The organism is Streptosporangium sp. NBC_01755 (genome assembly GCF_035917995.1).
Lineage (GTDB): Bacteria > Actinomycetota > Actinomycetes > Streptosporangiales > Streptosporangiaceae > Streptosporangium.
Genome location: NZ_CP109131.1, coordinates 3,756,252 through 4,657,578, shown reverse-complemented (window position 1 = coordinate 4,657,578; position 901,327 = coordinate 3,756,252). Strand labels below are relative to the sequence as shown.

Annotated in this window: 932 protein-coding genes, 7 tRNA genes and 13 pseudogenes (2 of these 952 only partly in view); 327 read left to right on the top strand and 625 right to left on the bottom strand. The window is 68.8% G+C overall.

The genetic code is table 11. From position 1 onward, the window contains the following. The 5 genes from OG884_RS22425 to OG884_RS22405 all read right to left on the bottom strand — a co-directional run. Positions 1-511: the start of an ABC transporter permease gene (locus OG884_RS22425; protein ID WP_326635827.1), read on the bottom strand. The gene continues 779 nt to the left of window position 1, outside the view; 511 of the gene's 1,290 nt are visible here — the first part of the coding sequence; its start codon is at positions 509-511; its stop codon lies off the left edge, out of view. Then, positions 508-1,647, bottom strand: a complete 1,140-nt coding sequence (locus tag OG884_RS22420; protein WP_326635825.1) for an ABC transporter permease — start codon at positions 1,645-1,647, stop codon at positions 508-510. Before OG884_RS22420 ends, OG884_RS22425 begins: the two co-directional genes overlap by 4 nt. After that, positions 1,644-3,194, bottom strand: a complete 1,551-nt coding sequence (locus tag OG884_RS22415) for an ABC transporter ATP-binding protein (protein ID WP_326635823.1) — start codon at positions 3,192-3,194, stop codon at positions 1,644-1,646. The genes OG884_RS22420 and OG884_RS22415 overlap by 4 nt, the downstream gene beginning before the upstream one ends. Before the next feature lie 124 nt (positions 3,195-3,318). Beyond that, the gene (locus OG884_RS22410; RefSeq protein WP_326635821.1) at positions 3,319-4,386 is read right to left on the bottom strand and encodes a BMP family lipoprotein; all 1,068 of its coding nucleotides are present in this window, start codon (positions 4,384-4,386) and stop codon (positions 3,319-3,321) included. A gap of 371 nt (positions 4,387-4,757) precedes the next feature. After that, entirely contained in the window at positions 4,758-6,008 is a 1,251-nt protein-coding gene (locus tag OG884_RS22405; RefSeq protein WP_326635820.1) for a M20 family metallopeptidase, read from the bottom strand. Positions 6,009-6,541: 533 nt separating this feature from the next. On the opposite strand from OG884_RS22405, the gene OG884_RS22400 reads away from it, so the two are divergent. Then, a complete protein-coding gene (locus OG884_RS22400) occupies positions 6,542-7,993 on the top strand; it encodes a peptide ligase PGM1-related protein (protein ID WP_326635818.1) in 1,452 nt (483 codons plus the stop codon). On the opposite strand, the gene OG884_RS22395 is transcribed toward OG884_RS22400, so the two are convergent. Further along, positions 7,952-8,164 carry an SCO4848 family membrane protein gene (locus tag OG884_RS22395; protein ID WP_326635816.1) on the bottom strand — a complete coding sequence of 71 codons (213 nt, stop codon included), beginning with the start codon at positions 8,162-8,164 and terminating at the stop codon, positions 7,952-7,954. The genes OG884_RS22400 and OG884_RS22395 overlap by 42 nt on opposite strands. Positions 8,165-8,257: 93 nt before the next feature. Between OG884_RS22395 and OG884_RS22390 the strand changes: the two genes are divergently transcribed. Beyond that, entirely contained in the window at positions 8,258-9,475 is a 1,218-nt protein-coding gene (locus OG884_RS22390) for a D-alanyl-D-alanine carboxypeptidase family protein (RefSeq protein WP_326635815.1), read from the top strand. A 96-nt stretch (positions 9,476-9,571) separates the two neighbouring features. Here OG884_RS22390 and OG884_RS22385 read toward each other — a convergent pair whose 3' ends face one another. The 3 genes from OG884_RS22385 to OG884_RS22375 all read right to left on the bottom strand — a co-directional run bounded on the left by OG884_RS22385 (position 9,572) and on the right by OG884_RS22375 (position 12,911). After that, positions 9,572-10,492, bottom strand: a complete 921-nt coding sequence (locus tag OG884_RS22385; RefSeq protein ID WP_326635813.1) for a YihY/virulence factor BrkB family protein — start codon at positions 10,490-10,492, stop codon at positions 9,572-9,574. A gap of 86 nt (positions 10,493-10,578) precedes the next feature. Then, positions 10,579-11,583 (bottom strand): tryptophan--tRNA ligase, encoded by a 1,005-nt coding sequence (gene trpS / locus OG884_RS22380; RefSeq protein ID WP_326635811.1) that lies wholly within the window; start codon positions 11,581-11,583, stop codon positions 10,579-10,581. Between the two features lie 14 nt (positions 11,584-11,597). After that, entirely contained in the window at positions 11,598-12,911 is a 1,314-nt protein-coding gene (locus OG884_RS22375; protein ID WP_326635809.1) for a hemolysin family protein, read from the bottom strand. A gap of 121 nt (positions 12,912-13,032) precedes the next feature. On the opposite strand from OG884_RS22375, the gene galE reads away from it, so the two are divergent. Then, positions 13,033-13,992: a UDP-glucose 4-epimerase GalE gene (gene galE / locus OG884_RS22370; RefSeq protein ID WP_326635807.1), complete on the top strand. Its 960-nt coding sequence runs from the start codon at positions 13,033-13,035 to the stop codon at positions 13,990-13,992. 119 nt (positions 13,993-14,111) lie between these two features. Here galE and OG884_RS22365 read toward each other — a convergent pair whose 3' ends face one another. The 3 genes from OG884_RS22365 to OG884_RS22355 form a co-directional block, all read right to left on the bottom strand. Further along, positions 14,112-14,951, bottom strand: a complete 840-nt coding sequence (locus OG884_RS22365) for a hypothetical protein (protein ID WP_326635805.1) — start codon at positions 14,949-14,951, stop codon at positions 14,112-14,114. 215 nt (positions 14,952-15,166) lie between these two features. Next, positions 15,167-16,144 (bottom strand): malate dehydrogenase, encoded by a 978-nt coding sequence (locus OG884_RS22360; protein ID WP_326635803.1) that lies wholly within the window; start codon positions 16,142-16,144, stop codon positions 15,167-15,169. Between the two features lie 101 nt (positions 16,145-16,245). Continuing rightward, the gene (locus tag OG884_RS22355; RefSeq protein ID WP_326635801.1) at positions 16,246-18,663 is read right to left on the bottom strand and encodes a protein kinase domain-containing protein; all 2,418 of its coding nucleotides are present in this window, start codon (positions 18,661-18,663) and stop codon (positions 16,246-16,248) included. Between the two features lie 273 nt (positions 18,664-18,936). On the opposite strand from OG884_RS22355, the gene OG884_RS22350 reads away from it, so the two are divergent. Further along, positions 18,937-20,466, top strand: coding sequence for a sigma factor-like helix-turn-helix DNA-binding protein (locus tag OG884_RS22350; protein ID WP_326635799.1), 1,530 nt, complete (start codon positions 18,937-18,939; stop codon positions 20,464-20,466). Positions 20,467-20,574: 108 nt separating this feature from the next. On the opposite strand, the gene OG884_RS22345 is transcribed toward OG884_RS22350, so the two are convergent. The 3 genes from OG884_RS22345 to OG884_RS22335 form a co-directional block, all read right to left on the bottom strand. Next, positions 20,575-21,789 (bottom strand): NADP-dependent isocitrate dehydrogenase, encoded by a 1,215-nt coding sequence (locus OG884_RS22345; RefSeq protein WP_326635797.1) that lies wholly within the window; start codon positions 21,787-21,789, stop codon positions 20,575-20,577. A gap of 113 nt (positions 21,790-21,902) precedes the next feature. Then, complete coding sequence (locus tag OG884_RS22340) at positions 21,903-22,193, bottom strand: DUF3017 domain-containing protein (protein WP_326635795.1); 291 nt, start codon at positions 22,191-22,193, stop codon at positions 21,903-21,905. A gap of 34 nt (positions 22,194-22,227) precedes the next feature. After that, entirely contained in the window at positions 22,228-23,349 is a 1,122-nt protein-coding gene (locus tag OG884_RS22335; protein ID WP_326635793.1) for a citrate/2-methylcitrate synthase, read from the bottom strand. A 181-nt stretch (positions 23,350-23,530) separates the two neighbouring features. Between OG884_RS22335 and OG884_RS22330 the strand changes: the two genes are divergently transcribed. Further along, complete coding sequence (locus tag OG884_RS22330; protein WP_326635791.1) at positions 23,531-24,184, top strand: FHA domain-containing protein; 654 nt, start codon at positions 23,531-23,533, stop codon at positions 24,182-24,184. A gap of 290 nt (positions 24,185-24,474) precedes the next feature. Here the strand turns inward: OG884_RS22330 and OG884_RS22325 are convergent, their stop codons facing one another. From OG884_RS22325 to purN, 4 genes are all read right to left on the bottom strand, one after another. Further along, entirely contained in the window at positions 24,475-25,335 is an 861-nt protein-coding gene (locus tag OG884_RS22325) for a bifunctional methylenetetrahydrofolate dehydrogenase/methenyltetrahydrofolate cyclohydrolase (protein ID WP_326635790.1), read from the bottom strand. 13 nt (positions 25,336-25,348) lie between these two features. Next, positions 25,349-25,531, bottom strand: coding sequence for a hypothetical protein (locus OG884_RS22320; protein WP_326635788.1), 183 nt, complete (start codon positions 25,529-25,531; stop codon positions 25,349-25,351). Positions 25,532-25,693: 162 nt separating this feature from the next. Then, the gene (purH, locus tag OG884_RS22315; RefSeq protein WP_326635787.1) at positions 25,694-27,238 is read right to left on the bottom strand and encodes a bifunctional phosphoribosylaminoimidazolecarboxamide formyltransferase/IMP cyclohydrolase; all 1,545 of its coding nucleotides are present in this window, start codon (positions 27,236-27,238) and stop codon (positions 25,694-25,696) included. Between the two features lie 46 nt (positions 27,239-27,284). Continuing rightward, positions 27,285-27,905: a phosphoribosylglycinamide formyltransferase gene (gene purN / locus OG884_RS22310; RefSeq protein ID WP_326635785.1), complete on the bottom strand. Its 621-nt coding sequence runs from the start codon at positions 27,903-27,905 to the stop codon at positions 27,285-27,287. A gap of 79 nt (positions 27,906-27,984) precedes the next feature. Here purN and OG884_RS22305 point away from each other — a divergent pair, with 79 nt between their 5' ends. Continuing rightward, complete coding sequence (locus OG884_RS22305) at positions 27,985-28,395, top strand: hypothetical protein (RefSeq protein ID WP_326635783.1); 411 nt, start codon at positions 27,985-27,987, stop codon at positions 28,393-28,395. 244 nt (positions 28,396-28,639) lie between these two features. Here the strand turns inward: OG884_RS22305 and OG884_RS22300 are convergent, their stop codons facing one another. The 5 genes from OG884_RS22300 to OG884_RS22280 form a co-directional block, all read right to left on the bottom strand. Next, positions 28,640-30,301, bottom strand: coding sequence for a cell division protein PerM (locus OG884_RS22300; protein ID WP_326635781.1), 1,662 nt, complete (start codon positions 30,299-30,301; stop codon positions 28,640-28,642). 378 nt (positions 30,302-30,679) lie between these two features. Then, a complete protein-coding gene (gene sucD, locus OG884_RS22295; protein ID WP_326635779.1) occupies positions 30,680-31,555 on the bottom strand; it encodes a succinate--CoA ligase subunit alpha in 876 nt (291 codons plus the stop codon). Then, the gene (gene sucC / locus OG884_RS22290; protein ID WP_326635777.1) at positions 31,555-32,736 is read right to left on the bottom strand and encodes an ADP-forming succinate--CoA ligase subunit beta; all 1,182 of its coding nucleotides are present in this window, start codon (positions 32,734-32,736) and stop codon (positions 31,555-31,557) included. Before sucC ends, sucD begins: the two co-directional genes overlap by 1 nt. Before the next feature lie 210 nt (positions 32,737-32,946). Continuing rightward, positions 32,947-33,354 carry a cobalamin B12-binding domain-containing protein gene (locus OG884_RS22285; protein ID WP_326635776.1) on the bottom strand — a complete coding sequence of 136 codons (408 nt, stop codon included), beginning with the start codon at positions 33,352-33,354 and terminating at the stop codon, positions 32,947-32,949. A 150-nt stretch (positions 33,355-33,504) separates the two neighbouring features. Further along, the gene (locus OG884_RS22280; protein WP_326635775.1) at positions 33,505-33,675 is read right to left on the bottom strand and encodes a hypothetical protein; all 171 of its coding nucleotides are present in this window, start codon (positions 33,673-33,675) and stop codon (positions 33,505-33,507) included. A gap of 4 nt (positions 33,676-33,679) precedes the next feature. Here OG884_RS22280 and OG884_RS22275 point away from each other — a divergent pair, with 4 nt between their 5' ends. The 3 genes from OG884_RS22275 to OG884_RS22265 all read left to right on the top strand — a co-directional run bounded on the left by OG884_RS22275 (position 33,680) and on the right by OG884_RS22265 (position 36,090). Further along, on the top strand, positions 33,680-33,805 hold the full coding sequence (locus tag OG884_RS22275; protein WP_326635773.1) for a hypothetical protein: 126 nt from the start codon (positions 33,680-33,682) through the stop codon (positions 33,803-33,805). 224 nt (positions 33,806-34,029) lie between these two features. Continuing rightward, a complete protein-coding gene (locus tag OG884_RS22270; protein WP_326635771.1) occupies positions 34,030-34,920 on the top strand; it encodes a hypothetical protein in 891 nt (296 codons plus the stop codon). A 207-nt stretch (positions 34,921-35,127) separates the two neighbouring features. Beyond that, a complete protein-coding gene (locus OG884_RS22265) occupies positions 35,128-36,090 on the top strand; it encodes a hypothetical protein (RefSeq protein ID WP_326635769.1) in 963 nt (320 codons plus the stop codon). 182 nt (positions 36,091-36,272) lie between these two features. Here the strand turns inward: OG884_RS22265 and pcrA are convergent, their stop codons facing one another. Then, positions 36,273-38,534, bottom strand: coding sequence for a DNA helicase PcrA (gene pcrA / locus OG884_RS22260; RefSeq protein WP_442811502.1), 2,262 nt, complete (start codon positions 38,532-38,534; stop codon positions 36,273-36,275). Positions 38,535-38,652: 118 nt separating this feature from the next. Here pcrA and OG884_RS22255 point away from each other — a divergent pair, with 118 nt between their 5' ends. Continuing rightward, positions 38,653-39,372 carry a PIG-L deacetylase family protein gene (locus OG884_RS22255; RefSeq protein ID WP_326635767.1) on the top strand — a complete coding sequence of 240 codons (720 nt, stop codon included), beginning with the start codon at positions 38,653-38,655 and terminating at the stop codon, positions 39,370-39,372. On the opposite strand, the gene OG884_RS22250 is transcribed toward OG884_RS22255, so the two are convergent. The 5 genes from OG884_RS22250 to OG884_RS22230 form a co-directional block, all read right to left on the bottom strand. After that, positions 39,336-40,253 carry a CPBP family intramembrane glutamic endopeptidase gene (locus OG884_RS22250; protein ID WP_326635766.1) on the bottom strand — a complete coding sequence of 306 codons (918 nt, stop codon included), beginning with the start codon at positions 40,251-40,253 and terminating at the stop codon, positions 39,336-39,338. The genes OG884_RS22255 and OG884_RS22250 overlap by 37 nt on opposite strands. 176 nt (positions 40,254-40,429) lie before the next feature. Next, positions 40,430-40,708 carry a WhiB family transcriptional regulator gene (locus tag OG884_RS22245; RefSeq protein ID WP_326635764.1) on the bottom strand — a complete coding sequence of 93 codons (279 nt, stop codon included), beginning with the start codon at positions 40,706-40,708 and terminating at the stop codon, positions 40,430-40,432. A 220-nt stretch (positions 40,709-40,928) separates the two neighbouring features. Beyond that, entirely contained in the window at positions 40,929-42,398 is a 1,470-nt protein-coding gene (locus OG884_RS22240; protein ID WP_326635762.1) for a glutamate--cysteine ligase, read from the bottom strand. Between the two features lie 64 nt (positions 42,399-42,462). Continuing rightward, positions 42,463-43,101, bottom strand: a complete 639-nt coding sequence (locus OG884_RS22235; RefSeq protein ID WP_326635760.1) for a response regulator transcription factor — start codon at positions 43,099-43,101, stop codon at positions 42,463-42,465. Between the two features lie 145 nt (positions 43,102-43,246). Next, positions 43,247-44,461, bottom strand: a complete 1,215-nt coding sequence (locus OG884_RS22230) for an ATP-binding protein (RefSeq protein ID WP_326635758.1) — start codon at positions 44,459-44,461, stop codon at positions 43,247-43,249. Between the two features lie 142 nt (positions 44,462-44,603). Here OG884_RS22230 and OG884_RS22225 point away from each other — a divergent pair, with 142 nt between their 5' ends. From OG884_RS22225 to OG884_RS22180, 10 genes are all read left to right on the top strand, one after another. Further along, a complete protein-coding gene (locus OG884_RS22225; protein ID WP_326635756.1) occupies positions 44,604-46,274 on the top strand; it encodes a PspC domain-containing protein in 1,671 nt (556 codons plus the stop codon). Continuing rightward, positions 46,264-46,470, top strand: coding sequence for a hypothetical protein (locus tag OG884_RS22220; RefSeq protein WP_326635755.1), 207 nt, complete (start codon positions 46,264-46,266; stop codon positions 46,468-46,470). The genes OG884_RS22225 and OG884_RS22220 overlap by 11 nt, the downstream gene beginning before the upstream one ends. Before the next feature lie 209 nt (positions 46,471-46,679). Next, positions 46,680-47,255, top strand: a complete 576-nt coding sequence (locus OG884_RS22215; protein ID WP_326635754.1) for a CGNR zinc finger domain-containing protein — start codon at positions 46,680-46,682, stop codon at positions 47,253-47,255. Between the two features lie 373 nt (positions 47,256-47,628). Next, positions 47,629-48,072, top strand: coding sequence for a VOC family protein (locus tag OG884_RS22210; protein WP_326635753.1), 444 nt, complete (start codon positions 47,629-47,631; stop codon positions 48,070-48,072). Positions 48,073-48,078: 6 nt separating this feature from the next. Beyond that, complete coding sequence (locus tag OG884_RS22205; protein WP_326635752.1) at positions 48,079-49,011, top strand: pyridoxamine 5'-phosphate oxidase family protein; 933 nt, start codon at positions 48,079-48,081, stop codon at positions 49,009-49,011. A gap of 164 nt (positions 49,012-49,175) precedes the next feature. Then, positions 49,176-49,598: a nuclear transport factor 2 family protein gene (locus OG884_RS22200; protein WP_326635750.1), complete on the top strand. Its 423-nt coding sequence runs from the start codon at positions 49,176-49,178 to the stop codon at positions 49,596-49,598. A 104-nt stretch (positions 49,599-49,702) separates the two neighbouring features. Beyond that, positions 49,703-50,203, top strand: coding sequence for a (2Fe-2S)-binding protein (locus OG884_RS22195; protein WP_326635748.1), 501 nt, complete (start codon positions 49,703-49,705; stop codon positions 50,201-50,203). Continuing rightward, positions 50,200-52,734, top strand: a complete 2,535-nt coding sequence (locus tag OG884_RS22190; protein ID WP_326635746.1) for a xanthine dehydrogenase family protein molybdopterin-binding subunit — start codon at positions 50,200-50,202, stop codon at positions 52,732-52,734. The genes OG884_RS22195 and OG884_RS22190 overlap by 4 nt, the downstream gene beginning before the upstream one ends. Next, positions 52,731-53,612, top strand: coding sequence for an FAD binding domain-containing protein (locus tag OG884_RS22185; protein ID WP_326635744.1), 882 nt, complete (start codon positions 52,731-52,733; stop codon positions 53,610-53,612). Before OG884_RS22190 ends, OG884_RS22185 begins: the two co-directional genes overlap by 4 nt. A 325-nt stretch (positions 53,613-53,937) precedes the next feature. Then, positions 53,938-54,822, top strand: a complete 885-nt coding sequence (locus tag OG884_RS22180) for an SRPBCC family protein (protein WP_326635742.1) — start codon at positions 53,938-53,940, stop codon at positions 54,820-54,822. Here the strand turns inward: OG884_RS22180 and OG884_RS22175 are convergent. The 4 genes from OG884_RS22175 to OG884_RS22160 form a co-directional block, all read right to left on the bottom strand. Next, positions 54,816-55,115, bottom strand: coding sequence for a hypothetical protein (locus tag OG884_RS22175; RefSeq protein ID WP_326635740.1), 300 nt, complete (start codon positions 55,113-55,115; stop codon positions 54,816-54,818). The two genes, OG884_RS22180 and OG884_RS22175, sit on opposite strands and share 7 nt — an antisense overlap. A gap of 29 nt (positions 55,116-55,144) precedes the next feature. Further along, positions 55,145-55,657 (bottom strand): GtrA family protein, encoded by a 513-nt coding sequence (locus tag OG884_RS22170; protein ID WP_326635738.1) that lies wholly within the window; start codon positions 55,655-55,657, stop codon positions 55,145-55,147. Positions 55,658-55,984: 327 nt separating this feature from the next. Then, positions 55,985-56,896 (bottom strand): SDR family oxidoreductase, encoded by a 912-nt coding sequence (locus tag OG884_RS22165; protein WP_326635736.1) that lies wholly within the window; start codon positions 56,894-56,896, stop codon positions 55,985-55,987. Beyond that, positions 56,893-57,477, bottom strand: a complete 585-nt coding sequence (locus OG884_RS22160) for a TetR/AcrR family transcriptional regulator (RefSeq protein ID WP_326635734.1) — start codon at positions 57,475-57,477, stop codon at positions 56,893-56,895. The genes OG884_RS22165 and OG884_RS22160 overlap by 4 nt, the downstream gene beginning before the upstream one ends. 556 nt (positions 57,478-58,033) lie before the next feature. Between OG884_RS22160 and OG884_RS22155 the strand changes: the two genes are divergently transcribed. From OG884_RS22155 to OG884_RS22130, 6 genes are read left to right on the top strand one after another with little or no spacing between them, the layout of a single operon-like run. Further along, on the top strand, positions 58,034-59,737 hold the full coding sequence (locus tag OG884_RS22155) for an ABC transporter substrate-binding protein (protein ID WP_326635733.1): 1,704 nt from the start codon (positions 58,034-58,036) through the stop codon (positions 59,735-59,737). After that, entirely contained in the window at positions 59,724-60,653 is a 930-nt protein-coding gene (locus tag OG884_RS22150; protein ID WP_326635731.1) for an ABC transporter permease, read from the top strand. The genes OG884_RS22155 and OG884_RS22150 overlap by 14 nt, the downstream gene beginning before the upstream one ends. Next, a complete protein-coding gene (locus OG884_RS22145; RefSeq protein ID WP_326635729.1) occupies positions 60,650-61,636 on the top strand; it encodes an ABC transporter permease in 987 nt (328 codons plus the stop codon). The genes OG884_RS22150 and OG884_RS22145 overlap by 4 nt, the downstream gene beginning before the upstream one ends. Continuing rightward, positions 61,629-62,663: an ABC transporter ATP-binding protein gene (locus tag OG884_RS22140; RefSeq protein ID WP_326635726.1), complete on the top strand. Its 1,035-nt coding sequence runs from the start codon at positions 61,629-61,631 to the stop codon at positions 62,661-62,663. The genes OG884_RS22145 and OG884_RS22140 overlap by 8 nt, the downstream gene beginning before the upstream one ends. After that, positions 62,660-63,559 (top strand): ABC transporter ATP-binding protein, encoded by a 900-nt coding sequence (locus OG884_RS22135; protein WP_326635724.1) that lies wholly within the window; start codon positions 62,660-62,662, stop codon positions 63,557-63,559. The genes OG884_RS22140 and OG884_RS22135 overlap by 4 nt, the downstream gene beginning before the upstream one ends. 10 nt (positions 63,560-63,569) lie before the next feature. Beyond that, a complete protein-coding gene (locus tag OG884_RS22130; protein ID WP_326635723.1) occupies positions 63,570-64,418 on the top strand; it encodes an alpha/beta fold hydrolase in 849 nt (282 codons plus the stop codon). Here OG884_RS22130 and OG884_RS22125 read toward each other — a convergent pair. From OG884_RS22125 to OG884_RS22115, 3 genes are all read right to left on the bottom strand, one after another. Then, positions 64,405-65,367, bottom strand: coding sequence for a LysR family transcriptional regulator (locus OG884_RS22125; protein ID WP_326635721.1), 963 nt, complete (start codon positions 65,365-65,367; stop codon positions 64,405-64,407). The two genes, OG884_RS22130 and OG884_RS22125, sit on opposite strands and share 14 nt — an antisense overlap. 427 nt (positions 65,368-65,794) lie before the next feature. After that, positions 65,795-66,028 (bottom strand): DUF397 domain-containing protein, encoded by a 234-nt coding sequence (locus OG884_RS22120; protein ID WP_326635719.1) that lies wholly within the window; start codon positions 66,026-66,028, stop codon positions 65,795-65,797. Further along, positions 66,025-66,861: a helix-turn-helix domain-containing protein gene (locus OG884_RS22115; protein ID WP_326646967.1), complete on the bottom strand. Its 837-nt coding sequence runs from the start codon at positions 66,859-66,861 to the stop codon at positions 66,025-66,027. Before OG884_RS22115 ends, OG884_RS22120 begins: the two co-directional genes overlap by 4 nt. 340 nt (positions 66,862-67,201) lie before the next feature. Here OG884_RS22115 and OG884_RS22110 point away from each other — a divergent pair, with 340 nt between their 5' ends. Beyond that, positions 67,202-67,816, top strand: a complete 615-nt coding sequence (locus OG884_RS22110) for an ATP-binding protein (protein WP_326635717.1) — start codon at positions 67,202-67,204, stop codon at positions 67,814-67,816. 211 nt (positions 67,817-68,027) lie between these two features. Here OG884_RS22110 and OG884_RS22105 read toward each other — a convergent pair whose 3' ends face one another. Next, complete coding sequence (locus OG884_RS22105; RefSeq protein ID WP_326635715.1) at positions 68,028-68,735, bottom strand: PaeR7I family type II restriction endonuclease; 708 nt, start codon at positions 68,733-68,735, stop codon at positions 68,028-68,030. A 172-nt stretch (positions 68,736-68,907) separates the two neighbouring features. On the opposite strand from OG884_RS22105, the gene OG884_RS22100 reads away from it, so the two are divergent. Further along, on the top strand, positions 68,908-70,590 hold the full coding sequence (locus OG884_RS22100) for an Eco57I restriction-modification methylase domain-containing protein (RefSeq protein WP_326635714.1): 1,683 nt from the start codon (positions 68,908-68,910) through the stop codon (positions 70,588-70,590). 219 nt (positions 70,591-70,809) lie between these two features. Here the strand turns inward: OG884_RS22100 and OG884_RS22095 are convergent, their stop codons facing one another. The 3 genes from OG884_RS22095 to OG884_RS22085 form a co-directional block, all read right to left on the bottom strand. Further along, positions 70,810-71,955 carry an RNA polymerase sigma factor gene (locus OG884_RS22095; RefSeq protein ID WP_326646966.1) on the bottom strand — a complete coding sequence of 382 codons (1,146 nt, stop codon included), beginning with the start codon at positions 71,953-71,955 and terminating at the stop codon, positions 70,810-70,812. A gap of 8 nt (positions 71,956-71,963) precedes the next feature. Next, positions 71,964-72,371: a YciI family protein gene (locus OG884_RS22090; protein WP_326635713.1), complete on the bottom strand. Its 408-nt coding sequence runs from the start codon at positions 72,369-72,371 to the stop codon at positions 71,964-71,966. A gap of 205 nt (positions 72,372-72,576) precedes the next feature. After that, complete coding sequence (locus OG884_RS22085; RefSeq protein ID WP_326635712.1) at positions 72,577-74,982, bottom strand: FdhF/YdeP family oxidoreductase; 2,406 nt, start codon at positions 74,980-74,982, stop codon at positions 72,577-72,579. Positions 74,983-75,281: 299 nt separating this feature from the next. On the opposite strand from OG884_RS22085, the gene aroQ reads away from it, so the two are divergent. Further along, on the top strand, positions 75,282-75,743 hold the full coding sequence (gene aroQ, locus OG884_RS22080) for a type II 3-dehydroquinate dehydratase (protein ID WP_326635710.1): 462 nt from the start codon (positions 75,282-75,284) through the stop codon (positions 75,741-75,743). A 55-nt stretch (positions 75,744-75,798) separates the two neighbouring features. Here aroQ and OG884_RS22075 read toward each other — a convergent pair whose 3' ends face one another. Further along, positions 75,799-76,179 (bottom strand): dihydrofolate reductase family protein, encoded by a 381-nt coding sequence (locus tag OG884_RS22075; RefSeq protein WP_326635708.1) that lies wholly within the window; start codon positions 76,177-76,179, stop codon positions 75,799-75,801. A gap of 116 nt (positions 76,180-76,295) precedes the next feature. Between OG884_RS22075 and OG884_RS22070 the strand changes: the two genes are divergently transcribed. Together OG884_RS22070 and OG884_RS22065 are read left to right on the top strand one after the other, a co-directional pair. Continuing rightward, positions 76,296-76,802, top strand: a complete 507-nt coding sequence (locus tag OG884_RS22070; RefSeq protein ID WP_326635707.1) for a helix-turn-helix domain-containing protein — start codon at positions 76,296-76,298, stop codon at positions 76,800-76,802. Positions 76,803-76,820: 18 nt separating this feature from the next. After that, complete coding sequence (locus tag OG884_RS22065; RefSeq protein ID WP_326635705.1) at positions 76,821-77,384, top strand: PIN domain-containing protein; 564 nt, start codon at positions 76,821-76,823, stop codon at positions 77,382-77,384. A 227-nt stretch (positions 77,385-77,611) separates the two neighbouring features. Here the strand turns inward: OG884_RS22065 and OG884_RS22060 are convergent, their stop codons facing one another. Beyond that, positions 77,612-78,169 carry a dihydrofolate reductase family protein gene (locus OG884_RS22060; RefSeq protein WP_326635704.1) on the bottom strand — a complete coding sequence of 186 codons (558 nt, stop codon included), beginning with the start codon at positions 78,167-78,169 and terminating at the stop codon, positions 77,612-77,614. Between the two features lie 183 nt (positions 78,170-78,352). On the opposite strand from OG884_RS22060, the gene OG884_RS22055 reads away from it, so the two are divergent. The 3 genes from OG884_RS22055 to OG884_RS22045 all read left to right on the top strand — a co-directional run bounded on the left by OG884_RS22055 (position 78,353) and on the right by OG884_RS22045 (position 86,897). After that, positions 78,353-82,531 carry a bifunctional nitrate reductase/sulfite reductase flavoprotein subunit alpha gene (locus OG884_RS22055; protein ID WP_326635703.1) on the top strand — a complete coding sequence of 1,393 codons (4,179 nt, stop codon included), beginning with the start codon at positions 78,353-78,355 and terminating at the stop codon, positions 82,529-82,531. Positions 82,532-82,902: 371 nt separating this feature from the next. Then, the gene (locus OG884_RS22050) at positions 82,903-85,743 is read left to right on the top strand and encodes a bifunctional glycosyltransferase/CDP-glycerol:glycerophosphate glycerophosphotransferase (protein ID WP_326635702.1); all 2,841 of its coding nucleotides are present in this window, start codon (positions 82,903-82,905) and stop codon (positions 85,741-85,743) included. Continuing rightward, positions 85,740-86,897: a glycosyltransferase gene (locus OG884_RS22045; protein WP_326635700.1), complete on the top strand. Its 1,158-nt coding sequence runs from the start codon at positions 85,740-85,742 to the stop codon at positions 86,895-86,897. The genes OG884_RS22050 and OG884_RS22045 overlap by 4 nt, the downstream gene beginning before the upstream one ends. A 95-nt stretch (positions 86,898-86,992) precedes the next feature. On the opposite strand, the gene OG884_RS22040 is transcribed toward OG884_RS22045, so the two are convergent. The 4 genes from OG884_RS22040 to OG884_RS22025 form a co-directional block, all read right to left on the bottom strand. Next, on the bottom strand, positions 86,993-88,036 hold the full coding sequence (locus OG884_RS22040; protein WP_326635698.1) for a sulfotransferase family protein: 1,044 nt from the start codon (positions 88,034-88,036) through the stop codon (positions 86,993-86,995). A 1-nt stretch (position 88,037) separates the two neighbouring features. Continuing rightward, on the bottom strand, positions 88,038-89,048 hold the full coding sequence (locus tag OG884_RS22035) for a sulfotransferase family protein (RefSeq protein ID WP_326635696.1): 1,011 nt from the start codon (positions 89,046-89,048) through the stop codon (positions 88,038-88,040). A gap of 25 nt (positions 89,049-89,073) precedes the next feature. Beyond that, positions 89,074-90,033, bottom strand: coding sequence for a CDP-alcohol phosphatidyltransferase family protein (locus tag OG884_RS22030; RefSeq protein ID WP_326635694.1), 960 nt, complete (start codon positions 90,031-90,033; stop codon positions 89,074-89,076). Between the two features lie 199 nt (positions 90,034-90,232). Beyond that, on the bottom strand, positions 90,233-93,643 hold the full coding sequence (locus tag OG884_RS22025) for a bifunctional glycosyltransferase/CDP-glycerol:glycerophosphate glycerophosphotransferase (RefSeq protein ID WP_326635693.1): 3,411 nt from the start codon (positions 93,641-93,643) through the stop codon (positions 90,233-90,235). A 441-nt stretch (positions 93,644-94,084) separates the two neighbouring features. Between OG884_RS22025 and OG884_RS22020 the strand changes: the two genes are divergently transcribed. The 3 genes from OG884_RS22020 (at position 94,085) to OG884_RS22010 (ending at position 99,703) form a co-directional block, all read left to right on the top strand. Beyond that, entirely contained in the window at positions 94,085-95,563 is a 1,479-nt protein-coding gene (locus OG884_RS22020) for an NAD(P)/FAD-dependent oxidoreductase (protein WP_326635691.1), read from the top strand. A gap of 163 nt (positions 95,564-95,726) precedes the next feature. After that, positions 95,727-98,579: a bifunctional glycosyltransferase/CDP-glycerol:glycerophosphate glycerophosphotransferase gene (locus OG884_RS22015; protein WP_326635689.1), complete on the top strand. Its 2,853-nt coding sequence runs from the start codon at positions 95,727-95,729 to the stop codon at positions 98,577-98,579. Then, positions 98,576-99,703, top strand: coding sequence for a glycosyltransferase (locus tag OG884_RS22010; RefSeq protein WP_326635687.1), 1,128 nt, complete (start codon positions 98,576-98,578; stop codon positions 99,701-99,703). Before OG884_RS22015 ends, OG884_RS22010 begins: the two co-directional genes overlap by 4 nt. A 143-nt stretch (positions 99,704-99,846) precedes the next feature. Here the strand turns inward: OG884_RS22010 and OG884_RS22005 are convergent, their stop codons facing one another. Further along, a complete protein-coding gene (locus tag OG884_RS22005; protein WP_326635685.1) occupies positions 99,847-101,325 on the bottom strand; it encodes a hypothetical protein in 1,479 nt (492 codons plus the stop codon). Positions 101,326-101,572: 247 nt separating this feature from the next. On the opposite strand from OG884_RS22005, the gene OG884_RS22000 reads away from it, so the two are divergent. Continuing rightward, positions 101,573-102,415, top strand: a complete 843-nt coding sequence (locus OG884_RS22000) for a polysaccharide deacetylase family protein (protein WP_326635683.1) — start codon at positions 101,573-101,575, stop codon at positions 102,413-102,415. Here the strand turns inward: OG884_RS22000 and OG884_RS21995 are convergent. The 3 genes from OG884_RS21995 to OG884_RS21985 all read right to left on the bottom strand — a co-directional run bounded on the left by OG884_RS21995 (position 102,319) and on the right by OG884_RS21985 (position 106,269). Next, positions 102,319-103,635: an acyltransferase family protein gene (locus OG884_RS21995; protein ID WP_326635681.1), complete on the bottom strand. Its 1,317-nt coding sequence runs from the start codon at positions 103,633-103,635 to the stop codon at positions 102,319-102,321. The two genes, OG884_RS22000 and OG884_RS21995, sit on opposite strands and share 97 nt — an antisense overlap. 192 nt (positions 103,636-103,827) lie before the next feature. Further along, the gene (gene guaA, locus OG884_RS21990; RefSeq protein WP_442811736.1) at positions 103,828-105,399 is read right to left on the bottom strand and encodes a glutamine-hydrolyzing GMP synthase; all 1,572 of its coding nucleotides are present in this window, start codon (positions 105,397-105,399) and stop codon (positions 103,828-103,830) included. Positions 105,400-105,435: 36 nt separating this feature from the next. Beyond that, a complete protein-coding gene (locus tag OG884_RS21985) occupies positions 105,436-106,269 on the bottom strand; it encodes an SDR family NAD(P)-dependent oxidoreductase (protein ID WP_326635676.1) in 834 nt (277 codons plus the stop codon). 147 nt (positions 106,270-106,416) lie between these two features. Between OG884_RS21985 and OG884_RS21980 the strand changes: the two genes are divergently transcribed. Beyond that, entirely contained in the window at positions 106,417-107,163 is a 747-nt protein-coding gene (locus OG884_RS21980) for an SDR family NAD(P)-dependent oxidoreductase (RefSeq protein WP_326635675.1), read from the top strand. 84 nt (positions 107,164-107,247) lie between these two features. On the opposite strand, the gene OG884_RS21975 is transcribed toward OG884_RS21980, so the two are convergent. Both OG884_RS21975 and OG884_RS21970 read right to left on the bottom strand, forming a co-directional pair. Beyond that, complete coding sequence (locus tag OG884_RS21975) at positions 107,248-108,783, bottom strand: DUF885 family protein (protein ID WP_326635673.1); 1,536 nt, start codon at positions 108,781-108,783, stop codon at positions 107,248-107,250. A 330-nt stretch (positions 108,784-109,113) separates the two neighbouring features. Next, positions 109,114-110,508, bottom strand: a complete 1,395-nt coding sequence (locus OG884_RS21970) for a pyridoxal phosphate-dependent decarboxylase family protein (RefSeq protein ID WP_326635671.1) — start codon at positions 110,506-110,508, stop codon at positions 109,114-109,116. Between the two features lie 427 nt (positions 110,509-110,935). On the opposite strand from OG884_RS21970, the gene OG884_RS21965 reads away from it, so the two are divergent. Together OG884_RS21965 and OG884_RS21960 are read left to right on the top strand one after the other, a co-directional pair. After that, positions 110,936-111,472 carry a hypothetical protein gene (locus tag OG884_RS21965; RefSeq protein ID WP_326635669.1) on the top strand — a complete coding sequence of 179 codons (537 nt, stop codon included), beginning with the start codon at positions 110,936-110,938 and terminating at the stop codon, positions 111,470-111,472. 315 nt (positions 111,473-111,787) lie between these two features. Then, complete coding sequence (locus tag OG884_RS21960; protein ID WP_326646965.1) at positions 111,788-112,612, top strand: helix-turn-helix domain-containing protein; 825 nt, start codon at positions 111,788-111,790, stop codon at positions 112,610-112,612. A gap of 166 nt (positions 112,613-112,778) precedes the next feature. Here OG884_RS21960 and OG884_RS37570 read toward each other — a convergent pair. From OG884_RS37570 to OG884_RS21950, 3 genes and pseudogenes are all read right to left on the bottom strand, one after another. Next, positions 112,779-113,066: pseudogene (locus OG884_RS37570) on the bottom strand (RloB domain-containing protein); the annotation flags it as partial. Positions 113,067-113,144: 78 nt separating this feature from the next. Further along, a complete protein-coding gene (locus tag OG884_RS21955; protein WP_326635667.1) occupies positions 113,145-114,410 on the bottom strand; it encodes an AAA family ATPase in 1,266 nt (421 codons plus the stop codon). 604 nt (positions 114,411-115,014) lie between these two features. Continuing rightward, the gene (locus OG884_RS21950) at positions 115,015-116,580 is read right to left on the bottom strand and encodes a succinic semialdehyde dehydrogenase (RefSeq protein ID WP_326635665.1); all 1,566 of its coding nucleotides are present in this window, start codon (positions 116,578-116,580) and stop codon (positions 115,015-115,017) included. 89 nt (positions 116,581-116,669) lie between these two features. Between OG884_RS21950 and OG884_RS21945 the strand changes: the two genes are divergently transcribed. Further along, entirely contained in the window at positions 116,670-118,820 is a 2,151-nt protein-coding gene (locus OG884_RS21945) for a beta-propeller domain-containing protein (RefSeq protein ID WP_326635664.1), read from the top strand. 146 nt (positions 118,821-118,966) lie between these two features. On the opposite strand, the gene OG884_RS21940 is transcribed toward OG884_RS21945, so the two are convergent. After that, a complete protein-coding gene (locus OG884_RS21940; RefSeq protein WP_326635662.1) occupies positions 118,967-120,709 on the bottom strand; it encodes a glycerol-3-phosphate dehydrogenase/oxidase in 1,743 nt (580 codons plus the stop codon). A gap of 218 nt (positions 120,710-120,927) precedes the next feature. Between OG884_RS21940 and OG884_RS21935 the strand changes: the two genes are divergently transcribed. The 4 genes and pseudogenes from OG884_RS21935 (at position 120,928) to OG884_RS37560 (ending at position 123,010) form a co-directional block, all read left to right on the top strand. Further along, complete coding sequence (locus OG884_RS21935) at positions 120,928-121,518, top strand: RNA polymerase sigma factor (protein ID WP_326635659.1); 591 nt, start codon at positions 120,928-120,930, stop codon at positions 121,516-121,518. Next, on the top strand, positions 121,502-122,080 hold the full coding sequence (locus tag OG884_RS21930; RefSeq protein WP_326635657.1) for a hypothetical protein: 579 nt from the start codon (positions 121,502-121,504) through the stop codon (positions 122,078-122,080). The genes OG884_RS21935 and OG884_RS21930 overlap by 17 nt, the downstream gene beginning before the upstream one ends. Before the next feature lie 33 nt (positions 122,081-122,113). Further along, positions 122,114-122,320, top strand: a pseudogene (locus OG884_RS37565) (helix-turn-helix domain-containing protein); the annotation flags it as partial. 234 nt (positions 122,321-122,554) lie between these two features. Further along, positions 122,555-123,010 (top strand): Vgb family protein, encoded by a 456-nt coding sequence (locus tag OG884_RS37560; protein WP_442811735.1) that lies wholly within the window; start codon positions 122,555-122,557, stop codon positions 123,008-123,010. A 186-nt stretch (positions 123,011-123,196) separates the two neighbouring features. Here the strand turns inward: OG884_RS37560 and OG884_RS21920 are convergent, their stop codons facing one another. The 3 genes from OG884_RS21920 to OG884_RS21910 all read right to left on the bottom strand — a co-directional run bounded on the left by OG884_RS21920 (position 123,197) and on the right by OG884_RS21910 (position 126,564). Then, positions 123,197-124,075 (bottom strand): DMT family transporter, encoded by an 879-nt coding sequence (locus OG884_RS21920; protein ID WP_326635653.1) that lies wholly within the window; start codon positions 124,073-124,075, stop codon positions 123,197-123,199. A 331-nt stretch (positions 124,076-124,406) separates the two neighbouring features. Continuing rightward, positions 124,407-125,240, bottom strand: a complete 834-nt coding sequence (locus OG884_RS21915) for a DUF2079 domain-containing protein (RefSeq protein WP_326635651.1) — start codon at positions 125,238-125,240, stop codon at positions 124,407-124,409. A gap of 826 nt (positions 125,241-126,066) precedes the next feature. Further along, positions 126,067-126,564: an ATP-binding protein gene (locus OG884_RS21910; RefSeq protein WP_326635649.1), complete on the bottom strand. Its 498-nt coding sequence runs from the start codon at positions 126,562-126,564 to the stop codon at positions 126,067-126,069. A 206-nt stretch (positions 126,565-126,770) separates the two neighbouring features. Here OG884_RS21910 and OG884_RS21905 point away from each other — a divergent pair, with 206 nt between their 5' ends. The 4 genes and pseudogenes from OG884_RS21905 to OG884_RS21890 form a co-directional block, all read left to right on the top strand. Beyond that, the gene (locus OG884_RS21905) at positions 126,771-127,604 is read left to right on the top strand and encodes a helix-turn-helix domain-containing protein (protein ID WP_326635647.1); all 834 of its coding nucleotides are present in this window, start codon (positions 126,771-126,773) and stop codon (positions 127,602-127,604) included. Beyond that, the gene (locus OG884_RS21900) at positions 127,592-127,804 is read left to right on the top strand and encodes a DUF397 domain-containing protein (RefSeq protein WP_326635646.1); all 213 of its coding nucleotides are present in this window, start codon (positions 127,592-127,594) and stop codon (positions 127,802-127,804) included. Before OG884_RS21905 ends, OG884_RS21900 begins: the two co-directional genes overlap by 13 nt. A gap of 296 nt (positions 127,805-128,100) precedes the next feature. Then, positions 128,101-128,397, top strand: coding sequence for a nucleotidyltransferase family protein (locus OG884_RS21895; RefSeq protein WP_326635643.1), 297 nt, complete (start codon positions 128,101-128,103; stop codon positions 128,395-128,397). A 70-nt stretch (positions 128,398-128,467) separates the two neighbouring features. After that, positions 128,468-128,764, top strand: a pseudogene (locus OG884_RS21890) (HepT-like ribonuclease domain-containing protein); the annotation flags it as partial. A 1,046-nt stretch (positions 128,765-129,810) separates the two neighbouring features. On the opposite strand, the gene abc-f reads toward OG884_RS21890, so the two are convergent. After that, positions 129,811-131,445 (bottom strand): ribosomal protection-like ABC-F family protein, encoded by a 1,635-nt coding sequence (abc-f, locus tag OG884_RS21885; protein WP_326635642.1) that lies wholly within the window; start codon positions 131,443-131,445, stop codon positions 129,811-129,813. Positions 131,446-131,978: 533 nt separating this feature from the next. On the opposite strand from abc-f, the gene nagA reads away from it, so the two are divergent. Continuing rightward, positions 131,979-133,115, top strand: coding sequence for an N-acetylglucosamine-6-phosphate deacetylase (nagA, locus tag OG884_RS21880; protein ID WP_326635640.1), 1,137 nt, complete (start codon positions 131,979-131,981; stop codon positions 133,113-133,115). A 107-nt stretch (positions 133,116-133,222) separates the two neighbouring features. Here the strand turns inward: nagA and OG884_RS21875 are convergent, their stop codons facing one another. Further along, the gene (locus tag OG884_RS21875; protein ID WP_326635638.1) at positions 133,223-134,341 is read right to left on the bottom strand and encodes a GuaB3 family IMP dehydrogenase-related protein; all 1,119 of its coding nucleotides are present in this window, start codon (positions 134,339-134,341) and stop codon (positions 133,223-133,225) included. A 72-nt stretch (positions 134,342-134,413) separates the two neighbouring features. Then, positions 134,414-135,895 carry an IMP dehydrogenase gene (gene guaB, locus OG884_RS21870; protein ID WP_326635636.1) on the bottom strand — a complete coding sequence of 494 codons (1,482 nt, stop codon included), beginning with the start codon at positions 135,893-135,895 and terminating at the stop codon, positions 134,414-134,416. A gap of 291 nt (positions 135,896-136,186) precedes the next feature. On the opposite strand from guaB, the gene OG884_RS21865 reads away from it, so the two are divergent. Beyond that, positions 136,187-136,564 (top strand): DUF5319 family protein, encoded by a 378-nt coding sequence (locus tag OG884_RS21865; protein ID WP_326635634.1) that lies wholly within the window; start codon positions 136,187-136,189, stop codon positions 136,562-136,564. A 138-nt stretch (positions 136,565-136,702) separates the two neighbouring features. Here OG884_RS21865 and OG884_RS21860 read toward each other — a convergent pair whose 3' ends face one another. The 4 genes from OG884_RS21860 to groES all read right to left on the bottom strand — a co-directional run bounded on the left by OG884_RS21860 (position 136,703) and on the right by groES (position 139,912). After that, entirely contained in the window at positions 136,703-136,834 is a 132-nt protein-coding gene (locus OG884_RS21860) for a hypothetical protein (protein ID WP_326635633.1), read from the bottom strand. A 142-nt stretch (positions 136,835-136,976) separates the two neighbouring features. After that, on the bottom strand, positions 136,977-137,615 hold the full coding sequence (locus tag OG884_RS21855) for a sigma-70 family RNA polymerase sigma factor (protein ID WP_326635631.1): 639 nt from the start codon (positions 137,613-137,615) through the stop codon (positions 136,977-136,979). A 275-nt stretch (positions 137,616-137,890) separates the two neighbouring features. Further along, positions 137,891-139,510, bottom strand: coding sequence for a chaperonin GroEL (gene groL / locus OG884_RS21850; protein WP_326635629.1), 1,620 nt, complete (start codon positions 139,508-139,510; stop codon positions 137,891-137,893). A gap of 90 nt (positions 139,511-139,600) precedes the next feature. After that, positions 139,601-139,912 carry a co-chaperone GroES gene (gene groES, locus OG884_RS21845; protein ID WP_030912806.1) on the bottom strand — a complete coding sequence of 104 codons (312 nt, stop codon included), beginning with the start codon at positions 139,910-139,912 and terminating at the stop codon, positions 139,601-139,603. A gap of 242 nt (positions 139,913-140,154) precedes the next feature. Here groES and OG884_RS21840 point away from each other — a divergent pair, with 242 nt between their 5' ends. Further along, on the top strand, positions 140,155-141,321 hold the full coding sequence (locus OG884_RS21840; protein WP_326635627.1) for a class I SAM-dependent methyltransferase: 1,167 nt from the start codon (positions 140,155-140,157) through the stop codon (positions 141,319-141,321). 192 nt (positions 141,322-141,513) lie between these two features. After that, entirely contained in the window at positions 141,514-142,758 is a 1,245-nt protein-coding gene (locus tag OG884_RS21835) for a hypothetical protein (protein WP_326635625.1), read from the top strand. 123 nt (positions 142,759-142,881) lie between these two features. On the opposite strand, the gene OG884_RS21830 is transcribed toward OG884_RS21835, so the two are convergent. Continuing rightward, positions 142,882-143,409: a MarR family winged helix-turn-helix transcriptional regulator gene (locus OG884_RS21830; RefSeq protein ID WP_326635622.1), complete on the bottom strand. Its 528-nt coding sequence runs from the start codon at positions 143,407-143,409 to the stop codon at positions 142,882-142,884. 108 nt (positions 143,410-143,517) lie between these two features. On the opposite strand from OG884_RS21830, the gene OG884_RS21825 reads away from it, so the two are divergent. Further along, positions 143,518-144,576, top strand: coding sequence for an alkene reductase (locus tag OG884_RS21825; protein WP_326635620.1), 1,059 nt, complete (start codon positions 143,518-143,520; stop codon positions 144,574-144,576). 150 nt (positions 144,577-144,726) lie between these two features. Here the strand turns inward: OG884_RS21825 and tsaD are convergent, their stop codons facing one another. From tsaD to glmS, 12 genes are all read right to left on the bottom strand, one after another. Further along, positions 144,727-145,758: a tRNA (adenosine(37)-N6)-threonylcarbamoyltransferase complex transferase subunit TsaD gene (tsaD, locus tag OG884_RS21820; protein ID WP_326635619.1), complete on the bottom strand. Its 1,032-nt coding sequence runs from the start codon at positions 145,756-145,758 to the stop codon at positions 144,727-144,729. Beyond that, positions 145,751-146,203, bottom strand: coding sequence for a ribosomal protein S18-alanine N-acetyltransferase (gene rimI, locus OG884_RS21815; RefSeq protein ID WP_326635617.1), 453 nt, complete (start codon positions 146,201-146,203; stop codon positions 145,751-145,753). The genes tsaD and rimI overlap by 8 nt, the downstream gene beginning before the upstream one ends. After that, positions 146,200-146,883 carry a tRNA (adenosine(37)-N6)-threonylcarbamoyltransferase complex dimerization subunit type 1 TsaB gene (gene tsaB / locus OG884_RS21810; protein ID WP_326635616.1) on the bottom strand — a complete coding sequence of 228 codons (684 nt, stop codon included), beginning with the start codon at positions 146,881-146,883 and terminating at the stop codon, positions 146,200-146,202. The genes rimI and tsaB overlap by 4 nt, the downstream gene beginning before the upstream one ends. A 119-nt stretch (positions 146,884-147,002) precedes the next feature. Beyond that, a complete protein-coding gene (locus OG884_RS21805) occupies positions 147,003-147,557 on the bottom strand; it encodes a class F sortase (protein ID WP_326635614.1) in 555 nt (184 codons plus the stop codon). A gap of 6 nt (positions 147,558-147,563) precedes the next feature. Beyond that, a complete protein-coding gene (locus OG884_RS21800; RefSeq protein WP_326635612.1) occupies positions 147,564-148,232 on the bottom strand; it encodes a hypothetical protein in 669 nt (222 codons plus the stop codon). Positions 148,233-148,401: 169 nt separating this feature from the next. Next, positions 148,402-148,899 (bottom strand): tRNA (adenosine(37)-N6)-threonylcarbamoyltransferase complex ATPase subunit type 1 TsaE, encoded by a 498-nt coding sequence (gene tsaE, locus OG884_RS21795; protein ID WP_326635610.1) that lies wholly within the window; start codon positions 148,897-148,899, stop codon positions 148,402-148,404. Further along, entirely contained in the window at positions 148,896-149,984 is a 1,089-nt protein-coding gene (locus OG884_RS21790) for an alpha/beta fold hydrolase (RefSeq protein ID WP_326635608.1), read from the bottom strand. The genes tsaE and OG884_RS21790 overlap by 4 nt, the downstream gene beginning before the upstream one ends. 20 nt (positions 149,985-150,004) lie before the next feature. Beyond that, the gene (alr, locus tag OG884_RS21785) at positions 150,005-151,132 is read right to left on the bottom strand and encodes an alanine racemase (RefSeq protein ID WP_326635606.1); all 1,128 of its coding nucleotides are present in this window, start codon (positions 151,130-151,132) and stop codon (positions 150,005-150,007) included. Continuing rightward, positions 151,129-152,775, bottom strand: coding sequence for an NAD(P)H-hydrate dehydratase (locus OG884_RS21780; RefSeq protein ID WP_326635604.1), 1,647 nt, complete (start codon positions 152,773-152,775; stop codon positions 151,129-151,131). The genes alr and OG884_RS21780 overlap by 4 nt, the downstream gene beginning before the upstream one ends. A 10-nt stretch (positions 152,776-152,785) precedes the next feature. Continuing rightward, positions 152,786-153,136: a holo-ACP synthase gene (locus OG884_RS21775; protein ID WP_326635602.1), complete on the bottom strand. Its 351-nt coding sequence runs from the start codon at positions 153,134-153,136 to the stop codon at positions 152,786-152,788. 164 nt (positions 153,137-153,300) lie between these two features. Continuing rightward, the gene (locus OG884_RS21770) at positions 153,301-154,716 is read right to left on the bottom strand and encodes a PhoX family protein (RefSeq protein ID WP_326635600.1); all 1,416 of its coding nucleotides are present in this window, start codon (positions 154,714-154,716) and stop codon (positions 153,301-153,303) included. A gap of 178 nt (positions 154,717-154,894) precedes the next feature. Next, complete coding sequence (glmS, locus tag OG884_RS21765) at positions 154,895-156,736, bottom strand: glutamine--fructose-6-phosphate transaminase (isomerizing) (RefSeq protein ID WP_326635598.1); 1,842 nt, start codon at positions 156,734-156,736, stop codon at positions 154,895-154,897. A gap of 122 nt (positions 156,737-156,858) precedes the next feature. On the opposite strand from glmS, the gene coaA reads away from it, so the two are divergent. Then, a complete protein-coding gene (gene coaA / locus OG884_RS21760) occupies positions 156,859-157,794 on the top strand; it encodes a type I pantothenate kinase (protein WP_326635596.1) in 936 nt (311 codons plus the stop codon). 165 nt (positions 157,795-157,959) lie between these two features. Here coaA and OG884_RS21755 read toward each other — a convergent pair whose 3' ends face one another. From OG884_RS21755 to OG884_RS21745, 3 genes are read right to left on the bottom strand one after another with little or no spacing between them, the layout of a single operon-like run. Further along, on the bottom strand, positions 157,960-158,313 hold the full coding sequence (locus tag OG884_RS21755) for a type II toxin-antitoxin system PemK/MazF family toxin (protein ID WP_326635594.1): 354 nt from the start codon (positions 158,311-158,313) through the stop codon (positions 157,960-157,962). A gap of 5 nt (positions 158,314-158,318) precedes the next feature. Further along, on the bottom strand, positions 158,319-158,618 hold the full coding sequence (locus OG884_RS21750) for a hypothetical protein (protein WP_326635592.1): 300 nt from the start codon (positions 158,616-158,618) through the stop codon (positions 158,319-158,321). A gap of 5 nt (positions 158,619-158,623) precedes the next feature. Then, positions 158,624-158,998, bottom strand: coding sequence for a hypothetical protein (locus tag OG884_RS21745; RefSeq protein WP_326635591.1), 375 nt, complete (start codon positions 158,996-158,998; stop codon positions 158,624-158,626). Between the two features lie 125 nt (positions 158,999-159,123). On the opposite strand from OG884_RS21745, the pseudogene OG884_RS21740 reads away from it, so the two are divergent. Both OG884_RS21740 and OG884_RS21735 read left to right on the top strand, forming a co-directional pair. After that, positions 159,124-159,231: pseudogene (locus tag OG884_RS21740) on the top strand (type I pantothenate kinase); the annotation flags it as partial. Between the two features lie 229 nt (positions 159,232-159,460). Continuing rightward, positions 159,461-159,988: a DinB family protein gene (locus OG884_RS21735; protein WP_326635589.1), complete on the top strand. Its 528-nt coding sequence runs from the start codon at positions 159,461-159,463 to the stop codon at positions 159,986-159,988. A 183-nt stretch (positions 159,989-160,171) separates the two neighbouring features. Here OG884_RS21735 and OG884_RS21730 read toward each other — a convergent pair whose 3' ends face one another. After that, entirely contained in the window at positions 160,172-160,558 is a 387-nt protein-coding gene (locus tag OG884_RS21730; protein WP_326635588.1) for a hypothetical protein, read from the bottom strand. A gap of 4 nt (positions 160,559-160,562) precedes the next feature. On the opposite strand from OG884_RS21730, the gene OG884_RS21725 reads away from it, so the two are divergent. The 6 genes from OG884_RS21725 (at position 160,563) to OG884_RS21700 (ending at position 165,568) form a co-directional block, all read left to right on the top strand. Beyond that, positions 160,563-161,084 (top strand): UTRA domain-containing protein, encoded by a 522-nt coding sequence (locus tag OG884_RS21725; protein WP_326635586.1) that lies wholly within the window; start codon positions 160,563-160,565, stop codon positions 161,082-161,084. Between the two features lie 56 nt (positions 161,085-161,140). After that, positions 161,141-162,076: a DUF389 domain-containing protein gene (locus tag OG884_RS21720; protein WP_326635584.1), complete on the top strand. Its 936-nt coding sequence runs from the start codon at positions 161,141-161,143 to the stop codon at positions 162,074-162,076. A gap of 85 nt (positions 162,077-162,161) precedes the next feature. Beyond that, positions 162,162-163,067 carry an ABC transporter ATP-binding protein gene (locus OG884_RS21715; RefSeq protein WP_326635583.1) on the top strand — a complete coding sequence of 302 codons (906 nt, stop codon included), beginning with the start codon at positions 162,162-162,164 and terminating at the stop codon, positions 163,065-163,067. Continuing rightward, positions 163,060-163,938, top strand: a complete 879-nt coding sequence (locus tag OG884_RS21710; protein WP_326635580.1) for an ABC transporter permease — start codon at positions 163,060-163,062, stop codon at positions 163,936-163,938. Before OG884_RS21715 ends, OG884_RS21710 begins: the two co-directional genes overlap by 8 nt. Beyond that, entirely contained in the window at positions 163,935-164,849 is a 915-nt protein-coding gene (locus tag OG884_RS21705; protein ID WP_326635579.1) for an ABC transporter ATP-binding protein, read from the top strand. The genes OG884_RS21710 and OG884_RS21705 overlap by 4 nt, the downstream gene beginning before the upstream one ends. A gap of 2 nt (positions 164,850-164,851) precedes the next feature. Next, entirely contained in the window at positions 164,852-165,568 is a 717-nt protein-coding gene (locus OG884_RS21700; protein ID WP_326635578.1) for an ABC transporter permease, read from the top strand. On the opposite strand, the gene OG884_RS21695 is transcribed toward OG884_RS21700, so the two are convergent. The 4 genes from OG884_RS21695 to OG884_RS21680 all read right to left on the bottom strand — a co-directional run bounded on the left by OG884_RS21695 (position 165,552) and on the right by OG884_RS21680 (position 170,811). After that, the gene (locus tag OG884_RS21695) at positions 165,552-166,349 is read right to left on the bottom strand and encodes a hypothetical protein (RefSeq protein WP_326635577.1); all 798 of its coding nucleotides are present in this window, start codon (positions 166,347-166,349) and stop codon (positions 165,552-165,554) included. The genes OG884_RS21700 and OG884_RS21695 overlap by 17 nt on opposite strands. 82 nt (positions 166,350-166,431) lie before the next feature. Beyond that, a complete protein-coding gene (locus OG884_RS21690; RefSeq protein ID WP_326635576.1) occupies positions 166,432-168,822 on the bottom strand; it encodes a DUF7927 domain-containing protein in 2,391 nt (796 codons plus the stop codon). A gap of 23 nt (positions 168,823-168,845) precedes the next feature. After that, positions 168,846-169,541, bottom strand: a complete 696-nt coding sequence (locus tag OG884_RS21685; protein WP_326635574.1) for a hypothetical protein — start codon at positions 169,539-169,541, stop codon at positions 168,846-168,848. Between the two features lie 127 nt (positions 169,542-169,668). Beyond that, entirely contained in the window at positions 169,669-170,811 is a 1,143-nt protein-coding gene (locus OG884_RS21680) for an RNA-guided endonuclease InsQ/TnpB family protein (protein WP_326635572.1), read from the bottom strand. A 24-nt stretch (positions 170,812-170,835) separates the two neighbouring features. Between OG884_RS21680 and tnpA the strand changes: the two genes are divergently transcribed. Beyond that, positions 170,836-171,264, top strand: coding sequence for an IS200/IS605 family transposase (tnpA, locus tag OG884_RS21675; protein ID WP_326635570.1), 429 nt, complete (start codon positions 170,836-170,838; stop codon positions 171,262-171,264). Here tnpA and OG884_RS21670 read toward each other — a convergent pair. The 4 genes from OG884_RS21670 to rplM form a co-directional block, all read right to left on the bottom strand. Beyond that, on the bottom strand, positions 171,217-171,960 hold the full coding sequence (locus OG884_RS21670; RefSeq protein ID WP_326635568.1) for a lectin-like domain-containing protein: 744 nt from the start codon (positions 171,958-171,960) through the stop codon (positions 171,217-171,219). The two genes, tnpA and OG884_RS21670, sit on opposite strands and share 48 nt — an antisense overlap. 486 nt (positions 171,961-172,446) lie before the next feature. After that, positions 172,447-173,802, bottom strand: a complete 1,356-nt coding sequence (gene glmM, locus OG884_RS21665; RefSeq protein ID WP_326635566.1) for a phosphoglucosamine mutase — start codon at positions 173,800-173,802, stop codon at positions 172,447-172,449. A 1-nt stretch (position 173,803) separates the two neighbouring features. Then, a complete protein-coding gene (gene rpsI, locus OG884_RS21660; protein ID WP_326635563.1) occupies positions 173,804-174,325 on the bottom strand; it encodes a 30S ribosomal protein S9 in 522 nt (173 codons plus the stop codon). 69 nt (positions 174,326-174,394) lie between these two features. Further along, a complete protein-coding gene (gene rplM / locus OG884_RS21655; protein ID WP_326635561.1) occupies positions 174,395-174,838 on the bottom strand; it encodes a 50S ribosomal protein L13 in 444 nt (147 codons plus the stop codon). A gap of 562 nt (positions 174,839-175,400) precedes the next feature. Between rplM and OG884_RS21650 the strand changes: the two genes are divergently transcribed. From OG884_RS21650 to OG884_RS21640, 3 genes are all read left to right on the top strand, one after another. Next, on the top strand, positions 175,401-176,105 hold the full coding sequence (locus OG884_RS21650; RefSeq protein ID WP_326635559.1) for a CAP domain-containing protein: 705 nt from the start codon (positions 175,401-175,403) through the stop codon (positions 176,103-176,105). Positions 176,106-176,140: 35 nt separating this feature from the next. After that, a complete protein-coding gene (locus OG884_RS21645; RefSeq protein WP_326635557.1) occupies positions 176,141-177,076 on the top strand; it encodes a hypothetical protein in 936 nt (311 codons plus the stop codon). Positions 177,077-177,171: 95 nt separating this feature from the next. Next, positions 177,172-178,872, top strand: coding sequence for a hypothetical protein (locus tag OG884_RS21640; protein ID WP_326635555.1), 1,701 nt, complete (start codon positions 177,172-177,174; stop codon positions 178,870-178,872). Here OG884_RS21640 and truA read toward each other — a convergent pair. From truA to OG884_RS21395, 49 genes are all read right to left on the bottom strand, one after another. Further along, positions 178,862-179,743, bottom strand: a complete 882-nt coding sequence (gene truA, locus OG884_RS21635; protein ID WP_326635553.1) for a tRNA pseudouridine(38-40) synthase TruA — start codon at positions 179,741-179,743, stop codon at positions 178,862-178,864. The genes OG884_RS21640 and truA overlap by 11 nt on opposite strands. An 89-nt stretch (positions 179,744-179,832) precedes the next feature. Beyond that, entirely contained in the window at positions 179,833-180,426 is a 594-nt protein-coding gene (rplQ, locus tag OG884_RS21630) for a 50S ribosomal protein L17 (protein WP_326635551.1), read from the bottom strand. A gap of 89 nt (positions 180,427-180,515) precedes the next feature. After that, on the bottom strand, positions 180,516-181,532 hold the full coding sequence (locus OG884_RS21625) for a DNA-directed RNA polymerase subunit alpha (protein WP_089210160.1): 1,017 nt from the start codon (positions 181,530-181,532) through the stop codon (positions 180,516-180,518). A gap of 99 nt (positions 181,533-181,631) precedes the next feature. After that, positions 181,632-182,258 carry a 30S ribosomal protein S4 gene (gene rpsD / locus OG884_RS21620; RefSeq protein ID WP_030912875.1) on the bottom strand — a complete coding sequence of 209 codons (627 nt, stop codon included), beginning with the start codon at positions 182,256-182,258 and terminating at the stop codon, positions 181,632-181,634. Between the two features lie 19 nt (positions 182,259-182,277). Further along, positions 182,278-182,682: a 30S ribosomal protein S11 gene (gene rpsK / locus OG884_RS21615; RefSeq protein ID WP_012887860.1), complete on the bottom strand. Its 405-nt coding sequence runs from the start codon at positions 182,680-182,682 to the stop codon at positions 182,278-182,280. 45 nt (positions 182,683-182,727) lie between these two features. Beyond that, positions 182,728-183,108, bottom strand: coding sequence for a 30S ribosomal protein S13 (gene rpsM, locus OG884_RS21610; protein ID WP_012887859.1), 381 nt, complete (start codon positions 183,106-183,108; stop codon positions 182,728-182,730). 210 nt (positions 183,109-183,318) lie between these two features. Further along, entirely contained in the window at positions 183,319-183,432 is a 114-nt protein-coding gene (gene rpmJ / locus OG884_RS21605) for a 50S ribosomal protein L36 (RefSeq protein WP_003956441.1), read from the bottom strand. 23 nt (positions 183,433-183,455) lie between these two features. Beyond that, positions 183,456-183,677 carry a translation initiation factor IF-1 gene (gene infA / locus OG884_RS21600; protein ID WP_012887858.1) on the bottom strand — a complete coding sequence of 74 codons (222 nt, stop codon included), beginning with the start codon at positions 183,675-183,677 and terminating at the stop codon, positions 183,456-183,458. Positions 183,678-184,105: 428 nt separating this feature from the next. After that, a complete protein-coding gene (locus OG884_RS21595) occupies positions 184,106-184,543 on the bottom strand; it encodes a DUF1707 domain-containing protein (RefSeq protein ID WP_326635546.1) in 438 nt (145 codons plus the stop codon). A 50-nt stretch (positions 184,544-184,593) separates the two neighbouring features. Beyond that, entirely contained in the window at positions 184,594-185,412 is an 819-nt protein-coding gene (gene map, locus OG884_RS21590) for a type I methionyl aminopeptidase (RefSeq protein WP_326635544.1), read from the bottom strand. Between the two features lie 123 nt (positions 185,413-185,535). Further along, complete coding sequence (locus OG884_RS21585) at positions 185,536-186,186, bottom strand: adenylate kinase (RefSeq protein WP_326635542.1); 651 nt, start codon at positions 186,184-186,186, stop codon at positions 185,536-185,538. Next, the gene (secY, locus tag OG884_RS21580; protein ID WP_326635540.1) at positions 186,186-187,505 is read right to left on the bottom strand and encodes a preprotein translocase subunit SecY; all 1,320 of its coding nucleotides are present in this window, start codon (positions 187,503-187,505) and stop codon (positions 186,186-186,188) included. The genes OG884_RS21585 and secY overlap by 1 nt, the downstream gene beginning before the upstream one ends. 176 nt (positions 187,506-187,681) lie before the next feature. After that, on the bottom strand, positions 187,682-188,137 hold the full coding sequence (gene rplO / locus OG884_RS21575; RefSeq protein WP_326635539.1) for a 50S ribosomal protein L15: 456 nt from the start codon (positions 188,135-188,137) through the stop codon (positions 187,682-187,684). A 2-nt stretch (positions 188,138-188,139) separates the two neighbouring features. Continuing rightward, positions 188,140-188,322 carry a 50S ribosomal protein L30 gene (rpmD, locus tag OG884_RS21570; protein ID WP_030912892.1) on the bottom strand — a complete coding sequence of 61 codons (183 nt, stop codon included), beginning with the start codon at positions 188,320-188,322 and terminating at the stop codon, positions 188,140-188,142. Between the two features lie 3 nt (positions 188,323-188,325). Continuing rightward, complete coding sequence (gene rpsE, locus OG884_RS21565) at positions 188,326-188,958, bottom strand: 30S ribosomal protein S5 (protein WP_326635537.1); 633 nt, start codon at positions 188,956-188,958, stop codon at positions 188,326-188,328. Positions 188,959-189,019: 61 nt separating this feature from the next. Beyond that, positions 189,020-189,403, bottom strand: coding sequence for a 50S ribosomal protein L18 (gene rplR / locus OG884_RS21560; RefSeq protein ID WP_326635535.1), 384 nt, complete (start codon positions 189,401-189,403; stop codon positions 189,020-189,022). A gap of 2 nt (positions 189,404-189,405) precedes the next feature. After that, a complete protein-coding gene (gene rplF, locus OG884_RS21555; protein WP_326635533.1) occupies positions 189,406-189,948 on the bottom strand; it encodes a 50S ribosomal protein L6 in 543 nt (180 codons plus the stop codon). A 17-nt stretch (positions 189,949-189,965) separates the two neighbouring features. Then, on the bottom strand, positions 189,966-190,364 hold the full coding sequence (rpsH, locus tag OG884_RS21550; RefSeq protein WP_030912900.1) for a 30S ribosomal protein S8: 399 nt from the start codon (positions 190,362-190,364) through the stop codon (positions 189,966-189,968). A gap of 146 nt (positions 190,365-190,510) precedes the next feature. Then, entirely contained in the window at positions 190,511-190,696 is a 186-nt protein-coding gene (locus OG884_RS21545) for a type Z 30S ribosomal protein S14 (protein ID WP_012887844.1), read from the bottom strand. A 2-nt stretch (positions 190,697-190,698) separates the two neighbouring features. Next, a complete protein-coding gene (gene rplE, locus OG884_RS21540) occupies positions 190,699-191,268 on the bottom strand; it encodes a 50S ribosomal protein L5 (RefSeq protein WP_030912902.1) in 570 nt (189 codons plus the stop codon). Beyond that, the gene (gene rplX, locus OG884_RS21535) at positions 191,268-191,564 is read right to left on the bottom strand and encodes a 50S ribosomal protein L24 (protein WP_063766231.1); all 297 of its coding nucleotides are present in this window, start codon (positions 191,562-191,564) and stop codon (positions 191,268-191,270) included. Before rplX ends, rplE begins: the two co-directional genes overlap by 1 nt. 8 nt (positions 191,565-191,572) lie before the next feature. Beyond that, the gene (gene rplN / locus OG884_RS21530) at positions 191,573-191,941 is read right to left on the bottom strand and encodes a 50S ribosomal protein L14 (RefSeq protein ID WP_012887841.1); all 369 of its coding nucleotides are present in this window, start codon (positions 191,939-191,941) and stop codon (positions 191,573-191,575) included. Between the two features lie 180 nt (positions 191,942-192,121). Next, positions 192,122-192,403, bottom strand: coding sequence for a 30S ribosomal protein S17 (gene rpsQ, locus OG884_RS21525; protein WP_326635528.1), 282 nt, complete (start codon positions 192,401-192,403; stop codon positions 192,122-192,124). Further along, complete coding sequence (gene rpmC, locus OG884_RS21520) at positions 192,396-192,632, bottom strand: 50S ribosomal protein L29 (RefSeq protein WP_030912909.1); 237 nt, start codon at positions 192,630-192,632, stop codon at positions 192,396-192,398. Before rpmC ends, rpsQ begins: the two co-directional genes overlap by 8 nt. Next, on the bottom strand, positions 192,632-193,051 hold the full coding sequence (gene rplP, locus OG884_RS21515; RefSeq protein ID WP_030912912.1) for a 50S ribosomal protein L16: 420 nt from the start codon (positions 193,049-193,051) through the stop codon (positions 192,632-192,634). Before rplP ends, rpmC begins: the two co-directional genes overlap by 1 nt. A 2-nt stretch (positions 193,052-193,053) precedes the next feature. Then, complete coding sequence (gene rpsC, locus OG884_RS21510; RefSeq protein WP_326635525.1) at positions 193,054-193,911, bottom strand: 30S ribosomal protein S3; 858 nt, start codon at positions 193,909-193,911, stop codon at positions 193,054-193,056. After that, positions 193,911-194,264, bottom strand: coding sequence for a 50S ribosomal protein L22 (gene rplV, locus OG884_RS21505; RefSeq protein WP_030912916.1), 354 nt, complete (start codon positions 194,262-194,264; stop codon positions 193,911-193,913). Before rplV ends, rpsC begins: the two co-directional genes overlap by 1 nt. Positions 194,265-194,366: 102 nt before the next feature. Beyond that, positions 194,367-194,645 carry a 30S ribosomal protein S19 gene (gene rpsS / locus OG884_RS21500; protein WP_012887835.1) on the bottom strand — a complete coding sequence of 93 codons (279 nt, stop codon included), beginning with the start codon at positions 194,643-194,645 and terminating at the stop codon, positions 194,367-194,369. Positions 194,646-194,656: 11 nt separating this feature from the next. Continuing rightward, positions 194,657-195,493, bottom strand: a complete 837-nt coding sequence (gene rplB, locus OG884_RS21495) for a 50S ribosomal protein L2 (RefSeq protein WP_271220144.1) — start codon at positions 195,491-195,493, stop codon at positions 194,657-194,659. 91 nt (positions 195,494-195,584) lie between these two features. After that, positions 195,585-195,887 (bottom strand): 50S ribosomal protein L23, encoded by a 303-nt coding sequence (gene rplW / locus OG884_RS21490; RefSeq protein WP_030912923.1) that lies wholly within the window; start codon positions 195,885-195,887, stop codon positions 195,585-195,587. Next, positions 195,887-196,534 (bottom strand): 50S ribosomal protein L4, encoded by a 648-nt coding sequence (gene rplD / locus OG884_RS21485; protein WP_326635521.1) that lies wholly within the window; start codon positions 196,532-196,534, stop codon positions 195,887-195,889. Before rplD ends, rplW begins: the two co-directional genes overlap by 1 nt. Beyond that, the gene (gene rplC / locus OG884_RS21480) at positions 196,531-197,184 is read right to left on the bottom strand and encodes a 50S ribosomal protein L3 (protein ID WP_326635519.1); all 654 of its coding nucleotides are present in this window, start codon (positions 197,182-197,184) and stop codon (positions 196,531-196,533) included. Before rplC ends, rplD begins: the two co-directional genes overlap by 4 nt. A gap of 14 nt (positions 197,185-197,198) precedes the next feature. After that, entirely contained in the window at positions 197,199-197,507 is a 309-nt protein-coding gene (gene rpsJ, locus OG884_RS21475; protein WP_030912931.1) for a 30S ribosomal protein S10, read from the bottom strand. A 333-nt stretch (positions 197,508-197,840) separates the two neighbouring features. Then, positions 197,841-199,034: an elongation factor Tu gene (gene tuf, locus OG884_RS21470; RefSeq protein ID WP_326635517.1), complete on the bottom strand. Its 1,194-nt coding sequence runs from the start codon at positions 199,032-199,034 to the stop codon at positions 197,841-197,843. 305 nt (positions 199,035-199,339) lie between these two features. After that, the gene (fusA, locus tag OG884_RS21465; protein ID WP_442811733.1) at positions 199,340-201,388 is read right to left on the bottom strand and encodes an elongation factor G; all 2,049 of its coding nucleotides are present in this window, start codon (positions 201,386-201,388) and stop codon (positions 199,340-199,342) included. Positions 201,389-201,475: 87 nt separating this feature from the next. Then, positions 201,476-201,946: a 30S ribosomal protein S7 gene (rpsG, locus tag OG884_RS21460; RefSeq protein ID WP_012887827.1), complete on the bottom strand. Its 471-nt coding sequence runs from the start codon at positions 201,944-201,946 to the stop codon at positions 201,476-201,478. A gap of 2 nt (positions 201,947-201,948) precedes the next feature. Then, positions 201,949-202,320, bottom strand: coding sequence for a 30S ribosomal protein S12 (rpsL, locus tag OG884_RS21455; RefSeq protein ID WP_012887826.1), 372 nt, complete (start codon positions 202,318-202,320; stop codon positions 201,949-201,951). 541 nt (positions 202,321-202,861) lie between these two features. Further along, positions 202,862-206,749: a DNA-directed RNA polymerase subunit beta' gene (locus OG884_RS21450; protein ID WP_326635512.1), complete on the bottom strand. Its 3,888-nt coding sequence runs from the start codon at positions 206,747-206,749 to the stop codon at positions 202,862-202,864. 26 nt (positions 206,750-206,775) lie between these two features. Next, entirely contained in the window at positions 206,776-210,243 is a 3,468-nt protein-coding gene (gene rpoB, locus OG884_RS21445; protein WP_326635510.1) for a DNA-directed RNA polymerase subunit beta, read from the bottom strand. 443 nt (positions 210,244-210,686) lie between these two features. Continuing rightward, positions 210,687-211,211, bottom strand: coding sequence for a hypothetical protein (locus tag OG884_RS21440; RefSeq protein WP_326635508.1), 525 nt, complete (start codon positions 211,209-211,211; stop codon positions 210,687-210,689). Further along, positions 211,208-211,726 (bottom strand): hypothetical protein, encoded by a 519-nt coding sequence (locus OG884_RS21435; RefSeq protein WP_326635506.1) that lies wholly within the window; start codon positions 211,724-211,726, stop codon positions 211,208-211,210. Before OG884_RS21435 ends, OG884_RS21440 begins: the two co-directional genes overlap by 4 nt. A gap of 313 nt (positions 211,727-212,039) precedes the next feature. Further along, positions 212,040-212,429, bottom strand: coding sequence for a 50S ribosomal protein L7/L12 (rplL, locus tag OG884_RS21430; protein WP_326635504.1), 390 nt, complete (start codon positions 212,427-212,429; stop codon positions 212,040-212,042). An 82-nt stretch (positions 212,430-212,511) separates the two neighbouring features. Next, positions 212,512-213,036, bottom strand: a complete 525-nt coding sequence (gene rplJ / locus OG884_RS21425) for a 50S ribosomal protein L10 (protein ID WP_030923995.1) — start codon at positions 213,034-213,036, stop codon at positions 212,512-212,514. Between the two features lie 324 nt (positions 213,037-213,360). After that, a complete protein-coding gene (locus OG884_RS21420) occupies positions 213,361-214,191 on the bottom strand; it encodes an LppX_LprAFG lipoprotein (protein WP_326635501.1) in 831 nt (276 codons plus the stop codon). A gap of 143 nt (positions 214,192-214,334) precedes the next feature. Further along, the gene (gene rplA / locus OG884_RS21415) at positions 214,335-215,048 is read right to left on the bottom strand and encodes a 50S ribosomal protein L1 (RefSeq protein WP_326635499.1); all 714 of its coding nucleotides are present in this window, start codon (positions 215,046-215,048) and stop codon (positions 214,335-214,337) included. 177 nt (positions 215,049-215,225) lie between these two features. After that, positions 215,226-215,657 (bottom strand): 50S ribosomal protein L11, encoded by a 432-nt coding sequence (gene rplK / locus OG884_RS21410; protein ID WP_326635497.1) that lies wholly within the window; start codon positions 215,655-215,657, stop codon positions 215,226-215,228. A 146-nt stretch (positions 215,658-215,803) separates the two neighbouring features. Further along, positions 215,804-216,592: a transcription termination/antitermination protein NusG gene (nusG, locus tag OG884_RS21405; protein ID WP_326635495.1), complete on the bottom strand. Its 789-nt coding sequence runs from the start codon at positions 216,590-216,592 to the stop codon at positions 215,804-215,806. A 72-nt stretch (positions 216,593-216,664) separates the two neighbouring features. Beyond that, on the bottom strand, positions 216,665-216,913 hold the full coding sequence (gene secE, locus OG884_RS21400; RefSeq protein WP_037972396.1) for a preprotein translocase subunit SecE: 249 nt from the start codon (positions 216,911-216,913) through the stop codon (positions 216,665-216,667). Positions 216,914-216,988: 75 nt separating this feature from the next. Further along, a tRNA-Trp gene (locus tag OG884_RS21395) sits at positions 216,989-217,061 on the bottom strand. Between the two features lie 246 nt (positions 217,062-217,307). On the opposite strand from OG884_RS21395, the gene OG884_RS21390 reads away from it, so the two are divergent. Further along, the gene (locus OG884_RS21390; protein WP_326635490.1) at positions 217,308-218,513 is read left to right on the top strand and encodes a pyridoxal phosphate-dependent aminotransferase; all 1,206 of its coding nucleotides are present in this window, start codon (positions 217,308-217,310) and stop codon (positions 218,511-218,513) included. A 138-nt stretch (positions 218,514-218,651) separates the two neighbouring features. Here OG884_RS21390 and OG884_RS21385 read toward each other — a convergent pair whose 3' ends face one another. After that, entirely contained in the window at positions 218,652-220,694 is a 2,043-nt protein-coding gene (locus OG884_RS21385) for an ATP-binding protein (protein WP_326635488.1), read from the bottom strand. Then, positions 220,691-222,799: an ATP-binding protein gene (locus OG884_RS21380; RefSeq protein ID WP_326635486.1), complete on the bottom strand. Its 2,109-nt coding sequence runs from the start codon at positions 222,797-222,799 to the stop codon at positions 220,691-220,693. Before OG884_RS21380 ends, OG884_RS21385 begins: the two co-directional genes overlap by 4 nt. Positions 222,800-223,064: 265 nt before the next feature. Between OG884_RS21380 and OG884_RS21375 the strand changes: the two genes are divergently transcribed. After that, positions 223,065-224,084 carry an adenosine deaminase gene (locus tag OG884_RS21375; protein ID WP_326635485.1) on the top strand — a complete coding sequence of 340 codons (1,020 nt, stop codon included), beginning with the start codon at positions 223,065-223,067 and terminating at the stop codon, positions 224,082-224,084. Positions 224,085-224,221: 137 nt separating this feature from the next. Here the strand turns inward: OG884_RS21375 and OG884_RS21370 are convergent, their stop codons facing one another. Next, complete coding sequence (locus OG884_RS21370; RefSeq protein ID WP_326635483.1) at positions 224,222-226,279, bottom strand: ATP-binding protein; 2,058 nt, start codon at positions 226,277-226,279, stop codon at positions 224,222-224,224. Between the two features lie 394 nt (positions 226,280-226,673). On the opposite strand from OG884_RS21370, the gene OG884_RS21365 reads away from it, so the two are divergent. Together OG884_RS21365 and OG884_RS21360 are read left to right on the top strand one after the other, a co-directional pair. Then, positions 226,674-227,384, top strand: coding sequence for a class I SAM-dependent methyltransferase (locus OG884_RS21365; RefSeq protein WP_326635481.1), 711 nt, complete (start codon positions 226,674-226,676; stop codon positions 227,382-227,384). Between the two features lie 261 nt (positions 227,385-227,645). Beyond that, positions 227,646-227,825: a hypothetical protein gene (locus OG884_RS21360; protein ID WP_326635479.1), complete on the top strand. Its 180-nt coding sequence runs from the start codon at positions 227,646-227,648 to the stop codon at positions 227,823-227,825. A gap of 99 nt (positions 227,826-227,924) precedes the next feature. Here the strand turns inward: OG884_RS21360 and OG884_RS21355 are convergent, their stop codons facing one another. The 3 genes from OG884_RS21355 to OG884_RS21345 form a co-directional block, all read right to left on the bottom strand. Further along, positions 227,925-229,070 (bottom strand): acetyl-CoA C-acetyltransferase, encoded by a 1,146-nt coding sequence (locus OG884_RS21355; protein ID WP_326635478.1) that lies wholly within the window; start codon positions 229,068-229,070, stop codon positions 227,925-227,927. A gap of 175 nt (positions 229,071-229,245) precedes the next feature. Then, positions 229,246-230,118 carry a class F sortase gene (locus OG884_RS21350; RefSeq protein ID WP_326635476.1) on the bottom strand — a complete coding sequence of 291 codons (873 nt, stop codon included), beginning with the start codon at positions 230,116-230,118 and terminating at the stop codon, positions 229,246-229,248. Positions 230,119-230,131: 13 nt separating this feature from the next. Continuing rightward, positions 230,132-231,046 (bottom strand): hypothetical protein, encoded by a 915-nt coding sequence (locus OG884_RS21345; protein ID WP_326635475.1) that lies wholly within the window; start codon positions 231,044-231,046, stop codon positions 230,132-230,134. A gap of 411 nt (positions 231,047-231,457) precedes the next feature. Here OG884_RS21345 and OG884_RS21340 point away from each other — a divergent pair, with 411 nt between their 5' ends. From OG884_RS21340 to OG884_RS21310, 7 genes are all read left to right on the top strand, one after another. Further along, positions 231,458-232,126 (top strand): DUF2291 family protein, encoded by a 669-nt coding sequence (locus OG884_RS21340; protein WP_326635473.1) that lies wholly within the window; start codon positions 231,458-231,460, stop codon positions 232,124-232,126. Beyond that, a complete protein-coding gene (locus tag OG884_RS21335; protein WP_326635472.1) occupies positions 232,123-233,691 on the top strand; it encodes a sugar ABC transporter ATP-binding protein in 1,569 nt (522 codons plus the stop codon). Before OG884_RS21340 ends, OG884_RS21335 begins: the two co-directional genes overlap by 4 nt. A gap of 59 nt (positions 233,692-233,750) precedes the next feature. Then, positions 233,751-234,800 (top strand): ABC transporter permease, encoded by a 1,050-nt coding sequence (locus tag OG884_RS21330; RefSeq protein ID WP_326635471.1) that lies wholly within the window; start codon positions 233,751-233,753, stop codon positions 234,798-234,800. Between the two features lie 184 nt (positions 234,801-234,984). After that, positions 234,985-235,545 carry a 2Fe-2S iron-sulfur cluster-binding protein gene (locus OG884_RS21325; RefSeq protein ID WP_326635470.1) on the top strand — a complete coding sequence of 187 codons (561 nt, stop codon included), beginning with the start codon at positions 234,985-234,987 and terminating at the stop codon, positions 235,543-235,545. Next, positions 235,542-236,540 (top strand): FAD binding domain-containing protein, encoded by a 999-nt coding sequence (locus OG884_RS21320; RefSeq protein WP_326635468.1) that lies wholly within the window; start codon positions 235,542-235,544, stop codon positions 236,538-236,540. The genes OG884_RS21325 and OG884_RS21320 overlap by 4 nt, the downstream gene beginning before the upstream one ends. Next, positions 236,537-238,639 carry a xanthine dehydrogenase family protein molybdopterin-binding subunit gene (locus OG884_RS21315; protein ID WP_326635466.1) on the top strand — a complete coding sequence of 701 codons (2,103 nt, stop codon included), beginning with the start codon at positions 236,537-236,539 and terminating at the stop codon, positions 238,637-238,639. Before OG884_RS21320 ends, OG884_RS21315 begins: the two co-directional genes overlap by 4 nt. A 173-nt stretch (positions 238,640-238,812) precedes the next feature. Next, a complete protein-coding gene (locus OG884_RS21310) occupies positions 238,813-239,985 on the top strand; it encodes a PQQ-dependent sugar dehydrogenase (protein WP_326635464.1) in 1,173 nt (390 codons plus the stop codon). Between the two features lie 94 nt (positions 239,986-240,079). Here OG884_RS21310 and OG884_RS21305 read toward each other — a convergent pair whose 3' ends face one another. The 3 genes from OG884_RS21305 to OG884_RS21295 form a co-directional block, all read right to left on the bottom strand. Continuing rightward, positions 240,080-241,306: a glycerophosphodiester phosphodiesterase family protein gene (locus tag OG884_RS21305; protein WP_326635462.1), complete on the bottom strand. Its 1,227-nt coding sequence runs from the start codon at positions 241,304-241,306 to the stop codon at positions 240,080-240,082. A 1,733-nt stretch (positions 241,307-243,039) separates the two neighbouring features. Continuing rightward, positions 243,040-243,894, bottom strand: a complete 855-nt coding sequence (locus tag OG884_RS21300) for a class F sortase (protein ID WP_326635460.1) — start codon at positions 243,892-243,894, stop codon at positions 243,040-243,042. Between the two features lie 12 nt (positions 243,895-243,906). Further along, on the bottom strand, positions 243,907-245,322 hold the full coding sequence (locus OG884_RS21295; RefSeq protein ID WP_326635458.1) for a hypothetical protein: 1,416 nt from the start codon (positions 245,320-245,322) through the stop codon (positions 243,907-243,909). Positions 245,323-245,563: 241 nt separating this feature from the next. On the opposite strand from OG884_RS21295, the gene OG884_RS21290 reads away from it, so the two are divergent. Continuing rightward, positions 245,564-246,709, top strand: coding sequence for an acyl-CoA dehydrogenase family protein (locus tag OG884_RS21290; protein ID WP_326635456.1), 1,146 nt, complete (start codon positions 245,564-245,566; stop codon positions 246,707-246,709). An 87-nt stretch (positions 246,710-246,796) separates the two neighbouring features. On the opposite strand, the gene OG884_RS21285 is transcribed toward OG884_RS21290, so the two are convergent. Next, a complete protein-coding gene (locus OG884_RS21285; protein ID WP_326635455.1) occupies positions 246,797-247,090 on the bottom strand; it encodes a hypothetical protein in 294 nt (97 codons plus the stop codon). A gap of 326 nt (positions 247,091-247,416) precedes the next feature. Between OG884_RS21285 and OG884_RS21280 the strand changes: the two genes are divergently transcribed. Then, positions 247,417-247,578 (top strand): hypothetical protein, encoded by a 162-nt coding sequence (locus OG884_RS21280; RefSeq protein WP_169750261.1) that lies wholly within the window; start codon positions 247,417-247,419, stop codon positions 247,576-247,578. A 36-nt stretch (positions 247,579-247,614) separates the two neighbouring features. Here OG884_RS21280 and OG884_RS21275 read toward each other — a convergent pair whose 3' ends face one another. The 5 genes from OG884_RS21275 to pdxH all read right to left on the bottom strand — a co-directional run bounded on the left by OG884_RS21275 (position 247,615) and on the right by pdxH (position 253,605). Next, complete coding sequence (locus tag OG884_RS21275) at positions 247,615-248,388, bottom strand: alpha/beta fold hydrolase (RefSeq protein ID WP_326635451.1); 774 nt, start codon at positions 248,386-248,388, stop codon at positions 247,615-247,617. Positions 248,389-248,440: 52 nt separating this feature from the next. Next, positions 248,441-250,666: an ATP-binding SpoIIE family protein phosphatase gene (locus OG884_RS21270; protein ID WP_326635449.1), complete on the bottom strand. Its 2,226-nt coding sequence runs from the start codon at positions 250,664-250,666 to the stop codon at positions 248,441-248,443. Positions 250,667-250,783: 117 nt separating this feature from the next. After that, the gene (locus tag OG884_RS21265) at positions 250,784-251,488 is read right to left on the bottom strand and encodes a metal-dependent transcriptional regulator (RefSeq protein WP_326635448.1); all 705 of its coding nucleotides are present in this window, start codon (positions 251,486-251,488) and stop codon (positions 250,784-250,786) included. 159 nt (positions 251,489-251,647) lie between these two features. Further along, positions 251,648-252,895, bottom strand: coding sequence for an MFS transporter (locus OG884_RS21260; protein WP_326635447.1), 1,248 nt, complete (start codon positions 252,893-252,895; stop codon positions 251,648-251,650). Between the two features lie 56 nt (positions 252,896-252,951). After that, positions 252,952-253,605: a pyridoxamine 5'-phosphate oxidase gene (pdxH, locus tag OG884_RS21255; RefSeq protein ID WP_326635446.1), complete on the bottom strand. Its 654-nt coding sequence runs from the start codon at positions 253,603-253,605 to the stop codon at positions 252,952-252,954. A 169-nt stretch (positions 253,606-253,774) separates the two neighbouring features. On the opposite strand from pdxH, the gene OG884_RS21250 reads away from it, so the two are divergent. Beyond that, positions 253,775-254,881 (top strand): citrate synthase 2, encoded by a 1,107-nt coding sequence (locus OG884_RS21250; protein WP_326635445.1) that lies wholly within the window; start codon positions 253,775-253,777, stop codon positions 254,879-254,881. Between the two features lie 202 nt (positions 254,882-255,083). After that, entirely contained in the window at positions 255,084-256,193 is a 1,110-nt protein-coding gene (serC, locus tag OG884_RS21245; protein ID WP_326635443.1) for a phosphoserine transaminase, read from the top strand. Between the two features lie 157 nt (positions 256,194-256,350). Here the strand turns inward: serC and OG884_RS21240 are convergent, their stop codons facing one another. The 13 genes from OG884_RS21240 to OG884_RS37555 form a co-directional block, all read right to left on the bottom strand. Continuing rightward, the gene (locus OG884_RS21240; protein ID WP_326635442.1) at positions 256,351-256,758 is read right to left on the bottom strand and encodes a BlaI/MecI/CopY family transcriptional regulator; all 408 of its coding nucleotides are present in this window, start codon (positions 256,756-256,758) and stop codon (positions 256,351-256,353) included. Positions 256,759-257,255: 497 nt separating this feature from the next. Then, positions 257,256-257,912 (bottom strand): rhomboid family intramembrane serine protease, encoded by a 657-nt coding sequence (locus OG884_RS21235; protein ID WP_326635441.1) that lies wholly within the window; start codon positions 257,910-257,912, stop codon positions 257,256-257,258. A 155-nt stretch (positions 257,913-258,067) separates the two neighbouring features. After that, entirely contained in the window at positions 258,068-258,832 is a 765-nt protein-coding gene (locus tag OG884_RS21230) for a crotonase/enoyl-CoA hydratase family protein (RefSeq protein ID WP_326635438.1), read from the bottom strand. Positions 258,833-258,842: 10 nt separating this feature from the next. After that, a complete protein-coding gene (locus OG884_RS21225; RefSeq protein ID WP_326635436.1) occupies positions 258,843-259,616 on the bottom strand; it encodes an SDR family NAD(P)-dependent oxidoreductase in 774 nt (257 codons plus the stop codon). Positions 259,617-259,759: 143 nt separating this feature from the next. Beyond that, complete coding sequence (locus OG884_RS21220; protein WP_326635434.1) at positions 259,760-260,098, bottom strand: STAS domain-containing protein; 339 nt, start codon at positions 260,096-260,098, stop codon at positions 259,760-259,762. A gap of 105 nt (positions 260,099-260,203) precedes the next feature. Then, positions 260,204-260,944, bottom strand: a complete 741-nt coding sequence (locus tag OG884_RS21215; RefSeq protein WP_326635432.1) for an energy-coupling factor ABC transporter ATP-binding protein — start codon at positions 260,942-260,944, stop codon at positions 260,204-260,206. Next, positions 260,941-261,705 carry a cobalt ECF transporter T component CbiQ gene (gene cbiQ / locus OG884_RS21210; protein ID WP_326635430.1) on the bottom strand — a complete coding sequence of 255 codons (765 nt, stop codon included), beginning with the start codon at positions 261,703-261,705 and terminating at the stop codon, positions 260,941-260,943. The genes OG884_RS21215 and cbiQ overlap by 4 nt, the downstream gene beginning before the upstream one ends. Further along, a complete protein-coding gene (locus OG884_RS21205) occupies positions 261,705-262,754 on the bottom strand; it encodes an energy-coupling factor ABC transporter permease (RefSeq protein ID WP_326635428.1) in 1,050 nt (349 codons plus the stop codon). The genes cbiQ and OG884_RS21205 overlap by 1 nt, the downstream gene beginning before the upstream one ends. 134 nt (positions 262,755-262,888) lie before the next feature. Continuing rightward, positions 262,889-264,796 carry a glycosyltransferase family 2 protein gene (locus tag OG884_RS21200; protein ID WP_326635426.1) on the bottom strand — a complete coding sequence of 636 codons (1,908 nt, stop codon included), beginning with the start codon at positions 264,794-264,796 and terminating at the stop codon, positions 262,889-262,891. Between the two features lie 264 nt (positions 264,797-265,060). Further along, on the bottom strand, positions 265,061-266,017 hold the full coding sequence (locus OG884_RS21195) for a hypothetical protein (RefSeq protein WP_326635424.1): 957 nt from the start codon (positions 266,015-266,017) through the stop codon (positions 265,061-265,063). A gap of 315 nt (positions 266,018-266,332) precedes the next feature. Next, the gene (locus OG884_RS21190; protein WP_326635422.1) at positions 266,333-266,461 is read right to left on the bottom strand and encodes a hypothetical protein; all 129 of its coding nucleotides are present in this window, start codon (positions 266,459-266,461) and stop codon (positions 266,333-266,335) included. A gap of 200 nt (positions 266,462-266,661) precedes the next feature. Then, complete coding sequence (locus OG884_RS21185; protein WP_326635421.1) at positions 266,662-267,006, bottom strand: hypothetical protein; 345 nt, start codon at positions 267,004-267,006, stop codon at positions 266,662-266,664. A gap of 222 nt (positions 267,007-267,228) precedes the next feature. Then, entirely contained in the window at positions 267,229-267,543 is a 315-nt protein-coding gene (locus tag OG884_RS37555) for an NBR1-Ig-like domain-containing protein (protein ID WP_442811732.1), read from the bottom strand. 86 nt (positions 267,544-267,629) lie between these two features. Between OG884_RS37555 and OG884_RS21180 the strand changes: the two genes are divergently transcribed. Then, positions 267,630-268,196 carry a hypothetical protein gene (locus tag OG884_RS21180; protein WP_326635419.1) on the top strand — a complete coding sequence of 189 codons (567 nt, stop codon included), beginning with the start codon at positions 267,630-267,632 and terminating at the stop codon, positions 268,194-268,196. 147 nt (positions 268,197-268,343) lie between these two features. Here the strand turns inward: OG884_RS21180 and OG884_RS21175 are convergent. From OG884_RS21175 to cysS, 3 genes are all read right to left on the bottom strand, one after another. Then, positions 268,344-268,416 (bottom strand) — tRNA-Thr (locus tag OG884_RS21175). A 72-nt stretch (positions 268,417-268,488) separates the two neighbouring features. Next, on the bottom strand, positions 268,489-269,457 hold the full coding sequence (rlmB, locus tag OG884_RS21170) for a 23S rRNA (guanosine(2251)-2'-O)-methyltransferase RlmB (protein ID WP_326635417.1): 969 nt from the start codon (positions 269,455-269,457) through the stop codon (positions 268,489-268,491). A 23-nt stretch (positions 269,458-269,480) separates the two neighbouring features. Continuing rightward, positions 269,481-270,878: a cysteine--tRNA ligase gene (gene cysS / locus OG884_RS21165; protein ID WP_326635415.1), complete on the bottom strand. Its 1,398-nt coding sequence runs from the start codon at positions 270,876-270,878 to the stop codon at positions 269,481-269,483. 195 nt (positions 270,879-271,073) lie between these two features. On the opposite strand from cysS, the gene OG884_RS21160 reads away from it, so the two are divergent. Further along, entirely contained in the window at positions 271,074-272,465 is a 1,392-nt protein-coding gene (locus tag OG884_RS21160) for a hypothetical protein (RefSeq protein ID WP_326635413.1), read from the top strand. Between the two features lie 540 nt (positions 272,466-273,005). Here OG884_RS21160 and OG884_RS21155 read toward each other — a convergent pair. From OG884_RS21155 to OG884_RS21145, 3 genes are all read right to left on the bottom strand, one after another. After that, complete coding sequence (locus OG884_RS21155) at positions 273,006-273,272, bottom strand: GlsB/YeaQ/YmgE family stress response membrane protein (RefSeq protein ID WP_326635411.1); 267 nt, start codon at positions 273,270-273,272, stop codon at positions 273,006-273,008. A 187-nt stretch (positions 273,273-273,459) separates the two neighbouring features. Beyond that, complete coding sequence (gene ispF / locus OG884_RS21150; RefSeq protein ID WP_326635410.1) at positions 273,460-273,918, bottom strand: 2-C-methyl-D-erythritol 2,4-cyclodiphosphate synthase; 459 nt, start codon at positions 273,916-273,918, stop codon at positions 273,460-273,462. A gap of 17 nt (positions 273,919-273,935) precedes the next feature. Beyond that, the gene (locus OG884_RS21145) at positions 273,936-274,418 is read right to left on the bottom strand and encodes a CarD family transcriptional regulator (protein WP_030924410.1); all 483 of its coding nucleotides are present in this window, start codon (positions 274,416-274,418) and stop codon (positions 273,936-273,938) included. Positions 274,419-274,679: 261 nt separating this feature from the next. On the opposite strand from OG884_RS21145, the gene OG884_RS21140 reads away from it, so the two are divergent. Next, a complete protein-coding gene (locus OG884_RS21140; protein WP_326635409.1) occupies positions 274,680-275,258 on the top strand; it encodes a copper chaperone PCu(A)C in 579 nt (192 codons plus the stop codon). A 204-nt stretch (positions 275,259-275,462) separates the two neighbouring features. On the opposite strand, the gene OG884_RS21135 is transcribed toward OG884_RS21140, so the two are convergent. Together OG884_RS21135 and OG884_RS21130 are read right to left on the bottom strand one after the other, a co-directional pair. Beyond that, positions 275,463-276,152 (bottom strand): response regulator transcription factor, encoded by a 690-nt coding sequence (locus OG884_RS21135; RefSeq protein WP_326635407.1) that lies wholly within the window; start codon positions 276,150-276,152, stop codon positions 275,463-275,465. After that, positions 276,149-277,330 carry a sensor histidine kinase gene (locus tag OG884_RS21130; protein ID WP_326646964.1) on the bottom strand — a complete coding sequence of 394 codons (1,182 nt, stop codon included), beginning with the start codon at positions 277,328-277,330 and terminating at the stop codon, positions 276,149-276,151. Before OG884_RS21130 ends, OG884_RS21135 begins: the two co-directional genes overlap by 4 nt. Positions 277,331-277,488: 158 nt before the next feature. Between OG884_RS21130 and phoU the strand changes: the two genes are divergently transcribed. Further along, entirely contained in the window at positions 277,489-278,148 is a 660-nt protein-coding gene (phoU, locus tag OG884_RS21125; RefSeq protein ID WP_326635405.1) for a phosphate signaling complex protein PhoU, read from the top strand. Positions 278,149-278,302: 154 nt separating this feature from the next. Here the strand turns inward: phoU and ltrA (OG884_RS21120) are convergent, their stop codons facing one another. From ltrA (OG884_RS21120) to mshA, 4 genes are all read right to left on the bottom strand, one after another. Next, positions 278,303-279,634 (bottom strand): group II intron reverse transcriptase/maturase, encoded by a 1,332-nt coding sequence (ltrA, locus tag OG884_RS21120; protein WP_326635403.1) that lies wholly within the window; start codon positions 279,632-279,634, stop codon positions 278,303-278,305. 578 nt (positions 279,635-280,212) lie between these two features. Next, positions 280,213-280,956, bottom strand: coding sequence for a phosphoglyceromutase (locus OG884_RS21115; RefSeq protein WP_326635400.1), 744 nt, complete (start codon positions 280,954-280,956; stop codon positions 280,213-280,215). Positions 280,957-280,990: 34 nt separating this feature from the next. Continuing rightward, complete coding sequence (locus tag OG884_RS21110) at positions 280,991-281,470, bottom strand: YbjN domain-containing protein (protein WP_326635399.1); 480 nt, start codon at positions 281,468-281,470, stop codon at positions 280,991-280,993. Positions 281,471-281,492: 22 nt separating this feature from the next. Beyond that, positions 281,493-282,776, bottom strand: a complete 1,284-nt coding sequence (gene mshA, locus OG884_RS21105; protein WP_326635397.1) for a D-inositol-3-phosphate glycosyltransferase — start codon at positions 282,774-282,776, stop codon at positions 281,493-281,495. Positions 282,777-282,874: 98 nt separating this feature from the next. Between mshA and OG884_RS21100 the strand changes: the two genes are divergently transcribed. The 9 genes and pseudogenes from OG884_RS21100 to OG884_RS21060 all read left to right on the top strand — a co-directional run. Next, positions 282,875-283,612 (top strand): SDR family oxidoreductase, encoded by a 738-nt coding sequence (locus OG884_RS21100; RefSeq protein ID WP_326635395.1) that lies wholly within the window; start codon positions 282,875-282,877, stop codon positions 283,610-283,612. A 2-nt stretch (positions 283,613-283,614) separates the two neighbouring features. Then, a complete protein-coding gene (locus OG884_RS21095) occupies positions 283,615-284,415 on the top strand; it encodes a class I SAM-dependent methyltransferase (protein ID WP_326635393.1) in 801 nt (266 codons plus the stop codon). A 131-nt stretch (positions 284,416-284,546) separates the two neighbouring features. Next, positions 284,547-284,915, top strand: a complete 369-nt coding sequence (locus OG884_RS21090; protein ID WP_326635392.1) for a BlaI/MecI/CopY family transcriptional regulator — start codon at positions 284,547-284,549, stop codon at positions 284,913-284,915. Next, positions 284,916-285,842: a M56 family metallopeptidase gene (locus OG884_RS21085; protein WP_326635391.1), complete on the top strand. Its 927-nt coding sequence runs from the start codon at positions 284,916-284,918 to the stop codon at positions 285,840-285,842. 199 nt (positions 285,843-286,041) lie between these two features. Further along, on the top strand, positions 286,042-286,569 hold the full coding sequence (locus tag OG884_RS21080; RefSeq protein WP_326635390.1) for a helix-turn-helix domain-containing protein: 528 nt from the start codon (positions 286,042-286,044) through the stop codon (positions 286,567-286,569). Between the two features lie 3 nt (positions 286,570-286,572). After that, complete coding sequence (locus tag OG884_RS21075; protein ID WP_326635389.1) at positions 286,573-287,001, top strand: hypothetical protein; 429 nt, start codon at positions 286,573-286,575, stop codon at positions 286,999-287,001. A 236-nt stretch (positions 287,002-287,237) separates the two neighbouring features. Further along, complete coding sequence (locus tag OG884_RS21070; RefSeq protein WP_326635388.1) at positions 287,238-287,564, top strand: DUF2516 family protein; 327 nt, start codon at positions 287,238-287,240, stop codon at positions 287,562-287,564. A gap of 80 nt (positions 287,565-287,644) precedes the next feature. Further along, positions 287,645-288,199 (top strand): GNAT family N-acetyltransferase, encoded by a 555-nt coding sequence (locus OG884_RS21065; RefSeq protein ID WP_326635386.1) that lies wholly within the window; start codon positions 287,645-287,647, stop codon positions 288,197-288,199. Between the two features lie 42 nt (positions 288,200-288,241). Further along, a pseudogene (locus OG884_RS21060) lies at positions 288,242-288,682 on the top strand (substrate-binding domain-containing protein); the annotation flags it as partial. 530 nt (positions 288,683-289,212) lie between these two features. Here the strand turns inward: OG884_RS21060 and OG884_RS21055 are convergent. Next, positions 289,213-289,536, bottom strand: coding sequence for a hypothetical protein (locus tag OG884_RS21055; RefSeq protein ID WP_326635384.1), 324 nt, complete (start codon positions 289,534-289,536; stop codon positions 289,213-289,215). A gap of 444 nt (positions 289,537-289,980) precedes the next feature. On the opposite strand from OG884_RS21055, the gene OG884_RS21050 reads away from it, so the two are divergent. Beyond that, positions 289,981-291,255 (top strand): APC family permease, encoded by a 1,275-nt coding sequence (locus tag OG884_RS21050; protein WP_326635382.1) that lies wholly within the window; start codon positions 289,981-289,983, stop codon positions 291,253-291,255. 150 nt (positions 291,256-291,405) lie between these two features. On the opposite strand, the gene OG884_RS21045 is transcribed toward OG884_RS21050, so the two are convergent. Beyond that, positions 291,406-292,041: an SGNH/GDSL hydrolase family protein gene (locus OG884_RS21045; protein WP_326635380.1), complete on the bottom strand. Its 636-nt coding sequence runs from the start codon at positions 292,039-292,041 to the stop codon at positions 291,406-291,408. Positions 292,042-292,312: 271 nt separating this feature from the next. Next, positions 292,313-293,341 carry a neutral zinc metallopeptidase gene (locus OG884_RS21040; RefSeq protein WP_326635378.1) on the bottom strand — a complete coding sequence of 343 codons (1,029 nt, stop codon included), beginning with the start codon at positions 293,339-293,341 and terminating at the stop codon, positions 292,313-292,315. A 134-nt stretch (positions 293,342-293,475) separates the two neighbouring features. Here OG884_RS21040 and OG884_RS21035 point away from each other — a divergent pair, with 134 nt between their 5' ends. Continuing rightward, positions 293,476-295,143: a DUF2207 domain-containing protein gene (locus OG884_RS21035; protein WP_326635377.1), complete on the top strand. Its 1,668-nt coding sequence runs from the start codon at positions 293,476-293,478 to the stop codon at positions 295,141-295,143. Between the two features lie 95 nt (positions 295,144-295,238). On the opposite strand, the gene OG884_RS21030 is transcribed toward OG884_RS21035, so the two are convergent. After that, positions 295,239-296,180, bottom strand: coding sequence for an asparaginase (locus OG884_RS21030; RefSeq protein ID WP_326635375.1), 942 nt, complete (start codon positions 296,178-296,180; stop codon positions 295,239-295,241). 58 nt (positions 296,181-296,238) lie between these two features. Between OG884_RS21030 and dtd the strand changes: the two genes are divergently transcribed. Continuing rightward, on the top strand, positions 296,239-296,664 hold the full coding sequence (gene dtd, locus OG884_RS21025) for a D-aminoacyl-tRNA deacylase (protein ID WP_326635372.1): 426 nt from the start codon (positions 296,239-296,241) through the stop codon (positions 296,662-296,664). A gap of 196 nt (positions 296,665-296,860) precedes the next feature. Here dtd and ygfZ read toward each other — a convergent pair whose 3' ends face one another. From ygfZ to OG884_RS21005, 4 genes are all read right to left on the bottom strand, one after another. After that, positions 296,861-297,844 (bottom strand): CAF17-like 4Fe-4S cluster assembly/insertion protein YgfZ, encoded by a 984-nt coding sequence (gene ygfZ / locus OG884_RS21020; protein ID WP_326635370.1) that lies wholly within the window; start codon positions 297,842-297,844, stop codon positions 296,861-296,863. A 42-nt stretch (positions 297,845-297,886) separates the two neighbouring features. Further along, the gene (locus OG884_RS21015; protein WP_326635369.1) at positions 297,887-298,309 is read right to left on the bottom strand and encodes a Fur family transcriptional regulator; all 423 of its coding nucleotides are present in this window, start codon (positions 298,307-298,309) and stop codon (positions 297,887-297,889) included. 129 nt (positions 298,310-298,438) lie between these two features. Then, a complete protein-coding gene (locus OG884_RS21010; protein WP_326635368.1) occupies positions 298,439-298,645 on the bottom strand; it encodes a DUF397 domain-containing protein in 207 nt (68 codons plus the stop codon). 8 nt (positions 298,646-298,653) lie between these two features. Continuing rightward, positions 298,654-299,505: a helix-turn-helix domain-containing protein gene (locus OG884_RS21005; protein ID WP_326635367.1), complete on the bottom strand. Its 852-nt coding sequence runs from the start codon at positions 299,503-299,505 to the stop codon at positions 298,654-298,656. 302 nt (positions 299,506-299,807) lie between these two features. Here OG884_RS21005 and OG884_RS21000 point away from each other — a divergent pair, with 302 nt between their 5' ends. Both OG884_RS21000 and OG884_RS20995 read left to right on the top strand, forming a co-directional pair. Further along, positions 299,808-300,056: a hypothetical protein gene (locus OG884_RS21000; protein ID WP_326635365.1), complete on the top strand. Its 249-nt coding sequence runs from the start codon at positions 299,808-299,810 to the stop codon at positions 300,054-300,056. 503 nt (positions 300,057-300,559) lie between these two features. Continuing rightward, positions 300,560-300,760: a hypothetical protein gene (locus tag OG884_RS20995; protein ID WP_326635362.1), complete on the top strand. Its 201-nt coding sequence runs from the start codon at positions 300,560-300,562 to the stop codon at positions 300,758-300,760. A gap of 109 nt (positions 300,761-300,869) precedes the next feature. On the opposite strand, the gene wecB (OG884_RS20990) is transcribed toward OG884_RS20995, so the two are convergent. The 7 genes from wecB (OG884_RS20990) to OG884_RS20960 are packed head-to-tail and all read right to left on the bottom strand — an operon-like array spanning position 300,870 to position 307,112. After that, entirely contained in the window at positions 300,870-301,952 is a 1,083-nt protein-coding gene (gene wecB, locus OG884_RS20990) for a non-hydrolyzing UDP-N-acetylglucosamine 2-epimerase (RefSeq protein WP_326635360.1), read from the bottom strand. A gap of 45 nt (positions 301,953-301,997) precedes the next feature. Next, positions 301,998-302,651 (bottom strand): NUDIX hydrolase, encoded by a 654-nt coding sequence (locus OG884_RS20985; RefSeq protein WP_326635358.1) that lies wholly within the window; start codon positions 302,649-302,651, stop codon positions 301,998-302,000. Positions 302,652-302,682: 31 nt separating this feature from the next. Next, positions 302,683-303,492 (bottom strand): sugar phosphate nucleotidyltransferase, encoded by an 810-nt coding sequence (locus OG884_RS20980; protein ID WP_326635356.1) that lies wholly within the window; start codon positions 303,490-303,492, stop codon positions 302,683-302,685. Then, complete coding sequence (locus OG884_RS20975; RefSeq protein ID WP_326635354.1) at positions 303,489-304,586, bottom strand: hypothetical protein; 1,098 nt, start codon at positions 304,584-304,586, stop codon at positions 303,489-303,491. Before OG884_RS20975 ends, OG884_RS20980 begins: the two co-directional genes overlap by 4 nt. After that, entirely contained in the window at positions 304,583-305,374 is a 792-nt protein-coding gene (locus OG884_RS20970) for a hypothetical protein (RefSeq protein WP_326635352.1), read from the bottom strand. The genes OG884_RS20975 and OG884_RS20970 overlap by 4 nt, the downstream gene beginning before the upstream one ends. Next, positions 305,371-305,928 (bottom strand): hypothetical protein, encoded by a 558-nt coding sequence (locus OG884_RS20965; protein WP_326635351.1) that lies wholly within the window; start codon positions 305,926-305,928, stop codon positions 305,371-305,373. Before OG884_RS20965 ends, OG884_RS20970 begins: the two co-directional genes overlap by 4 nt. Then, positions 305,925-307,112 (bottom strand): hypothetical protein, encoded by a 1,188-nt coding sequence (locus OG884_RS20960; protein ID WP_326635350.1) that lies wholly within the window; start codon positions 307,110-307,112, stop codon positions 305,925-305,927. Before OG884_RS20960 ends, OG884_RS20965 begins: the two co-directional genes overlap by 4 nt. 180 nt (positions 307,113-307,292) lie before the next feature. Here OG884_RS20960 and OG884_RS20955 point away from each other — a divergent pair, with 180 nt between their 5' ends. Beyond that, the gene (locus OG884_RS20955; RefSeq protein ID WP_326635349.1) at positions 307,293-308,759 is read left to right on the top strand and encodes an XRE family transcriptional regulator; all 1,467 of its coding nucleotides are present in this window, start codon (positions 307,293-307,295) and stop codon (positions 308,757-308,759) included. Positions 308,760-309,464: 705 nt separating this feature from the next. Here the strand turns inward: OG884_RS20955 and OG884_RS20950 are convergent. The 3 genes from OG884_RS20950 to OG884_RS20940 all read right to left on the bottom strand — a co-directional run bounded on the left by OG884_RS20950 (position 309,465) and on the right by OG884_RS20940 (position 311,501). Beyond that, complete coding sequence (locus OG884_RS20950; protein ID WP_326635347.1) at positions 309,465-310,370, bottom strand: NAD(P)-dependent oxidoreductase; 906 nt, start codon at positions 310,368-310,370, stop codon at positions 309,465-309,467. 224 nt (positions 310,371-310,594) lie between these two features. Continuing rightward, on the bottom strand, positions 310,595-310,900 hold the full coding sequence (locus OG884_RS20945) for a DUF2470 domain-containing protein (RefSeq protein WP_326635345.1): 306 nt from the start codon (positions 310,898-310,900) through the stop codon (positions 310,595-310,597). Positions 310,901-310,991: 91 nt separating this feature from the next. Beyond that, entirely contained in the window at positions 310,992-311,501 is a 510-nt protein-coding gene (locus OG884_RS20940; protein ID WP_326635343.1) for an FABP family protein, read from the bottom strand. Positions 311,502-311,574: 73 nt separating this feature from the next. Here OG884_RS20940 and OG884_RS20935 point away from each other — a divergent pair, with 73 nt between their 5' ends. Further along, a complete protein-coding gene (locus OG884_RS20935; RefSeq protein ID WP_326635341.1) occupies positions 311,575-311,937 on the top strand; it encodes a DsrE family protein in 363 nt (120 codons plus the stop codon). Between the two features lie 77 nt (positions 311,938-312,014). Here OG884_RS20935 and OG884_RS20930 read toward each other — a convergent pair whose 3' ends face one another. From OG884_RS20930 to OG884_RS20870, 14 genes are all read right to left on the bottom strand, one after another. Further along, a complete protein-coding gene (locus tag OG884_RS20930) occupies positions 312,015-312,731 on the bottom strand; it encodes a type 1 glutamine amidotransferase (RefSeq protein WP_326635339.1) in 717 nt (238 codons plus the stop codon). Continuing rightward, positions 312,721-314,007, bottom strand: coding sequence for a MurT ligase domain-containing protein (locus OG884_RS20925; protein WP_326635337.1), 1,287 nt, complete (start codon positions 314,005-314,007; stop codon positions 312,721-312,723). The genes OG884_RS20930 and OG884_RS20925 overlap by 11 nt, the downstream gene beginning before the upstream one ends. Before the next feature lie 335 nt (positions 314,008-314,342). After that, a complete protein-coding gene (locus OG884_RS20920; protein WP_326635335.1) occupies positions 314,343-317,315 on the bottom strand; it encodes an ATP-binding protein in 2,973 nt (990 codons plus the stop codon). 277 nt (positions 317,316-317,592) lie between these two features. Beyond that, on the bottom strand, positions 317,593-319,545 hold the full coding sequence (locus tag OG884_RS20915; RefSeq protein ID WP_326635333.1) for a hypothetical protein: 1,953 nt from the start codon (positions 319,543-319,545) through the stop codon (positions 317,593-317,595). A 230-nt stretch (positions 319,546-319,775) separates the two neighbouring features. Beyond that, entirely contained in the window at positions 319,776-319,904 is a 129-nt protein-coding gene (locus OG884_RS20910) for a hypothetical protein (RefSeq protein ID WP_326635331.1), read from the bottom strand. Between the two features lie 257 nt (positions 319,905-320,161). Continuing rightward, the gene (locus OG884_RS20905; protein WP_326635329.1) at positions 320,162-320,458 is read right to left on the bottom strand and encodes a DUF1416 domain-containing protein; all 297 of its coding nucleotides are present in this window, start codon (positions 320,456-320,458) and stop codon (positions 320,162-320,164) included. Continuing rightward, entirely contained in the window at positions 320,458-321,297 is an 840-nt protein-coding gene (locus tag OG884_RS20900; RefSeq protein WP_326635328.1) for a sulfurtransferase, read from the bottom strand. Before OG884_RS20900 ends, OG884_RS20905 begins: the two co-directional genes overlap by 1 nt. Positions 321,298-321,312: 15 nt before the next feature. Further along, positions 321,313-321,711, bottom strand: coding sequence for a DUF4395 domain-containing protein (locus OG884_RS20895; protein ID WP_326635326.1), 399 nt, complete (start codon positions 321,709-321,711; stop codon positions 321,313-321,315). A gap of 63 nt (positions 321,712-321,774) precedes the next feature. Continuing rightward, a complete protein-coding gene (locus tag OG884_RS37550; protein ID WP_362807785.1) occupies positions 321,775-321,858 on the bottom strand; it encodes a putative leader peptide in 84 nt (27 codons plus the stop codon). Positions 321,859-321,949: 91 nt separating this feature from the next. Further along, positions 321,950-322,366: a TlpA family protein disulfide reductase gene (locus OG884_RS20890; RefSeq protein ID WP_442811495.1), complete on the bottom strand. Its 417-nt coding sequence runs from the start codon at positions 322,364-322,366 to the stop codon at positions 321,950-321,952. 254 nt (positions 322,367-322,620) lie between these two features. Then, entirely contained in the window at positions 322,621-323,430 is an 810-nt protein-coding gene (locus OG884_RS20885) for an anti-sigma factor family protein (protein WP_326635324.1), read from the bottom strand. Then, the gene (locus OG884_RS20880; RefSeq protein ID WP_030924537.1) at positions 323,427-323,939 is read right to left on the bottom strand and encodes a sigma-70 family RNA polymerase sigma factor; all 513 of its coding nucleotides are present in this window, start codon (positions 323,937-323,939) and stop codon (positions 323,427-323,429) included. Before OG884_RS20880 ends, OG884_RS20885 begins: the two co-directional genes overlap by 4 nt. A gap of 48 nt (positions 323,940-323,987) precedes the next feature. Next, complete coding sequence (locus OG884_RS20875) at positions 323,988-324,668, bottom strand: LmeA family phospholipid-binding protein (protein ID WP_326635321.1); 681 nt, start codon at positions 324,666-324,668, stop codon at positions 323,988-323,990. 96 nt (positions 324,669-324,764) lie between these two features. Then, positions 324,765-325,016 carry a MoaD/ThiS family protein gene (locus OG884_RS20870; RefSeq protein ID WP_326635319.1) on the bottom strand — a complete coding sequence of 84 codons (252 nt, stop codon included), beginning with the start codon at positions 325,014-325,016 and terminating at the stop codon, positions 324,765-324,767. A 205-nt stretch (positions 325,017-325,221) separates the two neighbouring features. Here OG884_RS20870 and OG884_RS20865 point away from each other — a divergent pair, with 205 nt between their 5' ends. Next, entirely contained in the window at positions 325,222-325,935 is a 714-nt protein-coding gene (locus tag OG884_RS20865; protein WP_326635317.1) for a winged helix-turn-helix transcriptional regulator, read from the top strand. A 406-nt stretch (positions 325,936-326,341) separates the two neighbouring features. Here the strand turns inward: OG884_RS20865 and OG884_RS20860 are convergent, their stop codons facing one another. Beyond that, positions 326,342-328,138, bottom strand: a complete 1,797-nt coding sequence (locus OG884_RS20860; RefSeq protein WP_326635315.1) for a bifunctional metallophosphatase/5'-nucleotidase — start codon at positions 328,136-328,138, stop codon at positions 326,342-326,344. 131 nt (positions 328,139-328,269) lie between these two features. Between OG884_RS20860 and mshD the strand changes: the two genes are divergently transcribed. Beyond that, positions 328,270-329,202 (top strand): mycothiol synthase, encoded by a 933-nt coding sequence (mshD, locus tag OG884_RS20855; RefSeq protein ID WP_326635313.1) that lies wholly within the window; start codon positions 328,270-328,272, stop codon positions 329,200-329,202. A gap of 57 nt (positions 329,203-329,259) precedes the next feature. Here the strand turns inward: mshD and OG884_RS20850 are convergent, their stop codons facing one another. The 3 genes from OG884_RS20850 to dcd form a co-directional block, all read right to left on the bottom strand. Further along, positions 329,260-330,264, bottom strand: coding sequence for an inorganic phosphate transporter (locus OG884_RS20850; RefSeq protein WP_326635311.1), 1,005 nt, complete (start codon positions 330,262-330,264; stop codon positions 329,260-329,262). Then, positions 330,265-330,882 (bottom strand): DUF47 domain-containing protein, encoded by a 618-nt coding sequence (locus OG884_RS20845; RefSeq protein ID WP_030924556.1) that lies wholly within the window; start codon positions 330,880-330,882, stop codon positions 330,265-330,267. Between the two features lie 699 nt (positions 330,883-331,581). Then, on the bottom strand, positions 331,582-332,157 hold the full coding sequence (gene dcd, locus OG884_RS20840; RefSeq protein WP_326635309.1) for a dCTP deaminase: 576 nt from the start codon (positions 332,155-332,157) through the stop codon (positions 331,582-331,584). Positions 332,158-332,278: 121 nt separating this feature from the next. Between dcd and OG884_RS20835 the strand changes: the two genes are divergently transcribed. Further along, positions 332,279-332,349 (top strand) — tRNA-Gly (locus OG884_RS20835). Between the two features lie 162 nt (positions 332,350-332,511). Here OG884_RS20835 and OG884_RS20830 read toward each other — a convergent pair. The 4 genes from OG884_RS20830 to OG884_RS20815 form a co-directional block, all read right to left on the bottom strand. Continuing rightward, the gene (locus tag OG884_RS20830; RefSeq protein WP_326635308.1) at positions 332,512-332,868 is read right to left on the bottom strand and encodes a helix-turn-helix domain-containing protein; all 357 of its coding nucleotides are present in this window, start codon (positions 332,866-332,868) and stop codon (positions 332,512-332,514) included. After that, positions 332,865-333,236 (bottom strand): type II toxin-antitoxin system RelE/ParE family toxin, encoded by a 372-nt coding sequence (locus OG884_RS20825; RefSeq protein WP_326635305.1) that lies wholly within the window; start codon positions 333,234-333,236, stop codon positions 332,865-332,867. Before OG884_RS20825 ends, OG884_RS20830 begins: the two co-directional genes overlap by 4 nt. A gap of 660 nt (positions 333,237-333,896) precedes the next feature. Beyond that, complete coding sequence (locus OG884_RS20820) at positions 333,897-334,601, bottom strand: GntR family transcriptional regulator (RefSeq protein WP_326635303.1); 705 nt, start codon at positions 334,599-334,601, stop codon at positions 333,897-333,899. A 17-nt stretch (positions 334,602-334,618) separates the two neighbouring features. Beyond that, positions 334,619-334,909 carry a hypothetical protein gene (locus OG884_RS20815; RefSeq protein WP_326635302.1) on the bottom strand — a complete coding sequence of 97 codons (291 nt, stop codon included), beginning with the start codon at positions 334,907-334,909 and terminating at the stop codon, positions 334,619-334,621. Positions 334,910-335,257: 348 nt separating this feature from the next. Here OG884_RS20815 and OG884_RS20810 point away from each other — a divergent pair, with 348 nt between their 5' ends. The 3 genes from OG884_RS20810 to OG884_RS20800 are packed head-to-tail and all read left to right on the top strand — an operon-like array spanning position 335,258 to position 336,905. Beyond that, entirely contained in the window at positions 335,258-336,049 is a 792-nt protein-coding gene (locus tag OG884_RS20810; protein ID WP_326635300.1) for a helix-turn-helix domain-containing protein, read from the top strand. A gap of 2 nt (positions 336,050-336,051) precedes the next feature. Beyond that, positions 336,052-336,411: a signal peptidase I gene (locus OG884_RS20805; protein ID WP_326635298.1), complete on the top strand. Its 360-nt coding sequence runs from the start codon at positions 336,052-336,054 to the stop codon at positions 336,409-336,411. Positions 336,412-336,437: 26 nt separating this feature from the next. Continuing rightward, the gene (locus OG884_RS20800) at positions 336,438-336,905 is read left to right on the top strand and encodes a transposase (RefSeq protein WP_326635296.1); all 468 of its coding nucleotides are present in this window, start codon (positions 336,438-336,440) and stop codon (positions 336,903-336,905) included. A 447-nt stretch (positions 336,906-337,352) separates the two neighbouring features. On the opposite strand, the gene OG884_RS20795 is transcribed toward OG884_RS20800, so the two are convergent. From OG884_RS20795 to OG884_RS20735, 12 genes and pseudogenes are all read right to left on the bottom strand, one after another. Further along, positions 337,353-337,652, bottom strand: a complete 300-nt coding sequence (locus OG884_RS20795; protein WP_326635294.1) for a helix-turn-helix domain-containing protein — start codon at positions 337,650-337,652, stop codon at positions 337,353-337,355. Positions 337,653-337,657: 5 nt separating this feature from the next. Next, positions 337,658-338,002, bottom strand: a complete 345-nt coding sequence (locus tag OG884_RS20790; RefSeq protein ID WP_326635292.1) for a type II toxin-antitoxin system RelE/ParE family toxin — start codon at positions 338,000-338,002, stop codon at positions 337,658-337,660. A gap of 417 nt (positions 338,003-338,419) precedes the next feature. After that, positions 338,420-338,584: a hypothetical protein gene (locus OG884_RS20785; protein ID WP_326635291.1), complete on the bottom strand. Its 165-nt coding sequence runs from the start codon at positions 338,582-338,584 to the stop codon at positions 338,420-338,422. After that, on the bottom strand, positions 338,581-338,814 hold the full coding sequence (locus OG884_RS20780; RefSeq protein ID WP_326635289.1) for an N-terminal phage integrase SAM-like domain-containing protein: 234 nt from the start codon (positions 338,812-338,814) through the stop codon (positions 338,581-338,583). The genes OG884_RS20785 and OG884_RS20780 overlap by 4 nt, the downstream gene beginning before the upstream one ends. Before the next feature lie 16 nt (positions 338,815-338,830). Beyond that, the gene (locus tag OG884_RS20775; RefSeq protein WP_326635287.1) at positions 338,831-339,022 is read right to left on the bottom strand and encodes an excisionase family DNA-binding protein; all 192 of its coding nucleotides are present in this window, start codon (positions 339,020-339,022) and stop codon (positions 338,831-338,833) included. Positions 339,023-339,094: 72 nt separating this feature from the next. Then, the gene (locus tag OG884_RS20770) at positions 339,095-339,289 is read right to left on the bottom strand and encodes a hypothetical protein (protein ID WP_326635286.1); all 195 of its coding nucleotides are present in this window, start codon (positions 339,287-339,289) and stop codon (positions 339,095-339,097) included. After that, a pseudogene (locus OG884_RS20765) lies at positions 339,289-340,005 on the bottom strand (FtsK/SpoIIIE domain-containing protein); the annotation flags it as partial. The pseudogene OG884_RS20765 and the gene OG884_RS20770, both read right to left, overlap by 1 nt. A gap of 115 nt (positions 340,006-340,120) precedes the next feature. Then, positions 340,121-340,537 (bottom strand): hypothetical protein, encoded by a 417-nt coding sequence (locus OG884_RS20755; protein ID WP_326635283.1) that lies wholly within the window; start codon positions 340,535-340,537, stop codon positions 340,121-340,123. 36 nt (positions 340,538-340,573) lie between these two features. Then, positions 340,574-340,960: a hypothetical protein gene (locus OG884_RS20750; protein ID WP_326635282.1), complete on the bottom strand. Its 387-nt coding sequence runs from the start codon at positions 340,958-340,960 to the stop codon at positions 340,574-340,576. Beyond that, positions 340,957-341,514 (bottom strand): dihydropteroate synthase, encoded by a 558-nt coding sequence (locus OG884_RS20745; RefSeq protein WP_326635281.1) that lies wholly within the window; start codon positions 341,512-341,514, stop codon positions 340,957-340,959. Before OG884_RS20745 ends, OG884_RS20750 begins: the two co-directional genes overlap by 4 nt. Next, positions 341,514-341,690: a hypothetical protein gene (locus OG884_RS20740; RefSeq protein WP_326635279.1), complete on the bottom strand. Its 177-nt coding sequence runs from the start codon at positions 341,688-341,690 to the stop codon at positions 341,514-341,516. Before OG884_RS20740 ends, OG884_RS20745 begins: the two co-directional genes overlap by 1 nt. A gap of 267 nt (positions 341,691-341,957) precedes the next feature. Then, positions 341,958-343,082 carry an alcohol dehydrogenase catalytic domain-containing protein gene (locus OG884_RS20735; protein WP_326635278.1) on the bottom strand — a complete coding sequence of 375 codons (1,125 nt, stop codon included), beginning with the start codon at positions 343,080-343,082 and terminating at the stop codon, positions 341,958-341,960. Between the two features lie 248 nt (positions 343,083-343,330). On the opposite strand from OG884_RS20735, the gene OG884_RS20730 reads away from it, so the two are divergent. The 4 genes from OG884_RS20730 to OG884_RS20715 all read left to right on the top strand — a co-directional run bounded on the left by OG884_RS20730 (position 343,331) and on the right by OG884_RS20715 (position 348,244). Beyond that, the gene (locus tag OG884_RS20730) at positions 343,331-344,527 is read left to right on the top strand and encodes an ABC transporter substrate-binding protein (protein WP_326635277.1); all 1,197 of its coding nucleotides are present in this window, start codon (positions 343,331-343,333) and stop codon (positions 344,525-344,527) included. A 258-nt stretch (positions 344,528-344,785) separates the two neighbouring features. Then, positions 344,786-345,646 (top strand): branched-chain amino acid ABC transporter permease, encoded by an 861-nt coding sequence (locus tag OG884_RS20725; protein ID WP_326635276.1) that lies wholly within the window; start codon positions 344,786-344,788, stop codon positions 345,644-345,646. Continuing rightward, positions 345,643-347,499: a branched-chain amino acid ABC transporter ATP-binding protein/permease gene (locus OG884_RS20720; protein ID WP_326635275.1), complete on the top strand. Its 1,857-nt coding sequence runs from the start codon at positions 345,643-345,645 to the stop codon at positions 347,497-347,499. Before OG884_RS20725 ends, OG884_RS20720 begins: the two co-directional genes overlap by 4 nt. Next, a complete protein-coding gene (locus OG884_RS20715; protein ID WP_326635274.1) occupies positions 347,492-348,244 on the top strand; it encodes an ABC transporter ATP-binding protein in 753 nt (250 codons plus the stop codon). Before OG884_RS20720 ends, OG884_RS20715 begins: the two co-directional genes overlap by 8 nt. Positions 348,245-348,311: 67 nt before the next feature. Here OG884_RS20715 and OG884_RS20710 read toward each other — a convergent pair whose 3' ends face one another. The 5 genes from OG884_RS20710 to OG884_RS20690 all read right to left on the bottom strand — a co-directional run bounded on the left by OG884_RS20710 (position 348,312) and on the right by OG884_RS20690 (position 353,866). Continuing rightward, a complete protein-coding gene (locus OG884_RS20710) occupies positions 348,312-348,764 on the bottom strand; it encodes a MaoC family dehydratase (RefSeq protein ID WP_326635273.1) in 453 nt (150 codons plus the stop codon). Further along, positions 348,761-349,912, bottom strand: a complete 1,152-nt coding sequence (locus OG884_RS20705) for a thiolase family protein (RefSeq protein ID WP_326635272.1) — start codon at positions 349,910-349,912, stop codon at positions 348,761-348,763. The genes OG884_RS20710 and OG884_RS20705 overlap by 4 nt, the downstream gene beginning before the upstream one ends. 128 nt (positions 349,913-350,040) lie before the next feature. Continuing rightward, positions 350,041-350,799, bottom strand: coding sequence for an SDR family NAD(P)-dependent oxidoreductase (locus OG884_RS20700; RefSeq protein WP_326635271.1), 759 nt, complete (start codon positions 350,797-350,799; stop codon positions 350,041-350,043). Continuing rightward, entirely contained in the window at positions 350,796-351,536 is a 741-nt protein-coding gene (locus tag OG884_RS20695; RefSeq protein ID WP_326635270.1) for an SDR family oxidoreductase, read from the bottom strand. The genes OG884_RS20700 and OG884_RS20695 overlap by 4 nt, the downstream gene beginning before the upstream one ends. Beyond that, the gene (locus OG884_RS20690) at positions 351,533-353,866 is read right to left on the bottom strand and encodes an acyl-CoA dehydrogenase (protein WP_326635269.1); all 2,334 of its coding nucleotides are present in this window, start codon (positions 353,864-353,866) and stop codon (positions 351,533-351,535) included. Before OG884_RS20690 ends, OG884_RS20695 begins: the two co-directional genes overlap by 4 nt. A 123-nt stretch (positions 353,867-353,989) precedes the next feature. Here OG884_RS20690 and OG884_RS20685 point away from each other — a divergent pair, with 123 nt between their 5' ends. Continuing rightward, complete coding sequence (locus tag OG884_RS20685; RefSeq protein ID WP_326635268.1) at positions 353,990-354,754, top strand: SDR family NAD(P)-dependent oxidoreductase; 765 nt, start codon at positions 353,990-353,992, stop codon at positions 354,752-354,754. On the opposite strand, the gene OG884_RS20680 is transcribed toward OG884_RS20685, so the two are convergent. Then, positions 354,744-355,640 carry a TIGR03620 family F420-dependent LLM class oxidoreductase gene (locus tag OG884_RS20680; RefSeq protein ID WP_326635267.1) on the bottom strand — a complete coding sequence of 299 codons (897 nt, stop codon included), beginning with the start codon at positions 355,638-355,640 and terminating at the stop codon, positions 354,744-354,746. The two genes, OG884_RS20685 and OG884_RS20680, sit on opposite strands and share 11 nt — an antisense overlap. 148 nt (positions 355,641-355,788) lie before the next feature. On the opposite strand from OG884_RS20680, the gene OG884_RS20675 reads away from it, so the two are divergent. From OG884_RS20675 to OG884_RS20665, 3 genes are all read left to right on the top strand, one after another. Then, positions 355,789-356,766, top strand: a complete 978-nt coding sequence (locus OG884_RS20675; RefSeq protein WP_326635266.1) for an LLM class flavin-dependent oxidoreductase — start codon at positions 355,789-355,791, stop codon at positions 356,764-356,766. Continuing rightward, on the top strand, positions 356,763-357,275 hold the full coding sequence (locus tag OG884_RS20670; protein ID WP_326635265.1) for a DoxX family protein: 513 nt from the start codon (positions 356,763-356,765) through the stop codon (positions 357,273-357,275). The genes OG884_RS20675 and OG884_RS20670 overlap by 4 nt, the downstream gene beginning before the upstream one ends. Positions 357,276-357,506: 231 nt before the next feature. Beyond that, on the top strand, positions 357,507-358,967 hold the full coding sequence (locus OG884_RS20665) for an aldehyde dehydrogenase family protein (protein WP_326635264.1): 1,461 nt from the start codon (positions 357,507-357,509) through the stop codon (positions 358,965-358,967). A gap of 53 nt (positions 358,968-359,020) precedes the next feature. Here the strand turns inward: OG884_RS20665 and OG884_RS20660 are convergent, their stop codons facing one another. After that, entirely contained in the window at positions 359,021-359,779 is a 759-nt protein-coding gene (locus tag OG884_RS20660; protein ID WP_326635263.1) for an SDR family oxidoreductase, read from the bottom strand. Between the two features lie 135 nt (positions 359,780-359,914). Between OG884_RS20660 and OG884_RS20655 the strand changes: the two genes are divergently transcribed. Beyond that, complete coding sequence (locus OG884_RS20655) at positions 359,915-361,054, top strand: CaiB/BaiF CoA transferase family protein (protein ID WP_326635262.1); 1,140 nt, start codon at positions 359,915-359,917, stop codon at positions 361,052-361,054. A gap of 34 nt (positions 361,055-361,088) precedes the next feature. Continuing rightward, complete coding sequence (locus OG884_RS20650; protein ID WP_326635261.1) at positions 361,089-362,333, top strand: CaiB/BaiF CoA transferase family protein; 1,245 nt, start codon at positions 361,089-361,091, stop codon at positions 362,331-362,333. Positions 362,334-362,788: 455 nt separating this feature from the next. On the opposite strand, the gene OG884_RS20645 is transcribed toward OG884_RS20650, so the two are convergent. From OG884_RS20645 to OG884_RS20625, 5 genes are read right to left on the bottom strand one after another with little or no spacing between them, the layout of a single operon-like run. Beyond that, entirely contained in the window at positions 362,789-363,931 is a 1,143-nt protein-coding gene (locus OG884_RS20645) for an epoxide hydrolase family protein (RefSeq protein ID WP_326635259.1), read from the bottom strand. Then, entirely contained in the window at positions 363,928-364,326 is a 399-nt protein-coding gene (locus tag OG884_RS20640) for a Zn-ribbon domain-containing OB-fold protein (RefSeq protein ID WP_326635257.1), read from the bottom strand. Before OG884_RS20640 ends, OG884_RS20645 begins: the two co-directional genes overlap by 4 nt. Next, positions 364,326-365,492, bottom strand: coding sequence for a thiolase C-terminal domain-containing protein (locus OG884_RS20635; RefSeq protein ID WP_326635255.1), 1,167 nt, complete (start codon positions 365,490-365,492; stop codon positions 364,326-364,328). The genes OG884_RS20640 and OG884_RS20635 overlap by 1 nt, the downstream gene beginning before the upstream one ends. Then, positions 365,489-366,871, bottom strand: coding sequence for an FAD-dependent oxidoreductase (locus OG884_RS20630; RefSeq protein ID WP_326635253.1), 1,383 nt, complete (start codon positions 366,869-366,871; stop codon positions 365,489-365,491). The genes OG884_RS20635 and OG884_RS20630 overlap by 4 nt, the downstream gene beginning before the upstream one ends. Next, positions 366,868-368,961 carry an acetate--CoA ligase family protein gene (locus OG884_RS20625; protein WP_326635251.1) on the bottom strand — a complete coding sequence of 698 codons (2,094 nt, stop codon included), beginning with the start codon at positions 368,959-368,961 and terminating at the stop codon, positions 366,868-366,870. The genes OG884_RS20630 and OG884_RS20625 overlap by 4 nt, the downstream gene beginning before the upstream one ends. 188 nt (positions 368,962-369,149) lie before the next feature. Between OG884_RS20625 and OG884_RS20620 the strand changes: the two genes are divergently transcribed. Both OG884_RS20620 and OG884_RS20615 read left to right on the top strand, forming a co-directional pair. Continuing rightward, positions 369,150-370,382, top strand: coding sequence for an amidohydrolase family protein (locus OG884_RS20620; RefSeq protein WP_326635249.1), 1,233 nt, complete (start codon positions 369,150-369,152; stop codon positions 370,380-370,382). Positions 370,383-370,517: 135 nt separating this feature from the next. Then, positions 370,518-371,495 carry an alpha/beta fold hydrolase gene (locus tag OG884_RS20615; RefSeq protein WP_326635247.1) on the top strand — a complete coding sequence of 326 codons (978 nt, stop codon included), beginning with the start codon at positions 370,518-370,520 and terminating at the stop codon, positions 371,493-371,495. A gap of 156 nt (positions 371,496-371,651) precedes the next feature. Here OG884_RS20615 and OG884_RS20610 read toward each other — a convergent pair whose 3' ends face one another. From OG884_RS20610 to OG884_RS20595, 4 genes are all read right to left on the bottom strand, one after another. Next, positions 371,652-373,076 carry an NAD-dependent succinate-semialdehyde dehydrogenase gene (locus OG884_RS20610; protein ID WP_326635245.1) on the bottom strand — a complete coding sequence of 475 codons (1,425 nt, stop codon included), beginning with the start codon at positions 373,074-373,076 and terminating at the stop codon, positions 371,652-371,654. After that, a complete protein-coding gene (locus OG884_RS20605) occupies positions 373,073-374,023 on the bottom strand; it encodes a VOC family protein (protein WP_326635244.1) in 951 nt (316 codons plus the stop codon). The genes OG884_RS20610 and OG884_RS20605 overlap by 4 nt, the downstream gene beginning before the upstream one ends. Positions 374,024-374,094: 71 nt before the next feature. After that, positions 374,095-374,919 (bottom strand): SDR family NAD(P)-dependent oxidoreductase, encoded by an 825-nt coding sequence (locus OG884_RS20600; RefSeq protein ID WP_326635243.1) that lies wholly within the window; start codon positions 374,917-374,919, stop codon positions 374,095-374,097. A gap of 12 nt (positions 374,920-374,931) precedes the next feature. Beyond that, a complete protein-coding gene (locus tag OG884_RS20595) occupies positions 374,932-375,918 on the bottom strand; it encodes an ornithine cyclodeaminase family protein (RefSeq protein WP_326635242.1) in 987 nt (328 codons plus the stop codon). A gap of 187 nt (positions 375,919-376,105) precedes the next feature. On the opposite strand from OG884_RS20595, the gene OG884_RS20590 reads away from it, so the two are divergent. The 3 genes from OG884_RS20590 to OG884_RS20580 all read left to right on the top strand — a co-directional run bounded on the left by OG884_RS20590 (position 376,106) and on the right by OG884_RS20580 (position 381,458). Continuing rightward, on the top strand, positions 376,106-379,198 hold the full coding sequence (locus OG884_RS20590) for an AAA family ATPase (RefSeq protein ID WP_326635240.1): 3,093 nt from the start codon (positions 376,106-376,108) through the stop codon (positions 379,196-379,198). A 46-nt stretch (positions 379,199-379,244) separates the two neighbouring features. Continuing rightward, a complete protein-coding gene (locus tag OG884_RS20585; RefSeq protein WP_326635239.1) occupies positions 379,245-380,474 on the top strand; it encodes a CaiB/BaiF CoA transferase family protein in 1,230 nt (409 codons plus the stop codon). 141 nt (positions 380,475-380,615) lie between these two features. Continuing rightward, on the top strand, positions 380,616-381,458 hold the full coding sequence (locus OG884_RS20580) for a DUF7065 domain-containing protein (RefSeq protein WP_326635237.1): 843 nt from the start codon (positions 380,616-380,618) through the stop codon (positions 381,456-381,458). 86 nt (positions 381,459-381,544) lie between these two features. Here OG884_RS20580 and OG884_RS20575 read toward each other — a convergent pair whose 3' ends face one another. The 3 genes from OG884_RS20575 to OG884_RS20565 form a co-directional block, all read right to left on the bottom strand. Then, complete coding sequence (locus tag OG884_RS20575; protein WP_326635235.1) at positions 381,545-382,555, bottom strand: dihydrodipicolinate synthase family protein; 1,011 nt, start codon at positions 382,553-382,555, stop codon at positions 381,545-381,547. A 102-nt stretch (positions 382,556-382,657) separates the two neighbouring features. After that, a complete protein-coding gene (locus tag OG884_RS20570; protein ID WP_326635233.1) occupies positions 382,658-384,301 on the bottom strand; it encodes an AMP-binding protein in 1,644 nt (547 codons plus the stop codon). Beyond that, a complete protein-coding gene (locus OG884_RS20565; protein ID WP_326635231.1) occupies positions 384,302-385,255 on the bottom strand; it encodes an alpha/beta hydrolase in 954 nt (317 codons plus the stop codon). A 188-nt stretch (positions 385,256-385,443) separates the two neighbouring features. On the opposite strand from OG884_RS20565, the gene OG884_RS20560 reads away from it, so the two are divergent. The 5 genes from OG884_RS20560 (at position 385,444) to OG884_RS20540 (ending at position 390,077) form a co-directional block, all read left to right on the top strand. Then, complete coding sequence (locus tag OG884_RS20560; RefSeq protein ID WP_326635228.1) at positions 385,444-386,766, top strand: aromatic ring-hydroxylating oxygenase subunit alpha; 1,323 nt, start codon at positions 385,444-385,446, stop codon at positions 386,764-386,766. Beyond that, the gene (locus OG884_RS20555) at positions 386,763-387,266 is read left to right on the top strand and encodes an aromatic-ring-hydroxylating dioxygenase subunit beta (RefSeq protein WP_326635226.1); all 504 of its coding nucleotides are present in this window, start codon (positions 386,763-386,765) and stop codon (positions 387,264-387,266) included. Before OG884_RS20560 ends, OG884_RS20555 begins: the two co-directional genes overlap by 4 nt. A 19-nt stretch (positions 387,267-387,285) precedes the next feature. Next, positions 387,286-388,758, top strand: a complete 1,473-nt coding sequence (locus tag OG884_RS20550) for an NADH-ubiquinone oxidoreductase-F iron-sulfur binding region domain-containing protein (protein ID WP_326635225.1) — start codon at positions 387,286-387,288, stop codon at positions 388,756-388,758. A 48-nt stretch (positions 388,759-388,806) separates the two neighbouring features. Next, positions 388,807-389,199 carry an isochorismatase family protein gene (locus OG884_RS20545; protein ID WP_326635224.1) on the top strand — a complete coding sequence of 131 codons (393 nt, stop codon included), beginning with the start codon at positions 388,807-388,809 and terminating at the stop codon, positions 389,197-389,199. A 131-nt stretch (positions 389,200-389,330) separates the two neighbouring features. Beyond that, positions 389,331-390,077 (top strand): DUF2071 domain-containing protein, encoded by a 747-nt coding sequence (locus OG884_RS20540; protein ID WP_326635222.1) that lies wholly within the window; start codon positions 389,331-389,333, stop codon positions 390,075-390,077. A 330-nt stretch (positions 390,078-390,407) separates the two neighbouring features. Here OG884_RS20540 and OG884_RS20535 read toward each other — a convergent pair whose 3' ends face one another. Further along, positions 390,408-390,674, bottom strand: a complete 267-nt coding sequence (locus OG884_RS20535) for an RNA-guided endonuclease TnpB family protein (protein ID WP_442811731.1) — start codon at positions 390,672-390,674, stop codon at positions 390,408-390,410. 629 nt (positions 390,675-391,303) lie between these two features. Between OG884_RS20535 and OG884_RS20530 the strand changes: the two genes are divergently transcribed. Next, entirely contained in the window at positions 391,304-391,558 is a 255-nt protein-coding gene (locus OG884_RS20530) for a hypothetical protein (RefSeq protein WP_326635220.1), read from the top strand. A 55-nt stretch (positions 391,559-391,613) separates the two neighbouring features. Then, positions 391,614-391,745: a hypothetical protein gene (locus OG884_RS20525; protein ID WP_326635218.1), complete on the top strand. Its 132-nt coding sequence runs from the start codon at positions 391,614-391,616 to the stop codon at positions 391,743-391,745. Positions 391,746-391,803: 58 nt separating this feature from the next. Here the strand turns inward: OG884_RS20525 and OG884_RS20520 are convergent, their stop codons facing one another. Beyond that, on the bottom strand, positions 391,804-392,340 hold the full coding sequence (locus tag OG884_RS20520; protein ID WP_326635216.1) for an alpha/beta fold hydrolase: 537 nt from the start codon (positions 392,338-392,340) through the stop codon (positions 391,804-391,806). A 167-nt stretch (positions 392,341-392,507) separates the two neighbouring features. Here OG884_RS20520 and OG884_RS37545 point away from each other — a divergent pair. From OG884_RS37545 to OG884_RS20505, 3 genes and pseudogenes are all read left to right on the top strand, one after another. Continuing rightward, positions 392,508-392,606 (top strand): annotated as a pseudogene (locus OG884_RS37545) (transposase); the annotation flags it as partial. A gap of 52 nt (positions 392,607-392,658) precedes the next feature. Then, a pseudogene (locus OG884_RS20510) lies at positions 392,659-393,369 on the top strand (RNA-guided endonuclease InsQ/TnpB family protein); the annotation flags it as partial. 40 nt (positions 393,370-393,409) lie between these two features. Then, positions 393,410-393,646, top strand: a complete 237-nt coding sequence (locus OG884_RS20505; protein ID WP_326647114.1) for a MarR family winged helix-turn-helix transcriptional regulator — start codon at positions 393,410-393,412, stop codon at positions 393,644-393,646. Positions 393,647-393,761: 115 nt separating this feature from the next. On the opposite strand, the gene OG884_RS20500 is transcribed toward OG884_RS20505, so the two are convergent. The 3 genes from OG884_RS20500 to OG884_RS20490 form a co-directional block, all read right to left on the bottom strand. Then, complete coding sequence (locus OG884_RS20500; RefSeq protein ID WP_326635215.1) at positions 393,762-394,283, bottom strand: phospholipase; 522 nt, start codon at positions 394,281-394,283, stop codon at positions 393,762-393,764. 393 nt (positions 394,284-394,676) lie between these two features. Then, positions 394,677-395,042, bottom strand: a complete 366-nt coding sequence (locus tag OG884_RS20495; protein ID WP_326635213.1) for an iron chaperone — start codon at positions 395,040-395,042, stop codon at positions 394,677-394,679. Between the two features lie 391 nt (positions 395,043-395,433). Beyond that, a complete protein-coding gene (locus OG884_RS20490) occupies positions 395,434-395,559 on the bottom strand; it encodes a hypothetical protein (protein WP_326635211.1) in 126 nt (41 codons plus the stop codon). Positions 395,560-395,601: 42 nt separating this feature from the next. Here OG884_RS20490 and OG884_RS20485 point away from each other — a divergent pair, with 42 nt between their 5' ends. Together OG884_RS20485 and OG884_RS20480 are read left to right on the top strand one after the other, a co-directional pair. After that, complete coding sequence (locus OG884_RS20485; RefSeq protein WP_326635209.1) at positions 395,602-396,441, top strand: DMT family transporter; 840 nt, start codon at positions 395,602-395,604, stop codon at positions 396,439-396,441. Positions 396,442-396,649: 208 nt separating this feature from the next. After that, on the top strand, positions 396,650-397,123 hold the full coding sequence (locus OG884_RS20480; protein ID WP_326647113.1) for a hypothetical protein: 474 nt from the start codon (positions 396,650-396,652) through the stop codon (positions 397,121-397,123). A gap of 38 nt (positions 397,124-397,161) precedes the next feature. Here the strand turns inward: OG884_RS20480 and OG884_RS20475 are convergent. Next, positions 397,162-397,551 (bottom strand): annotated as a pseudogene (locus OG884_RS20475) (MGDG synthase family glycosyltransferase); the annotation flags it as partial. 68 nt (positions 397,552-397,619) lie between these two features. Between OG884_RS20475 and OG884_RS20470 the strand changes: the two are divergent. The 8 genes from OG884_RS20470 (at position 397,620) to hpnH (ending at position 406,192) form a co-directional block, all read left to right on the top strand. Then, positions 397,620-398,435 (top strand): polysaccharide deacetylase family protein, encoded by an 816-nt coding sequence (locus OG884_RS20470; RefSeq protein WP_326635207.1) that lies wholly within the window; start codon positions 397,620-397,622, stop codon positions 398,433-398,435. A 167-nt stretch (positions 398,436-398,602) separates the two neighbouring features. Then, on the top strand, positions 398,603-399,463 hold the full coding sequence (gene hpnC / locus OG884_RS20465) for a squalene synthase HpnC (protein WP_326635205.1): 861 nt from the start codon (positions 398,603-398,605) through the stop codon (positions 399,461-399,463). Further along, positions 399,450-400,334: a presqualene diphosphate synthase HpnD gene (gene hpnD / locus OG884_RS20460; RefSeq protein WP_326635203.1), complete on the top strand. Its 885-nt coding sequence runs from the start codon at positions 399,450-399,452 to the stop codon at positions 400,332-400,334. Before hpnC ends, hpnD begins: the two co-directional genes overlap by 14 nt. After that, on the top strand, positions 400,331-401,656 hold the full coding sequence (gene hpnE / locus OG884_RS20455) for a hydroxysqualene dehydroxylase HpnE (RefSeq protein ID WP_326635201.1): 1,326 nt from the start codon (positions 400,331-400,333) through the stop codon (positions 401,654-401,656). The genes hpnD and hpnE overlap by 4 nt, the downstream gene beginning before the upstream one ends. Then, positions 401,653-402,666, top strand: a complete 1,014-nt coding sequence (locus tag OG884_RS20450) for a polyprenyl synthetase family protein (protein ID WP_326635199.1) — start codon at positions 401,653-401,655, stop codon at positions 402,664-402,666. The genes hpnE and OG884_RS20450 overlap by 4 nt, the downstream gene beginning before the upstream one ends. Position 402,667: 1 nt before the next feature. Further along, positions 402,668-404,566, top strand: a complete 1,899-nt coding sequence (gene shc / locus OG884_RS20445; protein ID WP_326635196.1) for a squalene--hopene cyclase — start codon at positions 402,668-402,670, stop codon at positions 404,564-404,566. Then, positions 404,563-405,285, top strand: a complete 723-nt coding sequence (locus OG884_RS20440; protein ID WP_326635194.1) for a phosphorylase family protein — start codon at positions 404,563-404,565, stop codon at positions 405,283-405,285. The genes shc and OG884_RS20440 overlap by 4 nt, the downstream gene beginning before the upstream one ends. Beyond that, a complete protein-coding gene (gene hpnH / locus OG884_RS20435; protein WP_326635192.1) occupies positions 405,188-406,192 on the top strand; it encodes an adenosyl-hopene transferase HpnH in 1,005 nt (334 codons plus the stop codon). Before OG884_RS20440 ends, hpnH begins: the two co-directional genes overlap by 98 nt. On the opposite strand, the gene OG884_RS20430 is transcribed toward hpnH, so the two are convergent. From OG884_RS20430 to OG884_RS20420, 3 genes are all read right to left on the bottom strand, one after another. Next, entirely contained in the window at positions 406,158-406,931 is a 774-nt protein-coding gene (locus tag OG884_RS20430) for an SDR family NAD(P)-dependent oxidoreductase (RefSeq protein WP_326635190.1), read from the bottom strand. The two genes, hpnH and OG884_RS20430, sit on opposite strands and share 35 nt — an antisense overlap. 136 nt (positions 406,932-407,067) lie before the next feature. Then, positions 407,068-408,282 (bottom strand): Dyp-type peroxidase, encoded by a 1,215-nt coding sequence (locus tag OG884_RS20425; protein ID WP_326635188.1) that lies wholly within the window; start codon positions 408,280-408,282, stop codon positions 407,068-407,070. A 22-nt stretch (positions 408,283-408,304) separates the two neighbouring features. Beyond that, the gene (locus OG884_RS20420; RefSeq protein WP_326635187.1) at positions 408,305-408,904 is read right to left on the bottom strand and encodes a copper chaperone PCu(A)C; all 600 of its coding nucleotides are present in this window, start codon (positions 408,902-408,904) and stop codon (positions 408,305-408,307) included. Between OG884_RS20420 and OG884_RS20415 the strand changes: the two genes are divergently transcribed. Beyond that, on the top strand, positions 408,903-409,067 hold the full coding sequence (locus OG884_RS20415) for a hypothetical protein (protein WP_326635185.1): 165 nt from the start codon (positions 408,903-408,905) through the stop codon (positions 409,065-409,067). The genes OG884_RS20420 and OG884_RS20415 overlap by 2 nt on opposite strands. 21 nt (positions 409,068-409,088) lie before the next feature. Here OG884_RS20415 and OG884_RS20410 read toward each other — a convergent pair whose 3' ends face one another. Beyond that, entirely contained in the window at positions 409,089-409,646 is a 558-nt protein-coding gene (locus OG884_RS20410) for an MFS transporter (RefSeq protein WP_326635183.1), read from the bottom strand. Between the two features lie 286 nt (positions 409,647-409,932). On the opposite strand from OG884_RS20410, the gene OG884_RS20405 reads away from it, so the two are divergent. Then, positions 409,933-410,217: a YiaA/YiaB family inner membrane protein gene (locus OG884_RS20405; RefSeq protein WP_326635182.1), complete on the top strand. Its 285-nt coding sequence runs from the start codon at positions 409,933-409,935 to the stop codon at positions 410,215-410,217. Positions 410,218-410,254: 37 nt separating this feature from the next. On the opposite strand, the gene OG884_RS20400 is transcribed toward OG884_RS20405, so the two are convergent. Beyond that, positions 410,255-410,737, bottom strand: a complete 483-nt coding sequence (locus OG884_RS20400; RefSeq protein ID WP_326635180.1) for a MarR family winged helix-turn-helix transcriptional regulator — start codon at positions 410,735-410,737, stop codon at positions 410,255-410,257. A 315-nt stretch (positions 410,738-411,052) separates the two neighbouring features. On the opposite strand from OG884_RS20400, the gene OG884_RS20395 reads away from it, so the two are divergent. After that, entirely contained in the window at positions 411,053-411,241 is a 189-nt protein-coding gene (locus tag OG884_RS20395; protein ID WP_326635178.1) for a hypothetical protein, read from the top strand. A 245-nt stretch (positions 411,242-411,486) separates the two neighbouring features. Here OG884_RS20395 and OG884_RS20390 read toward each other — a convergent pair whose 3' ends face one another. Next, positions 411,487-414,318, bottom strand: coding sequence for a GcvT family protein (locus OG884_RS20390; protein WP_326635176.1), 2,832 nt, complete (start codon positions 414,316-414,318; stop codon positions 411,487-411,489). On the opposite strand from OG884_RS20390, the gene OG884_RS20385 reads away from it, so the two are divergent. From OG884_RS20385 to OG884_RS20365, 5 genes are read left to right on the top strand one after another with little or no spacing between them, the layout of a single operon-like run. Continuing rightward, positions 414,238-415,176, top strand: a complete 939-nt coding sequence (locus tag OG884_RS20385) for a phosphotransferase (protein ID WP_326635174.1) — start codon at positions 414,238-414,240, stop codon at positions 415,174-415,176. The two genes, OG884_RS20390 and OG884_RS20385, sit on opposite strands and share 81 nt — an antisense overlap. A gap of 10 nt (positions 415,177-415,186) precedes the next feature. Continuing rightward, on the top strand, positions 415,187-415,642 hold the full coding sequence (locus OG884_RS20380) for an amino acid permease (RefSeq protein ID WP_326635172.1): 456 nt from the start codon (positions 415,187-415,189) through the stop codon (positions 415,640-415,642). Beyond that, positions 415,639-415,824, top strand: a complete 186-nt coding sequence (locus OG884_RS20375) for an amino acid permease (RefSeq protein ID WP_326635170.1) — start codon at positions 415,639-415,641, stop codon at positions 415,822-415,824. Before OG884_RS20380 ends, OG884_RS20375 begins: the two co-directional genes overlap by 4 nt. Before the next feature lie 15 nt (positions 415,825-415,839). Further along, complete coding sequence (locus tag OG884_RS20370; protein ID WP_326635168.1) at positions 415,840-416,010, top strand: hypothetical protein; 171 nt, start codon at positions 415,840-415,842, stop codon at positions 416,008-416,010. A 12-nt stretch (positions 416,011-416,022) separates the two neighbouring features. Beyond that, positions 416,023-416,340 carry a hypothetical protein gene (locus tag OG884_RS20365; protein WP_326635167.1) on the top strand — a complete coding sequence of 106 codons (318 nt, stop codon included), beginning with the start codon at positions 416,023-416,025 and terminating at the stop codon, positions 416,338-416,340. 47 nt (positions 416,341-416,387) lie between these two features. Here the strand turns inward: OG884_RS20365 and lipB are convergent, their stop codons facing one another. Together lipB and OG884_RS20355 are read right to left on the bottom strand one after the other, a co-directional pair. After that, positions 416,388-417,026, bottom strand: coding sequence for a lipoyl(octanoyl) transferase LipB (gene lipB, locus OG884_RS20360; protein WP_326635166.1), 639 nt, complete (start codon positions 417,024-417,026; stop codon positions 416,388-416,390). Positions 417,027-417,041: 15 nt separating this feature from the next. Next, on the bottom strand, positions 417,042-417,227 hold the full coding sequence (locus OG884_RS20355) for a PspC domain-containing protein (protein WP_326635164.1): 186 nt from the start codon (positions 417,225-417,227) through the stop codon (positions 417,042-417,044). Positions 417,228-417,467: 240 nt separating this feature from the next. Between OG884_RS20355 and OG884_RS20350 the strand changes: the two genes are divergently transcribed. The 3 genes from OG884_RS20350 (at position 417,468) to OG884_RS20340 (ending at position 420,626) form a co-directional block, all read left to right on the top strand. Then, positions 417,468-419,000 (top strand): M28 family metallopeptidase, encoded by a 1,533-nt coding sequence (locus tag OG884_RS20350; protein ID WP_326635163.1) that lies wholly within the window; start codon positions 417,468-417,470, stop codon positions 418,998-419,000. A 292-nt stretch (positions 419,001-419,292) separates the two neighbouring features. Beyond that, positions 419,293-419,466 (top strand): hypothetical protein, encoded by a 174-nt coding sequence (locus tag OG884_RS20345; protein ID WP_326635161.1) that lies wholly within the window; start codon positions 419,293-419,295, stop codon positions 419,464-419,466. 329 nt (positions 419,467-419,795) lie between these two features. Further along, positions 419,796-420,626 carry an undecaprenyl-diphosphate phosphatase gene (locus OG884_RS20340; RefSeq protein ID WP_326635159.1) on the top strand — a complete coding sequence of 277 codons (831 nt, stop codon included), beginning with the start codon at positions 419,796-419,798 and terminating at the stop codon, positions 420,624-420,626. 31 nt (positions 420,627-420,657) lie between these two features. Here the strand turns inward: OG884_RS20340 and OG884_RS20335 are convergent, their stop codons facing one another. After that, positions 420,658-420,786: a hypothetical protein gene (locus tag OG884_RS20335; protein ID WP_326635157.1), complete on the bottom strand. Its 129-nt coding sequence runs from the start codon at positions 420,784-420,786 to the stop codon at positions 420,658-420,660. A gap of 416 nt (positions 420,787-421,202) precedes the next feature. Here OG884_RS20335 and OG884_RS20330 point away from each other — a divergent pair, with 416 nt between their 5' ends. The 4 genes from OG884_RS20330 (at position 421,203) to OG884_RS20315 (ending at position 426,558) form a co-directional block, all read left to right on the top strand. Beyond that, positions 421,203-423,839: an ATP-dependent RNA helicase gene (locus tag OG884_RS20330; RefSeq protein ID WP_326635155.1), complete on the top strand. Its 2,637-nt coding sequence runs from the start codon at positions 421,203-421,205 to the stop codon at positions 423,837-423,839. Between the two features lie 223 nt (positions 423,840-424,062). Next, entirely contained in the window at positions 424,063-424,914 is an 852-nt protein-coding gene (locus OG884_RS20325) for an SPFH domain-containing protein (RefSeq protein ID WP_326635153.1), read from the top strand. Beyond that, positions 424,907-425,104 carry a hypothetical protein gene (locus tag OG884_RS20320; protein WP_326635151.1) on the top strand — a complete coding sequence of 66 codons (198 nt, stop codon included), beginning with the start codon at positions 424,907-424,909 and terminating at the stop codon, positions 425,102-425,104. The genes OG884_RS20325 and OG884_RS20320 overlap by 8 nt, the downstream gene beginning before the upstream one ends. 47 nt (positions 425,105-425,151) lie before the next feature. After that, complete coding sequence (locus tag OG884_RS20315) at positions 425,152-426,558, top strand: amidase (RefSeq protein ID WP_326635149.1); 1,407 nt, start codon at positions 425,152-425,154, stop codon at positions 426,556-426,558. A gap of 210 nt (positions 426,559-426,768) precedes the next feature. Here the strand turns inward: OG884_RS20315 and OG884_RS20310 are convergent, their stop codons facing one another. From OG884_RS20310 to OG884_RS20270, 9 genes are all read right to left on the bottom strand, one after another. Continuing rightward, on the bottom strand, positions 426,769-427,641 hold the full coding sequence (locus tag OG884_RS20310) for an aldehyde dehydrogenase family protein (protein ID WP_326646960.1): 873 nt from the start codon (positions 427,639-427,641) through the stop codon (positions 426,769-426,771). Between the two features lie 208 nt (positions 427,642-427,849). Continuing rightward, the gene (locus OG884_RS20305; RefSeq protein WP_326635147.1) at positions 427,850-428,047 is read right to left on the bottom strand and encodes a hypothetical protein; all 198 of its coding nucleotides are present in this window, start codon (positions 428,045-428,047) and stop codon (positions 427,850-427,852) included. Next, positions 428,040-429,467, bottom strand: coding sequence for an aldehyde dehydrogenase family protein (locus tag OG884_RS20300; RefSeq protein ID WP_326635146.1), 1,428 nt, complete (start codon positions 429,465-429,467; stop codon positions 428,040-428,042). Before OG884_RS20300 ends, OG884_RS20305 begins: the two co-directional genes overlap by 8 nt. A 9-nt stretch (positions 429,468-429,476) precedes the next feature. Further along, complete coding sequence (deoC, locus tag OG884_RS20295) at positions 429,477-430,415, bottom strand: deoxyribose-phosphate aldolase (RefSeq protein WP_326635144.1); 939 nt, start codon at positions 430,413-430,415, stop codon at positions 429,477-429,479. 34 nt (positions 430,416-430,449) lie between these two features. After that, the gene (locus tag OG884_RS20290) at positions 430,450-431,400 is read right to left on the bottom strand and encodes a polyphosphate polymerase domain-containing protein (protein WP_326635142.1); all 951 of its coding nucleotides are present in this window, start codon (positions 431,398-431,400) and stop codon (positions 430,450-430,452) included. Beyond that, on the bottom strand, positions 431,400-431,963 hold the full coding sequence (locus OG884_RS20285; protein WP_442811730.1) for a DUF4956 domain-containing protein: 564 nt from the start codon (positions 431,961-431,963) through the stop codon (positions 431,400-431,402). The genes OG884_RS20290 and OG884_RS20285 overlap by 1 nt, the downstream gene beginning before the upstream one ends. Positions 431,964-432,031: 68 nt before the next feature. Beyond that, complete coding sequence (locus OG884_RS20280; RefSeq protein ID WP_326635140.1) at positions 432,032-432,694, bottom strand: response regulator transcription factor; 663 nt, start codon at positions 432,692-432,694, stop codon at positions 432,032-432,034. Further along, on the bottom strand, positions 432,691-434,100 hold the full coding sequence (locus OG884_RS20275; protein ID WP_326635138.1) for a sensor histidine kinase: 1,410 nt from the start codon (positions 434,098-434,100) through the stop codon (positions 432,691-432,693). Before OG884_RS20275 ends, OG884_RS20280 begins: the two co-directional genes overlap by 4 nt. A gap of 12 nt (positions 434,101-434,112) precedes the next feature. After that, the gene (locus tag OG884_RS20270; RefSeq protein WP_326635137.1) at positions 434,113-434,562 is read right to left on the bottom strand and encodes a hypothetical protein; all 450 of its coding nucleotides are present in this window, start codon (positions 434,560-434,562) and stop codon (positions 434,113-434,115) included. Between the two features lie 405 nt (positions 434,563-434,967). Here OG884_RS20270 and OG884_RS20265 point away from each other — a divergent pair, with 405 nt between their 5' ends. Together OG884_RS20265 and OG884_RS20260 are read left to right on the top strand one after the other, a co-directional pair. Then, positions 434,968-435,129 (top strand): hypothetical protein, encoded by a 162-nt coding sequence (locus OG884_RS20265; protein ID WP_326635136.1) that lies wholly within the window; start codon positions 434,968-434,970, stop codon positions 435,127-435,129. A 246-nt stretch (positions 435,130-435,375) separates the two neighbouring features. Beyond that, the gene (locus OG884_RS20260; RefSeq protein ID WP_326635134.1) at positions 435,376-435,975 is read left to right on the top strand and encodes a helix-turn-helix domain-containing protein; all 600 of its coding nucleotides are present in this window, start codon (positions 435,376-435,378) and stop codon (positions 435,973-435,975) included. A 20-nt stretch (positions 435,976-435,995) separates the two neighbouring features. Here the strand turns inward: OG884_RS20260 and OG884_RS20255 are convergent, their stop codons facing one another. The 5 genes from OG884_RS20255 to OG884_RS20235 all read right to left on the bottom strand — a co-directional run bounded on the left by OG884_RS20255 (position 435,996) and on the right by OG884_RS20235 (position 443,395). Beyond that, positions 435,996-437,804: an ABC transporter ATP-binding protein gene (locus tag OG884_RS20255; protein ID WP_326635132.1), complete on the bottom strand. Its 1,809-nt coding sequence runs from the start codon at positions 437,802-437,804 to the stop codon at positions 435,996-435,998. A 1-nt stretch (position 437,805) separates the two neighbouring features. Beyond that, the gene (locus OG884_RS20250; protein WP_326635130.1) at positions 437,806-438,645 is read right to left on the bottom strand and encodes an ABC transporter permease; all 840 of its coding nucleotides are present in this window, start codon (positions 438,643-438,645) and stop codon (positions 437,806-437,808) included. A gap of 75 nt (positions 438,646-438,720) precedes the next feature. Beyond that, positions 438,721-439,683, bottom strand: coding sequence for an ABC transporter permease (locus OG884_RS20245; protein WP_326635128.1), 963 nt, complete (start codon positions 439,681-439,683; stop codon positions 438,721-438,723). Continuing rightward, positions 439,683-441,758 carry an alpha/beta hydrolase family protein gene (locus tag OG884_RS20240; protein WP_326635126.1) on the bottom strand — a complete coding sequence of 692 codons (2,076 nt, stop codon included), beginning with the start codon at positions 441,756-441,758 and terminating at the stop codon, positions 439,683-439,685. The genes OG884_RS20245 and OG884_RS20240 overlap by 1 nt, the downstream gene beginning before the upstream one ends. After that, a complete protein-coding gene (locus OG884_RS20235; protein WP_326635125.1) occupies positions 441,755-443,395 on the bottom strand; it encodes an ABC transporter substrate-binding protein in 1,641 nt (546 codons plus the stop codon). Before OG884_RS20235 ends, OG884_RS20240 begins: the two co-directional genes overlap by 4 nt. Before the next feature lie 127 nt (positions 443,396-443,522). Here OG884_RS20235 and OG884_RS20230 point away from each other — a divergent pair, with 127 nt between their 5' ends. After that, the gene (locus OG884_RS20230; protein WP_030921755.1) at positions 443,523-443,759 is read left to right on the top strand and encodes a glutaredoxin family protein; all 237 of its coding nucleotides are present in this window, start codon (positions 443,523-443,525) and stop codon (positions 443,757-443,759) included. 31 nt (positions 443,760-443,790) lie between these two features. Here the strand turns inward: OG884_RS20230 and OG884_RS20225 are convergent, their stop codons facing one another. The 9 genes from OG884_RS20225 to OG884_RS20185 form a co-directional block, all read right to left on the bottom strand. Further along, positions 443,791-444,360, bottom strand: coding sequence for a TMEM165/GDT1 family protein (locus tag OG884_RS20225; protein WP_326635124.1), 570 nt, complete (start codon positions 444,358-444,360; stop codon positions 443,791-443,793). A 486-nt stretch (positions 444,361-444,846) separates the two neighbouring features. Further along, the gene (locus tag OG884_RS20220; protein ID WP_326635122.1) at positions 444,847-445,899 is read right to left on the bottom strand and encodes a UDP-N-acetylmuramate dehydrogenase; all 1,053 of its coding nucleotides are present in this window, start codon (positions 445,897-445,899) and stop codon (positions 444,847-444,849) included. 36 nt (positions 445,900-445,935) lie between these two features. Then, positions 445,936-447,207 carry a hypothetical protein gene (locus OG884_RS20215; RefSeq protein WP_326635120.1) on the bottom strand — a complete coding sequence of 424 codons (1,272 nt, stop codon included), beginning with the start codon at positions 447,205-447,207 and terminating at the stop codon, positions 445,936-445,938. Positions 447,208-447,279: 72 nt separating this feature from the next. Further along, positions 447,280-447,708: a MaoC family dehydratase gene (locus tag OG884_RS20210; protein ID WP_326635118.1), complete on the bottom strand. Its 429-nt coding sequence runs from the start codon at positions 447,706-447,708 to the stop codon at positions 447,280-447,282. 1 nt (position 447,709) lies between these two features. Continuing rightward, a complete protein-coding gene (locus OG884_RS20205; RefSeq protein WP_326635116.1) occupies positions 447,710-448,156 on the bottom strand; it encodes a MaoC family dehydratase N-terminal domain-containing protein in 447 nt (148 codons plus the stop codon). Positions 448,157-448,430: 274 nt separating this feature from the next. Further along, positions 448,431-448,595, bottom strand: a complete 165-nt coding sequence (gene rpmG, locus OG884_RS20200; RefSeq protein ID WP_030921771.1) for a 50S ribosomal protein L33 — start codon at positions 448,593-448,595, stop codon at positions 448,431-448,433. Between the two features lie 80 nt (positions 448,596-448,675). Further along, a tRNA-Met gene (locus OG884_RS20195) sits at positions 448,676-448,749 on the bottom strand. 386 nt (positions 448,750-449,135) lie between these two features. Continuing rightward, positions 449,136-449,357, bottom strand: coding sequence for a GntR family transcriptional regulator (locus OG884_RS20190; RefSeq protein WP_326635102.1), 222 nt, complete (start codon positions 449,355-449,357; stop codon positions 449,136-449,138). Between the two features lie 214 nt (positions 449,358-449,571). Then, complete coding sequence (locus tag OG884_RS20185; protein WP_326635100.1) at positions 449,572-450,333, bottom strand: GntR family transcriptional regulator; 762 nt, start codon at positions 450,331-450,333, stop codon at positions 449,572-449,574. 114 nt (positions 450,334-450,447) lie between these two features. On the opposite strand from OG884_RS20185, the gene OG884_RS20180 reads away from it, so the two are divergent. From OG884_RS20180 to OG884_RS20165, 4 genes are all read left to right on the top strand, one after another. Then, the gene (locus tag OG884_RS20180) at positions 450,448-451,011 is read left to right on the top strand and encodes a hypothetical protein (protein ID WP_326635098.1); all 564 of its coding nucleotides are present in this window, start codon (positions 450,448-450,450) and stop codon (positions 451,009-451,011) included. Positions 451,012-451,511: 500 nt separating this feature from the next. Then, positions 451,512-451,697: a hypothetical protein gene (locus OG884_RS20175; protein ID WP_326635097.1), complete on the top strand. Its 186-nt coding sequence runs from the start codon at positions 451,512-451,514 to the stop codon at positions 451,695-451,697. Continuing rightward, positions 451,694-451,912 carry a hypothetical protein gene (locus OG884_RS20170; RefSeq protein WP_326635095.1) on the top strand — a complete coding sequence of 73 codons (219 nt, stop codon included), beginning with the start codon at positions 451,694-451,696 and terminating at the stop codon, positions 451,910-451,912. Before OG884_RS20175 ends, OG884_RS20170 begins: the two co-directional genes overlap by 4 nt. Continuing rightward, complete coding sequence (locus OG884_RS20165) at positions 451,909-452,226, top strand: hypothetical protein (RefSeq protein ID WP_326635094.1); 318 nt, start codon at positions 451,909-451,911, stop codon at positions 452,224-452,226. Before OG884_RS20170 ends, OG884_RS20165 begins: the two co-directional genes overlap by 4 nt. 166 nt (positions 452,227-452,392) lie before the next feature. Here the strand turns inward: OG884_RS20165 and OG884_RS20160 are convergent. Beyond that, positions 452,393-452,465, bottom strand: a tRNA-Thr gene (locus OG884_RS20160). A gap of 360 nt (positions 452,466-452,825) precedes the next feature. On the opposite strand from OG884_RS20160, the gene OG884_RS20155 reads away from it, so the two are divergent. Then, the gene (locus OG884_RS20155; protein ID WP_326635092.1) at positions 452,826-453,455 is read left to right on the top strand and encodes a hemerythrin domain-containing protein; all 630 of its coding nucleotides are present in this window, start codon (positions 452,826-452,828) and stop codon (positions 453,453-453,455) included. Between the two features lie 42 nt (positions 453,456-453,497). Here OG884_RS20155 and OG884_RS20150 read toward each other — a convergent pair whose 3' ends face one another. Beyond that, complete coding sequence (locus OG884_RS20150) at positions 453,498-456,776, bottom strand: BTAD domain-containing putative transcriptional regulator (protein ID WP_326635090.1); 3,279 nt, start codon at positions 456,774-456,776, stop codon at positions 453,498-453,500. Positions 456,777-456,832: 56 nt separating this feature from the next. Here OG884_RS20150 and OG884_RS20145 point away from each other — a divergent pair, with 56 nt between their 5' ends. The 12 genes from OG884_RS20145 to OG884_RS20090 all read left to right on the top strand — a co-directional run bounded on the left by OG884_RS20145 (position 456,833) and on the right by OG884_RS20090 (position 468,957). Beyond that, the gene (locus OG884_RS20145) at positions 456,833-457,144 is read left to right on the top strand and encodes a hypothetical protein (protein WP_326635088.1); all 312 of its coding nucleotides are present in this window, start codon (positions 456,833-456,835) and stop codon (positions 457,142-457,144) included. Positions 457,145-457,419: 275 nt separating this feature from the next. After that, complete coding sequence (locus tag OG884_RS20140; RefSeq protein ID WP_326635087.1) at positions 457,420-457,668, top strand: hypothetical protein; 249 nt, start codon at positions 457,420-457,422, stop codon at positions 457,666-457,668. Positions 457,669-457,909: 241 nt separating this feature from the next. Continuing rightward, positions 457,910-458,317, top strand: coding sequence for a YciI family protein (locus OG884_RS20135; RefSeq protein ID WP_326635085.1), 408 nt, complete (start codon positions 457,910-457,912; stop codon positions 458,315-458,317). 42 nt (positions 458,318-458,359) lie between these two features. After that, positions 458,360-458,728, top strand: a complete 369-nt coding sequence (locus OG884_RS20130; RefSeq protein ID WP_326646957.1) for a sigma factor — start codon at positions 458,360-458,362, stop codon at positions 458,726-458,728. Continuing rightward, entirely contained in the window at positions 458,698-459,327 is a 630-nt protein-coding gene (locus OG884_RS20125) for an RNA polymerase sigma factor (protein ID WP_326635083.1), read from the top strand. The genes OG884_RS20130 and OG884_RS20125 overlap by 31 nt, the downstream gene beginning before the upstream one ends. Before the next feature lie 614 nt (positions 459,328-459,941). Further along, entirely contained in the window at positions 459,942-461,159 is a 1,218-nt protein-coding gene (locus OG884_RS20120; protein WP_326635082.1) for a glycosyltransferase family 2 protein, read from the top strand. Position 461,160: 1 nt separating this feature from the next. Beyond that, positions 461,161-463,473, top strand: a complete 2,313-nt coding sequence (locus tag OG884_RS20115; RefSeq protein ID WP_326635080.1) for a right-handed parallel beta-helix repeat-containing protein — start codon at positions 461,161-461,163, stop codon at positions 463,471-463,473. Next, positions 463,470-465,392, top strand: a complete 1,923-nt coding sequence (locus OG884_RS20110) for a right-handed parallel beta-helix repeat-containing protein (protein ID WP_326635078.1) — start codon at positions 463,470-463,472, stop codon at positions 465,390-465,392. The genes OG884_RS20115 and OG884_RS20110 overlap by 4 nt, the downstream gene beginning before the upstream one ends. 3 nt (positions 465,393-465,395) lie before the next feature. Then, positions 465,396-466,586 carry a right-handed parallel beta-helix repeat-containing protein gene (locus OG884_RS20105; RefSeq protein WP_326635076.1) on the top strand — a complete coding sequence of 397 codons (1,191 nt, stop codon included), beginning with the start codon at positions 465,396-465,398 and terminating at the stop codon, positions 466,584-466,586. Between the two features lie 37 nt (positions 466,587-466,623). Next, positions 466,624-467,955: a UDP-glucose dehydrogenase family protein gene (locus OG884_RS20100; protein WP_326635074.1), complete on the top strand. Its 1,332-nt coding sequence runs from the start codon at positions 466,624-466,626 to the stop codon at positions 467,953-467,955. Between the two features lie 385 nt (positions 467,956-468,340). After that, positions 468,341-468,637, top strand: a complete 297-nt coding sequence (locus OG884_RS37540) for a hypothetical protein (protein ID WP_442811491.1) — start codon at positions 468,341-468,343, stop codon at positions 468,635-468,637. Between the two features lie 2 nt (positions 468,638-468,639). Next, complete coding sequence (locus OG884_RS20090) at positions 468,640-468,957, top strand: hypothetical protein (RefSeq protein ID WP_326635073.1); 318 nt, start codon at positions 468,640-468,642, stop codon at positions 468,955-468,957. Here the strand turns inward: OG884_RS20090 and OG884_RS20085 are convergent, their stop codons facing one another. Both OG884_RS20085 and OG884_RS20080 read right to left on the bottom strand, forming a co-directional pair. Next, positions 468,958-469,188 (bottom strand): hypothetical protein, encoded by a 231-nt coding sequence (locus OG884_RS20085; protein WP_326635071.1) that lies wholly within the window; start codon positions 469,186-469,188, stop codon positions 468,958-468,960. 502 nt (positions 469,189-469,690) lie between these two features. Continuing rightward, a complete protein-coding gene (locus OG884_RS20080) occupies positions 469,691-471,379 on the bottom strand; it encodes an ABC-F family ATP-binding cassette domain-containing protein (protein ID WP_326635069.1) in 1,689 nt (562 codons plus the stop codon). Between the two features lie 1,706 nt (positions 471,380-473,085). Between OG884_RS20080 and OG884_RS20075 the strand changes: the two genes are divergently transcribed. Then, a complete protein-coding gene (locus OG884_RS20075) occupies positions 473,086-473,910 on the top strand; it encodes a hypothetical protein (RefSeq protein WP_326635067.1) in 825 nt (274 codons plus the stop codon). A 230-nt stretch (positions 473,911-474,140) separates the two neighbouring features. Next, positions 474,141-475,574 carry an Ig-like domain-containing protein gene (locus tag OG884_RS20070; RefSeq protein ID WP_326635066.1) on the top strand — a complete coding sequence of 478 codons (1,434 nt, stop codon included), beginning with the start codon at positions 474,141-474,143 and terminating at the stop codon, positions 475,572-475,574. Positions 475,575-475,793: 219 nt separating this feature from the next. On the opposite strand, the gene OG884_RS20065 is transcribed toward OG884_RS20070, so the two are convergent. From OG884_RS20065 to OG884_RS20010, 12 genes are all read right to left on the bottom strand, one after another. Beyond that, positions 475,794-476,681 carry a haloalkane dehalogenase gene (locus OG884_RS20065; protein WP_326635064.1) on the bottom strand — a complete coding sequence of 296 codons (888 nt, stop codon included), beginning with the start codon at positions 476,679-476,681 and terminating at the stop codon, positions 475,794-475,796. 92 nt (positions 476,682-476,773) lie between these two features. Then, positions 476,774-477,955 carry a lipid-transfer protein gene (locus OG884_RS20060; RefSeq protein WP_326635063.1) on the bottom strand — a complete coding sequence of 394 codons (1,182 nt, stop codon included), beginning with the start codon at positions 477,953-477,955 and terminating at the stop codon, positions 476,774-476,776. Positions 477,956-477,957: 2 nt separating this feature from the next. Continuing rightward, on the bottom strand, positions 477,958-479,157 hold the full coding sequence (locus OG884_RS20055) for an acyl-CoA dehydrogenase family protein (protein ID WP_326635061.1): 1,200 nt from the start codon (positions 479,155-479,157) through the stop codon (positions 477,958-477,960). A 4-nt stretch (positions 479,158-479,161) separates the two neighbouring features. Then, a complete protein-coding gene (locus OG884_RS20050) occupies positions 479,162-479,551 on the bottom strand; it encodes a Zn-ribbon domain-containing OB-fold protein (protein ID WP_326635059.1) in 390 nt (129 codons plus the stop codon). 38 nt (positions 479,552-479,589) lie between these two features. Further along, positions 479,590-480,771 (bottom strand): acyl-CoA dehydrogenase family protein, encoded by a 1,182-nt coding sequence (locus OG884_RS20045; protein ID WP_326635057.1) that lies wholly within the window; start codon positions 480,769-480,771, stop codon positions 479,590-479,592. A gap of 67 nt (positions 480,772-480,838) precedes the next feature. Beyond that, positions 480,839-481,279, bottom strand: a complete 441-nt coding sequence (locus OG884_RS20040) for a MaoC/PaaZ C-terminal domain-containing protein (protein ID WP_326635055.1) — start codon at positions 481,277-481,279, stop codon at positions 480,839-480,841. A 3-nt stretch (positions 481,280-481,282) separates the two neighbouring features. Then, on the bottom strand, positions 481,283-481,861 hold the full coding sequence (locus OG884_RS20035) for an FAS1-like dehydratase domain-containing protein (protein ID WP_326635053.1): 579 nt from the start codon (positions 481,859-481,861) through the stop codon (positions 481,283-481,285). A gap of 82 nt (positions 481,862-481,943) precedes the next feature. Next, complete coding sequence (locus tag OG884_RS20030; RefSeq protein ID WP_326635051.1) at positions 481,944-483,242, bottom strand: TRAP transporter large permease; 1,299 nt, start codon at positions 483,240-483,242, stop codon at positions 481,944-481,946. After that, on the bottom strand, positions 483,242-483,763 hold the full coding sequence (locus OG884_RS20025; protein ID WP_326635049.1) for a TRAP transporter small permease subunit: 522 nt from the start codon (positions 483,761-483,763) through the stop codon (positions 483,242-483,244). The genes OG884_RS20030 and OG884_RS20025 overlap by 1 nt, the downstream gene beginning before the upstream one ends. A 144-nt stretch (positions 483,764-483,907) precedes the next feature. Then, the gene (locus tag OG884_RS20020) at positions 483,908-484,942 is read right to left on the bottom strand and encodes a TRAP transporter substrate-binding protein (RefSeq protein ID WP_326646956.1); all 1,035 of its coding nucleotides are present in this window, start codon (positions 484,940-484,942) and stop codon (positions 483,908-483,910) included. Between the two features lie 693 nt (positions 484,943-485,635). Beyond that, the gene (locus tag OG884_RS20015; protein ID WP_326635048.1) at positions 485,636-486,376 is read right to left on the bottom strand and encodes an IclR family transcriptional regulator; all 741 of its coding nucleotides are present in this window, start codon (positions 486,374-486,376) and stop codon (positions 485,636-485,638) included. Between the two features lie 195 nt (positions 486,377-486,571). After that, entirely contained in the window at positions 486,572-487,345 is a 774-nt protein-coding gene (locus OG884_RS20010; RefSeq protein WP_326635046.1) for an enoyl-CoA hydratase-related protein, read from the bottom strand. Between the two features lie 347 nt (positions 487,346-487,692). Between OG884_RS20010 and OG884_RS20005 the strand changes: the two genes are divergently transcribed. From OG884_RS20005 to OG884_RS19995, 3 genes are all read left to right on the top strand, one after another. Continuing rightward, a complete protein-coding gene (locus OG884_RS20005; protein WP_326635044.1) occupies positions 487,693-489,342 on the top strand; it encodes an AMP-binding protein in 1,650 nt (549 codons plus the stop codon). Between the two features lie 75 nt (positions 489,343-489,417). Next, positions 489,418-491,082, top strand: a complete 1,665-nt coding sequence (locus tag OG884_RS20000; protein ID WP_326635043.1) for an AMP-binding protein — start codon at positions 489,418-489,420, stop codon at positions 491,080-491,082. 64 nt (positions 491,083-491,146) lie between these two features. Then, positions 491,147-491,446, top strand: coding sequence for a hypothetical protein (locus OG884_RS19995; protein WP_326635042.1), 300 nt, complete (start codon positions 491,147-491,149; stop codon positions 491,444-491,446). 249 nt (positions 491,447-491,695) lie between these two features. Here OG884_RS19995 and OG884_RS19990 read toward each other — a convergent pair whose 3' ends face one another. Next, positions 491,696-492,238 carry a sigma-70 family RNA polymerase sigma factor gene (locus tag OG884_RS19990; protein ID WP_326635041.1) on the bottom strand — a complete coding sequence of 181 codons (543 nt, stop codon included), beginning with the start codon at positions 492,236-492,238 and terminating at the stop codon, positions 491,696-491,698. A gap of 678 nt (positions 492,239-492,916) precedes the next feature. Here OG884_RS19990 and OG884_RS19985 point away from each other — a divergent pair. Genes OG884_RS19985 through OG884_RS19960 form a run of 6 tightly spaced genes read left to right on the top strand, consistent with a single transcriptional unit; the run spans position 492,917 to position 499,710 of the window. Further along, positions 492,917-494,224: an ammonium transporter gene (locus tag OG884_RS19985; RefSeq protein WP_326635039.1), complete on the top strand. Its 1,308-nt coding sequence runs from the start codon at positions 492,917-492,919 to the stop codon at positions 494,222-494,224. Continuing rightward, positions 494,217-495,422: a hypothetical protein gene (locus tag OG884_RS19980; protein ID WP_326635037.1), complete on the top strand. Its 1,206-nt coding sequence runs from the start codon at positions 494,217-494,219 to the stop codon at positions 495,420-495,422. Before OG884_RS19985 ends, OG884_RS19980 begins: the two co-directional genes overlap by 8 nt. Beyond that, positions 495,412-498,327 (top strand): sensor histidine kinase, encoded by a 2,916-nt coding sequence (locus tag OG884_RS19975; protein WP_326635035.1) that lies wholly within the window; start codon positions 495,412-495,414, stop codon positions 498,325-498,327. The genes OG884_RS19980 and OG884_RS19975 overlap by 11 nt, the downstream gene beginning before the upstream one ends. Continuing rightward, complete coding sequence (locus tag OG884_RS19970; RefSeq protein WP_326635033.1) at positions 498,324-498,758, top strand: roadblock/LC7 domain-containing protein; 435 nt, start codon at positions 498,324-498,326, stop codon at positions 498,756-498,758. The genes OG884_RS19975 and OG884_RS19970 overlap by 4 nt, the downstream gene beginning before the upstream one ends. A gap of 12 nt (positions 498,759-498,770) precedes the next feature. Further along, positions 498,771-499,151 carry a DUF742 domain-containing protein gene (locus OG884_RS19965; RefSeq protein ID WP_326635031.1) on the top strand — a complete coding sequence of 127 codons (381 nt, stop codon included), beginning with the start codon at positions 498,771-498,773 and terminating at the stop codon, positions 499,149-499,151. Then, entirely contained in the window at positions 499,129-499,710 is a 582-nt protein-coding gene (locus OG884_RS19960) for a GTP-binding protein (protein ID WP_326635029.1), read from the top strand. The genes OG884_RS19965 and OG884_RS19960 overlap by 23 nt, the downstream gene beginning before the upstream one ends. A gap of 402 nt (positions 499,711-500,112) precedes the next feature. Here the strand turns inward: OG884_RS19960 and OG884_RS19955 are convergent, their stop codons facing one another. From OG884_RS19955 to OG884_RS19945, 3 genes are all read right to left on the bottom strand, one after another. Continuing rightward, a complete protein-coding gene (locus tag OG884_RS19955; RefSeq protein ID WP_326635028.1) occupies positions 500,113-500,571 on the bottom strand; it encodes a zinc-binding dehydrogenase in 459 nt (152 codons plus the stop codon). 124 nt (positions 500,572-500,695) lie between these two features. Beyond that, the gene (locus tag OG884_RS19950; protein WP_326635026.1) at positions 500,696-501,709 is read right to left on the bottom strand and encodes an IS630 family transposase; all 1,014 of its coding nucleotides are present in this window, start codon (positions 501,707-501,709) and stop codon (positions 500,696-500,698) included. After that, the gene (locus OG884_RS19945; protein ID WP_326635024.1) at positions 501,597-502,463 is read right to left on the bottom strand and encodes an alcohol dehydrogenase catalytic domain-containing protein; all 867 of its coding nucleotides are present in this window, start codon (positions 502,461-502,463) and stop codon (positions 501,597-501,599) included. The genes OG884_RS19950 and OG884_RS19945 overlap by 113 nt, the downstream gene beginning before the upstream one ends. A gap of 1,153 nt (positions 502,464-503,616) precedes the next feature. On the opposite strand from OG884_RS19945, the gene OG884_RS19940 reads away from it, so the two are divergent. Both OG884_RS19940 and OG884_RS19935 read left to right on the top strand, forming a co-directional pair. Next, entirely contained in the window at positions 503,617-504,270 is a 654-nt protein-coding gene (locus OG884_RS19940) for a helix-turn-helix transcriptional regulator (protein ID WP_326635023.1), read from the top strand. Continuing rightward, complete coding sequence (locus OG884_RS19935) at positions 504,267-504,743, top strand: hypothetical protein (RefSeq protein WP_326635021.1); 477 nt, start codon at positions 504,267-504,269, stop codon at positions 504,741-504,743. Before OG884_RS19940 ends, OG884_RS19935 begins: the two co-directional genes overlap by 4 nt. 381 nt (positions 504,744-505,124) lie before the next feature. On the opposite strand, the gene OG884_RS19930 is transcribed toward OG884_RS19935, so the two are convergent. Then, positions 505,125-506,531: an IS1380 family transposase gene (locus OG884_RS19930; protein WP_326635019.1), complete on the bottom strand. Its 1,407-nt coding sequence runs from the start codon at positions 506,529-506,531 to the stop codon at positions 505,125-505,127. Positions 506,532-506,652: 121 nt separating this feature from the next. Next, positions 506,653-507,174, bottom strand: a complete 522-nt coding sequence (locus tag OG884_RS19925; protein WP_326635015.1) for an HAD family hydrolase — start codon at positions 507,172-507,174, stop codon at positions 506,653-506,655. 29 nt (positions 507,175-507,203) lie between these two features. Between OG884_RS19925 and OG884_RS19920 the strand changes: the two genes are divergently transcribed. Further along, positions 507,204-507,389, top strand: a complete 186-nt coding sequence (locus OG884_RS19920) for a hypothetical protein (RefSeq protein ID WP_326635014.1) — start codon at positions 507,204-507,206, stop codon at positions 507,387-507,389. Between the two features lie 123 nt (positions 507,390-507,512). On the opposite strand, the gene OG884_RS19915 is transcribed toward OG884_RS19920, so the two are convergent. Beyond that, positions 507,513-507,594, bottom strand: a tRNA-Tyr gene (locus OG884_RS19915). 471 nt (positions 507,595-508,065) lie between these two features. Between OG884_RS19915 and OG884_RS19910 the strand changes: the two genes are divergently transcribed. From OG884_RS19910 to OG884_RS19895, 4 genes are all read left to right on the top strand, one after another. Next, a complete protein-coding gene (locus tag OG884_RS19910) occupies positions 508,066-508,560 on the top strand; it encodes a YajQ family cyclic di-GMP-binding protein (RefSeq protein ID WP_326635013.1) in 495 nt (164 codons plus the stop codon). Positions 508,561-508,734: 174 nt separating this feature from the next. Beyond that, positions 508,735-509,043 (top strand): TetR family transcriptional regulator C-terminal domain-containing protein, encoded by a 309-nt coding sequence (locus tag OG884_RS19905; RefSeq protein WP_326635012.1) that lies wholly within the window; start codon positions 508,735-508,737, stop codon positions 509,041-509,043. Positions 509,044-509,354: 311 nt separating this feature from the next. Next, positions 509,355-509,930 (top strand): pyridoxamine 5'-phosphate oxidase family protein, encoded by a 576-nt coding sequence (locus OG884_RS19900; RefSeq protein ID WP_326635011.1) that lies wholly within the window; start codon positions 509,355-509,357, stop codon positions 509,928-509,930. Between the two features lie 206 nt (positions 509,931-510,136). Then, positions 510,137-511,015, top strand: a complete 879-nt coding sequence (locus tag OG884_RS19895; protein WP_326635009.1) for a hypothetical protein — start codon at positions 510,137-510,139, stop codon at positions 511,013-511,015. Between the two features lie 60 nt (positions 511,016-511,075). Here OG884_RS19895 and htpX read toward each other — a convergent pair whose 3' ends face one another. From htpX to OG884_RS19860, 7 genes are all read right to left on the bottom strand, one after another. Next, positions 511,076-511,927, bottom strand: coding sequence for a zinc metalloprotease HtpX (gene htpX / locus OG884_RS19890; protein WP_326635007.1), 852 nt, complete (start codon positions 511,925-511,927; stop codon positions 511,076-511,078). Positions 511,928-512,000: 73 nt separating this feature from the next. Then, the gene (locus tag OG884_RS19885) at positions 512,001-513,638 is read right to left on the bottom strand and encodes an NADH-quinone oxidoreductase subunit N (RefSeq protein WP_326635005.1); all 1,638 of its coding nucleotides are present in this window, start codon (positions 513,636-513,638) and stop codon (positions 512,001-512,003) included. Further along, a complete protein-coding gene (locus tag OG884_RS19880) occupies positions 513,635-515,452 on the bottom strand; it encodes a complex I subunit 4 family protein (protein WP_326635004.1) in 1,818 nt (605 codons plus the stop codon). The genes OG884_RS19885 and OG884_RS19880 overlap by 4 nt, the downstream gene beginning before the upstream one ends. Before the next feature lie 201 nt (positions 515,453-515,653). Further along, positions 515,654-517,606, bottom strand: coding sequence for an NADH-quinone oxidoreductase subunit 5 family protein (locus OG884_RS19875; protein WP_326635002.1), 1,953 nt, complete (start codon positions 517,604-517,606; stop codon positions 515,654-515,656). After that, positions 517,603-517,935 (bottom strand): NADH-quinone oxidoreductase subunit NuoK, encoded by a 333-nt coding sequence (nuoK, locus tag OG884_RS19870; protein ID WP_326635000.1) that lies wholly within the window; start codon positions 517,933-517,935, stop codon positions 517,603-517,605. Before nuoK (OG884_RS19870) ends, OG884_RS19875 begins: the two co-directional genes overlap by 4 nt. Position 517,936: 1 nt before the next feature. After that, entirely contained in the window at positions 517,937-518,473 is a 537-nt protein-coding gene (locus OG884_RS19865; RefSeq protein ID WP_326634999.1) for an NADH-quinone oxidoreductase subunit J family protein, read from the bottom strand. Then, positions 518,470-519,279 carry a NuoI/complex I 23 kDa subunit family protein gene (locus OG884_RS19860; RefSeq protein WP_326634997.1) on the bottom strand — a complete coding sequence of 270 codons (810 nt, stop codon included), beginning with the start codon at positions 519,277-519,279 and terminating at the stop codon, positions 518,470-518,472. The genes OG884_RS19865 and OG884_RS19860 overlap by 4 nt, the downstream gene beginning before the upstream one ends. Positions 519,280-519,537: 258 nt before the next feature. Between OG884_RS19860 and OG884_RS19855 the strand changes: the two genes are divergently transcribed. Then, positions 519,538-520,965 (top strand): serine/threonine-protein kinase, encoded by a 1,428-nt coding sequence (locus OG884_RS19855; protein ID WP_326634996.1) that lies wholly within the window; start codon positions 519,538-519,540, stop codon positions 520,963-520,965. A 172-nt stretch (positions 520,966-521,137) separates the two neighbouring features. Here the strand turns inward: OG884_RS19855 and OG884_RS19850 are convergent, their stop codons facing one another. The 5 genes from OG884_RS19850 to OG884_RS19830 form a co-directional block, all read right to left on the bottom strand. Further along, a complete protein-coding gene (locus tag OG884_RS19850; RefSeq protein WP_326634995.1) occupies positions 521,138-522,076 on the bottom strand; it encodes a hypothetical protein in 939 nt (312 codons plus the stop codon). Between the two features lie 125 nt (positions 522,077-522,201). After that, positions 522,202-523,155 (bottom strand): NADH-quinone oxidoreductase subunit NuoH, encoded by a 954-nt coding sequence (nuoH, locus tag OG884_RS19845; protein ID WP_326646955.1) that lies wholly within the window; start codon positions 523,153-523,155, stop codon positions 522,202-522,204. 201 nt (positions 523,156-523,356) lie between these two features. Next, the gene (locus tag OG884_RS19840; protein WP_326634993.1) at positions 523,357-523,899 is read right to left on the bottom strand and encodes an NADH-quinone oxidoreductase subunit C; all 543 of its coding nucleotides are present in this window, start codon (positions 523,897-523,899) and stop codon (positions 523,357-523,359) included. After that, complete coding sequence (locus tag OG884_RS19835; RefSeq protein ID WP_326634991.1) at positions 523,892-524,389, bottom strand: NADH-quinone oxidoreductase subunit B; 498 nt, start codon at positions 524,387-524,389, stop codon at positions 523,892-523,894. Before OG884_RS19835 ends, OG884_RS19840 begins: the two co-directional genes overlap by 8 nt. Before the next feature lie 43 nt (positions 524,390-524,432). Continuing rightward, complete coding sequence (locus OG884_RS19830; protein WP_326634989.1) at positions 524,433-524,804, bottom strand: NADH-quinone oxidoreductase subunit A; 372 nt, start codon at positions 524,802-524,804, stop codon at positions 524,433-524,435. Positions 524,805-524,982: 178 nt separating this feature from the next. On the opposite strand from OG884_RS19830, the gene OG884_RS19825 reads away from it, so the two are divergent. From OG884_RS19825 to OG884_RS19810, 4 genes are all read left to right on the top strand, one after another. Then, positions 524,983-526,458: a polysaccharide deacetylase family protein gene (locus OG884_RS19825; RefSeq protein WP_326634987.1), complete on the top strand. Its 1,476-nt coding sequence runs from the start codon at positions 524,983-524,985 to the stop codon at positions 526,456-526,458. A 439-nt stretch (positions 526,459-526,897) separates the two neighbouring features. Further along, positions 526,898-528,751, top strand: a complete 1,854-nt coding sequence (locus tag OG884_RS19820) for a 2-oxoacid:acceptor oxidoreductase subunit alpha (RefSeq protein WP_326634985.1) — start codon at positions 526,898-526,900, stop codon at positions 528,749-528,751. A gap of 73 nt (positions 528,752-528,824) precedes the next feature. Further along, positions 528,825-529,808, top strand: a complete 984-nt coding sequence (locus tag OG884_RS19815; RefSeq protein ID WP_442811488.1) for a 2-oxoacid:ferredoxin oxidoreductase subunit beta — start codon at positions 528,825-528,827, stop codon at positions 529,806-529,808. Between the two features lie 162 nt (positions 529,809-529,970). Then, a complete protein-coding gene (locus tag OG884_RS19810) occupies positions 529,971-530,930 on the top strand; it encodes an NAD-dependent epimerase/dehydratase family protein (protein ID WP_326634980.1) in 960 nt (319 codons plus the stop codon). Between the two features lie 1,276 nt (positions 530,931-532,206). Here the strand turns inward: OG884_RS19810 and OG884_RS19805 are convergent. Together OG884_RS19805 and OG884_RS19800 are read right to left on the bottom strand one after the other, a co-directional pair. Then, the gene (locus OG884_RS19805; protein WP_326634978.1) at positions 532,207-532,413 is read right to left on the bottom strand and encodes a DUF397 domain-containing protein; all 207 of its coding nucleotides are present in this window, start codon (positions 532,411-532,413) and stop codon (positions 532,207-532,209) included. Then, the gene (locus OG884_RS19800) at positions 532,410-533,231 is read right to left on the bottom strand and encodes a helix-turn-helix domain-containing protein (protein ID WP_326634976.1); all 822 of its coding nucleotides are present in this window, start codon (positions 533,229-533,231) and stop codon (positions 532,410-532,412) included. Before OG884_RS19800 ends, OG884_RS19805 begins: the two co-directional genes overlap by 4 nt. 997 nt (positions 533,232-534,228) lie before the next feature. On the opposite strand from OG884_RS19800, the gene OG884_RS19795 reads away from it, so the two are divergent. Further along, on the top strand, positions 534,229-535,008 hold the full coding sequence (locus OG884_RS19795; RefSeq protein ID WP_326634974.1) for an ATP-binding protein: 780 nt from the start codon (positions 534,229-534,231) through the stop codon (positions 535,006-535,008). On the opposite strand, the gene OG884_RS19790 is transcribed toward OG884_RS19795, so the two are convergent. Genes OG884_RS19790 through OG884_RS19780 form a run of 3 tightly spaced genes read right to left on the bottom strand, consistent with a single transcriptional unit; the run spans position 534,998 to position 539,603 of the window. After that, positions 534,998-536,419, bottom strand: a complete 1,422-nt coding sequence (locus OG884_RS19790) for a hypothetical protein (protein WP_326634972.1) — start codon at positions 536,417-536,419, stop codon at positions 534,998-535,000. The genes OG884_RS19795 and OG884_RS19790 overlap by 11 nt on opposite strands. After that, positions 536,416-538,737, bottom strand: a complete 2,322-nt coding sequence (locus tag OG884_RS19785; protein WP_326634970.1) for a glycosyltransferase — start codon at positions 538,735-538,737, stop codon at positions 536,416-536,418. The genes OG884_RS19790 and OG884_RS19785 overlap by 4 nt, the downstream gene beginning before the upstream one ends. Beyond that, positions 538,734-539,603 (bottom strand): WecB/TagA/CpsF family glycosyltransferase, encoded by an 870-nt coding sequence (locus tag OG884_RS19780; RefSeq protein ID WP_326634969.1) that lies wholly within the window; start codon positions 539,601-539,603, stop codon positions 538,734-538,736. The genes OG884_RS19785 and OG884_RS19780 overlap by 4 nt, the downstream gene beginning before the upstream one ends. A 141-nt stretch (positions 539,604-539,744) precedes the next feature. Here OG884_RS19780 and OG884_RS19775 point away from each other — a divergent pair, with 141 nt between their 5' ends. Next, positions 539,745-540,293: a dTDP-4-dehydrorhamnose 3,5-epimerase family protein gene (locus OG884_RS19775; protein WP_326634967.1), complete on the top strand. Its 549-nt coding sequence runs from the start codon at positions 539,745-539,747 to the stop codon at positions 540,291-540,293. A gap of 5 nt (positions 540,294-540,298) precedes the next feature. Here the strand turns inward: OG884_RS19775 and OG884_RS19770 are convergent, their stop codons facing one another. From OG884_RS19770 to ltrA (OG884_RS19685), 18 genes are all read right to left on the bottom strand, one after another. Next, on the bottom strand, positions 540,299-541,672 hold the full coding sequence (locus OG884_RS19770; RefSeq protein WP_326634965.1) for an O-antigen ligase family protein: 1,374 nt from the start codon (positions 541,670-541,672) through the stop codon (positions 540,299-540,301). 8 nt (positions 541,673-541,680) lie between these two features. Beyond that, complete coding sequence (locus OG884_RS19765; protein WP_326634963.1) at positions 541,681-542,394, bottom strand: hypothetical protein; 714 nt, start codon at positions 542,392-542,394, stop codon at positions 541,681-541,683. 109 nt (positions 542,395-542,503) lie between these two features. Beyond that, complete coding sequence (locus OG884_RS19760) at positions 542,504-543,493, bottom strand: hypothetical protein (protein ID WP_326634961.1); 990 nt, start codon at positions 543,491-543,493, stop codon at positions 542,504-542,506. A gap of 149 nt (positions 543,494-543,642) precedes the next feature. Next, positions 543,643-544,539, bottom strand: coding sequence for a hypothetical protein (locus tag OG884_RS19755; protein WP_326634959.1), 897 nt, complete (start codon positions 544,537-544,539; stop codon positions 543,643-543,645). Positions 544,540-544,590: 51 nt separating this feature from the next. Next, positions 544,591-545,484: a glycosyltransferase family 2 protein gene (locus tag OG884_RS19750; protein ID WP_326634957.1), complete on the bottom strand. Its 894-nt coding sequence runs from the start codon at positions 545,482-545,484 to the stop codon at positions 544,591-544,593. A 109-nt stretch (positions 545,485-545,593) separates the two neighbouring features. After that, a complete protein-coding gene (locus OG884_RS19745; protein ID WP_326634955.1) occupies positions 545,594-547,195 on the bottom strand; it encodes an oligosaccharide flippase family protein in 1,602 nt (533 codons plus the stop codon). Between the two features lie 34 nt (positions 547,196-547,229). Continuing rightward, a complete protein-coding gene (locus OG884_RS19740) occupies positions 547,230-548,252 on the bottom strand; it encodes a hypothetical protein (RefSeq protein WP_326634953.1) in 1,023 nt (340 codons plus the stop codon). After that, positions 548,249-549,538, bottom strand: a complete 1,290-nt coding sequence (locus OG884_RS19735; RefSeq protein ID WP_326634951.1) for a DUF4910 domain-containing protein — start codon at positions 549,536-549,538, stop codon at positions 548,249-548,251. The genes OG884_RS19740 and OG884_RS19735 overlap by 4 nt, the downstream gene beginning before the upstream one ends. Further along, entirely contained in the window at positions 549,528-550,583 is a 1,056-nt protein-coding gene (locus OG884_RS19730; RefSeq protein WP_326634949.1) for an NAD-dependent epimerase/dehydratase family protein, read from the bottom strand. The genes OG884_RS19735 and OG884_RS19730 overlap by 11 nt, the downstream gene beginning before the upstream one ends. 5 nt (positions 550,584-550,588) lie before the next feature. Beyond that, the gene (locus tag OG884_RS19725) at positions 550,589-551,239 is read right to left on the bottom strand and encodes a PIG-L deacetylase family protein (protein ID WP_326634947.1); all 651 of its coding nucleotides are present in this window, start codon (positions 551,237-551,239) and stop codon (positions 550,589-550,591) included. Beyond that, entirely contained in the window at positions 551,236-552,033 is a 798-nt protein-coding gene (locus tag OG884_RS19720; protein ID WP_326634945.1) for a sugar phosphate nucleotidyltransferase, read from the bottom strand. The genes OG884_RS19725 and OG884_RS19720 overlap by 4 nt, the downstream gene beginning before the upstream one ends. Continuing rightward, positions 552,030-553,265, bottom strand: a complete 1,236-nt coding sequence (locus OG884_RS19715) for a class I SAM-dependent methyltransferase (RefSeq protein WP_326634942.1) — start codon at positions 553,263-553,265, stop codon at positions 552,030-552,032. The genes OG884_RS19720 and OG884_RS19715 overlap by 4 nt, the downstream gene beginning before the upstream one ends. Next, positions 553,262-554,329, bottom strand: coding sequence for a glucose-1-phosphate thymidylyltransferase (locus OG884_RS19710; RefSeq protein WP_326634940.1), 1,068 nt, complete (start codon positions 554,327-554,329; stop codon positions 553,262-553,264). The genes OG884_RS19715 and OG884_RS19710 overlap by 4 nt, the downstream gene beginning before the upstream one ends. Then, positions 554,329-555,783 (bottom strand): sugar transferase, encoded by a 1,455-nt coding sequence (locus tag OG884_RS19705; protein ID WP_326634938.1) that lies wholly within the window; start codon positions 555,781-555,783, stop codon positions 554,329-554,331. The genes OG884_RS19710 and OG884_RS19705 overlap by 1 nt, the downstream gene beginning before the upstream one ends. A gap of 243 nt (positions 555,784-556,026) precedes the next feature. Beyond that, positions 556,027-556,377 (bottom strand): hypothetical protein, encoded by a 351-nt coding sequence (locus OG884_RS19700; RefSeq protein WP_326634937.1) that lies wholly within the window; start codon positions 556,375-556,377, stop codon positions 556,027-556,029. 58 nt (positions 556,378-556,435) lie between these two features. Continuing rightward, positions 556,436-557,059: a GntR family transcriptional regulator gene (locus OG884_RS19695; protein WP_326634935.1), complete on the bottom strand. Its 624-nt coding sequence runs from the start codon at positions 557,057-557,059 to the stop codon at positions 556,436-556,438. Beyond that, a complete protein-coding gene (locus OG884_RS19690) occupies positions 557,056-557,958 on the bottom strand; it encodes a DMT family transporter (RefSeq protein WP_326634933.1) in 903 nt (300 codons plus the stop codon). Before OG884_RS19690 ends, OG884_RS19695 begins: the two co-directional genes overlap by 4 nt. Before the next feature lie 118 nt (positions 557,959-558,076). Beyond that, a complete protein-coding gene (gene ltrA / locus OG884_RS19685) occupies positions 558,077-559,267 on the bottom strand; it encodes a group II intron reverse transcriptase/maturase (protein ID WP_326646953.1) in 1,191 nt (396 codons plus the stop codon). A gap of 890 nt (positions 559,268-560,157) precedes the next feature. Here ltrA (OG884_RS19685) and OG884_RS19680 point away from each other — a divergent pair. Then, a complete protein-coding gene (locus OG884_RS19680) occupies positions 560,158-560,517 on the top strand; it encodes a barstar family protein (protein WP_326634931.1) in 360 nt (119 codons plus the stop codon). Here the strand turns inward: OG884_RS19680 and OG884_RS19675 are convergent. Further along, on the bottom strand, positions 560,427-560,756 hold the full coding sequence (locus OG884_RS19675; RefSeq protein ID WP_326634929.1) for an SWIM zinc finger family protein: 330 nt from the start codon (positions 560,754-560,756) through the stop codon (positions 560,427-560,429). The genes OG884_RS19680 and OG884_RS19675 overlap by 91 nt on opposite strands. Positions 560,757-560,967: 211 nt before the next feature. Between OG884_RS19675 and OG884_RS19670 the strand changes: the two genes are divergently transcribed. After that, complete coding sequence (locus tag OG884_RS19670; RefSeq protein WP_326634927.1) at positions 560,968-563,007, top strand: sensor histidine kinase; 2,040 nt, start codon at positions 560,968-560,970, stop codon at positions 563,005-563,007. Next, entirely contained in the window at positions 563,007-563,363 is a 357-nt protein-coding gene (locus tag OG884_RS19665; RefSeq protein ID WP_326634925.1) for a DUF742 domain-containing protein, read from the top strand. The genes OG884_RS19670 and OG884_RS19665 overlap by 1 nt, the downstream gene beginning before the upstream one ends. A 165-nt stretch (positions 563,364-563,528) precedes the next feature. Here OG884_RS19665 and OG884_RS19660 read toward each other — a convergent pair whose 3' ends face one another. Next, positions 563,529-564,020 (bottom strand): GNAT family N-acetyltransferase, encoded by a 492-nt coding sequence (locus OG884_RS19660; RefSeq protein ID WP_326634923.1) that lies wholly within the window; start codon positions 564,018-564,020, stop codon positions 563,529-563,531. Positions 564,021-564,296: 276 nt separating this feature from the next. On the opposite strand from OG884_RS19660, the gene OG884_RS19655 reads away from it, so the two are divergent. Continuing rightward, positions 564,297-565,697: an FAD-binding oxidoreductase gene (locus tag OG884_RS19655; protein ID WP_326634921.1), complete on the top strand. Its 1,401-nt coding sequence runs from the start codon at positions 564,297-564,299 to the stop codon at positions 565,695-565,697. Positions 565,698-566,121: 424 nt separating this feature from the next. Here the strand turns inward: OG884_RS19655 and OG884_RS19650 are convergent, their stop codons facing one another. The 7 genes from OG884_RS19650 to OG884_RS19620 form a co-directional block, all read right to left on the bottom strand. Beyond that, positions 566,122-567,381: an RNA polymerase sigma factor gene (locus OG884_RS19650; RefSeq protein WP_326634920.1), complete on the bottom strand. Its 1,260-nt coding sequence runs from the start codon at positions 567,379-567,381 to the stop codon at positions 566,122-566,124. Positions 567,382-567,509: 128 nt separating this feature from the next. Next, positions 567,510-567,650 carry a hypothetical protein gene (locus OG884_RS19645; protein ID WP_326634918.1) on the bottom strand — a complete coding sequence of 47 codons (141 nt, stop codon included), beginning with the start codon at positions 567,648-567,650 and terminating at the stop codon, positions 567,510-567,512. A 473-nt stretch (positions 567,651-568,123) separates the two neighbouring features. Continuing rightward, complete coding sequence (locus tag OG884_RS19640; protein ID WP_326634916.1) at positions 568,124-568,489, bottom strand: YciI family protein; 366 nt, start codon at positions 568,487-568,489, stop codon at positions 568,124-568,126. A 65-nt stretch (positions 568,490-568,554) separates the two neighbouring features. Next, on the bottom strand, positions 568,555-569,247 hold the full coding sequence (locus OG884_RS19635; protein WP_326634914.1) for a DUF998 domain-containing protein: 693 nt from the start codon (positions 569,245-569,247) through the stop codon (positions 568,555-568,557). Positions 569,248-569,793: 546 nt separating this feature from the next. Then, the gene (locus OG884_RS19630; RefSeq protein WP_326634912.1) at positions 569,794-570,243 is read right to left on the bottom strand and encodes a hypothetical protein; all 450 of its coding nucleotides are present in this window, start codon (positions 570,241-570,243) and stop codon (positions 569,794-569,796) included. Next, positions 570,233-570,835, bottom strand: coding sequence for a MerR family transcriptional regulator (locus tag OG884_RS19625; protein WP_326634910.1), 603 nt, complete (start codon positions 570,833-570,835; stop codon positions 570,233-570,235). Before OG884_RS19625 ends, OG884_RS19630 begins: the two co-directional genes overlap by 11 nt. 189 nt (positions 570,836-571,024) lie before the next feature. Next, complete coding sequence (locus OG884_RS19620; RefSeq protein WP_326634908.1) at positions 571,025-572,173, bottom strand: Fic family protein; 1,149 nt, start codon at positions 572,171-572,173, stop codon at positions 571,025-571,027. 422 nt (positions 572,174-572,595) lie between these two features. Here OG884_RS19620 and OG884_RS19615 point away from each other — a divergent pair, with 422 nt between their 5' ends. Continuing rightward, entirely contained in the window at positions 572,596-572,958 is a 363-nt protein-coding gene (locus tag OG884_RS19615; RefSeq protein ID WP_326634906.1) for a metalloregulator ArsR/SmtB family transcription factor, read from the top strand. Then, entirely contained in the window at positions 572,955-573,452 is a 498-nt protein-coding gene (locus OG884_RS19610) for an SRPBCC family protein (RefSeq protein ID WP_326634904.1), read from the top strand. Before OG884_RS19615 ends, OG884_RS19610 begins: the two co-directional genes overlap by 4 nt. 166 nt (positions 573,453-573,618) lie before the next feature. Here OG884_RS19610 and msrA read toward each other — a convergent pair whose 3' ends face one another. Beyond that, positions 573,619-574,308 carry a peptide-methionine (S)-S-oxide reductase MsrA gene (msrA, locus tag OG884_RS19605; RefSeq protein WP_326634903.1) on the bottom strand — a complete coding sequence of 230 codons (690 nt, stop codon included), beginning with the start codon at positions 574,306-574,308 and terminating at the stop codon, positions 573,619-573,621. Positions 574,309-574,444: 136 nt separating this feature from the next. Between msrA and rarD the strand changes: the two genes are divergently transcribed. Further along, positions 574,445-575,365, top strand: coding sequence for an EamA family transporter RarD (gene rarD, locus OG884_RS19600; RefSeq protein ID WP_326634902.1), 921 nt, complete (start codon positions 574,445-574,447; stop codon positions 575,363-575,365). A 15-nt stretch (positions 575,366-575,380) separates the two neighbouring features. Here rarD and OG884_RS19595 read toward each other — a convergent pair whose 3' ends face one another. The 19 genes from OG884_RS19595 to OG884_RS19505 all read right to left on the bottom strand — a co-directional run bounded on the left by OG884_RS19595 (position 575,381) and on the right by OG884_RS19505 (position 594,883). Beyond that, complete coding sequence (locus tag OG884_RS19595) at positions 575,381-575,782, bottom strand: MarR family winged helix-turn-helix transcriptional regulator (RefSeq protein ID WP_326634900.1); 402 nt, start codon at positions 575,780-575,782, stop codon at positions 575,381-575,383. A 150-nt stretch (positions 575,783-575,932) separates the two neighbouring features. Beyond that, positions 575,933-576,928, bottom strand: a complete 996-nt coding sequence (locus OG884_RS19590) for a polyprenyl synthetase family protein (protein WP_326634898.1) — start codon at positions 576,926-576,928, stop codon at positions 575,933-575,935. 14 nt (positions 576,929-576,942) lie between these two features. Then, complete coding sequence (gene nuoN, locus OG884_RS19585; protein WP_442811486.1) at positions 576,943-578,493, bottom strand: NADH-quinone oxidoreductase subunit NuoN; 1,551 nt, start codon at positions 578,491-578,493, stop codon at positions 576,943-576,945. Beyond that, on the bottom strand, positions 578,490-580,019 hold the full coding sequence (locus tag OG884_RS19580) for an NADH-quinone oxidoreductase subunit M (RefSeq protein WP_326634896.1): 1,530 nt from the start codon (positions 580,017-580,019) through the stop codon (positions 578,490-578,492). Before OG884_RS19580 ends, nuoN begins: the two co-directional genes overlap by 4 nt. Continuing rightward, positions 580,019-581,881 (bottom strand): NADH-quinone oxidoreductase subunit L, encoded by a 1,863-nt coding sequence (gene nuoL, locus OG884_RS19575; RefSeq protein WP_326646951.1) that lies wholly within the window; start codon positions 581,879-581,881, stop codon positions 580,019-580,021. The genes OG884_RS19580 and nuoL overlap by 1 nt, the downstream gene beginning before the upstream one ends. A gap of 66 nt (positions 581,882-581,947) precedes the next feature. Then, a complete protein-coding gene (gene nuoK / locus OG884_RS19570) occupies positions 581,948-582,244 on the bottom strand; it encodes an NADH-quinone oxidoreductase subunit NuoK (protein WP_326634893.1) in 297 nt (98 codons plus the stop codon). Further along, positions 582,241-583,077: an NADH-quinone oxidoreductase subunit J gene (locus tag OG884_RS19565; RefSeq protein ID WP_326646831.1), complete on the bottom strand. Its 837-nt coding sequence runs from the start codon at positions 583,075-583,077 to the stop codon at positions 582,241-582,243. Before OG884_RS19565 ends, nuoK (OG884_RS19570) begins: the two co-directional genes overlap by 4 nt. Further along, entirely contained in the window at positions 583,070-583,585 is a 516-nt protein-coding gene (nuoI, locus tag OG884_RS19560; RefSeq protein ID WP_326646830.1) for an NADH-quinone oxidoreductase subunit NuoI, read from the bottom strand. Before nuoI ends, OG884_RS19565 begins: the two co-directional genes overlap by 8 nt. Then, positions 583,572-584,921: an NADH-quinone oxidoreductase subunit NuoH gene (gene nuoH / locus OG884_RS19555; RefSeq protein WP_326646829.1), complete on the bottom strand. Its 1,350-nt coding sequence runs from the start codon at positions 584,919-584,921 to the stop codon at positions 583,572-583,574. The genes nuoI and nuoH (OG884_RS19555) overlap by 14 nt, the downstream gene beginning before the upstream one ends. Continuing rightward, positions 584,921-587,392 (bottom strand): NADH-quinone oxidoreductase subunit G, encoded by a 2,472-nt coding sequence (locus tag OG884_RS19550; protein WP_326646828.1) that lies wholly within the window; start codon positions 587,390-587,392, stop codon positions 584,921-584,923. Before OG884_RS19550 ends, nuoH (OG884_RS19555) begins: the two co-directional genes overlap by 1 nt. A 67-nt stretch (positions 587,393-587,459) precedes the next feature. Further along, positions 587,460-588,746 (bottom strand): NADH-quinone oxidoreductase subunit NuoF, encoded by a 1,287-nt coding sequence (gene nuoF, locus OG884_RS19545; protein WP_326646827.1) that lies wholly within the window; start codon positions 588,744-588,746, stop codon positions 587,460-587,462. 154 nt (positions 588,747-588,900) lie between these two features. Then, positions 588,901-589,563: an NADH-quinone oxidoreductase subunit NuoE gene (nuoE, locus tag OG884_RS19540; RefSeq protein ID WP_326646950.1), complete on the bottom strand. Its 663-nt coding sequence runs from the start codon at positions 589,561-589,563 to the stop codon at positions 588,901-588,903. Positions 589,564-589,649: 86 nt separating this feature from the next. Beyond that, positions 589,650-590,975 (bottom strand): NADH-quinone oxidoreductase subunit D, encoded by a 1,326-nt coding sequence (locus OG884_RS19535; protein ID WP_442811706.1) that lies wholly within the window; start codon positions 590,973-590,975, stop codon positions 589,650-589,652. Then, positions 590,972-591,649 carry an NADH-quinone oxidoreductase subunit C gene (locus OG884_RS19530; protein WP_030916692.1) on the bottom strand — a complete coding sequence of 226 codons (678 nt, stop codon included), beginning with the start codon at positions 591,647-591,649 and terminating at the stop codon, positions 590,972-590,974. The genes OG884_RS19535 and OG884_RS19530 overlap by 4 nt, the downstream gene beginning before the upstream one ends. A gap of 44 nt (positions 591,650-591,693) precedes the next feature. Continuing rightward, positions 591,694-592,245 (bottom strand): NuoB/complex I 20 kDa subunit family protein, encoded by a 552-nt coding sequence (locus tag OG884_RS19525; RefSeq protein ID WP_326646826.1) that lies wholly within the window; start codon positions 592,243-592,245, stop codon positions 591,694-591,696. A 2-nt stretch (positions 592,246-592,247) separates the two neighbouring features. Next, positions 592,248-592,607 (bottom strand): NADH-quinone oxidoreductase subunit A, encoded by a 360-nt coding sequence (locus tag OG884_RS19520; RefSeq protein ID WP_326646824.1) that lies wholly within the window; start codon positions 592,605-592,607, stop codon positions 592,248-592,250. A 2-nt stretch (positions 592,608-592,609) separates the two neighbouring features. Continuing rightward, positions 592,610-592,732 (bottom strand): hypothetical protein, encoded by a 123-nt coding sequence (locus OG884_RS19515; protein WP_326646823.1) that lies wholly within the window; start codon positions 592,730-592,732, stop codon positions 592,610-592,612. Further along, positions 592,729-594,006: a geranylgeranyl reductase family protein gene (locus OG884_RS19510; RefSeq protein ID WP_326646822.1), complete on the bottom strand. Its 1,278-nt coding sequence runs from the start codon at positions 594,004-594,006 to the stop codon at positions 592,729-592,731. The genes OG884_RS19515 and OG884_RS19510 overlap by 4 nt, the downstream gene beginning before the upstream one ends. Positions 594,007-594,157: 151 nt before the next feature. Continuing rightward, positions 594,158-594,883, bottom strand: a complete 726-nt coding sequence (locus OG884_RS19505; protein WP_326646821.1) for a demethylmenaquinone methyltransferase — start codon at positions 594,881-594,883, stop codon at positions 594,158-594,160. Between the two features lie 78 nt (positions 594,884-594,961). Between OG884_RS19505 and OG884_RS19500 the strand changes: the two genes are divergently transcribed. Then, entirely contained in the window at positions 594,962-596,227 is a 1,266-nt protein-coding gene (locus OG884_RS19500) for a delta-60 repeat domain-containing protein (RefSeq protein WP_326646820.1), read from the top strand. On the opposite strand, the gene OG884_RS19495 is transcribed toward OG884_RS19500, so the two are convergent. Continuing rightward, positions 596,211-596,408, bottom strand: a complete 198-nt coding sequence (locus OG884_RS19495; RefSeq protein ID WP_326646819.1) for a DUF4229 domain-containing protein — start codon at positions 596,406-596,408, stop codon at positions 596,211-596,213. The two genes, OG884_RS19500 and OG884_RS19495, sit on opposite strands and share 17 nt — an antisense overlap. Positions 596,409-596,670: 262 nt before the next feature. Between OG884_RS19495 and OG884_RS19490 the strand changes: the two genes are divergently transcribed. Next, positions 596,671-596,910: a BldC family transcriptional regulator gene (locus tag OG884_RS19490; protein ID WP_012887349.1), complete on the top strand. Its 240-nt coding sequence runs from the start codon at positions 596,671-596,673 to the stop codon at positions 596,908-596,910. A gap of 122 nt (positions 596,911-597,032) precedes the next feature. Here OG884_RS19490 and OG884_RS19485 read toward each other — a convergent pair whose 3' ends face one another. Together OG884_RS19485 and OG884_RS19480 are read right to left on the bottom strand one after the other, a co-directional pair. Further along, entirely contained in the window at positions 597,033-597,272 is a 240-nt protein-coding gene (locus tag OG884_RS19485; RefSeq protein ID WP_326646818.1) for a hypothetical protein, read from the bottom strand. Positions 597,273-597,282: 10 nt separating this feature from the next. Next, positions 597,283-598,131: a hypothetical protein gene (locus tag OG884_RS19480; protein WP_326646817.1), complete on the bottom strand. Its 849-nt coding sequence runs from the start codon at positions 598,129-598,131 to the stop codon at positions 597,283-597,285. A 113-nt stretch (positions 598,132-598,244) separates the two neighbouring features. On the opposite strand from OG884_RS19480, the gene OG884_RS19475 reads away from it, so the two are divergent. Then, positions 598,245-598,544, top strand: coding sequence for a PLDc N-terminal domain-containing protein (locus OG884_RS19475; RefSeq protein ID WP_442811705.1), 300 nt, complete (start codon positions 598,245-598,247; stop codon positions 598,542-598,544). A gap of 60 nt (positions 598,545-598,604) precedes the next feature. Here OG884_RS19475 and ccsB read toward each other — a convergent pair whose 3' ends face one another. The 5 genes from ccsB to OG884_RS19450 are packed head-to-tail and all read right to left on the bottom strand — an operon-like array spanning position 598,605 to position 603,256. Beyond that, positions 598,605-599,573: a c-type cytochrome biogenesis protein CcsB gene (gene ccsB, locus OG884_RS19470; RefSeq protein ID WP_326646815.1), complete on the bottom strand. Its 969-nt coding sequence runs from the start codon at positions 599,571-599,573 to the stop codon at positions 598,605-598,607. Then, on the bottom strand, positions 599,563-601,230 hold the full coding sequence (gene resB, locus OG884_RS19465) for a cytochrome c biogenesis protein ResB (RefSeq protein WP_326646814.1): 1,668 nt from the start codon (positions 601,228-601,230) through the stop codon (positions 599,563-599,565). The genes ccsB and resB overlap by 11 nt, the downstream gene beginning before the upstream one ends. After that, positions 601,230-601,949, bottom strand: a complete 720-nt coding sequence (locus OG884_RS19460) for a cytochrome c biogenesis CcdA family protein (protein ID WP_442811704.1) — start codon at positions 601,947-601,949, stop codon at positions 601,230-601,232. Before OG884_RS19460 ends, resB begins: the two co-directional genes overlap by 1 nt. 42 nt (positions 601,950-601,991) lie before the next feature. Continuing rightward, positions 601,992-602,561 carry a TlpA family protein disulfide reductase gene (locus OG884_RS19455; RefSeq protein WP_326646812.1) on the bottom strand — a complete coding sequence of 190 codons (570 nt, stop codon included), beginning with the start codon at positions 602,559-602,561 and terminating at the stop codon, positions 601,992-601,994. A 56-nt stretch (positions 602,562-602,617) separates the two neighbouring features. Beyond that, complete coding sequence (locus OG884_RS19450) at positions 602,618-603,256, bottom strand: histidine phosphatase family protein (RefSeq protein WP_326646811.1); 639 nt, start codon at positions 603,254-603,256, stop codon at positions 602,618-602,620. Between the two features lie 136 nt (positions 603,257-603,392). Here OG884_RS19450 and OG884_RS19445 point away from each other — a divergent pair, with 136 nt between their 5' ends. Continuing rightward, positions 603,393-603,869 carry a hypothetical protein gene (locus OG884_RS19445; RefSeq protein ID WP_326646810.1) on the top strand — a complete coding sequence of 159 codons (477 nt, stop codon included), beginning with the start codon at positions 603,393-603,395 and terminating at the stop codon, positions 603,867-603,869. Here the strand turns inward: OG884_RS19445 and OG884_RS19440 are convergent. After that, positions 603,862-604,818 carry a LysR family transcriptional regulator gene (locus OG884_RS19440; RefSeq protein WP_326646809.1) on the bottom strand — a complete coding sequence of 319 codons (957 nt, stop codon included), beginning with the start codon at positions 604,816-604,818 and terminating at the stop codon, positions 603,862-603,864. The two genes, OG884_RS19445 and OG884_RS19440, sit on opposite strands and share 8 nt — an antisense overlap. An 85-nt stretch (positions 604,819-604,903) precedes the next feature. Between OG884_RS19440 and OG884_RS19435 the strand changes: the two genes are divergently transcribed. Both OG884_RS19435 and OG884_RS19430 read left to right on the top strand, forming a co-directional pair. Continuing rightward, positions 604,904-605,038 carry a hypothetical protein gene (locus OG884_RS19435; RefSeq protein ID WP_326646808.1) on the top strand — a complete coding sequence of 45 codons (135 nt, stop codon included), beginning with the start codon at positions 604,904-604,906 and terminating at the stop codon, positions 605,036-605,038. Between the two features lie 41 nt (positions 605,039-605,079). After that, complete coding sequence (locus tag OG884_RS19430; protein WP_326646807.1) at positions 605,080-605,673, top strand: Uma2 family endonuclease; 594 nt, start codon at positions 605,080-605,082, stop codon at positions 605,671-605,673. Positions 605,674-605,682: 9 nt separating this feature from the next. Here OG884_RS19430 and OG884_RS19425 read toward each other — a convergent pair whose 3' ends face one another. Genes OG884_RS19425 through OG884_RS19415 form a run of 3 tightly spaced genes read right to left on the bottom strand, consistent with a single transcriptional unit; the run spans position 605,683 to position 607,150 of the window. Continuing rightward, positions 605,683-605,898, bottom strand: a complete 216-nt coding sequence (locus OG884_RS19425) for a DUF397 domain-containing protein (RefSeq protein ID WP_326646806.1) — start codon at positions 605,896-605,898, stop codon at positions 605,683-605,685. Positions 605,899-605,945: 47 nt separating this feature from the next. Continuing rightward, on the bottom strand, positions 605,946-606,158 hold the full coding sequence (locus OG884_RS19420; RefSeq protein WP_326646805.1) for a DUF397 domain-containing protein: 213 nt from the start codon (positions 606,156-606,158) through the stop codon (positions 605,946-605,948). A gap of 32 nt (positions 606,159-606,190) precedes the next feature. Further along, positions 606,191-607,150: a helix-turn-helix domain-containing protein gene (locus tag OG884_RS19415; protein WP_326646804.1), complete on the bottom strand. Its 960-nt coding sequence runs from the start codon at positions 607,148-607,150 to the stop codon at positions 606,191-606,193. A gap of 90 nt (positions 607,151-607,240) precedes the next feature. Here OG884_RS19415 and OG884_RS19410 point away from each other — a divergent pair, with 90 nt between their 5' ends. Beyond that, the gene (locus OG884_RS19410) at positions 607,241-607,528 is read left to right on the top strand and encodes a hypothetical protein (protein WP_326646803.1); all 288 of its coding nucleotides are present in this window, start codon (positions 607,241-607,243) and stop codon (positions 607,526-607,528) included. Next, entirely contained in the window at positions 607,525-608,034 is a 510-nt protein-coding gene (locus OG884_RS19405) for an ATP-binding protein (RefSeq protein ID WP_326646802.1), read from the top strand. Before OG884_RS19410 ends, OG884_RS19405 begins: the two co-directional genes overlap by 4 nt. Positions 608,035-608,612: 578 nt before the next feature. On the opposite strand, the gene hemL is transcribed toward OG884_RS19405, so the two are convergent. Next, positions 608,613-609,911, bottom strand: a complete 1,299-nt coding sequence (hemL, locus tag OG884_RS19400) for a glutamate-1-semialdehyde 2,1-aminomutase (protein WP_326646801.1) — start codon at positions 609,909-609,911, stop codon at positions 608,613-608,615. Positions 609,912-610,134: 223 nt separating this feature from the next. Here hemL and OG884_RS19395 point away from each other — a divergent pair, with 223 nt between their 5' ends. Genes OG884_RS19395 through OG884_RS19385 form a run of 3 tightly spaced genes read left to right on the top strand, consistent with a single transcriptional unit; the run spans position 610,135 to position 614,209 of the window. Beyond that, positions 610,135-611,496 (top strand): sensor histidine kinase, encoded by a 1,362-nt coding sequence (locus OG884_RS19395; protein ID WP_326646800.1) that lies wholly within the window; start codon positions 610,135-610,137, stop codon positions 611,494-611,496. A gap of 26 nt (positions 611,497-611,522) precedes the next feature. Continuing rightward, positions 611,523-613,571 carry a sensor histidine kinase gene (locus OG884_RS19390; protein ID WP_326646799.1) on the top strand — a complete coding sequence of 683 codons (2,049 nt, stop codon included), beginning with the start codon at positions 611,523-611,525 and terminating at the stop codon, positions 613,569-613,571. Next, a complete protein-coding gene (locus tag OG884_RS19385; protein ID WP_326646798.1) occupies positions 613,568-614,209 on the top strand; it encodes a response regulator transcription factor in 642 nt (213 codons plus the stop codon). Before OG884_RS19390 ends, OG884_RS19385 begins: the two co-directional genes overlap by 4 nt. A gap of 48 nt (positions 614,210-614,257) precedes the next feature. Here OG884_RS19385 and OG884_RS19380 read toward each other — a convergent pair whose 3' ends face one another. From OG884_RS19380 to OG884_RS19355, 6 genes are all read right to left on the bottom strand, one after another. Then, on the bottom strand, positions 614,258-614,899 hold the full coding sequence (locus OG884_RS19380) for a bifunctional DNA primase/polymerase (RefSeq protein WP_326646797.1): 642 nt from the start codon (positions 614,897-614,899) through the stop codon (positions 614,258-614,260). 192 nt (positions 614,900-615,091) lie between these two features. Beyond that, the gene (gene hemB / locus OG884_RS19375; RefSeq protein WP_326646796.1) at positions 615,092-616,078 is read right to left on the bottom strand and encodes a porphobilinogen synthase; all 987 of its coding nucleotides are present in this window, start codon (positions 616,076-616,078) and stop codon (positions 615,092-615,094) included. Positions 616,079-616,246: 168 nt separating this feature from the next. Beyond that, positions 616,247-617,827, bottom strand: coding sequence for a bifunctional uroporphyrinogen-III C-methyltransferase/uroporphyrinogen-III synthase (locus tag OG884_RS19370; RefSeq protein ID WP_326646794.1), 1,581 nt, complete (start codon positions 617,825-617,827; stop codon positions 616,247-616,249). Next, the gene (gene hemC / locus OG884_RS19365) at positions 617,824-618,744 is read right to left on the bottom strand and encodes a hydroxymethylbilane synthase (protein ID WP_326646793.1); all 921 of its coding nucleotides are present in this window, start codon (positions 618,742-618,744) and stop codon (positions 617,824-617,826) included. Before hemC ends, OG884_RS19370 begins: the two co-directional genes overlap by 4 nt. Further along, a complete protein-coding gene (locus tag OG884_RS19360) occupies positions 618,741-620,081 on the bottom strand; it encodes a glutamyl-tRNA reductase (RefSeq protein WP_326646792.1) in 1,341 nt (446 codons plus the stop codon). Before OG884_RS19360 ends, hemC begins: the two co-directional genes overlap by 4 nt. A gap of 145 nt (positions 620,082-620,226) precedes the next feature. Continuing rightward, the gene (locus tag OG884_RS19355; protein ID WP_326828954.1) at positions 620,227-620,922 is read right to left on the bottom strand and encodes a redox-sensing transcriptional repressor Rex; all 696 of its coding nucleotides are present in this window, start codon (positions 620,920-620,922) and stop codon (positions 620,227-620,229) included. A 284-nt stretch (positions 620,923-621,206) separates the two neighbouring features. Here OG884_RS19355 and OG884_RS19350 point away from each other — a divergent pair, with 284 nt between their 5' ends. Beyond that, complete coding sequence (locus OG884_RS19350; protein ID WP_326646790.1) at positions 621,207-621,455, top strand: glutaredoxin family protein; 249 nt, start codon at positions 621,207-621,209, stop codon at positions 621,453-621,455. 50 nt (positions 621,456-621,505) lie between these two features. On the opposite strand, the gene OG884_RS19345 is transcribed toward OG884_RS19350, so the two are convergent. Beyond that, a complete protein-coding gene (locus OG884_RS19345) occupies positions 621,506-623,395 on the bottom strand; it encodes a putative quinol monooxygenase (protein WP_326646789.1) in 1,890 nt (629 codons plus the stop codon). A gap of 206 nt (positions 623,396-623,601) precedes the next feature. Here OG884_RS19345 and OG884_RS19340 point away from each other — a divergent pair, with 206 nt between their 5' ends. From OG884_RS19340 to OG884_RS19330, 3 genes are all read left to right on the top strand, one after another. Beyond that, on the top strand, positions 623,602-624,246 hold the full coding sequence (locus OG884_RS19340; RefSeq protein ID WP_326646788.1) for a sigma-70 family RNA polymerase sigma factor: 645 nt from the start codon (positions 623,602-623,604) through the stop codon (positions 624,244-624,246). A gap of 343 nt (positions 624,247-624,589) precedes the next feature. Then, positions 624,590-625,195 (top strand): DUF5667 domain-containing protein, encoded by a 606-nt coding sequence (locus OG884_RS19335; protein ID WP_326646787.1) that lies wholly within the window; start codon positions 624,590-624,592, stop codon positions 625,193-625,195. Between the two features lie 129 nt (positions 625,196-625,324). Beyond that, the gene (locus tag OG884_RS19330) at positions 625,325-626,209 is read left to right on the top strand and encodes an HAD family hydrolase (RefSeq protein WP_326646786.1); all 885 of its coding nucleotides are present in this window, start codon (positions 625,325-625,327) and stop codon (positions 626,207-626,209) included. Between the two features lie 124 nt (positions 626,210-626,333). Here the strand turns inward: OG884_RS19330 and OG884_RS19325 are convergent, their stop codons facing one another. The 7 genes from OG884_RS19325 to proC form a co-directional block, all read right to left on the bottom strand. Next, positions 626,334-627,290, bottom strand: coding sequence for a lysophospholipid acyltransferase family protein (locus OG884_RS19325; RefSeq protein ID WP_326646785.1), 957 nt, complete (start codon positions 627,288-627,290; stop codon positions 626,334-626,336). Between the two features lie 13 nt (positions 627,291-627,303). Further along, a complete protein-coding gene (locus tag OG884_RS19320; RefSeq protein WP_326646784.1) occupies positions 627,304-628,329 on the bottom strand; it encodes an NAD-dependent epimerase/dehydratase family protein in 1,026 nt (341 codons plus the stop codon). A gap of 23 nt (positions 628,330-628,352) precedes the next feature. After that, positions 628,353-628,451, bottom strand: coding sequence for a 30S ribosomal protein bS22 (locus tag OG884_RS19315; protein WP_018654693.1), 99 nt, complete (start codon positions 628,449-628,451; stop codon positions 628,353-628,355). 305 nt (positions 628,452-628,756) lie between these two features. After that, positions 628,757-628,960, bottom strand: a complete 204-nt coding sequence (locus OG884_RS19310) for a helix-turn-helix domain-containing protein (RefSeq protein WP_012887307.1) — start codon at positions 628,958-628,960, stop codon at positions 628,757-628,759. 322 nt (positions 628,961-629,282) lie between these two features. Further along, entirely contained in the window at positions 629,283-630,122 is an 840-nt protein-coding gene (locus OG884_RS19305) for a phosphatase (protein WP_326646781.1), read from the bottom strand. Between the two features lie 350 nt (positions 630,123-630,472). Then, a complete protein-coding gene (locus OG884_RS19300) occupies positions 630,473-631,636 on the bottom strand; it encodes an acetoin utilization protein AcuC (RefSeq protein WP_326646780.1) in 1,164 nt (387 codons plus the stop codon). 479 nt (positions 631,637-632,115) lie between these two features. Then, on the bottom strand, positions 632,116-632,910 hold the full coding sequence (gene proC, locus OG884_RS19295; protein WP_326646779.1) for a pyrroline-5-carboxylate reductase: 795 nt from the start codon (positions 632,908-632,910) through the stop codon (positions 632,116-632,118). A 319-nt stretch (positions 632,911-633,229) separates the two neighbouring features. Between proC and OG884_RS19290 the strand changes: the two genes are divergently transcribed. The 7 genes and pseudogenes from OG884_RS19290 to OG884_RS19260 all read left to right on the top strand — a co-directional run bounded on the left by OG884_RS19290 (position 633,230) and on the right by OG884_RS19260 (position 641,867). After that, positions 633,230-633,706 (top strand): hypothetical protein, encoded by a 477-nt coding sequence (locus OG884_RS19290; protein ID WP_326646777.1) that lies wholly within the window; start codon positions 633,230-633,232, stop codon positions 633,704-633,706. A gap of 242 nt (positions 633,707-633,948) precedes the next feature. Further along, the gene (dnaK, locus tag OG884_RS19285) at positions 633,949-635,820 is read left to right on the top strand and encodes a molecular chaperone DnaK (RefSeq protein WP_326646776.1); all 1,872 of its coding nucleotides are present in this window, start codon (positions 633,949-633,951) and stop codon (positions 635,818-635,820) included. 28 nt (positions 635,821-635,848) lie between these two features. Then, complete coding sequence (gene grpE / locus OG884_RS19280; protein ID WP_326646775.1) at positions 635,849-636,460, top strand: nucleotide exchange factor GrpE; 612 nt, start codon at positions 635,849-635,851, stop codon at positions 636,458-636,460. A gap of 34 nt (positions 636,461-636,494) precedes the next feature. Then, complete coding sequence (dnaJ, locus tag OG884_RS19275; protein ID WP_326646773.1) at positions 636,495-637,697, top strand: molecular chaperone DnaJ; 1,203 nt, start codon at positions 636,495-636,497, stop codon at positions 637,695-637,697. A 2-nt stretch (positions 637,698-637,699) separates the two neighbouring features. Then, a pseudogene (locus tag OG884_RS19270) lies at positions 637,700-637,952 on the top strand (heat shock protein transcriptional repressor HspR); the annotation flags it as partial. Between the two features lie 258 nt (positions 637,953-638,210). Then, complete coding sequence (gene clpB, locus OG884_RS19265) at positions 638,211-640,793, top strand: ATP-dependent chaperone ClpB (RefSeq protein WP_326646771.1); 2,583 nt, start codon at positions 638,211-638,213, stop codon at positions 640,791-640,793. A 120-nt stretch (positions 640,794-640,913) separates the two neighbouring features. Next, positions 640,914-641,867, top strand: coding sequence for a hypothetical protein (locus OG884_RS19260; protein ID WP_326646770.1), 954 nt, complete (start codon positions 640,914-640,916; stop codon positions 641,865-641,867). Between the two features lie 92 nt (positions 641,868-641,959). Here OG884_RS19260 and ltrA (OG884_RS19255) read toward each other — a convergent pair whose 3' ends face one another. Together ltrA (OG884_RS19255) and OG884_RS19250 are read right to left on the bottom strand one after the other, a co-directional pair. Then, positions 641,960-643,291 (bottom strand): group II intron reverse transcriptase/maturase, encoded by a 1,332-nt coding sequence (gene ltrA / locus OG884_RS19255; protein ID WP_326635403.1) that lies wholly within the window; start codon positions 643,289-643,291, stop codon positions 641,960-641,962. A gap of 590 nt (positions 643,292-643,881) precedes the next feature. Continuing rightward, a complete protein-coding gene (locus OG884_RS19250) occupies positions 643,882-644,388 on the bottom strand; it encodes a tetratricopeptide repeat protein (RefSeq protein WP_326646769.1) in 507 nt (168 codons plus the stop codon). A gap of 202 nt (positions 644,389-644,590) precedes the next feature. On the opposite strand from OG884_RS19250, the gene OG884_RS19245 reads away from it, so the two are divergent. Beyond that, positions 644,591-645,037, top strand: coding sequence for a hypothetical protein (locus OG884_RS19245; protein ID WP_326646768.1), 447 nt, complete (start codon positions 644,591-644,593; stop codon positions 645,035-645,037). Here OG884_RS19245 and OG884_RS19240 read toward each other — a convergent pair. The 6 genes from OG884_RS19240 to OG884_RS19215 all read right to left on the bottom strand — a co-directional run bounded on the left by OG884_RS19240 (position 645,013) and on the right by OG884_RS19215 (position 648,513). Beyond that, positions 645,013-645,660 (bottom strand): TetR/AcrR family transcriptional regulator, encoded by a 648-nt coding sequence (locus OG884_RS19240; RefSeq protein WP_326646766.1) that lies wholly within the window; start codon positions 645,658-645,660, stop codon positions 645,013-645,015. The two genes, OG884_RS19245 and OG884_RS19240, sit on opposite strands and share 25 nt — an antisense overlap. Before the next feature lie 59 nt (positions 645,661-645,719). Further along, on the bottom strand, positions 645,720-645,908 hold the full coding sequence (locus OG884_RS19235) for a hypothetical protein (RefSeq protein ID WP_326646765.1): 189 nt from the start codon (positions 645,906-645,908) through the stop codon (positions 645,720-645,722). 49 nt (positions 645,909-645,957) lie between these two features. After that, positions 645,958-647,073, bottom strand: a complete 1,116-nt coding sequence (locus OG884_RS19230; protein WP_326646764.1) for a CapA family protein — start codon at positions 647,071-647,073, stop codon at positions 645,958-645,960. A gap of 104 nt (positions 647,074-647,177) precedes the next feature. Beyond that, a complete protein-coding gene (locus OG884_RS19225; protein WP_326646763.1) occupies positions 647,178-647,369 on the bottom strand; it encodes a hypothetical protein in 192 nt (63 codons plus the stop codon). A 3-nt stretch (positions 647,370-647,372) separates the two neighbouring features. After that, complete coding sequence (locus tag OG884_RS19220; protein ID WP_326646761.1) at positions 647,373-647,564, bottom strand: DUF397 domain-containing protein; 192 nt, start codon at positions 647,562-647,564, stop codon at positions 647,373-647,375. An 88-nt stretch (positions 647,565-647,652) separates the two neighbouring features. Continuing rightward, on the bottom strand, positions 647,653-648,513 hold the full coding sequence (locus OG884_RS19215; protein WP_326646760.1) for a helix-turn-helix domain-containing protein: 861 nt from the start codon (positions 648,511-648,513) through the stop codon (positions 647,653-647,655). A gap of 466 nt (positions 648,514-648,979) precedes the next feature. Between OG884_RS19215 and OG884_RS19210 the strand changes: the two genes are divergently transcribed. Both OG884_RS19210 and OG884_RS19205 read left to right on the top strand, forming a co-directional pair. After that, positions 648,980-649,240, top strand: a complete 261-nt coding sequence (locus OG884_RS19210; RefSeq protein WP_326646759.1) for a hypothetical protein — start codon at positions 648,980-648,982, stop codon at positions 649,238-649,240. After that, complete coding sequence (locus tag OG884_RS19205; RefSeq protein WP_326646758.1) at positions 649,227-649,910, top strand: hypothetical protein; 684 nt, start codon at positions 649,227-649,229, stop codon at positions 649,908-649,910. Before OG884_RS19210 ends, OG884_RS19205 begins: the two co-directional genes overlap by 14 nt. 195 nt (positions 649,911-650,105) lie before the next feature. Here OG884_RS19205 and OG884_RS19200 read toward each other — a convergent pair whose 3' ends face one another. Beyond that, positions 650,106-650,291: a hypothetical protein gene (locus OG884_RS19200; protein WP_326646756.1), complete on the bottom strand. Its 186-nt coding sequence runs from the start codon at positions 650,289-650,291 to the stop codon at positions 650,106-650,108. Between the two features lie 165 nt (positions 650,292-650,456). Between OG884_RS19200 and OG884_RS19195 the strand changes: the two genes are divergently transcribed. Both OG884_RS19195 and OG884_RS19190 read left to right on the top strand, forming a co-directional pair. Continuing rightward, positions 650,457-651,011: an HD domain-containing protein gene (locus OG884_RS19195; RefSeq protein WP_326646948.1), complete on the top strand. Its 555-nt coding sequence runs from the start codon at positions 650,457-650,459 to the stop codon at positions 651,009-651,011. Positions 651,012-651,100: 89 nt separating this feature from the next. Further along, positions 651,101-651,967 carry a Rieske 2Fe-2S domain-containing protein gene (locus tag OG884_RS19190; RefSeq protein WP_326646754.1) on the top strand — a complete coding sequence of 289 codons (867 nt, stop codon included), beginning with the start codon at positions 651,101-651,103 and terminating at the stop codon, positions 651,965-651,967. A 72-nt stretch (positions 651,968-652,039) separates the two neighbouring features. Here the strand turns inward: OG884_RS19190 and OG884_RS19185 are convergent, their stop codons facing one another. The 3 genes from OG884_RS19185 to OG884_RS19175 form a co-directional block, all read right to left on the bottom strand. Further along, positions 652,040-652,285 (bottom strand): hypothetical protein, encoded by a 246-nt coding sequence (locus tag OG884_RS19185; RefSeq protein WP_326646753.1) that lies wholly within the window; start codon positions 652,283-652,285, stop codon positions 652,040-652,042. 29 nt (positions 652,286-652,314) lie between these two features. Then, positions 652,315-653,070, bottom strand: a complete 756-nt coding sequence (locus OG884_RS19180; RefSeq protein ID WP_326646752.1) for a sulfite exporter TauE/SafE family protein — start codon at positions 653,068-653,070, stop codon at positions 652,315-652,317. 130 nt (positions 653,071-653,200) lie between these two features. After that, a complete protein-coding gene (locus OG884_RS19175) occupies positions 653,201-653,995 on the bottom strand; it encodes an ABC transporter ATP-binding protein (RefSeq protein ID WP_326646751.1) in 795 nt (264 codons plus the stop codon). 66 nt (positions 653,996-654,061) lie between these two features. Here OG884_RS19175 and OG884_RS19170 point away from each other — a divergent pair, with 66 nt between their 5' ends. Beyond that, on the top strand, positions 654,062-654,781 hold the full coding sequence (locus tag OG884_RS19170) for a hypothetical protein (RefSeq protein WP_326646750.1): 720 nt from the start codon (positions 654,062-654,064) through the stop codon (positions 654,779-654,781). Between the two features lie 20 nt (positions 654,782-654,801). Here OG884_RS19170 and OG884_RS19165 read toward each other — a convergent pair whose 3' ends face one another. After that, positions 654,802-657,495: a protein kinase domain-containing protein gene (locus OG884_RS19165; RefSeq protein ID WP_326646749.1), complete on the bottom strand. Its 2,694-nt coding sequence runs from the start codon at positions 657,493-657,495 to the stop codon at positions 654,802-654,804. A gap of 172 nt (positions 657,496-657,667) precedes the next feature. Here OG884_RS19165 and OG884_RS19160 point away from each other — a divergent pair, with 172 nt between their 5' ends. From OG884_RS19160 to OG884_RS19150, 3 genes are all read left to right on the top strand, one after another. Next, positions 657,668-658,393, top strand: coding sequence for a hypothetical protein (locus tag OG884_RS19160; RefSeq protein ID WP_326646748.1), 726 nt, complete (start codon positions 657,668-657,670; stop codon positions 658,391-658,393). A gap of 369 nt (positions 658,394-658,762) precedes the next feature. Then, positions 658,763-659,308 (top strand): hypothetical protein, encoded by a 546-nt coding sequence (locus tag OG884_RS19155; RefSeq protein WP_326646746.1) that lies wholly within the window; start codon positions 658,763-658,765, stop codon positions 659,306-659,308. Between the two features lie 164 nt (positions 659,309-659,472). Next, on the top strand, positions 659,473-660,030 hold the full coding sequence (locus OG884_RS19150; RefSeq protein WP_326646745.1) for a hypothetical protein: 558 nt from the start codon (positions 659,473-659,475) through the stop codon (positions 660,028-660,030). 77 nt (positions 660,031-660,107) lie between these two features. On the opposite strand, the gene OG884_RS19145 is transcribed toward OG884_RS19150, so the two are convergent. The 4 genes from OG884_RS19145 to OG884_RS19130 all read right to left on the bottom strand — a co-directional run bounded on the left by OG884_RS19145 (position 660,108) and on the right by OG884_RS19130 (position 663,221). Continuing rightward, positions 660,108-660,995, bottom strand: coding sequence for a VOC family protein (locus tag OG884_RS19145; protein ID WP_326646744.1), 888 nt, complete (start codon positions 660,993-660,995; stop codon positions 660,108-660,110). Between the two features lie 99 nt (positions 660,996-661,094). Further along, complete coding sequence (locus OG884_RS19140; protein ID WP_326646743.1) at positions 661,095-661,388, bottom strand: Dabb family protein; 294 nt, start codon at positions 661,386-661,388, stop codon at positions 661,095-661,097. After that, positions 661,388-661,906: an aromatic-ring-hydroxylating dioxygenase subunit beta gene (locus OG884_RS19135; RefSeq protein WP_326646742.1), complete on the bottom strand. Its 519-nt coding sequence runs from the start codon at positions 661,904-661,906 to the stop codon at positions 661,388-661,390. Before OG884_RS19135 ends, OG884_RS19140 begins: the two co-directional genes overlap by 1 nt. Positions 661,907-661,925: 19 nt before the next feature. Continuing rightward, the gene (locus tag OG884_RS19130) at positions 661,926-663,221 is read right to left on the bottom strand and encodes an aromatic ring-hydroxylating oxygenase subunit alpha (RefSeq protein WP_326646741.1); all 1,296 of its coding nucleotides are present in this window, start codon (positions 663,219-663,221) and stop codon (positions 661,926-661,928) included. A gap of 197 nt (positions 663,222-663,418) precedes the next feature. On the opposite strand from OG884_RS19130, the gene OG884_RS19125 reads away from it, so the two are divergent. Then, entirely contained in the window at positions 663,419-664,522 is a 1,104-nt protein-coding gene (locus OG884_RS19125) for an acetamidase/formamidase family protein (protein WP_326646740.1), read from the top strand. Between the two features lie 20 nt (positions 664,523-664,542). On the opposite strand, the gene OG884_RS19120 is transcribed toward OG884_RS19125, so the two are convergent. From OG884_RS19120 to fdxA, 7 genes are all read right to left on the bottom strand, one after another. Next, positions 664,543-664,914: a cupin domain-containing protein gene (locus tag OG884_RS19120; protein ID WP_326646739.1), complete on the bottom strand. Its 372-nt coding sequence runs from the start codon at positions 664,912-664,914 to the stop codon at positions 664,543-664,545. A gap of 11 nt (positions 664,915-664,925) precedes the next feature. Continuing rightward, positions 664,926-665,699, bottom strand: coding sequence for an HpcH/HpaI aldolase family protein (locus OG884_RS19115; RefSeq protein ID WP_326646738.1), 774 nt, complete (start codon positions 665,697-665,699; stop codon positions 664,926-664,928). Next, positions 665,696-666,853 (bottom strand): amidohydrolase family protein, encoded by a 1,158-nt coding sequence (locus OG884_RS19110; RefSeq protein ID WP_326646737.1) that lies wholly within the window; start codon positions 666,851-666,853, stop codon positions 665,696-665,698. The genes OG884_RS19115 and OG884_RS19110 overlap by 4 nt, the downstream gene beginning before the upstream one ends. A 50-nt stretch (positions 666,854-666,903) precedes the next feature. Further along, positions 666,904-667,710, bottom strand: a complete 807-nt coding sequence (locus tag OG884_RS19105) for a fumarylacetoacetate hydrolase family protein (protein WP_326646736.1) — start codon at positions 667,708-667,710, stop codon at positions 666,904-666,906. 482 nt (positions 667,711-668,192) lie between these two features. Beyond that, a complete protein-coding gene (locus OG884_RS19100; RefSeq protein WP_326646735.1) occupies positions 668,193-668,969 on the bottom strand; it encodes an IclR family transcriptional regulator in 777 nt (258 codons plus the stop codon). A 54-nt stretch (positions 668,970-669,023) separates the two neighbouring features. After that, positions 669,024-670,001 (bottom strand): NAD(P)/FAD-dependent oxidoreductase, encoded by a 978-nt coding sequence (locus tag OG884_RS19095; RefSeq protein WP_326646734.1) that lies wholly within the window; start codon positions 669,999-670,001, stop codon positions 669,024-669,026. Next, complete coding sequence (fdxA, locus tag OG884_RS19090; RefSeq protein ID WP_326646732.1) at positions 669,998-670,315, bottom strand: ferredoxin; 318 nt, start codon at positions 670,313-670,315, stop codon at positions 669,998-670,000. The genes OG884_RS19095 and fdxA overlap by 4 nt, the downstream gene beginning before the upstream one ends. A gap of 98 nt (positions 670,316-670,413) precedes the next feature. Between fdxA and OG884_RS19085 the strand changes: the two genes are divergently transcribed. The 3 genes from OG884_RS19085 to serB all read left to right on the top strand — a co-directional run bounded on the left by OG884_RS19085 (position 670,414) and on the right by serB (position 673,878). Continuing rightward, positions 670,414-671,691 carry a hypothetical protein gene (locus tag OG884_RS19085; RefSeq protein ID WP_326646731.1) on the top strand — a complete coding sequence of 426 codons (1,278 nt, stop codon included), beginning with the start codon at positions 670,414-670,416 and terminating at the stop codon, positions 671,689-671,691. A 98-nt stretch (positions 671,692-671,789) separates the two neighbouring features. Beyond that, entirely contained in the window at positions 671,790-672,581 is a 792-nt protein-coding gene (locus OG884_RS19080) for an IclR family transcriptional regulator (protein WP_326646730.1), read from the top strand. A 76-nt stretch (positions 672,582-672,657) separates the two neighbouring features. Beyond that, a complete protein-coding gene (gene serB, locus OG884_RS19075; RefSeq protein ID WP_326646729.1) occupies positions 672,658-673,878 on the top strand; it encodes a phosphoserine phosphatase SerB in 1,221 nt (406 codons plus the stop codon). A gap of 42 nt (positions 673,879-673,920) precedes the next feature. Here serB and OG884_RS19070 read toward each other — a convergent pair whose 3' ends face one another. From OG884_RS19070 to OG884_RS19050, 5 genes are all read right to left on the bottom strand, one after another. After that, entirely contained in the window at positions 673,921-676,014 is a 2,094-nt protein-coding gene (locus OG884_RS19070) for an FUSC family protein (protein ID WP_326646728.1), read from the bottom strand. Positions 676,015-676,391: 377 nt separating this feature from the next. Next, positions 676,392-676,865 (bottom strand): SixA phosphatase family protein, encoded by a 474-nt coding sequence (locus OG884_RS19065; protein WP_326646727.1) that lies wholly within the window; start codon positions 676,863-676,865, stop codon positions 676,392-676,394. Positions 676,866-677,046: 181 nt separating this feature from the next. Beyond that, positions 677,047-679,380, bottom strand: a complete 2,334-nt coding sequence (locus OG884_RS19060) for a sodium-translocating pyrophosphatase (RefSeq protein ID WP_326646726.1) — start codon at positions 679,378-679,380, stop codon at positions 677,047-677,049. Positions 679,381-679,803: 423 nt separating this feature from the next. After that, entirely contained in the window at positions 679,804-680,250 is a 447-nt protein-coding gene (locus tag OG884_RS19055; protein ID WP_326646725.1) for an ATP-binding protein, read from the bottom strand. 2 nt (positions 680,251-680,252) lie between these two features. Then, entirely contained in the window at positions 680,253-680,603 is a 351-nt protein-coding gene (locus OG884_RS19050) for an STAS domain-containing protein (RefSeq protein ID WP_030916965.1), read from the bottom strand. A 223-nt stretch (positions 680,604-680,826) separates the two neighbouring features. Here OG884_RS19050 and OG884_RS19045 point away from each other — a divergent pair, with 223 nt between their 5' ends. Beyond that, positions 680,827-683,109 carry a DEAD/DEAH box helicase gene (locus OG884_RS19045; RefSeq protein WP_326646947.1) on the top strand — a complete coding sequence of 761 codons (2,283 nt, stop codon included), beginning with the start codon at positions 680,827-680,829 and terminating at the stop codon, positions 683,107-683,109. A 95-nt stretch (positions 683,110-683,204) separates the two neighbouring features. On the opposite strand, the gene OG884_RS19040 is transcribed toward OG884_RS19045, so the two are convergent. From OG884_RS19040 to OG884_RS19025, 4 genes are all read right to left on the bottom strand, one after another. After that, positions 683,205-683,579 (bottom strand): Rv3654c family TadE-like protein, encoded by a 375-nt coding sequence (locus tag OG884_RS19040; RefSeq protein ID WP_326646723.1) that lies wholly within the window; start codon positions 683,577-683,579, stop codon positions 683,205-683,207. A gap of 80 nt (positions 683,580-683,659) precedes the next feature. Then, on the bottom strand, positions 683,660-684,049 hold the full coding sequence (locus tag OG884_RS19035; protein WP_326646721.1) for a TadE family type IV pilus minor pilin: 390 nt from the start codon (positions 684,047-684,049) through the stop codon (positions 683,660-683,662). A gap of 430 nt (positions 684,050-684,479) precedes the next feature. Then, positions 684,480-684,914 carry a winged helix-turn-helix domain-containing protein gene (locus OG884_RS19030; RefSeq protein WP_326646719.1) on the bottom strand — a complete coding sequence of 145 codons (435 nt, stop codon included), beginning with the start codon at positions 684,912-684,914 and terminating at the stop codon, positions 684,480-684,482. A gap of 121 nt (positions 684,915-685,035) precedes the next feature. Next, positions 685,036-685,827 carry a GntR family transcriptional regulator gene (locus tag OG884_RS19025; protein ID WP_326646718.1) on the bottom strand — a complete coding sequence of 264 codons (792 nt, stop codon included), beginning with the start codon at positions 685,825-685,827 and terminating at the stop codon, positions 685,036-685,038. Between the two features lie 92 nt (positions 685,828-685,919). On the opposite strand from OG884_RS19025, the gene OG884_RS19020 reads away from it, so the two are divergent. The 11 genes from OG884_RS19020 (at position 685,920) to OG884_RS18970 (ending at position 694,156) form a co-directional block, all read left to right on the top strand. Beyond that, positions 685,920-686,291 carry a hypothetical protein gene (locus OG884_RS19020; RefSeq protein WP_326646717.1) on the top strand — a complete coding sequence of 124 codons (372 nt, stop codon included), beginning with the start codon at positions 685,920-685,922 and terminating at the stop codon, positions 686,289-686,291. Then, positions 686,288-686,431 (top strand): hypothetical protein, encoded by a 144-nt coding sequence (locus tag OG884_RS19015; protein ID WP_326646716.1) that lies wholly within the window; start codon positions 686,288-686,290, stop codon positions 686,429-686,431. The genes OG884_RS19020 and OG884_RS19015 overlap by 4 nt, the downstream gene beginning before the upstream one ends. 335 nt (positions 686,432-686,766) lie before the next feature. Next, a complete protein-coding gene (locus OG884_RS19010) occupies positions 686,767-687,117 on the top strand; it encodes a hypothetical protein (RefSeq protein ID WP_326646715.1) in 351 nt (116 codons plus the stop codon). Positions 687,118-687,197: 80 nt separating this feature from the next. Further along, positions 687,198-687,377: a hypothetical protein gene (locus OG884_RS19005; RefSeq protein ID WP_326646714.1), complete on the top strand. Its 180-nt coding sequence runs from the start codon at positions 687,198-687,200 to the stop codon at positions 687,375-687,377. After that, on the top strand, positions 687,377-688,738 hold the full coding sequence (locus OG884_RS19000; protein ID WP_326646713.1) for a hypothetical protein: 1,362 nt from the start codon (positions 687,377-687,379) through the stop codon (positions 688,736-688,738). The genes OG884_RS19005 and OG884_RS19000 overlap by 1 nt, the downstream gene beginning before the upstream one ends. Next, positions 688,735-689,181, top strand: coding sequence for a transcriptional regulator (locus OG884_RS18995; RefSeq protein WP_326646712.1), 447 nt, complete (start codon positions 688,735-688,737; stop codon positions 689,179-689,181). Before OG884_RS19000 ends, OG884_RS18995 begins: the two co-directional genes overlap by 4 nt. Continuing rightward, positions 689,178-690,668, top strand: coding sequence for a hypothetical protein (locus OG884_RS18990; protein WP_326646711.1), 1,491 nt, complete (start codon positions 689,178-689,180; stop codon positions 690,666-690,668). Before OG884_RS18995 ends, OG884_RS18990 begins: the two co-directional genes overlap by 4 nt. 30 nt (positions 690,669-690,698) lie before the next feature. Next, positions 690,699-692,948: a hypothetical protein gene (locus OG884_RS18985; protein ID WP_326646710.1), complete on the top strand. Its 2,250-nt coding sequence runs from the start codon at positions 690,699-690,701 to the stop codon at positions 692,946-692,948. Positions 692,949-693,158: 210 nt separating this feature from the next. Beyond that, positions 693,159-693,488, top strand: a complete 330-nt coding sequence (locus tag OG884_RS18980; RefSeq protein WP_326646709.1) for a tyrosine-type recombinase/integrase — start codon at positions 693,159-693,161, stop codon at positions 693,486-693,488. 152 nt (positions 693,489-693,640) lie between these two features. Further along, a complete protein-coding gene (locus tag OG884_RS18975) occupies positions 693,641-693,934 on the top strand; it encodes an HU family DNA-binding protein (RefSeq protein ID WP_326646708.1) in 294 nt (97 codons plus the stop codon). Positions 693,935-694,021: 87 nt separating this feature from the next. Next, positions 694,022-694,156: a hypothetical protein gene (locus OG884_RS18970; RefSeq protein WP_326646706.1), complete on the top strand. Its 135-nt coding sequence runs from the start codon at positions 694,022-694,024 to the stop codon at positions 694,154-694,156. A 60-nt stretch (positions 694,157-694,216) separates the two neighbouring features. Here OG884_RS18970 and OG884_RS18965 read toward each other — a convergent pair whose 3' ends face one another. Next, positions 694,217-694,990, bottom strand: coding sequence for a phage antirepressor KilAC domain-containing protein (locus OG884_RS18965; RefSeq protein ID WP_326646704.1), 774 nt, complete (start codon positions 694,988-694,990; stop codon positions 694,217-694,219). 319 nt (positions 694,991-695,309) lie between these two features. Beyond that, on the bottom strand, positions 695,310-696,617 hold the full coding sequence (locus tag OG884_RS18960; RefSeq protein WP_326642826.1) for a hypothetical protein: 1,308 nt from the start codon (positions 696,615-696,617) through the stop codon (positions 695,310-695,312). A gap of 330 nt (positions 696,618-696,947) precedes the next feature. Here OG884_RS18960 and OG884_RS18955 point away from each other — a divergent pair, with 330 nt between their 5' ends. Together OG884_RS18955 and OG884_RS18950 are read left to right on the top strand one after the other, a co-directional pair. Then, on the top strand, positions 696,948-697,400 hold the full coding sequence (locus tag OG884_RS18955; RefSeq protein ID WP_326642828.1) for an NUDIX domain-containing protein: 453 nt from the start codon (positions 696,948-696,950) through the stop codon (positions 697,398-697,400). A gap of 53 nt (positions 697,401-697,453) precedes the next feature. Continuing rightward, positions 697,454-698,407: a hypothetical protein gene (locus OG884_RS18950; RefSeq protein ID WP_326642830.1), complete on the top strand. Its 954-nt coding sequence runs from the start codon at positions 697,454-697,456 to the stop codon at positions 698,405-698,407. A 52-nt stretch (positions 698,408-698,459) separates the two neighbouring features. Here OG884_RS18950 and OG884_RS18945 read toward each other — a convergent pair whose 3' ends face one another. Continuing rightward, entirely contained in the window at positions 698,460-698,582 is a 123-nt protein-coding gene (locus OG884_RS18945; protein ID WP_326642832.1) for a hypothetical protein, read from the bottom strand. A gap of 115 nt (positions 698,583-698,697) precedes the next feature. Between OG884_RS18945 and OG884_RS18940 the strand changes: the two genes are divergently transcribed. Together OG884_RS18940 and OG884_RS18935 are read left to right on the top strand one after the other, a co-directional pair. Further along, the gene (locus tag OG884_RS18940; protein WP_326646703.1) at positions 698,698-699,111 is read left to right on the top strand and encodes a hypothetical protein; all 414 of its coding nucleotides are present in this window, start codon (positions 698,698-698,700) and stop codon (positions 699,109-699,111) included. After that, entirely contained in the window at positions 699,111-699,416 is a 306-nt protein-coding gene (locus OG884_RS18935; protein WP_326646701.1) for a hypothetical protein, read from the top strand. The genes OG884_RS18940 and OG884_RS18935 overlap by 1 nt, the downstream gene beginning before the upstream one ends. A 438-nt stretch (positions 699,417-699,854) precedes the next feature. On the opposite strand, the gene OG884_RS18930 is transcribed toward OG884_RS18935, so the two are convergent. The 12 genes from OG884_RS18930 to OG884_RS18875 all read right to left on the bottom strand — a co-directional run bounded on the left by OG884_RS18930 (position 699,855) and on the right by OG884_RS18875 (position 711,517). Continuing rightward, the gene (locus tag OG884_RS18930; RefSeq protein ID WP_326646700.1) at positions 699,855-700,268 is read right to left on the bottom strand and encodes a hypothetical protein; all 414 of its coding nucleotides are present in this window, start codon (positions 700,266-700,268) and stop codon (positions 699,855-699,857) included. Next, complete coding sequence (locus tag OG884_RS18925; RefSeq protein ID WP_326646699.1) at positions 700,265-700,828, bottom strand: hypothetical protein; 564 nt, start codon at positions 700,826-700,828, stop codon at positions 700,265-700,267. The genes OG884_RS18930 and OG884_RS18925 overlap by 4 nt, the downstream gene beginning before the upstream one ends. Positions 700,829-700,985: 157 nt before the next feature. After that, complete coding sequence (locus tag OG884_RS18920) at positions 700,986-701,732, bottom strand: N-acetylmuramoyl-L-alanine amidase (RefSeq protein WP_326646698.1); 747 nt, start codon at positions 701,730-701,732, stop codon at positions 700,986-700,988. Between the two features lie 2 nt (positions 701,733-701,734). After that, complete coding sequence (locus tag OG884_RS18915; protein ID WP_326642845.1) at positions 701,735-702,037, bottom strand: hypothetical protein; 303 nt, start codon at positions 702,035-702,037, stop codon at positions 701,735-701,737. 65 nt (positions 702,038-702,102) lie between these two features. Continuing rightward, complete coding sequence (locus OG884_RS18910) at positions 702,103-702,507, bottom strand: hypothetical protein (RefSeq protein ID WP_326646697.1); 405 nt, start codon at positions 702,505-702,507, stop codon at positions 702,103-702,105. After that, complete coding sequence (locus tag OG884_RS18905) at positions 702,500-704,326, bottom strand: hypothetical protein (RefSeq protein WP_326646695.1); 1,827 nt, start codon at positions 704,324-704,326, stop codon at positions 702,500-702,502. Before OG884_RS18905 ends, OG884_RS18910 begins: the two co-directional genes overlap by 8 nt. 28 nt (positions 704,327-704,354) lie before the next feature. Then, positions 704,355-705,434: a phage distal tail protein gene (locus OG884_RS18900; protein WP_326646694.1), complete on the bottom strand. Its 1,080-nt coding sequence runs from the start codon at positions 705,432-705,434 to the stop codon at positions 704,355-704,357. 15 nt (positions 705,435-705,449) lie between these two features. Beyond that, the gene (locus tag OG884_RS18895; protein ID WP_326646693.1) at positions 705,450-706,151 is read right to left on the bottom strand and encodes a hypothetical protein; all 702 of its coding nucleotides are present in this window, start codon (positions 706,149-706,151) and stop codon (positions 705,450-705,452) included. Next, entirely contained in the window at positions 706,152-706,622 is a 471-nt protein-coding gene (locus tag OG884_RS18890) for a hypothetical protein (protein WP_326646692.1), read from the bottom strand. 110 nt (positions 706,623-706,732) lie between these two features. After that, positions 706,733-707,200: a hypothetical protein gene (locus OG884_RS18885; protein ID WP_326642855.1), complete on the bottom strand. Its 468-nt coding sequence runs from the start codon at positions 707,198-707,200 to the stop codon at positions 706,733-706,735. 8 nt (positions 707,201-707,208) lie between these two features. After that, positions 707,209-707,457: a hypothetical protein gene (locus OG884_RS18880; protein ID WP_326646691.1), complete on the bottom strand. Its 249-nt coding sequence runs from the start codon at positions 707,455-707,457 to the stop codon at positions 707,209-707,211. A 34-nt stretch (positions 707,458-707,491) separates the two neighbouring features. Beyond that, complete coding sequence (locus tag OG884_RS18875) at positions 707,492-711,517, bottom strand: hypothetical protein (protein ID WP_326646690.1); 4,026 nt, start codon at positions 711,515-711,517, stop codon at positions 707,492-707,494. A 312-nt stretch (positions 711,518-711,829) separates the two neighbouring features. On the opposite strand from OG884_RS18875, the gene OG884_RS18870 reads away from it, so the two are divergent. Beyond that, a complete protein-coding gene (locus OG884_RS18870; protein ID WP_326646689.1) occupies positions 711,830-711,985 on the top strand; it encodes a hypothetical protein in 156 nt (51 codons plus the stop codon). Between the two features lie 4 nt (positions 711,986-711,989). On the opposite strand, the gene OG884_RS18865 is transcribed toward OG884_RS18870, so the two are convergent. From OG884_RS18865 to OG884_RS18770, 20 genes are all read right to left on the bottom strand, one after another. Next, positions 711,990-712,307 (bottom strand): hypothetical protein, encoded by a 318-nt coding sequence (locus OG884_RS18865; RefSeq protein WP_326646688.1) that lies wholly within the window; start codon positions 712,305-712,307, stop codon positions 711,990-711,992. A 50-nt stretch (positions 712,308-712,357) separates the two neighbouring features. Continuing rightward, entirely contained in the window at positions 712,358-712,906 is a 549-nt protein-coding gene (locus OG884_RS18860) for a hypothetical protein (protein ID WP_326646687.1), read from the bottom strand. Beyond that, positions 712,906-713,391, bottom strand: coding sequence for a phage tail tube protein (locus OG884_RS18855; RefSeq protein WP_326646686.1), 486 nt, complete (start codon positions 713,389-713,391; stop codon positions 712,906-712,908). Before OG884_RS18855 ends, OG884_RS18860 begins: the two co-directional genes overlap by 1 nt. 942 nt (positions 713,392-714,333) lie before the next feature. Beyond that, on the bottom strand, positions 714,334-714,579 hold the full coding sequence (locus OG884_RS18850; protein ID WP_326646685.1) for a hypothetical protein: 246 nt from the start codon (positions 714,577-714,579) through the stop codon (positions 714,334-714,336). 1 nt (position 714,580) lies between these two features. Further along, complete coding sequence (locus OG884_RS18845; protein ID WP_326646684.1) at positions 714,581-714,907, bottom strand: hypothetical protein; 327 nt, start codon at positions 714,905-714,907, stop codon at positions 714,581-714,583. Between the two features lie 63 nt (positions 714,908-714,970). After that, the gene (locus OG884_RS18840) at positions 714,971-715,366 is read right to left on the bottom strand and encodes a hypothetical protein (RefSeq protein WP_326646683.1); all 396 of its coding nucleotides are present in this window, start codon (positions 715,364-715,366) and stop codon (positions 714,971-714,973) included. 35 nt (positions 715,367-715,401) lie between these two features. After that, positions 715,402-715,755: an HK97-gp10 family putative phage morphogenesis protein gene (locus OG884_RS18835; protein WP_326646682.1), complete on the bottom strand. Its 354-nt coding sequence runs from the start codon at positions 715,753-715,755 to the stop codon at positions 715,402-715,404. Then, positions 715,752-716,189, bottom strand: coding sequence for a DUF6093 family protein (locus OG884_RS18830; protein WP_326646681.1), 438 nt, complete (start codon positions 716,187-716,189; stop codon positions 715,752-715,754). The genes OG884_RS18835 and OG884_RS18830 overlap by 4 nt, the downstream gene beginning before the upstream one ends. Positions 716,190-716,201: 12 nt before the next feature. After that, positions 716,202-716,555 (bottom strand): hypothetical protein, encoded by a 354-nt coding sequence (locus OG884_RS18825; RefSeq protein WP_326646680.1) that lies wholly within the window; start codon positions 716,553-716,555, stop codon positions 716,202-716,204. A gap of 9 nt (positions 716,556-716,564) precedes the next feature. Further along, a complete protein-coding gene (locus OG884_RS18820) occupies positions 716,565-716,900 on the bottom strand; it encodes a hypothetical protein (protein WP_326646679.1) in 336 nt (111 codons plus the stop codon). A 265-nt stretch (positions 716,901-717,165) separates the two neighbouring features. Further along, a complete protein-coding gene (locus tag OG884_RS18815; RefSeq protein WP_326646678.1) occupies positions 717,166-718,323 on the bottom strand; it encodes a phage major capsid protein in 1,158 nt (385 codons plus the stop codon). 115 nt (positions 718,324-718,438) lie between these two features. Beyond that, positions 718,439-718,792, bottom strand: coding sequence for a DUF2190 family protein (locus OG884_RS18810; RefSeq protein WP_326642884.1), 354 nt, complete (start codon positions 718,790-718,792; stop codon positions 718,439-718,441). A 6-nt stretch (positions 718,793-718,798) separates the two neighbouring features. Next, complete coding sequence (locus tag OG884_RS18805; protein ID WP_326646677.1) at positions 718,799-721,267, bottom strand: hypothetical protein; 2,469 nt, start codon at positions 721,265-721,267, stop codon at positions 718,799-718,801. A gap of 89 nt (positions 721,268-721,356) precedes the next feature. Then, complete coding sequence (locus tag OG884_RS18800) at positions 721,357-721,707, bottom strand: hypothetical protein (RefSeq protein WP_326646676.1); 351 nt, start codon at positions 721,705-721,707, stop codon at positions 721,357-721,359. Then, positions 721,707-723,542, bottom strand: a complete 1,836-nt coding sequence (locus tag OG884_RS18795) for an ADP-ribosyltransferase (protein WP_326646675.1) — start codon at positions 723,540-723,542, stop codon at positions 721,707-721,709. The genes OG884_RS18800 and OG884_RS18795 overlap by 1 nt, the downstream gene beginning before the upstream one ends. Positions 723,543-723,594: 52 nt before the next feature. Next, positions 723,595-724,671, bottom strand: coding sequence for a hypothetical protein (locus tag OG884_RS18790; protein WP_326646674.1), 1,077 nt, complete (start codon positions 724,669-724,671; stop codon positions 723,595-723,597). Between the two features lie 12 nt (positions 724,672-724,683). Beyond that, positions 724,684-726,390 carry a hypothetical protein gene (locus tag OG884_RS18785; RefSeq protein ID WP_326646673.1) on the bottom strand — a complete coding sequence of 569 codons (1,707 nt, stop codon included), beginning with the start codon at positions 726,388-726,390 and terminating at the stop codon, positions 724,684-724,686. 17 nt (positions 726,391-726,407) lie between these two features. Beyond that, positions 726,408-727,955, bottom strand: coding sequence for a phage terminase large subunit (terL, locus tag OG884_RS18780; RefSeq protein ID WP_326642898.1), 1,548 nt, complete (start codon positions 727,953-727,955; stop codon positions 726,408-726,410). Positions 727,956-727,972: 17 nt separating this feature from the next. Continuing rightward, on the bottom strand, positions 727,973-728,548 hold the full coding sequence (locus OG884_RS18775) for a hypothetical protein (RefSeq protein ID WP_326642900.1): 576 nt from the start codon (positions 728,546-728,548) through the stop codon (positions 727,973-727,975). A 403-nt stretch (positions 728,549-728,951) separates the two neighbouring features. Further along, positions 728,952-729,542, bottom strand: a complete 591-nt coding sequence (locus OG884_RS18770; protein WP_326642902.1) for a hypothetical protein — start codon at positions 729,540-729,542, stop codon at positions 728,952-728,954. A gap of 194 nt (positions 729,543-729,736) precedes the next feature. Between OG884_RS18770 and OG884_RS18765 the strand changes: the two genes are divergently transcribed. Further along, positions 729,737-730,237 (top strand): hypothetical protein, encoded by a 501-nt coding sequence (locus OG884_RS18765; RefSeq protein WP_326642904.1) that lies wholly within the window; start codon positions 729,737-729,739, stop codon positions 730,235-730,237. Here the strand turns inward: OG884_RS18765 and OG884_RS18760 are convergent. From OG884_RS18760 to OG884_RS18605, 32 genes are all read right to left on the bottom strand, one after another. Then, a complete protein-coding gene (locus OG884_RS18760; RefSeq protein WP_326642906.1) occupies positions 730,234-730,386 on the bottom strand; it encodes a hypothetical protein in 153 nt (50 codons plus the stop codon). The two genes, OG884_RS18765 and OG884_RS18760, sit on opposite strands and share 4 nt — an antisense overlap. Before the next feature lie 107 nt (positions 730,387-730,493). Beyond that, positions 730,494-730,796, bottom strand: coding sequence for a hypothetical protein (locus OG884_RS18755; RefSeq protein WP_326642907.1), 303 nt, complete (start codon positions 730,794-730,796; stop codon positions 730,494-730,496). 9 nt (positions 730,797-730,805) lie between these two features. Next, positions 730,806-732,764: a hypothetical protein gene (locus tag OG884_RS18750; RefSeq protein ID WP_326646671.1), complete on the bottom strand. Its 1,959-nt coding sequence runs from the start codon at positions 732,762-732,764 to the stop codon at positions 730,806-730,808. A 4-nt stretch (positions 732,765-732,768) separates the two neighbouring features. Next, complete coding sequence (locus OG884_RS18745) at positions 732,769-733,182, bottom strand: hypothetical protein (RefSeq protein ID WP_326646670.1); 414 nt, start codon at positions 733,180-733,182, stop codon at positions 732,769-732,771. A 66-nt stretch (positions 733,183-733,248) separates the two neighbouring features. After that, entirely contained in the window at positions 733,249-733,467 is a 219-nt protein-coding gene (locus OG884_RS18740; protein ID WP_326646669.1) for a hypothetical protein, read from the bottom strand. 10 nt (positions 733,468-733,477) lie between these two features. Next, positions 733,478-733,804 (bottom strand): hypothetical protein, encoded by a 327-nt coding sequence (locus tag OG884_RS18735; protein ID WP_326646668.1) that lies wholly within the window; start codon positions 733,802-733,804, stop codon positions 733,478-733,480. Positions 733,805-733,838: 34 nt separating this feature from the next. After that, complete coding sequence (locus tag OG884_RS18730) at positions 733,839-734,183, bottom strand: hypothetical protein (RefSeq protein ID WP_326642919.1); 345 nt, start codon at positions 734,181-734,183, stop codon at positions 733,839-733,841. Between the two features lie 23 nt (positions 734,184-734,206). Beyond that, positions 734,207-734,464, bottom strand: coding sequence for a hypothetical protein (locus OG884_RS18725; RefSeq protein ID WP_326642921.1), 258 nt, complete (start codon positions 734,462-734,464; stop codon positions 734,207-734,209). 300 nt (positions 734,465-734,764) lie between these two features. Beyond that, positions 734,765-735,238, bottom strand: a complete 474-nt coding sequence (locus tag OG884_RS18720) for a hypothetical protein (RefSeq protein ID WP_326646667.1) — start codon at positions 735,236-735,238, stop codon at positions 734,765-734,767. Then, positions 735,235-736,161 carry a phage antirepressor gene (locus tag OG884_RS18715; protein ID WP_326646666.1) on the bottom strand — a complete coding sequence of 309 codons (927 nt, stop codon included), beginning with the start codon at positions 736,159-736,161 and terminating at the stop codon, positions 735,235-735,237. The genes OG884_RS18720 and OG884_RS18715 overlap by 4 nt, the downstream gene beginning before the upstream one ends. Positions 736,162-736,349: 188 nt before the next feature. Then, positions 736,350-736,613, bottom strand: a complete 264-nt coding sequence (locus OG884_RS18710; protein WP_326646665.1) for a hypothetical protein — start codon at positions 736,611-736,613, stop codon at positions 736,350-736,352. Then, entirely contained in the window at positions 736,610-736,867 is a 258-nt protein-coding gene (locus OG884_RS18705) for a hypothetical protein (RefSeq protein ID WP_326646664.1), read from the bottom strand. The genes OG884_RS18710 and OG884_RS18705 overlap by 4 nt, the downstream gene beginning before the upstream one ends. 96 nt (positions 736,868-736,963) lie before the next feature. After that, positions 736,964-737,137, bottom strand: a complete 174-nt coding sequence (locus OG884_RS18700; RefSeq protein ID WP_326646663.1) for a hypothetical protein — start codon at positions 737,135-737,137, stop codon at positions 736,964-736,966. Positions 737,138-737,163: 26 nt separating this feature from the next. Beyond that, the gene (locus OG884_RS18695; protein WP_326646662.1) at positions 737,164-737,697 is read right to left on the bottom strand and encodes a hypothetical protein; all 534 of its coding nucleotides are present in this window, start codon (positions 737,695-737,697) and stop codon (positions 737,164-737,166) included. Then, positions 737,694-737,897 carry a hypothetical protein gene (locus OG884_RS18690; RefSeq protein ID WP_326646660.1) on the bottom strand — a complete coding sequence of 68 codons (204 nt, stop codon included), beginning with the start codon at positions 737,895-737,897 and terminating at the stop codon, positions 737,694-737,696. The genes OG884_RS18695 and OG884_RS18690 overlap by 4 nt, the downstream gene beginning before the upstream one ends. Beyond that, a complete protein-coding gene (locus OG884_RS18685) occupies positions 737,897-738,208 on the bottom strand; it encodes a DUF7352 domain-containing protein (RefSeq protein ID WP_442811729.1) in 312 nt (103 codons plus the stop codon). Before OG884_RS18685 ends, OG884_RS18690 begins: the two co-directional genes overlap by 1 nt. Beyond that, a complete protein-coding gene (locus OG884_RS18680) occupies positions 738,208-738,639 on the bottom strand; it encodes a hypothetical protein (RefSeq protein WP_326646657.1) in 432 nt (143 codons plus the stop codon). The genes OG884_RS18685 and OG884_RS18680 overlap by 1 nt, the downstream gene beginning before the upstream one ends. Continuing rightward, positions 738,639-739,112, bottom strand: coding sequence for a hypothetical protein (locus tag OG884_RS18675; RefSeq protein ID WP_326642930.1), 474 nt, complete (start codon positions 739,110-739,112; stop codon positions 738,639-738,641). The genes OG884_RS18680 and OG884_RS18675 overlap by 1 nt, the downstream gene beginning before the upstream one ends. A 307-nt stretch (positions 739,113-739,419) precedes the next feature. Then, positions 739,420-739,689 carry a helix-turn-helix domain-containing protein gene (locus OG884_RS18670; RefSeq protein WP_326646656.1) on the bottom strand — a complete coding sequence of 90 codons (270 nt, stop codon included), beginning with the start codon at positions 739,687-739,689 and terminating at the stop codon, positions 739,420-739,422. 99 nt (positions 739,690-739,788) lie between these two features. Next, on the bottom strand, positions 739,789-741,459 hold the full coding sequence (locus OG884_RS18665; protein ID WP_326646655.1) for a TROVE domain-containing protein: 1,671 nt from the start codon (positions 741,457-741,459) through the stop codon (positions 739,789-739,791). Positions 741,460-742,398: 939 nt separating this feature from the next. Continuing rightward, positions 742,399-743,190 (bottom strand): hypothetical protein, encoded by a 792-nt coding sequence (locus tag OG884_RS18660; protein ID WP_326646654.1) that lies wholly within the window; start codon positions 743,188-743,190, stop codon positions 742,399-742,401. Between the two features lie 194 nt (positions 743,191-743,384). Continuing rightward, on the bottom strand, positions 743,385-743,807 hold the full coding sequence (locus OG884_RS18655) for a phosphatase domain-containing protein (RefSeq protein ID WP_326646652.1): 423 nt from the start codon (positions 743,805-743,807) through the stop codon (positions 743,385-743,387). Continuing rightward, on the bottom strand, positions 743,804-744,163 hold the full coding sequence (locus OG884_RS18650) for a DUF6221 family protein (protein ID WP_326646651.1): 360 nt from the start codon (positions 744,161-744,163) through the stop codon (positions 743,804-743,806). The genes OG884_RS18655 and OG884_RS18650 overlap by 4 nt, the downstream gene beginning before the upstream one ends. Beyond that, a complete protein-coding gene (locus OG884_RS18645; RefSeq protein ID WP_326646649.1) occupies positions 744,160-744,456 on the bottom strand; it encodes a hypothetical protein in 297 nt (98 codons plus the stop codon). Before OG884_RS18645 ends, OG884_RS18650 begins: the two co-directional genes overlap by 4 nt. Continuing rightward, on the bottom strand, positions 744,453-744,836 hold the full coding sequence (locus tag OG884_RS18640; RefSeq protein WP_326646648.1) for a hypothetical protein: 384 nt from the start codon (positions 744,834-744,836) through the stop codon (positions 744,453-744,455). Before OG884_RS18640 ends, OG884_RS18645 begins: the two co-directional genes overlap by 4 nt. Next, a complete protein-coding gene (locus OG884_RS18635) occupies positions 744,823-745,062 on the bottom strand; it encodes a hypothetical protein (RefSeq protein WP_326646647.1) in 240 nt (79 codons plus the stop codon). Before OG884_RS18635 ends, OG884_RS18640 begins: the two co-directional genes overlap by 14 nt. Next, entirely contained in the window at positions 745,059-745,583 is a 525-nt protein-coding gene (locus OG884_RS18630; RefSeq protein WP_326646646.1) for a hypothetical protein, read from the bottom strand. Before OG884_RS18630 ends, OG884_RS18635 begins: the two co-directional genes overlap by 4 nt. A gap of 76 nt (positions 745,584-745,659) precedes the next feature. Then, positions 745,660-745,905 carry a hypothetical protein gene (locus tag OG884_RS18625; protein ID WP_326646645.1) on the bottom strand — a complete coding sequence of 82 codons (246 nt, stop codon included), beginning with the start codon at positions 745,903-745,905 and terminating at the stop codon, positions 745,660-745,662. A gap of 111 nt (positions 745,906-746,016) precedes the next feature. Then, positions 746,017-746,469 (bottom strand): DUF6283 family protein, encoded by a 453-nt coding sequence (locus tag OG884_RS18620; RefSeq protein WP_326646643.1) that lies wholly within the window; start codon positions 746,467-746,469, stop codon positions 746,017-746,019. Between the two features lie 203 nt (positions 746,470-746,672). Then, the gene (locus tag OG884_RS18615) at positions 746,673-746,885 is read right to left on the bottom strand and encodes a hypothetical protein (RefSeq protein WP_326646641.1); all 213 of its coding nucleotides are present in this window, start codon (positions 746,883-746,885) and stop codon (positions 746,673-746,675) included. Positions 746,886-747,118: 233 nt separating this feature from the next. Then, a complete protein-coding gene (locus OG884_RS18610) occupies positions 747,119-747,535 on the bottom strand; it encodes a hypothetical protein (RefSeq protein ID WP_326646639.1) in 417 nt (138 codons plus the stop codon). Positions 747,536-747,599: 64 nt separating this feature from the next. Then, positions 747,600-747,980, bottom strand: coding sequence for a hypothetical protein (locus OG884_RS18605; RefSeq protein WP_326646638.1), 381 nt, complete (start codon positions 747,978-747,980; stop codon positions 747,600-747,602). A 155-nt stretch (positions 747,981-748,135) separates the two neighbouring features. Between OG884_RS18605 and OG884_RS18600 the strand changes: the two genes are divergently transcribed. Next, positions 748,136-748,420: a hypothetical protein gene (locus OG884_RS18600; protein ID WP_326646637.1), complete on the top strand. Its 285-nt coding sequence runs from the start codon at positions 748,136-748,138 to the stop codon at positions 748,418-748,420. 27 nt (positions 748,421-748,447) lie between these two features. On the opposite strand, the gene OG884_RS18595 is transcribed toward OG884_RS18600, so the two are convergent. The 19 genes from OG884_RS18595 to OG884_RS18505 all read right to left on the bottom strand — a co-directional run bounded on the left by OG884_RS18595 (position 748,448) and on the right by OG884_RS18505 (position 758,902). After that, positions 748,448-748,672: a hypothetical protein gene (locus tag OG884_RS18595; RefSeq protein WP_326646636.1), complete on the bottom strand. Its 225-nt coding sequence runs from the start codon at positions 748,670-748,672 to the stop codon at positions 748,448-748,450. Further along, entirely contained in the window at positions 748,669-749,304 is a 636-nt protein-coding gene (locus OG884_RS18590) for a helix-turn-helix domain-containing protein (protein WP_326646635.1), read from the bottom strand. Before OG884_RS18590 ends, OG884_RS18595 begins: the two co-directional genes overlap by 4 nt. Then, the gene (locus OG884_RS18585; protein ID WP_326646634.1) at positions 749,297-749,656 is read right to left on the bottom strand and encodes an HIT family protein; all 360 of its coding nucleotides are present in this window, start codon (positions 749,654-749,656) and stop codon (positions 749,297-749,299) included. Before OG884_RS18585 ends, OG884_RS18590 begins: the two co-directional genes overlap by 8 nt. Beyond that, on the bottom strand, positions 749,649-749,912 hold the full coding sequence (locus tag OG884_RS18580) for a hypothetical protein (protein ID WP_326646633.1): 264 nt from the start codon (positions 749,910-749,912) through the stop codon (positions 749,649-749,651). The genes OG884_RS18585 and OG884_RS18580 overlap by 8 nt, the downstream gene beginning before the upstream one ends. Next, positions 749,902-750,498, bottom strand: coding sequence for a hypothetical protein (locus OG884_RS18575; RefSeq protein WP_326646632.1), 597 nt, complete (start codon positions 750,496-750,498; stop codon positions 749,902-749,904). Before OG884_RS18575 ends, OG884_RS18580 begins: the two co-directional genes overlap by 11 nt. Next, positions 750,491-750,793 carry a hypothetical protein gene (locus tag OG884_RS18570; protein ID WP_326646631.1) on the bottom strand — a complete coding sequence of 101 codons (303 nt, stop codon included), beginning with the start codon at positions 750,791-750,793 and terminating at the stop codon, positions 750,491-750,493. The genes OG884_RS18575 and OG884_RS18570 overlap by 8 nt, the downstream gene beginning before the upstream one ends. Next, the gene (locus OG884_RS18565) at positions 750,793-751,050 is read right to left on the bottom strand and encodes a hypothetical protein (protein ID WP_326646630.1); all 258 of its coding nucleotides are present in this window, start codon (positions 751,048-751,050) and stop codon (positions 750,793-750,795) included. Before OG884_RS18565 ends, OG884_RS18570 begins: the two co-directional genes overlap by 1 nt. Further along, positions 751,050-751,469 (bottom strand): hypothetical protein, encoded by a 420-nt coding sequence (locus tag OG884_RS18560; RefSeq protein WP_326646629.1) that lies wholly within the window; start codon positions 751,467-751,469, stop codon positions 751,050-751,052. The genes OG884_RS18565 and OG884_RS18560 overlap by 1 nt, the downstream gene beginning before the upstream one ends. Before the next feature lie 64 nt (positions 751,470-751,533). Beyond that, positions 751,534-751,974 (bottom strand): hypothetical protein, encoded by a 441-nt coding sequence (locus tag OG884_RS18555; RefSeq protein ID WP_326646627.1) that lies wholly within the window; start codon positions 751,972-751,974, stop codon positions 751,534-751,536. A gap of 72 nt (positions 751,975-752,046) precedes the next feature. Beyond that, entirely contained in the window at positions 752,047-752,667 is a 621-nt protein-coding gene (locus OG884_RS18550) for a vWA domain-containing protein (protein WP_326646626.1), read from the bottom strand. A 36-nt stretch (positions 752,668-752,703) separates the two neighbouring features. Further along, the gene (locus tag OG884_RS18545) at positions 752,704-753,279 is read right to left on the bottom strand and encodes a hypothetical protein (RefSeq protein ID WP_326646625.1); all 576 of its coding nucleotides are present in this window, start codon (positions 753,277-753,279) and stop codon (positions 752,704-752,706) included. A 161-nt stretch (positions 753,280-753,440) separates the two neighbouring features. Further along, positions 753,441-753,725 carry a hypothetical protein gene (locus OG884_RS18540; RefSeq protein WP_326646624.1) on the bottom strand — a complete coding sequence of 95 codons (285 nt, stop codon included), beginning with the start codon at positions 753,723-753,725 and terminating at the stop codon, positions 753,441-753,443. Next, positions 753,722-753,907 carry a hypothetical protein gene (locus OG884_RS18535; protein ID WP_326646622.1) on the bottom strand — a complete coding sequence of 62 codons (186 nt, stop codon included), beginning with the start codon at positions 753,905-753,907 and terminating at the stop codon, positions 753,722-753,724. The genes OG884_RS18540 and OG884_RS18535 overlap by 4 nt, the downstream gene beginning before the upstream one ends. Positions 753,908-753,947: 40 nt before the next feature. Continuing rightward, positions 753,948-754,994, bottom strand: coding sequence for a DUF5131 family protein (locus tag OG884_RS18530; protein ID WP_326646621.1), 1,047 nt, complete (start codon positions 754,992-754,994; stop codon positions 753,948-753,950). Between the two features lie 114 nt (positions 754,995-755,108). Further along, positions 755,109-755,696, bottom strand: a complete 588-nt coding sequence (locus OG884_RS18525; protein ID WP_326646620.1) for a hypothetical protein — start codon at positions 755,694-755,696, stop codon at positions 755,109-755,111. Then, the gene (locus OG884_RS18520) at positions 755,696-755,932 is read right to left on the bottom strand and encodes a hypothetical protein (RefSeq protein WP_326646619.1); all 237 of its coding nucleotides are present in this window, start codon (positions 755,930-755,932) and stop codon (positions 755,696-755,698) included. Before OG884_RS18520 ends, OG884_RS18525 begins: the two co-directional genes overlap by 1 nt. 14 nt (positions 755,933-755,946) lie before the next feature. Next, positions 755,947-757,326 carry a replicative DNA helicase gene (locus OG884_RS18515; RefSeq protein WP_326646618.1) on the bottom strand — a complete coding sequence of 460 codons (1,380 nt, stop codon included), beginning with the start codon at positions 757,324-757,326 and terminating at the stop codon, positions 755,947-755,949. Continuing rightward, positions 757,323-757,919, bottom strand: a complete 597-nt coding sequence (locus tag OG884_RS18510) for a hypothetical protein (protein WP_326646616.1) — start codon at positions 757,917-757,919, stop codon at positions 757,323-757,325. The genes OG884_RS18515 and OG884_RS18510 overlap by 4 nt, the downstream gene beginning before the upstream one ends. Further along, positions 757,916-758,902 (bottom strand): hypothetical protein, encoded by a 987-nt coding sequence (locus tag OG884_RS18505; RefSeq protein ID WP_326646615.1) that lies wholly within the window; start codon positions 758,900-758,902, stop codon positions 757,916-757,918. Before OG884_RS18505 ends, OG884_RS18510 begins: the two co-directional genes overlap by 4 nt. Before the next feature lie 212 nt (positions 758,903-759,114). On the opposite strand from OG884_RS18505, the gene OG884_RS18500 reads away from it, so the two are divergent. Next, positions 759,115-759,333, top strand: a complete 219-nt coding sequence (locus tag OG884_RS18500; protein ID WP_326646614.1) for a hypothetical protein — start codon at positions 759,115-759,117, stop codon at positions 759,331-759,333. A 26-nt stretch (positions 759,334-759,359) separates the two neighbouring features. Here the strand turns inward: OG884_RS18500 and OG884_RS18495 are convergent, their stop codons facing one another. The 43 genes and pseudogenes from OG884_RS18495 to OG884_RS18290 form a co-directional block, all read right to left on the bottom strand. Next, a complete protein-coding gene (locus OG884_RS18495; RefSeq protein ID WP_326646613.1) occupies positions 759,360-760,043 on the bottom strand; it encodes a hypothetical protein in 684 nt (227 codons plus the stop codon). Positions 760,044-760,165: 122 nt separating this feature from the next. After that, on the bottom strand, positions 760,166-761,179 hold the full coding sequence (locus OG884_RS18490; RefSeq protein WP_326646611.1) for a hypothetical protein: 1,014 nt from the start codon (positions 761,177-761,179) through the stop codon (positions 760,166-760,168). Positions 761,180-761,196: 17 nt separating this feature from the next. Beyond that, positions 761,197-761,703, bottom strand: coding sequence for a winged helix-turn-helix domain-containing protein (locus OG884_RS18485; RefSeq protein ID WP_326642992.1), 507 nt, complete (start codon positions 761,701-761,703; stop codon positions 761,197-761,199). A 197-nt stretch (positions 761,704-761,900) separates the two neighbouring features. Continuing rightward, positions 761,901-762,146, bottom strand: a pseudogene (locus tag OG884_RS18480) (WhiB family transcriptional regulator); the annotation flags it as partial. Positions 762,147-762,190: 44 nt separating this feature from the next. Then, positions 762,191-762,391, bottom strand: a complete 201-nt coding sequence (locus tag OG884_RS18475) for a hypothetical protein (protein WP_326642994.1) — start codon at positions 762,389-762,391, stop codon at positions 762,191-762,193. A gap of 203 nt (positions 762,392-762,594) precedes the next feature. Further along, entirely contained in the window at positions 762,595-763,269 is a 675-nt protein-coding gene (locus OG884_RS18470) for a hypothetical protein (protein ID WP_326642996.1), read from the bottom strand. Next, entirely contained in the window at positions 763,262-763,597 is a 336-nt protein-coding gene (locus OG884_RS18465; protein ID WP_326642998.1) for a hypothetical protein, read from the bottom strand. The genes OG884_RS18470 and OG884_RS18465 overlap by 8 nt, the downstream gene beginning before the upstream one ends. Positions 763,598-763,693: 96 nt before the next feature. After that, a complete protein-coding gene (locus tag OG884_RS18460; RefSeq protein ID WP_326642999.1) occupies positions 763,694-764,809 on the bottom strand; it encodes a DNA cytosine methyltransferase in 1,116 nt (371 codons plus the stop codon). After that, a complete protein-coding gene (locus OG884_RS18455; protein ID WP_326643001.1) occupies positions 764,806-765,141 on the bottom strand; it encodes a hypothetical protein in 336 nt (111 codons plus the stop codon). Before OG884_RS18455 ends, OG884_RS18460 begins: the two co-directional genes overlap by 4 nt. Beyond that, on the bottom strand, positions 765,138-765,566 hold the full coding sequence (locus OG884_RS18450) for a helix-turn-helix transcriptional regulator (RefSeq protein WP_326643003.1): 429 nt from the start codon (positions 765,564-765,566) through the stop codon (positions 765,138-765,140). The genes OG884_RS18455 and OG884_RS18450 overlap by 4 nt, the downstream gene beginning before the upstream one ends. Further along, complete coding sequence (locus tag OG884_RS18445) at positions 765,563-765,730, bottom strand: hypothetical protein (RefSeq protein ID WP_326646609.1); 168 nt, start codon at positions 765,728-765,730, stop codon at positions 765,563-765,565. Before OG884_RS18445 ends, OG884_RS18450 begins: the two co-directional genes overlap by 4 nt. After that, on the bottom strand, positions 765,727-765,975 hold the full coding sequence (locus tag OG884_RS18440) for a hypothetical protein (protein WP_326646608.1): 249 nt from the start codon (positions 765,973-765,975) through the stop codon (positions 765,727-765,729). The genes OG884_RS18445 and OG884_RS18440 overlap by 4 nt, the downstream gene beginning before the upstream one ends. After that, positions 765,972-766,163 carry a hypothetical protein gene (locus OG884_RS18435; protein ID WP_326646607.1) on the bottom strand — a complete coding sequence of 64 codons (192 nt, stop codon included), beginning with the start codon at positions 766,161-766,163 and terminating at the stop codon, positions 765,972-765,974. Before OG884_RS18435 ends, OG884_RS18440 begins: the two co-directional genes overlap by 4 nt. Then, the gene (locus tag OG884_RS18430) at positions 766,160-766,717 is read right to left on the bottom strand and encodes an HAD domain-containing protein (protein WP_326646606.1); all 558 of its coding nucleotides are present in this window, start codon (positions 766,715-766,717) and stop codon (positions 766,160-766,162) included. The genes OG884_RS18435 and OG884_RS18430 overlap by 4 nt, the downstream gene beginning before the upstream one ends. Further along, complete coding sequence (locus OG884_RS18425; protein WP_326646605.1) at positions 766,710-767,081, bottom strand: hypothetical protein; 372 nt, start codon at positions 767,079-767,081, stop codon at positions 766,710-766,712. The genes OG884_RS18430 and OG884_RS18425 overlap by 8 nt, the downstream gene beginning before the upstream one ends. Next, a complete protein-coding gene (locus OG884_RS18420; protein WP_326646604.1) occupies positions 767,078-767,506 on the bottom strand; it encodes a hypothetical protein in 429 nt (142 codons plus the stop codon). Before OG884_RS18420 ends, OG884_RS18425 begins: the two co-directional genes overlap by 4 nt. After that, a complete protein-coding gene (locus tag OG884_RS18415) occupies positions 767,503-767,664 on the bottom strand; it encodes a hypothetical protein (protein WP_326646603.1) in 162 nt (53 codons plus the stop codon). The genes OG884_RS18420 and OG884_RS18415 overlap by 4 nt, the downstream gene beginning before the upstream one ends. After that, positions 767,661-768,353, bottom strand: coding sequence for a hypothetical protein (locus OG884_RS18410; RefSeq protein ID WP_326646601.1), 693 nt, complete (start codon positions 768,351-768,353; stop codon positions 767,661-767,663). The genes OG884_RS18415 and OG884_RS18410 overlap by 4 nt, the downstream gene beginning before the upstream one ends. Before the next feature lie 91 nt (positions 768,354-768,444). Continuing rightward, positions 768,445-768,837 carry a hypothetical protein gene (locus OG884_RS18405; protein ID WP_326646599.1) on the bottom strand — a complete coding sequence of 131 codons (393 nt, stop codon included), beginning with the start codon at positions 768,835-768,837 and terminating at the stop codon, positions 768,445-768,447. Between the two features lie 32 nt (positions 768,838-768,869). Further along, the gene (locus OG884_RS18400; RefSeq protein WP_326646598.1) at positions 768,870-769,034 is read right to left on the bottom strand and encodes a hypothetical protein; all 165 of its coding nucleotides are present in this window, start codon (positions 769,032-769,034) and stop codon (positions 768,870-768,872) included. Further along, positions 769,034-769,345: a hypothetical protein gene (locus OG884_RS18395; RefSeq protein ID WP_326646597.1), complete on the bottom strand. Its 312-nt coding sequence runs from the start codon at positions 769,343-769,345 to the stop codon at positions 769,034-769,036. The genes OG884_RS18400 and OG884_RS18395 overlap by 1 nt, the downstream gene beginning before the upstream one ends. Positions 769,346-769,368: 23 nt before the next feature. Next, the gene (locus tag OG884_RS18390; protein ID WP_326646595.1) at positions 769,369-769,629 is read right to left on the bottom strand and encodes a hypothetical protein; all 261 of its coding nucleotides are present in this window, start codon (positions 769,627-769,629) and stop codon (positions 769,369-769,371) included. A 5-nt stretch (positions 769,630-769,634) separates the two neighbouring features. Then, on the bottom strand, positions 769,635-769,790 hold the full coding sequence (locus tag OG884_RS18385) for a hypothetical protein (protein WP_326646594.1): 156 nt from the start codon (positions 769,788-769,790) through the stop codon (positions 769,635-769,637). Then, positions 769,787-770,575, bottom strand: a complete 789-nt coding sequence (locus OG884_RS18380) for a BRO family protein (RefSeq protein WP_326646593.1) — start codon at positions 770,573-770,575, stop codon at positions 769,787-769,789. The genes OG884_RS18385 and OG884_RS18380 overlap by 4 nt, the downstream gene beginning before the upstream one ends. A gap of 83 nt (positions 770,576-770,658) precedes the next feature. Continuing rightward, positions 770,659-770,784, bottom strand: a complete 126-nt coding sequence (locus OG884_RS18375; RefSeq protein ID WP_326646592.1) for a hypothetical protein — start codon at positions 770,782-770,784, stop codon at positions 770,659-770,661. 68 nt (positions 770,785-770,852) lie between these two features. Next, a complete protein-coding gene (locus tag OG884_RS18370) occupies positions 770,853-772,379 on the bottom strand; it encodes a DNA methyltransferase (RefSeq protein WP_326646591.1) in 1,527 nt (508 codons plus the stop codon). Between the two features lie 115 nt (positions 772,380-772,494). Then, entirely contained in the window at positions 772,495-772,698 is a 204-nt protein-coding gene (locus OG884_RS18365; protein WP_326646590.1) for a hypothetical protein, read from the bottom strand. A 21-nt stretch (positions 772,699-772,719) separates the two neighbouring features. Then, positions 772,720-772,923, bottom strand: a pseudogene (locus OG884_RS37535) (HNH endonuclease); the annotation flags it as partial. Positions 772,924-773,030: 107 nt separating this feature from the next. Beyond that, positions 773,031-773,468 (bottom strand): hypothetical protein, encoded by a 438-nt coding sequence (locus OG884_RS18360; RefSeq protein WP_326646589.1) that lies wholly within the window; start codon positions 773,466-773,468, stop codon positions 773,031-773,033. Continuing rightward, complete coding sequence (locus tag OG884_RS18355) at positions 773,465-774,079, bottom strand: hypothetical protein (protein WP_326646588.1); 615 nt, start codon at positions 774,077-774,079, stop codon at positions 773,465-773,467. Before OG884_RS18355 ends, OG884_RS18360 begins: the two co-directional genes overlap by 4 nt. Beyond that, positions 774,063-774,749, bottom strand: a complete 687-nt coding sequence (locus OG884_RS18350) for a hypothetical protein (protein WP_326646587.1) — start codon at positions 774,747-774,749, stop codon at positions 774,063-774,065. Before OG884_RS18350 ends, OG884_RS18355 begins: the two co-directional genes overlap by 17 nt. Then, a complete protein-coding gene (locus tag OG884_RS18345; RefSeq protein WP_326646586.1) occupies positions 774,749-774,901 on the bottom strand; it encodes a hypothetical protein in 153 nt (50 codons plus the stop codon). The genes OG884_RS18350 and OG884_RS18345 overlap by 1 nt, the downstream gene beginning before the upstream one ends. Next, complete coding sequence (locus OG884_RS18340) at positions 774,898-775,314, bottom strand: MerR family transcriptional regulator (protein ID WP_326646585.1); 417 nt, start codon at positions 775,312-775,314, stop codon at positions 774,898-774,900. Before OG884_RS18340 ends, OG884_RS18345 begins: the two co-directional genes overlap by 4 nt. Then, positions 775,314-775,955: a hypothetical protein gene (locus tag OG884_RS18335; protein ID WP_326646584.1), complete on the bottom strand. Its 642-nt coding sequence runs from the start codon at positions 775,953-775,955 to the stop codon at positions 775,314-775,316. Before OG884_RS18335 ends, OG884_RS18340 begins: the two co-directional genes overlap by 1 nt. Then, positions 775,948-776,370, bottom strand: coding sequence for a hypothetical protein (locus OG884_RS18330; protein ID WP_326646583.1), 423 nt, complete (start codon positions 776,368-776,370; stop codon positions 775,948-775,950). Before OG884_RS18330 ends, OG884_RS18335 begins: the two co-directional genes overlap by 8 nt. Next, positions 776,367-776,621, bottom strand: coding sequence for a hypothetical protein (locus tag OG884_RS18325; protein WP_326646582.1), 255 nt, complete (start codon positions 776,619-776,621; stop codon positions 776,367-776,369). The genes OG884_RS18330 and OG884_RS18325 overlap by 4 nt, the downstream gene beginning before the upstream one ends. Further along, the gene (locus OG884_RS18320; RefSeq protein WP_326646581.1) at positions 776,618-776,926 is read right to left on the bottom strand and encodes a hypothetical protein; all 309 of its coding nucleotides are present in this window, start codon (positions 776,924-776,926) and stop codon (positions 776,618-776,620) included. The genes OG884_RS18325 and OG884_RS18320 overlap by 4 nt, the downstream gene beginning before the upstream one ends. After that, a complete protein-coding gene (locus tag OG884_RS18315) occupies positions 776,919-777,284 on the bottom strand; it encodes a hypothetical protein (protein ID WP_326646580.1) in 366 nt (121 codons plus the stop codon). The genes OG884_RS18320 and OG884_RS18315 overlap by 8 nt, the downstream gene beginning before the upstream one ends. After that, positions 777,281-777,622, bottom strand: a complete 342-nt coding sequence (locus tag OG884_RS18310; RefSeq protein WP_326646579.1) for a hypothetical protein — start codon at positions 777,620-777,622, stop codon at positions 777,281-777,283. Before OG884_RS18310 ends, OG884_RS18315 begins: the two co-directional genes overlap by 4 nt. Then, positions 777,619-778,020, bottom strand: coding sequence for a hypothetical protein (locus tag OG884_RS18305; protein WP_326646577.1), 402 nt, complete (start codon positions 778,018-778,020; stop codon positions 777,619-777,621). Before OG884_RS18305 ends, OG884_RS18310 begins: the two co-directional genes overlap by 4 nt. Beyond that, complete coding sequence (locus tag OG884_RS18300; protein ID WP_326646576.1) at positions 778,017-778,406, bottom strand: hypothetical protein; 390 nt, start codon at positions 778,404-778,406, stop codon at positions 778,017-778,019. The genes OG884_RS18305 and OG884_RS18300 overlap by 4 nt, the downstream gene beginning before the upstream one ends. Positions 778,407-778,646: 240 nt before the next feature. Then, on the bottom strand, positions 778,647-778,880 hold the full coding sequence (locus OG884_RS18295; RefSeq protein WP_326646575.1) for a hypothetical protein: 234 nt from the start codon (positions 778,878-778,880) through the stop codon (positions 778,647-778,649). Then, the gene (locus OG884_RS18290; RefSeq protein ID WP_326646574.1) at positions 778,880-779,167 is read right to left on the bottom strand and encodes a helix-turn-helix domain-containing protein; all 288 of its coding nucleotides are present in this window, start codon (positions 779,165-779,167) and stop codon (positions 778,880-778,882) included. The genes OG884_RS18295 and OG884_RS18290 overlap by 1 nt, the downstream gene beginning before the upstream one ends. Positions 779,168-779,331: 164 nt before the next feature. Between OG884_RS18290 and OG884_RS18285 the strand changes: the two genes are divergently transcribed. The 3 genes from OG884_RS18285 (at position 779,332) to OG884_RS18275 (ending at position 782,069) form a co-directional block, all read left to right on the top strand. Next, the gene (locus OG884_RS18285) at positions 779,332-779,889 is read left to right on the top strand and encodes a hypothetical protein (protein WP_326646573.1); all 558 of its coding nucleotides are present in this window, start codon (positions 779,332-779,334) and stop codon (positions 779,887-779,889) included. A gap of 146 nt (positions 779,890-780,035) precedes the next feature. Next, positions 780,036-780,458 carry a hypothetical protein gene (locus tag OG884_RS18280; protein WP_326646572.1) on the top strand — a complete coding sequence of 141 codons (423 nt, stop codon included), beginning with the start codon at positions 780,036-780,038 and terminating at the stop codon, positions 780,456-780,458. A gap of 72 nt (positions 780,459-780,530) precedes the next feature. Continuing rightward, positions 780,531-782,069 (top strand): recombinase family protein, encoded by a 1,539-nt coding sequence (locus OG884_RS18275; RefSeq protein ID WP_326646571.1) that lies wholly within the window; start codon positions 780,531-780,533, stop codon positions 782,067-782,069. On the opposite strand, the gene OG884_RS18270 is transcribed toward OG884_RS18275, so the two are convergent. Beyond that, a complete protein-coding gene (locus tag OG884_RS18270; protein WP_326646570.1) occupies positions 781,950-782,252 on the bottom strand; it encodes a DUF4244 domain-containing protein in 303 nt (100 codons plus the stop codon). The genes OG884_RS18275 and OG884_RS18270 overlap by 120 nt on opposite strands. 782 nt (positions 782,253-783,034) lie before the next feature. Between OG884_RS18270 and OG884_RS18265 the strand changes: the two genes are divergently transcribed. Continuing rightward, positions 783,035-783,613 carry a DUF4352 domain-containing protein gene (locus OG884_RS18265; protein WP_326646569.1) on the top strand — a complete coding sequence of 193 codons (579 nt, stop codon included), beginning with the start codon at positions 783,035-783,037 and terminating at the stop codon, positions 783,611-783,613. A gap of 34 nt (positions 783,614-783,647) precedes the next feature. On the opposite strand, the gene OG884_RS18260 is transcribed toward OG884_RS18265, so the two are convergent. The 3 genes from OG884_RS18260 to OG884_RS18250 form a co-directional block, all read right to left on the bottom strand. Then, positions 783,648-783,899 carry a GntR family transcriptional regulator gene (locus OG884_RS18260; RefSeq protein ID WP_326646568.1) on the bottom strand — a complete coding sequence of 84 codons (252 nt, stop codon included), beginning with the start codon at positions 783,897-783,899 and terminating at the stop codon, positions 783,648-783,650. A gap of 162 nt (positions 783,900-784,061) precedes the next feature. Further along, complete coding sequence (locus OG884_RS18255; RefSeq protein ID WP_326646567.1) at positions 784,062-784,370, bottom strand: 4a-hydroxytetrahydrobiopterin dehydratase; 309 nt, start codon at positions 784,368-784,370, stop codon at positions 784,062-784,064. Positions 784,371-784,391: 21 nt separating this feature from the next. Next, the gene (locus OG884_RS18250; RefSeq protein ID WP_326646566.1) at positions 784,392-785,612 is read right to left on the bottom strand and encodes a hypothetical protein; all 1,221 of its coding nucleotides are present in this window, start codon (positions 785,610-785,612) and stop codon (positions 784,392-784,394) included. 184 nt (positions 785,613-785,796) lie between these two features. Here OG884_RS18250 and OG884_RS18245 point away from each other — a divergent pair, with 184 nt between their 5' ends. The 7 genes from OG884_RS18245 (at position 785,797) to OG884_RS18215 (ending at position 790,072) form a co-directional block, all read left to right on the top strand. Then, positions 785,797-786,174, top strand: coding sequence for a hypothetical protein (locus OG884_RS18245; RefSeq protein WP_326646565.1), 378 nt, complete (start codon positions 785,797-785,799; stop codon positions 786,172-786,174). Continuing rightward, positions 786,171-786,590, top strand: coding sequence for a hypothetical protein (locus OG884_RS18240; protein ID WP_326646564.1), 420 nt, complete (start codon positions 786,171-786,173; stop codon positions 786,588-786,590). Before OG884_RS18245 ends, OG884_RS18240 begins: the two co-directional genes overlap by 4 nt. Continuing rightward, entirely contained in the window at positions 786,574-786,906 is a 333-nt protein-coding gene (locus OG884_RS18235) for a hypothetical protein (RefSeq protein ID WP_326646563.1), read from the top strand. Before OG884_RS18240 ends, OG884_RS18235 begins: the two co-directional genes overlap by 17 nt. After that, positions 786,903-787,232 (top strand): hypothetical protein, encoded by a 330-nt coding sequence (locus tag OG884_RS18230; RefSeq protein WP_326646562.1) that lies wholly within the window; start codon positions 786,903-786,905, stop codon positions 787,230-787,232. The genes OG884_RS18235 and OG884_RS18230 overlap by 4 nt, the downstream gene beginning before the upstream one ends. Before the next feature lie 275 nt (positions 787,233-787,507). Continuing rightward, positions 787,508-788,314, top strand: a complete 807-nt coding sequence (locus OG884_RS18225; protein ID WP_326646561.1) for a hypothetical protein — start codon at positions 787,508-787,510, stop codon at positions 788,312-788,314. Then, positions 788,271-789,608, top strand: a complete 1,338-nt coding sequence (gene tmk / locus OG884_RS18220; protein ID WP_326646560.1) for a dTMP kinase — start codon at positions 788,271-788,273, stop codon at positions 789,606-789,608. The genes OG884_RS18225 and tmk overlap by 44 nt, the downstream gene beginning before the upstream one ends. Next, positions 789,605-790,072: an NUDIX hydrolase gene (locus tag OG884_RS18215; protein WP_326646559.1), complete on the top strand. Its 468-nt coding sequence runs from the start codon at positions 789,605-789,607 to the stop codon at positions 790,070-790,072. The genes tmk and OG884_RS18215 overlap by 4 nt, the downstream gene beginning before the upstream one ends. A gap of 329 nt (positions 790,073-790,401) precedes the next feature. Here the strand turns inward: OG884_RS18215 and OG884_RS18210 are convergent, their stop codons facing one another. From OG884_RS18210 to OG884_RS18190, 5 genes are all read right to left on the bottom strand, one after another. After that, the gene (locus OG884_RS18210) at positions 790,402-791,031 is read right to left on the bottom strand and encodes a type II secretion system F family protein (protein ID WP_326646558.1); all 630 of its coding nucleotides are present in this window, start codon (positions 791,029-791,031) and stop codon (positions 790,402-790,404) included. Between the two features lie 383 nt (positions 791,032-791,414). Further along, positions 791,415-792,119, bottom strand: coding sequence for a type II secretion system F family protein (locus OG884_RS18205; protein WP_326646557.1), 705 nt, complete (start codon positions 792,117-792,119; stop codon positions 791,415-791,417). Further along, complete coding sequence (locus OG884_RS18200) at positions 792,116-793,351, bottom strand: TadA family conjugal transfer-associated ATPase (RefSeq protein WP_326646556.1); 1,236 nt, start codon at positions 793,349-793,351, stop codon at positions 792,116-792,118. The genes OG884_RS18205 and OG884_RS18200 overlap by 4 nt, the downstream gene beginning before the upstream one ends. Continuing rightward, positions 793,348-794,394 (bottom strand): septum site-determining protein Ssd, encoded by a 1,047-nt coding sequence (gene ssd / locus OG884_RS18195; protein ID WP_326646555.1) that lies wholly within the window; start codon positions 794,392-794,394, stop codon positions 793,348-793,350. The genes OG884_RS18200 and ssd overlap by 4 nt, the downstream gene beginning before the upstream one ends. A gap of 1,283 nt (positions 794,395-795,677) precedes the next feature. Next, a complete protein-coding gene (locus OG884_RS18190; protein WP_326646554.1) occupies positions 795,678-796,451 on the bottom strand; it encodes an oxidoreductase in 774 nt (257 codons plus the stop codon). A 338-nt stretch (positions 796,452-796,789) separates the two neighbouring features. Between OG884_RS18190 and acs the strand changes: the two genes are divergently transcribed. The 4 genes from acs (at position 796,790) to OG884_RS18170 (ending at position 801,324) form a co-directional block, all read left to right on the top strand. Further along, a complete protein-coding gene (gene acs, locus OG884_RS18185; protein ID WP_326646553.1) occupies positions 796,790-798,775 on the top strand; it encodes an acetate--CoA ligase in 1,986 nt (661 codons plus the stop codon). Between the two features lie 661 nt (positions 798,776-799,436). Next, the gene (locus OG884_RS18180) at positions 799,437-799,904 is read left to right on the top strand and encodes a phage holin family protein (RefSeq protein ID WP_326646552.1); all 468 of its coding nucleotides are present in this window, start codon (positions 799,437-799,439) and stop codon (positions 799,902-799,904) included. After that, complete coding sequence (locus OG884_RS18175; protein WP_326646551.1) at positions 799,901-800,824, top strand: alpha/beta fold hydrolase; 924 nt, start codon at positions 799,901-799,903, stop codon at positions 800,822-800,824. The genes OG884_RS18180 and OG884_RS18175 overlap by 4 nt, the downstream gene beginning before the upstream one ends. Beyond that, positions 800,821-801,324 (top strand): DUF309 domain-containing protein, encoded by a 504-nt coding sequence (locus tag OG884_RS18170; RefSeq protein WP_326646550.1) that lies wholly within the window; start codon positions 800,821-800,823, stop codon positions 801,322-801,324. The genes OG884_RS18175 and OG884_RS18170 overlap by 4 nt, the downstream gene beginning before the upstream one ends. Before the next feature lie 47 nt (positions 801,325-801,371). Here OG884_RS18170 and OG884_RS18165 read toward each other — a convergent pair whose 3' ends face one another. Then, positions 801,372-802,568, bottom strand: a complete 1,197-nt coding sequence (locus OG884_RS18165; protein ID WP_326646549.1) for a MarP family serine protease — start codon at positions 802,566-802,568, stop codon at positions 801,372-801,374. A gap of 72 nt (positions 802,569-802,640) precedes the next feature. Between OG884_RS18165 and OG884_RS18160 the strand changes: the two genes are divergently transcribed. Then, a complete protein-coding gene (locus OG884_RS18160) occupies positions 802,641-803,192 on the top strand; it encodes a HEAT repeat domain-containing protein (RefSeq protein WP_326646548.1) in 552 nt (183 codons plus the stop codon). On the opposite strand, the gene OG884_RS18155 is transcribed toward OG884_RS18160, so the two are convergent. Then, on the bottom strand, positions 803,142-803,786 hold the full coding sequence (locus OG884_RS18155) for an NUDIX hydrolase (RefSeq protein ID WP_326646547.1): 645 nt from the start codon (positions 803,784-803,786) through the stop codon (positions 803,142-803,144). The genes OG884_RS18160 and OG884_RS18155 overlap by 51 nt on opposite strands. 118 nt (positions 803,787-803,904) lie before the next feature. Next, positions 803,905-804,624, bottom strand: a complete 720-nt coding sequence (gene nth, locus OG884_RS18150; RefSeq protein ID WP_326646546.1) for an endonuclease III — start codon at positions 804,622-804,624, stop codon at positions 803,905-803,907. A gap of 87 nt (positions 804,625-804,711) precedes the next feature. Between nth and OG884_RS18145 the strand changes: the two genes are divergently transcribed. Then, the gene (locus tag OG884_RS18145) at positions 804,712-805,392 is read left to right on the top strand and encodes a Crp/Fnr family transcriptional regulator (protein ID WP_326646545.1); all 681 of its coding nucleotides are present in this window, start codon (positions 804,712-804,714) and stop codon (positions 805,390-805,392) included. Between the two features lie 51 nt (positions 805,393-805,443). Here the strand turns inward: OG884_RS18145 and OG884_RS18140 are convergent, their stop codons facing one another. The 4 genes from OG884_RS18140 to OG884_RS18125 all read right to left on the bottom strand — a co-directional run bounded on the left by OG884_RS18140 (position 805,444) and on the right by OG884_RS18125 (position 808,109). Then, positions 805,444-806,232, bottom strand: coding sequence for an MBL fold metallo-hydrolase (locus OG884_RS18140; RefSeq protein ID WP_326646544.1), 789 nt, complete (start codon positions 806,230-806,232; stop codon positions 805,444-805,446). Beyond that, positions 806,229-807,065 (bottom strand): NUDIX hydrolase, encoded by an 837-nt coding sequence (locus OG884_RS18135; RefSeq protein ID WP_326646543.1) that lies wholly within the window; start codon positions 807,063-807,065, stop codon positions 806,229-806,231. Before OG884_RS18135 ends, OG884_RS18140 begins: the two co-directional genes overlap by 4 nt. Before the next feature lie 433 nt (positions 807,066-807,498). Then, on the bottom strand, positions 807,499-807,957 hold the full coding sequence (locus tag OG884_RS18130) for a RidA family protein (RefSeq protein ID WP_326646542.1): 459 nt from the start codon (positions 807,955-807,957) through the stop codon (positions 807,499-807,501). Continuing rightward, positions 807,954-808,109: a DUF4177 domain-containing protein gene (locus OG884_RS18125; RefSeq protein WP_012887236.1), complete on the bottom strand. Its 156-nt coding sequence runs from the start codon at positions 808,107-808,109 to the stop codon at positions 807,954-807,956. The genes OG884_RS18130 and OG884_RS18125 overlap by 4 nt, the downstream gene beginning before the upstream one ends. Before the next feature lie 432 nt (positions 808,110-808,541). Here OG884_RS18125 and OG884_RS18120 point away from each other — a divergent pair, with 432 nt between their 5' ends. Beyond that, on the top strand, positions 808,542-809,546 hold the full coding sequence (locus OG884_RS18120) for an ArsA-related P-loop ATPase (protein WP_326646541.1): 1,005 nt from the start codon (positions 808,542-808,544) through the stop codon (positions 809,544-809,546). Further along, positions 809,543-810,670: an ArsA family ATPase gene (locus OG884_RS18115; RefSeq protein WP_326646540.1), complete on the top strand. Its 1,128-nt coding sequence runs from the start codon at positions 809,543-809,545 to the stop codon at positions 810,668-810,670. The genes OG884_RS18120 and OG884_RS18115 overlap by 4 nt, the downstream gene beginning before the upstream one ends. A gap of 159 nt (positions 810,671-810,829) precedes the next feature. Here OG884_RS18115 and OG884_RS18110 read toward each other — a convergent pair whose 3' ends face one another. Further along, positions 810,830-811,126: a WhiB family transcriptional regulator gene (locus OG884_RS18110; protein ID WP_012887233.1), complete on the bottom strand. Its 297-nt coding sequence runs from the start codon at positions 811,124-811,126 to the stop codon at positions 810,830-810,832. 265 nt (positions 811,127-811,391) lie between these two features. Here OG884_RS18110 and OG884_RS18105 point away from each other — a divergent pair, with 265 nt between their 5' ends. Further along, positions 811,392-813,626 (top strand): transglycosylase domain-containing protein, encoded by a 2,235-nt coding sequence (locus OG884_RS18105; protein ID WP_326646538.1) that lies wholly within the window; start codon positions 811,392-811,394, stop codon positions 813,624-813,626. Positions 813,627-813,816: 190 nt separating this feature from the next. Here the strand turns inward: OG884_RS18105 and OG884_RS18100 are convergent, their stop codons facing one another. Beyond that, positions 813,817-814,275: a GatB/YqeY domain-containing protein gene (locus tag OG884_RS18100; RefSeq protein ID WP_326646537.1), complete on the bottom strand. Its 459-nt coding sequence runs from the start codon at positions 814,273-814,275 to the stop codon at positions 813,817-813,819. 80 nt (positions 814,276-814,355) lie between these two features. Here OG884_RS18100 and OG884_RS18095 point away from each other — a divergent pair, with 80 nt between their 5' ends. Next, positions 814,356-815,279 carry a metallophosphoesterase gene (locus OG884_RS18095; protein ID WP_326646536.1) on the top strand — a complete coding sequence of 308 codons (924 nt, stop codon included), beginning with the start codon at positions 814,356-814,358 and terminating at the stop codon, positions 815,277-815,279. A 35-nt stretch (positions 815,280-815,314) separates the two neighbouring features. Continuing rightward, positions 815,315-815,388: transfer RNA gene (locus OG884_RS18090), tRNA-Pro, on the top strand. Positions 815,389-815,628: 240 nt separating this feature from the next. On the opposite strand, the gene OG884_RS18085 is transcribed toward OG884_RS18090, so the two are convergent. The 3 genes from OG884_RS18085 to OG884_RS18075 form a co-directional block, all read right to left on the bottom strand. Then, positions 815,629-815,829 (bottom strand): DUF397 domain-containing protein, encoded by a 201-nt coding sequence (locus OG884_RS18085; protein ID WP_326646535.1) that lies wholly within the window; start codon positions 815,827-815,829, stop codon positions 815,629-815,631. After that, positions 815,826-816,659 (bottom strand): helix-turn-helix domain-containing protein, encoded by an 834-nt coding sequence (locus OG884_RS18080; protein WP_326646534.1) that lies wholly within the window; start codon positions 816,657-816,659, stop codon positions 815,826-815,828. Before OG884_RS18080 ends, OG884_RS18085 begins: the two co-directional genes overlap by 4 nt. Before the next feature lie 386 nt (positions 816,660-817,045). Continuing rightward, the gene (locus tag OG884_RS18075) at positions 817,046-817,174 is read right to left on the bottom strand and encodes a hypothetical protein (protein WP_326646533.1); all 129 of its coding nucleotides are present in this window, start codon (positions 817,172-817,174) and stop codon (positions 817,046-817,048) included. Between the two features lie 367 nt (positions 817,175-817,541). Here OG884_RS18075 and OG884_RS18070 point away from each other — a divergent pair, with 367 nt between their 5' ends. The 6 genes from OG884_RS18070 (at position 817,542) to OG884_RS18045 (ending at position 822,718) form a co-directional block, all read left to right on the top strand. After that, on the top strand, positions 817,542-817,778 hold the full coding sequence (locus OG884_RS18070) for a hypothetical protein (protein WP_326646532.1): 237 nt from the start codon (positions 817,542-817,544) through the stop codon (positions 817,776-817,778). Further along, complete coding sequence (locus OG884_RS18065) at positions 817,775-818,095, top strand: hypothetical protein (protein WP_326646531.1); 321 nt, start codon at positions 817,775-817,777, stop codon at positions 818,093-818,095. Before OG884_RS18070 ends, OG884_RS18065 begins: the two co-directional genes overlap by 4 nt. Before the next feature lie 361 nt (positions 818,096-818,456). After that, positions 818,457-819,254 (top strand): molybdate ABC transporter substrate-binding protein, encoded by a 798-nt coding sequence (modA, locus tag OG884_RS18060; RefSeq protein ID WP_326646530.1) that lies wholly within the window; start codon positions 818,457-818,459, stop codon positions 819,252-819,254. Between the two features lie 276 nt (positions 819,255-819,530). Continuing rightward, positions 819,531-820,001 carry a hypothetical protein gene (locus tag OG884_RS18055; RefSeq protein WP_326646529.1) on the top strand — a complete coding sequence of 157 codons (471 nt, stop codon included), beginning with the start codon at positions 819,531-819,533 and terminating at the stop codon, positions 819,999-820,001. A gap of 109 nt (positions 820,002-820,110) precedes the next feature. Next, complete coding sequence (locus OG884_RS18050) at positions 820,111-821,394, top strand: PLP-dependent cysteine synthase family protein (RefSeq protein ID WP_326646528.1); 1,284 nt, start codon at positions 820,111-820,113, stop codon at positions 821,392-821,394. 49 nt (positions 821,395-821,443) lie between these two features. After that, positions 821,444-822,718 (top strand): MFS transporter, encoded by a 1,275-nt coding sequence (locus tag OG884_RS18045; protein WP_326646527.1) that lies wholly within the window; start codon positions 821,444-821,446, stop codon positions 822,716-822,718. A gap of 48 nt (positions 822,719-822,766) precedes the next feature. On the opposite strand, the gene OG884_RS18040 is transcribed toward OG884_RS18045, so the two are convergent. The 4 genes from OG884_RS18040 to OG884_RS18025 form a co-directional block, all read right to left on the bottom strand. Then, positions 822,767-823,435: an isochorismatase family protein gene (locus tag OG884_RS18040; protein ID WP_326646526.1), complete on the bottom strand. Its 669-nt coding sequence runs from the start codon at positions 823,433-823,435 to the stop codon at positions 822,767-822,769. 42 nt (positions 823,436-823,477) lie between these two features. Continuing rightward, positions 823,478-824,626: an isochorismate synthase DhbC gene (gene dhbC, locus OG884_RS18035; RefSeq protein WP_326646525.1), complete on the bottom strand. Its 1,149-nt coding sequence runs from the start codon at positions 824,624-824,626 to the stop codon at positions 823,478-823,480. A gap of 262 nt (positions 824,627-824,888) precedes the next feature. Then, positions 824,889-825,650, bottom strand: coding sequence for a 2,3-dihydro-2,3-dihydroxybenzoate dehydrogenase (locus OG884_RS18030; RefSeq protein ID WP_326646524.1), 762 nt, complete (start codon positions 825,648-825,650; stop codon positions 824,889-824,891). A gap of 350 nt (positions 825,651-826,000) precedes the next feature. Continuing rightward, on the bottom strand, positions 826,001-826,453 hold the full coding sequence (locus tag OG884_RS18025; RefSeq protein ID WP_326646523.1) for a MarR family winged helix-turn-helix transcriptional regulator: 453 nt from the start codon (positions 826,451-826,453) through the stop codon (positions 826,001-826,003). A 57-nt stretch (positions 826,454-826,510) separates the two neighbouring features. Here OG884_RS18025 and OG884_RS18020 point away from each other — a divergent pair, with 57 nt between their 5' ends. Continuing rightward, a complete protein-coding gene (locus OG884_RS18020) occupies positions 826,511-827,104 on the top strand; it encodes a class I SAM-dependent methyltransferase (RefSeq protein ID WP_326646521.1) in 594 nt (197 codons plus the stop codon). Positions 827,105-827,182: 78 nt separating this feature from the next. Here OG884_RS18020 and OG884_RS18015 read toward each other — a convergent pair whose 3' ends face one another. Continuing rightward, the gene (locus OG884_RS18015) at positions 827,183-827,851 is read right to left on the bottom strand and encodes a response regulator (RefSeq protein ID WP_326646519.1); all 669 of its coding nucleotides are present in this window, start codon (positions 827,849-827,851) and stop codon (positions 827,183-827,185) included. A 224-nt stretch (positions 827,852-828,075) separates the two neighbouring features. Next, positions 828,076-829,044 (bottom strand): magnesium transporter CorA family protein, encoded by a 969-nt coding sequence (locus OG884_RS18010; RefSeq protein ID WP_326646517.1) that lies wholly within the window; start codon positions 829,042-829,044, stop codon positions 828,076-828,078. Between the two features lie 217 nt (positions 829,045-829,261). On the opposite strand from OG884_RS18010, the gene OG884_RS18005 reads away from it, so the two are divergent. Next, positions 829,262-829,771 carry a hypothetical protein gene (locus tag OG884_RS18005; RefSeq protein WP_326646516.1) on the top strand — a complete coding sequence of 170 codons (510 nt, stop codon included), beginning with the start codon at positions 829,262-829,264 and terminating at the stop codon, positions 829,769-829,771. A gap of 12 nt (positions 829,772-829,783) precedes the next feature. Here the strand turns inward: OG884_RS18005 and OG884_RS18000 are convergent, their stop codons facing one another. Then, the gene (locus OG884_RS18000) at positions 829,784-831,019 is read right to left on the bottom strand and encodes a benzoate/H(+) symporter BenE family transporter (RefSeq protein ID WP_326646515.1); all 1,236 of its coding nucleotides are present in this window, start codon (positions 831,017-831,019) and stop codon (positions 829,784-829,786) included. A 105-nt stretch (positions 831,020-831,124) separates the two neighbouring features. Here OG884_RS18000 and OG884_RS17995 point away from each other — a divergent pair, with 105 nt between their 5' ends. Beyond that, entirely contained in the window at positions 831,125-831,718 is a 594-nt protein-coding gene (locus OG884_RS17995) for an XRE family transcriptional regulator (protein ID WP_326646514.1), read from the top strand. A 51-nt stretch (positions 831,719-831,769) separates the two neighbouring features. Here OG884_RS17995 and OG884_RS17990 read toward each other — a convergent pair whose 3' ends face one another. Next, positions 831,770-832,516 (bottom strand): MBL fold metallo-hydrolase, encoded by a 747-nt coding sequence (locus tag OG884_RS17990; protein WP_326646513.1) that lies wholly within the window; start codon positions 832,514-832,516, stop codon positions 831,770-831,772. A 110-nt stretch (positions 832,517-832,626) separates the two neighbouring features. Between OG884_RS17990 and OG884_RS17985 the strand changes: the two genes are divergently transcribed. Beyond that, on the top strand, positions 832,627-833,457 hold the full coding sequence (locus tag OG884_RS17985) for a putative RNA methyltransferase (protein WP_326646512.1): 831 nt from the start codon (positions 832,627-832,629) through the stop codon (positions 833,455-833,457). Between the two features lie 176 nt (positions 833,458-833,633). Further along, a complete protein-coding gene (locus OG884_RS17980; RefSeq protein ID WP_326646511.1) occupies positions 833,634-835,400 on the top strand; it encodes a S9 family peptidase in 1,767 nt (588 codons plus the stop codon). 160 nt (positions 835,401-835,560) lie between these two features. On the opposite strand, the gene OG884_RS17975 is transcribed toward OG884_RS17980, so the two are convergent. Beyond that, positions 835,561-837,099: a PP2C family protein-serine/threonine phosphatase gene (locus tag OG884_RS17975; protein WP_326646510.1), complete on the bottom strand. Its 1,539-nt coding sequence runs from the start codon at positions 837,097-837,099 to the stop codon at positions 835,561-835,563. 120 nt (positions 837,100-837,219) lie between these two features. Between OG884_RS17975 and OG884_RS17970 the strand changes: the two genes are divergently transcribed. Together OG884_RS17970 and OG884_RS17965 are read left to right on the top strand one after the other, a co-directional pair. Further along, positions 837,220-841,395 carry a HAMP domain-containing protein gene (locus OG884_RS17970; protein WP_326646509.1) on the top strand — a complete coding sequence of 1,392 codons (4,176 nt, stop codon included), beginning with the start codon at positions 837,220-837,222 and terminating at the stop codon, positions 841,393-841,395. Between the two features lie 3 nt (positions 841,396-841,398). After that, entirely contained in the window at positions 841,399-842,031 is a 633-nt protein-coding gene (locus OG884_RS17965; protein WP_326646508.1) for a response regulator, read from the top strand. 60 nt (positions 842,032-842,091) lie between these two features. On the opposite strand, the gene OG884_RS17960 is transcribed toward OG884_RS17965, so the two are convergent. Further along, on the bottom strand, positions 842,092-843,327 hold the full coding sequence (locus OG884_RS17960) for an NYN domain-containing protein (RefSeq protein WP_326646507.1): 1,236 nt from the start codon (positions 843,325-843,327) through the stop codon (positions 842,092-842,094). A gap of 323 nt (positions 843,328-843,650) precedes the next feature. After that, entirely contained in the window at positions 843,651-846,002 is a 2,352-nt protein-coding gene (locus OG884_RS17955; RefSeq protein WP_326646506.1) for a zf-HC2 domain-containing protein, read from the bottom strand. 159 nt (positions 846,003-846,161) lie between these two features. Between OG884_RS17955 and pyrE the strand changes: the two genes are divergently transcribed. Continuing rightward, positions 846,162-846,698, top strand: coding sequence for an orotate phosphoribosyltransferase (gene pyrE, locus OG884_RS17950; protein WP_326646505.1), 537 nt, complete (start codon positions 846,162-846,164; stop codon positions 846,696-846,698). Positions 846,699-846,842: 144 nt separating this feature from the next. Here pyrE and OG884_RS17945 read toward each other — a convergent pair whose 3' ends face one another. After that, positions 846,843-847,265, bottom strand: coding sequence for a hypothetical protein (locus tag OG884_RS17945; protein ID WP_326646504.1), 423 nt, complete (start codon positions 847,263-847,265; stop codon positions 846,843-846,845). 332 nt (positions 847,266-847,597) lie between these two features. Between OG884_RS17945 and fbaA the strand changes: the two genes are divergently transcribed. The 4 genes from fbaA to OG884_RS17925 all read left to right on the top strand — a co-directional run bounded on the left by fbaA (position 847,598) and on the right by OG884_RS17925 (position 851,756). Continuing rightward, entirely contained in the window at positions 847,598-848,620 is a 1,023-nt protein-coding gene (fbaA, locus tag OG884_RS17940; RefSeq protein ID WP_326646503.1) for a class II fructose-bisphosphate aldolase, read from the top strand. 168 nt (positions 848,621-848,788) lie between these two features. Beyond that, positions 848,789-849,208 (top strand): DUF3151 domain-containing protein, encoded by a 420-nt coding sequence (locus OG884_RS17935; protein ID WP_326646502.1) that lies wholly within the window; start codon positions 848,789-848,791, stop codon positions 849,206-849,208. 152 nt (positions 849,209-849,360) lie between these two features. Further along, a complete protein-coding gene (locus OG884_RS17930; RefSeq protein WP_326646501.1) occupies positions 849,361-850,644 on the top strand; it encodes an adenylosuccinate synthase in 1,284 nt (427 codons plus the stop codon). 185 nt (positions 850,645-850,829) lie between these two features. After that, a complete protein-coding gene (locus OG884_RS17925; protein ID WP_326646500.1) occupies positions 850,830-851,756 on the top strand; it encodes a glycerophosphodiester phosphodiesterase family protein in 927 nt (308 codons plus the stop codon). A gap of 7 nt (positions 851,757-851,763) precedes the next feature. Here the strand turns inward: OG884_RS17925 and corA are convergent, their stop codons facing one another. Then, positions 851,764-852,882 (bottom strand): magnesium/cobalt transporter CorA, encoded by a 1,119-nt coding sequence (corA, locus tag OG884_RS17920; protein ID WP_326646499.1) that lies wholly within the window; start codon positions 852,880-852,882, stop codon positions 851,764-851,766. Between the two features lie 451 nt (positions 852,883-853,333). Between corA and purD the strand changes: the two genes are divergently transcribed. From purD to OG884_RS17895, 5 genes are all read left to right on the top strand, one after another. Continuing rightward, entirely contained in the window at positions 853,334-854,566 is a 1,233-nt protein-coding gene (gene purD / locus OG884_RS17915; RefSeq protein ID WP_326646498.1) for a phosphoribosylamine--glycine ligase, read from the top strand. A gap of 31 nt (positions 854,567-854,597) precedes the next feature. Then, positions 854,598-854,747, top strand: a complete 150-nt coding sequence (locus OG884_RS17910; RefSeq protein ID WP_326646497.1) for a hypothetical protein — start codon at positions 854,598-854,600, stop codon at positions 854,745-854,747. Between the two features lie 143 nt (positions 854,748-854,890). Then, positions 854,891-856,159, top strand: coding sequence for a UDP-N-acetylglucosamine 1-carboxyvinyltransferase (gene murA, locus OG884_RS17905; RefSeq protein ID WP_326646496.1), 1,269 nt, complete (start codon positions 854,891-854,893; stop codon positions 856,157-856,159). A gap of 225 nt (positions 856,160-856,384) precedes the next feature. After that, positions 856,385-857,674: a GTP cyclohydrolase IIa gene (locus OG884_RS17900; protein WP_326646495.1), complete on the top strand. Its 1,290-nt coding sequence runs from the start codon at positions 856,385-856,387 to the stop codon at positions 857,672-857,674. Between the two features lie 261 nt (positions 857,675-857,935). Beyond that, positions 857,936-858,880 carry an EamA family transporter gene (locus tag OG884_RS17895; protein WP_326646493.1) on the top strand — a complete coding sequence of 315 codons (945 nt, stop codon included), beginning with the start codon at positions 857,936-857,938 and terminating at the stop codon, positions 858,878-858,880. Between the two features lie 70 nt (positions 858,881-858,950). On the opposite strand, the gene hisC is transcribed toward OG884_RS17895, so the two are convergent. Beyond that, positions 858,951-860,012, bottom strand: coding sequence for a histidinol-phosphate transaminase (gene hisC, locus OG884_RS17890; protein ID WP_326646492.1), 1,062 nt, complete (start codon positions 860,010-860,012; stop codon positions 858,951-858,953). A gap of 128 nt (positions 860,013-860,140) precedes the next feature. Between hisC and OG884_RS17885 the strand changes: the two are divergent. Continuing rightward, a pseudogene (locus OG884_RS17885) lies at positions 860,141-860,371 on the top strand (Uma2 family endonuclease); the annotation flags it as partial. A gap of 102 nt (positions 860,372-860,473) precedes the next feature. On the opposite strand, the gene OG884_RS17880 reads toward OG884_RS17885, so the two are convergent. From OG884_RS17880 to OG884_RS17860, 5 genes are all read right to left on the bottom strand, one after another. Next, positions 860,474-861,142 (bottom strand): NUDIX hydrolase, encoded by a 669-nt coding sequence (locus OG884_RS17880; protein WP_326646491.1) that lies wholly within the window; start codon positions 861,140-861,142, stop codon positions 860,474-860,476. Between the two features lie 19 nt (positions 861,143-861,161). Next, positions 861,162-863,012 carry a DUF4434 domain-containing protein gene (locus OG884_RS17875; RefSeq protein WP_326646490.1) on the bottom strand — a complete coding sequence of 617 codons (1,851 nt, stop codon included), beginning with the start codon at positions 863,010-863,012 and terminating at the stop codon, positions 861,162-861,164. A gap of 60 nt (positions 863,013-863,072) precedes the next feature. Beyond that, positions 863,073-864,161, bottom strand: a complete 1,089-nt coding sequence (locus OG884_RS17870) for a glycosyltransferase (protein WP_326646489.1) — start codon at positions 864,159-864,161, stop codon at positions 863,073-863,075. A 19-nt stretch (positions 864,162-864,180) separates the two neighbouring features. After that, entirely contained in the window at positions 864,181-865,446 is a 1,266-nt protein-coding gene (locus tag OG884_RS17865) for a nucleotide sugar dehydrogenase (protein ID WP_326646488.1), read from the bottom strand. Positions 865,447-865,575: 129 nt separating this feature from the next. Then, positions 865,576-867,207: a glycosyltransferase family 4 protein gene (locus OG884_RS17860; RefSeq protein WP_326646485.1), complete on the bottom strand. Its 1,632-nt coding sequence runs from the start codon at positions 867,205-867,207 to the stop codon at positions 865,576-865,578. On the opposite strand from OG884_RS17860, the gene OG884_RS17855 reads away from it, so the two are divergent. The 4 genes from OG884_RS17855 to OG884_RS17840 all read left to right on the top strand — a co-directional run bounded on the left by OG884_RS17855 (position 867,164) and on the right by OG884_RS17840 (position 872,939). After that, positions 867,164-867,610, top strand: a complete 447-nt coding sequence (locus OG884_RS17855; RefSeq protein ID WP_326646484.1) for a hypothetical protein — start codon at positions 867,164-867,166, stop codon at positions 867,608-867,610. The genes OG884_RS17860 and OG884_RS17855 overlap by 44 nt on opposite strands. A 49-nt stretch (positions 867,611-867,659) precedes the next feature. Further along, positions 867,660-868,829: a non-hydrolyzing UDP-N-acetylglucosamine 2-epimerase gene (wecB, locus tag OG884_RS17850; protein WP_326646483.1), complete on the top strand. Its 1,170-nt coding sequence runs from the start codon at positions 867,660-867,662 to the stop codon at positions 868,827-868,829. A 62-nt stretch (positions 868,830-868,891) separates the two neighbouring features. Then, positions 868,892-870,949 carry a glycosyltransferase family protein gene (locus OG884_RS17845; protein ID WP_326646482.1) on the top strand — a complete coding sequence of 686 codons (2,058 nt, stop codon included), beginning with the start codon at positions 868,892-868,894 and terminating at the stop codon, positions 870,947-870,949. A 991-nt stretch (positions 870,950-871,940) separates the two neighbouring features. Then, positions 871,941-872,939: a Fic family protein gene (locus tag OG884_RS17840; protein WP_326646481.1), complete on the top strand. Its 999-nt coding sequence runs from the start codon at positions 871,941-871,943 to the stop codon at positions 872,937-872,939. Between the two features lie 101 nt (positions 872,940-873,040). Here OG884_RS17840 and OG884_RS17835 read toward each other — a convergent pair whose 3' ends face one another. Continuing rightward, positions 873,041-873,568 (bottom strand): NUDIX hydrolase, encoded by a 528-nt coding sequence (locus tag OG884_RS17835; protein WP_326646946.1) that lies wholly within the window; start codon positions 873,566-873,568, stop codon positions 873,041-873,043. Between the two features lie 150 nt (positions 873,569-873,718). Between OG884_RS17835 and OG884_RS17830 the strand changes: the two genes are divergently transcribed. Beyond that, on the top strand, positions 873,719-874,174 hold the full coding sequence (locus OG884_RS17830) for a helix-turn-helix domain-containing protein (RefSeq protein WP_326646480.1): 456 nt from the start codon (positions 873,719-873,721) through the stop codon (positions 874,172-874,174). A gap of 427 nt (positions 874,175-874,601) precedes the next feature. Here OG884_RS17830 and OG884_RS17825 read toward each other — a convergent pair whose 3' ends face one another. After that, positions 874,602-874,889: a hypothetical protein gene (locus tag OG884_RS17825; protein WP_326646479.1), complete on the bottom strand. Its 288-nt coding sequence runs from the start codon at positions 874,887-874,889 to the stop codon at positions 874,602-874,604. Between the two features lie 227 nt (positions 874,890-875,116). On the opposite strand from OG884_RS17825, the gene OG884_RS17820 reads away from it, so the two are divergent. Next, positions 875,117-876,019, top strand: a complete 903-nt coding sequence (locus tag OG884_RS17820) for a helix-turn-helix domain-containing protein (RefSeq protein WP_326646478.1) — start codon at positions 875,117-875,119, stop codon at positions 876,017-876,019. A gap of 33 nt (positions 876,020-876,052) precedes the next feature. Then, the gene (locus OG884_RS17815) at positions 876,053-876,274 is read left to right on the top strand and encodes a DUF397 domain-containing protein (RefSeq protein WP_326646477.1); all 222 of its coding nucleotides are present in this window, start codon (positions 876,053-876,055) and stop codon (positions 876,272-876,274) included. A 203-nt stretch (positions 876,275-876,477) separates the two neighbouring features. On the opposite strand, the gene OG884_RS17810 is transcribed toward OG884_RS17815, so the two are convergent. From OG884_RS17810 to OG884_RS17800, 3 genes are all read right to left on the bottom strand, one after another. Next, a complete protein-coding gene (locus OG884_RS17810) occupies positions 876,478-876,750 on the bottom strand; it encodes a GlsB/YeaQ/YmgE family stress response membrane protein (RefSeq protein WP_326646476.1) in 273 nt (90 codons plus the stop codon). Positions 876,751-876,909: 159 nt separating this feature from the next. Then, on the bottom strand, positions 876,910-878,403 hold the full coding sequence (locus OG884_RS17805; protein ID WP_326646475.1) for an SPFH domain-containing protein: 1,494 nt from the start codon (positions 878,401-878,403) through the stop codon (positions 876,910-876,912). Between the two features lie 28 nt (positions 878,404-878,431). Next, positions 878,432-878,632: a hypothetical protein gene (locus OG884_RS17800; protein WP_326646473.1), complete on the bottom strand. Its 201-nt coding sequence runs from the start codon at positions 878,630-878,632 to the stop codon at positions 878,432-878,434. 455 nt (positions 878,633-879,087) lie between these two features. On the opposite strand from OG884_RS17800, the gene OG884_RS17795 reads away from it, so the two are divergent. Continuing rightward, positions 879,088-881,085 carry an FAD/NAD(P)-binding protein gene (locus OG884_RS17795; RefSeq protein ID WP_326646472.1) on the top strand — a complete coding sequence of 666 codons (1,998 nt, stop codon included), beginning with the start codon at positions 879,088-879,090 and terminating at the stop codon, positions 881,083-881,085. 5 nt (positions 881,086-881,090) lie between these two features. Here OG884_RS17795 and OG884_RS17790 read toward each other — a convergent pair whose 3' ends face one another. Beyond that, a complete protein-coding gene (locus OG884_RS17790; protein WP_326646471.1) occupies positions 881,091-882,119 on the bottom strand; it encodes an acyltransferase family protein in 1,029 nt (342 codons plus the stop codon). Between the two features lie 208 nt (positions 882,120-882,327). Then, complete coding sequence (locus OG884_RS17785) at positions 882,328-883,134, bottom strand: SDR family NAD(P)-dependent oxidoreductase (protein ID WP_326646470.1); 807 nt, start codon at positions 883,132-883,134, stop codon at positions 882,328-882,330. A gap of 159 nt (positions 883,135-883,293) precedes the next feature. Here OG884_RS17785 and OG884_RS17780 point away from each other — a divergent pair, with 159 nt between their 5' ends. The 4 genes from OG884_RS17780 (at position 883,294) to OG884_RS17765 (ending at position 887,137) form a co-directional block, all read left to right on the top strand. Then, positions 883,294-885,762, top strand: a complete 2,469-nt coding sequence (locus OG884_RS17780; RefSeq protein WP_326646469.1) for a sensor histidine kinase — start codon at positions 883,294-883,296, stop codon at positions 885,760-885,762. Continuing rightward, positions 885,759-886,166, top strand: a complete 408-nt coding sequence (locus OG884_RS17775) for a roadblock/LC7 domain-containing protein (RefSeq protein WP_326646468.1) — start codon at positions 885,759-885,761, stop codon at positions 886,164-886,166. The genes OG884_RS17780 and OG884_RS17775 overlap by 4 nt, the downstream gene beginning before the upstream one ends. 67 nt (positions 886,167-886,233) lie before the next feature. Then, positions 886,234-886,581 carry a DUF742 domain-containing protein gene (locus tag OG884_RS17770; RefSeq protein ID WP_326646467.1) on the top strand — a complete coding sequence of 116 codons (348 nt, stop codon included), beginning with the start codon at positions 886,234-886,236 and terminating at the stop codon, positions 886,579-886,581. Further along, on the top strand, positions 886,562-887,137 hold the full coding sequence (locus OG884_RS17765; RefSeq protein ID WP_326646466.1) for a GTP-binding protein: 576 nt from the start codon (positions 886,562-886,564) through the stop codon (positions 887,135-887,137). Before OG884_RS17770 ends, OG884_RS17765 begins: the two co-directional genes overlap by 20 nt. Positions 887,138-887,209: 72 nt before the next feature. Here OG884_RS17765 and OG884_RS17760 read toward each other — a convergent pair whose 3' ends face one another. The 6 genes from OG884_RS17760 to xylA form a co-directional block, all read right to left on the bottom strand. Continuing rightward, positions 887,210-887,578, bottom strand: a complete 369-nt coding sequence (locus OG884_RS17760; protein WP_326646465.1) for a DUF742 domain-containing protein — start codon at positions 887,576-887,578, stop codon at positions 887,210-887,212. Then, positions 887,575-887,964 (bottom strand): roadblock/LC7 domain-containing protein, encoded by a 390-nt coding sequence (locus OG884_RS17755; protein ID WP_089210923.1) that lies wholly within the window; start codon positions 887,962-887,964, stop codon positions 887,575-887,577. Before OG884_RS17755 ends, OG884_RS17760 begins: the two co-directional genes overlap by 4 nt. A 112-nt stretch (positions 887,965-888,076) precedes the next feature. Further along, complete coding sequence (locus OG884_RS17750; RefSeq protein ID WP_326646463.1) at positions 888,077-890,293, bottom strand: sensor histidine kinase; 2,217 nt, start codon at positions 890,291-890,293, stop codon at positions 888,077-888,079. 141 nt (positions 890,294-890,434) lie between these two features. Continuing rightward, positions 890,435-891,094: a DUF998 domain-containing protein gene (locus tag OG884_RS17745; protein ID WP_326646462.1), complete on the bottom strand. Its 660-nt coding sequence runs from the start codon at positions 891,092-891,094 to the stop codon at positions 890,435-890,437. A 3-nt stretch (positions 891,095-891,097) separates the two neighbouring features. Continuing rightward, entirely contained in the window at positions 891,098-892,561 is a 1,464-nt protein-coding gene (gene xylB, locus OG884_RS17740; protein ID WP_326646461.1) for a xylulokinase, read from the bottom strand. After that, positions 892,558-893,709, bottom strand: a complete 1,152-nt coding sequence (xylA, locus tag OG884_RS17735) for a xylose isomerase (RefSeq protein WP_326646460.1) — start codon at positions 893,707-893,709, stop codon at positions 892,558-892,560. The genes xylB and xylA overlap by 4 nt, the downstream gene beginning before the upstream one ends. 76 nt (positions 893,710-893,785) lie before the next feature. Between xylA and OG884_RS17730 the strand changes: the two genes are divergently transcribed. Next, positions 893,786-894,934: an ROK family transcriptional regulator gene (locus tag OG884_RS17730; protein WP_326646459.1), complete on the top strand. Its 1,149-nt coding sequence runs from the start codon at positions 893,786-893,788 to the stop codon at positions 894,932-894,934. A gap of 209 nt (positions 894,935-895,143) precedes the next feature. On the opposite strand, the gene OG884_RS17725 is transcribed toward OG884_RS17730, so the two are convergent. From OG884_RS17725 to OG884_RS17715, 3 genes are read right to left on the bottom strand one after another with little or no spacing between them, the layout of a single operon-like run. Further along, on the bottom strand, positions 895,144-895,383 hold the full coding sequence (locus OG884_RS17725; protein ID WP_326646458.1) for a hypothetical protein: 240 nt from the start codon (positions 895,381-895,383) through the stop codon (positions 895,144-895,146). Then, the gene (locus OG884_RS17720; protein ID WP_326646457.1) at positions 895,367-895,798 is read right to left on the bottom strand and encodes a hypothetical protein; all 432 of its coding nucleotides are present in this window, start codon (positions 895,796-895,798) and stop codon (positions 895,367-895,369) included. Before OG884_RS17720 ends, OG884_RS17725 begins: the two co-directional genes overlap by 17 nt. Further along, positions 895,795-896,634: a hypothetical protein gene (locus tag OG884_RS17715; RefSeq protein ID WP_326646456.1), complete on the bottom strand. Its 840-nt coding sequence runs from the start codon at positions 896,632-896,634 to the stop codon at positions 895,795-895,797. Before OG884_RS17715 ends, OG884_RS17720 begins: the two co-directional genes overlap by 4 nt. Before the next feature lie 231 nt (positions 896,635-896,865). On the opposite strand from OG884_RS17715, the gene OG884_RS17710 reads away from it, so the two are divergent. Beyond that, positions 896,866-898,140, top strand: a complete 1,275-nt coding sequence (locus tag OG884_RS17710) for a helix-turn-helix domain-containing protein (protein WP_326646455.1) — start codon at positions 896,866-896,868, stop codon at positions 898,138-898,140. Between the two features lie 262 nt (positions 898,141-898,402). Here the strand turns inward: OG884_RS17710 and OG884_RS17705 are convergent, their stop codons facing one another. Together OG884_RS17705 and OG884_RS17700 are read right to left on the bottom strand one after the other, a co-directional pair. Further along, the gene (locus OG884_RS17705; protein ID WP_326646454.1) at positions 898,403-898,597 is read right to left on the bottom strand and encodes a DUF5999 family protein; all 195 of its coding nucleotides are present in this window, start codon (positions 898,595-898,597) and stop codon (positions 898,403-898,405) included. Positions 898,598-898,963: 366 nt separating this feature from the next. Then, complete coding sequence (locus tag OG884_RS17700) at positions 898,964-900,274, bottom strand: ISAs1 family transposase (protein ID WP_326638736.1); 1,311 nt, start codon at positions 900,272-900,274, stop codon at positions 898,964-898,966. Positions 900,275-900,438: 164 nt separating this feature from the next. Between OG884_RS17700 and OG884_RS17695 the strand changes: the two genes are divergently transcribed. Further along, positions 900,439-900,603 carry a hypothetical protein gene (locus OG884_RS17695; protein WP_326646453.1) on the top strand — a complete coding sequence of 55 codons (165 nt, stop codon included), beginning with the start codon at positions 900,439-900,441 and terminating at the stop codon, positions 900,601-900,603. Between the two features lie 441 nt (positions 900,604-901,044). Here the strand turns inward: OG884_RS17695 and OG884_RS17690 are convergent, their stop codons facing one another. Beyond that, positions 901,045-901,327, bottom strand: the 3' portion of a protein-coding gene (locus tag OG884_RS17690) for a MarR family winged helix-turn-helix transcriptional regulator (RefSeq protein ID WP_326646452.1). Its footprint extends 170 nt past the window's final position; the window shows 283 of its 453 coding nt (coding positions 171-453); its start codon lies off the right edge, out of view; the stop codon is at positions 901,045-901,047.

Here is a 901,327-nt window from a genome sequence, read left to right as displayed (position 1 = left end):
AGGAGAGTGTGGGCGAGGAGGTGATGCCCGCGCCCTTCTCGCCCGCGACCGTGCCCTGCGCGTACAGCACCTCGGACAGGAAGCGGGTGACGCCGGGGCCCAGGAGGTTGATCGCCACACCGCTGATGATGTGGTCGACGCCGAACGTCACGGTCGCGATCGCGTGGATCAGGCCGCCGATCGCCCCGCCGGCCAGGCCGGCGAGCAGCGCCGCGGTGGCCCCCCACTGGTAACCGGCCCATCCGGCGAACCAGGTGCCGAGCACCATCATGCCTTCGAGACCGATGTTGACGATGCCCGCGCGCTCGGCCCACAGCCCGCCGAGACCGGCCAGCCCGATGGGGACGGCGAGCAGCAGGGCCGCCGAGAAGGTTCCCGAGGACGTGAGTTCGGGCGCGCCCGCCACGGTCCGGGCCAGGGAGAGCAGCAGGATGAGCGCCGCCACCCCGAGGAGCGCCAGGTGGTAGCGGCGTACGCGGCGGGCTTCCGAGGATGCCACGGACGTGGTCATGCGGCCACCTCTGCTTGCTGAGTGGTACCGAGTTGGCGGGCGGCCCGCCGTTCTTCCTGACGTATCGACATCCTGCTGGTGACCTCGTTGGCGATCACGACCATGAGCACGATCGTGCCCTGGATGATGGCGACGACCGAGGGCGGGATGTCGGCGAACTGCAGGGGCGCGGCCGCACGGTCGAGGAAACCGAAGAGCAGCGCGGCCACCGCGATGCCGACGGGCTTGTTCCTACCCAGCAGCGCGACCGCGATACCGAGGAAGCCGAGGCCCGCGGTGAAGTTCGAGCCGTAGGCGTGGGTGCGGCCGAGTATCTCCGGCAGGCCGATCAGACCGGCGATCGCGCCGGAGAGGACCATCGCGGAGATCACCATGCGCTTGGGGTCGACCCCGGAGGCGAGGGCCGCCGAGGCGTTGAGGCCGCTGGCCCTGACGTCGAAGCCGAACCGGGTGCGTTCGAGGACCACCCAGATGACCACACCGACACCGATCGCCACCGCGAGGAATCCCCACAGCCCACTGCGCGGGGCCGGCAGGCCGAACATCTCGAACAGGAAGTTCAGGTTGGGGAACCACGCGGACTCCGGAAGTTCCGGAGTGGACGTCGTCAGCTTCCCCTCCGTGCGCTCCCCCGCGAACGGGCCTCGGACGAGGAAGGCGGCGAGGTTGATCGCGATGTAGTTGAGCATGATCGTGGAGATCACCTCGTTCACCCCCCGCGTCACCTTGAGCATCGCGGGGATGAACGCGTAGAGCCCGCCCACCAGCATCGCGACCACAATGATCACCGCGATCTGGATCGGCGCGGGGAGCATGAACTGGGATCCCACGAAGGCGGCGACGATCGCCGCGATCCGGTACTGCCCCTCGACACCGATGTTGAAGAGGTTCATCCGGAAGCCGATGGCGACCGCGAGGCCCGCGATGAACAGCGGGACGGCGCGGTTGACGATGAAGGTGAGGGAGTTGACCACCTGTGGTTGGGTGTCGCCGAAGTCGAACATCGCCCCCAGAGCGGTGACCGGGCTGGCGCCGGCGGCCAGGATCGCGATGCTCGAAACCCCGACGGCGAGCAGCACCGCCACCACCGCACCCGCCACGGTCAGCAGCGTGCGTTGCAGCCTCGCGGGCATCATGACCTCTCCTCCGCGATGGCACCGGTCATGTATCCGCCGAGTTGTTCGGGGGTGACCTGGCCTGGGTCGAGGCGGGCCACCATGCGCCCGCCGTAGATGACGTGGAGGGTGTCCGACAGGCCGATCAGCTCGTCGAGGTCGGCCGAGATCAGCAGCACCGCGAGGCCGCCCGCGCGGGCGGCGCGCAGGTGGTCCCAGATAGCGGCCTGTGCGCCGACGTCCACTCCCCGGGTCGGATGGGCGGCGATGAGGAACTTCGGGTCGCCGCTCATCTCACGTCCGACGATCAGCTTCTGCTGGTTTCCGCCGGAGAGCGCCAGGGCGAGGGTGTCGATGCTCGGGGTACGGACGTCGTACTCGCGCACGATGCGCTCGGTGTCCTTGCGCGACGCCGCGCGGTTCACCCAGATTCCCTTGCGGGCGGGCTTCCTGGTCTGGTGGCCGAGCACCCGGTTCTCCCACAGGGACGCCTCAAGCAGGAGCCCCTGGCGGTGCCGGTCCTCCGGAATGTAGCCGATGCCGGACTCACGGCGGCGGAGCGTGGACCAGGCGGTGATGTCCTCCGCACCGAGGATGATCTGCCCGCCGTCGAGCGTCTGCAGGCCCATGATGGCCTCGATCAACTCGGACTGGCCGTTGCCCTCGACCCCCGCGATGCCCAGGACCTCACCGGCGTGGACCGTGAAGCTGACATCGGAAAGGAGAGGTTTGGCTCCCGCTCCCTGAAGCGTCGCGTCACGCACGTCGAGGACGACGCGGTCGGTGACCGTGGAGTCCCTGGTCTCCGGGGTGGGCAGCTCGCTGCCGACCATCAGCTCGGCGAGCTGCCTGGCCGTCACGGAACCGGGGTCGACGCTGGCGACGGTGGTGCCGCGCCGGATCACCGTGATGGCGTCGGCGATGCTCAGCACCTCGTCGAGTTTGTGCGAGATGAAGATGACCGTGAGGCCGTCGGCCTTGAGCTCGCGCAGGTTGGCGAAGAGCTCCTCGACCTCCTGGGGTACGAGGACGGCCGTCGGCTCGTCGAGGATGAGGACGCGCGCGCCCCGGTAGAGGACCTTGAGGATCTCCACCCGCTGCCGGTCGCCGACGCCGAGTTCCTCGACCATCCGGTCGGGGTCGACCCGCAGACCGTGATCTCCCGCGAGCTGGACGATGCGCTTACGCGCGCCCTTCACATCCAGGACGCCGGCCTTCGCGGGCTCGGCGCCGAGGATGATGTTCTCCAGCACCGTCAGGTTGTCGGCGAGCATGAAGTGCTGGTGCACCATTCCGATCCCGGCCGCGATCGCGTCGCCGGGGGTCCGGAAGGTGACTTCCGCACCGTTGACGTAGATCTTGCCCTCGTCGGGTCTCTGCATGCCGTACAGGATCTTCATCAGCGTGGACTTGCCCGCGCCGTTCTCTCCCACGATGGCATGCACGGAACCGGACTCGATGACGATCCGGATGTCGTGGTTGGCGACGACGCCGGGAAAGCGCTTGGTGATTCCCTCCAGCTGTACCGCGGGGGGCGCCTCGGCCGGGGTGTCCGAGCTCGTCGACAATGCGTTCTCCTGAAGAACCAACCGGCTCACGGATCGTGATCAAGACAGGGAGAAGCCCGGGGTCACCCCCGGGCTCTCGAAAGTCGTTCCCCGCCCCCTTTTTCCGAGGGGGCGGGGAACAGGCTTACGGCTTCGAGGGAACGGTGATCGAACCGTCGACGATCTTCTTCTTGGCCTCGTCGACCTTGGCGGTGACGTCGTCGATGAAGCCACCGGAGGTGGACAGGCCGACGCCGTCGACCTTCAGGTCGTAGATGCTGTTGGTGCCACCCTTGGCGCCACCCTGGAACGCCTTGATGAACTCGAACACGCCGACGTCGACCCGCTTGAGCATCGAGGTCATGATGACCTTCTTGAGGTCGGCCTCCTTGACCGTCTCGTACTGGTCGGAGTCGACGCCGATGGCCTGCTTGCCCGCCGCGGCGGCAGCCTGGAAGACCCCCAGGCCGGAGTCGCCGGAGGCGTGGTAGACGATGTCCGCGCCGTCCTGGTACATCTTCTCCGCGGCGATCTTGCCCTTGTCCGGAGCCTTGAAGCCGCTGAAGTCGCCGTCGGGGGTCAGGTACTTGATGTCGACCTTGATGTCCGACTTGATTGACTTCGCACCAGCTTCGAACCCGGCCTGGAACTTCTTGATCAGGTCGTTCTCGACGCCGCCGACGAACCCGAGGTGCTTCGCCTTGCTCTTCTCGGCCGCCGCCACACCCGCGAGGTAGGAGCCCTGCTCCTCCGCGAAGAGCAGACCGGTCACGTTCGGCCCGTTGGAAGCCGAGTCGACCACCGCGAACTGGATGTCGGGGAACTCGGCGGCGGCCTTCTGGATGTCCTCGCCGTAGGCGAAGCCGACGCCGACGATCGGGTTGTAGCCCGCCTCGGCCAGCTGGCGAAGCAGCTCACCGCGGTTGGAGCCGTCGGCCGCCGGGCTGAGGTCCTTGATCTCGGCGCCGAGTTCCTTCTGCGCGCGCTCCAGGCCGGCGTAGGCGGAGTCGTTGAAGGACTTGTCCCCGCGACCGCCGACGTCGTAGGCCAGGCCGACCTTCAGTCCGGACGCCTGAGGTGCCTCGCTGCTCGCCCCTGCGCTCGCCGCCGGGCTGGCCGCCGTATCCGTACCGCCGCCACAGGCGGCCGCTGCCATGAGCATGGCCCCCGCCGCGGTGGCCATCGTCATCTTGCCGAACTGACTGCGGAGCAAGGTGACTCCTCCGTCCTCTTCGCCGTACCGAATTTGTGCACGCGCGAAGAAACGCACGGCAACCCTGGACGGAATGTAGTTGGTCGGATAGAGCACTCCAAACCATCACTCAAGTCCGCAACCTGCCTGTTACCGACCTCAAGCGAGACTGTGACCAGAGAGGACTTCGCCCCCGACATCTTTTCGGAGGATCAAGGCTCCGAACATCGGCCCACCGGCCTCTCCCCCCCGGTCGCCTCCCCTTCGGAAACGCCCGGTGCTTGTGACCAATCTCTCCGTTCCGGCTCCTGGTTCGGCCGTCGGTTCCGTGGGATGCACAACGGGCCCGGCGGGGCAGCCCAACCCCACCGGACCCGTATGGTCTCAACGCGTCAGTTGTCGGCCTTCAGTGCCTTCAGCGCCATCAGGGCCTCGCCCGCGACGGGGCGCTGCCCCTCCCAGAGCGCGGTCAGCGCGGTCGCCGCGAGGAAGCGCACCCCGGTGCCGATGGCACTCTCGTCCACATCGAAGGTGCCCTGGTGGATGTCGGCCAGGTGCGCCGTCCCCGGCTCGCGGGTGCCGAGCCTGGCGAACGCGCCGGGGATGGACTCCAGGTACCAGCCGAAGTCCTCACCCCCCAGGCTCTGCTCCGTCGGCACGGAGGAACCCTCGCCGAGCACACCCTCCGCGGCCTCGGCCAGCATCTGCACGCTGACCTTGTCGTTGACCACCGGCGGCACGCCGCGCGCGTAGTCCATCTCGGCCTCGACGCCGTACGCGCCGGCGACCGACTCCAGCAGCGATTTGATCATGTCGGGGGCCGCGTGCCAGGCCGCCTCGTCCAGGCAGCGCACGGTGCCCTCGGCGATGCCGTCGTCCGGGATGGCGTTGGCCACCGAGCCCGCCTCCACCCGGCCCCAGACCAGGCTGAGCGAGGATCGGGGGTCGACCCGGCGCGAGAGCGCGGCGGGCAACTCCGTGAGGATCTTGGCGAGCGCGAAGACGAGGTCGGCGGTGAGGTGCGGCCTGGCGGTGTGCCCGCCGGGACCGCTCACCCGGATCGTGACCCTGTCGCAGGCCGAGGTGATGGGACCGGCTTTAAGGCCGACCTTGCCGACGTCCAGCCGGGGGTCGCAGTGCAGGCCGAAGATGCGGTCGACGCCGCTGATGCCGCCGGAGGCCATGACCTCCAGCGCACCGCCGGGAAGCTCCTCGGCGGGCTGGAAGATCAGCCGGACCCTGCCGGGCAGCAGGCCGGCCTCGGCCTGCTGGGCGAGGAAGAGCGAGGTGCCGAGCAGGACCGCGGTGTGCACGTCGTGGCCGCAGGCGTGGCACACGCCGGGGACCGTCGAGCTGTAGGAGACGTCTTTCTCGTCCGGCACCGGCAGCGCGTCGATGTCGGCCCTCAGCGCCACGGTCGGGCCGTCGCCGCTGCCGACGTCGCAGAGCAGGCCGGTGCCGCGCGGCAGCACCGAGGGGGCCAGTCCAGCGGCGGTCAGGCGCTCGGCGATGCGCTGCGTCGTGCGGTATTCGGCGAACGCGAGCTCGGGATGCATGTGCAGGTCTCGACGGAAGTTGATCAGTTCCTGCTCGCGACCGGCGAGGAACGTGTCGAGTTCTCCCCGCAAATTACGCCCCCGCATTGCTCACCGTCCTATTCCGCGCCGGCGGTCCGGAATCCTCGACGCACCGTGCCACTGCCCAGGATCTCGAAACCCATGAGGCAGTCTCGAAAAAAGCGATCGCCGCACCGACGGGCCGGAGTGGGTCTCACGGGCCGTGTCAGCGCGGGCTGGTTGACGCCGCCGCGGGAGCTGCGGGCCTGTTGTCCGGGGCAGCCGTCGCATTGGCGATGACAACGACTTTATCTCGCCCCGCGAGCAACTCGCCGACATCCACACCAAATGTTTTGCCGTCCCATACCCCCCTCGTACATCTCCTGCCCCGAAAGAACCAGAAGGGATGACTCGTATTGACCACGAGACGTTAGTCACGTTGGGTGACGGCCGGGCCGGAGGGTGGCAGCCCCGGACCACTTCCAAACATCGCCGACCTGGCAACTTACCTGACCTCCGGTGCCGGTCATCGAACCCGGCGGAGTGATGCAAACGGGAGGAATGCATGTTTCACTCCTCGCATGATCACTAACATCCCATTCGGGGAGAGGCAGTCGCGTTTGAGCATATTTGAACCGAACGAGGGCACGCTGGTGGTCCTTCCCTCGTTGTCGCTTCCCCAGGATGAACTGCGCAGGATCACCGGAGCCCTCTGCTACGAGGAACGACTGCTCTTTCTTCTCCTCACCCTGAGAGAGCCGAAGGTAGAGGTCGTCTATCTCACCTCGACGCCGGTGAACGACGCGGTCGTGGACTACTACCTGAGTTTCCTCGACGATCCGGACGAGGCCCGTACCCGCCTGCAAATGATCAGTTTGGATGATCCTGACACGCACCCGCTCAGCGAGGCGCTGCTGCGCCGTCCGGACGTGATCGAGCGCATCCGCACCGCACTCGGAGACCGCCGGAAGGCCCGCGGGGGCGGCGGGGGCGGCGGGGGCGGCGGGGGCGGCGGGGGCGGCGGGGGCGGCGGGGGCGGCGGGGGCGCCTGGATGGTGCCGTTCGTGGTGAGCGAGTACGAGGAACGCCTCGCCGGGATACTCTCCCTGCCGGTGTACGGCCCCGCCACCTCCCTGACCCACCTGGGATCCAAGAGCGGCGGACGCGTGATCGGCGACGAGGCCGGGGTGCCGACGGTCAGGGGCTTCGGCGACCTGCGTTCGCTGACCGAGGTGGAGCACGCCGCCCGCGCGATGGGCCCCACGACCAGGCTGATGGTCAAGCTCAACAACAGCTACTCGGGGCTCGGCAACGCCATCGTGACCAAGGACGACCGGCCGCTCGTCTCCTGCCCCACGAGCTTCTCCGCCTCGGACGAGAGCTGGACGACGTTCGCCGAGAAGATCGCCGAGCGGGGAGCGGTGATCGAGGAGTTCATCGAGGACCGGCCGCTGCGCTCACCCAGCGCGCTGGCGAGGATCACCCCCGGCGGCGCCTACGACGTGGTCGCCACCCACGAGCAGGTCCTCGGCGGCCCCAACGGGGACGTCTACCAGGGCTGCAGCTTCCCCGCGCGGCAGGAGTACCGGGCCGAGCTGGGCGCGCACACCGAACGGATCGCCAGGGCCCTGGCGGCCCGTGGCGTGGTGGGACTGTTCGGCGTCGACTTCTTCGCCGTCAAGACCGACGGCGGCTACCGGACGTTGCTGTGCGAGATCAACCTGCGCATCGGCGGCACCACCCACCCGCTCGGCGCCGCGATCCTGACCACCGGCGCGTCGTACGACCCCGGCACCGGCACGCTCATCCGCGACGGCCGGCCGAAGCACTACGTGGCGACGGACAACTGCGCCTCCCCCTCACTGAAGGGCCGCACCCCCGGGGAGGTCGTCAAGCTGGTCCACGACGCGGGCCTCGGCTTCGACCGCGAGAGCCGCACCGGGAACGTGCTTCACCTGCTGGGCGCGGTCACGGAGTTCGGCAAGCTGGGGTTCACCAGCATCGGCGACTCCGCCGAGGAGGCCGCCGAACTACACCGAAGAACCCTGCTTACCCTGCGACCAACCGCGTAGGCCGATCACACCGAGCACGATCGCGAGCACGATGTTGACGGCGATCAGAATTCCGTGGACCACGTAGAAGGCCGTCGGATGGCCGTCCGCGAGGTTGAAGCCAAGGTTGATCCATTCGAAGATCATGAAAGCGGCAAGGCCGATCAGAAAAGCGGCGATCTTTCGTGACATTTGCATGATGTCAGTATCCCTCCGAGTGGCCTGTACCTGGTCAGGGCACCTCTAACTCCATGCGAACCGGCACGAAGCTACCCTGAGATCATCATGGGGACCAAACATCTCGCGCCCGTCGGGGTGCTGCTCGCGGCGACCACTTTTCTCGGCGCACCCGCACAGGCCAGGACCGCGACCGTGCCCGCGACCGGTTCTCCGGCCGGTCCGCATGGCGCGGATCTCCTGAACGACCTCGGGGGCCTGCCGTCGGGCACCGGTTCGCTGGGCCCGCGCGCGCGGGGCGAGAGGGAGCCGGTCGGCGGATCCCGGCTCGGTGAGCGGGGCCTCATCGTCCCTTCGGGCGCGAAGGCCCCTCCCAAGACCGCCGCGAAGGCGTACGTGATCGCCGATGCCGAGACCGGCGCGGTGCTGGCGGCCAAGGACGCCCACGGGCGCTATCTTCCGGCGAGCACGCTGAAGGCGCTGACCGCGCTCACCCTGATCCCCAAGCTGAACAAGAACCGGAGGATCAGGCCGAGCGCCCGCGCCGTGAACGAGGAGGGCAGCGCGGTCGGTCTGGTCACCAAGCCCCTCTACACCGTCGACGACCTGTTCAAGGCGCTGATGGTGGTCTCGGGCAACGACTGCGCGATGGCGCTGGCCGAGGCCAACGGCGGCCTGACCGCGACCCTGGCGGACATGAACGCCGAGGCCAAGCGCCTGCAGGCTTTCGACACGGTGGCCAAGACCCCGAGCGGGCTGGACAAGCCCGGCCAGAGCAGCTCGGCGTACGACCTGGCACTGATCGCCCGCGCCGGCCTGGCCAACGCCGATTTTCGGCGATATATCAGCACGAAGACCGATAAATTCCCGGCGCCCAGGGGCTACTACGAGATCGGCAACCACAACAAGCTGCTCTGGCGCTACAAGGGCATGATCGGCGTCAAGAACGGCTGGACCTCCAAGGCCCTGGGCAGCTTCGTCGGCGCCGCCAAGCGCAACGGTCACACGATCATCGTGTCGATCATGCGCCACGACGGCTACTTCTGGGAGGAGGTCTCCGACCTGCTCGACTGGGGCTTCGCCAACCGCGGCAAGGTGACCCCGATCGGACAGCTGGTCGACCCGATCCCCGAACCCACCCCGCTGCCCGCTCCCCCGACCGCCTCGGCGTCTCCCGCCACCCCCGCACCCGCCTCCGGACAGAACCCCGACGCGGCCTCGAGACACGACGCCGAGGGCGTCCCGATCGGCTACTACGTCCTCGGCGCGGGCCTGCTCGGCGGCCTGCTCTGGCTGGCGTACGGCCTGCGCAGGCGCTTCCGCTAGGCGCCCCCGCCCGGGGAAAGGTCGCGGAATCGTCCTCTCGCCGGTCTTCACGGGTTCGCCGGCGTGTCCTTCGATGCCCCGGCCTCACACCGGTGGTCAGGTGGGGATGGCGTTGGCCGGGATCGGGGTGGGAGAGGGCGGGGGGCCGAGGGAGGCCGTCGCGGTCCAGGCGGCGGCGTACATGATGACCCGGGCCGAGAGGTTGATCCACACCAGCAGGCCGACCACCACGGCGAACACCCCGTAGACGGGATTGTTCAGGGTGTGCGCCAGGATCAGCGCCGCGAGCTGCTTGAGCAGGGCGAAGCCGACCGCGCCGAACAGGGCGCCGCGCAGCAGCACCCGGAGCGGCTGCCTGGAGCGCCCCAGCCAGCGCAGGATGATCAGGAAGACGACGACGTCGGCGAGCACGCTGACCGCCACGCCCACCAGCCGGATCGTGACCGTGCCGACCACCGACTCCGACAGGCCCAGCCATCCGGCCACGGTCCCGCTGGCCTGGGTGGCGAAACCGCCGACCAGCACCGAGACGACCATGGTGGTGCCGAGGAGGACGAGCGCCGACAGGTCCCTGAGCTTGGCCAGGAAGAAGTTGAGCGGCGGCTCGGTCGTCATGGAGATCTCACGCAGCGCGCCGCGCAGGGCGTCGACCGCGCCGAGCCCGGCGTAGAGCAACCCGAGCAGGCCGATGACGCCCGCGCTCGCCCGCGAGTCGGCGATCTCCTGGATCGGCAGCTTGTCGGCGAGACCCGGCAGGTACTGGTTGATCGCCTCCCGCAGGGGCGCGGTGGCGTTGGGCCTGACGGAGAGGAAGTAGCCGAACACCGCGAAGGCCAGCGCGATGATCGGGAAGAACGACAGGAAGGCGAAGTAGCTGATCGCTCCCGCGAGCCGGTCGCCGGACTGAATCTGGTAGCGATGGAAGGTCCTGACCAGATGGTCGAACCAGGGCCATCTGATCCGGGTCGCGTTCAGCACCGCTCTGAACCGTTCACGACCCGCTTGCACACGTTCCATCACACTTGCCACGTGCGCCCCCTACCCAATCACCGCCGTACCGATCGTGGACGGCGGTGAAAAAGCAGCCGTGCGTGCACGGAGGATCACGGGGTGGGCAGGAAGCCCACCCGGTCGCGGACCTTGGCCATGGTCTCGGCGGCCACCGCGCGGGCCCGCGCGGCCCCGACGGCGAGCATCCTGTCGAGCTCGGCCTCGTCGGCGAGCAACTTCTCGGTCCGCTCGCGGATCGGGGTGAAGGTGTCGACCACCAGCTCGGCGACGTCCTTCTTGAAGGTGCCGTACCCCTGCCCGGCGTAGCGGGCCTCCAGCTCACCGATGGGGGTCCCGCTCAGCGCGGACTGGATGCGCAGCAGGTTGGTGATGCCCGGCTTGTTCTCGTCGTCGGCGAGGACCTCGGAACCGGTGTCGGTGACCGCGCGCATCACCTTCTTGCGGAGCGGCCCCGGCTGCTCCAGCAGGTCGAGGATGCCGGCGGGCGAGGAGGAGGACTTCGACATCTTCGCCGTCGGCTCCTGAAGGTCGGTGATCTTCTCGACCCCCTTGACGATGTGCGGCTCGGGCACCGTGAAGGTCTCGCCGAAGCGGTGGTTGAAGCGCTGCGCGAGGTCGCGGGTGAGCTCCAGGTGCTGCTTCTGGTCGGCGCCGACCGGCACCTTGTTGGCCTGGTAGAGCAGGATGTCGGCGGCCTGCAGGATCGGGTAGGTGAACAGCCCCACGCCGGCCGAGCTCTCGCCGTGCTTGGCCGACTTGTCCTTGAACTGGGTCATCCGCCCCGCCTCGCCCATGCCGGTGAGACAGATCAGCACCCAGGCCAGCTCGGTGTGCTCGCGGACGTGGCTCTGCACGAAGACCGTGGACCGCTCCGGGTCGAGACCGGCGGCGAAGAGCTGGGCGGCGGCGACCCTGCTGCGCCTGCGCAGCTCATCGGGGCGGTAGTCCACCGTGATCGCGTGCAGGTCGACGACGCAGTAGAAGGCGTCGTAGCCCTCCTGCATCGCGACGTACTGCCGCACCGCACCGAGGTAGTTTCCCAGGTGGAAGGAGTCGGCGGTGGGCTGGATTCCCGACAGGACGCGAGGACTGGCCATAGCCACCAATTCTGTCAGCTGTCGGGAGTGGTCGGTGCCTCGGTGCGTGAAGTGCTCCGCTTGATCCTGACCCTGGCGACCCGGCGGCCGTCCATGCCGGTGACCTTCATCTCGAACCCGGGGATCTCCACCCGCTCCCCCAGCGCGGGCAGGTGGCCGAGCTTCGACATGACGAACCCGCCGAGGGTCTCGTACGGGCCGTCGGCCAGGCGGATCCCGCTCTCGGCCGCCACCTCGTCGAGGTTGGCCAGCCCGTCGATCTCGACCTCCCCTGCGGGCAGCACGACGTGCTCGTTCGCCACGTCGTGCTCGTCGCGGATGTCGCCGATCAGCTCCTCGACCAGGTCCTCCAGGGTGACGATGCCCGCAGTGCCGCCGTACTCGTCGACCACGATCGCCAGGTGGTGTCCCTCCCTGCGCATCTCCGACAGCGTGGCCATCACCCGCTTGCTGGTGGGGACCAGCTTGATCGGGCGGATCGGCACCAGCTCGCTGATCGGCTCGATGGACCCGGTCAGCACCGGGTCGAGCAGGTCACGAATGTGGACGAAACCCACGATGTCATCATAGGAGTCGCGGTAGACGGGGAAGCGGGAGTGCGGCATGGCCGCGGCCAGGATCGCCGCCTCGGCCAGCCGCGTGTCGACGGCCATGAACTCCACCTCGGTACGCGGCAGCATCACCTCGCGGAGCTGCCGCTTGCCCGCCGCGAAGACCTCGCCGATCAGGTGGCGCTCGTCGTCGGTGAGCTCCTGGTGGCCCACCACCATCTCGCGCAGTTCCTCGGTGGAGATCTCCTCCCGGTCGGTGCCGGGGTCACCGCCGAGCAGCTTCACCACCCCGTCGGTGGACTTGGACAGCGCCCAGATGATCGGCCGCGAAAGCGCGGCCATCCTGTCCAGGAACGGCGCGACCAGCAGGGAGATCCCCTCGGCGCGCTGCCGGGCGATCCGCTTGGGCGCGAGCTCGCCGAGGACCAGCGAGGCGTACGAGATCACCAGCGTCACCAGCACCAGGGCGAGCGGGTCCGCCACGGCCCCCGGCACCCCCCAGCCCGTCACCACCGGGATGAGGTCCCTGGCGAGGGTGTCGGCGCCCAGGGCGGCCGAGAGCATGGTCGCCACGGTGACGCCGATCTGCACCGCGGACAGGAAGCGGTTGGGGTCCCGGGCGAGCTTGGCGGCCCTCGCCCCCCTGCGCCCGCGAGTGTCGAGCCGACTGACCTGGCTCTCCCTGAGGGAGACCATGGCCATCTCGGCTGCGGCGAAGAAGCCTCCGATCAGTACGAAGAGCATGACCAAGGCGATGTTCGCCAGGACGCTGTTCACGAGATCGTCTCCGTCATGGCGCTCGCCGGTTCCGGCGGTGGCCGATATTTGATGTGCCAGCATATGCTGGCGTAGAGTTACAAAAATAAACAAGTACAAACAACATCAAACAGGAGGCCTTGTGAAGCTGCTCGTCACCGGAGGCGCCGGATACATAGGCAGCGCCGTGGCGGCACAACTCGTCGAGGCGGGCCACGAGGTCACCGTGCTGGACGACCTCTCCACCGGCCACGCCGACGCGGTGCCACCGGGCGCCCGCTTCGTCGAGGGGTCGATCACCGAGGCCGCCGGAGTGCTCAACGGCATCGACGGCGTGCTCCACTTCGCGGCGAGGTCCCTGGTCGGCGAGTCCGTAGAGCGTCCCGGCCTCTACTGGGCGCACAACCTCGGCGGCACCCTGACCCTGCTCGACGCCATGCGGGGCGCCGGGGTGGGGAGAATCGTCTTCTCCTCCACCGCCGCGACGTACGGCGAGCCGGAGCGCTCCCCGATCTCCGAGACCGACCCGACCCGGCCCACCAACCCCTACGGCGCGTCCAAGCTCGCGGTCGACACGGCGCTGAGCACCTTCGCCGGGCTGTACGGCCTGGCCGCGGTGAGCCTGCGCTACTTCAACGTGGGCGGCGCCTACACCGCCGGGGACGGCAACGTCTACCGCGAGCGTCACGCCGTGGAAACCCACCTGATCCCCAATATCCTCGCCGTCCCGCTCGGCGAGCGCGAGTCCGTCAGCCTGTTCGGCACGGACTACCCGACCCCCGACGGCACATGCGTGCGCGACTACATCCACCTGGCCGACCTCGCCAGGGCCCACCTGCTGGCCCTGGATGCCTGCTCGCCGGGCGAGCACAAGATCTACAACCTGGGTAGCGGGACCGGCTTCTCGGTCTCCGAGGTGCTGTCGGTCTGCCGCGAGGTGACCGGCCACGAGATCCCCGCGGTCGTGCGCGAGCGCCGCGCCGGTGACCCGGCCGTGCTGGTGGCCTCCTCCGAGAAGATCCAGCGCGAGCTCGGCTGGAAGCCCGAACACCCGTCGGTCCGTGACATCGTCGCCGACGCCTGGGCCGCCCTGATCCGCTGACCGTCTCCCGCCGCACCCGCTCCCGCCATACCCAAGGCGCCCGCCCACCGCGTCCGGGGAGGTGACCTCCGGCGACGTACGGCCGGAACCCGGCCACACGCCGCCCGGGGGTGCCACGCCTACCTCAAACTGAAGCGAGCCGTGTTGTTGGCCGGACGGCGGTCACCCAGCCGCAGGGAGTAGACGGTCGCCTCGGCCCGCGGCGCGTGCCTGCGGGCCACGAAGGCGAGCATGAAACTCACCCGCCTGCCCGCGCCGACCGTACGCAGCCTGCAACCGACGTAGGCGAGCTGGGAGTCGCACCGCGCCCCCCTCGCCGACATGAGGCGCGCGCCGCCGGTGTCGAAGAAGACCCCGGCGTCGTGGACACGCCGCGGTCCGCGGTTGCGCACCACCGCGGCCACGGTGACCAGACGGCCCGCGCGCGCCGCGCGCGAGAGCCTGACCGCGAGGTCCGTACCGTCGTCCACCTCGGTCAGCGTCTGGGAGCGGTTGTTCGTCTCGTCGTCGTCCACGACCTCGGAGGAGAGCGTCGCGCTCGCCCTCAGCGGGCCCCGCGCGCCGGACCTCACCACCCCGTTGATCGCCACCCCGCCGCTCTGCCCGGCGGGAACGTCCTTCGTCGCGGCGCAGACCACCTCACCGGCCATGGCACCGGGGAGACACTCGGCGACATCGACCCCGATCACCTCCACCTGCTCGGGCAGCCGGACCGTGAGCAGCGGCAGCACCGCGTCTCCGGGGCCGGCGTTGCGCACCTCGGCCCGGTAGGTCAGCGGCTGTCCCGGTTGCGCGCGCTTCGGGGAGACAGTCAGCCGCACCGACAGGTCGGCGCCGCCCCAGCCCTCGTCCTCCGGCGAGGCGAGCGCCGTCCGGGGTACCGCCGCGAGCACGAGACAGATCACCCCTGCGACGACCTGTACCGCGACGTGCTCCCTGAACAGCGATCCCCCGACCATAGGTGATCATTGAACGCCGGGACACACCGCTCCGCGATGATCGACACGCCGCCTTTTCCCGCTGCCGTCCGGGCGTTCCGGGAGCCTGACGCACTCCGGTGACCTGAGAGGTGAAAGGGCCCCGGCATGCCTCGGTTCAAGAGGTCGTTGCGACACCCCGACGCAGGGGGACGCAAAAGGGCCCCGGCACGCCGGGGCCCTGTTCGAGTTCCGACTCAGATGAGACCGAGCTCACGCACCGCGGAACGCTCCTCCTCAAGCTCGCGCACCGTGGCGTCGATCCGCTCGCGGGAGAAGGCGTCGATCTCCAGGCCCTGGATGATCTCCCACTTGCCGCCGCGAGAGACGACCGGGAAGGAGGAGATGAGCCCCTCGGGCACGCCGTACGAGCCGTCGGAGGGGATCGCGGCCGAGGTCCAGTCGGCGCCGTTGACCCAGTCGAAGACGTGGTCGATCGCCGCGTTGGCGGCGGAGGCTGCCGAGGACGCGCCACGGGCCTCGATGATCGCGGCGCCGCGCTTGGCGACGGTGGGGATGAAGGTGTCGCGCAGCCAGGTCTCGTCGACCAGCTCGGCGGCGATCTTGCCGCCGACCTCGGCGTGGAAGAGGTCGGGATACTGAGTGGCGGAGTGGTTGCCCCAGATGGTCATCTTCTTGATCTCGCTGACCGGGACCTGGAGCTTGGCCGCGAGCTGGGACAGCGCGCGGTTGTGGTCGAGACGGGTCATCGCGGTGAAGCGCTCGGCCGGGACGTCCGGGGCGTGCTGCTGGGCGATGAGCGCGTTGGTGTTGGCCGGGTTGCCGACCACCAGCACGCGGATGTCGTCCGCCGCGTTGTCGTTGATCGCCTTACCCTGCGGGCCGAAGATGCCACCGTTGGCCTGGAGGAGGTCTCCGCGCTCCATGCCCTTGGTCCGGGGGCGGGCACCGACCAGCAGTGCGACGCCGGTGCCGTCGAACGCCGTGTTCGCGTCGTCGGTGACCTCGATGCCGCTCAGCAGCGGGAACGCGCAGTCGTCGAGCTCCATCGCGGTGCCCTCGGCGGCCTTCACCGCCTGCGGGATCTCCAGGAGACTCAGCTTGACCGGGACGTCGGCGCCCAGCAGCTGGCCCGAGGCGATGCGGAAAAGCAGCGCGTAGCCGATCTGACCGGCGGCGCCGGTTACGGTGACCTTTACGGGAGTCTGGGCCATGACCTTCCCCCACTCGAAGGATGAATTGTGACGCTCGGATGTTACCCGTCCACGCTGGACGACCATCCGGCGAGTGCCCTGATCCGACGAGGAACGTCGCGCTAGGAACAGGCGGCCATGGCGGGGAGGTGGTTTTCCCGTCCGGGGAACTCGACCCTGGAGAAGTGCTTGTCGAGCAGCCTGCGGACCGTGCCGTCCTGGTAGAGGGCGGCGATCGCTCCCCTGACGGCCTCGCAGGCGCGCCCGTCGCCCTTCTTCAGGGCCACCGCGTAGCGCTCGTCGGTGAGCTTGAGGCCGAGCAGCTTGTAGCGGATGTTCTCCCGGTTACCGAAGCCGGCCAGCAGCAGGTCGTCGCCGGGGATCGCGTCGATCTCACCGGCCCGCAACTTGTCGACGCACTCGGAGTAGGTCTCGGCGGGGACCAGGGTCAGCCGCTCGACCGCGCCCTGGATCGCGGCCACGGAGACGCTGGCGGCCGGCTGGCACATCCGGCTGCCCTCCAGGCCCTTCACGGTCACGATCGGCGAGCCGTCCTTGACGAGGGCGTCGACGTGGGCGAGGTAGTAGGGACCCGCGAAGGTGACGTCGTCGGTGTCGTTGATCGAGTAGGTCGCCAGGACCAGGTCGATGTCACCGTCCGCCAGCAGTTTCGGCCGCTCGGAGCGGGCGGTGGACCTGAAGGTGACGCCGCTCTCCGGCACCCCCAGGGCCTTGGCGATCTCAAGGGCCAGGTCGATCTCGAAGCCGCCCCACTTCCCGCCGTTGTTCAGTGCGATGCCGGGAAGGAAGCCACGCACGCCGATGGTGAGCTTGCCCGTCTTGGCCGCCTTGTCGACCACCGAGGTGTATGAGGGGCGGGCGGTCTCGGCCGGCTCGCCCTGGGAGACGGTCCTCGGCCACCAGCGAATCGCGGCGACCGTCGCCCCCGCGATCAGCAGTACGGCCACCCCGACGGCGATCCAGCGCCTCCCGCGCGGGCGCCGCGGCGCCTTCGGCTCACTGACACGGGTCGCGGACACCTGCCAGCTGGGCGGCGGCACCTCTCCGGCCTGTTCCGGGGACACCGGGCTGTCGCCGTAGCCGGGAGCCGAAGGGTGTTCCCGGTAGCCGTGTTCCCGGTAGCCGTGTTCCCGGTAGCCGGGAGAGGACGGGTACTCACCGTAGCTCGGTGGGCGGCGCTCCGAAGGGCGGTGGTCGGGGTGGGGCGGGTTCTCCGCGGGGCCGTGCGAGGACGGGAGATCACCCTGGTCGGAGGTTTCACGGCGTTCGCCCTGGCCTGACCGCCCGGTCCGGCCCCCCTGACCACCCGTACCGCCGGCACCCTCCTGTCCAGGCCGGAAGGGCTGGTCCTGGGCGGAATATCCCATCCGGAACCCGGTGGACGGAAGAACCGGCTCACCTGGGACGTTCGTCCGGTGACTCGGGGTGCGCATGAGACTGGTCGCGTCGTCGTCGACCCCCTGATCCTGGGCACGGGACCGGGGTTGGTCGCGGCCTTGATCACGAACCTGGGGCTGATCGCGGCCCTGATCACGGTTCTGGGGCTCATCATGGCCCCGATCACGAACCTGGGGTTGGTCGCGGCCCTGATCGCGAACCTGGGGCTCGTCGCGGCCCTGATCACGGTTCTGGGCGCGAGATCGTAGTTCGTCGGGGGTGGCGACCTTGACGCCCTGGGTGAGGATCGCGGGCGAGGCGTTCACCGTCTCGGGGTGACCGAGCATCCTGAGCAGGATCTGGTCCGCCGAGGGCCGGGCGGTGGGTGACTTGGCCAGCGCCGAGGTGACCACACCGCGCAGCGGCTGCGGCAGCGAGCCGAGGTCGACCTCGTGGTTGAGGATGCGGTTGAGCACCACGGCGATCGATCTTCCTTCGAAGATCGTCTCGCCGGTCGCGGCGAACGCGATGGTCGCCCCCCAGGCGAAGACGTCGCTGTGCGGCCCGACGGCGGAGCCGGAGATCTGCTCGGGCGCCATGTAGGCGGGAGTGCCGATGGCCCGGCTGGTGATCGTGCCGGTGGAGTCGAGAATGCGGGCGATGCCGAAGTCGACGACCCTGGGGCCGTCGGCGGCGATGAGCACGTTGTCCGGTTTGAAATCGCGGTGCACGATCGAGGCGTGGTGGATCGCGGTGAGCGCGGTGGCCGTGCCGATCGCCAGCCGCTGCAGCGCGGCGCCCCGCAGAGGACCGTCGGTCTCCACGACCTCGCGCAGCGACCTGCCCTCGATGTACTCACTCGCGATGTAGGGGGTGTCGCCCTTGAGGTCGGCGTCCAGGACGCCCGCCGTGCAGAAGGACGCGACCCGCTGGGCCGCCCGCGCCTCCCTGGCGAACCTGGACCTGGCGACGGCGTCGCCGGAGAACTTCACGTGCAGCAGCTTGATCGCCGCGCGTTCCCCCGCGGCGTTGATCCCTAGGTAGACGATGCCCTGTCCGCCCTCGCCTATCTTCCCGACGACACGGAACGGCCCGAGCTGGCGCGGCTCTCCCGCTTCCAGTGGCGCGATCTCCGACATCATCGTCCCCACGGTCTCGTAATCTCCGACATGGCAAACTTTACGGCGCCATGACCCGCCCCCTCCCTTTGTTATCCCGACGTGACCTCAGTTTTCCCACAACGTGGCCATGTCTCCAGCCCGTGTCATGGTGAGATGCCAGACACACCCACTCCCCAATCTCCGACATTCACCCCAATCTGGCGCTCCAGCCGCTTAGATCGCTACCGTTGTACGTCCCTCAGGCAAGCCGGAGCAAAAACTTCCATGCGCCGATATATCGGTTATCGCGAGTTCGTGCAGCGCGATCAGCGTTCCCTCGTCGGCACCGCCCTTCTTCTCACCGGTAGCCACGAGCAGGCCATCCGTCTCGCCCTGCGCTCCTTCCACACGGTCGCCCTCTCCTGGCCGCCGCCGGTGTGGGAGAACCCCACCACGCATGCCCAGATCGCGCTCTACCGCCGCTTCCTGGCACGGCCCAGCGCCGCCGGATCGACCGCTCTGGTGCGGCTCCCGCCCCGGCAGCGGCTCCTCATCGTCGCCTGCCTGCACGACGGCAGGAGCCGTGCCGAGATGGCCACCGTCCTCGGGATGCCGGAGAAGGCCGTGCAGACGGAGATCGCCGAGGGGGTCGAGGCCCTCACCAAGGGCAACGAGAGCCGTCTCGTCAACAGGATGGCCACCGCGGCGGGCGAGGCGTCCGTCCCCGACCTCGGCGCCCGGGCCATGCGCACGCTCAGGCGGCGCCGCAACCGGGGAGCCCTTCTCGCCGTGGCGGCGGCGCTCGTACCGGTCGGCCTGATCGCCGCCTTCGTCATGCTCCAGCGCGCGGAGGTGTGGAACTCGGCGCTGGGCGAGCGGAACCGGCCGCACGCGGCACAGGCCCAGGAGCCCGTACGAGCGGTCTCCAGCCCCGAACCGAGCACCACCCCGGCGCCGTGGCAGGCGCCGCGGACCTCCTCGGTGATCCGCTACGCGGTTCCCGGACGGTGTCCCGGCCCGGGCGTCCAGACGGATGGCACGCCCCCGGCGCGGGCCGGTGACGTCACCTGCGCGGGCTGGACCCTGGAACTGGTCCCCAGCGGCTCTGAGGACTCCACTCCCGGCCTTTCCGGGTGCGAGGGCTCGGATCCCTGCGAGTCGACGGTGAGCGTCCCCGACGCCGCCCAGCGCCTCGCGCGCGGCGACGGCGGGGAGCACCCTCGGCTGGTTCCCGCCATCAGCCACGACGGGCGCCGTATCGCCTACCTCAGCGCGGCTGAGCGCCGCTATGTCGCCCACGACCTCGGCAGCGGGGTGAAGCGCTACCTGTCGCCGGTTCTCGCCTCCGCCGACACCGAGAACGGCACGCTGGTGAGCGTCTCCTCCAACGGCCGCCACTTCACGGTCACGCTCGGCGAGCGTCGTCTGCGGACCGACTTCACGACCGGCGACCTGACGTCCGTGTCCGCGGGGCAGCTGCCCCCGACCGAGAAGGCCGCCGCCTGGCTCGGCAAGAGGTACGACACCTGGGCCGACTCTCCCAGCGGGAGATACTCCGCCGCGATCGTCACCGGGAAGGGCGAGGAGCCCCACAGCCTCCATGTCATCGACACCGAGTCGCGGCGGGTCTTCAGGCGGCTCCCGCTCCCCAAGACGGAACAACCCGCCGGCGCCGAGATGGTGAGCTGGCTGGACACCCGCGAGGTGGTCGTCAGGATGAGCGCCAGGGCCGGCGGCGAACCCCTCGGCCTCTTCCGGGTGGACGCCGTCACCGGACGGGCGCGCCCCCTGCCCGGCCTCCCCGCCGACGCCCCGATCGTCCTGGGGGCCGTGGCGGCCCCGTGACCCTGCCGCCCCCGTGCCCCCGCCGTACGGCGAGAGCACGGGAGAACGCGGAAAAGGGCCGCCGTGGGGCGGCCCTCTCCTTGCTGCCGGGGGTTGACCGGATACCGGTCAGGCCATCTTCTTCTTCAGGTTCTCGTCCAGCGCCGCCAGGAAGTCCTGGGTGGTCAGCCACTTGGCGTCGCCGCCGACCAGCAGGGCGAGGTCCTTGGTCATCTGACCGCCCTCGACGGTCTCGACGCAGACCTGCTCCAGCTTGTCCGCGAAGTCGATCACTGCGGGGGTGTTGTCGAGCTTGCCGCGGTGCTGAAGGCCCCGGGTCCACGCGAAGATCGAGGCGATCGGGTTCGTGGAGGTGGGGTTGCCCTTCTGGTGCTCACGGTAGTGACGGGTCACCGTGCCGTGGGCGGCCTCGGCCTCGACGGTCCGGCCGTCGGGGGTGAGCAGGACCGAGGTCATCAGCCCGAGCGAGCCGAAGCCCTGGGCGACGGTGTCGGACTGGACGTCGCCGTCGTAGTTCTTGGCGGCCCAGACGTATCCGCCCTCCCACTTGAGCGCCGCGGCGACCATGTCGTCGATCAGGCGGTGCTCGTAGGTGATGCCCGCCTTCTTGAAGTCAGCCTCGAATTCCTCTTCGAAGACCTCGGCGAAGATGTCCTTGAAGCGGCCGTCGTAGGCCTTCAGGATCGTGTTCTTCGTGGAGAGGTAGACCGGGTAACCGCGCGACAGGCCGTACCGCATGGAGGCGCGGGCGAAGTCGCGGATCGAGTCGTCCAGGTTGTACATCGCCATCGCGATGCCGGGGCCGGGGAAGTCGTAGACGTCGAGCTCGATCGGCTCCGAGCCGTCCTTGGGCGTGTAGGTGAGGGTCAGGGTACCCTCGCCGGGGATCTTCAGGTCGGTGGCGCGGTACTGGTCGCCGAACGCGTGACGACCGATGATGATCGGCTTGGTCCAGCCGGGGACGAGCCTCGGCACGTTGGACATGATGATCGGCTCGCGGAAGATGACGCCGCCGAGGATGTTACGGATGGTCCCGTTCGGGGACTTCCACATCTTCTTGAGGCCGAACTCCTCGACCCGAGCCTCGTCAGGGGTGATCGTGGCGCACTTGACGCCGACGCCGTACTGCTTGATCGCGTTGGCGGCGTCGATCGTCACCTGGTCGTCGGTGGCGTCACGGTGCTCGATCCCGAGGTCGTAGTACTTCAGGTCGACGTCGAGGTAGGGAAGGATCAACTGGTCCTTGATGAACTGCCAGATGATCCGGGTCATCTCGTCGCCGTCAAGCTCGACGACGGGGCCCTCTACCTTGATCTTGGGCATGCGTGTGGTTCCCCTTCTGAACTAAATTGGCCAGACAGTCCTTTTTGAGGCTCACTGGCCGTTGAGGCTATCGGACGGGGCCGGCCGCCTTGCGGCGTACCCGTTCCTCCGACCTATCGCATCGGCATGAGAGCCGGAAACTCGAGGATCAGCCCGCCCGCCATCAGGGCGATTCCGAGGACGGCGAGGGTGAGGGCGTCCGTGGCCTTGCGGCGCACGGCGAGCCGCCCACCTCCGGCCAGCCGGGCCAGCGCCCCCAGCGTCATGACGGCGCCGAGGGCGAAACCGCCCCATTCGGGCATGTCCAGCAGCACGGCGAAGACCATTGCGGCGGCCGCACCGGCCACCACCAGCGGATACGGCCCCCAACGCTCCTCGCTCGCGTTCACCGCTCGCGCGTTCATCGGCCCACCCCCCGCTCTCGCATCTGATTCCGGCTCATCGCTCGGCGATCGGCTTCCACTTCTGGTCCCGCTCGCCGATGTACTCGCTGTCCGGGCGGATCAGCCGGTTGTCGGCGTGCTGCTCGATGACGTGCGCGGTCCATCCTGACATGCGGCTGACCGAGAAGACCGGGGTGAACAGGTCCGTCGGGATGCCGAGGTAGTGGTAGACGGTCGCCGCGTAGAAGTCGACGTTCGGATAGAGGCCCTTGGTCTCGAAGACGACCTCCTCCATCTCCTTCGACATCCGGTAGTACGTGTCGTCACCGGAGGCCTCGCCGAGCTCCCGCGACATCTGGCGCAGGTGCGTGGCGCGCGGGTCCTCGGTCTTGTAGACGCGGTGCCCGAAGCCCATGATCTTCTCGCCCGCGGCGAGCCTGTCGCGTACCGACTGGGCGACGGTGCCCGCGTCGAGCGACTCCAGGGTGCGCATGACCTGCTCGTTGGCGCCGCCGTGCAAGGGCCCCTTGAGAGTGCCGATGGCCGCCACGATGGCCGAGTGCATGTCGGACAGGGTCGCGGCGCAGACACGGGCGGCGAACGTGGAGGCGTTCATCGTGTGGTCGGCGTGCAGGACCAGGCAGGTGTCGAAGATCTCGACCTCGCGCTCACCGGGGGTACGGCCGGTGATCTGGAGGAGGAAGTTCGCCGCCACGCTCAGCTCGGGGTCCGGGTCGGGGATGACGGCACCGGTCCTGGCCGCGTGGTAGCGGGCGACGAGGATCGGCTGCTGCGCGGTCAGCCTGGCGGCCTTGCGCAGGTTCGCCTCGGGGTCGTTGGAGTCCTTGTCCGGATCATCACCTCCGGCCAGCGAGACCAGTGTGCGCAACGCCTCCATCGGGGCCTGCTTCTCCGCGATCTCCGGGATGTTGGCCTCGACGAGTCTGCCGAGCGTACGTCCTCGAACCAGCTCCTCCTCGTACGCCGACAGCTGTTCCCCTGTGGGGAGTGCGCCGTACTGCAGAAGGTGGGCGATCTCTTCGAAGGTGGTGCGGTCGGCCAGATCGTGGATGTCGTAGCCACGATAGAAGAGGCGACCGGCCTGACCGTCGATGTCACTGAGCGCTGTGGACGCGGCTACGACATCGGCGAGGCCTTTGGTGGGCTTGTCCGCCATGAGTGTTTCCTCCGCTTATCTGTGCCCGAAGTCTACCTGTGAGCAGCGGAAACCCTCCCAAGAGGTCCAGGCCAATTTCAGGAATGATTCTCTTTCTGGCAAAGGCGATTCCCCATCACCTCGTTTGGGTAAGCCGGAGCTGTAGGAATAGTTACGGCGGGCTACCTGGGGAGGAACTGCCGTGGAGGGGCCGTTCATACGCATCGAGGACACCGGCGAGGTGGTCCCGTTGCGCCCCGAGATCACGACGATCGGACGTGGCCGTGGAGTGGACATCCGGCTGACCGATCCGAGTGTGTCCCGGCTACACGCGGAATTCGTCCGGCGCGGCCCCTACCTGTATGTCGTTGACCTGGGCCTGTCCCGCAACGGCACCCGGGTCAACGGCCGGCCGATCGCCCGGAGGGTGCTTGATGACGGTGACGTGGTGTCCTTCGGCGCGGCACGAGGCAGGATCGGCGGGGTGCCGCGCGAGGACTTCGCCCCGGAGGTCGAGCTCCGCCGCGCCGCGGCACCGGAGCTGACCAGGCGGGAGGTGGACGTCCTGACATCGCTCTGCCGTCCGGCGCTGTCGGACGAGGCGTTCGTCGCACCGGCCACGGCCAGGGAGATCGCCGACGACCTGGTGGTGACGGAGGCGGCTGTCAAGCAGCACCTTCTGCGTCTCTACCAGAAGTTCCGGATCCCGGAGGGGACCAACCGGCGCACCAGGCTGGCGAACGAGGTCGTCGCCCTGGGGCTGGTGAGGCCCACCCCCGTGGTGCCGCCGCAGCGCGCGACCGGCGCCGCGGAGTCCCAGACGGCGGCCACCGCCGCGAACCGCAGGGCGTCGTAGTCGGGCCGCCCGGGAGACCGAACCACCCGAGGAGCCGGTCCCTCCCCAGGGACCGGCTTGCTCGGTGAGATCGGTCTGCCCCGCGAAGCCGGCCCTGTTGGATCGGCCCTGTTAGATCGGCCCTGTTGGATCGACCCCGCCAGACCGGCTCTGTGAGATCGGCTCTGTGAGATCGGCTCTGTGAGATCGGCTCTGTGAGATCGGCTCTGTGAGATCGGCTCTGTGAGATCGGCTCTGTGAGATCGGCTCTGTGAGATCGGCCCGCACGCGGGGCCGGCCTGCCGGCGGGGTCAGCCCCGCTCGCGAGCGCGCCTCTCCGCGGCCTCGACCACGTTGGTGAGCAGCATGGCCCGGGTCATCGGGCCCACACCGCCGGGGTTGGGGGTGAGGAAGCCCGCGACGTCTCCGACGCCGGGGGCGACGTCACCGGCGATCTTCCCGTCGACCCGGGAGACACCGACGTCGAGCACGGCGGCACCTGGTTTCACCATGTCCGCGGTGATCAGATGTGGCACCCCGGCCGCGGCGACGACGATGTCGGCGCGCCGGGTGTGGGCCGCCAGGTCCGAGGTGCCGGTGTGGCAGAGGGTGACCGTGGCGTTCTCCGAGCGGCGGGTCAGCAGCAGGCCGAGCGAGCGGCCCACGGTGATGCCGCGGCCGACCACGACGACCTCCGCCCCCTTGAGCGGCACCCCGTACTCCTGCAGGAGCACGACGATGCCGTACGGCGTGCAGGGCAGCGGCGCGTCGACCATGTGGACCAGACGACCCAGGTTGGCCGGGTGGAGGCCGTCGGCGTCCTTCGCCGGGTCCATCCGCTCGATCAGCGCCTGCGTGTCGAGGTGACGGGGCAGCGGAAGCTGGACGATGTAGCCGGTGCACTCGTTGGAGGCGTTGAGCTCGTCGATGACCGTCTCGACCTCGGCCTGGGTGGCGTTCTCCGGCAGGTCCCTGCGGATGGAGGAGATGCCGACCTCCGCGCAGTCGCGGTGCTTGCCCGCGACGTAGATCTGGCTGCCCGGGTCGTCTCCCACCAGAACCGTGCCGAGTCCGGGGACGATGCCCCGCTCCCGCAGCGCGGTCACCCGCGCCGTGAGGTCTGCCTTGATCTTTGCCGCCGTGGCCTTGCCGTCGAGAATACGCGCACTCATGATGCCAACCCTCTCACGAGGACGAACCGCGCTCCGCTTCCTTACGCTCGATGATCCTGCGGGTGAAGGGGATCCACTCCATGGCCCGCCCGCCGAGGTAGGCCGCGCCGAGCGCGACGATGATCATCATCAGTGGGCTGCCCCAGAAATCCTGCATGATCACGAAGGCGTGCAGGGCGTGGTCGAGCAGTGGCATGAGGGGTCTCCGCGGCAGGAAGGAAAGGGACGCTTCAGACTAACCGCAGGTCAAACCTTTTTCACCCAGGTAATCCTGTCTAATTGGCCACTCTCCTATCTCCCGTGTACGGCTGCCACACCTGTGCGGCAGCCGTACGGAGAGGACGGCCGACAGGGGAGATCAGTGGAAGAAGTGACGGGTGCCGGTGAAGTAGAGGGTCACTCCCGCGGCCTCGGCCGCGGCGATGACCTCCTCGTCCCTGATCGAGCCGCCCGGCTCCACGACCGCCTTCACTCCCGCGTCGATGAGGATCTGCAGGCCGTCGGCGAAGGGGAAGAACGCGTCGGAGGCCGCCACGGCCCCCTGGACGCGCTCGCCCGCCCGGGAGACCGCGAGCCGCGCCGAGTCGACCCGGTTGACCTGGCCCATGCCGACGCCCACGCTCGCGCCGTCCGCGGCCAGCAGGATCGCGTTGGACTTCACCGAACGGCACGCCCGCCAGGCGAAGGCCAGATCCGCGAGGACCTCGGCGGAGGCGGCGGCCCCCGCCTTCAGCTCCCAGGTGGACGGGTCGTCGCCCGGGGCGTCGACCCGGTCGGCGTTCTGCACCAGCAGACCGCCGTCGATCCGGCGGAACTCCAGCGGGTTGGACGGCCCCCGCGGGCAGGCCAGCAGCCGGATGTTCTTCTTACCGGTGAGCTGCGCCAGTGCCTCGGCCGTGTAGGAGGGAGCCACCACAACCTCGGTGAACACCTCGGCGATCTGGCGGGCCAGCTCCTCGGTCACCTCCGCGTTGACCGCGATCACGCCGCCGTACGCGGAGACGGGGTCGCAGGCGTGTGCCTTGCGGTGCGCCTCGGCGACGTCGGCGCCGACCGCGATGCCGCACGGGTTCTGGTGCTTGATGATCGCCACGGCGGGCCCGTCGAAGTCCCACGCCGCCCGCCAGGCGGCGTCGGCGTCCAGGTAGTTGTTGTAGGACATCTCCTTGCCGTGCAGCTGCTCGGCGTCCGCCAGGCCGGCTTTCCCGCTCGAGTACAGGGCCGCGCCCTGGTGCGGGTTCTCGCCATAGCGCAGCGGCGACTTGAGCTCCCAGGCCGCGCCCAGGTAGCGCGGCCACACGCCCTCCTCCGCGGCGTAGACGTCCGCGAACCAGGTGGCCACCGCGGTGTCGTAGGAGGCGGTGTGCGCGTACGCGGCGGCGGCCAGGCGGCGGCGCTCGGTGAGGGTGAAGCCGCCCTCGGCGACCGCGGCGAGCACGTCGCCGTAGGAGGCCGGGTCGACCACGACCGCGGCGGTGCTGTGGTTCTTGGCCCCGGCCCGGATCATCGCGGGACCGCCGATGTCGATCTGCTCCACGCACTCGGCGTCGGAGGCACCGGAGGCCACGGTCTCCTGGAACGGGTAGAGGTTGACCACCACCAGCTCGAACGGCTCGATCTCCAGCTCTTCGAGCTGCTTGACGTGGGAGGGGTTGCCGCCGTCGGCCAGCAGGCCGGCGTGCACGCGCGGGTGCAGGGTCTTGACCCGGCCGTCGAGGCACTCGGGGAAGCCGGTAAGCGACTCGACGGGAGTGACGGGGACGCCGAAAGAGGTGATCTTCGCGGCGGTGCCCCCGGTGGAGACGATCTCCACCCCCGCGGCGTCGAGCCCACGGGCCAACTCCTCCAGCCCGCTCTTGTCATACACCGCGATCAACGCGCGCCGGATGGCGATGCGGGTCACTTCGTGCTCCTCCTGGTTGGTTCCGGTTTTCTCCGGGGCGCCCGGCTCATTCGCCGGGTCGTCCGAATCGAACAGTCCTGCCGGTGACGGTCCAGCCCTCGCGGGCCATCCGGCCGACGGTGTCCACGAGCAGGTGACGCTCGACGGACTTGATGCGCTCGTGCAGTGCCGCCTCGTCGTCGCCGTCCAGCACGGGCACGGCCTCCTGGGCGATGATCGGCCCGGTGTCGACCCCCGCGTCGGCGAGCATCACGGTGCAGCCGGTGACGCGCACACCGTACGAGAGCGCGTCGCGGACACCGTGCGCGCCCGGGAACGAGGGCAGCAGAGCGGGATGGGTGTTGAGGACCGGGAACGCCTCCAGCGTCGGCTTGCCGAGGATCTTCATGAACCCCGCGCAGACCACGAGGTCCGGCCGGTACTCCGCGATGCGGGCGGCGAACGCCCGATCCCACTCCTCACGGCTGGGATGGTCGGACACCCTCTCCACGAAGGTCGGCACTCCCGCACGCTGCGCGCGGGCCAGCCCTTCGACACCGTCGCGATCGGCACCCACCGCCACCACGCCGGCACCGTAGGTCTCGTCTGCCACAGCGTCCAAAAGGGCCTGTAGGTTGGTCCCAGAACCGGACACGAGGACCACAAGCCGAACGGCCTGGGATGACACCGACGCACTCCATTCGGACGGGGACTCACGCCGCTGCAAGGGTATCGGCCTGTCCGCACGAACGATGCAAGGAGGTCAGGTGACACTACCGGTCCAGGTGCGGTCCACCGAGAGCGCCGGTCGAAGGGCGCTGTGGCTCACGGTCACCGCGGTGGTGATGACGTTGGTACTCCCCCTCGCGGGACTCGTCATGGCGATTTTCGCCCTTGTCACCTCAGTTCGCGCCATCCGGACACTGCGTTCCATCCCCAAACCCGCCGGCACCGCCGTGGCGGGCGTCGTGCTGTCGGTCGGCGCTCTGCTGGTGTCGACCTCGGTGACGGCCATGCAGTTCTACTTCGGTGCCGAGCTGACCACCTACACCGAGTGCGGTAAGGGAGCGGGCACCGTCTCGGCGCAGAACGAGTGCGTGGAGCGGCTTGAGCGGGCCATGGAGAAGAAGATGCCCTTCGTCCAGCCCGGCCAGCTGCAGTTCCCCTTCCCTCCCTGAGCGGATGAGGAGGGCTCACCAGGCCTGATCGAGGCGCCTGGGGCGGGGCGGCCGGGCGCGTGATCCGCGACGGCGCTCAGTCCACGGCCCCAGGCGTAGGTCACGCCCCCAGGCATAGGGGGTCACGGTCCCAGGCGTATCAGTCACGGCCCCAGGCGTATCAGTCACGGCCCCAGGCGTATCAGTCGCGGTCCCAGGCGTATCGGTCACGGTCCCAGGCGTATCGGTCACGGCCCCAGGCGTATCAGTCGCGGTCCCAGGCGTAGGGGTCAACGTAGATCACATGGCCGCCCTTGTCGTCGGTCTCGTCGACGATGTCGCGCCGGGGCGGGCGCGGCGGCTCCGGACGGCCGGCCTTCGGCGAGCTCTCCGCGGCGGCCGAGGCGTGCTCGTCCTCCCAGTCGTCCCTGATGACCGGGATCGGCTGGGTGTCGCATTCCGTGGCATCCAACCAGTAACCGGGGAGCTTGCGGAGCTCCTCCGACTCGGCGAAACCGACCTTGCTGGCCACCGAGCCGGCGGCCTTGGCAATCTTGACCCCGGCCTTGCGGACCGGCGCGGTGGCCGTACCGACCCTGGCCGCCGCCTTGGTGACCGCCGCGTTGTGCCCCCGGAAGATCAGCCACCAGTTGGCCAGCCCGGCGGCGATCCCCGCCGCGACACCCACCTCCAGCGTCACCGAGAGCATCACCTCCCACCCGGCCGGACCCACCTCGGACAGCCTCGCGCCGCCGAGCGAGCCGCCGGAGAGCGCCGCCAGCAGACCCGCCACCGCCCCGGTCGCCAGCCCGCAGACGAACCCCCACAGCGGTGCCCCCTCGTACGAGGGGGAGGGCGAGATCCGGACGACCAGGATGCCCGCCACCGCCCCGGCCAGGAAAGGCACCGCGATCACGACCATCACCCAGACGGGGGTCGGGCCCGCCTCCGGCAGCGCGCCCAGGATCGGCAGGCTGGGCACCGTGCCCAGTTGCACGCCCGTCGGCGCGACCAGCGTGCCGGTGCCGACCGCGAAACCGGGTCCCGCGATGTAGGCCATGCCCCAGATGACGGCGTTGAGCAGGTAGAGCCCCTGGATCAGCAGGAGCAGCAGACCGCCGACGAACCCCGGCGACAGGACCCCCGACAGCTCCCCGACCTGCCCGAAGTTGACCGCGACGGCCCCGAGAACTATGACGGCACCCGCCACAAGCATGATCACCAGTGCGGCGGACGTGCCGACCACCACCGAGCGCAGCCGCTCGGGCAGCAGGCGCAGCATCGATCGCCAGGGCCCGATCGTCCTGGCGACGGCCACGGAGCCCGCGATGAAGGCCAGCACCAGGTGGCTGACCAGCACTTCACCGAGGAATGGCTGGGTGATCTCGTTCCTGGCGACCAGCGCGATGATCCCGGCCAGCAACGCGTACGGTGCCGCCAGTGAGATTCCCGCCTGGGCGATCAGGATCAGCTGTGCCCTGCGGCGGGCGTTGGACACCTGCCTGGGGGTGTTCTTGGGCAGCCGGGCGGGCAGCCGGAGCCGCAGGTCCGCGTCCCTGGCCATCCATATCCCGGCACGGTAGAGCAGGAAGGCGGGCAGGACCGCCAGTCCGAGCGGGAGCAGGCCCACCGAGCCGCCGGGGATCGCGAAGCCCGCGTGGTGCGCGGCCAGCCAGAGCTGCGAGGCCGTGCGGAACACCGCGGGCAGTCCCGAGCCGAGCGCGCCGCGCGGTGCGGCGATCCAGCCGACCAGGGTGAGCGTGGTGAGCACCGCCAGCCCCACGCCGAGCGTCCAGGCGGCCGCGAGCATCCCGGAGACGGGAAGCGGCCGGCGGACGTCGTCGTCGTCACCCGTGAGGCCGGGCAGGGGGATACGGCTGAGGACGTTACGGGGAGCCGTCCGGAGCTGATCGAAGAGGGCCGTCACAGTAGTCGATGGTCTCAGGATCTTCGGTGCGGAAGAGACTTCCGCGCCCCGCGTGTCGCGGACGGCGTGACAGAAGCGGCCTGTGGTATCCGGGCGACACCGGCCCCCGAGACCCCGCACACCGCGTTCGGTCTTCCTCGCGCCGTCCCGACAGTGCCGATACGGGGAGTCGGCAGGACATCGGTGACATCCGGGACGACCGTACTCCGAGACCCCGGACGGCGAAGGGCGCCCGGCGGAATGCCGGGCGCCCTCGGTCGTACTCGACGCGGCCTCGACGTGGCGGAATCCGCGCGAGGTGCCGGCGACGGGAGTGCCGCCGGATCGCGCGGCACCGTGCCGCGTTCGCCCACCCGGGACTCGCGTCCCGGACCCTCGCTAGAGGGACTCGATGACCTCGCGCATCAGACGGGCGGTCTCGCTCGGGGTCTTGCCGACGCGAACGCCGACCTTCTCCAGGGCGTCCTTCTTGCCCTGGGCGGTACCGGCCGAACCGGACACGATCGCGCCCGCGTGCCCCATGGTCTTGCCCTCGGGGGCGGTGAAGCCCGCCACGTAGGCGACGACCGGCTTGGTGACGTGCTGCTCGATGTAGGCGGCCGCGCGCTCCTCGGCGTCGCCGCCGATCTCACCGATCATCACGATCGCGTCGGTGCCCGGGTCGTCCTGGAACGCCTGCAGCGCGTCGATGTGGGTGGTGCCGATGACCGGGTCGCCACCGATGCCCACCGCGGTGGAGAAACCGATGTCACGCAGCTCGTACATGAGCTGGTAGGTCAGCGTGCCCGACTTCGAGACCAGGCCGATGCGGCCTGCGCTGGTGATGTCGGCCGGGATGATGCCCGCGTTGGAGGCGCCGGGCGAGGCGATGCCGGGGCAGTTCGGCCCGATGATGCGGGTCTTGCCGCCCTTGGCGATCGCGTAGGCCCAGAACTCGGTGGTGTCGTGGATCGGGACACCCTCGGTGATGACCACGCAGAGCGGGATCTCGGCGTCGATGGCCTCCTTGACGGCGTCCTTGGTGAACGCCGGGGGCACGAAGACGACCGACACGTCGGCGCCGGTCTCCTTCATGGCCTCGGCGACGGTACCGAAGACGGGCAGGCCCTCGTGGACGGTGCCGGCCTTGCGGGCGTTGACGCCGCCGACGACACGGGCACCGGAGGCGAGCATGCGGCGGGTGTGCTTGGTACCCTCACCGCCGGTCATGCCCTGAACGATGATCTTGCTGTTCTCGGTCAGCCAGATGGCCATTACGCACCTACCGCTGCGAGCTCGGCGGCACGCTTGGCCGCATCGTCCATGGTGTCCACCAGTTCGACGCCGGACAGCTTGGCGTCGGAGAGAATCTGACGCCCGAGTTCGGCGTTGTTACCGTCCAGCCGGACGACCAGCGGGCGGCTCACGCTCTCGCCGCGGGACTCCAGCAGCTGGAAGGCCGAGACGATGCCGTTGGCGACCTCGTCACAGGCGGTGATGCCGCCGAAGACGTTGACAAAGATCGACTTCACCGCGGGGTCGGAGATGATGATCTCCAGGCCGGCCGCCATCACCTCGGCCGAGGCGCCGCCGCCGATGTCGAGGAAGTTGGCGGGCTTGGGCCGGCCGACGAAGGACTCGCCCGCGTAGGCGACGACATCCAGGGTCGACATGACCAGACCCGCGCCGTTGCCGATGATGCCGACAGAGCCGTCGAGCTTGACGTAGTTGAGGTCCTTGGCCTTGGCCGCGGCCTCCAGCGGGTCCTCGGCGGCCTTGTCCTCGAAGGCCGCGTGGTCCGCCTGGCGGAAGGACGCGTTGTCGTCGAGGGTGACCTTGCCGTCGAGGGCCTTCACCTGACCGTCCGCGGACAGGATCATCGGGTTGACCTCGACGAGCGAGGCGTCCTCGTCGACGAAGGCGCACCAGAGCTTCTCGATGAGGTCGGCGGCGCCGTCGAGCGCCACCTCCGGCAGGCCGCCTGCCTGGGCGATCTCGCGGGCCCTGGCCCGGTCGACACCGTCCAGAGGGGAGATCGGAACCTGCGCGACCTTCTCGGGATTGGTGTGCGCGACCTCTTCGATCTCCATGCCGCCCGCGGCGGAGCAGATGGCGAGGAACGTGCGGTTCGCGCGGTCGAGCAGGAAGGAGAAGTAGTACTCCTCCGCGATCGCGCTGGCCTCCTCGATCAGGACCTTGTGGACCGTGTGGCCCTTGATGTCCATGCCGAGGATGTTGGTGGCCTTGCCTGCGGCGTCGGCGGCGTCGTCCGCCACCTTCACGCCGCCGGCCTTACCTCGGCCACCGGTCTTGACCTGGGCCTTGACGACGACACGGCCGGTCAGCTGCTCGGCTGCCGCCCGTGCCTCCTCCACGGTGTGCGCGACAATGCCGCGCGGCACCGGGATGCCGTACTCCGCGAAGAGCTCCTTCGCCTGATGTTCGAACAGGTCCACGAGGGTCCGTCCTTGCTTGTCCGGCTGGTGTATAGATGTGAGTGGGCCGGCTCCACAATCCAAGGGGGAGCTCGGCGGTTTTGCGCCAATGAAGCGTAGCCCGCCTTATGGCATGGCCAGGTAACCGGGTCCCAGATCACGCATCCCGAATGTTGTTCGCCACCATGACCGGACGTTGCCGGCACCTGTCGTCGGGCCGGTCAGACCCCGTCAGGCCGGCGAGGGGATCGCACTCCGCACCCAGTCGACGATCTCCTGGGTGGTGGCCCCCGGGGTGAAGATCCGCGCGACGCCCATCTCCTGGAGCGCGGGCATGTCGGCCTCGGGGATGATCCCGCCGCCGAACACCACGATGTCGCTCGCGTCGTTCTCCTCCAGCAACTCCAGCACCCTGGCGAAGAGCGTCATGTGCGCGCCGGACAGGATGGACAGCCCGATCGCCGCGGCGTCCTCCTGGATCGCGGTGCGCACCACCTGCTCCGGCGTCTGGTGCAGGCCCGTGTAGACGACCTCCATCCCGGCGTCCCGCAGCGCCCTCGCCACGATCTTCACCCCCCGGTCATGGCCGTCCAGCCCCGGCTTGGCGATGACGACGCGGATCCTCGGCACGGCGTCCATCCAGACCTCCCCATCCGCGCTCTCCTCGCAACGTGAACTCTGTCGGCAGCGTAACCGGCCTCCATCTCGCCGAAGCGTTCCCGCCGCCGCGATTCTCAGCCCCTCGGAGCTGCGCTCGGGCACGTTCGGCGCCGTGACGCTGCGCGCGCTCTAGGATGCCTCCCCCTCGCTCCGCGACAGGCCGGCCGGGCCACCCAAGGGCAGGAGCGCCAGGATCCCGGTCGGCTTCAGGCTCTGGCTGGACCGCTCGAACCTGGTCCGCAGGCTGAGCACCACCTGGCGGCAGCCGCTCAGCGGCAATCCCGGGAGGTACACGAGCACGGTCGTGGACACCCGCTACACCGGCTGGGGCTCGTCTGTCACCCTCGTTCCGCCGCCTCCCGAGGACACCGCCGACGCCGGCCGGGTCGGCGCCGTTTTCCCCGGGCCGACGGTCCTGCCGATCGGCTGAATCGCGAAAAAACAAATCTGACGGTCCGTGATTGGCCGGAGATAAAATATCCGCACCGACATGCCCGGCGGCCTTCCGACGCCCGAGGAGACGTCTCTGCATGAAATATGCACGTTTAATTCAAGGCAATCCTCCAAATGCGCTACCCTTTCGTGATCTTGCGCAGCGAGAGTGTGTAATCCCCTCCCCGACGGGGCGGAGGGGTCAGTCAGGAGGATTTTCCTTTGAAGCGATACATCGCCGGACTGGCGTGCGCCGCAACGGCCGTACTCGGCGCTCCGGCGCTGGCATCGACCGCGCACGCACAGGCCGCCGATCCGATCACCGCGCTGAAGGGCCAGCTCAAAAACGGCCATGGCGTCACCTACGTCGACATCCTGAAGACGCAGGGCAGCTCCAAGAACACGATTGCCGGCCACCGTAGGGGTGAATTGCAGTTCAGCACCTCCGGGATCAGCGCGTCGGACCACACCACCCAGCTGCGTTTCGATGAGGGTGCCTTCGCATTCAGCGCCGGAGAAGACGGCACCGAGGAAACCGAGGAGCAGAAGAAGTTCAGCAAGCTGCTCGCCGGACTGGCCGAGCCCGAACGAGTTGTCCGGGTCAAGAAAAAGGCGTACCTCTCAGGCGGGGCCTTCGGCCAGTTTCTGCCGCAGGACAAGCCCTGGCTCGGGTACCCGGGGGACACGCTCGGCGTGACCGGCTCGATGGGCCAGCTCATCAACGTCGCCGAGCCCGCGACCCTCAAGACCCTCCTCGCGCACGCCACGCTCAAGAAGCCGATCGCCTACGCCGGGAAGATCACTTTCGGTGAGCTACAGAAGGTCTCGCCGTGGTTCCGCGCGTCACACGATGGGGGGAAGCTCTCCGGCGAACAGGCCAAGACCACGATCAACTGGAAGCTGTTCCTAAACGCCGACCGGCTCCCCGCGAGACTGGCGACCTCGTACACGCAGTTCTCGAGTGGGCCGGCCTGGACCGTCGACACCCGCTACACCAACTGGGGTTCGAAGGTCACGATCGACGCCCCGCCGGCCGACCAGGTCGCCACGGTGAAGGAACTGCAGGCGGGCTTCGAAGCCGACACGCCCATCCCGCTGCTGACCGTCAAGTGATCCTTCCGCGCTGATCACACCCGGCACCGGACGGCCGTGCCCGGCAGGCTGCACCTGCCGGGCACGGCCGCGCTTCGCCCACCGGGCGCCGGTTCCCCTCAGCCGCGCGGGGCCCGGTGATTCTTGATCCAATATTTCGGCATATAGGGAAGAATCTTCTTTCCCCCCTCCGCGACGACGCGAGGACACATACGGGAGGATCTCTCGATGAGGCGAACGATCGCCGCCCTGACCGGCGCCACCGTGGCGGCCCTGATGGTTCCCACGCTGGTGACCGTCACCCCGGCGAGCGCCCAGACCACGAAGACCGCCCAGGCCGCGAAGACCGACCCGGCCGCGAAGACCGACCCGGCCGCGAAGACCGACCCGGCCGCGAAGTCCGACCCGGTCTCGGCGCTGAAGCGCCAGTTCAGAACCCACAGGGGCGTGAAGCTCACCGAGAACACGAAGATCGTCGGTGAGGGCAAAAAATATCGGACGATCTTCACCCGGCGCAACGGTGTGCTGGAGTTCGGCAGGCCGGGTCTGGTCGCCTCGGACCTGACCACCACGTTCAACCTGCCCACGCAGGACGGCGAGTTCAAGGGCCTGTTCACCCCATCGCGGACGATCTCACTGAAGGGCGTCTCCTACACCTCGGGCGGTTTCTTCGCCGACTCCATGCCCGAGGGCAAGAAGTGGCTGCGCGTCCGCGGCGACTCGCTCTCCCTGGTCAGCGCCGTCCAGCAGATCATCAGCACCGTCGAGCCCGGAACGCTGAAGGCGACCCTGGCCCACACCGGCGCCAGGCGCCCCGGCGGGACCTGGGACGGCACCCGGACCACCGTCCACTCGGGCACGATCACGCTGGGCGAGCTCTTCAAGGTCTCCCCCTCGGTACGCGCGATGCTGGGCAGGAAGCCCACCGGCAGGTCCGCCGCCCTCCCGGTGACCTGGAAGATCTACATCGGCTCCGACCAGCTGGTCCGCCGGGTCGTGTCGTCGTACACCGAGTCCACCCAGGGCCTCAACAGCACCGAGCTGACCTACGTCAACGACACCCGCTACACGGGCTGGGGCACCAAGGTCACCGTCAAGGCGCCGCCCGCCGACCAGGTGGCCGACTTCAACGAGCTCACCATTGGCGCAGACCAGCCCGAGGACCCCATCAGGGAACTTCTCACGAACTGATCCGGGGGATCGAGGAGCATGGGAAGGGCACGGTGAGCGGCAGCCGCCGTGCCCTTCCTACGAGGCCGGTCCCGCTCCGTCGCCACCGTGCCCCTTCCTACGAGGCCGGTCCCGCTCCGTCGCCACCGTGCCCCTTCCTACGAGGCCGGTCGCTCCGTCGCCGCCGGGCGCCCCACAGGACCTCAGAGCTTCTCCAGTTGTTTCGCGTACGCCAGCAGCAGGACCTTCTCCCCCACCCCGCCACCAAAATCGATCTTGGCCTTGGTCTTCTCCGCGACACCGTCCACGGACACGACGGTGCCCAGGCCGAACTTGTCGTGGGTGACCCGGTCCCCGGGGGTCAGGTTGGGGATCTGCCTGCCGTCGGACTTCCTGGCCGGGGCGGGGCGGGAGTCACGGCGGGTGGCAGCGCCCCAGGCGGTCTTCTCCGAGGTGCCGCGCCACTCGACCAGCTCGGCCGGGATCTCCGCGACGAACCGGGAGGCCGGGTTGAAGGCGGGCGAGCCCCAGGAACTGCGGACGGCGGCCCGGGAGACATAGAGGCGCTGCTCGGCGCGGGTGATGCCGACATAGGCCAGTCGGCGCTCCTCCTCCAGCTCCTTCGGCTCGCCGAGTGAGCGCATGTGCGGGAAGACCCCGTCCTCCATGCCGGTGAGGAACACCACGGGGAACTCCAGCCCCTTGGCCGTGTGCAGCGTCATCAGCGTCACCACGCCCTGGCCCCCGTCGGCCGCAGGGATCTGGTCGGCGTCGGCGACCAGGGAGACCTGCTCCAGGAACTCCACCAGCGTGCCCTCGGGGTTGGCCTCCTCGAACTCGGAGGCGACCGAGATCATCTCGTCCAGGTTCTCCAGGCGGCTCTCGTCCTGCGGGTCGTTGGAGGCGGTGAGCTCCAGGCGGTATCCGGTGCTCGCCAGCACCTCCTGGGCCAGCTGCGAGGGCGACATGTCGTCTGCCTTCACCATCAGCTCGTCCATCAGCTCGACGAACTCGGCGATGGCCTTGAGCGAGCGGGTGGCCATGCCCGGCGCGTCGTCCGCCCGGCGGAGCCCCTCCCAGTAAGGGATCCGCTCCCTGCTCACGAACGCCTCGACCATCGCCTCGGCCCGCTCGCCGATGCCGCGCTTGGGCACGTTGAGGATGCGGCGCAGCGACACCACGTCGTTCGGGTTGGACAGGAAGCGCAGGTAGGCCAGGAGGTCGCGGACCTCCTTACGCTCGTAGAAGCGCACCCCGCCCACCACCTTGTACGGCAGGCCGGTCCGGATGAAGATCTCCTCGAACACCCGGGAGGCGGCGTTGGTCCGGTAGAACACGGCGACCTGACCTGGTACGACGTCTTCGTGGTCGGTGAGCCTGTCGACCTCCTGGGCGACGAACATCGCCTCGTCGTGCTCGTTGTCCGCGACATAGCCGATGATCTTCACCCCGGCTCCCTGGTCGGACCAGAGGTTCTTGGGCTTGCGGCTCTCGTTGCGCGAGATCACCGCGTTGGCGGCGGACAGGATCGTCTGGGTGGAGCGGTAGTTCTGCTCCAGCAGGATCGTCCTGGCCTCCGGGTAGTCGCGCTCGAACTCCAGGATGTTGCGGATCGTCGCGCCGCGGAAGGCGTAGATCGACTGGTCGGCGTCACCCACCACACACAGCTCGGCCGGGGCGACGCCACCCTCCCTGACCAGGTCTCCGTCGGCGGTGCGCAGCTCGGGACGGCCCGCCAGCTCGCGGATCAGGGTGTACTGCGCGTGGTTGGTGTCCTGGTACTCGTCGACCATGATGTGGCGCCAGCGGAGCCGATAGTGCTCGGCCACGTCGGGGAAGATCTGGAACAGCGTCACCGTCAGCATGATGAGGTCGTCGAAGTCCATCGCTCCGGCCTCGGTGAGCTTCTGCTGGTAGTTGCGGTACGCCTCGGCGAGCTTGCGCTCCAGATGTGTGGAGGCCTGGGCCGCCGCCGTCTCGTAGTCGATCAGCTCGTTCTTGAAGTTGCTGACCTGGGCGGAGAACGACCTCGGCGGGTAGCGCTTGGGATCGAGGTCCATCTCGCGGCAGACCATCGCCATCAGGCGCTGCGAGTCGGCCTGGTCGTAGATGGAGAAGCCCGAGGGGAAGCCCAGGCGCTTGGCCTCGCGGCGCAGGATCCGCACGCACGCGCTGTGGAAGGTCATCACCCACATCGCCGCCGAACGCGGGCCGATGAGCTTGTCGACCCGGTCCTTCATCTCCCGCGCCGCCTTGTTGGTGAAGGTGATCGCCAGGATCTCCTGCGGCTGCACACCCCGCTCACCCAGCAGATAGGCGATGCGGTGGGTCAGCACCCGGGTCTTGCCGGAGCCCGCGCCCGCGACGATGAGCAGGGGGCTGCCGTGGTGCACGACGGCCTCGCGCTGCTGAGGATTGAGCCCGTCGAGCAACGGGTGGGTCAGAGAGGAGGCTGGGATCGACACGTCCCCTAGGTTAGAACGACCGGCCGACAACCGGGTCCAACGGCCATAAAGGAATGTGGGCGGGCTTCGCTGCGGTTGTGACGATCGAGCGTACGCGGAAAAGACGGAAGGGCGTTCCATGCTGTCCGAAGATGAGATCAACCGTGTACTCGCGGTCGCCGCACATCCCGACGACGTCGACTTCGGTGCCGCGGGCTCGATCGCGCGATTCACCGACCGGGGCGTCGAGGTCACCTACTGCGTGGTCACCGACGGCGACGCGGGCGGCTTCGACCGCGAGCTGGACAACGGCGGCATGGCCGAGCTCCGCCGCACCGAGCAGTCCAACGCCGCCAAGGCCGTCGGCGTGACCGATGTGCGCTACCTCGGCTACCACGACGGGACGGTGACGCAGAGCCTGGAGTTGCGGCGTGACATCGCCCAGGTCATCCGCCAGGTCAAGCCCGATCTGGTGATCACCCACAGCCCCGAGCGCAACCACCGGTTCATCGCCCCCAGCCACCCCGACCACCGCGCGGTCGGCGGCTGCGCCCTCGACGCCGTCTACCCCGACGCGCGCAACCCCTATGCCTTCCCCTCGCTCCTGATCGACGAGGGCCTTGAGGCATGGACCGTCCGCGAGGTCTGGCTGAACGGCGGCCCGACACCCGACCACTACGTGGACATCACCGACACCTTCGACCGCAAGCTCGCCGCGCTGCGCGCCCACGCCAGCCAGATCGGTCACCTGGAGGACTTCGAGAACTTCCTGCGGGATCGCTTCTCACGGACCGCCGCGGAGGCGGGCTTCGGCGAGGGCCGCTACGTCGAGGCCTTCCAGCGGGTCTTCACCGCCTGACCTCCCAGGAGGTCACCAGGGCCCCGCTCCCCTTGAACACCGTCGACCTTCGTTCGCCACCACCGCCGCCCGCCCGCCCGCGTCGCAGGCGGGGCGGGATCCTCCCTCGCCGCCGGGTCCGGCGGGGCCAAGCGGGCGAACAGGTAGCCCAGGGAGTTGGTCGCGACGTGGAACATCGCCGGCGCCATCAGGCCGCCCCGCCTGCGCAGCTCGGTGAAGAGCACACCGGCGAGGCCCGTCGCGACCACGGAACCGGCCACGACGCGCGTCACCTGCCATCCGGGCGCCCCCGCCGGGGTGCCGGGCGCCCCGGAGTCACGGGTGGGAGCCTCCCCGGAGGCCAGGCGGCTCAGGGCGGGGTTGGCGGCCATCATGTCCACCGCGGGGAGGACGTGCCAGAGGCCGAAAAGGATCGAGGAGGCGGCGGTCGCCGTACCGTGACCGTGGGAGCGGGCAACGAGGGCGTGCACCACCCCGCGGAAGCCGACCTCCTCCAGCAGTACGGTGCCGACCGGCACCTGGACCAGTGCCTCCTCCAGCGCGCGGGCGTGGGACAGGGACAGGGCGCGCTCGTCGCGGAAGAAGCGACGGGTGACCGGGACCGTGACGCCCACGGCGTAGACCCCCGCCACGGCGGAGGCGAGCACGCCACCTATCCGCAGGCCCCGCGAGCGTTCGTGGAATCCCAGCTCGGACCAGGAGATCCCGGAACGGCGGGCCAGGAGGAGCAGCGCGCCGGTGGCCACGGCCGAGGTCAGCGGTGCCAGCCTCGGTGCCAGGCGGTTGTTGAGCACGTTGGCCCCCACCAGCACCGCCACCACCCCCGCCGAAACCCCCGGCCGAAACCCGGCACCGGCGTCCCGCGTCGGCTTCCGCTCCACCCCTTCAGCCCCCTCGGACGTCGGTTCCACGCCCGGCGTGCCGGGCCGCGCCGCGGATCGTGAACCGCGGAGATCAACTCGTACACCACCTCCGTGGACGCAACCGTCCACGCCCGGCGTGCCGGGCCTCGCCGGGGACCTCGGACCGCGGAGATCCTCTCGAATCCGGTTCGAGGCTACGCGACCGGGGCCCGGTCCGTGGCGGTCTGGCGCCAGCCTGCGGGGAAGCGCAGGCCGCGGCGTTCCCGCGCGGTCAGGCCGCCCCAGATCCCCTCGGGCTCGGCCGCCCGGACCGCGTATGCCCGGCACTCCTGGAGAACCGGACACCGCTCGCAGACCGCCTTCGCCCGCGCCTCGTGCTCGGCCGACTGCGTCAGCGGAAAGAACAGCTCGGGATCGCTGGTACGGCAGGCACCCCGCACGGCCCAGCCGATCTCCTCGACCATTACCCGCATGGCATCACCCCCTGATGGCTCGGCCCTCAGACTAGGTGGATCGCGGCGTCGGGACATCAACCTCCCGACGGATTCATACGTACTCATCGCGACGTACCGGGGAGAACGCGTCGACGACCTCCTCCCCCGGAGTCGTCGACGGCCTCCTCCCCCGAGGTCAGGGCCCGAGGGCTCCACGCTCAGGGAGATCCGGTGACCTCATCATGAGGAGTCGGTGCGATCAGAGTGACGGCCAGTTGTGGACCGGCTCGTTGGTGTGCATGTTCTCCATGTACCGCAGGGTCATCCGGCGCAGCGCCTCGTGCCTTTCGAGGTGGCCGAGCGCGTTCACCGCGTCTATCTGCCAGCTCGCCCCGGTCCTGCCGGTAAGGCAGCGCCGCTCGACGATCCCCAGCAGCCGGTCCCTGGCCTCGGGGGCCACGCCCCACTGGTCGAGCCCCTCGTAGGCGAGCGGCAGCAGGCGGCGCAGGATCAGCTCCGAGGCGGTCACCTCGCCGAGTTCCGGCCAGAAGAGCCGGGCGTCCAGGCCGTACTGGGCGGCGGCGCGCAGATTGTCCCTGGCCGCGGCGAACGACATGCGCGTCCACACCGGGCGCTCGGTGTAGGGGAGGACCCGCATGAGCCCGTAGTAGAACACGGCGTTGGCGACGACGTCGGCCACCGAGGGCCCCGCGGGCAGCACCCGATTCTCCACCCGCAGGTGCGGGGTGCCGTCCACCACCGCGTAGACCGGCCGGTTCCACCGGTAGACGGTGCCGTTGTGCAGGGTCAGCTCGCCGAGCCGGGGGGTGATCCCGCACGCCAGCTCCTCACGCGGGTCGGCCTCGTCGCACAGGGGAAGCAGCGCGGGGAAGTAGCGGGTGTTCTCCTCGAAGAGATCGAAGACCGAGGTGATCCACCGCTCGCCGAACCACACCCTGGGCCGCACCCCCTGGATCTTCAGCTCCACCGGGCGGGTGTCGGTGGCCTGCTCGAACAGCGGGATCCTGGTCTCCTGCCATAGCCTGCGGCCGAACAGGAAGGGCGAGTTGGCCGCCAGGGCCACCTGCGGGCCCGCGATGGCCTGGGCGGCGTTCCAGTTGGCGGCGAACGCCTCCGGGCTGACCTGGAGATGGAGCTGCAGGCTCGTGCAGGCGGCCTCGGGGGTGATGCTGTCGGCGTAGGTGTCGAGGGACTCCTCCCCCTCGATCGACAGGTGCATGTCCTCGCCCCTGGCCGCGAAGATCTGCTCGTTGAGCAGCCTGTAGCGCGGGTTGGCCGACAGGGTGCCCTCGTGGACGTCGCTCTCCCGCAGCGTGGGCAGGATGCCGACCATCATCATGTGCCCGCCGACGGTGCGGGCCCGTTCCTCTGCGTGGTTGAGGCGGTCCCTGATCACCTTCTCCAGCCGGGCCGCGCCCTCATCCGCCAAGGACTCGGGCAGGACGTTGATCTCCACGTTGAACTGGCCGAGCTCGGTGGCCCAGTCGGGCTGGGCGATGGCCCCCAGCACCTCGGTGTTCTTCATGGTGGCCTCGCCGCGGTCGTCCACGAGGTTGAGCTCGATCTCCAGCCCGGCCCTGGGCCGATCGAACTCGAACCTGGACTCGTGGAGCATCCACGCGAAGACGTCAAGGCACTGGCGGACCTTGTCCCGGTAGCGCCGCCGGTCCTCGCGGCTGAACACCATCGCAGGTACGTCGCGTCCCATACTTCGCAGAGTCGCACACAAGTCACTACTCGTACAGAAGCCGCCGGTCCGGAAGACCGGCCGATCAGACCAGGCGCCGCGCCGTGGCCCAGCGGGAGAGCTCGTGGCGGTTGGAGAGCTGGAGTTTGCGCAGCACGGACGAGACATGGGTCTCCACCGTCTTCACCGAGATGAACAGCTCCTTGGCGATCTCCTTGTAGGCGTACCCTCTGGCGATCAGCCGCAGAACCTCGCGCTCGCGCTGGGTCAGCGAGTCGAGCTCGGGGTCGATCGGCGGGGCCTCGCTGGAGGCGAACGCGTCCAGCACGAACCCGGCCAGCCTCGGAGAGAAGACCGCGTCGCCGTCGGCCACCCTGCGGATGGCGTCGGTGAGCTCGCGCCCGCTGATGTTCTTGGTCACATAACCCCGGGCACCGCCCCGGATCACGCCGATGACATCCTCCGCCGCGTCGGAGACCGACAGCGCGAGGAAGCGGACCGTGGAGCCTGAGCCGAGGACCCGGCGCAAGACCTCCTGGCCACCGCCACCGGGCATGTGCACATCGAGGAGGACCACGTCGGGCCCCAGCTCGGTGATCGCCCTGACCGCGGACTCCACGTCCTCGGCCTCCCCGATCACCTCGATGGAGTCGCCCAGCTCGGCCCGGACACCGGAGCGGAACAGCCGGTGGTCGTCGACGATCAGGACCTTCACCGCGCTCATCGGGCTCCCCTCGCCGGTCGCGTCTGCGTACCCTCGCGCCTCACGGCCCGGTCCACGGCTCGCCGTGATCCCGGAGACGGGACCCCGGCTCGCTGTGATCCCGGCGACGGGACCCCGGCTCGCTGTGTCGTGACTCGCTCGCTACTCACACCTTCTCCAGCTTCATGGTCAGCATCACTTCCGTGCCCTCGCCGGGCTCGGTCCGCACCCGGGCGCTGCCCCCGTGGCGCTCCATCCTGCCGACGATCGACTGGCGGATACCCATACGATCCTCGGGCACGTCCTCCATGTCGAACCCGACCCCTCGATCCCTGACGAAGATGGTGACCTCTTCGGGTTCCGCCTCGGCGTAGACGGAGATGACCTCGGACCCGGAGTATTTCGCGGCGTTGACCATCGCCTGCCTCGCGGCCTGCACCATCGCGGACAGCTCGGGGGTCAGCGGGCAGTCGCCCACGCAGACGACCTCGATCGGCACCCCGTGCGCGTCCTCCTCCTCGGCCGCCACCCGCCGCACGGCCGCGGCCATCGACGCGTCGGCGTCCTGCTGTGGTTGGTAAAGCCAGTTGCGCAGCTCCCGCTCCTGGGATCGGGCGAGCCTCATCACCTCGCGCGAGTCGGAGGCGTTGCGCTGGATGAGCGTCAGCGTGTGCAGCACCGAGTCGTGCACGTGGGCGGCCACCTCGGCGCGCTCCTCCTGCCGGATGCGCTCGCGGCGCTCGCGCTGCAGTTCCTTCCACAGGGCCGCCAGCCAGGGGGCCACGATCAGCGCGACACCGCCCACGACCACCAGCGTGAACATGATGCCGGAACGGGCCTCGACCAGTTCGTCGTTGGCCACCAGAAAACCGATCGCGCCGACCATGACGAGCACCAGCCCGGCGACGGTGCGGACCCGGTTCCGGCGAACCTGTCCGACGGTGGTGGTCATCCAGCGCTGCCGCCGGTCCGGATCCGCCTGCTGCCACAGGATCAGCGAGCCGATGCCGCCCACGGCGATCGGCCAGGCCCCGATCCCGGCCCCCGAGGTTCCGGTGAGCCAGCCCAGGGCCAGCAGCGCCAGCCCGATCGCGGTGTACGCGGCGAGCTGGCTCCAGTCCCTGGCGGGTTCCTTGCCCTCGTACGGTTCGCGCGGGGTGAACATCCACAGGGCGGCGTACGCCACGGCTCCGAACCCGTCCAGGACGGTGAGCAGCACGAAGGCCAGCCGCAGCACGACCGGGTCGAGCCGGAGCTGGGCGGCGGCCCCATGGGCCACCCCGGCCACCAGCCGCCCCTCCACCGGCCTCATCAGGCGAGGGAGAGGCGCATCCTCGGAGGTCACGGGCGCCGTGTCATGAATTGTCGTTCGGTCAGCCATATCGTCAGCATCGTCACACGAACCACCCTGCCAGCACATCAGGCGTTCCCCTGAAGCGACCCTGAGAGAGGTGTTTCCCCTCCGGGACGACTCAGGGGTGTCCCGGATGCGGCACGAGCCGGGGAAAGGCCACCATGGATACATGAACGACACCGATCCGGCGAGCGCCACGCCCGGCTCACCGCCCGGCTCCCCCGCGGAGGATCGCTGCCTGCGGCGCAGCGACGAGGGGCGCATGCTGACCGGCGTCTGCGCGGGTCTGGGGCGGTACGCCGGAATCGACCCGGTGCTGTTGCGGGTAGGTTTCGCGGTGCTGGTGCTCGGCTCGGGAATCGGCATCATGCTCTACATCGCGGCGTTCCTGCTGATGCGCGAGACCAACGGCGGCCCCGGCTACGTGGAGCAGTGGAGTCGGCGCGACTTCGACAGCGAGACGGTCCTGACCCTGCTGACAGGCCTGTTCGCCCTCGGGCTGGTCGTCAATGTCTCCTCGGACGGCGTCGGCACCGCCACGGTCGTGGTCGGCACGGTGTTCGCCATCGCCCTGCTCGCCGCCCACTCCCGCGGGGTGGACCTGCTGGCCGTGGCCAGGTCGCTGCCCGACCGGCTGCGCAGGCGCCGCGCACCGCGCCCGGCGGACCAGTGGCCGGGCCCGTTCGCCCACGGGCCGGGCACCGCCGCCGTCCGGCGTCCCGTCGGGGAGCAGGATCCGGCCTCCCGCACCACCGCGCCGCCGGCCTCGGGCCTCGGGGCGTACGCCACCCGCCCGGGCGGCGAGACGGTCACGGAGCGGTACGCGCCCGCCGCGGAGGCCGGGCCGTGGTCCGCGCCGGAGCGGCCGTCCCCCGCCCCCGCCCCCGCTCCGGAGGCCCGTGCCGGGTCAGCCCCGGGCACGCCGCCCGGCCCAGGTTCCGAGGCCGGTCCCCAATCCAGTCCCCAAGCCGGTCCCGAGAGCGCCTCCGAGACCTTCGCCGGGGCTGTCCCGGACTCACCTGCCCGTCCTGCCCCGCCACCCGGAGACATCCCACCGGATCCGTACCGCACCGCGAGACCGTCGTTCGACTCCTCCGGTGAGCCTTTCTCGCCGTACGGCCCCTACCGGCCGCTTGACCCCCGGAGGCGGCAGCAGCCGTACTCCCCCTACACCCCTTACGCCCCGTCCGGGCACGGCGCGACGGCGATGAGGCCCCCCAGACCGCGACGGCCCAGATCGCTCGTCGGGGTCGTCACCATCTTCCTGGCCATGATCGTTGGAGGGATCACTGTGGCGATCCAGTCCGCTTCAGGACAGGTCAACATGACGGTCGCGGGCGGCGCGGCGCTCGTCGTCGTCGGCGTCGGACTGCTGGTCGCCGCCTGGTTCGGCCGGGGAGCGGGGCTGGTCGCGACCGGCACCGTTCTGTCGATCGCCCTGGTCGCGGGGCCCATGCTGGGCGGTGTGCCGAAGAGGTACGGCAACTACCACTGGGAGCCCACCTCCCTGTCCGAGATGGCCCGCAGCTACTCGGTGGGCGTGGGCGAGGGCGTGCTGGACCTGAGCGAGCTGGTCCTGCCGCCGGGCTCGCGAACCGTTGTGGACATCTCGGTCTCGGTCGGCGAGATCAGCGTGATCCTGCCGGCGACGGCCAGGATCGAGGTGAAGGGCCGCACCAGGTTCGGCGACGTCAAGATCGACCACACGGTGGAGGGGGGTGCCGACATCCGGCACGACAAAATCCTGGAGCCCGAGGTGGCCCCCAAGGGCGACGTGGCGACCATCGTGCTGAACGTCAAGGCGGGCATCGGGGACGTGGAGGTGCGCCGTGCTGCCTGACCACGACCGGCCCGAGCCCCGGAGCGTGCATCGCACCGACTGGATGGCCCTGCTCAGCGGCATGTTGTTCATCGCGGCCGGGATCGTCTTCATCATCCGGCCGTCCGTCCAGCCGCTGGGCATGCTCACGGTCCTGGTGGGCGGCCTGGGCCTGGCGGGCCTGGTCGCCATCCTCGCCAAGGTCATCCGGCGCTAGCCCCGCACTCCGCACGCGACCCCTACCCGGAACGGCTGGATCTCGCGTAGTCGCCGGCCTGCGACGATGTCGCGTGCGCGGTGAGCGGGGCCGGTGCACACCCACGTTGGCCCAGGTCCGTCACCGCGGGGCGGAGATACGGTACGCGTGGAGATCAGGACGGTCCGGACCTCACGGCAAAGGGTCAGATCGGGCATTAGGCTCGAAGCATGTCGGCCCTGGAGTTCGTCAGTACCGTCCGCGCAACGCGGACCGGTCTGACGGACCTGCTCGCCGACGTCGAGGGCATGACCGCGTGGGCCCGGGCACACGCCGCCGAGCTGGGCATCGGCCCGGACTTCACCGCCTCTGAGGGCTTGCGGCGCGAGGTGGTCGAGCTGCGGCAGGCCGTGCGGGCGCTCTTCGCCAGGGCCGTGGCGCCGGGCGCCGCGAGCGACGCGGACGCGCACCGGCTCCCGGACTTCGCCGAGTCGCTCGACCTGGTCAACGCCGTGGCGCTGGCCGTGCCGTCGGCCCCGCGATTGGAGTGGCCCGCCGGAGAGGCCCCCCGGGCAGGGACGGTCCCGGGTGTCGGGGCCACGGAGTCCGAACGGATCCGGGCGGTCCTCGCGACGTCGGTGATCGAACTGCTGGCCGGACCACGGCGCGAGCAGATCCGCGTCTGCCCCGCCCCCCGCTGCGTGCTCTATTTCGTCAAGGAGCACGCCCGGCAGGAGTGGTGCTCGGTCGGCTGCGGCAACCGGGCCCGCGCCGCCCGCCACTACCGCCAGCACCGGGACGGCTGACCCGCCCGGTACCGGGCGGCCTCACCTCTCCCGTCTCCGCATCCGGCGACACCTGCCTTCACATCCGTCTCCACGCCTGCCTTCGCACCCGTCTTCACCTCTGCCTTCACATCCGTCTCCACGCCTGCCTTCGCACCCGTCTTCGCGCCTGGCGGCGTGGTCCCGTGTGGTCCCGTGTGGTCCCGCGCCACGCCTGCCGTGCACCCATCCGGCGGGTTCCACCTCGGCTGCCCCTCTCATCCAGGCCCGCCCCCAGCTAATCAATAGTGATTTATGCCACATATTTCTAACGTGACAAATATCCATTTCGCGTTAGATTGTGAGCAGCGAACCTAACGGATCCAGCCGTTAGAAAACGTGAGGGAGAGATCAGATGACCTTCCAGACCGGCCATGTCGGCCTCAACGTCTCCGACCTCGACAGGTCCACGGACTTCTACTCGAAGATCTTCGGCTTCGAGGTCCTCGCCGAGTCCGGCGAGGCGGATCGCCGGTACGCCTTCCTCGGCCGCGACGGCGAGCTGGTGCTCACCCTCTGGCAGCAGAGCGACGGCCGCTTCGCCACCGGACTGCCCGGCCTGCACCACCTGTCCTTCCAGGTTCCCGACATCGAGACGGTCCGCAGGGCCGAGGAGGCGATCAGGGCGGTCGGCGCCACCATCCACCACGACGGCGTGGTGGCGCACGGCGAGGGCGCGTCCTCGGGAGGCGTGTTCTTCGAGGACCCGGACGGAATCCGGCTGGAGATCTACGCGCCCACCGGCGCCGAAGGCTCCCCGGTTCCAGTGGCCACCGCCCCCACCTGCGGCTTCTTCTAGGCGATCATGAAGCACGCCGGAGAGCTCGCCGTGCAGCACAAGGCCGGGGTCCGCGCGGTGGCACTGGGTTCGGCCAGGGCCCGGCCGGAGGTCCCGGCGGTGGCGGCCGAGTTCCTGGGGCGACAGCGGATGCTGCTGATCGGAGCCCTGGGGCGGAACGGGCTCCCGTGGGCGACGGCCCTGACCGGTCCCGAGGGGTTCGCCGAGGCCGTGGACGAGCGGACCGTGGTGATCAAGGCGGTGCCGGGTGGGCACGACCCGCTGGCGGGGCTGGACGAGGGCGAGATCGGGATGCTCGCGATCGAGCCGTGGAGCAGGCGCAGGATGCGGGTCAACGGCACGGTCCTGCGGGACGGCGGGCGACTGGTCGTCCGCACCGAGCAGACGTACGCCAACTGCCCCAAGTACATCCAGGCGCGGGACGTCGTCGCGGAGGTCACCGGGCCCGCCACCGGCTCCTCCTCGGCGACCGCGTTCGGCGACGGCGACCGCGCGTGGATCGAAGGCGCCGACACGTTCTTCATCGCCACCTCGGCCCCCGGCCTCGGCGCCGATCTGTCGCACCGGGGCGGCAACCCGGGGTTCGTCCGGGTGATGGGCGACCGGCGGCTGGTCTGGCCGGACTACGTCGGCAACTCGATGTACATGACGCTCGGGAACCTGGAACTGGACGAACGCTGCGGCCTGCTCTTCCTCGACTGGGAGAACGGCGACGCCCTGCACCTGACCGGGCGTGCCCGCGTCGACTGGGATCCGGGCGGCGTCCCGGGGGCCCAGCGGCTGGTCGGGTTCGAGCTGGACCGGATCATCCGCGTACAGGGAGCCGGCCCGCTCCGCTGGCGGCTCGGGGAGTACTCCCGGCACAACCCACCGGCGCATGCCGCCCTCACGGCGGGCTTCGGCCTCACGGCAGGCCCCGGTCGGGGAGAGGGGCCGTGACGAGGGTCGTCATGGACCGGGCGGCGTGTCCGTCACGCCCAAGCCGTTCGACCTGGGCGATGATCGGTTGGTCGGCGTCGCCGAACCGGGCGGCACGCTGATCGACGAGGTCAGGGACCCGCGCTTGCCTGTCCCGCGCGGGCGATATCTCTGGAGGAAGTGTGATGTTCACCGAGGAGACCGCCAGGGCGAAGGTCCAGGCCGCCGAGGACGCATGGAACACGCGTGACCCCGAGCGGGTCTCGCTCGCCTACACGCCCGACTCGGTCTGGCGCAACCGGGACGAGTTCCTCACCGGGCGCGAGGAGATCAGGGAGTTTCTGAGCCGCAAGTGGGCCAGGGAGCAGGACTACAGGCTCCGCAAGAATCTGTGGACGTTCGGCGGCAACCGCATCGCCGTACGGTTCCAGTACGAGTGGCACGACGCGGACGGTCAGTGGTGGCGCAGCTACGGAAACGAGCTGTGGGAGTTCGCCGACGACGGGCTGATGCGGCGTCGTGAGGCGAGTATCAACGACCTCAGAATCGACGATGCGGACCGCCGTATTCTCGGCGGCCGCGGACCGGAAGAACTTCCGTTGGCGTGAGACCGGCGTGAGACCAGGGGGTTGACCGGGGAGAACTGGGGCGTAAGTTCTCATTTATCGGTTCTCACTTCTCCCGTACCCCTGTGGTTGCCCTTGGAGGACGTATGCCCCGAATAACCGTCAACGTCGATGGAATCGCATACGAGGAGGAGGTCGAGCCGCGCCTCCTCCTCGTCCATCTGCTACGAGATCGACTCGGCAAGACCGGCACGCCCATCGGCTGTGACACCAGCAACTGCGGCGCCTGCACCGTGATGCTCGACGGCAGGAGCGCGAAGAGTTGTTCCGTGCTCGCCGTGCAGGCCGACGGGAGCGACATCGTCACGGTTGAGGGCCTGGCGCGGGGAGGCGAGTGGCATCCCATGCAGCAGGCCTTTCACGAAGAGCACGCCCTGCAGTGCGGGTACTGCACCCCCGGCATGATCATGGCCGCGATCGACCTGCTCAGGGACGATCCAGACCCGTCGGAGGAGGCGGTCCGCGAGGGACTGGAGGGCAACCTGTGCCGGTGCACGGGGTACTGCAACATCGTCAGGGCGGTGCGGCGCGGCGCGGCGGAGATGTCGCGGCGGAGCACATCCGAGCAGGAGGTGCCAACGCCATGACCGAGCAGCTCGACGCCGGCCTGGTCGGTGAGCGGATCGCCGAGAGCGACCGGCTGAACAGCCCGTCCGCCGCCCACGAGGTCGGCAGGGCGCGCAGGCGCAAGGAGGACGCCCGGCTGGTCACCGGCCGGACCACCTGGACCGACAACATCCAGCTCCCCGGCATGATGTACGTGGCCTTCCTGCGCAGCCCGATGGCCCACGCCAGGATCACCCGCGTCGACACCTCGGCCGCGAGCGGCCGGCCGGGCGTGGTCGCCGTCTACAGCGGGCGCGACTTCGCCGACGAGCAGGGCAGCCTCCCCTGTGCCTGGCCGGTCAGCGAGGACATCGTCATCCCCGACCACCCGCCCATGGCGGTGGACGAGGTCCGCTATGTCGGCGAGGCGGTGGCCTGCGTGGTCGCCACCGACCGCTACCGGGCGGCCGACGCCCTGGAGGCGATCGAGATCGACTACGAGCCGCTGGAAGCGGTGCTCGACATGACCGAGGCGCTCGCCGAGGGGAGCCCCAAGGTCCACGAAGCCGGGAACCAGGCGTTCACCTGGAAGTTCGCCGGAGGCGACATCGAGGAGGCGTTCCGCGACGCCCCCGTGGTGATCGAGCGCACCTACGTGCAGCAGCGGCTCATCCCGACCGCCATGGAGCCTCGCGCGGTCGTGGCCACCACCGACGGCGACACCTTCACGCTCTACTCGTCCACCCAGGTCCCGCACATCCTGCGCGTCATGCTCGCGCTGACGACGGGCATCCCCGAGCACAAGCTGCGCGTGATCGCCCCCGACGTGGGCGGCGGCTTCGGTTCCAAGCTCCAGGTCACCGCCGAGGAGGTGCTCGCGCTGCTGCTGGCCCGCAGGCTGGGCAGGCCGGTGAAGTGGACCGAGTCCCGCTCCGAGGGCAACCTGACGGTGCACCACGGCCGCGACCAGCTCCAGCGGATCTCCGTCGCCGCCGACCGGGACGGGCGGGTGCGGGGCGTCAAGGTGGACCTGCTCGCCGACATGGGCGCCTACCTGATGCTGGTCACGCCGGGTATACCGCTGCTCGGCGCGTTCATGTACAACGGCATCTACAAGATGGACGCCTACGACTTCACCTGTACGGGCGTCTTCACCACCAAGATGCCGACCGACGCCTACCGGGGCGCGGGCCGCCCGGAGGCGACGTTCGCGATCGAGCGCGCGATGGAGGAGCTCGCCCACGAGCTGGGCATGGACCCCATCGAGCTGCGGCGCCGCAACTGGATCACCCACGAGGAGTTCCCGTACACCACGATCTGCGGGCTGACCTACGACTCGGGCAACTACGAGGCGGCGACCGAGCGGGCTCTGACCCTGCTCGGCTACGACAAACTCAGGGCCGAGCAGGCGGACCGGCGCGACCGGCGCGACCCGGTCCAGCTCGGCATCGGCGTCTCGACGTTCACCGAGATGTGCGGGCTGGCGCCCTCGCGGGTGCTCGGCAGCCTCCGCTACGGCGCGGGCGGCTGGGAGCACGCCTCGGTCAGGATGCTGCCCACCGGCAAGGTCGAGGTCATCACCGGCTCCTCACCGCACGGCCAGGGACACGAGACGGCCTGGAGCCAGATCGTCGCCGACGCGCTGGGCGTGCCGTTCGAGGACGTCTCCGTGCTGCACGGCGACACGTCCGTCTCGCACAAGGGCATGGACACCTACGGCTCCCGCTCCCTGGTGGTGGGCGGCGTCGCCGTGCTGGCCGCCTGCGAGAAGGTGAAGGACCGTGCCAAGGATCTCGCCGCGCACGTGCTTGAGGCCTCCGCCGACGACATCGAGTTCACCGACGGCACGTTCAGGGTCAGAGGCACCGAGGCGGGCAGGACCATCCAGGAGCTGGCACTGGCCACCTTCGCCGCGCACGACCTCCCCGACGGTTTCGAACCCTCGCTGGACGCCGACGCGACCTTCGACCCGGACAACTTCTCCTTCCCGCACGGCACCCACCTGTGCGCGATCGAGGTGGACACCGAGACCGGCGCCTCGAAGATCCGGGCCTACGTGGCGGTCGACGACGTGGGCTCCGTGGTGAACCCGCTGATCGTCGAGGGCCAGGTGCACGGCGGCATCGCCCAGGGCATCGCCCAGGCGCTGTTCGAGGAGGCGGTCTACGACACCGAGGGCAACCTGCTCACCACGACGATGGCCGACTACCTCATCCCTTCGGCGGCCGACCTGCCCGACTTCGTCACCGACCGCACCGAGACCCCGGCGACGACCAACCCGCTGGGCGTCAAGGGCGTCGGCGAGGCCGGGACGATCGCCTCCACCCCCGCCGTGGTCAACGCGATCGTCGACGCGCTGCGCCCGTACGGCGTGCACGACGTGCGGATGCCCTGCACCCCGGAGCGGATCTGGCGAACCGTCACCGAGGCGGACCCGGCGATCTGGCCGGGACCGGGATCGGGACCGGCACCGGCACCGGCACCGGCACCGGCATCGGCATCGGCATCGGCATCGGCATCGGCATCGGCATCGGCGGGGAACGACACGACCACCGAGGGGGGCGCGCGATGATCCCCGCGTCGTTCGACTACGTCAGGCCCTCCTCGGTGGAGGAGGCGTGCCAGGTGCTCGGCGAGGCCGCGGCCGCCGGCGACGACGTCAAGGTGCTGGCCGGGGGCCAGTCGCTGCTACCGCTGCTGCGGCTGCGCCTGGCCTACCCGTCGGCGCTGGTGGACCTCGGGCGCCTGCCCGGGCTGCGCGGCGTCGAGGACCGGGGCGACCACGTGTTCGTCGGCGCGCTGACCACCCACGACGAGGTGCTGCGCTCCGGGGTGATCAGGGAGCGGGTCCCGCTGCTCGCGCTGGCGACGGCCACGGTGGCCGACCCCGCCGTACGGCACCGTGGCACGTTCGGCGGCTCCATGGCCCACGCCGACCCCGCGGGGGACCTGCCGGCCGTGGCCCTGGCGCTCGACTGCGTCTTCGTCGTCCGCTCCGTCGACGGCGAGCGGGAGATCCCCGCCGCGGACTTCTTCGTCGACTACCTGGAGCCCGCGCTCGAACCCGGTGAGGTGCTGATCGGCGCCCGGGTGCCGGTACTCGGCCCCGGATGGGGTTTCCACTACGAGAAGTTCCACCGGACGGCGCAGGCGTGGGCGATCGTCGGCGTCGCGGCGGCCGTACGGCGGAGTGGCGGGGCCGTCGAGGAGGCCAGGATCGCGCTGACCAACATGGGCCCCACCCCGGTACGGGCGAGTGCGGTGGAGACGGCGCTGCGCGGGGTGGACCTCGCACCCACCGGTTCCAACGGCACCGACCCCGTCGCAGAGGCGTGCGCCGAGGCCGACGACGGCACCTCGCCTCCCGCGGACCTGCACGCCAGACCCGACTACCGCCGCCATCTGGCCCGGGTGCTGACCCGCAGGGCGGTCAGAGCCGCGAGCGGCTGAGTCCCGCCGTGACGGGGTGAGAACCCGGCGGGTTCTCACCCCGTACCCCCTGACGAGCCTGCGAGTTTCCTCGCCGTGAACGGCGGGGAGGGTGGCAGATGAGCCCCCCTCACATGGGAGCCCGAGAGCGCCTCCCCGTTCCGCGGGCGAGAGCGCCTCGCGGGGGGGCGGAGGCATCATTCCCGCCCGGAGGGGCAGTGGTAACGGATGTGGACCGACACGTACCGACGTGTGGCGGTCAACCGGCCCCGTGGCGGCATACTGGTAATACGCCCCCGTGTAGTCGTAATGTCGCAACAGCGGCCGACCGACAAGGAGCGGATCGATGGCGATGCGGTTCGAGCACGAGTTCACGGTTCCCGTGCCTGTCGAGCAGGCGTGGCCGGTGCTGCTCGACGTCGAGCGGGTCGGCCCCTGCCTGCCCGGTGCCACCGTGGACGAGGTCGAGGACGACTCCTTCACCGGCAGGATGAAGGTCAAGGTCGGGCCGATCACGGTGACCTATCAGGGCCGGGCCTCCTTCGAGAAGGTGGACGAGGACACCCACTCCATGACCATCAAGGCCTCCGGCAAGGAGGCCAGGGGCTCGGGCACCGCCGGTGCCACGGTCGTCGCGCGCCTGCACCCCGAGGGACGGAACACCAGGGTCACCGTCGACACCTCCTTCAACGTGACCGGCCGCCCGGCCCAGTTCGGCCGGGGTGTGATGTCCGAGGTCGGCGAGAAGCTGATCGACAGGTTCGCGGCCAACCTCTCCCTGCTGCTGGGCGAGGGCCCCACCGTGGAAACCGCCGCCGAGGCCCCTTCCGGGACGCCGGGCGTGGGCGGCTGGAGTGCTCCCTCCCAGCCTGGCCCGGCCGACGAGGTTCCAGTGGTCTCGGCGGCCTCGGGCCCCGGCCCCGCGACCCCGGCCGGCCAGGAGGAGCTGAGCGGGGCAGGAGCGGGTCCGACATCGGGCGCGTCCGGGCGGCATCTCAGCGCGGTGCCGACACCGCCCGGCCTCGTCGTCGACGAGAAGTCCGGGTCCCGCCAGAGCCACCCGGCGGGCACCTCGCGCACCTCGCTCAGCCCCGACGAGGAGGCCATGAATCTCCTGGAGGTGGCGGGCCTGCCGCTGCTCAAGCGCGCCGCCCCGCTGCTCGTCGCCCTGGTGGGCCTCGCCCTGACCGCCTGGCTGATCCGCCGCACCCTCCGCCGGAAGCGTCAGTAAACACACCTCTTGGCGTCGTCCGACGTGCAGCCCTTGGGTATACGCGGCGACGTATCGGTCCAACCGGACCTCTGAACGGTGATCGTCGTCGTCACGGTGCCCGACGGCATGCCGTCCCCGGCCGTCACCGGCATCTTGCGAAGGCCGAGCGGGTCACCGGTGGAGGGGTCGATCAGGATCCGGCTCTCCATACCCTCGTGGGAGGACGTGCGTGCCAGCGCGATCGCCGCACGCCCATAAGGCCCCTGAACCGTGCCGATGATCCGGGCAAGGGAGCCTCGATGCAGCAGCACCGCGGCTACCCGGCGAGTGGAGGGTTGGATCAGGCCGCCTCGTCCTTGGGCTTGGGAGCTGGAGCCGGCCGCACGCGGCCGGGGTGGGCCTCCTCGTCGGGGAAGACCCACTTCCGGAACGCCCAGAAACGGAAGACCATGGCGATCAGCGTGCCAATGACCTGCGCGCTCATGAAGTCGGCGATCTCCTGGGTGACCAGGCTCACGTCCGGGGTCTCCAGCAGGAACACGTACCGGGAGATCCATAGCGGCACGGAGCTGAGCACCAGGCCGACGCCACTGACCAGGAAGAACAGCGCCGCCTCGTGATGGCGCTCGCGACCGCCCCGGGTCCGGAACGACCATTCACGGTTCAGCACATAGGACACGATCGTCGCCACGAGTACCGCGACGACCTTCGCAGTCACCGGCTTCGGTTCCAGAATAGTTAGTTTCAGCCCATAAAACACCGTGTTGTCCACCAGGAACGCTGTTCCACCCACCACCGCGAACTTCAGCAGCTCACGGTGCTTCAGCGCAAGGGCGGGCAGCGGACCTGGCAATCTTGCGAGTACTGCTTTTGCTATTTCGAAGCATCCCGATCTTCTCACCGGCCGGACACCCTGGTCTCAAGACTCACTGACACGGCCTTTCCGGCTCGGGCGGCTGGAGCCGCACCTGTCGACATCTGGTATCAATCCTCACTCACACCACAGTCGAGTACTTCGCGGTGGAGCGCCCGTCAGGGGCAGGACCGTCTCGGTGACCGGATGAGCCACCCAGCAAACTCCAGCCCGGACACGACGTTGGGATGACTCCCCGCCGAAAGAGGAGTAGGCAACCGGCGGCACTCAGCAGCTGTCCCTTGCCCTTGCCCTTGCCGGCCAGGGTTACAGCGGGTCTCCGAGGGGTCCGTACTGCTCTTCCAGGTTCTTGGCCCAGTGGGCGGCGAAGTCCGGTTGTGTGCCGTCGGCATCGGTGAAGCCGTACTCCTGGTACAGGCCCCAGGTGGCCAGGGCCCGTCCGGTCTTGGCCATGATGTCGGGGTCGGCGGCCAGTGCGGCGACGGCCCGGCCGAGGTAGACAGGGGTCTCGGAGTGGGCGAAGTTCGGGTCCTGGGCCGCGCCGTCGCGCCAGTTGGCCTCGGTGACACCGAAGTGTTCCAGCAGGGCCTCCGAGCGTAGGAAGCCAGGCGTGATGGCCACGGCCGCGACGCCATGGGGCTTGAGCTCGGCGGCCTGGGCGACGGCGAGGCGGATGACTGCGGACTTCGCCAGGTCGTAGAAGAACGTGCCGCGGTAGCGGGCGGTGTTGCCGTCGGTGACCTCCACGACCAGACCGTTCTTGCGGGCGACCATGAGGGGAAGCGCGAACCGGCTGGTGATGAGGTGGGTCTCCACCGCCTGTCGAAGCAGCCGTAGACCGGTGTCCAGATCCTGCTCCCACAAAGGGTGTTCCCAGTCGGTCAGCGGGTCTCCGCCCCATACGGAGTTGACCAGGATGTCGAGCTGTCCGTCCTGTTCTGCGGCGATCTTGTCAACGAGGGCCTGGACCTCGTCGGGACGGCTGTGGTCGGTTCGGGCGGGAATGCCCAGGCCGCCTGCGGCGGTGACCTTCTCGGCGGTCTGCTCGATGGTTTCCGGGCGGTCCAGGTCGGAGCGCCCACCGGTGCTGCTGCGACCGGTGACGTACACCGTCGCGCCGGCGGCGCCGAGCTCGACGGCGATGCCCCGTCCGCCGCCCCGGGTACCGCCGGCGACCAGAGCCACCTTTCCGGCCAGCGGGCGTGCGTCAGTCGTCATGATTCCTCCGGGTCGTGGCCGTGTCGGGGCGGAAGGTGAGGGGACAGCACGACGTCGAGCTCTTGCCGGAGCCGCTGTTCAAGGGTGCCTTCGCGTTCGAGTGCCCAGGTCAGGCCCGCACCAGCGATGATCGCCTGTACGGTGCGGGCCAGCGCCGCGGCATCGGCTCCGGCGCGGAGCTCGCCCGTACCGGCCGCCTCCGTCAGCAGTTCCTCGATCGCCCGCTTCTGAGTACGGTGAATGGCCAGCGCACGCTCGTAGAGCTGCGGATCGCCAAGATCCATGCACAAGAACGCCAGATGATTGGCGAAGCTCTCCGGCGTGGCCATCGCAGCCGCCGACTCCACCGTCAGCGTCGCCAAGGCCCCGAGCGCCGAGTCGTGCGACTGACGCACTCGCCCAGCCATCTCGCTCGCGTCCTTCTCAGACCGGTCGGCGAGTGCCAGAAGCAGACCATGCTTGGAACCGAATCGCTGCACCAGGGTTGCCGGCACCAACCCGACCTCGCGCGCCACGGCGGCCAACGTGAGACCCGCGGGACCCACCCGGCCCATGACCTGCGCCGCCGCACGCAGGATCACCGCATCCTCGACCCCTCGGGGACGTCCCACCACCGCCACCCCTCGTTAATAAATGTTCGTTCATTTATTAAATCATGCAGGGGTCACCCCTGGCGAGTTCCGGTCCCGGCCACGGCCAGTCGGGGAGGAGTGAGGCATGATCCCTATCTGGGGCATTTTGATCTCTATAGCTGTTTCGTCCAGCGAATGTGAGTGTCGCGGGCATGACAATGGCCCGTATGTCGCTACGGGTGGGCGCGGTTCCAAGGCCGGGGCGGTGGGGACGACCCTCCTCTGTACAGGGCGTTGATACGAGTGTTGTCGGCGAGGGAAATCGGCGCCATGGGGCGAACGCCGGGTCCCGCCCGCAGGTGTGCGCCACGGTCTTCCAGCCACCGGGACCGCCGGACTATCGTGGACGCCGGGCGCGTAGATCTCCGCGATCTTTCAGATTTTCTGAAAGGTCCCCTGTAGAACTCCTCGATGGACGCGCGCTCTCGCCCGCCAACAGACTCCCTTCCTGAGATCCAAGCAGCGGCCCCGACCGATCGGGACCGCCTCACAGGAAGCGCGATCTATGGCGAATCGATCCCGGAGAGTGGTGCCCGCAGGGCTCGCGCTCGTCCTGGCCCTCGTGACGGCGGGCTGCAACGCGAACTCGCAATCCACCGAGCCGACGAAGGACAAGAACACGACGGCGCTTGAGTCCGTGTCCCAGGGCGGGACCCTGCACTACCTCTCGCGGCGCGCGACCGAGTCCTTCGAGACCGCCAACGCGCAGATGGTGCCGACCAGCCGGCTGCGGTGGGTGCACCGCGGGCTGACGTCGTGGCGGACGTTCCCGGACAAGGACACGATCCTCGTGCCGGACCTCGCCACCGACACCGGTACGACGGACGACGGCGGCAAGACGTGGACCTTCACGCTGCAGGAGGGCCTGAAGTTCTCCGACGGCAGCCCGATCACCGCGCAGGACGTGAAGTACGGCATCGAGCGGTCGTTCGCGCCGATGTTCCAGGGTGGCCTTGGCTACCACAAGACGCTGCTGGTCGGCGGCACCGACTACGACGGCCCGTACGACGGCAAGGAGCTCGACTCCATCGAGGTCGTCGACGACCACAAGATCGTCTTCCGCCTGAAGCGTCCGTTCGGCAACTGGCCGTGGATCGTCAGCATGCCGGCCTTCGCGCCGGTGCCGGCTGCGGCCGACACCAAGCCGGAGACGTACGGCGAGCACCCGGTCGCCAGCGGCCCGTACCAGGTGACGAGCTTCCGCAAGGGCTCGCAGGCGGTGCTGGTCCGCAACCCGAACTGGAAGGCCGACACCGACCAGGCACGGTTCGCCGGCCCGGACAAGATCGTCCTCGACATGGGCCTGAACAACGACACGATCGTGCAGCGCCTCATCGACGACAAGGGCGAGGACGAGACCGCGATCAGCAACGCGCTCATCTCGCCGTCGCAGTTCCAGCGGATCGAGTCCGACCCGTCGATCTCCGACCGCATGGCCAACAGCCCGTCGGGCTACTTCCGCTACCTCGCCATGAACGTCAAGCGCCCGGGCCTCTCCGACGTCCGCGTGCGGCAGGCGATCAACTACGCGATCAACAAGGCCGAGGTGCAGAGCGTGTACGGCGGCCCGAAGTTCGGCGGCCAGATCACCTCGACCATCATGACGCCCGGCATCCCCGGCTACACCGAGTACAACCTGTACGACGGCGGTGACACCGGCAACGTCGACAAGGCGAAGGAGCTGCTCGCCGACGCCGGCGTCTCCGACCTGAAGCTCACGCTGACCTACCCGACCGACGTGAGTGCGATCGAGGAGAAGGAAGCCCAGAGCATCAAGAACTCGCTGGCGCGGGTCGGCGTCAAGGTCGAGCTCAAGGGCCTCGACGGCGACACCTGGTACGAGCTCATCTCGTCCGCCGACGGCGACTACGACATGACGACGAACGGCTGGGGAGCGGACTTCCCGAGCGGCATGAGCACCATCCAGCCGCTGTTCGCGTCGAGCGAGATCGACAACGGCGGCGGCAACGCCTCGAAGTTCTCCAACCCCGAGGTGGACGCCGCGATCGACGCCGCGACCGCGGAGCCGGACCTCGACAAGGCCGCCGAGATGTGGGCCGCGATCGATAAGCAGATCATGGAGGACGCCCCGGTCGTGCCGATCCTCGTGCAGCGCACGCAGGCCCTGGCCGGTTCGAAGATCCTGAACTACTTCATCCCCGCCTACCCGCCGTTCGCGAATGAGCTGGTCGTCGGTGTCGATCGCTGAGATCCAGCAGGCGGAGGGCCGGGGTACCTCGGTCCTCCGCCGCTTCCTCCGGAAGCGGTCCGGCGTCGCCGGCCTGGTCATGCTGGTCGTGCCGCTCGTCGCGGGGCTCTGCGCCCCGCTGCTCGTGTGGATCGAGGGACAGGACCCGAGCACCTTGCACACCGACCTGCTCGACCCGGACGGCGGCCGTCCGCTGGGCGCCTTCGGTGGCGTCAGCGCCGACCACTGGCTCGGCGTCATCCCGGTGACGGGCGTCGACCTGTTCGCCCAGATCGTCTACGGCATCCGCTCGTCGCTGTTCATCGCGTTCGGGGCGAGCATCCTGTCGATCGCCTTCGCCGCCGTCCTCGGTACGGCGATCGGGTACTTCGGCGGCTGGCTCAACGCCGTCGCGGGGCGGGTGATCGACTTCATGTTCGGCTTCCCGGGCCTGATGTTCGTCATCGCGATCATGGCGATCGTGCCGCCGGAGATGCCGCGGGGCCTGGTCCTCGTGCTGGTACTGGCCTTCTTCGGCTGGACCGTCCCGGCCCGGATCATCGGCGCCCAGGCCGGCGCCATCAACGCCCGCGCCTTCGTCGAGGCGGCGCGCGCGACCGGGGCTCCGCCCTGGCAGATCATCCGCCGTGAGATGCTGCCGCACCTCTTCGGCCTGGTCATCGTCCTGTTCGCGATGTCACTGCCCGGCAACGTCAGCGTCGTCGCGGGACTGTCGTTCCTCGGCGTCGGCCTGCGTGGCGACGTCCCCGACCTCGGCAAGCTGCTCTCGGACTCGCTGCCGTGGATCTACAGCGGTGCGGACGTCTGGTACATGCTCTTCCCGGGCGCCGTGGTGTTCCTGATCGTATTCGGCGCCACGCTCGCCGGTGACGCGCTCCGCGACGTCCTCGACGTGCGCACGGAGGATGCTGCATGATCGTCTACATCGCCCGCCGCATGGTCACCGCGGTGTTCATGCTCCTCGCGATCGCCTTCGTGACGATATCCCTCTTCTTCGGGGCCTCGAAGGACCCGGCCCGCGCCATGTGCGGCAAGCCGTGCCCGCCCGAGACTCGGGCCAAGGTCAGCGCCTACATGCAGACCGACCAGAGCACGGTGTGGCAGTACACCGAGTTCGTGAAGGGCCTCTTCGTCGGCCGTACGTACGGCGAGGGCGCCCAGCAGGTGCACTGCCAGGCACCCTGCTTCGGCTACTCGTTCCCGAACCGCAGCGACGTCACGACGCTCATCGCCGAGCGGCTGCCCGTCACGTTGTCGCTCGCGCTCGGCGCGGCCGTCCTGTGCCTCGTCGTGGGCATCGGCCTCGGCGCGTTGTCGGCGATACGCAAGGGCGGGATCGTCGACCGGTTCTCGACCGGCTTCGCGATGTTCGGGTTGTCGGTGCCGACCTTCCTCGTCGGCCTGCTCGTCGTCCAGGTCTTCGGCTTCATGCTCAACGCGCTGCCCTACTCCGGCTTCGTGTCGTTCTCGGAGTCACCGACGGACTGGGCCTGGCACCTGATCGGCCCGTGGATGGTGCTGTCGTTCATCCTCGCCGCCGGCTACATCCGGGTCACCCGCACCCAGCTCCTCAACGAACTCTCGGCCGACCACCTCGTCGCGATGACCGCGCGCGGCGCGTCGGCCCGGCAGGTGAATCGGCACGCCGTCCGCGGCGTGATGGTGCCGGTCGTGGCGATGTTCGCGCTCGACGTCACCGCGCTCCTGGGCGGGTCGGTGATCGCGGAGAAGGTGTTCAGCCTGCACGGGCTCGGCGACCTGCTGCTGTCCGGCGTGAACGAGTCCGACCTGAGCATCGTCGTCGGGGTGACGCTCTTCTCCGCCTTCCTCATCATCGTCGGCAACCTGATCGCCGACCTGCTGATGCCGCTTCTCGATCCGAGGATCCGCCGTGCCTGACCCCGTACTCCAGGTCGAGGACCTGTGCGTCTCGTTCACCGGCGGCGGCGTCACCGCCGATGTCGTCCGGGACCTCTCCGTAAGGCTGGACGGCGGCCGCACGCTCGCCGTGGTCGGCGAGTCGGGGTCGGGCAAGACGATCACCGGCCGGGCGATCATGCGGCTGCTGCCGCGCGGGGCGAGCGCCCGGGGCCGGATCGTCGTCGCCGGCCGGGAGATGCTCTCCGCCGACGAGCGCGAGCTGCGCCGGGCCCGCGGCTCCGACGTGGCCATGGTGTTCCAGGACTCGATGTCCGCGCTCAGCCCGTACCTCGACATCGGCGCGCACATCGCCCAGGCGGTCCGCCTGCACGACCCGTCGGTCACCCGCCGCGCTGCGCGGGCCCGTGCGGTCGAGATGCTCGACCGGGTCGGCATCCCCGAGCCCGCGGACGCCGTACGCCGCTTCCCGCACGAGTTCTCCGGCGGCATGCGGCAACGCGCGGTGATCGCGATGGCCCTGGTGAACCGGCCGGCGCTCCTCATCGCCGACGAGCCGACCACCGCGCTCGACGTGACGGTGCAGGCGCAGATCCTGGCCCTGCTCCGCGAGCTCCAGCAGGAGTACGGCATGGCGATGCTCCTGATCAGCCACGACTTCGGGGTGGTGGGGAGCGTGGCGGACGACGTCCTCGTGCTGTACGCCGGCCGCCAGGCCGAGTACGGCAGCCTCCGCGACATCTTCGATCAGCCCGCCCACCCGTACACCGTCGGTCTCCGCGCGGCCACGCCGCGGCTGGACGCCCGACTCGACACTGGAGGGGAGCGGACCCGGCTCCGCGCCATCCCCGGCGCGCCCACGTCGCTGCGCGACGCCGGACCGGGTTGCGCCTTCGCGCCGCGCTGCGGCCTCGCGGACCAGGTCGGCGAGCGCTGTGTCGTCGAGGCACCGCTGCCCACCGTCCGCCCGACCAGCGAGGGCGGCGGCCTGCACCTTGCGGCCTGCCACCTCGATCGTCTCCCCGCACCGCAGGAGGTCGCCCGGTGAGCGAGCCGATCCTGGAGATGACCGACGTCAGCAAGCGCTACCGCACCGCCGGTGGCTTCGGCCGCGGGCGCAAGGGCTTCCTCGCCGTCGACGGCGTCTCGCTCCACGTCGAGCGGGGCGAGGCGCTCGGCCTGGTCGGCGAGTCCGGCTCGGGCAAGTCCACGCTGGCGCGGATGGCCAACGGCCTGGTGATGCCGACGTCCGGCACCGTCCGTACGGGCGGGCAGGACGTCGCCTGCCTCAGTCGGCGAGGACTGCGGCGGCTGCGGCGCAACGTCGCCATGGTCTTCCAGGACCCGTTGGCGTCGCTGAACCCGCTGCAGACCGTGCGGCAGACGCTGGAGAACGTCTTCCGTGCGCACGGCGAGACGACGTCGACCGCCGAGCTGGTCGCGCTGCTGGAGTCGGTCGGCCTCGGCGCCGACTACCTGGGGCGCTACCCGCACGAGGCGTCCGGCGGGCAGCTCCAGCGCGTCGCCGTGGCGCGCGCGCTCGCCCTCAAGCCGGACCTGATCATCGCGGACGAGCCGACCTCGGCGCTCGACGTGTCGGTGCGTGCCCAGATCCTCAACCTACTGGCCGACCTGCAGCGCGACCAGGGGATCTCGTTCCTCCACGTCAGCCACGACCTGGCGGTGATCCGGCTCTACAGCGACCGCGTCGCCGTCATGCAGCGCGGCCGCATCGTCGAGACCGGCCCGTCCGACGAGATCTTCCGCTCCCCGCAGCACCCCTGCACGCGCGCGCTGGTCGAGGCGACACCGGAGGCGGAGCTGCCGGCCTGGCCTGCGGGAGCGTTGCGCGACGCCGACCAGGCGTGCCACGATCATGACCATGGCTCACCGAACGACCACCCCGCCGTGAGCCGGCCGGAGGCCGGCGCGACAAAGTACTGAATGAGGACACGTGGGAACCGACCTGTTCGTCCGAGAGTATGGGCGGGACGCAGCAGATGCGCCCGCCATCCTCATCCTGCACGGCGCCGTGGAGTCCGGCGCGTGCTACGGCGACGCCGTCGACCGCTGGTGCGGCGACTACCACATCGTGGCGCCGGACGCCCGGGGCCATGGGAAGTCGCCCAGCCGCCTGCCCGAGCACGAGGGCGTTCCGTCCACCGACGTGATGGTGCAGGACGCGATCGACATCCTCAAGGACATGCTCGACGAGACCGGGCGCAAGACGCTCGTCGTCGGGCACTCCATGGGCGCGCGGATCGCCGCCTTCGTCGCCGCCGACGCCCCGCACCTCGTGGCCGGCGTCGTACTCGAGGACCCGCCGTGGTGGGTGCCGGAGGCCGGCCCCAACCCGTGGCTCAGCGTCGAGCAGACCGTCAAGGACCCCTTCGACTACGCCGACACGGCGTCGGTCGAGGAGCTCATGGACATGCAGCGCGAGCTCAAGCCCCACTGGGCGGAGCAGGAGCTGCGCCCGCTCGCCGAGGCGATGAAGGCCGTCAACATCGACTACATGGAGCAGCGGGTCCACGAGAAGCGCCGGATCTGGACGCCGACCGCGCGGCAGATCACGGTCGGCCCGGCCGGCGTACCGGCGCTGCTCGTCACCGGCACCGGCGACGTCATCGTCGACAAGCACTCCCGTGAGCGCCTCACCGCCGTCGCGCCCGGCTTCGACGTCATCGTGATCGAGGGCGCCCACCACTGCGTGCGCCGCGACAAGCCGGACGAGTACCACCGGCACGTCGACGCCTTCCTCCGCGAGAACGCGCCGTCGGCCAGAGCCGTCACTCGACGCTGAAGGTGTCGGACCGCGCGAGCGGGCCGTAGATCTCCGAGTCCGGCTCGGCGACAACGGCCCGCATCGCCTCCAGCCCCGCGCGTACGACGGGGTGGCCCTGGTTGTCGCGCCGCGTCGTCATGATCACCTTGCGCAGCGGCGCGATGCCGCGCGTCGGCAGGATCGTCACCCAGTCGGCGTCGCGGGCGGAGAGCGCGGACTCCGGTACCAGGCAGATCCCCGCCTCGGCGGCGACCAGCGCCAGCGCGGCGCGGTAGTCGTCCGAGACGTGGGTGATCGGCGGGTGGAAGCCGAGCTCGGCGCACGCCTGCAGCACCATCGTGCGGCACGGGTTACCGGGCGAGGGCATGATCCAGCCCTCCTCGGTGAGCTGGGTGAGCCCGATGCCCTCCTCGCCGGCCAGCGGGTGCGCGTGGGGGAGGACGGCCTTGAACCGCTCGATGTAGAGCGGGAACTTCACGATGTCGGGGGAGTCGCGCTCGGGGTCGGACTCGTACTCCATGCTGACGGTCACGTCGATATCGCCGCGCATCAGCATCCGGTGGCTCATGTGCGCCTCCGCGTCGACGACCGTGACGTCGACGCCCGGCGCCTGGCGGCGCAGCTCGACGATGGCGGGTGCCACCAACCAGCTGATCGCCGTGGGGAAGGCGCCGATCCGGAGCTGCCCGAGGACACCGCCCGCGTGCGCGGCCAGGTCGGCCTCGGCGATCTTCAGCCGGGAGCTGATCTCCTCGGCGTGCCCGGCGAGGATGCGCCCGGCCGGCGTGAGCGCCAGCTTGCGCCCCGTGCGTACGACGAGCGCGTGGCCGACCTCGCGCTCGAGCGCCGCGAGCTGCTGCGACACCGCGGACGGCGTCAGGTGCAGCGCCGCCGCGGTCGCGGTGACCGAGTCGGACAGCACGAAGGCACGGAGGACGAGGAGACGTCGGGGGTCGATCGTGGGCACGCGGGCTCCGTCGCGAGTCGGCCGGGCGTCCGTCGCGGTGGGGGCATCCGCGAGGCGGGACAGGGGGACCCCGATGCTAGCGGGCGCATCCGGACGCGGGACGCTCCGGCCTGGGGTTTCCTGCCGCCCGCGAGTGTTCTCCGGGGAAGTCGGTGCGAGTCCGACACTGTCCCGCAACCGTGACACGACCTTGAGCGTGAAGCCGGATCGCCTGAGCACGCTCCGGCCTTTCAACCCTGTCGAGGACTGCAGGTGGTCGCGCGCTCCAGTAAGAAATAACCGCGGTTAAAGCAACGCAGCCACAGCCCAGAGCAGCGGAGCCGGTGAGTGCCCGGGTCAGTGAGTCAAGCAGCAGTGGGTCGGCAGTGGTGCAGGACATTGCCGGAGCCGAAGGTCCCGGTCTTCAATCGAACAGGCCCGTACTTCTTCAGCGCGGGTCGAACTCTTGGTTCTTGACGCCGCCGATGAAGGCCGCCCACTCGGCAGGGGTGAACACGGCGGTTCCGGCATCGGGATGGTTGGAGTTACGGACGGCGACAGCGCCACCGCTCAAGAAGGCGACTTCTACACAGTTATGGTCACTGCCGCTTAGGCTGCTCTTGCGCCAGGTGGCGTCGGACAGATCTGATCGGGACACGCCGCTATCATCTCCTGTCGTCATAGCTGCTTGGCTATATCCTCAATCATCACCCGGGAAGCCGCCGCGGACTTCGCTGAAGCGCGTAAATGGTTGAAAATAGTCCTATAACGGCGGACTTCTTCCGCTTGTTCCAGATACAGCCCGCTGGTCTGGCTCTCCAGGAGTACGACGTCCAAGTCCGCGATCTCCGGGAACTCCAGGATGGTGAACGGACCATTGATGCCGGCGTGGGCGCCCACGGCGTAGGGCAGGACCTGCAAGGTGACATGGCTGCTTCCGCCAACCTGGACCAGGTGCTGCAACTGAGAGCGCATCACCTCTCGTCCGCCGATATGACGATGAAGTAATGCCTCATCCACGATCGCCCAGAGGGTGAGGGGATGATCACGGCTGAGGACTTCCTGACGGGCCATACGCACTGCCAGGAGTTGGTCGACGTCGCGAGCGGCGCCATCGGTGTCGGGGACCGCCGCGATGACCGCTCTGGCGTAGTCCTGGGTCTGCAGCAACCCGGGGACCAGGCCGGTCTCGAAGGTGCAGATCTCGGCGGCGTCCGCTTCCAGGCTGATGAAGTCCAGGTAGGAGGGGGACAGCACATCGCCGTAGCGCTGCCACCAACCGCGTTTGCGGGCATCCCGTGACAGGAGAAGCAGCGCCTCTCTGGCTGGTTCCTCATTGACTCCATAGAAGTCGAGGATGACCCGCAGATCACGGGGCGGGATGCGAACCCGGCCATTCTCGATCTTGCTAAGCGAGGACAGGCTGCGTTCCAACTGAGCGCCGGCCTCCTCCAACGTTAGATTCGCCGCTTCCCGCAAGCGGCGCAAAGTCGCGCCCAGTCGACGTAGCCGCACCGTCGGCGTCGGCGGTAGAGACTCACCGGCCACGACAACCCTCCGTCAATCTCACGCGACACAGTGTGCCGCATCCATGCCCCTCCGGAAGGATGGTTTTCCCGAGAAAATTTTCTTAGAAACGACTTGCCTACTCCGAACCGAGAGGCCATCGTGAGGGAACGACCCCCCTCCGTGCCCATTTGACTTCAGAGAGTTACAAGCGAGGGGTTGGCTTCGAGAATTCGTACAACCAGTACGTGATCTGGAGCAATCATGACCAAAAGTCAGAGCAGATGCACAGCTACACAAAAGCATCGTCCGTCGCGCCGTTCCGGGCGCCGCGCGAAGGAGTACGGCAATGCGCTGGCGTAGGGCCTTCCCCGGCGCTCAGGAGCAGATCGGTGAAGCCCGGCGCTTCGTTAAGACGCTGCTGGCATCCAGCCCTCTGCTGGACGACCTGATCCTGATCACCTCGGAACTGACATCTAACGCGATCTGCCATACGGCCAGCGGGCGTGGCGGGGTCTTCGTCGTGGAGGTAACCCAGTTACCGCTCGGCAAGGACGGGTTCAGAGCGAGAATCGCGGTTCTGGACGGCGGCGCCCCCACCGACCCCATAGTGCGCTGCCGGGACGAGAACGCCCCCGGTGGGCGCGGGCTGGCACTGGTGGCCGCACTGGCGGTCCGCCGGGGCATCGACGGCGATCAAACGGGCAGGGTGGTCTGGGCCGAACTGGACTGGCATGCCCCCGCCTCTCAACAGTTCATGGATGGCTCTCCACTGGTCCCCCAGACATCCGTTGCCGCCGCCCAGGCCGAGATGAATGCTCGTTACACCGACTGGCTGATCTGGTTCGGACCGTGGAGCGGGTTCTGGTATGGGGTGCCGAAGGACACCGGCGTCCCCGCACTAATGCTCGTCGCCGTCTCAGCTCAGGCCCTGGCCGACGACATCGACGCCGCTTTCAACTGACCTTCGAAACCTGCTGATGCAAGATCGTCGTCGACCATCAGCGGTTCCCATAAGGACGGCGCGACCATGCCTTACCGGTGATCAAAAGCGATCGTTACCCGGAAAATTCTCGTCGCGACAGGCCAGAGGCGCGACCACAGACAAACCCGACCCACCACGCCCAGTACGGATAAGTCAGCAATCCCGACTTTTTATCCGTCACGCCTTAGACTCAGTGCGTCTCGCTGAGAACAGCCTTCACGTAATCGACTCGCTCTCTGATCTGTACCGCGAATTCCGCGGCGCCCGCCATAGCCAGGGGCTCGTTATACACAACTCCCTCATCTGTGACCTTAGTGGTCACAAACCAGCCGGCCTGGTATATGCGTTCCCTGACGAAGCGTTTAGCCATCTCCTGGTAACGCTCGTTGTAGGACATGCCATCAAATGCCGGATCGGTCGGAAAGAGGGTCTTCGTTGATCGGTTCCGTTGTTCGGTCTCGGTTGTTTCCTGCAGGACGAACACGTACCCTAGCCAGGGAGGAATCTCGCCATAGATCCCGTTCTTGATGTGTGCCGCGTGAGTGTCCGTCGCGGTTCCCAATGCCTCTTCGAATCGGTTGTTGATGTTCTTTCCGACGCTGCCGACCTGCGACTTGAACTCGATCGCCGCAACGAGGACGCCTTCCCATACGATCGCCAGGTCCCACTGCTTGCGGACCCGATAGTAGCCGGGCAGGTAAGGCTTGCCCGTTTTGATGCACTCCGCAGGGACTCCAGCACCGACGAATTCTTGAGCGACCAAGTTCGTGAAGCCCCCCATATGACCGTTGGCGCGGGCGGCACCACCGGATTTCCCTTGATCTTTAAGCTTTTCTATCTGCACCCGTCGCTCTGACCAGAACTCTTCGACTGCCTGCTGAACCGCTTCCTTGCGCACTGCCAGCGCTCTCCTTGCCCCGATTCGGGTTTTGAATCCGATCAAGGTAACAGGGAAAAGCGCTGCATCACGCTGGTTCGTCCACTCGTCCCGCCCCGTTATCGTCCTGTGCTCTGGCCAGCCATGGGCACGTACGCGATCGTGGATCACCACCCCCTCGTAAGGTGGCATCGTGAAGACTCTTGCCCTGGACATCGACCTCGTCCCCCGAGCCGCGCCGGCCGACATACCCGACGAGGCGGTGGAGCACGGGGAGGTGTTCACCCGTAAATGGGTCGTCGAGATGATCCTTGACCTGGTCGGCTACCGTCCAGATCAGGATCTTGCCCTGCTCCGACTCGTCGAGCCCGCCTGCGGCAGTGGGGCGTTCCTCGGTGTGATCGCCCAGCGGGTCAGCGCCTCATGCCGCAAGCACGGGCGAGACATCACAGCCGCCCTGGACGCGGTGCGGGCCTTCGATCTTCTTCCTCGGAACGTGGCCGCATCCCGCGCTCTGGTCGAGCGCATTCTGACGGCGGAAGGCTGGGCGGCCGATGACGCCTTCCATGTGGCTCAAGCCTGGGTGCGACGAGCCGACTACCTGTTTGAGCGGCCTGCGGGCACCCCTGGAGTGGATGTCGTCGTCGGCAACCCGCCCTACATCCGCCTGGAGGACCTGCCTGAGGAGCGAATGAGTCTCTATCGGGCTCTATGGCCCACGATGGTGGGACGGGCAGACATCTACGTCGGCTTCTTCGAGGCCGCTCTCCGCTCTCTCCGTGCGGGAGGCCGACTTGGGTTCATCTGCGCGGACCGGTGGATGCGCAACCAGTACGGCAGGGAGCTCCGCAAGCTCGTCGGTGATGAGTTCGCACTGGATGCCTGCATCGCGATGCACGACGTCGACGCTTTCGAGGAGCAGGTCGCGGCGTATCCGGCGGTGACGGTGCTACGCCGGGGCGTTCAGGAGTCCGCAGTGGTCGCTGACACGACAAGCCGCTTCGGAGAGACCGCGGCTCAAGACCTTTTCTCCTGGATCAACCGCCGAGAGGACCAACCCCTCCGACGGGGAACCTTCGAGGCCGCGAGGATGCCTCACTGGTTCTCCGGTGATGACCTGTGGCCGACAGGCTCACCCGCACGGCTCGCGGTCCTGGAAGACCTTACAGAGCGGTTCACGGTCATGGGCCAGACGCCTGGGGTCCGGGTGGGAATCGGTGTCGCGACCGGGGCCGACAAGGTCTTCATCACCCGTGATTCCGATCTCGTCGAGGCTGATCGGCTTCTTCGGATGTCAATGGTCCGCGACACGACCAGCGGCCGGCTCGAATGGTCCGGGCACTACCTGGTCAACCCGTGGGACGACAACGGCCATCTAGTAGATCTTGAGCGGTATCCGAAGCTTCGGGCGTACTTCACACGGAACGCTGCCGCTCTCAGGGGACGCTACATCGCCAGAAAGAACCCCGAAAAATGGTACAAAACTATCGACAAGGTTGAAACTGGTCTCAGGCAGCAACCCAAGCTGCTGTTTCCTGACATGAAGCTCAGTAGTCATCCGGTTCTCGACGAGGGTGACTTCTACCCGCATCACAACCTCTACTTCATCACCTCCGATGTCTGGGACCTGGAGGTCCTCGGTGGGTTGCTGCTGTCCAAGGTGGCAGAGGCCTTCGTAGACGCGTACGCGGTGAAAATGCGCGGCAAGACGCTCCGGTTTCAAGCTCAGTACCTCCGACGCATCCCTTTGCCGACCCCTGCGGCAATCACCCCGACGCAGCGGGAACGACTGATCACCGCCTTCAGAAACCGCGACGCGGAGGCCGCGACATCGGCGGCTCTGGACGTGTACGGCCTCACCGAATGGCCTGACTGACGAGGCTTATGAATCGACCCTCCGCGGGTCCGGACAGCGAAGTCGCCAAGATCAGCCCGGTCTGGCCTGCACGGTCGCGGTTGCTCGATTCAACGTCGGCCCGGACGTCGGCATCGGCCTGCGATATCCCGGCGAAGGTGCCGTCCGGCGCCCAGCGAACGATTGGGCATGGTGAGATCGTCGGGCGTCTCCCTCACCCGCAGGTCCGAGCGCGACCCGTCAGCTGCACCGGCGGGCGTTGAGCCGGGCGGCCTGGCGTGTCAGGTGGTCGCGCTCGGCGAGGTTGGGGGCCTTTTGGGCCGCCTCGGCGTACAGCCGTGCCGCCGTCGCCAGGTCGCCGTCGCGCTCGTGGAGGTACGCCGCCACCGCGGCGTGGCGGGGCAGTGAGTTGTCCAGCGCCACGAGCGCCGCCAGGCCGACGCGCGGTCCGTCGGCCTCGCCGACGGCCACCGCGCGGTTGAGCCGGACGACCGGGCTGTCGGTCAGGCGCGCGAGCTCGTCATACCACTCGACGATCTGCACCCAGTCGGTCTCCTCGGCGGTGGGCGCGTCAGCGTGGAGTGCCGCGATGGCGGCCTGGGCCTGGAACTCGCCCAGCCGGTCGCGGGCGAGGGCCGCCTGCAGGATCTCGACGCCCTCGGCAATCGACTTGGTGTCCCACCGGCCGCGATCCTGCTCGGCGAGCGGCACCAGGCTGCCGTCGGGCGCGGTCCGGGCGGCGCGCCGGGCGTGGTGGAGCAGCATGAGGGCGAGCAGCCCCGCCACCTCGGGGTGGTCGATCGCGGCCGCGAGCCGCCGGGTGAGCCGGATGGCCTCGGCGGCGAGGTCGACGTCGCCGGAGTAGCCCTCGTTGAAGACCAAATAGAGGACGCGTAGCACGGTGGCGACGTCGCCGGGCTGGTCGAACCGCATGCCGGAGACGGTGCGCTTGGCCCGGCTGATGCGCTGCGCCATGGTCGCCTCGGGCACCAGGTAGGCCTGGGCGATCTGGCGGGTGGTCAGCCCGCCGACGGCGCGCAGCGTGAGCGCGACCGCGGACGACGGCGTCAGCGACGGGTGGGCGCACAGGAAGTAGAGCTGGAGCGTGTCGTCCACCGTGGGCACGGACCCGGGCGCCGGCTCCTCGTCGACGAGGTCCTCACGCCGGCGGCGGGCGGCGTCCGCCCGGGTCGCGTCGAGGAACCGGTGCCAGGCCACGGTGACCAGCCAGCCCTTCGGGTCCCTCGGCGGGTCGGCCGGCCAGACGCGGACCGCCTCGACCAGCGCGTCCTGCACGGCGTCCTCGGCCGCCGCGAAGTCGGCTCCGCGGCGGACGAGGATCCCGAGCACGCTCGGCGTGAGGCTCCGGAGCAGGACCTCGTTCACCTCGGAGGTCACTCCGTGATGGTGGGCGGCGCGGCCAGGAACGGGCGCACCTCGAGCCACTCGTGGATCGGCTCCCCGCCTGCCCCAGGGGCGGCCGACAGGTCCCCGGCCAGCTCGATGGCGCGCTCGTAGCTGTCGACGTCGATCACCATCCAGCCGGCGATGAGGTCCTTGGTCTCGGCGAATGGGCCGTCGGTGACCGGCGGGCGACCCTCGCCGTCGTACCGGACGAACATCCCCTCGGGGGCAAGCGCCTGACCGTCGACGAACTCGCCGGTCCCCTCAAGCCGGGCCGCAAAGTCGTGCATGTACTGCACGTGGGCCGAGATCTCCTCCGGCGTCCACTGGTCCATGGGCACGTCGTTGACCGAAGCCGGGGCGCCGCGGTAGTGCTTGAGCAGCAAATACTTGGCCATCGTGTTCTCCTCGGTGCTGGTGCCACCCATTTTGGTCGCTTTCATTGCGGGGACGGAGCCAGTCACGAATTCTCGACATCGCCGTCCGAATCTTTTTGGGTCTCGTAGATGAACCTGGGTGAGCCGTCTCGCGGTGTCCGGGTCCGCGCCGTGGCGCAAGGGCGAAACGCGCACGACTGGACAAGTGGCTCCCGCGAGGTTTCCTCTACCCGCCCGCACCGTGGCCGACCGGGCGTTCGGCCTCTCGCCGAAGGCCGTCGTCGGCCGCGCGGCCGTCCATCGGGGTGATCTCGACGGTGAGGTGTTTGGCCAGCGGCTGCCCGCTCTGCGGGCTGAAGTCACCGAGCGCGCAGAGCACGTTCAGCTCGGGCATGTACCCGATCACGCTGCCGCGCGGAATGTCGTAGCCGAAGGCCCGGTAGCCGTAGACGCTGCGCCTGCTGCCGTCCTTGGCGATGCTGGTGATGTCGACGAGGTCGGCCTCGGCGAGGCCCCGGTCCCGCATGTCGTCGCGGTTCATCAGCACCAGGGTGCGCAGGTTCTTGACGCCCCGGTAGCGGTCGTCGTCGGAGTAGACGGTGGTGTTCCACTGGTCGTGGGAGCGCACCGTGCCCAGCGTCAGGCGGCCCGCCTCCGGTATGACGTTCGGAACCGGGGCGGTGCAGAATTCGGCGCGCCCGGACTCGGTGAGGAAGACCCGCTCGCGGGCGGGCTGGCGGATCCGGAAGCCCAGCGGCATCCGGACCCGGCGGTTGAAGTCCTCGAACCCGTCGAGGACCTGGGCCATGGTGTCGCGGATCCGGTCGTAGTCGTCGACGTACTCCTGCCAGGGCGTGGCGCTGTCCGGCAGGGTCGCCCGCGCCATCCCGGCGATGATCGCCGGTTCGGAGAGCAGTTGCCTGGAGGCCGGGTTCCGCATGCCGATCGACATGTGCACCATGCTCATCGAGTCCTCGACCGTGACCCCCTGCAGCCTGCGGCGCTGCCAGTCCTTCTCGGTACGGCCGAGGCAGGGCAGGATCAGCGCCTTCTCGCCGTGCACCAGGTGGCTGCGGTTGAGCTTGGTGCTGACCTGCACGGTCAGCTCGCAGCCGCGCAGCGCCTGGAAGGTGCGCGGGGTGTCGGGCGTGGCCAGCGAGAAGTTGCCGCCCATGCTCACGAACACCTTGACGTCGCCCCGGTGCATCGCCTCGATGGTGCCGACGGTGTCCAGGCCCCAGGCCCTCGGCGGGTCGATGCCGCACACCTCGGCCAGCCGGGAGAGGAACCGCTCGTCCGGGTGGGAGTTGACCCCGCAGGTGCGGTTGCCCTGGACGTTGCTGTGCCCTCGGATGGGACACGGACCGGCACCCTCGCGGCCGAGGTTGCCGCGGAGCAGCAGCAGGTTGACGATCTCGCGCACGGTGTCGACGCCGTGTTCCTGCTGGGTGACGCCCAGGCACCAGCTGATGATGGTGCGCTTGGAACGCAGGTAGACGTCGGCGAACTCGCGGATCCTCGCCTCGTCCACGCCCGACTGGCGCTCCAGTTGCGGCCAGCCGGCCTCGGCGCACGCCCGCCGGTAGTCCTCGAAGCCGTGCGTGTGGTCGTCGACGAACCCCTGGTCGATCGCCTTCGGGTCGGTCTCCGCCGCCTCGAACACGGCCTTCGCGACCCCGCGCAGCAGCGCCAGGTCACCGCCGATCCTCGGTTGCACGTTGAGGGTGCCGGTCCTGGTGGCGTGAAAGGTGCCCATCGCGAGGAGCTCGTGCGGCACGATCGTCTTCCCGGCTGCGGCCTCGACGAGCGGGTTGATGTGCACGATCTGGGCACCGCGCTGGTAGGCGTCGACCAGCGCGGTCAGCATGCGCGGCGCGTTGGAGGCCGCGTTGGAGCCAAGAAGGAAGATCGCGTCGGCCTTGCCCCAGTCGTCCAGGTCGACGGTCCCCTTGCCGGTACCCAGCGCGGCCTTCAGCGCGCGGCCGCTCGCCTCGTGGCACATGTTCGAGCAGTCCGGCAGGTTGTTGGTACCGAACTCGCGGACCCAGAGCTGGTAGAGGAATGTGGCCTCGTTGCTCAGCCGCCCGGAGGTGTAGAACGACGCCTGATCCGGGCTGCTCAGCCTCCTGAGCGTCGAGCCGACCAGCTCGAACGCGTCCGGCCAGGAGATCGGCCGGTACTTGTCGGATTCCGGGTCGTAGACCATCGGCTCGGTCAGCCTGCCCTGGTCCTCCAGCGCGAAGTCGCTCCAGCCGGACAGCTCGGTGACGGTGTGCTCGTCGAAGAACCGGCGCCCGACGCGCTTGGGGGTCATCTCCCAGGTGACGTGCTTGATGCCGTTCTCGCAGATGTCCAGGCGCAGGCCCTTCCTGTCGTCCGGCCACGCGCATCCCGGACAGTCGAAACCGTGGTTCTCGTGGTTCATCCGGAAGATCGCGCGCGTCCCCTCGACCGGCTCCCGCGTCTTGGCCAGCACCTTTCCGACGCTGAGCGCCGCGCCCCAGCCCGCCGCCGGATGCCGGTAGTCACGCCTGGAGAAGGGCTCGCCGGTGTTGGGCCCGCGCCCCCGCGCCGGAACCCCCGGCATCCCCTGTCCGAAGTTCTCTCCTGCGGCAAGAATGTCGTCGGCCATGAGTGGTCCCCCCGGGGTGGCACAGTCGAGCCCGACATGCGTGCACATGCCGCGATATTCCCGGTCTACCGCCCCCGCCCCCACCCCAGCCCCAAACAACCTCCCGGCCTTCCCCAAGCTTGAGCCGTCGGGCGACTCCGACACGCTTCAGAACCGTCGCGGGCGGCCCGGATGATCTCGGGGACGTACTACAGACGGCTGTTGAAGATCCGCCCCCCGTACCGGTGTGGGTGGCCGGTTCCGTACTGCCCCCCGCACACCCTCACTGCCGACACCGCCGGTCCCGCCGATGAGCGAGAATGATCCTCGTGACCTGCGTACACGTGCTCAACGGCCCGAACCTGAACCTGCTCGGCACCCGCAGACCCGAGGTCTACGGCACCATGACGCTGCCGGACGTCGAGGAACTGTGCCGCGAGGAGGCCACTCGGCTCGGCCTGGACCTGGTCTTCCGTCAGTCCAACCACGAGGGCCAGCTGATCGACTGGATCCATGAGGCCGGGGCACGCGTCAAGGCCGGTGAGGTCATCGGCGCGGTCTTCAACCCCGGGGCCTACACCCACACCTCGATCGCCCTGCACGATGCCATCGAGGGCACCGAACTACCGCTCGTCGAGGTGCACATCTCCAACGTGCACCGCCGCGAGTCCTTCCGCCACCACTCGTACATCTCCCCCGTCGCGCGCGGCACCATCGTCGGCCTCGGCGTGGACGGCTACCGCCTCGCCATCGACGCCCTGCACCGGATGTCCCCGAGGTAGCAGGCAGCGCCCCGTGGAGGGCAGCAGTGCCCAAACCGCGCGGCGGCCGTCGATCTCACGTACCCCCCACTTGGCCGAGCACTGGTTGAGGCGCCCTCGCTGCGCTTCTGCCCCTGGTCGGCGCGTCAGACAGTGGCGGGCCGGTAGAGGTGTCGGCCCACTCGGCCCTGTCCGGCGTTCGTGAGGCGACGATCTTGTCCGTGCCGTTCATCCTCGCCGCGACCGCCGGATCGGCCTTCTCCCCCTCGGGCGTCGGCCAGAAGCCCGCCATCAGCCGGTAGGTGACCCGCCCGAACACGAGCGTGCCGCTCTCGTCGAGCTGGCGCGCCGCGAACTCGCCGAACTCCTCATCGACGTTGTGCCAGCCGAGGTCATGGTTCCGCCCCTCGAAATACCCGTCGAGGGTGGTCATCATGAACGAGAAGATCTTTCGCACCGTAGCCTCCGCCAACCATCGTTCCACCACTACCGTTGATCAACGAAGCAGGTTTTCATTAGTTTCGTTTTGGGGTACTGTTCACGTACAGCAACGCGCGGTGACGGAGGACTCACATGGGCGACACGTCGTTGGCCGCGGCAGACGCCAGGACGTTCCTCCCGGAAGAAGATCCTCAGACTCAGGCGGCCATCGTTGATCTGGTCGAGGAGCTGCGCAGGCGAGGGCGATCGGTAGCCGACTGTCCAGCACTACTCACAGGTCCAGATGGATCACCATCCCTTCCGCTGCCAATGCAGGTCTATCAGGCTCTTCTGCAAGTAGCGGAGGCCCTGTCAAAGGGCCTGGCTGTCACTGTCGCACCACAGCACATGACAATGTCCACCTATGAAGCGGCCGAGCTGCTGGGAATCTCCAGGCCGACTCTGGTCAAACTCCTAGAAAATGGGGAAATTCCCTACCAACGTGCGACAGATCGCCCTGGAGCACATCGGCGAGTAAAGCTCAAAGATGTCCTTGCCTTTAAGGAAAGGCGACGCACAGAGCGGCGACGGCTGCTGGACGAACTCACCGCGGATTCCGTAGATGCGGGTACGTACGACAAGCCCGCCGGCGAGTTCTGAACAGCCTATGCTGTTCCGGTGCCGTTCTCTGCCGTGCTCGATGCCTGCGTGCTCTATCCCAACGCACTGCGAGACACTCTCTTAAGAACCGCGGAAGCCGGCATCTACCAACCCCTGTGGAGCGAGCGGATACTGGCGGAGGTTCGAGGCGCCCTGGTGAGAAACGGACGCTCCGAACAGCTTGTAGACCGTACGTTGTCATTCGTCCGAGGCGCCTTCCCCGAAGCCATGGTCAAGGGATGGGAGCCTCTCGAGGACTCGATGGGGAACCACGTCAAGGATCGCCACGTCCTGGCCGCTGCGGTTCGTGGCCATGCCGATGTGGTCGTGACCCTCAACTTGCGCGATTTCCCAAGCTCGGCATGCGACCATCTCGATGTTGAGGTCCAACACCCTGACACATTCCTGTGTTACAACCTGGAGCAGGCGCCAGACATCATCCTCCAGGTACTGCGGGAGCAAGCGAGTTCAACCGGCAAACCACCTCATTCCTCTATGTCCATCGAGGATGTACTGAGTTCGCTGGAGAACTGTGGAACCCCTGTTTTCGCCGCCACCGCACGTTCGCTGTTTAAAATGTAAGAATCCTTACACCTGACCACGACCGCGCCGGAACACGGGCCCTCGGCAGCACAAAGAGACCGCGTCTCGCCGCCGACCACTTCGCAGAACGCAAAAAAGTGTCAGGTAGTTCCATTTCCACGCCCGCCTCCGCCTTCCGCGTGACATCGTGCGTGACGAAAGCGCAGCAAGGGAAGAGGAGGATCCCGGCCCCCTCTGCGGACCCGGTGAACGTTCGGGGCAGCGCGTCAGACAGCGGGCCGGTAGTGGTGTAGGACGTTGCCGGAGTTGAAAGTTCTGGTTTTCAGTAGTTTCAGGTCGATCCTGCCCATCACGGTCCCGAAGAGCGGGGTGCCCTCGCCGAGGACGACCGGATTCACCATGATCCGCAGCTCGTCGACGAGCCCCAACCGGAGAAGACTCACGGTCAGGTCGGAACTGCCCAGGATGGCGATGTCCTTGCCGGGTTCCCGCTTGAGCCTGGTGAACTCCTCGACGAGATCCTGTTTGATCAGCCGGGTGCCGGCCCACTCGGCCCTGTCCTGCGTTCGTGAGACGACGATCTTGTCCGTGCCGTTCATCCTCGCCGCGACCGCCGGATCGGCCTTCTCCCCCTCGGGCGTCGGCCAGAAGCCCGCCATCAGCCGGTAGGTGACCCGCCCGAACACGAGCGTGCCGCTCTCGTCGAGCTGGCGCGCCGCGAACTCGCCGAACTCCTCATCGACGTTGTGCCAGCCGAGGTCATGGTTCCGCCCCTCGAAATACCCGTCGAGGGTCGTCATGATGAACGAGAAGATCTTTCGCACCGAAGCCTCCACTGATCGTTGTCCCACCGCCACCGACCATAAAGACCACCCACGACAATCCACGGAAACAAGGGTTTCGATCGTGCGGTGCGGGAAGCGAAACATCGGAAGCCACTCCATGTCACCTTCGTGTTACGGATGTTTCCTATGGTCGACGCTGATCTCTGTCGGGGAGGGGCGTCCATGGCCGCAGGAAGCGCGCAGCCGAGCAAGTCGCGGGTTCGCACCGTCTGTTCCTACTGCGGGGTCGGTTGCGGCATCGTGTTGGACGTTGCGGTCGGACCGGACGGGCGGCGTTCCGTCCGTAAGGCCTCGGGCGACAAGGACCACCCGGCGAACTTCGGGAAGCTGTGCACCAAGGGCGTGACCACCGCGGAGATGCTGGCGGCGCCGGGACGGCTCACGACGGCCCTGATCCGGCCGGAGCGGGGAGCCGAGCCGATCCCCACGGACCTGGAAACGGCGATCGCCGAGACCGCCCGCCGGTTTCGCGCCGTCATCGACGAGCACGGCCCGGACTCCTTCGCCCTGTACGTGTCGGGTCAGATGAGCCTGGAGGCCCAGTACCTGGCGAACAAGCTGGCCAAGGGCTTCATCGGCACCAACCAGATCGAGTCGAATTCGCGGTTGTGCATGGCCAGCGCCGGAACCGGCTACAAGCTGTCCCTCGGAGCCGACGGACCTCCCGGCTCCTACCAGGACTTCGAGAAGGCCGATGTCTTCTTCGTCATCGGATCGAACATGGCCGACTGCCACCCGATCCTGTTCCTGCGCATGATGGAGCGCGTCAAGGCCGGCGCGAAACTGATCGTCGTCGACCCGCGCCGCAGCGCCACCGCGGATAAGGCGGACCTGTTCCTCCAGATCAAGCCGGGCGCCGACCTCGCCCTGCTGAACGGGCTGCTGCAGCTGCTGGTCGAGAACGGGCACACCGATCCCGGCTTCATCGCCGACCACACCGAGGGCTGGGAGGCGATGCCGGAGTTCCTCGCCGACTATCCGCCCGCCGCGGTGGCCGAGCTCACCGGCATCCCGGAGGCGGACATCCGCACCGCCGCGCAGTGGATCGGCGAGGCCGGGGAGTGGATGTCGTGCTGGACGATGGGGCTCAACCAGTCCACGCACGGCACCTGGAACACCAACGCCCTGGTCAACCTGCACCTGGCGACGGGCGCGATCTGCCGCCCCGGCAGCGGCCCGTTCTCGCTCACCGGACAGCCCAACGCGATGGGCGGCCGCGAGATGGGCTACATGGGCCCCGGGCTCCCCGGCCAGCGGTCCGTGCTGGTCCCCGAGGACCGCGCCTTCATCGAGGACCTCTGGGACCTGCCGGTCGGCGCCCTCCGGGAGGACGGCGTCGGCAAGGGCACGATCGAGATGTTCGAGCAGATGGCCGAGGGCCGCGTCAAGGCCTGCTGGATCATCTGCACCAACCCCGTCGCCTCGGTCGCCAACCGCAAGACCGTGATCGCGGGGCTGGAGGCCGCCGAGGTCGTCGTCGCCCAGGACGTCTTCACCGACACCGAGACCAACGGCTACGCCGACATCGTCCTGCCGGGCGCCCTGTGGACCGAGACCGAGGGCGTTCTCATCAACAGCGAACGCAACCTCACCCTCGCCCAACCCGCCGCCGACCCGCCCGGTGAGGCGACCGCCGACTGGCTGATCATCGCCAGGATCGCCCAGGCCATGGGCTACACCGACGCGTTCGCCTACACCGGCGCCGAAGAGATCTTCGAAGAGATCAAACGCGCCCGCAACCCGAAGACCGGCTACGACCTCAGCGGCGTCAGCTATGAACGGTTGCGCGAGACGCCCGTCCAGTGGCCCGCCGAGCCCGGCGGCCCCGACCGCAACCCGATCCGCTACCTCGGCGAGGACGGGCGGCCGGTCTTCCCCACCGCCTCAGGCCGGGCGGTGTTCTTCGCCCGGCCCCATCTGCCCGCCCGGGAGATGCCGGACGACGACTACCCGTTCGCGCTCAACACCGGCCGGCTCCAGCACCAGTGGCACACTCTCACCAAGACCGGAAAAGTCGACAAGCTCAACAAGCTCAACCCCGGCCCGTTCGTCGAGATCCACCCCGACGACGCCCGGAACCTCGGACTCACCGACGGAGACCCGGTCGAGATCGCCTCCCGCCGCGGCAAGGCGGTCCTGCCCGCCGTCGTCACCGACCGGGTCCGGCCCGGCTGCTGCTTCGCCCCCTTCCACTGGAACGACCTGTTCGGCGAGTACCTCAGCGTCAACGCCGTGACCAACGACGCCGTCGACCCCCTGTCCTTCCAGCCGGAGTTCAAGGTCTGCGCCGTGTCCCTGGCCAAGTCGGCCATCCCCGTCGTGGTCACCGGGCCCGAAGGCGAGACCACCGAAGGCGAGACCACCGAGGTCGTGCCCGCCCAGCCGTCGGCTCCGGCGGCCTTCGGCGCGGATCACCCGGTGCTCGCGGACGTCCTCGGCATCACCGACCTCCGGCCGCCCGTCTTCGACGAACACGAACGCCACTACCTGGCCGGATTCCTCAACGGAATCGGGGCGGACCCGGCAGGGGTGCCGGTCCTGCCCCCCACCGCACCGCTCCGCCGCGAGCACGCGTTGTGGGTGGACGGGCTCCTGGCCGGGCGGTTCTCCCGCGCCGCCTCTCACCCGGCCATCGAACCGGCCGAACGCCCCGGCCACAGCTCACCCGTGCAGGGCCGCATGATCACCGTGCTGTGGGCGTCGCAGACGGGCAACGCCGAGGAGTTCGCCGCCACCGCGGCGCAGCGCCTCACCGCCGCCGGGCACAAGGTCACCCTTCTCGGCATGGACGACGTCGACCCCACCGCGTTGCCCCCCTCCGACACCCTCCTGATCACCAGCACCTTCGGCGACGGCGACGCACCCGACAACGGAAGCGGCTTCTGGGATGCTCTCGCCGCGACCGACACGCGCCTTGATCACCTCTGCTACTCCGTCCTGGCCTTCGGTGACTCCTCCTACAGCGACTTCTGCGGCCACGGCCGCCGTCTCGACCAGCGCCTTGAAGAACTCGGCGCCACCCGGCTGTCCCCCCGCACCGACTGCGAACCCGACTTCGAGAGTGCGGCCACCGCCTGGCTCGACCTGGTCCTCGCCTCGCTGACCGGCGGCCTTCCCGAGGCTCCCACGACGGCATCCGCGACCGTCACGCCCCAAACCGAGCCGTCCCCGGCCCGGACCGAGTCGTCACCCCCGCCCCGGACCGAGTCGTCACCCCCGCCCCGGACCGGCCCCGTGGCGGTGACCGCTCCGCTCGTCGGGAATCAACTACTCAGCCTTCCCGGCGCCGGAAAGGAGGTCCGCCGGTTCACCTTCGACCTCACCGGGAGTCCGCTCGCGTACCAAGCCGGAGACGCGCTCAGCGTCCGGCCCGCCAACGACCTGGGCCTCGTCGCCGAATGGCTGACGCTCACCGGCATCGACGGCCAGACCCCCGTCGACCTCGACGGCCCCGGCACCGTCCCCTTCGGCGAGGCACTGCACCTGCACCTCGACATCACGAAGATCACCCCAGGCCTGCTCGGATTCCTCGCCGACCGCACCGGCGACAGGCACCTGCGCAAACTGCTCCGCCCCGACAACAAGGGCGAGCTCGCCCAATGGTCCTGGGGACGCCAGGCCGCCGACGTCCTCGCCGAACACCCCGTCAAGGCCACCGCCCAAGAATGGGCCACGACCCTCAAACGGCTCCAGAACCGCCTCTACTCCATCTCCTCAAGCCCTCGCACCGACCCCGACAAGGTGTCCCTGACCGTCTCCGTCGTCCGCTACGAAAGCACCCTCGGTCAGGCCCGCAAGGGCGCCTGCTCCGCGTTCCTCGCCGACGCCGAACCCGGAACCCCCATCCCCATCCATGTCCAGCCCTCCCCGCACTTCCGGCCACCCGCCGACCCCGCCACCCCCATGGTCATGATTGGCCCCGGAACCGGCGTCGCCCCCTTCATCGGCTTCCTCCACGACCGCCGCGCCCAAGGACACCCCGCCCCCAACTGGCTGTTCTTCGGAGAACAGCACCAGGCCACCGACTTCTACTACCGCGACGGCCTCACCGAACTCCGCGACGACGGCACCCTCGACCGCCTCGACACCGCCTTCTCCCGAGACCAGCGCAACAAGATCTACGTCCAGGACCGCATGCACGAACACGGCCACCGCCTCTGGACCTGGCTGGAGAACGGCGCTCACCTCTACGTCTGCGGCGACGCCTCCCGCATGGCCAAAGACGTCGACAAAGCACTCCGCGACATCATCACCACCCATGGCGACCTCACCGAACAAGCCGCCGACACCTACGTCAAACGCCTGTCCACCGACAAACGCTACGTCCGCGACATCTACTGAAAGGGCGGAGCGGTGGACGCCACTCCAGTCGGACCACGCGAAGCGGCCGGCGATCCGGCCCCCTAGCAATCCGGCCCCCTAGCACTGTGCCGCTGAGCATCGACCCGCTTGCGTCCGGCGCATACCCCGAACTCCTGAGGATCCGCGTGAGGCCGTCTAATGCGATGTTCCTCATCGGAAGCACAGATCCATACCGGCCCAGGAGGCCGGGGAGGCTGCCCTGACAGCCTCAGGTTTTCGGCCGCGCGTCGTGCCCTCCTTTGAGGAACCGAGCACTAAGCGGGAGTGGCCACCCCACAGAACATCAAAAAGAGTGTTATCAGTGGACAAGTAGGACAACCAGTTATTTTTTCGCGGGGATACCTCGGGATGTGATCAATGTCCCGGAGTGCAGTGTTGTGGTGATTACCTACAACGATGCCGCGCGGCTGCCCAGGGCCGTGCGGTCCGTGCTCCGGCAGTCGCTGCGCAACATCGAGGTGATCATCGCCGACGACGCGAGCACCGACGAGACGGAGCAGGTCGTCCGGGAACTGCAGCGGAAGGACGCGCGGGTCCGCTACCTGCGCGGGAAGGTCAACAGCGGAGGGTGCGGGACCCCGCGCAACAGGGGCGTGGCGGCCGCGCGGGCGCCGTACGTGATGTTCCTGGACAGTGACGACGAGCTGACCCGGCACGCCTGCAAGAGCATGCTGCTGGAGATCGAGCGGACCGGCGCCGACTTCGTCACCGGGCAGATCTCCCGGCTGTACGAGAGGAGCGGGAAGACCTCGCGCTACTACCCCGCCCTGTTCGCCAGGCGCAGGACCGTCGAGGGCATCGTCGAGGAACCGGAGATGTTCCTCGACTCCTTCAGCACCAACAAGCTCTACCGGGCCGAGTTGCTCCGGCGGGTGCCGTTCCCCGAGGACATGCACTACGAGGACCACGTCTTCAGCACCGCCCTGTACTGCGCGGCGCGTCGGTTCGCCGTGGTTCCCTGGGTGGTCTACCTCTGGCACCGGGCCTCGGAGGAGAGCGACGCGCGGCTGTCGATCTCGCTGAGCCTGACCGACATGTCCAACGTCCGCTCCAGGATCAGGGCGGCCCGGCTGAGCGACGACATCCTGCGTGACAACGGCCTCGGTGACCTCATCAACGAGCGGCAGCGCCGGTTCGTCCGCCAGGACCTGCGGGTCTACCTCAACCCGCTACCCGCGCGCGACCCCGCGTGGGTCGAGGAGTTCATCTCGGTGATCCGTCCCTACCTGTCCGAACTCGACCCGGCGGTGTTCGAGACGATCGATCCGCTCATCCGGGTCTGCTGCAGCTTCATCCTCGACGACAGGCCCGACGAGCTCGTGGTGGCCGCCCGCTCGCTGAACGGGCCGAAGGCCCCGCCGCGCGTCGCCCTGCGGGAAGGGGGGCGCACCTACTGGGGCACGGTCCCCGACGAGATGCGGGAGATCACCTCGCTCCGGATGGCCGAACTGCCCTTCTCCGCCTCCCGGCTCCGCCACGAGGCGGCCTTCACCGGCGAGGGCACGGTGCTCAGACTGGTGATCAGGACGTACGACCCGTTCGGAGTGCTCGCCGCCACCCCTGGCTGGACCGCGTTCCTTCGGTTCGGAAACCACCGGGTTCCGCTGGCGCCCCGCGGACAGGACGACGGGAGCCACCTGAGCGAGGCGGCGGTCGACCTCGCCGCGCTCCACCCCGGTCGCGCGGGCCACCTGGGCCGGCTGGGCTTCGACGGCCACCACGACCCGGCGGTCGAGATCGTCAACCCCGACGGGAGGGTCACCTCCGACCGGCTGCTCGTCGACGCGTCCACCGCGCCGTTCACGGTCGCCGTCCCGTGGCACGAGGTCACCGTCATGCCGGAGGGGACCGCCGCGTTCCTGCGGGTGCGCTGGCGCCGCGGCGGACTGCTGCGGCAGCTACCCCGGCTGCGGCGGATCGGCGCCCGGCTGCGGCGGAAGGTGAGCGGCCCCAGCACGAAGCTCCGCGTCTACAAGGGGCTGATCTCCGTGCTGCCGCCCCGCGGGGACCTGGCCCTGTTCGAGTCCGACGTCGGCGCCGGGTACACCGGGAACCCGCGTTACATCTACGAGGAGCTCAGGCGGCGGGGCGCGTCGCTGGAGATGGTGTGGTCGGTCGCGGGGTCGGAGAAAGACTTCCCCGCCGACGCCAGGCTGGTACGGCGGATGAGCTGGCGCCATATCTGGACCATGGCCAGGGCGGGCTACTGGATCGACAGCCACGGCATGCCGCTGCCCTATCCCAAGCCACCGCGCACGCGCTACCTGCAGACCTGGCACGGCCAGGGCATCAAGTCGGTCGGCTTCGACGCGCCCGACCTGCGCGCCGACTTCGACGGGCCGAGGGCGACCTGGCGGGCCGCGGTGGATCGCTGGGACGCGCTGATCTCACCCAGTGCCGAGTTCGAGCGGGTGTTCGTGCCCTCCAACGGCTACCGTGGGCGACTGCTGCGCCACGGCTCGCCCCGCTGCGACGTGCTCGTGCACGGCGACCGGGAGGCGGCCAGGCGGGCGCGGAAGCGGCTGGAGATCCCGCACTGGTCCAGGGTGCTGCTGTACGCCCCCACCTACCGCGACCGGGCCAAGGGGTCCGGCGAGTCGGTCAGGGCCGACCTCGCCGCGATGGCCGACGCCCTGGCCGGCGACTGGACGGTGGTCCTGCGCACCCACCCGGTCGAGCGGTTCGAGGTGCCCGAGCACCTGCGCCACTTCGTCCGCGAGGCCGGGTCCTACCCCGAGGTCAACGACCTGATGCTGCTCTCGGACGCGCTGCTGACCGACTACTCGTCGCTGATGTGCGACTACGCGATCACCGGGCGGCCGATGCTGTTCCTGATCGACGACTGGGACGAGTACCGCAGGGTGGAACGCGGGGTCTACCACGACCTGCCCGCGATCGCCCCCGGCCCCTGCCTGACCACCACCGAGGAGCTGATCGAGGCGCTGCGCGACCTCGACGGCATGACCGTGTCCTTCGCCGCCAGGTACATCGCGTTCCGCAGGATGTGGTGCGCCGACGAGAAGGGCCACGCCTCGGCGAGGGTGGTGGACGCCTTCTTCGACCCTCCCTCGGTCCGGGTGCCCGCACAGGTTCCCCGGGTGCCCGCCGGGCGGGAGCGACGTACCCCGGCCGGGCTGGGACACCTGCCGGGGGTGCGGCGGCCGATCCACCCGCCCAGGTGGTCGGGATGAGCGGCGGACGCGCGGGGGCGGTCGTGTTCGCCTGCGTGGACGCCGACACCCTGGGCGGCGTCCAGCGGGTCACCCACACCGTGGCGCAGGGGCTGGCCGAACGGGGTCGCGAGGTGCACGTGATCGGGCTGCACCGCGCCAGGAATCCGTTCCGTTATGTGGAACAGCCGCGCTACACCAGCCACGTGATCCACCGCGCTCCGGTGAGCACGCTGTCGGTGCTGGGCCGGCGCCGAGAGCACCGGGCGCTCGACAGGCTGCTGCGACAGGTGGGGCCGGGGTTCGCCGTGCTCTCCTCGCCCAGCGTGGTCGCCCGGATCAGGGCACTGCTGCCCGAGCGGCTGCTGCCGATCGGGCAGTACCACGGGTCGTACGAGCACGCGCGCGGATCCTGGCATCTCGACTCGGTCCGCGATCACTACGGCACCCTGGAGAAGGCGGTCTTCCTCAGTGAGCGGGACGCGTGGCTCTTCTCCGAGCACGCGCTGCTGCCCAACACCTGGTCCATCCCGAACCCGCTGCCCGCCTGGCCGTCGGGGACCTCGGAGCTGACCGCCCGCCGGGTGCTCGGGATCGGCAGGCTGGAGGGCGTGAAGCGGTTCGACCGGCTGATCTCGGCCTTCGCCCAGGCCTGTGGCCGCTCGGTCCCCGGCGAGCCCGAGCTCCGGGCGGGCCTCGCCGAGGCCCGTCGCGAGGCGGGTGAGGGCTGGGAACTACACCTGATCGGTGAGGGGGGCGAGCGGCAACGGCTCACCTCGCACGCCGCGGCGTGCGAGGTGAGCGACCGGGTGGTCTTCCGCGGCACGGTGCCCGCCCCCCTGATGGGGGAGGAGTATCTGGGCGGGTCGGTGCTGGCGCTGGCCAGCGAGCACGAGGGGCTGCCGCTGGTGGTCGGCGAGGCGGCGTCCTACGGGGTTCCCTCGGTGGCGTTCGACGTGTCGGGCGGGCTCAGATCGCTCGTACTGGACGGGGAGACCGGGGTGCTGGTGCCCCCGGCCGACGTGACCGCGCTCGCCGCCGCGCTGGCCCACCTGATGGCCTCGGCCGAGGAGCGGCGGCGGTTGGGAACCGCCGCCCGCGCTCACGTCGGAGCGTTCCGGCCCGATCGCGTCCTGGACCGCTGGGACGCCCTGTTCGAGCAGGTCACCCGCTGACCGCCACGGGCTGCCAGGTCAGCGCGCCCTCGTTCGAGCGGGCCACCCGCTGATCACTGCGGCTCGCCGGGTCACCGCGCCCCTGTTCGAGCAGGTCACCCGCTGACCGCCACGGGCTCGTTGCGCGGCATCGGCACCCCCGCCAGCACGATCTGGGCGGAGGTGAGCCGCGCCCCCAGCGGGTTCGGCTCGCGGAGCCGCATCAGCCGGTCGAACGTGACCCGCTTGACCCGGGCCAGCTTCCGCTTGGCCGCGGTCCGCTCGTAGGAGACCAGCCGCGAGGTCTCGATCCTCGGCGCCCCGCTGAGCTCGTACCCGTAGGTCTCCAGGCGGTCGCCGAGCACGCTCTCGCAGAGCGAGATCTCGCCGGGGTCGAGCCGCTCGCGCCAGGAGCCGGTCCGCGCGGTGGTCACCTCACCGTGGGTGCGCACGTGCCAGGTCTTTCTGGCGGGTACGGCGATGCCCGCCACCGCGGCCGGGTCGCACATGGCCGGGTGGAAGTCCTCGCCGAGGAACTCGCACAGCCTGCGCAGGTGAGCCTCGGGCTCGGCGGTCAGGTCCTCGTAGCGCAGCTCGTGGTAGCTGCCCTCGGGAAGCCTCGGCGCGCCGTGCCTGGCGAAGTCGATCGCCTCGGCCCAGGCGGAGACCGCGCTGTAGACGCTCCCGTTGTACCAGGGCATCTCCTTCAGCGACGCCACGCAGTCGCGGCCGTCCCTGACCAGGTGCACGAACTGGGCGTCGGGGAAGAGTCGCAGCAGCACGTCGGTGTACTGGAAGTACGAGGGCCGTTTGTCGCCCCAGCGCGGCTTGCCGTGCCTGGCCGCGTAGGCGCGCAGCACGATGCCCAGCGCGGAGCCGAGCGTCGGCGGCCCGTCGACGATCTGCCCGAGCACCTCGTCGCGGTCCAGGTTCAGCTCGTGGAAGCGCGTCTGGCGCCGGTCGACCACCCATTCGGCCAGCTCGCGCCGGTGCTCCGCGTCGTTGAGGTCGCCGAACTGGAGCCGCCGCTGGTAGGTGGAGACCATGAAGCGGGTCTCCGGCGGGATGGCGACGCGCGGGTGGGCGTGCAACATCAGCTGCAGCATCGTCGTCCCCGAGCGGGGACAGCCCAGGACGAAGATCGGACGGTCGGGCTTCATGTCAGACCTTCGCCAGTTCGCCGAGCTGCCGGCTGGTGAGCCTCGCGGCCACCGGGCTCGGCTCGCGGAACCGGTTGATCCGGTCGCGGAACTCCTTGCGCCTGCGTGCCCAGCGCCGTTTGGCGGCGGCCTTCTCGCACGCCTGGACGTGGGCCTTGCCCGCCTTGGGCGCGCCGCTCAGCTCGTAGCCGTTGGCGGTCAGCCGCTCGGCCAGGACCGTCTCGCAGACCGAGATCTCCCATGGCTCCAGCCTGGCCTTCCACGAGCCCGCCCTGGCGGTCGTGACGTCGCCGTGGGTGTTGCTGTGCCAGACCTTGTGCTGCGGGATCGCCACCCTGGCGACGTGGTACGGCTCGGACATCGCCGGGTCGTAGTCCTCGCCCAGGAACTCGCAGAGCTTGCTCAGCTCGGTCTCCGGGTAGGCGGTCAGATCCTCGTAGCGCAGCTCGTAGTAGCTGTCGGCGGGGAGCTTCCTGGCGTGGTGGCGGCCGTAGTCGATCGCCTCGCTCCAGTTGACCGCCGCGTGGAAGACGTCCTTGGTGTACCAGGGCATCTCCTTCAGGGACGCCACGCAGTCGCGGCCGTCCCTGATCAGGTGCACGAACTGGGCGTCGGGGAAGAGCCGCGTCAACAGGTCCACGTGGTGGTAGTAGCTGGGCCGCTTGTCACCCCAGCGGCTCTTGCCGTACTGCTCGGCGTACGAGCGGAAGGTGATGCCCATCGCCGAGCCCAGCGTCGGCGGCCCCGCGACGATGTCGTCGATCAACCTGTCCCCGTCGAGCTTGAGCTCCTTGAACTTGGTGTCCTTGTCGCTCACGATCCACCGGCCTACCCTGCGCCGGTTGCGCTCCTCGCGCAGGTCCCCGAAGGAGAACCTGCGGTAGTAGCCGGGCACCACGAACCGTGTCTCCGGAGGAACCGCGATGCGTGGATGCGAGTGCAGCATCAGCTGCAACATGGTGGTGCCTGAACGTGGACAACCGATCACGAAGATCGGGCGGTCGGACTGCATGACAACGAACCCCCGTAAAGCTTGGTCAAACAGATACGCGTGGCACCTTCTCCACCAGCGGTGCGGCGGGCACCACCCGGGAGAAGAGCCACATTCGATAGATCAGGAAGACCTCGTTCAGTAGAAGCAGCGCCCCGGAGGCGACCGCGAGGGGCACCAGGGCGCCCCTCCCGACCAGCGGGGCGACCACGAACACGGCGGCGTGGAACTCGATGCCGCTGATCAGATGGGTCCGCACCCGGTGGCGGGCCAGCAGGCGGCCGAACCTGCGGGGCAGCTTCGGCCGCCTGCCGCCCCGTGGCCTCGGTCTCCGGTCCTCGAAGGCGACGACCCGCATCGGCTCGCGGGGCGTGATGACCTCGCGGGGCATGACGGCCTCGCGGGGCGTGACGACCTCGACGGGCCTGACGTGCCCGGCATGCCCGGCGGCCACCACGGCCTCCGCGGGCCTGGCGTGTCCCGCGGCCACCACGGACTCGACGGCCGTCAGGCTCCCGAGCCGGTTCTCCTTGACCACCTCGCGCACGCGCTTCATCTGCGGCGCGTTCACGTAACGGAACAGGTCGAGCACCGCCACCCCCGCGCCGAGCAGGATGTAGGCGATGTCCCCCGTCACCGCGTACTGCCCGGACGCCAGCCCCGCGGCGCAGCAGACCACCCTGATCCGGTCGCCCACGTAGTCGAGCCAGAGGCCGAACGCGGTCCCCGTCCCCTTGAGCCGGGCGATCTTCCCGTCCATGCAGTCGACCATGAAGCTCACGTAGAACAGCAGGGCCCCCGCCACCAGCCGTCCGGACGCGAAGCAGATCGCCGAGCACATCCCGAGAATCAGGGAGAAGCGAGTGAGCCCGTTGGGGGTGATGGACGTGTGGTTGGCGATGAGCAGGGTGAGCCTGCACGCCACCGGGTCAACCAGGAAAACGGTCCACCAGGAGTCTTTTCGTTTCCGGGTCGCGTGGACGTCGTCCAACGAATAGGCCCTCATGCGTCCCAGCATGGCCACGCCACATCTCCTGTCGCCTACGCTCTGTAACTACTAGAAGATCTCCATGCCACTTCTTGACCGACCCGCGTCACAGTGATCGGCCGCTTTGGAGACATGAAAGGCCGAGGAGGGATTCCCCGGCCTTTCGCAGGGCCCGCCGCCGCCTTCTCCGTGCCGGCCCGCCCATTTCACAGGGCGGCTACCGGAAGATCCGGTCCACCGCCCGCGCCGCCGCGCCGCCGTCCTCCAGCGGGCAGAACCTGGCGGTGAAGGCGTCGTACAGCCTCCGGTACTTGGTGTGCACCTCGTCGATGTCCCGTACGGCCTCCACGACCTCCTCGGTCGTGCGCAGCAGCGGGCCCGGGGCCTCGGCCTCGAAGTCGAAGTTGAAGCCGCGCACCTCGTCGCGGTAGCGCTCCAGGTCGTAGGTGTAGAAAAGCATCGGCTTCCCGGTCACCGCGAAGTCGAACATCGCCGACGAGTAGTCCGTGATCAGCATGTCCGCGACCAGATAGAGCTCCTGAATGTCTGGATATATGGAGACATCGAGGATGAAATCTCTGCCGACCCGAGGCACCCTGTCGGTGACGCTCGGGTGCTTACGGATCATGAGCACATGGTCGTCACCGAGCTCCTCGAACATCCGCTGGAGGTCCAGGCGCAGGTCGAGCCGGTAGCGCCCCCTGCTGTAGAACTTGTCGTCACGCCACGTGGGGGCGTACAGGACCACCTTCCTGCCCTCGGGCAGGCCGAGCCGCTCCCGGATCTCCGCCGCTCCGTCGCGGCGGAGCAGGTCGTCCCGGGGGGAGCCGATCTCCAGGACCTCCCCCTCGAACCGCAGCGCACTGTCCAGGACCGAGGTGCACCAGGGGCTCGGCGAGATCAGGTGGCTCCACCGGGCGACGGTCCTGGCCAGCCGCTCGTGACGGTCGGGCCTGGCGAACAGCATCTTCTCGACGTCGAAGCCGACGCGCTTCAGCGGGGTGCCGCGCCAGGTCTGCAGCACCGTCTGGTCCGGCCTGCGCTCGAACCAGGAGGGCAGATGGCCGTTGGTGACCACGTACCGGCAGCGAGCCAGCGCGTCATAGAACTCCCGCCCGTACCGCCGGATCGGCGTCACCCCCTCGGGCAGCTCCACCTGCCCGTCCCTGACCACCCACATGAACTCCAGATCGGCGCCCCGCCTCACCAGCTCCTCGTAGATCGCCTTCGGGCTGTCGGAGAACTGCCTGCCGTCGTAGCTGTCGAAGAGGACGGCGGGCCGCAACGCCTCCTGGCACTTGGCGGGATAGAAGTCCTCGCGCAGCAGCCGCTGCTGCTTCGGCCTGCCCGAGGCGCGCAGGTCGTCACTCACCGTGAAGACGGCCTCGGAGGTCAGGTCGGTGTCGAAGGTGAAGGTGCGGGTGGCGGATACGTGCTCCAGCGGCGCGGACAGGCGGAACTCCATCCGCATGTCGCCCGCGTCGGTACGGATCGCGAAACCGTGCGTACCCGCCGGCAGCGGCAACCACCCGCCGAGCGTGGCGGTCCCCTCGGGCGTCACCGTGGCGCTGCCGCCGACGATCGGGAAGAGCCGTTCGTTGAACCGGTTGCGCGAGGTGAGGACCAGCCACGCCTGGCCGTCGATCGGGCGCATCGGGGCCCCGGTCAGCGCCAGGTGGCCCCGTTCGTTCCACTCCACCCGCTCCACGTAGAACGTCGGCCGCTGCTCGCGCAGCACCAGAGCGCCCGTCCGCGACCTGTCGAGCACCACGTCCCGGCCGCGGAGCCGGTGCAGGCCGCGCTCCACGTCACGGTCGACGACCAGCGGCCGGGCGGCGCCCTGTTCCGGGAGGACCTCGAAGTGCCATTCGGTCCCGGGGTTGAGCGCGCTCATCTCCAGGCTCGCCGGGTCGAGGCCGGGCCAGCGCTCGGACAGCACCTCGTCGAGGTCGATCACCGCTTCGAAGGTGCCGTCCGACACGGCCATCGGGTAGCGCCGGTCGCGGCCGCCCTGCGGCCGGGTCAGCCGCAGCACCGGGGCGGCGCCGAGGTCGTCGCCGCACCGGCCGATGATCCGCAGCCTGCCCTCGGCCACCCGGTGACCGGTGACCCGGCCGCCCGGCCGCTCCACCCGGAGTCTGAACTCCTCGGCCGGCGTCCACTCCGTCCACGCCACGGTCCCCGACTCGCCCTCGGTGAGCTCCAGCCGCCGCGCGGCCGGGCTCGGCTGGGCCAGCCTGCCTTTCCGCAGGAGACCCCGGGACAGCACGCGCAGGTCGATGTGCCAGGACGAGCCGGCGGGAAGCCCGGCCGCGTCGACGGTCAGCCGGAACCCGCACCAGTCCTTGCGCCTGCGCGGGCCCGTGTCCACCAGCGACAGAGCACGTTTGACCGTGACCGGGAGCCGGATCCCGCGCCCGGCCCCCTCGGGGACCAGCCAGGCGAAGACGTGCTGCTGGATCCGCCGGCGGGGACGCAGGTAGCGCAGCGAGACCCTGCCCTCGACGACCAGTCTGTCGTCCTTCCAGTCCAGGCTGTCCACCCGCTGCCGCAGGTCCAGCTCCTCGCGCATCCGGGTGGCGGACCGCTCGACCGGTACGGGGCTGTTGAGGTGGTATCCGCGTATACCGCCGCCACCGACCCGGACCGTCGGCTTGACCGTCCTGTCCCACTCCAGCAGCTGGACCAGGTCGTCCATCCGGCGCTGTCGTACTAGAGCCCACTTCGCCCGGCGCTGCGCGGGGATGAGCGAGAGGACCTTCGGCCCCGCCTGGTCGAGGTAGGCACACGCCAGGTCGAGGAAGCGCTGCTGGAACGCCTCACCCGCCTGGTCCAGCACCTGCAGGAAGTTCGGCAGGTCGCTGTCGAGGACCATCCGGTCCCAGGCCGGCAGGTGCTCCGCCCTGCCGGTGTCGGTCAGGAAGCGGCGCACGGAGTTGACGGCGGCGAACCGGTCCTCGACCCCTTTGACGTGCCCCCGGTTCTGGGTGATCGAGACGCTCTCCCCCTCCCGCTCCCGCCACAGGTAGACCGGGGTGGAGAGCACGTCCACCGACTCGGCCAGAAAGTGCGCGGGCAGGGAGACCGCGATGTCCTCCCAGAGGACCCCCTCGGGAAAGCTCAGCCCGTGCTCGTCCCAGAAGGAGCGGCGCCAGAGCTTGTTCGTGACCAGCCGGTCCTTGAGCAGGATCTCGTCTCGGGTCACATGGGTACGCCGGACGGAGTCAGCGAAGATCACCTTGTGCATCGCGGACTGGCGCACCCCCTGCCCGCTGAAACGCAGCACGTTGCCGGTGGCGAAGTCGGACCCGCTCTCCCGAAGGCTGCACACCATCGTCTCGATCGCCGTCAGCGGGAGCATGTCGTCGCTGTCGACGAAGGCGAGGAACTCGCCGGTGGCGTGTCCTATGCCGGTGTTGCGCGCGGTGCCCAGGCCCGCGTTCTCCTGCCGGATCAGCCGGAACCGCGCGTCGCGCGCGGCGAAGGCCTCGGCGATCTCCGCACTGGAGTCGGGAGAACCGTCGTCCACCATGACGACCTCGATGTCACTCCAGGTCTGCGCGACCAACGACTCCAGACACGCCTCAAGGTACGGTTCCACGTCGTAGATGGGCACGATGATGCTCACTGGGGCCACGATCGGTCCTCCGGTAGTCGAAAGCTCACAGTCCGGTTCCGTCCGCGCGAACGCCGGACACGTCACGCGGGTGAAGATCCACTCATCGTGGAAGACGTCCCGGGCGCGTGACGGGGGCCGGGCGGTCATCCGGGCGCGGCCATGAGCGCGAGGTAGACGTCACGTCAGCAGCATGGCCTCGCGACCGGTGGGGCGCGCCCAAAATATGACCGCGATGGACTGAGCAGACCGAGACTTGACCATCCCCCGCACCCGGCCGTTCCCGCCTCCGGCCCGCGGTGCGGCAACGCCTTCACCATGCCCTGGTCAAGGCTGGGAATGCACACGTCCTAGTAAGTCGTGATGACCCTTCGGTCCCCCCTGGCCGTCCGACACGATCGGGTGACCGAGACGGGCGAGATCGCAGCAAACGGCATTCGCGGGGGGAAGCGCATGGACTCAACAGTCATCGTGGGGGCGGGGCCCGCCGGGCTCACCGCGGCCTACGAGCTGACCCGGCGAGGACACCCGTGCGAGGTCTTCGAGGCCGACCGGGTGGTCGGCGGGATCAGCCGGACCGAGGAACGCGACGGCTGGCGCTTCGACATCGGCGGCCACCGCTTCTTCACGAAGGTGTCGCGGGTGACGGACTTCTGGAACGAGATCCTCGATGAGGAGGACTTCCTGCTCCGGCCGAGGATGAGCCGCATCCACTACGGGGGCCGTTTCTACGACTACCCGCTCAAGGCGTCCAACGCGCTGCGCAACCTCGGTGTCCTCGAATCCGCGCGGTGTGTCGGCTCCTACGTCTGGGCCCGGATCAGGCCGCCCGCGGACCAGTCCACCTTCGAGGGCTGGGTCACGGCCAGATTCGGCCGACGGCTCTACGGAATCTTCTTCAAGACCTACACCGAGAAGGTGTGGGGCGTTCCTGCGGAGAGCATCCAGGCCGACTGGGCCGCGCAGCGGATCAGGAACCTCTCCCTGGGCAGGGCCATCGCCGGCGCGCTGACGCCGGGCAGGAACAGCAAGGAGATCACCAGCCTCATCGAGGAGTTCCGCTATCCCAAGCTGGGGCCGGGCATGATGTGGGAGGCCTGTGCCGACCGGGTCCGCGAGCGGGGTTCCACGGTGCGCCTCGGCACCCGGGTCGAGCGCATCCGCCGCAACCGGGGCCGCCTCGCCCTCACCGTCCGCACGGGCGAGGGCGAGGGCACCACCCGCGAGGTGTACTGCGACAACCTCATCTCCTCGATGCCGCTCAGCGCCCTGATCCACGCGTTCGGGCCCGATGTGCCGGACATCGTCGCCGAGGCGGCCGCGGGGTTGAGGTACCGCGACTTCCTCACCGTCGCGCTGGTCGTCCCCGAGCGGTTCTCCTTCCCCGACAACTGGATCTACATCCACTCCCCCGAGGTGCGGCTCGGCCGGGTGCAGAACTACGGTTCCTGGTCGCCGTACCTGGTCCGGGCCGGACGGACCTGCCTTGGCCTGGAGTACTTCGTCAACGAGGGCGACGACCTGTGGCGCATGCCCGACGACGACCTCGTCGCGTTCGGCACCCGGGAGCTGGAGCACCTGGGCCTGGTCACCCCCGGTGAGGTCCAGCGGGGCTACGTGGTGCGGATGCCGAAGGCCTACCCGGTCTACGACGCCGACTACGTCCACAACGTCGAGGTGCTCAGGAAGTATCTCGACGTGGAGTGGCCGCGGATCCACCCGGTCGGCCGCAACGGCATGCACCGGTACAACAACCAGGACCACTCCATGCTCACCGCGATGCTGACCGTGGAGAACCTCGTCGAGGACGCCCAGCACGACGTCTGGGAGGTCAACGTCGACGCGGAGTACCACGAGGAGCGCGCGGGCCACGGGTCCGCCAGGGGCACCGGCCGCGATGCCCCCGTCGTCCTCGGCCCCATGGCCTCCTGACCGGACCGGCCGCTCACCCACCACCCGTCACCGACGGACGCCGACAGATACCGGCGGAACACCGAAACCGGCAATCCCATGACGCCTTGCCCGGCCGCTGCCCATCGGGCACGAGTCGCCGCAGGTCAAGGCTCTCCTCCCAGCCGCCCTGGAGTTGCGCATCATGACACAGCCCTACACGGCCCCGGACGTCAGTGTGATCGTCATCACCTACAACGACGCGTCCCGGCTACCCCGGGCCGTACGTTCCGTACTCGGCCAGACACTCAAGAACCTCGAAGTGGTCGTCGTGGACGACTGCTCGGGCGATGACACCCCCGCGGTGGCCAAGGCGCTCGCCGAGGAGGACGGCCGGGTCCGCTATCTTCGGCTGCCCGCCAACAGCGGCGGCTGCGGCGCGCCCCGCAACGCGGGCATGGACGCCGCCCGCGCGCCCTTCCTGATGTTCCTCGACAGTGACGACGAGCTGCCCAGGCACGCCTGCAAGAGCCTCCTGCTGGAGGCGGAGACGACCGGTGCCGACTTCGTCATGGGCACCGTCGAACGCGTCGACGAGGCGAGTGGCGCCGTCACCCTCTGGTACCCGCGGCTGTTCGCGGAACGCCGGATCGTGGACGACATCCGCGCCGAGCCCGAACTCCTCTTCAACTGCCTGGCCACCAACAAGCTGTACCGGCGGACCTTCCTCGACGGCACCGGCATCCGGTTCCACGAGGACATCCACCACGAGGACATCGTCTGGTCGACGGAGCTGTTCTGCCGCAGCAAGCTGTTCGCCGTCGTGCCGTGGCCCGTCTACCGCTGGCTGCTCGCCGCCACGCCCGCGACCAGGTCGATCTCGTCGCGGCGACATGAGCTGGAGAACGTGCGCCAGCGCGTCACGGCCGCCGTCCTGAGCGACCGCGTGCTGGCCGCCACCCACTCCCTCGACCTGAAAGGGGACAAGGACTTCCGCTTCCTCTCCCACGACCTCCGCCTCTACCTGGGCGACCTGCCCCAGCGCGACCCGGCGTGGATCGCCGAGTTCGCCGACCTCGTCATCCCGTACGTGGACACGCTCGAACCCACCGCGATCGAGCGCCTGAGCAGGGCCGAGCGGGTCTGCGTCCAGCTCGTCCGCGAGCGGCGCGGCGCCGAGGCGGCGTTCGCCGCCGTCGAACTGGGGTACAGGCACTCGATCCCGCCCCGGGCGGTCACGACGGAAGGCGGGCGGGTGTTCTGGGGGACGACGCTCCCGACGGGCGAGCAGGGCAGGAGCGAGCTTGACGTCACCGAGCTGCACCTGGCGGAGCAACCGCTGGCCGGCGCGCTGCTCCGGCACGAGCTCGTCGACCTGCAGGCGTCGAGGGACGAGGTCCGGTTGCGCCTGCGCACCTACGATCCCGGCCGGGTACTCGACGGCCGCTCGCTGACCGCGTGGCTGCACATCGGCGGCAGGAAGAAGAGGATCACCTCGATCCCCTTCGAGCCGGTGCCCGTGGTGACCGGGCCGCCGGAGGGTGCGCGGGAGCGGCGGGGACTCGAAGGACAGTGGGACCCGGAGGAGGCGGAGTGCACGGAGGTTCCCGAGGGAACGGGAATCCTGGAGGCGACGGTGTCGATCTCCCTGCCCGAGCTGGACTGGCCGGACAACGCCGTCAGGCCGCAGGCGGTCACGATCTCGCTCCACGAGGGCGAGCGCCGCAACGCCAGGCCCCTGCTGGCGCTCCCCGGCCTGTCGTTCACCTCGGTGGGCACGGTGGGCACGGGCCGCCTGGTCCTCGAAGCGTCCGCCGACATCCCGTTCCGGCTCATGGCCCGCAGGATCGGCCACGTGCCCGGGCGGCGCCTCCCGAGCCTGGCGGAGCTCTGGCAACACCTGCTGTCCGGCCTCGCCACCCCCCGCAACCTGGGTCGCTTCTACCGGCTGGTCAGCGCGACGGTGCCGGTCAACCGCCGCCTGGTGCTGTTCGAGTCCACCGAGGGCGGCGGCTACACCGGCAACCCACGCTATGTCCACGAGGAGCTGCAGCGGCGGGCCACCGGCCTGCGCGCGGTCTGGTCCCACGCGGCCGTTCCCGAACGCTTTCCCGAGGACGTCGACCTCGTCCGGCGTGACACCTTCCGCTACGCCTGGACCCTGGCGCGTGCCGGCTACTGGGTGGACAGCCACAACCTCCCCTACTGCTACCGCAAGCGCAAGAGCACCCGCTACCTGCAGACCTGGCACGGCCAGGTGTTCAAGAAGATGGGGCTTGACGAGCCCCGCCACCGGACGCAGCCCTCCCTGGCCAGGAAGTACGCCGAGGCGGTGGCACGCTGGGACGTGCTGCTCACGCCGGGCCACGACTTCCGCCGGGACTTCGCCGAGGCCAGCGGGTTCGAGGGCGAGCTGTTGCACGCCGGCTACCCGCGTACCGACGTGCTGGTGCGGCACGCCGAACCGGCGCAGCGCGAACGGGCTCGGCGGGTCCGGGAGTTCTTCGAGATCCCGGCGGGAAAGCGGGTGATCCTCTACGCGCCCACGTACCGCGACGGCGGGCGGTTCAGCGGCGAGTCGTTCCGGATCGACCTGCCGGCCCTCGCCGCGGTGCTGCCCCCGGACTGGGTGATCCTCGTCCGCGCCCATCCCTACGACCGCTTCACGGTGCCCGACCCGCTCGGCTGGCTGGCCCGGGACGCCTCGGAGTACCCCGAGGTCAACGACCTGATGCTGGCCTCCGACGTGCTGGTGACGGACTACTCCTCGATCATGTTCGACTACGCCTGCCTCGGCCGGCCGATCCTCTACTACGTCGACGACCACGAGCGCTACGCCTCCGCCCAGCGGGGGGTCTGCTTCGACCTGGCCGAGGTCGCCCCCGGGCCGCTGCTGCGCGACCCGGGCGAACTCGCCGCCGTGCTGGAGGGACTCGGTGAGATCACCGAGCGGTACGGGCGGCGCTACGCGGAGTTCCGCGACCGCTGGTGCGGCCTCGACGACGGGCAGGCGAGCGGCAGGGTCGTGGACGCGTTCTTTCCGGAGGCCGTGCGATGAGATCGCGAAACGTCTTCTTCCTCAGCACCGACGGCGACTCGATGGGCGGGTCCCAGCGGGTCATCCACACCCTGGCCCAGGGCCTCGCCTCTCGCGGGCATCGGGTGACCCTGGTCAGCATCAACCCCTCCAGGCAGCCGCAGACCTATTTCGCCGACCCCGTCTACCGGCACGCCACGTTGTACGACACTCCCGCCCCCGAGGCCGTCTCCCGCTCGCTCCCGTGGCGCAGGGCGAAGGCGCGGCGGACCCCGGAGGAGATCGCCACCGCCAGGCAGCGGCTGCTCCGGCTGACGGACCGGATCGACGGCGGCTACCTGGTCATCGCCTCGCCCTGGGCCGCCCACTGGATCGCCGACCTGCCCATGCCGCACGTCGCCAAGATCGGCCAGTACCACCAGTCGTACGCCGAGGCCGTGGACTCCCCGAACCTACGTCTGATCAAGAAGCACTTCGCGCACCTCGACAAGGCGCTGTTCCTCTGCGACGACTACGCCGAGGCGTTCACCAACCACCGGCTCGCCAACTGCGGGACCATGCTGAACCCGGTCGGTGTCTTCCCCGAGAAGGCGGCCGCGCTGCGCAACCCGCGGATCGTCTCGGCGGGACGGCTGGTCAGGGTGAAGCGGATCGACCTGCTGATCGACGCCTTCGCCGCCGCGGCCCCTGCCGTCGCCGAACCGTGGGAGCTGCACATCATCGGTGACGGGCCGCTTCGGGCGGCTCTGGAGGCGCAGGCCGCGAAGACCGGCCTCGGCGGCCGGATCGTCTTCCGCGGGCAGGTCGAGAACGTCGAGGCCGAGTACCTCGACGCCTCCATCGTCACCCTGAGCAGCGACTTCGAGGGCTGGGGGCTGGTCCTCGCCGAGGGCGCGGCCTGCGGGCTGCCCGCCGTGGCCTGCGACGCCTCCGCGGGGGTCAGGACCCTGGTCGAGGACGGCTACAACGGCGTGCTGGCCGAACCGGGGAACGCGGGGAGCTTCGCCGCCGCCCTGGAGCGCCTCATGTCCGACGCCGAGCTACGCGGGCGGATGGGGGCCAGGGGCAGGGAGCGGATGAGGGCCTACCGGCTGCCCCGCGTCCTGGACCGCTGGGAGGCGCTGTTCGACGAGATCGACCGCTGACGCGGGCGGTCACCGACACGAGCGGTCACTGACATGAGCGACCACGCCCGCGTCAGTGGCCGCTGACACGAGCGACCACGCCCGCGTCAGTGGCCGCTGACACAAGCGGCCACGCCCGCGCTCCCGCACGTCCGAGGACTCGCTCATCGCCGGGGCAGCAGGGTCCGCGCCTCCCGCAGGAGAAGCGGCACGAGCAGGACACCGACGAAGATCGGCGCCACCATGAACCGGAAGTCCGGCGCGGTGTTGGTGAGGATCACGCCGATCTGCTGCCCCGCGACCACGGCCGTCCCCGCGAGCGCCGCCACGCTCCCCGTCCGCCGCCACGCGAGCGCGGCCGCCGCGTAGCCGAGGTAGCACCAGAAGGGCGCCCGCCAGAGCAGCCACTCAAGCTGCCTGATCGTGCTCGCGTCCAGCACGGACAGTCCCGCGGCCCGCAGACCTGCGGAGAACGGCCGCTGCCGCATCGCCGAGGCCGCCGGGCTGCCCTCCCAGCCGTCGGGGAGCCGGGGATCGCGCAGGGAGAAGCGGTAGAGCTCGCCGCCGGGCTCGCCCGAGGTCGAACCGACCTGCCAGGCGAGCGCGGCGCGGCAGACCCGGGCGCTCAGGATCACACCGGGCGCGCGGACCAGCAGCCCGCGCCAGAGTTCCAGGACGTCGGAGATCCGCTGCTCGGCCCGCGTGTGGCTGAAACCGGGGGCGAAGAAGACCCGCGCCATGGTCTGGCAGGTCGCCCCCCGCTGCCAGGCGTGCAGCGGGGCGATCGTCGCGAGGAGCGCCCGCTGCTCGTGGTCGAAGAGCCGGGGGCGCTCCCCGTACGCCACGGCGAGATCGCCGAACACCGTCTGGTAGGCGAACGAGCGGGACGGCGGCGCGATGCCCATCGCCGGGTAGCCGGCACCCAGCAGCAGCAGGGGCGCCGCCACCGCACCCGCCGCCACCACCGCCAGCAGGCGGCGGGCCGAGGGCAGGAGCGGGAGCAGCAGGATCGCGGCGATCAGCGCGACGAGGAAGCCGTTGTTCCTGAAGAGCCCCAGCCCGGCGAGCTCGGCACCGAGGGCGGCCAGGCGCGGATCCCAGCTCCACCCGCCCTTGAGCACGCCCCGCTTCCCGGCCCCGGCCGCACGTCGTACGGCGGCGGGCCCGGTCGCGAGCCGCACGGCGGTGCCCGCGGCCAGCACCGCGCACACCGTGAACGGCACGTCCTTCCACATCGTCACCGTGAAGGCGCCGAGCGGCGGTGACAGCGTCGCGCACCCCACCGCCACGAGCAGCCGGCGCCCGCGCACGCCCGGCTGCCGGAGCGCGCCCGCGAGGTGGGCCAGCGCCGCGGCCATCGCCGCCGTCTGCGCGAGGGTGACCGGAGACAGGTCGCCGGTCACCCTCAGGCAGAGGCCGAGCAGGGCGTCGTAGGCGACCGACTGGCCGGCCACCCAGGGCCCCGTCGTGACGTGCGCGACGTAGGTGACGGAGTCCGGGCTCATCAGCCCGGGGTGGAAGGCCAGCCACCAGCCGAGCAGCACGAGCTGGCCGATCGCGTAGCAGGCGAGCGTGAACCGCCGGTCGCGCGTCCTACCTCGCTCCTCGCCGGCCGAGGGCGGCCCCACCGTGGCGATCGTCATGCTCTCCCCAGCGTTTTCCGGCAGGGGGCCGCTGCCCATCATCGGGCACGAGCGGGGTGCGCCCGCACCGCTATACACAGCCATGACCTGGGGAAACGTCAAGTTTGTGACAGGCATGCCGCCGTGCTGCGATCATCGGAACACATGGGCTTTCACAGGACATTGTGACGCTTCAGCCCCAGGAGCCATCAGACACCTCGATAGGATGCCCATTCGACCGACGTCGATTTGACCCGGAGCTCCCCTCATGAAGTCTCCTGTCCGAATGCTGCTGGCCACATCCTGTGCGCTGGCCATGATTGCCACCCCGACCGCCGCGTGGAGTGCGGACCAGCCCAAAACGACGGGCACCACCAAGGCGACGGGTAAGGCCAAGCCCGCCCCCAAGCCGGTGCCCGTGGACTGCGCGAAGGTCAAGTGCATCGCGCTGACCTTCGACGACGGTCCCGGCAAGTACGCCGACAAGCTGCTCGACACCTTCAAGAAGTACAAGTCCAAGGCGACGTTCTTCCTTGAGGGCCAGTACGTGAAGTCCCGCCCCGCGTTCGCCAAGCGGATGGTCGCCGAAGGCCACGACATCGGCAACCACAGCTACAGCCACCCGCACCTGCGGGAGGTGTCCGAGGACAAGATCCGCGAGGAGCTGGACAAGACCCAGGACATCGTCAAGAAGGTCACCGGGAAGTACCCGGCGGCCATCCGCCCGCCGTACGGCGAGTTCGACCAGCGGGTCACGGCGATCGCCATCGAGATGGGCATGCCGATCTACCTGTGGAACGGCGGCTCCCGCGACTGGGCGACCAGGAACGAGAAGGCCATCTACGACGAGGTGCTCAAGAACGCCAAGCGTGACGGGGTCATCCTCATGCACGACTGGGTCGAGCAGACGGTCAAGGTGATGCCGAAGCTGCTGACCGCGCTGCAGAAGCAGGGCTACCACGTGGTGGCGATCTCCTCGCTGCGCGGCGCCAAGGCCACGAAGGCCGGGGAGGTCTACCCGGTCGGCTCCGAGAAGGACGACGGCCTGATCTCCGACTCGCCCACCGGCGACCCGGACGACTTCGCGGAGTCGCCCGCGGACGGCACCTGAGCCACCTCGCCCGCGGACGGCACCTGAGCCACCTCGCTCAAGGAGGGCCGCCGAGCCCACCGCCTGCCCCACCGCTGCATGGGAAGCTCCACGTAGCGGTGGGTGAGCAGGCTCAGGCCGAGCACCACCAGCACGAACGCCGCGGACAGTGACAGCTGCACCACCGGCCCCGCGGCCCGCACGTCTCCGACAACGGCGGACACGAGCCGCAGCAGCGGGTGGTGCAGCAGGTAGACCGAGTAGCTGACCAGGCCCAGCCAGACGAGGAACCGGGGCAGCCTGCGCTCGCGCAGTGCCATCGCGCCCGCGAACGACGCCCCGGCCAGCGCCATGGTGGCGAACCACGGCCCCGGCCGCACCCACCACCAGCCGGCCTGCTCCGACCAGACCGGGGCCAGCGCCACGAGCACCGTCACGACCGCCACCGGCCAGAGGGCTCCCTCGCCGTGCTCCCAGCGGCGGATCGCGGTCCCGGCGAACATCACCGCGAGGATCGCCGCCCCCAGCCACGGCACGAAACCGGAGAAGATCAGCAGCACCACGGCCATCGCGCCGAGGACATATGCGGCGATCTTCGTGAACCGACCGCCGATCAGGCATGCCAGGCCCGCGAAGAACACCACGCCGGACACGTACGCGGGCCAGGGCCCCTTCAGCAGCGGCGCCGTGAGCACCAGCCCCGCCACGACCGCGACCGCCCCGAAGCCGATGGCGAAAGTGCCGCTCGCGCGGTGCACCCCGCCGACGAACAGCGCGGTGACGATCAGGTAGAAGACCATCTCGTACGAGAGCGTCCACATGGTGTCGGCCAGGCCGCCCAGGTGCACCACGTCCAGCAGCATCGTGGCGTGCGCGAACACCGACGACAGGTCCCTGGGCACCTGCTCACGGACGGGCATCCAGATCGCCATGACCAGGACTCCCACCGCGACCAGCAGGTAGATCGGGTAGAGCCGGAACACCCGGCTGATCCAGAAGGCCCGCACGTCACCGCGCCGCTCCAGCGAGACCGGGATGATGTAGCCGCTGACCAGGAAGAACACCAGAACGCCGTACATCCCGAGGTTGAACCAGTACGGCCTCAGGCCGGGCATGAACCAGGGCAGCATGTGCTCCAGCAACACGGCGACCGCACCGATCCCGCGCAGCGCGTCGAGCCACGCCAGGCGGGGGGCGGGGGTCTTGGTGGAACCTGCGCCGATCAGGGTGGAGGAGGACACCCGCCCCAACTTACCGTTCGGCACCCCGCGAAACCCCGCCATCGGCGGTAACCTCCCCCCGTCGGACGGCGATCGGCGCCATCCGGACCGCGACCACCCGCTGTTCCGGATCCGGACCTCGACCACCCGCTGTTCCGGCCCGGCGGACGGGGGCACCGACCCGCTGATCAACCGCGTTCCGGCGGCGGCCTCCTACTCCCACTCGATGGTGCCCGGGGGCTTGCTGGTCACGTCCAGCACCACTCTGTTGACCTCGCGGACCTCGTTGGTGATGCGGGTGGAGATGCGGGCGAGCACGTCGTAGGGGACGCGGGACCAGTCGGCGGTCATCGCGTCCTCGCTGGAGACCGGGCGCAGCACGATCGGGTGGCCGTAGGTGCGGCCGTCACCCTGGACGCCCACCGAGCGGACGTCGGCGAGCAGCACGACCGGGCACTGCCAGATCTCCCGGTCGAGACCGGCGCGGGAGAGCTCCTCGCGGGCGATGGCGTCCGCCTCGCGGAGGATCTCCAGGCGCTCGCGACTGACCGCGCCGACGATGCGGATGCCCAGCCCCGGGCCGGGGAACGGCTGGCGCCAGACCATGGAGGCGGGCAGGCCCAGTTCCTCGCCGGCCCGGCGGACCTCGTCCTTGAACAGCGCGCGGAGCGGCTCCACCAGCGAGAACTGGAGATCGTCGGGGAGACCTCCGACATTGTGGTGGGACTTGATGTTGGCGGTGCCGGTGCCGCCGCCCGACTCGACCACGTCGGGGTAGAGGGTGCCCTGGACGAGGAAGTCGACGGGGCCGTCGGCGATGATGGCGCGCTGCTCGTCCTCGAAGACCCTGATGAACTCGCGACCGATGATCTTGCGCTTCTCCTCGGGGTCGGTGACCCCTTCGAGCGCCTTCAGGAAGCGCTCCTGGGCGTCGGCCACCCGGAGCTTGACCCCGGTGACGGCCACGAAGTCGCGCTCGACCTGCTCGGCCTCGCCCTTGCGCAGCAGCCCGTGGTCGACGAAAACACAGGTCAGACGGTCACCGATGGCCCGCTGGACCATGGCGGCGGCCACCGCGGAGTCGACGCCGCCGGAGAGCCCGCAGATGGCGCGGCCCTCGGGGCCGATCTGGGCGCGAATCGCCTCGACCGCGTCCTCGACGATGTTGAGCATCGTCCAGGAGGGGCGGCAGCCCGCGGCGTCCAGGAAGTGCCTCAGCACCGCCTGGCCGTGCTCGGAGTGCAGGACCTCGGGGTGGAACTGGACGCCGTACAGGCCCAGCCCGGGGTTCTCGAAGGCGGCGACGGGCGTCTCGGCGGTCGTGGCGGTGACCGTGAAGCCCTCGGGGGCGGCGGAGACGCTGTCCCCGTGGGACATCCAGACCGACTGCTTCGCGGGCAGCCCCGCGAAGAGCACGCCCTGCTCGCTCACCTCCAGGTGGGTGCCGCCATACTCGGCGGTCCCGGTCCTGGCCACCTCCCCGCCCAGCTCCTGGGCCATGACCTGGAAGCCGTAGCAGATGCCGAAGGTCGGCACGCCGGTGTCGAACAGGCCCTCGGGGGCGGCCGGGGCGCCCTCGGCGTACACCGACGAGGGGCCGCCGGACAGGATGATGGCCTTGGGCCTCTTGGCCATCATCTCCTCCACCGGCATCGTCGACGGGACGATCTCGGAGTAGACGTGGCATTCACGCACCCTTCGCGCGATCAGCTGCGCGTACTGCGCGCCGAAATCGACGACCAGGACCGTGTCGAACTCAGACACCAAGACCCCCAAAAGGAACAGAGCGGTGATGCCAGTCTATCGGCGCCCGTCAGCGCGCTACTCGTAGATGGGAAACGGGGGCAGAGCCCCGGCGAGCAGGGCCTCGGTCTGCTCGCGCAGGCCCGCCGCGTAGCCGGGGTGGGTGAAGACCAGGAAACGCTCCTCGCGGATGGCCGCCACCGCGGCGAGCGCCACCTGTTCGGGGTCGATGCCCCGTTCCACCAGGCCGTCGATCATCCCGACGGAGGCCATCTCGTCCTCGGTCGGCCCGGCGACCGCGAGATTCTCTGGCCTGCCCCGTTCTGAGCGGTTGATGCCGGTCCGCACCCCGCCCGGGCAGAGCACGGTCACCCGGAGCTTGGAACCGGCCATCGCGAGATCCTGGGCGAGGGACAGCGAGGCGGCGAACGCGGCGTACTTCGAGACCGAGTAGGCGCCGGAGAACGGCGCGGCGAACAACCCCGCCGCCGAGACGGTGTTGAGGATGTGGCCCTCGGTGTCCTGGGCGATCATACGGGGGACGAAGGCCCGGATCCCGTGGAGCACACCCCACAGGTTCACCCCGAGCAGCCAGGCGAAGTCCTCGGGCCTCCTCGTCCACAGCCGGCCGCCCTGGAAGACCCCCGCGTTGTTGCACAGCACGTGGACCGCGCCCAGCTCACCGAAGGTCCGGTCGGCGAGGTGCTCCACGGCCGCCCGGTCGGAGACGTCGGTGATCTCGGTGATGACCTTGACCCCCTCCACCAGCGAGGCGGTCTCCGCGAGAGAGTCGGGGGCGACGTCGGCGAGCATGAGGGCCATCCCCTCCGCGGCCAGGACCAGCGCGAGCGCTCGGCCGATCCCGCCGCCCGCCCCCGTGACGACCGCGACCTTGCCTGACAGTTCACGCATGGCGTTTCCTCCAGCCTGACGGTTCCCGCATCGTGTTACCACTGAACCGACGGTTCACACATCGCGCCGTCTCCGGCCGCACCATACCTAGCGGCCGTTTGGTCACAAAGCTAACGTTCAGCTCACCATCAGTCGAGGAGGCAGGCCATGACAGGCACCGGAGTCGTCGTCACCGGCGGAGCATCAGGGATCGGGCGGGCCTGCGCGCTGGCGCTCGCCGAGGCCGGACGCCCGGTCGCGATCTGGGATCTTGACGAGACGGGCGCCAAGGAGACCGCCTCCTTCGTCGCCATGAACGGCGCCCCCGCGATCGCCGTCACCGTCGACGTCACCGACGCCTCGTCCTTCCCCGCCGCGATCACCACCAGCCGCGACGCCCTCGGCTCGATCGGCGGCCTCGTGCACGCGGCCGGGATCGCGGCCCCCCTGGGCGTCGGTGAGCTGACCGAGGCCGCCTGGGACGCGGTGCTCAACGTCAACCTGCGCGCCCACGCCATGCTGGTCAAGGCACTGCTTCCGGACCTGCGCGAGCACGAGGGCTCCGCGGTCGTCGGCATCTCCTCGGTCGAGGGCCTGGTCGGGCAGGCGTTCATCCCGGCCTACTGCTCCTCCAAGGCGGGCCTGCTCGGCCTGACCCGCTCCATGGCCCACGAGCTGGTGCCGATCCGGGTCAACGCCGTCTGCCCCGGCTACATCGACACCCCCATGCTCGTCAACGCCACCGGCGGCGACAAGAGCCTCGTGGAGTCCTTCAAGCACAAGTCCCCCTTCCGCCGCCTCGGCCGCCCCGCCGAGGTCGCGACGGCCGTACGGTTCCTGCTGAGCGACGAGGCGTCCTTCATCACCGGCACCCACCTGGTCGTCGACGGCGGCGCCACCGCCGTCGACCGCTGACGCCTCGGCCGGAACTCCCCACCAGGCCGGTGTCGGCGGCCGCGCCGCCCTTGACCCGGACCTGAGCGGCGGCGCCGGGTGGACCTACCGGGCGCCTGGACGGTCCTGAAGGGCGTGGTCGAGGAGGCCGAGAGGTGGGGAGCCGAGGTCGAGCATGGCGGTGTGGAAGCGTTTAAGGCCGAAGTCGGAGCCCCAGACGGTTCTGGCGCGCTCGCGGAGGGCGAGGATCTCCAGCTTGCCCCAGGTGTAGCGGCCGTAGGTGGGGTCGAAGGTGGCCCGCGCCGCCTCGGAGAGGGCCGCCGGGCCGGCGATGTGGGTGTCGGCGGCGAAGCGGCGGGCACCCTCCTCGACGGTCATCGCGCCGGAGTGCACGCCGATCGCGCAGGCCAGCCGGGTCACCCTGATGAGCGCCTCCAGCCACACGCCGATCTCGAAGCGCGGGTCCTCCGGCGCGAAGCCCTCCTCGACGCAGAGCTCTTCGGCATAGTGCGCCCAGCCCTCGGCGAAGGCCGTCGACATCAGCGTCCGCCGCACGTCGGAGCGGGCGCGGCGGAGCGCGCGACCGTGCGAGAAGTGTCCGGGGGCGACCTCGTGCACGTTGATCGCGGGGAGTGTGGTCTCACTGAAGACCTCCAGCCACTCCTCGATGTCGCCCTGCGGCCACGAGGGGTCGGGCGGGGTGACGTGGTACCACGAGGGGCCGTCGGGCTCGCCGGGCGCCGACCAGCTCATCATGGCCATGGCCCACCGGCGCGACTCGGGCGCGATGCCGACCAGGCACTCCCCGTCGTGGTAGGGCACCAGGTCCTTCTCACGGGTGAAGGCGATGGCGCTCTCGGTGCCGATCCTGGCCGCCTCGATCACGCCCTCCGGGCCGGGATGCTGCCTGACCAGCTCGCGCGCGACGTCCAGCGGCGGCCGATCGGCGAACCCCAGCGCCGCGCAGGACTCCGCCAGCCGGGCCATCAGCCGGTCGCGTTCGGCGTCGGCGCGCTCGGCGAGCCGTCCCAGGTCGACCGGGAGACCGTCGCCGGCGCTCATCAGCCTGGAGAGACCGCCGGCGCCGAGCGAGGCGTCCGGGTCGCCGGAGTGCGCGGCCTTCTCGACGTGCTCCACCAGCCGGGCGTGTGCCCTGAACGCCGCCTCGCGCACGCTCTCCTTCGCGTCGCGGGGCACCCCGGCGGCCAGGCCGCGTACCGCCCCGAGCAGCGCGGTCGCGACGGGGGCGCTGAGCAGGTCGAGCGAGGCGACCGCGTTGTCCACCGCCTCCGGCCAGCGGGCGAGGTGTGCCTGCTTGGCGGCATCCCGCTCGGCCTCGGGGGCGTACTCGCGGTCGTAGGTGGCCAGGTCCAGGTTGCCCAGGTGCTCCATGGGGCTGCGCCGGTGCAGCTCCAGCTCGGCGAACTGCACCCGCGCGGACTCCTCGAAGATCTGCAGGTGCGCCGCGTCGTACGGATCGGCGGGCAACGCCCCCTGGCCGAGCGCGGCCAGCCCGGCGCGCACCCCCGTCGGCGACAGGTCCTGGATCAGGCCGTCGTACTCGTGCCGCCCGGCCATTTCCCGGACACCGGAGACACTGAGGTCGCACACCGCCCGGAGGCGGCCGTCGAGTTCGGTCATGGTCGCGACGCTATATCAGGACGGCGTTTGTCGCCCCGGCCCGCTGCCGGGTAAACGCGTCCGGCTCTCCCCGACGTACGCGCTCAGCGGCCCGGCCCCCACCGGGCGGGGAGCGCCTCCGGGCCCGTGTTCCGCACGTGATCCAGGCCGACCCAGGACGATCATGGTAACCGACCTGCGGAGAACGGTTCCAGGTGGCAGCCCGGCGACGGTCGCGCCGCCGCTGGGACGCCGCCAACCCCGACTCCGGGATCCGCTGAGAACCGGCCGGGCGTACGCTCCGGACCCCGCGGAGAACCGGCGTCGAGGCCCGGCCGTACCCTCCGGGACTCACCGGAGACCGGCCGGGGCCTCCAGTTCGGTGATCCGGTCGAGCAGCGCCTCCAGTGTCTTGTCGTCCGTGGCGGGGGCCATGACGGTGACCCGCAGGTGGCGGACCCCGCTAACCTCGGCCGAGGTCAGCGCGAACGCGCCGTCCTCCATCAGGCGCTCGCGGATATCCGCCTGGTCGGCGGTGCCGTACCTGAAGCAGACGATGTTGCTCTCCGGCTCGTACGGGCACTCGAAGCCCGGCCGCTCGCGGGCCAGCTCCCAGAAGCGGTGCGCCGTGGCGTACTGCCGCGCGACGTGCTCGCCCAGGCCCCGCTCGCCCCGCCAGGCCAGATTGAGGAAGATCTTCAGGCCCAGCTCGGCCTTGCTGCACTCCACGGTCCTGCCGATGAGGTCGAAGCCCTGCTCGCCGTAGAACAGGTAGCCGGCCCGCTGCCGGAAGGCCGCGTCCAGGTCGCCCCCGCGCCGGGTCAGGACCGCGGCGGCCAGGCTGGAGGTACGCAGCATCTTGTGCGCGTCCCAGATCAGCGAGTCGGCGAGTTCGATCCCGTCGAGCAGGTGACGGTGCTCGGCGGCCAGCAGCGCCGAGGCGCCGTGGGCGCCGTCCACGTGGAACCAGACGCCGCTCGCCGTACAGAACTCGCCGATCCCGCGCAGGTCGTCGTAGAGCCCGGTCCCGGTCGCGCAGGCGTTCGCCACCAGGGCCATCGGCCGCCGTCCGGCCTCGCGCACCCGTTCCAGGGCGTCGGGCAGGCGGGCGACGTCGATCCTGCCGAGCTCGTCCACGTCCAGCGGCATGACCGCGCGCTCGCCCAGCCCGAGGATCGCGGCGGCGCGGGCCAGCGAGTAGTGCGCCGAGGCCGGAGCGAGCAGGGCGAGGCCGCCGGGGACGCCGTCGGTCCACGCGTCCGGGGCGACCGCCGCCCGCGCGGCCAGCAGCGCGGTGAGGTTGGCCAGCGAGCCACCGTGGGTGAGGACCCCGCCGCCCGCCTCGCCGAACCCGACCTTGCCCAGCATCCAGCGCAGCACCTCGAACTCGACGGTCGCCGCCGAGGCGCCCATCTCGTAGACGGCCATCGGGTTGTTGGTCGCGCCGTGCACGAAGTCGGCGAGCGCGGCGGGGAAGTCGGGCGCGGCGATCTGATGTCCCAGGTAGGCGGGGTGGTGCATCCGGGTGCCCTCGGCGAGGTAGCCGCGCAGGAACTCCCGGTGGCTCTCCGCCGTCATCCCGCCCTCGCGGATCCACCGGGCGAGCCCGAGCCGCTCGGCCAGCTCCCCCGGGGGCCTGCGCCGGATGACCGGCGCCGCCCCCTGCTGGCTCTCCGCCACGTAGGCGGCCAGCTCCTCGACGGTCACCCCGGCCGCGCGCACGAACTCCTCGACATTCCAGGTCACACCGGAATCCTGGTCGAATTCACCACACCCCGCCAACCGAGCCGTATCCCGGAGGATCATGCCCGGACGAGATCGGATCCATCGAGACGGCCCATGTCTACGAACCGGCCTTCCGCCCGATCAACTTACGCATTCTGTAGAATTAACTCTACGTCAGGCATCGTCATCTCCGCATGGATCGGCATCCCAACAAGGAGATACGAGCGGCGATCGACTACATGATCGCCGCAGGCTGGACCATCGAGAAGGCAGGAGGTCACGCATGGGGACGCGCCTCATGTCCCGGTGGACATCAGGGATGCAGACCTCCCACGTCCGTCTGGTCGACACCGCGCTCACCGGAGGTGCACGCCAGGCGACTGCGGCGTCTCGTCGACCAGTGCCCGCATGGGTTTGAGAACGATTTACCAGAGGGAGTATGAGCCCCGTGACCGTCTACAGTTTCGAACTTCACTTCACGGCCCCGAGCGGCGAAACGGTGATCGACGCGCTGTACGAGGCTGGATGGGACGACGCCACGGTGTCACTCGACCCGGCCACGGGCGGACCCGGCATCGCCTCGTTTGATCGTGAGGCGACCGGGGCGGTGGAGGCGATCGCGTCCGCGATCGCCCAGGGGCGCTCAGCGGGAATCGAGGTGACCGGGGTGAGCGAGGATCTCGTGACGCTCGCCGAGATCGCCGACCGTACCGGCCGGACCTTCGCCACGGCCGACCACTGGGCCGTCGGCCGCCGCGGGCCGGGAGACTTTCCCGAACCGAAGGTGCGGCGTCCCCGCGTGAGCCTGTGGTCGTGGGCGGAGGTGGCGACCTGGCTTCACAGGAATCGCCTTGCCGAGGTCTCGCCCATGGAGGTGGAGCTCGCCGAGGTGTGCGAGATCGCGGATTCACTCATCCGCGCCCGACGCCTCCAGCGGCGGCTTCCGGAAAAAGATCGCGAGCGCCTCCGCCACGCGATGGCCTGACACCGGCCCATGATCGTCGACCCGCCATCCATCTTCGCGTGCCGTGTCAGACGAAGTACTTCCAAGCGATGCCGACGACGGGAAGGCACCGGTCGAATTCACCGCCTACGGTCGGCCGGGACGCGACCGCCGCGACCGTCCACTGCCCCCCTCGGACTCAGGACGGTGTCCGGATGGTCGGGTGAGTCGTTCAGGAGGGAAGCCACCAGCGGGCCCAAACGGTTTTGCCGGGATGGTCGCGGAGCGGGGTGACGCCGGAGTCGTGGGCGAGGGCCTCGACGATCGTGAGGCCGCGCCCATGACGTCGGCGGTGTCATCAGGTTCGCGCGGCAACTACAGAGCTGGAAACAAGTCGACCTGGGGAAAGCCTCGGGTTACTCAGCCTCGACGATCTCCCGGCTGGAGACGGGTCGGCGTGCGGGGGTCGACCTGCATGTGCTGCGCCGCGTCGCCCACGCAGCTGGGGTACCTGGTCATATCCTCAGCGCGCTGATCAATCCGGTTACGGTGGCCGAAACGATGGGTCAGCTCGCGAAAGAAGACTTGATGCGCCGCCGCACTCTGCTGTCCGCCGCCGGACTCGCTATCCCTGCTCATCTGCTGGCCAGGCTCGATGACGCGCTGGCCATCCCGCCCGCATCCTCCAGTCCTCCCCTGCCCGAGCAAATTGCCTCCCGTCTGACCTGGGCGCGAAGTCGCTTCGACAGCGGTGATCTGGCTCGGCTTGTCGCTGATCTGCCTGATCTTCTGGCCCTGGCTCACGAAGCGGCCGATAGCCGAAGAGCGGATGCTTGCGCGCAGGCGGCCGCCTGCTATGACCTGGCGACCGAGGCCTTGGACAAGATCGGGAGGTATGAGGCGAGCAGGATCACCGCAGACCGCGCCAGCGTGTTCGCGGGCCTGTCCGGCTCCCCGATCAGCATGGCCGCCTCGGCGCGCTCCCTGGGCATCGTGCTACGCCATGAGGGCCGCCAGAAAATCGCCGACCAGCTCACTCTGCAGGCCACCCACCGCCTGGAGGCCACAGGGCTCGGCACGCCCGCCCACGCCGCCGCCTACGCCCAGATGCTGTGCACCTGCGCCTACAACGCCGCACAAGCAGGAGTTTGCCGGGCTTCCGCCCATCGATGCCCAACGTGACCAACAGCCGCCACACGTCGGTGGACGGGTCACGCTGGAGGACCAGGCACTCCGGGGCATGCCCGGAACGGGCCGCCCACTCTTGAGGAGACTCCGGTTCGGCCTGGCGGTCGACCGGCCCGGTCTTCGCACGATCGGGCTCACAGAACCCCTGGGCGCAGGAGGCCACCAGACTTCGGGCATGCGCCACCGCCTTGCCCTCCCGTCCTTTCAGGGCATCGCGCCGAGCGCCCTTGATGCTCTTCTCTCCCTTCCTGCCATAGTCCTTGAAGGCGTCCGTACCCCTGACCTGCCGCAGCTTCTCGACCACGAGCTTGCTGCTGCCGCTCTGTGCCCCTCCGAACGTCTGGAAGTGCAGCAGTAACCACAGGTCGAACGACGGGTGTGAGAACGCGAGCTCGACCCTGGACTCGGCGGCGGCCTTGACCGCCTGCGGGATGTCATTCCACCGATCACGGTCGAAGAGCTCTACAAGCCCTCAGACGCAACCTCGTGATCCCACACCATCGGTGGCTGTCGTACGGGGGGAACCTCACTTCGCCTCTTGCCTGGACAGTTCACGGACGATTTTTCCGGCGGTGACCCGAGGCACTCCGCCGTAGCGGCCACGTAGATAACCGCGCTCCAGGTTCTCCTCCTTACGCGGCTTGGCCTCTGTCAGCGGGTACAGCTCGGTCTCTCCTGAGCGTTGCTTCACCGTGATCCACACCTGATCACGGTTGAGCGGCCTGTCGAGCACCTCGCTGCCCAGCAAGGTCGCGTCGTGCGTCGTGAAAATCAGCTGTGCATCATGCGGGTTGGATGCAGGGTCCTGGAAGACCCGTACGACCTCGGCTGCGAGTGTGGGGTGCAGGCTCGAATCCAGCTCGTCCACCAGCAGGACCGATCCCTGGTCCAGCACAGTGAGCATGGGCCCAAGGAAAGCGAACCAGGCGTGGGTGCCCAGCGACTCTTCCGTGCGAAAGTCCAGCGGTGTCTCTCCACCATCCGGCGTACGGTGCCACAATCTGATCTCACCGGTCTCAGGGTCCGTGTCGAGGCGGGTGACCCCCAAGTCGGCCGATTGCAGCAACCGCGTGATCCGTTGGTGGTAGCTCTCCTCCTGATCCGAGCGCGTGAGGAGCCGTTTGGTCCAGTCCACCCGGGCGCTGAGATCTCTTCCCGGTGTCACCAGCCACAGGTTGTCGAGGAACCACCTGTGTATCGCCGACAGCTGGGGATCGTTGAGAGTCGCACCGACGGACAGGAACAGAGCGTTTGGACGGGTCAGCCTGACCAGGGGTTCCCGTCCCCCTTTAAAACCTTCCCCCCTGAAGATGAACTCCCCACCCTCTGATTCCGGACGGCCTGCCTCTCGGTCGAACCAGACGTTGCGGCGACCATGCGGATATGAGTGAAGCCACTCCGCCTCCACTCGCTCATCCGACAGCTCGAAGCCATAGGTGTAGCGGACAGGATCCCCGCCAAGGGCAAGATCCACCTCGAACAGGGTTGTCTCCTCACGAGATGCGGGATCTAGCTTGAAGGGCTGCCGGGGAACCACCTCCGGCGCCTTGGCCCAGTCAGCGAAAGAGTCTCGCACCGCATCGCGCATGAGCCGGAAACCACTGAGCAGGTTCGACTTCCCCGACGCGTTGGCTCCGAACACACCCGCTACAGGTTGCGCCGAAACCTCTCGTCCACGGTGCTTGAGGCCGGTCCTGCGTCCCGCACTCTCATCGAACTCAGTTGCGATCAGAGACAGCTCATGCTCATTACGGATGGACCGGTGGTTGGCCACCCGGAAACGGATAAGCACCGTAGACCTCCTACCGAGACAGGGCTTTCTGCACTGTCATCTACGTCCTGGTGCATAGAGCCTGCACGTAACAGCCTATGACGCTCCCTCAATGGATGCCAGCATAGGATTACCATGTTCTCTGGAGTCCGGCCTGATGGTATGAGGCCCGCGGCGATATGAGATCTCAGGACATGCTCGGCCGCCGCGCCGGCCGAGGCATCTGGATTCGACGGCAGCGGTGAAGGCACCCCGAACATTAGAAGCGAAGGCGCATACCGGGCCGGTGCGATCCCTGCCGTCCCGAACAGCGCAACGCCCGTCGAAAGAACGGCGACTTCGCCGTAGTCGAACCCGCGGCAGATCGCCGGTTGTGATGAGTTACGTAGCGTCCCGTCAGGTGATGCCGACGATGGGGAGGCGGAGGGCGCCGGAGCCGATCACCAGCACGTCATGGTCGAACACGGCGACTCCTTCTCAGACGACGGTTTCAGACGACGGGCCTCGATGACGACCTCTGACGGCAGGGCGCGCTCGTGCCTCGCGCGATCGGCCGTCGTGCCCCCTCACGACCTCCCCGGTCTCCCGGCCCGGCTCGAAGACGCCGGGCCGGGCTCCCCGGGCCTCACTTCAGGTGGAGCGCCTTCATGACCTTGAGCGCGCCCGCGAGGGTGTCGGCGTACTTCTCGTACGCCATGCCGAGGATCGGCTCGAAGCCCAGCCAGGACGCCTGACTGGAGATGGTCTGCGCCTCGGTGTACCTCAGCAGCCCCTCGGCGCCGTGCCGGCGGCCAAGCCCCGAGGACTTCATCCCGCCCATGGGCGCGTCGTAGGAGGCGTAGGCCGAGGCGTACCCCTCGTTGATGTTGACGGTGCCCGCCTTGATCCGGGAGGCCAGCGCGCGGCCGCGGGACAGGTCGCGGGTCCAGATGGAGGCGTTGAGCCCGTAGGAGGTGTCGTTCGCCTTCTCGACCGCCTCGTCGTCGTCGCCGAAGCGGTAGACCGCGACCACGGGGCCGAAGGTCTCGGCGCGGCAGAGCTCCATGCTCTCGTCGACGTCGGCCAGGACGGTGGGCTCGTAGAACAGCGGGCCGAGATCGGGGCGGGCCTTCCCCCCGGCCAGCACCCTGGCGCCCTTCGCGACGGCGTCGTCCACCTGGGCGCCGACCGCCTCCAGTTGCCGCAGCGAGGAGAGCGAGCCCATCTGCACGCTCCAGTCGAGTCCAGCGCCGAGCCGCATGTTCCTGACCTGCCGGACGAACTTCTCCACGAAGGCGTCGTGCACCGAGTCGTGGACGTAGAGCCGCTCGATGGACAGGCAGAGCTGCCCCGCGTTGGTGAAGCAGGCGCGCAGCGCGCCCTGGGTCGCGGTGTCGAGGTCGGCGTCGTCGAGTACCAGCATCGGGTTCTTGCCGCCGAGCTCCAGCGAGCAGCCGATCAGCCGCTTGGCGGCCTCCTCGGCGATCTTCCGGCCGGCCCGGGTGGAGCCGGTGAACGCCACGTAGTCGGCGCCGTCGATCAGCGGGTCGCTCACCTCGGCGGGTTCGCCGAGGACGACCTGCCAGATCTCGCGGGGCATCCCAAGGGAGACCAGCAGGTCGATGGTCCACAGCGTGGACAGCGCGGTCTGGGTGTCGGGCTTGTGGACCACCGCGTTCCCCGCGAGCAGCGCGGGGACGGCGTCGGTGACACCGAGCGAGAGCGGGTAGTTCCACGGCGAGATCAGAGCCACCGTTCCCCGGGGCCGACGCGCCTCGACGGTCCTGGTGGCGACGGGCAGTATCCCGGCCCGCGATCTGGTCTCCAGCAGGCCGGGGGCCCGCCGCGCGTGGTAGAGGGCGCAGCCCGCGACGTCGAGCACCTCCTCGAAGGCGTGCCTGCGTGCCTTGCCGGTCTCCCACTGAACCACGTCGAGGATCTCCTCACGGCGGTCGAGGATGGCGTTGTGCAGGCGGAGGAAGGGCTCGGCCCGCTCCCGCACGGGCAGCACCGCCCACGCCCGCTGCGCCTCCCGCGCCGTGGCGTACGCGGCGCGGACGTCGTCGGCTGTGGAAATGGGCAACTCGGCGAGCACCTCGCCGGTGAACGGCGCCGTGATCTCCTGCGTCTTGCCGGCGGAGGTCACGTGCGATACGACACGTTCGATCATGCGGGAGTTGAGGTCCCGTGTCATTTCAAGGGGAACGGCCATGTCCGCAGGGTAATCGCGGGAGGCGGGCCGTGGCTACTCACGGGTAGCGAAGCAATGAACCACACACACCTCCGATCCGTCGTAGTGGCATGAGGACATCGATTCGTACAGCCGGCGCGGTCACCCTCGCCGCGGCCCTGCTCGCCACGGCGTGCAGTTCTACGGAGACGAAGAGCGGTGCCGGATCCGCGGCACCGGTCACGTTGGGGAACATCAGGCTGGTCTCCTACAGCGGCTGCGACGACATGCTGGCCGGGCTGCGCGCGGCGACGGCGAAGAACGTCGGCCCGTGGGGCCTCGGCGGCCCCCCGATCCTGTACGCGGAGGCGCGGTCGGACGTCGCCTCCGCCAAGGCGGGCGCGGCGCCGCCCGAGCACTCCACCACGAACACGCACGAGGCCGGGGTCGACGAGCCCGACCTGGTGAAGACCGACGGCGACCGGGTGATCACCGTCAACCGCGGTGTGCTCAGGGTGGTGGACGCCGCGACCAGGAAGGTCACCGGCACGCTCAAGCTGGTGGACGCCGAGCAGGCGTGGGCGCCGGCCGACCTGCTGGTCAGCGGGGACAGGGCACTGGTGCTCTTCTCCGGCGGCGGAATCATCCCGTACGGCGCGACGGCCAAGCGCGCGCCGAGCCCGGGACCGCGCTACGTCCTCGTCGACCTGTCCGGGGAGCCGAAGGTGATCGGCTCGCTCACCCCGGACGGCTCCCACGTGGACGCCAGGATGGTCGGCTCGACGGTGCGGATCGTGGTCCGCAGCCAGCCGCGGATCGAATTCCCCGACGCCGGGTCCGACATCGTGGACAACGAGCGCACCCGGCGGAACATGGAGGTCGTCGCCAGGGCACCGATCGAGGCATGGCTGCCGAAGTACGAGCTGACGTCCGCGACCGGCGTGACCTCGGACCACGCCGTCGGCTGCGAGCGGGTCAGCCACCCGGCGGAGTACACCGGGACGTCGATGCTGACGGTGCACACCCTCGACCTGTCACAGGCGCTCGCCGAGACGACCCCGATCAGCGTGGCGGCCGACGGCGACACCGTCTACGGGACGGGCTCCAGCCTGTACGTGACCAGCAATCCGCGCTGGTGGTGGGCCAGGCCGATCGACTCGGTGATCGTCGATGAGGCCCCGGCCACCCCGGTCGCCAGTCCCCCGGTCGCCACTCCCACGGCCACCGCGACCCCGGCCACCACTCCTACCGTCATCGCGACCCCGGCCACCGCCGCCTCGGACCTCGACCCCGCTCCGACCCTGCTCCCGGAACCGCCCGAGGCCCGGACCAGCCCACCGCCTTCGACCGACACCCCGCCACCGACCGACACCCCACCACCGAGTGACACCGCCTCGCCGACGCCGACGGCGACCCCTGAGGAGCCTCCGGAGGAGACCGAGGTCCACAGGTTCGACATCACCGCCGCCGGGGCACCCCGCTACGTCGCCTCGGGCAAGGTGCCGGGAAGGCTGCTCAACCAATACTCCCTGTCCGAGCACGAGGGGCACCTGCGGATCGCCACCACCTCGACCGCCGGGCAGGACAGCTCAAGCGCCGTCTACGTGCTCAACGCCGACACCCTGGCCAAGGCCGGTGAGGTCGGCGGCCTGGGACAGGGCGAGCGGATCTACTCGGTCCGCTTCATCGGCCCGGTCGGCTACGTGGTGACGTTCAAGCAGGTGGACCCGCTCTACACGCTCGACCTGCGCGACCCTGCGGCGCCAAGGAAGACCGGCGAGCTGAAGATCACCGGCTACTCGGCCTACCTGCACCCGGCGGGCGACGGGCGGCTGATCGGCGTGGGCCAGGAGGCCAGTGAGAAGGGCCGCACGCTCGGCACCCAGGTCTCCCTGTTCGACGTCGGCGACCCGGCCAACCCGCGCCGGCTGTCGCAGATGTTCCAGAAGGACTCGGGCTCGGAGGCCGAGTGGGACCCGCACGCCTTCCTGTACTGGGCCAAGACGGGGACGGCGGTCCTCCCGCTGAACTCCTGGACGGGCACCGAGCAGACCAACGGCACAGCTCTGGTCCTCAACATCGGTGATTCAGCCGTCACCAGGACCGGCACGGTCGTCCACCCCAAGCCCAAGCCGGTCAACGACACCCGCTTCGCCCCCTACGACCCGGGCATCCGCCGCTCGGTGGTCATCGGCGACAGCCTGTGGACGCTCTCCGACCTCGGCCTCAAGGTCAACGACCTGAAGAACCTCGCCGACCAGGCCTGGATCCCCTTCTCCTGACCTTTTGAAAGCACCTGCCCTCCGCGCCCCCGCCTCGCCACCGGGGGCGCCCTAAATATCCTATTACACCGACATATCAACCTTTACAAGATCTTGTCATGATGTCTGGGGAGCGAAGGTCTGGGGCAAGGTCCAGGGAGTGGGCCCTAGACCGGATGAACCTCCGGACCGGCCACCGGAACGATCTCCGGGGCACCGAGGCGGATGGCGTCGGCCTCCTGGTCGGTGTCCTGCTCCTGGGAGAGCCGCTCCGACTCGACGCGCTTGGTGTAGTACTCCACCTCGCGCTTGATCTGCTCGGCGTCCCAGCCCAGCGGCCCGGCGAGCAACTGGGCGGCCTCCTCGACCACGGCCACGCCACGGTGGAAGGTCTCGATCGAGATGTGCGTACGCCGGGTCAGCACGTCGTTCACGTGCCTGGCCCCCTCGTGGGTGGCCGCGTAGACCACCTCCGCCCGGAGGTAGTCGTCCGCTCCGGTCAGCGGTTTGGCCAGCGACGGGTCCCGCTCGATCAGCTCCAGCACCTCGTCGATCATCGAGCCGTACCGCTGGAGCAGGTGCTCGATCCTGGCCACGTGCAGCCCTGAGGAGTGGGCCAGCCGCTGCCTGGAGTTCCACAGCGCCTGGTAGCCCTCGGCCCCGGCCAGCGGGACGCGGTCGGTGCAGGAGGGCGGGACCCGCTGGTCCAGACCGTGCGCCACCGCGTCCACCGCATCCTTCGCCATAACGCGATATGTCGTGTATTTCCCTCCGGCTACCATGACCAGCCCCGGGACCGGGTGGGCCACCACGTGCTCGCGGGAGAGCTTGGAGGTCTCCTCGGACTCCCCCGACAGCAGCGGGCGCAGCCCCGCGTAGACGCCCTCGACGTCCTCATGGGTGAGCGGGACCGAGAGCACCTCGTTCACGTGGTCGAGGATGTAGTCGATGTCCGACCGCGACGCCGCCGGGTGTGCCCGGTCCAGCTTCCAGGCGGTGTCGGTGGTGCCGATGATCCAGTGACGGCCCCAGGGGATGACGAACAGCACCGACTTCTCGGTGCGCAGGATGATCCCGGTGAGCGAGTGGATCCGGTCGCGCGGCACCACCAGGTGGATGCCCTTGGAGGCGCGCACGTGGATCTGCCCGCGCCCGCCGACCAGTTCCTGGATGTCGTCGGTCCACACCCCGGTGGCGTTGACCACCTGGCGGGCCCGTACGTCCAGCTCACCGCCGCTCTCCAGGTCGCGCACCCGGACGCCGGTGACCCGCTCCCCCTCGCGGAGAAAGCCCACCACCTGCGCCCGCGAGGCGACGTTGGCCCCGTACGTGGACGCGGTCCGCAGCATGGTCATGACATAGCGGGCGTCGTCCACCTGGGCGTCCCAGTACTGCACCGCGCCGGAGAACGCCGACCTCCGCAGCGCGGGCGCGAGCCGCAACGCCCTGGTACGCGACAGGTGCCGATGGCCGGGCACGCCCCGGGTGAGCCCGGAGGAGAAGCCCATCGTGTCGTACAGCACCAGGCCGGCGCCGACATAGGGCCGCTCCCAGCCCGTGTGCTGGAGCGGGAACAGGAAGGGCACCGGCCGCACCAGGTGCGGGGCGATCCGCTGCAGCAGCAGGGCCCGCTCCTGGAGCGCCTCCCTGACCAGCTCGAAGTTGAGCTGTTCCAGGTAGCGCAACCCCCCGTGGATGAGCTTGGAGGATCTGGACGAGGTACCCGAGGCGAAGTCACGCGCCTCCAGCAGCCCGACCGACAACCCGCGGGTCGCCGCGTCCAGCGCGACCCCCGCTCCGACGACTCCACCTCCGATCACCACCACGTCGAGTTCCTCGGCGCTCATCTGCGCCAGTGCGGCGGACCGCTCGGCAGGACCGAGCCGTGCGGTGCCCATTCGCGCCGTCATTTGCAACCCCCTGGGGTGCGGCTTGTCGCCTTACGCGATGTATCTACCCATCCACCCTAGGCACCATTACTGACCAGTAGGAAGCAGTGGGCCAGATTCAAACAACATCCCTATGTCCGACGGGAGAACTGTCCCCGAAGATCGAGCTCAGCACGGTCAGCGACATTTCACCGCGGATCACCTGAACCCCAGGGCGAGGCCGACGCTACACACCTGGCGTGGACGGGGGAACCGAGAGGATGGCACTGCGCTGGTTCGGCGCCGCGCGTCGGCGTGCCCGCACGAGGGAGGACGACACCCGTGTGCTGGCCAGGGTGGCCGACGGCGACGCGGGCGCGCTGACCGAACTGTACGAGCGATACGCCAGGCCGCTGTTCGCCTTCATCTACCGGCTCGCCGGGGATCGGGGCACGGCCGAGGAGATCCTCCAGGACACGCTGCTGGCCGTGTGGCGCTCGGCGGGCACCTACCAGAGCCGCTCCAGCGTCAACATCTGGCTGTTCGGGGTGGCGCGCAGGCAGGCGCACAACCGGCTCCGCGGCGTTCCACCTCCTCTGGCGGCCGAACCGCCCGACGGCGTCGACCCCCTGCCCGGCCCCGAGGAACTGGCCGTGGGCGACGACCGGGTGCGGGCGGTGCTGGCCCGGCTGCCGCTGGCCCAGCGCGAGGTGGTCGTACTCGCCTTCCTCGACGACCTGAGCCACCGGGAGATCGCCGAAGTGCTGGAAATCCCGGTCGGCACGGTGAAAAGCCGCCTGCATCACGCCCGAGCGACCCTGAGGAGGTGCGTCGATGAACAACCGTCCTGAGCCAACAGAACCCCACAAGCGGCCCAGACCGCCAGAGATCCACGACCTGTCCGGGCTCGCGGAAATCCACGACTGGCCCGAGCTGCGGGAGATCCGCGACGGTATCCCGCCTCCGCCCGGCCCCGAGATCGTGCGCGCCGCCCTGATGAGGGCCGCCTTCGACGGCCTGACTCCGGCCGCGCCGGAGTCCGCACGGCGACCAGCACCATCGCGGAGGACCTCGTCACCGCACGTGGAAGCTGCCGTACGCGGGCTGCACAGGGCGTGGGCCCTGCTGGCGATGGAGGCCCGGCTGCTGAATCCGGCGATCTGGCTGGCCTCCGCACTGATCATGGCATGGCTGGGGCCCATGGCGGTGCTCGCAGCACTCAGCCTGCTGTTGTCCGTGTGCTGGAACCCCTCCGCCGCGATAGGCGGCGGGCTGTCGGTGTGGGCCCTCTACGCGCTGACCGCCACCGACGTGCCCGTCCCGGACGGCCTGCGACACCTCTGGACGACCAGTCCCGCCACGATCACCCTCGCCATCGCCATCGCCCTGACACTCGCCGGGCTTCCCTTCTAGCGGTCGTCGCAACACCCCAGCTCAGGGAGTGCGATGGACTTCGAGATCCGCAAGATCCGATCCCCTCAGGGGCGGAGGAAGCTGACCGCAGAGCGGAAGGCATACTTCCGCCTTATGGATCAAGGCTTCAGTAACTATGAGGCGTGCCGGATCGTCGGGATCAACCGGCGTACCGGGAAGCGGTGGCGCAACGGCTCGGCGCCCCTTTCAGCGACGCTTCGCCCCCAGGGGTCGCCTCGAATCCGCACGTCCCCGGCGTGGGGGCGGAACCCGGATCGCCCGCCCGGGGGAATCCGGCGTGCTCCTGGACGGCCCCATCCGATGAGCTGGCGCTTCCCTGACCAGCCACGAACGCAGATGATCGACGGCCGTCGACGGCTGCGGGAGATAGTGGGGTCACCGGGGCCGGACACGGGAGATAGTGGAGTCACCGGGGCCGGACAGAGGTGAGGAACCTCGTCCGGATCGGGTCTTCTGGAGATCTGTGCCGACACCCGCCGACGGCGGTCTGACGCCGCGGACCTCGATCGCTCAACCGCGCCCAGCGGCCCGCCCGCGTTCCTTTTTGGTTCTTCTTTCTTTGGGAAGGGATGTCATGCGTCATCGCTCTCGGCGCCTGGGGTATCCGCTCGTGGTCATGGCTCTGGTCCTGGCGGCAAGCACCCCTCTGTCGGTATCCGCCTCCACCCCTCCGCCACACCCCCCACCACCGATTCCCAGCCGGCGCACATCGCCACGGGACCGGACGGCGCGGTGTGGTTCACCGAGTCGGCCGGGAACAAGATCGGGCGGATCACCACCGCCGGGACGATCAATGAGTACGCGTTGCCGACCGTCGTCTCCGGGCCGTTCGACATCACGGCCGGCCCCGATGACAATCTCTGGCTCACCGAGGACTACGTCGACAAAATCGCCATCGTGACTCCCTGACCAAGCCGGTCGGCTGCCGCCCCCGCAAGATCACAGGCTGCGGCCGCCGACCGTCTCGCGACCCGTCCACCGGCGCACAGGCTGTTGATCTTGGTGATCCTACGGAGAGGCAGGAAGGCCTCCACGCTGTAGCACCGAGGCCGGAGGCATTGCCGGTCACCGCGAGCAACGCCAGGACCGCGGAGATCACTGCCGATCCCCGTCCGGGCGCCGAAGAGCATTCCGCATCGGCTTGGCCAGAGACTGAGACCGGCCGAGGATGACGATGCCGGTCACCATCGCGATCAAGCCGGCCACCTCCGCCGCGAGCGCCTCCGGAGTGACCCGCAGACGCTCGGAGAAGATCGCCACGCCCAGCACGATCCCGGTGATCGGCTCAGCGGCCGTGGTGGCCGGCAACGAGATCCGGAGCGGGGCGGCGTCGAACGCGCTCTGGTTGAGCAGCAGCCCCACCACGGCGACGCAGGGCAGAAGGTACGGCTGCCAGGTAGCGGCCAGGTTCAGCCCGTTGCTCAGCGTGAGCAGGGAGCTGCGCGTCAGCACGTCCTGCAGCCCGTACAGCACCCCGGCGGCCGCCGCCAGCAACATCGCCTTGACCTGCAGGGAACGCCGCAGACCGAACATGACCAGCCCACCCGCCACCACGATCACCGAAAGCACCGTCAGCCACCGCAGGGAACCCGGTGCAGGCAGGGTCCCGCCATGGGGCCGACCGCCGTACAGGAACAGCGCCACTCCTCCGCCCACCAGCACCGCGCCCAGCTGCAGCATGCGGCCGAACGGCTCCTGGTAGATGACATGGGCCGCGGTCAGCGCGAACAGCAGGTTCATCGCCAGTAGCGGCACCACCTTCGCCACGTCCGCCTCCCGCAGCGCGAGGGCGCCGAGGATCTGGCCGCAGAGCATCAGCCCGATCCCGGCCAGCCACAACGGCGTGCGGATGAGGTGCAGCAGCAGGCGCAGGCGCAGCATGTCCTCCAGGGGCTGGCGGTACGCCGCATGCTGCTGTGCGACGAAGCCGAGGCCGAGAAGGCACGCCGCACCCAGCGAGATCACGATGATCACAAGCGGTGACCTTTTTCGATGTCCGGTCCGACAGAAGTGGCACCAAGCGGTGAAGGCGTTCCCCACACCTTGACCACCAGTGCCCACTACGTGAGTGGTCCGGCCCGGCAGGCCGGTGCTGAGCGGGCCCTCGAACAAGCCTTTCCCCGAACTCCGGCACCGTATCCGGCCTGCCGGACTTTCACTCGGACTTAAGCTCCGGTCACCGGAGCCGGCTACGACCCCGACCGCGACACCTTCAGGCAGGTAGGCGATGATCCGCTGGGCCGCGTTCGCAACCAACGGCACCAGCATGATCAGGAAGGCGTACTGCAAGCCCTAAACCAGAAGATCAGGTGCGGTGCAGGACCACGTAGCCTTCGCGCTCGTAGACGACCCGGTAGCCCTGGCTCCTCAGTTCGTCGACGCGTTGGCGTTGACGGTCGAGTGAGCCCCAGGGGTAGGCGGCGCGGGCGGTGTCGGCGACGATCCAGGGGGCGGTAGGGGGTCTGTCCTCCCACAGCAGGACGGTGGTGCGGGCGGACAGGCGGGGGCCCACGTGGTTGACTGCCTCGACGACCACACCGGAAGGTACGGCCGCGACCACCTGCTCGGCCGCGACCACATCGGGGTGTTTCTCGTAGAAGCCGGGCCTGATGAGCTGGTCGAAGGGGAATCGCGGCAGGAGGGTGAGCGCGACGGCGCAGACGGCGGCCGCCCAGAGCAGCGACGCGCCGCGCTCGCTCAGGCCGGGTTCGCGGCGTCGCGCCCAGCGGATCACCCGGGCGGCTCCGTCGACTCCCGCACAGAACAGGACGGCCACCGTGATGGCGCTGTGATGGAAGTCGGTCACCCACCACTGCGTGCGGTCGGAGAGCATACGCTCCAGCAACTGGGGGAGGGCGATCAGCGTCAGCGGGGAGAACAGGCAGGCCAGCAGGGTCGGCCACAGCAGGAAGGCCAGCGTGTCGAGCTTGACCTGCGGGCTGAAGAGGCTGCCGAGGACGCCCAGCGGGTCGCTGAGGACGTGCACGACCACCGCGGACATGTTGCCACCGAGGTGGCCGTACGCCCAGTACATGGTGGAGTCGCCGCCCACGGCCGGGATGAGGACGGCGAGGACGAGACCCGTGTACGCCAGACCGACCCCCATGTACATGACCCCGTACACGACTTGCTTTTGCAAAATGCCCCATCCGCCCCCCATTGCTCTCCTGGCTCACCGGCAATGGACGCCAGGGGGTAACCCTGAGGCCTCGGCCCCAGGCCCCCGCGTACGGTGCCGTGCTGGAACAACCGGCGCGGCACCACCCGCACAAGGACTCCCGGTCAATGCGCGGGGGGCGGGAATCATCTACGCGGCGGAGCGTCGATCAGTCCCACGGGGGACGGCACGGGGTGAAGGCGCTGCCTAACCTTCCGGCTGACCCCAGCTGCACACTCTGGGCTCGACATCGGACACTCGTCCGTCCCAGCAAGATCAAAGGGGCCCGCAAAGCCGATCCGAACTCCCGGGTCGTCTGCCGCCCCGCAGAGGAGAACCCGCGCGCTCAAGAAGATCACTTCTGGCCGTTCTGGCCTCCCTCCCGAGGAGCTCACCCGCGCACACGACAGCGGGCCCCTCGGGCGCCTCGGCCGGTGGTCTGGCCGGCACCGGTGACGGTCAGACCACCGGCCGGGAGGCACCCGGACGACGGGCGCGTCGGCCCTATGCCGTCCTGAACTCGAATTGCGACCGCCGGTCGAACAGGGCCGACGCTTCCGCCAGGTTGGCGAACACCCCTTTTCCCTTCATCGGGTAGCCGGGCATTTTCGGGGTGGTTCAAGAAATATGTGAGCGGCAACGGTTCTCAGCGCCACATAAAGCCGCTGTCGTGCTTGAACGGCGGCCGGTCGGCCCCCGACATGGCTCTCATCGGGGAATGGGAGCGGCGGAATACACCAATAGGGGGAAGGACGCATTCCGCTTTCCTGCCGGGGGCGGCTCTTTGTGATTAACCAGTGGTTTTCGATTAACCGATGGTCGTGACCGGCGCAGCGGAGCCGGCGGAAAACTGATCGACGGTTTCGGGATCCTCGGGGAGGAGGTCGGCGGGCAGCTCGCACCAGACGGTCCGCCCTCGGCCCCGGCCGTGGTCGCGGCTTCCCCAGTTGCCCTGCGACAGCTCGTCGACGATCATCAGACCGCGCCCGAACTCGGCCCCGGCGTTCTGGATCGCCGTACGGGGAGCCTCACGGTGCGGCGCGTCGAACGCGGCTCCCTGGTCGGTGACCTCTATCCGGATGATCGAGCCACACCGGAACAGGGCGAGCCGGATCGACTCATCGACCTGGCCCCGATCGGCGTGCTTGAAGGCGTTGGTGGTCAGCTCGGAGACGACCAGTCTCACAGACTCATAAGCGTGATGGTCGACACCGAGCAGTTCACCCACCACGCTCCGGGCGCGGGGAACCGATTCAGCCGTACGCGGCAGGAAAACTTCTCCGAGTTTCTTTGACTCCGATTGCATGATTGTGGCCTTTCGCCCCGGTGTCCGCACCGGCGTGGCGGCTCCCACTGAATATGTTGACCGGAAATCCGCCACCTGTTGACTTGTCCATCGACCATCCCAAACAATGACTACTGTCGGTAGTCGATTCGCTACACAATCAACGCACGAACGCTGCACTGGATTGCACGCTCACTGTGCATTTCCTGTGCGATGACGGGAGGAGCATGACCGAGAGAATCGCGGACCAAGAGCCTTTGATTGCACCTAGTCTACAATTCGGGGCACTACTTCGTGAATACCGCATAGCCGCTGGAATGCGACAAAAAGACCTGGCCGCCATCCTGGGATGGTCGGTTTCCCAGATCAGCATGATCGAGCGTGGCGAACGTGCCGCCAAGGAGGAGTTCGCCAGCAAGGTCGACGAGGTTCTCAACGCGGGCGGCGCGCTGCTGTCGGCCTGGCGGAAGGCGAACGAGCAGGCCACCCGCCTGCCGACCTGGTTCCGGCGCTGGGTGGAGATCGAGCAGAGCGCCGACTCGCTGCGGACCTGGGAACCATTGATCGTCCCCGGCCTGCTCCAGACAGCGGACTACGCGCGGGCACTCATCACCGGCAAGCCGGGTGTCACCCACGACCGGGTGGAGGCGACCCTGGCCGCACGGATAGACAGGCAACACATCCTCGACCGGGAAGACCCGCCCATGCTATGGGTAGTTCTGGACGAAGGCGTCCTCACCCGCCCGGTCGGCAACAAGGCGGTGATGGCCGGACAGATGGATCATCTTCTCGCGATGGCGGGGCGTCCGCGCGTCACCGTTCAGGTGCTCCCCCGCGACTCGTGGAGCACCACGGGGCTCATGGGAGCGTTCGTGATCGCGCGCGGCCGGAACATGCCTGACATGGCCTACGCCGAGTCCTCCGTGTACGGCCAGGTCACCGGCGATTCCGACGAGGTGGCGGAGATCACCGCAAGGTACGAGACGATCCACGGTGAGGCCCAGACACAGCGAGCCTCATCCGACCTGATCAGGGAGACGAGGAAACAGTGGACGACGTAACCAGGGAACTCGGCACGGCCGCGTGGCGCAAGTCCTCGCTGTCCGGCGACAACGGCGGCAACTGCGTGGAGATCGCGAAGCTGTCCGGCGGCCACCGAGGCATCCGCGACAGCAAGAACCCCACCGGCCCGGCCCTGACCCTCACCTCGACCCAGTGGACCACCTTCCTGCACGGCGTGCGGAACGGCGAGTTCGACTAACCCCGTTTTTCACCCGTGACCGGCCTTCAACGACACCTCTGGAATCGACATCCAGGAGATTGAGCGTGCCGACCTGGAGAGGCATCGGCTGAAGAATGCCAGGAGATGACTGGCTGGTCCCGAGAACGGTCCGGGACCGGCCGGGGCCTTGAAGATCAGCGGTCCGACGTACAGGTTGGTGATCTTGATGATCCTGTGGAGAGGCAGGACTCGCCGGATCTGAATCAGATCGGCCCGAGAGGGCCGGAGCATGCGGCGACGCGACCGAGATGGCAGCATAGGACGTGGGAGGTGTCATGAGCGTTGACTTCACGACCGTTTATACGCATTTGGTCAGACTTTGCGAGAAGTACGGTATTGCCGAGTTGGCTGTTTTCGGGTCGGTTGCTCGTGGCGAGGATCACGAAGGAAGCGACGTCGACCTCCTCTACGTCCTGAAGCCGGACAGTGACATCGGGATCGAGTTCTTCGGTTTCCAGGAGGAGTTGGAAGCTCTGCTTGGCCGCAAGGTCGACGTGGTCTCCAAGGAAGGCCTCCACTGGGTCATCCGGGACCAGGTCCTCGATGACGCCCAGGTGCTGTATGCAGCGTGAGGGCCTTTACCTGGTGGACATCGTGGAAGCCGCCAGGAAGATCGCCTCCTAGCTCGAAGATGTCTCACCCGACGTGTGGGCCACTGACTCGATGCGCCGCGATGCGGTCATCTGGCAGCTCTCCATCATCGGTGAGGCCGTCGGAGGGATCTCGGACGAGACCCGAGCCTCCACCCCTGAGATCCCGTGGAAGCTGATCAGAGGGCTGCGCAACAACGTGGTCCACCGATACTTCAGCGTCGACTGGAAGATCGTGCACAGCGCCGCCACAGTGAATGTTCCCGAACTGGAGCGGCAGGTACGAGATCTACTTCAGCGCGCCCACCCAGACCTCTTCAAGCGCCTGCAACAAGAAGAAGCGCGCTGAGCCCTCAGCTGATTGAGATCTTTAGTCGGCTTCTCCGCGTATGGCGGTTGGCGGTATCACCCTCACAAGGGCTCCCGGTCAATGCGCGGGGGGCGGAGATCATCTACACGGCGGAGCGTCGATGGTCGCGTCCGCGCAGGTGGTGTACCAGTGTTTGAGATCAATACCTGCGTCGCGCCTGGCTGATCGCCGTTGAAAAGCACGGCGTAGTACGTGGGGAAAAGCGCGGCGAGGACGATGAAGTGGCTCGGGACCGCTCACCGGCAACGCATCGTACGGGGCCGAAGACCAAAAGCACAGCGAGGACGATGAAGTCGCTCAGGACCGCTCACCGGTATCGCATCGTACGGGGTCAAAGATCAAAAGCGCGGCGAGGGCGGTGGAGTGGTTGGGGGCCGCTCACCGGTAACGCATCGCGCAGGGTGGGGGCGGGCGTTGGTCGGGTGTGGGTGACCGGGGGCGGGCCGGTGGAGCTCCGGGAGGGGGCAAAGCGGGTCATGGCGGGCGTGGAGGCGGGGCCGTGGTGGTGACGATCGGGGATTTTCCATGATCTGGATGAGTTGGCACGCTGGGGGCGTGCGGATTCACCCAGATCAAGAAAGGCGCCACTCCCGCCCCCTCGGGTGGGCCGCTTTTCGTGGTGGAAGGCCCGATTCGTCCCCGCACCCGGCCGAGGGCGACCCGTGACCGGACATCCCGCGGACCTTCGTACCCCGCACGGCGAGAGCCCCGCGCGAGGCGGCGGCGAGGAGCGGCCCCGAACCCTTCCACACCGCGGCGGACCCGTACCGATGGGCGGTCTGGGGCCACTCCACCACCCTCGCCGCGCTTTTGACCTTCGACCCCGCACGACGCGACACCAACGAACGGCCCTGAACCACTCCACCACCCTCGCCGCGCTTTTCCCCACGGACGACGCCACGCTTTTCCACCGTGACCGGCTCACCGGACTCGGATGCTCGTACACCACATCCGTGGACGCGACCGCAATTAAGCAACAGAGCCCTGAAGAAAGAGGCATGCGCCCGTCAAGCACTCAGGTCACCTCACAGGTCAGGGGCGCTCGTTTCGAGCAGGCGGCCCTCGGACAGGTGTAGCCGGCGGTTCACGCCGATCTCGGCGAGGAACCGCTCGTCGTGGCTGACCACCACGAAGGCGCCCTCGTACGAGCGCAGGGCGCCTTCCAGCTGGGCGAAGCTGACCAGGTCGAGGTTGTTGGTCGGCTCGTCCAGCAGCAGCAGTTGGGGCGCCGGTTCGGCGCACAGGACGCAGGCCAGGGTGGCGCGCAGCCGCTCGCCGCCGGACAGCACCCCGACCGGGAGGTGAACGCGGGAGCCACGGAACAGGAAGCGGGCGAGCAGGTTCATCCGCTCCGCCTCCGGCAGCCCGGGCGTGAACGCGGCCAGGTTCTCCGCCACGGTGCGGTCCAGGTCCAGCAGGTCCAGCCGTTGGGACAGGTAGGCGACCCGCCCGTCGGCCCGCTTGGTCCCGCCGCCCTCCGGCTCCAGCTCACCGTTGATCACGCGCAGCAGGGTGGACTTGCCGGCACCGTTGGGGCCGGTCAGCGCGATCCGCTCGGGCCCCCGGATCGTCAGGTCGGCGCCCTGGCCGGCGAAAAGTGCCCGCTCACCGTGGCGGACCTGCATCCGCTCGCCGAGGAAGACCGTACGGCCGGCCGGGACGTTGGTCCCGGGCAGTTCCAGCGAGATTCTCTGCTCGTCGCGCAGGGCGCGGCCCGCCTCGTCGAGCCGGGCCCTGGCCCTGCTGACCCGCGCGGCGTGCGTCTCGTCCGCCTTCCCCGCCGACTCCTGGGCGTTCCGCTTCATCGTCCCGGCGAAGATCTTCGGCAGTCCGGCGTCCTTGAGGGTGCGTGCGGCGTTGCCGGCCCGGCGCGCGGCCCGCTCACGGGCCTGCTGCATCTCCCGCTTCTCCCGCCTGACCTCCTGCTCGGCAGTGCGAATGTTCTTCTCGGCGACCTCCCGCGCGGCGCGCACGGCCTCCTCATAGAAGGTGAAGTTCCCACCGTAGGAGCGAATCTCGCCCCGATCGAGTTCGGCGATGCGGTCCATCCGGTCGAGCAGTGCCCGGTCATGGCTGACCAGCAGCAGGCAGCCGTTCCAGTCGGCGAGCACGTCGTAGAGCCTCCTGCGCGCGTCGAGGTCGAGGTTGTTGGTCGGTTCGTCGAGCAGCAGCACGTCGGGCCGCTTCAGCAGCTGTGCCGCCAGGCCGAGGGAGACGACCTGGCCACCACTGAGGGTGTGCAGGCGCCGGGTGAGGGAGACGTCCCCGAGGCCGAGCCGGTCCAGCTGGGCACGGGTGCGCTCCTCGATGTCCCAGTCGTCACCGATGGCAGCGAAATGCTCCTCGCTCGCGTCCCCGGACTCGATGGCGTCCAGCGCGCTGATCACCGGGGCGATCCCCAGGACCTCGGCCACGGTCAGGTCACCGACCAGGGGCAGCGTCTGGGGCAGGTAGCCCGGCATCCCCCGCACCGTGACCGACCCTGCGGCCGGGCGAAGTTCACCGGCGATCAGCCTGAGCAGCGTGCTCTTGCCGGCACCGTTGGGCGCGACCAGGCCGGTGTGTCCGGCGGGGACACTGAACGAGAGGTCCTCGAACACCGGGGTGTCGTCGGGCCAGGAAAAGGACAGGTTGGAAACCACGATCAGGGCGTCGGACATCGAATCGCTTCCGCGTTCGGCCGGCACGGTGAGGCCCGCCCGGCGAAATGGTCAGGACACGAAGGCATCACCGATCAGCGGTCCCGTGATGGGCACGTCACCGATGGCGATGGGATCCGGTATCACCCGGAGATGTCTTCTTCGCCTGCCATGTCATGCTCCGTTCCGCCACTACTGCCCGGCCACGGTATCAGCTGAGAGCCTCGTTTTCATTGGGATAAATCGGGGCCCTTGCCAGTCTGACCTGCCCCGACTCACCACCACTCGCCACCCCGCCACTCTTACCGATGCCGATGCCGATGCCGATGCCGACGCCGATGCCGATGCCGACGCAAACACAGACGCAGACGCAGACGCAGCCGAGCCCGACGCCGTCGAGCCCGACGCCGTCGAGTCCGGCTCTGGCCAGTCCGGCTCTGGCCGGGGAAGGGGCTGCCGGGGTCCGCGGGTGTCCCCGCCCCGGACGAATTCGTGGCGGCGACCGATGGTCGCGTCGAGATCACCCTTCCCCGGGAAACCGCGAGGATAGGGGCATGAGCATCACACTCGCTGACGCACGCATCGTGACCCCCGAAGGTGTCCACGGGGGCTGGCTCACCATTGAAGACGGCCGCATCACGCATGTGGGCCAGGGGTCCGCTCCGGGGCCGGGGCTCGGGCTGGGCGGCCGGTATGTCGTGCCGGGTTTCGTGGACATCCACAACCACGGCGGGGCGGGCGGCTCCTTTCCCACCGGCGATCCGGAGCAGGCGAGCCGGGCCATCGAGCTGCACGCCCGGCACGGCACCACCACGCTGATGGCCAGCCTGGTCACCGCATCCCTTGACGATCTGGCCAGGACCGCCGCCGCCCTTGCCGACCTGTGCGAGGACGGCCTGCTGGCCGGGATCCATCTTGAGGGCCCCTACATCTCCGCGGCCCGGTGCGGCGCGCACAACCCGGCGCTGCTGCGCGAGCCCTCGCCCCAGGAGCTCGCCGGGCTGATCAGGGCCGGGCGCGGCCAGGTGCGGATGGTCACCATCGCCGCCGAATTGCCCGGCGCGCTGGACACCGTACGGGAGGCGACGGCGAGCGGCGTGATCGCCGCCCTTGGCCACAGCGACGCCACCTACGCCCAGACGATCGCCGGGATAGAGGCGGGCGGCAGCGTCGCGACCCATCTCTACAACGCGATGCCGCCGCTGCACCACCGCGACCCGGGGCCGATCGCCGCGCTGCTCCAGGACGAGCGCGTCACGGTCGAGCTGATCAACGACGGCGTGCATCTGCACCCGGCCATGACGCGCCTGGCCTTCGAGGTCGCCGGCCCCGGCAGGACGGCGCTGATCACCGACGCGATGGCGGCGGCGGGCATGGGTGACGGCCTCTACGGGCTCGGCCCGATGAAGGTGGACGTGGTGGACGGGGTGGCCCGGCTGGCCGAGGGCGGCGCCATCGCGGGCAGCACCCTGACCATGGACGTCGCGTTCCGGCGGGCCGTGCGTGAGGTGGGCCTGTCACTGGCCGAGGCGTCCGAGATCGCCTCCCTGACCCCCGCCAGGGTGCTCGGCCTCGCCGACCGCCTGGGGTCCGTCTCGGTCGGCAAGCAGGCCGATCTGGTGGTGCTCACCGACGAGCTGGAGGTCTCCGGCGTGATGCGCAGGGGCTCCTGGATCACCGAACCCCGCTGAGCCGAACCCCGCTGAGCCGATCGCTGTCCGGCGACGCGGGAGAAAGTCCGGCGACGCGGGGGAAACGGCGAATGCCCGGCCGGTCGGCCGGGCATTCGCACGGAATGTCAGCTGACCTGCGGGGCGACGACGACCTCGACCCGCTGGAACTCCTTGAGGTCGGAGTATCCGGCGGTGGCCATCGTGCGCTTGAGCGCGCCCATCAGGTTCATTGAACCGTCGGCCACCGAGGAGGGGCCGTGCAGGATCTGCTCCAGCGTGCCGATCGTGCCGAACTCGACCCGCTTGCCCCTGGGCAGATCGGGATGCTGCGCCTCCGACCCCCAGTGGAAGCCCTGGCCGGGGGCCTCGACGGCCCTGGCCAGCGGCGAGCCGACCATGACCGCGTCCGCGCCCACCGCGATCGCCTTGGCGATGTCGCCTGAGGTGCCCATGCCGCCGTCGGCGATGACGTGGACGTAACGGCCACCGGACTCGTCCATGTAGTCGCGGCGGGCGGCGGCCACGTCGGAGATCGCGGTGGCCATCGGCACCGCCACACCCAGCACCGTGCGGGTGGTGTGCGAGGCGCCGCCGCCGAAGCCGACGAGCACCCCGGCCGCGCCGGTCCGCATCAGGTGCAGCGCCGCGGTGTAGGTGGCGCATCCCCCGACGACCACGGGGACGTCGAGCTCGTAGATGAACTGCTTGAGGTTGAGCGGCTCGGCCCTGCCGGAGACGTGCTCGGCGGAGACCGTGGTGCCGCGGATCACGAAGATGTCCACGCCCGCGTCGATGACCACCTTGTGGTACTGGACCGTGCGCTGCGGGGAGAGCCGGACCGCCGTGGCCACCCCGGCCGCCCGGATCTCCTCGATGCGGCGGCCGATCAGCTCTTCCTTGATCGGCGCGTTGTAGATCTCCTGCAGCCGCCTGGTGGCGGGCTCCCCCTTGAGCTCGGCCACCTCCTGCAGCAGCGGCATCGGGTCCTCGTACCGGGTCCACAGCCCTTCGAGGTCGAGCACGGCGAGACCGCCGAGCCTGCCGACCTCGATGGCGGTCTTCGGCGAGACCACGCTGTCCATCGGGCTCACCACGACGGGCAGCTCGAAGCGGTAGGCGTCGATCTGCCAGGCGATCGAGACCTCCTCCGGGTCGCGGGTACGACGGGACGGAACGATGCCGATATCGTCGAGCGCGTAGGCACGACGGCCGTTCTTGCCGCGGCCGATCTCTACCTGAGTCATATGTCTGTCTTTTCCGTTCCGTGGCGTGCATGGCGCACGCCACGTTTTCACGAGTGCGCGGTGCGCGCCGCTCTAGCGACCGTGGTAATTGGGGGCCTCGACCGTCATCTGGATGTCGTGCGGGTGACTCTCCTTGAGACCCGCCGACGTGATCGGCATCAGCTCGCACCGTACGTGCATCTCGGGGATCGTGCTGCATCCGGAGTACCACATGCCCTGGCGCAGGCCGCCGACGAGCTGGTGGGCCACCGCGGCGACCGGGCCCCGGTAGGGGACCTGCCCCTCGATACCCTCGGGGATGAACTTGTCCTCGCCGCCGACATCGGCCTGGGCATAGCGGTCCTTGCTGAACGAGGCGCCGCCGCGCTCACGGTTGCGGACCGCGCCGAGCGAGCCCATCCCCCGGTACGACTTGAACTGCTTGCCGTTAATGAAGATCAATTCACCCGGGGACTCCTCGCAGCCCGCCAGGAGCGATCCGAGCATGACCGAGTCGGCCCCTGCCGCGATGGCCTTGACGATGTCGCCCGAATACTGCAGGCCGCCGTCGCCGATCACCGGAACCCCCGCGGGGCCGGCCGCGAGGGACGCCTCGTGGATGGCCGTCACCTGCGGGGCGCCGACACCGGCGACCACCCGGGTGGTGCAGATGGAGCCGGGCCCGACACCGACCTTGACCGCGTCGACCCCGGCGTCGACCAGCATCTGGGCGCCCGCGCGGGTGGCGATGTTGCCGCCGATCACGTCGACCTTGCTGTTGGCCTTGATCTTGGCGATCATGTCGGCGAGGCCCTTGGAGTGGCCGTGCGCGACATCCACCACGATCACGTCGACCCCGGCCTCGATCAGCGCGCTCGCCCGCTTCTCCGCGTCACCCCCGACGCCGACGGCCGCCCCCACGACGAGCCGGCCGTTGGCGTCCTTGGTCGAGAGCGGGTATTTCTCGCTCTTGGTGAAGTCCTTGACGGTGATGAGCCCGCGCAGCCGCCCCCCGGCGTCGACCAGCGGAAGCTTCTCGATCTTGCTCCGCCTGAGCAGCTCGAACGCGTCGTCGGTGGAGACCCCGACCGGCGCGGTGACCAGCGGCATCGGGGTCATGACCTCGCGCACCGGACGGTTGTGGTCGCTCTCGAAGCGCATGTCGCGGTTGGTGACGATGCCGACGAGCACGCCGCTCGCGTCGGTCACCGGGACGCCGGAGATCCGATAGGTGGCGCAGAGGCGCTCGACATCGGCGAGCGTCTCGTCCGGGGAGCAGGTGATCGGGTTGGTGACCATCCCGGCCTCGGAGCGCTTGACGAGGTCGGCCTGCTGGGCCTGGTCCTCGATCGACAGGTTGCGGTGCAGGATGCCTATGCCGCCCTGACGCGCCATCGCCACCGCCATGCGGGCCTCGGTCACCGTGTCCATCGCCGCGGAGATCAACGGAATCCGCAGGGTGATGCCCCGTGACAGCCGGGTGGTGGTGTCGGCCTGCCCCGGTTGCAGGTCCGAATACGCGGGCACCAGCAGCACGTCGTCGAACGTGAGCCCCCGCTCGGTGAACTTGGCCATCTGCAACCCTCCTGCCACGGCGCTCTCATGACGGGGAAAGGCGCCGACCCCCGGGTCACAGTTTAGAGTCTGGCGCCAAACTTGGTGGACGCGGGTGAAAGGCCGGATGCTCGGATCGTCCGCCTGGACCGCATACCCGGATCGGCGAGGTTTCTCGCACGCACCGGGGATCTTCGAGTCCCCGCGTCCAGGACCTCCCGGCCACCGCGGTCGCCTGCCCTTACCGCCCTGGATCGTCATACTCGTGCAGTTCGGGGTCTGTCTATCACATCCAGGCCATAAGGTGGGATCGTGCTCGATGATGTCCCTCGCGACCCGTTCGCGGATGACCCCGACGACCCGGCGGCGGCGCTAGGCGATCCTGACGATCCCGAGCCGCTGACCACGGACGAGCGCGACGAGGCCATGACCGACCTCGCCGACGTGGAGGTTTTCCGCTCACTGCTGGAGCCCCAGGGTGTGCTCGGCCTGGTGCTCGACTGCCCCGAATGCGGAGAGCAACACTACTTCGACTGGGAGTTGCTGCGCGGCAACCTGCGCCAGATGATCGAGAACGGCCAGCCCCAGGTGCACGAGCCCGCCTACCAGCCCAACCCCACCGACTATGTGAGCTGGGAATACGCCCGAGGCTACGTAGACGGCGTGATCGACACCGAGGAACACCGCTGATCCACGTCGTCGGTCGCACCAGCCCGCCCACCGCGAGCTGGAAGTGCGCCCGAGACTACGTGGACACCGAGGAACACCGCTGATCCACGTCGTCGGTCGCACCAGCCCGCCCACCGCGAGCTGGAAGTGCGCCCGAGACTACGTGGACACCGAGGAACACCGCTGATCCACGTCGTCGATCAAGGCGGCCAGCAGGGCGACCGCGGCGTCCGACGCGGGGACGGGCGTCCTGCCCGAGAGCGCCTCCACGAGTGCGTCGGTCTCGGCCACGGCCGGATCCTCGTCCGGCCCGTATCTTCGAGCCGGACGTCGCGGGTGAACCGTTGTCATGATCGTTCTCGCTCCGGGTCGTCGCGAGCCCCGTCCCGCGGTTCGGGCGCCTCCTCACGGCCCCTGCTCGACAGCTCGGCGGTCAAGCTATCGACTCCAGCTCCGCCATCGCTCGTAGCCGGGCCAGTGCCCTGTGCTGGGCGACCCGGACCGCACCTGGTGACATGCCAAGTACATTACCCGTCTCCTCCGCGGAAAGGCCCGACACCACTCGGAGCATGAGCAGTTCGCGCTGGTTGTCCGGCAGCCGCGACAGCAGCCGGCGGGCGTGTTCGGCCTCGATGTAGCGCACCACGGTCTCCTCGGGCCCCGGTCCCTCGTCGGGCCCGTCGGGAAGATCCTGGGTGGGCACGGCGGACCGCACGGAGCTGCGCAGCGCGTCGGCCACCTTGTGCGACGCGATGCCGAAGACGAAGGACGCGAACGGGCGCCCCATGTCACGGTAGCGGGGCAGTGCGGACAGCACCGCGATACATACTTCCTGGGCCACGTCGTCCGCGATGTGATACTGACCGGAAACCCGGCCCAGACGACCACGGCAATAACGGACGACCATCGGCCGCAGTTGCGCGATCAGAGATTCGATCGCGGCGCGATCCCCCTGAACGGCGAGGCTCGTCAGATCCTTGAGATCATCCCTATGGACAACCCCTTCGGACCTCGTCGCAAGCCTCACCCCATTTTTGGCGTCGGCGACGCATCCCTCGGTCACGTTAGGCATGATGCCCGCCCTGATAGTGCCTGTCGCCATCGCAAACGGCTACGGATTGGTCACATTGAGGTGGAGATAACGGCGCGTAATCGAGTGACGACCGCAGCGACTGCAGTATGTACAAATATTTCATTCGATTGCCAAATACGGCGACTATTCGTAGGAACCGTGTTCGCCCTTACGAGTGGCGTACCATGACGCGTTGAGGGCACATTTGGTTTACCGCAAAACGCGTACGGCTCGCGTCTCCCGAGAGACGCGAGCCGTACGGAACCGGTGAGGGATCAGTGGCCGTGGCCGTGACCGTGGCCCCCGGCGGCGGCCGGAGCCTCCTCCTCGGGCTTGTCCACCACGAGCACCTCGGTCGTCAGCAGCATGCCTGCGATGGAGGCCGCGTTCTGGACGGCCGAGCGGGTGACCTTGACCGGGTCGATGACACCCTGGGCGATCAGGTCGCCGTACTCGCCGGTGGCGGCGTTGAGGCCGTGACCGGCGGGCAGCTCGGAGACCTTGGACGTCACGACGTAGCCTTCGAGGCCGGCGTTCTCCGCGATCCAGCGGGCGGGCTCGACGAGCGCCTTACGGACGATGGCGACACCGGTCGCCTCGTCGCCGGTCAGGCCCAGGTCGTCGAGGACCTTGGAGACGTGGACGAGCGCGGAGCCACCGCCGGAGACGATGCCCTCCTCGATCGCCGCGCGGGTCGCCGAGATGGCGTCCTCCAGGCGGTGCTTCTTCTCCTTCAGCTCCACCTCGGTGGCCGCGCCGACCTTCAGCACGCAGACGCCGCCGGAGAGCTTGGCGAGACGCTCCTGGAGCTTCTCGCGGTCCCAGTCGGAGTCGGACTGCTCGATGGCGAGCTTGATCTCCTTGACGCGGTCGGCGATCGCCGAGGCCTCACCGGCACCGTCGACGACGGTGGTGGAGTCCTTGGTGATGACGACGCGCCGGGCGGTGCCCAGCACCTCCAGGCCGACGTGCTCCAGCTTGAGGCCGATCTCCTCGCTGACGACCTGGCCACCGGTGAGGATGGCGATGTCCTGCAGCATGGCCTTGCGGCGGTCACCGAAGCCCGGCGCCTTGACGGCGACGGAGGTGAAGGTGCCACGGATCTTGTTCGTGACGAGCACCGCGAGGGCCTCGCCCTCGACGTCCTCGGCGATGACCAGCAGGGCCTTCTTCGTCTGCGCGATCTTCTCTAGCAGCGGCAGGAAGTCGGCGACCGAGGCGATCTTGCCCTGGGTGATCAGGATGTAGGGGTCCTCAAGAACCGCCTCCATGCGCTCCTGGTCGGTCACCATGTAGGGCGACAGGTAGCCCTTGTCGAACTGGAGACCCTCGGTGAACTCGAGCTCCAGGCCCATGCTGTTGGACTCTTCGACGGTGATGACACCGTCCTTGCCCACCTTGTCGAACGCCTCGGCGATCAGCTCACCGATCTTGGCGTCCTGCGCGGAGATCGTCGCCACATTCGCGATCTCCTTCTTGTCCTCGACCGGGCGGGCCGACTCGATCAGCCGGTCGCTGACGGTCCTGGCCGCGATGTCGATGCCGCGCTTGAGGGAGAGCGGCTGGGCTCCGGCGGCCACGTTGCGCAGGCCCTCGCGGACCATGGCCTGGGCCAGGACGGTCGCGGTGGTGGTGCCGTCACCGGCGACGTCGTTGGTCTTGGTCGCCACTTCCTTGGCCAGCTGTGCGCCCATGTTCTCGTACGGCGCCTCCAGCTCGACCTCTCGGGCGATGGTGACACCGTCGTTGGTGATGGTCGGCGCACCGAACTTCTTGTCGATGACGACATTGCGGCCACGCGGGCCCAGCGTCACCTTGACCGCGTCCGCGAGAGCGTTCACGCCGCGCTCGAGAGCTCGGCGCGCGTCCTCCTCGAACGACAGGATCTTCGGCATGACAATCCTCTCTATAAGTACGTCGGCGCATCAAAGCCCCGGGCGCTCTCGCGACCCGGGGCTCGATACGTCATCTTTGTGAAGCGAGAACTACTTCTCGATGATGGCGAGCACGTCACGGGCGGAGAGCACGAGGTACTCCTCGCCGTTGTACTTCACCTCGGTGCCGCCGTACTTGCTGTAGAGGACCACGTCGCCCTCCTTGACGTCGAGCGGAATCCGCTTCTCGCCCTCGTCGTCCCAGTTGCCCGGACCCACCGCGAGGACCTTGCCCTCCTGCGGCTTCTCCTTGGCGGTGTCCGGGATGACCAGACCGGAAGCGGTGGTCTGCTCGGCTTCAAGCGGCTGGACCACAATGCGGTCGCCAAGCGGCTTAACGGGAACCTTGGTGGCGGTCGTCACGTCGGACCTCCCCTTCAGATTTGAATGATCTAGAAGAGGCGACCAGCGGTCTGCCGTCGCGGGTGTCAGACCTGCCTCGTCGCATGTATTTGGCACTCTCACCGGGAGAGTGCCAATACGGAACAGTATGCAAGGAGGGCTTGACAGTCAACACGAAGCGCCCTTCTGCGCTTCAGGCGAACGTCGAACCAGGTGGAAGCCCTTCGCAAAGCCCCACGGCGAAGGCGGTAGCGTCGGGTGGTGTGAATCTCGACGCATTCCGCGAACTTCTGACCCCGCGCGGCCAGGAGGCGCTGGGCGCGGCGGCCGAGGCCATCGGCGACGACCCGGTGGCGGCGGTGACAAGGTTAAGAAAGATCTACCATGCGGACCTGACCTCGGCTGCGCTCACCCAGGCCGAACTCAGGCTGCGCGCGAGGGAGAAGTTCGGCGCCGACGCCGGCCTCATGTACTTCACCCGGCCCGGTCTGGAGCAGGCCACCCGCCGCGAGGTCGCCGACCACCGGGCGCGGCGCGTCCCGGCGGGTTCACGGGTCGCCGACGTCTGCTGCGGTATCGGCGGAGACCTCCTCGCCCTGGCCAGGGCCGGCTGTGTCGTCGAGGCGGTCGACGCCGATCCGCTCACCGCCGCGATCGCGGCGGCCAACGCGGACGCCATGGGCTTCGGCGACCGGGTCTCGGTCCGCGCCGCCGACGCCTCCCTGCTGGACCCGGCCGCCTTCGACGTCCTGTTCGCCGACCCCGCACGCCGCACGGCGCGGGGCAGGACCTTCGACCCGATGGGGTACTCGCCCGCCTGGCCCGCCGTACTGGAGATGGTGGCCAGGGCCGGGGCCGCCTGCCTGAAGGTCGCCCCCGGGATCCCGTACGAGTTCGTCCCCGCCGGCGCGGAGGCCGAGTGGGTCTCCTACCGGGGCGACGTCAAGGAGGCCGTGATCTGGTGCGGCACACTGGCGGGCGAGACGGCGCGCAGGGCCACGATGCTGCCGTCGGGCGCCACGATGACGCCCGACCCCGCCCTCGGCGACCCCGGCACCGGCCCCGCGGGCCGCTACATCTACGAACCTGACGGCGCGGCGATCCGCGCCCACCTGGTCGCGGAGATCGCCGCGTCGGTCGGCGGGCACCTGCTCGACCCGCAGATCGCCTACATCACCGGCGATGTCGCGGCGCCGACGCCGTGGGCGTCGCGGTACGAGGTCCACGAGACGCTGCCGTTCTCGCTCAAGCGGCTGCGGGCGGCGCTCCGCGAGCGCGGGGCCGGCAATGTGACGATCAAGAAACGTGGCTCCGCGGTGGATGTCGACCGCCTCAGGAAAGATCTCCGGCTGCCCGGGGGTGAATCCGCGACGGTCATTCTCACCCGAATAGGCGACAGGCCATTTGCTTTCATATGCAGCCCCAGCTGACCAGCCAAAATGATTGATCATTCCAGCAAGCTGACAATTCCTATCTTTTAACCTCGCCGCCGGAAAACCTTGATCCAGAGGCTAAGGTTGCCGGTCAGGAGTTCTCTCTCGTCTCCGGTTCCATCTCGTTCATCGGCAGGACCGACCCAATCCAACCGCGCGGCTGAGCGTCGGCGAGTGAAGGAGCTCTCGGTGGATCACTCTGACCACACCCTGCTCCAGGCGGGCAGCCAGACCGCCATCTCCGACCGGATGCGCGAGCTCCTTGCCCGGGCGGCCCAGGACCATGTCTACGAGCAGCGGACCCAGGGCGCCGTGCTCGACGAGATCCGGCAGCGCCTGGAGGGCATGGAGTGGCTGCTGCGCGAGGTCAGGGAGCGCGAGATCGGCGGGCTGAACGGCACGCTCGAGTCCGTTCACGGGCGTCTGGACGACATCGCCGCCCGCCCGCCCTCCTGGGCCGAGGGCCTGGCCCAGCACGTCGAGGCGGTCCGCGACCACGTCGACGCCGTCGGCGAGCGGGTCGAGTCCTTCGGCCGCCGGGTCGACGCCGTCCGCGACCGGGTCACCCCCCTCGGCGAGCTGCCGAGCCTGTGGACCGATCTCGGCACCGTGGGCGAGAGCGTGGACGAGGCGCTCACCCGCCTCCGGGCGATCTCCGACGGCACCCAGGGCATCGACGAGCAGGTGAGGCAGCTGGCCGAGCACCTCGGCCGGCTCCAGGCCGACATGGGCATCGCGGCGCACCGGTTCGGTCGCCTGGACAGGGCGCTGGCCGACCTCTCCCAGCGCGCCGGGCGCATCGAGGCGGGGATGCTCGACCTGTCCGCCGGCGTCCAGCACGCCGTCGGCACGGCCGCCGACCGGGTGTTCGCCGCCGTCGAGCAGGTGGGCGGCAAGGTCGATCTGGTGGTGCCCAGGATCGACGAGCGCGCCGCCGCCGTCGAGAGTCGCGTCGACCGGCTGGACCGCCATCGCATGGCGGCGGGCGGCCGCTTCGACACCCTCGACGAGCGCCTCGACGACATCGAGGGCCGCCTCACCGGCCGGATGGACGTCATCGACTCCCGCCTGTCCACCCTGGACGGCCGCGCGGAGAAGTCCGGCGAGCGCCTGGAGAGCCTGGACGAGCGCATTGAGGCCCTGCCCTCCGTCCTCGGTGTCGGCGCCGGCGTCGGCGCGCTCATCGGCGCCCAGACCGACGAGCAGCGCGAGCGCTTCGACTCCCTGGACGAGCACGTCATCCGGGCCGAGGCCGCGCTGGCGCCGCTGGTCGAGATGCTCCGCGCCCAGCCCGACCGCGACCAGCTCTCCGAGGCCCTGAGCGAGACCGTGGAGCCCGCGCACGCGGACCTCACCCGCCGGCTGGGCGCCCTGGAGGAGACCATGCTGGCCCTGGCCGAGGCACTGCTCCGCCCCATCAGGGACAAGGACTGAAGGGACAGGACCGAAGGGTCAGGGACGGACCGGCCAGGGACAAGGGCTGAAGGGTCAGGGACCGACCGGCGCCCTCCCCGGCCGCTCAGTGCCCCGCAGCCGGCCGATCCCGTACGGGCGCCGTCAGCAGGTCCGCGCGGCGCCGAGGGCGTGGTCCGCGGCCGGGCCTTTCGCATCCGTCTCGCGGCACAGGTTGCCCCTGACCACGCCGAGCAGGGACGTCAGCTCCTCCGTCTGTTCCGCCGTCAGCCCCCGGGTCATCCGACGGTGCATCTCGGTGAGGACCCGGTCCACCTCGGGGCGGAGCGCGTGCCCCTTCGGCGTGATCTCGACGATGCTGATCCGCCGGTTGGCCAGGTCTGGCCTGCGGCTGACGAAGCCGCTGCGCTCCAGACGCTGTAAGGTCTTGGTCATGGTGGACACGTCGATGCCGACGATCTTCGCCAGCGCGTTCTGCGATTGGGGGCCGTTGTCCCACAGGGCGCCCAGCACGCGCTCCTGGCCCGGGTAGAGGTCGATCTCCCCGAGAAGGCTGGCGAGCAGGACCCGGTGACCGCGGCCGGTGTAGGCCATCAGGCAGTTGAGGTCACCGTCGTACTCGCCGCACCCCTTGGTCGCTTCGCACTCCTCGTCGAACAGCGGCTCCGCCATGTTCAGGTCCTTCCGTTCCCTTCCGAGACTACCGCTTGCATGTTGGCCGACCAAGTTGTAGAACTGCCTATTGGCTAGCCAAGTTGGTCGGCCAAGAAAGGATTCGTCATGCCGTTCGCACCGTTCACACTCGCCGGCCTCCAGCTGCCCAACCGCCTGGTGATGGCCCCCATGACCCGCTCGCGGTCCTACGCCGACGGGATCCCCTCTTCGCTGACCGCCCTCTACTACGCTCAGCGGGCCTCCGCCGGCCTGATCATCACCGAGGGGGTGCAGCCCAGCCAGGCGGGAAAGGGTTACATGGACACCCCGGGACTGCACACCGACGAGCAGGTGGCCGGATGGCGGGAGGTCACCGACGCCGTCCACGCGGCGGGCGGCAGGATCTTCGCCCAGATCATGCACTCCGGCCGGATCGGCCACCCCGACAACACCGGCGCGCTGCCCATCGGGCCGTCCACCGTACGACCGGCGGGACAGATCTTCACGCCCAACGGCATGCAGGACTACCCCACGCCGCGGGAGCTGACGACCGCCGAGGCGGAGGCGACCGTCCAGGACTTCGCGGACGCCGCCGCCCGCGCCGTGGAGGCGGGCTTCGACGGGGTCGAACTGCACGGCGCCAACGGCTATCTCATCCACCAGTTCCTGTCACAGAACGCCAACCTGCGCGAGGACCGCTTCGGCGGGTCGGTGGACAACAGGATCCGTTTCGGCGTGGAGACCGCGCGGGCGGTCGCCGACCGGATCGGCTCATCCCGGGTCGGTATCCGGTTCTCGCCGGGCAGCGGAGCGGGTGACCTGGTCGAGGAGGACATGCACGAGGTCTACCCGGCGCTGGCCTCCGAGCTCGCCGGGATCGACCTGGCCTACCTGCACCTGGTGGCGGGCTCCTCTGACGACCTCACCCAGGAGATCCGCAGATCCTGGCCGAACACCCTCATCGTCAACGACACGTCGATAGGCGACCCGGCCGCCAGGATCTCGCACTCGCTGGAGCGCGGCGCCGACCTGGTCTCGCTGGGCGCGTCGTTCCTGGCAAATCCCGACCTGCCGCTCCGCCTCCGCCTCGGCGCCGAGCTCAACCAGGCCGACTTCAGCTCGGCCTTCGGCGGCGACCACCGCGGTTACACGGACTACCCGGTGCTGGCCCTGCACTCCGCGTAGGAGCGGCGCGACCGGCGGCCGGGAACCGCCTCGAAGAGCCCGTACAGCCGCCGCCTACCGGGGGCGCGACGGCCGGCGGGCACCGGGGCCCCCGTGGACGGCCGCGAGCGTCACACTCAGCGCACCGGCCCCCGTGGACGGCCGCGAGCGTCACACGTGGACCGTGGTGACGGGCAGCGAGGAGTCGGCGGGGATGTCCAGCCGCGACGGCTCGACACCTGCCGCCACCAGGTCGGAGCCCAGGGCCGCCACCATGGCGCCGTTGTCCGTGCACAGCCCGGGGCTGGGGACCCGCAGCCGGACCCCGGCCGCCTCGCAGCGCTCCCGCGCCATCGCCCTCAGACGGGAGTTGGCCGCCACGCCGCCGCCGATCAGCAGGTCACCGACGTCGTACTCGGCGCACGCGCGCAGGGCCTTGCGGGTCAGCACGTCGACGACGGCCTCCTGGAACGACGCCGCCACGTCGGGCACGTGGATCGACTCACCCGCCTTCTCCCTGGCCTCCACCCACCGGGCCACGGCGGTCTTCAGGCCGGAGAAGGAGAAGTCGAGCGTCCCGTCGTCGTACTTGCCGCGGGGGAAGGCGATGGCCGCGCCGGAGCCGTCGCGGGCCACCCTGTCGATGTGCGGCCCGCCGGGGAACGGCAGGCCGAGCACCCTGGCCACCTTGTCGAACGCCTCACCCGCGGCGTCGTCCACGGTGGATCCCAGCGAGATGACGTCCCTCGCGACGTCGGGCACCAGCAGCAGGGACGAGTGCCCGCCGGAGACCAGCATGGCGATGCACGGCTTGGGCAGGGCTCCGTGCTCCAGCTGGTCCACCGCGACGTGGGCGGCCAGGTGGTTGACGCCGTACAGCGGCACGCCCAGGCCCAGCGAGTACGCCTTGGCGGCGGCGACGCCGACGAGCAGCGCGCCGGACAGGCCCGGCCCGGCGGTGACCGCGATCGCGTCGATGTCGGCGAGGCGCAGGCCCGCCCGTTCCAGGGCCCGCTCGACGGTCGGGGTCATCGCCTCCAGGTGCGCCCTGGAGGCGACCTCGGGCACCACCCCGCCGAAACGGGCGTGCTGCTCGACGCTGGAGGCGATGGCGTTGGCCAGCATGGTGTGCCCCCGGACGATGCCCACCCCCGTCTCGTCGCAGGAGGTCTCGATGCCCAGGACCACCGGTTCGTCACGCATGGAGATCCTTTCTCATCATGATCGCGTCGGTGCCGTCCTCGTAGTAGCGGAGGCGCAGGCCGATCTGCTCGAACCCGAACCTGTCATAGACCGCCTGCGCGCCCGGGTTGTCGGCGCGCACCTCAAGGAAGACCGAGACCGCGCCCCGGCGCGCGGCCTCGGTCAGCAGCTCGGTCAGCAGGGCGCCGCCGACACCGCTCCGGCGCCACTCGGCCAGGACGGCGATGGTCTGCACGTCGGCCTGGTCCCCCGCCGCGGCGAGGCCCGCGTAGCCGACGATCACCTCCTCGGCCAGGGCCACCACGTAGTGCCTGGTCCTCGGCTGGTCGTTGAGCTCGCCGCGGAGCATGCCCTCGCTCCAGGCGTCGGCGGGAAAGGTCTTGCGCTCGATCTCCATGACCGCGGGCAGGTCGTCGAAGGTCATCTGACGGAGCACCGTCGTCATGCGGAGACCTTCTTCGGCGCCGAGGGCACCCGGGCGTCGGGGCGGCGCAGGTAGATCGGGCGGGGCAGGCCGAGCACGGGGTGGGTGCCGCTCTCGACGACCGCGCGGACGCCCGGCTCGCCGAGTTGTTCGGCGGCCAGCGCGGCCAGCGCGCCCGCGTGGGGATACTCCGGCGCGTCCAGCAGCCGGGAGGCCCCGACGACCTCGGCGTACATCCGCGCGCCCGCACCGACCAGCGGGAGCTCCCCCGGCAGGTCCTGGGGCCGGTCCACCGCGGGGCCGGACAGCCGGGCGCGCATCTCCTGGTAGTGCCCCCAGAACACCTCCTTGCGCCGGGCGTCGGTGGCCACCAGGAACGGCTCGGTCAGCCCGCTGCCGTAGGCGATCGCGTCGAGCGTGCACACGCCGTACGCCGGGACGCCCAGTGACGTCGCGAGGGCCTGGGCGGTCACCAGTCCGACCCGGAGCCCGGTGTAGGGGCCGGGGCCGGAGCCCGCGACGACTGTGGTGACGTCGCGGAGCGAGGCTCCGGCCTCGCTCAGGACCGTCTCGATCGTGGGCACGAGCAGCTCGCCGTGGCGGCGCGCGTCGACCGTCGTCGACTCGGCGAGGACCCTCGCACCGTCGTGCAGCGCTGCTGTGACGGCGGGGGTTGCGGTGTCAAAGGCCAGGACCAGCACGAACAGTTAGCCTAGTCCTTCCCGGGAGGGCTCAGGAGCACTGCCCGCGTGGGGCGCGGGTGAGGGCCTGCTCGGCGGGTGGCCTGCCGCTCCCCCGTCCGAGCCCCAGGTGAGTGGGCTCAGGTCTTGACCAGGGTGGCGTAGACGATGAGGTTGTCGCGATATTCGTTGCTGTCCCAGTCGAAGGTCCCGCCGCAGGTGATGAGCCGCAGGCCGTCCTCAAGGTAGACCTTGTCGGCGGGGAACCGTTTCTTGCTGATCTGCTCGATCGTGTCCACCCGGTACTGGGCGACCTTGCCGTCGCTGCGCACCACCTTGATGACCTGTCCCTCCCTCATCTCCTTGAGCTTGTAGAAGACGGCGGGCGCGGTCTTGGTGTCCACGTGCCCGAGGATCACCGCGGAACCCTCGTCCCCGGGGACCGCGCTGTCCTTGACCCAGCCCGCACTGTTCGGCTTCTCGTACGGTGGCAGGTCGATCCGGCCGTCCGTCACACCGAGCTTCATCAGGGGCGCCTTGATACCCAGGGACGGGATGTCGATGCGGCTGGGCACGACCGAGGCGCGGGCCGGCGGCTTCTCCTCGCCGCCGCCCCTGCTGTTGAGTGCGACCACGACGGCACCGGTGACGACTCCGGCCAGGATGACCCTGGACCAGCGGGTGGAATCGGCCATCAGGGACTACGAGCGACGGCGACGCACGACCACGATGCCGATGCCGCCCGCCAGGCCGAGGGCGAGCAGGACGCCCGTCGTGCCGATCGGCGCGCCCGAGTCGGCGGGGCCTCCTGCCGCGGTGCCACCGCCGCCCGTGCCCGGCGCCTCGGTGCTGATGATCGTCCTGGTCGGCTTGGAAGTGGGCTTGGACGTCGAGGTGGAGCTCGGCTCGGTGTCGGACACGATCCTGAGGTTGGTCTTGCCTGTGTCGTTGGTCCCCTCGCACCTGGCGTTGACCTCGTAGACACCGGCGGCCGTGCCGTCGGCGACGGTGGCCTGACCGCGGACCCACGGGCGCGGCGTCGGGCTGGCGGTGTTCGCGGGAGCCGGTGTGGGCGTCGCGAGGATCGGGTCAAGGGTCACCGGGGTGCGGAAGATCCGGGATGACGCGGTGCCGCGGTGCTCGGGACCCCCTTGCGGGATCGGGCAGTTCGCCAGGACCCACACCTTCTGCCCGGCCTTGGCGCGGGCCGGCTGGAGCTGGACCTCGATGTCCTGCCGGCTGCTGCCGGAGTCAGGCGGGGCTGCCGTGGGCGTGCTCGTCGGGCTGCCCGAGTTGGCCTCCGCCGAGCACCCGGCAATCCCGAAAAGAACGATGGCTCCCGCAACCGCGACACGCTTGACGCTTGGCACCGTCGAACTCCACTTCGCCCTCCGGCCGACGACCCTCGCCCGGCACGATGTCCCACCTGTTCCCCATTAAACATGGGCAAACCCGCCAGAGTCGATCAACGCGCCCGACGATCTAGACCAATGGCTCGCAGTACCAGCGTGTCAGGATTTCCCCGTCCCCGTAGGCAAATCAGATGACACCTTCCCAACGCGGTCCGACCCCGCGCAGGGTCACGGTCCGTTCCTCGCCCGGCTCGCCGGACGCACCCCTGCCGATGAGGATCTCCAGCCGGTCGTCGGCGAGCCCCTCCACCAGGCCCTCGCCCCACTCCACGACGGTCACCGACTCCTCCAGCGAGGCGTCCAGGTCCAGGTCGTCGACCTCCAGGTCACCGCCGAGGCGGTAGGCGTCCACATGGACCAGCGCGGGACCGCCGGAGAGCGAGGGATGCACCCGGGCGATGACGAAGGTCGGCGAGGTGATCGGTCCGCGTACCTTGAGCCCTTCGGCGATCCCCTGCACCAGGGTCGTCTTGCCCGCGCCGAGCGGGCCCGACAGCACCGCCAGGTCTCCCGGCCGCAGCAGCGCGGCCAGCCTCTCGCCCAGCTCCCGCATCTCCTCGGCCGTCGCCACGATTCTCACCGCTGCGTCACTCCCGTCACCACTCGCACCCGTGTCCGAGCTCATCGGTCCTCGTCGCCCGCGTCGGCATCGGCATCGGCATCGGCGATCGCCCGCTTGAGCAGGTCGTGCAGCGCGTTGTTGACGACCGCCGGCCGCTCCAGATGGACCAGGTGCGAGCTCTCTGAGATCTCGGTGAACCGGGCGCTCGGCAGCGCCGCCGCCATCGCCTTGCTGTGTTCGACGGGGGTGAGCCAGTCCTTGTCGCCGACCATGATGGAGGTGGGCACCTCGTCCAGCACGCCCAGCGCGCTCAGCTTGTCGTGCGATATCAGCGCCGGGTAGAACTCGGCGATCACCTCGAAAGGGGTGGAACGGATCATCGACTCGACGAAGTCGACGACCGTGGGACTGACGTTCATGGAATCGCCGAAACCCAGGTGGCGCAGGGCCAGGAAGGCCACGTCATTGCCGACCTGGCGGCTCTTGTCGACCAGCGTGCCACCGCGCCTCAGGATCGACACCGTGCCCGGCGTGACCTTGTGCACCACCTTCGACAGCAGCGCGGGCAGGCCGAGGGAGATCTCGCCGAGCTTGCCGGGAGATGTGGAGATCAGCGCGACGCCCTTGATCTTGTCACCGAACAGCTCGGGGTGCCGGTCGGCCAGCGCCATGATCGTCATACCGCCCATGGAGTGGCCGACGAGCACGCACGGGCCCGGCACCAGGGCCTCGATGATCTCGGCCAGGTCGTCGCCGAGCCGGTCGATCGAGCAGTCTTTCGTCGGGATGCGCGGCGAGCGCCCATGGGAGCGCTGGTCCCACAGGACCAGGCGATAGGCGTCACTCAGGTCGCGCCGCTGGTAGTGCCAGGAGTCGAGGTTGAGCGTGTAGCCGTGGCAGAACACCACGGTCAGCGGAGCGTCCTGGACGCCGTCCACCTCGGCGTACAGCGGAACCCCGTCGGAGGTGGTGACCGTGGTGGGACGGCCCCGAAGCTCTCCCAGCGGCTCGCTCACCTCCAGGTCGGGGCGGAGTCTGATCCGGCCTACCGCATACCGCTTGGCGAGGGCCCCGGCGGCCACTCCCGCGGACGCGACACCGACGATCGCGCCCGCGATACCGACCTTGCGCCGTGTGGTAATACTCATGCGACCCCCTGAGCTGCCTTTCACCGGTAAACGCGTGGGACCCGCGAACCGATCCCGGTCACGATCTCATGCGTGATCGTGCCGAGAGAATCCGCCCATTCCTGGGCGGTCGGCTCACCTCGCGAACCGTCACCGAACAGGATCACCTCGTCGCCCTCCGCCAGCGGGTCGTCGCCCACATCGATCACGAACTGGTCCATGCAGACCCGGCCGGCGATCCGCCGCCTGCGGCCGCCCGCCAGCGCCTCCGCCAGGTTGGTGGCGTGCCTCGGGATCCCGTCCGCGTATCCGAGCGGGACAAGGCCGAGCGTGGTTTCCCGATCCGTGACGTACAGATGGCCGTACGACACACCCGACCCGGCGGGCACCCGCTTGACCAGCGCGATCCGCGCCATGAGCGTCATCACGGGGCGCAGCCCGAAGTCTCCGAGCTCGGGCACGGGACTCAGCCCGAAGGTCGCGATCCCGGGACGGACCATGTCGTAGTGTGCCTGCGGCAGCGTCAGGGTGGCCGCCGAGTTGGCGATGTGCCTGATGACGTGGGAGCCTCCGGCGCCCGCCTTCTCCGCGACGGCCAGCGCCTCGTCGAACACCATCAGCTGGGCCGCGATGGACGGATCTCCCGGAATGTCCGCGCTGGCGAGGTGGGACCAGAGCCCGGCGATCTCGACGGTCCCCTCGGCCTGTCGCCACAGCGCCCGATCGAGCAGGGCGGGCCACTCACCCGGTGTCGCACCGCCACGAGACATGCCGGTGTCGGCCTTCAGGTGCACCCTGGCCGTCCGGCCGGCCAGGGCCGCGGCGTCGGCGATCGTGTCGACCACCCCGGCGGAGCCCGCGGACAGCTCGATGTCGTGCTCGACCGCCTGCTCCAGGGGCTCACCGGGCGTGAGGATCCACGACAGGATCGGCGCGGTGATCCCGCCGGCCCGCAGCTGGAGGGCCTCGCGGACGTAGGCGGTGCCCAGCCGCCCCGCGCCGCCCTCCAGGCAGCCTCGCGCGGCGGGGACCAGCCCGTGCCCGTAGGCGTCGGCCTTGACCACTGCCATCATCTCGGCACCGGGAGCATGGCTCCCGAGCAGCGCCAGATTCTCGCGGATGGCCGAAAGGTCCACCCGTGCCTCGGCGGGAGTCATCGGGAAGCTCATCGTTCCAGTTTGGCAGGTGAGCGGCTCTGCCGGAGCCTGTTGACCAATGACCGCACCGTCTCCGGCAGGGCCTCGGCGACGTCGGAGGCGGCGAGAGGGCCTCGCCTACCGGCGATCCCGTGCAGGTAGGCGGCGCAGGAGGCCGCGTCATAGCCGCTCAGTCCGGCGGCCAGCAGCGCGCCCGCCAGCCCGGCCAGCACATCACCGGTACCGCCGGTCGCGAGCCAGGGACTTCCGGTGGGGTTGATCCTGACCGGCAGCCCTTTCCCGGCGACCAGCGTGGTCGAGCCCTTGAGCAGTACGGTCACGCCCAGCTCGGCCGCCGCCCGCCGTACGTTCTCCAGGCGCCGCGCCTCGATCAGCTCCCTCGGCACGTCCATCAGGCGGGAGAGCTCGCCGGCGTGCGGGGTGACCAGGACGGGCGCGTCGCGACGGAGCAGCCCCCGCTCCCGGGCCACCAGGGTCAGCGCGTCGGCGTCGACCAGCACGGGGACCTCGCTCGCCAGCACCGAGCGGGCGACGGCGTGTGCCTCTTCGCCGGTGCCGAGCCCGGGACCGAGCACCCACGCCTGCACACGCCCCACCTCCTCGACGCCCTCGCCCGGGGCGAGCGTGGTGATCACGGCCTCGGGCCAGCGGGCCCGCACCTGGGCCACCGGCTCGGCGCCCCCCGCGTAGCGGACCATGCCCACCCCCGCCCGCAGTGCCCCGCCCACCGCCAGCACCGCCGCACCGGTGTAGCGCTCGCTGCCCGCCGCGATCCCGACGACGCCCCGGCGGTACTTGTCGGAGGAGGCGCCGGGCCTGGGCAGCAGCGCGGCCACGTCGGCGTCCGTCAGCGCGGTCGCGTCGGGTTCCGGCAGGTGAGGGCCGAGGCCGATGTCGACGAGTTCCGCCCGGCCCGCGTGCTCGGCGCCGGGATCCACCAGCAACCCGGTCTTCCACGCCCCGAACGTGACCGTGGCGTCCGCGCGGACCGCCGCGCCCTCCACCCGGCCGCTGCTCGCGTCCACCCCGCTCGGTACGTCCACCGCGACGACCTCGCCCGGCGCGTCACTCGCGAGCCCGGCGAGAGTCGCGTAAGGCTCCCTGAGCACCCCGGCCCCGCCGATCCCGAGCATCCCGTCCACGATCAGGTCCGCCGCGTCGATCAGGCCGCGGACAGCCGTGCCCACCGGGCTCTCCCGGGGGGACTCCGCGTTCTCTCGGGGGGACTCCGCACTGTTTCGAGGGGACCCCGCGCTCTCCCGGGGTGACTCCGCGCTTTCTTGGGGGGACTCCGCGTTCTCCCGGGGGGACTCCGCACTGTTTCGGGGGACCGGCCGGCCGTCCGGGGCGGTCGCCCGGCCGCCCGCGCGGCGCAGGGCCTCCAGCCCCGCCTCGTGGACGCGCGTCCCCGCGATGATCGCGTCGACTCTGGCCCCCCTGGCGGCCAGGCGTGCCCCGGCGTAAAGGGCGTCGCCGCCGTTGTCCCCGCCGCCGACGAGCAGCACGACACGGGAGCCGTACACGCCGCCGAGCATCCTGGCGCAGACCGCCGCGAGCCCGGTGGCCGCCCTCTCCATCAGGGTGCCCTCGGGCAGGGTCGCCATCAGTGCCGCCTCGGCCGCCCTGATCTGGTCGGATGTGAACGCGGTCCGCATTCCACCGAATCTATCCCTCGGCGATCACGTAGGCGATGGCGACGCCCCCGTCGTGCGTCAGGGAGACGTGCCACCTGACCACGCCCAGGGCGAGAGCGACGTCCGCCACCCGGCCGGTCACCCGCAGCTCGGGCCGGCCGTGCTCGCCGATGAGCACCTCGGCGTCCAGGTGCCGCAGCCCGGGGGGCGCGCCCAGCGCCTTGGCGACGGCCTCCTTGGCCGCGAACCTGGCGGCCAGGGACTCCGTCGCCAGCGTGCTCTCGGCCGCGGTGAACAGGCGTCCCCGCAGCGCGGGTGTGCGCGCCAGCGTCGCCTCGAACCTGGCCACGTCCACGACGTCGACACCGATCCCAACGATCATTCCCCCAGGCTAGGGCCTACGGGGGCCGCATCGTCCTCACCCGGGCCGCGCACACGGCATGCCGTACTCCCGCGCGGAGCCTCGTTCTCCCTGGAATCAGGTTCATGAGGCCCGGCGCGGGAATCAGGTTCATGAGGCCCGGCGCGGGCATCGGTTCGCGGGTGTCAGAAGCCGCCGCGCCGCCAGGGGCCCCAGATGGCGAAGCTCATCCCCGCCGACGACTGGACGTTGACGTAGAGGGTGTGCCCGCCGGGGCCGAAGGTCGAGCCGGCGAACTCGGCACCCGAGTCGCCGGAGACGGGGGCCAGCCGGGAGAAGTCGAAGATCTCGCCACGGCTGGTGAGGCCGCGCAGGTAGTTGTCGCCCGGGCCGTCCTCACAGAGGACCAGCGTGCCCCGGGGGCTGGCGGTGACGTTGTCCGGCAGGTCGAGGGTGACCGAGCCCGGCGACTCGTAGACGAGCTTGAGCCGCCCGCTCCACGTCTCGTACGCCCACACCTGGCCGCGCCCCTTGCCGAAGCCGCTGGGCGGGGTGTCGCCGGACGCGGTCGCGCCGCCCTGCGTGGAGGTGAAGTAGATCGTGCCGTGGTGGTTGATCGCCCCCTCCAGCCGGGAGAAGAGCGCCGCTCCCTTGGCCCTGCCCTGGTTGCCGACCGCCTGGACGGCGACGTCGTTGGCGGGGGTGCCGATGAAGGCGGGGTCGGGGTCGTCGATGTCCACCCAGGTGGTCGCGTAGGTCGCACCCCTGGACTGACCGAGGGAGAGGTCCTTGCCCGGCGCGCCCCGCACCGCCAGCATCTGGAGCCTGCCGCCGTCGAGGATGCGACCGGCCCGGAGCGGGTTCTTCGGAGGCAGGTAGCGGTAGAAGCCGGAGGCGAACGCGAAGTTGTCCTCGGTGAGGTAGACGGCGCCGGTGAACGAGTCGAACGCGGCCGACTCGTGGGCGAACCGCCCGGCGCTCCTGATCGGCCCCGAGGCTCCGCCGTTGAGCGGAACCTCGAAGATGTAGCCGTGCTTCTGGGTGAGCTTGCCGTTGTCCTGGCCGGTGAAGTCGTTGCCCACGTCCGGCCCGTTGACCGTCTCCTCGCAGGTCACCCAGGCACCCCAGGGCATGGGGCCGCCGGAGCAGTTCATCTGGGTGCCGGTCAGGCTGGGGGCCGCGGAGATCACCTTGCCGTAGCGGGTGACCCTGAGCGTGGAGGTGCCGCCGCCCGCCACCGGGTCATAGGCCTTGGCCGGGTCGCCGAACGCACCGACCGGGCCGCTGACCTCGTGGTTGCGGACGAGGATCGCGGTGTTCGAGGGCCCGCGGAACGCGGCCATGCCGTCGTGCCGGGAGGGGACGACGGACCCGTCGCCGAACCTGTCCCCGGCGACGCTGAAGGAGGCGTAGCGGAAGCCGTCGGGCAGGTGGAGCCGGACCGTGCCGTCCCGCTCGTCGGCGACCGGCTTCAGCGGCCCGTACCCGCCTCCGGGGCGGGTCTCCCCGTTCAGCCCCGCCTGCGCGACGCCGGCGAACGGCCCGGCCACCCCTACCGCGGCCAGCGCACCGCTACCTGCGAGGAAACGACGACGATCCATCTTGCGACTCCCTGAGGTCCGGTGGATTCACGTCACGTTAATCCCTCCCTATTAGTCCGTTATATGGCATAAATCGACAATTAACCATGCAGGAAAGCGGGCAGCCCCTATTCCTACTTTTGCCCATCGGTAATCCATGGGGGTTGTCCACAGGCTGTGGACAACCCCCGTCCGGGCCTTACTCCACCGTGACCGACTTGGCGAGGTTGCGGGGCTGGTCGACGTCGTGCCCCTTGGCGGTGGCCAGCTCGCAGGCGAAGACCTGGAGCGGCACCGTGGCGACCAGCGGCTGGAGCAGGGTCGGCACGGCCGGGACGCGGATCAGCGTGTCGGCGTACCGCTCGACCACGTCATCGCCCTCCTCGGCGATGACGAGGGTCCTGGCGCCCCTGGCCCTGATCTCCTGGATATTGGACACGATCTTGTCGTGGATCACCCGCTGGCCGGACAGGGAGGGGACGACGACCACGACGGGGAGCCCCCTGTCGATCAGTGCGATCGGGCCGTGCTTGAGCTCCCCCGCCGCGAAGCCCTCGGCGTGCATGTACGCCAGTTCCTTGAGCTTCAGCGCTCCCTCCAGCGCGACGGGGAGGCCCACATGCCGCCCGAGGAAGAGCACGCACCGCTCATCGGCCAGCGACCTGGCCAGCGCGCGGACCGGCTCGACCGTCGAGAGGACCTCGCTCACCTTTGACGGCATCTCCGCCAGCCGGTCGACGATCTGGGTGATCTCGTCGCCGAACTTCGTGCCCCGGACCTGCGCGAGGTAGAGCGCCACCAGGTAGCAGGCCACCAGCTGGGTGAGGAACGCCTTGGTGGAGGCCACCGCGACCTCCGGGCCCGCGTGCGTGTAGAGGACGGCGTCGGACTCACGGGAGATCGTGGAGCCGTTCACGTTGCAGACCGCCAGCACCCGGGAGCGCTGCCCACGCGCGTGCCGTACCGCCATGAGCGTGTCCATCGTCTCGCCCGACTGGCTGATCACGATGACCAGCGTGTCCCGGGTGAGGATCGGGTCGCGGTAGCGGAACTCGCTGGCCACCTCGACCTCGCAGGGCAGCCGGGCCCAGTGCTCGATGGCGTACTTCGCGATGAGCCCGGCGTGGTAGGAGGTCCCGCAGGCCACCAATATGATCTTGTTGATGTCACGCAGCTCCTGGTCGGACAGGCGCATCTCGTCCAGCACCAGCAGGCCGTCCTGGCCGACCCTGCCGAGCAGCGTGTCGGCGACGGCCCTGGGCTGCTCGGCGATCTCCTTGAGCATGAAGTGGTCGTAGCCGTCCTTCTCGGCGGCCGAGGCGTCCCAGCCGACGTGGTAGTCACGCGTCTCGACCGGAGCCCCCTGGAAGTCGAAGACCGTGATCTTCGAGGGACGCAGCTCGACCACCTGGTCCTGCCCCAGCTCCACCGCCTCGCGCGTGTAGGCGATGAAGGCCGCCACGTCCGAGCCGAGGAAGTTCTCCCCTTCCCCCCTGCCGACCACCAGCGGCGAGTTACGCCGGGCCCCCACCACCACCTCGGGCTCGTCCACCGAGACCGCGAGCAGCGTGAACGCCCCTTCCAGCCTCAGGCAGACCCGGCGCATCGCCTCCGCCAGGCCGCCGGCGGCGAACTCCTCCAGCAGGTGCGCCACCACCTCCGTGTCGGTCTCGGAGACGATCCTGTGGCCCTTGTCCTCCAGCTCACTCCTGAGCACGGCGAAGTTCTCGATGATCCCGTTGTGGATGACCGCGATCCGCCCGTGGCAGTCGGTGTGCGGGTGGGCGTTGCGGTCGGTGGGCGCCCCGTGGGTGGCCCATCTGGTGTGCCCGATCCCGACCGTCGACGGCGGCGCGGGCCGCGAGACCAGTGCCGAGCGCAGGTTGGCCAGCTTCCCCGCCCGTTTCTCCACGACCAGGCCGCCGGATCCGACCAGCGCGATTCCCGCCGAGTCGTACCCCCGGTACTCCAGCCGGCCCAGTCCCTCGACGGCGACCTCGATCGCCTGCCGCTGTCCCGTATATCCCACTATGCCGCACATGCCCTACCCCCTTCCCTGAGAGATCGGCCACCTTGTCTATGGAGAACCCCCCAGACAGCCCAAGAATCCCGCCCGGCACCCGGCAGGATCGTACGCAGAGGCGATCAGTACGCTTGCTGAACATGGCCACCGGTTTGGACACCGCGACACCGTACGTGCAGCTGAGCCGGGCTCAGTGGAGCGACCTGCGGAAGAACACCCCCCTGACGCTCACCGAGAGCGAACTGGAGGAGCTGCGCGGCGTCGACGACCCGATCGACCTGACCGAGGTCACCGACATCTACCTGCCGCTCACCCGGCTGCTCAACCTGCACTTCACCGGAGTCAGGCAGCGCAGCGCGGCACTCAACACCTTCCTCGGCGGCGAGCGGCGAACGGCCCCGTACGTCCTGGGCATCGCCGGCAGCGTCGCGGTCGGCAAGTCGACCACCGCCAGGCTGCTGCACACCCTGCTGGCCCGCTGGCCGGAGCACCCCCGGGTGGACCTGATCACCACGGACAGCTTCCTGTTCCCGAACGAGGTCCTCACCGCCAGGAACATCATGCACCGGAAGGGCTTCCCGGAGAGCTACGACCGGCGGGCCCTGGTCAGGTTCGTCGCCGACGTCAAGGCGGGCCTGCCCGAGGTGACGGCCCCGGTCTACAGCCACCTGGAGTACGACATCGTGCCCGGTGCGGTCCAGACCATCCGCCGCCCCGACATCCTCATCGTCGAGGGCCTCAACGTGCTGCAACCGGCCCCGCCCACCGCGCTCGCGATCAACGACTACTTCGACTTCTCCATCTACGTGGACGCCAAGGCCGAGCACATCCGCGACTGGTACATCGACCGCTTCCACAAGCTGCGGCAGACCGCCTTCGAGGACCCGAAGTCCTACTTCAGGCACCTCGCCGAGCTGTCCGAGGAGCAGGCGACCGAGTTCGCCAAGGACATCTGGCGCGACATCAACGAGCGCAACCTCCTGGAGAACATCGCCCCCACCAGAGGCCGCGCCGACCTGGTCCTGCACAAGAGCGCCGACCACTCGGTCAGCCGCGTCCGCCTCCGCCGCATCTGACCCGTTGGGCCTCGCGCTCCGCGCTCGGGCCGCGCCGTGTGGGGCTCCGCCCCACACCCCGGGCGAGGGACCTGCCGGCCCCTCACACTCCCCTGCCGACGACCGATCCTCCAGATATCAAACTCGACCTGACACCCACCATCGGGCCAAAAACGAAGCCAAGGCCTACAGATCCCAGACGAAGCGCAGCGACTCTTTAAGATCCTCGATCTGATTCTTGTCAAGGCAACCCATGTATCCGCCGAGACGAGCTTTGTCGATGGTCATGATCTGGAAGGAGAGAATCTGTCCCTCCTTCTTCAAAGGCTGATTCCTGGGGAGCATCACCGCCACCTTCGTAAGCGACGGCTTGACTTGACTTGTCATGGCGGCGACCACGACAACACGCATCCGGCTGTTGAAAGAGTCGCGCGAGATGATGACACCTGGCCGCATCCCAGCCTGCTCAGACCCTCGTGCGGGGTTGTGATCAACCCAGTAGATTTCACCCCGCTTGGGCGGGTCCGAAGGATGGGGCACTGTGGCTACTCGTCCATCCAGGTCTCTGCCGCTACAGGCAGGTTCTCTTCGGCCCAAGCGAAGGTGTCATCGGCCACGAGATCAAACTCTTCTTCCAACGTCAGTTCACGCCCAGCCACTTGAGCGTTGCTGACGACCTTGGACCACGGCCCTTGAACCACGACATGCACCTCTTGTGACGTCGCGGATACGGTCGGCCGGCGAAGTCGAGAGCGTGTGCCACCGGGAGGGGAAGAGAGAATTTGATAACGGAACTCATCAGCGGTACCAGCGGAAGAAAAGGGGGAGAGCACGAGGGATGCCATCGAAGTCACTCCTTCTCACCCTGGCCGGATATGGCACGGCCTTGCTCTACCAGGGTGTCGTAGTTAGCGGCGGTCTGCTGCAGAACATCGATGAGCTCTTCGAGGCGCTCACGGCTTAAGTGAAAACGACCGTGAACAGTGACCTTCAAACCGTTTTTCAACCCCTCAATGGCGCGACGCTGCCCTTCGGGATCATTGGGGATGACCGGTGGAGGGATGCTGCCAAGCAGCAGGAAGACGCCATCGGGCGTCCTGCTCAGCGTCGGCGGACCAGGCTGCCCGATGAACTGGTTGACATGCTCGATCGGCACGCCGTCCGCTGCGCTCCAGTCAACAACAACCGAAAGCTCTGACAAGTTCGGACTCTCCCGCTCCTTCACGCCCTCAGTCTGGCACCAGGCGTGCTGGTGTGCTATGCCCCGGCCTTCGTTGCGAAGCAAAGGCTAGATGCGAGAGTGTTCCACATGGTTCGCGGTGTTCGCTGCCAAACGTTGACCTGCACGTCGAACGCGATCTCGTCGAGAACATCGCCCCCACCAGGGGCCGGGCGGACCTGGTGCTGCACAAGGGTTCCAACCACTCCATCCAGCGCGTCCGCCTCCGCCGCATCTGACCGTCCGGTCTTCGGCGCTCCGCGCTGTGTCCTGTGAGGCTCCGCGCTGTGTCCTGTGGAGCTCCGCCTCACCTCCCGGGCCTCCGCGCCACGCCGTGCGGCTCCGGGCGTCGCGGCCAAGTGCTCTCGCGCGGCTCCAAGAAGGCGATACGGCGCCGCGGGCGAGGGGTCTCGCAGGCCCGCGGAAAACGACTTTCGAGGTGGGCGTGCGGTGTGGCAGGGTCGGCCGGTGCCTGTTTCCCGTTGTGAACTGCTGCGCTGGCAGTTCGACCTGACCTGGTCACTGTTCGAGTTTCACCTAGAGCAGCTGAAGCCGGAGGACTTCCTGTGGGAGCCCGCGGCCCACTGCTGGACGGTGCGTCCGGGTGCCGACGGGGTGTGGGTGCCCGACTGGGAGGAGTCCGAGCTCGACCCCGTCCCGGTCCCCACGCTCGGATGGGTCACCTGGCACATCGGCTGGTGGTGGACCGTGACCCTCGACCACGCCCAGGGACGGACGCCGCGAGAGCGAACCGAGATCGGATGGCCCGGTAACGGGCAGGCGACCGTCGACTGGTTGCGTGACCTCCGTACGGAGTGGCTGGCGGTGCTGGGCCGGCTCACCGACACCGACCTGGACGCCACCGCGCCCTTCCCCTGGCAGGACAGTCCCGAGCTGACCGTCGCCCACATGCTCGCCTGGGGCAACGCGGAACTGATGAAGAACGTCGCCGAGATCGGCCAGCTCCGGCTACTGCGCGCCGCGTCCACCGGGTGAGACGAGATCGTGACCGTGACCTCATCCGTGCCGAACCGCATCGCGCACTCGCGGACATGACGCGTCGGGATGTGTGATCAGAGTGATCACACATTCGTTCAGCTGGGCAGGCTCCGGCCGTCCGAGTTTCACATGATGGCGTGGCGGCGCGAGTCCCTCCAGATCCCGCGCCGCCACGCCGTACTATCGGGCTCCTCCGGACAGCAGTGCCGCCCAGGTCGCCCGAGACCCAGCGATCGACCAGCGGTGACTCTCGTCCACCCGATGGCCCCCCTTGAGCTGCCTGGTCCGCCGAATGAACCCCTGGCCGCCGCCCTCGCACGGCTCGTACACCGTGGCCTGGCACACACACGTCCACGCCACCGGCCGCACCCGTACGGGCGTCCGGCACGGCCCGTGCCAGTCGAGCCGAACATGATCGCGCTGCGCCATGCCCAGGTGCGGGCTCACGCACGCCTCGTCCAGCCCGATCACGGCACCCGCTCCGCGATCAACATGGAACAGACCCGTGCCGTGATCGAAAGGCAGGGGCGGGACATGGGTCCGCGAGCAGCCGATCACCAGGCGCATCTCCATGGATCGCTATCGGGCCGACGCCGGTCCGCAGGAGACCCCGCAGACGTCGTTCACCACGGATGCCGGAATCACCTGGGCGGAGTATCGGCTGGACAAGGCGTTCCGGTGGATCGAGGCGGACGATCGCCTGGCGGGGTTGTTCGGTGTCGAGCCCGGTGTCCGTGTGCTGGAGCGCCGATTCGTCTTCTACGCCAAGGGCGTTCCCTCCCAGATGTCCCGGCCCTGCCTGCTGGCCTCGGACGTCGAGGGCACACCGGTCGCCGACCCGAGGAACGAGCCGTGGCCCGGCGGCACCATCGGCCAGTTGCGCACGCTCGGCATCGAGATCGACAGGATCACGGAGGAGACCTCGGTCCGCATGCCGAGCCCGGACGAGTCCGAACGCCTCGGGATCGGTTCCGGGGTACCCGTTTTCTCGATCACCAGGCTGATGTACTCCCGGGGCCGAGTGGTCGAGGTCGCGGACCCGATCGTGATCCCGGGAGACCGTGCGATCCGGGTCGACCACATCGACCTGTAAGGGGTTGAGGAGAACCGCCCCACAGGTCCTAAGGTTGGCCCGTGTTACATCTGCGCGTGATCAGTCCGTCGGAGCTGTCGGACGGGGTGCTGGAGGTGCTCGACACCTGCGTCGGTGTCGTCAACATCGTCGTGCTCCCCGGTGCCGCGCGCTCCCCCGCCGGGGACCTCGTCCAGTTCGACGTCGCCCGCGAGGCCGCCAACGAGGTGATCGAGCGGCTGCAGCGGCTCGGCCTGCACGCCGAGGGATCGATCGCGGCCGAGGAGGTCGACCTGTCGATCTCGGAGGTGTCCGAGCGTGCCCAGGAGGAGGCGCCCGGCGATGGGGACGACGCGGTGGTCTGGGCGGAGTTCGCCCAGCGGGTCAGCGACGACTCCCGGATCACCTGGGCCTTTCTCGCGTTCTTCGCGATCGCCGCACAGATCGCAGCGATCGGTGTGATCGTCAACTCGCCGATCCTCATCGTCGGCGCGATGGTGCTCGGGCCGGAGTTCGGCGCGATCGCGGCCATCTGCTTCGGTCTGATCCGCATCGATCGGCAGCTGATCGGCCGCGCGCTCCGTACCCTGGTCGTGGGCTTCGCCGTCGCCATCGCGATCACCTTCGCCTGTGCACTGGTCTCGCGGTGGCTCGGCTGGATCGACGCCGGCTCGCTGGGGACCGGGCACGAGGAGATCGAGTTCATCGTCAAGCCCGACAAGTGGTCGTTCATCGTGGCGCTGCTCGCCGGGGCCGCCGGGGTGCTCTCGGTGACCGCGGGCAAGTCCTCGGCGCTGGTCGGCGTCTTCATCTCCGTCACCACGGTCCCGGCCGCGGGTTACTTCGCGGTCGCCGCCGCACTGTCGCGCTGGGGTGACATGGGTGCCTCCGCCGCCCAGCTCGGGGTGAACATCGCAGGCATGATCATCTCCGGGGTGCTGACGCTCCTCGCGCAGCGGGCCTACTGGTCCCGGTTCGGCATGCGGCCTCCGACGCGCTCAGGACGAGGGTGACGGCCGGAAAATTGCCCTTTCGGACGATGCGGCACTCCTTCGTATGACGGAGGTGCCCGCCTGCGGCGGCGGATAGTGTCCCGGTATGACTATCCTCGCCACCGAGGGACTTACCAGACGTTTCCCCCGGGTGACGGCACTTGACCAGCTCACCGTCACCGTCGGCCCCGGCGTGACCGGCCTGGTCGGCGCCAATGGCGCGGGCAAGTCCACGCTGATCAAGATTCTGCTCGGCCTGCTCGAACCCAGCGCCGGCCGTGCCCAGGTGCTGGGCATGGACACCGTGACCAGGGGTGCGGAGATCCGCCGGATCGTGGGCTACATGCCCGAGCACGACTGTCTGCCGCCCGACCTGTCCGCCACCGAGTTCACCGTGCACATGGCCCAGATGTCCGGCCTGCCGCGCACCGCGGCCCGCGAGCGCGCCGCCGACGTGCTGCGCCACGTGGGTCTGTACGAGGAGCGCTACCGTGCGATGGGCGGTTACTCCACCGGCATGAAGCAGCGGGTCAAGCTGGCCCAGGCCCTGGTGCACGATCCGCGCCTGGTCCTGCTGGACGAACCCACCAACGGTCTCGACCCGCAGGGCCGCGACGAGATGCTCGCGCTGATCCGCAGGATCGGTTCGGAGTTCGGCATCAGCGTGCTGGTCACCTCCCACCTGCTGGGCGAGCTTGAGCGGGTCTGCGACCACGTCATCGTGATCGACGGCGGCAAGCTGCTGCGCTCCTCGGCCATCGGGGAGTTCACCCAGCAGACCCAGACCGTGACCGTCGAGGTGGAGGAGGGCCAGGACGCGCTCGCGGCCCGGCTGACCGAGCTGGGCGAGACCGTCACCCCGCACGGCAGGATGCTGCTCGTCCACGTCCGCGCGCCGGAGACCTTCGACGTCCTCCGCGACGCCGTCTGCGAGCTCGACCTCTGCCTCGTCCGCCTGGAACAGGGCCGCCAGCGCATCGAGGACGTCTTCAGGGAGCCGGTCAATGTCTGAACCCACGGGTGTCATCCACGACATCGGATACCGCCACTACGACGGGGCGCGGCTCGGCCGGGGCCACGCCACCACCGCGCTGGCCGTGCACAGCCTGCGCGGGATCTTCGGGCTCGGCCGCACCGCCCGCTCCAAGATCATCCCATTCATGCTGGTGGGCGTCATGTTCCTGCCCGCGGTCGTCTCCATCGCCGCGATGGCGCTGATCAAGCAGGAGGGAATGCGCTACACCGAGTACGCGGTCTTCATGCAGGTCGTGCTCGCGATCTTCCTGGCCTCGCAGTCGCCGTACGCCGTCGCCCCCGACCTGCGTTTCCGGGTGCTGCCGCTCTACCTGTCGCGCCCGGTGACGCTCTGGGACTACGTCGGCGCGAAGCTCGCGGCGATGACCGCGGCGATGTTCCTGCTGCTGGCGGTGCCGCTCACCGTGCTGTTCATCGGTGAGGTGGTCATCGACCTGCCCGGCGACACGCACACCGTCGAATACCTCACCAGCATGGCCGGCGCGGCCGGCTACGCGCTGCTGCTGGCCTGCCTCGGCATCGCCATCGCCTCGTTCACTCCCAGGCGCGGTCTGGGCGTGGCCTCGGTCATCGCCCTCTACCTGCTCGCCTCCGCCGTCTCCACGGTGCTGTACGGGACGCTGGAGTCGATGGGCAACGACGCCGCCGCCGCGTGGGCCTGGCTGATCAACCCGTTCTTCCTGGTGGACGCCGCCGTGCACGTCGGAATCTTCGGAGCGACCCCCGCCTCGAACGTCATCTACCCCTCGGGCGCGGGCAGCCTGGTCGCCGGAGTGATCATGATCGTGCTGATCGCGCTGTCCGTGACGGCCCTGATCGCGCGCTACCGGAAGGCGGCCTCCCGATGAGGATCGAACTGGCCCAGGTCTCCCGCTGGTACGGCAACGTGGTCGCCGTCAACGACATCACCATGACCGTCGGCCCCGGCGTCACCGGGCTGCTCGGCCCAAACGGTGCGGGCAAGTCCACGCTGCTGCACATGATGGCCGGGTTCCTGGCACCCTCGGGCGGCACCGTCACCCTGGACGGCGACCGGATCTGGCGCAACCACCAGATCTACCGCTCCATCGGCCTGGTCCCCGAGCGCGAGGCCGTCTACGGCTTCCTCACCGGCTGGCAGTTCGTGCTCTCCAGCGCTCGCCTGCATCACCTGCCCGCCCCTGAGGACGCCGCCCGTAAGGCGCTCGCCCTGGTGGAGATGGAGAGCGCCAAGGACCGCAGGATCGAGACGTACTCCAAGGGCATGCGCCAGCGCGTCAAGGTGGCCGCCGCCCTGGTGCACGACCCCCAGGTCCTGCTGCTCGACGAGCCGTTCAACGGCATGGACCCCCGCCAGCGCCTGCACCTGATGGACCTGGTCAGCACCATGGGCGCGGCGGGCAAGACCATCCTGTTCAGCTCGCACATCCTGGAGGAGGTGGAACGCGTCGCCCAGCACATCGAGGTGCTGGTCGCCGGACGGCACGCCGCCTCCGGGGACTTCCGTGAGATCCGCCGCCGGATGACCGACCGCCCGCACCTGTTCCGGATCCGCTCCAGCGACGACCGCCGCCTGGCGTCCGCGCTGATCGCCGACGCCTCCTCGGGCGCGGTCTCGCTGACCGAGGCGGGCCTGGAGGTGCAGGCGGTCGACTTCCGACGCTTCACCCGCCTGCTGCCCAGGGTCGCCAGGGACGCGGACGTACGCGTCTGGCAGGTCTCCCCCGCCGACGAGGACCTGGAGAGCGTCTTCTCCTACCTGATCAACAGGAGCAGCTGATCATGAACGGTGTCATCGCCGGAATCTCCTACCGGGCCCTCCTCGGCCGCCGCCGGATCTGGCTGCTGATCATGCTGCCCCTGGTGCTGGTCGCCATGGCCGCCCTGCTGAACCTCATCGGCGCCGCCGACGAGCGGACCGCGGTCACGCTCATGCGGACCTTCGCCATCGGCACCATGCTGCCGCTGCTCGGCCTGATCGCCGGGACCGGGGTGATCGCCCCCGAGATCGACGACGGCACGATCATCCACCTGCTGGCCAAGCCGATCTCCCGCCCGGTGATCGCGCAGACCAAGTTCGTGGTCGCCGCCTCGATGCTCGCGCTGTTCGCCGCGGTGCCGACCTTCGTCGCGGCCTACCTGCTGGTCAACCTCGAATCCGGGATCGCGTACGGTTTCGCCCTCGGCGCCCTGGTCGGCGGGATCGCGTACGCGGCGGTGTTCATGCTGCTGGGCGTGCTGACCCGGCACGCGGTCACGATCGGCATCGTCTACGCGCTCGTCTGGGAGGGCGTGGTGGGCAACTTCGTCCCCGGTGCCCGGAGGTTCTCCATCCAGCAGTGGGCCCAGTCGATCGCCGACCAGGTGTCCTCCTCACCGTTCTTCTCCACCGAGATCACTCTCGGCTTCGCCGTACCGGCCCTGCTGATCATCACCGTCGGCGCGGTCGTCTTGGCGGGCCGGCGGCTACGCGTCTTCTCCCTCACCGGCGACGAGTAGGCCGTGTGCACCCCCACAGCCGTGTGCACCCCCCACAGCCGTGGGTGTCCACATGGCCGGGGGTGCCCCCACAACCGGGGGTGCCCACATACGGGTTCGTCTCGCCCGTGTCATGAGACTGGGCGTGGATCGTTACGAGGGCGACCGCCTCGGGTGACGGCGGAGTCTGGTTCGGCGGAGGGCCAGCAGCACGGTCAAGCAGGCCGACGCCCGCGCCCGCGTACCACAGGCGGCTCGTCACGGGGTCGGCCGCCTCGTGGGCGGCCGTCTCGGCGGTCGCACCGGCCGGCAACAGGTCGGAGTGGGTGGCGCAGACCAGGGGCTTGTCGTCCGTCTTGATGCTCGCACAGGCGACGGTGGCCAGGCGGAGCAGGTCCTCCGGGGTGTCTCGCACCTCGGCGATGGTGTGGAAGACGGCCTTCTTGCCCGCCGGCACATCGGCGGTCCAGCGGACCTGGCCCTCCTCCGCCTTGCCCTGGCCGTCGGCCGAGACGAGGTGCAGGCCGGTCGGCAGGCTCTGGGTGATCCTGAGCTCACGCGCCTTGTCCGTGCCGACGTTGTCGACGGTGACGGTGTAGGTGAACCGGTCCCCCGCCTCGGCGGTGGTCTGGCCGTTGTCGATGCCGATGCTCAGCCTGGGGGCGGCCACGACGGCCGCCTTCACCTCCTTGTCATCGGGGTGCGGTTTGAGCGCGAACGCCACCGAGGGCGTGGCAAGGGCGACGACCAGGACCCCGCCGAGTCCGCAGAGAGCGGCGGCACGCCGCGTGATCACTGCCATGGCTTGCTCCTTCACGTTGTTCGGGTTCGAGTGAGAGGTGCTTGGTAGACCCCACCGAGTTCCCGGCGGGGGCGTCTGCGCGTCAACTGGCCGTCGCGACGTAGGTGAGCGTCGCCGAATAGCTGCCGACCGGGACAAAGGGGATGTAACCCTCGAAGTCATTGCCGATGGCGTCCCCGTCGGGAGCGGACGGGCTGTCCTGCCGGTGGACGAGCACCGGGGTGGTGGCCGAGACGGCCTGGAAGGCCGACGTGCCGCTCTCCCGCACGCGCAGGTTCCCGATCGGGATGGTGACGTCGTTGCCGGGCTGGTCCGAGGTGAGCTCGGCCGAATCCGCCTGCACGGTGACGCTGTAGCCCCCGGGGCTGTTCGTGATGACGGTCATGGTCACGGCTCCGTTGCTCCCGGCCGTCGAATCCGGCGCGCCTGCCAAGACGAAGCCGCTGGTCAGGTCGGTGAGGGTGATGCTGGTGGGGATCAAGGTGGTCAGCACCGAGCATCGCGGGTCGGTGCCCCCGACCGGACAGTTGCCACCCGTCGTCGTCGAGGTGACCCGATTGTCGAGGGTTCCGTCACCCGTGACCTCCTCATCGGTGACGACTGTGAAGGTGATGACCGCGCTCGCCTTCATCGTCAACGCCCCGGTCCAGCCGAGGACCCCGTCGGCATAGCCGACGGTGCCGGTGGAAGTGGTCGCGTCATTGTTGTAGACGGCGTCGTCGAGCACCCCGGCCAGCGAGTCGGTGACCGCGGCAGCGGCGTACGGGGTCTCACCGGTGTTCGTGACCGTGATCGTGTACTGGACGGCGGCCTCCGCCACCACGGCACCGCTGTTGTTCGCGGTCTTGGTGATGGTGAGACCGGGAGTCAGGACGGTGACGGTCATGGTGCAGCGCGGATCGTCTCCCCCTTCGGGGCAGGTCGATCCGGCGGTGGCGGAGATGACAGTGCTGGTCAGGGCCTTGTCCCCCGGAGGGGGATAGATGGTGGTGACCGAATAGGTGACCGTCGCGGTGGCATCGACGGCGAGGTCGCCACTCCAGCCGAGGACGCCGTCGGCGAAGGTGACGGTGCCGCTGGAGGCACTCGCGTCGTTGCCGTAGGTGGCGTCGTCGAGCACCCCGGCCAGCGACTCGGTGAACGCGGCACCGGCGTAGTCGGTCTCGCCGGTGTTGGCCAGGGTCACCGTGTAGTGGACGGCGCCCCCGGCGACGACGGTGCCGGTGTCGGCGGTCGCCGTGATCGTGAGCTGCGGCACCAGGACGCGCACGAGCGTCGCGCACGCCGGGTCGGTGCTGCCCTGCGTGGTGGAGCTCACGCCGCTGGTCAGGGCCTTGTCTCCGGGGTCGGGATCCTGCACCGTGATGGAGTAGGTGATCGCGGTGCTCGCGCCCATCGCGAGAGCGCCGGTCCAGGTCAGTTTCGGCGCCGTGTAGTCGAAGACGCCGGTGGAGGCGCTCGCGTCCCCGTTGTAGACGGCGTCGGGGAACACCCCGTCGAGCGCGGCGACGACGGAGGCCGCGGCGTAGTCCGTCTGCCCGGTGTTGGTGACCGTGGTCGTGTAGGTGATGGTCCCGCCGGGAGTGACAGTCGTCCGGTCCGCGCTCGTGGCGATGGTCAGGACGGGGGTCAGCACCGTGACCTCCGAGACACAGAGCGGGTCGGTGCTCCCGGCGGGGCAGTTGTTGCCCGGGGCACTGGAGGTCGCGACGACGTTCAGCATCTTGTCGCCCGGATCGGGGTTCCGCACCCTCACCGAGAAGGTGACGGTGACATTCGTGCCGATCGGGAGAAGACCGGTCCACACCAGCCGGCTGGTCTCGGGGGTGAAAACGAGGTTGCCCGCCGAGGCCGTTCCGTCACCGTTGTAGACCGCGTCGTCGAGGACCCTGGCGAGCAGGCTGTTCACGACGGTGTCACCGTACGGCGTCTGCCCGGTGTTGGCGATCGTGACCGTGTAGTTGACGACCCCGGTCGGGATGGCGGTGACGGCGTCCGCCACCATAGTGATCTTGATTCTTGAGATCAGGACCTCGCCGAAACAGCGGGCGTCGGTGTTTCCGGTCGGGCAGGTACTGCCCGCAGTGGTCGAGGTGACCGTGTTGGTCAGCCTCTGGTCACCGGTACCGGGGGTGTTCGTCGTGACGCTGTAGGTGAGGGTGACCCCGTCGCCGGGGTTGAGCGCTCCGCTCCAGGTCAGGTTGGAGCCGGCGAAGGTGACGGTGCCGCGCGTGGCGCTCGCGTCGCCGTTGTAGACGGCGTCGTCCAGCACTCCGGCCAGCGCGTCGGTGAACGTCGCCGCGGCGAAGGGGACCTGTCCGGTGTTGGTGGCGGTGACCGTGTAGCCGACCGTCCCCCCGGGGGTGGTCGATGTGACGCCGGGCGTCTTCACGATCGTCAGGAGCGGCGTGAGGATGACGATCCCCGAACGGCAGGCCGAGCTCCCGCTGCCGGGCGGGCAGGTGTTGCCCATCTCGGTGGAGGCGACGTCGTTGCTCAGGAGCTTGTCACCGGTGGGGGGGCTGGCGGTAACGTCGCTCCGGCCGCGAACGGGACGTTGCTATTGGTGCACGTGACGGACTGCCCGACCGGCGCCGCGCAGACCCATCCCGTTCCGTAGGCGCCGGTGGGCACCACCCCGGCCGGCATGGTCTGGGTCATCGAGATCGGCGAGGACTCCGCGATGCTGTCCGCGCCGACGCCGGAGACGACGCTGTAGGTCACGGGGGCGCCCGGCGCCGGCGTCGTGGCGCTGTAGCCGGTCTGCGCGACGGTCAGCTGGGGGACCGAGCTGACCGTGGTCACCGTGGCTGCGTCGACCTCGTGGAAGTCGGTCACGCTTCCGGTGGAGGCCACCCAGCCGAAGGCCAGTTGCCGGGGAGTCCCGTTGGCGTTCAGCCAGCTCGCCGGGTACAGGCCGGTGGGAACCGTCGGAAGGCTACCGGTCAGGGTCTTGTTCGTACCGCCCACCAGGGTGACCACCACCACGTAACTGCCGGGCGGGACCGTCAGGCCGGCGGCGGTGGTCAGCGACACCGCGGTGGGGTTGATACCGATCTGAACGGGAACGGCGGTACGGCTGGTCGCCCGCAGCGCCAGCGGGGTGGCGCTCGTCGAGGCGGCCGTGGTGTTGAGCGCGCAGTATCCGACGGTGCCGTTGCCCGGCCCGCGGATGACGACCTGGCCGGGCACCCGAATACCCGTGCCCGGCAGGTTCGTGCAGCCGCTTCCCTGGTAGGTGCTGCTGGTCAGCTTCTCAGCCTTGAAGGACTGAGCTTGCAGCTCCTCGCCGTCGGTGGCTTCGACGGTTTGGTCCGCGTCAGGCAGCGTGACTCACTGCCCAGCTCGCGACACCACGCGAGGCGATGTTACGAGCTGCGTTGACGTCGGCGTGCTCAGCGAAGCCGCACGACGTACAGGCGAAGCCGGCCTGGCCGGGCCGGTTCTTCTTGTCCACATGCCCACAGGCCGAGCAGCCTTGCGAGGTGTAGGCCGGGTCCACGTACACCACAGCGACACCGGCACGGGCCGCCTTGTAGGCGATGAACCGGCCGAGCTGGTGGAAGCTCCACGAATGCAACGTGACCCGCTGGGGCTTGCGGAGCCGTACCCGGTCGCGGATGCCCCGAAGGTCTTCCAGGGCGATCCCTTGCCCGGTGCGTGTCGCCTCGGTCACGATCTGCTTGGCGATGGTGTGGTTGGTGTTCGCGGCGAACCGGGCCTCGGCCCGGCGGCGCCGCTTCAACAGCCGTTTGGCGGACGTGGTCTGCTTGGCCTGCAGGCGGCGGCGCAGCTCGCGGTGGCGGTGGCGGACCGCGTTCAGGCCCTTGCCGCTGTGGCGAACCCCGCCACTGGTGGTCGCGATGTTGGCGATCCCCAGATCCACCCCCAGGAATCCGTCCGGGGTGGCGACCGGCCGGTCGGGCAGGTCGCAGGTGGCGATGAGGAACCACCTGCCATCGCGGTATACGAGGTCCGATTCGCCCTTGCGGTAGGCGGCCAACGTCGTGAGCTGATCGGCCGAGGCGGTGAACGCCACGCTCTTCATCCGCCCGCCCGTGGTCCAGATCGACACCGTCCGCGCGTCCATCTGCCAGGACAGACAGCGGTCGTCGAACGGCTGGGCCGCGCCGGGGCGAAAGACGATCGGCGTGGCCAGGGCCCGCTCGCGCCGCGCGGAGCCGGGCGTGCCCACATTGCCGTTGCGGAGATTGGCGTGCAGCGTGGCGTAGGCGTCGGTGACCTTCTTGATGACATGCTGCGCGGCCTGAGCCGCCAGCCCGTACCTGTCCTTGATCTGCCCGTAGGCGTGCCGGCGCAGGTCGTAATTGCGGAATACCCGCTGGTGGTGGGCGAGCGTCGAGACCCAGGTGGCCGCGTCGTTGGCCGCGCGCAGAGTCGCCTCCAGCGCCGCCACCTGCTCAGGTGTCGGCAGGAGTTTGACCTGCACCACCAGCTTCATATCGAACACTTTAGCGTTAGGTCCATGTCACCGAGATGGGAACCGAACCCCGACGTAAGAAGGGGCCGAAGCGTGGTCTGCGCGCTTCATGCGCATTTGGTCTTTATCCCGAGATATCGGGGAGGTGTGTTCACCGACGAGATCCTGCGTCGCTGCGAGGACATCATGATCGAGGTGTGCGACAGTTTCGGGGCGGAGCTGGTCGAGTTCAACGGCGAGGAAGATCATGTGCACCTGCTCGTGCGCTACCCACCCAAGGTCGCCCTCTCGACGCTGGTGAACAGCCTCAAGGGCGTATCTGCCCGGCTACTGCGCAAGGAGTATCCGGCACATATCCGTCAGTATCTGTGGGGCGGGCATTTCTGGTCGCCGTCGTACTTCGCCGCCTCCTGCGGCGGCGCCCCCCTATCGATCATCAAGGAGTACATCGAAGACCAGAGACGCCCGGGCTGAGCCGCTCGACGGCCTACCGGTCACCGCACCGCTCGGGCCTTGGCGGCCCTCCCGCACTGTCGTTTCCTCCCGGGCGTGAACACCCGGGGTTCCACGCCAGATCACACTGAAGTTTCCGTACACGTCGAGGCCGATGCCGAGATACCCGTACGCCAGACCGATGACGGAGCTGGTTCCGGAGTAACCGAGCGCGCCGCCCGACTGACCGATGTTGGCCGGTGACTTCGGGTTCGCCGGATCGACCGCCGCCAGCACGAAGGTGATGCCGTCGGCCCCGCCTCCGCCGTACTGATAGGTGTTGAACGTCACGTCGAGCCCCTGCGAGGCGGGCACGCTGACCGCGCCGAAGAGGCCGCCTGTCTTGTTCGTCGTCGCGTTCGTCAGGCGCAGCTTGCCCGAGCCCTGACTGTCCGTGTTCGTAGCGCAGCTCTGCAGGACGCCGGTGCCGGTGTTGCCGGAGGCGGTCAGGCAGGCGTAGTTCGACCCGGACGAACCGCTCGGCAACGAGGGCAGCACCACGGCACCGGCGCCGTTGGCCGTGTTGTTGCGGAAGGGCTGGTTGAACACAACGGTGCCGGCCGCCGACGCGGTGGCGGTGGTGGCCGGGACGCTCAGCGCGCCGACGGTCATGCTCAGCACGAGAAGTTTGGAGAGGGTCCGCCCGCATCGCGGCAGCGCGCCTCCCGCCATGACCATGGATCGGCCTGAGCCCCTCGCCGGACGCGGGAGGCCGTTCATCGTGACCACCGGAGATCCGCAGAACCGGTCATGGGGACAGCGCCGAGAACAGCAAGGAACAAAGGCACGGCGTGGCACCCCTTCGATCGATCGTGATGTCGGCGGTTTTCCACCGTGCGGGCATCGTGGCGATCGAGGCGATCAGATGATCGCCGGGTTCGGAGCCGTCCGACACGATGAACCGTGCTGGGAAGGGAAATCCCTCCGCAACCACTGAAAGTGTCTGATCAACGACCCAGAGTGTCAATCAATGCGAAGTGTGGCGTGGCGCCGGACAAGAGTGGTGCAAAGCGACAGCAAGAACAAGGCACCCCAAGATGGATGGAAGGGGCGTTATATCCGCGATCGCTCATCGTCGCGGCGGCGAGGGCCGGGAAAATGACAGAGCACGGCCCGCACTCCGAGTGCGGGCCGTGCTCTGGTGATTCAGGTGATTCAGGTGATTCAGCCGCAGGCCGTACGGACGACCTCGGCCAGCCGGCCCGCCAGTTGCTCGGCCTGCTCCGCCGAGGCGGCCTCGACCATGACGCGGATCATCGGCTCGGTGCCGCTCGGCCGGATCAGCACCCGGCCGGTCTCCCCCAGCTCCGACTCCGCGGCGACGACCGCGGCCTCCAGCTCAGGAGCCGAGGCCTTGGCCCGGTCGACGTCTTTGACGTTGACCAGGACCTGCGGCAGGCGGGTCATCACCGAGGCCAGCTCCGCCAGCGACTTCTTCGCCCGCGCCACGACCGCCAGCAGGTGCAGCGAGGTCAGCAGGCCGTCCCCGGTGGTGGCGTGGTCGAGCATCAGGACGTGGCCGGACTGCTCGCCGCCCAGGTTGTAGCCGCCCGCCCTCATGGACTCCAGGACGTAGCGGTCGCCCACGGCGGTCTCCACCACGTCGATCCCCGCGCTCTTGAGCGCGAGCTTGAAACCCAGGTTGGACATGACCGTGGCCACCACGGTGTCGCCGACCAGCTTCCCCTCGGCGTGCATGGCCATGGCCAGCACCGCCATGATCTGGTCGCCGTCGACGACCTCGCCGGTGTGCGAGACGGCCAGGCAGCGGTCCGCGTCGCCGTCGTAGGCGATACCGACATCGGCGTTGCGGGAGACGACGATCTGCTGGAGCTTGTCCAGATGGGTGGAGCCGACCCCCGCGTTGATGTTGAGACCATCGGGGCGCGCCCCGATCGTCTCGACGGTGGCCCCTGCCCGCAGCAACGCCTCGGGAGCCACCATGTGGGCGGCGCCGTGGGCGCAGTCGAGGACCACGTTGAGGCCGTCAAGACGGCAGTCCACAGTGGACAGCACGTGGGACACGTAGCGGTCGGCCTCGCCGTACGCCTCGCGCACGCGGCCGACCGAGGCACCGACAGGGCGCTCCCACTTCTCGCCGAGGCGCTGCTCGATCTCGTTCTCCACCGTGTCCGGCAGCTTGTAGCCGCCGCGGGTGAGGAACTTGATCCCGTTGTCCGGGGCGGGATTGTGGGAGGCGGAGATCATCACGCCCATGTCGGCTCTGAGAGCCGTGGTCAGGTAAGCGACCGCCGGGGTGGGCAGCACGCCGAGCCGGAGAACGTCCACGCCAGACGACGCAAGGCCGGCGACCACCGCGGCCTCCAGGAATTCTCCTGAAGCCCGGGGGTCCCGGCCCACGACGGCGACGGGGCGGCCTCGCCGCCCGACGCTGGCGTTGAACGCCCCGGCATCGCCGAGGACATGAGCCGCGGCCACGGACAGGTCCATGGCGAGCTCGGCCGTGAGGTCGCGTCCCGCGACCCCACGTACCCCGTCGGTGCCGAAAAGGCGCCCCAACTTAACGCTTGCTGTACTGCGGAGCCTTGCGGGCCTTCTTGAGACCGTACTTCTTGCGCTCGGTGGCGCGGGCGTCACGGGTCAGGAAGCCTGCCTTCTTCAGCGGCGGGCGGTTGACCTCGACGTCCAGGGCGGTCAGCGCGCGGGAGAGACCCATGCGCAGGGCGCCGGCCTGGCCGGTGACGCCGCCACCGTTGATGCGGGCGATGACGTCGAACTGGTCCTCGGCGCCAAGAACCACGAAGGGCTCGTTGACGATCTGCTGGTGGACCTTGTTCGGGAAGTAGTTCTCAAGCGTACGACCGTTGATCGTCCACTTGCCGGTGCCCGGCACGATGCGCACGCGGGCCACGGATTCCTTGCGGCGCCCCGTGCCGTACGAGTTGCCGGTGGTGATGGGCTTACGGACGGCGACGTCGCCGCTGACAGTGGACTCGGAGGTGTACTCGGAGGGGAACTCCTCCGAGGAGTACGCTTCCTGATCGCCCTCGACGGGCGTCTCGACACCGGTGGGCTCAGCCACGGTTCTCCTCTAACTTTCCTACTCGGCGTCGGCCATCGGCCAACGCTGCTGGCGACAAGCAGCTAGCGACTACTGGGCGATCTGGGTGAGCTCGAAGGGCACCGGCTGCTGCGCCTGGTGCGGGTGCTCGGAACCGGAGTAGACCTTGAGCTTCTTGATCATCTTCCGGCCGAGGGCGTTCTTGGGCAGCATGCCCTTCACGGCCTTCTCGACGGCGCGGTCGGGACGCTTGTCCATGAGCTCGCCGTAGGTCATGGAACGCAGACCGCCCGGGTAGCCCGAGTGGCGGTAAGCCTTCTTCTGCTCAAGCTTGTTGCCGGTCAGCGCGATCTTGTCGGCGTTGATGATGATGACGAAATCACCGGTGTCGACGTGGTTGGCGAAGGTCGGCTTGTGCTTACCGCGAAGCAGGATCGCGACGTGGCTGGCCAGCCGGCCAAGCACGATGTCGGTGGCATCGATGATGTGCCACTGACGCTCGACTTCGGCAGGCTTGGGTGTGTACGTGCGCACGGTCGTATGCCTTCTTTGGTCGCGTCTTCGGCGCTGTCGGAGACGACAGCAACATGGGTCGGTAGGTGCGGGCACACGACAGCCCGGACCTTCCGTCTCCAGAACAGAGGAGATGACGCCGGACGCGCCGCGTATCGGTCTGCAGAGGAGACCAATTCGCACACAACGAACTAGCAGAGTACCGGCGCGGATGAGCGCGAGTCAAAAAGACGTGCCTCTCCGGCGGTGCCCCTGGCATTCTACCCGGGACCCGGCAGTGCCGGGGAACCGCCACACAGGCAGGGGATCAGCCGTGGCCGGCGCTGTGAGACCGAGGTTCCCGGGGAGGCCTAGCCGGAGCCCGGCGGAGAGGGGAGGCCCCACCGGCGTCCACACGGTCGACTCGGAGGTTCCCGGGGAGGTCCTCACCGGAGCCCGGCGGAGAGCGTCGGGCATGGGTCCGTGACGGTTCTAACACTTTCTCACCATTCTCTTCTTACTCACCGCAAACATCTCTATCTTTGACAGCGGTATGTGGCAGCTTCCTCACCCCGGGCATACCCAGCGAGCGCGCCTGCGTCGTATGGGGGTGTTCGTGTGCCTGATGGCGGTTCTGCTGGTCGGCTTCATCATCGGCCGGGGCAGCCGCGAGGAGGAGGCCACCGACCAGATCTACCTGAACAGCCCCGGGTCGACCAGGCCCACGCCCAGCAACGGCGCCCTGGCCGGGCAGGTGGAGCGGGCCCCGCTCACCCGGGTCGCCCGTCCCTCCGCCCTCCCGACCGTCCCGGCGGAGCGGCGTCCGCGCCCCACCCACGACGCCCGCACGACGCCCGGCGGATCCGGCGACGACGGCCCCTCTCGCTATCTCCTCAACGGCGACGGTGACGACGACGCCACCTCCGCCCTCGGCGCGATGGAGCGTGAGGTCGTGAGGCTCATCAACATCGAGCGCAGGCGGGCCGGCTGCGGGCCGCTCAACATCGACAGGAGGCTGACCCTGTCGGCCAGGAGACACTCGGCCGGGATGGCGTCCGCCGGCACCCTCTCCCATACCTCCCCCAACGGCACGTCGCCCTGGGAGCGGATGGATGCCACCGGCTACCGCGACGGCGGCGCGGAGAACATCGGGCGCGGTTACACCTCTGCCGACGAGGCGGTCCGGAGCTGGATGGAGACCAGCGGCCACCGGCGCAACATCCTCAACTGCGAGCTCACCGCCACCGGCGTCGGGGCCGTCCAGGGGCCCGAGGGGCCGTGGTGGACCCAGGACTTCGGATACTCCTGAGCCAACCGGCCCTGATACCGGGCTACGCTCGGCACATGGGTTTTCCCGTGGAGCCGCCGCGCCGCCAGCCTTACCACCGGCCTGACGCGTCGCCGCCCGCACAGGGCCAGCACTGGTTCGACGCCTCGCCGCACAACCGCGCCCCCGAGCCCCCGCCGACGCCGCCCGCCCAACCCCTCCAGCCCTCCCAGCCCTCCCCGCCGCAGGAGCGACCGCGAAAGGAGATGTGGAGCCCTTACGACGAGGGCCCCCGCTCACGCCGCCCGATCTTCATCGCGCTCGGAGCGCTCGCCGCGCTGATCGCCGGAGGCATCGGCCTGGCCGTACTGGCCAACTCCGACCCCGCCCCGCTGCCCGGGACGGCGACTCCCTCGGCCAAGGCCCCTCTCATGCCGCCCGCCAACATCGCGAAAGGCAAGTTCGGCCTCGCCTCCTCCCGCGCGACCGACCCGTACGCACTCACCCTGAACGAGGTGTTCAAGCACAAGAAGGTACGGATCGGCAAGCAGAACTACCTGATGACCACGCGCAGGACGGACAGGAAGTGCGGCAACGCCGTGGTGGGGGAAAAGCTGCAGAAGGCCCTCAGCGCCGCCAAGTGCACACAGCTCCTGCGCGCCAGCTTCCGCGACGCCTCGGGGAAGATCATCGGAACCGTGGGGGTCGCCAACCTCAAGACGTCCGCGGGGGCGACCAAAGTCGTCTCGGCCGGCACGGGCAAGGAGCGGGAGGAGTACATCAAACCGCTTCCAGGTAAGGATAAGGTCACCAAACTTCTTGGAACCGGCGAGGCATTCGTTGGTGAGTGGCGCCACGGGCACTACGTGGTAATGGTCTGGTTCCAGTACAAAGACGGGCACCTGCCGAAGAAGAACGAGGTCAAGCAACTGAACCAGGCCGCCTTCGGAGCGGCGGACGCGACGGTCACCCCCGCACTGGAGTCGCGTTCACTGACCGGAAAACGCCCCTGAGCATGACCCCCATACCACTGCTTTCAGGCATGAATCCGGCAGACGATACAGCCATACCCGCATGACGATCTTCAGCTGTCGCTAGGCTGCCGCGTATGCGTGGCCAGGAATCCGGGTCCGAGCACCAACATGAAGCCGAGGGTTCGGCGGCACCGGCGACGCCGCCGCCGAGTTTCGGCCAGCCCTCGCCCCATGCGCCGCGGGCCCCTGTCACCGACCCTGTCACAGGTGACGAGCAGCCCCACAGCCCTTCCGCGTGGCCGAAGACGGATCCGGGGGCGGCTCAGCCATGGACGGTCCCCGGCGACGACGGAGCCCCCTACGACTGGTACGCCCAGCCTGAGGACGGCCCGCCGCTGTCCACCGCGCCCATCGTGCCGGGAGCACCGCTCTGGCAGCCGCCTCCGGCCTTCACCGCGGCCGCCGCGGGAATGCAGGTCTGGCCATCGTCCGGGCAGGAGACCCCATGGCCCGCCGCGACCGGCGAGCCGGTGTGGACGGACCCCGAGGAGGCGCCCGCCCGCCCGGGAGAACCCGGCGACGTCGCCGTCTGGCCGCCGGACGCCGCCTTCCAGGAGGGCGTCGGCGAGAGCGAGAAAACGGTCAGCGCCCGCACCGCCTCGCCCCCGCAGGCTCCCCTCGCCCACCGGGAGACGCCGCTCCAGGCTCCGGCCCCCGCCCAGGCGGGCCCCCAGGACGGCGACCGGTCCGTGCCGACGGCTCAGCCCCCCGTGCCCGTGCCCGTCGCGCAACCCGTGACAGCCGCGCCGGAGCCGATCTCGCAGCTGCCCCCACCCGCCGCCGAACAGACCGTCCCCGCCCGGACACCTCCCCAGGCGGCCCCCGCCGGCCCGCCCCCGTCCTTCCCCCCCGCGGACCAGGTCACCCCGCCCAGCGGTGTTCCGGCGATCGCCCCGCGGTCCCCGCTTCCCACGTTCCCTCCCCTGCCGGTGGCGTCCTCAGCCGTGAGCGGGCCGCCCGTCCCCCCGAGTGACCCGGCGATGACGCGCGGGGCGTTCACCCCACTCTCCGCGTTCACCCCCGAGCCCCCGCCCGCCCTTCCCCCACCGGCCCGCAGCAGGGCCGGCACGACGCTGCTCGCGGCCGTGGTCGCGGTCGTGATGGTCGGCATCGGCATCGGAGCCTTCTTCGCCTACCAGTCCTTCAGTGCCAAGCAGGAGGCGAACGCGACGGATCCGATCCCCGGTTCGGGAAAGATCGACCCCACCGACGAACTCGACATCACCAGTGAGCCCGAGCCGATCAACACCACGATGCTCAACTCCGAGAGGACCGATCCGGGAAAGATGACGGTGGCCGACACCTTCGTCAAGAAGGTGTCCGTGGCCGGGGCGACGTTCACCCGGGTCAAGACCAACGTCACCGAGCAGTGCCAGAAGGCCGCGACCGGCAGGTTCGCCAGCACCCTGCGCAGCCAGGAGTGCCGCCGGGTGCTGCGGGCGACGTACGTGGACAGCAAGCGCAGATACGCCGTGACCACCGGGATCGCCGTGCTGCCCACCCGCGAGTCCGCGGTCGCCTCCGACCAGGCCAAGAACCTGGAGAGCAACCTCTGGTTCCGTGGCCTGCCCTCGGCCGCCGGCACGGGAGGCGAGCGGGTGCACATCGCGGGCGGCTACGCGGCCGGGATGGTGTGGGGTCGCTACATCGTGTTCAGCTACGCCACCTACAGCGACGGCCACACGCCGACGGCCAAGGAGAAGGCGCTGGGCAAGGTCAGCGGCGCCTTCCGCGACCAGACCGCGAAGGTCGTGGAGCGTCGCGTCACGAACTGAGCGTGCGCACCCGGCGGGTCTCCGCGGCCCGCCGGGCGAGTTCCTCGGCGCCGGGGTAGCGCACCTCCTCAAGACAGAGCCCGTGCGCGGGCGCGACATGCACCCCCGAGTCCCGTACGGCCTGCGCCAGCACCCCTTTCGGCCACTCGACCGCGAGCCTGCCCTCACCGACGGGCAGCAGCGACCCGACGAGCGCCCGGACCATGGAGTGGCAGAAGGCGTCGGCCACGACCGTCGCCACGACGAGCCCGTCCTCGCGGACCCAGTCGAGCCGCTGTAGCTCACGGATCGTGGTCGCACCCTCACGCCTCTTGCAGAACGCGGCGAAGTCGTGCTCACCGAGGAGACCGGCGGCGGCCGCGTTGAGCCTGTCCACGTCCAGGGGCCGGCTGTACCAGACGACCTCCCGACGGCGGAGCGGGTCGACCCCGCCCGGGGCGTCGGAGATCCGGTAGGCGTATCGCCTTGACAGTGCCGAGAACCGCGCGTCAAAGCCTTCAGGAGCCACCGTGGCGAGATGTACACGTATATCCGGGGGGAGGACTCCGGCGAGCCTCCTGCGCATGGCAGAGAGCCTCTCGTCGAGTTTCTCCACCGATCCGGGCTCCTGGCCCGCGGGCGCCCCACGGTGGTTGCGGCCGTCCAGCGCGCCGAGCGCGTCGGCGTCCAGGTCGACATGGGCCACCTGGCCGCGGGCGTGCACACCCGCGTCGGTCCGCCCCGCCACGGTCAGTGCCGGAGGCTCGGGAAGCCGGAGGATCCTGCCGAGCGCCTCCTCGATCTCCCCCTGGACCGTACGCCGTCCCGGCTGCCTGGCCCAGCCGGAGAAATCGGTGCCGTCATAGGCGAGATCCAGCCTCAGCCGTACCACGATGCTCCTCTCGAAAGACTCTCGGAGAACGGAAAGAGCCCGGCATCCCGGTGGAGGGAGTGCCGGGCCCGTTCACGGGGCCTGAAAGATCAGGCGTTGTCCTTCTTGGCCTCGGTCTCCTCGGCGGGAGCCTCGGTCGCCTCAGCGGCCTTCGGCTCCTCGGCGCCCTCGACCTCGGTCTCCTCGACCTCGGTCTCCTCGACCTTGGCCTCCTCGACCTTGGCCTCCTCCACCTTGGCCTCCTCCACCTTGGCCTCCTCCACCTTGGTCTCCTCGACCTTGGCGGCCGGGGCGGCCTTGGCCTGGCCGACGCGAACCGTGTTCAGCGGCTCGGACACCAGCTCGATCACGGCCATCGGGGCGGCGTCGCCCTTGCGAAGCCCGATCTTGGTAATCCGGGTGTAGCCGCCGGGACGCTCGGCGAAGGTCGAGGCGATCTCGGTGAAGAGGTGGTGGACGACGCCCTTGTCCCGGACGACGGTCAGCACCTGGCGACGGTTGTGCATGTCGCCCTTCTTCGCCTTGGTGATCAGCTTCTCCGCCAGCGGGCGCAGACGCTTCGCCTTGGCCTCGGTGGTCTTGATCCGGCCGTGCTGGAACAGCTGGGTGGCGAGGTTCGCCAGGATCAGCCGCTCGTGGGCCGGGCTGCCACCGAGACGGGCACCCTTGGTGGGCCTAGGCATAACGTTCTCCTTGGGAGTAAACCCGCCCCGGCCGTACGAGGTACCGGGGTCGGGCCGGGGAGTCGCTCACGATCCCCGTCACAGAAAAATCAGTACTGCTCGGTCTCGACGTAGGCGCTGTCGTCGTCGTCGTAGCCGCCACCGGCCACCGCGCTCGGGTCGAACCCGGGCGGGGAGTCCTTGAGCGCGAGCGTCATCTCGTGCAGCTTCTGCTTGACCTCTTCGATGGACTTCGCACCGAAATTCCTTATATCGAGGAGGTCCTGCTCGCTGCGCGCCACGAGCTCACCCACGGTGTGGATGCCCTCGCGCTTGAGACAGTTGTAGGAGCGGACCGTGAGGTTCAGCTCCTCGATCGGCAGCGCCAGGTCGGCGGCCAGGGCCGCGTCCGTCGGCGACGGGCCGATGTCGATGCCCTCGGCCTCGACGTTCAGCTCGCGGGCGAGGCCGAACAGCTCGACGAGGGTCTTGCCCGCGGAGGCCACCGCGTCGCGGGGCTTCATGCACGGCTTGGTCTCGACGTCCAGGATCAGACGGTCGAAGTCGGTGCGCTGCTCGACACGGGTCGCCTCGACCTTGTAGGTGACCTTGAGCACCGGGGAGTAGATGGAGTCGATCGGGATGCGACCGATCTCCTGGCCCGGCTGCTTGTTCTGCGCGGCGGAGACGTAACCGCGACCGCGCTCGACGGTCAGCTCCATCTCCAGCTTCGCCTTGCCGTTCAGGGTGGCGATGCGCAGCTCGGGGTTGTGCACCTCGACACCGGCCGGAGGCGCGATGTCGGCGGCGGTGACGTCACCGGGGCCCTGCTTGCGCAGGTACATCACCACCGGCTCGTCGTGCTCGGAGGAGACGACCAGGTCCTTGAGGTTCAGGATGATGTCGGTGACATCCTCCTTGACACCCGGCACGGTGGTGAACTCGTGCAGCACGCCCTCGATGCGGATGCTGGTCACCGCCGCGCCCGGGATGGACGACAGCAGCGTGCGCCGCAGCGAGTTGCCGATGGTGTAGCCGAAACCCGGCTCCAGCGGCTCGATGATGAACTTGGACCGGGTCTCCTCGAGTGACTCCTCGAGGAGGGAGGGACGCTGAGCGATCAGCATGTGAAATCTCCCTTGCATGACGGCGCCCGCTATTTGACGCCGCTCGAACAACAGCATAGGTGCCGTGCGGCAGATCGCCGCACGGCACCTGAGGAGCCGCTACTTGGAGTAGAGCTCGACGATCAACTGCTCCTGGACCTGGGTGTCGATCTGCTGACGGACCGGGAGCTGGTGGACCAGGACGCGCAGCGCGTCCGGGACGACGCCGAGCCACGCCGGGTACGTCTTGTCACCGGCGGTGGCGCGGGCCACCTCGTAGGGCAGGAGGTTGCGCGACTTCTCGCGGACCTCGACGATGTCGTGCTCGCGCACCCGGTACGACGGGATGTCGACCTTCTTGCCGTTCACCAGGATGTGGCCGTGACGGACCTGCTGGCGGGCGGCGTCGCGCGACTCGGCGAAACCGGCGCGATAGACCACGTTGTCGAGACGGCTCTCCAGGATCTGGAGGAGGTTCTCACCGGTCTTGCCGGTCTTGCGGTTGGCTTCCTCGTAGTAGTTGTGGAACTGCTTCTCGAGGACGCCGTAGATGCGGCGGGTCTTCTGCTTCTCACGAAGCTGGAGCTGGTACTCAGACTCCTTGGGACGGCCGCGGCCGTGCTCACCCGGCGGGTAAGGACGGATCTCGATGGGGCACTTCGCGGACTCGCACTTCTTGCCCTTGAGGAAGAGCTTGGTCTTCTCCCTACGGCAGAGCTTGCAGTCCGCACCCGTGTAACGAGCCATTTTCTATCTTCTCCTGGGCTCAGACGCGACGGCGCTTAGGCGGACGGCAGCCGTTGTGCGGCACGGGGGTGACGTCCTGGATGGATCCGACCTCAAGACCCGTCGCCTGCAGCGAGCGGATCGCGGTCTCACGACCGGAGCCGGGGCCCTTGACGAAGACGTCGACCTTGCGCATGCCGTGCTCCATGGCGCGGCGGGCGGCGTTCTCCGCGGCCATCTGCGCGGCGAACGGGGTGGACTTGCGAGAGCCCTTGAACCCGACGTGGCCGGCACTGGCCCAGGAGATCACGTTCCCACTCGGGTCGGTGATCGAAACGATCGTGTTGTTGAACGTGCTCTTGATGTGGGCGTGCCCGTGAGCGACGTTCTTCTTTTCCTTGCGGCGCACCTTCTTCGGTGCACCCTGGCGGCTCTTAGGAGGCATTCTTTGCCTTCACTCCTGAGGTCTTCGGTCCTGCGGCTACGCGGACTACTTCTTACCGGGCTTCTTCTTACCGGCCACGGTCTTCTTCTTGCCCTTACGGGTGCGTGCGTTGGTCTGCGTGCGCTGACCGTGCACGGGAAGGCCACGGCGGTGCCGGATGCCCTGGTAGCACTGAATCTCGATCTTGCGACGGATGTCGGCCTGAACTTCGCGACGGAGGTCACCCTCGATCTTGTAGTTCGCCTCGATGTAGTCGCGCAGCGGGACGAGTTCCTCGTCCGTGAGCTGGTGAACGCGGAGGTCGCCGTTCACACCGGTGGCCTTGAGGGTTTCGAGCGCGCGCGTGCGGCCGATCCCGAAAATGTAGGTGAGAGCGATCTCCAGCCGCTTGTCGCGGGGGAGGTCGACGCCAACCAGGCGAGCCATGGTCGGGCATTCTCCTTCGTTGTGGCGGAGGTCCTACGCCTCACTTCCCCTCCCCATGCCCGGGGTGAGGGCCCCGGCCTCCGACCGGGGGTCTCCTGCGGGGTACGGCGCGAGCCGCCGACGCAGGTGTGAAACGCGATTACCTTGAAAACCCCACATGTGCCGAGCCCTCCTCTTAGGAGCGGACTCTCGTGGGGCCTGTTGGAACGACTAGCCCTGGCGCTGCTTGTGGCGCAGGTTGTCGCAGATCACCATGACGCGACCGTGCCGGCGAATCACCTTGCACTTGTCACAGATCTTCTTGACGCTCGGCTTGACCTTCATAGTCCTATTCGTCCCTCAGACGCTTACTTGTATCGGTAGACGATCCGCCCACGACTGAGGTCGTAGGGGCTCAGTTCGACGACAACCCTGTCGTCAGGAAGGATCCGGATGTAGTGCATCCGCATCCGCCCGCTGATGTGGGCCAGGACCTTATGGCCGTTATCGAGTTGCACCCTGAACATCGCGTTCGGGAGCGACTCAACCACAGTGCCCTCGATCTCGATGGCGCCGTCTTTCTTGGCCATGTCCCTCGCGTTTCACTGATCGGTCGTCTGAGGCTTCGGAACACTAAGCAGCCGCGACCCAGCGCTTCGATGAGAGCGGCGGTTGCGACACCGCCGACGCGCAATGGTCATAGTGAACCGAAGAAGGAGTGTACGGCACCGGGCGAGGAAATGCGAAACACACGGCCGGCACCTTGACACAACCGCTACAAAGGATACCGCAGATCCCTGAAGGGATGGACGGCACGGCTCGACGCGCGAATGCCCGTGGCCTCATTGTGGCATGTCCAGCCTGGTCAGACCAGCACTCCGGCGGCCCGGTCAGGCCGGATCTCCCAGCGGACCGCCCCGGTCGAGGCCATCCGGAGTCCCACCTGAATCCCGAGGCGGCCCACGCCACAGGCCGGCATCCGACGACCCGGTATCCGCCGTGGCCCTTCCCCCACTCCTCAGGACGGCTTCTCGTCCTCCTCCGGCCCGGCGAGGAAGGTCGTCACCAGCAACACCACACCCCACGGGCCCATGATCCACAGCGGCCACGCGTAGGGGAAGTCGAAGCCGTTTGTCACCCCGATGATGAGCCAGATCATCCAGTTGACACCACTGACCGTCGCCCAGACGCCCCAGGCGGCCGCCAGCCCCTTGTTCTGCCCCTTACCCTGCCCGGGCTTCCTGGCCCGCTCAGGGGAGCGGGAGGGGGTCTCTGGAAGCCGGCGCAGGTCGACCTCGGGAAGGTCGGAGGTGAGGACGGCGAGTTCGCCGTAGGTCTTGCTGGTGTAGAGCTGTTCGAGGCGCTCGTCGAACTCCTCGGTGGTCAGGCGCCCCTGCGCGTAGTGCTCCCGCAGGACCGAGGCGACCTTGTCGCGGTCCCCATCGGAAGCTCGCATCTCCGGACCAGCCGCCATATCAACCACATCCGCTCAGCTGCGGGCCTGATCTAGCCCGCGTCTCCCAACAAGTCGGCAAGCCGCTCTTTTCCCCCGTCAAGTGCGGTCAACACCCAAGGTCCATTATGTGTCACGGCGACGCTGTGTTCGAAGTGTGCCGAGGCCTTCCCGTCGATCGTGACCACGGTCCAGTCGTCGGCCAGCACCTTGGTCCTGTCCGTCCCCAGGTTGACCATCGGTTCGATGGCGAAGCACATGCCCGGCTCGAAACGCGGGCCACGACCCGGTTTGCCGTGATTGGCCACCCACGGGTCCATGTGCATCTCGGTGCCGATGCCGTGCCCGCCGTACTCCTGCGGGATGCCGTAGCGCCCCTGGGAGCGGACGTACTTCTCCACCTCGTGGCCGATATCGGACAGGTGGCGGCCCGCGGTGAGCGCGGCGATGCCCCGCCACATCGCCTCCTCGGTGACCCGCATCAGCTCGGTCAGCTTGGGATCCACCTCGCCGATCGGGACCGTGATGGCCGAGTCGCCGTGCCAGCCGTCCAGGATGGCACCGCAGTCGATCGAGATGACATCGCCCTCCCGCAGCGCGCGGCGGTCGTTCGGGATGCCGTGGACCACCTCGTGGTTGACCGACGCGCAGATGGTCGCCGGGAAGCCCTGGTAGCCCTTGAAGGAGGGGATCGCCCCCTCACCCCTGATGGCCTTCTCCGCGATCGCGTCGAGGTCCATGGGCGTCATGCCCGGCTGGACGCTCTCCCGCAGCAACTGCAGGGTACGGCCGACCACCAGGCCCGCCGCCCGCATCTTCTCCAGTTGCTCGGGCGTCTTCATCTGGATTCCGTGTTTGTTCTTCTTGAACACGTGCGCACCCCCTGGGGTGGTTCAACGGGCGGTCCGGAAGCTCAATTCCCCAGATTCTGCCCTAAATGACAGCACGCCACCCATGGCTTCCCATGGATGGCGTGCAAGGCACATATCGCTTCGCTAGCCGATGAAAGGGTTCAGTGCCTCCATAGCGCGCTGAGTGATCTCTTCCACCGGACCGGTGGCATCGACGCCGACCAGGATGCCCTCGTCCGCGTAGAAGGAGACCAGGGGCGCGGTCTGCTCCTGGTAGACCTCCAGGCGGTGCCTGACGGTCTCCTCCTTGTCGTCGTCCCGCTGGTACAGCCGCCCCTGGCAGGCGTCGCAGATGTCGTCCTTCTTGTCATCGAAGTCGACGTGCCAGATACGACCGCACTGGCCACAGGTGCGGCGCCCGGCGAGCCTGCGGACGACCTCCTCGTCGTCGACCACGAGCTCCAGGACGATGTCCAGACCCGCTCCGAACTCGGCGAGGATCTTCTTCAGGATCTCGGCCTGAGGCACGTTCCTGGGGAAGCCGTCGAGCAGGAAACCATCCTGCGCGTCTTTCTCAGCGAGTCGGTCGCGGACCATCGCGATGGTGACCTCATCGGGTACGAGGTCACCGCGGTCCATGTATTCCTTGGCAAGCTTGCCGAGCTCCGTACCGCCCGAGACATTGGCACGGAAGATGTCACCTGTCGAAATCTTCGGGATCGACAGGTTCGACGCAACGAACTGGGCCTGTGTCCCCTTACCCGCTCCGGGGGGCCCGACCAGGACGAGGCGCACTACTTCAGGAAGCCTTCATAGTTGCGCTGCTGTAGCTGGCTTTCGATCTGCTTCACGGTGTCAAGGCCGACACCAACCATGATCAGAATGCTCGTCCCTCCGAACGGGAAGTTCTGACTCGCACCGACGAGCGCCAGCGCGACGATCGGCACCATGGAGATCAGGCCCAGATACAACGCGCCAGGAGCGGTGAGTCGCGTGAGCACATAGTTCAAGTACTCAGCCGTCGGGCGCCCCGGGCGGATGCCCGGGATGAAACCACCGTACTTCTTCATGTTGTCGGCGACTTCAACGGGGTTGAAGGTAATCGACACGTAGAAGTACGTGAAGAACACAATAAGCAGGAAGAAGGTGATCATGTACGTCGGGGTGGTCCCTGCGCCGCCGAACTCCTGCGAGATCCACTGGATGATCTGGTTCGGCTCTTCCTGGCTGTTCGTGAAGAGCGTCGTGATCAGCTGCGGAAGGTAGAGCAGCGAGGAGGCGAAGATGACCGGGATGATGCCGGCCTGGTTGACCTTCAGCGGGATGTAGGTCGACGTCCCGCCGTACATCCGACGGCCGACCATGCGCTTGGCGTACTGCACCGGGATCCGGCGCTGGGCCTGCTCCACCATCACGACCAGGGCGATCATCGCGATACCGACGACGACGACCACGGCGAAGACGAAGCCGCCCTTCTGCCTGGCGATGTTCATCAGCTCGGACGGGAAGACGGCGATGACCTGCGTGAAGATCAGGATGGACATGCCGTTGCCGATGCCCCGGTCGGTGACGAGCTCGCCCAGCCACATGACGACGGCGGTACCGGCGGTCATGGTCAGCACCATCGTGACGATGGCGAAGACGTTGTCCTTGTCGAGGAGGATCTCCTCGCGGCACTGCGGGAACAGCTGACCGCCGCGGGCCAGAGCCACGAAGGCGGTCGACTGCAGGATGGCCAGCCCGACAGTCAGGTAACGCGTGTACTGTGTGATCTTGGTCTGTCCGGCCTGCCCCTCCTTCTTGAGGGCCTCCAGGCGCGGAATGACCACGACGAGCAGCTGGAGAATGATGCTCGCGGTGATGTACGGCATGATGCCGAGGGCGAACACTGAAAGTTTCAGGAGGGCGCCGCCGCTGAACAGCTGCACCATTCCGTAGATGTTGCCCGCGTCCCCCGCCTGCGCCTGGGTGAGACAACGGCTGATGTTCTCGGTATGCACACCCGGAGTCGGCAGGACCGACCCAAGTCGGAACAGCGCGATGATGCCCAAGGTGAAGAGCAACTTCTTACGCAGGTCCGGCGTACGGAACGCTCGGGTAAATGCGGTCAGCACGGTCCCTCCTGCGCGCCTGAAAGGCGAGGTCGGTCAGCGATGGTGCGGGGGTGTTCCATCTTTGCCATATCCAGTCAATGAGCCCAAGGAAATGAGTCGAGGCCCACTGTCCAGCGAACTCTAACGCACTACGGGCGCGGGAGCCCATTACGAGCCCCCGCGCCGCGTGATGACGCCTACAGCTCGGAGACGGAGCCCCCGGCAGCAGCGATCTTCTCCTTGGCACTGGCGGAGAAGGCGTGCGCCTCCACGTTCAACGCCACGGAGATGTCACCGGTTCCCAGAACCTTGACGAGCTGGTTCTTGCGAACCGCACCCTTGGCGATCAGTGCCTCGACGGTGACGTCGCCACCCTCGGGGAACAGCTCGCCAAGCCTGTCAAGGTTGACGACCTGGTAGGTCGTCTTGAACAGGGCGTTGGAGAAGCCCTTGAACTTGGGCAGGCGCCGCTGCAGCGGAACCTGACCACCCTCGAAGCCGAGCGGAACCTTGTTCCTGGCCCTCGTGCCCTTGGTGCCACGACCCGCGGTCTTGCCCTTGGACGCCTCGCCGCGGCCCTTGCGGACCTTCGACTTGTTGGCGCCGGGGGCCGGACGCAGGTGGTGGATGCGGAGCGGAGTGTTCTCTGCCATGTCTAGTCGACCTCTTCCACGGTGACGAGGTGCGTCACCACGGAGACCATGCCGCGGATCTCCGGGCGGTCCTCCTTGACGACGACGTCGCCGATTCGCTTAAGACCGAGCGAGCGCAGCGAGTCACGCTGCTTCTGCTTGCCACCGATCTTCGAGCGGACCTGGGTAATCTTCAGGCGTGCCATGGGCTAGCTCACCGCCTTCGCCGCCGCGGCCTCCGCGAGACCCTCGGCGCGAGCCTTGAGCATCGCCTTGGGGGCGACGTCCTCGAGCGGCAGGCCACGGCGGGCCGCGATCTCCTCGGGGCGGCTGAGGCCCTTCAGAGCGGCCACGGTGGCGTGCACGATGTTGATCGGGTTGTCCGAGCCGAGCGACTTGGACAGCACGTCGTGGATGCCCGCGCACTCCAGCACGGCGCGCACCGGACCACCGGCGATGACACCGGTACCGGGCGACGCCGGACGCAGGAAGACGACGCCGGCGGCCTCTTCGCCCTGCACGATGTGCGGGATGGTGCCCTGGATACGGGGCACCTTGAAGAAGTGCTTCTTGGCCTCTTCGACACCCTTGGCGATCGCCGCGGGCACTTCCTTGGCCTTGCCGTAGCCGACACCGACCATGCCGTTGCCGTCACCGACGATGACGAGGGCGGTGAAGCTGAAGCGACGACCACCCTTCACGACCTTGGCCACTCGGTTGATCTTCACAACGCGCTCGATGTACGAGACGCCCTTGTCAGCGTTGCCACCGCGGCGGTCGTCACGACGACCGTCACGCCGCTCGCCACCGGCGGCGCCACCGCGACGCGGAGCTCCAGCCATTAGTGGTTCCTCTTCTCATTCGTAAGACGGGCCATCGGTTGCGCTCTGGTGAAAGGAGTCATCAGAACTCCAGTCCACCTTCGCGGGCGCTGTCCGCGAGAGCCGCGATGCGGCCCGCGTAGCGGTTGCCACCCCGGTCGAACACGACCGCGGTGATCCCGGCTGCCTTGGCCCGCTGAGCGAGAAGCTCGCCGACCTGCTTGGCCTTGTCGGTCTTGGCGCCCTCGGCCGAGCGCAGGGAGGCGTCCATGGTGGAGGCGCTCACCAGCGTGTGGCCCTGGGCGTCGTCGACGATCTGCACGAAGAGGTGCCTCGTGGAGCGGTTGACGACCAGGCGCGGACGCATGGCCGTGCCGACCACCTTCTTGCGGACTCGGCCGTGGCGGCGGGCCCGCGAGACGGCGCGGGCGGCCGTGTGCTTGCCGAACGCAGTCTTGCCAGCCATGCCTACTTACCAGCCTTTCCGACCTTGCGGCGGATAACTTCACCCTGGTAGCGCACGCCCTTGCCCTTGTACGGGTCGGGCTTGCGCAGCTTGCGGATGTTCGCGGCGATCTCGCCGACCTTCTGCTTGTCGATGCCGTCCACATGGAACAGCGTCGGCTTCTCGACGCGGAAGGTGACACCCTCGGGGGCGTCGACGATCACCGGGTGGCTGAAGCCGAGAGCGAACTCAAGCTGAGTCGGGCTCTTGGCCTGCACGCGGTAACCGACGCCCACGATCTCCAGGGACTTCGAGTACCCCTGGGTCACACCGGTCACCATGTTGGCGACCAGGGTGCGGGACAGACCGTGCAGCGCACGGACCTTGTTCTCGTCGTTGGGGCGGCTGACGGAGAGAGTTCCGTCATCACCCTTGGCGATCGCGATGGGTTCCGCGACCGTAAGCGAAAGCGTGCCCTTGGGGCCCTTGACCGTGACGTCCCGGCCGTCGATGGCGACGTCCACTCCGTTCGGTACGGGGATGGGCAGCCGTCCGATTCTTGACATGCTGTTCGTTCTCCCCTCTACCAAACGAAGGCGAGGACTTCCCCGCCCACTCCACGCTTGCCGGCCTGCTTGTCCGTCATGAGACCGCCGGACGTCGAAATGATCGCGACGCCCAGTCCGCCCAGGACTCGGGGCAGGTTGTCCTTCTTTGCATAGACCCGCAGGCCGGGCTTGGAAACCCGTCGCAGGCCCGCGAGCGACCGCTCACGGCTCGGCCCGAACTTCAGCTCCACCACGAGGTTCTTTCCGACCTTGGCGTCTTCGACGGTCCAGGCCTGGATGTAACCCTCCTGCTGGAGGATCTCGGCGATGTGCGCCTTGATCTTCGAGTACGGCATCGCCACGCTGTCGTGGTACGCCGAGTTCGCGTTTCGCAGACGCGTCAACATGTCTGCGATCGGGTCGGTCATCGTCATGGCCGGTGGCCTTCCTCACCACGGTTTCCACTGGGGACCTTCGGTGCGGTCATGGGCGCCTGTAGTCGGCGCCCGGTGAATACGAACTTCTATGTGTGGCCGGTGCCACGCGCGGACCCGCGATGATCACGGGGCCGCGCGGACGGCTACCAGCTCGACTTGGTGATGCCGGGCAGCTCGCCCCGGTGCGCCATCTCGCGGAAGCAGATGCGGCACAGGCCGAACTTCCGGTAGACGGCGCGGGGACGACCACAGCGCGAGCACCGAGTGTACGCCCGGACCTCGAACTTGGCCTTGCGAGCAGCCTTGACCTTGAGCGACGTCTTCGCCATGATCAGGCCTCCTTGAACGGGAAGCCGAGGTGCTTCAGCAGCGCCCGGCCCTGGTCGTCGGTCTTAGCGGTGGTCACGACCGTGATGTCCATACCACGCTGGCGGTCGACCTTGTCCTGGTCGATCTCGTGGAACATGACCTGCTCGGTGAGACCGAAGGTGTAGTTCCCGTTGCCGTCGAACTGCTTGGGCGACAGGCCGCGGAAGTCACGGATGCGGGGCAGCGCCAGCGAGAGCAGCCGGTCGAGGAACTCCCACATGCGGTCGCCACGGAGCGTGACGTGCGCGCCGATCGGCATGCCCTCGCGCAGCTTGAACTGGGCGATGGACTTGCGGGCGCGGACGACCGCCGGCTTCTGGCCGGTGATCACCGTGAGGTCGCGGACGGCGCCTTCGATGAGCTTCGAGTCACGCGCGGCCTCGCCGACGCCCATGTTCACCTTGATCTTGGTGATGGTGGGCACCAGCATGATGTTCTCGAACCCGAACTGCTCGTTCAGCTTCGCGATGATCTCTTCGCGGTAGCGCTGCTTGAGGCGCGGGAGGGTCCGCTCTTCAGTGTTCGCGGTCATCAGTTGTCCTCACCCGTCTCCTCGGAAGCAGCCTTGGCCGACTCCTTCTTGGCGGGCTTGTCGTCATCCTTGAGCTTCTTGACGTTGCTCACGTGGATGGGAGCCTCCATGGTCTGCACGCCGCCGGTCTTGGCGCCACGCGGACCCTGGTTGGTCTCCTTGGAGTGCTTCTTGACCATGTTGACGCCCTCGACCACCACGCGCTCGTCGCGCGGGTGGGCGGCGATCACCCGGCCCTTGGCACCCTTGTCCTTACCGGCGATGACCAGTACGAGGTCACCCTTTTTCACATGCAGCTTCGGCATTACAACACCTCCGGCGCGAGCGAGATGATCCGCATGAACTTCTTGTCACGCAGCTCACGACCAACGGGACCGAAGATGCGAGTGCCCCGGGGGTCGCCGCTGTCCTTGATGATGACGGCGGCGTTCTCGTCGAAGCGGATGTAGGAGCCGTCGGGCCGGCGGCGCTCCTTGACAGTGCGGACGATGACGGCCTTGACCACATCGCCCTTCTTCACGGTGCCGCCCGGGATGGCGTCCTTGACCGTGGCGACGATGATGTCGCCGATTCCCGCGTAGCGCCGGCCCGAGCCACCGAGCACACGGATGCAAAGGACTTCCTTCGCACCGGTGTTGTCGGCGACCTTGAGCCGCGACTCCTGCTGGATCACTTGTACTCCTGTTTGTCTCGCTGGTTCTCACCCGTGGGTGAGCCTTGCGGAACCTGCTGGGTCTTTGTCCTCCGGCGACAGTCCTTGCGGGACCGCCGGCGCAGGCGGAGCGAAGATCGCTTCGCCCCCTTGGACGCCTTCGTGGGGGGTGACGGTGTCACCCCCCACGAGGCGCGTTAACTACTTGGCCTTCTCGAGGATCTCGATGACCCGCCAGCGCTTGCTGGCGGAGAGCGGCCGGGTCTCCATCAGGAGGACGCGGTCGCCGACACCACAGGTGTTGGCCTCGTCGTGCGCCTTGTACTTGGTCGTCCTGCGGATGACCTTGCCGTACAGGGGGTGCTTGACGCGGTCCTCGACAGCGACCACGACAGTCTTGTCCATCTTGTCGCTGACGACCAGACCCTCACGGGTCTTGCGGTAGTTCCGCGTCTCGGTCGTGGTTTCCGTGGCCTCAGCCATCAATCGACTCCTTCTCTACCGTGACGATTCCGAGCTCCCGCTCGCGCATCACCGTGTAGATACGGGCGATCTCGCGGCGAACGGCACGTAGCCGCCCGTGGCTCTCCAACTGGCCGGTCGCAGCCTGGAAGCGGAGGTTGAACAGCTCCTCCTTGGCTTCCTTCAGCTTCGTGACCAGGGTGTCCTGGTCTTCCACCCGCAGCTCACCGGCGGTCAGGCCCTTAGCCATCACGCCTCACCCACTTCACGCTTGACGAACCGGCACTTCATCGGCAGCTTGTGCATCGCACGCCGCAGGGCTTCGCGAGCCACCGGCTCGGCGACACCCGACAGCTCGAACATGATGCGGCCGGGCTTGACGTTGGCGATCCACCACTCCGGCGAACCCTTACCGGAACCCATACGGGTCTCGGCGGGCTTCTTGGTGAGGGGACGGTCCGGATAGATGTTGATCCAGACCTTTCCGCCACGCTTGATGTGACGGGTCATCGCGATACGAGCCGACTCGATCTGGCGGTTGGTCACGTAGGAGTGCTCAATCGCCTGGATGCCGAACTCGCCGAACACGACCCTGGTGCCGCCCTTGGCGGCGCCGTGGCGGTCGGGCCGGTGCTGCTTACGGTGCTTGACCCTGCGCGGGATCAGCATGGTCAGCTCCCTTCAGCACCCGGCTGCGCAGCCGGGCCGGTCTCGGGGGCAGCCTGGGAGGCCGCCTCGGTCCTGGGGGCGCGGTCGCCACGGCCGGCACCGGCACCACGACGGGCGCCACCGGCACCACGACGGGGACGGTCGCCGCCACCGGCACCGGGGCCGCGACGGTCGTCGCGGTCACGACGCTGGCCCGCACGAGCACCGGCGGCAGCCGCCTCGCGCTCGGCGCGGCTGGTCGGAGCCTCACCCTTGTAGATCCACACCTTCACGCCGATGCGGCCGAAGGTGGTACGGGCCTCGTACAGGCCGTAGTCGATGTCCGCACGGAGGGTGTGCAGGGGCACGCGGCCCTCGCGGTAGAACTCCGAACGGGACATCTCAGCGCCGCCAAGACGGCCGGAGCACTGCACCCGGATGCCCTTGGCACCGCTCTTCATCGCCGACTGCATCGCCTTGCGCATGGCACGGCGGAACGAGACACGGCTGGACAGCTGCTCGGCCACACCCTGAGCGACGAGCTGAGCGTCGATCTCAGGGTTCTTGACCTCGAGGATGTTCAGCTGGACCTGCTTCTTGGTCAGCTTCTCGAGGTCACCGCGGATCCGGTCCGCCTCGGCGCCGCGGCGGCCGATGACGATGCCCGGACGGGCGGTGTGAATGTCGACCTGAACCCGGTCGGTGGTCCGCTCGATCTCCACCTTGGAGATGCCGGCCCGCTCCATGCCCTTCTTGAGCATGCGGCGGATCGCCACATCCTCGGCAACGTACGACTTGTAGAGCTTGTCGGCATACCACCGGCTCTTGAAGTCGGTCGTGATGCCGAGGCGGAACCCGTGCGGGTTAACCTTCTGACCCACTAGCGGGTCCTCCCCTTCGGCTCGCGGGACTCCACGATCACGGTGATGTGGCTGGTCCGCTTGTTGATCCGATAGGCGCGACCCTGAGCACGGGGACGAAACCGCTTCAGCGTCGGGCCCTCGTCGACCCAGGCACGGCTCACGAAGAGCGTGTCACGGTCGAGCTTGAAATTGTGCTCCGCGTTGGCAATGGCGCTCGACAGCACCTTGTACACGGTCTCGCTCGCCGACTGGGGAGCGAACTGCAGCACGGCCTGCGCCTCCGAAGCGGGCAGCCCGCGAATGAGGTCCACCACGCGGCGGGCCTTCATGGGCGTGTGGCGCGCGAACCGCGCCTGAGCCCTGGCTTCCATCGCTTACTCCTCTTACCTTCTGCTTCGTATCGGGCGAGTCCGTCGTGCCAGCTGACGATCGTCTCCGACCGTTCCCTGTTCGACGTCCTCTCCCTAAGGCGCTTATCGCCGGCTGCGGCGGTCTTCCTTGACGTGGCTGCGGAAGGTCCGCGTCGGCGCGAACTCGCCCAGCTTGTGACCGATCATCGACTCGGTGACGAACACCGGGACGTGCTTACGGCCGTCGTGAACGGCGATCGTGTGACCGAGCATGTCGGGCACGATCATGGAGCGCCGCGACCACGTCTTGATGACGTTTTTGGTGCCCTTCTCGTTCTGGACATCCACCTTCTTCTGAAGGTGATCGTCCACGAAGGGACCCTTCTTAAGGCTACGTGGCATTTTGGCTGCTCCTACCGCTTCTTCCGCTTGGTACGACGGCGGATGATCAGCCGGTCGCTGGCCTTGTTCGCCGCACGAGTACGCCCCTCGGGCTTGCCCTTGGGGTTGACGGGGTGACGACCGCCGGAGGTCTTACCCTCACCACCACCGTGCGGGTGGTCGACCGGGTTCATCGCGACACCGCGGACGGTGGGGCGCTTGCCCTTCCACCGCATACGTCCGGCCTTACCCCAGTTGATGTTGGCCTGCTCGGCGTTGCCGACCTGGCCGATGGAGGCCCGGCAGCGAACGTCGACCTGGCGCATCTCACCGGAGGGCATACGCAGCGTGGCGTACTGGCCCTCCTTGGCGAGGAGCTGAATCTGCGCGCCGGCGGACCGGCCCAGCTTGGCGCCACCGCCCGGACGGAGCTCCACCGCGTGGATGAAGGTACCGGTCGGGATGTTGCGCAGCGGGAGGCAGTTGCCCGGCTTGATGTCGGCCGTGGGGCCGTTCTCGATCTTGTCGCCCTGCTTGAGGCCGGTCGGGCAGAGGATGTAGCGCTTCTCCCCGTCGGCGTAGTGCAGCAGCGCGATACGGGAGGTGCGGTTCGGGTCGTACTCGATGTGAGCGACCTTGGCCGGGATCCCGTCCTTGTCGTGACGCCGGAAATCGATGATCCGGTAGGCGCGCTTGTGGCCACCGCCCTGGTGACGGGTGGTGACACGGCCGTGGACGTTACGGCCACCCTTGCTGTGCAGGGGTGCAAGCAGCGACTTCTCGGGCGTGCTGCGCGTGATCTCGGCAAAGTCCGAGACGCTGGCGCCGCGGCGACCCGGGGTCGTCGGCTTGAGTTTACGGATGCCCATCTTTTTCGTTCATCCTTCGTCGGTTAATCCGGTCGAACGCCCCTCACCTGGCGGTGAGGGGCTTTCTCCCTGTACTTACTGAGCGAGCGCGTCAGCCGATCTGGCCGAAGATGTCAATCCGGTCGCCTTCGACCAGGCTGACGATCGCCCGCTTGGTAGCCGGACGCTGGCCGTAGCCGAACCTGGTCCGCTTACGCTTGCCCTGGCGGTTGATGGTGTTGACGCTGGCCACCTTGACGCCGAAGATCTTCTCAACAGCGATCTTGACCTGCGTCTTGTTGGCCGTCTTCCGCACCAGGAACGTGTACTTGTTGTGCTCGTCGATCAGGCCGTAGCTCTTCTCGGAGACAACCGGCTTGATGATGATGTCGCGCGGGTCGGCGATCTTCTCCATCAGGCGTCTTCCTTCCCGCTCTTGCTCAGACGCGCGACGACCTGGTCGTACGCCGCCTGAGTGAAAACGACGTCGTCGTGGCAGAGCACGTCGTAGGTGTTGAGCTGCCCGGCGTCCAGCAGGTGGACCTCGGGAGCGTTGCGCAGGCTCAGCCAGCTGAGCTCGTCACCCTCGTCGACGACGACCAGGACGCTACGGGCCTTGGTGATCCTGCGAAGCGACTCAAGAGCCGCCTTGGTCTTCGGGGTCTCCCCCGTGACCAGACCGCTGACCACGTGAACGCGGCCGCCGGTCGCCCTGTCGGACAGGGCCCCGCGCAGGGCGGCGGCCTTCATCTTCTTGGGAGTCTTCTGCGAGTAGTCCCGCGGAACCGGGCCGTGGACGGTGCCACCGCCGGTGAACTGCGGAGCGCGGGTCGAGCCCTGACGGGCGCGGCCGGTGCCCTTCTGGCGGTACGGCTTCTTGCCGCCGCCACTGACCTCACCACGGGTCTTGGCCTTGTGGGTGCCCTGCCGGCGAGCGGCGAGCTGGGCCACGACGACCTGGTGGATCAGCGGAATGTTGACCTTCGTGCCGAAGATGTCCTCCGGCAGGTCGACGGTCCCGGCCTTGTCGCCGCTCACGTCGAGGACGTCAATGGTGCTCACTTGGCAGCCCCCTTCTTGGCGGCGGTGCGGACCAGAACCAGGCTGCCGTTGGCGCCGGGGATCGCACCCTTGATCAGGATGAGGCCCTTCTCGGCGTCCACGGCGTGAACCTTGAGGCTCTGGACGGTCGTGCGGACGTTGCCCATCCGGCCGGCCATGCGCACGCCCTTGAAAACGCGGCCCGGGGTGGCGCAGCCACCGATGGAACCCGGCGAGCGGTGCTTGCGCTGCGTACCGTGCGAGGCACCCAGGCCCTTGAAGCCGTGACGCTTCATGACACCCGCGTACCCCTTGCCCTTGCTCTTGCCCGTCACATCGACGTACTGGCCGGCCTCGAAGGTGTCGGCCGAGAGCTCCTGGCCCAGGGTGTACTCGCTCACGTCGTCAGTGCGGATCTCCGCGAAGTAACGGCGCGGGGTGATGTCGTGCTTGCGCAGGTAGTCGCCGAGCGGCTTGTTGACCTTCCGCGGGTCGACCTGCCCGAAGCCCAGCTGGACGGCGGTGTAGCCGTCCTTCTCAGCGGTGCGGACGCGGGTCACGACGCACGGACCAGCCTCGACGACGGTCACCGGGACCATCCGGTTGTCCGCGTCGAAGACCTGGGTCATGCCGAGCTTCTTGCCCAGGACGCCCTTGATCTGCTTAGCCATGTCAGTGCGTTCCCTCAGAGCTTGATCGAGATGTCAACGCCGGCGGGAAGGTCGAGTCGCATGAGCGAGTCGACCGTCTTCGGCGTCGGATCGATGATGTCAATCAGCCGCTTGTGCGTGCGCATCTCAAAGTGCTCGCGGCTGTCCTTGTACTTGTGCGGCGAGCGGATGACGCAGTACACGTTCTTCTCGGTCGGCAGCGGCACCGGGCCCGCGACCTTGGCGCCAGTCCTTGTCACCGTCTCGACGATCTTCTTGGCCGAGACGTCGATGACCTCGTGGTCATAGGCCTTGAGCCGAATGCGGATCTTCTGTCCCGCCATAATGGCCTCGGTGTCCTTCACTGTCGTCTGAAAAAGTTACGTGCGGCTGTTGCCGCTGTGTCATGGCCGGGGTCGCCTTGGACGTCCCCTCCACGTTGTGCGGAGCCCACTTCGCCCTGGGGCGACGTTCTCCGCACATGCCCCACGTAGCAGACGCTGTAAGTCCGCGCTTTCTTCCGTGATCTGGCAGTTACTTCGGTCATCGTTCGGCCGAACCAACTGCGAGATCACGGTTCGTGGGGTCCCTGCCAGGGTTCGCGCCCTGCGGCGCGGCCCCCTCGTGGGGAAGCGGCCGGCCCTGCGTTGAGGGCCGACCGCCACTCCACGATCGTGCTACTTGATGATCTTGGTCACTCGACCCGCACCGACGGTGCGGCCACCCTCACGGATGGCGAACTTGAGACCGTCCTCCATCGCGATGGGCTGGATGAGCGCGACGTTCATCTCGGTGTTGTCGCCCGGCATGACCATCTCGGTGCCCTCGGGGAGGTTCACCACGCCGGTCACGTCAGTCGTACGGAAGTAGAACTGCGGGCGGTAGTTGTTGAAGAACGGCGTGTGGCGGCCGCCCTCGTCCTTGCTCAGGATGTAGACCTGGGCCTCGAACTCGGTGTGCGGGGTGGTCGTGCCCGGCTTGATGATGCACTGGCCGCGCTCGACGTCCTCGCGCTTGATGCCGCGCAGGAGCAGACCGACGTTGTCACCCGCCTGGCCCTCGTCGAGGAGCTTGCGGAACATCTCGACACCGGTGACCGTGGTGGTGGTCTTGGTCTCCTTGATGCCGATGATGTCGACGGTCTCGCTGACCTTGACGATGCCGCGCTCGATACGACCGGTGACGACCGTGCCGCGACCGGTGATCGAGAAGACGTCCTCGACCGGCATCAGGAACGGCTTGTCGGTCTCACGGACCGGCTCGGGGACGTTCTCGTCCACCGCGGCCATGAGCTCGATGATCGAGTCGCCCCACTTGGCGTCGCCCTCAAGCGCCTTCAGCGCCGAGACGCGGACGACCGGCAGGTCGTCGCCGGGGAACTCCTGGGCCGAGAGAAGCTCGCGGACCTCGAGCTCGACGAGCTCCAGGATCTCCTCGTCGTCCACCATGTCGGACTTGTTGAGGGCCACGACGATGTAGGGGACGCCGACCTGGCGGGCCAGGAGGACGTGCTCCTTCGTCTGCGGCATCGGACCGTCGGTGGCGGCGACCACGAGGATCGCACCGTCCATCTGAGCCGCACCGGTGATCATGTTCTTCACGTAGTCGGCGTGACCGGGGCAGTCCACGTGGGCGTAGTGGCGCTTCTCCGTCTGGTACTCGACGTGCGCGATGGAGATCGTGATACCACGAGCCTTCTCCTCGGGCGCCTTGTCGATCTTGTCGAACGGGGTCGCCTCGTTGAGGTTCGGGAAACGCTCGTGGAGCACCTTGGTGATCGCCGCGGTCAGAGTGGTCTTGCCGTGGTCGATGTGCCCAATGGTGCCGATGTTTACGTGCGGCTTGGTCCGCTCGAACTTGGCCTTGGCCACTGCTCTCTCCTTAGAGATTCTGACGTGACTTGCGTCTTCATATTCGGGTTTGGGGAGGCCGATCCCTCTCGGAACCGGCCCACGAGAAAGCTCTCGCCCCACACCCCCGGCAACCGATCGCGAGTCTCCTCGCCTCCGGCGCCGGGTTGGATGCCGGACTTGCCTGCCCTGCACCCCTCCGGTGGCGGGGCGACGATCTCCTCGCTACCCGCAACCAAAGTGGGTGCTGGACTTACTCGCCCCGCACCCCTCCGGTGGCGGGGCGACGATCTCCTCGCTACCCGCAACCAAAGTGGGTGCTGGACTTACTCGCCCCGCACCTTCGCGACGATCTCCTTGGCGATGTGCGCGGGCACTTCCGCGTAGGAGTCGAACTGCATGCTGTAGCTCGCGCGTCCCTGCGTCTTGCTACGGAGGTCTCCCACGTAGCCGAACATCTCAGAGAGCGGCACGAGCGCCTTGACGATTCGGGCGCCGGAGCGCTCGTCCATCGCCTGGATCTGCCCGCGGCGACCGTTGAGGTCACCGATGACGTCACCCATGTAGTCCTCGGGCGTGGTGACCTCGACGGCCATCATCGGCTCCAGGATTACGGCGTCCGCCTTGCGCGCGGCCTCCTTGAAGGCCATCGAGCCAGCGATCTTGAAGGCCATTTCGGACGAGTCCACCTCGTGGTAGGCACCGTCCTGCAGGGTGACCTTGACCCCGACCATGGGGTAGCCGGCGAGAACACCGAACTCGGCCGCCTCCTGGGCGCCCGCGTCGACCGAGGGGATGTACTCCCTCGGGATGCGGCCACCGGAGACCTTGTTCGCGAACTCGTAACCGTCGTTGCCCTCGCCCAGCGGCTCAATGTCGATGATGACCTTGGCGAACTGGCCGGAACCACCGGTCTGCTTCTTGTGGACGTAGTCGACCTTCTCCACCTTGCGGCGGATGGTCTCCCGGTAGGCCACCTGAGGCCGGCCGATGTTGGCCTCGACCTTGAACTCGCGGCGCATCCGGTCGACGAGGATCTCCAGGTGGAGCTCGCCCATACCCCAGATGACCGTCTGCCCGGTCTCATCGTCACGACGGACCTGGAAGGACGGGTCCTCCTCGGCCAGACGCTGGATCGCGGTGCCCAGCTTCTCCTGGTCACCCTTGGTCTTGGGCTCGATGGCGACGCTGATGACCGGCGCCGGGAAGTTCATCGACTCCAGCACCACGGGGTGAGCCGGGTCTGCCAGGGTGTCACCGGTGGTGGTGTCCTTGAGTCCCATGACGGCGACGATCTGACCGGCGACGGCCGACGGGCGCTCCTCGCGCTTGTTGGCGTGCATCTGGTAGATCTTGCCGATCCGCTCCTTGCGGCCCTTCACCGAGTTGACCACGGCGGTGCCGGTCTCGAGCGTGCCCGAGTAGATGCGGATGTAGGTGAGACGGCCCAGGTGCTGGTCGCTCATGATCTTAAAGGCCAGCGCGGAGAACGGCTCCTTCACGTCCGCGTGACGCTCGATGATCTCCTCTTCCTTGCCGACCGCGTGGCCCTTGAAGGCCGGGATGTCGGTCGGGGCGGGAAGGTAGGCGACGATCGCGTCGAGCAGGGGCTGAATGCCCTTGTTCTTGAACGCGGTGCCGGTCAGGACCGGGTTGATGGCGCTGGCCAGCGTGGCTCGGCGGATGGCCGCGACCAGCTGCTCCTCGGTGGGCTCGACGCCCTCCAGGAAGAGCTCCATCAGCTCGTCGTCGTTCTCGGCGACCGTCTCGACCAGCTTGTCACGCCACTCGCGAGCAGCCTCGGAGTACTCCTCCGGGATGTCCACGACCTCGTACATCTCGCCCTTGGCCGTCTCGGTGCCCCAGTACAGGCCCTTCATCTTGACCAGGTCGATGACGCCCTTGAAGTCGGCCTCGACGCCCCAGGGAAGCTGGACGACGGCGGGGGTCGCGTTCAGACGGCTGACCATCATGTCGACGCAGCGGTGGAACTCCGCGCCGACCCGGTCCAGCTTGTTGACGAAGCAGATCCTGGGCACTTCGTAACGGTCGGCCTGACGCCACACCGTCTCGGACTGGGGTTCGACGCCTGCAACGCCGTCGAACACGGCGACGGCACCGTCGAGGACGCGGAGCGAGCGCTCCACCTCGATCGTGAAGTCCACGTGACCCGGCGTGTCGATGATGTTGATCGTGTGGCCAAGCCACTCGCAGGTCGTGGCAGCGGAGGTGATGGTGATACCACGCTCCTGCTCCTGCTCCATCCAGTCCATCGTGGCTGCGCCCTCGTGGACCTCACCGATCTTGTAGTTGATACCGGTGTAGAACAGGATGCGCTCAGTCGTCGTGGTCTTGCCCGCGTCGATGTGAGCCATGATCCCGATGTTGCGGACCTTGGCCAGGTCAAGAGCGGTCGTGGTGGCCACTTCTCTCGCGTCCTCGTCGTCTCGTCGAAGCCGCTGTTACCAGCGGTAGTGGGCGAAGGCCTTGTTGGACTCGGCCATCTTGTGGGTGTCCTCACGCTTCTTGACGCTTGCGCCGAGGCCGTTGCTGGCATCGAGCAGTTCGTTCATGAGGCGCTCGGTCATGGTCTTCTCGCGGCGGGCGCGGGAGTACTGCACCAGCCAACGCAGGGCCAGGGTGGTGCTACGCGCGGCGCGCACCTCGACCGGAACCTGGTAGGTCGCGCCACCGACACGGCGGCTGCGGACCTCAAGGGTGGGCTTGACGTTGTCCAGCGCGCGCTTCAGGGTGACGACCGGGTCGTTGCCGGTCTTCTCCTTGGCACCTTCGAGGGCGCCGTACACGATGGACTGAGCGATGGATCGCTTGCCGTCCAGGAGCACCTTGTTGATGAGCGCGGTGACCAGGGGCGAGTTGTGAACCGGGTCAGCCATGAGCTGACGACGGCCAGGAGAACCCTTGCGAGGCATTCCTACTTCTCCTTCTTCGCGCCGTAACGGCTACGGGCCTGCTTGCGGTTACGGACACCCTGGGTGTCGAGCGAACCACGGATGATCTTGTAGCGAACACCCGGCAGGTCCTTCACACGACCACCGCGGACGAGCACGATGGAGTGCTCCTGGAGGTTGTGACCAACACCGGGGATGTAGGCCGTGACCTCGATGCCGTTGGTGAGCCGGACACGCGCGACCTTGCGGAGGGCGGAGTTCGGCTTCTTGGGGGTCGTGGTGTAAACGCGCATGCAGGTGCCGCGTCGCTGAGGGCTGGCCTTGAGCGCCGGGGTCTTGGTCTTGGTGACCTTGTCCTGGCGGCCCTTGCGGACCAGCTGCTGAATCGTGGGCACCGCGTCTCCGTTCGTGCTAGCCGGTTAATCGAATGTCGTGCATTTTGCAGGTGCTGCCGGTGTCATGACCTGCGGTTCTTTCATCCCCTCCGACCCACGCGGTCGGGCGTGTCGCGCACTTGTCGCGCCACTTCCCGGTCAAAGCCGGTCCGGTGGAGGAGGCCATGCGACGCCCCTGACGACTCCCCATCGGGAACCTGTCGACGCACACGCATGAGGGCCCACGAAGACATGGGCACGAAGGGCAAGACTACCCAGCCCAGCGCAACACGTCAAAACGGCCGCACCGGCCAGGCACCGCTGTGGGTGCCCGCATTCGTGTCATGACTCCCACGACCGGTTTCCGACCGACCGCTTCCGGGTCCATGTCGAGCTTACCCGCCGCAGAGCACTTCTCCGGCCGTTCTCCTTATTAACGTACGGCTTTCGCCGCAACATTCCGGTCAAGAAAGGGCCACACCCACCGGTTCGGGACGAGAACGCCCTGGAAAGGCGACGGCGCCCGATCCCCTGCCGGGGACCGGGCGCCGCCTGTGACCACTCAGCGGTTGTACTGACCGAAGTCGTACTCCTCCAGCGGCACGGCCTCACCGGAGCCCGAGCCGAAGGTGTAGTCCGCCGCGGAACCGTCGTAGCCGCCGACCGTGTACATCGCGGCCTTGGCCTCCTCGGTGGGCTCGACCCGGATGTTGCGGTACTGGGGCATGCCGGTACCGGCCGGGATGAGCTTTCCGATGATGACGTTCTCCTTGAGGCCGAGCAGCGAGTCCGACTTGGCGTGGATCGCCGCGTCGGTGAGCACTCGGGTCGTCTCCTGGAAGGACGCCGCGGACAGCCAGGACTCGGTGGCGAGCGAGGCCTTGGTGATACCCATCAGCACCGGACGCCCGGAGGCCGGCGTGCCGCCCTCCGCCACGCACTCGCGGTTGATCCGCTCGAAGCGCGGCCGCTCGACGAGCTCACCGGGCAGCATGTCGGCGTCACCGGACTCGAGCACGTTCACGCGCTTGAGCATCTGCCGCACGATGATCTCGATGTGCTTGTCGTGGATCGACACACCCTGCGAGCGGTAGACCTGCTGGACCTCGGCCACCAGGTGCAGCTGCACGGCCCGGGGGCCGAGGATGCGCAGCACCTCGTTGGGGTTGACCGCACCGGCGATCAGCTGCTGGCCGACACCGGCACGCTGCCCGTCGGAGACGAGCATGCGCGACCGCATCGACACCGGGTACGCGACCTCCTCGGAACCGTCGTCCGGGACGATCACGATCTTCCGGGTCTTGTCGGTCTCGTCGACGCGGACCCGGCCCTCGGCCTCGCTGATCGGGGCGACGCCCTTGGGGACGCGCGCCTCGAAGAGCTCCTGGACACGGGGCAGACCGTGGGTGATGTCGGCGCCCGCCACACCACCGGTGTGGAAGGTCCGCATCGTCAGCTGGGTGCCGGGCTCACCGATCGACTGGGCGGCGATGATACCGACCGCCTCGCCGACGTCCACGAGCTTGCCGGTCGCGAGCGAACGGCCGTAGCAGGTGGCGCAGACACCGATCTTGGCCTCGCAGACGAGTGCGCTGCGGGTCCTGACGGTCTCCACTCCGGCCTCGACCAGGGCGGTGACGTGGATGTCGTTGATGTCGACGCCCACGGGCACGATGATCTTGCCGTCCACCTCCACGTCCTCGGCGAGGATGCGGCCGTGCACGTTGCTCTCGGCGTTCTCCGCCTTGACCAGGTTGCCCTGGGCGTCGCGGTCGGCGACGTGCAGCGGGACGGCACGGTCGGTGCCGCAGTCGATCTCGCGGACGATGACGTCCTGCGCGACGTCCACCAGACGACGGGTCAGGTAACCCGAGTCGGCGGTCCGCAGCGCGGTGTCCGCCAGACCCTTCCGCTGGCCGTGGGTGGAGATGAAGTACTCCAGCACCGACAGGCCCTCGCGGAACGAGGCCTTGATCGGGCGCGGGATCGTCTCACCCTTGGTGTTGGACACCAGACCGCGGATGCCGGAGATCTGCCGGACCTGCATCAGGTTTCCTCGGGCGCCCGACTGGACCATCATCCAGACCGGGTTGGTCTTCGGGAACGCCTTCTGCATGTCGTCGGTCACGTCGCTGGTCGCGTGCGTCCAGATCTCGATGAGCTCCTGACGACGCTCCTCGTCCGTGATCAGACCGCGCTCGTACTCACGCTGGACCTTGTCGGCCCGGCGCTCGTACGTCTCCATGATCTCGGACTTGTTCGGCGGCGCGATGACGTCCTCGATGGAGATCGTCACACCGGCCCTGGTCGCCCAGTAGAAGCCGGCGTCCTTGAGGGCGTCGAGCGCGGCCGCGACCTCGACCTTGGGGTACTTCTCGGCGAGCTCGTTGACGATGACCGACAGCTGCTTCTTGCCGACCTGCGAGTTCACGTACGGGTAGTTCGCCGGCAGGGTCTGGTTGAACAGGCACCGGCCCAGAGTGGTCTCCAGGCGGTAGCCGTCACCGGCCTCCCAGCCCTCGGGGCCCGCCCAGCCGCGGGGCGGCGGGACGTCGCCCCGCATCCGGATCTGGATCAGCGACTGGATGTCGAGTTCACGGCGATCGAAGGCCATGAGCGCCTCCGACACCGAGCCGAAGACCCGTCCCCGCCCGACACCGTTCTCGTTCTCGTCCTTGAGCGTGGTCAGCGAGTAGAGACCGATGATCATGTCCTGGGTGGGCATGGTCACGGGCTTACCGTCGGCCGGCTTCAGGATGTTGTTCGTCGACAGCATCAGGATGCGGGCCTCGGCCTGCGCCTCGGCGGACAGCGGCAGGTGCACGGCCATCTGGTCGCCGTCGAAGTCCGCGTTGAACGCGGTGCAGACGAGCGGGTGGATCTGGATGGCCTTGCCCTCGACCAGCTGCGGCTCGAAGGCCTGGATGCCCAGGCGGTGCAGGGTCGGCGCGCGGTTGAGCAGCACGGGGTGCTCGGTGATGACCTCTTCGAGGACATCCCACACGACCGGGCGAGCGCGCTCGACCATCCGCTTGGCCGACTTGATGTTCTGCGCGTGGTTCAGGTCGACCAGGCGCTTCATCACGAACGGCTTGAAGAGCTCCAGCGCCATCTGCTTGGGCAGACCGCACTGGTGCAGCTTCAGCTGCGGGCCGACGACGATGACCGAACGGCCGGAGTAGTCGACTCGCTTGCCCAGCAGGTTCTGGCGGAACCGACCCTGCTTGCCCTTCAGCATGTCGCTGAGGGACTTCAGGGGGCGGTTGCCGGGACCGGTGACCGGGCGGCCGCGGCGGCCGTTGTCGAACAGCGCGTCGACGGCCTCCTGGAGCATCCGCTTCTCGTTGTTCACGATGATCTCGGGGGCGCCGAGGTCGAGAAGCCGCTTGAGGCGGTTGTTCCGGTTGATCACGCGGCGGTACAGGTCGTTCAGGTCCGAGGTGGCGAACCGGCCACCGTCGAGCTGCACCATGGGGCGCAGGTCCGGCGGGATGACCGGGATGCAGTCGAGGACCATCCCGTTGGGCGAGTTACGGGTGTTCAGGAACGCCGACACGACCTTGAGACGCTTGAGCGCGCGGGCCTTCTTCTGCCCCTTGCCGCTGCGGATCGTCTCGCGCAGGTTCTCGGCCTCAAGAGCGAGGTCGAAGTTGGTCAGGCGCTCCTGGATGGCCTGGGCACCCATGCCACCGCGGAAGTAACGGCCGAAGCGGTCGCGCATCTCGCGGTAGAGCAGCTCGTCGCCCTCAAGGTCCTGAACCTTGAGGTTCTTGAAGCGGCTCCAGACCTCGTCCAGCCGGTCCAGCTCGCGCTGGGCCCGGTCACGCAGCTGCCGCATCTCGCGCTCGGCGCCCTCACGCACCTTGCGGCGCTGGTCGCCCTTGGCGCCGGCGGCCTCAAGCTCGGCCAGATCGGTCTCCAGCTTGCGCTGGCGAGCCTCGATGTCGGCGTCACGGCGCTGCTCGATGTGCTGCCGCTCGACGGAGATCTTCGCCTCCAGCGACGGCAGGTCACGCTCGCGCATTTCCTTGTCGACGTGCGTGATCATGTAGGCCGCGAAGTAGATGACCTTCTCGAGGTCCTTCGGGGCCAGGTCGAGCAGGTATCCCAGACGGGACGGGACACCCTTGAAGTACCAGATGTGCGTGACGGGCGCGGCCAGCTCGATGTGGCCCATCCGCTCACGACGCACCTTGGCGCGGGTCACCTCGACGCCACAGCGCTCACAGATGATGCCCTTGAAGCGGACGCGCTTGTACTTACCGCAGTAGCACTCCCAGTCGCGGGTCGGACCGAAGATCTTCTCGCAGAAGAGTCCGTCCTTCTCGGGCTTGAGCGTCCGGTAGTTGATGGTTTCGGGCTTCTTCACCTCGCCGTGCGACCACTGGCGGATGTCGTCGGCGGTCGCGAGGCCGATCCGAAGCTCGTCGAAGAAGTTGACGTCGAGCACTTGTAATCCCCTCCTCAGCTTCTAGATCAGACCTCTTCGACACTGCTCGGCTCACGCCGGGACAGGTCGATGCCGAGTTCTTCCGCGGCGCGGAAGACGTCTTCGTCGGTGTCGCGCATCTCGATGGACATGCCGTCGCTGGAGAGCACCTCGACGTTCAGGCACAGCGACTGCATTTCCTTGATGAGGACCTTGAACGACTCCGGGATGCCCGGCTCGGGGATGTTCTCGCCCTTGACGATCGCCTCGTAGACCTTCACCCGGCCGAGGACATCGTCGGACTTGATGGTCAGCAGCTCCTGCAGGGCGTAGGCGGCACCATAGGCCTCCAGCGCCCAGACCTCCATCTCACCGAAGCGCTGGCCACCGAACTGGGCCTTACCGCCGAGCGGCTGCTGGGTGATCATGGAGTACGGGCCGGTAGAGCGAGCGTGGATCTTGTCGTCGACCAGGTGGAGCAGTTTCAGGATGTAGATGTAGCCGACGGAGATCGGGTGCGGGAACGGCTCGCCGGAACGGCCGTCGAACAGCTGGGCCTTCCCGTTCGCGCCGACCATGCGCCCGCCGTCCCTGTTGACCAGGGTGTTGTCGAGCAGACCGATGATCTCTTCCTCGTTGGCACCGTCGAACACCGGCGTGGCCATGTTGGTGCGCGGGTCGACCTCTGCGAAGCCCTTGTCACGCAGCCGCTCGGCCCATGCCTCCTGGATGCCCGAGATGTCCCAGCCTCTGGCGGCGATCCAGCCCAGGTGGGTCTCCAGGACCTGGCCGACGTTCATCCGGCCGGGCACGCCCAGCGGGTTGAGGATGATGTCGACCGCCGTGCCGTCCTCAAGGAACGGCATGTCCTCGACCGGGAGGATCTTGGAGATGACGCCCTTGTTGCCGTGACGACCGGCCAGCTTGTCACCGTCGGTGATCTTACGCTTCTGCGCCACGTAGACGCGGACCAGCTCGTTGACGCCTGGGGGGAGCTCGTCGCCCTCCTCGCGGCTGAACACGCGGACACCGATGACCTTGCCCTGCTCGCCGTGCGGCACCTTCAGAGAGGTGTCACGGACCTCGCGGGCCTTCTCACCGAAGATCGCGCGGAGCAGGCGCTCCTCGGGGGTCAGCTCGGTCTCACCCTTGGGAGTGACCTTGCCGACGAGGATGTCGCCGGGGACGACCTCGGCGCCGATGCGGATGATGCCGCGCTCGTCGAGGTCGGCCAGGACCTCCTCGGAGACGTTCGGGATGTCCCGGGTGATCTCCTCGGGGCCCAGCTTGGTGTCACGGGCGTCGACCTCGTGCTCCTCGATGTGGATCGAGGACAGGACGTCGTCCTGCACCAGACGCTGGGAGAGGATGATCGCGTCCTCGTAGTTGTGACCCTCCCACGGCATGAACGCCACGAGGAGGTTCTTGCCCAGCGCCATCTCGCCGTCGTCGGTGCAGGGACCGTCCGCGACGACCTGGTTCACCTCGATCCGGTCGCCCTCGGCGACGATCGGCTTCTGGTTGAAGCAGGTGCCCTGGTTGGAACGCTTGAACTTGGCGACGCGGTAGGTCGTGCGGGTGCCGTCGTCGTTCATCACCGTGACGTAGTCGGCGGAGACCTCCTCGACCACGCCCGCCTTCTCGGCGGTGATGACGTCGCCGGCGTCGGTCGCGGCACGGTATTCCATGCCGGTGCCGACCAGCGGCGCCTCGCTCTTGAGCAGCGGCACCGACTGGCGCTGCATGTTGGAGCCCATGAGCGCGCGGTTGGCGTCGTCGTGCTCCAGGAACGGGATCATCGCGGTCGCCACGGACACCATCTGGCGTGCCGAGACGTCCATGTAGTCGACCTCGTTGGCGCGCAGGGACTCGAACTCCCCGCCCTTCCTGCGGACGAGCACCCGCGGCTCAAGGAACGTTCCGTCGGGGCCGATCGGCGTGTTCGCCTGGGCGATGACGTACCGGTCCTCCTCGTCCGCGGTCAGGTACTCGACCTGGTCGGTGACCTGGCCTTCGACGACCTTGCGGTACGGGGTCTCGACGAAACCGAAGGAGTTGACCCGGCCGAAGGAGGCCAGCGAGCCGATCAGACCGATGTTCGGTCCTTCCGGCGTCTCGATCGGGCACATGCGGCCGTAGTGCGAGGGGTGGACGTCACGGACCTCGAAGCCGGCCCGCTCACGGGACAGACCACCGGGACCCAGCGCGGACAGACGACGCTTGTGCGTCAGACCGGCGAGGGGGTTGGTCTGGTCCATGAACTGCGACAGCTGGGAGGTGCCGAAGAACTCCTTGATCGACGCCACCACCGGGCGGATGTTGATCAGGGTCTGCGGCGTGATCGCCTCGACGTCCTGGGTCGTCATCCGCTCGCGCACGACGCGCTCCATGCGGGCCAGGCCCAGGCGGACCTGGTTCTGGATGAGCTCGCCCACCGTACGGAGACGGCGGTTGCCGAAGTGGTCGATGTCGTCGGTCTCGACGACGATCTCACCGTTGGCGCCGGGCATCGACACCTCGCCGGCGTGCAGCCGGACGATGTACTCGATGGTGGCGACGATGTCGTCCTCGGTGAGCGTGCCCTGGGTGATCTCGCTGTCGACCCCGAGCTTCTTGTTGATCTTGTAACGGCCGACCTTGGCGAGGTCGTAGCGCTTGGAGTTGAAGTACAGGTTCTCCAGCAGGGTCTGCGCCGACTCCTTGGTCGGCGGCTCACCCGGGCGCAGCTTGCGGTAGATGTCCAGCAGGGCGTCGTCCTGGCCGGCCGTATGGTCCTTCTCCAGGGTCGCCCGCATGGACTCGTACTGCCCGAAACGCTCAAGGATCTGCTCGCTGGTCCAGCCGAGTGCCTTGAGCAGGACGGTGACGGCCTGCTTGCGCTTGCGGTCGATGCGGACACCGACGCTGTCACGCTTGTCGATCTCGAACTCTAGCCAGGCGCCCCGGGAGGGAATCACCTTGCATCCGTAGAGGTCCTTGTCGGAGGTCTTGTCGACGCTGCGGTCGAAGTAGACGCCCGGGGACCGGACCAGCTGGGAGACGACGACACGCTCGGTGCCGTTGATGATGAATGTGCCCTTGCCGGTCATGAGCGGGAAGTCGCCCATGAACACGGTCTGGCTCTTGATCTCACCAGTGGTGTTATTGATGAACTCCGCCGTGACGAACATCGGGGCGGAGTAGGTCATGTCCTTGTCTTTGCACTCATCGACTGAGTACTTGGGCGGCTCGAACCGGTGGTCGCGGAACGACAGGGACATGGTCCCGGAGAAGTCCTCGATAGGACTGATCTCCTCGAAGATCTCTTCGAGACCCGACTGGGCCGGAACGTCCTTGCGCCCGGCCTGGCGAGCCGCCTCGACCCGCCCCTTCCACTTCTCGTTGCCGAGCAACCAGTCGAAGGACTCGGTCTGAAGAGCGAGAAGGTCAGGAACTTCGAGCGGCTCCTGAATTCGTGCGAAAGACACACGACGGGGACCGGCGGGTACGGCGAAGGCGTTGCGCGAGGCTGCCAACAGATGTCCTTCCGAGGGCTCGCGGCGGACTGACTACACGCACGCCAGACGACCATGCATCAGAGCACCAAAAGAAGCGGGTCGTCAAAGGGCAGCGCAAAGGGGCAGTGTAGCCGAACGGCACACACCTGTCCACCTCAGTCTCACTGCAAGCTCCACGTTGGTCGCAGCATCGCCCGTCGGAGCCGAAACGTCAAGCCCGGGAGCTGACATTTCGACCGGGAAATAGCCGAGACCCTGGGAGTTTTCCCACCCGGTGACCTGCGCACACCCCAGGATCCAACACGATGTCCGACCTGGCGTTGCTGACACTGAGTCACATGGTGGTTCGAACGCCAGCCGATGGTTCGACTGACGATCGACGCTGCCGTGGCAGGTGTACCCAACCGCGAACCCATCCCAAACCAAAGCTTTACTAACAATTGAATGAAGCGGCGCGCCGATCATGGTGGCGGAGGATCTCCGAGCAGTGTGGAGAGTTCGGCGACGAGCCAGCGAGAGTCCTTCTTGACCATGATGAACCTGGCCCGGTTCTGACTGACCTGCCGGCGCGGTTCCTTCTCTCCCTGAAGGGTCTTCACAGTGCTCATGTTCATGAACAGCAGCACCTGAACCCGGCCGGAGTCACCGGACTCCACCGACTCCACCCCGGCCCCGGTCACCGCCGCCTGCTGCACGGTCCTCTGCTTCCTGGCCTGCGAAGCCATGCCCCTGGCCAGCTGCCTGTAGTGCAGGCTGAGCGCCCCGGTCGTGTAACCGCTCGCTCTCGCGAAATCCTGTTCGATCGTACGATAGTCGTAGGACAGCATGTCGGAGGCGACCGACCGGGCCGTGGCGAGCGCCTCCTGTCCCGCCCTCTCGTCCGCGCGCAGCCTGCTCAGATCCGTGAACATGATCCAGATCACCGCCGCGAGCGCGAGCGCCACGACCACCATGAGCCCGACCGCCAACCGGGAGGCGCGCGTCACGGCACCAGCTCCGCCTTGGACACGAGCCAGGCTCCCCCGACCTCGGTAACCTCCATGTTCCACCGGTGGAACTGCTCCCGTGGAGCATTCTTACTCCCGTCCCACCGGATCACCTCGTCACCCACCACCATCACCTGGGCCGTGTTCCCTCTCAGCGAGACCAGCGCCAGGGCGCGCAGCGCGCCCGCACGGAGGATCTTTTCCTTGATCGTGCCCTCCCTGCGCTCCGCGGCGGTCCTGACGTACTCGGCCCTGGCCTCACCCGTGGAGCCGTCGAGGATTCGCTCGATGTCGGCGTCGGCGCTCCGGTATCCGACGGAGAGCAGATGCACGGCGTGCGCTCCCGCCGCCCGCATCGCCGCCTGCCTGTCGTCCGCCGCCGCCTGGGCGTCGCGCAGGTCGACACCGACCCAGAACGCGGCTGCGAGCAGCATCGCGATCAGCAACCCCAGCACCGGTCCGGCGACCCTGAGCGTGCGACGGGGACGACGGGGGCGGGCGGCGTGCACTGCCATGCGTTCTCTCCCATCGCACGGTCCGCGGAACGCGAGCCGGTGAGCGCGGCTTTCCCGCCACCGGGACGGTATGCTCCCCGATCGCCGGATCATAACCCGCCGCACAGATCCGCATAACGGCCTTCGCGCACCTGCCCCGGGCCATTTCCCCCAGAGCTCCGTCCCGCGCGGTGGGCGACAGGGCGCCCGCTACCCGCCCGCCGGCTTCCTTCGATCGTTGTGCCACGCTTATAAGACATCGCATCCAACAGAGGGCACACAAAAAGAGCGGGCCACCGGCACCAGGTGGACCCGCTCTTTCCGGTAAGACGAACTACTTGACGGTGACCTTCGCGCCGGCACCCTCAAGGGCGGCCTTGGCCTTCTCGGCCTGCTCCTTGTTGACCTTGCCGTCGAAGACGGACTTGGGAGCGCCGTCAACGAGGTCCTTGGCCTCCTTGAGGCCCAGGCTCGTCAGGGCGCGGATCTCCTTGATGACCTGGATCTTCTTTTCGCCGGCGGCCTCGAGGACGACGTCGAACTCGTCCTGCTCCTCGACCTCTTCGGCAGCGGCCGCACCGGGGGCGGCAGCGGCGGCGACGGCGACCGGGGCGGCGGCCTTGACGTCGAAGGTCTCCTCGAAGAGCTTCACGAAGTCGGACAGCTCAAGGAGAGTCATCTCCTTGAAAGCGTCGAGCAGCTCGTCGGTGCTGAGCTTCGCCATGATGGTTCCTCCATACGGATCTGACTACTAAGGAAAGTTGGGACCGCGGTTGCGTTAATCCCCTGTGACCGCCTGCGCGGACCTACTCGCCGGCGCCTTCGCGCTTGGCGCGCAGTGCCTCGGCCAGCTGAGCCATGTTGGTGGGCAGCGCGTTGAAGACGGCGGCCGCGTGGCCCTGCTTCGCCTTCATGGCACCGGCCAGCTTCGCGAGGAGAACCTCACGCGACTCGAGGTCGGCAAGCTTGGTGATCTCGTCCGGCGTCATCGACCTGCCGTCGACGACACCGCCCTTGATGACCAGGAGGGGATTGGCCTTGGCGAAGTCACGCAGACTCTTGGCAGCCTCGACCACGTCGCCGTTGACGAACGCGATCGCCGACGGACCCGCGAGCAGGTCGTTGAGCTGGTTGAACCCGGCCTCAGTGGCCGCGATCTTGGTCAGCGTGTTCTTCACCACGGCGAACTTCGCATTCTCACCGAGAGAAACGCGCAGCTGCTTGAGCTGGGCGACGGTGAGACCGCGGTATTCGGTCAGAACGGCAGCATTGGAGCCGTCGAAGCTGCTCTTCAGCTCAGCGACAGCCGTTGCCTTTTCTGCCTTCGCCATGGGCCTCCTTCCAGATGTGCCGCCGGGGTAAAGGCCCATGAAAAACAGACAAGCCCCGGCGCAGGCGCACGGGGCTCACATGAGGAGGTTAATCCAGATGAAAACTCACATCACACCTACGCGGGCCGTCCACTGACGTGGATCCTTAGGTCATCAGGCCATGCGACCTGACGACGACCGGCGGTCTTCGGCGTTGATAGCGTACGGCCTACCGCCCGCGAATGCCAAATCAGACCCGGAAACCGGTCCCGTCGCCCCCGCCGGTGAGAAAAAGGCTCGCACCCCCCGCCCGTGCGGGCGGGGGGTGCGGATCTCGGGGAAACCTCAGTTTCCGCCGCGCTGCTCGGGCAGGTCGCCCACCTGGTCGGCGGGCGGCGCGGTGATCTCGACGGGCTCGTTGAAGCCCTTGAAGAACGCCGTCAGGTTGAACGTCACATCCCGCTCGGAACCACCGAGCGTGACCTTGCGGGGCAGACTCTGGGCGTCGGCCCAGAGGTCGAACTTCACGTTCTTGACCCGTGAGAACTCCTCCTGGAGGTTCTCGCGCTTGGCCGGGTCGAGCAGCTGTGCGGCCTCGGCCACCGGGAAGGTGCCGCTGTAGTGGGTCGTGTCGACCCCGCCGACCGTCTCGGTGCCGACCGCCTTGACGTCCTTCGAGGCGGTCAGCAGCTTGACGGTGCCGGCCAGGTCGAACTGCCGGGCCTGGTCCATGAACTCCCTGACCCCGGCCTGCCCCTTGGTGTCGAGCTCGCTGAGCGACACCTTGACCCATGGCTTGGTGACGCCGGCGAACCTGCCCAGAAGCTCGGACTTCACATAGACCGTCTCACCCGACAGGATGGCCCGCGCCCCGCCGGGCACGTTCTGGCCGCCGAAGGTGACCGTGTCGAGCTTGATGTCCGTCGCCAGCTGGGGCTTGCTCTGGTAGAGCATGCTGCCCTGGATCTTGCTCGCGCCCTTCTCGCCGCCACTCGCGTCGAGAACCAGGTCCGCGGAGTAGGAGGTGACCTCCTCGGCCTTCTGCGCGCTCTGCTGCACCGCGTCGGCCGCGGCGAGTTTGACGTTTCCGAGGGAGCCGGTGCCCTGTGCACCGCATCCCGCGACCGCGACGAGCGCGGCCGCTCCCAGTGCCACTGCCGGAGCCAATCGGCGCATTTCGTCTTCATCCTTTCGTTCCCCCGATGATCCTGACTACGACACTACGCGTCGGAAAAGCCGGGCGCTTCCTTCGGAAGAACGAAGAAGGGCCTCAACCGAATGGCCATTCGGTTGAGGCCCTCCGCGAAAAACGTCTGCTATCAGGCGTCGAGCTCGGCGGTCAGCGCCCGCGTCTGGTTGGGGTCGACCTGGATGCCGGGGCCCATGGACGTGGAGAAGACGACCTTCTTGACGTAGCGTCCCTTGGCCGCGGACGGCTTGAGACGGATCACCTCTTCGAGGGCGGCGGCGTAGTTCTCGATGAGCTGGCGCTCGCCGAAGGACACCTTGCCGATGATGAAGTGCAGGTTCGCGTGCCGGTCGACACGGAACTCGATCTTGCCGCCCTTGATGTCGGTGACGGCTTTGCCGACGGCCGGGGTCACGGTGCCGGTCTTGGGGTTCGGCATCAGGCCACGCGGGCCGAGCACGCGGCCCAGGCGACCGACCTTGCCCATGAGGTCCGGGGTGGCGACGACGGCGTCGAAGTCGAGGCGGCCCTTGGCGACCTCGTCGATCAGCTCGTCGGCACCGACGATGTCGGCACCCGCGGCGCGGGCCTCCTCGGCACGGTCACCGGTCGCGAAGACCAGGACCCGGGCGGTCTTGCCGGTGCCGTGCGGGAGGTTGACGGTGCCGCGGACCATCTGGTCGGCCTTGCGGGGGTCGACACCCAGCCGCAGAGCCACCTCGACGGTGGCGTCGAACTTGGCGACGTTGGTCTCCTTGGCCAGCTTGGCCGCCTGGGCCGGGCTGTACAGGGTCTCGCGGTCGACCTGCGCCGCTGCGGCGCGGAATCCCTTGCTGCGCTTCACTTGCTCACTCCTGTGGATCCGAGTGTCCGTGGTACGGGCCTGCGCCGGCCCCTCCACTTACTTCAACGTTTGGTGGTCTGACGCGATCGAGATCGCGTTCGCCGCCGGCCCCTGTTCGATCTCGCGGATGCGGTTCACCGCCGTGAGATCGCCGCCGGGTCCGTACGGCGGGTGTGACTAGTCGGCGATCGTGATACCCATCGACCGGGCGGTGCCGGCGATGATCTTCTCGGCCGCCTCGATGTCGTTGGCGTTGAGGTCCTGCATCTTGGTCTCGGCGATCTGGCGCAGCTGCTCCTTGGTGAGCTTGCCGACCTTGTCCTTCTGCGGGACGGCCGAACCCTTCGCGACACCGGCGGCCTTCTTGATCAGCTCGGGCGCCGGAGGCGTCTTCGTGACGAAGGTGAAGCTGCGGTCCTCGTAGATGGTGATCTCAACGGGGATGATGTTGCCGCGCTGAGCCTCGGTGGCAGCGTTGTACTGCTTCACGAAGTCCATGATGTTGACGCCGTGCGGACCGAGGGCGGTACCGACCGGCGGCGCGGGCGTGGCCTGGCCGGCGGGGAGCTGAACCTTGACCAGCGCGGCGAATTTCTTCTTAGGAGGCATGCTTCTCTCCGGGTCCTTCTTCTCTGAACGGTGTTCCTGAAAACCCCGTGACCACGGGGCCCACCACGGCAACTGCACTTGACCGGCGTGATGGACGGAACATCCCCGCGACCGCGGGGCAGACTGACGAAGTCTACGCGACCGGCCTAGATCTTCGAGACCTGGTTGAACGAGAGCTCGACCGGGGTCTCGCGACCGAAGATCGACACGAGCACCTTGAGCTTCTGCGACTCGGCGCTGATCTCGCTGACCGTGGCGGGCAGCGTGGCGAACGGGCCGTCCATGACGGTGACGGACTCACCGATCTCGAAGTCGACGGTCGCGGCGGAGGCCTTCGCGGTCGACTTCTTGACCTCTTCCGACGGCTCCGGCGCGAGCAGCTTGGCGACCTCTTCGAGGCTCAGCGGGCTCGGCTTGTTAGAAAGGCCGACAAAGCCGGTCACGCCGGGCGTGTTACGCACCGCGGACCAGGACTCGTCGGTGAGCTCCATCCGGACCAGCACATAACCGGGCAGCACCCGCTCCTTGACCAGCTGGCGCTTGCCGCTCTTGATCTCGGTCACGTGGTGGGTGGGCACCTCGACCTGGAAGATGTAGTCCTCCATGTTGAGGGACTGCGTGCGGGTCTCGATGTTGGACTTCACGCGGTTCTCGTAGCCGGCGTAGGAGTGGATGACGTACCACTCGCCGTACAGACCCCGCAGGTGCCGCTTGAACTCCTCGACCGGGTCGACGTCGGGAAGGACGTCACCGTCTTCGTCGACGGCGCCGGTCGGGGCCTGCTCGGCCTCGGTTTCGGCGTCGGCGTCGGTTTCGGCGTCGACATCCTGCCCGGCGGACTCGTCAAGCGAATCCTCGGTGACGTCCACGGCCTTCTCCAGCTCCTCCTCGCGCTCTTCGCGGGGCTCGCCGGCCGACTGTGCAGACTCGGACACGGTGCTCTTTCTCTTTTCGTCGATGGCTGATGGACTCGTCCCTAGGGCGGCCCGCCCGCCGGAGACCGCGGCTCAGGCTCCGCCGAAGATTCTCAGCACGCCCTCGGTGAACAGCGCGTCCAAAGCCGACACGATCCCGACCATGATCAGAACGAAGACCAGGACGATGATGGTGTACGAAATGAGGTCTTTGCGCGTAGGCCAGATGACCTTACGCAACTCGGCGACAACCTGCCGATAGAAAAGGGCGGGAGAAGTGCGCTTCGCCTTCTTCTCACCGCTCGGCTTGTCTGCGGTTTCGCCGCGCGTGTCGATCGCCACAGTCCTCACCTGAATCCATCGAGTCCAACGCATATCAGCGGCGCGCTAGACGCCAGATGCGCGGACCGCTCCTCGCAGGGCACGAGGGACTCGAACCCCCAACCGCCGGTTTTGGAGACCGGTGCGCTACCAATTGCGCTAGTGCCCTAAGACATGAACCACCATACATCGGTTGGACCGAAGTTTGTCCGCGGCTCACGGTCTTGACCGCCGGTTCACGCATGCGGCGGAAAGAACATGCCGGAGTCTACGTGTGATTGCTCACCACGTCGAACCGGAGGATGATCGCCCAGCTCAGCGAATTCCTCCACGCGCGCGTGCGACCTCCGGGAGGGGCCGTCCGCATGATGGATACCCGGCGGGAACAGCGGCACAGGTCTGTAACCATGGAGGTATGACCCGTCCTCGCATCTCAACCCGCATCTCCGCGATCTCCGAGTCCGCCACGCTCGCCGTGGACGCCAAGGCCAAGGCGATGAAGGCGGCAGGCCGCCCGGTCATCGGCTTCGGCGCCGGCGAGCCGGACTTCGCCACCCCCGGCTACATCGTCGAGGCCGCCGTCGAGGCGTGCCGGAACCCCAGGTTCCACAAGTACACGCCGGCCGGCGGCCTTCCCGAGCTGAAGCAGGCCATCGCCGACAAGACGCTCCGCGATTCCGGCTACCGGGTCGACGCGGCCCAGGTCCTGGTCACCAACGGCGGCAAGCAGGCCGTCTACGAGGCGTTCGCCACGCTGCTCGACCCGGGTGACGAGGTGCTGGTCGTCGCCCCCTACTGGACCACCTACCCCGAGGCGATCAAGCTGGCCGGCGGCGTCCAGGTCGACGTGGTGACCGATGAGACCACCGGCTACCTGGCGAGCGTGGAGCAGCTGGAGGCGGCGCGCACCGACCGGACCAAGGTCCTGCTGTTCGTCTCCCCGTCCAACCCGACCGGCGCGGTATACTCCCCCGAGCAGGTCGCCCAGATCGGCCGCTGGGCCGTCGAGCACGACCTGTGGGTCGTCACGGACGAGATCTACGAGCACCTGACCTACGGCGACGCGACGTTCGCGAGCATCGCCACCGTGGTCCCCGAGCTGGGCGACAAGGTCGTGGTCCTCAACGGCGTCGCCAAGACCTACGCGATGACCGGCTGGCGGGTGGGCTGGCTGATCGGCCCCAAGGACGTCGTCAAGGCCGCGACCAACCTGCAGTCGCACGCCACCTCCAACGTCTCCAACGTCGCCCAGATCGCCGCGCTGGCCGCCGTCAGCGGCGACCTGTCGGCCGTGGCCCAGATGCGTGAGGCCTTCGACCGCCGCCGCCAGACCATGCTCCGGATGCTCAACGAGATTCCGGGCGTGTTCTGCCCCGAGCCGAAGGGAGCCTTCTACGCCTACCCGTCGGTCAAGGAGCTGCTGGGCAAGGACTTCGACGGCCGCCGTCCGGCGACCTCCGCCGAGCTGGCCGAGCTCATCCTGGAGGAGGCCGAGGTGGCGGTCGTCCCCGGTGAGGCGTTCGGCACCCCGGGTTACTTCCGCCTGTCCTACGCGCTCGGCGACGACGACCTGGTCGAGGGTGTGAGCCGCATCGTCAAGTTCCTCGGCCAGGCCCGCTGAGCGTCTCCGCCCGAGGCGGGAGACGGGTGATGCGCCGCCGCCCCGCCGGGGCCGGGCCTCGACCGGCGGGGCGGCGGGCGTGCGGCCTTCGTACTCGCCGGAGGCGTGCGGCCTCCCTGCTCGCCGGATGAGTGCGGCTCAGTCGCGCAGGGCGTAGGTCACCGCGGCCTCGAAGTGGGAGGCCGTCCCCTCCGCGAAGGCCCGCGCGTAGGCGGTCTCTCCGATCAGGGCCTCGGCGCGGGTCGCGGCGGCCTCGCGGAGTCCGGTCATGGTGTCGGCCCCGAGACCGGGCAGCCCGAAGGTGATCCAGATGCGCTGCGCGGCGCCGAGGAGCCAGGCGGCACGGGAGCCGTCACCGGCGGCGGCGGCGATCCGGGCGAGCTGGTCGATGACGAGCACGCCGCCGACCACGTCCCGCAGCCGCCACTTGACCTCCAGCGCCGCCCTGGCCGCGTCTGAGGCCTCCGCGACCTCCCCCCGGCCCAGGAGGGCCAGGGAGCCGATGTAGTCGCCCAGGGCCCGCTGGGAGAGTTCTCCACGCGCCTCGCAGTGACGGCGCGTCTCGCACAGGATCTCCACCGCCTTGTCGAAGTCACCGCCGAAGGTGGCGGCCATGGCCAGGAGGAGGGGGACGGAGAACAGGCCTGACGAGCCGGGCTCGGTCTGCCGTAACCCGGCTGCTCCGCGCAGCGCGTACGTCCGCGCGCCCTCCAGGTCGCCGGTGAGCAGGCAGGCCCCGGCGAGGCGAAGGTGGGCGTGGGCCTCGCTGTCGCCGTCGCCGTGCCGCCGGGCGCTCTGGACGCTTTCCGTGGCCCGCTCGCGCGCCAGGGGTATGTCGCCCTGGAGGAGCGCGAGGTGGGCGGCGACCCAGAGCGGTCTGGACCTGGCTCGGTCCGGGGCGGGGACGGCGGCCAGCGCGCGGTCGAGGTAGTGGCGGCCCTCTCGGACGAGGCCCAGGTGACACCAGAGAACCCACAGGGATCCGGCCAGTTCCAGGGCGGTGCGGTGGTCGCCGCCCGCGAGGCAGCGGTCGAGTGCCGCGCGGATGTTGGGCAGTTCCCCGCGCGCCCAGCGTGCCCATTCGAGCTGGCGAGGGCCGCACCACTGGGCGTCCATGCGGCGGGCGGTGGCCAGGTAGTGGTCACGGTGGCGGCGCCTCATCAGGGCGCCCTCGCCCAGCTTGTCGAGCCAGTCGCGCCCGTAGTCCCTGACGGTGTCGAACAGGCGGTATCGATCATCCACGCGGGCGACGACGGACTTGGCCACGAGTACGGCGAGCACGCCGGCCACGTCGGGCAGGCGCTCGTCCTCGCAGACGCCGCGTGCCGACTCCTCGTCGAAGGTGCCCGCGAAGACCGACAGGCGGGCCCAGAGCAGGCGTTCCGCGGGGGTGCAGAGCTCGTGGCTCCAGCCGGCCGCGGTGCGCAGCGTGTGGTGGCGGACGAGGAGTCCCCCGCCGTCGGCCGGCAGCTTGAAGCGGTCTTCGAGCTGGTCGGCGAGCTGGATCGCCGACAGGCCCCGCGCGTGACTGGCCGCCATCTCGATGGCGAGCGGGACGCCGTCGAGCCTCCGGCAGAGCCTGGCGACGGCCATCATGGCCCGCTCGTCCGTGCGCAGCCCGGGGGCGACGGCCGTCGCGCGGTCCAGGAAGAGGCTCATCACGTCGTACCCCGCGAGGTCGGGTGCCTCGGGCGGGGGAACGGGGAAGGGCTCGACGACCATGACGACCTCGCGCGGCAGGCAGAGCTCCTGGCGGCTGGTCACGATGATCCAGACGTCGGGCGCGCCGGCCAGGATGGCCGTGACCATGGCGGCGCAGGGGCCGACGAGGTGCTCGCAGGTGTCGAGGACGAGCAGGAGCCGCCGGTCGGCGAGGAACTCGACGAGGGAGTCCAGGACCGGGCGTCCGGCCCGCGCGTGCAGGCCGAACATCCCGGCGACGCTGCCGGCGAGCAGGTCGCCGTCCGTCTCCGCGGAGAGTTCGGCCACCCAGACGCCGTCGGGGTAGTCGTCGCGGACGCGCCGCGCCGCCTGCAGGGCGAGGCGCGTCTTGCCGACGCCCCCGGCGCCGTGCAGGGTGAGCAGGCGCGTTCCGGTGAGGAGTTTCGTGATCTCGTCGAGCTCGGCGGCGCGTCCGAAGAAGCTGTTCATCGCGACCGGCAGGTTGCCGCGCGGCGTCAAGAGAGGTTCCCCTGGAGTGCGTGTTCCACGGCATCGCGCAGGCTGATCGAACCTCCTTGCTCCTCCAACCGGTCGAACTCCGCCCTGCCCAGGCGCCCGCGCAGCCTCAGCTCGGACGTGCGGAGCAGGCTCGCGATCATGGGTGAGCGGCTGGGCGGGACCCCGGCACTCTTCCAGGCTGCGCGGGAGGCCCCGAACATGGTGGCGGCGAAGGTGTCGTCGGCGGATGACTCGGCGATCACGACGAACACCTCCAGCGCCTCCATCAGCGAGATCGTGTCGCCGAACAGGCGGCCTCCGCGCAGGGAGCCGCGGGCGGACTCCGCGGCGGAGACGGTGTTGCCGAGGAGGTGTTCGGCCTGGCCCAGGAGGAGGTCGAGGCGGATGAGGGTCCAGTAGTCGCCGCAGGACTCGCAGAGCTCACGCCCCTCTCGCAGGATGGACACGGCCTGGTCGTGGTGGCCGGCGAGCATCATCGCGGTGGCGACCACCGTGTAGGTGGGCAGGAAGCCGGGGAAGACGTTGCCGGTGGAGCGGTGGCGCACCCGGGCGTGCCTGATGAGCCGCAGGGCCTCGCCCACATCGCCCCTGACGACGGCCAGGTGCGCCTGGAACTGGCTGACGTAGGCCGTGGCGAAGCCGTTGGCGTCCTCGGCCGCGCACTCGCTGAGGATGCGCTCGGCGCGTTCGAGGTCACCGCGCTGGATCGAGACCCAGGCGTGCACCCAGAGCGCCTTGACCCTCTCGGGACTGACTGTGCGGTCGAGGTCGAGGCCGCGCTGGAGGAGGTCGTCGCCGGGTGCCTGCATGCCGCAGCACGCCCACAGGAACCACAGGTTGCCGACCAGGTCGAGACCCCGGCGGTACTCGCTCGGCCGGGAGTAGCAGTATTCGATGGCGCCGCGCATGTTGCCGCATTCGAGGACCAGCCTGTGGTACCACTCCAGCTGGCGGCCCTGCCAGCTCATCTCGGCGCGGGCGGACAGGGCGAGGAAGTGATCACGGTGGCGGCGCTGGATCTCCTCGGTCTCGCCGAGCCGGTCGAGCCAGGCCAGGCCGAACTCGCGGACCGTGTTGAGCAGGCGGTAGCGGACCCCGCTCTCCCCTTCCTCGCGGACGAGGACGGACTTGTCGAGCAGCCCCAGCAGCCCGTCGAGGATGTCCTTGGCGGCCAGGGCGCCGCCGGCGCAGACCTCCTCCGCGGCTTCGATGTCGAAGGTGCCGGCGAAGACCGAGGCCCGCGCCCACAGGAGGCGCTCCGGCGGGGTGCAGAGTTCGTGGCTCCAGCCGAGGGCGACGCGCATGGAAGTGTGCCGCCGGGGAGCGGAGGGGAGCCGGTGCGGTTCCGCGTCGGGCCCTTCGCCGTGGGTCTCGCGACCTGCCGTGAGCATCGAAGCGCCCTCGAAGGCGGCTGTGAGCTCGTCGGGTGAGGCCACGCGGCCGTCGAAGGCGGCGAGCCCGGCCGTGGAGAGCGGGCGGCCGTCGAAGGTGACGAGCCCGTCGAGGGCACCGGGGCCGCCTCCGGCCACGGCGAGCCGGATCGCCAGCGGCAGGTTGTCGAGGCGCCCGCAGAGCTCGGCCGCGTCGGGGCCGCCGATCATGTCACCGGTGAGGGTGGTGATCAGGCTGACGGCGTCGGTGTCGGGCAGGCCGCCGACCGGGTAGAGGTGCTCGCCGGGCAGGCCCAGCCGCTGCCTGCTGGTGGCCAGGACACGTAGTCCCTCGGCCGAGCGCAACAGCAGGCCGACCAGGATGCCGGTGACGCCGACGACGCGGTCACAGGTGTCGAGGACGAGCAGGATCCGGCGCGTGACGAGCTCGTCGACCAGTGCCCGCAGCGCGGGAACGTCCGGCCTCCGGCGGACGCCGATCGCGTCGGCGAACGTCTCGGCCAGGGAGTCGAGGTCGGTGGGCGCCTCCGACAGCTCCACGATGTGGACACCGTCCGGGAACCGGGGTTCGAGGGTACGGGCCAGCCGCAGGGCGACGCAGGTCTTCCCGACTCCGGCGGGACCGGTCAGCGTGACGTGCCGCACCCTTTCGAGCAGTGCGGAGACGTCGGCGAGTTCGGTCTCCCTGCCGACGACGAAGACGTCCGCTTTCATGGCAGCCCCAGCGTCCTGACAACGTGTGCGTCCACCGTCGCACGGAGACATGGTCCGTTGAAAGCCCGTTTCCTAGATTTCCTCGATATAACGGGGGATACGACATGGGCGGGCACTTCCGGAAACCGACCATACTCGTCCCGGAATAACCTCCTCGTCGCCTTTTGTCGTATAGGTCCCCTTTAGTCCTCTCCGCCACGCGGGCCGACCGTCAGGTCGACACCAAAAAACGCCGGGGCCGTCGGAGGTACGGCACCATATTGAAATGCCACGTCCCCTCAGCGAACTGCCCAAGGCGCACCTGCACCTGCACTTCACCGGTTCCATGCGGCACTCGACCCTCGTCGAGCTCGCCCACGAACACGGTCTGCACCTTCCCGACGCGCTTGAGGAGGACTGGCCACCCCGGCTGCGCGCGACGGACGAGCGGGGCTGGTTCCGCTTCCAGCGGCTGTACGACATCGCGCGCTCCGTCCTGCAGCGGGAAAGCGACGTCTACCGGCTGCTGCGCGAGGCGGCCGAGGACGAGGCGGCCGAGGGGTCGGCCTGGCTGGAGATCCAGATCGACCCGTCCGGGTACGCGTCGAGGTTCGGCGGGCTCACCTCGGCCATGGAGTTGATGCTCGACGCGACGCGCAGGGCCGCGGAGCACGCGGGAATAGGGATCGCGGTCGTGGTGGCCGCCAACCGTACCCGCCACCCCCTCGACGCCAAGACGCTCGCCCGCCTCGCCACGCACTACATGGACCAGGGTGTGGTCGGGTTCGGGCTCTCCAACGACGAGCGGCGCGGCCGGGCCCGCGACTTCGACGGAGCCTTCCGGCTGGCCAAGCGGGCGGGACTGCTGGCCGTGCCGCACGGCGGGGAACTGCTGGGCGCGGCCAGCGTGGCCGAGTGCGTCGATGTGCTGGAGGCCGACCGGGTCGGGCACGGGGTACGGGCGGCCGAGTCGCCGCGGCTCATGGAGCGCCTCGCCGCCCGGCAGATCACCTGCGAGGTCTGCCCGACCTCCAACGTCGGCCTCGGGGTGGCCGAGCGGGCCGAGGACGTGCCGCTGCGGCGCCTGTTCGAGGCGGGGGTGCCGATTGCGCTGGGCGCCGACGACCCGCTGCTGTTCGGCGCCAGGCTGCTGCCCCAGTACGAGCTCGCCAGGCAGGTGTACGGCTTCTCCGACCCGGAACTGGCCGAACTGGCCCGCCAGTCGGTACGGGCGTCGGCGGCGCCGGAGGCGGTGCGCAAGAAGGTCCTCCAGGAGATCGACGACTGGCTGGCCTCAGCGGACTGAGCGCGCGATCTCCAGGGCTCGGCCGATGTCCCCGGCCCCCTCCAGCCGCAGGCCGACCCGCCCGCGCTGCCAGATGAGGGTGGGACCGGCCGCGCGAGGGCGGGCCTCGACCTCGCCTCCGCCCCGGGGCAGGTAGGTCAGGCCGTGTGGGGCCGGGATCCACGGAGGGCGTAGGCGACCGCCGCGTCCGGGTCGGCCTCGTAGCCTTCGGCGAAGATCGCGTCGTAGGTCTCGTCACCGAGCAGTTGCCTGGCCGTCCGCTCGGCGACGGTTCTCGGCTCGGACATGCCCGCCGAGCCGAAGCCCCGCAGTCCGAAGGTGGCCCACAGCCGTACTCCCGCCCCCTGGAGCCTGGCCGTGCGGCAGCCGTCGCCCTCGATCGCGGCGATCACCGCGAGCTGGTCGACGGCCTGCGCCACGCCGGTGGCGTCGCGCAGGCGCCACTTGACGTCGAGCGACTGCCGGGCCGCCTCCGCCGCCTCGGCCAGGTGGCCGAGGCCCAGTTGGGCGATGGACAGGACGTAGTCGCCGCAGGAGCGGGCCCAGCGCTCGCCGCGCGCGTCGCAGAGCCGCTGCACCTCCTTGAGCACGGAGACGGCCCTGTCGAACTCGCCGCGCCAGGTGACCGCCATCGCCGCGGTCACCAGGGCGAAGGGCTCGCTGACCGTGGCGGCCTCCGCCCTGCGGAAGTACTCGCGCACCCGCTCGACGCACGGCTCGACCTCGTCGAGGGCGCCCGCGCACAGGGAACGGCTGGCCAGCCGGAGCTGGGCGTGCCCGGCCGCCGCGTAGTCGCCCCAGTCGAGGGCCGCGGCGAGCGCCGCCTCGGCCCTGCGACGCCCCAGCTCCAGCTCGCCCCCGGCGATGGCCACGCAGCCGTCGGCCCACAGAAGTCTGGGCAGGTGGGGGTCGGTGACAGGAGCCGCGTCGATCGCGCGTGCCATGTGGTAGCGGCCCTCGTTCAACCGGCCCAGGCAGAACCAGAGGATCCAGAGCGTGCCGGCGAGCTCGATGGACACCGGGGAGGCGGGGTCGAGGGCGAGGCGCAGCTCGGTCATGGAGAAGGCGAGCCTGGCGGCCCACTCCTCCTGCCCGGGGCCGTACCAGTCGGCCTCGGCCCTGCGCGCCAGGTCGAGGTAGTGCCGGCGGTGCCGCCGCGTCGGCCCGGCCTCGTCCCCGAGCAGCGCGAGCCGCTCCCCGCCGTACTCCCTGACCGTGGCCGGCTGGCGGTAGCCGCCGGGAACCCGGACCAGGAGGAACCTCCTCACCAGGCTTTCCAGCAGGTCCGGTACGTCACCCAGGTGCTCGTCGCCGCACACCCGCTCGGCGGCGGCCATGTCGAAGTTTCCCGCGAAGACCGAGAGCCTGGCCCAGAGCAGGCGTTCCCCGGGGCCGCAGAGCTCGTGGCTCCACCTGATCGCGGCGCGTACGGTCTGGTGGCGGGGAACCGGCGCCCGGCTGTCGGGCGGGGTCTCGAACCGGCCCTCCAGGTGGTCGGCGAGTCGCTCCACCGGCAGCTCCCCCAGCCATCCGGCGGCCAGCTCGACGGCGAGCGGGACACCGTCCAGCCGCCGGCAGATCCTGGCCGCGGCCGCCATACCGGTCTCGGTCATCTCCAGACCGGGTGCCACGCGGGCGACCCGGTCGAGGAAGAGGCGGAGCGCGTCGCTCGTAGCCATCCCCTCCTCCTGCGGCCATGGCGCGTCGAAGGGCTCGACGGGCAGCAGCGCCTCCTGTGGCAGCCCGAGCGGCCGACGGGAGGTCGCGATGATCCGTACCCCCGGCGCCGCCGCCAGGATCTGGGCGACGAGGTCGCGGCAGGCGGGCAGGAGGTGCTCGCAGCCGTCGAGAAGCAGCAGGAGCCTCCGGCTCGCGAGAAACTCGACGAGCGTCTCGTCCTGCGGACGCGCGGACCGCTCGGGGAGGCCGAGGACCGCCGCGACCGTGTGGGCGAGCAGATCGCCGTTGCGCTCGCCGGACAGCTCCACCAGCCACGTGCCGTCCGGGTGGTGCTCGTGCCATCGGCGCGCGGCCCTCATCGCGATCCGTGACTTGCCGATGCCTCCGACACCGGTGACCGTGGTCAGCGGTGTGTCGGCCAGCAGCTTCAGCAACCGCCGCACCTCGCTTTCCCGGCCGATGAAGCCGTCCGGCTCCGCGGGCAGGTTCCCCTGCCACCATTGGATCTGTTCCATCGGTTCGCGCTCCTTCTCCACTTACCGGGAATCGCACTCCTGCCAAATCACGAACCGGTCGGCCGGTGATTCCCCAGGAGGGTTTCCTTGTCCCCCGGTGCAAATCTCACCGCCGTATCGAGGTCGAACTTCCCCCGTACGACGTGAAACGCGGAAATGCAGGTGCTTTATAACTGATTCGGTGGAGCCGGTAATCGGGGGTGGTGGCCGGAGGGTGAGCCCACCCGGAGGCCGCCCCCCCGGGGAGCGGCTCCCGGGGGCACTCTCCGTGGACCGTTTGGGGGCCGTCCCGGGGGAAGCGCCATTAGACTCTGGCTGTTCTTGGCCGTGGCCTCCCGCCGCGGCCTTCCTTAATCGAGCTGGACGGAACCGCATGTCTGGGTATGACCGCGTAGTGCAACCCGCGGCCGGTGACGAGGCCCTGGAGAACCATCTCGGTGGGGACGAGGCCAGGAACTACCGGCAGTACGAGCTCGACATGGTCGCCCCGCACGTGGGCCGGTCCATGCTGGAGATCGGTTCCGGTCTCGGCCACTTCGCCGAGCAGTTCCTGCCCCGCCTCGACCGGCTGGTGGTCAGCGACTTCGACCCCTACTGCGTGGAGCGGCTCCGGAAGCGCTTCGAGGGCCGCGACGACATCGACGTGCTCCAGTTCGGCCTGCCGACCGAGATCCCCATCGGCGAGAAGGTCGACACCGTCGTGATGATGAACGTCCTGGAGCACATCGAGGAGGACGTCGAGGCTCTGCGGTCGCTCGCCAAGGTCACCCTCCCCGGCGGCCGGATCATCATCTGGGTTCCGGGCTACATGCAGCTTTACGGAGACTTCGACCGCAAGGTCGGCCACGTCACCCGCTATACCCCCGCCACCCTGCGCAGCACGGTCTCTCGTGCGGGCCTGGACATCGACGTGCTCAAGCCGATCAACTTCCTGGGCGGCATCGCCTGGTGGGCCGCGGTCCGCCGCGGCGGTGTCGGCTACCCCGACCCCCGCCTGGTCAAGATCTACGACCGCACCGTGGTACCCCTCACCCGCCTCATCGAGCGCTTCGTCCGCCCGCCGTTCGGGCAGACCGTCTTCTGCGTCGCCCGAGTGCCGAAGTGACCCGCGCGCGCCGCCCCCTCCCCCGCGGCCGCCAGGTGGCCTGGCACGAGGTGACGGCCGGATGAGGGAAACAAATAGGTTGCACGCCTCGGCAGGGGCGCCATAAAATCATTCGCATGTGGATCAACTCCTAAGAGCCGGCGTCGATCAGCCTTCGCTGGTCCGCTCGCACTCAGCATTTCGGCCCCGTTCATCTGACGCGGTAGCTGAGTTGTCCGACCCGGGATCTCACCGCGTCGTCACATTCTTCAAGGAGTCCATATGCGAGTTCATGCCGCCCGCAAGCGCAGTGGCAAGTCCAAGACCGCCACAGCCCCCAAGCCCCGCACCCCGCTGCCCGAGCACGTCGTGCCCGCGGCGCCTCGGCACATGCCGATGCCGCCCATGCCGATGAGGCCCACCCGACAGCCACGCCGGATCCCCGGCAAGGGTGGTCGCTGAGCCAAGGCGATCACTGAGCTACAGGAAAGCCCCGGTCCACAGGCCGGGGCTTTCCCATGTCTCACGGTGCCTCGCGGCCCGAGGCCGCGGGCAGCGGCGTCACAGACGCTCGATGATCGTGACGTTGGCCTGGCCGCCGCCCTCGCACATCGTCTGCAGCCCATACCGGCCGCCGGTCCGCTCAAGCTCGTGCAGGAGCTTGGTCATCAGGATCGTGCCGGTGCCGCCCAGCGGGTGGCCCAGGGCGATCGCGCCGCCGTTCGGGTTGACCTTGGCCGGGTCGGCGCCGAGGTCGTTGATCCAGGCCAGCGGCACCGGGGCGAACGCCTCGTTGATCTCGGTGACGTCGATGTCCTCGATGGACAGGCCCGCCCGCTTCAGCGCCTTCCGCGTCGCCGGGATCGGCGCGGTCAGCATGTAGACCGGGTCGTCGCCGGTGAGCGCCAGGGTGACGATCCGCGCCCTGGGGCTCAGGTTGTGGTCGCGGACCGCCTGCTCGGAGGCGATCAGGATCGCTCCGGAGCCGTCGGAGATCTGCGAGGAGGTGGCGGCCGTGATCTGGCCGCCGTCCCGCAGCGTCTTCAGCGACGCCATCTTCTCCAGCGTGGTGTCCGGGCGCGGGCCCTCGTCGTCCTCGACGCCGTTCAGCGGGGCGATCTGGTTCTTGAAGTAGCCGTTCGCGACGGCCTTGGCCGCCCGCTGGTGGCTCTGGTAGGCGAACCGCTCCAGTTGCTCGCGCTTGAGGTTCCACTTCTCGCACATGAGCTCCGCGCCGCGGAACTGGGAGATCTCCTGCTCGCCGTAGCGCTCCACCCACTTGTCACCGAAGGGGAAGGGCATGCCCTTCTCCAGCGCGGCGGTGATGCTCGACCCCATGGGCACGATGCTCATGGACTCCACACCGGCGGCCACGACAAGGTCCTGGGTGCCGGAGAGCACGCCCTGGGCCGCGAAGTGGATCGACTGCTGGGAGGAGCCGCACTGGCGGTCGATGGTCACACCGGCGACGCTCTCCGGGAGACCTGCCGACAGCCACGCGTTGCGCGCGATGTCCATGCTCTGCGGGCCGAACTGCATGACACAGCCCATGATCACGTCTTCGACCGCGGCCGGGTCGACACCCGTACGCTCGATGAGCGCCCCGAGGGTGTGCGCGGCCAGATCGGTGGGGTGGACGGTGGACAGACCGCCCTTCTTCTTACCGACCGGGGTGCGGACCGCCCCGACGATGTACGCCTCTGCCACAGTGCCTCCTGCGTGTGGAGCCGAGTTGCCTGCGAAACCGAGCATCGTTCGGTCAGCAGGAGGTTACAACAGAACTTTCGTCCACACCCTACCCGGGGGTGCTTCTCGGCCGAGAGGGCAAGCACACCTTTTGCAGGAAATATCAGGAACTCTGCGCTGACCTGGGCGGTGTCGCTCAGGCCATCCTGGTGCTCGTCATGGTCGCGTAGGCGATGACATTGTCGGTGTAATGACCGGTCGTGCGGTTATAGGTGCCGCCACAGGTGATCAGGTGCAGCTGCGGGTTCGGCGACTCGCCGTACACCCGCTGCGTCGGGAACACCGACTTGTCCGCCTGCTCCAGCCCGCCGACGGTATAGACGGCGATGACGCCGTCCTTTCTGTGCACCTCGATGACGTCGCCGTTGCGGATCTCGTCGAGGCGGCCGAACACCGCGCTTCCCGAGCGCGTGTCCTTGTGCCCGAGCATGATCGCGGGACCGGCCTCACCGGGTGTCGGTCCCGAGCGGTACCAGCCGACCAGGTTCGGGTTGCCGACCGGCGGCACCTCGATCGCGCCCTTGCTGTCGAGCCCGACGGATCTGACCGGCGCGTTGACGCCGAGCCGCGGGATGACCAGGCGGACCGGGCTGGAGGGCTGCATGGCCGGGGCCGCCGGCAGGCTGGGCAGGGGCGGCGGCGCGGTCGGGGGCGCCTGAAAGTACGGATTCACCGGCGCCACCGCGGCCTGGTTCCTGGGAGGCAGCGTGGTGCGCTCGTCCAGCCCGTACTCCTCGGGCGCGGCCAGTACGTAGAGCATGCCCACCAGCACCGTGACCACCCCGGCGATCCCGGCCAGGATGAGCACCGACCGCATCACCCGCCCACCGTCGAGACGCCCGTCGAGACGCCCGTCGAGGTGTCCCTGTCGCGGCCACTCCTCGTACGGCTCCCCGTACGACGGGCCGTGCTGCCGCTGGAACGGGTGCGGGTACTGCGGCTGGACCGGGACCGGCCGGTAGTGGGGCGCCGGCCCAGGGTGTCGACCGCCCGGCGGGGGGGTGCTCATCCGGCCACCCCGATCAGCCGCGGCCTGCGGTGCGACGCCGCAGCACCAGGCCGCCGATCCCGGCGAACGCCACCATCAGCAGGCCGCTGAACATGATCATTCTGGCGTCGGGGCCGGCGTCCCCGCCACCGCCCGTGGAGGCCGCGCCCTCAGGGGTCTCGTCGATCTGCCGGCTGGGGGCGGGCTTGGAAGTCTTGGTACGGGTGACGGTGACCGTCGGTTTGGGGGTGGTGCCGGCACTCGTGGACTGGCTCGCGCTCGGGCTCGGACTCGGACTGGTCGACGTGCTCGAACTGGCCGACGTACTCGGGCCGGCCGTGCCCACGACCACCCGCAGCGCGGCGGCGGTGACCTCGGCCGAGTTGAGAGGAACACCGCAGTCGAGCAGTTCGGCCTCGTTTCCGGTTCCCGTGCCGGGGTCCAGGTACAGGGTGAACGGGCCCGGCTGGAAGGCCACCACGCCGGTCGCGCTGGGGGTCACCGTGACGAGCAGGGGAGGCGCGGTGATCGGCTGCCCGGCGGCCGGGGGAGCGGCGGTGGCCGCGACCGAGCGGAGTTCGGAGGGAAGCGCCAGGACCGGCGAGGGAGTGGCGCCGATCTGCACCTCCGCGTCGATGACGACACGCGCACCCGCCGGGGCGGGCGCGGTCGGGGTGACGGTGGGCCCCGTGGCGGGCTGGGCGATCTTCCAGGTCGCCACCAGGGGTGAGTTCGTCGCCGCCGCCGTCGGGCCGGTGAGGTCCATCTGGAAGGTGTACGTCGCCGACGGTGACGACACGCCGGCGAGCGTGCAGGCGTAGCTGACCGGGTTGGGGTCGGCGTACATGGAGGCGACCGCAGGGACCGCGCCGAAAAAAACGCCCGCGCCCGCTGCGGCGATCGCGGCTGTCTTGACCGCGACGCGCCGCCGCGTCTTGGACTTCAGCACAGTCTCTCCCCATTCCAGATCTATCGACCGGCTCGCACCGGCTGTTAAGGCTTACACGCCTTGGTCAAGGTTCGGCATAGATCCTACGAAGAGAGACCGGGACGCGCGAGCAAGTCGGCGAAACGGACACAAATTCCCATCTATCCCACAGCAAACGACACCGTACATCGGTGAAGTTTCGAACAACAGACGGGATGCGGCACGCGGTGCTCACGGTGAGTAGCCGGGCCTCGTCGGGATCGGCACGGCGCCCGCACGCCCGCGGGACAGTACCCGCGAAGGCTTCCGGCAGCTCGACCGGTTCCCGTTCGAGGAGGAGCAGCTCGACCGGTTCCCGTTCGGGGAGGAGCCGATGGAAGCCGCGCGAGCGGGTATACGGCTCTTGACACCCTCCCACGCTGGAGGTTTGTGATGAACACGCCGGTTACGACGCACACGCACGGCGGGCAGCTGCCCCGCCGGCGGATCCCGGTGAGATGGGTGGCCGTCGCCCTGGCGGCGGTCCTTCTGGCCGCCATCGGGTTCAGCACCCACTACCGCTCCGTGGAGTCGGTCGCGGCGTCGGGCAACCGGTTCGACCCGGCCGCGTTCGGGGCGCGGGCGTACCAGAGCGAGGTGGTGCCCGCGATCAAGAGGAAGGCCGTCGAACTGCCCGTGCTGGTGAAGGCCATGACCGCCGACAAGAGGGCGGCCGACAGACGCTACGGCATCCGGCACGGCAACGGCCCTTACGGCTTCGCGGTCAAGGGCACCGGCAGGGCCGGAATGGCGAAGTCCGGGCTGATGCCCGTGACCGTGCCGGGCCTGCCACCGGGCACCCGGGTCTCGTTGCAGGTAGGCCCGGCCGTCAACGGCACGGCGCTGCGGGACGTGGCCGGTATCGGATTCAGACGGTTCCGCAACCAGGCGGAGTACGCCGCCGCCGCCACCGCGCTGAACAACCAGCTGTGGGAGAAACTGCTCAGGAACCTGTACCCGGCGCGCCTGAACGGCAGGAGGATCTCCTTCATCGGGGCCTTCAACTTCCTCACCCCCTCCGTCGTGACCATCACCCCGGTCTCGATCAAGGAGGTGTCGTGAAGGCCGCGGCGGCCAAGGTCCTGAGCGCCCACGACGTCACCAAGGTGTACGGGGGCACGCACGCGCTCAGGGGTGTCGACTTCGATATCACCGCCGGTCGGGTGACCGCGCTGTTCGGCAAGAACGGGGCCGGCACGTCGACCCTGCTGAAGATCCTCTCCGGGGTCGAGCAACCCACCACCGGCCATGTCGAGCTCGACGGGGAACCCGTCAAGCTCCTGTCGCCGCGCGACGCCGCCGACCGGGGCATCTCGATCATTCCCCAGGAGCTCCTCCTCTGTCCCAACCTGAGCATCCAGGACAACCTGTTCCTGGCCCGCGAGAACTGCGGGGGCCTCTGGATGATCGACCGCTCCTCCCAGCGGGCCACCAGCGCGGCGATCCTGCACAGCCTGGGAGAAGATCTTGATCCCGATCGGCTGGTCGGTGACCTGAGCCCGGCCCGGCAGCAGATCGTCGAGATCGCGCGGGCGCTCGTCCAGGAGGCCCGGGTGCTGATCATGGACGAGCCCACCTCGGCGCTCACCCCCCCGGAGTTCGAGGTCCTGTTCCGGGTCATCGGAGGGCTGGCCGCGAGCGGGGTCGCGGTGGTCTACGCCTCCCACCACCCGGACAGGACGCTGAAGATCGCCGATGACGTCGCCGTCCTGCGCGACGGGCGGCTGGTCACCACGGCGGACGCCAGGACCGTCGACATCCGGCGGATCGCGGAGCAGATGACCGGCCGCGACCGAGACTCCCTGTTCCCGCGCCGCGTTCCTCTCATCGAGGGAGAGCCGCCGCCGCGTGAGGAGAACTCGCTGGCCCTGCGCGGCCTCTCGGTGGCCGACCCGGCCAACCCCGGCCGCCTCGCGATCGACGACCTCTCCCTGACCGTCGGGGAGTGCGAGATCGTGGGGATCTACGGCCTGATGGGCTCGGGCCTGACCGAACTGCTGGAGGCGCTCGCCGGCCGGATCCCCTCGCAGTCGGGTGACGTCCTGCTCTCGGGCACCCCGTTGGAGAGTGCGAGCATCCGCGAACGCATCGACCGGGGCCTGGTCCTGGTCCCCCGGGACCGTCGGCGCGACGGCCTCGTCCAGACGATGTCGGTCGGGGAGAACCTCTCCCTGGCCGGACTGGGCAGGTTCGTCCGGCGACTGTTCGTCTCCCGGGAGCTCGAACTGGACGCCGTCGACCGGATGATCTCCGACATCTCCATCGGGACCAACGATGCCGGAGCGCCCATCGAGTCGTTGAGCGGCGGCGACCAGCAGAAGGTGGTCATCGGCAGGGCACTGCTGACCGACCCTCGGGTACTGCTGCTGGACGAGCCCTCGCGCGGCGTCGACATCGGCGCCCAGGCCGACATCTTCGAGCTCATGGCGGCACGGGCACGACGCGGCCTGGCCATTCTCTTCACCACGTCGGACGCCGAGGAAGCGCTGCACATCCCCGACCGGCTGCTGGTGCTCGCCCGCGGGGTCGTCACCGGCGACTTCCGGCGTGGCGCGATAACCCGGGAGGAACTGATGAGCGTGCTGGACGGCACCACCATCGGCCACGCCGAGGACGGTGCGAATTGACACCTCGGGGAACAACCTCCGCACCGGCGCCGCCGGACCGCCCCCCGCCGGAGAGGACGGTGGCCCAGGCGCGCCGCCTGTCCCTGCTGGCCGGCCTGTTCGAGCTGCGGGCGCTCATCGCGCTCGCGGCCCTGATCGCGGTTCTCGGCCTGCTGTCGGATTCGTTCCTCACGGTGCCGAACCTCATCACGATGGCCGGGCACATCGCGGTCAACGGGGTGATCGCGCTCGGCATGCTGCTGGTCATCCTCAAGGGAGGCATCGACCTGTCGGTCGGCTCGGTCGCCGGGCTCTCCGGGGTCGTCGCCGGCGAGTTGCTCGAAGGTCTCGACCTCCGGTTCGTCGACGTGATCGCCTACCCGCCGGTGTGGGGCGTGATCGTGCTCTGCGTCGCCGTCGGCATGCTCGTCGGCCTGGTGAACGGCGTCCTCGTCACCCGCTTCGAGGTGGCGCCGTTCATCGCGACACTCGGCATGCTGTACGTGGCGCGAGGGCTCGCATTGCTGATCTCCGGCGGCTCGACCTACACCGATCTGGACGGCAGCCCCGAACTCGGCAACACCGGCTTCGGCCTCCTCGGCGACGAACGCCCGCTCGGCCTCCCGACGTCGATCTGGATCATGATCGCTCTGGCCGTCGTCGTCATGCTGGTGCTCACCAGGACACCGTTCGGGCGGTGGTTGTACGCCGCGGGCGGCAACGAGCGGGCCGCGGAACTCTCGGGTGTCCCGATCAGGCGGGTCAAGACGGTCGTCTACGTGATCTCCGGTGCCTGCGCCGCGCTCGCGGGTCTCATCATCGCCTCGGGACTGACCGTGGCGGTACCGCAGGCCGGTGAGACGTACGAGCTCAACGCGATCGCCGCGGTGATCCTCGGCGGCGCCGCGCTGAGCGGGGGGCGCGGCACCGTACCGGGTACCCTCGTCGGGGCCGTCGTCATCGGTCTCCTCGCCTACGGCCTGACGATCCTGTACGTGTCGGTGTTCTGGCAGATCCTCATCAAAGGGGCCGTGGTCATCCTCGTGGTGATGCTGGACCAGGGCCGGCAACGGCTCCGGCGGCACAGGGCCGCCGTCTCGGCGATGGTCGCCGACGTGCGAGCGGGCTGAGGGGCTCCGGCGGCCGCCTCTCGCCCCCGTCCGCGACAGGCCGCTTTTCGGGCCTGATCGTTTCCGATCTTGGCGCCTCTCCGACCCGCCCGTGATTTTCACGGCAGTACGGTTGCCGCTTCTTTTAGATTTTCAGATTAATAGGTGATCCAACCCTAATTAGGGAATTGGCAGGATAAACGGCATGGCAGTCGAAGCGTTCAGCAGCGATATCACGCTGCGCATCAACGGTGCCGACCACTCCGTCTCCCTGGACAACCGGGTGACCCTGCTGGACGCGCTGCGAGAGCATCTCGGCCTGACCGGGGCTAAGAAAGGGTGCGACCACGGGCAGTGCGGGACATGCACGGTCCTGCTGGACGGCCGGCGGGTGAACAGCTGCCTGACGCTCGCGGTCACCGCCACCGGACAGGAGATCGTCACCATCGAGGGGATCGCCGGCCTGGCTCACCCGAACGACCTGCACCCCGTTCAGCAGGCGTTCCTCGACCACGAGGGCCTCCAGTGCGGCTACTGCACGCCGGGCCAGATCTGCTCGGCGATCGGCGCGCTCGCCGAGGCGGAGGCGGGCTGGCCCAGCCATGTCACCGAGGACGTCGCGGCCGGTGTCGCCTCCTGTCGCGCCCTGGACGCCGAAGAGGTCCGCGAACGGATGAGCGGCAACCTCTGCCGCTGCGGAGCGTACGCCGGAATCGTCGAAGCGGTCCTCGAAGTCGCCGGGGCGAGTCCCGGGGGCACGCGATGAGGCCCTTCGCCTACGAGCGCGCCACCGACCCCGACGCGGCCGCCACCGCCGTCCTGGACGGCACCGACGTGATGTTCCTGGCCGGCGGGACCAACCTGGTGGACCTGATGAAACTCGGCGTGGCCCGGCCGGCGGCGCTGGTGGACGTCACCCGGCTGCCGTACGACCGGATCGAGCACCGGGCCGACGGAAGCGCGCTCATCGGCGCGACGGTGCGCAACAGCGACCTGGCCGGCGACCGGGGCATCCGGGAACGCTTCCCGATGCTCGCCCAGGCCGTGCTGGCCGGAGCCTCCGGGCAGCTCAGGTCGATGGCCACCACCGGCGGCAACCTGCTGCAGCGCACGCGCTGCCCGTACTTCCAGGACGTCACCAAACCGTGCAACAAGCGCACCCCGGGCACAGGCTGTTCCGCGATCGGCGGCAGTCACCGCGACCTGGGTGTGATCGGCACCTCCGACAGCTGCGTGGCCACCCACCCGTCCGACATGGCGGTGGCGATGGCCGCCCTCGACGCCGTGGTGCACATCAGGCTCGCGGGCGGCGAGGAGCGGGCGGTGCCGCTCCGCGACCTCTACCTGCTGCCCGGCGACACCCCCGATCGCGAGACGGTGCTGGGGCCCGGCGACCTGATCACCGGTGTCGAGCTGCCGCCGCCCCCGGACGGTGCGGCCATGCGGTACCGCAAGGTCCGCGACCGCTGGTCCTACGCGTTCGCGGTGGTCTCGGTCGCGGCCCTGGTCACGACCGAGGGCGGCGGGTCACTGCGGGAGATCCGGCTGGCGCTGGGCGGAGTGGCCCCGCTGCCGTGGCGGGCACACCAGGCCGAGCGGATGCTGGCCGGTCACCGGCCGAACAGGGAACTGCTGCTGGCGGCGGCGGAGGCGGAGTTCGTGTCGGCACGCCCTCTGCCGGAGAACGAGTTCAAGATCGGGCTCGCCGCCGACCTGATCGCGGCGAGCGTACGCGATCTCGCGGGAGAGGGACGGCGATGACCACGCTCGACAAAGTGGTGGGCGGGGCACCGGCCAGGGTCGAGGGACGCGAGAAGGTCACCGGCGCGGCCCATTACGCGTACGAGTACCCCGTGCCGAACGCCGTCTACGTCTGGCCGGTGCAGTCCACGATCGCCCGCGGCCGGGTGCGCGCCGTCCACGGCGGGGCCGCGCTGGCCCTGCCGGGGGTGATCGCCGTGCTGGACAGCGGCAACGTCTCCCGGCTGCACCCCGTCGACGACGCCGAACTGGCCGTCCTGCAGTCGGCCGACGTCGCCTACCGCGGGCAGATCGTCGCGGCCGTGGTCGCGAGCACCCTGGAAGGTGCCCGAGAGGCGGCGTCGGCGGTGCGAGTGGACTACGACGAGCAGGAACACGACGTCGTGCTGAGTCCGGGCAGCCCGCGGATCTTCTCACCCCGGAAGGCCAACGCGGGCTTCACCGGGACCGTCGACTGGGGTGACGCCGAGAGCGCCCTGGCGGCGGCGCCGGTCGGCGTCGACGCCGCCTACACGACCCCGGCCGAGCACGCCAGCCCGATGGAGCCGCACGCCACGATCGCGTTCTGGGAGGGTGAGACCCTGACCCTCTACAACGCCGACCAGGCGCCCTGGATGTCGGCGACCGCGATCGCCGCACTGTTCGGCCTCGCCGACGGCGCGGTGAGCATCGTCGCCGACCACGTCGGCGGCGGTTTCGGGTCGAAGGCGGTACCGCGCCCGCCGACCGTGCTGGCGGCGCTGGCCGCCCGCGCCGTCGGGCGGCCGGTCAAGGTTGCGATGACCAGGCAGCAGATGTTCCCGCTCGTCAGCTACCGGACGCCCACCGTGCAACGTGTACGTCTGGGGGCCGATCGGGACGGCCGGCTGACCGCGGTGTGGCACGACGCGCTCCAGCAGAGCTCGAAGCGCGTCGAATACACCGAGCAGACGGTCGCGGCCAGCCGCATGATGTACGCGACGCCCAACAGCCACACCGCCCACCGGTTGCTACAGCTGGACGTGCCGACCCCGTCGTGGATGCGCGCGCCCGGCGAGGCTCCGGGGATGTTCGCGCTCGAATCGGCGATGGACGAGCTGGCGTACGCCCTCGGAATGGACCCCGTCGAGCTGCGGATCGTCAACGAGCCCGCGGTGGATCCCGAATCCGGCCTCCCGTTCAGCAGCCGCAACCTGCTCGCCTGCCTGCGGGAGGGGGCGGCGCGCTTCGGCTGGGCCGGACGCGACCCCACGCCGGGCGTCCGCAGAGACGGCCGGTGGCTCGTCGGGACCGGCGTCGCGTCCTCGACCTACCCGGTCTTCATCATGGCGTCCACCGCGACCGCCCGCGCCGAGCCCATGGGCAGGTTCGTGGTCGAGATCGCCGCGGCCGACATCGGCACCGGGGCTCGCACCGCGCTGGCCCAGGTGGCGGCCGACGAGCTCGGCGTGCCGATGGACCAGGTCACGATCCTGGTGGGCCGCAGCGTCTTCGGACCCGCGCCGTTCGCCGGCGGGTCCATGGGCACCGCCTCGTGGAGCTGGGCGGTGAGCAAGGTGTGCCGGGCACTGGCCAGGGAACTCGACGAGCGGTCCGGGGTGGTCCCCGCGGAAGGGCTGCAGGCGCGGGCGGACACCACCGCGGACCTCGCCGCCCGTGGGCGCTTCTCCCGCCACTCGTTCGGAGCGCAGTTCGCCGAGGTCAAGGTCGACGTCGACAGCGGGCAGGTCCGTATCGAACGGCTGCTGGGGGTCTTCGCGGCCGGCCGGATCGTCAATGCCAGGACGGCACGCTCGCAGTTCCTCGGCGGCATGACGATGGGGATCTCCATGGCCCTGCACGAGGCCCTGCGGATGGACCCCCGCTTCGGTGACTTCGCCAACCACGACCTGGCCACCTACCACATCGCATCGAACGCCGACGTCCGCGGGATCGAAGCCCACTGGATCGACGAGCACGACGACGAGCTCAACCCCGTCGGCGTCAAGGGCATCGGCGAGGTGGGGATCGTCGGCACCGCCGCCGCGATCGCCAATGCCGTCTTCCACGCGACCGGCTCCCGGCAGCGTGACCTGCCGATCACCCTCGACCGGGTACGGGCCGCCATGCACACCGGTTGACGGCGCCTTCCCGGTCGATCCCGGTCGATCCCGGTCGATTCCAGGAAGGTCGGTGCGCCAGGTGCCACCGCTCGGGACTTACGGTGAGCATGGGGCACAGTGGTCGAGCACGCCGGGGCTGACCCGGCCCCGGAGTACCCGTCCAGGAACGCTCGGCCGCAGAAGGGGTGACCATGAGGAAGAACGCGGGCCGGATCGCGGTGGCCGCCGGACTGATGGCCGTGCTGGCCGCCTGCGCCAACGACCCGGCCGCCGAGGGGTCGGCTCCCCCGAGGGCGGCGTCGGCGACCCCCGGGAGCGGAGCCGTCGGCGAGACCCCGAGCCCGGTTTCGAGCGAGGTGCCAGGCGGGGTGCCGGACGGGGTGCCGGACCTCCAGGCGGGCAGGGAAGTGGCCAGCGGGATCGAGGTGCCCTGGGGGCTGGCGTTTCTTCCGGATGGCGACGCGCTCGTCGCCGAGCGCGACAGCGGCCGGGTGCTCCAGGTCCCCGGACGCGGCGGGCGGCCGCGCGAGGTCTACCGGGTGCCCGGCGTGGCCGCGAGCGGCGAGGGCGGTCTGCTGGGGCTCGCCGTGTCACCCGGCTATGCCAGGAACCGTTACGTGTACGCCTACCTCACCACCTCCTCCGACAACCGGATCGTGCGCTTCCGCCTCGGCGACGCCACGCCCCAGGTGCTGTTCGACGGCATCGCCAGGGCCTCCTTCCACGACGGCGGCCGCATCGCGTTCGGACCGGACGGCATGCTGTACGCCGGCACCGGAGACGCGGGGCAGCGGGACTCGTCGCAGGATCCGCGCCTGCCGAACGGGAAGATCCTCCGGCTGACGCCGGATGGCAGGCCCGCCCCCGGCAACCCGGTGCCGGGCTCGCCGGTCTACAGCCTCGGCCATCGCAACGTCCAGGGGCTGGCGTGGGACGAACGAGGGCGGCTGTTCGCCACCGAGTTCGGACAGAACGCGCTGGACGAGGTCAACCTGATCGAGCCCGGCCACAACTACGGCTGGCCGGAGGTGGAGGGCAAGGGCGACACGCACGGCGGTAAGTTCACCAACCCGCTGGTCACGTGGCCCACGAGCGAGGCCTCCCCCTCCGGTGCCGCCATCGCCGGGAACACACTGTATGTGGCGGCGCTACGCGGGGAACGTCTGTGGACGGTGCCCCTGCGGGACGGGAGGACCGGCGAACCTCGGGCCGAACTACTCGGCCGGTACGGCCGCCTGCGCACGGTCGCCGTGGCACCGGACGGGGCGCTCTGGCTGACCACGTCCAACACCGACGGACGCGGTGACGTGCGCGAGGGCGACGACCGGATCCTGCGCTATCCGGCCAGGGCCGAGACGGAGTGACGTTCCCCCTGGCCGCGACCGCCGCGGAGCCGGGTGGCCTCGACGGGCACGGTCAGCCCCCGGCCTGCAGCCGGCCCCGTATGGACGGGCACGGTCAGCCCCCGGCCTGCAGCCGGCCCCGTACGGTACGCGCCATACCGGGGTCGTCGGCGATCACCCCGTCCAGGTTGAGCCGGTACAGGCGCCTCAGCCACTTCCGTACCTCCTCGTCGGCGCGCCCGCCGGAGCTGTCGCCCCTGAGGTCCGCCCGGAGCCGTACGGCGAGTTTGCGAACCGTCGTGGCGTGGACCAGGAGCCCTTCTCCCTGGGCGTTCCTGACGAGCGTGGCGGGTGACACCGGCCTGCTCTCGAAACCGCCGGGATCGCGGGGACCGATCCGCTTCGTGACCAGGCCGATGCCGTCGGCGTACCCGGCGATCTTCCGCAGGCCCTCCGTGGTGACCATGTCGTCGTAGGTATCCGGATCACCGGCCCGCACATGATCGTACGGGGCGCCGTTCGCTCCGATGAACTGGATGAGCCGGAGCCGCGTGAGGGGATGCAACCGCTTGAGGTTCCCGGTCTCGAAGGACTGAATGAAGGCCGGGTCCCGCTCGTCGTCCCAGCCGTACTTCTGCAAGGTCTCCAGCAGCGGCTCCTCCAGCGGCAGCCCGATCGAGGCGAAGTAGGTGGGGAACTTGGTCTCGGCGTAGACGCCCACACCGTGCTTCTGCGCGAGCTGGACCACCTCGTCGAATGTCGGGATTCTCTCCATTCCGTCGTAGGCGGTGTTGCCCCGCCGCTGCACGGGGAAGCGCTCCCTGGCACGGAGGGTGTGCAGTTCCGCAAGGGTGAAGTCCTCGGTGAACCAGCCCGTGTGCCGGATGCCGTTTATGACTTTGGAAGTCCTGCGGTCGGCGAACTCGGGATGCCTCGCGACGTCGGTGGTCGCCGAGAGCTCGTTTTCGTGCCGGGCGACCAGCACATGGTCCTTGGTCGAGACGAGGTCGGGCTCGATGTAGTCGGCGCCCATCGAGATGGCGACCGTGTAGGAGAGAAGCGTGTGCTCGGGCCGGAAGGCGCTGGCCCCGCGATGCGCGATGATGATCGGCTCGCCCTCGCGACGCGCGGACGGCTTGACCGCCGGGCTCGCCTGACGCTCGGCCACAGAGTCCACAGACCGTTCGGCCGTGGAATCCGTGAGCCGTTTGGGCACCGAGTCGCCGGACCGTTCAGCCGTGGGGCTCGCGGATCGCGTACCCGTCGAATCCTCGTGATGGAGGGTGCCGATCACGGCCATTCCTATGAGTACGGCCAGCACACCGGCCCGCGCCTTGCTCACCTGCGTACACCCCTCGCTCTAGGTCAGAGGGGGGACACATTCACATAAACGCCTATACCCGGACCGGACAGGTGATTAACGATCAGAAGCGATTCCCCATTGGGATCGCGTTGCGCGAATTTCTCCGGAAATAATCTGAAATTTCCCCCAGCGGCGTCGGCATCACGCCCCCTCGGCGCAGCCGACATCACCGCGACCGGCGTGACGACGGCCCCAGTGGGACGTGCTCAAGTGCGGTGCCCGCTGTGACGCGACCCAGCGCGTGCCGTATTCCACGGAGAAGGCGTGCGGTATTCCACGGAGAAAGAATGAGTGGCTGATCACTCGGTTCACGTCTCGACATCTCCCGGGACGTCATCACCGGCGCGTCGATTCAGCTCGCGGCCGCCCACCGCGTCGACCTCAGATCTCATGCAGGCCTCAGATCCAGCCTCGGACCCCATACGGGCCTCAGATCCAGCCTCGGACCCCATACGGGCCTCAGATCCAGCCTCGGACCCCATACGGGCCTCAGATCCAGCCTCGGACCCCATACGGGCCTCAGATCCAGCTCGGACCTCATGCGGGCCTCAGTCCGACCTCAGACCTCATGCAGGTCTCAGATCCGACTTCAGGCCCCATGCAAGCCTCAGGCTCCGGCACCTGCCTCAGGTCCCCTTGCCGATCTCATACGGCTCTCATACGGCCGACCGGCGTCACACCGAGCGCGATCGACGATCGGTATCACGCCGACTTCAAATGACAGGCCAGGCCGTTACCAGCCCGCCCGGCCCGGCGGCCCGTGCCTGTGTCTGTGTCTGTGTCTGTGGTGCCCACCGTGCCTCGCCCGCGCCTGCCGCTCGAACCACCGATCCCCGTGTCGCCGAGCCTCCTGACCCCGCCGCCCGAATCCACGCCCCCCGTGCCGCCCGGCTTCGGAACCCCGCCGCCCGAACCCACGGTCGCCATACCCTCCACCCTCTACACCCCGCCGCCCGAACCCACGGTCCTCATACCGCCCGGACCTCAGATCATCTGACCGTCCGAACCCACGGTCGCCATACCCTCCACCCTCAACACCCCGCCGCCCGAACCCACGCTCCTCATACCGCCCGGACCTCAGATCATCTGACCGTCCGAACCCCCAACCCTCACCGCGCTCCGCGTCTGAACCCGGCCGACTGAATCTGTAGTCCTCATATCGCCCGGGATCGGGGTCATCTGACCGCCCGAACCCCCGCCCCCCATCGCGTTCGCCGCCCCGCCCCCGCCACCCGGACCAGCGAGCCCCGTGACGCCCCGCCGCGTGACCCCGCCGCCCGAACTCCCGCGCCTTGTGGCGCCCGGTATCCCAACGCCTCGGTCGCCCGAACCCCCAGTTCCCCCCGCGTTCGATTCTCGACTCAGAGCGCGTGGCCGTTCGTCCGTTCCCCGAACGCAGCCGTTTGATCGTCCAACCTCCGGCGTGCTTCGCCCCCGAGTTCGCGGACCGGTGGGCACCCCAACTCGTGGACCGCTCGTGCGCCGGCTTCGAATGCTGGACGGCGCCGAGGGCGGCCACCCCTATGAGTACGGCCACGACACCGGCCCGCACGATGCTCATCTGGGCACACCCCCGCCTTCTGATCATTCGGGGGGGCCACTTCGTACAAACAACTCCCTACCCGGATTGCCGGGGAGGCTAACGATCGGAGGCGGGTACCGGAGAGGCCGCGATATGCCGGTTCAGCGAGTACGGCGGCCGGACACCGCATTCAGGCGCGACGGGTCTTCGACAGGGTCGCGTAGACGATGATGTTGTCGGTGTAGTGGCCGGTCTTCCTGTTGTAGACACCGCCGCAGGTGATCAGGCGCAGGGTCGCCTCGCCGGTGTTGCCGTAGACCCGCTTCGACGGGAAGGCCGCCTTGCTGACCTGTTCCACACCGTCGACCGTGAACTCCACGAGGGTCCCGTCCGTCCGGGAGACCTTGATCTTGTCCCCGCGCTTGATCTCCTTCAGCCGGCTGAAGACGGCTGCCCCGCTCCGGGTGTTCACGTGCCCGAGAACCACCGAAGGTCCCTGCTGCCCGGGGATCGGACCGTGCTTGTACCAGCCCGCCTGGTTGGGCTTGCTCAGCGGGGGCGTCTGGATCTCCCGCTTGGAGTCGACACCGAGCGCCATCAGCGGGGCCAGCACGCCGATCTTCGGGATGGCCAGCCGCCGGGGCTTCACACCGTTGCTCTTCAACGGCGCCGGAGGCTGGACCACCGGCAGCGGCGGCGGCGCCGTGGGCGCGGCGGCCGTCAGCGGGACGTCCAGTCCGCCCGGCCCCACCGATGACGGCAGCACTCCCGCGGGCTGCTGGTCGGCGACCTGCTCCCCGGTACCCGGCTGCGCGCCCGGCTGTGCCTGAAAGCTGCTGACCGCCGCCTGCGGCTCGGACAGCCCATAGCCCGGATCCTCCGGCGCCGGTGAGAGGTACGCGAGCAGCCCCGCCATGATCGCGGCCACTCCGCCGAGCGACCCGGCCACGAGAAGCCCGGCCATCAGCATGTTTCCCTTGGGCTTGGCCGCTGAGCCGCCGCCGTGGTAGGGGTCGGGACCGCCCTGCGCAGGTCCTTGGTACATCCGGCGTCTCCTTCAGCTATCCCTCTGGCCACGCGCGTGTGCCGCCCGCCGCCTCATCAAGGCCACACCGCCCAGCGCGCTACCGGTCACCATCACCGTTCCCGCGCCGAGAAGCCCCAGCCCGAAGCCTCCTGCCGGCGCCTCACCGGTCTGAGCCCCACCGCTGGGCGTGATGATCACCTGTGGCGCGACGGGCGTGGGCCGGGTGGGGGTGACGGTGGCGGTCACGGTCAGGGTCGGCTTCGGCGTCGAGGTGGTCGTGCTGTTGACCCCGTTCGCCGGAGGAGACGTCGTGCCGGTGTGGGTGGGGGTCGACGTACCGGTGTGGGTGTTGGTGGGAGTGGCGGTCGGCGTCGTCGGCGTGACCGTGGGGTTCGGCGACCCGGTCCCCGTGCCCGTCGGGTTGGGCGACTGGGACCCGCCCACCGCGGAGATCGTGACGTCCACCGAGACCGGCGCGCTGACGAGCGAGCAGGTGGCCCGGTACTCGTTCGGCGGGTTCTGCAGCTCCCTGGTGATCACCCGGAAGGCGTCGAGCTGCGCCCACTTGCCGTTCTCCAGGTTCTTGACCTCGATGGTGTGCTCGCCGTACTTGAGGCCGTTGAACCTCCACAGCGTGAGCCCACCCTCGTGGGCGGCGTTCGTCTGCGTGCCGTCGGGATTCTTCGAGGCGTCGACGAAGGACGGTGTGGCGTCCTGGCCGTCGATCCTGAACCCGACCTTCCCCGCTTCATTGCTGCGCCGGGCGACGTACTCGATCCCGGTGCCGGTGAACGTGAAGGAGGCCCAGGAGTTCACCTTGTCTGTACGGTGGAGGTCGCGGCCGTAGTCGCCGATGCTCAGAAGCTCGCTGCCCAGGTACGTCCAGTCGGCCGCCGCATGGTAGCTCACCCGCGGGTCGTCGTCGTTGACCATGACCTCGCCGGCCGGCGGTATGAAGTCCACGAACAACTTCCTGGGGCTGACCTTGAGCGTCCCGACCCGGTCGATGTGGGCGGAATCAGAGATCCCCTCGGGAAGCCTCAGGATGCTGCCCGGCTGGAGCTGATTGGCCTGGTCCAGGCTGCCCTTCGGCTGCAGGACACCGACCCAGCTGCCGGAGAGCTGGGCGTTCCCGGTGACCAGGACCTTGCTCCCGGGGGCGAAGAAGTCGGGTGAACCGAACCGGGTCGGATCCTGCTTGTAGCCGAGCTTCCAGCCGATGTTGAGCGGCTCGCCGACCTTGATCGTGGTGGGGATCGACACCTTCGTCCGGAGGTTGACCGTGCTGTTGTTCAGCGCGACCCCTCCGGTGCACGCGTAGTCGACCACGAGTTCGGCGATGCCGGCATCGGCCGCTTCGGAGGGCAGCGCGACCAGCGCGCCGCCGACAAGGCACAGGGCCGAAACCGCGAGAGATCTACGGAGCCCAGATCGCCACCGAACCACCACACACTCCGATCACAAAGGCTGCCGTCAACGGGCATAGCCATAGCACACCGAGGGTAGATCGTACGGTTTCAACCATCTTCGGCGCAGCGAGATATCGGGTACGTACGGAGACCGTGGCGCACTTGTGATCTGGATGTACATCCACAAACCACCGCAAGCCGTACCGGCGGCGCCCAATCAGGTGTACCCCAAAGTAACAGAATTGTATTCTGTGTCACGGACCCCTAGGAGGCACACAATGCAGCGAGACCTCTTCGAAGAGGAGCACCGGCTCTTCCGCGAGACAGTACGCGAGTTCCTGGCCCGTGAGGTGGCGCCCCATCACGCCCAGTGGGAGAAGGACGGCATCGTCCCCCGCGAGGTGTGGAAGAAGGCCGGAGAGATCGGCATGTTCGGTTTCGGAGTGCCCGAGGAGTTCGGCGGGGCGGGGATCACCGACTTCCGCTACAACGCCGTGATCGTCGAGGAGATCATCGCGATAGGCGCGACCGGCCTGGGGTACTCGCTGCACAACGACGTCATGGCGCCGTACTTCGTGGACCTCACCAACGACGAGCAGAAGGCCCGCTGGCTGCCCGGGTTCACCAGTGGCGAGCTCATCACCGCGATCGCGATGAGCGAGCCCGGCGCAGGTAGCGACCTGCAGGGCATCCGGACGACCGCCGTCCGCGAGGACGACCACTACGTGGTCAACGGCCAGAAGACCTTCATCACCAACGGCATCAACTCCGACCTGGTCGTCGCGGTCACGAAGACCGACCCGGGGGCGGGCGCCCGCGGGATCTCGCTGCTGGTCGTCGAACGGGGCATGGAGGGCTTCAGCCGGGGCCGCAACCTGGAGAAGATCGGCATGCACGCCCAGGACACGGCGGAGCTGTTCTTCGACAACGTCCGGGTTCCCGCGGCCAACCTGCTGGGGCCACAGGAGGGACAGGGCTTCTTCCAGCTCATGGCCAACCTGCCGCAGGAGCGCCTGTCGATCGCGGTAATGGCGGTGGCGGCGGCGGAGACGGTCCTGCGGGCGACCATCGAGTACTGCAAGAGCCGCACGGCCTTCGGCCGCAACATCGGTGGTTTCCAGAACACCAGGTTCGTCCTGGCGGAGCTGGACACCGAGGTGGAGATCGCCCGTCACTACGTGGACAAGTGCATCCGAGCCCTCAACGCCGGGGAACTCACCGCTGTGGACGCCGCCAAGGCGAAGTGGTGGACCACGGAGCTGCAGACCAAGGCCATCGACCGCTGCCTGCAACTGCACGGCGGCTACGGCTACATGATGGAGTACCCCGTGGCCAAGGCCTGGGTCGACAGCCGTGTCCAGACCATCTACGGCGGCACCACCGAGATCATGAAAGAGATCATCGGCCGCTCATTCGGCTTCTGACGCGACATGGCCTGACCGCCAAACGGGAGAACCGCCGTCCTCGCGACGACGAGACAGCGGTCTCCCGTGATCGGCCGGCCGGTGCCGTCACCCCTGGGTGATCTCCTGGATCTGGACGGCCACCCCGTCCTTGATCGTCACTTTGGCAAGGAGGACGTCGCCCTTGCCGAGAGCCTTCCGTAGCTGCTCCACGGAGCAGGTGTGCGGAGCCTTCCCCTCCCTGCAGATCAGACCCTGTGCGTCGAGCACGACCGTGTAGGGCACGAGGAGGGCTTTCACCCCCTGGTCACTGCCGGAGGTCACCGTGATCGTGTCCGCTTCCCGCAGGGCGATCCGCCCCCGCGTCGTGTCATCGATGCCCCTGCCCCCCGGCACGTTCACTGACGGCGCCGCTGTGGGAGGTTCCTCCAGGGGCGCGGAAGCGGACGGAGAGGGGGAAGACGACGCAGGCGGGGGCGGGGAAACCTCAGCGGAAGGGGTCGCGGTAACGGTAACGGTCGCGGTCGCCGATGCGTCCGACCCGCCCCCTCCACTCGAACATGCGGAGAGGCCTACGGCCAGGGCTGCCATCAGCAGGGCACGCGTTACCTTCGATGTCCTTTTCACAAAACGTAACGATCTCACGGGTTCCGGATCGCGTTTACCCACCGCGAAAACGGCTCCGCCGCCGCATACTGGTCAACGGAGACTTCTCCGAGGGGGTGACGATGGACAGCGGGCTGATTCTGCTGATCTTCCTGGCGTTCCTGTTCGCCTGGGGCCTGAATCGGGTACGGCGCGCCTTCCGGCTCGGCCCTGTCGCGTACGCCGGTGTCATGGTGGTGTTCGTCATCGCGATGCTGGCCATCTGGGGGCAGAGCTTCCGTTAGAGCGCGTGCCCCGGCGGGACACCGGGAAACCCCGCCCTACGCGGATGCCTCCAGCAGCACACGCGCGACCAACTCGGGATCGTCGGTCATCGGCACGTGCCCGCACCCCTTGAGCAGTTTCACCCGCTGCCCCGACCATCTGGCGGCCCTTACCGCCTGCCTGCGCGGGAGCAGCCGGTCGTGCTCGCCCCAGGCGATCGTGACCGGCACCTTCGGCGGCGCGGGAGGCATCAGTCCCGCGAACGAGGCGAGGGTCTCGTCGAACCCCGAGGCGTCCTTGAGCGCCTGGAGAGCGGCGAGCAGCGCCTCCGGGGAGAGCCGGGTGGGATGGGCGACCAGGAGGCCCGCGGAGAGAACGCGGCCCAGCGGGTCCTCCGCGAGAGCGAGCGCCCGTTCAGGGGAAAGTCCGCGGGCGAAGGTCCCGATGGCCCGTAGGACGACTCGCAGGTATGCGAGCTCACTGCGGTTCCAGAACCCGGCGGGAGAGAGCGCGGTGGCCGAGCGGACCACGGAACGCGCGGCCAGTTCGAGGGCGACGTAACCGCCCAGTGAGTTTCCCGCCACATGCGGGTCGCGCAGGCCGAGCACCCCGCAGAAGGACTCGATCGCGTCCGCCAGGCTTTCGGCCGTGTACGGCGTGCCGGACGGCAACGGTGGTGAGACGCCGAAGCCGGGAAAGTCAACGGCGATCACGTCTCGCTCGGCGGCGAGCCGGTCGAGCACCGGCAACCATGCCTGCCAGTGATGCCCGATGCCGTGCAGCAGGACCAGGGGCGAGCCCGTCCCACGCCGTTCGAACGCCAGCTCCATGCTCCGAGTCAACCACCGATCGGGCACCTGTTCCAGCTCTGCCGCGTGTCGCTCAGCGCGATCTGGTGGGGATCTCGAACCAGACGGCCTTGCCCTCCTTCGTAGGTCGGGAACCCCAGCGCTTGGCGAGCTGGTCGACGAGATAGAGGCCCCGTCCGCCCTCGTCGTTCTCCCCCGCGCTACGGATGCGCGGCAGCCGGAGGTCCTGGTCGAAGACCTCGACCCAGACGGACTCCCCGCCCCGGCGCAACCGGAGCGTGAACTCCTTCTCGTTGATGATCTCGTCCTCGAAGCCGGGGATGTCCCAGGACTCGTCGAACGACAGCGGAGGACCGTCCATCGTCAGCTCCCTGCGCGGGATGCTGGCGCTGGCGGCGTGCAGCACGACGTTGGTGACGACCTCGGAGACCAGCAGGCAGGCGAGCTCGGCGCGCTCCTCGGGGACGTTCCAGCCGACGAACGCCTCCGAGGCCATCCGGCGTGCCTCACCCACCATGATCGGCTGGGCCGGGAAGGTGCGCTCCTCGACGGCCAGGTCCTCGGGGGCGGACCTGAGCACGAGGATGGCCATGTCATCGTCGATCTCGCCGGGCACCGCGACGGTGGCGGCGTCGGCGATGCGCTCGACGGAGCTGTCACTGATCTCGATGAGTCTCTCGCAGAGCTTCCCCAGCGTCTCCTCGACGTTGGGCGGCCTGCCGTCGGCGTCGCGGATGGGGCGGCGGTCGACGAGCCCGTCGGTGTAGAGGAGCAGCGCCGCCCCCGGGGGCAGCTTCCGCGTCTCCTCCTTGTAGACCAGGTCCGCGTGCATGCCCTTGGCACGGACCCCCAGCGGCTGGCCGACCTCACGGATGTCGAGTTCGGTGCAGGTGTCGCCGATGAGCAGAAGTGGGGGGGCGTGACCGGCGTTGGCGAACGACAGCTGCCGCGACCAGGCGTCGTACACCAGGTACTGGCAGGTGACGATGGGCGGGACGCTGATGTCGGTGCCGCTCTCGTCCTGCTCCGGGGTGGCGATGATGCGCGTCCACTCGTCGAGCCTGGCGAGGATCTCCGCGGGCGGCTTGTCGTCCTGGGCGAAGGCCCGCAGGGCCGCCCGCAGCTGCCCCATGACCGCCGCGGCCTTGGCGCCCCGGCCCTCGACGTCGCCGATGACGATGCCGACCCGGCCCGCCGAGAGCGGGATGACGTCGTACCAGTCGCCGCCGACCTGGGTCTGGATGCCCTGCCCGTGGCTGGCCAGGGGGGCGGCGGGAAAGTAGCGGACCGCGATCTCCAGTCCGTCGAGCTGCGGCAGCGCGCGGGGAAGCAGGTGCTTCTGGAAGGACTCCGCGGTGTGCCGTTCCTCCTCGAACAGCAGCGCGTTGTCGACGGCGAGCGCGACCCTGGTGGCGATCGCCCCCACGAAGTCACGGTCGAAGGCGTCGTAGTGCGGGCTACGCCGGTCGGTCAGGTTGGACAGCCCCAGGTACATCAGCCCGAGGATCTCACCTCGCACGCAGAGCGGCGCCACGATGGCCGAGGTCATGCCGATCTCGGCGGCCAGGCGGGTGTTGGCCTCACCGGGGCTGGGATAGTTGGTCTGGGAGAAGTCCTCGACGAGGATCGTCTCCTGGCGGCGCAGCGCGATGTCGGCGTAATGTCCCGCCGGGTAGCGGATCTCCGCCCCGATCGGCGCCCAGGTGTTGGGCGGCGGGCTCCAGCCCTGGACGTGTGTGGAGACCCTGCGGGTCAGCCGCCCCTCCTCCATCAGCTCGATGAAGCAGTGATCGGCGAACTGCGGGACGAGCATCTCGGCGACGCGCTTGAGCGTCTCCTCGACGTAGAGCGATCCGGCGAGGCGCTCGCCGATCCGCTCCAGCAGGCCGAAGCGGTCCTTCTCCCGCTCGTTGCTGCGCATCGCCTCGCGAGCGGTGATGACGATGCCCGTCACCGCTCCCGAGGGGTGCCGCAGCGGCACGGCCTGGGCCCGCACGTAGATGATCGTCCCGTCACCGCGCCTGACGTCGAACGTGCCCTCCCAGACGCCGCCCTTGAGGACGTGTTTGGAGAGCTCGACGGCCAGCGGATGATCCTTCTCCATGATGCCCAGGGAGAGGGACCGGTCACGGGGCCCCGATGTGCCCGGGCGCCCGAAAAGCCTTTCCGCGAAAGGGTTCCAGTAGAGCAGGTTGCTGAACCTGTCGGTGACCACCACCGCCATCTCAGCATGATCTAGGACGGAGCCAGCCGTAAGGTGATCAGCGGCATCCTGGGAAACATCCCCCCACCGCTTCATCCGGTGACCGCCCCTCGGGGGCGGGTGTGTGCAAAGCGAACCACGGTTGCTCCTGCAGTCTCGGCCTGGGAGCGGAGGGACTCCCGAACGGGATCCAACCGAGCTAAGGGGCCCCGGTCAGCGTATGGAGACGAAAACGTGCGCGGCAATCTCTCGCGGGAGATCCGCAAGAAAACTGCCCGCCTCGTCGTCACCTGTCACCCGCACACCGTCGTCACTCACCGCGAGCGTTACCTCGCGTCCGGGTTGTATCCCAACTTGCTTGAGTTTAAGCATCACAGCCGGATCGCTTTGCACTTGTTCGCTAATTCGCCGCACGACAACGGGTATATCTCTGGGTCCGGCCATCGCGGCCATCGACGGTAGCGACTCCAGCCGCCCGTCGGGAAGGCCCGCGACGCCGAGTTCCTCGAGGCCGGGGATCGGATTGCCGTGCGGATCCTCCGTGGGATTGTTGAGCAGGCGGACCAGCCGCGCCTCCACCGACTCGGACATGACGTGTTCCCAGCGGCACGCCTCGACGTGCACCTCTTCCCAGGGCAGGCCGATGACCTGGGTGAGCAGACACTCGGCGAGACGGTGCTTGCGCATGACACGGGTCGCGAGAGTGCGTCCCAGGTCGGTCATGGTCAGGTGCCGGTCGCCCTCGACGCGGACCAGGCCGTCGCGCTCCATCCTGGCGACCGTCTGGCTGACTGTGGGACCGCTCTGCTGGAGCCGCTCCGCGATTCGCGCGCGCAGGGGGACGATGCCCTCCTCCTCCAGCTCGAAGATCGTACGAAGGTACATCTCAGTTGTGTCGATCAGGCCGTGTGCGGTCAAGGTTCCTCCCGTCCTCTCTCGATGCTACGTCCATCGCGCGGTGTTCCCGGGAGGGCGGCGCGGGACCTTCGGAGTTCGAAGACACGACCCTATTGGGAGAACGGCTCTCGATGGCAAAGGACGGCAACACCGGGGGCCACCAAATCCTTCCCTAACTACTCAAACACTGCTCGCGAGCGGGCGATAATTTCTGAAGGCCGGGACGGCCAGCCCCACCGCGACCACGGCCACCGCGCAGACGATCCCGCCGCCCACCCAGGCCCCCGTGGCCCCGAACCACGAGGCGGTGGCCCCGGCCCGGAGGTCCCCCAGCCTGGGACCCCCGGCGACCACCACCATGAAGACGCCCTGCATCCTCCCTCGCATGTCGTCCGGCGCGTGGGTCTGCAGGATCGTCTGCCGCCACACCGCGGAGACCAGATCGGCGGCCCCGCCGAACGCGAGCAGCGCGACCATCAGCCACAACTGGTCGGCGAGTCCGGCCGCGGCGACGGTGAGTCCCCAGGCGGCGATCACGTACGTGAGCGCCACCCCCTGACGCCGGACCCGCCCCACCCAGCCCGACAGCACCCCGCCGAGCACCGAGCCGATGGCGATGCTGGCCGACAGCCAGCCGAACGCGACCAGTGATCCGCCGAACCTCTCGGCCACGACCTCGGGGAACAGTGCCCTGGGCAGCGCGAACGCCATGGCGATGAGATCGACGACGAACGACATCAGCACGACCGGGTGTCCGCAGACGTAGCGCAGGCCGTCCACGACCGACCGCAGGCCTGGGCGTGTCACCTCGCCGATCGGTTCGAGTCTCGGCAGTCTCACCGCGGCGTAGAAGCCCGCGCCGAACAGCAGCGCGTCGATCAGGTAGGCGGCGGCGAAGCCGCTCTGGGCGAGCACGACCCCGCCGATCAACGGCCCGACGACGGTGCCGAGGCCGCCCACCAGGAAGTTGAGGGTGTTGGCCGCCGGAACCAGATCGGCCGGGACCAGCCTGGGGATGATGGCGCCCCTGGTCGGGCCCGTGATGGCGAACCCTGTGGCGTGCAGGGCCACGGTGGCCAGCAACAGGCCGATGCTCGTCGACCCGAGGGCTGCCTGGACCAGGAGTGCGAGCGTCCCCGACCAGGCGATCAGCGCACCGATGATGAGGAGCCTGCGCCGGTCGACGGCATCGGCGATCGCGCCGCCCCAGAGCCCGAAGACGATCAGGGGGATCAGGTTGGCGGGGCCGAGCATGCCGACCCAGAAGGACGACTCCGTGATGTCGTAGATCTGGGCGCTGACGGCCACCGAGGTGAGCTGGAAGCCGATGAACGACACACCCTGACCGGCCCAGAGTCGCCGGTAGGCGGGGATGCCGAGCGGGCGTGTGTCGGCCGCGTGCCTACGGACGAAATTTCCGAACCTCACACCGCTCCCTCGCTACCGGACATACGTGGATATATCAGCAAAGAGCGGGCAGGGTGTCATGGAGCCAGGCGTTCGACGATCCAGCCGGCGCCGGAGCGCCGGTAACGGAGGCGGTCATGCATGCGGTCGGTACGGCCCTGCCAGAACTCCACCTCGGCCGGCACCACGCGCAGCCCACCCCAGAAGTCCGGAACCGGCGGATCCTCCGGCCAGCGCTCCGACAGCTCCTCGTAGCGGGCGTCCAACTCGTCCCTGGAGTGCACGACCGCGGACTGCCGCGATGCCCAGGCGCCGATCCTCGACCCGTAGGGCCGGGATCTGAAGTAGACGGCCGACTCCTCGCGCGGCAGCCGTACCACCGCCCCCTCCACCCGCACCTGGCGGCGGATGGAGTGCCAGGGGAACAGCAGGGCGGCCCTCGGGTTCTCCGCCATGTCACGGCCCTTGCGCGACTCGTAGTTGGTGTAGAAGACGAACCCGTTCTCGTCGTAGCCCTTGAGCAGCACGGTTCTGGCAGTCGGCCGGCCACCCGCCGAGGCGGTCGCCAGCACTGTCGCGTTCGGCTCTGGAAGCCCGGCGTCCACGGCGTCGCCGAACCAGGCGGCGAACTGCGACACGGGGTCGGGGGCGAGGTCCGCCTCAAGGAGAGGCAGCCCCTGGTACGTGCGGCGAAGTCCCTCCATCGAGGGCGGTCGCGATGCGGCATCCACGGGAAGGTATTCTCGCGTGCCGAGCTGGAAGCCCGCGCAGCGCCCCCCACCTGCGGCGATCGCGCTTTGGCGGGTCCGGCGGCACACCGCCTCAGCTCAGGGGGTTGAATATGACCCGCCGGTATCTCGACATCAAGGCTTTGACTTCAAGAAAGGGAGGCAGCCGAAAATGTCCGACTTCAAACCCGGGCTCGAAGGCGTAGTAGCTTTCGAGACGGAGATCGCGGAACCGGACAAAGAAGGGGGCGCCCTCCGCTACCGGGGCGTTGACATCGAAGAGCTGGTCGGCCGTGTCTCCTTCGGACACGTGTGGGGCCTGCTTGTCGACAACAAGTTCCAGCCGGGTCTGTCCCCGGCCGAGCCTTTCCCCATTCCTGTCCACTCAGGTGACATCCGCGTCGACGTGCAGAGTGCGCTGGCCATGCTGGCCCCCGCGTACGGTTTCAAGCCGCTGCTCGACATCGACGACGATGAGGCCCGCGCCAACCTGGCGCAGGCCAGCGTCACGGCCCTGAGCTTCGTCGCCCAGTCCTCGCGCGGCCTGGGAAGGCCGATGGTCCCCCAGAGCGAGGTCGACAAGGGCGAGAGCATCGTCGAGCGGTTCATGATCCGCTGGCAGGGCGAACCCGACCCCAGGCACGTCAAGGCCATCGACGCCTACTGGACGTCCGCCGCCGAGCACGGCATGAACGCCTCCACCTTCACCGCCCGGGTCATCGCCTCCACCGGAGCCGATGTCGCCGCGGCGCTGAGCGGTGCGGTCGGCGCCATGTCCGGGCCGCTTCACGGCGGTGCGCCCGCGCGCGTGCTGCACATGATCGAGGGCGTCGAGCAGGTCGGCGACGCAAAGAAGTACGTGCAGTCGGAACTCGACAAGGGCCAGCGCCTCATGGGCTTCGGTCATCGCGTCTACCGTGCCGAGGACCCCAGGGCACGGGTGCTCCGCCGCACCGCCAAGGAACTCGACGCACCGCGTTACGAGGTCGCCGCGGCGCTGGAGAAGGCCGCGCTGGAGGAGCTGCACGCCCGCAAGCCCGACCGGGTGCTCGCCACCAACGTCGAGTACTGGGCCGCGGTCATCCTGGACTTCGCCCAGGTTCCCTCATCCATGTTCACCTCGATGTTCACCTGCGCCCGCACCGCGGGCTGGGCCGCCCACATCCTGGAGCAGAAGCGCACGGGCAGGCTTGTCCGCCCCAGCGCCGACTATGTAGGTCCCCCTCAGCGCTCGGTCCACGACGTCCCAGGCGCCACCGAGGCCGTCCACTCCTTCTGACCCTTCCGAGTTCCCGTCTCATACGGCTGTCGCGTGGGTGTCTCGCGCGACAGCCGTTCCCGGCCCTTCGAGGCCCTCTGCCCCGCTCTCCTTCCGGGTTCCCGCCCCGTGATCACCCCACTAGGCCCAAAACCATCCCACGTCTCGTCTCAAAATCCGGACCTCGTCCTGGATCGATCTGCGGGCTCAGTAGGCTGGTCATGTGGCTGACATCGTGATTCCCTCTGACATCAAGCCCGCCGACGGCCGTTTCGGCTGCGGGCCCTCGAAGGTGCGCCCCGAGCAGCTCTCGGCTCTCGCGGCCTCCGGTTCCAGCCTCCTGGGCACCTCGCACCGCCAGAAGCCGGTCAAGTCGCTCGTCGGGCGCGTCCGCGCGGGGCTGTCCGAGCTGTTCTCCCTCCCTGAGGGGTACGAGGTCGTCCTGGGCAACGGCGGCACCACCGCGTTCTGGGACATCGCCGCCTTCGGGCTGATCCGTGACAGGTCGCAGCACCTGAACTTCGGCGAGTTCTCCTCCAAGTTCGCCTCCGTGGCGGCCAAGGCCCCGTGGCTGGGCGACCCGACCGTGATCAAGTCGGAGGTCGGCAGCCACCCCGAGGCCAGGCTGGAGGAGGGCGTCGACGTCTACGCGCTCACCCACAACGAGACCTCGACCGGCGTCGCGATGCCGATCAGGCGCGTGGGCGAGGAGGGCTCGCTCGTGCTCGTCGACGCCACCTCCGGCGCCGGCGGCCTGCCGGTCGAGGCGAGCGAGTTCGACGTCTACTACTTCGCCCCGCAGAAGAGCTTCGCCTCCGACGGCGGCCTCTGGATCGCCCTGATGTCCCCGGCCGCGCTGGCCAGGGTCGATGAGGTCGCCTCAAGCGGGCGCTACGTCCCCGATTTCTTCAGCCTGCCGGTGGCCGTCGACAACTCCTCCAAGGACCAGACGTACAACACCCCGTCGGTCGCCACGCTCTTCCTGCTCGCCGAGCAGATCGAGTGGATGAACGGCAACGGCGGCCTGGCCTGGACGACCGCCCGCACCGCCGAGTCGGCCCGGCGCCTCTACACCTGGGCGGAGAAGACCTCCTACACCACCCCGTTCGCAGGTCCGGAGTTCCGCTCCAACGTGGTCGGCACGATCGACTTCTCCGATGACGTCGACGCCGCCGCGATCGCCAAGATCCTGCGCGCCAACGGCATCGTCGACACCGAGCCCTACCGCAAGCTCGGCCGCAACCAGCTGCGCGTGGCGATGTTCCCGGCCGTCGACCCCGACGACGTCGAGGCCCTGACCACCTGCGTCGACTACGTGGTCGAGCGTCTGTAGTCCCGCTCCTGCGGCGGTTCCGGGCTTGGTACCCGGCACCGCCGGGCCTCATCCGGTGAGATCCCCACTCCCGCGCGGGAGCGGGGATCCAGGTCAGGGAACTCGGGGCCGGAGATCCAGGGCAGAGATCCAGGTCAGGGAACTCGGGGTCGGAGATCTAGGTCAGGGAACTCGGGGGCACGTCCGCGCCCGGGGTGTGCGCCTGCTCCCCCGCGCGCCGGGCCAGTTCGTGCAGCAGGCGCAGGGCGTCGTCCGGATCCACTCCCTCCGCGAACCGCGAGAGCACGGGAGCCCGGTCGGGGCTACCCGCCAGGGCCGCGAGCATCAGCCCCGCCACATGCTCGTCCCGGGAACGGCTGGCGGTGTAGCGGAAGGCGTTACGCACGGGTGCCCTCTCCAGCAGGCCCTTCCTGACGAGACGCTCGGCGACGGTCTGCACCGTGGTGTAGGCCAGGCTCCGTTCCGCGTCCTGGTTCAGCATGTCCTGCACCTGGCGGACCAGCAGTGGTTGCTTGCAGCCCCACAGCACGTCCATGATCGCGCGTTCCAGGGATCCCAGGTTCACCCGCGGCCACCTTTCGAGGGTCGCGCCCGGCTACGAATGGCCCTGGAGAACATGTACGGGCACGCGGCCAGGCAGGGTCACACATGAAATTTGGTCATATTGTTACTTAAATCCATCGATGCGGCCATAGCTGGTAAATATCGACCCTCTTAATAGATCGTGCTCCAGTTAATAGATCGTGCTCCAGATCGCCCCCATTCGATCCTGAAGGTCGCACACGACCCAATCCAGCCTCGGACATTCCAGTAGCACCACAAAGCCTTACAGAGCCCTTACAGCCCCGCACAGCAACCATCTCGGGGCGAACCACCTAAGAGCCGGCCTGGAAGGCCGCCGCGAGAGCGGTGAGCCCACGTGGCGCGGAGGGCGAAGCCCGGTCGGCGGGCAGGACGGCGGCGAAAAGGCGCGGAGCCTCAGTAGGCAGAGAAGAGGCCCGGAGCCTCAGTAGGCAGAGAAGAGGCCCGGAGCCTCAGTAGGCGGGGGAGAGGCCCGGAGCCTCAGTAGGCGGGGGAGAGGCCCCGGTGACGCCTACGGCGCACCACCCAGGCCGCGATGACGCCGCCGATCAGGCCGAACAGGTGCCCCTGCCAGGAGATGCCCGCCTCGCCGGGGAGCACTCCCCAGATGATCGAGTAGTAGGTGATCGCCACTCCGACGCCGATCACGATGTCGAGGACGCGGCGGTCGAACAGGCCCCGGGCGACGACGAAGCCGAAGTAACCGAAGACCAGGCCGCTGGCACCGACCGTGAGGACCCTCGGCTCGTTGACGAACCAGATGCCCAGGCCGCTGACCAGGACGATGATCAGGCTGGCGGCCAGGAAGCGGCCGATCCCGCGCAGCGCGGCGAGGAAGCCGAGGATCAGCAGGGGCAGCGAGTTGGCCATCAGGTGGCCGAAGCCGCCGTGCAGGAAGGGGGCGAGCAGGATGCCGCCCAGACTTTCCGGGACCCAGGACCAGATGCCGTAGGCGTCGAGCGTTCCCTCTCCCGGCAGCACGTAGTCGACGATCTCGACCACCCACATGACGCCGACCAGGAGGACGTTGACGATCGCGGCGCCCAGCGCGCCCGCCGCCAGGTTTCCCGCCCTGCGCTTCAGGAGGTCGCCGGAGGATCGGCCGGTGGGGGTCATCCCGGTCGCGTGGTCGTTCATTCACTCTCCTGGCCTTGGAGCGGTGTCGTGGGCGTCAAGTGCCCCCGCCGCACCTGCCCACACCTTTACCGTACGCACTCCCGGCCATGAACGCGCCGGGTGTGATCCATCGATCACACCCGGCCGGCGAATCCCCTCCGGAATCCGAAGGGGGTCTACTCACCCTTCCACTGGGGGGCGCGCTTCTCGGCGAAGGCCGCCGCGCCCTCCATGGCGTCCTTGGAACCGAACACCGGGCTGATGATCTCGCCCTGCTTCTCGAACATCTCGTCGAGGCTCCAGTCCGCGGACTCGACGATCACACGCTTGGTCGCGGCGAGCGCCATCGGGGCGTTGGCGGCGATCTTCCTCGCGAGCTCGACGGCCTTGGCCAGCGCCTCACCCACGGGCGTGATGTGGTTGACCAGGCCGACCTCGTACAGCCGGGAGGCCGGGAAGTGGTCGCCGGTCAGGGCGATCTCCATGGCGATGTGGTACGGGATACGCCGCGGCAGCCGCATCACGCCGCCGGCCCCCGCGATCAGGCCTCGCTTTGGCTCGGGCAGCCCGAACTTGGCCCCCTCAGAGGCGATGATGATGTCGCAGGCCAGCGCCAGCTCGCAGCCTCCGGCCAGGGCGTAGCCCTCGACGGCGGCGATGAGCGGCTTCTTCGGCGGCACCTCGGCCATGCCGCCGAATCCCCTGCCCTCCACGACCGGGATGTCCCCGGCCAGGAAGCCCTTCAGATCCATGCCCGAGCAGAACGTGCCACCGGCGCCGGTGAGGACGTAGGCGGCCACGTCCTTGCGCTCCTCCAACTCGTCCAGCGCGGCGGCGACGCCCCGGGCGACCGCGCCGTTGATGGCGTTCCTGGCCTTGGGCCGGTTGATCGTGATGACGGCCACGCCGCCGTCCACTTCGACCAGAACCTCGTCAGACACCGGATGACTCCTACTTGGGCTGGAAGCGGATACCGCCGTCGAAACGGATCGTCTCGGCGTTCATGTAGTCGTTCTCGATCAGCGAGCGGACCAGCTGCGCGAACTCCGAGGCCAGTCCCATCCGCTTGGGGAAGACCACCGGGGCCACGAGCTTGGCCTTGAACTCCTCGGCGTTGGCCGCGAAGCCGTAGATCGGGGTGTCGATGATGCCCGGGCAGACGGTGTTGACCCGGATGCCGACGGCGGCGAGGTCGCGCGCGGCCGGGACGGTCATGCCGACGATGCCACCCTTGGACGCCGAGTAGGCGACCTGGCCGGTCTGCCCCTCCAGCGCCGCCACCGAGGCGGTGTTGATCACAACTCCGCGCTGGCCGTCCGCGTCGACCGGCTCCGTCTTCGCGACCGCCGCGGCACCGATGCGCATGAGGTTGAAGGTGCCGATCAGGTTGACCTCGATGACCTTGCGGTAGGAGGCCAGGTCATGGGGAGAGCCGTCGCGACCCACGGTCCGGCTGGCCCAGCCGATGCCCGCGCTGTTCACCACGACGCGCAGCGGCTTGCCGGTCGCCACGGCCGCGTCCACGGCCGCCTGTACCTGCGTCTCGTCCGACACGTCGGTCTTGACGAAGACGCCGCCGAGTTCGTCGGCAAGGGACTTGCCGCGCTCCTCGTTGAGGTCGGCGATGACGACGGTGGCGCCGTGCGCGGCGAGGTCGCGAGCCGTGGCCTCGCCAAGGCCGCTGGCACCGCCCGAGATGATTGCTGCTGCTCCGTTCAGGTCCATGAGCGGACTTTAACCTGCGACCGAATGAAGTTCTACTTGGGGTGGGTTAAATCTCTCCGATGCCAGGTCCCGCCCCTTGGACCCTTCGCCCACCGCGGCCGGTCAGACGACGCCTCGCCACGGCAAGATCCACGGAACGGAGCCTAGAACCCTCCGACGGCACTGCTCACGTCGGGATAGACCTTGATCCGCCGGTCGAGCCCCGTCGTGCGGAGGATCCGGGCCACCGGCGCCTGGGGAGCGGCCAGGCAGACCCCACCGCCACCGCTCGTGGCCAGCCGCCACGCCTCGATCAGCACCGACAACCCGCTGGAGTCCATGAAGGACAGGTCGGTGAGGTCGAGAACCAGCCGCGCACCGTCCAGCTTGATCGCGTCACGGACCTCGTCTCGCAGGAAGGGAGCGGTGAACAGGTCGAGTTCGCCCTCGACAGCCACCACCACGGCGTCGCCGACCGCGCGGCGAGCCAGCCGTAGCTTCATCAGTCCTCCTCGCGCCCAAAGGGCAAACCCACTTTACTTCGCCACCACCGCACGCGAGGTCGTGCGCGATCCTTCACAGGAAGTCGCAGCCGAGACGCCCCGGGGTCAGGGGGCCGCGAAACCGTAGGGCAGTTCGAGCCGGTGGGCGGCGAGCAGGTCGGCATCGGCGAGGATCTTGCGGGTCGGCCCGTCCGCGGCGATGACTCCCCCGGAGAGGATGAGCGAGCGCTCGCACAGCTCCAGCGCGTAGGGCAGGTCGTGGGTGACCATCAGGACCGTCACGTCGAGCCCTCTGAGGATCTCGGCGAGCTCTCGGCGGGAGGCCGGGTCCAGGTTGGACGACGGCTCGTCGAGCACCAGGATCTCCGGCTCCATGGCCAGCACCGTCGCCACCGCGACCCGGCGGCGCTGGCCGAAGGACAGGTGGTGCGGCGGCCGGTCGATCGTCTCCAGCATGCCCACGCGCTCCAGCGCGTCCTTGACCCGGCGCTCCAGCTCCTCGCCCGTGATCCCCAGGTTGGCCGGGCCGAAGGCCACGTCCTCGCGGACGCTCGGCATGAAGAGCTGGTCGTCGGGGTCCTGGAAGACCAGTCCGACCCGCCTGCGGATCTCTTTGAGTGATCCCTTCCCTACCGGTAGCCCCGCTACGGCCACCGTGCCGTGGCCGGCGGTCAGGATGCCGTTGAGGTGCATCACCAGCGTGGTCTTGCCCGCGCCGTTCGGCCCGAGCAGCGCGACCCGCTCACCGCGCTCCACCCGGAAGTCCACACCGAACAGCGCCTGCGTACCGTCCGGGTACGCGTACGCCAGACGGCTCACCTCCAACGAGGGCGGCGGCGCGGTCATGCGACCCCCCAGCTCCCGAGCAGCACGGCGAGCGCCGCACCCGGCAACATACCGGCGACGAGCCACTGCCGCGACGCGACGGACAGATCCTGGATGACCGGCATCGAGCCGGTGTAGCCCCGGCTGAGCATGGCCAGGTGTACCCGCTCGCCCCGCTCGTACGAGCGGATGAACAGCGCACCCGCCGATCTGGCGATCACCTGGATGTGCCGCACGTCCCTGGCCACGAACCCGCGCGACTCCCGGGCCACCCGCATCCGGCGCATCTCCTCCAGGATCACGTCCATGTAGCGGAGCATGAACATGGCGATCTGCACCAGCATCGGCGGCAGCCTCAGGCGCTGGGCACCCAGCAGTATCAGCCGTGGCTCGGTGGTGGCCGCGAGCAGCACGCTCGCGACCACGCCCAGGGTCGCCTTGGCCAGGATGTTCCAGGCGGCCCACAGACCGGCGACACTGAGCGAGAGCCCCATGAACGTCACCCGCTCGCCGAACCCGATGAACGGGATGGCCAGCGCGAACACCACGAACGGCACCTCGACCACCATCCGCCGCAGCAGGAATCCCGCCGGGACACGCGCGGCCACCGCGACCGCGGCCAGGAGCACGGCGTACAGGCCGAAGGCCCAGAACCACTCACGTGGGGTGGCGACCACAACCAGGGCGAACCCGGCCACCGCCGCCAGCTTGCACTGGGGTGGCAGCCGGTGCACGAGCGTGTCGCCCGGCCGGTGGAGCCGATGGTGGTGGCCCGCCCCCACTAGACGGAGACCTTCCTGTCGCTGTCCTCGCCGCCCTCGGCGCTCTCGCCACGGCGGCGCACCGTGAAGAACAACCCGCCGCCGACGGCGAGGGTCACCCCGACGCCGATCAGACCGGCCACACCCACCGGAATGCCACCCACGTCCCCGTAGTCGGCGAGCGGCTGCTCACCCAGCGAGTGGTCGACCGCCTGTCCGCTGAAGCCCTTGTCCTCGGCGACGCGCTCCAGACCGTCGGGCGAGGAGGAGGCGTAGAAGCTGACCAGGCCCGCCAGCAGCGCCGCCACCGCGATACCGGCGGGCAGGAACCAGCCGGGACGGCGCGCGGCGACCGGTGCCGGGGACGCCGGAGACTCCGAGGTGACGGTCACGTCGCCGCCCGCGCCGCGCAGGATCAGCGGCGCGACGAGTTCCCTGGCGCCGTACACCAGGTCGGGCCGGATCGCCAGGACGGTGCTGACGGTGACCGCGGTGATCAGGCCCTCCCCGATGCCGATGAGCAGGTGCACGCCGCCCATGGCCGCGGCGACCGTGCCGATCTCGATGGGCGCGGTGCCGCCGATCCAGAACAGCAGGGTGAAAGTCAGCGCCGTGGCGGGCACCGAGAGCAGCGCCGCGACGAACGAGGCCGCCACCACTGCTCCCCTGCCCCGCACATTCAGGGTGATCAGGCGGAAGACGCCCCACCCGACCAGTACGGCGACGACGCCCATCAGCGTGATGTTGACGCCCAGCGCGGTCAGGCCGCCGTCGGCGAAGAAGAACGCCTGTACGAGGAGGACCACCGCCACGCACAACACCGCCGTATACGGACCGACGAGTATCGCTGCGAGAGCACCGCCAAGGAGGTGGCCGCTCGTGCCCGCGGCGACCGGGAAGTTGAGCATCTGGACGGCGAACACGAAGGCGGCGACCAGGCCTGCCATGGGGGCGGTGCGGTCGTCGAGTTCACGGCGGGCGCCGCGCAGGCAGACGGCCACGCCCGCAGCGGCGACCACTCCCGTCGACAACGACACCACCGCGTTGAAAAAGCCATCGGGTACGTGCACGACAAGCCTCCGAAGCGCGGATTTGACTCCACTTTAGGCCATGGGCTTGTACTTGCAAGCTAGTGGCATTAACGCCCGGAGAAGGTCTGGCGACTTCCGCATTGCACCGGGACTCGCGGCGGTCCCAGACGCCGTCAACACACGATGCGTCTGACGAAGGTCCGGGGGCCGAGGGTGCGGACCACGGTGCTGAGCCGCCCCTTGCCCGCCGTGGCGTAGGGCCTGACACTCCACCGGGTCGCGCCGCGCCACCAGGTGCGCGGCTGCTCGATCATCTCGGGCACCGCCTCGATCCTGAAGCGGGCGGGTGGTCCGCCCAGGTCCATCTCCAGGTAGGCGTCCCAGGTACCGGGACCCAGCCGGCCCATCGCCTGCCAGGCCGTGAACGTGCCGTCCTCGCCGACCGTGACCGGCTCACGCCGCTCCCGGCTCGACTCGCGCTCCCGCCAGACCAGATACCGCACCGCGTCCGCCGCCGGAGCGGCGGCACCCACGGTGACCTCACCGTGGAGCACCAGCCGGTGCCCCGCCACCCAGTGGGCACGCACCAGCCTCGCGCTGCCCGGCACCGCGACCACATGACCGCCGATGTCAAGGCTGAGGTTGCCGTAGGGGCGGGTGAAGTACGGCAGGGCGACGACGTCGCCGACCACTCGTGGCGCGGGCGGCACCGGAAGCGCGGTCGACCCGTCCCTGTCGGAGCCCAGGCGTGCGAGCCGGGGAACGCCCTCGAAGGCGACACCCACGTGAACATCCCAGATGCCGGAGGACAGACCGGTGACGTCGACGACCCCGGTGAACTCCGCACAGTCGCCCGTCACCGGGACCACGACCTCGTCCGAGGGACCGGTGCCCGCGTGCCGGCGCCGCAGCACCAGGGCGAGATCTCCGCCGACGATCTCCGGGCGGTCGTACCGCTCCAGCGTGCTCAGCGCCACCTTGCCGGAGATCGCCAGCCTTCCCTCCCGCTCCCAGCGGAGCGCGGTGAGCTCTCTGCGGACCGAGGCCGACTCGATGTGCGCCAGCCGCACCAGGCGGTCGATGTCCTCCAGCGCGGCGATCCTGCTCCGATCGATCGCGGGGAGCCGGTCGCGGACCCCGTCGGTCAGCCACCGCTCGCACATGTCGGCCACCTCGGCGGCGATCTCCTTACGCTCGGCCTCCCCTGCCTCCAGGAAGGGCCCGCCGAGGTGGCCGAAGGCATCCATCCGGAAGTGGCGCCGCAGGAGGTGGTCGCGGAGGTCTCCCGGCCGCACGTGAGCGAGCATCAACTCGATCGGCCGCCTGATCATCCGCAGCCAGGAGACCGGGTCGCGACTCCCCTGCCGCTGCATGATGCTGGTGCCGTCGGGCCGGGCGACCAGGTGGTAGCAGTCGTAGTCGGCGACCACCGAGATCACGTTCGCGTGGCAGTAGGCGTGGGTGGTGAAGACGACGTCCTCGCCCACCAGCAGCGTCTCGTCGAAACGGATGGCGTGCCGCTCCAGCATCTCCCTGCGGAACAGCTTGAAGCAGCTCAGGCTGTTGTAGACCGCGCTGTCACCGAGCGGCACCCGCTCGGCGTTCTCCCTGAACATCGAGATCGGCACCTTGCGATCATGACCGACGATCTTCCCGAGCACGATGTCCGAACCGTTGCGGTCGGCCATCGCGAGCATCCGCTCCAGCGCCTGAGGGCCGAGGTAGTCGTCCGCATCGCAGAAGAAGACGTACCTGCCGCGAGCGCGGGAGAGACCGACGTTGCGCGGGCGCCCCGCGCCGCCGGACGCCTCCTGCCGGACGACGCGGATCACACCGCGATGGCAGGAGGCGTACAGGTCGAGCAGCGCGGCACCGCCGTCGGTGGAACCGTCGTCGACCACCACCACCTCCAGGGCGACGCGCTGGATCAGCAGCGAGGTCAGACACCTGTCGAGATAGGGCCCGCAGTTGTGCAGGGGGACGATCACGGTGACGTCGACGTCGGACCGGATCGCCTCCTCTCGCGTGATATCGCAGCCGCCCCGCCCCGTGCGGACTCGCTGAAGAGTCGTTACCGCCACCGCCGCGCCCCTCGTCGGTCACTTTCCGCTTATCTAGCGTCTCAGTATGTGACGAAGGAGTGCCCGTACGGAGCAAATCCACAGGGTTGCCTCCCCGATCTGCCGGCACAGAAAGCCGAATCAGGGAGAAACCAGCCGGTTCACACCTCTTGCGGCCCCGTCGCACCGGAAGCCCTCGCCTCCCAGGAACACGCCCTCCCGGACGGCCGAACGCCTCAGGCACCCGGCAGACCTCCGTTGCCCTGCAACCGGACGATCCGCGCCCTAGACATCGCTGTCGGCCCGGTCGAGGTCGTCGCGATCACGGTCGGCGCGCTCACGCGGGGCCTGATCCGCCCCGGGCACCTGAGCCCGACGGCGGCGGTACAACAGCCAGGCGATGGCGTACAGCGCCAGCGCCACCGCGATCAGCGCCCCGAAGAGGTGAAGCGGGAGGATGAGGAAAGTGATGCTCTGCCGGGATGTCCCACCGATCCCGGAGACCGACACCGTCGCGTGACAGACGCACATGAACGGCGGATCCGCCCACCTGACGACGACGTCCCTGCCCTCTCCCCTGAGCACCGTGAAGTCGGGAAACGGCACCTCGTACCCGTTCACGTCGACCTTCAGCGCCCGGGGGCCGAAGAAGTCACGGTGAACGGTCCCGCGGTTCTCCACGGTGGCGGTGAAGTCGACGGGACCGCCCGTCGGGAAGGCGACGGAGGCACGGAACCCGTCGATACGCACGGACGTGTCGATCGGCCCCGGCACCGTGATGTAAATCGGTGTTCCGATCGCCCGGTTCAGCGAGATGTTGCCCCCACCGGCTCCGGCCGGGGTGACGAAGAGCAGGGCCACCTGGTGCTCACCGTGCTCGGGCTCCGGAGGGGGATCGATCAGTACGCTGACGCTCCGCTCCCCACCGGGGGCGAGATGGAATCTCGCCGGCCTGGCCTTGAGCCACGCGACGGCCGAGTGGGGAGCGTCATGCTCGAAGAGCATCTTGCCGGACCCGTCCATGGTGAAGTTCGTCCTGTCGACGACGATGTCGACAGGCAACCGACCCCCGTTGATCACATGGAACGACTGGTGCTCGTCGATCTCCTCCGGTGGGACGACCAACCGTGCCGGACTCACCGTCAGCGAGAAGTCCGGATCCCCAGCCGCGCCGGACACCCCGGAAGCCTCCGGCCCCACCGCCAACGCCACGCCCCCGGCCAGCAAGGACGCCGCGATCACACGCCGAAGCCTCCCGGCCACCGCGCAGCCTCCTCATTCTCATGATCGAAATTCTCACGGTCGAACCGAGCGGCCCCGCGCGACCAACGGGTGGGTCTACAAGGTGGCGGCGATCGGCACAGAGACCCTCCAAGATCCTTTTTGCGCATAGTAGTCATCGTGTAACAGAAAGTGCAAGCTCCCGGGAAGACGTGTCGCCACTATCGGACTCTCCGGATTCCCGGTCACGCATCAGGTCGAAAGCACGCCGCAGTCCGGCGGCCACGCGACCGGCACGGAGAAGCGCGAAGACCCGCGGAACGATGAAAGGCCGGGTCAACCCGGAAACGGGTTGACCCGGCCTTTCATATACGAGCCGACGAACTGGGTGAGGAGTGCGCGGCCCTGGTCGTCGATGATCACGCCTGCCACGCTGACGGAGTGCTGCGTGTTGTGGTGATCCATCGGATGTCCTCAAAAGGACGCGACCGCCAGGGCGGCGTCGTGATACCCGGAGATCCCGTCATCGGCTGCCGTACGCCACCTCCGTGGACGCGACCCGGTGAGCGCCACCCCCGGACGGGGGCGTATAACGCGCGCCGCGTCCGCCGGTCAGAGCGGCCGGGCTTCACCGCGAGGAGCGCGCCCTGCGAGGCCAGGTGAAGTCAGCCGATCTGGAAGTAGGGGTTGCGGGCCTTGAAGGTGCACTCGCCCACGAACTTGACCGTCTTGCCGGGTGCGACCTTCTTCCACCCGGTGTTGTACAGCTTCGAGCCGTTGCCGATCGCGTTGACACACCAGTACATCAGACGCGCCTTACCGGTCGCGTTGCCCCTGTTCTTGCATTTTCCCCAAACAGTGGTGTTTCCGGTTCCGGGGGCGTTGCACGTCACCTTCGCGGCCATGATCGTGGACGCGCCCGTCTCTGCGGCCTGGGCGACTCCGCCGAACGGCACCAGCACGGCAAACGCATCTGCGACGACGGCCAGCGAACCAATTACCTTGATCATATTTGATTTCCCCTCGTGAACGGATTACGGCGCTTCGCGTGGGCGAATTGCAGCGCTTCGCGATCCAGAAAGCGCTCCGTGTAGCGCCGGTCGATATCCCGCTGATACGAAATGCCGGGATGTCGACCATGGTGGCATGCAGGCCGCCAGCCAACCAAGAAATCTTTGTCCGCAGTCCGTCCAAGGCTGCCACTTAGATTTTTGGACAAATGAATCCGCAGGTCAGGACTGTCCTACCTGGACACTCAGGAGGACTGGACGCTTGAGTGTTAACGGTGTCCGCCCCCGCGCGCCGATCACCTTGCAGTAAACGTGGTGCTTTCCAGGTTCGCTCGGAGCCCGCACCCACACCGCGATGGCCGCTTTCCGGCCGGGCGCTGACAGCGGTATTTTCATCGCTTCGGATGATCGGCACGGCCAGGCGTTCACACGATTCGTACATCCATCCTCCCAGGGCACCGTCCCGATATCGAGAATTCTCCATGCCTTCTTGGGAGAAGAGCCCTGCCATACCTTTGAACCGTCCTGATACGCGATACAACCACGAACTCAGAATCATCGCCGGCGCGGACCCGGGCATACGAGGCCTCGGAGCGCAGTCAGCCGATCTTGGCGCCGTACACGTGGCCGATCGTCATTACCAATCGTCGCGAGGACACCGAGTCGACGCCAAGAACGAGGTCCTGCTGGAGGCCAAGGCGTCGGAGGACCCCGCGGTGCGTGCCTCGGTGCGCGGCCAGCGGGTCACCGGGCCGACGACCAAGCAGCGCATCCGGGCAACGCCGCGCTCGGCGCTGAGCGACGCCGTCGTTGAGGGTCTGATCACCGAGAACGTGGCCAAGCTGGTCAAGCTGGAGACCACCAAGAGGCCGAAGGGCCTGGTCTGGACGAAGGAACGCGTGGCCGCCTGGACGGTGCCTAACGAGCGTGCACTGAAGAAAGCGACGGAGGAGGCCACAGGGCGCCGCGTGGACGCTTTTGAGGTCTGGGCGTCGGCGCCCCGGCCGAGCAAGGTCATGGTGTGGACGCCCGCCCAACTCGGGGCGTTCCTCGGCGCCGTGATGAGTCACCGGCTGTATGCCCGGTTTCGCCTGATCGTGTTCGCGGGCCTGCGCCGGGGCGAGTCGTGCGGCTGCCGCTGGACAGACCTCCGCGTCGATCATGCCCGAGGTGGCACGCGAGGCGGCTGAGATGATCGCCGCGCTGGTCCCCCGGAAGGCCGGGGTTGGGGAGGCGTCCCCGACCGTTGGCCCCCCTTTGGCCCCCCTGAAGAGGCGGATCGGACCAACAGTTCTGGGGAAAAGGAAGGACCCCCAGGTCACTGGGGGTCCTATGCGAGCCGACGAGGGGAATCGAACCCCTGACCTACAGTTTACAAGACTGTCGCTCTGCCGATTGAGCTACGTCGGCATGGCCGCCAGACGAGTGTAGTCGGATTACCTGCCGCACGTCACCGAGGTACGCCACGACAATTGCGAACCGTCAGGAACGGCGGTGGCGGGCCACCTCGTAGAGGGCGATGCCGGCGGCGACGCCCGCGTTGAGGGATTCGGCCGCGGCGTTCATCGGGATGCGGACGACCAGGTCGCATGACTCTCGGACCAGGCGGGACAGGCCTTTGCCCTCTGAGCCCACGACGACGACCAGCGGGCCGTCGAGGAGATTCGCCTCGCCGATGTCGACCTTGCCCTCGCCGTCCAGGCCGATCACGAACAGACCCGCCTCGCGGTACTCCCGCAGGGTGGCGGTGAGGTTGGCGGCGCGGGCGACCGGCAGGGTGGCCAGCGTGCCCGCCGAGGTCTTCCAGGCACCACCGGTGACCCCGGCCGAGCGGCGGGAGGGGATGACCAGGCCGTGGGCGCCGAAGGCGGTGGCCGAGCGGGCGATGGCGCCCAGGTTACGGGGGTCGGTGACACTGTCGAGGGCGACGATCAACGGGACCTCCGCGGCCTCCTGTGCGCCGCGGACCAGATCGTTGGGGTGGGCGTAGTCGTACGCCGGGATCTGCAGGGCGATGCCCTGGTGGATCCCCCCCTCGGTGAGTCGGTCCAGCTTCTCCCGCCCGACCTCCAGCATCGCGATGCCGCGGTCGGCGGCGATACGGACCGACTCCCTGACGCGGTCGTCGTTGTCGATGCGCAGGGCCACGTAGAGCGTGCTGGCCGGAACCCCGGCCCGCAGCGCCTCGACCACGGGGTTGCGCCCGCCGATGTGCTCGGGCGCGTCATCGCTCCGCCTCGCGCGAACCGGGGTGCGCGGGGAGGAAGTCCTGCCGGTCTTCTCCTCGCGCTCGATCCGCTCGGTGCGCGACTTGTCCTTGTGCCAGTGCCGCATGTGCGCCGGCGGGGTGGCCCCCCTGCCCTCCAGGCCTCGGCGGACGTTGCCGCCCGTGCCCTTGGTCGGACTCTTCTTCTTCGCGGGTCGCCCGGACCCTTTACCCCCACCAGCCATGGTCTATAGCGTACGGCCTGGTTTTAGCGCGAGAGTTCCCAGCGGGTGCCCTGGGGGGTGTCCTCGACGTGAATCCCGGCACGGGAAAGCTGGTCACGGATGCTGTCGGCCGCCGCGAAGTCCTTGCGCGCCCGCGCCGCCTGCCGCTGTTCCAGGGCGACGGCGACCAGCGCGTCGACGGTCGCCCGCATGCCGGTCTCGCCGCCCGTGGAACGCCACTGCTCCGAACGCGGGTCGAGGCCGAGGACGTCGAGCATGTTCTGCGTCTCGGCGAGCAGCCTGGCGACCTGCTCCTTGTTTCCCTGGGCGAGCGCGACGTTGCCCTCGCGGACCACCTCGTGCACCACGGCGAGCGCCTGGGGGGTGCCCAGGTCGTCGTCGAGGGCCTCGGAGAAGGCCACCGGGAGCGGCGCGTGCGCGTCGACGTCGTGGATGACCTCGGCCGCGCGGGTGACGAAGCCCTCGATGCGCTGGTAGGCCGTGGCGGCCTCGAACAGGGCCTCCTCGGAGTATTCGATCGGGGAGCGGTAGTGCGGGGCCGCCAGGTAGTAGCGGAGCTCGACCGGGCGGACCTTCTTGGTGACCTCGGGGACCAGCAGGGAGTTACCGAGCGACTTGCTCATCTTCTCCGCGCCGATCTTGAGCATGCCGTTGTGCATCCAGTAGCGGGCGAAGCCGTCGCCGGCCGCCTGGGACTGGGTCAGCTCGTTCTCGTGATGCGGGAAGATCAGGTCGACGCCGCCGCCGTGGATGTCGAAGGTCGAGCCGAGATACTTCGTCGCCATGGCCGAGCACTCCAGGTGCCAGCCGGGGCGGCCTCGGCCCCACGGGGTCGGCCAGGTCGGCTCACCGGGCTTCTCGCCCTTCCAGAGCGCGAAGTCACGCGGGTCGCGCTTGCAGGAGTCGGTCTCGGTGTCGCCCGCGGCCCGCATGTTCTGAAGCTTCTGGTTGGAGAGCGAGCCGTACCGGTCGGCGTAGGACATGACGTCGAAGTAGACGTCGCCGCCGGAGGCATAGGCGTGGCCGGCGGCGATCAGCCGGTCCATCAGCTCGATCATCTCGGGCACGTGGCCGGTGGCCCGCGGCTCCACCGTCGGGGGCAGGCAGCCCAGCACCTCGTAGGCCCAGGTGAAGGCCCTCTGGTTGCGCTCGGCGACGGCGAACCACGGCACGTTCTCCGCCGCCGCAACCCTGATGATCTTGTCATCGATGTCGGTGACGTTGCGGCAGAAGGTCACCTCGTAGCCCGACCTGATCATCCAGCGGCGGAGCACGTCGAAGTTGACGCCTGAGCGGATGTGCCCGATGTGCGGGGGAGCCTGCACGGTGGCACCACACAGGTAGATCGAGGCCCGGCCGGGTTCGACCGGGACAAATTCGCGGACGGTGCGTACGCTGGTGTCGTATAGCTGCAGGCTCACGAGGGCAAGGCTAATGCCTCACCTCCCCTCACAAGCCAGGTTGCGGGACGTTGAAGACACCCGCTAGAGGATTTTCTGACCATTGGCGGCGAATGTCGCCCGGTCGGCTCACCTGAAGAGCACCTCGGCAGAAGACATATTCGAGGGTGATCAAGACGATCATGCCGGGTGTCGATTCTGTAGGCTCGAAGAGCCATGGACGCCAAATCCCCCGCGGCGGCAGCCTCGCTCTCCCGCCCGTCACCGCCCCTGACCACCGCCGCCGAACCGAGCAGGACGGCCGTCGCCCTGCGCCGCACCGGGATCGCCATCGCCGGAGTCGGCGTGACCGCCCTCACCGCCGCGGCCTGCGTGCTCTCCTTCGAGGACCTGCGAGCCCTCGCCCTGGCGGGCAGGGCACCCGCCGGCCTCGCGTATCTCTACCCCGCCGCCTTCGACGCGCTGCTCGTCGTCGCGATGATCGGCGTGTTGCTGCTGAGAGGCGGGTGGTGGCCGGTACGGCTGCAGGCGGGTGTGATCCTGACGCTGCTGTTCGCCGGCGCGACCACCGCCGAGGTGGCCACCGCCATGCGGATGGCGGTGGACGAGCAGCGAGCGGCCGTCGTGGTCGCCGTCGCCCCCTGGGTGATGCTGATCCTGGCTCTCTGGCTCTGGCTCCTGCTGATCAAGCACGCCGCCGCCAGGCGTGCCGCGACCGACGCGGCCCTGGTCGGCCGGCCCGCCTCAGGGCATGACATCGTGCCGTTCCCCGAGGCGGGCCGACCGTCCTCGGAGCATCCGGGCGTGCCCGCCCCCGAGGAGCGGCGGCAGGGGCCGGGCCACCCCGGGCAGTTGGTGCACCACCCCGCGGCCGAGATCATGCTCGACCCGCATGCCGCCCCTCCCCTGGAGACGGCCCCACACCATGATCTCCCGACGGGAGAACCGGTGGTCGGTCCTACCGCGGCGCCGGAGACCCCCGAGATCACCGATGTCCCGCAGAGCCCTCCGCTCCCGCGAAGGCCCACGGCTCCCCGGCCGGGAAAGCCGATGCGCTGGGGTGACCTGATCCGCCCCCGCCAGGGCGATCTGCTCGTTCATCCGCCTCGTTCCGACGTACGAGTGACCGAGGAGGAGCCCGGGAGCGGAGGCAGGATCAGCGAGCGGGTGGAGACCTGGGACACCGACGCCGGTGTCCCGCGGGAGCGGGGGTCCCGGGCGAGCGAACCCGGTACGGCCGAGGCCGGCCCACCCGACACGACCCGACACGGCACGACCCCACGCGACACGACACGACGCGACACGACCCCACGCGACGCAGACGAGGTGAGCGAGCGCGACGCCGACACCCAGCCGATCCTCGCCGTGAAGGACCGGGCGGCGAACGTAACGCCCGGCAGGAGGACCGCCGGGACGGCGGCGAAAGCGTCCACGGCGGCAGGAAAGGCGGATGTCACGGACGGCGAAGCGGGTGACTCGCCCGCACACGGCGCCGAGGCCGCGGAGACCGGGGAGACCGGGGAGGAGGCCCAGGCGCGCGAGGAGGACGGCATCGCGGCCCCGCCCTCCGGGCGGATGCGCAGCACGCCCGTCCCGCCCGGTGAGTGAGGGAAGAGAGCTTAACCGGGCCCGCATACCCCCTTGACCGGATCCGGGGAACGAAGCGGGCCGTGACGAAGTGCTGACGCACCTGCCGCTCCATGTGGCGGACCTGATCCGCCGCCAGCCGTCCGTCGAGCACGAGACGAGCCTGGGCCGGATGTTCAGGCCGCCCGGCGATCCACCTGTCAGACCCTGGAGCGCTTGAGACCGGCGACCAGGCCGACACCGACGACGGCCGGACCCACCTGCATGATGAGTTCGATCCGGTCGATCCCATCCGTGGTGGCAGCGCCGAGAACCTGGGCGATGGCGGTGCCGATGAGCGCCGCGACAATGCCGACGACGACGGTGAGGATCCATCCGATCGCCTGCCTACCGGGAAGTCAAGGGACGACCGATGGCACCGATGACAGCGCCGATGACGATTGCTCCAAGAATGGACTCAATAGTCATCACAACCTCCCCGTGAGGGTGAGACCTTCACTCTCAACAGGGAGGTGGCCACCCCCTATGTCATGGATATTCCAGCGACCGGTAAAAATTCCGTCAGTGCGACTTCCTCGCCTGCATCTGAACGACGAGGAGCACTCCGATTACGGCGAGCGCGAGTTGGATGAGGTGCTCCCACCAATTGATCCCCCGCGTGTTGGTCAGGCCGACCGAGGCGGCGATGGCGGTGCCGATAAGCGCCGCGATGATGCCGACGATGAGCGTCAGGCCGATGCTCAGGTTCTGGCGCCCCGGAAGGATGAGGCGTGCCAGCGCGCCGATGACGGCGCCAATGATGATTGCGGAGACAATCGATCCGATCATGTCCGGCTCCCCCTGTCACGAGACACAGTCATCAGGGAGTTACCCAGCGCACTCATAGATCATCCCAAAAAGGGGTGGCCCGTACCGCGCCAGGAAACGGGCCACCACCTCGATATGGATTGACGGGCATTCCGCGCCGCCCGCCGGAACGTTTCCACGTTCCGCATGAGAAGACGTCTGACAACCGCTACAGGTTCACCACGATCGCGGTCGCAATGGCCGCGACGCCCTCGCCTCGGCCGGTGAGGCCCAGCCCGTCGGTCGTGGTGGCGCTGACGCTCACCGGGGCGCCCACGGCCGCGCTGAGAGCCTTCTCGGCCTCGATGCGGCGGGGGGCCATCTTGGGCCGGTTGCCGATCACCTGGACGGCCACGTTGCCGATCTCGAAGCCCGCGGCCCTCACCTTGCGTGCGGTCTCCTCCAGCAGGGCGGCACCCGAGGCACCTGCCCAGCGAGGATCGGACGTGCCGAACAGGCCCCCGAGGTCACCGAGACCGGCCGCGGACAGCAGCGCGTCACAGGCCGCATGGGCCGCGGCATCACCGTCGGAGTGCCCGGCCAGGCCGGTCTCGCCGGGCCAGTGCAGGCCGGCGAGATGAAGATCGCGGCCAGAAGCGAACGGGTGAACGTCGACCCCGACGCCCACCCGTGGAAATGTCTTGCTCAGGAGTTGAGAACCTCGTCCAGCAGGGCCTCGGCCTTATCCTCATTGGTCTTTTCCGCGAGTGCGAGCTCGCTGACGAGGATCTGCCTGGCCTTGGCCAGCATTCGCTTCTCTCCCGCGGAAAGTCCGCGCTCCCTGTCTCGTCGCCACAGGTCGCGAACAACCTCCGCGACCTTGTTGACATCACCGGACGCCAACTTCTCAAGGTTCGCCTTGTAGCGGCGGGACCAGTTCGTGGGCTCTTCGGTGTGAGGCATTCGAAGCACGTCGAAAACGCGCTCAAGGCCCTCTTGTCCGACTACGTCGCGAACACCCACGAGTTCGGCGTTGTCAGCCGGCACCTGGACGGTAAGGTCGCCCTTGTCGACCTTGAGAACCAGGTAGGTCCTTTCCTCACCTTTGATGGTTCGGGTCGTGATCGCCTCGATCCGAGCAGCCCCATGGTGGGGGTAGACGACAGTGTCGCCGACCTGGAAAGTCATGTGACAAGTACCCCTTCCGCTGTACTCAAGAGTACCACGTATCCACAGCCTCCCGGAACAGTGAAATCACCATAACTGCAGGTCAAAGCCGCGTCTTATGACTTGACAAGTGCTCAAGTGTGTGAATCAAGGGGGCAAAAAGCACTTATGACCTGCGTTCCCCACCTCCGGATGATCAGGCGGGGCGCGGGGAAACCCGGTAAACGTCGCCGATAGGGTTGGCCCTGCCCTACCTCATGCGTGACAAGGAGAACTCGCACCGTGACCCGCAACAGCCGTCACCGGGCGATCGCCGCCGCCGCGTTCCTCGCAGCCGCCCTGACTCTGACCGGCTGTGGCGCCGGATCCGACGCGATCACCAACATGCCCTACTCGCCGACCGAGGCCCTGTCGGTCAAGACAAAGGAGGGCATCGACATCTCCCAGGCCTTCTTCCTTGGCCCCGACTCCGGCGGGACGCTACCGGCGGGTGCGGCCACGCCGCTCTACCTGTCCCTGGTCAACACCAACGGCCCCGACGAGCTCGTCGGTCTCGGCGTCGACCCGGCCCTCGGCACGGCGAAGGTGAGCGCGCCCGTACCGCTCCCCCAGAACCAGCTGGTGAGCGTCGGCAAGCCGACTCCCACGATCCTGATCGAGGGGCTGAAGAAGCCGCTCAGGGGCGGCGAGGCCATCCCGGTGCAGCTACAGTTCGCCAACGCGGGAGTCGTGCAGCTCACGATCCCGGTCATCACCCGCAGCCGCGAGTTCACCGCCTACCCGCAGGTTCCCGGCGCCTCCGCGGCTCCCACGCCGACCCCCACCCCCTCCGCCTCCGCCGAGGAGGGGCACGGCCACTGACCCGCTCCCCGCTGATCTCACCGTGGCGGGACGGCGGCGGGCGACCGCGACGAACGGCCGCGGTGAGCCGGGGAAACCGGATTCCCGGGAGCCGGTCACCGGACACGGACCGGCCCCGGTGGCCGCCTCCGGACACGCCGAGGGGTCGTACGGCGCGGGCACGCCGTACGACCCCTCGGACCGTCCGGAGGCGAGCGTGGAGGCTCAGGCCTCCACGGGGTCGAACTTGTAGCCCAGACCCCGGACCGTGAGAATGCAGCGCGGGTTGGACGGATCGGACTCGACCTTGGCCCGCAGCCGCTTGACGTGCACGTCCAGGGTCTTGGTGTCGCCCACGTAGTCGGCGCCCCAGACCCGGTCGATGAGCTGGCCCCGGGTGAGCACCCGCCCGGCGTTGCGCAGCAGTACCTCCAGCAGCTCGAACTCCTTCAGGGGCAGCTGCACCGGCTCGCCCCGCACGGCGACGATGTGGCGGTCGACGTCCATGCGGACCGGCCCGGCGGCCAGCACCGCCGACTCCAGTTCCTCCACGTCGCCCTGGCGGCGCAGCACCGCGCGGATGCGGGCCACCAGTTCCCTGGAGGAGAAGGGCTTGGTGACGTAGTCGTCGGCGCCGAGCTCCAGCCCGACGACCTTGTCGATCTCGCTGTCCTTGGCGGTCAGCATGATGACGGGCACATTGGAGCGCTGGCGGAGCGAGCGGCAGACCTCCGTCCCGGGCAGGCCGGGAAGCATCAGGTCGAGTAGCACCAGGTCGGCGCCGTTGCGGTCGAAGGTCTCCAGGGCTTCCGGCCCTGTGGTGGCCACGGCCACCTCGAAGCCCTCCTTGCGCAGCATGTATGACAGAGCGTCGGAGAACGACTCCTCGTCCTCGACGACAAGCACGCGAGTCACTGCGCGGCCTCCAGGGGAATTGTGGTGGTAGCTGGTACTGCCACCGCCGTGCCGCCGAAGGCGGGCAGGCGGAGGGTGAAGGTGGAGCCTGAGCCTTCCTTGCTCCACACCGTGACCGCCCCGTTGTGGACGGCGGCCACGTGCTTGACGATGGCCAGGCCGAGTCCCGTACCACCGGTCGCGCGCGAGCGTGCCGCGTCGACACGGAAGAACCGCTCGAAGATCCGTTCCTGGGCGCTCTCGGGGATGCCGATGCCCTGGTCGCTCACGCTGATCTCGACGTATTCGGTGTTGGGGCCCGCCCCTCGGGCACTGACCACGACCCGGGTGTGCTCGGGGCTGTAGGCGACCGCGTTGTCGATGAGGTTGCGCAGGGCGGTGACGAGAAGTTCGTCGTCGCCCCAGATCCGCAGGCCCTCGACGCCGCCGGCGACGAGGGTGATGTCCTTGGCCGCCGCGGTGGTGTTGCAGCGGTCGATGGCCTCGTGCACCGCCTCGTCGATCAGGACCGGGCACGGGGTGGGGATGGGCTCGGCTCCCTGGATGCGGGAGAGGGTGATCAGGTCCTGGACGAGGTAGGTGAGCCGGGCCGCCTCATGCTGCATACGCCCGGCGAAGCGGGTGACCGCCTCGGGATCGTCGGCGGCGTCCTGGATGGTCTCGGCCAGCAACGACATCGCGCCCACCGGCGTCTTGAGCTCGTGGCTCACGTTGGCCACGAAGTCGCGGCGGACCGCCTCGACGCGGCGGTACTCGGTCTGGTCCTCGGCGAGGACGAGCACCTGGCCGTAGGAACCGAGCGGGGCGACCCGCACCGCGAAGTTGGTCGACTCCTGGCCGAACTTGTGACCGGCCACCTCGATCTCGCTCTCGCGGATCTCGCCGTCCCTGCGTACCTTCCTGGCCAGCGCGAGCAACTCGGCCGCCATCAGGTGCTCTCCCTTGACCAGGCCGAACGCGCGCGCCGCCGAACTGGCGCGCAGCACGCGGTCCTCGGCGTCGAGCACGACCGCCGAGGACGGCAGCACGGCCAGTACCGAGGCGACGCCGTGCGGAAGGGCGCCGGGCTCGACGCCGTTCATCGGTGCCGCCTGGCCGTGCTGCCCCTGGCTTTGGCGGACGACCATCACGGCCAGCGCTCCCACGACGAAACCGGCCAGCGCGGCCAGGCTCGCCATCAGCTCACTCACGTGGTCCTCCCGTAGACTTCACATTTTCGATGGTAGGTCGGGGTTTCCCTGTTAGGGACGACAGGGGGGACGTGACAGCGGCCTTTCCCGCAAAGTTCACTTTGCGGTCGAAGTTCGTTCACCGATCCCCTCATACGGTGAGTCTCATGCGAGACGCCTATCACGAAGACCTCGACGCCCTCACCGAACGGCTGGTCGAGATGACCCGGCTCGTGAGGTCGGCGATATCGCGGGCCACCACAGCCCTCCTGGACTCCGATCTCCACCTCGCCGAGAGCGTCATCTCCCAGGACGAGGAGGTCGACCGGATCTTCGCGGAGATCGAGGCCACGATCTTCGACCTGATGGCCAGGCAGCAGCCCGTGGCCGTGGATCTCAGAATGATCATCGCGGCGCTGCGGATGGGCACCGACCTGGAGCGGATGGGTGACCTCGCCGAGCATGTGGCCAAGGTCGCCAGGCTGCGTCACCCCGACTCCGCGATCCCGCCGGAGATCCGTGCCACCATCCTGGAGATGGGCCAGATCGCCGAACGCCTCATCACCAAGACCGGCAGCTGCATCGCCTCGCGCGACGTGGAGTCCGCCCTGGAGCTGGAGGCCGACGACGACGCGATGGACAAGCTGCACCGCAGGCTGTTCAAGGTCCTGATGGCCCCCGACTGGAAGTACGGTGTCGAGCCGGCCATCGACGTGACACTGATCGGCCGCTACTACGAGCGCTATGCCGACCACGCGGTCCGCGTCGCGCACGACGTGGTCTATCTGGTGACGGGCTCCCGGCCGCAGGACACCGGCGCTCCCTGACTCCCCTGCCGAGATCTCCTACCGATCTTCTCAGTCCTCCGACTTCTCAGTCCTCCGAAACACCAGGGGTCAGTCCCCTGAAATCGAGTAGGGGGACGGGTCGCCCGTCCCCCTCTCACACCACCGGACATGCGGGCCCGCATCCGGCGGTTCGTCAAGCCGTGGTTCTGAGCCTGCGCCAGGTGTTCTGAAGGCCCAGCAGACCAAGGTCATCCCAGTGAGCGTTGGGCAGAGCCCGTTGAAGGACCACTGACCCGGCGATGCGCCAGTACCCCTTGCTGCTGGCCGCCCATTCCCGCGCGGTGCGGTCAGGGATGCCAAGATGGCGAAGGTTCCGACGCCTGGCCGCCCAGCGCTTCCATTCCTTCCAGCGGATCTGCCGCATCCGGCGGTGCAGCCACTTATCCAACTCACGCAGCCGCCGTGACAGCCCGGCGAGCTGGAAGTAGGCCATCCACCCGGTGATGTAGGCATTGAGCCTGTCGATTCTGCAGATCATCGACACGCTCCACCTGCGACTGGTCAACTCCCGGATGCGATCCTTGAACCGGCTCATCGCCTTGGGATCGACCCGGATGCCGACGCCTGATCGGGAGAAGTAGAACCCGAACCCCAGCAACGTCGCCTCACGCGCGTGCCGGACCGAGGACTTCTCCCGGTTCACCTTGAGTTTTAACCGCTGCTCGACCACGGTTGTCACCGAGTCGAGCACCCTCGTGGCAGCTCGCCTGCTGCGCACGAAGACCCGAAGGTCGTCGGCGTAGCGCACGAACCGATGACCGCGCCGCCACAACTCCCGGTCCAGATCATCCAGCATGATGTTCGACAAGATCGGCGACAGCGGGGAACCCTGCGGGGTCCCCTCCCTGCTCGCCGAAACGATCCCGTCGATCATCACCCCGGCCTCCAGATACGCCCGGATGAGCCTCAACATCCTGCGGTCAGACACCTTGCGCGCCACCCGCGCCATCAGGATGTCGAAATCGACCCGATCGAAGAACCGGTCCAAATCGACATCCACGACCCACCGATGGCCATCCTCGACCGCCCGCCGCGCGACCCGCACCGCCTGATGAGCGGACTTGCCGGGACGGAACCCGAAACTGGCCCCGCTGAAATGCGGGTCGAAGATCGGCGTCAGGACCTGCGCGATCGCCTGCTGGATCAACCTGTCCAGCGCAGAGGGCACTCCCAGCAACCGCTCCCCTGATCCTCCGGGCTTGGGGATCACCACCCGGCGGACCGGCAACGGCCGGTAGCCACCCGCGTCCAAAGCCTCCCGCACGCCCGCCCAGTGCTCACGGATCCACGGCCGCAACTGCTCCGTGCCCATCCCGTCCACACCCGGCGCGCCCCGGTTGACCTCCACACGCCTCAACGCCCTGCCCAGGTTGCCCGGCGAGAGGAACTCCTCCCACACCGACACCTCCAGGCCAGGGATCACCGCCTCCGACAAGGGCACCGACCGGCCACTACGCTCCGCCATGGGCACTGACGGACTCACCGTCTCCTCCCACCACGGGCCCGCGTTCGCGGGGTGGCTGCGATCACCGCGACCGGCACGAGCACCTCACCTTCCACCGTGACACTCGACGTTCGGCCCTTCCCGGCTGATTGTCCGTTCCCCTCACCGGTACTACGGCCTCTGCTGACTTCTGCCCGGTCAGACCCCGGCCTCACGACCAGACCCGTCGGCGCGGCGACACCAACAGCACAACCGACACCCGAGCAGATCTCCCCAGGTAAGAACGACCACTTTCCCCCTACGCCCGCCGCGTTTACGTGCCGATCCTGTCGATGGTGACGGGCTTCGCCTTCGCGTGCAGGCTCACCCAGATCGACCCGCCTTCTACGCGGTTCGTATCCCTCGGTGCAGGGTTTCGCCTCGGGCTTCCTCCAGACCCCGCCTCACGACGACGCCCTTGCCTCCGGCTCGGAGTTAGCACCACCTCTTCCTCCAGGGGACTTACACCCCCAAGCGATCGCCCATGCTGGGCGCACACGTCAGGAGGGCCCGCCGGATCCGGCGGGCCCTCCTGACGTTTCCTGTAGATGGGGCCGAGACTACTTGCCCTGGTTGGCCACGGCCTCGATGGCGGCCTCGGCGGCGGCGGGGTCGAGATACCGGCCGCCCTTGACGACGGGGCGGAAGTCCGCGTCCAGCTCGTACCGGAGCGGAATGCCGGTGGGGATGTTGAGCCCGGCGATCTCGTCGTCGCCGATCCCGTCCAGGTGCTTGACCAGCGCCCGGAGCGAGTTTCCGTGCGCGACGACCAGCACGCTCCTACCGGCCGCGAGGTCTGGCACGATCTGGTCGTACCAGTAGGGCAGCATGCGCTCGACGACGTCCTTGAGGCACTCGGTCCTGGGCAGCAGCTCGCTCGGCAGCAGCGCGTAGCGGGGGTCGCCGACCTGGGAGAACTCGTCGTCGGCAGCGATCACGGGCGGCGGGACGTCGTAGGAGCGACGCCAGAGCGTGAACTGCTCGTCTCCGAACTCGGCCCGGGTCTGTGCCTTGTCCTTGCCCTGCAGGGCACCGTAGTGGCGCTCGTTGAGTCGCCAGGACCTGGAGACCGGCAGCCAGAGCAGGTCGGCGGCGCCCAGCGCGAGGTTGGCCGTCTGGATCGCCCTGGTCAGCAGCGAGGTGTGCACCACGTCGGGCCGCACCCCGGCGTCGAGCAGCAGCCTTCCGCCGCGTTGTGCCTCCTCCTCGCCCTTGGCCGAGAGTCCCGCGTCCACCCATCCGGTGAACAGGCCCTTGGCATTCCATTCACTTTCACCGTGCCGGAGCAGTACCAAAGTCGACATGCCGACAAGCTTAGTGGGCGCCCCGCGGTGCCCTTCAGCGCTCTGGATCGGCGAAGCGGGCGAATGCCTGGAGGTTGGCGAGCGACTCCCCGCGCTTGGCGCGCCACTCCCACTCGCGCCGGATCGAGGAGGCGAAGCCCAGCTCCAGAGCGCGGTCGAACCCCTCGTCCGAGTAGGTGAGCACGCACCCGAGGAGGCGGTCGATCTCCTCTTCGGTGATCGCCTCCAGCGGGACCCGGCCCACGAGGTAGACGTCACCGATCGGGTCGAGGGCGAAGTGCACCCCGTACATGGAACCGTTCTTGGTGAGCAGCCAGCGGTAGAACTCGGCGTGGTTCTCGTCCGGCCGACGGCAGAAGAACGCCTCCACGTGCAGAGCCTGGTCGCCGACGATCAGCCAGGTCATGGTGGCGAGCTTGTGCTGGCCGGGGAGCCTCGCCAGGAAGGCCCCCGGCCTGGGCTGCTCGTAGGAGACGTCCGCGCTCTTCAGCGCCGCCTCGATCACTTCGCGCATGGGCCCAGCTTACGAGCGGGTCTCATGAATTGACCGCGATCGGAACCCGGTGCAGGTTCGCCATCGCCCCGGCGTAGACATCCGCCAGCCTGGCCGCGGTGGCCGACCAGCCGAAGGCCGCCGCGTGGGCCACCGCGGCCGCGGACAGCGCCTCCCGACAGGCGGGGGCGTACACGAACCGGCCGAGCACCCGCGCCCAGTCGTGGGGGTCGTGCCCCTCGACGAGCACCCCGGAGACGCCGTCGCGCACGGCGGTGCGCAGCCCGCCCACGGACGCGGCGGCGACGGGGGTGCCGCATGCCTGGGACTCCAGGGCCACCAGGCCGAACGACTCGTTGTGCGAGGGGACGACCGTCACATCGGCCGCGCGGTACCAGTCGGCCAGTTCGTGCTGGGGCGCCGGTGGCACGATCCTGACCACGTCGGAGATCCCCAGTGAGACGGCCATGTCGGTGAGATACGAGGGCCTGGCCAGGCCGTTGCCGCTGGGGCCGCCGACGCAGACGACGACCAGTCTCGATCTGAGAGAGGGATCTTCGAGGAGCATCCTGGCCGCGGCGCGCAGCAGCACGTCCGGGGCCTTCAGCGGCTGCACGCGGCCCACGAAGAGCAGCACGTGGGCATCCTGCGGCAGCCCGAGCCTGTGCCGGGCCGCGCCTTTGGAGGCGGGCTGGAAGACCCTGAGGTTCACGCCGGGGTTGACCACCTCGACCCGGGCGGGGGCCGCCCCGTACAGCTCGACGAGATCACTGGCCTCGGCGGGGGTGTTGGCCACCAGGCGGTCGGCGACGTCCACGACCTGCTGCTCGCCCAGTACCCGGGCTGTCGGCTCGGGCCTGTCGTCCTCGGCCAGCAGGAGGTTCTTCACCTTGGCCATGGTGTGCATGGTGTGCACCAGCGGCAGGCCCCAGCGCTCCTTGGCCAGCCACCCCACCTGGCCGGAGAGCCAGTAGTGGGAGTGGATGACGTCGTAGCGACCCGGCTCGTACATGGCCTCGGCGCGCAGCACACCCGACAGGAAGGCGCAGAGCTGACCTGGCAGGTCGCCCTTGTCGAGTTCCTCGTACGGCCCGGCGGTGACGTGGCGGACCGAGACACCCGGGACGATCTCCGCGACCGGCGGCAGGTCGCGGGATGTCTGCCGGGTGAAGATCTCCACTTCAATCCCGAGTTCGGCCAGGCGTTTGGCCACCTCGACGATATAGACGTTCATACCGCCCGCGTCCCCGGTTCCCGGCTGGTCCAGGGGGGACGTGTGCATGCTGATCGTCGCGACTCGGTTGACCCGCCGTCGCCTCACCGACACCACCTCCGAGTGGGCTCAACCATCTGAGAATCCGCAACATTCCCGGCACATCACCGCAGAAGGGTCCGCGCGAGGTGGCCCTGGCAGGATGGAGGGTCATGAAGAGGACAGCTGTGGTGACAGGGGCCAGCAGTGGGATCGGCGCGGCGACGGCCCGCCGTCTGGCCGCGGAGGGCTTCGACGTGGTGGCCGCGGCACGGCGCACGGAGCGGCTGGAGGCGCTGGCCGCCGAGGTGCCCGGCATTCGCACGGTCACCCTGGATGTGACGTCGCAGGAGTCGGTGGACGAACTGGCCTCCACACTCGACCGCTGTGACGTGCTGATCAACAACGCCGGGGGCGCGATCGGCCTGGAGCCCGTGGCGAGCGGGAAGGTCGCGGACTGGCAGCGGATGTACGACGTCAACGTGCTCGGCACGCTCCGCGTCACCCAGGCGCTGCTGCCCCGGCTGATCGAGTCCGGCGACGGCGTGCTGCTGATGCTGACCTCGGTGGCAGGTCTCGTCTCCTACGAGGGCGGCGGCGGCTACAACGCGGCCAAGCACGCGCAGACCTCGATGACCGAGGTGCTCAGGCTGGAACTGGTCGGCCTGCCGGTCAGGATCGTCGAGATCGCCCCCGGGCTGGTTCACACCGAGGAGTTCTCGCTGAACCGCTTCCGCGGCGACTCAGCCGCCGCCGACGAGGTCTACCGGGGCGTGCCCGACCCACTCACCGCCGACGACGTGGCCGACGCCATCGCCTGGTGCGTGACCCGCCCGGCCCATGTGAACATCGACCGCCTCGTCATACGCCCCCGGGCCCAGGCCGCCCAGCACAAGGTCCACCGCGTCTGACCATGCCCAAGCCGATAGGGGAGATCACCAGGGGGACCACCGGTCACAACCGTCTGCGACGGGCCGACCGGTGGGTCGTCGCCGCGTACGGCCACCTGCTGCGCGCCGCCGACCGCCCGCTGGTGGTCGACCTCGGCTACGGGGCCTCGCACACCACGACCCTGGAGATGTTCCTGCGGCTGCGCCGGGTCTGTCCCTCGGTCGAGGTCGTCGGCATCGAGATCGACCCGGCCAGGGTCGCGGCGGCCAGACCCCACGAGCGCCCGGGGCTGTCCTTCGCGCTGGGCGGCTTCGAGTTGCCGGTGGACCGGCCGCCCCTGCTGGTCAGGGCGTTCAACGTGCTACGACAGTACGGCGAGGCACAGGCGTGGGACTACTGGGCGATGCTCCGCGAGCGGCTCGCGCCGGACGGGGTGATCGTCGAGGGCACCTGCTCGGAGGTGGGTCACCGCGCGGTCTGGGTCGGGCTCGACCGCTCGGGTCCCCGGACACTCACCCTCTCGGCACGCTTCGACTCCTTCGAGCGCCCCTCCGATCTGGCCGACCGGCTGCCCAAGACGCTCATTCACCGCAACGTCCCCGGCGAGCCCGTCCACGCCTTCCTGCGCGACTTCGACCACGCCTGGGCGGTCAACGCGCCCTTCGGCTCCTACGGTTCCCGCCAGCGCTGGATCGCCGCCGCCGAGACGCTCGCCGGAACCTGGCCGCTGGCCGAGCACCCCCCGCTCGGCGGCCGGTCGCGCTGGCGGCTCGGCGAGATCACCCTGCCCTGGGCCGCGGTCGCCCCTCAGCCGACCGGGTAGTCCCGGCCTCGCCCCGGGCGAGCCCGAGACAAGGCCGGGGCGAAGGCCGGGGCGAGCGGGTACGTCGTGAGACACGTCACTCGACAACCCGTAGTACTACCCCTCGTGGTGCGGGGGTTAGTCTTAATGGTGTGAAGGGTCTCGGCGAGCTTGAACGCAGCATCATGGACATCATCTGGGCACAGTCATCCCCCGTGACGGCGCGGGAGGTCGGGCGCCTGATATCCGACCGCGACCTGGCGCCGACCACCGTGATGACCGTGCTCGACCGGCTCACCCGCAAGGGCTTCCTGCTCCGCACCCGCGACGGGCGCGCGTGGCGGTACGCACCCGCGGAGAGCCGCGACGCCTACGTCGCGGAGCTTATGCTGGAAGCGCTGGATCTGACCGGTGACCGGTCGGCGGCCCTCACCCGGTTCGCCCAGGCCGTCACCGGCACCGAAGCCGACATCCTGCGCAGGGCCCTGACCGGCCTTGAGGAGGAGCTGGAGGACGAGTAGATGACCGCGGCAGCCCTGGCGACGCTCGCCCTGGCCTGCGCGGTCGGTGCCTGGCGGTTCACCGGGGCACGGTGGACCTACCGCGCTCCACACGTGGCCATCGTGCTGTGGCAGGCGCTGGGGGTCACCTGGGGACTGGCCGGGACGGGCGCTCTGCTCGGCTACGCGCTGGAGCCCTACGGTCAGGGCGTGCTGCACGGCCTGGCCGAATTCACCGCCTCCGCGTTCGGCGGCGGCAGGGGGCTGCCTCGGCCGTACGACCTGCCGAGGATCCTCGCGCTCATCGCCGGGCTGACCGCCCTCGCCGTGCTGATCATGGTGCTACTCGCCGCGGGCGTGCAGACGTTCCGCGCCCGGCACCGCCACCGCACCCTGCTCGCCCTGATCGCCCGGGAGGACCCGGTGGTCCCCGGCGTACGGGTGCTCGACCACCCGTGCGCCACCGCCTACTGCGTGCCCGGCCTCCGCTCCCAGGTGGTGGTCAGCGAGGGTGCGCTGAAACTGCTCTCCGCCGACGAGCTGACCGCGGTGCTCGCCCACGAGACCGCCCACGTGCGCGAGCGGCACGACCTGGTGCTGCTGCCTTTCGCCGCGCTGCGCAGGGCCCTGCCCTGGTCGCGCGTGGTCAAGGACGCGCAGAGCGAGGTCGGTCTGCTGGTGGAGATGGCCGCCGACGACGTCGCCCGCCGCTACTGCTCCCCACGCCGCCTGGCGACCGCCCTGCTGCGCTTCGGCACGGCCGGCGCCGTCCCCGCGCCGCACGGCGCGCTGGGCGCCACGACCTCGTCGTCCGCCGCCGTGATGGCCAGGGTGGAGCGCCTGGTGACACCGGGCCCGATCCTGCCGCTTGGGGTCCGCTACGCCATCGTCGCCTTCTCCGTCACCCTGACGTCCTCGGCCCCGCTGCTCTGGCTGATCCCGCACTGACCTCACCTCGGCATGGCTGATCCCGCACCGACCTCACCTCGGCATGGCTGATCCCGCACCGACCTCACCTCGGCATGGCTGATCCCGCACCGACCTCACCTCGGCATGCCGGCCGGTCCAGTACAACTTCACCCCAAAATGCTTGCAAGTGTTAGCCAATACGTTTGCAATTGCAAGCACGGTGCGGCAGACTCAAGACATGGCACTACCCAAGGTTGGCTCGATCGGTGAGTACATCCGCGAGCAGCGCACGCACGCGAAGATCTCCCTGCGTCAGCTCGCCGCGGCGGCGGGGGTCTCCAACCCCTACCTGAGCCAGATCGAGCGCGGGCTGCGCAAGCCCAGCGCCGAGATCCTGAACCAGATCGCCAAGGGCCTGCACATCTCGTCGCAGGCGCTCTACGTCCAGGCCGGCCTCATTGAGGAGCGCGAGCCGGACAGCGACGTGCTGACCGCGATCAGGGCCGACCATCTCATCACCGAGCGCCAGCGCCAGGTGTTGATCGACATCTACGAGTCGTTTCGCAAGGAGAGCCGGGCCGAGGCTCCGGACGAGGATGCGCAGACCTCCCAGAAAACGCATCCCGCACCGGAGCCCCGGCAGGGTGACGCGGACTCCTCGCCTGACGACGAGGTACCGCTGCCCGGGGAATATCTCACCGCGTTGAAACCCTACGCGGCGTCCCAGAGCAACGGCCACATCACAAAGGAAACCAAGGAAGGTTAACCCATGCCCATCGCCACCGAAGTCAAGAAGCTGGCCGACTCCAAGCCGTTCTACGCCGTCGCCGGGGCCGGCGACTTCGCCGTCGAGAAGCTCCTGGAGCTTCCCGAGCGGATCCAGAGGCTGCAGAGCCGCCGCGAGGAGATCCGCGAGGCCGCCAAGGACCTCCCGGAGAAGGCCAGGGAGCTCGCCGGCAAGGCCGAGGGCTACGCCAAGGACTTCCCCGTGAAGGCGCGCGACTACGCCGACCAGTTCGCGGGCAAGGCCACCGAGCTCTACGAGGAGTTCGCCAACCGCGGCCGCAAGGTCGTCTCCAAGACGAGCAGCGAGGCCGCCCTGGAGCTGGAGGAGCTCTCCCAGGCCGCCCGGCCCAGGGCCGTCACGACCCCGAAGAAGAGCACCCGTACCTCGAAGTCCGGCACCTCCAAAGCCTGAGCCCGTCGCGGGCTCGGCGATGCCTCCACCAGGTCGCGGCCGGGCAGGACACCGGCTCCAGGACCCGTTCCGGCACCGCCGGGGCGGGTCCCGCGGCGTTCGAGGGCCGTTCCCCGGCCGGCGAGGCCCGCTCACGCGTCCAACCGGGGCGGGCCTGTGGCGGCCGAGGACCCCGCGAAGAGGACTTTCGGCATTAGGCTGAGGGAAACCGGTGAGGCGAGCGTTCTGGAGAGACGATGATCCAAATCCACGGTGCCCTGGACCTGGTCTTCTGGATCCTGGCCGTCGGGGTGTTCGCGCTGTCGGGCTGGGCGCTCATCCACGCGGTGAGGACCCCCGCACGGGCGTTCGCGGTCACCGGCAAGCAGAGCAAGAACCTGTGGCTGGTCATCCTGGGACTGGCGGCGCTGTTCGGCTTCGCCGCCGCGGTGGGGTATCTCAGCACGCTGAGCATCTTCACGATCGCGTCCGTCGTCGTCTCGGGCATCTACCTCGCCGACGTGCGCCCCGCCGTGCGGGAGATCGGCAAGGGCGGCAACCAGGGGCCGTACGGACCCTGGTGAGGTCTTCTCCCCTCGGCTGAGGGACGGAGCCTTCGGCGATCCGGTTGCTCTGCGGGGTTTCCGGCCGATAGACACACCGGATGATGTTCACGCACAAACCCACTCTCTCCGGAGAGCACGTGACGCTCCGGCCGGTCGGCCCCGAGCATGTGGACGGCCTCTGGGAGCTGGTCAACGACCCCGAGACCGTCCGGCTGACCGGTTCGCACGGCAAGCCGGAGTTCGAATCGATCAAGATCTGGTACGGATCGCGGGGTGACCACGACGACCGGCTGGACCTGGCGATCTGCACCGCCACCGACGACGCCTACGTGGGCGAGATCGTGCTCAACCAGTTCGATGCCGACAATCTCTCCTGCAACCTGCGCATCGCGCTGATCGGCCCGCGCGCCTACGGCCGGGGTTACGGCACCGAGGCGATCCGGCTGACCCTCGACCACGTCTTCACCTCCACGCCGCTGCACCGGGTGAGTCTGGAGGTCTACGCCTTCAACGAGCGGGCCGCGCACGTCTATCGCAAGATCGGCTTCGCCCAGGAGGGGGTGTGCCGTGACGCATTGCGCATGAACGGTGAGTGGCACGACTCCGTAATCATGGCGATACTTGCCCCTGATTGGACTGTCAGGGAAATTTGACATACAGATGGTGATTTTTCGGAGACGTCTTTTGACACTTCCGACCGCGACCGGCTCGATGAGTTCCTGCAGACTCTCGCCCTGGCCGGGATGACCGGCGTGCCGGTCGCGTACGGCGACTTCAGCCACGCGTCGGGCGTGCACGGCATGCAGTGGCTACTACGCCGGATGCCGCACGTCGACATGGTCTTCGCGGCCTCCGACGTGATGGCCGCGGCCGCGTTGCAGACCCTGCGCCGGACCGGCCGCCGAGTGCCGGAGGATGTGGCGGTCATCGGCTTCGACGACGCCCCCGCCTCCCGGCGGACCTCCCCCACGCTCACCACGGTCCGTCAACCGGTGGAGGAGTTCGCGGCACTCGCCACCAGGCTGCTGCTGCTCTCGATGGGCTCGGCCGCCGCCCACGAGCGCGGATCCACCACCTTCGGCTTCATCGGCGGCTGGAGCGGTAGCGGCACCCCGTCCACTCCCACCATCTCCTAGCCGTACACCGGACGCCGAGTCCTGCGGCACCGTCGGCCTCGCATCGACCTCACAGGCCCCGTGGCCGGTTCACACCGCGCCACGGGGCCTCCCCATTTCAAGATCATTGGTAACGCGGCAGAAGCCGGACATCACCGGGCGACGCCCCCGCGGTTCGATTCGAGACGCACGGGGCCGCCGCCCATAATTCCCGATGAATGAGAACTCGCACTGCATCAAGAGTCAGAATCCCGAAGAGGTTCCCCTCCGGTTTCCAACTTCACCGCTCTGGACGGCGTTTCCTCGTGGAAAGCGCGGCCCCGGTGAATGCGGGATCCTTGCCTCTTCGCCGTGCTTCCGGGGCCACTCGACGCTTCCGCGGCCACTCGAAATCACGAATCCGGCCGCAAGCGGCCTCATATCCTGCCGTTGCCGGTGAGTGTGCTCCGGTAAACACGCTCCCAGAACAGTTCCTCCTCACAACCGGACGGTTACCGGCCCCCGCACCGTGCCCGAATCGGGGCACGACCGCGGTTCGGCGAGCAGGAGACCTAGTCGTCGTCGCCGAAGCCCGCGAAGCGGCCGCCGCCGCTCCTGTTGCTCAGGTGGTTGTTGTTGTGGTTGTGGTTGTTGATGGTCACCCTGACGCGGCTGTGGCCGCGGTGACCGCGTCCCCAACCGCCGCAGCCACCGCCGCCGCCGCAGCCGCAGCCGCGCCCGCAGCCACCACCCCAGGTCGGGAAGGCCGCGGCGGTGACCGCGGTGGTGGTCGCGCCGGCGCTCGTGGCGGTGGTCGCCGCCCCCATACCGACGACCCCGCCGGTCAGCGCCGTACTGATCGCGAGCCCTGCGATAACACTCTTGGACTTGGGCATTTTGTTTCCCCTCGAAAGGTTCAGTTACCCTAATTTCCGACATTTCCTAGATCGGCCGGAAATCATCTGAGATGACCATCTATGCGCCATCTCTAATTGTCATAGTTTCCTGGCATGTCTGCCGACAAACAGCAATTCGAGGCTTTTACACTCCCCTTGTCCGCTTATGGCGGATATTAAACTCCTACAAGTCGCTTTGAGATGAAATGTCCTTTATGCACCTAGCGGCCGCAAGCCACGAAGATCACGTCGATCACAGAGCCCGCACCGCCCCCGGGGACGTCACCTGATCTGTCAGGCACGCTCGCCCTCAGCCGGGACATCGATCGCCCCGTGGCACATTCCGATCTGCCGACCGGCGCCGCACCTGAGTGATCTCCGCACGCCGCGACTCGGTATCGTGCCCTGATATCGAGTCCCGTTTTCCTGGAGCGGAGGGATGCCGTGGCCGAGCCGCCCGCCGGAGCCGAGCAGCCACGGCTGGAGCGTCGCCTGGGCCTGGGGGACGCGGTGGTGATCGGCCTGGGTTCGATGATCGGCGCCGGAGTCTTCGCCGCACTGGCCCCGGCTGCGGCGGCAGCCGGGTCGGGACTGCTTCTGGGCCTGGGGCTCGCGGCGGCGGTGGCCTACTGCAACGCCACCTCCTCGGCCCGGCTGGCGGCACTCTATCCGGCCTCCGGCGGCACCTACCTTTACGGCCGGATGCGCCTGGGCCCCCTGTGGGGCTACCTGGCCGGCTGGAGCTTCGTGGTCGGCAAGATCGCCTCCTGTGCGGCGATGGCACTGACCGTGGGCGCCTATGTGTGGCCGGGACACGAGCGGGAGGTGGCCGTGGCCGCGGTGGTGGCCCTGACCGCGCTGAACTACACCGGGGTCCAGAAGGCCGCCTGGCTGACCCGCACGATCGTCGCGACGGTGCTGCTCGTGCTGGCCGCCGTGGTGGTGGCGAGCCTGATCAGCGGCCAAGCGCAGGCGGACCGGCTTGCCATCACCACCGATGCGGGCGTGCGCGGCGTGCTGCAGGCCGCCGGCCTGCTGTTCTTCGCCTTCGCCGGCTACGCCCGCATCGCCACCCTCGGCGAGGAGGTGCGCGATCCCGCCCGGACCATCCCCCGCGCGATCCCCCTCGCCCTCGGTATCACCCTGGTCGTCTACACGGCCGTGGCCGTCACCACCCTGGCCGTCCTCGGCCCCCGGCGACTGGCCGAAACGGCCGCCCCGCTGGCCGAGGCGGTCCGCGCCGCAGGCATGCCCGCCCTGGGCCCGGTCGTCGGCGCCGGCGCCGCGATCGCCGCCCTCGGGTCGCTGCTCGCGCTGATCCTCGGCGTCTCCCGCACCACCCTGGCCATGGCCAGGGACCGCCGGCTGCCCTCCTTCCTGGCCGCCGTGCACCCGCGCTTCAAAGTGCCACACCGGGCCGAACTCACCGTCGGCGCCGTCATCGCCGTACTCGTGCTGACCACCGACCTGCGCGGCGCGATCGGTTTCTCCTCCTTCGGCGTGCTGGCCTACTACGCCATCGCCAACGCCGCCGCCTGGACACTGGCCCCCGGCGAAGGACGCCCGCTCCGGGCCGTTCCCATCCTCGGGATGGTCGGCTGCGTCGCTCTCGCCTTCAGTCTCCCGGTGATCTCGGTACTCTCAGGCAGCGCCGTCCTGGCGGTCGGAGCCATCCTCTACGCGGCACGTCAGACGCCGAGTCGCCCTCCCACCGCCTGACACCACCGCCTGACACCACCGCCTCACCCCCTGAACGGACGCGCCGCGGTGCGTGCCACGCCGAGCGTCAGCGCACCCGGCGCGCATCGGCACCACTCCGGCCGGCCGAAGCGGTGCCGAGCTCCACTCCGGCCGGCCGGTTCCGCCCGGTCAGGAAGGGCGCGCCTCGATGCCGTACTCGTGCAGTCTGGTGACCATCCAGCGCGAGAGGCGCAGGTGGCCCACGAGGGTGGGGTGGACGCCGTCGGGCAGGACCGCCCCCCGGCCCCAGCCCCGGCCATGCGGGCCGAGTGGCTCGAACGGGTCGAGGAAGGGCACCGCCAGCCGGTCGGCCGCGGTCGAGACGGCTTCCCTCACCCGGTAGGCCCAGCGGGGAGCCCTCGTCATCCAGATCGGGCCGACCAGCACGATCCTGGTGTGCGGCCACTGCCGCCTGACCAGCTCCAGCAGGTGGACCGCCGCCGTCTCGATCCTGGCGGCCCCGATCCCGCGGTCGTTACGCCCGCCGGAGATGATCAACAGGTCGGGCTCAGGGCGCCAGGAGAGCTCCTTGACAAAGGACTGCTGGAAGGTCCGGCCCACCCTGCCCGGGTTGACGAAGCCCGTTCCCGCGGCGCCCGCGGTGACCAGCTGCCAGCCCAGCCGCCGGGCGACCTGTGCCGCGTAACCGTCCCATCCGCGTACCGGCCCCGACCCGACCGTGAAACTGTCACCGATGATCATGACGAGCGGTGCCGGGATCGGAGGTGGCGGGGTGGTCGAGGCGGGGGGTTCGGCACCCACCATCACGGGTACGGTCGCACCACTTCCAGGGCTACATCCCGAAATAAGACAGAAAATCGCTACAACAAATGCGACCGCGAACGCCCACGGTCGTCTACGTGCGGGCGTGCGCATGCCACCTCGGGGAACGTCGGAGTGCCGACATGATTGTAGATGTCCACCGGTACCCGGACCCGGAAAGCCGAAAAGCCGGACCCCGTGGCATCACAAAGTCCGGAAGCCTTTCCGCGCCGTCACGAGAGGGCTCGAAGCCTCCCCGCCCGGCGAGGGTGGATCAGCTGACCCGGGAGGGGGCGACCACCCAGGTGTTGCAGTAGGCGATCCGGGCGTACTTCCAGCCCTGGTGGAGCCAGGCGGCGTAGTGCTCGCCGCTGCCGTGGTCGCGCCGGGGGCTGCCGCTCTGGTCGTCACCGCGCCCGTAGTCCGTCCGCAGCACCTCCTGCCAGCGGGCGCCGGTGATACCCAGCGGGACCCGCACGGTGCGGGTGAAGGCCCCCGCGAGGCACTGCGCCTGAAGCTCGTGGCGCCGGGAGTACGCGTCCTGCGCGGCACGGGATCTGTTGGAGACCTCCCACCACCAGGCCCCGCCGATACCCGCCATGGACTGCACATGGTGGGCGTACTCATGGGCGAGCACGGTCAGGTAGGGCACATGGTTCCGGGCGGGGTCGACCTGGCCGCTCCGCTCGATCACGTGGCTCAGGCCGATGTACATGCCCCGGTTGGACGGGCAGTAGTAGGCGGAGGCGCCGGGGTTGGGATAGACCCCGCAGGGCCCGCGCCCCGCACGGGACCAGTAGACCTTGCTCGGCTTCAGGAAGACCGCTCCGGCCTGGGAGAACTTCGCGCTCCACGCCCGGTCCAGACAGCCGGTGACGGCGTTGAGGTAGGCGAGCATGTCGCGGGGTCGTTCCGAGGGCCGGGGAGCGCGGCAGGAGGTGGGGCGCATCAGGCCGGTGCCGTACAGCGGGTTGCGCTTGAGCCGGGCCGCGGTGTCGGAGCGGTGCATGTGGCGGAGGTCGACGGCCGTGCTCCGCACCGCGGCGGCCGGCACGATCTCGGTGCCGCCCAGCGAGCCGAGGTTCAGCCTCCGCGGTGGGGTGAAGGCCGGCGGGGTGACCTCGGTGTCGCCCGTCTGCGTGGGGACGGCCTTCCCCGTCGCCACCGGAGCGGTACCGGGACCGGCCGGGATCTCGGCCTCCTCGCCACCGGCCAGACCGGCGACCACCACGACCGCGGCGAACACCAGGGCGAGAATGCCCAGAGCACCGAAGGCCAGCGGGTTCGACCCCCGTGGGCGCATGCAACCGCCTCTCCAAAGAGTGGATCTCCGGGCGGCAATCTAGCGGATATCTACACATATGGGTTTATAGGCGGGAGGAAATGGATACGAGGCCGATCATCACGGCTCGACGCTTCTCGCTAAGCTCCCGACCCATGGCGGCATCTTTCTCGCACCGAGCAGTCGGAAGCCTGGCCGCGACGGCCATCCTCGCGCTGACAGTCAGCGCCTCCCCTGCTCTCGCGACCGGTTCTGCGTCTCCCCAGGCCACACCGGACGGCAAGGTGACGAGCACGACGGTCCAGCTGGAGCTCCGGCAGGACGGCGTGCTCCATGTCAGGGAAGAGGTCACCTTCGAGGGCGACGCGCCGTCGCGCGACCTCGTCGACCGGACCCGCTACGACGACCGCAGTGACCGGCTCTACCAGGTCACCGACCTCAAGGGCGACGCCGTGCTGACCGGCGATGTCATCACGCTGAAGGGCACGGGCAGCGCCGTCCTGGAGTACGACGTCAAGGGCACCATCACGCCACTCGCCGACACCCAGGAGCTGCGGTGGTACGCCGTGGGCGGCTGGTCGGTCCCGGTCGAGCTGGCCAGGGTCACCGTGAGCGGTCCGGCCGCGCTGCAGAGCCTGTCGTGCTTCGCCGGCCCCCTGACCTCGGCGATCGCCTGTACCGAGGCATCAATGGACCACATGGGCGTCGCCGCCGAGTTCGGGCAGCAGGGCCTCGACACCGGCGAGGTGCTCACCGTGGTCGTCGGCTACCCTGCCGCCGCCAGCAAGGGCGCGCCGATCCTGGCGCGCCGCTTCGAGCTCTCCAACGCCTTCACCTTGAACACCGTCACCGGCTGCGCGCTGGCCGCCCTGCTCTTCCTGATGCTCGGCGGCCTCGCTCTCCTCTACTGGACACGAGGCCGGGACGCCCGCGTGGTCGGCCACGAGTCGGGATCGCTCAGCGGTGTCGAGAACGGCCACTTCGCCCCGCCGGCCGGCGTCCGCCCCGGTCAGATCGGCACTCTCATGGACGAGCAGGCCGACGTGCTCGACGTGACCGCCACGATCGTCGATCTGGCCGTCCGGGGATACCTCAGGATCGACGAGCAGCCCCGGCAGACGTACGAGACACCCGACTGGAGGCTCGTACGGCTACCCGCCACCCAGGTCGCCTCACTGATGGCCTACGAACTGGAGCTCTACGACGCCATCTTCGACGGCCGCGACACGGTACTGCTCTCGGAACTCCGGGGATCGTTCGGAGCCAGGCTCGGCAAGGTCCGCGAGGCGCTCTACCGCGACGTGGTCAAGCAGGGCTGGTTCGCCCGCCGCCCCGACACCGTCCGCACCCGCTGGACGACCCTCGGCGGGGTCCTCACCGTGCTCGGCGTCCTCGCCACCCTCGCACTGGCCTGGCTCACCAGCTACGGGCTGCTCGGCCTGGCCCTGATCATCGCCGGTGCCGCCCTGGCGGTGGGCGGCCAGTACATGCCGGCCAAGACCGCCAAGGGTTCGGGAGCCCTCGCCCACACCCTGGGTTTCAAGGAGTACCTGACCGGCGGCGATATCGGCGACGACGTCCCGGAAGCCCAGCGGGTCGAGCTGTTCTCCCGCTACCTGCCCTACGCCGTGATCTTCGACAGCGTCGACCGCTGGGCCCGCGTGGTCTCCTCGGTCACCGGCGACGGCCAGAAGTCCGACAACCTGTACTGGTACCACGGCCCTGCCGAGTGGGACCTGTCCAGGTTCGCCGACTCGATGCGGACCTTCACCATGACCACCTCCGGCGCGATCTCCACCACCCGCCGGCTCCGCTCCGTGTGACATCGGCGACGGGGCACCGTTCGAAGCACCGTTCGGAGCACCGTTCGGAGCACCGGGGAAGCCGGGGAAGCCGGTGTGGCTTCCCCGGCGCCGCACTACCGCACCCGGATCTCGCCCACCGGACGCCCGCCGCCGAACAGCACACCCGTGGCCAGTTCGTCGAGCTCGGGACCCTCGAAGCCGAGTGCCCGGAGGGCCGTGATGGTGACCGGGACCCGGGCGCGCTGGCCACCGTCCTCGATCTTGACGGTCCCCGAGCGCCCGTCGCTGAAGGCGAACGCGTCGAACGCCTCCGCACCGAGCTTGATCATCAGTCCGGGAATCGCCCGCATCAGCCGGACCTCGGGGCGCATGGTGCCCGACGTCCACTCGGGGTGGGCCCGGAAGGCGTCCGCGATCCGGCGCTCCGGGGTGCCGGGCTCGGCCAGGACGAGGGCGCGGAACGCCCGGGTCACGCCCCGCATCGAGACGAAGAACAGCGGCGCGCCGCAGCCGTCCACCCCGCCGGCCGCGACACGCTCGCCGGTCAGTTCCTCGACCGTGGCGCGGATGCCCCGCTGTAGCGGATGGGTCTGGTCGAGGTAGGTCTCCAGCGGCCAGCCGTTGACCACGCAGGTGGCGAGCATCGCCGCGTGCTTGCCCGAGCAGTTCATGTAGACCCTGGCCCGACCCCCTCCGGAGCGCAGAACCTCCTCCCGGGAGGCGACGTGCTCCGGCAGGTCCTCCGGGCAGCCCAGCGTGCTCTCGTCCAGCCCGGCCCCGGCCAGGATCTCGCGTACCCCGTCCACGTGGAACGGCTCACCCGCGTGACTCGCGCACGCCAGCGCGAGCAACTCCCCCGACAGGGGGAGCCCGGCGCGGACCATGGCGAGCGCCTGTAGGGGTTTCATCGACGAGCGCGGCGAGGCCAGGGCGTCCACCGCCCCGTGGACCCTCACCGGGGAGCCGTCGGCGGCCACGGCGAGCATCCGCGCCCGATGTGTGGACTCCACGAACCCCGAACGGACAACCTCGACGAACAATGACTCAGCAGACACCTTTGTCTCCTTTCGCCCAGATTCTAGAGAGGTCGGGAGGCACGAGATGATGGGAGGCATGCGTGCGGTCGTGCAGCGGGTGAGTTCCGCGTCAGTGGTGGTGGACGGCGTGACGGTCGGAGCGATCGACGAGCCGGGACTGCTGGTCCTGGTCGGCGTGACCCATACCGACACCCCCGACCAGGCGGCCAGGCTCGCCGCCAAGCTCTGGGGCCTGCGTATCCTCTCCGGCGAGAAGTCCTGCTCCGACATCGGCGCGCCACTGCTGGTGGTCAGCCAGTTCACCCTGTACGGCGACGCCCGCAAGGGCCGCCGCCCCACCTGGCAGGCCGCCGCACCGGGTCCGGTCGCCGAGCCCCTGGTCGAGGCGGTCTGCGCCGAACTGCGCGGGCTGGGCGCCCATGTGGAGACGGGGGTCTTCGGCGCCGACATGAAGGTCGGGTTGACCAACGACGGCCCGATCACCCTGATCCTGGACGTCTGAGCCGCGGGACCGGGACGGCCGGGACTCTCCCCGGCCAGCCGATCTCTCCGAGGCTCGATGCCCCGGAGAGATGACCTGAGCCTGACCCGAGGTTTCCCGGTGAGCCGAACCACCGGTGACAGAAGGGCCGGAAGTCGACGCCACCCGTGACATGCCGGCCGGAGGTCGACGCCACCCGTGACGCGACTCGGTGCCGTCAGCGGATGCGTCGGCGCAGGGCGGGGTCGATCTGAACGTTGCGTCCGGCGTCCGGCGGCACGATGACCTCCTGGGACGCGGCCACCCCGCCGGCCTCCAGCGTGGCCTCCACCGGCACCGTCCGCTTGACCACGGCCAGCGCGATCGGGCCCAGCTCGTGATGGCGCGCGGAACTGCCGACGGAGCCGACATCCGCGCCGTCGTACGTCACGGGGGCACCGTGCTTCGGCAGGGTGTCGACGCTGCCGTCCAGGTGCAGGAAGACCAGGCGGCGCGGCGGGTGACCCAGGTTGTGCACGCGGGCCACGGTCTCCTGGCCCTTGTAGCAGCCCTTGTTGAGGTGCAGGGCCGTGCCGATCCAGTCCACCTCGTGCGGGATCGTCTTGTGGTCGGTCTCGAAACCCAGCCGGGGGCGGTGGTCCTCGATCCGCAGCGCCTCATACGCCCAGAGCCCGGCGAGCCTCAGCCCGAGCCCCGCTGCCAGCCGCTCGCGCGGGAGCAGGATGTCGTGACCCACGGCGACGGCCCCCTCGGGCAGGGCGGGCCGCGCCTGTTCGGCCACGGAGACCACGGCGTAGCGATCCGTCACGTCGGCGACCTCGACCCTCAGCATGAACCGCATCTTGTCGAGGAACGCGGCCAGCTCAGCACCGGTGCCCGGCTCGACATGCGCCCAGATGGCCTCACCGTCGTCGACGAGGACGAGGTGGTGCTCCACCCTGCCCTGGGCGTCCAGCAGCAGCGTCTCGGTGGGTCGACCGGGTTTCAGGTCGTCGAGTTTCTGCGAGCTGAGACTGTTGAGCCAGCTCAGACGGTCGGGTCCGGAGATCCGGACGACCTCGCGATTGCTCCGGTCGACCATCGCCTCTCCGGCGAGCAGCGTGCGCTGCTCGGCGAACGGGTCGCCGTAGTGTCCGGCGACATCGGCGTCGGGGGCCTCGGCCGCGACCGCGCCGGGAGTGTCCAGCAGAGGGCTTCGCATGCACACAGCCTACGAGGCCCCGCCGGCAACGACGGCAGCGGCTCAGCGGCAGTTGCGGCAGTTGCGGCAGCGGCCGAAGACCGTCAGGTGGTGCACGTCGGTGACGAACCCGAGCTTCTGGTCGAGGTTGTCGACGAAGCTCTCCACCAGCTCCGGACTGACCTCGCTGATCTCCCCGCAGCCACGGCAGACCAGGTGCACGTGATCGGCCTCGGAGGTCAGATGGTAGGTGGGGGCACCGTGCCCCAGATGGGAGTGGGTGACCATGCCGAGCTCCTCAAGAAGCTCAAGGGTCCGGTAGACGGTCGAGATGTTCACCCCGCGAGCGGTCTCCCGCACCCGGTTGCAGATCTCCTCTGGAGTGGCGTGCTCGCAGGCCTTGACCGCCTCAAGCACCAGCTGGCGTTGCGGAGTGACCCGGTAACCGCGCGCCCGCAGTTCCTCATGCCACGACGTCTCGGTCATGCCAAGAGTCTATGAGCTTCGAAGCTCCGCACGCCCAACCCTTCCCTTCGAAGCTCTCCTCCAGCCCCGGTGGAGGAGAGCCCTCGCCATTCGCCGGATGAGCGGAGGCTCACTCGCGACTTGAGTCGATCAGCCGAACTCGTCGGCCTTCACCCCGGCGACGAACGCGCCCCACTCCTTGGAAGTGAACCGGAGCACCGGCCCACCCGGGTCCTTACTGTCCCGCACGGCCCTGCCACCACCGGACAGATCCGCCACCTCAACACAGTCGCCGCCGTCGGCGCTACTGCGACGGGCCTTCCGCCAGGTAAGCATCTCAGACTGGGTCTTGTCCATGATCTCCCTCACTTCAGTTGTTCGACCAGGTCCGCCAGGTACGACACCGAGGCATCCGCCGAGAGCGCGCTCGCGCGTACATGGTCATACTTGAGCGTATAGCGCTCTATCTCCTCCGGAGATTCGATATAGAGGTCCCCATTCGCACCGGTTTCCATGTACACCAGATCGGAGTCATCGGGGATCGCGTAGGACAGGATCGCGAACGAGCCGGTCATCGCCGCGTGCGCGCCCACGAAATTCGGCAGGACCTGGATCCCGATGTTCGGCCTGGCGGCCATCTTGATCAGATGACGGAGCTGTTCACGCATCGTCTCCGGGCCACCGACATGCTTGGCCAGGGCGGCTTCGTCGATGACGGCCCAGAAAACGGGCGGATGGTCGCGACTCAGGAGCCTCTGGCGGGCGAGCCGGGCGTGGACACGCCGTTCGATCACGGTCTCGTCGAGGACCATGCCGCCTTTGAACACCGCTCGCGCGTAGTCGGCGGTCTGTAGCAGGCCGGGAACCAAGAGCGCCTGGAATGTTCTGATCTGTGAAGCCTCGGTTTCGAACTCGACCAGGCTGCCGCCGAGTTCGGCCTTGAGCTCCCCTTCCCACCAACCGCGTTCACGCGCCTGCCTGGCGAGCGTGCTCATGGCCTGACGTACGGCTCCGTCCGTGACGCCGTAGATGTCGAGCAGATCGGTCACGTCGCTGACGGTTGGCCGCCGCCACTCGTTGCGCTCGATGCGCGTCACTTTGGACGCCGGCCAGCGCAGGAGTTTGGCGGCGGCGTCGGCGGTGAGGTTGGCGTCTTCCCTGGCCCGGCGAAGGGCGGCGGACAGGCGACGACGTCTCACCGTTGGGCTGTAGGTCATGGGCGCCTCCTGAAGGGAGATACCGGTCGAGGGAGAAAACAGACATTTGGGTATTGCTTGCTTTGGTCTTGCAAGTTTGAGTCTTGGGAGTGATTGTAGGGGCACTCAACCACTACACAGAGTGTAGGAGTCATGACTGTGAGAGAAAGGCTACCTGTGGACGGTGGGCGTGCAGCACCCCCCGATTGGCTCATCCGGCCGCTCGGAACGAACTACCGGTGGGCGACGAACAAACATCCGGCGCCGACGATCGGCAAGAAAATCCTGGATGACCCCGCCGAAGCCGCAAAGAAGGTCACCCCATGACCACCACGCCCGATCTCGCCGAGGTGACCGCTCGCGATCTGCTCGCCGAGAAGTTTCCCCGCTGGGCCATCTGGCGCAGCGACGCCGGACGCTGGTGGGCCACCCGCCACGCCCCGCTCAGCAAGGCCGAGGAGCAGCAGCCCGGCATCGACCGCACGATCGATGCCGACACCCCGGCAGACCTGTGCCGGCAGCTGACCGAGCAGGCCACGCTGACCGACAAGTGCAGCGGTTCCACCCCCTGAGCCCCCGGCTGCCGTTGCCGTCGGGTGTGCGGTAGCCGGGCCGTTTCTCGGCCTGCCATGACAGGCCGGGAGCCTCACGCGTCGTAGGGGCCCGTGAGGTGCGGTCCCGCCCCCAGCTTGGAGGGGCGAAAGGGCGGGACCGCCCAATGCCGGGTCGGCGGAAAGACCCGCGCTTACCGCCCGGCCCCCGCCCGGCAGAAGTCCCACCTTCTGCCGGGCTCGGTCTCCGCCCGGCCACGCTCGGGCGGAGACCCCCGTCCGTCCAACGGCAGGTGCCCCCGTGCCTGCCGCTGGATATCCGGTCCCCGCCCGCCCCAGGTGCGGGCGGGGACCGGCCCTCCTTCGGGAGGAGCGATGAACGAGAACGGAGCCGAAGCGCCCGCCGCCCAGCGGGGCCTCGAAACCTTCAGCACCGACCATCCACTGACGGACCGGTCGGGCGGGCGTCGAAGAACGAGGCGTCACTCCGGAGCCGGTACCCGCCCAACAGCGAGGAGACCCGCATGACCGAGCCGCGCCCCGGTGACATCGTCTCGTCGGAGACGACCGGCCGCCTGTGGTTCGTCCACGGCCATCCCGGCGTCGAACTGTTCCTCACCGGCGCCACCGGAACGTGCGTGCCCATGGCCGACGCCATCCGCCTGTACGGCATGCTGACCATCCACTGCCGCCCGACCGAGCACGGACCCGTGAGCCGCCCCTGAACGCGTACCGCAGAGCGGGCGGAGTGCGTTCACGGAGGCGGTGTATGAGCACCCGGGCCTGGCAAGAGGGGCACAGATGCCGCGCCCGGCCACCTCCCCGGACGTGGCCTCAGGGTGCGCTTGCGGCAAGAATTTCGGTAAGGTCCGCGATGCGTGCAGAGGCCCGGCCATCGCCGAACACGCTAAGGCCCGGCAATGGTCTGCCAGGGAGCGCGGCCATCGATTGAGCGAACACGCGGAGCTGTTCCGGCTGGGGAACCAACGCGCAGTCCGCACTCAAGGCTTCAGGCCGTTCGGTGGACTGGCGCAGCACGAGCAGACGTACTCCGAGGATGCCGGCCTCCTCCTGGATTCCTCCTGAGTCGGAGATCAGCAAGGAGGCTTGTTCGGCGACCGCGAGGAACGCCGGGTAGCTGAGTGGGTCGATGACGTGTAGCTGGGCCAAGAGATCGCTGAGGCCGAACTGCTGCACCCGCTGCCGGGTGCGTGGGTGGATCACTAGCAGAACCGGCAGGTCGAGTGCGGCGAGGCTGGTCAGCATGCGGCGGAGCCGGTCGGGGTCATCAACGTTTTCCGGCCGGTGCAGCGTGGACACCACGTATGGTTCGCCGCCCAGCGGAGCGGTGAGGCGCAGCGCTGCGGCGTGATCTCTCTCCGTCAGGTGGACTGCCTCCACGATGGGGTTGCCGGTCAGCACGATCCGGCTGTCGGGGATGCCTTCGGCCCACAGGTTCGAGACGTTCTGCGACGTCACCGCGCAGCATAGGTCAGCGAGGTGGTCGATGACGATGCGGTTGTGCTCTTCGGGCATCGCGCGGTCGTGGCTGCGCAGTCCCGCCTCAACGTGGATGAGCGGGGCCTGTACGGCGTTGGCGGCCAGAGCGCCGGCCAAGGCCGCGTTGGTGTCGCCTTGCACGATGACCGCTGCGGGCGGATCGTCGTGCCACGCCTGGGTGAGCTGGGCGGTGGCGGCGCCGATCTGGACGCCGCGGTGCTGGCCGCCGACCCTCAGCTGCAGGTGGGGGTGATGGACGTTGGAAGCGGAGTCGCCCGTCATCGTCGGGTCGTAGTGCTGGCCGGTGTGGATCACGCGTGCTTGGTCGCCGAGCAGGGTGATCAGCACCGATAGTTTGATCATCTCTGGTCGGGTGCCGAGGACAACAGCGATCGAACGGTCGGTGCTGGAAGACATCAGCGGTCGGTGCTGGAAGACATCAGCGGTCGGTCCTTTCCGTGGTCACCAGAACAGGCGGTCGTGCTCGCCTTGCAGGTAGCGGTGCGCGGCGATGAACAGCCGCAGGTAGAGCCGATCGGAGTCCTCGTCGAGGTAGCCGGGCACGAGGTCGTCTCGGGTCAGCGTCGCGTCCTGATATTCGCGGCCTTCCCTTGACCGGATCAGGTAGCGGGCGGGGGCCTCGGTGCGGTCGCCGGCCGCGAGCGAGATCGCGTCATGGAGGCCGATCTGTACGAGTCCGGAGACCTCGGCGTCGTCGAGTGGGATCTCCTCCAGGCCGAGTGGCAGCGCCAGGAGGTGCCAGTACTGGAACTCGCGCTCGATCCATGTCGGGGCCAGGGTTACGGCGGTCTGGCGGATTCCCAGCGGCTGCAGTTCCTTGTAGTCGACGTCGAGGCCGAGTTCTTCCCGGATCTCCCGGACGCCGTCGGTGATGCTCTCACCGGCTTCGTAGTGGCCGCCGACGGTGAAATCGGCGTGGTCGGGCCGGTCGAAGGCGTAGCGGCCCGGCTGCTTCTTCTGGAGCAGCACGGTCTGGGTGGAGGGGTTGACGGTCAGGCAGGAGAACGTGCGATGCCACAGCCCTTTCTCGTGCGCGACCTTCTTGTCCTCGGCGCCGATGTGCTTGTTGCGGTCGTTGTAAATGTCGATGAGCATGCTGTCCTCCCAGACGGCACAGCGAGGGTGGTCAGGGCGTTGCCCGCAGGGGCGTCGGCGGCGGGGCGTGGTCGCGCCAGTGACGGGTGAGCGCGTCCGCGTAGCGGCGGGGCTCTCCGACGGTAACCCAGTCGGCGGAAAGTCTCCGTACACGTACATCGCCGGTATGGGCGTGTTCTCCGACGGCGAGGCCGAGGTCGACCTCACCGCGGGCTTGCGGGCGCGCGATGAGCTGGTGGAGGACGAACGGGCGCAGTACCAGGCGGGACACCACCGCGAGCGGTTCGTCGACGGTCGCCGGGGCGGGCCGCTGCCGGATCCCGCTGACCCGGTCCCCGCCGGGTTCGGCCAGGTCGACGATTCCGAACGAGCCGATGTCGGCGCGGTCGATGAGCTGGGCGGCGATGACGAAGTCCGCTCCCCGCCCGGCCTGCTCGCGCATGGCTGCCAGGTCTGCGCCAGGGACGCCGCCGAGGAGGACATCGTCACCGAACGCCACCATGAACAGGTCACAGTCGGTCAGTTGCTGGGCGAGGGTCAGCAGCGGGGCCGCGTTGCCGTACCCGTGGGACAGGTCCTCAGGGGTTGCCCTCACAGGGAGGCCTTCCTCGCGCAGGCCGCTGATGTAGGCGGGGATGATCTGGTCGCCGGGGCGGGTGACGACGTGGACCAGGTCCGCGCCGGCCGCCAGGCATTCGGTGATGACGTGACCGAGGGCGGGTTCGGAGCCGATCGGCAGCATCTCCTTGGGAACCCAGGTGCTGAACGGCTGAAATCGGGTTCCGTACCCGGCTGCGGTCACCACTGCCGGGCACGACGGGCGCTGAGGAAGGCGGGTCATAGGAGATCTCCGATCAGGTCGGCCAGGACACGATGAAGGCGGTCGATCGGGCCGCGCACCCCGTACTCCACCTGGAAGCAGGGCACGGAGACCGCGAGGCGGGCACAAAGGGCCGTTGCGGCCTTGGCCAGCTCGGCGTCACCGGGGGTGCGGTGGATCAGCCAGGGCAGCCAGAACTCATCTACCGGGGTGAAGCACGCCTCCGTCAGGACCTTGAGGGTCTCGGCCGGGGTGAGGCGGCGTGCTTGCGGGGGCTGGGTGGTGTCGGTGAAGCGGGGGACGACGAGGGTGTGCAGGACCGACCCGGGTATCTGGCGGGAACCGAACGCGGTGGCGAACGTCCGCGCGGACAAGGCGGTCTTGTCTCGTGTGCCGAACTGGCGGGGAAGAGCAGCCGCCTCCCCCGGGGGTACCGCGGCCCAGAGTTCGGGGAACGCCTCCAGGGTGCCGCGGGCGACCGGGACCGGGAGGGGCACGGCGACGACCCGCCGCTGCCCGTGGATGATCAGTCTGTCGTTGGACAGGAGCGCTCCTCGGCCGCCCAGGCCGTGGAGAAGCGCCGCGAGCGTGGTGGTCTTGCCCGCGCCGCGGTTCGCGCAGACCATCACCGTGCGGCCGGCGATGTCGACCCCGGCGGCGTGGAAGACGATTCCGCCGGCGGACTCGTACGTCCGCAGCATCACCTCGCGGATCACGCGCAGCGTGTACTTCGGCGCGGCGGCCCGTTCGGCCACGTACAGGTCGATGACGGGTCCTTCGACCTGTACGGCCCAGGCTCCGGGCCGTCCTTCGAGCACGTCCGCCGCCACGGTGTAGCAGCGGCCTGCGGCACCGATGCGGCCTTCGCTGAGGGTGACCCCAGGAACCGGTTGCACCGTGGTGACTGCCAGCTCAGTGAAGGTTGCCGCGGCGGTGCGGAACCGGCCGGTGTCGGTGTGCACATGAATCTGGTAGCCGGGCAGCTGTAGCTCCCCGATGCGGCCAGCCAGGTAGTCGGCGATGTGCCGGGACAGAGCCTCGTGGTCGGCGGGGGTACTCATCACGGTGAGCGGGACGTCACCGGCGTAGCAGGTCAGGTCGGTGTGGGTGGTCACAGGCTGCCTTTCGGGTCGAGGCGGTGCATCGCCGCCAGGCCCGCGTCGATACGTGCCTGCCGGGCGGCGGTCGGGGTGTTACGCAGCCGCAGGACCGACGTGGCGGTGAACACCTTCAGCGCGGTCCGCGGGGGAATCTCGCCGCACAGCGCAACCACCGCGGCCTTCTGCCGGAGGTGGAACCAGTGGACGGGCAGCCGATCCGGGTGGGTGTGGCCGGGGCAGAGCCCGGCAAGGTCTGGGATGTGGTCGGCGACGCCGGTACCGTGCGCGGCCAGGAGCGCGCGGGCTGCGTAGCCGGCCAGCGCGCACATCGTGATGTCGGTGTCGTAGCACAGTCCGCCGAACAGGCGCTGCCAGTCGTCGTGTTCGGGGGGGCGCAGATCGGTCAGCAGCGGCGGCAGCACATCGATGCAGACCAGGCCGTCGTCGGGGTTGATGACGAAGTTCGCCAGGTTGGTGTCCAGACGGGCTCCGCTGGAATCGAGAGCGGCGACCCACGCGGCGATCTGCCGCACGGCTGATGTGAACAGGACCGGGTGGTGTGCGGCCAGATCGGGCAGCGGCGTTCCGGGAATCCACAGGTGCTGGACTGCGGGCCGCCGCCCGGACTTCACGATCCTGACGTCGGCGGGCAGTTGGACTCCGACCGTGCGCAGCTCCTCGATGTAGCGGCCGACGTGGAGGGCTTGAACATCGTCGGCGGTCAGCCAGCGGATCGGAGTGCTGCGGGAGGCGCTCATGAGCTTGAGGACCTGGCCGTCGCCAAGGCGCTGGAGCAACGTCATGCCTGGTCTCCGTTCTGGTGGGAGCGTAGGAACCGGGTGGCGTCGGTGTACATCGCCTGGAACTGCTCCGGCAGGTCCAGGCCGAGCAGCTCGGCGAGCCGGTCGACGGCCTGCAGGGTCGTCGCGCACGCTTCGGGGACGGGTGGCGGGGACCCGGTGGGCTGGTGCCGGTAGCCGGCGCTGACCAGTCCGGCTTCTGCGGCTCGTCCCGCGCAGACCAGAAGCATCAGCAGCGCCTCGATCACCGAAGCGGCCGAGTGGGACGAGCGGATTGAGGCGGGCGGTTCATCGGCCAGGACACCGATGCTGAGGGCCGCCAAGGTGACATCGGCGAGTTCGTCGCCGATGTCGCTGATCGGCCTGCCCGGGTCGTCGTAGGCGACCATGTCAATGCCGTGGCGGCGGGCGACGCACAACGCCAGGTGTCCTAGCTGCACCGCGAGCTCGGCCCCGGCGGTGGCAGCATCCCAGGAGCGGGGCGCGGTAGGGGCGAACCCTCGGCGCAGCTGTCGGGTCTGCTCCAGCATCTCCGCCAGTTCGTCGTTACCGATCATGAATGGCCCTCCTTGATGATCAGAGGACGGGCGCCCGAGGTGCCGCTGCTCCAGTAGGCGTCCGCCCCCTGACCCGCCACGCTGATCCGCACACCGAGGTCCTGGGTGAGGGCGGACACCAGCCGGTTGGCGACCGCGGCGTGAATGACGAGCTCGCGCCGCTCCGGCAGGACGTCGAACGCGGCACCGGCCAGCCCTCGCCGGGCCAGGGCCGCGGAGATCGCGGCGTGGTCGGGAACGGCCGCGGTCGCTGCGGAGGCGCATCGTGTCCGTTGGGCCTGCGGGCAGCGGTTACGGGTTGTGCAGACCTGCCCGCCGTACACGCCGAACCGGTCGGTTTCCCTCAGTACGTACGCCAGCGCGCACGAGTTGGTGTGAAACACCGGGTGGCCGGGGTGGCGGTCGGAGGTGTGGTGGATGAACTCCCAGAACGACTCGGGGTACACCCCCTCGGCCTCGGTCACCCCCGGCGTGGTGGCCAGCGCGGGCCACAGCTGGGCGAGCCGGTCGAGGGCCTCGGGTTCGACTTTCAGGCCGGCGGCCATGGTGCAGGTGGCGTATCTGGCGGCGGTGTCCAGCACCCGGATCATGATCTCCTTGGTGGTGAACGCCGGGAACGCGGGCCGCCAGTAGTGCACGATCGGGATTCCTGCGGCGTGCAGCGCCGGGAAGTTGTCGCGGATCTGCTCGTGCCGGACGCCGACCTCGATCTCGGCGTCGAGTCCGGAGTAGCTGAGGTAGACGATGACGCGCAGGCCCGCGACTTGTGCTTGGGTGATGGCCTCGATGGTGTCGGCGGGCACCCGGCATTTCGTGATCAGCACGACCGCGTTCGGGAGCCCTGCGGCGACGAACGCCCGCAGCAGCTCCGCCAGGTAGGCGCGTGAGGGCGCCACTGCCATCACGTCGGTCCAGGTGAATAGGGCGACCGGCCGATCGGGCCCGTACAGGTCCGACTCCAGCAGCAACTGGACGGTCTGGGCGGGAGTGTGGAGCTGGACCGGAGCGACCCGGGTCTGCCCCCGCTGGTTCAAGAAGCAGTAGGTGCACTTCTTGGGGCAGCCCTGGATCGGGTTCACCGCCAGCCATGAGGCGTGCTGGTCGATCACCGGAGTCCATTCGCGGCCCTCCAGCCCGGGGCCGGTGGCGGCCGGTGTGACCGCGATGGGTTTGAGGTTCGTCAAGCGATCGGCTCCCTAAACGAGCGCTGCGGACCCTCCTCACGGTGCTGGACCGCTGGTGAACGCATCAATGCCGCCATCGGCGCAGGACATTGCCTCGGCCATTGCCGGCAAGACAATGTCGTGACCGCCACGGCGGGGTTACGATCGGTGCCCAGCGACGCACTGGGAGGTGCGCGCCTTATGGCGACGATCAGTCGGATGCGGCGGGCTGAACTCTCACGCCGAGCCCAGGAGATCCGCCGGCAGGGGCAACGGCAGCAATGGCCGCTCCAGCAAATCGCCTCGGCGATCGTCCGTGAGCTGCCGCAGGTTCTGCCTTTGGAGGCGTGGCGGTGGGCGCTCGGCTGGTCGCGCGCCCAGACCATCAGCGAGATCGCGGAGTTCTACGAGCGGACTCGGATCGGCGAGTCGCTGCTGAACGCGAGCATGCTCTGCAAGTATGAGCACGGAGAGATCACCCCTGGTCACGACTACACAGCGGCCCTGTGCGCGGTGTATCAGGCAGACCCCGCCCAACTCGGCCTCCACCACAGCACCACGCTCGTACCGCATATGGGCGGTGGCAGCCGGGCATACCGTGACGGGCGAGCACTTCCGCGACCGAGATACACGGATGGGGATTCGATGACGGCCGATCACGACAACGCAATCCTGGCCGCCCTCCGCGACTCCGTCACCCTGGCCCTGGAAGTCGAAGGGCCCGCCGGGGGGCCGCTCGCTCTGGAGAATCTCGCCGCGGCCCTGGCCTACTACGACGTGAACTATTCGGCGTTCCCGCCCGGTCTCCTCGCGATCGAGGTGCATCGGACCCGGGCACTGGTCAGCGGCATGCTGAAGCTTCCCCAGCTCGACGGTGCCCGCGTCGAACTTCGGCGGCTCGCGGGCTGGCTATCGGCTCTGGTCGGCAACTTGGCGTTCCACCTGTCGGACTACCCGGCGGCGGCGATTCACTTCGCGACCGCCGCGCGGCTGGGCACCGCGGTCGGCGACAACGATCTGATCTGCTGGTCGCTTGGTGCTCAGGCGATGACCGCGTACACGGGCAACCGGCCCGTCGAAGCCCTGGAGCTGGCGCAGCAGGCATACGAGTACGCCGAGACCCCGCTCCGCCGCGCTCAGATCCTCGCCTGGGGGCAGTTGCGCTCCCTTGCCTACCTGGGAGAAAGCTCCCGGTCGGACGCCGCCCTGGTGATGGCCAACGCTCAACGAAAGCTGGAGGCCGACCCGGACGGCGAACGTCCGGGTCGGTTCGGTTTCGACCGCGCCGAACTCCAGTTGCATCTGGCCGAGACGAACCTTCAACTCGGCGACCACGCTGCCGCCCGCGGCCACGCTGAGACCTCGCGACGGTCCCTTCCCGTCGGTCGGCCCGGCTGGGCCGCCGCCACGCTCGTCCTCGCACGCGCGGAGGCTGCCCGCGGCCAGCTCTCCGATGCCGCAGCACTTGGCATTGAGGTACTCGATGTGATTCCCGCACCGGCCTTGCGGGAGACCAGCCGTGTCAGGCTTCGCGACCTCAACCACGACTTGTTCACCGTCGCCAGCCCTGGCGTCGAGGCCGAAGACCTACAAGACCGCATTCGCGCCTTGCCGGCGCTCATGCTGGTCGGCCGGATCAGTGATGAGCCCAATGGTCAACGAAGCTGATCGGCTGATCGCGTCCCCGTTCGACGCTGACTGCGGTCCGCGCGCGCTGGAGACCGGGTTGGATGTCAAGGTGGTCTCGGTTCAGCTCTGTACGCGCATGTGCGGCAGGTGGTCCCCGGCGGTGCAGCGGAGCGGGTGCTGCCCCGTGTCCAGGAACCGTCAGCGAAAGCCCGGAAAGCTCAATCGTTGGCAGGATGTTCCCATTCTTTTCCCATCGGCCCTCGTGGAGAGGGCGGGCCAGCCAGGATGCCAGGGTCGAAATATCCACTTGCTCTAAGCGTGGTCGGTTTCATAACGTACAGGCACGCCGAAAGGAGGTGGTCCGAACAATGGTTGATCATAGTTGGGCTAGCGAGGTGGCTGTCCGCTAGGACGCCGCGACCGGACTCTGTCCGGGCGTCTGGCGACGTTCGGCGAATCCACGACAATCACCGGAACCCCGGGCCGCCGGGGGCGGGCAATCCCGCCTTTGGTCCACCGGCCCTCCCGCTCAGCAGGGAGGAAGCGGCCCGGGGTTCTTCCCTTTTCCAGGCGCTTTTCTTTCCAGGCCCTCCCCGTACATCCTCGGGACCGCTCGCGACCGCCCCCGCTATGTCACGGCTCCGGGGGCGCGATGCCGTTCGTTGATTCTCGGTGTTCGTCGGTGAGGACCGCTGAGCCGCCGCGTTGCCGGGGTCCCTCCTGGGTCCGAGGCCCCGGAGGTCGTCATCCCTGGAAGTCGGGGTTGGCGCAGTGCAGCGGCCTTTCCCCGCCGAGGATCCTGACGATGTCCTCGCAGATCATCCGGGTGTGGTTGATCTCGGTGTCGTAGGTTCCCGCGCCCAGGTGCGGGGTGAGCACCACGTTGTCCATGTCGGCGAGCGGATGGGCCGGGTCGAGCCAGTCCCCGGCGAACCTGTCGAGGGCCGCGCCGCCCAGATGGCCCGCCTTCAGCGCTCCGACGAGGGCGTTCATATCGTGCAGGACCGCGTCGGAGGTGTTGACGAAGATCGCTCCGGTCCTCATCGCGGCGAACTCCACGGCGCCGATCAGCAGACCCGCCGACGCGGGAGCGTGTACGGAGACGACGTCGGCCTGGGCCAGCAGGACGTCGAGGCCGTACCGCTTCTCCGCCGCCTCGGGGTCGTAGACCATGACACGCATGCCCAGCCCCCTCATTCGCCAGGCCACCGCGTGGCCGACCGCCCCGTAGCCGATCAGGCCGACGGTCCGGCCCGCGAGCTCCCACGCGCGGTGCCGCCGGTAGGAGACCATGCCGTGGCGGATCTCCCGGTCGCCGACCGCAACCCGGCGGGTCACCGCGAGGATCAGGGCGAGGGTGAGCTCGGCCACCGCGTCGGCGTCGCGCCCCGGGGCGCAGACGACGGGAATGCCCCTGTCGATGGCCGCGCCGAGGTCCACGTTCCCCGCGTCGCCGCGGGCGCAGCCCACCACCAGCAGGGGAAGATCCAGCACCGGGCCCGCGACCTCGTCGGACTCGGTGATGAGGATGCGCGCCCCGGTGTCCGCGAGCCGCCGGGCCAGGTCGGCCGCCGGGTGCGGACTGTGCTCAGCCGGGTCGTAGTGGACGTCGATCAGCTCTCTCAGACGGTCCCACTCCGGACCTCGCATTGGCGCCAGCACAAGGGCTCGCGGTTTCACCGCGCCTCCTCATTTCAGGAAATTTCAGCATCTGGGAGCTTTCCATGAATGCCATGATCAATCCTGACGTTGACCCGACTGTCACCAACGCCCCCACCAGCCCTTCCTCTTTCCGAATTACTCCCTTATTTAGTGCTTTTAGTAGGAATTCAGGGCGAAAGTCGCCCAAGGGATGAAATGTGAGGGAGCGCCGGTCAGTGCTCGCCGCGGGCGGGGACGCCGAGGGCCGCACAGGCGTCCCGATAGAGGCGGACGACCTCCGTACGGACCTGCGCGCGTTCGGTCAGCGTGGTGCTCCACGGGACCCGGACCGGAATCTCAAGCCCGCCGACCACGGCGGCGAACTCGATCGCCTCGGCGTCGACACCGGTCGTCGTCGCACTGGTGGCCTCGGGCTGTCCGCCGAGGCCCTTGCAGATCAGTAGCGCGTCGTCAGCGTGATCGTCGTTCATGTGGCGCTTGATGGCCTCGACCGCTTCGGGGGTGAAGGGAGTGCTCATCCCACAAAGCGTAGTCAGCGCCCTGCCTCTGTCGCCCCCGGGTGCGAGCAGGAGCGCTCATCCGATACCCGGCTCGCGCCCCTTCGGGAATTCACCCGGCGTCGGGGACGAAGTCACCGACCCGCTTGAGCTCGGCCGAGATGTGGGACTGAATCGGCTGGCCCATGGCCGCCATGTCGTACGCCCACATCAGGTTGCCGTTGACCAGGCCGTAAAGCCGGTGGCCTCCGGTGTACTCCTTGGCGGTGGCGGTGCGGGCCACCACATCGGTGTGGAGCTCGATCTTGTGGAATACCACCTCGCCGACGTAGATCTCCACGATGCCCGTGGGATGTGACAGGCACACCTCCAGCTGACGCCCGGGAAGCTGACGCCAGAAACCGGTCTCGGTGGCCAGCGGGCGGACCTTTTCCCCCGCCTCGTCGAGCAGCCAGGTGCGGCTGCTGTAGGTCAGGAACGGCTTACCGTTGTGGCCGAAGACGATTTCCTGGCCGAAGTTGAAACTCTCGATCGTCGGATATCCCCCGACGCCGGCGCCTTCCCACACGCCCACGAGGAAGGCGATCGGCTCAAGATCAGGATGCAGTTCGGGAACGTCCATGGGTCCGAGCCTAGGCCCTGTCACGCGGATCCCGCCGTGGCGGGGAAGGGGCGGACCCGCATAGGCTTCGGGCATGGCACGATCACTGGTGATCAAGGTTACCGTCGGCGAAGACTCACCCGAGCGCTGCAACCAGGCGTTCACGGTGGCCGCGGCGGCGTTGGCGAGCGGAGTCCCCGTCTCGCTCTGGCTGACCGGCGAGTCCGCGTGGTTCGCCCTCCCCGGACGGGCGAAGGAGTTCTCCCTCCCGCACGCCGCCCAGCTCGGCGACCTGCTCGACGCGGTGCTCACCGGCGGCAGGGTGACACTGTGCACGCAGTGCGCGGCCCGGCGGGGCATCACGGTCGACGATCTGATCGAGGGCATCCGCATCGCGGGCGCGCCCACATTCGTCGAGGAGGTCCTGGGCGAAGGCGTCCAGGCTCTCGTCTACTGACGGCCCCTCTACTGACGGCCCCCTCGTGAGGCGTGCCCTCCGGCCGCCCGGCAACGCCGGACGGCCGGTTTCCGGCGTCAGCCGGGCAGCACCGCGGCCAGGCGCTCCTCGCGGAGGCGCTCGAACCAGGAGTCGTCGATCGGCGGCAGCTGGGCGCCCACCGCCCAGGTGAGCAGCAGGTCGGCGAGGCCGGAGTTACGGGCGAGCGCCGGACCGTGCAGGTAGGTTCCGACGATCTTGCCGGTGTAGCAGCCCTCGGTGCCGTCGCCATTACCCGTGCCGACCGCCGTACGCGCCAGTGGCCGGATGCCGGGCCCGAGCCGGGTGACGCCCATGTGGTTCTCGAAGCCGGTCAGCGTCGGGATGCCGAGTGCCGGGTCCGCCTCCCCGGCCAGCTCGCCGACGGCCCTGCCCTCGCCACGGCCGCTGGAGATGTCGATCAGGCCGATGCCGTCGACCGGCTGCCCCTCCTCGCCGCCGAAGGTGGTGCCCATGATCTGGTAGCCCGCGCACACGGCCAGCAGGGCCGCGCCCCGCTGAATGGCCCGGTGCAGGCCGCCGTCACGCCGGAGCCGCTCGGAAGCCAGGATCTGCGGCCGGTCCTCGCCGCCGCCGATCAGGTAGATGTCACCGCTCTCCGGGACCGGGTCGGCCGAGCGCACATGCACGGTCTCGACCGGGATGCCGCGGCGCCGGGCGCGCTGCTCCAGGACCAGGACGTTGCCCTGGTCGCCATAAGTGCTCAACAGGTCCGGATAAATCCAAACAAGGCGCAGGGCGCTGTCAGACTGCACGACCGAACTCCGATCGAATCTGCTGGAAGGCGGTGTAGTTGGCGATCACGTCGACCTTGCCCGGCGGCTGTGCGCCGAGCGCCTGCTCGAACGATCCGGCCAGCTGGAACGGCACATCCGCCACGTCCAGCCGGAGCGCGAGGTCGAGCCGCCGCTCCCCGGTCACGAAGACCGGCCTGCCGCGCAGCACGCGGTAGTCGACGTCCCACAACCATGAGGTGTCGCGGCCGTCGGGGCCCTGGGCGTTGACCGAGAGGATCACCGGCAGCGAGGAGTCGAGCACGTCGAAGGCCTCCAGCCAGCCGGCCGGGTTCTTGGCCAGCAGCAGCCGGGCGTGCCGCCCGTCGCGCTCCACGGTGGTGTAGCGGCCGGCGACCGACCTGACCTCGCGCAGGCGGGGCAGCGCCCGCTCGACGGGCAGCCCGAACGCCTCGGCGGTGGCCAGCGCTATCGCCGCGTTGGCCCGGTTGGCGCGCCCGGGGAGCTGGATGTCCAGCACCCAGCGCTGCCCGCGCGGGTCGATCACCGCGTCGTCGTCGAGCACCCAGGAGGGCTCAGGCCGCCGGAAGGTGCACTCACGGCAGGCCCAGTCGTTCTCCCCCGCTCCCGAGAGGGCACCGGAGCCGAGGCTGCCCGGCGGAACGTACTCCATGCCCTTGCGGTCGAGGGGGCCGCCGCACTCGGGGCAGCACCAGGAGTCCTCCTTCCAGGGCTGCCCGGCCGACACCCAGGTGACCGAGGCCGCGGTGGAGGCGCCCCAGGTCACCAGCGGGTCGTCGGCATTGGCGATCACGTGGGTGTTCTTGCCGGCCAGCGCCCGCCGCCACTTCTGGGCGAGCAGCCAGATCTCGCCCGCCCGGTCCATCTGGTCCCGGCTGAGGTTCATCAGGCAGATGACCCCGGCGCCGGTGGTGTCGATCACCTCGGGCAGGTACTTCTCATCGACCTCAAGCACCCCGTACGGGGCGTGCTTGGCCGACGACAGCGCCGAGACGTGCCCGGCGGGCATGTTGGCGCCGAAGGCGTTGGTGGCGACGTCGCCGAGCTCCGACAGCGCGGAGGTGATCAGACGGGTCGTCGTGGTCTTGCCGTTGGTCGCGCTCACCAGCGCGAGCTTGCGGTCGCGGGCGAGCTTGCGCAGCAGGTCGGGCTCCAGGAGCATGCTGACCCGGCCTCCGATCACTGACCCGTCTCCGCGTCCGGTGACCCGGGACAGGGTCGCGGCCGTCCGGCCGAGAGCGGTGGCGAGCTGCGCCCGCAGCGGAAGCTGAGTCATACCGTCTCCTCGCTTGGCGACCGTTCGCGGGACGACCCGGTGGCCGGCCGGCTCGGCCGCAGGGCCGGAATCACCGAATCGTTCATGCCGCAGATCTTAGCCGTGCTTCGGCACCCTCACCCCCGGACGGCACGTCACACGTACCGTCCGGTGACGGTGAGGCGTAAAGACCCTCAGACCCGACCGTTCCCACGGTTCGGCGAAGGCGAACTCCGCAGGCTCCACCAGCTCCACCGGCTCCACCGGCTCCACCGGCTCCACCGGCTCCACCGGCTCCACAGCGGGAAATGCGGCCGGGTGTCCCTCCCGGCCACACCTCACTACTCGGCCACACCTCACTGCTCGGCGAAGGCGAGTTCGACGGGTTCCTGCGAGTCGGCGTCGAACGGCAGCACGAACCGGTGCGGCCACGACAGCACGCTCTCCAGCCAGCCTGCCCCCATCATCTGGGCCACGTGCCGGAGCCGTTCGGCCGGGTCGACGCCGATGGTGACGGTGAGGATGTCGCGCTCCACACTCTCGCGCTCGTCGTCGCCGAGAATCACCCGCCAGGCCAGTTTCCGGTTACGGTCCACCTCCATGGAGAGCGGGTGGTGGCGGAGCGCCTTGGCCCGGTGGCCGAGCAGTTCGGAGCCGCCCGCGGGACGGTTGAACAGGGCGTACTCCATGACCGGCGCGGAGCCGCGCGGGTTGGGCGCGGGCTGGCCGTGCGGGAAGAGCCGGTCCACCTCATGCAGCCACCGCACCTGCGGGATGACCCAGGCGGGTCCCGGCCGCTCGCCGGGGTCGCGGTCGGGACCGAGCAGCCTGGTCGCGATCGCGGCGACCTGCTCGGTCAGCTTGGCCGGGTCACTGACGGTCCGCAACGACCACGCGCGGCGGCCCACGCACCGTTCGGCGGTCGTGGCCAGCAGGCATTCGCGCCGCCGTGCCGGGAGCTCCGCCCAGAGGTCGGCCAGCGCCCGGGGCACCCCGGGCGCCGGCCTGTTGGTGCAGAACGCCAGCACCAGCGTGTCCGTCCAGATCCGCAGCCAGGCCCACTCGGGCGCCTCGGCGAGCAGGTCCGCCTCGCGCAACTCGACCAGCGTGCACGCCCGGCCGTTGCGGCACTCCTGCCCGCACGCCGCCGAACGGCGGCCGCAGATGGGCGGCGTGTGGCCGGGGACCGGGCGCTCGCGGTCCTCGCCCAGCGGCACCTGGATGCGGAGCGGCCGGTCCATGCCGTCGGCGAAGACCGCGGCGACGCCGGGCGGGAGCGAGACGACCTGCCGGGACTGCTCCTCGCTCAGGTTCGTCGCCGCCCCGACCAGCCGGCGGTCGTCCTCGGCGGGGAGCCTGTGGATGACCTTCAGCGCGGTGTTCTTCACCACGTCGGAGACCAGCTTCGTGGGAATCTGCTCGGCGACCACGATGCCCTCCCCGTACGCGCGGATCTCGGCGAGCATGCCCGCCAGGAGTTCGACGGCGTGCGTGCTGGCCCGCCCGGCGCCCCGGTCGCGGAGCAGCCGGTGCGCCTCCTCGATCACGATGACGTGCTTGAGCCCGCTGCTCCGCTCCTTCCTGGCCCGCATCCGCAGGTGCTCCACGATCCGGATGATCAGCGTGCCCATCAGGAACGCCTTGTCCTCGTCGTTGGCGACGTCCTCGATCGCGAGCACCACGTTGCGCTGGAGCAGGTCGCCGATGTCCGCGGGGTGGCCGCCCTCGAAGAACCGGCCGGCGGAGCCGACCCGGAGCGACCGCAGCCGCAGCGAGATGAAGCCCTCGACATCGGCCTGGACCTCCCGTCCGTAGCCGATCTCCTTGATCACCTCCATCGCGTGCCGCTGCAGCTGTTCGAGGGTCGGCACAGCGGGTCGCACGGCGGCGCCGGGGGCGGCCCAGCCGGTGACCACGTCCCACCCGTTGGCCTCGTACACCCGTTGCAGGGCGAGCGACATGATCTGCGGGAACGGCTCCTCGGCGTCGAAGGCCGCCATGAACAGCGCCCTGACCATGTCGATGTGGGCCTGGACCGGATAGCCGGGTTCGGGGGCGAGCGGGTTGACGCTGAACGGCACGCTCTCCGGGGCGGACGGGTTGATCACGGTCACCGGGGCGAGGTGCTCGATCCGGCCGCCCATCGAGGCGTACTCGGACTTCGCGGGTTCGATGGCCAGCCACGGGATGCCCGCGCCGGTGAGCTGTTCCAGCAGGTGTCTGACGGTCTGGGACTTGCCGGAGCCGGTGGCGCCGGTGACGAAAGCGTGCCGGTTGAGGGTGGCCAGCGGGACCCTGAACGAGCCGACCGGCCTGTCTTGGCCGTCGAGGATGGCTCCGAGCTCGACGGCTGGCGCGCCGGGCGCGGTGTCGGCCTCGCTGGTCACGTCGAAGAAGCCCGCGTCGAGCACCCGTACCCCCGGCACCTCCCGGTGCGGCAGCCCGGCGAGAGCGGCGAGCGCCCCGGCGGTGGCCGCGAACGGGGCGGCGGCACCGTCCGCCGGATCCTGCAGGGTCACCGTCAGCGCCTCGGCGAAACCGTGTACGGGACCGGACAGCGCACTGCGCAGACGGTAGGGGTGGTGGCTCATCTCGGCGGAGCCGACGAGCACCGGCGCGATCTGGCGCAGTTCCTCGGGCCCGGCGGCCCCGGCCAGCAACCGGACGTTCCAGAGTCCCGCCTCGCGGAAGGCGTCCAGCTCCTGCATGCGTCGCTCGGCCCGCTCCGCGTCGTAGCGGGAGCGCTCGGAGGCGTCACCGTACTGCCGCAGCACGTTGAGCTGGGTACGCAGGTGCGCGACCTCGGCGTCCAGCAGATCGGTCTGCTCGGCCACCACCAGCCAGGCGAACGGCCGGGACATGAGCGTGACCAGCGTCGACTCGAAAAGCGTGGGGCGCCTGAGCTCGTCGGCGTCCGGCTCGCGACGGCCGCCGAGCGGCGGAGCCTGCCGGCCGGGGCAGACGGTCCAGGCCAGGTCGGACAGGTCGCGGAGCCACTCGTCACCGATCCGGACACCGCGGGCGCCGCTGGGAAAGAGCAGCGGCTCGGGACCGCCGGGGGCGTGCTCGACCTCGGTGGCGGCCCTGCGGGGTGGGCGCGGCGGGGTCAGCGGCCCCGCGTTGGTGATCAGCTCCAGCGGAGCGCCGGACCCCCGCGAGAGCCAGCCGACCACGAAGGGCCGGTTGCGCTGGGCCGTGGAGAGTACGGCGGGCAGGACCGTGACGAAGTCCCACTCGGCGGAGGAACTACGGGAGGGCGCCGTGATCGCCTGGATTCTGTACCAGGGACCGGTCAGGGCATTGGGCGGACGGGACACACTTGGCTGCATTTGGTCTCCACCCGGGGGACCCGGCTCCAGGCCGGAGGGTTGACGCTTCACGGATCACTCCGCCATACCGGCCGACGCGTAATCGGGGGTAGGTCACCCCCGTAACCACGGTCGAACCTGACTCGGGGCTCGCACCCCCACATTGACCATCCCATTACGACATACGGACGCCCCGTTGGCATGCCCGGCGATACCGTCACCGACGGGATCATCGCTACCCGGATCCCCACCGCCCGAATCCCCGCCCGCCGACTCGTCGGCGGCGCGGGCCGGGGCCTCATTGGCGGCGGCGCCAGTCGAGCCTGGCCGGGGGCGGGCCGAGGTTGGGCGGCGCGTCCTCGAACGGGCTCGGCTCGCGCGGCTCCTCCTCCTTCTTCTCCTGTACGCGCTCCAGCGCGGCTTCCTTGATCTCGTCGAACTCGCCCAGCGTCGTCTTGGGGAAGGTCAGTATGGCCGGGTTGGCATCGGCGAGACGGACCCTGCGCCCCTGGACGGTGGCATCGGTGACGATCACCGAGGTGGTGGGAAGCTGCTGGAGCTGGTGAGGCTCCACGAGGAACTCCCGGGACCGGTGCAACACCCGCTCCGTCTCCCCCATCGCCTTGGTCGCGCGACGGCCCCACTCGGTGGAGGAGGTGATGTCCTCCTTGAGGTCGGCGCGGCTCACGTCGCGCTCGTCGTCGCCCTCCTCCGCCTGGCCGACCGTGGAGATGTAGCCGCCGTCCATACCGGCCCCGGCGGCACTAATCGTCTCGGTGAGCTGGGCGAGCTCCAGGCGGTGCTCGGTGCCGACGTGCTCGCTGGCGATCCGGGCGTCCTCGGCGTTGCCGAGCCGCATGAACGTGACCGCCGCGTGCCCACGCCCGAGCCGCTCCCGCACCGTCGGGGTCAGCGAGCGGTAGGTGAGCACCAGTCCGGTCCTGGAGGTCTCGCAGGCGTCCATGAGCCGGTCCAGGACGTCACCGCGGAGCTTGTCTGCGCCCGCGACGATGATCGTGTGGTACCACGGCCGCTCGGAGGCGGGCGACTGGCGCAGGATGTGGGTGAGCGCGGTGGCCACGTACGTGCCGAGGACACGGTTGCCGAACACGCCCGCCTGACGGTCCATCGACACGACGCGCAGGCGCGCGGGCGGCAGGCGCACCGCCTCCGAGCCGAGGGTCTCCAGCTTGCGCAGCTGCGACTCCAGCGCCCAGGCCCGCTCGATCACCACGCGGTCGCTGACGCCACGGCCGAAGAGCGTGCCGATCCGCTCCAGCTGGGTGGCGGTGATCAGGCCGAACCGCAGGTCCTCCCGGGGGTCGCCGACCTGGGCCAGGGCGCGCAGCGCGGCGGTGACCTGGTTGATCGTGGCACTTTCGCCGAGGACTTCCAGCACCCGCTCCAGGATGGCGTTGTCGAACGACAGGTCCCTGGTCGTGCGGTGCTCCTCGCTGACGCTCACGACGTGGGCGAGGACGTCGGCGAACGCCTCGGGGGTCAGCGTGGCGCCCAGGTCGAGCCGGGGAAGGTCCACCGGCAGCACCCAGACCAGCGGGTCGTCACCGCCCCTGCGCGCCAGCTCGATCAGGTCCTTGGCGATCGCGCCCTCGGACAGGTCGAGCACGGTCAGGTGGCCACCGCTGTAGAGGCGGGTCGCGCCCAGCAGGGTGATCAGCGCCGACCAGCCGGGCAGCGTGCCTCCGGCCACGTCGATCCGGTCGATCTCGTCGGGCACGGCCACCGCGTACCAGGTCAGCTGACGGTCGTGACGCTCCTTCTTCTCCGCCCACTCCCGGTAGCGGGCGGCATGCTCCTCCTGGGCGGCGAAGAGCTCCCTGTCCCGTTCCTCCCGTAGCCGGTCACCGGCCACCTCCCTCGCCTTGATGCGGTGGCGGACCGCCCGGTCGCCCTGGTGGACGGCGTAGCTGCAGAACGCCGCGATGCCGCCGGCGGCGATCACCCCGACGACGGCGAACGACCAGCTCAGCATCTCGGTGACGCCGAGAACGAGGATCAGCGTGGCGAGTGCGGTCATGAACGCACGGACGATCTTGACCGGCCGGTTCAGGAGGTCTTCGTTGAGGCGTTCCCTGCGCACCCACTCGGGGTCGACAGGTTCCTCGGGAGCCTCCACCGGCGAGGGTCGCTTGGGAGCCGGACCTGGATCCGGGTGCAACAGCGCATACTGCCAGCCCAGGTAGATCCGGTCCGCCTGGAGTTGCGCATGCTCGGGATGCACGTCCGCCACGGAACCCCTCCGCCGTCGGGCTCATCGGAAGCCTCGGAGACAGCGTAAGAGTTCGACATCATATTCGGGCAGCGTTCCCAGCAATCCGCTGCATTTTCCCCGGTTTTACCATCACTTAAGGGATTGATGAGTCGGGTGGGATGGACATCACCGATCACCACCGTCTCCCGTGCGTCTCCCGTGACTCCCCCTCCGAGGGTCCACCCGGACGACGGCGTCCCATCTCCGAATCAGCGGATCAGGTTCCACGCCATCGCCGCGATCTCCTCGGCCGGGCGGGGCGGCTGCTCTCCCAGCCAGTACGTGAAGAGCCCGACCAGCGTGCCCGCCACGTGATGGGCATGGATCTCCGGTGGCACCTCGTCATGCCCGGGGGCCGGGAGCCCGCCGCGAAGGGACCACGCAGTTCCGCGACCAGCGTCTCGCGTAGCCGCGCGCAGAAGCGGGCGCTGCCGGAGGGCCCGAGCATCCGCCGGTAGAGCGGGGCTCGCTCACCGACGTGCTCGAAAGCGCCCGGCGGTGATGCCGCTCCGGCGTGACAAAAAGGACCGGCACTCCCTTCGAGGGAGTGCCGGTCCTTTTGCTTTACTGGTTCGGCGTGCGTCGGACCGAAAGGTCAGACGGCCACGGCGAGCTGGGTGACCTCACCCAGGCGCGCCTGAGCCGGGATGTCCTTGGTGACGCCGCCGCCCGCGATGATGCGGACGGTCCAGTCACCGGGGGCGGCGAAGAAGCGGAAGATGCCCTCCTCGGACACCACGACCTCACCGGTGAACTCACCGGTGTGGTCGAGCAGGCGGGCGTAGGCCGTGCCCGTGCCCGTGACCACACCCTGGATGACGGCCTGGTTCGCAAGATCGATCCCGGCCGGAAGGGCAATCGTCTGTTCTGGAGCAGCGCATCCCTGAGTCATTATCGGGCCTCTCCCAGTTCGATCGGCACGCCAACCAGCGAGCCGTACTCAACCCATGAACCGTCGTAGTTCTTGACACCTGCCTGGTCGAGGAGCTCGTGCAGCACGAACCACGTGTGGGCCGAGCGCTCCCCGATGCGGCAGTAGGCGATGATGTCCTTGCTGAAGTCGACACCCGCGCCCTCGTAGAGGGCCTTGAGCTCCTCGTCGGACTTGAAGGTGCCGTCGTCGTTGGCAGCCTTGGACCACGGGATGTTGCGGGCGGTGGGCACGTGGCCGACACGCTGCGCCTGCTCCTGCGGAAGGTGCGCGGGGGCGAGCAGCTTGCCGGTGAACTCGTCGGGCGAGCGCACGTCGACCAGGCTGAGCTTGCCGATCGCGGCGACGACCTCGTCGCGGGAGGCGCGCAGGGACCGGTCCTGCTCCTTGGCCTTGTAGTCCGTGGCGGGGCGGTCGGGAACGTCCTTGACCAGCTCGCGGGACTCAAGCTCCCACTTCTTACGGCCACCGTCGAGAAGCCTGATGTTCTCGTGGCCGTACAGCTTGAAGTACCAGTACGCGTAGGCGGCGAACCAGTTGTTGTTGCCACCGTAGAGGACCACGGTGTCGTCGCCTGCGATGCCTCGGGCGGACAGCAGCGCCTCGAAGCCCTCCCGGTCGACGAAGTCACGGCGGACCGGGTCCTGAAGGTCCTTCTTCCAGTCGACCTTCACGGCGCCACGGATGTGGCCCTTGTCATATGCGCTGGCGTCCTCGTCCACTTCAACGAGAACGACACCGGGGGTATCGAGGTTGGCCTCGACCCAGTCAGCATCGACCAGGACGGCGGAGCGGCTCATTTTGATCCTCCAGGATCATCGTGCGGCGGGTAGTAGGCGGCGAATGATCAAAAACATCTCGCAGCCGAGACAGAAGCCGAAAGCGGCGTTGAGAAATGCGGCGAAAAGTGCCGCCGCGGTGGCCCCGAGGGCCAGCGGCGTGATCTGTGCGACGTATCCGACCAAGCCCACCGACGCGAAGGCGAGTCCGACTCCCTGCGCGAAGCGCGGCGGGCCGGCGTCCTCCAACGCCTTCGGAGGGCTCTTCACTATCCCTTTGAAAACCATTCCGTACGGCGAGAGGCCGAGAATGCCCAGTGCGAACGCCGCGGCCTGTACGGCCAGCAACCACGCGCTGCCCGTCATGAGGACGAGCGCGAGCACGACTGTCGTGACGGCCGCGGTGAAGCGTAGGGCTCGGGAATCAGCTTGCATCGCGTGATGCTCCTGAAGGGTTGTGCAGATCGGTGCGGCTCGACGGCCGCTTGAGATCGCCCTTTAGGAAACGCGACAGAGCGCGGTGGTCACGCGGCAGAAATCAACCGCGCGCCGCTTTGTGAGCAGCTCCGTCGTGGGGTTCATGTCCACGACATTACCCCGGCGTCCCGCCATCTGTCACATCCCTGTCCAATTTCTGAGACATGATCGCTTAAGGGGCGATAAGCTGCCCCGCTCACTCGCCGACCGCCAGACCGAGGGCGCCGATGACATCGGCCTTTCTGGGCTGGCCGGAGGCTCGCCGCACGACCCGCCCCGACGCGTCGAGGACGAGGACGGTGGGGGTGCGCAGGATGTTCAGCGACCGGACCAGATCGAGGCGGGACTCCGCGTCGATCTCCACGTGCGCGACGCCGGGCACCATCCCCGCCACCTCGCCGAGGATCCGCCGGGTCGCCCGGCACGGCTGGCAGAAGGAGCTGGAGAACTGCACCAGCGTGGCCCGCTCCCCCAGTTCCGCGTGGATGTCGCCGGACGTGAGCCGCTCCACCTCGCCCCTCACCTCTCGCGCCACGCCGTTCCGCCGCCGCATCACCACACCCGCGAGCGTGGCGAGGGCGAGGGTGACGACCACCACCGTCAATCCGGTCACGGAACACGACAACAGGCGGGCGCTCCGAGCCATTCCCGCACCGCTCACCCACCCGGCTCCGTTTCCGCGCACTGCGGGAACGTCCCCTACCCGGAACGTCCCTGCCGGGAAGGCACCCGGTCCCTGCCGGGAAGGCACCCGGTCCCTGCCGGGAAGGCGCCTGCCAGGAACGCCTCTCGCCCGGAACGCCCTCGCGTGCCTCGCGTGCCCCGCATGCCTTGTGTGCCCGCGTGCCCCGGCGGCGCCGGACAGGCTCAGGGGACGGCGACCGTGAGCAGCACCCGCCCCTCGGCGGTGGCGATCTCGAACGACGTGATGTGCTCCGGCGGGATCGTCGTGGTACCGGTGAAGGCGCCCGACTCGTCATAGGCGGCCCTGTTGACGGTCCAGTTGCCCGCCGTCTCCCTGACGCCGCCGTACCCGATCACATCCAACCGGCAGCGCGTGCCCTTGGCCACGCCGGTGAGCACGACCTTGACCGTGGTCGCCCCCTGTCCGGCGGACGCGGTCACCACCGCGCGGATCGTGCCCTTCTTCCCCGTGACCCGCAGGTCGCTCGGGGCGATCATGATCTGCGGGTCGACGCTGGGCGCCGAGGAGGGAGCGGCCTTGGCCCTGGCGTCGGGCACGGGCGAGGCGGGGAGGGACCCGGCCTGTCCCGGAGCCTCCTGTACCTGAGTGCTCAGGTCGGCGGCCGACGACTCCGGCGCGGCGGCCGACACGACGTTCTCCGGGGACCGGGTGACGGCCCACAGGGTCCCGCCGCCCAGCCCGACCACCAGGACCGAGGCCGCCAGGGCGAGCATCAGCCGGGTCGTGCGACGCCGCTTGACCTTGGCGCTGAGCAGCCGGTCGAGCACCACCGTGGGCGGGCTCGCCACCTGCGCCACGTCAGCCTCGGACACTCTGCCCAGGAACGTCGCCACCCCGCTCAGCTCGGCGAGCTCCGCCGCGCACTCCGCGCACTCGGCGAGATGGGCCTCGACGAGCACGCGCTCGTCCGGCTCCAGGGCTCCGAGCAGGTAGACCCCGAGCGACATCCGTACCTCGTCACAGGTCATCATGGCGCGAGCCCCCGCTCCTCCAGCGCCAGCTTGAGCGCCCGAAGCGCGTAATACGTGCGCGACTTAACCGTTCCGGCGGGGATGCCGAGCGACGCGGCCGCCTCGGCGACGGATTTCCCCTGGTAGTAGACCTCGGCCAGCACCTCGCGGTGCTCGGGCCGCAGCGCGGCCAGCGCCTCGGCGACCGCCCACGACTCCACCGCCCGCTCCAGCTCGTCATCGGCGGGCACCACGGCGAGCGCCTCGTCGCCCGTCTCCGGCGGGCGCGCCTTACGTGCCCGGTGCTGGTCGACGACGAGGTTGCGGGCCACCGTGAACAGCCACGCCCGGATGGAACGGCCGGCGAACGCGTTCGGATGGCGCCAGGCTCGCAACAGCGTCTCCTGCACGACGTCCTCCGCTCTCCCCGAGTCGCCCGTCAGCCGCAGCGCGTAACCGTAGAGTGGCCCGCCGTGCTCGTCGAAGAGCGCTCTGACAAGCTGCTCGTCGGCGGTTCCGGCTTGACTCACATCCCCACGACGTACGGCGGGACGATCCGGTTCAGACACGGGGCACGTTCAGCCTCTCAGAGGCACGTCGGACGCCTCACCCGAGATGCGCAGACCTTCGGGCACGACCTTGATGTCGGTCAGCTTGATGTCGTACGGCAGCTTCCCGATCGGGATCTGGAAGTTGATGAACCGCTCGGGATCGGGCACGGGGACGCCGCCGCCCAGGGTCACCTTCTCGGGGGCGAGCCTCAGGCCGCCCTCGACGATCTCGACCTTGAGCGCCGCCTTCACCGGCACCTTCTGTCCCAGCACGGTGATCTCCCCGCTGACGTTGAGCGCGTCGCCCGCGACATCGACCTTGATCCCGCGGGGCGCCCGCCGGCTGAGCGTCTCCACCGGGACGACCACCGTCCCCACCACGCGCTCGGCGCGCATGTCGACCTGCTGTGGGCGGAGCACCAGGTCCGCGAGCGGCGCGGTGACACCGTACAGGGTGAAGTCGACGCTCGACAGCGCGACACCCGAGACGGTCATCTCGCCCGCGGCGACCTTGACCTCCTCGTAGCGCCCGGCGATCGCCTGGGTCAGGAAGGGGATGCCCTCGATGGTGACCTCGGGTGGGGACTCCAGGTCGTACTTGGCCGTCGCCTGCGTGGCGATCTCGCGCTGGACTCCGGTGACGGCGACCCTGTCCAGGATCGCGACGAGAACGAGAAGCAGGACCAGAAAAGCGATCAGCTTGCGCATCCGACTCCCTGTTCATCCTCCGGCACGAGGGAGGCCCATCCGCATGACCTCCCCTGGCGATCCTGTCCGAAACGCGGCGTCGGCGGTAGCGCCCGATCAACCACCCGCGAAGGGCGGGAGCACCTCCACCGTCGCCCCCTCGGGCAGGACTATCGTCTCGTGCGCCCGCCGGCCCACCGGATCCCCGTTCACCAGGAACGACGACCGCCTCACCACGCGGGCCAGCTCCTCACGGCTCGATGTGATTTTCGTCATCAACTCGGCAAGAGTCTCGGCCTCGAAAGACTCCTCCGCGATTCCCGCCGCGTCTTTGGCCGCGGCCCAATATCTGACAGTGCCCGTCGCCACCTGTGCATCAACTCCTTGAACATACAAAGGGTTACCACACCATTACGGCGAATTCACCGGAGAACGGGTGTTCAGCAGGTGGACGTTCGCTGGACGCCTCATCCTCGTGGGTTATCCTCACGTATTACGGGACCTGGGCAACGTAGCCCCCGGGTCCTTACGTGTTTGTACGGCTATCGCCGACATGACGCGGGAAGGAGGCATTGTGAGCAATCTCCTACTGCTCACCAACGCCCTTGAGCCCTCTACTGAGGTGCTTCCGGCGCTGGGGCTGCTACTGCACTCGGTACGTGTTGTGCCCGCGGAGGCGTCCGCTCTGCTCGACGCCCCGCCCGCCGACGCGATCCTGGTGGACGCGCGCCGCGAGCTCGTCCAGGCCAAAAGCCTGTGCCGGCTGCTCCGCACCACGGGCGTTTCCTGCCCTCTGGTAGTGATCGTCACCGAGGGCGGTCTCGCCGGGCTGACCGCGGAGTGGGGTACCGACGACGTCATCCTCGACAGCGCCGGTCCCGCCGAGGTCGAGGCCCGGCTCAGGATGGCCGTGGGCAGGCTCAACCTGGCCGCCGCCGAGGAGGTGCCGGACGAGATCCGCAACGGTGACCTGTCGATCGACGAGGCCACCTACACCGCCCGGCTCCGCGGCCGCGCGCTGGATCTGACCTTCAAGGAGTTCGAGCTCCTGAAGTACCTGGCGCAGCACCCCGGCAGGGTCTTCACCCGCGCCCAGCTCCTCCAAGAGGTCTGGGGGTACGACTACTTCGGTGGCACCCGCACCGTGGACGTCCACGTCCGGCGGCTCCGCGCCAAGCTCGGCGCCGAGTACGAGGCGCTGATCGGAACGGTCCGCAACGTCGGCTACCGGTTCGTCCCCGAGCGCGGCAACGAGGCCGTCGAGGAGCGCGAGCCGGCCCGCCACTAGGGAGAGCGGTTCCCGCCCCGCGACGGTCACCGCGCGAGGCCGGAGAACAGGCACGCCTGGCGGCCTGTCCCACCGCGATCGGCACTGGCCTTCATCTGAGGCACCAGGTCGGCCGCCACCCGGCGAACTCGCGCGCCCTCGGTCGTACACATGCTCCCTTCTGCCGCCCGGCCTCGTGCCGGTCGCGAAGTGCCCGGCGAACTCGCGCACCCTCGGTCGTACACATGCCTCCGGCGCCCCGTGGGCACGGGTCCCCGACGTACGGCCGCACGGGTCCCCGACGTACGGCCGCACGGGTCCCCGATGTGCGGCCGGCAGCGGGGACAGTTGCTCAAGCACCCGCACCCGCCGGACCCACCGGAGGTGTCCGGCAGGTCTGACGCGCGCGCCGCGCCTTTCGCCCCTGTTACGGAGCGACCGTGATGTGGTTGGGAACCGGGGGAGTGATCAACGGGTTCGCCGCGAAGTGGGCGGCGAAGGCGTCGATGTCGAGCGGGCCGCTCCACAGGTCGGTGCCGCCGGTGAAGGCGAGGAACGCGTCACCGCCGCCGACGAGGAAGTTGTTGGCCGCGACCCTGATCGTCTGGGTGTCCGTCACGTCGACCCCGTCGATCTTCATGGCGGAGACCTTCGAACCCCACGCCGCGCTCGCACTGTAGGTGTAGGTGAAGTTCGACGAGGGCTGCAGGATCTTGGTGAACGCCTGGGCGTTGGGACCACCGGTGAACTGCTGCTCCAGAACGGTCTTGAGCTGCGCACCGGTGAGCGTGACCACCTGCATGAGGTTGTTGAACGGCTGGACCGTGAACGCCTCGCCGTACGTCACCACCCCGTCGCCCTCACCGGCGGCCGAGCCCGCGTAGGTGAGGCCGGCCCGCACGCCGCCCGGGTTCATCAGGGCTATCTGGGCGTTGCCACCGGTCCTGGTCGCGGCGAGCTGGCCGTCGGCGATGAGGTTGCCCAGGGAGGACTCGCCGGACGCGGACGCGGCGTTGGTGATGTCCGCGGTGATCCTGCCGATCGGCCTGTTGGCCACCGGCGCGACACGGTCCTTCCAGGTCTGGACGAACGTGCTGATCTCCGGGTCGGGGGTGACGGTCCTGGTCACGACCTGGTTGTCGGCCACGACCGAGGAGCGCACGACGTCGCGGGTCCTGACGTCCACCTGGAAGTCGACCTTGGTGATGACGCGGCCGAAGGAGCCACCCTGGCTGTAGAGGCGGCCGGCGCCCTTGGGGTCGACCACCGTGCAGAGGTAGGCCTGGTGGGAGTGGCCGCTGAGGATCATGTCGATCTCGGCGTCGACCTGCGTGGCGATCCGGTTGCCCGTACCCGGCCGGGCGCTGCAGCTGTCGGGCGACTGGCCCGCGGTGACCTGGTCGCCCTCGTGGACGAGCACGACCTGGGCCTTGACCCCAACGAGCTTGAGAAGCCTGGACGCGACGTTCGCGGCCTTCACCTCGTCGATGAACTCAAGGTCCTTGATGCCCTCGGAGGTGACGATGCTCGGGGTGCTCCCGGTGACCAGGCCGATGAAGCCGACCGGCACGCCGTTCATCCAGCGGATCGCGACCGGGGGCAGGGCCGGGATGCCGTAGTCCTTGAGCAGGGCGCGCAGCGAGGCGGTGTTCGTCCCGCCCAGGGCGTCCAGCGCCTGCCTCTCCGCGCCCTGCGCGGGCCGCTTGAAGAGAACGTTCGCGCCGAGGTAGCTGTAGTTCGCGCCCTTCCACCTCCCCGCGGGCGAGCAGCCGTCCACCGGGTGACAGCCGCCGTTCATGATCCGCCTGAGCTCGGCGTATCCCTCGTCGAACTCGTGGTTGCCCACGGCGGAGGCGGTGACGCCGACCTTGCCGAGAAACTCCACGGACGGCTCGTCGTGGTAGGCCGCGGAGATCAGGGGGGTCGCGCCGATCAGGTCGCCCTGGGCGACCTTCAGCGTGTTCTTGTCGGACAACTGCTTGAGGTGGGTGGCGACGTACACGGCACCGCCCGCTTCGACGGTGGCGCCGGTCTCGTCCACCATGCGTCCGGACGAACCGGTCGGCGGTTCGAGGTTGCCGTGGAAGTCGTTGAGGGAGAGCAGGCGGACCGGCACCGTCTTGGCAGGCTTGTTGACCGCTTCGGCAGGCCCCATGGCGAGCGCGACACCGGCACCGGCGAGCACGCACGCCATGGCCAGCCGCAGGAAGGAACGAGACATCATGGTCCACGACACTAAAGGGACTATCTGTGCAGGGAATGTCCGAGAGATAACGATTCACCAGGCCGGTAAATGGCGGCTTTTGCCAGTACCCGGTGCCCCCACGAGATACATACCCGCCTAGAGTCCACAGCATGAAAGCGCGTGTTGAACACCGGGGACTGCTCGGCGAACAAGAGGTGTCCGAGGTCCTCAGGGTGGTGGATGCGGCCACGAAGGCCGACGGGGTCCGGCCGGTCAACGAACATGTCATGCTGCACCTGCGCTACGGCGGCGACGAGCGGGCGAGAGCCGTACTCCTGTACGCCGGGGACGACCTGGCGGGCTACGCCCACCTGGACCCGACAGACCCCGTCGAGGGGCCCAGCGGAGAGCTGGTCGTCCACCCCGCCTTTCGCGGGCGGGGATACGGAAGGCGGCTGCTGCGGGCCGTGCTCGACCACGCCGGCGGGCGGCTGCGTCTGTGGGCGCATGGCGGACACCCTGCGGCCGATGCCCTCGCCCTGTCGGAGGGGTTCGAAAGGGCCAGGTCACTGTGGCAGATGCGCCGCTCCCTGTCCGTCGACATCGGTGATTTCGACCTCCCCGAGGGCGTGCGGCTACGCACGTTCGAACCCGGCACCTCAGACCAGGAGGCTTGGCTCGCCCTCAACGCCAAGGCCTTCGCCCACCACCCCGAGCAGGGGGCGTGGACGCTTGACGACCTCAAGCTGCGCGAGCGGGAACCCTGGTTCGATCCGGCCGGATTCTTCCTCGCCGTACGGCCCGGCGGCCCCGGGGGCGGTGACCGGCTGGTGGGTTTCCACTGGACCAAGGTGCACGGCGACGGCGACCACACGCACGACCCGATCGGCGAGGTCTACGTCGTCGGCGTCGACCCCGCCGAGCAGGGCGGCGGCCTGGGCAGGTCACTGACCCTGGCGGGCCTGGCCCACCTGCGGTCACGGAACCTGACCCACGTGATGCTGTACGTCGACGAGAGCAACTCCGCGGCGATCCGCCTGTACAAGGGGCTGGGCTTCACCCGGTGGGACATCGACGTGATGTACCGGAAAAACAGCACCTGACGGTCCTCAGGCGGGCCAGGTTCCCCCGAGGGACCTGGCCCGCCCTCGGCGGCAGGACTACTCGATCATCCAGTGGAGCGCGAAGTAGGACAGCGCGGCGACGAGCGCGGCTGCCGGGATGGTGAGAATCCAGGCGGTCACGATGTTGCCCGCGACCCCCCAGCGCACGGCCGACAGGCGCTTGGTGGCGCCGACGCCCATGATCGCGCTGGTGATCGTGTGGGTGGTCGAGATGGGGGCACCGAAGCCGATGGCCGCGGTGTAGAGCACCGTCGCCGCGGCCGTCTCGGCGGCGAATCCCTGCGGGGGGTCGAGTGCGATGATCCGGCGGCCGAGCGTCCGCATGATCCGCCAGCCTCCCGCGTACGTGCCGAGCGAGATGGCCGTGGCGGCGGCGAGGATGACCCACTGCGGGATCGGATCGCCGTCATTCTGGTAGCCGCCGACCACGAGAGCCAGGAAGATGACGCCCATGGTCTTCTGCGCGTCCTGGAGACCGTGGCCCAGCGCCATCGCCGCCGCGGAGACGGTCTGCGCGTGCCGGAAGCCCCGGTTGGTCTTCGACGGCTGGGAGCGCCGGAACCCCCACAGAATACCGATCATGATGAGCCCGGCAAGGCTGAAGCCGATCACCGGGGACAGGATCATCGGGATGACGACCTTCTCCAGCACCCCGTCCCAGTGCACGTTGCTCGCCGAGGCGAGCGCGGCACCGACCAGGCCGCCGATCAGCGCGTGACTGCTTGAGGAGGGAAGGCCGAAGTACCAGGTGACGAGGTTCCAGGTGATCGCGCCGATCAGGCCCGAGCCGACGATGACGAGGCCGTGGCTTCCCTGCGGAGCGTCGATGATGCCTTTGCCGACGGTCGCGGCCACCTGTGTGCCAAGGTGCGCGCCCAGGAAGTTCATGGCCGCTGCCATGAACAGCGCGGCCCTCGGCGTCAGAGCGCGTGTTGAGACGGAGGTCGCGATCGCGTTCGCGGCGTCATGGAAGCCATTGGTGTAGTCGAACACCAACGCTATGACCACCACGCCGATGACGAGTGCGAGCGTGAGATCCACTTAGCTTTCCTTGACCGCGATCGACTCGATCGTGTTGGCCACGTGCTCGAAGGCGTCGGCGGCCATCTCGAGCTGATCGATGACCTCCTTCATCTTGAGCACCGTCAACGCGTCGTACTCCCCGCCGAAGAGCTTGGCGAGAAGGCGGCGGTAGACCTGGTCGGCCTGGTTCTCAAGCCGGTTGATCTCGATCCAGTACTCGTTGAGGTTCTTCATCGAGCGCAGCCGCGGCATGGCCTCGGCGGTGAGCTCCGCGGCACGTTCCAGAACCTCGACCTGCCGGACCACCTCTTTGGGAAGGTGATCGATCTGGTACAGGACGATGAGGTCGGCGGCCGCCTCCATGTAGTCCATCACGTCGTCGAGGTTCGAGGCGAGACGGTAGATGTCCTCGCGGTCGAAGGGGGTGATGAAGCTCTCGTTGAGCCGATTCATGATCGCGTGAGTACGCTCGTCACCGGCGTGCTCACATGCGCGCATCTTCTCGGCCAGAGCTTCCCTGTCCGATCCGTCGCTGATGATCTCTACCAGCAGACGGGACGCTGTGACGAGGTTGTTCGCCGAATCTGCGAACAAGTCGTAGTAGCTGTCCTCACTTGGTGTGAGACGGAGGCGCACGTCGTTCTCCAGATGTGCGGGGATGGTCCGCAGAGAAGGGTACGGGTTACCAGCGGAAATGCGAACTTCACCCGCTAGACACGCACTCTTCCCGATGTCGCTACCCGGCGACACACAGCTTGAGGCAGCCTTGAGGGCATCTTTCCGCTGACCGTTTTGCTGGTTTTCGGCCACAGTATGTCGAAGACAGAGCAAGTATGGGACTTCTCTACCCTCAAACGCCATCCCGCGTGTTGCCCGTACTCCCGGCCGGACCCCCCGCTCTCACCGGGTTTCCCTCCGGTTCCACCAAGGTCACCGGAACCGGCCGACCCCTGCGGAAAATCAGGGTGATTTACATCACGGTCACTCACTGAACCGCATTTGGACTGCTCACCGCAACCCTCCTCGCCCCCACCCGCGGACTGTCACTCATCCCCGTTCCCGTAGCCTTCCGTCCCCTCAGAGTCCCGGATGCCCCTCTTCTCCGGAAGGTCCCTCTTCCCCCGAGGGTCCCCGCCGATTCCTTCGGAAGGCCCCCGCCGGCTCCTTCGGAAGGCCCCCGCCGGCTCCTTCGGAAGGCCCCGACGACGCGAAGGTTCACCCGCCACGACACCCGATCCGGCATGAAAATTCACCTTGAATTCATCTTTAGTTCATCTCAAGCCGGAAATGCGCCTTCACTGGGACCTGATCCCGCTGAAGAGCAGATGCCGGACCTCAGATCGGCGTCCGGTGAAAGTTGAGGTACGAACGGCTCGGCGTCGGCCCCCGCTGCCCCTGGTAACGCGATCCGTACTTCGCCGAACCGTAGGGATACTCCGCCGGCGAGCTGAGCTTGAACATGCAGAGCTGTCCGATCTTCATCCCGGGCCAGAGCTTGATCGGCAACGTCGCGACGTTGGAGAGCTCAAGCGTGACGTGCCCGCTGAAGCCCGGGTCGATGAACCCGGCCGTGGAGTGGGTCAGCAGGCCGAGCCTGCCCAGCGAGCTCTTCCCCTCCAGCCGCGAGGCGATGTCATCCGGCAGTGTGACGACCTCGTACGTGCTCGCCAGCACGAACTCCCCCGGATGCAGGATGAACGGCTCATCCTTCTCGGGCTCGACCGTCCGCGTCAGATCCGGCTGCTCGACGGCCGGATCGATGTGCGGGTACCGGTGGTTCTCGAAGACCCTGAAGTAGCGGTCCAGGCGTACGTCGACACTGGACGGCTGGATCATCTCCGGCTGGAAGGGATCGATCCTCACCCTCCCCGTCTCGATCTCGGCAACGATGTCACGATCGGAAAGCAGCACGTGAGGCAACCTACCAACGCCACACCCTCCCCGGGGCGGCGGCGCATACTCCCGATCTCGCTTCCCAAGGTGGGCGAGAGTCACCCAACTTTCCGCTACAGTGGTGGAGCGGAACACCGCTGCGGGTGTAGTTCAATGGCAGAACATCAGCTTCCCAAGCTGACAGCGCGGGTTCGATTCCCGTCACCCGCTCTGATATCAAAAGCCCAGCTCAAGAACGTGATCTAGAGCTGGGCCTTTCCTCGTTCCCCTGGCGCCGACGACTCCCGAGCAAGGCTGTCGCAGCTGAAGACCGCTACTGCGGAAGGAGCAGCGGAAGCTTACAGACTGAGCCTAGAAGTGGCCGCCTGCAGCTTATGCGTTCGTGAGCTGTCGGTGATGCACCGTTAGAGGCTCGATTTCAGTGGTGTCGTCGTCGACGACGAGCTCGACGCGGAACCGAACCCCCATTGCCGCACCGAGGCGCAGCAGTGTCGCTATATCCGGAATGCCACCACCGCCCTCGATGCGAGACAGGGCGGGCTGGGACATCCCGGAGCGCTCCGCTACGACCTTCTGAGACAAGCCTCGGCGCTTACGGATCTCACGCAACTGGTCTCCAAGCTCCAGGTCACGGCCTGCCTGCTCGTACTCGGAGTGGGGCTGCGCATCCGCCTCCATCTCGCGCAGACGCTTCGCCTTGTAGGTCTCCCAACGGCTGTGCCCCATCATGCGCTCCTCTCGAACACGTGCGTGGTGGTTAAGTCGTGCTCTGCCTCACACCGCTTCTTAGCAGCGATCGCTCGGTCGATGTCGGTGGTCTGTGTCCCATCCTGTGTCTTACGGAAAACCGTCAGGATCACAATCACCTTGTTGGACGGCTTCCAGAAGGTCAACCGCCAGGTCGTGCGGTCGAGAGCAACACGCAGCTCGTGCACCCCTTCGGCATCCTTCAGCTTCTTCACGTGATCCCCATCAGGGATGCCACCAGTGACGAGGTAGTCGTCTACGTTCCGCATGACCCGCTGATAGAGCGGAAAGGAAAGTCCGTCCAGCCAAGACTCCACCTCCGGCTCCAGGTCGATCTCCCACTGAGACATACCATCAATAGTATATGCACTCGATGGTAACCCGCGGCGGAGATGAGCACCAGGCCTGACCTCGTGTCCACTCCTCGATCTTGGTTGCCATCCCAGATCAGCCGCTATGCCCTCAGCTGAGCCCTTGGCCTAACTGAGGCGATAGTTGGCCCCGCCGGCCGTCCGCTAGGCCTGTACGGGGTTGAGGTCAGGGGGATTCGCTGCGTGGTGGTTTGCCGTCCTGGTAGGCCATCGCCATGGCACGTGGAGACTTCACCGATCACGCTGGCGCATGACCCCGTGCCCGTTGCGTGCCCGTCAGGAGGGGGAACAAGGGGGACTCACGGGGAACCACGGATACTCGGCCCCCTCCTCCGCAGGTCAGCCCTCTCCCAGCTCAGCCACCAGATGCGTTAGAGACTTCCCAAGCTGACAGCGCGGGTTCGATTCCCGTCACCCGCTCCACTCATGAAAGCCCAGGTCACGGATGAATTCCCGACCCGGGCCTTAGTCGTTTCCAGGACTTTTCGATCTTCTCGGGTCATTGGCTTTCACCCTGCGAGAGCCTTACCGCGTGGGCGAGCGCGGCTGTGAGTCGATGACCCGTAGTGGAAGCCAACTGGAGAGGCCGTGGCAGACGAAGCGTTCTACCTGAGATTTCAAGGCACCGCCCGTGACAGGTTACGTGATCGGGTAGGCGTCTTCCAGTTCATGGCGATCGGCCGGGAGAAGCACTTCAGCCACGACCAGGGCGTGACCGGCCGCGTCACGTACCGCCGCGTACACGCACAGCAGCGGGATGTTCTTCGGCATGCCGAGTCGCTTGGCCTCCTCGGTGGTGGGCATGCGCGCGACGATCTGTTCCACGATGTGGTCGAAGCGCACCCCCTTTCGCGACTGGAGATGCTCGCGAAGCCCTTCGGGCAGTGGGTCGGCGCTGGTCAGGTCGGTGCCCTCGGGCAGCTCCAGCGGCAACCACACCGAGACGATCTCGGTCGGTTCGCCGGCCCGGCTGACCAGGCGACGCCGCAGGAACGCCTTGCTCTTCGGGGTGATGTCCAGCAGGGCGGCGACCCGGTTGGGCAAGGCCAGCGCCGCCGCTTCCAGCACCTCGCCATCGGAGGCACTCTCGGGACCGGTCAGGTACGCCTGTCCGGGGCGAGGCTGTTCCATCGTCATCGCCGGACGACCACGTACGAAGCGTCCCTTGCCCTGCTGGGAGTCGATCCAGCCCTGTTCGTACAGATCCCGGCAGGCGGAGAGAGGGAAGAAGGACGCTGCGGCTGCATGGGGTGGGCCGCGCGCCGCTCTGCTGCCTGCCGGGATGTCGAAGAGCGCGACGGAGCAGCGGTAACGCTCTCCAGCACCCTCCGCGCTGGAGGACACCGCCCCGCCGCGCCCGCCTATCGACCGGCGTAGTCGGCCAGTACCTGGGCCGCGCCCGCCACGTCGTTGATCGGGTGGCGCTTCTCGGCCGACTGCCAGGAGTGGAAGGCGCCGCCGTAGCCGACGAACACCCACACCGGCAGGCCGACCTGTGGACGGGGAATCATCAGCGCACTGTCGTTGTCGCGCAGTTCGGCCCGTACACCGAGCCGCAGCAACGCGTTCCGCAGCCGAGTGAGGGCAAGCGCCTCGTTCTGCCGGCGTTCCTGCTGTAGGCAGGCCGCAGCGGCCTGCATGATCGGATTCATCTCACGTTCCTTTCGACCCGGCCGGTTGCGAGGCAGTCGAGACATTCCTGTTCTCCCTGCGTCTCGTGATCACCACTGCTCTCGCCGACGAGAAGGGCACGGCGCGAGCTGCGCAGCTTGGTACCACGTCCCCGGCACGCGGGGCAGGGGCGTGTCTCGCTGGTCTCCTCTGGCCGGGTCACCGTCGCCATCTCCTCGGATTGATCCGCGCTCCCTGCGGCGGAAAGCGGGCTGACGTACCGTGTTGCTCGATGGCAAGTCCACCGGCAAACGGAGCGTGACGGGACCCCTGCGCAGCCCCCTCTCCGCTCCCCTCTTGACTCCCCCTGCCGAGAGGAAAGGCTGTAGATGCCCGAGAAGGCACTGAATGCCCTGCTACGGGCATGGCGCAACGCCAACCGGCTCACCCGAGTCGAAATGGCCGACCAGATCAACGCCACCCCGACCGGAATTGCCGACCCCCTGGCCTGTGATCAAGAACGGGTCCGACGCTGGGAGACCGGAGACGTCAGGTGGCCCAGTACGCCCTACCGCCTGGCCCTGACTCAGCTCACCGGCCTGACACCGGAGGAGCTGGGTTTCTCCCGCCCTGTACGTGACGAGATCGTGAAAACACCTCCAGGCACCGCGGTTCCCGTCCTGACCAACGCTCCCCAAGGCGATCCGGCCCCTGATCACATGGGCGGCGTCACCTCACAGGTGGAGGAGGCCGAACTGCGCCTTGCCACCGATCGGCACATCACCGCCGCCCTCGACTGGCTCGACCAGCAAGCCGGATGGGAGCCAGGCGGCAGCCGGCTGTCCGAACCCATGGCATGGCTAGCGGAACATCCGGATCACTGGCGCACAGAGTGCACCGGGTTCGGCTTCAACCTCGTCAGCGGCAACTTCGAGTTCGCCTCGCTCATCGTCATCGACAACGAGGAATGGTGGACCCGCTTCGGCGGCCACACCACCGCGAACTGGGAATCCAGCGGCATGCGGCGCTACTCCACCCTCGACACCGACCTCATCGCCTCGCTACTCCGCGACCCCGCCTGGAGCAACGAAGGCCTGTTCGCCCTCTCCGAAGGACTCCGGCGACTCAGTGAGATCGGCGGCAGCCGCGTGAACCTACCGACCATCGAAGTGGAGCTATAACCATGGCCGACAACTGCTACACCGGCAACGCCACCAATGACGCCGACCAGTACCGGGGCTGGCTCATGGGCCACTTCGTCGACCCCGGAGCCGGAGGCATCCGCTCCACCGACGCGCTCGAAGTGAAGTGGGGCATCCACCCCGCCGGCCAGCAACGCCCCGAGTGGACTGCCGACGACCAACGCACTACTCTTCTGCTGCTGATCCAAGGCCGCTTCCGCCTTGACCTCAATCTGGGTAGCACGACCCTCGAACACCAAGGCGACTACGTCGTCTGGGGACCCGGCATCGACCATTCCTGGCAAGCCGAAGAAGACTCAGTCGTATTGACCGTTCGCTGGCCATCAATGCCGTCGAAGTAACATGCCCGGCCAGGTGCGATGCAGCGATGCTCAGCACTGCCGAGTTGTTCTCAGGAGGTATCTACAAGGGCACCGTCGCGCCGCCACCGCCCAGGCCCGCCCCCAAGCCCCGAACGATCACCGCGTGGATCGTGAGCCATCCTGATCATCTGCGACTCGACGACGCTCTCGACCTCAAGCAGGTCCGCGAAGCCTGCCCCGAGCTGGATGCCACTTTGCGCCATGTCCGCACCTTCGCGGTCATGATGCGTGACCTACGCGGTGATCGACTGCCCGGCTGGATCGACGGAGTTCACCACGACGACCTGCCCCACCTGCACCGCTTCGCTGACGGCCTGCGCTACGACATGGACGCCATCGTCGCCGGCATGTCGCTTCCCTGGAACTCCGGCCAGGCCGAGGGACAGAACACGCGAGTGAAGTTGATCCAGCGGCAAGGCTATGGGCGAGCTAACTTCGATCTGCTCCGAAAGCGGATCCTGCTCCGGACCTAAAAGTCGACCATCCCGAGATCAGCGACAGAGCCCGTTTCCCCGTACATACCTCTGCACGCCGGAGAGTACGCCGACACCACCCGGGGTACTGACGGTCGCGCCGCCGGGCGCCGATGGAGGACCGGGTCAGGCCGGACCCGGGTCGTCGGCGGGCCCGGCGGCAGCTCGGCGAGCAACGAGCCGAACGCTTTGCCATACCGCCACAGGTCGGAGGTGACCAGGGCAACCACGGTCATCTGACTGGCCCAAACCACAGGTCAACCGCCCTACGAGCGACGATCAACGCACTTCCCAAGTGACAGCGCGGGTTCGATTCCCGTCACCCGCTCCACGCTTCAAGGCCCAGGTCAGGGACGGATTCCCGACCCGGGCCTTAGTCGTTTCCAGAAATTCAACGACCACCTATGCCCGTTGCCTGCCCGATGGCTTCGGCACCTCTTCAACAGATCAGCTCGCCTCACGCAACGGCTGGAACTGGACACTGAGCCGCATCTCCAACGCCTCCGCAAGCCTCTCCAGCATCGGAATCGTCGGCATCGTCCCACCTGCTTCGAACCGCGCCACCGCGGGCTGCTTCAACCCTGTGCGCTCGGCCAGTTCGGCCTGAGTCAGCCCGAGCTGTTCGCGGCGCAGCCGTACCGCCTCACCAAGCTCGAAACGGATCCGCGCTGCTTCGTACGCGGCCCCCGCGCCGGGACGACTCATGATTTCTTCCCGCTTGTCGGCCCACGTCTTGCGCTCGCCCATTCCGCTCACTCCTCATCTGCCGTGTGAGCCTCAGCGATACATCGCTGCATGGCCCGCCACGCACGCTCGACTTCGGCAGTCTCACGCATCCGCTGCTTACGGAAGACCGTCAACAAGATGATCCGCCTGCCCGGTGCGATCCAGTAGCTGACGCGCACCGCCTCTCGTTCAAGATGAAAACGCAGCTCACGCAACTTGCCACGCAACTGCCGGGTGTAGGGCTCGTCGAGCAAGACACCCCGCTCGGCCAGCAGGTCGACATAGAACACCGCCGTCTCCTGACCTTCTTGATCAAGCGTGTCGAACCACTTGTCCACCTCTGGCTCCAGCTCCACCTCTCCCCAAGTCATAACACGGACGTTATACGGCGGGCAAGTGCCATACTCGCGGATCACGCAAACCCACAAGGAACCAAGCACTCCAGCCGGACAGCCAACCCGAATCCGCTTCTCCCGCGTGCAGACCGAGGCGGACGAGATGGTCAGGTGGGCAGGGTGTGGGTGCTGTACAGGTAAGACCAGGTCGCGAGCTGATCGCCGGGCCATTAGCGGGCCATTAACCAGGGTGACAAGGGGTCAACTATGGTTACTCACGACCGGCCCGAAGCCCAGGCCGGCAGCCCTACCAGCCGTGATCGATGCACTTCCCAAGCTGACAGCGCGGGTTCGATTCCCGTCACCCGCTCCACCCTCAAAGGCCCAGGTCAGGATGTGAATCCAGAGCGGGGCCTTAGTCGTTTTCGGAGCCTCTTCGATCTTCCGTGCCCGTTACGTGCCCGATGCCGGTGGATCTTCTTTCTTGAGGGCCGCTTCGGCGAGCTTTCCCATGCCGTCGGCGATCATCTGATCCCGCCCGTTCTCGGTGTGCAGATAGATCAGCGCCGCCCGCGTGGTCGAGTGCCCCATCCGGTTCATCAACTCCCGCAGCGTCACACCCGTTTGAGCAGCCGGTACGCCTTGGCCACGGTCACCGGCCCTACTCCCCCGTCCAGGAGCGTCTTGCGCCACTTGCGTACGTGAGCCGCCTTGATCTCACTCACGGCCAGGTTGCCGAAAGTCGGGACCAGGTGCAGGCGGAGCAGACCCTCGTAGAGCTGGACCGTCTTGGGTCGCAGGCCGGGGCGCTCGTTCACCCAGTCGGAGCCGTACTCCTTGAAGGCCACCTTGCCGAGGTCCGGGTTACTCCAGTCCTCCGCGAGGATCTCGGCCTCCTTCGACGTGAATGAAGGCGATCCGCCGTTCCTCGATCAGGCGACGGGGGAAGCGGACCGAGGTGTTCAGCCGCTCGGCCGCCTCTTCGACGGTGAGCAACCGGCCCTGTGCGAGTTCCGGGAGGAGCGAGTTGTGCTCTTGCTTGGTCTTCCTGGTCACTAGGGCACCATCTTTCTCGCAGGCACCACTACGGTGCTTGGTGAAGGGACTCGGCGGGAGCCGGGGTGACGGTCACATGGCCTCCTCTCGGTTGACCACGTCGGCGGAGATCCGGCAGACGTCGCTGTAGGGGGCCTTGAGGAGGTGAGCAGTGTCGAGATCGACAGTCACCGTCCCTTCGGCGAGGTCGGAGCCGTTGAATGTCCGCAGCCGCCGGAAGGGCAAGCCCTCGATCTCGGCCGGGGTGCCGTGCAGGGTGATTCTCATCAGGCCCCCTCAACCGTCAGCGGCAGCGTGTCAGCGGTGAACACGGCGACCATGTCGCGGATATCGGCATCGGAGACGTAGCCGGCACGGGCACGCATCGGTTCGGGTGAGGTCTCCAGACGGGTGTAGGCGATGCCCGCGCCGAGGTTCGGCTGAGGTGAGATCAGGTCGGCCAGCGCGCCCCGGTCCCGAGCGCCGTCGCCGAGGACCATGTCCACCTGTTCGGACTCGTCCAGCCGCAGCGCGATCTTGTCGGGGAACAGGTTGCGGATGCTCAGCACGTCCTTGCGCGGGTCCTGCAACGCCGCCAGGACACCGACTCCCACCGCACGACCCTGCGTGGTCAAGGTTGCCAGCGCGGCCGAGATGCGGAGCTTGAGCCCCTTGTCGGACTGATAGGCGGTCAGGAAGGCCACCTCGTCGACCACCACCAGGACGAACGGGTCATCGACGGTAGGGACATGGTTGCGCTGGACTCCCGCGAACCGGCCCGCACGCTCCTGCATGATCTCCACGGCCTTTTCCAAGAGATCGGCGCACTCGGCCGGGTCAGCGGCGTAGCGGTCGAACAGGTCACGGCCGAAAGACAGTTCCATCAGCTTGGGGTCCAGCGCCCAGATCTGCACCAGGCCCGCACGGACGGCAGGCAGCAGGCCCCGGATGGTGGACCAGATGACCGAGCCCTTGCCCGCCCCGGTGGCCCCGGCACCGAGTCGCTGATGTCCAGGCTGTCGCGCACGAAGGCGAACTCGGCCTCCTCGGCGGCGGCGAGCAGGGAGACGATCTGCAGCCGGGTCGGGGCGTGGATGACCGGATCGAGCTGCGGGGTCATCAGTTCGTCATCTCCGCCCGGCGAACGGTCCGCATGGACATCCATCGGGTCAGGATAGGCGTGGTGATCACCGCGGTCACGGTCATTGTGACGCCCATCACGGTCCCTGGGTAAGCGACGCCGAGCGCCTTCAACCCCACCGCCAACCCCACGCTTCCGAGTGTCGTGAGGACGATCCAGACCGCTAAGCCACCCCATGCCCATGGATCCACCACGGAGGGATGGGGGCGCACGGACTGGTTCCGAATCTCCATGACGTGATACGGCGGCTGCACGATCTCCACGCCCGGGAAGGCGCGGGCGTGCTGGATGGCGGCGACGGCGGCGCGCTCGTCGACCTGGCCCCAGTCGCCGCCGAACTGCCAGGTGCCGTAGCAGATCGGGCTGACCTGGAGCTCCGTGCGGCCCGTGTCCATGGCCTCTCCCTTCTCGGGAGCCGCCCCATGCACCGGTCATGGGAAGGGCAAAGAGCGCTTGGCCCAGCGGGGAGTCGTACCAACTGACCTGGTCGGCGGTGTAGACGTCCGGGCGTCCCTGGGCACCGGAGACTCCGCCAGGAGCAACCGGCCGACGGCAAGGGACACCGGCAGCGACCCGTCGCGAGGCAGACGCCCTGAAGCGGGTGCCAGACGCCCCGACGGGGCCGGCGCGTCCACGGGATACGTCCTGGTGCACGGTGTGCCGCCCACTACCACGACCTCGTCGACCCCCTGTCCGACGACGGCCTCGACGGCGGCCCGCGCCGCCAGCCGGATCTCCTCGACCTCGGCGACGCGCCCACCCGTGAGGCCCGGCAGCAGCAGCGGGGCCTGGGGGACGCAGGCCACGGCCGCGATCACGCAAGCCCTCGCACGATCCGCGACGGCACCCGGACACCGCGCGTCACCGCGACCATGTCGAGCACCTGCCGGGTGGGGGCGACGTTGTGCGCGCGGTATATCCGCGCGCCCTGCCACGCGCAAATCGCGGTCACCGCCAGGGTGCCGAACATCCGCTGGTCGACGGGCAGCCCCAGGGACTCGCCGACGAAGTCCTTGTTCGACAGCGACACCAGCACCGGCCATCCGGTGGCGACCAATTCCGCCAACCGGCGGGTCACCTCCAGCGAGTGCCAGGTGTCCACGCTAATGATCAGATCGGGGTACCGCTCCCGGATCTCCGCCACGAAGGCGGCCGTACGGTCGATCTCCTCGGCCACGCCGACCTCGACCCCCGGAGCCGCCTTGACACCGCCGATGTCAACGATGTCCGCGCCTTCGGCTACGACCTCCTCTACCCGCCGCAGCGCCTGCTCGCGGGCGAAGGTGACACCCCTGTCGTAGAACGAATCGGGCGTGCGCGTCCCGAACCCGGCGCCCCGCCGCTGGGCGACGCCCATCAACTCGGCCGCCATCACTCCCAGATCGTGCACCGGCTGGTGCCGATGCCCCCGGCAGCCCAGATCCACCTGCGCCAGCGCGTCGAGGCCATGGCGATGAACAGCCGCCGGTAGAGGCCCTTCACCAGCAGCGTCTCGGGCCGGCTGAGCAACGGCCCGAGCAGACCGGTCACGAACCGGGGCGACCACACTGATCGTCTCCTCGGTGGCCCGTTTGGCCGCGAGGAGGCGTTCGATCGGCCAGGCCTCGGCGGCCGACGTGGACCGACGGAACCACACCTCAACCGGGTCGTTCAACTGCCCTGCCCCCTTGTTTTAGCGGCCAGATCCGCCAGAGAACGGTCTGCCGCCGGTCAGCTTTACGCCGGTGAGCGCTGCCAGCACGGTAGTGGCTCGTTTTTTTCAGGGCAAAACGACCTGCTACGGTCGGAACGTGGCGAACGCTGCGGACGAACGATTCACTCGGAGAAGGTGAGTACCGTCCGCGCCGCGCTGCCGGTCTCAAGGGCCGCGAAGGCCTGGGCGTAGTCGGTGAGGAGAAGCCGGGAACTGACCAGTTCGCCGAGTTGCAGCCGCCCGGCCCGGTAGGCGCGGATCAACTTGGGGATGTCCAGCTGGGGACTGGTGCTGCCCGCCACGGTGGTCATGATCCGCCGCTCCATCATGAGGTTCTCCCGCGTGACCGGGATGACGGACCCCGGTGGGCAGGAGCCGACCAGTACGGTGGTCCCGCCCCGGCGCAGCAGCTTGAGGGAGTCGGCGGCGAGCTGAGGGATCCCCACGACCTCGAAGGCGAAGTCGACGCCCTCGGGATGAATCGACAGGACCTGCTGGAACAGATCGACGGAGCCGACGTCGACGGTGTGCGTGGCGCCGAGCGTTCGTGCGAGCTCCAGCTTGTCGGGCTTGGTGTCGGCCGCGATGATCGACGTCGCGCCCGCGAGCCGTGCCCCCTGGATGACGTTGAGTCCGACCCCACCGCAACCGATCACGACCACGGCATCGCCAGGCTGGACCCGCGCGGTTTTGAGAGCGGCCCCGGTCCCGGTGACCACACCGCAGCCGAGAAGGCAGACCTGGTCCAGCGGGAGGTCAGGATCCACCTTGACCAACTGGGCGGCTCGCACGACCGAGAACTCCGCCATCGTGCCGGCGCCCATGAACGGGAACAGATCCTTGCCATCCAGCCGGACGCGGGTCCGACCATCGCTCATCACGCCGGTCATGGCGCGCAGGGTGTCCGGCCCGTTGCACAGCCAGGGCTTGGCGTCCACACAGTAGGAGCACTCGCCGCACGGTCCCACGAGTGTGATGATCACGTGGTCTCCGGGGCTCACCGACCGCACGCCCGGACCGACCTCCTCCACGACTCCCGCGCCCTCGTGACCGAGCACGCATGGGGCCTTCGCCACCGGGCTACGACCATTCACGACGTGGGCGTCCGAGGCGCACACCCCGGAGGCGACGATACGCACCAGCACCTCGCCCCGCTGGGGCGGCCACACCTCGACCTCCTCGAGGACGGGCTGACCGCCGTCCTCGAGCACGACGACGGCGCGGGCGATCCTGATACCTGTGGTCATGGCGCCAGTCTCGGGCCGGACCGTTACGCACGCCGTGACCGAACACCGTTAACGCCCTGGAAAGGCTGGGTCCAGGTCGAAGATCGCGGACCGACGAGGTCGCGGCGCCTTCTCGACAGAGCGTACGGACACACGGGACATCCGGCACCGTCGCGACGCCATGAGTGTGACGCGCATAACGTTCGAGGTAACAGCCTGGGTCCTCTACTCGCCGCTACCTGTCATCTCATGAAGGGCAAGTAGACCCAATGAAGCCCAAGATCCTGGTAACGGCTGTGGTCACCGCGTCCGCCCTCCTTCTGTCCAGCTGTGGGGGGGACGCCGAGAGCGGTTCCAGCGACTCGGCAGACTCGACGTTCAAGGTCCTGGTCGTGGCCTCACAGACCGGGCCACTGGCCGCTCTCGGAAAGCCGTTCCTTATTGGGCTGCAGGTCGCAGCCGACGAGCTTAACAAGGCGGGTGGCATCCTCGGGCAGCAGGTGGAGCTGAAGGTCCTGGACTCCCAGAGCGACCCGACAAAGGCCGTCAGCCTGCTTCAGCAGGAGCTCGCCAGCGGTGACCAGCCCGACCTCGTGTGGGACGGCACGATCAGCGCGGAGACTCTCGCCCTGCTCCCGGTGCTGAGCCAGCGCAAGATCCTCTCGATCGGCGCTACCGGCAACGAGGCGATCAACGACCCCGAGAAGTATCCCTACACCTTCCACTCGTCCGCACACCAGGCGACCGACGGAATGCCGGCGAACGTCGCGGCCATGCAGGAACTCGGCTGCAAGTCCGTCGGCCTGCTGGCACCCAACGACGCGAGTGGTGAGCCGGTACGCGACAACTATCCCGCGGGATTCGAGAGCGCGGGGTTGCCGTTGACCGTCGAGGAGTACGCGACCGGGGACATCGACATGACGGCTCCGCTGGCCCGGTTGGAGTCCGCCGGCGTGGACTGCGTCGTCGCGTTCGCGGCGGGCCCGGCGGCGCCGTACGTGATCAAGAGCCGCGCCAAGTCCGGCTGGGACGCCCCGCTGATGTTGAACGAGGCGATTACCACCGACGTGTACAACCTCGTCAGCCCGGAGGAGCTCGAAGGCGTCTCCATTCACACCTACGCCATCAACGCCTACCGTGAGCCGGCCGCCCGGACCCCCGCCTATACCTCGCTTCAGGCCGGGCTCAAGGCCAAGGGGAATATGGAGGCCGTCCTGCTCAACTACGCGTGGCCGCACGACCTGCTCCAACTGGTGGCCATGGGCGTCAGGCAGGCAGGCTCCACCGACCCGGACCAGGTCAAGCAGGCGCTGGAGAATCTCGAGCAGCCGGCGGAGCAGGACCGTCCCTACGTCGCTTACACGACGATGGCATGGAGCGCCACCGACCACTTCATCGACGCGGGCGAGAACGACTACGCCGTCGTCAAGTCGGTCACGCCCCTCGAGGACGGGACCTGGAAGTAGTGACAGCGCCGGGAGGTCCGGCCCCGTCATGGTCGGGCCTCCCCCAGCGTCGCGGCACGAGCCAGGTCGGCCACAGCGAGCTCAGCGCGCCGGGGAGACGACGACGGCCGGAAGCGGTATGACCCGGCTCACGTAATGCCCCTCATAACGACGCAACGGAACTTTGAGCAGTTGGAAACATCTGAGGTTGCCATTGAACAGGGAGCGCGCCATGCCCCACATTTCTGTCCTAGGCCCGCTCGCAACGAGGTGGGCGACATGTTGACCATTTGGCATGGTATCTCGACCGGGGCGGTCCTGGCCTTGGTGGCGATCGGGTTCAACATCGTCTACGTCGCGTCGGGGACGCTGAACTTCGCCCAGCCTGAGTTCCTGGTGGCGGGCGCGTTCGTATCGTACCTGACCACCTCGACCCTCAACTGGCCCGTGGTGATGGCGATCCCCATCGGCCTCGCGGTCGGTGCGGTCATCGGAATACTTGAGGAACGGATAGCCATCCGGCCGCTGCGCGCCGGTGGCCACGGTGAGCTGGTCACGACGCTCGGCTGGTCGGTGGTCATGGTCAGCGTCATCCTGCTGATCTGGGGTCCGGACCCACTGGAACTGGAAGGGTTCGGCTCTCGCACCGTCATCGACTTCATCGGTGGCCGGGCCTCGATCAACGAGTTCGTGATCGTGGCGCTCGCCGTCGCGACCGCCATCGGCTTCCACGTCTGGCTGCGAGCCACCCTCGCCGGTCTGGCGAACCTCGCGACGGCAGAGGACAGGGAGGCCGCGACGCTGCGCGGCATCAACGTCAAGCTCCTGTCCACCGTCGCCTTCGCCATGGGCGGAGGGCTGCTCGGGGCGCTGGGCCCCGTCGTCGGCCCGCAGACCTACGCCATCTTCAACCTCGGAGCGCTGCTCGTCATGCACGCCTTCGTTGTCTTGACCATCGGCGGATACGGCAGCAACCTGGGCGTCCTGGTCGGCGCGCTCGCCGTGGGTGTGACGGAGTCCCTGAGCGCCCGGTACCTGGGCGCGTCGTACGCCAACCTGTCCCTGTTCGTCCTGCTGATGGGCGTGCTGCTGCTGCGGCCCCAGGGGCTGTTCGGGATGCGATCGGAGCGAGTGGTATGAGTGTGCTGAAGTCCTCGTTCCAGACCGCCGAGCGGCTACCACTGTGGCTCATCCCGCTCGGTCTGGGCGTGCTGCTGTTGTTCGGCCCGCTGCTGGGGATGAACCAGTCATGGACGCGCCAGTTCATGCTGATCGCGATCTTCACGTTGGTCGTGAGCGGTCTGAACCTGAGCTTCGGCTACGCCGGAGAGCTCTCACTCGGTCAGGTCGCGATCTACGCCGCTGCCGCCTACACCAGCGGCATCATGGCGATCCGAGGGTGGGACCTGGCGCTGGAACTGCTCGCGGGTGTGGTCGTCGCCGCTGTGCTCGGTTTCGTGTCGGGCATACCTGGAGCTCGGCTGGCCGGCTGGGGACTGGCCATGTCGTCGTTCTTCCTGGTGATCATGATTCCGGACGCCGTCAGCCTCTTCAGGGAGTACACCGGCGGCTACTCGGGCCTGGCCGGCATCCCTCCGGCCACCCTGTTCGGAGTCCCGTTGGAACCGGACGCCTTCTACATGGTCGTGATCGCGGTGATGATCTTGTGGCTCGCGGTCATGCGAAACATCGTCAAGTCACGTCACGGCGGAGCCCTTCAGGTGCTGCGCCAGAGCACCGTCCTGGCCTCGTCGCTCGGTATCAACGTCTACCGGACCAAGATGACCGCCTACGTGCTCGGCGCCGTACCTGCGGGGCTCGCGGGCGTGCTGTTCGCCCACGTGGATCTCTACCTCGCGCCCGAGTCCTTCACCTTCCAGCTCTCCATCGCCTTCATCGCGGCCAGTGTCCTTGGCGGGTCGGCCAGCATCTACGGTGCGTTCATCGGCGCCTTCCTGCTGCAGATCGGCCCGATGCAGACGGCCGGGTTCGCCCAGTACGCGCTGGTGGCGTACGGCGCGTTCCTGCTGCTCGGCGGGGTGTTCCTCCCCGGCGGAGCCGCTGGGCTCGCGCGGCAGGTCCTCGGCTTCGCGAAGTCCCGCCTCACCGACCCGGAGCCGACCCGCCGAACAGCCGCCGCCGAAGCGACCATCGACCCCATCCAGGGCAAGGCGCTGGAGGTCGAGGGCGTCGTGAAGGAATTCGGTGGGGTCAAGGCCGTGTCCGGGGTGTCCCTCGCCGCGTTGCCGGGGCAGGTCACCGGTCTGATCGGCGGCAACGGATCGGGGAAGACCACGATCTTGAACATCGTCTCCGGCTTCTACCGCGCCGATCACGGCACAGTCTCGCTGGCCGGCAAGGTGATCAGCGCCCAGGCGCCTCACCACGTCGCCCGTCGCGGCGTGGCTCGCACCTTCCAGACACCCGTGATCCCCCGGTCGCTCACCACGCTCGAAGTGCTGGCCACAGCGCGGTACGCCGGCCACTACGCGGGCATAGCGGCCGCGGTCCTCAGACTCCCGCCGTACCGACGGCAGCGGGCGCTCGACCATGAGAAGTCGTTGAACGTCCTGCGGATGCTGGGCATCGAGCACCTGCAGCACGTCGCCGCGGCGTCGTTGCCCCTGGGGAGCCGTCGCATGGTCGAAGTCGCCCGCGCCCTGGTGGCCGAGCCGGCCGTACTGCTCCTGGACGAGCCGGCCTCAGGTCTGGACGAGGGAGAGGTCGAGGACCTTGGCCGCCTGATCCGCCGGGTCGCCGACCTCGGCACGACGGTCCTGCTGGTCGAGCACAACTTCGGGCTGATCTGCGAGGTGTCCGATGTCGTGCACGTGCTGGAGTTCGGTCGCCTGATCGCCTCGGGCACTCCCGACCAGATCCAGCAGAATCCGGTCGTGGTTCGCAGCTACCTGGGCGACGACGTCGAAGCCGTGCTCGAACCGACTGATGCGGCGGCCACCGTTGCTCTCGAAATGGGAGGTCATCATGACTGAGCCCGCGCTGGACCTGAAGGGGATCACCGCCGGCTATGGGGACATCAGGGTCCTGTGGGACGTCTCGCTGTCGGTGTGGGCCGGCGCCTGCACGCTCCTTCTCGGGAGGAACGGCGCCGGCAAGTCGACCGCCCTCCTCACCGCGTCGGGTGTCATCCGGCCCTCATCGGGAGGGGTGCGCTTCCAAGGCGAGGACCTGACCTCGATGCCCGCTCATCGCCGGACCCGGGCTGGTCTGGCCCTCGTGCAGGAGAACAAACGCGTCTTCAAGCGGCGGACCGTCGAGCAGAACCTCGTGCTCGGCGGGTACTCCATGAACAAGAACGACCGCAGACAAGCGATGGAGGAGGCGTACTCCCGGTTCCCGATCCTCGCGGACAAGCGGAAGGCCCTGGCGGGCTCCCTCAGCGGAGGGCAGCAGCAGATGCTGGCCATCGCACAGGCGCTGATGCCCTCCCCGACCGTGCTGATGCTCGACGAGCCGTCGGCAGGACTGGCGCCCTCGATCGTCAAGGAGGTCCTGCACATCGTCGATCGGCTCAAGAGCGAAGGGATCGGGATCCTGCTCGTCGAGCAGCTCGTGGACAAGGCGATGCCGGTGGCCGACCATGTCGTGCTCCTGGATCACGGCCGCGTGACCCTGTCGACGCCGGCCAAGGACATCGAAGATCTTTCGGGACTTCGCGAGGCGTACATGGGACACAGGCGTCCAGAGACCGGCTCGGAGCCGGCCCTGACCGAATGACCGTCTCGGGCCACGCACACACCATCGCCGATTGCCCGACCCGGGCAATCGGCGTCCCCCGCTCGCGTCAGCGCAGGTAGCGGATGTGAACGTCGGCTACGCAGACCGGCCGGTCGCCGCCTTCGACCTCGGCTGTGACGCGGGCCGCGACCTGGAGTCCGCGCGGGACCTCGCTCACCTCGGTGATCGTGGCATGCGTGCGGATCCGGGAACCGGACAGGACGGGGGCGGGGAACCGGACCCGGTCCAGGCCGTAGTTGATGATGCTCGACGCGCCGTCGACCTTGAGCAGTTCGCCCAGGCGGGTGCCGGCCGCGGCCAGCGTGAGGTAGCCATGGGCGATGGTCTGGCCGAACGGGGTGTCCTTCGCGCGGACGGGGTCGAGGTGGATCCACTGGTGGTCCTCGATCGCGTCGGCGAAGGTGTCGATGCGGGACTGATCGACGACCATCCAGTCGCTGTACCCGAGGTCGCGACCGGCGGCGCCGCGCAGCTCGTCGAAGCTGATCGTGACGGTCACGCGATCAGCTCCAGGATCGTCGCGTTGGCCTGCCCGCCGCCTTCGCACATGGTCTGCAGGCCGTAGCGGATGCCGTTGTCGCGCATGTGGTGGACGAGGGTGGTGGCCAGCCGGGCGCCCGACCCGCCCAGCGGGTGCCCCAGCGCGATCGCGCCGCCGTTGGGGTTGAGCAGCTTCTGGTCCGCGCCGATCTCGGCGAGCCAGGCCAGCGTGACGGTGGCGAACGCCTCGTTGACCTCGAACGCGCCGATATCGGCCAGCGCGAGACCGCTGCGCCGCAACGCCTTGTGCGTGGCCGGGATCGGCCCCGTCAGCATGATTCCCGGTTCCGACCCGACCACGACGGCGGTGTGCACCCGCACGATCGGGGTCAGCCCGAGTTCACGCGCCCGCTGCGAGGTCGTGACCAGCAGCGCTGCCGCGCCGTCGCTGATCTGCGAGCTGTTTCCTGCGGTCACTACGCCGTCGGGCCGGAACGCCGGTTTGATCCCGCCGAGCGTCTCGAGCGTGCCCCCGCGGCGGATCCCCTCGTCGGCGTCGACCACCGTGCCGTCAGGAGTCGTGACCGGAATGATCTGGCCGGCGAACAGCCCGCCGTCGGCTGCGGCGGCGGCACGTTCGTGGGACTGCAGCGCGTACGTGTCCACGGCTTCCCGCGTGATCGACCAACGCCGGGCGATCTCCTCCGCGCCCAGCCCCTGGTTCGGGAAGTCCGCCCCGTAGCGGGCGACGTAGCCCAGCCCCAGCGGGGACTGGCCGTCGCTCATGGCCGAACCCATCGGGACCCGCGACATCGACTCCACGCCGCCGGCGACGGCGAGGTCGTAATGCCCGGCGATCACCGAGGCCGCGGCGAAGCTCAGCGCCTGCTGGGATGAGCCGCACTGCCGGTCGACGGTCGTGCCGGGCACCGACTCGGGCCAGCCCGCGCCGAGCACCGCGGTCCGCGCGATGTCGAAGGTCTGCTCGCCGATCTGGCTCACACAGCCCCACACCACGTCATCGACGAGCGCCGGGGCGATCCCCGCGCGGTCGGCCAGGGCGCGGAGCACGGTGGCGGACAGGTCGGCCGGGTGCACGCCGGACAGGCCGCCGTTGCGTTTACCGACGGGCGTACGGACGGCCTCGACGATGACGGCGTCACGCATGAGGGTTTCCTCTCGGGGATTGATGTATGGCGTCGGTCGGCGGGACCGGCGAATCGGGCGTCCTGGCATGCGATCGAAGGACGGCCGCGGTCATGACCCGCGAGCGGCCTGCTGCTGGTCGGCACCCGTCACCGGGGTGCCATTCTGAGCGCGCCGTCCAGCCGCAGCGTCTCGCCGTTGATCATGGGGTTGCCGACGATGAAGGAGACACAGTCGGCGAACTCGACCGGTCGTCCCATCCGGCTGGGGTGCGGCACCTGCGCGGCCAGCGAGCGCTGGGCCTTCTCCGGAAGTCCGAGGAACAGCGGGGTCTCGAACATGCCGGGGGCGATGGAAACGACCCGGATCGCGTGCTCGGCGAGTTCCCGGGCGATTGGCAGCGTCATACCCGCGACGCCGGCTTTCGACGCGCTGTAGGCGGCCTGGCCCACGGTGCCGTCGAAGGCGGCCACCGAGGAGGTGCAGACCACGACGCCGCGGTCGCCGTCGACGGGTTCGTTGCCGATCATGGCCTCGGCGGCGAGCCGGATCACGTTGAAGGTGCCGATCAGGTTGACCGACACCGTTCGGCGGAACCGCTCGAGGTCGGAGGCCTGCCCGGACCGGTCAAGGACCTTGAGCGACTCCGGGACGCCGGCGCAGTTCACCAGGACACGCAGCGGGCCGAGCCCGGTCGCGGCGGCGACCGCCGCGCGCGTGTCGGCCTCGGAGGTGACGTCGGCCGGGGCGAAGACGGCGCCGATCCGCGCCGCGACCGCCTCACCGCCGGAGGCGGGCAGGTCGGCGATGACCACCCGGGCGCCATCGCCCCGCAGGCGTTCTGCGGTGGCCCGGCCGAGACCGGAGGCGCCGCCGGTGACCAGGGCGACGGAATCAGTGATCTTCACATCGACATCCCGCCGTCGACCGGGAGGACGGTCCCGGTGATGTATCCCGCCTGTTCGGAGGCCAGGAAGCCGACCGCGGGCGCGATCTCCGCGGGATCGGCGAAGCGCCCGAGCGGGATCGCGGCGGTGAGCTCGGCGAGCTTGCCCGCCGGAACGCCGGCGACCATCGCGGTGGCGGCGTTGGGGGAGATCGCGTTCACGGTGATGCCGAACCGGGCGACCTCCTTGGCGACGGCCTTGGTGAATCCGATGATCCCGGCCTTGGCGGCCGCGTAGTTGGACTGGCCGATGTTGCCGTGCAGGCCGGTGTAGGAGGTGACGTTGATGATCCGGCCGAAGGCGGCCGCGCGCATGTGCCCCACGACCGCCCGGGTGAGGTGGAAGGTGCCGCCCAGGTGCACGTCCAGGACCTGCTGCCAGTGCGCCGACGACAGCTTCCAGACCACCGCGTCGCGGGTGATGCCGGCGTTGTTCACCGCGATGTCGATGCCGCCGCCCCAGCCCGCGACGTCCTCGACGGCCGCCGCGACCGCGTCCGCGTCCGCCACGTCGACGGCGACCGGAGCGATGGTGTCACCGCGCTCGCCCCAGGCCGCCTTGAGCGCGGCGGGGTCGAGGTCGAACGGCGCGACGCGCGCGCCGGCATCCGCGAACAGGGCGGCGATGCCCCGCCCGATGCCCTGGGCCGCGCCGGTGACGATCACGGTACGGCCGGTGAAGTCGAAGGAGATGGTCACGAGCGTCGGGTGTCCTTCCAGGGGATGTCGCGATCGATCCGGGGTTCGCCGGGCAGGCCCAGCACCCTCTCCCCGAGAATGGTGCGCAGCACCTCCGAGGTGCCGCCCTCGATCGAGTTGGCCAGCGAACGCAGATAGGCCTTGCGCACATCGGAACCGCCGTGCACGGCGGTGGTGTCGGGCGTGGTCTCGGTGTAGTCGTCGATCAGCAGGCCGGCGTCCCCGGACAGGTCGACGCACAGCTCGTAGATCGCTTTGTTCAGCTCGGCCATCTGCAGCTTGGCGATCGACCCCTCCGGCCCCGGCTCGCGGCCGATCTGCGCCGCGGCCCGGGCGTTGGTGAGCCGGGCGGCCTCGGCCCGGGTCCACAGCAGCATGAGCCGCTCGGTGGTCGCGGCGTCGACGCGCCCCTCGGCCAGCGCGGTGCGGTAGATCTCGACGGCCTGGGCGATCGGGCCGGCGCCGCGCTCGGCCGTACGGCCGCCGAGCGACACCCGCTCGTTCGCGAGGGTCGTCATCGCGACCCGCCAGCCCTGCCCGACCTCACCGAGCACGTTCGCCACGGGGATCCGCACGTCGGTCAGGTAGACCTCGTTGAACTCGGCCTCGCCGGTCAGCTGGCGCAGCGGGCGGACCTCGACACCGGGTGAGCGCATGTCCAGCAGGAAGTAGGTCAGCCCCTGGTGCTTGGGCACGTCGGGATCGGTGCGGGCCAGCAGGATGCCCCAATCGGAGACGTGCCCGAGCGAGGTCCAGATCTTCTGCCCGTTGACCACGAAGTCGTCACCGTCGCGCACGGCCCGGGTGGCAAGGGCGGCGAGGTCGGAACCCGCGCCCGGCTCGGAGAAAAGCTGGCACCAGATGTGCTCGCCGGAGAAGCAGGGGCGCAGGTGGCGTCGTTTCTGCTCGTCGGTGCCGTGGGCGTGGATCGTGGGCATGGCCATGCCGAGCCCGATGACATTGCGCCCGCTATGGTCCGCGGCTCCGGCCCGGGCGAACCGTTCCTCGACCGCCGGCTGCAGGGACGGGTCGAGTCCCCGCCCGCCGAAACCGGCGGCGAAGTTCACCACCGCGAGCCCGGAGTCGAACCGGGCTTCGCGGAACGCCCGGTCGGCCGCCCGGTCGGCCGGATCGGGAACCGGGTGCGTCCGGAGGAACTCCGAGACGGCCTCCTCCAGCGGCGTGGGTTCGAGAGCCGGTTCAAGGGCGGCGGCTCTCGTGCCAGCCGCTCCGGTGCCGGCGATGTCGACGAGTTCGGCGAGCCGGGCACGGTGGCGGGCAGGAGGGCCGAGCAGCAGCTGGCTGCTCTTGGCCCGCTTGAGATACAGGTGCGCCGAGTGTTCCCAGGTGAATCCGATGCCGCCGTGGATCTGCACGTTGTGCGCCGCGACGCGCTGGTAGGCGTCGGAGGCGATCGCGCGGGCCAGCGCCGCGGCGGCCGGCAGGTTGACCGGGTCGTGCACCGCGGTCCACAGGCCGTGGTAGACCACCGAACGCGCGGACTCCACGTCGATCAGCATGTCCGCGCAGCGGTGCTTGATGGCCTGGAACGAGCCGATCGCCCGGCCGAACTGCACGCGGGTGCCGGCGTAGTCCACCGAGGTCGAGAGCACCCGAGCCGCCCCGCCCAGCTGCTCCGCGGCCAGATACAGGGTGGCGAGGTCGCCGGTGCGGCGGAGCACGCCTTCCGCCCTGCCGAGCAGGCGGGCGGGGACGCGGTGGAACTTAAGCTCAGCGAGCTTGCGGGTGGAATCCAGCGTCGTGAGCGGGGTGCGCCGCAGGCCCGACGCCGTGCCGTCGACGGCGAACAGGCCCACGCCGGCGGCGGTGTCGGCCGCGGCCAGGACGAGATCGGCGGCGGCGCCGTCGATGACGATGCCGGCCGTCCCCGACACCGTCCACCCACCGTCGGTTTCCAGGGCCCTCAACGCACCGCCGCCGGTGCCGGTACCCGGCCAGGCCAGCGTCGCGATCGTGTCGCCCGCGGCGATGCCCGGCAGGTACTCGGCGGCGCCGTCCCCGCCGAACTCGGTCAGCGCGGTCGCGGCCAGGCCCACGGTGGCGAAGAACGGGCCGCAGTAGAGCGCGGCGCCCATCTCCTCGAACACCACCCCGAGTTCGACCGGGCCCGCCCCGCTGCCACCGTGACGTTCGGGGATCGCGATCCCGTGCAGCCCGAGCTCCTCGGCCGCCTTCCGCCAGACCGTGGGATCGACGCCGCTACCGGTCTCCATGAGGCGGCGAACCTCGTCCTCGGGCGACTGCTTGTCCAGGAAGTCGCGGACCACCGCGCGCAAGGCCTCGGCTTCCTCGTCCGGGCTGAAGCTCACCTGTTACCTCCTCATCGCGTCCGGCTGTCGAGCCTGGGCGTTCTACACCGGTCTATCCAGGGGGCGTTACGCCGCCCACCACTCATAACGCGGGCGGTAATATGCCGTGCCGACAGTGATGGCATGCAGCTACATGGACGTCGAGCCCTGGTTACCGGGGCGAGCCGGGGAATCGGCGAAGCCATCGCCCGGCGGCTCGCCGAGGACGGCGCCGAGGTGGTGCTCGTCGCCCGCAGCGAGGGCCCAATCACCGCACTCGCGAAGGAACTGCGGACCTCTGGTGCGCGGGCGGCGGCGATCGCCGCCGACATGGCGGACCGATCGTCGTTGAGCGCGCTGATGGACCGCGTCGAGGACGAGTTCGGTTCCCTGGACATCCTGGTCAACAATGCCGGCGTGCTGCCGACCGCGACCCGGGCCGAGCGCACCGACCAGGACGTCTGGGATCACACCCTCGAGGTCAATCTGTCGGCGCCCTGGTACCTGGCCTGCCGCGCGAAGGGGCTGATGGGTGAGCGCGGCGGTGTGATCGTCAACAACGCCAGCACTGCCGCCTACTATCCTTCGCGCGGGCTGGTCGCCTACAACGTCAGCAAGTCCGCTCTGGTCATGCTCACCCGGGTGCTCGCTCTCGAATGGGCCTCTTCGCAGGTCCGGGTCATCGGCGTGGCGCCGGGCAAGGTCGAGACCGATCTGGTCGGGCCCATCGTTCAATGGGCGCGCAAACGCGATCAGCCGCTCAATCCGCAGGGCCGCCTCGGCACCCCTCGAGAGGTGGCGGATCTCGTCGCGTTCCTGGTGGGAGACCACGCGGCCTACCTCACCGGGGTGACGATCCCCATCGACGGCGGCGAACTGCTGACGGCGGGCTCCGGACTCACGCCTTGACGATCGCGGCGAGCCGGGTGAACTGCTCGATCGCCGCGTCCGCGCCGGGCACCGCCCCGATCGGCTGAAGCACCACGTGGTCGGCCCCGGCGCCGAGGTGTTCCTCGATCCGGGCCCGGATGGCGTCGTCATCGCCCCAGGCGACCAGCGCGTCGACCACGCCGTCACTTCCGTCGTGGTCCAGTTCCTCCGCGGGCATGCCCAGCGAGCGCAGGTTCTCCCGGTAGTTCTCCCTGGCGAGGTAGTGCCCGGTGTGCGTCCGTGCCACCGCCCGGGCGGTCGCCGGGTCGCGTTCCAGCACAACGGCCTGCTCGGGCACCAGGAGCGCGTCCGGGCCGATCGCCGCGCGGGCGCGGCGGGTGTGCTCGACGGGGACGAAATAGCTGTGCACACCGTCGGTTCGCTGCGCGGCGAGCTCGAGCATGCGCGGGCGCAGCGCGGCGAGCACCCGGGTGGGTCCGGGCTCGGGCACCGGGCTGTGCAGGGTGGCCGAGTCCATGGCGTCGAGGTACTCGCGCATCCGGGTGAGTGGCCGGGCGGTGTACTCGTGGCCCCGGCGCCCGACCGCGCCGGCGTGGCTCACTCCCATGCCGAGTACGAACCGGCCAGGGAACGCGTCCGCCAAGGTCCGCCACCCCGCGGCCATCGCGGCGGGATCCCGCGCCCAGATGCTGGCGATCCCGGTACCCACCACGAGCCGGGAGGTCGCGCCGAGCAGGACGGCGGCATGTGAAAGCGCCTCCCGGCTCGCGGCGCCCTCGGCGATCCACAGCGATCCGAAACCGAGGTCTTCCACAGCGCGGGCGACCCGGATCGCCTCGGCGACGGGCAGCCCGTCGAGGCCGAAACTCCAGGCGCCGACCCGGCCGAGGCGATCGGCGGTCAAGCGAGCGACGGATGTCTTCTCAGTGGTCACATCAGCGAGCGTGCTTGCGACGGATTACCGGCAACGTTACGGGCTTGCCGGTTAACGAGGTCGATAACGTCCCCGGGGGCAAGGTGGGCCTCAGCTTTTCCCAGCGCGAGGAGGCGCCATGGTGGACTCGATCGGCCTGATCATCCCGCAGCGAAGCGCGCTGTTTGGCGTCGCCGACCTGCCCGAACTGCTCAGGATGGCTCCGGTGGCCGAGGAGTCCGGCCTGTTCGACACGGTCTGGGTGGGCGACAGCCTCACCTCCAAGGCGCGCGCGGACTCGATCGCGTGCCTCGGAGCGCTCGCCGGGGTGACCAGCCGGATTCGGCTGGCCGTCGGCTGCATGGCGAGCTTCCCCATCCGCGACCCGGCCCTGTTCGCCTACCAGTGGGCCTCACTCGATGAGATCTCGGGCGGCCGGATGTTGCTGGCGGTGTGCAACGGCCTGCAGAAGCGGGGCGGGGCGTCGGAGCTCGAAGGCGCGCATTTCGGCGGAGTGCCCGACAAGCTGCGAGCGGCGCGGCTTGAGGAGAACATCGACCTGGTCCGCCGGCTGTGGACCGGCGACGCGGTGACCTTCCACGGGCGCTTCTCGCAGTACGACGCCATCCGCATCCAGCCCATCCCGGTGCAGCGGCCCTGCCCCATCTGGATCAGCGCGAACCCCCCGGCAGGCCCGGCCGCCGAGCGGGTGATCAAACGGGTGGCCACGAAGGCCGACGGCCTGCTGACGGTTCGCGTGCGGCCGGGCTACATCGCCGACACCAGGGTCCAGCTCGACGAGCAGTTGGTGGCCGCGGGCCGGGACCCGGGCACGTTCCCGGTCGCGGCATACCACAGCGTCAACATCGGACCCGATCGCGAGGCCTGCCTCGACGAGGCACAGCGCTTCTTCGACCAGTACTACGGCGAGGGCATGTTCGACCGTGACGCCGCGGCCGCCATGACGGCGGCGGGCTCACCCGAGCAGTGCGTCGAGCAGCTCCGCGCGGTAATCGCGGAGGGCACTACGCACCTAGCCCTGCGGATCGCGTCGTGGCACCAGCGCGAGCAGCTCGACCTGGTGATCGACAAGGTCCTGCCGGCTCTGGGCGGGTGATCGAGTTGACCGAGATCGATCTCGCGGCGGCCCTGTTGCGGGCGGTGATCGGCGTGATCATGATCGCGCACGGCCACAACCATCTGTTCGGGCCGGGCGGAGTGGCCGGCACGGCGCGCTGGTTCGGCGGGCTTGGCCTGCGGCCGCCCGCGCTGCATGCCTGGACGAGCGGGCTGCTCGAGATGGCCGCCGGGGTCGGCCTGCTGCTCGGCCTGGCGACTCCACTGTGGACTGCCGCCACGGTGGGGGTGGCCACGGTGGCGGGGATCGCGGCCCACCGGCCGAACGGATTCTTCGTGTTCAAGGACGGATACGAATACGTGCTGGTGCTCGCGGTGGCATCGGCCGCGCTCGCCGCGCTCGGTCCCGGCGCGTGGTCGCTCGACCACCTGGTGGGCATCGACTTCGCGGGCGGCTGGCCGGCCCTCGGCGTGCTCGCGGCCGGGGTTTTGGGCGCACTCGGACTACTGGCCGCGTGCTGGCGGCCCTCGGCGTCCGCGGATGGATGAAGGTGGCGGCGTAGCGCGACACGTGCGAGCAGGTCCCCATCCGGTGCTCGGACACCGGATCCGTAGCGTTGGCCATTCGTGACATCCCGGCCGAGCCGGTCGAAGGCGGCGGGCGCGCGGTAACGCGGCCGGTAACCCGCAGCCGGTCACGCTCGCAGCCGAAACACAGACCTGCGGCAATGGCGCGCACATGCGGCGGTTTCGACCGCCCGACCAAAAGGGAGGTAGGAAATGGCACCCGACGGGCTGACCATGACCATCGATGGGACCGCAGTGCGTGGGAGCGCGACCTTCTCGGTCGAGGACCCGGCGACCGGCAAGGTCCTCGCCGTGGCTCCGGATGCCACCTCGGCCCAGCTCGACGACGCCTTCCGGGCGGCCGCCCGTGCGTTGCCGGGGTGGGCCGCCGACGCGGACGGTCGGGAATCCGCCCTGAACGCGGCGGCCGACGCGGTCGTCGCCGCGGCTGACGAGCTGACCGAGCTCGTCACCAGTGAACAGGGCAAGCCGCTCGCCGAGGCGCGGGCGGAGGTGCTCGGCACGGTCGCCGCGTTGCGGCACTTCGCCGGTGTGCGGCTCGAACCGATGGTGTTGCAGGACGGCCCGGAGGCGCGGGTCGTCGTCCGGCGCCGCCCGGTGGGTGTGGTCGCGGCGATCACACCGTGGAACGCGCCGCTGCTGGTCGCCGGCGGGATGAAGATCGCGCCGGCGTTGGCGGCCGGGAACACGGTTGTGCTCAAGCCGTCCCCGTTCACGCCGCTGGCCACGTTGCGCCTCGGTGAGGTGTTGCGCCCGGTGCTGCCCGCAGGTGTGGTCAACGTGCTGAGCGGGGGGGCAACCGACCTGGGCCGGTGGATGACGAGCCACCCGGTGCCACGGCTGATCACCTTCACGGGGTCTCCCCGCACCGGGCGGCTCGTCGCCGAATCGGCGGCACGGGACCTGAAGCGGACCGTGCTGGAACTGGGCGGCAACGACCCGGCCATCGTCCTGGACGATGCCGTCGTGTCCGATGTCGCGGAGGCGCTCTTCTGGGGTGCGTTCGGCAATGCCGGGCAGACCTGTGTGGCGGTCAAGCGGGTATACGTGCCCGAATCGCTGCGCGATGAACTCGTCGCCGCGCTCGCCGCCATCGCGGACACCGTCGTGGTGGGCGACGGCCATGACCCGGCCACCCGGATGGGGCCGCTGACCTACGACGCCCAGCGGTCGATCGTCGGGGAACTGGTGACCGACGCGGTTCGACGCGGCGGGCGGGTGGCCGCCGGCGGCGCGCCCATCGAGGGCCCCGGCTACTTCTACCGGCCGACCATCCTCGATTCGGTCGCCGACGGGTTCCGGATCGTCGACGAGGAGCAGTTCGGCCCCGCCCTGCCGGTCGTCGCCTACCGCGACGTCGAACAGGTGCTGGCCACGGTGAACGCGTCGGAATACGGTCTCGGTAGCTCGGTGTGGAGCGCGGATCCGGCGCGTGGCCGGGTCGTCGCCGATCGGATCGAAGCCGGGACGACGTGGGTCAACACCCACAAGAACGTGCTGTGGCCGGTGCAGCCCATCGCGGGTGTCAAGCAGAGCGGCCTCGGCGCCGAACTGGGCGCCTGGGGCATGGAGAGCTTCACCGAACTGTCCGTCCAGCATGACGTGGGCGGTCCGAGCGCGCGCCCGGTCGGCGTGGTCCCCGTCGCGAAGTGAGCCTGTGCCCGCGGTGCCGGAGAAATCGCGGCACCGCGGGCGCGCCGCGCGCCTCAGAGGCGCAGGGTCTTGAACCCGTCGACGATGGTGACCTGGCCGCTGACCCAGCCGGCCTCGTCGCTGCAGAAGAAGCGCAGCGCGGCGACCAGGTCGGCGGGCTGACCCTCCTTCTTCACCGCCTGTTGGGCCAGCATCGCGGCGCGGGCTTCGGCTGAGACGGTCACCATGGTGGCTTCGGTGTGGATCAGGCCGGGGGCGATCGTGTTGACTGTGATGCCGTGCTTGCCGAGTTCCCGGGCGAATCCTTGTGAGAGGCCGATGAGGGCCAGCTTCGAGACAGAGTACGCGCCGCCGAGTCCCGCATACGCCCCGGTGGAGGTCTGGTTGACGATGCGGCCCCACCCGGCTTCGATCATCAACGGCGCCAACGCCTGCGTCATCAGCAGCGCGCCATCGAGGTTGACCGAGAAGATCTTGCGCCAGTAATCGATGTCGACATCCATTTGAGCGTCCATGCGCATCGAGTGATAGATCGCGGCGTTGTTCACCAAGATGTGCGCCGCACCGAACTCTCTGCGCACCCAGTCACCGAGTTCGGCGGTCGACTCCTTGGCCGCGACATCGACGTGCCTCGCGACCGCCTTGCCGCCCTTGTCGGTGATGAGCTGGACGGTCTCCGCGGCGAGCCGGTCGTCCACATCCGCGATGACCACAGTCGCACCGTCCGACGCCAACGCGGCGGCGTACTCCTGACCGATGCCGCGACCGGCACCTGTGACAACAGCTATTCGTCCGTCGTGTGGCCCTGACATGACTTCTCCTCACCTCGTCGGCTGATCGTGCGAGCATCGGCGGCGTTCCATTACGGTCCGCGTTACCAGTCACGGCCTGGCGGATTACACCCCCGTTAACGGGTTTGATAACGAGTCGGACGAGAGCCTTGCCGCATGTTGGACAAGCTCGTTCTGCTGGACTTCTCCAGCATGGGTCCGGGACCGCGATGCACTCGGCTGCTGGCGGACTACGGTGTGCGGGTGATCAAGGTGCGGCCGCCGGACCGGGGCAACCGGGTCATGGCGGCGCCGTGGTACGCCTACAGCGCGAACCGGGGCATCCCGCAGCTGACCGTCGACCTCAAGCACGACAGCGGTCGCGCGCTCGTCCATCGGCTGCTCGGCACCGCCGACGCGATGGTGGAGAGCTTCCGGCCCGGCGTCGCGGCCCGTCTGGGCATCGGCTACGAAGACGTCCGCCGCACCAACGAGTCCATCGTGTACTGCTCGGTGAGCGGTTACGGCCAGCACGGACCCTATGCGCAATGGCCCGCCCATGACCTCAACTGGCTCGCGCTCGGCGGTTTCCTCGATGCGGGGACGCGTCGCGCCGACGGAGGACCGGCGCTGCCAGGAGGAACGGTCGCCGACGCCGTCGGCGGCTATTCCACCGCCGTGGCCTTGCTCAGCGCTCTGCTGCGCAGGGTGCAGACCGGCGAAGGCGCCCGGCTGGACGTGTCCGTGATGGACAGTGTGCTTCGGGTGATGCAATTCGTCCTCGACGGCCACCTCGCCGGCGAGGAGCATTCGGGGCCGGGCCTGCTGACCGGTGGTTCGGCCTGCTACGACGTGTACCGGACGGCCGATGGCCGATGGCTCAGCGTCGGTGCGATCGAACCCCACTTCTGGGCGGCGCTGTGCCGGGGGCTTGGTCTGGAACACCGGATACCAGATCAGCACCATCCGGGTTCGCAGGAGGAGATCCGCGCTGAGGTGGCCGCGGTGTTCGCCACCCGTACCCGTGCGGAATGGATCACCGAGCTGGGGCCGCACGCCTGCGTCGCCCCGGTCAACTCGCCCGCCGAAGCCCTCGCCGATCCCCACCTGCGCAGCCGCGCGCTCACGATCGAGGTGGAGCACGAAGGCCGCTCGATCCGCCAACTCGCCCCCCGGCTGGCCGTCCCCGATCCCCCGGACCTGAACCAGCAGCCCGTAGGACCGACCAGCACGGCGGACGTCGACGAACTCCTGCGCGGATTCAGCCTGACCGACGAGGAGATCACCGGGCTGCGCGGCAGCGGTGCGTTCGGTTGACCAGCGTTTTCACTGTTGAGCAGAGAGGGTCGACGTGCGACTCGAAACCGTATACGGCGAGGACCGGGCGGAGTGGGGCAAGCCCTTGGCCGGCCTGCGGATCCTGGCCGCCGAGCACATGCTGTCACTGCCGTACGGCACCCAGTTGCTGGCAGTCCTCGGCGCCGAGGTGATCAAGGTGGAACCGCCGGCCGGCGAAGGTGGCCGTGCGGCGCGCCCGATCGTGCCCGAACCTGGCGGCACCACGGTCGGCGGCACCTTCGCCCGGAGCAACCTCAACAAGTCGAGCATCGTGCTCGACCTCAAGAATCCCGAGGGCCGCGCGCTCTTTCTGCGCCTGGCCGGGGAGGTCGACGTCGTCGCCGAGAACATGCGGCCCGGCGTGATGGACCGGCTCGGGCTCGGGTACGCCGACGTCGCCAAGGTCGCCCCGCGCGCGATCTACCTGTCGGTGTCGGGGTTCGGCAACCACACGCCCTCGCCGTACCGTTCATGGCCTGCGTATGCGCCGGTGGTCGAAGCCATGGCCGGGCTGCCCGAGATCGCCCGGGAGCCCGGCGACCCCCCGCGCACCGGGGTCGCCGGAGCGCTCGGTGACCTCTCGGCGGGCCTGTTCGCCGTCATCGGCCTGCTCGCGGCGGTCCGGCATCGGGAGGTGACGGGGCTGGGGCAGCAGGTGGACGTGTCGATGTTCGACGCCATGATCGCGATGAACGACATGTACCCGCAGTTGTGGTCGCTGGGGCTGCCGGCCAGGATGGCCACCGGCCATGGTGTCGGGATCATGACGACGTTCGAGGCGGCCGACGGGTACTTCCTGATGGCGGTGATCCGTGAGCACCAATTGGCCGGCCTCGCGGAGTTGCTCGGCCGGCCGGAGTGGCTCGACGATCCGCGCCTGTCCGATCGTCTGGCCTGGACGGCTCACATCGAGGACATCTTCCGGCCGGCGATCGAAGAGTGGGCGCGGCGGCGCACCAGGCTTCAGGCCGTCGAGGAAATGGCGGCGGCAGGCATTCCGGCCGGGCCGTGCTTCACGATGGACGATCTGGCGGCCGACGAGCACGTGCGCGAGCACAATATGCTTGTCGAGATCCCGACCGGCACCGAGCGGCCCGTGCTCATGCCGGGAAACCCGATCAAGATGTCCCGCGTCAGCGAGGGACCGCTGCATCGCCACCCGGACGTGGGCCAGGACACGGAGCAGGTCCTGACCCGGCTGCTGGGGTTCACTGAACCGGATATCGCCAAGCTCAGGGAATCCGGCGCGCTCGGCTAGGCGCGGTCTCATGCACGGGTTCACGCTGACCACGCCTACTGGGACTGCCCGTGCTGTGCCGGCTTCGCGCGTCCGGGATCCCGGACGCGCCGGATGCGGACGCGGAATTCCTCATCGGCCGCGATCCCGCCTGATGTGAACATGCGACGGCCCCGGACAGATCCAGGAGATCTTTTCCGGGGCCGCTCCACGTTCGACGGGCTCATTCGGTGGAGATGGCTCGCTCTGGGCAGTTGCGTCCGGCGTTCCGGACCTCAGTCAGCCGCCAGCTCGTCCCCGACCGAGGAGGTCAGCACAAGACGAAACCCTCCTCGTCGAAAGCGAAGACATCGGGGCAGGTGGTGTTGCAACGGCCGTGCCTCTGACAGCGGCCGACGTCGACGGTTACCTTCATCTTTGGTCCGCCTTCCCTTGTGGTGGTGGGTGGGGGCCAGTCGCGCTCGGCCCGCTGCGGTTCAGCGGGACGTCGCACGGAGCGGACGGAAGAATCGGCGGATGTCGGCAGCGAGTAGATCGGGTTGCTCGAGCGCCGCGAAATGCCCGCCCCGTGGCATATCCGTCCACTGGCGTACGTCGAGGAACCGCTCGACCCAGCTCCGCACCGGCGGCGAGGTCTCGGCCGGGAACACCGCGCAGCCCGCGGGCACCGGCACCCGCTGATTCCACGGCCGGCGACCGTGCTCGTGATAGAGCCGCATCGACGGGCCGATCGTGTTGGTCACCCAGTAGATCGTGATGATGGTGAGCAGGTCGTCGCGCCCGACCGCGCGATCCACCTCGCCGTGGCAGTCGGTCCACTCCCGGTACTTTTCGGCAATCCAGGCGGCCAGGCCGGCCGGTGAGTCCGACAGCCCGAACGCGGGCGTCTGCGGGCGGGTGGACTGCAAGTGGAGATAGGCGGCGGCGTCCCTGCCGAAGGCTCGGGCGGCCGCCAGCGCCGCGCGGTCGGCGGCGTCCAGGCCGGAGCCGTCGAAGTCGGGTGGCGGGGTGATGAAGCTCGGGAAGTTGAGATGCACGCCGGCGACGTGGTCGGCGTCGCTCACCCCCAGTTGGGCCGAGATCCGCGCTCCCCAGTCACCTCCCTGCGCGCCATAGGTGGAGTAGCCCAGGTTCGCCATCAACGCGGCGAACGCGCGAGCGATGGCGGCAGGGTCACAGCCGGGCTGGTCCGGGATGGCCGACCAGCCGTAGCCGGGAAGCGAGGGTGCGACGACGTGGAAGGCGTCGCGTGGGTCCCCGCCATGTGCGGCCGGGTCGGTCAGCAGCGGAATGATCCGGTGGAACTCCCAGAACGATCCGGGCCACCCGTGCGTCATCAGGAGGGGGAACGCACCCGGTTCCGCCGAGCGGGCGTGCACGAAATGCAGTTCCCGTCCGTCGACCTCGGCCTGGAACTGCGGGAGGGCGTTGATGCGTTCCTCCTGCGCGCGCCAATCGAATCCATCCCGCCAGTACTCCAGCAGCTCACGCAGGTACGCCTCGGATGTCCCGTCCGACCACGGCTCACCCGGAGAGGGCGGCGGAAATCTCGTGGCGGCGATGCGGCGACCCAGCTCCGCCAACGCGTCCTCGGCGACGTGCACCCGGAACGGCTTCATCGGACCAGCCGGAACCGGGGCAGTGTCACGGCTTCGTGGTCGTCGAAGAACACCTCGACGGGCGCCCCGATGCGGACCGCCTCGGTGTCCTCGGGTGGCAGGTCACTGACCATTCGAACTCCCTCGGGCAACTCGACGGTCGCCACCACATAGGGCGTCTGCCCGGCCCACGCCGGATGGAACGGCCGGTGCGTCACGGTGTAGGTGTAGATGGCGCCCTTGCCGCTGACCGGTACCCAGCTCCAGTCGCCGCCGTAGCACTCCGGGCACAACGGTTGGGGGTAGTGCCGGAACCGGCCGCACGCGCAGCGCTGGAGCACCAGCTCGTGACGGCGGGCAGCTTCCCAGAACCCGGCTGTCAGCGGATTGGGTGGCGGCATCGGTCGGCTGCTCATCACTGTCCCTTCTCCAGGACCAGAACGGTGCCGTCGAAGAAGTTCCCCTCGTTGACGACCACGACGGTGGCGCAGTCGGGAACCTGCCGGGCCGGCTCAACGGTTCGGCGGAGCTGGCGGACGCCCTCGATCACATGATTGACGCCGGACACGTGTCCTTCGGAGAGGGCACCGCCGTGCGGGTTCACCGGGAGCGGCCCGCCGAGCCGGATGTTGCCGTCGGCGACGAACGGACCGCCCTCACCGGGTTTGACGACACCGAGGGCCTCCAGCGCGGCGATGACGTACCAGCTGAAACCCTCGTGGATCAGGACGGTGTCGGCCTCGGCCACCGTGATGCCGGCCATGGCGAACGCCCGTGCCGCGGCTACCTGGAGACTCCGTACGACGGCGACGTCGGGCTTCTGGGTGATCGAGGTCGGCGCGCTGCTGTGCGCCTCGCCGACTCCGGCGATCAGCGCGTCGCCACGTCCAAGCGACCGTGCCCGGTCGGCGCTGGTGATCACCAGGGCTCCCGCGCCGTCGGACTCCAGCGAACAGTCCAGCAGCCGGAACGGGGTGGTGATCATCCGTGAGGCCTGGTGGTCGGCCAGCGTCATCGGCTTTCCGTACATGAGGGCCTGCGGATTGAGGTTCGCGTGGGCACGGCAGGTCACCGCGACGTGGCCGAGTTGCTCGCTCGTGGTGCCGTATTCGTGCATATGCCGCTGGGCTGCCTGCGCGAACCACTGGGCGGCACCGACGTTGCCGTAGGGCGCCTCGAACTCGACGAGAGTCGACATGATCGGCTCCATCACGCCACGACCTGCCGAAATCCGCTCTCCCGAGTAGCCGCGCCGCCCCGCCGGCACGAGGACGCACGACGCGACGCCCGCGTCGATGGCCAGGCAGGCGTTCTGGATGGAGGAGATCAGGCTCGCGCCGCCCATATGCGCGGTCGGGGCGAACGCCAGATCGCGCAGGCCGAGATTGAGGATGAAGTCCTCGGCGGTGCGGCCCGCGCTCGCGCTGGGCAGCACGCCGTCGACGTCGGCCGGGGTCAGCCCGGCGTCGGCCAGCGCGGCGAGCGAGGCCTCCAGATGAAGGTCCAAGGTGGACTTGTCGGTGCCCCGCGTATACGGCGTGTTGGCGATTCCCGCGATGGCGCAGGTTCCCGCCCTGCTCATCGGTCGGCTCCCGCGGCCGCGGACAGGCCGGCGATCCGGCCGAACACGAGCGCATTGCCGATCGCGTTGCCCCCACCGAGGTACTGGGGCCCGAGGACGTTGCCGGTCAGCTCGCCGGCGGCGTAGAGGTTCGGCACCGGGTCTCCGTCCACGGCCCGCAACACCCGCGCGTCCGGATCGATGCGCGGCCCGTACCCGGTGAGCGCCACCACGGCCGGCCACAGCCGGACCGCGTAGTAGGGCGCTTGGTCGACGGCGACGAGCCCGGCCGGCTTCTTGAGATACTCAGTGTCCGCCCCGGCCGCGCACGACTCGTTGTAGCGGCGGATCGTCGCGGCCAGCGCCGGTCCCGGCGTGCCGATGGCGGCCGCCAACTCCTCGACGGTGTCGGCTCGCAGCACGTGGCCGTCGGCGACCGCGGGCAGCAAGGTGTCGGCGGTCCATGTTCCCGCGCCCCAGGCGCTGGCCGGATCGGCCTTCGCCGATCGCAGCATCCGGTCGTCGAGGACCACCCAACAGGGCCCGTGCTCCAGGGCGAGCGGGGTCACCACGGCGTAGGGGGCGCTCTCGTCGACGAACCGGCGGCCGTGTCTGCCGACCATGAGCAGCCAGGGTGGCACGAAGGGCTCGATGTCCCGTACGAAACCGGCCGTGAGCAGCAGGTCGCCGTGGTTGACACCGCTGGTCGCGGCGCCCGCGGCGGTGGCCAGTTCGAGGCCGTCGCCCCGGCAGGTCTGCGGCGCGGGAGACCACACCTCGCCCTGTGCGTCCGGGAAATGCCGCCGCACCAGGTCCGAGTTGGCCCCGAACCCCCCGGTGGCCAGCACGACGGAGCGTGCGGTCATCTCGTCACCGCCCGCGCCGATGGTGTACCCGGTCCCCTCGCCGCCGGGCACGAGGCTGTCCACCCGCCGTCTCAGCGCGATGTCCACCCCGTGCGAGCGAACGGCCCGGTGCAGCGCATCGACATAGGCCTGGCCTCCGCCGACGGGCCGGTGACTGCGCGGCACCGGCTCGCGGGTCGCGCGATACAAGCCTTCCGGCGTGAACCGCACCCCGAGGCCGACCAGCCACTCGAAGGTCGGTAACGCCGCGTCGCAGAAACGGCGCGCGATCGCCGGGTCGACGGCCCAGCGATTGAAGGTGAGATAGTGGTCGAAAAAGGCGTCGGCCGTGTCACCGGGGTAACCTGCGGCGGCCTGCACCGGCGTACCGGCGGCCATGTAACTCCCGCCGGCCAGTGTCGTCGCGCCGCCCACCGTGTCGGCGGCCTCGACGATCAGCACGCTCGCTCCGGCGTCCGCGGCGCTCACCGCCGCCGCCAGTCCGGCGCCGCCGGCACCGATGACGGCGACGTCGAAATCCGGTTCCGTGGTCATGCCGACCACCCTGTGCCCGAACCCGTTACGGGGCCCGTCACCCCGGGAGCCAGTCGGACCAGCGCATCCAGCCCGAGCACACCGCCTGGTCGCGCGAGAATCGGGTTGACGTCCAGCTCGACCACCTGGCCGGTCTCGGCGATGCTCGCGAGCTTCAACAGCAGGTCGACCACCGCGTCGCGGTCCGCCGCGGGCGCGCCGCGCCAGCCGTCGAGCAGCGGTGAAATGCGCAGGCCAGCGAGCATCTCCATGGCCCGTTCGCGGGTCAGCGGCAACACCGAGCGGGCGACGTCACGCTGAGCCTCGGCGGTCACCCCGCCCGCGCCGACCAGCACCACCGGGCCCAGGACGGGGTCAGCGGTGATGCCCACCAGCAGTTCGATGCCCCCGCTGACCTGCTCGGCGACGAGGAATCCGGCCGCTCCCCGGTCGCGAAGCAGCTCGGCGGCCGCCCGCACGGCAGCCGCGTCGGCGAGCCCGGTGACGACGAACCCGCGCTCGCTCTTGTGTGCCGCGCCGCGGCCCTTGAGCACGACGGGACAGCCGATGGTCTCCGCCGCCTCGACAGCCTCCTCGACCGTGCCGGCCAAGGCGTGCCGGGCGAACGGAATCCCGTGGCTCTCGAGCCAGCGGGTCGACTCGCTCTCCTCCAGCACCCACCCCTCGCCGCTGGGCACCGCCGGCGAGGGATGCTCCCGGGCCAGCCGGGCGATCTCCTTCAGCCGGGGCGTACGCGCCGGATGGCCGATCAGCGCACGGGCCGCGGCGACGGCATTGCTGACATTGCGGAACACGGGCAGCCCGGCATCCCACAATGCCTGATAACCGGGATGCCGCACGGATGGGCCGCTCCAGATCGGCAGGATCGGCTTGGTCGCCGTAGCCGCGACCTGCAGCACGATCTCGATCATCGCGTCGGTGAGCTGGGGGGCCGACGCCGGGATCGGGCAGAGCATCACGCCGATGTGCTCGTCACGCAGGCACAGCTCCCAGATCCGCCGCCCGGCCTCGCGATCGCCGATCACCACCGCGCCGCCGTTGTCGACCGGGTTGTCGAGGCGGAAGCCCGCAGGGATGACTTCGGCGAGATCCGCCTGCGTCCGCGCGGACAGCGAAGGCATCGACAGGCCGCCGAGCGTGGCCAGATCCGCGACGTGCGCCGCGGTGCCGCCGGAGGCGCTGCAGATCACCACGCCTTCGGCGGTCGGTATCGGACATCGGGCCAGCGCCACCCCGACCTCGACGAGCTGGTCGACGTCGGGCACCCGGACCATGCCGAACTGCTCGAAGAACGCGTCGTAGACTTCGTCGGCGCCGGCGAGGTGGCCCGTGTGGGACTGCGCCATCGAGCTGCCGAGGCTGCTGCGGCCGACCTTCACCAGCACGATCGGGGTGTCGTTCTCGATCGCGGCGATGGCGGCCGAGCGCAGCTTCTCGCCGGAATTGAAACCCTCGATGTAGCCGCAGACGGCCGCGGTCTCCGGGTCGCGCACGAAGAACTCGGCGAAGTCCGCCGCTTCCAGGTCGGCCTCGTTGCCCGTCGGCGCCCAGTAGCTCAGTGCGACCCCCAGTTCCTGGGCCTGCGTCAACGGCCGCCCTTGCACGCCGCTCTGCGACACCACCGCGAGCCGGCGGCCGGGCAGGTCGGCGAGCGGGTCCCAGGCGTTGACGTTGGTGTTCGGACCGACCAGCCGGGCTCCGGCCCGGCGCACAGCCTCGAGCAGGCTGCGCTCCCGGGCGACCCCCTCGGGGGTGCCGAGTTCGGAGAACCCGTTGGAGAAGACCAGATAGAACCCGACCTTCAGCCCGGCGTCGGCCGCCGCGTCGATCACGCCGACCGGGTCGCCGACCTGGACGACCACCACATCGATGGGCCCTTGGAGATCGGTCAGGCTCGCGACGCAGGGAATCCCGAACACGGATTCTCGCTTCGGATTCACCGGGTGAAACGCCGCCCCGACGGCTTTGGCGTGCGTGATCGCCTTCTCCGTCAGCCCGGCCAGACCCGCTCGTGTGTCGTGTGCGCCGACGACCGCGATCGACCGCGGTCGATAAAAACGCTCGATCTCCACAGGCTGTACCTCGGTCATCCGGGCGCTCCTTCCCCGCAAGCCCTTACCTGCGGCCATCGCGAAGCAGCGTGCGCCCGGTCCGATTACCGCGGGCGTTACCCATCGCCCTCGTAATGACGGCGGTAATAGGCCGCGGCGCAGACTCGGCCCCACACGAAAACCGGGATACAGGCCTGGGCTCCGACACGCGTCAGAAGGGATCTGGCATGACCGAAAGCAAAGCCACCTCGCCGACCGGCGGTGAGCTGCCCTGGTTCATCAGCGTCGACGACCACGTCGTCGAACCGCCGAACGTCTGGACGGATCGGCTGCCGCAGAAGTTCATGGACCGGGCACCGCACTACGAGCGCCGCTCGGTCGGCAAGACCCGGTGGAATGCCGGGTCCTTCGTCACAGAAAAGGACGAAAACGGCCCGGAGACCGACGTCTGGGTCTTCGATGAGGTCGTCAAGCCGATCCGCCGCAACATCGCCTCCGTGGGTCTGGCCCGCGAGGAGATGGACCTCAACCCGATCAGCTTCGACGAGATGCGCAGGGGCTGCTTCGATCCGGTGGCGCGGCTGGAGGACATGGACCTCAACCACGTCGAGGCGTCGTTGTGCTTCCCGCAGATGATCCGGTTCTGCGGGCAGGAGTTCAGCGAGACCAAGGATCGTGAACTGGGTCTCGCCTGCATCAAGGCCTACAACGACTGGATGCACGAGGAGTGGTGCGCCACCAACCCGGACCGGCTCATCCCGCTCGGTGTCGTGCCGCTCTGGGACGCCGACCTCGCGGCCACCGAAGTGCGACGCAACGCCGAACGCGGCTTCCACGCCGTGACGTTCAGCGAGAATCCGTGGGTCCTCGGTTTCCCGAGCATCCACTCCGGATTCTGGAACCCGTTCTTCGAGGCCTGCGCCGAGACCGACACGACGATCTGCATGCACATCGGCTCCTCTTCGAAGATGGAGACCGTCTCGCCCGACGCGCCGCCGGCGGTCGGTATCAGCCTGGCCGCCAGCAACGCGATCGCCTCGCTGACGGAGTACCTGTTCTCCGGAATCCTCGCGCGGTGGCCGTCGCTGCAGCTGGGCTACTCGGAAAGCCAGATCGGCTGGATGCCCTACCAGCTCGAACGGGCCGACACCGTGTGGCAGGAGCACCGAGGGTGGAACGGCGTGCTCGCCGAAGCGATGCCCGAGCCGCCGTCCTACTACTACTACCGCCAGGTCTACGGCTGCTTCTTCCGCGATTTCTACGGCGTCAAGAACCTGCACGATGTGGGCGTGGACAACGCCACCTTCGAGGTCGACTACCCGCACACCGACTCCACCTGGCCGCACACCGCGGTGCTGGCCAAGGAGATGTTCGCGGAGCTCAGCGAGGAGGAGATCTACAAGGTCTGCCGGGGCAACGCGATCAAGATGCTGCACCTGGACAAGGACCGCGACCGCTGAGGCAGCGATTGGCCTAGACCACCTGTTCCAAGGGCTGGTTTGGCGAGAACCCCTGGACTTCGGCGATGCCGCATGCTTCGCACACGTGCATCGCCGAGTCCGAAGGCCTGTTCGTGGAATGCGCGAAGGAGAGACATGGGACCGCAGGGACTGGTTTTCGACGTGACCGACGCGGTGGGGACGGGAGAGCGGCTGACCCAGACCGCCTGGCTGTTCACTCCGGCCGGAGCACCGAAAGCGGCCTTGCTGTGCCTGGCCGGCGGCACCTATGACAAGCGCTACTGGCACCTGGAGGTGCCCGGGCATCCCGGCTACAGCTTCGCCGAGCACCTGGCCGCGAACGGCTACCTTGTCGTCGCCCTCGACCATCTCGGGGTCGGCGGCAGCAGCGACCCACGGCACTCGGGCGAGCGGGGAGTGCGGCTGCTCGCCCGCGGAGACGCCGCGGTCGCGGCGCAGCTCGGCGAGCGGCTGCGCGACGGCACGCTGGCATCGGGCCTGCCCGCGCAGGAGCTGCCGCTCGTCGGCGTGGGGCATTCGTTGGGTGCCTGCCTGACCGCGGTCGTACAGGCCGAGGCCCGGCCGTTCGACGCGGTGGTTCTGCTGGGCTACGGCGTGCAGTTCGTCAGCGCCTACGACAAGGACAACAGCGCGGACGACCTGGCCGAGCGCGTCGCCCGAAGCGAGGCGATCTTCCGGCAGGTCAACGGCACCGCGCCGGACGCGACCTCGTGCGTCGTACCGCGGAGCGGCCTGCACCCGATCTTCCACGCACCCGGCGTGCCCGAGGAGGTCGTCGCGGCTGACGACGCCGCCGAATCGCGGGTGTCGGTCCGAGCCGTGTCGGAGGCCATCACGCCCGGCTTCGCCGCGAAGTACGTCCCGGAGATCAAGGTGCCGGTGTTCCTGGGGTTCGGCGCGGTGCGCGACAACTCACCCGACCCGCACGCCGAGCCGGGCAACTACCCCGCCTCCCGCGACGTGACCCTTTACGTCGTGACAAGGTCCGGGCACTGCCACAACCTGGCCGACGACCGCGCCACGCTGTGGGACCGGATCGCCGCCTGGATCCCCGCCGCCGTGGCCATGTCCGGGGACGCGATAGTGGGCTGAGGGGTCAGGTGAGGACATCCTCGGCCGCGCCGAGCAGCTCCGGCAGCGGCCGGGATCGGTAAGACCGAGTGGTCGAGGCCGACGAGGCCGACGAGGCCACGGCCCACGGGCCGGCCGCGTTCACCCCTCCTGGACGCCGGGGTGAACGCGGCCGGCTCACCAGTCGACCGCGATGTACTTGGTCTCGGTGAACTCGAGCAGCCCGTCGTGCGCGCCCTCACGGCCGAGACCACTCTGCTTGACTCCCCCGAACGGAGCCGCCGGGTCGGATACGAGGCCGCGGTTGATCGCGACCATGCCGCTCTCCAGGCGCCCCGCGACGCGCAGTCCCCGGCTCAGGTCCCCGGTGTAGACGTAGGCCGACAGGCCGAACTCGGTGGAGTTGGCCGCCTCGACGGCCGCGTCCTCGGAGGTGAATGCCTGGAAACCGACCACCGGCCCGAAGATCTCCTCCGAGGCCAGGGCCGAGGTCGGTGCCACGTCGGTCAGCACGGTGGGCAGGTAGAACGACCCGGGGCCGTCGGGTGCGACCGCTCCGGTCAGCACCCGAGCGCCGGCACTGATGGCCTGGTCGACCAGATCGGACACCCTCGCGACGGCTGCCGCGTTGATCAGCGGGCCGCACTCGGTGTCCTCGGCCGTGCCGGGACCGACCCGCAGCGCACCCATCCGGGCCGCGAGCCGTTCGGCGAACTCGGTCAGCACCGGCTGTTCCACGTAGATCCGGTTCGCGGCGGTGCAGGCCTGCCCGCCGTTGCGCATCTTCGCGATCATCAGGCCGTCGACAGCGGCATCGAGGTCGGCATCGGCGAACACCAGGAACGGCGCGTTGCCGCCCAGTTCCATCGAGCATTTCAGCACCTGGTCGGCCGACTCGTGGAGCAGCCGCCTGCCCACCTCCGTCGAGCCGGTGAAGGACAGCGCGCGCACCCGAGGATCGTGCAGCATCGCGGCCACAGCGGGCCCCGAGCGCCGGGTGGTGAGCACCGTGACCACGCCGTCGGGCACCCCGGCTTCGCGGCAGATCTCGGCGATCGCGAAGGCTGTCAGCGGGGTCTCGGTTGCGGGTTTGAGCACCATGGTGCAGCCCGCCGCGAGCGCGGGGGCGATCTTGCGGGTGGCCATCGCGGCCGGGAAGTTCCACGGCGTGACGAGCACCGCCACACCGATCGGCTCCTGCTGGGTGAGGATGTGGTTGGCGCCTGAGGGAGAGCGGCCCAGCGTACCGGTGGCCCGGACGGCCTCTTCGGAATACCAGCGGAAGAACTCCGCCGCGTAGCCCACTTCACCCCGGGAGTCCGCCAGTGGCTTGCCGTTCTCGGTGGAGATCAGCACAGCGATCGCTTCGGCGCGTTCGGACATGAGGTCGTAGCAGCGCCGCAGCACCTCGGCCCGCCGCCGCGGCGCCCACGTACGCCACGCCGCGAAGGCCGCCGAGGCCGCGTCCACCGCACGCAGCGCGTCGTCCTCGGTCGCGTCCGGCACCGACGCCACGAAGTCACCGGTTGACGGGTCGTACACCGGGATCGGATCCGCTCCGGTGGAGCGCTCACCGATCAGGCTCAGCGTCTCGGTGCTCACGCGTCCGCCGCCGATGGTTCGGGGGCCCCGCTCGCGGCCGCCCCGGCCGCGGTGCCGCCACCCCGCCCTGTTCCCACGGCAGCCTGCTTGTCCAGCGAATCCATCGGTGGCCGCACGGGGAAACCGGCCGCCCATGCGTTCACCGTGGTCGGCCCAGCCTTGATCAACCGGCCCGGGTAACTCTCGTCGGCGATCGCATCGTGGCCGTTGCAGTACTCGACGCCGATGCCCTCGACCACGTCGCGCAGGTAAACCGAGACGGAGTTGGACGCCACATGCTTGACCACGTCACCGGCGAGGGTGTCGGTGACCACGCCGTGGGCGCGGAACGCCAGCACGTCATCCATCTCGTCGACGAGCATCGCGATGTGGTCCAGCTTGCCGGCCTCGCCCCGGGCGAGTGCGAGCGAGTGGTGGTACTGGTTTCCGCATCGCAGGAAGGTGATGACCTCCTCGATGCGGTCGGAGACCAGCATGCCGAGCGCGTCGGTGTAGAACTGCCGCGCCTTCGCGACGTCAGTCACGAAGATCACCGCGTGCAGCAGGCACGCGATGCCGCGCGCCGGGGCGGGCGACGCCGGCAGGCTCAGCATCTGCTCGTAGACCTCGTATTCGAAACCGTCCGGCGCGGTGAAACGCAGCGCCCCGGTGACCCGGTTGTGTACGAAGTCCTCGACCCGCTGGTACGCCACCCCGAGCCGGTCCAGCCTGCGCGCCACCTCGTCGATCGCGGCGGCGTCCACGGCCCGGTAGCCCAGCCGGATCAGACCGGGTTCCGCGCGCTGCTCCAGGCGCACCCAGTGGTGGCGCTTGTCGCCGCTGAGGAACACCACGCCGTCGCCCCGCTCGGTTACCTCCAACTGGCAGACGTTGCGGAAGAACTCGACCGCATGGTCGAGATCGCGGACGCCGTAGGCCGCGTAGCCCATCTCCTGAATCAGACTCATGTGCCGAACTTCCTCCTCATTTGTTGAAGCAGAATGGCGGCCGACCGGTTACCGGCCTCGTTACCGCACGCTCACGGGCCTTCGACCGGCTTGGCCCGCCAGTACCGCGCGAGCGAACCGGCGTCGACCGGCAGATCAATACCGGTGATCATGCGAGCGGCGTCCGAGCACAGGAACACCGCTGCGCGGCCGTAGTCCGACGGCGACGGCAGTGCCCCCAGCGGCAGTTGCCTCTCGGCCAGCGCCAGCGCCGCACGGGTCGCCTCGTCCGGACCCGGCACGCCCCACCGCTGCGCACGAGCCATGGCCTCGGCCGGGTCGGTCGCGGTCGGGGTGAGGCTGTTGACCCGGATTCCGTGCGGCGCGAGTTCGGTCGCGGCCGATCGCGTCATGTTGAGCAGGCCGCCCTTGGCCGTCGCGTAGCCGATGTTCCCCGGCTCGCCCTGGTGTCCCGCAGTCGAGATGAGGTTCACGATCGCGCCGCTGCGGCCGTCGGCGACCAGCCTCTTCGCGATGAGTGAGGAGAACAGGAACGCGCTGTCGAGCATGACCGCCAGTTGCCGCCGCCACTGGGTGAACTCCATCTCGAGCAGCCCCTTGACCGCATAGACGACGGCACCGTTGACGAGCAGGTCGATCGGGCCGAGGGACTCGGTCACCTCGTCGACGGCACGGGTCACCGCCGCCGGATCGGTGGCATCGCAGCCGACGGCATGGGCGGCACCGCCCCCCTCGGCGATGTCCTTGGCCGTCAGCGCGGCCAGGTGCGGATCGCGGTCCACGCAGCCCACGCGGGCGCCGGCCCGGGCGAGCTCGATGGCGATGCCGGCGCCGATGTTGGGGCTGGTGCCCACCATCAACGCCGTCCGGCCGCTGAGTACTCCTTCGATGATCATGCTGGAAACTCCTCAGAACGCCTTGGGTTCGGCCAGTTCAGGCACAACGAGTCCGACGCCGCGAGCGCTGGCGCTCCGGTACAGGGCAAGCGCGCCGATCAGGTCCTGCGCCGCCGTGCCCACGGACTTGAACAGGGTGATCTGTCCCGGATCGGTACGCGCGAGGCGTCCGGCCAGCACGTCGTCGAGAATGCCGTGCGGTTCCCAGCCCGGGTGCTCGGCGATCAAGGCCACGACGTCCCCCGACTCGGCCCCGACCTGTGCCGGCGCGGCATCGAAAACCACCACTTCCGGGCGCAGGAAGGTGTTCTCGTCGATCTCCCGCAGGAACGTCGCCGTCGATCCGATCGACACGACATGTTGCCCGGCCGTGAGCCATTCACCGCGGAAGGCGACATCCCCGCCGCGGCCGGTGTTGGTGGCCACCACCACCACATCGGTTCCGGCGACCGCCTGCTCCGGCGTATCGACCGGCTCGATCGCGATTCCGAACCTCGCCGACATCCGCCGGGCGAAATCGGACCGCCGCGCCGGGTTCCTGCTGTAGACCCGCACCGTCTCGATCGGGCGAACCGCGCAGACCGCCGCCAAATTCGTCTCGGCTTCCATGCCCGATCCGATCAGCCCGACCGTACGCGCGTCCGGGCTGGCCAGATACCGGGTCGCGACGCCGCTGGTCGCGCCGGTCCGCAGAGCCGTGAGGTAGGCGGCGTCGACCACCGCGAGCACCTCGCCGCCATCGATCGCCGAGACCATGACCGAATACCGGACCCCCTCGGACAGGGTGCCGTAGAAGAACTTCAGGCCGAGCACCCCGGAGGCCGGAAGGATCGCCGGCATCACACGGAACAACGTCAAGCCCAGCGCGAGGTTCATGCGCTCCGGCAAGATCGCGCCAGGCCCGGTCGCCTCCTCCCGGAGGCCGTGTTCGAGCGCATCGACAAGGGTGGGCATGTCCGCGAGGCCGCGGACATCCTTGTCGCTCAGGATCAAGGTCACAAATTCCCCTTGCGCGGGTGGACTGGAAGGACATACCAAGGCTCGGACCCGCTCGTTATCCGCTCCGTTAACGACGGTCGCCCGGCCAGCGGTGTCGGATCCTTGCATTACTTGCGCAAATGACTAAGATTCGGACAGTCGGGTGCAAATGGGCACCACAACTCGCTCAGAGAGGAGTAGGGCCCTGGTGACCAGCGACGACGCCTCCGACGGCAGACCTCAGGGACCGGGCACTGTGGCGGCCAAGCAACCCGGGCTGCTCCCCCACCGCCTGCGCCAGCCCGGGATGCCCCGTGAGGTGCTGCGGCGCGCCCGACTCGACCATCTGTTCGACGAGCTGTTCGCTGAATGCAACGTGCTGCTCGTGTCGGCGGCACCGGGATCGGGCAAGACCGTTCAGGCACAGCTGTACGGCGCGCTGACCCCCCTGCCGATCTCCTGGATCACCCTGGACAGCTCGCACAGCTCGCCACGCCGACTGCTGTCCGGGCTCGAAGAGGCGCTGATGACGCCGCGCGGTTCCGGGCAGGAAAGCGGGCGCCACACGGCCTTCCATCTGGAAACGACACTGGAAGAGGCGGCGTCGCTCATCGCCGGTTCGGTGCCGCCGGAGCCCGTGCTGCTGGTCATCGACGAATGCGAACACCTCGAGTACTCCGAGGACGCGCAGTCGGCGCTGGGAACCTTTCTGGAGTACTGCCCCGAACCCCTGCGGATCCTGTTGCTCAGCCGGACCGATCTCACCGGCCCGCTTCGGCATCGGATGCTCGACGGCCGGATCCGGCTGGTGACCGACACTCAGCTTCGGCTGACGTCCAAGGAGAACGAGCACCTGGGCGAGCTGCTCGGAGGGCCGCCGGAACAACGGGCACGTGTCCACGAGGCGACCGGCGGCTGGACCGCGGGCGCGGCGTTCAGCTACCGCTACGGCCTCCACGAGCAGCGCCTGTCGCACGACCTGCCGTCGGTGATCATGAACGACGTGCTGTCCGAGCTGACACCCGCCGAACAGCAGTTCCTGCTGGACAGCTCGGTGCCCGACGTACTCACCCGGCAGACGGCGGCGGCGCTGTGCGGCGACGACGCGCATGCGCTCTGGGACACGCTCCGCACGCTGCACCTGCCGGCCACCACGATGACCGAGACCACGGTCGTCTATCACTCGTTGTTCCGCTCGTTCCTGCACCGCCAGCTGCTCGCCCGCGACCCGCAGCGGCGAGTCGAGCTGGTGCGACGGTACGCCCGCTTCCTGCTCGCCCACCGGCACGCCGAAGAGGCGACCGAGCTGTACCTGTCCATCGACGAGCTCGGTCAGGCACAGACGACCGCCGAGATGGCCGCGGCGGCCCTGTGCGATCGCTCCGACTGGGACACCTTCCTGCGCTGGGCGAACCGGCTCGGTCGCGAGCGGCTGCACAGCAGCCCCCAGCTGCTCGCCGCGCTGATCCGGTCGCTGTTCGGCCAGCGCTGCTTTCAGGAGACGATCGAGCTGATCCGCAACCTCGACCGCAACGGCCTGCTGCGGGCGGCGATGGAGGCCGACCACGCCCTGCTGGCCACCGCGGCGTGGGCGCTACAGTCCGACCCCGCTGAAGCCCGCCGGCTGCTCGACCGCTATCAGGGCGACTACCGGGCCGACGTCATGCGTTTCATGCTTTCGGTGTGCACCGACCTCACTCCCGCCATGCCGCCGCTCGGATCCGACTGGGGCGACGTGGAGCGGATCATGAGTTGGGGTCTGCTGCTGCAGGGCAGGGTCGCCGAACTCCGCGCGCTCATCCCGGCCGATCCCAAAGCTCCCGTGGTCAACCCCAATGTGATTCTGGCGTCGATCTTCGCCGGCAAGGTCGAAGAGGCGCAGGGTCTGTGGAACCGCGTCCCGGAAGAGATCCGGGAACGCCCGCAGTCACACTTCATCGAGGCCCTGCTGCTGCTGAGTGAGGGTGAGCGGGAGCTCGCGCTGTCGGCGATCAGGGTCGCGCTCACCGACAGCCGCAAGACCACCTTCTTCCTGTTCCCCGCCTACGAGCTGTTGTCCGGCTACATCCTGCTCCAACTCGGCCGGCGGGAGGATGCGGTCGCCGCGCTCCAGGACGGCATCGAGCGCACCGCGACCACGGGTCAGACGGCGCTGCTGGAGTGGGGTCAGACATACCTCGGGCTCGCGCTGCTCGTCGACGACCGTGCCGAAACCGCGCGACCGTTGCTGAACGAGTGCGTGCGGTCGATGAACAAGGCACATCGGCGGCTCTACCTGCCGTTCGCGGCCGCATGCCTGTCCGAAGCCGAAGCACGCTGCGGCGACCTTGACGCCGCGCACGAGGCCGCCGACCTCGCCTACCACACGGCGGCCCTGATGGGCAGCTTCACCACCTTACTGCCTGCCCTTCGGGCATTCCCGGACATCGCCAAGCGGGAGGACGCCCGCGACCCGATCGGCATGCGCTGGCGGAGGCTCGTCATCGCCCCGTCGGCCCGGCCGCTCCGCCTGCCCACCGCGGTGGGCAACGTCCGGCTGGGGCTGCAACCGTTCGGACCGGAACGCGACATCTGGATCAACGGCGTGCCCCAGAAGATCGGCCGCATGAAGATCATCGAGCTGATGGCGCTGCTGGTTCTGCATCCCAATGGGATCGACCGCACCCGATTGCAGAGCGTCCTGTTCCCGGACGTCCCTCTGCGCAACGGCGGCAACCACTTCCGCCAGATCTCGTTCCAGTTCCGGCGGATCACGGGGCTGTCGCTGGACCGGCGCAACGGGAACCTGGTGGGCCTGCCGACCGACACCGTCGTCGACGCTGCGGACGTGCGGTTCGAGGACCTTCTGCGGACCGCCAGCTGGGCGAGCGGCGACGGGCGAGTTCTCCGGCTTCGCGCCGCCCTTGAGATCGTCCAGGGCCCCTATTTGGGTGGCAGCAACCTGAGCTGGGCCGAGGAGCGACGCCATCACCTCGACGTCGTTCAAGAGGAGGCGCGCCTGGAACTGGCCCGGCTGCTGGTCGAGCTCGGCCAACCCGAGCAGGCCCGCGAGGAGTGCGAACAGCTGCTGGCGCTCAACCGGTACAGCGACCCGGGATACCGGCTGCTCGTCCAGATCGAGCATACGATCGGCAGCGAGAGCTCCGTCCTGGCCGCCTATCGCCGGGCGGTGGCCGCGTTGCAGGAGCTCGGCCTTGGACCCGGCGACGCCCGCCGGCTGCTCGAGGCCAAACCCGCCGCACCCCGACGCGAGATCCGACCCCAACCCGGTGCGCGCGCCGTTAGAACCAACGGAACCTGACTCGCGATAATGACGCCGGTAATGTCCGGAGAGCCACGATGCTGGGGTGAATCAAGGACCACTGTCCGGCATCCGGGTGATCGAGGCCGGCCGCTTCGCCTCCGCACCGTCCTGCGCGACCATTCTCGCCGACTGGGGCGCCGAGGTGATCAAGCTTGAGCCGCCGCACGGTGACCCGGCACGAGGGCCAGGTTCGCTCCCCGGCACTAATGGCGCCGCCGGGGTCAATCCGCGATTCGACGTGCACAACCGGACACGCCGCAGTGTCGCGCTCGACCTGACCACCCTGGCAGGCCAAACCGTGGCGCGACGGCTGATCGGGACCGCGGACGTCTTCGTCACCAACATGCGTCCGGTCGCGCTGACACGGTTGGGCCTGGACAGCGCGACGCTTCGCGCCGCGGACCCGCGACTGATCTACGCACAGGTCACCGGCTACGGGCAGGGCGACGCCCAAGATCGGCGCAGCTACGACCACGGCGCGTTCTGGTCGTATTCCGGCATGGCCGCTCTGTTCCGTGACAGCGCGGGTACGCCACCCCAACCCGCCGGCGGCATGGGCGACCGGGCCACCGGCTCGGCGCTCGCCGGGGCGGTCTGCGCCGCCCTGTTCGCGCGGCAGCGCACCGGGCATGGTGACCACGTCTCGGTTTCCCTGCTCCGCACCGCGATGTGGCTGATGGCCTCTGATGTCGCGGACGCGCTGCGTGACCCGGGTGTGCCGCGCAGCATCGACCGCCTCACCGCGCCGATCCCCACCGTCAACTGCTTCCGATGCCGCGACGGCCGCTGGCTCTGGCTGCAGTCGATGCTCCCGGAACGGGACTGGGATGTTCTGCTGACGGCGCTGGACGCGCGCTGGCTCGACGACGACCCGCGCTTTCGTGGAGGCGATCCCAGGTTGCTCGCCGAGTCCGGCGCCGCCCTGGTCGAGACGCTCGACGAGATCTTCCGCCAGCGCCCGCGCGACGAATGGTGCCGGCGTCTTTCCGCGGCCGGCCTTACCGTGGCCCCGGTACAGGATCTGGCCGATGCCGTGCGCGACCCGGTCGTCCTCGGCAGCGGCGCGGTCCGGCAGGTCCGGTACGCGGGAGGGCACTACGCCACGGTCGATTCACCCTGTACCTTCGCCGGCGCCCCGTCGGCCCCCGGGTACCCGGCCCCCGCGGTCGGTGCGCACACCGAGGAGGTTGTCGCCGCACTGGGCTTCACCGGCACCGAACTGGCTGAACTGCGGGCCGGCGGCGCGTGTGGCGCCGCGCCGCTTCCGGGCTGACCGTTTCTGGTTCCGCGATTTCGCCGACGTCGTTACCGGCGTCATTACGACTACGTGCGCCGATCGGTCACCGAGAGGCACCCTCGACCGGAAATCCCGAGACGAGGCGGAGCACGAGAGAAAGGGGGCACCGTGCCGGGCTTGACCGCCGTCGACGACGGCCCACACATCCCGCCGGCGGGCAAAGGTCCTGCCTGGCAGGAGAGCTGGTCACTGGATTGGTACGACCCCGAGTCCGGCGCCGCGGGCGCGTACCGCCTCCGGACGGACTGGGCACGGAGAACCGCGGAGGTCCGTACGTGGACGGCCATCGGGGCCGAGGTGGCCAAGGACGTTCAGACCATCGTCCGGCCCGGCGACACGCCGGGGGGCGGCCACGTGGGCACCCTGCGGTTCGGAGACCTGCTGGTGCGCACGGTCATGCCATTGCGCTCGTATGTCGTGGCGGCCGGGCGCCCAGGTTCCGAAGTCCAGTACACCGCCTTCACCGAACCTTTCCGGTTCTCGATGAGCGGGCAACGCGCCGACCCCGGCGGCGAGTACTACGAGTCGTTCGGGAGGGTCACCGGGACGGTCCAGGCCGGCGGCCGGGCACTGGAACTGTCGACGTACGCTTTCTACCGGCACATCTGGGGCGTGCCGGCCACAGACACGCATCCGGTGCAGTCAGTGCGCGGCGTGTTCGGCGAGGACCTGTTCTTCTCGATCGTCGAATACCGGACTCCCACCGGCCGCGCCCCGCTGGGCTACCTGTTCGAGGGCGGGGAGTTCCACGGCGTGGAGAAGGTCCGATTCCGCACCGAGACCGACGACGGGGGGACGCCGCGCGGATGTGACCTGCTGATCGCGACCGCGGACCGGCGGGACTTCCGGATCCCGGGCGTGGTGGCCGTGAGCACCGGCGACGGGCCCGGCTTCGCCACCTTCGATCTCGGCCGCCGCCGCGGCGGCGGCATCCTCGAAGTGCATGACCATCGCGGTTGAGCCATCTTCACCGAATGTGCCCCATCGAGCGTGCGGCGGCCCCGGAAAGATCTCCTGGATCTGTCCGGGTCCGTCGCGTGTTCACATCAGGCGGGATTGCGACCGATGAAGAATTCCGCGTCCGCCTCCGGCGCGTCCAGGATCCCGGCGGCGGCGGCGCCGGCGCGGTAGCCGTTCATCTGCGCCGCCACGAGCCGCTGGGTGGGCATCCGCAGGGGGCCGCCGTTGAAGCCGGTCAGCCACGCCTGGTACTTCCAGGCCATGCGGTGCACGCTGTTCGTGCCCGCGACCCCGATCCGCTCGTTCGCCCGCCGGGCCGGGTCGACCTTCCAGTACAGCTCCATCGCCTCGGCGTGACGGCCCTGCTGGCACAGTGACAACATCCGCGGCACCGCGCCGCCGAGGCACTCGGTGTTCGAGGTCGCGATGAGCTGCAATGGCAGGATGGTGGCCAGCGGGATGGCCTGCTGCTCCAACGGCATCGTGACGACCACCCGGTCGCCGAGGGCGTTCCATGCCTCGGTGAACCCGGCGATGGCGGGCATGCCGCCCTCGGCCTTGATGGCGGCCACGTTCGGAATGTTGTCGACCATCTCGGTGAGCATCTCGATCGGGATGGACGCCGGGTGCAGGCGCTCGAAACCCCACAGCGGCACCGGGAACAGCAGCACCGCCATGTCGGTCTCCGCGCAGAAGGCCTCGGTGTAGTCGTAGATCTCGCGCAGCGAGGCCGGGTAGAAGCTGGGCGGGTAGGACAGCAGAACCATGTCGGTGCCGGCCTCCTGGCACCGCTTCGCCATCTCGATGTTCTCCGCGAGTGTGTTGAAGCTCGCCTGGAAAAGCAGCACCAGGTCGTCGCCCGCCTCGTCGGCGGCCCATTCGACCATCTGCACGTACTCGTCCGGGGTCGTCGCGGTCTCGGCCACGACCAGTGCGCCCTTGAAGCCGAGCTCGATCTCCCGGCGGACGTCGTGCCGGATCGCCGCCTCGTTCAGTCCCCGCAGGTCGCTGGTGAAGGAGGGGATGATCACATTGCACACCCCCCGCATCTCGGCGCGGGCCCATTCGCGAGCCTCCAGGCGTCCGAAACGGGCCATCGCCCACCGTCCTTTCCCCCGCGCGTCGGCGCGGCGGTACCCCGGCGGCCCGGATGACCGCCTCGATGACTTCAGGCTCGCGCGACGCGATTACCACGCGCGTTACCGGTTCACGCCCGGGGCCGGGTGCTCCCCCGCCGCCTTGAGCCTTTCCTGGACGTGCTCGCGGAGCCGGAACTTCTGGACCTTGCCGGACTGGGTCTTCGGCAACTCCGCGACGATCTCGAGCCGTTCCGGCAGCTTCTGCTTGGCCAGTTGCTTGCCCAGCAGAAACGCGACCAGCTCGTCGAGAGTCGGCGTCGCGCCCGGCACGGGGACGACGAACGCACAGGCCCGTTCGACCATCACCGGATCAGGCATCGCGACAATCGCGACCTCCCGCACCGCCGGGTGCTCGAACAGCAGGTTCTCGACCTCGATGACGCTGATGTTCTCCCCGCCGCGCAGCACGATGTCCTTCTTGCGCCCGCGGATCGCGATGTATCCCCCGGCGTCGGCCGCCGCGAGGTCTCCGGTACGGAACCAGCCGTCAGCGGTAAAGGCACCGTCGTTGTCGGCATCGCGCAGGTAGTGCGGAAAAAGCTCGGGTCCACGTACGAGCAGCTCGCCGACCTCGCCGACCGGGACATCCTTATCGGCCTCATCGACGATGCGGAACTCGGCGGGCGCGATGGCCCTCCCATCGGTCTCGGCGCGCCTGTCCTCGGGTGCGTGCGGCGGCGAGGTGGACAAGGTCGGAAACTCGGTCGAGCCGTACACCCGGGTCGCGGTGCAACCGAGCAGGTCGCCGGCTTGCCGGATCAGTGCCGGTGGCACATCGGCACCCCCGCACGCGAACACGCGCAGCGAGGTCACGTCGAACGACGCGAGCTCGGGATGGTGGACGAGTCCGTGCAGAAACGGCGTGGCCGCGACGGTGAACGAGCAGCCCTCCGTCTCGATCAGCCGCAGCGCCGCTGTGGGCTCCCAGATGTCCTGCAGCACGACCCGCGTACCGAGCATGGCCGGCAGCTGGAGGCCGTAGAGCAGCCCGGTGATGTGGGTGATCGGTGAGGGCATGAACACCACGTCGTCCGCGCCGAGGTCATAGACCTCGATGATGCTGCGATTCTCGTAGTCGAGTGTGTTGTGGGTGTGCAGCACGCCCTTCGGGTCCGCGGTCGTGCCGGAGGTGAACATGAGCAGGATCGCGTCGTCCGCGCCGCGGGTGACCGGTGGGAGGCTGCCGGGGTCACCGCCGAGCAGGTCCTCGAACGGCAGCGCCGCCTCGTCCGTGGACCGGGCGACGACGACATGCCGCAGGTCCGGCAGTTGCGGGCGCAGCTGCGCGACCATGTCCGGGTAGTCGAAGCCCCGGAAGGTCCCGGGCACCACGACGACCCGGCTTTCCGCCTGCGCCAGGATGTAGCGGACCTCGCGCTGGCGGTAAATCGGGATGATCGGGTTGCTGACCGCACCCAGCCGGAGCACCGCATGGTGCAGCACGACGGCCTCGTACCAGTTCGGCAGCTGCCAGGAGACGACCTCGCCGCGCCGCACGCCGAGTTCCGCCAGGCCCGCCGCCACCGCCTGCACCGAGTGCTCGAGCTCGCGATAGGTCAGGGTCCTCGCCCCGTCCACCACCGCCACCGTGTCGGGCCGGACGCGGGCGGCCTCAGCGACGAAGCCGTCGACGAACCGATCCCGCCAGTGACCGGCGCGCCGGTGGCGGTCGCGCCGGTCAGCGGGGATGCGGAGCCGGATCACCTACGAGAACTCCTGGATGCGGCTGCCGATGGTGGGCAGCTCCGCCAGATGTGTGGAGAACCACGAGCCCGCCGCCCGAGCCGCGAGATCCAGCGCGGTCAGGTTGCTGTACAGCGTCATGTGACTGGTGCCGGGCAGCACGACCAGCTTCTTGTCCGCGGTCGGAAGCGAGTCGAAGACCGCGGTCTCCAGGTCCCACAGCGTGATGTCGTCGCTGTGCGCCACGATCATCATTACCGGCTTGTTGACCAGCCGCCTGGCGTACGGCGTGACGTCGTACTCCATGAGCTTTTCCACCGACTCGATGGTGTTGCGGTGCTCGTGGCTGGGCGCCTGGGTGGCCTTCAGCTCCTCGAAGACCGTCTTGACCTCGTCGAAGGGCCAGGTCACCAGCTCGTCGTGCGGGCCGGAGGGGGTGCCCGACATGGGGATGTAGGTGTGCCGGCCGCTCTCGAAGCGCTGGCGGCGGTCCTCGACGATCGCGTCCTGCAGCTTGCGGAAGCGCTCCGAGCCGTGCACGCGCCACATGTTCTCGTAACCGTCGATCACCGGCACGGTGCTGACCACGACCTTCACCCGTGGGTCCACGGCGCCGAGGATCAGCACGTGCCCACCGCTGTAGGAGATGCCCCAGGCCCCGATCCGGTCGGCGTCGATGTCGGTGCGACCCTCCAGGTAGGTGATGGCGTTCTTGTAGTCCTCGATCTGGTCCCAGGGCAGCAAATGCTGGCGCGGCTCACCGTCGCTGGCGCCCAGCCGGCGGTAGTCGAAGACCAGCGCGGCGAATCCGCGCGCGACGAACTCCTTCGCGTACTGCGGCTGACGGAGCTCCTTGACGTAGCACCAGCCGCCGGCCATCACGACGACGGGAAACGGGCCCTCACCCTCGGGTAGATAGAGGTCACCGCGGACCGTCTCTCCCCCGCTGTTGAAGGCGACCTCTTGCACGGTCATGGCGAACGGCTCCTCTCGTTTGCGGGCTGAACACCGCTAGCGTCAGCGGTCCGCGTTATCAGCCGCGTTATCGAGGTCACGCTCGCTCACGAGAAAAGAAGCCCCACGTCCGGAAACGGTTAACGCGAGCCGTAATGACGGCTGCCGGACACTACGGCTGTCCTGAACGACAATCAGGAGGACCTCGCATGGCCTACCGAAACGAGCTGGTCATCGACGACCGGTCGCAGGGTGTCTTCCGCGTGCACCGGTCATCGATGACTTCCGAGCAGGTTTTCGCCGACGAACAGGCACGCATCTTCCAGCGGTGCTGGCTCTATGTCGGACACGAGTCGGAAGTCGCCAAGCCCGGTGACTACGTCCGGCGCTGGGTCGCCGGCCGGCCGGTGATCTTCCTCCGGGACAGCGCGGGCACCGTCCGGGTGCACTTCAACACCTGCACCCACCGCGGCGCGACCCTGTGCCGGGAGGAATCCGGGAACACGCGCGTGTTCCAGTGCTTCTACCACGCATGGAGCTTCGACACGAGGGGGCGGCTCGTGGTCACCCCGGGCGCGGACGCCTACGGCCCCGGGTTCGACAAGGCCGACTACGGTCTGCGCGGCCCGGCCCGGGTCGAGGAATACCGGGGACTGTACTTCCTCAACTACGACGAGCACGCCGTGGACCTGCGTACCTACCTGGGCGCCACGCTGGAGTACCTCGATCTCGTGCTGGACCAGGCGGACGAGGGCATGCGCGTGGTGGGCGGTACCCACCGCTACAGCGTCGGCTCGAACTGGAAGCTGATGGTGGAGAACAGCATCGACGGCTACCACGCCCCGACGGTGCACGCGACCTACATCGACTTCGTCAAGGACAGCGGCGGTGGCCAGAACCCGGCCGCCCTGGGCACCGGCGGCGGACTCGACCTCGGCAACGGGCACGCCGTCATCGAGAGCCAGGCGGCCTGGGCCAGGCCGATCGCCTACTGGGAGCCGTTCTTCGGTGAGCAGGCCCGCCCGGAGATCGAGGCCAAACGGGCCGACCTGATCAACCGCTACGGGGCGGAACGCGGTCGGCGGATGGCCGAGACCTTCCGCAACCTGCTGATCTTCCCCAATCTGATCATCAATGACGTGGCCGCCATCACCATCCGCCGCGTCGAGCCCGTGGCCCCGGACCGGGTCTCAGTGGAGGCGTGGGCTCTGGCTCCCGCCGAGGAGACCGAAGGAAGCGCCGCGCTGCAGCGCCGCCTGGACAGCTTCCTGACCTTTCTGGGCCCCGGCGGGTTCGCCAGTCCGGACGATGTCGAGGCCCTGGAGTCCTGCCAGCAGGGCTACGCCGCGCAGCCCGACGTGGAGTGGAGCGACATCTCGCGCGGCATGACGAGGGTCCCCAAGCCCGATGACGAGTTGCAGATCCGCACGTTCTGGCGGGCCTGGGCGTCGCAACTGGACGGTGCCGGGTTTCCAGAACAGATCGTCGACGTCGAGGCACCGCAGGTCAGCACCCCGGCGGCGCGGTCATGACCGCCACAGTGCCGACCGGCACCGCCCTGCGCGCCCAGATCGAGGACTTCCTCTACGCTGAAGCCGCCCTGCTCGATGAGTGGCGGCTCGACGACTGGCTGGCCCTGCTCACCCCGGACGCGCGCTACGAGGTGCCCAGCACCGACCGGCCCGACGGCCGCCCGGACACCACCCTGATGCTCATCTCGGACACCAGGTCGATGATCGGCGCGCGGGTCAAGCGGCTCAACAGCCGCAAGGCGCACCGCGAGTTCCCGTGGTCGCGCACCCGGCGCATCGTCGGGAACGTGCGGGTGCTCGCCGTCCTGCCCTCCGGCGAGCTCCAGGTCGGGGCAAATTTCGCGGTCTATCGTACGCGCGGCGCCCAGACCCATTGCTACGTCGGGCAGTACCGCTACCGCCTGCTCCCGGACGGGGACTCCTTCCTGATCGCGTTCCGCCGCGCCGAACTCGATCAGGAGACCCTCGACGAGCACGGCTCGTTGAGCATCATCCTCTAGCGACGAACGGACGAACGTTATGGACCGCCGCCTGGCCGAAAGCCGCGAGTCGCTACGTTTCAGGATCGACGCGACCCGCTGTGACGGCCAGGGCGTCTGCGTGCTCATCGCCCCCGAGTTGTTCGCCCTAGACCGGTACGGGATCGCCTATGTGGTCCCAGGATCGGAGCGCCTGGCCGCCGAGGACCCGGACGTCCGGGCGCGGGGCCTCGAAGCCGACGCGATGTGCCCGCGCAACGCGATCTTCGAGGCACCCCTGCCGCCAGCGCGACCGGCACCGGTGGCCGCACCTCCCACCTCCGTCGCGGCGCCGTCGCGACTGCTGCTCGACGCACCGGAGTCGGTGCCGGACTGGCAGCGACGCGGCGGCTGGGCCCACCACGACCGCGATGCTCTGCTCGACCTGGTCGAACGAGCCGGGATCCGCGGGCACGGCGGCGCGGCGTTCTCCACCGCGGCCAAATGGCGGCGAGTGGCCGGAGCCGAGCGATCGATCGTCGTGGTCAACGGGGCCGAACGCGAACCCGGCACGATGAAGGACCGGCACCTTCTCACCCACCGGCCCGGGCTCGTACTCGACGGGATACGGCTCGCGATGCGGGCCGTCGGCGCGACCGAAGCCATCGCCGCCGTCGATGAGGACGCGATCGCCGAGCACGACGCGCTGACGGCGGCGATCACCGAGGCGACCGAACTCGGTCTCCTCGACGGCTACGAGATCCGCACCCACAAGGTGCCCACCAGCTACGTCGCGGGTGAGGAGACCGCGCTGATCAGCCTCCTCAGCGGTGGACCCGCCGTGCCCCGGCTGCGGCCGCCGTTCCCCAGCGACTCGGGCGTGTTCGGCCGCCCGACCCTCGTGCAGAACGTGGAGACCCTGGCCCAGGTCGCGCTGGCCGCGGCACTGGGCGCCGACGAGTTCCGCGCCGCCGGCACCGAGGAGGCACCGGGCACCGGCCTGTTCTCCGTTGGCCCGTTCGGCGGGCCCTATCACGTCGTCGAGCGCCCCTACGGCTACGCCCTACGTGATCTGCTCGCCGAGACCGGGCTGGCCGAGGGCGCCCGTGCGGTGCTCGTCGGCGGCTACGCGGGCGGTCTCCTCACCCCGGATGCCCTCGACATCGCGCTGACCCCGGCCGCGCTCGCCGCCGCCGGAGCATCGCTGGGCACCAAGTCGGTCCAGGTGATCGGCGCGGACCGCTGCCCGGTGGGGGTGGCGGCCGAGATCGTCGGCTATTTCGCGGCCGAGACGGCCGACCAGTGCCCGCCCTGCTCCCGCGGGCTGCCGGACATGGCCGGGTTGCTGCGCGGCCTGGAGACCGGGACCGGCGGGCCCGAGGCGGTAGCCGAACTTGACCTGTTCATGAGCACGCTGTTCGACCGTGGGGTGTGCCGCTTGCCCGACGGGGCCGCGCGGCTGGCGCTGTCGCTGCTCAGGAATTTCGCCGAGGTGACCCGGGCGCACACCACCGACGGCTGCCCAATCCGATGACCGGCGTGCCACCTCCGCGCTGACTGATTCCCCGATTTGAGGAGTTCCGTGGCCACCATCGCCCCTGAAGTCGACGTCCTGCTCGTGGTCGACATGCAGAACAGCTTCTGCCATCCCAAAGGCGCCATGTACGACGTGCTGGGCGCGCCGCTGTACGACATCGCCCGCGTCGTCGACGCCAATGCCGCGGTCGTCTCCGCCGCACGGACGGCCGGTATCCCCGTCGTCTTCACCCGCCAGCAGTACTATCGCGGTTTCGCCGATTTCGGCCCGCTGTTCCCCCACGGACCACTCCTCAACGATCGGTCCGTCGAGGCTCCCAAAAGAAAAAACTCAACGAGGGCCGGGTGCCTACTTCTCCCTGTAGGTCCCGAACTCATCGATCCTCCGAAAGGTCCGATTGCCTTCACCCCTTGGGATCAAGGTCCCGTACCAAGATGACTCATTGGAAAGTGGAAATGGCGGCGAAAACCACCTTGCCCCTCCATCTCCAGGCTGTCGCCCCTCCGGCTGGAACGAGGGAGGCGGGAAGACCTGTTGGCCACGGACCCACCGCCGTATCCTTTCCGGGCATGACCTTCCGTGGCACGCCCCGGCCGCACCCACGCTGGCACCATGCGCAGACCGAGCTGGACGACTTCGCGATTGTCAGCTACCGGGTGCCCACCGATGCGCTCGCCCGGCACCTGCCCACCGGGTTCACCCCAATGAGATTGGCCTTCGATGACGGCCAAGGCGCTCTTGTCTCTGCCGTCGTCTTCCGGGACCGGGACTTTCATTTCCGGTTCTGCCCACCGGCGGCTATCACATGTGGACAAATCAACTACCGCGCCTATGTCACCGCGTACGGCGAGCCAGGTGTGTGGTTCTTCGGTACCAGCCTGGATCACCCCGTGGTCGCGATCCCGCGGCACCTGTGGGGCATGCCCTGGAGTCGCGACCGCATCCGCATCGAGGCCGAGTGGAACGGCACCCCGGCGCGCTGGCGGCTGAACGCCGGGGGCGCCGCCTGCGAGGCGGCCGAGCTCCCCGAGCCTCCCACGTGGCTGGACGGTTTCACCGGCGAGTCGCACTGGATGGAACTGCTCACCCATCCCACTAAGGGCTGGTACCGGCGCCGAAACGAGCGGGTGGGCACCTACAGCATCTGGCACCCGCCGATGCGCCCGCGGCATTTCGCGGCCGTCTCCGCGAGTTTCCCGGTTTTCGAGCGCCTTGGCTTGATCACTTCGGAGATGCCGCCGCACTCGGTCCTGATCCAGCCCCGGCTGCATTTCGACATCCACACCCCGCCCCGCCGCTTCCGCCCGTCCAGTTGAGGTATGAGAGGACCGGCGGTTCCACCTTCACGTGCGGATAGTTGCTGCGCCGAGCGCCCTCCCCCTGTCCCCATCCCCTCGGCGGATAGCTATCCCGGTGATCAGGCTGCCCACCGCTTGCACCCCGGCTCCCAGGCGTTGATACCTGGCGGATACACGGCTGAGCGCGCACGGATACCCAGCGGATGCGGAGCGGAGGAAAGCGGCCTCCAGAGTGGCCACGGCGCCGCGAGGGCGGCGCGATTCCACCGTGGAGGAGTCCTCGATCTTCGTCGGGCCGCGCCCTCGCCGCTTTCGCGGGTCGAGTCCTACCTGCCCTCCACAGGCGTTTTACCTCTCCGCCAGCCCGGCGGCGAGGATGTTCTTCGCAGCGTTGACGTCGCGGTCGTGGACGGCGCCGCAGGCGCACTCCCACGACCGGACGTTCAACGGCATGGACCGCTGAACGGCGCCGCAGGCGGAACAGAGCTTCGAGGAGGGGAACCACCGGTCCGCGACCCGCAGTTCCCGCCCGTACCACCGCGCTTTGTACTCCAGCATGCTGCGCAGTTCCCGCCAGGAGGCGTCGGAGACGGCTCTGCGCCCCTGTTCCCCCAGCTCATTCCGCCAAAGTCGACAGCGCGGGTTCGCTTATCTCGGATGGGTACGGCATGGGCGATGGCCATGGATCGGGTTTCAGGCTTTCGGGTCATTCTGGTGGCTCTTCGAAGCCAATGGAACGCATCGTCCCGCGAGCCACGTACCGACGGCATCGACGTAACCGCTGGGCGTCTCCAAGCGCACGACCGACCTCCCAGGCGTTGTGGCTGTGACACTACTACTCGGGACGATCGATCGCGTGCCGGAACAGGCGGGAACCACGGTCACTCAGGGGGCATCACCGGGACTCGACCCGCCCTGACCCGCCCCCTGTTTTCCCGGCTCAGAGAGGACGCGGCGCGGGCTGTGCCTCTTTCAGCGTCTGCGTACCGCTCGAAGTCGACCAGACCCAACTCCCCGTTCATCGGCCGAGGTCCGGTGCCACGATTTGGCAATACCTACCAAAAACCCCCAAGAGGGCATCCAGCCGGCCCCGCGCGGAGCGGCCGATCGCTGAGCACGGCGGCACCGGAACGGTCCCGTCGATGGGACCTATGGACCGGCCAACGAAGGACGTAAGTCCCTGTGCCGCGAGTATCGGCCCCGGCAAGGGTGGAAAGGAGAACACTTCCTGGGAGGTGGGTCTGATGTCTCAGGCCAAACCCAGTACGGTTCCGGCATCCGGGGAAACGCATCCGCTTGAGGTCGAACTGAACCTTCTCAAGGCCCGGGTCAGCAGGATCGAGAAGCAGATCCAAGTGTTGGCCGAGGCCAATCTGGCCCTCGCGCGGGGCATGGAGGCAGGCCCCATGGAGGAGTCCGGGCAGACGCATCCCGAGCAGGCCGCGCGGCTCGCTCACGAACTGTTACTCGCCGCCGGCCTCGTCAAGGGCGGGGGGTGACACGCCTCCACCGCGACGGGCTCACGGCGGCCACCCCGATGCGTCAGGTGGAGACATGACGCGATACGACACGTCCACGAGACTCATCCAGGAGACGCCCTTCCGGTTCCGGATCGACCGGCACGAGCACATGACGGTCCCCGGGATCGTGTTCGCCTCCGGCGGCCTGCTTCCCGAAGAGGGGTGATTCGTTTCCGCGCCGGATACGTGCCGGAAGGCGCTGATCGGAACTGTCGGCGGTGTGGTCACACGGTGCGCAGGAAGCCTTCGAGGATCTCGTGGAAGATGTCCGGGCGCTCCATGTTGGGGTAGTGGGCGGTCCCGTCGACCGAGATCGCGCGGCCGTTGGCAACGGTGCGGACGAGGCGTTCGAGGCGTTCGGCCATGCCGATGTGGTCGGGCGAGTCGATGGCGCCGTTGATGGCCAGCACGGGAACGTCGATCTTGGCGGCGCGGTCCCAGGTGTCGCGCACCGGGACGAGCCGGTTGGGTTCGTCGCCGGTGTGCTTGGACATGGTGCCCCGGGCCATCCTGCGCAGGCGGCTCACAACCTCGGGGTCGAGATCGTCGAGGGTGCGGTGCGGGCCCGCGGCGAAGAGCGTGACCGCCTCGACCGAGGCATCAAGATCACCAGCGGCCATCGCCGAGTGCCACACGGCCATGGCCCGGGTGGTCCAGGGGTCGGTGAAATACGGCTCGCTGGTCCCGGCGCCGCTGACGACCACGGCGCTGACCAGTTCCGGGTGCTCAAGCGCCGTGTCGACCGCGACGCTTGCCCCCATCAGTTCCTCCCGAGGGGACTGTCGCCTTCAGACGACGGGGGAATCGGGAGCGGGAGGACCGCCAAGGCCCGAGCGTGCAGTGACCCGTCTGGCTTACGCATCAGCGTTCTCCGTTCGTCGCCACAGTAGATGCGCGGAACTATTGCAATGATCGTGTGACTCGTCAGGTGCGCACCTCCCCCGGCGCGGCGTACGACCTCGGATACCACGTGGTGTGGTGCCCAAAGTACCGCCGCCCCGTTCTGGGCGGCCGGGTGAAGACCCGCACGGTGCGGCGCTACATCGAGACTCAGTACGAGCGCACCCCCACAAGCGGGGGTGCGCGTGCGTAGGTCGTTTAAGTTCCCGCTGCGCCCCACCGCCCACCAGGTCATCGCGCTCACCGCGTGCCTGGACGATCACCGCGCCCTCTACAACGCCGCGTTGGAACACCGCCGCACCGCCTACGCCAAAGCGGTGGTGAGCATCAAGTACGGCGACCAGTCGGCCGACCTCAAGCACATCCGCGCCGATGACGCCGACGGTCAGGGTCGGTGGTCGTTCTCCTCCCAGCAGGCCACCCTGCGCCGCCTGGACAAGGCGTTCGCCGCATTCTTCGCCCGCCTCAAGGCCGGGCGCACCCCGGGCTTTCCCCGCTTCAAGGGCAAGGGGCGCTTCGACACCGTCGAGTGGCCCAAAGACGGCGACGGCTGCCGCTGGGACTCCCAGCCCGAACACCCGTCCGCGACGTTCGTACGTCTCCGGGGCATCGGACACCTCCGCGTCCACCGGCACCGTGCCGTTCGCGGCATGGTGAAAACGGTCGGCGTGAAACGGGAGGGTTCCCGCTGGTACGTGATCTTGTCGTGTGACGACGTGCCCGCCGAACCGCTGCCCGCGACCGGCGCGGTCGTCGGCATCGACCTGGGCGTGGCGTCGCCGGTGACGACCTCCGACGGTGAGCACCTGGACAACCCGCGCCATCTGGCCGCGTCCGCTGACCGGCTCGCCGCCGCCCAGCAAGACTTGGCGCGTAAGAAGCGGGGCTCTATGCGGCGCCGTAAGGCGGTGGCCCGGGTCGCCGCCCCGCATGATCAACGACGCTGCCGCGCGACACCTGGTCGAGTTCGTCCCCAACCCGGCGCACAAGAGGTCCTCCCTCATCCAGTTAACCGAGGAGGGCCAGGCCGCCATCACCGCCGTGATCGACCGCGAGCGCGCGGTGCTGCGCCAGGTCGGCGGCGACCTGACCGACACCGAGGTCGCCGCCTGCGTCCAGGTGCTCTCGCGCCTCCTCCAACTCCTCGACAACGTCGACATGGATTAAGCCCGGGCCGGTGCGAACGTTGGAATTCGAGTTGGCCGCTGTCAACTGTGCGGTCGAACTCCGCGAAACCGGCCCGGCGGAGGTCGGCGGGTGGGGGTGATCCCGCGAGGACGGGTCACATCTCGGTGGTCCGGGCGGCTTGTTCGGCGGTCTGCCGGATTCGTTCGATCTGCGCCTCGGTGACGTTGAGGGTGCCGAATTCCCTGACCGCCTGGTAGTAGGTCCAGGCGAGGCCGTTGCAGGTGTTTCTGGGGATGCTGGAATATCCCGCGCAGACCTGCTTCATATCGAAGTAGAACGCGTCGTCGATGCGCGCCTTGTTCGCCGGGAACCGGCTCACCGCCTTGTAGTTGCGGTAGCCGAAGTCATGCCGTCGGCACGGCGTTCTGAAGTCGAAGCCGAGCGGCTGATCGGGGCTGCCCGAACAGAGGTCGGTCGACCAGTTGAAGGCGTAGTCCGCCCAGCCCGCCTGGTTCTGCCACGCAGCGCGCCAACCGGCGGCGCTGGACGCGGTGGGCTGAGTGAAACCGGAAAGTGCGGCGAGCTTTTGCTCCAGTGTCACCGCGTAGGCGGGCAGCGTTAATCCGAGTAATGCAACGAGGGAGAGGGCGGCGGCTGCGAGGGATCGTTTGACCATGGGGCTCTGCCTTTGTCTGGGGGATGCCTCTCACGGCAGGTTTCTGCCACCGCCTAACAATGAAACGAAATAACCTGATGCGCCGGAACGGATCTTCGTCAAGATCGGCATGGGTGTTCGTAAACGATCGCTCTTTACAGGAATTACAACATCTTGTAATGGCGCGTTTTGAAAGGCCGAATCACGAGAGTGGGCCCCTGTTCGCGGTGGTCCGGGGGTAGTCGGCGACCCGCTCCCCCAGGTCACCGAGACTCGGCACCGGAGCGGACGGCCATCACAGCCGTCCCCACCGGCCCGTCCATTTCGGCAGGGAGGGTTCGCGTCCCGGAGGAGACGCTGCCGGTGAGTGTGTTACCGCCCGGGTATCGCAACCCGGTCCAGCGCCCCTCCGCGTCAGTAGATCTTGCCCGGTCCGGCCGCGGTGGCCGTCAGCAGATCCCGTACGAGGCCGAGATCGATCTTTTCCGGCTTGCGGAAGCGCAGGCAGCCCTTGCCCATGTCCTGCCCGGCCAGACGCTGTTCGTAGGCCGCGCGGATGTCGCTGCGCATGAGATAGAAGGAGATGTACTGCTTCTGGCTTGCGAAGGCGATTTCAACGACGCCGTCCCGCTCGTATGCGGGCATTCCATACGCCATGACCTCGGTGAAGCCCTTGAGTTCCGTACGGCACAGTTCGCGTAGGTCGGTCAGGACCGCCCTACGCTCGTCGGGCACCTCGGCGAGGTAACCGTCCACGTTTTCCGCATTGCTTTGCACCATGGGCAAAGCGTATGTCGTTTTTAAGCACGATTTTGTGGTAATCGCGGATCGCACGGGCACAGCAGGCGACATCGACACGATGTGCCCTGTCCGAAGCGCGGACGTCGCCCGCTTCGACCTCGTCCGTGAGCCGCCTCAGATCCATGCCGGGAGGGTAGAGGCAGGTCCGACAACCACTTTCCGGCGGACCTCCCGGAAGATGGCCGCCGCCATCCCGCAACTCCACAAATATCAGCTGAATACCGTAGAAAGTCTCAACACCACCAGAATTCTTCGTGGCGGACCGGTGCCCGCGTGGCGCGCGGCATTTACCGCCCTGCCCTCCGCCGCTGAATTAAGGTGACATTGCCCGCATCACGTGATCAACCCGTGACAGGGGGCGATCACCCCCTCAGGCCATGAAAGCCAAGGTCGAGGAGGGATTCATGTCCCGCGGACACGCCGTCACCACGGGATGCGTTCCGGCGGTCACCGCGCTTGCCCCGGCAGCAAGGGTGACACGCTCGATGATCTTCATTGACGGACGGCACACCATCGGGAGCCGGAAAGCCGTGCGCCGGTGACCGCGGCGATCCTGGCCGTGCTCACCGCCGCATGCAACGCCCTCTCATCGGTGCTGCAGCGGCGCGCGGCGCGAACCGCGCCGCAGAGCCGCGTGTTCAAGCTGGCACTGATCGGATACCTGATCCGGCAACCCTCATGGCTGGGCGGCATCGGCGCGCTCATCGCCGGCTTCCTGCTGCAGGCGGCCGCGCTGAACTTCGGTGCCCTCGCTCTCGTACAGCCGATTCTCGTCACCGAGCTGCCCTTCACGATGATCCTCGTCTCGTGGATGTTCCGGGTCCGGCTGGGCCGGGAGTCGTGGCTGGCCATCGGCATCCTGACCATCGGGCTGGCCGTCTTCCTCGTCTCCGCCGATCCGGGACAGAGCGGAACCCGGTCCCCGACCATGGACCTCTGGCTGATCACCGTGGTCGTGACGGTCGGCGTCGCCGCCGGTCTGATCTCGATGGCGAAGACCCACAGCGGCGCGTCCCGGGGGGCGCTACTGGGGATCACCTCCGCCCTGGGATTCGCCTTCACCGCCGCTCTGATCAAGGAGAACACCAAGATCTTCGCCGCGGAGGACGCCGGCATCCTGACCAGCTGGGCGTTCTACGCCATGATCGTGGCCGGCCTGTTCAGCGTCTTCGTGCTGCAGAGCGCGCTGAGCAGCGCGCCCCTGGTGGTCGTGCAGCCGACGCTCAACATCGCCGATCCCGTGGCCAGCATCGTGTACGGCGTCGCGCTGTTCGGCGAGAGCATCCGGCTGGGCTGGTGGGTCGTCCCGGAGCTCATCGGCGTGGGGTTGATCTTCTACGGCAGCATCCTGCTGAGCCGGTCGCCGCTCATCAAGTAAGAACCTCGCGGAGATGAGAAAGGACTCCGCGGGTGGGAAGGCGAACAGGGCGGCTCCCCTGGCGATCTGCCGCTCCCGTTCCGCGCCGGGTCCGAACCGGTCCAGCGCGGCGAGCAGTTCCCCCGCGTCACCCGCGTACACGCTCAGCCCGGCTCGCGCCATGGCCCGCGCACCGTCCCTGCCGTGGCCGGGAATCGGCCGATAGGAGATGACCGGCACTCCGGCGGCCATCGCCTCCCGGCAGGTCAGGCCCGCCGCGTTGTCCACCAGCGCGTACGCGGCGGCCATCAGGTCCGGCATGTCATCGCACCAGCCGAGGGCGACACCGGCATGCCGCAGCAGACGGCGCAGCTCGCGGTTGTGCCCGCAGAGGATGACGGGCAGATATCGTCCCGAACGCGCCAGGACGCGAGCCGTCTCCCTGACCCCTCCCACCCCCCAGGCACCGGCCGAGACGAGGACCAGCCGATCCCCGGCACGGGCACCGATCCGGGAACGCACCGGCGCCGTGCCGACCCCCGACCGCCGGACCCCCGACCGCCGGACCCCCGACCACCGGACCCCGGACCACCGGAACTCCGACCGCCTGCCCCCCGCCCGCCGAAACTCCGGGCGTACGAGGGGGGCGTGGCAGAACGCCGGGCGGCCGGTCGCGGCGTGGACGGCGCGAGCGGTCGCCTGATCCGAGCAGAGATACCGGTCGTTGCCAGGATGCAACCAGAGCCGATGCGCCGCGAAGTCGGTCAGCAGGACGGTGCTGGGAACCGGCAGGCGGCCACGCCGCCTCAGGTGGCCGGCCGCCTGCGCGGCCAGGTGGAAGGTCGAGACGACCTCGGCCGGCGTCCGGCGGCGGATGAGCCCGCGCAGCCGGGCCGCGGCCAGGACCGTCAGCGGCGAGGTCGGCAGCGCCAGGTCCGACACGAAGAAGACCCGGTAGATCAGCGCGTACAGCCAGGGCGCGGAGCGCATCATCCAGCCGTACCACCCGCGCAGCGCCGCTCCGAGCCGGAACGGAAGCAGCCTCAGGACATCGACGATCTCCGCTTCGACGCCCTCGGCGGCGAGCCGCCTGGCCAGCTCCACCGCGACCGCGTCGTGCCCGGCTCCCATACCGGCGCTGACGATCAGCACAGTGCGTCGCGTTGGCATCACGACCCCCGTGACGCAGACTTGACACGGTGAACCGTGCCGCGCTGACCCTCGCCGGTCTGGCCGTTCTGCACGTGGGGCCCGCGGCGACCTGGCTGCCCTCCGTGCGCCGCCTGCTGCCCGGCCTCGCCGGGGTTGGCCTCGCCGACCACGTCGCGCTGACCTTCGACGACGGGCCCGACCCGCGATCCACACCGCGTTTCCTTGAGGAGCTGGAGCGGCTCGGCTGCCGGGCCACGTTCTTCGTCCTCGGCGAGATGCTCGAACGTCATCCCTCGCTGGGCCGCCGTATCGTCGCGGACGGCCATGAGATCGCGGTGCACGGCTGGTCGCACGAGAACGCCCTGCTGACCCGCCCCGGCCGGATGGCCGCCGAGATGGGCAGGGCGGCCGACCTGGTCACCGCCGTCACCGGCGTCGGCCCCGCATGGTACCGGCCGCCCTACGGCGTCCTCAGCGCCGAGACGCTGCTCGCCGCCAGGATGCGGGGGCTGCGGCCCGTCCTGTGGACCGCCTGGGGCAGGGACTGGACACGCTCGGCGAACCCGGCCTCCGTGCTGGCCACGCTGGCCCCCGGCGTGCGCGGCGGAGCGACGCTCCTGCTGCACGACTCCGACCACACCTCGGCCCCCGGCTCCTGGCGGTCGGGGCTCGGCGCCCTGCCCGAACTGGTGGCTCGCTGCCGCTCCGCGGGTCTGCGGATCGGACCGCTGCGGGAGCACGGCGTCTCCGGCGGCCGCGCGGTCCTTCATGACGTTCGTGAGATCACCGCTCCTCAGATCACCGCTCCTCAGATCACCGCTCCTCAAAAAAGCGCGCTGGAAAAACCGCACCGTGTTTTGTGACTTCTTTTACCCGGACCCGACCCGGATCACCTCCCGGCAAAGCATTCATCTTTTTTCCAAAAGCAGGGATATAACGCGATACTAAATATTTTCCCAGCTCCCACCGATAAAAACCAGTAGATCGTTCATCCGCGTTTATAACAGCCCGCCGGGGACAACCTCAATTTATGAATTGGAGGGGAGCCGATACGCGGGACGTCATGCTCAAAGCGCGCAGGGAGAACTTCCCGGTCGCTTCATGTTTACTGCCGCGTACCCGTCGCCGTCACCTCCTGGCGGTGTACGGCTTCGCGCGGGCCGTCGACGACATCGGGGACGAGGCGCAGACCGAGGATCCGCTCCGGCTGCTCGACACCGTCGACGACGACCTCGCCCGCCTGTACGCCGGGCGGGTGCCCCGCCTGCCGGTCGTCCGCGCTCTCGCGCGGACCGTCGAGACCTGCTCCGTCCCGGCCGAGCCCTTTCGCCGGCTGATCGAGGCCAACCGGCGCGACCAGACGGTCAGCCGATACGACACCTTCGACGACCTGCTCTCCTACTGCGAGCTGTCCGCGAACCCCGTCGGGCACATCGTGCTGCACGTGTTCGACATGGTCACTCCCTCGCACCTGGCCCTGTCCGACCGGGTGTGCACGGCGCTGCAGATCATCGAGCACTGCCAGGACATCGCGGAGGACTACGCCCGAGGCCGGGTCTACCTGCCGGGAGAGGATCTGCGCCGGTTCGGCTGCGGCGAGGACGATCTCGCCGAGACCACCGCCTCGGCGCGGCTGCGCGATGTCGTCGCGCTTCAGACGCGGCGGGCCGATCGGCTGCTCGACGAGGGAGACCGGCTCGCCCGATCGGCGACGGGGTTCGCCCGCCTCGCCATCGCGGGCTACGTCGCGGGCGGCCGGGCCACCACCGCGGCACTGGCCCGGGCCGGTCACGACGTGCTCGGCAGCGCCGTGCGCCCGCGCGGCACGCGGTTCCTGACGGCGTGGCTGCGGATCCTCACGAGCAGGGGGTACGACCGTGGACACCGCTGACGCCTACCGGCACTGCGAACAGATCGTCCGCGGTCAGGCTCGGAACTTCTCCTACGGACTCCGGCTGCTGCCGACTCCCAAGCGCCGCGCGCTCAGCGCCGTCTACGCGTTCGCCCGCCGGATCGACGACATCGCCGACGGGGACGGCCCCGACGGGCGGCGCCTGACCGATCTGGCCGGCGCGCGCGCCGCGCTCGGCAGGGCACGGCCCGACCCCGAGGACCCGGTGCTGGTCGCGCTGCACGACACCGCCCTCCGCTACCCACTGCCGCTCTCCGCGTTCGAGGAGTTGATCGACGGTTGCGCCGCGGACGTACGCGGGGAGACCTACGAGCACTTTGACGAACTGCTCTGCTACTGCCGATGCGTCGCCGGGTCGATCGGGCGGCTCTCCCTCGGGGTCTTCGGCACCGAGGACCCCAAAGGCAGCGGGGACGGCGAGAACGCGGCGGGAGTGGCGCAGCTGGCGGACGCGCTGGGAGTGGCCCTGCAGATCACGAACATCCTGCGGGACGTGCGCGAGGACCGGCTGGCCGGGCGGACCTACCTCCCCGCCGAGGACCTCAGGAGATTCGGCTGCACCCTGAACATCGACTCCTCCGGCAGGTTCACCGACCCTCCTGACCGGCTCACCGAGCTGATGCGGTTCGAGGCCGGCCGGGCGCGCGACTGGTTCGACGACGGCATGCGCCTGCTGACCGCGCTCGACGTGCGCAGCGCGGCGTGCACCGCGGCGATGGCCGGCATCTACCGGTGCCTGCTCGGCCGCATCGCCGCCGATCCCGCCGAGGCACTGGCCTCGCGGCTGTCACTGCCTCCGTGGCAGAAGGCGATGGTGGCGGCGCGAGCCCTGGCCGGGGCGGCCCGATGAGCCCCGCTCCGGTCGCGATCGTCGGCGGCGGGCTGGCGGGCATCGCCGCCGCCGTCGCGCTCGGGGAGGCCGGTCACCGCGTGACGTTGTACGAGGCCCGGCCGAGGCTGGGTGGCGCCACCTGCTCCTTCGTCAGGAACGGGCTGAGCGTCGACAACGGCCAGCACGTGTTCCTCCGCTGCTGCACGGCCTATCGCGGCCTGCTCGACCGGCTCGGCGTCGCCGGACGCGTACACCTGCAGGACCGGTTCGACGTGCGGGTGCTCACCCCGGCGGGGCGATGCGGGCGGCTGAGGCGCGGGGTGCTGCCCGGGCCGTTCCACCTGCTGCCCGCGCTGGCCGGATACCAGCTGCTCAAGCCCGCCGACCGGCTGCGCGCGATGCGGGTCTCACTCGCCCTTCGCCGCCTCGACCCGGCCGACCCCGCGCTGGACCTGACCGATCTCGGGAGCTGGCTGACCGCCCACGGGCAACGCGAGCGCGCACGACACGCCCTCTGGGAGCTGTTCGCGATGGCGGCCCTGAACGTCGGGGTCGAGGGCGCGGCCCTGGGACCCGCGGCGATGGTCTTCAAGACCGCGCTGCTCGGCCGGGCGGGAGCCGCCGACATCGGTGTTCCCGCCGTGCCCCTCGGCGAGCTGCACGGCACCGCGGCCCGGGCCGCCATCGAACGGCGCGGCGGTGCCGTACGCCTGTCGGCGAAGGTCACCGCCATCGAGCCGGACTCGGTGATCGTGGACGGCAGCCGGGTCGAGGCGTCCGCCGTCATCGTCGCCACGGCGCACGAGCAGGCCGCGGCCCTGGTCCCCGAAGAGGCCGCCCCCGGCAGAGAGCGCTGGCGCGGCCTGAACGCGAGCCCGATCGTCAACGTGCACGTCGTCTACGACCGGAGGGTCACCCGGGTGCCGTTCGCGGCGGTCGTGGACTCGCCCGTGCAGTGGGTGTTCGACAAGACCCGGGCCGCGGGACTGTGCGAAGGCCAGTACCTCGCGGTCTCGGTCTCCGCGGCGGACCGGTGGATCGACACGTCCACCGCGCGGGTGCGAGCCACGTTCGTACCCGCGCTTGAGCAGATCTTCCCGGGAGCGCGGCAGGCGCGAATCATCGACTTCTTCGTCACGAGAGAACGTCGCGCCACCTTCCGCCAGTGCCCCGGCAGTGGCGCGCTCCGCCCCGAGGCCGCCACCCGGTGGCCCGGACTGTTTCTCGCCGGCGCGTGGACCGACACGGGCTGGCCCGACACGATGGAGGCTGCCGTGCGCAGCGGACTCAACGCGACCTGTCTGGTCAGGCGTCATCTGAAGAGGGACTTCGCCCGGTGACGGCGGTCATCCCACCCTCGGTCACGGCCGCCCGCGAACTCGTGGAGCCGGTACTCCGGGACGCGGTGGCCCGGCTCGACCCGCTGACCTCGCGCGTCGCCGCCTACCATCTCGGCTGGGCCGACCCTGCGGGCCTGCCCGTCGCCTCCGGCGGCAAGGCGCTACGCCCCGCGCTGGCCATGCTGTCGGCGAGGGCGGCGGGGGGAAACGCGGAGCAGGGCCTGCCGGTCGCCGCCGCGGTGGAACTCGTGCACGCGTTCTCGCTGCTGCACGACGACATCATGGACGGCGACCGGATGCGTCGGCACCGGCCGGCCGCGTGGACCGTCTTCGGCTGCTCCGCGGCCATCCTCGCCGGCGACGCCCTGCTCTCGCTCGCGGCGGAGCTGCTGCTTGACGGAGACGGCCTCCCCTGCCTGCGGGCCGCACGGCACCTGGCCGTCGCCACCCGGGAGCTGATCGCCGGCCAAGCGCTCGACCTGGAGTTCGAACAGCTCGCCGAGGTGAGCCTGGCGGAGTGCCGGCGGATGTCCACGCAGAAGACCGGCTCCCTGCTGGCCTGTGCCTGCTCGATCGGTGCGACGGTGATGAACGGCCCCGCTCCGCTGATCGCCGGCCTGACGGCGTTCGGAACCCAGGCCGGCCTGGCCTTCCAGCTCGTCGACGACCTGCTGGGCATCTGGGGCAGCCCCGAGACGACCGGCAAGCCGGTCCTTTCCGACCTGCGTGCCCGCAAGAAGTCGCTGCCGATCGTCGCCGCGCTCACCAGCGACACACCGGCCGGCCGGCGGCTCGCCCGCCTGCTGGCCGCTCCTGAGCCGCTCTCCGAGTCCGACCTGCACGACGCCGCCCGGCTCGTGGAGGAGGCGGGCGGGCGGTCCTGGGCCGAGACCGAGGCCAAACACCGGCTCGACGTCGCCGAACACCATCTCGCCGGCGCGGACATGCCCCCGGACGTTCGCGCCGAATTCCTGGACATCGTCCGCTTCCTCACATCCAGGGGCCACTGACATGACCACCGCCGCCTCCACTCCCGCCGAGCTCACCCTCGACGCGGCATGCGACCACCTGCTCGGCCTCCAGTCGCCCGAGGGGTGGTGGAAGGGCGAGCTGCAGACGAACGTGACCATGGACGCCGAGGACCTGCTGCTCAGGGAGTTCCTCGGCATCCGTACCGAACAGGACACCGCCGCGGCGGCCCGATGGATCCGCTCCGAGCAGCGCGACGACGGGACCTGGGCCAACTTCCACGGCGGCCCCGGCGACCTGTCCACCACGATCGAGGCGTATGCCGCGCTACGGCTCGCCGGTGACCGGACCGATGCCCCTCACCTGCGAGCCGCGGCCCGGTTCGTCCGGGAATCCGGTGGGATCGAGGCCGGCCGGGTGTTCACCCGGATCTGGCTGGCGTTGTTCGGGCAGTGGCGATGGGAGGACCTCCCGGTGCTCCCCCCCGAGATGATGTTCCTGCCGCGCTGGTTCCCGCTCAACGTCTACGACTGGGCCTGCTGGGCCAGGCAGACGATCGTCCCGCTCACCATCGTGAGCGCGCACCGCCCGGTGCGACCGCTCCCGTTCGACCTGGCCGAGCTGCGCACCGGACGCCCCGCACCGCCGCACCCCCGCGGGCCGTTCGGCATGCTCGACCGCGCCCTGCACCGCTACCGGCGACGTCCCGTCCCCGGCCTGCGGCGGATCGCGCTGAGGCGGGCCGCCGAGTGGATCGTGGCCAGGCAGGAGGCGGACGGCTCCTGGGGCGGCATCCAGCCGCCGTGGGTGTACTCGCTGATCGCGCTGAGCCTGCACGGCTACCCCCTCGACCACCCGGTGATGAGGAAGGGCATCGAGGGGTTCGACAGGTTCACCATCCGGGACGAGAAAGGCCGCAGACTGGAGGCCTGCCAGTCCCCCGTGTGGGACACGGTGCTCGCGGTCAACGCTCTTCTCGACGCCGGCCTGCCCGCCGACCATCCCGCCCTCGTCGCCTCCTCCGGCTGGGTGCTCACCGAGGAGATCCGGGGCCCCGGCGACTGGTCCGTACGGCGCCCTTCGCTGGCACCCGGCGGCTGGGCCTTCGAATTCGACAACGACGGCTACCCGGACATCGACGACACGGCGGAGGCGATCCTCGCCCTGCGCCGGGTGCGTCACCCGGACGCCAGGCCGGCCATCGACCGCGGGGTGCGCTGGATCACGGGCATGGTGTCCCGCGACGGCGGCTTCGGGGCCTTCGACGCCGACAACACCCGGGAGATGGTGAAGAAGCTGCCGTTCTGCGACTTCGGCGCGGTCATCGACCCGCCGTCCGCCGACGTCACCGCCCACGTCGTCGAGGCGCTGGCGCAGGAGCGGCCGAACTCCCCCGTCGTGCGGCGTGCCGTCGTCTGGCTGCTGAGGGCGCAGGAGGCGGACGGATCGTGGTTCGGCCGCTGGGGGGCCAACCACGTCTACGGCACCGGCGCCGTGCTCCCCGCGCTCATCGCGGCAGGCGTACGCCCCGGCAGGCCGTGCGTACGGCGTGCCGTCGCCTGGTTGGAGAGGCACCAGAACGACGACGGCGGCTGGGGGGAGGACCTGCGCTCCTACACCGATCCCCGCTGGATCGGGCGCGGCCACTCCACGCCCTCGCAGACGGCGTGGGCCCTGATGGCGCTGCTCGCCGCCGGGGAGCGGTCACCGGCGGTGGAGCGGGGCGTGGAGTGGCTGGTCGGCCATCAGCGCCCGGACGGCGGCTGGGACGAGCCGTACTTCACCGGGACCGGCTTCCCCGGCGCCTTCTACATCAACTACCACCTCTACCGGCTCGTCTTCCCGATCAGCGCGCTGGGTCGTTACGTGCGCTCACGAGGGGTGTCCTCGCACCCCCACCCCGCCCTGAGGGACGAGGCGGTCGCCGTGGAGGCCGGGTGACCGGCCTGCTGATCTGCACCGCCCTGGCCGTCGAGGCGCGGGCCGTACGGAGCGGCCTCTCGGTCGAGGACGTGAAGGTGATCCGGACCGGGATGGGCCCGCGCCGCGCCGCGGGCGCGGCGGCTCGGCTCCCGTCCGCGGGCGCGCTGGCGGTGACCGGTTTCTGCGGGGCCCTCGACGAGGGCCTGCGCCCGGGTGACGTGCTGGTGGCGAGCGAGGTCCGCTTCGGGGGCCGGACGGTGCCCTGTCCCTCGGCATGGCCGCTGGCCGAAGAGCTGGCGCGGGCCGGCCTGTCCGCGCGTACCGGACCGCTGGTCACCTCCGATCACATCGTGACGGGGGCCGAACGCCGCGGGCTCGCCGCCGAGGGGGCGTCGGCCGTCGACATGGAGACCGGGCCGCTGGCGGGTGCGGTACCCGGCCTGCCGTTCGCCGCTCTGCGCGTCGTCGCCGACGTCGCCGGTGCCGCGCTGTCGCGGCCGGCCACGATACGCGGCGGCATCGTGGCATACCGCACACTGTGCCGGCTCGGTCCGTTCCTGGCGCGCTGGGCCGCCGCGATCTCAGCCGCTCTCCCCGAGGAGTCCGTCCCGTTCCATCACCCAAGGAGATGCAACCCAGATGCCGACACCGATCCGCCAGAGTCTTCGCATCGGCGGCTACATCCTCCGCCAGAGGCTTCGCGGGCGGGTGAAGTTCCCGCTTCTGGTGGAGCTTGAGCCCCTGTTCGCCTGCAATCTGAGCTGCGCGGGCTGCGGAAAGATCCAGCACCCCGCCGACGTGCTGAAACAGCGCATGCCGGTGGAGCAGGCCCTGGCCGCCATCGAGGAGTGCGGCGCGCCCATGGTCTCGATCGCGGGCGGGGAACCGCTCATGCACCCGCAGATAGGGGAGCTGGTCAGGGAGCTGGTCGCCAGGAAGAAGTACGTGTTCCTGTGCACCAACGCGCTACTGATCCCCAGGAAGATCGACCAGTTCAAGCCCTCGCGGTACTTCGCGTGGACGATCCACCTGGACGGCATGCGCGAGCGCCACGACGAGTCGGTGTGCAAGGAGGGCGTGTTCGACGAGGCGGTCGCCGCGATCAGGGAGTGCCGGCGCCGTGGTTTCCGGGTCACCACGAACACGACGTTCTTCAACACCGACAGCCCGCAGACGGTCATCGACGTGCTCAACTATCTCAACGACGATCTCCGCGTCGACGAGATGATGATCTCTCCCGGGTACGCGTACGAGAAGGCGCCCGACCAGGAGCACTTCCTCGGCGTGCGGGAGACCCGGGAGCTGTTCCGCAAGGCGTTCTCCGACGGGAACCGGCGGAGGTGGAGGTTCAACCACACACCGCTCTTCCTCGACTTCCTCGAAGGGAAGATCGACTTCCCGTGCACGGCGTGGGCCATCCCCTCGTACTCGCTCTTCGGCTGGCAGCGCCCCTGCTACCTCATGTCCGACGGCTACGCGGCCACCTACCGGGAGCTGGTCACCGAGACCGACTGGGACGCCTACGGCCGGGGGCGCGACGACCGGTGCGCCAACTGCATGGCCCACTGCGGATACGAGCCGACCGCCGTCTTCGCCACGCTCACCTCCCTCAAGGAGTCGCTCCGGGCTCTGGGCGGCGGCTAAGCTCCGGCTGTCTTCCGAACACCCCGGCGAGGGCGCGGAAGGGGCCGGGCGCCACGCCCTTCAGCCTGGCCGGCAGCCGCAGCCAGCCCGGGACGTACGACTCGGGCCGGCCACGCTCGACGGCGGAGACGATCGCCCGGGCGACCTGTTCCGCGGGGATCGGCGCGGGCCACCGCCGTGTGTAGGGGGCGCCGCGCCGCTCGAAGAACGGGGTCTCCACCACGCCGGGCAGCACGACGGACACGCCGATCCCGCGCAGCTCGTACCGCAGGCTCTCGGCGAAGCAGAGCAGGCCCGCCTTGGTGGCGGCGTACACCGCCTCGTCCCGCACACCGATCGCTCCGGCGATCGAGGCCACGAAGACGAGGTGTCCCCGGCCGCGCTCGATCATGGCGGGCAGCAGCGCCCGGGTCAGCAGGATGGGAGCGGTCAGGTTCCCCGCGACCAGGCGCTCGACGGTCTCGTCCGGCATCGTGGTGAACGGTCCCGCCCACCCGCACCCGGCGTTGCCGACCAGCACGTCGACCGGCCCCGCGTGCCCGGCCAGGCTCGCGAGGTCCGTCGTGAGGTCGCCGGCGAGTGCCTGGCCGCCGGTCTCCGCGGCGACGGCCTCAAGCCTGTCCCGATCGCGCCCCGACAGGACGAGGCGGGCCCCCACGCCCGCCATCGCCCGCGCGGTCGCGGCCCCTATGCCGGACGACGCACCGGTGATCAGCACGCGAGCGCCCGCGAGTCTCATCTCGATCCTCCGGTGTACGGATGTCAGGGTCTCCTCGGGAGAGCACCCCCGAGGTGGTTTCCCATGGTGCTCCCGTCCGTCCCGCGTCTCGGGGAGGGGAGGGCATTCGGGGCCGTGTTTTACCGTACGGATTCGGTCAGGTGAGGAGGGTGTCTCCGATCCAGCCGCCCGGGGAGCAGCCGGGCGGGACGGCGAAGACCGCCGAGCCGATCGGGGTCGTCCACTCGTTGAGCAGATCGGCCTCGTCCAGCCTGCGCTGGATGGGGATGAACTGCCGGGCGATGTCGGCCTGGTAGGAGGCGAACAGCAGCCCGGAGTCGGCGTGCCCGTCCGGGGTGAGCCCCTCGTCGTAGTTGTAGACCCGGCGCAGGATCCGCATTCCCGGATCGGCGACGTGGGCACGGCGGATGTGCGCCTGCTCGGAGATGACCGGGAAACCGATCGCGTTGAGCTTGGTGAAGTCCGCCATGTCGTGCTCGTCGCGCCCGGTGAGCGGGGCGCCGTTGTCCAGGCGGCGGCCCACGGTGAACTCCTTGGCGACCCGGTCGACGGCATCCCAGGTCTCCATCTCCGCCCGGATGCGCCGCAGCACCAGCGTGGTGCCGCCGCGCAGCCACGACGGCCCCTCGCTCACCCACACGGCCCGGTCGAACTCAGGCGTGCCGGGCTTGAGGTTGACGGTCCCGTCGAGCTGGCCCATGACGTTGCGCTGGGTCTCCCCGGCCGCGTGGGTGCCCGCGGCACGCCGGAAGCCCCGCTGGGTCCAGCGCACCTTGGCGAAGGAGCGGGCGTCCTTGACGACCATGCGCAGGGCGTGGGCGAGGGCGAGGGCGTCGTCGGCGCAGATCTGCAGCAGCAGGTCCCCGCCGCTCCACTCCTTTTTGAGCCTGTCGACGGTGAAGGCGGGCAGCGGCTCCACGGTCTTCGGCCGGCGGTCGGCCAACCCGGCCGCCGCGAAGAGGCCGGGGCCGAATCCGAAGGTCACGGTCAGCCTGGCGGGCAGCAGGGCCAGCTCGGGCTCGGTGTCGGCCAGGGCGGGCCTGCCCTGGGTCAGCCGCCGGGCGTCGTCGGTGAGCAGCCGCATCATCCGCACCAGCGCCTCGCGATCGGTGCCCGGCAGCAGGTCAAGGCCGACGAACACCCCGTAGGTCTGCGGCATGGTCGCGATCCCCGCCTGGTGGACCCCGTCGAAGGGTTCCGTCGCGGAACCACCGGTGACGGGGACGGCCGGAGCGGTCCGGGGAGCGGCCGGGGGAACAGCCTGGTCGGGAGCGCACGCGGCGAGGGCACCGGCCGCGGTGACGGCGCCCCCCGCGAGCAGTCCCCTACGGCTGATTCGGGGGTTCTGCATGAGTTCTACTCCATCTTCCCGATCAGCCGTGGCTCTCGCCCATGTCCATGCCCTTGTGGCCCTCCGGGTCCATGCCCTTGTGGCCCTCCGAGTCCGTGCCGGGCTGGTAGTTCTCCTGGCCTCCGGCGAAGTCCTTGCCGACCGCGGTGAACTCCAGGGTCTTGCCGTCCTTGAGACTGAGGGTGAAGGGGATCTCCGCACCGGGCTTCACCGCTTCGGTGACGCCCATCAGCATGATGTGGTCACCGCCGGGCTGGAGCCGATGGGTTCCCCCCGGCGGAATCACGATCCCACCCTCCTTGGGCCGCATGATCATCTTTCCCGCGGAGTCGACGACCTCGTGCAGCTCCACCTTCGGCGACAGCGGCGAGGCGGCGGAGACGACCGTCACCTCGGCGTCCGTGTTGTTGACCAGGGTGCCGAAGGCGGCGCTCATCCCTTTCCCGGCGGTCTTCACCCACGGGTCGGTGATCGTCAACGCGGGAGCGGCGACGGGTGCCCCGGAACCCGGGACCGCAGCCGGGACCGCCGCCGGAGCGGTGGTGTCCTGGGAGCCGCACCCGCCCAGGGCCACCACGGCCGCGATCAGGATTCCGGCAGGGGCGATACGACGAACGGACATGTTGCTGCCTTTCTTCTGGCCGGCCGACCGGCAGGCCGCGGCCGAACGCCGCTCGATGGCCATGCCGGACAGGCAGCCTGGACTGTCACACTGGTTCGGTCCGCCGAGCAGCCGGACGGCGGCATCGGCGCAGGCCCGCGCGTGCGGGCTCGGGAACGGGTGATTCCCCGGGTGACCTGGGTGGTCAGCCGGAGATGGCGGTGACGGTCCGGGGAGGGCCACGCCGGCTGAGAACGTGGCGCAGCACGGCGGAGCGGAGGGCGCCCGGCTCGACCGCGGGTGGGGTGAGGAAGGACACGTACGCCGGGGTCACGAGCACGACGAGCACGCGGCCCAGCCGTGCGCCGAGCCGTCGTAGCAGCGCCCAGAGTGCCGCCTCGCCACGCGCCAGCCAGAGCGCGGTCAGACCGGCGGCCCACCCGTGCGTCACCAGCATGCCCAGTCCCGGCAGCAGCCCCGTGTGGGCATGCCCGATCATCTCGACGGGTGATGCGGTGTGCGCGAGGGAGAACAGCACGTGCACACCGGCCTGCACGCTCGCCAGCAGCGGCAGGATCACCGCCAGCGTACGTTCGCGCCCCGAGGTGGCGAGGGCCGCGCCGAAGGCGAGGGCCAGGGCGGCGGCCGCGCTCGGCGCGGAGACCGAGCCTCCCGCGAGGACGTGTGCCATCACGCTCAGCCCCAGGCAGACCGCGGCGAAGGCGGCGGCGCGGGCGATGCGGAAGGGCCAGGTCGCGGGCATGATGTGCTAATCCTCCCACGCCACCCCGGCGGTGCGCGGTTCGGAGGCCCGCCGGAGGGCTCGCACCTCCCGTCCCGGCCCGCCTGATCCCGCCTCGAACCGCGACGCGCGCCAGGACGACAGGTGTCCGGGACCTCGGGACGTCCGGAACCACGGGACGTCCAGGACCACAGGACGTCCAGGACGTCCAGAACCTCGGGACGTCCGGAACCACAACCGTTGTACTCACGAGTAACTAAGTAGCCGCACTCAGGCCCGCGAGACGGCTTCTCTGGACGATGGACGCATGACACGACCGGTGAAGAACACCACGACCCCCGCTTTCTACCTGCAGGCCGTCATCTCGTTCGGGCTGTCGGTGACGGCCATGGTGATCGGTATCGCCTACCTGCCCGTGACCACCTGGGTCCGGTCCTTCATAGGCATCGGGCTGCTCTACGTGGTGACGTCGACGTTCACTCTCGCCAAGTGCGTCCGGGACCGCAGCGAGGAGGCCACGGTCGTCAGCCGCGTCGACCAGGCCAGGCTGGACAAGCTGCTGGCGGAGCACGACCCCTTCAGAAACGACTGACCGCCGGGCGACTTCGAGGCCCCTCGATCGCGTGGCCTCAGGGCGCCGGAGACTCGCGGATCTCGGCCAGCGAGATCCGCATGGCGTCGGCGGCGCGGGTGAGCCAGTCGGAGATGGCGGCCAGTTCGTCCGGGCGGTAGCTCTCGAAGAGCTCGACGAGCCGCCGATAGGCGGGTTCGTACGCCGCCACGATGCGGGTGGCCGGGTCCCCCTCCGGGACGATCCGGATGCGACGGCGGTCGTGGGGGTCGGGAACGCGCCGGGCGTAGCCCGCGCTCTCCAGGCGGTTGACCACCCCGGTGACGGCTCCGGTGGTGATACCGGCCAGTTCGGCGAGGCGCCCCGCGGTGAGCGCCTCCTCCTTCGCGCCGAGAATGAAGCCGAGACATGTCAGGTCCGTGACGTTGATGCCGAGGCGCTCGGCGAGCGTGTGCTGCCCGACCATGCTCAACGCGACCAGCCGATCCATCCGGGTCAGGACATCCAGCGGCGAGGCCCCGGGGTTGGACTTGCTTTCCATCGCACATTCTCCTTAGCCTGCAAGAAGTTTAGCTCGTGAGATAAATGGTACGAGCAGATCCAACCTAGCCGCCCGCCATCCGGCGCCCCACCACGGCCCATGGAAACGGCGCTCCACCACGGCCCATGGAAACGGCGCTCCAGCCGGAGGAGACAGCGTGGGGAACAGCCCGCCGCGCCTCGCGGGAGACGTACCCGCAGAAGTCCTGAGGCGCATGTCGTCCATCGCGATCGGCGTGCTCAGGATGATCGGAGCCGAGCGCCGCCGTCGAATCCGCACCGTCCGCCGACCTGGCGGTGCCGGTACGGTGAAGAGATGATCAGGCGCTGCCTGATCGGCGTGAGCCTCGTCGCGGGCCTCACCATGGGCCTCACCATGGGCCTCACCATGGGCCTCGCCGCGAACCTCGTCGTGGGCCTCGCCATGGGCCTCGCCGCGAACCTCGTCGTGGGCCTCGCCATGGGCCTGGAGCCGGCCCGGCACGGGCGGTCGTCCCCGCCATAGGTGTGTCCAGACGCGTTCCACTCTCTCACCTTGGGAACGCATAACCCCCTTGAGGTGTTTCACGGCTGATCCCAGTGCTCGTGGGAGCCATGGTCACCCCCGCCGATCTGGACGACCACCCCATCCACCCGGCCCTGCGACACCGTATCGACGCAGGGCTCCAGAACAGGGGTCCATACCTGGAGTGACGCCCCACCCGTATCCGCCGGGAGGCGGATTTCAGCGCGGAGCGCCTCCCGGCGAGGTCAGGAGGGCAGGCGCCGGACTCGCTCCGAGGACGGGTCGTAAAGGGGCTCCGCGGTGACGACGGCGCCCACCCAGGTGCCGGTGACGCCGACCTCGACGTGGTCACCCGGGGCGGTGCCCTCGGGCAGGTAGGCGTAGGCGATCGAGCGGTCGACGCGGTGCCCGTACCCGCCGCTGGTCACCCGCGAGGCGGGCAGGCCGCCGGAGCGGACCGGCTCGCCGCCGAGGCAGACCTGACGGGGGTCGTCCAGGACCAGGCAGAACAGGCGCCGCGCGGGCGCTCCGGCACCCGTACCCTGCGTGCCCTGTACGTCCAGCGTGCTTCGTGGGTCCAGCGCGCCCTGTACGTCCAGCGCGTCCGGTGCGCTTGACACCCCCTGCCCGTCCCGCACCGGGCGCACCGGTGCGGGACGGTCGTCGGCGGGGTGGCGTGCGGCGTCGAGCGCGGCGCGGCCAAGGAAGTCCTTGTCGCGGGCGACCGCGAAGCCCAGACCGGCCTCGTACGGGGTGGTCTCCGGGGTGAGGTCCAGGCCCCAGGCGCGGTAGCCCTTCTCCAGGCGCATCGAGTCGATCGCGCGGTAGCCGGCCGGGCGCATGCCATGCGGCGTTCCCGCCTCCATCAGCGTGTCCCAGAGCGTCAGCCCGTACTCCGAAGGGCAGTACAGCTCCCAGCCGAACTCGCCCACGAACGTCACCCGCTGAGCCAGCACCGGGACGTTTCCGACGCTGATCTCCCTGGCCCCCAGGTAGCCGAAGGTCAGGTCGTCGCCGGAGACGGAGCCGAGGATGTCGAGCGCTCGTGGGCCCCACAAGCAGTAGCAGGCATGTGCCGAGGTGACGTCACGGACGTCGAGGCCCCGGCCACGGAGCCAGGCGGCGTCGTGGACGCCGAAGGCGGTGCCGGTGACCAGCCGGAAGCGGTCGTCGGCCAGGCGGGTGACGGTCAGGTCGGCCTCGACGCCGCCGCGCGCGTTGAGGAGCTGGGTGTAGACGATCGAGCCCACCGGCCTGTCGAGCTGCCCGGCGCACGCCCGCTGCAGCCCTTCCAGTGCCCCGGGTCCCGCCACCTCCAGCTTGGAGAACGAGGTCTGGTCGAACAGGCCCGCGGCGTCGCGGGTGGCCAGGCACTCCTCACGGACGGCCGGTGACCAGATCCTGCCCGCCCACCCGCCGGGGCGGAGACCCTGGCCGCTCGCACCGGAACCCCGGCCGTTCTCACCGGAACCCCGGCCGTTCGCGTCGGTACCCCGGCTGTCCAGGGGAGGATCCCGGTCGGGCTCCGCGTCCGGGCGGGCGTTGGACTCGAACCAGTTCACCCGCTCCCAGCCGGCCTTCTCACCGAACACCGCCCCGAGCTCGACGTGCCGTACCCAGGCGGGAGAGCGGCGGAGCGGTCTGGCGGCGGAGCGCTCCTCGCCCGGGTAGACGATGTCGTAGTACTTCGAATAGGAGTCCAGGGCCTTGGCACGGTTCCACGACGCGGAACGGGCGTGGGCCCCGAAGCGTCGCAGGTCCATGCCGAACACGTCGTACTCGGGCGAGCCGTCCACGATCCACTCGGCCATGACCTTGCCCACGCCGCCCGCCGCGGCCAGGCCGTGGACGCAGAACCCGGCCGCCGTCCACAGCCCGCGGACCGGGGTCTCGCCGAGAAGGAACTCGCCGTCGGGGGTGAACGCCTCGGGGCCGTGGACGACCTTCGTGATCTCAGTACGGGCCAGGGCGGGGACCCGCCGCACCGCCGACCCCCACGATTCCTGAAATTTCGGCATATCAGGGGGAAAGACGGTTCGAGGCTCCTCAAGCGGGGCAGCCGTGTCCCAGATCTCCGGGTTTCGGATATACCCGCCGACCAGAATCCCACCACTTTCTTCCCGGAAATAGACAATGTTATCCGGATCCCGCACCGTGGGCATGGAGGAAGGAACCCCGAAAGGCTCGGTGACCACATATTGGTGTTTGATCGGCACCACCGGGATGTCCACACCGGCCAGCCGCCCGACCCGCCCGCTGGCCGCACCCGCCGCGACGACCACGGTCTCCGCCAGGACCGACCACTCCTCGAAGTCCTCCGCACCCTCCGCGCCCTCCGCACCCGAAGCGAGCCGTACACCGGTGATCGCCCCGCCTGCCACGTCGAGCCCCACCACGCGGGTCCCGGTGAGAATCCGCACGCCCAGCTTCCGCGCCCCGGCCGCCAGCGCCCTGGCCAGCAGCGCCGGGTCCAGCCAGCCGTCCCCGGGCAGCCAGAGCGCGGCCCGCACGTCGTCGGCGTCGAGCAGCGGGAACATCTCCCCGGCCTCGGCACCGGAGAGCACCTCCAGACCCAGCCCGTAGGTCTCCCCGGCCCCGGCCAGGCGCAGGGACTCCTCCACCCGCTCGGGCGTGGTCGCCAGGCGGAGACCGCCGACCCCGTGCCATCCCGGGTCCAGGCCGGTGAGCTCCGCCAGTTCGGGATAGAGACCGGCCGAATACATGATCATTTTGGTCTGGGTGACGGTGGAGCGGAGCTGGCCCACGAACCCGGCCGAGTGCCAGGTGGTCCCCTCGGTGAGCTCGTGTCGTTCGACGAGTATCACCTCGGTCCAGCCAAGTCTTGCCAGATGATAGGCCACGCTGCACCCGGCCACCCCGCCACCGATCACAACGGCCCGCGCAGAGCTGGGAAGTTTCAAAGTCCGCAACCCCTCTGTAACACCTCGTCCGCAGAATCGGATCAATGGTCTGAAGGTAGGCCAAAGGAGAGCGGCATGCCAGATCCTCTGGGGGACGTCCGCAAATGGGCCGGACAACCCGTGACCGAGACACCGATCAAGGGTGGGCTCAGCCATCGGATCGCCAGGCTGGACACCGCCGACGGGCAGCGCTGGCTGCTGCGGGTGCTCGATCCCCGGGTGTCGGCCGCCGGCCTGGGCATACCGCTCGACCAGGAGATCGCCAACACCGTCCACGCGGCGGACGCAGGGGTCGGCCCCAGAGTGCTGTATCGGCTGCCCGGCGCGCTGGTGCTGGAGTATCTCGACGGCGTCACCCTGGACGCGCACACCGTACGGACGCTCCCCGGCCCCATCGCGGCGGCCTGCCGCCGGCTGCACGCCGGGCCCCGATTCGTCAACGACTTCTCCGTCTTCCGCAAGCTCGACGAGTTCCTCGCCCTCTGCCGTACCCACGAACTGAGCACACCCGACGGCTACCAGGACCGTCTTGTCACAGTGGCGGAGATCGAGCGGGCGCTGGCCGCCGATCCGCTGCCCAAGGTGCCGTGCCACAACGACCTGCTGCCGGAGAACTTCATCCGCTGCGGCACCGAGGTCAGGATCGTCGACTACCAGCTCTCCGGGAACAACGACCCGGCCTTCGAGCTGGGCGACATCGCCGCCGAGGCGGACTACGACCCGGACCTGACCACTCGGCTGGCCCGCGCCTACTTCGGCACCGACGACCGGCGGCTCGCCTCCAGGGTCCGGCTCAACCTGATCATGTCCAATCTCACCTGGACACTCTGGTTCGCCGTGCACCACGGGCTGCTGAAGGAGCGGGCCGCCGACGCCGACTTCGACTACGAGGCCGAGGCTGCCGACAAGTTCTCACAGGCCGTACGAGACCTGGACGACCCGGCGTTCGGGCGGCTCGTCGATGACGTCCGGGGCGCGAGCACCGGATTTTCACCCCCCGCACCACCACGCTAGGAGGCTTGAATTGACCAAGCCAACGTCGGTCGACGAGGACGCGAGGCGACTCGCCGAACTCGGTTACAAACAGGAGCTCTCCAGAACCTGGAGCGGCTTCTCCAACTTCGCCATCTCCTTCTCGATCATCTCCATCCTGGCCGGCTGCTTCACCACGTTCGGCCAGGCCTGGAACAACGGCGGCCCCATCGCCATCTCGTGGGGATGGCCACTGATCTCGATCTTCATCCTGATCATCGGGCTGTGCATGTCGGAGCTGGTGTCGGCCTACCCGACCGCCGGCGGCATCTACTGGTGGGCCGCGAAGATGGGCAGGCCCGTCCACGGCTGGTTCACCGGCTGGTTCAACCTCATCGGCCTGATCGCCGTGACGGCCTCGGTCGACTACGGCTGCGCGACCTTCCTGAACATCACCCTCAACCGGTTCTTCCCCGGCTGGCCTTCCTGTTCGCGGCCACCGACGTGAACGCGGTCAACGAGGCGGGTGGCTTCGTCGGCGCCATCTTCACCAGCGCGCTCCCCGGCAACCTGGCCACGGCGATCTTCGCGATCTCCACCATCGGCCAGTTCTTCTGCGGGATGAGCTGCGTGACCTCGATGTCCCGGATGACCTACGCGTTCTCCCGGGACGGCGCCGTCCCCGGCTGACGCCTGTGGTCGAAGGTGGACCGCAACAGGACCCCGGTCAACGCGATCGTCTTCGGCTGCGCGGCCGCGCTGATCCTCACCCTGCCCGCGTTGTACGAGGCCCCCGGCGGGTTGCCGCTGGCCTTCTACGCGGTCGTCTCGGTGGCGGTCATCGGCCTCTACATCGCCTTCGCGATCCCGATCTGACTCCGGCTGCGGATGGGCGACCGGTTCGAGCCGGGGCCCTGGACGCTGGGATCGAAGTACCGGGTCATGTGCTGGATCGCCATCGTCGAGATCGTCATCGTCTCGATCTACTTCATCATGCCGCTGGTCCCGGCGGCCGTGCCGTTCAGTGACGACTTCACACCGGCCGCGGTGAACTACGCACCGATCGTGGTCGGCGTGATGGTGCTGGGCGTGGGCCTGTGGTGGATGCTGTCGGCCAGGCACTGGTTCACCGGCCCGCGCCGCACCGTCGACGAGCCCGGCCTGGAGGCTACGGTCGACCCTGCCGGCAAGGAACCGATCGGCTGACCGGCCCACTTTCCGACGCCCGGGCCACCCGGGCGTCGGAAAGGCGGTCAGCTCGCCTCGAACGCCTCCGCCACCGCGGCCCGGACCCGCTCCGTGGCCGTGGCGGCGGGGGCCTCCCGCCACATCGAGGTCATGTCGACCTCGGGCATGCCGCAGGCCACCGCCCAGCCCCACGGGGTCAGGTCGCCGTCGACGTTGAGGGAGAACCCGTGGCTGGTGACGCCACGGCTCTGCCGCATGCCGATCGAAACGATCTTGCGTCCCGTCTCGACGGTCCACACGCCGGTCAGCAGTTCCGAGCCCGGCGGGGTGTCGCGGCGCTCGGCCGCGACTCCCAGCGCGCCGAGCGCGCCGACCAGCCTCAGCTCGACCTCTCGGACGTAGTCGACGATCCCCTCGTCCTCGCCGAGCTTGACGACCAGGTATCCGACCAGCTGGCCGGGGCCGTGGTAGGTGAGCTGGCCGCCGCGACCCGTGCTCACGACCGGGATGCCGTGAGCCGGATCCGGCAGGTGCTGCTCAAGGGTTCGCCTGCCCACGGTGTACACCTGCGGGTGGCTGAGCAGCCAGAGCGTGTCGGAGCGCTCGTCGCGCTGCCGTTGACCGACCATGTCGGTCATCCGCTCCATCGCCTTCTCGTAGTCGACCAGGTCGTCCTGGATCAGTGACAGGGGGCGTTGCCTCATACCCCCAGCTTATTTTCAGTAGCGAGCTGCCGGCGCCTTGGGTACGAAGATCCACATGAGCACGTAGACGATCCAGAGCGGCCCGGGAATGAGCGAGAGCAGCAGCCACAGCACCCGGACAAGGGTGGGCGGCATGTTGAGACTCTCCGCGATCCCGCCGCAGACCCCGGCGATTATCTTGTGGTTTCTCGAACGGTACACAGTGCCTCTCCCCGAATCGGTGTTCCTCGTCCCGTCAAACGAACGACCGGAACCGCCACGTTCCCGAGGTACCCCTGAGAAAACCCTGACAGGGTCGGGCTTGATAACTTTTCTCACAACTCGGCGTCAACATATCTAGGCGAACGCGGTCGATAACGGTACGTTCCGCCATGTACCTAATAGGGAATCCCCCTCCGTTCCACCCCTAGGAGCGTTATGCGCCTGAGGTTACGACGCAGCATGGTCCAGACCGCCACCCTGGTCACGGCCATCGCCCTCCCCCTCGCCTTCACCGCACCGGCGAGCGCTACCACAACGGCCCCCAGCGTCCCAGACGTCCTCGCCAACGTGTTCGCGACGCAGATCAAGGGCGACAACGTCAAGAAGCACCTGGACAAGTTCCAGCAGATCGCGACCGCCAACGGCGGCAACCGGGCGGCCGGCACACCCGGCTACGACGCCTCTCTGGCCTACGTGCAGGACAAGCTGCACAAGGCCGGATACAAGACCTCCACGACCGACGTCGAATTCCCGATCAACTGGGAGGAGTTCAGCCCGTCGATCCTCCAGAAGACGGCCCCCGAGGCGAAGACCTACGCCAACCCGGCCGACTTCGTGACGGTGATCTCCTCCAACCCGGGCGACGTCACCGCCCAGATCCAGGTCGTCGACGCGATCATCCCGCCGCCGCCGAACGCGAACACCTCGAACGCGGGTTGCGAGGCCGCTGACTTCGCCGGGTTCGTCCCTGGCCGGATCGCTCTGATCCAGCGCGGCACCTGCCCGTTCATCGACAAGGCCACCAACGCCAAGGCGGCCGGCGCGGCCGGTGTGATCTTCTTCAACGAGGGCCAGCCCGGCCGTACCGACCCGCTCCTCTTCGACATCATCGAGTGGCGCTTCGGCTTCCCCATCGTGATGGCGAGCACGGCCGTCGGCCTGGACCTGGCCGCCGCCCCGAACACCACGGTCCGCCTGAAGGTGGACGCCAAGACCACGGTCGGCCGTACCAAGAACCTGATCGCCGACTCCCGCTGGGGCAAGTCCGGCGAGATCGTGGCGGTCGGCGCGCACCTGGACGGCGTTCCCGAGGGCCCCGGCATCAACGACAACGGCTCCGGCAGCGCCGCCGTCCTGGAGACCGCGCTGAGGCTGGCCAAGGTGCCGACCAAGTACAAGCTCCGCTTCGCCTGGTGGGGTGCCGAGGAACTGGGCCTGCTCGGCTCCGAGCAGTACGTCGCGGGCCTGTCCCAATCCGAGCGGGACAAGATCAGGCTCTACCTGAACTTCGACATGATCGGCTCGCCGAACGGCGGCACCTTCCTGTACGACGGTGACGACTCCGACGCCGAGGGCGCCCCCGCCGGTCCGACGGGATCGGCCGAGATCGAGAAGCGCCTGGAGAGGTTCTACGGCAAGCGCGGCCTGCCCTTCGAGGGCACCGACTTCACCGGCCGCTCCGACTACGGCGCTTTCATCGCCAACGACATCCCGGCCGGAGGCATCTTCAGCGGCGCCGAGGTCCTCAAGACCGCCGAGCAGGCCGCCAAGTTCGGCGGGACCGCCGGCGTCGCCTACGACCCCTGCTACCACGCCGCCTGCGACGGCATCGACAACATCGACGCCGCCGCGCTCGAACGCAACGCCAAGGCCGTCGGCTACGCCACCGCGTTCTTCGCCTACGACCTGACGGGCATCCCCGACCGCAACGCCGCGACGCTCGCCAGGACCGCGGCGCAGACCGCGACGGCTCCCGAGGGCGCGGCCCGCTAACGGCAAAGTCCAGCAAAGCGCACCACCACGCTGTACGGCGCACACCCACCGCAGGTGCGCGCCGCTCGGGGGACCCCCACACCCTCAAACCCGAAGAGCATGATGCGCAGTCTGTGGACCATGGGCATGGCGGCGATCCTGGCCATCCCCCTGGCGTTCACCGCACCATCGGCGTCGGCCGCCGTCCCACCGGACACTGAACCTGTCGCTGTCGTGGTACCTGGCGCACGGTTCCAACTCCTCCACCGCCGACTTCCTGCGCGTCAAGGTCGTCGGCTCCACCACCACCCAGGTGTTCCAGCAACTCGGCGCGGCCTCCAACCGCAACGGGGCCTGGGCGGTCGCCACGGCCGATCTCTCCGCCTTCGCGGGCCAGACGGTCCGCATCCTGATCGAGGCCTCCGACGCCTCGACCGCCTCCCTGGTCGAGGCGGGAGTGGACGACGTAAAGATAACCCGGCAGTAAGCGAGACCGGGTGCGACCCGCGCCTTCCCCTTCCCGGGCCGTCCGGCCCCCTCCGGACGGCCCGCCACGCGGGTCGCACCGCTCCACCCACGTCGTCGCAGTCGTTGAACCTGCTCGGCAGCCCCCTCCGGACGGCCCGCCATGCGGGTCACCCCCCTCTCGGACCTCATCGCCCGCATCCTTCCCGTCGCCGGCGCGAAAAGTCGGAAACACGGATGCGTAGGTCCAGAAGAGCCGTGGTGAACATCAGCCGAACGACCACGCACGCTCACCTTGCGCTCCGCTACCCTCGCGTAGGTTACGCACGTGCTGGTACGGAAGGCGCTCAAGTGATCAGCTGGTTCGAAGCGGTGGTCCTCGGACTGATTCAGGGATTGACGGAGTTTCTGCCGATCTCCTCCAGCGCCCACATCAGGGTCGCGTCGGCGTTCTTCGGCTGGGAGGACCCCGGGGCCGCGTTCACCGCGGTCATCCAGCTCGGCACCGAGGCCGCGGTGGTGATCTACTTCCGAAAGGAGATCTGGGAGATCGTCTCCACCTGGACGCGCTCCCTGTGGACACCCGACCTGCGCAGCCACCACTCCGCCCGGATGGGCTGGTACGTCATCGCGGGAACCATCCCGATCGTGGTGCTCGGCCTGCTCTTCAAGGACTCCATCGAGAGTGTCTTCCGCGACCTGCGCCTGATCGGCACCACCCTGATCGTCTTCGGCCTGGTCCTGTGGTACGCCGACCGCACCGCTCGCAACAAGCTCACCCTGGAGCGGCACCTCAGCTTCACCCATGCCCTGATCTACGGCTTCGCCCAGTCCCTCGCGCTGATCCCCGGCGTGTCACGCTCAGGCGGCACGATCAGCGCCGGTCTGCTGCTGGACTACCGCAGGGAGGAGGCCGCGAAGTACTCCTTCCTGCTGGCCATCCCGGCCGTGCTGGGCGCGGGCTTCCTGGAGCTGTCCAAGATCGGCGAAGGCCCGGCCCCCGACTGGGGCCCCACGATCCTGGCCACCGTGATCTCCTTCATCGTGGGCTACCTGGCGGTCTCGTGGTTCCTGAAGTACATCAGCACGCACCGCTTCACCGGCTTCGTGATCTACCGGATCGCCCTCGGCGTCGTCATCATCGCCCTGGTGAGCACCGGAATCCTCGACCCGTCGGCCTAGCGACCCGGCGCTCAGCAGCGATGCGCGCCCGCTAGGCGGGCTGCGAGGTGTCGCTCTCCTCCACGGTTCCGGCTGGAGGCGGCCGGTCGTCCGCCCGCAGCCGGGCGGCGTCTTGATAGGCGGTCACAACGGCGGCGAACATGGCGGTGAGCCCGATCACGGGGGAGTCATTCCCCCGCCGGGCACGCCGGACACCAACACGACCGAGAGTGCCGCGACCGACGGGCCTTTCCCCGTCCGACCGGACGCGCAAGGCTTCTCCACCGTCCGACCGGCCCCTGCCTTCTCCCGTCCGACCGGACGCGCAAGGCTTCTCCACCGTCCGACCGGCCCCTGCCTTCTCCCGTCCGACCGGACGCGCAAGGCTTCTCCACCGTCCGACCGGCCCCTGCCTTCTCCCGTCCGACCGGACGCGCAAGGCTTCTCCACCGTCCGACCGGCCCCTGCCTTCTCCCGTCCGACCGGACGCGCAAGGCTTCTCCACCGTCCGACCGGCCCCTGCCCTTCCCCTGCCTGGCCGGAGCCCTCCACCGGGGGCGCGTCTCGTGAAGGGGCGGACTCGGGGAGACTGGACGGGTGCGTTCCGACTGGTCCGGCCTACCCGTCCGCCATGCCCTGCCCGAATTGCTCGCGGCGCTGGGCGAGCGGGGCGTCGCCGTGCTCAGCGCGCCCCCGGGCACCGGCAAGACCACGCTCGTCCCGCTCGCGCTGGCCGGGCTCCTCGACGGCTCGGCGCCGAAGCGGGTGATCGTGGCCGAGCCGAGACGGATGGCGGTACGGGCGGCGGCCAGGCGGATGGCGTGGCTGTGTGAGTCGGAGGTGGGTGCGGAGGTCGGGTTCTCGATCCGGGGCGAGCGCAGGGTCGGTGCGAGGACGGTCGTCGAGGTCGTTACCACCGGGGTCCTTCTCCAGCGGCTCCAGCGCGACCCCGATCTCGAAGGCGTGGACACGGTCCTGCTGGACGAGTGCCACGAGCGCCATCTGGACGCCGACACCGCGCTGGCGTTCCTCCTCGACGTCCGCGCCACGCTCCGCCCGGACCTGCGGATCCTCGCCACCTCCGCCACCGCCGACGCCGCTCCCTGGGCCCGCCTCCTCGGCTCGGGCGACCCCGCGCCGATCGTGCACGCCCTGGGCACCATGCACCCGGTCTCACCCATCTGGGCCCCGCCCTCCGGAAGCGTCGCGCCGCCCCACGGCATGCGGGTGGACCCGGCGTTCCTGACCCATGTCGCGGGCGTCGTACGGCGTGCGCTGGTGGAGCACGAGGGGGACGTGCTCTGCTTCCTGCCGGGCGTCGGCGAGATCGGCCGGGTGGCCGCGATGCTTCCCGGCGTCGACGTCCTCCAGGTGCACGGCCAGGCCCCGGCCCGCGTCCAGGACGCGGTTCTCTCCCCGGGCGAGGGGCGGAGGGTGGTGCTCGCCACCTCGGTCGCCGAGTCGAGCCTGACGGTGCCGGGCGTGCGGGTCGTGGTCGACTCCGGCCTGGCCAGGGAGCCCCGTACCGACCACGCCCGCGGCCTCGGCTCGCTCACCACGGTCCGCGCGTCCCGAGCCTCGGCCGTCCAGCGTGCGGGGCGTGCGGGCCGCGAGGCGCCTGGCGTGGTCTACCGCTGCTGGTCGCACGCCGAGCACGAGCGGTTGCCCGAGCACGCGCGGCCCGAGATCGCGCTCGCCGATCTGACCGGCTTCGCCCTCCAGGCCGCCTGCTGGGGCGACCCCGCCGCCACCGGCCTGGCCCTGCTCGATGCGCCCCCGGCCGCCGCGATGGACGCCGCCCGCCGCACCCTGCACGCCCTCGGCGCCCTCGACTCCCTGAGCCGGGTGACCGACCGGGGACGGCGGATGGCCGGGGCCGGGGTCCACCCGCGCCTGGCGCGGGCACTGGTCGACACCGGGCCCCGGGCCGCCGAGGTCGTGGCGCTGCTGTCGGAACAGCTTCCCCGGGACGCCGGCGACGACCTGGTGGCGGTCTGGCGCTCCGCGCGCCAGGGCGGCGACGGCTTCTCCGCCCGGTGGCGTCAGGAGGCCAGGCGGCTGGCTCGCGCCGTCCCCGGCTCCGACCGGCGCCCGGGACGACCACTGCCCACCGATGTCACGGCCCGGCGTGACGAGACGGCCCGGGACGGCAGAACCGCCCGAGGCGACGCGGCGCACCGGGGCGACGAGACGGTCCGAGATGGCAAGACCGCCCAAGGCGGCAAGACGGCCCGAGGTGACGAGGCGTCCCGGTGGGACGAGACGGCCCGGGATGACGATGCCGTGGCCGGGATCGTCGTGGCGCTGGCCTATCCCGAACGGGTGGCGCGGCGGCGGGGCGGGTCGTACCTGATGGCCTCGGGAACGGCCGCCGAGCTGCCGCGCGGGTCCCGGCTGGGGACGGCGGAGTGGCTGGCCATCGCGGTCGCGGACCGGCCCGCCGGGGCGGTGTCCGCCAGGATCAGGCAGGCGGTGGTGATCGACGAGGAGATCGCCAGGCTCGCCGCCGCTCCCCTGTACGGCTCCGGCGAGGAGATCGTCTGGCGCGTACCGCCGGGAGAGCGGCGCGGCGACGTGTCGGCGCGCCGGGTGGAGCGGCTGGGCGCGATCGAGCTGTCCAGCGGCGTGCTCAGCGGCGCCGACGTGCGGCCCGCCGTCCTGGAGGGGCTGCGCGTCGAGGGCCTGTCGATCCTGCGCTGGACGCCCGAGGCCGTGGCCCTGCGCGAGCGCCTGGCCTTCTGCCGGCGCACTCTCGGCGACCCCTGGCCCGCGATGGACGACGACGCGCTGGTCGACGCGGCCGACCGCTGGCTGGAGCCCGAGCTGTCGCGTGCCCGCCGCCGCCCCGATCTGGAGCGCCTCGACGTGGTCTCCGCACTGCACCGCCTGGTCCCGTGGAACGTCCGGCTGGCGGAGGTGGCCCCGGAACGGGTCGAGGTGCCGAGCGGGTCGCGGATCAGGGTCGACTACTCGGGCGAGCAGCCGGTGCTGGCGGCCAAGCTGCAGGAGCTGTTCGGCTGGGCCGAGACCCCGCGCGTCGCGGGGGTGCCGCTGGTGATCCACCTGCTCTCCCCTGCGGGCCGCCCGGCCGCGGTCACCGCCGACCTGGCCTCGTTCTGGCGCGAGGGCTACCGCGCGGTCCGCGCCGAGCTCCGCGGCCGCTATCCCAGGCATCCCTGGCCGGACGACCCCATGTCGGCCACCGCCACCCGCCGCGTCAACCCTCGCCGCTGACCCCGGCTCCCGCTCACCTCCCTCACCGCTGACCCCGGCTCCCGCTCACCTCCCCTTCTGCCCGGAAGCCTTACCCGACGCTCCCGGTGACAGGACCGGGAACCCACCTCGCCCATCCCCGTCGCCGCCCCGGGAGCCGTACCCGATGTTCCCGGCGGCCGGCGCGCGGCCGGCTTTTATGAGCTATCGTAGTGATATCACTTCGATAGCAAGGGTGGAGTACATGGAACGACGTGCTTTCCGGATGAACGGATTCGGTGTCCTGATCGGGCTCCTGGCACTCGGGGCCGTCCTGGCCTGGGCCGGGTGGGCGGCGGGAGAAGCGTGGCTGATCGCCGCGGCGATCGTGTGGGGGGTCGTCGCGGCGGTCATGGCCACCGGGTTCGCGGTGATCAACCCGAACGAGGCGAAGGTCGTGCAGTTCTTCGGCCGCTACATCGGGACGGTGAACCAGGCCGGATTCCAGTGGGTGCTGCCGTTCACCAGCAAGGAGCGCGTCACCCTCCGGGTGCGCAACTTCGAGACGACCAAGCTCAAGGTGAACGACGCCGACGGCAACCCTGTGGAGATCGCCGCCGTCGTCGTCTACAAGGTCGCCGACACCGCCAAGGCGGCGTTCGCCGTGGACGACTACGAGCAGTACGTGGCGATCCAGTCCGAGGCCGCCGTCAGGCACCTGGCCACCAGCCACCCGTACGACGCCCACGAGGAGGGCCGTACCAGCCTGCGCGACGGCGCCGAGGTGGCCGCCGAGCTCACCACCGAGCTGAGCGACCGCACCCAGCTCGCCGGCGTGGAGGTGCTGGAGGCGCGGATAACCCACCTCGCCTACGCGCCGGAGATCGCCCAGGCGATGCTGGTCCGGCAGCAGGCCGCCCAGGTGGTCGCGGCACGCACCCACATCGTCGCCGGCGCGGTCGGTATGGTCCAGCTCGCGCTGACCAAACTGCGAGAGGAGAACGTGGTGGAACTCGACGAGGAGCGCAAGGCTCAGATGGTCTCCAACCTGCTGGTCGTCCTCTGCGGTGACAAGGCGACACAGCCGGTGGTCAACGCCGGCAGCCTCTATGGCTGAGCGCAAGAAGATCCTGTTGAGACTCGACCCGGCCGTCTACGAGGTGATCGCCAAATGGGCGGCCGACGACCTGAGAAGTGTCAACGCCCAACTGGAGTACGCGCTCCGTCTGGCACTCAAGGCGGCGGGGCGCGAGCCCCGGCGGGGCGAGCGGAATAACACCGATGAGCCGGACAAGTCATCTGATTGAGACGTGGGACGCTTCCCCTGGCGGACTCACCGGACCACACTCGGTTCATGTCGTGGGTGGGAAGTTCCGCAGTGGAGATCGCGGAGGCCGTGCGACGGGGGAAGGCCACCGCGCCCGTGGTCGTCGAGGAGCACCTCGACGCCATCGCCGAGCGTGACGGACACGTCGGGGCGTTCCGCGTCGTCCTCGCCGAGCGGGCGCTGGCCGAGGCGAGGGCGCTACAGGAGCGGGCGGACCTGTCCGGGCTGCCACTGGCCGGGGTGCCGATCGCGATCAAGGACAACGTCCCGATCCGGGGCGAGGCGTCCCGCAACGGTTCCGCGGCGACGCCGGACGCGCCCGCGGACGAGGATCATCCCGTGGTGGCCAGGCTCAGGGCCGCGGGCGCGGTGGTCGTCGGCATCACCAACGTGCCGGAGCTCTGCCTGGCCGGATTCTCCGACAGCGTGTACGGCGTGACGCGCAACCCGTGGGACCTCGGGCGCACCCCCGGCGGATCGTCGGGCGGGAGCGCGGCCGCCGTGGCGGCGGGCATGGTCCCGCTGGCCCACGGCAACGACGGACTGGGCTCGCTGCGCATCCCGGCCGCCTGCTGCGGCCTGGTCTCGATCAAGCCGGGCCACGGGGTGGTCCCACCGCCCGAGCACGACTGGTACGGGATGTCGGAGAACGGCCCACTGGCCACGACCGTGGCCGATCTCGCCCTGGCCCTGGCCGTCATGGCGGACGACATGTCACTGGCGACGCCCGGCGAGAGCGAGGCACTCGGCGTGGACAGCGCCATCGACGACTACCCGGGCGGGCTGACCCTGTCGGAGCCGCTGCGGCTGCGGATCGCGGTCGCGCCGATGCCGTTGCCCTCCGGGCTCTCGGTGGACGCCGAGTTCCAGCGGGCGGTGACCGGTGCGGCGGAGGTCCTGGGCGCGGCGGGGCACACCGTGGTGGAGCACCCCCGGCCGATGCCCCTCGGGGTCGGTGCCGCCGCCGTCGCCACCTGGTTCGCGTGCGCCAGGGGCGACGTGGACGGCCTCGACCCACGCGGTCTCGAACGGCGCACCAGGTCTCTGGCGAGAGCCGGACGGCTGCTCGCCAGGTTCGGGGCGGACGGCACGGCGGGACGCGACCGCTGGCGCGCGTACGGTGCCGACCAGTGGTTCGGCAATGCCGACGTGCTCGTCACGCCGACACTCGCCGACCTGCCACCGGCCGCGGCCCGCTGGGGCCGACGTGGGCTCCTGGCGAACGCCCGCGCCAACCTGACGTACGCGCCCACCACCGCGGCCTGGAACATGGCCGGCTGGCCCGCCATGACCGTCCCGTACGGCCGGCACTCCAGCGGCATGCCGATCGGCGTCCAGCTCGTCGCCGCCCCGGGGGGCGAGGCACAGCTCCTGGCCCTGGCCGGCCAGCTGGAGACCGCCCGCCCCTGGACCCGCCACGCCCCACCCACCTGATCACCCGACCGCCTGGCCGCCTGATCACCCGACCGCCTGGCCGCCTGATCACCCGACCGCCTGATCGCCTGATCACCCGACCGCCTGATCACCTAATCACCCGACCGCCTGATCACCTGATCACTTGATCACCTGGCCGCCGCTCAACGGCATGCCCGACAACCGGTCGGCGCGGCGCCGGAGCCGCGCCGCGCGGGTGGCCCGTACGGGTCAGACGCCGGTGGGGTGCCAGACCGTCTTGGTCTCCAGGAAGGCGGTCATACGCCCGGTGCCGGGGTCGGTGAACCAGTCGGTCTCGACGGGGCGGAGGACCCGCTTGAGGTTCTCCGCCGCCGCCTCCTCGCACGCGACCGCCAGGGCGTCGTCGGCGACCCCGGCCAGGTCGAGGGCGTTGACGTCCATGTGCGCGGCCAGATGGGGGGCGATCTCGGCGACGGAGCCGGTGAGGATGTTGACCACCCCGCCTGGCAGGTCGGAGGTGGCGAGCACCTCGGCCAGGGTGATCGCGGGCAGCGGGGCGCGCTCGCTCGCGATCACCACGCAGGTGTTGCCTGTGACGATCACCGGGGCGATCACCGAGACGAGCCCGAGCAGCGGCTTGTCGGGGGCGACCACCGCGACCACGCCGGTCGGCTCCGGCGAGGAGATGTTGAAGTAGGGGCCGGCGACGGGGTTGGCGGACCCGGCGACAGCAGCGATCTTGTCAGACCATCCGGCGTACCAGACCAGCCGGTCGACGCTCGCGTCCACGACCTCCCGCGCGTTCTTCGTCCCGGACTCCGCCAGTTCGGCGATGAACTGGTCCCGGCGACTCTCCAGCATCTCGGCGACGCGGTAGAGGATCTGTCCCCGGTTGTACGCCGTGGCACCCGACCAGCCGCCGAAGGCCTTGCGCGCGGCCGTCACCGCGTCGCGGGCGTCCTTGCGGGAGGCCTTGGAGGCGTTGGCGAGGAAGTCGCCGCTGGAGGAGGTCACGGCGTAGGACCTTCCGCTCTCGGAGCGCGGGAACGCCCCGCCGATGTACAGCTTGTACGTCTTACGCACGGCGAGCCGTGCGGGCCGACGTTCGTCCCCTGAGTCCATGGCCCGCTCCGTGGCCCGCTCCGTAACCTGCCTCGTGGCCTGCTCCGTGGCCCGCTCCGTAACCTGCCTCGTGGCCTGCTCCGTGGCCTGCTCCGTGGCCTGCTCCGTGGCCTGCTCCGTGACCTGCTCCGTGGCTTGCTTGGCCGCCTGCTTGGTCGCCCGCTCCGTGGCCTGCTTGGTCGCCCGCGCCCGGCTCGGCTTCTCCGCCTTACTCATTTCCCAGCCCTCTCCACGAGCTCTCCTGCTGCGCCAGCCGGGCCGGCACGAAGATCTGACCGCAGCGGCTCACACCGCACCGGTGGGCGAACCAGCCCCGCAGCACCGGTCGCCCGGTGCGGGCGAAGCCGTGGCCCCGGGTGCTCTGGGCACGGCGGCGGCGGCGCCTGACGCGCTGATGCTCACACATCGAGATACGCCTCCAGCCCGTGCCGGCCGCCCTCGCGCCCGTATCCCGACTCCTTGTAGCCGCCGAACGGCGAGGTGGGGTCGAACCGGTTGAAGGTGTTGGCCCAGACGACACCGGCGCGGAGCCTGCTCGCCATCCACAGGATGCGCGAACCCTTCTCCGTCCACACGCCCGCCGAAAGGCCGAACGGGGTGTTGTTGGCCTTCTCCACCGCCTCGGCCGGGGTGCGGAAGGTCAGCACGGACAGCACGGGGCCGAAGACCTCCTCACGGGCGATCCTGTGTGACTGGGCGACACCGGTGAAGATGGTCGGCGGGAACCAGAAGCCCTTGTCGGGCAACGAGCAGGCCGGGGACCAGCGCTCGGCGCCCTCCGCCTCCCCCAGGTCCGACAGCTCGCGGATCTTGGCGAGCTGGGCCGCGGAGTTGATCGCGCCGATGTCCGTGTTCTTGTCCAGCGGGTCGCCCAGCCTGAGCGTGCCGAGCCGCCGCTTCAGCGCGTCGAGCAGTTCCGTCTCGATCGACTCCTGCACCAGCAGCCGGGAGCCCGCACAGCAGACGTGGCCCTGGTTGAAGAAGATCCCGTTGACGATGCCCTCGACCGCCTGGTCAAGCGCGGCGTCCTCGAACACGATGTTCGCGGCCTTGCCGCCGAGCTCCAGGGTGACCTTCTTACCGGAGCCCGCGACCGACCTGGCGATCTGGCGGCCGACCTCGGTGGAACCGGTGAAGGCCACCTTGTCGACGTCGGGGTGGTTGACCAGGGCTGCGCCGGTCTGTCCGGCACCGGTCACGATGTTGACCACGCCGGGGGGCAGGTCGGCCTGCGCGCAGATCTCCGCGAACAGCAGCGCGGTCAGCGGGGTGGTCTCGGCGGGCTTGAGGACCACGGTGTTCCCGCAGGCCAGGGCAGGGGCGATCTTCCAGGCGAGCATGAGCAGCGGGAAGTTCCACGGGATGACCTGGCCGGCCACCCCGAGCGGGCGCGGGCCGGGGCCGTACCCGGCGTATCCGAGCTTGTCCGCCCAGCCGGCGTAGTAGAAGAAGTGGGCCGCCACCAGGGGCAGGTCCACGTCGCGGGACTCGCGGATGGGCTTGCCGTTGTCCAGGGACTCCAGCACGGCCAGTTCGCGCGAGCGTTCCTGGATGATCCGCGCGATCCGGAACAGGTACTTGGCCCGTTCCGAGCCGGGCAGCGCCGACCAGACGCCGAACGCCTTGCGTGCGGCCGAGACCGCCCGGTCGACATCGGCCTCCGTCGCCCAGGCGACCTCCGCCAGGACCTCCTCGGAGGCGGGGTTGACGGTCTTGTGAAGATGCCCGTCCTGGGAGTCGACCCACTCGCCGTCGATGAACAGGCCGTAGGACGGCCTGATGTCGACGACGTCACGCGACTCGGGCGCCGGTGCGTACTCAAACATGTGAACGCCTTAGTCGAGGGTGAAGTAGTCGGGACCCGCGTACCTGCCGGTGGCCATCTTCTGGCGCTGCATCAGCAGGTCGTTGAGGAGTGTGGAGGCGCCGAGCCTGAACCAGTCGGGGCTGAGCCAGCCCTCACCGACGGTCTCGTTGACCAGGACGAGCATCTTGACGGCGTCCTTGGTGGTCCGGATGCCGCCCGCGGGCTTCACCCCGACCTTGCGGCCGGTCGCGGCCAGGAAGTCGCGGACCGCCTCCAGCATGATCAGCGTCACCGGAAGGGTCGCGGCGGGCTGCACCTTTCCGGTGGAGGTCTTGATGAAGTCGCCCCCGGCCAGCATGGCCAGCCAGGACGCGCGGCGCACGTTGTCGTACGTGGACAGCTCGCCGGTCTCCAGGATCACCTTCAGGTGAGCGGCACCGCAGGCGGCCTTGATCGCGACGATCTCCTCGAAGACCTTGACGTAGTCACCCGCGAGGAACGCGCCCCTGTCGATGACCATGTCGATCTCATCGGCTCCGGCCGCCACCGCGAAGACGGTGTCGGCGACCTTGACATCGAGCGAGGAGCGTCCGCTGGGGAAGGCGGTCGCGACGCTGGCCACCTTGACGCCGGAGTCCTTCAGCGCAACCACGGCCTCGGCGACCAGGTCAGGGTAGACGCACACCGCCGCCACCCTGGGGACGGAGGGGTCGGCCGGGTCGGGGTGGAGGGCCTTGGCGCACATCGCGCGGACCTTACCCGGGGTGTCGGCTCCTTCCAGGGTCGTCAGGTCCACCATGCCGATGGCGAGGTCGATGGCCTGGGCCTTGGCGGTCGTCTTGATGGATCGGGTGCCGAGCATCGCGGCGCGCTGGTCGGCGCCCACGCGGTCGACACCGGGCAGGCCGTGCAGGAAGGTTCGCAGCGTGGCGTTGGACGTTGCCACGTCCGCGAGCGAGGTCGTCATAGTTGACACCTCTCCAGCATGCCCACTGGTGTGATTACTTCCAAACTGGACCTTGCACAGCCCTCTCGTCGGTTTTCGTCAACATCCGCCGGGTCCGGCCTGACGCGACCGCCGCGGGCTCTCCGGGGCACGCGGGGAACCGTTGACACCACGGAGCCGATCGATCCGGAACTGCTGGAGGAGCTGGAGAAGGCGGCCGAGGAGACCCGGCCACCGGCCGGTGCACGAGGTAGCTTCGCAGCACCGGCTGCCACCTGTTGGCCCGCAGCCCCCGGAGCGCGGCGATCCCGACGCAATATTTGCTCACGGTCACCGGCCGCACCCCCATCCCCCGCAGCACCTTGTCTACCAGCGCCTTCCCGTCCACCGACTTCGATTCCAGCAGCACCAGGTCCCGGCGGGCGGGCGCATCGCGCTGCCCGTCGCGGCACAGCAGACCGGTGTCGCAGGTGAGCCGCGCCGCCCCGGCCCGGTCGATGAGCGTCACCCGTTTGTAGTCCGTGGCCAGCACCGCCTCCAGCGTCTCGGGCGCGACGAGCCGCAACCCGCCGAGGAGGGTGTCGCGCACGAAGTCCATCGCCTCCCGGGTGAGCGTCTGATCCGGCGCGTCGTCGTACGGGATGCGATGCTTGTCCGTGCTGCCCCGCGCCCCACTGAGCTTGAGCTCCAGCCAGCGGTCTCCACTGTCCAGATAGGTACGGGTACGCAGCTTGAACCTGCGCCGCCGATCCTGGCGATGCTGGCGGAAGGTCAGCAGATCCGGCGTGTCGAAGTAGGTGGAGGTATAGCGGAACTGTCGCCGCCCTGCGATCTCCAGAGCGACGAACCGGTCACTCAGCTCGGCCGCGAGCGCCGCCATGGTCGCGGCCGTCACCAGGTATTTGTTGTCCACCCGGCTCATCAGCTCCGGCACGTCCTCCAGCCCGATCGGCGGCACCTCGGCCGCGACCCCGACGAGCAGCACGTCCGCGTTCGGCTCGGCCATCACCGCACCACTCCGGCACGCGCGTTCGAACCCACGTAGCGGACATCGACCACCGTTATGTCCCGCACGTAGTCGATCTGCATGACCACGCACTGCAGCACCCGCGCCCGCAGCCTGCCCTCCAGGTCCACCCGCAGCGACTCTGGATCGGAATGCACCACGTCCAGCGTCACGACCTGGTGTCTCGTGCGCCCGAGCAACCTGGGGTGATCAGCGATGTACATGACCGCCAGCAGCACCCCGTTGAGCGCGAGCGCGGTCAGCGGCCATGCTCCGGCGATGCCGTTGACCAGCCCCAGCACGATCGCGACGAAGTAGTAGGCGATCTCCTGCTGAGTGATCTCGCTGGACCGCAACCGGATGATCGACAACACACCGAACAACCCGAATCCCACGGCGATGTCCACCCGCTGCACGAGCAGCAGCGACACCACCGCGAAGATCCCCACGTTCAGCGCGACATAGGCGAACAACAAATCACGCCGATGGTGGCGCCGATAGTAAAGACCGTAGGCCAGCACGATGATCGCCGAGAGGTCCATCACCAGTCCGATTATCACAATCGCCCCTTTTCCTGCCGCTGTTCATGAACAGCATCTCCACTCAGGATGAAGTGATCATGAGGCGATGATTAGGCGACTCTCATGCGATAGCCGGTTCCTCTTATGGTCTCGATCCGATCCACACCGATTTTGCGCCTTAGATAACGCACATACACATCCACCACGTTCGACCCGGGATCGAAATCAAACCCCCAGACGTGGCTGAGCAACTGCTCGCGCGTCAGCACCTGGTCGGGATGCCGACAGAAGATCTCCGCCAGCGCGAATTCCCTGGTGGACAAATCCACGGCCCGCTCGCCGACATAAGCCCGCCTCGTCCGCAAATCCAACGACAAATCCGACACCCGCAGCACGGTCACCTCCGGTGTGCGGTCGGCGCGCAGCCGCAGCCGTACCCGAGCCAGCAACTCCTCGAAGGCGAACGGCTTGGCGATGTAGTCGTCCGCGCCGCCCTCAAGCCCCGCCACCGTGTCGCTCACACTGTCACGAGCGGTCAAAATGATCACAGGAATGGTGACCATGGCTTCTCGCAGCCGCCGCAGCACGGTGAACCCGTCGCTCAACGGCAGCCCGATGTCCAGGATGAGCAGGTCGAACCCGCCCGTGCTCGCCAGGTCGTAGGCCGCGATACCGTCCCCGACCGCAGCCGTCACGAAGCCGTTGGCTCGCAACCCCTTCTCCACGAAGGAGACGATCCTGGCCTCGTCCTCGGCGATCAGAATGCGGTTCATGGCAGCCTCCACGTCTCCCATAGCGGGAGAGATATGACAAAACAGGCCCCGCCGCCGGGACCTTCCGTCACCTTCACGCCGCCTCCATGGGCCTCGGCGATGGATCTGACGATGGCCAGCCCCAGACCGGCCCCGTCGTAGGTGCCGGTGCGGCCCGCGCCGCGCACGAACCGCCCGAAGATCCGTTCTCGCTCGGCGGGCGCCACGCCGGGCCCGCTATCGCGTACCCACAGGTCGACGCGCCCGTCGCGGACGGCGGAGCCAACGGCGATCAGGTCGTCGTCGGCGGTGTGGCGCACGGCGTTGGCCACGAGCTGCATGAGCGCCTGCGTGAGCCGCTGGCGGTCCGCCGGCAGGCGGGCCTCGGCCACCTCGTCGACCCGCCACCGGCGCTCACCCAGCGGGCGGGCCTTGGCGACCACGCTCACCGTGAGGTCGGCCAGCTCGACGTTGTCCAGGTGCAGGAACCCCGGCTGCTCGGCCTTGGCCAGCGTGATCAGGTCGTCCACGATGCGGTTCATCCGGTCGAGCTCGTCGGTGACCAGGGCGAGGGTCGCGGCCCGGTCGGCCGGATCGTCGCTCATCAGCTCCAGGTGGCCGCGGATGACGGTGATCGGCGTACGCAGCTCGTGCCCGGCGTCGTCCATGAAGTTCCGCTGCACGACGAACGCCTTCTCCAGCCGGTCGAGCATATGGTTGAACGTCGCGGCCAGCGCCGCCACATCGTCGTCGCCCGGCACGTCGAGCCTGCGGGTCAGGTCGGTGGAGTCGCTGATCTGCTCCGCGGTCTGGCCGATCAGCCGCACCGGCGCGAGCACCCGCCCTGCCACGAACCACCCGGCCGCCCCTGCCAGCACCAGCGCGGCCAGCGCGGACAGCCCGAGAGCCCACACCGCGTCCACGATCTCGCCGCGATGCCGATCGTAGAAGATCGCCACAACGAAGTGGCCGGGGCGGGAGTCACCGGACACGGTCACCGGGATCACCGCGTACTGGACCGTTCCCGCGTCGCTCTCAACCGTGTCACGCGTGATCCTGGTGGCCTTGGCCATCCGCCCGACCAGCTCGGCATCGGTGTCGAGCCGCACGAGCGGCTCGATCGCGGTGACCCTGTCGGCGCTGCCGTCGACGATGCTGAAAAACGTCTCCCACCGATCGGGCGAGTTGAGCGCCAGGTAATCGGTGAGCAGCTTCTGGACGTCGGTGACCGTGCGGCCGGTCTGCGGATCGCGTGTCTCCTTGGCGTAGCTGCGCAGCTTGTCCACCTCATTGCGCAGCTCGGAGCCTATGCGGTCGTCGAGCCGGTTGACCAGGAAGGTCCAGGTCGTGGAGATCGAGACAGACAGGGCGAGGCCGACGACGGCGAGCATCCAGCCCACGATCCGGGCACGGGCGCTCACCCTCATGCGCTCACCTGGTCAGTCATCATCACCCTCGCCATCGTCGTCATCGTCGTCATCGCCCCCGCCCCCCAGCCGAGGCGACGGTGGCCTGACCGGCTCGGCCTTGCTCTTGCGGGGCGTGGGCTGCGCGCTGCGCGCAGGTTTCTCACTCTTGCCCGGCGAGGCCGACCCCGGATCCCCACTCTTCACGCCCGACCCCGGATCCCCGCTGTTCACGCCCGACCCCGGATCCCCGCTGTTCACGCCCGACCCCGGATCCCCGCTGTTCACGCCCGACCCCGGCTCCCCGCTCTTCCCAGGCGAGGCCGAAGGAGTGCCCTGCCCACCGCGCCCGGGCGAGGGCGACACGACGACGGGCCCGCCCAGATCGGACCCTTCGTTGGCCGCCCGCATGAACCCCATGGACATGAACCCCACCGCCACCAAACCGAGGACGAGCAGGATCACGGCTCCCCGATGTTTCATGAGATCGACCTTGACACCCTTCGAGGAGACCACGCTGAAGCCCAGATGAGAAACCTCTCATCTGACCGCACCCCCCGGGCCACCCCTCCACGAGCGCGTGGAGGACTTCAGTCCCTGCCCGGCCTGCGTACGCGCCGGAGAATTCGACTTCTTCGACCAGGCCGCGTTCGGAGTTCGGATCTTCAGGTGGACCGGAGGCTTCGCATCCATGATCGGGCCTGCCTTCCTGATGCCAGGACCGAGGTGGATCCGCACTTCCGGTGAGGAACGTCGCACTAGGTGGGGCCTAGGTAGTGGCGGGGCGCGGAGCGGTCCGGAGATAGGACATCCTCCCGATGTGGGACCGGGGGCCTTAGGACGAGTCTTGAGTCTGTAAGGAAAGCGCCACACCAGGAAGGAACCCCCATGGGTCCCGAGCTTCAGCTCCAGTTGATCGCCTACCGGACCGCCGAGCTCCTTGAGGAGGCCGACAACCACCGCCTCGCCCGCGAGGCCCAGGAGAACAGAAAGGCCCGCCCGGGCGGCAAGCGCCGCAGGGGCCTCCTCGGCAAGATCATTTCGGCATGACCGCGTCCCGAGAGCCCGGCCGCCTCATTCCGCCCGGCCGGGCCTCTCCGCCCCCGTAGAAGATCGACTTCACCGAGCGAAAAATGCTGTCGACCGAGGGCCTCGCCTACGCGCCGTTCACCGCGGCGATCCGCCGGCTCGTCCGCGAGTGCGGTGCCGAGGAGGTCGCGGCCGCCCACCGCCTCGCCCTGATCGGCTGACCTCCTGCATCATGGATACCGATCGGATCGGGAAGAGGAGACAGACGTGCAGCGCGAGAATGGCATCGCCGTCGGCATGGCCCCCGCTCCCCCTGAGTCTTCGGGGGTGCGCGGAGCGATCGCCGCCAACCTGCGCCGCACCCGCCTGGCCCGAGGGTTCAGCGTTCGCGAGCTGGCCGAGCTGACCGGCGTGAGCAAGGCACTCATCTCCCAGGTCGAGCGCGGCGTGGCCAACCCCACGGTCGAGGTGCTGTCGCGGCTCGCGACCTCCCTGGAACTGACCTTCGGCGAGCTGACCCGGGTCCACCTGACCGGCCCGGAGGTGATCCGCCACGACGAGGGACTCGTCCTCCCCGCTGGAGACATGACGGTCCGTGCCCTGTTCGCGGCCCCCGACCGGCGCCGCTTCGAACTGGCCGAGGGCCACATCCCGCCGGGCACCCGCAGCGCCAAGAGCTCCCACGGCCGCGGCTCGGTGGAACACGCCTACGTCGTCTCCGGCGAGGTGACCGTCGAGACCGAGGAGTGGTCGGTCACCATCGCCACGGGCGACGCCGTGCGCTTCGCCGCCGAGTCCGACCACGTCTACGCCACCGGCTCCGCCGCCTGCCGCGTCCTGACCCTGATCTCGTTCTCCGAGGACTGACGACGGAGCGCGCGAGCCGGTCAGTCCAGCCAGTCGCCGGAGCCGTCGGGGACGCTGGCCAGCAGCGCCCGGGTGTAGGGATGCTCGGGCGCGTCGAGCACCCGGTCGGCGAGGCCGGTCTCCACGCACGTGCCCGACTCCAGCACGTAGAGCCGATCGGCGATCTGGCGGACCACGGCCAGGTCGTGGGTGATGAACAGCATCGCCATGGACAGTCGTTCCCGCAGCTCGGCGAGGAGACCCAGTACCTGGGCCTGGACCGAGACGTCGAGCGCCGACACCGGCTCGTCGCAGATCAGCAGGCGGGGCTCGCCCGCCACCGCGCGGGCGATCGCCACCCGCTGCCGCTCGCCGCCGGACAGCCCTGCCGGGCGCATCCCGGCCATGTCACGGGCCAGGCCGACCGACTCCAGGAGCCGGGCGAGGTCGTCCGGCCCGGCGGGACGGCCGTCGGCCCACAGCGCCTCCCGCAGGGTCGCCCCCACGGTCCGGGCGGGGTTGAGCGTCGAATAGGGGTCCTGGAAGATCATTTGTGAGATCCGGCGGGCCTGGCGCACGGCCGCGCGCCCCATCCGCCCGTAGTCGGAGCAGTCCGCGCCGCCGAGCAGGATCGCACCCCCGTCCGGACGCTCCAGCCCGGCGACGCATCGGGCCAGCGTGGTCTTGCCCGATCCGGACTCGCCGACCACACCGACGACCTCGCCCGGAGCGACAGTCAGGCTCACGCCCGCCAGCGCCGGGTGCGGGCTCCCGGCGAACCACCGGCGCAGGTCACGCACCTCCAGCACCGGCTCGGCCGCGACCGGCGGCCTGGAGACGACCCCCGGTTCCGGCGCGGGCGGCGCGGGCAGCTCGGCCGCCCGCAGGCACGCCGACAGCCGCCCTTCGCGGACGCGCCCCGACACGCGTACGGGACGTGGCTCCGGCACTCCCACGCGGCACTCCGGCACGGCCAGCGAGCACCGATCGGCGAACCCGCACCGCCCTGCCGCCGCGTCGTGCGCGGGGACGGCCCCCGGCACCGAGGGAATCACCGCGAGCCGCCGGTCCGCGGGCGGCTCGGCCGCCAGCAGCGCCCGGGTGTACGGGTGGAACTGCTCATGCCGCACGGCCGCCGCACGGCCGGTCTCCATGACCCGTCCCGCGTACATCACCATGACCCGGTCACAGGTGGAGAAGGCCAGGCGCAGGTCGTGGGTGATGAGGACGAACGCCATGTCCCGTTCGCGCTGGACACGCCGGATGAGGGAGAGGACCTCGCGCTGGGTGGTGGCGTCGAGCGCGGTCGTCGGCTCGTCGGCGACCAGCACCCGCGGCCCTCCGGCCAGTGCGGCGGCCAGCCCGATCCGCTGGCGCATGCCGCCGGACAGCTGGAAGGGGTAGCGCCCCGCGACATTCGCCGGCAGACCCACCTCCGCCAGCAGCCGCGGCACCTCGACGGCCGCGTCCGCGCCCTTCGGCAACCCGTCGGCGATCTGACGCCCGGCCCGGCGCAACGGGTTGAGCAGGGTGAACGGGTCCTGCATCAGGAGGGAGACCACGCCGCCGCGCTGCCGCCGCCGGGCACGCGGGTCGTCGTCCACCCGCTCGCCCGCGATGCGCACCTGCCCCGTGGCCTCCAATCCCTGAGGCAACAGGCCGAGCATCGCACGGACCGTGAGGGACTTGCCCGAACCCGACTCCCCCACGATGGCGACCGACTCTCCGGCCGCCACCTCGAACGACACCTCCGACAGGAGGGTCCGCCCGGTGGAGGGCTGCCGGACCTTGATTCCCTCGACCCGGATCGCGGGCTCGGCGGTCGCCCCGGTTCCGGTGGACTCCTTCATCTCAACGTGCCCTTCCCCGGCGATCGACGCGTTCGTGGAGCCAGTCACCGACGATGTTCAGCGCGGCGGCCGTGAGGATGATGGCGAGGCCGGGTGCGACCACTGCCCAGGGGTTGACGAGCAGTTGGGCCCGGTTGTCCGCCAGGGTGCGCCCCCAGTCGGGCGAGCCCGCGGGCACCCCCAGGCCGAGGAAGGACAGCGAGGCCAGGGACACCAGGGCGTAGGCGAAGTTGAGAAACCCGTTGGCCAGCGTGACCGAGGCGATGTTGGGCCAGATCTGCCTCGTCATGATCCGCCACGCGGAGAGGTTCTTGAGAAGTGCCGCCTCGACATAGGGGCGGTGCCGCTGTTCGAGCACGGCTCCGCGCACCACCCTCGTGTCGGTGGGGGCGAACAGCACGACGAGCACGGCGACCGCCAGGCCGTACCCTCCGCCCAGTACCCCGGCGACGACGATCGCCACCAGCAGGGCGGGCAGGGAGAACATCAGGTCCGCCCAGCGCATGGCCAGCGCGTCGGCCCAGCCGCCGAAGTATCCGGCGGGCAGCCCGATGAGGTTGCCGATCAGCATCGACCCGGCGGCGACGCACAGCGCGCCGGGAACGGCCGTACGGGCTCCCGCGACGAGCAGTTCCAGCACGTCGCGGCCAAGGTCGTCGGTGCCGAGCGGATGACCTGGCGCGGGGCCGGTGATGCCGAGCAGGAGGTCCTGGTCGGTCGCGCCGGGCACCAGCCAGGGCGAGAGCACCGCGGCCACGGCCACGGCGAGCAGGACGGCCAGCGCGCCGGCCACGGCCACCTGGGGACGGCGCCGCACGACCGCCGGAAAACGGCCTCTCACGATGCCCCCTCAGGCGAGATACAGCGAATCACGGCAGCCTCCCACCCGACACGACGGCGTGCCCGCCCGTGGAGCTCACGATGTCCTCCCGCCGAACCGGACCCGGGGGTCGGCCACCGAATAGCCGATGTCCACCAGCAGGTTGACTGCGACGATGAGCAGGGTGAACAGCAGCCCGAGCGCCTGGACGGCCGGGACGTCCTTGAAGGTGACCGAGTCGACGAGCAGCGAGCCGAGACCGGGAAGCGCGAACGTCACCTCGACCAGCACGGTCCCGGCCAGCATGCCGGTCACGATGAGCCCGGCCGCGGTGAGGATGGGGACCAGCGAGTTGCGCAGCGCGTATCCGAGGACGGCCGCGCCGCCCAGACCACGCGCGCGGGCGAAGACCACGTAGTCCTGGTCGAGCTCGCGGATGAGCGCCGCCCTGCTGAAGCGGACGAACATGCCCACGGCGCCGACGGCCAGCGCGACCGCGGGCAGCGTGAGGTGCCACACCTGGCCGACCAGGCCCTCGCCCGTCCCGTACACGGGAAACCAGCCGAGCCCCGCGGCGAACACCACGAGCAGCAGCAGCCCGACCGCGAAGGGCGGGGCGCTCAACCCCACCACACCGGCGGTGACGACGAGGCGATCGGCGGCCCGGCCCCGCCGCAGCGCCCCGACCACGCCCAGCGGAACCCCCACCAGCAGGGCGAGCAGCGCGCCGTACCCGACGAGCGCCAGGGTGAGCGGCAGCCGCTGACCGATCATGTCGGCGACCGGCATCCCGGTCCTGACCGAGGTCCCGAGGTCACCGTGGAGGACGCCGCCGAGCCAGCGCAGGTACTGCGCGGGCAGCGGCTCGTCGAGGTGGTAGCGGGCCTGGATCGCCGCGATGGTCTCCGGGGTGGCGGGGCGGGTGCCCAGCAGGGTCTGCTGGACCGAGCCGGGGGCGAGGTAGAGCAGGCCGAACATGCCGACCGACAGCAGCGCGACGACGACGACGGTGCCCGCGAACCTGCGCAGCAGGAAGAGACCCCGGTCACGCCCCGCCATCAGAGCACCCCGTTTCCTGTCAGCCACGCGACCACGCGCTCCGCCGCGTCCCCGCGGTGCGCTCCCTCCGTCAGCTCGTGGCCCTCCCGAGGGTAGACGACCAGCTGGGTCCGGACGCCGGCCGCCGACCAGGCACGATAGAGCTGCTCCGCCTGCCCGACGGGGGTGGTGCGGTCCTCGGCGCCGTGCAGGATCAGCGTCGGTGTGGTGACCCCGGCCGCGTGGCACACCGGCGAGCGGGCGGCGAGAAACTCCCTGCCCTGGGGTGTGGCGGGGTCGGCCCCTCGGTGATAGAGGAGGTCGAAGCCGCCGCCGAGGTTGCTCGCGGTGGCGAAGCTGAGCCAGTCGCTCACCCCGGACATCACCACGGCTGCCCGGAACCGGCCGGTTCGGGTCACCGCCCACGCGCTCAGGTAGCCGCCGTAGCTGAGCCCCATGACGGCCATCCGCTCCGGGTCCGCGACTCCGGCCGCGACGAGGTGGTCCACACCCGCGAGGACGTCGCCCAGGTCGTCCTCACCGAATCGCCCGATGACCCGGCGCGCGTACTCCTGGCCGCGCCCGCTGCTCCCGCGCGGGTTCGGCAGCAGTACGGCCGCACCCGCGTGCGCGAGCGCGGCGGCGAGCCCGCCGGACTCGGCCGGCGCGAAGGCAGTGGACCACAGCCAGGTCGGCCCTCCATGCACGATCACCACCAGCGGCGCCGGTCCCGCCCCGGTCCCGCCGGTTCCCGTGGGACCGGCGGGACCGGCGGGACCGATGGGGTTGGCGGGACCGGCGGGACCGATGGGGTTGGCGGGACCGGCGGAAGGGGAGAGGTTCGGGGAAACGGCGGGATCGACGGTGGCAACGGGTGAGATCGGCGACCTCCGCAGCAGGAGACCCTGGACGGCGAGGCCGTCCTGGCCGGTCCAGGAGACCTCCTCCTGGTGCACGGCGAGCGGCGCCAGCACGGCGTTGAGATCGGTGACCTGGCGCCAGTCGCCCTTGGCCACCTGGGCGACCGCCACCTCTGGGGGGCATTCGGCCGTCTCCCAGACGGCGACGGCGAGCGCACCGGTGCGATCCACCGAGAGTGACGGTTGCCCGTCGCGCCCGCCCAGGGTTCCCCAGGAGGTCCAGCGGGTCAGCGGGCGGCCGTCGGCGGTCAGGGTGCCGCCGTGCGTGCCGGTACCCGACCACCCGGTGAACCACAGGGTGTCCTCGTCCAGCCAGCCCAGATCGGTGACGTCGTCGACGGCGGCCAATGGCGTCGCCTCCCCGGTGACGAGGTCGACGCGGATGATCCGCCCGGAGACGATGGAGAGCCCCTCGACCACGACGGCGGTACGCCCGCCGGGCGCCAGCCGGGGACGGCTGAGCTGCCAGGAGGTGCGCAGCAGGGTCCGGAGTTCACCGCTCTCAGGATCGACCAGGTCGAGGGCGGGCCGGTAGTACCCGGCGGGCGTCTCGTCGGCCGAGGTGACGGCCAGTACGACGCCGTCCCGCCAATCGGCGTCCCACACGGTCAGGCCGCGCAGCGGCACCGTCCGCAGTTCCCCGTCGCCCACCCGTGCCCACGCGAGTCGCCTGCGCCTGTCACCCGGCGTGCGGACGAAGGGATCGGTCTCATCGCGGACCCGGAGGCCGAGGTGGCTGCCGTCGCGCTCGCTGCCCGGGTCGGCGAACCGCACGAGCACGGTACCGTCACCACCGGGGACGAGGTCCTCGATCTCCCCTCCCACGCGGACCCGCCAGGCGGGGACCGGATCGCCGGGCGAACGGACCTCGACGTGGTCGAGGTCAGGGCCGTCACCGGCGGCGAGCAGCAGCCTCCCGTCCGGCAGCCACCGCGTCAACGCGTGCCATTCCGTCCCCGTGCCCGCCACGGGAACGGGCACCGGGACCGGTCCTCGGCTTCCGCTCTCGGCTCCGGCTCCGGCTCCGGCTCCGGACAGGTCGAGCACGTGTGCGACGGGCCGGCCGTCCGGGCGCGGAAGAACACAGGCGACGCGGGCCCCCTCCGCATCCAGCACCACGGCCTCGGGCACGCGCAGACCGGCGAGTGCGGCGTACGCCTCCAGTGCCGCGGTCATGAGCGGGTGGTGATCTCGGTGGCCCAGGGACCGACGAAGAAGTAGGGTCCGAACTCGCCGGTCCCCACGCCGGGGCCGAACGCCGTCGCCGCCTCTCCCCACCAGAGCGGCTGGTACGGGACGTCACCCGCAGCCTTGACCAGTGCCTCCCCGAGAAGCCTGCCGCGTGCCGTGTCGTCCGTTCCGGTCTTCGCCTCGTCGAGCAGCCCGGTCACCTCGGCATTGGCGTACTCGGCGATGTTCGTGCCGTTCACACCGGTGGCGGCGCCGTTCAGGAGCTGCTGGATGTACTCCGCGGGGTCGCCCGTGGTGGCGAAGTACCATCCCAGGTAGATGCCGGAGGCGTGCTTGCCGAGCTCGGCGATCCACTGCTCCAGCGGGACCTCCTTGACCTCCAGGGTGATGCCGATGCCCTTGAGGTTCTCGGCGAGGGTCAGTGCGGCCCTGCCGAGTTGCGGCCCGCTGTTCGGATAGGTCAGCACGTCGGCGAAGCCGCCGGGCACCGAGGAGGCTGCCAGTTCGGCACGTGCCTTGGCCAGGTCGAACCCGTACTGCGGAATGCTCGCGTACAGGTTCTCCACCTCCGCCTCCCCGAGCACGCCGCCCCACTGGGCGGGGTCGGTGAGCGTGGTGGCCACCCTGCCGTGACCGCGCAGCACGCTGCGGAGGATTCCCTCCCTGTCGACGGCGTGGGCGACCGCCCTGCGGACATGGACGTCGTCCCACGGCTTCTTGGCGGTGTTGAAGGCGAGCGTGACGAGGGAGCGGTCGCTCGCCGCCTTCACCTCGACGCCGGGCAGCCCCTTCCACTGGTCGATCTGCTCGGCGGGCACGTTCAGCGCCACGTCGACGGACCCGCCGCGCATGGCGAGGAGCCTGGTCGACTCCTCGGGAACGAAGTCGATGTCAATCCGGCGGTACGGGGCCTTGCCTCCCCACCAGGCGTCGTTGCGCTCCAGCGTCACGTGCGAGTCGGGGGCGAACTCCGTCACCCGGTACGGGCCCGTGCCCAGGATCTTCGCGGTGGGGGTGCCGATGCCGTCGCCGGAGACCTCGATGAACTTCCTGCTCGTGACCATGAGGGTGCCTGGCGAGGGCGTCCAGGCGAACGAGGCGTCGGGCCGCTTCAGCGTGATCGTGACCTCGGCCGGCCCGCTTGCCTCGATCTTCTTCACATTGGCGTACGCGTACGCGAAGGCCGAGGTGGAGCCCTTTCGCGCGTGCAGGTCGAGGCTGGCCACGACGTCGTCCGCGGTCAGCGGCGTCCCGTCGGAGAAGGTCACGCCCTGGCGGATGGCGTAGACATAGGTCGTCGCGTCCTTCCTGGTCCAGGACTCGGCGAGCGATGGCTGGAGGCTGCCGTCGCGCCCCACCCCGACGAGCGCCTCCTGGCACAGGAGCGCGACGACGTAGTTCATGATGCCCGCCTCCTTGCTCGCGTCGAGCGAGCCGAGGGAGGAGGGCAGCGCGACCTTGAGGACGTCAAGGGACTTCGCCGCGCCGGCCGGGCCCCCGGTCGCCGGTTCGGGCGACCCACAGGCCACGGCGAGGCCGGGGACGGCGGCCAGGCCGCTCACGATGGCAATGGATCTCAGCAGGGACCGCCGGGTGAGGGCGACGTCGGGGAGCTCGGTCACGGGGACCCACTTTCGTGCGACCAGCCAGCCCGCTCAGCTGCTGTGTCTACCATTAATATCCACTTGGCGAGTGAGAATATTCACTATTCACCGTTCACGTCAAACCCACCTTTTGAATAGGGAATACATGTCCTCCCTCACCGTCTACAGCGCTCCGTGGTGCGGTCACTGCCACCGGCTGAAGGCCGCGCTCACCCGCGCGGAGATCCCCTTCGTCGAGGTGGACGTCGATCGGACGCCCGGCGCGATCGAGCTCATCACCGACCTCGGCGGCGGCTCCTGGCTGATCCCCACGGTGCTCCTCCCCGACGGATCGGCGCTGGTCAATCCCAGCGTTCGGGAGATCGAAGCCCGGCTGGCCTGACCGGTCACCGCTCCGCCGGGGAGAAGCACGGTCAGGCCAGCAGGGGTTCGACCAGCAGGATCACGCCGAAGACGGCGAACGCGGCGGCGGCGCCGTACCTGATGGTCTTCTCCGGCAGGTGCTTGCCGAGCATCCGTCCGACCAGGATGGCCAGGGCGTCGGCGGCGACCATGCCGACGGTCGAGCCGATCCAGGTGCCGAACCAGCCGTGCTGGGTGGCGAGGGTGATGGTGGCGAGCATGGTCTTGTCACCCAGCTCGGCGAGGAAGAAGGCGACGGTCACAGCGATGATCGCCGACCGGGTGGTGCGCTGCGCCTTCTGGGCCTCCTCGTCCGTCAGCTCGTCCCCGCGCAGCGTCCACAGGGCGAAGCCGAGGAAGGCGATTCCGGCGATGATCGTGATCGCCGTGGTGGGAAGAAGGTTACCGGCCAGACCGCCGAGACCGACACTGACCAGGTGGACCACCGCGGTGGCCAGGGTGATTCCGGCGAGGACCGGCCACGGCTTGAACCGGGTGGCGAAGGTCATGGCCATGAGCTGGCTCTTGTCGCCCAACTCCGCGACGAAGATCACAACAAGGCTGATCCAGAACGCTTCCAATGGAGGGTGCCCTTCCCGCGTGCGCGGCCGGGCTGAAGGGGAGAACCCGGGGAGTTTCGGGCACGTCTTCGGCCCGGCGGCATCGATGATTGCCTGCCAGGCCGAAGGTCTCGTCCGCCCCGGCGCCGTGTGAGAACGGCCGGATCCAAGGCCCGCGCGACCGGGCGCCCTGGGGCGCCAGTATGTCGATCACGCGATTGGGACTACTCCCCTTCGGGTGTTTCCATCAGACCCTAGCAGCCGAGACCTGACGCTCATTCCCTCGCCCCGGTCCTAGTCCGGAGACCGATACCTTCGCAGGTCAGGCCCCCTGGCAATCCGGCTCCCCGAAGATCCATGCCTCTTGGGTCACTCCCCCTCCAAGGATCAGGACCCTCGCGTAGGCAGGTCCCCTCGGCCCGTGAGCCCGCCTCCCGGCCCAAAGCCGGAAGCCACTCAAAGCCGGAAGCCACTCAAAGCCGGAAGCCACTCAGAGGCGGGTGCCGCTCAGAGGCGGGTGCCGACCATCACGGGCTCGTTGACGAGGGTGACGCCGAATTTCTCGAAGACCCCGTCCCTGACCTCGCGGGCGAGATCGAGAAGCTCCTCGGTCGAGGCCGACATTTCCGGATTTGTCATTGCAAGGGTGTGCTTGGTGGAGATGCGGGCCGGGCCACGCCGGTATCCCTTCGGGAACCCGGCGTTCTCGATCAGCCACGCCGCCGGAACCTTGACCGTCCCGTCCGGCATGTCCCAGCGGGGGAACCCCGGCGCCCGCAGCTCCAGTTCGGCGGCCTGTCCGCCGGTCAGAATCGGGTTGGTGAAGAACGACCCCGCACTGCGGGTGTCCGGGTCGGCCGCGTCCAGGACCATGCCCTTGCCCGCGCGCAACTCCAGCACCGCCGCGCGAGCCCGCGCCAGCGGCACCCGGTCACCCAGGGCGACACCCAGCCGCAGGGCCAGCTCCCGGTAGGCGATCGGGCCGGACAGCGCGTCGCCGGCCGACGTGCCGGCGGCCAGCTCGTAGGTGACCGCGAGCACGACGTGCCGCCCGAGTTCCTCCTTGAACGCGCTGTGCCGGTAGGCGAACCCGCACTCCCGCGCGGCCAGGTCCCGCACCTCGCCGCTCCGGCGGTCGTAGACCCGGACAGCGATGATCGTCTGGGAGACGTCCTGCCCGTAGGCGCCGACGTTCTGGATCGGGGTTGACCCGACCAGCCCGGGAATGCCGGACAGGCACTCCATTCCCGAGCGGCCCGCCGCCACCGCGCGCTCGACCAGGGCGTCCCAGTCCTCGCCCGCCTGCGCGGTGACCCGGCCCCCGTCGATCTCGACGCCCCGGGAGGCGACCCGCACGACCAGGCCGTCGAACCCCTCGTCGGAGACGACCAGGTTGCTGCCACCGCCGAGCACGAGCACCGGCTCGCCCGCCCGGTCGGCCTCGGCCACCAGCTCGACGATCTCCTCGGCCGACCCGGCCGCCACGAACGCCCTGGCCGCCCCGCCCAGCCCAAGCGTCGTGTACGGCGCCAGCCGTACCCCTGCCACCCGCTCCGTCATACGCTTCCCCACACCCGGCAGAAATCCGCGACCAGCCTACGGGGAGCGCAGCAACCTCAGCACCCGGTCGTAGGTCCGCCACGACTCGGCCTCGCGGTATTCGGGGTCGACATCGTCCTGACCGCGGTGCCGCTCCTGGTGGACCGGGAGGTCCTTGCCCAGGCCGACCAGGATGCCGGGGAGCCCGAGCGAGAACTCCAGGTCGGCGTTGCGGTAGTAGCGGGCCTCGGTGGGGAAACCGCCCGCGGCGAGCACCGCATCGCGCCGGACCGCGATCAGGTGGCCGAGCAGTGCCCGGACCTCGCCGGGCTCGGCCTCCAGCCACTCCTGACCGTCCTCGCGAGGGTTCACGCCCTTCCAGCCCGCCGCGGTGATGTCGTCGTCCAGCGCCTTGACCAGCGGGGTGATGGCGTCTCCGTCCAGGAGCATCGAGGTGTCCATGACGACGTGCACGTCAGAGGTGTCGAGGCGCAGTAGCTTGTCACGGCTCTCCCCCCACCCGGCGGAGCCGCCCCTCCAGTCCGGAAGCTCGGCCACATGCCATGCCGCCACCCGGTGGGGGAACTCCCGCACCAACTCCTGCAGGACGGCTCCGGCTCCGTCCAGGTTCCCCAGATCGAGGGCGAGGATCCTGGCCTCCGTACGGGCGACCAGGGCGCGTACGCACTCGCGCAGCTCTTCTGGCCGGCCGTCGACCAGCAGCGCGACGGTCACCGTCGAGTGCGCGGCCCTCGGCTCCTCGACCTCGGCGGGGGCGACGATGGTCTCGTCGAGCCTGGAAACCGACAGGCTGGCATCCCAGAGCAACTGGGAGGAGACCATCCACTCGGGATGGCCGTGGAGATCGTCCGACCGGCCGACCAGCTCGGAGCCCTCGGGCCTCGACTGGGGTGCCGCCTCGGTCTCGGCGACCCGCTCCGCGTCCAGGGCTCCGAGCCGCCCGGGGTGCCGTCCCGGATCCGCAGCCTCGGAGACCTGTCCGGCATCGGCAGATTCGTCCCGTCCCCGGACCGAGTCTTCGGTGCCGGCGCCCGCGGAGGTACCCGGCCGCGCACCGGAACCGTCCCGCGCCGGGGGGCCCTCGCGCCCCCCGGCAGCCGAGGCGTCCTCGGGCAGGGAACGGAGCGTGGGCCACACCTCGAAGGGCGGTACGGGGATGAGCTCGAAGCCGACCGCGGTGTCCTGGACGAGCCAGCCCTCAGCCCTGATCTCGTCACGGAGCGCGTCGGCCATGGCATGGTCGTGCTCGGCTCGCGCTCTGGCCCACCGCTCGGCCAGGTCGGTCACGTCAGGTGATACTTCGCTCATGCTGGGGACGCTACCCACGGACCGGGAGAAGATTCGGCCCCGGCCCGCGAGTATGCCGCCGCCCGACAGGGCCTAGGACAGCTGGACCACCGCGCGGGCCTTGGACAGGACCCGGGAGTCGTTGGACCTGGCGGTCAGGACGACCACCACGCGCTTGTCCTCCAGCTTCTCCTCGATGAGCCCGCTCACAGTGATCACGGCACCCTGGTCGTCGTCCGGAACGACGACCATGGAGGAGAACCGCACCCCGTAGTCGACGACCGCGCCCGGGTCGCCCGCCCAGTCGGTGACGAACCGTCCGCCCTGGGCCATGGTGAACATGCCGTGGGCGATGACGTCCGGCAGCCCGACGGTCTTGGCGAAGCGCTCGTTCCAGTGGATGGGATTGAAGTCGCCGGACGCCCCGGCGTACATCACCAGGCCGGCGCGGCGCACCGGGTATTCGGCGGGCGGGATCTCCTGACCCGTCTCGACCTCGTCGTACTTGACAGTCGCAGCCATCTCAGCCCGCCCCTCCACGCTCGACGATGGTGCTGTAGGTCGTGCACACGGACTCGCCGTCGACGGTGCTGACCTCGCTCCTGACGGTGATCAGCCCGTTGCGGCCGGCGCTGCGGATGTCGGTCACGGTGGAGACGCTGACCAGCTCGTCCCCGGCGCGAATCGGCCGCCGGTACTCGAAACGCTGCTCGCCGTGGACCACCATGGCGAAGTTCAGGCCGAGCTCGGGATCGCTCAGGATCGACCCCCCGGCCAGGCCGAACACGATGGGGAAGGTCGGCGGGGCGATCACGTCGGGGTGCCCTGCCGCCTGGGCGGCCTCCCGGTCCCGGTAGATCGGGTTGTCGTCGCCGATCGCGGTCGCGAACTCTTTGATCTTCACGCGACTGACCTCGTACGGCGAGGAGGGCGCGGACGCCCGCCCGATGAAGTCACGGTTCAGAGCCATCGTGCTCCTTTGCGGATACCGAGCCGGCAAGGCCGGAACCGGTGGGTCAGGCCGACACAGTAACAGAACAAGCTTCCAGGGTGACCTCCGGGGCCACCAGGAAACCGTAACCCGGGGCCGCTACAGCCCCACCTGTCCGCCACGGTCAACGCCCAAGCGGAAAAACTATGCCGATACGACAAACCGGCGCCCACCTGGGGACGCCGGTTCTCGTGGAGTATGTGCGTGCCCATCAGACACTCATCTCCCGCCGGAGCGGAAGGCTTCGCGCAGACTAGCGAGTCTCGCGGTGCGCCTGGTGCGTCTTGCAGTTCGGGCAGTACTTCTTCAGCTCAAGCCGATCCGGGTCGTTGCGCCGGTTCTTCCGCGTGATGTAGTTGCGGTGCTTGCACTCCTGGCAGGCCAGCGTGATCTTCGGCCTAACGTCGGTGGCAGCCACTTGGGAGTGCCTTTCTACCTTCGGGACAGTGGACAACCCACGACAGAGCCCCTCTTATGGGAGAGGACCCGGGTGGGTAGTAGCGGAGGCCGGACTTGAACCGGCGACACAACGATTATGAGCCGTTTGCTCTGCCTGACTGAGCTACTCCGCCTTGAGGCCGATGGAATCGACCGACCCCGCAAGGATACCCGACCCGCAGAGTGACTGCGTACTTGTGCAGGTCAGGGCGATCTCTTCTGGGTTACCCCAGTATGCCCGTTCATGCCTCGGGAACCTTGAGTGTTTTCTGGCTGCTTTTAAGGCCAACCAAGCCGAAAGCCCTAACCGGATGGCTAGGGCCTTTAGGCTGTCGAGCCCCTTTACGGAATCGAACCGTAGACCTTCTCCTTACCACGCAGAACCCGGCGTAGAGATGATCTGTGCGTCCCCGCGAACTTGCTCGTCAGCCATGGTACACGCTAGGCACCAGTGGTCGTGGTTCCCTCGGAGCGCGCGAGATCATCGCGCAAAAATCGCGCACTCCGAGCGGCACAGACGTCAGACCAGGGGCGGTTGCCTGGACTGACGGACACAGCACACCGCGCGGACCGTAATCCGGGCAAGTCCGAACTCCTGCATCAGTTCCGTTTCGGATGGCAACTTCGCCCCGGGACCAAGCTCGCCGATCCGCGCACGCAGGATGTCCGCGAGCTGTCTGAAGACCGGCGTGTAGGAGCCATGATCAATCACGATCTTGAGGGTATAGGCGCAGGTCAGCACCTATACGCGTGACTATAAGCGCTCATGCGCTTGTCAGTACAAGAGTCACGAGGAGCCGCCGACCCCAGCCGGACACGACGCAGCCTCGCACTGGGAGTGCGCGAGGCCGCCTCGTACCGTACCGACCGATCACTCCACGTCGATGCGCCAGGATTAGCCGAGCATCGACAGTTCCGTGGGGATCACAATGTCAGCCACCGCGACCGGCCGCCCCTCACAGCACGATGTGATCTACCCGTACAGCCCGATCAGCAGGAATCACGATCGGATCCGCGACCTCGACCACGCGTTCCTGGGCGTACATCAGCCGGGTGATGGAGAAGACCGGCACACCGGACGCGATCCCGAGCCGCTCGGCCTCCTCCGGCGTCGGCATCCGCGCCGCGGTTTCCTCAGCGATGCGGTCGATCTCGATACCGAGCGTCCGCAACTGGCCGATGTTGCCACCCGGCCAGGGCTCGTTGTGCGGGTCGGCAACTGGCGTGCCCTCGACATCGGCGGCCAGGAGGCAGGAGCGCGACATCTGGCTCGGCAGGCCCGCAGCGTAGAACACGAACCGCCGCTCAAGTACTCGGTCACCGGCCGCGACCCCGAAGAGGTCAGCCAGGCGCTCGTCAGCAGTAGTCCACCGATAGGCCTTGTCCAGCCGGTACTGCGACCATGTGATCCCCTGATCACGGGTGAACGAGGTCTGCGGGGAGGTCTGCGGGCCGGCGTCAGCGAGGTAGCGGTCCATGGAGATACGCCGGACAGGCGGCCGCACCCGTACGTAGGTTCCCGACCCTTGGCGGGACTCGATCAGGCCCTCGTTGCGGAGGATCTCCAGCGCCCGCCGGATGAGGATGTCGGAGACTCCGTGCTCCTCGGCCAGCACCCGCTGCGGCGGGAGCTTCACTCCTGGGGCGACTTCACCCGATGTGATCTGTTCGCGCAGGTGATCGGCGACACGGAGGTACGCGTGTGGCCTTTCGGTCACGTCTACCTCCTGAATCTCGTAAACCTCGAATTGGCTTGACAGGAGCGTACACGATCAGGCAAGTTCGTATACGAACTTACTCACTCTGTATATGGCCTCGCCTTTGGAGTGTCCATGCCCGCTGCTGCCCCTCATGATCCGGCACATCACGCTCGCCTGTCCTACATGTGGCGGGACGAGCACTGGCACCTGCTCGACACCCCGGAGCCCGCCGTTGTCTTGGTCAGCTCCACCGTGTCTCAGGGGTCGCCATACCCCGACCCCGCCCAGGCGGAGGCCGCGTTCTGGCGATCCGTCGCCAGCAGCATCCTGACCCATCACCGGCGCATCGTCTCCGCCACCTGGCCCAAGGTCAACGCCGAGGCGGCCGTGCTACTCGACCCCGCCACCAACCTGTTCCACCTCGCCTGCCGCGACGGCCAGGCGGCCGGAGCCCGCTGCTTCACCAGCCAGGCCGAGGCCCACACCGCGTGGGCCGACGCCGTACAGGCGCTCATCGCCGACCGCTTCCTCGGCTGGACTATGTGGACCAGCGACACCGGGCGTTGGTGGGCCACCCGCCGCACCGAGTTGACCCAGGACGAGGCAGACATGGGAGTAGCCCGCACCCTCAACGCCGATGACCCCGAGAGCCTCGTGGAGCTCCTGCTCAAGGAGCAGGCGGAGCGGCTGGCGTGACAGCGCCCCCTCCCGAGCCGCCCTCCCGTCCTCCCGGGTTCACCTGCCAGAAGTGCGGGCTGCCTCTGGAGCGGATGTGGTCCCTGTACGTCGGCCACTTCTGGGGCACCCGGGAAGGCGCTCTTGGCCCGGGTCAATGCCAGAAGAACGTGTTCATGGGTACTGCCTACGGCCCGCACACCCCGCCCTCATGATCTCCCGGCCGCCTCTGCCCTGAGGTGGTGGCGGCCGGCGCACAACCCCCGAAGCGGAACGGCTGGTCCGCTCTCGGGGCTGGTGGCCTCACTCCTCCGGCGGAGGGGTCGAAGAGGTGAGGCCGTCTGCACGGCCCGGCACGGTGCCGCCGGGCCAGGGGTTCCCGCCCCCGTCTTCCCCGATCAGGGGCGGGAACCCCACCGATCTCCGGCAGACCGGTTTCTGGTGACTCCGATCTGCCGGCCTGGCCCCCGACCGTCTCCCCACGCGGCGGGGGCCACCACCCGAACCCGAAGGAGAACCCGGTGAGTGAACCGCCCAAAGACGATGCTCTAGCTGACTCGCTGGCCGAGGCGCTCGCCGCTCAGCAGCAGCTCGACGCCTTCACCGCCCGCCACCGCCGCCCATCCGTGGACGAGCTGGTCGAGTGGATGTTGGAGAAACCGGCCCTGCCGCGCACCCAGTACCCGACCCCTGAGGAGAGCACGTGACCGTCTTCCTGCCTGGCGATGTCGTCGCCTCAGCGGAGATCAAGCATCTGTGGTTCGTGCACGGCCACCCCGACATCGAGCTGCTCCTCACGAACCCCGCTGGGCTGTGCGTGTCCATCCCAGACGCTGAGCAGCGCTACGGGCGCCTGTTCCTGCACTGCCGCCCCTCCGGCCACCCCCCTATGGCTCCGCTCCGGCAGGAGGCGCAGCGTTGAGCGCCCCCGACGGCCAAGCCGACGCTCACGAGCAGGCGCCCGCCGCCCCAGGAATCAAGTACGGCGTCCGCTGGACACCTGGCCCCGGCCAGCACCCGACCGTGATCCCCAGCATCAGCCCCGACGAAGCCGAAAGCCTCGCCCACCGGGTCGGCGTCCTACAGCAGGTGTCCGGCAACGTCGATGACGCCGTCGCCGTCTACCGGGTGCCTGGCGAAGAGTGGACCGTCCTGCTACCGCCGCACGCCAGCCGCCTCATCATCGGGTCAGCAGTCGGATCGCCTCGTCGCGGTCGCCGCCGGCGTCCGCGATGAGCTGTTCCGGCATCGGCCGGTCTCCCCGGTGGCGGATCGCGCAGACGTGCTGCAATTCCCCGCCGCGAGAGTGGGCTGACGGCGCTGTCGCGCAAATATCGCGCACAACGAAAAACACCCGACTCCGCGATCTCGCGGGTCGGGCGTTTCTACTGGTCAGACTGTGAGCCCCTTTACGGAATCGAACCGTAGACCTTCTCCTTACCATGGAGACGCTCTGCCGACTGAGCTAAAGGGGCCTGTCCGTGTCGCTCTCGCTTGCGGACAGGTGTAACCATACACGGCTCCGCAGCGGGATGCGAAATCAATCAAGGACCGCCCGGATCACCACAGCTCCTCCCCCGACGGCCCCCTCAAACCACCACCGACGCCCCGGATCCGGCCTCTGCCGGGGAACCTCCCGACGTCCACCACGACGGCCACCACGACGGCCGGCGGGCGGCACCTGACGGCCGGCGGGCGGCAGCGGAGGCGCGCCTCACCAAGCCCACCGCGTCGGGCTGCCGATCGCACTACCAAGTAGCCGCCAAGTAGCCCATAAGAGAGCTGCCGCACCGTAGTCGGGTAAGCCGCCCGCATCGCCCAAGGAGCCCTCCGACATGACCCCAGAGCTGTTGGGATTCCAGATCACCCACCGCGCCATGCGCGGTGACGTCCGCCGCCTGGCCGACCTCGCGACCCAGCTGACCGATGGACGGCAGGTAGCCGGCCCGGCCCGCGCCGGCGCCATCGCCGGATTCATCGCGACCCTGAACCAGGGCATCCACCACCACCACACGATGGAGGACGAGGTGCTCTGGCCCGTCATCGAACGGTCCGCCGGAGCCGAGGTCGACCTTCGCGACCTGAGTGACGACCACGCCGATCTCGACCCGCTGCTGGCCGAGATCAACGGCCAGGCCGCCGCGTTCGCCTCGACCGGCGACGCCTCCGCGCTCGCCAAGTCCCTCACCCGGCTGGCCGACATGCTCGACGAGCACATCATCGAAGAGGAGCGACTGCTCTTCCCGATCATCAAGAAGTACGTGTCCGTCGCCGACTGGGAGACGGTCGAGACGGCGGTCCGCAAGGGCGGGAACGTCAAGATCGATCTGCCGAGGATCGAGCAGTACGCCAAGCCCGACGAGCTGGCCAGGCTGCGCAGGCTCGCCGGTCCCATGCTGACGCTGATGCTCTCCCTGTTCCGGCGCGGCCACCGGCGCCGCCTGCTGCTCATCTTCGGCTCCTGACCCAGGCCGCCGGGCCTCGCGCCCGCCCCGGGCGGGCGCCGCCTACGACCGGTTCGAGCCTCCAGCTGGGGTCCGGCCACCTCGCACCGCGAGTGCCTCCGCCGCCCTGCGTGCCCAGTGCGGCGAGCCGATCCGCTCGGCGACCCGCACCGCCTGCTCGTAGTGGGCACTCGCGTCGTGGCCGAGGAAGACGGCCAGGTCGCCCAGGATCAGGGCGACCGGTCCCAGCGTGACCGATCCGGAGTGCATCCCGGCCAGCTCGCCGTCCCAGGGCAGCAGCACCCGGTAGCAGCCTTCGGCCACCGCACGGTCGCCCAGCGCGATAGCGCTCTCGCCGCGCAGCCCCTGCCAGAGGAGCCAGTAGTAGTCCAGGTGGGGCTCCTGATCAGGCTTCCAGTAGGCGCGAGCCTCGTCCAGACGGCCCTCGGCGACCAGCGCCCGGACGACGATGTCCGCCATCCCCTCGGGAGCGAAGAAGTACAGCGTCAGCAGTTCCTGTATGTCGTGCGGCACACCGGCCGCCAGCCGGGCCACGAAACGGCCCAGGGCACCGATGATGTGGGCGTTGGCCCCGCCGACGGCCACCATCCGCTCGCCGATCGCCAGGTAGGACCGTTCCGCGCCCTCGAAGTCACCCCTGACCAGCAGGACCAGCGTGTCGAGCATGGACAGCACGCCCAGCGCCAGGCCAAGCTGGCCGGTGGTGGAGTGCTCCAGGGCGCGGTCCGCGTGCCGCCTGGCCGCGGCCAGGTCGCAGCGGCCCAGGCTGACCATGAACAGGGCGTGGTGCCCCTGCATCGCGTACCCGGGCAGCCCGTCGCGGTCGCCCAGTTCGACCAGCTCCCGGCCCAGGATCTCAAGCTCGTCACGGCGGCCCGGTGTCAGCAGCACGAAGTAGCGGGCGTTGAGGGCCAGGCAGACGAGGTCGGTACGGCCCAGCCGCCGGGCGATCACGATCGCCTCCGCGCTGTAGGCACGGCAGCGCTCGTCGTCGTGCCCCTCCAACTCGAAGACGAGCGTGGCCAGCAGCCGGCAGCGGGTCTCGTCGTCGGCGCCGTCCAGCGCCTCCACCAGCGCGTCGACGAGCGGCTGGTCCACGTGCCTGTCGGGCTGGATCGACCAGGTCACCGGGGCGTCGTAGGCGGTCAGCGCCCGGTTCAGGCCGTCGCCCAGCCGCCGCGCGAGGGCGATGGCCCGCTCCCGGTTCTCCCTGGCGGCCAGCGCGTTGCCCTCGTGCGCCTGGACCTGCACCAGCGAGCAGAGCAGGTCGAGCCGGAGCGCGTCGTCGTCGCTCAGCTCCAGCGCCCCCCGGTAGAACGCCCCGGCCTCCCGGTAGGAGTGCATGCCGCGCGCCTGCTCGGCCGCCGCCCTGGCGTAGGACACCGCCCGCCCCGCCGAGGCCGGGGTGGCCGCGGCGAGCGCGTGGTGTCCCAGCGCGGTGACCTCCCCCGGCCGGACCCGCTCCAGCGCGCCGACGACCCTGCCGTGCAGGCGCATGCGGCGCAGTCCCGGCGTGTCCTCGTACAGCGTCTCCCTGACGAGCACGTGGGCGAAGCGCACCCGGCCCGGCGCGGGCTCGGTCAGCAGCCCGGTCAGCACGCCCGCCTCCAGCGCTTCGAGCACGACCTCCTCGTCGGAGCCGTCCAGGGCGAGCAGCACGTCGACGTCGATGTCCCGCCCGACGACGGCCGCGTCCCGCAGGGTTCTCTGGGTCGCCGCGGGCAGCCTGGCGATCCTGCGCCGGATCAGGTCGCGCACGCCAGGCGGCAGCGCGCGGGCGGCCGAGGTGCCGTCCGTGGTGATCAGCCGCGCGGTCTCGCAGACGAACAGCGGGTTGCCGCCGGTGCGCTCGGCCACGGTCCGCGCGGTCACCTCGTCCACCTCCCGGCCCGAGCGCTCGCGCAGCAGCAGCGCCACGTCCTCGCCGCCGAGCCCGTGCAGGTCGAGCCGGTGGGTCTCGCGCCCGGCCAGGGCTGCCCAGGTCGCCCCCAGGTGATCGACGGCCTCGGTGTGCCGGTAGGTCGCGACGATCATGATGTCGGCCTCGGCGACGCCCGTCGCGAGGTGGCGCAGGAGCTGGAGCGTCTCGCTGTCGGCCCGGTGCACGTCCTCCACGACCACCAGCAGCCGGGTGCCCTGCCCGACGATCCGCGAGAGGTAGTCGCCCACCGTCCGGGCCAGCAGGAACGGTCCCGCCGGCGGGGCGTCGTCGTCCAGCAGCGGCGCCAGCCGGGCGGCCAGGTCGTCCTGGGGCGGCCGGTCCACGGCCAGGGCGCGCAGCACCTCGCTCCACGCCCAGGCGGGCGGCGCCCCGCCGTCGGTCTCCGGGCACTGCCCGGTCGCGGTCAGCCAGCCACGTGCCGCCAGCCGCCTGGCGAACGCGGCGACCAGCGCGCTCTTGCCCGCTCCGGGATCTCCGCCCAGCCAGACCGTGCGCAGCCCGCCCCGGTCCGCGATCGCCTGCAGCGCCGCCATCTCCTCCGTACGGCCCACGAGGTCGGGTACGGGGTCGGGTACGGGGTCGGCACCGGAGATCGGTGCCTGTCCGGAGGCGGGCGCGGGCGGGCGGTTCAGGGAATCGGCATGGGCGAGGATGTCGCCCTCCAGCGCGCGCAGCGCGGGGCCCGGATCCACCCCCAGCTCGTTGACGAGGGTCTCGCGGGCCTTCCTGATCGTGGCCAGGGCGTCGGCCTGCCGCCCGGCCCGGTAGTAGGCCAGGGCGAGCAGCCGGACGGCGCTCTCCCTGAGCGGATGGGCTCGGACGTGCGGCTCAAGCTCGATCTCGGCGTTGCGTCCGAGCACCAGCAGCGCCTCCGCCCGGTGCTCCACTGCGACCAGCCGCAACTCGTCCAGCCGTACGGCCTCGGGCTCCGCCCACTCGTTGTCGGCGAACTCCGCGTAGGCCGGCCCCTGCCAGAGCGCGAGCGCCCGGTCCACCGCCTCCAGTGCCCGCGTCCCGTCTCCCGCGGCGAGCGCGGCCCCGGCGGCGTCGACCAGGCGGGGGAACAGCCAGGCGTCCACCTGCTCGGGCTCCAGCCGGAGGCGGTAACCGGGTGCGGCGCTGACCAGCATCGTGGCGGGCGTGCGCGGCAGCCTTCCGGGTTCGAGCACCCGCCGCAGGTTGGACACGTAGACCTGGAGGGCGGCCAGCGCCTTGGGAGGAGGTTGCCCACGCCACAGGTCATCGATGAAACGATCGGTGGAGACCACGTGTCCACCCGCCGCGACGAGCCTGGCCACCACGGCCCGCTGACGGGAGGTGCCGAGGTCGACAGTATGGCCGTTGATCTCCGCCTGAAGCGGACCAAGAACTCGCAACATAGCAAAGGGCAGGATAAGCGCCCTTGGACTGCCTTTGGTGAATATTAGGGAGCAGAATGCTGCAAAGCCGTCGCAAGGAAACGATCCGGGCGCTCGACGAGAGCGACCGGCCACACCTGTACTGGCACGGGGTGGACGGCGACGGCCACGTGTGGCTGTTCGAGACCGTCATCGACAGCGGCGGGGAGTACTGGCCCGTGCGACACGCCGAGCTGGGCTCGGACGGCCTGGCCCGCACGTACTCGTGGAGCCACATCGAGGACGAGCACGGCTTCCTGGCCGAGGGCCCGATCTACCCCGGCGACTTCGGCCTGAACTCCCTGACCTCCGAGGAGTTCGAAACCCTGTGGGCCGCGCTCAGCGGGTGAGGAGGTCTTCGGAACCGCCCCTGGAAGCCCCCTACCGCTCAGGCGGGGTTCTTGGAGCGGCCGGAACTCCTGGCCGCTCAGCCGAAGCTCGAATCCGGACATTCACCACCTAAACATGAAGCCGACGGCCAGAAGGGTATGCGATATCATTTTCTATTGATTTTCGAATGTTTTCGATCATTACTCGGCAGTAGCCCCGGCCCCGCCGTAAGCCCGGCACCTTAAGACGACAAAGCAGGTTATTTCGCATATATGCATGGGGGTAGGTTGCTCGCATGAGCGGAACGCCCGGCCTGAGAATGGCAGCCTCGGACATGACCGCGCTGAGCCTGTGGACCGCCGACGCGGTGGTGCTGTTCGACTGGCTCATCAACGTGGACCTTGACCAGATCCCCGTCCAGCACATGGCACAGAAGCAGGCTCTGATGGACCTCCTCCAGCAGCTCGACCGGAGCATCCCCGGCTACACCTCCGCCGACATCGAGCAGGCACACCGGCTGCTGACCCGCGAGATGGGCCTGTAGTCCCGCCCGCTCCCCGCCTCCGGGCCGCCACGGCGGGCGGAGCCTGCGGAAGGGACAGGCCCCTGGGACCCCCGTCTGCGGCGCCCGACATTCACCCCGTAGCGGCTCGCCGGAGCCTGCCGCTTGGACTCCGGCAGATTTTTCTTCCCGGATGTCCGACAGAATGTCGAGAACGGATGGGTCTGCTTCTACCTGTGGGTGAGAGCGTCGAGGACGGCGCTCGAACACGAGGAGCGAAGACATGAAGTACATGATGTTGATGCAGTTCAGCGGGCAGCCACAGGACGAGATCCCGCCGATTCACACCTGGCCTGTCGAGGACGTCAAGGCCCACATCGAGTTCATGCACGACACGAACAGGAAGCTCATCGAGGCCGGGGAGTTCGTGGACGCGCAGGGGCTGGCGGCCCCGGACCAGGCCAGGATCGTCCGGGCCGGCGAGGGCGGCGCCGCCGTCGTCACGGACGGCCCGTTCCCCGAGACGAAGGAATTCCTGATCGGCTACTGGATCATCGACTGCGACGGCCCCGAGCGCGCCGTCGATCTCGCCGCGTACGTCTCCGCCGCGCCCGGCCCCGGCGGCAAGCCGTTGAACATGCCGATCGAGGTGCGCGAGGTGATGTCGGCCGCCCCGCCCGAGAAGCTGTGACCGCTGGATAGCCCGGCCATCGACGACCTGCTGCGCCGCTTGGTGCCGCAGGTCGTCGGCGTGCTCACCCGCCGCTTCGGAGACTTCGCCACCGCCGAGGACGCGGTCCAGGAGGCGCTGCTCGACGCCATGGCCCAGTGGCCGGCGGAGGGCGTACCCGCCAACCCGCGAGGGTGGCTCATCCAGGTCACGTACCGCCGGATGACCGAGCAGGTGCGCAACGAGCAGGCCCGCCGCCGGGAGGAGTTGGTGGCCGCGCAGGCGCCCCCCGAGCTGCGTACCGCCCCGCCGGCGGACGACGCGCGTGCGAGGGACCGGGACGACACGCTGACCACGCTGTTCCTCTGCTGTCATCCCGCGCTGACCCCGACCTGCAGCGCGTGGAGCTGTCCCGCGAGGCGATCAGGCTGACCAGGATGGCTCACGACCTGCTCCCCGACGACCGCGAGGTGGCCGGGCTGCTCGCGCTGATGCTGCTCACCGACGCCCGGCGCCCCGCGCGGACCGGCGCGGACGGCGCCCCGGTCCCGCTGGCGGAGCAGGATCGGAGCCTGTGGGACGGCAAGGCGGTCGCCGAGGGGATCGCGCTCATCACCGACACCCTGGCCAGGGGTGCGGTCGGCCCCTACCGGCTCCAGGCGGCGATAGCCGCGGTCCACGACGAGGCGCCGACGGCCGAGGAGACCGACTGGCCGCAGATCCTTGCCCTGTACGGCCTGCTGGAACGCATGTCCGACAACCCGATGGTCTCGCTCAACCGCGCCGTCGCCGCCGCCATGGCGCACGACCCCGCGACCGGCCTGGAGATGCTCGGCGAACTCGAAGACCGCCTGTCGGGACACCACCGCTTCCACGCCGCCCGGGCCCACCTGCTGGAGATGGCCGGTGACCCGCGGGCGGCCGTCGACGACTACCGCGCGGCGGCGAGCCGCACGACGAGCACCCCGGAGCGCGACTACCTCACCACTCGCGCCGCCCGGCTCGCCACCGCGGAGCAACCGGACCGGTGAGCCTGAGCCCAGGCTTTCCGCGTGCGTGATCCGGACATGGATGTCACCGAAAGCGCACGCCGCTCCGCCTCGGGGCGCGGCCTCCTGCCGGGACGGCTCCTCATGAACCTGCCCCCACGGCATTCCCACCGATTGTCGCCACGATCAAGATCGCATTCCGCGACCGAGATCGAAATCAGTTGATTTGTCCTCACGGGCCCTCCGGGAGCCGTAAGTTGACCTCTGCGATCCATGATCCATATCGGCGAAGTGCCAGCGGAAAACCACCCGTCCACCGACTGTTGCTGAAAAATACCCGCAAGTACGAGCAAAAAATAAACACAGCTGAAAATGATCAGCATTTAGCGCAAACCACCGTCGACGCCAGGGCGGAATTTCCCAGACGGGGGACCTCGGCACCACCACACCAACCACAGATGCCCCGTGTGAAATTTTCTTCAGTCTTGTAACGATTGCACCGTTCCAAAAGATTTAGGAAATTCGGACCAGTATTGTCCTTATCTGTCTGTCGAGGGGTCGTCTGCCCGAGGTCACGCAGGCATACGAGGACAAATCGCCCAGGAGGCTCCGTGGCGCCCATTTCGGATTGGTTTGACTCTGCCTATGAATGGGTGGTGCGTTCCAGTGCAAACGGGTCCTGGCGGGACGTGATTCCACTGGGGCTGGCCGGCCTGCTCGTCTGGGGCCTCTGGCTCTACCGGGTGATCCTCTCCCGGCTGGCCAAACCGATCGTGAACGGCTACCGGACCACGGTCTCCGTGGTCGTCCCGTCCTACCGGGAGGACGCCGAGATCCTGGTGCGCTGCCTGGAGAGCTGGCTCTCCCAGGACCCGAACGAAGTGATCATAGTCGTGGACGTCGGGGACACCGAGTGCCATGCCAGGCTCCACGAGGTGACAGACCCTCGGCTGCGCGTCCTGGTGTACGAACATTCGGGCAAACGCTCCGCACTCGGGGTGGGCATCCGAGCGGCCAGGGGGGAGATCGTGGTCTTCGCCGACTCCGACACCTGGTGGCAGCCCGGCCTGCTGGCCGCCGTGCAGATGCCCTTCGAAGACCCGGCGGTCGGCGGGGTCGGCACCCAGCAGAACGTGTACCAGCGGACCAGCAGCGTCTGGCGGCGCATCGCGGACTGGCTGGTCAACCTGCGCTACTACGACTACGTGCCGGCGATGGGAAGCAGGGGCGGGGTGGCCTGCCTGTCCGGCCGGACCGCCGCCTACCGGCGTGCGGCCATCACCCCGGTCGTCACCCATCTGGAGAACGAGTTCTTCCTCGGCCGCCGGTGCATCGCCGGCGACGACGGCCGGCTCACCTGGCTCATCCTCGCCTCCGGATACAAGACCGTGCACCAGTCCTCGGCCCTTGCCATCTCGATGTTCCCCGACTCCTTCCGCGCCTTCGTCAAGCAGCGCGTCCGGTGGAGCCGGAACTCCTACCGCTGCTACCTGACCGCGCTGTGGAAGGGGTGGCTGTGGAAGACGCCACTGGTCACCAAGGTGACCGTGCTGCAGATCCTGCTCACCCCGGTGACCATGGGCGTCACACTCGCCTACCTGTTCTTCAGCAGGCTCGAACTCACCCCGGTGAGCATCGGGCTCGCCGTCGGCTGGGTGCTCCTGGGCCGGGGCATCCGCGGCTGGTCACACCTGCGCCGCCACCCCAAGGAGATCCTGCTGCTGCCACTGCTCTGCCTGGTGGTCATCATGATCGCGCTGCCGATCAAGCTGTACGCGTTCCTGACGATGAACAAGCAGGGCTGGCTCACCCGTACCTCCGACCAGGTGGGTGGGGCGGGCCAGAGCGCCGCCACCCTCAAGGGAATGGCCTGAGATGTCGCGCAGCGTTCCCGTCCTGCTGACCGCCGCGGTGCTGGCGTTCGGGCTGGGGACCGGGCCGGCCGCCGCCACCGCCCTCTCGTCTCCCAACCCACCCGGTGAGTCCGAGATAAACTCCGGGGTCAAGCCGTCCCCGTCGAGCAGCGCCACCTCGGATGGCAACCCGTTCGAAGAGGACAACCAGGTCCCCAAGGAGGAACCTCCCGATGAGGACGACCGCCCTCCGAAGAAACCCACCCCGACCCCGACCGTCAAGCCGACCCGGGTAGCCGACCCGGACCCGACCGCCGATCCGGACCCGACCGGCTCGGCCCCGACGAACGGACCGGCCAGCACAGCCGGCCCGGCTCCGACCGCGGATCCGGCCGAGGAAGAGGCCCCGCCCCTGGTCGAAGACGCGATCATGGCGGACGACGCGATCCTGGAGGCCGGCACCTTCACGGCGGGCGAGGCCGAGGCGCAGGCGACCCTGGTCGACGTCGAGGACCAGCGGATCATCCAGACCCGTGCCGCGCTCACGGCCCTGCTGCAGGCCGGCGGCGTCGCGGCCGCCCAGCGCAAACAGCCCCAGGTCTTCGTCTCGGCGCACGGCAGGACGCTGGTGCTGCCCTCGCGGAACAACGAGACCCCGTACACCATCAAGGACCTGGCGGCCGTCGAGAACGGCCGGTACCTGAAGCGGCTGAAGGACGGCTCCTACCTGCTCGGCGTGCACGTCTTCGTCGCCGACGGGGCGCGCCTGCATCTGCGCGGTCCGCTGACGCTGCGGATGGGCAGCCTGCCCGGCTCGTTCAGCTCGATCATCGCCTTCGGCGGCGACATCGAGATCAAGGGCAGTGCCCGGAGGCCGGTGCGGATCACCAGCTGGGATGTGCGGACCCAGAAGCCGGACCGGATCACCACCGATGGCCGCGCCTACATCCGGGCGGTCGGCGGCGAGTTCGAGATGACCTACACCCACGTCTCCCACCTGGGATTCTGGAGCGGCCGTACCGGGGGAATCGCGCTCACCGGCACCGAGCGGCCGGCCAGCGTCTACCGGCACCGGACGAAGGAGCAGCGCCACCAGGACAAGCAGGAACGGCTGGCGAACACCAAGGGCGAGCAGGGCGAAAGCAACTTCGGCGACGTGGAGACCATCCCGATCGGCCCCGGCACCGCCTCACACGTACTCGCCGACGAACTGGTCTCCGGATCGATCAAGAACAGCGTCATCAACGGCGACGCCTACGGGATCTTCGTCTCCGGCTCGAACCAGACGCAGATCATTGACAACAGAATCCTCAACAGCCTGGTACACGGCGTGTTCATGCACCGGTTCGCCAAGAACGCGACGATCGAGGCGACCAAGGTGATCGGCAGCGGCGGCGACGGTTTCGTGCTGTCCCGGGCGACCGAGAAGGTAAAGGTCATCGACTCCCTGGCCGAGAGGAACGGGCGTAACGGCTTCACGCTCAACGGCCGGGCGCTCGCGAGCGGCCCGTCCGCGAGCGGCGAGTCACTGGCCGTCTACGGCGACAGCTCGGTCAGCAACAGCGTCGCCCGCAACAACAAGAGGTACGGCATCGAGGTGCTCGGCGGCAGCCGGCTGGCCGTGCAGACCAACGAGGTCATCGGCGGCGACATGGGCATCGTGGTACGCGAGGGTGCCGGCGGAGTGCAGATCTCCGGTAACAGGCTGACGGACCAGCGCCGCCAGGCGATCGCGCTACGCGACGGGGCGACCGGCGCGCACGTGGCCGGCAACACCATCACCGGAACCATCACCGGAATCTACCTCCGCGACTCCAACGGCATGATCGTCGGAAACAAGATCACAACCTTGCCCGCCCTCAAAGCCCCCAAAGCCCACGGGATCACCGTGGTCGGCGACGCCGAGGGCTCCGAGATCACCCGGAACACCCTCATCGGTGCGGGGACGAGCGCGATCAGCGTCGCACGGGCCAACGACAGGCTGAACACGCACAACAACGACGAGGAACAGTGGGATGACACCTCGTCGCTCTGGGTCAAGGTCAAGCGCTTCATCAAGCCCATGAACGTGATCTGGGCCGCTGTCATCCTGCTGATAGTCGTATCGGCGTTCCGAGCCCGCGGCGTCGCCGAACGGCGGCAACACGGCCAGGGGATCCGCGACCCCTACGAGCATCAGCAGGCGCTCGTCGAGAAGCAGGTCCTGGTGCTCCCGCACGCCGCACCGAACCAGCCGGAGCAACCGGCACCCGCCGGGCCTCCCACGCGGCGGCGCCGGCAGTCCTCTCCGCCGCTGCACGCCGGCTCGGCCCCCGTGGCCGGAGGCAGGGCATGAGCAACGCACGCCGGAAGAAGAGCCGCGTTCTCCTCTTCGTCCTGGTGCTGGGCCTGTCCGCAGCCGGCACCTGGACCTACCTCTCCTACTTCGACGGCCCCGCCGCACCTCCCGCGGTCAACGACGTCTCCCCGGCGGAGGCGCAGCAGCAGTCCACCCTGGTCGACCAGGAGGAGCTGCGGATCATGCAGACCCGCGCGACGCTGAGCTCGACGCTGGCGCGGGGCGGCCCCGCCGCCGCGAAGGCCCGCGTGCCGCACATCTCCAGCTCGGCCAACGGCCGGACGCTCGTCCTACCGCCGCGCCGCGATCCGTACCGGGTCGCCGATCTGGAACGCCTGGGCCAGGAGCATTTCCAGAAACAGTCGGACGGCTCCTACCTGCTCGGCATCAACGTGTTCGTCGGCCCGGGGGCCAAACTGGTGCTCCAGAACGCGACCGGCCCGCTGGTGATCCGGATGCGCAGCGAGCCCGGCACCTTCGTCTCGATCGTGAGCTTCGGCGCGAGCGTCCGGATCAACGGTTCGGCGCAGAACCCAGTCCGGATGACGAGCTGGGACACGCACGCCAAGACGGCGGACACCAAGGTCTCCGACGGACGCGCCTACCTGCGCACGATCGGCGGGGAGCTCAAGATGAGCCACGCGCAGGTGGAGCATCTCGGGTTCTGGAGCGGCCCGACCGGCGGGCTGGCGCTGACCGGCAGCGACCGGCCGACCCAGGGCGCGGAGCAGGTCGCCGTCCCCACCGCGGCTCCCCCGTCGGAGTCGACCACCTCCCAGCAGCGGGCGCTCCTGCCCAACGGCCTCCTCGTGCCGAGCCGGGGCGGCACCGACCAGATCGAGATCACCAACGGGGCAGGCCTCGGCAGGGTCTCCTACCGGTTCCCCGAGGCCAACCTGGTCACCGGCGACATCACCGACACCAAGATCACCGGCAACGCGTACGGGATCTTCATCACGGCCTCCAACGAGACCCGGATCACCGGCGTCTCGGTCACCGGGAGCCTGGTTCACGGGGTGTTGCTCCACCGGTTCGCGCGCAACGCCACCATCGAGAACACCACCGTGACCGACAGCCGGGGTGACGGGTTCGTCCTGTCCCGGGGTACCCAGAACGTCACGATCACCGGTTCGGAGGCATCGCGCAACACCGGCAACGGCTTCACGATCAGCGGCCTGCCGCTGGCCCGCGGGCCGTCTGCATCCGGGGAGTCACTGCGCAGTTTCGGCGGCAGTTCGGTGACCAGCAGCACAGCGCGGGACAACGGCCGCTACGGCGTGGAGATCCAGGGGGGCGTCAAACTCGCCGTACAGACCACCGAGGTGATCGGCGGGGAGATGGGCATCGTGGTGAGCCAGGACGCCACCGGGGTCCAGGTCTCCGGCAACCGTCTCACCGGCCAGCTCAGCCAGGGGATCGCACTCCGCGACGGGGTGCGGTCGGCCCGGGTCAGCGGCAACATCGTGCGGAACACCCTGACCGCCATCTATCTCCGCGACGCGAAGGCCACCATCTCCGGCAACACGGTCGAGTCCGCCTCGCTGCACGCGATCTCACTGCTCGGCGACGTCAAGGACACCAAGGTCACCGGCAACACTCTGGGGGGGGCCGGCCGCAGCGCGCTCGACACCAGCCGGGCGAGGGGAGCCATGACCGTCACGCAGAACAACACCGGCGGCTGGCAGGACACCGCCGGTTTCTGGACGATGGTCGGGCGGATCGCCAAGCCGATGAACCTGATCTGGTTCGGTGTGATCGCCCTGATCGCGATCTCGGCACTCCGGGCGCTGCGCGGTGACGGCCCCCGGGTCGGGCACAGATTCGTCTACCCATACGAGAAGCAGCTGCTGATGGAAGAGCGACCGGTCCGGATCCTGAGCACCGCCGCCGCCCGGCCCCCTGCTGAGAGGAACTGAGCGATGCGCCTGGACGTCGACCGAAAGACCCTGCTGGGGATGCTGGCGGGGGCGGCCATCACGGTGATCGTCGTGGTGCTGCTGCGCGGACTGTTCGGCGGCGGAGAGGGGCCGAGCACCCCGATCGAGGACATCCGGCCAAGGAGCGCGGACACGCCGGCCTCGCAGATCGAGGAAGACGATTCGCAGGTGAAGGAAGACGATTCGCAGGTGGAGGAAGACGATTCGCAGGTGGAGGAAGACGTGGCGGAGTTCACCGCATCGCAGGAGCCACCCGACATCGCCGTCCCCACCGGGAAAGGGATGATCGACTGCCCCGAGGCCACGGTGACCGTCGCCGACGCCACCGAGCTCGTCGAGGCGCTGGAGGCGGCCGAGCCGGGCACGGTGATCAGGCTGGAGCCCGGCGTCTACGCCGGCCGGTTCGTGGCGGCGATCTCAGGCACCGAGGCTGATCCGATCTTCGTCTGCGGCCCGCCCGAGGCGATCATCGACGGCGGCGGCGTCAAGAAGGGCTACGCCTTCCACCTCAACCAGGTCGATCACTGGCGGCTGATCGGCTTCACCGTCCGCAACAGCCAGAAGGGAGTGATGGCCGACCAGACCAACAACACGATCATCCAGGGGTTGACCGTCCACCACATCGGGGACGAGGCGATTCACCTCCGCAACTTCAGCAGCGACAACACCGTCCAGTACTGCATGATCTACGCGACCGGCCTGCGCCGGGAGAAGTTCGGCGAGGGCGTCTACCTCGGCACCGCGGAGAGCAACTGGGCGGCCTTCTCCGGCGGGAAGATGGACCGAAGCGACCGCAACATCGTGCGCGGCAACGTCATCCGGTCCACCGCCGAGGCGATCGACATCAAGGAGGGCACCTCCGACGGTCACATCGTCGGCAACATCTTCGACGGTTCCGGCCTCGGCGGTTCCAAGCACAACGACTCCTGGGTCGACGTCAAGGGCAACGGCTACCTCATCCAGGGCAACACCGGTCGCAGCACCAACGCGGACGGCTTCCAGACCCACAAGATCGTGGACGGCTGGGGCACCCGGAACGTGTTCCGAGCCAACATCATCGACCTCGGCGACTCCGGCGGAGTCGGCATCAATGACACGGCCGGCGGAAACACGATCGCCTGTGACAACAAGGTCACCGGCGGCATGCTCACCAAAAAAGATGTCTGTTCCTGAGCAGGGGCTCAAGGACAAGTAGACAGGGAAAACAGAGATGGACGGAGCCGAGCTCCCAAGGCTGACTGTGATCGGAACCGGCTACCTCGGAGCGACGCACGCGGTCTGCATGGCGTCGCTGGGGTACGACGTGGTCGGCCTCGACGTGGACAGCAAGAAGATAGGAAAGCTGCAGTCCGGGGAGGTACCGTTCTTCGAACCGGGCCTACCCGAGTTACTGGACAAGGCGCTGGCATCGGGCCGGCTCCGGTTCACCACCTCCTACGCGGAGGCCGCCGAACACGGCGACGTTCACTTCGTCTGCGTCGGCACCCCCCAGCAGCCGGGCTCGGACGCCTGCGACCTGAGCTACGTCGACGCCGCCGTACGCGACCTGGCCCCCCATCTGACCCGGCGCTGCCTGGTGGTCGGCAAGTCGACCGTCCCGGTGGGCACCGCCGCCCACCTGACCGACCTGCTCCACGAGCTGGCCCCGGCCGGCGAGGAGGTGGAGCTGGCCTGGAACCCGGAGTTCCTGCGGGAGGGCTTCGCGGTCGACGACACGCTCCGGCCCGACCGGCTCGTGTTCGGCGTCCCCTCGGAGTGGGCACGCGAGCGGCTGGCCTCGGCGTTCCGGCCGATCCTCGACCTCGGCACCCCGGTGGTGGTCACCGACCTGGCCACCGCAGAGCTCGTCAAGGTGGCCGCCAACTCGTTCCTGGCCACCAAGATCTCCTATATCAACGCGATGGCCGAGGTCTGCGAGGCCACCGGGGCCGACGTCCGCGACCTGGCCAAGGCCCTCGCCTACGACGACCGGATCGGTGGCCGGTTCCTCCAGCCGGGCCTGGGCTTCGGCGGCGGCTGCCTGCCCAAGGACATCCGCGCCTTCGCGCACCGGGCCGAGGAGATCGGCGTCGGCCAGGCCGTCTCCTTCCTCCGCGAGGTCGACGCGATCAACCGGCGCCGCCGTTCCCGGACCATCGACCTGGTCCGGGAACTGCTCGGCGGCCGGATCGACGGCAAGAGGATCGCCTGCCTGGGTGCGGCCTTCAAGCCCAACTCCGACGACATCAGGGACGCCCCGGCGCTGGATGTGGCCCGGACCATGCACGGGCTGGGCGCCAACGTCCGGGTGTACGACCCGGCCGCGCTGGACAACGCGCGCCGCACCTACCCGGAGCTCAGGTACGGCACGAGCGCCCTGGACGTGGCCCGTGACGCGGACGTGGTGGTCCTGCTCACCGAGTGGGCCGAATTCCGCGAGGTCGATCCCGCGGCGCTGGCGCAGGTGGTCAAGCACACACGGATCGTGGACGGCCGGCACGCGCTCAACGCGGAGGTCTGGCGAGCGGCGGGCTGGGAGTACCGGGCACTGGGCTGTCCCTGACCTCTCGACCGGCCCGCCAAGAGGCGGCGGCCCCGTACTGAACCCGAAAGCCCGGCATGACGCACGATCATGCCGCTGCCCTGCAGCTTCGGGTAACGTCCACCTTTGATCGTCAGTAGCCGACATTCACAAAATCCAGGCATACGACATGAAGACCCCGCCGACCCGGTTTCGGCGGGGTCTTTGTTTCGGCGGGGTCTTTCAGGAAGGGGTCTTGGGGCTATCCGGCCGGAATTGAACGCTCGACGAGGGCCTGAGCCACTGCCCGAGGACGGGCGGTGGCCGGCCCCCGTGGTCGAGGAAGTCGCCGAGCGGGTCGAGCAGCTACGCCGGGTATCTACCGGCGCTAGACCGTAGCGATCCCGGCCGCGGGTAGGCCTCGGCCATGCTGCCCGTCTACCAGCCGATGGTCGCCCAGGCGGGTCAGGTGCCCGCGGGGGCCGACCGCGAGGCGAGGGCGGTGGAAATGGGACGGGATCCGCTGCCTGGCCTACGTCGAGGACCGGCGGCGGGACTCGGCATGGTCGGCACCCCGCATCCGGCCTTGATCGGTGCCGCCAGGACGACTAGCCTGATCGCCGTGCTGCCGGAAGGCGGGGCCGAGGCGATCGCGTCACGCGAGAAGAGCCCCGACCACGACGAGCTGCTCGACCACGCCGCCATGGAGTTTGGGACCGACTGACGATGAGCGCGGAAGAGGATTTCAAGCAGGTCGGCGCCGAGCTGGCCGACCTGGGTGTAGGGATCTCTAGGATGATGGGGAGTCCCGCGCTAAAAGATCAGGCGGGGAAGGTGTTCGCGAGCCTGCAGCGCGACGGCGCGATGGTGTTCCGGCTGGTCAGGGACACCCCCGAACACACAGCCGCGCTCCAGCTGGCCGGGGCGTCCCTGTTCGACCCCTCGGGGCAGGGCAGGGCGATAAAGGACTGGGTGGTCGTGCCCCACTCCTCGGCCGAGAAATGGACGGATCTGGCCGAGGCCGCCCTCAGCCGCCCACGCTGATCAGTAGGCCACGTCGACGGTGTGGCGGTGGGTGCCTGAGTCGGGCAGGACGCGGAGCACGGCGTCGGCGAGGGCGGCGCGGGCGATGGTGGAGCCGCCGTGCACCGCGTCGTCGATCCGCGTGCGGTAGTCGCCGCGCGCGGGGGTGTCGAGCAGGCGCGCCCGTACTTCGAGCCGCAGGACCTCACCGCCGCTCGGCAGAAGGCCCGCTACTCCGACACCGGCTTCCAACTGCTCATCCGGATCGTGGAGACGGTGACCGATCGCTGCTGGACGGCGAACTCTTCAATGACGCCCGCTCACTGGAGCTGCTCACCGAGCGGCGCAACCGGCTGCGCAACATCCCCGTCCTCCGGTACGGACTGGGCACCATGTTCCTCAAGGTCGGTCGGCTCATGTCACCGGAGCGCCGCCCTGTCACGCGCGTCGGCCACTCGGGAGCCACCGGGACTTGGCTCTTCCACTGTCCGGAGCTCGACCTGCACTTGACCGGCACCGCCGACCAGACCAGGGGGCAGGCCATCCCCTTCCGGTTCATGGCGCGGTGCCCGGGCGTCTGGCGAACGTGAAAGGAAAGGGGCTTACCCGCTCCTTTCCGCTCTCGACGTGTAGCGCACCTTCCTTAACGACAGGCGTACTACTGGGCCCCTAGGAGCTCCGGGCCTGGCCCGGGTGCCGTAGGCCACCCGGGCCATCACCCCGACCGTCCTCGCCATGACGACGACGGTAGTGATCACTCACCTGACGAACGGGTCGCGCAGGATCGGACACCCGGTGCTGGAGATTCGCCTATCTCCAGGCGCGGCCAGTCGGCGAGGTCTCGCAGCAGCTGCCGGTCGTGCGTGGCGACGACGACGGTGGCGCTCGTGTCGCGGATCGCGTCGGTCAGCTCGTCGACCAGCGCCGGCGACAGGTGATTGGTCGGCTCGTCGAGCAGGATCAGGCCGGGCCGCCCGGCCAGCGCGAGCGCCAGGTCGAGGCGCCGCTGCTGTCCCTGCGACATCCGCCCGACCGGCGTGCGCATCGCATCGGAGTCCAGCAGCCCAAGCGCCCCGAGCGGGACGGCATCGGCGTTGCGCAGTGCCTCGCGGGCCACCAGCCGTCCCACATGGCGGGCATACACCTCGCGGGTGGTGAGTGCGGGGTCCTGCTCGGCGGGGTCCTGCTCGGCGGTCTCCTGGGTGACCCGGGCGATCCGTGCCCCCTTCGCCATCCGGACGTGCCCGTCGGTGGGCTCGAGCGAACCGGCCAGCACCGCGAGCAGCGTGGACTTTCCGGCGCCGTTCGGTCCGGTGATGAGCAGCCGGTCGCCCCCGTCGAGGGCGAGGTCGACCGGACCGGCCAGCCGCCCGTCGACGGCGATGCCATGCGCACGCAACTGCGGCGCCCCCGGCCGGACGCCCAGGTTCGGCCACCGCAACGCCGGCGGCGGCTCCGGCACGTCGATCCGGTGCGCCTGCAGGGCATCCTGCTGGCGGTTCAGGGCCTGCACGACGCCCGGTGCGCGGGACTGGCGCTGGTGCTTGCCGGTCCCCTTGCCCGGCCGCCAGCCGGTGGAGAGCCGGTCGCGGGCCTTCGACACCGCCTCCTGCAGCCGCCGGTGCTCGGCCTGCTGCTGCTCGTGGTCCTGCTCCCAGCGCTCCCGCTCGCGACGCCGGGCATCCTGCCAGGCGTCATAGCCGCCGGCGTACAGCCGCGGCTTCCCGTCGCGGGTCGGGTCGAGGTCGAGGAACCGGTCCGCGACGTCGCGCAGCAGCGCCCGGTCGTGGCTGACGACGGCGAGGCCGCCATCGTGCTCGCGCAGCCTGCGGGTCAGGAAGTCCAGCCCGCCGGCGTCAAGGTGGTTGGTCGGCTCGTCGAGCAGCAGCACGTCGTGCCGCGCGCCGAGCAGGCACGCCAGCCGCACCCGGTAGCGCTGGCCGACCGACAGCATCACCAATGGACGGTCGCGGTCGGTGCAAGCGCCGAGGGCCTCGAGGGCGACGTCGATGCGGCGTTCGGCGTCCCACGCGTCGAGCCGGGTGGCGGTGTCGAGTGCGGCGGCGTAGCGGTCGTCGGCACTGGGATCGCCCTCGGTCATGGCGAGGGTCGCCTCCTCCAGCGCGCCGAGGGCCGCGAGTGACGCGGCCAGCGCCTCGGACGTCAGGGTGGCGACGGTCTCACCATCTCGCGCGGACAGCTCCTGGCGAGCCAGGCCGATCGTGCCGGCCCGGTGCACGGTGCCTTCGTCTGGCGCGATCAGTCCGGCGAGGACGTGCAGCAGCGTCGTCTTGCCACGGCCGTTCTCGCCGACGACGGCGACCCTCGACCGGGCGGAGACAGTGATCGAGACGTCGTTCAGGACACGCCGGGACCCGCGGGTGACGGTGACGCTCGTGGCGCGGACGTGTGCGCCATCGCCCGCCTCGACGGGCAGGGACATGGTTTCGGAATTCGGGGTGAGGTTCAACGGTGCTCCGCAGCTCGCAGTGGAGCCGGGCAGCAGCAAGCGGCCGCCCGGCGGGAACCGGGACGGCGAGCGCGGATTCAGCAGGAAGAAGGCGCCGCCGTCAGCGGGCGGAGCGGATCTTCTGCGACCAGATACCTCGTGCCATGACGGTCACGTTAGCAGCCCCGACGCCCCCGCTCATCCGGATTTCGCCCGCTCGTGGCGCGCGACACGGCCCAGAACTCGTCGGCCATCGCTGATGGTCATCACGCCTGGATTCTGTGAGCAATTGCATCGGGTGTGGTTGCGTCCGCGCAGGTGGTGTACGAGTGTTTGAGATCGGTACCTGCGTCGCGCCTGGCTGATCACCGTTGAAAAGCGCGGCGTCGTCCGTGGGGAAAAGCGCGGCGTCGTCCGTGGGGAAAAGCGCGGCGTAGTCCGTGGGGAAAAGCGCGGCGAGGGCGGTGGAATGGTGTAGGGCCGCTCACCGGTAACGCATCGTGCGAGGTGGAAGGTCAAAAGCGCGGCGAGGGCAGTGGAGTGGTTCAGGGCCGCTCACCGGTAACGCATCGTGCGAGGTGGTGGCGGGCGTTGGCCGGGTGTGGGTGACCGGGGGCGGGCCGGTGGAGCTCCGGAAGGGGGCAAAGCGGGTCATGGCGGGCGTGGAGGCGGGGCCGTGGTGGTGACGATCGGGGATTTTCCATGATCTGGGTGAGTTGGCACGCTGGGGGCGTGCGGATTCACCCAGATCAAGGAAAGCGCCACTCCCACCCCCTCGGATGGGCCGCTTTTCGTGGTGGAAGGCCCGATTCGTCCCCGCACCCGGCCGAGGGCGACCTCTGACCGGACGCCCCGCGGACCTTCGTACCTCGCACGGCGAGAGCCCCGCACGGCGAGAGCCCCGCGCGAGGCGTCGGCGAGGAGCGGCCCCGAATCCTGCCGCACCGCGGCGGACCCGTACCGATGAGCGGTCTGGGGCCACTCCACGGTCCTCGGCGCGCTTTTGACCTTCGACCCCGCACGACGCGACACCAACGAGCGGCCCTGAACCACTCCACCCCCCTCGCCGCGCTTTCCCCACGGACGACACCGCGCTTTTCCACCGTGACCGGCTTACCGGATTCGGATGCTCGTACACCACGTCCGTGGACGCAACCCTGGACACACCCGTTCCCTATCGAATCTCGAAAAGAGGCGACGCGGAATGCGCAGACCTGACAGGTCACCATACGCTCGGGCCTGGGCGACCCTCCCGCTCCCGATTCCCCCGTCGCCTAAAGGCGACGGTCCCCTCGAGAGAGTCCGCTGAAGCGCCACCCCAGGCCCTCCCGATCCTCGCGGCCACCTCCAGGGTGATCTAAAGCAACCCCCATGCACCCGTAGATCCACATTCCCGGGCGTGTCGTTAACTGGACACACCCTCCGCGCACGGTTCGCAGAATGCCCGCGCTTGACTCTCCAGGTGCTCCCGGTTCTGGATGCGCGGTTCGATACTTGTTGCCGTCGAGCAGGTAGAACTGCGCGTAGTTCACGGGGAACTCGGCGCGGATGACGCTGTTCTCGGACTCCCCGGACACGACGCCACCCTGCCCGTCCCCTACGGGGAAGGAGCCGGACGGTGGAGCCACACGTTACGAGACGCGTTCGTGATCAAGGCCCGGCAGGATTTCCCTTCCCGTACGGGCTGAGAGGAAATCACCGTGAAGCGAGTGATCGCGTGTATCGCCGCGACCTTGGTCACCACGTCCGTGGCCGTGACCCCTGTTCAAGCCGCCGCCGCGGATCCGGTCAAGGCGTTGAAGAGCCAGTTCGTCGCGGGCAAGGGGGTGAAGTTCACCGACGTCACCACTCTGGTCGAGTTCACCGGGAACACATCCTTCTTCAAGCGCACCGGTTCCTTCCAGTTCGGCAGGGCCGGGATCGTCGCCTCCGACGTCAGCGCGAAGCGCACCACTGACGCCCCAGAGACATCTGAGATCATCCCGTGGGCGCTGGACAGACCGGAGCGGACGATCAGGATCGGCACCACCAGCTACTACTCCGGCGGGCCCTGGGCACCGCCGAAAGGCAAGACCTGGATCAAACACCCGAACGGCATGAGCGCCGGCTTCAGCGGCTGGTACGGCCAGTTGGTGAACGTGGCCGAACCAGCGACCCTGAAGGCCCTGATCACAAAGGGGAAGCGAACGGGGCGCACCTACTCGGGCACGATCAGCTTCGGCGCGCTGGAGAAGATCTCCCCCTGGCTGCGGAACGTCAGCCTGGTCAGGATGTCCAAGGACAGTAAGGCCGCGGTGCTGCGCTTCAGGCTCACCCTGGGCTCCGACCGACTCCCCCAGCGACTGGTCACCGTTTATCCGGGAAGCACCCACGTCAGTGCGGCAGTGGCGGAGGACAGGCAGCTCAGCGTTGAGACCCGTTACACCGGGTGGGGCAGCCGGGTGACCGTCAAGGCTCCTCCGGCGAGCAAGGTGGAGAGCGTGGGAAAGCGCGAGCCAACCGTCCGGGGCGGCAGCAGGGGCTAGGTCCGGGATCACCGGTGAACCGGGCGTCGCTCCTCGCCGGGGTTGAGAAAGGCCCGAGACCTCAGCACAAACACCACAAGTAGCCTGATGTCTCAATCGGTTTGACAGCTACCGCGACACGGAGATCACCCAACTCAACATCTGACGCAACAGATCGAACACGCAGAGTAACTTCATCGTGAAGTCGATCTACGAGGGCATCCCTCGCGACAGAGTGGAGTTCAGTGTTGATGTCACAACGATCCAGATCCGCGCTCACCGCGCTCACCTGCGCCCTAGCGGCGCTGCTGGTCACATCGGGAACGCCGGTGGCGGCCGACACCGGTGCGCAGGCCGCCACCACGGGGCGGCAGGCCGTTGCGCAGGCCGCCGCCGCGCCCTGTGTCCGGCCAGGGCAGGCGGCCTACCCCGTCGAGTACTACTGGAAGAACGCGTTCGGCATGCGGCTGGGCAGCGGGGCGATCTCCGTCAACACCGCCCCGTCCCTGTGGGGCGGGCAGATCACCCCGGGCGGCACCTTCACCCTCACCCTGGCGCACCGCACGGCCCAGTGGCCGCTGCTGGTCAGGAGCTACACCACCACCTGGGACCTGTCGTCGCTGCTGGCCAACGCCGATGTCATCGGCCAGTCGGGGACCGGCACCATCAGTGGTAACACCCTGTCGATCACCTCGCCGGGCACCAAGACCGACCCACCTGCGAAGGTCATCACCTTCCAGGTCAGGCAGGGCACCATCGGGCGCAGCATGACCATCCGGCCGACCGGGATCAGCAGCGTCTTCGCCGCTCCGGGCCAGCTCGGAAACAACACGGCCGCCCCCCCGATCCAGATCGTGGGCGGGCAGTCCATCTCGCCCACCAGGGCCGTAGACGACAGCGCCACCACCACCGTCACCCGGGGCACACCCGTCAGCGTGCCCGTCCTGGCCAACGACACCGCGACCGCACCGACGATCAGCGGCGTCACCAAGCCCGGCAACGGCACCGCGACGATCTCCGGCGGCAACGTGATCTACACACCCGCCGCAGGCTTCAGCGGCACCGACACCTTCACCTACACCATCACCACCGCCTGCGGAACCAGCACCGCCACGGTCACCGTCACCGTCATCTGTGACTACACACCGGTCAACCTGGCCAACGGCAGCTTCGAGACACCACCCGTGGCCACGATCGACTACTCCATCCCCGACGCCTCCGTCAACCCGAGCGTCGGCTGGCACACCACCGCCACCGACAACAAGCTGGAGTTCTGGCGCGGCGGCGCGAGCGGGGTCCCGGCAGCCGACGGCCAGCAGTTCGCCGAACTCAACGCCAACCAGGTCTCCACGCTCTACCAGGATCTGCCCACCGTTCCGGGAACACCGATGACCTGGTCGCTGTATCACCGAGGCCGCCTCGGTACCGACGTGATGCGGGTGCTCATCGGCGCACCAGGCGCGACCGTGGCTCAAATCCCTACGGGGGCCTCCTCCCCGGACATCTCCGACGACGACACCGCCTGGCGCCACTACACCGGGGTGTACGTCGTGCCTCCGGGACAGACCACCACACGATTCGCTTTCGAGTCGGTGTCGGCCGCGGGAGGCACCCCGACGGCCGGTAACTTCCTGGACGGCGTGGTATTCGAGGCGCCGACCTGTGCTGCGCGAAAGGCCGGCTGACCGCCGACGCGCATCTGACCTGGGCATCCACGGATCCCCGGTGATGGCCGTGGACAGCCGGACATGCGAGAAGAGCCCCGCCCGGTGGCGGGGCTCTTCTCGCATGTCCGGCGTTCCCGGGTCAGGATCCGGACACGCCGGCATGGCCGGCGTGCCCAGCGCTATCGCCGGCGAGGGGCCGGCGATAGCGCCGGCACCTCGCCGGCGCGCCTGGCGTGCTCACCGCCGCAGTTCGCGAACGAACTCGGCCACGGCCCGGCCGATCTCGTCGGGGCTGTCCTCCTGGATGAAGTGACTTCCCCGCACGGTCACCTCGCGCTGGTTCGGCCAGCTTCGGCAGAACTCGCGCTGTCGCCCGGTCAGGATCGAGCCGGGCTCGGCGTTGACGAACAGCTTCGGCACGTCATTCGTGCTCAGCCACGCGGAGTAGTCCCGCACCACCTCGGCCACGTCGCCCGGCTCGCCGTCGATCGGGATCTGTCGCGGCCAGGTCAACGTGGCACGGCGATCTTCGCCTGGCCGGGCGAACGGCCGCCGGTACTCGTTCATCTCCGCCTCGGTGAGCGATCTGATGACCGAGGCCGGCAACACCCGCTCGACGAAGGTGTTCTTCTCGAGCACCATCTCCTCGCCCGCCGGGGAGCGGAAGCCTTGGAAGACCCGACGCGCGTTCTCGGGCCAGTCGTCCCAGGTGACCGGCGTGACGATGCCCTCCATGTACGCGATGCCCTGGACGCGGTCCCGGTGCCGGTTCGCCCAGTCGAAGCCCAGGGCCGACCCCCAGTCGTGCAGGACGAACACGACCCGGTCCCCCAGATTCAAGGCGTCCCAGAGAGCGAAGAGGTAGTCGCGTTGCTCCGCGTAGCGATACCGGTCGGGCCCGGACGGGGAAAGCTTGTCCGAGTCGCCCATGCCGATGAGGTCGCACGCGATGAGCCGCCCGAGCCCCCGGCAGTGCGGCATGACGTTGCGCCAGAGATACGACGAGGTCGGGTTGCCGTGCTGGAACACGATCGCGTCCCCCTCGCCCTCCTCCACGTACGTCATGCGGCTGCCGTTAACGGTGAGGGTCTTCTTTGTTCCGAAGGCGTCCGGGTAAAGCGGCATGCCATTCCTCCAAGGACGGTAAACGGACGGGGGATACGGCGGTCACACGGGCACACGTCGCGCCTGGCGAAGTGGCGCGATCACCCTTGCGCTCATCCGTCCCGCCCCAGGATGAGGCCGCTCGTCGGCACCCCGGTGCCGGCGGTGACCAGGACATGCTCCACCTCGGCGAGCTGGTTGCAGGAGGATCCGCGGATCTGTCGTACGGCTTCGAGCACTCCGTTCATGCCGTGAATGTAGGCCTCACCGAGTTGGCCGCCGTTCGTGTTGGTCGGAAGCCGGCCGTCCAGTTCCAGGTGACCGTCACGGATGAAGTCCTTCGCCTCTCCCCTGCCGCAGAAGCCGAAGGCCTCCAGTTGCGGTAGGACAAGCGGTGTGAAGTGGTCGTAGATGATCGCGGCCTGGATGTCCTCCGGGCCCAGGGAAGCGGCCGAATAGAGCTGGCGCGCCACGAGCGCCATCTCGGGCAGCTCCACCATCTGCTCGTCCGGCCGGTAGTAGCTGGTCATCATGTGCTGGTCGGCCGCGGCACCCTGGGCCACCGCCCTGATCATGACGGGCCGGTCGGTGAGTTCTCGCGCCCGCTCGGCGCTGGTGACCACGATGGCGACGCCGCCGTCGCTTTCCTGGCAGCAGTCCAGCAGGTGGAGCGGCTCCACGATCCACGGCGAGGCCTGGTGCTCGGCCAGGGTGATGGGCCTGTCATAGAACCAGGCATTCGGATTGCGCGCGGCGTGTTTGCGCCCCACGACGCTCACCCGCCCGAAGTCTTCGCTCGTCGCGCCGAACTCGTGCATGTACCGCCGAGCGAACGGCGCCACCCAACCGGCCGGCGTGAACAGCCCGTACGGGGCGACCCAGCTCATCACCGAGTCGAATCCCTCAGCCGAGGCGGAGTGCGAACGCCGCCCGGCCCCGTATCGCCGGCTGGAGCGCGCGTTGATCGCACGATAGATCACCACGGTCTTGGCCACGCCGGCGGCCACCGCGAGCGCCGCCTGCTGCACCACGGCGCAGGAGGCACCGCCGCCGTAACCCACCCGCGAGAAGAAGGTCAGCGGCCCCAGACCGAGCGCTCTGGCGATGTCGATTTCCTGGCTCGAGTCACGCGTGTACGTGGTCAGCCCGTCGACGTCCTCGGGTCGAAGTCCGGCGTCCGCGATCGCCGCCTTCACGGCCTCGATCGCCAGCCGCAGTTCGCTGCGCCCCGAGTTCTTGGAGAACTCCGTCTGTCCGATGCCGACGATCGCGGCCTTGTCCCTCAACTGTTCCATCGTCAGCTCATCTCCGCCGGTTCGACACCGCTCGGCCGGTACGGGTCGCCGGGGCTGGGCCCCACCGCCGCTGTGCCGGCGTCGGCCAGGTGGCGTCCGATCTGGTCCAACATCGGGTGGGCCGAGCCGAGGCTGAGTTCCTGCGACTTCGCCCAGAGGGTGTAGCGGTGCAACGGATACTCGATGTCGACACCGACCCCACCGTGCAGGTGCTGCCCGATCACCGCGAGCTTCTGGCCGGACTCGGCGGCCCAGTACTTGGCCAGCCTGACGGCCTGCGCGGCATCGCGTCCGTCCGACAACGCCCAGGCGGCCTGCCACATGCTGTTCCGGATGCACTCCACCGCGAGATAGGCGTCGGCCAGGCGCAGCGCGACCCCTTGGAAGGCGCCGAGCCGGCGTCCGAACTGTCGCCGCTCACAGACGTGGGAAGTGGTCATCGCCAGGATCTGCTCCGCTACTCCGAGCTGCAGCGCGCAGACCGCGACCGTGGATCGCTGGAGGACCCAGCTGAACGCCTCCGCGCGTTCCTCCGCCCCGCGCCCGAGTATGTCGCCCTCACCGATCACCGCGTCGTCGAAGCGGACCTGGTACACCGGCTCGTCGTGGGTCGCCTGCTGCGGCGTCAACCGGACACCGGCCGCGCCGGGATCGATGGCGGCGACGGCGATCCCGGAATCCGGGGTGCGGACCGGGGTCAGGATGCGCTCCGCGAGCCCGGCGTACGGTACGCAGATCTTTTCACCGGTGACCAGCCAGGTCCCCGCCGGGCCGGGCCGCGCCGACACTCCGACGTCGGATGGATCGTGCGCCCCGGCTTCGACAAGTGCGGTGGACAGGATGCAGTCACCCGTCACCACTCGGGCCAGGACCGACTCGCGCAGGGCGCCGGATCCGAACCGTTCGATCGCGGGCGCCGCGACGGCCAGGGCCGGACCGGCGGGAACCCGGATCAGGTGGTTACCCTGCGCCCGCAGCAGGGCGCACGCCTCGAGAAGACCGAGGCCGGATCCACCGAACTCCTCGCCGACCGCGATACCGAGCAGGTCGGCCCTCGCCATGTCGGCCCAGGCCTCGGAGTCGAACGACTCGGCCGGGCCGGGAGGCGCCTGGTGGCCGGCCGAGGCGGCGGAGCGGGGACCGAAGATGCTTTCCGCGGCCGAATGGATCGCCCGCTGTTCCTCACTCAGACTGAAGTCCATCAACTCAACCGCTCTCACCGTGAATCGGGCGGAAGAGCGGCAGCGTGAGCCCCTCTTCCACCTCTGTGAACTCGACCTCCACCGGAAGTCCGATGGCGACGTCGCCCGGCGGGACGCCGACGAGCTGAGACACCAACCGGACTCCCTCCGCCAACTCGACCACGACGACCGAATATGGTTCGGTGAACGGTGGCACCAGCGGCCGGTGAACGGTCGCATGGCTGTAAACGGTTCCGCGCCCCGAGACGCTGCGGTGTCCCAGATCGAACGACCCGCACGAGGCGCAGTGCGGAAGGGGCGGGTGGATGAGGCACCGGCATGCGTCGCATTGCTGCACGCGCAGCTCGCCCAGCTTGACGCCTTCCCAGAAGAATTCGTTCTCCTGGTCGATCAACGGCTGTGGCCGCCGAGGTGCGGGCGGTGTGGGGTCGCTCATCTCGTCCCCCGAGGTAGGTTGAGCCCGGTCCATGCGATGATCTCTCGTTGAATCTCGTTGTTCCCGCCGCCGAAGGTGTACAGGACAGCCGTGCGGTACTCCTGCTCGACCCGCCCCTGCAGCTCGGCCCCGGGTGACCCGGCCTTGAGCGCGCCCGCCGGCCCCATGACCTCGAGCAGCAGCCGGGCGACCTCCTGATGTGCCTCTGTCGCGAGGACCTTCGCGGCGGATGACTCGGCCGCCGTCAGCGTTCCCTCAGCCAGGGCGGCGGTGACCCGCCAGGTCGACAGCTTCATCGCCTCGACGAGGGTCCAGGCCCGAGCCAGCGGCATCCGAGCCGACGGCAGATCGATGATCCGGCGCCCCGAGGGTGTGGTGTGCTCGCGGGCCCAGGTGACGACATCGTCGAACGCCTGCTGCGACCAGCTCCCGGATCGAGCCGCGATTCCGGCCCGCTCTCGGTTGAGCTGGCTCGTAATGATCTTCCATCCGTCGTTCTCGGCGCCGACCAGGTTCGCCACCGGCACCCGCACGTTCTCGTAGAAACTGAACGCGGTGTGCTTGTCGGTCATGACCGGCAGCGGCGTGGCGCTGAAACCCGGACTACCGGTGGGCACGATGAACACCGAGAGATTGCGATGCCGCGCCTCGACCGGCCCGGTCCGAGCCGCCAGCCAGATGTGGTCCGCCGTGTCCGCGCCCGTCGTGAAGATCTTGCTGCCGTTGATGACGTACTCGTCGCCGTCGCGCACCGCTCGGGTCGTCAGCGCGGCGAGGTCGCTGCCGGCCTCGGGTTCGGAGTATCCGATCGCCCATTCGACCTCCCCGGCGACGATCGCCGGAAGGTAGAGCGCCTTCTGATCGGCGGAGCCGAACGCCATCAGGGTGGGGCCGACCGTCTTCAGCCCGAGGAACGGCAGCGGGACGCCCGCCCGGTAGCCCGCGTCGAAGACGACCTGCTCGGCGAGGACGGACATGCCGCGCCCGCCGAACTCGGGTGGCCAGCTCACGCCCAGCCAGCCGTCCCGACCCAGCCGCCGCCGTAGCCGCCGCGTCGTCGGCCCGCATCGTGGCTCGGCCCGCAGGCCGGCCCGCACCTGCGGGGTGAGCAGGTCGCCGAAGTAGCCGTCCAGCTCGCGTTGAAGCTCGAGTTGCTCGTCGGTGTAGCTGAGAAACACGGGGAATTTCCTTGACGTTGCCCACCGCGTCGGCGCGGTCGGGGATTGGTGGACAAAGGCGCTCGGGTCACTGCGCGGGCCGCGGCAGCCCAAGCGTCAGCCGCGCCGTCACCGTGTCCTGCTGCAACTGGTTGTCGATGCGAACGTCGAGGTTCACCAGCGTCTCGTCATCGGTGACCGAGGTGCCTACGACCGTGCCGCGCACGGTGAGGGTGTCACCCGGACAGTTCGTGGCCCGCATCTCGAATGACAACCGCCGGACGAACGACTCGGGGCCGCCCCAGTCGGTCGCGTAGCGGCCGAGGACGCCTTGGTACCACATCGTGTTGAGGAAGATGTTCCGAGCGCCCGCCGCCTTGGCGAACTCGTGGTCATGATGAATCGGGTACAGGTCCCGGGTCCCGGCCACGTCCTTCGCCAACGTGGTGGCGGTCACCGCGATCCGCAGCGGAGCAAGCTCCATCCCGTCCGGTATCTCCGCGTGTGAAACCGCTTCGGCTCGCACCATTACTCAGGCCTCCTCAGCGGCGAACGGCTGGTACATCAACAAGGTGTTGTGGGCGCGGGCCACCAGGCGGTCGTCCTTCTCCGTGACGAACTCGATCTCCGTGTTGAGAAAAACGCCCATGCCCACCCGGGTGCGTTTCACCCCGCTCAGGCCGACGAGAGTCTCGGACTGCCCGAGCCGACCGTCTCCGGGGCCGAACGGCTCAAGGTACTCCTCACTGCGTGTCACGTTCGTCGCCGTGTTGAAGCCGAAGTCCTGGACGATCTGCCGTGCGATCATTGAGGGGATGCTGTCGTTTCCCAGTCCGACGAGGTCATCCCGGTCACGGAAGTACTCCGGCAGCCACCAGTTGCGCATGCTCAGCGCCCAGAGCGCCTGCGGCGGGGCGATCATCCGCCCGAACCGCGAACTGGTCGCGCGCTCGTGGTCCCAGTAGACCGGATTCCCGTCCTCCACCGCTTCGCAGAAGTTCCACACCGCCGACACTTCGATCGGCCGGGGGGACCAGCGACGAGGGCCGGGGTTGTTCAGGTGCGGAGCCGCCGCCGCGAGGAGGCGGCTGCTCACGTCTTCGACATCCATCAATCGTCTCCTAGCGATGCGCCGCACCCCCGGTGCGGCGTCCTTTCAGCGATCTGCTCCCATTCACCCGCTCGCGGAATCGCTACATCTTTCCTGGCAGGAACAGCGCGATCTGGGGGAAGGCGTAGAGCAGAATCAGCGCGATCAACATCGGGATGACGAACCGAATCGCGCCGGCGAAGATCCGATTCAGGCCCAGCTCGGGGGCCACGCCATGAAGGACGAAGCAGTTCATTCCGATCGGCGGTGTGATCATCCCCATCTCGATCACGATGACCATCACGATGCCGAACCAGATCGGATCCCATCCCATCGCGAGCACGATCGGGAAGACGATGGGGAGGGTGACGACCAGCATGGCGAGGGCGTCCATCACGCACCCCAGCAACATGTACATGAGCAGCAGCGCGGCCGCGAGCAGCACCGGCGGAAATGTCTGGCCGCCGATGTACTCCGAGATCGTGATGGGCAGCCTGGTGATGGCGAGGAAGTAGTTCAGGATGAAGCCGGCGATGATGATCGCGAAGACGAACCCGACCGTCTTGACGGTGCTCGTGACCGCGGTCAGAAACTGCTTCCAGCCGATCGACCTGCGCAGGGCGACGATCACGGTCGCCGCGAGCGCCCCGAACGACGCGGCTTCGGTCGGGCTGAACAGGCCAGAGTACATTCCACCGGTCACCACGGCGAAGAGAACCAGCACCCAGATGACGTACTTCAGCGAGCTCAGACGCTCCGACCACGAACTAGGCTGACCGGCGGGCGCGAGCCGCGGGTTGAACCCGACGCTGATCACCACCGTGAGAATGAAGAGCAAGGTCAGCATGATGCCGGGGAGGATGCCCGCGATGAGAAGCTTGCCGATGGACTGCTCGGTGAGCGTCGCGTAGATGACCAGCACCGTGCTCGGGGGAATGAGGATCCCCAGGCCGCCCCCGGCGACGATGGCCCCACCGGCGAGGCCCTTGTCGTAACCGGCGTTGAGCATCTCCTTCGAGGAGACGGTGCCCATGGTCGCGGTCGTGGCGATGCTCGATCCCGAGGCGGCGGCGAGCCCGGCGGACGCCGCGATCGATGCCACCGCCAGTCCACCCCGCATCCGCCCGGTCCAGACCCGAAATGCCTGGTAGAGCTCGCCGGTGATGCCGGAGACGTGCAGTATCTCGCCCATGAGCAGGAACATGGGAATGGTCACCAGCGAGTAGCTGAGGGTGTGCTGCCAGACGATGGAGTTGACCGCGGCCGACAACACCTCCCAACCGGAGAGATAGTAGATCCCGATCATGGCGGGAATCGCCATGGAGACGGCCACCGGTACGCGCGCCAGCATCAGCAGCAGCATCGCGATCAGGACCACGGCGCCGATAATTTCCAACGGCATCAGTGACTCGCCTCCACGTCAGCGTCGGGCCCGCGTTCCGCGCCATGCGCCGGCACCGCCCGTAGGTCAAGCAATTGGACCAGCGCGGTCAGGCTCCACGATGCGAATCCCAGCGCGAGAACGACCTTGAACGGCAGTGCCGGGATGTTCAGCAGGCCCGTGGAGATGGAGGCCGAGCCGTCCTTGACCAGGTTCTCCTGCGCATAGATCCAGGCGATGGTGAACGCCATGCCCGTGATGAGCAGACTGCCGACCGTGTTGAAAACGGCCTGCACCCGGGCCGGCAGGCGTTCCACGATGAGATCGACCGAGATGTGGGAGCGCTTGGACTGGGTGTAGGCCAGCGAGAACGCGATCAGGACGACCATGGTGTGCGCGATGAGTTCGTCGACCCCGAGCAGCGGAAGCCCAACCCAGCGGGAGGCCACGCCGACGACCGTGATCACCATCAGGAGGACCGCCGCGGCGAAGGCGATCCACCCCATAATTCGATTCAATGCCTCGATACTTGTCCGGAGCATGTTTCACCTCATTCCATCTCTTCTATGGGGACCGGCTAGCTCGCCGGTGGCCGAGGCCACCGGACCTGGCGCCATTGAGTTCGACTCGTTGACGCCCGTCCGGCGGCTGCCCGGACTGCCGAGCCGTCCACTCCGTCCTGTCTGTCAGCCCTTGACGGGCGGCTCGGCGCCCGCTGCCGACATCAGCTCGAGGTATGAGCGCACAAGACCTTGACCGTCGTAGCCCTTGCTGTTGGCGTCCTTGATCCAGACGTCCCACTGACTCTGGGATCCCGCCTTGAACTGGGCCAGGTCGGCGCTGCTGACACTCAGCCAGTCGCCACCGTTCTTCTTCAGCAGTTCGGGGAGCTGCTGCCGTGCGGCGTCCTCCTCCTTGATGTAGGACTGCTGCATCAGCTCGGCGAGCTTCGGACCGAGCTCCTGGTCGAATACCTTCTTCAGGTCATCCGGCAGCGAGGCGTGGAACTTCTCGCTCATCGCCGGCACGGTGACGGTGCCCCACGCCTTCGTGTCGAGCAAATACGGCGCTACCTCATGGATCTTGAGACCGAGCGCACCGACGGAGCTGTACGGGGAGACCTCGACGACACCCTTCTGCAGCGCCTCGTAGCTCTCCTGGACGGGGACGTTGACCGGCACGCCCCCCCATGCCTTGACGATCTCGGCGTCCGCCGCGCCCTGGGCTCTGATCTTCATGCCCTTGATATCGGTGAGGGTCTTGATCGGCTTCGTCGAGAAGAACACGTAGCTGTCGGAGACCGCGACGCCCAGGTTGCGGACACCGTCGATCTTGACCTTGTCGGCATTCTTCTGGAAGAACTCGGCGCCGATCTTGCCGCCCGTGGCCGGATCGGGGTACGCGAACGCGAGCGTCAGGATGCTCAGCGGGTACATCTTCGAGTTCATGAAGTAGCTGGGAACCACCATGCCGACGTCGTAGAGACCACCCTGCAGGTCGGTCAGGACCGAGTTGAACGTTCCAAGCGTGCCGCCCTCGTACAGCTGCACCTTGACCCGGCCGTTGGTCTTCTCCTCAACGAGCTTCTGCCACGGCAGAAGGGCGTTCTTCGACCAGTGGTGCGACCCGGCGGTGGGGGTGGCCAGCTTAATCGTGATGGTTTCGCCGGCACCGCCCTTGGCCTGGCCGCCACCACCACCACACGCACTGAGCACCAGCATGGCGCTCAACGCCGGAACCACTCCAAGAAGAGTTCTTCTTTTCAATTTCCTCATGTTCCTTCCGCACAGGGTGCGACAAACCATTCGCATTGACGTTCTCTAATTTGGCTCAGGCGTACCGATCTTTTCCGCGGGAGCTCCTCTGGCCCGATGTCGAACCCGTCCGATCGCATTCATCGGGCCGCAAGATCCTTCGATGTCGAACCCGTCCGATCCCGTTCATCGGGCCGCAAGATCCTTACCACGAAGCCGAAAAACAAGCCGCCTTACTTTCGATGCCGCAACCGTAGGGGGCCGGTGCTTGGCGCACAACATCCCGCCTGGAATCTCTTTCCGCTCTGTGGAATGAAAACGCGGCTCCGGGTCGAATGGGAACCGCCAGGCCCGGCAAAGTAGTGGGATATCTGATTTAGCCGCGTTGGACGCCGAGGGCGGTCGCGATCAATTGAACGCCGAGGGCGGTCACGGTCAAGGGGCGTGCGGGGTCACGGACATGGTGGAAGGCTCCGACACCCCAGTGGCCGTGCAGACGGTCGGCCAGGTGGGCAGGGTCGGCCTGGTAAGCGGTCAGGTTAGTGATCGCATGATTGGTCGTCGGTCAGGGGCGACCTCACCGACCCGCTGCGCGGCGACATGGGGAACCGGAGAAGACAACGGCACCGGACCCGACCATGGCGTCAACCGACCGTGCACTCAGTCGGCAAGCTCCTCCGCGGCTCGTCGGAGGGCTTGCACAGGAAGCTTGCCGAGCTCGGCGGAAGTGCCGTTGGACCTGAAGGCGACTCCCAACGCGTACGGTTGGCCGCCGCTGCGTATCAGCATCGCCATGCCGCCGATGTCGTCGTGCCAGGCACCCCGGCTGACGGCCACCGTCGTCTCCTCACATGCCTTGAGCTGGCTGTCGAAGTCGCTCACGTTCCTGCCGCGTGCCTGGAGATCGGCGCGGATCTCCTTCACCAGCCTGGTCTTGTGCGGCTCCTCCAGCCCGGATATGAGAGCGATGCCGGACGCGGAGATAGCGAGCGGGAGTCGTCCACCGACCGCCAGGCTGACCGAGTGCGGGTGTCTGCCGCGTACCGTGGCGACGGTCGCGAGGTACAGGCCGTCCCTGATCGCCAACGCGGAGGTGAGACCGGTGTCCGCACTGAGCGTGTTGAGGACCCGCTGGCTCCGGCCGAGAATCGAGATGTTCGCGAGAACCGGATATCCCAGCTGGAGATTCTTCGCCGTCAGACTGTAGGCCCCGGAGGTGGAATCCATCTGCAGGTAACCGAGACGCACGAGGCTGTCGGTCAAGCGGGACACCGTGGAGGGCGGCAGATTGGTCACACGGGCGATTTGGCCGTTGCCCATGCTTCCGGAAGACCTGGAGAGGGCTTCAAGCACCCGAAGTCCACGGGCGAGCGCCTCGATGGGTTGGTTGATGCCGCTCATGGCTGCATGCTACAGATGTCCTCTGAAGCATTGGAAGACGCCCCACGTCATGACCGGTGTGGAACGTTCCCGTCATGATCGCTCGCCCCCGCCCAGTCGGGCCTCAGCCCAAGGCGAGGCAGGCCTTTCCGATCGCGCGGCTCCGCCGGGTACGATGTGGGTCGAATGCGGCCGGCGGATTCGACCCGACGACGGTCACTCGCCGATGTACTGGGGCTCGCGGCGCTCGAAGAACGCTGCGACCGCCTCCTTCGCGTCGTGGGTCCCGGCCAGCTCACCGGTGAGCCCCTGCTCGAACTGGTACCCGGACTTGAGGTCCATGTACTCGATCTGGTTGAGGCTCCGCTTGGCGGCCCGGATCGCGACCGGGCTGTGCCGGGCGATCCGCCGGGCGAGGTCGAAGGCCTCCTCCTGCAACCGCTCCACCGGCACCACGCTCACGATGCCGCCGTACTGCACCAGCTCCTCGGCGGGCACCATGTCCGCGGTGAAGTGCATCCGGCGCACGACACCCTGCGGGACCAGCCGGGACAGGTGCTTCGCGCCGCCCATCGCACCGACCTGGATCTCCGGCAGGCTGAACTTCGCGCCCTGCGCGGCCACCACGAGGTCGGCCGAGGCCGCGAGCGCGACACCGGTTCCGACGGCTACGCCCTGGACGGCGGCGATGACCGGGAGCGTCGAGTCGTAGATGGCCCAGAACGCCTCCCGCACGGCCTGCATCCGGGGCCGTGAGTTCTGCGGCGTCATGGTGCGGAACTCTTCGAGATCGTTGCCGCCGCAGAAGTGCCGGCCCTCACCCGTCAGGATGACCACGCGAGCCTCCGGCGCGTACTCCTCGATCCGGGAGAACACCTCCTTGATCTCGCGGTACATCTCCCCATGCACGGCGTTGACCGGCGGTCGCCGCATCAGGACGGTGGCCACCTCCTCCCGGCACGTCACGTCCAAGAACTCAAAGTCGGCCATTCCGCATTCCTCTCGTGCTGTCGCTGCTCGTTCTTCGCCTTCAAGGAAGACACCGGGATAAAGATTTCACTCCGGCTCGCCAGATTACAAGGCCCGCCGTGCATCAGTCGTTCCGTGCAGCGGAAATGAATTCCGGGAACCCGCATTGCCTGGCCGCAGCAAGGACCCGCCGTGCGCCGGGGCCGTTCCGCGTGATGGAAATGTATTCCGGGAGTCTGCATTGCCCGGCCCACTCGCCCGCATCTACGCTGTGCCCATTGGGAACGGCCAACTCACGAATTCCCAGAAATCAAAGGCGATCCGGTGTAATCAACACGGCGCGAGATCGTGACATTCGAGGAGTTCACATGCGGCCAGAGATCGGGCGCGACGGTCTGACGGTCAGTCATCTTCTGTGGCGAATGGGTCACCTCTTTTCCGGAAAGAAGTACTGGACGGTCGACGACCGCCAGAACATGGTTTGCCGGACCTACGGTGACCTGCTCGCGATGAGCGCACAGTACGCCGCCGTGCTCACTCAGGCAGCACCGCAGCCGGGTGCCTGTATCGCCACCCTCGCCTGGAACCACGATCGCCACTTGGGCGTCATTCTCGCCACGTCGGCCGTCGGCGACGTCGTCGTCCCATTGAATCCCCGCTCCTCCGTGGAGCACCTGCACCACGTGCTCGCGAAGGTTCCGATCAGCGTGCTGGTGTTCGACGCCGACCTGGCCGAGCTCGCGCACTCGCTGCGAGCACACGCCGGCGGCGAGATGACGCTGCTCCGGTCGGGCGCCGCGGCACCGGACTGCGACTGTCCCGGGCTCGACGAGCTCGCCACGTCCCAGCCGACCTCCTTCGACTGGCCGACGCTGGACGAGAACCAGCCGATGCTTGTCTCCTACACCTCCGGAACGACGGGCATGCCGAAGGGGGTGGTCTACAGCCACCGTTCCCAGATGCTGCACGCGATGATGGCGTTGGGAGCGGACACCCTCGGTGTGCGCGAGGCCGACGTCGTCCTGCCCGCCGCCGCGTTCTTCCACGCCAACAGCCAGGGGCTGCCGTACGCCTCGCTGCTCGCCGGCGCCTCGATGGTTCTGCCGGGGCGCAGGGCGGGCGACGGACCGTTCCTCGCGGAGCTCGTGGAGTCCTACAAGGTCACCTGCTTCGGCGCGGTCCCCACGGTGGTTCACCGGGTCGCCGAGGCACTGAGGTCCGCCGGGACGCCGACTCCGCTGGCCGGCACTCGGATGATCTCAGGCGGTTCCGCGGTGGATCGCGCTCTCGTGGATCGCGTCGCCGACCTCGGCGGGCAGATGATCCAGGTCTGGGGCATGACCGAGACCTCCCCGATCGCCGCGGTCTCCCGTCCGCGCAGCTGGCTCGACCCCGAGTCCAGCCGCCACTCCCAGAGCGCTCAGGGCGTTCCGGTGGCCGGTGTCGAGTTCGAGCTCCGGGACCTGGAGACCCGGGAACCGGTCGAGTGGAACGGCCGGTCGACGGGCGAACTGAACTGCCGCGGCCCATGGATCATCAACGACTATCTGTGGGGGGCCTGGCAGGGGGAGTCGCATGACTGGCTCGGCACGGGCGACGTCGCCTCGATCGACGAGTCTGGATACATGCGGATCGTCGATCGACTCAAGGACCTCGTGAAGTCCGGCGGCGAATGGATCGCGACGCGCCGGCTCGAAGAGGCGATCCTTCAGGTGGACGGCGTGACGGAGTGCGCCGTCGTCGGCATCCCCCATCCCGAATGGGGCGAACGGCCGGTCGCGTACGTGGTGGCACGGGAGTCCGCCGATGTGGAATCGCTGGGTGCGCGGATCCGAAGCGCGCTCGTCGGCTCCGTACCCAAGTTCTGGCTGCCCGACGACGTCCGAGTCCTCGAACGGCTTCCCCGCACGCCGAACGAGAAGATCGACAAGATGGCACTTCGTCGTGCCACGGATGTCCCGCCCGCCGACCGGACCACGGGATCGGCGGATGGGCAGGTGGCGCCGACCACCTCCTGATTTGCCGGCAAACACTCATCTGATAGTTCTACGGGTGACGTTTCTGCCCGGTGCGTTGGTACGAGGAGAGTTCTTGTGGGTCCATTTTCGGAATTGGTACGGGCTCGCTCGAGCGATGACCATGTGGCACTCCGTTTCGAGGGCCGGGCCTGGACCTGGCGGGAGACGGTGCAGGAAGCGGCGGACCGCGCGGCGGCGATCCGCGACATCCGCCCCGCCGGCGACCGCCGGCAGGTGCACGTCGGGGTGCTGCTGCAGAACCTGCCCGACTTCGCCTTCTGGCTACTCGCCGCCGGGCTGGGTGGCTTTGTCATCGTCGGTATCAACCCGACCCGACGCGGCGAGGAGCTCGCGCAGGACATTCGCCACACCGACTGCGACCTCCTGGTCACCGAGAATGAGCATCTCTCGCTCATCGCCGGGGCCGAGCTGCCGTCCGTGCGGCGGGTCCTGAACGTCGACACCGCCGAGTACGCGGACTACCTCCGCCCCTACCGAGGCGCACCGCTGCCCGCCGGGTCACCGGCCGCCGAGGACATGCTTCTCCTGCTCTTCAGCTCCGGCTCGACCGGTGCGCCGAAGGCGGTCATCTCCTCGCAGCGCGCGATGACCAGGCGCGCACACGTGCTGGGCGACAGGATCGGGGTGCATCGTGACACCATCACCTATCTGTGCATGCCCCTCTTTCACGGTAACTCGATCTTCACCAATCTGGCGCCCTCGGTCCGATCCGGGGCGACGATCGTCATGCGCCGCAAGTTCTCCGCGTCGGGATTCGCGCGCGACATCCACGAGCACGGGATCACGTTCACGAACTACGTGGGCCGTGCGATCAACTACGTGCTGGCCACGGCGGAGGACCCCAGGGATCGGCTGAGCACGCTCGAGGTGGCCTACGGAAGCGAAGCCTCTCCGGCCGACATGGTCAAATTCAGGGACCGGTTCCAATGCCGGATCTGGGAGTCCTACGGCTCCACGGAAGGGGTGCTCAGCATCTTTCCCGGTCCGGACGCGCCGCCCAACTCGCTCGGCCTGCCCGCTGCCGGCCAGGTCATCAAGGTGCTGAACGAATCGGGCGAGGAGTGCCCGTTGGCGAAGTTCGACGAGAACGGCCGCCTGCTCAACGCCGACGAGGCAATCGGCGAGATCGTCGGCATCGATCGAGTCAAGGCCTTCGAGGGCTACTACCACAACCCCGAGGCCATAGCGGACCGCGTCCGCGGCGACGACTACTGGTCGGGGGATCTGGCCTTCCGCGACGAGCGCGGCTACTTCTTCTTCGCCGGCCGCACCTCGGACTGGCTGAGGGTCGATGGGGAGAACTTCGCGGCGGCCCCGATCGAACGCATCCTGAGCCGGTACGACGGCATCTCATCCGCGGTGGTCTACGGTGTCCCCGATCCCCACACCGGCGACAACGTCATGTGCGCGGTCCAACTCCCGGAGGGTCGGGCATTCGACCCGAAGGCGTTCGAGCGGTTCCTCGGCGACCAGAAGGACCTCGGCACCAAGTGGCGTCCCCGGTTCGTCCGGGTCACGGAATCGATCGCCCAGACGGGCACCAACAAGGTCAACAAGGCGCCGCTGCGCCGAACGGTTTGGGAGACCGCCGACCCGGTTTGGTGGACACCCGCCCGAAGCACCACGTACATGTCGCTGACCGCCGCGGACCGGTCCGCGCTGCGGGAGGAGTTCGTCAAGCACGACCGCGGGCATTTGCTACCGAGGCCGTTGCCGTAGCGCGCCCCAACTCCCCCAGCGGCTGATCGCTGTTTATCCGGGGAGCACCCACGTCAGTGCGGCAGTGGCGGAGGACAGGCAGCTCAGCGTTGAGACCCGTTACACCGGGTGGGGCAGCCGGGTGACCGTCAAGGCTCCTCCGGCAAGCAAGGTGGAGAGCCCGGGAAAGCGCGAGCCGACCGTCCGGGGCACCTTCGCCCTGGCCATCGCCGGCTCCTACGCGCTGCTCGTCATCATCGCAACCATCTACGTCGAAGTCAGCACTCGCCAACCAGGCAGCCAGGGCTTGGAGGCGCCGGTGCCGCTCGCGATCACCTCCCCGACCTCGCAGCTCTTGACTCCTCCGGATCAAGGCCGTCCGTGACCGACGGAAAGTCAAGATCAAAAAACGAAGAAGCCCCTGCACCGCGTCAATGGCCAGGTGCGTGCGACTCAGCCGCAAAGTGTGTGAAGCAGTCACGGATTGCGACAGAGGGCTACGTCCGGGACTGATCGCGATCGAGTAACGGTACGCGCATGAATGTGACCGCTCGGTGATGCTCGACCCGGTCCGGTTTCCGGCGACGACGCCGAAGACCGGACCGGGTCGAGCAGGACGGCGGGCCCGCGATGGTCAGCCGTCGAGCCCGAGCGCCGCGCGAAGCGCCCGCAAGGCATAGTGCGCCCGCGATCTGACGGTTCCCTCGGGAATGCCGAGCCGCTGCGCCGCTTCGGCGCCCGACCGTCCGAAGTAGTACATCTCGACGAGCACCTGGCGCTGGGCGTCACTCACCTTCGGCAGCGCCTCACGCATGGTGTGGATGATGACCAGTCGTTCGATCGCGTCGTCCGCTTCGGGTAGCCGGGCGAGGTCTGTGGCGCCGGTCTCGGTCGGCCGGGCCTGCCGGGCCCGGGCCTCGTCGATGGCGATCCGGCGGGCGGTGGTGAACAGCCACCGCCGCTCCGGTTCGGAGCCGTGTGGCACGTCCTCGATGTTCCGCCACGCCCGCAGCATGGTCTCCTGCAGAAGATCTTCGGCGAGATACGGCTCGCCCAGCGCCAGCCGTAACAGGAATCGGTACAGCGAAGGCGCGTGATGTGCATGCAGCGTGGCCATGCGTATGTCGGCAGGCGACGCGCCACGCGTCGCGGCGCACTCATTGATGACCACGGTCACTGGGACACTCCGCCGCGCCGGAACAGTGGAATCCGCAAGAATCGTTGACTGTTTCTGACCATCGCCAATTGGCTCCAGCATTGCAAGGTTCGGTGGGGCCGGACACGGCACCCGTTGAGCAGTGCGCAGCAAAACGCGAGCGCACCGCACCCTAAACCATTAAGACATGTGAGAAATTGTGTTCTTTCCACAACTTGGTGGACGATGTCACCCGAGTCGGTTCAATGACCGTGTTGTCCCGGTTTCGGACCAACGTGTATGACTGCCTGACCGCCGGGACCGATGCGCTGGTCGATCTGACGCTGACGCCCGAACATCGGCACGGTCACGGCGCCCTCTACGACGCCTTGAACTGTGGCAACGTCGAGGTGGACGTACCCGACGCGGCCGTTCTCCTTCACGATGCCGGGGTTCCTGACCACCGAGGGCGATCCGTGGGTCGAGGACGGCATTACATACCGCCGGATGAACATGACGTGGCCGTCGCACCTGGCGACGTACAACGCGGATCAGGTCCTGTACCTCGACGAGACCGGCCTCATCGTGTGGCACGACCACAGAAGCCGGGCGTGGCCGCCATGTAACAGTTTGTCTTCGTATTGAACGACAAGAGCGTGGGTTACGTTGTGTGGGCCGCACCCGGTCGCGTCCGACCGGCAGGCGGGAAAGGCAATCGCGGTGGACCAACCTCAGTTGGATGTCGGATCGACGGCATGGCTGCTCACCTCCGCAGCGCTGGTGCTGCTCATGACACCCGGCGTCGCGTTCTTCTACGGCGGCATGATCCGTCAGTCCAACGTCCTCAGCATGATCATGCAGAGCCTCATGACGATCGGGACGGTGAGCGTCCTGTGGGTGCTCGTGGGTTTCTCGCTGGCGTTCGGCGCGGGTAACGGCTTCGTGGGCGGACTCGACCTTGCCGGTCTGCGCGACCTCGCCCAGACGGTGCCCGGCATGCACATCGACGGTGTGCCGATACTGGCCTTCGCCGTCTTCCAGATGATGTTCGCGGTGGTCACCCCGGTGCTCATCACCGGCGCGGGCGCGGAACGTTGGAGGTTCAGCGCCTACATCACGTTCGTCGCGCTGTGGTCGATGCTGGTCTACGCACCCATCGCGCATTGGTTCTTCTCGCCGCTGGGCTGGGGGAGCAGGCTCGGCGCACTCGACTTCGCCGGCGGCACGGTCGTGCATGTCAACGCCGGCGTCGCGGCACTCGTCGTCGCCGCGGTCCTCGGCCGGCGCACCGGCTGGCCCGCTGTCCAGCATCGGGCACACAACCTGCCGCTGATGCTGCTCGGCACGATCATGATGTGGTTCGGCTGGTTCGGGTTCAACGGCGGCTCTGCGCTGGCCCCGAACGGGATCGCCGCTCTCGCCGTGACGAATACGCAGGTGTCCGCGGCCGCCGGCTTGATGGCGTGGGCCTGTGCCGAACAGATCCGGGTCCGCAAGCCGACGACGCTCGGCGCGGCGTCGGGCGCGATCGCCGGACTCGTCGCCATCACCCCGGCCGCCGGCTATGTGACACCGCTCAGCGCGGTTGCCATCGGTGCGGCCGCCGGCGTCATCTGCCATTTCGCGGTGAGCCTGAAGGCGCTGCTGGGGCTGGACGACGCGCTCGACGTCGCCGCCGTGCATCTCGGCGGCGGCGCGGTCGGTTCGCTGGCCGTGGGGTTGCTCGCGACGACCTCGGTGAACCCGGCGGCGAGCAACGGGCTCTTCTACGGCGGCGGTTACCGCCTGCTCGGCGTCCAGGCGTTGACCCTCGGCGCGGCGGTCGTCTACTCGGCGGTCGTCACGCTGCTCATCGTGGTACTGGCCGATCGTATGTTCGGCAACCGGGTGAGCCCACGGGGCGAGGTCATCGGGCTGGACCTCTTCCAGCACGGTGAGTCCGCGTATGCGATCCAGGCGCCCAGCGAGACGGCCGCGACGCGGGTGCCGAACGAGACGGCCGCGACGCGGGTGCCGAACCATGGCTGAGCACGTGGCGCACCCTGCCGACCACCGGCCGGTCGGCGCCCGCCGCCGCCCGCGGCGCGGCTCGCGGATTGTCGCGAACCTCATCCTGCTGGCCATGCTCACGACACTGTACGGACTGCTGCTGCACGAGGCCCGAAGCACCACCGCGGATCACCTGGCGGCCGCGCGGACCGCGCGGCAGGCGGTACCGCTGCTGCGGTCGACGACGCAGCTGCTGACCGAACTGGTCCAGGCCAGGACAGCGGCCGCGCACACGGCACCCGTCAACGTCGATGCCATCGCCCACGCCGCGGCCGCGGTGTCGACCGCCGGGCAGACCGCTGACGTCAAAATCCGGCAGCGGTCGGTGGACCTGCGCGCCGTGGCCGACGCGCTGGGGGCCGAGAAGCCGTCGGGTCCGTATTCAGTGCAGCGCTACGACGATGCGATCGTGCTGGCGACCGACCTGCTGCGCATGGCGGGTGCGACCGCGCGGCTGGACGCCGATCCGGACCTGTATCACCGTTTCCTGGCCGAACTTGTCGTCGAGCGACTCCCGGCCGTCGTCATCGGCGCCGGGCAGATCGCCGACCGCCTGGCGTTGGACGCCGGGGCGACCGGCGCGGCCAGGGAGCGGGCGTCGCTCGCGGTCGCCGTCGCCCGGTCGGAGGTCGCGTCGGCGGTCGAGGCCCTCGACACCGGGATCGTGCTGCTCGCGGCCACGCCGGAGGGCGCCGTCGGGCGCGACGTCGGGCGCGACGTCGCCGGGCCGCTCGACGAGTTCCGCAAGGACGCGGGCCGGCTCGCCGCGCCCGCGGTCCTCGAACAGACCCGTTCATTGACCGGCGCGGCCGACGCCGCGAAGCGCGCCGAGCGGGTCCGCGAATCGGCCACGGCGCTGGCGACGGCGGCGTTCGCCGCGCTGGATCAGGCGCTGCAGCGGTACCAGCAGGACGTCGATTGGCAGCACCTGCAGCAACTGGCGATGCTGATCGCCGGTGTGGTGCTGGGCGGGCTGCTGCTGTACCGGTCGATCCCGGCCAGGTACCACGACGACGAAGTCGACGGCACCGCCGATACCACCACTGCGGATGTCGCGTCGCTCTCGATCAACCTGCCGGAGGTCGACGCGCGGGAGCTGCTGGCAATGGAGGAACTCGTGCATGTCGGCCGCGGGGTGCGGGTCCGGCCGTCGGATGGGTCCGGCGATGCTCCTTAACCTGCGGATCACCCAGAGACTCGGGCTGCTGCTGCTCATCGCGGTCGCCGCCATGACGGCGGCGAGCGTCCCGGGCGTCGTCGAGCGGGTCGACGACGCCCGGGCGGCGCAAGCCGTGCAACACAGCGCGGAGCGGGTCCACACCACCGCGGTCGCCGTCGCCGAACTGCAGCGCGAACGGCTCCTGGCACTGGCCTATGTCCTGTCCGATCGGGTCGGCCGGACCGCGCTCGTCAGCCAGGTGCACACCGCCGATGAGGCGGCGGCGGCGGTTCCAGAGGGTCGTGCCTCGGTCGCCGCGCTGCGCAAGGTACGCCAGGTACGTCAGGCGGTCCTGCGCCGTGACGCGGAGCCGTCCCGGGTCGTTCGGGTGTACCATGACACGGTTGTCACGCTCCTGAACCAGCTGCGGCTGACCGACCAGCCGGACGCCGACGTGATAGGGCAGCGGGAACTGTCGTCCCTCGACACGCTGATGCGGCTCGATGAGGAGGCCGGCGTCGGCGTGGCGGCGTTGCTGGTGGCGGTCGGCGACCAGACTGTGGCCGGCCTCCTCGCGAGGGACTCCGCCACGCTGGTGCAGAGCCACTGGGAACGCTTTCAGCGGCAGGCGATCCCGCGGCACGTCACGATCCTGGCCGCGACCGAGACGGGTCCGTCGGCGTTGCGGAGCGGCGCGGCGATCGCCGCACTGACGCACAACGAAACCCCGGGCAGGTCGGGCCCACCGACAAGTGCGGCGCAGGCACTGTCGATCGCCCAGGGTGATGCCGTGGTGCGGTACAGCGCGCAGATGGCCGTCGTGTCCGACATCGGCCGGCTGGCTGCCGCACGCGCCCGCACCGCGACCGACACGGCGGTCGGCGTCGCCGTCGGCGTCGGCGCGCTCCTGGCCACGGTCGTCTGGCTGGGCTCGCTGATCAGCCGCTCGGTCGACCGGCCGCTGCGCCGGGTGACGCTCGCGGCGACGGCAGTCGCCGACCTCGCCACCCGCGAACTGCGACGCGTGCACGACACGGACGTCGCCGACGCCGATGAGGACCCGCCGCGGCTGGCGGCCGTCACCATCAGCTCCGCGGACGAGATCGGTGAGCTCGCCTCGGCGTTCAACCGGGTGCAGGCCACCGCCACGCTACTGATGCAGCAGCAGGTGACGAGCAGGCGCAACGTCGCCGTCATGTACAGCAACATCGCCAACCGCACGCGCAGCCTCGTCGAGCGGCAGCTGGCAAGCATCGACTCGCTTGAGCGCGACGAATTCGACGAGCAGCGGCTGGCGCACCTGTACCGGCTGGACCATCTGACGACACGGCTGCGCCGCAGCGCGGAAAGCCTGCTCGTGATCGCTGGGCAGCGCGACGCCGGGCCGCTCAGCATGCCGGCCCCGCTACATGAGATCGTACGGTCCGCCGCCGCACAGATCGAGGGGTACCGTCAGGTGGTCCTCGGCACCATCGACAACGTGGTGTTGCAGGCCGGAGTGGTCGTCGACCTCACGCTCATGCTCGCCGAACTGCTCGAGAACGCGACCGTGTTCTCGCCACCGAACGTGCCGGTCGAGTTGTCGGCGAGGCTCGACGGCGATTGCCACATACGGATCGTGGACCAAGGCGTCGGCATGTCGGCCGAGCGGCTCGAGCAGGAGAACCGTCGCCTCGTGTCGCGGGAGCGCCTCGACGTCACACCGACCACGATGCTCGGCCTCTTCGTGGTGGGCCGGCTGGCCCGGTGGCACGGAATGACCGTGCGGCTGCTGCCGTCCGTCCCGACCGGCGTCACCGTCGAGATCGTGGTGCCCGCGGCGCTACTGCTCCGCACAGAGGTCCACGGACCGCCTGCGGCCATGGCCGCCGTTCAGCATCGGCAGCAGGCCGCCGACGTGGCGGCCCCGGTCCCGGTGCTGGAGCCGTCCGCGGACTTTCAATGGTTCGACACATCGATCCCTCCGCCTGCGGCGGTGGGTGGGAGCACCGCCGCTCCTGTGCCTGGTGCCGCAGGTGCAGGACCGGCGGGTGGCGGCCCGGCCAAGCCCGACCGAAACAGCCGGCCGAACCACGCGAACCGGCCGAACCACGCGAGCGGGCCGGATCGCCCGACACGGCCGGGCTACCCGGAGCGGCAGACGCGGACGCCAGAGCCGGCGCCTCCGCCGGCGCCTCTGTCAGCGCCTCCGCCAGCGCCTCCGCCGGCGACGGTGGGCGAGCAGCGCGGCGGGCTGCGCCGGCGGATCCCGGGCCAGCACCTCGCCGAGTCGGTGCGTGGCACACCGGAAAGTCCCGGGGCCTGGCGTGCCGGGCCGCAGGCAGCGTCGACGCCCGCCCCCGCACCGCGACTCCGCAACCCGGAGACGGAGCGTGCCGGGCTGGAGTTGTTCCAACAGGGCCTTGCCAGAGCGGCAGGCACCGATCCGAACAGGAGCTCATTTCCTGTGCCTGGTGCCGCAGGTGCAGGACCGGCGGGTGGCGGCCCGGCCAAGCCCGACCGAAACAGCCGGCCGAACCACGCGAGCCACCCGAACCACGCGAGCCAGCCGAACCACGCGAGCGGGCCGGATCGCCCGACACGGCCGGGTTACCCGGAGCGGCAGACGCGGACGCCAGAGCCGGCGCCTCCGTCAGCGCCTCCGTCAGCGCCTCCGTCAGCGCCTCCGTCAGCGCCTCCGTCAGCGACGGTGGGTGAGCAGCGCGGTGGGCTGCGCCGGCGGATCCCGGGCCAGCACCTCGCCGAGTCGGTGCGTGGCACACCGGAAAGTCCCGGGGCCTGGCGTGCCGGGCCGCAGGCAGCGTCGACGCCCGCCCCCGCACCGCGACTCCGCGACCCGGAGGCGGAGCGCGCCGGGCTGGAGTTGTTCCAACAGGGCCTTGCCAGAGCGGCAGGCACCGATCCGAACAGGAGCTCATTATGACTGTTCCCGCGTACCCGGTCAGCAACGAGGCACAGCAGTTCAATTGGCTGCTCGATCGGTTCGCCCGCGACACCGCGGGGGTAGCGGAGGCGATCGCCGTGTCCACCGACGGGTTGCTGGTGGCGATGTCAAACGAGATGCGGCGGATCGACGCGGATCGTCTCGCCGCCATCGTCTCGGCGTTGGCCAGCCTGGCAAATGGCGCGTCCGGGCTCTACGGCCTGGGTGAAACCAACAAGATCATCATTGATCTCGACGGCGGGTACGTGCTCGTCAGCAATATCGGCCGGGGTTGTGTGCTAGGCGTGCTTGCCCGCAAGGAGGCCAATCTCGGCAATCTCGCCTTCGAGATGGCGATGTTCTCCAATCAGGCCGGGCCGGTCCTGACGCCTCAGCTCATCGACGAGCTGAAGTCGACGGTCCGGATCTGACCGGGTATGCCGATGGATCAGCCGCCCGGCCGCGAGGAGCCCGTGCGATCGCCGGTGACCGGGGTGCGGCCGTACGTGCTGACGGGCGGGCGGGTCCGGCCGGTGCACCCGGCCCCGCTCAACATCGCGGCCCAGATCCGGTCCACACCGCACGGCATGGTGGCGACCGAGCGCCTTACGTATGAGCATCGCGACATCGTCGAACTGTGCGATCGTTGGATCTCGGTCGCGGAGGTCGCCGCGCACCTGCGGCTACACCTCGGCGTCGTACGGGTCCTCGTCGCCGACCTCGCCGCGCTGGGCCTGCTCGACGTTCACGAAGGAAACCTTGCCGGCAGCCGGCAGGTAGCGATCCTTGAAAGGGTAATCCGTGGACTCACCGCAATCCGCTGAGCGTGCGGCCGGTCGGCCGCCGCTGCCGGTGAAGATGGTCATTGCCGGCGGGTTCGGCGTGGGTAAGACGACCGCTGTCGCCCAGGTGTCCGAGATCCCGGTGCTGACGACCGAAGCCCCGATCACGGAGCTGGCCGCCGCATTGGACAGCGTCGACGAGGTGCCGGGAAAGACCACCACGACCGTCGCCCTGGACTTCGGCTGCGTCGCGATTAGCGACGAGATCAAGATGTATCTTTTCGGTACTCCAGGGCAGGACCGGTTCGGGTTCATGTGGCGCGACCTGACCGAGGGTGCGCTGGGCGCGCTGGTCATCGTGGACAGCCGGAGGCTTGACGACGGCTACCCCGCGGTCGATTACTTCGAGCGGTCCGGAATGCCGTTCGGCGTCGGCATCAACCTGTTCGACGGTGTGCTCAACCACGAGCTGGCGGACGTGCGGTGGGCGTTGGCGATAAGCGAGGACACGCCCCTGGTCACTTTCGACGCGCGTGACCGCGGTTCGGTGATCGACGCATTGCTCGCGGTGCTCCGGCACAGCCTCGACCGGTCTGGCTGAGCGGTCGGCCCCGCTTGGGACATCACGGGTTCGGCCGCGGCTGAGGCGGCGGTCAGGCCCGTACCCGAGGTGTTTGCCGGACTTCGGTCCACCTATGCCTGGGTTCACCGGATCACGATGCCGTCTAGTCCACGAGTCTCCAACTTGACGTGCGGAAACGCCTACCGGTGGTCTGCTATCTGATGCGGTGGGCTCGCAAGAAGCACAGACGGCTGAAGGCATTCAAACGCTTCGAGGCATGGTGGCAAGGGCTCATCGAAAGAGAGCCCGAACTATTTGCGCGCTGGGCGTGGATGACCGCGTTCTGAAGGCTAGGTGAGAAGCAAGCGGGGTGACGGGAGACCGTCACGCTCCGTTCCGCGGGAACCCGGGGCTGAGATGCCCCGGGCGACCCGACTCTCACTACTCCAGACGCAGGACGAGCTTGCCCCGAGCGTGTCGAGTCTGGACCTTCGCCAGGGCTGCCTGAGCCTCTTCGAACGGATACACCCGTTCAATCTCCACTCGCTTCTCGTTCTGGGCGACCTCCATCATCAGCTGCGTCAGTTCGCCTCGGACGTCGGTCTCGTGCGGGACCACTTCCACGTGCACGTTGCGCTCCGGAGCCACGACGTCACCGGAGATGGTGATAAGTTTCCCGCCATCTCTCACAACGCTCAAGCTGTCCTTTGAGGTATGGGGCTGAACCGCCATCACTGCGTCGACCCCGCCAGGCATCCACTGTCGGACCTGTTCGCGCCAGGTTGGATCGTGGTAGTCGACAACCGCCTCGGCCCCGAGCGAGAGCATGTGGTCGTGATTGCGTTCAGAGGCCGAGGCGCCGACCCGCCATCCCCGTGTCCGAGCGACCTGGATGGCCAAGGTGCCGATCGCCCCCGAACCTCCCGCAATGAACAATGAACCGCCAGCGGGTACCGCCTCCAGGGCTTTCAGCGCCCGCAGGACAGTATTACTGAGCCGATCATAAGTTTTGGGACTATCGGCGTTATGCGCCGATGTAGGTCAGGTGCGGGTCGGTGAAGAAGGCCCGGACGATGTCGGGGCGTTTCTGTAGCCGGTGCATGCCGCTGTGCATGGCCGCGGCCAGTTCGTGTTCATCGGCGACCGCCTCACGAGCCACCCGGGCCTTGATGTTTTGGTTGACCCACTCATCAGGGTTGAGATCGGGGGCGTAGGCGGGCAGGAAGAACAAGCGCAACCGGCCGCCGGTACGTGCGATGAAATCACGCACCGCGGCGGCGGTGTGGATCGAGGAGCCGTCGACGACCAGGAAGATCGGCCCGATGACGGTGCGCAGCAGCTGCGCGCAGAACCCGAGAAACGCCCAGCGGTCCATCGAGCCGTGCCACAGCCGGTAGCGCAGCGTGCCGTCCGCGGCGACCGCCGAGAACATCTTCACCGACCGGCGCTGCGCCCCGGCGCACACCACCGGGGTCTGTCCGATCAGTCCCCAGGTGGTCCCGGCGCGGTGATCGACGCGCATGCTCATCTCATCGGCGAACAACACCAGCGCCCCCCGTGCCCGGGCCAGGCGACAGATCTGCGGCAACAGCACCGTCGTCCACCGGGTGACGGCCGCCGGATCACGCCGCCATGCCCGATAGGCCGGGCGTTGCGGCGACAGGCCCAGCCCGCGCAGCAACCTCCCGGCCGCCGCCACCGACAAACCGATCCCGAACCAGGCCGCGATCACCAACGCCACCAGCGCCCGCGTCCACAATGCCACCGCCGTCCCCAGTACCTGACGGGGGGTGACATCACGCACCACCGCCTTGACGCTCTGCTCCTGCCCAGGCGTCAGCCGCCGCGGCCGACCCGGCGCCTTCTTGATCCGCAGCGCCTCGTCACCACCTGCCCGGGCCTGGCGTTTCCACCGAAACACCGACTCACGGCCCACCCCCAGCGCCTCGGCCACCCGATCCGGTGACATGCCCTCCTCCAGCAACCGGAGGGCGAAAACCTTCTCCTCGAACGTCGCTCTGCGACCTTTTCTCGCCATACCCCCAGCATGCGCCTGCCGGAACTCGATCTCCCACCGCTACCCAACACGTACCAAAACTTACGATCGGCTCAGTACCCGCAACGGGGACGGCCGCCGCTTCAACGAAGTCCAGGCCAGTGGGGACCGGCACGATGAGGGAGCCGGCCTTGACCGCGGCGTACTCCGCCCAGGTTCCGCCCTTCGGCTGCATCGAACTGACGAAGGCAATGCGGTCACCTGGCCGGTGACCAGAGACTCTGCTGCCGACCTGCTCGACGACACCGGCTGCCTCGATTCCGATCGGAAACGGGTACTTCGCGTCACCCGGCAGGAAGTAGGAGTCGTGAATGCCGACGCCGACGGCCTTGACGCGCACAAGCAGCTCATCATCGTCGATCTGCGGGACTGCTACCTCTGCCAGTTCAATACTGTCGACGCCGGATTCCAACTTGGCGAACGCTCTCATATTTCGGACATGCTCCCTGCTCTGTCGCTTGTCATTCGCTTCCTGGTTGAGCTTGTTCACATAGTCCCGCTGGACCGCCTCGGCGCCGTCCTGGAGTCCTTCGCCGAGGACCGACGGAGCCTTACCGCTGTGAATGGCGCGGACGACGTAGTAACCGGCGCTGGTCGCCTCCAGATTCCACTCCTGGTTGGGTTTGCCCTTGTTGGTCCACTGGATTGCCTGGGCGCCATTGTCGGTGCCTTCTGCGACGACCGACGCCAACTTGTCGCTGTGACGAGCCACCAGCGTGGCAGTGAACTTTGCCATCCTTCCTCCGTAGAGTGAGGCGGGGAAGTTGATCACTGTCAAACAGTCATCGCTGTGCGATATTAGCCCATCACAAAAAGTGGCCAGAATTGGTCATCTCTCCCCCCAGCCATCGCCCTCACGATCGCCCGACGGCGGCTGAGCCCATACGTGGCTGGGGGCCGATCGAAAGTCTGGGACTTCGTGCCTCAGCCCCAACCTACCGAGGCATCAGGGATCTCCCCGTAGCAGGGCAGCGAGGGCAGCAGCCGCCCTTGATCACGTGCCAGCGGCATGAGGGTGAACATCCCCCTCAAAGTCAAAGAGCCCTCAATGCCGAGGTTCCCGCTCCCGAGGTGGCAAGGCGGGCCGGTCACGGCGTGGATGTCCTCCTCCGCGTCTACGCGAAGTGCATCGACGGCCAGGAGGAGACGGTCAACCGGAGGATTGATGACGCGCTGGCCGCGTGAAGATCACCTCTGCTGTGGGGCTCTGGGACACACTCCCGGAGCCCCTTCGGCATTCCGGGGTTTCATATCCCGCGCATGTCCCGCAACGCCCGCGCTGACCCGTCAGCTCGGCTTCAATCTGACGCGAGCTTCGATGACATCCAAAGGAGACATCGATGCCCTGCCGAGCAGGGGGCAGTACCTGCGCCATCCTCAAGTTTCTGTCGAATCCAGCTAAGCACTGCGCAGACGATCAGCCCTCACCAGGAGGTTCTCAGCATCCGCAGATTCTTCCCCTCGTTTCGGTGAACTATGCCCCAAACTTTCGCCCTCAGCAGTGTCGTGAGCATGGCAAGCTAGGTGATCGGTTACGTAGAGAGGTGGAGTGATGACGGGCAAAGCAGTGGACCCGTCAGAACACTCAAATAAGGACATTCGCAAGGAACTTGCCTATTGGGTGAGTTTGGGGTGGTTACTTCGCAAAGAAGGTCACGGCTTCCGGCTCTACTGCCCGTGTCCAGGCAAGTGCACGACCATCCCTGTCGGCAGCACCGTCCCCAAACCCGAGCGCAGAGTCCGAGGCATCCGCACGGCAGCCCAGCTGTGCCCAAAGGATCCCGAGGACCCTCGCAGAAGCTTGACCGGCCTGGATCGGAAAGAATGATAGAAGGCGTTGACGAACGTCAACACCCCTGCGAAGCTCAGGTACAGGCGGGAGGAAGGTTATGGAGTACGAGTTCCGATTCGTAGTCGAAGGCGTGTCCGTCGATGACATCGATGTTGTGGAGACTCTTGATCGAGAGCTCGACGCCATGTTGTTCCGCGGTGGAGGCGTTGACCTCCTTGATATTGCCGCTGAAGGCACAGATGCCTTAGCTGCCGCAATGAAGGCGGCTCGCGAGGCGACAATATCTGTTCCGAGCCTTCGGGTACTTCGCCTACATCGCGATCTGGTTGGCGTTCCAGAAATCGCAGAACGACTGGGATTATCACGCCAGAATATCCATCAATGGATAACCGGAAAGCGGCATAGCGAAGCTTTGCCTTTTCCTCCATCTGAAGGCACAGCAGGGCGTACCCAGGTATGGCTGTGGACAGAAGTTAATAAATGGCTAGAACAGATCGGCCGAAACGACGAAGTCAATAGACCAAGTCGTAACGAAATGGCAGACATTGACTCTGCACTAAACTGCAACTTGCAGCACAAGACAAAGCTTTCAATGGATCGCTGGCGCCGAACTCGACAGGTTGGCGTTATAGCTGTATACAAAGCCGACCTCACAGTAAGCGAGGCAGACGACAATGGCGCTTTCATGACTAATGCCATGAAAGGCTGGGACCACACAGAGGCTTCGCACTATAAGGTTTCGGTGCGATGAGCGTTGAGCGAGAAACTTCATCGGTAACTCTAGAAGAGCTCGAAGCTCTCCTAGAGTTACGCCGTGTTTTTTTCTTCGAATCGTCGAGCCGACGCTGGAATTCCGGAATAGGCGATAAGGAGGCGCCGCCTATCAACATCATTAATGACCTTCAAGTGATGCAAACCGTAGACGAAAAAAGCATTTCTGTGCGGGGTCGCATGACTATAAAGACGCCTCAAGCAATACTCATTGCTGACACCGTAGCCGTCTTCTCGATTAAAGAAGATGACGACAATGAAAGCCTGGACAATGAAGCGATCGATTTTTCCGACGACCTTATGCAAGAATTTGCCGAGAAAATAGCGGTGCCGATACTTTATCCGTTTATCCGGGAGTCCATCTATGATGGCGCTCGAAAGATAGGCGCCAAACCACCCATGCTAGACATACTCCGATCCGGAAATATCTCGTTAAAGAAAACGGAACCTTAGAGTCTAAGCTTTAAGTGAGGACGGCCCCCTACAGGGAAGCCGCCAATTCTTGCATGCTCATCACCACTAAGTCGGCCCCGGCCACTGCTAGTGCGACGTTCCTCATCGGAAGCACAGATCCACACCGGCCCAGGAGGCCGGGGAGGCCGCCCTGATAGCCTCAGCCTGGATCCACGGCGTGAATTCTGGTGATCATTCTTCGGTTCGATTCCTTCACCAGGACCGTTTTGCCTGACGGGGGTCTGATTTGGGGTGTGGAGAACCCGCCGTGCGCGGGTCACGGATTGTCCAGGCGTTCACGGGCTCGGGGGCGGGGTTCGTGCGCGAGGGCGCGGGTGACCGTGGAGGTCGAGGGAAGAGTGGTGGCAGGGCGGGGACGGGTCAAGCCGCGCGGATCGGTGGCAGCCGGTGGACGGCTTGGAAGAGGTTCATCCATGCGTGCCGCCAGTGCCAATACCGGGGAAGATGCAGGGTGAGGTGGCCCCGGCCGTGCCGGGCGATGCGGGCGGGCACGCCGATGAGATGGCGGCGCAGGGTGGCGCCGCGCGCCTTGGCGTGAAAGGTTCCGGCCAGGCAGCCGGCCGCGCGCAGCAGGTTGTGGCAGATCGCCGCCAAGGTCAGCCAGGCGGCGTTGGCGGTGAACACGCCCGAGGGCAGGTGCGCTAATGGCCCGTCGATCAAGTCCGCGTTGACCTGCTCGATGACCGCGTGATCACGGTGTTGTTCCTCGGCCTGCCCGAGGGCGTACGGACTGTCGGTGAAGATCGCGTGATAGCGGTAGAGCGGGAACGGTTCCTCTGGCCGGAGCCCGGTCTGCGAGTTGAGCCGTTTGACCCGGCGCACGATCAGCCGGGCGGTGATGGCCTGGCCCTTCTTCGCGGCGAACGCCGTGTAGGCGACCTCCGCGATCTCGGCGTCGGAGATCCAGCCCCCTGCTTGTTCGTCGAAGATGGCGTTGGGGTATTTGATCGCTGTCCAGGCGGTTTCGTCGATCGCCGCGATCGCGGCTTTGATCTTGGGGTCCATTTTGGCGGTGACGGAGAAGCGCACGTCGTTCGTGTGGCAGGCGTTGATCACGCCTGCGGTGTAGAACGCCGAGTCCCCGCGCATCATCAGGGTGGCGCTCGCGCCCGCTGATCGTGCCGCGCCGATCGACTCACGCACGAACCAGGCCGCGCCGCGGGCGGAGTTCGCGCTTCCGCCGCGCAGCCGGGTGCCGGTCACCACCGGGGCGGCCAGCGGTGTGGACAGTGTGGAGGCCAGCACGTTCAGTCCGCGCACCAGCACGCCCTTGCCGCCGATCTTGGTGTGGCCGAACCCCGATCCTTGCTTCTTGTAGCCGTAGGTACGTCGCTGCATCGAGTCCACATCGAGGAAGGCGAGCACGTCCGCGCCGGGCAGCAACGGCGTATGGGCGGCCAGCCGGGCCAGCAGCAGGCGGGCCACTTTCTCGATCTGCCGGACGTTGCCCCAGGCCAGGCACCGCAGGAACGATCCCAGCGTGGACGGTGCGCGGATACCGGTAAACAACGTGTCCATGCCGCCGTGGCGCAGTGCGTCCAGATCATCGATGCTGTCGGCCCCGCAGGCCATCCCGGCTACGATCGAGCCGATCTTCGCCGCCGGGTTCACGCCGTCCCGGCCGGTGGGAGTGACGTGCTCGCCCGCCAGGTCGCTCAGGCCGCACCGCTCGGCCAACCGCATCACCGGCCCCAGCCCGCCGTACGCGACTACACGCTCCTCATCGAAGATCGCATGGGTCTTGGCAGAGTCGTGGAACAATTGCACTTGAGAGGTGTCCTCTCGATCAAGGTGGCGGAAGCCTGAAGAACTCCCATCATCCCAGGTCGGAGGGCACCTCCTCTCATTTCAGGATCTTCAGTTCAGAATCGGCTCGGTGGATCCAGGCTCAGTCTTTCGGCCGCGCATTCGCGCCCTCCATTGAGGGCCGGAGCACTAGTCGATCCGCCTTACCCAACTTGTTGGCGTAACCCACGGTGGTAATGCCCGCGCTCTTGGACGCCTGCATGTCGGTAACCGAGTCACCGATTAGGAGCGAGAGCGCTGCATCCGCGCCGAGCTGGTCGAGGGCTTGCCGGACGAGATAAGGGCTCGGCTTCATAAGCCCCGGATCGGGGTCCATCCGGGCCGAGATGAGATCAACGGCCGTTAGAAGGCCGTGCGCCTCCAAGAATGCGGTGATAGCGGCTACCGAGTTGTTGCTGGCCGCCGCAACCGACTTGTTTTCCTCCCTCGATCGCCGAATGAGATCGGCAGCCCCCGGCGTCAGCCGTGCGTTCGCCGCTGCTTCGACTTCCAGATCAGTCAGCGCGTTGAGCGTCGCATGGTTGAGGTCCCTGCCGAGATCCGCGCTGAAGCGGAAGATCTCCATCGGATCGTCCTCCTCCTGCACGCTCTGGGGCAGGTTCACCCCGGCAACCTGAGGCAGCCTCACCGCTGATGGATGTGCCGTACACGCTTCGGCACGCGGCCGTGTCCACGTGGCTCAATGCCGGCGTCCCGGCTCCCCAGGTCGCCGAGTGGGCGGGGCACAGTGTGGATGTCCTGCTGCGGGTCTACGCCAAGTGCATCCATGGCCAGCAGGGCGAGGCCACGCGCCGAATCTGGGACGCTAGCAAGCCCTGAAAACCTGGGCACGTATTCGGCACAGCGCCCCGTAGATGCCCGTTGACGACCATGGACAGCCGGACATACGAGAACAGCCCCCTCACCGCGTTTCCGCTGGTGAGGGGGCTGTTTCTGCTGGTGTGGCAGGTGCAGGACTTGAACCTGCGTAGGCTGAGCCGACGGTTTTACAGACCGCTCCCTTTGACCACTCGGGCAACCTGCCGCGTCCTCCGCGTACCGCGGCGACAGGAAAAGAATAGCGGACTTCCAGGGGTGACGTGACATCCGCAGAGGGCACCCGCCGATAGATGGGCACACTGGGACTTTTGGGGCAGGTGTTGTCGCTCGCGCCGGCCTTGAGCGGGAAGGGATGGACAGGAGGGACATCACGATACGGGCGTGATAGGGGGTTCGACGGCAGGTAGCGGGCGGGTGAGGCGGGTGGGCCGGGGGTGACCTGAGGGAGGGCTGTCCGCGGAGTGGGATGACGGGCCAGGACGGCGGGGTGAGGCGACACGCTGAGGGCGAGGCGGGACACACTGCCGCCCCAGCATTGGCGGGAGATGCTGGCTAGGCTGATCCGTTACGTACGCGTCTACCGAACCGGCTCGCGGACGCCGCCGCGGTTCGCGGGCGTGATATGCGGGAGCCGGGCAGCGACTGATAGTTCCAGCAGTTCAGAGGGGATTGGGCTTTGGCGGATTCATCGTTCGACATCGTTAGCAAGATCGACCATCAGGAGGCCGACAACGCGCTGAACCAGACGGTCAAGGAGGTCGGGCACCGATTTGACTTCAAGGGGACCGGCGCGACGATCGCCTGGTCGGGTGGCCAGAAGGCCGTCGAAATCAGGGCCAACAGCGAGGAGCGCGCCAACGCGGTCCTCGACGTGTTCAAGGACAAGCTGATCAAGCGTGGCCTGTCCCTGAAGATTCTGGACGCGGACGAGCCCAAGCTGTCCGGCAAGGAGTATCGCCTTCTGGTCACCCTCAAGGAGGGTATCGACCAGGAGCAGGCCAAGAAGATCTCGAAGATCATCCGGGATGAGGGGCCCAAGGGGGTCAAGGCCCAGATCCAGGGCGAGGAACTGCGAGTGAGCTCCAAGAAGAGGGACGAGCTGCAGGAGGTCATCGCCCTTCTCAAGGGCAAGGACCTGGAGGTCGCCCTCCAGTTCACCAACTACCGATAGACCGAGGGCCGGGCGGAGCTGTGACTCGCACAGTTACCGCCCTCCACTCGCGGAGTTGTGACTCGCACGGTTACCGCCCTCCACTCTCGGATGCGCACTGCCGAGTGCGGAGTCGACGGCAGGCGCTTCGGGCCGCTCTCCTCCGGACGCGTTCAAAGCGATCATGAGGCTTGAGTGGCCCAGAGCCGGTCAGCCGGTGGCGAGGTGACGGCCAAGCCGTCTGATGGTCTCCGCGATCTGCTGGCCCAGGCGCGCCGCGACTGGCTGCGCCTGTACGAGCAGACCATCCGGGACGCCCAGCAGCTCGGCCAGCTCGACGCGGATGTCGATCCGGCCCAGCCGGCGTTCGAGCTCGACGCGCTCGCCACCGCGGCGAACTCGGCCGCGCTGCTGCTCGACGACACCTCGGCGTACCAGCGCTCGCGAGCCGGGATCCGCACCCGGCTGCGCGCCCTGGCCACCCGGCCGGAAGAGGTTCCCTGACGACCCCACGGCGCGGCCGCCTCCCCGGACCTTTCGCCGGCTCCTTGGGACACGGCCGGCTCGCTCACTCTCTGGACCAGCCACAGCCACTCTCTGGACCAGCCACAGCCACTCTCTGAACCAGCCACAGCCACTCTCTGGACCAGCCACAGCGACCAGGACGCGAGCTGGGCTGCGAGCTGGGCTCCGCCGTGAAGCGGACGCTGAACGCCGGGACCGGGACCACCCCGCAAGCGGGATTCCTTCGGCCTCAGGAAGAACGTGTGGGTCTGCTGGCTGCCCGGCGAGTAACGGTGAATTATCGTCCTTTTATGGGGAAAATTCACGACAGGATCAATGACCGGCTACGCGAGTTCATCGGAGCGCAGCCGGTCTATTTCGTGGCGACGGCTCCCGAGCAGGGCGGTCACGTCAACATGTCCCCCAAGGGATACGCCGACACCTTCGCCGTTCTCGACGACACCACCATCGCCTACCTTGACCTGGACGGCAGCGGGGTGGAGACCATCTCCCACCTCCGCCAGAACGGCCGGATCACGGTCATGTTCTGTGCCTTCTCCGGCCCTCCCAACATTCTTCGCCTGTACGGCACCGGCCGGGTCGTCGTACCGGAGAACCCTGACTTCGCCACACTGATCAGGAACTTCGGTCCGCACCCGGGCGTGCGATCGATCATCGTCGTCGACTGCGACCGCATCGCCGACTCCTGCGGCTTCTCCGTGCCGTTCATGTCCTTCGACAGTGACCGGACGCTGCTGGACGAGTGGGCGGGCCGCAAGGATGTCCAGGAGAAACGTGCCTACCGGGCGACGAAGAATCGCGAGAGCATCGACGGCATCCCCGGTCTCTCCTCCGAGGAGACCGACCCGGTCACCCAGCACTCCTGAGACCACCGCCTCATCCGGACCAGCCCCCGAGGGCCGGTCCTTTCGCCCTGGTCCGATGAGGTTTCCGGTCTTTCTCCGAGGTCGGATGACACCCATGGCGGCACCGCCGGTCGGCCTTGGCCGAGGCGTACAGTAGCCCGTACGTAGCGGACGCCCCCCGGATGTCCGGAAGACTCGGGGGGTCCTCAGTGGGGTTGTTCCGCCGCTTGAGTGTTTGCGTCGGCCTGGTCGTCCTGGTCATGGGAACGGGCATCCCGGCCCAGGCCGGAGACGCGAGGTCTCCGGTCCGGTACGCGGGGCTCGACGGGTGCGTCTGTGCTCCGTGGAAGCTCTGGGTACGCGGCGGCAGGGTGGTCAGCCTCACCGACGCCCGGGTGTTCTCCAGGGGTAGGCAACGTGCTCCGCTGGCCCTGTCCCCCAACGGCAGGTATGTCACCTACTTTCAGCTCGGCGACGGGGCGCTGGTGGTGCGGGAGATGGCGACCGGCGAGACACGCACGGTGCCCGGCGTGAGATGGTCGCGCGCCATGCGCGCGGCGCGGATCGAACTCTCTCCCGGCGGGCGGTACGCGGTGCTGGGCATCAGGCGGGGGCACCGGATCCTGGACACGTACAGCGGCGAGAGCGTCCCGGTGCCGCCGGGGCTACGGCCCTGGAGTTTCAGCCCCGACACGAGGTTCGTGCTGGTGGTGGATGACTCGTTCCAGGCGGGGATCTACTCGATGTCGCCCTTCGCCGAGTGGGGACGCGTCCCGGCGGGAGGCGCGCTCGGTCCCGGCGGGGAGACCGTCGCCCATTTCACGGCGCGTGACACGGGGATCGGCCTGTGGGACGTGTCCGCGGGCAGTGCGCTGAGGCCCGGTCCCATCGCCGTGCCCCGTGGCAGGACCCCTACCAGGCTGCGTTGGAACGGCAAGGGCCACCTTGACCTGCAGACGGTCACCCCGCGCAGGTTAAGGAGAGGGGGAGGCACCCGCTACACCTGGTACCGGGTCGACCCGGAGTCAGGCCGGACGGAGCGGATCGGCGGCTTCATCGTGCCCGGATCCGTCCACAACCCGATCATCACCGGCCTGACCCCCTGACCCCGCCTCATGCGGCGGGGTCAGCGGCGGCAACCTGCCGGAGGCTCTCGCGCCAAGCGGTCAGCGGCGGTACCCGGCCATGCGCTCCAGGCGGGCGACGCGCTCGGCGGTGGGCGGGTGGGTGGAGAACATCCGGCCGATCCCAGCGCCGCGGAAGGGGTTGGCGATCATCAAGTGGGAGGTGGAGGCGATCCGGCCGTTCTCCGGGAGGGGCAGCCGGCGGGCGCCCATCTCGATCTTTCTCAGTGCCGAGGCGAGTGCCAGCGGATCACCCGTCAGCCGAGCCCCTGACTCATCCGCCTGGTATTCGCGGGAGCGGGAGATGGCCATCTGGATCATCCCGGCCGCGACCGGGCCCAGCACGATCATGAGGAGTGCGCCGATGAACCCGGGACCCTCGTCGTCGTCTCCGCCGCCGAAGAACAACCCGACGTAGCCGAGATAGGTGATCATGGTGGCGAGCGCTCCGGCCACCGAGGAGATCAGGATGTCGCGGTTGTAGACGTGGGAGAGCTCGTGCCCGATGACACCGCGCAGCTCTCGCTCATCGAGCATCTGAGTGATCCCGTAGGTGACGCAGACAGCGGCGTTACGAGGGTTGCGGCCCGTCGCGAAGGCGTTGGGCTGCATGGTCGGCGAGACGTAGAGCCGGGGCATGGGCTGGCGAGCCTCCGTGGAGAGCTCGCGCACGATCCGGTAGAGGAGCGGCTGCTCGACCTCACTCACCGGCCGGGCACGCATGGCCGACAGCGCGATGCGGTCGGAGAAGAAATAGGCGGCACCGTTGGTCACCAGCGCGACCAGAACCGCGATCTGCACGCCTGCGCCGCCTCCGACCCACGCCCCCACCGCGATGATCACCGCGGACAGTGCGCCGAGAAGGACCGCGGTACGCAGACCGTTGTGGTGCACTACACCCCCCTTTCGGTTGATGCCGATTCACCTGTGACAACGTTTCCAGCCAGGCCGAACGTTCCCAGGTGGTTCAACCGGCGGCGATGAGTGCTCCGGGGATGAGATCGAAGACCAACTGGGGGGCGACCGAGAACGCGACCGCGACGATCCCGGCCACCGCGATCGCCACACTTGCGGGCATCCACCCGGCGGCGCGACCGGCCGTTTCCGCGCCCTCGGCAGCCGGAGTGAAGATCCGTATCACCCAGGCGATGTAGTAGTAGAGGCCCGCGACCGTGTTGACCGCCATCACCACGGCCAGCCAGCCGCCGCCACCGCCGCCGAGGATCTCCCGGAACACCACGATCTTGGCGAAGAGCCCGGCCAGCCCCGGGGGCAGGCCCGCCAGGCAGATCAGGAAAAAGGCCAGCGCCAGCCCTGCCGCCGGGTTCCGGAACGCCAGGCCCCGGTAGTCGTCCAGTTCTCCCCTGCCGGAGCGCCTCGACACCAGCGTGACCACGGCGAACGCCCCGAGGTTCATCGCCGCGTAGAAGACCAGGTAGGCGATCGAGGCGTTCATCGCCTCGTCGCTTCTGATGCCCAGGGGAGCAAGGATGTAGCCCGACTGGGCGACGGACGACCAGGCGAGCAGTCGCACGGCGTGGCGCTGGCGCATGGCCAGGAGGTTGCCCACGGTCATGGTGAGCGCGGCAATGATCGCGATCAGCGGGATCCAGGTGGCGCCCTGACTGCCCAGGGCGACGACCAGGATGAGGATCAGCCCGGCGAACCCGGCCGCCTTGGAGATGACGGAGAGAAGTGCCGCGATGGGGATGGGCGCGCCCTGGTAGACGTCGCCCGCCCACGCATGGAACGGCACTGCGGCGATCTTGAAGGCGAAACCGGCGAGGACCAGCACCACTGCCACGGTGACCACGGCGGGCAGGTCGTAGCCGATCTCCAGTGAGGAGCCGTAGGCGGTGTCGGCACCGTCCAGGACGAGCCTCAGGCCGAGCTCACCGGAAACACGCTGTCGCAGAGCGTGGGCGATCCGGTCGAGGTAGACGGTCCCGGTCGTTCCGTACAGCAGGGAGACCCCGAAGAGCATCACCGCCGTGGAGACCACGGAGACCAGGAAGAGCTTGACCGCCGCCTCGGAGCTCCGGCCGTCGTAGCGCCTGAGCGCGGTGAGCGCGAACACCGGCAGCGAGACGAGCTCCAGCGCGACCACCAGCATGATCAGATCACGGGAGGCCGGCAGCGCGACGGCACCCGCCAACGTGCAGAGCAGCAGGAAGTACCACTCGCCGACAGGGATGTCCCCAAAGGAGAGCTCGGCCGCCGACAGCAGCACCACGACGATCCCGGCCACCAGCGCGAGCCCCGCGAAGACCAGCGTGAAGTCGTCGACCACGAACGAGCACGGCGCCACGGCGGCCGAGGTCGCCGTGGACTCGGTGCTCAGGGGGGCGATGGCGTCGATCACCGCGTGCGGGGAGCCGCGCAGTCCCTCCGGCACGCAGAAGGTTCTCAGCGGGCCGCCGGTACGCAGGGCCTGCGAGACCACCACCGCCAGGGCACCGATCACCCCCGCCAGCGTGACCGCGCCGAGTGCCGGCCGGACGTACGGCCTGCGGGGCAGGAAGGCGTCCAGAAGCAGCACCAGCCCGGCGGTGAGGGCGAGGATCAGCAGCGGCGCGACCGCGTAGTAGTCGATCGACTGGATCACGGTGCCCCCACCAGGGTCCGGACCACCGGATCGGTGAGCAGGAGGAGCGCCTTGGGCCAGAGCCCGAACAGCAGGATCAGCGCGATCAGCGGCACCCAGGCGGCCAGCTCGTAACCCATGACGTCGGGCATCCGCGGCCTGCCCGCGCTCGCCGCTCCCGGCGGGTGCGCGACTCCCCCACCGGCGGGTGCCGCAGCCCCGGAGAGGTCTTCCTCACCGCCTCCCCTGGATCTGAGGGCATCGTCCTCGTGGCCGGCGCGTTTCTCTCCGCCCACCTCGGCCGTGCTGCCGTCCTTCCGGTGGAGGGCGGGGCTTTCCCCGCTCGCCTCGGTCGTGACGGCATCGTCCTCGGCTCCCGTCGGGCCCGTGGCGGGGAGAGCACCCGCGGTGGCCCCGGCGAGGAGCGGAACGTGGACGGTCTCCGTGCTCCGGCCATGGGTGACCCGCGAGAGCATGAGCAGGAAGTAGGCGGCGGTCAGCACGGTGCCGAGACCTCCGAGAGCCATGAAGGCCAGATAGAGGGGGCCGGACAGGCCCGCAGCCGGTTCGAAGGCGCCGAGGAGGGCCAGCATCTCCCCCCAGAAGCCCGCCAGTCCCGGCAGCCCGAGCGAGGCGACGCAGGCGAAGGTGAGCAGGGAACCGAGGTGGGGAAGGCGGGTCAGCATGCCGCCACCGAGGGTGGGCATGTCACAGGTGCCGTAGCGCTCCTTGATCGCCCCGGCGACGAAGAACAGCAGGGCGGTGATCAGGCCGTGGGCGATGTTGCCGAACAGCGCGCCGTTGATTCCGACCGGGGTCAGCGTGGCGAACCCCAGGAGCACGAAGCCCATGTGACCGACCGAGGAGTAGGCGATCATCCTTTTGAGGTCGCGCTGGGCCAGACAGGCCAACGAGCCGTAGATGATGCCGATCACCGCGAAGGCTCCGAGCCAGGGGGCCATCGCGACGGCCCCGTCGGGCAGGACCGGGATCGCGATTCTGGCGAAACCGTACGTGCCCATCTTGAGCAGCACCCCCGCCAGAAGCACCGAGCCGACGGTGGGCGCCTCGGTGTGGGCGTCGGGCAGCCAGGTGTGCAGCGGCCACATCGGGGTCTTGACCGCGAAACCGATGCCGACGGCCAGGAAGGCGATGATCTGCACCGAGCGGGACATGCCCGTTCCCCGCGCCCGGGCCAGAGCGGTCATGTCCAGGGTGCCGGTCTGCGACCAGATGATCAGCAGACCGAGCAGGAGGACCACCGAGCCCAGCAGGGTGTAGAGGATGAACTTGATCGCCGCCGCCCGGCGGGCACGTCCTCCCCAGATGGCGATCACGAAGTACATCGGGATGAGGACGACCTCGAAGAACACGAAGAACAGCAGCAGGTCGAGCGCGAGGAACGTGCCGATCATGCCCACTTCGAGGACGAGCAGCGTGAACACCAGTGCCCGCGGCCGACTGCCGCCGCGTCCGGGTCCCAGCAGCTGTCCGGGGCCGTCGGCGCGACCCCGGCACAGGTAGACGAAGCAGAGGAAGGTCAGCAGCGTGGTCAGCACGACCAGTGGCAGTGAGATCCCGTCCACGCCGAGGTGGAACCTGAGATCCAGACCGGGGATCCAGGCCAGGTCGGTCACGAACTGCACGCGGGCGGCGTCACCGTAGTCGAACGTGGCGGCCAGCACCACCGACAGTACGAACGTGACCCCGGAGACGGCCGGCCCGTGCACCCTTAGTAGCCGCTCCCTTGCCGCCGCATCCGCCCCGGACGGCACGAGCAGCACGCCTGCTCCGGCGAGTGGCACGCCGAGAAGCGCGATCAGGAGCCAGCTCATGGCGCGGCCACCTCACAGAGATTCGGCCCCGGGTTCAGCTCTGAGTTCAGCTCTGAGTTCGGTTCCAGGTTCGGCACCGAGTTCGGTGAGTTCGATCGCCGAAGAGAGGTCGGCCGCCGGGGAGAGGTCAACGGCGCGTCACCGCCAGACGGGTGGAGAGCGGCACGATGACGACCACGCCGCCCCAGAGGAACAGAGAACTCACCTGAAGATCACCGCCCCGGCCGCGATCAGGAGGAGGCCCGCCAGCAGGCCGGTGATGTAGAGCTGGGCGTTGCCGTTCTGCATCAGACGGACCAACCCCGCCAGTCTCAGGGTCGCCCGGCCCGAGCCGCGTACCGCACCGTCCACCACGCGGTTGTCCGTACGGACGACGAGGCCCGCGAGGAGCAGCACGGGCCGGACCAGGAGCCTGGTGTAGACGGAGTCGACGTAGAAGGCCCGCTCGCAGGGTGCGCGAAAGGGACCGAGCACGCGGGCCGGGTCGGCCTGGGGCCCGGAGCGCCACACCGCGTAGACCGCCCCCGCGCCCAGCAGTGCCACCGTGAGGCTGAGGGCGGCGGTGCCCCAGTGGACGTCGCCGATGCGGGCGAAGCCGAGAAGCAGGGCCGGAACGGCCAGGACGACGATGGGCCGGCGCATGGTGGCCGGCACCTCGGATACGGCGGCGTGGGCCTCGCCCGCCACGGGCTCGGGCCGCGGGGCACGCTGCCCGAAGAAGGTGCGCAGCCACGCGCGGGTGGCGTAGGCGCCGGTCACCGCGATCGTGGCGAGCGCGCAACCATAGAGCAGGAGGGCTGCGGCATCGGTCAGCGGGCCCGCGGACAGGGAGTGCTCGATGGCCACCAGCATCTCGTCCTTGCTGAAGAAGCCGCTGGCCGGAGGCAGGCCCATCAGTGCGGCGAAGCCGATCGTCATCGCGGCGAAGGTGACGGGAAGCTCTCTGCGCAGACCTCCCATCGTGCTCATCAGGTTGGAGCCGACCGCGTGGATCACCGCCCCGGCGCAGAGGAAGAGCAGTGCCTTGAAGGCACCGTGGGTGATCAGGTGAAAGATCGCGGCGTTCTGTGAGCCCGCGGCCAGGGCACCCGCCATGTAGGCGAGCTGGCTGATCGTGGAGTAGGCGAGGACGCGTTTGAGGTCGTCCTGGGCCAGGGCGGCGAGCGCCGCGCCGAGCATGCCGAGGGCGGCCAGGACCGCGAGTACGTCCAGGGTGGGACGGGCGGCGAGGAAGGCGGGGTAGAGCCTGGCGACGACGAAGATCCCGGCGGCGACCATGGTGGCCGCGTGGATGAGGGCGCTGATCGGTGTCGGTCCTGCCATCGCGTCGGGGAGCCAGACGTGCAGCGGCACCTGGGCGCTCTTGCCCGCGACCCCGGCCAGCAGCAGCATGGTGGCGGCGATGAGCGTGCCGGATGACATCTCGGGAACCCCGGCGAGGACATCGGCGATCCTGAAACTGCCGGCTGCCGTCCCGAGGACGAAGATGCCGAACAGGAAGCCGACGTCGCCGATCCGGGTGACAAGGAACGCCTTGATCGCCGCCCGCGAGTTGGCCCGATCCTCCCACCAGTGCCCGACCAGCAGGTACGAGCACAGGCCCATGATCTCCCAGCCCACGTAGAGGACCAGGAGGTCTGCCGCGTAGACGACCAGCAGCATGGCGCTGGTGAACAGGCTGATGAAGGAGCTGTAGGACGGGTAGCGCCGGTCACCGCGCATGTAGCCGATGGAGTAGACCTGCACGGCCAGCGCGACCACGGTGACCAGCACCGCGATCGACGCGGCGAGTCCGTCGACGAGCAGCCCGACCGAGATCGGCACCGACCCCGTCTCGATGACGGTGAACGTCGCGGTGACGCCGTCGACCGCGCCCTGCCCCCCGCTCCCGATCGGGGCCGACGGCTCGATTCCGCCCTGGCCCGTGGCCGTCCAGGTGGCGTAGGCCAGCCAGATCGCCAGGGCGGTGGAGATCGCGGTGGGCGCCACGGCGATCCAGGCGGCCCGGCGGTTGGCGTCGGCGTTGGGATCCGTGCCGGTACCGGGGTTGAGGGGCGTCGCGCCGCGAAGCCCTCGGGGGAATCGGGAGCCGAGAAGCCCGGTGGCCGCGGCGAGGAAGGGCAGCAGGATCACGAGCGAGGTAATAGCGATCATGGCGCGTCACCCGGCCTGGTGTCCGCCTCGGATAGGGAGCGAAGGCGGTCGAGGTCGATGGTCTGGCGGTTGCGGTAGAGCCCGAGGATGATCGCGAGGCCGAGGCCGACCTCGGCGGCGGCGATCACGATGACGAACAGCGTGAGGACCTGCCCGCTGTGCAGCCGGTCGCGCAACCAGACGTCGAAGACGACCAGGTTGAGGTTGACGGCGTTGAGCATGAGCTCGACGGACATCAGCACGAGGATCGTGTTGCGGCGGGCGAGCACGCCGTAAACGCCGATGGAGAACAGCAGTGCCGAGACGACCAGGGGGTAGACGACGTGCACCTCAGTCCCTCCCGCGTATGTCGGTGCGGGACAGGACTATGGCGCCGATCAGTGCCGCCAGCAGCAGGATCGAGAGCACTTCGAACGGGAGCACCCAGTTGCGGAAGATGCTGGAGCCGAGTTCCCCTGCCGAGCCGCCGCCTGGCTCAAGCGGGACGTAGGCCATGCGGAAGCCGTCGACGACGACGGTGACCAGCACGGCCGCGGTGGCGATCGCCACGATCACGGCGACCGGCCGGTTCGGACTGTCGAGGTCTGCGCTCCTGCCGATCGGGGCGCGGGTGAGCATGATGCCGAACAGAAGCAGGACGACGATCGCGCCGACGTAGATCAGCACCTGGACCCAGGCGACGAACTCGGCGGTGAGGACCAGGTAACACCCGGCCAGCGCGCCGAAGCAGACCACCAGCCACAGGGCGGCGTGGACGAGCTGCCTGGTGGTCACGGTAAGCAGCGCCGACCCGACGGCCACCGCGCCCAGCAGGAGGAAGACGATCTCCTGCCCGGTCGGCGACAGATAGGACGGCGCCTCGGTCACTTCTCCTCCTCTGGCTCTCCACTCGGATCCGTGGGAGAAGTCTGCTCCGGTGGGGCCGCCTCCGGAGGAACGTCACCCCTACCTGTGGATAACTTCTCGGCGGATGACTCGCCTGTGGACGGGGCGTCCTTCTTGGGAAGGGCGCCCGGCGGCCGGATGGCCCGGACGCTCGCGTGCCCCGCCGAGGGGCCTGGCCTGGACGGCCTGCCGGGGGGCGGAACGCGCTGCGCGGGCGGCTCCGCGAGGGCTGCCGGGGCGTCGGACGTGGCGGACGCACCGGACGCACCGGACGCACCGGGCGGGGCGGGCGCACCGGGCGGGGGAGCCGAAGGAGCCTGGGAGGCAGGTGCGGGACGGGGGCGGACCGGGCGGGAGGTGGCCGCCAGTTCCTTCGGCGGATCGGCGCCTGGCTCGTGGGCCGGGGGCGGCGGGACGGTGTGGGCCCAGGCGGCCAGCTTGTCCTTCTCGTGAAGGAGGTTACGGATGTCGCCCTCGGCGTACTCGAACTCCGGGGACCAGAACAGCGCGTCGAACGGGCAGACCTCGACGCAGATCCCGCAGTACATGCAGAGGGAGAAGTCGATCGCGAAGCGGTCGAGCATGTTTCGGGCGCGGGGGCGGCCCCCCTCCGGGGCGGGAAGGGTCTCCTTGTGGGAGTCGATGTAGATGCACCAGTCGGGGCACTCGCGGGCACAGAGCATGCACACCGTGCAGTTCTCCTCGACCAGCGCGATCACCCCCCTGCTCCTCGGGGGCAGATCCGGCCGGACTTCGGGGTACTGCTGAGTCACCGATCTGCTCAGCATGTGGCGAAGGGTGACGGAGAGTCCCTTCACCAACCCCACTCCTGGTATCCGTGCCACAACTCAACATCATGACGCACAGCGGCGCGCACGGGAATGCGGCTGGTCCTCTCAGACCGCCGCGGCAAGGAGACTCGGGTTACCCGCAGAAGTTATCCACAGAAGTTATCCACAGACTGTGTGTTCGATAATCGGCCCCCAGGCACCAGGGCGACACAGAAGAGACTGCGGGCATCATGAAAAAATCGTATTGTTCGCCACATGTCCCACCAGTACGGACCGGCCTGGCAGTCGCGACCACCGGCACGATCCAACACCGCGTGGAGCGTGGTGTGGGCGCTGGTACCCCTGTTGACCTGCGGTGTCGGGACGCCGTTCGTCATCGGCCACGCCGCGCGCCGGCTGCGGAGCCCGTTACTGGCCCTCGCCGCCGCCCTCTACGGCCTTGGCATCGGCACCTTCGTGATCACCGCCGGGATCTACGGGAGCTCCGATCTCATCCCGGTCTGGCTGGAGACCATCCAGATGATCGGCCTGTTAGGCAGCTGGCTCGGCGGGCTGGGTCACGCGCTGATCCTCAGGGGAGAGGTGTTCCGGCAGCGACCGTTCCAGGAATTCCCCCCGCGACCGACCCCGGAGTACGGGCATCCGCCCCAGGCTGCGCCGTACCAGACCGGCCCCACCGTGGCCTCGAACCTGCACCCGCCGGCCCAACGGCCACCGCAGCGGCACCCGGGGCCCGCGCACCACGGCGGATACCAGCAGGCACAGCCCCATCATCGTGACGACCGACCGCCCCAATACGCCCAGGGCCAATTCACGCAGAGCCACTTCACGCAGGGGCAATTCACGCAGGGCCAGCCCACCCACGCCGCACAGGGCCAGAATCCCCAAAGCCCCCAGAACACCCCGGCCCCCCAGGGCTGGCTGGGGCCCTACCGCCTGATCGGCAACCTGGGGAAGGGCGGCCAGGGAACAGTCCACCTCGCGCTCACCCCACAAGGGCAGAAGGTCGCGATCAAGGTGCTGCACGAGCACTTCAACGGCAACCAGGTGGTCAGGGAGCGATTCCTGCGGGAGGTGGAGGCGACGCGCAGGGTGGCGACCTTCTCCACGGCCCGGGTGCTGGACGTGAACATCAACGAGGACCAGGCGTACGTTGTCAGCGAGTACGTGGAAGGCGTCTCCCTGGAGCAGCTGGTCCGCGACAAGGGTCCGCGTGCCGAGGACGGGCTGACCCGGCTGGCCCTGGCCACGGCGGGCGCGCTGGCCGCGATCCACCGGGCCGGCGTGGTGCACCGGGATTTCAAACCGGCCAACGTGCTGATCGGCGCCGACGGACCCCGCGTGATCGACTTCGGCATCGCCCGAGCCCTCGACCAGGTCACCGCGACGTCGGGCAACATCATGGGCACCCCCGCCTACATGTCGCCCGAGCAGCTCGCGGGCGAGACGGTCGGCCCGGAGACCGACGTGTTCAGCTGGGCCTCGACCATGATCTTCGCTGCTTCCGGCCGGGTGGCCTTCGGCGAGGACACCATCCCCGCGATCCTGAACCGGGTGATCAACCACCAACCGGACCTGACGGCCCTGCCCCGGTCACTGCGCCCGCTGGCCGCGGCCTGCCTGGACAAGCAGCCCCGCAACCGGCCCACGGCCGCCGACATCATGCTGCGGATCGTGCAGTAAGGATCCCCCACCAGAAGTCCCGCAGTAAGGATCCCCCGCCAGAGGGCTCGCGGTAAGGATCCCCCGCCAGAGGGCTCGCGGTAAGGATCCCCCGCCAGAGGTCCCGCGGTAAGGGACCCCAAAGGAGATCCACCGGCCGGTGCGACGGCCGCGGACGTTCCCGGCCGGCAGGTCAGGGAACCGCGTCCTTCGCCCCTGCCGTCAGGTCCAGGTACTCCTCGTGGGTCAGCGAGCGAGCCTGGAACCTCAGGCCGTTACCCATGGCGAAGCGCTCGACATCCCCCGCGTTCCAGCGCCCCGGCAGGTGGAACAGCCCCCCGCCCACCAGCAGGCCGGTCACTCCGGACTCCGCCCGGTAGAGCAGCAGCTCGGAGGCGTCCAGCTCGCGGGTCCTGCGCGCGGTCTCCAGCAACAGACGGCCGTGGACGACCACCAGGCGGCAGTGCGGCTGATCCTCGCGCCTGAGCACGCGTCCCTGGGCGGTCTGGTCACGGGACCTGCGGCGGCCGATCCCGACCACGACGACGGCCCCGGCGACGGTCAGCCCGGCCAGCCCCAGGGCGACGATCACGAGCGGGCCCATCCCCCGGGCGACGTCGGCACGGGCGTCGGTCAGGTTGAGGAGCACGAGCACCACGAAGACCACCCCGTAGGCGAGCACCGCCCACATGAGCACGTACAGCAACTGCTCTCGCCACCACACCTGCGGCGAGCTCAGCGGCGGCCTGAGGCTTCTCACCCCGGGCACCCGCAGACGCGGCAGGGGCGCGGGCGCCCTGCGCCAGATCACCGCGCGCCACCTCGGCGATCTGCGGGCGAGCGCGACCCTGGCCTGCTGCGGGGTGTCGAACGCCCGGAGCTCGAACTCCAGCCCGTTGGCCGTGGCGAACGCCTCCACCGCTCCCCTCGACCGGGAGCCCGGAGCCTCCAGCATGACCAGGCCGGACTCGTCGAGCACCGCCAGGCCGTATCTCGTCCTGCCCCTGCCGGGATAGCCGAAGATCAGCAACGTGTTCGCCCGGCCCGTACCGATGAGCGGCAGCCGCACCGGCGGGTGTTCCGGCACATCGACGACCAGTTCGTCGTTTTCCACGGCAAGCGCGAGTGTCATCCGTTCCGTCCTTGGCAAGTGGTGTCGCAGGGCGCGCTGCCCCCTGCCCAGCGTGGGCGCTTCGAACGTCAGATCAGCCCTGCGGTGGGCCGAGCGGGAAACCGGTGCGGGCGCGTGGTGCGAGGCTACCCGGCGGCGACCCTGACGATCCCCGTCAGGGCGAGTTGGACCAGTGCCAGCGGCACCAGACCGACCCAGGCGAGCCTCTGCAGCTGGTCCTCGCGGAGCCTGGGATAGCTCACCCTGAGCCAGATGACCACGAAGACCAGTAGGAAGACCTTGATGAGCATCCACACCGGTCCCGGCAGGAGGGGCCCCTGCCAGCCGCCCAGGAACAGCACGCTGGTCAGCGCGGAGACCACGATGATCCCCGCGTACTCGGCCAGCATGAACAGGGCGAACCTCATGCCCGTGTACTCGGTCATCGGGCCCATGATGAGCTCGGAGTCGGCGATCGGCATGTCGAACGGCGGGCGGCGGAGCTCGGCGAGCCCCGCGACGAAGAAGACCACGCCGCCGATCGCCTGCCAGGGCAGCCACCACCACTGCCAGGCCTCCACGATGCCCGGCAGGGAGAGCGTGCCCGCCGCCATCGCGACGCTGGAGGCCGCGAGGACCAGCGGCAGCTCGTACGACATGAGCTGGGCCGCCGAGCGCACCCCGCCCAGGACCGAGTACTTGTTGCCCGACGACCAGCCGGCCATGATCGAGCCGAGCACCCCGACGCCCATCACCGCGAGGACGAAGAACAACCCGGCGTCCAGGTCGACCCCGACCAGCCCGGGCCCGACCGGGATGACGACCAGCACCAGGAGATAGGGGACCAGCGCCACGCCGGGTGCCAGGTTGAAAACCCGGCGGTCGGCGGCGGTCGGGACCACCTGCTCCTTCTGCATGAACTTGATCCCGTCGGCGATCAGCTGGGCCCAGCCGTGGAAGCCTCCGGCGTACATGGGGCCGAGGCGCGCCTGCATGTGCGCCATGACCTTGTGCTCCATCTGCCCGGCGACCAGCGGCAGCACCAGGAAGGCCGCGACGATCACGACCAGCCGGACCGCGACGTCGAGCACCTCGGCGATCACATGCACCTCCGCTCCTCCGGGGGAACCCCCCGGTCACCACGGGCCTCACATATGTCACGGACGTCACAGGCGGTACGGACGTCACAGGCGGTACGGACGTCACAGGCGGTACGGACGTCACAGGCGGTACGGACGTCACAGGCGGTACGGACGTCACAGGCGGTACGGGCACCGGGGCGTCCCGGCCGCCGGAGTGTCTCAGCCGCCACGCTCTCGCCCCCAGTCGGCGGGCACCCCGGGCGGGAGCGTCTTGCGGCGGCTCGGCGAGCCGTGGTCGGATTCGCCGGGTTCCTTGGCTCCCGGCCACGCCTTGGCGACCCGGGCGGCCAGTACGAAGTCCTTGCGCAGCGGGAAGCCCTCGAAGCCCTCGGGGAGCAGCAGCGGGACGAGGTTCGGGTGGCCCTCGAAGACGACGCCGAACATCTCAAAGGTCTCGCGCTCATGCCAGTCGGCTCCGCGGAAGACGCCGACCGCGCTGGGCAGCCGGGGGTCCAGCCGCGACACCCTGGTGCGCAGCAGCAGGTGGGCGTGGGAGGCGGGGGCGAAGAGGTGGGCGACGACCGCGAAAGCCTCCGGCGGGTCGTCCACCGCAGTCAGCCAGTCGAAGAACTCGTACCCCTGGGATCTGGCGGACTCCAGCAGGGCGATCCAGTCGTCGGCGTCCACCTCGACGGTCCGGTAGCCGAAGGACTCCGACACCCGGGCACTCTCGCCGTAGGTGAAAGGCTGCGGGTCAGGCATAGCGGTCACCCAGGTTCTCGGCGGCGATCTTCTCCTGGAGCATCATGATGCCGTGGAGCAGCGCCTCGGGGCGGGGAGGACAGCCGGGGACGTAGACGTCCACCGGGATGATCTGGTCGACGCCCTTGGTCACGCAGTAGGAGTCCCAGTACGGACCGCCGGAGTTGGAGCAGGCGCCGAAGGAGATCACGTACTTGGGGTCGGGCATCTGCTCGTAGAGCCGCTTGACCGCGGGGGCCATCTTGTCGGTCACCGTGCCCGAGACGATCATCAGATCCGCCTGCCGGGGACCGTTGGCGAACGGAATGACCCCGAATCTGATGAAGTCATGCCTGCTCATCGAGGTCGCGATGAACTCGATGGCGCAGCAGGCCAGTCCGAAGTTGAACACCCACAGTGAGTAGCGACGCCCCCAGTTGAGGATGAAGCGCATGGGTTTGGGGGCGAGCCGTGAGGCCGGGCCCACCGTGGGCATCGGGAGATCTGCCATGGCTCGCATTCTCCTTCAGGGTCGGTGACCGCGCTCGCCCGGTTCAGGTCCAGGTGAGCACGCGCTTGCGCCAGGCGTACAGGATGCCGAGCGTGATGAAGCCAAGGAAGACGAACATCTCGGCCAGGGTGGCCACACCGAAGCCGGGCTCGGCGAAGATCGTCGCCCAGGGAAAGAGGAAGACCGCGTCAACCGCGAAGATCACGTACAGGTAGGTGAACACGTAGTAGCGGATCTGGGACTGCGCCCAGCCGTCGCCGACCGGGTCGACGCCGCACTCATAGGTGAGCAGCTTCTCGGGGGTGGGGCGGCTGGGACGGAGCGCCCGGTTGACGAGCAGCGCCCCGGCGACGATCAGCAGGCCGATCGCGAACAGCGCGAGGACCACCATATAAGAGCCGAAATATCCGCTCATGGCCTCTCCTCTTCGGGGCCTGCCGCACGGCCTCCCTGGATCTGCCGTACGCCCTACCTATAGCAGTATCCGCCCTTCCCGTCATGCAGCGAAGCCCATGCGCCCAAGGTGCTAAAGTCTCCGTGCACTTAATCTCAAATCAGGGTAAATGCACCATTTTCTCGCCTAAAGTGACTTCATGCCCAACCTGCGATTCGTCGGAGGAATCGCCTGGATGGCCGTGACGATCGCCGGTTGCGGCGCAGCCATCACCCCCTCTTCCGCGAAGACCCCCGTGCCCTCGGAGCCCACATTGATCAATTATGTGGACCCCTCCGTGGTCCAGGGCCTGAGCACCCAGACCCTGTTCTCCGGAGAGGCGGGAAACCTGCACGCGCACGCCGCCTATCCGATCGTCACCGACGCCCCCCTCCTCACCAAGAAGCTCCACGGGATCGTGCGCGAAGGGTTCGACGGGTTCACCCGGCGCAACGGCCTCGCCGACGCCCTGCCCAAGCCCGAATTCAACGTGGACTGGCAGCTCGCCGCCGCGTCCCCCGAGGTCCTGGGGATACGGCTGCGCATCGGTCACTCCAAGGAGTCGGGTTGGCACGAGGCGCGCACCACCGTCTGGTACGACCGGGTGAAGCGGCGCGCCCTCGACTCCTCCGACCTGCTCACCGGCCGTCCCGCGCTGGTCACGCTGGCCGGGATCGTCAAAAGCGAACTGGCGCTGCGAAGACCGCTGGTGAACCCGAACGCGCTCAGGCCGGACCGGGAGATGTTCGACTCCCTCGGTTTCAACCCGCGTGGCGGCCTCGTCGTGGAGTTCGACGACGAGCAGGTGGGGCTGGGGGTCGCCGGCCGGGTGGCGGTCGCCGTACCGTCCGCGACCGCGGCGCCGCTGCTGTCGGAGATCGGGCTGCGGGCACAGCGCACGGCCGTGGCGGCGAAGAAGGTTCCGGCCCCCACGTCGCGGGAGGAAATCGAGGCCGCGAGCACCGACAAGCCTCCGGCGCGCAGTTCCAAGGCGGGCAGCGTGGACTGCGCGAAGCTCAGGTGCGTGGCGCTGACCTACAATGACGGGCCGGGCCCGGAGACCGCGCGGCTACTCGACATCCTCCGCGCCCACGGAGCGAGGGCGACCTTCTTCACCCTCGGTTCCAACGCCTCCACCCGGCCCGACCTGCTCAGGCGGATACGCGACGAGGGCCACCTGGTGGCCAACCACACCTGGTCCCACCGCGATCTCACCATGCTGACCCCCACCGAGATCGCCGACCAGCTCACCCGCGCGCAGCACGCGATCGCCCCGATCATCGGCCAGGCCCCCACCCTGGTGCGCCCGCCGTACGCCGGCGTCGACACTCAGGTGGCCTCCATCGCGAGCCGCCTGAACATGGCCGTGGTGCGCTGGAACGTGGACCCCGATGACCAGCAGGACCGCCCCCCCCGGGCGATCGCCGACCGGACCGTCACCCGGGTCGAGCCCGGAGCGATCGTCCTCATGCACGACTCCCATCCCGCGGCGGTCGACGCGGTCCCCGAAATCCTGCGCCGGCTCTCCGCGGCGGGCTATACCTTTGTCACCGTTCCCGAGCTGTACGGCTCGCGCGGGATGGTGCCCGGCCGAATCTACGACTCCGGGGGCGTTTCGACGGCGCTGGACCGGTAGCCGATGTCATAACCTGGAGCTATGGGGCCATAGCCAGAGACGATGAGAGCACGTCCGCAGCGGGACGTATAGTTAGGCAGCGTGACCTCAACTGTCCTCTTCGCCCGCCTGCACGTCGACCTGTGCCGGCTCGCAGCGGGGCTGTGTCGGGACGACCGTCCGCGATCGTGACTTTCACGTAGGCCGTGGTACGGCCCAACACGCGACTGCGCGCCCAGGTTTCGACCCAGCGGCCGCCGAGGACATGCGACACGGGTTGCCTTCCTCGGCCGAGTGGAACGCGAAAACACTACGCGTGACCCCGAGGTTCTAGCGAAAAACACGACGCCTGACCCCGAGGATCTAGCGAAAAACATGGCGCCTGACCCCGAGGATCTAGCATGGAAAAAAGAATGTGCCACGAGCAACGGCGCCCTGTCGCGTCGAGGAGGACTGAGCTGTGACCAAGCAGGTTCAGCAACTCGAACGCGTGATCATCCGTTTTGCCGGTGACTCCGGCGACGGCATGCAGCTGACCGGCGACCGCTTCACCGCCGGGACGGCTGAGTTCGGCAACGACCTGTCGACACTCCCCAACTTCCCCGCTGAGATCCGCGCCCCCGCAGGCACCCTGCCGGGCGTGTCGAGTTTCCAGCTCCACTTCGCCGACCACGACATCCTCACCCCGGGTGACGCGCCCAACGTCCTGGTCGCGATGAACCCCGCCGCGCTGAAGGCGAACCTCTCGGACCTGCCGCGCGGCGCCGACATCATCGCCAACATCGACGAGTTCACCAAGCGCAACCTGCAGAAGGTGGGCTACGAGGTCAACCCGCTCGAAGACGACTCGCTCGCCGCGTGGCGGGTCCACCCGGTGCCGCTGACCTCGCTGACCGTCAAGGCCCTCGAAGGCTTCGCGCTGTCCAAGAAGGACGCCGAGCGGTCCAAGAACATGTTCGCCCTCGGGCTCCTGAGCTGGCTCTACCACCGGCCCACCGAGGCGACGATCCAGTTCCTGGAGACCAAGTTCGCCAAGAAGCCCGACATCGCCAAGGCCAACATCGCCGCCTTCCAGGCGGGCTGGAACTACGGCGAGACCACCGAGTCCTTCTCGGTCTCCTACGAGGTCAAGCCAGCCAAACTGGCCCCTGGCGTGTACCGCAACATCTCCGGCAACCAGGCGCTCGCCTACGGCCTGATCGCCGCCTCGGTGCAGTCGAAGCTGCCGCTCTTCCTCGGGTCCTACCCGATCACCCCGGCCAGCGACATCCTGCACGAGCTCTCCAAGCACAAGCGGTTCGGCATCCGCACCTTCCAGGCGGAGGACGAGATCGCGGGCGTCGGCGCGGCGCTCGGCGCCGCCTTCGGCGGTGCCCTGGGCATCACGACGACCTCCGGGCCCGGTGTCGCGCTGAAGGCCGAGACCGTCGGCCTCGCGGTGACCACCGAGCTGCCGCTCATCGTGGTCGACGTGCAGCGCGCGGGTCCCAGCACCGGCATGCCCACCAAGACCGAGCAGACCGACCTCCTGATGGCCATGTACGGCCGCAACGGCGAGTCGCCGCTGCCGATCATCGCCCCCGCGACCCCCTCCGACTGCTTCGACGCGGCGGTGGAGGCGGCCAGGATCGCGGTGAAATACCGCACCCCGGTCATGCTGCTCTCCGACGGCTACCTCGCCAACGGCTCCGAGCCGTGGAAGGTGCCCGACGCCGCCGATCTGCCCGACATCTCCACCGAGTTCGCCTCCGGGCCGAACGCCGAGGACGGCGTGACCTTCCTGCCGTTCAAGCGCGACTCCGAGACCCTCGCCCGCCCCTGGGCGATTCCCGGCACCGCCGGCCTGGAGCACCGGATCGGCGGCATCGAGAAGGCCGAGAACACCGGAAACATCTCCTACGATCCCGACAACCACCACCGGATGGTCAGGGTCCGCCAGGCCAAGATCGACGGGATCGCCCACGACATCCCGGCGCTGGAGGTGGACGATCCCGACGGTGACGCCCGCGTGCTGGTGCTCGGCTGGGGGTCCACGTACGGGCCGATCGCGGCGGCCGCGCGGCGCATCAGGAAGGCCGGCGGCAAGGTCGCCCAGGCTCACCTGCGACACCTCAACCCGCTGCCCGCCAACACCGGCGAGATCCTGCGCGCGTACGACAAGGTGCTCCTGCCGGAGATCAACCTCGGCCAGCTCGCGCTCCTGCTCCGCGCCCGCTTCCTGGTCGACATCATCAGCTACAACCAAGTGCGTGGGCTTCCGTTCAAGGCCGAGGAACTTGCCGGCGTGATCCAGGACGTGATCGACAGTGAGTAGTGGTACCGAATCGTCCGTCCCCGGAACCGGCGGGGGGCTTTCGCTGGTCCCGAAGTCCGAGGTCAAGCTCGGGATGAAGGATTTCAAGACCGACCAGGAGGTCCGCTGGTGCCCCGGATGCGGTGACTACGCCATCCTGGCCGCGGTCCAGTCGTTCGTGCCGGAGCTCGGCCTCAAGCGCGAGAACATGGTGTTCGTCTCGGGCATCGGCTGCTCCTCCCGGTTCCCGTACTACATGGACACCTACGGGTTCCACTCGATCCACGGCCGTGCCCCGGCGATCGCGACCGGCCTGGCCACCTCGCGTCCCGACCTGTCGGTCTGGGTGATCACCGGTGACGGCGACTCGCTGTCCATCGGCGGCAACCACCTCATCCACGCGCTGCGCCGCAACGTCAACCTGAACATCCTGCTGTTCAACAACAGGATCTACGGTCTCACCAAGGGCCAGTACTCCCCGACCTCCGAGGTCGGCAAGATCACGAAGTCCACCCCGATGGGCTCGCTGGACAAGCCGTTCAACCCGATCTCGCTGGCCATCGGCGCCGAGGCCTCCTTCGTGGCCAGGACCATCGACTCCGACCGCAAGCACCTGCAGTCGGTGCTGCGCCAGGCCGCCGAGCACCGGGGCACCTCCCTGGTCGAGATCTACCAGAACTGCAACATCTTCAACGACAACGCCTTCGAGCAGTTGAAGGACCCGGAACGGCGTGATGACATCACGCTCCGTCTGGAGCACGGCCAGCCCATCGCCTCGGCTTCCAAGGCGGTGCGCCGGGCGGCGGACGGCGGCATCGAGGTCGTCCCGAGGTCGGCGGTGAGCGAGGACGAGATCCTCGTGCACGACGCCCACCGCGCCGATCCCTCGCTGGCCTTCGCGCTCTCCCGGTTGGACGAGCCCGCCTTCGAGCACGTCCCGATCGGCGTCTTCCGCAGCGTCTCCCGCCCCTCCTACGACGAGCTCATGGCCGAGCAACTCCAGGAGGCCATCGGTGAGCGGGGCCCAGCTGACCTGAACGACCTGCTGCTCGCCGGAGACACCTGGCGCATCGGCTGACCCGACACCCGCACCCGGTGCCACCTGATGAGGTCCGCTCTTCGGAGCGGGCCTCATCGCTTTTCCCCGGACTCTCGGTAATGCCTGCCGATATCCGACGTCACGCGGTATGAATTATCCGGTCCTTCCCCCGAGAACCTCGCTCGAACAGGGAGAGCTCACATGCGAAGCCCGGTAGCGGCACACGCCCCCGTGCACGGAGCAGAGGATCGCTGGCGTGGGAAACGGGTGCTGGTGACAGGGGCGGGCGGCTTCATCGGGGCCCACCTGGTGCGACGCCTGAGCGTACTCGGCGCGCGGGTGCACGCGGTCGGCCGCCGGGTCAGGGAGAGCACGGACGGCGAGACCTGGCACATCGCCGACGTCGCCGACGAGGGCGCGGTGGAGAAGCTCGTCGCCTCCGTCCGCCCGGAGGTCGTGTTCCACCTGGCCAGCGAGGTCGCCGGGGCCAGGGATCCCCGGCTGGTGCTGCCGATGCTGCACAGCAACCTCACCGGTGTGGTCAACCTGCTCACGGCGGTCGCCGGCGGCGCCGACAGCACCGGGACCCGGGTGGTGCTGGCGGGCTCGCTGGAGGAGCTACGGCCCGATGAGGGCGACAGGGCGCCGTCCTCGCCCTACGCGGTGTCCAAGTGGGCCGCGGACGGCTACGCGCGGATGTTCCACCACCTGTGGGGCGTCCAGGTCAGCAACCTGCGGATCGGCATGGTCTACGGACCCGGCCGTCAGGACACCCGCAAGCTGGTCCCCTACGTGGCGTTGTCCCTGCTGCGCGGGCGGGAACCCGAGCTGGGCAGCGGGACGCGCGAACTCGACTGGGTGTACGTGGACGACGTGGTCGACGCCTTCCTCGCGGCGGGCGAGACCCCGGACGCGGCGGGCCGGGCCTTCGACATCGGCACCGGGACGGGCACCTCGATCCGCGACACGGTGGACCTGCTCTCCCGGATCGTCGGCGGCCGGGTCGGCCCCCGCTACGGCGCGCTCACCGACAGACCGCTGGACAGCGCCAGGATCGCCGACCCGGCCCCCGCCGCCGAGATCCTCGGCTGGCGGCCCACCGTCGGTCTTGAGGAGGGGCTGCGGCGGACCGTGGAGTGGTTCACCCGCGAAAACGGCTGAGCGGCCGACTCAACTGGGCCACCACGCGCCCTCCGAAGACGACCCGCACCCGCAAACAGGCATAAGAGGACAAGCTTACGGAAGCAGAGCAGACGGCGGTCGCGTCCATGGACGTGGTGTACGAGCATCCAAGTCCGGTAAGCCGGTCACGGTGGAAAAGCGCGGCGTCGTCCGTGGGGAAAAGCGCGGCGAGGGTGGTGGAGTGGTGTGGGGCCGCTCGTTGGTGTCGCGTCGTGCGGGGTCGAAGATCAAAAGCGCGGCGAGGGTGGTGGAGTGCTTCAGGGCCGCTCGTTGGTGACGCATCGTGCGGGGTCGAAGATCAAAAGCGCGCCGAGGACCGTGGAGTGGCCCAAGACCGCTCATCGGTACGGGTCCGCCGCGGTGCGGAAGGATCCGGGGCCGCTCCTCACCGCTCCTCGCCGCCGCCTCGCACGGGGCTCTCGCCGTGCGGGGCTCTCGCCGTGCGGGGACGAAGGTCCGCGGGGCGTCCGGTCAAGGGCCGCCCCCAACCGGGTGCAGGGACGAATGGGGCCTTCCACCACGAAAAGCGGCCCACCCGAGGGGCGGGGAGTGGTGCCTTCCTTGATCTGGGTGAATCCGCACGCCCCCAGCGTGCCAACTCACCCAGATCATGGAAAATCCCCGATCGTCACCACCACGGCCCCGCCTCCACGCCCGCCATGACCCGCTTTGCCCCCTCCCGGAGCTCCACCGGCCCGCCCCCGGTCACCCACACCCGACCAACGCCCGCCCCCACCCTGCGCGATGCGTTACCGGTGAGCGGCCCCCAACCACTCCACCACCCCCGCCGCGCTTTTCCCCACGGACGACGCCCCGCTTTTCAACGGCGATCAGCCAGGCGCGACGCGGGTACCGATCTCAAACACTCGTACACCACCTGCGCGGACGCGACCCGGCTTGTTCCTCTGCTCAGAAAAGCGCCCCCTTTTCTGCGAACTTAACGCCAGGGTTAAGGCATGGATGGAGCTGGATGGCGGGGAGTACGAATGAGCGCGGTCAACTGGGACGAGGTGAAGCAGCGGGCGCGGGAGCGGCGCCGGGCTGCGGGACTACCTATGCTGTCGGATGCCGAGAAGTCCGCCGCGATGGAGCGGCTCGCTACGGAGATCAGGCGTGAGCAAGACCTGGCCCGATGCGATGCAGGCACCGCCGTGGGAGTTTCCGGCCCGAGAACCTCAACCATCAAACGCGGGTAGGTCAACGACGGAACCCCTGGCCAGGCGGCCAGGGGTTCCGGGGGCTTCCGTAGTAGGGGTCAGAAGTCGAACTCGCCCTTCTTGGCGCCGTCGACGAAGGCGTCCCAGACACTCGCGCTCACCACGAACGGCGCCCGCTCGGGAGCCTCGGTGTCACGCAACCCCACCCGACCACCCGACAACGGAGCAACCTCCAGGCAGTTCCCTTGGTTTGACGCACTCTTGGTGGCCTTACGCCAGGCCGCGCTTTTCAGCTCATCGCTCATGCCCATAGCCTCTCTGCCTCTCTGATCAATTCGATCGAGACGTACTGAGGGCTTGCCTCAGCTCGGATGGTGTCGTATCGGGCGCAGACAGCCCCGACATCCTCTGGCCGATTTGTCACATGTCCGTGCGTTACAGACTCGACATATACCATATCCGGGTTTCCTGGAAGCTGGGCGATCACGAAGCCTCCCGAAGTTCCCGTAGTCGACCCTCGTATCAAAGGAAGAATCTGGATACCAATCCGAGGTAGCTCGACCATTTCCAGAAGATGCTGGAGTTGGTGTTGCATGACCTCTTCTCCGCCGATCGGGCGGTGCAGGACTCCTTCGTCGAGGATAACCCAGAGCATAGGCGGCGTAGATCTCAACAAGATCTTCTGTCGCTCCATGCGAGCCGCGACGGCCTTTTCTACCTGCTCGTCAGTTATGCCCGGCTCTCCGCGAATAACCGCCCGCGCGTACTCCTCGGTCTGGAGAAGGCCGGGCACGACGAGCGGCTCCCAAGCGTGCAGGGTGTGCGCTTCCGGTTCGATGTCGAGCCAGTCGCGGAACCAGCGAGGGCTCGCCGCGTGGGTGATGTACGTCCAGTACTGGATGAGTTCTCCGTTCGCGCCCAGAGCGTCGTCGCAGCGTTGTGCCAGGTTACGGCTGGGATTGCGCTCGCCTCTCTCGGTGAAGCTCAGCAGGCTCCTGCTGAACTGAGTCACCTCGGCCAGATCATCCTGGGTCATTTTTGCCTTTTTCCGGTATTTGCGGAGTTCCGCGCCGAAGAGAGCCCATTTTTCGTTTTTCGGGTTGAGTTTGGGGTCCTTGGACATTTCAGCTCCGTCCAGCGGGGGATTCCACACGCGACACAAGCAGAGCAGCTTTTCCACAAACTGTCACACTGATGTGCCTCGACTTTCGATACCCAAAGTAGTCACCTAGGGGCACCCTATGAAGAGGTCCGGGAGAGCGGAAACACCACCGGAGCGGCCCTCTCTTGAGCACGGAGAGCAACCCTCTACGACCGTCGAAAAAATCGCAGCATATGTCCGGATAAAAGGAGTGGAAATGTCTGCCGATTCAGTGAAAAACGCACCATCGATCGCGGCTCACGCCTCTTTCGGACACACACTTGTCACCACTGAGTAAGCCCCACCGGGTGGACGGAAGCCACTTCGCGCAAGACGGAAATACAGGGCTATATCGCCCTTAACACACAGATAAAGCGGGGCCTGCCACGGCACGGCACGCCATGACAAGCCCCTCGACCGGACTCAGGAGATCCGACCTGATGCACAACCCTAGAGGAAACCCCAGGCCGATCCGGGTACGTTGGCACGCAGACCAGCCGCCGATGCCCCTCGGCTGCCGCTGGTGTGGTCACCCCCCGTACGCGCACGAGGCCACCAGCCTCCCGCACCGCGCACACCACCACTGGGAGCAGCCCACACCCGCCCAGGTCCACGCCCGAATGACCGCCCGCCGCCGCCTCAACCTCTCCAGCCACCCGGCGGCCCACCCCATCCACCCGACCCTCACCCCGGCACCCCCCACCACTTTCCCCAGGCAGGCCCCGGCACCTTTCCCCGAACACCCCCCGATATCCCCTTCCAAGCGGGTTCCAGCAACCTCCCCCGCACACCCTCCGACGCTCTCCGCCGAGCAGGTTCTGATGTTCCCCTCCGGACAACCCCCCACGCCATCCCCCGGCCGACACCGACGACCGGAGCAGGCCGTGACCACGGCCGCCGTGCCGTACCGGCGTGGAAGGCCACCGGGCACCCGTCCCCCCTCCGGCAGGCACACCCCGTACCGGCAGGGAGCGACGGCATGAACGGACGCGACCCCCAGCCCCGGCAGAGCGGGCGGCACCGGCAAGGAACGGCCACCGCGCAGGTCGACTCCCACCCCTGGGACCCGGCCGAACGCGCCGCCGCCGAACAACTCGACCAGATCGAGCCCGCCTGGACCGTCTGGTACGGCCCCGGCACCCGGCACTTCCACGCCGTCGCCGCCTGGCCCGCCCCCGAACCCCTGATCGTGCGGGCCCGCACCGCCGACGAACTACGCGGCCTGATGCGCGAGGCCGAACACACCACACCGCCGCCCCAAGGAGAGCCCATGCCCGAGACCCCGGACACCTCACCGACCCTGGACGCTCCACGCCCCCTGGACGACTCGCAGACTCCAGACGCCCCGCGCACCGTCTGCTGGGACTTACCACATGATCTGCCGATCGTCGGCAAGACCCGCGCCATGGTGCGCGAGACCCTCGCCGCCTGGGCGCTGCGCCACCTCGTCGACGACGCCGTCCTGGTGGTCGGCGAGCTGCTCGCCAACGCGATCATCCACGGCGAGCCCGTGGTCAGGCTCTCCCTGTGGGCGAACGCGGACGAGTTCCAGATCCAGATCACCGACCGGGGTCCCAGATGGCCCCGGCACCTCGCCCTCGACGCCGAGGCCATCCACGGCCGCGGCCTGGCGATCGTCAGAGCCCTCACCCACGACCACGGCGTCATTCCCCTCCCCGACCGCCCCGGCAAAACCGTCTGGGCCCGCTGGCACCTCCCCTGTCAGGACGGGTTTCAGGCGCAGGACACTAAGGCGTGATCCGGTAGATGTGGTGGGAGTACTCGGCGGCGAAGAAGTCGGCGAACCTGCCCTTGCCGTCGACGCGGACCGTCCGGTTCTCGAAGAGGACCTCGGCGCGCGCGGCCCGCACCCCGCGCGGCAGCGTGAACGTGCGCCTGCCCGGCGCAGCCTTCCCGCCGGGCATCGCGAAGACGTAGTACGAGCCCCGGTGGTATTTCAGCATGGTGTCGAGGCCGGGGCCGAAGCGGTGCGCGTACGACTGGGTGTTCAGCACTGGGGCCAGCTTCCCGATCCGCCGGTTGATCTCGGCCACCGCGGGCCTGACCGCCTTCCCGCACCCCTCGCGCAGCACGTGCTGGGAGTGGCAGGGGCCGCCGAAGTTGTGGTTGAAGTAGATGATGCCCCGGGCCTCGTGGATCAGCGAGCTCATCACCGCGCCCGTCACCTGGTCCGGCTGGATCGCTCGGGTGTCGTTCTCGGCCGGCCAGCCGACCTCGACGAAACCGTAGATCGGCTGGCGGCGGCCGTCCAACGCGTCCAGTTCGCGCTGACGGTCGATGACGGCGCCGTAGTTGGCGGCCCTGCGGCACCTGGCGACCGGCAGTGCCAGGAAGTTCTGCCCGTCCAGGCAGGCGCTCGCGCTGGTGTACCAGTAGACGTCGGCCGAGACGGCGTCGGTGAAGCGGTTGACGAACGCGGCGGCGTCCGCGTCCTTCTCCCACATCATCACGCCCTTGCCGTAGTTGGCGTAGTGGAGCCTTCCGTCGCCCTTCGGGAACCGGTCCTTCTGGGTGCGTAGAACAGTGAAACCGCATCCCTGCTCTTCCGGGACGCACAGGGTGCCCTCGCCGGGGTGGTTACCGGTCCACCGCGCGTCCCCCGCCTTCGCCCACATGTCGACCTCGTCGTCGAGCAGCCAGCCCACCGTCTCGCTGCCGTAGCCGGGCAGGGGGACGTTCGTCAGCGCCGACATGCCGTTCTTCCGCACCAGTGCCATGTCGCTGGTCTCGGTCAGCTCCACGTACGTGTTGATCCCCGCGGCCCTGTCCCTGTTCACATCGGCCTGGCTGATCACGGACTCGAACCAGACGCCGACCGGGAAGAACGACGGATTCGTCCAGCCCGCCGCAGTGGGTGCGGCAAACCGCCCGTAGTAGGCGGGACCGCCCTCCCACGGCACCCGCGCGGCCGTCGCCGGAGGGCCCTGGGCCGACCACGCGTGGCCGGTGGTCCGGGTAGAGCCCTCCGGCGCTCTCACCTCCGGCACGTCGCCCCGTGGCGGGGCACCGGGCGACGTATCCGCGAGCGGGCGCCTGGCCTGGTCGGCGGGCGCGTCGACCGAGCAGAACCCGAGCATCGCCATCGTCACCGAGGCGGCCCCCACCCCGACCAGCATCGGCAGCGGCCGCCTGGGCCGACGCCCCCTCACCCGTCCGCGCCTTCCAGCCCCCACGGCCTCGTCCCCCTCAACCCGGACCCGGTAGACGGCTCGGCGAGCGCCATCAGTTGTGCCGCACGCGACGACCAGGACGCGCCGAGCACGGACCCCCGCAGGTCGCCGGCCGGCCGCAGACCCCCCTCACGCAATGTCGCACGGACAGCGTCCAGGAAAAGGTCACCGCCTGCGGCGACTCTCACTCGATCGGCATAGTTCACGAGTTCCCGGAAATCGGTGCTGACCACCGGCAGGCCCAGCGCGAGATATTCCTTGAGTTTGATCGGGTTCGAATGCTTGATCCATGGATTGTCCAGCCACGGCATGATCGCGACATCGAACCCCGATCCGTAGGCGGGAATCCTTTCGTACGGCCTGAATCCGAGCCAGTGCACATTCGGATGGCGGGTGAGCCGTTCCATGGGGACCGTCGCGTCGCCGATCAGAACCAGCGACGCGTCGGGCAGTTCCACGGCTATCCGTTCGAGAAGGTCGAAGTCCACCAGATAGTCGTCCAGCGCGCCGAAGAAACCCACCCTCGGCCCGGGAATCGCGCGAAGGTCGGCGGGCTGTTCGCTCTCCGGGCGCCGCCGGAAATGGTCGGTGTCCACACCGTGGTCGAGGAAGTACGCGCGGTCCCCGGTCATCCGGCGCTCCTCGTCCATCAGCGCGGTGCTGACGTAGACCACGTGGTCGGAACGCTCCAGCAGCCCGCGTTCCAGCGCCTCGATGGTCGGCCGGTCGGACTCGGGGAACGACGAGTGCCGGTCGGAGCGGTTGAACACCAGCGCCTGCCTGCGCATCGGGCGCACCACGTCCCACGCCGTGGGGATGGTCACCATGATCACGGGCCGGTGCAGCCCCAGTGCCCGCGAGACGGCCAGCACCTGTGCCCGGACCAGCAGCGCGTTCACCCGCCTGACCAGCGGCGACCCGTAGAAGGGCAGCGGCAGCGGGGACATCACGTAGAAGCCGGGCAGCTCCGGTAGCGGCCTCCTGACGAGCATCGCGACGCTGCGCAGCTTGCGCCCGACGCGCCGCAGCACCTGCGTGGACCTGCCCGGCGTCGGCATCCGCATCCCGATGCTGTTGACCACGAGGACCTTCCTGTGGGCGGCGATCGAGCGCATGAGCTGGAAGTCCGAGTGCGCCCGGTTGTGGTACCACCAGTCCTGCGCCGAGAAGCACACGTAGCCGGGGGAGTCCGCCTGCCGGACAGGAGCCTCCTCCCGGGCCAGGGATGTCGTCTCACAGGTCGGAAGGGTCACCTCCCCAGCCGGGGGGGTCGCCTCACGGGTCGTGAGGGCCGCCTCCTCGCCGGGCCTGGGCGGCCACTCGCGCATCGCGATCAGCTGGCGCAGGGCGGCCCGGTGCCGCATGCCGCCCGCGCCGCCCCTGGCGACCGCGCGGACCAGCTCGTTGAGCCCGACGGCCAGCCGCATCAGCTGCCCGCGCGGGCGGCCGTACCGCTCGCGGTGCATCCGGACCCGGTTGGCCGCCGACAGCGCCCACAGCCGGCTTGAGGTGGACTGCTCGCCACCGAGATGCACGGCCTCGGCCCGGGGCTCGTATCGGACCGCGAACCCCGCCTCCCCGGCCCTGAGCATGTACTCGGTCTCCTCCGAGTAGAGGAAGTAGCGCTCGTCGAGGGGGCCCAGGGCGTCCAGACAGGCCCGGGAGACCATCCAGGCCGCGCCGGTCACCCAGTCGACGGTGTGCGGCCTGCCGTAGGCGGCCGGCTTCACGACCAGCTCGCCGAGCGGGTGGATCCGCCCGGCCCGCCGGCCGCCGAGCAGCGCCTCGCCCAGCGCCCTCAGCACGGTGGGACGCCTGCGCAGGGAGAGGTGGAGCTCGCCCGTCTCGGCGGTGAGGCGGGGGGCTGCGATCCCGGTTCCCGGTACGGCGAGCGCCTGCCTGAGCAGGGGCACCGAGCCTGGCGCGAGCCGGATGTCCGGATTCAGCACCAGCACGTCACAGCCGTCCGCGGCGGCGATGCCCGCGTTCACCCCGGCCGCGAAGCCGGCGTTGCGCCCGGTCTGGATCACCGCGGCCTCCGGCGCGGCCCCGCGCACCCGCTCGACGGTGTCGTCCGCCGAGGCGTTGTCCACCACCACGACCCGTGCCGGACCGGCACCGGCCAGCGCCGCCCCGAGCGAGCGCAGGCACCCCTCGACGACCTGGCCGCTCGAGTACGTGACGATCACTACGGCGAGCGGGGGCCGGGCCGGAACAGCCATGTCGGAGCCGTTTCTGGTGAGGGAGGATCGTGCCGGAGGGCTGGTCTCGCCGGGAGACGGGAGATCGCCGGTCATGTGCGGTGTCTCGATGTCAGGCGGGTGCGCAGGGCGCCGGCGAGGAGGGTGACCGCGAACGGCGCGTCGTCCCGCAGGTAGCGGCGGGCCAGACGGCGCGGTTCCAGGGCGAGCCGGTACAGCCATTCGGCCCCCATCCGCTGGACCGGTTCCGGGGCGCGGCGAAACCGCCCGGCCGCCATCGGGATCCCGGCTCCGCAGCCGAGGTACCAGGCGCCGGGCAGCTCGGTGCGGAGGGCGGCGATGATCCTTTCCTGCTTGGGGAAGCCCAGTCCGGCGAGGACGAGGTCCGGTGCGGCGGCGACCACCTCGGTGACCACCTCACGTACCCCCTCCGGCGTGCTCTCGAATCCGAAGGGGGGCGAGCAGGTGCCCGCCACGCGCAGTCCCGGAGAGCGTCCGGCGAGGACCCGGGCCGCGGCCTCCGGTATGCCGGGCTCCCCTCCGAGCAGGTAGACCGAGCGGTTCTCGCGCGCGGCGCGCCCGGCCAGGGAGTGCACGAGCGAGGCCCCGGTGATCCGGCAGGGAAGGGCCAGGCCGGCGAGCCTTGCGGCCCAGACCACCGGCATGCCGTCGGCAACCACGATCTCGGAGCGGGTGACCAGGTCGGCCAGAGCGGGATCGCGCGTGGCGGCGCGGACGATGTCGACGTTCGCGGTGACGATCGCGCCGCCACGTCCCCGCCGCCATTCCGCCGCCACGTGGTCGAGCAGCTCCGCCTCGTCGACCGCCATGACCTCGACCGCGCCGATCGGGACATGCGCGAATCCCGCCCCGGCGCCATTCCCGCCGGAGGACCCGCCCGGTCCGGCACCGTCCGGAGGCTCGGCCGAACCGTTCTGGCGCCCGGTCTCCCCCGAGGTCACCGGGCATGCCGCAGAACCGGGCGGCCCATCCGCGAGCGGGATGTTCCCGGCACTGTTTTCTCCTTCTCTGTGTCCGGAAGGTTGCAAATTGTTTTCCCTTTCTCGATGGCCGAAAGGTTCCAAAGTCGGAAAGATGGGCACATGAGAGTCGAACGAGGCGAGATAGATGGTGTCCTGTTGTTCATTCCGACCCAGCGCAGGGACGGCCGCGGGCTGTTCACCCGCACCTTCGACACCGCGCTCGCCGCCGCCCACGGACTGCGGCCCGCCGCGTTCGTCCAGGACAGCCAGTCGCGGTCCCGGCGAGGGACGATCAGGGCACTGCACGGCCGGGGCGGACAGGGGGAGGCCAAGCTCGTCAGGTGCGCCCGAGGCGCCGTGTACGACGTGCTCGTCGACGCCCGGCCGGGCTCGGCGACCTTCGGCCGCCAGATGTCGATGGTGCTCGACGATGAGATGTTCGTTCACCTCTACGTTCCTCCTGGCTTGTTACACGGCTATCAGGCACTGACCAATCAGGCGGACGTCTGCTACCGGATCGACCGGGAGTACGACCCCGCCGAGGACCTCACGGTCCGCTACGACGATCCCGATCTCGACATCCGGTGGCCGATGTCGGTCACCGCGATCAGCGAACGCGATCTGGCCGCGGGTTCCTGGGCGGACCTGCGCGCTCGGCTGGTCGGTTGACCTCCTCACGTGGCTTCTCGACGGGGCTTCTCGACACTGGGCCTCTCGACACTGGGCCTCCCGACACTGGGCCTCTCGACGGCTTTCTCAGGCAGCCGGGTGCCGCGCAGCAGCGAGCCCGCGGCTCCGATGATCAGGAACGACAGGCCGGTCACGGTCGCGAACGAGCGCAGGTCGAACGTGGCCGCCCCGACCAGGGGGACGACCAGGCACGCGGCCAGGGCAAGCCCGAGGTCCCGCACGGCGGGGTCGGAGCTGAGGCGGCGGGCGCGCAGCGCCGCCCAGAGGCCGGTCAGGAAGATCCCGGAAAAGGTGACCAGGCCGACGACCCCGGTCTCCACCAGCGACAGGATGTACTGGTTGTCGAAGATCAGGTGCTTCGGCGCGTACCAGGTGCCCAGCCCCCTGCCGAGCCAGGGGTGGTTCCCGATCTCGGTGGCCGCCACCGCGTAGTCGTGGGTCCTGTACTGGATGCTCGAATCACTGGACAGGCTGGTGAACAGCCCGAGGAACACGCTGAGCAGGCCGGGTACGGCCACCTTCATCACCGCCAGGAATCCAGCGCCGCCCAGTGCCGCCCACAGCCGCCTGCGCGCGGGCCAGCCCGCGAGGAGCACCGCGCCGACGACGGCGACTCCGAGGACCGCCGACCGCGACACGGAGAACATCAGCCCGGCGCCGATCAGCGCGGAGCAGGCCCACCACCGAAGGGAGGGCTCGCCCCGATCGCGGGCACCGAACGCGTAGTGCAACGCGACAGGAATGATCATCGCGCAGACGACACCTAGTTCGATGGGGTGCCCCGTGGTGCCCGCGACCCGGCGCAGGGTGTTCCGTTCGAGGATCGCCGGCAGGTCCGAGGTGAACCGGAAGCCGGGAAAGGCCAGATATTTGGTCAGGTCGAATTCGAGCACGAACTGGAGCGCCGCGATCACCCCGACGGCCGCGCCACAGACCACGAGACACTTCAGGACGAAGTCGAGCCGCTCCCGGCCCCGGATGCCGTCGCACGCCCCGAGCCCGATGCCCACCGTCGCCACGACGAGGACGATGCCGTGGTCGGCCATGTTGAGCTCGTCGGGCGGCAGGTACCCGGCGCCGGCGTACCCGTAGGTGGCCAGCATCGCGACCGCGTACGCGAACAGCGCGGTACGCACCGGGTTGGCGCCCTTTGCGGCGCCCAGCGTGGTGGTGAGGTGCGCGCAGAACCACCACAACGCGGCGAAGAGACCGACCGCGTCGGCCGGTGTGAGCGAGAAGGGCACGCCGCGGAAGACCAGCCGCGCGGGAACCAGCATCAGGACCACGGCGAACGCGGCGGCCAGGGTGGCCCCGTCGGCGCTGCGGAGACCGGGGCGATCGAGGGAGGCGGGGACCATGGGGGCTCTCAACGCCGCAGCAGGGATGGCTCGGCGGGCAGCCCGGACGGCGGCGCCGCGCTCCCCCTGCCCCTCCGCCTCCGGGCGTCGAGGAAGCTCTCCAGGGAGAACACCGCGGCGAGGCCGGCGAGCACCCCGAGAAGCAGGGCCGCGGCGGCTCCGCGCGTCTTCCCCGTGCGCTGGGGCTGCGGCTCCGTCGGCGGCACCATCTCGTTCATCGTGATGTAGGTCACCGGGGGCGCGTTCAGCTGCCTCTGGCGACCGGCCAGCTCGATCCTCGCGCGGTCCCTGACCCGCATCACGATGTCCAGGGCCTCGGCCGGTGACCTGCTCGTGCCCTCGATGTACACGAAAGGCCCGCCGTCCAGCGACTCCGGATTGGTGCTGCCGTTGGTGACCGTGAAGGTGGTGTCGCCATCGGGCCGCACGCCGAGCGACTCCACGGTCTCGGGCGCGCTGATCACCTGGATGAGGATCGAGGCGGACATGCTCAGGCCCCAGTCGAAGTTCAGCAGGGGGTTGGTCAGCCCGTTGGGGCGGCCCGGGTCGCTCGGCAGGCTTCCGCCGGTGGGCGGGATGGTGAGCACCAGCACCGCGTTCGAGACGTAGAGCGTCGGAATCGACGAGTAGACGCCCGCCGCGGCACCGATGGAGAGCAGGAACGCCGGCAGGGCGACATACCAGCGCCTCAACACGATGAGCACTGTCCCCCAGAAGTCCACGCCTTCCCCTTCCCGGCCGCTTCCTGGCTGCATGGAGGCCGCCGGGTCGCGGAACCGCACGGTTCCCCGGCCGGTGACCAGGTCCTCTATCGCTTGCCTCGCCCACCTCTCACACCGTCTGCTCCTCCCGCCCCTCGCACCCCTCGCCGCTCTCGGGCTTTCCTGCGCGGTCATCGTGGTCCGCCTCGCCGTCCCCGTCGGCCGTGATCTCCCCCGTGGCCGGGGACGGCTCCCCCGTGGCCGTGATCTCCCCCGTGGCCGGGGACGGCTCCCCCGTGGCCGTGATCTCCCCCGTGGCCGGGGACGGCTCCCCCGTGGCCGTGATCTCCCCCGTGGCCGGGGACGGCTCCCCCGTGGCCGTGATCTCCCCCGTGGCCGGGGACGGCTCCCCCGTGGCCGTGATCTCCCCCGTGGCCGGGGACGGCTCCCCCGACCGACCGCCGCCGGACCTCAACCGGAACACCCTGCGGCGCTCCACGACGTACACGGCACCGAGGCCGAGGGCGACGACGAGGAACGCGGCCCCGCCCATGGCCTGCCACGTGCCGCTCCGGTCCACCACGGGATAGGCGGGCGGCACCACCTCGACGAGCCCGATGAAGGTGGAGAGAGGGGCGCCGAGCATCTCCTGCCTGCGGATCAGCTCGGTCCGCAGGCGGAGCTGGGTCCTGGCCATGACGGTGCGGGAGAGGTCGGCGGAGTCGCTCCTCACCTCCACGTACACGAACGGGCCGTTCATGAGGATGCCCAGCATGCTGGGGTTGGTACGCCCGTCGTTGATCGTCAGCTCGACGGGGCCGTCCTTCACGACGCCCAGCTCCGCCGCGACCGCCTCGGTGTTCATGGACAGGATGAGGATGCCCGCCGTGGTCCGGAGGCCGTCGCTGAACTGCAGCAGCGGGTTGCTCCGCCCCAGCGGCTTGGCCGGGTCCGTCGTCCCTCCCGCGGGGGGCGTGGTCAGCACCATGGAGGTGCTCGCCAGGTAGCGCGGGGGCACCAGGAAGAAGACGGCCACGGCGCCGAGAAGCGCCAGGCCGACCAGTGGAAACCCGACCCGCTTCCTTCTGGCGAGGTCGAGGATGGTCCTCCAGAACTCCACTACGTCTTCCCCGCTCCCCCGAGCGCGCCGGACGCCCGGGACACGATGCGTATTGGTCGCGGCACACGAACTCCTTGTCACTACTGCGGTGTGGTGGTGGCCGGCTTCTTGTCACCACTGCGGTGTGGCGGTGGCCGGGGGTCCGCCGCTCACCCGACCCTGGCCAGCGCCTCCGCCTCGTACTCCAGCGCCAGTTCCTCCGGCATCGGGTCGAGGTCGGCACAGCGCACGAAGTCGCGCAGGGTGGTACCGGTGCACGCCGCGTCCACGTTGCGCGCGCCGCGGCGGCCGCGCACGTCGTCGATGTGCACGGTGCGGAAGTCGATGCTGAAGCGGGTCCTGCCCGAGGTGTTGGGCACCGTGGAGTGCAACTGGGCGCCGGAGAACACCATGACGCCCCCTGGCTCGGGCACCACCCGCACCTGCGGATCGAGCACGACGCTCTCCTCCGGCCTGGGCTGCTCCCTGCTGTCGCCGCGCACGTGCCGGGCGGCGGTGAGCCGGCTGGTCCTGTTCCACTCGGCGTAGTCGTAGCGCGCGCTGCCGTTGCGCACCGGGCTGCCGAAGTACTGGGGGTGGAAGGCCATCACGTTCTCCGGGACCACCTCGTAGACGGGGATCCACCAGTTGAGCTGGTTGAAGGGGGCGGAGTACCAGCAGTCCCGATGGGGGTGGAAGGCGTAGGAGATCCCGGAGGTGAGGTAGTCGTGGGAGGTGGAGGTGCGCAGCCGGGGCACGTCGAAGTAGGTCCGGTCCAGGTCGCAGCCCAGCTCCTGCAGAACCGCGGGCAGCAGTTCCTTGCACCGGGGGTGGTGGATGAACCGTGGCTTGAGCCGGGCCAGCAGGTCGGCGAACTCCTCGACAGGCATGTCGAACTGGGCGGTCTCCGGGTCGCGCTCGCCGAACGCCTCGGCGGTCATCTCCCTGGCGAAGGCCGCCAGCAGGGCGGAGGCGGGCGTCGCCGAGTAGACGAAGACCTGCCCCTGGTAGAGCAGTTCCCTGCGCGTGTCGTCGTCCACCACGCTGTTGGAGAAGACGGTGGTCACGGTGGTTCTCCTTTCTGCGGATCTCTGAAACGGACGGCCGGGGGAGCTCTCTCACCGCCCGCCGGGGACGAGTCCCGAGGCGATCAGGGCGAGCCTGCGCCCCCGGCGGGCCGCGGTGAGCCGCTGGCGGCGCACGTACATGCCGAGGACCGCCGCGCGGGCGCGACGGTGCTGCTCGTCGGTGAGGCCGGCCTCCCGCAGCCAGCGGAGCAGTTCCCCGCACTGCAGGAGGGTGGAGCAGCGGGCCCGCCAGGGCGGCACGTCGAGGCGGCGGGCGATCGCCGACAGGGTGTCGTGCTTCCAGTTGCGGTGGGCGAGGACATCTGGGACGTGCCCCCACGGTCCGGCCAGCGCCAGCTTCGCGGCGAACACCTCGTCCTCGCGGAGCATGTTCCGCCGGGGAATCCGCGCCAGCGGCTCGCGCCGCAACAGGCCGTAGAGCGGGTCGATGAGCAGGTGGCTCTCGTTGAGCAGCCGCAGCATCTCGGTGAACCGCTCGACCGGGTCGTCCGAGGCCAGCCCCGTCCTCTCCAGGGGGGCTGTCGCGACCATCTTGTCGGGTCCGGTGTAGGCGACCTGCGTGGTGACCAGGACGAGCCGGTCGTCCTCGGCGAAAGCCCGCAGGGAGCGGGAGAGGCACGCGGGCTCCAGCCGGTCGTCGTCGCCGACCCAGCGGAAGAACTCGCCTTCGACCAGCTCGACGGTACGGACGAAGTTGTCGAACAGGCCCACGTTCTCCGGATGCCTGCGGTAGACGATCCGGCTGTCGGTCGCGGCCAGGTCTCGGCAGATCTCCTCGGTGCCGTCCGTGGACGCGTTGTCGGAGATCACCAGCTGGAGGCGCTCGTGGTCCTGGCCGAGGACCGAGCGGACGGCACCCTCGATCCGCCCGGCGCCGTCGCGCACGGGAAGCACGATGGACACCAGCGTGTCGGAGTTCGGCATCCGGTCTCTTCCTCTCCTCGGTGGTTTGAAGGCTTTTGTCGGTGGTTCAGCGGGCTCTGGCCGGCGGTCGAAGGCTTTTGTCGGTGGTTTGAAGGCTCTTGTCGGTGGTTCAGCGGGCGGGAACCGCCCGCGCACCGAGCTGTCTGAGCCGTGCCGCAGGTACGGCGAGCAGAACGTAGGCGAGCAGTCCTCCGCCGCCGGCCACGCAGAGCCGGACGAACGGGGAGCCGTCCATCACCCCGGCGAGCGCCACGATGACCGCCGCCGCGCCCGCGGCGCCCAGCAGCGGGCGGACCAGGGCCGGAAGCACCGGTGCCAGGCGCACCCCCGCGCGGCTCAGCATCAGTGCCGCCAGCGGCAGGGCGACCAGGAGGCCGGCCAGCGCGTGACCGATCGCCGCGCCGCGGATGCCGTACCAGTGCGTGCCCGCCCACAGCGCGGGCACCAGCGCCACGGCCCAGCCGAGGTTCATCCACACGGTGGCCCTGGTCGCGCCCGCCGAGGTGAGGACGTCGAAGGCGAGGGAGGTGAGCATCCGCACGACCAGCAGGACCGCGAGCAGCGCCAGGACCCCGGCGGCCGGCGCCCACTTCTCGCCGTAAAGGAACGCCACGATCTCCGGTGCCAGCGTGGCCGTCACGACGGCGACCGGGAGCACGAACGCGACCAGCAGCGGTACCGAGCGTTGCACTCCCAGCGAGAGCGACTCGGGCCGCTGCTCGGCCAGCCTGGAGAAGCTGGGTACCGTGACGTAGCGCAGGGCGGTCCCGATCACGCTGGGCACCCAACTGGAGACATTGAAGGCCAGCAGGTAGAAGCCGAGCGCTGCGGGGCCGAGCACGGCGCCGACGATGACGTAGTCGGCGTTCATCAGCACCGCCTCGATGCCGAGGCCCAGGGCCAGCGGCGCGCCGAACCTCAGGAGCCTGGCCGCGACCTCCCGGTCGAAGCCCAGACGGAACGGCAGCCCCGCCCAGGCGAGCACCAGCGCGCCGGTGACCGCATTGGCCGTGACCTGCCCGCAGGCGAAGCTGTAGGCCCCGGCTCCGTTCGCGGCGAGCGTGACGGCCACCGCGGCGTTGACCAGCGAGCCCGCGATGTTGGCCTTGATCAGCCTGTCGTGCCCGAACCCGCGCATCAACGTGCCCGCCCGCACCGCGGTGACACCGTCGATGAGGATGATCGCGGTGAGCAGCCGGACCACCGGGGTCGCCTCAGCGCTCCCCGCCAGCTCCGCGAAGTACGGGGCCACCACCCAGAAGATCCCGTATATCCCGGTGCTGAACGCCAGGGCCATGACCGTCGCCGTCGGCGCCATGTCCTCGACCCTGCCCCGCCACTGCACGGTGGCGGCGATGATGCCGACGTCGTTGACGTGCATGACGAAGGTGGTCGCGGCGAGCGCGATGGCGTAGAGGCCGAAGTCCTCCGGTACGAGCAGCCGGGCGAGCACCAGTCCCATGACGAAGGTCGTCGCCTTGGTGCCGAGGTTGCCCAGGAGGCTCCAGCGCAGCCCGCGACCGGCTTTCCTGCCGATCGTCCCGACCTGCTCGACGGCCGTGCCGTCGGTACCGTCGGCGGTGCCGACGGTACCGACCGCGCCTGCCACGCCTGCCACGCCGGTCTCGCCTGCCGCGCCGCGACCGCCGCGATCACCGCGATCACCGCGACCGTCGCGATCACCGGCGTCCTCGCCCTGTCGCTGGTTCATCCGTGCCTTCCGCCTGTCTTGTGGGGTGATCGGCTCAGCTGGGCTCCTCGACGCGTTCGAGCCAGATCTCCCGCCAGAACGGCACGAACTCGCGCGGGCAGCTGACGTTGTACGCGCCCGCGCAGATGACGCCGTCCAGGACGATGCAGGGGTTCTTCATCTGCAGCATCCGGCCGGTCTTCTCATCCAGGCACCGCTCGACGCGGGCGCTCACCCGCGCGACGTGCCCGCAGTAGCGCGACATCTCCTCCTCGAACCCCATGCCGCGGTTGAGCAGGTCGTCGTTGAGCGTCTGGAGGATCTCCTCCTTGGACCTGACCCGGACGAGCTCTCCTGGACGCAGGTCCAGGGTCCGCGTCGGGGTGGTGGGACCGGCCTCGCCCTTGACGAACCCCCAGCGCAGCCCGCCCCTGATCCACAGTCGGCTGGGCAGGAACCGCCTGCTGGCCTGCTGGAAGCGGTTGAACAGCCCGACGAGGAACGAGCGCAGCATCCAGGGCACGCCCACGTTCCCCGTCCGCACGTCGGCGACGTACTGCCCGACGTCCTTGAACGGCAGACAGGTGGGCGCGGCGCGCAGCAGTTCGGTCGCCTGGCAGGAGAAGCGCTCCTCCCCGCCCGGTCCCGGTTCCTTCCTGGTCGCGGCCTGCAGGATCGGCAGCAGGGGCCGGCCCGCGGCGAGGTCGTGCTCGGTGACCGGGGTGACCGGGGAGGCCGGATCCACCCGCTTGAGCCAGGACTCCTTCCAGTAGAACTGGCAGGCCGTCTGGCAGCCGCCGTGTGCCTGCCCGTCGCAGCGGGCCCCGGTCAGGTGGACCGCCCGCTCCATCCGCCGCATGCCGCTGCTGCTGATCGTGTCGCAGAGCTTGTGCGCCACCTTGTGCACGGTGAGCCGCCGCCCGCAGAAGGCCAGCATCTCCGGCATGAAGGGCAGCGCGTCCAGCTCCCCTCTCGCGTCCAGGGTGGCCATGATCTCGACCTCGCTGAGCACCTCCACCGTCTCGCCGACCCGGAGGTTGAGCGTTCCGGTGCCCGTGCCGGACTGTTGCCGTGTCATTTCCCGCACTCCTTGAGCAGTCCCGCGCCGCACAGTGCCCGTGCCGCGTCCGCCACCGCGGCGAAGGGCAGATCGGATCGTTCGGCGACGTCCAGGAGGCTGTGCTCTCCGTCGGAGAGGTTCAGCACCCACAACATCGCCATCTGGGCCTCCTGCGTGTCGCTGCGCCCGCCCAGTGCCCCGTACAGGCCCCGCCGGCCCAGCTGCGGCTCCCCGTGGGGGCTGAGGTTGAGATAGGCGCGGTTGCCGTCAAGCACCCGGGTGACCTCCCAGCAGGTCTCCAGGGTGTCGGCCATCGCCTCCGGGGAGACGAAGTCCGGATTGTCGGCGGAGGTGTGATATTCCGGGTAGCCCGCGTAGGGGGTCCTGGTGAGCGAGCCGACGGGCAGGTCGAAGCCGGGCGAGCAGAACTGCCGCTCGTCGTAGCCGTAAGGGGAGAAGTCCACGACCGCGTGGTCACGCCCCGAGGTCCTCAGGACATGCCGTACGGCGCGGTCGATTTCGGCGTCGCCCCGCCTGCTGCGCTTGTAGGTCAGCGGGCCGCGATCCCCCGCGCAGGCCAGCACCAGGCCGTGCCTGATCCGCCCCGCGCGTTCCCGGTTGCGCGCCAGCCAGGTGATCGCGCCGATGGTGCCGGGAGCGAACAGGAAGCGGTAGGTGTACCACGGGTCGGCCTCGGCCAGCCGTCGTGCGAGCCCGACCGCCACGGCGATGCCCGCCAGGTTGTCGTTGGCCAGCGAGGGATGGCACACGTGGCAGGAGACGAGCACCTCCTCGGGGACCCGGCCGGGCACCACGTGCTCGCCGTAGGTCAGGTGGCCGTTGGCGAGCGTAGAGTCGATCATGACCTCGTACGGCCCGTCGGGCAGGCCCGCAAGGGTGTCGTGGGCCAGGCAGAAGCCCCACGTCTCCGCGTAGTAGCCGGTCCGGTAGGGGATCAGCCCCGGCTGCCCGGGCAACGTGTGCAGGTGGGGCCGGAGCTCGTCCAGGGTCATGGTGGCCGACACCGGGACGCTGTAGCCGACCACGTGCAGGTTCGACGCGGCGAAGTCGACGACCCTGGCACCGGAGGCGTCCTTGACGTAGGCGTCGCGGATGTTCCACTCCCTGGGCACCGTCCAGTCGAGGACCCGGGTCCCCGTCGGCACCTCGCGGACCTGCAGGCAGAGGGACTCCGCGACGATCTCCAGGGTGCGGCGCACACCGTCGCCGGTGATGCTCCTGCAGAGCGGGTAGAGCCGCTCCACCAGGGCGTGCATCTCGCGCCCCTCGCCGTCATCGGTCATCTTCCACCGCCCCCGCCCCCGCCGCTTCGCGCGGGCGCAGCGCGCCGTCGACGGTTCCGGCCTCGCGCCGGGCCGACAGCCACGCCAATCTGGTGAAGCGGCGCCGGAAGCCGTCCTCCGTCAGGCCGAACCGCCGGTACGCCTCGACCAGCTGGAGCGCGCCCGCCTTGATCGTCCACAGCGCCCGGTAGCCGGGGAGCGCGTCGCGGATGCGGGAGAAGTCGACCCGGTAGGAGCGCGGGTCGGCCCCGGTCTCCCCGGTGATCACGACCCGGGCCTCCGGCACCGCCTCGGCGACCTCGGCGGCGATCTCCGCCACCGTCAGGTTGTTCTCCTCCGTGCCGACGTTGAACGCCCTGGCATGGACGGCGTCGCGCGGGGCGGCCAGCACCATGGCGAAGGCGTTCGCGATGTCGGCGGCGTGCACCAGCGGGCGCCACGGGGTGCCGTCGGACAGCACCCTGACCTCCCCGGACAGCAGCGCGTGCCCGGCGAGGTTGTTCAGCACGATGTCCGCGCGCAACCTGGGCGAGAACCCGAAGGCGGTGGCGTTGCGCAGGAACACCGGGCTGAAGTCCCCGTCGGCCAGCTCGAACAGGTCGCTTTCTACCCTGACCTTGGAGTCGGCGTAGGGGGTCACCGGGCGCAGCGGCGCGTCCTCGTCGACCAGGTCATCGCCTGAGGCGCCGTAGACCGAGCAGGTGGAGGCGTACAGGAACCGGCGCACGCCCGCGTCGCGGGCCAGCCTGGCCAGGCGCACCGCGGCGCGGTGGTTGATGTCGTAGGTCAGCTCGGGTGCCAGCGCGCCCAGCGGGTCGTTGGACAGCGCGGCGAGGTGCACCACCGCGTCCATCCCCGCCAGGATCTCGGGGGTGACGTCCCGCAGGTCGACCGCGTGTCCTGGCGGGTCGCCGGGCGCGGGACCCAGCACGCATCCGGCGAAGAGCCCGGAGTCGAGCCCGGTCACCTCGTGGCCCGCGGCGACGAGCACCGGGGCCATCACACTCCCCAGGTAGCCCTGGTGCCCGGTCAGCAGCACGCGCATCCGGTTCAACCTCCAGACAGGTCAAGGGTCAGCTTGTTGACGTGGAACGCCTCGGCGTAGCGGGCGTGGCATTCGATCCCGCGGATGCGGGCCAGCCCGAGGAAGGCCTCGCGGTCGTACCAGGGGCGGTGGCGCTGCGAGGGGTAGTGGCGCTGGAGCAGGCTCACCTTCGCCTCGGCCACCTCGGGCGCGAGCGGCTGGTAGGCCGAGGGCCGCCCGAGGTCGCCGTCCCATTTGACGATCTCGTAGCCGAGCACCTGGTGGTCGCGGAAGGCCGTGGGCACCAGCCCGGCCAGCGTCCGGTGGTCCTGGTGGGCGTCGGCGGGGTGCGGCGCGAACAGCAGGTCGGGGTCGGTGCGCGCGCGCAACTCCTCCACCGCCTCCTTGGCCTCCTCCCAGCGCGCGGGCAGCCGCCCGTCGGGCAGCTTGAGGACAGTGAGCCGCAGATCCGCACCGGGGCAGAAGGCGGCCAGCGCCGCGTGCTCCTCGTCCTGGCGCTCGGTCCCGCCGCCGGAGAGCACCAGGGCGTCCACCCGGATGCCGGGGCGCGCGGAGCAGAGGGTCAGCAGGCTGCCGCCCACCCCGATGGCGAGGTCGTCGCAGTGCGCGGCGAGCAGCGCGATCCGGCCCGCCCGGGCCGGCCTGAAACCGATCACGTGGCCGGCACCGCCAGGTGCTCGCGCTCCCAGAGCGCCCAGGGGCGGTCACCACGCGAGTACGCCTCGTCAAGGGCGACCCGCTCCTTGACCGTGTCCGTCGGCCGCCAGTAGCCGCGGTGCGGGTAGGCCAGCAGCCTGCCGCGCTTGGCCAGCTCGGCGCAGCCGTCCGCGACCAGGTCACCGCCTGCCGGGATGTGGTCGAAGATCTCCTGGCGGAGCACGAAGTATCCGCCGTTGACCCAGAGCGGCATCTCGCTGACCGGGGTGATCCCGCCGACCGTGCCGCGCTCGCCCAGCTCGATGCAGTGGAAGGTGTCCGAGGGCGGCACCACCATCATCGACGCGCCCGCGCCCGAGAGGGTGAAACGGTCGACGATCTCCGGCAGCGGTGCGTCGGTGAGCACGTCCGCGTAGTTGGCCAGGAACATCTCCTCGCCGTCCAGGTGGTCGCGGACCCGGCGCAATCGCTCGCCGATCGGGGAGGCGATCCCGGTCTGCACGAACGAGATCGACCAGTCGGAGATGTCGGTGGACAGCAGTTCGACCCTGCCACCGCGCAGCACGAAGTCGTTGGAGGTCGTCTCCTGGTAGTTCAGGAAGAAGTCCTTGATGTGGTGCGCGCCGTAGCCGAGGCAGAGGATGAACTCGGTGTGCCCGAAGTGCGCGTAGTAGCGCATCACATGCCAGATGAGCGGCCGAGGCCCCACGAGCTGCATGGGCTTGGGCGCGTCACCGGGGGTGCCGGTGCGCATCCTGGTGCCGTATCCGCCGCAGAAGAGGACGACCTTCACCGGTTCACCTCGACGATCTCCAGGTTGGGGATGGGGAAGACCAGCCGGCCTCCCCAGGCGTGTACGAAGGACAGCTGGTCGGCCAGCTCCTCGCGAAGGTTCCACGGCAGGACCAGCACGTAGTCGGGCCGCTCCTCGGCGAGCCGCTCGGGCGGCAGGATCGGTATGCGCGTGCCGGGGGTGAACCTGCCGTGCTTGTACGGGTTGCGGTCGACGGTGAAGGGGAGCAGGTCGGGCCGGATCCCGCAGTGGTTGAGCAGGGTGTTGCCCTTGCCCGGCGCCCCGTAGCCGACGACGGTCCGGCCCTGGCGGGCGGCGTCGAGGAGGAAGGTCAGCAGGTCCCGCCGCACCCGTGCCACCCGCTCGCCGAACTCGGTGTACCCCGACAGCTCGTGCAGGCCCGCGGCCTTCTCCGCCGCGAGCAGCCCGGCCACCCGCTCGCCCGGCTCGCCCGCGGTCTCCGTCGGCCGGGCCCACAGGCGGATCGAGCCACCGTGCGTGGGCAGCGACTCGACGTCCACGAGGGAGAGCCCACCGGCGGCCAGGGCACTTCGCGCGGAGGCGACCGTGTAGTACTGGAAGTGCTCGTGATAGATCGTGTCGTACTGGTTGTGCGCCATCAGGGTGAGCAGGTGCTGGACCTCGATGGAGACCCAGCCGTCGTCGGCCACCAGGGCGCGCAGTCCTCGGGTGAACCCGATGACGTCCGGGATGTGGGCGTAGACGTTGTTGGCCACCACCAGGTCGGCCGGCCCGTGCTCCGCGCGCACCGAGGCGCCGGTCTGGAGGCCGAGGAACGCCGTGAGGGTGGGCACCCCGGCGTCCCTGGCCGCCTGGCCGACGTTCTCGGAAGGCTCGACGCCCAGGCATCGGATGCCCCGCTCGACGACGTGCCGCAGCAGATATCCGTCGTTGCTGGCCACCTCGACCACGAACGAGTCGCCTCCCAGCCCGAGCCGGTCGACCGCCCCGTCCACGAACTCCCGCGCGTGCTCCACCCACGACGTCGAGTACGAGGAGAAGTAGGCGTACTCGGTGAAGGTCTCCTCGGGGGTGATCATCGGCGGGATCTGCGCCAGCCAGCAGCCGGTGCAGACCCGCAGATGCAGCGGGTAGGTGACCTCCGGCTCCTCCAGCTGCCGCTCGGTGAGGAACCGCTCGCAGGGCGGTGTCGCCCCGAGGTCGATGACGCTGGCGAGGCTCGTCGAGCCGCACAGCCTGCAGGTTGTCATGAACTGATCTGCACCTTGCTGTGATCGCCCAGCACGAGGCGGTGGGCTCTGGGGGTGTTGGGGGCGGGGGTGACCTCGACGTCGTGGCCGATGAGGGACGCCTCGATCCGCGAGACTCCGGCGATCGAGGACCTGGGCAGGACGATCGAGTACTCGATCTCGCTGCCGCTGATCGCGCAGCCTGCCGCGATCGAGGTGAAGGGGCCGATGTAGCTGTCGCGGATCCTGGCGCCGGAGCCGATGATCGCCGGCCCGACGATGCGGGACCGCTCGATCTCGGCACCGGCCTCGACGACCACCCGGCCGATCAGCTGGCTGGCGCCGTCGACCAGGCCGTCCACCCGGGGCTCCAGGGACTCCAGCACCAGCCGGTTGACCTCCAGCATGTCCGTGACGTTCCCGGTGTCCTTCCAGTAGCCGGAGATGACCGTGGAGGCGACCGGCCGCCCGTCGGCGATCAGCCAGTGGATGGCATCGGTGATCTCCAGCTCGCCCCGCCAGGAGGGTTTGAGCTCGGCCACCGCCTCGTGGATCGCGGCGGTGAACAGGTAGACGCCGACCAGCGCGAGGTCGCTCTTGGGAGCCTGTGGCTTCTCCTCAAGCCCGACCACCCGGCCCGCCTCGTCGAGTTCGGCGACCCCGAACTGCCGGGGGTCGCCGACCCTGGTGAGCATGATGTGCGCGGCGGGCCGCTCGCGGGCGAAACGCTCGACGACGCCGTTGATGCCGCCGACGATGAAGTTGTCGCCGAGATACATGACGAAGTCGTCGTCACCGAGGTAGTCGTGGGCGATGAGCACCGCGTGGGCCAGGCCCAGCGGCGCCCGCTGGCGGATGTAGGTCACCTCCAGGCCGAGCGCGCGGCCGTCGCCGACGGCCGCCTCGATCTCGGCGTGCGTGTCGCCCACCACGATCCCGATCTCGCGGATGCCCGCGGTGGCGATGGCCTCAAGGCCGTAGAAGAGCACCGGCTTGTTGGCGACCGGCACGAGTTGCTTGGCCGAGGTGTGAGTGATCGGCCGTAGCCGGGTGCCCGCTCCTCCGGCGAGCACGAGTGCTTTCACTAGTAGGCCCCTTCTCCGCCGGTCACGGCGCTCCAGGTCTTCCAGAGGATCTGCAGGTCCAGAAAGAGCGACCAGTTCTCCACGTAGCGGAGGTCCAGGCGGACCGACTCCTCCCAGGTCAGGTCCGAGCGCCCGCTGACCTGCCACAGACCGGTCATGCCGGGGTGGACGACCAGGCGGCGGCGCACGTCGGCGCCGTACTGCCTGACCTCGTCGGGCAGGGGAGGCCGCGGGCCGACGAGGGACATCTCGCCGCGCAGCACGTTGAGCAGCTGTGGCAGCTCGTCGATGGAGTATCGGCGCAGGAAGGCGCCCACCCGGGTGATTCTTGGATCGTTCCTAATCTTGAACAGGACGCCGTCGAACTCGTTCTCGCACGCCAAGTCGATCTTGAGCTGTTCCGCGTCGTCGACCATCGTGCGGAACTTCACCACCTGGAACTCCACCCCGCCCTTGCCCACCCTGACCTGGTGGAAGAGCGCGGGCCCCGGACTCGTCGCGCGGATCAGCGCGGCGATCACCAGCATGGGCACGCCCAGCACCAGGAGGGCCAGGCCCGCCCCCGTCCGGTCGAACAGGCTCTTCGCCAGCCTCCTGGCACCGCGGAAGTCGGGGTGTTCGACGTGCAGGAGCGGCATGCCCGCGACCGGGCTGATGCTGATGCGCGGGCCGGCCACGTCCATCAGCGCGGGCGCCACGAACAGGTCGGTACGGGCGTCCTCCAGACCCCAGGCGAGCCTGCGCAGCGCCGCGCCGTCCAACTCCGGGCAGGCCAGCACGGCGACGGCGTCCGCGTTGACCTTGGCGACCACCGCGGCGACGTCGGAGAAGCCCCCGAGGACCGGGATCCCGTCGACCTCGACCATGTCGGGGCCCGCGGGCAGGCACGCGGCGACGACGAGCATGCCGTGGTGCGGCTGCCCGCGCAGCTGTATCACCAGGTCGAGCACCGACTCCCGGTGGCCGACGGCCACCACCTGGCGCATGTAGTCGCCACGGATGCGCCTGCGGTGGAGCCGCTTGCGCATCCGGTAGCGGAAGACGGCGTTGAGGATGAAGGCCAGCGGGAACATCGCCATGACGAAGCTACGAGCGATCGGTGTCTGCGTGACATAGGCCCCGATCGCGACGGCGGCCGTCAGCCCCGCGGCGCCGTTGAAAACCGCCCGGAACTCATCCGTTCCCTCACCGTGCGTGCGCTTGCGATAGGCGCCCCCCGAGGCCAGGGCCAGCGGCCATATCAGGGCGAGCCCCAGCCCGAGCAGCGCCTCCGTCGCGGGAATGAAGGCACCGAACCAGATTCGGCCCCCCAGCACGGCCCCGCAGGCGATTACCGAACACGCGATATCTCCGACCAGCAGAATACGGACATAAGGTCGCGTCCAAATACTTGGAGCAGTGCGCGCCGGACTTTTAAGGAGCCCGATGACGAGCTCCTCGGTTCCCACTCTCATGCCACCCCACCCAAGATGCCCCGAATCGTCCGGATAAGGTGCCACGCATCTCATTTCAATAGTTGACAGCATTCCCTAATACATCAGGAGCGTGGATACCCATGGAAATCCTAGTGATCACTATTGAGCAGGGGAATACCGGCCACTGTCCACTATTGGCCGAAGTGCAACAGAGATGACATCTTGACGGAGCACTTCAAACGTGTACCGTTTGATCATTTATTATTTGTCAATAATGCGTAATTAGTCGTATTCAAAATCCGGAGGAGCCGAAGGCGGTTCGGGATTGCGCCATACGACGGCATAGTCGTCGCATGCGGACTCCACCGCCGCACCGAGCCGATCGAGATCAAAATCCGGTAGATACCGGAGACGGGCGAGGAAGGTCGCGTCGGTCGCCGAGTTCGGCACCACGCACTCCTGACCCCCTCGATCAAGAAGGATGTACAGGATGTCCGAGTCCGTATCGCCTACTACCCGCACCTCGACGACGTCCTCCCACGCGAGGGCGTCAACGCTGCCGTCCGCGTAGTGACGGGTCACGCCTTCTTCGGTGACATATACGTAGGAGTCCGGCACTGAGTTGCCGTGCATGGGCGCGATTGTGACCACTTCAGGGCTCCGCGTGCAATAGAGCCATGCAAGTCAGTTCCTAATGATCGCCCCAGCCGTGATCGAGATGCGCGATGACCGCCTCCCTGGCGGCCCCCGCGGGACCGCTGCCGATCGCGTCGAGCAGGTTCCGGTGCTCGGCGACCAGCACGTGCCGGTCGGCGTAGACGGCACGCAATCTCACCAGGCCGAGCCGGGTCTCGACGGCCAGCATGCCGTAGAGCCGCTCCAGCCGGGGACTGCCCACCGCGACGACCAGCGCCTGGTGCAGCGCCATGTGCTCGGCCACCATGTCCGACCAGGGGGCGTCGGCGGGCAGCGCGGCCATCCGCGCCAGCGCCGCGTCGGCCTCCCCGACCCGCCGGCCGGCCAGCGAGGTGGCCATCAGTTCCTCAAGCGGGCGCCGGACGAACATCAGATCGTCCAGGTCGGCCACGGTCACCTCGGCCACCTGGGCGCTGCGGTGCCGCTCGCGCCTGAGCAGCCCCTCGTGCACGAGCACGGCGAGCGCCTCGCGGACCGTCGGGCGGGCCACCCCGTACAGGGCCGAGAGCTCCTGTTCCGGCAGCGTGGTGCCCGGGTCGATCTCGCCGGACAGCACCCGCCGGCGCAGGGCGTCGGCGAGCGCGCCGACGGCGGAGACGGGATGGAGCGGGAGGGTCACGCCGACGACCCTATTGCCCTTCTGCCCCGGCCAGAAGGAGAGACGCGCTCGGGCAGGGAGACCGCGACCAGGCTGGCGCCGAGCAGCAGCAGGCCGGCGACCGAGGCGCCCCCGAGCCGCTCGCCGAGCACGACGACACCGAGCAGCGTCGCAACCGCGGGCTCGGCCAGGGCGAGGGTGGCGGCGGTCGCGACCGGGGTGGTGCGCAGCCCCCTTCCGTACAGCAGGTAGGCCAGTGCGGTGGTGGCACAGCCCAGGTAGAGGGCGGTGAGCAGGCCGCGCGGCTCGGCGAGCCAGCCGGTGCCGGTCCACAGCAGGACGGGCACCATGACGACCGCCGCCCCGCCGAACATCAGCCCCATCACCGCGTCGGAGGGCGCCCCCGCACTGATCGTCCGTGCCGCGGTGACTGCGTAGAAGGCGTACAGCAGGCCACCGAGCAGCGCGAGCAGAACGCCGTCGGCCCGCACCTCGCCTCCCCCGCCGGTGAGCACGGCGCAGCCGGCGATCGCCACCGCGGTCGCCGTCGCCCAGCGGCGGCTGGGCCGCACGCGGTCGAGCAGCCAGGACAGCAGCCCGGTGAAGACGGGACCGCCGCCGATGGCGACCACCGTGCCGACGGCCACTCCGGTCCTGCTGACCGCGGCGAAGAAGCACAGCTGGTACGCGGCCACGGCCACCGCGGCCGCCACGAGCGGGCCGAGGCGCGCCGGAAGACGGCGCCCACGCGCCGGGAGCGGCCCTTGGGGGAGGCGCAGCAGCCGCACGGGGGTGGTGACGGCCGCGAGAACCAGGCCACCGATCACCAGGCGTGCGGCGGCCATGGAGAGGGGATCGACCTCGGCGACGAGCAGGCCCGCGGTTCCCGCGGTCCCCCAGAGCACGGCGGCTCCGATCACGGCGAGTTTCATTGGTAGTCAGGGGCGCGGTGCCCGAAGGCCCGGTTCCCCATCCCCCTTTCAATTCCGTACGTGCGGTTTTCCCGCATACGGCTTACCGATGATCTTCTTGACATGGTTACGCTGCCTTCGGATAGCGGACGGTCCCGCGTAGGCGGAGCAGGCCGTGCCCTTCAAACCACTCACGAGTCCATGCCTGGTGTTGACCCGCCCGCAGATTGCGACCCCGCTTCTTGATCATCAAGCGGCACAGCATCCACACCACGTAGTCATCCACCTGGCCGAACTTTCTGGCGGCGTTCCCGGTGCGAAAGTAGTTACCCCAGCCGCGCAGGACCGGATTGAGATCCGCGATGATCACCCGGATATCCGTTCCCGACCGGCGGCGGCCCGTCCGTACCCGGACCTTCTCGCGCAAGCGGCTCATCGCCTGCGCCGAGGGCCAGCGATGCAGGTAGTAGCGGACCATGCCGTACTTCTCCCACATCCGGCCCGAAAAACGAGCCCGGAAATGACAGCCCAGGAAGTCAAAGCCTTCCCGGCCTTCCCTGAGGTCAACAACCTTCGACTTGCCGTGATGCAGCCTCAACCCCAGCGAAGTGAGGACCTCCTCCACCACCACGAGCGCGGCGTGGGACTGGGCAGCCGACCGGCAGCAGACAACACCGTCATCCGCGTACCGCACCAGCACCCCCACCCCTCGCCTACTCAGCTCGATATCGAGAAGGTGCAGGTAGATATTGGACAACAGAGGCGAAATCACTCCACCCTGAGGCGTGCCCGCGACCGACCGCGTGACTTCCCCATCCGCCATCACCCCCGCCTGAAGCCACAAGCGGATCAACTTGAGAACCCGGCGATCCGACACCCGCCGCCCCACCTCGGCAAGCAACCGACCATGGTCGATCTCCCCGAAGAAGTTGGCGATGTCAAACTCGGCGACATGAGTGTGGCCTTCGATGAACCGTTTACGGATCATCTCCTTGGCCTGCAACGCCGACCGTTTCGGCCGAAACCCGTAGGAGACCTCCAAGAAGTCCGCCTCGAAAATGGGCTCCAGCACGAGCTTGGCCGCCGCCTGCGCCACCCGGTCACGAATCGTCGGAATCCCCAAGGGCCGCTTGCCACCTGAGGATTTAGCAATGTCCACTCGCCTGGCCGGCGCGGGACGGTACACACCTGCCCGGAGATCGTCTTGGAGTCCGGCAAGCATCCGCCCGACCCCGTACTCCTCCACATGCGCCAGGGTGATCCGATCCACCCCAGCCGCTCCCCGGTTACTCCGGACTCGCTCCCACGCCTCCCACAGGACGTCACCCCGGTGGATACGGTCATACAGGGCGTGGAAGCGCCGCTCCTCAGACTGCTTGGCCGCAGCCCATAGCCCGCGTTGAAGTTTTCGCACTTTGACGATGGACGCTCGCCCATCGGGGTGGTTGGACCGGGTCACCCCGGCCATGCCCTCGCGCTTACCCTCGCCACGGACGTGATCAAAGTGGGGGCCCTTCCCTCCCGGCGCGTTATGTTGCACGCCGATCAGCGGTACTACGGCCCCCTCGGACTCCCGCTGCCCTCCGGACGACTTCACCATCGGCTTATACGCCCGGTCTCGTGCCCGACGAAAGGCGTGGTCAGACGGGTCTCTCCTGTTCCGGCCCAGACCATGCACACGTGCCATCCTCCATACCCCGGGAGAACCTGGCAGACCGACCCTGGAACAAGGCCCACCGGACATGGCCTTCGCCGTGACATGAGCGGCTCGGCTTCTCCATTGTGAATCTGACGAGGCTGCAAGGTTCGCTTTACGCTACGGCCCGCGTGCTTGCTCCCTCCAAAGAGGCTCTTGACGCCCCGCTCAGCCCGCCATGTCTCCACAACGAACCGGGGCCTGCTACCGGGCGCTCCAGTGCTTACCCGGACGGGACTTCCACCCGCAGGCCTGGACCAGCTTCCAGGACGCAACATGGGGCGATTGTAAGCATGTTGTCTGACAACCAGACAATATTATTCCAGCGGGCGACCGGAAGGGGAGCGGGGAGGACACGCCGTCATCCCGTTTTCCAGGGTTCGCGCGCGGGTAGTTCGGCGGGGTGAGGTGTCCGAGAAGCGTCACGAACCAGCAGCTCAGGGTGTGTGGTCGACAGTGAGCCGGGACGGCGGCCGCGCGCCCCTCCCCTGCGACGGGCGGGGATGATCGAATTGCCCAGGGGAACGTTCCGCCGGGGGTCGGCGGAGGAGATCGAGTCCATGATCGGCACCGCGACGCCGCACTCACTGGACGGCGTGAAGATCACCACTTCGGCCGAGGCAATGGACGCGATCGCCGAGGCTCTCGACCTGCCCGGCCGTTTCGGACACAACCTCGACTCGCTCTATGACGTACTGACCGACCTGTCGTGGCTACCGCCCGGCGAGCACCTGCTGCTCTGGTCCGAGCCGTCGACGCTTCGGAGCGAGGACCGCCAGACCTACGACGCCATCCGGACCGTCCTCACCGAGGCGGTCGCCGATGACACGCCCGGAGAGTCCTTCCTGTCCGTTCTCGTCCTGACCGACTGAGCCGTCGCCACGCAGTGCGCGCAGAAGACACCGCTGCGGCCCTCGGGACAGCTGCAGTACCAGCTCAGTGCCCCGTCGACGATCCGGAACTCGACGCGCGCGGCGCCCTCGTCGACCTCGGCCGTCACCAGCTGCGGGCTGAAGCGGACCAGCTGCACCGCCAGCGTGCCGCTCTGGGCGCGCACCGGTTGTTCCGCCCGCTCGGCCTCGGCTTCAACCAGCTTCGCGATCGTTTGCATCGAAGGCCCCCCTCCTACCTAAGTAGACGTATCCGGGGTGCGGAAGGTTCCAAACCGATACAGCACAATAAATCATCTCAATGTAACCCACATGCACATCTAGCACCAAGTGACCCACATTGCTATGTTTGGCGACTGGTGACCACGCATCTCGGGAGTGCGAGGTATTATGGCTGGCCGAAAATACTCAATCAGGGTGAAGATTTTTACCTTGCTCTTGGCGCCAATCGCATCCCTCGTAGTTATTTGGGGGTTTGCCGCCAGCCTGACGGTCCAGAGCGGCCAGGAACTCCTCAAGATCCATGACGGCTACGAATACGTGGTCCTGCCCACCAGGAAGCTGACCACCGCGCTCCAGCACGAGCGGCTGCTGTCCCTGTCCGTCCTGGGAGACATCGACGTCTCGCGTACGGAACTGGACGCCCAGCGCATCCGTACGAACGGCGCGCGAGCCGAGTTGGAGCGATTGACCACCGAAACCCGTTCCAGCATCACCCCCGACACCTGGGACCGCCTGGGCCGGCTCTTCGGTGCGATGGACCGGCTCACCGAGATCCGCAGCGGGGTCGACACCCGCACCGACACCCGGCTGCAGATCCTCGACGCCTACAGCGGGGTCGTCTCGGCCGCCTTTGATACCTATGAAAAGATCCGGATATCCAGCGACATCGAGCTGACCGACCAGGCACGGGCCGTCGTCATGGTCGGGCGGAGCCGCGAGATCCTCAGCCAGCAGGCCGCCCTGATATCCGGAGCCGTGATCGAGGGGGCCATGAGCCCCGCGGAACGTGCCAGGTTCAGCGAACTGGTCACCGGCCGCAGGCTCCTCTACTCCCTGGGCTTCGACCAGTTCGACGCCGAGTTCCGGGCCCTCTACACCCCGCTGCACGACTCCCCCGACTACTCCTCGTTCGAGGGGATCGAGAACGCCGTCGCCACGGCGGCGATCCCGGACCCCTCCTGGTCCGAGGTCGCCACCCGGCTCTCCGACGGCTTCGACAGCCGCGCCGGGGACGTCAACGAACGCATCAGCGAGCGGTCCATACCGCTCGCCAGGGACATCCTGGTTCAGATCGGCCTCGCCGGCGGACTCGGCCTGGTCACGGTCGGGCTGTCCGTCTTCGTCTCGGTACGGTTCGGCCGACGGCTGGGCGGCGAGCTCGTCGACCTCCAGCGGGCGGCCCTCGACCTGGCCGACAAGCGGCTGCCTGACGTGGTCCGGCGGCTCCGCCGAGGCGAGGAGGTCCGCTCCGAGGCGCCCGAGATCAATGTCGGCAGCACCACCGAGGTCGCCAGGGTCAGCAAGGCGTTCTCCTCCGTACAACGAACCGCCATCGAGGCCGCCATCGGCCAGGCCGAGATACGCAAGGGCGTCAACAAGGTCTTCGTGAGCCTGGCCAGGCGCAGCCAGTCCCTGCTGCACCGGCAGCTGGCCATGCTGGAGACCATGGAAGGGCGGGCCCGCGACCCGGAGACCCTTGAGGATCTGTTCGGCCTGGACCACCTGACCACCCGGATGCGCCGCCACTCCGAAGGCCTGATCATCCTGTCCGGTGCCGTCCCGGGACGGGGATGGCGGACACCGGTCACGATCTACGACGTGGTCCGCGCCGCGGTCGAGGAGATCGAGGACTACCCGCGCGTGACCATCGGCGTGCCGCACGGCCCATCCGTGATCGGCGCGGTCGTCACCGACGTGATCCACCTGGTCGCCGAGCTGGTCGAGAACGCCACCGTCTTCTCTCCACCGCACACCTCCGTACACGTCAACGGCGAGATGGTCGCCAGGGGCTACGCCATCGAGGTCGAGGACCGGGGGCTCGGCATCTCCCCCGAGGAGATGGCCCGGCTCAACGTGCGGCTGGCCGACCCGCCGGAGTTCGACCTGGCCGACAGTGACCGGCTCGGCCTGTTCGTCGTCGCGCAGCTCGCCATCCGGCACGGCATCCGCGTCTCCCTGCGCCCCTCCCCCTTCGGCGGCACCACGGCGATCGTGCTGCTCCCGAGCGAGCTGGTGGTCGAACCGCTCGATCCCCGGTTCACCTACTCGGTCGAGCTCGAAAGGCCTCCCCCTGGCAACGGCCTCCCCAAACGGGTACGCCAGACCGTACCCGCCGAGCGGGGCACCACCTCCGGCCCCGTCGCGGAGACCACCCCGGAGAGCAGGGGAGTCCGGGGAGCCGTCCCGAACGGCGTGCTCGCGTCGTTCCGCGACGAACGACAGCGCGCCGGGCAGGAGGACGGGCCCTGATGACCGAGCGCTGGCTCGACCAGGAGGCCGGTCCGATCGTCCGCCCCTACACGATGACCCGCGGCCGGACCAGGGCCGCAGGGGCCCATTTCGACCTGATGGCCGTGGTGGTGGCGGTCAGGGCCCCGCGCCGGGACCTGCCGCCCGAGCACACGTCGATCCTGAACGCCTGCCACGCGCCGATCCCCGTCGCCGAGCTGGCCGGGCAGACCGGCCTGGCCGTCGGAGTGCTCCGGGTGCTCCTCGGCGACCTGCGCGACAGCGGCCTGATCACCGTACGGCTCCCCGCGGCTCCCTCCACGGTGCCCCGCGAGAACCTGCTACGCGACCTCCTCGCCGGGCTCAAGGCTCTCTAAACCGCTGAGTCCGCTGAACCCGCTAAGCCCTCTGAGCCGCTGAACCCGCTGAGCCGCCCGCTGAACCCGCTGAACCCGCTGAGCCGCCCGCTGAACCCGCTGAACCCGCGCTCCGTCCGTTGACCGAGCCGTCACGGCTCCTCACCCCGTGGCCGGACGCGCTGCTCAGTCGGTGGCCAGGCGGGCGTGCCGTTCCACGTCATAGCGGATACCCTCGTGACTCAGCTTGGCCCGCTCGACCCCCTCGGGCAGGAATCCGGCCTTGGTGGCCACCGCGCAGGAGGCCTCGTTGCCGACCCGGTGCCCCAACTCCAGGCGGAACAGTCCACGTTCCCTGAACGCCCACTCGGCCATCTTCCTGGCGGCGGCCACGGCCACACCCCGTCCTCTGGCGCGCGGGATCGTCCAGTAGGACACCCAGCCGGTCTCGTGCGCGTCGATGTTGCTCACGGCGACGTTCCCCACGACCTCACCGTTGGACACCACCGCGAACGCCCGCGCGTCATCGCGGAAACCCCAGACCCCCATCCACTCCAGCGCCGCCTGGGCTGTGTCAATGGGCCGGGCCGCCTGCTCGGCCATGTCCGGGGAGCTGAACGCGTCGAGCACGACCCACATGTCGTCGGGCCGCCATCCACGCAATTCCACTTCAATCATGCCGTGCAGAGTAGTGCGGCGACCATGCCGTGCGGAGTGGTGCGGCGACCGGCCCGCGAAACGCTCCGGCGCCGGATCCGGTACGTGCGGAAACCGCCCGCAGGGACGGGCCCGCGCTCGTCGCCGGAGAGGGGTCGGTATCCCGTTGACCTCGGTGGTTTAGTGACAACCCAGTAATCTCCAAGCGCCGACTGCGATAACCGGGGGACCGGGCCGGTCGAGGCCCGGCGACTTCGCCTCATGCGCGAGTCGTCTCACAGCATCGGGAGAACCCTCATGAGTACCGTCTTTTCCGCAGCGGAACATCTCGGCGGAGAGCTGGAAACCTTGCGAGACCAGGTCGCCGGCCCCGTCCTGTCCCCCGGCCAGGACGGCTACGGCGAGGAGATCGCCGCTTTCAACACCGCCGTCCGGCACCGCCCGGCCGTCGTCGTGGGCGCCACCCGCACCGATGACGTCATGGCAGCGGTCCGCTTCGCGCTCCTGCACTCCCTTCCCGTCGCCGTGCAGGCCACCGGGCACGGCGCGGTCCAGGCAGCCGACGGGGCACTGCTGATCAACACCTCCAGGATGCGCGAGGTCACCGTCGACTCCTCCAACCGCACCGCGCGGGTCAGTGCGGGCTGCCGCTGGGCGGACGTCATCGCGCGGACGGCACCGTACGGCTTGGCACCCCTGAGCGGCTCGTCTTCGGGCGTGGGGGCGGTGGGCTACACGCTGGGCGGTGGCATCGGCCCGATCTCGCGAACCTTCGGCTTCGCCGCCGACCACGTACGGGAGATCACCGTGGTGACCGCGGACGGCACGGTCCGGGTGACGGACCCGGACACCGAACCCGACCTGTTCTGGGGACTGCGCGGCGGCAAGGGCAGCTTCGGCGTGGTCACCTCCATGGTCATCGATCTGTTCCCCGTGTCGACCCTGTACGGGGGCGGCCTCTACTTCAGCGCCGAGGACACCCCCGCCGTCCTGCACGCCTACCGGACCTGGGTCGGCACGCTGCCGGAGGCCACGACCACCTCGGTGGCGATGCTGCGCCTGCCCCCGCTGCCCGAGCTCCCCTCGCAGCTGCGCGGCCGCTTCGTGACCCACCTGCGCTTCGTCCACCTCGGCGACGCCGGCGAGGCGGAGTCCCTCCTCGCCCCGATGCGGGCCGTCGCCGAACCGATCCTCGGCGAGATCGCGCAGATGCCGTTCAGCGCGATCGACTCCGTGCACCAGGACCCGGTGCACCCCATGCCGAGCTGGGATCGCGGCACCCTGCTGCGCGAGCTCGGTGCGGAGACCGTGGAGGCGCTCCTGGCGGCGGCCGGCCCGACGGCTGACGTGCCGCTGGCCGTCGTGGAGGTGCGCCAGCTGGGCGGGGCACTGGGCCGCGAGCCGCGCCGGCCGAACGCCGTGGGCGGGCGGGACGCCGCCTTCGGCGTGCTGGTGATCGGCGCTCCCGTTCCCGAACTGCTCGACACGGTCATTCCGGCCGTGGGCGGTGCCGTGCTCGGCGCCCTGGCCCCCTGGCAGACCGGCGGGACACAGCTCAACTTCCACGGGCCGATGCTCGCCCCCGGGGACCTGGCCCGCGCCTGGCCTGAGCCGACGCTGCGCAGGCTCGCCCTGCTCAAGGACCACTACGACCCGGCCCGGGTGTTCCGCTTCGGCCACGTTGTGCCCCGCGTCTGAACGTCCCGATTCACCGGCAGGTGAGGGGGCCTGCCGGTAACACCGGCAGGCGCTGGTCCAGCGCGGCCGGTGACTCCCAGTGGCTCCAGGTGGACCTGGAGCCTCGTCCGGCATCAGCACGGCGATGTCCTTCACCGAAGGTTTTCTCCCCTCGGGCTCACCGAACCCTCCCGACCTCGCCGACGCGTTGGCGACCGGGGGCACCGGAGAATCCTCTCCGGATTCGAAATCTCTGGATATCCGCACGAAGAAATCTTCCAGAAGCCGGAGATCCTGTCACTTTCTCCATACTCGGGGGTAGAAAGCAGGGGAACGCCACATCGGCCTTTCCACCCTGCCGTTTCTCCACGATCGGCACCAGAGCCGTCAAGCCAGGAGTGGTCAGCCGGTTCGACGGCGGCGCCGCATGGTGGCCGGCGTTCGCCTACCCGCGGGCGGCTGCCGCACGGGTGAGAAAGAGGGTCCGCTCGCGCTCGTTACGGGTGAGTTCGGCGGCCCGTTCGAACTCCTCCCGTGCCTCGTCGAGACGGCCCAGTCTCACGAGCAGATCACCCCGTACGGCGGGCAGTTGCGGATAGCCCTTCAGCGCTCGCTCCGTCACCAGCCCTTCCACGATCTCCAGGCCCCGCGCCGGACCGTACGCCCTGCTCACCGCGACCGCGCGGTTCAACTCCACGACGGGTGAGGGGGCGAGGTGGGCGAGTACCAGGTAGAGGGCGGCCATCCGTTCCCAGTCGGTGTCATCGGTGGAGCGCGCGCGGGCGTGGCAGGCGGCGATCGCGGCCTGAAGGCCGTAGGGGCCGAGCGTGCCGAGCCCCTCGGCGCGTTCGAGCGCCTCCAGTCCCCGGCGGACGAGCAGCCGATCCCACAGCCCCCGATCCTGGTCCGGCAGCAGGACGGGCTCGCCGTCCGGCCCCGTCCTGGCGCGGATGCGTGACGCCTGGATCTCCATCAGTGCGACGAGGCCGTGCGCCTCGGGCTCCTCCGGCATCAGGCCCACCAGGATCCGGCCCAGGCGCAGCGCCTCCTCGCAGAGTGAGGGCCGCATCCAGTCGTCACCGGCGGTCGCCGAGTAGCCCTCGTTGAAGATGAGATAGATGACCTCCAGCACCGATGCGAGGCGCTCGCCCAGCTCGGCCGGGGCGGGCATCTCGATGTGCACCCGCTTCTCGGCAAGGGTGCGCTTGGCCCGGAAGATCCTCTGCCCGACCGTCGGTTCCGGCACCAGGAAGGCGCGCGCGATCTCCTCGGTGGTCAGGCCGCCGAGCAGACGCAGGGTGAGCGCCAGACGTCCCTCGGTGGACAGCACCGGATGGCAGGCGGTGAAGAGCAGACGCAGCACGTCGTCGCCGATGTGGTCGTCAAGGGCGTCGTCCAGCTCGGCCTCGGCCGACTCCTGACGGATCTCCATGTCCCGGCCGACCTCTGCGAGCTTGTGCTCGTAGCGGGTCCTGCGACGGAGCATGTCGATCGCCCGGTGCTTGGCGGTCAGCATGAGCCAGCCTCCGGGATTATCCGGTACGCCAGATTTCGGCCACTGCTCCAGCGCGAGGACCAGGGCATCCTGCGCGAGTTCCTCGGCCAGGCCGACATCGTGCACCATCCGGGCAAGCCCCGCGATCACCCGTGCGGACTCGATCCGCCAGACCGCCTCGACCACCCGATGAGGATCACCAACCGCCATATCTCCCGATCCAACCACCCCGCCCGCACCCGCGACACCTCTCGATCCCGTCCGCCGAGCCCTGCCGGCCTCTTCAAGCCTGTGCCCACAGCGGGCTCGTTGTACATCGTCGCGACCTTTCCGAAGCACTACGGAGGGTCGGCCAGGGCGCAGTAGTAGTGACTGCCGTCCTTGGCCAGGTTCCGCACGTAGGCTCCCGCCGGGCGCCCGGTGAGCATGCGGTCCCACAGCAGCCGGAAGATCCCGGCCGGCATATCGGGGTGGCGCACGATGTTGTGCGATGCCCGGTGAGCTCCTCCAGGGAGAACCTGGAGGTCCGGACAGAGACCGAGTTCCCGCTGCGGATCAACCCGCGCCGGTCTGTCGTGGAGAAGAAGAGTTCCTCCGAACCGAGGACCTGCTCCGATCCGCTGGGAACAATCGACTCGCCAAACCCCGTCGTCCACCTCTCCGATCTTGGAAGACGATATCAACCGCACCCCACGGTCCCGAAGAAAGGTCACGGCCGTCCACGCGGGAAGCCGTGCGCTCCTTCTCGGGGGACACTCGACCTGACTCGCCGTTGGTGCCGAGGATCTCGCGAACGACTCCCGGCGTACACTTTCCCGCCCGTGCGCCCGTGTGCCCGACTATGGGCTGACGTGGGCCGCTACGTGTCGTACGTCCGGACGCGAAGGTGCCGGGAAACGCACGTGCCCCCCGGTCAGGGTTCCTGGCCGGGGAATCGCACACCGTGGTGGGATCAGGCGGGGGCGGCGAAGTCCTCGGGGCCGAAGACACGCAGCACGTCGGCCTCGCCCTCCCAGCCCTCCCAGTGATCCCGGTGGATCCTCAGGAAGCGGGAGGTCCACTCGACGGCCTCCTCCTTGGAGCGGACCTGGTAGAGCGCGTAGCTGATCAGCTCTTTCGCCTCGGCGAACGGGCCGTCGGTGACGCTCAGCCTGCCCCCGGTGAGCTCGACCCGCGCGCCCTCCGCGCTCGGGGCCAGTCCGGCGGTGTCGAGCAGGACCCCGGCCCCGGCGGCCTCACCTCCGAGCTTGGCGATGGCCTCCATCAACTCGGCGGGGGGCGGGGTGGTGGGCTGGTTGGTGACCCTAAGAACGATCATGTATCGCATTGGACATCTCCTTTGATCTTGTTTTCTTGACGGTGTGACGCGGGGAGCGGGCGCGCTCAGGCGTGCCGAGGGGCGGTGTGCCGGTACAGGTGCAGGGACAGGGTAGAGAGCCAGGCCCAGATGATCACGACCCCGGAGACGAAGGCCAGGTTGGCCCACGAGGCACCCGCGCCGGTCGCGATGGCGGCGAAGGCCGCGAGGAACAGCCCGCCGGTGAGCCGGGAGTAAAGCGCCCAGCCCGTGCGTCCCTCGGCGGCGAACCGGCGGCCGATGACGAAGCAGGCCACGATCACGCACAGGAAACCCACCGCGCCGCAGACGAAGTGGAGGGTCCCGGACAGGCTCACCGCCCCGGGCCCGTCCGGCGTCCCCACCGGGAAGCCCAATGCCGGATCCGCCCGGAAGATCCCCGCGCCGATCAGGCTCACCCCGTACATTCCGACGAGCCGGGGAGCCCAGGTCGCGCCGCGCCCGCCGGCCAGGGCCCGGCCCAGGCCGACCGCGCAGGCGACGACCATCAGCCCGGCGACGACGAAGTCGGTGATCTGGATCCAGCCGAGGTCGCCGTTGGCCAGCAGGCTCCACGCGTGGCGGAAGGGGTCGAAACCCTCCCGGGTCAGCGCCTGGGCCAGGGATACCCCGACGTACAGCGGACCGGCGAGGATGCCGTAGCCCAGCAACGACCTGGTGACGCTGGTACGCGGGTCGCAGGTCACCGGGTGCGCGGTCCTCGTCATCTGCTGGGTCATGGCCGTTCTCCTCACGGGTCCCGGGCCGGATCTCGGGTTTCTCTCGGCCCTGTGACTACGCTTCGAACGAGGTCGCACCGATTCGACAACGCGGCCAAATCTTTTTCAAGATCTTTTAGAACCCTCGCGAGCACTGTCGTATCGGATCCATCTGCTCGGGCACGTTGCTGCCGGCCGAGGCCGGCCTCGACGACGATTACCCTCCTGAAAACGGTCAGGGGTGGGTGAGAGGGCAGTCAGGTCGCTCTGGGGGCACAGGGGTCTCCTTGCGGTGATCAGCACACGACCGACGTCACCGTGCACGGCGCAGGACACCTTAAAGGAGGCTCTCCTATCTCCTCGCCACACCCCTTTTATAGCTATATAGATGGTTTTAAACCTTTAGTGATATTATTGCGGGAACTGCTCCGACCCACGATCGACACCGAGGCTGCCGAGGGATCCTGGGCCAGGATGGCGGTGAGACCGCTGCCCTGAACATCAGGCCGACCGGGCAGGCCACGCCTGTGCCAGTCGGTGTGCAATGACCGTTCAGTCCGGAGGTCGTCAGCTTGGGCGCTTACGCCGACGAGGCGGCTTGGCGAGATCACGACAACGAGTCACCAGATCATCTATTTCCGGCAGGTTCGGGTCCGCACCACCGTCGTCACAACAGGCGGGCTTGGTGCGTTCACCCATCGGCGGCGCATCCAGCCCGCATACTTCCCACAGCGAGGTATAGACATCGCGCGTCCGGTTGCGCTCATCATGAGGTCCCAGCATCAGGACCCATGCATGACCCGGCTCTTTGAAGGCGACCACGACGCGCATGGCGCCTCTCAAATGCTTGACGCACAGCCGACTCACCGGGAGTTCCCCCGTGAGCCGATATCCAAGGGCCGCGCAACCCCGCGCTTCCAGATCACGGACAAAGGCGACGAATGACCTGAGATCCACCCCGCGCAAGGTCTCAGCGTGCTTCTCCGCGAGAACCGAGAGGTAGACCTCAGTCTTCACCGGCAGTCAGCTCCGAATTCTTGGAACTCCACTCTGCTCTGATCTCCCGCCACGGACGGCCCTCGCCCTGTTCCATCTGCCGAAGACCGTCGGTCAGCTGATCGTTCTCCAGAAGCTCCCGGTCCTGCAGGCGCTGCCAGACCGCCTCGACCAGATTCCGGGTGCGGCCGGCCCGGCGTAGATCCTGGACGAGGGTTGCCACGGTATACAGACGCTCGGCTTCAAGCATCAGGCGGGGTCTCCCCCTGACCGGGACGAGCAGCCCCTCCTTGGCCCACGAGCGAACCGTCTTCTCGTCAACACCGAGAATCTTCGACGCGATCGTCGCCCGCACCGGCTCGGCGTGAGCGAGCAGATCCTGGACGACCTCCCGGACCGTGTCACGGGTGCCGGTCTCATGAGTGCTGGCAGCCACCCCGTCCAGCCGTTGTGCCTGCTCGAACAAGACCAGCGCCGCCCGCTCCTCGATCTCTTTCCTACGAGGAGCCTGCGCCGTGCCACCCGTCTCGCGATCACCTTGCGGCGGGAGCGTCCGATGCTTTCGCTTCTTAGCCGCTCCCGTCGAAGACTTCCGGGGTCTGACATCAGCCATGAGGATGGTTCTCCTTCCCCTTTCATGCTACTCCCTGTTTCAGACCCAAAATCGGGAGTCAAGCTTTGATCTTTCGGCAAGACGGGTCACCTGGCTTGACGTTGGTGCCACCGATCCCGCAGTAGCCGTTGGGGTCGACAATCTCGGAGTTCGTCGAACGGGAGGCCGTGGACTCCATCCGGTGTCAGGTCAGGACGCCTCGCGATCGCGATATGGATCTATGTAGGGCTGTGTGGATTGCTGTACCGAGGAAAGGACCGGTTGCATAACCGGACCTGCTACGTAGTAGCGTCCCCTCGCCTGTCCCTGAGGAGCCAGCCACCCTAACCGACAAAGTTCTCGGATGTCCCTTATAGCCTGCTGGGTGCTCAACTCCGCGTCCTGCTGATAAACAGTACGCCGGACACGCGAACCCCAAAAAGCGGGCAGAAGCGCGAAAACGGTTCGTTCATCGAGTCCCGCAGCGGCCGTAGCGGCCGACAACTCCATCCACGCACGGCTCAGCAGATCGACACGGCGCTTCGCCTGCTGAGCCTGAATATGGTGAGCCCGCAGACAGAACTTGATCCATGGATGAGTGTCCCGTCCGGGACTCCACTCAGGGCCGCCCACCCCGCCCAAAACCTGGTAGTAGGCGTAGGTGTTCTGCCCCCTGCCGAGCCATTCCTCGATCGAGGAGAACTCCGCGGGCATCAGTGCCTCTCGTGCGAACACCAGGGTGGACAGCGCTCGTGACATGCGGCCGTTGCCATCGGCCCAGGGGTGGATCTTCACCAGGTTCAGATGCGCCATCGAGGCACGGACATGCACTGGAGCATCGAGGTCTCCTTCGTTGAGCCACGCGACCAGTTCACCCATGAGAGCCGGGACCGACTCGGGATCCGGTCCGGTGTAGGCGGCCACGGCAGGATCATCAGGGCTGGTGACGTAGACCTGGCCTTGACGGAGTCGGCCGGGGCGCTTGTCCGGGTGATGTTCCTGGATCATGAAGTGGAGGCCGTTCAGCAGGCCCAGATCATAAGCGAACTCATCGCCGGCGTCGGACAGACCCTGAATGTAGGTCATGGCCCGCTGGTAGCCCTCCAGTTCCCTGCGAGTGCTCTCGCTGGACTCCAGAGGTTCCTCCCCAGCCATGAGTGCCTCGACATCATCAACGGAGGCCGCGTAACCCTCGATCGTGTTGGAACCGACGATGGCCCTGGCAGTGAGACTTCTACGCAACTGCTTGGTCCAGCGAGTCTGCGGCCGAACATGCATGCGCAGGTCGTACCGCATCCGCTCGATCTCTTCGAGTGCCCGGCGGTCGGCTTCGTCCAGCTTCGGCGTACGGTACAACATGACTTGATGACATCATCATTGTGTCATCAAGTCAACCTCCTCACTTTCTCCCGCCGGAGTACGGCGAGCAGGCCGGATACCGGACTTGCCCCGCCAAGGGCTGCACCACTCGGACGGGTCACCTAGCTTGACGTTGGTGCCAACAACGCTGTGGTAACCCACGAGGTGCCGACGGCGTGACGATGGGTTTCCTGTCGGCGCCTCAAGTCAGGCTGCGAGAGTCGGTCGGCCTCGACTTCACCTGGGTCTCCAGGGAGAAACAGCCGATGCCGCCGGTCGCCGAACCCGATCAGATGATCTCCTCCTGCATCGTCACCGCCCGCCATGCCGCCAGGAGCAGTCGGTGCCACCGAGGCCGCGGTATCCGCAAAACACCTGCAAACGGGTCGCCAAACGCGTAACCGATAGGTTACGCTTCATGGGTGGACAAGGTGGCGGGCGCGATCGCGGACCCCGTGCGGCGGGAGATCCTGCTGATGCTGCGGAACGAACGCCTCACCGCAGGAGAGATCGCCGGATGCTTCGCGATCAGCAGGCCTGCCGTGAGCCGGCATCTTCGCGTCCTCCGAGAGAGCGGGCTGATTCACGACGAACTTGTCGGTCGACAGCGGTTCTACGTGCTTGACGCCGAGCAACTGGGTGAGCTCGCCAAATGGCTTGCCCTGTTCATCCGCCCCTCCGGTTGGGAACGTCGCCTCGACGCACTCGAGACAGAGGTCTATCGAACCCGCCGTGAGCGCCGGAAGCGCGACACGGCAGACCCGGAAAAGAGGAACACCGCATGAGCCCCACACCTACTGGCCGGCTGTTTCGCACCGACACCGGAAGCGATCTGGTCCTCAGTCGTACGTTCCGCGCACCCGCCGAGGATGTGTGGGCCAGTATCACCGAATCCGACCGGACGGCCCTCTGGTTCGGGCCGTGGGAGGGTGAGGCCGCCTCCGGCCGGACGGTCAAGGTGCAGATGGTGTTCGAAGAGCAGATGCCGTGGTGCGAAATGCGAATCGACGCATGCGATCCACCGCGGCGGCTGGCCCTGTCGATGACCGATGAGTCCGGGGCCTGGCGGTTGGAGCTATCGCTGTTAGAAACGGATGGTTCGACGGAATTGCGGCTCGTGCAGCACCTTGTCAGCGAAGACGGTATCGGAGAGATCGGTCCCGGCTGGGAGTACTACCTGGACATGCTCGTGGCTGCGCGCGAAGGCTCCCCCAAGCCCGACTTCACCGACTATTACCCCCTGATGAAAGGCTACTTCGACGAGTTGTCCACAAGCTGACATTCGACAGTGCCCGACCGGCCCGAGCGCGCCGTCGAAGACCTGGACCGGCGCGCCTACCCGCGCTGGGGCGACGGATCGACACAAGGATGACGACGAAACCACACAGACGGCACGACTCGTACTCAGGAATCGGGCACGAGCCGTACAGGCGAAACCTGGAGGGTCATTCCTCCGTCGGGACAAGGCCCGTCTGGCAGGCGGCCCACTCGGACGGGTCACCCAGCTTGACGTTGGTGCCGCCGATGCCGCAGTAACCGCCGGGGTTCTTGTAGAGATACTGCTGGTGATACCGCTCCGCGTGGAAGTAGTCGCCGGCGGGAGCGATCTCGGTGGTGATGGCGCCGTAGCCGGAGTCGGTGAGGACCTTCTGGTAGGCGTCACGCGAGGCCAGGGCTGCCTTCTCCTGCTCGGGTGAGTGGAGGTAGATCGCCGAGCGGTACTGCGTGCCGACGTCGTTGCCCTGGCGCATGCCCTGGGTGGGGTTGTGCGACTCCCAGAAGACGCGCAGCAGTTCCTCGTAGGACACCCGTGCCGGGTCGAAGACGACGCGGACGAGCTCGGTGTGACCGGTCTGGCCGGTGCAGACCTCCTCGTAGGTCGGGTTCTGGGTGTAGCCGCCCCCGTAGCCGACCGAGGTGGAGACCACACCCGGGGTCTGCCAGAAAATGCGCTCGGCGCCCCAGAAACAGCCGAGGCCGAAGTCCGCGATCTCGCTCCCCTCGGGGTACGGCGGAGCCGGCGGGGCGTCGAGAACCTCATGACGCCCGGGCACCGCCATCCTCGTGGCACGACCCGGGAGCGCGTTCTCCGGGGACACCATGGAAGTCTTGTCCTTGCCGAACAACCAGCCCATTGCGAACCTCCTCCTGACACGTTCTCACCAGAAGGCAACAGTGGGCGCCCCTCCCGTGTTCCCGCAAGAGTTTCTTAACTGATCGAAAAGTACAGCTAAATTGTGTTAAATTCAGTAAGGAGTAAAGATAGGGGTCATGCCTGAAACACGCCGTGGAGTTCTGTACGGCATCGCCGCCTACTCCATGTGGGGCCTGTTCCCGCTCTACTGGCCGCTCCTGAAGCCCTCCGGCGCCCTGGAGATCCTGGCCCACCGCATCGCCTGGTCCCTGGTCGCCGTCGTCGCCATCCTGGCGGTGCGGCGCCACTGGTCCTGGTTCCGCGAGCTCCTGCGCACCCCGAGAAAGATCGGCCTTCTCGTCCTGGCCGCGGTGCTCGTCACGCTCAACTGGGGCGTCTACATCTACGCCGTCAACACCGGGCACGTGGTCGAGAGCTCGTTCGGCTACTTCATCACCCCCCTGATCAGCGTGCTCTTCGGCGTCCTGCTGCTGAAGGAGCGGCTGCGGCCGTGGCAGTGGGCCGCGGTGGGGCTGGGGGCGGCGGCCGTGGTCGTGCTGGCCGTCGACTACGGGCGTCCGCCGTGGATCGCGCTGGCGCTGGCCGCCAGTTTCGGCACCTACGGGCTGATCAAGAAGACCGCCGGGGTGGGTGCGGCGGAGAGCATGACGGTCGAGACGCTGGTACTGCTGCTGCCCGCGCTGGCCTACCTGGCCTACCTGGGGCAGCAGGGGGCGAGCACGTTCGGGAACTGGGGTGCGGGACACACGCTCCTGCTGGCCGGAGCCGGCGTGGTCACCGCCGTTCCGATGCTCTGCTTCACCGCCGCCGCGATCCGGGTGCCGCTCACCACGATCGGCCTGCTGCAGTACATCGCCCCGATCCTGCAGTTCCTGTGCGGGGTGGTCGTCCTGCACGAGGTCATGCCGCCCAGCCGCTGGGTGGGATTCGCCATCATCTGGCTGGCGCTGTCGGTCTTCACCTGGGACAGCCTCAGGACGGCCACTCAGGCCCGCCGCACGACGCCCGAACCCTTGGCCGCACAGAACGCCACATAAACCCTGTTCAAGGACTCAAGAGCCGCGTACGGCGAGGACCAGGGGTGTGAAGAGCGGGTCGATGCCCGCCTGCTCCAGCGCGGCGGCCAGGGAGCGTTCATAGGTGGGCGTGGCGTCGGTCAGGCGGGCGCGCCCCTCTTCGGTGATCACCGAGTAGACGCCGCGACGGTCATCCGAGCAGAGGTCGCGCCGGGTCATCCCGGCCTCTTCGAGGCGGGCGACGAGGCGGGTCACCGAGCTCTGGTTGAGACCCACCGCCTCGGCGAGCTCCTGCATGCGCATGCAGCCGTCGGAAGCGGCGGCAAGCCGGATCAGCGCGCGGTACTCCGACAGCCCCAGGCCGTGACCGCGCTGGAGTGCCTTGGCCAACTCCGCCTCCACGCGTGCGTGCAAGAGGGCGAAATGGTCCCATGACATGGTGATTCCTCCTGGAGTGTGCTGTCCGGGAGGAGTCTACGTGCACATACAATATTTGCTTTGCCATGCAAGCAACGTCGCGAAACAACCACGGAAAACCTGGATCTGCGTTGCCGCCGAGCCGGACCGGGTCCTGTCCTGGACCGGTGGTCAGCCGGAGCGCTCGACGACGTAGTCGCAGAGTGCCAGGTAGGCGGCGCGAGCCGGGATGTCGGGAAGGCCCGCGAGATCCTCGCGAGCACGGTCGGCCCAGTCGAGCAGCTCGGCGCGGGCATGTCCCATGGCGGTGTCGGCGCGGAGCAGACGCAGGGCCTCCTCGATGTCCTTCTCCGCCACCGGACCGGCCAGCAACTCACGCAGCCGGGCACTCTCGGGGTTGTCCGCCGCCAGGACGTAGAGCACGGGCAGGGTCCGGATGCCCTCGCGCAGGTCGGTGCCAGGCGTCTTGCCCGACTCGGCCGTCTCCGCGGCGACGTCCAGCAGGTCGTCACCGAGCTGCCAGGCGACCCCGATGGCCTCGCAGGCCCGGGTCAGTCGCTCGACCACTTCGGGCGTGGCACCGCTGAGCATGGCGCCGAACCGGCCGGAGGTGGCGATCAACGAGCCGGTCTTGTCGGCCAGCACCCCGATGTAGTGGGCCACCGGGTCCTCACCGGAGCGGGGGCCGATGGTCTCCCGGATCTGGCCGCGGACCAGGCGGGAGAACGTCTGCGCCTGGATCCTGATGACGTCGGAGCCAAGGTCGGCGAGGATCTCCGAGGCCTGGGCGAACAGGTAGTCGCCGGTCAGGATGGCCACGGTGTTGTCCCAGCGGGCGTTGGCCGACGGGGAGCCCCGGCGGACCGGGGCCTCGTCCATCACGTCGTCGTGGTAGAGCGTCGCCAGGTGGGTCAGCTCGATCACCACGGCCCCGGGCACCACTCCCGCCGCCGCGGGTGAGCCGAACTGGGCGGCGAGCAGGACCAGCATGGCCCGGAACCTCTTGCCGCCCGCCTCGATGAGGTGCTTGGACGCCTCCGTGACGAAGGCGTCCTCACTCTCCACCGAGGATCGCAGCAGTTTCTCGACCTCGGCCAGGCCGGTAGCGAGGTCCTGCGCCAACCGTTCGTCGGCAAACGGAAGATCAACAACCGGTGGCGCAGCCATGAACCGTTACTCCTCTAGCGTATGAACAGCGCGGACGCAGCCTGATCCGCGAGATCGAGCACCGGCTGCGGGAAAACCCCCAGCACTACCGTAGCCGCTGCGGCGAGAGCGACCACAGCCGAGGTGCCCACCGTGGGCGTCGCGATGGACGGCCCGTCGACGACAGGCTCGTTGAAGAACATCAGCACGATCACCCGGACGTAGAAGAACGCGGCGATCGCCGAGCTGACCACACCCACGATGACCAGCGGCAGAGCGTCTCCGGCGACCGCCGCCGAGAAGACGGCGTACTTGCCGAAGAAGCCGCTCGTGAGCGGGATGCCGGCGAATGCCAGCAAAAAGAAGGCGAAAACACCCGCGAGAACGGGAGCACGCTTGCCCAGACCGGCCCAGCGGGACAGGTGCCCGGCCTCGCCGCCCGCGTCACGGACCATGGTGACGACCGCGAAGGCGCCGACCGTGGTGAAGCCGTACGCGGCCAGGTAGAACAGGATGGCCGACAGGGCGAGCTTGTTCTGCTCGGCGGCGCCGATCGCGACGACGCCGGTGAGCAGGAAGCCCGCGTGCGCGATCGAGGAGTAGGCGAGCATGCGCTTGATCTCGGTCTGGGTGATGGCCAGGATCGCACCGACGATCATCGTCAGGATCGCGATGCCCCACATGACCGGCTTCCAGTCCCACTCCAGGCCGCCCAGGGCGACCCAGAAAACCCTCAGCACGGCGCCGAAGGCCGCCACGAGCACCGTGGAGGCCATCAGAGCGGTGACCGCGGTGGGCGCTCCCTGGTAGACGTCGGGCTTCCACGCCTGGAACGGCGCGGCTCCGATCTTGAAGAGCAGGCCGACGCCGAGCAGCGCCAGGCCGACCAGCAGCAGCGTCTCCTGGCCGCTGACCACGCTGAGCGCGGCGCTGATGGCCTTCAGGTCCACCGACCCGGCGTAGCCGTAGACCAGGGCCGTGCCGTACAGGAAGAAGGCCGAGGAGAACGCGCCGAGCAGGAAGTACTTGACCGAGGCCTCCTGCGAGAGCAGGCGGCGGTGGCGGGCCAGGCCGCAGAGCAGGTACAGCGGCAGGGACATGACCTCAAGGCCGACGAACATGGCCAGCAGGTCATTGGCGGAGGCGAAGAGCAGCATGCCGCCGACCGAGAACAGCAGCAGCGGGTAGACCTCGGTCTGGGCGTATCCGCTGAGGATCGCCTCCTCCTCGTCCGGGCTTCCCGGTACCGCCGCCGCCTGCGCGACGAACTGGTCCTCGTCGTTGATCAGAAGCGTGCTGACCAGCGCCAGGACGAGGATGATGCCCCAGATGAACAGGGAGGGCCCGTCCACCGCGACCGAGCCCATGGCCGCCGGGGCATCCGGCAGGCCGGTGACGCCGTTGAGGACGGTCATGACGAACGCGCCGAGCAGGGCGAGCAGCGTGAGCGGCATCTGGATCGACTTGCGCAGGTAGCGGGGCGCGAACGCCTCGGCCAGCACCCCGAGGACAGCCGCACCGAACACCAGCAGCATCGGCGCGAGCAGCGCGTACTCGATTGTCGGGGCTTGGATGGTGCCGTTCACTGGCCGGCCCCCTTCTTCTCTGCCACGGCGGGCGTGAACGGTTCGATGTGGACGCTGGAGATCGTCTTGTCGACCGCGGGATTGATCACGTCAAGCACCGGCTTGGGGAAGAAGCCCAAGGCGATGATCACCGCGACCAGCGGGCCCATCACCCAGATCTCACGCCGGTTGAGGTCGGGCATGACGTAGGCCGACTCCTTCGAGGGGCCGGTCATGGTGCGCTGGTACATCCACAGGACGTAGACGGCCGCCAGGACGACACCGCTCGTCGCGATGATCGCCGCGACCGGATAGCGCTCGAAGGTGCCGATCAGGACCATGAACTCGCTGACGAACGTGGACAGTCCCGGTAGGGAGAGCCCGGACAGGCCGGCGATCAGGAAGGTGCCGGCGAGCAGCGGGGCGACCTTCTGCACGCCTCCGTAGTCGGCGATCTGGCTGGAACCCCGGCGGTAGATCAGGAATCCGGCGACCAGGAAGAGCGCGCCGGTCGAGAAGCCGTGGTTGACCATGTAGAGGGTGGCGCCCGCCCCCGCGTCCTTGGTCATCGCGAAGACGCCCAGCGCGATGAAGCCGAAGTGCGAGATCGAGGTGTAGGCGATCAGGCGCTTCATGTCGGTCTGGCCGATCGCCACGATCGCGCCGTAGACGATGCCCACCACCGCTAGCACGATCACCAGCGGGGTGAAGAACTTCGACGCGTCCGGGAAGAGCTCCAGGCAGAAGCGGAGCATCCCGTACGTGCCGACCTTGTCCAGCACGCCCACCAGCAGCACCGCGGCACCGGCCGGAGCCTGCGCGGCGGCGTCGGGCAGCCAGGTGTGGAACGGCCAGAGCGGCGCCTTGACCGCGAACGCGATGAAGAAGCCCGCGAAGAGCCACTTCTGCGTGGTCGGGTCCTGGATGACGCCGATCAGCTCGGGGAACATGAACGTGCCCTTGTCGGCGATCACGTAGAGCGCGATCACCGCGACCAGCATGAGCAGGCCGCCGAAGAGCGAGTACAGCAGGAACTTCACGGCCGCGTAGGACCGCTGGACTCCACCGTACGACCCGATCATGAAGTACATCGGGATGAGCATGGCTTCGAAGAAGACGTAGAAGAGGAAGACGTCGGTCGCCGCGAAGACGCCGATCATCATCGCTTCCAGCACCAGCAGCAGCGCGAAGTAGGTCTTCACCGAGCGCTTGGGCGTGGCCGCGGCCCCGGTTCCGTCGGCGTCGTGCCAGGAGGCGAGGATCACGATCGGCACGAGCACCGCCGACAGCGCGATCAGCACCAGGGCGATGCCGTCCACGCCGACGCCGTAGTGGACGCCGAACCGCGGAATCCACTCGTAGACCTCGGCGAACTGGAAGCGCGTCTCGGAGACCGGTTCGAACAGGTACGCGAGGGCGCCGGTGAGCGCCAGCACGACCAGCGAGACCACCAGGGCCAGCTGTTTGGCGAGCTTGTCACTCTTGACAAGGGAGACACCCACCGCGCCCAGAACGGGCACGGCAATCAGGGTCGAGAGCCAGGGCATCACATGTTCCCTACGTAGAGCAGCGCGCCAACGACCACGGCGGCACCGAAGAGGATGGACAACGCGTAGGACCGCACGTAGCCGGTCTGGATGCGGCGCAGCCGCCCGGAGGTCCCGCCGATCCCCGCCGCCAGGCCGTTGACCAGGCCGTCGATGCCGCGGTTGTCGAAGAACACCGCGAACCGGGCCAGCCACTGGCCGGGGCGCATGAACAGCGCCTCGTTCAGGGCGTCGCCGTACAGGTCACGGCGGGCGAACGTGGTGAGGAACGAGCCGCGCGGGGCGACCCGGGGCACCTCGGCGGCACCGTAGCGGAACCAGGCGTAGACGACGCCGACGGCGACCAGCGCGAGCGTGGTCAGGCCGGGGACGCTGAAGGGGTGGAACCCGGGGAGATGCTCGGGCAGACCGACCGCCGGGGCGAGGAAGCGCATGAGCCGGTTGTCCAGGATCAGGAAGGCGCCCAGGAAGACCGAGCCGATCGACAGCAGGATCAGCGGCACGGTCATCACGGAGGGCGACTCGTGCGGGTGCGCGTCGTCGGCCCAGCGCCGCTTGCCGAAGAAGGTCATGAAGACCATCCGCGACATGTAGAAGCCGGTGATGCCCGCGCCGACGACCGCGAGCCAGCCGAGGATCTGGTTGTGCTCCATGGCCGTCTCGATGATGCCGTCCTTGGTGAAGTAGCCGGACAGCAGCGGGAAGCCGATGATCGCGAGGTAGCCGATCATGAAGGTGGCCGCGGTGACCTTCATCACCGAGAACAGGCCACCGTACTTACGCATGTCGACCTCGTCGTTCATGGCGTGCATGACCGAGCCCGCCCCGAGGAACATGTTGGCCTTGAAGAAGCCGTGCGCGATCAGGTGCGCGATGGCGAAGGCGTAGCCCACCGGGCCGAGGCCCGCGCCGAGCATCATGTAGCCGATCTGCGACATGGTCGAACCGGCGAGGCCCTTCTTGATGTCGTCCTTGGCGCAACCGATGATCGCACCGGCGAGCAGCGTGGCCACACCGACGATCGTCACCACGAGCTGCGCGGTCGGGGCGGCCTCGAAGAACGCGCCGGAGCGGACGACCAGGTAGACGCCCGCGGTGACCATGGTCGCGGCGTGGATGAGTGCCGAGACCGGGGTCGGGCCCTCCATCGCGTCCAGCAGCCACGACTGCAGCGGCAGCTGGGCCGACTTGCCGCAGGCGCCGAGGAGCAGCAGCAGGCCGACCGCGGTGATCGTGCCCTGGGAGGCGGCGCCGGAGGAGATCGCCCCGCCGACGACACCCCCGGTGAGCTCGTTGAAGGCGACCGAGCCGAACGTCGTCCAGATCGTGAAGATCGCGATCAGCAGGCCGAAGTCGCCGACGCGGTTGACGATGAACGCCTTCTTGGCCGCGGCCGCCGCCGTGGGCTTGAACTGCCAGAAGCCGATCAGCAGGTACGAGGCGAGGCCCACACCCTCCCAGCCGACGAACAGGACGACGTAGTTGTCGGCCAGCACCAGCAGGAGCATCGCGGCGACGAACAGGTTCAGGTACGCGAAGAACCGGCGCCGACCCGGGTCGTGCGACATGTAGCCGATCGAGTAGATGTGGATCAGCGATCCCACACCGGTGATCAGCAGGGCGAAGCCGATCGACAGCGGGTCGATCAGCAGCCCCATGTCGGCGAGGCCGGGAATGAACTCGTAGAGCCTGACACCCTGGCGGCGCTGGGCCTCGGGCAGACCGAGCAGCTGGACGAAGGCGGCGACCGCCACCGCGAACGCGCCCAGGGACATCGCGACACCGAGGAGGTGACCCCAGCGGTCGGTGCGGCGCCCGAACAGCAGCAGGATCGCGGCACCGAGCAGCGGGAGCGCGACCATGAGCCAGGAGACTCCGATCACACCCCCGGAATGCTGGATGATCTCAGCGGGTTCCACGGCCACCTCTTAGTACTTCAGCAGGTTCGCGTCGTCCACCGACGCGGACCTGCGGGTTCGGAAGATCATCACGATGATGGCGAGGCCGATGACGACCTCGGCCGCGGCCACCACCATCACGAAGAACGCGATGATCTGGCCGTCCAGGTTGCCCTGCTGCCTGGCGAAGGCGACGAACGCGAGGTTGCAGGCGTTGAGCATGAGCTCCACGCACATGAACACCACGATCGCGTTGCGCCGTACCAGCACGCCGATGGCGCCGATCGCGAAAAGCAGCGCGGAGAGCACCAGGTAGTGAGTGGTCACTTGCCGTCCTCCTGCTGGGGCGCCGCGTCCTCCACCTGGACGGGCTTGTCGCCTGAGTCGGAATCGCGGTCTTGCTCCGCGTCCTTCTCCAGGACCTGCTTGATGAGCGCCGCCTTCACCGGGTCGGTCGGCGCGAAGCCGCCCTCCATCTCGTGCCTGGCGAGCACCCGGTTGATGGACTTGTCGGAGACCGTGCCGTCGGGCAGCAGGGCCGGCATGTCGATCGCGTTGTGCAGCGCGTAGGTGCCGGGTCCCGGCAGCGGCGAGGGCTGCGGACCGCTGAACCGGGCGCGGGCCAGGTCACGCTGGGTGGCCTTGGGCCGGATGCGCTCGCGGTGCGCCAGCACCATCGCGCCGAGCGCGGCGGTGATCAGCAGCGCCGAGGTGACCTCGAAGGCGAAGACGTACCGCGTGAAGATCAGCTGTGCCAGGGAGGGCACGTTGCCGCCCGCGGCCTTCGTGGCCTCGGCCAGGCCGGCGGGCGCGGCGAAGGTGGCGTTGCCGACCCCCAGGGCGAGCAGGAAGGCGAAGCCCAGGCCCGCGATCGCCGCCCAGATGCGCTGCCCCTTGATCGTCTCGACCAGCGAGTCGGCGGAGTCGACGCCGACGAGCATCAGGACGAACAGGAAGAGCATCATGACCGCGCCGGTGTAGACGATGATCTGCACCGCGGCGAGGAAGGGGGCGTCCTGCACCGCGTAGAGCACGGCCAGCGACAGCATGACGACGCCCAGCATCAGGGCCGAGTAGACCGCCTTGCGGCTGAAGACGAGCCCGAGTGCGGCCGATACCGAGACGACCGCCAGGATCCAGAACGTGATGGTCTCACCCATTGTTGCGTCCCAGCCGGTAGTAGTCCTCTTCGGTCTCGCCAAGGCGCATGGGGTGCGGCGGGATCTCCATGCCGGGACCGAGCGGTGCGAGCAGCATCTCCTTGGTGTAGATCAGGCTCTCACGGCTGGTGTCGGCGAGATCGTACTCATTGGTCATCGTCAGCGCCCGTGTCGGGCAGGCTTCGATGCACAGGCCGCACAGGATGCACCGCAGATAGTTGATCTGGTAGGTGCGCCCGTAGCGCTCACCGGGTGAGAACCGTGCCTCGTCGGTGTTGTCGGCACCCTCGACGAAGATCGCGTCGGCCGGGCAGGCCCAGGCGCACAGCTCACAGCCGACGCACTTCTCCAGACCGTCGGGCCAGCGGTTGAGCTGGTGCCGGCCGTGGAAGCGCGGAGCCGTGGGCCGCTTCTCCTCGGGGTAGTTGACCGTCTCGACCTTCTTGAACATCGTGTGGAAGGTCACGCCGAATCCCTTGATGGGATTCAGCCAATCAGTTGCTCCCACTGGGAACCTCCTTGCGCTCTACCCCGTGGTAGTGCGGCAGGTCGAGCGGCGGCACAGGGAAACCACCCGCGGTCGGCTCGGCTTGGAGTTGCTCGAACTCGGCTTCGACCAAGGCGGCCTTGGCCTCCTTGCGCTTCTGCAGCACGCTGTCGAAGCGCCACCAGATCCCGAGGCAGCCGATCATCACGAGTGCGGCCAGGATGAGCACGAACGACCGGTTGACGTTGTCGATCTGCAGGGCCCTGACGGTGGCCACGAGCATGATCCACGCCAGGTTGATCGGGATGAGGACCTTCCAGCCGAGGGCCATGAGCTGGTCGTACCTGACGCGCGGCAGCGAGGCGCGGCACCAGACGAAGAAGGCGAAGACCAGCACCATCTTGGCGAAGAACCAGAGCAGCGGCCACCAGCCGGTGTTCGCCCCGTCCCACATGGAGATCGGCCACGGGGCCCGCCAGCCGCCCATGAACAGGGTGATGGACACCGCGGAGACCACGAAGACGTTGACGTACTCCGCGAGCATGATGACCGCGAACTTCAGCGAGTTGGAGTACTCGGTCTGGAAGCCGCCGACCAGCTCGCCCTCACCCTCGGGCAGGTCGAAGGGGACCCGGTTGGTCTCGCCCAGCATCGTGATGATGTAGATCAGGAAGGACGGGATCAGCAGGATCATGTACCAGGAGGGCATCGGGATCTCCAGGCCGCCCAGCCTGAACACCCCGCCCGAGGCCTGCGCCGCGACGATCTCCGAGGTGGACAGCGTCCCGGCGAACAGGAACACGCCCACGAACGACAGGCCCATCGCGATCTCGTACGAGACCACCTGGGCGCTGGCCCGCAGGCCGCCGAGGATCGAGTACGGGGAGCGCGAGCCCCAGCCGGCCAGCACGATGCCGTACACGCCGATCGAGGCCATCGCCAGCACCAGCAGCACCGCGACCGGGAGGTCGGTGAGCTGCAACGGCGTCTGGACGCCGAACATCGAGACCATCGGGCCCATCGGGATGACGGAGAAGGCCAGGAAGGCCGGGACCGCCAGGACGACCGGGGCGATGAAGTAGATCACCTTGTCGACGGTCCGGGGCATCAGGTCTTCCTTGAGCCCCATCTTCAGGCCGTCGGCCACCGACTGGAGCAGCCCGAACTTGCCCGCCCTGTTGGGGCCGTACCGGTTCTGCATGCGGGAGATGAGCTTGCGCTCGAACCACACGCCGAACAGCACGCCCAGCATCAGGACGATGAAGATGACGACGGCCTTGATGATGCTGATCCAGAGCGGGTCCTTGCCGAAGTCGGCGAGGGTCGGATCGGCCGCTAGAAGAGTCCGGGCATTCATTACCGCTCCTCGTTAGCTTCGCCGGCGGCGCTTGCCTCGCCGGCCGTAGTGCCCACCGCGCCGACCCTGACCACGTCACCGGCGACGGCGTGCAGGTCACGGGTGACCGAGCGGCCGTCGGAGTTGGCCGGCAGCCACACCACCCGGTCGGGCAGGTCCGCGATCCGCACGGGCAGGCTCAACGAGCCGTGCTCGGTGCCGACGACCACCTCGCCGCCCTCGGTGAGGCCGCACTCGGCGGCGGTGGCCTCGGACACCAGCGCCACGCCGGGACGGGCGGTGCCCGCCAGGTACGGCTCGCCGGCCTGCAGGCGGCCGTCGTCGAGCAGCAGGTGCCAGCTGGCCAGGACCGCCTCCCCCGCCTGCGGCCTGGCGGCCTCCTGACCGCTCACCCTGGGAGCGGGGGCCCTGGGGCCGCGCCACGCGCCGATCGCACCGATCTCGCGGCGGGCCGCGGCGGGGTCGGGCAGGCCGAGGTGCACGTCCATGGCGTCGGCGATCGCCGAGACGACCCGCAGGTCACTCATGATCCCCGGAACCCCGAGTGCCTCCTCGAAGGAGCGCCCGCGCCCCTCCCAGTCGACGAAGGTGCCCGACTTCTCGGCCACCACGGCGACGGGGAGCACCACGTCGGCGCGGTCGGTGACCGCGCTGGCGCGCTGCTCCAGGCTCACGATGAACGGGGTGTTCTCCAGGGCCAGCAGGGCCGCCTGCGGCGCGGCCAGGTCGTAGGGGTCGACACCCGCGACGACGAGGGCGTCGAGTTGCCCGTCGAGCGCCGCCGCCAGCATGGCGGTGGTGTCGCGGCCCTCGCCCTCGGGCAGCGAGGTGACGTCCCAGGCCCTGGCCACCTCGGCGCGGGCGGTCTCGTCGTCGACCGGGCGGCCGATCGGCAGCAGGTTCGGCAGCGCCCCGGCCTCGATGGCTCCGCGCTCACCGGCGCGGCGCGGGATCCAGGCCAGCCCGGCACCGCTGGACTCGGCGAGCCGCAGCAGTGCCGACAGCGCACCGGGCACGGTGGCGAGGCGCTCACCGGCCAGGATGATCGCTCCCGGCTGCCTGATCGCCTCGGCGGCCATCACGTCGACGGCGGCCAGGTCGTCCAGGACGGCGGTCTCGGTGCCCGGCACCGCCGGGATCAGCGTGCCGCCCATCTTGGCCAGCCCGGGGCCGGCGAACGGCGCGACGGAGAAGACCTTCAGCCCCTTCTTCCGCCATGCCTTGCGCAGGCGCAGGAAGACGATCGGCGACTCCTCGTCGGGCTCGAAGCCCGCCAGCAGCACCGCCGGAGCCTTCTCCAGATCGGCGTAGCGCACCTCGATGCCCTTGCCGGCGACGGCGTACGCCAGGAAGCGCGCCTCCTCCTCGGAGTGCGGCCTGGCGCGGAAGTCGATGTCGTTCGTCCCGAGCGCGAGCCGGGCGAACTTCGAGTACGCGTACGCCTCCTCGACGGTGACGCGACCGCCGACGAGCACGCCCGCGCGCCCGCGCGCCGCGGACAGCCCCTTGGCGGCGGCGGCGAACGCCTCGGGCCAGGAGGCCGGGACCAGGCGACCCTCCTCGTCACGGACGAGGGGGGTCTTCAGCCGGTCGGGCTGGGTCGCGTAGGTGAAGGCCCAGCGACCCTTGTCGCAGTTCCACTCCTCGTTGACCTCGGGGTCGTCCCCGGCCAGGCGGCGGGTGACCTTGCCTCGCCGGTGGTCGGTGCGCAGGGAGCAGCCGCCGGCGCAGTGCTCACAGGCACTGGGCGTGGAGACCAGGTCGAACGGGCGGGCCTGGAAACGGTAGGCGGCACCGGTCAGCGCGCCGACCGGGCAGATCTGCACCGTGTTGCCGGAGAAGTAGGACTCGAACGGACGTCCGTCCGCGGCTCCGACCTGCTCCTTGGCCCCGCGCTCGAAGAAGTCGATGAGCGGGTCGCCGGCGATCTCGTCGGAGAAGCGGATGCAGCGCGCGCACTGGACGCAGCGCTCGCGGTCGAGCAGCACCTCCGAGGAGAGCGCGACCGGCTTGTCGAAGGTCCGCTTCTTCTCCACGAAGCGGCTCTCGCCCTGGCCGTTGGACATGGCCTGGTTCTGCAGCGGGCACTCGCCGCCCTTGTCGCAGACCGGGCAGTCCAGCGGGTGGTTCAGCAGCAGCAGCTCCATGACACCGCGCTGCGCCTTCTCCGCGACCGGCGAGGTGAGCTGGGTCTGGACGACCATGCCCTCGGCGACCTCGATCGCGCAGGAGGGCTGCGGCTTGGGGAACCCCCGGCCGTTGCCGGCGTCGGGGATGTCCACCAGGCACTGGCGGCAGTTGGCGGCCGGCTCCAGCAGCGGATGGTCACAGAACCGGGGGATCTGGATGCCGAGCAGCTCGGCCGCCCGGATGATCAGCGTGCCCTTCGGGACGCTCACCTGGAAGCCGTCGATGGTGACGGTGACCAGGTTCACCGGCGCCTGCGCCGGAGTGGTGGCTTCGACGGTCATGGCGTCTCCTCCGTCGGCCTGGCGACCGAGACGGTGCTGTGCTTGCCGGTTGCCTTCCCGCGCGCGTTCACTTCGCCCCCCACACCGTGGACGGGGCGTGATCGAACGGGCAGCCGCCGATCTCGAAGTGCTTGAGGTATTCGTCGCGGAAATACTTCACCGACGAGTGGATGGGGCTGGTGGCACCGTCACCCAGGGCGCAGAAGGAGCGGCCCAGGATGTTGTCGGCGATGTCGGTGATCGTGGTCAGGTCCTCTTCGCTGCCCTGGCCCTTCTCCAGCCGCTTGAGCACCTGCTTGAGCCAGTAGGTGCCCTCCCGGCAGGGGGTGCACTTGCCGCAGGACTCGTGCGCGTAGAACTCGGTCCAGCGGAGCACGGCGCGCACCACGCAGGTGGTCTCGTCGAAGATCTGCAGTGCCCGGGTGCCGAGCATCGAGCCCTTGGCGCCGACGGACTCGAAGTCCAGCGGGACGTCCAGGTGCTCGTCCGTGAAGATCGGGGTGCTCGACCCTCCGGGGGTCCAGAACTTGAGCCGGTGGCCCTCCCTGATGCCGCCCGACATCTCAAGCAGCTCGCGCAGCGTGATGCCGAGGGGAGCCTCGTACTGGCCGGGCCGGGTCACGTGGCCGCTCAGCGAGAAGATGCCGAAGCCCTTGGACTTCTCGGTGCCCATCCCGGCGAACCAGTCGGCGCCGTTGGCGATGATCGAGGGAACACTCGCGACCGACTCGACGTTGTTGACCACGGTGGGCGAGGCGTAGAGACCCGCCACGGCGGGGAAGGGGGGCTTGAGCCGAGGTTGGCCGCGATAGCCCTCCAGCGAGTCGAGCAGCGCCGTCTCCTCGCCGCAGATGTAGGCGCCCGCCCCGCTGTGCACGACGAGCTCCAGGTTGAAGCCGGTGCCGAAGAGGTCGGTGCCGAGGTAGCCCTTGGCGTACGCCTCGGCCACGGCCGCCTGCAGGCGGCGGATGACGTGCAGCACCTCGCCGCGCACGTAGATGAAGGCGTGGTTGGCCCGGATCGCGTACGCGGTGATGATGATGCCCTCGACCAGCGCGTGCGGGTTGGCCATCATCGTCGGGATGTCCTTGCACGTGCCGGGCTCGGACTCGTCGGCGTTGACCACCAGATAGTGCGGCTTGCCGTCCCCCTGGGGGATGAAGCCCCACTTCATGCCGGTGGGGAAGCCCGCACCGCCTCGGCCGCGCAGCCCGGAGTCCTTGACGACCTGAATGACCGCGTCGGGATCCATGCCCAGCGCCTTCTTGGCCGCCGAGTAGTCGCCGTAGCCCTCCAGGGTGAAGGAGTTCGGCTGGTCCCAGTTCGCGGTGAGAACCGGGGTGAGAGTGGTCACTTCGTCTCCTCGCCTGGCAGCCCGTCGCTCCGTGACGAGGCCGCGCCGTGCCTACCTGCTCGCCCGTCGCGCCCGCACGCGCCGGCTCGCCCGATCATGTTGACCTCGCGCCCGCACGCGCCGACTTGCCCGATCATGTCGACCTCGCGCCCGTTCACGCCTCGGGAGCCTTCCACCCGTTGGCCTTAGCGATCTTCAGGCCCTCCAGTGAGGGACCCGCCGCCGAGGGGCCGTCACCGGCCAGACCGTCGGGCAGGCCCGAGAGTACCCGCGAGGCCTCCTTGAACGTGCAGAGCTTCTTCGGACCCCGGGTCGGCGAGGGCTCCTTGCCGTCCCTGAGGTCGTCGACGAGTTGCTTGGCCGAGGCCGGTGTCTGGTTGTCGAAGAACTCCCAGTTGACCATCATCACCGGGGCGAAGTCGCAGGCGGCGTTGCACTCCAGCCGCTCCAGCGAGATCTTCCCGTCCGGGGTCGTCTCGTCGTGACCGACACCGGCGTGCTCGGAGAGCTCGTCCCAGATCTGGTCGCCGCCCATGACCGCGCAGAGCGTGTTGACGCACACGCCCACGTGATATCGGCCCATCGGCCTGCGCTTGTACATCGTGTAGAAGGTGGAGACGCCCACGACCTCGGCCTTGCTCAGCCCGAGTATCTCGGCGCAGAACTCGTGACCGTTGTCGGAGACGTAGCCGTCCTCGGACTGCACCAGGTGCAGCAGGGGGAGCAGTGCCGACCGCGGCCTGGGGTAGCGGCCGATGATCTCCTTGGCGTCGCGCTCCAGGCGCTCGCGCACTTCCGGCGCGTACCCCTTGGTCATGGTCGCGCTCACCTCCTCGTTGCTCGACGGGGTGCTCTGCCCGCCCACCGGCGCACCGTCGGCAACCGCTCTCTCGTCGGGCGTGCTCATCGGTCGACGCCTCCCATCACCGGGTCGATCGAGGCCACCGCCGAGATGACGTCGGCGACCATGCCGCCCTCGCACGTCGCGGGCATGGCCTGCAGGTTCGTGAAGGACGGATCGCGGAAGTGCACACGGTAGGGGCGGGTGCCCCCGTCGCTGACCACGTGGGCGCCGAGCTCGCCGCGGGGCGACTCGACCGAGGCGTACGCCTGCCCCGCCGGGACCCTGAAGCCCTCGGTCACCAGCTTGAAGTGGTGGATCAGCGCCTCCATGGAGCCGCTCATGATGTGCGCGATGTGGTCGGGCGAGTTGCCCAGGCCGTCGGGGCCGAGCGCGAGCTGCGCGGGCCAGCCGATCTTCTTGTCGTCGACCATCACCCGGCCGCCCTTGAGCGGGCCCGAGAGTCGGTCGAGAGCCTGCTCAATGATCTTGAGCGACTCCTCCATCTCGGCCACCCGTACCAGGTAGCGGCCGTAGACGTCGGCGGTCTTCTCCGTCGGGACGTCGAACTCGTAGGTCTCGTAGCCGCAGTAGGGCTGCGACTTGCGCAGGTCCCACGGCAGGCCCGCGGCCCGCAGCATCGGGCCGGTGACGCCCAGCGCCATGCAGCCGGTGAGGTCGAGGTAGGCGACGTCCTTGGTCCGGGCCAGGTAGACCGGGTTCGCGTCGAGCATCTTGCGCATGTCCTTGATGCGCCCCGGCATGACCTTGAGCAGCTCGCCGACCTTGTCGACGGCGCCGGCCGGCAGGTCGACGGAGACGCCGCCGGGCCGGACGTAGGCCATGTTCATCCGCAGGCCGGTGATGTACTCCATCACGTCGAGCACCATCTCGCGCTCGCGGGACCCGAAGAGGAACGGCGTGGTCGCGCCCAGCTCCATGCCGAAGGTGCCGATGGCCACCATGTGCGAGGAGATCCGGGTGAGCTCCATCATCATCACCCGGATGGCCTGGGCCCGCTCGGGGACCCGGTCGGTGATGCCCAGCAGCCTCTCGACGCCCATGCAGTAGGCGGTCTCGTTGAAGATCGGCGCCAGGTAGTCCATCCGGGTGACGAACGTCGTCCCCTGGGTCCACGTCCGGAACTCGAGGTTCTTCTCGATGCCGGTGTGCAGGTAGCCGATGACCGTGCGCGCCTCGGTGACCGTCTCGCCGTCCAGGTTCAGGATCAGGCGGAGCACGCCGTGCGTGGACGGGTGCTGGGGCCCCATGTTGATGACGAGCTGCTCGTCCTGCTGGCCGGTGAGGGTTTCGAGCAGTTCCGACCAGTCGTTGCCGGAGACGGTGTAGACCGTGCCCTCGGCGGCCTCCTCGTTAAAGGTGCTCACGTGTAAGACCTCCTCTGGTCCGGCGCGGGAATCTCGGCGCCGCGGTACTCGACCGGGATGCCGCCGAGCGGGTAGTCCTTGCGCTGGGGGTGGCCGTCCCAGTCGTCGGGCATCATGATGCGGGTCAGCGCCGGGTGTCCGTCGAAGACGATGCCGAAGAAGTCCCAGGTCTCGCGCTCGTGCCAGTCGTGCGTCGGGTAGACGGAGACCGTGGAGGGAATGTGCCGGTCGTCGTCGGGGCAGGAGACCTCGACGCGCAGGCGGCGGTTGTGCGTGATCGAGCACAGGTGGATCACCGCGTGCAGCTCCTGACCCGCCAGGTGGGGGTAGTGCACACCGGACACGCCGAGCGAGAGCTCGAAGCGCAGGGCGGCGTCGTCACGCAGCGCCCTGACGACGTCGAGCAGGCGCTCGCGCCTGACGTGGAAGGTCAGCTCGCCGCGGTCGACGACCACGCGCTCCACCGCGTCGGCGAAGTCGCCGCCGAGGGCGCGCTCCAGCTCGTCGGCGACGGTGTCGAAGTAACCGCCGTACGGGCGGGGGGTGGAGAGCTCTGGCTTGCGCCGCACGACGAGGCGGCCGTAGCCCGAGGTGTCTCCGGTACCCGAGGTGCCGAACATGCCCAGGCGGGCGATGGGCTCCTCCGGGACCTCCGGGAGGTTTTCAGTGCTCATGTCGGTCGCCTACCGCTCCTCGTTCGCCGCGTGGGTTTCGCTTCTCATTTCGCGGTTCCCTGGTCGATCAGCGGCAACGTCCGCAGTGCCCGCAGTTCGAGCTCGTCGATCTGCTTGGCGCGGTGCGCGCCGAACTTCGTGTTCTGGATCTTGTCGTGTAGCTTGACGATCGCGTCGATGAGCATCTCGGGCCTCGGCGGGCAGCCGGGCAGGTAGATGTCGACGGGGACCACGTGGTCGACGCCCTGCACGATCGCGTAGTTGTTGAACATGCCGCCGCTGGAGGCGCAGACGCCCATGGCGATGACCCACTTGGGCTCGGCCATCTGGTCGTAGATCTGGCGCAGCACCGGGGCCATCTTCTGCGACAGCCGGCCCGCCACGATCATCAGGTCGGCCTGGCGCGGAGACGCCGAAGCGCGCTCCATGCCGAAGCGCGCCAGGTCGTGCTTGGGACCACCGGTGGACATCAGCTCGATGGCACAGCAGGCAAGACCGAAGGTGGCCGGCCAGACGGAGTTCTTACGTGCCCAGCCGGCGACCTGCTCGACCGTGCTGAGCATGAACCCGCTCGGAAGTTTCTCTTCAAGTCCCATATCTAGTCCCAGTCCAGACCCTTGCGGCGCCACACGTACGTGTAGGCCACGAGCACGGTGACGATGAACAGCATCATCTCGACCAGCCCGAACATCCCGAGCTGGTCGAACGCGACAGCCCACGGATAGAGGAAGATGATCTCGATGTCGAACACGATGAACAGCATCGCGGTGATCATGTACTTCAGCGGGAAACGGCCTCCTCCCACGGGCTGGGGCGTCGGCTCGATACCGCATTCGTAGGCGTCGAGTTTCGCGCGGTTCCAGCGCTTGGGACCGGTGAAGGGGGCGATCGTCACCGAGAAGATCGCAAATCCCGCCGCGAGAACGGCGAGCACCAGGATGGGTGCGTACAGCTCCATCGCTACGCCTCCTCTCCCATCTCCACGCGCGCCGGCGCGTAGCTCTGCATGTTGGTGTATTTCGAAAGTCCAGGCAGGGCGATCATCGCCCTGAGTCCCAGGTGTTCGGCGTTCGTTGAGCTCATGCCGGTGGCGCCACCTTCGACAGGGCGTTGATGATGCGGTCCGACGCATCACCCCGCCGGTCGGTGAGATTAGCAAGGAGTTTGAGGGCGAACCTCATCAAGCGGGGGTGCGGCAGCGCGTGACGCGTGGCGAAGTTCATCACACCGCGGTGCCCGATGAGCTCGACGAAGCCACGGCCAAGGGTGAAGTAGCCGCCGTAGGCGTCCTTCAGTGTATGCGGGTAGGCCCGCAGCACACGTTCCCGCTGGGCGGGGGTGACCCTGCCCAGCGCCTGGACGATCATCTCGGCCGCGACGTGGCCACTCTCCATCGCGTACGCGATGCCCTCGCCGTTGAACGGGTTGATCATCCCGCCGGCGTCGCCCACCAGCACCAGACCCCGCGTGTAGTGCGGCTGGCGGTTGAAGGCCATCGGCAGCGCGGCGCCCCTGATGGGGGCCGTCATGTTCTCCTCGACATAGCCCCACTCGGCCGGCATGCCCTTCACCCAGCGCTTGAGCAGGTCTCGGTAGTCCATGCCCTTGAAGGAGTCGCTGGTGTTCAGCAGCCCGAGGCCCACATTGGACGTGCCGTCGCCGACGCCGAAGATCCAGCCGTAGCCGGGCAGCAGGGTGTCGCCGTCCCACAGCTCCAGCCAGGTCTCCAGGTAGTCGTCGTCATGGCGGGGGCTCTTGAAATACGTCCGCACCGCGACGCCCATCGGGCGGTCCTCGCGCTTGTGCAGCCCCATCGCCAGGGAGATCCGGGTGGAGTTCCCGTCGGCGGCGACCACCAGCCTGGAGCGGTAGGCGACCTCCTCGCCGTTCTGCTTGGCGAGGACGCCGACGATGTGCCCGCTGCGGTCGTCCAGGATCGGGGCCGTGACGTTGACCCCCTGCAGCAGGCGGGCACCCGCCCTGACCGCGTTGCCGGCCAGGATCTCGTCGAAGTCCTGGCGGGTGCGGACCAGGCCGAAGTCCGGGTAGCTCGCCAGCTCCGGCCAGTCGAGTTCGAAACGCATCCCGCCGCCGACCACGCGCAGGCCCTTGTTACGGACCCACCCGGGGGCGTCGACGTCGATCCCCATGGCGATGAGCTGCTTGACCGCTCGGGGCGTCAGCCCGTCGCCGCAGACTTTCTCACGGGGGAAGGTGGTCTTCTCGAGCAGCAGGACGTCAAGTCCGGCCTGCGCGAGATGAAAAGCGGTTGTCGAACCGGCGGGCCCGGCGCCGACGACGATGACGTCGGCGTCAGCCTCAGCGACATTCCGCTGTCTGGCGGCTGGCACGGTCACGGGACCTGTCCTGTCCTACAAAGCTCTGGGGGCCTCGGGGTAAGGGGCCTTTTCGATCCTTTGTGAAGGGCTTCACAAACTTGTCGGCCCGAAGTCTAACGCCTTTGCGGGGCAAAGTGTCAGGTGGGTACTGCTATCGCCCGCCAATCTTCTACGCGGGCTTATACGCACGGTGGATGGCCACGATGCCCAGCGAGAGATTGCGCCAGGCGACCCGTTCCCAGCCCGCTTCCTGAATGATCTTCGCCAGCCCCGCCTGGTCCGGCCAGGCCCTGATCGACTCCGCCAGATACTCGTAGGAGTCGTCGTTGGAACCGAAGAGCTTGGCCGCCCGCGGCATCAGCCTCATCAGGTACTGCGAGTATACGAGGTCGAAGGACCTCGGCGTCGGGTGCGAGAACTCCAGGATCACCAGGCGCGCACCCGGCTTGGCCACCCGACACATCTCGCGCAGCGCCTGGCCGGTGTCCTGCACGTTGCGCAGCGCCGTGGAGATCGTCACCGCGTCGAACACGTCGTCGGCGAAGGGCAGCCGCAGCGCGTCACCCGCGATGAAGCTGACACCCCGCACTCCCCCTCCGGAAACGCCCGAGCCACCCCTCCGCCTGACCCCGGTGCTCAGCATGCCGAGCGAGAAGTCGGAGGCGATGGCGCGAGCGCCCAGCGAGGTGAACGAGTCGGTGGACGTACCGGTGCCCGCACCGAGGTCGAGGACCAGCTCGCCGGGGCCCGCGTCGACGGCCGCGGCGGTCGCCTTACGCCACAGCCGGACCTGGCCCAGGGATATAACGTCGTTGACAAGGTCGTACCGCCGGGCCGTGCGATCGAACATCGCGGCGACCTCATGCGGCTGCTTGTCCAGAGAAGCGCGCGTCATGACACCAAGCCTAGGCCCGCCCCGACAATCCACGGAAAGTAGTCATTCGATTACCCAGAGCATGCTAAAAATTGTCGAATGTTTGCCAGAACCGCTTACCTGCTAGCCACGACCCTGATCCTGGTCCCTCCCGGAATCGCCACCGCCGGCACCACGGAGCACAGCAGGGTCGTGCTGACCGATCCGGTGAACACCACTCCCCACGTGCTCGACGGGATCGTCAACGCCATCGCGCTGGTGGGCGGCACGGTGGTGGTCGGAGGCTCGTTCGGCGAGGTGCGCGAGGCCCGGAGCACGAGGGTGCTGTCGCGGGACAACCTTTTCGCCTACGACCTGGCCACCGGGCGGGTGCTGCCCGGTTTCGCACCGCGTCTCGACCGCCCGGTGCGGGCCCTGGCGGCGGGGGTCCACGACACCGTCTACGTGGGCGGCCGGTTCACCGCGACCGGCAGGACGCGGACGCGGGGTCTGGCCCTGCTCCGGCTGTCCGACGGATCCCCGGTGGCCCGCTTCGGCGCCCAGGTCCGCGGCGGAACGGTCACCAGCCTGGCCAGGCTCGGCCGCCACCTCTACGTCGGCGGCGACTTCACCGGCGTCGGCCCCGCCGCCCGTACGGCGCTGGCCAGGCTGGACGCCGTCACCGGCTCGGTCGACCCGACCTTCGCGATCAGGCCGGACGAGCCCAGGGGAGGAAGGGTCAGGGTCCACGCGCTCTCCCTCAGCCACGGCAGGCTGGCCGTCGGCGGCGACTTCGCCACCCTCGACGGCCTGTCACGCCCGCAACTCGGCCTGATCGACGTCGCCGCATCACCGGCCACTGTCGCGCCCTGGCGGACCGGCGCCTACCGGGGCAGGTGCATGGCCGACTTTCCCGGCTACCTGCGAGGCCTGGACTTCGCCCCCGACGGGAGCTACCTCGCCGTCGTCACGACCGGCGGCCCCGGGGGACGGGACAGGATGTGCGACACGGCCGCGCGCTTCGAGACCGGCGCTCGCGGCGAGGTTCGACCGACCTGGGTGAACCACACCGGGGGTGACTCGCTGTACGCCGTGGCGGCGACGGGGGCGGCGGTCTACGTCGGCGGCCACCAGCGCTGGCTGGACAATCCGCTCGGCCATGACTCGGCCGGGCCGGGAGCGGTGGCGCGCCCGGGGATCGGAGCGATCCACCCCCGCACCGGCAAGGCCATGACATGGAACCCGACGCGGGATCGTGGAATCGGAGTCAAGGCATTCCTGGCACACCCCGGCGGATTACTCGTTGGTAGTGACACAACCCGGCTTGGTCACGAGTACCATGCCCGAGTCGGCATGTTCCCCTTGCCGATCACTCCCGATTCTTAGTGATTCGCTCGCTTACCGCGTCCCTCTGCTTTGACAGCAGGACATAACTGGCCACACCACTGACCAGGAATGCGGCGACCAGCAGGAACAGGGGCTGACGCAGGCCGAGGATATAGAGCACTCCCAGGCTTACGGCGAGTAGACCGACCCGGGACGCGGTGTAAACGATGACAGGATGCACAACGTCGAGGCTACGTCACTCCGCTCACCCGAGCATGACCGCGGTGGTTGCACGAACACTCTTCGCATCGTCTGCGAGCGCTGCTAGTGTTCACAACAGGCCAGTTTCGTAAAGAAACACCCACGAGAGTCCCAAAGAGGCTCTATCATATAACAATCGGGCAGGCAGTAGATAACAACCCGTGATCTTTGTTGAAAACCACGGATAAATCAGGCTTCGCTCGGCACACTGGTTACCTGTCCGCCCGCTGGCAGGAAGCGGGATGCGAGGGGGAGAGATTGTGGAGAGTAGCAGCGAGCGTCTGCTGACGCCCGGAGAGGTTGCCGCCCTCTTCCGGGTCGACCCAAAGACGGTTACACGCTGGGCCGCGGCAGGCCGCATCAGCAGCATCCGTACCCCCGGAGGGCACCGGCGTTTCCGCGAGTCGGAAGTGCACGCCCTTCTGCGTGGAGAGGACGTCTTGACGGCCGAACGGCCGGCAGGCGAGTCCCCGCGCGTCTGACGACTTAGGACGTCACACCATCGGTGATCCTGCGCGCCTTACCCGGAAGCCGCAGGGTCACCGTGGAGTCGTGTGAAACCTCACACGACGCGGACGGTGACCAAGCCCGTACCTGAACCCGTCTAGGTCTCCTGCTCGGCCTTGAAAGCCAGGAACTCCCGCTCCAGGTCGTCGTTCTCCTCCAACCAGCGCCGCCGCCGCTCGGCCCACTCCTCCTCGGTGAGCGACTCGGCCAGCCAGCGGTCGTAGTCCGGATCCCCCGGAGACACCTCGACATAGGCGTTGCCGATCAGGCGCCCGTCGTCGCCGGCCAGGGTCTGCGGAACGCGCAGAGTACCGTCAGCGAGCCTGACGACGTACATCCCAGATCACCTAGATTCCGTAGCGCCGGTTGAAGAACAACATGACGTTGAGCGCCATCCTCGTGTCGCCACCCAGCATGTCGACCAGCGCGGGGCGCTGCCGGGAAACGATCGCCGAGAAGGCGTCGGCGAAGAACTCCTTGCGGCCCAGGTCGCCCGACTGCAGATGGAACCCCGAGGCCAGCTTGGGAACGCACTGGGCGTAGAGGGCGGCGAACTCCGGGCAGTCGGAGACCCAGTCACCGTGGGAGGCGTCCACATCGTCCAGAGCGTGCCCGACCTCGTGCATCATCACATCGGGGGTGGGCGAGGGCCGATCCCCCACCACGATCTTGCGATCGCCGTACGCTCCCGCGCAGACGTCCCAGGTCGCCCGGCCCGAGGGAAGCGGCGCACCGCGCAGGTACCCCATGTCGTCCAGATCGGGCACCCCGCCCGCGCCGACGTAGATGCCGTCGAGACCATCGGCCAGCTTGTCCTTCAGCAGCTCGGGCAACCTGGCCAGGCTCTCCACCGCCCGCACGACCTCCGGCGGCGGGATCTCCCACCGCGAGTCCCACTGCCGGTGCAGAATGCGCTCCAGGCGCCCGCAGTGGCGCAGGCCGTCACCCAGATCCGGAGTGTCAGGAGAGTTGGGTTGTGCCCGGGGACGCCCGTCGTCGAGCTCGAAGTCCTTCCAGGTGTACTGCGGGCGGTCGACCACCGGGGCCGTGACCGTCCCGACCCGGCGCTCCGCCTCGCGGGGAACCTCACGGGGAACCTCACGCGGAGCCTCCCTGACAGCACTCTCCGCACGTGTGGCCGGACCTCGCTGCCACCACCGCCGCCGATGGCGGCCCTTGTCGCCCGATTGTGCCATCACACCCCCTGGGGAAGTGCCAACGGGCTCTACGTTAACCGTGTGAGCCCTCGCCAGTCATCCGCAACCGAGGGCTGACCGCAGCGGGGCTCACAATGGCTTACAGTTCGGGCATGCCCCTGCTTGTCGGTCTGGCGATACTCGCCTTCTGGCTCTACTGTCTGTTCGACGCCATCACCACACCCGACGAGGAGTCCAGAAACCTGCCCAAGCTCCTCTGGGTGCTCATCGTGGTGCTGCTGCCGACCATCGGAGGGCTCTTCTGGCTGCTGCTTGGCCGGCCGAACGGCCCCAGGGCGCCCCGCTCACTCCTGGCAGAGGACACACCACCGCGTCCCGAGGCCCCGAAGGGCCCCGACGACGACCCCGACTTCCTCAAGGACCTCGACCGCCGGCTGCGCGACGAGGACTGACCGGACGAACGACGACTGACCGGCCGATGCGGCCGGTCAGCGGGAGGCGCGGCGCCGAACTCAGGGAACCTCTGCGTAGGAGTGCAGGCCTCCCACGAAGATGTTCACCCCGACCAGGTTGAACAGCAGGCAGGCGCAGGCGACGAGCTGCACGATCGTGGCGGCCTTGCCCTTCCAGCCCGCGGTGGCCTTGGCGTGCAGGTAGGCGGCGTAGACGATCCAGGTGATGAAGGCCCAGATCTCCTTCGGGTCCCAGCCCCAATAGCGACCCCAGGCCTTGTCCGCCCAGAGCGACCCGGCGATGACGGCGAAGGTCCAGATCGGGAAGCCGATCACGATGGCCCGATGCGCGACCCGCTCCAACTGCGGCCGGGGCGGCAGCAGGACCGCGGTGTCCTTCCTGACCAGGTAGAGGATGCCGGCGATCCCGGCCATCAGGAACAGGCCGCTGGCGACGATCGCCGCCGACACGTGGATCAGGACCCAGTAGGTGTTGAGCGCGGGCACCACCGGACCGGCCTGCACCTCCAGGTACCGGACGGCGAAGCCGAGCCCGAGAGCCGCCGTGACCATGACGAACGCGCCGAGGAAGCGGACCCGGTAGCGGAGGTTCATGAACAGGAACGCGCTCACCGCCGCGAAGCACATGGCGACCACGAACTCGTACATGTTGCCCCACGGCCACCGGTCCACGGCCAGGCCGCGGGTGAGGAGGGACCCGAGGTTGGCGGCCCAGCCGAGCCAGCTCAGCCCGACGGCCACCATCCCCGCCCGCGCCGCCCGGGCGGAGGGCGTCCGGTCCACCGGACCCTCATCCTCCGCCGGGGCGGACTCCGATGCTCCCGGGGCAGCGCCGGCACCGACGGTGGCGAGCGCGGGCCGCTCCGCGGCACGGTCCTGCGCCGCCGCGGACCGGCTGAAGGCCAGGTCGAGGGCATAGGCAATCATTGCGAAGACGTAGAGCAGCACCGTCGCCAAGATGAGCTGATCGCTCAAGGTGGCGAGGCCGGCATCGACCTCAACGGGCATCCTTAACTCCTGGGTTGGGAATTCCTGGGTTCAAAACGGAGACGATCTCGGTGAACTCCTCGCCGAAATCGCCACCCTCGGTACGGGTGAGACCACCCACCTCGACCCGCCGGCTCTCCCCCTCGGGCCGACCGGCCTCGCCGTGGATCCGTACCCACACCCTGCGGCGACGGACGGTCAGGGTCAGCACGAGGCCGACCACGGCGAGGACCGAGGCGGCGAACGCCGGTATCCGGCCGGGATCGTAGGTGATCTGCAGGGCGATCCACTCCCTGACGCCGGTGAACTCGATGGAGCCCATGCCGCCCGGGAGCGTTAGCCTCTCGTTGACCGCCAGCGGGTCCGCCTTCATGACCAGCGGCTTCATCTTCTTCAGACTCGCCGGGTCGAGCTCGTAGACCGACTGCGGCCGGCCGTCCTTCAGGCCCAGGTCGCCGGCGAATGCACCGTAGACCTGGGCCGTGGGGTTGGCGGCGCCGGGGAAGACCGACACCCACTCCGAGCCCGCCGGGACCGTCGTCGGCAGGAAGCCGATCAGGATGCCGAGCTGCTCCGGCTGCGCGTCCGGGACCTTGATCACGCACTCGGAGGTGAAGTTGGCGGGCTGGACGACCAGGCAGGGCACCGGCCCGTCGAAGGCGACCTGGCCCTTGCCGTCGGTGATCCTGAAGGTCGGCGCGTAGCCGTGGTCGATCAGGTAGCTCTGCGTGCCGTTGACGTTCAGCGGCTCGTTGACCTTGAGGACGTAGTCGCGCGCGGGGGCGCCGGGGGCGTCCTCGACCTTGAGCCTGGCCTCGAAGTCGAGGGGCTGCCCGGTCTTCTCGCCCTTCGCGATGTAGCTCGCCTGGAAGTCCTCGACCGTGAAGGAGAACGGCTCCAGCGACTCGGCGTTCACCTGCTGCCCCGGCATGTAGCGGTCGTAGGCCGCGACCGTGTTGGCGAACCCCTCCCCCTCCACGACCAGCACGTTGCCCCGGTAGCCGTAGAGCGTGCCGATCCCGACCGCGATGAGCAGGCCGAGCAGGGCCACGTGGAACAGCAGGTTGCCGGTCTCGCGCAGGTAGCCCTTCTCCGCGGCGACCCAGCCGGGCCCCGTGGTCACCCGGAACCGCTTGGCACGCAGCCTGGCGGCGGCCTCCTTGACGGTCAGCGGGGCCTCGAAGGAGGCGTGCTGCGGCAACCTGCCCAGGTTGCGCGGCGCCGCGGGCGGCTTCCTGCGCAGCTCCCGCAGGTGGGTCGCGGTACGGGGGAGCACGCAGCCGATCAGGGACAGGAAGAGCAGAAGATAGATCGCGGCGAACCAGGGCGCCTTGAACACGTCGAACAGCCAGAACCTGTCCAGCCACTCGGCGAGCTGGGGGCTGTCCTCGAAGTACTGGAAGACCTTGGCGTCGGAGACGCCGCGCTGCGGCCAGATCGAGCCTGGAATGGACGCCAGGGCGAACAGGAACAGCAGGATCAGCGCGATCCGCATCGAGGTGAGCGTCCGCCAGAACCAGCGCGCCCAGCCGACGAACCCGATCCCCACGGACCCCCGTCCCGCGTTCTTCCCGCTCCTCCCGCTCGTCCCGTTGGCCTCGTGACTGCTCGCGGCCACCGTCTCCGTCTGCGGCTCGGCCACCGCTCGCTCTCCCGTCCCGGGGTCGATGTGCCCCATCAGATCACCGGCTCGAATCCGCCGACCCAGCCCTGGATCATCGCGACGAGCTGCTCCCAGAGCCCGGTGACGAGCAGGACGCCGACGACGACCAGCATCACGCCGCCCGCCCGCGTGATCAGCTGCGAGTGCCGGCGTACCGCCTTGAACGTCCGGAGGGCCCTGCTGTACGCCAGCCCTGCCACCACGAACGGCAGGCCGAGGCCGAGCGCGTACGCGAAGGCGAGTAGCGCGCCGCGACCGGCGCTCCCCTCGTTCAGGCCGAGGGTGAGCACGACCGCGAGGGTGGGGCCGATGCAGGGGGTCCAGCCGAGGCCGAACACCAGGCCGAGCAGGGGCGCCCCCGCCAGGCCCGCGGCGGGGAGCCGGTGGATGCGGAAGTCACGCTGCAGGCCGGGGACGACCCCCATGAAGGCCAGGCCGAGCACGATCGTCAGGGCGCCCAGCACCCGGGTGATGATCCCCGCGTTGCCGAACAGCACCGCGCCGAGCCCGCCGAAGAGCGCACCTCCGGCCACGAACACGGCGGCGAAACCGAGGACGAACAGCACGATGCCCGCGACCATGCGCCCCCGCCTGGGGTCGGCGCTCATGCCGGTCACGTACGACAGGTAGCCGGGCACGAGCGGCAGCACGCACGGCGACAGGAACGACACCAGTCCGGCCGCGACCGCTATCGGCAGCGCCAGCGCCAGCGAACCACTCGCGACGGTGCTCATGAGGTCGGCGATCATCGCGGGCCCAGCCGTCGCCCGGAGCCGTTATCTCTCATTACCGACCTTGGTCAGGGCGTCGAGGAGGTCGTTGTACTTGACCGCGCCGAGTGCCCTGGCGGCGATCCTGCCCTGGCGGTCGATGATCAGCGTGGAGGGAATGGCCGCGGGCGGGACGGTGCCCTGGAAGGAGAGCGCGACCTTGCCCGGCTGGTCGAAGATGCTCGGGTAGCCGGGCTTTTGGCTCCGTTCGAAGGCGAGCGCGTCGGCCTTACGGTCCTTGAAGTCGATGCCGAGGAACTCCACGCCGTCCGCCTTCGTCTTGGCGGAGATGTCCTTGAGCACCGGCGCCTCGGCCCGGCAGGGCGCGCACCAGGAGGCCCAGAAGTTGAGCACCACGACCTTGCCCTTGTGCGCGGCGAGCGTCGCGGTGCCCCCGTCGAGGGTCTCCCCCTCAACGGGCGGCGCGACCTTGCGGTCGGCGGCCTGGAACAGGGTGATCTTGCCGTCGCCCGCCACGAAGCGGGTGTCGCCGGTCTGCGGCTGAGACCCCTGGTTTCCGGCGCATCCGGCCACTGCGATGAGCAGCGCGACGGCAGCAAAGGATTGTGCGCGCATGAGTGACGGAGGCTCCCTGTACTACAACCGGTAGAGCAATCACTGTACCGGCGGGGTCAGGCGCCCGGCACAGTGGGGCGTTTGACGAGCGCCGCCGCGGGCTCGCTGTACCCCACGCTGATCAGACGGTCTCCCTCGAAGGCGAAGCTGGTGAGGCTGGCGAGACCGCACTGCCTGCGGCGCGGGTCGTGCGGCAGGCGCCTGCCCTCGGCGGCGAGCCGGATGGTCCAGATCGGGAGCTGATGGCTCACCATGATCGCCTCATGACCGCGCGCCGCCCTGCGAGCGGCGTTGATCGCACCGCTCATCCGGCTGAGCAGGTGGGTGTAGCGCTCTCCCCAGGAGGGGCGGAGCGGGTTCCACAGGTAGCGGTAGAAACGCGGGTTGCGGAAGACGCCGTCGCCTCCGCCGACGGGGAGACCCTCGAAGATGTTCTCGGCCTCGATCAGCCGCTCGTCGAGCGTGACGTCCAGGTGGAAGGTCGCGGCGAGCGGGGCGGCGGTCTCCTGGGCGCGCTCCAGCGGGGAGGAGAACAGCGCGGTGACGTCGCGACCGGCGACCGCCTTGGCCACCGTCTCCGCCATCTGCACACCGTTGTCGGAGAGGTGGTAGTCGGGAAGCCTGCCATACAGGACGTTAGCGGGATTGTGCACCTCACCGTGGCGCAGGAGGTGAACGACGGTGGTCTCAGCCATGGTGTCGCCAGCCTACCCACAGGTACGGTCCCGCAGCCGGTCAGGTGGACCACTGGGAACGCGTGGCGAAAGTGAGTAGGGTCTGGGGCGTTTGCGGCTAAGGTTCCGCGGTCCGGCGGTCCGGAAGGGTCCCCCCGTGAGCCTGTTCGCCCTCGCCCTCATCCTCACCTCGGCCGTCGCCCACGCCTGCTGGAACCTGCTGAGCAAGCAGGCGGCCGACGGCGTCGTCTTCGTCTGGATGGTGGCCGCCGCGTCCACGGCGGTCTGGACCCCGGTCGCGCCGATCATGCTCAACTACTTCGGCGACCTCGGCCGCACCCTCGTGCTGACCGCGCCGGTGCTCGGCGGCCGCCGCCGGAGCCTGATCCTGCCCATCTGGCGCGAGCAGCGGACGCGGGTGCTTGGTGCGGCGGTGCTGATGCCGCTCTCCTACCTGCTGGCGCTGACCGCGTTCACCTTCTCTCCGATCAGCGCGGTGGCCCCGGTACGGGAGGTCAGCGTGCTCGTCGCGGTGCTGCTCGGCGGCAGGTTGCTGGCCGAGGGCGACCTGACCAGGCGGCTCCTGGCCGCCTGCGTCATCGTCGGCGGCGTGGTGACGATCGCCCTCAGCTAGCGGTCACCGGGGGTGCCGCCGGCCCGGTGGGGTGGTCGGACATGGGACCGTGGAACTCGGCGGAGACGGCCTTCAGCGCCTCGACCGCGGCGCGGATCGCCGGGCGGCGGGCGGCGTCGCTGCGCCAGAGCGCGTAGAGCCTGCGGGTCGGACGCGACCTGATCGGGACGACCCGCACCCCGGAGGGGACGAAGTCGCGGCCCAGCCGGGGGATGATCGCGCATCCCTGCCCGGCCGAGACGAGGGCCAGCTGGGTGGGATACTCATCCGCCATGCAGGTGATGTCCGGCTCCAGCTCCGCCGAGCGCAGCGTGTAGACCAGCCAGTCATGGCAGATCGTGCCGGGTGAGGAGCTGATCCACTGCTCCCCGGACAGCTCGGACAGCTCGATCTCGGCGCGGCCCGCCAGCGGGTGGGACGCGGGCAGGATCGCGTCGGCGATGTCGTCGAGGAGCGTCGCCCGGGACAGTCCCTCGGGGATCGCCATCGGGCGGTTCATCCAGTCCTGGATCACCGCGAGGTCGAGCTCTCCCCTGGCCACCTCGCGGATCTGCCGCTCCGGCTCGCGTTCCATGAGCTGGAGACGCAGGTCGGGGTGGCGGGTGCGCAGGAGGGCCAGCGCGGCGGGCATCAGCCCCCTGGCCGCCGTGGGGAAGGCGCCGATGCCCAGCCGCCCCACGACCTCCCCGCGCAGCGCCTCGAAGTCGGCCTCCGCCGTCTCGACCAGCGCGAGGATGCGCTCGGCGTGGTCGGCGAGCAGCCCCGCCGCGTCGGTCAGCCGCACCCCGCGCCCGTTGCGCTCCAGCAGGGTCGCGCCGGTCTCCCGCTCCAGCTTGGCCAGCTGCTGGGAGACCGCGGAGGGGGTGACCATGAGCGCCTCGGCCGCCGCGCCCACCGATCCGTAGACGGAGACCGCGTGCAGCGCCTTGAGCCGGTTGAGATCCAACATGTAAGCAACCCTAAACGACAGATGCCGGAAATTCTCACCTGTACTGAAATATCGCCGAAAACGACGATGGCCACCTGTCACCGGCATGGCCGTCGCGTTAGCCGGGCCGACAGTGATCGCCGCCGCCCTGACCATCTCCGGCATCCTCTACACCGGCACCCGTCCCCGTACGCCCACCACGACCCCTACCCCCGTCCAGGCCGAGGTGAAAGCTCCCTGAAGCAGTCCGGTCACCACAGGTCCGGAATTACAGTGACCCGCATGGGTGCCGCACTCGACCACTGGCCTGCTCCACCCCCGGAGGGTTGGAACGCCGACGACCTCGACCGTCTTTCCGAGGGTCCCAACGGTGAACCCGGTTTCTTCGAGCGTGCCGAGCTGATCGACGGAGCCCTCGTCTTCGCCGCTCCCCAGACACGCTTCCACCAGCGCGTCCTCGCCGGTCTGGTAATCGGCCTGAAAGCCCGTTCCCCCGAGCGCCTCGCGGTCGTGAACCGGATGGACGTCAAGCTCGGCCACCGGATGCGCCCCTGCCCCGACATCGTGGTCGTCGACACGGAGGCCGCCGATGACGACGCCCGGACGTTCTACACCCCCGGCGAGGTGCACCTCGCCGTCGAGGTGGTCTCGCCCGAGTCCGAGGACCGCGACCGCAAGACCAAACCGTTCCGCTACGCCGAGGCGGGCATCCCACACTTCTGGCGGGTGGAGAACAACAACGGCTCCCCCGCCGCCCACGTCTACGAACTCGACCCCGCCACCCGCGCGTACAGCCTGACCGGCATCCACCACGACCGCCTGACCGTCCCGGTGCCCTTCCCCATCACCATCGACCTCGGCGACCTGCCCAGATAGACGCCCCGATCAGCCCAGGCGGTCGAACTCACCATCCTTGACACCTTCGATGAAGGTTCGCCACCCGTCAGGTGAGAAGACCAACGCTGGCCCCAAAGGGTCCTTGCTGTCACGAACGGCCGCGATGCCGGGGAGGTTGGCGGCGACCTCGACACAGTCGGCACCGCCGTTGCCACTGAGGCTGCTCTTGCGCCATATGGCGTTGGCCAGGGAGTGCTGGGACACCCGTGTTCCCCTTTACATCTGGAGACCCTCCCCAACCCGTCACACGGTCAGGGATGTGTGTCGAAGTCTCCAGTCTTGACGCGGCCGAGGAAGGCGGTCCAGTCGCCCGGGGAGAAGGAAAGTGTGGCGCCATGGGGATTCTTGGAGTCGCGGACGAGGTAACGGTTGCCTGCACGAGCTACTTCCACGCAGTTGCCGCCATCGGTGCTGTAGCTGCTCTTACGCCATGCGATATGGGGAGGATCTCCGTTTGGGGCCATCCCACGCTCCTTTCTCGGTAAGCACGATGCCATTAATCGATCATGGAGGAGATGAGGGTGGCAGACTCTTCGGCGGTGAGCGACCGGGTGATTAGATTATTGAACATCCAGGTATATTTCGCGAGCTCTTCGGCTTCTTCGAGGACCAGACCACTGACGGCCTGTTCGATATAGACGAGGGCCGGATCCGCAGGGTCGGGGAACTCCAGGATGACAAAAGGACCGTCCATGGCTGGGTGGGCTCCCCGTTCGAGGGGCAGCACCTGGATCGTGATGTTCGGCAGCTCGCTTCGCTGTAGCAGGAAGGCCAGCTGATCGCTCATCGTCGTCGCTCCGCCCACCTCGCGCATCAATACCGCCTGGTCGAGCACCGCGTGCAGATGGACCGGAGCATCCCGCGTCAGGAGCTGCTGGCGGGCAAGGCGAACGCCGACCTTCTTCTCAATGTAAGGCTGGCTGGGATTCATGGCCGCCGCCCCCATAACCGCTCGGGTGTAGGCCTCGGTCTGCAGGAGACCCGGGATGACCTGTGCCTCGTAGGTGCGGATCGTCGCCGCGTCGGCCTCAAGGCCGATGTAGGAGTCGAATCCGGTCTTCAGGGTGTCGCGGTGGCGGTGCCACCAGCCTTTCTGCCGGGACTCGCGTGCCAGCATGATCAGCTCTTGCCGAAGCCCGTCGTCGGTGACCTTGTAGTGGTCAAGCAGGTCGCTGACATCTCCGTGATGGACGCTCACCCGTCCGGTTTCGATCCGGGAGACCTTGGTACCGGACCATCCCAGGGCAGCGGCCACGTCGGTCCCGTTGAGACTGGCGGCTTCTCGCAGGCGCCGTAGTTCGATCCCGAGTCGGCGACGCCGAGCAGTGGGGCTGATGGCCATCGGCACCTCTCTCGTTGGGTCTCTCAGCTTGGCAAAGCCCTCCAGTGCGTGCACGCACAACCTACTTAAAGATTTCGCGTGAACGCGATTGCGCGAAAGCACTTGCTCGTGCATGCTCTGAGCGTACGACTGGTGACTCTGAGTAGGTGTAAGGTATCGAAAAGTAGTGATATGCCAGTCAAAATGGCAACAGAAGGGCTAGCTGTGAAGGAACGTGATCCACAAGAGCAGTTAATTCACCTGGTGCGGCTGGGCTGGGACCTGCGGGGCCTGGGGGTGGGCACCTCGCTGGTGTTGCCCCAGGTGGGGCAGCCGGTGCTGGAGATCATGTCCGGGGGTGAGACCCGGGTCCGGATCACCGTCATCCGTCGCGCCTGCGGCTGGGTGTTCGTCTGGCGGCCCTGGTGGGCCAGGGTGTGGCGGCCGGGCGAAGGGGTCTGGGCCGGGGCCGACAACGCCGCCGACGTCATCGTCTCGGCGGCGATCGCATGAACGCGCACCGGCAGACCGCCTGCCGCTACGAACGACAGCGAGCGACCGCGGGACGCTGGGCCGTGCTGCACCCGCTGGGCCACGCGGAGTTCGCGGGCCTGGCCTGCTCGGTCGCGACGGTCCGCGCCTGGGCACGAGACCTACTCACCGGCAGAGTTGCCGACACCACCCTCGACGACGTGGTGCTCCTGCTCAGCGAGGTCGTGACGAACTCCGTCGTCCACTCCGACTCCGGCCGCGCCGCCGGAGGATCGCTGACGGTCTGCCTGGGCCTGGGCGGCGGCATGGTGCACGCCGAGGTGATCGACGACGGCTCGGCGACCAGCCTCCCCTTCGTCCGCGCGACCGGTCTCGACAGCGACGGCGGACGCGGCCTGCTCCTGGTCGAGGCCATGGCCACCGCCTGGGGCACCCACCACGACCCCGAAGCAGGCACCGCCGTCTGGTTCCACCTCCCAACCACCGAAACCAACGGACCTGACGGACCCAGCTCCCTCTTCAGCTGACCCACCTGACCCACCTGACCGAAGCCCCTCTCCCGAGGCGTACCCCTCCCTCCGGTCACAGTGACGGTCCCTCCGGTCACAGTGACGGTCCCTCCGGTCACGGTGGTGGCCCGAGTCGCGGTGTGCCCCACCAGACGATCACCCCCGCCCTTGAGCCAAAAATCACGACGGACCTGATGAACTGCGGTGAGCCCCCTGCGCTCCTTCCCGCACCGGTGCTTCAGCTACGGTGCTGGAACCAGAACGACCCCCGTACGGATCGCTTCAGCGTCAAAGAGCCCGATGGGCGGCCCGTAGGAAAGCGGCTACGGCCCGCAGAGCGTACGGCGAAGCAAAGGGTGCGCGGAGGTGGGCGGGTGCTCCGGGCGGCTTATAAGAATCCGCAACCAGCGCGCCCGCCAGGCCGGAGGCCTGAACCCCCAGACCCGCCACCAACGACGGCCGCCCGGAGCACCCGCCCACCGGAGCGCGAACACACACCCGGCAGAGCAGCCGACCAACAAGGGAGCCCTGGCCATCCAGAACAACGGCCACCCGGGACACACACCCGGCAGAGCGAACCTGAACAGACCGCCCCGCTAACCGGAAACCTGGGCGGCGGCCTTGGCCGCGGCGGGAAGGGCTTCGGCGATGCGGGAGAGGGCCTCGTCGTCGTGGGCGGCGGACAGGAACCACGCCTCGTACGCCGACGGCGGCAGGTAGACGCCCTGGTCGAGCATCGAGTGGAAGAACGCCCGGTAGGCGGCGGTGTTCTGCCGCTGGGCGGTGTCGAAGTCGACGACCCGCTCTTCCGTGAAGAAGATGGAGAACAGGCTCCCGGCACGCTGCAGGCGGTGCGGCACCCCGGCGGCGGCCAGCGCGTCGGCGGCGGCGCGGCCGATGACCAGGGCCGCGGCGTCCACCCGGTCGTAGACCCCCTCGTCGCAGGCGCGCAGGGTGGCCAGGCCGGCGGCGCAGGCCAGCGGGTTTCCGGACAGGGTGCCCGCCTGGTAGACCGGCCCCTCGGGGGCGAGGTGGGCCATCACGTCGGCGCGACCGCCGAACGCGGCGGCGGGCAGGCCGCCGCCCATGACCTTGCCGAAGGTCATCAGGTCGGCGTCGACCGGGTCGAGCCCGTACCAGCCGGCCTCCGACACCCGGAAGCCGGTGAGCACCTCGTCGATGATCAGTAGGGCGCCGTGTGCGGTGCACAGTTCCCGCAGCTTGGCGTTGAACCCGTTCAGCGGCGGGACGACGCCCATGTTGGCCGGGCACGCCTCGGTGATCACGCACGCGACCTCGGCGCCGAACGCCTGGAACGCCTCGGTGACCGCCTCGATCGAGTTGTAGGGCAGCACCACGGTGTCGGCGGCCGAGGCGCCGGTCACGCCGGGGGTGTCGGGCAGGCCGAAGGTCACCAGCCCGGAACCGGCCGAGGCGAGCAGGGCGTCGACATGGCCGTGGTAACAACCGGCGAACTTGATGATCTTGGACCGGCCGGTGAAGCCGCGTGCCAGCCGCACGGCGGACATGGTGGCCTCGGTACCGGAGCTGACCAGGCGGATCTTCTCCACCGGGTCGACCCTGTCGACGATCTCCTCGGCGAGCTCGACCTCGCCGGCTGTCGCCGTACCGAACGAGGTGCCGTCGCGCAGCGCCTCCTGCAGAGCCTCGATCACGGCCGGGTGCCGGTGGCCGAGGATCATCGGCCCCCACGAGCAGACCAGGTCGACGTAGCGGTTGCCGTCCACGTCGGTGATGTAGGGCCCCTGCCCCGAGGCCATGAAGCGCGGCGTGCCGCCGACGGCTCCGAAGGCGCGGACCGGGGAGTTGACACCTCCCGGGACGATCTCACGTGCGCGGGCGAACAGGTCCTCGGAGTTCTCAGTACGGCTCACGCCCACAAGGGTAGTCACCGCGGGGCGAGCCCCCGCCTGCGGCGTTCCCCCTGAGGGAAGGCCTCTCCGGGTTCCAGGCCGCGCGTTCACGCCCCCTGAGGGACGGGCTGCCCGACCCTTCCCCGCCAAACACACCCTCGAACCAGTAAGGCCCAGAAAATTCACTCCAGAACGGGACATCTGCCCCGGGACAGCGGGACATCGTGTGGGAGATCCTTCCCTCATGGCAGTCACGACGCCCCCCGCACAGCCGCCCGCCGCCCGGCCGCCCGGCGTCCAGGCCGTGCTCAACGGTGTCCTGGTCTACGGCGCGCTGGCGCTGGTCACCGGTGGGATCTACTCCGGGCTGACCTGGCTGACCGGCACGCTGTCCGGCGGGGAGGACCCGGTGGCCGGGCTCGTCGCGGCACTGATCGTGGGCGCGGTCTTCCGCCCGGCACGGCTGCGCCTGCAGCGTGCCGTGGACCGGCTGCTCCAGGTCGAGCGTGACCCCTACCGGGTGGCCGACCGGCTGAGCCGCACCCTGCAGGAGGCCGTCGACCCCGCCGAGGGGCTGGCCACCGCCGTAGTGCTGGTCCGCCAGGCGCTGCACGCCGACGGCGTGGCCGTCGAGGTCCACGGCGGGACCGTCGTCGACGGCGAGCTGGGGGAACGGCCGGTCGAGACTCCACTGGTCTGGCATGGGGAACCGGTCGGACGGCTGCTCAGCAGCGGTCCCGCCACCTCTTTGGACCTGCTGAACGTGCTGGCCAGGCACCTGGCCGAGCTGGCGCACGCCGTACGGCTCACCGCGGACCTTCGGCGGTCCAGAGAGCACATCCTCACCACCCGGGAGGAGGAACGGCGCAGGCTCCGCCGCGACCTGCACGACGGGCTGGGGCCGACGCTGGCCAGCCTGGCAATGACCGTGGACGAGGCCAGGCTCCGGCTGGAGCGGGATCCCGAGGCCGTGGAGGGGCTGCTGGTCCGCGTGCGTGACCAGATGGGCACCGCGATCGTCGACGTCAGGGACCTGGTGTACGGCCTGCGCCCGCCCGCGCTGAAAAACCTCGGCCTGGCCGGCTCGCTGCGCTCGCTGGCCGACGCGCCGGGACCCCGGGTGGACGTCGCGCTGGTCGGCCCGCTGGGCGACGTGCCCCCGGCCGTGGAGGTGGCGGCCTACCGGATCGCCCAGGAGGCGCTCACCAACGTCCGCCGCCACGCCCAGGCCACCACCGCCCTCGTACGAGCCGAGGTGGTACGAGCCGAGGGCGAGCACATCGAGCCCGCGGGCACCGGCGGCGGGCCCGGCGGCATGGCAGACGATGCGGCGGCGGGCGGCGAGTTGCGGCTCTCGGTCGCCGACGACGGGATCGGCCTGCCGGAAAAGGTCCGCGGCGGTGTGGGCCTGCTCTCCATGCGTGAGCGGGCGGCGGAGACGGGTGGCTCGTGCACGATCGGGCCGCGTCCGGGCGGCGGCACCGAGGTCGTCGCCCGGCTGCCCCTCGGAACAGACCCGGCACGACCTCCCCCGCGAGCAGAAGCACCGCTATCTCCTCCGGAAACGGAGTCGGTCCGCCCTCCTCCACGGACGAAGACTCCATGACCTCACCCACGGACAACGGAGCCGGCATGACCTCCCCCGCGACCGCAAGCGCCGTGCCCACCTGCATGGACGAGGACTCCACGACCTCGTCCGTGACCGGAGGCCCTGCGGAGGATCGGCGGCGAAGGGCGTTGGCCGTTCTCGTCTGGACCGGTGCGGTGCTGGCGCCGGTCTGCAACCTCCTGGCGATCTGGCTGGCCGAGCTGAGCGCCTCGACCTGGCGTGAGCCCTTCATCACCCTGGACCCGACGGTCATCCTGTTCCCGGCGGCCGGCGCGTTCCTCATCACGCGCCGGCCCCGGCTGCTCGTCCCCTGGCTGCTCTGGGCCAGCGGAGTGGTCGGCGGCCTCTACTACCTGATCTACAGCGCCGCCCACTGGTTCTACCTCACCGACCCCGGAGGGATCACCCCTTACCTGGCGTGGCTGGCGCTCTGGCTGTGGCTGTGGCACGTTCCGGTGTTCATCTCGCTGCTGCCGCTGCTCTTCCCCGACGGCCGGCTGCCCTCCCGGCGCTGGCGGCCGATCCTGTACGCCAACCTGGTCCTCATGGTCGGGCACTCGCTGTTCCTGGGACTGGCCCCGGATCCCGAGTTCGAGAGCCAGCTCCCGGTCGCGAACCCCTTCGGCGTCGAGGCGCTGCGTGAGATCTCACCGGCCGTGGAGTCGTACATCGGCGCCCCGATGATGGCGCTCACCGCGCTCGGCGTGCTCTCACTGGTCTTCCGCTACCAGGCGGGCGACACCGAGCTCCGGCGCCAGGTCGCCTGGTACGTCGGCGCGCTGGTGGTGCTCCTGGCCTCCTGGATCCTCCGGGTGGCGACCGGCTCCTGGTTGCTGATGGCCACGGAGACCCTCTTCATGGCCGGAGTGCCCCTGTCGATCATCGCGGCGGTGCTGCGCTACCGCCTCTACGGCATCGACGTCGTGCTCAACCGGGCGCTGGTCTACGGCTCCCTCGTCGCGGTCACCGGAGGTGTCTACTTCGGGCTGATCTGGCTGGCCGGCGCCCTGGCCAGCGACCTGGGCCAGGGCATCGGGCTGATCTCGGCGCTGGCCGTGGGCGGGGTCTTCCACCCGGCGCGGCTACGCCTGCAGCGGTTGGTGGACCGGGTCTTCGCCGTCGAACGTGACCCCTACCGGGTCGTCGGCCTGCTCGGCCGTACCGGGCAGGGGGCGCAGGATCCGGCGGCGGCCCTCAGCGAGGCCGTGGTCGCGATCCGCGGGGCGCTGGGAGCCGGCGGGGTCGGCGTCGAGGTCCGCACGGGACGGGGCGGGGCGACGCGCGTGTTCACCGACGGGGAGCTTCGGCCCGGGGCGCAGGAGGTGCCGCTGTTCTGGCACGCGGAGCGGGTCGGAACCCTGCTGGTGGCGGGGGCCCGGCCGGGCCGCGAGCCGATGGAGGTCCTCGCCAGGCACCTCGCCGAGCTGGCACACGCCGTACGGCTCACCGCCGACCTGCACCGCTCCCGGGAACGCATCCGGTCCACCCGCGACGAGGAACGCCGCAGGCTGGGCAGGGAGCTGCACGACGGGCTCGGCCCGGCACTGACCAGTGTCACCTTCGCCCTCGACGAGGCACGGAGAAGGCTCGACACCGACCCGCGGGCCGTCGAGAAGCTGCTGGTCCGTGTCCGCGAGGAGATGATCGCGACGATCGCGTCGGTCCGCGAGCTGGTGTACGGCCTGCGCCCGCCCGCACTGGACGACCTGGGCCTGGAGGGCGCGCTGCGGGTGGCGGCCGGGGAGACCGCGGTGACCGTGGACGGCCCGCTGGACGACCTGCCCGCGGCCGTCGAGGTCGCCGCCTACCGCATCGCCCAGGAGGCGCTCACCAACACCCGCCGCCACGCCGGCGCGGCCACCGTCCTCATCCGGCTGCGCCGCCTGCCTGGCGAGCTGCGCGTGGAGGTCGCCGACGACGGGGTCGGCCTGCCCGAGAATCCGGTCGCGGGCGTCGGGCTGACCTCGATGCGCGAGCGGGCGGCCGAGGTGGGAGGCTCATGTGTGATCGGCCCTCGGCCGGGCGGCGGCACGGAGGTAATCGCCAGGTTGCCGGCGGAGGAGACCGAATGATCACCGTACTGATCGTGGACGACCACCCGGTCTTCCGGCAGGGTCTCCGCGGCCTGCTCTCGGTCATGGACATCGAGGTCGTCGGGGAGGCCTCCAACGGTCAGGAGGCCGTGGCGCTGGCCGCCGAACTCCAGCCCGACGTGGTCGTGATGGACCTGCAGATGCCAGGCGGCAACGGCATCGAGGCGACCAGGACGATCATCAGGACCAGCCCTCGGATCGGGGTGCTGGTGCTGACCATGTTCCGTGACGACGACTCGGTCTTCGCCGCCATGCGCGCCGGAGCGCGCGGTTACCTGCTCAAGGAGGCCGGTGCCGAGGAGATCGGCCGCGCCGTGCACGCCGTCGCCGCGGGCGAGGCCATCTACGGTCCCGAGATCGCCCGCCGCGTCCTGGCCTACTTCACCGGCATACCCGATCCGTCACGCAGCGTCTTCCCCGAGCTCACCGAGCGGGAGCGGGAGGTGCTCGGGCTGGTCGCCCAGGGCAAGGGCAACAACGAGATCGCCGGGATCCTCTTCCTGTCCGGCAAGACCGTGCGCAACCACGTCTCCAACATCTTCATGAAGCTCCAGGTGGCCGACCGCGCCCAGGCGATCGTCCGCGCCCGCGAGGCCGGCCTGGGCGGCTCCCCCTAGGGCGGTGACCACGAGCCTTTACCAGGCGTCCCGGACGCGGGGCGCGACTCAGTCGCAGGTGTCGGCGAGCTGGTCGAGGACGCGGAGCGGGTCCGGCAGCGGGCGGCCGTCCGGCGGGCGCAGCCACGAGCTGTGCCCGCCGCTGGGCAGGAGCGAGGGCGGGGCGAGAACGTAGCTGTCGCGGCAGTGCCAGCGCAGGCCGGGCATCTCGTCGATGGTGGACGGGCCGAAGTCCAGGGCGCAGGACCACCACTCGTCCTCGTCGTCGGAGGCGTTGCGGGTGGCCACATAGAACAGGGCCCGGTCGCCGTTTACGGCGACCGGGCCCGAGGCGGCTCCGGTGGAGTCCATGTTCGCGAGGGCGGTGTGCCCCGCGGCGAGCGGTACGTCGAACACGTCGAACACCCGCCCCGTGGGGAGGATCACATTCGCCTCGGGTTCGTACCGCCACCAGTTGGTGAGGAGGGTGGGGTCGGTGGTGGCCTGCATCTGCCAGGCAGGCGAGAGCGGGTGGGATCCCGGGTCGGGACAGCCGACGCGGTCGCAGGAGCAGGAGCGCGAACCGCCTTTCAGTGGCCGCGCGCCGGGACAACTCGCCCAGCCCAGCGCGGCGTACTCCAGCACAGAACTGATCATCTGCTTCGGATGGCCATGTCGCCTGTTTCGACGAACCATCGGTACCCCGACCATTGTGTCCTCCGTCGTCCGCGCATCCCGCGTACCACCCGGATGCGACGACCTGTCCACACTCTGGTCAGTGGGAACGTCAAACCCCCCAGGGTCTACGCCACCTGGGACACATCCGCACCGGTTATCGCACTCTAACGCACACGTATCCCCGCCAAGTGACGAACCTCCAGTTCTCGGTACGTGCCGTCGATCTCATCTCAGCTTCGCGGCGACCTCGGTCGCCCAGTAAGTGAGGATCATGTCGGCCCCCGCCCTGCGGATCGCGACCAGCGACTCCATGATCGTCCGATCCCGGTCGATCCAGCCGTTCGCGGCGGCGGCCTCGACCATGGCGTACTCGCCGCTGACCTGGTACGCCGCCACCGGCACGTCCACGGCGTCGCGCACCTGGCGCAGGATGTCGAGATAGGCCAGGGCGGGCTTGACCATGACGGCGTCGGCGCCCTCGTCGAGATCCAGGCGCACCTCGCGCAGCGCCTCCCCGACCGGTCCCGCCGCGTCCTGCTGGTAGGCGTTGCGGTCGCCGAACCGCGGAGCGCACTCGGCCGCCTCGCGGAACGGGCCGTAGAACGCCGAGGCGTACTTGGCCGAGTACGCGAGGATCGGGACCTGCTCGAAGCCGTCGCCGTCCAGCGCGGCCCTGATCGCCGCGACCTGGCCGTCCATCATGCCGCTCGGTGCGATCACCTGCGATCCGGCCCGTGCCTGGGCCACCGCCGCGGCCGCGTAGCGCTCCAGGGTGGCGTCGTTGTCGACCTCCCCCTCCCCGGTCAGGATGCCGCAGTGCCCGTGGTCGGTGAACTCGTCCAGGCAGGTGTCGGTCATCACGACCAGCGTGTCGCCCACGTCTGCGACCAGATCGGCGACGGCTCGCTGGACGATCCCCTCCGGGTCGTCGGCCGCCGACCCCCGGCCGTCCTTCACCGCGGGGATGCCGAACAGGATCAGCCCGCCCACCCCTGCCTCGGCCGCCTCGTGGGCGGCCTTGCGCAGCGAGTCACGGGTGTGCTGAAACACCCCCGGCATCGAGCCGATCGGGTTCGGCTGGTCGATGTCCTCCTTCACGAACATCGGCAGCACCAGTTCCGCCGGGTGCAGCCGGGTACCGGCCACCATCCGGCGCATCGGTGCCGTGCGGCGGAGCCTTCGCGGGCGTGCGACAGGGAACTGGGCCGTCATGTCTCCCCCTCCCCCCGGCCGGTCGGGGACTGCGGGCCGGAGGAGCTCGATGTGTGTTCCGGCCCGCCGCCTGCCGGGGCGCCGCCGGTCACGGCCCGGCGCGCTCGCGCGAGACCGTCGAACACGGTCTGCCCGCCCTTTTCGCGCGGGCAGCCGCCGTATTCAAGGTTACTTTGCGCGGCGCCGGGCCCCTCTTCGGGTCTGCGAGGGCCTGCGGGGGACGTCCCCCGCCATGACCGCGGCCTGCCGCTGCTTGGCACCGTACTCCGCCAGCGCCGCCGCGAGGGCGGAAGTCGAGGGTTTGTCGGCCATGACGTCGACCCTGAGCCCGAATTCCTCCGCCGTCTTCGCGGTCTGCGGACCGATCACGGCGATGACCGTGACGTTGTGCGGCTTGCCCGCGATGCCGACCAGGTTGCGGACGGTGCTCGACGAGGTGAACAGCACCGCGTCGAACCCGCCGCCCTTGATGGCCTCGCGGGTGGGGGCGGGCGGCGGCGCGGCGCGGACGGTCCGGTAGGCCGTCACGTCGTCGCACTCCCAGCCGAGCTCGATCAGTCCGGCCACCAGCGTCTCGGTCGCGATGTCGGCACGCGGCAGCAGCACCCGGTTGATCGGGTCGAGCATCGAGTCGTACGGGGGCCACTCGACCAGCAGCCCCTCCGACGACTGCTCGCCGGACGGCATCAGGTCGGGCCTGACGCCGAACTCCACCAGTGCCCGCGCGGTGCTCTCGCCCACGGCCGCGACCTTGAGCCCGGCGAACGCGCGGGCGTCCAGGCCATACTCCTCGAACTTCTCGCGCACCGCCTTGACCGCGTTCGCGCTGGTGAAAGCCACCCACTCGTAGCGCCCCGTGACCAGGCCCTTGATTGCCCGATCCATCTGCTGCGGGGTGCGCGGCGGCTCGACGGAGATCGTGGGGACCTCCTCGGGCACCGCGCCGTACGAACGCAACTGATCGACCAGAGCGGCCGACTGCTCCTTGGTCCTGGGCACGAGCACCCGCCAGCCGAACAGCGGCTTGGTCTCGAACCACGACAGCCGGTCGCGCATGCCGACGGCCTCGCCGACCACGATCAGCGCGGGCTCGACCATCCCGGCGTGCTTGAGATCGGGCGCGATCCGGCCCAGCGTGGTCACCACGGTGTGCTGCTCGGTAGTGGTGCCCGCGCTGCTGATCGCCACCGGCGTCGAGTCCGGACGGCCCGCCGCGATCAACGCCTTGCCGATCGAGACGGCCTCGGCGACGCCGTTGTAGATCACCAGGGTGCCCGCTCCCGCGGCGTACCCGGACCAGTCGTTGATCTGGGTCGCGTCCACGACCCGGAACTCGGGCACCGATACCGCGGCCGGTATCCCGGCATAAGTGAGCACCGCCGTGGCCGGGGGCACGCCGGGCACGATCTCGAAGTCCACCTCCGCCTTGGCACAGGCCGCCACCTCAGCGGTGATCGAGGAGAAGAACATGGGGTCGCCCGCGCACAACCGCACGACACAGCTGCCACCCTTGGCTGCCTTGACGGCCTTCAGCGAGACGGCGCCCTCCTCTGCCACACCGATGATCTCGACGCCCTCACGACAGTGGCGTAGCAATGAGCCGTACGCCTCCTGGTCGAGGATGACGATGTCCGCTCTGGAGAGCAGATCGGCACCGCGTAGCGTGAGCAACCCCTCATCGCCGGGACCCGCGCCGACAAAGGCGACGAACCCGGACGGACGCTCGAAGGTGGTACTTCCGGAGCTCAATGTGCTTGCTCCCCTATCAACGTGCCGGCCCCTTCGGCGATCATCTCGGCCGCGAGGTCGCGGCCGAGATCCATGGGCGCAGAAGAGCTGCCGACGGCGGACTTGCGCACCGCCCGCCTGCCGTCGACGGCGACGGCGGCGGCGGTCAAAATCAGATCGTGCCCGTGCTCGGCCGCGTACGTGCCCAGCGGGGCGGCACACCCGGCCTCCAGGGTATTGAGCACCGCGCGCTCGGCGGTGACCTCGGCGCGAGTGCGCGCATCGTCGAGCACGCTCAGCAACTCGACCATATCCGCCCTGTCGGAGCGGCACTCCACGGCCAGTGCTCCCTGCCCGGGAGCGGGCAGCATCTCCTCGACCTCGAAGATCTGGGAGATCTCGGCCTCGCGGCCCAGCCTGCCGAGCCCGGCGGCGGCGAGCACGACCCCCTGTAGCTCGCCCGAGGTCACCTTGGCGATCCGGGTCTCGGCGTTGCCTCGGATGGGAACATAGTCGAGGTCCGGACGGATCATCCTAAGCTGGGCGATCCGGCGCGGGGAGCCCGTGCCGATCTTCGCACCGGATGGCAGGTCGGCCAGCTTGGTGACGCTCACCAGGGCGTCCCTGGGGTCGTCACGCGGCGGGATCGCCGCGATGACCACCCGCGGGTCGGGTGTGGTGGGCAGGTCCTTCAGCGAGTGAACCGCGAAGTCGATCTCGCCTTCGATCAGCTTGTCACGCAGCGCGCTGACGAAGACGCCCGTGCCGCCGAGCTGCGTGAGATCGCCCTTGGTCACGTCGCCCAGGGTGACGACGCCGACGAGCTCGACGGCCCTCCCGGTCAACTCGGTGAGGCGGGTGGCGACCAGGCCCGACTGCGTGGTCGCCATGACGCTCCGCCTCGTTCCCAGCCGGAGCGGAGGAGAAACGCTGCTCACAAGCCTGCCTCCTTCTTGCTCGGCTCGGTGTTCTTACCCGGCTCGACGTCGATCGTCTCGATGCGCCGCACCGCTTCGGGCACCTTCGGGTCAAGATTGAACAGCTCGCGGAGTGCTTCCGCATAATGATCGCCCGCCGGAGACTCCGCCAGCTGCTTGACACGCACGGTGGGCTCGTGGAGCAGCTTGTCGACCACGCGCCTGAGCGTCTGGGTGACCTCGGCCCTGATGCGTCCGTCGAGTTCGGGAACCCGGGCGGCGAACCGCTCAAGCTCCGTCTCGACCACCTGCGCCGCCTTGCTCCGCAACGCCACCACCGTCGGCGTGACGCGCGCGGCGCGTTCGGCCGACAGGTAGGCGGCGACCTCCTCGGCGACGATGTCGCGCACGGCGGTGACCGCCTCGGCTCGACCACCGTCGTCGGTGCCGGCGTCGGCCCCGCTCTCCTGCATGGACTCCAGGTCGACCAGCGTCACACCGGGCAGCCGCCGTACGGCGAGGTCGACGTCGTGCGGCAGGGCCAGGTCCAGTATGAACATCTGGTGGGGGGTCACCATGTCGGCCGTGATGACCACGTCGGCGGCGCCGGTGCAGGAGATGACCAGGTCGACCCCTGCCATCTCCCTCTCCAGGTCGCCGAACTCGGCGGCCCGGCCGCCGACCGTCTGCGCCAGCCGCACCGCACGGTCGTGGGTCCGGTTGACCACCACGATGTCGGTGAGGCCCGCCCGCTGCAGGGTCGCGGCCGACAGGGCGCTCATCGAGCCCGCGCCGACCACCAGGGCCCGCTTCTCGGCGAGAGGGCCGAGGACTCGCTCGGCGAGCGTGAGCCCGACCCCGACGAGGGAGGCGCCGGCCCGGTCGATGCCGGTCTCGGTGTGGGAGCGCTTGCCCACCCGCAGTGACTGCTGGACGAGCTCGTTGAGCGTCGGGCCGAGCGTGCCCTCCTCCTGGGCGAGCCTGAGCGCCGAACGCACCTGACCGAGGATCTGCCCCTCGCCCAGGACCATCGAGTCGAGGCCCGAGCCGACCGAGAACAGGTGCTCGATCGCGCGGTCCTCGTAGTGCACGTAGAGATGGGCGGCCAGCTCGTCCATCGGGACGCCGGAATGGGTGCTGAGCAGCCAGGAGATCGACGTCACCGCGGCGTGGAACCGGTCGACCTCGACGTAGACCTCGACCCGGTTGCAGGTCGAGACGACCATGGCCTCGGTGACGTGGACGTCCCGCTGAACGTCCTGGAGCAGCTTCACCAGCGAGTCACCGGAGACGGAGACCCGTTCCAGCAGGGCCACCGGGGCCGTGCGGTGGCTCAGGCCGACGACGAGAACGCTCATCGGCCCTCCACCGCCTTTCCCGAGAGGGCACGGTCCGCCCTCGTCGTCTCCGCGTTCGTCATACGTGTCATAGTGATCATGCTCGTCTTGGTCGCCCGGGAAAGCCGGAAGAGTGCGTGCCCGTCGGCTCGTACGCGGTGCTTCTTCACAGGTCCACCGCCTCGGGCCACTCCTCGGCCATCGCGGGCCCCCCAGTCATCCGATCCGTCTTGCGTTGCTCGTGGAACGCAAGGATCTGTAGTTCAATCGATAGGTCGACTTTACGGATGTCGACACCTTCTGGAACAGAAAGTACAACGGGGGCAAAGTTCAGGATGCTGGTGACCCCCACGGCAACGACCCGGTCGGCCACCTGCTGGGCCGCCACGGCCGGTGTCGCAAGCACCACGATCGACACTCCTCGCCGCCTTATCACGGCTTCCAACTCGTCGATGTGCTCCACATTCAATCCCGCGATGTGGTCGCCCACCACTTCGGGGTCCGCGTCGAGCAGCGCCGCGACCCTGAATCCCCGGGAGACGAACCCGCCGTAGTTGGCGAGCGCACGACCGAGGTTACCCACTCCGACGATGGCAACGGCCCAGTCCTGGGTGAGGCCCAGCTCGCGGGAGATCTGATAGATCAGATATTCGACGTCGTAGCCGACCCCGCGGGTGCCGTACGACCCGAGGTGGGAGAGGTCCTTGCGGAGCTTGGCGGAGTTGACGCCGGCCGCGGCGGCCAGGTCCTCCGAGCTCACGGTCGCCAGGCCACGCTCGGCCATGCCGTTCAGCGCACGCAGATAGAGCGGCAGCCGGGCGACGGTCGCCTCGGGTATGCCGCGTTCGCGGGCTTGGGACATACGGCGGATCACGTGCCGGAGCTCCAGGGGGACAGGCGACCGGCGCGGCCCGGACGCGACGGATGACGAGGTGAGGCCACTGTCATTCAGGTTAGTCCTTTTGTGAACCGGTGCACAAAGTGAGTGTTCACAATCTTGACCAAACCCCCCACCGGTTCGTGGCACACCCCCCTCATCAGGGCCCTGACCTGGGCATCCGGCAGGTCTCCGCACGACCGTCACCGGGTCCCATCCGCTCGCGACGCAGGCCCGCACGGCGCCGTGACTCGGCTACCGTGGCGGTCATGTCACCCCGAGACCATCGCGTCACCCTGCTCGGCAAGCCCGGTTGTCACCTGTGCGACGACGCACGGGCGGTGATCGAACGGGTCACCGCCGAGCTCGGCGTCCCGTGGGAGGAACGCGATATCACGGCCTCCGAAGAGGACCAGGCCCGCTACTGGGAGATGATCCCGGTCACCTTCGTCGACGGCGTGCAGCACGACTTCTGGCGTGTCGACGAGCACCGCCTCCGCGCCGCCCTCGGCGCCTGAGACGTTTCACATGATCCGGCGCGCGGACGACCACCGCCCGCGCGCCGCGTTCACGGCCTGAAGGCCGTCGGGAGCGGCATCACCTTCGCGGCGTTCATGGTGAGCTCGATGACGTTGGTGACGAGCACCATCGGCTGGCGCTCGGTGACGAAGCGCTCCGTATGCGACTGGCGCTGATGGTCGGTGTAGGCGACCTCGTCACGGTAGATCTCGTAGACGATGCGCTGGAGCGGCGCCGACTTCACCGAGTGGCAGGCGTAGATGAGCGTGTCCGGCTCGGATCGGCGTACCGCCTCGACGGTCTCCTCGGCGAGCCGGTCGAACCTCTCGCCGGTGCCGTCGAGGAGTGTGAAGACGGTCAGCATGCCGAAGATGCTCGGTGAGGGGCGGCCGGAGCCGCCCGGCAGGTCACCCAGGTTGCCCGGACCGCCCGGCAGGTCACCCGGGTTGCCCAGGCCGCCCAGGTTGCCCGGGCCGCCCGGATACATGGCACCGGCCCGGGGGGCTGCGCCGAAGGCCTGGTCATAGCCGAAGGGGCCCGCCTGGTCGTAGCCTCGGACACCCCCTCTCCCCTGGCTCTGGCCTTGCCACTGCCCCTGGCCCGGGGAGGGCGCGCCGCCGAAAGCCTGCTCGGCGGGCATGGGCTGGAGGCTGCCCGGGTGGCCGAACTCACCGGTGACCGGCCCCACGGGGTGGCCGAACTCACCGGTGACCGGCCCCACGGGGTGGCCGAACTCACCGGTGACCGGCCCCACGGGGTGGCCGAACTCACCGGTGACCGGGCCGGACTGCCTGCCGGAACCGGAAGCCCCGTGCCTTCCGAACTCGTGGGCCGGGATGTCGTACTCGCCGGTCGCCGGGCCTGAGGGCGACATGCCGAACTGACCGGTGACCGGAGGCTGCCCCCCGGGAGCACCGCCCCGTCTGCCGGGGTCGGCACCGGACGGCTGGCCGGGGGCCGGCATGCCGTACTCACCCGCCATGAACATCCCGGTGGCGGGTCCGCCGAACCTGTCGTCGTGCTGGAAGGGCTGCTGCCCCATGCGCGCCGCGTAGTCGACGTCCTGGTCGCCCGCGCGGTACTCGGCGACGAGGTCGCCGAGCCCGGAGCGGCGGGGAGGCTCCTCGGCCAGGGCTCGGCCGCCGGGGGCCTCCTGGGACATCCTGTGTCCGGCGACCTGCACGTCGCGGGGCTGGTACTCGGGGGGCCGGAGTGTCGGGAGGCGGTTCTCCCAGTCGTCGTCCGCAGCCTTCTCCTCGTCGTCCTCGTAGGGCGCGAGCGGGCGGAGCATGGCGTACCAGACGGCGGCGGCGGTGACGAAGAGCAGCAGCGCGGTGAACATTCCGGGCACCGCGAAGCTGACGGCTCCCACCAGGGCGAGACCGGTGGGGCCGAGCACCAGGAGCGCGTGCATGTTGTCGGCGTCGTAGTCGTCGCCGCCGCGCCAGCGCACGACCGCGAGCAGCAGTCCGGCCAGCAGCACGATCGTGACGATCACGTGGACGACAAGCAGCAGGTATTCCGACGGCACGTCCCAGTGGCGGCTACCCAGCGGGAGGACCTTGGCGAAGTCCTTGTCCTGCAGGACCGGGTCGACCGCCAGGATCACCGTCGCGATCACAGTGAGTGCGATCCCCAGGAGCCATGAGGCGAACCTGGCCGCGCCCTTACGGGCCAGCAACTGGATGACTCCGACAGCCAGCCACAATGGCGCCAGCATGGATCCAGTCAGTTGATAAACACGAAATGTTCCTGCCCCGAACCCGGTTAGGTAGCCGACGGCGATTACTCCGAGTGAGACGGAGAGAGACGCCGTCGTGATGCTCCAGGCGATCAGCCAGCCCTTGGGCTCACTGCGAAGGCGGCTGATGAGAGCACCGGTGGCGATGACGGCGAGCAATGCACCGGCGAAGGCGATGACAGCGACGAGGACTTCCATGGTGTCTCCAATGCTGCCGGACATTACCCCCTAACCGGTAGCCGAACCCTCGGTCGGCTCCCGGAGTCGGCGTGAAACAACCGACCCCACACCATATCTGGCGATTACCCCCAGTCACGGCGCTTCGAAGTGGATTGTGGAATTACCGCTTGGTTTCCTAGAGTGATCAGGCACGCCGTACCCCCTTTTCCCCTCAGGGATACCGGATGCCTGAAACGTGGCCGCTCGCCGGGCACCTCCCCACGACCGTCGGGATGGCCCAGCCCGTCCGCAGTAGTGACCTCACTCTGCGTGAGGACGCCTCCGAAGAACTCCGGAGGCTCGTTTTGCGTGCCAAAACCGGAGACACGGATGCTTTTGGCACGCTCTATGATCGCTACCTCACCCTGGTCTACCGCTATGTCTATTTCCGGGTCGGCTCACACCCGCTGGCCGAGGATCTCACGAGCGAGACCTTTCTCCGCGCGCTCCGCCGGATCACTGACTTCACGTGGCAAGGGCGTGATTTCGGGGCCTGGCTCGTGACCATCGCGAGGAACCTGATCACCGATCACTTCAAGTCCGGCAGGTACCGTCTTGAGGTCACAACGGCCGAGGTGATCGACACCCCGCTCGACGGCCCGCACATCCCGGAGAACGCCGTCGTCATCTCGATGATCAGCGACCGGGTGCTCGGCGCCGTCCGTGACCTGGGCCCCGAGCAGCAGGAGTGCGTGGTGCTGCGTTTCCTGCACGGCATGTCGCTGGCGGAGACCGCGCTCATCATGGGCAAGAAGAGCGGCGCGATCAAGGCGCTGCAGTTCCGCGCGATCCGGTCCCTGGCCCGCGCGCTCCCCTCGGACCTGGGCTGACACCGCCTCCCTGCCTCGTCCGCACCCCTTCCCCCATCCCGAGACGCCCCGGGAGGCACCGGAAGCCTCCAGGAGACTCCGGGCAGACCCCGAGCCACCCCGGGGCACCCCGGAGACCCCGAGACACCCCAGGAGTGGGAGCCGACGGGGAGAATCCCCGGTCCGGCCGTGCCCGGAAGGATTGTTCACCATGCCGATGCCGGTGCAGCGCGTAACCTGGCGTGCGGAGTCGTCGTTAGGCAAGTGATACCGATGGATCATGAGCCGGGGGCGGCAGGGAGCGTTCATGGGGAAGTGGCTGCCTGGAATCTCGCGGAGATCGCAGGCTCACATCCAAAACCGCGTGTCGCGCCTCGGCAACCGCATGGCGGCCGTCCCCCATCCCGAGTTCCACGCCAGGCTCCGCGAGCAGCTCACGCAGGGGCCTCCCGGAGAGGACCTCTCGGAGCGGCCGCCGACCGGCCCACGGCACTCCCGGCGCAGGCCTGGTACGGGACTGTTCACCCAACTGCTAAGCGTCGCCCTGGTGGCCTCGATGGTCACCTCCGGCGTATGGACCTACCGGTCGATGCCCGGCGACACCTTCTACCCGCTCAAGCGCGCCGCCGAGAGGACCCTGTTCCACCTGAGCACCGACGACGCCGAACGCGCCGAACGCTCCTTCGGCTACGCGGAGACCCGTGCCCGCGAGGTCGAGAAGCTCCTGGGCGGCGAGCGCGAGTACATGATCGGAGAGACCCTCCAGGCAATGGAGGACACCACTCGCTCCGCGGTGACCTCCCTCAAACAGGTACGGCGCCGTGACGCCTCGAGCGCCAGGGAACTCAAGCGCTTCGTCCAGAAACAGCGCACCCAGATCAGCGGGATGCTCCCCAAGATGGACGCCGAGGACCAGCGCAAGGCCCACGTTTACCTCAACTACATCGACGGTCTGGCGCCGCCCGAATAGTCTGTTCCTTCGGAAGCCGTGCCGGTCCGGATCTCGGCTCGCGCGATGCCGTATGACACCGAGATGCCACATTTGGCTAACATCACGGCTACCGATCTCTCCCCCATGTCCCGGTTAAGCTGAGGTGCTATGAGGCGGCTACTACGACGACGGGGCGAAACGACGACGGCCGAGGAGAAAGCGGCCGGGGAGGTCGCGGCCGCAGCCGCCGTGGCGATGCCGATGGCCGAACCCGACCCGGTGGCCGCCGCCTTCTTCGACGTCGACAACACCATGATGCGCGGCGCGTCCATCTACCATTTCGCCCGGGGCCTCGCCTCCCGAGGCCTGTTCACCAGCAAGGACCTGTTCAGGTTCGCGCTCGGCCAGATGGTCTTCCGGGTCCGCGGCGACGAGAACCCCGCCCACATCGCAGAGGCCAGGGAGACCGCGCTGGCGTTTGTGGCGGGCAGCAAGGTCGAGGAGATCATCCGGCTGGGCGAGGAGATCTACGACGAGGTGATGGCCGACCGTATCTGGGCGGGCACCCGCGCCATCGCGCAGGCACACCTCGACGCCGGTCAGCGAGTCTGGCTGGTCACCGCGACCCCGGTGGAGCTGGCCCGCGTGATCGCCCAGCGCCTCGGCCTGACCGGTGCCCTCGGCACCGTCGCGGAGACCGAGAACGGCGTCTACACCGGCCGCCTGGTCGGCGACCTGCTCCACGGCCCCGCCAAGGCCGAGGCCGTCAGGGCTCTGGCCCGCAGGGAGGGGCTCGATCTGACCCGCTGCTCCGCCTACAGTGATTCGGCCAACGATCTGCCGTTGCTCTCCCTGGTCGGCCGCGCCACCGCGATCAACCCCGACGCCGAGTTGCGCGACTTCGCCAGGGAGAACGGCTGGGAGATAAAAGACTTCCGCACGGGGCGTAAGGCGACCTTGATCGGCCTGCCCATCGCGGCGGGCGCCGGGGCCCTCGCGGGGAGCGTCGCCGCCGCCATCGCCCTGCGCCGCCACTACCGTTCCGGCGACTGACCCGCGCGTCGCCCCGCCGCTCACAGGACGGCCTGGCCCGGCTCCGGTCAGCCTGCCGTACGAGCGACCGTGATCCGGTCCGGCAGCGCGGACGGTTCCCGTCGCGGGAAGTGCCGGCAGTGCCTCAGGAGAAGGGCGGGAAGGCGTGGCCACGCTGGAGCCGGAGTTCGTCCAGCTGCTGCTGGATGATCTCCCGGACCTGGTCGGTGAGGTTGAAGACCAGCATCGGGTCATCGGCGTCGGCCGGGTCGAACTCGTCGGTACGGATCGGCTCACCGAAGCCGATCATCCACTTGGACGGGAGCGGGACCAGCCCGAGGAGCCCGAACCAGGGGAACAGCGGCGTGATGGGCAGGTAGGGAAGACCTAGCGCCCTGGCCAGGAAACGCATATCGCCGATCTTGGGGTAGATCTCCTCGGCACCCACGATGGCGCAGGGAACGATCGGCACGCCCGCGCGGATGGCGGAGGCGACGAAGCCGCCCCGCCCGAAGCGCTGCAACCGGTAGCGGTCGGAGAACGGCTTGCCGACCCCCTTGAATCCCTCGGGAAAGACACCGACGAGCTCGCCCTTGCGGAGCAGCCGGTCGGCGTCCTCGCGGCAGGCGAGGGTGTGGCCGGTCTTGCGGGACAGGTGACCGAGCACCGGAAGCCGGTAGACCAGGTCGGCCCCCAGGAGCCGGAGCGCGCGGCGCGCGGGGTGGTCGTCGTGCAGGGCCACCTGAAGCATGAGCCCGTCGAGCGGGAGGGTGCCCGAGTGATTGGCCACGACCAGGGCACCGGAGTCATCGGGCACGTTGTGCAGGCCGACGGTCTCGGTGCGGAACCAGTGGCGGTACAGCGGGCGGATCAGCTCCAGCAGCACCCTGTCGGTGAGCTCCGGATCGAACCCGAACTCGTCGACCTCGTAGTCTCCGGTCACCCGGCGCCGTAGGAAGTCGAGCAGCTCGGCCGGCCTCTGATCGTCGCCTCCACCCGTCGGCACCCCGAGGAAAGGATCGTCCGACGCCTCATCGGAGACGCGGGCGCGGGTGATGGGGATGACGTCGGCCTCCCCGCTCTCATTCGCCGCCTCGCTCATTTCGCCACCGCGCTCATTTCGCCACTGCCCGGGACAACATGTCCATCATGGCGAGGGGCAGGCCGCCGGCCAGGTCTCGCGCGCGGACGAAATCCTCGAAGGCGGCGGCGGTGGAGAACTTCGGCCTCCAGCCGAGAGCCGCGGACAGCAGGGTGGTGTCGACCACACGTCCGTGACACATCAGGCGGAGTTGCTCGGGGGAGAAGTCGACCAGCCCCGTACCGCGGGCGAGGTCGCCCATGAGGCGGAAAACGACAGAGGGCACCGGCACCGGGAGCAGGCCCATCCTGCGCGCGCACTGCGACAGCAGCAGCACACCGTCCCCGGCCACGTTGAACGTGCCGGGGTGGTCCTCCGTCGCCATCCGCCGCAGCACCTCGACCGCGTCGTTCTCGTGAACGAACTGCAGCCGCGGGTCGAACCCGAACACGGTCGGCAGGACGGGTTGGGCGAAGTAACGCGTCAGCGGGGAGTCGACGCCGGGGCCCATGAAGTTGGCGAATCTGAGCGTCGACACGACCACGTCACGGCGCCGTCTGGCGAAGCCCCGGACGTAGCCCTCCACCTCGGAGGCGTCCTTGGCATAGCCGTGGCTTGGCGGCTCCCCCGGCTCGGCGTTCTCGGTGAAGACCGCGGGGTCGTGCGAGGAGGAACCGTAGACGGCGGTGGTGGAGCGCATGACGACGCGGCGGACCGTCGCGGACCGCTGACAGGCACCGAGCAACTGCATGGTGCCGATGACGTTGTGCTCCTTCATGAGCGCCCGGCCACCGCTCCGGGGAGGAGCGCTCACCAGGCTCATGTGAACGACGGTGTCGATGTCGGCGGCCGCGATCACCTGCGCGATGTCGGGGCTGCGCAGATCGACGCGGACGAACTCCGTCCGGCCGAGAGGTACGCCGCCATCACGTGAGAGCGAAGGCGGCGGCACCGTATCCACTCCGATGACCCGGTCGATATCCGGGTCATCCGCGAGAACGCTCGCCACTCGGGCGCCGATGTGGCGCGAGACCCCGGTGACAAGCACGGTGTGGGTCATCGGCGCCTCGCAGATCCGCGCTGTTACTTCTTGTTACGCCGCTGGATGCGGGTCTTCTTCAGAAGTTTGCGGTGCTTCTTCTTCGCCATGCGCTTGCGGCGCTTCTTGATCACAGAGCCCACGGGACCCCCAGGTAGCTGGTAGCCGAGATTGCCGAACCGGTGCGCGATAGCACACCGGCACAACAGACTACCGGCGATCCACGGTAGATCGCCCCCGGGGGACCCCGAGCACATCAACTCACGACGTGGCGAACACGTCGCTACCTCGACGAGACAGAGACCTGCCACATACCTGTCGGACCGGAAAACTTGCTTCGGTCAGACCGGAAGAGACAGGACTCGCGAGCCGTCCAGCGCGCCTCGCCCACCTCGCGGCCGGATGTTCCTCCACCGGCCGCCCGGCTCCGCGCGCCGAGCCCCCTGTCTCAACCTGCCTCGATGTAGGCATCCCTGAGATAATCGTGCACCGCCTGTTCGGGCACCCGGAAGGATCGACCGACCCGGATGGCCGGCAGCTCGCCCGAATGCACGAGTCGGTACACAGTCATCTTGGACACCCTCATGACAGTGGCCACTTCTGCCACCGTCAGGAACTTCACCTCGCTGAGAGGTCTTTCGCCTGCACCCATCGGACGCCTCTTCCGCACGTGTATCCGGGTTATCCCCACTGGTGCCATTGCTCACGCACGTGTACTGCCGTCAGCGTAAGCCGGGAGGCCGGGCACGCAAACCCCCTATTTTCTCAGCCCTCGGAGCCTCGCGTCAGCGAAACCGACAAAATCGCTGGCCAGCAGCCGGACCGTGCCCCTGCTTTTGATCTTGGAACGGACCAACTGTCTCCTATTAGAGTCGCCCACAATCGCCAAAAAGTTGGCAAACGGTCGGCGAGCTCTGTGGAATGCAGGCGCGAAATGCCGGTATAAGGATGCCCTAATTTGCGCATCCCCCGTCTCAGAGGGCTCGCGCGACCCTCTTGACCAGGTGGTGTGTCAGCGGCTCGTAATACCTCGGTAGCACGTTGTCATCAAGCGGGACGGTCACCGCGATCTTGCCCTCGGCCTCCCCGACGAAGAGCGCGGGGTCGTTGCTGTCGGCGAATCCGACGGTGAGGATGCCCGCCTCGCCCGCCGCTCCGGCCCAGCCGTGGTCGGCGATCACCAGATCGGGACGGTCCGCGCCAAGTTCGGCGATCATGGCCCGCATCGGGGCCGGGTCGTGGGTGTGCACGAAGGCGCCCTTGTCGTCGAGCATCGCGACATCGTCCAGATAACGGATCTTGCGCCTGCGGCCGAACCCGCTCCCCCAGTACGACCAGCCCTCGGCCGGGCTCATCAGGACCGCCCCGCACGCCCTGAGCATCCGGGCCAGAGCCAGGTGAACGGTGAGCAGGCCGGTGGGGTGCCCGGTGGCGATCAGGATCTGCGGATTGCCCCTGCCGAGCACTCCCGCGATCGTGTCGCCCATCTTCTCGACCGCCTCGATCGTACGGTCGGGGTCGATGGTGTCCTGGCCCTCCCGGTGCAGCGGATCGGCCACCACCCCGGCGGACTTGACCATCAACTCCAGCACGTCCCGATAGGACCAGGCGCCGTCCACGGTCAGCCCGAACAGGTAGTGCGGATCACGGTTGGCCAGCGACCGGTAGTGGTCCAGGTTGTTCTCCCGGCTGGTCGCCACATCACCGGCGATCCGGGTCCGAACCAGGTGCTCACGAAGCTCGGCACGGGTCAACGGCGACGCTGCGCGTCGCGGCTCGGGTGCTGGAGTCCGGTGACTTCCCTCGTCACTCATCCGCTTCACTCATCCGCTTCGCTCCTTCGCTCCTCAGTCCGGTCACCGGCGCGTCCTCACGGCTGACCGGCTTGTCGGCTGACCGGCTTGTCGGCTGACCGGCTTGTCGGCTGACCGGCTTGTCGGCTGACCGGCTTGTCGGCTGACCGGCTTGTCGGCTGACCGGCTTGTCGGCTGACCGGCTTGTCGGCTGACCGGCTTGTCGGCTGACCGGCGACGCTGCGCGTCATGGTTCGGCCGCTCAGGCAGTCCCTCGGACGGATCACTCATCCCGCCTCTCACCCGCGCCCCCTCTCCCGTGGCGTGCCGATTCCCCTCCTGGAGGGACCTGGGAGATCCGGGGACCCCGGTCACGGGAAGGGGTCGAGGCCGTGGAAGGGGAAGACGGCCTTCCTTGTCGCCATGATGGCCCGGTCGATCGAGTCTGCTGGGTCATAACCAGTTGAGAAATAACGAAATTCCGGATTTCGGCCATCGGTCAGTGTCAGGGGTGCCGACTGGTCGGTCCGTTCCTTGACGAACTTGCGCCATGTCTCGGGGGTGGTGGTCCTCGGATCGAGCGGGTGGCCCGCCACCTCCGCGAGCAGATGGGTCCACGCCCGGGGCACGACCTGCACCAGCTCGTATCCCCCTCCGCCGGTCACGACCCACCGCCCGCCCGCGGTCTCGTGTGCCAGCTCGTGCAGCGCCGCGTACGCGGCGCGCTGGCCGTCCAGGCTGAGCATCAGGTTGGCCAGCGGGTCGAGGGCGTGGCTGTCGCAGCCGTGCTGAGTGACCAGGACGTCGGGGGCGAACTCCCGCAGCAGCGGCGGGACCACCGCGTGGAAGGCCCGAAGCCAGTCACTGTCGCCGCATCCGGCGGGTAGGGCCACGTTGACCGCGGTGCCCTCCACGCCGCACTCCTCGGGGAAGCCCGTGCCGGGGAAGAGCGTGCGGGGGCTCTCGTGCAGGCTGATGGTGAGAACCCTGGGATCGTCGTAGAACATCGCCTGCACGCCGTCGCCGTGATGCACGTCCACATCCACGTAGGCGACCCTGGACGCCCCCTGGGCCAGCAGCCACGCGATCGCCGCGCCCGGGTCGTTGTAGACGCAGAACCCGCTCGCCGAGGCGGCCATCGCGTGGTGCAGACCACCCGCGATGTTGACCGCGTGCTCGACCTCACCGGTCCACACCGCGCGTGCCGCGGCCAGGCTGGCCCCGGTGATCAGCGCGGACGCCTCGTGTACCCCGGCGAAGGCGGGATTGTCCTCGGTGCCGAGCCCGTAGGCCAGGTCGCGTCGCCCGGTGGCGGAAACCCGCTTGACGGCCTCGATGTAGTCACGCTTGTGGACGAGCGCCAGTTCGTCGTCGGTGGCGGGCGCACAGCCGCTCATCTCCACCAGGTCCAGCACACCGAGCTCCCTGGCCAGCGCCATGGTCAGCTCGACTCGTACGGGCGCGAGCGGGTGCCCCGGACCGAAATCGTAGGAGATGAGCGCATCGTCCCAGACAACCCGCACGGACCGGCTCATGCGCACTCCCTGTCTGGTCGCGACGTCGCGCGCCACGGCCCGATCTTCCTACTCCCAGATCGACGTTACCGCACGTGTACGGAATGCGGTTTACGCAGGCGTCTTGGAGGATGTGACCGTTTTCATCTGAGCGAAATATCACGATTTATTGCAATTAATGGTCCTGCGTCCCGGTACGCGGCACCGCTGCCCGGGACGCCACCTGGAATGTCCTTCCCCGGCCGGCCGGACGCGGGACGGCACGGTCAGGCGGGGGACACCCGGCGCAGTCCCCGGACCGCGGGGACCAGGAGAAGATCGACCTGGCGGTGAAGAAGAGCAGGAAGCTCCGTGTCCAGACGGCGGGTCCGCCGAGTTCCCGCTGATCATCAGCCAGTACGGCCTGCTCCACGATCGCCCCATCTCCCCCGGAGTTCCGTGGGAAATGATGCCGTTTTATAGGAAAATTTCCTAATAGATTTCCTGGCGGAGGGGCGAACTCAGCCCTCGGCGAGCTGGCGTCCCCTGTCCCTGGCGGCCTCGATGGCGGCCAGGAAGGCGGCGCGGACACTGTGCCGCTCCAACTCGGCGATGGCGGCGATGGTGGTGCCACCCGGCGAGGTGACCGCCTCGCGCAGTATCACCGGGTGCTCGCCCGAGTCACGGAGCATGATCGCCGCGCCGACGATCGACTGGGTGACCATGTCAAGGGCGGCGGCACGGGGCATGCCGAGCAGGATTCCGGCGTCGACCATGGCCTCGACGAGATAGAAGAAGTAGGCGGGACCACTGCCCGACAGGGCCGTGGCCGCGTCCTGCTGCGACTCGGGGATGCGCAGCACCTTGCCGACCGGGCTGAACAGGTCCTCGGCGCGCCGCAGGTGCTCCTCGGAGGCGTGTGCTCCCGCCGAGATCACGCTCATCGCCTCGTCGACCAGCACCGGCGTGTTGGACATGACCCGGACCACCGGGATCTCGGCGCCGAGCCACGACTCGACGAACGAGGTCGTGATCCCCGCCGCCGCCGAGATGACCAGGCGGTCGGCCGGCAGGTGCGCCGCGATCTCGGCGAGCAGTGCCCCCATGTCCTGCGGCTTGACCGTGAGGATGATCGTGTCGGCGCTCTTGGCGGCCTCGGCGTTGGAGACCACCCGCACGCCGTACCGCTCCGCGAGGGCCTCGCCCCGCTCGGCACGCCGCGCCGTCGCCATCACGTCGCCCGGCTTGAACCCGGCTCTGAGCAGCCCGGACAGCAGGGCCTCCCCCATCTTGCCGGTTCCAAGAATCGCGATCATGTGAGCACCTCGAAATCGGGGATCGAAACTCCTCGCAGCCTATCGGCACCGTTCCACCGGGCGGATCGACCCGACGCCGTGCGCGACCGCCGTGCACCAAGGGTTGACGCCGCCACACGTCGACGATGACTTCGTCACGGTTCAGGCGATGACTTCGTCACGGTTCAGGCGATGACTTCGTCACGGTTCAGGCGATGACTTCGTCACGGTTCAGGCGATGACTTCGTCACGGTTCAGGCGGTCATGACCGAGGTGCGGCACCGCGACGTCAGGGCGTCCTGAACCCGGCGGGACTCCGATCCGTCTTAGGGGTATGCGTATGATCGCGACCCCCATCCTGGCCGGAAGCCTTCTGTTGGCCCTGGGCTGCGGCACCGACCCCAGCGCCACGGCCCCCTCGCAGCCTGTGAGCCGGAGCACCGCCCTTACCGGCGGCCCCTCGGAGCCGGCGAGCCACACCGTGGCACCCCGGGACGAACCCACCGGCGGCGCCCCCAGACCGACGAGACCGGAGGGCCACACAGTCAATCCCCGCAAGGTCAGGTGGCTGAAGGCGAAACCGTCGAAGGACGGCCGGAGCCTGCGGATCACCTGGTGGTCCGGGGTGGAGCCGTGCAACGTGCTCGACCGGGTCACCGTACGAGAGACCTCCAAACGGGTGACCGTCACCCTGTGGGAGGGCCCGAGCAGCAAGGCCCAGAACGTCGCCTGCATCGAGATCGCCATCCTGAAGGTGACGACGGTCAAGCTCAAGAAGCCTCTCGGCTCCCGCAAGGTGGTCGACGGCGCCCGCTGACGCGGCGCCCCTGCAGGACCCCGTCCCGCCGACGGTGACCGAACGGCCTTCGGTCACCGCCGGGAACGACCACGCGCGCTCCCTCGTCGGAGGGGATGGAGAACACTACCCGTTTCCTGGAAATCGGGAATGCTCCCACCCGGTCGAAGGTTGAGCCCAATAGACTCAAGTCGTTTGACAAACCTCACCCGAGGTTCCACTATGAGTCCCATCGACTCAACTTTGACTACAAGGACGTACTCATGGCACGTGCGGTAGGTATCGACCTGGGGACGACCAACTCCGTCGTCTCGATTCTTGAGGGCGGTGAGCCCACCGTCATCGCCAACGCCCAGGGTTCGCGGACCACGCCGTCCGTGGTCGCCTTCGCGAAGAACGGCGAGGTCCTCGTCGGAGAGGTCGCCAAGCGGCAGGCCGTCACCAACGTCGACCGGACGATTCGCTCTGTCAAGCGCGAGATGGGCACCAACTGGTCCGTCGAGATCGACGGCAAGAAGTTCTCCCCGCAGCAGATCAGCGCCTTCGTCCTGCAGAAGCTCAAGCAGGACGCCGAAGCCTACCTGGGCGAGAAGATCACCGACGCGGTGATCACCGTTCCCGCCTACTTCAACGACGCCCAGCGTCAGGCCACCCAGGAAGCCGGCACCATCGCCGGCCTCAACGTGCTGCGCATCATCAACGAGCCCACCGCCGCGGCGCTCGCCTACGGCCTGGACAAGGACAAGGACGAGACCATCCTCGTCTTCGACCTCGGCGGCGGCACCTTCGACGTGTCCCTGCTCGACGTCGGCCAGGAGGACGGCCACGGCTTCGTCGAGGTCAAGGCCACCAGCGGCGACAACCACCTCGGCGGTGACGACTGGGACCAGCGCGTCGTCGACGAGCTCGCCACCCGGTTCAAGAACGCCCACGGCGTCGACCTGACCAAGGACAAGATGGCCCTCCAGCGCCTGCGTGAGGCCGCGGAGAAGGCCAAGATCGAGCTCTCCAGCCAGTCGGAGACCTCCGTCAACCTGCCCTACATCACCGCCTCGGCCGAGGGTCCCCTCCACCTGGAGGAGAAGCTCACCCGCGCCGAGTTCCAGCGGCTCACCGCCGACCTGCTCGAGCGGTGCAAGGGCCCGTTCAACCAGGTGGTCAAGGACGCCGGCATCAAGGTCTCCGACATCGCCCACGTGGTGCTCGTCGGCGGCTCGACCCGCATGCCCGCCGTCGCCGACCTCGTCAAGGAGCTGACCGGCGGCAAGGAGCCCAACAAGGGCGTCAACCCGGACGAGGTCGTGGCCATCGGCGCCGCCCTCCAGGCCGGTGTGCTCAAGGGCGAGGTCAAGGACGTCCTGCTGCTCGACGTGACCCCGCTGTCGCTGGGCATCGAGACCAAGGGCGGGATCTTCACCAAGATCATCGAGCGTAACACCACGATCCCGACCAAGCGCTCGGAGGTCTTCACCACGGCCGAGGACAACCAGCCGTCGGTGCAGATCCAGGTCTACCAGGGCGAGCGCGAGATCGCGGCGTACAACAAGAAGCTGGCCACCTTCGAGCTGACCGGCATCGCCCCGGCGCCGCGCGGTATCCCGCAGATCGAGGTCACCTTCGACATCGACGCCAACGGCATCGTCAACGTCTCCGCCAAGGACCTCGGCACCGGCAAGGAACAGACGATGACGATCACCGGCGGCTCCGCGCTGCCGAAGGACGACATCGAGCGCATGATGCGCGAGGCCGAGTCCTACGCCGACGAGGACAAGAAGCGCCGCGAAGAGGCCGAGACGCGCAACAACGCCGACTCGCTCGTCTACCAGACCGAGAAGTTCCTCGGCGAGAACGCCGAGAAGGTCCCGGACGACATCAAGAACGAGGTCAACGAGGCCGTCGCCGAGCTCAAGAAGGCTCTGGAGGGCACCGACTCGTCCGAGATCCGCGCCTCCGCGGAGAAGCTCGCCACGGTCAGCCAGAAGATGGGTTCCGCCATCTACGCTCAGTCGCAGGGGTCCGAGGCCCCGGACGGCGCCCCCGAGGCGGACGCCACCGCCGGACAGAAGGCCGACGATGACGTGGTCGAGGCCGAGATCGTGGACGACGAGCCGAAGCGCGACAACAGCGCCAAGTGATGATCGGAAAGCCGAGGGGAGCAGCAGCGTGAGCACGCGCGAGAACGGTTCCGAGGAGGAGCCGGTGATCCGCGACAACCGGAAGATAGACCCGGAGACGGGACAGGCCCGCGGGGCGGCCCCGGCGGAGGCCACGGGTCAGAACGACAGGGAGCAGGCCGACAAGCCGTCCTCCCTGGCGTCCGACCTGGCCTCGATCGAGCTGGCCACCCAGCTCGCCGAGCGCACCGCGGACCTGCAGCGTCTTCAGGCCGAATATTCCAACTATCGCAAGCGGGTCGAGCGGGACCGGGCGCTGGTCAAGGAGCAGGCGGTGGCCGGCGCGTTGGCCGAACTGCTGCCCGTCCTCGACGACATCGGCCGAGCCCGCGACCACGGCGAGCTGACCGGCGGCTTCGCCAAGGTGAGCGAGTCACTGGAGGCGGCCACGGGGAAGCTGGGGCTGAGCTCCTTCGGCACCAAGGGTGAGCCGTTCGACCCGACGGTGCACGAGGCACTGATGCACAGTTACTCCCCCGACGTCACAGAGCCGACCTGCGTGGAGATCCTGCAGCCCGGTTACCGGATCGGCGAGCGAGTGCTCCGCCCCGCGCGAGTCGCGGTGGCCGAGCCCGAAGAGCCCGCCGCGGACGACAACTGACCCCCCAAGATCCAATCTCTAAGAAGGAACGTGGATGAGCACCAAGGACTACTTGGAGAAGGACTACTACGCCGTCCTTGGTGTGCCCAAGACCGCCACGGCCGATGAGATCAAAAAGGCGTACCGGAAGCTGGCCAGGAAGTATCACCCGGACGCCAATCCCGGAAGCTCGGCGACCTCCGAGAGCACCGCCAAGTTCAAGGAGGTCTCCGAGGCCTACGACATCCTGTCCGACACCAAGCGCCGCAAGGAGTACGACGAGGCGCGGACGCTGTTCGGATCGGGTCTGGGCGGCTACGCGGGGGGTGGAGGGGCTCCGCGCACCGGTGCGGGTGGTTTCCCGTTCGACCTGGGAGACCTGTTCGGGGGCACCCATCAGCAGCAGAGTGGCGCCGGGGAGCGCATCGGCGACATCTTCGGCGGCCTCTTCAACCGGGGTGGCGCGAGCCGCCCCACCGGGACGACGAGCAGGGCACGGCGCGGCCAGGACATCGAGTCCGAGGTCTCGCTCTCCTTCTCCGAGGCGGTGGAGGGCAGCACGGTCTCGCTCCGCCTGACCAGTTCCTCCGCGTGCACCGTGTGCGGGGGCACCGGCGCCAAGGCCGGCACCACCCCGCGGGTCTGCCCGACCTGCGAGGGCACCGGGGCGGCCAGCCGTAACCTCGGAAACTTCGCCTTCTCCGAGCCGTGCCGCGACTGTAAGGGCCGCGGCCTGCTGGTGGACGACCCGTGCCAGGTGTGTGATGGGAGCGGGCGGGGCAAGAGCACCCGCACGATCCAGGCCCGCATCCCGGCAGGGGTCGGCGACGGCCAGCGCATCAAGATCAAGACGAAGGGCGCGCCCGGTGAGAACGGCGGCCCCGCCGGTGACCTCTACGTTCAGATCCACGTCAAGCCGCACTCCGTGTTCGGCAGGACGGGAGAGAACCTGACGGTCACCGTCCCGGTCACCTTCACCGAGGCGGCGCTGGGAGCCGAGATCAAGGTGCCGATTCTCAAGGGAATGCCGGTCACGCTGCGCATCCCCGAGGGCACCCCGAACGGCCGCACCTTCCGGGTGCGCGGCAGGGGTGTGGCGCGTAAGGACGGCACCAAGGGCGATCTGCTCGCCACGATCGAGGTTCTGGTGCCACAGCAGTTGGAGGACAAGGCAAGGGGTGCCCTTGAGGAGTTCCGCGACGCCACCTCGGGTGGTGACCCGCGGGCGGACCTGATCGAACAGGCCAGAAGCGAGTAGCCATGGAAGCCAACTACTTCGATCTGTCGGACGACACACCCGTCTACGTGATCTCGGTGGCCGCCCAGCTGTCCGGTCTGCATCCGCAGACCCTTCGCCAGTACGACCGTCTCGGCCTGGTCAGCCCAGGTCGTACGGCGGGACGCGGACGTCTGTACTCCACCCGCGACATCATGATGCTCCGCGAGGTCCAGCGGCTCTCCCAGGAGGAGGGCATCAACCTCGCGGGCATCAAGCGAATCCTGGTACTCGAGACGGAGGCCCTGCGCCTGCGTGACGAGAACCACCGCCTCCGCGCGGAGATGAACATGATCCGCGCCCTCATCCAGTACCAACTGCCTCCCGCCTGAATCTCCCGTGGGGAAGTCGCCAGGCAAGAGCGTCCTCACCGCGACGCGCGGCGTCGCCGTCAACCCGTGAGACCGCGCCGCTGACCGGCCCGTGGGAAGGCTGACCGGCCCATGGGAAGAAGGGCCGCGAGGAACGAACGGCCCTGAACTACGAGGGAAGTCAATGGACTACAAGCTCACCCAGAAGAGCCAGGCCGCGGTCTCCTCCGCCATCCGGCGAGCGGCCGCGGAGGGTAATCCCGAGGTCGCCCCGGCCCATCTGTTCACCTCACTGCTGGCCCAGACCGGCGGCACCGCGGTGCCCCTGCTCGAAGCGGTGGGCGCCGACTGGAAGCAGCTGCGGATCGAGGCCGAGAAGCAGCTCGCGGCCCTGCCGAAGGCACAGGGCGCCACGGTCAGCGCCCCGTCGAGCTCCCGGCAGCTTCTCACCGTGCTGAACACGGCGGCCCAGCGGGCCCGCGGGCTTGAGGACGACTACGTTTCGACCGAGCACCTGCTGGTCGGTCTCGCCACGGACGGCGGCCCCATCGCCGAGCTGCTCAAATCGCGTGGCGCGAGCCCGAACGCGCTGCTCGACGCCTTCGAGAAGGTACGCGGACACGCCAGGGTGACCAGCGAGACGCCTGAGGACACCTACCAGGCGCTGGAGAAGTACGGGATCGACCTGACCGAGCGGGCCCGGGCGGGCAAGCTCGATCCGGTGATCGGCCGCGACTCGGAGATCCGGCGCGTCGTCCAGGTGCTCAGCCGCCGCACCAAGAACAACCCGGTGCTCATCGGCGAGCCCGGCGTCGGAAAGACCGCCGTGGTGGAGGGGTTGGCCCAGCGGATCGTCGCGGGTGACGTGCCCTCCAGCCTGCGCGACAAGCGCCTGATCGCGCTCGACCTGGGCGCGATGGTCGCCGGCGCCAAGTACCGCGGCGAGTTCGAGGAACGTCTCAAGGCGGTGCTCGGGGAGATCAAGGAAAGTGACGGCCAGGTCGTCACCTTCATCGACGAGCTGCACACCATGGTCGGCGCGGGCGCCGGCGAAGGCGCGATGGACGCGGGCAACATGCTCAAGCCCATGCTGGCCCGTGGCGAGCTGAGGATGATCGGCGCGACCACGCTGGACGAATACCGCGAGCGCATCGAGAAGGACCCCGCGCTGGAGCGGCGGTTCCAGCAGGTCTACGTTGGCGAGCCCACCGTCGAGGACACAATCGCCATCCTGCGCGGCCTCAAGGGGCGCTACGAGGCACACCACCAGGTCCAGATCGCCGACGGCGCGCTCGTGGCCGCCGCCGCCCTCTCCGACCGCTACATCACCTCCCGGTTCCTGCCCGACAAGGCGATCGACCTCGTCGACGAGGCCGCCTCCCGGCTCCGCATGGAGATCGACTCCCGTCCTGTCGAGATCGACCAGCTCCAGCGGAACGTGGACCGGATGAAGATGGAGGAGCTGGCGCTCGCCAAGGAGACCGACGAGGGCAGCCTGCAGCGGCTGGAGCGACTCCGCAGGGAACTGGCCGACCGCCAGGAGGAGCTCAACGCCCTGGTCGGCCGGTGGGAGCAGGAGAAGGCGGGGCTCAACCGGGTCGGTGACCTGAAGAAGCAGATCGACGAGGTGCGGAGCACCGCCGAGCGCGCGCAGCGCGACGGTGACTTCGAGGCCGCCTCGCGGCTGATGTACGCCGAAGTGCCCAGGCTGGAGGCCATGCTCGCCGAGGCCAGCAAGACCGCCCAGCCGGAGAACCCGATGGTCAAGGAGGAGGTCGGCGCCGACGACATCGCCCAGGTCATCTCCTCGTGGACCGGCATCCCCGCCGGTCGGTTACTCGAAGGCGAGACCAGCAAGCTGCTCCGCATGGAGGAGGAGCTCGGCAGGCGGCTGATCGGCCAGCGGCAGGCGGTCGGAGCGGTCTCCGACGCCGTACGGCGAGCGCGGGCGGGCATCTCCGACCCGGACCGGCCGACCGGCAGTTTCCTGTTCCTCGGTCCGACGGGCGTCGGCAAGACGGAGCTGGCCAAGGCACTGGCGGACTTCCTGTTCGACGACGAGCGGGCGATGGTCCGCATCGACATGAGCGAGTACGGCGAGAAGCACAGCGTCTCGCGACTGGTGGGCGCCCCACCCGGCTACGTGGGCTACGAGGAGGGCGGGCAGCTCACCGAGGCCGTGCGGCGCAGGCCGTACACCGTGGTGCTGCTGGACGAGGTCGAGAAGGCCCATCCGGAGGTCTTCGACATCCTGCTCCAGGTGCTCGACGACGGGCGGCTCACCGACGGGCAGGGCCGGACCGTCGACTTCCGCAACGTGATCCTGATCCTCACCTCCAACATCGGCTCGCAGTTCCTCGTGGACCCGGGCATGACGAAGGAGGCTCAGCGAACCGCCGTGATGGCCGCGGTCAGGAGTGCGTTCAAGCCCGAGTTCCTCAACCGGCTCGACGACGTGATCCAGTTCGACGCGCTCGGCACCGAGGAGCTGTCCCGGATCGTTGACCTGCAGGTGACCCATCTGGCCAGGCGCCTGGCGGACCGGCGGCTCACCTTGACGGTGACCCCGGCGGCGCGCGACTGGCTGGCGCTGACGGGCTACGACCCGCTGTACGGCGCGCGCCCGCTCCGCCGCCTCGTCCAGTCCGCGATCGGCGACAAGCTGGCCAAGGAGGTGCTCTCCGGCGAGGTCCAGGACGGCGACGAGGTGCTGGTCGATCTCGACGAGGCGAGCGACTCCCTGGAGATCGGCCCGGTAAGGGCTTGACCAATGCCGGATGAGGTCCGGTAATGGCTCGGCCACCATTGGGTTAAGCGCGCCCCTGGGCAAGACCCCCCTGTTACGTTCGGCATTCGTTGGATTACCGAACGCAACAGGGGGATGTGCATGTCGAACGCATCACGGAACATCCGGGGAATCCTCGCGGTGGCGCTGCTCACCGCCGGCACCGGCTGGACACTGGTCTCTCCGGCCTCGGCGGAGGTCGCGCCCTGCCAGGAGCGCGAGGCGGCGGGGGCGCCGCAGGCGCCCGGGGCCATGGCGGCCGCCTGCGAGGAGGTCGGCGACGCCGGGGGCACCGCGGCGGCCGAAGGGACGACGACCACCGACAACGCCGGAACGCCGGCGACCACGGACGGCGCCGGAGCATCGGTGACCGCGAACACGGGCGAGACACCGGCGAGCACGGACGGCGCCGGAGCATCGGTGACCGCGAACACGGGCGAGACACCGGCGAGCACGGACGGCGCCGGAGCATCGGTGACCGCGAACACGGGTGAGATGCCGGTGACCGCGGACCGGCTCGCACACGTCACCGAGCTGCCCGATCTCTCCCAGGCCTCCGCGCTGGTCAGCTTCGCCGATGCCGGGGGCGTCGCCGCGGGCACGGGCTTCCACGCGCTGCCCTTCGGGCTGTCGAGCCCTCCCAGCCACGAGTGGACGAACTCCTGGGTGGGCATCATGGCCGAAGGGCCGGATCTGCCCGGCCTGCCGGGCGCGCCGGGCGCTCCCGGCGATGGCATCAGCTGGCTACGGGCCCCGGTGCCCCCGGCGCCCGAGCGACCCGCCGGAGCGGCGGTCGCACCGGACGACGACACCGCGCCGCTGCCCCAACCGGCGCAGGCGGACGCCGTCACCGAGGACCTGCCGTCGGCCGAACCGTCGTCGGCCGAACCCCCCTCCGCCGGATCGCCGGTGGCGGAGTCACCGGCCGCCGCGGGCCCGGAAGCCCCCGCTGTGCCGGACACCTCCGCGGGTGGCGCCCACCTGACGGAGGGCAGTGCGGAGGTCTCCGTTCTCCCGGCACTGGAGAGGACGATCCCGGACCTCAATGTGGGGTAGCCACCGGAGTTCGAACCACGATCGAGTAGGGGGACGGGTCGCCCGTCCCCCTCTCACACCACCGGACATGCGGGCCCGCATCCGGCGGTTCGTCAAGCCGTGGTTCTGAGCCTGCGCCAGGTGTTCTGAAGGCCCAGCAGACCAAGGTCATCCCAGTGAGCGTTGGGCAGAGCCCGTTGAAGGACCACTGACCCGGCGATGCGCCAGTACCCCTTGCTGCTGGCCGCCCATTCCCGCGCGGTGCGGTCAGGGATGCCAAGATGGCGAAGGTTCCGACGCCTGGCCGCCCAGCGCTTCCATTCCTTCCAGCGGATCTGCCGCATCCGGCGGTGCAGCCACTTATCCAACTCACGCAGCCGCCGTGACAGCCCGGCGAGCTGGAAGTAGGCCATCCACCCGGTGATGTAGGCATTGAGCCTGTCGATTCTGCAGATCATCGACACGCTCCACCTGCGACTGGTCAACTCCCGGATGCGATCCTTGAACCGGCTCATCGCCTTGGGATCGACCCGGATGCCGACGCCTGATCGGGAGAAGTAGAACCCGAACCCCAGCAACGTCGCCTCACGCGCGTGCCGGACCGAGGACTTCTCCCGGTTCACCTTGAGTTTTAACCGCTGCTCGACCACGGTTGTCACCGAGTCGAGCACCCTCGTGGCAGCTCGCCTGCTGCGCACGAAGACCCGAAGGTCGTCGGCGTAGCGCACGAACCGATGACCGCGCCGCCACAACTCCCGGTCCAGATCATCCAGCATGATGTTCGACAAGATCGGCGACAGCGGGGAACCCTGCGGGGTCCCCTCCCTGCTCGCCGAAACGATCCCGTCGATCATCACCCCGGCCTCCAGATACGCCCGGATGAGCCTCAACATCCTGCGGTCAGACACCTTGCGCGCCACCCGCGCCATCAGGATGTCGAAATCGACCCGATCGAAGAACCGGTCCAAATCGACATCCACGACCCACCGATGGCCATCCTCGACCGCCCGCCGCGCGACCCGCACCGCCTGATGAGCGGACTTGCCGGGACGGAACCCGAAACTGGCCCCGCTGAAATGCGGGTCGAAGATCGGCGTCAGGACCTGCGCGATCGCCTGCTGGATCAACCTGTCCAGCGCAGAGGGCACTCCCAGCAACCGCTCCCCTGATCCTCCGGGCTTGGGGATCACCACCCGGCGGACCGGCAACGGCCGGTAGCCACCCGCGTCCAAAGCCTCCCGCACGCCCGCCCAGTGCTCACGGATCCACGGCCGCAACTGCTCCGTGCCCATCCCGTCCACACCCGGCGCGCCCCGGTTGACCTCCACACGCCTCAACGCCCTGCCCAGGTTGCCCGGCGAGAGGAACTCCTCCCACACCGACACCTCCAGGCCAGGGATCACCGCCTCCGACAAGGGCACCGACCGGCCACTACGCTCCGCCATGGGCACTGACGGACTCACCGTCTCCTCCCACCACGGGCCCGCGTTCGCGGGGTGGCTGCGATCACCGCGACCGGCACGAGCACCTCACCTTCCACCGTGACACTCGACGTTCGGCCCTTCCCGGCTGATTGTCCGTTCCCCTCACCGGTACTACGGCCTCTGCTGACTTCTGCCCGGTCAGACCCCGGCCTCACGACCAGACCCGTCGGCGCGGCGACACCAACAGCACAACCGACACCCGAGCAGATCTCCCCAGGTAAGAACGACCACTTTCCCCCTACGCCCGCCGCGTTTACGTGCCGATCCTGTCGATGGTGACGGGCTTCGCCTTCGCGTGCAGGCTCACCCAGATCGACCCGCCTTCTACGCGGTTCGTATCCCTCGGTGCAGGGTTTCGCCTCGGGCTTCCTCCAGACCCCGCCTCACGACGACGCCCTTGCCTCCGGCTCGGAGTTAGCACCACCTCTTCCTCCAGGGGACTTACACCCCCAAGCGATCGCCCATGCTGGGCGCACACGCAGGGAGGGTCGTGCCCCAAGGGGCACGGCCCTTTTCCGGCCTTGTGACAGGCCGCGGGAGCGACGGCCGCGTCAGTACGAGGCGTCGAGGAGGGCGTCGAGTTCGTCTTCGGGGAGCCCGAGGTCGACGCGGATCCGGTAGCGGGTTCTGAGCAGGGCGATGTGCTCGCCACCGCCTTCCACCGCCCGATGCGCCCCCTCGGTGGCCCAACGGTGGGCCTCCCCGAGGTCTCCATAGGCGACGAGCGTCTCGGCGACCGTGAGAGCGGTGGCCGCGCTGACCCCGCCGACCGCGTGAATCGCCGCGATCACCTCTCTCGCCTCCTCCGGCTGTTCGAGCTCGAAAAGGGTGTCGGCGATCCCGGCCCGGGGATCGACGCTCACCTCGCCGCCGTCGTCCACCGCCCGCTGGAAGCAGTCGAGGGCCCGAGCGGGCTGTCCGGCCTGCCGCCACTCCTCGGCGGCGAGCATGAGGATCGCCGCCCGCGACATGTCGCCGGACGTGTACGCCTCGACCAGGGCTTCGAGTCGCCGGGCCAGGGCTTCGTGATCGTCGGCCAGAAGTGTCTGCTCAAGCAATCGATCAAGTTGCTCACGTGTCACATGCGCCACATCGCGAGAGTACCGAGCGACGCTCGACCACGTACGGCCAACGGCAGGTATTGGCCATGCGACCTTGAGTAAACAAACGGCTACGGTGCGCGTTTTTCTCCAGTAAAACGGGCATATGAGCGACGACTCCTGCTACAGGAGCACATCATGGGGAGGAGCTGCGATGGGCATGTCCAGGCAGACGGCCTTCACTCTGATGCTTCTCCTGGTCTTCTCCGTGATCGTTCCGGGGTCCGCCGGATACCTGTCGGTCAAGATGGAGGCGATCGGGCAGGCCCACCAGGAGCTGCTCACCCTGGAGAACAGGATCCGTCACGAGAAGCTCGCCGCCCGGATCAAGAGGATGGAGCGGGTCCATCGGGCCCGGCGTCTCCAGCCGGTCGCCCCCTCCGGCCGCGAGCCCGCAGAGCCCGTCCGGAGCTCCCGGGTCGAGTTGGGGACACCGCCGCTCGAACGCCGGGGCGGGGTCCCGCAGTACCGGGAGCGGCTCACCGGCTCGGGGTCCGTGTCCACCGCGCCGGACTCGATCGGCGGCGGCCCGCGTGAGGGCACCGGCGAGTCCCTCGAAGAGGGTCTCCTCCCCCAGCTCTCTCAGACCGAGACCCGGGCGAACTGACGGTTCAGATAGCCACGGATCAGACGCTTGGCCTCGGCCACGATCTCCGGGGCACCGTTCGGATCGCGGCGGAACGCCAGCTTGAGCACCGCGTCTCCGGCCTCCACCGCGACCAGGATGGCCAGGTCGAACTCCTCACTGTCGGCCAGGCCGTACTCCTGCAGGAGGAGGCCGCGCAGCCGTCCGGCGATCACCGTGTGGTTCTCAGAACCGGCGTCGAGCAGGTTGAGGTCGACCACGTCACCGAAGTGCAGGGACCGGAAACCCGGCACGGTCCTGTGCATCTCCACGTACTCGTCGATGATCGCGTCGACCGCCTCCCACCAGCCCGCGTAGTCCTCCGACAGGAAGCGTCTCCCGATCCGGGAGACGAACCCCTCGATGTGGCGCCGGGTCACCGCCTGGGCGATGGCCCGCTTGTCGGGAAAGAACTGGTAGACCGAGCCGATCGCGACCCCCGCGCGCTCGGCGATCCGTGTGGTGGAAAGCGCGTCGTAGCCGATCTCGTCCAGCAGGTCGGCACACGCGTCGAGCATTCGCTCCACGCGCCGTGCGCTCCGTCGCTGGGTGGGCTGACGCCGCAGTGAAGCTTCGCCGGGCTCCTCGGCAGGCACGATGGACACCCCCCCATCTTGCCCGCCTGACACCGTCGGGTCGGTGCTTATTCGTCAACCCCTGTCCGTCAATCGCGAGATTTCTCCGCCCCCGGCGAGCCGCCGACGGAGGTGGAGGAGGAGGAGAAGGAGGAGGAGGAGAGGATCCGCTCCTGGACTCCCGGCCTGCCGATCAGCTTCCAGCCCTGGATTGAACCCTGGCCGTACCCGACGAGGCGCACTCCCGGCTTGCCCACCGCGCCAAGGACCGCGATCATGTCGGCGGCCGGGTGGTCGTGGCCTCGGTGGCACGTGCGGAAAACGGGGCTAGCCGGACTGGCCGGGTCTGGCGGTCAGCCCGGTGCAGTCGCGCAGCGCCTTCCAGCTCGCGATGGCCGGTTGCCGCCCGAGCCCGGTGATCGGGACCGGCACCCCGCCCTGGATGCTGGCCGGAGTCCACTGGTCCTTGAGCACCTTGCGACCGTTGATCGTCAGGGTGAGCACGCCGGTCCTGCCGGTCTCCGGGCCCCAGTTGTAGAAGACGAAGTTGCCCAGGCCGTAGTTGACGTAGCTGTTCTTCAGGTAGCCGCCGCCGAGCAGGATGTGCGCGTGGCCGCCCACGATGACGTCCGCCCCGGCCGCGACCAGCTTGGGGGCCAGGCCGCGCTGCGCCTCGTTGGGACACTTCTGCAGTTCGGTGCCCCAGTGCAGGTGGACGATCACGGTGTCGGAGTTCCTGCGGGCCCTGCGCACCTCCTGGATCAACCGTGCCTCGTTCTTGGCCGAGGCGAGGCCCGCCTTGTCGCCGGAGGCGGTCCACGCCCCGACGAACTCCGCGTCCAGCACCTGGGTGGCGCCGATGATGGCGACGCGGTTGCCGTTCACAGTGGTCCGCCACGGCCTGTAGGCCTCGGCCTCGTTCCTGCCCACGCCCACGACGGGGAATTTGGAGCGTTTGATGGCGGCAAGGGAGTCGCTCAACCCGCTCTGCATGTAGTCCATGCCGTGGTTGTTCGCCAGGGAGGCCACGTCCACCCCGGACGCCTTCAGCGCGGTCAGCGCGGCCGCCGGGGCGCGGAAGGTGTACTGCTTTCCCGGTGCGGGGGTACCACCGGTGGTGATCGCGGTTTCCAGGTTGACCATCGCCAGGTCAGCGCGGCTGAGCACCTTGGAGATCGGGCCGAGCGCGGTCTTCGGATTGGCGTTCAGACGGGTTCGCAACACGCCTTCGAAGTGCACGTCGCCACCGAAGGAGATGGTGTACGGCCTGCGCTCCGGCTCGGGCTCCGGCGTGGGTTCCGTCTGGGGGGTCGGCTTCTCCTCGGCGTCGGCGAGCGCTCCGGGGGTGACCGACTCGGCCGTGGAGCAGGCCGCGAGGAGCACGGCTGAGGCGGTGACCGTGGCGGCCAGGGCAAGGCGTCGGGCGGTGCTGTACGTGTCCATCGGTATCCGAGGATGCCATCTCACCCGCACTGTTTGGCACAACTCGCCCTACGAGATTCGATTACCATAAATTAGAGTAAGTCGCTTATTTGAATAGGTCAGCTTTAGATCGCACCGTGTCGTCCGTGGAGGGCGAGGACCGGCTCCGGCAGGCGGGCCTTCGGATGACCGCGTCCCGGCCGGTGATCATGCAGACCGTACGGGAGGGTGACCACCTCGATGTGGACACCGTCTATCACGGCGTGCGCGGTCAGGTCGGTCGGGTCTCCCCGCAGGCCGGCTACGACTCCCTGCACGCGCTACCAGGGAACGGCCTTCCGCGGCGGATGGAAATCAAAGTCTCCGCCCTTCACCGCGGCGATGAACGCGGCCCACCCGGCCCCACCGAAGATCAGCACCGGCCCCGTCCGGTCCTTGCTGTCCCTGACCGCGAACCCTCGTCCGGGCAGGTGAGCCACCTCGACACAGTTGCCGTTGAGGCCGCTTCGCACACTCTTCTTCCATATCACATCGTTGTGATTTTGCGCGTTCATCATTCTTCCCACCAATGACGGAATAGCGGCAGCGGTAAATCTGTCGCTAGTTGTTCCAGTATTCGATTGTTTCCTTGATCAGCTCCTGTGACGCCATCTCGTCGAGAGCCCGTTCCATCAGAAGGCCGAAGGCACGCTCGTACAGGTAGACCATTTCCGCATCCTCGACGATTCGTCCTCCGGGGAGCGACTCCTCGTAGACGACGTCCTGGAAGTCGGAAAACGCCAGGTGCATGAACGCGCCGGTGGACACCGGCGGTGGAACGGCCTGGGGAAGAATCCTCATCTCCACGTGCGCCAGCTTCGAGACCTCGATCAGGTGCGCGAGCTGGTCCCGCATGACACGGGCGTCGCCGTACTGGTTCCGCAGCACGGATTCATGGAAGACGCTCATGTGGATCAGCGGATCGGGCCCGTACAGCAGTGTGCGCTGCCGCGCCATCCGTATCTCGACCCGGTCCTGAAGCCAGATCGGTGGAACCTGGCCGGCATGCTGGCCCGCCTGGACGACCGACCGGACATATCCCTCCGTCTGGAGAAGGCCGGGCACGATCTGGGGTTCCCAGTTTCGCGCCACCGTGGCCTCCGCCTCCATCCCGATGAGCGTGATGTAGTCATCCGGAGTGGAACTTCGATATCTCTCCCACCACCCTTTCCGGGCGGCGTCGCGCCGCAGCGCGACCAGAACCCCCCGGAGGGCTTCCTCGACTCCATAAAGCCCGGCGAGGGCCTCGACGTCGCTCTCCTTGGCCAGCGTCTTGGCGTTCTCGATTCGGCTCACCTTGGCGGTCGACCACCCCAGACGGCCGGCCACCTCCTCACCGGTCATGTTCAGGCTTTCGCGGAGCCGACGCAGCTCCAGACCCAGCCGACGCTGACGGAGCTCTGGACTACCACGCTCCGACATCACGACCTCCTCACCATGACGGGTGGGCAGGTGTCATGGCCTCAACAGGAACCAGACGAATGGTAGTGCAAATTACACGAACGGTTGCAGTGCACGTGTAGAAGTTTATTGCTTTTTTCCTTACGGCAAGCCTTGCAGGTAAATCTCCGCTGAGCGACTATCAGGACAGGAAGGTTCTCGGAAGATCGGGGAAGCCGCCGGTGATCATCCGGCGGGATGTCTCCGAGGGCCTCTGTGAGCCGCGCACGGAGCGGAACGGGCGCGCACCCGATCGGCAACGGCGCCGTCTTCGACCTGGCGGAGTTGAACCGGGGAGGCCAGCAGGGGCAGTGGAGAAAACCGGCCGGCGACGGCCCAGAGTCGCACGCACCAGAAGCGTCCGATCGGGCGCAAAAAACACCGGGCCGGCGGCCACCGACCCGGTTGGCACAAGAACTCCGCGTCAAAGCCACGAAGGGAGTCTCCTATGTCCCTCCACCGTACCAAGGGACTCTGCGGAATCAAGACCTTCATTCTCGATTTGATCTACATAGGCGACCGAGAGCTCTGCATGGACCAGGACGAGTGGGCCCACCGGCTCGGCTGGATCGTGACCAGGACCGGTTTCGGGGCCAGGCACTACCGCGAGCCCCGCTTCGACCTGCTCAAAGCCGAGCGGATCGCCGCTCCCGCCCTCGCCCTGGCACCCACCCCCGACAAGGGGGTGGGTGGCGATGTCACGGCGTAGCCTCCGCAACAACCGCTACGGTCGCCCCGACGACCGGCCGTCCGGGAGGGCGGGCCTTCTCGTCCGGCTGTGGCGCTGGCGGACGGAGATCGTTCTGCTTGCCGCCGCCTCGACCGTCCTGACCGCCGTGGCCCTCTCCTTCAAGGAGGGCCACTGGTGGCCCTCCGCCGTTCTGGCCTGTACCTCCAGCGTCCCCGCCGCCTCCCACTACGGGCGGAGATGGGTGAGCACGCACGCCTGGTGTCTGATCTCCCGGCATCGCATTCGGCGGGCGTGCGCGGAGACCGGGATACACACCCGCTCGGGCCGGCTCCCGGCGGTGCTGTGGATCACTCCTTCCGCCGCCGGGGAGAAGGCGCTGATCCTCGCCAGGGCCGGGATCTGCGCCGAGGACTTCGAGGCGTTCTCGGCCGAGATCGCGTCGGCGTGCTACGCCCGCGACGCCGTGGTCCTTCGGCACCGCAGGTGGGCTCACCTGCTGACCGTCGAGATCGTCCGCAGGGACGAGGCCCTCGCCTCCCCGATGGGACTCGACCGGCTGTACGGGCGGGCGAACTGGGTGAGCCCGCGGGCGGGTCGGACCGCGCGGGAGGAGCCCGATACCCGCTCCGTCGCAGCCCCGCTCCCCGTGCCGCGCGAGCCCGCCGACCACGGGCAACGAGCCGCGTGAACCACCCGACCACGGGCAACAAACCACGTGAACCACCCGACCACGGGAAGCAGATCGCGGACCGCGTGAGTCTCCCGACCACCGGACGGCGGCCCACCTGGGTTCCAGGGACCGTCCTGCTCTCCGTGCGGTGCGAACGCCCCCGAGTTCACCCTCGGGGGCTTCCCCCCACCCCGGCCTGCAGCCATGATGAGTTCACTTGCCGCACTCAGGAGTGCCGATGAGAACAGCGCACCGGACCTGCTCGACGAGCTGATCCTCGACCGGATGCTCCGCAAGGCGGTCGAGACGCCCGGCTCGCCGGTGGAGGGCGGGCACCTCGCAGCTGGTGGCCGCCAAGCACGCGGGAGTCAACGTGAACGCGCTGACAGACGATTCCATCGTGGACGTACCCTCGGGAAACGCCGTGTTCAACGGGGTTCCTGTCACACTCGGTCGTGCATGATCCCATGATCGCTCGGAAAAGGGGGATCGACGCGCATTAGGCTTACGCGCGTGACCACCCCTTTAGCACAGGACCGTCTACACGCTCAGCTCACCTTCGCCATGGAGATCGACAAGCTCAGACGCATCGTCCGCCGCAACACCCTCATGGACGGGTCGCGGCGGGAGAACGACGCCGAGCACTCCTGGTACGTGGGCATGCTGGCAATGGTCTTGGCCGAACACGCGCCACCGGGCACCGACCTCGACAGGGTCGTCGCGATGCTGCTCGTCCACGACATCGTCGAGATCGACGCTGGAGACACCTTCATCTACGACGCCTCCGCCGTCGAGGCCCAGCTGGGCATCGAGCGCAAGGCCGCCGACCGGATCTTCGGGCTGCTCCCCGATGACCAGGCCGTGCGGTTGCGCGAGCTCTGGGACGAGTTCGAGGAGCGCAGGACTCCGGAGGCCAGGTTCGCCAAGGCCCTCGACCGGATCGCGCCAATCATGGCCAACCACCACAACGAGGGCGGCACCTGGTCTCTCTACAAGGTGACGGCCGAGCAGGTGCTAGAGAAGGTGAAAATCATCGAGGAGGGGTCGGCGACGCTGGGCGCCTATGCCACCGAGATCATCGCCCTCTCCGTCAGTCGAGGACATTTGGCGCGTGCATAACACCGTTCCCGGGTAGGTCCCTATGGGTCGAGAAGGGGGCGATAGTGAAGGAAACCGTCAAAACAGGGCGTCGAACTTTCAGGCGCCTGGTGCCCGGAGTCGAGTTCACCGATCGGATCGAGCGATCGCCCAGGGCCGACAGGCCGATCCGCATACTCGCCAAGGCCGTGCGCCGGCGGATCGGCCCCGGTCTGCTCCGTGATCTGCTGCACGGGGTGCCGATCGGCAAACCGCTCCATCCACCGCTCGCCAACCTCAGCCTGGGCCTCTGGGCGGCGACCGCGGTGCTCGACGTGACCCGCTCGGATCCACGCGCGTCGCAACTGCTGGTCACGGGCGGGCTCGTCACCGCGACGCCCGCGGTGGCCGCGGGCATCGTCGACTGGTCCGCGCTCCATCGCGAGCAGCAGCGGGTGGGATTCGTGCACGCGATCGCCAACCTGACCGCCCTCGGGCTCTACGCCGGATCGCTGGCGTTCCGGATGACCGGGCGCGACCGGACCGGACGGCTGCTGTCGTTCGCCGGGCTGGGCGCCGCGAGCCTGGGCGGCTACCTCGGCGGCCACCTGGCCTACCGGCAGGCGGCCGGGGCCAACCACGCCGAGTCGGTCGCCCACCTGGTCCCGCTGGGCTGGCACGACCTGTGCGAGATCGGCGACCTGCCCGACGGGCGTCCGGTGACGCGACGGCTCGGCTACATCGACCTGTTCGTGCTCCGTGTCGGGGGCGCCGTCACGGTCCTCGCCGACCAGTGCGCCCACCTGGCCGGGCCACTCCACCAGGGGCGCCTGATCTCTGAGGACGGCACCGCCTGCGTGGTCTGCCCGTGGCACGGAAGCACCTTCAGGCTCTCCGACGGGGCCGTCGTGCACGGCCCGGCCACGGCTCCCCAGCCGTCCTTCGAGACCCGGATCCGCCGTGACGGCGTGCTCCAGGTCCGTCCCGCCCAGGCATGACGAACCACCTGGCCCGGGCGCGATGAGAACCGGCCCGCCACCGGTTTTGACCTATTCGAGCCTACTTCGGGCCTATTCCCTGCTTCGGGCCTGTTCGGGCTTGCCGTCGGCGGGGTGTTCGACCAGGGCGAGGATCCGGCTGGACATGAACCGGGCGGTGCGCACGGCCGTTCCGCTCCGGGTGACCTCGCTCACCTCGACGACGCCGCCGCGCGCGTTGGCCACCTCAACGCGGCGCCCCGCTCTGGTGGCACTGACCTCGTAGGTACGGGAACTGTCTCCTGCGTCGATGACAACCTCGACCTTGTCACCTTTCATGCCTGATAAGTACCCAATAGTGGGCAGGTTCACCCGTACACCAGTTTGACTATCGCCACCACACCGATGCAGACGATGAACCAGCGCAGCACCGGGGCGGGCAGCCTCCTGCCGACCTTCGCACCCAGGAAACCACCGATCGCGGCGCCCAGCGCCACCATCAGCACCGCCAGCCAGTCGATCTCCGCGATCAGGATGAACAGCGTCGCGGCGGACGCGTTGATCAGCAGCGAGAGCACGTTCTTGGCCGCGTTGATCCGCTGCAGGCCGTCGTCGAGGAAGCTGCCGAGCAGCCCGATGAGCAGCACACCCTGCGCGGCACCGAAGTAACCGCCGTAGATGCCGCAGGCGAAGACACCGGCCCAGAGCCAGAGGCCACCGTGCGGCTGGGCGTGCTCCCGCCGGGCGCTCAACCACCTGTTGAGTCTCGGCTGGGCGATCACCAGCACGCACGCCACACCGATCAGGACCGGCACGACGATGTCGAACGTCTCCGGGGGGAGGTAGAGCAGGAGCACCCCGCCGATCACCGCGCTGATGACGGTCGGGATTCCGAGCCGGATCAGCCGCTGGCGCTGCCCCTTCAACTCCGCCCGGTAGCCGAGCGCGCCGGTCAACGAGCCCGGGACCAGGCCGACACTGTTGCAGACGTTGGCGACGACCGGAGGCATCCCCAGCGCGACCATGGTCGGAAACGTGATCAGAGATCCGGAGCCGACGACGGCGTTGATACCTCCGGCCCCGATACCGGCCACGAAGATCGCGGCTGCCTCCCACGGCGTCATGAACTCTCCCTCACTGGTAAGGCTCGCGCCCATGACAAGGTGCACGGCACTCACCGGATGGTAAGAGGAGGTCGACGACTATCTCACGGCAGGGGTGTCCTTTACCGGGTTTCAGATGGCCGGAACCGCCTCAGAGCTGGTGCGCCCGCGCGTACCACCGGCCGTCCCGCCCCTGGTCCAGGGTGAGCGGGACACTGAAGGTGTGCGACAGGTTCTCCGCCGTCATCACCTGCTCGATCGGCCCCTGAGCCACCACGGAGCCATGCCGGAGCAGCAGCGCGTGGGTGAACCCGCTGGGCACCTCCTCCACATGGTGGGTGACCAGCACCATGGTCGGCGCCTTCGGATCGTGCGCGAACGTCGCCAGGCGGCGGACCAGGTCTTCGCGCCCGCCCAGGTCCAGGCCGGCGGCGGGCTCGTCCAGCAGCAGCAGCTCCGGGTTCGGCATGAGCGCGCGGGCGATCTGCACCCGCTTACGCTCTCCCTCGGACAACGTGTTGAACCGGCGCCGGATCAGGTGGGCACATCCGAACTGGTCGATCAGCTCGACGGCGCGCGTGACGTCGTGGGAGTCGTACTCCTCCGTCCAGCGGCCGAGGATGGCGTACGAGGCCGTGAGCACCAGGTCGATGACCTTCTCCTCCGGCGGCACCTTCTCCGCCAGTGAGGCGCTCGCGAGCCCGATGCGGGGCCGCAGTTCGAAGACGTCACTCTGGCCGAGCCGCTCGCCCAGGATCTCGACGATGCCCTCGGTGGGGAACAGCATCGCCCCGACCACCTGCAGCAGCGTCGTCTTCCCCGCACCGTTGGGACCGATGACGACCCACCGCTCGTCCTCGTGAACGGTCCAGTCGATCTCCCGCAGCAGGGCCGCCCCGTCCCTGCGGACGGTGACGTCCTGTAGCCGAAGCACCTGACCGCCCATCCCTTACGCCTCCTTGTGAATCGCTGGAACAAAACCTATTGCAGGGCAAGCGCATATCGTGGATCGGTGCACCCTGATTCACCGATCTCGGCCACCCTGGTCTGCTGGGGCAACGCCTGGCTCGCCGGACAGGTCGGCCTCGACGAGGCCGCCGACCGCGTGGAACGACAGGCAGGCCCCCAACTCGTCGCCGCGGAAAGCGGCGACCTTCCCCTCCGCGAGTTCCTCGCCGACCTGCGGATCGAGGGCATGAAGTCGCTGCGACTGGCCCTCCCCGTCCCGGGCGACCCGCTCGGACTCACCGGACCGCCCCCCTTCAACTCCGCGGCCATCGAGGCCGGACAGGCGGCGACGGCCGTGCTCGGTGACAGATGCCTCGGCCTGGTCCCGGTAAAGGACCGCCGCGGGTCATCGTACGCCGGGGTTCGCTGGAGCGTGCTGGAGGCCCGCACCGCGGCACCCGACCTGCCCTCTCTCGCCGACGCGGAGCACGAGCTGACCCGCGCGATGCGCGTGGCCACCGACGCCCTGCTCGGCGTGGAGGGCCCGGCCCAGGGCCGCCGGCAGCCGAAGATCACCGATGACGGCCTGGCCCCCGGCTACCCCGCCCGCGCCCATCGGGTCGCCGCCCTGGCCGCCCGCCTCTCCGCGGTGCTCCGCATCGCCGACGACCGGGGGCTCACCTCGGGTCAGCTCGCCGTACGCGGCGAGGCCCTGCGTGAGCTCGACCGCGCGGTGCGCCGGGCCCGCGTGGTCGCCCACCACGCCATCACCGAGCTGGTCTGACGGCGAGGTCGCGGGACGGGCTACCGGCTGGAGGTCAGCTTCCAGAGCTTGACGGCGCGGTCCTTGCCGGCCGAGACGACCACCATACGGTCGCCGACGGTGATGACGGTGACCGAGTAGACCCCACCCTTGTGTGCCTTGATCGCCTTGCCGAGAGGCCTGCCCTTGGCCGGGTCCCAGAGCCGGACGGTCCCGTCCGTGCTGCCCGACACCAGCACGGTGCGCCCGTCCACCGTGCCGAACGCCAGGGAGTAGATGTTGCCGCCCTGGCCCTTGAACGGCTTGCCGATGGTCTTGGAGGTCTTCGGGTCCCAGATCCTGATCCTCTTGTCCTTGCCGCCCGAGGCGATCACGGTGCGGTCGCCCAGCTTGCCGAAGGCCACCGAGAAGACCCGCCCGCTGTGCCCCCTGTAGACCTTGCCATATCGCTTCCTGGTGACGAGGTCCCAGATCTTCAGCGTCCTGTCGGCGCTGGCGGACACGACGACGGAGCGCTTTCCGATCTTGCCGAAGGCGAGCCAGTTGACGTCGTCGCGGTGCGCGGAGATGACTTTGAGCAGTCTGCGGCTCTTCAGGTTCCAGAAGTAGAGCGTGCCGTCGCCGTCCCCGGTGACGGCGAGCGGTGAACCGTTCACGACGCCCGCCGCGGCGGAGAAGACCGCGATGGGGTGGTGGCCCAGAACCCTGCCTTTGCGGGTCTTCAGGTTCCACAGGCGGACGGAGTGGTCGTAGCCGCCGGTCACCGCGTACGGCTTGCCGCCGAAGGTGACGGTGGCGACCGCGTAGACCTCGCCCCGGTGGCCGCGGAGCCGGTGGAGCCTCTTGTGCTTGGCGGGGTCCCAGATCCCGAGCGAACCGTCCTGGCTGCCCGAGACCACCGTGGGCCTGCCCTTTATCTCGATCTTGGCGAGGGACTGTACGGCCTTGCTGTGCCCCTTGAGCGTCTTGCCGTCCTGGCCGTCGAAGAGCACCGCGGTGGGCGGCAGGGCGGGCGGCTCGGACGGCTCGGAGGCCGGCCCTGTCGTGAGGCTCACCGTGGGGGCCGGGGTCAGATCCTGGGTGACAGGTGTCGGGGCCTGCGTGGGAGCCTGCGAGGCGGCTGCAGGGGACCGCGTGGAGAGGGTTGGGGACGGCGACGTCCGCGTACCGTCACCGGGAGCCGGGGAGCTCACCGCGGGATCGATCCGCATGCTCGGCACCGCCACCAGCACGGCGCTGGCCAGAGCCAGGGCTCCCACGAGCACCCCGGTCACGAGGGCGGCCCGCCTGCTCCGCGACCTGTGCTCGCCGGGCGCGACGGGTAGCGAGTCTCCGAAGAGGTCGGGGCGCCGCGGCGGCGGCGGGGGATACGCCCCCTGCGGGGATGTGGCCTGCCGGCCGACGGGCGTCAGGTTGCCTGGGTAGCGCATCGGCCCCGCGGGTGAGGCGAAGGGAATGACCGCGGGCGGAGGGCCGGCCGATGAGCCACTGGGAGAGGTACCGGGCTCGCTCCGCGCGGCACCGTCGGGACGGCCGGGGGAGGCGCCCGCCTTGCCGCCCGGGGCGCGGCCGGGGGCGGCACCGGGCTCCCCGCCCTCCGGATCCGTCCCCGACGGCCGCACCCACAACGTCTCAGGAGCGGGCGGCGTGGACGGGGCGGCGGGCGAAGGCACGGGAGTGGAAGCGGGAGTGGAAGCGGGCGCGGGAGTGGAAGCGGGCGCGGAAGCGGGCGCGGAAGCGGAAGCGGGCGCGGAAGCGGAAGCAGGGGTGGAAGCGGGCGCGGAAGCGGAAGCAGGGGTGGAAGCGGGCGCGGAAGCGGAAGCAGGGGTGGAAGCGGGAGTGGAAGCGGGCGCAGAAGCAGGGGTGGGAGCGGAAGCGGGCGCAGAAGCAGGGGTGGGAGCGGAAGCGGGAGTGGGAGCCTCATCGGACTGGGTGTCCAGAAGCGCGAACAGCACCTCGGAGGCGCTGAGCCGTTCCTCGGCCTGCTTGCTGAGGCATGAGGCGACGATCGGCCGCAGCGCGTCGGGGAGCTCGGACAGGTCGGGCTCCCCGTTCATCACCCGGTAGATGACCGCGGGCACGCTGTCCTGGCCGAACGCGGGCCGCCCGGTCGCGGCGAACACCATCGTCAGCGCCCAGCTGAACATGTCGGAGGAGGGCTCGACCCGATGCCCGGAGACCTGTTCCGGCGACATGTAGGCGGGGGTGCCGACCACCCCGCTCGTCACGGTCATCGCCGAGTCGAGAGCCCTGGCGATACCGAAGTCGATCACGCGGGGTCCGTCGGGACCGAGCAGCACGTTGCTGGGCTTGAAATCGCGGTGCACGATGCCCGCCCGGTGGATGGCGGCCAGCGCGGTCACGGTGCCGACCGCGAGCCGGTGGAGCACGTTGCCGCCGCGGGGCCCCTCGGCCTGCACCACCCGCTGCAGGGAGACCCCCTCCACCAGTTCGCTCACGATGTAGGGGCGGTCACCGTCCATGTGGGCGCCCAGCACCTGAGCGGTGCAGAACGGTGCCACCCGGCGTGCGGCGGAGACCTCGCGAAGGAACCTGTCGCCGTCCATGCCGGTGTCGCTCAGCCTGGGATGGAGCAGCTTGATCGCCACCATCACCCCGTCGTGCCCCCGGCCCGCGTAGACCACACCCTGCGCCCCCTCGCCAAGGCGGCCGAGCAGCCGGTAGTCCCCCAGTGACTCCGGGTCCTCCCTGCGCAGCGGGCTCGTATCCGGCACCTGAGCCTCCCCTTTGTCCAGCCTGTGAACCGCCGCTGTCCCCGAGTCACCAAAGATACGCAAATAACTAATCTTCAGGTAGATCATTCGCTCTTCTGGCGTGTCCTACTTAAGTCATAATCGTTGAAACAAATGGTGACTACGGTCACCCCTAGCTCGTGCGGAGACGCCCATGCGCCGAAGCTTCGGCACGCTCCTAGGTCTCGGCCTCATCACTCCACTCGCGATCGTCCCCAGTGCCTCCTCCGCCGCCGCGAACGCGCAGTCCCCGGCCTCCTCCAACGTCCCGTCGGCAACCCGCACGGACGTTTCGGCCGCGACCCCGTCCGCGACGAGGCAGGACAGGCCCTGGTCTGCTTTCAAGGTCTCGGTGAAGGCCCCGAAACGGGTCAGGAACGGCAGCGAGTTCATGTACGAGGTCAAGGTCACCAACCGGGGACCGCAGAAGGCCGACTACTTCTACGTGGGAGGGACCCTCCTGCCCAAAGGCATCAGCCGCACCGTCTACTACAAGGGTCCGAAGGGCACCGACTGCGACTTCTACACCGACGGCTTCTGGTGCGTGACCCCCTGGGCCCTCGACAAGGGCGAGTCGGAGACGGTGCGCATCTGGATCAAGCTCAACAAGCGGACCAAGGGCACCGCGGTCGCCAGGCTCGGTGCCGACACCTGGAACGTCCCGACCGGGGGCGGCGAGCTTGGCCGCGATGAGTGGAAGCGACTGGCCTTCCCCAACTGGTACTACCTCAAGACAGTGAAAACCAAGATCGTCCACCCCGCGCCACCCAAGCCCAAGCCCAAGAGCGGAGGGGGCAGGACCTACACCCCGCCACCACCGCCGCCTCCCCCGCCGCCGCCGCCACCGCCGGGCCGGCGCGAGGAGAAGAAGGACATCTGACCCGGCACGCTGGTCAGGCCAGGCCGTTCCGCACCGCGTAGAGGGCGGCCTGGGTCCTGTCCCGCACGCCCGGCTTCATCGGCCTCCCCGGCACTGACCGAGGTCGGCACGAGCGCCCTCGGCGACGGTCCCAGCCGACACGGCGTCCCGGCCCTCATTCCCGGAACTCACGGAACTCACGGAACTCACAGAACGACTCCAGCCTCGGCCTGACGAGAGTCGGGAGTCGCCGTTCGGCGGCCCCCTGTGCGTCGTCCACCTGCTCACCGTTCGGCCGGCCAGTCAGTCACAAGGGTTTTCCAAGTGGGCCCCCGCATGCTGGTCGCAGTAACCAACGGGGGATCACCGAATTCCGACTGGAGTAAAGAAATGCGCCGGCACCTGACCGCCTTCGCCGCCATCGCCCTGGCGGGAGGCATGCTGCTCACCCCGGGAACCGCGAACGCCGCGGCTCCCCAGATCGCCGCCCCGCAGGGGACGGTCCACGCCGACCAGCCGCTCGCGCCGCTGAAGCTGACCGTCACCTACCCGCGCAGGGCCTGGGCGGGTGACTCGTACATCTACACACTCACGACCAAGAACGTGGGCAGGTGGTACACCGACATCGCCTACGTCGGCGGCTACCTTCCCTCGCAGGTCTCCAAGGTCCGCGTCATCCGCAAGCCCGCCGGATCGTACTGCGAGACCTCCGGTCGCGAGGTGGGCTGCCTGCTCGACACCCTGAACCCCGGGAAGTCGGCCACCATCAAGGTCAGGGTCTGGCTGAAGAACAGCGCCAGGGGCACCGCGACCGCCGAATTCGGCTCGGCCTCGATCGACGTTCCCGCAGGTGGGCTTGGCACCTTCGACATCCACGGCATCGATATCGGCAGCGACGTCAAGTACGTGCGGGTGAAGACCCGGGTCCTCCGCTAACCAGGAATTCCACGCGTGCCGCCGTCCTACCTGGGGCAATCACCAAAAACAGCGACGATCGTAGTGAAATATGATTTCTCTCCACATCTATATATGTGGTAAAACGCTGGAACTTTATGGGACGCCCCTTGCGTCCCACTGACTCTTCAGCTGGGAGACGTTCGATGCGCCACCCGATCTCCAAGATCGTCGCTCTTGCTCTGGTCGCCCCGCTGGCCGGCGGCATGCTGCTCACCACCCCCGCCTCCGCCGCTTCCACGCAGGCGCCGACGGCGGCGGTCAAGTCAGCGGACGAACCGTACGCCTCCTTCGCGGTCAGCGTCTCCGCGCCGAAGAAGGTCAGGTCCGGCGGAAAAATCACTTACACCATCAAGGCCGTCAACAAGGGCCCCTACAAGGCCGACTACTTCTTCATGGGCGGCCTGCTGCCCAAGCACTCCAAAATCACCTCGGTCTCCGCGGCCAAGGGCACGGAATGCGACAACTACCAAGACGGCTTCTGGTGCTGGACCCCCTACGCCGTTGATGTCGATGAATACGAGACCATGAAGATCACGGTGAAGCTCGGCAAGAAGTCGGGGCGAACCGCCGAGGCCATCCTGGGCGTCGACTCCTACGACGTCCCGACCGGGGCCGAGACCCTCTCCCGGGACGAGCTGGAGCGCCTGGGCACCAAGAGCTGGTACTTCGTGAAGAAGGTCAAGACCAAGATCGTTCGCTGAACGTACCTGACGAGAAACGAGGAGCCCCGTCCTGCCACAGGCCGGGGCTCCTCGCCTTCTCCGTTCGGGAACACCGCTCAGAAGCGGCCCCAGTCGTCGGCGGCGGCGCGCCAGACGTCGATGTTGCGCGGGTCGAGGGCCATCCTGCGGGGCCGGTGCGTCTCGTGCTCCTCGGGGGTGAAGACCCGGTGACCGTCGCACAGCTCGAACCTGGGCCCGTGCTTGGGGTCGAACATGTAGAAGGCGATCGAGGTCGACGCGGAGTGGTTGACCATGTCGGACGCGATCGGCACGCCCTTGTACAGGGCGCGCGCCCTGCCGCGCATGACGTGGTCGAGGCTCTTCATCATGAAGCACAGGTGGGCGACGTAGTACTCGTTGTTGCGCTGCAGGGCCAGGCTGTGGTGGTAACGGTCCTCGGCCCGCAGGAACACGGTGCCGTCCCCGACGTAGTCGGAGGCCATGAAGCCGAGCACCCCGGTGTAGAAGGCCAGGGACTCGTCGTACCTGTCGGTGGCGATGAAGGGGTGCACGAGGTCGAGCGGGCGCAGCTCGATGACAGGAGCCTCGGCGTACTCCTGGAACTCGGTGAACAGCTCCACGATCAGCCCGTTCGGGTCGCTCACACCGAAGCCGCGCTGGCACAGGCCCTTCATCCGATCCTGCAGGGGCAGCACCTCCAGCCCCGCCGCGATCACCCTCTCCCTCAGGTCGTCGAGGATCTCGTCGAACTCCACGCTGAAGCCGATCGCGACCGTGTGCGACGTCTCCCTGCCGGGCTCGTGGAGCAGTTCCACGCAGTGGTGCTCGATGTCGGCACGGAGGTAGGCGTACTCGTCGTCGTGCTGTTCAAGCTGGAGACCCACGTGATACTGGAGGAACTCAATGGTCGCGGCCATATCCGGCACCGCGATCCGGGCGTACTCCATCCCGTACGGTGCCCGGGGACGGGCGTCAGCTGTCATGGTGCCTTCCTCATTCCTTCTTGGTCCTTCGTGACGTGCTTGGTCCTTCGTGACGTGCTCGTCGTGTGGTGTCGGCGCGGGCGTCGCGGCGCGGCGGGGTCAGCAGTGGAAGCTGACGATGGCCTGCCGCTCGATCACCGGCCGCCAGCGCAGCCGTACGAACTCCTCGTGCGAGGAGCTGTGCAGGTAGTCCAGCAACTCCTGCTCGGAGTCGAACCCGACGACGAAGCCGTGCGTCATGCTCGTGTCGCGCGTGCTGACGTTGGGACCGCAGGCCCAGTCGCGCATGGCCGGATACTTGCCGGGGAACGTCTCCAGCTCCGCCAGGACCGCCGCGACCGTCTCGGCCGGCACGTCCTCCTTGAAGCGGAAGACCAGCATGTGCTTGATCATCAGAGGATGAAGCTCAGTCGTGCGCCCGCGTCCATGGCCTCCATGGCGGGAATCGACCTGCGGAGCCTGAAGCGGAGCCCCTCGTCCTCGACCAGCAGGACGTGCTCGTAGCGGCCCACGTAGCTGTAGGCCCCGCCGTCGCGGTAGCGGTGGATGATGAAGTTGGCACTCACCCAGACCGTTTTGTCGCCCTGTTCCAGGATGATCACGTTGGAGATCATCCGGTGGGTCCTGGAGTGCGGGTTCTCCGCGTGCGCCTTACGGCTCTTGAGCCGCTTCACCCTGGCCTTGATGAGGTCGTAGTCGTCACACATGAAGGAGCCGGCCGAGGCGCTGTCCCAGCCCTTCCAGTCGGTGGTGGCGACCTCCATGCGTCCGCCCTCCTCGAAGAGGGTGAACCACTCGTCGAGGCGCCACTCGTCGAGCAGCGACGCCTCGCGATAGAGGAAGTCCTCCACCTCGTGCCGGGTGATGGTCCTGCCGCCCACGGCGCTCTCCTTACTCTTCTTACCGTCCATCGACTCGGTCCCGGCCCGCTCAGTCCCGGCCCACGACGCCGGCCCAGTGACGCCAGAAGCTGCGCATCGCGCCCTCGTCGATGGAACGGCCCTGGTTGCCCTTTTGCTCGTTGGCCATGCCGCGCGACATGTCGCTCCAGTCGAAGCCTGGGTCCGCCGCGTTCGCGGTCGCCTCGATACCGCGCTGCACCGCCTCGTACGCCTCGATGTCGTCCGGCGTGGCGAGGCCGCCGGGGCCGACGAAGCTGACCATCGTCTTGATCCGCAGTGCCCGCACCTCTGCGGGCTCGTCCACCTCGACGAACTGCCAGGCCCGCACGCTGGTCTGGTCGGCTGCGACCGGATCGATCTGGCGGATGGTCAGCGCCTCCAGGTCGAACAGGAGCAGGTTGGGGAAGACGAAGAGGATGCGGCTGGCGTCGGCGATCTCCTTGGCGAGCTCGGGGCCGAGCCGGTCTTCCATCTCCTGGCGCTTGGCGACGGTGCGATCCTTCTCCGCCTCGCCGAACCTCGGCTCCCAGACCATGCCGATCCGCCCGTTGTGGCCGGTCAGGATGAGCAGTCCGTGGCCGCCGCCGAGGTCGTAGGCGTACTGGTCGTCGTCGGTGACCGCGAAGCCGGTCTCGCGCAGGTAGCCCACGAAGGTGTTGTGGGTGGGCGCGAAGTGGTAGCCGTCCATCGCGTTCTCGACCGCGAGCTTCCAGTTGCCCTTGACCGAGTACAGCTGCACCCCGGGCACGGTCTCCATGCCCGCGGGGCCGATCCTCGCGGTCAGCGACATGTAGTGGGCGGCCTTGCCGAGGTGGGTCATCAGGTCGGGCACGTCCGGGTCGAAGGCGATGAACACGAAACCCTCGTGGCTCTGGACCCTGGGCACGGAGCGCAGCCTCATCGCCTCGCGGAACTCCGGCACGTCGACGTACGCGTCGTCGCCGGGCAGCGCCGAGAGATCACCCGAGTTGCTGAACACCCACGCGTGGTAGAAGCACTGGAAGAACTTCGTGTTGCCCTCGCTGTGGCGGCACAGCACGGTGCCCCGATGGGTGCAGGAGTTGAGGAAGACCTGGATCTCGCCGGAGGAGTCGCGGCAGAAGATCAGCGGGCGCCCGCCGAGGGTCCTCGTCTTGAAGTCACCCGCCTTGGGGATCTCCGTCTCGTGGCCGAGGTAGAGCCAGGTGTGCCCCCAGATCTTGGAGATCTCCTCCTGGAAGACCTCCTGGGACCGGTAGGCGGATCTGTGCACCTTGAACGACAACGCCTCCCCGTCCTCCTTCACGAGGGAGGAGAGCGGATATCCCTGTGTCAGCTGCGTCATCGCGGCGCCTGGCCTTCCTACGGACTTTGAACGAGAATTCGAGATGCCATCTCGCTATGTGATGCTGCTACCGCGCCCTCGCGGTGTCAAGTGCCAGTCTTCGCACCGAAATCTTCGGTTACTCCCCGTTAACGACGACGCAACACCTGTCGAGTTTTCTCAGCCGGTGACAGCGACGTATCCCCCGTGGAGGGACAATGCTCCAGCCGAAGACCGGCCGCATCGATGGTTCCCACTACCTCCCCACCAGCCCGGACACCAGCCTCTGGGGCCTGCTGCCCAACCGCGATCACCAGCACGTGCTCCACGTCGAGTCCGGCGACACCGTCACCATCGATACTCTCAGTCACGAGGGAATCCTGGAGGACCAGGGCCGTGATCCGGTCTCCTACCTCGCGGGGTTCGGCGTCGGCGCCGACCGGGTGCTCACCGACGCACGCGACCTGGCCGCGTCCGACGTCGCCCACGACTACGACAACGACGGCCCGCACGTGGTGACAGGACCGATCTCCGTCGCCGGGGCACGACCCGGCGACGTGCTCAGGATCGACGTGCTCAGCCTGCTGATCCGGGCGCCGTACGGGTTCATCAGCAGCAGGCACGGCTACGGCGCGCTCCCCGAGGAGTTCCCCGAGACCGCCGCCGACACCGGCCCGCTCACGGACGGCGCACGGGAGTACAACAGCGTCTGCGTCTTCACCGAGGTGGTCGAGGAGGCCGGGCGCCTGCACGGCGTCATCCCGTTCGGCACGGGGCGGGCGGCGCGCTTCCCGCTCGCCCCGTTCCTGGGCCTGATGGGGGTGGCGGTCGACACCGGCGACCCGGTCCACTCGGTGCCGCCCGGCTCCTTCGGCGGGAACCTCGACATCAACGAGCTGCGGGTCGGGTCCAGCCTCTACCTGCCGGTACAGGTCCCGGGTGCCGGGTTCTACGCGGGCGATCCGCACTACGCCCAGGGCGACGGCGAGGTCGCCCTGACGGCGCTTGAGGCACCGCTGCGCGCCACGCTGCGCCTGTCGGTGATCCCCGCCGAGGAGGCCGGCACGCTCCTCGGCGCGCTCGGCGAGCCGTTCGCCGAGACCTCGACCCACTGGCTCCCCGTCGGCCTGCACACAGACCTCAACGAGGCCATGCGGCGTGCCGTACGGGCAGCCGTGACGTTCCTCGAACTCACCCAGGGCATGGAACCCTCAAGGGCGCTCGCCTACCTCAGTGCGGCGGCCGACTTCGAGATCAGCCAGGTCGTCGACCAGGTCAAGGGAGTGCACTGCCTGATCAGGAAGGCCGACTTCGGGCTGTAGCCTCCGGGCCGGCCGGGATGCTAGCTCCCGGGCAGCCAGACGGAGTCGCCGAAGTCCGCCCGCGGGGGGCTGAACACGTCAACGTTGACGCACGGCCCCTCGGTGGGCTCGACGTAGTGCTCGGACCCCCGGGGGACCAGCATCATCGAACCCGCGGACATCTCGTGCGGCACGCCGTCGACGTAGTAGTTGCACCTGCCCTGCAGGATCAGCACGAGCTGGTCGAAGTCGTCGTGCTTGTGCGGGTTGAGCGTCATGCCGACGGCCAGTTCGTGCCAGGCGAGCATGGTCTCGTCAGTGGAGTACACCTTGCGCCGGACACCCGGCCGGATCTCGGTGGCGGGGATGTCGTCCCAGTTGACGGCGGTGGCGTACAGCCGCTGGTTGAACACGGGCGTTCCTTTCATTGATCCCACTTGTCCATTACCTCGCGCAGGGCCGAACCGAGGAGCTGCAGGTCCGAGCCGACGATGAGGTAACGCGCGGCGCCGAGGCCGCTCCCGGCGGCCGACTCGGCGTCCGCGCGGGCGAGCCAGCCGCCCGATGCCACCCCGACGGAACGGGCCGCGTCGACGATCTCCCCCACCCGCGCGAGCAGCGCCTCCGCACCGGGGAGGCCCAGGCTGACGGCCAGGTCGGTGGTCCCGACGAAGGCCACGTCCAGGCCGTCCAGCAGCTCCGGCAGCGGGTCGCGGGTGGTGGCGGTCTCGATCTGCCCGACGAGCAGGGGCGGCTCCGCCGCCTCCGCCGCCAGGTACGTCGCCAGGTCCACGGCGCCGAAGCCCGCGCTCGGATGGGAGAGGCTGATGCTCCGTCGCCCGTGGGGGGCGTAGCGGGCCGCGGCGACCAGGGCCGCGGTCTCGGCCGCGGCGGTCAGCGTGGAGAGCTGAACTCCCGCCGCGCCCGCCTCCAGCACCCTGTTGATCAGCGGCGGATCCACGACGGGCACCCGGACCAGGGCCGGGACGCCCGTCGCGGCGGCATGTCGCACCAGGGAGATCACCGTCTCCACCGGCAGCGAGGAGTGCTCCAGATCGACGACGACGAAGTCGAACCCGGCCTGCCGGGCGAGATCCACGCTGTCGACGGTGGGCAGCTTGACGAACGTGCCGACGACCCGGCCTCCACCGGCCAGCGCGGTCCGCAGTCTCCGTCTCGCCTCGGCGACCGGCGTCACCGGCCGGCGTCCAGGCCGCGCCAGGGCGTCGTCTCCACCCGCTGCCCGCCGTGCAGGACGAGGACCGGCTCCAGTCTGGGGGCCACGATCGAGTTGCCGGACGCGTCGGGCAGGGTTGTCTCCTCGGTGTCCTCCAGCACCGTGACGTGGGCGGGACCGCCCTCGACGAGGGTGCCGTACCCCTCCGTGTCCAGGCCGAGCCGCCGGGCGGGGGCGATGGTCATCCGCGGCACGATGTCGTCCATGGACATGCCGAGCGCCCGCAGCTTGGCGGCGCTGGTGACCAGGTCGAAGACCGGGCCGCGCCAGTTCCTGGCGCTGGTGTCGGAGGTGAGCAGGTCGGGCAGGAAGCCCTCCGCGATCGCCTTCCTGGCGACCTCGAAGCTGAGGTTGCTCTTGCCGTGGGCGCTGTCGAAGAGCACACCGCGGGCCCGTGCCTCAAGCACCTCGGGGATGACCTTCCCGTCGTCGAGAATGCCGTGCGGCTTGCCGGTGTAGCAGTGGGCGACGATGTCCCCGGCGCGGAGCAGCCCGAGGACCTCGGGCAGCGGCTCCTCGGTCTCCCCGATGTGGACCATGAGGGGCAGACCCGCGTCGGCCGCGAGGTCGAGCGAGCTCTTGAGCAGCGAGCGCCAGGCGGAGCCGACCACGTCCTCGGAGAGACGGATCTTGAAGCCGCGGACCACGTCCGGGTTGTCACGTGCCACGGCCAGCGCGTCCTCGGCGACCAGCGTGTCCGGGTTGAGCAGCTCGCCGAAGCGGAAGTCGATCAGTCCGAGCACCGAGACGTTGAGGAAGTTGACCAGGCGCATCTCGGCGGGCTGGACGACGAACCTGTTGAAGGCGGCGAAGGTCGAGGCGCCGACCGTACCGGCGTCGGCGGCGGCGACCACTCCCCGGCGCAGATGGGCCTCGTCCGGCGGGGCCCCGACCTTCGAGACGTTCTCGAAGACGTGGGTGTGCGCCTCGACCAGACCGGGGAGGACCCACTTCCCCGCGCAGTCGACGACCTCCTGGGCCTGCGAGGCGAGCGAGGGCGCGATGCGCGCGACGCGGCCATCGGTCACGGCCACGTCGGTGACCGCGTGGGTGCCCGCCACGGGGTCGAAGACGGTACCGCCGGACAGAACAAGGTCAAACGAAATCTCGGTCATCTCACATCTCTCATCTATGGGGGACTGTGCGGGCTTCAGGAGCACGAAACTCAGCGGTACCGGGTACACAGCGGCAGCACACCGGCGACGGACACCTCCACCTCGTCGCCGGGACACAGGAAGACCCCGCGGTCCTGGCCCGTGCCCGCCGGGGTACCGGTCAGCACGACGTCGCCGGGTCGCAGCGCGGCGAAGTGGGAGATCCTGGAGATGAGCTCGGGCACGGCGAAGATCAGTTCCGCCGTGCTGGAGTCCTGCCGAACCGTTCCGTTCACGCTGGTCCTGACCGCGATCCTCTCGGGGTCGTCGACCGCCGAGAGTTCGAGCACCGAGGCGCCGAGCGCGCCGAAACCGGGGAAGCTCTTGGCCAGGGTGGGGGTCGCGGTGGCGACCATGACGTCGCGCGCGGTCATGTCGTTGGCCGCCGTGATGCCGGCGATGTGGTCCCACACCTCACCGGGCGGGGTGCGGAGCATCGGCCGCCCGATCACGAAGGCGACCTCGCCCTCGTAGTCCACCTGGCTGGAGCGGTCCTGCGGCAGCGGCACCTCCGCTCCCGGCGCGGACACCGCCGAGGGCGACCGCAGGAAGAGGATGGGGTCGGAGGGGACGGACCTCCCGGTCAGGCGTGCCTTCGACAGGTAGTTCAGCCCCACCCCCCAGATGGCCCCGGTGCTGCCCAGCGGGGGCCGGAGCTCTCCCAGCGGGATCCGGTCCCGCTCCCGCGCGGCGTGCGCGGGAGCGAAGCCCTCACCCGCGGCGAGCATCTCCGCCACATCGGCGAAGGGCAGGTCGAGGAGGACGGCGCCGTCGTCGTCGAGACGCGCCAGGCCCTGCGATGTCGCGATCAGGTTCATGCCTCCCCCCCGGAGAACGAGCCGCCGCAGGCGGTGGCGAGGAGAACTGTCGCGAAAGCCATGACGGCCCCTGCGCGTCGCATACCCATGCTTGCTCCTAGTCCTCTCGCCGCCGCTCTGGGGGGAGACGGCGAGGGTTCAGGGGGGTGGTTTTTCTCAGGGCATCGGCGGGCGGTCGCGCCAGTGGCGGGGTTCCCCACCGTCGTGCCAGGCCAACCGGGCTTCATGAACGTACGAGGAACGCTTGGCGCGTGTCAAGATGCGGAATCACATCTCGCATTGCGTCACACTGCAGGCGTGCTTGACGGCTGCGGAGACCACCTGCGATTTCTGGAAAGAATGTCTGATCAGCGAGAACGCATGCCGACGGGACAGGCCGCCCACCCGTGATTTCCGCTTCCGAGCCCGCCGGCCCACGCTCGAACAGGCGCGGTGCCACCCAGCCCGGCGCTCAGACGGGCGCGGCGCCACCCGGCCCACGCTCAGACGGGCGCGGTGCCGCCCAGCTCGCGCGACAGGTCGCGCGCCACCCTCAGCAGCGCGGCGGCGGCCTGCGGCTCCAGGTCGCCCGCGAGGGATGCCACCGTGCCGAGGACCGCCATCGAGGCGACCACCTGGTCACCCTCGAAGATCGGCGCCGCGAGCACGCGTACCCCGTGGTCCACCGGGGAGTTGACCGCGATCCCGGTCCGCCGGACCTCCTTGAGGAGTTCGCGCAGCTCCGCGGATGCCCGCAGTCGCCGCGCGAGCCCGGGAACCTCTCCCGCGGGCAGGTAGGCGCAGAAGATCCGGCCCTGGGCCGAGCGGACGACGTCGAGCTGCGAGCCGGTGCGGACGCTCAGCCGGACATCGCCGACGGTGTTGTCCACGCAGCCGACCACCACCGGGCACTCGCCGTTCCAGACGCTGAGCACGACCGTCTGGTTGATCTCGCGCATGAGCAGTTCGAGGTGGGGTCCGGCGGCCGCGGCGATGGGCAGCCCGGCCCGCGCGGCGGCCTCCAGCCCGAGCAGCTGGGGACCGAGCGAGTACAGCGCGCTGCGCGGGTCGTAGCGGAGCAGATTGGCCGCCCGCAGCGCCCTGGCGTACCGGTGGGCCGTGGGCTTGCTGACCCCCAGCCGCGCGGTGATCTCGTTGAGGCTCAGCCAGGGGTGCTCGCTGGTGAAACCACTCAGGATCAGCGCGGCGCGCCGCACCGTCTGGATGGCGGGCACCTCGTCGGCCACGTCGGCGTCGCCGGAGTGCGCCTGATCCGCCATGCCGACTCCTCCGCACAGATCATTCGTTGGACCGGACTCTACCGACTGTCAAGCTCAGGCCGCATCGGAAGAATGACCCGGAGTGGTACCGAGGGCGGGATTCACCAGGGGCGCCAGGTTGTTGACCGCCGCCGCGGCCTCGCCGAACCCGACGGAGATCAACCTGACCTTGCCGTCGTAGTCGCTGATGTCCCCCGCGGCGAACACCCTGGGCAGGTTCGTCCTCATCGACCGGTCGACGAGCACGTGCCGTTTTCGCAGTTCAAGGCCCCACTTCTGGACAGGCCCGAGGTCGGCGACGAAACCGAGGGCCGCCACGACGGTCTGGGCGGGCAGCGTGATGCGGTCGCCCTCCTTGACCTTCTCGACGACGACCTCCGCGACCTGGGGGTCGCCGCCGATCTCGGCGATCTCGTACGGCGTCAGCACCCGTACCGACGACGTGTGCAGCGTCGCCACGCTGCGCTCGTGCGCACGGAAGACGGGCCTGCGGTGCACGAGCGTCACCGAGCGCGCCAGCGGCTCCAGGGCGAGTGCCCAGTCCACCGCGGAGTCGCCGCCGCCGACCACCACGACGTCGTGGCCGGCCACCTCGTCCAGCCTGCGGACGAAGTAGCGCAGCCCGCGGCCCAGGTAGTCCTCGCCCACGGGCAGTTCCCGAGGGGTGAAGGTGCCGATGCCCCCGGTGAGGAGCACGGCCTTGGCATGTACCCGGGTGCCCGCGTCGGTGACGACCTCCACGCCCTCCTCGTCGTGCAGCAGCTCGCAGGCGCTCTCCCCGAGCAGGAAGAGCGGATCGGCCTGCGCCGCCTGCGCCACCAGCTCGTCGACCAGTCGCTGGCCTTTCACCGAGGGAAACCCCGCGATGTCGAAGATGTCCTTCTCCGGGTAGAGCGCCGAGATCTGGCCGCCGGGCTCGGGCAGCGAGTCGATCACGGCGACGGACATGCCGCGAAAGCCCGCGTAGTAGGCGCCGTACAGCCCCGAGGGGCCCGCGCCGATGATCACTAGGTCGACGTCGTACGCCGTCACGACCCACCGCCGGGAGGCACCGCGGCGGGATGGTCGCTGCCGGTACGGCCGATCTTCCTGGCGCCTCCGGGAGAGCCCAGATCGGCGAAGAACCCGGCGTTGATCTCGGCGAACCTGGCCGTCTCCGCCGGGAGGTCCTCCTGATGGAAGATCGACGTCACGGGGCAGACAGGCTCGCACCGGCCACAGTCGACGCACTCATCCGGGTGGATGTACATCATCCGGTCACCCTCGTAGATGCAGTCGACCGGGCACTCCTCGACGCACGATCTGTCCTGCACGTCCACACACGCGTCGGTCACGACGTAGACCATCAGTCCTCCCTCGTCGGCAACGTGGGGGAACAGTAGGATCCAGCCGCAAGCATTGTCAATATGCGAGATGGCGTCTTGCATAGAGTTAATATGTGGGCATGAAGAGCGACGCCCTGCGAAACCTGCGGCACGCCACAGTCGCGGCGATCTCCAGCGAGCCGATCATCGAGGCGATCCGGGTGATGGCCGCCGGCCCCAGCCCTCGGGGCCGGGAGCGCGCGACCGCGACCCGGCTGGCGGCGTGGGCCCGGAACCGCTGGCCCGAGCTGCCCTGGAACATCGAGGCGGTCGGGGACGAGGGGGCGAACCTGACGTCCACCACCGGCGGCTCGGGGCCCGAGCTGCTCCTCTACTCCCACCTGGACACCTCCCTGTCCGGCGACGTCGCACACGACCGGTGGGCGACCGGGATCGACGGACCGGTGGCGCCGCTCTCCCTCGATCCGGCGTCCGGCCTGCTGGCGGGTTTCGGCCTCGGCGTCGCCCGCGCACCTGCCGCCGCGGCGCTGGCGGGATACGCGGCCGCGGCCGCGACCCTGCGACGCGACGGCCTGCCGCACCGCCTCTCCCTGCTCCTGGCCTCAGGCGGCACGCACTCGTCGCCGTTCGCCCCCGCGGGGCCCTCAGGCATCGACGAGCATCTCCGGTCACACCCGCTGCCCTCGGCCGCGGTGGTCGCCAAGTGCGGCCCGCGCGGCGTCCTCCACGAGGAGCCGGGGGCGATCTTCCTTCGCGTACGGCTGACCGGCCCCTACCGGCCGGTGCTGGCCAGGGACGCCGGTGGCGGGCTCCTCGCCAACCTGGGCGCCGCCACCGCGATCCTGGAGTCCTGGCGCACCGAGCACGTGGCGGCCAGGGCGGGCGCCGGACGCCAGCTCGCCGCCGAGGCCGGCATCGGCGCGATACGGGGAGGGCTCCTGGAGAAGCCCGACCTGCTGCCGGGCGTCGTGGAGCTCCACCTCTACCTGGTCACCGTCCCCGGCGACGACCCTGACGAGATCGCCCAGACCGTACTCGCCAGGATGCGGGCCGGAATCCCCGGCGGGCCGCTGGACGGCTGCGGGGTGAGCGTGGACGCGCGGATGGTCCATCCCGCCGGGGTGACCTCACCTGACGCCCCGGTGATCCGCCACGCGATCGCCGCCTGGCACGACGAGCACGGCGAACCCCCGCCCGCCGTCTCCGGCTGGAAGGGCTCGACGGACGGCGTGGTGCTGCGCGGCCACGGGATCCCGACCGCCAGGGTCGGCCCGGCGGCCGGAGCCGATCCGGCCGACCCCCGGCGGGACGTCTTCGATCCGCTGACGCTGGTGCGCTTCGCCCGCCTGTACGCCGGGATCTCCGTCAGGCACGCGCTCGGCGATGTCAACGAGTAGGGACATCGACATTAAATGTTATGAATGGCAGGATGCTGTCTCGCAATGCAAAATGCATACCGTCGCTGAGCCTCCATACATAACGCGAAGGAACCGACATGGGTGACGACCCCGCGCCTAGCCTGAAGGGGGTCGCCGGCGAGAACAGAACCCCGGCGATCCAGACCGTCCAGCGGGCCGCGATGATCCTCAGCGCGTTCACGGTGAGCCGCCCGCACCTGACGCTCAATCAGCTCACCGCCAGCCTGGGCACCAGCAAAGCCACCGCGCACCGATACACCAAGGCCCTGCGTGAGAGCAATCTGCTGCGCTACGACGAGCGCGAGGCGCTGTACTCCCTGGGACCGCAGATCCTCACCCTCTCCGCCGCCGCCCGCGTCGGCATGCCCGTGATCGGCATCGCCGGGCCGTACATGCAGCGGCTGGTCAGGGAGATCGACGAGACCGTCGTGCTGAGCGTCTGGGACGGCGACACCGCCGTCGTCGTCCGCGTCGACGACAACACCGACCGCACCATAAGGGTCAGCGTCCGGATGGGCTCCCGCCTCTCACGGACCGAGTCGGCCCAGGGCCGGGTCTTCTGCGCCTTCCTCCCCGCGGAGGATGTTCCCGGCCTCGAAACGCAACTCGCCGCCTCCCCCGAGCTCCGCCAGGAACTCGTGAAGATCCGCGAGGACAACATCTCGGCCAACACCCCCTCCGTCAACGGCGTGCGCAGCATCGCCTCCCCCGTGTTCCGCGGCCCGGTTCTGCTGGCCGCGATGGCGATCGTCGGCACGACCTCCTCGGTTCCCACGGGCACCCACTCCCCGCTCGCCGAAGCCCTCAAACAGGCCGCGGCCGAGGTGACGGCTGAGCTGGGCAGGGAGCAGACACCCCCTGGTCACTGACGTTCCGTGAACTCCGGGCGTCCGGATGATGAACCACATTCACGGTCGAAACCGGAGCCAAGTAGCGTAGGAACCGATGAACCAGCGCACGCTTCTGATCACGTTGACCGGGCCGGACCGACCAGGCGTGACCTCACGCCTCTTCTCGGTCCTGGCCGGATTCCCCGTCGTCGTCGCCGACGTGGAGCAGGTCGTCATCCGCGGTCGGCTCACCCTCGGCGTCCTTGTCTCCTACGCGGGCGATCCACCGACCGGCACCGGCGGCACCCTCGGTGCCCTCTGGACCGCCGTCGAACGGACCGCCGAGGACCTCGGTCTGCACGTGGAGATGTCCACCGGCTCCGACCCGAAAGAGAAGCGGCGCAGGGGACGGCTCAACGTCACCGTGCTCGGCGCACCGCTGCAGCCCGCCGCCATGGCGGGCATCGCGGGGCGCATCGCCGCGGCCGGTGCCAACATCGACCGGATCGAGCGCCTGTCCAGCTACCCGGTGACCTGCATCGAGCTCTCCCTCTCCGGTGCCGACCCCGACACCCTGCGGGCCGAGCTGGCCATCGAGGCGCACGCCCAGCAGGTGGACGTGGCGGTGCAGCGGACCGGCCTGCACCGCAGGGCCAAGCGGCTGATCGTGATGGACGTCGACTCGACGCTCATCCAGGCCGAGGTGATCGAACTGCTGGCGGCGCACGCCGGCTGCCTGGACGAGGTCGCCAGGGTCACCGAGGAGGCGATGCGCGGCGAGCTCGACTTCGCCGAGTCACTGCGTCGCCGGGTCGCACTGCTGGAGGGCCTCTCCGAGGAGGTCTTCGAGAAGGTGCGCGAGGAACTCGTGCTGACCCCGGGCGCCCGCACGCTGGTACGGACCCTCAAGCGGCTCGACTACCGGTTCGCGATCGTCAGTGGCGGTTTCACGCAGCTCACCGATGCCCTCGTGGACGACCTCGGGATCGACTACTCCGCGGCCAACACCCTGGAGGTCGTCGACGGCGTGCTCACCGGGCGGGTCGTCGGGGAGATCGTCGACCGGCCCGGCAAGGCGCGGGCGCTGGAGCGCTTCGCCCGCGAGGCGGGGATCCCGATCAGCCAGACCGTCGCCATCGGCGACGGCGCCAACGACCTGGACATGATCGCGGCGGCCGGCCTCGGCATCGCGTTCAACGCCAAGCCCGTGGTCCGCCGCGCCGCGGACACCGCGGTCAACGTGCCCTACCTCGACTCGATCCTCTACCTGCTCGGCATCCCCCGTGCCGAGGTGGAGGACGCCGACGCCGAGGACGGCGTCATCACCGCCCGCTGAACACACCCGCCCCGGCCGCCTTCGCTCCGCGGACGATCGCGGCTACCGGGTCCTCGGGGCGGTGAGGGAGGCCAACCGTACGGCTTCGGCGCTGAGACCCCGCAGGGCGGGCCGCGCGGCGGCGGCGTGCCTGATGCCGCGCCGCAGGCCCGTCATCCTGTCGCCCACCCCCTCGGCCAGCTCGTCCAGGCGGCGGGCGGCCAACTCGTCCACGTACGCGCCGACCTCGTCGAGAGCCCTGTCCAGATCGTCGGGCGGCGTTCCCGGCCGTTCTGTCCTGACCTCCTCCGCGGCCCTCTCCAACCGGTCGGCGACCAGGTCGAGGACCGTCATCGCGGGCCCGGGCTCGTTCCCGGGTGGCGGTATCGCGAACAGCGCGAGCGCGTTGTCCCGCAGCCGCCCGGCCGCCGTCACCGAATCCCGCAGGCGTCGCGGCGCACCGCCGCCCGGTTCCTTGTCCAGCCTGTCGAGTGAGTCGGCGAGCCGCCCGGCGGCATCGGACGCCGAGGAGATCCGGGCGTTCACCTCCTCGGGGTCCTGGTCGATCAGTGACCGCACCAGCGCGGCGTGCCGATCGAGCATCTCCGCGATCTGGGCGGTCAGCCTGGCCCGGTGCCCCCTGGGCCACAGCAGCCGGGCGAAGAGCAGCGCCAGCACGCCACCCATGATCGTGAGCACCACCCTGGCCGCGGCCGCACCCCAGTCGAGCGAAAGGGCGAAGTCGGCCAGCATCAGCGAGAGCGGTGTGGCGAGGATCATCCAGTACCCATAGCTGTACCCGCGCAGCGCGAAGCCCAGCGCCGCGCAGACAGAGATGAACAACGTCAGATACAGATGACCCGGAGCGACCGCCAGCACCGCCGCCCCGGCCACCGCGCCCACGGCCGTACCCAGCACCCGCAGCAGCACCCGATCCACCGTGTCGCGATAGGTCGGGCGAAGACTGACGGCCACGGTCACCACGAACCACTTGGCATAGTGCTCGTGGATCACCAGCATCAGCACCATGGCCACGGTCACCGCCAGGCCCACCCGGACCGGGTGGTAACCGGCCGTGATCACCGGTTTTCCGGACCGTACGAACCTCGGCAGGCGCGGCCCCACCTCGACACCCTCGGCCGCCTGCCGCTCCACCGAGCGCACCGCCATCGCGATCCGGTCCACGCACCGGCTCACCTGCCCCAGCAGCGCGGCCCCGGGCAGCGGCACCTCACCCGCGCGGGCGCCCCTTCGGATCTCCTCCACCCTGTCGGCGAACCGCCCGACGGCGGCCAGCGCCCCCGGCATCCCGGCCGAGCCGCCGAGCAGTACCGCCTCTCGCAGCGCGCGGGCCAGCATCCCGACCGCCTCGTCCAGTTCCCGGGTCCACTCCGTCCCGATCCCCGCCTCCATGGCCGCCGCGCGCAGCACGCGCAGCGCGATCGTCTGCTGGAAGATGCGAGTCAGCGTGGCCGGGAGCCGCTCCGACGACCCGTCCTCCTCCTGGGAGACCCGGTAGCGGGAGAGCGCCCTGTCCAGGTCCTTCAGCGCGGTGTCGGCCCGGCGGCGCAACGACTCCCAGCTCTCGTCCGCGAGCGGTGCCCGCCCTCCGGCGGCCAGGAGGTCGGCGAGCGCCGTACCGGCCTCCTCCACCGCCTTGCGAAGCGGCTGGAGGCGGCGTAACGGCCAGATCACCATGACCAGCAGCACGGCCAGCAGGCCACCGCAGGCCGAGGCCCCCATGTGGAACAGAACGCCCGTTGTGGAAGACGCGAAGTAGGTCAGGGTCACGGAGAGAATCGCGGGTATGCCCAGCGCCCGCCAGTAAATGGCCGCCGCCGCGACCAGGCCGACCACCACGGCGGCGATCGGCCACGGGTGGGGATGGATGAGCGCGCCGAGTCCGGCGCCGAGCGTGACGGTGGCCGTGGTGACCAGCAACCTTCTGACCCGGTCACCGTACGGCTGTCCGGGGGCATCACCGAAGAGCGTCAGATAGCCGCCCAGAGCCGCCGAGGCGCCCTCCTGGAGGTGACCGAGGAGGACGCCGAGCAGCAACGGGAGGGAGACGACCAGCATGCACAGCAGGCCGTACCCCCAGTTAGGACGCCCGGAGGGCCGAAAGTCGGCGCGCAGCGCGTCGGCGATCCTCCGCATGCCACCCCCAATCCCAGGAGACGGACACCTGGCACGCCTCCCCGAGTGCCCCGGGCACCCCCGAGCACCCCCGAGCACCCCCGAGCACCCCCGAGCACCCCCGAGCGCCCCCGAGTGCCCTGTGCGCCCCGTGCCCCCGAGTGCGCTGTCAGGCTCCCCGGGGCCTTCACCCGTGCCTTCGTCGCACCTCGGTACTGCCTGTGCGGCTCCGCATGGCCTGCGCGACCTGTGTAGCCTGCGCGGCTCTGCGTGACTTTGCAGCGGCTTGCGCGGCTCTGCAGCGGTTTGCTGGCTTGCGTGGCTCTGCGTCGGCTTGCGTGGCTCTGCGTCGGCTTGCGTGGCTCTGCGTGGCCGGTGTTCCTCGACCGGGCCGGGCCTCAGTGCCCCTTCGGGCTCCACCGGGCGACCACCCGGCCGGCGTCGAGCTCCGCCCACTCGCCGTCCACCTCGATGACGGCGAACGCCCCGGGCGAGAACCCGGTGTCGTCGTCACCTTTGGTGAGCTCCCTGACCAGCTCCTGGACGCCGGGGTTGTGCCCGACCAGGACCAGCGTGCGCACCTGCGGATCACTCCGTCGAATCAGCGTCAGCAACTCGTCGGGGTAGGCCTCGTAGATGGCCGGTTCGAAAAGGACGTCCGCATCGGGAAGGGCCAGGCCGGCGGTCTGCCGGGTCCGCACCGACGGCGAGCAGACCACCAGGTCGGGGCGGAGATCCAGGCCGGCGAGGGCCTTAGCCACCTTGTGAGCGTCGTGCTCGCCGTCCTTGCTTAGGGGACGCTCGCGATCGGCGAGACCGGCGGCGCTGACCGCCTTGGCGTGGCGCAGGACGACGAGCGTGCGCGCCGTCATCTCGAAGCCCACATGGCGAGGCCCACGATCACCGCGAACACCGCGGCCATCGCCAGCAGGATGAGGACGAGTGTTCTGCCTCCGGAGGGCTGCTGTTCCATACCGGCCAGTTTCCCACCAGGAGGGCCCGCACATGCGAAAGGGGTGCACGCGGCCCGTGCACCCCTTCGTCAAACCTTGCTCAGCTGGAGACCTGCTCCGGCTCGCGGTCGGTGTTGTTCTCCTCCGTCGGGGCGATGCCCGCCGAACGACGCTTGGAGATGACGACCGCGGCGACGACGATGCCGACCGCGACCACCGTGATGCCGATGCGCAGCACCGGGTTGTCGGCGTAGGCCACCACGGCCGGGGCCACCAGCAGAGCCACCAGGTTCATCACCTTGAGGAGCGGGTTGATCGCCGGTCCGGCGGTGTCCTTGAACGGGTCACCGACGGTGTCACCGATGATGGTGGCCTCGTGGGCCGGAGAGCCCTTGCCGCCGTGGTGACCGTCCTCGACCAGCTTCTTGGCGTTGTCCCAGGCACCGCCGGAGTTGGCCAGGAACACCGCCATGAGCGTGCCGCACGCGATGGCACCGGCCAGGAACGCGCCGAGCGGCGCGTAGCCGAGGGCGAAACCGACGGCGATCGGGGTCAGCACCGCCAGCAGACCTGGCGTGGCCAGCTCCCGCAGCGAGTCGCGGGTGCAGATGTCCACCACCCTGCCGTAGTCGGGCAGCTCCGTACCGGCCATGATCCCCGGCTTGGTGCGGAACTGCTCGCGCACCTCGAAGACCACCCGGCCGGCCGCGCGGCCGACCGCCATGATCGCAAGGCCGGAGAACATGAACACCACCGCGGCGCCGATGATCAGGCCGACCAGCACGTTCGGGGAGTCGACGCTCAGGCTGAACGTGCTGAAGGAGCCCAGCGCCTCCTTGGCGGACGCGCTCGCCTTGACCAGCTCGCCCTCGACCGCCGTACGGAACGCGCCGAACAGCGCGGTCGCGGCGAGCACGGCCGTGGCGATCGCGATGCCCTTGGTAATGGCCTTGGTGGTGTTTCCGACGGCGTCCAGCGAGGTGAGGACCTGGGCGCCCTCGCCCTCGACGTCGCCGGACATCTCGGCGATGCCCTGGGCGTTGTCGGAGACAGGGCCGAAGGTGTCCATCGACACGATCACGCCGACCGTGGTCAGCAGGCCCGTACCCGCCAGCGCCACGGCGAACAGCGCGACGGTGACGTTGCCGAAGCCCAGCAGGAACGCCCCGTAGACGGCGGCTCCGATGATCAGCGCGGAGTAGACGGCCGACTCCAGGCCGACGCTGATGCCGGACAGGATGACCGTGGCGGGACCGGTGCGGGAGCTCTCTCCGATGTCCCGCACCGGACGGCGGTTCGTCTCGGTGAAGTAGCCGGTGAGGATCTGGATGGCGCTTGCCAGCACCAGGCCGATGAGCACCGCCCCGATCGCGATCAGGCGCGGGTCCGAGGTGATCGCGGCGATCTCCGGGCTCACACCGGACAGTCCGGAGAAGCTCTCCGGCAGGTAGAGGTAGGCCGCGACGGCGACGAGGACGGCCGAGATGGCCGCCGAGATGAAGAAACCCCGGTTGATCGCGGCCATCGCGTTGCGGTCGCCGGCGCGCGGTGCGGTGACGAAGATACCGATGATCGCCGTGATCACACCGATCATCGGCACGATCAGCGGGAACACCAGTCCCTCGACGCCGAAGGCCACCTTGCCCAGGATCAGGCTGGCGACGAGCATGACCGCGTAGGACTCGAACAGGTCGGCGGCCATGCCCGCGCAGTCGCCCACGTTGTCGCCCACGTTGTCGGCGATGGTGGCGGCGTTGCGCGGGTCGTCCTCGGGAATGCCCTGCTCGACCTTGCCGACCAGGTCGGCGCCGACGTCGGCGGCCTTGGTGAAGATGCCGCCGCCGACTCGCATGAACATCGCGAGCAGCGCGGCACCGAAGCCGAAGCCCTCCAGCACGGCCGGGGCGTTGCCCCCGTAGGTGATCACCACCACGGCCGCGCCGAGAAGGCCCAGGCCAACGGTGATCATTCCGGCCACGCCGCCGGTGCGGAAGGCGATCCGCATCGCGACCTTTTCACCCGACTCGCGGGCGGCGGCGGCGACGCGGACGTTGCCGCGGACCGCCAGCCACATGCCGATGAATCCGGTCAGCGCGGAGAACAACGCGCCGACAACGAAGAAAGCCGATCTGCCGATCCTCACGCCGGTCGTCTCCGCCGGGAGGAGGTACAGCAGGAACGGGATCAGGACGACGAACAGCGCGAGCGTCCGGAACTGCCGCGTAAGGTACGCGGAAGCCCCTTCCTGGACGGCTCGCGCGATGTTCTGCATACGTTCGGTGCCTTGGCCGGCGGCCAGCACCTCCCGCACCAGTGTGCCGGCGACGGCGAGTGCGAGCAGGGCCACGACGGCGACCACGATCACGATGTTGAAGTGGTAGCCACTCAGGGATACCGCTGGCTCTTCGACAGCGGCGAGATGGAGCACAGACATCCGACTCTCCTTGGCAAGACGGGAACACGTCCTGCCCGGAGTGCGCTGCTATGGGTGTTAGACGAGCGAGGCGGCGCACATCCGGGATGGTTGGCAGTGCCGCTTCCAGTTGCAGACCCCCACGGAGGGCGGCTCGCGTGCGGGCCGCTCCGAAGGATAAACCTTGGCCGGTTCCGGGAGTCTACGCAGCAAGGACGCGGATATGAAGCCTCTGCCCACGGACAATTGACGCCGAGTCCAGCACCTTTTACCGACCGGCCTGCTTATAACGGCATTTCGCCTGTCACACCTACCCCACCAGCCCCTGTTTCCACTCGATTTCAGCTGAGGTGTATCGCGATTATGTTCCATCCGAAACCGGGTGCCCCATGACGAACAGCCGGGCGTGTCCACGTGGACACGCCCGGCTGTCAAAGTCTTCTGTCAGGCCGGAGACAGACCGTTCGTCGCCGCCGGCCAGCTCATGCGGATGCACATGCCCTTCTGGCTCGGGTAGACCTGAACGTCGTCGGCCAACCCCGCGATGACCGCGATGCCGAAGCCGGACATCAGGTCATCGGGAAGTTGCTCGAACGGATCGTCGAGCCCCAGGAGGCCGCGATCGTGCTCCAGCTCATCACTGGGGGCGGAGTCGGTGACGGTCACCTCGAAGCGCCCCAGGTCATCACGTAGCTCGATACGGATCGGCTCTCCCGGACAGTGGAGGCGGTGTGCCTCCACGGCCCGAGAGCACGCCTCACCGACAGCGAGCCTTACCTCATCCAGCAACGACTCCTGCACACCGGTGCGCCTGGCGATCGCCGTGGCGACCAGACGTGCCGTCCGCACATGCGCGGGGAGAGCACTGAACGTCAGTTCAACGGTAGCCACGACTACTTGTCTCGACCGTGAGCTTCCTTGGCCTCGTCGACCGAGGCGTAGATACCGAAGACCTTCGTCAGCCCGGTGATCCGGAAAATCTTCAGGATGCGCTCCTGAGTGCAGACAAGCTCCAGTGAGCCATCATGCGCCCTAACTCGCTTGAGCCCGCCGACCAGGACACCAAGGCCCGTGGAGTCAAGGAAGTCGACCTTCTCCATGTTGACGAGCAGGTGGAAATTCCCCTTGTTGACCAGGTCGATCAAGAGCTCACGCAATCTGGGCGCGGTGTAGACATCAATCTCACCCTCGACCTCAACGATGGTGAGACGGTCCTCGGAATGGTGGTCCAACTTCAGATCCACAGATCCTCCAGCGCCTTGCCTGCGAAAGTACCGATTCGAGCATGCCCTCCTGGGACCGGATGACCCCCGGACGACAAGCCCCGACGCGCGGCATTCAACCATGCGTACGCTCAGTGTCTATACGAAATCACGATTCCCGGCGACTCTGCCCACAGATGTGAGACTGAAACCAGTGACCCCGCCCTCATCCTCGTCCCTCCGAGCGGGTACCGCCCTCAATCGCCTGCTCGATGTTCCCTCACGTCGCGAACGTGTCACCCACGTTGAGCACGTTCCCGCACGTCAGGCCGGTGAGACCCGATGGCCGGACTGGGTTGACCAGCGATTGGTTACGCGCTGGGCGAACCACGGCGTTTCCGGCCTGTGGCCCCATCAGGCCGAGGCCGCCGAGCTGGCCCACCGTGGCCAAAACGTGATCATCTCCACCGGGACCGCCTCGGGCAAATCCCTCTCCTACCTGGTCCCGGCGCTTTCCGCGACGCTTGACGGCGGCACGATCCTCTACCTGTCCCCCAGCAAGGCTCTGGCCGCCGACCAGCTCCGCGCGCTGCGCGAACTCGACCCGCCCGAACTCCGTGCCGCCACCTACGACGGCGACACCTCCTTCGAGGAGAGGACCTGGGTACGCAGGCATGCCAACTACGTCCTCACCAACCCGGACATGCTCCATCGCGGCCTGCTGCCCCGTCACGCCCAGTGGTCGGCCTTCTGGCGGCGGCTCCGGATGGTCGTCGTGGACGAGTGCCACGGCTATCGGGGCGTGTTCGGCTCCCACGTCGCCCAGATCCTGCGCCGCCTGCGCCGGATCTGCGCGCGCTACGGCTCGCGACCGACCTTCCTGCTCTCCTCGGCGACGGCCAGCGAGCCCGGGACCTTCGCGAGGCGCCTGACGGGCCTCCAGATGGCCGAGGTGACCACGGACGCCTCTCCCCGAGGCTCGACCACCTTCGCACTGTGGGAACCGCCCCTGACCGACCTGCGGGGCGAGGGCGGGGCACCCGTCCGCCGCCCCGCGACCGCCGAGAGCGCTGACCTCCTGGCCGACCTCGTCGTCTCCGACGTGCGGACCCTGGCCTTCGTCCGCTCCCGGCGGGCCGCCGAGTCCGTGGCCCTCACCACACGGGCCAGGCTCGGCGACCTGGTGGCCGACGGGAGCGCGCCCGCGGACCTGCCCGACAAGGTGGCGGCCTACCGGGCGGGATACCTGGCCGAGGATCGCAGAGAACTGGAAAAGGCACTGCGCTCAGGTGAGCTGCTCGGCCTGGCGACGACCAACGCCCTGGAACTCGGCGTCGACGTCTCCGGGCTGGACGCCGTGCTCATCGCGGGGTGGCCGGGAACCCGCGCGTCACTCTGGCAGCAGGCAGGGCGGGCCGGACGGGACGGGCAGGACGCGCTGGCGGTGCTGATCGCCAGGGACGACCCCCTGGACACCTATCTCGTCCACCATCCCGAAGCCCTGTTCGGCAGGCCCGTGGAGACGATCGTGCTCGATCCCGGCAACCCGTACGTGCTGGGCCCTCACCTGTGCGCGGCGGCCGCCGAGATCCCGCTGACCCACGACGACATCGACATCTTCGGCCCGGCCAGCAAGGAGGTGCTCGCGGATCTGGTCGGTGACGGGCTGCTCAGGGAGCGCGCCGCGGGCTGGTTCTGGACCAGCAGGGGACGCGCCACCGACCTCGCCGACATCCGGGGGGCGGGCGCCGCACCGGTCCAGGTCGTCGAGATGTCCACCGGACGGCTGCTCGGCACCGTGGACGAGCCCTCTGCTCACTCCGCCGTGCACACCGGCGCCGTCTACGTGCACCAGGGAGAGACGTTCCTGGTGGCCGAACTCGACCTGGAGGCGGGGGTCGCGCTGGTCGAGGCCGGAACACCCGACTACACGACCTTCGCCAGGGATGTCACCGATATCTCGGTCATCGAGTCCTTCAGCTCGCATCCTCTCGGTCCCGGAGAGCTCCACTTCGGCTCGGTGGAGGTGACCAGCCAGGTCGTGGCCTATCTCAAGCGCGGAACCCAGGGCGGTGCGCTCATGGGAGAAGAACCCCTGGACCTGCCCCCGCGCACACTGAGGACCCGCGCCGTCTGGTGGACGCTGCCCACCTCGGCGATCATCCCCCTGATCGAGGACGGCCTGGACCTCGGCGGCGCCGCGCACGCGGCCGAGCACGCCTCCATCGGCCTGCTGCCGCTCTTCGCGACCTGCGACCGCTGGGACATCGGCGGCGTCTCCACCGAACTCCACCCCGACACCGGGCTGCTCACCGTCTTCGTCTACGACGGTCACGAGGGCGGTGCCGGCTTCGCCGAGCGCGGTCACGCCCGCGCGCGTGACTGGCTCACGGCCACCCGCGAGGCCATCGCCTCGTGCGAGTGCCAGCGCGGCTGCCCCTCGTGCATCCAGTCCCCCAAGTGCGGCAACGGCAACGAACCTCTCGACAAGGCCGGAGCCCTCCGCCTGCTGGCCGTCCTGCTCTCCTCCGACGAGCCGCAGCTGTGAGGGCCGTGGAACACACCGGCAGCGGACCGGAGCTGTACTTTCACCGCTTTCCGGTCGGCTCCCATCGGATTCCCGGTGTGCGTCCATCCCTTCCGTCACCGGCCTGAATCAGCGATGTGGACAGGGCCGGCACGTGCCCTGGCGTTGATCGCCACCTCTCCTTTCAAGAGGAGTGAAACGTCCATGGTCACCTCGATCTCCGCGATGCCGTCATTTCCCACAGAACAGCGGGTGACCCTGACCCCGTTGTCCGCGGCGAGCAGGGAGGCCCTCGCGCAGCTCCGGTCCGGGTCCGCGAAGGCCAGCCGAGCGGCGGTGAGCGCGCTCAGGTCGGCGGCACTCTGCGCTCGGTGACGCGCGACCCGAGCCGTGCCCGCGACCATGACCGCCGCCGCGACCGCGAAGAGCAACGCCATGAGCCCGACCGTCCAGATGGTGGCCGACCCCCGCTCGGCCCCACCGTCATCCATGTCCTGCGGGCAGGGCTTGTCCCCCGCGAAGCCGCAAAAGCGGCTTGACGAGAAGCCCCCCTCCCCGGGGAGCGAAGGAGTCACGGGCCTACCAACTCCAGCCCTGGCTCGGTGACGGAGGCGGCACTCGCGTGAACGGTGACGCCCGGGAGCGAGGCGCCCCAGCGAGGCCTGACGTTCACCGACACCTCCACCCGTGCCACCTCCGCACTCCGGGTCACCGTGACAGTCGCGCCCGCGGGAGCCGCGGACAGAGCGCTGCCTCGGACCCGCTCAAGCGACTCGCCGCGTGACGCGGCCCGAGCCCCGGCCCGGGCCGCGTCCACACACTCCAGCTGCGCCTCGACCGCTGCCACCGCCCAAAGCCCGGCTCCCAGCACGACCAGGAGGGCGGGCAGCACCGCGGCTGTCTCCGCGGTCACCGACCCCCTGGTCCGGCGCGAGAGGGGCACCGCCACCCGGAGGATCATCCCGCCACGGTCAGCGCTCGGTTGATCAGAGTTGTGATCATCTGTTGAACGTCGGGACTCGTCACCACCTTGAACAGAAACGCCCGCAAACAGTACCCACAGACATCCGCCCAGCGTGTAAACCAAAGACGTACCGAAGCGCGTCATCAAGACGGGGCCGTCCCGCCCTCGCAGGGAGCCGGCGGGGCGGCCTTTCCTATGAAAATCAGGGGAAAAGCCCCACGCGGCAGGAATGTCATTGCAAGACGTACGTAGGACTCGCATTATCTTGAGATACGGGCAGCCGCATCTCTGGCCTGGCCTCCCCATGCGGGGGAAGGATCACCAGTCGGCCCCCGGAGGCGCGGTGCTGCAGCAGGGATTTGCAGGGCCGAGCCGAGGCGGCCCTCCCGGCGTTCAAGCCGCCGGGAGGGCCTGTCTCTGGAGAGGATCAGTCCCGGCCAAGGATCTTCAAGATGATCCGATCCGCGGGCAGGAGCTCCGTCTCACCGCCCTCGTGTTCCACGATGAGCAGTGGCACTCCTTCCGGCATATTGAATTTCGCCCGCTCTTCTGGCGTTGGCATTCGCGCGCTTACGTCAGCCGGCCCTGTGATGTCCATGGGCACCCGCTCCTCGTCGCGAACGTAGGACCCTCGGCGGCGTGTGGTGGAGATCAGCCCCTCGGCTCGGAGCTCCTTCATCGCCGCACGGACCGTGATCCGAGCGAGCCCGAACTCCTGCATCAGGTCCGTCTCGGATGGCAACTTCGCCCCGGGACCAAGCTCAGCCACCCGGTCGCGCAGGATGTCCGCGAGCTGTCTGAAGACCGGTGTGTAGGAGCCATGATCAATCACGATCTTGAGGGTATAGGCGCAGGTCAGCACCTACGTACGTGACTATAAGCGCTTGAACGCTTGTCAGTACCAGAGTCATAACGACCATCTGATCCGAACACGCAAAAGGGCCCACCGCCGATATCGGCGATGAGCCCTGGCCCGCTAAAACTCACCTCGCAGAGATGTCAGCCCACTCCTCCACCCGATCACCTACCGGGCCGGAGTAGCCGAGCACTGACGTCTCCGCCGGGATCACGATGTCGGCAACCTCGACCGGTCGACCATCGGCGAGATAGGTCCGCGCGACCGTCAGCACAATGGATCCCGGCGCTATCCCCAGCGCCTTCGCCTCGCCGGGCGCGGCCGGCCTCGCCGTGACGTCCTCCACCCAGTCGTCGACGAGGACGCCGATCTCGGCCATGCGGTGAGTGACTCCCCGCCCGGCCAGTGGGCCATCTTCAGGGAATGCGGCGATCGTGCCTTTGGTGAGGGATAGCGGCTCATAGGAGTCCGACAGCATCCACGGCTGATCGTCGCCGGTGAATACGTACCGGGTGTGCATGACATCGGAGGCGTCGCCGGAGGGTTCATCGAGGGCGAGGCGCGTTCGCACCTCTGGCGGCGCCTGGATGGTGGCCGATTCGTACATCCAGCCACCACGGCTCCCCTGCTCCAGTAGCGCGGCGGCGAACGGAGACCCTGCCCGGCGTTCGCGGTACCAGGAGCGGACGATCCGTCGGGCGGTTGGCCGTTCGCGGACGAATACGCCTGCGCCTGGCCGGGACACGACGTGTCCCTCCTGGGCGAGTTGGCGGATCGCCTCGCGTACCACGCCCTCGGCGACGCCGTGCTCGGCGGCCAGGTCTTGGCGCGCGGGTAGGCGGGTCCCTGCGGCAAGTTCGCCGGTGACGATTTGTCGCCGAATGAGCGCGGCGAGTCGAAGATAACGGGGCTGATCCACCCACCCAGCTTGACAGCCGGATATCCGGCTTGCAAGCTGGCTATACGAATAGCGAGCCGGATAGCCGGATTGCTCTCCCTTGGTGGTGACCCATGCCGACCTTCACTCAGGACTACCCCGCGCTACCTGGCAGCATCGACGCAGCCGTGCAACACGCCCGTACTGTCGTTAAGCAATGCCAGCCTGATCGTGTCGACGACGCCGAGCAGGTCGTTCGGGCCCTCTTCGCGGACGCACTCACCCGTACCCCCCTCGACGGCAACATCAGCTTCATCACGGCCGTCGACCTCAGCCACGTCCGTTTCGAGATCCACGACGCCAATACGCCCGTGCCCGGCGCGCTCGCAGATCCAGGGGCGCATCGGCTGGTGTCGGCCCTCGCTGACCGCTACGGCTCCGGCGGCACCCGAAATGGACACAAAGCGTGGGCTGAGCTGCACGTCCGGCAGGTCGCGCCAGTATGAGCAGCGCACCCGCCGAATCCGCATCGGAGCAGTGCCCCAAACCTCGGGACTGGCGTACCGGCCACCCCGACTCCCCGCAGATCCGCGCCGCCATCGTCTCCTCCATCTTGGCCACCTGGCGGGAAGCCTGGCCGCCGTGACAGCACCCCCTCCCGAGCCGCCCTCCCGTCCTCCCGGGTTCACCTGCCAGAAGTGCGGGCTGCCTCTGGAGCGGATGTGGTCCCTGTACGTCGGCCACTTCTGGGGCACCCGGGAAGGCGCTCTTGGCCCGGGTCAGTGCCAGAAGAACGTGTTCATGGGTACTGCCTACGGCCCGCACACTCCGCCCTCATGATCTCCCGGCCGCCCCTGTCAAAGGGTGGTGGCGGCCGGTGCACAACCCCTCCAAGGGCAGCGCGCCTGCTCTCGGAGGGCGGTGGCCTCGCACGGAGGGGTGCGAGGCCACCCACACGACCCCGCCCATCCGAGGAGAACCGTGACCGACCCCGCCAGCACAGCACCCACCGATGCCATCGAGTACGGCGTGCAGTGGACACCCAGTCGCGGCCAGCCGCGGGTGGAGACGAGCCCGATCGCCGAGGCCCACGCCGAAAGCCTCGCCCGTCGGCTGCGCAGAGTCCAGCTGCTGTTCGAGCACGACCCGGACGCCGTCGTCGTCTACCGGGCGGGGCAGGACGGCGAGTGGAGCACCACCCGCCCCGGCGAGGTCCCCCCGCGACCACTCAGTAAGACAGCCGACGAGCTCCTGCAGGAGTGCCTGAACTGGCTGGCAGACCCCGACATGCCAACCCTAATCGACGACCCCACCAACCCGCTCACCCCCTGAACGCAGAAGACCCCACCCGGCGGCAACCGGGCGGGGCTTCTACCTGGCACGACGCCCCAACCTCACTGGAGCCCGAACCAATGAAGCACGTTAGCGGCACGACCGCCCCCTCTGCGCCCACCAGTCCGGACCTGGACAGCCTCCCCCTCCTGCACAGCCGCACCCTCCAGCAGGTGCCTGCCAGATGGCCCGACGGTGAGGCACCCAGCATGAGACGCGCCTACGACGCCGAACTCGCCAAGCAGAGCAGGGGCGCGTGATGCCCCGGCGCCTGCTGCGGAGCCGCGCTGAGCGCGCTGCGGACAAGGCCGCCGCCGAGCAGCTGGCCGCCCGCGCCAGCATCGAAGCGCAGCGCGCCCGCGACCAGCGGGAACTGGAGCACCTTGAAGCCGAGCAGGAAAAGCTCAAGGTCCGCTCCCAGCTCACCGCCGAGCAAGGCCGCCTGGCCGAGCAGGAGACCGAGAAGCGCAAGACCAGGCGGCGCCACTTCCGTAGCCGCGTCAGCCTCGCCGTCGTCCTGGCCTCTGCGAACATCGGCGTCAACGCCGCCGCCGTCCTCGGCCAGATCCTCGCCCTGATGTACGGCCTGAGCTGGGAGTGGTGGCAGGCTGTGCCGCTGGCCGTCGTGGTCGAGTCGGTGGCGGTGAACGTCGGCTACCTCGCCCACGACAAGATGATCAAGGGGTTCAGTGCGTACGGCCTGCGCCTGCTGTCCTACGTCATCGGCATCGGCGTCGGCCTCTTCAACTACAGCCACAACTCCGGCCTGACCGAGACCCAGGACTTCGCCGGCGTGTTCGGTGCCGCCTCCGTCCTGTCGCCGGTGCTGTGGCAGATCTACTCCCAATGGCGGCACTGGGAGAGCATGCGCGAACAGGGCCTGCTGGAGCAGAGACCGCTCCGCTTCCCGCTGCTGCGATGGGTCATCCCGTCCCTGCGGGCCGAGACGTGGGAGGCGTTCAAGTACGGCGTCGCCGAGGGCGTGCAGTCCCCAGAGGTGGCGTTGGCGGTCGTCCGGTCGAGGAACACGGCGGGGAACGCTCAGGAAGCGATCCGGGAGGCCGAGCGTGCGCTGATCGCCGTTCAGGCAGACGCGCTGAAGCTGACGCTCACCCACCTCGCGGCGGTCTACCACGACCTCGACGGCGAGGACCCGAAGGGAACGGAAGCACGGCAGAACATCGCTCGGTTTATGGCGCGCTTCACCCCGTTCGTTCCGCCGCTCGACCCTGGCCAGTGGTCTCCGGAACCGGCCACTGAGGGGCATGAAACGGGAACGGAAGCGGGAACAGCGAAGGAAACAAAGAAGCCCTCTGAGCAGGACAATGACCACGCCCGCGACTTCGTCAGGGAGTCCATCAGGCGTCGCAAGGTCGTTCCCACCGCACTCGCCGTTGGCGATGAGTTCGGGTTCTCCAAGAGCTGGGGTTACGACCGGGTGGTGGAGGTCCGGGAGGAACTCTCGGCGAAGGGCTGGGTCTTCCCCAACAGCGGGCCGCCGGTCTCTCCTGCCGCCTCCAAGCGGATCCCCGCCCGTTCCCTGGAGGAGTCGCCATCGGAGGAGCCGGCGGTACTGAACGGCGCGACCGTTGGAAGCGGCGCAGTGGGCGGTGCGGCGTGACCGCTGAGACCCTCGCCGCCGCCGTCACGTTCGCCGCAGCGTTCGCCGCCCTGTTCGCCGCGCACTCCTTCGGCGATCACTGGGTGCAAACCCACGGCCAAGCCTGCGCGAAGGGCGCCCCCGGCTGGGCCGGCCGCTGGGCCTGCGCCAAGCACGTCGCCACCCTCCCCGCCACCAAACTCATCGCCCTGGCCGCGGTAGCGCTCATCACCGGACTCCACCTCAACCCGGCCGCCGTCGCCATCGCCCTGCTCATCGACGCAGCGAGCCACTACTGGGCCGACCGCCGCACCCCCCTGCAACGCCTCGCCACCCAGCTCGGCAAGCAGGACTTCTACCAGCTCGGCGCCGGCCACCTCGGATCTGGATCCCATGCTCTTGACCAGAGCTGGCACCACCTGTGGATCTTCGTGGCCACCCTCATCATCGCCGGAGGCGCATGATGACCGCCAACACCCCCGAGACCCCGCCCCCGGACGAAGAACCGTGGCAGGAACCCGAAGAGCCCCCCGCCCCGCACCCGCCCCGCCAGGACAAGACGGCCAAGGACGAGCCACCCGACATGGGCCTCCCAGCCGGGCAGCTGCTCGCGGGCCTGCTGGGCACGCTCACCCTGGGCGGCTTCGGCCTCTACCAGACCCTCGGCGCCCTCGGCCTGCTGGCCGGCGCCGGGGGCACCGCCGCGTGCGGCGCCGGATACGGATACTGGCGGTGGCGGCGCGCGCACCCGGGCCGGAACCGTTCACGCCGCGAACGCGGGTCGAAGTCCAGCCACCACAGCCCGGCGGGCGGGCGGGCTGGGCGGCGGATGACGTTCGGCGCCACCACCGGACCCGGCCGCACCGCGGCGGGGCGTGGTCGTACCTCAACCAGCCCACGGATGCCGTCGCTCAGCGGCCGATCCGGGCGAGCGGCGGGCCGGCACCTGTTCACCGGCGGCCGGGGATCGCCTGGCCACCACACTGGAGCCTTCCGCCCAAACCCCAAGCACCCGGTTCGCAGCCGAGCGGGAGGATCCGGCAGCCGACGGGCAGCTGGCGGAGCAGTCCACCACGCCGGGACCGTTCGCGTCGCAGCCCAGCGACTGGCCAGCACCGGACGCACCATCCGCCGCCGGGCTGCCTCCCCCCGCCTGGACGCTCACGCCGCAGACCTGGCCCGCCGGGCGGTCGGCGGCGCACGCGGAGCCCGGCACCGCCTCGTCCAGGCAGGACAAGCGCTCCGCCGCCGAACCGCGTCCCCACGCCTGGACCAGAGGGCAGCAGAAGCCGCTCGGCGGGCGGGCCGGTGGATCGACCAGCGCACCGGGCAGCGGGCCAGCACCGCCTGGGCAGCCGCGCTCGAGGGCGGCCGGGCCGCCGCCGTGACCGCGCTACGCAGCCGCTACCGCAGATGGGACGCCGAAACCGTCGCCGCCCTGGTCGCCGGGTGGGCATGGCTCACCCGCCGATGGCGCCGCCCGCCCGCTAACCCCACCCCCTGCCCGCCGCCGGAGCCAGCCGCCCCGGCCGCCGGAGCCACCCCCGCCGCACCCCAGCCGCAACCAGCCCCCTCCGTCCCCCACCCAGCCTCCGCCGGAAGGACACCCCCCATGAGCTCATTCACCCTGCTCCAGGCCGCCATCGAACTGCCCGGCGCCGCAGCCGCCTACCACAGCGACGACATGATGGACGTCGACGCCCACATGGAAAACCTCGACGAGGTCACCGCCTCCGTCGCCACCGGATTCCGCATCTGGGCAGACCGGCTGCGCGCCGAATACCCCATCCACGAGGACGTCGTCGAGCGCCTCGAAGAGATGTACAGCTCACTCGCCAAGATCGGCGCCCAGGCCCAAGAAGTCTCCGAGGTCTTCAAAGCCCGCCACGAAAAGGACATCGCCCGCCGTGTGACGCCGCGCGTCGGCGAACGCAAGTGGAACGTCCAGTAACCCGCCACACCTGCACGAAAGGGGGCCCGGGTGGGCGCCACCACCACATCTCGGCCGCGCGTTGACTGGTCGCTCAAACCGCGCGGCCCGGTCAGCGCCGCTGGCATGGGCGCGCTCGGCTTGGCCACGCTGTCGCTCGGCGCGGGCGAGATCGCCGGACTGTCCCCGTGGTGGGCGGTCGGCCTCACCTCCGCCGGAGTAGGCGCCACCCTGCTGTCCGGCGCCGGCACCGACCCGCGGGCCCTGTGGTATCGGCTCAGCTGCTGGGCTGGTGCGGGCGGCTGGCTGACGTGGACGATGGCCGCCGGCCTCGACCAGCCCGAGGCCTGGCCAGCCCTGGGGGTCGGCTCCCTGCTGGCCGGGCTGCTGGCTGGCTGGGCCAACCGGCCGCCGCTGCCCGGCCCGGCCGCCACCCGCGCCGGACACCGGGCCAGCACCGCGATGGTGCCGCGTCGTCACATCGCCCTGGCCGAAGACTGGCTCGACCGGATCCGCCGCGTCTGCAAGGTCCGCGTCGAGGTCATCGAAGCGCGGGACTGGCCCACGAAGGCCGGGTTTTCGATGCTGCTGCGCCTACCGCAGGGCGGGGCGACCATCGGCCGCCTGGATGGTCACCGCGAGGGCCTAGCGTCGGATGCTGACCTGCTGGACGGGTGCGGGGTGGAGTTCACCTCTGCGGGTCGGCGCGGCTCCTGCTGGATGCACGTGGCCACCGTCAACCATCTGGCCGAAGACCTCGACCACCCCCGCGACTACAGCCCCCGCTCCGTTTTGGACGGCATCAGCCTGGGGGCGCACCGCGACGGCAGCCCCATGCGGGTGCAGGTGCGTGAGCCGCGCATCATCGTCGTGGGCACCACGGGCAGCGGCAAAACCGGCACCCTGCACACCATCACCGCTGAGCTGGGGTTCTGCGTCGACAACCTCACCTGGCAGCTCGACCTCAACGGCGGCGGCGTCTCCCAAGCCTGGCTGGCCGCCTGGCTTGCCGGGGAAGTCGAACGGCCCGCGGTCGACTGGGCCGCGCCGTGCGCGGAGGAAGCGCTGCTGATCTCGCACGCCCACACGGTCATCGCCAAGGAACGCAAAACCGCGTACAGCAAACGGCGGATGGAGGCCAACTCGCAGCTGCTGCCCATCGGCGCCGACGTGCCGCAGATCACCGAAATGCTCGATGAAGGGTTCGAGGTGCTGTCGCAGACCATCCGCGATCCGATCCAGGCGGCGATCCGCGACAACCTGGAGGAGTCGGCGCGGATCGGCCGCAACGAAGCCTGCCAGGTGCTGGTGTCGGCGCTGCGCTCCACCAGCAACACGCTGTCCACCGACCTGCTGGCCTTGTTCCACAACCGGCTCATCATGGCGGGCGGCGCCCAGAAGGAGATCGACTACTTCTACGACTACACGCGCGGCCCGAAGGTCGAAGACCTGGCCGGGCCCGGCAGCGGGTTCGTCAGGCTGTTCGGACGCCAGGAGATTCGGGCGTGGCGGTGCTTCAAGATGGAGCCGGGCCGCGACATCCGCCCGGCCAGCTTGGCGATCTCCGTGATGCGGCCGAACCTGGACGCGCCCAGCGCCGCTGCGGCGGGGCGGGCGTACGCCACCCGGCATTCCCGGATGCGGTGGCTGTTTTCCACTCCGGAGGACCGCGTCCACCTGGTCCGGCCGGAGCCGATCGAGTTGCCCGGCGTCACCGATCAGCGGGGCAAGCCCATCATCTGGGATCCGGCTCTCACCCATCCGGCCGCCGACGCTGGGGCCGCGGTCGGCGGTGAGATGGAGCCGCGGCCGCCGGTGCAACCCCCGGCCCCTCGGGAGGCGGTTGGCTCCTATCTGAAGCTGTTGAAGGGCGGGACGACGTCGGGGTGGGCGGATCCGGCGGCGCTGGTTGCGGCGGCCCGCGCGGAGCGGATCGCGTCCGGGCAGGCGCCGATGCCCGCCCGGCCCGCGGCACCGGGCCCGGTGCACGTTGAGCAGATCCACGAGATCCGTGTGGGCGCCGAGGTGCTTCTGCCCGAGCTTCTCCGCCGGGCGCTGGCGCTGCCCTGGGACGAGGGCCGCTTGCACAGTGAGGTCATGGCGCCCGCGCTGGGCATGACCGAACACGAGTTGGCCGCGCTGCTGGGTGCCATCGGCGTAACCCGGCCGCCCAACGCGTTCGAACGTGGCGGCCGGCGGCGGCGCGGCTACGAGCGCCAGCACCTTCTCGACGCGGCCGAGGCGATCCGCTCCGGCGACCTGGAGGTGCCGCCCGAAGTGGCCGACTGGCCGGCAGCCTGACCCCCACGTGGCACCCACACGTGGGAGTCCCACACCCCCACAACCCCCACGTGGCACCCACACACCCCTCCGAGCTGCGGATACGCGGCCTTGTGGGGGGTGTGGGGGTCGCCCAAACACCCCCCTTTCTCCGGCTCTGAGGGCTCTCAGCCCCCCATCCCGGCTCCCACACGGGCCACACACTCAAGGAGACGCAGATGGCCAGATGCGATGGAGGCGTTGACCGCTTACCTCGTGGGGCGCGGCTTCGCGCAGGGGCCGTTGTTCGCGACCGCGAGCGGCCGGCCGATGCTCACCGGAGACATCACTGATCTTGTGAAGCGGGTCGCTCGGCAAGCTGGCCTACATCGTCCTGAACGTGTCACTCCGCACGCGCTTCGGCACACTTTCGCCACGCTGGCCATAGAGCGCGGTGCGTCCCTTGACGAGGTGTCCGAGGCTCTTGGTCATGAATCAACGGATACGACCAAAATCTACGTTCACGCGTTGAGGCGTCTTGAAAATGATCCTTCGGTCAAGGTTGCGAAGGTCCTGTGGTGACTTCATCGATAACGAGGATTATGCGGGTGCACCCGCGATCTTGCAGTCGAGACCCTCCGAACCTCGTTCGACTACAGCATTCACAACCGATATGCAATATTCACAGCACACGAACCGTAAAGTCTGTTAACACGATCAACACAGGAGAAGCTGTGAACAAGAAGGAACTCGTCGACGCCATCGCGGACCGAGTCGGCGACAAGAAGACCGCCACCGAGGCCGTGAACGCGGTGCTCGACACGATCCAGGCCGCCGTCGCGTCCGGCGACAAGGTCTCGATCACGGGGTTCGGTGCTTTCGAGATGGTGCACAAGCCGGCCCGCACCGCCCGCAACCCCTCGACGGGTGCCGAGATCCACGTCGCCGAGTCGTGGGGGCCGAAGTTCAAGCCGGGTTCGGAGTTCAAGGAGCTCGTCAATGCGGGCGGCAAGAAGGCTGCGGCCTGACCCTGTACGGCTGGCGCCCCTGCCCTCGGGTGAGGGCGTTGCTGTGTCTGCCTGCGAACGATCAGCGGCCGGGGCCAGCATGGCGGCATGGACACCGAGCTGAGCGCCGCGATCAGCGCGCTGCCCCGCCTTGGCCGTGACGCCGCCCTGGCCCGGCTCACCCTCGCTGCGGGTGGGACGCGGAAGGATGCGGCGGCCATCATGCGGGGCGAGCAGGAGTAGCCCTGAAAACAACGACGAGCCCCCGCCCGTTCCCTGGCAAGGGCTCGCGCGTCTAACGACTTACGGCAGCGGCTGACGGCCCCACAGGTCCACCACCAGGTCCACACCCCGCGGAGTCGCGTACGCGACGGGGAAGACGAAGCCGTTCTTCGTCTCGGTCTTCACCTCGAAGTGCCCGGAGCGCTGACTCGTTGCCCGCGGCAGGTTCCGGCCGCCACCGCCCTGGGATACCTGACGGCGGAACAGGCTGATCTCGACCAGCCAATTCGTCAGCGGCTTGACCGTGGTGCGCAGGATGTCGGCCAGCTCGGTCATGCCGATCAGGCCTTCGGAGTTGCAGTAGGCGTCCCACTTGCCGGCCTTGGGCTTGGCGACCTCCTGCTCCCGGCTGAGCTCCTGCTCCCGCTCCAAGACGGCGAGATACTTGCGTGCCATCTCGATCTCGGTCATGGGCTTGCTGGTGGCGTTCTCGGCCTCGCGGGTCTTGATCGCGAAGTACGCCTGGGCGGCGGCAACCTGAGGCTTGTTGGGGTCGCCGTTCATCGCGACAAGGTAGGCGGCGTAGCGGTTCAGCCGGTAGTCCACACGCGGCGCACCACCGGTGTCTTCTTGCCTGATCCGGCAAAAAGCCTGCTCAGAGTAGGTGGCAGTGTTCTCCGCCGAGCGGATGGCCCGATCGATGGAGTCCTCGAAGCGGCGCCACTGCTCGTAGCCCATGACGACCTGGAGTTCACGGGCGAACCAGTGTTCGCCGTTTTCGTCCTCATGGCGGATCGCGTCGAACGGGGACCCTGACTCGGGATGACCGGGGACGGCAATGGTATTTTCGGGCACGTCAACTCTCCTATATAGGGTTGGCCACTCCCGGGGCGGTCTCATCCACCGTCGCCGGGGTTTGTCGTACAGCTCCCCATATGCCTACCACCCGGGGCCGACAGGTTGTGAAGACCGAATCCTGCTCTAGATGTGGCCCGTATCGATGCCGTCCTGTTATGTCTGGTAACCCGTGAGGCGTGCGGGGCGTCTGAGAGTTGGTCCCGGCTCCGGCGAGGGGAGTCGGGGCCCGAGCAACGTGAGAGCCCCGCCGCTTCGGAAAGCGGCGGGGCTCATCCCCGCAGACGCGAGGCCGACCTGGTTCATGGCAGGAAAGACGCTAAGGCAGGGGGCGCCTTCCGGCCAGCGCGGTTGCGAGTTCCCGAACCCCAGCCACTCGGGGATGCACAGCAGTGAGGTCGTCAGCGATCCGCCGGATCTTGGGCCGGTCACGCACCTCGCTCGGCGCCTCCCTATAAGCCTCAAGCAGCGCGCTCGCCGTCTCCTCCGGCCGGCCCCGCATCCACCAGGCCCGCGCCAGGTCGGTGTGCAACCGTCCCCTGCGCTCCGGCGTCGGATACATCTCCGGCCGCAGATCCTTGCCCACCTGCAGCGCCGCCCCCGCGTCACCGAGTGAATAGTGGATGTTCATCCGGTACATCCGCGTGAACGGCTCGGCTTCCGGTTTGCCCGTCAACGCAACCAGACGCTCAGCGGCCCGCTCAGCCTCCGCGAGCCGCGCAAACGCCTCCTCCCGATCATCCGCCTGGCTCGCCGTGTAGGCGGAAGTACACATCAGCCGCAGGTACGTGCCCAGCTGCGGTGCCTTGCGTAGCCCCATCACCTCCAGGGTGTCAGCGGCCCGCTCCACCACCCGCGTGGCCGCGTCATGCTGCCCGGTCGTACGGAGCATCATCCCCATCGCCCGAGCGGACGCGCCCTGGGCCACCGCATCCTCAGACCGTTGCGCGTACAACACCCCATGGTCAGCGGTGCGGAGTCCCGTGTCCTTGCGGCCCACCTTGTTCAAAACATCGGCGGCGAGGTTGTAGCAGGAAGCCAACGTCGCCCACCCCGCTGGGGTGTCCACCCGCTTGGCGGTGTCGAGAGCAGCCGACAGCAGAGCAGGGAACTCGGCCAATAGCGGCGCGAGCGCGCTGATATCGAACTGGCCTCGCGCAGCCTGCAGACGCTGCTGGATTTCAGCGAGTGCCGCGGGGCGGCTGGATTCGACAGGAACCGCGAGAGCGGCTTCAAGGTCCAGCAGTAGATGCAGCGGGACAGCGACCCCCGCCACTCCCGCCGCTTTGATCAATGTCCTGCGCTCCATAGGATCCTCTCTCTCATCGTCGCCGAAGTTCCTATTACGGCGTTTCGGTGTCGGCAATCCCAGACGTTCAGCAGAAACCCCGTACAACCGGCACAAAACCTCGCTGTACACGGACCCCGGCTTTCCTTGACCGTGCTCCCATTTGCACAACATCACCGTATTGACGTCCGGTCTTTCCAGCCCGTCTTCGGCGTACAGGGCCGCGATCTCCTCGATCGCGCGAGCGCGACTCCACCCGTGTGCCAGGCGCCACGCCTCCAACGGCAGCATCTCAGGAACTTTTTTGAGGATTTCGGCGCATATGTCCGGCGCTTTCATCCCGCGGTCCCTGCATGTGAGGCTGACAGTTTTGGCCTGCCTCAAAAGCGCGGCTCGTTGTGTTCGCTCAACACCCATCGCAACCCTCCGGCGCAACAACCTGCAATCGACAGTAACCCAAACGTCACCTCGAACATTGTCAGCTGACAATATTCGCCATCACTGGCATTGATGACGGCCACCACCGCGCCGCACCCTGAAGCCAGCACGCCAAACCAGCAGGCAAGACACGCATCCAACGTCCCCCATTCCTGTGGAAGACCGCCCCCTGGTCCGCCAAGGTGAACAGGAACGGCGCCACACCCCGGCGCCCAACCACCAGGAGACCCCGTGAAGCACCTCATTACCCGGGTTTGGCGTGCCCTGGCAGGCCCACTCCAATGGCGCATCCTGTGGGTCAGCCACGCCAAGTTCATGATCGGCGTCACCGGCATCGTCCGTGACTCTGACGGCAACGTGCTCCTCCTTCGGCACCGGCTGTGGCCGGAACACCGCCAGTGGGGTCTGCCCACCGGCTACGCCAACAAGGGGGAACGCTTCGAGGACACGATCGTTCGCGAAGTACGCGAAGAAACCGGCCTGGACGTTCAGGTCGGCAAGCTCGCCCACATCAAAAGCGGCTACCAGCTGCGGGTCGAGATCGCATACGAAGCCTTGGTCACCGGCGGAACCCTCCGCGTCGACTCAATGGAGATCCTGGAGGCGAGATGGTTCACACCGTTCAATCTGCCCGACGGCATCCAGGAGTCGCATCGGCTCCTGATCCACGACAAGCAGGAGTAGCCCTTGGACTCCTGACCCCCAACGAACACCTGGCCGGCTCCCCCGCCGACCGTGTGGCGCTCACCGAGCGGCTCGCCGCCCAGCGGGCGACCGCCGGCCTCGACCAAGCGCACCCGAACGTGGTGTTCTCGCTGTTGCCCTGGGTGCTGGCCGACCTCGGCAGCGACGCCCTGCAGGTCTTCTACACCGGCGCAGCCATCTTGGCCGACCGGTACGAAAAGCTGGGCCTGCACCGGCTCCTGCCGACCGACCGGGTATGGGTCGGCGTCCGCTCCACCCGGGCCGGCGTCTTCGGCGGCTTCCACCACGCCGGGCAGGGGTACCGGCACCTGCAGATGGGGGCCGTGGTCACCCGCTACGGCCGCCTGGACCAGGCCGTGGCGGCTCCGGAGCTGGTGGCGTTGGACCTGCTGCGGGCCTACGCCCACGACTGCCTGCACTACGGCTCCTACCGCGAATACAGGCTGCGGCATGGTGAGCTCGTCCGCACCCGGTACGGCATTAACAGCCGCGGCGAGGACGGCCGCACCTACTCGGCTCCCGACCCGGCCGGGTCCATCTCGACCCGGAACCTCGGGGTGGTGATGGAGGGCGCCACCGACCGGGAGGCCTCGGCCATCGCCCGGCAGGCGGCCCAGCGAGCAGGCGTCACCGAGCCGGACGGAGTCGACCGCTTCGCGTTCCGCGACGTCACCGGACGTCTCACCGATGCCGACCTGGCGCGTCTCCCCCTCCATCAGGCCCCGGCCGAGCAGCGGACGGCCGGCAGGCGGGACTTTCTGGCCTCGCTGGGCTCCTACACGCGCGGCGTGAACAACCGCTACAGCGTCTTCCTGGCCGAGGTCGGAGGCAGCGAAGTCGATGAGCTCCACACCGTCATCGTGTCCTCGATGATCAGCGGACGCCTGGCCCCGCTGTCGGCCTGGCTCGACCAGCGGCACGGCCCGAGGACGTTCGCCGTACTTTTCCGGGCCGCTTCCTACCGAGGGCCCGAACCAGACGCATAAACCACGTGAAGGCGCCCCGCCGGTCCGAAGACCAGGCGGGGCGTTCGCGTGTTCAGGCTCGGGCGGTCGTCTCCTGCGATGGCGGCGGAGCGTCCGTGATCTGCTCTACGCGGGCGTGTACCTCGTCGTAGGCGCGCTGAGCTTCGATCAGGTCAGGCGGAAAGTCGTAGGCCATCGTGCTCCAGTCCCCGAGGTTGCGGGGAGATCCTACGGGGTGCCGGTCCTGGGGCTCCAACCTTTTGCATACCCGCCCCTATGCAAGCCGCCTCACATAGTGCATAGTGATAGCTATGCAGACATCGACGGTGACCAACCCCCTCGCACTCGACATCGAGTGGCGCGGCGGCATCAACCCCCTCCACGAAGCGTTCGACGCGTCCCGCGTCGCCGCCCTCACGGCCAGCATGGAAGCCAACGGCTGGGACGGCCCTCCAATCGTGTGCGACCGGGCGCTACGCGACGCCGGCCAGGACCAGGCGTACACCGGCAGCCACCGCATCGAGGCATGGACCGACGTCCAGGACGACACCCAGGCGCCGATGCCATGCGCCTACATCGAGGACATCTGCGACCGGCACGACATCGATTGGTCCGCCCTGCTGGACGACGCCGACGGCAACGGCTACGACGCGGTCATGGCAGCGATCATGCTGCTCCCCGCCGACGTCTGCGAGGCGTACGGCCTCGACGCCGGAGGTCTCTGATGTCGACCGACCCCACCACCCAGGGCTATGAGGCCGACCCCGCCGACGTCGAGGCGCTCCTCGACACCGCGATCAGCGACGCCCTGGAGGAGCCCGACCCGCTCATCCGCTACACCCTGCTGTCCAAGGATCTGGTGCTGTACGAGGCCCTCGTCGGCCGGATCGCTTTGGAGCGGGCCCGTGCGGCGGCGGCCATGTGGTCCCCGGGCGGCATGTCCTACGAAAAGATCGGGCAGGCCCTCGGCATGTCTCGCTCGCGCGCCCAGCAACTCGTGGAGCGCGGGCGGGTTCTGCCCGAGCGGTAGCCTTACAACGCGAAAGAGCGCCGCCACTCCCCTGCTGGGAAGTGGCGGCGCTCTCGTGTGTGCTGTAGGCCCGCACACGAGGAACGCCCCCTCGTCCGGAGACGAGGGGGCGAACAGGAGACATCGGTCGTACGGCCGCACGCCCGATGACCCGCCACCATTATGGCGGACCCGCGAGTTTGAGTAGATGAATTCGCCAGCGCGAGGGGTGATCAAACCACCTCGGCGGGCGCCACGGTTTCCCGTGGCAGAGGTGAGCCGCCCCGCCAGTCCCGGAGGACGGCAGGAAGCAAAAGCCCGAGCACCCATCGAGGTAGGCGAACCAATGCCAGCGGTTCGCGCCGGACCTGAACCGGGGACGGAAGCCGCTGGCGGGCTGCCGAACCGGTGGCGCCCCGGGCGCTACCCCGATGGGTGCTCGGACGAGGTGATCTCAGGCTACATCTGCGACGGGCGAGCCTCGTGGTAGTTCTCCACCACGACCTTCAGCCCAGCATCCGGGGCGCCGCTCGGCTTCGACGTCTGCCGGATGAACACCGCGACCACCAGGCCGACGAACGTCATCAACCCCACCGTCTGCTCAGGGGTCACCTTCCAGCCAAACGTGACCGCCAGCGAGATACCCGCCTGCACGAAACCCAGGATCGCCGCTTTGATGCTGCCGCCGTTGTCGACGCCGGTCGTGGTGAACGCCACCCACACACCAGCGGCAGCGAGCACCACAGCGTTGATCACCGCGACCTGCGCATCCGACCACGGCAGGAAGAACGCCGCCGCAAGCTGAACGCCCGACGCGACGAGGGAAGCCAGCAGTGCGGGCTCCCCCGTTAGCTCGCTGTTGTTCGTCGTCACTCGTCCACGACCTCACCGGCGACGAGCTCGATGGTCGCGGTACCCGCCGGCACGACGTCGACGGCGTGGGTAACCGACAGCGGCTCCTGCCCCTCCGCGGTCTCGTCCTCGATCGTGACAGTCAGCACCGCCGAACCCGGGGCGCCGGACACGACCACGCAGGTCTGCTCGTCCTCCGCCACCTGCAGCTCCGCCACGGACGGGTCGTCGATCGACCATGTCACGTTCGGCCGGGTCGGGAAGCCGGCGGCGTCCCGCGCGTCGATCGACAGCTCGAACTTGTGGCCCGTGTTCATCTGGGTCATGACTTCGCCTTCTCTCTGAGGTGTGCCAGGCGGCACGTCTGCGGCCTCGTCGACGACGGGGCCCGGGATGAGGTGGATGCGGGTGGTGCCGAGCACGTAGGCGGCCAAGCCGTCCGCGAGCCGGCGGATGCTCTCCTGCGCGGCCCGCTCGGCGACCTGCCGGTCCACGCCCGGCAGCAGGGTCAGCGGGCCGTGCAGCACCGCCGCGGCGTGGAGAGCGGCAGCCCGCGCCTGAGCGCGGTCGGTCAAGGGCATGGCGGCCTCCAGCGGATGATGGCCGCCCGGGCGCGGACAGCGAAAAGCCCCGGCCAACAGGTCCGGGGCGGCGGGTCTGGCGGGCAACGATCAACTCTCAGTTGAGAGTTGCCGGGATCTGTTCGTCTCATCAGCAGCTGCAGAAGCGCCGCCTCGATCACGCGGGCTTCTCCGGCGGCCGCCACGACCAGGCCGACTCCCAGGTGGCCTCGTCCACCCTGCCGGTGTCCGGCAGACCGACCGCGCGCTGCCAGGCCCGGCACACGCCCCGCGACTGGGGGCCGTACCAGCCGTCGACGTCGATGGTCCAGCCGCGCTTCGCCAGCCGCTCCTGCCACGCCTTCACGTCGGCGCCGCTCATCATCGGATCTGCCAGCTCGAGGACCCGGCCCGGCCACAGGGCGACACCATCCCGGACGACGACCTTGATGGGCTTCTCCGCAAGCTCGTCGACCGGCATCCCGGCCTTGACCCACGCCCGGAGCACCGACCCCGGGCAGGAAGTCGCGTACCGGTCCCCGTGGCACAGCTGCAGGAGCTTCCGCTCGGCACGCCGGCAGGACTCCTCATACAGCCGCCGGATCGACTTCTTCGCCGCCGGGGTCGGGTTGTTGGTGCCGATGAACGCCACCGAGATCCCGGTCTGGTTGTGGCCGGGGCAGTGCGCGCCCACGACGGTCCAGCCGCGGCCCTCGTAGACCGTGCCGTCCTCGTCAACGAGGAAGTTATAGCCGATGTCGTTCCACCCGTTGGTATCCATGTGGAAGTCCTGGATGGCCCTGACCAGCTGGCTTTTCGCCCCGGCGGTGTGGTGGACGAAGAACTCGGTCCGCTGCCCCCAGGTGACGGTGTAGCGGCTGCGGGGCGGACGAGCACCCCACTTCTTGCGGGGGATGATGTCCATGGTCAATCCTCTCTGCGCTGGTCGAGAGTGACGGCGAGCGTGTTCTCCACGCGCTGCACGGACCGCTCGACACGGTCCACCGCGTCACGGGCGCTATGGCCACCGTTTGGCAGGAGCTGCGCCTCTATGGCCTCCAGCCGGGCCATCACCCCAGGACGGGCCGGAACCCCGGGGCGGGCCGGTTCGCCCTTCCAGTCGTCCAAGGCGTCGTGGCCTTTCTTGATGAGGGCGAGGAACTTGAAGACGACGGCGCCACCACCGGCCAGGACGGCTAAGGCCACGCAGATGGCAAGAATGTCGGTCACACAGGGGCTCCGTTTCCAAAGGGGTCAGATGGCGATAAATGGCCGGATCCGCCGGACGGCACGTCTTAGGTGGCGATGAGGGGTGCTGCACGCAGAGACGACAGCAGCAGGTCGAGCGCGACCTTCGTGCCGGCGGCGTCGGCACGAAGCGCGTTGATCACTACGGCGTCGCTGCCGGACGCGCTCCCCGAGGTGAAGTTCGGCGGGTTCGCAACCGCGATGCCCTGCGGGAACGGCGGGGTGATCAGCTCGTGTACTACGCCGCCACTGTCCTTCCAATACGGGTCGCCGCCGGACGCGAACAGGTGCCCGCCACCGGCGGGGGTGGGCGGCGATGCCATGTTGCCGATCTTCCAACCCGCAGACGCCGACGTGAGCGGCGACTGCTGGCGAAGCAGAGCGCGGAGCTCGTCCACCTCGGCGCGCAGCTGGCGAATCTCAGCGGACAGGTCGCCGGGAAACTTATCCACCGGTCACCTCGATTCCTTCGAAAATCAAGTCGGCTTCTTCCTTGCCGGACTCGCGGGAGGTCGGGGTAACGCCGATGCCGATGATGCGCCGTACCCGGCTGTGGGGAAGGTGCCATTCGTTGTTCAGAAAGATCCGAGCCTGATCGCCCAGGCTGTTGGGGGTGAACGTCGGCTCAGCGCCCAAGGCGACGGTGATGGAGTCCACGCGCAAAGCGCCCGGCGCGGTCGCCGCCCAGTACGCCGCGTAGTCCTCCAAAGTCTGCTGCTCGATGACCGACGAGTAGGTGAGGGTGCGGTCGATGCGCGGCCAGCCCGCCGCGAGATGCGCCTCCGCCACATGGGGGTCGGACATGAGCGGCACACTGCTGGTCGAGGCGTCAGTTGAGATGCTGCTTCCGCGGGCACGCCACGAGGTGGCGCCACGCAGCGCGTCGACCTGCTCACCCAGCTCAAGGATGTCGCCGCCGTTCGGGCTGTCAACGAACACATGGGCGACCGCATCCGATCCGAGCGTGGGGTAGCCCCACACCCAGTGCCGCTCCAACCCGGCGGGTCCGGCGACGATGTTGATGGCCCATTCGAAGCCGGACTCGACCTGTGCGAGCTCGGTCAGCCGTTGCCCGTAGGTGGCCTCGTTCGCGGCGTAGGTGCGGTCCTGGGGCACGCCCGAGCTGCCGCTCTGGAGGGCGAGGTTGAGGCTGGCGTGCGGCTGCCCCTGCATGTGCTGCAGCAGGCTGCGGGCGATATCGATCTGGTCCTCGGAGACGAACTCCAGCGCCTCCTGAAGCTCAACATGCAGCAGGTAGGCATCCATCGTGGATCCGCGCAATTGGATCGCCGGAGTGCCGCGGCGGGACCGGGACAGCTGCGTGGCGGTGATCCAGTACTCGCCCCAGCAGACCCCGCCCCGGTAGACCTCACACGTGATGACGCCGGGGCCGATGGACAGGTCCGTGATGCCGCCCACGCCTTCCTCATCGCGGGGGATGACCCGGGCGACCCGGGCGGCGACTTTGCGGGACGGGATCGGGATCGTCGCGCTGAACGTGCCCGGCTGGAGGATGCGCTTGTCGAGGCTGACGCCTCGCAGATCCAGGTCGTCCAGGTAGGTGCCGTCCCACCTGCGCAGCACATACCGGTACAGAGCGGATCCGCGGCCCGGTGTGAACGGCGGAGGCGGCTCCGGGGCAGGCCCCGCGTCGCCCTCTGCGAGGCTGATTGAGACGCCGACCCCGTACCGCTCCCCCGCCGGAAGGGAGAGCGTGAAGGACTTCGCGCCGGTCGACGTGCTGGAGGCGATCTGCTTGGACGCCGCCGCGGACGTGAGCAGGTCACCGCTTTGCCGGCTGCCGCGCAGCGCGTACCCCGGCGGCGGCGTCCAGGTGACGGTGCCGGTGATGCCGCCGGTGATGGCTCCCGCACGGATCTCCAGGTGCGTGGCCGAAGCTGCGGTGACCGGCGGGGTCACCACTTCGCCGGCGAACGTGATCACGGTAGCGACCTTGGGGGGGATGGTGGTGGAGGCGTCCCGGACACAGATGATGTGGACGATGCCGTCAGCGTTGACCGGCTGGGAGAAGCTGAAATTCGTGCCCTCGCCGCCGGTGGCGGTGCGCCGCCACACCCGAGTCGCAAGCTCATCGTCAGGGTTGCGGCTGGCCATCGTTGTCCAGCCGCTCGCGGACACCCCGGACAGGCCCGAGTCGCCGAAGTAGACGGCGATCAACACATCGCCCTCGACAACCCCGGACGGTTTCGTCACGCTGATGGTGGGCGCGGTTGCGGAGCCGATCGACTGAGAGCGCACACTGATCGCCACGACTCACCCCCAATCGGGTCGTCGCAGGTCAGATCCAGGCGTCCCGGTACAGGAAGACGGCCCCTCGGCCGCCGCCAGAGCCGGTGGTGTAGGTGATCGGGTTGCTGCCTCGCGCCAGCACGAAATCGCTCACTGGGGCTGAGGCGCCGGTCAGGGTGGACATGACGCTGACGCCGCCCACGGTCGCGTTACCGTCCGCCGTCTCGATCAGCAGCCGTTCCCCGTCGGCGAGGGTCAGCGAGAACGCCAGGGTGCGGCCCGTCGCGGAGTTCGCCAAGGTCGGGTTCGTGGCCGGCCCGTCCAGCCTGATGACTGGGTGGGTTGAGATGTTGCCCGCGTTGGCCAAGGCTGTGACGACCCCGACCGGGACATCCACACCCGTGCGTGCCAGGGCGTAGCGGCGCGGGTCCGCGCACGCGATCAGCACCGACACCGTCGGCAGACCTGCGTTGTAGTCGCCGTCCATGGACACGGCGCGGTCAATGACCTGGCCGTACGCAAGCTGCGGATCCCCGTGCCCGCGGATGACCAGCGGCAGCGGTGTTTCGTCCTCGGGGAGGCCGGTGACGGCGTCGATCTGCGTCAGCAGGTCATCGATCAGCGTCGGATCCGTGGCCGAGTTGGGTTGCAGGCGGATCGTGACCAGGCGCTGCTGGGCGAGTTTCCGCCCGTCCCACGCCCCGTGCTGGGCGGGTCTGGACACGTTGAGGTTGTCGACGCCCGGCAGACTCCGCCACCCGTCGACCGGCACCAGCACCCCGATGTCTGTGCCAGCTCCCCACAGGGTGGTGAGAGCCCACTCGACCTGTCCCGGCTGGGTGATCTGGTCGCCGGGCAAAGGTGGCACAGCGGCTACGAGAGTCGGGAACTCATCTTCGGTTTCGAACGCCGCCAGGGTGAAGTTCTGCCCATAGGCCAAGGTCAGCGGCGGGAACTCGTCTGAGGTCTCGAACGCTGCCAGGTACAAGTTCGCGTTCGGGGTGACCACCTGCAGCGGCGGGAACTCGTCTGCGGTCTCGAACGCGAGCAGATGCAGGTTGACCTGCAGCGTGTAGCGGCCCTTGACGACGATCGGGCGGTTTGGTCTGGTGCGGCCTAGGCGAGCCACCGGCCACCGCCTCTCTTACCAGGACGCGGCGCGGTGGACAGCAGCGGTGGACAGCACAGGGCGGCGCCCTGCAGGGGCCGGGAGGGAGGCGACGGCGACGGTGATCCCGTGCCGGTAACCGACCGTCAAACTGGCGGTGAAGTTGACTGTGCCCGTCGCCACGTTCGAGGTGAGAGCCTTGACCGCCAGGGACGCCATGGTGTTTCCACCGGCCTGCTGGTCGCTTTCCTCGCTGTACCCCGGCGGCGGCGTCCAGGTGCCGGCCTCAAAGTCGGGGTAGGCGGCAGCCCACCGCAGCTCCAGGTCGCTGGATCCTGCCGGGGTAATGCCCGGGGTGGGGGCGGTCGCGGAGAAGGCGTCGTTGCCGGTCTGCGCAACCACCGGCGTCGTGATGTCCGCTCCGACAATGGCCGCGATCGCCACACATCCTCGACCGGCCGAGTTTTGCGTGAAGGTGTAGTCCGCCGGCTCGGAGCCGCCTGCGACTTTCCACCACACTTTGCTTCGTAGGTCGAAGCTGCCGCCGCTGCCGCGGGTAGCCAGTGACTGCCAGGTGGCGCCCCCGGTAGGGGTGCCCATATTGGCCAGCGTGCCCTCGTCCGTGCTGTGGAACGCGATCAGGATGTCGTCTGCCGCCGTGCCCGCCGGTTTGGTGATGTTGCCTGAGCCGGTGGCATTGAGGGTGCCCGTCGCCACCGCCCGCAATGCGGCAGGCACCTATGCCCGCTCGAAAAACATGGTCGCCCTCACACTGACCGTGTCAACGGCGGTGAAGCGCAGCACGAACCCATGGTCGGGGGCGCAGTCAGGGGTGTCTCCCAGCGGGATGTCGTACATGAGGACGCCGCCGTTCGGCGACAGTGGGATCTCCCCGATGACGGTCAGCACGGTCGGCTCCGTCGTCCAGTTCCGGGCGGCCGTGACGCCGTGCGCAATGGTTCGCCCGTACACCTGAGCTGGGGTCACGGAGGTGGAGTTGGTGCCGGGCGCGTTGGTGGCCCACGTGCAGTAGCACAGCTCGCAGACGACGGAGGCGTCCGTGGCATCCACACCGGTGAACCCCCACCACACCTTCTTCAGGTCGAGGCCGAACGCCTCCCCTGACTTGATGCCGAGCACGCTCTTAGCGGTACTCGCGACGAGAGAAACGGCGGCGCCGGTAACGACGCTGTATCCAGCCTTGGCCACAATCGGCCCCCTTACATGCGAAAACCCCGCACGCTGGCGGGGTCGAAAAGACGAAAAGAGGGGTGCATGCAAAGGCCCGGAGGACATCCCTCCGGGCCTTCCGTATGTCACTAGGCGACCTGCCCCAGGTGGGCTCGACGCCAAATCCCATCCGTATGTGGAGTGATTGAAAATACTCCGTCGGCGGTGGTGTACTGCTGGCCGAAGTAACGCAGTAGCAGAGCCAGATCGTCGCTGGCCCGGTAGATCAGCAGCCCTTCAGCGGTGAGGGTGGTTTCCGTCCACTCCAGCGGGTTGATCAGCCACCCCGACTTGCCGGGCGTGCTCACCAGCTCGGCGAACGACACCACCTCGATGGCCTGGCCGCCCGCCGAGTAGCCAGGCCCAGAGGACTCCCCGGCGTCCCATGGAGCCGCCCCATAGGCCGGGGAGGTCTGGGAAAAGTTCGGGGTCACCGACCCTGTCCACAAAGCCCCCACGAACACTCCCGGGGTGGTGTCTCCCAGGTCGAGGGTGAGGTTGCCGTTGTGCAGCTGGACCTGAGGGTCCACGAACACGGCATCACGCGTGAGCGCCACAGCGTCTCCTAAGGCAAGTTGATGTTGACGTGCTGGCGTTCACGCCCGCGGGCGGTTTCACGGATGACGTCGTTGCCGAGCTGGTCACGACGCCGCTGCCAGCGGGTGCCGTCCTCGGTTCGGCCCTCCACCACCTGGTCGCGGGTCACCCACGTGCGATCACCCACAACCACGTCCGCGGTGTGGCCCTCGCCGAGCGGAGCACCGCCGCGTAGCCACGCCCCGAACGGGCCATCGACATCGGGATCCCAAGGCATGGCGAAACCGCCCCTCCTGCTCGTGAAGGGGCGGTTAGCCGCGCCCTGAAATACGCATCGCGACCTGAGCCGCGAACTGATCAATGTCGGCTTCGGAGCGAACCGTCATGCCGTTGAGCGCGACCAGCGGGCCACCACCGGACGCACCGCCAGACGAACCGCCCGAACCGGGCTGGGCGGCAGGCGCTTGGCTGGGGCCAGACGGAGCCCACGACGACGACTGCACTGGCCTGGACACGCGACTCCAGTTCGTGGAGCCGCCCGGCAACGCCACACCAGCCGTACCCCTGGCTGCCCCCTTGATCTCAGTCGGCGGCGGCTGCTTCAACGCTTGCGTGCTCCTGACCGCAGACAGCGCCGTCCCGCCGCGGGGCGAGCGCTCATCGCCCTTGGATCCGGTCGACCCCTTGGATGAGCTCCCACCGCGGGGGCTGCGCTCGTCGCCCTTGGACCCGGCATCACCCTTGGCGTCGGCGGCGGATGCTGCGGCGGAGATCGCCTCACCCAGCAAGGTCACCGCATCCGTCAGTGGAGGCACCTGCACGGCGATGACCTCACCCCAGCCGATCGCCGCCTCACCGAGACCATCGACCGCACCCGTCAGCGTGCCCGCCTCACCGAGCGCCGCATCCAGCGTGGACGTGGCCGCGCCGAGAGAGCCGGTCAGGCCAAGCGCCGTCATATCCAGGCTGGACCGCAGAGCGTCGATACCAGTGACCGTGACCGACGCCGCCCCCGGCATGGGTACGCCTCCGCCGCCCGTCGTAGACCCGCCAGCCGTGTTGACGCCGATGTGCTCGGGCACCACGGCCATCCCCATGATGCCCGCAGCCTCCTGCAGGATCTGCAGGCCACGGTCACGCTTCCCAGAGGACAGCGGAATATATGCCTCCATGCCGGCCTCGCCGAACACGACGTCAGGCCCAGACCGGCCGGAAATCATGTACGGGGAACTGGCGATCATCGCTGCGGGATTCGACCCCAGAGACCGAATGCCGCCTGAGGCCATGTACTGGCGGCCGTCAGTGTTGTAGATACCGCCGTACGCCCTCGGCGCTGCCGGCGCCCTAATGCCGATGGGAAGTTCCAGCTTGATGCCGAGGAGTTGCTTCGCGAAGGCGTACGCCTTGTCCAGCGCAGCCTTGGTATCCAGTTCGATCTTGACTTGCTTGTCCTTGAGCTTGGCCAGCTCATCCTTGAAGTTCTTCGAGCCGGTAGCCGCTTTGTCCGCCATCTCCCGGGAGATGCCAAACTTCTCGGCCAGCGCGTACACCTGCTCTTTGGCCTCTGAGGACTTGCCGGCCAGTTCCATGAGCTTCGGGAGTTGCTCAGCCACCTTGATCGTGGCGTCTCCAGTGCGGCCGGTGAGCTTCTCCTGCGCCTGCGCTCCAGTATCAACCTTCTCCAGGTAGCCGCCGAATGCCTCACGCGCCAAAATCACAGCATCGCGTTGCTTGTCAGTCATCTGCGCGTTGAAGTCCAGCTTGCCATTGCTCGCCTCGATCGCCGTCGCCGCGTCCTTGTAAGCGGTCTCCATGTTCCGGATGGCCTGCAGTGCATCGGTTCGGCCGGCGAACGTGTCGAGGGAGCTCTGCAGGCCATCCATCTTCTGTTTGGCCTGATCGATCGCGGTAGCCGTATCTGTCGTCGGCTGCTTGGCGCCTGCGACAGCACTGGCGTACTCAGGGAAGAGCTTCTTGAGATCGTCGACCTTTGTTCCTGACTTACCTGCTTCTTCAGCGATCCGCTGGAAGGCGGCCTGCGCCCCGGCTGCGTTGCCTCCGCTGACCATCTGCGCGAGCGCTTGGTCTACAAGGCCGACCCGCTCGGACATCATCTGGAAGTTGCCACTCATGAAGGGCAGTTGGTCGGCCATCCAGTCGATCGGATGAGCGACGGTCCACTCCCAAATCGTCGGGTCGTTGATCTCCCGGATCGCGTCGGCAAGTTTCCTCGGAGCATCCTCGGCGCCGTCAAAAACTCCCTGCCACTGGTTGAGTAGATCGCCGCTGAACGCACCGGTCTTGCCGAGCTTGTCCAAGTCGTCGACGAGCTTGTCCACCTCGACGTCAGCTCCAGACAGGTCCCGCGCTAGGGCATCCGCACCGGCGAGAGCACCAAGAGCTACACCGACACCGGCCGCAACCTTGACCAGGCTGGCGACTTTGCCCTTGGCGCCGGTTGCGGCATTCCCGACCAGGCCGACGTTCTCGGCGAGGTTCTTCCAGTGAGAGACAGCGCTGAGTCCGGCATGTGCGGTCTTGATCGCGATCAGGCCGAGAGCGATGGCCTGGATGTGCTCAGGATCCATCCCGGCGACGATCTCAGCGAGAAGGTTAAGTCCGGCCAGGGATCCGACACCCAGCGGTGCCAGGGCTTCGACAATGTTCTTGCCAGCCGAAGCAATGTTCTTGATCAGCTCCCAGACTTTGGGTGCGTTCTCCTTGACGAAGGCGATGAACTCGGCAAACTCGGGTGAGTCCTTGAGCTGCTGCCCCCACTCGGAGAATGCCTTCGTCGCGCCCTCGACCCCGCCGACGATCGTGGGCGTGAACGGCAGGAAAGCATCCATGATCCCGGCGATGCCAGTGACGATGTTGCCGAAGGACCGGCCAAGCCCGATGATCGCCTCGGGCATGTAGGTGTTGACGTTGAACAGGAACGTGTTCCAGAAATCGCCCGCAAGGGCTTTCTCGGCATCGTCCAGCAGGATCGAAAACGCCCCCGAAGCGCTCTTCACCAGCGGCGTCAACTTCGGCAGAGTCTTCTCCATGAGGCCAAGCCCCTGGGAGATGACCGGCAGCACGTCCGGCTGAACGCTGCGCTGCCAGTCCAGGTAAGCGTCCTTGAAGTGCTTGATGTCCTCCGCGAGCACCTTCTCCTGCTTGCTGAGCTTGGCGAACGCGTCAGTGAGGCCACCCGCACCACCGCCGCCACCAGCAGACGACATGGCAGCCTTCTGCTGCAGATGCAGCTGCTTGAGCTGCATCTCCGCTTGGGCAACCTTGTCTTGCGCCTGCTCCAGGTCGTCCAGGCCGCGCTGGTATTCCTTCGTCCCTTGGACGCCGGCCTTGTTCGCCGCCGTGGTGTCCTTCTTGGCCCGCTGGGTCTTGACCTCCTGCTCACGGGCCCGCTGATGCGCCTGCTCAACGCTGAGCATCGCGCGCTCGACGTCAAGGGCGGACGCGTCTGGGTCGGCCTGCAACTCGGCCAGTCGAGCCTCGGCTTCACGGACCGCGAGCGACGCGTCCTTCTGGCTGAGGATGCTGCGCTCAAGGGAGAAGTTCATGTCTTCGAGCGCGCGCCTACCGGCCTCCCGGGCACGAGTCAGGTCCTCCTGCGCCTGACGCTCGTCTTTCTGGGCGTCCGCGAGCCGCTTCTCGGCCTGCTCCAACTGAAGAGCCTGAATCGCCGCCTGAGCAGCGGACTGGCCAGCCCCGCCCGTCGCCCCGCCCGCACCCTTCGCGGCCGTCTCCTGCGCCTTCAACGCGTCATTGATCCGGGTCAAGCTGGGCACCGCCACCGCGGCGAAGCCAGCAGCCCCAAGACCCGCAGCGGCGAACGCCGACCCGAGCGCGGTCACGCCTACGGCGACCGTCGTCACTGCGGGCAGAGCCGCCAGAGCCGCGCCAACCATTGCGATCCCGGCGAGCGCCCCGCCGACGTCAGCGTTGACATTCACACTGGCCGTACGTCCGTCGACCTTGGACACCTCGCCGTCGATCGCCCGCAGCTCAGCCAGGGCAGTGCCGATGTCCGCCCGCACGTTGATGTTGGCTTCGTTGCGCTGAAGCTGCTCCAGCTCCCGCTCGATCTGCGCCAGCTCAGCCCGAGCGGCATCAGCATTGATATCGATGCCGACCTTTTTGTCGGCGAGCGATTCCAGCTGCTTGCGGAGCTCTGCAAACTTGATCTCAGCGGGCGAACTGTCCGCGTCGATCTCGATCTTCGGGAGCGCCTTGGTCGCTGCTTCCAGGCGCCTACGCATCCGGTCCGCGCTCGCACCGGTCTCGGTCATCTTCCGGCCGAGGTCGGTCGTCTCCCTCTTCGCCTGCTCCATCCCGGCGACAAAACCCGCGACGCGAGCCCGCAAGTTAATGCTTACTGACCGGTCGGCCAACGCACTCACCACCCGTCAGGTCACGATTTAAGTGGTTATGGCGGCACGGCCCGTTGGGGGCTGTCATCATCGCGAGCGGATCGGGGGATTCATCGACAACGCGAGGAGACCCCGCGTGAGCAACATCGGCCCCAATGAGCTTGGCGTCATCGGCCTCGGCCTATTGATCTTCTTTGGCCTGCTTTACCTGGTCATCCGGCTGGCCATCCGCTCCACCCGGAAGGGGTGACCGTGTTCCGCAGAGTTGAAGACATGGAAGGCGGACCGGACGACCCGCGCGATTTCGACGAGTGGGCGACCGGCTTCCGTAAGACGTTCAAGAACGTGCTCCTGCCGCTCCTGATCGTGGTTGGGGTCATCGTGCTCATCAGCCTGGTCGGCGGAGCATTAACCGGAGCAATCAACTGACCCGCTAGTCGTCCTCGACCGCGAACCAGAACAACGCTTGCGGGTGCTCCGTCTTGTACTTGGAGTGTTTTTCCTGCGCCCGCGCCAGCGCCGTGCATGCATGGCAGCGGGAGGGGTTCGGCACGATGTACGAGCGGACCGGTTCCCCGTCGCGCATCTCTGTTGTCTCTGAAAGCTGCAGTCCGCAGTTGTGGCACTGGTCGGCTTTCCACCGCAGGTAAGCCATGTGCCAGGCGACGTCCTCGTCAGTCCACTCCGGTTCCGACATGGTTTCGGAGTGGGTGACTCGTTCCTGCTCGCCCCGATGGTAGATCGTCGTCATGGCGGGTACCCGGCCGAGGAGTTTCGACCGGGGCACCCCCATGACGTGAGCTACCGAGAGTTCTTCTTGGAGCCGCTGAGAACTGCGGATGCGGCGAACGAGAAAGGGACGTCGATGTCCGCCTTGTTCACCTCGAACGCGGCGGTGAACAGGGCGTCCCACTGTGCCTGTGTGAGCGCGTCAGCGAGCTGCCCGGCCTCTTCCACGCTCATCTTCGGCTCGACCGCGCATGTCGCCACCAGGGCGACAGAGAAACTGTCCCAGTCGACGTCGCCGCGCTTGCTCTCTTCCTTCGGCGGGTGCTGGGCAACCAGGTCTGAGTACACCTTGGACGACAGGCCCTGAAAGCGGAACACGGCGGTGTGCTCCCGCATCTTCGCCCGCAGCTCCTGAATCTGCTGGGCAATCGCAGTCGCCATCGGGTCCGAACCGCCGGCCAGGGTTCCAGCGTCGGCGGGCTTCTCCCTAGCGATTGCGAGGTCTCGCTCCAGAGACTCGAACTCGGCCTGCAAGTCACCTGCGAGGCAGATGGGGACGGTCTTCTCGGGCCTCTTGATCGACCCGATGATGTCCGCGATTGCGGATGTCTTGGTCGCCATCAGGCCGCCACCGTCGCCTCTCGCAGGTACCGGCCGGACGGGAACAGCTTGACCGTGGCCTTGTCGTAGGCTTCCGCCTCCGGCGCCAGCTCGGACGGCTCGCCACACGTCACCGTGTAGATCGCGATTTTCTGCCCGGCGGCGTACGGGGTGTCATAGGCAACGCCACGACGGACCACGAAGTAGCCCTGCGTGCCGTTGGTCATGACCGACCACATGCGGTCGCCACTGGTCTCGGTGTCACGGAAGAACGTCAGCTCGATCCCGGCCTTGGTGCGGCCCGGCCCTTCGAACGTCTGCGTGGAGGCGAGGGTGTCGCCGGTGACCGCACCCTGCTCGATGCCGATGTTCAGGCCGTCAGCGGTGATGTGCTCCTCGCAGGCGACGATGCCGACCGCCGTCAGCTCCGCCACGGTCGGCGCGGACAGGCTGGCCACAGCCGGCGCGAAGGTGGCCTTGGTGTTTCCGTCAGAAAGCCTTTTCACTTTGCGCTTCCTTTCAACTATGGAGCGCATGCATAGGCAGCGCTGGTTCAGGACTGGGTGGGAAAAAGTCAGGACCCCACGGCAAGGGCCTGGTCCTGGAGAGAGAAGCCGCCGAGTGGCGGCTATCGGCTACCTGGCGCAGCTACGCCGAGCGCGGATAGCTATGCATGCGCGGCAATGACGCGTGCTCGGGTTACCAGGGGCGCGGTACGTGTTGCCTTCCGTGAACTCGTGGCCTCGCAAGCAATGCGTCTTCCGCGCGTTGATCGCACCTGGTCCGACGCCACGCATGACGTTGACCACCAACGGCACCGGGTCGAGATGCCACGGATTCACGCAGCCGCGATTCCGGCACAGGTGGTCGAGTTGGAGACTCTCAGGGATCTCGCAGACGAAGAACTCATATGACCAGCGGTGAGCATTGCCTCCGCCGAACTGGCCATAGCCGGACTCTGGGTGCAGGGTGTCCCAGGCCCAGCAGCCACGCTTGTCCTCGTGCGTGATGTGGTCGAAGAATCGGCGCTCAAGGGTGAAGCCCTCAGTAGTGCCGGAGCGACGGATCCGCTTGTAGTGCATGAGGCAGTGGCCGCCACCGACCGCAGGCCGCTCGCACTTCGGCACCGCGCAGATTTGACGGATCCGGATCGTCCCGGCGGGGCCGGGGTCGCCGGTCTTCTTCCACCGTTTGAGGTGCATGGTGCAGAAGCCGTTGGCGCGCGACAGGCTCTCGCATTCCTCTACGGCGCAGGGCTTACGGACACGAGGACCGGTTTCGGCCTTACCGACATCACCTGCCCTCTGCCAGCGCCGATAGTGGGTCTGACACCAGTCACGAGCCTTAGCCGGTTCTGGGCATGCGGGAACAGAGCAGATACTCTGGGACATGTCGATCTCCTGGTTAGATCGGCCGCGCCCGGGACCGTGTCAGCGGTCGCCGGGCGGTTACTTGTCGGCGGACTTAGCCGCCTTGCTGGGCTTGGTGGCGCCGGGTTCGACCGGCTGGGGGTGGATGACCTCGACGGACTGCGCAGGAACGGGCCCGCTTTCTGCGGGCGGATCCTGCGCGGCGTCGGCGGAGGGGGCGGGGCCGATCACCTGGTGGCCCTCGTGGTGCTCCCAGAACGGGCGAGCGCTGGGGTCGATCTCGAACTCGCGCCCGTACGGGTCGCGGATGATGAGGGGCACCATGTCAGAGCCGCTCGACCGTGAAGGTGACCGAGGCAGTCGACTCCCAGGACAGGGCGATGAGCCCGTCAGCAGGGTTGATGTACTCGGGGTAGCCCAGCGGGATGACCTTGGTTGCGGCGGCGGCGATCGTGATGACCTTCGCCGCGTTGGCGGCCCCGTACCGGGTGTTGCCGTACGCCGGGATGGTGAGGTCGACCTCGGCACCGGAGGCGTTGGTAGCCCTGATGAACAGGTTGTTGTCGGGTGTGATCTTGTCTCCGGAGGCAGCGTTCCGGCTGGTGGCGACAAGGCCGTCAGCGGTGATCGCCTGCGCAGAGTAGGTAGCCATACGGGCTCTCCTCAGGGCACGAAAAAAGCCCGCACGATGGCGGGCTGAATCAGAAAGGGACGGTCAGGCCGGGTCGGACCTGAAGTGGAACTGCAAGGTCCCGTAATGGACCGGCGGCGCTACAGCGTCATCACGGGTGATAGGGCGACTGAGCGGCACCGGATACACCGGGTAAGCCGTACGGCCAACGACCGCCGGCGTGACGCCGATCAGAGCAGCCCTGGCCGCATCCATGACACCTGCGGCTTGATCCTGCGTGGCACCCACACAGGTGAGCTGGAAAGGGAAATCGAGGCTGGCGTGGGTCTGCGCCAACGACGTCGCCTCATCCGTGCCGCCGAACGGGTACAGGACCGCGTAGCCCGTGAACGTCGAGGTGCCGGGATTGCTTGCCCAGCCGCCGCCCGCCGGGACCTTGCCGCGGCCCACGAGCACGCCAGCGGCGGCGAGCAGCACCACGACGGCGTCAGTGTGCGGCCTGACCGCTGCGATGCTCACTCCAGCACCCGGCCACCGATGGACTCGATGGCCTTCACGAACGACGCCGTTGCCCGATCGAACGCCGGCCCCAGATAAGGCTGAGGGGCCATCCGGCTGGTGCCCAGCTCGACATACGCGGCGTAGTTCGCCGTCGCCTCGGCGGTGAAGCCCAGTTCGTCGGCGTCGAAGTCAACGCCGATGCTGTTCTTCAAGTTGCCGGTGTCCACTGGAACCAGCGCCTGTGCGCCGGTCACGACGTCGAGGCCGGTCTTCTTGACCGCGAGGCGGGTCATACGTTCGGCCCGTTCGCTGGCCTGATCGAGAACAACTTCCAGCCGGGCGAGCTCGGTGAAGTCGAAATCGCTCATAGCGCCTCCCGATGGGTGATGTCCTGGGTAGCGGTCAGAACGCGTTCCCATTGCTCGGTGCCGCTGCCGCCCAGCGTGTCGGTCACCCATAGGAGACGTCCTGGGAGTTGCGGGTCTGCGGCGGTGAGGACCTCGACGACGTCGCCCTCCACGATTTCCGCTGTGTCCCAGCGGATCGCGACCTTGTAGTCACCCATGCCGGTCGGCTGGTCCCCGACGATCGGGTTGCTGATGCCGGCGGGTGCGGTGATACGGCACGGCCCGACGTAGACCACGGTCGACGTGGGCGGATGCCATACGCCGTCGCCGTCAAGGGTGCCCTCACCTGCAGGCCGGGTGATGCGGCAGGTGCCGGTCAGGGTGCCTACCGCGGTGCGTCGGTGATGCTGCGACCACCGGGCGTGGATCGGGCCATGACCTGCGAGCGGAGACACCGGGCCTCCCCTCTACGGGACGTAGCCGAGATAGCCGGTGTGCCGGTCGAAGTCCACGATCGCGAAGCCGACGCTGTCGTCGCCGTCACCGTCGTCGAGCTGGCGGCGGAGCTCCGACGCCCTCGATCGGAGCTCTCCGGCGACTTTCGTGCCGTCGATGCTCAGACCGTTCATCGAGATGACCTTGGACACGAGCGCCTCGGACGAGGCGATCACGTCCAGAGCCTGAGCAGCAGCCCGCTTGACCGAGCCCTCCATCGCGAGGAAAGCCTCGATCTGCGGGTCATTCAGCAGTTGGCTGGCCGGGTCGGTGTCAGCTATGAGGAGGCGAACCTGGCCGACGTCGGTGCTGTAGTCGATCGCCACAGTCGCCTCCTAAGCGGCGGGGATGACTGCGATCCCCCACGTCGCCGACGCCGGATCGATCGCGCCAGCGGTGCCGTTGATGATGCGGATCGTCACGGTGTTCGCCGCGCTGACGAACGCGGAGTGGACCAGACCCGCAGTCAGGTTGCCGGGTGGGGAGGCGATGGCGAAGTCGCCAGTGGCAGCGCCGGTCACGGTGGCGGTGAGCGTGCCCACCGCACCAGCGGCGATGGACGCGAAGTCCAGCGTCGCCGTGGTGACCAGCATTTTCTGTGATGCCGGGATGCGGCCTGAGGCGTTGAGTGTGGCGAGGCCGCCGGCCACGCCCTTGGCGGTGCTAACCATCAGGTGCCGCCCTTCCTGGTTGAGCGCTTACGCGCGGTACTGGTTCGGGCAGGTGTGGCCGGTTCTGCCAGCGCCTCGCCTGCGGGCTCTTCGGCCGGGGTAGCGGGCTCCCGCAGCTCGACCGTTTCCGGCCCAACCTCGGGAGCCAGCTCCTGCGGTGCGGTTGGCGGCTCGGGGAGACGGTCCAGGACCTCCCCAAGCCGTGCGTGGATTGCGGCGAGGTACCGTTCGGTCCCGTTGATCGGCCCCGGCAGGGGACGTTCGGTCACGCCGTGCCCAGCGAGGCGACCGCGCTCTTCGGGTCCATCAGCGTTCCGCCGAAAGTGTGGCGAACCTTGTGGTCCACGCTGTCGGTGTCGAAGTCTCCGTCCATCGGGTCGATGAGGCCACCGCCGACCCGAGTGGCGTTCGGGGACTTCATGAACAGCTCAGGGGTTTCATGGCCTGCGAGGAAACCGATCTCCATCGCGGGCCGGCCCACACCCGGGTCAGCGAACAGATACCACGCGCTGTTGCCGGTGGTGGTGTCCACGATCGGCAGCCACGGATCGACGAGGATCTGGACGCGGTTCCGCATCCAGTTCGTCACCCTCAGCTGGTTGTTGCCGGTGCCGTCGCCGCCGCCGTCGGCAGCGACGATTTCGGTGGCGTTGACGATGTTCATCGCGGTGATCTCCAGCGCGGGCGGGACCACGAGCCACACCGCGTTGACGTAGATCGGGTTGCCGTCGGTGTCGACCTGCGCGGCCAGCGTGTTGAATCCGCTGGTGATGCCCTCAACGGACAGGGCGGGCGCACCGGTGACCAGGTTGGCGTTGCCGACGGAGAAGAACGTCGAGTTCGGGCCCGTCGAGGACGCGAACAGGGACGTGAAGAACTTCTCCTCCGAGAACCGGGCCGAGTTCGCGAGGCGGGTCGGCAGGTCCCGCAGCGCCCCCAGGTCGTCGTTGATGAACGACTCCCAGCTGAACGGGAGCCGCTTGCCGTACTTCTTGACCGAGTACTGGTAGCGGCCGTCCTGCACGGCCGCGGCCGGGTACTCGGTGGCCTGCTTGACCTCCGACAGGATCGCCTCACCGCCATCGAGGGTGAACCTGTCGACGGTCCGGAAGTCGCGGACGACGCCGCGGCGGGCGACGTTGCGCCACATGACGGCGGTGTGCTGGTAGGCGGCCAGCATCTGCCGGTCGATGATGTCACCGAACAGGAAGGAGAAGTCGGAGGTGGTCATGGCCTCTTGGAGCCGCCACCCGGGGATTCGGCCGTTGACGACGCCCTCGTACAGGCGGGCCGCCTCCAGGAGGGACTGCTTGTAGTTGGGGGTGTTGCGTCCGCCGCGGACCCGGCGTCCCTCGCGGGCGTACAGCCGCTCGGCGGTGGCGTCCTGGGCGTTGTAGGTCTCGATCAGGTCGAGGAGCTGCATCGTTGTTCCTTGCTCTCAGGCGCTCCGCGCCGGGGCATGCGAAAGCCCCCGGCCGTGTGGCTCGGGGGCTGAAAGAAGAGGAGTGGGCGCGCCCGCTACGGGGCGCCCGGGCGGGCTAGTAGCCGATCTTCACCCGGATGGTCGCGGTCGCCGCACTGGTGACACCCTCAAGGGCGTAGCCGAAGCGCACCCCCGTGGCCTTCTTCGACAGCTTCGGGGTGTCGCCGGTGACGTAGTAGATGATGTCGCCGGCCGAGACGGTGGAGTTGCCGGAGCCGTCGACGCCCTTTACGGACAGGGTGGCCACGCCGTCGGTCTTGATGGTGGTCAGGCCGTCGCTGCCCTCGTTGGTGAGTGCCACACCGGGAAGCTGCCCGACCAGGACAGGGTCGCCCGATACGGGCGTGGTCGGGTCGGTGGCGGCGAGCTGAAGCTGCACACCCTCGTCGAAGATGATGTTGGTAGCCATGCTGGGTCAGCCCCTTCCCTGCGCAGCCGTCAGAGCGGCCGGCTCGTGCATGCCGATGCTGGTGAAGACGTTGGCGAGCGCCTTGTCGACGTCGGCTTCGGACAGTTCACGCTCGGAGGTGGCGCCCAGGCCGCGGGGAATGCCCGCGCCGGAAGCCTCCGCGAGCGCGGCGACGTAGGTCGCCTCGTCCTTGATGGCCGCGGTGATGGCCTCGCCGAGCTTGACAGTGTCGAGGGCGCCGGTGGTATCGGTCGGCAGGTCCCGCACGACCGACTCGGTGACACGGGCGTAGGAGGCGGCGTGCAGACCGGAGGTCTTCAGCGCCTCCTCGCAGCGCAGGCGAGCGGTCTGGGCGTTGGCCAGACGCAGCCGCTCGGCGTCGCCCTGGGCGAGCTTCTCCTCCAGCACCTTGATGCGCTGGGCAGCGTCGGCCTGCGCCTCGGCGAACGCGATCGAGGCCCTCTGCGCCTCAGCCAGCGCCTCGGCAAGAGCGGTATCGCGAGCCGCTTCGGTGACGTTGGCGCCCCGCTCCGGGGGCGCCTGCTCGCTGTTGGTGCCCTCACTCATCGGGGCTCCCTTCGTGATGGTGGTGTCCGCGTCCTTGGCGGGGTCCGCCCAAAGGTCGCGCTGGTACAGGTGCGGATGGTCAGCCTCGACGCGGCTGTTGAACGCGGCGAGGGCCTCACCGATCGCGGACGACAGGCCGATCCGCTCGGCTCGGGTGAGGAGACCGCCGCCGAACATCTCGTCGGCCATCTCGGTGAACCCGAGGTGGATGCGGGACTCGAACCAGGTGCCGACGGTCGCGGCCTCGGCGAGGTCGGACTCCTTGGCCGCGAACTTCGCCTTGAGGAAGGCCGGCAGCTTCTTCCCGTCCTTCTTCTTGGAGTCCTCGTCGTCGTCTTCGCTGGTTTCGTCGTCCTCGTCTTCGAGGTCCTCCGGCTCCTCGTCCTCGTCCTCGCCTTTCTTCTTGAACGGCGGGGCCAAGTTCCCTGCGGCTCGGGCGGACTCCAGTAGTGCCACGATGCGGCCTCCTGCTCCTGGCGTGGTCACGAAGTCGACGGAGGTCGCTTCGGTCAGCGATGTGACGATCGGTCCGCGGATGTGCTGCTGGGTGCTGGCCTCGACGGTGCCAGTGGCTCGGATGCTCATACCGATGTCGTCGGCCATGGCCTCAATGACAGGCGCCCAGTGCGGGTACACCTCGACGTCGGCGTACAGGCCGTCGCCCTGGTAGGTGGCGGGAGTGGCGAGGCGCCCGGCGAGGTCACGGACGGACCGCTCAGGCCGCTCGTACGCTTCGGTGACGCCGGGGTGGTCGAGGTACACCGGCAGTCCGGCGCGGAACACGCCGGCGTGCTGGCGGAGCATCGCCGCCGGGTAGTAGCCGCTGCTGCCCTGCACGTCCCCGGCGATCAGCCGGGCGCGGAACCGGCGGCCCTTCGGTGCTTGACCTCCGGCGGCTTCGGTGAGGGTGACGTGCTCACTCAGCTGGGATGAGGCGACTTCGGCGGCGGCTTCTGAGAAGCGGCTCATGGCGTCACCCCACTTGCTCTGCTGCGGGCCATCGATGACGGCGGCCCAACTCCCGTCGAGTGGTTCGATCTCCAGTCGGTTACGGGGCTCAGAGCCGCCCCAGTTTCCGTAGAGCTCGACGCGGACTTTGCCGAGGTTGGTGGCGACGACCTTGCGGGTGACGGGCTTTCCAGGGGTGTCCGGAAAGTCGATGTCGTCGATGATGCTGTCGATCGCGCTGTCGATCTTGGCGAAGGAGGCGCGAGTGAACAGCGCCTCGATGGGGCGCCCGTCGTCGCCAAGGACCCTCAGACCGATCTTCTTGTCGTCGGCGGCAAACAGGTCCGTATCACCGTTGCCGCTATCTACACGGGTCGCCTTGTCGAGCTGGTCAGGCGCCGCATGCATCTTCTTGATGTCCCTGCGCGACAGCTCCATGGTTGGGCCACCGTCGAGGGCCAGCGTGTAGTCCTTGCCGTCCTTGCTGACGTGGCCGACACCGGGGATGGTCTCCTCGTCGCCGGAGTTCCAGTCGTCAGCGAGGTCAAGCGTCGACAGGAGGCTGCAGGTTTGGCTTTTGCTGAGCTTGACCGACTGCTTCCCATCTCCTATGGAGAAGCTGTCGTCGGCGTGGCGGTCAATGACCACTGTGCCGCCGCCGGTGAGGGGGATGCGGGAGGAGGCGAGTTTTTCCGGCATGCCTCGCGGCTGGTCGGCTTTGGCGCCTCCGCTGGTGCCGCCAGTGGGGGTGTCATTCCTGCTGCTGGATGTGCCGCCCCCGTGGCGGGGGGTGGAAGCGGATGAGCCTCCGCCGTGGCCGAATTTGCCGTCTTCGCGGCGGGGGTGGAGGTCTTCTCGCCAGGGCGCGGAGTGGCGGCCCTCCTGCACGTCCGCCTCGTCGTCGTCGAGGTCGTCGCCGGGGATGAGCTCGCCCGCGCCCCACGCGAATCGGTCAACCACGGGCTCAGCTCCAATCAGAGGCGAAGGCATGCGGAAATGCGAAAGCCCCGGCCGTAGCGGCTCGGGGCTTTCGATAGGTGCGGTGAAGGTCAGTCGTCGGGCTGCTCTGTGGTCGGCTCCTGCAGCTCACCGACGGCCTTGTACAACTTGGGGTTGAGCAGGTCGGAGGCGGGCGTCTTGGCCCGGTACTCGTCGCGGTGGATCGCCCACACGGCGCTGCCAGCCTTGCGCCCGGCTGGCCCAGCCATCTCGGCGGGCTCGAACCCGGCGGCGCCCTGGTCGTCGGTCCACACATGCCCTAGGAGTCGCCCACCGGGAGTGTTCAGCACGGCCCGGCGGACAGGGCCAGCAGCCTGGTAGTCGTAGATATCCGGGGAATGGGTGACGCGCCCACTCAGAGCGTCGTCACCCCACCGCGGATGCTCATCCCTTGCCGTCATCAGAGCTGCTCCTCATCGCCGCCGCTGGCGAGATAGTCGGCGTAATCGGCGTAGTCCGCGTCAGTGAGCTCACCAGACAAGTCGCCGAAGTCAACGTTACTGACGGACGGGCTAGCGCCGCTACCGGTCGGCATCCCCCATTCGGCGCCAGGCGCGTATCCGGCCGCGGCGTCACCGGCCGGGTCAGGCTTCCAGTCTGTGTCAGGTTGCCAGCCGGTGGGGACGACTTCGACTTCCATGTGCCATTTGCCGCCGGATTCGTACACGTCGTGCACTACCCAGGAGGTGTTGCGGTCGAGGAGGAGTTCCCGCTCGTCCGGGTACCGACTGATCGGCATCGCGTTGATCGCGTGATGCCCTTCGGGGACGCGCACCATGAGACGGACCGGCTTGTCATCAAACACCGCTTTGCCGCCCGCCGAGGTGGAGACGTAGGCGTCCTCGCTGGCCACTTTGCCGATCAGGGCGCGCATGCTGGCAGGGTCCTTGGTATCAGCGCCGAGCCGCTTCACGTAGTCGGCGCCGACGCCGCGGTGCACGATGACGTCCTCAGGCACCACGGACTTCGCCATGGCCGCGTCGATGCCGTCGATACGGGCCTGAACGTCAGGGTCGCGCTTTTCGTCGGGGTTACGCAGGGCGAAGTTGATGGCCCGGTAGTTTTCGCCGGTGTAGTTTTTCACCGCTGCCCGATCAGCAGCGGTGAACGGCTTCTTCTTCGGCGACCCCATCCGCTCGTTGAGCCAGTCGGTGCCCTCAAGGCTCGTGGTGTGGCGGGTGGCGTCACGCATGCCGGGCCGGCGTGGCTCCCCGGGGGATGCCTGTGCTGGTGCTTCAGGCGCCTCGGGTGGCTTCGGGGCCGCTTTGGAATCGGCGGCTTTCGGCTTAGACGGAGCATCCGGGGCATTCTTGGCCGCTGTCTTCGCTGCCGGCGCCTTCGTAGCCGGAGTCTTCGGCGCCGAGTCAGTCGCGTCAGCCTTGGATGCGGCCTTGGATCCGTGCGGCACGAACTCCATCCGCACATGCGGGACGCCGTTGTTGTCCTCTACGGAGACGACGCGGTACTTGCCTGACGCCGGGAGAATCATCTCTCCGCCGTCCCCCACCGCGGCCTTCGTGCCAGCAGGGAGGGTGACCTCCACCGTCGCGCCCTTGGACGTCTTCTTCGGCGTGAGGGACGTGGACACGTGGCCCTTGTCTCCCATCACGTCGCCCGGCTTGAGACCAGCAGCCATAGCCGCGGTCATCGTCCGGTGCACCGTCATCGGCTCAGTTGTCGGCGGAGCCTTACGTAGAGCGTCGTTGAGTTGCCGGTTCGCTCGGGCGGCGCGGGCCATCTCGTCGGCGCTGTACTTGTCGTCCTTGACGCCGTTCTTGCCTTTGCTGCGCAGCTCGGCGTTCATCAGTGCGTAGTCGGCGTCCTGGTAGCCGCTAAGAGCCTTACGCTGCGCTGGGGTGAGGGAGCCCCGCCATTCCCTGTAGTGGTTGTCCAGCCACGCCTGGTCTTTCGCTGCCGGAGAGGCGGCCTTCACAGCAGGCGCCTTCTTGACCGCAGGCGCCTTCTTCGCAACGGGTGTCGGCTTCGCCGCAGGAGTTTTCTTCGCTGCGGGGGCGGGCTTGCTGGCAGCGGCCTTAGCGGCGGCGGGCTTGGCCGCCGTGGGCGTGGCAGCCTTACCGCCGGTCGTCTTCGCCGACGCCGAAGGCTTGGCCGCGCCGGCACTGGGTGACGGCCCGCCCGACCCGAACTTTCCGTCCTTCGCTCTGGGGTGCAGATCCTCGCGCCAGATGCGCTCCACCAGGTCCCACGCCTCAACGAGGCTATGACCCTCGTACATGTCGACACTCCCTCCCTGGTGAGCCGATATGCGGCGGAGGTTTTCTGGCAGGTCAGGTACGCCGTTGTTTGGCGATGCGTTCCAGGTCGCGGACAGGTCTCGCCCCGTAGGAGTCACGCCACCCGGAGGTGGTGCGTAGCTGCGGAAGGTCGGCCCAGTCGATGGCGCCGGAGTCGAGGAGCTCCAGGCGGCGAGGCCCCATGATGGCGAGTTGCTCAGCCCTGGGGAGTCCGGCGAATACTTCTGGCCCGGTGGGGATGTGGTCGTCAGGCTCGTCGATGTCGAAGCCGAGCGCCGCCCACGACTTGGCCCGGGGTGAGCGAGAACAGCGGCACTGCTGGTGCCCGTACGGTCCCGGTTCCGACAGCGGATGCATGGTTCCGTGCAGGGCGATGCAAGCTGGACACGTCCTGCCCCGGCTGGAATTAAGTTCCGCATGCCAGATCCAGCCGTCCAGGACGGCGGCGTGGTCTTCCTGGCCGATCTCAGCAGCCCGGCGATGACTGTCGATGATCTCGGTGCGGGCCAAGTTCAAGGCTCGCGAGAGACCACCGTTGAACTCGCCTTCGAGGTTGCGGAGCATCCTGGCCGCCGCGGTGCGCGGGTTGTCGCCCACGACCACGCCGCGGATCAACTCCCGCTTCATCGCCGCGGTGGCCTCGTCGGCGAGTGGCCAGTGCTTGGCGTTGATCTGCTCGGCGGTGCGGCGCACGATCGCGTCGATCGCGTCGGGGAGCTGCCTGCGGTAGCGGGCTGCTGCGGCGAGCGTTGACCCGTACGGCAGCTGGGAGGCGATCAGGTCACCCTGACCGTCCAACGCGATACGGGCCGCGTCCTGGGCGCCTGCCACGGTTTGAGCGCGGACCAGGTCAGCGAGTCGGGTCAGGGCTGCGGCGATGACGTCGAGGGCGGACATGGCGCGGGCGGTCTGCTCGACCTGCCGCCGCGACAGCCACCGCCCCTCCCCCGCTTGGAGGAGTTCGGTGATGCCCGCGGCGACCTCTAAGGCCATCTGATCCCAGGCCCTCACCCAGGCTTGCACCAGGGATCTGGTGACCTCTGCGAGGATCGAGCCGACCGCGCGCCGCATCTCCTCAACCAGGCGAATCGTGTCCCCGGTGATCGGCATGACCACCCCCGCCTACGCCTCGGCTGGTTCCAGCTCTTCGTCTACGGGTTCCTCGGTGAACTCGTCGGGAGATTCGCCCGCGAGGAGCGCCGCCGGATCTCCGCCGTTACGGAATGCGTCCACCGCGGCTTGCCCGGCGCTCTCCCCTGGCGGAATGAAGGCCCCGTCCTCTGTCGTCAATTCGTCGAGGATCTCGTCGATGTCCTCCACCCCCAACGCCTCCAGTAGGAGACGTGCTACAACGAGCGGCGGCAGGTACTGGGGGCCGTCTGCTTCAGTGATGGCCTTCACCAGGACGGTGACGTCGACGTCGTCGATGTCAGGCCACGAGATTTCCAGGGTCTGCTCGGTGTCGCCGTCCAGGGTGACGGTTTCACGACCGGTCTCGTCCCGGGTGATCGCGCCTTTCAGCGCACCCTTGGGTGCTCGCACAGCTTCGTGGATGACGTAGGTGAGGATCGCCCGGTACATCTCGGTCCACACGCCGCGGCGCAGCTCCATGGTGCGCTCAGTCGGCGTGTCCAACGTCTCCGCGGTCGCCCGAGCCCCGGTGGTGCCGGGATCGCCGAGCAACATCGTCACCGGCACATCCAGGCCAGCGGCGACCATCGCGGCGAGCGGCCGACCCGAGTCGGAGTCGATCGTGGCACCGCTCTTAGGCACGGCCTCCAACGCCATGTCGGGCGTCATGAGTGCGGTCGCGCCGGCGTGCTGCGGCTCCCCCGAATACCGGTCGGCGGCGGGTCCAGCAGCGATGCGGGACCGGGCCGCGGCCTGCCTGCTGCCCTTCGAGGTGAGCTTCCACGCGAAACGGGACAAGGATTTGATCAGCCTTGCCCAGTCGGTCAAAAACTCCTTGTACGCCTGAGCCCAGTCGATCGCCGCATACGCGTCGGGAACCCCGTACTTCCAGCCCTTCAGACCGCCGACCTTGACGTGGTAGACCGGTGCGTCCCAGTAGATGGTGGCGTCGCCGCCGAGCTGCCCTGGGACGGCCTTCGGGCGGTGGGCAGGCCGGTAGCCGAGCGCCGGATAGTAGGCGGTGCGCAGGTTCGCCGAGTAGCCGCCGAGGATCTCATCGGCAGCGGACTCGTACCAGACCCGCTTGTAGAACCAGACCTCGCTGCTGTCACGCGGGTTGGTGATGACGTCGGCGATCTCATCCCAGGGGATCGACCGAGCCCGCACCTTCCCTGTCACCGGCAAGGTGAACAGGGCAAAGAACAGGTTTCCATCGGTGCCGAGTGCCCGCTCGTTCTCCTCGGACGCTTGGCTGCCCGTGAGGGTCCGCCGGTTGCCGTCGTCGGCGAGGAACTCCTGTACGACCGCGTTGACGTCCTGGCCAGCGCGGACAGCTTTGCCCTTGCGCTGCTTACCATTGGCCCTCGCGCTGATCTGCACGCCCTGGCCCCACACGTACGCCGTGCGCAGCGCGAGACCCCGCTTGATCAGGGTGTTCTTCAAGGCCATGACCCGGACTACGGCGGTGATCTGCCGCAACCCCTCACGGGAGAACTCCTGGTCAGCCATCGAGGTCAGGTGCTGCCAGCCTGGCTCGTTCATCCGGTTTTCGAGGTCAGCTATCGACTCCTGCAGGTGCTCCACAGTGGCGCGTTCCTGCCGAAGGATCTCCGCTTGCTCAGCCCGCCCGGTAGCCCGGTACCAGGTTTCCCGGACCGGAGCGGTGAACGACTCTCGCAGGGAGGCGGCAAAGCCCACAACGCCTCCTCAAGCAGCTAATACGGAGATATCTCGTATCCGCCCAGGCCATCATCGAGGTCATCGGAATCGATGATCAGCAAGCCGGACAGGATCGGGGCGAGCAGCATCCGGTTGATCGCCTGCGTGCAGGCGTCCACCTGGTCATCGTGGGAGCCGTTCGGAAACCCGCTGTGCTCCTGGAGAAAGTCGCCGATCCACGGCGCGACCTCCGGACTTGGCAGGTAGACGGAGCCGCCCTCGATGAACGGGGTGACCGCGCGGGCCCGCGACTCCTTCGACCCGTCAGGCTCGACCGGGATCAGGCCGGGCACCTGGCGGGACAGCGAGTTGATGACCGCGGTGCCGTTGGCTTTGTCTTCCACGTACTTCGCGGACGCTTGCGGCCACTTCGCGGCCATTTGCCGGAGTTCAGCACAGGTCTCGGTGAACGACAGTCGGGCGTGGACCTGGTCGAGAAGGAACAGCTCCAGCCCGTACCTGGCCCACACCTGGCCGACGACGTAGTCAGAGCCGTCGGTGGCTTTGAACGCCATGTCCCACGACATGGCAACCTCATCAGCGCCCGCAACCCAGTGAGAGCCGTCAGGGCGGACGATCCACCGCTGCCCGTGGTACTCCTGCCACCACTCGCGCAAGAAGATATCGCCGGCCGCCGGGGCGGGGCGGCCCTGGTAGAGGCTCGCCCAAGTGCGGGATCCGGAGCGGACCTTGATGGCTTCCCACTGCTTCTTGGTGCGGCCCCGGGCGGAAACCATGAACTCGCCCGGCGCGCGGCCGAGCGGGTCTGTCTCCCCCTTGGCCGGGTCGTGGTCGGCCTGGGCGGGGATGTTCACGACCCGCCACAGCTGGCCGTCCTCTGCGGCGAGGAGACGACCGGCGAGGTCGTCTTCGTGCCAGCGCGTGAGAATCAAGACCACGGGAGCGCCGGGGGCAAGGCGGGTCGCGGCGACGTCAGTCCACCAGTCCCACGCCCGTTCCCGGTAGGTCGGCGAGTCAGCCTGAGCGCGGTCCTTGATCGGATCATCAATGAGCATCAGGTCAACCGGGCGGCCAGTCAGAGCCCCGCCAATGCCTGCCGCATAAACGCCGCCCTCTTGGCCGGCGAGTTGCCACTCGTGCTGAGCGGACAGGTCATCGCGGACCGTCAGGCCGAGCTCGGCGCCGTGGACGGTGATGTCGTCACGGATCGCACGGCCCCACCGGCGGGCCACACCGTGCTCGTAGGACGCGATGGCGATGCGGGTGTCGGGGCGCTGGGTGAGGGCCCAGAGAGGGAACCGGCGGGAGACCCTCTGGGATTTTCCTTCCTGGGGCGGCATGGAGATGACCAGCCGGCCATCAGGGGTATCGAGCAGCCGGACCAGTTCGGCGTCGATCAGGTCAAGAGCGGGGGTCTGCCTGGTCTTGGGGTCAAGCGCCTTCGCCAGCTCGCCCGGCGTTCCCCACCGCGGCCTGAGATGGCCCAGCTTGTTCAGCGCCGCGTTCCGCAGAGCCGCCAGCAGTCGCTCTTGCGCAGCCACCGGCCAGTCCTGCCAGCCGCGAGGCAATGTCGCAACGGTCATGGGCACCTCGCGGGGGGTTACGTCTCCGACATCTCCGGCGCCTCGTCGGCGATGCCGAGCTGGGCGGCGAGGCGCTCGATTTCTGTGGTGATCGCGTCCGAGACAGTGACGTTGGCCTTCGTCGGCGCGTCCAGGCCGAGCAGCTTCGCCCGTCGCTCCTGAACCTTCAGCAGGCGGTCGATGGCCGCGAGAACTGGCCCGTCGTCTGTGAGCGGCGGACCGCCCTCTTCCAGGTAGATCACGCGGCCGTGTGAAACGGCGTAATGCTCGGTCTCCAGCACCTTCAGTGCCGCCTGATACATCTCGTCGAGACGCTCCAGCTCGACCATGCGGAGATCGTCGGCGGCTTCTTGCGTCGTCTCCGCGAGCACTCGGCGAACGGCTTCGTGCGCCTTGCCTGGGCCTGCCATACCGAGCTCGTCAGCGATCTGCCGGTACGTGAGACCACGGGTACGGAGACGTGCGGCTTCGGCATCCCGAGTGGCGGTTTCTAGGCTGCGCTCGAAGCGCCCTCTGCCGCCACGTGTGCCGCCGCGTGTTCCTTTGGCCTTGGCGGTTCCCTTGGTCGAGGGATCGCCGGGGGTGGTCGTCATGGCTTGGCCTCCCCGTCGTGTGTGTCCGTCGAGGGGCGGTGTGGTGGTGGCCAGTAGGTGACGCCGCACTCGTTGCAGGATCTTCGGCCAGGGATCTCGCCGAGACCAGTGATGTCCACACCGGATTCGTAGAGGTGCTCGCAGGTGAGCCACTCTGCGGGTAGCTGCTCGCCACAGTCGGGACAGAGTGCGGCGAGGAGTGCGTCATCAACGACCGAGCGGACCGGAACGGCACTGTCATGGGTGCACCGGGTGGTTGATGGCCGTGTCGGGAAGGTGTGATCCGAGGCAGACGCGGCAGATTCGTCCTCGATGCAGCCGGTTGCCCGAAGCGAGATCAGTAGATCGTTCATCGCAGCGCGTGTTGTCTCGACGTCACTGCGGAGATCGTCGGAGGTGGAGGTCACGGCGTCTCCCCGGATGGGGCAGAGATCTCATCCGGTACGCGCCGGACGTAGACGTAGATCTTCGTGTTGCTGCGGGTGGGAGATGCGGCCCAGCCTCGTTCCGTGAAGGCGCCTACCAGCTGATTGGTGGTGTCCTCTGTGGCCTGGTCGGAGAGGAAGACCATGGCGTTGTGAGAGTCAGGCTCGGGGCGTGTGGTGGCGCTTATCTTCGCGACGACGTGGGTCAGCCCCAAGTCGTTGAGGATGGCTTGGATCTCGTTGGCGAACATACGCGGTTCACCCGTGACCGCTGCCCGCTTGGACTTCGAGGTGGGCTTGGGGCGCGCATCCGTCAGACGGCGTGAGGCCACTTCGAGGCGCTCGTGAAGTTCCTCTATCTCGACGTCGTGGTTCATGAGGAAACAACGGCTTGCCTGTTCGGCATTGCCGAGGATGCGTTCCGCCCACTTGAGACGCTGCTCTGCTGGGAGGTCGTTCCAAAGGCGGATCCATTGGGCGGGGGTTGGTGTGGTGCCCTCGGGGGGCGGGGTGTCGGCTTCACCGGCTCGGAGGCGGGCGATCTCAGCTTGGAGGTTCTCATCGTTCATGAGGCGTCCCGAGCTGGCGGGGTCCGCCGAAGATGCTGAGCTTGCGCTGATTCATGAGGTCTCCCGGATGGGCGAGGACCCCGGGTCCGGGAAGGCTCGGGGTCCTCTACCTCCGGTAGCTGGCCGGAGGGTTCTTGATGAGGCAAACGCCTCATTCGGCTGGCGTGTTCTGCTGTGCGGCGGATAGTGGAGACGTGTCAGCAGAACTGATTGGTGTGATCATCGGCGGTGTGCTCGCGACGATCGGCGGGCTGCTCGGTCAGATGTACGCGGCGCGGGCTCAAGCCCGGCTGCGGCGGCGTGAAGCAGCGGTCGCAGCGTGCGAGGAGTTGATCGTGGTGTTCAGCCGGATGCGGTCGGCGCACAATCTGGACACCATGATGAATCCGCACGAGCGGCAAGATCGGCGCTCTTTCATGGTGCGGGAACAGGAAGAGGGGGAGCTCAACGACGAGATTTCACGGTTGGCTGTACGAGTGACCGATAGGGGTCTTCGCCGCGCCATCATGCAATTCGTGGGCACTCGGGGGCGACTGGAAGGTCTGCCCAACTATTCGGAGCTTCTTGAGCTTCTGGTGGAGCGATGCGGTTGCGTGGTGCGAGCAGATCTCAGGCGCTCGACGATGGGGCCGCTTCGCCGGGCTATAGCTCAGCAATCTACGAAGAACCAAATCCCCGGCGATCAGCAGTCCTAGGTGTCGATGAGACCGGCGCCCGCGAGAACGAGGCAGAACACCCCAGCGCAGAACAGCGCGGCGACCCACGACTTATGGATGACAGCGACGACGGAAGCGGCGCCGAAGAGGACGAGCGCGAGGAGCGTGAAGATGTCGGGGATGCTCATGCTGATCTCCGTTTGCTGGCAAAACTACGGACGGTAGCCACCTCGGTTTATCCCGCCCGTTAGAAGTTATACCGAGAGTGACGAAATGGGGTATCGAGGAGCCCAGATCAAGTGATCTGGATCGGATCGCCCTCAAGGACGGGCACCTCGTCGGAGGTGGTGACCCGCACCCACGGCACCTTCGTGCCCGGCGACGCACTGAAGTCGAACGAGCTGCCCGGCCCGATCTTCACCTTCGCAATCGTCGCGCCGTCGTCGTCGACATCCCACTGGGCGGACACCCACATCGTGGGGCGGATCCCGTACGCGACGACGGACATCTCCACCACCAGCGTGTTGAGGTCTTCGTCTCCGTCGACGACGACGGGCAGATACTCCGACGTCTCACGCGGGTAGTGCTCGATCGCCACCGCTCCCCCTTACTGACTGTCGGCGGACCAACCGCGAGTCGAGCGGCCAGCCCATGCCCTGCGTGAGGTGGCCGTAGACCAGGCTCGGCGGGATGCGCCGAGGCGGATGGTGATGTCGGGCTCCGCAACGGCGTCCGAGACGCCCTGGAACGCGCCCACAACGGCGGGTAGGGCGCCGGATAGGACACCTGTCGGGGTGATGACCTGACCGGCCATGCTGCCCGCCAATGACGGCAGGACCCCGGCGAGGTCGGCGGTGATGACGGAGTCGCCTTGCATGACGCTGGTGATGGCGGGCAGGGCTGCGGCGGCTAGACCTGACACGCGGGCCCGGCCAGTGAACTCACCGCGGAGGGCTGGCAGCGCGCCGGCGAGCACGCCGCCCGCGGACTCCACCACGCCCGTGAGCGACCCAGTCACGGCCGGGAGCATCCCAGCGAGGTCACCGCGCGCCGTGACCGTGGCGTTGAAGCCGCCCGCCAGCGCGGGCGGGGTTCCGGAGAGGATTCCGCTGCCGCCGTCCACAGCGCCGCCGAAGGTCCCCTCGACGGTGGGCAGGGTGGCGGTGAGATGGCCTGTCGTGCCGAGGTGGCCAGTGAACGATCCGGCCACCGACGGAAGAGTTCCCGCCAGTACGCCTTCAACGCCGCCCGCAGCGCTCGTGAAGTCGCCGACGACAGCGGGGAGCACACCAGCGAGTTGACCGGAAACGGTCACGCCGCCCGCGAGCGCTCCGGTGGCGGCAGGCAGCACGCCCGCCAGGTCGCCCTGGGCGGTGACCCCGCCAGCCATGTTCGCGGCGGGTGCAGGCAGAGCTCCCGCGAGTTGGCCAGCCACCTGGGCGGCGGCGGTGAAGTCTCCCTGTACGGCGGGCAACATGCTGGCCATCTGGCCGGCGGCCGTGACGGTACCGGTGGTAGAGCCGGTCACCGCGGGCAGGGCTGCTGTGACCTCGCCGCTGACGGTGGCCGCGCCGGTAGCTGCGCCTTGGGCTGCAGGCAGGGTGCCGGTGAGGGTGCCGGCCACGCCGGACACTTCGACCGTGCCCGCGAGGTCGGCGGTGAGCGCGGGGAGTGTGGCGTCGAGGGCGCCCGTTGCGGTGACGTCACCGGTCAGGGCGGCGGTGAGTGCCGGAAGGGTGGCCTGGGTGGTCCCCGTGACCGTGATCGTGCCGGTAGCCGAAGCGGTGAGCACGGGCAGGGCGCCGGTGAGTGATCCGGATGCGGTGATGGTCCCCGCTGCTGAGCCGGTCAGAGCAGGCAGGGTAGCGGCCAGGGCGCCCTCGACTGATCCGCTACCGGCTACGGGGCCGACCCAGTCGACGTCGCTCACGGCGAGGTCGTCGAAGTTGAACGGGGAGACGCTGGCCAGGTTGGAGACGACGCCGACGCGGAGCCTGCTCGGGTTGACGGCGCCGGTGTTGACGCCGCTGATCGCCAATGTCTCGTCGGGGGTGGTGGCATCCGGGGTGAGGAAAATACGGCAGGTCATAACGCCGACGCCGACGCCCCCGGCAGTAACCATGACCTCGACCCGGAACCATGCGCCGGGGGTGATGGTGACGGTGGAGGTTCCGGCGAGCGTGCCGGACCCGTACAGCATGCCGATCGTGCCGGAGCCGTTGACCCGGATCGATCCCATGATCCCGTTGCTGCCGCTGAGGATCCTCAGGATATTGACCGCGGCGGACGGGTTGGCGGCGAAACGGTAGTACGCACGGGACCACAAGCTGGCTGATGTGCCAGGGATGCCGGAGGTCCACGCGACGTACGCGCTGCCGGAGGTGACGCCGGTGGATACCTTGCCGGACACGCTGCCGTGTGCTGCCAGGGTGGCGTCGTAGACCAGGGCGTTTCCGCCGTCGATAGTGACGGCGCCGAATGCGTCGCCGGACGTGCCGCCGCTGTTGCCGACGGTGATCGTCGTCGCGTTGGTGCCGCCCTCGAAGCCGTTGGAGAGCGACGACACGGAATCAACCCGCAGGCATCGTGATGGTGCCGGAGGTCAATTCGAAGTCGACCCCGGTGCTGATCGTGGTGGTGTTCAAGGTCAGGTCCCCACCGCCGCCGGTCACGGTCACCGACCCGTCCAGCACGGTCGCGGCGGCGCTGTCCTTGATGCGGAACCAGCCTGCTGTGCCATCTGCGGCACCGGTCGCGGAGAGCGGGGTGCCGGACAGGGAGGCGACGCCCGTGCTGGCCGCCCCGAACGCGGGGTCAGCGAGAGTCACCGTGGCCAGCAGCGTGCCGGACGCGCTGTCGTTCGCCGAGGCGGGCTGGGAGCCGGACCGGATCTCCATGACGGCGGCGCCGGACCCGGCGTCAGCGAGGTCCACGATGGCGTCAGCGGCGGCGTTGCGGGCGGCGGTGGGCAGGCGGATAGCCATCGGGGCCTCTCCTTTGGGCATGAAAATAGGGCCGCCCGGTGGACGGCCCTTCAGGTGGTGATCAGGTCAGGTCAGGGTGGGTACGGCGGAGTAGTCCTCGCCGTCGATCCGGGCACCGACAGGAGCAGGCGACTCGTCGCCGTAGTCGGCGAGGTATTGCGGATGCCGGGTCAGGACGTGGCAGTCACACAGGAAGCCGCCGTTGTGGAGGGCGTACGAGCAATCAGGATCATGCTCAGCAACCGGTGTCGCGCGGGCGATCTCCCAAGCGGTCGGGAAGTCCATCAGTCGGTGCTCAATGGTCTTCCCCCGCGAGTGCTTGGATCGCGGAAGCAATGAGCTTATTACCCGTCGCGTCGTCGACCTCTAGCAGGTAGCCGTCCTCGTCGTACTCGCCGCTGATGTGGCCCGCCTTGATGAGGGCTCCGTACAGGTGCAATGTCCAGTCGGAGTTACCGAAGGGGCGTTTGCCGCTGAACCCTTCGCGCTGTCGCCAGACGGTGGCCAGGAGCGTCACCAGGTACTCCCTGATAGTCGCTGCGTCAACGTCGTTGCCGTCGGGCTGCATCGGAGTGTCGAGGATCTGACGGCCTGTGGGCGTCTCGGTGATCTCGGCGGTCATGGTCGTACTCCCTGGGGGACGGGAAGGGGGAAGGTCAGACGCGCTCAGGCCAATGCCAGGTGCCGCCACGGTGCGACGCCTCGATCCACCCGCATGCGCAGTAGCGGAACGGGTTGCCGTGCGACCAGGCATTGGGGCACTCGGGCGAACCGGGAGTCTCCGCGCCATCGGACTGCTGAACAGCGCGGTTGAAGAACATGCCCTCGGGGTTGAGCACGCACAGACTGACGGTCCAGCCGTCGGCCTCGCCCACGCCGACGGAATGCGGGGGCACCTCAGTGACCACGGCAGCGCGGCAGACGCTCGGGTACTCGCCATTGGGCGTGCCGTACGACGTGTAGTGAACGAGGTCGCTCACCTGGGGAACACGCTGGCTCATGGAGATCTCCAGGGGGTCGGGGGTCAGATGTCGTTCTCGTAGAAGATCTGCGCCTGCCGCAGCAGCCCGAGGACCTTGTAGTGCGGGAGGCTCCCGCCGGGCATCGCGCAGAACATCTGCGTCTCACCCTCATGCTCATCAGCCATCGACACAGCGACCCCGGCGACGACGTAGTCCGTGATCAGCTCATGGTCTGGCGCCAACTCGAACGCCCGCACGACCGCTTCGATCGCGGCGCGAAGCTGAGCATCCGCTTCGTGCTGCTCAGGCGTGAGAGGCACTGGCCCTCCCGGTCAAAGGTCGTGTGCGCAGTGGGCGCACGCCGTGATCTGGGCAGGGTCGGTCTCCGTGAGCAGGTCGGCGGCGGCCGGAGGAAGGATTAATCGCGATCCGGCCAGTTCCAGTCATCGTCTCCGGCGGTGCCCTCGGGTGTCATGAAGCTCCATGGGTTCGGTGGTGGTGCCAGGCGGGCGGCCCAGGAGGCCGCGTCTCGAATGAGGAGGCCGAAGCCGCCCGCCCGGGTGTTGCTCGGTCCGGCCAGACCAGATGTGGACCTGCATGGCCGGACCGAAGATCACGAACTACTCGACGCTGGCCGACTCCCACGGATCAGGACCCTCATGGCGGCCTCCCTCGATCACCCTCAGGCCCGGCGTGATCTCGGAGCCGCCGACGTACTCAGGCTCTTCCTCGTCGTCCTCACCAGCGAGGGCGTACGAGCCGCACATGCGAAGCAGGTTGCGCACGATGGCCTTGGTTTCAGCGTTGGTGAACTTCGACGGGGCGCGCTCCAACTGGAGTCCGAGGGCAACCCACGCGTGGTTGGCGCCGGACTCTCGCAGGTGCTTGGCGCCGCAGTCGCCGTGCCACCACCGGAAGAAGATCTTCGTGATGATCTCGCCCTCGACCGGAGGCTGACCGCAGCCAGGGCACGCCGTGGCGCGGCCTTCGCTCTTGTACTCGACCGTCTCGCCAGTCGGGTCGGTGTAGCGGTTGAGGCGGGCAGGGATCGGCCCCTTGGACTCGCTGACAGAGAGGGTGACGTCGCTGTTCACGCGACACCTCCGAGGGGCTTGCGAAGGGAACCGGTCTCGTCGAGGCGCTTCACGGCCCGGTCCCACGCCCATCCGTCGCCGGGCGGGGTGAGGCGGGAGGAGTAGCTGATCCGCAGGTTGCCGTTCTTGTCCTCGTACTCGGTTTCCTTCTCCCGGATGAAGTCCCGGTCGGTGGCGAAGGACTTGGGGCGGTTGTTGCGGATCGTGTTGCCTCGGCAGATGAGGCCGATCTCGCCGAGGAAGTCGAAGACGTCCTTCTGGAGGATGCGGATCCCGAGGTTCTGAATCGACCACGCCTTGAGCTTGTTCGCGAAGTCCGACAAGGTCATGAGCCCGTCGGCGGATCGGTGGTGGTCAGCGGCGGCGGCCTTCGGCCCGAGGATCTGGATCTCTTCCTCGGCGGCCTCACGTCCGGCGGCCTCGATCATGCGGGCGGCGTGCTCCCTGTCGGCACGAGCAGCCTCAAGCTCGGCGCGCTCCTCGGCTTCGTACCACTGGCGAGCGAGGTCCTTGCGGCTCAACTGCTGGCGGTACTGCCCGGTCTTGCGGATCGACGGGATCACATCGTGGAACACCCATCGCTGGAAGCGCTCGACCTGATCCTTGACAGCGGGGTTCTTGATCCGGCCAACCTGGCGCTGTCCGATCAGCCGGTAGAAGCCGGGTTCCTTCGCGTGCCAGACGGTCTGCTCGCCGCCGGGGGTACTGGCTAGAAAGTACCCCTTCTCATCCTCGTCGAGGTTGGCCAGCATGTTGCTGGCGTCTCGGTTGCCGAGTGCCTTGGCGAGGCCCGGCGCGTTGACGATGAAGCTGTCGCCAACGATGGTGATCTCCAGATGGAACTCTCCGTTGTCGAAGATCTGGAGTTCCTGATTTTCACCCCGGTTGTCGTCCTCGGGGTTGAAGGAAGTACCGTTGTGCACTGTCGATCTCCTACGTGGATCGGCCATACCCCGGGACGGCTACCACCGTCGCCGGGGTTCTTCGTGTTGAAGAACTGTCGTTCTAATTCTACCAGTCGGACCCGCTATGGACTGGGCTGAAAACGGCTTAGCGGGCATTTCGAGTGGGCGTTTTGTACACCGAAACGGATCAGCGGCAGGCAGATCGCTCAGTCTTCGGTGCCGCGCACCCAGTCCACGAACTCCGACCTCCACACAGCCTGTCCCCCGTCGAGCAGCCCGAGCGTTTCCATGCTGCGGGCGCCGTTGTTGGCGGAGAAGATCATGCGGTGACCGCCGTCCTCGTCGATGCTGGTTCCGACGAGAACGAACTTGTCAGGCATGCCGCCACCGGGGATCTCCCCCGCCTTAATGGCTTCCGCCAAGGCGTGGGAGATCCGCTCGCTCAACGCGTCAGCGTCGGCTGTGCTCACTCATCCCTCCCGTAGACGGAGTCGCGGGCCTTGCGCAGGGACCGGATGATCCGGTTGATGCCTTCGCGGTCGAGGGTGGCGTGCCAGCCGTAGAACAGCCCTTCGGGGTTGTCCGGGGTTCCGCCGTCTTCCAGCTTCATCTCGCTGCTCTGGTTGATCGTGGCGATCTGCACGTGCCCGGTGTCGCCGGGCCACCAGCTGACTTCGGTTCGTAGTCCGGTCCCGGCGATGCAGTCGGTGTTCTCCTTGGGCATCTTGCCCTCCTTGTCATCTCGACGGTGCGCATCTCGCGCGGTTGGAGCGCTGCCATCACGGCAGCGCGGATCCGCTTTCGCGGAAGCTCTTGGGGGTCAGCGGAGGGTGAGGCGTCGGATGGAGTCAGCCTCGTACACCAAGGGCCGCCCGGTCGTCTGCACGGTGATCCTCGGTACGGGCGCCACCTCGACGTCCACCAGGTCGTCTGGGCGCCACCGCTTGATCCACGCCGCGACCTCGCGGACGCTCCCCGGTGTCAGGACGGTCATCGTTCGTTCACCGCCATCCACTCGGCTCACCATCCTGGTGGGCGGTCTGGTCGGGCTCTCTTCAACACCTCAGCGTCGCTCTGGACGATCTGTAGCCCGTGCTCGTCGACGTCGACCTCGCGGCGCGCTCGCCAGAGCTTCAGCAGCTTCACGACTCCCCCACGGCGCGGCACTGCGGGGTGCCGTGCGAGACGTATTTGGGTGGCCAGGAGATACCCGAGCTGCCGGTGCACCTCCAAGGCCTCCATGATTGTGACTGTGTTCTCACAAACGCTGGCGGGTCCGGAGATCACCATGGTGACTTCCGAGCCGTCGAGCCGGGAGTCAACCAAAATATGATTCCCCAGCTCGTTGACGAAGGAGCATTCCGTCCGTCGCGCACCTCGGGCGGCCGGCTCGCCAGGCGCGGCTTCCTCACGGATGACGGTGTCCGACATGTTGACCGTCACCAGTTCGCTCTGGCCCATCTTGAGCGCGGTGTGCAGCCGGGTCCAGGCGTCGGCGGCTTTGCTGGTGGGCGTGTCTGCGAGGACACGCCAAGCACGGCGGAGGACGTTCACGGCGTGTCCATGTCTTCGACGACGTACACCAGGAGCGCCCGGCAGATAGCCCGGTCCCGATGCCGCATCAAGTCGGGGTCGGCCCGATCGAGGACGGTGATCGTAGGGTTGTCGCCCTCGGTCACGTACAGGAGCGCGGGGCCGGGCGGGAGCGTGATGGTGCGCAACGCTTCCTCTACGGAATCGGCGTGGATGGCCATCAGCCCTGCCCCTGCCCCTCACCGCTGGGCACCTCGTACAGGTGCCAGACGAGCCCTTCCGGAGTGCGGGCGGTGGTCCCCCACCAGCGTGCCCCCTCGGGCAACGGGTGACCGGTGCCGAATACCTGGAACGTCCGCTCGATCTCCGTGCCGTCGAGACGACGACCTTCTGCCCAGAACTCCACGAGATGCTGAGCCTGCGGTCCAGCGCCGAGACGTGCGGCTTCCACGTGAACCGGGTTCCCGCCGAGCTTGAACCCCTGCGGCCGGTCGTTCACGACCACCTGGTAGCGGAGCATGCAGCGGGCCATCACGCGTCGTCCTCGGAGCGGTCCCGATGGAGTTTCGGCCACCCAGCGGTCAGCTTCCCCGCGTCACGGTGATGAGGCAACTCGCCGAGCAGCCGCATGGCCACATCCACGATCGTGCCGCCACCTTGAGCGGCGCCGTCGGGGAAGTTGTCGTACACGTACTCGGCGAGGCGTGCCAAGTCCCGCAGTGCGTCCGCGTTGCCCGACACCGGCTCTTGCGGCGCTGCGGGTTCTGCGTACCGGTCTACGACCTCGACCGTTTCCGGGGTCACGAGCACCGCGCGGGCTCCGCACTCCTGCTTGAAGTGCTGCCACCGGTCGAACTCTTCCTCGGTGGTCGGCGCGTCGTACTGGTCCACGACGAGCGCGAACGGCTGCTCAACAACCTCGCCGACGACAACATGAGGCAGGGGAAAGATCTGAATACGCATCAGGCGTCCACCTCGCCGGGCGTCCACTTCGTGTCGCGCGGGTCCCACACCATGCCGAGCGCCTTGCAGTTCAGCCACTCTGCGCGGAGTTCCCCGAACACCTTCCGGACGCGCTCAATGTCCCACCCTTGGACCTCCAGCACGCCGGAGCCGCGATCGCCGTAACCGCCTTTCCAGCGGTGTTCGACCCGCTCCCAGCGGCCGTCATAGTCCATGCGGACAGGCATCATCTCGTCGGGGTTGCGAGTCTTGTAGGGGCCCATGAAGAAGCCCTCACGCTCGTATTCGCCCTCGGGATTGTCTGGGTACCAGAACAGCCTGTGCCAGGACCGGACCTCTTGCGGGCTCTCCAGCAGCTCGTACTCATCGACGTTCTCGCTGAATTCGTACGCTTCAGCGTCCTCTCGGCGGGCGTACACGCCGTGTACTCGGTAGCTGGAGTACGTGCCGCTGGTGGCTAGGTAGACCTTCATGAGCGTTCTCCATCGGGGGTGTTTCGCGGTGTTGTTCCGGTACGGCCTGACCGTCCGCTGGGCACCCCCATGCCCTCAGGCCAGGCCGTACCGGAGTCGCGCGGCGAGCGTGAAGGGGGCTCCACATTGCTCAGCGACACGCGGCACACCCACCCGCCAGGAAGGGTGCGCGTCTTGGTGGGGGGCTGGTCGGCGCCCTCGCGCAAGGACCAACCAGCCCCCAAGGCTCGACGTGCACCGCGGGGAAGCGTGCACGGAGCCGGCGCACCCTCGCCAGAGGAGCGCGTCTCGGAATGTCTAGGACTATCTAGGCGACCTCAGCCTCATCAGGCTGATAGTTCATCTCGAACTCGACCTTCGCCAGCACCCGGTAGTCGTACACGTTGTATCTGCCAATCGCGCCGATCGGCTTAATCCGGCGGCGGGAGATCCACGAGCGGACCGTGCCGGCCGGGACGCCGAAGCGGGCGGCGGCCTGCGAGGGAGTGACAACTTCGGACGGGTCAATGTCCGGATCCACGTCGGGGTTCAAAGCACCCCCGAACATGAAAAAAGCCCTCCGGAGATCTCTCTCCAAAGGGCATACCTGCGGTTGCGGATCATCGTTGCAGGAAATCGATTTTTTGTCCAATAGACGCGTGAGGGCAGATAGCCCCGCCCTCACGCACCCATTGGATCAGCTTCGAATGAAGCCGTTCACGACCATCGGCAGCGACGCGTCCAAGCCCGCCATGTTCAGCACGCCCGGGTCGTTCGGGTCGCCGATTGTGTGTCCGGCAGCGGTCATCGCGGCGACCACGACGCGCGTCGCAGGGTTGATGGCCTTGCGGTACGCGGTGAGCGACTGGGAGGCGTGGGTTCGGCCGGCCCAGGTCTCGTTGTCGGTGAACAGGACGATGCCGTCCACGTTCAGCTGCTCCTGGCGCGCCCAGTCGAACGGCAGCGCGAGGTTCGTGCCGCCGCCGGAGGGTCGCCAGGAGGCGATCTCCCGCAGGTTCGTGCGGGGCGTCACCTTGGAGGCGTGGACGGACGTGTCGACGTCGATGACGTGCACGTTGCCGCGCTCGATGCGGGCCAGCATGACCGCCATGGCGCACCCCACCTCGTAGGGGGCGCCGAGCGGAGACCCGCCCATGGTGAGGCGTCCGCCCCATCCGCCGCTCATCGACCCTGAGGAGTCGACCGCGACGAGGAGCCGCTTGCCGGACGGCTCAACGCCGCCGAACGACAGCTCGTAGGTCTCCTCCAACGCGTCGAGGATCGCCGGGACAGGCTTCCACGTCTGGACATCAGCGCGGGGGTTCGGCTGGGCGGTGCCGGACGCGTAGACGCGCATGGCCAGCCAGGCGTCCATCGGGTGGATCCGCGCCCTGACGATCGCCTCCCCGTTCGTGAGGCGCGCGACAGCGCGGCCGGTGGCGTCACCCATGGGCTTGAGGGCGCCGATCCGCGTCATCCGGGCGAGGTTGCGGATGAGCGCGGTCATCCCGACCGTGTCGACCAGCGCCTCCCACACCGCGGGCTCGCGCAGCATCGCATCCGGCAGGAACTCCCACGGCACCCGCAGCTCGCCCACCACGCGGATCGCCTCGTCCACAGACGTGACGGCCTTCGCGGTGAGGAACCGGTCGACGGCGGGCAGCTCGTCGCGAGCCTCGTCGTCGGTGACGTTGCCTGCGATCCAGCCGAACAGCGCCCTGTGCTGCGCGGTGTCGGCCTTCGGGTGGGCGATGCGCAGCACGTCCCGCAGCGCGAGCGCCTCACCCTGCGGCGTCTTGCGCTGCATCGCCTTGCACGCCCGGAACGCCACGTTGTCGGGCTCGTCCCGCAGGAACCACGACGCGAGCGCCGTCCGCAGGGCGCGGCCCACGACCAGGCCGGACCCGTTACGGGATGCCTTGCCGCCGAGGTTCTTCAGGTAGCCGACGAACATCGCCAGATGATCCGTGGTCCGCACCACCAACGGCAGAGCAGCCTTGACGGCCTGGCGGGTGTCGAGGTCGCCGCGGGCGAACGCCGCGGCGAGAGCGAAGATGGCCGGGCGGGGCTTCGGCGCCCGGGGCGGCCGGGCGGTGGAGATGGCCACGATGAGGTTGACGACGCGCGGCCCATCCTCGGCGACCGCGACGAACAGCACGTCGGCGTTGTCCGCGGTCAGCTTGTCCTCACCCACGTAGTACGTGCCGCCACATGTTCCAAGCAGGATGAAGTCCTCGACGCGCTCCCAGGTGTCCTTGGCGAACACGTAGCCGCCGGCGTTGTTGAGAACCTGATCGGTGCGGCCGGGGATGCGCTGCGTCTGCGGGGTTGTGATCGTGGAGATCCCCGCGAGCGGATCACGTGCCATGTGCTCTCTCCTTCGTTCGACCCGCCTGTGAGCGGATATGCGAAAGGGGAGCGGATGTGGTGATGAGCGCCGGGGTTTTGACAATCGCTCTACCAGGCTGAGCTACACCGCAGCTAGGCCACGGCGACGGGATTCGAACCCGCGACAAATTGTTCCCGATAACCGACGTTCTTCGACCCGCTCCCCTGCTCGTCAGCCCTGTCGACGGTGCGGATATGGGGACTCCGACCGGCGTTTAGGCGTCCTAGGCCGCTAGACGACAGGCCGACGTGGTCGGCCCGGCAGGATTTGAACCTGCGTCACCCGCTCCAGAGGCGATAACCGATCGAGATTCGACCCGCACCGCCGACAGGACTGACGAACGATCAGGTCAGGTGAAGGCACGGATATGGGGACGCCCACCGGTATTTTTGGTGCTCTGCCAATTGAGCTACACAGGCCGAAGCCTGCGGCGGGACTCGAACCCGCAACCGCCCCATTAACAGTGGATAACCGATGATGCTTCGACCCGTGCCAACACCAGACCTGACCAGTTCACCGAGCCGGGAGAAGGCGCGGATATGGAGGCAGACACCGGCGGAATCTTGGAAAGAGATAACCGATGTCCTTCGACCCGCACCGACTCCAGGCCCGATGAACTGCATGCAACGCTACTGGGAAGGCCGATCCACCACACCTGCATTTCTGGGCAGGACGGGCGAACGAACCAAATGTGATCGCATCTCTCCGGGCGATGCGATCACGCGGCTCGCCGTCGGCGGTAGGCGCGCTGGGCGGCGACCCTCCGGCACGACGCTGAGCAGTACGCGGCATCCTCCCGCGGGTGGTCTCTCCCCCGCCCGTCGTCCTGCCATCGGAACTCCCGCCCACAGTCGGCAAGAGCGCACGTCTTCGCGTCGGGCAGAGTCCCGCGGCCTCGGCAGGTCGGGCAGGACTCGCTCACGATGCCCGCCGAGCAATCTCAGCGTCAGCTTCGGTCTGGACGTGCCCCTGGAACTCGGCCAGCGTCATCACGGCCGGCCCGCCGCGGTTCTCTCCGCAGCCCCGGTTACGGCACTCCACACGGACCTCGCCATCTTCGTCTTCGAACCGGTACAGGGTCGCGACGTGGCACTGGCGGCAGCGCACCCCTTTGATGTGGCTCCGCTTCGGCTTGGTCTTCGCCGCGGCGGTGACCTGCGCGTGCCAGTACAGGATGCCGACGCCGAACCCTTCGGCGGTGTCGGGGTGGGCGAGGATCCCGTCGAGGTGGGAGAGGTGCCACGCGACCGACGACGTCAAAGCAGGAGCGGACGCTCCCCGGACCGGCGCTGTAGGCCAGCCTTGGGTCTCCCGGTAGGCGTTCTCCCACTCCCTCATCCACCGCACGAGCTCGTCGAGCTGGTCGTGTGCAGGGGATGGGGATCCGGGTTCGGGTGAGCTGGTGACGCGCTCGTTGAGGTTGATGGAGCCGTGCCCGTCGCCGGCCATGAGGCGAAGCGCCATCTGCTCGTCGAGGTCGGTGAGGGCTGAGCGGATCGCCGCGGAGTCCGACAGGCACCAGATGGGGGTGCCGGCGGTCCACCGGTAGGTGGGTTCGACAGGGCGGATGGGTTCGGGTCCGCGGGTGTCGTCAGGGGCGTCTACCCACCTGGCCAGGGCTGCCTGCCAGGTGGCGAGGGCGCGGGTGTGGTCTTCGGCCTTGCGGCGCTGGGCGCCGTTGCAGCGGCCCAGGCAAACTCGATCGGACATTGGCGGCCTCCCCGAGGTCGTACGCTTACGGGAGACCATTGGGGATGATGGGGTCTGACGAGGTGGGGCGGGCGGCTCTCCGTGTGGGATCGGGGGGCCGCTTTCGTGTCTCAGCGATCAGCCGAGATAATCTATTCCGGGTGTCGTGTTTCCGCAGTTCGCATTCGTGCCACCTGCGACTTCTTGGCGCTTCGTCAGTAGTTCCCCTCGGCGACTTGTAGGACGGTCAGGCCCAGCTCTTCACGCCACATGCGGACCACGGCCGCGCGGTCGTCGATGACTCCGGCGATCTCCCGGTGGGCGAAGTGCTCGGTGTAGATGTCGTGCTTCACCTGCACGTCGGGCCGGTTGTCGTGGTCGGCGCGCATCCACAAGCCTTCGACGTCGTCCCAGTAGCCGACGTTGGCGCACAGCCACACCTCGGTCTGGTATCGGCACTGCTCCTTGCGTCCGGACACGTACGCCACCGGATGCCCGGCGAGGATCAGCGCCCGAACGACGGCGACGACAGGCGGGTTCGGGGCGTCCTCCCCTACCCGGTGCCAGTCGTACGGGTCGCGGTCTCCTCGGAGAGCGAGAGTGCCGTCGAGGTCGACGATCCACAGAGCCTTGCTCACGTCTCCTCCTCGGTGATGTTGTAGCCCTTGGCGAGGTCCGTGATCGTCGCTTCAGCCAGCCGGGTAGCGTGCCACATCAGCATGGCGAAAGACTCCTCTTGAGGAGTGCCTAGGTACTTTTCGCAGCGGTCGAGGGTGTCAAGATCTGCCTTGCATCGGGCGAGGACCGCGCTCGGCTGGTTGGCCACGATGTGCGCTTGGTCTTCGTCCTGATAGACGTGGTCGACGATTCCGTTCATCTCGTGGCCGACGTAGATGCCGCCGTCGTCGATCCACTCGCCTTGGGTGGCGGCTTCGGCGAGGGCTTTCCTCTGCTCGATCGCCGCGCGGAGTCGGGCGGGCAGGTCCTCGTTCAACGGTCCTCCTGGGGGTCGGCGGGAATCCTACGCCCGCCCATCAGCAGCATGAGGGCAGAACCGACGAGCACGCCGCCGCCCGCGATAGCCACCGCCGCTTCCACGCCCGCAGGATCACGGCCAGCGATAGCGGCGAAGCCGAACAAGCCCACGGCGGGGCCAACCATGAGCAGTGTGCTCGCAGCGACGCAGACCAACCATGCGAGGGCCACACTCAAGACTCGGTGGTGCTGGTCGAGGGCACGGAGGCGGTCGAAGAATGCGGCTTCACGGTCGTACCTGGAGCGGCTCACAGGGTCTCCTTGGTGGTGGCGATGACGGTTCCGGGCAGTGCTCCAACGGCCTCAATGCCGAGGAGGCACCCGTCCTCGTCCACGTAGAAGGCGGTCTCTTCGCCATGCTCGGCCACCGTGCGCTCCATGTACTCGCGCGGCCCATCGGGGAAACTGTTGAGCAGGTAGGCGCCCCACGGCTGGCCGTAGCGCCGTACCTCTACCACGGCGGGATCTGCCCCGACGATCACGTACTGCCACTCGGGGAGATCTGTGTTTGGCACAGTTGTTTCGGCGGTCAGGTCCAGCTCGTCGGGCGCCCACCTCATGGCGTCGGGGCCGACGTCGTAGTCCTCAAGACAGGCGTCGATCGCGGCGAGGACGCCGTCAGAGTTGGACATCGATCTTCTCCGGGTCGTCGAGCATGTCGCGGATCTGGTCGGCCAGCAGGCGCAGTTCGTCGGGCGTGGTCTTCACCACGATGCACCGCTTGTACCGGGAGCGGGTGTGCATCTCCAGGAAGACGCGTCCACCAGAGGCGGCCAGGGTGATGTCGTTGGCCCAGACGTCGCGGAACATCCACCACCAGCGGGCGCGGTCCAGCAGGGGTGGGCGCTTGGCTCTCACGTCGCCTCCCAGGCGGCCTCGATCGTGGGGCAGGCGGACAGGTAGGAGCACATGCCGCACAGTTCCACACACGAGCACAGCCCCGCCCGGTTGTGGTTCACCGCGTGTTGCAGGCTCCCACGGGCGGGACACCACAACTCGTCAGCCATCATCGGCCACCCACACAGGGCTTTGCCGATGTAGGAGCCGGGGCCAGCCTCCCGCACATCACCCGACAGGTAGCGTCCTCGGCGGGTCGTGGGCGGCGCCAGGTGCGGCGGCACGGCGGGGTCGCGGACGTGGAGGGTGCCGAACGCCGGGCCGTCGCCATCGACAACGAGCCGGTTCGTGGGCGCCATCCACTCGGTGCGCGCCGGCGGTTTCGCGGCCCGGCGAGTCCACTCCCGCATGATGCGCTCACGCTCCCATGTCACCTGCTGGGCGGCTTCCCGGGTCAGGCGGGTGTTCTCGTCCAGCAGCCATAAGACCTCCTGGCGGAGCGTGTCCTTGGACGCTTTGGCTGCCTGCTCAGCGGTTAGCATCGGGTCGGTTCTCCTCTGCGTGGGGGTTGGGTTCAGTGTGGCGTGTCGGCCCGCAGGAGGCGGGCCGACAACGACGTCAGGGGCGGGCGGGCGAGTCAACGACGGCCCACTCGTGGACGGGGCGAGACACCACCACGGCGTCCACGGGGAGGCCCTGGGCTGCCTGCCAGCGGCGCAGGGGCGTGATGGCCTCGCGAGCCTCCAGCAGGCCAGCATCGCCCTCGCCGGCGACTTCGTAGACGACGGCTGGTGCCTCTTCGCCCGTGGCGGGGTCGGTTCCCCAGCCGGTGTAGCGGCAGGCGTACTCGATCCGCTCGGCCACGGGTCAGCTCTCCTCTTCGTCGAGGTCCCAGCCCGGGTTCTCCGGGCAGTCCCTGTCGTGGTCCTCAGGCTCGGCGTCCTCGGGAGCCCAGCAGGTGCACTCAGACATGGCTCAGCTGTCCTCTCGGTGCGGCAGGTACTCCATCGACCGGTCCCCACGACATGGCGCCAGCGCAGGGTCGTCCGGGTCCACGCCGTTGGCGACCGCCATCTGCCGGTAGTCGTCGTACAGGTCAACCGTGGAGTGAACTCCGGAGTAGTCAGCGGCGCTCATGCGGACGGCGAGGTTGTCGGATGCGCCGCGCAGCAGGAAGCCGGCACAGGTCTTCGGCCGTTCGCGGCCGGACATGTGGCAGGCGAACTTGCTGGTGGCCAGGTCGTAGGTGGTGCGGGCCGAGTGGCGGAACGCCTCGGGCGGGAAGACGTCTGTGGGTGCGTCTCTGCGCCAGGGGCACGCCGGGCAGGGGTGGGTCTGGTGGGCGCGGTTGCCGCCGACGAGTGTCGTGACGCCCCACTCGCCGTCGCCTCCGTCGTGGACGCCCACGACTCTGGGCTTGCTGGTCATCGGTCAGGTCTCCTTGGAGGTCAGGGGCGGGTGACGAGGCGGCGGAGTTCGGCGAGCCCGGCGACGAACGCGCGGACGAACTGGCGGGGTGAGCGAGGGATCAAGTTCACGAGGGGGCTCCGTTCAAGATCGTTGGTGTCAGGGGAGGCGCCCTTCCCGCGCCGCGAACGCGAGCCCGGCAGACCGGGAAAAGGGCTGAGGGGTCAGCAGCGGGCGTGCTCGGGGCAGAAGTCGTGCAGGGAACGCGAACCCTTGCCGCGCGGCGGGGGCACGTCCCATCCGGCGTCGCCCGCCGCGAGACGGGCCTGGCGGGCGTGGCGGCGGGAAAAGGCGCTGTCGGGCGTGAAGGTCGCCTCACACTCGGGGACGTCGCACCGGACCTCGAAGATCGGCGCCTGTGCCTCGAAAGCGGTCATCGTCGGTTCTCCTTGCTGATCGGTTGGAGGTCAGGTGGTGGCCGGCTGGACGCTCGGCGCCGGGTGCGGGCACCCCTGGGAGCACCTCCAGGCAGGGACGGGTGAAACGTCGGACGGCTGCGGGGTGGTGCCGCACAGGGCACACGTGGGGCTCAAGTCGTACCTCTCGGAGCGGGTGGGGCGGTTGGTCTGGCGGAGTGGAGGGGACTCCCAAAGGAGCCCCCTCCGCAGCGTCAGCGGGTGGTGAGAGCGCCGGGCAGATCCGCGAGAGCGGCGAAGAAGCTGGACGGGCGAGTCTCGGCGAAGATCGTCGAGAAGTGAGCAGTGCGAGCGGCGTCGATCGCGGCGGCGGTCTCCTCCTGCGCCGCCTGCGCGGAGTCCCGACCGGAGGCCAAGTTCTTCGCGGTCACCGCCAAGATGTCCGCGGAGCGCGCCGCCTCGTAGGCGACGCTCCCCCAGAGCTCGTCCTCCATCCCCTCGGCGGAGTTGGCGACCACGTTGAGGGCAGCGCCCTGGTCGCGCTGCGCGTCCGCGAGATGGCCGAGGACAGCGGCGAAGTCTCCGTCCCAGTCGCTGTTCTCATCGGTGATCGCGGGGGCGAGGAGGGCGGACAGGCGGGCGATCTCAGCGGCGATCTCGGTGGCGTTCAACGGGGTCTCCGTTCTCGGATGCGAAGGGGGGAGGGTGGCCCGGATTGCCCCGGGCCGGGGCGGGTTAGAGGGTGGCGAGGGCGGCAGCGACCGCCAGGTCCTTGGAGGACCAGGTGGTGTTGTCCTCGCCGGCGATCGAGGCCAGGTCCACGCTGGCCGTGTCGATCCAGCAGCCCTCGGTGTCGAGCACCAGGCCGGTCGCGGGGTGGTGGATCTGCCAGCCGCCGTGGTCGCAGGGGACGACCGTGATCTCGCCCATCTGCTCGATGTCGTCGGTGAGGGCGTTCGCCCGGCGGGGCATCCGGTTGGCGGCGGCGTAGGCGGCGCGGCGGTCCTCGACCGACAGGTCTCGGATGAGCTGGTCGCGGGCGCCGGCGGGGAGTTTCGCGAGGAGGGCGGCGGCGATGATGTCAGCGGCCTGCTGGTCGGTGATGGTGGCGGTCATTTCGTTCTCCTCTGTGTGCTCCCTGCCGATGACCCAACACTATCGGATTTGGCTTATCCGACAAGCCATAAATGGCCTAGTCGAAGAGTTGTGACCTATCCGTGACTAAGCCACTGGTGGCTGGACAAGGTGACCACTCGTAGTACGCTGACGACGTGACCAAGAGGCATGACATCGTCGGATACGCCGAGATCATCGAGCGCGCACGCGAAGACTTCGGCGCCGAGTTCCCGGTAAGCACCGTCCGCAACTGGGAGAAGTACCGCCGCGCCTGGGTGGCCAAAGGCTCCCCCACCCGCAGCGAGACACGCCCGCGAGAGACGCCCATGCCCGAGCCTGCGACCACAGTCAATGGCGCACCCGGCTGGTCCTGGCGAGAGGTCAGCAAGTGGCTGATTTCCAGCGGGCGAGTCAACGAGAAACCTCCCGCCGAGGACTGACCGCGCAGCAAGCTCTTTCCCGCGCTCTCACTCCTCCGCCTCCTCCGCGAGGAGGTCGCCCTGCCCCTCGACGTCTCCGCCGGCCCGGGGGTGAACTGACACGCCCCGTGAGCGCGGAGCGGGGATGAGACCGAGCTTCTTCGCGCAGCAACGCCCCCACCCGAAGGCGACCCACTTCGGGTCGGTGAGCATCCGAGGGCACGCCCTGCACTTGACGCGGCGGGGCGTGCCCTCCTCGGCGAACAGGGTCACCGGGACTCCGGAGGAGCATCAAGGAGCGCGAGAGCGGCGCCGGGCTTGCATTCCCCCGCCACCCCAAGGATCGTTTCCGCGATCAGGTCCGCGGTCTTCGGATCCGTCTCCGCGAGGCGACGGGCCAGGGCAGCGACACGGGCGAGCGCTTCCTGGGCGCCGTCCAGCGCCTCCTCGGCAGCGTGGGCGCCCTCCAACTCCTCATCTCGGACGGCCAGAACGGCGTCGGCGATGGCATGCGGGGTGCAGTAGGCCCACGCGACCGCCGACGCGTACCGGTCGCGGAGCGCTCTCCTCTCGGGGTGTACCGGCTTGGGGGTGTCCCGGCATGTCGCGCAGCCATGCCGGCAAGCGGCAGCGTTTTCCCGGTTCTGGGAAATCGGCTGGTCAGAGGCTCCCGACAGGATCGCCATCGGGTGGCCCGCGTCCCAGCCGAGCAGGTTCGCTACAGCCGCCAGGGAGCGTGGGCTGACCGGCGTCCCCGACTCCACGCGCTGCCAGGTGTTCTGCGACATCCCAGCCCGCCAAGCAGCGACTTCCTGGGTCGGAATGCCGAGTTCTCGGCGGCGGTCTCGTACGGCTCGGGCGAGTGCGGGCCAGTCTTCCTCGCGCTGGCGGAGGTCGTCAGCCATGGTGTGCGCCCTTCCCGCCGCGCCCGCTGTACCAGGGCAGGGCCAAGCCGTCGCTCTCCTTGCGGGGCACGATGTGCAGGTGCAGGTGGAACACGCTTTGCGTGGCCTCACGCCCTGCCGAGGTGATGATGTTGTACGGCGGGACGGCCAGCTCAGCGGCGGCGCGCATCACGACCGCCGACACGGCGGGGTCCTCTGCCGCGTCGGCGACGTGCCGCTTCGGGATGACGAGCACATGGCCGTCGGTGACCGGGTTGAGCGGGCGGATCGCGAGCGTGTCGTCCCACTCAGCGACGATCCTTGCTGGGGCTTGTCCGGCGACGATCTGGCAGAACACGCAGGCGTCAGGCATTGGGCTTCTCCGTTCCAAGAGCGGCAAGCAGCGCGTTGAGCCCGTCCACCTCGCGCAGCAGGTTCGTGCCGTCTCGGTTGACGTACGCGTCGAGGTCGGCACGGGCTACGACGACCAGGCCGTGCTCGGCGAGAGCGGCCAACACCCGGTCGGCGATGGTCTGGCGGCTGGTCAGCTTCGCCCACAGGCCGACGGTGCGGAGGGCGGGGCCGACGGCGTTGAACACGATGGCGTGAACGCGCTGCTCAGGTGGCACGGCTGGTCTCCGGGGTGTCGAGAGCGGCGAGGATCCGCCTGCCCGCTCTGGTGTATGCGCCGTGAGGGAGGGTCGCCCAGTCTTCGGCGAGATACCGGACACGGGCGAGAGCGGCCTTGTGGGCGTCGAGAGCTTCCTCCGCCTCCTCGGCGCGGGCGATGGTCACCTCGTGGATGGCCCGCTCGGTCGTGATGATGTCGTCGAGGTCGGCGAGCCCGTCGCGGGCGCCTTCCAGCTCGACGTCCCGCACGGCCAGCACCGCGGCGAGCACCCAGTCCGCCCACTCTCCGGCCCGCTCCTCGCCAAGCGGATCGTCGAGGCCGATCAGCATGGCCGGGCGCAGAATCGCATCGAGGCGGGTACGGAGGTCGTCACGGGACGCAGCGGCGGCGAGGGCGCGGAACTCGTCAGCGACCTGGCGGCGGATCTGCTGGGCGACGACGGCGACGATCGCGGCCGCGTCACCCCGGCAGATCGCGCAGGCGGCGTCGTAGGTGTGGAGACGGTGGGCGGATCTTGGGTGTGATGTCCACTCATGGGAGACGAGCACGTCGACGTCGCCCGTGGGAATGGTGGGGTCAGGCATCGCGCGCCTCCTCGTCGGCCAGAGCGCTAATCACCGGGTACAGGTCAGGGAAGGCTCGGCAGGCGTCAACGACCTGCCACACGATGGCCGAGTCCTTGGGAATGTCGGGCCGCTTGCCCGGGTTGGCGGCCATGGCTCCCTGGACGTAGCCCATGACGGCGGCTTCCCGGACCAGTCGCTTTTCGCGGTCAGAGAGCGCGTCGAGGGCGCGGTTCACGCGGTCGTCCCTGCGATGGTCCTGGGCGGCGAGATAGCCAGCGAGGTCGAGGAGGTAGCGGCGAGGCTCAGCGGGCATCAGGGAGCCTCCACATCTGCAAGGAGAGGACCAAGGGCGTAGGCCTTGGTCGCGAAGGTGGTGTATTTGGCCCACGAGAGGGGCTCTCCCTCGGAGAGGTCGCACCGGAACCAGCGCTCCCCAGGCTCACGGTCGTCGTGCCGAGCGGCTTTGGCGTCGTCGCGTCGGAGCACCAGGTGTCCACAGATCATCGGGCCCGTCAGGATGATTGTTGTCCCGTCTTCCGGCTCTTGGAGGACGTCGGAGAGGGAGGACATCAGGGAGCCTCCCCTGCCTGGTCGGTGAGCGCGCCCGCATCAATGCCCAGCTCGTCGCGTAGGCGTCGCAGCCGCTCCCGCGACCAATGGGCGAGCCGGGTCTCATCGGCCAGGCTCCGCATCCTCTCGGTGCCGGACTGGTGAACGGCGGCGAGGATGCGCAGCCACGCCACATCAACCCACTCAGTGACGGAGTGGGGGTAACAGCGGTGCCGGGCTGCACGTTCGGAGCCGGTGGTGGGCGGGCAGCCGATCTCGATCAGCGGGTAGGAGTAGCGGCCGATCAGCAGGTCACAGTCCGGGTGGCCGTCGATGCCTGAAGCGATTGCGGCGACGGCCGATTCGGGGCGGCCATACTCGGCCTCGGTGGTGATGGCCGGGTCGTGGGAGAGGCAGAGAACGCGGTAGATGCTGCTCACCGGTGGTCTTGTCCTTTCGGGGTGCCCCGCCCAGACGTGCAGGGCGGGGCGGAGATGGGGTGGGTCAGGCAGGGGTGTAGAACTCGCCGGTGGAGGCGAAGACCTCGCCGCCGTTCTTCATCGCGGCCTCGCAGGGCCAGCCGGTGGCGGTGCCTTCGTCCCAGCAGACCGCGCACAGCCACGCGTTCGGCTCGCCGTCGCCGTCCCAGCGAGGGATGTGGAACCGGCCGGGGAGCTGCTCTTTCTCCTCCAGCGTCAGATCGGTCAGCGCTTCGTAGCCGGGGTGGTCGGCGGCTTCGAGGAGGACCGCTCCGAGCCCGGCCGCCTGGCAGATCCGCTCAGCGAGGCTGCGGGTGTACCGGGCTGACGCGTGGTAGGTGTCGCTGCCGTTCACGGTGAGGGTCGCGCAGCCGTTGTTCGTCTGCTCGCAGTCCGCGTTCGCGGCGATGCGGAGCCGGGCGCCGTTGTGCCCGATGTGGGTAGTGGTGGTCTCGTGGTTCGACATTCAGGGGCCCTTGTCGTTGATCTTGCTGGGGGTTGTGTGCCTGCCCGGTAAGACACCGGGCAGGGCAGGGGGTCAGGCGGAGGTCGCGTCGCGGTCGTCGTCGGTGAACGTGTAGTCACCCGTCCGGGAGCCGCGGGTCACCATCGCGCCCGCCCTAGTCATCGATTCCTCCGTCCGGTTAGAGCCATAGGAGAGCGTGGACGCGCGGCCGATGCCCATCCCGCCAGCAGCGGCGAAAGCGTCCTGGTCCGCGCCGAGGAACACGAACGCCCACCCGTAGGTATCCCGCTGGCGGGTGATGAGGTCCTTGACCTGCGGGAGCGTGTACTCCTTCGAGCTGTTCTCGGCGCCGTCGGTGAGGATCACCGCGACGACTTCGCCGGGCCTGCTGTCCTCGGGCAGCGTGGCCAGATGGCCGCCGACGCGGTTGATGGTCATGCCGACCGCGTCAAGAAGGGCAGTCATGCCACGGGGCTTCAACGCGAAGTCGGGGACGTCAGCGAGGGGCGTGTTTTCGTAGACGATCTCGTAGCGGTCGTCGAACTGGTAGAGGCTCACGGTGGTCTCGCTGGGCGCGTTGATCTGCTCGGCGAGGAATGCCTTGAGTCCGCCTTCGGTGTCGTCCTTGACGAGAGCCATGGAGCCCGACCGGTCGAGGATGATCACGATGTGGCGGAGGTTCGAGTTCGTCATTGCGAGTTCCTTGTCAGATTGGTTGTCAGGGGTGGGTTACGCGGGGTGGGCGGGGTCAGCACCGGTGATCTTGATGCAGCAGTCGCGGCAGAAATAGCCGACGCGTCCGCGGATCGGCCAGATGTCGCCCTCGGTAGTGCCGCACTCGGTGCATGCGCCGTCGTCGTGCTCGTACTCGATCTCGGCCGGGGCAGGAGCCGGCGGATTGGTGGCGGCTTCCCACCGGGCGAGAGCGGCTGCCGACACCTGCTCGGGGTCGATGCCGTACGACTCCAGGGCGTCCCACGTGATGGCCTGGAGTGGCGGGTCTTCCCACATGTCCCACATGCGGGCGGCGACCTCGTCGGCCTGGTCGGGGGCGAAACGCTGAAGCTCGTGGAGCAGGAACGCGACTCCGTGCTCGGCGAGCATGAGCGCCTGGTTGAGCATGTACAGGCTTCGCTTGTCAGCCAGGTTCTCGCCGGTCTTTTCGGCGGCCATCACCTGCTGGAAGCGGGGCGAGTTGAGGGTGGCGGAGTAGTGCGCTTCGACGGCCATGTGCCGGGCGAGGTTGTCGGCGGTCGCTTCTTCGGGGGTCTCGGGGTACGGGGCGAGGTCATCGGTGCTGGTCATCGGGTGCCCTTCCGTGGCTGTTGATCAAACTGGAGTGCGAGATCTTGGCAAGAGCTGGAACTCCAGTTCCTGAAAGTGGATGGGTCGCGGCGCTGTGAGCGACGTAGAGGCGTTGAGTTGTGGAGCCCTAAGCCCGTGTCCCGCGACGCGTGCGCGCCGCCCTACGGCATCGCCGGGGGCTCTCCTGAGGCATCTGAGACAAGAGAGGCGAGAGCGACCCCCAACGGGAACACCTCGTCCACGTACTCCAGCGCCACCCGCCACTCCAGCGGGTCAGAATCCACGTCGCTGGCGTTGAGCCAGCGCTCGGCCACGTCCTCGCTCCACTGGGAGGCCGTGGCGTCGTCTCGCTGGATCACCCCGTAGGTGTCGCCAACGCGGACGACCAAGATGGTGCCGTCGGCGGGCTCGGGCAGCAGGTCCGCGAGGTAGTGCTTCGCGCTCATCGGGGATCTCCTTCGTGGTGGGCGTCGACGACATGGCGGGCCAGCCACGGCTTGTCGTCCTCGGGCACAGGGTTGGGGGTGCGGCCGTCGCGTCGGGCGGCCATCCGGTCGATCAGCCGCTCGACGACGGCATCGGGGATGTCGGGGTCGGAGACGACGGCCCACATGTCGATCACAGGCATCGGGGGCCTCCTTCGTGGTGGGCGCAACCATTCGGGGCAGTCACGCGACCACCGCCGCAGCGTGAACCGTCGGGAACTCATCCCATGTGCGGCCATCGAGTTCGCGGCCGGCGGCCTTCTTGCCGACGCGGTGGCAGGTCGCTGCGCCGTTGCGGGCGCCGATGTTCGCCGGACGGTGGCCGCCCTTGAGGTCGGCGTACTGGGCGGTCTTCGCGGTGTGTCTCGTGATGACTTGGGCGCCGAGGGACTCGGGGATGTACTCGCCCCACTGCTTGAAGTGGAACGACACCCCAGAGTGCGCGCATTGGTCGCGGATAGTGCGGGCCCAGTCGGGATGCATAGGCCGCGCTCCGGGGCCGGACTCGCCACCAACAATGACCCAGTCGATGCGCGGGCCAACCGTGAGCGGCTGGGTCACGAGCCCGGTCTCGGTGGTCTCCTCAGGACCCCAGCCAGGTCGGCCGTCGAGCCAGTACGTCAGCTTCGGACGCCCGCCGTACTGGTCGACGGGCCCCCAGAGGTCAACGGGCCCGAGAAGCGGCTCGCAGGACAAGAACCGCACCGCGGCCGGAGTCTCCAACAGCGCCGGGACGCGGATGTCAGCCCACCGCTGATCCTCGACGGAGACCCCGAGCCACACGTTCGGCAGCGGCCACGGCCCGATGTGCACCCACGGCGTGACACCGGTGACGGGCGCCCACTTCCGCAGCAGCGACCGCATGCGGGCGTGCCGCTTCGTGAGGATCATGTATGTGTGCTTCGGAGTTGAGGCCATCGTGGCGAACACCTGGGCGATGAAGTTCTCTGACACCGACTCGTGGAACAGGTCGCTCATCGAGTTCACGAACACGCGGCGCGGCTTGCGCCAGCCGAACGGTTCGTTCAGCGTGCCGCGGTGCTCGGACACTCCGAACCCGGGGCCGCTCGTCTTCGGGTCGCCGTCGCGCTGGTACTTCTCGGCGCCCATGCCCTTGAGTCGCTTGGCCATCGTGAGGGCGTAGCAGTTGTCGCACCCGGAGGAGACACGGTCGCATCCGGTGGTGGGATTCCACACGTGGGTCGCCCACTCGATCTTCGTGTCAGCCATCAGAAGACTCCTTGGAAGTTTGATCTTGAGGGGTAGCGTCCGGAGGACCAGGACGAGACAGCAGCCGATCCACAGGCGCATCCCCAACCTGGGGACAAGTCGGGACAGTCGGGGTCACGGGGACTCGCCATGCTCGAAACGGGCAGAGCGGGCAGCGCGGTAAGCCTCAAGCTGTTTCGCGCTCTCGGAGTCTGTGGTGTCCATGTCGCCGCCCGGCTCAAGCCAGCCCTCGTACCCGAAAGGCACGGGCGTAGCGCCACTGGTGTCGGCGACGCGGAGCGGATGGCCAGGAAAGCCAGCGGGGGCAAGTGACCAGTACGCGTCCCATGGGTGACGCCCCTCGTCTGGAAGTTCCTCCGGGCTTAAGCCGACCCAACACCAGTTACACCGATCACCCTTGGTCTCCGGGATAGGCCCCAACAGCAAGAGGGTTGGGAAGCGTGCCGCAGCCTCCGGCAGATGAAACGCCGCATTGAAAATGAGGTCGTGGTCGAGCTCCTCTTCGCTGCCCTTCACCTCAACCCATGTGCCGGAGTCCACGAAGCGGAAGTCGGGCAGGTAAGGGCGACGATCGACCATGAATCCCTGAGGCTCGTACTCCCAGCGGATGCCGAGCTTGTCGAACAGCACGGCGTAGCGGGCTTCGAGCCGAGAGCGGAAGCGGCATCCGGCGTAGCGGGTTTCGATCGGCTTGATGTTCATCAGCACGCCTCCTGTGATGCAGGGATGAGGGGGTTAATCGCGAGCCGGTACATGGCGGTGAGGTCTTCGACGCGGGCGATCGTGAGCGACAGCCGGTCTCCGCAACTGGCGCACGCCAGGGTGCAGGCACGGTGCGTGCCGCCCTGCTTGGCGGGGCGGTCGCGGACCAGCAACTCCGTGGCCGGCGCCGTCTCACACCACTCGCAGATCGGCCTCGCCGGGGCAATGGTCGTCACAGTGCGCCTTTCGGTTAGACCGCTCGCAGGTGGCCGCGGGTGGGCGTGCCTGACGTGGGGTTGGCCATGTCGACGAACCGGCTGTAGTGGAGCTGGTGGGCGAGCGTGACCGTGCCGCGTTTGCCGCCCCGGTTCTTCTCGATGATCAGATCGACTTCGCCGGCCCGCTTGGACTCCGGCTCGTAGAAGTCCTCCCGGTGCAGAAGAATCACGATGTCGGCGTCCTGCTCCACGGCGCCGCTCTCCCGGATCTCACTCATGCGGGGGATCGCGTCGGCCCTTTGGGTGGGTCCGCGGTTGAGCTGGGCGAGCAACACGATCGGGACACCGAACTCGCGGGCCATGAGCTTCAAGCCGCGGCTTTGGGCGGCGACCTGCTGCTCCCGGATGTCGATCTTCGCTGGGGATTTCAGCAACTGCAGGTAGTCGATGATGACGATGCCGGTTTCGCCGGTCCGCGACAGGCTCCGCAGGCGGCTACGGATGTGCTCCAGAGAGCAGTTCGGGGAGTCGTCGATGATCAGCGGCGACTCGGTGACCCGCCAACTCGCCTTGCTGATCTTCTCCAGCTCGTCCGGCGACACCCGGCGGCCCGTGATGTGGTCGTGCTTGACCGTCGCCTCCGCCGCGAACAGACGCGACAGGACTTCCTTCTTCGACATCTCCAGCGTGAACAGCACCGCCCGCTGCCCATCTCGCAACGCCGCGGACCGGGCGATGTCCACCGCGACCAGGGACTTACCGACCGAGGGGCGGGCGGCGATCACGATGAGCTGGCCCGGCTTGAACGTCGGGATGTAGTCCCGCTCCAAGTCCAGGTACGGCGGAGCAACCCCGACCAACGTGGTGGGCGGGTTCTCCAGCTCGTCGAGGAGTTCGGTGACGACGTCGACCAGGTCGGTGTCGCGGTGCGCATCCCGCCCGGCGGCGGCCTCGTCGATGAGCTTGCGGATCCGGTCGACGTCGGTTTCGGCGTCCCAGTCGGCGCCCTCGGCGACCTGGATGCCTTGGCTGCACGCCAGGTGGATCCTGCGGCGGCGCGCATCGGCGGCGATGCGGCGGGCGTGGTAGGTGACCGACCCGGCGGTGGCCGCATGCTCCATCAGCTTCGCCAGGTACGTGCCGCCTCCGACCCGCTCAGCGTCACCGCGGGCGGTCAGCTCACCGAACACCGAGGCGGGGTCGACGGGTTTGCCGTCGGCCAGCAGCGCCAGCGCGGCGGCGAACACCGACCGGGCGGGGCTGAAGAAGTCTTCGGCGGTTACGAGGTCAGAGGCTTCTTCGAGCGCTGTCTTGGATTGCATGGCGGCGCCGGCGACGGCGATTTCCGCGGCGATGACGGCGTCGCTGGGCGCCCACCGTTCGAAGCCGCTCAGTCCGAGGTCTGTGGTCACTTGGCCCTCCGGCGGTCGTCGCCGAGCATCTTGACCTTGTGGACGTTGTCGGAGATGCGGGAGGCGACACGCTCGCCGAGCAGGTCCCGCAGTTTCCCGGTGTTGGAGGCGACCAGTGTGGGTCGCTGGTAGGACCACCGGGTGTCGATCAGCCCCATGGTGTGGTCGGCGTCCCAGTCGGAGACCCGGATGGAGCCGACGTCGTCCAGGGCGAGGATGTCGGCGTTCGCGAGGTAGTCGAACGCGGCGGTGTCGATGGGCGGGGTCAGGACGCGCTTGAGGTCGTAGGCGGTCTTGATCTCCATGTCGCCGAGGAAACCGCCCTTGATGAGGGTTTCGTGGATCTTCCACAGCGACCAGGACTTGCCGACTCCGACGTTGCCGACCAGCAGCAGGCCGGTCCGGTCGCCGGCGGCGTACCGGTCCGCCCAGGCGGCGATGTCCGGCAGCAGTTCGCCGGGGGCGGCGAACGTCGGCGGGCGCTTGGCGTGGAACCGCTCCAGCCGGGACTGGATCTGTTCTGCCTGCCAGCCTGCGGTGGCGGCGGCGCGGGCGGCGGCGTAGTCGTGGTGCTTGGGATCGGTGGCGTTCAAATGTCGATCTCCATGTCTGCGAGTTCTTCAGCAGTCGGGGTGTGGGAGCGGGCACCGGTCCCGCTGACGAAGCGGGAGTCGCTGGGTTCCTTGGGCTTTTTGGCTGCGGCGTCGCGCTGCACCTGCACGGCGAGGTCGTTCCATCCCGCGGCGCCCATGTTGCGTGCGGCGATCAGCAGTGCCTCGTGATCGGTTTTCTTGTCAGCAAGGAGAGAGCGGGCCTGCTTGCCGACGCGGCTGCGGAGAGTCTCGGCGGGAGCGGGGAGCCCGGCTGCTTTGGCGCCGTCCATGTAGGCGGCGATGACGTCCCCTGCGTTGATCGGCTTGGCCGGATCGCGGCGAGGCGAAGCCGACGCCCCCGAAGGGGAAAAAGATCCACGATCCACGGTCCTAGGTCCTAGATCCAAGGTCGAGGGCTCGATGGGCTCTCGCGAATCCTCGCGAGGACTCGTCGAACCCTCGCGAGAGTCCCGCGAAGGCTCATGGTGATCTGTTGAAGCTTCGCGAGAGTCAGTCGAGGGCGCGGCGGGAGTGGCCGCAGTCTCACGAGGACTCGCAGGGGTGGCGGGATGCTGCGGGCACTCCTCGTCTCCGTGTCGCCCGCAGTAGTCCCGCTCGGGCACATCACTTCGATGGTGAGGACACCGGGGCGCACGCGACTTACTGGCCTTGTCGACCCTCTGGTGCTCGTCCCACGTGACGAAGTGGAGATAGCGCTTGCCGTCGCACCCGACGTACCGGCAGATGGCGTCCACCTGCTGCAGCTCGGCCAACTCGTTGTCCAAGTCAGCGGCCGTGTGGAGCTTCTTCTCCGATCGGACCGCCCAGAGCGCGCCGTTGATGACGGCGGGCTTGTCAGGGTGACGACCTCGGTCGTCGGCCTGGGTGGTCAGACCGTAAAACGTGCGCTCAGCTTCGAGCGACACTTCCGCAAGCGTTTCCGACTGGAACGCTTCCGGCTTGAGACTGCGAATCCGCGCCACTGGCGGGCTCTCCCTTGATGGTGCTGGTGGTGCTCTTACGGGACCGACGGAAGCGGGTTCTGTCTTCGCCAGATCGCCACACCAGTCCCTCGATTAGCTCGGGTGTTCGGTTCTACAATACTTACATCGGAGCATGATGTCACATCATGAACTAACCGCATGATGTAATGGGGAGACGTGACCGCATGACGTGACCGTGAGACCATGAGAACGTGACCCCGAACGAAGAGGCAGAGATGATCGCGGACCTGATCAAGGCAGCGCGGGCCGACAAGCGCGCCGAAGCAGCCAAGGAGCGTGCCCGCCTCACGCTGCGCGAAGTGATCCTCAAGGCCGCCGCCGCCGGCATGGGCACCACGAAAATCACTCGGGCCATCGAGCACCGCTACGCCGAGGGCCACGTCTCGCGCATCGTCAACGGCAAGGCTTGACCTCCCCCTGCTTCTGGTTGAGGGGCTCACCGGGTCGCTCCGCCGACATTCTTTGCCGAGTCTGCGGGCTTCCCCCAGACCAGTTCTGCGTCTACCCAGGCGATGAGGAGATCAAGAAGGTCGGAGCGGTCGATTGGGGAGGCGGACGAGAATGATCCGCCTCCGCCCGGCAGAGCTCCGTACCCGGTCCTCTTCTCCTTGTATGCCTTCTGAACGACAGGCCAGGCGTGCTCTTCGAACCACGCCTGGGAAGGCTCCTCGTGCCGGTCGGTAGTGCGCCACCGGTCCACGGCAAGTGAGCACCAGCGCGGCCGGAGCGTGACCTCAAGGGTCATGTGTCCGCCGGCGGGAGACGGGATGCCGTAGAACCGCTCGCGGCTGTTGCGATACCTGAGGCTGCCGCCCCAGCGTTGCCTGACGGTCTCCTCGATGGCCTCCCATGAGACATGGCCGGAGTCGGCGCTCGGCGGTGACTCCCGCGCCGCCAGGCTCTTCCTGGTGATCAGGATCAGGAAGGTGTGGCCGGGATACCAGAACGACTCGCTCTTGGGCTTGACGCTGATCTGCAGCCCGAGCGCGGCCATGTCCTTGGTGAAGCGTCCGAGGTTGTGGCCGTCGATCTCGTACGGCTCACCGGTGAGGACGTAGCGGCCTTCCTGGTCGAGCCAGATCCGGCCATGGTCAAGCAGGTGGTGATACGGGAGACACACACACGGCCGATGGAAAACGAGGCACCGCTTGCCAGCGACCAACCGCGGGCAGATCCGGGCGGCGGAGGGGCGGACCCCGAGAGCCTCGGCGGCTCGGCGCTCCTGATCACTGTGGTAGTTCGTCACTTTCCGCCTCCGGCGAGGACTCGGAACGTGTCGCGGAACTGGTCGAGCTGCGCCTTGTACTCGTCTCGCTCCCCGCGGACCTTCGTCAGCTCCTCCTCCAACATGGCGGCCATCAGCTCTGCGTCGTCGGCGCGGGTTTCGGCGTCGGAGATGCGTTTGGCGACGGCTTGGAGCATCGTCAGCGGGTCCGCGGCGTCCGCCAGGCCCGCGGCCAGGGCAGGTTCGGGTGTCCTCGGCTTGGGCGTCGCCTTCGCCTTGGCCGCGGTCTTCGTCACAGTCAGTCCTCCGTTGTTCCACTCAGGTCGCACCCACCACACCGGCGGGTTCGCGTTACGCGACTGGCACTTCATATGGCCTGAGCGCTCCAAATACACGGACACGTCTTTGCGGTAGTCGTCCGCCCACTGCGGCATTGCCTCCCGCACCACACGGGCCAGGGCGCCGCGCCACATAACGCCTTGGACCCCGGCATTCGGGTGCGCCTCGTCGCCCTGCTCTGCGGCCAGGCCGCGGATGATGCGCCACAACTCCTGCGCGTCGCCGGCGACGTTCCTCACCGGGGCGGGGATGTCGATGCGGGCGACGTCTCGGATCTTCGGCACCTCGACCTCACTTTCAACTCGGGGGTTCAAATGGGCGAGCACCTCAACGGAGCGATCCCGTAGCAGGCGGGCCAGAGGTTCAGCGTCGAACGGGCCGGACACGGCCAGCAGGCCGCCGCGGACCTCCGCCCGCACGCCCTGCTTCGCGGCGAGCCCCAGCAGCTCCTCAACCGGCATCGCCACGTCGTACTCCTCCTCCACACGGGCGGGCGCCACCGCAGCAGCCATCGGCGCCGGCGGCTCCGCGAGGCGCCGTAGATCAGCGCGCAGGTGAGACAGGCTCCGTCCGGCGCCCTGCGTTGGCACGAAGACTCGGCCGCCGGTTTCCGGGTTCGTCAGCTGCCACTTCCAGCCCTGCAACTCGGTATGCAACCCGGCTTTCCGGGCGTCGCGGATCAGCTGATTCACTTCTTTTCTCGCGCTGTTCAAGACGCCTCCGCCCAGTGGTTCAGCTCGTGCCACGCGGCGAGTTCCCTCATCCGGGTGAGCCCTCCAGGAGCCGCATTCGTGGCGAGGAGATCCTCAGCGCAGCCGTCATGCGGGCACGGCAACGCCAGTCGCCCAGCAGTGACGACCACCTCGTATGCGGCCAACGGGTCCCGTCTGGGGGTGACCGCGTCGGGTTCGAGGCGGTAGCCGACGCCTCGGACGCTGGTGATGTAGTGAGGTGACCGGGGGTCGTCGCCGATCGCCTCGCGAAGCCGAGCGATGTCCAGCTGGATCTTCTTTTGGGATCCGGCGGTCGTGTGTTGCGCGATCTGTGCGTACGTCACCGCGACGCCCACCCGCTCCCAGAGGACGGTGAGGAGCCGGAACTCCACCGGCGGGACGTGGACGTATCGGGCGCCGACCGTGACCCGGCCGGTTTCCACGTCCACGTGAAGCGGCGGGTGCGATCGGCCGAGGTTGGTGTAGAGCATCGGTGCGGTCAAGACGAGGTCACCTCCGCGGCCCGGATCGCCTGACGGCCTCGCCGGCGAATGGACCGCAGTTCGCGATCGCTCACCCTGAGGCGCTCGGCAGCCACGGCCATGGGCAGCTTGCGGCGGTCCATGAGGAGGATGCTCGCCTCGTACAGGCCGGCGTCGCGTTTGCTGAGCTTGCACGGAGCGGGCGTGGGAGGCGCGGTTCGGCGGGCCTCTCGGCGACGAGCATTGGCGCGCTCTTCCTCGCTCATGCCGCCGTAGAGGCCGTACTTCTCCGGACGGGACAGCGCGTAGTCCAGGCACTCGGCCCGAACAGGGCACTGGGCGCAGATCGCCTTGGCCTTACGCTCGCGGACGTCACGCTCGGGCTGACGCTCACCGTCAGGGCCGAAGAACAGCGCGAGGTCCTCGCCCCAGCACTGCGCGTCATCGTGCCAAGACCACGTCAGCCGACGACTCGCGCGGGCGCCGCGGTGCACTCCTGCTTTCGCGCTCACCAGCTGCCTCCCTGCTGCTTGCGGGGAGAGCTCGTCAGATGCCAGAAGATGCCGCACTGGTAGGCGCGCATGCACGCATCCGGGTGCAGGGCACGGCCAGCTCGTTTCGCGGCGCTGCGGGTCTCGTAGGACTTCTTGCCGCACGTGGTGCAGGTGCCGATCTGCAGGCTGAGAGAGGAGATGTTCCAGCTAGTCACCGAGCACCTCCGTGAGGGCATCCGGCACCATCCGGGGCTGTCCGGCAGCATCCTGAGCCATCCGGTGGCCGGCGGCCTCCAACGCTGTCCGAGTCAAAGCAGCGACCGCGGCGACCCGGGAGCGGGCTGCCGAGGGGGCGGACTCGTCAGCTGCGGCGGCTTCCAGGCACGGCAGGTGCGCAGCGAGACGAGCAAGGGCGGCGTCAGGCATGGGCGGTTTCTCTCTGCTTGTCGTAGCGGGCGGCCCGGCAGGCTTCACACGCCTTCTCGCGGCGTTTGCTATGAGCCCGGTACCCGTGCGGAGTGCCGCAACGGATCGGCTTCCGGTCGCGCACCAGGCGGGGCCGGGCGGGCGTTTCGCCTTCCATCCACGCCCGCAGGATGGCCATGCGAGCAGCGGACAGACGTACGGTGAGAGCTGCCCGGGTGATGCCGAGATACTGCTCTGCGGCGGCGTAGGAGCCGGTGGCGGCAACCGCGAGGACCGCGTCGCGCATACCGGGGGTGAGCGTGTGGAACGCCTGGTACAGGCCAAGGCGCTCCACGATCGCCTCTTCGAAGCCGCCGCCGGGCGGCGGATCCCAGTAGGCGGCGAACCGGGGACGGATTCGAAGCTCGCCGGTGTCGATGGCCCACCCGTGCGCGCGAAGCTCCTGGTCCCGGGCGTCAGTAAGAGCCCGCCATCCGGCATGGATGAGGTCGGCGCGTTCCGGCTGCTCCGCGGCCTCGTACAGGGCGGCGACGATGCCGGACCATGCGAGGTGGTAGCGGTCGGCCATCTGCACGAACCCGGCGCCGACCATATGCCAGGACAGGGCTATGCGGGTGCACTGGTCGACGTCGTCCCACGTGTAGCCGTGGCGGAGGTGATCAGACACAGCTGGCCTCCCGGGCGGCGAGTTCAGCGTCCGCCTTCTCGCACTCCTCGTGGCGGGCGCAGAAGTGCATGCCGAACGCGGTGACGCCGCCGGGCGCCCACGCCAGGCACACCAAGCCGCGGGCCAAGACGGCGAAAGTCTCAGCGCAGCCACGGCCTCCGTATAGGAGCACGTCGCCCTGCTCCCCGAGTAGCTGCGCTACGGTGCGGCTGGCGTGCTCGGCGATCTGCTGGGTGCGCTGCTCGTCGTTCATGGCCCGCATCCGGTCGATCTCCAGTGGGACGACGACCGCGAGCATCCCCGCGAGAGGGTGGCGGACCTCAGGCATCCGTAGCCTCCTCAACTGGTCTCTCAGGGCATGTGCGGGAGTGCTCGGCGGCGTTGCCCTCCCACTCAGCGAGAGAGCAGCAGTACGGGCGATCCATCACGCCACCTCCGCGAACAGGTCGAGCTGCGTGGATGTGCAGGCAGAAGCCGCGAGGAGGATCTCTTCGCGGCTGTAGTCGCCGCCGTAGATCGCCGCCAGATAGTCACGGACCGGCGTCTCCCAGTCGATCCCGAGGGCCGTTCCTAGGACGGCGGCGGCGACGGGGGGAGAGACGACGTCAGCGGCCTGGAGGAACTGCTTCGAGCGGCTGCCTTGCCACGGGTAGTCCGCGGGGAAGCCGGTCAGTAGTCCCGCTTGGGATGCGGTCAGTGGGGCGCCGTTTGAGACGCGCTTCCAGCTTCGGGCCTTCTCGGTGAGGCACCAGGACAGGCCGTCGGCGCTGAACTCGTTGCCGCCGGATGTGCGCCGGTTCCCTCGGGTGTTGATCCGTTCCCCTGCTGGATAGCCCAGTGCCGACGCCATCGTGGTCTGGGGGAAGCGTGCTCGCGTTCCCGGGGTCAGGTTCGCCGGCGCGGCGTACCTGCCGCATGTCCACCCTTCCCGGAACGGGAGCCCGTCCAGGTCTGGGGTCTGGTTGCGGGTGGCGATGACGAAGGTTCGGGTCCGGCGGGAGGGCAGGCCGAAGTCCTCACCGTGCAGTGTCAGGACGTTGCACGCTGTGAAGTCATGTGCGGTGGCCAGTTCCGCACACATTTCCTGCCAGATGGGGGTGACACCGGGAACCTGCTCGCAGACCAGCCGCTGAAGGTGTGGGAGTCGGAGCGCGAACCGGACGGCCTCCACCACCAGGGCGGAGCGGACGTCCTGCACCCTGACGTACACGTCGGCCCAAGCGTCGTCAGGGCCTAGTCCGGCCTGGCTGTCGCCGAGTTGCCCGATGGCTTCCAGGATGTGCTGGAGGTCGTTCAGGCCGGTGCGCTTGCCGGAGGCGCTAAAGGTGGGGCAGGGCGGGCTGATGATGGCGTCGGTCGCGCCGCGGAGGCTGTCAGGTTCGAGGTCGGTCACGTTGCCTTGGGTGCGGTGGAACCCTGCGGTGCGGGCGGTGTCGCAGGCGTCGACGTCGATGTCAACGCCGTGGATCGGCTCGGCGAGTCCGAGGATGCGGGCACCCATATCCCAACCGCCAGGGCCCGCGAACAGATCGAGGATCACTTCCCCTCCTTCTCCAGCGCCGCTTGGATGGCTTCCGCCCACTCCTGCGGCACCTGGGCGCGCACCTGGGCCAGGAAGTCCTTCGGGTCGGGCTGGCCGGAGTTGAGGGAGGCGTCACAGATCGCCGACGACTCCCTCACCAGGAAGAGGTGGTCACGGGCGGAGTCCCACCGCCCGGCCTCCAGTGCGGCGAAGGCGCGACCAAGGTGCTCGACCATCGCCGCGAAGTGCTTCGCAGCCTCACGGTCGCGGTGGACATCAGGGACGGCACGCGGCAGCTTGGCGGGGACGAAGTTGTCAGTGGCGTCCAGAACGGCCTGCTCGGGCATCATCCGGCCACCGCCAGCTCCACAGGCTCCAGCACGACCTCGTAGCGCAGCGCCTCCAAATAGCGCTGCACGGACCCCAGGTGGCTGGTCGGCCCGGCGTGGCGCTCCAACGCCCCGACAGAGGTCGCTGATATCTCCATGCGGTCAGCCAAAGCTGCCTGAGACAGGCGGGCAGCCTGGCGCATCCCCTGTAGGTCGGGCAGCGTGTCGAGCAGGTCTCCGACGAGGTGGCCGTCTCGGGTGACGACGAGGCGACGCTCGACCAGGGCGGCGTAGGTGGCGGCGTTGCCGACCGTTGGCCCTCCGCGGCCGGTGTCCCAACGGGTAATCGAGCCCAGGGCGACGCCGGCGGCCTCGGCGACGCGGCGCTGCGGGATGCCGCGGGCGACGCGAAGCTGGGCGAGGCGCTCAGGGATAGGGATGATCACGTCGTCTCCTTCTCAGCGGGTGTGCAGGTGATGGTGGGCTCCACGTCGTCGACCTCTGCGTGGAGCACGGCGGCGAGTACCTCGGCGAGCGGGTCGTCCGGGGAGAGGCGGGCAGCCAGGAAGCCGCCCGCCAGCACCAGGGCGCCGAAGGTCCAGGCGCTCAACGAGGTCTCCACCCGTTGAGTCGGTGGTCGACGACCAGCCCGCCCACCGACTCGTCGTCGAGGTCGGGGTTGTAGTCGGGGTCTGTGAGGAGTTCCAGCGTCGGCCGAGCCGGGACCAGGCGGTCTCGTCGGCGGCGGGCGAGGCGGATCTCGTCGGCCAGCATCGCTCCGGCGAAGGCGACGACGACGGCGCCGATGAGCGCCAAGGGGATGCCGGGGATGAGGAGCCACAAGGGGACGTTCATCGACGCCCCCAGCGGGCCAGGATGAGATGCCACACGCCGGCCGCAGCCGCGAGCACGAGGCTCGCGACGGCGACGTAGACGAACGGTGAGAAGTCCAGGCTGGCGGGCTGCATCAGGCGCAGCACCAGCACACCGAGGCCCGCGGTGATCCCGCCAGCCAAACCGACCACGAAGGGACGGAGCCTCACCTCTCCCCCTCCCCTGCGGCTGCGTGCTCGGTCAGCCATGCGGCGGCTTCGGCGAGGTCGTCGTCAGTGATGCCGAGCCCGTCATCCACGTGGATGATCAAGAAGTCGCCGACGCCTTCGTGGTCACGCAGGTATGCCTCGTCGCGGTCGGTGAGGTAGTCGTCCAACCAGACGAACGGGCGCCCCTTCACCCAGGCGGCGACGTGCGGTGTTTTGTGGCGGACCGGGTCGTGCAGGTGGAGGTGCTGGTTGTCGCGCTCCACCTCGATGACCGGCAGCCCGGGCAGGCCGATCTTCGGGCTGATCTCCCGGTTGGCGTCGTGTTCCCACGTGGTCGCCCATACGAGTTCCGCGCCGGTCTCAGCGGCCACCGCGAGGAGTTTCGGCCCGTGCTCGGGGTTGAGGATCATGTTGTAGGAGCGTCCGCCGGCCGAGCACTTCGTGCGGATCCACTCGGGTCCGGGCTTGCGGAACGGGTTCAAAACTCCATCCACGTCGATCAGGATCAGCGGGCGGATGGCGTCCAGTTCGGACGCGGGCAGGGGCTCAGACATCGGTCGTCTCCGTCGTGGCGGGGGTGTCGAGTGCCTCAGCGAGGACGTCAGCGGGCACAAGGCGCTCGTAGTAAGAGCGGTAGAGCGCGGTGTCGATGTGGCGGACCAAAGCGACCAGGGACGCGCGGATCTGCGCCAGCGCGGCGCGCTCCAGGACGATCGGCGTCTCGTCGCCCTCGACGACGACCGCCCGGAAGTGGCGGACCGTCTCGGCGTCATCCGGCCCGTCCCACCTGGTAACCCGCAGGCTCAGGACGTCGCCCTGTGCGGTCAGGGACAGAGCGGCTTGCAGGTCGTACCGCCACCCGGTGTCCATGCCCATGCAGATGACGTCGGCGAGCTTCTCGGGGGTGATGTCGCTCATGCGGCACCACCGGTGATGTCGTTCCACAACGAGCTGGTCAGCTCGTTGTCCGTCGCCGGATGGACCGTGATCGCCCGGGTCCGGTCCACCGACTCGGCCTTGGATGCCTCGGCGAGGAACATCTCAGCGGCATCGTTGGCATCCACCGGCCCAGCGGGACGGGCCTGTCCGACGTACGGCGCGGGATGACCGTCGACCAGCACCCGGTAGAGGGCGTCTCCGGAGACGGTCGGCAGGATCTGCAGGCCGTGCTCGCGGAGGATGTCCTCCAACGCGTCGGCGTCGGCGTACGGATCGGCGGGCGCGGTGTGGGCGTTCTCGGCGTCGTCAGGCTCTTCCTGCCAGACGCGGAGCGCTGCGACGATCTTCTCCAGCTTCGCCGTGTGGTAGTTCACGCCCTGCTCGGGACTGGTTTCGATGCTCACTTCTGCTCCTGCGGGTACGGGTTACGAAGGGCGGGGATGGGGGCGGTGTCGTCCGACACAGCCGCCGGCGCGGTCACCCGGGCGGGGTGGTGGCGTCCTTTGGGGCGGGGCAAGACCACCGAGGCGAGAGCGGCGAGGAACGCCTCCAAGCGGGTCACCGAAGAGGTCCGGGGGTGTCGCCGAGGTCGGCCACCTGGTTGGGGTCGTTCGTGCAGGACGCGCCGAAGCCGTGCTTGGCGCCCTTCGGCGCGTTCTCCGGGTGCACAGGTTCGCGCCAGACGGGCTCTCCGCAGTTGATGCAGTAGCCATCGGCTGGCCGCTCGGCGTGCGGCGAAAAGGCGCCGCCGAACGCCGCCGCGTGCTCCTGAGGATCGCCCTGCGGGGAAGCCGACAGCGTCTGGTGGAATCCGGTCGGCGCCATGTCCTTCCACGCCGCCGCGTGCGCCGCAGCCTCCAACGGCGACATGCCCGGCGTCCCCGCCACGAGGCGGTCTTGGGGAGGAGGGAGCTGCTCCCCCAACGCGGCCAGAGCAACGGCGTACGCGTCTGCGGCTCCCTGCTCCTGCCCGGCGTAGTGGTCCTGCTGACGCTGCTCCTGGATCAGCATGTCGATGCCCTGGCGCAGGGTCTCCTGCTCCTGGCGGAGCTTCTCCAGGTCCTGGCCTTTGGCGTAGATCTCGGCGCCGAGGTGTTCAGCGGACTCGCGGTGCTGGCGGGCGGCCTTGGTGTGGCGCTGCCATGCGCCCTGGTTGGCCTGCACGACGGTGCTTCGGCCTTCGTCGTTCGGCCACACCACAGGCGGCGCGGGCGGGGTCTGCTGCTTGGGGTCGCCGTCGCGGGGTTTCATGCGGATCTCCGTGGTTCGGGGGTCTGGTTGGATTGGGGGGCGGTCCCGGATCTCCTCGCCTCAATCGGGGAGATCCGGGACCGTGTGAAGTTCAGGCGGGGGAAGTGCTGGCCAGCCGGGCGAACCACACCTCACGGTCGGCTCGCTCCCAGCGGCGCATCAGGGTGCGCCGTTGCTTCCAGGTCAGCTGCACGTACCGGTCGTAGACGCCGTGCACGCGGGCCTCAGCGACGTGCCAGGTGGGGAAGTGGTCCTCCTGCGAGGGCACCAACTCCCCAACCGGATCCACGGTGTACAGGTCGCCGCGCGGGTACTTCGACGCGTAGAACCGGGCGTACTCGCGGTCGGTGGTGATGTAGATGCGGTCCTGGTGGACAGTCAGCGGGTCAACCTCGTGGGACTGCCCTGCCTTGTGGGCGTCGCAGACGTCGCATCCGTCCACGAAATGCGGGCGTCCGGGCACGACCAGGTCTCCCCGGTGCAAGCCAGGGACTCCGCCGTGAAAGTAGACCGGGCTCACGACTCGCCGCCGTCCGCGATCGAGTACAGGAGCGGGCAGACGAACAGCAGGACGCCGATGACCAGAGCCCACACGCCTGCCGTGTGACTGTCCTGGTAGAGGAACCAGGCGACGCCGAGAACGGCGAGGGTGGCGAAGATCAGAGCTACGACGCGAGCCATCAGGCACCCCCGCCGACGTGGATGGTGATGGGGGCGATCGTGTACTCGGTGGTCATCTCGACGCCGTCCTCGACGGCGTACAGCTCTTCCGGGCTGTCGTCGACAGTGATGTCCTGCGGCTGCCAGGCGAACTCAACGTCGCCGTCGTACTCGCCGTACTCTGCGGTCTCGACGAGTTCACGCGCCTCCCTGCGGGTGTCTCTCAGGGCGAGCGGAACGCAATACGCCGACACCAGCCACTTAGTGACCTCGACGGCGCCGGGCGGGATGGTGATGTGGAGCGGTTCCCGCTCAACACCGGACTCAGACATGGGGGTTGGTCCTTTCAGGGGGTTCAGGGGGTGGGGGTGGGGCGCGCCTTGACCGCAGTGCGCGGGACTCCGCCGTGCTCGACCATGTGGGCGGCGAGCCATTCGGCGTGCTCGCGGTCGTCGCACAGCACCCGGCAGTGGTCGCCCTGCGGGGCGGCTGTGCCGGGGATGTGGACGATGCGGCCGATGGGCTCGTACCGGTGCCGGTAAGCAAGCCACCAGTCGGAGCCCTGGCGTGAGGAGAGGATGACGATGTCCTTGACCTCGACGCACCACTCAGCCACGCTGCTCACCGCTGTCCCGGGCGGCGAAGCGGCGTGGTCTTAGCAAACTTCTCCAGCGCCTCGACAGCACGCGGGATCTGCGTCTCGGGGCCGTCGTTGAGCAGGCGTCCGGCGTTTTCGGTGACGAGGGGCTCCATGAACTGCGTGAAGACGGCCTTCATGATGCGATCTCCCCGATGGCGAACAGGGTGGGCTGGTGGTTGAAGTGCTTGATCAGCCGCTTGCGCAGCCAGTCGAGGCCCTCGGGCGTGACCCGCGTCGTGGGGTCGGTCTTCGACGCCTTGCGCGGGATGACCTTGAAGTAGCGGTCCAACTCCTTGAGCTGGTACGGCGTGTTGTTGTCCTTGAGGACCTTCACCTCGTCGCTACGCAGCAGGTCGAGGAAGTTGTTGCGGCCCAGACCGCCGGTGATGCGGGAGAAGATCTGCGCCACGGCTGCCCAGTCGAACGTGCCGTCGGCCTCCATCAGGTCCGCGTACGCCTCCGCCAGCGGGAGCAGCGCATCCCGCTGCTTCTCGGCGAGGGCGCGAGCCTCAACCTCGTCGGCAATCCGGCGAAGCGCTGCCGCGTAGTCCTCGGGGATGGCGGCCTGCTTCGCCGCCTCGATGGTGTACTGGCCGGTCTTGCGGAGTGAGGGCAGGACGTCTGCGGTCACCCACTCTTGGAACTGGTCGGCGACAGCCGTCTTGCTCCGCATGATCAGCCGGTACAGGCCCGGCTCGGAGATCAGAACCGTCTGCGGATCCAGCCCCAGGTCAGCGAGGGGGAACGTTTCGTTACCCCCACGGTGACGTGCGGGAACGTGGTCCTTGATGGCCTTGCGGGTGTTGACGTAGGCGAGGATCGTCGCGGCGTCCTTGCCGACGAACCAGGGCTCGCCGTTGATCAGGATCGAGCGGATGTCCTGACCGGTCACGGGGAAACGGAACAGCTCGATCTCGCTCACGCCGCCTCCCCGGGGACGATCTCCCGCAGGTCCTCGTCGGCGTAGACGCTGTACAGCTCGTTCACGGGGAATCTCCGATCGGGTTAGAGGTGCGGGGGTGCGGAGTCGTCAGGAGCGGCGAGGATGAACAGCCCGTCGGGCTCCTCCGCCTCGTTGGGCTGCGCCAGGGGCTCTTCGCCGGGCTCCTGAAACTTGGGGAACGGGACCACTGGGGTTTCCCTTCGGGGTAGGTGGGGTGTCGGCCCTGCACCCCCGAGAGCGCAGGGCCGACACAAGGTCAGAGGATGGGGAGTTGTAGATCTTTGGACAGCCGATGCATGATCAGCGGCAGGTAGTCGGCCTCCTGCTCGATGCCGATCGCCTGGAAGCCCTCGGCGAGAGCAGACTCCAACGTGGTGCCAGATCCAACGAACGGATCGAGAACCACCCCGCCAGGCGGGGTGATGAGGCGACACATCCATCGCATGAGGTTGAGGGGCTTCGCGGTGGGATGTGCGATGCTGCCAACCTTCGGCCGTTCGCTGGCGGGGGCTTTGGCCTGGTAGCGGAACGTCGGGTAGAAGCGGGACGCGCCACCTGCATCAGCGCCTCGGGCTGGTACACATTCCTGCTGGCCGGTGAAAGTGCCGTAAGCGTCGCGGAACTTATCGGAGTTGCGGCGGGTGGGGTTGGCGCCGGACTTCAGGACCCCGCTCTGCCGGTCGAGCTCACCGACCGGGCAGTCCGCCTCACACCCCTGCCCCTCGACACAACCCGCCGAATGGGAAAAGACCACGTTCGTCGGCCACCGCCCGGCCGGGTCCCCGCCGCGCACGCCGGGCAGCGGGGCGAAGTTCGTGCCGCCCTGATCGGTGTACCGGCGTTCCTGTGACTTCTCGCCCACGCGCGGCCGAGACTCCCCGGTCGGCTCGACCCGGCACGCCGCGATGTTGAGGGCGCCCGTGCTGTACGCCACCACCGTGGCGGCGACCGTCCCCGCGAGCGGCTTTCGGACCAGCCACCAATGCTCTGAGCCCGGCTTGAGCGCCGTCCCCCATCCTGACCATTGGCGTGCTTCGTCCGTCGCTGGGGCAGTGATGTCGTAGGTGCCGTTACTAAGCCCTGTTATCTGCACAGCAGACTCACGGCGGATGCGATACCCCTGAGCCACGACCTCACGGTCATCCCATGCTTCGCCCGGCTGCCCTTTGCGCCCGTTGAGACGCCACACCTCAGCGTCCATGTCATCGCCGAACCCGAGCAGCCCCTTCAGCTTGAGCCACTGCTCCCAGTTCGGTACGGCCGGGCTCTCTTTGACGGTGGACCAGCGCCACGCCATGCCGTTGGTGCCAAACGCGGCGTCGATCTCGGCGATGGTCGCACCAGAGGAGAGGCGGGCCTGACGGACGAACGCGGTCACAGCGACGATGGCGTCGCGATCGTTGCGCTGCCGATCGATCGCCTTGCCCACGTCCAGAGACTTGGGAAACCCCGACCCGTAGATGTGGACGATGCAGTCGCGGATCTCGAATCCGGCGTCTTCCAACGCGGTGGCGGTCCAGTGGGAGGTGCGGGGCAATGCCCATACGAGGGCGTGGCCGCCGGGCTTGAGGACCCGGCGGGCTTGCTCCATGACCTCAGTGAGCCAGGCGATCCACTGACGCCGCCCGCCCTTGTCTCCATCCCAGGTGCGACCCATGAACGCGATTCCGGCGGGCGGGTCGGTCACCATGGCGTCGACCGACGCGTCGGCCAGCAGCGGGAGGATCTTCTCGCTCTTGCCGTGGTACAGGGTCACCGCAGCGTCCTCGTAGTAGGGCTTCATACGGGCACGTCCATGTCCGGCGGAGACCCATACCTCGGGTCCGCGACCTGCAAGGCGAGGTCCACGTCGCAGATACCGCACCGCTCCCCATCAGCCGGCGGGGCGAGGCACTCCGTCATGACGTCACCTCGCCCAGCTCCGCCGGATTGGCCCCGTACTCCTGCGGGGTTATCCATCTGCCGTCTTCGGTGGGGTACATCCAGCCCACGCCGGCGACCGCGACTGGCTTGTCCGCGGGGTCGAGGCCGGACTCGACGAGGTAGCCGAGTCGGTAGGAGGCGGCCCGATGCTGCTCGACCCAACCGTGATCGCCGGTCACTCCGGTACCACAAAGCAAGATCAAATTCTCTGCGGTGTTGCCTCCACCACGCCCCCGAGGAAGCCGATGGTGAAGCGAGTCCTCATCCCGCGGGGTGGGCTTCCCGCACTTCACACACCGGTTCCCATCCCTGGCCTCCACCAGGGTGCGGAGCTTCGTCGACGGCCCCGTGTCCGTGGTCGGGAACTTCAGGTGCCACCCGTTGCGGCACCGCTCCACCCCCATCGGCAGGACACGAGACACCCCGAGCGACACGATCCGATCCAGACGCCGGCGGGCCTCAGCCTCGTTCGCGAACGTCTCCCTGCTGCAGCAGGCCTGCACGCGGGTCTTCATCGGCCGCCGCCGCGGTAGGTGTCGTACATGGCCTTGGCGTTGACGTTGAGGGACCGCATCAACTCCACCTGGGCTTTGACCTGCCAGGCGTAGTCCACGGCGTTGGCCCGCAGAACCTTCGCCTCACGCAACTCCCAGTACTCCTCGGAGATACGGACCGCGAACCAGTCGTCCAACTGCTTTTGGCTCACCTGGCCGGTACGGCGCCCCACCTCAGGGGCTTGCTCCTGCATCAGCAGGATCGTGCGAGCCTCCAGGTAGCGCCGCTCAGCGCCCAGTTCGGCTTCGCGGGCCCGCTTCACCGCAAGCTGGGAGCGGCCCAACTCGTTGTTCAGTCGCCTCAGGAACACATCGGTGTCGGCCGGGGTGAGGACCACGTCCTCGGAAAGGAACTCGAAGCTGCCTGACTCGGCGCGCTGGAAGACATCGGTCATGACTCACCGCCCGGGGCGCCCTCGATCGCCGGCCGGATCAGCTCTGTGATGGACAGCTCTCCGGACTGCCAGGCGGCGGCGATCTGGTCGCGGCCGTTCGGCTTGCCCTTCTTTGCCGTCTCGAACGTCAGGGCGAACGCGCCGGTCGGGTCGGACTTCACGGTTTCGGAGACCTTCACGACCTCGCCGGTCGTCTCCGATGCCAGCTCCCCTGACTCGTTGACTTCGGCCAGCAGCTTCGCCCGGTAGGCGGGGCGGACCTTCTGCCGCATCAGGTCCGGGTGGAGCTTACGGACGTAGGCGATCACGTCCGGGCGCGACAGGGCCGACGGCGAAACCTCGGCTTCGATCTCCTCCGGCTGGTTGGCGAGCACCCACTTCAGCAGTGCCGCCTCGTCAACCCGAATGCTCTCCTGACCGGCCTTGATGGAGACCTTCCCCACCGCGGCGCCCGAGGGGAGAGCCACCTCAATCTGTGTCGCGCCGCCCGCACGGGCCACAGCGAACAGCTGCTCAGCCTCACCGCGGGCGTCGGCCAGCGACTTGTTCACCCGCTTCGCCAGCGCGTCCAGGACCGCGACTCGGAGCGCGGCCTCACGCGGCGTCGTCATGCGACTCCTCCGGCTTCTCCGCCATCGCCTCACGCAGCGCGGCAGCCAGAGCGGCGGGCGGGTCCTCGGCCTTCGTCAGCGGGTCCAGTGCCCCGATGAGCTGCGATGCCTGGGCGTTCGTCAGCGCCTTGGTACTGGTGACCTGTACGCCGATCAGTGCACCAATCGTCATCAACCCCTCATCGCGCCCAGCGACGCCGAGCGTCGCGAACTGGGCGGCGAGACGGGACAGCAGCGCCTTCGTGACGAGCTGCTCACCCGGGTCCTTCACCTCAGGCCAGCCCTGCTGGTCGGGCGGCCCGTACTGCGCCTGCCGCTCGGCTTCCCGGTTGCGAACCTCCAGCGAGGTGGCGATGCCCTTCTTGGCGTCGGCGGCGAACGCCGCGACCAGGGCGCGCCCCCACGCTGACGTCTCGGCGTTCATCAACTCCGAGTTGCGAGTGAAGTTCGTGAGGCCCGGGAACGGCTCCCATGCGGTCCCAATGCCCGGCTTCGTGTCCTCCGGGGTGCGGTAGAACGCGGCGACGTAGACGATGAACGTCTTGTCGCCGATCGTCTCGATCTTGTAGGGGGTGGCGGGGTCGAGCGGCTGGAGGATGCCCTCAGGGTGCTTCTTACGGGCCTCAACGATCCGCGCCGCGACCTCGTTGTAGTCGGAGTTGATCGCCATCAGGTGTTTTTCTCCTGCTCGTAGGTCTCTTCGTCTTGCGGAGTCATCTCGTCCTCGGCGGGGTTCCGCGGGTCACGAGCGACCGGGATGGGGTGCGGCTCGCCTTGGGCGAGGTAGGCGCTCATGGCGTCCTCGTCCTCGTCGTGGTTCATGCCGCCCCCTGGTGGAGGCGGCGCACGAGCCGGGTACGGCCGACCGGTACGTCCATGGCGTGGGCTCGGACGGCGACGTCTTGCCAGCGGATGTACAGGCCGTCCCGCAAGGTCGGGGTGACGCGCAGCACCCGGACGGGGCGGCCGTCGTTCCAGCCGGGGCAGGACACGATGTCCCCCGAGCCGAGACGGCAGGCAAAGCACGCTTCCCGCAGGAATGCCTCGACGTCGGCGCGGGTGAACCGGCGATGCCCGCCCTCGGTCAGTGCTGACGCGGTGATCAGTCCGAGGGTCTGCCAGCGCGCCACCCGGCGCGGAGTGACCTCCAGCAGGGCGGCAACCCCGCCGGAGCGCAGATGCGTCACACCCTGCGGCCAGGAGACCGTGGCGGGAAGGACAGCGGGGGCGCCCACTACTGCTCACCGCCCTGCACAGCGGCGGCCCTCGCCTGGTCGTACTGGGAGATGCCCCACACGATCCCGTGGAGAGCCCACAAGAACCACCAGTGGTAGTCCTTGAACTCCCACTCCCCGGTGTCCTGGAAGCGGAAAGGCTCCTCGGTATCGTCGCCAAGCCAGAACTCGAAGGCGTCCACAGCGGCGCGCGCGTCGTGCTCGTACTCGGTGTTGTAACTGGCGAAGAAGTCGTTGACCGTCTCGTCCCACGCCTTGGTGACCCCAGGCCAGTCGGCCTCAGCCTCCTTGAGCTCCTCGGCGACCTGCTGGTCGAACAGCTCCTTCGAGTACTTCATGACGCTGTCGCGGTCGCTGGTGAGCTTCCCAGCCCAGTAGACCGCGTCGATGTGGAGCGACCCGTCCGACCAGAGGCCGGAGCGGAAGAACTCGAACATGTCGTCGGTACGGCTGAACACGAAGCTTTCGCCGTCACCCCGGAAGATCAGGGCGTGCGGAACGGTGATCAAGTCGAACCAGTAACGACCATGCTTCGGGCTCTTGAACCGCAGGTGCCGGTACAGGCCGTCGTCGTGCTTGATCTCCATGACGTGGGTGGCGGTCTCGCGCTTGAAACGCTCCGCGATCTCCGTCTCAGACATGCGCGGGCTCCTCGGTCTGCTCAGGAAGGGAGAGGGTGCCCTCGACGCGGACACCGACGGCGGTCCACCTGGTGGCGCTGTAGTAGGTGAGTGCCTCGTAGCGCACGTAGACGACGGACGCGGAACGCAGGGCCTTCGCCGCCGCGTGCCAGGCGTCCCGGTCCAGGCGGTGACGCCCGTTCCGGACCCCGGTGAGGGACCCGTACCAGCCGACGTTCCACCCCCACCCGATCGCGGAGTTGTCGCCGGGAACCACCACGTAGTACGGGATGTCGGGAAAGCCGGGCGTGTACTCGCGGGTCCTGTCCGGGTGGTGCACGCGGGCCAGCGACCCCGGCGGCAGATGGAGCACAGCCACCTCAACCGCCGACGGGCGGGCCTCCACGACGAGGCTGGACACGGTCAGGGCGCTCACGCGACCACCCGCGCCTCAGCCTCATCGAGCAGCTTGCGCCCCTCGTTCCACGCGGCGCGGGCATCGGCGTCCCACATCCCGTTGGCGGCGGTGATCACCGCCTGCTCCGAGGTCAGCTCAGGCTGCCGGCGAGCGAGCACAGCGGCGGCCATGATGACGCGGTCATGCGGCACGTCACCTAGGTAGACGAGCACCTGAGCGACCGCAGCCAAGACACGGTCAGCGGGTTGCGGGGCGGCTTCGGTCCTCATGCCTGCTCCTCGTTGGTCTGCTCGGCGCGGTATTCGGCCTCGGTGGCGTCGCGCACGGTCGGGATGGCCGGTAGCGGGAGGGTGCGGACCCGCCGCAGCCAGGAGCAGATCGTGGCGACGACGGACGGGTCCTGGTTGGCGAGCCAGCCCAGGAGCTCGTCATCCCAGTCACCGACCTCCATGCCGCCCATCTCGCGCAGCAGGGCGGTGCGGCACGCGGCGGTCAGGGACTCGCCGGGGGCGGTGCGGATCGCGTCCCACGGCTCGGTCTCGATCGGCCCCTCGGGGATGCGGATCTCAGGCATCAGCCACCGCCAGGGCCTGCTCGGCGTCGAGCTCGGCGCCGTCCGCCTCCGTGAGCCCGACCCACACCCGGATCCGCGCGCCGAGGTACTCGGCGTCCACGCCAAGGCGCCCGGCGTGGTCAGGGGTCGGGTTGCAGTAGCGGTGCACCTCGGGGGTGGCGTCGAGGACCTCCGCGTAGCGGGTGATGGCGGCCCGCCGCTCGCTGAGCGGCGGCTGGTGGTCGGGCTGCCCGCTGAGCAAGCCCGTGTAGAGGCAGAGGGTCCAGGTCGCGCCCGGCAGGTCCTGGCCCAGCAGGTCAAGGAGCGCGCGGGCCGCGACTTGCTGGGCGGTCACGGTGAGGGTGGCGGTGGGGGTCATGCCTGGTCTCCGCTCTCGGTGGTGGTGGTGTTGGCGGCGGCGCGCATCTGCGCGACCATCTCGACGCGGCTGTAGACGGTGGTCCACCGGTCCAGCGCCTTGGGGTCCTCACCCAGCTCCCGCCGGTACTCGCCCAGCACGTCCAGAGCGTCGACGGCCAGGTGGTAAGCGGCAGACCGGTCGCGGGGCAGCAGCTGGTCGGCGGCAGCGAGGACCGTGTGGGTGACGTCCACCGATGTCACCCGGGCGGCCGGGTACTCCTCCAGCCGGATGGCGGCAGCGGCCAGGACCTGGCGGGCGGCCAGCATCGTGACGGCCTCCAGGGCGGGAGCGCTCACGACTGGCCCCCGTCCTGGGACTCGGCCAGCAGCGCCGTCAGCGGGGCGATGGCCACCTCGGGCCGCACATCGTTGCCGTCGACCACGCCCCACAGCTCCGTGATGGGCAGGTCGCCGTCGTCGGTCGCCGGGTACCAGAGCCACTGGTCCGGCTCGCTGCCGAGCGACGCCGCTCCCAGGCGCTCGGCGACCGCGACCGCGCGGCCCTCGTAGGACACCGGCAGGATCGGCTGCCAGCTGGTGACGTCGCCGTACACCGGGCGCCCGTCCGGGGCGGTGGTGAGCTGCTCGCGGTGGCCCAGCAGCACGACCCAGGCCAGAGGCAGGGTCGCGCCGGTCGGCACGAGCAGGTCCAGCATGCAAAGCGGCAGGCGCACGGTGATCGGGGAGTCGCTCATGCCCGGCCTCCGCCCTGGGCGGCGAGCGACGCGAGACGGTCGAGCTCCTCGACGGCCTGCGCCGCCTCTCGGAACCCGTCCCGAGCCTGCGCCAGCAGCCCCGCCGCGTCCGACGCCTCGAACACCGCCTGCCCCTCCAGCGGCAACACCCCGTCCGGGGAGGCCAGCAGACCGCAGACCGGTGTCTCTTCGGTGATGCCGTAGGTGATTGTGTTGGCCGTGGAGGCGATCGCCTCGACCGCCTCCGCGAAGAGGCTGAACACGAGGCGCCGCTCAGCGGGCTCGATCGTCAGCGTCGTGAGCCGCTTCGCGAACGCGGCCAACTCCTCGGCGGTCATCACGGCGACCGACGGGGCAACCGCCGACGCGTGGGTGATACTGGTCATGACTTGCCTGCTCTCTCTTTCACGTCTCATGAGCGGGTGGGTCGGCGGGTCCTGGTCGTGCCATCGGCCAGGCCCGCACAAGGTCAGGCGACGAGGACGTACTCCACGAGCTCGTCGTCGCGGTCCTCCTGGAACCGGGCAGCCAACGCCGTAATCCACACGTCCGCGTAGCCAGGCGGCGCAGGGCGGAAGAACGAGCTCACGGGGTCTCCTCGGGGTGCTCCTTCAGCGGTTCGGGGGTTATGCAGCGCCCTGGAGAGGCTGTGTGTGGGTTTCGGCGCGGAGCTGGCGGATGAGCGCGGCGATCTCCTCGCGGGAGGGTCCGCCAGGGACGTAGGCGCGCTCAGCGGCTTCCTCGGGGGTGAGGGAGTCTCGAACTCCTCGGGCCCGGCCGAGGATGCTTGCGGCGCCGCCGATGGCCTGGTCGTAGAGCGGGCGCTGTTCGGGGCGGAGGATGTCGCGGTAGGCCGACATCAGCGTGTCCCTGAGGGAGCGGCGTCCTGGTCGTCCGGCACGTCCGGAAGCGGGCCGCACAGGTCCTCAGGCTCGACTCCGAGCGCCGTGGCCAGCACCCGGAATCGGGTCACGGTGGGACCGAAATGGTCGGCCTCGTAGCGGGACAGGGTGCTGTGGTTGATGCGCAGACCCGCCTCCTCGCAGCGCTTGGCCAGCTGGGTCAGCGTGAGGCCCTGCCTTTCCCGGAAGTGTCTGGCGCGGAGCCCGTTGAAGGGGAGGCTCAAACTGCGTGTTGCGGTTGCCATGTCCGAAACGTACCGCACATGTGCGGTGCACCGCAACAAACCGCACATCTCCGCACATGTCCGTAACTGGACGCGACTAAGTCCTGTCAGAAACCCCTTCTGATCTGGGAATGTGCGGTACAGTGCGCACAGTGCCGCACTAGACGCCCCGCGGAGGGCCGCCGATGAACAGCACCAGCGAGGCCGTCCAAGCCCTCGCCGCCCTGATGGAGCAGCGACGTAAAACCCTGCGCCTGCAGTGGGAGGAGATCGCCGCTCGGGCGCAGATCAGCACGACACACCTGCGGCGCTTCCGGAACGGCGGGGCCGGCATCAGTGACATCGTCGAGGCACGCCTCGAAGAGGCCCTCCAGTGGGCGCCCGGGTCCATCCAACGCACCCTCGCCGGCGGGAACCCCACCCCGTTGCCCGGCGAGGGCGGATCCCTGATGGAAGCGGCCGCGGCGAGGGCGGCCGGGCTTCCCAGCGTGCAGGACTACTCCCTGGGGGAGCTCGAGGAGGCGTATCGCACGCTCAGCACCGCGCAGCTCTTGGCGCTGCTCGCCGAGAGTGAGGCGGGGATGACGCAGGAAGAGCGGGCAAAACTGGATCGGGTGACAGAGCAGGAAATGGAGGAATGGCGTCGCGCCCAAATTCGGCGACGCCTGATTTGGGGCAAGCTGATGAGAGGGGATTTGGCGGATCCGAAATCCTTGACGGATCAATCAGACATGAGCTCTTAATGTAACCCGTGCCCCACTGTGGGTAGCGTTCCCTGCGTGAAGCCCCGAAAGAACCACGGGGAACATGTAACCCACCAAGCACACTGAAGCGTCCACAACTCACCGAAAGGCACAGGAGTAGCATAAGAGCAACGAAAGGGGAATCCGTGACTCCGAAAAGGGCCACACGGATCGCCATCACACTGGGAGTCGTCGGCGGTATCTATACAGTCGGCGCCCCACACGTACTACCGCCTGAAAATTTTGACCTTGCGTTCTGCGGCGCCGCAGTTGTAACCGTAGCCGGGGCCACAGGCATCGGAATTATCGCCGCCCTACAGCGCATCACCGAACGCCTGGATCGCCTCAACCAGAGCGTCAACAACAACACCACCAAGATCATCACCCGTCTTGATGAACACGCGAACCGAACCAACACCCATGTGGACAAGGCCACCGACCGACTCGGCACCCAGCTCACCAACGAGCGCGAGATCCACATCGCACGCACCGGCATGCTGCGCGGCATGGTGCTGGCTCTGAGCGGCGGCGACGACCCACACAACACCAACTCTCACCCCTGGGCCTAGACCCGGACGGCCGGCTCGTATCCCTGCTACGAGCCGCCCGGGACCCCCATCCCCAACCCCACGGGAGCCCGCATGCCCCCGCGCACCACCACCCCCGCTGAGCCCATCCCCGCGATCGGCTACATCCGCGTGTCCATGCTTCAAGAGGAGCAGATCTCCCCCGACATCCAACGCAACGCCATCGACGACTGGGCTCGCCGGCAGAACCGGAAGATCGTCCGCTGGATTGAGGACCTCGACGCCTCCGGAAGAACCTTCCACCGCAAGATCATGGAAGGCATCGAGGCCATCGAAGCCGGAGCCGCCGTCGAAATCGTGGTCTGGAAGTACTCCCGCTACGGGCGCACCCGCACCGGCAACGCCGTCAACCTCGGCCGCATCAACCGCGCCGGTGGCGAGCTCCAATCCGCCACCGAGGAAGTCGACGCCCGTACCGCCGTTGGCAAATTAACTCGCGGCATGCTCATGGAAATCGCCGCCTTCGAAAGTGATCGCGCCGGTGAACAGTGGGCCGAGGCGCATGAAAACCGACGAGCTCGCGGCCTGCCCGCCAACGGCCGCCCCAGATTCGGCTACGTGCTCCGCGGCCGCGTCCCTGACCCGCTGCAGCCCAACCGGACCATCCGACAACCAGATGACGGTGACGAGCGCTACGAGATCAACCCCACCGTCGGACCGATCCTGGCCGAGGCGTATCGCCGCTACATCTCCGGCGCCAGCAGCCGGGCGCTGGCCGGCTGGCTCAATGAGCTCGGCATCCGGGGCACACGTGACCAGCAGTGGTCCAGCGGCGTACTCCTGCGCACTCTGGACAGCGGATTCGGCGCTGGCCTGATCCAGACCCATGACCCGAACTGCACATGCCAAACACCCTCAGGCTGCCCGACCACGATCCACATCCCGGGAGCCCACACCGCCGTGATCACAGAGGAGGAGTGGCAGGCATATCGGCGCCGCCGCCGCCGCGTCAAACGCACTGCGCCACGGGCGCGGGTCACGCTCTACCCGCTCTCGGGACTGATCCGCTGCGGCCACTGTACGGCGACGATGACGATCGCAACGCAGCGCGGCGTGGTGGGCGCCCGCTACTTCTGCGGGGCGTACATGCGCAAGAAGCTATGCCGCTCCCGCAGCGTACTTCGGCTGAGAGTGGAGGCCCTCGTGCTCACCCAGCTGATGACATGGGCTGATGACATCGAGTCGCGCCCCGAGGCGGCCCCTGTACGCCCCGCGGAGGCGCCTGGGGACATCCAGGCCTTCGACGCGGAGATCGAGCGCCTGGACGCGGCCCTGGACCGTCTGACGCGCAAGCTGGCTATGGACCTGGTCCCCGAAGACACCTACGGGCGGACCCGCGACGAGCTCCTGGCCGAGCGAGCAACCGCAGCAGCCCGACGCGAGAGGCTCACCCGGCCCCAGGCCTCGACCCCTCGCACGTTCGTACCCATGCTGCGCGCCCTGGGCCGGGAGTGGCCGACCCTGGAGGCGGCCCTACGGCGAGAGATGACGGCGGAACTGATCGCCGAGGTGAGGATTTTTCGCACTGACACGAAGGTCGCATGGGTGGAGATCGACTCCGTGTGGGGCGAGACCTCCAAGATTGCTTTTTGAGTACCGTTTGCAAGCGTTTCTGAAGAGAAGGGCGGCGAAGGCACAGGCGGCGATCGTTCCGACCGCGTACTCGGCGGTGGACATGCCACGGTCGCGTCGCGCGCCGGTGGTCAGCAGCGCCCACCGGGCACGCAGCCATCGCAACCGATCACGTCGCCCACGAATCGCGCTCGTTCGAGCCATCCGCTCCTCCTGGAGATCCCTGCCTGACCCACCGCCCGGCATCGGTGACACCAGGGTTCTCCATACGCCTGCGGCCCCATCGATCCGAACGTCATTCTGTGGATAACGCCGTAGGCCCGCCCCTCAATTGGGGATACCGCACTCAGGCGCCGGGCGGTGCGCGCGGGTCGGCGTGACCCCGCACGAACGCGAAGATGATCCGTCACCCTTCGTCGGTGATGGCCCGCCGCCCTTCCGCAAGGAACGTCGAACTCTCCATAACCAGGGAAAACGTGGCACAACGCCAAAGCGCGCAACGCTCCTTCAACCGGAGGAAGCCACTTCAGGCCCTAGATGGCGAGATTTCAGGATGCTTGTCCACAGCCCCTATCGATCTTCTGTGGATAACCCGGAGATTTGAGGAAAAACCTGTGGATAACCCAAGGAAGCGGCAGCCGACGTGACCGCTTGACCTGGCGGCACTCACAAACAGGCGAAGAATCGCAGGCCATGTCATCCAGGCGAATGCTCGGGACGTCTCTTACACATCCCCAGCCCCAGGAGCCACGATGGCAAACCCGTACAGCCCGCAGGATCCACGCCAACAGCACACGCAGCCCTATGGGCAGCCACAGCACCTGCCCACCGGCTACCCCCAGCAGTACCCACAGCAACTGTACGGCCAGCCCTACCCCCCGCCTGGCTATGGATATGGGGGCCCGCCACCGCCCAAGCGCAGCAGCCAAGGCCCCGTGTTCTGGCTCCTCGTCGTCTGTGCTCCCGTCCTGCTGCTATTCGGGTGCATGGCGGCCGTCGTCAGCGTCGGTGGCGACACCACGGTAACCACGCAGTCGGACCGATCCAGGGCCGCACAGAAAGGCCAAGGCGGAGCTGTACAGCCAACTCCCGTCGAGACCAGCCAGGAGCCCCAGGAGGAAGCGCCTACCCAGGAGACCAAGCCCTCGGCCGCGGCCGTCGGCGGCACAATCACCCTGAAGGGGATCGAGTCCGAACTCCAGGTCGCCGTAACCCTCGAAAAAGTCGTCGAAAACGCGACTCCGAAGAACGACTTTCTCAAGCCGAAGGAGGGCAACCGCTTGTACGCCGTCGAGCTGATCCTCAACAACACCGGGTCGGCGGCCTACAGCGACAGTCCATCGAATGGCGCCCATCTGATCGACGCTGAAGGCCAGCAATACCGATCAACGTTCGGTGACGTACAGGAAGGCGTGGCGTTCAGCGGATCGGTCACCATGAGCGCCGACGACAGCCGTAAAGGCATCATCGTCTTCGAGATACCGAAGTCCACGAAGATCAGCAAGTTCCAGTTCGCACTGAACAGCGGATTCGCCGACCACAAGGGCGAATGGCTAACCCAGTAACTCGCCGAAGACTGCCTTCGCGACGCGTCGCCGATCAGCCGGTTGGTGGGGCGTCGGTGCGTTCGACCACGTAGATGCCCATGCCGGTGACGGTCTCGACCAGGCCCTCGTTCTTGAGGACCTGGACAGCCTTGCGGAGGGTGTCCCGAGCGATACCGAACTCCGCTCCCAGCTCCACCAGGCTCGGGATGCGGCGGTCGGGTGGGATCTCACCCGACGCGATTCGCTTCCGGATCGCGGCGGCGACCTGCTGGTACGGCGGGATGGCCCCCTCCCTGTCGATCACGACCGGAGATTAGGGAGCTAGCGTAGGCAGGCCATAGCTACCCCAGAGGGCGGCCAAGGTAGTACACCTCACATACGGTGCGATCAAGCGCGGCGGCAGGTCAGCTTCCCATTCCCAGACGTCCGCTGCCGCGCTCGAAGCGCACGCAGGGAAACCGTACGCTCAGACCCCTTCGGCGCCGTGGCCGACGGCGATCGCGTCAATATGGCGGGCAAGCTCGAAGTCCTTGGCCGTGAGGCGGTCTCCGGCGTCATGAGTGGTGATCACGAAGCGAATCCGCTGCCAGGTGATGTGGATGTCAGGGTGATGGCCGACCTCGCGAGCCTTAGCTGCGACATACATAGCCAGATGTACACACTCGTGATATGTGTGCTTGAAGTTGCGGACGATGGCGTGATCCTCGCGCTCCCATCCCGGCAGCCCGGCCAGATGGGCAGCGATCTCCTCTTCGGACAGTGGCTGAGGGGTCATCGGCATCTCCAAGTCGATGGGTTAGGCGAACTGAGAGATGATTTCAGTCAATTCCCGGCCAGGCGCGGTACCTGCCCAGGCGGTCGCTCGTCGCGGAATGGCCTTGAGCTCCTGGCGCAGCCTCGCCGATCCGGTGCCATCGACGATCGACGCAGTAACTGACGCGATCTGGACGACTCGCTCCGGTTCAGGGACCGCAGCCAGAGCGCCTGCCTGGCGTGCCCAGAACACACCGTTGTCGCGCCGGGCCGACTCCGGCGCCGTGCCGAGAATCCTGTCCCAGAGCGCGATGGCTTCACGGTATGCGCCCAGCCGGATATAAGCGGTCGCTCGCTGGACGTCGATGTATCCGAGGGTCCGGCGACAGGCATTGCCCCACGGATGTTCGTCGTCGACACGATCCACAAGATCGGCGGCCTGGTCCAGCAGCCGGTCGACCAGATCTTTGCTCTTCACCTGCAGCATCGAATGACCATGCGCTTGGTGGACCAGAGCGAGGATCCGTACCTTCGGACACAACTTACTCTCGTCGGCCATGGCCGCCTCGGCGTAGTCGACAACTGTACGCCCGTCCTCCAGGTCGACCGCAAGCATCGCCTTGTTGGTGAGGGCGTAGCTGATGAGCTGCGGATCCTGAGAGCGATGGGCCATGTCCAGGGCGAGGCTTCGCCAGAGCCCAGAGTGCTTGAGGTCTCCTGCGTCCTGGTACAGCCAGCCGAGCAGGGCCGCGTAGGCGACACCGGCGCCCAGCAGGCCGCGACGCACGGGCGCGTCGGCCGCTTGGGCAAGTTCCTTGATGAGCTGGGCCTGGGTCGCGACGGTGGGGATGAGGTGACGAGGGCCGAGCCACATGTCGGCTTTGTAGTGGCCGGGAAGCTGTTCGAGGAAGTACATGACGAGCTCCGGAGCTACGGGGCCATGGTGGGGCGGATAAGGCGTGGGGTCGATGGTACTTATGTCTGTCTCTACGGCGTCACGGCGCTGCGGCTCCGCTAGGCCAAAGAGATCAGCCTCCTCAAGACCGAACACCCGGCAGTACAACAGGCGGTAGGGATCCTTGGGTTGGTGTTCGCCAGCTTCCCAGTTCTTGATGTTCCGGATGATGCTTTCGCGCGCGGGCAGGCGGCTCCGCATCTCCCCGCTGGCTGCCTCAACAAGCTCGCGCGCCAGATCGCGCTGTGACCAGTCGCGCTCACGTCGTTCGGCTCGTAGCCGTGCGGCCCATGGGGGAACTTCGGGCATCGCAATGCACCTCTTCGCGGGCTGGGGAACCACGCCTTTCCCTCAGTTTCCCCCACCGTCACCTGTTCGTGCGCGGACTTAACGCGTTGTGATGGCTACATCTCCACAACCACGGAAACGTCGGAGCCCGCCACGGCATCGCACGCCGGGACGGGCCCCTTGATCAGGAAGGGACTCCTGACCCGTGAGCAAGATTAGGACCATTCGTATCCGCTGGAAAGCAGATGCCCCGCCGCTGCCGCTGGGCTGCCGCTGGTGTGGACACGCTCCCTATGCCCATGACGCATCCACTCTGCCGCACCGCCGCGACCACTGCTGGGAACAGCCCACGCCCCGGCAGGTGTGCGCCCGCATGGCCACCCGGCGGCGCCTTGGCCTGTGCCGCCCGTTCCCGGCATCGGCACGCCCGCTGAAGGTCCACCCGCCCATCGTTCCCGCCCAGACGCGCCCCGTCCATCACGCCCAGACGATGACGGCCCCCGCCACCCACGGCCGGGGCCGCGCGCCAGACACCTTCCCGCAGCGCCGTTACGAGCCGCACCAACGGGAGGTCCTCGCATGAGCGCGCCCCCAGAGGGCGACGCCCCCACAAACAGGCACGGCGGCAGTCCCGCTTCCCAGACGATCGCCACCGCGCCGTCGATCGCCGTGCAGTACGCCGAGGACCTGGCCGCCGTACTGGCCGAGATTCACCACATCCGCGCGGACGTCCACGAACTCGCCTCCGGCAACGCCATCGTCTCCGTCCACTACGGACTGCTGGCCTACACCGACGGTGAGCGGTTCTGGTGGACCGGCCCCGAACTCAACCACGCCGGCAGCCCGCTGCTCAGCTCCGAGCTGACACTGCTCGCGGCTGCCAGACAGCTCGCCGAGCACCACGCCATCCTGCGCGCCAAAGACGCCGCAGACCTGCTGCGTGGTGGGCTGCCGCTACTGGCCGACGTGATTCTGGCCGAGCATGTCGACCCGCGCTGACGCCGACGCGGCCCGAGCCGCCCAGCAGGTACAGGCCCACGCGCCCACCTGGCTGGTCATGTGGAGCCTGCGCCACCGGCGCTTCGAGGCCTGGCAGTGCACCGACCCGGCGCGCTGCCGCACTGTCTATGCGGTCAGCGCCGCCGAGTTGTGGGATCGCATGCAACTGGTGGAACTCGAACTCTGGTGGACCCTGCCTCCACGCGCCGTGCAGCCCGCCCCCGCTGCTGACGGCCGCCTGGGTTCGCCAGAGGCCGGGGCCCCGGGACGCATCCCGGGACCACGCCCCCACCCCGACGAAAGGACTCGGCCGTGATCCCGCCCTACGGCACGCCAGCGAGTGACCGGCTGAACGCGGTCACCCGGCAGGCCAGCGCCATCACCGCGCTGAAAAGCCTGCGCACCGAGTTGCACACCCACCGGATCTACCCGGAGATCTCCTACGACGAGGGCCAGCCCCGGCTCGTGGTCATTGCTGAGCTGACCGTGTGGGCCGACCGTGCCGGAACCGTCTTCTGCTGGGGCGCCGTCCACCTGGAGGAACCCGCTGACCATGCTCCGGTCGACGACCTGGGGAAGGTCGCGCACCGCATCGCCGCACGACTCGGGAAACACTACGCCGAGCCGGTGACCCCACCATGAGCCGGCGCGGCGGCACGGCGACCAGCCTCCCGTGCCGCCGCGCCCCCTACTCCCCGCGGGCGGCGGTGCACGACCAGGGGCCTCTCGCGGGGCCAGACCCCGCCGGACGACGATAGGGCGGCGCCGGTCATAGCGGCGCCCCCACCAGGAGCAGTGGGAGGGCCGCTCAGACCACAGAGCCAAAGAAAGTGATCACGCCATTCGCCTGCAGCACCGCGCCGAGTCCTGCATACGGTGGCGCGGACGTAATCGATATTCGAGCCGAAGGGGCCGCCATGACCTGGCTCATGCTGGACCATCCCGCCTGGGACCTCGACGCCGGTGCTCCAGTCAGAGGTCTGCGCACCCCCGAAGGGGTGTGGGTGCTCAGCTGCTCACCCGCCCGCACGACCACGCTGATCCGCGGGAGCGGCGCCGCTCCCGTCGTCGACGTCTACGACCCGGCTGCCCTACCGGAGGGCAGGGTGCCTGACGGCCTCGCCGCCGCTCTGGACCGGCTCGGCCAGGTCGAGCGAGTCCGCACCCCTGACCTGTGGGAGGCGCTGGCGACAGCGATCATCCGGCAGGTGATCCGCGCCGGCCAGGCCCGGAAGATGCACCGCGTGTTCCGGGCCGCCGCCGGCGAGACCGCCGGGCCCACGTGGCTGATCCCCACCGCCGAGCAGACCCTCGCTCTCGACGCCGAGCAGTTCACCATGCTCGGCATGGCGTTCAAACGCCGACCGCTCCAGGCCGCAGCCACTGCCTACCTGGCCCACCACTCCGAGTGGGCACAGCTCCCCGCTGACGTCCTGGTCAAGGCCCTGCAGTCGGTGCCGCGCATCGGCCCGTGGACCGCAGGTGCCGCCGTCGCTGACTACACCGGCGACTTCTCCCTGTACCCCTACTCCGATCTAGCCATCCGCACCTGGGCGGCGCTCGCCGACCCGGCCATCACCTGGCCAGCCGACGAACCTATGTTCGCCGGCCTATGGCGGGAGCTGGCCGGACCATCCCTGTCCACCCTGACCGTTCTCACACTCGCCTGGGGAGACCACCATGCTCACCACGCACGACCCGATCATGGGAGCTCGCACGACTGAACCACTGGATCTACTGCTCGTCAACGCACCACTGCGCGACTACGTGGTCCGTCCCCGCATCAACGACTACACCTTGCCCGTGCTCGGCATGGCCTACATCGCTACCTACGCCGCCACCCAAGGGCGCACCGTGGCTGTCCTGGACGCCGAGGCCCACGGCCTGCCCGTTGCCGACACCATCGCCCTGATCAACCGAACCGCACCCCGCTGGATCGGGTTCAACCTGCTGGCCCCTACCTACGAGCTCACAGCGACGATCGCCGCCGCCCTCGACCCGCACATCCGCATCATGGTCGGCGGCCACCACGCCAAGGCCATGCCTGACCGCATCCTCGCGGATCCACGGCTGACCCTCTGCGACGCCCTGGTCATCGGGGAAGGTGAGACCCGCGTCGTGGAGCTTCTGGCCGATCACCGCAACCGGGCCAGCCTGCCCGGCGTCATGTGGCGCGACCCCGTCATGGGCACCCCGGTCACCGGCGGCCGGCCCGGCACCAGTCGATCTGGGCGCCGACGACGCGGCCCTGCGCGGACGGGACGAGTTCAACTTCTCTTCCGGCCTGCAGTTCGGCGAGGCCACCGAAGAGGAGATCCACCACCACCTCACCGCTCTCGCGCGTCACCAGCACGCCCGCGCCGCGCGGAGCGCCGCCTGATGCCCGGATTGTTCGTCACCCTGGACGGGCCCGGCGGTGCCGGCAAGTCGACCCTTGCTGAGCTGGTCACCACGCAACTCATCGACTCCGGCCTGCAGGCGGTCGCCACCCGGGAGCCGTCACAGTCGCTGATCGGGCGGCTGGCCCGCGAGCACACCGCGACGTTCTCCGGGCTCGCGCTGGCGTGCCTGGTGGCCGCCGACCGTCACCACCACCTGGCCACCGAGATCCGGCCCGCTTTGGCCCAGGGAGAGATCGTGGTGTGCGACCGGTACGTGCCCGCCTCCTACGTACTCCAGGCCCGCGACGGTGTCCCACTGGACTACATCCGCCAGCTCAACGCACCGGCCGACCGGCCAGACCTGGCCGTCCTGGTCACCGCCACCGCCCCCATCCTGGAACAACGACTCACTGTGCGAGGCGCGCACTCGCGATTCGAGCACGAAGGTTCCAGCATCGCCGAGGCCACCCTGTACGAAGACCTGGGCGACATCCTGGCCGCCGACGGGTTCGCCTTCCACCGGATCGACACCGGGCATCTATCGCCGCAAGACGCCGCTTCGGCTCTCACCAGCCACATCCTTGAGCTATCGTCGCGGGCGTCACACTCGCGCCGGGAAAGGCCCCCGCCCCCATGACGACGACACAGCGCCAGCAGGTCACCGTCGATGTGCACATGATCCTGCAGCGCGACGACCACATCCTGCTGTGTCTGCGCCAGGGCACCGGGTACGCCGACGGGCTGTACTGCCTGCCCTCCGGCCACCTCGACCCCGGCGAGACCGTCATCGACTGCGCGATCCGCGAGGCCCACGAGGAGACTGGGGTCGTCATCAACCCAGCTCACCTGCGACCGGCCACCGTGGTTCACCACCTGTCCCCAGAAGGACGGCCCCGGGTCGGGTTCTTCTTCGTCGCCGACACCTGGGACGGCGAGGTCGTCAACGCAGAGCCGAACAAGTGCGCCAAGATCGAGTGGGTGCCCGTCGACATTCTGCCGGACAACACCGTGCCGTACACCACCGCCGGCGTTGAGCTCTATCGCACGGGTACCGGCATCGGCGTGCACGGCTGGCCCGGACAGGTGCCCACCGACTCCTAGGCGGGCCGCTCCAGCTGACTGGATCCGCTCATCCGGCGCCATCTCGGCGTACAACAAAAAGATGGCCCGGCTCTCCGAAGAGAGCCAGGCCATCTCGTGTTCCGCAACGCATGCGACCGCGAGGTCGAAGCCGCGTCCCCAGCTCCCCCGAACTGAGGACAGGCACTCTACCTGCACAGGTAGCCCTAAGTGCTGCTACCCGCACTGACGGCAGCGCCATCACCCGGGCGAACCCTCCGGCGACCGCGAGCGAGCCCGCGACCCAGGGCAGTGCCTCCGGGATCCCGGAGGCGTTAACGCCGTGATGGCCGTGGCCTTGGTGACGGTTGTCAGGGAAGGAGCACCTCGCCGGCGAGGCCGGCCACGACGGGGATGATGCCCAGGAAGACGAACGCGGGCAGGAAACAGAGCCCCAGGGGAGCGACGGCCTGAACGCCGACCCGTTGGGCGGCCGCCGACGATGCGGCGCGGGCGGCGCGGCGGGAGTCGTCGGACAGCCTGGTGAGGACGTCGGCCACCGGTGCACCACTCGACGCGGCCCGGCCCATGGCGCGGGCCAGAGGGGCGAGTGAGCGCTCGGAGGCCAGGGCCTGCCAGGCGCCCTCCGGTGCGGCTCCCAGTCTCAGCTGGCCGCTCACCCAGGCCAGCCTCTCGCCCAGCGGTCCGCCGATCGCCTCCGCCGTGACCTCGACGGCTCCGGTGATCGGCTGGCCCGCGCGCAGGCAGGCGACCATGAGATCGGCCGCCAGCGGCAGATCCGCCGTCAACCGTCCGCGTTCCTCGCGCAGCTCGGGTGACTCTCGCCTCCGCAACACCGCCAGCGCGATCCCGGCACCGGTCACCCCCGTGACCGCTCCCGGCAGACCCCCCACGGCCAGGAACGCCGCCAGCCCCACGGCGAGGGCCGCCGCGATCTCACCCCGACTCGGCCGCCGCCCTCCCTCCGGATCATGAGCCATCCCGGCGAACGGGCCACGGGCCGTTCCCGCAACCGGATCCCGAGCCGTCCCCGTGGACAGACCCCGGCCTATCCTCGCAACCGGGTTCCGAGCCGTCCGCACAGGCAGACTCCGAACCATCCCCATGGACGGATCCCGAGCCGCTCTCACAGGCGGATCCCGAAGCGTTCCCGCGAACGAGTCTCGAACCGTCCCCGTAGCCGGGAAAAACGTGGGTGCTTCGGCCTTCGGAAACTCGGCCGGATGTGCTGAGCGCCGTGCGCGGCGGAGCCGGTCGGCGGGTTCGCGCCGGGCGATCCACAGCCGGGCGGCGATTCCGGCGAGCAGCACGGCAAGCAGAGTGATCACTTTCTCTCCTTCTCGCGATCCGGACCACTGGGAGGTCAGCCCCGCTGTGCCCGGGTGACCAGGCGATGGGTCCACCACAGGCCACAGGCGTCGAGTGCGAGGCCGACGACCAGACAGCCGACGCCCGCCGGACCGCCGAACAGGAAGTGCAGCGGGCGCATGCCGAGACCGGCCGCCATCAGCAGGCCGAGGACGGGCAGACCTGCCAGCAGGCGGGCCGTGGCGCGGGGTCCCGCGAGTTGGGCGGCGACGTCCTGGCGATGGGTCTGAGCCTCTCGCAGGGAGGCGGCGACACGATCGACAAGGACGGCCAGGCCCGCCCCCGCTGTCACGCTCACCTTCCAGCAGGCGGCCAGTGCCCGGAAGGCCTCGCCTCCCTGCTCCGGCGCCACCGCCAGTAAAGCGGCGGGGACGTCACCACCGTCCCTCGCGGCCGCGACCAGCGGGCGCAGAGCCTCGGGATCGGGAAACCCCGCTGCCCGCACGGCCCGCGCCAGCGCGTCACCGGCCGTCCGTCCCGCCGCCAGTTCGGCGGCGAGGCCCTGGCACAGCTCGATCGACGCGACCCGCCAGGTCGCCGCGCGCCGGGAGGGCCGCGAGTGAGCGGCGAACCTCTCCCGCAAAGAGGGCGAGGCGACCGGGCCTCGACGGCGCAGGCGGCCCAGGCGGGCGGTGCCGGGATCCGCACCGGTCCACAACCATGCCGCCAGGGTGACGAGAACCAGGGCGGCTCCCGTCATGCCGCCGACCGTGACATCGACGGATAGGGCCTGCGGCGGGGAGTCGGCGAGGCGGAAATGCCAGGGGCTCGGGCTGCGAGGGCGGGCAGGCCGGGGCCGGGAGTCGCCTGACCGTCCGGGGCGAAGGTGAGGGCCGGTTCGGCCTCCACCAGCCCCGAGGGGCGGCGGATCATCATGCAGATCTCGGCGACCCGGCGGCGCCCGTCGGCATGATCGCGAGCGAGGTGGATGACGACGTCCAGAGCCGCGGCGATCTGGCTGTGGACCGCCTCCCTGCTGAGGCCCGCCGCGCATGCCAGTGCCTCCAGACGGGGCGGCACATCGGTCGCGGTGTTGGCGTGCAGGGTGCCGCAACCTCCCTCATGACCGGTGTTTAAAGCATTTAGAAGATCAACTACCTCCGAACCTCTTACCTCACCGACGACGAGACGGTCGGGGCGCATCCGCAGGGCCTGACGGACGAGGTCATGCAGGCCGACGCCACCGGCGCCCTCCAGATTGGCCGGGCGTGCCTCCAGGCGGACGACGTGGGGATGTAGCGGTCTCAGCTCGGCCGAGTCCTCAACCAGCAGCAGCCTTTCGCCGGGGTCCGCCAGGGAGAGCAGGGCCGAGAGCATGGTCGTCTTGCCGGTCCCGGTGCCACCGGTGACCAGGAAGGCGAGCCTCGACTCGATCACCGCGGTGAGAACGGCGACGCTTTCCGCTCTGATCGCACCCGCCTCGACCAGATCGTGAAGGGTGAAGGTGCGCCGGGGCGGGAGTCGCAAGGACAGGCAGGTGCCATTGGGTGCCACGGGCGGAAGGACGGCGTGGAGCCGGACACCTCCTGCCAGGCGGGCGTCGGCATAGGGGCAGGCGTCGTCGAGGCGCCTGCCCGCGGCGGCGGCGAGACGTTGCGCGAGCCGCCGGAGCGCGTCTTCGCCGGGGAAGACGACCGAGGTCAGGCGCAGCCCGTGCCCGTCGTCGACCCACACCTCACGCGGGCCGTTCACCAGCACGTCGGTGACCTGGTCCTCGGCCAGCAAGGGCTCCAATGGCCCCGCTCCGATGAGATCGGCGCACAGGACCCGGGCCACCGCCAGGATCTCCGCGTCGCCGAGCATCGCCCGCTCGGCCCGCAGCGCAACCGCGACGTGCGCGGCACTGGGCTCGACTCCCGTCCGGGCCAGCCGTACCCGGACCGCCTCCACCAGCTCCGGCGAGACCGTCACCGCGCTCTCGGCCCGCCTCACCTGTCCGACCCGAGCAGCTCGTGTAGGAAAGCGGCGCAGAACCGTCCAAGAGAGGTGCGGCGGCCGAGCGGGGGAACGTCCCCCCGGTCGAGTGCGGCGGCGAGACGAGGCTGGTCGGGGAGGCTACCGCCGTGCGGGACACCGAGCGAGCCCGTCACCACGTCGTCGGTCAGGACCCCGCTGCGCACAACGGCACGCACCTCACCGGTGTGCTCGCGCAAGGAGACGAGCACCTGTGCCGCAGCGAGCACGCCACGCACGTCGGCGGTGACGACCAGGAGGGTGGTGGTGGCCCGGCCGAGCGCCTCCACCGCGGCCTGGTCGAGCTGGCGCGGCAGGTCGACGACCACCAGATCGAAGCCCCTGCGCCCCGCTTCGAGGACCGAGCGCATCGCCTCGGCCGGGATCGGCTCGATCTCGCCCCGGCTGAAGGAGAGCAGGGCCAGTCCTGCGAAGGTCGGCAGGGCCGCCTGGAGTGCTGTGCAGCTGACCCTGCCCTCGCGGGCCACCAGGTCCGACCAGCGCGCTCCGTCGGACTCCTCCTGGCCAAGGAGGAGATCCAGACCTCCGCCAAGTGGGTCGGCGTCGACCAGGAGGGTGCGGATGCGCCGACGGGACGCGGCCAGCGCCAGCGAACCGGCCAGGACGCTGGCCCCCGCTCCGCCGCGCCCGCCCGCGACGCACACCACGAATCCGGGCTTGGCGGGCGGCTCGACGACGTCGGCGAACTCGTCGACCAGCTGACGCTCCGCGGAGGGCAGCTCCAGCACGGCCTGGGCACCGACCGCGACGCACCTGCGCCACGTATCGGGGTCGTCGCGGGTGCGGGTGACCAGGAGAACACGGTGGCGAGGCGGCGGTCCGGTCGAGGCCAGGGCGTCTGCCATGTCATCACCGACGACGACTAGCGGAGCACGGTTCCAGTGCGGCCGGGCGTGTGCGGGCGCGTGGGCGACGTCGAGCTCGATTCCGGCCGCGGCGGCGACACGGAGCAGGTCATCGAGCAGATCATGGTCTTCGGTGATGACCAGCGGGCGGTCCACGGATACCTCCTGGGATGCGGGGACCTCACTTTCCGCGACGGCCCCCCATCCCCGAGGTACCGAACGCCGTACTGTGGACAACCTGCTCCGGGGTGACCCGGCCTGTGGAAAACCAGCGGCCGTGAGTCCGACCTGGGAGGCACACGAGCACGAAGACCTCCAGGTGCCGGGCGAACGGATTCCGGGCGAACGGGTACCGGGCGAACGGGTACCGGGCGAACGGGTACCGGGCGAACGGGTACCGGGCGAACGGGTACCGGGCGAACGGGTACCGGGCGAACGGGTACCGGGCGAACGGGTACCGGGCGAACAAGTGCCGAGCGAACAAGTGCCGAACACCTCAGTGGGTCCGCCTCGCACGTTCACGTGCCGAAGCGTCACCCCCGGGGCCCTCGTACCGAGAAGGAGCGGGCCGGGAGGGTGGTGCCACCGGGACGGGAGCGGTGGCCCGGAAAAAAGGCGACCCCCGCCGGGGGGAGGGCGGGGGTCGCCGAGCGGTCCGGCTCCGGGGGGGTAGAGCCGGTCCCGTTTCAGAAGAAAGCTTCAACGGCCAACCGGAGCATGGCAAGGGATTGCGGTGCAACCTGTGCGCACTTACTCCAGGTTGGGGAGATACCAACTCATGCTGCCCGATCAACTCAAGTTTCGTCGAGGAGTAATCATCAATTTCCACTAGTTTTTTAGTGTAACGATCCAGTCTCCGGATATGGCCCGGCCCGGGCACGCTCCCCGCGCGGGCGAACCCCGACTACGTTCAGTGATCGCACCGGAGCCCCGGCCCGCCCGCCGCAGGCGGCATCGGTCGACCTCGCACGACACAGGGCGGCATAAGGATGGGTTTGCTGATTAATGTCCCTCGATCCGCAAAGGTTTTGCCCCTAGGGGTTCCCATCAGCGCGGATCGGACGTACAAAGGTTGCACGGACCACGTGTCCGGGCACGACCGCCGGGTACCCACGCGCCGTCAGCCGCGGGAGGCGCGTTGAAGCGGGCTTGTCCCGTTTCAACGATTATCAGGTGCACGCTTGGTAACCCGGTAGGAACGTGCCGACGACGGCGCCCCCTACCAGGGGCGCCGTCGGCTCGTGTGGACAGGTGTTCGGTGGGTGTCCGTAATCGACGACCCCGGGTGATCGGACATGCGCGGGTAGCGGCCACCGAGGTGCCCGACCGCCCTCATCGCGACCGTCCGCCCCCCTGCCGTGACCGTCCGCCCCCCTGCTGGGATCGGCGCCTCCCCCAGAGGTCAGCCTCGCTCCTCAGAGGTCAGCCTTCCCCGGAGGTCAGCCTCGCTGCATGGCCTCGCAGATCGCCGTGGCCTCACGCACGCCCAGCGTGACCGCCGTCGCACAGTGTCGTACCCACGCCGCCACGCCCTCGGGGGTACCGCTCAGGTATGACCGCAGTCCCTCCCCGTAGGCCGGGCCGAGTTCGAGGTGGCCCACCTCGACGGCCACCAGCGATTTCGGGTCCAGGCCGAACTCCACCAGCGTCAGCCGCTCCGCCGCCCGCGCGACCACCCCGTCCGCCGACCCGAACGGGCGCAACACCGCCAGTTCCGCGTGCACGACGGCGGCGAGCACCAGCGCCGGCGCCTTCGAGGAGGCCGTCACCAGCTGGACAAGACCGTCCACCCGCGCCACCGCCTCCTGCGGTTCGGGCGCGGCCCCCAGACCGAGTGGATCGGACGCCTCGGCCGTGGCCCGGGGGCGGCCGAGGTCCTTGGTGAGCCCCGAGGCGGCGAGCGTGTGCAGCCTGGCCAGCACCTGGCGGGGCGCCGTGCGCCAGGTCGGGCCAAGCCGCCCCAGTTCGGCCGAGACGCGCAGCGCGCCTTGTACCACCGGGTCGGTGACCTCGGGGATGACATCGAGCGGGATGTCCACGCCTTCCAGTGCGGCTGACGCGCGGGCACCGCGCAGAGCGGACCTGGCCGACACCTCCGGGCTCTTACGCCGCAGTACACGGTGCCCGTAAAGCCGGTCGACGGCCTTGCGCGCGTCGGTGACCGCCTCGGACACTCCGGGCATTCCTGCGATGACAGCCAATGGGTCGCTCACGCTGCCCGACCCTATCGGGGCCGCTCGACGGGACCTCGACCAGGCTCCGGGGCCATCCCCGCCTGCTAAGGAAACCCGTGACAGAACCGTTCGCCGAGCGCATGACACCGTCCGGCGCACCGCCGCGTGACTATACATTGAATAACGCCGTCTACCTTCCTAAGGTGTCGAAAACACAACATTTCCAGAGTGGTCGCCCCTAAAAATCAAGGCGTTTTGATTGCCCATGAGGCCTTGTCACCGATTGGTACAGACCTGTCTAGACCTCTTGTGGCAAGCACCGGTGGCCTGGTGAAGTGGGACACGACCCGTCGATAGCAGTATGTGAGGAGTGCGTAGTGGCCCCGGAGACCCCTGGTTCCGAGACTCGTGAGACCCAGGAGACGCTGTCGAACCTGCTGAACGAGACCCGGCGGTTCGCCCCTCCCGCAGGTCTGGCCGCGGCCGCGAACGTGACCGCCGAGGCCTATGCGGAGGCCGAGCAGGACCGTCTCGCCTTCTGGGAGAAGCAGGCCGACCGTCTGACCTGGTCGAAGCGCTGGGACACCACCCTTGAGTGGAACCCGCCCTTCGCCAAGTGGTTCATCGGCGGCGAGCTCAACATCGCCTACAACTGCGTCGACCGCCATGTGGAGGCGGGCCGCGGTGACAAGGTCGCCTATTACTGGGAGGGCGAGCCCGAGGGCGACAGCCGCACGCTCACCTACGCCGACCTGCGGCGCGAGGTCTCCAAGGCAGCCAACGCGCTCCAGGAGCTGGGCGTCGGCAAGGGCGACCGGGTCGCGATCTACATGCCGATGATCCCCGAACTGCCGATCACGATGCTGGCCTGCGCCCGTATCGGAGCGATCCACTCGGTCGTGTTCGGCGGGTTCTCCTCCAGCGCGCTCAGCGGCCGGATCAAGGACGCGGACGCCAGGATCGTGGTCACCGCCGACGGCGGCTACCGTCGCGGCGCGCCCAGCGCGCTCAAGCCGACAGTGGACGAGGCGGTCGCGGAGTGCCCCGGCATCGAGCACGTCCTGGTCGTGAGGCGGACCGGCCAGGAGGTCGGCCAGACCGACAAGGACGTCTGGTGGCACGATGTGGTGGACCGGCAGTCCGACGTCCACGAGGCGCTGCCGAACGATGCCGAGGATCCGCTCTACATCCTCTACACCAGTGGCACGACCGGTAGGCCCAAGGGCATCCTGCACACCACCGGCGGCTACCTCACCCAGGTCGCGTACACCCACAACGCGGTCTTCGACCTCAAGCCCGACACCGACGTCTACTGGTGCACCGCCGACATCGGCTGGGTGACGGGCCACTCCTACCTCGTGTACGGCCCGCTGGCCAACGGCGCGACCAGCGTCATCTACGAGGGCACCCCGGACACCCCGCACCGCGGCCGGTTCTGGGAGATCGTGCAGAAGTACGGGGTCACGCTGCTCTACACCGCCCCGACGGCCATCCGCACGTTCATGAAGTGGGGCGACGACATCCCCGCCAAGTACGACATGTCGTCCCTGCGGATCCTGGGCAGCGTCGGCGAGCCGATCAACCCCGAGGCGTACGTCTGGTACCGCGAGCACATCGGTGGCAACCGCACCCCGGTCGTCGACACCTGGTGGCAGACCGAGACCGGCGCCATCATGATCAGCCCGCTGCCCGGCGTCACCGAGGGCAAGCCCGGCGCGGCCATGCGCCCGCTGCCGGGCATCACCGCCGACGTGGTCGACGACCAGGGCCGCAGCGTCGGCAACGGCGGTGGCGGCTACCTCGCGATCCGCGACCCGTGGCCGTCGATGCTCCGCACGATCTGGGGCGACGACCAGCGCTACATCGACACCTACTGGTCCCGCTTCGAGGGCATGTACTTCGCGGGCGACGGCGCCAAGAAGGACCAGGACGGCGACATCTGGCTGCTCGGCCGCGTGGACGACGTCATGCTCGTCTCCGGGCACAACATCTCCACCACCGAGGTCGAGTCGGCGCTGGTCTCCCACCCGAAGGTCGCCGAGGCGGCCGTGGTCGGGGCCACCGATCCGGTGACCGGGCAGGCCATCGTGTCGTTCGTGATCCTGCGCGGCAACGCCGAGGAGGGAGCGGACATCGCCGCCGAACTCCGCGCCCACGTGTCCAAGACTCTGGGCCCGATCGCGAAGCCCCGCCAGATCCTGGTGGTGCCCGAGCTGCCCAAGACCCGCTCCGGCAAGATCATGCGGCGTCTCCTGCGCGACGTGGCGGAGAACCGCAGCATCGGCGACGTCACCACGCTGGCCGACAGCACGGTGATGAATCTCATCTCGGAGAAGCTGCCCAGCGCCAAGAGCGAGGACTGAGCGAACCGGAAGACCCGGGTGGGCCAGGAGCCATGGCCCACCCGGGGTCTGCCCACCCGGGGTTTGCCCTCCCGCGACGGAGGTTCGCACGCTCGGGCGCTCCACCCGCCGCCCCCGTGATATTCGGCGACCCGCGATGTTCGGCGATCTCGTGATGTTCGCCGTCCCGCGAGGTTCGGCGATCCCACGAGGTTCGGCGCCCCGCCGCCGGGGTAGCCCTCGGCCGTGCCAACCTCCCCACCGGTGCCGTCATCCGGCGCCGGAAACGAATCGGCTGGCAGAGTTCTCACAGCCCGCCGCCGTCCCGGTCAGGGCGCGGGGCGGAAAACCACCCGGTGGTCCTGCCCGGTCTCCGCACCCCGCCGGTCTGAAGGGCTCCGCCGGTCTGAAGGGCCCCGCCGGCTTGAAGGGCCCCGCCGGCCCGAAGGAACGCCCGGTAGCGCGGATTTCCACCACCGGACGGCTGGGACCTCACCGACCCCCGTACGGCCGGACTAAAGTCTGAAGTCTTGACGACGCAGATATTCGATGACACATGCGCGATTACCACAGCCGTGCTCGCGACACCGGCTCCGGCGACGATCCCACCGCGGGTGTGCGTGCACGACCGCCTCAGGGCGCAGCATGATGTTCGACAGAGGCCCTCGATAGGAGACCGTCCATGACACATATTCCGCCCGCGGAGCCACAGGAGGAGTCACTGGGCGCGCTGGTCGCCGCGGCCACTGACCACATGTCCACCCTGGTCCGCGCCGAGATCGAGCTGGCCAAGGCCGAGCTGAGGTTCGATGCCAAACGGGTCGGCGTGGCGGCGGGTCTCTTCGGTGCCGCGGCGTTCATGGCCCACCTGTGCCTGATCCTCGCCTCGTTCGCGATCGCCTACGGCCTGGTCGCCGCAGGCATGTGGACCTGGCTCGCCTTCCTGATCGTCACCGTGTTCTATCTGGTCGTGGCCGGGCTGCTGGTCTTCGTCGGCGTTCGGCGGCTCAAGGGCCTGACCGGAATGAGGCGGACCCTGCGCTCGCTCAAGACCATCAAGAGCGGAGCCGAACTCGACTCCGTTCCCGCCACTCCGGTCACGGCCGGTCAGGTGGGCAGCCATCGCGACCCGGTGAGACCGGGCCAGTGAGCAGACCCGACGAGTCCATGGTCAGGGTGGAGGGTCCGTGGACCCACCACGCCGTCCATGCCGGAGGCACTCGCTTCCACGTCGTGGAGGCCGGTACGGGCCCTCTCGTGCTGCTGCTACACGGCTTCCCGCAGTTCTGGTGGAGCTGGCGCAACCAACTTGTCTCGCTGCCGGCCGCGGGCTACCGCGCCGTCGCCGTCGATCTGCGGGGCTACGGCGCCAGCGACAAGCCGCCACGTGGCTATGACCTGTACACCCTGGCCGCCGACGCGGCCGGGCTGGTCAGGGCACTGGGCGAGAGCTCCGCGATCGTCGTCGGCCACGACTGGGGCGGGCTGCTCGCCTGGACCATGGCCGTGAAGGATCCGAAGGCGGTCCTGCGGCTGGTCACCGTCTCCGCGCCACACCCCCGCCGTCTCCGCGCCGCGCTGTTCACCGAGCCGTTCGGCCAGTTCCGCGCGGCCCGCTACGCGCTGGGGTTCCAGCTGCCGGTGCTTCCCGAGCGGCGCCTGACCGCCGACTCCGGCGCCATGGTGGGGCAGTTGCTGGAGAAGTGGTCGGCTCCCGGCTGGCCGCAGGAGGAGGTGGCGAAGGTCTACCGCGACGCGTTCCGCATCCCCAACGTCTCGCACTGTGCGCTGGAGTACCACCGCTGGTTCGGCCGCTCCCAGCTCCGCCCGGACGGGTGGCGCTACGCGAAGACCATGCGCGCCCAGATCAACGTACCGACTCTGCAGTTGCACGGCGCGCTCGACAGGCATGTCCTGCCCCGTACCGCCCAGGGCTCGGGCCGCTACGTGGCCGCTCCCTACCGGTGGCGGCTGCTCGAAGGCGCCGGGCACTTCCCGCACGAGGAGCGCCCGGCGGAGTTCGACGCCGAGCTCCTCGCCTGGCTGTCCGATCCGGAGCCCGACCGGTGAACGGGCGGGACCGGGATGCCGACGGGAGGCCGCGCAACCGGCGTCCCCGCGACGCGTTCGGGAGGCCGCTGCCGCACGGCGCGGAGGGCGTGGAACGCATCCCGGACGACTACGCGCCGAGCGCGGCGGAGGCCGTCTCCGAGGCGCATCGGCTGCTCGGCGAGGGACGCCCGTTCCACGCCCACGAGGTGCTGGAGGGCCGCTGGAAGAACTCCCCCGCCCAGGAGCGCGAGCTGTGGCAGGGACTGGCGCAGATCTGCGTCGGCCTCACTCACCTGCAGCGGGGCAACCGCAGGGGAGCCGCGACGCTGTTCGCCCGGGGCGCCGACCGGATCAGCCGGTACGGCACCCCGTACGAGGAGATGGCCGTGGCGGCCGGGAGGCTGGACGACCTGGACGCCGAAACGGCCATCGCCGTGATCAGAGACTTGATCCGGCACCGGGTTCCGCCAAAGGGGGCGAGCCCAGGGGCCTCCCCGGATGGGACGTCCGTGGCCTGATCACCTGCCGCCCGACGCGCCGATCACCTCACCCGGCCAAGACCTGATCAGTTCCGGGTGCACTTCTGGGTGTCCACCCGATTGGACAACGTGGAACCGTCCTCGGCGTCCGGCGCCACTTCGGCGGCGGTCAGCACGAATCCGGTCTCCGCCCTGTCGGTGGCCGCCGCGAAGACGACGCCGTAGACCTTGCCGTCGGTGGTGAGCAGCGGCCCGCCGGAGTTGCCCTGCCGGACCAGGCCGCGGATCCAGTAGACATCCCGGTTGACGGTCTTGTGCTCGTAGATGTTGGGTCCCTGAGCCTTCTGCCGGTCCCTGATCCGGGCCGGGCTCATGGTGTAACCCTGGCCGTGCGGGAAGCCCGCGACGATGGCGTCGTCGTCCTTCTTGGCCGTGCCGTCGAAGCGCAGGATCGGCAGGTTCATGCCGGGGACGTGCAGGATCGCGATGTCCCTGTCGGGGTTGTAGAGCACCACCTGGGCCGGGTGGACGTTGTTGAGGTGGTCGATGACCTGAAGGTCCTGGTCGACCCCGGCGACCACGTGCGCGTTCGTCATGATCTTGTTCTGGGCGTAGACGAACCCGGTGCCCTCGATGTGCTTGCGGCAGCTGGCGGCCACGCCCTGGACCTTGACGATGCCCCGGCGGGCCCGCGAGAGCGCCGCGCTCTTCGGCGCGCTCCGGTCGGGTGGCGCGACCTCGACGAACTGGCCGCCCGCTATGCCGTCGAACACCCTGGGAAAGCCGGAGGTGTCGATGAAGTCCTTGAAGGGCTTCTGCAGGTCCCTGGCCAGCTTCGGCATCGTCTGATCGACCGTGTTGATCAACAGGGACTTACTGACCTGCTCCCCGAGCAGCGTGAACTGCGAGGAGGTGATCAGCGAGCCGATCAGCCACGCGATGATCAGCACTGAGAAGGCGCTCGCGAAGGTGCCGCCGACCGCGTCGACGATCTTGGCGGGCTCCCAGGTGACATGGCTGCGGACCACGGCGCCGATCGTCGACGACGCGAACTGACCGATCGTGGCGGCGAGGAAGACGATGACGATCGCCAGCAGCGCCCGCTCGGTCTCACCGTCGACCACCGCTCCGGCGATGGGCGGGGCGATGAACATGCCCAGCAACCCGCCACCGACAAAACCGACAAAGCTCAGGGCCCCGATGATGAACCCCTGGCGGTATCCCGACACCGCGAAGGCCACCATCAGGGCGATCAGGATGAGGTCGAGGAGATCACCGCTCACTCCTTTACGGTATCCAGCCCTTGCCCCGCGCGTGCACACCTTCTGCGAGGTCTCTGCGGTTATCGTGGCCGAATGGCGATGATCGGAGGAGCGGCGACCGTGGGGGCTCTCATCGAGACCGCGCTGCGGGAGCGAGATCAGGAGGGCGCGGCCCGCTGGCGCGTGATCACCCAGCTGCAGGAACGGGGCGATCTGGAGACCTTCACCGCGGCACGGAGACTCTGCTCGGGAAAGACCACGGCCGAGCGGATGCTCGGGGTCGACATCCTGGGGCGGCTCGGCTTCGTCGACCGGACCCTGCCGGTGCTTCGCGGCCTGTCGGTCCGTGAGGAAAACTGCCTGGTGCTCTACTCGGTACTGATCGCCTTCGGCCACCTCAGGGACCGCCGCGGGCTACCGTCGGTGATCGCCCTCTCCGAACACGCCGATCCCCGGATCAGGTACGGGGCCGCCTACGCGCTGCCGAACATCATGGGCAACCCACCCGACCCGACGGGCCTGGCAGCGCTGCGACGGCTGACCCTCGATCCCGACGGGGACGTGGCCGACTGGGCTCGACTGGGCCTGGCCCTGTCAACGGGACGCGAGGTTGAGGACGTCGGGCGGGATGTCCTCGATCCGTGAACGATCCCAGGGAAGCTCGAAACCCGAACGGCCGAGCACACCGTCGAGCACTCCCGCGGTGAACCCCCACACCAGCAGCCCGCGCACCCGGAAAGCCGGCCCCGAGTAACCACTCGGATGGCGCAGCCTGATCCGGTTGGCCGGGTCGACGAGCTCGCGGATCGGGACCCGCTCCACCGACTCCACCTCGTCCGGCGAGGCCGCGTGGACCACGCAGGGCGTGTGCCACCAGGCCAGCACCGGGGTCACCCGGTTGTCGCTGCGGCTCACGTACAGCTCGGGCATGGTCCCGATCACCTGGACGCCCGTCGGATCCAGACCGGTCTCCTCACCGGCCTCGCGCAGCGCGGCGGCGATCGGGCCGTCGTCCTCCGGGTCCACCCCGCCGCCCGGGAACGCGGGCTGCCCGGCGTGTGTGCGCCCGCGTGAGCTCCGCTGGATGAGCAGCACGTCCGGACCGAGCGGCCCCTCGCCGAAGAGCAGCAGCACCGCGGCCGGGCGCCCGCCGGCCGCCGGCGGACGCATCATCGAGGGCACCGGCGTTCCCGCGACCCGCTCCGCCAGCGTTTCCAACCATCCGGGAACCTCTTCCACGGGCACACCTCCGGTCCTCTGCAACACGGCGCCCCGCTCCGCGCTTCCCGGGCCCGGCGGGATGGTAGCGGATCCACCGGGACCGGGAAGCGGTCTTACCGCACCGATGAAGGAAAGATCACGAGAAGGGGCCGGGACGCACCAGCTTGGCGGCCTGGGCGGGGTCCGTGGGGCCGATGCCGTACGAGGGGCAGAGCTCGGCGAGCGGGCACACTCCGCAGGCCGGCGTGCGGGCATGACAGACGCGGCGGCCATGCCAGATCAAGCGGTGGGACATCATCGTCCAGTCGCGCTTCGGTATGAGCTCGGCGACGACCCGCTCGATCTTCACCGGGTCGGTCTCCGAGGTCCACCGGAAGCGGTGGGTGAGCCGCTGGAAGTGGGTGTCGACGGTGATTCCGGGCACCCCGAAGGCGTTGCCGAGCACCACATTGGCGGTCTTGCGGCCGACTCCCGGCAGGGTCACCAGATCCTTGAGCTTTCCCGGGACCTCGCCGCCGAAGCGCTCACACAGGGTCTGGGCCATGCCGATGATGCTGTTGCTCTTGGCCCGGAAGAACCCGGTGGGCCGGATGATCCCCTCCAGCTCGGCCCGGTCGGCACCGGCATAGTCTTCTGCTGTGGGATATTTCACAAAAAGGGTAGGAGTGACCGTATTGACCCTTTTATCCGTGCACTGTGCGGACAAGATCGTCGCAACCAGCAGCTCAAGAGGATTGCCGAAGTCAAGCTCGCAATGGGCGTCGGGATAGGCCTTCGCCAAGATCCGGTCCATTCGCCGAGCTCGACGTACCAGGGCAAGCTGGGATTCACCACCGGGGCTGACATTGCGGAGCACTCCGACAGCCTACGCTCAAGGCCCCCCGCAGAGCCGCTCGGTGGGATGGGTCACAATAACTGCGTGAGCCGTGAAACAGGAGGCACTGTGAACTCCGACGACGTGCTGGGCAAGGCCCCTCTGTTCGCCGCGCTCGACCGTGAGAGCGCCGCCGCGCTGCGCACGAGCATCTCCGAGGTACGTCTCGCCAAAGGGCAGACCCTTTTCAGCGAGAACGAGACCGGAGATCGCCTCTACGTGGTGCTCGAAGGCAAGATCAAGCTCTCCCGTACCGCACCCGACGGCCGGGAGAACCTGCTCAGCGTGCTCGGCCCGAGCGAGATGTTCGGCGAGCTTTCCCTGTTCGACCCCCGTCCCCGCACGGCGTCCGCCACAGCGCTGACCGACGTCCTGCTGGCCGGGCTCGGACACGACGACCTGCGCCCCTGGCTGACCGGCCGCCCCGAGGTCGCCCTTCACCTGCTGCGCGCCCTGGCCCAACGCCTCCGCCGTACGAACGACGTGCTGGCCGACCTGGTCTTCACAGACGTTCCCGGACGGGTGGCCAAGGCCCTGCTGGACCTGGCCGATCGTTTCGGCCAGCGGGTCGACGACGGCGTGCGGGTCCACCACGACCTCACCCAGGAGGAGCTGGCCCAGCTGGTCGGCGCCTCCCGCGAGACCGTGAACAAGGCGCTGGCCGACTTCGCCCAGCGCGGCTGGCTGCGCATCGAGGCCAAGGCCGTGGTCATCATGGACCTGGAGCGGCTGCACAACCGTTCGCGCTGACCGGTCGGGCCGCACGCGGCCCAGGCTCTGTCCCCCTTGAGGAACGGAACACTAGCCGTCCAGATAGGCGAGCTGCGCGCGGACCGACATCTCGGCGGCGAACCAGAGGGACCTGTCCACGTCCGCGTAGACGATCTCGACGATCTCGCGAGGCGTCGCCGCCCCCCGCTCCCTGGCCTCCCGGATCTGGTCCAACCGACGCCGCCGGTGCGCGATGTAGCCGTCGAGCGCGCCGATCGGATCGGGGAGCACCGGGCCGTGACCGGGCAGCAGCGCCTCGGCCCCGACCTGCTCGGCTCTCGCCCGGAGCAGGTCCAGGGAGCGCAGGTAGTCGGCCAGGTCGCCGTCCGGCGCGATCATGGTGGTGCCGCGGCCGAGCACGGTGTCGCCGGTGAGGATCGCCCTGTCCTGTGGCAACCAGAAGCAGAGCGAGTCGAACGAGTGGCCTGGCGTGCCCACCACGTGCAGCTCCAGGCCTCCTGCCGTGAGCACGTCGCCGTCGCCGAGCCCCTCCTCACCCAGCCGGTGCGCGGGATCCAGTGCCCTGACGGGCGCGCCGACCAGCCCCGCGAACCTCGCGGCACCACCGCTGTGGTCATGGTGCCCGTGGGTCAGCAGGATCGCGACGACCCGGCGGCCCTCCAGCCGGCCCGCGACCCGCGCGAGGTGCTCCTCGTCGTCGGGGCCGGGGTCGACGACCAGCACCTCCTCCCCGAAGCCGATCACCCACGTGTTGGTGCCGTCCAGGGTCATCTCCGAGGGGTTCGGGGCGAGAAGGTTGAGCGCGTGTTCCGTACCCGCCCCGTCCGGCCCCTCCAGGGGGATCCGCAGCCCGCTCACCGGGCACCGAACTCGTAGTCGTCGTCGAGCACGATGCGCATTTCCCCGTCCACCTCGGCGATCTTGGGCATGAAGGTCACGATCTCACGCTCGGCCGCGAGCGTCTCGGACACCTTCTCGTAGGCGCACAGCTCGGTGAGCGTGCGACAGGTCGGGGGCATCAGGAAGATCTGGCCCGCCCTCCCCTGGTCGAGCGCATCGGCGGGCCGGACCCAGACCACCTGGTCGGCCTCGCCGCCGACATCGCGGGTGAGCTGGCCCGGCGGGAGCGCCGCGACGAAGAAGCGGGTGTCGAAGCGCTTGTTCTCGACCTCGGGGGTGATCCAGTGGGCCCAGGGACGGAGCAGGTCGGAGCGGAGGACCAGGCCGCGCCCGCCGAGGAGGTCGGCGAAGGACAGGGTCCTGTCGATCAGGGCGAGCCGGTCGGCCTCCCAGTCGTCGCCGGTGGTGTCGGCCACGACGGACTCCGCGGACGGCCCGGCCAGCAGTACCCCCGACTCCTCGAACGTCTCCCGCACGGCGGCGCACACCAGGCCCCGCGCGGTCTGCTCGTCCGCGCGGAAGATCTCACCCCAGGCCGCGGGCGAAGGACCGGCCCAGGTGATTTCCTGGTCGGTGTCGCGCGGGTCGACCGACCCGCCGGGGAAGACGTAGGCCCCCGCGGCGAAGGCCATGCTCGCCTTGCGCCGGATCAGGTAGACCTCCACCTGGTCGGCGTCCTCGCGGAGGATGACCACGGTGGCGGCGTCTCGTGCGGGGACGGGCTCCGTCCGCCCGGCCAGAATGTCGCGCGCACGCTGACCGAACTCACCGGGAAGCGGGATACCGCCCATTTGAGACCCTCCGCCAGAACATCACTCGGTTTCCGGGTCCATCATGTGACACGGCACCGCCCCGGACAATCACGGGGTCCCCACCGGCGCCCACCTTCCCGAAGCGCCGCCCCGGACAATCACGGGGTCCCCGCCGGCGCCCACCTTCCCGAAGCGCCGCCCCGGACGATCACGGGGTCCCCGCCGGCGCCCACCTTCCCGAAGCGCCGCCCGCCAGGGCAGTACGACTGGCATGGCCACCGGCGGGCCTCCACGCTTTCCACGGCACCTCCACCGCTCTCGGCGGCACCTCCACGGCCCTCCAGCGGCCCTCGGCGGCCCTTCATGGCCTCGGGCGGGTCTCGCCGACGGTCAGCCGCCGGCGAGCCTCCACGCCCGTCAGGGCCGCGCTGACGCCGGGGCGTCCACTGACCTCAGCGAACCTCAGCGAACCTCAGCGAACCTCGGCGATCAGCTCGACCTCGACCGGCGCGTCCAGCGGGAGAACGGCGACACCGACCGCGCTCCTGGCATGCCTGCCCGCGTCACCGAGCACCGCGGTGAGCAGCTCGCTGGCGCCGTTGACGACCTGCGGCTGGCCGGTGAAGCCGGGGGCGCTGGCCACGAACCCGACCACCTTGACGATCCGCACGATGTTCGACAGTCCTCCGGCCGCCGACGCGACCGCGGCGAGAGCGTTGAGCGCGCAGACCCTCGCGAGCTCGTAGGCGTCCTCGACGTCCACCTCGGCGCCGACCTTCCCACTGGCCGTCAGCTTGCCGTCCACCATCGGAAGCTGCCCAGAGGTGTAGACGTGGTCACCTGAACGCACCGCCGGGACGTACGCCGCCAGCGGCGGCACCACTTCCGGCAGGGTCAGGCCCAGCTCCGCCAACCTCTCCTCGGCCGTCACTGCTTCGGCCGCTTCAGGTAGGCGACCAGCTGCTCGGGGTTGGGCCCCGGCACGACCTGGACGAGCTCCCAGCCGTCCTGGCCCCAGTTGTCGAGAATCTGCTTCGTCGCATGTACCAGCAACGGCACTGTCGAGTACTCCCATTTCGTCATGCGGGACACATTAGCGAGACCGCTCCCGCCAGGCGGCCCACTACCGGCCCACTACCGGCCCACTACCGGCCCGCGAGCGGCCGGTATGGCTCGGGCCCTCCCCGGTACCGCCGGAAGCGGACCGATGATCAGGGCTGTCCACTGTGAGAATCTACATATTTACTTTCCGCATCCGATCGATTAGCGAGGAGCCCGCACCCGGTTCCCCGGGCCGCGTGCCCGCCCCCCGGACGGGTACGGCTCCATGCCGTCCGGCCAGCACCGCCTTGCTGACCAGTGTGATCGGCGAAGGAAGCCCCCCGATCACCTTCGGCACAGGCGCCCGCGACCGGGCGTGCCCGTCTCACGCCCGCCAGGTGACGGCGCCGTCGCGAGATCCGCGGGGGAAGGCGCCGGAGAGTTGCCAAGTAACCGTTGGGTAGCCTTCGAAAGGTGAGAGCTCGCGACACCGATTGGGACGGCGTACGCCTTCACGTCGTCACCGGCAAGGGCGGCACCGGCAAGACGACGGTGGCCGCCGCACTCGCGCTCGCCCTCGCGGCGGGCGGCGGCAAGGTCCTGCTGGTCGAAGTCGAGGGCCGACAGGGAATCTCCCAGGTCTTCGACCTGCCGCCGCTGCCGTACGAGGAGCGCAAGATCGCCGTCGCGCCCGACGGCGGGGACGTCTACGCGCTGGCCATCGACCCCGAAGAGGCGATGCTGGAATATCTTGAGATGTTCTACGGCATGCGCAGAGCCGGCAGGGCACTCAGCAAGATCGGCATCGTCGACTTCGCCACCACCATCGCCCCCGGATTCCGCGACGTCCTGGTCACCGGCAAGACGAGCGAGGCCGTCCGGCGCAAGGGCAAGGACGGGAAGAGGATCTACGACGCGGTCGTGCTGGACGCACCGCCGACCGGCAGGATCGTGCGCTTCCTCAACGTCACCAACGAGGTCGCGGGGCTGGCCAGGATCGGCCCGATCAAGAACCATGCCGACCTGGTGAACGGCGTCGTGTCCTCTCCCGAGACCGCCGTGCACTTCGTCACGCTCCTGGAGGAGATGCCGGTCCAGGAGACCCTGGACGGCCTGAGCGAGCTCCGCGCCGCCGGGCTTCCACAGGGGGGCGTCTTCATCAACATGGTCCGCGAGTCGCTGCTGCCCGGCTCCGTCCTGGAGGCCGCCGCCGAGAACCGGTTCGACCCGGCGGAGCTGGCGCTCGGTCTCAAGGCCGCGGGGCTCACCGACGGCGGCTCCGCCGCGGTCACGATGGCCGAGGCGCTGACCGAGGAGATCGCCGAGCACGCCCGCCGCACCGAGCTTGAGCGGGACGAGAGGCTGACGCTGCAGGAGGCCGCACGCCCCAGCTACGAACTGCCGCTGCTGGCCGACGGAGTGGACCTGTCCGGGCTGTACGAGCTGGCGGAATCGATCCGCACCCAAGGAGCAGCGTGAAGACCCCTCCGGTCCTCGACCTTGACGCGATCGTCGACGACCCGCACACGCGGATCATCGTCTGCTGCGGTTCCGGCGGCGTCGGGAAGACCACCACCGCCGCGGCCCTGGGACTGCGCGCGGCCGAGCGCGGCCGCTCCGCCGTGGTGCTCACGGTCGACCCCGCGCGGCGGCTGGCCCAGTCGATGGGGCTCACCGAACTCGACAACACTCCCAGGCTCGTCGTGGGCGTCGAGGGCGAGGGCCGGCTGCACGCCATGATGCTCGACATGAAGCGGACCTTCGACGAGATCATCGAGGCGCACGCCGACCCCGAGCGAGCTCGCCAGATCCTGACGAACCCCTTCTACCAGTCCCTCTCGTCCAGCTTCGCCGGCACGCAGGAATACATGGCCATGGAGAAGCTGGGCCAGCTCCGGCGGTCGGACGACTGGGATCTGATCATCGTCGACACCCCTCCGTCCCGCTCCGCGCTCGACTTCCTGGACGCCCCCGAGCGGCTCGGCCGCTTCCTCGACGGCCGGCTCATCCGGCTGCTCATGGCCCCCGCCAAGGCCGGGGGACGGAGCGCGTTCAAACTGTTCAACGCGGGTTTCGGCATCGTCGCCGGAGCGCTGAACAAGCTGTTGGGCGCCCAGGTCCTCAAGGACCTGCAGACGTTCGTGTCCGCGCTGGACGCCGTCTTCGGCGGTTTCAGGGCACGGGCCGACCAGACCTACCGACTCCTGCAGGCCCCGGGAACGGCGTTCCTCGTCGTGGCCTCGCCCGAGCGCGACGCGATACGCGAGGCGTCCTACTTCGTGGAGAGGCTGGCCGAGGAGCGCATGCCCCTGGCGGGTCTCGTGGTCAACCGGGTGCACCGCTCGCCCGCGGGCGTGCTGTCCGGGGCGCGGAGCACCGCCGCCGCCGAAGACCTTGAGTCGCGCGGCGAGCACGAGCTCACCTCCGCCGTACTGCGGCTGCACGCGGACCGGATGCAGCTGGCCGCTCGCGAGCAACGCGAGCAGGAACACTTCATCTCCGCCCATCCCACGGTGCCCGTCGCACGGGTCCCCGCCATGCCGCAGGACGTGCACGACCTGGAAGGGCTGCGCGAGGTGGGCAACCTGCTGGCCGCCCAGTAACCGGTCCCCCTAGTAGCCGACAGGCGGACGCGGCCCGGTAACCGGCCCCCGGTAGCCGACAGGCGGACGCGGGAACGCGCGTGGCCGCGCGCGTTCACCCGCCCATGACATGCGTGTACGGCTGGCGCCCGGCGCCAGCCGTACGGGATCGGCGCGAACTCAGCCTGCGATCAGCTCATTCGTCCGCTCATATTCTTCTTTGGCCAACTCCAGCAGGTCCCGCCAGGAGTCGACATCCGGTCGCCGACGCAACAGCGCTCGGCGTTCGCGCTCGGTCATCCCGCCCCACACCCCGAACTCGATGCGATTGTCCAGCGCATCGGCGAGGCACTCGGTCCGGACCGGGCATCCTCGGCAGATCAGCTTTGCTCGGTTCTGGGCAGCACCCTGAACGAACAAAGCGTCAGGATCCGCACCCTTACAGGCCGCACGGGAGGTCCAATCCGTGATCCACATTCGACCCCACTCCCCTTAGGTGGTCAGTCGTGACTTGGGCCGACGGGCGCGGGCGTCGGGCCTCGGTATTCAATTGCTGCAGAAAGAGACCGTACGCAACCAGACGTTCGGGCCGACAGACCCCGGCGGGACCAAATTCTCACATGGTCATCCACGGCCATCTGGCCGGGAATGACTAGTCACCCGCCTGCGATACAGCACGAAGTCACGGCAAAACAGTGTTCCGTTACCGTTTGGGTTATCCGTCCGACGTACCCTGGGTCTCGTGCAAGCTCAAGGCAAAGATCAGGGGTCGGCGGTCGGCAATGTGCTAAAGCTGCTCGGCGCGGCGGCTGTCACAGGTGTGCTCGTCGCCGCAGTGGCGCTTCCGGCGGTGGGTGGCGCGGGGATGACGGTGAACGCGGCGACGAACGAGCTGCGTCTTCTCCCCGAGGAGCTCAAGGAACCTCCCCTGGCGGAGAAGACCACCCTGCTCGACGCGGACGGCAAGCAGTTCGCCCAGTTCTACTTCGAGAACCGCGAGTCGGTGAAGCTCGACCAGGTCGCCGACGTCATGAAGACGGCGATCGTGGCGATCGAGGACACCAGGTTCTACGAGCACGGGGCGCTCGACCTGGAAGGCACCTTCCGCGCGGCGGTGCGAAACGTCTCAGGCGGCGGGGTCGTCCAGGGTGGCTCCTCCATCACGCAGCAGTACGTCAAGCTCGTGCTGGTCAATGCCGCGGAGACCAAGAAGGAGCAGGATGCCGCGATCGCGCCGACGCTTCCCAGAAAGCTCAACGAGCTGCGCTACGCACTGGCCGTCGAGGAGAAGTACACCAAGTCGGAGATCCTTGAGCGCTACCTGAACATCTCCTACTACGGCGCGGGCGCCTACGGCATCCAGGCCGCGTCCAGGCGTTTCTTCAACAAGCCGGCCTCCAAGCTGACCCTGTGGGAGGCGGCCACCCTGGCCGGAGCCGTGCAGAACCCGAGCGTTACCGACCCGAGCGTCGGAAAGGCCGCCCGCGAACGGCTGCTGGAGCGGCGCAACATCGTGCTGAGCCGGATGGCCGAGCTCGGCAAGGTCACACCGCAGGAAGCGGAAGAGGCCAAGAAGAAGAAGCTCGGTTTCAAGAACATCTCGGCCCCCGGTGGCTGCGAGGTGAGCGACTACCCCTACTTCTGCCTCTACGTGCAGCAGGAGATCGCCTCCAACGAGGACTTCGGCAAGACCCGCAAGCAGCGGGAGAGACTGCTCCAGCGGGGCGGCCTGACGATCAGGACGACGCTCGACCCGCAGGCGCAGAAGGCCTCCGAGAAGGCGATCCGACAGGTCGTCCACACCAGCGACAAGCCCGTCGCCTCGCAGGCGATGGTCGTCCCCGGCACCGGCGCCATCAAGGCGATGGCCGCCAGCCGGAAGTTCGGCGGGAACAAGAAGAAGAACGAGATCAGCTACAACCTCGTCGGTGACAGGCAGCACGGTGGCGGAGCGGGCTTCCAGGCCGGCTCCACGTTCAAGCCCTTCACCCTGCTGACAGCCCTCGACAAGGGCATGAAGCTGAACGACGGTTTCAACACCGGCACCGGCTACCAGGCCCCCAGCCCCAGCGCGTTCCGCGACTGCAAGGGCAACGCGGTCGGCGAGCCCGGGCACACCGTCACCAACTCCAGCGAGGGCCCCGGCGGCTTCAACACCCTGACCACCGGCACCCTGGGCTCGGTGAACACCTTCTTCATGCGCCTGGAGCAGGAGGTCGGCCTCTGCGAGACGGTGAAGATGGCCAAGAACCTGGGCGTCCAGCGCGCCGACGGCAACCCGCTGAAGGAGTTCGAGACCTTCACGCTCGGCATCAACGAGATGGACCCGGTGACCGTCTCCGCCGCCTACGCGACGATCGCCGCCCGCGGCACCTACTGCAGGCCGATGGTGATCACCGAGAGCACCGACCGCGAGGGCAAGAAGACGTCGTACAAGCCCAAGTGCAAGCAGGTCCTGGACGAGGAGGTCGCCGACGCGGCCACCCACATCATGTCCGGGGTCTTCACCAAGGGCACGATGAGCCAGGTCGGCGGCATCGGCCGCGACGCGGCGGGCAAGACCGGCACCACCGACGCCTACACCGCCGCCTGGTTCGCCGGGTTCACCCCCGACCTCGCCTCCGCGGTGAGCGTCGGCGACCCGCGTGGTGCCTTCGGGCACGACCTGATCGGCGTGACCATCGGCGGGCGCTACTACAGCTACGTGTACGGCGCCTCGATCGCCGGCCCGATCTGGAAGAACTCCATGATCAACGCACTCAGGGGAGTCGAGGCGACCTCGTTCACCCCGGTGAACATGGGGCGCTTCGGCGGCTGTACCGGCAACCGGTGCGCGCCCAAGCCGCCGCCGAAGCCCGACCGGGGTGACGGCGGCGACCGGGGTGACGGCGGCGACCGGGGTGACGGCGGCGACCGGCGCGGCGGCGGCGACCGGGAGATCAACGACGGCACCACGATCCCTCCGGTCATCCCCTAGGCCCGTCTAGGCCCGTCCCTCAGGACACCGGAGCCCTCCTCACCGGACCCCCTTAAAGGTCCGGTGAGGAGGGCTCTCGCCTTAGAGGAGGCGGTATCGGGACCGCAGAGGAGGCATCGGGACCGCGCGGATGCGCGTTCCCTTCCCGAAACCCGTGCGTTCCGCAGTTCAGGCGCCCCATGGCCTCATGTCAGGAGGACGCGAGGCGCGCCCGTACGGCCTGTGCGACACGACCGCCCTCGGCGCGCCCGGCGACCTTCGGGTTCACGATCTTCATGACCTGGCCCATGGCCTGCGGCCCGGAGGCGCCGCTCTCGGCGACGGCCTCGTCCACGAGTGCGGCGAGCTCCTCGTCGGAGAGCTGTGCGGGCAGGTACGCCTCCAGCACGGCCTGCTCGTCGACCTCCGCCTGTGCCTGCTCCACCCGGCCGGCACCGCCGAACGCCTCGGCCGCCTCGCGGCGCTTCTTGGCCTCCTTGGCCAGCACCTTGACGATCTCGTCGTCGGTGAGCTCGCGCGCCGCCTTACCCGAGACCTCCTCGACGTTCACGGCCGCGAGGGCCATGCGAATCGTGCGGGTGCGGATCTCGTCCCTGCTCTTCATGGAGGCCGTGAGATCGGCCTTCAGCTTGTCTTTCAATGCGCTCATGCGGTCCATCTTGCCGCCTCACCAGCCCCGCTGTATCCCGAGTTTCCGTCCGGGGGGCCGATCTCGGGCATGATGAGAAGGTGAGGAAAGCAGCCGCGGTGCCCCTGTCCCTGTTCGGTGTCGGCCTGGCCGGCCTCGCATACGCCTCGGTCGTCGAGCGCAACGCGTTCCGGCTGCGCCGCTTCGACGTGCCCGTTCTGGAGCCGGGACAGCGTCCGGTGCGCATTCTGCACCTGTCCGACCTGCACCTCACCCCCGGCAGGCGGATGCTCATCGACTGGGTCCGCTCGCTGGGTGCCCTCAACCCCGACCTGGTGGTCAACACCGGCGACTCCATCGCACACCCCGACGCGATCACGCCCCTCATGCACGCCCTGGAGCCCCTGCTGTCACGTCCGGGGCTGTTCGTCTACGGTTCCAACGACATGTACGAGCCGAAGCCGAAGAACCCCCTGCGTTATCTCTGGCGCACCTCCAAGGCCGACTACGGCCAGAAGATTCCCACGCTTCCCTGGGAGGAGCTGGGCACCGCCATGGCCGCCGAGGGCTGGCTCGACATGAACAACACCACGGCCCGCGTCAAGGTCGGCGATCTTGATGTGGCGGTGGGCGGCATCCACGACTCCCACATCAACCTCGACCGCTACGACCTGATCGCCGGCCCCGCCCCGGCCGAGGCCGACCTGCGCCTGGGCGTGATGCACTCGCCGGAGCCCCGCAACATGACCCGCTTCGCCGCCGACGGCTACCAGCTGCTGCTCGCCGGTCACACCCACGGCGGCCAGCTCTGCGTCCCCTTCTACGGCGCCCTGATCACCAACTGCGGCATCGACCGGGCCCGCGTCAAGGGCATGAGCCGCCACGACTCCGCCTACCTCCATGTCTCCGCCGGCCTCGGCACCAGCCCCTACGCCCCGGCCCGCTTCGCCTGCTACCCCGAGGCCAGTCTGCTGACCCTGATGCCCCGCCGGCGCGGCGACGCAAGCACCCACGAAGTCCGCTAGACTTTCCCAAGCACGAGCAAGACCGGACGTGTGACCGGGGTGTGGCGCAGCTTGGTAGCGCGCTTCGTTCGGGACGAAGAGGCCGCAGGTTCAAATCCTGTCACCCCGACGTCGAGTAAAGTCCCGAGGTAGAGGGCCGTTCCTGAGAGATCAGGAACGGCCTCTCGCTTCCCCGAATTCTGTAACCGTGCGCCACAGGTGCGTCAAGATCACCAAAAGGGCGAATGTTGCCGCAGAAGTTGGGCCATCTTTCATGGTTCTGCGGCTCACGGTTGTGCCAGGGGCTTGTGTTGCCGCGCGACCGGATGGCTTTCCAGCCGGTTTCTATCGCACAGCGCCCGGCGTCCGGTCAGAATTCTCCGCTGCGGATGCTGGTCAGGAAGTTGCGCCAGGCCGCCGGGGAGAAGGCTAACGCCGGGCCGGATGGGTTCTTGCTGTCGCGTACGGCGATAAGGTCTGGCAGGTTCGTGGCTACCTCAATGCAGTCATTGTTGCCGCCGCTGAGGCTGGACTTGCGGAAATCAGCGGCAGACAGGTCAGGGGAGATCATGCCTTGCTCCTCATCGCAGCTATGCGTGTTGCGGATTCCTGGGGGGACAAGCACGCGCCGGCGAGGCGCTCGAACATGAGCATAAGCCTGCGGACCTGATCCGATGCTTCCACATAGACCTCACCGGCCGGACATTCGGCGTATCCGATGTCGGGGTCTTCGTCGCCGAAGCCGAGGACGGAGAAGGCTCCTTCCAGCCCGGTATGCGCACCGTTCGTGAGTGGCAGGACTTGGACGGTGACGTTCGGCCAGTCCATGATCCGAAGGAGGTCGCCAAGCTGGTCGGCCATGATCTCGGGCGTACCGATAGGCCGATTCAGGGTTCCCTCGTCCATGAGGACGTGCAGCGCCGATGTCTTTGATCCGAGGAGATTGATCTTTCGTGCCATGCGGGCGTCCACGCGGCGGTCCAGTTCGGTGCTGGTCAGGTCCGGCCAGGTAGCTCGGATGATCTCACGCGCGTAGTCCTCGCTCTGTAGTAGCCCTGGGATCAAGAGCGGCTCCCATTTGTGGATGACGGTTGCCTCTGCCTCGAACTCGATGTAGCTGCCTGTGAACACGTCCGAGTAGGCCGTCCACCAGCCGCGTCGGGTTACCTCCCGGGCGAGTTGCACCGCGGCTTCGGCGGTGGCCTGGTCCACGCAGTACAGGTGGCAGATGGCGGCCACGTCCTCGGTTGCCGGAGCGATCTTGCCGGTCTCGAAGCGGTTGAGCTTCGACCTGGACCAGCCAAGTTGTTCGGCGGCGGCCTCGGTTGTCAAGCCGGTGGTCGCACGCAGGGTGCGCAGCTCACGCGACAGACGACGCAGGCGGACCGTGGAGTACTTCATGCGGTCAGTGTGCCGCAGCTCAACCGGCTCCTCCTGCTCAACGCAACAAATATGTGCGATGGGATTGCCAGCCTGAGATTCTCACGTCATCATGAGGCTCGTCACACAGAGTAGGGAAGTTCGAGCAGTCGGTGACAGGCTTACGCCCGTGCTGACGCAAGCAGCCTTGACGCAAATCGGGCTTGTCAACGGTGTGGGCCACCGTCAACAAGTCCTTGATCAGGAAGGCGCTCCTCACCCATGACCAGGCTTGGTGCCCCAGTCCTCGACTCGCAGATGGCAAGGGAACGCTGCGGTTGCTTCGCCGACGCTGTGCCGATGCCGATGGGGTGCGCTGTCTGCGGGCACGCGCCCTTCGCGCACGGCTGCCCAGACCGGCCCGCCGATCACGAGTACGCCCAGCCCTCCGGCGATCTGATGGCCACGCGCCTGGAGGCCCGCCGCACCGGGGACCGCTCCTTGCCCTGCTTCGAGTCACTCGCCTTCGCGGCCCCGGCCGAGGTGATTGCGTTCATACCTGCTCAGCGGTCTGCCGAGCAGGACCCGGCCAAGGTGATCCCGATACCACCTACCCCACGGCTTCCCGAACAGGCCCTGGCCGCCGAGCCCGCGATACCGGTACCGCCGCCCAGGCGGGCCCTCTGCCGTCTTCCCCCGATACTCCCGCCCAGATCCGCCCCGGCTCGGCACTGGACGTCGCCTCGCGCCCCGTCACAGGCGAACAACCGCCTGTTCCCCAACCGCGTAACGGTCACCTCGTCTCCGTACCGGCCACCCGGCCCGTGCGGCGCACCCCTCCGTGTCCTGCCCTGCCCCATGAAGCGGGCCCGTCCTCCGCTACCAACGTCCGGACGGGCCCTTGATCGGATGGAGGTCCAATCAGTGGACGATGTTAGATCCAGCACCCCCGAACCGGCCATCCCCGGCCGGCGGCTGATCCTCAGCGACGCCGGACGGCTGTGGGCCAGCCGGGAGCAGCCCTTCCCTCTGGCCGCGTTCCACGCCGGGGCCGAACGTACCGTCGACGCCGACACCCTGGAGGCCCTGCGCATCGAGACCGATCGGCAGGAGACCATCGCGCGGGAGGCGCAGGAGCAAGCCGGGCAGGTGATCTCATGATCCAGCGACGGCCCGCCCGTCCCCGGGGCCGCCACCGCGACGGCCAGGCCGCCCCTCCCGTGCCCTGCTACACCTGGGACCACGAAGCCCGCGCCGAGGCCGCCATGCTGGAGATCACCTGGCCGGGATGGGCCGTCCTGTACGGCACCGGCAGCCGCCTCTTCCACGCCATCGCCACCTGGCCCACCCCAGAACCCTTGCTCCTGTGCGACCGCACCATCGAGGGGCTCAAGGCGCAGATGCGCGAGGCCGAGATGACCGCGCTCCTGCACCGCTGGGCACTCACCTCCACCTCAGCCGACATCGGCCACTTCTGAGCAGGCACGGCGGCCCCATCCCTTCCCTGGTCCAGGCCGCCGTGCCGCCCACGACGTACCACGCGGACGCGAATAAAGGCGCCCGCGTGGTACGTGACGCCATACGGGACAAAGCGAAGCAGTGAACGCCCTGGCCGGGATCGTCGTGGACGTTGGGGTGGCCGGGGACGGGGTCGGGCCCACGAGAGACGGGTGGGCTGCGACCACACCTGCTCTACTTATCGCAGGTGCGATGATATAAGGGCAGCTTCTTTGCCAATTGCCATGGGTATCGCCTCTTGAGGCCTGAATATGCGAAGGTATCGTGATTGTCGGTGACGACGTTCTGGGTCGGCACGGTGAAGTCAGTAAGGAGCCCTCGTTGTTCAGGCGTCTTTCCCGGTGGGCCACGATCCCCATCGCCCTCACATTGGCCGCCGGCCTGTCCGGCTGCGGTTCCAGCGATCCAGCCACCTCCGCCTCCTCCGGCGGGCCGTCCGGGGGCGGGGCCACGACGCTGACCGTGTTCGCCGCCGCCTCGCTGACCGGCACGTTCACCGAGCTGGGCAAGACCTTCGAGGCAGCGCACCCGGGCACGACCGTGCGGTTCAACTTCGGTTCCAGCGCCACGCTGGCCCAGCAGATCGTCGAGGGCGCCCCGGCCGACGTCTTCGCTTCCGCCAGCCCGGCCACGATGAAGACCGTCGCCGACGCCTCCCTGGCCGCGGCCCCGGCCACGTTCGTGCGCAACACCCTGCAGATCGCCGTCCCCGCCGACAACCTGGCCAAGGTCGACGACCTGGGCGACCTGACCGATCCGAAGGTCAAGGTCGCCCTCTGCGCCGAGCAGGTGCCGTGCGGCGCGGCAGCGGTCAAGGCACTGGACGCGGCCGGATTGAAGGTCACGCCGGTCACCTTGGAACAGGACGTCAAGGCCACGCTGGCCAAGGTCTCGCTCGGCGAGGTCGACGCCGCCCTGGTCTACAAGACGGACGTGATCGCCTCCGACGGCAAGGTCCAGGGCATCGACTTCCCCGAGGCGGAGAAGGCGATCAACGACTACCCGATCGCGACCCTGTCCAAGGCGCCCGCCCCCGAGGCGGCCAAGCAGTTCGTCGATCTGGTGCTGTCCCAGCAGGGCAAGGACGTGCTGACCAAGGCCGGCTTCCAAGCCCCCTGACCCGCTACCGCATCACCCGCGAACGGGTGCACCATCCCTGCCGCACCGAGCCGTTCATCGCCCTGAACTGGGCCGATCCACCCGAACCGGCCGACCTGCCCTGCCCTGCCCTGCCCCTGTGGCCTCAGGCACTGGACACACCGCTCCGCAGGCGCGCCTCCGGCCAATGCCGGTACGGCCTCCCGCACTTATTAGGAGCCTTTAAAGGCATAAAGTAACCCCCCGCAGTCAATCGACTGCAAGCGGTAATGTACGTTTGTGGTCATGATCGCATCGATGCGGCGAGTCGCACAGCGCGGAGGCGCAGCCTTCGCGCTAGGGCTTGCCGTGCTCGGTGCCGTCGTGTTGATGCATCTGGCGTTGTGCGTGGTGGCCCCCGCCCACTCGGGCCATCATCGGGCCCCCGGCCCCTGGCTGCCGGCCACGGCGAACGCCGACGTGAGCGCCGCCGGAGATGCCGACGCCCCCACCGGGCGTCTCACCCTGATCGGCGCGGGGACTCCGGCGGAACACCTGCCGTGCCCGGTACCGCCCGTCGACGAGGATCACCACCTGTGCGGTGCGGCTGCCGGAGCGCAGATCACCGGCGTGCGCGCCTTGGTGCCTGCCGGCCCGATCACCGGTGACCCTGTGGTGGCCGAGGAGGCCGTGACGCCTCCACCGCCACCCGCGCGGCGTCGCGCGCGACCGGTCCGTCCGCCGCCCGGGGTCGCGTTACTTCTCCTCAAATCCGTTTCCCGGATATAGCCCGCCCCTCGGGCCGCCAACGACTCCACGCTCCTGCTGAGCGGTATGAGCCGTCGTTCGCGCGCGCCCGTCAGCGAGCCAATCACATCGCATCCAGGGGAAACGGATCATGACATATACACTTAGTTCACCGCAGATCACTGCGAGTTCGCCACAGATCGCCACCACCTCGCTCAGCCAGCTGATCACCGGAGCCACCTGCCACGCCCCCGAGCACGTGGTCGGCAACACCCCGGTGCTCTGGATTCCGGAGATCGCCTCGGGGCAGGGGCGCGGGTTCTGGGCGAAGCTGGAGGGCAGCAACCCCGGAGGGATCAAGGACCGCTCCGCCCTCTACATCGTCGAGCGGGCACGCGAGCGCGGCCTGCTGCGACCCGGGGCCCCCATCGTGGAGTCCACCAGCGGGACCTTCGGCCTGGGCCTGGCACTGGCCGGCATCGTCGGTGGCCACCCGGTGACGCTGGTGACCGACCCGGGCATGGAACCGCTGATGCGCCGGCTGCTGTCCGCCTACGGAGCGCGCGTCGTCGTCGTCGGCGAACCGCACCCGGTGGGCGGCTGGCAGCAGGCACGCCGCCAGCGCGTGCGGGAACTGCTCGGCGAGCATCCGGACGCCTACTGCCCGGACCAGTACAACAACCCCGACAACGTCGCCGCCTACACGGGACTGGCCACGGAACTGGCCGGTCAGCTCGGGCGGATCGACGTCCTGGTGTGCAGCGTGGGCACCGGCGGTCACAGCGCCGGAGTCTCCCGCGCGCTACGGCGCTTCTATCCCGACCTCCGGCTCGTCGGCGTCGACACGATCGGCTCGACCATCTTCGGCCAGCCCGCGCGCGCCCGGCTCATGCGCGGCCTGGGCAGCAGCATCTACCCGCGCAACGTGGCGTACGAGGCATTCGACGAGGTCCACTGGGTCGCACCCGCCGAAGCGGTCTGGGCCTGCCGGCGCCTGGCCGCACTGCGGTACGCCACCGGCGGATGGAGCGTCGGCGCGGTGGCCCTGGTGGCATCGTGGCTGGCCCGTACGCTGCCCGGTCACGCCCGGATAGCGGCGGTCTTCCCCGACGGTCCGCACCGCTACTTCGACACCGTGTTCAACGACGACTACTGCGCCGAATGGGGCCTGCTCGGCGCACCGGCGGCGACCGACCCCGACGAGATCGCCCATCCCGCCGAACGCGAGCTGACGCGCTGGACCCGGTGTACGACCGTGCTCGACCCCACCACCGGCGCCCTGGCGAAGTGCGACGGGGAGACACCCACGGCCGTTCCGGGAGGCGGTGTGGAAGCGATTCCCGAGGGTGATGTCCGCGTCGAGAACACCGCCGCCGAGAGGACACCCTCCAAAACCGAGAGGGCGCCCTCCGAAGACGGAGGGGTCCGACGGTGAGAAGCACCCTGGCCCTGGCCCGCTCATCCGAAGACGGAGGGGTCCGACGGTGAGAAGCACCCTGGCCCTGGCCCGCTCCTTCGACCGGCCGGTGAAACTACTCCTGGTCAACCAGCTCACCATCAACACCGGCTTCTACATGCTGATGCCCTACCTGGCCGGTCATCTGTCGGGAGCGTTGGCGCTGCCGGCGGCACTGGTCGGCCTGATCCTTGGCATCCGCAACCTCAGCCAGCAGGGCATGTTCCTGATCGGCGGCACCCTCGCCGACCGGCTCGGCCACAAACCCATGATCATCGCGGGCTGTGGGCTGCGCACCCTCGCGTTCCTGATGCTGGCCGTGGCCGACTCGCTGCCCATGCTGGTGACCGCCTCGGCCCTGACCGGGTTCGCCGGCGCGCTGTTCAACCCCGCCGTACGGGCCTACCTCGCCCAGGAGGCCGGAGCGCGGAAGGTCGAGGCGTTCGCCGCGTTCAACGCCTTCTACCAGCTCGGCATCCTGATCGGGCCGCTCGTCGGCCTGCTGCTCAACGCGGTGGCCTTCAGGCTCGTCTGCCTGGTCGCGGGCGTGATGTTCGCCGTGCTGACCATTGCCCAGCTGCGGGCCCTGCCGAAAGGGGAGCGCCCGCGGACCGAGGACAGCCGGGGCGTGCTGCTCGACTGGCGTGAGGTGATCGGCAATCGCCCCTTCCTGCTGTTCTCCCTGGCCATGATCGGCTCGTACGTGCTGAACTTCCAGGTCTATCTGGGCCTGCCGCTGGAAATCCGCCGGATGACGAGTGGTGAGCTGGGGGTCACCCTCGTCTTCGTGGTCTCCGCGGTGATGACCATCGCCGGTCAGGCCCGCCTGACCGCGTGGGCGACCCGGCGGTGGCGACCGCCGCAGGCCATCGCCAGGGGCCTGGTCCTGATGGGGTTCGCCTTCACCCCCCTGGCCCTGGCCGCCCCCTGGGCGGGCAACGCCGGCCACTCCGGCGGCGTCGCCGGAGTGCTCGTGCTGCTCCCCGTCCTGGGGACGGCGGTGCTGCTCAGCCTGGCTACTATGATCATCTATCCGTTCGAGATGGCGACCATCGCCACTTTCGGCGGCCGGCACATGGTGGGTACCTACTACGGGCTTTACAGCACCCTGGCCGGGATCGGCATCGCCGCGGGCAACCTGCTCACCGGGTGGGCGCTGGATCTGGGCGCGCGGACGGGTCTGCCGAGCCTGCCGTGGCTGGCCCTGGCGCTGATCGGCCTTGGCTGCGCCGCGGCCGTCGCCGCCCTGGATCGATCGGGACGCCTGGCGACCTCACCGCAGACCGCTCCGGCGCCGGCGTGACGCGCCTCGGAGACGGCGCGGCCTCGCGAAGCGGGTTCCGGCGGTCGGCTACCCACCGCCGACCATCTCGGCGGCCTGCCGCGCGGGATCCCACCCGCGCAGCAGGCCGCGGGTGACGGCCGTGACCGCGCAGCGCTGGGCGGCGTAGGCGAGGGCCATGGTGTGGTGTTCCCAGGAGAAGTCGGCGACGGCGTCGGCCACCAGGAACGGCTGCAGGTCCTGCATGAAGGCGTCGCAGGCGGTCATGAGGCAGCCGATGTGGGCGTAGACACCGCAGACGATGATCTGGTCACGGCCCATGGCGTCCATCCGGGCGCGCAGGTCGGTCCTGCAGAAGGCGCTGTAGCGCCACTTGGTGAGCAGGATGTCGGCCGCCGCGGGAAGGAGGCTCGCGACGATCTCACTCTCCTGCGAACCGGGGATGCCCGAGCCCCAGAAGTCCTGGAGCAGGCCGCGCTGATGGCTGCTCTGGCCGCCGGGCTGCATCGAGTAGACGACCGGGACCCCCAGCCCGGCGCAGGCCTCGCGCAACAGGCCGATGTTGTCGATGAGCCCGGTCAGCGGTGAGGCACCGGCGGCGAAGGGTGCGAGGAAGTAGTTCTGCATGTCATGGACCAGCAGGATGGCTCGGCGCGGATCAGGGCGCCAGGCCACCCGGTTCTCAGGAAGATCGCCTTCTCCCGGCAGCGGGTAGGAGGCGATCTGGGGAAGGGCCACGGGCACTGTCTCCTTTCCTACGACGGTGGGCCAGACGGTGGGTCAGCGGTCCTGGTCCAGGCCGACGGCGCGGAGCATGGTCTGGAACTTGGCGGTGGTCTCGGCGAGCTCGGTCTCCGGCACCGAACCGGCGACGATTCCCGCACCGGCGAACAGCCTCAGGGTCTGGTCGGCGACCTCGGCACAGCGGATGGTCACGACCCATTCGCCGTCGCCCGTCGCGTCACCCCACCCGACCAGGCCGGCGTACAGGCCGCGGTCGAACGGCTCGATCTCCTCGATGGCCTGGCGCGCGGCGCTCGCGGGGGTGCCGCAGACGGCGGGGGTGGGGTGCAGCATCATGGCCAGCTCCAGCGACGTGACCGCCGGGTCGTCGAGCACGCCGGTGATCCGGGTCGACAGATGCCACATGGAGGCGGTGGACAGCGGTGAGGGCCCGGCAGGTACCGAGAGTTCCCGGCAGTACGGGCGCAGGGCCTCCACGATGCTCTCGATCACCAGGGCGTGCTCGCGGAGATCCTTGTCGGAGGTGAGCAGGGCGCGGGCCCGTTCACGGTCGATGACAGGGTCCGGGTGACGGGGTACGGACCCGGCCAGCGGGTTCGTGGTGATCTGGCGGCCGGAACGGGAGACGAGCAGCTCGGGGCTGGCCCCCAGCAGCGTGCGGGTGGTGGCGGTGCTCGACGGCAGGTCGACCGCGTAACCGTAGGCCTGCGGGTCACGCCGGACGAGGTTGCGCAGCACACGCCCGACGTCGACGGGGGCGCCCAGGGTGACGTCCAGGGCGCGGGCCAGCACGATCTTCTTGAGCTCTCCGGCGGTCAGCTTGGCCAGCGCCTTCTCCACACCGCGCATGTAGTCGCCGGGGTCGGGAACCGGGCCGAATCCGGTGAACGTGCCCGTGACCTGCTCGGGGCCGGCGGGTGGACCGGCCGGTGGGCTCGTCCAGCAGACGGCGGCGGGCACCAGCAGGCGGGTGGGCCGGTCGTCGCGGAAGGGGATCGCGCCCACCACCACGGGGTTGGGGTGGCCTGACCTCTGGGCGTCCCGCAGGGCGGAGGCGACGCGATCTCGCAGGCTCGTCGCCCTCGAATCCGGGACCTCCTGGCACACCCCCCTGGCGAGCAGGGTCCGGGTCGGTGAGGTGAAGAAGAAGGTGCCGGGTTCGTAGTCCTCCAGAAGGTCCGGCATTCGGGGCATGGTGAGGGCGTCGTTCGGCGACATGGTGGAAAGCTCTCCTGTCGGGAGGGGTCCGGGAATGGGAGGGGATCGCGCTGGAAGGAGACCGCGTTGGGAGGGAATCGCGCTGGAAGGAGGCCGGGCTGAGAGGGGATCGCGACGGAAGGGGACCGCGCTGGAAGGAGGCCGGGCTGAGAGGGGATCGCGACGGAAGGGGACCGCGCTGGAAGGAGGCCGGGCTGAGAGGGGATCGCGACGGAAGGGGACCGCGCCGCTACCGGAGCGTGGCGCCCCCGTCGACGTACAGGTCCTGCATGGTTATGTGCCTGGCGTGGTCGGAGGCCAGGAAGAGGACGGCGTTCGCGATGTCCTCGGGGTCGGCCAGCCGGCCGAGGGGGATGCCCACCCGGAAGGTGGCCGACGATCCGTCGATGGCCGTCCGCGCGTCGTGGTCTCCGGTCCACAGGGCGCGCTGCATGGGAGTGTCGGTGGAACCGGGCGACACCACGTTGCAACGGATGCCGTACGGCGCCAGCTCCAGGCCGAGGCACTTGGTGAACTGCGCGGCCGCCGCCTTGGAGGCCGCGTAGGCCGACATGTTCATCCGCGGCACGCCCGCGGCGTTGGAACCGACGGTGACGATCGCCCCGGACCTGCGAGGGATCATCCGGCGGGCGACCGCGCGGGACAGGTGGAAGACCCCGCCGGTGTTGACGGCGAAGGTCCGGGCCCAGTCGTCGTCGCTGATGGCGACTGCCGACCCCGAGCAGAGCACTCCGGCCACGTTGACGAGCAGCTCGATCGGGCCGAGATCGGCCTCGACCCTCGCGACGACGTCGTCGACGGCGGCGCTGTCGGCGACCTGGCAGGGGTAGGCGACAGCGGTGCCGAGCCCGGCGGCGACCTGCTCGACCCGCTCGACGTTCACGTCGAGCGCGGCGACACGTGTGCCCGCCACCGTCAGGGCTCGCGCCACCGCCTCGCCGATGCCCTGTGCCGCACCGGTGACCACGGCCACCCCGCCTTCCGCCAGCATGTCCCCACCTCCGTCAGTCTCTCGCCGGTAGGCAGGCTAGTGCCATTACTTTAAGTTGCGCAGCAAAAACTTATAGTTACTTTTCACAGATCAGGAGGACATCACGGAGGTTGGTACGAACACTCCTGCCCGCTGGACGCGGCGATCAGCAGGAGCACGGGGGCCGGCCGGCCGGCAAGGTGACCTGCGGCGCGGTCGGCAGGCTCGCGTAGAAGTCGCCGCGCATCGTGCATCCGCAGCCGGCCTCCGGGCGCGGATGCACGATGCGCGCCCGGAGGCCGGCCGCAGCCGTGCCGGGTCATCGCCGCCCCGGTGATCCTCCCGACCCGGCTCGTGATCAGGGAGTCCGGCTAGTCCCCGCCCTTGAGAGCACGGGCCAGGCCGGCCAGGCCGAGAATGAGACCCGCACGCTCGTCGGCGGTGAGGCTCGCGAACAGCTCGGCGTGCTTGGTGCGCAGGTCGGCGCCGACCTGCTCGACGACGGCCCATCCGTCAGGGGTGAGGCGGAGGCGGTAGAAGCGACGGTTGGCCGGGTCGCGCTCCCGCGACAACCACCCCCGCCGCTCCATGCCTGCGGCCAGACGGCTCACGGTGCTCTTCTCCAGGCTCAGGCGAGTGGCCAGCTCCCCCTGGGAGAGCGTCCCGCCCTCGGCGAGCTCGCCGAGGGCGAACACCTCCGACAGGGAGACACGCAGGCCGCCGTAGTCATGCGGTTCGAGCAGGCCCCCTGCCCTGACCAGCAGCTTCAGCAGGTGGCGCAGCTCGTCGTCGGGGAACGCCCCTTCATGAGTTGTACTGTACAACTATCTGTCCTATGCTCGACGGCACACAGTTGTGCTTTGCAACTATAGGAGAGTGCCATGCGTGCCATCCATCGTGCCCGTGCGAGCCTGTTCGGCCTCTTCCACCACGACGGCCTCTACGACCGGCTCATCAGCCGGGGATTCCGTTCCCTCTACGCCAAGGTCACGACCGACGTCGTGTCGGCGACGCCCGCCGGGGGAACCAGGGTGCTCGACGTGGGCACCGGCCCTGGGCGGGTCCCCCTCGCGATCGCCCGGGCCCTGCCGGGGCTGCGGGTCGAGGGCCTCGATCTGTCCGCTGAGATGATCGACCGCGCCCGGCGGAACGCGGCGGAGGCCGGCCTAACCGGCCGGGTCGACTTCACCGTGGGCGATGTCGCCGACCTCCCCTACCCCGACGGTGACTTCGACCTGATCGTCTCCAGCATGAGCCAGCACCACTGGCCGGACGTCGCCACGGGGCTGCGCGAGCTGCGCCGGGTTCTCCGCCCCGGCGGCCGTATCTGGATCTACGACTTCCGGTTCGCGCTGCGCCGGGCCGAGACCGCCGCCCGTGCCGCGTTCCCCGGACATCACGTCCACGTGGAGACCGTCCGCACCAGTCGCCTGCCGATCGGATTCGTCGGCCGGGTCGTGGTCGAAACCTCCTGACACCTCTCCGTATCCACCTCGGCCCCTAGCGGTCCCCGGCCGATCTACGGGGGTGTCCGCGGGTTGAGACCGGACCGGTCAGGGCAGGAAACGGTAGCCCATGCCGGGTTCGGTGAGCAGATGGACCGGGTGTGCGGGGTCGCGCTCCAGTTTCTTGCGTATCTGGGCCATGTACTGGCGCAGGTAGTTGGTCTCCTTGTGGTACGAGGCGCCCCAGACGTCGTTCAGCAGGCGGCGCTGGGTGATGAGCTTGCCGGGGTTGCGGACCAGTATCTCCAGCAGGCGCCACTCGGTGGGGGTCAGCCGCACGCCACCCGAGACGGTCTTGCCCGCCAGGTCCACCTCGTGCTCGCCGATCACCAACCGGGCCTGCTCCTCCTCGGGGACCGAGGTGCGTCGCGACACCGCGCGGATCCGGGCGAGCAACTCGTCGACGCCGAACGGCTTGATGATGTAGTCGTCCGCGCCTGCGTCCAGGGCCTCCACCTTGTCGTGGCCCTCGACCCGGCCGGACAGCACGATGATCGGGATGGTGCTCCAGCCGCGCAACCCGTGGATGACGTCCACCCCGTCCATGTCGGGTAGGCCGAGATCGAGCACGACCAGGTCGGGGTGCCAATCCGCGGCCTGGCGCAGGGCGGCGGCGCCGTCGGAGGCCACGGCCACCTCGTACCGGCGGGCGACCAGGTTGATCCGCAGCGCCCGCAGGAGCTGGGGCTCGTCGTCGACGACGAGGATGCGCGTCACGGGCCCTCCAGGGGCGCGGTCGCGGTTCGCGTCCACGGGAAGATGGGCAGCCGTCCTCGTACCATGCAGCTCGTCCTGTTCCGATCGCCGGATCCCTGCCGGATGCCGGGCCGGGGCCGGCGCCCTGACGGCCGGCCCCTTTCCATGGCCAGGCTACGGTGAGCGATGTCCGACCGGTCACGCGCCCGGCCAATGGACGCGGGACCGTGGGTCCCGGCGGGGGCTCAGAGCCAGTTGCGCTTCCGGAACGCCCGGTAGAGCAGGAGGGTGCCCACGACGATCAAAGCCGTGGACGTCCAGAACCCGAGTGACTGCCCGAAGCTCGGGTAGGGCACGTTCTGCCCGTAGAAACCGGTGATCATCGTGGGCACCGCGATGATCGCCGCCCAGCTCGTGATCTTCTTCATGATGTCGTTGAGCCGGAACCCCTGCTGGTTCACGTGGGCCTCGCGGACGTTGCCCACCAGGTCCCGCAGGGACTCGCTCCACTCCGCGGTACGCAACGTGTGGTCGTAGACGTCCTGGTAGTACGGGGTCAGACCGCGGTCCATGACGTCCTCCCCCCTGCGCAGCAGACTGCCCACGATCTCGCGCATCGGCACCGCCAGCCGCCGGAAGCGCACCAGCTTCTTGTGCGTCTCGAAGGTCCGGCGCTGGATGTGCTGCATGTCCCGGGAGTTGTCCCCGAAGAGATCGTCCTCCAGTTCCTCGATCCGGTCGTCCACCACCTGGAGGACGTCGAAGTAACCGTCCACGACGTGGTCAAGCAGGCCGTAGAGCAGGTAGGGCGCCCCGAACTTGGCCATGTCGGCGTTGACGTCCCAGCGCCTGATCACCTCGTCGATGTCGAACTCGGGGCTCTCCCTCACGGTGACCAGCGCGTTCTTGGTCACGAAGATCGAAACCTCGACGAAGTGGATCCCCTCCTCCGTGAGCTTCGCCGCGTAGGCGGTGATGAACAGGTGACTGTCGTAGGTGTCGAGCTTGGGGCGCTGCCCGCTGTGGACCGCGTCCTCGACGGCCAGGGGATGCAGACCCAGCTCCTCGCTGATCTTCGCCAGGTCCGCCTGGGTGGGGGAGCAGAGGTCGAACCAGACGACGGCCGAGCTGTCTCCCACGTGTTCGGAGACGTCGTCGATGGGGAAACCCTCGGCTTCCAGAACCCCGTTGCGATACAGGCGGGTGCGCTCCATGTGCGCCCACCCTAGACCCGCGACAGCGAGTCCGGAATCCCCGGTGGATCACATTCGCGGACCTCGTGTCAGCCTCCCCGGCGACGACCTCGTTCGCGGCCTCTTCCGGCGGCCTGTCCGTCATATTCCCCGGCGAACGCGGGGTTCCGGATGAATAATCCCGGCCGCCCGGGGCAGCGGCGCCTACCACAACAGCCGAAGCCTGAGGTGAGCTCACATGATAGTGCTGGGACTTCTCTTGGTCGTACTCGCGAGTGCGACCGTGATCGCGGTCTCCTGGGACGAGACCGCGGCATCGACCACCACCGCGACCTTCACGGTGTTCGACCGCGTGATCCAGCTCACCCAGCTGGAGCTCTTCTTCGCGGGTGTGGCCACGGGGGCGGTTCTCCTGCTCGGCCTGGGAATCATGTTCGCCGGGATGCGGCGCTCGTCCTCGCACCGTCGCAGGCTCCGTGCCTCGCGTGCGGAGGCTCGTGACCGTGTCACCCGCCTGGAGGAGGAGAAGCGGGAGCTGGAGCGAAAGCTCGAAGCGACCCCCGCCGCCTCCAGGACTCTCGCCGCCGCCACGGCTCCCGCGGCTCCCGCGGCCGACCGTGACCGTGACCGCGACGGCGTCGACGACCGCGCCGAGGACACCGCGCCCCACCCCCGGGTCGAGGTGCCCCACCAGTCCTCCACCGACCAGCTCGTGGCCGGTCGCCACGGGCGCTCGGACCGCCACTAGTCACATCTCCCCTCAGCCGGGACGGCCCACTGGCCGCTCCGGCTGAGGTGCATCCGGGCCGTCACCGTTCGCCATGGTCGTGTCCGGCGGAGTCTCAGGGGATTTCCGGCGGCGGTGCAGGACCGTCATGAGGCCACCGGCCACGAGCCCCCAGAAGGCTGCGCCGACGCCCAGGAGTGTCAGCCCCGAGGCGGTGACCACGAAGGTGACGGCAGCGGCCTGCCTGCCCTCGGGGTCGGCGACGGCGGAGGCGATGGCCGAGACGAACGCGCCGAGCAGGGCGAGACCTGCGACGGCCTCGATGAGCGACGACGGAGAGAGCAGGACGAGCGCCGCGGCCGGCCCCGAGGCGATCCCTAGGACGATCATCGAGGCGCCCGCGCTGACCGAGGCGATCCACCGGCGGGCCGGGTCGGGGTCGGCGTCGGGCCCGGCGGCCAGGGCGGCGCTGATCGCCGCCAGGTTCACCGCGTGGCCGCCCAGCGGAGCCCCCAGCGTGCTCGCCAGACCGGTGGAGACGAGGATCCCCCGCAGCGGGGGATGGTAGCCGTACCCGGCGAGGACCGCCATGCCCGGCACGTTCTGCGAGGCCATGGTGACCAGGAACAGCGGGAGCGCGATGCCGACCAGCGCCTGGGCGCTCCAGGACGGGGTAGTCACCTCCACCACCGGCCGCACGTCCACCGCTCCCGGCCCCGGCCCGGTCAGGGCGATCGCCGCGACGGCGACGAGGAGGGCCACCGGGATCGCCCACCCTCGGGCGAACCTGCTCAGCAGCGCCCAGGCGAGAACGGCGGGACCGGCCATCAGCGGTACCTCGGCGAGCGCCCTGACCGGCGCGACGCACAGGTCGAGCAGGACCCCGGCGAGCATGGCACCGGCGATCGGGGTGGGGATGGACGCGATCCATCGGCCCAGGGTGGGGAAGAGCCCGGCCGCGGTGAGGAGGAGCCCTGAGACCGCGAACGCGCCGACCGCGACGGGAAAACCGCCCTCCACGGGGCCGGTCGCGACCAGTAGCGCCACCCCGGGCGTGGACCAGGCGATGACGATCGGGACGCGCTGCCGCACTCCCAGCCAGATGGCCACCATGCCGCTGACCACGCAGAGCGCGAGCAGCCCTGACGCCGCCTGTCGCTGGTCGGCGCCCACGGCCCCGAGCCCGGCCAGGACCACGGCGAAGGAGCCGGCGAAACCGACCACCGCGGTGACCATCCCGGCCAGCACGGGTTGAAGCAGGCGTGTCATCTGTTGGTCCTCACACGAGGGGGTGCCGAAGGAGTGCCGAGGGGGTGCCGAGGGGGTGCCGACCGTTCCGTAAACGGAACGGGTCCGGTGCTGCACGATAGCCTCATGGACTCCGAAGCACAACGCCCTCGCCCCGCCGTGGACGGCGGCATGGCCGACATCGGGCGGCGGATCCGCCGGCTGCGTGAAGAGCGCGGTATCTCCCTGTCCGCCCTCGCCCGCGGCGCCGGTGTCGGCAAGGCCACGCTCTCCGGCCTGGAGAACGGCACCCGCAACCCCACGCTGGAAACCCTCCAGCGCATCACCGCCGAGCTCGGCGTCCCCCTGGCCATGGCCTTCGGCACACCGGCGCCGGATGGTTCGGACACCACCCCCGGCGGGAGCCGGCCCCCCGTCATCCACGGAACCGCCGTGGAGGGAACGCTGCTCCAGGTCTTCGAGGACGAGGAGGTCACCTACGAGCTCTACCGGCTGGTGATCCGCCCGGGGGCGCCACAGGTCTCGCCCGCCCACCACGGGGGCGTCACCGAACATGTGACCGTCTTCGCCGGCACGCTCAGCGCGGGACCGGCCGACGCTCCCCTGCGGGCCGGTCCCGGCGAGCACATCTCCTGGCGGTCGGACGTTCCGCACACGTACGCCGCCCTCGGCGACCAGGACGTCCACGTCGGCCTGCTCATCCGCTACCCGCGCCGCTGATACCGGCGGCCCGGCGAGCGGGTAAGGGACCCCGCGCCCGGCTGTCTCCCGTCAGACGATCCGGGTGAAGGGCTCGGCGAAGTGGGCGGTGCCGATCATTCCCCGTTCCGCCCTGACCCGATCGAGCAGCTCCACTCGCGTGGCCGCGGCCAGCTCGGGGTCGTCGTCGTAGAGGTAGGTCACCCGCGGGTTCTCCAGCTGCACCGGATGCAGCACCACGTCGCCGGTCAGCACCAGATCGCCGACCTGGACGACCTGATGGCCGGGGGTGTGCCCCGGCGCGAGCAGCACCCGGATGCCGGGCAGCACCTCCGCACCGCCGTCCACGCGCTGCACCCGCTCGCCCAGCGGCCGGACGACGTGATCCAGGACCGCCTCGGCCACCGCGTCGATCTCCGCGCGTTGCAGGACGTACCGGGCGTTGGGGAAGACCGGTGCCCCCGCGATCACCGCCCCGCTCGCGTGGTCGCTGTGCAGGTGCGTAATGACCACCGCGTCCACCTCCTCGGGGGCCGTTCCCACCCGGGCCAGCTCCGCGCCCAGTGCGCCGGGCACCGGCGCCCAGCTCGACGCGGGCGAGTCGCCGGGGCCGATGCCCGTGTCCACGAGCACCGTACGGCCCGCCGCGTCGCGCAGCAGGTAGCAGTGGAAGTGCAGGATCCACTCGTCCGTCTCACCGTGGCGGCCACCGGGGAACATCTCCCGTATCGGGCGCCGGATCGAGTCGCCCATCGGCCCCACCCCGTCGCACAGCGGGAACACCTCGACCCCTGCGACCGTTATCGGCTGGTGAAGCATCCGCTCTCCTGTTCGATCGGGTGGTGCCTGCCCCCTCATGGGGACGTTGCTCGCATCGTAGGGACATTTCATGACAATTCGACTGCGGCGGAACGCGAGATGATGGAGCGATGCTGGACGATGTCGTCGAACACCTCGCCTGCCCGGTCTGCGGAGGTGCCCTGGCCCTTCACGACCGGGTCCTCGGGTGCGCCCTGGGGCACGGCTTCGACGTGGCCAGGCAGGGATACGTCAGCCTGCTGACCGGGTCGCGGGTGCCGGGGACGGCCGACAGCGCGGCCATGGTGGCGGCCAGGGACGTCTTCCTCGGCGCCGGGCACTACGCCCCCCTCGCCGAAGCGATCGCCGGCGCCTGCCCTCCCTGCGCGAAGGCGGTGGCGGACGCCGGGGCCGGGACGGGCCACTACCTGGCGCGGGTGCTCGACGAGCTGCCGGGGGCCGTCGGAGTGGCGCTGGACGTCTCCAAGCACGCGATCAGACGGGCCGCACGGGCGCACCCCCGGCTGGGGGCGGTGGTGGCCGACGTCTGGAGGCCGCTGCCGCTGAGAGGTGACACGATAGATGTGCTTCTGAATGTGTTTGCCCCAAGAAATGGGGCAGAGTTTGCCCGAGTTCTCAGGAGTGACGGTGAGCTTGTCGTGGTCACACCCACCTCGCGGCACCTCGTGCCACTGGTGGAGCGGCTAGGACTCCTGTCGGTGGACGAGTCGAAGGAGCGACGGATGGCGGAGAGCCTGAGCGAACACTTCGTCGAGACCGGCCGGAGCACCCATGAGTTCGAGATGACTCTGGGGCACGATGCGGTCAGGGCGGTCGTGGGAATGGGGCCCAGCGCCTGGCACACGGATAAGGAAGTTATGTGGAGAAAAATCCAGGAACTTCCTGAAATGAGCCTTGTAGAGGCCTCTTTCCGTATGTCTATCTTTAAGCGCCGCCTCTGAGCAAGCTGTGTGCTTGACAGCTACCTTCGGGACACCTGTTACTGATGTGACTTTTAGTCCGAAATTCCCGGACATTACTCAAGCAATTACCCGTTGAAGACGACATACTGGACCGCAATCCGGCGAGCCCGCGACTGAACGCGTGAAGCTGACGCCTTGACGGAGGGAAGCGCTCTATGAAGGCGGAGGAACGCTGGCAGTCCAGGTTCCGCGCGCCGCGCGCGACGCTGCCCGTGTGGGCGGTCCAGGCTCCCAGCCGGTCCGTCTACCGCAGCAACGCCTCGGGGGCGTGGGAGGTCTACGCCTGGGACCGCGCGGGCGGCTCAGCCCGCCAGGTGACCTCACGCCCCAAGGGCACCCGGTACGGGGCGCTCGACCCCACCGGACAGTGGATCTGGTGGTTCGACGACACCGACGGCGACGAGTGGGGCCGGTGGATGCGCCAGCCCTTCTACGGCGGCCCCGACGAGCCGATCGACCTCGCCCCCGGTTTCCCCTCCGGAATCGGGCTATCGGCGACGGGTGAGGCGGTCGTCGGCATGGCCAGGCCCGGCCGTGGCTTCACCGTCCATCTCGTCAGACCGGGTGAGCCCGCTCGGACGATCTACGAGCACGCCGAGGCCGCCGCCGTCTCCGCCGTCTCCCTGGACGGCTCGCTGATCGCGATCAGCCACAGCGAGCACGGTGACGCCCGGCACCCCGCGCTGCGCGTGCTCCGGCGCGGCGGCCAGGTCGTCGGCGACCTGTACGACGGTCCCGGCAAGGGGGTCTCCGGCCTGCGCTTCGCACCGCTGTCCGGAGACCGCAGGCTGCTCACCCTGCACGAGCGCAGGGGCCGCCGCGAACCCCTCGTCTGGGATCCGGAAACCGGCGACCAGCGGGAGATCTGGCTGCGTGACGCGGGAGAGATCACCGCCGACTGGTACGGCGACGGCCGTTCGCTGCTCGTCGTGCGGGGCAACCGCGGCCGCACCCACCTGAGCCGCTACGACCTTCCCGGCGGCGGGTTCTTCCCGATCGAGACCCAGCACGGCGTGATCGACGCCGCCGCGCCCCGCCCCGACGGCTCCGTCGAGTACTCCTGGTCCAGTGGTGCCCACCCGCCTCTGATCCGGTCAACCAGCGGTCACGTGGTGATGAACCACGGCGGCCCCACCTCACCGCCGTCGGTCCCGGTCGAGGACGTGGACGTGGAGGGTCCCGGCGGCCGCATCCACGCCCTGGTCTCGCGCCCCGAGCGCGGCTCCGGCCCCTTCCCCACGGTCTTCCTCCTGCACGGTGGGCCCACCTCGCAGGACGACGACTCCTTCGTGCCACAGGTGGCCGCCTGGGTGGACCTCGGCTTCGCGGTCGTACGGGTCAACTACCGGGGCTCCACCGGGTACGGCTCGAAGTGGCGAAACGCCCTCAGCGGCGACGTCGGGCACATCGAACTGGCCGACGTGGCCGCCGTCAGGGACGCCATGGTCGACCGCGGCGTCTGCGACCCCGACAGGCTGGTGCTGTCCGGTGCCTCCTGGGGCGGCTACCTCACGCTGCTCGGCCTGGGCACCCAGCCCAAGATGTGGGCGGCGGGCATCGCCACGGTGCCGATCGCCGACCACGCGGCCACCTACGCGGAGGAGCCGGAGGCACTGCGCTCCTACCACCGCGCGCTGCTCGGCGGCTCACCCGAGGAGCAGCCGGAGCGATACACGGGCAGCTCGCCGATCACCTACGTCGACCAGGTCGAGGCGCCGCTGCTGATCCTCGCCGGAGAGAACGACCCGATCTGCCCGATCGGGCAGATCGAGGCGTACGTGGCCAGGCTCGCCGGGCGCGACCATGAGCACGAGGTCTACCGCTACGACGCGGGCCACGGCTCACTGGTCGTCTCCGAGCGCATCGCGCAGATGTCGGCGCAGCTGGACTTCGCCCGCAGACACGTGAAGACCGACATCTAACGCCTGCCCGGCGGACCTCGCCGTGGCGAGGACCGGTCGGACGGTGCCTCGCGAGCGGAGGGAACCACGGCGTGCCGCGGTGACCGATCGCGGTGGGCAAGAGATCCACAGGACGGTGCGGTCAGGCCCTGTCAGCGTGCTCGCAGGACCACGACCCCTGTCAGCGTGCTCGCAGGACCACGATCGCCATGTCGTCGGCACTCGGCTCGGGGGCGAAGTCCTGGACGGCGCGGCGGATCCGCTCCGCAACCGCCCGCGCCGACAGGCCCGCGCACTCGGCGAGCAGCTTGGCCAGGCCCGCTTCGTCGTCGAGCAGCCGCCCGTCCCTGCGGCGCTCGGTGACCCCGTCGGTCACCGCGAGGAGCACGTCACCGGGGTCGAGGTGGACGACCTCCGCCTTGAAGGTCGCCTCGGGGAAGACGCCGAGCAGCGGCTGGGAGGTCACCACCGTCTCCACGGCGCCGCTGGGCCGCAACCGCAGCGCCTCCGGGTGGCCTGCGGAGACCATCGACACGTTCAGGCCGCTCGGCACGGGCGTGATCTCCCCGTGCAGCAGCGTCAGGAAACGGGCGCGGTCGCCCTCCTCAAGGATGGCCTGGTTGAGGCGGTCGAGGACGGCGGCCACACCGTACCCCTCCCGGGCGAGCAGGCGCAGGGTGTGGCGGGCCAGGCCGGTGACCGCGGCGGCCTCGGGACCGGTCCCGCAGACGTCGCCCACCGCGAACCGCCAGGACTTGTCACCGGCCGCGAACAGGTCGTAGAAGTCGCCGCCGACCTCGTTGGTCTCCCCCGCGGGCTCGTAGACCACCGCGTAGTCGAGGCCGGGGATCTCACCCGGCTCGTCGGGAGGGAGCAGGCTGCGCTGGAGCGCCCGGTTGGCCGCCGCCTGGGTGGCGTACAGCAGGGCGTTGTCCAGGGCGAGGGCGGCACGCCGGCCGATGTCCTCGGCGTACTGGAGCACGTCCTCGGTGAACCGGTCGGGCCGTCCAAGGCACATCGCCCCCAGCGTGCGCCCGCGCGCGAGAAGCGGGATGATCAGCACCTGCGAGTCGGCGAGCTGCATGGAACCCCCGGTCTGCGGGATCTGGACGGCGGCGAGCTCCTCCCGGAGTTCGTCGATGCGCCGCTCATCGGTGTGCCAAAGGTAGGCTGGACGCTGCGGGCCGCCGCCGTTGCTCCATGTGTAGACGGCGCACCAGGTGGCCAGCCTCGGCACCACGATCTGCGAGATGATCGCGGGCACCATGTCAGGATCGAGGGTGCCCGCCAGCAGGTCGCTGGCGTCGGCGAGAAAACCCATCCAGATAGGCCCGCGGCTGGGCTCCTCGGCGGTCCACTCCGAGGACGGCCGCCCGGAGGAGCCGGGCAGCCGGAGCCTGGCCCAGTGCGTGCACTGCTGACCGGCGAAGGTGACACCCCACTCCTCCACCGGTACGGACGGAGCCACGGGGCTCGGTTCGGGGGCCCGCCGCCGGCGCACCTCGATCTGCAGCCCGTCCCCCAGATGGCTCCAGACGACCTCGAAAGAGACGTCGGTCACCTGCGACGACAGCTCGGCAGCCAGCCGCTCGGCGGCCGCCAGCACGGGCGCGGCGGCCCAGGCGGTCATCACCTCTATGGTGAACCGCCTGACGGCGGGGACGGCCGTGTGTCCCGGGGCGAAGGTCGCTGCCAGGACGGCGCGAGGAGCACTGGTCACTGTTCCGTGACTACCACACTTCCCGTTGACATGGGGTGAATCGAAGGTGGGACTACACAATGCGCACCGTGACAGACTGGGGTGACTCGCGGCTGCGCCCCCGGGAGTCAAGGAGGTCATATGACCACGGTCAACACCGTGCCCGACGTCGAGGAGCGACGTTACAGCGAATCGGACCTACGACCGATCCTGCAGACGCTGATCACCTGGCGCGACGGCGATTTCCGCCGCCGGGTGCCACACGCCCCGCCGGGAATCCTCAGCGAGATCCGGCTGCTGCTCAACGAAGTGGCCGACCGCCGTGAGCATCTGGCCAACGAGCTGCACAGGGTCCGCCGCGAGGTGGTGAAGGAGGGCCGCTTCGCCGAGCGCCTCAGCCCCGGTCCCGGCGTGGGCTCGTGGGCGGAGAGCGTCGATTCGGTCAACTCGCTGATCGAAGCGCTCGTCGGCCCGGTCAGCGGGGCGGCGGACGTGATCGACGCGGTGGCCAAGGGTGACCTGTCCCGCCGGATCGACCTCGACCGCGCTGCCAGAGGTGAGGTGCGCCGCCTCGGCAAGGCGATCAACGGCATGGTCGACCAGCTGTCGATGTTCACCTCCGAGGTCACCCGGGTCGCCCGCGAGGTCGGCACCGAGGGCCAGCTCGGCGGCCAGGCACAGGTGCGCGGCATGGCGGGAAGCTGGCGCGACCTCACCGAGGCCGTCAACACCATGTCCAGCCGCGTCTCGGCGCAGGTCCGCGACATCGCGGCGGTGACCACCGGGGTCGCGCGGGGCGACCTGAGCCGCAAGGTCACCGTCGACGCGGTCGGCGAGATGTTCGAGCTGAAGAACACCGTCAACACGATGGTCGACCAGCTGCTGGCGTTCGCCGAGGAGGTCACCCGGGTCGCCCGCGAGGTCGGCACCGAGGGCCAGCTCGGCGGCCAGGCCCAGGTGCGCGGCGTCTCCGGCGTCTGGAAGGACCTCACCGACAACGTCAACGTGATGGCGGGCAACCTGACCACCCAGGTCCGCGCGATCGCCGCGGTGTCCACCGCGGTGGCCCAGGGCGACCTGTCCAAGAAGATCACCGCTGACGCCCAGGGCGAGATCCTCCAGCTCAAGGACACGCTCAACACCATGGTCGACCAGCTGTCGATGTTCGCCGACGAGGTCACCCGGGTCGCCCGCGAGGTCGGCACCGAGGGCCAGCTCGGCGGCCAGGCCCGGGTCCGCGGCGTCTCCGGCGTCTGGAAGGACCTCACCGACAACGTCAACTCCATGGCCAACAACCTGACCTACCAGGTCCGCAACATCGCCGAGGTCACCACCGCCGTCGCCAACGGCGACCTGACCCGCAAGATCGACGTGAACGCCCAGGGCGAGATCCTCGCCCTGAAGACCACGATCAACACCATGGTCGACCAGCTGTCCTCCTTCGCCTCCGAGGTGAGCCGGGTCGCCCGCGAGGTCGGCTCGGAGGGCCAGCTCGGCGGCCAGGCCCAGGTGCCCGGCGTCTCCGGCACCTGGAAGGACCTCACCGACAACGTCAACGTGATGGCCAACAACCTGACCACCCAGGTGCGTCAGATCGCCGCGGTGTCCACCGCGGTGGCCCAGGGCAACCTGTCCAAGAAGATCACCGCTGACGCCCAGGGCGAGATCCTCCAGCTCAAGGACACGCTCAACACCATGGTCGACCAGCTGTCGATGTTCGCCGACGAGGTCACCCGGGTCGCCCGCGAGGTCGGCACCGAGGGCCAGCTCGGCGGCCAGGCCCGGGTCCGCGGCGTCTCCGGCGTCTGGAAGGACCTCACCGACAACGTCAACTCCATGGCCAACAACCTGACCTACCAGGTCCGCAACATCGCCGAGGTCACCACCGCCGTCGCGTCCGGCAACCTGACCCGCAAGATCGACGTGAACGCCCAGGGCGAGATCCTCGCCCTGAAGACCACGATGAACACCATGGTCGACCAGCTGTCCTCCTTCGCCTCCGAGGTCACCCGGGTCGCCCGCGAGGTCGGCTCGGAGGGCCAGCTCGGCGGCCAGGCCCGCGTCGAGGGCGCCGAGGGCATCTGGAAGCGCCTCACCGAGAACGTCAACGAGCTCGCCGCGCGCCTCACCACCCAGGTGCGCGCCATCGCCGAGGTCACCACCGCCGTCGCCACCGGCGACCTGACCCGCTCCATCACCGTCGACGCCGAGGGTGAGATCGGCGAGCTGAAGGACAACATCAACATGATGGTGGCGGTGCTGCGCGACACCACCACCGCCAACCAGGAGCAGGACTGGCTGAAGTCCAACCTGGCGAGGATCTCCCGCCTCATGCAGGGCCATCGCGACCTGATGGAGGTCGCCAAGCTCATCATGAGCGAGCTGACCCCGCTGGTGTCGGCTCACTACGGCGCCTTCTACCTCGCCGAACCCACCGGCGACCACGACCTGCACCTCATCGCCGGATACGGCATACGTCCCGGCAAGGGTCCTCGGCAGCGGTTCGCCACCGGCGAGGGCATCGTGGGCCAGGCCGCGCTGGAGGGCAGGGGGATCATCCTCGGCAACGTGCCCGCCCGCTACCTGACCGTCGGCACCGGCCTCAGCACCTCCACACCCGCGCAGATCGTCGTGCTGCCGGTCCTGTTCGAGACCCAGGTGCTCGGCGTACTGGAACTGGCCTCGTTCAGCGAGTTCAGCGAGATCCACCACGACTTCCTGAACCAGCTCGTCGAGACCATCGGTGTCACGATGAACACGATCATCGCCAACTCCCGTACCGAGGACCTGCTGACCGAGTCGCAGCGCCTGACCACCGAGCTACGAGAGCGTTCCGACGAGCTCCAACGCCAGCAGGAGGAGCTGCGCCGCTCCAACGCCGAACTGGAGGACAAGGCGGCGCTGCTGGCCAAGCAGAACCGGGCCATCGAGATCCAGAACTTCCAGATCGAGCAGGCCCGGCGCACCCTGGAGGAGCGTGCCGAGCAGCTCGCGGTCTCCTCGCGCTACAAGTCCGAGTTCCTCGCCAACATGTCCCACGAGCTGCGCACCCCGCTGAACAGCCTCCTCGTGCTGGCCAAGCTGCTCACCGAGAACGCCGACGGCAACCTCACCGCCCAGCAGGTGGAGTTCGCCAGGACGATCCACGGCGCCGGCTCGGCCCTGCTCCAGCTGATCAACGACATCCTCGACCTGTCGAAGGTCGAGGCGGGGCGGATGGACATCCATCCCCAGCAGATCTCCCTGCCCAAGCTCGTCGACTACTTCGAGGCCACCTTCGCCCCGCTGGCCCAGGACAAGGGCCTGTCGTTCACCGTCGAGGTCGACCCGTCGATACCGCAGGAGCTCCGCACCGACGAGCAACGTCTCCAGCAGGTGCTGCGCAACCTGCTCTCCAACGCGATCAAGTTCACCCCCAAGGGTGAGGTACGGCTGCACGTGATCCACGCCGGTCGCTCCGTCGCCTTCGTGGACGACACTCTGCGCGGCGCCGACGGCATCCTGGCCTTCGAGGTGGTCGACACCGGCATCGGTATCGCCTCCGACAAGCTGGAGGTCATCTTCGAGGCGTTCCGCCAGGCCGACGGCACCACCAGCCGGAAGTACGGCGGGACGGGTCTGGGCCTGTCCATCTGCCGCGAGATCGCCCGCCTGCTCGGCGGTGAGATCCACGTGGTCAGCAAGGTCGGCGAGGGCAGCACCTTCACCCTCTACCTACCGCCGTCCTACGGCGGCCCGCTGGCCTCACGCGACGGCGGGGCGAGCGCCCCCAGCGCCTCTCCCCGCAACCGGGCGCTCATCGGCGTGCTCGAAGGCTCCGACGACCTGCCGGAACTGACCCGGGGCGACGACATGCCCCTGCCGCACTTCCCGCAGGTCGAGGGTAAGCCGTGGAAGGGCGACGACCCGCTGACCGGGGCGAAGATCCTGATCGTGGACGACGACATCCGCAACGTGTTCGCCCTGACCAGCGTGCTCGAACGCTACGGCTCCACGGTGATCTACGCGGAGAACGGCCGCGAGGGCATCGAGCAGCTGGAACGCAACGAGGACGTCGCCCTCGTCCTGATGGACATCATGATGCCGGAGATGGACGGCTGGGCCACCACCTCCGCGATCCGCCGGATGCCCCAGTTCGCGGACCTGCCGATCATCGCGCTGACCGCTAAGGTCATGCGAGGCGACCGGGAGAAGAGCATCGCATCCGGCGCCTCCGACTACGTGCCCAAGCCGGTGGACGTCGACCGTCTGCTGGAACGGCTACGCGGCTGGCTGACCAGGGGCAAGCCGGCCGGCGACTCCAACGAAGGCGTGTGACCGATGCCGGACAGAGCCAAGATCCTCCTGGTGGACGACCGGGAGGAGAACCTGATCGCGCTGGAAGCCATCCTCAGCTCGCTCGATCTGATACCGGTCCGGGCGAAGTCGGGGGAGGAGGCGCTGAAGGCCCTGCTCGGCACGGAGTTCGCGCTGATCCTGCTCGACGTCCGCATGCCGGGCATGGACGGGTTCGAGACGGCGGCCCACATCAAGCGCCGCGAGCGCACCCGCAACATCCCGATCATCTTCCTGACCGTGGTCGACAGCGCGCCCGACTACGCCTTCCGCAGCTACGCGGCGGGCGCCGTCGACTACCTCACCAAGCCCTTCGACCCCTGGGTGCTTCGGGCCAAGGTCGCGGTGTTCGTGGAGCTCTACAACATGAACCGCAGGCTGGCGGAGCAGGCCGTCATGCTCCGCGAACGCCTCGGCACGGAGCTGCCGCCCGGTGAGGCGGCCGACCAGGCGACCGTGCTGCCCGAGCTGTCCAAGCGCCTGACCGCGGTCGAGGACGTGCTCTCCCGGGTCGCCGAGCTGGCTCGCAGGAACGGCGATTCCAGCCTCGCGGGCCCGGTGTCGGACCTGGCCAATCGCCTCAACCACCTGCGCGCCGGCTTCGACGCCCTCATCTGACGGGCGTTCCCCGACAGCGCGGCCGGGCGTTTCCGACGCGCGGATTCGATCCGGCCCGCCTCAACGGCGGGCGCGCTCCAGGGCGTCCCAGAAGCCACGGCGCAGGGCATGGCGGACCTCGTCGTGCAGCAGGAAGTCGATCGGCAGGGAGGAGCCCTGGAGCAGACGTGCCTCCAGGTCGGAGGGCATCCGGGGCTTGCGGGCGAGGACCGCCTCCAGCCACAGGGCGGGCGCGTCCTTGGCGACGGACTCGCCGAAGTCGTGGCCTTCCTTGTGCGCGGCCTTCACCGCGTCGGAAAGGGTCGTCGCGGCACCGGTTCCGGCGCTCTGCATGGGCACGGGGGCCGGTTGAGGGCCGGTGTAGGCACCCATCTGCGACGCCTGGTAGCTCGGCATGCCGCCGGTGTTGCCCAGCGAGTACTGCGGGGCCGGCGGCAGCGGGCCGGTCGAACCGTTGGCGGCGTGCGGCGGCGCGGAGGCGTGCGGGAGTGGGGGCGCCTGGAGTGGCGGCGTCTGCAGTGGCGGCGTCTGGAGTGGGGGCGTCTGGAGTGGCGGGGCGATTGGGGTGGCCGGGGTGACCGGCGACTCCTGGGTGTAGCTCGAATAGGCCGACGGCAGCGCGTGCTGGGCGTGGGCCGCGCGGGGTGTCTGGACCGCGGGGACGGGACTGGTGACCGGGGAGCCGTTGCTGCCGCGGGCTGTGACGGAGCGGCCGTTGGTGCCGTGCTGATGGCCGTTGACCGCCTGGGGCGGTGCCTCGTCGCCGATCAGGCTGACGTGGGGCCGCAGCTGGCCGGCCCCGATCTCGATCAGGTCGTCGCACTCCTGGCGCAGCGTGCGGGAGACGGCCCAGCTGCCGTCGGCGCTGATGTGCACCACGGTGACCCGGACGCCGAGATCCTGGGCGTCGCAGACGACCTGCGCCAGGTCCTCGTCGCCGCTGACCACGACCGCGTCGCAGACCGCGCCGTTGCGGGCCAGCGTCATCAGGTCACGGTGGACCTGAGCGTCGACGCCCTCACGGCGGCCGGGGCGGATGCGCGACAGGCGGAGCTTGAGGCCGGGGATGTCGGCCAGCGTGTCGTGCTCGGGAGTGCGCCGGCCCTCCACTGTCGCCTCGTACCAGTAACAGCGGAGCAGCGGCAGGCCGGTGCGCTCTCTCGACAGCTTGTTGAGCAGTTGGAGCAGCCCCGGGTAATCCCAGGAGACCGCCTCGCGGTGGCGGGTTCCGTGCACCGCCATCGCGCCGTCGGCCAGCAGGTAACCGGCGTCCACGAACAGCGCGCAACGATCCACTTGACACCGCCCTTCCTACGTGGCCCGATCCTCTGGCTCAGACAAGCCCGAAAGAGCCCAGACAGACGGCCCTTCCTCAGGGTAATCAAGCGGCTGACCATCCGAGGGTGAATCCCCACGATTCCACCCGCGCTCGACCATACGCCGGACCATTTACGCAGACCGTACCAGTTTGTCCCGTTCGTCAACCCCCTCCGCGAGGTGTTACTCCGCCATCCATTTCCCGAAGTCCCGCACCAGGCCTCCGTCGCACAGGAGGCCTGGCATTTCTCCCCGTAGCCTGCGGGCCACACGCGCCGTCACGGAGCGGGCCACACGCGCCGTCACGGAGCGGTCCGCACGCTCACCACCGCCACGCCGAAAAGCAGGACGTCCTGGCGCGTGCCGAGCTCCAGCACCGGGGCGTGGCCGAGGCGTGCCCGGAAGTGATCCACGTCCGTGCCGAAGGTAGTGCCGGTGCCCCTCGCCCCGGCGGCGGATCCATCGAAGGGATTACCCGGGTCCCGTCCCCGTCCGGCGGGCCGCAGGGTCCGGCCACCGAGCCTCACCCGATCACCCGCGACGCCCGCGTCACCCTCCCAGGTCACCAGGGCCATCTTCACGGGCGCGTCGGTGGGCGTCAGCCCACCGAGCGGTATCCGCACCGAGCGATGCCCCGGGTCCAGCACCGTCGCGGTGTCGACCACGACGGCCTGGCTGTACGGTCTGCGCGGGTCGGCCACAATGACCACCAGGCTCCATCCGGCATGGCGCGAGATGCCCGGCCGTATCGAGGCGTCGGCCACCCAGTACGTCCCGCGAGCCCTGCCCAGCAGTCGCGTCACATCGGCGAACGCCTGGTAGCCCCGCCCCACCGGCAGCTCTCGCTCCACCACCCGCGCGGCCCTGACCTGCCGGTACTCCTCTTCCCCTGGCACCTTGAGCTTGATCCGCACGCTGGGGGGCGCGCTCGCCGACCAGTAGAGTCCCGCCCAGACCACCTTGCTGGCCGCCGGCAGGACGAGCCGGGCGGCGCTCGACGAGCTCGTCGACGGATCCCCGTCACGATCGAGGGGCCGCATCTCCCAACTGTTGTTGTCGCGTCTGTTGCCTTGCCCCGCGCGGGCGGCCTCGCATCCGGGCTCCGAGGGCGCGCAGCTCAGCAGGGTGTTTCCGATCGCGGAGACGGCCACCCGGCCGTCGGTGGCGAACCGTGCCGGGGCGCCCCGCGCCCGTACGCCGCTGCGCGACCTGGCCGCCACCCGCGTCCCCGCCGTGGAGACCGTGACCGAGGGCACCGCCCCGTAGGCCGCGTCGTCCGACACCAGGACTCTCAGGAAGACCGCCGTGGCCCGGCCCGGCGGCAGCGGACCGCGGACGCAGCGGGCACCTCGGTTCCACGCCCGGCAGGACCAGCCGTCGACCGTGCCGACCGGGGTGACGGCACCGGCGGAGTGTCCCCCGCGGGATCCGGACGGCAGCGTCACGCCTCGTGGCAGCCCGACGTCGGCGACGACCTCCTCGCTCTGTCCACGACCCGCGTTGCGCAGCCGCACCGCCACGATGCCGGCCTCGGACCTGATCAGGGCACCGAGCGCGTCGATCCTGGCCACCAGGCGGGGCGCGAGCCAGGAGCCCGACCGGCCACCCTGCGCCGTTCCCGCCGTTCCCGCCGTTCCTGGCCTGGCCTCGGACAACTCGGTACCGCTGCCCCCGCCGGTCGCCTGCGCCTGCCCGGAGGGGGGCGGTACGGCTCCTGGGATCTCCGGCGACGACTCCCGCGGGCCGTAGGGAGCCGGCGCCGGGGCCATGACGATCGGCTCGGAGGCCGCGCTCGGTGGGAGCACGGACTCTTCGGCCGACACCAGCACGAGTGCGGTCGCCACCGCGACCGCGGTGACGGCCGCACCGGCCACGACGGCACGCCGCACGGATCGGGGAACCTGCCGCCAGCGGCCGGGCAGCCCGCCCCCCGTCGTGACACCCATCCTGCCGAGCGCCGCCAGATAGGCGGGGAACGCGGGACCGACGATGAGCGGACCGATGACGGAGCGAATGCTCTGGCCGATGCCGGTCAGTTCCGTGAGCACCGCGCGGCAGCCCGAGCAGCCGTCCAGGTGCTCGCCCACTATCCTGCTCTGTTCCCCGGCCAGGTCACCGCGGATGTAGGGGCCCAGCCTGGCCAGTACTGGCCGGCACTCGGGTGCGGCCGTCTCGGCCAGGTGGATGCGCAGGCACGCCTGGCGCATCCCCTCCCGTGCCCGGTAGGCGAGCGCGGCCGCCCCGTTTACGGTCAGGCCGAGCAGGAGTCCGGTGTCGTCGAGCCTGGCCCTCTCGACCTCGGCGTGCCACAGGACGAGCTGCCACCTCTCGGGCATGGCGCGAAAAGCCCTGGCCACCGGCGAGCCTTCCAGATCCGCCGCGTCGGAGAGATCACCGACGATACGGCGGAGGGCGGTGAGCAGGTGGACGCGGAACGCCTGCTCCGGGCCGTCTCCCTGATCGATCACGTGGTGGACCGTCGCGAACGCCTCCTCCACGACCCCCTCGACCCCGCTCTCGCCGGGGAGGAGCAGACGACCCAGTGCGTACGCCGCGGGAGCGTGCCGCTGGTGGAGCACCCAGTAGGCGGCCACGTCGCCGTTCCTGGTGGCAGCCAGCAGTTCAGCGTCGCCTTGAGATGTTTTCACACTCATTGTGACCTCACCATTACCCGGAGTTGCCTGCCGGATAATCCCGCAGTCCGCGCCGTGCGTAAACCCGGATCGCACTTTTGCCACCCGGGGGCCGGATCGGCGCCGTTCCTCGGTGGCCCCGGATCCGGTGGCCTTCCGGACCGCCCTAACCTTGGTGCCATGAGCGATCACGAGAACCTGCTGACAGAGATCAAGGGCAAGGGCGTGGTGCACGGCAAGGTCGTGTTGTCCTCGGGCCAGGAGGCCGACTTCTACGTGGACATGCGCCGGGTGACCCTCGACGGGCAGGCGGCACCGCTGGTGGGGCGGGTCATGCTGGACCTCACCGAGGATCTCGACTACGAGGCGGTCGGCGGGCTGACGCTGGGCGCCGACCCGGTGGCGACCGCCATGCTGCACGCGGCGGCGGCGCGGGGCAGGACGCTCGACGCGTTCGTGGTCCGCAAGGCACAGAAGGCCCACGGCATGCAGCGCCGGATCGAGGGGCCGGATGTGGCGGGGCGTCGGGTGCTGGCGGTGGAGGACACCTCCACGACCGGCGGATCCCCGCTGACCGCGGTGGAGGCGCTGCGCGCGGCGGGCGCCGAGGTCGTGGCGGTCGCCACGATCGTGGACCGGGGAGCCTCCCAGGCGATCGCCGAGGCCGGGCTTCCGTACCGGACCGCCTACACCCTGGCCGACCTCGGCCTGGACTAGCCGACCGATTCTCGCCACAGCGAGAGCGGCTCCGACCTTCCGTCGCACGAGGGCGCCCTCTGAGCGCCCTCCGCGCCCCCTCTGAGCGCCCTCCGCGCGCCCTCTGACCGATTCTCGCCACCGCGAGATCCGCCGGAGGCGGGCCTAGTCGCGGGAGACCGTGAACTCCTGGCGCTTCCCCGCCCCACCGGGTGACCGGACGGCCCCGTTCACCTGGACACGGACCGCGGCGGAGTCGGCCAGGACGACGTCGACCTTGGGATCGAAGGACTGGAACCGCTCGTCCTTGACCATCTCCCGGTCGAGCAGCACATCCCCCCCGGTGACCTTCAGGAAGACCGTGGGGCAGCGCTCCCGCAGGCACTCGACGAGGACGGTCGGAACCCGTTCGGCGGAGGCGGAGGCGGAGGCGGCAGGAGAGACGTCCGGCGGTGACGCGGTGGTGGCCGACGGGGGCGTCTCAGTGCCGGAGCCGAGACCGCCGAACAGCGAGAGAACCCCCACCACGATCAGGACGACGAGCGCCAGCGCCGCCAGTCCGACGAGGGCCAGGCGGGCGATACCCATGGGGTCAGACCTGTGGCGTCCCACATAGTGGAGATTAGCGGTTCGTGAGGATATTTCATGACTGACCGGGCAGATCATCCCCGAAGACCTGGAAACCAAAGAGATCCGCTATATCCGCCCAGTTCACACCAGAGATCCCGCACCGGCGGGCATCCGGAGTCCTCTGAAAATCTCCTGCCGGTGGGCGCCGTAACCGCGCCGGGGACACATCTGTGCGGACCGAAGTGGTGGCGGAGCTATCCGGTTGGGAAAGAACCCGGAATACTGGTCCATGGGCAATGTCCGCATAGCCCCGTGCCAGCTGTTCACAGCCGTCTCCAGGAGATGACACGATGCCCATCGCGACCCCAGAGGTCTACGCCGAGATGCTCGACCGGGCCAAGGCGGGAGGTTTCGCCTATCCGGCCATCAACGTGACCTCGTCACAGACCCTCAACGCCGCGCTCAGAGGGTTCGCCGAGGCGGAGAGCGACGGCATCGTCCAGGTGTCGACCGGCGGTGCCGATTTCCTCTCCGGCACCACGGTCAAGAACATGGTGACCGGCTCGGTGGCACTGGCGGAGTACGCCCGTGTCGTCGCGGCCAACTACCCCGTGACGATCGCCCTGCACACCGACCACTGTCCCAAGGACAAGCTGGACGGTTTCGTGCGCCCGCTGCTCGACATCTCCCTGGAGCGGGTGGCCAGGGGTGAGGATCCCCTCTTCCAGTCACACATGTGGGACGGCTCCGCCGTGCCGCTGGACGAGAACCTTGAGATCGCCAGGGAGCTCATCGAGAAGACCGCCCGCGCGAAGATCGTCCTTGAGGTGGAGATCGGCGTGGTCGGCGGCGAGGAGGACGGCGTCGTCGGCGAGATCAACGAGAAGCTCTACACCACCCCCGAGGACGCCCTCGCGACCGCCGAGGCGCTTGGTCTGGGGGAGCGTGGCCGCTACATGCTCGCCGCGACCTTCGGCAACGTGCACGGCGTCTACAAGCCCGGCCACGTCAAGCTCCGCCCGAGCGTGCTCAAGGAGATCCAGGACGCGGTCGGCGCCAAGTACGGCAAGGAGAGGCCGTTCGACCTGGTCTTCCACGGCGGCTCCGGCTCGCTACTCGAGGAGATCCACGAGTCCATCTCCTACGGCGTGGTGAAGATGAACATCGACACCGACACGCAGTACGCCTTCACCCGCCCGATCGTCGACCACATGTTCAGGAACTACGACGGCGTGCTCAAGGTCGACGGCGACGTCGGCAACAAGAAGGTGTACGACCCCCGCTCGTACGGCAAGGCCGCCGAGACCTCGATGGCGGCGCGCATCGTCGAGGCCGCCCAGAACCTCAAGTCGGCGGGTACCAAGATCTCCTAATGGCCCGGTAGCGAACGTCGGCCGGGAATTCTCCGTAGGGAAAAAGTATCTTGATCCGGGTAAAACTGGTCGATGTTCGGAGAGTTCCCGCCAGGCCAAGATCGGCTTCCGGAAAGTCTTCGGGGCCGATCTTGGCCTGGCACGCGTTCACCAGATAGGACTGTCGCTATGGAATCGCACGAGAACCTTCTCGCCGGCCCGCCGCCCACCCTGCTCCCGGACCTGCCCGAAGCTCGACAGGCACTGGAGTCCGGCGCCCAACCATCCGATGTCGCCGCGCGTTTCCCCGCCTATCCGACCGCCTGGGCGGCGCTCGCGGACGAGTACTTCGCGGCGGGACACGCCGTGACGTCGTACGCCTTCGCCCGCACCGGTTACCACCGAGGCCTGGACCAGCTCCGCAGGGCGGGCTGGAAGGGGCACGGCCCGATCCCCTGGGAGCATCTGCCCAACCAGGGATTCCTGCGATGCCTGCACGCACTGGCCCGCGCCGCCCAGAGCATCGGGGAGAAGGAGGAGGCCGAGCGGTGTTTCCAGTTCCTCAAGGACTCCAGCGCCGAGGCGTTCAAGGAGCTGACCGGTCGCTGATCCGGCCCCGATCCACCCCTTGATCTGCCCGTGGGATCTCTCGCCCCGAGGTGGGAGATCCCCATTTCGGACGCCGTCGGGTATTCTCACCACGCAAGAGCCCCTGTAGCGATTGCGCCAGGGGTTTTCGTTTTTGCGGTGGGAGAATCACAATGCCGGCTGTCGTTCTCGTTGGTGCCCAGTGGGGCGATGAGGGCAAGGGGAAGGCGACCGACCTGCTCGGTGATCAGGTCGACTACGTCGTCAGATACCAGGGAGGCAACAATGCGGGCCACACGGTCGTCATCGGCGACCAGAAGTACGCGCTGCATCTGTTGCCGACCGGAGTGCTCTCACCGAACGTCGTCCCCGTGATCGGCAACGGCGTCGTCATCGACCCGGGTGTGCTGCTGAGCGAGATCGACGGGCTCAAGGCCCGGGGGGTCTCCTCCGAGCGGCTGCTGATCTCCGCCAACGCGCACCTGATCATGCCTCACCACAAGGCCCTCGACAAGGTCACCGAGCGCTACCTCGGCAAGGCCAAGATCGGCACGACCGGGCGCGGCATCGGTCCCGCGTACGGTGACAAGATCTACCGGATGGGCGTGCGGGTCCAGGACCTGCTGGACCCGGGCATCCTGCAGAAGAAGATCGAGGTCGCGCTGGGCGAGAAGAACCAGATCCTCACCAAGATCTACAACCGTCGGGTGATCGACGCGAACAAGGTCCTGGACGAGTATCTCGGCTACGCCGAGCGCCTGAAGCCGCACATCGCCGACACCTCGCTGATCCTCAACAGGGCCCTGGACGAGGGCAAGGTCGTGCTGCTGGAGGGTGGCCAGGGCAACCTGCTCGACATCGACCACGGCACCTACCCGTTCGTCACCTCCTCCTCCCCGACGAGCGGCGGCGCCTGCTCGGGTTCCGGCATCCCGCCGACCCGGCTCACCCGCGTGATCGGCATCCTGAAGGCGTACACCACCCGCGTCGGCTCGGGTCCGTTCCCGACCGAGCTCGACGACGAGATGGGCGAGTGGCTGCGCACCACCGGCGGCGAGTACGGGGTGACCACCGGGCGCAACCGCCGCTGCGGCTGGTTCGACGCGGTCATCGCCCGGTACGCCACCCGTATCAACGGCGTCACCGACTACTTCCTCACCAAGCTGGACGTGCTGTCCGGCCTGGAGAGGATTCCCGTCTGCGTCGCCTACGAGGTGGACGGCCTCCGGTATGACGAGATCCCGATGACCCAGACCGACTTCCACCACGCCAAGCCGGTGTACGAGGAGTTCCCCGGCTGGCAGGAGGACATCACCGGTGCCAGGAGCTTCGAGGACCTGCCCGCCAACGCGCAGGCGTACGTGAAGGCCCTGGAGCAGATGAGCGGCTCCAGGATCTCCGCGATCGGCGTCGGCCCCGGCCGCACCGAGACGCTCCAGATCCACCCGATGATCTAGGCCCTGCCCTGCGGATCTTTTGCCTACTGCGGTCGGTCAGGTGGTGTCTCGCAGGCGAGGCGCCACCTGACAACGGTGAGCAAAAGAGCCAATGGCCCGGTTTCGGCCGGTACGGCCTGCGGTCGGCGTCGCCGAGGCGCGAGCCGTACCGGGAGATCGGTACGCGGGATGGATAAGGTCCCTGTGTGCATGCCGAGATTCACGGTCACCGTGGGGCCCGTGGGCTCCGTCCCGAGAACACCCTGCCCGGTTTCGCCCACGCCCTGGAGCTGGGCGTCGACGCGCTGGAACTCGACGTCGCGCTGACCGCCGATCGGCGGCCGGTGCTCACACACGACCTCACCGTGTCCGCTGTGACCAGCGTCGACGTCCGGCCCGCCTTCCGCGACGACCCCGCCTTCCCGTACGTGGGCAGGCCCGTCGGCGAGCTCACGCTGGCGCAGCTGCGCACGCTGGAGTGCGGGGTGCGGGTGCCGCGTCACCCCGAAGACCGTTTCGCCCCGACCCAGCTGCCGGTGCCGAACACCCGGATGCCGACCCTGGGATCGGTCCTGGGGCTGCTGGACGCCTACGGAGCCGACGGGGTGCGGGTGCACGTGGAACTCAAGTCGGACCCGACCAGGCCCGATCTGAGCGCCGACCCCGGTGAGTTCACCGAGCTGGTGGTCGCCGAGCTCGACCGGCACCGCAGGCTCGACCTGGCGGCCATCCTCAGTTTCGACTGGCGCATCCTGCGGATCGCCCGCTCTCTGGCCCCCGCGACCGGGCGGTACGCCCTGATCGAGCGCGCCACCATGGACGACGCCTGGCTCGACGGCCTCCATCTGGAGGACTTCGGCGGCGACATCCCGGCCGCCGCCGCCGAGGCCGGGGGCACCACGCTCTCCCCCGACCATGTACTGGTCGACTCCGAGCTCGCCCTGCGAGCGGAGAAGGCCGGCCTGCCGCTGGCCGTGTGGACCGTCAACGAACCCGGCCGGGCGGCCGAGCTGCTCGATCTCGGGGTGGCCGCGATCGTCACCGACTATCCCGACCGGATGATCGCCCTGTGGGCCGAGCGGGGCATGCGTGTCCCTGAACCGGTCACCCCCGCCCGCCCGATGAGCGCCTGAGGGCTCGTCACATCCAGCCGTTGCGGCGGAAGCCCCGGTAGAGCAGCGTGCAGGCGATGACCATCACACTGAGCACCAGCGGGTAGCCGAAGACGGAGTCGAGCTCGGGCATGTGCTCGAAGTTCATGCCGTAGACGCCGGCGATCATCGTGGGAACGGCCATGATGGCGACCCACGAGGAGATCTTCCGCATGTCCTCGTTGGCGAGCGCGTTGGAACGGGCGAGCGCCGCCTGCAGTATGGAGTTGCAGAGCTCGTTGGACGACTCGACCTGCTCACAGACGCGGGCCAGGTGGTCGACGACGTCACGGAAGTACTCGCGCATCTCGGAGGGGATCATCCGGCGCTGGGCCAGCGTGGACATCGGCGCCTGGAGCGGCGTGACGGACCGCTTCATCTCGATCATCTCGCGCTTGAGGTTGTAGATCCGGCCGATGTCACGGGCGCTGACGTCGGCGAAGACCATAGCCTCGACGTCCTCCAGCTCGGCCTGCATCCGGTCGGCCACGGTGAGGTACTTGTCGACGACGTGGTCGGCGATCGCGTGCAGCACGCCGGTGGGGCCCCGGCTGAGCAGCTTGGGCTTGTCCTCAAGGCGCTCTCGCACCTCCGAGAGCGGGCAGTGCCGACCGTGCCGCACGGTCACCACGAAGTCGGTGCCGACGAACACCATGATCTCGCCGGTGCCGATGATCTCGCTGGTGGCGGTCAGTACGTCATGGTCAAGGTAGGCGACGGTCTTCAGGACCATGAACAACGAGTCGCCGTAGCGCTCGACCTTGGGCCGCTGATGAGCCTTGACGGCGTCCTCGACGGCGAGCGGGTGCAGGGCGAAGACCTCTGCCAGCCACTCGACCTCGGGGGCGTCGGGCTCGTGCAGGCCGACCCAGACGAAGGCGTTGTTCCCCTCGCCGGACGCGTTGTGCGCGCGGACGAGCTCCAGGGCGTCGGGGATGCCCAGGGCCTGGATCCTCTTGCCTTCGACATAGGCGGCGTACTCGACGAGCGAGTCGCTCGGTGGGACGCAGACGCCGGTCATCCGCTCACGGAGCGAGACGGCGGGCGCGTGCGGGGCACGGATCGTGCGGGCGTGCTTGATGCGGGGAAAAAGAAGCGAGGAGCGCATGGCGAGCCTTTCCCGCCCAACCTGGCGGGATTCCGCACGCGATGCGCTGTCACCACGAGTGGAGGCGACGATGCGTGCGGTGCCGGTCGGGCACCGAGATGGGGTGGTCGAGGGTGCGCACAGCAGGCGTGCGCGAGCACGTACTGCTGGGATCGCCAGAGGACATCCCGAACCACCTCCAATCAGCAAGAGACACGCAAAGCCACCCAAAACTTAACACGAATAGGGAGACGGCTCTCAGTTTACTCCCAGGTTCAAGCGTCGATCATGCGCAATCCGACAAAATTCACACCCCCTTTACCGGCGTCTACCGCGCGTACAGCTGCGCCGTGAACCCTCCAGGGTTATCCACATCCTGTGGATAACCCTGGAGGGTTCACCCTCGGCCGGATCCGGACGTGATGGGCACGTGCCCGAAGAGAGGTTCCGGAAGGACGATAGGCTCTGACAAGTGCGCGTTCTTGTGATTGGAACCGGCGGGCGTGAACACGCCCTGTGCCGGTCGCTGGCGGCGGACCCTCAGGTCACCGAGGTTCACTGTGCTCCCGGTAACGCGGGTATCGCACAGGTCGCGACCCTGCATCCGGTGGTGCCGACAGACCCGGCCGCGGTCACCGAGCTGGCGGAGAGGCTCCGAGCGGACCTGGTCGTGATCGGCCCCGAGGCCCCGCTGGTCGCCGGCGTCGCCGACGCCGTCAGGCAGACCGGCATCCCCTGTTTCGGCCCCTCACGGCAGGCGGCCCAGATCGAGGGTTCCAAGTCCTTCGCCAAGGACGTCATGGTCGCGGCAGGCGTGCCCACCGGGCGGTCGTACACCTGCGCCACGCCGGATGAGGTCGCCGCGGCGCTCGACGAGTTCGGCACGCCGTACGTGGTCAAGGACGACGGCCTGGCCGCGGGCAAGGGCGTCGTGGTCACCGACGACCGCGAGGAGGCGCTCCGGCACGCCGCCGCCTGCGGGCGGGTGGTCATCGAGGAGTTCCTCGACGGCCCCGAGGTCTCGCTGTTCGCGCTCTGCGACGGCTCCACGGCCGTGGCGCTCCAGCCCGCCCAGGACCACAAGCGCGCCTACGACGACGACCAGGGCCCCAACACCGGCGGGATGGGCGCCTACACGCCGTTGCCGTGGGCGCCGGACGACCTCGCCGACCAGGTGATGGCCGAGACCGTCATGCCTACCGTGACCGAGCTGGCCAGGCGTGGCGCGCCGTACACGGGGGTGCTGTACGTGGGGCTGGCCCTCACCTCCAAGGGGCCGAAGGTGATCGAGTTCAACGCCCGGTTCGGCGACCCGGAGACCCAGGTCGTGCTGGACCGGCTCCGGACGCCCCTCGCGGGCCTGCTGCTCGCCTGCGCGAACGGGACACTCGACCGGTTCGGACCGCTCTCCTACCGCGACGGCGCCGCGGTGACCGTGGTGATCGCGGCGGAGAACTACCCGGCGGAGCCGGTGCGGGGCGACGTGATCGAAGGGCTGTCCGACCCGGTCGAGGACGCCTACGTGCTGCACTCGGGCACCGCCTCCGACGGCGACAGGATCGTCTCAGCCGGTGGCCGGGTGCTCAGCGTGGTCGGCACGGGGCCCGACGTCCCCACGGCGCGAGCGGCGGCCTACGAGGCGGTGGGGCGCATCCGGCTGCGCGGTTCGCACCATCGCACCGACATCGCGGGCCGGGGCGCCTGAACGAGACGTAGCGCCTGATCGGCATGGCGCGATGGGAAATCTCGGTGAGAACGACAGGCCGCTGACGCAGTCGGTGCCGCGGGCCGCGTACACCGCGCAGGCGATGGGCACCGGGCACCCGCGAGGCCCGGAAACCACGGGCGAACGCATGATCGCCGCGCACCGCGACGGCGGCAGGTGACTTGGTGAATTATCGGCTGTTCCGGGGGTGGTTCACCCCCGAACTGGCCGGTTCAGGGGCATTCAACGGCTACTGTTGGCCGGTAACCTCGGCCGCCGCCCCGCCACACGAGTTACCCAAAACACTTCCAAGGAGCATGACGCATGGTCCGTTACCGCGTGCGCGGTGGCAACCCACTTCGTGGAACCGCCTTCATCCAGGGTGCCAAGAACGCCGTGCTGCCCATGATCGGTGCCGCGCTGCTGGCTTCCAAAGGTCGCACGGTCCTGCGCAACGTCCCCATCATCGAGGACGTACGGCGCGCGGTCGAGCTGGCCGAGACGGTCGGCGCCAAGGTCGAGCTCCACGAGGCGGAGCGCACACTGGTGATCGACGCCTCGGCGCTGAGCAGCCCGGTGCTGCCCGCGGAGATCGCCCGTCGCTTCCGCGGCTCGGTGCTGTTCGTGCCCGCCCTGCTGCACCGTCTCGGCGAGGCGATCATCGAGGGCGTGGGCGGCTGCAACCTGGGCAGCCGCAACCTCGACTTCCACTACCTGGGCTACAAGCGCCTGGGCGCGATCGTGGACGAGGGTGACGCGGTCATCCACGTCAAGTCGGCGGGCCTCACCGGCGCCACCCTGTACCTGGACACCCCCTCGCACACCGGCACCGAGAACCTGATCATGGCCGCCGCCCTCGGGCGCGGCACCACCGTGATCGAGAACGCGGCGCTGGAGCCCGAGGTCCTCGACGTGATCGACATGCTGACCCGGATGGGCGCGAAGATCAGCGGCGGCGGCACCGGGTTCATCACCGTGGAGGGCGTGGAGGAACTCCAGGCCGTCGAGCACACCGTGATGCCGGACCGCCTTGACGCGGGCGTGTTCGCCATGGCCGCCGCCGTCACCGGCGGCGAGGTCAATCTGGTCGGCGCCGATCTGGACCACCTCGGCGTGGTCCGCTACAAGCTGGAGCAGATGGGGGTGGAGTTCGCCGACCACGGCGCGGTGCTCCACGTGCGCAGGGACCGTCCGCTGCGCCCGATCAATGTGATCACCGACACCTATCCCGGTTTCGCCACCGACCTGCAGTCGCCGATCATGACGGTCGCCTGTCTTGCCGACGGCGCCAGCTACATTCATGAACGCATCTTCGACGGTCGTTTCGCTCTGGCCTCAGAACTGAACAAAATGGGCGCCGATATTGAAGTGAAAGAGAACAGCGCCATCGTTCGTGGTGCTACTCCGCTCACTGGAACACAGGTGACCGCTCACGACCTACGCTCGGGAATCGCCCTCGTGCTCGCCGGTCTGGCCGCTGAAGGGGAGACCGTGATCGGATCGGGATATCTCATCGACCGCGGGCACTCTTATCTCGCCGAGCGCATGCAGGCCCTGGGCGGCGATGTGCGCCGAGAGATTTCAACGTCATAATCAGCGGGTTTGAGCCGCTCAAAAACCGCTCTGACCTGTGTAAACGATGCCAGTCATAGGTATAACCCGGAAGTAGCTTCCGGAATTGGCCGCAAATCGGGCGTGACATTACGGCCCTCACCAGCGATCGTTCCAAAAGAGAGCCGAAAACAAACGGACGGCATGATGGGACGAACATTGGTCGAGCGGGCCGAAGAAGCGCCACGAGTGTCACGCCCGGGTGCCATGACACCGGACCTCACTATCGGTGTGGTGGGCCCCCATGACCTCGTTGAACGGGTGATGTTGATGGGGCACGCGGCGGCCCCGTTACCCTGCCGCCTGGTGGCGGCGGCATACCGTGACGAGCAGGAGGCCGCGGACAAGGTGACCCGATTGGGGGCAGGGGTGGACGCATGTCTGTTCGCCAGCCCGATCCCCTACGACCTGGCCCGGCGATCGGGGGTGCTGACGATGCCCGCGACGTATGTCCAGCTCGGCGGCGCCGCACTGATCGCCGCGCTGGCGAGGGCCGCGTTGGACGAACGGATAGATCCGCGCAGGGTCAGTATCGACACCCTGGGCAGAGCAGAGGTCGAGGAGGCCTATGGTGATCTGAGTCTTCCCTCAGGGGACGTACAGAGCCGCGACGAGCCGGGCGCCACCGGCACGATCGCGGCCTTTCATGAACGCCTCGCCCGCCAGGGCAGCACGAGCGGGGCGCTCACCTGTCTGCCCGCGGTCGCCGACCGCCTTCAGACGGCCGGGGTGCCCGTGGTCAGGATCCGCCCCACCTCCGCCGCGGTGCGCACAGCGCTGCACACGGCGGCGCTGCTCGGCGCACACCACCGGCTGGAGGAGTCACAACTCACCGTGGTCCTGGTGGAGGTGCCCACGTTGCGCGAGCCGGTCCGCCGGGCCGCGCCACGCTACTGGCGCGACGAGCTCCGGCTCTCCCTGCACCGCCTGCTGGTGCAGGAGGCCAACCGGATCAACGCGTCGGTCACCGCGGTCGACGATCACAGCTACATGGTCACCGCGACCCGAGGCTCGGTGGTCGCGGCCACCGAGGGATTCCGAGTCCTGCCGTTCGCCGCGCGGGTCCGCGACGAGCTCGGCCTGGCGGTCGAGGTCGGCGTCGGCATGGGCCGTACCACCCACGACGCCGAGTCGCACGCCAGGGCCGCTCTGGCGCGCACCCAGGCGGGCAAGCAGGCCCAGGGCTTCGCGGTCGACCGCGAGGGCAGAGCGCTGGTCCCGGCCCCCAGGATGCCTCCTCAGGGCACCGGACCGCTGAAGCCCAAGGGTGTGGAGGTGCTGGCCCGGCTGGCGGCCAAGCTTGATGGAGGAGACACGGTGGTGGACGCGGAGGGCGCGGGCAAGATGCTGGGCGTCACCCCGCGTACGGCCCGGCGATTGCTGCGCACGCTGGTAGACGAGGGACTCGCGTGGCCGCTTCCGCCGAACCGGACGCCGCAACCCGGCCGTCCCCGCCAGCTGTACCGGCTGATCGTGGAGAAGCTCGGCACCCGCTGAGCCCTCCAGGAGACCGCTTCTTCGACCTGAGGGCTTCCGCCGCACCCGGGCGGCGGAACCTCTCAGGTCACGGCTCGCCTGTCTCGGCGTGGCGTGACCGGCCTGGGCACGGTCACTCGCCCCGGCACGGCGGAAGTCCACCAGGTCGCGAACGCTGATCTCAGTGAAAGTCCACCAGGTCGCGAACGCTGATTTCAGCGTGGCCGAAAGGAGCGGACCCCGTGCGCAAAATGTCCGGCTCAGCCACTATTGTCACGAGCTATGCGTCATGACAGTGCTGACAGCCGTAAGGCGCTCCTCGTCTGGGGGGCGCTGGCGATCGTGTATGTGGTGTGGGGGTCCACCTACCTCGCGATCATGATCGCGATCGAGACGATGCCCCCGTTGCTCAGCGGTGCCATCCGCTTCGTCACGGCCGCGCTCATCCTCGGCATCGCGGTGCGCCTGCTGAAGGGGCGCGAGTCCTTCCGGATGACCTGGAAGGAGGCCGGTGGGGCCGCCCTGGTCGGCCTGTTGCTGCTGAACGGCGGCAACGGCATGGTCGCCGTGGCCGAGCAGCACATCTCCAGCGGGCTGGCGGCGCTGCTGGTGGCCTCGACGCCACTCTGGCTCGTGATCTTCAGGGTCCTGTTCAGGGACCGGCCGCAGGTACTGACGCTCACGGGGGTGCTCATCGGGTTCGGCGGTGTGGCGCTCCTCTCGCTGACCGGCGGGGGCAGCGCGGCCGACAGCACCGGAATCGTGATCATCCTGCTGGCGTCGCTGTCCTGGTCGGTCGGCTCGTTCCTGGCGTCCCGCATCCCGATGCCCGCGAACCCCTTCGCCGCGAGCGCCGTCGAGATGGCCGCCGGCGGCGTCGGGCTCGCCCTGACCGCCGCCGCGGTGGGCGAGCACATCGACCTCGCGGACGTCTCCACGCGCTCGTGGATCGCGCTCGCCTACCTGATCTTGGTCGGCTCGCTGGTCGGCTTCACGGCGTACGTGTGGCTGCTGGGCAACGCCCCGATCTCCCTGGTCTCCACCTACGCCTATGTCAACCCGGTCGTGGCGGTCGTGCTGGGCGCCCTCGTACTGAGCGAGGAGGTCACCGGTTCGATGATCGCGGGCGGCATGGTGATCGTCCTCGGCGTGGCCCTGGTGGTCTCCACGGAGCGGCGCAAGAAGAAGCCGGAGCCTGTCTCCGGCCCTGAGCCCGCGACCGTGTAGGCCGCGGGCTCGCCCACGTGAGGCGGTCATCCCGTCGCGGCCCCCTACCGGGAGTGCCACCGCGGAGCGGTCAGCTCCTCGGGAAGGCCGCCGCGGCCGCCAGGAAGGTGTCATTGGCCTCGGCGTCGCCGATGGAGACACGGACGCCCTCACCGGCGAAGGGCCGCACCGCGACGCCCTCGGCCGCGCACGCCTCGGCGAAGTCGAGCGTGCGCTCGCCCAGCCGGAGCCAGACGAAGTTGGCCTCGGTCGCCGGCACCGTCCAGCCCTGGGCGACGAGCGCCCCGCGGACCCGGTCGCGCTCCTTGACCACTGTGTCCACCCGCTCCAGCAACTCGTCCTCGGCGGCCAGCGAGGCGATCGCGGCGGCCTGGGCGAGGTGGTTGACCGCGAACGGCACGATCGTCTTGCGGACCGCCGACGCCACCGGCTCCGCGGCGATCAGATAGCCCGCCCGGAGCCCGGCCAGCCCGTACGCCTTGGAGAAGGTGCGCAGCACCGCCACGTTCGGCCGGTCACGGTAGACGGTGACCCCATCGGGGACCCCGGCGTCCCTGACGTACTCGTGGTAGGCCTCGTCGAGCACGACGAGCACGTTCTCCGGCACCCGGTCCAGGAATGCCTCCAGCTCGGCCGCCTGGACCACCGTACCGGTCGGGTTGTTCGGGTTGCAGACGAAGATCATGCGAGTGTGCGGGGTGATCGCGTCGGCCATGGCCTCCAGGTGGTGCCCCTCGCCCAGCAGCGGGACCCGCACCGAGGTCGCCCCCGCCAGGTCGGCCAGGAGCGGATACGCCTCGAAGGACCGCCAGGCGTAGATCACTTCGGCGCCCGGCTCGCTCACGGTCTCGAAGAGCTGCTGGGCCACCGTCACCGAGCCCGCGCCGAGCGCGATGTGCTCGGCCGGCACGCCGAACCGCTCGGCGAGCGCCTCGGTCAGCCCGGTGGCGGCCGGGTCGGGATAGCGGTGCATCTGGGCCGCGGCCCTGGCGACCGCCTCGACGACCGAGGGCAGCGGCTCGTAGGGGGATTCGTTCGAGGAGAGCTTGTAGGACCGGCCGTCGGCGGACACCACGGCCTTGCCTGCCCGGTAAGGGGGCATTGTGTCCAGGATCGCGCGGAAACGAGGCATGGCCTTACTTTATGAGCAGCGGGCGGATGGGGCATCATCCTGTAACACTGGAGGTGAGAGGCATGCCCGACCGGAAGGACGACATGAGCATCGCACCGCCGGCCGAGAGGCCGAGCACCGAGGCGCCGGACGCCGAGTCGGAGATCCGCGACCGGGAGCGCAAGCCCGTCCTCTACGCCCAGGCGGGCATCGTCCACTTCTGGCGGATCGAGGAGAAGGACGACCGCCCGGTCGCCTACGTCTACGAGTTGGACCCGGCGACCAGGACCTACGCGCTCATGGGGATCCACCACGACCGGCTGAAAGTCAGCGTCCCGTTCGACGTCGACATCGACCTGACGGAGATCGACAACCTCTGATCGGCCGCAGGCGAGGTCCACGGCTCACCACGGCGGCCCCGGATTCCGCACCCGCGACGTGATCGACCAGGATGTCCTGGCCCACGGCTCACTACGCCGCCCCTACTCCTTGAGGGAGCGGAGCATCGGAGGGTGGAGGAACGTGGCGGGCCCTCGGCGGTAGAGCTTGGCGGGGCGGCCGCCGTCGCGGGTGGTGGTCTCGCCGGTGGGCACCAGGAAGCCCTCGGCCCTGGTGACCTTGCGGTGGAAGTTCCGCGGGTCGAGAACCCGGCCCCAGACGATCTCGTAGACCCGGCGCAGCTCGGCGACGGTGAACTCCGGCGGGCAGAAGGCCGCGCCGAGCGGGGTGTATTCGAGCTTGCCCCGGGCCCGCTCGACCCCGTCGACCATGATGCGCCGGTGGTCGAAGGCCATCTCGCGCAGTAGCGCGGAGACCGGCTGCCAGTTCATGTGCGCCTCGGTGGAGGCGGGAAGGTCGGGGGCGAGACCGAGGTAGGCCACGCTCAGCACGCGCTGGCGCGGGTCGCGGTCGGGGTAGCCGTAGGTCTGCAGCTGTTCCAGGTGGACGGGTGCGCCCGGCAGGCCCGCCCGTTCCGCGAGAATCCGCTCTGCGGCGGCGGGCAGGTCCTCGTCGAGGTGGATGAAGCCGCCTGGCAGGGCCCAGCGTCCCTCGTACGGCGGGTTGTCGCGCCGCCAGACGAGTGCGCTCAGCGCCTGGAAGCGCACCGTGAGGACGACCAGGTCCACGCTGACGGGAATGCGCGGAACCATGGCAGGCACGTTACACCGGTCAGAGCCTCACCCGGACGTGCAACGGCTCGGAGGCGGCCCGCCCGTCGGCCGCGACGACCGAGATCTCGACCCAGGTGTCCTCGGGCACCTGGGACCAGTCGAACGGGATCCACGCCGTCTCCATCCGCACCGGCAGGCCGGGCGGCAGGTCCGTGAGGTTCACCCCGGCCACGTCGACGACGCGGGGCTCCTGCCGGCCCTCCCAGGTAATCGTGACCTTGGACCCCATGGGCATGTTGTAGCCGCGGATCTCCATACCGTCCTGGATGTCGCGTTGCATGCGGACCGCGTCGGCCGCGATGGGCCGGTTCCAGTCACGGGCGATCTCCTCGGCGAGGGACGGCGAGCCGCAGGTGTAGAAGTCGCTCCACATGTAGGAGACGACCTTGGAGACGTAGCGCCCGACCTGTGCCACGGCCGTGTCGAGCCGTTCCTTGTCGGTGCGTCCCCGCGAGGATCCGGCGGCGCAGGGCCCGTCGTCGGACAGCTCGTCGTCGGAGGGCTCGAACGCCTCGACATTGGCCCAGAGCTCCACGTTGTGGCCCTGCTCTGCCATCTCAGCCCGGACGGTTGACATCTCCCGGTAGTAGTCGCGGGTCGAGCCGTGGTAGGCGTCACCGTTGGCCTCGTCTCCGACGACCGGCCGCAGCCGCTTGTCGACCTTCTCCTCGCGCTGGTCGGGCCAGAACAACCCGACCTTCCCCGTTCCCCGGCTGTCCTGTGGCGCGATGATTCCGACCCCGGTTCTGACCAGGGCCTCGAAGCCCGTGGCCACCTGCTGGGGAGTGGCGCTGAACGGCTTCTCCTTGCGGGCGTCAAGGTAGGGGCTGACGAGGACGGGCCTGCCCGGCATCTCCTGCTCAACGATCTCGTGCTGCGAGGCGTACATCTTGAGCGTCGGGTGGTCGTCGTCCGCCTCGCCGGTGTACTTCATCTCACGCATCTGCAACTCGAACGGCTGGTAGAAGCCGCCCAGCGAGGGCCGGTCCCGGAAACGGGCACCGTAGTCCTGCATGACGCGCCGGGTGAGCGTGGTGAGCGTGTTCGTGCCCTGCTTGGCGGCCCGGGTCTGCTGCGCCGGGTCGCGGGGGGCCAGCGGCAGCGCGGGGAACACCTTCACCCCGAACTGGTCACCGAGGTCGAGCAGCTCGGTGAGGCTGTCCTCGTGCGCGCCCGCGATCAGGATCACGTGGTAGCCACGCCCCTTGCCCCTGATGTTCTCGCAGCTCGCGTCGTCGCTGCCGTCGTCGGTGGCGACGATCCGGTAGAAGACGGCCTTCCTCGTGACGATCTTCCGCTCGAACTCGGGGCAGCGGAAGAGCTGGGAGCCGAACGCCTCGTCGGTCCGGTAGACGAACGTCCAGCTCACCCGGTTGCCCGGGTTGGCCGCTCTGAGGTCGTTCTCCGCCGCGGTCACGCACGGCACCCCGTTCTCCTCGCACGGTTCGTAGCGGGGATCGACCTTCCCCTCGCCGTCGAGGATCCGGCCGCCGTCGTCGACCCTGCGGGCCTGCAGGCCCCAGCCGATCCGGATCACGGTGTCGCCGCCCACCTTGTGGATGGCGGCGAACTGCCGTCGCCAGGTGCAGTGGTCGGCGGTCGGGACGAGCCAGTAGCCGGTGATCGCGTACGGCGCCCCCATGGCCGTGTCGAACGTGCCACACGGGTCGGTGAACTCGGTCGCCTCCGGCACCGGCACCGAGGGGGAGGACGAAGGCGAGAGCGAGGGCGAGAGGGCGAGCGGTGAGCTCCCACTGGTCGGAGAGCCGTCCTCGGCGGGCGTGATCACCACGAACGCCACCACTCCCGCGAGGATCGCCACGCCCAGAAGAGCGATGAGCCAGCGCACGTTCAGGACACTACCGTTCTTGTGATCTGGCAGACATAAGGAGCTTCGCCATGCCGGAAATCAGCTCTTGACGCCCGCCCACGCCTCCAGCTGGGCGACAAAACGACGGGCCGAGTTGGGCCAGTGGTGATTCGCACGGGCCGCCGCATACCCCCGAGCCCCCTGAGCATGCCTCTCCCTGACGTCGTCGCGGAGGAAGAGCACGGCCTGGGCCACGGCTTTGGGATCCTGCCAGGGCACGACCATGCCGCTGTCGTAGCGCTCGACCAGCTCCACCGCGCGGGGCGAGGGGGTGGTGATCACCGGAATGCCGTGGGCCATGTACTCCACGATCTTCGTGGGCATGGAGTGCCGGTAGTTGGGCTCGTCGTGCAGCAGGGAGAGACCGGCCAGCGCGCCGTCGAGCCGCTTGAGCGCCTCGTCGTTGGGCATGAAGTCGCGCCACTCCAGCACGCCCTCCGCCACGGCCTCGTTCAGCGTCGGCCGTGACTGCGGGTCGGCGTAGCCGATCAGCTCGACCGCCACCCGGTACGGCCGGAGCAACCGGGCCACCTCGATGGCCTCGCGCACCCCGCGTGCCTCCGACAGCCAGCCGAGATAGACGATGCGGTCGTCACCCGGCGGCGTCACCTCGTCGGGCACCCAGGTCTCGTTGGGCACCACCAGGTGCGCCTGGTGGAACCGTCCGGCGTAGGCGGTCTCGGCCAGCAGCAGGTGCAGGTGTCGCTCGGCGGTACCTTCGAGGAGGCGGGCCATGAAACGCACCGGCGGTCGGAGGAACGCCGGCAGCCAGGGCTTCAGTGACAGGGTCGCCGGAGTGTCCTCGTGCACGTCCCAGACCACCGGGGGCCGCTTGCGCACCCCCACCACCGCGAGCAGCAGCTCAGGGTCGTGGATGACCGCGAGATCCACCTGCCCGCGCATGCGCTTGAAGACCTTGCGCGCGGCGCGCACCGCCGACAGCCGCTTGCGCTCGGCGGCACGGGGGAGATCGACGCCGTTCACCCAGGAGCGGGCCATGACGCCCCGCGCCGTGTACGGGGCCGCGTACGTGACCTCATGACCGGCATCCACGAGCGCGCGGATCTGCCGGTGCAGGATCCGGGCGTCCTCGGGATGATGCACCACGGTCATGACGAGCACGTGCACTGCGCGCAGCCCTTCGTCACTAGAGCCGCTCGACGCGTTCACCCTCGGCGAGCACGCCTCGGGTGTCGAGCACGAGCTTGCCTTGGTCCTCGACAATCGACAGGTCGAAGGCGGCGTGTTGCTGAAGCAACAGCGTCACGTCGGCTTCGACGACTCCCTTGGCGAGGTCTTCCTCGCGCGGCACCTGGACTCCGTCGACCCGCCAGTCCTTGACGTACGGGTCGGCGAAGACCAGTTCCGCGCCCAGCTCCCGCAGCGCCCGCGCGACCGGCAGGGCCGGGGTCTCACGCTCGTCGGCGATGTCGGGCTTGTACGTGACACCGAGCAACAGCACCCTGGAGCCGTTGACCGGCTTCCTGTGCCGGTTGAGCAGGCGCTGCACGCGGGCCACCACGTACGACGGCATCCGCTCGTTGATCTCCTGGGCCAGTTCGACGAAGCGGAACGGGTAGCCCAGCTTGCGCACCGTGTAGGAGAGGTAGGACGGGTCGACGGGGATGCAGTGACCGCCGACACCTGGTCCGGGGAGGAACTTCTGGAAACCGAACGGCTTGGTGGCGGCGGCCTCGATCGACTCCCAGAGGTCGACGCCCAGCTCGTCGCAGAAGATCGCCATCTCGTTGACGAGGGCGATGTTGACGTGGCGGTAGGTGTTCTCCAGGAGCTTGGCCATCTCGGCCTCGCGGGTGCCGCTGACCGGCACGACCTGCTCGATGAACTGGGAGTAGAACCCGACCGCGCGGTCCTTGCAGGCGGAGGTGTAGCCGCCGACGACCTTCGGGGTGTTGCGCAGGCCGTACTTGGGGTTGCCCGGGTCGATGCGCTCGGGCGAGAAGGCGAGGTGGAAGTCGGTGCCCGCGACGAGGCCGGAGCCCGTCTCCAGGATGGGGCGGGCGACCTCGTCGGTGGTGCCGGGCCAGGTGGTGGACTCCAGGACCACCAGCGAGCCCGCGCGGAGGTTGCGTGCGACGGTGCCGGTGGCGCCCTCGACCGCGGACAGGTCGGGGCGGTGGTCCTCGTCGAGCGGGGTCGGCACGCAGATGACGATGGTCCGGCTGTCGGCCAGAACGGACTCGTCCCCCGTGGCGGTGAAGCCCCCCGCCAGCATGTGCTCAAGGTCGGCGTCGGTCAGGTCGTCGATGTAGGACCTGCCCGCGTTGAGAGCAGCGATCTTGCCGGAGTCGACCTCGAAGCCGATGACCCGCAGACCGGCTGCCGTGGCCTCCTTGGCCAGGGGCATGCCGACGTAGCCCAGACCGATGATGGCCAGGTCGTAGGCAGTCACTGGATGACCTTGGAACGCCGGAAACAACACTTCATGGTCGCAAAGGCTATCTCAAGTCCGAACGAGCTACGCCTAATGCGATTGAACGCATCACAAACGGCAGGTATCCCCAGTGCCATGACAAGGCCATCAATCGGCAATCGATCGGTAAATATCACGGTACGTCTCCGCGATGCGGCTCCAGGTACGCTTCGCGGCCACCTCTGCCCGTCCGGCCTCGCCCATCTCGGCCCTTCGCTCCGGATCGTCACGCAGTCCGGCGATCGCCTTGGCCAGTGCCTCGGGGTCCCCCGCGGGCACCAGAAGCCCGGCGCCGTCGGAGCCCACGAGCTCCGACAGGGCGGGCAGGTCGCTCAGTACGACCGGCTTGCCGAGAGCCATCGCCTCGACCGGTTTCAACGGCGTGACAAGTCGGCAGACGCGCAGGTCCTCCCGGGGACAGACGAAGATGTCGATCGCCGATTGGGCCTGCAGTGCCTCGTCGGGGCCGACCCGTCCCGGCAGGATCGCGATGTCGCCGAGCCCCAGCTCCTCGACCTGCTCCAGCAGTGCCGCCCGCTCCACGCCGTCGCCGACGAGCAGCATCTTGACCGGCGCGCCCTCGTCCCGCAGCAGCGCGGCGGCATTGATCATGGTGGCGAAGCCCTCGTAGGCCACGATGCTCGACACCGAACCCATGACGATGTCGCCGGGCTCGATGCCGTAGGCGGCGCGGAACGCCGCACCGTCGTACTCGGCGCTGAGCAGCGAGTCGTCCACCGCGTTCGGCGCCAGGTAGATCTTTTCCCTCGGCACCCCGCGCTCGACGATCTCGGTGGCCATGGTCTCCGCGAGGGTGACCACCGCGTCGGCGGAGCGCATGATGAACGCCTCGCGGTCGCGCTGGAGCACGTGCCGCTGGCTGCCGATGCGCTTGGGGTCGCGGGAGGCCCAGGTCTCCTCCAGAAAGCCCCGGACCTCGTAGACCATCGGCGTGCCGGTCCGCTCGCGCACCGCCAGCGCCACCGAGCCGTTGCGGTGATCCGTCGCGGCGTGCAGCACCTGCGGCCGCAGGGTCCTGACCAGCTCGGTGACCTCTCCGGCGCCCCGGATCATCCGCCCCTGGCTCTCGAAGGGCACCTCACCGCTCGGGATCAGCCGGTGGTAGGGAATCCCGTCGATCTCCTCGTACGGCATCGCGTCGGCGTGGCCCTGCATCATCGGCCAGCCCCAGCTGGTCACGACGTGCGGATCCAGCCCGGCGGCCTTCTGCGAGGTGACGATGCGGTGCGTGCGGACCGTGTAACCGGCCTGCGTGTACGGCAGCGCGTTGGTCACGCAGTGCAGCACCCGGCCGCGGAACCGCTCGCCCACGATCACCTTGGCCTTGGGCGGGATCGGGTTCGGCTGGATCGCGGCCAGTTCTCCGGCGTAGTAGGCGGCCCGGCGCTTGATGAAGGGGTAGCGGGTGTGTGCCCGGAGCACCTCGGCGGCCTCGCTCATCCGGCCGGCGTCGAAGTGCTCCTTCGCCTCGGTCCACGGGCCCTTGACCATGCGCATGCCGAGCTTGCGTACGACGATCTTGGCGCGGCGCGCGACCGGCCAGGCGAACCGGCCCACGATGGGACGGACGCTCGACGGGAGCGTCTCGGCAGCCGCCTGCGCCACGCGTACCGGATCTGACTTGACCTTTGTCGCCACGACCCGGGAGACGATCACCGGGTGCTGGACGAAACCCTTGATCAGTCCGCGCAGCCCGGCCCTGGCCGACTTCGCCGACACCGGAGCCTGTGACACCGGAGCCTGTGACACCGGAGCCTGTGACACCGGCTCGGTCGGGGGCGTCGTCTTGACCGGGGGCGTCGTCGGAGCGGGGAGCGTCACAGAGGCCTGGGGCGTGTCCGAGCCGGGGAGAGTCTCCACGACCGGGGGCGTTTCCGCGCTCGGCGGCGGGGCCGGCTCAGTGGGCGTGTCCACGGCCGGAGGCATCTCCACGGCCGAGGTCGTCTCCGGCTCGGAGTGCGTCTCCGTCTTCGGGGTCGTCACCGTGCCCGAGGTCGCCAGCGGCTCCGCGTCAGGCTCGGTGGCCGGAGACGTCACCGCTGAGGAGGGTGTCGTCGGCACCGAGGGCTTCGCCGGAACCGAGGGGGAGTCTGGCCTGTTGGCATCGGATACCACGCCGTGACCGTACCATAGGCAAGGTTTGCCCCACTGCCGCATGAAAGGCGAGGTCAATGAGGGACTTCGACCGTCCGGGTGCTGCTCAGGGCCCGGAGAATCCCCTTGTCCTGCACGTGCTGGGCGCACGGCCCAACTTCGTGAAGGCCGCTCCCGTGGTGCGCGCGCTCGCCGAACTGGGCGTGCGGCAGGGCATCATCCACACCGGTCAGCACTACGACGCGCTCATGTCGGACGTGTTCTTCGCCGACCTCGGCCTCCCCGAGCCGATCGCCAACCTGGCCGTCGGTTCCGGCTCGCACGCCCGCCAGACGGCGGCGCTGCTCGTCGGCCTTGAGGACGTGGTGCTTGAGCAGCGGCCGACGCTGGTCGTCGTCTACGGCGACGTGAACTCGACGCTGGCCGCGATCCTGGTGTGCGCCAAGCTCAACGTGCCGACCGCGCACGTGGAGGCGGGCCTGCGCTCCTTCGACCGTGGGATGCCCGAAGAGGTCAACCGGGTCATCACCGACGGTCTGTCCGACATCCTCTTCGCCACCTCCCCCGACGCGCTCTCCCACCTGGCCGCCGAGGGGATCGACCCGGCCCGGGTGCACCTCGTCGGCAACCCGATGATCGACAGCCTGTTCTCGGCGCTGGACCACCTCGACCCCGCCCCGGTCCGCTCCCGGCTCGGTCTTCCCGAGCGGTACGGGGTCGCCACCCTGCACCGTCCCGGCAACGTCGACGACCCCGCCTCCGCCAAGGAGCTGGTCGAGGCGGTGCTGTCGGTGAGCGAGCGCCTTCCGATCATGGTGCCGCTGCACCCGCGCGGCCGGACCCGCCTGGCCGAGGCCGGGCTGGTGGACGGGGAGAATCTGCGCATCGTCGATCCGCTGGGCTACGTGGACTTCCTGTCGCTGGTGCGGGGCGCGACGCTGGTCGTCACCGACTCCGGCGGCGTCCAGGAGGAGACGACCATGCTGGGCGTCCCCTGCCTTACCGTGCGGCCCAACACCGAGCGGCCGATCACCATCACGCACGGCACCAACCGGCTGGTCACCCCGGCGCAGCTGCCCGCCGCCGCCGACCTGGCGCTGGCGGACGGCGCGGCGACGCCGTCGGGCGAGCTGCCCCCGCTCTGGGACGGCAAGGCCGGCCCTCGGATCGCCCGGGTGATCGAGAGCTGGTTGCGTGGCAACAACCTCTCCCCGGCTGGGCAGTCCGTACCGCCCAAATCCCTTTAAAACGATTATTTCGGCACGGCTTAGGCCGTAGCCTGGCACGACCCAGGACGAAGGCGATCCCCATGAGCGATGAGACCCCCGAAGAGCCGAAGTTCCAGCGTCTCGGGCCGATCAACTGGCTGCCCGAGGAGCGCAAGGTCGTCGAGCGCTTCGAGGAGCGCGTCCGGGACCTTGAGCGGCGGCTCGCCATCGCCGAGGCGAAGGCCGACTACGCGCAGTGGAAGCTGGAGTCGACCAAGGTGCAGCGCCCGTACCGGGTGGCCGAGGCGCTGACCGCGGCCAAGGGGTCGGGGGTCACCGCGCTGCCGGGCAGGCTGCGCTCCGCGATGCAGGCGCGCAAGGGCCCCAAGCCGCCCCGCCCGGTGGCCGAGGTGATCGCCGAACTCAACCAGCAGGGGCCCGTGGTCGACGTACCGCAGGTCAAGTGGCCGACCGGTCCCATCGTCCGCCCGGACATGAAGGTCGCTGTCATCCTGGACGACTTCTCCCGGATGGCGTTCAAGTACGAGTGGGACCAGATCGAGTTCGGGCTCCGCGACTGGCCGGAGATCTTCGCCGAGCGCCGGCCCGAGCTGCTGTTCGTGGAGTCGGCCTGGCACGGCAACCAGGGCCGCTGGCGCTACCAGATGACCGGGACGAACGCCCCCAAGCCCGAGCTGCGCGCCCTGATCGACTGGTGCCGCGTCGAGGGGATCCCCACGGTCTTCTGGAACAAGGAGGACCCGCCGAACTTTGACTTCTTCATCGACACGGCCAAGCTGTTCGACTACGTCTTCACCTGCGACGGCGACATGGTTTCCCGCTACCGCGAGGTGCTGGGCCACGACCGGGTCGACGTCCTGCAGTTCGCCGCTCAGCCCCGGGTGCACAACCCGATCCAGGAGAAGCGCGGGCGCCTGAACGACGTGGTCTTCGCGGGCATGTACTTCAGGGACAAGCACCCCGAGCGCCGCGAGCAGATGGAGACCGTCCTCGCTCCGATCCGCGAGCTCGGCCTGCACATCTTCGCGCGCAACGGGACCGTGGACGAGAAGTACGCCTGGCCTGCCGAGTACGTCCCGCACATCGTGGGCGAGCTCCCGTACGACCAGATGCTGGCCGCGTACAAGATGTACAAGGTCTTCCTCAACGTGAACTCGGTGCTCGACTCGCCGACCATGTGCGCTCGCCGGGTCTTCGAGCTGTCGGCCTGCTCGACGTCGATCGTCTCGGGCTGGTCCCGGGCCATCGAGGAGACCTTCGGGTCGCTGATCCCGATCGCCCGTGACGAGCTGGAGTCGTACAACCAGGTCCTGCACCTGATCAACAGCCCCGAGCTGCGCGCCCGCCAGGGGCATCTGGCGATGCGCGAGGTCTTCGACAAACACCTGTTCTCGCACCGGGTGGACCAGATCCTGGAACTGCTCGGCAAGCCGGTTCAGCGGCGGACCCGGTCGATCTCGGTGGTGCTGCCCACCAACCGCGCCACCCAGATCGAGCACGCGATCTCCTCGGTGGCCAAGCAGACCCACCGTCCTGTCCAGCTCGTCATGGTCCTGCACGGGCTCGACATCGACCCCGTCGTGGTGGCCGACAAGGCGCGGATGGCCGGGATCACCGACGTCGTGGTGCTGCCCGCCGACTCGTCGCTGTCACTGGGTGCCTGCCTCAACCTGGGCATCGCCACCGCGGAGGGCGAGCTGATCGCCAAGATGGACGACGACAACCTGTACGGCGAGCACTACCTGTCGGACCTGGCTCGCGCCTTCGACTACTCCGACGCCGAACTGGTCGGCAAGGGCGCGCACTACGCCTACTTCGAGGGCAGCAACACCACGATGCTGCGCCTGCCGGGTCTGGAGCACCGCTACGCCTTCCTGGTGCAGGGCGGCACCTTCCTCGGCAAGGCCGACATGTTCCGGCACTACGGCTTCGAGGACGTGACCCGGGGCGAGGACACCCGTCTGGTCCGCCGGCTCAAGGAGGATCGGGTCAAGATCTACTCCGCGGACCGGTTCAACTTCGTCTACTGGCGCAGCGGCGACGCGGGCATGCACACCTGGCAGGCCGACGACATCAAGCTCACCCGCAACGCGCAGTTCTCTTTTGCGGGGCATCCGGATGCGCATGTGATGATCTGATTTTTTGGCCGGGCCGTCGCGGGGGTTCCGGCGTGCTTGATGGCGGGTCGGCTGTTCTCGGGGACGCGTTCTCTCGGGGACGCGTTCTCTCGGGGACGCGTTCTCTCGGGGACGCGTTCTCTCGGGGACGCGTTCTCTCGGGGACGCGTTCTCTCGGGGACGCGTTCTCTCGGGGACGCGTTCTCTCGGGGACGCGTTCTCTCGGGGACGCGTTCTCTCGGGGACGCGTTCTCTCGGGGACGCGTTCTCTCGGGGACGCGTTCTCTCGGGGACGCGTTCTCTCGGGGACGCGTTCTCTCGGGGACGCGTTCTCTCGGGGACGCGTTCGCGCTCCGGTGGGCGGGTGCTCCGGGCGGCCGTTGTTGGTGGCGGGTCTGGGGGTTCAGGCCTCCGGCCTGGCGGGCGCGCTGGTTGCGGATTCTTATAAGCCGCCCGGAGCACCCGCCCACCTCCGCGCACCCCTTGCCTCGCCGTACGCCCTGCGGGCCGTAGCCGCTTTCCTACGGGCCGCCGATTGGGCTCTTCGACGCTGAAGCAATCCGTACGGGGGTCGTCCGAGGTCCAGCGCCGTAGCTGAAGCATCGGTGCGGAAAGGAGCGCAGGGAGGCTCACCGTAGTTCATCAGACCCGTCGTGATTCGCCGTCGCCGGTCAGCTTGCTGCGGCTTGTCGTTGCCGGTCATGGCTTGGCTCAGGGGCGAGTGTGATCGGTCTGGCAGGGCACACCGCGACTCGGGCCGCCACCGCGACCGGAGGGTACCTCGCTCCACTCCTCTACCGTGGTCCAACCGGACAGGCACACCGCGACTCGGATCGCCACTGTGACCAGAGGGAGGGGTACGCCTCGCTGACGTCTTGTCCTCCTTGGTCGTGGCGCCGGATCGCCAGGCCAGTTGTTCGGTTCGCTTCTTTCGGTGAAGGCGAACAACCCAAGTCGACTTTGTTCGGTACAGTTAATTCGACCCAGCCGAACAAAATTATGGGGAGCATCGGTGTCAGGACCGGGCAGGCCGTCCAGGGCGACTGTGTATCAGCGCCTCGACGAGGCCGTTCGAGAACTCCGTGACCGCTTGGGTGGATTGCCCTCGCCCGCTGAGGCAGAGGACATCTGGTCTGACATCTGGCACCAGGAAGCCCACAACAGCACTGCGATCGAGGGCAACACGCTCGTACTGCAAGAGGTGGAGAAGCTCCTTGAGGAGGGCCGGGCGGTAGGCGCGAAGCCGCTCAAGGACTACATGGAGGTAAGGGGATACGGCGACGCCGCGAAGTGGGTGTATGGGCAGGCGCTGGAGCCGGGAGACTGGCAAAACGGAGATCTCATCACGCTCCAGGAGGTTCGTCAGATACACCACACCGCCATGTCGCTCGTGTGGGCTGTAGACCCCCATCCTCATGCCACCCCCGCCGAAGGCCCGGGGAACTTCCGGCAGCACGAGATCGCCAAGTTCCCGGGAGGTATGAAGCCGCCGCCATGGCCGGAAGTCGACCCCCGGATGCGAGACTGGGTGAAGGCTGTCGACGACCTTCGCGGTGAGTCCGAGGAACCCCTCCCCGAACGCTTGGCCCACGTTCATAACCGGTTCGAAGAAATACACCCGTTCCTTGACGGCAACGGACGGACGGGCCGTTTGGTGCTCAACCTGATACTTTCCAGGATTGAATATCCACCAGCGATCATCTACAAGCGTGACCGTGACAAGTACCTTCAGGCGATGCGTCGAGCCGACAATGACGAGTTCGGCCCATTGGGTGAACTCATCGCACGCAGCGTGACGACGAATCTGTACCGCTTCGTTATGCCGGCGGTGGCCGGCCCGGTCAAGCTTGTCCCCCTACCTGCTCTCGCGACGCGCGACGTCACCGAAAATGCCCTCCGGGTAGCTGCCGCACGGGGACGACTCCGTGCGGTCAAGGGGGACGACGGTATGTGGCGTAGCAGCAAGAAGTGGGTGAACGACTATCTCAAGTCGAGGCATCGCCGGTCGTGATGTCTCTGCCATGGATAAAATATGACTTGAGCAGCAGGAATACCACCAGCAGTGCCTTTACAAGATGCCGAACGGCTACTGCGGCATCGGTGGCACCAACGTCAAGCCGGGTGACCCGTCCGGGTGGGGCGCCTGCCAGACGGGCCTAGTTCCGACCAAGGAGTAACTCCACAGATCTCGCTGGACGGCTCGCGCTCAATTCCCGGGCGCGAGCCGTCATGCTGTCCGGCCACAGTTGATCCGCTGATCGTCCGCCGTGTCGGCTGTCCGGATCTCAGCCGCCGCCTACGACTCGGTGAGGACGTATACAGCAGCGCGGCCATGCCGGTGCCGCTCACGATGTCACCCTTGCCGACTGGCCAAGGGATGTCGCCCAGCGGTACCCACTCGACACGCTCGGCCTCCCATCCCTCGGTGGGCGGGCCGATGTAAGTGGTGCTGTCGGTGCGGAAGATGTGGTGAACGGAGTCGGAGCTGCCGTTAGTGGGCTGCTTCACCAGCGGGCGCAGTGGCCCAGGTCGCCAGCTGGTCTCCTTCTCGACCTCGCGCGCTGCGGCGACTGCCGGCTTCCCCGTCCTCGATCTTCCCGACGGGGATCTCCCGCCCCCAGGAGTCGGTGATGAAGCGATGCGGCCAGATCAGAAGCACCCGGCGCCGCTCATCGGTGACCACGGTACCGGCTCCGGGCGCGGTGCGGATCAGCCGGTGTTCCAGATACCTGCTGTCATCGCTTGCGTTTATTTCGTTTGTTGCGGATACTGTGAGAAGGAGGTACGGCGATGACAGATGTGCAGGCCAAGCGGGTACAGCCCGGAAGCATTGATGCCGAGATGGCTGGCCGTGCTGTGCGCCGCATCAAGGACTACCTCATGCGATCTCACGAGCAGTCGGCCATCCGTGTTGTCGTGGAACACGGTGCTGAGGACCCATTGATCTTGCCTCGGGAAGCTGTGAGCCTGTTGGCCTTCATCCTTGCCCAGGCGGCTGAAGGGCGAGGGGTGACGGTCATCCCCTCTCAGGCTGAGCTGACGACCCAGCAGGCGGCGGACATGCTGAACGTCTCGCGCCCCCACCTGATCAAGCTTTTGGAGGAAGGAGGGATCCCCTTCCGCTTGGTTGGCAAGCACAGGCGTGTTACATACGAGGACCTTCAGGAGTACAAACGTCGCGATGGCGCCAAGCGCCGTACGGCTGCCGATCAACTTGCTGCGCTAGGCCAGGAGCTGGGCATCTGAGCATGAGCTTTGTGGTGGTCTATGACGCGAACGTGCTCTATGGCAACACACTTCGCGACCTGCTCATCCGCCTGGCCATGACGGGACGGCTCCAGACCAGGTGGACCAGCGGGATTCGCGACGAAATGCAGCGCAACGCGGGTCGCCGAGGCGAGGGTGACAGTGAGAACGATGTGTCGGCTGAAGCGAACCACTACCACCAGCGATACCTGTTCAAAGTACCGGACGGCTACTGCGGCATCGGGGGCACCAATGTCAAGCCAGGCGACCCGTCCGAGTGGGCCGCCTGGAAGACGAGCGTGGTTCTGGCTGAATCCGGATCGCACAGGCGGTTCTGGTGCAGGCGAAGTGGACTCAGCAGATCTCGGATGAGGCATTTGGGGCGATCGGACGTAGCGGCAGGTCGCCTGTTCGTAGGCGTTCACGTTCATGCGATCGCCGCCGAGACGATGACGTCGGCGGCGTTGTCGGCCCCGGCCCAGACCCCTTCGCCCGGCCGCCACACCCTGGCCCACCAGGGCCGCCAGACGAACACCCACCCGCAGGCGCGACGGATGACGGCGATCCGGACCCGGGTCTCACCCACCGCCATGACCTCCAGCACCGGCTGCCCCACCTGGGGCAACACCAGCGAGGTACTCACCCCCAGCCCCCGCAGGTCCCACCCCAGCCGCACCAGGTGAATCAACTGCTCTTGTGAACCACATTCCTTCATCTGCTGTCTGTCCTTTCAGTCGTACGGCTTGTGGGTGCATTCGTTGGTGTCATGGACCGTTCGCAATAGAGGAACGACCTGACTGATTCGCAGCTCGCCATCGGACGGTTGCGCCAAGTAGTTGGACTTTGACGTCTGAAGCCTTGAACCATGGAAGCATTGCAAGTGTGTTCCCGTAGCTGCTTTTTGGCAACTGCCAGCAAGCAACTGCCCAAAAAGAGATCATTATGAAAATGCGGCCGACTTATACCGATAGTGAGGATTTGGGATTGGTTCGTCAGGCACACAGCCCAACCGTCAGGCGGCGTCGGCTTGCCGCCGAACTGCGTCGAATTCGGGAGGAAAAGGGGCTGACTATCGATCAGGTGGCCGAACAGCTCGATTGGCACGCCACCAAGCTGAGCCGTTTCGAGACTGGCCGCAGGGCGGTGCAACCCAGCGACGTGCGAGCCTTGCTCGCTGTCTACGAGGTCCAGGACAGGGAGCGCGACGCGTTGCTCACCTTGGCCCGGGAAGCTCGGCAACGCGGCTGGTGGCATGCCTATGGGCAGGCTGTGCCTGAATGGTTCGAGGTCTACGTCGGCTTGGAGTCAGAAGCCTCGGCACTGCATCTTTACGAATCCGAGTTCGTGCCGGGGCTGCTGCAGACCGGGGACTACATACGTGCGGTGCATCGTGCCGCACAGATCAGAGCATCCGAAGAAGAGGTAGATCAGCGAGTAATGGTGCGCGTCGCGCGCCAGAAGCTGCTGGAAAACGATGACCCACCACACCTGTGGGTGATCATCAACGAAGCGGCCATCCGGCGTCCGGTCGGAGGCGTCCAGGTGATGCGTACCCAGCTCGAATACCTGGTGCAGGCCGCCACACTGCCACACGTGACCCTTCAGGTTCTGCCGTTTTCAGCTGGAGCGCATCCGGCGATGGGCGGAGGATTCCACGTACTCCAGTTCGGCCCGAACGATCCTGATGTGGTCTACATCGAGTACCCCACCGGAACGATTTATCTGGAAAAGCAGTCCGAAGTAGAGCGGTATACGCTGATGTTCAACCACCTGCGTGCTGCTGCCCTGCCTACCGACTCTTCGGGGGAGCTCATCGCACGAGTGGCGAGCGAACTTGGGAAGTGACGACCGATTCAAGAGAAAACGGAGTGCGGGACGGTGGAGAACCAGCCTGTGGACCTATCCCATGCGGAGTGGCGCAAGAGTTCGTGTAGCAATGGCAACGGCGGAGCGTGTGTCGAGGTGGCAGGTAATCTGTCTGGGATCGTGGCCGTCCGGGACAGCAAAGACGCCCACGGCCCGGCGCTGATCTTCTCACCTGACGAGTGGCGAATCTTCCTTGGTCGTATCAAGGCTGGAGACTTCGACACACGTCCCTGATCGCGTGACTGGTCGGGGAGGGTTTCCAAGCGTGAGTTGGGCATCCGTGTTCGAGGCGTATGACGTGTTCTGGGCGGTGGCCATGCGTGACGACGGCCCCGGTCCGGAGGGTTCCGGGCCGGGGGCGTCGTGGGTGCCGGGGCGCCGGTCTCCGGCTTCCCGGGTTTTTCCGGGAACCCGGCTCCGGGCACGGGTGGACTTGGTTACCGGACGCCTCGCCTGCCGTACAGGCTCACCGCCAGAAGGACGCCGACGGCGGCCAGGGCGATCTGGATGATGAGTTCGACCCAGTCGATGCCCGACGTGGTGGCGACTCCGAGGGCTCCGGCGATCGCGGTGCCGATGAGGGCGGCGACGATACCGATGACGATGGTCAGCCAGATCGGGATGCCCTGCTTGCCGGGCACGACGAGCCGACCGAGGGCACCGATGACGGCGCCGATGACGATGGCGGTGATGATGCCGGTGACTGTCATGTTCCACGCTCCTGTCTGCTCAGCTGCCAGGCGTATGCCCTGAGGAAGGGCGACAACACATAACGGAGTGCCCCGAATTAGTGGCCACGGGTCACGATCCTGTCTTGAAGTGGTCGTATACGGGTTCCGGCCTGTGATCGTCCCCGGGGATTCCCGGTGTCAGGGGGTCGGGTCGACGGGCTTTCCGGGGGTTTCGACAGCCGTGGTGCCGTTGGAAACGGCGGGGGTGGCGGGGGCTCCGGGGGTGCTGCCGGGGGTGGTGCCGCTCAGCAGGGAGCGGGCGAGTCCGAGACCGGCGCCGCCGAGGGTGAGAGCCTTGGCGAGCATCTCCTCGACGCCCTGAGCGCCGTTGAGCACGACCATGTGGTCGACGTTGCCGAAGGCCCTCGCCCCCGCCTCGACGATCTGCGGCCAGTTCTCGGCGAGCTGCTGGGCGATGACCGCCTCCTGGTTCTCGGCGAGGGCCTCGGCACGGGCCCGGATCGCGTCGGCCTCGGCCAGGCCCTTCGCCTTGGCCGCCTCGGCCTCCGCGAGTCCCTGTGCCCTGGAGGCCTCCGCGGCGGCCAGACCGGTGGCCTTCGTCGCGTCGGCGGCGGCGAGGCCGCGCAGCCGCACGGACTCCGCCTCGGCCGCGGCGGCCTGCTTGACCTGCGACGCCTGCGCGGCGGCGCGAAGCTCGGTCTCGCGGGCCTCGGCCTCGGCCTGGGCGATGCGGGCGTCGCGCTCCGCCTGGGAGGCCGTCACCGTCTCGTACGCCCTGGCGTCGGCGGGCTTGCGGACCTGAGCCTGGAGTCGCTGCTCGGCCAGCGCCGCCTCAAGCTCCGCGGCACGGGTCTCCTGGACGACGACCTCCTGGCGGGCGGACGCCTCGGAGAGCGGCCCGGCCTGGCGGGACCTGGCCAGGGCCTCGTCGATCTCGGCCTGGTAGGCGGCCTGCTTGATCTGGGAGTCGCGCCAGGCGGCGGCCTTGTTGGCTGCGGCGACCTGTTCGGCCTCGGTGGCCTCCTGGTCGCGCTGGGCCTCGGCGATGCGTGCCGAGGCGGCGATTCTGGCGGCGTGCGGCTTGCCGAGGTTGGTGATGTAGCCCGTCTCGTCCTCGATCTCCTGGATCTGCAGGGAGTCGACGATCAGGCCGAGCTTGATCATCTCATCGGCGGCCGAGGCGCGGGTCTCGCCGGTCAGCCGCTCGCGGTTGAGGATGAGGTCCTCGACCGTCAGGTTGCCGATGATCGACCGCAGGTGGCCGGTGAACAGCTCGTGGATGGCGCCGTTCATCGAATCCTGTTGGTCCAGGAAACGGCGGGCGGAGTTGGCGATCGAGTGCAGGTCGTCGCCGACCTTGTAGATCACGACGCCGCGTACGACCACCGGGATGCCCTGCTGGGTGACGCAGGAGACCTGGAGGTTGGCGGCACGGCTGTCCAGGCGCAGGCGGCGCGCGGTCTGGAATCCGGGGAGCACCGAGGTGCCCTTACCTGTGATGATCTTGAATCCGAGGCTGTCGGCCTCCTCGGCCCTGCCCCGGGCGCCGAGCCCGGAGATGATCAGCGCCTCGTTGGGCTCGGCCACCCGCCAGATGGCCTTGAACAACAGGACGATGACGAGAAGGGCGACGAGGACGACGCCCCCGATGACGAAGTACTCCGTAGGCATCGCGGCCTCCACGATGGGGGATGAGGTGTCAGGCGAGCGCTCGGGCGACGTAGACGGTGCGCGGCGGGAAGAAGGTGACGACCACGACGATCGAGCCGGTGGCGATCTCCTCGTCGGGAACCGTGGGATACGCGTAGAACGCCTCGACACCGCCGCGGACCGCCACCATCACCTCCCCGACCAGGCCGGGACCGATCTTTCCGGTGACCCTGCCCTCTTTACCGACCACGCGATACTCCCCGGACCAGCTGTCAGAGGGAAAACGAATGCCTACCATGCCGCGGCATGAGCTCTGCCGGACTTCCACCGTTAATCCCCGTGCTTCACCTTATACAGGTAACGAGCCGACTCACCATAACGTTCCGGCTTATCCCGACAATCCATACAGCAGGCGCCCCTCGCATCCACGTCGCCTCCTGACCCGCGGAATCCGAGGTCAGTGCCGGAAAGGCGCGGAGCGGGCGGAGCGGTGCGTGCCGGCGCGCCGGGATGCTCCCGGCTAGGGCTGTTTTCCCCGGACCGGATAAGCCGGCGTGACGTCGATGCCCTTTTCAATTCCCGTCGACCACGACATGGCTCTCATGCAGGAGATATCGTGACAGCGCGCTAATGGCATGGGTAAAAAGTTCCCGAAAACGCAGCGCGGCGACCGCGGCGATCCATTCACATCGTGATGATCGCCCCATGACCGATCCTCATGAGATCAATCCACTTAAGGCCCTGGAACTCGGCATGGACCGGCCCATCTCCCGCCGGGACTTCTTCGACGGGATGATCGCGGCCACGGGGATCGCGGCGGCGTGCTCGCTGCCCGGAGCCGGCGGATGGGACGCCTCCCCCGCCGAGAGCGCGGCGAAGGCGTCCCGCCTCGCCGACGCGGAAGATCTGGAGCTTTCGCCCGACACCTCCTACCCGCCGTCCCTCACCGGGCTGCGCGGCGACACCGCGGAGGCGCTGAGCGTGCCCCACGCCCTTCGCGACCAGCGGTTCTGGGCGTACGCGGGCATGCCCGAACCCACCGGCGAGCGCTATGACCTGGTCGTGGTCGGCGCGGGGATCAGCGGTCTCAGCGCGGCCCACCGGTGGCTGGAGCGCGACCCCGGCGCGCGGATCCTGATCCTGGACAACCACGACGACATCGGCGGGCACGCCCTGCGCAACGAGTTCCGCCCGAGGGCCAGGAAGGGGCCGCTGGTCGCGTACGGCGGGTCACGGGCGATCATCAACCCGGCGGCGTGGACCCCCGAGGGGAAGGACCTGCTCGCCAAGCTGGGCATCCGCCCCGAGAGGCTCGCCGGGGAGCGGCGGCTGTACGCGGACCTGGGGATGCACGACAGCGTCTTCTGCGACCGGGAGACCTTCCCGGCCGAGAGGCTGGTCGTGTTCACCCCCGGCAAGCGGGCACCGCGGTGGATCGCCGAACTGCCGGTCGCGGAGCAGGCCGGAAAGGACCTGCTCATGCTGTACGGCGCCCCTCCGGACTGGTTTCCCGGCCTGTCCGGTGAGGAGAAACAGGAACGGCTCGCCCGGCTCACCTACTCGGGTTTCCTCGCCGAGGTCTGCGGGGTCCACCCGGACGTGCTGAAGTTCGTCCAGACCATGCCGAGTGACGAGTGGGCCTACGGCTCCGACGCCTTCGGCGCGATCGACGCCTGGGCCGGCGCCGACGAGTACCGGTACCCAGGGTTCCAGGGGCTCGGGCTCGATGCCTCCAAGCCGTCCAGATACAACTCCCCGACCGTGATCAAGGAGTGGGACACGGACGAGCCTCGCGCCTACCGCTTCCCCGAGGGCAACCAGGCGATCGTCCGGATGATGGCCGCCCGGATGATTCCCGGCTTCGCCACGACGGGCGACATGGCGGGGATCACCACCGCGAGCTTCGACTACGGTCTGCTCGACCGGCCGGGCAACCGGGTCCGGGTACGCCTGTCCAGCCCGGTGGTCTCGGCGGTCAACGACGGCCTGCCGGAGGCGGCCACCGGTGCCACGGTCGGCTACTTCGACGGCAAGTGGGTACGGACCGTACGGGCCGGAAGCGTGATCATGGCCTGCTGGAACTCGATGATCCCCTACCTGGTCGGCGACCTGCCGTCCGCGCAGCGGGCGGCGCTGTACCGGGCGGTCAAGGTGCCCGTGCTGTACGCGACGGTCCAGCTCCGTGACTGGCGGGCCTGGCAGGAGATCGGGATCAGACGCGCCAGGTTCACCGGCGCCCGCTGGTGCGTGGCCGAGCTCGACGACCCGGCCGACGTCGGCGGCTACCGGTGCCCGAGGACACCCCGGGAGCCGATCGCGGTGCACATGGTCAGCACGCCCGTCACCCCCGGCGTGTCACCCGCGCGCGGCTCGATCGCCGGTCGGTACGCCCTGATCGAGACACCGTACGGGCAACTGGAGTACAGCATCCGCGACCAGCTCACCCGGCTGCTCGGCCCGGGAGGCTTCGACGCGGCCCGCGACATCGAGGCGATCACGATCAACCGGTGGGGGCACGGCTACACACCCGAGTACGCCACCCCGTGGGACCTCGACTTCTACCCCGACGGGAACCCGCCGGCGGCCGTCGCCCGCCGGCCGCACGGCCGGATCGCGATCGCCAACTCCGACTCCGTACCCGCCGCCCGCGCCGACGCGGCCGTCACCGCCGCCTACCGCGCGGTCGCCGAGCTCCAGCGCTGACGGGGTCAGGCGGGTTTTCTCAGTCTGGTGAAGGCCCAGCTCATCCTCGGCTCGACCGCCCAGCGGGTGACGCGCCGCACCGGCCCCGTGCACAGCAGGGCGGCGAGCCCCACCCCGAGGAGCGCCACGGCCGTCACCCCCGGCAGGGTCTGGGCCCAGTCGCCGTAGAACCGCTCGGCGACCTTCACCACCAGGCCATGGAGAAGGTAGGCGTACATCGTCGCCGTGCCGAGCTCCGAGTACCAGGTACGCCGGGCCGGGGTGACCGCCAGGAACGCCGCGACGAGCAGCGCACCGGCGGCCAGCATGCCGAGGCGGATCAGGCTGCCGGTGAGGTCGTCGACGCCGATCACGTCGTTGGCGTGCCGCCACCGGATCCACTCTGTCCTCACCTGGGTGTGCACGGCGAGCGTCAGGGCGCCCCCCGCGGCCAGCACGATCGCCCCCGCGGCCCGTACCCACCGCCGCCTGAGCCACTCGAAGTGCTCCGGACGGAGCATCAGCCCGAGCACGTAGAACGGGAGCAGGCCGAGGGTCCGGTTCATCGACAGCTCGTCGGGCAGCCTGCTCACCCCCGACAGCAGCGACAGCCCGACCGCGACCGTCAGCGGCCACCGCAACTGCTGCCAGACCGGTGTGGACAGCCGCCACAGGAACAGCGACATCAGGAACCAGGTCAGGTAGTACGGGTCGAGGAGGCTGATGTCGAGCTTGCCGTACAGGATGAGGCGCGGCAGCGAGTAGAGCAGTTCGAAGATCACGTACGGGACGGCGAGCGTGCTGATCAGCTTGCGCGCCTTGCCGGAGGAGAAGGTGAAGTTCCGCGACAGGTAGCCGCTGAGCACGATGAACAGCGGCATGTGGAACGTGTACACGTAGAAGTAGGCCGCGTGCGCGACCGGCACGTCCCGCAGGTCCTCGATCAGGTGGCCGGAGACGACCAGGGTGATCGCCAGGAACTTGGCGTTGTCGAAGAACGGGTCCCTGCCCGCGGCGTGCGGGAGAACGGCCCGCAGCGGGGTTGCGACACTCACAGCCGGACCGTAACCGGACCCGCCCAACGCCCGGCGAACAGCCGGTGACAGCCGGGGAAATCCCCGCCGCGCCCCCGGCGGGGAGCGGCGGGGACTTCCCCGCCGCGCCCCCGGCGAGGGCGCGCGGCGGAGCGGCGGCTACGCGACGGCGACGGCGACGGCTACGCGACGGCAACGGCGACGGCGGCGCGGCTAGGCGACGGCGCGACTACGCGACGGCGGCGGCGCTGGCGTCCCAGAGTGCGCGTGCCAGCGCGGGGTCGGCCATTCTCCTGGGGACGGCCGCCGGGGCGCTTTTGGCGAAGTAGCGGCCCGGGTGGGCGGTGCCGTCCGGGTGGGTGGCGAGGTGGACCATGGTGCTCGCACCCTCCTCGACGGTCTGGCCCATGCCGGGGATGTTCTTCACCATCCACATCATCAACGTCGCCTGGGCGAACTCGGTCCTGATCACACCGGGGTGGAAGCAGGTCGCGGTCACCCCGGTGCCCGCGAGGCGCCGGGCCAGCTCCACTGTGAAGAGGGCACCCGCCTGCTTGGAGTCCCCGTACTGGAGCCAGCCGCTCCAGCGCCGCCGCTCACGGTCGAGGTCGGACGGGTCGAGGCGCCCGGTCTTGCCCGCCCGGGAGGAGGTGGTGATCACACGCTCCCCGACCCGCTCAAGCAGCAGGTTCGTCAGCAGGAAGGGGGCGAGGTGGTTGACCTGGATCATCGTCTCGTGGCCGTCGCGGGTGAGCGTGCGCTCGCTGCTCATGACGCCCGCGTTGTTGATGAGAATGTCGATCCGCTCGTAGCGGGACAGCAGCTCGGCCCCCAGCCTGCGCACATCGTCCAAGGAGGTGTAATCGCAGGTGAACGTATCCGGGACCGTTCCGGAGACGGCCGTCACCCTTTCCGCCACGCGAGTTGTCTTATCGGGATTACGGCCGACCAGAACAACCCGCTGCCCGCGCCTCGCGAGCTCTACCGCCGCTGCCTCGCCAATTCCGGCACTGGCCCCGGTAATCACACTAGTCATCCGATCCTCCACTGCGCAGAAAGCATATTCGGTGCTAGTCTCCTATGCGATCTTCCGGAGGCCTATCCATCCCTAAACCGGCACGAGCCTCCACACGCTCAGAGGTTGGGACGAGTGGACATGGGCTCTGGAAACCGCTCGATTCGGTTCAAGATTTTCTTGCTGTTGCTCCTGCCGCTGCTGTCACTGAGCGCACTGTGGGGCTTCGTGCTCAACCTCACCATCGGTGACGGGATCGCACTGCTGAATGCGAACAGCATCTACCAGTCGGTGGGCATGACCTCCACGGAGCTGGGACTACAGCTTCAGGCGGAGCGGATGCAGTCGTCGGTGGCGATCAGCTCCCGGGTCCTCACCAGCGGTATGGGCGAGCAGCGCTCCCGGACCGACCGCGCGGTCCAGGCGTTCAAGAAGGCCACCGCCTCCGATGATTCCGGCAGCCCGGAACTTCGCAGTTCGCTGGACAGGCTGCTCAGCCGGCTCGACACCCTCTCGAACGTCCGCTCGGGTATCGACAGCGGGCAGCAGTCACGGCTGGAGGTGCTGTCGAACTACAACCATGTTCTCGACGCCGTCTTCCTGGTGTACGACCAGATGGCCGCGGTGCCCGATCTGGCGATCTTCCAGCAGGCCACGGCCATGCAGGGCATGGGCAACGCCTACGAGATGCTCGCCAGGGAGAACGCGCTGGTCAGCGGGGCTCTGATCGACTACCGGCTGTCAGAGGGGGAGCGCAAGGCCTTCGGCGAGTACGTCACCACCCGGAAATTCCTGCACACCAAGGGCGCGGCCTCACTCGATCCCGAGCTGGGCACGGCGTACCGCGACACCTTCAAGTCCGCGGCCTTCGTGAGGTTCACGAACCTGGAGAAGGCCATCGCCGGATCGACCGGCAACCGGCTGGCTCCCGAGGCCGGCCGGTGGAAGGCGAGCGTGAACGAGATCTCGACCTGGCTCGACAAGGTCAATCTCGCCGCCTCCAAGGAACTGGCGGACCGGGCGCAGACGATGGCCACCGGCGTCCTGCTCCGGATCGTGATCGCCGGCGGCGTCGGCCTGATCGCGGTGGTCGCGTCGATCATCTTCTCGGTCCGCTTCGGCCGCCGCCTGGCCGCCGAGCTCGCCGGGCTCCGTTCGGCCGCCCTGGACCTGGCGGACGTGCGGCTTCCCCGCGTCGTGGACCGCCTGCGGCGCGGCGAGGAGGTCGACGTGCAGGCCGAGGCGCCGCCGATCCAGGCGTGCGGCTCGGCCGAGGTGCGCGACGTGGCCCACGCGTTCGGCTCGGTGCAGCGGACCGCGGTCGAGGCCGCCGTCGGCCAGGCCAACCTGAGGCGTGGCGTCAGCCAGGTCTTCGTGAACCTGGCCCGGCGCAAGCAGAGCCTGCTCCACCGCCAGCTCACCCTGCTCGACAGCATGCAGCACCGGGCGACCGACCCCGACAGCCTTGAGGACCTGTTCCAGCTGGACCACCTGACCACCCGCATGCGGCGGCACGCCGAGGGCCTGATCATCCTGTCCGGTGCGGCGCCCGGCCGGTCGTGGCGCAAGCCGGTGCCGGTGATCGACGTCCTGCGGGCCGCGATCGCCGAGGTCGAGGACTACACCCGGGTCAACGTGATGCCGGTGGCCGACGTCTCGCTCGACGGGAGCACGGTCGCCGACATCACCCACCTGGTGGCCGAGCTGGTCGAAAACGCCACGATCTACTCCCCGCCGCAGGCCATGGTGACCGTACGCGGCGACGTGGTGGCCAACGGGTTCGCCGTCGAGGTCGAGGACCGCGGCCTGGGCCTGGGCCCCATGGAGTACGCGGCCATCAACGAGCGGCTGGCCGGCCCGCCGGAGTTCGACCTGGCCGACAGCGACCGGCTGGGCCTGTTCGTGGTGGGCCAGCTCGCCTCCCGGCACGGCATCCAGGTCATGCTGCGCAACTCGCCGTTCGGCGGCACCACGGCCATCGTGTTCATCCCCCGTACGGTGATCGCCCAGCAGGGGTCGCCGCTCGCCCTCACCGTGGAGCAGGCCTCCTCCAGCACCGAGCACGCCGCCAAGCGTCCGGGAGAACTGTTCGCCCCCTCCTCGCCCGACACGTTCTCGCCCCCCGTCAACGGCAACGGCCTGCCCCGCAGGACGAGGCCGGCCTCCCCTGCCCAGTCCACCGCCGCGCCGTCGCTCAGCGTGGTGACCAACCTGCCGGCCCGTGCCCCGTCCGCCGGGCAGGAGAGGCATCCGGGCGGGTCCGTGGGCCAGGAGACCGGCCGGGCCCGCGCATCCTTCCCCGCGCCGCATCAGGAGTCGCCACGGGGGTCCCGTGAGTCTCACCAGACGCCTCACGAGATCGAGCGTGGCAATGACGCTCCGGCGCGTAGGACGGCCTCACAGCCTGCTACGGGGCCGGGCGGCCTGCCCCGCCGGATCCGGCAGGCGAACCTGGCGCCTCAACTCCGCCAGGAGGCCGAGGCGACGGAGTCCGCCGAGCCGGAGCCGAGGGCGGAACCGCGCGAGGAGCGTTCACCCGACGAGGTCCGCGCGTTGTTCTCCGCCTTCCAGGCGGGTGCACGGCGCGGACGCGAGGAGCAGGACGATGCCCTCGCGCACCATACAACAGGCGACAAGGGGGACACATGACCGGAAAATTGACCAACACCGGCGAGCTGAACTGGCTCCTCGACGACCTGACCAGCAGGGTGAGCGCGGTACGCCAGGCGGTGCTCCTCTCCACCGACGGGCTGGCCGTCGGTTTCTCGAAGGGGCTCAACCGCGAGGACGCCGAACATCTGTCCGCGGTCGCAGCCGGGTTCCAGAGCCTGGCACGCGGCGCGGGGCGCCATTTCGGCGGTGGTGAGGTGCGCCAGACCATCGTGGAGATGGAGTCGGCGTTCCTGTTCGTCACCGCTGCCGGACAGGGAACCTGCCTGGCCGTGCTGAGCAGCTCCGACGCCGATGTGGGCCATGTCGCGTACGAGATGGCGATGCTGGTCAAGCGGGTGGGCCAGCACATCTCCACCGGTCCGCGCCAAGGTCTCTCATGAGCGGGGGAGCGGGTGGCGACGCCGTCCACGGCCCATTGGACCCCCGAACCCGGTGCCGGAGGTCCGGATGACACGCTGGATGGACGAGGAGGCCGGACCGGTCGTCCGGCCCTACGCGCTCATCAGGGGTCGCACCCGCTCCTCCGGTGACACTCTGGATCTGGTCGCGATGGTCACCTCGACCCGCGCCGGGCCGTCCGGGGGATTCGTCCCCGGGCCGGAACAGGAACGCATTCTCGCCATGGTCACCACCCCGACCTCGGTCGCCGACGTCGCCTCGGACCTCAACCTGCCACTCGGCGTGGTCAGGGTCCTTCTCGGCGACCTGCAGGACCACAAGCTCATCTCGATCGGGCGCGCCTCCGCGAGCGAGCGCATTCTCAAGGAAGTGATCAATGGACTTCGGGCCCTCTGACGAACCCGTCGCCCTCAAGATTCTCATCGCGGGCGGCTTCGGGGTGGGCAAGACCACTCTCGTGGGCGCCATCAGCGAGATCCGGCCGCTCCGCACCGAGGAGGTGCTCTCCGACCGCGGTATCGGCATCGACGACGTCGACGGCGTGGAGGGCAAGACCACCACCACCGTCGCGATGGACTTCGGCCGCATCACGATCAGGGAGGGCCTGGTCGTCTACCTGTTCGGCACCCCCGGCCAGGAGCGATTCTGGTTCATGTGGGACGAGCTGTCCTACGGCGCGCTGGGTGCCGTGGTACTGGCCGACACCCGGCGGCTGACCGACTGCTTTCCCTCGATCGACTACTTCGAGCAGCGCGGCACACCGTTCATCGTGGCCGTCAACTGCTTCGACGGCGCCGCCCAGCACGAGGCGGACGACGTACGCGTCGCCCTGGACCTCGACGTGGACGTACCGGTGCTCCTCTGCGACGTGCGGCGCCGCGTCTCGGCGAAGACGGTGCTCGTGACCCTCGTGGAGCACTCGTTGAAGGTGCTGACGGCCAGCCAGAGCTGAGGAACGGGCCGGGGGTGGCTCCCGGCCCCGGTGCCGGGGACCGGACATGGGCACAGCCGCCCCGGCGGGAGGTCACAGTGCCCGCAGGCCGCTGATCAGCTCCCTCAGCAGGCTCTCCGGTGGCACGGAGGCGGCGGGAATCGGCGATCTCACCAGGATCAGGCCCTGGTCGAGCAGGTCGCCCAGCAGGACTTTGATCACGCCGACCGGCAGGTCGGCGTCCGACGCGATCTCCACGATCGGGCGTGCCCGCCTGACCAGTTTGAGCAGCCGCCGGTGTTCGGAGCCCAGGTACGCTCCCGGGGAGATCGGCGTCCCCGTCGCCACCGCCATCGAGAGCAGGTCGAGCGAGGACGACGCCCTGGTGCGTCCCCCGGTCATCGCGTAGGGGCGGACGACGGGACCGGCCTCCTCGTCCACCCACTCGACGTCGTCGCTCATTGGCCGGCCATCCGGGGTCCGGTGGCCAGATGCTGTCCGACACGGGTGACCAGGCGGGCCATCTCATAGGCGATCAGGCCCACGTCGGCGGCACCGGTGGTCATGACCGACAGGCAACTCCCCTGACCGGCTGAGGTGACGAAGAGGAACGCGGAGTCCATCTCCACCATCGTCTGGCGTACGGCGCCGCCGCCGAACTGCAGGCTGGTGCCCTTCGCGAGGCTCTGGAAGCCGGAAGCCACCGCCGACAGGTGATCGGCGTCCTCCTTGCTCAGCCCTCTGGACGAGGCCATCATCAGCCCGTCGTTGGACAGGATCAGCGCGTGCGAAACGTCCGCCACACTCGTGACGAAGTCATCCAGCAGCCAATAAAGCTCACCCGGCACGTGGTTAAACCCCTTCCCCTCTGATGATCATGTTGATTTTTCCCCCCACCGGCGCGGCGAATCCGGTCTTGTGGACCCGTCTCCGCCCGCGCTCCCGCTCTCGCGGCCCGGCTCAACGCTCGGCATCGCCGTCCTCGTCGGCGGCCCGGCCACGCCGCCAGCCGGACTGCATGGCGCTCATCAGCGCCCTCGCCTCCTCCGGCGACCGCTCCTCGATCTCGGCGTCGGGCGGGCGTGACTCCCTGACCTGCCTCGGCGGCGTGTTGGCCTGCCGTACCCGGCGTGGCAGACCGCCGACGCGCCGCAGCGGCCTCCACAGGTCCACCGGAATCGGCACCGCCGGCTCAACGGGTTCACCGGACCCGGCGGCCCGTTCCGACCGTCCCTCAGGCTCGGGCCGGACGCTGATGACCGTGAGCACCGGCGGCTCCGGGAACTGCTCGACGGGCTCCGGCTCTCCGAGCGGTTCCTCGGGGATGAGGACGACCACCGCGGTGCCGCCGTACGGCGAGGAGTGCAGCACGACCTCGGCCCCGTACCTGGCGGCCAGCAACCCGATCACGGCGAAGCCCAGCCGGTCGGTGTCGGCCGGGTCGAACTCCGGCGGGCTGGCCAGGCGCTCGTTGATCGCGGCACGCCTCTCCGCGGTCACCCCGAGCCCTCTGTCCTCGATCTCGACGGCGAAGCCGCGGCCCACGAGCTCACCCCGGACCGAGACCTGGCTGTCGGGCGGGGAGAAGACCGTGGCGTTCTCCAGGATCTCCGCGAACAGGTGCATCATGTCCGCGACGGCGTTGCCGACCAGGGTGGTGCCGCCCATCGGGTAGATCCGCACCCGGGCGTAGTCCTCGACCTGGGCGGCGGCCCCGCGCAGCACGTCCTCCATCGGCACCGGCGAGCGCCACGTGCGGCCCGCCGCCCCACCGGACAGGATCACCAGGCCCTCGGCGTGGCGGCGCATGCGGGTGGTGAGGTGATCGAGCCTGAAGAGGTTCTCCAGCGCCTCGGGGCTCTCCGCCCGCTTCTGCATGCCGTCGAGCAGCTTCAGCTGGCGCTGCAGCAGCGACTGGCTCCGGCGGGCGAGGTTACGGAAGGACTGGGCGGTGCCCTCGCGCAGCCTGGCCTGTTCCACGGCGGCGTCCACGGCGCTGCGCCGGACGCTGTCGAAGGCGGCGGCGACATCGTGGATCTCGGCGGTACTGCCCAGCGGTTCCAGCGCGGGCGCCTCGGTCGTCACGTCCACCTTCTCGCCGCGGCGCAGCTTCTCCATCATCCCGGGAAGCCGCACCTCCGCGAGGTCGGCGGCGGCCCGCCGCACGGCGGCGAGTTCCCTGGTGACCCCGCTGCCGATCCGGTAGGAGACGAGCAGCGACGCGACGACCGCGACGAGGCCGAGCACGCCGACGAGGTCGGCGCGGACGTAGACGCCCGTGGTCGCGGGCTTGGCCCGTGCGACGAGCATGGGACCGACCTCCGCCATCGACCGCTGGTAGGCGGCGTCCAGCGCGTCGCCCGCGGCACGCCACTCGGCGGCCGAGACGCTGTGGCCGCGCAGCAGGCGATACTCCACGGCGGTGAACCGGGCGTACGGCGAGGAGGCGATCAGTTCTGTGAAGGGGGCGCGCAGCGAGGGCTCCAGCTCGGGGAGCGCCTGTTCCATGAGGAAGGTCCGGCTACCGGCGAGCCGGGTGAACATTCGCATCTCGCCCGCCGTCATCGGGCTCTCCAGCGCCAGCGGTCCCGTGGCGAGCGCCCGCTCGCGGCTGAGCATGTTCATGGCCTGGTCGACCGCCACGGCGCCGCGCAACTGGCGGTAGATCGGGATCTCGTTGCCGGGACTCAGGGTGTTGTAGAGCCGGTTCAGGGCATCCGGCACCCTCGCGAACTCCTCTACAAGCCCTACCGGGCCGATCCGCCCGGAGTCGATCCTGGCGCGGATCGCGTCGAGCCCTTCCACCTGCCTCGTCAGCTCGGCGTAGCGTGTCCTCATCTCGTCGGACATCTCCGATTGCACCGCGTCCCCGTCCATCTCCTGGCGGAGACGGTTACGGACCTGATCGGTGACCGCGCGCTGTCCGGTGAGGGTCTTGTGGTCGGAGTCGAAGCGGGTGGCCAGGTACTCGGCCGACAGGATGTGCTCGCGTTGGACCGCGTTCTTCAGGTCGGCGGTGGGCTTGCCGATGGATTCGTACAGTGTGCCGATGGAGCGCAGGCTCATCGAGTCGCCGACCGTGACGGCCGCGGCGAAGCCCCATACCGCCACCAGTGAGGTGAGAGGGATGGCCAGCAGCACCGAGACCTTGAACCGGATGGACTTGCTCGATGCCATGTCACCTCAACGGCTCGCTCACGGAACGCCAGGGGGAGCCCCCGGACGATCTCTAGATCGCCGACGAGAATAGCACTGGCTACTCCTGCCATTTGTAGCCTATTTGTGACATGTCATGAAATAGTCATGAGAAGTGACAAGTCAGCCCAGAGCGGCGCGTGATGCGGGAGCGGCGCTCCGCGCCCAGGTAAGTCGCGCGAGCCGGGCGGCCAGCACACCGACCAGCGCGACCTCGGCGCCGAGCAGGATCCGCTCGGCGAGACCGGCGAGCACCCCGTGCCCGGGAAGCGCCACGTAGGTGATCACCAGCAGGCCGAAACCTCCGGCCAGCGCCAGCCACTCCACGGTCCCGGCCACCGGCCGCCACCGCTCGTCCTCCCTGAACCGCGCCACCAGCAGGCCACCCGCCGCGGGTATCGCCACGAACACGGCGATCGACACGTAACGGTAGGTCTGGCCGACCAGGTCCGTGCCCGTGCCGGGAAGGACCGCGGGCAACACCCCGAGGACGATGAGCCCGGCGCCCCACACCCACATCAGCCGCTCGGCCAGGACACCCATCGGCGCCCCCGTCGCACGCAGCCCGGCGACCAGCGCGAGGGAGGCGACCCCCAGCGACGCCATGACGAACCCGGTGATCCCGCTGCGGTCCAGCGCGACGTACTCACTGATCGTCAGATCGAGCGGGTCCGGGTACGAGACCGGGTCAGGCTGCCCCACGACGGCGGCCAGGGCGGCCGCGGCGGCCGTCACGATCCCGGCGCATGCGATCAGGGGGTAGAGCCTCTTCGACGCGAGCATGGATCAAGCCTGCTCCCCGGAGGGGATCTCAGGCATCCGGCGGCATCCCTGATCCAACCCTGAGCCGTCCCTGAGACGAGCGGACCGAGAGGGGCCCGAGACGGGCCCGCGGACCTCGGCGTAGCGGGCCCTGATCCCGGGCGCGGGATCGGCCTCGTACCGCTCGGCCCTGCCCGCCTCCCAGGCCGGGGGCTCGTCGCCGCCGAGCAGCCAGGCGGCCTGCCTCGCCGCCCCGTCCGCGACGTACTCCCCCTGCTCGGGAACGAGCACGGGCCGCCCGAAGACCGCGGGGGCGATCCGCCGTACGGCCTCCGACCTGGCGCCGCCTCCGATGAGCAGCACCCTGGCCGGGTCGAGCCCGAGGGCGTCGAAGGCGTCGGCGAGGTGGCAGAGCAGGCCCTCCACCGCCGCCCTGGCCAGGTGGGCCGGGGTGGAGGTGCCCAGCGTCAGCCCGTGCAGCGAACCCGTGGCCGAGGGCAGGTTCGGCGTGCGCTCGCCTTCCAGATACGGGACGTGGACAAGGCCGCCGGCCCCCGAGGGTGCCTCCAGGGCCAGCCGGTCGAGCTCGTCGAGACCGACCCCGAGCATCCGCGCGGTGGCGTCGAGCACCCTGGCCGCGTTGAGCGTGGCCACCAGCGGCAGGAACCGCCCGGTGGCGTCCGCGAACCCGGCCACGGCGCCGCTCGGGTCCGCGCTCGGGCTGTCGGCGACCGCGAAGGCCGTCCCCGACGTCCCGATCGACACCACCACGTCCCCCGGCAGGGCTCCGACTCCGAGGGCCGCCGCCATGTTGTCGCCCGTCCCCGGCGCGAGCCGCACCGCCCCGGTTCCGGACACCCTGACCTCTCCCGCGCCGTCACGGGGCCCCAGCACCGCGGGGAGTTCGGGGAGAGCGCCGAAGGCCGTCCGCAGCAGGTCGGTCCGGTAGGCCCCGGTCGCGGGCGACCAGTATCCGGTGCCCGAGGCGTCACCCCTGTCCGTGACGAACTCCCCACCAAGCCGCCAGGTGAGCCAGTCGTGTGGCAGGCACACCCTCGCCGTACGACGGGCGGAGTCCGGCTCGTGCTCCGCCAGCCAGCGGAGCTTGGTCACCGTGAACGACGCCACCGGCACGCTGCCGACCGCCTCGGCCCAGCGCTCGGGGCCGCCCAGCTCCCTCACCAGGTCGGCCGCCGCCCCGGCGGAGCGGGTGTCGTTCCACAGCAGCGCCTTCCTGACGACGTCGCCGGAGGAGTCCAGGCAGACCATGCCGTGCTGCTGCGCGCCGATGCTCATCGCCTCGACGCCGTCCAGCCCACCCGCCCGGGCGAGCGCCTCCTGGAGCGCCTCCCACCAGGAGGCGGGGTCGACCTCGGTGCCCTCCGGGTGGGGCGCGCGCCCCTGACGGACCAGGGCGCCCGTGCGGGCGTCCCTGATCACCACCTTGCAGCTCTGGGTCGACGAGTCGACCCCGGCCACGAGCGTCATCCGCGGACCCCGAGGAGGTGGTCCATGGCGAGCTGGTTCAGGCGCGTGAAGTGGAATCCGCGCGCGGCCGCCGCTTCGAGGTCGAAGTCGTCGCGGTCCAGGTCCGCGATCGTCTCGCCCGGGGCCAGCGTGGGCTCGGAGAGCTCGGCGACCCTGCTCGCGGCGAGCGCCTCGATGACCTCGGGATCCGCGCGGAAGGCCCTTGCCTTCTCCTTCAGGATCAGGTACGTGCGCATGTTGGCCGCGGCGGAGGCCCAGACGTCCTCGGAGTCCTCGGTACGCAGCGGCTTGTAGTCGAAGTGCCGGGGTCCCTGGTAGCCGCCGTTCTCCAGCAGGTCGACCAGGAAGAAGGCGTTCTTCACATCGCCGTGGCCGAAGATCAGGTCCTGGTCGTAGCGGGGGCCGTGCTGGCCGTTCAGGTCGATGTGGAAGAGCTTGCCGTGCCAGAGGGCCTGCGCGATGCCGTGCGCGAAGTTGAGCCCGGCCATCTCCTCGTGGCCCACCTCGGGGTTGAGTCCGACGCGGTCGGGGTGTTCGAGCTCGTTGATGAACGCGAGCGCGTGGCCGATGGTCGGGAGCAGGATGTCACCGCGCGGCTCGTTCGGCTTGGGCTCGATGGCGAACCTGATGTCGTAGCCCTTCTCGATCACGTACGAGGTGAGCAGGTCCATGCCCTCCTTGTAGCGGCTGAGCGCGGCCCTGATGTCCTTGGCGGCCCCTGACTCGGAGCCCTCGCGCCCACCCCAGCAGACGTAGGTGGTCGCGCCGAGCTCGGCGGCCAGGTCGATGTTGCGGATGACCTTGCGCAGCGCGTGGCGGCGGACCTCACGGTCGTTGCTGGTGAACGCGCCGTCCTTGAAAACCGGGTGGGTGAACAGGTTGGTGGTGGCCATCGGGACCTTGAGCCCGGTCTCGGCCAGCGCCCTCTTGAAGTTCGCGATGGCCTTGTCCCTGTCGGGCTCGACGGCGAGCAGGTCGTCGTCGTGGAAGGTGACGCCGTACGCGCCGAGCTCGGCGAGCCGATGAACGCTCTCCACCGGGTCCAGCGGGGCCCGCGACGCGTCCCCGAAGGGGTCACGGGCCTGCCAGCCGACGGTCCAGAGCCCGAAGGTGAAGCGATCTTCGGGCTTGGGGGTGTAGGCGCTCATCCGTTCCTCCGATTTAATCCACTTTATGGACTTAATATGGATCGGAGTGGTGAGATCGTCAAGAGGTGGATGTTTCATGACACAGGCCGTACGCCACGACTCGATGCGTGCCCGCAACCTCGGCGTGATCCTCGGTGAGATCCGCAGGAACGGCCCGGTCACCCGGGCGGCGCTGGCCGAGATCACCGGGCTGACGAAGACGACGGTGTCGAAGATGGTCGGCGACCTGATCAAGGCGGGCATGGTCACCGAGTCCGGCGCGCTGCGGGACGGCGAGCGGGGACGGCCGGGCACGGCGGTCGTACTCAGCGGGCGGCGGGTCGCCGCGCTCGGCCTGGAGATCAACGTCGACCACCTGTCCGCCTGCGTGGTCGACCTCACTCTCGCGGTGCGGCTCCGATATGCACAGGCTGTGGACAACCACGCGGCCTCCCCTGTGGAAACCCTTTCCAACCTGGCAAAACTTGCCCGCAGGGCTGTGGACGAAGCCCGCCGGGATAGCCTTTACATCGCCGGAACGACCCTCGCGGTGCCCGGCCCCGTGGACGGGGGACTCGTGCACACCGCCCCCAACCTCGGCTGGCACGACGTCCGCGTCTCCGACCTGCTGGACTTCCCCGTCGAGGTGGACAACGAGGCCAACCTCGCGGCCCTGGGCGAGCTCTGGTTCGGATCGGCCCCCGGCGACTTCCTGCACGTGTCGGGGGAGATCGGCATCGGCGCGGGCCTGGTGGTGGACGGCACCCTGTTCCGCGGCGCCCGCGGCCTCGCCGGGGAGCTGGGACACGTGGTCGTCCACCCGGACGGGCCGGCCTGCCGCTGCGGCGGCCGGGGCTGCCTGGAACAGTACGCCGGACAGGAGGCCCTGCTCCGGGCCTGCGGCCTGACCGGCATCCCCGAGCTGCTGAAGAGCCTGCGCGCGGGCGAGCCGGACGCGCTGGAAGCGTGCGAGCGTGCCGGGCAGGCACTCGGCATCGCCCTCACCTCGGCGGTGAACCTGATGGATCCCGGCATGATCGTGCTGGGCGGCATCTTCGCCCCGCTCTTCCCGTGGATCCGGGATCCGGCGCACCGGACGATGACCGCCCGGCTGGGCGCGATGCGCCAGGCGGTCCCCGAGTTGTCCGTCTCACGGCTCGGCGGCGACGCCGCGACCCTGGGCGCCGCCGGACAGGTCATCCACCAGGTCATCAATGCTCCCATTGCGACGCTGGCGCGTATCTAATGCGTATCCAATGCGACGCTGCGCGTCGCGGTGAGGCCGCTCAAACCCGGCTCCTTCCCTCGTCGACCGGGGCCGCTCGTTCCTCACGAGTCGCCGGCGCGGCCTCACAACCCCGCTCTCCTCAGTCCAGTCGCCGGCGCGGCCTCACGGGTCGTCCCCACCGGCAAAAGCTGAGGGCTCGCCGTACCACCGCGCCGCCCAGGGAGGGGTCATCGGTTCGGTGTAGTGCTTTCCGAGTCGTCCGGCGATGCGGCGTGCGACGCCTGCTCCATGAGATCCCACAGCTCAGCGGCGCTGGTCGCGTGGACGATGCGGCATTCCTGCGGGTCGGTGCACTGCCAGGCCTCGAACCGGCGGTGTCGCAGGCTCCACATGACCAGCCAGGTAGGCGCGTGCTGTTGGACCTGCTGGGCGGCTCGGGCCGCTTCGAGGTCAGCGAGGGTCAACATGCTCTGCCTCGATCACGTCGGCGAGCAGGGGCAGCCCGTTGCGCACCACGTCGGTGGCCTCCCGCGCGCTCAGGATGGCGTGGTGTTCGGCGAGTTGCCCGGCGGCGGCGAGGAGTGTCGGCGTGGAGCTGAGGAGTGGGCTGCCGGCGTGGTTGAGTTCGGGGCTGGTCCACCAGAAGCTTTCGCCGTCGGTGTAGGCCAGCAGTCCATGGTGCAGGGACACGAGGGCGTTGCCGGAGACGAGCTGGTGAACATCCGCGTGGATGTGGTGAACCTCGGCCAGTACGGCGGCCAGGTCCTGGGCGTACCCCACTGCGGTCGGCGGCGCGGTGGTCGTCGGGAAAGCGGATTCGTCGCCGCACCTGCACTCGCATCCGCACGCCAGGGTGCCGTCTCGCTCGGGGGTCGTGTTCATGCCGCGATCTCCTGCCGGTGCGGGTGCTGCCGCCAGGACGAGGAGGTGTCCGGTGAGCGGCCCCGGCCAGAAGCGACGGCGAACCCCGGCCGGGGAGCCTGGTAGGCCGGGCGTTGGTCTTCGGTGCCAGGGCTGATGTCCGGTAGCACGGTGAGCATCCGCTGAACCAAGGTCATGACGTGCTTGCGAGGGTCGGGGTTGGTGTCTGGCGGTACGGCAAGCGTTCGCTGGATCGTGGTCGTGAGGTGCTTGCGAGGGTTGAGGGTGATGTCCGGCGGCCCCGTGAGCGGCGGCTGGTCGGGCAGCTCTGCGGGGTGTGGGTGTCCCGTCGGACGGCCTATGTTCTGGGATGGGTGTTCGGGGGTGCGGGCCGCGAGCAGGGCTCGGCGCCGGGTGAGTGGATCGTGGGCGAGTGCCAGGCGGGCCGTGCGTTCCTCGCGGGGCTCGACCGGCCGGTACGGGCGGCCGGTGCCGGACAGCGCCGGGCGGCGTGCGTCCGTACATCCGGCGGACCGGGTACGGGTCGGCGTTGTCTCGGGCTCGGCCTGGCGGGGGGCGGGCACGACCGCAGCGGAGTACGCGGTGACCTCGTGGGCGGGATGGAAGATCGGCAGGGTCCGGCCCAGGCCGAGCCGGCGGCGCACGTGCAGGCGCTCGGCCATCAGTTCACCGGATGGTTGCGCGTACTCGTGGTCAGCGGCCTGGCCGGGGCAGCCGTGCGCGTACGGCGCGTGCCCGCAGACGGCGCACCCCATCGGCAGCGGCGGGCTCTCAGCGAAACAGTCGCAACCGCTTGCCATGGCCCGGTCGAGAACCAGAGCATTAGGGTTATGCATCGGGTCAGGACTCCATTCCTGATCAAGGACCCGTCCCGGTGTCGGCTACCGGTGGCGGGTCCGCCATTTCACGGGGCTCGTTGCCACGTCGATGTAATAGTGGGATCGACCAAACGAGATATCCAAGAGGTTCGTAGGGGGAGGACGTATATCCCCCAACGTCCCCCAACCTTGGAGTACGGCATGCCGCGTACGCCCCAACCGGTTAATCCAGCCGATTCCCCATGGCACTTGCTCGGCGCCACCATGCGCCAATGGCGGGACAATGCCCACTTATCACAGCGCGATCTCGCCGAAATTGTCCACGTGGACCACACGATGATCTCTGCGTGGGAACGGGCCGCATCACGCCCGGATGCCGCCAGCGTCCGGGCGATTGATATGGCATTAGGGGCCAATGGGCAGCTTGTGGCGCTCCACGCTCTCATTGTGGAAATTGACCGGTTCCGAGGAAGTAAGCTCGATACAAAGCCCTCAGTGCGTAATGAGGATGATGTGGAGCGTCGTACTCTTCTCCAGCTCTTGACGATGATGGGTGCCGGGGCCGGTATCCCCGCTTCCGCCGTAGATGCTCTGCACGCGGGCCTGGGGCGGATCACGGGTCAGGCGGCCGAGAACAGCGTGAACGACTGGGAGCAGGTCGCGTGGGATTACGCACAGGGCGTGTGGACCGAACCGTCGGGTTCCAGGATCGCCGACCTGGCGGGTGACATCCGCGACCTGGACCAAGCCTTGACGTACTCCCAGCCCCTGACAGAACGGGCCACGTTGCTGCGCGTCTACGCTCACTTGGCAGCGTTCATGGCACTCGACCTGGCTGAAAGCTCCAGCCCTCGCGCGTGCTGGCGTTCATGGCGTGCGGCTCGCTTGGCCGCCGACGCCTCAGGTGACCTCGATCTGCGTGTCTGGGTCCGTGCCGGCGAAGCCTCCCAATCGTTCTATCTGCGTCGCCTTGGACCCGCTACGGACACCCTGATCGAGGAGGCCGTACATCTTGCCGATGGCCGCCCGCGCCTTGGCTTGGCGGAGGCGCTGAAAACCCGTAGCCGCGTCCTCGCCACAGACGCACGGACAGACCTCGCCCACGAGGTCCTCAACGATTTCAGGGATGTCTACGAGGGTCTTCCCGCCCTCGTGACCAGCGACCGCATCTCTGTGTGGGGCATGCCTCCGGAAGGGGTCCAGTACGCCGAGGCTTTCGTACTCACCATGCTGGGGGACAGCAAGGCGGCAATGCCCATGCTGGAGCAGGCTCTCGCAGCGTGCCCGCGCGAGAAGGCCGGAGGAAGGGCCAACATCGGCCTCCTCCAGGCATGGGGACTGGTCCAAGATCGAGATGTGACCGAAGGGCTCGGTCATGCTCTCGACATCACGGCATCTCTTCCCGTCACAGCCGCCCGGCGCAAAATCGTACGAGAGATCGTGACCGCACTGCCCGAGGGAGCTCGAACTCTGCCCGCTGCCCGCGAACTACACGCGCTGACGGCAGGCGATCGATCGACATGACCCCCGCCATCGCACTCAACACCCCGCCGATCAACGTCTGATCAGCGGGCGCCGCTCCCCCGCATCGACTAAGGAAATCCCTCGCCGCGCGACCGCTCGGGCAGGCACCTCGTCCGGCAGGGAACTGGATGTGACCGCCGCCGGCCACGGCGCCGAACGTAGTCGGCGCCATCCCCCCGGACAGCCGTTCCCTGGCCGGCCCGGGGAAGCGTACCGGACGGGCGCCGCATACTCCGCCGCAGGACCCCGGCAGCACGCGAGTTCAGGCCGCCTGCACATAGAACTCCCTGTGAGCGGGGATGCTGCGCCCATCGGGCAGAAGCTCGCCGGTGTCGTCGAACACCACCACACCGTTGCAGAGCAGTCCCCATCCCTGTTCCGGGTGGAACGCCACAAGACGGGCCGCGTCGTGATCAGAGGCGTTTGCGGACGGACACGGTGGCTTGTGCTGACACATGACCATTACCTCGATCCTTGACGATCGTGGGAGAGTCTTCGAGAGCCACCACTTCCGGGTTGACGGTCATCGTCGGCGTTCCGGTCCGGTGAGCTGCTTTCACTCCCTACGATGCCGCGCCCGCCGCCCGTTGTCTGCGCCGGCAGCACCCGTTCTGGCCCCATGCCAACGACACTCCCGGCATACCCGCTAACTGCAATGCGCCGGCAACGTGCCGAACCTGCCCGAATAGATCCGGGGTCCGCCGGGTGTGTTTATCGGTGGCCCTCGGAGGAGTGCGGACACGGCCCCGCAGGATTTGGCGCGGTCTCGGGGTCCTCCCAGGGCCCCGGCGTTGAATTGTTATGTCCAAGTCCGTCCTGTTGATCAGATGTTGTAGACGGCGAATGCGGCATCGTGGTCGAGGAGATCGCGGCGAGCGTGGGCGATGTTGGCCCGGCCGGCCAGACGGATGGTGCTGATCGCCAGATTCCGGAGGCTGGCTAGGGTTCTGGGTGCGGTACCCGTCCTGACCTGGGAATGATCCTCCGCGAATGTGACGTCCCTGACCCAATTCAGCCGGTTTTCCACCCCCCAGTGCGCCCTTTCGTAGTGGTTGAGGTGCGCGGGGCCTGCCAATTCAACGGGCAGGCTGGTGATGCCGAACACGATCTCCTTGCTGGTCCAGGCGCCATCCAATTCGCCGACGTCGCGGCGGAGCCGGAAGGCTTGCCGGGCGCCGGGGAAGAGGCCGTCATCGGCAGAGGCGGTGCGGATGGTGCGGCGTTCCCTGCGGCCGTGCCCGTGATCGTCATCGACCGCGGTGGTTTGCGTCCAGTCGGCATCCGGCCCGGACAACAGCGCGTGCGCGGCGGCGCGTGCCAGCGGTTGATTGCCCTTGAGGATGAGGACGTAGTGGCCGCCCAGCTGGGTGATCAGACGGGCGGTGGTCTTGGTGGTGTGCAGGGCGTCCAAGGTCAAGACCATCCCGGCCACCCGCAGGTGGGGCAGCATCGCGCGGGCGGCGGGACCCTCGCCTTTCTTGCCGGCGACCTGACACTGGCCCAGGATCACGCCGTGCTCGTGGCTGATCGCGCCGACCAGGAAGACCCTCCCGTCTTCGCTGGTGCGTGCCCCGCGCAGGGCCTTGCCGTCCAGCGCCGCTGCGGGCAGCAGCCCGGCCGGGGCGGGATGGCTGAGCCGGCGTCGTGCCGCGCGGCGCTGTTCCCGTTCGGCGGGGCCGGGAGTGTCGGGCAGTTGTGGCGTCAGAGCCTCCTGCCGTATCACCTCGGCGACATAGCCGCTGATCGCGGCGTCCAGCGCATCGGCGTCCAGCTCCGCCAGAACACGGCGGAAGGTACGCTCACTGGGCACGAGGAACAACCCGGTGAACAGATCACGGTAGGCGCCCAGCCGCTCCAGCGCCGCTTGCGGGCTTCGGGCGGCCCACTGCCAGATCGCCGCGACGCTGTCGCCGCCGACGACCAGGGTCGCGCACGCGGCCAACGTCAAGATGGCCACCAGCGGATGGCGCAGACCGCAAGCAGACCGCCGATCGGGAACCGTCGCCAACCGGCGCATCAACGCCGATTCCACCACGACCGGATCGGGTGCCAGTTCGGACTCCCACAATGCCAAGTCGGCGAGCTGGTCAAGACACGAGACATGCGGGGAACTGGTCAGAGAAGATGGGGACACGAGCGCGACTCCTGCGATGATCTCCGGATTTCGACACCCGAAAGATCAGCAGAAGTCGCGCTCTTTCGCGTTCCACCTGGCCAAACGCTCAACGTCGGCATACCGCATCAGAACCCGGGAACGCCGGGGCCCTGGGTATCAGCGATTCCTGTCTGCGGAGTTGGATGCGCCAGGCCGACACCGATGACAACGGCGGCGCGAAGCTGACCAGCGCGGAGAAGAAGGAACTCTCCGATCTGCGGCGTCGAACCCGGCAGCTTGAGCTGGAGAATGAGATCCTCAAGCGGGCTGCTGCGTATTTCGCCCGGGAGAACGTGCTCCCAAAATAGGGTACGCGCTGGTCCGTGAACTCGCCGATGATGACTTTCCTGTCGCGGTGGCCTGCCGGGTGTTGAACATTTCCAGATCGGGTTACAAAGACTGGGTTGGCCGGCCGCAGTCTCCACGCGACCAAAGAAACACCGAACTATTGAAGCTGATCCGTGACATCATGCCGTTAGCCTCGCGCTTAGGTTTCACCCTGGCCTGCGCGATCTTCCCTCCCTCAGACGACCGGCTGATTTCCGACGCCGCCCTGGTACGGCAGCTGCCATTCAGGGTTTGACCAGGTCTGATGCGCGGCAGGTCGATGCGATCTTGTGATCGGATAGAGGCACAGCGAGAGCAGCCGCTCGTGATCATGCCTGTGTGACGAGAACAAGACGGGACAGGAAATCATGGTCCGACGCGGCGAACGACGAGGGCTGTGGACGCGTCCCCGCGAGGTTTGGTCACGAGGGGTTCGAGGTGGGGAGGATCGCGGCGCAGATCTCTCGTAGTTGACGGAGCTGGTCGGGGGTCAGGCGGTCGAAGAGGGTTTGGCGTACGGCCTCGACGTGGCCGGGGGCGGCGGCGGTGAGGGCCGCGAGGCCCTGGTCGGTGAGGATCGCCCAGCTCACGCGCTTGTCGGCGGCGCACGGCTCGCGCCGCGCCCAGCCGCGTTCCTCCAGCCGCTTCATCGCGTGCGACAGGCGGCTCTGCGAGGAGTTGAGCTCCATGGCCAGCTCGCTCATC

Bases quoted from the DNA above. Each gene is read 5' to 3' on its own strand.
- OG884_RS22420 (WP_326635825.1), bottom strand. From the start codon at position 1,647: ATGATGCCCGCGAGGCTGCAACGCACGCTGCTGACCGTGGCGGGTGCG.
- OG884_RS22405 (WP_326635820.1), bottom strand. From the start codon at position 6,008: ATGCGGGGGCGTAATTTGCGGGGAGAACTCGACACGTTCCTCGCCGGT.
- OG884_RS22395 (WP_326635816.1), bottom strand. From the start codon at position 8,164: ATGTCACGAAAGATCGCCGCTTTTCTGATCGGCCTTGCCGCTTTCATG.
- OG884_RS22390 (WP_326635815.1), top strand. From the start codon at position 8,258: ATGGGGACCAAACATCTCGCGCCCGTCGGGGTGCTGCTCGCGGCGACC.
- OG884_RS22385 (WP_326635813.1), bottom strand. From the start codon at position 10,492: ATGGAACGTGTGCAAGCGGGTCGTGAACGGTTCAGAGCGGTGCTGAAC.
- trpS (WP_326635811.1), bottom strand. From the start codon at position 11,583: ATGGCCAGTCCTCGCGTCCTGTCGGGAATCCAGCCCACCGCCGACTCC.
- OG884_RS22365 (WP_326635805.1), bottom strand. From the start codon at position 14,951: ATGGTCGGGGGATCGCTGTTCAGGGAGCACGTCGCGGTACAGGTCGTC.
- OG884_RS22360 (WP_326635803.1), bottom strand. From the start codon at position 16,144: ATGGCCCAGACTCCCGTAAAGGTCACCGTAACCGGCGCCGCCGGTCAG.
- OG884_RS22355 (WP_326635801.1), bottom strand. From the start codon at position 18,663: ATGATGTCGGAGATCGCGCCACTGGAAGCGGGAGAGCCGCGCCAGCTC.
- OG884_RS22345 (WP_326635797.1), bottom strand. From the start codon at position 21,789: ATGCCCAAGATCAAGGTAGAGGGCCCCGTCGTCGAGCTTGACGGCGAC.
- OG884_RS22340 (WP_326635795.1), bottom strand. From the start codon at position 22,193: ATGAACGCGCGAGCGGTGAACGCGAGCGAGGAGCGTTGGGGGCCGTAT.
- OG884_RS22335 (WP_326635793.1), bottom strand. From the start codon at position 23,349: ATGGCGGACAAGCCCACCAAAGGCCTCGCCGATGTCGTAGCCGCGTCC.
- OG884_RS22325 (WP_326635790.1), bottom strand. From the start codon at position 25,335: ATGAGTGCGCGTATTCTCGACGGCAAGGCCACGGCGGCAAAGATCAAG.
- OG884_RS22320 (WP_326635788.1), bottom strand. From the start codon at position 25,531: ATGCCACTGCTCGACCACGCCCTGCACGCCTTCGTGATCATGCAGGAT.
- sucD (WP_326635779.1), bottom strand. From the start codon at position 31,555: ATGGCCATCTGGCTGACCGAGAACAGCAAGATCATCGTTCAGGGCATG.
- OG884_RS22285 (WP_326635776.1), bottom strand. From the start codon at position 33,354: ATGGACGCCGTGCCGAGGATCCGCGTCGTCATCGCCAAGCCGGGGCTG.
- OG884_RS22265 (WP_326635769.1), top strand. From the start codon at position 35,128: ATGAGGCGAACGATCGCCGCCCTGACCGGCGCCACCGTGGCGGCCCTG.
- OG884_RS22255 (WP_326635767.1), top strand. From the start codon at position 38,653: ATGCTGTCCGAAGATGAGATCAACCGTGTACTCGCGGTCGCCGCACAT.
- OG884_RS22245 (WP_326635764.1), bottom strand. From the start codon at position 40,708: ATGCGGGTAATGGTCGAGGAGATCGGCTGGGCCGTGCGGGGTGCCTGC.
- OG884_RS22240 (WP_326635762.1), bottom strand. From the start codon at position 42,398: ATGGGACGCGACGTACCTGCGATGGTGTTCAGCCGCGAGGACCGGCGG.
- OG884_RS22235 (WP_326635760.1), bottom strand. From the start codon at position 43,101: ATGAGCGCGGTGAAGGTCCTGATCGTCGACGACCACCGGCTGTTCCGC.
- OG884_RS22230 (WP_326635758.1), bottom strand. From the start codon at position 44,461: ATGGCTGACCGAACGACAATTCATGACACGGCGCCCGTGACCTCCGAG.
- OG884_RS22225 (WP_326635756.1), top strand. From the start codon at position 44,604: ATGAACGACACCGATCCGGCGAGCGCCACGCCCGGCTCACCGCCCGGC.
- OG884_RS22215 (WP_326635754.1), top strand. From the start codon at position 46,680: ATGTCGGCCCTGGAGTTCGTCAGTACCGTCCGCGCAACGCGGACCGGT.
- OG884_RS22210 (WP_326635753.1), top strand. From the start codon at position 47,629: ATGACCTTCCAGACCGGCCATGTCGGCCTCAACGTCTCCGACCTCGAC.
- OG884_RS22205 (WP_326635752.1), top strand. From the start codon at position 48,079: ATGAAGCACGCCGGAGAGCTCGCCGTGCAGCACAAGGCCGGGGTCCGC.
- OG884_RS22200 (WP_326635750.1), top strand. From the start codon at position 49,176: ATGTTCACCGAGGAGACCGCCAGGGCGAAGGTCCAGGCCGCCGAGGAC.
- OG884_RS22195 (WP_326635748.1), top strand. From the start codon at position 49,703: ATGCCCCGAATAACCGTCAACGTCGATGGAATCGCATACGAGGAGGAG.
- OG884_RS22190 (WP_326635746.1), top strand. From the start codon at position 50,200: ATGACCGAGCAGCTCGACGCCGGCCTGGTCGGTGAGCGGATCGCCGAG.
- OG884_RS22185 (WP_326635744.1), top strand. From the start codon at position 52,731: ATGATCCCCGCGTCGTTCGACTACGTCAGGCCCTCCTCGGTGGAGGAG.
- OG884_RS22180 (WP_326635742.1), top strand. From the start codon at position 53,938: ATGGCGATGCGGTTCGAGCACGAGTTCACGGTTCCCGTGCCTGTCGAG.
- OG884_RS22165 (WP_326635736.1), bottom strand. From the start codon at position 56,896: ATGACGACTGACGCACGCCCGCTGGCCGGAAAGGTGGCTCTGGTCGCC.
- OG884_RS22155 (WP_326635733.1), top strand. From the start codon at position 58,034: ATGGCGAATCGATCCCGGAGAGTGGTGCCCGCAGGGCTCGCGCTCGTC.
- OG884_RS22145 (WP_326635729.1), top strand. From the start codon at position 60,650: ATGATCGTCTACATCGCCCGCCGCATGGTCACCGCGGTGTTCATGCTC.
- OG884_RS22120 (WP_326635719.1), bottom strand. From the start codon at position 66,028: ATGACGACAGGAGATGATAGCGGCGTGTCCCGATCAGATCTGTCCGAC.
- OG884_RS22110 (WP_326635717.1), top strand. From the start codon at position 67,202: ATGCGCTGGCGTAGGGCCTTCCCCGGCGCTCAGGAGCAGATCGGTGAA.
- OG884_RS22090 (WP_326635713.1), bottom strand. From the start codon at position 72,371: ATGGCCAAGTATTTGCTGCTCAAGCACTACCGCGGCGCCCCGGCTTCG.
- OG884_RS22085 (WP_326635712.1), bottom strand. From the start codon at position 74,982: ATGGCCGACGACATTCTTGCCGCAGGAGAGAACTTCGGACAGGGGATG.
- aroQ (WP_326635710.1), top strand. From the start codon at position 75,282: ATGATCCTCGTGACCTGCGTACACGTGCTCAACGGCCCGAACCTGAAC.
- OG884_RS22070 (WP_326635707.1), top strand. From the start codon at position 76,296: ATGGGCGACACGTCGTTGGCCGCGGCAGACGCCAGGACGTTCCTCCCG.
- OG884_RS22055 (WP_326635703.1), top strand. From the start codon at position 78,353: ATGGCCGCAGGAAGCGCGCAGCCGAGCAAGTCGCGGGTTCGCACCGTC.
- OG884_RS22045 (WP_326635700.1), top strand. From the start codon at position 85,740: ATGAGCGGCGGACGCGCGGGGGCGGTCGTGTTCGCCTGCGTGGACGCC.
- OG884_RS22040 (WP_326635698.1), bottom strand. From the start codon at position 88,036: ATGAAGCCCGACCGTCCGATCTTCGTCCTGGGCTGTCCCCGCTCGGGG.
- OG884_RS22035 (WP_326635696.1), bottom strand. From the start codon at position 89,048: ATGCAGTCCGACCGCCCGATCTTCGTGATCGGTTGTCCACGTTCAGGC.
- OG884_RS22030 (WP_326635694.1), bottom strand. From the start codon at position 90,033: ATGAGGGCCTATTCGTTGGACGACGTCCACGCGACCCGGAAACGAAAA.
- OG884_RS22020 (WP_326635691.1), top strand. From the start codon at position 94,085: ATGGACTCAACAGTCATCGTGGGGGCGGGGCCCGCCGGGCTCACCGCG.
- OG884_RS22015 (WP_326635689.1), top strand. From the start codon at position 95,727: ATGACACAGCCCTACACGGCCCCGGACGTCAGTGTGATCGTCATCACC.
- OG884_RS22010 (WP_326635687.1), top strand. From the start codon at position 98,576: ATGAGATCGCGAAACGTCTTCTTCCTCAGCACCGACGGCGACTCGATG.
- OG884_RS22005 (WP_326635685.1), bottom strand. From the start codon at position 101,325: ATGACGATCGCCACGGTGGGGCCGCCCTCGGCCGGCGAGGAGCGAGGT.
- OG884_RS22000 (WP_326635683.1), top strand. From the start codon at position 101,573: ATGAAGTCTCCTGTCCGAATGCTGCTGGCCACATCCTGTGCGCTGGCC.
- OG884_RS21985 (WP_326635676.1), bottom strand. From the start codon at position 106,269: ATGCGTGAACTGTCAGGCAAGGTCGCGGTCGTCACGGGGGCGGGCGGC.
- OG884_RS21980 (WP_326635675.1), top strand. From the start codon at position 106,417: ATGACAGGCACCGGAGTCGTCGTCACCGGCGGAGCATCAGGGATCGGG.
- OG884_RS21975 (WP_326635673.1), bottom strand. From the start codon at position 108,783: ATGACCGAACTCGACGGCCGCCTCCGGGCGGTGTGCGACCTCAGTGTC.
- OG884_RS21950 (WP_326635665.1), bottom strand. From the start codon at position 116,580: ATGGCCGTTCCCCTTGAAATGACACGGGACCTCAACTCCCGCATGATC.
- OG884_RS21945 (WP_326635664.1), top strand. From the start codon at position 116,670: ATGAGGACATCGATTCGTACAGCCGGCGCGGTCACCCTCGCCGCGGCC.
- OG884_RS21940 (WP_326635662.1), bottom strand. From the start codon at position 120,709: ATGACGGCGCGAATGGGCACCGCACGGCTCGGTCCTGCCGAGCGGTCC.
- OG884_RS21930 (WP_326635657.1), top strand. From the start codon at position 121,502: ATGAACAACCGTCCTGAGCCAACAGAACCCCACAAGCGGCCCAGACCG.
- OG884_RS21910 (WP_326635649.1), bottom strand. From the start codon at position 126,564: ATGCAATCGGAGTCAAAGAAACTCGGAGAAGTTTTCCTGCCGCGTACG.
- OG884_RS21905 (WP_326635647.1), top strand. From the start codon at position 126,771: ATGACCGAGAGAATCGCGGACCAAGAGCCTTTGATTGCACCTAGTCTA.
- OG884_RS21895 (WP_326635643.1), top strand. From the start codon at position 128,101: ATGAGCGTTGACTTCACGACCGTTTATACGCATTTGGTCAGACTTTGC.
- abc-f (WP_326635642.1), bottom strand. From the start codon at position 131,445: ATGTCCGACGCCCTGATCGTGGTTTCCAACCTGTCCTTTTCCTGGCCC.
- nagA (WP_326635640.1), top strand. From the start codon at position 131,979: ATGAGCATCACACTCGCTGACGCACGCATCGTGACCCCCGAAGGTGTC.
- OG884_RS21875 (WP_326635638.1), bottom strand. From the start codon at position 134,341: ATGACTCAGGTAGAGATCGGCCGCGGCAAGAACGGCCGTCGTGCCTAC.
- guaB (WP_326635636.1), bottom strand. From the start codon at position 135,895: ATGGCCAAGTTCACCGAGCGGGGGCTCACGTTCGACGACGTGCTGCTG.
- OG884_RS21855 (WP_326635631.1), bottom strand. From the start codon at position 137,615: ATGCCTAACGTGACCGAGGGATGCGTCGCCGACGCCAAAAATGGGGTG.
- groL (WP_326635629.1), bottom strand. From the start codon at position 139,510: ATGCCGAAGATCCTGTCGTTCGAGGAGGACGCGCGCCGAGCTCTCGAG.
- OG884_RS21830 (WP_326635622.1), bottom strand. From the start codon at position 143,409: ATGGCGGAGCCGCTGTTCGACGAGGAGTGCGAAGCGACCAAGGGGTGC.
- OG884_RS21825 (WP_326635620.1), top strand. From the start codon at position 143,518: ATGCCGTTCGCACCGTTCACACTCGCCGGCCTCCAGCTGCCCAACCGC.
- tsaD (WP_326635619.1), bottom strand. From the start codon at position 145,758: ATGCGTGACGAACCGGTGGTCCTGGGCATCGAGACCTCCTGCGACGAG.
- rimI (WP_326635617.1), bottom strand. From the start codon at position 146,203: ATGACGACGGTGCTCCGTCAGATGACCTTCGACGACCTGCCCGCGGTC.
- OG884_RS21805 (WP_326635614.1), bottom strand. From the start codon at position 147,557: ATGGCCGATTCCACCCGCTGGTCCAGGGTCATCCTGGCCGGAGTCGTC.
- tsaE (WP_326635610.1), bottom strand. From the start codon at position 148,899: ATGAGCTCGGACACGGGTGCGAGTGGTGACGGGAGTGACGCAGCGGTG.
- OG884_RS21790 (WP_326635608.1), bottom strand. From the start codon at position 149,984: ATGAGTATTACCACACGGCGCAAGGTCGGTATCGCGGGCGCGATCGTC.
- alr (WP_326635606.1), bottom strand. From the start codon at position 151,132: ATGAGCTTCCCGATGACTCCCGCCGAGGCACGGGTGGACCTTTCGGCC.
- OG884_RS21780 (WP_326635604.1), bottom strand. From the start codon at position 152,775: ATGCGGACCGCGTTCACATCCGACCAGATCAGGGCGGCCGAGGCGGCA.
- OG884_RS21775 (WP_326635602.1), bottom strand. From the start codon at position 153,136: ATGATCGTTGGGATCGGTGTCGACGTCGTGGACGTGGCCAGGTTCGAG.
- OG884_RS21770 (WP_326635600.1), bottom strand. From the start codon at position 154,716: ATGGATCGTCGTCGTTTCCTCGCAGGTAGCGGTGCGCTGGCCGCGGTA.
- glmS (WP_326635598.1), bottom strand. From the start codon at position 156,736: ATGTGCGGCATAGTGGGATATACGGGACAGCGGCAGGCGATCGAGGTC.
- coaA (WP_326635596.1), top strand. From the start codon at position 156,859: ATGGCCACCGGTTTGGACACCGCGACACCGTACGTGCAGCTGAGCCGG.
- OG884_RS21750 (WP_326635592.1), bottom strand. From the start codon at position 158,618: ATGGCATCCCTCGTGCTCTCCCCCTTTTCTTCCGCTGGTACCGCTGAT.
- OG884_RS21730 (WP_326635588.1), bottom strand. From the start codon at position 160,558: ATGCGCCTGGTGATCGGCTGCTCGCGGACCCATGTCCCGCCCCTGCCT.
- OG884_RS21725 (WP_326635586.1), top strand. From the start codon at position 160,563: ATGGATCGCTATCGGGCCGACGCCGGTCCGCAGGAGACCCCGCAGACG.
- OG884_RS21715 (WP_326635583.1), top strand. From the start codon at position 162,162: ATGACTATCCTCGCCACCGAGGGACTTACCAGACGTTTCCCCCGGGTG.
- OG884_RS21710 (WP_326635580.1), top strand. From the start codon at position 163,060: ATGTCTGAACCCACGGGTGTCATCCACGACATCGGATACCGCCACTAC.
- OG884_RS21705 (WP_326635579.1), top strand. From the start codon at position 163,935: ATGAGGATCGAACTGGCCCAGGTCTCCCGCTGGTACGGCAACGTGGTC.
- OG884_RS21700 (WP_326635578.1), top strand. From the start codon at position 164,852: ATGAACGGTGTCATCGCCGGAATCTCCTACCGGGCCCTCCTCGGCCGC.
- OG884_RS21695 (WP_326635577.1), bottom strand. From the start codon at position 166,349: ATGGCAGTGATCACGCGGCGTGCCGCCGCTCTCTGCGGACTCGGCGGG.
- OG884_RS21690 (WP_326635576.1), bottom strand. From the start codon at position 168,822: ATGGGCAACACCTGCCCGCCCGGCAGCGGGAGCTCGGCCTGCCGTTCG.
- OG884_RS21680 (WP_326635572.1), bottom strand. From the start codon at position 170,811: ATGAAGCTGGTGGTGCAGGTCAAACTCCTGCCGACACCTGAGCAGGTG.
- tnpA (WP_326635570.1), top strand. From the start codon at position 170,836: ATGTCACCGAGATGGGAACCGAACCCCGACGTAAGAAGGGGCCGAAGC.
- OG884_RS21670 (WP_326635568.1), bottom strand. From the start codon at position 171,960: ATGGTCATGGCGGGAGGCGCGCTGCCGCGATGCGGGCGGACCCTCTCC.
- OG884_RS21650 (WP_326635559.1), top strand. From the start codon at position 175,401: ATGGGGGTGTTCGTGTGCCTGATGGCGGTTCTGCTGGTCGGCTTCATC.
- OG884_RS21645 (WP_326635557.1), top strand. From the start codon at position 176,141: ATGGGTTTTCCCGTGGAGCCGCCGCGCCGCCAGCCTTACCACCGGCCT.
- OG884_RS21640 (WP_326635555.1), top strand. From the start codon at position 177,172: ATGCGTGGCCAGGAATCCGGGTCCGAGCACCAACATGAAGCCGAGGGT.
- rplQ (WP_326635551.1), bottom strand. From the start codon at position 180,426: ATGCCTAGGCCCACCAAGGGTGCCCGTCTCGGTGGCAGCCCGGCCCAC.
- OG884_RS21625 (WP_089210160.1), bottom strand. From the start codon at position 181,532: ATGCTGATCGCTCAGCGTCCCTCCCTCCTCGAGGAGTCACTCGAGGAG.
- rpsD (WP_030912875.1), bottom strand. From the start codon at position 182,258: ATGGCTCGTTACACGGGTGCGGACTGCAAGCTCTGCCGTAGGGAGAAG.
- rpsK (WP_012887860.1), bottom strand. From the start codon at position 182,682: ATGCCTCCTAAGAGCCGCCAGGGTGCACCGAAGAAGGTGCGCCGCAAG.
- rpsM (WP_012887859.1), bottom strand. From the start codon at position 183,108: ATGGCTCGCCTGGTTGGCGTCGACCTCCCCCGCGACAAGCGGCTGGAG.
- rpmJ (WP_003956441.1), bottom strand. From the start codon at position 183,432: ATGAAGGTCAAGCCGAGCGTCAAGAAGATCTGTGACAAGTGCAAGGTG.
- infA (WP_012887858.1), bottom strand. From the start codon at position 183,677: ATGGCCAAGAAAGACGGCGCCATCGAGATCGAGGGCACTGTGGTTGAG.
- OG884_RS21595 (WP_326635546.1), bottom strand. From the start codon at position 184,543: ATGCGAGCTTCCGATGGGGACCGCGACAAGGTCGCCTCGGTCCTGCGG.
- rplO (WP_326635539.1), bottom strand. From the start codon at position 188,137: ATGGCAGAGAACACTCCGCTCCGCATCCACCACCTGCGTCCGGCCCCC.
- rpmD (WP_030912892.1), bottom strand. From the start codon at position 188,322: ATGGCACGCCTGAAGATTACCCAGGTCCGCTCGAAGATCGGTGGCAAG.
- rpsE (WP_326635537.1), bottom strand. From the start codon at position 188,958: ATGGCTGGAGCTCCGCGTCGCGGTGGCGCCGCCGGTGGCGAGCGGCGT.
- rplR (WP_326635535.1), bottom strand. From the start codon at position 189,403: ATGGCTGGCAAGACTGCGTTCGGCAAGCACACGGCCGCCCGCGCCGTC.
- rplF (WP_326635533.1), bottom strand. From the start codon at position 189,948: ATGTCAAGAATCGGACGGCTGCCCATCCCCGTACCGAACGGAGTGGAC.
- rpsH (WP_030912900.1), bottom strand. From the start codon at position 190,364: ATGACGATGACCGACCCGATCGCAGACATGTTGACGCGTCTGCGAAAC.
- OG884_RS21545 (WP_012887844.1), bottom strand. From the start codon at position 190,696: ATGGCGAAGACGTCGCTCAAGGTCAAGGCTGCTCGCAAGGCCAAGTTC.
- rplE (WP_030912902.1), bottom strand. From the start codon at position 191,268: ATGACCGCGAACACTGAAGAGCGGACCCTCCCGCGCCTCAAGCAGCGC.
- rpsQ (WP_326635528.1), bottom strand. From the start codon at position 192,403: ATGGCTGAGGCCACGGAAACCACGACCGAGACGCGGAACTACCGCAAG.
- rpmC (WP_030912909.1), bottom strand. From the start codon at position 192,632: ATGGCTAAGGGCCTGACCGCCGGTGAGCTGCGGGTGGAAGACCAGGAC.
- rplP (WP_030912912.1), bottom strand. From the start codon at position 193,051: ATGCTGATCCCGCGCAGGGTCAAGCACCGTAAGCAGCACCGGCCCGAC.
- rplV (WP_030912916.1), bottom strand. From the start codon at position 194,264: ATGGAAGCCAGGGCTCAGGCGCGGTTCGCGCGCCACACGCCCATGAAG.
- rpsS (WP_012887835.1), bottom strand. From the start codon at position 194,645: ATGCCACGTAGCCTTAAGAAGGGTCCCTTCGTGGACGATCACCTTCAG.
- rplB (WP_271220144.1), bottom strand. From the start codon at position 195,493: ATGGGCATCCGTAAACTCAAGCCGACGACCCCGGGTCGCCGCGGCGCC.
- rplW (WP_030912923.1), bottom strand. From the start codon at position 195,887: ATGGAGAAGATCGCCGACCCGCGCGACATCATCATCAAGCCGGTTGTC.
- rplC (WP_326635519.1), bottom strand. From the start codon at position 197,184: ATGGCTAAGCAGATCAAGGGCGTCCTGGGCAAGAAGCTCGGCATGACC.
- rpsJ (WP_030912931.1), bottom strand. From the start codon at position 197,507: ATGGCGGGACAGAAGATCCGCATTCGGCTCAAGGCCTATGACCACGAG.
- fusA (WP_442811733.1), bottom strand. From the start codon at position 201,388: ATGGCTCACATCGACGCGGGCAAGACCACGACGACTGAGCGCATCCTG.
- rpsG (WP_012887827.1), bottom strand. From the start codon at position 201,946: ATGCCTCGCAAGGGTTCTCCTGGCCGTCGTCAGCTCATGGCTGACCCG.
- OG884_RS21435 (WP_326635506.1), bottom strand. From the start codon at position 211,726: ATGGCAGTGCACGCCGCCCGCCCCCGTCGTCCCCGTCGCACGCTCAGG.
- rplL (WP_326635504.1), bottom strand. From the start codon at position 212,429: ATGGCGAAGCTCAGCACCGACGAGCTGCTCGACGCTTTCAAGGAGATG.
- rplJ (WP_030923995.1), bottom strand. From the start codon at position 213,036: ATGGCGAAGGCAGAAAAGGCAACGGCTGTCGCTGAGCTGAAGAGCAGC.
- OG884_RS21420 (WP_326635501.1), bottom strand. From the start codon at position 214,191: ATGCGCCGATTGGCTCCGGCAGTGGCACTGGGAGCGGCCGCGCTCGTC.
- rplK (WP_326635497.1), bottom strand. From the start codon at position 215,657: ATGCCTCCTAAGAAGAAATTCGCCGCGCTGGTCAAGGTTCAGCTCCCC.
- OG884_RS21390 (WP_326635490.1), top strand. From the start codon at position 217,308: ATGACCCGTCCTCGCATCTCAACCCGCATCTCCGCGATCTCCGAGTCC.
- OG884_RS21380 (WP_326635486.1), bottom strand. From the start codon at position 222,799: ATGAAAGCGGACGTCTTCGTCGTCGGCAGGGAGACCGAACTCGCCGAC.
- OG884_RS21375 (WP_326635485.1), top strand. From the start codon at position 223,065: ATGCCACGTCCCCTCAGCGAACTGCCCAAGGCGCACCTGCACCTGCAC.
- OG884_RS21370 (WP_326635483.1), bottom strand. From the start codon at position 226,279: ATGGAACAGATCCAATGGTGGCAGGGGAACCTGCCCGCGGAGCCGGAC.
- OG884_RS21360 (WP_326635479.1), top strand. From the start codon at position 227,646: ATGCGAGTTCATGCCGCCCGCAAGCGCAGTGGCAAGTCCAAGACCGCC.
- OG884_RS21350 (WP_326635476.1), bottom strand. From the start codon at position 230,118: ATGAGCACCCCCCCGCCGGGCGGTCGACACCCTGGGCCGGCGCCCCAC.
- OG884_RS21340 (WP_326635473.1), top strand. From the start codon at position 231,458: ATGAACACGCCGGTTACGACGCACACGCACGGCGGGCAGCTGCCCCGC.
- OG884_RS21325 (WP_326635470.1), top strand. From the start codon at position 234,985: ATGGCAGTCGAAGCGTTCAGCAGCGATATCACGCTGCGCATCAACGGT.
- OG884_RS21320 (WP_326635468.1), top strand. From the start codon at position 235,542: ATGAGGCCCTTCGCCTACGAGCGCGCCACCGACCCCGACGCGGCCGCC.
- OG884_RS21315 (WP_326635466.1), top strand. From the start codon at position 236,537: ATGACCACGCTCGACAAAGTGGTGGGCGGGGCACCGGCCAGGGTCGAG.
- OG884_RS21310 (WP_326635464.1), top strand. From the start codon at position 238,813: ATGAGGAAGAACGCGGGCCGGATCGCGGTGGCCGCCGGACTGATGGCC.
- OG884_RS21300 (WP_326635460.1), bottom strand. From the start codon at position 243,894: ATGTACCAAGGACCTGCGCAGGGCGGTCCCGACCCCTACCACGGCGGC.
- OG884_RS21290 (WP_326635456.1), top strand. From the start codon at position 245,564: ATGCAGCGAGACCTCTTCGAAGAGGAGCACCGGCTCTTCCGCGAGACA.
- OG884_RS21280 (WP_169750261.1), top strand. From the start codon at position 247,417: ATGGACAGCGGGCTGATTCTGCTGATCTTCCTGGCGTTCCTGTTCGCC.
- OG884_RS21275 (WP_326635451.1), bottom strand. From the start codon at position 248,388: ATGGAGCTGGCGTTCGAACGGCGTGGGACGGGCTCGCCCCTGGTCCTG.
- OG884_RS21270 (WP_326635449.1), bottom strand. From the start codon at position 250,666: ATGAAGCGGTGGGGGGATGTTTCCCAGGATGCCGCTGATCACCTTACG.
- OG884_RS21250 (WP_326635445.1), top strand. From the start codon at position 253,775: ATGTCCGACTTCAAACCCGGGCTCGAAGGCGTAGTAGCTTTCGAGACG.
- OG884_RS21235 (WP_326635441.1), bottom strand. From the start codon at position 257,912: ATGAACGACCACGCGACCGGGATGACCCCCACCGGCCGATCCTCCGGC.
- OG884_RS21225 (WP_326635436.1), bottom strand. From the start codon at position 259,616: ATGGACCTGAACGGAGCAGCAGCAATCATCTCGGGCGGTGCCAGCGGC.
- OG884_RS21220 (WP_326635434.1), bottom strand. From the start codon at position 260,098: ATGAAGCTACGGCTGGCTCGCCGCGCGGTCGGCGACGCCGTGGTGGTG.
- OG884_RS21215 (WP_326635432.1), bottom strand. From the start codon at position 260,944: ATGACCGCGCCGCCGCCCTCGTTGGAGGTGAGCCGTCTGGCGTACGCG.
- OG884_RS21190 (WP_326635422.1), bottom strand. From the start codon at position 266,461: ATGGATCACCACAACACGCAGCACTCCGTCAGCGTGGCAGGCGTGATC.
- OG884_RS21185 (WP_326635421.1), bottom strand. From the start codon at position 267,006: ATGATCAAGGTAATTGGTTCGCTGGCCGTCGTCGCAGATGCGTTTGCC.
- rlmB (WP_326635417.1), bottom strand. From the start codon at position 269,457: ATGGCTGGTGGGGGTAAAGGGTCCGGGCGACCCGCGAAGAAGAAGAGT.
- OG884_RS21160 (WP_326635413.1), top strand. From the start codon at position 271,074: ATGGACGCCAAATCCCCCGCGGCGGCAGCCTCGCTCTCCCGCCCGTCA.
- OG884_RS21155 (WP_326635411.1), bottom strand. From the start codon at position 273,272: ATGATCGGATCGATTGTCTCCGCAATCATCATTGGCGCCGTCATCGGC.
- OG884_RS21145 (WP_030924410.1), bottom strand. From the start codon at position 274,418: ATGACTTTCCAGGTCGGCGACACTGTCGTCTACCCCCACCATGGGGCT.
- OG884_RS21130 (WP_326646964.1), bottom strand. From the start codon at position 277,330: ATGGCGAGCCTGGCCGCGCTGGCCGGTTTCGTCGTGGGAGCGCTGGCC.
- phoU (WP_326635405.1), top strand. From the start codon at position 277,489: ATGCGAGACGCCTATCACGAAGACCTCGACGCCCTCACCGAACGGCTG.
- ltrA (WP_326635403.1), bottom strand. From the start codon at position 279,634: ATGGCGGAGCGTAGTGGCCGGTCGGTGCCCTTGTCGGAGGCGGTGATC.
- OG884_RS21115 (WP_326635400.1), bottom strand. From the start codon at position 280,956: ATGTCGACTTTGGTACTGCTCCGGCACGGTGAAAGTGAATGGAATGCC.
- OG884_RS21110 (WP_326635399.1), bottom strand. From the start codon at position 281,470: ATGCGCGAAGTGATCGAGGCGGCGCTGAAGAGCGCGGACGTCTCCTAC.
- OG884_RS21100 (WP_326635395.1), top strand. From the start codon at position 282,875: ATGAAGAGGACAGCTGTGGTGACAGGGGCCAGCAGTGGGATCGGCGCG.
- OG884_RS21095 (WP_326635393.1), top strand. From the start codon at position 283,615: ATGCCCAAGCCGATAGGGGAGATCACCAGGGGGACCACCGGTCACAAC.
- OG884_RS21085 (WP_326635391.1), top strand. From the start codon at position 284,916: ATGACCGCGGCAGCCCTGGCGACGCTCGCCCTGGCCTGCGCGGTCGGT.
- OG884_RS21080 (WP_326635390.1), top strand. From the start codon at position 286,042: ATGGCACTACCCAAGGTTGGCTCGATCGGTGAGTACATCCGCGAGCAG.
- OG884_RS21075 (WP_326635389.1), top strand. From the start codon at position 286,573: ATGCCCATCGCCACCGAAGTCAAGAAGCTGGCCGACTCCAAGCCGTTC.
- OG884_RS21070 (WP_326635388.1), top strand. From the start codon at position 287,238: ATGATCCAAATCCACGGTGCCCTGGACCTGGTCTTCTGGATCCTGGCC.
- OG884_RS21065 (WP_326635386.1), top strand. From the start codon at position 287,645: ATGATGTTCACGCACAAACCCACTCTCTCCGGAGAGCACGTGACGCTC.
- OG884_RS21055 (WP_326635384.1), bottom strand. From the start codon at position 289,536: ATGCCCAAGTCCAAGAGTGTTATCGCAGGGCTCGCGATCAGTACGGCG.
- OG884_RS21045 (WP_326635380.1), bottom strand. From the start codon at position 292,041: ATGGTGGGTGCCGAACCCCCCGCCTCGACCACCCCGCCACCTCCGATC.
- OG884_RS21040 (WP_326635378.1), bottom strand. From the start codon at position 293,341: ATGCGCCCACGGGGGTCGAACCCGCTGGCCTTCGGTGCTCTGGGCATT.
- OG884_RS21035 (WP_326635377.1), top strand. From the start codon at position 293,476: ATGGCGGCATCTTTCTCGCACCGAGCAGTCGGAAGCCTGGCCGCGACG.
- dtd (WP_326635372.1), top strand. From the start codon at position 296,239: ATGCGTGCGGTCGTGCAGCGGGTGAGTTCCGCGTCAGTGGTGGTGGAC.
- ygfZ (WP_326635370.1), bottom strand. From the start codon at position 297,844: ATGCGAAGCCCTCTGCTGGACACTCCCGGCGCGGTCGCGGCCGAGGCC.
- OG884_RS21015 (WP_326635369.1), bottom strand. From the start codon at position 298,309: ATGACCGAGACGTCGTGGCATGAGGAACTGCGGGCGCGCGGTTACCGG.
- OG884_RS21010 (WP_326635368.1), bottom strand. From the start codon at position 298,645: ATGGACAAGACCCAGTCTGAGATGCTTACCTGGCGGAAGGCCCGTCGC.
- OG884_RS21005 (WP_326635367.1), bottom strand. From the start codon at position 299,505: ATGACCTACAGCCCAACGGTGAGACGTCGTCGCCTGTCCGCCGCCCTT.
- OG884_RS21000 (WP_326635365.1), top strand. From the start codon at position 299,808: ATGACCACCACGCCCGATCTCGCCGAGGTGACCGCTCGCGATCTGCTC.
- OG884_RS20995 (WP_326635362.1), top strand. From the start codon at position 300,560: ATGACCGAGCCGCGCCCCGGTGACATCGTCTCGTCGGAGACGACCGGC.
- wecB (WP_326635360.1), bottom strand. From the start codon at position 301,952: ATGTCTTCCAGCACCGACCGTTCGATCGCTGTTGTCCTCGGCACCCGA.
- OG884_RS20985 (WP_326635358.1), bottom strand. From the start codon at position 302,651: ATGCTCATCGACATTTACAACGACCGCAACAAGCACATCGGCGCCGAG.
- OG884_RS20980 (WP_326635356.1), bottom strand. From the start codon at position 303,492: ATGACCCGCCTTCCTCAGCGCCCGTCGTGCCCGGCAGTGGTGACCGCA.
- OG884_RS20970 (WP_326635352.1), bottom strand. From the start codon at position 305,374: ATGACGTTGCTCCAGCGCCTTGGCGACGGCCAGGTCCTCAAGCTCATG.
- OG884_RS20965 (WP_326635351.1), bottom strand. From the start codon at position 305,928: ATGATCGGTAACGACGAACTGGCGGAGATGCTGGAGCAGACCCGACAG.
- OG884_RS20955 (WP_326635349.1), top strand. From the start codon at position 307,293: ATGGCGACGATCAGTCGGATGCGGCGGGCTGAACTCTCACGCCGAGCC.
- OG884_RS20950 (WP_326635347.1), bottom strand. From the start codon at position 310,370: ATGCGAGGTCCGGAGTGGGACCGTCTGAGAGAGCTGATCGACGTCCAC.
- OG884_RS20945 (WP_326635345.1), bottom strand. From the start codon at position 310,900: ATGAGCACTCCCTTCACCCCCGAAGCGGTCGAGGCCATCAAGCGCCAC.
- OG884_RS20940 (WP_326635343.1), bottom strand. From the start codon at position 311,501: ATGGACGTTCCCGAACTGCATCCTGATCTTGAGCCGATCGCCTTCCTC.
- OG884_RS20935 (WP_326635341.1), top strand. From the start codon at position 311,575: ATGGCACGATCACTGGTGATCAAGGTTACCGTCGGCGAAGACTCACCC.
- OG884_RS20925 (WP_326635337.1), bottom strand. From the start codon at position 314,007: ATGACTCAGCTTCCGCTGCGGGCGCAGCTCGCCACCGCTCTCGGCCGG.
- OG884_RS20920 (WP_326635335.1), bottom strand. From the start codon at position 317,315: ATGCAGCCAAGTGTGTCCCGTCCGCCCAATGCCCTGACCGGTCCCTGG.
- OG884_RS20905 (WP_326635329.1), bottom strand. From the start codon at position 320,458: ATGACTCAGGGATGCGCTGCTCCAGAACAGACGATTGCCCTTCCGGCC.
- OG884_RS20900 (WP_326635328.1), bottom strand. From the start codon at position 321,297: ATGAGCCGCTCCGCCGTCCTGGTCGATGCTGACTGGGTCGAGGCCAAC.
- OG884_RS20895 (WP_326635326.1), bottom strand. From the start codon at position 321,711: ATGCAAGCTGATTCCCGAGCCCTACGCTTCACCGCGGCCGTCACGACA.
- OG884_RS37550 (WP_362807785.1), bottom strand. From the start codon at position 321,858: ATGAACCCCACGACGGAGCTGCTCACAAAGCGGCGCGCGGTTGATTTC.
- OG884_RS20885 (WP_326635324.1), bottom strand. From the start codon at position 323,430: ATGATGACCTGTGACGAGGTACGGATGTCGCTCGGGGTCTACCTGCTC.
- OG884_RS20875 (WP_326635321.1), bottom strand. From the start codon at position 324,668: ATGCGCAAGCTGATCGCTTTTCTGGTCCTGCTTCTCGTTCTCGTCGCG.
- OG884_RS20860 (WP_326635315.1), bottom strand. From the start codon at position 328,138: ATGATGTCTCGTTCCTTCCTGCGGCTGGCCATGGCGTGCGTGCTCGCC.
- mshD (WP_326635313.1), top strand. From the start codon at position 328,270: ATGAAAGCGCGTGTTGAACACCGGGGACTGCTCGGCGAACAAGAGGTG.
- OG884_RS20830 (WP_326635308.1), bottom strand. From the start codon at position 332,868: ATGATGGGGCACAGCCGTTGGGAGACCTACAAGGCGAAGCGTCTGCGC.
- OG884_RS20825 (WP_326635305.1), bottom strand. From the start codon at position 333,236: ATGTCTCAGTGGGAGATCGACCTGGAGCCGGAGGTGGAGTCTTGGCTG.
- OG884_RS20815 (WP_326635302.1), bottom strand. From the start codon at position 334,909: ATGAATCCGATCATGCAGGCCGCTGCGGCCTGCCTACAGCAGGAACGC.
- OG884_RS20810 (WP_326635300.1), top strand. From the start codon at position 335,258: ATGCCCGAGAAGGCACTGAATGCCCTGCTACGGGCATGGCGCAACGCC.
- OG884_RS20805 (WP_326635298.1), top strand. From the start codon at position 336,052: ATGGCCGACAACTGCTACACCGGCAACGCCACCAATGACGCCGACCAG.
- OG884_RS20800 (WP_326635296.1), top strand. From the start codon at position 336,438: ATGCTCAGCACTGCCGAGTTGTTCTCAGGAGGTATCTACAAGGGCACC.
- OG884_RS20795 (WP_326635294.1), bottom strand. From the start codon at position 337,652: ATGGGCGAGCGCAAGACGTGGGCCGACAAGCGGGAAGAAATCATGAGT.
- OG884_RS20790 (WP_326635292.1), bottom strand. From the start codon at position 338,002: ATGACTTGGGGAGAGGTGGAGCTGGAGCCAGAGGTGGACAAGTGGTTC.
- OG884_RS20770 (WP_326635286.1), bottom strand. From the start codon at position 339,289: ATGAGAATCACCCTGCACGGCACCCCGGCCGAGATCGAGGGCTTGCCC.
- OG884_RS20755 (WP_326635283.1), bottom strand. From the start codon at position 340,537: ATGGACACGGGCCGCACGGAGCTCCAGGTCAGCCCGATCTGCTACGGC.
- OG884_RS20745 (WP_326635281.1), bottom strand. From the start codon at position 341,514: ATGGCGGCCGAGTTGATGGGCGTCGCCCAGCGGCGGGGCGCCGGGTTC.
- OG884_RS20735 (WP_326635278.1), bottom strand. From the start codon at position 343,082: ATGACCACAGGTATCAGGATCGCCCGCGCCGTCGTCGTGCTCGAGGAC.
- OG884_RS20730 (WP_326635277.1), top strand. From the start codon at position 343,331: ATGAAGCCCAAGATCCTGGTAACGGCTGTGGTCACCGCGTCCGCCCTC.
- OG884_RS20725 (WP_326635276.1), top strand. From the start codon at position 344,786: ATGTTGACCATTTGGCATGGTATCTCGACCGGGGCGGTCCTGGCCTTG.
- OG884_RS20720 (WP_326635275.1), top strand. From the start codon at position 345,643: ATGAGTGTGCTGAAGTCCTCGTTCCAGACCGCCGAGCGGCTACCACTG.
- OG884_RS20715 (WP_326635274.1), top strand. From the start codon at position 347,492: ATGACTGAGCCCGCGCTGGACCTGAAGGGGATCACCGCCGGCTATGGG.
- OG884_RS20705 (WP_326635272.1), bottom strand. From the start codon at position 349,912: ATGCGTGACGCCGTCATCGTCGAGGCCGTCCGTACGCCCGTCGGTAAA.
- OG884_RS20685 (WP_326635268.1), top strand. From the start codon at position 353,990: ATGCAGCTACATGGACGTCGAGCCCTGGTTACCGGGGCGAGCCGGGGA.
- OG884_RS20675 (WP_326635266.1), top strand. From the start codon at position 355,789: ATGGTGGACTCGATCGGCCTGATCATCCCGCAGCGAAGCGCGCTGTTT.
- OG884_RS20665 (WP_326635264.1), top strand. From the start codon at position 357,507: ATGGCACCCGACGGGCTGACCATGACCATCGATGGGACCGCAGTGCGT.
- OG884_RS20660 (WP_326635263.1), bottom strand. From the start codon at position 359,779: ATGTCAGGGCCACACGACGGACGAATAGCTGTTGTCACAGGTGCCGGT.
- OG884_RS20655 (WP_326635262.1), top strand. From the start codon at position 359,915: ATGTTGGACAAGCTCGTTCTGCTGGACTTCTCCAGCATGGGTCCGGGA.
- OG884_RS20645 (WP_326635259.1), bottom strand. From the start codon at position 363,931: ATGAAGCCGTTCCGGGTGCACGTCGCCGAGGACGCGTTGGCGGAGCTG.
- OG884_RS20640 (WP_326635257.1), bottom strand. From the start codon at position 364,326: ATGAGCAGCCGACCGATGCCGCCACCCAATCCGCTGACAGCCGGGTTC.
- OG884_RS20635 (WP_326635255.1), bottom strand. From the start codon at position 365,492: ATGAGCAGGGCGGGAACCTGCGCCATCGCGGGAATCGCCAACACGCCG.
- OG884_RS20630 (WP_326635253.1), bottom strand. From the start codon at position 366,871: ATGACCACGGAACCGGATTTCGACGTCGCCGTCATCGGTGCCGGCGGC.
- OG884_RS20625 (WP_326635251.1), bottom strand. From the start codon at position 368,961: ATGACCGAGGTACAGCCTGTGGAGATCGAGCGTTTTTATCGACCGCGG.
- OG884_RS20620 (WP_326635249.1), top strand. From the start codon at position 369,150: ATGACCGAAAGCAAAGCCACCTCGCCGACCGGCGGTGAGCTGCCCTGG.
- OG884_RS20615 (WP_326635247.1), top strand. From the start codon at position 370,518: ATGGGACCGCAGGGACTGGTTTTCGACGTGACCGACGCGGTGGGGACG.
- OG884_RS20605 (WP_326635244.1), bottom strand. From the start codon at position 374,023: ATGAGTCTGATTCAGGAGATGGGCTACGCGGCCTACGGCGTCCGCGAT.
- OG884_RS20600 (WP_326635243.1), bottom strand. From the start codon at position 374,919: ATGATCATCGAAGGAGTACTCAGCGGCCGGACGGCGTTGATGGTGGGC.
- OG884_RS20575 (WP_326635235.1), bottom strand. From the start codon at position 382,555: ATGGCCCGTTTCGGACGCCTGGAGGCTCGCGAATGGGCCCGCGCCGAG.
- OG884_RS20565 (WP_326635231.1), bottom strand. From the start codon at position 385,255: ATGACCGTGCAAGAGGTCGCCTTCAACAGCGGGGGAGAGACGGTCCGC.
- OG884_RS20560 (WP_326635228.1), top strand. From the start codon at position 385,444: ATGGCCTACCGAAACGAGCTGGTCATCGACGACCGGTCGCAGGGTGTC.
- OG884_RS20555 (WP_326635226.1), top strand. From the start codon at position 386,763: ATGACCGCCACAGTGCCGACCGGCACCGCCCTGCGCGCCCAGATCGAG.
- OG884_RS20550 (WP_326635225.1), top strand. From the start codon at position 387,286: ATGGACCGCCGCCTGGCCGAAAGCCGCGAGTCGCTACGTTTCAGGATC.
- OG884_RS20540 (WP_326635222.1), top strand. From the start codon at position 389,331: ATGACCTTCCGTGGCACGCCCCGGCCGCACCCACGCTGGCACCATGCG.
- OG884_RS20530 (WP_326635220.1), top strand. From the start codon at position 391,304: ATGTCTCAGGCCAAACCCAGTACGGTTCCGGCATCCGGGGAAACGCAT.
- OG884_RS20525 (WP_326635218.1), top strand. From the start codon at position 391,614: ATGACGCGATACGACACGTCCACGAGACTCATCCAGGAGACGCCCTTC.
- OG884_RS20520 (WP_326635216.1), bottom strand. From the start codon at position 392,340: ATGGGGGCAAGCGTCGCGGTCGACACGGCGCTTGAGCACCCGGAACTG.
- OG884_RS20505 (WP_326647114.1), top strand. From the start codon at position 393,410: ATGATCAACGACGCTGCCGCGCGACACCTGGTCGAGTTCGTCCCCAAC.
- OG884_RS20500 (WP_326635215.1), bottom strand. From the start codon at position 394,283: ATGGTCAAACGATCCCTCGCAGCCGCCGCCCTCTCCCTCGTTGCATTA.
- OG884_RS20495 (WP_326635213.1), bottom strand. From the start codon at position 395,042: ATGGTGCAAAGCAATGCGGAAAACGTGGACGGTTACCTCGCCGAGGTG.
- OG884_RS20490 (WP_326635211.1), bottom strand. From the start codon at position 395,559: ATGAAGATCATCGAGCGTGTCACCCTTGCTGCCGGGGCAAGCGCGGTG.
- OG884_RS20480 (WP_326647113.1), top strand. From the start codon at position 396,650: ATGACCGGCACTCCGGCGGCCATCGCCTCCCGGCAGGTCAGGCCCGCC.
- hpnC (WP_326635205.1), top strand. From the start codon at position 398,603: ATGAATTGGAGGGGAGCCGATACGCGGGACGTCATGCTCAAAGCGCGC.
- hpnE (WP_326635201.1), top strand. From the start codon at position 400,331: ATGAGCCCCGCTCCGGTCGCGATCGTCGGCGGCGGGCTGGCGGGCATC.
- shc (WP_326635196.1), top strand. From the start codon at position 402,668: ATGACCACCGCCGCCTCCACTCCCGCCGAGCTCACCCTCGACGCGGCA.
- hpnH (WP_326635192.1), top strand. From the start codon at position 405,188: ATGCCGACACCGATCCGCCAGAGTCTTCGCATCGGCGGCTACATCCTC.
- OG884_RS20430 (WP_326635190.1), bottom strand. From the start codon at position 406,931: ATGAGACTCGCGGGCGCTCGCGTGCTGATCACCGGTGCGTCGTCCGGC.
- OG884_RS20425 (WP_326635188.1), bottom strand. From the start codon at position 408,282: ATGCAGAACCCCCGAATCAGCCGTAGGGGACTGCTCGCGGGGGGCGCC.
- OG884_RS20415 (WP_326635185.1), top strand. From the start codon at position 408,903: ATGTTGCTGCCTTTCTTCTGGCCGGCCGACCGGCAGGCCGCGGCCGAA.
- OG884_RS20420 (WP_326635187.1), bottom strand. From the start codon at position 408,904: ATGTCCGTTCGTCGTATCGCCCCTGCCGGAATCCTGATCGCGGCCGTG.
- OG884_RS20410 (WP_326635183.1), bottom strand. From the start codon at position 409,646: ATGCCCGCGACCTGGCCCTTCCGCATCGCCCGCGCCGCCGCCTTCGCC.
- OG884_RS20405 (WP_326635182.1), top strand. From the start codon at position 409,933: ATGACACGACCGGTGAAGAACACCACGACCCCCGCTTTCTACCTGCAG.
- OG884_RS20400 (WP_326635180.1), bottom strand. From the start codon at position 410,737: ATGGAAAGCAAGTCCAACCCCGGGGCCTCGCCGCTGGATGTCCTGACC.
- OG884_RS20395 (WP_326635178.1), top strand. From the start codon at position 411,053: ATGATCAGGCGCTGCCTGATCGGCGTGAGCCTCGTCGCGGGCCTCACC.
- OG884_RS20385 (WP_326635174.1), top strand. From the start codon at position 414,238: ATGCCAGATCCTCTGGGGGACGTCCGCAAATGGGCCGGACAACCCGTG.
- OG884_RS20390 (WP_326635176.1), bottom strand. From the start codon at position 414,318: ATGGCTGAGCCCACCCTTGATCGGTGTCTCGGTCACGGGTTGTCCGGC.
- OG884_RS20365 (WP_326635167.1), top strand. From the start codon at position 416,023: ATGGGCGACCGGTTCGAGCCGGGGCCCTGGACGCTGGGATCGAAGTAC.
- lipB (WP_326635166.1), bottom strand. From the start codon at position 417,026: ATGAGGCAACGCCCCCTGTCACTGATCCAGGACGACCTGGTCGACTAC.
- OG884_RS20350 (WP_326635163.1), top strand. From the start codon at position 417,468: ATGGTCCAGACCGCCACCCTGGTCACGGCCATCGCCCTCCCCCTCGCC.
- OG884_RS20325 (WP_326635153.1), top strand. From the start codon at position 424,063: ATGGAACGACGTGCTTTCCGGATGAACGGATTCGGTGTCCTGATCGGG.
- OG884_RS20320 (WP_326635151.1), top strand. From the start codon at position 424,907: ATGGCTGAGCGCAAGAAGATCCTGTTGAGACTCGACCCGGCCGTCTAC.
- OG884_RS20315 (WP_326635149.1), top strand. From the start codon at position 425,152: ATGTCGTGGGTGGGAAGTTCCGCAGTGGAGATCGCGGAGGCCGTGCGA.
- OG884_RS20310 (WP_326646960.1), bottom strand. From the start codon at position 427,641: ATGGACTCAGGGGACGAACGTCGGCCCGCACGGCTCGCCGTGCGTAAG.
- OG884_RS20305 (WP_326635147.1), bottom strand. From the start codon at position 428,047: ATGTGTGAGCATCAGCGCGTCAGGCGCCGCCGCCGCCGTGCCCAGAGC.
- OG884_RS20300 (WP_326635146.1), bottom strand. From the start codon at position 429,467: ATGTTTGAGTACGCACCGGCGCCCGAGTCGCGTGACGTCGTCGACATC.
- deoC (WP_326635144.1), bottom strand. From the start codon at position 430,415: ATGACGACCTCGCTCGCGGACGTGGCAACGTCCAACGCCACGCTGCGA.
- OG884_RS20290 (WP_326635142.1), bottom strand. From the start codon at position 431,400: ATGGCCGAGCCGAACGCGGACGTGCTGCTCGTCGGGGTCGCGGCCGAG.
- OG884_RS20280 (WP_326635140.1), bottom strand. From the start codon at position 432,694: ATGAACCGCATTCTGATCGCCGAGGACGAGGCCAGGATCGTCTCCTTC.
- OG884_RS20275 (WP_326635138.1), bottom strand. From the start codon at position 434,100: ATGAGGGTGAGCGCCCGTGCCCGGATCGTGGGCTGGATGCTCGCCGTC.
- OG884_RS20270 (WP_326635137.1), bottom strand. From the start codon at position 434,562: ATGAAACATCGGGGAGCCGTGATCCTGCTCGTCCTCGGTTTGGTGGCG.
- OG884_RS20265 (WP_326635136.1), top strand. From the start codon at position 434,968: ATGGGTCCCGAGCTTCAGCTCCAGTTGATCGCCTACCGGACCGCCGAG.
- OG884_RS20255 (WP_326635132.1), bottom strand. From the start codon at position 437,804: ATGAAGGAGTCCACCGGAACCGGGGCGACCGCCGAGCCCGCGATCCGG.
- OG884_RS20245 (WP_326635128.1), bottom strand. From the start codon at position 439,683: ATGGCGGGGCGTGACCGGGGTCTCTTCCTGCTGCGCAGGTTCGCGGGC.
- OG884_RS20240 (WP_326635126.1), bottom strand. From the start codon at position 441,758: ATGACCGCGGCACTGGAGGCGTACGCCGCACTCGCCGGTCTGCGCGTG.
- OG884_RS20230 (WP_030921755.1), top strand. From the start codon at position 443,523: ATGTCCTCCCTCACCGTCTACAGCGCTCCGTGGTGCGGTCACTGCCAC.
- OG884_RS20220 (WP_326635122.1), bottom strand. From the start codon at position 445,899: ATGACGGAGCGGGTGGCAGGGGTACGGCTGGCGCCGTACACGACGCTT.
- OG884_RS20215 (WP_326635120.1), bottom strand. From the start codon at position 447,207: ATGAGCGAAGTATCACCTGACGTGACCGACCTGGCCGAGCGGTGGGCC.
- OG884_RS20210 (WP_326635118.1), bottom strand. From the start codon at position 447,708: ATGGCTGCGACTGTCAAGTACGACGAGGTCGAGACGGGTCAGGAGATC.
- OG884_RS20205 (WP_326635116.1), bottom strand. From the start codon at position 448,156: ATGGCTCTGAACCGTGACTTCATCGGGCGGGCGTCCGCGCCCTCCTCG.
- OG884_RS20180 (WP_326635098.1), top strand. From the start codon at position 450,448: ATGCCCGCTGCTGCCCCTCATGATCCGGCACATCACGCTCGCCTGTCC.
- OG884_RS20155 (WP_326635092.1), top strand. From the start codon at position 452,826: ATGACCCCAGAGCTGTTGGGATTCCAGATCACCCACCGCGCCATGCGC.
- OG884_RS20150 (WP_326635090.1), bottom strand. From the start codon at position 456,776: ATGTTGCGAGTTCTTGGTCCGCTTCAGGCGGAGATCAACGGCCATACT.
- OG884_RS20145 (WP_326635088.1), top strand. From the start codon at position 456,833: ATGCTGCAAAGCCGTCGCAAGGAAACGATCCGGGCGCTCGACGAGAGC.
- OG884_RS20140 (WP_326635087.1), top strand. From the start codon at position 457,420: ATGAGCGGAACGCCCGGCCTGAGAATGGCAGCCTCGGACATGACCGCG.
- OG884_RS20135 (WP_326635085.1), top strand. From the start codon at position 457,910: ATGAAGTACATGATGTTGATGCAGTTCAGCGGGCAGCCACAGGACGAG.
- OG884_RS20115 (WP_326635080.1), top strand. From the start codon at position 461,161: ATGTCGCGCAGCGTTCCCGTCCTGCTGACCGCCGCGGTGCTGGCGTTC.
- OG884_RS20110 (WP_326635078.1), top strand. From the start codon at position 463,470: ATGAGCAACGCACGCCGGAAGAAGAGCCGCGTTCTCCTCTTCGTCCTG.
- OG884_RS20105 (WP_326635076.1), top strand. From the start codon at position 465,396: ATGCGCCTGGACGTCGACCGAAAGACCCTGCTGGGGATGCTGGCGGGG.
- OG884_RS20100 (WP_326635074.1), top strand. From the start codon at position 466,624: ATGGACGGAGCCGAGCTCCCAAGGCTGACTGTGATCGGAACCGGCTAC.
- OG884_RS37540 (WP_442811491.1), top strand. From the start codon at position 468,341: ATGCTGCCCGTCTACCAGCCGATGGTCGCCCAGGCGGGTCAGGTGCCC.
- OG884_RS20090 (WP_326635073.1), top strand. From the start codon at position 468,640: ATGAGCGCGGAAGAGGATTTCAAGCAGGTCGGCGCCGAGCTGGCCGAC.
- OG884_RS20080 (WP_326635069.1), bottom strand. From the start codon at position 471,379: ATGTCCCTGCCCGTCGAGGCGGGCGATGGCGCACACGTCCGCGCCACG.
- OG884_RS20070 (WP_326635066.1), top strand. From the start codon at position 474,141: ATGTCACAACGATCCAGATCCGCGCTCACCGCGCTCACCTGCGCCCTA.
- OG884_RS20065 (WP_326635064.1), bottom strand. From the start codon at position 476,681: ATGCCGCTTTACCCGGACGCCTTCGGAACAAAGAAGACCCTCACCGTT.
- OG884_RS20060 (WP_326635063.1), bottom strand. From the start codon at position 477,955: ATGGAACAGTTGAGGGACAAGGCCGCGATCGTCGGCATCGGACAGACG.
- OG884_RS20055 (WP_326635061.1), bottom strand. From the start codon at position 479,157: ATGGACTTCAGTCTGAGTGAGGAACAGCGGGCGATCCATTCGGCCGCG.
- OG884_RS20040 (WP_326635055.1), bottom strand. From the start codon at position 481,279: ATGGTGCGAGCCGAAGCGGTTTCACACGCGGAGATACCGGACGGGATG.
- OG884_RS20035 (WP_326635053.1), bottom strand. From the start codon at position 481,861: ATGGATGTCGAAGACGTGAGCAGCCGCCTCCTCGCGGCGGCGGCTCCG.
- OG884_RS20030 (WP_326635051.1), bottom strand. From the start codon at position 483,242: ATGCCGTTGGAAATTATCGGCGCCGTGGTCCTGATCGCGATGCTGCTG.
- OG884_RS20025 (WP_326635049.1), bottom strand. From the start codon at position 483,763: ATGCTCCGGACAAGTATCGAGGCATTGAATCGAATTATGGGGTGGATC.
- OG884_RS20020 (WP_326646956.1), bottom strand. From the start codon at position 484,942: ATGCTGGTGCTCAGTGCGTGTGGTGGTGGTGGCGGCCAGGCCAAGGGC.
- OG884_RS20015 (WP_326635048.1), bottom strand. From the start codon at position 486,376: ATGAGCGGCATCAACCAACCCATCGAGGCGCTCGCCCGTGGACTTCGG.
- OG884_RS20010 (WP_326635046.1), bottom strand. From the start codon at position 487,345: ATGGCCGACTTTGAGTTCTTGGACGTGACGTGCCGGGAGGAGGTGGCC.
- OG884_RS20005 (WP_326635044.1), top strand. From the start codon at position 487,693: ATGCGGCCAGAGATCGGGCGCGACGGTCTGACGGTCAGTCATCTTCTG.
- OG884_RS19980 (WP_326635037.1), top strand. From the start codon at position 494,217: ATGGCTGAGCACGTGGCGCACCCTGCCGACCACCGGCCGGTCGGCGCC.
- OG884_RS19975 (WP_326635035.1), top strand. From the start codon at position 495,412: ATGCTCCTTAACCTGCGGATCACCCAGAGACTCGGGCTGCTGCTGCTC.
- OG884_RS19970 (WP_326635033.1), top strand. From the start codon at position 498,324: ATGACTGTTCCCGCGTACCCGGTCAGCAACGAGGCACAGCAGTTCAAT.
- OG884_RS19965 (WP_326635031.1), top strand. From the start codon at position 498,771: ATGGATCAGCCGCCCGGCCGCGAGGAGCCCGTGCGATCGCCGGTGACC.
- OG884_RS19950 (WP_326635026.1), bottom strand. From the start codon at position 501,709: ATGGCGAGAAAAGGTCGCAGAGCGACGTTCGAGGAGAAGGTTTTCGCC.
- OG884_RS19945 (WP_326635024.1), bottom strand. From the start codon at position 502,463: ATGGCAAAGTTCACTGCCACGCTGGTGGCTCGTCACAGCGACAAGTTG.
- OG884_RS19940 (WP_326635023.1), top strand. From the start codon at position 503,617: ATGGAGTACGAGTTCCGATTCGTAGTCGAAGGCGTGTCCGTCGATGAC.
- OG884_RS19935 (WP_326635021.1), top strand. From the start codon at position 504,267: ATGAGCGTTGAGCGAGAAACTTCATCGGTAACTCTAGAAGAGCTCGAA.
- OG884_RS19920 (WP_326635014.1), top strand. From the start codon at position 507,204: ATGGATGTGCCGTACACGCTTCGGCACGCGGCCGTGTCCACGTGGCTC.
- OG884_RS19900 (WP_326635011.1), top strand. From the start codon at position 509,355: ATGGGGAAAATTCACGACAGGATCAATGACCGGCTACGCGAGTTCATC.
- OG884_RS19880 (WP_326635004.1), bottom strand. From the start codon at position 515,452: ATGAGCTGGCTCCTGATCGCGCTTCTCGGCGTGCCACTCGCCGGAGCA.
- OG884_RS19875 (WP_326635002.1), bottom strand. From the start codon at position 517,606: ATGATCGCTATTACCTCGCTCGTGATCCTGCTGCCCTTCCTCGCCGCG.
- OG884_RS19860 (WP_326634997.1), bottom strand. From the start codon at position 519,279: ATGCTGAGCAGATCGGTGACTCAGCAGTACCCCGAAGTCCGGCCGGAT.
- OG884_RS19855 (WP_326634996.1), top strand. From the start codon at position 519,538: ATGTCCCACCAGTACGGACCGGCCTGGCAGTCGCGACCACCGGCACGA.
- OG884_RS19850 (WP_326634995.1), bottom strand. From the start codon at position 522,076: ATGACACTCGCGCTTGCCGTGGAAAACGACGAACTGGTCGTCGATGTG.
- OG884_RS19840 (WP_326634993.1), bottom strand. From the start codon at position 523,899: ATGCCTGACCCGCAGCCTTTCACCTACGGCGAGAGTGCCCGGGTGTCG.
- OG884_RS19835 (WP_326634991.1), bottom strand. From the start codon at position 524,389: ATGGCAGATCTCCCGATGCCCACGGTGGGCCCGGCCTCACGGCTCGCC.
- OG884_RS19830 (WP_326634989.1), bottom strand. From the start codon at position 524,804: ATGAGCGGATATTTCGGCTCTTATATGGTGGTCCTCGCGCTGTTCGCG.
- OG884_RS19825 (WP_326634987.1), top strand. From the start codon at position 524,983: ATGCCCAACCTGCGATTCGTCGGAGGAATCGCCTGGATGGCCGTGACG.
- OG884_RS19815 (WP_442811488.1), top strand. From the start codon at position 528,825: ATGAAGGATTTCAAGACCGACCAGGAGGTCCGCTGGTGCCCCGGATGC.
- OG884_RS19810 (WP_326634980.1), top strand. From the start codon at position 529,971: ATGCGAAGCCCGGTAGCGGCACACGCCCCCGTGCACGGAGCAGAGGAT.
- OG884_RS19805 (WP_326634978.1), bottom strand. From the start codon at position 532,413: ATGAGCGATGAGCTGAAAAGCGCGGCCTGGCGTAAGGCCACCAAGAGT.
- OG884_RS19800 (WP_326634976.1), bottom strand. From the start codon at position 533,231: ATGTCCAAGGACCCCAAACTCAACCCGAAAAACGAAAAATGGGCTCTC.
- OG884_RS19795 (WP_326634974.1), top strand. From the start codon at position 534,229: ATGAACGGACGCGACCCCCAGCCCCGGCAGAGCGGGCGGCACCGGCAA.
- OG884_RS19785 (WP_326634970.1), bottom strand. From the start codon at position 538,737: ATGACCGGCGATCTCCCGTCTCCCGGCGAGACCAGCCCTCCGGCACGA.
- OG884_RS19775 (WP_326634967.1), top strand. From the start codon at position 539,745: ATGAGAGTCGAACGAGGCGAGATAGATGGTGTCCTGTTGTTCATTCCG.
- OG884_RS19770 (WP_326634965.1), bottom strand. From the start codon at position 541,672: ATGGTCCCCGCCTCCCTCGATCGCCCCGGTCTCCGCAGCGCCGACGGG.
- OG884_RS19750 (WP_326634957.1), bottom strand. From the start codon at position 545,484: ATGCCGAACTCCGACACGCTGGTGTCCATCGTGCTTCCCGTGCGCGAC.
- OG884_RS19745 (WP_326634955.1), bottom strand. From the start codon at position 547,195: ATGAACCAGCGACAGGGCGAGGACGCCGGTGATCGCGACGGTCGCGGT.
- OG884_RS19740 (WP_326634953.1), bottom strand. From the start codon at position 548,252: ATGACACGGCAACAGTCCGGCACGGGCACCGGAACGCTCAACCTCCGG.
- OG884_RS19735 (WP_326634951.1), bottom strand. From the start codon at position 549,538: ATGACCGATGACGGCGAGGGGCGCGAGATGCACGCCCTGGTGGAGCGG.
- OG884_RS19730 (WP_326634949.1), bottom strand. From the start codon at position 550,583: ATGCGCGTGCTGCTGACCGGGCACCAGGGCTACCTGGGGAGTGTGATG.
- OG884_RS19715 (WP_326634942.1), bottom strand. From the start codon at position 553,265: ATGACAACCTGCAGGCTGTGCGGCTCGACGAGCCTCGCCAGCGTCATC.
- OG884_RS19705 (WP_326634938.1), bottom strand. From the start codon at position 555,783: ATGAGAGTGGGAACCGAGGAGCTCGTCATCGGGCTCCTTAAAAGTCCG.
- OG884_RS19700 (WP_326634937.1), bottom strand. From the start codon at position 556,377: ATGCACGGCAACTCAGTGCCGGACTCCTACGTATATGTCACCGAAGAA.
- OG884_RS19675 (WP_326634929.1), bottom strand. From the start codon at position 560,756: ATGCAAACGATCGCGAAGCTGGTTGAAGCCGAGGCCGAGCGGGCGGAA.
- OG884_RS19665 (WP_326634925.1), top strand. From the start codon at position 563,007: ATGACCGAGCGCTGGCTCGACCAGGAGGCCGGTCCGATCGTCCGCCCC.
- OG884_RS19660 (WP_326634923.1), bottom strand. From the start codon at position 564,020: ATGATTGAAGTGGAATTGCGTGGATGGCGGCCCGACGACATGTGGGTC.
- OG884_RS19655 (WP_326634921.1), top strand. From the start codon at position 564,297: ATGAGTACCGTCTTTTCCGCAGCGGAACATCTCGGCGGAGAGCTGGAA.
- OG884_RS19650 (WP_326634920.1), bottom strand. From the start codon at position 567,381: ATGGCGGTTGGTGATCCTCATCGGGTGGTCGAGGCGGTCTGGCGGATC.
- OG884_RS19640 (WP_326634916.1), bottom strand. From the start codon at position 568,489: ATGATCGTTCTTAGGGTCACCAACCAGCCCACCACCCCGCCCCCCGCC.
- OG884_RS19635 (WP_326634914.1), bottom strand. From the start codon at position 569,247: ATGACCCAGCAGATGACGAGGACCGCGCACCCGGTGACCTGCGACCCG.
- OG884_RS19625 (WP_326634910.1), bottom strand. From the start codon at position 570,835: ATGGCTGATGTCAGACCCCGGAAGTCTTCGACGGGAGCGGCTAAGAAG.
- OG884_RS19620 (WP_326634908.1), bottom strand. From the start codon at position 572,173: ATGTTGTACCGTACGCCGAAGCTGGACGAAGCCGACCGCCGGGCACTC.
- OG884_RS19610 (WP_326634904.1), top strand. From the start codon at position 572,955: ATGAGCCCCACACCTACTGGCCGGCTGTTTCGCACCGACACCGGAAGC.
- msrA (WP_326634903.1), bottom strand. From the start codon at position 574,308: ATGGGCTGGTTGTTCGGCAAGGACAAGACTTCCATGGTGTCCCCGGAG.
- rarD (WP_326634902.1), top strand. From the start codon at position 574,445: ATGCCTGAAACACGCCGTGGAGTTCTGTACGGCATCGCCGCCTACTCC.
- OG884_RS19595 (WP_326634900.1), bottom strand. From the start codon at position 575,782: ATGTCATGGGACCATTTCGCCCTCTTGCACGCACGCGTGGAGGCGGAG.
- OG884_RS19590 (WP_326634898.1), bottom strand. From the start codon at position 576,928: ATGGCTGCGCCACCGGTTGTTGATCTTCCGTTTGCCGACGAACGGTTG.
- OG884_RS19580 (WP_326634896.1), bottom strand. From the start codon at position 580,019: ATGCCCTGGCTCTCGACCCTGATTGCCGTGCCCGTTCTGGGCGCGGTG.
- nuoL (WP_326646951.1), bottom strand. From the start codon at position 581,881: ATGGTCGCGCTCCCGCTGCTCGGTGCCGCGATCCTGCTGCTGTTCGGG.
- OG884_RS19565 (WP_326646831.1), bottom strand. From the start codon at position 583,077: ATGGGTGAGACCATCACGTTCTGGATCCTGGCGGTCGTCTCGGTATCG.
- nuoH (WP_326646829.1), bottom strand. From the start codon at position 584,921: ATGAATGCCCGGACTCTTCTAGCGGCCGATCCGACCCTCGCCGACTTC.
- OG884_RS19550 (WP_326646828.1), bottom strand. From the start codon at position 587,392: ATGACCGTCGAAGCCACCACTCCGGCGCAGGCGCCGGTGAACCTGGTC.
- nuoE (WP_326646950.1), bottom strand. From the start codon at position 589,563: ATGACCAAGGGGTACGCGCCGGAAGTGCGCGAGCGCCTGGAGCGCGAC.
- OG884_RS19530 (WP_030916692.1), bottom strand. From the start codon at position 591,649: ATGAGCACTGAAAACCTCCCGGAGGTCCCGGAGGAGCCCATCGCCCGC.
- OG884_RS19525 (WP_326646826.1), bottom strand. From the start codon at position 592,245: ATGGGACTTGAAGAGAAACTTCCGAGCGGGTTCATGCTCAGCACGGTC.
- OG884_RS19520 (WP_326646824.1), bottom strand. From the start codon at position 592,607: ATGGAGCTGTACGCACCCATCCTGGTGCTCGCCGTTCTCGCGGCGGGA.
- OG884_RS19515 (WP_326646823.1), bottom strand. From the start codon at position 592,732: ATGAGCTCAACGAACGCCGAACACCTGGGACTCAGGGCGATGATCGCC.
- OG884_RS19505 (WP_326646821.1), bottom strand. From the start codon at position 594,883: ATGACGCGCGCTTCTCTGGACAAGCAGCCGCATGAGGTCGCCGCGATG.
- OG884_RS19500 (WP_326646820.1), top strand. From the start codon at position 594,962: ATGTTTGCCAGAACCGCTTACCTGCTAGCCACGACCCTGATCCTGGTC.
- OG884_RS19490 (WP_012887349.1), top strand. From the start codon at position 596,671: ATGCGAGGGGGAGAGATTGTGGAGAGTAGCAGCGAGCGTCTGCTGACG.
- OG884_RS19485 (WP_326646818.1), bottom strand. From the start codon at position 597,272: ATGTACGTCGTCAGGCTCGCTGACGGTACTCTGCGCGTTCCGCAGACC.
- OG884_RS19480 (WP_326646817.1), bottom strand. From the start codon at position 598,131: ATGGCACAATCGGGCGACAAGGGCCGCCATCGGCGGCGGTGGTGGCAG.
- OG884_RS19475 (WP_442811705.1), top strand. From the start codon at position 598,245: ATGCCCCTGCTTGTCGGTCTGGCGATACTCGCCTTCTGGCTCTACTGT.
- ccsB (WP_326646815.1), bottom strand. From the start codon at position 599,573: ATGCCCGTTGAGGTCGATGCCGGCCTCGCCACCTTGAGCGATCAGCTC.
- resB (WP_326646814.1), bottom strand. From the start codon at position 601,230: ATGGGGCACATCGACCCCGGGACGGGAGAGCGAGCGGTGGCCGAGCCG.
- OG884_RS19460 (WP_442811704.1), bottom strand. From the start codon at position 601,949: ATGAGCACCGTCGCGAGTGGTTCGCTGGCGCTGGCGCTGCCGATAGCG.
- OG884_RS19455 (WP_326646812.1), bottom strand. From the start codon at position 602,561: ATGCGCGCACAATCCTTTGCTGCCGTCGCGCTGCTCATCGCAGTGGCC.
- OG884_RS19450 (WP_326646811.1), bottom strand. From the start codon at position 603,256: ATGGCTGAGACCACCGTCGTTCACCTCCTGCGCCACGGTGAGGTGCAC.
- OG884_RS19440 (WP_326646809.1), bottom strand. From the start codon at position 604,818: ATGTTGGATCTCAACCGGCTCAAGGCGCTGCACGCGGTCTCCGTCTAC.
- OG884_RS19435 (WP_326646808.1), top strand. From the start codon at position 604,904: ATGGCCGTCGCGTTAGCCGGGCCGACAGTGATCGCCGCCGCCCTGACC.
- OG884_RS19430 (WP_326646807.1), top strand. From the start codon at position 605,080: ATGGGTGCCGCACTCGACCACTGGCCTGCTCCACCCCCGGAGGGTTGG.
- OG884_RS19420 (WP_326646805.1), bottom strand. From the start codon at position 606,158: ATGGCCCCAAACGGAGATCCTCCCCATATCGCATGGCGTAAGAGCAGC.
- OG884_RS19415 (WP_326646804.1), bottom strand. From the start codon at position 607,150: ATGCACGAGCAAGTGCTTTCGCGCAATCGCGTTCACGCGAAATCTTTA.
- OG884_RS19405 (WP_326646802.1), top strand. From the start codon at position 607,525: ATGAACGCGCACCGGCAGACCGCCTGCCGCTACGAACGACAGCGAGCG.
- OG884_RS19395 (WP_326646800.1), top strand. From the start codon at position 610,135: ATGGCAGTCACGACGCCCCCCGCACAGCCGCCCGCCGCCCGGCCGCCC.
- OG884_RS19390 (WP_326646799.1), top strand. From the start codon at position 611,523: ATGACCTCCCCCGCGACCGCAAGCGCCGTGCCCACCTGCATGGACGAG.
- OG884_RS19385 (WP_326646798.1), top strand. From the start codon at position 613,568: ATGATCACCGTACTGATCGTGGACGACCACCCGGTCTTCCGGCAGGGT.
- OG884_RS19380 (WP_326646797.1), bottom strand. From the start codon at position 614,899: ATGGTCGGGGTACCGATGGTTCGTCGAAACAGGCGACATGGCCATCCG.
- hemB (WP_326646796.1), bottom strand. From the start codon at position 616,078: ATGACGGCCCAGTTCCCTGTCGCACGCCCGCGAAGGCTCCGCCGCACG.
- OG884_RS19360 (WP_326646792.1), bottom strand. From the start codon at position 620,081: ATGAGCGTTCTCGTCGTCGGCCTGAGCCACCGCACGGCCCCGGTGGCC.
- OG884_RS19355 (WP_326828954.1), bottom strand. From the start codon at position 620,922: ATGTCCCAAGCCCGCGAACGCGGCATACCCGAGGCGACCGTCGCCCGG.
- OG884_RS19350 (WP_326646790.1), top strand. From the start codon at position 621,207: ATGTCACCCCGAGACCATCGCGTCACCCTGCTCGGCAAGCCCGGTTGT.
- OG884_RS19345 (WP_326646789.1), bottom strand. From the start codon at position 623,395: ATGGAAGTCCTCGTCGCTGTCATCGCCTTCGCCGGTGCATTGCTCGCC.
- OG884_RS19340 (WP_326646788.1), top strand. From the start codon at position 623,602: ATGCCTGAAACGTGGCCGCTCGCCGGGCACCTCCCCACGACCGTCGGG.
- OG884_RS19330 (WP_326646786.1), top strand. From the start codon at position 625,325: ATGAGGCGGCTACTACGACGACGGGGCGAAACGACGACGGCCGAGGAG.
- OG884_RS19325 (WP_326646785.1), bottom strand. From the start codon at position 627,290: ATGAGCGAGGCGGCGAATGAGAGCGGGGAGGCCGACGTCATCCCCATC.
- OG884_RS19320 (WP_326646784.1), bottom strand. From the start codon at position 628,329: ATGACCCACACCGTGCTTGTCACCGGGGTCTCGCGCCACATCGGCGCC.
- OG884_RS19310 (WP_012887307.1), bottom strand. From the start codon at position 628,960: ATGGGTGCAGGCGAAAGACCTCTCAGCGAGGTGAAGTTCCTGACGGTG.
- OG884_RS19305 (WP_326646781.1), bottom strand. From the start codon at position 630,122: ATGAGTGACGAGGGAAGTCACCGGACTCCAGCACCCGAGCCGCGACGC.
- OG884_RS19300 (WP_326646780.1), bottom strand. From the start codon at position 631,636: ATGAGCCGGTCCGTGCGGGTTGTCTGGGACGATGCGCTCATCTCCTAC.
- proC (WP_326646779.1), bottom strand. From the start codon at position 632,910: ATGATCGCGATTCTTGGAACCGGCAAGATGGGGGAGGCCCTGCTGTCC.
- OG884_RS19290 (WP_326646777.1), top strand. From the start codon at position 633,230: ATGATCGCGACCCCCATCCTGGCCGGAAGCCTTCTGTTGGCCCTGGGC.
- dnaK (WP_326646776.1), top strand. From the start codon at position 633,949: ATGGCACGTGCGGTAGGTATCGACCTGGGGACGACCAACTCCGTCGTC.
- dnaJ (WP_326646773.1), top strand. From the start codon at position 636,495: ATGAGCACCAAGGACTACTTGGAGAAGGACTACTACGCCGTCCTTGGT.
- clpB (WP_326646771.1), top strand. From the start codon at position 638,211: ATGGACTACAAGCTCACCCAGAAGAGCCAGGCCGCGGTCTCCTCCGCC.
- OG884_RS19260 (WP_326646770.1), top strand. From the start codon at position 640,914: ATGTCGAACGCATCACGGAACATCCGGGGAATCCTCGCGGTGGCGCTG.
- ltrA (WP_326635403.1), bottom strand. From the start codon at position 643,291: ATGGCGGAGCGTAGTGGCCGGTCGGTGCCCTTGTCGGAGGCGGTGATC.
- OG884_RS19245 (WP_326646768.1), top strand. From the start codon at position 644,591: ATGTCCAGGCAGACGGCCTTCACTCTGATGCTTCTCCTGGTCTTCTCC.
- OG884_RS19235 (WP_326646765.1), bottom strand. From the start codon at position 645,908: ATGATCGCGGTCCTTGGCGCGGTGGGCAAGCCGGGAGTGCGCCTCGTC.
- OG884_RS19230 (WP_326646764.1), bottom strand. From the start codon at position 647,073: ATGGACACGTACAGCACCGCCCGACGCCTTGCCCTGGCCGCCACGGTC.
- OG884_RS19215 (WP_326646760.1), bottom strand. From the start codon at position 648,513: ATGTCGGAGCGTGGTAGTCCAGAGCTCCGTCAGCGTCGGCTGGGTCTG.
- OG884_RS19210 (WP_326646759.1), top strand. From the start codon at position 648,980: ATGTCCCTCCACCGTACCAAGGGACTCTGCGGAATCAAGACCTTCATT.
- OG884_RS19205 (WP_326646758.1), top strand. From the start codon at position 649,227: ATGTCACGGCGTAGCCTCCGCAACAACCGCTACGGTCGCCCCGACGAC.
- OG884_RS19200 (WP_326646756.1), bottom strand. From the start codon at position 650,291: ATGGAATCGTCTGTCAGCGCGTTCACGTTGACTCCCGCGTGCTTGGCG.
- OG884_RS19195 (WP_326646948.1), top strand. From the start codon at position 650,457: ATGGAGATCGACAAGCTCAGACGCATCGTCCGCCGCAACACCCTCATG.
- OG884_RS19185 (WP_326646753.1), bottom strand. From the start codon at position 652,285: ATGAAAGGTGACAAGGTCGAGGTTGTCATCGACGCAGGAGACAGTTCC.
- OG884_RS19180 (WP_326646752.1), bottom strand. From the start codon at position 653,070: ATGACGCCGTGGGAGGCAGCCGCGATCTTCGTGGCCGGTATCGGGGCC.
- OG884_RS19175 (WP_326646751.1), bottom strand. From the start codon at position 653,995: ATGGGCGGTCAGGTGCTTCGGCTACAGGACGTCACCGTCCGCAGGGAC.
- OG884_RS19160 (WP_326646748.1), top strand. From the start codon at position 657,668: ATGCGCCGAAGCTTCGGCACGCTCCTAGGTCTCGGCCTCATCACTCCA.
- OG884_RS19155 (WP_326646746.1), top strand. From the start codon at position 658,763: ATGCGCCGGCACCTGACCGCCTTCGCCGCCATCGCCCTGGCGGGAGGC.
- OG884_RS19150 (WP_326646745.1), top strand. From the start codon at position 659,473: ATGCGCCACCCGATCTCCAAGATCGTCGCTCTTGCTCTGGTCGCCCCG.
- OG884_RS19145 (WP_326646744.1), bottom strand. From the start codon at position 660,995: ATGACAGCTGACGCCCGTCCCCGGGCACCGTACGGGATGGAGTACGCC.
- OG884_RS19140 (WP_326646743.1), bottom strand. From the start codon at position 661,388: ATGATCAAGCACATGCTGGTCTTCCGCTTCAAGGAGGACGTGCCGGCC.
- OG884_RS19135 (WP_326646742.1), bottom strand. From the start codon at position 661,906: ATGGACGGTAAGAAGAGTAAGGAGAGCGCCGTGGGCGGCAGGACCATC.
- OG884_RS19130 (WP_326646741.1), bottom strand. From the start codon at position 663,221: ATGACGCAGCTGACACAGGGATATCCGCTCTCCTCCCTCGTGAAGGAG.
- OG884_RS19125 (WP_326646740.1), top strand. From the start codon at position 663,419: ATGCTCCAGCCGAAGACCGGCCGCATCGATGGTTCCCACTACCTCCCC.
- OG884_RS19110 (WP_326646737.1), bottom strand. From the start codon at position 666,853: ATGACCGAGATTTCGTTTGACCTTGTTCTGTCCGGCGGTACCGTCTTC.
- OG884_RS19105 (WP_326646736.1), bottom strand. From the start codon at position 667,710: ATGAACCTGATCGCGACATCGCAGGGCCTGGCGCGTCTCGACGACGAC.
- OG884_RS19100 (WP_326646735.1), bottom strand. From the start codon at position 668,969: ATGGCGGATCAGGCGCACTCCGGCGACGCCGACGTGGCCGACGAGGTG.
- fdxA (WP_326646732.1), bottom strand. From the start codon at position 670,315: ATGGTCTACGTCGTGACCGACGCGTGTGTGGACGTGCAGGACAGATCG.
- OG884_RS19085 (WP_326646731.1), top strand. From the start codon at position 670,414: ATGAAGAGCGACGCCCTGCGAAACCTGCGGCACGCCACAGTCGCGGCG.
- OG884_RS19080 (WP_326646730.1), top strand. From the start codon at position 671,790: ATGGGTGACGACCCCGCGCCTAGCCTGAAGGGGGTCGCCGGCGAGAAC.
- serB (WP_326646729.1), top strand. From the start codon at position 672,658: ATGAACCAGCGCACGCTTCTGATCACGTTGACCGGGCCGGACCGACCA.
- OG884_RS19070 (WP_326646728.1), bottom strand. From the start codon at position 676,014: ATGCGGAGGATCGCCGACGCGCTGCGCGCCGACTTTCGGCCCTCCGGG.
- OG884_RS19065 (WP_326646727.1), bottom strand. From the start codon at position 676,865: ATGACGGCGCGCACGCTCGTCGTCCTGCGCCACGCCAAGGCGGTCAGC.
- OG884_RS19060 (WP_326646726.1), bottom strand. From the start codon at position 679,380: ATGTCTGTGCTCCATCTCGCCGCTGTCGAAGAGCCAGCGGTATCCCTG.
- OG884_RS19040 (WP_326646723.1), bottom strand. From the start codon at position 683,579: ATGGATGACGGTGGGGCCGAGCGGGGGTCGGCCACCATCTGGACGGTC.
- OG884_RS19035 (WP_326646721.1), bottom strand. From the start codon at position 684,049: ATGATCCTCCGGGTGGCGGTGCCCCTCTCGCGCCGGACCAGGGGGTCG.
- OG884_RS19020 (WP_326646717.1), top strand. From the start codon at position 685,920: ATGCCGACCTTCACTCAGGACTACCCCGCGCTACCTGGCAGCATCGAC.
- OG884_RS19015 (WP_326646716.1), top strand. From the start codon at position 686,288: ATGAGCAGCGCACCCGCCGAATCCGCATCGGAGCAGTGCCCCAAACCT.
- OG884_RS19005 (WP_326646714.1), top strand. From the start codon at position 687,198: ATGAAGCACGTTAGCGGCACGACCGCCCCCTCTGCGCCCACCAGTCCG.
- OG884_RS19000 (WP_326646713.1), top strand. From the start codon at position 687,377: ATGCCCCGGCGCCTGCTGCGGAGCCGCGCTGAGCGCGCTGCGGACAAG.
- OG884_RS18990 (WP_326646711.1), top strand. From the start codon at position 689,178: ATGATGACCGCCAACACCCCCGAGACCCCGCCCCCGGACGAAGAACCG.
- OG884_RS18980 (WP_326646709.1), top strand. From the start codon at position 693,159: ATGGAGGCGTTGACCGCTTACCTCGTGGGGCGCGGCTTCGCGCAGGGG.
- OG884_RS18970 (WP_326646706.1), top strand. From the start codon at position 694,022: ATGGACACCGAGCTGAGCGCCGCGATCAGCGCGCTGCCCCGCCTTGGC.
- OG884_RS18960 (WP_326642826.1), bottom strand. From the start codon at position 696,617: ATGAAAGCGCCGGACATATGCGCCGAAATCCTCAAAAAAGTTCCTGAG.
- OG884_RS18945 (WP_326642832.1), bottom strand. From the start codon at position 698,582: ATGGCCTACGACTTTCCGCCTGACCTGATCGAAGCTCAGCGCGCCTAC.
- OG884_RS18940 (WP_326646703.1), top strand. From the start codon at position 698,698: ATGCAGACATCGACGGTGACCAACCCCCTCGCACTCGACATCGAGTGG.
- OG884_RS18935 (WP_326646701.1), top strand. From the start codon at position 699,111: ATGTCGACCGACCCCACCACCCAGGGCTATGAGGCCGACCCCGCCGAC.
- OG884_RS18925 (WP_326646699.1), bottom strand. From the start codon at position 700,828: ATGCCCTTGACCGACCGCGCTCAGGCGCGGGCTGCCGCTCTCCACGCC.
- OG884_RS18920 (WP_326646698.1), bottom strand. From the start codon at position 701,732: ATGGACATCATCCCCCGCAAGAAGTGGGGTGCTCGTCCGCCCCGCAGC.
- OG884_RS18880 (WP_326646691.1), bottom strand. From the start codon at position 707,457: ATGCCTTGGGATCCCGATGTCGATGGCCCGTTCGGGGCGTGGCTACGC.
- OG884_RS18875 (WP_326646690.1), bottom strand. From the start codon at position 711,517: ATGGAGCAGGCGAAGAGGGAGACGACCGACCTCGGCCGGAAGATGACC.
- OG884_RS18870 (WP_326646689.1), top strand. From the start codon at position 711,830: ATGGAAGGCGGACCGGACGACCCGCGCGATTTCGACGAGTGGGCGACC.
- OG884_RS18865 (WP_326646688.1), bottom strand. From the start codon at position 712,307: ATGACGACGATCTACCATCGGGGCGAGCAGGAACGAGTCACCCACTCC.
- OG884_RS18860 (WP_326646687.1), bottom strand. From the start codon at position 712,906: ATGGCGACCAAGACATCCGCAATCGCGGACATCATCGGGTCGATCAAG.
- OG884_RS18850 (WP_326646685.1), bottom strand. From the start codon at position 714,579: ATGGTGCCCCTCATCATCCGCGACCCGTACGGGCGCGAGTTCGAGATC.
- OG884_RS18845 (WP_326646684.1), bottom strand. From the start codon at position 714,907: ATGGCTACCTACTCTGCGCAGGCGATCACCGCTGACGGCCTTGTCGCC.
- OG884_RS18835 (WP_326646682.1), bottom strand. From the start codon at position 715,755: ATGAGCGATTTCGACTTCACCGAGCTCGCCCGGCTGGAAGTTGTTCTC.
- OG884_RS18820 (WP_326646679.1), bottom strand. From the start codon at position 716,900: ATGGTTAGCACCGCCAAGGGCGTGGCCGGCGGCCTCGCCACACTCAAC.
- OG884_RS18815 (WP_326646678.1), bottom strand. From the start codon at position 718,323: ATGCAGCTCCTCGACCTGATCGAGACCTACAACGCCCAGGACGCCACC.
- OG884_RS18810 (WP_326642884.1), bottom strand. From the start codon at position 718,792: ATGGCTACCAACATCATCTTCGACGAGGGTGTGCAGCTTCAGCTCGCC.
- OG884_RS18800 (WP_326646676.1), bottom strand. From the start codon at position 721,707: ATGACGGCAAGGGATGAGCATCCGCGGTGGGGTGACGACGCTCTGAGT.
- OG884_RS18795 (WP_326646675.1), bottom strand. From the start codon at position 723,542: ATGTACGAGGGTCATAGCCTCGTTGAGGCGTGGGACCTGGTGGAGCGC.
- OG884_RS18790 (WP_326646674.1), bottom strand. From the start codon at position 724,671: ATGCCGATCACCGGGGACACGATTCGCCTGGTTGAGGAGATGCGGCGC.
- terL (WP_326642898.1), bottom strand. From the start codon at position 727,955: ATGACCGTTGCGACATTGCCTCGCGGCTGGCAGGACTGGCCGGTGGCT.
- OG884_RS18775 (WP_326642900.1), bottom strand. From the start codon at position 728,548: ATGACGACCACCCCCGGCGATCCCTCGACCAAGGGAACCGCCAAGGCC.
- OG884_RS18770 (WP_326642902.1), bottom strand. From the start codon at position 729,542: ATGAACGATGAGAACCTCCAAGCTGAGATCGCCCGCCTCCGAGCCGGT.
- OG884_RS18760 (WP_326642906.1), bottom strand. From the start codon at position 730,386: ATGAGCATCCCCGACATCTTCACGCTCCTCGCGCTCGTCCTCTTCGGC.
- OG884_RS18745 (WP_326646670.1), bottom strand. From the start codon at position 733,182: ATGGCTATCCGCCTGCCCACCGCCGCCCGCAACGCCGCCGCTGACGCC.
- OG884_RS18740 (WP_326646669.1), bottom strand. From the start codon at position 733,467: ATGGACTTCCCGACCGCTTGGGAGATCGCCCGCGCGACACCGGTTGCT.
- OG884_RS18735 (WP_326646668.1), bottom strand. From the start codon at position 733,804: ATGACCGCCGAGATCACCGAGACGCCCACAGGCCGTCAGATCCTCGAC.
- OG884_RS18730 (WP_326642919.1), bottom strand. From the start codon at position 734,183: ATGAGCCAGCGTGTTCCCCAGGTGAGCGACCTCGTTCACTACACGTCG.
- OG884_RS18705 (WP_326646664.1), bottom strand. From the start codon at position 736,867: ATGCCCAAGGAGAACACCGACTGCATCGCCGGGACCGGACTACGAACC.
- OG884_RS18700 (WP_326646663.1), bottom strand. From the start codon at position 737,137: ATGACCGTCCTGACACCGGGGAGCGTCCGCGAGGTCGCGGCGTGGATC.
- OG884_RS18690 (WP_326646660.1), bottom strand. From the start codon at position 737,897: ATGGCCATCCACGCCGATTCCGTAGAGGAAGCGTTGCGCACCATCACG.
- OG884_RS18685 (WP_442811729.1), bottom strand. From the start codon at position 738,208: ATGGCCCGCTGCATGCTCCGCTACCAGGTGGTCGTGAACGACCGGCCG.
- OG884_RS18680 (WP_326646657.1), bottom strand. From the start codon at position 738,639: ATGCGTATTCAGATCTTTCCCCTGCCTCATGTTGTCGTCGGCGAGGTT.
- OG884_RS18675 (WP_326642930.1), bottom strand. From the start codon at position 739,112: ATGAAGGTCTACCTAGCCACCAGCGGCACGTACTCCAGCTACCGAGTA.
- OG884_RS18665 (WP_326646655.1), bottom strand. From the start codon at position 741,459: ATGGCACGTGATCCGCTCGCGGGGATCTCCACGATCACAACCCCGCAG.
- OG884_RS18660 (WP_326646654.1), bottom strand. From the start codon at position 743,190: ATGTCCGATCGAGTTTGCCTGGGCCGCTGCAACGGCGCCCAGCGCCGC.
- OG884_RS18640 (WP_326646648.1), bottom strand. From the start codon at position 744,836: ATGTCCAACTCTGACGGCGTCCTCGCCGCGATCGACGCCTGTCTTGAG.
- OG884_RS18630 (WP_326646646.1), bottom strand. From the start codon at position 745,583: ATGCTAACCGCTGAGCAGGCAGCCAAAGCGTCCAAGGACACGCTCCGC.
- OG884_RS18620 (WP_326646643.1), bottom strand. From the start codon at position 746,469: ATGACCAGCAAGCCCAGAGTCGTGGGCGTCCACGACGGAGGCGACGGC.
- OG884_RS18615 (WP_326646641.1), bottom strand. From the start codon at position 746,885: ATGACCGCTTTCGAGGCACAGGCGCCGATCTTCGAGGTCCGGTGCGAC.
- OG884_RS18605 (WP_326646638.1), bottom strand. From the start codon at position 747,980: ATGACCGCCACCATCACCGACCAGCAGGCCGCTGACATCATCGCCGCC.
- OG884_RS18590 (WP_326646635.1), bottom strand. From the start codon at position 749,304: ATGGCTGACGACCTCCGCCAGCGCGAGGAAGACTGGCCCGCACTCGCC.
- OG884_RS18585 (WP_326646634.1), bottom strand. From the start codon at position 749,656: ATGCCTGACGCCTGCGTGTTCTGCCAGATCGTCGCCGGACAAGCCCCA.
- OG884_RS18575 (WP_326646632.1), bottom strand. From the start codon at position 750,498: ATGCCTGACCCCACCATTCCCACGGGCGACGTCGACGTGCTCGTCTCC.
- OG884_RS18570 (WP_326646631.1), bottom strand. From the start codon at position 750,793: ATGCCCGCTGAGCCTCGCCGCTACCTCCTCGACCTCGCTGGCTATCTC.
- OG884_RS18565 (WP_326646630.1), bottom strand. From the start codon at position 751,050: ATGTCCTCCCTCTCCGACGTCCTCCAAGAGCCGGAAGACGGGACAACA.
- OG884_RS18555 (WP_326646627.1), bottom strand. From the start codon at position 751,974: ATGTCGAACCACGAGACCACCACTACCCACATCGGGCACAACGGCGCC.
- OG884_RS18550 (WP_326646626.1), bottom strand. From the start codon at position 752,667: ATGACGAACTCGAACCTCCGCCACATCGTGATCATCCTCGACCGGTCG.
- OG884_RS18545 (WP_326646625.1), bottom strand. From the start codon at position 753,279: ATGACCAGCACCGATGACCTCGCCCCGTACCCCGAGACCCCCGAAGAA.
- OG884_RS18540 (WP_326646624.1), bottom strand. From the start codon at position 753,725: ATGAGCGCGAAGCACTACCTCGCGGACCTGCTGCCCGAGCCCGCCGAC.
- OG884_RS18535 (WP_326646622.1), bottom strand. From the start codon at position 753,907: ATGCCTGTGATCGACATGTGGGCCGTCGTCTCCGACCCCGACATCCCC.
- OG884_RS18530 (WP_326646621.1), bottom strand. From the start codon at position 754,994: ATGGCTGACACGAAGATCGAGTGGGCGACCCACGTGTGGAATCCCACC.
- OG884_RS18525 (WP_326646620.1), bottom strand. From the start codon at position 755,696: ATGAACATCAAGCCGATCGAAACCCGCTACGCCGGATGCCGCTTCCGC.
- OG884_RS18465 (WP_326642998.1), bottom strand. From the start codon at position 763,597: ATGCCTGAGGTCCGCCACCCTCTCGCGGGGATGCTCGCGGTCGTCGTC.
- OG884_RS18455 (WP_326643001.1), bottom strand. From the start codon at position 765,141: ATGATGCCCGAGCAGGCCGTTCTGGACGCCACTGACAACTTCGTCCCC.
- OG884_RS18440 (WP_326646608.1), bottom strand. From the start codon at position 765,975: ATGAACGTCCCCTTGTGGCTCCTCATCCCCGGCATCCCCTTGGCGCTC.
- OG884_RS18430 (WP_326646606.1), bottom strand. From the start codon at position 766,717: ATGTCTGAGCCCCTGCCCGCGTCCGAACTGGACGCCATCCGCCCGCTG.
- OG884_RS18425 (WP_326646605.1), bottom strand. From the start codon at position 767,081: ATGAGCGACATCACCCCCGAGAAGCTCGCCGACGTCATCTGCATGGGC.
- OG884_RS18410 (WP_326646601.1), bottom strand. From the start codon at position 768,353: ATGAAACCCCGCGACGGCGACCCCAAGCAGCAGACCCCGCCCGCGCCG.
- OG884_RS18400 (WP_326646598.1), bottom strand. From the start codon at position 769,034: ATGGCTCGCGTCGTAGCTCTGATCTTCGCCACCCTCGCCGTTCTCGGC.
- OG884_RS18395 (WP_326646597.1), bottom strand. From the start codon at position 769,345: ATGTCTGAGTCCGGTGTTGAGCGGGAACCGCTCCACATCACCATCCCG.
- OG884_RS18385 (WP_326646594.1), bottom strand. From the start codon at position 769,790: ATGAAGGCCGTCTTCACGCAGTTCATGGAGCCCCTCGTCACCGAAAAC.
- OG884_RS18370 (WP_326646591.1), bottom strand. From the start codon at position 772,379: ATGAAGCCCTACTACGAGGACGCTGCGGTGACCCTGTACCACGGCAAG.
- OG884_RS18360 (WP_326646589.1), bottom strand. From the start codon at position 773,468: ATGACCGATGTCTTCCAGCGCGCCGAGTCAGGCAGCTTCGAGTTCCTT.
- OG884_RS18355 (WP_326646588.1), bottom strand. From the start codon at position 774,079: ATGACGACGCCGCGTGAGGCCGCGCTCCGAGTCGCGGTCCTGGACGCG.
- OG884_RS18350 (WP_326646587.1), bottom strand. From the start codon at position 774,749: ATGGCGATCAACTCCGACTACAACGAGGTCGCGGCGCGGATCGTTGAG.
- OG884_RS18345 (WP_326646586.1), bottom strand. From the start codon at position 774,901: ATGAACCACGACGAGGACGAGGACGCCATGAGCGCCTACCTCGCCCAA.
- OG884_RS18335 (WP_326646584.1), bottom strand. From the start codon at position 775,955: ATGTCTGAGACGGAGATCGCGGAGCGTTTCAAGCGCGAGACCGCCACC.
- OG884_RS18325 (WP_326646582.1), bottom strand. From the start codon at position 776,621: ATGAGGACCGAAGCCGCCCCGCAACCCGCTGACCGTGTCTTGGCTGCG.
- OG884_RS18320 (WP_326646581.1), bottom strand. From the start codon at position 776,926: ATGCCTGAGATCCGCATCCCCGAGGGGCCGATCGAGACCGAGCCGTGG.
- OG884_RS18315 (WP_326646580.1), bottom strand. From the start codon at position 777,284: ATGACCCCCACCGCCACCCTCACCGTGACCGCCCAGCAAGTCGCGGCC.
- OG884_RS18305 (WP_326646577.1), bottom strand. From the start codon at position 778,020: ATGAGCGACTCCCCGATCACCGTGCGCCTGCCGCTTTGCATGCTGGAC.
- OG884_RS18300 (WP_326646576.1), bottom strand. From the start codon at position 778,406: ATGACCAGTATCACCCACGCGTCGGCGGTTGCCCCGTCGGTCGCCGTG.
- OG884_RS18295 (WP_326646575.1), bottom strand. From the start codon at position 778,880: ATGTCGGCCTACCGCGACATCCTCCGCCCCGAACAGCGCCCGCTCTAC.
- OG884_RS18290 (WP_326646574.1), bottom strand. From the start codon at position 779,167: ATGGCAACCGCAACACGCAGTTTGAGCCTCCCCTTCAACGGGCTCCGC.
- OG884_RS18285 (WP_326646573.1), top strand. From the start codon at position 779,332: ATGAACAGCACCAGCGAGGCCGTCCAAGCCCTCGCCGCCCTGATGGAG.
- OG884_RS18275 (WP_326646571.1), top strand. From the start codon at position 780,531: ATGCCCCCGCGCACCACCACCCCCGCTGAGCCCATCCCCGCGATCGGC.
- OG884_RS18270 (WP_326646570.1), bottom strand. From the start codon at position 782,252: ATGGCTCGAACGAGCGCGATTCGTGGGCGACGTGATCGGTTGCGATGG.
- OG884_RS18265 (WP_326646569.1), top strand. From the start codon at position 783,035: ATGGCGGCCGTCGTCAGCGTCGGTGGCGACACCACGGTAACCACGCAG.
- OG884_RS18255 (WP_326646567.1), bottom strand. From the start codon at position 784,370: ATGACCCCTCAGCCACTGTCCGAAGAGGAGATCGCTGCCCATCTGGCC.
- OG884_RS18250 (WP_326646566.1), bottom strand. From the start codon at position 785,612: ATGCCCGAAGTTCCCCCATGGGCCGCACGGCTACGAGCCGAACGACGT.
- OG884_RS18240 (WP_326646564.1), top strand. From the start codon at position 786,171: ATGAGCGCGCCCCCAGAGGGCGACGCCCCCACAAACAGGCACGGCGGC.
- OG884_RS18235 (WP_326646563.1), top strand. From the start codon at position 786,574: ATGTCGACCCGCGCTGACGCCGACGCGGCCCGAGCCGCCCAGCAGGTA.
- OG884_RS18225 (WP_326646561.1), top strand. From the start codon at position 787,508: ATGACCTGGCTCATGCTGGACCATCCCGCCTGGGACCTCGACGCCGGT.
- tmk (WP_326646560.1), top strand. From the start codon at position 788,271: ATGCTCACCACGCACGACCCGATCATGGGAGCTCGCACGACTGAACCA.
- OG884_RS18215 (WP_326646559.1), top strand. From the start codon at position 789,605: ATGACGACGACACAGCGCCAGCAGGTCACCGTCGATGTGCACATGATC.
- OG884_RS18210 (WP_326646558.1), bottom strand. From the start codon at position 791,031: ATGGCTCATGATCCGGAGGGAGGGCGGCGGCCGAGTCGGGGTGAGATC.
- OG884_RS18205 (WP_326646557.1), bottom strand. From the start codon at position 792,119: ATGACGGGAGCCGCCCTGGTTCTCGTCACCCTGGCGGCATGGTTGTGG.
- OG884_RS18180 (WP_326646552.1), top strand. From the start codon at position 799,437: ATGACACATATTCCGCCCGCGGAGCCACAGGAGGAGTCACTGGGCGCG.
- OG884_RS18160 (WP_326646548.1), top strand. From the start codon at position 802,641: ATGGCGATGATCGGAGGAGCGGCGACCGTGGGGGCTCTCATCGAGACC.
- OG884_RS18135 (WP_326646543.1), bottom strand. From the start codon at position 807,065: ATGGGCGGTATCCCGCTTCCCGGTGAGTTCGGTCAGCGTGCGCGCGAC.
- OG884_RS18125 (WP_012887236.1), bottom strand. From the start codon at position 808,109: ATGACGAAATGGGAGTACTCGACAGTGCCGTTGCTGGTACATGCGACG.
- OG884_RS18110 (WP_012887233.1), bottom strand. From the start codon at position 811,126: ATGTGGATCACGGATTGGACCTCCCGTGCGGCCTGTAAGGGTGCGGAT.
- OG884_RS18100 (WP_326646537.1), bottom strand. From the start codon at position 814,275: ATGAGCGCATTGAAAGACAAGCTGAAGGCCGATCTCACGGCCTCCATG.
- OG884_RS18085 (WP_326646535.1), bottom strand. From the start codon at position 815,829: ATGATCTCCCCTGACCTGTCTGCCGCTGATTTCCGCAAGTCCAGCCTC.
- OG884_RS18080 (WP_326646534.1), bottom strand. From the start codon at position 816,659: ATGAAGTACTCCACGGTCCGCCTGCGTCGTCTGTCGCGTGAGCTGCGC.
- OG884_RS18075 (WP_326646533.1), bottom strand. From the start codon at position 817,174: ATGAACGCAATCACCTCGGCCGGGGCCGCGAAGGCGAGTGACTCGAAG.
- OG884_RS18065 (WP_326646531.1), top strand. From the start codon at position 817,775: ATGATCCAGCGACGGCCCGCCCGTCCCCGGGGCCGCCACCGCGACGGC.
- OG884_RS18055 (WP_326646529.1), top strand. From the start codon at position 819,531: ATGCGGCGAGTCGCACAGCGCGGAGGCGCAGCCTTCGCGCTAGGGCTT.
- OG884_RS18050 (WP_326646528.1), top strand. From the start codon at position 820,111: ATGACATATACACTTAGTTCACCGCAGATCACTGCGAGTTCGCCACAG.
- dhbC (WP_326646525.1), bottom strand. From the start codon at position 824,626: ATGCCGGACCTTCTGGAGGACTACGAACCCGGCACCTTCTTCTTCACC.
- OG884_RS18030 (WP_326646524.1), bottom strand. From the start codon at position 825,650: ATGCTGGCGGAAGGCGGGGTGGCCGTGGTCACCGGTGCGGCACAGGGC.
- OG884_RS18020 (WP_326646521.1), top strand. From the start codon at position 826,511: ATGCGTGCCATCCATCGTGCCCGTGCGAGCCTGTTCGGCCTCTTCCAC.
- OG884_RS18010 (WP_326646517.1), bottom strand. From the start codon at position 829,044: ATGGAGCGCACCCGCCTGTATCGCAACGGGGTTCTGGAAGCCGAGGGT.
- OG884_RS18005 (WP_326646516.1), top strand. From the start codon at position 829,262: ATGATAGTGCTGGGACTTCTCTTGGTCGTACTCGCGAGTGCGACCGTG.
- OG884_RS18000 (WP_326646515.1), bottom strand. From the start codon at position 831,019: ATGACACGCCTGCTTCAACCCGTGCTGGCCGGGATGGTCACCGCGGTG.
- OG884_RS17995 (WP_326646514.1), top strand. From the start codon at position 831,125: ATGGACTCCGAAGCACAACGCCCTCGCCCCGCCGTGGACGGCGGCATG.
- OG884_RS17990 (WP_326646513.1), bottom strand. From the start codon at position 832,516: ATGCTTCACCAGCCGATAACGGTCGCAGGGGTCGAGGTGTTCCCGCTG.
- OG884_RS17985 (WP_326646512.1), top strand. From the start codon at position 832,627: ATGCTGGACGATGTCGTCGAACACCTCGCCTGCCCGGTCTGCGGAGGT.
- OG884_RS17980 (WP_326646511.1), top strand. From the start codon at position 833,634: ATGAAGGCGGAGGAACGCTGGCAGTCCAGGTTCCGCGCGCCGCGCGCG.
- OG884_RS17970 (WP_326646509.1), top strand. From the start codon at position 837,220: ATGACCACGGTCAACACCGTGCCCGACGTCGAGGAGCGACGTTACAGC.
- OG884_RS17965 (WP_326646508.1), top strand. From the start codon at position 841,399: ATGCCGGACAGAGCCAAGATCCTCCTGGTGGACGACCGGGAGGAGAAC.
- OG884_RS17955 (WP_326646506.1), bottom strand. From the start codon at position 846,002: ATGAGTGTGAAAACATCTCAAGGCGACGCTGAACTGCTGGCTGCCACC.
- pyrE (WP_326646505.1), top strand. From the start codon at position 846,162: ATGAGCGATCACGAGAACCTGCTGACAGAGATCAAGGGCAAGGGCGTG.
- OG884_RS17945 (WP_326646504.1), bottom strand. From the start codon at position 847,265: ATGGGTATCGCCCGCCTGGCCCTCGTCGGACTGGCGGCGCTGGCGCTC.
- fbaA (WP_326646503.1), top strand. From the start codon at position 847,598: ATGCCCATCGCGACCCCAGAGGTCTACGCCGAGATGCTCGACCGGGCC.
- OG884_RS17935 (WP_326646502.1), top strand. From the start codon at position 848,789: ATGGAATCGCACGAGAACCTTCTCGCCGGCCCGCCGCCCACCCTGCTC.
- OG884_RS17930 (WP_326646501.1), top strand. From the start codon at position 849,361: ATGCCGGCTGTCGTTCTCGTTGGTGCCCAGTGGGGCGATGAGGGCAAG.
- corA (WP_326646499.1), bottom strand. From the start codon at position 852,882: ATGCGCTCCTCGCTTCTTTTTCCCCGCATCAAGCACGCCCGCACGATC.
- OG884_RS17910 (WP_326646497.1), top strand. From the start codon at position 854,598: ATGGGAAATCTCGGTGAGAACGACAGGCCGCTGACGCAGTCGGTGCCG.
- murA (WP_326646496.1), top strand. From the start codon at position 854,891: ATGGTCCGTTACCGCGTGCGCGGTGGCAACCCACTTCGTGGAACCGCC.
- OG884_RS17900 (WP_326646495.1), top strand. From the start codon at position 856,385: ATGACACCGGACCTCACTATCGGTGTGGTGGGCCCCCATGACCTCGTT.
- OG884_RS17895 (WP_326646493.1), top strand. From the start codon at position 857,936: ATGCGTCATGACAGTGCTGACAGCCGTAAGGCGCTCCTCGTCTGGGGG.
- hisC (WP_326646492.1), bottom strand. From the start codon at position 860,012: ATGCCTCGTTTCCGCGCGATCCTGGACACAATGCCCCCTTACCGGGCA.
- OG884_RS17880 (WP_326646491.1), bottom strand. From the start codon at position 861,142: ATGGTTCCGCGCATTCCCGTCAGCGTGGACCTGGTCGTCCTCACGGTG.
- wecB (WP_326646483.1), top strand. From the start codon at position 867,660: ATGAGGGACTTCGACCGTCCGGGTGCTGCTCAGGGCCCGGAGAATCCC.
- OG884_RS17845 (WP_326646482.1), top strand. From the start codon at position 868,892: ATGAGCGATGAGACCCCCGAAGAGCCGAAGTTCCAGCGTCTCGGGCCG.
- OG884_RS17830 (WP_326646480.1), top strand. From the start codon at position 873,719: ATGACAGATGTGCAGGCCAAGCGGGTACAGCCCGGAAGCATTGATGCC.
- OG884_RS17825 (WP_326646479.1), bottom strand. From the start codon at position 874,889: ATGAAGGAATGTGGTTCACAAGAGCAGTTGATTCACCTGGTGCGGCTG.
- OG884_RS17820 (WP_326646478.1), top strand. From the start codon at position 875,117: ATGAAAATGCGGCCGACTTATACCGATAGTGAGGATTTGGGATTGGTT.
- OG884_RS17810 (WP_326646476.1), bottom strand. From the start codon at position 876,750: ATGACAGTCACCGGCATCATCACCGCCATCGTCATCGGCGCCGTCATC.
- OG884_RS17805 (WP_326646475.1), bottom strand. From the start codon at position 878,403: ATGCCTACGGAGTACTTCGTCATCGGGGGCGTCGTCCTCGTCGCCCTT.
- OG884_RS17795 (WP_326646472.1), top strand. From the start codon at position 879,088: ATGACCGATCCTCATGAGATCAATCCACTTAAGGCCCTGGAACTCGGC.
- OG884_RS17785 (WP_326646470.1), bottom strand. From the start codon at position 883,134: ATGACTAGTGTGATTACCGGGGCCAGTGCCGGAATTGGCGAGGCAGCG.
- OG884_RS17775 (WP_326646468.1), top strand. From the start codon at position 885,759: ATGACCGGAAAATTGACCAACACCGGCGAGCTGAACTGGCTCCTCGAC.
- OG884_RS17770 (WP_326646467.1), top strand. From the start codon at position 886,234: ATGACACGCTGGATGGACGAGGAGGCCGGACCGGTCGTCCGGCCCTAC.
- OG884_RS17765 (WP_326646466.1), top strand. From the start codon at position 886,562: ATGGACTTCGGGCCCTCTGACGAACCCGTCGCCCTCAAGATTCTCATC.
- OG884_RS17760 (WP_326646465.1), bottom strand. From the start codon at position 887,578: ATGAGCGACGACGTCGAGTGGGTGGACGAGGAGGCCGGTCCCGTCGTC.
- OG884_RS17750 (WP_326646463.1), bottom strand. From the start codon at position 890,293: ATGGCATCGAGCAAGTCCATCCGGTTCAAGGTCTCGGTGCTGCTGGCC.
- OG884_RS17745 (WP_326646462.1), bottom strand. From the start codon at position 891,094: ATGCTCGCGTCGAAGAGGCTCTACCCCCTGATCGCATGCGCCGGGATC.
- xylB (WP_326646461.1), bottom strand. From the start codon at position 892,561: ATGACGCTCGTGGCCGGGGTCGACTCGTCGACCCAGAGCTGCAAGGTG.
- xylA (WP_326646460.1), bottom strand. From the start codon at position 893,709: ATGAGCGCCTACACCCCCAAGCCCGAAGATCGCTTCACCTTCGGGCTC.
- OG884_RS17730 (WP_326646459.1), top strand. From the start codon at position 893,786: ATGACACAGGCCGTACGCCACGACTCGATGCGTGCCCGCAACCTCGGC.
- OG884_RS17725 (WP_326646458.1), bottom strand. From the start codon at position 895,383: ATGTTGACCCTCGCTGACCTCGAAGCGGCCCGAGCCGCCCAGCAGGTC.
- OG884_RS17720 (WP_326646457.1), bottom strand. From the start codon at position 895,798: ATGAACACGACCCCCGAGCGAGACGGCACCCTGGCGTGCGGATGCGAG.
- OG884_RS17715 (WP_326646456.1), bottom strand. From the start codon at position 896,634: ATGCATAACCCTAATGCTCTGGTTCTCGACCGGGCCATGGCAAGCGGT.
- OG884_RS17705 (WP_326646454.1), bottom strand. From the start codon at position 898,597: ATGTGTCAGCACAAGCCACCGTGTCCGTCCGCAAACGCCTCTGATCAC.
- OG884_RS17695 (WP_326646453.1), top strand. From the start codon at position 900,439: ATGCGCCAGGCCGACACCGATGACAACGGCGGCGCGAAGCTGACCAGC.